The sequence below is a fragment of the Cellvibrio sp. KY-GH-1 genome, from assembly GCF_008806975.1.
Taxonomy (GTDB): Bacteria; Pseudomonadota; Gammaproteobacteria; order Pseudomonadales; family Cellvibrionaceae; genus Cellvibrio.
This window is the reverse complement of the sequence record NZ_CP031728.1, coordinates 3,321,207-4,243,952: the sequence shown is the minus strand read 5'-3', so window position 1 is coordinate 4,243,952 and position 922,746 is coordinate 3,321,207. Positions and strand designations below refer to the sequence as shown.

The window sequence follows — 922,746 nt, the reverse complement described above, 5'->3', positions numbered from 1 at the left end:
ACCCAAGCGATTGGGAATTGCTGAAAAAATTGCGTAGCCAGGGTATTCCAGTGGTGTCCTTATTTATTTCCGGACGCCCGCTCTGGGTGAATCGCGAAATCAATGCGTCTGATGCATTTGTGGCTATTTGGTTACCCGGCACCGAAGGTAACGGCATTGCCGATGTGATTTTCAAAAATGCCGAAGGCAATATGAATTACGACATGAAAGGCCGCTTGAGTTTCTCCTGGCCGAAATTGCCTAACCAATCACCGCTTAACGTGGGCGATGCGAATTACGATCCTCTCTTCGCTTACGGTTATGGTTTAAGTTACGGCGATAAAGACACACTCGCCGACAATCTTTCTGAAGAAGGCCCCAAAGCCGCCGAAGCACAGGATAAGCTCGAACTTTTCAAACAGCGCCCGATCGACCCATGGCATTTGGAAATTATCGGTTTCCAAAATGATTTGGTTCCGGCAACCACCAGCACCATCAAAGCATCGTCCATTACTTTGCAAGCAGTAGATCGCAACGTGCAGGAAGACGCGCGTCGCGTTCAATGGCTCGGCAATGGCAATGGTCAAGTCGCACTTTCAATTAATGAACGTCAGGATTTTATTAATTACGTGAAAGAAGATTCAGCGCTGGTCTTTGATATTAAAGTCAACGCCGCGCCGAGTGATGCCACCTGGCTGCGTTTAGGTTGCGGCTCTTACTGCGCATCCGACATCGACCTAAGTGAAAAGCTCAAAGGCTTTGCAGGGCAAGATTGGCAAACCGTCACCATCCCACTCAGCTGCTACCCAACCTCCGGCGCTAACTTCGGCGTACAACAACCACCGGAAGAATTCTGGACCCAAGTGCTGCAACCTTTCTCACTTATCACCAAAGGTACTTTGGATATCACCTTTGCCAACGTGAGTATTGTGAAAGGTGCGGGCAAGGATGTCGCTTGTCCGTAAGATAATTTTTTCGCACTAAAAAAAGCCCGATCAGTGTTTGCTGATCGGGCTTTTTTTGGGTTGCGGCATTTGGATCGCTATATCTCTAAATTACAAACAAGCACGAACGAAATTATCCGCGTTTGCCTTTTAGCGTAATCAATTTTTGAATATTCCCAAGCGATTCCACCACTAAAAAAGCGCAGCGCAAAAATCCGGCGCGATTAAGCCGTTCAAGATCAACCCCATTTAAATTAGCTAGTTTTTCGCGATGAATAGTGTAGTTGCCGTTCAATCGATAGGTTTCGCGATCATTCAAGGCTATTTCCAGATTCACCGGTTCGATTAAATCCAATTCAGTAAACGCAGCAAACATTGCATCGCTCACTTGCATACCTTCATAAATACGATTCAACAATTGTGAAATTTTTTCCAGATATGGACTCAGACCACCGTGCTCAAGAAATACGGCTTTGCCTTGAGTAGAGCTAATGCGCGGGCTTTCTACATCCACATGTACAACCGGTGCACGTTCGCTGCCGCCATCACGGCTTTGGTCCTGGAAACCAATCAAAAAGGGACCTCGTTCAACCACGGCAGGCACATAATTGGCATTCCAACCACCCGCACTATTTAAAAAAAGATTTTCGTCGCTTTTAAATCCCAACAATATGATCGACTGGAATTTCCCGGTACTTTCATTTTTCTGGAACAGGATGGGGTATTCGCGATGCACATCAGCGTATTCAGTCGGGAAAGTCAGAGTGCTCCCGACATCATCACCGTACGCCGCTGCAAAATCGGTAATGACTTTAAGGTCTTTATGCGCAATATTATTAAGTAGAACGTGTTTGGTCATAGCTTTGAACCGCAATTGTTTTAAAAAGTTTTTTCACCTGGCTTAACATCTTTCGTAACAACCATTAATCGCGCTTACTATAGATGAAAGAATTGAGCGTCAAGCGTCCGGTTTCGGGATTTGGATCAAAATCAAAATCCGGTGCGATATTACCGGAATGCAAAATATTGGAAGGGTAGATCACCATTCGATTAAATTGCGCATCGACTGACGCTATTTGCTCAAAGTAATTGTTTGAGCCATACATATATGACTTGCATTCGAGTTCCAGTGCACCCTCTTTCGCTACGGTCTCCCGGTAGTGATCAATATTAGCGCTGGTTATTTTTTCATAGCCGGTCTTTCTATGGCGGTATAAAGAAGTGCCCCCATGTTGAGCGCCGCAAAGATAATGCACACAGGCCAGATCACCACTGAGGTACGAGTCCACGTGGGGAAGGCACTGCTTAATTTCCAATTGATCCGCGCGAGTAACTACCATGGAATACAAGGCTTTTCCCCCGGCAATGTTGCGCTGTGGCAAGCCAAAAATATTCTCTAACAATTCAGCCAAAAAACGATTAACTCCGTGGATATACGTCTTCGGCGCGGCCATACGCAGCCCCGGATAAAAATTATCGCTTGCATTGAAATTATTATTTTCTTTGCAGAAAGTAACCAGTCGATCAGCATCGCTAATTAGGTTATCAATGACCAGTAGCGGCGTCTTTTCATTGCCGACCATGTAGTATTTATAGGTAAGCGCGGAATGTAATTTTGGCACCCAGCTGTCAGCCATAGCGGTATCACTCGATCATCAAACTTATTGAGTGCAATATTTATTAACGAAGTCATTATGGTAAGGCATCATGGCAATGTTTTTATCCACATCTGCAGCAATAGTTGTCAGAAAGTGATGCAACTCTTTCGCCGACATCAGCTTCACTATTGGATGATAGGAAGTCGGAATAATGCCTTGACCGAGCATGACTTGGGTCCAGGAATCGAGGCGAAATAATTCACCTTCGACCTGAAACGACTTTGCATGCTCTTCAAAGAGTTTCATTCGATGCGCAAGTTCTTCGGGCACTTCCATATCCCTGCAGTAGCGCCAAAAAGCACTGTCATCGCGCTCAGTTGCTTTGTAGTGCAGAATGATGAAATCTCTTATACGAGCAGCCTCACTCTCGGCTTGCATATTGTATTCATCAACGAGTGCCTGGCTGACTCCGCCTTGGGGAAACAATTGCAGAAGGCGTGTTACGGCCGTCATGATCATGTGGATGCTGGTTGACTCCAAGGGCTCTAAAAAGCCGGCAGACAGACCTACCGCGATACAGTTTTTATTCCATCCTTTTTTGCGGCGGCCGGTTCTAAATTTTATGACGTTTGGCTCAGTGAGTACTTTCCCGTCAACGCTCGCGAACAGTAACTGTTTTGCCTCCTCTTCAGACATATGTTCGGCAGAAAAAACCACACCATTTCCAACCCTGTGCTGCAAAGGAATTTTCCATCGCCAACCCGCGTGATGAGCGACAGATCTTGTATAGGGCAACGCAGGTCCGGTTGATTCGGTTTGAATAGCAATCGCGCGGTTGCAGGGTAACCATTTATCCCAATCTTCGTAACCTGTGTGAAGGGCTTGCTCAATTAATAGCGCCCTCATTCCCGTGCAATCGATAAATAAATCGCCCTCGATATTCTGACCTGATTCCAGATCCAAAGATGCGATAAATCCTGAGTCGGAATTCAAATTTACCTTGGCAATTTTTCCCTCTACTCGCTTTACTCCGCGCGCTTCAGAGCGTGCGCGCAAAAAACTCGCGTAGCGACCCGCATCAAGATGAAATGCATAATTCATACGCGCTTCAGAATTAGTTGAAAACCGCTCCAACAGTGCCGCTTTAAATTCCAGGCAATAATCACCGAATTCCTGAGCAATTCCTAACTCACGCCCGCGCAACCAAAAATGAATAAAATCGGTTATTAATGTTTGCTTGCCAGTCACTCCGAATGAGTGAAAGTATTTATCGCCGATTGTTTTCCAATTTTCAAATTGGATGCCAAGTTTAAAGGTAGCATTGGTAGCTCGCATGAACTCCTGCTCATTGATTCCCAATAGCCGATGAAAAGTTCTCATGGGCGGAATGGTCGCTTCGCCCACGCCAATAGTGCCAATATCCTGGGATTCCACCAGTGTAATATCGAGCAATTCACCCATTTGGTTCGACAAGGCCGCAGCAGTAATCCAACCAGCCGTACCACCGCCGGCAATTACGATCTTCATTTTTTTGTCAGGCATCATGTGATTATCAACGATTCAATTTATTAATAAGCAAGGCTCTTAGTTTTCTTGCATCAAGCCGATCCAATTCCCGCAGAAAACCTTTGGCCTCATCAGGAATGTAAGCACCCGCACTTTCTGCGCCATCAAAAATATAGTGGTCAAATAATTGCTTCCAACCTTCTCGCTCATGAGCAGATTTATCGCGTATCGTCAGCATCGCCATGTACAAAGCGTTCATGCCGGAGCTTAAGTAAGCAGGCGAATCATCCCACCAATAATTCACCAGCAAATTGTAGGTATGCAAACTCTCTACGTGGTGCCACCACATGCTGGGAATATATAGCGCGTCGCCCGGCTCTAATTCTGCAACTAGCGCGGTGGGAAGCGCATCCCGGAAGCGCGGAAACTTTTCGAAATCCGGGTTTTTAAAATCAACCAGACTAATTACCTGACCACCCGGCGTGGGATCTAATGGACCCGGGTATAAATTGCTGACCTGATTGGGAGGAAATAAGGTGAATTTGCGTTTACCAGCCACACAGCAAGCGATATTGTCCAATGCATCAAAATGACATGTCGCCGTTGTGGCTCCGCCAATCCAAATGCTAACCCGCTCAGTCATCGCCTCTGGATGTTTGACTCTGGGAATGACTAAATCATTTTCCGCGCGCAATCCCGGTAAGTGGGTATCTATTATGTTTGACGCAATGTAATAAGCGGGCGCCTCAACCTTGCCAGCGCCTGCCAATATAGCATCCAGCGTGTCATCAATACGCCCCTTAAAGCTTTCGTAGTCGAGGGTTGTACAATTATTGTTGTAAAACATTCTTCCATTATTTTGGGGTGGAATTTTGCAAACGATGGTCGAGCCACCGTTGTAAAATTTTTTTACATAGCTCGCAGACTCCTGATCGGAAACTCGCCCCGCATTAACCAAGGGCCAATTGCCTACCACTTGTTTTAGCACCACCGGCTCAGCGGCAGCTATAATTTCCGCCGGTATGGCGTCTGGGCGTACACCGTGTAATATTTCTATTGGCTTAGCGTTAATCAACTGTCACCTCAACTGCGTAACAACTTGCGATTTTTCCAATCAATTAGTTTTCTAACATTTGAGAGGGAAGCAGCAATGAAATATGCGGACTGCAGAAAGCCAGACCTGTTTAATTCTTCCAAGGCCGTACCATCAAGATCAGCCAGTCTTTTTAAACTAACTGTTTCAAATCCGCTCATTTTTAATTTATTCTGATTTTGGAATTCGATATCCAGCACTACAGATTCTAATAACTCGTGCCGGGAAAAAATATCGAACATTTTCTTATTCAGCGCTATGCCGTCATTGATGATTTCCAGTGTCTTGGAAACCTGATTTAAATAAGTACTATTCCCACCGCCATCCAAAAACAGCTTATACCCTGCTTCTGAAACCACTTTGGGGTGATTCATATCAATATGAACCATGGGGTGGTGTCGCTCAGCTCCGTCAACCAATTCACGATGCAATCCAATTGAAAAAGGACCTCGCGCCATCACCGCAGGAACATATTCGGCGCTCCACCCCAGATTCTTTTGTCGCGTCGGATCAATATCGGTTAAAAATAAATTCTCTTCTTTTTCGAAGCCAAAAAGCACCAATGCTTGGTACTCACCTGTCTCCAGGTTTTTGCGTAATAAAATGGGGTATTCTTTTTGTACATCGGCGAATTCAGTAACGTAGGTAAACGTGCTGGCCACATTATCACCCAGCTCTGCAGAGTAGCGGGGATTAACCTGCACATGCTCGTGCGCGATATTATTTAATGTTTCTATTTTTTGCATATTGATCACCATCAATCTCTGCCAAATATTGGCTCCAGTAAAACAAAAAAGAGCCGCCTAAGCGACTCTTTTTTTCAAGCAATAACCTGCAGAAAGTTATTAGAAGGTGTAACGAACACCCACTTGATAACGAGCACCCAAGTCATCCAAGCCCCACAACATGTCTTTGTTGCGCGCATGCTCACGACGATCTTCTCCGGTTACGTTGATACCTTCGAGAGACACATCCAAACTTTCAGTCAGGTGATAAGTCACGTTCATGTCAATTTGTGAGTAAGCTTCAATGTAGCCTGGGTTATTGGAACCCGCGTTAGTTCTGTTGAGGAACTCATCGCGCCAGTTGTAAGCCAGACGTGCTTCGATATCATAGTTATCGTACATCAACACCAAGTTTGCAGTATCGCTGAGACCCAGCAGAGCAAATTGGTTAGCTGAAATATCCATGTTATCGAACTTCACATCACCTCTTACAATGGTGTAGTTAGCCATTACACCAAAGCCGGTTTCGCCAAAGAAGTGCTGCGCTGCAAACTCAGCACCGTAGATTTTCGCTTCTTTGTTGTTCACCGGGCTGCTCATGGTGAATTCCATTAACGGGTCTTCTGAAGTCGGATAGAAATCACAAGCTGCCGCCGTACAGTTTTCACCTAACTCTTGCACCAAGTCTTCAGTGAAGTCAGCCGCACCATTCGGGAATCTCACTGGGTCACGCAGAATTGCCATCATTGCATAGAGGTTGCCGTTATCAACCGTTAGACCCTCACTTTGCAGCGCAAGTCTTGCAGCTTGAGCGCGTGGGCCAGCGGTTTGGTCACGAATCCCATCAAAAGTACGAACTACGTCTTCTTGGCCAATGAAGTTAATTACGCGCTTCTCGAATATGCCAGCAGATGCATAGCTCGCCTCATCGAAGTACCACTCAACTGACAAGTCGAAGTTGCTTGACTCAAGCGGCTTCAACATTGGGTTGTTACCGGTTGCGCGAACTGAAGTACCTTCGTTCAAGCTTGAACCGTTGATCGACCAACCACCTACCGCAGCCCCCAATTGACCAAGACCAGCGCGCGCAATAGTTTTGCTAAAGGAGAAGCGAGTCACCAAATCATCAGTTAACTTAACCGCTACGTCCAGGTTAGGCAGCAACGCATCGTAGCTGTTGGTGAATGAAGTGGTCACTCCAGCGGCGCGATCTACACGAGTGAAGTCGTTATCAGAGTTCCACACGAAGTAATCCATGAGCGGGGTATCAGACGACGACACTTGTTTGGTGTCTTCGTAACGCAAGCCAGTCAATACTTCAACTTCGAAACCACCCAGCTTACCCGGGGTGCTTAATTGTACATAGAAAGCATCAGTGTCTTCCTGAATGTCGTTGTTGCTCTTGCTGTTGCGAACGCCACCCAGTTGAGTATCTTCAACACCGATATAGGCTTTTTGTGGCCCGTTGTAGTGGCTAACAAGGAAATTGGCAAGATCACGAGCATCAGCACGGAAGCCAATTGCAGGTGAGCTACCAGTATTGAAGTCATCGAACTCACCAGCAACATTAAATTCCTCGAACGAGCCAGCGGGGAACTCACCAGGCGCAGATGCACCCCAACCACCTAACACTTGGTTGTTGTTACCGTTGTAGCTGATGGTGTTTGAACCCATCTCGCGACGCTCGATACCAAAGTCAAAACGACCTTCGTCAAACTTCCAGGACGCATCCACTTTCGCTTGAGTTACATCGGACAATTGTTCAGCAGAGAATACGCGCATTACTGAAGAGCTCAGGTCACCTTCTTCCAACGCACCGTTGCCATTACTGACGATGCTGTCATCCAGGGTGTGAGTCCAGCTTGGTAAATCTCTACCCGCAAACTCCCAGGATGCGCCAGTTTTGATGGGTGCGCCAACGCCCACATCCAATTCACCAGCGTAACCTGGACCTTTAGGAATACTTTCAAGCTCTGAATCATGCAGGTCTACATTTACGGTCAACTGATCGTTAACAGCCCAGTCAACATTCAGACCAATAGAATCCAAAGTGTCGTCTTGCGCGCGATACTGCTGCGAGAAACCTACGTCACGAGTACCGTTATAGCTTTCACGAATAATTTTTGGGGTTGCAATCGCAGAGTTATCAAACTCTACAAACGTCAGGTTTCCACCGTTTTGAACCCAGGTAGTTACTTCCCCACGATTCTCGGTTCTGCTGTTCTCAGCGAATGTGTAGTCCAGAGTTGCCGTCAGATCTTCAATTGGTCTGAATTGCAAAGTTAACTGCGCGTTGGTGCGCTCACGTTGCTGATCAGAGAACGCGTAGCGAATGTCGTTTGGACGAGAATAAAGTTGGCCGACTTCTGGCTCGTTTTGGAAAATTGCTGCAGACGCAGGACGATCATAAATCGTTGCTGAATCACCACCGCCCCACTCAGCCACACGCCAGTCGTTAACTGTCGCACCGGTAAAACCAGAATCACGCTCTTGATAACTTGCGCTCAATGAAACGCCAAACATTTCAGAATCATCCGCCCAGCTCACCAAGCCTGATACTTCCGGAGTTATATCGTCACCAGTACGGTTGGTGGTATCCATCACTGCTTTACCACCCACAGTGGCTTTAAAACCAGCAGTGTCCAGTGGACGAGCAGTTTTAATGTTTACAGACGCACCCATGCCGCCTGCAGCGACGTTTGCTTTACCTGTTTTGAAAACTTCTACGCCCGAAACAGATTCGGAGGCCAAGTTTGCGAAGTCAAATGCGCGCGAGTTACCGCCGCGAGTTTGTGAGTCTGCACCTGAACTACCACCGTAGGCACTGCCAGTTGGCATAGTTCTTCCGTTCAGAGTCACCATGTTGTAGTCGGGACCAAAACCACGAACAGTGATGCGCGAGCCTTCACCGTTGTTACGGTCAATAGAAACGCCGGTGATACGCTGCAGAGATTCTGCAAGGTTGGTATCCGGGAATTTACCCATGTCTTCAGCGCTAATCGCGTCTACGACACCCGAAGAATTACGTTTTACATCCATCGCACGCTCTAAAGACGCACGAATACCAGTCACCATTACCTCTTCAACCGAACCATCGTCTTGCGCGAAAGCAAAGCCGCTCAACGCCGATGAAGCAATAACTGTGGCCAGCATGGTTTTATTGAAACTGACTTTTCTACTCATGGAGCTCTCCTTAATTGGATTAATTATGCTCAGGATTTTTTTATGGTTAACGCATAAACCAAATCCGCTCTCACGTTGGGTGAGATGAGAATTTGGTTATCACCTTGTTAGCAAGATGAACAGGTCACACCAGGCCTTGTCGCCTGCCTCCACACTTACCAGTTGCTGTTATTGTGATTCTGAATGAGACATAGCCCGCAACTGGCATTGTTGGATACAAGTATCATATGTTCAGATTGACTACAAGAAATTGAGACGGCAGCCAAAACTATTTAGAGAGACTGTTACTCAACACCACACATTGGCACAAAAATCAGCCAGCAGTAGCAGCAAGGAAACACACTTTTATTAGCGAAACAGGAATTAGCAGGAAAAATGCTTTCCCCAATGGACTATAGAAGACTGGGGGGCATCACTTAGAATTATTTTCCATTAATAAAAACACTTTTATTAATGCTTTTTGCGGGAGCAAAGCTCACCCGATCATTGATCGGGCGATTTAAAGGGCAGGATATTGATAACCTGGACTGCGTCGCGCTTGTCTTCTTCAGTTTGGTTGACCCGGGTTTCCAGTTCGCGCGCTACCGGCTTGAAGTGCATTTCATCCTTGTAACCGCAAGCAACACACTCGCGGTAATCTTTGCCATCCTCGCTGTAGACCACCAGTTTATCCATCTCCGAGCAGCGCGGGCATACGGCACCCGCGACAAACCGGCGTTTGCTGCTATAGACCATCAGGCTGCCACCTCCGCTGAAGTGTTAGCGGGCGCGATACCCGAGTGGCGCAGGAGTGCATCGATTTGCGGCTCGCGTCCACGGAAATTTTTAAACAATTCCATGGGCGCACGACTGCCACCCTGCTGCAGGATTTCCTGAAGAAAACTTGCACCTGTTTGCGCATTAAAAATACCTTCCTCTTCAAAGCGCGAATAAGCATCAGCCGATAAGACCTCTGCCCACTTATAGCTGTAGTAACCCGCTGCATAACCGCCAGCAAAAATATGGCTAAAACTGTTTTCAAAACGATTGAACACCGGCGGCCTGATCACCGCAACCAGATCGCGAACTTCATTTAACACCTGCTGTGCAGATTTTGGCGCGGCCGTGTTGTATTCCGCGTGCAAGCGGAAATCGAATAGCGAAAATTCCAACTGGCGAATCATTTGCAAACCGGATTGGAAATTTTTAGCAGCGAGCATCTTATCCAGCAAGCGTTGCGGTAATGGCTCGCCAGTTTGATAGTGGCCAGAAATCAATGGAATTGCCTCTGACTCCCAACACCAGTTCTCCATAAATTGACTAGGCAGTTCCACCGCGTCCCAGGCTACACCATTAATACCGCTTACGGCCGCCACATCAATTTGCGTAAGCATATGGTGTAAGCCATGACCAAATTCATGAAACAAGGTGGTCACTTCATCGTGGGTTAATAGCGACGGAGTTTCACCCACCGGTGGAGTAAAGTTGCAGGTTAAAAAAGCAACGGGCAATTGTAACCCGGTGGATGTTTTACGTCGCACGCGGCAATCCGCCATCCAGGCACCGCCTTTTTTCTTGTCGCGTGCAAACAGGTCGAGGTAAAAACTCGCAACCTGTTTGCCATTTTTTTCGATATGAAAAAAGCGCACATCCGGATGATAAGTATCAAATTCAGCGATTTGTTGTACTTGAATACCGAACAAACGTTGCACCACCTCAAACATACCAGAAATCACTTTTTCCGCCGGAAAATAGGGGCGTAATTCCTCCTGCGATACCGAATATTTTTCTACGCGCAATTTTTCGCTGTAGTAAGTACTGTCCCAGGATTGTAAATCCACGCAGCCTTGCGCGGCGGCAAATGCACACAATTCAGCATAATCCCGCTCAGCAAAGGGTTTGGATTTTTGCGCGAGTTCATTCAAAAATTGCAATACTTGCGCGGGTGATTCCGCCATTTTGCTGGCCAGCGAGCGCTCGGCATAATTCGCAAAACCCAACAGTTGAGCCAACTCATGACGCAACGCGAGTGTCTCAGCAATCAGCGCACTATTATCAAATTCAGCCGCTGAAGAGCCGTCCGCTTTTTTTCCGGCCGCTGATGCACGTGTTACATAAGCAGTATAAATTTCTTCGCGCAATGCGCGATTATCCGCGTACATAATCACGGCGTAATAGGAGGGAAAATCGAGCGTGACCACATAGCCCGGCAGGTTTTTTTGTGCGGCGGCCTGTGCCGCTTGTGCCAGTGCCGATTCAGGCAAGCCCGCCAGCGCATCCGCATTATCAAATTGTTTATACCAAGCCTGGGTTGCATCCAGGACATTATTGGAAAATTGGGTGGACAACTCTGACAAACGCTTTTGAATTTCACCGAAACGTTTTTTATCGGCGTCATTTAACGCAACACCGCCCAAACGAAAATCGCGTAGCGCATTACTGATAGTTTGTTGTTGCGCCTGGGACAACTGCGCAAATTCGCTACTATCAGCAAGCTGCTGATAAGCCTGATATAAGGCTTCGTTTTGACTAAATTCGGTTGAATAATCAGTCAGTAAGGCGATGCTTTCGGTATAGGCTTTGCGCAATTCATCGCTATTGGCTACCGAATTCAAATGACTGACCGGCGCCCAAGCCTGATCCAACTTATCGCCCTGATCTTCAATAGGTGCAATCAGATTGTTCCAGGTAGGGACGGAAAGCCCCTCCAGCAGGGATTTTAATTGGGCGCGGCCATCATCGATTAACTGGCGCACCGCTGGCTCTACCTGTTCGGCACGAATGGAGGAAAAAGGGGGCAGGGTATGAGCAGCAAGCAGGGGATTGGTCATGCAATAACTCCGTCAGGCGAAAATCAAACGCGGTTTCGCGTATCATACACCCAAGATTGTATGGGTTTTCGAGGAATTATTTATGGGCGCAATAAGAAGTTTCCAAGGTCATACACCGCGTTTAGGCGAGCGGGTTTTTGTGGATGAATCCGCCGTGGTGATCGGCGATGTGGAACTGGGGGATGACGCGTCCGTATGGCCCTGCGTAGTAATTCGCGGCGATATGCATCGCATCCGTATAGGCGCGCGCACCAGCGTGCAAGATGGCTCGGTGCTGCACATCACCCACGCGAGTAGTTACAACCCGGCTGGCCACCCACTGACGGTTGGCGATGATGTAACTGTGGGCCATTCGGTATGTCTGCATGGTTGCACTATTGGCAATCGCGTATTGATTGGTATTGGCTCGACTATTCTGGACGGCGCCATAGTGGAAGATGATGTGGTGATCGGCGCAGGGTCACTGGTGCCACCTGGCAAACGCCTTGAATCGGGCTTCATGTACATGGGTACACCAGTAAAACAAATTCGCCCGCTCAAAGATTCAGAGCGCAGCTTTTTTACTTACTCCGCCAATAATTATGTGAAATTAAAAAATGATTACCTTGGCGAAGCTAAATCTACGCAAGAGAATTCCAGCCTCGATTAATTAGTTAACGTTATTTTTATAAAGGATTTTTATGCCGAACTATTCGCTACCGGTAATCAACGGCGCAGATATTTTTCCCGTTCATAAAATTATTTGTATCGGCCGCAACTACGCTGAACACGCGCGCGAAATGGGTCACGATCCCGATCGCGAGCCACCCTTTTTCTTTTTTAAGCCGCAAAGTGCATTGGCGCAAAATGGCGATGATTTTTACTACCCGGATTTCTCCCATCAGGTTGAGCACGAACTTGAGTTGGTGGTGGCGATTGGCAAATCCGGCACAAAAATTTCGGCTACCGACGCTGCCGATTATGTATTTGGCTTTGCAGTAGGATTGGACATGACTTGCCGCGACTTACAAAAAGAAGCCAAAAAACTGGGTCGCCCCTGGGAACTCGGCAAAGGCTTTGATGGCTCCGCACCCTGCACCGCCATTCAGCGCGGCGGTCTTGATGACCTTGAGCAATTCGGTGATTTGGTGTTAACCCGAAACGGGAGAGAAGTACAACGTGGCAATTGGCGCGATATGGTTTGGTCAATTCCTGAATTAATCGCACAAGTTTCTCGCTATATAAAGCTGGAACCAGGCGATTTGATATTTACGGGCACACCTGCCGGGGTTGGGGCGGTAGAGGTAGGCGATCAACTGGAAGCTAGCTTGCAAGGCTTTTCGCAACACTTAACACTGCGTGTGGTAAGCGACGCGCAGTAGAAAACGCCATACATAGAAAAACAGGTGAAATATTTCCACCTGTTTTTTTCGTCATTTTTAGCGCAACAAACGAGCTAAATCTAGGGCAAATCAAACACCAGGGCTTTCACTGGCTGCTTGGTCGCATTTAATTGCAGCGCACTTATATCAGACAGTTTTGCACCATCCCCGGGCCTAACTGTTTCGCCAGCTATTTTTAATTCACCATCAATCACGTGAACGTAATAGTGACGTTTGGTACTGGTATTTAATTGTGCCGTCTCATTTGGCGCCAACAGCAATTGATAAACACGTGCATCCTGCTTAATCACCAAACTACCCGCTTCACCATCCGGACTTATCGCGAGGGTTAACCCCGGGTTGCTACCAAAATCTTTTTGCTGATAGCCGGGAGCTTCTCCGTACACACTTGGTTGAATCCAGATTTGCAAGAAATGTAATCCTTTCGTTCGCGAAGGATTAAATTCACTGTGGCGAATACCGCTGCCTGCAGACATCAACTGGAATTCACCAGCTGGCAAGGTTGCAACATTACCTTCGCTGTCTTTGTGGGCAATTTCACCATCCAGCACGTAACTGATAATTTCCATATCGCGATGACCGTGAGTATCGAAGCCCGCACCCGGAGTTACGCGATCATCGTTAATGACGCGCAGCGCTGAAAACCCCATGTGACGCTCATCGTAATAACTGCCGAACGAAAATGTGTGCTTGCTATCCAACCACCCGAAGTTAGCTCCACCGCGTTCATTGCTGCGTCTGATACTGATCATGATTCATCTCCGTTACTCGCTGCACGAACCTATTTCCGCGCAGCATTTTTTCATTTAACTATTGAACAATCTTTACCACTACCTACGGCGATTAGTGTTTGGCAATCAAGCTGTCTGCACTTGCACGGCCACCGCCGGAAATTAACAGTGACACCGCACCAGCCAGTAACGCCAAACCAAACTCATAACCGTTGTTGCTCATAAACAAACCGTTGTTGATATGCACCGACAAAATCGCCACCACCATGGTCACTGACAGAACCAACGCTGTTGGGCGAGTGAGCAGACCAAGGATCAGGAACAAACCGCCGAAAAACTCAGCTGAGCCTGCCAGGGCCGCCATTACCACACCAGGGCCAAGGCCTATTGAATCCATCCACTGTCCGGTACCTTGCAAACCGTATCCACCAAACCAGCCGAACAACTTCTGCGCGCCGTGGGCGGCGAAGATGATGCCCAAGGGTAAACGCAGGGCCAGTGGCGAAAAGCTGTTGTCAGTTGCCAATACTTTAGTAATTACGCTCATGATTATCTCCAAAAAATTTGAATGCTATCTACAGGGTTAGGATTTCTGATTTGGCGCTTTGCATTTCGCTGTTCGCCTCACTTGTTGCCAGAATAGGCTTGTCATCGGCGATAAAAAAGCGGAAGATTTTGACCCATTAATTCAAATTTTTTGAACAACTGGAAAACAACCAAGCCATGCACCACGCCATCACCCTGGAAGCCTTGCGCGTACTGGATGCGATCGACCGTAAAGGTAGCTTTGGTGCCGCCGCTGACGCCCTGTTCAAGGTGCCTTCGGCGCTTTCCTACACTGTCCAAAAGCTTGAGACAGATCTCGGCATCAGTTTGTTTGATCGCAGCAAGCAGAAGGCGCAGCTGACTACCGCCGGACGCTTGTTGCTGGAACAGGGCCGTCAACTCTTGCAGGCGGCTAGCGCCATTGAAGAGGCGGTACAGCAGCTGGAGTCGGGCTGGGAAACCCAATTACGCATTGCCATTGACACTGTGCTGCCCCTTGCGCCCTTGCTCCAGCACATCAACGCATTCAATCAATTGGATAAGCGTGTGGCTATTACCATTCGCGAAGAAGTATTGGGCGGCACCTGGGATGCATTGATCGCCGAGCGCTGCGACCTGGCACTCGGTGCCAGCGGGGATTTACCCAAAGGGATTTTTGAGTATCGGTTGATGGGTGAAGTGGAGTTTGTATTTGCGGTTGCGCGTGAACATCCCCTGCGCTTTCACAATGGCCCCGTGGACGCTGCTGCCATAGCGGCATTTCCCACTATAGTGATTGCAGATTCATCGCTCACCACACCGGGGCGCTCATCGGGTTTATTGGAAAGCCGGCAAATAATTCGTGTCCCTAATGTCACCGCAAAAATTCAAGCCCAGATGATGGGCCTGGGAATTGGCTTTTTACCCAAGCATTTAATTCACAATGAAATTGCGCACGGGGATTTAGTTATTTTAGATTGCACAGTGCCGCGTCCGAATATTCCGCTCTACATGGCGTGGCGCAAAGATAATACGGGCAAAGCGCTGCAATGGTTTATCAATATATGCATGGGTGAAGTCTGGCTCCCACGTTCGCACCAGCCACGCTAAAACTGAAAATAAATAAACGGAATGGAAACGTTCCTCACCATAAAAATATCAATAAAACACAGCACCAATCCCATGCTAACGATGTAGGTCACCCACGAAATCCCTTGTTCCAAATTTTTGTCGATGACTTTATGGCGGTCCATATACATATAGACAACCGAGAAGCCGATAACCCCCAAAATTACGGCAGGCAAACTTTGCAACCTGAAGTTCCAGATAGCGAGAAAATCGCCCGCAACACTTAGTGACTGCTCAAAACTTGTCGCCCTGAAAGGTATCCATCCCACAAAAACACATAGAATAGTCGTCGCCCAACCTACAGCGATACCAATCTTCCCAGTAAAAAATAGCTTTATTTTTTCGCTGGCAATATCAACACTTAATTTGTGAATGCTTAATAGCAAACCATGCCACAAACCCCACAACGCAAAACCCCAGCTAGCACCATGCCATAACCCACCCAAAATCATCACGATAAGGAGGTTGCGATGAATTTTCCATGCGACAACTCGACTGCCCCCAAGTGGAATAAAAAGATAGTCCCGCAGCCAAGACGACAGAGAAATATGCCATTTCCGCCAAAATTTACTGATATTGGTGGCCAAATAGGGGCGATCAAAATTAATAGGTAATTGAATACCAAACAGGCGCGCGCAGCCACGTGCCATGTCTGTGTAGCCAGAAAAATCGAAATAGATTTGTAAACCGAAAGCAATCACGCCAGCCCAAACGCTAACACTAGTATCACCTGCAAAATATTGGTTGGCATAAACTGCAACAGAATCTGACAACACCAATTTCTTAAACAAGCCTTTAATAATTTGATAGCCCGACCATTGAATACTTGCCCGCGTTAACCGCCACGGCTGTTCCAGTTGAGGAAAGTAATCATGCGGACGAATAATGGGGCCTGCAATCAAGTGTGGGAAAAACGAGATAAACAAGGAAAAATTAAACAGACTTCGCTCTGCGCGAATGTCTTTTCGGTAGATATCCATTGCATACGCAATACCTTCAAATGTAAAAAAGCTGATCCCCACTGGAAGAACTATATTCAACACCAATGATTGTTCGGATAACCCAAATAGGGTGCCAAACGACTCAATAAAAAAATTGCAATATTTGAAAAAACCTAACAAGGAAAGATTAGCTGCGATAGCAACAATCAGGAATAGGCGCTTACGCCTTCCCTCAGTGCAATCAATTAAACGCCCCAAGTAATAATTGCCCAAGGTAGAACCACCCAAAAGCAATAGGAAATGCACATCCCAAAATGCATAAAAAATATAACTTGCAAGCAACAGAACAATTCGTGCGTTGCGTTGTTGTTGGGATGCAAAAAGTAATAGGGTAATAAAGAAAAACAACCAGTAGCTAAAAGTATCAAATTGCATAGCGCTTAATCTTCCAGCTGATTAACAATGGCAACGGCCAGGTATTCGGAGAACTGGCTTCTGCCCGCAGCATTAATATGCAAGTGGTCAAAAAAGTATTCCGGTTTCTCAAGGCGGGTTGCTACATCACTCGGAATAAGGTCAATGCTCCCTTTGTGATGCAGTGATGCCAAGCTGCCTTTTAAGCGCGAATCACAACCAAACTGATTGTGATAGGGACCTCGCGGGATCATAAATGCACCTAAATGAACTGCACTTTGCGAGTAATGCTCGCTAATTGCACCAAACCAACGAGAGTTGTAGCGAAAACTATGCAAATACTCCTTATTACATTTAGGCAATGCCTGAAAATACCACTCCATCCCCGGCCTTTGCCAATCTGCTAATTGCGGCAAAATTGAAGCACCATGTGTCAATTCAGCTACATTTGGAAGGCGCTCTGATCGGCCAGTGTAATCCGCGGCCCATTTTATATAATCCCTTCTCCAAAGCAGTACCTGTTTAATGCGCGCGCTCGGATTTTTTAGAAATTGCATCATATCTTTTTGCAATGGAGCAATTGGAAACAAAACATTTCGGTAAGCATCGACTGATTTTTTTTGATCATCAAATGAGGCAGGATACGTAGACAAATCACCCAGAGTGAGTATTGCCGCCAAATAAGCAGTATCTATGTCACGATCGTTATAATTCTCTTCAGCGGTATCACTATAGTTTTCCGCCATCAAGTAAACAGAATAAAATTTACTAGCGTCCTTATCGAGGTTCTTTAATACATAAAACCAAACTCTCGGTGTCGTGCCAGGAAGACCAAGAACGACAAAATTGTATTCATTGCTATTGATGACGCCATTAGCCAGCTTTGCTGAAAAGCCTTCGCCAATACGTGAATTACCAATAATAAGAATATTCTTTTTCTGTGGGCTCCATTGTTGCTGAACGGCTGATGCAGCCATCATGACAGTTCCCGCCGTCGATTGAGGCTCCAGCCACTGAGTATAAACATAACGAACGATTAGTTGACTAAATGCTAAAGGAATTGCCATTACAAAAAAAACAACCAAAATAAACTTGGCAAGACTTAGCTCATTGTTACTTTCCATTTTGCGATCACCAATTCCTAATCAACTCTATTTTTCTGAGACAGACAGCCTGTGTAATATTTACGGCAGAACTGCAATGAACGGGAGCTAACCATCAATTTACTTTCGACTTCCCCCATCGATTTATTACCAATGACAGATGGTGCTAAGCAAGAGCAACCTGCGTTAACCAGATAACGACCGCATAACGTACCGCCTTTCCTAAGACAACCAACGCTACAAACAACCTAAAAGATACACGCATAATGCCGGCAACAAACGTTAATGGATCACCGATTACCGGCACCCAGGCAAACAATAACGAAAACACTCCATACCGCTGAAAAAGCTGTTGCGCGCGAACCAGTTGTATTTGCTTTACCGGGAACCAGTGTTTTTCTTGCCACTGCAGACATTTTCCTCCCAAATACCAATTTATACAGGAACCAAGACTATTCCCTGTCGTTGCAACCAGCCACAATAGTAAAAGGGATTTTTCTTGGTAGACAAGCGCCGCTAGCAGCGCCTCTGACGAAAAGGGAAAAATAGTAGCCGCAATAATGGCCGCGAAAAATAGCGATAGGTAAGCCATAACACTACAATACCGCTATTAAAAAGACACCAGCCCTGCAAGCACCAAGGCAGAAGGTGTTACTATTTTTTTTCAGCAATTTGGCGACGCAACGCGGTAATAACTGGCACCACTTCCGGCCGAATTTGTCGCCACAAATAAAAAGCTTCTGCAGCCTGACCAATCAACATCCCCAGTCCATCGGCGACTTGGGTTGCGCCATGATTTTTTGCCCATTGCAGAAAAATTGTTGGCTCTGCGCCATACATCATGTCGTAACAACCGGCTGAGGCAGACAGTAGATTATCCGGCAGGGGTGGCAACTCGCCTTGTAAACTCGCCGAGGTTCCATTGATAACAATATCAAAATTATCGCCCGCTAACTGCTCAAAAGATTTAGCCTGAATATCACCGAGATCCAGGAAGTTTTTTGCCAATTCCTCTGCTTTACTCAGCGTGCGGTTAGCGATAGTGACGCGAGCCGGATTTTCCTCCAGCAATGGCTGCAAAATGCCACGCACAGCACCACCAGCACCAAGAATTAATACACGCTTCCCCTGAATTTCCCAGCCCAGGTTATGCATATCGTGAATCATGCCAATGCCATCGGTGTTATCGCCCAGAATAGTACCGTCACTCAGTAGCGCGAGCGTATTTACTGCGCCGGCACGCTCCGCACGCGGTGTGCGCTTCTGGGCAAAATCAAACGCGTTTAATTTGAAAGGCACGGTGATATTTAAGCCTTTGCCACCCTGCGCAAAAAAATTCTGTGCGGCCTGCTCAAACTCTCCTTCATTTACCAATTGTTTGGTGTAATGCATATCCTGACCCGTTTGCTCGGCAAACTGACGATGAATCACAGGCGATTTACTGTGATTAATGGGATTGCCAAATACGGCGTACAAATCTGTCATGAGAGTTCCACTTGATATCGAAATTTTATTGCCTTAATGCGCACAGGGTTATCGCAGAAAACTATTTCAACCAATCGCGATGCGGTAAAAATTTTTCGTAGAGCTCCGCTTCGGCGGTGCCTGCTGCAGGTTGCCAGTTGTACTCCCACCGCACCAGCGGCGGCAGCGACATTAAAATAGATTCGGTGCGGCCGCCAGTTTGTAAACCAAACAAAGTGCCACGATCATAAACCAAATTGAATTCCACATAGCGGCCACGACGATAGAGCTGGAATTCGCGCTCGCGTTCCGCAAATGCAGCACCTTTACGTGCATTTACAATCGGCACATAGGCTGGAATATAGCTGTCACCCACCGCTTGCATAAGTGCAAAACTGTGCTCGAAATTTTCCGCGTTGTAATCGTCAAAAAACAGTCCTCCAACGCCGCGCGCTTCACCGCGATGCTTCAGGAAAAAATAATCGTCGCACCATTTTTTGAATTTGGGGTAGAGATGCTCACCCAGCGGATCGCAGGCATTTTTGGCGGTTTGGTGCCAATGAATGACATCTTCCTCATTGCCGTAGTAGGGAGTCAGGTCATAGCCTCCACCAAACCACCACACAGGGGCAGCACCTTCTTTCTCAGCGATAAAAAAGCGGACATTGGCGTGGCTAGTGGGAACGTAGGGATTATGCGGATGAATGACCAGTGACACACCCATGGCTTCAAAGGAGCGCCCGGCCAACTCAGGGCGATGAGCAGTCGCCGACGCGGGCATCTGCGTGCCGTGGACATGAGAGAAATTAACGCCGCCTTTTTCAATCACCTTGCCATTGGTTAAAACGCGCGAACGACCACCACCACCTTCGGTGCGAATCCAACTGTCTTCAATAAATTCGGCACCGCCATCTTCGGCTGCCAGCGCCTGGCAAATGCGATCCTGTAGATTCAATAAATAAGCTTTTACGGCGGCTTTATCCGGCCCGGAAACGATTGTCATAGCAATGTCCTTAGACTGGGAAATAGAAAAGGCCGCCATTCTACGCGGCCTTGCGGTAAAGAGGAAAAGTTACCGAGGATTAACCGGGGCGAACTATTTCGCCGGTGAGCAAATCGCGAATCTCGGAGGGACTGGCTCGAGTGCCAACTTGCCCCGATGTAATTGCATCCAGCTGATTGCCAAAATAACGTCGCACCTGATCGATACTGCGCGCTGGATCCAAACCCGCCGGGTTACAAGAGGTAGAAACAATCGGCCCGCCGAACGCCCTCGACAAGCCCGCCGCAACCGGATGATCAGTCACCCGTAGTGCAACACTGGGAAACCTGCCGGTAATCCAGGGCGGCACCAGTCCGTTGTTGGGTACCAACCAGGTATAGGGACCAGGCCAGGAATTTTTCAATCGCTGACGCTGCAGATCATCCAGGTGAGACAACAAAGGTTCAAACATTCGGATATGCGCGGCCAGTAAAATTACTCCTTTTTCGACCGGGCGATCCTTGAGTTCCAGCAATTGCATAACTGCCATTTCGTCATGAGGGTTGCAACCCAAGCCCCAGACGGCCTCAGTAGGGTAGGCCACAACCCCACCCAAGCGCATTTGCCGGGCAGCGAACTGTACACGCGGATTGAGCGACCATTCAAACATGGACAATACCTTTAGTTTTTAAGCAGATAACCACTTTCGCCATTATCCCAGCTTAGCGGTTGAAGCGGCAGCCTCCGATTCGTATGTCATTGAATTAAATCCGTTGATAGCAGGCACCTATCTGCTGTACCAGACCTTTGATTTCCAGTGTTATCAGGCCAGCAGACAGACTGCCTATGTCGGCACCGGTACGCTCTGCCAATAAATCCAGCGATAAAGGATCAAAGCCGAGCGCGTCCAGCAAGGCCTGTTCACTGGCATCCAGCACCGGGGCAACCTCATTGGTTTGCGGTTCATCAAACAGGGATCGCACGATTAAAGCGCGGCCAGCTTCATGACGCTTGTAGCTAATCAAACCGGCCAATTGATCAACTATGTCCTGAGCCGTTTCTACCAGCGTAGCGCCTTGTCGAATCAACTGATGGCAACCCCGCGCCAACGGGCTGTGGATAGAACCGGGAATCGCAAAAACCTCGCGATCGTGCTGCAACGCGTAAGAAGCAGTGATTAGCGAACCACTTTGAACTGCTGCCTCAACTACCAAGACTCCGCCGCAAAGCCCACTGATTATTCGATTGCGCTGGGGAAAGTTAGCCGCTTGTGAACTAACTCCCAACGGAAACTCGCTCACCAGGGCTCCACCACTGTGCAAAATAGCCTGGGCTAACCCGCGATGACGGGCCGGGTAAATTAAATCTATACCGGTTCCCATCACTGCAATGGTTTTTCCACCAGCATTTAACACCCCCTGATGAGCCGCCGCATCTATACCGAGCGCCAAACCACTGGTGATGGCAAAGCCACACTCAGCCAGGTAACGAGCAAAACGCTCAGCATTTTCTGTTCCGCTGGCCGTAGGATTACGACTACCAACTATGGCCACCTGCGGCAAACTCAGACAAGTGGGATCACCGCGCACAAATAATAAGGGGGGAGGCTTGGGGATTTCACGCAGCAAACGCGGGTAAAGTGGATCATCGAACGTTAAGCAATGCAGATCCGGTTGACTGGCGATATAGGCGAGATCCTGCTCCAGCCTTCGGGTTAACAACGAGCCAGACCTGAACGCCAAAAGCGCCTTTAGCGCAGCGGGGCGCAAAAATGATTTTAGCGAAGTCGCCGGCTTATCCAGCAAGGTTTCAATATCTACGCCCTGTTCATATAGCTGCCAGTAAGTACCGGCACCGGTCTCAGGCAAACGCAGAAAGAGTAGGTGTTTGGCGAGGGAATTATTCAGCAGAGTTTGCATTATTATCGTCCTTGAAAAGCAATCGCCCCGAAGCGGGGCGATTATTTGAGATCAATTAAGGATTTTTTACCTTGTCGTTTACTGCCAAGGCACGATCCGCTTCCAACACTAAACCAAAGCTTAGCTTTTCAAAGGTGCGGAAAACGATCAAGAGCCCCGCGCGCTCATCAGGAAGAGCAACCCTCCCGCCCTTGACCCGATCACGCACCACTTCACCGGTTTTATAAATAGCGAGCACGTTGCCAATCTGAAGACCTTCTCGCTCACCCCGGTTTATAATCACCACATTGAACTTACCCACTTGAGTGACACCACCTTCAACGGCAATAATTTGGGCATTGATATCATCATCCGGGGCACTCGGATAAAACATAGATTCAACCGCGCGGTCCTCGCTCGGTAACAACTGATCTCCGGGACGAACTTCTTCATAAGTACGAATTACATCAACACTTGCCACTTCACCGTCAACGTTATCAACAGCAACAGTACCAATGCCTTGCGCGTAAACCCCTAGCAATTCACGAGTAATGGGATCTTTGAACACCTGGCCTTTACGGTAGATTCCGTAATTGGAAATGCTGGAGTCAAAACTGCCACGCGCATACGCCTGATCACCCGCACCCACAATCACATGCTGTTGCTGACCTGCCAGCATGTAAGGTGCAGCTTCAAGTACTCCTGCCTCGACAATACGGCTGCGCGACAAAAACGCATCTATCTTGTCCAGCGGGATCGCCGTGATCGCCTCATCAGTTTTTTGCACCCGAATGCTAGGACTTAATTTGGTGGCACCATTGATACCCGCACCTGCAGCACCGGGAACCATTTTTAGTGTGCGCTCCACAGTAAGACGCGGCTGACCATCAAGGTAAATAAGCTTGATCAGATCACCTGGAAATATCAGGTGTGGGTTTTCGATTTGGGGATTAACATGCCAAATCTCAGGCCAAAGCCATGGGCTGTTCAAAAAGGTGGCCGATATATCCCAAAGGGTATCGCCCTTTTTGACGGTATATTCGTCCGGATGCCCCTGTTTAAGCACTGAGTCATCAGCCCAGGTAAACAGGCTTAAAAGTGAAGCAGCGACGAACGCCAAAAGTATTTTTTTCATAGAAACCGATCCTGTTTTATTCGGTCCTGAGGCAGATAGACGTATAATGAAGTTATTAAAGCCCATGCTGTTTCCATTTGCACCGCATAAATCCTGTGCGATCATCATGTTAGCAGCGGTTATTACCTTTTTACTAGAAGTTTGTCACAAACACTATGGCCTTGTTACCTATCCTTGAATTTCCCGACCCACGCCTGCGCACTGTCGCCAAACCCGTCACACTTGTGGACGATAGCATCCGCAAACTGGTGGACGACATGTTTGAGACCATGTACGACGCCCCGGGTATCGGCTTAGCCGCCTCCCAAGTCAATGTGCATAAGCGCGTAGTAGTTATAGACGTGAGTGAAGATAAATCCCAGCCGCTGGTGTTTATCAACCCTGAAATTGAGGTGCTGGACCCGGAAACCAGCGAATATGACGAGGGCTGCCTGTCAGTTCCCGGCTTTTACGAAACCGTGGTGCGCCCCGGCCATATCCGCGTCAAAGCACTGGATCGCCAAGGCAACGCTTTTGAAATTGAACCCCAGGGCCTACTGGCAGTATGCATCCAGCACGAACTGGATCACCTGAACGGCAAGCTGTTTGTCGATCATATATCTCCGTTCAAGCGCTCGCGTATTCGCGCCAAGCTGGAGAAAAAACACAAGGCAGACGCGCGTTAATACGCACACTGCCCACCAAGGCGCCCAGTGCGCCTTTTTTGTTTTTCGCGATTTCGCTTTTTACCCGTTGATAGGTCATTCATGAGCCAAGGTTTGCGCATTATTTTTGCTGGCACCCCGGAGTTTGCCGCCGAACATCTGAAAACCCTGTTGGGCAGCCGCCATCAGGTTATTGCCGCCTACTCCCAACCGGATCGCCCGGCCGGCCGTGGCAAGAAACTCACCGCCAGCCCGGTGAAAGAAGTCGCTCTGGCGCACCAGATACCCGTTTATCAACCCTTAAACTTTAAATCGCCCGAGGCAGTGGCCGAGCTTGCCAGCCTTAACGCCGATTTAATGGTGGTGGTCGCCTATGGACTGATTTTGCCCAAGGTAATACTCGATACCCCGCGCCTCGGCTGTATCAATGTTCACGCATCGATTTTGCCGCGCTGGCGCGGTGCGGCGCCGATTCAGCGCGCCATTGAAGCGGGTGACAGCGAAACCGGCGTAACCATCATGCAGATGGACGTAGGTCTGGATACCGGGGACATGCTGATTAAAGCATTTTGCCCGATTTTGCGCGATGATACCGGTGGAAGCCTGCATGATAAGCTGATTAGTATTGGCAGCCCGGCGCTGCTGGAGGCCCTTGATCAAATCGAGGCGGGCGCCACCCAACCGCAAAAGCAGGACGACACCTTAAGCAACTACGCCCCCAAGCTCAGCAAAGAAGAAGCGGCACTCAACTGGCAGCTATCGGCTCAGGCGCTTGAGCGCAAAGTGCGCGCATTTAACCCCTTTCCCATTGCACACACCAAACCGGCGGGCACAGGCGATGACCAGCGTATTAGAGTCTGGGCGGCTGCAGCCGTCGATAAAACCACCGGCGTCACGCCCGGCTCCATCACCCACATTGGTACCGATGGACTTTGGGTGGCCTGCGCCCAAGGGCAGTTGGTGATCCAGGAACTGCAACTGCCCGGCAAGAAAGCGATGAGCGTCAATGACGTATTGCGCGGACATCCGGATTTATTTAAAGCCGGCGACCTGCTGGAGCAACCGGCATGCTGACAGTCCGCGCCGCCGCCGCCCAGGTTCTCGCGCAAATCCTGAACGCGAAAGGCTCGCTTTCAAGCCTATTGCCGTCCATTTCGCCGAAGATAGCCGACAATGACCGGGCCCTGCTGCAAGAGCTCTGCTTTGGCACCTGCCGCTACTACCCGCAACTCCAGGCCTACACCGAGTGCCTGCTGGATAAACCGCTGCGCGCCAAAGACAATGATGTTCAGGCTCTGCTGCTGCTCGGGCTTTATCAATTGCTCCACACCCGCATTCCCGACCACGCCGCCATTGGCGAAACCGTGGAGGTCGCACGCCTTATCAACAAACCCTGGGCGACCAAACTGATCAATGGCGTACTGCGCAGTTTCCAGCGCGATAGCACCAAAATTAACGAATTTCTGGCTCAAAATCGCGCCTTTACGAGCAATCATCCCGCCTGGATGGAAGCCATGATCAGCAAGTGCTGGCCGGAGCAATTCGACAGCCTGATTGCCGCCAACAACCAACACCCGCCATTTAGCTTGCGCCTCAACACCAAGAAGATCAGCCGAGCTGCCTATCTCGAGTTGCTGCAGGAGCATGGCATTGAGGCCGAGGCGACTCGCTACAGCCCCTACGGCATTACCCTCAACCATGCCTGCGACCCACGCAAACTGCCCCACTTTGCCGAGGGCTGGCTGAGCGTGCAGGACGAAGCGGCGCAATTGAGCGCCGATTTACTTGAATTATCGCCAAACTTGCGGGTATTGGACGCCTGCTGCGCCCCCGGCGGCAAAACCGGTCACCTGCTGGAACTCGAGTCTAACCTAGCGGTAACGGCGCTGGATGTAGAAGAGCGCCGCCTGCAGCGCGTCAGGGACAACCTCGACCGGCTAGATGTAAGCGCCCGGATAATCTGCGGCGACGGCACACGCCCACAGGATTGGTGGGATGGCGAATTATTTGACCGCATACTGCTCGACGCCCCCTGTTCGGCCACCGGCATTATCCGTCGCCACCCTGACATCAAGGTGCTGCGCACTCCCGAGGAGTTGGACAAGCTGGGCGAGTTACAACAACAGCTATTGAAAAGTCTCTGGCCGCTGCTTAAACCCGGAGGTGTGTTGCTCTATGCCACCTGCTCAATCATGCCCAAAGAAAATACCCGCGTCATCGAAGGGTTCATGGCGCGCAATAGAGACGCCAGCTGCGACCCGCTCGACGTAAGCTGGGGCCTGACTCAGACCTGCGGCCGTCAATTGCTGCCCCAATTGGATGGTCACGACGGTTTTTATTACGCGCGCCTGCGCAAAAGCATTTGATATACAACAAGCTGGTTCGACTAAGATGGCGGCAACATTGAGCCACAACCACTAGAATTAGCGAAGATTAGCAAGCTACCTACAACAGGGATTCTATGAAAATCATTATCCTCGGCGCCGGACAAGTTGGCGGCAGCCTGACCGAACATCTGGCCAGCGAATCCAATGACATTACCGTAGTAGATACCGACGAAGCACGTCTGCGCGAACTCCGCGACCGCCACGACATCAGCGTTGTTACCGGCGAAGGCTCTCACCCGGATGTGCTTGCTCAGGCAGGTGCAGAGGATGCGGATATGTTGGTGGCGGTAACCAGCGACGATGAAATCAATATGATCGCCTGTACCGTCGCTGAAAACCTGTTTCACACCCCCACCAAAATCGCCCGGGTGCGCGCCACCTCCTATCTCACCCATCAAAAACTGTTTGATTCACGCGCCATACCCATTGACGTATTAATTAGCCCGGAGCAGTTGGTATCCGAATACATCTTCCGTTTGTTGGAGCAGCCAGGAACCCTGCAGGTGGTGGATTTTGCCGAGGGCAAAGTGCAACTAGTGGCAGTGAAGGCCTACCATGGTGGCCCGTTGGTTGGCCAGGAGTTGCGTTTTTTGCGCGAACACATGCCCTCAGTAGATACACGAGTTGCAGCGATTTACCGACGCAATCGCGCCATAATGCCGACAGGAACCACGGTGATTGAAGCCGATGACGAGGTATTCTTTATCGCTGCCCGGGCCGATATTCGCGCGGTGATGAGCGAGCTGCGCCGGCTGGAAGTGGCGTACAAACGCATCACCATCGCCGGCGGTGGCAACATCGGTTTGCGACTAGCCAAGATGCTGGAAGGTAAGTACAACGTGCGCGTGATTGAGTACAACAAGCAACGCGCCATTCGCCTGTCGGAACAACTCGAACGTGCGATTGTGATTCAGGGCAGCGCCTCGGACAAAGACCTGCTAATGGAAGAGAGCATTGAAGATACCGATGTATTCCTCGCCCTGACCAATGACGATGAAGCCAATATCATGTCATCCATGCTCGCCAAGCGCTTGGGGGCACGCAAGGTGATGACACTCATCAACAACCCCGCCTACGTAGATGTAGTGCAGGGCGGCGATATTGACATTGCTATATCCCCGCAAACCACCACTATCGGCAGCCTGCTCACCCATGTACGCCGCGGCGACATAGTAAACGTTCACTCACTGCGCCGGGGCGCAGCCGAAGCCATTGAAATCATCGCCCACGGCGACGCCAAATCCTCCAAGGTAGTGGGCAAGGCGCTGGAAGATATAGATCTGCCCGAAGGCGCCAATATCGGTGCCATAGTGCGCCAGGGGCCGGACGGCGATGAAGTGGTCATCGCACACGATGACGTGGTCGTGCAGTCGGGCGACCATGTGATTATTTTCTTACTGCAGAAAAAACATATCCGCGACGTGGAAAAATTATTCCAGGTAGGTTTCAGCTTCTTCTAGCAGTTTAGTTCAGCCACTTTAGGCGCTCGCCTAAAGTGGCGAGCCTCAACTCCCGCCAATCCCCTAGCATCCGCGCACCAGTCATCGACTGGAAAACAACAGCGACAGGGGATTCACAATGAACATAAAAACTATCTTCACCGTTTCCGCACTCAGTCTGGGCTTACTCGCCGGCTGTGGCGGTGGTGGCAACGGCAATAGCAACAAAAGCTCATCCACACCGACAACATCGAGCCAGCCCGCAGCAAGCAGTTTGGCGGCCAGTAGCCTGCAAAGTAGCGCCACCTCTTCAGCCGCTTTTAACGGGCTGGTGATTGAAGCCGAAGACTACTTGCGTTTTTACGACACCACGCCTGGCAATACCACCAACGAATACCGCCAGGATGCAGTGGATATTGAAAAAACCAATGACCAGGGTGGCGGTTACAACATCGGCTATATCGATGCGGGCGACTGGCTGGAGTTCAGTCTGGAAGTAACTACCCCGGGCACATTCTCGATCGAAAGTCGCGTAGCCAGCGCACAGAGCGGCGGCGCCTTGTTACTGGAGATAGATGGCAAAGCAGCAGCGGAACAGATCGCCGTTAGCGCGACCGGCGACTGGCAAACCTGGGCAAGCATTAACACCGCTATTGGCGACCTTGCCGTCGGAAACTATGCACTTTGCATCCAGATGAAAAGCGGCCCATTCAACCTCAACTGGTTGAAACTCACCTCCGCCAACGGCGGTGCAGTCGCCTTGAATAACACCCCCAAAGGGGCAGAAAGCAGTTGTATTCACCCTGTTGAACCACCCAAGGTAGCTGTTCCGGATCGTATCAAGCTCAACCAACTGGGCTTTACTCCCAATGCGGAAAAACTGGCAGTAGTGCCTGCCGTTGATGCCACCCGCTTTACGGTAGTTAAGGCGGGAACTGGTGAGCAAGTTCTGAGCGGCGACCTGAGCGCAGGTGCAATTTGGGAGCCTGCGCTGGAATCGGTAAAGCTGGCGGATTTATCCAGCCTGAGCAGCGCAGGCGACTATGAACTGCGAGTTGCCGGCGTGGCCGAGGCCGCAAAATTCAGTATTGCCACCAATGCCTACGACGCCGTGAATGCCGCCGCACTCAAAGCCTATTACTTCAATCGCGCCAGTACCGAGTTACTGGAAGCCAATGCCGGCATCTATAAACGTGCCGCCGGGCATCCGGATACACACGTACTTATCCACGCCTCGGCGGCCGACGCCAAACGTCCAGAAGGCACAGTCGTTAGCGCCGCCAAAGGCTGGTATGACGCCGGCGACTACAACAAATATATCGTCAACTCCGGCATAACTACCTACACGTTGCTTGCCGCCTTTCAGCGCTTTCCCACTTTTTTCACAGCTCAATCACTGAACATCCCTGAATCCGCTGATGCCGTCCCCGATATTCTCAACGAGGTCATGTGGAATCTGGAATGGATGCTGGCCATGCAGGATCCGAATGATGGTGGTGTCTACCACAAGCTGACCAGCAAGGGCTTTAATGGCTTTGAAATGCCGGAGACCGATAAATCCGAGCGCTATTTAGTACAGAAAACTACTGCGGCAACCCTCGATTTCGCCGCCGTGATGGCCGCTGCCAGCCGCATTTACCGCAACTATGAAAGCCAATACCCCGGCAAGTCCGCGCAGATGCTCGCCGCCGCAAAATCAGCATGGACATGGGCCAACGCCAACCCTGCCATTTACTACAGCCAACCAAGCGACATTCAAACTGGCGCCTATGGCGATAACAATGTCAGCGATGAGTTCTTCTGGGCCGGCTCAGAGCTTTATATCACCACCGCTGACAACAACTATTACACCGGTTTGAATACGACTGAAAATGCGGATGTCCCTGGTTGGGGCGGGGTAAAAAGCCTGGGCTGGATTTCACTGGCACAAAATCTGAACTCGCTCACCAGCGCGGCCGATGAAGCACTGATCAAAAATCGCCTCGATACGCTGGCAACGGGGATTGCTTCCAAAAAAGCCACCTCACCTTACGGTGTTTCGCTGGAAACCGGCGACTTCTTCTGGGGCAGCAACTCGGGCGCGCTCAATCAAGCGATGATGTTACTTGAGGCGTATCAATTGGATACCAGCAAAATCGCCTATCGCAACGCCGCCCAAGCCCTGTTCGACTACGTCCTCGGGCGCAACGCTACCGATTATTCGTTTGTGACCGGGTTTGGGGTTAAGTCGCCTCTTAATATTCATCACCGCCCTTCCGGTGGCGATGGCATAGCCGCGCCAATCCCCGGTTTTATTGTTGGCGGCCCGCACCCGGACCACTACAACGATTGCGGTAGTTATCCCTCTCCACTGCCGGCGAAATCCTTTGTGGATGAGCAGTGCAGCTATTCCACCAACGAGATTGCAATCAACTGGAATGCGCCTCTGGTGTACGTCTCAGCGGCGCTGCAAGTACTAGCACCCTAAGAGAACGGCCGCTACCGGGACAACTACTGTAGCGGTCTTTCAAATTAGCTTCGCGTATGTAAATACCAAACAATCGCTTATGATGCGGTTCCGTTCACGATCAACCCGGCACAACCATACTGGCGAACCCGCACAGGAGCACCTCATGGCAAATGTTAAGACCCAACTCGTTGTACTCGGCAGCGGCCCCGGTGGCTATTCTGCTGCTTTTCGCGCTGCTGACCTCGGTCTGGAAGTTACCTTGGTAGAGCGCTACTCCAGCCTGGGCGGTGTCTGCCTGAATGTGGGCTGCATTCCCTCCAAGGCACTACTGCATGTAGCCGAAGTGATCAGTGAAACCAAACACGCGGACAATCTCGGCCTGAGCATTGGCTCGGTCACCCACGATCTGGACAAAGTTCGCGCCTACAAGGATTCCGTGGTCAACAAACTGGTTTCCGGTGTGGGCGCCATGGCCAAAGGCCGCAAGGTGCAAGTCGTGGAAGGCTATGGCAGTTTCACTGGCCCCAATCAGTTGCAGGTAGAGAAAAACGGTGAAATCACCCTGATTGACTTTGATAACGCCATTATCGCCGCCGGTTCCCGCAGTGTGAAACTGCCTTTTATCCCCGAAGATCCGCGTATTTTCGATTCAACCGGCGCCCTCGAATTGCGTTCCGTTCCCGGCCGTTTATTGGTGATTGGCGGCGGGATTATTGGCCTGGAGATGGCCACCGTTTACGAAGCCCTGGGCAGCGAAGTAACCGTGGTGGAATTTGCCGACCAGTTGGTACCTGCGGCAGATAAGGACCTGATCGCCGTCTACAACAAGTACAACAAAGGCCGCTTTGAAGTGCTGCTCTCCACCAAAGTGGAAGCGGTAACGGCTAAACCCGAGGCAATCGAAGTAGCCTTTAGCGGCGCCCAAGCACCCGCAACCCCGCTACCATTTGATGCCGTATTAGTTGCGGTGGGCCGCAGCCCGAATGGCAAATTGATCGGTGCGGACAAAGCCGGTGTAAATGTGGATGAGCGAGGCTTTATTGCGGTAAACGAATACCTGCAAACCAACGTGCCGCACATATACGCGATCGGCGATATTATCGGCCAGCCCATGCTCGCCCACAAAGCGACTCATGAAGGTCACGCCGCCGCCGAGGGTGTTGCTGGCCATCCACACAAGTTCGAACCCATGGCGATACCATCAATTGCCTACACCAGCCCGGAAATTGCCTGGGTTGGTCTGACCGAAAAAGAAGCCCAGCAAAAAGGCATCAACTTCAAGACTGCGGTATTCCCCTGGAGCGCCAGCGGCCGCGCTATTGCCGCGGACCGCAGCGAAGGTAAAACCAAACTCATCTACGATGCCACTACCGATCGCCTGCTGGGGGCTGGCTTGGTGGGTGTGCATGCCGGAGAACTGTTGGGCGAACTGACGCTCGCGCTAGAGTTTGGGGCCAGCGTGGAAGATATAGCCCTGACCATCCACGCCCACCCAACCCTGCATGAATCGGTTGGTCTCGCGGCGGAATTGGGTGCGGGCACCATTACCGATTTGCCCAACCCCAAGGCGATTAAAAAATAATTGTTTGACACACGTAAAAATAAAAAAGGCCGATCAGTATTAACTGGTCGGCCTTTTTTTCTGAAACCCTGATGTGGCTTAGATCACCATCACCCCATCCGCTTCAATTAGCGAATTGCGTGGCAATTGACTGATGCCCAACGCGGCGCGCGCCGGATAAGGTTGCTGAAAGTATTGGCCCATCACTTCGTTTACGGTGGGGAAATTGGCCAGATCGGTCAAATAAATATTCAGCTTCACCACATCTTTCAAGCTGCCGCCAGCTGCTTCGCACACCGCTTGCAAGTTCTTAAATACTTGGTGCGCTTGCACCGCAAAATCACCTTCCACCAATTGCATGGTTTTTGGGTCCAACGGAATTTGCCCGGACAAATACACAGTGTTGTTGACCTTTACCGCTTGTGAGTAAGTACCTATGGCGGCGGGGGCGTTATCGCTATGAATAATGGCTTTATTGGTCATTGAATTAACCTTCTCGTGAAAAATTATTGGGATTGTCGATTAGTTTTTAGAGCGATTCACGCGAATCACAAAACTCAAATTGCGGATACGACGCATGATATTGGCGAGATGAATACGGTTGTGTACGCCGATGCAAAGATGAATCACACTGTTGTGTGCATCGCGTTCATGAACATTGATATGCTCGATACTTGCGCCCTGCTCGGTAATACGGGTGGCGAGGGTGGCGATAATGCCGCGATCACTTTCCACCTCCACGCGCACATCCACCAGGAATTCCCCACTCACGGTCGCCGCCCAATTTACCTGGCTGATTTTGTCGGGGTAGTTGCGGATTTCCGCAATATTGCGGCAGGTATCCTGATGAATCACCAAGCCCTTGCCGGAACTTACGTGGCCGATAATTGGGTCGCCGGGAATAGGGCGACAACAACGCGCGAAGCTAATCATCATACCTTCGGCGGAGTCGATGGTGATTGCTGAGCTCAAGGTTCCGGGGCGAGTTTTGGCTTCGGCATCTGGCTGTAGCAATTTCACGATTGAGTAGACAACCTTGTTGCCCAAGCCGATTTCCTCGAACAATTTCTCCATTGAATCCACCTGCACACCGTGCAGGATTTTGTGTTGCTGCTCTTCGCTCAAATGGTCGAGATCCATATGAATCTCCGCCAGCGCGCGATTGAGCATGCGTTTGCCGAGTGTAACTGACTGGTGATGACGCTGGTGTTTAAGGTAGTGACGGATCGCCGAACGTGCCTTGGCGGAAACGACAAAATTGAGCCAGTTGGGATTGGGCTGCGCGCCTTGAGCCGTAATAATTGCGACTTTCTGACCACTTAACAGCGGCTGCGACAAAGGCGCCATGCGCTCATTAATCCGGCATGCCACGCAGGTGTTGCCAATATCCGTATGAACCGCATAAGCGAAATCCACCGGCGTCGAACCGGTCGGCAACTCTACAATTTTTCCCTTGGGCGTGAAGACATAAACCTCATCGGGAAAGAGATCGATTTTTACGTTTTCAATGAACTCGAGCGAGTTGCCAGCGTTTTTCTGCATCTCCAGCAACCCTTGCACCCATTGGCGCGCGCGGCTGTGGCTAGCGTTGATCGTGGCGTCGCTATTGGATTTGTACAGGAAATGGGCCGCAATACCACTATTGGCCATTTCATCCATTTCTTTGGTGCGGATCTGCACTTCAATCGGCACCCCGTGCATGCCCACCAACACCGTGTGCAGTGATTGATAGCCGTTGGTTTTGGGAATAGCGATGTAGTCTTTAAATTCGCCCGCAACCGGTTTGTACAGGTTGTGCACCACACCCAGCACGCGGTAGCAGGTGTCTACACTGTCCACAATAATGCGGAAGGCATAGACATCCATAATTTCTTTGAAGAATTTTTTCTTCTGCCGCATCTTCTCGTAGATGCTGAACAGATGCTTTTCCCGTCCAATCACAATCGATGTGATATTTTCCTTGAGCAGCCGCTTTTCAAACGAGGCCTGAATTTGCTCCACCAGCTCTTTGCGATTGCCGCGTGCTGTTTTTAGCGCAGCCTGCAAACGCGTAGCACGCAGTGGGTACATGCAATAAAAACTGCGATCTTCCAGCTCAAGGCGCACATCGTTCATTCCCAACCGGTGTGCAATTGGGGCATAGATTTCCAGCGTTTCCTTGGCGATGCGACGCTTTTTATCCGGCGGCATAGCGCCCAGGGTACGCATATTGTGCAATCGGTCGGCGAGCTTAACCAGAATTACGCGCAGGTCATTGGCCATCGCCAACGCCATTTTTTGGAAGTTCTCGGCCTGTTTCTCGGCGTGGGACTCAAATTCAATCTGAGTGAGCTTGGAAACACCATCCACCAGATCCGCCACTGAATCGCCAAACTGGCCGGCAATGGCTTTTTTACTGATACCGGTATCTTCAATCACATCGTGCAACATGGCTGCCATCAGGCTTTGATGGTCCATATGCATGCTGGCGAGGATGTCGGCCACGGCAAGGGGATGGGTGATATAGGCTTCGCCGCTGCGGCGTTTTTGGCCGTCGTGGGCTTGTTCGGCGTAGAAGTAGGCGCGCTTCACCAAACTGATTTGGGAAGGTTCGAGGTAAGACGATAGTCGATGGCTAAGGGCCTCGATGGTTTGCACGCCTTGCTCCAAATCTCACAGTGCCAGCGGCGCTGGCATCAGGTTTCCAACAGCACAACCGCCAGCTCACGTCTGAGTAAGGTGGCGGTTGTTGGAAATTAAATCTCGTTGTCGTAGGTACGCTCAGGCTTGGGCTGGGGCAGAGTATCTTTCTCCAGCAGGATGCTCGCATCGATAAAGCCTTCTTCGATCTCGCGCAGTGCGATAACGGTTGGCTTGTCGTTTTCAGGAGCAACGAAGGGTTCCTTGCCGCCGATAGCCAATTGACGGGCGCGCTTGCTGCCAACCATCACCAGCTCAAAACGGTTATCAACGTGATCCAGACAATCTTCAACAGTAATACGTGCCATAACTTATGCTCTTCAAAAAATAAGCGCGCGATAAACGCTTGGAATCCGGGGCGTTTAGGGTCTAAAACGCCGAAGGGGTTGCTATTATGCGTTAGTAGCAACAAATCTGCCAACCGCGTTGGCTAAAATCAAGCCAATAAACTTTTTAACAGCTCATTGTAACGCTCTGCCTGGCGCGCCAAGCGGATATGCTGACTGGTAATCAGCGCCTGAAACTGGGCTAACGCGACGGTGAAATCGTCGTTAATGATCAGGTAATCCGCTTCCACATAGTGAGACATCTCACTGATCGCCTCGCTCATACGCGCTTCAATAACCGCTTCGTTGTCCTGACCACGCCCCGTCAATCGCTGGCGCAAGCAGGCCAGTGAAGGCGGCAGGATAAACAGACTGACGGTATCAGGCATCAACTTGCGTACCTGCTGTGCTCCCTGCCAATCGATCTCCAAAATCACATCTATACCCTGCCTGAGTGTGTCTACTACCCACTGCTGCGAGGTGCCGTAGAGATTACTAAACACGCGCGCATGCTCGAGGAATGCACCTTGCTCCAGCATTGATTCAAAGGTTGCATGATCGACAAAATGGTAATTCACCCCATCAACCTCGCCAGGGCGCATGGGGCGCGTGGTGTGAGAGACAGAGACACAAACTTCCGGATTGGATTTCACCAACGCGCTGACCAGACTGGTTTTGCCTGCCCCCGAGGGCGCTGAAACTGTGTAAAGGGTGCCGAGATTAGCCATGAAGTCGCCTTGAAATTCGAAACAGAGGGAACAGGAATCAAAGAATAGCGGAAATTATGGCACAGCTTGCAGGATGGCTCAGCCGAAAGTTTCAGGTAGCCGAAGAAACCCGGATGCACGCCGTAAAAGATATGGCATAGTAAACCACTCAAACACCACTACAGCGAATCGACCATGCTTCGTCAATTGCTCTCCATCACCCAAACTGCTGAACGCCTGCGTGTGCGCCCCGACTATGTGCGCGAACTGGTAGCAAAAAAACGCCTGACCTTTATTCATGGTGAACAGTGCGATGCCGCCGAGGTAGAGCAGCTCGCCAAATTAATGGACAAGCTGCGTAAGAATGGAATTGCAACTCTGGTGGAAATTACTGCACAGGAAGAAAAATTCGATCATTAATCGCGCCCGCTTCAAACGCGGGCGCGATTAACACTATTTGGCGACCCGCTGCTGTTCACGCACCTCATAGTAGGTCTGTTCCGATATTTTCTGGTAAGCCCCTGAATCATTCATAAATGTTTTATAGGACTCATAAACTTTTTTGAATTGCGGATCTTTCGCAGCCTGCTCAGCGTAAACCTGTTGCGAAATCTGGTAAAAATGTTTGAGCACTTCATCTGGCAACTTGCGAATTTGCACCCCCTGATTTTCCACCAACTCTTTCAATGCGCGACTATTGTGTGCGGTATAGCTGTCAAACATATCCTGACTCATCGCGCGCGCTGCATAAGTCACAATCGCTTGCAAATCTTTAGGCAGACTTTCAAACGCAGTCTTATTAATAATTAATTCCATGGATGGGCCCGGTTCATGCCAACCCGGGTAGTAATAATATTTCGCGATCTGTTGAAAACCAAAAGCCAAATCATTTTCAGGCCCGACCCATTCCGCCGCATCGATAACGCCGGTTTGCAATGCGGTGTAAAGTTCACCCCCAGGAATATTGACTGAAGTTCCCCCAGCCAAATTAAATACTTCACCAGCCAAACCGGGAATACGCATTTTCAAACCACGGATATCTTCCACCGAATTAATTTCGCGATTAAACCAGCCGGCCATTTGCACACCGGTGTTACCCGCAGGGAAGGGAATTAAATTAAAGGGGGCATAAAGTTCACGCCACAACTCCAAACCGCCACCGTAATTAATCCAGCCATACAGTTCCTGCGCATTCATTCCAAAAGGCACTGAAGTAAAAAATTGTGCCGCTGGTACTTTGCCACGCCAGAAATAACTGCCCGAATGCCCCATCTCCACACTGCCAGCAGACACCGCATCAAACACGCCCATGGCCGGCACCAATTCGTTGGCACCATACACATGAATTTGCAATCGCCCGCCCGACATTTCGTTAATCACGCGCGCCAGGTTTTCTGCACCCACGCCCAACCCGGGCGTATTTTTCGGCCAGGAAGTTACCATTTTCCAATGATAAGTTTGTGCAGAAACCGCCGATGAGTTTTGCTCACTCGCCGCTACCGATGTTGGTGCATGTTTTGGTTTGGATTTTTCCAACACCAGCGCCGCAAACGTTGCCGCAAACGCAACAATCAATACAACGATAACAAGCGGGTACCAATTAATGGATTTATTGTTCATAGTTCCTTCGCTGTAATAGTTAGCAATGAATATTTACTACGGTTTATGAAAATTGTTGTAGCTAAAATGGCTGCCAATGTAGCTTTTTTGGCTACACCCATACTAATCAATCACAACCCCTGCAACTTCGCATATTGCATCACCAAACGTTTGGTGCCGATTTTTTCGAATTTTACTTGCACTACGGCGTTGGGGCCTTTGCCTTCGAATTGCAGGATGGTGCCTTCGCCGAAGATGGCGTGGGTGACGCGTTGACCGAGCTTGAAGCCGGTGTCATCGCCACTATCACTCAGGCTTTCGCGCGCTGAGGATTTGGTCGCTGCGCGCTGGAAACTGACCGGGCGGGTGACCGCCGTTTTCAGGCGGACTTCTTCAATGCACGCCGGTGGAATTTCCCGGACGAAACGCGATACCGCATTGAAGGTTTCATTGCCGTACAAGCGACGAGTTTCGGCGTAGCTGATAAATAATTTTTGCATGGCGCGGGTGATGCCCACATAGCAGAGACGGCGCTCTTCTTCCAAGCGATCCGGGTCATCGGCAGACATTTTGTGCGGGAATAAGCCCTCTTCCACACCGGCGAGAAATACCAGCGGAAATTCCAGACCTTTGGCTGAGTGCAATGTCATCAGCTGAATTGCCTCTTCAAATTCATCCGCCTGGGTTTCACCAGCATCGAGTGCCGCGGTATCTAAAAATTGTTGCAGTGGCGAAATAGCGTCATCATTTTCTTCCGCATCGAATGCGCGACACGCGGTAATTAATTCCTGCAAGTTTTCACCGCGCGCCTGACCTTTCTCACCTTTTTCGTTTTGATGAAATAGCAACAGGCCGGTATCTTCAATCACCATGCGCGCAATTTCATCGAGCGCAGGCGCTTCGCCATGATCATCAAATGCAAAGGAATCCTGCGCGAGTTTAATAATTAAATTTAGAAAGGTTTGCACTGCGTTGCCGGCACGCGCGGCAAAGACTTTGTGCGCGAGCATTTGCTCGGTAGCAGCCCAGAGCGAGCAGCCCTGATCACGCGCAAATAACCGAATATCGTCGACGGTTTTTCCGCCAATGCCGCGCGTGGGAGTATTGATAACACGCTCAAATGCGGCATCGTCATGGCGATTACTAATGAGGCGCATGTAGGCGATGGCATTTTTAATTTCAAGGCGATCATAAAAACGCAAACCGCCGTAGATGCGATAGGGAATGGCCTCGCGCAATAAAGCTTCTTCCAGCACCCGCGACTGGGCGTTGGAACGATACAGAATCGCCACTGAATCGCGCTTGTTGCCCTGCTTTAACCAGCTTTGAATGCGCTCCACAATAAAGCGCGCTTCATCTTGTTCGTTGTAGGCGGCGTAAAGCGAAATGGCTTCACCCTTATCGCCGTCAGTCCACAGTTCTTTACCCAAGCGGCCGGCATTATGTTTGATCACCGCGTTAGCGGCTTGCAAAATATTTCCGGTAGAACGGTAGTTTTGCTCGAGGCGATAAATCTCGGTGCCGGAAAAATCTTGCGAAAAGCGCTGGATGTTTTCAATTTTTGCACCGCGCCAACCGTAAATGGATTGATCGTCGTCGCCTACTGCCGTTACACAACTGGTCTTACCCGCGAGCACGCGCAGCCAAGCGTATTGAACGCTATTGGTATCCTGAAATTCATCTACCAAAATAAACGGAAAGCGCTGGCGATAATGCTCAAGGATGTGCGGTTTATGCAGCCACAATTCGTGCGCGCGCAACAAAATTTCCGCGAAGTCCACCATACCACCGCGCTGGCAATCGTCTTCGTAAGCGCGATAAATTTGCAACATTGTGCGCACAAACGGATCGCCGGCTTCCTGAATATGCTGCGGGCGACGGCCTTCATCTTTTTGTTCGTTGATATACCACTGTGCCTGTTTGTGCGGCCATTTATTTTCATCCAGATTGAGCGCCTGATACACGCGCTTGATTAAACGCAATTGATCGTCGCTGTCGAGAATCTGGAAATTTTGCGGCAAGTTCGCATCTTGCCAATGGGCCTTTAACAGGCGATGAGCCAGGCCGTGGAAAGTACCTACCCACATGGCGCGACTATTGACGTGCTGGCCGCTGCCAGTAGGTAGCGAGTTGTGAAAAAGTTCATCCAGGCGACTGCGCATTTCGCGCGCGGCCTTGTTGGTGAATGTCACCGCCATAATTGAATAAGGCGAAACCCGTTCCACCTGAATTAACCAGGCAATACGGTGTACCAACACACGCGTTTTGCCGCTGCCGGCGCCAGCGAGGATCAGTTGGTTAGCCGCCGGTGCAGACACTGCCGCGCGCTGGGCGTCATTGAGGTTATCGAGTAGCAGGGAGACATCCATAACATTGGGCCGAGGGGCAGGTGCCCGCAAAAATCATCAAACAGGAATGCGCGCGATTTTACTGGCTAGATATACATATAGCCACTTTTGTTTTTTACCCTACCACTTCCATCCCATACGATTGCCGGTATGCTGCCATTGTTGGCGGAGGAGATTGTTATGAGTGATACACAAAAGGCGTGGCTGGAGCGGTGCATTGAACTGGCCAAGACCCAAGCCGATAGTGGGCAAGGCGGCCCCTTTGCTGCGCTGGTGGTAAAAAACGGAGAGATCATTGCCGAGGGCTGCAACCAGGTGACCAGTACCAACGACCCCAGCGCCCACGCCGAGGTAGTTGCTATTCGCAATGCTTGCCAAAGGCTGGGAAGTTTTCAGTTGGATGACTGCGAGATCTACACCAGTTGCGAACCCTGCCCCATGTGTTTGGGGGCGATATTCTGGGCCAGACCCAAAGCAGTTTACTTTGCCGCAACCCGCATGCAGGCGGCGGCGGCCGGGTTTGACGATGAGTTTATTTACGAGCAGATCACGCTGGAAGGGGGAGCACGGCGGATTCCCTTTTTACACCGCCCTTTGGAGAGCGCCAACCATCCCTTTGAGCACTGGAATCACTGCAGTAATAAGCAGGATTACTAGTTATTCAGGTTATTTGCTGTTAAAGCTTTTGGCACGGGTCAGGAGCACACCGACCAAGGCGGCAAATAATACCATGAGTGGCACAGCACCTGAGAGGGAACCGGTTGCCTGAGCACCAAGCTCAAATCCCGACTTCACCAGCACTTGGGGTGGTAATACCTCAACCACCGAATCCACTCCCACAGAAGGATTCGTCAGCCGCTGCTCATCAGCAGTGCAGTTGGTATCCGGGCCAACGTCAGCGGCCATGAGTTGAGCGCAATCCATCAGCGCCGCTTGGCTCGCGGTAGCAAATAACAGGGCAATAACTCCCACAGCAAACCTGAGGTTTGCGCATAGAACTGAGTGAATCATTTCCTTTACCCCACAAATACGGGTGTTTAGTAACAAGACTTTAGCAGTGAAAAAAAGTGACGCAAGTCTCTTTTTTCTGGCAATTTAGATGCCAAAAACTCATTAAAGATTATTTAGGCGACAAGGTATTGATTCTATTGACTCAAAATCAGACGCGCTGTGCGCTATGTAGCAGATGGATATAAACAGAGTTCTAGAAAGGAAAAAATGATCCAGGAACCTGACCTTTTTTCAGCAGGGCTGCCACATCCATACTCAAGGCAACACCCGCGTGCACCAAAACACCTCCCCAGATGGAACGGGATTTTAGCGCCAGTATGCCGAGGAACAGACCAAATAATATCGCGCCGGTGGCTTCCAACCAGAGCTTGGGAAAATGAATCATCATGTAGGGCACACACATCACCCAAATGGCATTGGCACCCAGTGCAGGCCGCAAGGCATTGAGCATAAAGCCGCGGAAGAAGAATTCCAGAAATACAAACTGGCTCAGGTAAAGTAGCTCCCACAGCAGCAGATCCAACCAACTGCGCCCGGCGCTGCGATAAAAGGGATAGTGGTGGACGAAATCCTCCCCCTGACTGACCAACACCACAAACACCAATATGGGGCTAAGCAGCAACAGATATCCGCGCCAGTGCTCTCCGACCTGATTCCAGCGCCATCCGAAATCGTGCATCCGCTCCTTGAACACCCAACGAATAACCAGCCAAGGTAGCAGGATAAAGGTAAACAGGTGGCAGCCAGTCCACCACAGATAACCCGCTAGCTCTAACCAGCCAGATGCTTCCAGTTGTTGTAAATAGGAGGTACCGCGCCACTCACCCAGCCACTGCAACAGCCCCTGCAGATTGGTCGCAAATTTGGCGTAGTGGAGAATCAGCAAACTTACTGACACAGTGGCCAGAACTGCCACTACACGCCGCAATGCCTGCGGGCGCGGCATCTGCCAAGACGGGGCCGCAGCGTCGATTTGATCGAGCGCAACAAGTATCTGGCGCGGATGCAAATCGGCAAGCTTCATCGCTATTTCTTCTTCGTCTTGGCTTGTGGTTGATGGCTGCGCTCGTACATATCGAGGAATTTAAAAATGATGTCCTTGGCAAAGCGGCTTTCGGAATTGGTTAAAAACACCATGCCGATTTGCAGGTCGCGGTTGAACACCATCTCGGTGCGAAAGCCCTTCACATGGCCACCGTGGTGGATGAAATTTTTGTGGCGTCCGTAGTCAAACACCCGCCAACCCATGCCATAGGCAGTGTTGGCCACCGCTTTGCGCACGCCGTAATAGTTTTGCGCCGGGGTATTTTTAGTAACACGCGATTGAATGGGGTTGAGTACCGCCAGCGGCAAGGCGTCTGGTCGCTTGCCCATTTGACCGAGTAGATATCTGGACATATCGGTGATGCTGGCATTTACGCCCGCTGCCGGTGCCACCCTGTACCAATTGGCGGTGACGGCGGTCGGAATCCAGCGGCTGCCGTTGTTGATGTGGGGCGCCGCGCGATTAGGTGAGGCGTTATAGCTAGCGAGACCGTATGAGGCAGAGCGCATCCCAAGCGGGGTAAAAATATGCTGCGCCGCATACTTCTCAAAACTCATCCCCGATTTCTTTTTGATCATCTCACCCGCCAGACTGAAACTGACATTCTGGTACGCAAAACACTTACCCGGCGGGCAGACAAAATTCACGTAGCGCAAGCGTTTGACTATCTCGGCGTAGCTCATGTTCTCGTCGATAAAATGGCTGTAGGTGTGGCGCGGCAAGCCGGAGGCCTGGGACAAAATATTGCGGAACGTCAGCTGTTTGCCATAGCGCACGTTTTTAAACGTGACGTCAGGAAGCAGCGATGTGACAGTGGTATCCCAGCTGATTTTGCCCTCATTGACCAAGGCACTCGCCGCCGTCGCCGCGAAGGATTTGGATAGGGAGGCGAGGCGGAACACGGTATCCGGTGTAACCTTTTCACGGGTTCCAGCGCGGCGCACGCCATAACCCTGCAAGGATTTCACCTGCCCGCCCGATACCACCACAATGGCCACACCAGGCACAAAAGGTGCCACTTTTTTAGCCACGTAATCTTCAAACTCAGCCACAAACGCCTCCGCATGGCCCGCGGGATAGCGCGGTGCATTGACCGGGGCGGTGGTAATGAGCGGAATATCCTCCACCGATTGTGGCGACTCCTCCGGCGCAACCGGCAACTCAGCCTCGGCCGATGTAACCGGCGCGTTAGCTGCAGACCTGGTTGCTACAGCGGAGGGGGCAGAAGTGGTAAGGGGCGAAGAACTGGCAAGGGGCGAAGAGGCGACAACGAGTCCCTGGGTGGCAGCCTGGGAGCTGACAAACGACTGTGCCGGACCTTGGGTTTGCACCTGAGGCGCGACAACCTGTGCAGGAACTGCGTCAACCCGGGCCGCCGAGGAAGCCGCCAGAGTTTGGGTAAAAGGGGAGGTTTGCAGCGGCTGCGCCGGCGCGAATGACGCCGGGGCACTGCTGGCAGCCGCCTGCTGCTGGAACGGCAGGGCAATAGGTACGGTTACGCGTTTCTCACCATTGGCCATCGCCGGTAGGGAGGGGGAAACAAGCAGAGCGCACATCAGGCCCGTCAGGAATTTTCTTGTCATTCTTCTCATCAATTAAACGGGCATCACCGGGTTAATAGAAATTGGCGTTATCTTTCCTTTAACACGGCGTCGCCGGCGTTAACACGAATCACAGGGTCTTGATGTATTCCACCAACTCCCACCGTTGCGGATCGGTTAAGGCATCCTGTTTTGTGCCATTAATGGCTGGGGCATGCACAGTGCCATATTCATGGCCGCTGTTAAAATCGCCGCGCTGATTGGCGCGGAAATTAAACCCTTCATAGCCCTCGGAACGCAACCCGATTTTTACCGGATCAAACTCGCGCCCGCCGACTTTGAAGTCAGCCGGGCGATACAGGCCGTTTTCAGGATCATCCTTGCGTTTCACTGGCAAGAGCAAATCATAAATGCTGGGCACTGACCCATTGTGCAGATAGGGCGCAGTCGCCCAGATACCATTCAGCGGCCGCGCTTTATAGGCCAGCAGCGAATTGTAGGGTTTGGCCGTAGTGTCAGGCCAATAGTCGCCGGATTTTACACTGGCTTTGATTTGATTATCAAAGAGCGATTTGCCCAGCAAATACAACCAATCGAGCCCGCGGCGCGGCCACCATTTATCCGGGTCAGGCGCGGTGGTTACCTCTCCGGTAGTCACAGCAGTCAAGGTCTGCACCACGGGTGCACGCTCCTGAATCACCAGCGAACCTACACTTTCACTCTGGTAAGTATTTTTAAAATTCCCCGAGTAACCGGTGTAACTCACCCCGTTTTCTGCCATAGCGCGGTCGGTACCCGCCAACTCCAGATGCGACATATTTGCGAGCGCGATGCGATTCCAGTCTGTGCGGTCAATCGCATGGTGACAAGACTCGCAGTATTCGGCGTACAACTGGCGACCACGGTGGGCTTTCTCCCAATCAATTTTCCATTCCGGCAGCGCACCAAACAGGGCATTGGCCTTTTTCTGCTCGGGGTTATTGGTGCCAGTATCCAAGCTGGGCCATACCGGCGAGGTCAGGCTTTTAAGGTGCGACTCCAGGCGCGATAGATTCACCAAATCCACCGAAGAGGTGAATTTGATCTGGTAACTTTTACCCTTTTGCCCAGTGAGCAAGGAGGACAAACTCCAGCCACGCTCCTGCGCGGTCCAATCCAGTATGGCAAACACACCGATCACTTCACCGGTGTTGCGCCCCAAGGGCCCAAGGGCCGCATTATTCGCCAGGCCATTCCACTGCACGTAATCAGAGTGAGTGATGTCCCACAGGAAGGGGTAGCTCACCGGCGCATTCGGCTCATTGAAAATCAGTGATTTGATCTGATTTAGCGCATCCACATTCAGGCCAGGGTAACCCTCTTTGGTGGACATCAGTCGGTCAATTACACGCGCAAACTGCAGGTCGCCGATAATTGTTTCCCCAAGCCCTTCCATCACTTTGTCAACCTGGGCAGGCGTTAGCAGATTTTGTCCGGGGTTGTCAGGGTTGGTCGCGCCCGCTAAAACATCGCGCAGTTGCGCCGGGCTGATGACATATTCCAGCACCCGGTTATAGATGCGGCCGAACGCATCAAGGCGCCCATAGCCATAATCCACACGCGAGTGGTTAATGTTGTTGTAGAGACGAATCTTACGCGCCCAGCGCTTGAGGTCTGCCTGGATTTCCCCGCTATCGGCATAGCCATTATTTAGCTCCAGCACGCGGGTGACGAAGCGATGATTTTTATCGCTGTTTTCCGCCGCCGCCGCCATGCTGCGCTCCAGATCTTTCAGGAAACCCACCATATCGGCCATGGCCGGGCCGCCATCGATCCGCATCGCCGTGCCCTGGTAATTGACCTGCCCGGTGTGGCAGGCGGCACAGGTAAACCCCACGTAATCCTGCCCTTTATACGACTCTTTCACAAAGCCGACGGGCAGTCCATCCGGGTTAAAAAATGTAGGTTTTTGCGGCAGGTAACGGTATTTATCGATAAGTTGCGTGGAGAGGAAGGGTTCACTGGACTCTGCCTGCTCCAACGCGAGAAAAAAGTCGTAGGGGATTAACGCCGAGCCCTGGGTGGTGTTGTAGTACCAGAGGCTGTCATTGGCACTCCAACCCTGATCCAGATAGATAGGGGTTGCATAACCCTCACCAAAGGCGCCATTCTCCACCGCTACTGCACCTCGCTCCGGGTCATCATCCCAACCCTGGTAGATCTTGCCCAAGGCGAGGCTGATGGCCATCAGCACTACCGCCAACACCAGCAACTTCACAATCAACCACAGTAGCGCGCGGGAAAAAAAACGTCTCAGGCTGAGCACACCCATAATTAACTCCTCTTTAAACGGGTTTCCGACAAATACCTTTTTCTGGCAGACAGATGAATCTTCTGATGAACCAAGTGCCTAAAGATACTATGCGCGCCAACGATTGCCAGTTTTTATTGTTAAGCGACTTTTGTTAAACGACACAGGTTTTGCTGAAGTGCGCGACTTGCAACCGCCGCCTCATGGCATTAGTGTAGCCGCGTATTTTTGTCCCCCTGATTAATGATTAATCATCTCCGAGGAAGCCTCCATGAAAAAACTCTCCATCATCCTTGCCACTGCCCTCATTAGCCTGACCAGCGCCTGCACCTGGGTAAAAGTAAGCGAGCAAGGCTCTAACGTGGCTGTAGCCAACGCCGCGAATGTACGCAGCTGCGATAAAGTGCGCACGGTCAACGTAAAAGTAAAAGACAATTTTGTCGGCTCAATGAAGCGCGACCCTAACAAGGTTGCAACTGAACTAACCAACATGGCGCGCAATGAAGCAAGCCAATTCGGCGGTGATACCGTAGTACCCGTAAGCCTGGTACAAAATGGCCGTCAGAGCTTTGATGTCTATAAGTGTAACTAAGCCACGAAGACACAGGGGCCGGGCCTAAGCCCGGCTTGCTGCTTTTCCCTCCTATACCTAACCGCTTTCGTAGCTCGGGTTTTTGTACTTAATTCCGCTTTCCATGCCAAAACTTTGCTAGTGTTAGCGGCAGCGAATGCTGTCTTATGTTTGTCACATAATTGCCATAATCTGGCGCAAAAAGTCTGGTGCTATGAGGTCCAAGGTGTCTAACGCCTATTTCAATCGCGAGCTGAGCCTGCTCGAATTCAACAAGCGCGTACTCCATCAAGCTTATAACCGCAGTTTGCCACTGCTGGAGCGCTTGCGTTTCCTGTGTATTTTCTCTACCAACCTCGACGAATTCTTTGAGGTGCGGGTCGGCGGACTGGTTGAAATCATCGAACGCAATGCCCCGCCCACGTCCGGGCCCGACGGTTTGACGCAGGCGCAAACCTTGAATGAAATTTCGCTGCGCGCGCACGAGCTGGTAGCCGAGCAGTACCGCATACTCAACAGTGAGTTGCTGCCGTCCATGGCTGAACAGGGCATTCGCGTACTGCGCCGCGAAGATTGGACGCCCGAGCAAATCAATTACCTCAAACACATTTTTTTGTCGGATGTACTGCCAGTGCTGAGCCCGATCGGTCTTGATCCGGCGCACCCCTTTCCGCGCATCCTCAACAAAAGTTTGAATTTTATTGTGCGACTCGACGGCAAAGACGCGTTCGGGCGCAACTCCGGCCGCGCGATTGTGCAGGTGCCGCGCTCACTGCCGCACATTATTGAATTGCCCGAAGCCTTAAGTATTAACGGGCGCAATTTTGCGTTTATCTCCTCCATCATCCATTTTTTCATGGCGGAAATTTTTGTCGGCATGACGGTGATGGAAAGCTATCAATTCCGCCTGACACGCAACTCGGATATTTTCCTCGACGAAGAGGAAGCCGATGATTTATTGCGCGCAGTGCAAGGTGAATTGGCCTATCGCCAATACGGCGATGAAGTGCGTCTGGAAATTACCGATACTTGCCCGGCGGAGCTTGAGCACTTTTTGCTGGAGCGCTGCGAAATTAAAGAGCGCGATTTGTACCGCATTAACGGCCCGGTGAATTTGAATCGCTACAGCGATTTATTTGATCTGGTGAAAGACGCGCAGCATTACTTCAAGCCGTTTGTGCAAGCCATGCCCAAATTGCCCAAGCGCACCAACTCCTATTTTGAAGTGCTGCAGAAGCAGGATATTTTGCTCCATCACCCTTTCGACTCATTCCAGGGCGTGGTGGATTTTTTACGTGAAGCGGCGGCTGACCCCAATGTATTGGCGATTAAACAAACCCTGTATCGCACCGGCTCCAATTCGCCGATTGTGGATGCCTTGGTAGCTGCCGCCAAAGCGGGCAAAGAAGTTACCGCCATCGTGGAATTGCGCGCGCGTTTTGATGAAGAGCAAAACGTGGCACTTGCCGAACGCTTGCAGCGCTTTGGTATTCACGTGATCTACGGCGTGGTGGGCTTTAAAACCCACTCCAAAATGATTCTGGTGGCGCGTCGCGAAACCGGAAAATTACGCTACTACGTGCATCTGGGAACCGGCAACTATCACCCGCGCACCAGTAAGATTTACACCGACTACGGTTTGCTCACATCGGATAAAGACATCGGCGAAGATGTGTATCGTATTTTTTTGCAGTTATCGAGCATGGGCAAAGCCTCCAAAATGGAGGCGCTCTTGTACGCCCCATTCACCTTGCACAAAGGTATGGTGAAGCGCATCCGCACCGAAAAGGAAAATGCCGAACACGGCAAACCGGCGCGTATCATCGCTAAAATGAATGCGCTCTATGATGAAGAACTGGTGAATGAACTCTACGCAGCCTCGCAAGCCGGTGTGCAAATTGATTTGATTGTGCGCGGCGTATGCCAGTTGCGTCCCGGTGTACCCGGCCTGTCGGAAAATATCCGCGTGCGCTCTATCATCGGCCGCTTCCTCGAACACCATCGCGTGTTTTATTTTGAAAACAGCGGCAATCCGGAACTCTATTGCTCCAGCGCCGACTGGATGCTGCGCAATATGTTCCACCGGGTTGAGACCTGTTTCCCGATCAAACACAAACGTATCCGCGACCGTATCCTCGAAGACCTGCATTTGTACCTCGCCGACAACACCCACGCCTGGTCGCTACAGGAAGATGGTAGTTATCGGCTGACCCAACCCAAGGAGGGTGAAGAGACCATTGATGCCCAGGCGATTTTGCTGGAGCGTTGGTCGGCTCACATATAAAAGGGGAATCACCATGGATGGTGTTCGCTTTCATTGACAAAAAAACCCTTGAAACCGGTTTCTCATTTTCGCAATCGCGCCATCAATATCAGCCGATAAATTATCGCCACCGGATTCACTATTAAATCTTATTTATATATTCTGCACCCAACCGCTTCCGCCCAGCGCGGATCTCTCCAGCAGGTTAAACAACGACAACAATAGCCATAAATCTAAGTTGTACCTGATTCAAGGCAAGCATCGGCAATAACACGCGACCGCAGGTTTCTGTGCAGTCGTCCTATGTCTACAGCTAATTCCTAGAGCGATAACAAAATGACCAAACGCAACCCGCAGCAGTGGCTGCACAAAACCCTATTGACGGGCGCCTGCGCCGGCCTGATTGGCGCACTCGCCATGCCCAGTTTTGCCGCGCGCCAGGCGGAATATCTCGACCGCGGCGTAGTCGCTTTACCCTCCGGCAGCGGCGTGTTTATCAGCTGGCGGATGCTCGGTGATGATCCGGCTGCCATCGGCTTTAACGTCTATCGCAACGGCACCAAAATCACAGCATCACCCATTACCACCAGCACTAACTACTTCGATGCGACCGGTACCACTAGCGCTGCCTACACCATCAGACCGGTCATTAATGGCGTCGAATATGCGGCTAACGCCGCCAAAGCGACCTGGACTGATCCCTATTGGGCGATCAACCTCAACCGCCCGACCGGCGGCACTACCCCGAGCGGCGAAGCCTATACCTACTCACCCAATGACCTGAGCGTGGGCGATTTGGACGGCGATGGCCAGTACGAAATTGTGGTGAAGTGGGACCCCTCCAACTCCAAAGACAACTCCCAGAGCGGCTATACCGGCAATGTGCTGGTGGATGCCTATGAATTTAACGGCACCCAGTTGTGGCGCATTGATCTGGGCAAAAACATCCGCGCCGGCGCCCACTACACCCAATTTATCGTTTATGACCTGGACGGCGATGGCAAAGCTGAAGTTGCAATGAAAACTGCACCGGGAACGAAAGACTCCGCCGGAACAGTACAGGGCGGCAGCAATGCCAATGCCGATTACCGCAATTCCAGCGGTTACATCCTCTCGGGCGCCGAATACCTCACTATCTTCAATGGCCAAACCGGTGTGGCTATGGCCTCTACCGACTATGTGCCTGCGCGCGGCACCGTCAGCAGCTGGGGTGATAGTTACGGCAACCGTGTAGACCGTTTCCTCGCCGGCGTCGCCTATCTGGATGGCAGCCGCCCCAGTTTGATCATGACGCGCGGCTACTACACCCGCGCTGTGCTGGTTGCCTGGGATTGGCGCAATGGCAGCCTGAGCCGTCGCTGGACCTTTGATAGCAACACCAGTGGTAATGGCGCAGCAGCGGGCCAAGGGGCACACTCACTGACCGTGGGCGATGTGGATCAGGATGGTAAAGACGAAATCGTCTACGGTGCCGCGACCATCAATGACAACGGTACACTGCTGTACTCCACCGGTTTGGGTCACGGCGACGCCTTGCACCTGTCGGACTTCATCCCTAGCCGCCCAGGCCTGGAAGTGTTCATGGTGCACGAGTCGCCCACCAGTTACGGCAATCACGGAGTAGAAGTGCATGACGCGAAGACTGGGCAGATTATCTGGAGCTTCCAGGGTGGTGGCGATATTGGCCGCGGTGTGATTATGGATATAGACCCGCGCACCAGCGGAATGGAGAGCTGGGCGAGTGCAGGTGGTACCAACTCACCTACCGGTGCGCAAATCACCACCAACAAGCCGGCATCTATCAACTTTGCCAGTTGGTGGGATGGCGACCTGCTGCGCGAACAGCTGAATAACACCATGATCGACAAATGGAACTACAGCAGCAGCAACAGCTCGCGCTTGCTTACCGCCTACAACTACGGCGCCGCCTCCAACAACGGTACCAAATCCACTCCCGGCCTGTCGGCGGATATCCTTGGTGACTGGCGTGAAGAAGTAATCTGGCGCCATGAAAACAACAGTCAGTTGCTGGTATTCTCCACCACTGCCGTGACCAACCATAAGTTGCGCACGCTGATGCACGACACCCAGTACCGGGAAGCTATCGCCTGGCAAAACGTTGGCTATAACCAGCCACCGCACACCAGCTTTTTCCTCGGCGATGGTATGGCAACGCCGGCGGCACCGGATTTGAGTTTTGTAGGCACTAACCCTAACGGCGGCGCTCTGAGTACCTCCAGTTCGGTCGCCCCCAGCAGCCGCAGCTCGTCTTCGATTGCACCCAGCTCCTCGTCGGTTCGCTCCAGCACGCCGCTCACCAGTAGTTCTGTTGCACTGACCAGTTCATCGCGCAGCAGCACCCCGAGTTCGGCCGCGGCAACCAGCAGTTCGCGTAGCAGTGTTGCTTCCAGCGCTTCCACCACCGGGGGCAACTGCAGCTATGTCATCTCCAACAACTGGGGTGCAGGCTTTACCGGCGCCATCCGCATTACCAACAAAGGGACCAACACCATCAACGGTTGGACCGTCAGTTGGAAATACGCCAATGGCACCACCCTGAGCGGCACCTGGAATGCCACTGTATCCGGCACCAACCCCTACTCAGCGACCAATCTGAGCTGGAACGGCAGCATCCCCCCAGGCCAGACAGTAGAATTCGGTTTCCAGGGCAATCACACCAGCGCCGAAATACCAGTAGTAACAGGATCTGTGTGTAATTAATTTTTCCCACGACCGAAAACAAAAAAGCCGATGGTGATGCCATCGGCTTTTTCTAAGGATCAGCAAACTTACTCTTCCAAAAATATTCCAATTTTGGCTTTAAACGCTTCCGTATCCAATTTAGTGATTTTCACTTCAGGCACGGGAAATGAGACCTTTCCATCTCTCAAAGAGAGAACACGCATATACAAACCGTTTATCACATAATCGGTGACACTTTGTTCAAACTCGGCAAATGTCTGATTAAATCCAATCGCCAAAGAGTCCTCTTCATTTTTTCCTTCATTTACCGCTTGTAAATACTTAACCAAGGACGCACGTAACTCCGGGGTGGAGTTTATGTAATGCATAATAAAAAAAGAGCGCGCATAGAAGGTATCGACGAAAGTTTGATCGCTCATTTTCTGCGACTGCATTGGCAAATTTTTTGTTTTTAACGTCGCTTCAACGTCGATATTCAACATACCCGAATTTGAATACAGGCCATATGTGCGAAACATAATTGCTTTGGGATTTCCCAAATACACTTTTTCACCATCGAACCTGAAGGTCCCGAGATATTCCGCCTTGCCTTCTTGCACCCACAGTGGGTAAGGCAAGCGATTCAGCGAGAACTTTTGCATAAAGTGCGAATATTCATGCAGCAACACTTGCCGGCCAAAGCTCGGTTTTTTCAAATCATCGGAATAATTATCGACATTCGCTATAGCATGGTAACTATCCGGACGAAATCTAAATACTCCCGCCCACGTTTTAGGTAACCCCATATGTTTAAAGCTCGCACTGGAACCTAACGCCAAAATTGGCAACGGGTCCAAATTTGGCTGAAGCTTGGTTCCCATCATTTCCGTCAGAAAAAAATGATACGCCTCCAAGTCATTCATCAAAATCCGCGCCTTTTTTTCGTTCAGATCTGTAATGATTTCAAAATCTTTCGTGGCTAGATGCAGCCATTTTCCTTTAGCAAGTTTTTCTACATTCGCGGCGAAAGCAGAATAAGAAGTTACGAGTAACAGTAGTCCAAGTAGTGTACGTAGCATGGTGTAAATCCCTGATAATTTATTTTAAAAAAAGTGTAAATCTATTTATCCAAGTGTCAGCGAATAAGCGCCTGTATATCTTCGCCCGCGGGTGAATCGTGTGAATATGGGTTTATGCATTCACCGCGCGCCCAACCAGGCACCCGCACTGGTTGTCAATAATCCGGTAACCAGCCAGGCATTTAAGGGTTCACCCAAAATTAGCGACGCACCCAATCCCGCCAGTGCGGGCACCATGGCCATGCAGGCACCGGTTCTGGCTGGGCCAATGCGGGTCATGGCCGCCATGTAAAACAGCATCGCGATAACGGCCACTACCAAGCCTTGGTAAGCCCCTTGTAAAACAATATCGCTAAGCGCTGCCTGCATGATGGCCTTCGGTAGAAAAAGTATATACACCGGCAGATACATCAAGGCCGCCAGCAGTGCACAACCGATGGCAGTGCCCCAAGCATCCAGCCCCGAGCGCTTGGCGAGCACGGTGTAGAGCGCCCACACAAGGGATGAGGCTATTAGCAACAAATCACCGGGCAGGGTGTTCTCGCTGCGCGAAAAAATATCCACTCCGAGGCACATTATCCCCAGCGCAATCACTGGCAACGCAAAGCGCAAATTGCGCCGCAGCGGTTCCTTGAGGACCAGCAACGCCATTAAGGGTACAAAAAACGGGAGCAAGCCTGAAATCAACACCGCCCCATGAGCTGCCGGGGCATGTTTAAAGGCCAGGTAAACTACGATTGAATAAGTAACGCCGCCAGTCAGCGCGAGGGATAATACGGTTTTATTGAACAGGGGAATGCGTTTCCAAAACCACCAGAGCGGCAAAAACACCAGCGCCGCCACACCAAAACGCAGGGCTGTGATATCAAAGGAATTCAAACCGCTGGTACCACCCATACGCGCTACCAGCACGAAACCAGACCAAATAAGGACCGCGCCAGTGGCAAACAGGTAACCGCTTTTTGTTGAGGGCGAGTGCATCGGCTATCCACGCCAATTAGTGGCTGATGACATCCAGTTGGTAACCGATATCACCCAAATGGCGCTGTTCGGTTTCCAGATCCGCCATGGTCAAGGGATGGGAGTGGATCCATTTTTCCGGCAGCGACAGTTTTATTTTCTTGTTATCGACTTTCAATTTGATGCTCGGCAGGCCGTCTTTAATTCTGCCACGATGAAAAATCGCCGCCGACCGCAACAGTATGGCGAGGCGAATCAAATCGGTATTGTCCATGGGAAAACTTTTGGCGGGGAAGCGTTTGCGATGGGCCAACACCAGCGCTGCCAGTTGGATTTGTTCGGCGCGTGAACAACCGGCAAGATCTACATGCTGGACGATGTACGCTGAGTGTTTGTGATAATCGTTGTGCGCAATATCCAGCCCCGTGGGATACAACCGTGCTGCCCAACCCAACAATTTGCCGGCATCTTCTGCCATTAAATCCCAACTTTTAGCGACTTGTTTTAGCAGTCCCAATGCGGTTTTTTCTACCGCGTTGGCTTTATCCATATTGACATGGAAGCGCGCGGCCAGCGCGTCCACGCTTGCCTGACGAATATCGTGGTTTTCCAGACGGCCCTTCTGGTCAAACAGTAAACCTTCACGCAGCGCCCAGTCAGCCGCCACCATGTTTTCAAGCCGCAGCGCATCAAAGAGCGCGCTCAGCACTATCACCCCACCAAGAAATACCGGTTTTCGATCATCGGATAACCCGGGCAGTGTTAGATCAGTACTGCCGTGCTGCACATACAAGGCGAGGATTTTTTCCAATGACTGCAGGGAGATTGTACCGTCGCTCCAACCATTGGCCTCGCAGACCTTGGCAACCGCCTTGATACTGCCCGAGGCGCCCAGGACCTGGTTCCAGCCGCGCTCGATAAATTCGTCTTGTACCGGCTCCAGCTCCTGCAAACAGGCAATCAACGCCTTGCTAACCAAGCGCTCATTGACTTTGCCGTCCATAAAAAATTTCTTGGTCAGAGACACGCAACCCATGTTCAAACTCTCTTTGAGCAGAGGCTTCATGCCTTCGCCGAGAATCACCTCAGTACTGGCGCCACCAATGTCCATCACAATACGGTGGCCTTTACCGGGTGCAATACAATGGGCCACCCCCAAATAAATCAGGCGGGCCTCTTCATCGCCGGAAATAATCTCTACCGGATGGCCGAGACGCTGTTCGGCATCGCGCAGAAACTGGCGCGAATCGTTAACGCTGCGGAGCGTTTTGGTGCCCACAATACGCACACTACGGGAGGGATATGCGCGCAAACACTCGCCAAAACGCTCCATACAAGCGAGTGCTCGCTCGCGCGCTTCGTCGCTCAGACTGCCATCTTCCTGCAAACCAAACCCCAAGCGCACCGGCTCGCGCAAGCGATCGAGCAAGTTGAGCTGGCCGTTGTCCCAGCGCGCGACAATCATATGAAAACTGTTGGAGCCCAAATCAATTGCGGCTATATGGCTGGCCTGGGTGAGATTTTTTCGGAGGTTAAACATAGGCTGTCTCGGGACGAACATCGGCAGGCGAAGATTATGCGAGACTGGTGACGATTACAAACCGCAACCACTGCCGAACTGGATCTAGCGGGAAAAATGGCGTCGAAAAATAAAAAAGGCAACCAGCGTGTGGTTGCCTTTCCGTAAACCGAAGAACTGTTTAGTTAACGACTTCCGGCTTTTCCGCCTGGGCTTGCTCTACTTGTTGCTGAGCTGCCGCAATGGCCTGTACAAACACAGCGTCAAAATTGATAGGCGCCAACATTAAGGGTGGGAAACTGCCACGGCCCAGGATGCTGTCGATCGCTTCACGCGCATAGGGGAACAGGATCTGAGGGCAGGCGGTATTGATCAGTTGGGTAACTGCCGCGCCTTCAATATTGGCGATGGCAAACAAACCGGCTTGCTTCACTTCCACCAGGAACACGGCGCGATCTTCAATGCGCGCAGTAATGGTTAACAGCAACACCACCTCGAACAGGCCTTCTTCAATCTGATTAGCCTGGATGTTCAGATCTTGTTGGATATTAGGCTTGTAGGCCTTGGTGAAAGCCTCTGGACCCATCGGGGTTTCAAAGGAAATATCTTTCAAATAAATACGTTGGATAGCGAAAATGGGGCCTTGTGCGCCTTCTGCCGCTTGTTGGTTATTTTCTTCAGACATGATGAACTCGACTTGTAGGGATGACTTTTTGGGATTAAACAATAAAACAACCAGCCCAATCAGGGTTGAGCCAGCAGTGGATCCAGTTTGCCCGCTTTATCCAGCGCCCAGAGATCGGTAAAGCCGCCGACATGGGTGTCGCCGATCCAGATCTGCGGAACTGTGCGCTGACCGCTTTTGGTCATCATTTCCTGACGCAATTGCGGTTGGCTATCCACGCGAATTTCCTCCACAGCAACGCCTTTCTGAGCCAACAGCTTTTTAGCGTTAACACAGAACGGACAGACAGCGGTGGTATACATCAGCACGCGGGCCATAAAAAACTCCAAAAATTAAACCAGTGACACTTACTTGCCTTTTACTAACGGCAGACTCTGCGCCTGCCACTCGGCGATACCACCGCCCAGGCGACGCACTTCAAAACCTTCTTTACCTAACAGGCGGCCTACTGCGCCAGCGTGTTGGCCGAGTTTATCTACCAGAATAAGGGTCTTGCCTTTATGGCTTGCCACTTCGGTAGATTCCTTACTGAGCTTGGCGTAAGGGATATTCACAGAACCAACAATATGCCCTGCTTTAAATTCGGCGCCTTCGCGCAGGTCAACAATTACCGCGTTGCCTTCATTGACTAAACGGGTGACCTCATGCGGTGATACCGGACGGCCACTCTTGATACGGTCGCGCCACACATAAAGATAAATCAACACAATCAGGATGGTGACGAGTATCCACTCTTGCGCAACAAAATTAAAAAAATCCACAGTTTTGGCCTTCTTGTAAATCTACAGGGGGGAGGAAATCACCGCCGCCTGTCCCGGTACGATCAAAGTGGGGATTGGTAAAGTCGATTTCAATACAGCCATCGAAACTTTATCCACGCGGGCGGCGCTCGGGCGATAAGGCGGCGAAGTATACACGATTCGGGGCTTGCATCGGTCTGGTGCATGCGCCAAAAACTCCCGCATTTATAAGACCTATAGCCTGTTTAGACATAGAGTTGAGGCGTCCAACCCGTTAGAATGCCTGCTAATTACGGGCTTTCGCCCTGATCACCACCCTGGGGTTGCGCATAGCGGCGACCACAAGTCGCCCCAGCTGCCAGCCACTTCAAGTTCACCCGACACTGGAAGCGATTTATGAGCGCCAAAAAACCTGTAGTTTTGCTGATCCTCGACGGTTACGGCTATTCGGAAAAAACCAAATACAACGCTGTTTACGCCGCCAATACGCCGGTGTATGACAACCTCTGGAAAACCTGCCCCAACACCCTGATTGCTACCTCAGGTATGGACGTAGGTCTGCCCGATGGCCAGATGGGCAACTCTGAAGTGGGGCATACCACTATTGGTGCCGGCCGCGTGGTTTACCAAAGCTTCACCCGCATCAACAAATCCATCAGTGACGGCGACTTCTTCACCAACCCCGAATACGTGAAAGCCATAGACAGCGCCATTGCCAATGACAAAGCGGTACATATCCTGGGTTTACTCTCTGAAGGCGGTGTACACAGCCATCAGGATCATATGTACGCGATGATCAAAATGGCTGTTGAGCGCGGCGCAAAAAATGTCTATCTGCACGCTTTCCTTGACGGTCGTGACACACCGCCGCGCAGTGCAGAAAGCTCACTGCAAAAAGCCGAAGAGCTGTTCAAGCAACTGGGTACCGGTCGGGTAGCATCTATCGTTGGACGCTATTTTGCGCTCGACCGCGACAACCGCTGGGATCGTGTTAAAGCGGCCTACGATGTCATGGTGACAGGTGATGCAGAATTTGACTCGCTGACCGCTGTTGACGGTTTGAAAGCCGCTTACGAGCGCGGCGAAAACGATGAGTTCGTAAAAGCAACGGTAATCTGCGGCGAAGATGAGGAAGTAGCCACCATCAACGACGGTGACTCTGTGATATTTATGAACTTCCGCCCGGATCGCGCGCGCGAAATCACACGTGCATTAATTGACGAACCTTTCGATGGTTTTGATCGCGGCGACACCCATCCAGCCATCGCGCATTTTGTACAAACCACCGAATACGCTTCCAGCATCAAGGCGCCTATCGCTTATCCGCCGGAAGATTTGAGCAATTCGTTTGGCGAATATATTTCCGGTTTGGGCAAAACCCAATTGCGTATCGCTGAAACCGAAAAATATGCGCACGTGACTTTCTTCTTCAACGGCGGTAACGAAGTAGTTTATCCAGGCGAGGATCGCATTTTGGTTCCGTCACCACAGGTCGCCACCTACGACTTGAAACCGGAAATGAGTGCACCGGAAGTCACTGAAAAATTGGTTGCTGCGATTGAGTCAGGCAAATACGACGCGATCATTTGCAACTACGCCAACTGCGACATGGTAGGCCACTCAGGCTTGATGGAAGCCGCGGTCAAAGCAGTAGAAGCCATTGACGTATGCCTGGACAAAGTACTCGCCGCAGTGAAAAAAGTCGGTGGCGATGCATTGATTACCGCTGACCACGGCAACGTGGAAGAAATGTTCGATGAAGAAACCGGTCAGCCTCACACCCAGCACTCAACACTGCCGGTACCCTTTATTTTTGTGAGCGAGCGTAAAGGCACTATGGCCAACGGTGGTTCACTCGCGGATGTAGCACCGACTATTCTGGCATTGATGGGTGTGTCACAACCTAAAGAAATGACCGGTAAAAACCTGATTAGCCTTGGCTAATCAGTACCCGATCGAGCAACGACACTAAACGGCTGGCACTTGCTAGCCGTTTTATTTTTTTCGGCACTGACGACAACTACGAACTGTTAACTACTATGAGTCGACTTTTTGCTTTCACCAAAACCTTCGCGCTCAAAAGCTTGCTCTGCGCCGTATTAATTTGCACTGGCGCGCAGGCCGATGAAAAAGCCGATATGGCCAAACTGCAAAAAGAAATCGAAGCGCTGCAAAAAGAGTTAAAGGAAGTACAGGGCACGCGCACGGATTTGCAAAAAGATCTGGAAAAATCCGAACAACAAATTAATGAACTACAAAAAAAAGCTGATGAAATTAATAAAGAACTTAATCAGCAAAATAAAGAGTTGAACCAGTTAAAAAGTGAGCGCAGCCAGTTGGAGCAGGCGCGCAAAAACCAGCAAACCCAAATCGCGGAGCAAATGCGCGCCGCGCACAAGCTGGGCGAGCAAAGTGAAGTGAAAGTGTTGCTCAATCAGGAATCGCCTGATCAGGTATCGCGCATCATGAAATACCATAGTTACTTTATGGAAGCGCACACCGCTAAAATGAAATCCTACCTTGAAACCATCACCCGCATCGATGCACTCACACCCGAAATAGAAAAAAAAACGCTTGAGTTAGCGGGCATGCAAAGCGCACTGGACAGCCAGCGCGACGCTTTAAAAAATATTCACGGCGAACGCGCACAGGCACTCGCAAAAGTAAATGAAGACCTGAAAAGTAAAAACCAAGCGCTCAAGCAATTAAGCGAGGATCGCCGCAAATTGCAGGCCCTGCTCGATCGGGTTACCCGCCAAGTGGCTACTACCGGCGCAATAAATGCTCCTGGGTATGTGCCACTGCCAAAAGGTGGTGAAAAATTCTCCCAGCGCAAGGGGCGTATGCCTTGGCCCACTCAGGGTAGCATGGTGCATCGCTTTGGGAGTGCGCGTATTGCCGGGCAAATGAATTGGAGCGGCGCTTATATTTCCGCACCCATGGGCAATAGTGTGCAGGCGGTACATCACGGGCGCGTAGTATTTGCCGATTATTTTGGCGGCCACGGATTACTAGTGATTATTGATCACGGCGAAGGCTATATGAGTCTCTACGCGCACAACCAACGCTTACTAAAAAAAGCCGGCGAACCGGTGCAGGCGGGTGAAGCCATCGCAACCGTGGGCAACTCCGGCGGCCAGGCCAGTGCTGGTTTGTATTTTGAAATTCGCCATCAGGGCAAACCTGTCGATCCCAATCTCTGGCTCGCGCGCAGTTAATTGCCCACCGCAGGTGAAAAATCTCGCATTAACCCTGTCATTTTGCGAGTTTTTGGCTTAGTGTTCCACGTAGATTCCAAGGGCTAAGGCTATCGCTGGTGTTGCGCTTCCCGGCCCTGCTGTTCCAGTTTTGCGTCTTTCGGAGACACCATGTTTTTCGCTGCAATCCCCAGAATTTTTCCTGTTCGCTCTCTGGCATTATCGAGCCTGTTGGGCGCGCTTGTGCTGAGCGTGCCCGCCAGTGCTGATGAAAAAAAGCCAGCTGCCGATGCCGGACTCTTGCCGCTGGAGGAATTGCGCACTTTTACGCGCGTTTACGATCATGTGCGCAACGGTTATGTCGATGAAATCGACGATGCACAACTGCTCGAGTATGCGATTAAGGGCATGATCTCCGAGTTGGATCCGCACTCAGCTTATCTTGACAAAGAAGCTTTTGCCGACCTGCAAGCCAGCACCTCAGGTGAATTTGGCGGCGTCGGCCTGGAAGTTAGCCTCGAAGAAGGCTTCGTGAAAGTCGTGACACCAATTGATGACAGTCCCTCGGCCAAAGCCGGCATTATGGCGGGCGATATAGTGGTGCGTATCGATGATAACCCGGTCAAGGGAATGGATTTGTCCAAGGCTCTCAACTTGATGCGCGGCGCAAAAAATACCCCGATTAAAATTACTGTAATGCGCGATGGCGTCGACCAACCGCTCGAATTCAATTTGCTGCGCAACATTATCAAAGTGCAAAGCGTGCGCACCCGCACCCTTGAGCAGGACTATTTCTATATCCGTATTGCCCAATTCCAACTGGATACCGGCAAAGACATAGCGCAAAAGCTGCGCGAACAATTAAAGAAAAACCCTGATACCAAAGGCCTGATTCTGGATCTCCGCAATAATCCTGGTGGCGTACTGCAGGCTTCAGTCGAAGTCGTAGATAGCTTCCTCGATGGCGGTCAGGTGGTTTACACCCAGGGCCGTTTGGATAATTCCAATATCAGTTATAACGCCGAAGCGGGCGATATCACCAATGGTTTACCGCTGGTAGTACTAATCAATGACGGCTCCGCGTCCGCCTCAGAAATCGTTGCCGGTGCCCTGCAGGATCACAAGCGCGCCGTAATTATGGGCACCCGCAGCTTCGGCAAAGGGTCGGTGCAATCGGTGATTCCCATCAGCAATGACCGCGCCATCAAGCTCACCACCGCGCTCTACTACACGCCCAATGGTCGCTCCATTCAAGCCCAGGGCATAGAACCGGATGTTGACGTCGAACGCGTACAGGTCACCAGTATCCAGCAAGGTTTGAACACCACTGAAGCGGATTTGGCACGCCATCTCGGCAATGGCAAGGGCGGCAAGGAGAGTAATCGAAAAGAGCGTGAACAGCGGCGTATTACCAGTGCTGAGCTATTGAAAGAAGATAATCAGTTGCATGAAGCACTCAATCTATTAAAGGGCTTGCATATCTTTATTCAAAGTTCACCGCTCGCTGCCGCGCCTGCGCCGGACATAGCCCCGGACATAGTGGTGCAACCTGAAACCCCAGCAGAAACTACCAGCCAATAACTCCATGCCGGGGCTGATGTGCAGATGTTTATTCTGGCTCAGCCTCGCGCTGTCACTCCCGGTTCAGGCAAAAGCTCCCGCGAAGTTGGCGATTATTATCGATGACCTGGGCTACAACCTGAGCCTGGGCAAGCGAACCGCCAATTTACCCGGCGCCTTCACTATTGCTGTCCTGCCTTTTACTCCTCATGGTCGCGAATTGGCCGAGTTGGCACACAAACGCGGCAAGGAAATTATGCTGCATGCCCCCATGAGCAATCATCACCGCTATCCATTAGGGCGGGGAGGTTTGGTCAGTGGCATGAAACAAGCAGAGTTCCTCGCCGTACTGCGCCAGAATCTGGCTGATATTCCTCATATCAAGGGGGTTAATAACCATATGGGCAGCCAGCTAACCGAGCAAGCCGAGCCCATGCGCTGGTTAATGCGCGAGCTGCAAAGTCGCCAGCTCTATTTTGTGGACAGTCGCACCAGCGCACTCACCCAGGCCTTAAACGAAGCAGAGCGCATCCGTTTGCCCAGTCGAAAACGCGATGTTTTCCTCGATGATGAGCGCAATTCGGAGCATATTGAGCAACAATTATTGCTGGCGTTGAACAAGGCGAAACAGCAAGAATCAGCCATTGCCATAGGGCATCCTTATCCGGAAACCTTGGCAGTGCTACAGCGTATCAAGCCCCTGCTAAAGTCACACATGGTCGAGCTAGTGCCTGTTTCAGCCCTCGTTCCCCAAGTTGCGAGAGCGTCTAAATCAACCTACTGCCTTGCGCCACCTGCGAGCCTTTGGCCAGAAACCTGGGCCCCAATAGATCCGTTTGATGAGCAGTTATTCAATCTACCAGTTAGCTTGCGATAAACCCGTCAAAAAACTGGGATCTGGTTATAAGAAATGTGTTGTTAGAGGACAACTAAATCTAGCAAGCCTAACAAAATGCTGTCTATAATCAGCGAGGGTGATTTTTGATCAGCCTGCAAAAGGAACCGATTGTTCGGGTAACAAATGAGGGGTACATATGGCAACAGTAAATAGATCTGGCGAGCAGGGTTCAGTACCAGCGCGCCATGGGCGCTACCTACAAAAAGATGGCTATTGGTACTACAACACCCGCGAGGGCGTGGACATAGGCCCATTTGATAGCCGCGACGATGCTGAAATCGGCGTCGGCGAATTTATCGAGTTTATTCAAGCATCCGAACCCAAGGTATCCGATGTTCTGAAACAGTATCGTGCGGCCTGAAAACTCTTCAGGCCGGTGCACAAAGGGCGCCTGTCGGCGCCCTTTCTTTTTCAAACAGTTTAAAAGCTGATCGCTTAAAGCCTGACTTCAATTCCTTGGGCACGCATAAATTCTTTGGCTTGCGGCACTGTGTATTCGCGAAAGTGGAAGATACTCGCGGCTAACACTGCATCCGCGCGCCCTAGCGTGACGCCATCCACCAGGTGCTGCAAATTGCCCACGCCGCCAGAGGCAATCACCGGAATAGGTACCGCATCGCTAATAGCACGCGTCACCCCCAGGTCATAACCTTTCTTGGTGCCATCGCCATCCATACTGGTTAGCAGAATTTCTCCGGCACCGTATTCGGCCATTTTTACTGCCCATTCGACCGCATTGATGCCGGTTGGCTTGCGCCCGCCGTGGGTAAAGATTTCCCAGCGCGGCGTCTCGCCCTCGAGGCTGACTTTCTTGGCATCTATCGCCACCACTATGCACTGGGCCCCAAAACGATCAGACGCGGCTTTCACGAAATCGGGATTAAACACCGCGGCCGAGTTGATACTCACCTTGTCGGCACCGGCGTTGAGCATGGTGCGAATGTCATCGACGGTGCGAATACCACCGCCCACAGTGAGCGGAATAAACACCTGACTGGCAATCTTCTCCACCGTGTGTACCGTAGTATCGCGCCCTTCGTGGGTCGCAGTGATATCAAGAAAGGTGATCTCATCGGCGCCTTCGTCGTTGTAGCGCTTAGCGATCTCCACCGGGTCGCCCGCATCGCGAATACCGACAAAGTTAACGCCTTTCACCACGCGACCATTGTCGACATCCAGGCAGGGGATAATGCGTTTTGCGAGTGCCATAAAAAATTCCGATTAATTTGCGTCGCAGTAAGCTTGGGCTTCGGCCATATTCAGGGTGCCCTCGTAAATCGCACGCCCGGTGATCGCGCCGCAAATACCCTTAGAGGCTTCGGCTTTAAGCGCACGTATATCGTCCATATTGGTAATGCCACCGGAGGCGATAACCGGGATGCTGGAGGCCTGGGCCATGGCCACAGTCGCCTGTACATTCACGCCCTGCATCATGCCGTCGCGGGCGATATCGGTGTACACAATGCTGCTCACGCCGTCCTGTTCGAAACGCTTGGCCAGTTCCGACGCCTGAATATTGGACACTTCAGCCCAGCCGTCGGTCGCCACCCAACCGTCTTTCGCATCCAGACCCACAATGATGTGACCGGGGAATTGTTTGCACATATCGGTCACAAATTGCGGCTCTTTCACCGCCTTGGTGCCGATAATCACGTATTCCACACCCGCATTCAGGTAGTACTCAATAGTTTCCGCGCTGCGAATACCGCCGCCGATTTGGATTGGCAACTTGGGGTAGGCCTTGGCGATTGCGGTTACTACACCGCCGTTGACTGGCTTGCCTTCAAAAGCGCCATTCAAGTCCACCAAGTGCAAGCGGCGACAGCCTTGTTGCACCCATTGTGCGGCCATAGCAACGGGATCATCGGAGAATACGGTTGAATCATCCATCAAACCCTGACGCAGGCGCACGCACTGGCCATCTTTTAAATCAATTGCGGGAATAATTAACATTGATCAATCTCGATTAAACAGAATGTAGGTTGGGGTGAGGGACGAACCCCAACATGACCATTTTGAACAGCGTTGGGGTTCGCAAGCTCACCACCAACCTACTTGGGATCAGGCTTTGCCGTCCCAGTGTAAAAAATTCTTCAACAACTGCAGACCAGCGGTGTGGCTCTTTTCCGGGTGGAACTGCACGGCGAACAGATTACCGCGGGTCAGCGCCGCGTGGAATTCCAGACCGTAGTTGCAGGTCGCCGCCACCAGCGCCGGCTGGACGGCGTGGATATAAAAACTGTGCACAAAATAAAAGCGCGCATCCTGGGCGATACCGGCCCAGAGCGGGTGATCAGTGTGATGCACCTGATTCCAGCCCATGTGCGGCACTTTCAGTGGGTTGCCGTCGGCGTCCTGATGCTGATCGCCGAAGAACTTCACTTGGCCGGGCAGAATGCCAATGCACTCCACACCGCTGTTTTCTTCACTGTGATCCATCAGTGCCTGCATACCCACACAAATCCCCAGCACTGGCTTGCCGGTGGCGATTTGCTCGCGCAGCAGCTGATCAAAGCCGAGGCGTTTGATTTCCGCCATGCAATCGCGAATAGCGCCGACACCGGGAAACACCACGCGATCCGCTGCGGCCACTACCGCCGGATCGGCAGTTACCAGCACGCGTTGCTCCGGAGCCACAAATTCCAATGCGCTTTTGACCGAATGCAGATTGCCCATGCCGTAGTCGATCACGGCCACTGTTTGCTTGTTAACCGCTGACGTCATGCTTAGAGGCTACCTTTAGTCGAAGGCATAATGCCTTCCATGCGCGGATCTTTTTCCAGCGCCATACGCAGGGCGCGGCCGAAGGCTTTAAACACGGTTTCGATCTGGTGGTGGGCATTGTGGCCGCGCAAATTGTCCACATGCAGCGTCACGCCGGCGTGGTTGACGAAGCCCTGGAAGAACTCCCAGAACAGCTCCACATCAAATTGACCCACGCGTTTTTGAGTAAAGGGAATATCCATTACCAAGCCCGGACGACCGGAGAAATCGATCACTACCCGCGACAGAGCTTCATCCAATGGCACATAGGCGTGGCCGTAGCGGCGAATACCTTTTTTGTCGCCCACGGCTTTCGCAATGGCCTGACCAATTGTGATGCCTATATCTTCCACCGAGTGGTGGTCATCTATGTGGGTATCGCCGTCACAGGTTACATCCAGATCGATCATGCCGTGGCGGGCGATCTGATCCATCATATGTTCAAGGAAGGGAACACCGGTATTGAATACACCTTTGCCAGCTCCATCCAGATTAAGGCTGACACTGATTTTGGTTTCCAGGGTGTTACGGGTGACCTGCGCAATACGGTCGGACATAGGAAGACTCACAAGCTGATACACAATAGAAAGCGCGAATTATATAGACTTGGCGCGCCGAATTCACGGAAAGCCGCGCTATTAGTGCGATTGTTAAGTCGGCGTACAGATTAGGCTGCGCAAAATTCTGCTTCAGGGGCGATATGATCTATCGCCGTCACCGTTCACTCAATGATGGATCAATTTTATGTTAAAGACTCTAAAACCCCTCGCTCTGGGTGCTTGCCTGCTTGCGACCGGGCAATTAGCACTCGCCCAATCCGGCAATCAGGTTCGCCAAACCGGGTGGAGCTGGTCAGGCCATGCTGACCATATCACCATTGATAAAGAAGCTGCGGCCGAGCAGTGGATTGAAGATACCGCGTTTGCCATAGGTGGCGCGGCTGAGTACTACGCGAGTGATAGCGAAAACACCCTTTCACTGGGCGCCAGCTTTATTTTCTATCGCGACAATGCCGAGTTCTCCCAATATGTAGAGGATTACTGGGGCGATGAGGATTATGAAGAGTCTGATGCAAATGCGTTCATGCTGTTCGCTGAATACGGCCCCAAGTATCGCTTCGGGCAGGACAACATGAGCTTCTTCAGCGTGCGCGGTGGCGTAAGCGGCATACTCGGCTCAGAGCGCAGCATCAGCAGTTGCAGCGATTGCTATTCTGAAGATATTGAAATCGATGGTGGTATTTATGGTGTTCTGGGCATTGGCCAAACCCTGGGGGCGGTGGACGTAAGTTTGCAGTTCCAACAGTATTTCAGTGGTGATCTCGATAACACATTGCGCCTGAAAATTTCAGGGGCTTTCTAAAATATTTCGTCGTTTAAACATGCGCCTGATGGCACAGAAAATGCCATCAGGCCAATTTATAAGGTTGCTCGGTTTTTTATAAAAAGTTGGTATTACGACTCACTTGCGTTTGCTTGACCATGGTTTACTTTTAAAGCGCGATTAATGAATCTCGCGCCCAGAAGGACTGTTAACGTGATTAGTTACAACTATTATCAGAGACTACGCTTGAACGACCCACTCAATCCAATTCGCCAAATAATTGCGCAGGCACAAGTTCAGGATTCCGCCTCAGGAAAATTATTGGAATTTGTTGAATGTCGTAAAAGCCACTTGCACACCGCCATTAAATTACCCGAAGACCAAGCCACTAAAGGTCTCGCTGACTTTATCCTGCGCTACATCAAACACGTGCCGGATTTTATCGATGCAATTCGTACCATGGCGCAAGAAGCGGGGATTTATCACGAAGTAGAACCACTTTTAAAAATTGCCAGCGACTATTTTTTATCACCGCCATCGATTATTGATCCACACAGTCAATTGGAAGCTCTGCTCGATGAAGCTTATCTTGCGCATCGTCTGCTGGAAGAAGTGAATGATCGCTTTATGGCCAAGAGTGGAATTCCACTCGCACCTATGGATATGACGGTGGCGAATGTCATCGCACACGAATTGATTGGCGAACCTTTTGCCAATGAGCTGGATCAGGCAGTGTTATTTTCGGCCGAGTTATTGCTCAACGAACACAAATTTGATGGGAAAAATTTTTCTACTTATATCGACACCCACAAAACCCAGGGTTGGCAGCAGGAATTTGAGCGCTGGCCCTGCTTGACGGATGATTTAGCTATCAGCGTGGAGTTTGAATCCAACCCACCCACCAAACATTAATTTGGTTAGCGTACAAAATAAAAAAAGCGACTGAATAAAACAGTCGCTTTTTTTATTTTACTAATCCACCGGGGGCTTACACAGGGTCAACTTCCGCATTTAACTGCATGTTTTCGTAACGGGTTTTGTCCAGCATATTTTCGCTCTTCGCAACTATTACCGAAACAACGGCATCGCCGGTTACATTCACTGCAGTGCGAACCATATCCAGAAAGCGATCCACACCAATAATTAATGCAATGCCCTCAACGGGTAAATTAACCGACTGCAACACCATCGCCAGAGTGACTAACCCGACGCTGGGCACACCGGCGGTACCAATAGAGGCGAGCGTAGCGGTTAATATCACCATCAAGTATCCCGCAATGCCAATATCAATATTGTAAGCCTGCGCTATAAACACCGTCGCAACACCTTGCATGATGGCAGTACCATCCATGTTGATCGTGGCTCCAAGGGGAATCGAAAAACTACACACTTTATTATCCACGCCGAGGTCATGTTCACATGTGCGCAAATTCACCGGCAGTGTGGCGTTACTTGACGATGTACTGAAGGCAAACACAGCCACTTTCCACATTTTTTTAAAAAAAATCACCGGGCTTAAACCACTCAACAGCTTTAGCAAAGTTCCGTAAACACCAAAAGCGTGTAACAACAACACAAACAACACCGTGAAAAAATACTTGGCTAAATCCAGAATCGCCCCAAAACCAATTGACGCAAATAATTTCACCAACAAACAAAACACACCGTAGGGCGCAAGCTGCATCAGCAACATCATCATTTTCAAAACAACTTCGTTCAAATGCTCAAAAAAATTCCGCATATTGAGCGCAATTTCACCGCCGGTACGCGATATGGCGATACCAAATAAAATTGAGAAAACAATCACCTGCAACATATTGCCTTCGGCCATCGCTTGCACTGGATTGCTCGGGAAAATATCAAGGAAAGTTTCTTTGATCGAGGGAGCTGGTGGTGCCGAGTAAGTGCTGGACAATGCCATATCGACACCGGCGCCCGGCTGGATAAATACTGCTACTCCCATTGCCAAGGCAATAGCCATGGCCGTGGTGACCAAATAGAGCACCAGCGTTTTCGTGGCGAGAGCCCCCATGCGGTTGTGCCCCCCGAGCGACGCCGCACCGCACACTAAAGAAACAAAAACGAGCGGCACTACGAGTAATTTAAGTGACGCCACAAAAATTTGTCCGATGGTGTCAAACAGACCATTGATAACGAACACTTGTAACCACTGGCCCAGAGGACTAGCGGCAGTCTGATGTGCTTGATCAACCCCCATAATCAGGTTGAACACCACGCCTACAATGACCCCTAGCACCATGCCGAGTAAAATTTTATTGGTTAGTGACATAGATACACCCCGGGGCAATAGGTATTTAGCTTTTATTGTTGGTTGAGTCTGGTGTTGGTCAAATCAGAGGCGATGGCGGCGTGGTCATGCCGCCGGAGGAAAGTGTTATTCGTTAACCGCATCTTTCAGGGCTTTGCCCGCTTTGAAAGTTACAGTCTTGCTAGCAGCGATCTGAATAGTTGCTCCAGTCTGCGGATTGCGCCCTTCGCGCGCGGCACGCTCGCTAACATTGAAGGTACCGAATCCCAACAAGGCCACAGACTCACCGCGAGCAAGCGCATTGGTAATCTGTTCGATAAAGGCAGAAACCACCAGGTCAGCCTTGTTAACGCCCAAGTCAGTGTTATTTGCCAGAGCTACGACTATATCGGTCTTGTGCATATTTTCTTCTCCTAAATAGTGAATCGCCGGGGGAGTTTACCTGCATTAATCCGCAAGCGGCAGACTTATCTCGATTTTTTACACGGCAAGACAAACGAGCTGATAAACTGCGGCCCGCCTTGAACACTGCAAGTGTTTTTATCCGCCAACCCAACCGCTTTATGACCAGGAGACCGCGATTGCCCCAGGCATATTCCACCCCCGGCTTATTGTGGCGCCCACTCGCACTCTGGCCGCGCGCGATTCGTCCGCCCTTGGCATTGCAACACTGGTTAACCGACCCAGGCTCCCTAACTGCGCGCCTGATCAAAAAAAGCACTGGCAAGTTTGAGGTGGAGATAGTTCGTCAGTTTATTGGCCGCGCCAGCCGAAATGAATGTGAGGTGTTGGCGATACGGATGAGTGACCTGGTAATGATTCGCGAGGTAATCCTCAAAGGTAACAACCAGCCCTGGGTGTTTGCGCGCAGCCTCCTGCCACTCGCTAGCCTTACCGGTGAACTGCGTCATCTGCGCAAACAGCGTACTCGCCCATTGGGTGCATTTTTGTTTAGCCAGTCGCATTTAGTACGCAGTCCAATTGCGGTTGCGGCCATCCAGCGCAATCATTGCTATGTGCCGTCAACACTGGCGGAGTCAGAGTTACTTTGGGGGCGCCGCTCGATTTTTTCCCTGCATGGCAAGCATCTGCTGGTGAGTGAGGTTTTCCTGCCGGATTTTGTCGCCAGCCTCGCATTGGAACAGGCATAATCACCCGCCAACCAGGTATTCCAATAACAAGTCACAGGCGTTTTGGCAATGACAACCCCTAGCGACAAGCCCGCAAACCCTGCCGTAACCCCAGCGGCAACACCTGCACCGGCAGAACCCGGCCCGGCACCGGCTAAACCGGTCATGCGCAAAAAGCCGACCCCCAAACCAGAAACGGAAGCGCCTGTGGCCAATACCGGCCAACAGACTGCGCCAAAAGTAAAGGCCCCGGCTGTAAAAAAGGCAATGCCAACCACAGCACCCGCAACACCAAAGAAGACAGCTACGGAGCAAGTTCCCAGCGGCAATAGCACACAAGAAGCAGCAAGCCCGGTCGCTGAAACCTCCGCTAAACCTGCGACCAAGTCCGCACCGAAAAAGTCAGCGACAGCAACTAAACCCCAGACTCAAACGCCCACAGCTCCAGCTCCAGCTCCAGCTCCAGCTCCAGCTCCAGCTCCAGCTCCAGCTCCAGCTCCAGCTCCAGCTCCAGCTCCAGCTCCAGCTCCAGCTCCAGCTCCAGCTCCAGCTCCAGCTAACAGGAATCATGCAGCGAAAATCCTTAAAAATGCAGAAAAATTGCTAGAAAAAACGCCATCCAGTAATTTCATCTTGCAAAAGGCACCGCACTACTGGCGCTTGATGCGTATGGATCGCCCGATTGGCACCTTATTATTGCTATGGCCAACGCTCTGGGCACTGTGGCTGGCAGCCAAAGGCGTTCCCAGCATCAAGAATCTTGTGATTTTCGTATTGGGCGTGATTGTGATGCGCGCCGCTGGCTGTGTGATTAACGATTTCGCCGATCGCAAAATCGACGGCAAGGTCGCGCGCACCAAAGAACGACCACTGGCGACAGGTGCTGTCTCGAGCAAAGAAGCGATCGTCCTGTTTATAGCACTTTGCCTGACCGCCTTTGGCCTAGTCCTCATGACCGACGCGCTAACCATCAAACTCTCCGTTGGCGGCTTGGCACTGGCATTTTGTTACCCCTTTATGAAACGTCACACTCACCTACCACAGGTAGTTTTGGGCGCCGCGTTCGCTTGGGGAATTCCCATGGCCTATGCCGCAGAAGCCGGTGAACTCAACCGCCATATGTGGGTGATTTATCTGGCCGTCGTACTCTGGACCGTCGCCTACGACACCTTCTACGCCATGGTAGATAGGGATGACGACATGAAAATTGGAGTGAAATCCACCGCCATTTTGTTTGGCGAACAAGATCGCCTAATCACCGGTGCCTTGCAGCTACTAACCATTTACGCACTGGTATTGGTGGGCAATCGCTTTGAATTGGGCGGCCTCTACTACCTTGGGCTGGTAGTAGCGGGCGGATTGTTCGCCTATCAACAGTGGCTAATCCGCTTTCGCGCCCGCGACGCCTGCTTTAACGCCTTCCTCAATAATAACTGGGTGGGGATGGCGATTTTTGTGGGGTTAGCTGCCGACTTAGCCGTGGGTAAATCTTCATAATTCAGGCATATGTTGGAGCTCAAGCTCACTATATAATCGCCGCCCAACCTCAACCCAGGTTTTTTTGTGGCAAGGAACACCGCACAGGGATTATTGCTGCAAAAGGACTATCGCCTATCAGGAGATAAACTCAATGAAATACCTTAATGTCATCGCGAGTAGCTTGCTAGCTTTGGTTATTGCTGCACCTGTCAGTGCATCAGAACCGGCTCATCCGACCGGCAAGGATGTGAGTAGCATCAGCAAATCGGTAAAGTCCTCCAAATCTTCAAAGTCCGCCAAATCATCAAAATCTTCAAAGTCGTCCAAATCATCGAAGACTTCCTCCAGCACCAGCTTTTCATCTACCTCCAGTGTCAGCTCAACATCCAGTGTCGCTGCTTGCCCGTTGATAAGTGGACTGGATAACACTCCGACAGAACTGGGGCTTAGTGTGGCAGCTGGCAACCGAGTCTACTTGTCCCTCCAGGTGCAAAACGCGGATCTTGGTTGGCAATTTCCGGAAGTCCAGCTGAATAACGCCTATGTAACTTTGGTAAGCACTAATGGCTCAACGTTTATCTATGAAGTTTTGGCACTGGAAAACCTGCCCTCAACCAGCCTGACGTCGATCTACCTTAACTACCAACAACTGAACGCCAACCTGAACGTAACGCGCACCATCGGTATTTACGAGACTATTACTAGTGCAGTAAACGGGGCCAACCCGCTGGCAACCACCCTGACTACGTTGGTCGATACCGCTAGTTGTAACGGTAACTCGTCATCAACCACTAACAGCAGTTCAACAGCGACGCAAAGCTCAGGAGCTACAACCTCAAGCGCGAGTTCATCCAGCCCTACAGTTGTTTGCGAAACTCAGGCAGGTGTTGACAAGGGTACTGCCAGCCTTGGTTTCGGTGTACTACAGGGACAAAACGTCTTTCTGAGCCTGCAGTTGCGCAACGCGAATTACATCTCAACCATCCAGATCAGTCTGCCCGAGGCCGATGTCGTGGAAGTGTTTAATAGCGGCGGCAAGCGAATTTTCCAGGTCAGTGCTCTGCAAAATATCCCGGCAGTCGCCAATTTCCAGCTGAATTACGGATTTCAGCAAACAATTGCCAATCAAAACGTATGGCGTGATGTCGCTATTCACGACACCATTACCGGAGCCATCAACGGTATTTTCCCACTCAGCACATCTTCCAGCCTGCTGGTGGATGCGGCTAGTTGCGTCCAATAATATTCCCGATTAAGGGAATATTATTCCTGCATGATAGTTACTTTAACAATCAAGCAGGCCAGCGATAAAACGCCCTTGTGGCGCATTTTTTAATGTTAACGTTAAAGTATGCGCCACTCGGTCAACCCTCTCGATAATACTCACCGAGCAGCACGTTTTGCGGCTTCATCTACCAATTCGATAAGCGTTAGCACCGATTGCCGATGCAGGTATCGCAGTTTCACGCGGTGCAGCCATCTATGACGCTATTAGCGATCAACGGAAACCTCCGATTGACGCCCTCCTGTGACATTATCGAAGGTCATACTTGGTAACAAAATACATCGCCTAAACACACTAACGAACAATACAGGTTTGGCGGAGCGTTTGCCCCTTAGAACAGCGTTCATAAAGATCTTACGTGCTATATTTCCCCCAAATATCCTGCACACTGTCATAAATGTGTAACACTGAACTTATTTAATAAGCTGCAATATTAGCTTCATAAATACCGAAGCTTCCCGTGGTTTACTCAGGCAGAGCACCTTTATGACTGGTCGCAAAATTCTGATCGTTGATGATGAATCCGCTATTCGCGATATGTTGCGCGTGGCACTGGAGATGGCTGAGTATCAAGTCATGGAGGCGAGCAATGCGCAGGATGCTCACGGCCTGATCATTGATGAAAAGCCTGACTTAATCCTGCTCGACTGGATGATGCCCGGCACCAGCGGTATCGAATTGGCGCGCCGGTTGAAGCGCGATGAGGTGACCTCGGCAACTCCGATCATCATGCTGACCGCCAAAGGTGAAGAGGACAACAAAATTCAGGGCCTGGAAGTGGGCGCTGACGATTACATCACCAAACCCTTTTCCCCGCGTGAGCTGGTCGCGCGCTTGAAGGCAGTATTGCGCCGCGCCGATCCGCAAATCAATTCCGCCCCCATTACCGTTCAGGGCTTGTGTCTGGACCCCGCCAGCCACCGCGTGACCATCAATGATCAGTCGGTCGATATGGGCCCCACCGAATATCGGCTGCTGGAATTTTTCCTCACTCACCAGGAACGGGCTTATACTCGCAGCCAATTACTGGATCATGTGTGGGGCGGCAATGTTTATGTGGAAGAGCGGACGGTAGATGTGCATATTCGCCGCCTGCGCAAAGCTCTGACCATAGACGGCCATGAAGACTTGATCCAGACCGTACGCGGTACCGGTTACCGTTTCTCCACTCGCATTGAAGCCTGATTTCACTCTGCGGTGAGTATCCGGAGGTAGAAACCTCTGCAAGACCATCGGAGACAGGGACGTCGACGATGAGCCCCCATGGATGGGTTCACGGCGTGTCTTGCAGAGGTTTCTACCTCCGGATACGGATTAAGAACTAAGAGGCTCCCCCTTGCTTAAAGGTTTCAGTACCGAACTCCAACGTATTCTGGTCATCCTCGTTGTCTGCAGCGTGATTGGCTTTTTTAGCGACCATTATGCGCTTTGGATGCTATTTGGCTGTGCGATTTATATTCTCTGGATGCTCTGGCAGATGCGCCGTCTCAACCAATGGCTGGTGCGTCAGGAGAGCGAACACCCGCCCGAAGCCAGCGGTATCTGGGGCCAGATCTTCGACAATATCTACCAATTACAACGCGACCAGCGGCTGGAAAAAGAAAACCTGCAAGCGGTGATTAAACGCATTCAGGAAATCAGCTCTGCACTAAAAGATGGCCTGGTAATTCTGGATGCGCGCGGCCATCTGGATTTCTGGAACCCGGCCGCACACCGAATGCTGGCGCTCAGCACCAAAGACCAGGGGCAATCGGTCATCAACTTTATCCGCCACCCCAAATTCGTGACCTACTTTGAAGAAGGCAACTACGAGGAACCACTGGAACTGCCGTCCTCGCGCTTCGCGTCCAAACAGCTGCAATTCCAGATCACCCTGTTTGGCAAGAATGAACGGTTAATTGTAATTCGCGACGTAACACAGCTGCATAACCTGGAAAAAATGCGCCAGGACTTCATTGCCAACGTCTCCCACGAACTGCGTACACCGCTGACGGTTATCAACGGCTATGTAGAAACCCTGGTGGATAACAACACTACACCTACGTGGATTAAGCCGTTGCAGCAAATGTTGCAGCAATCCAAGCGCATGTCGCTATTGATTAATGATTTGCTGGTGTTATCCAAACTGGAAACCACTGAAGCCGGCCACAACCACAAGCCAATCAATATCGAACAGCTACTCGCGATTGTAAAAAGCGAAGCCGAAGTGTTGAGTAAAGAAAAGGAACAGCAGCTCACGCTCATCTGCAACAACACCACCAAGCCCTTGCAGTTACCTGGAAATGAAAAGGAATTACACAGCGCCTTTTCCAACCTGGTTATCAACGCGGTAAAGTACACGCCCAACGAAGGGCGTATTAGTCTTTTGTTATGGCAGGATCAGAAACATTTTTACTTTTCCGTCAGCGATAACGGGCCAGGTATAGAAGCTCAACACATCCCACGCCTTACCGAGCGCTTCTACCGCGTCGATGCCAGCCGCAACAGCAGCACGGGCGGTACTGGTTTGGGATTGGCAATCGTGAAGCATGTACTAATGCGCCACGATGCTGAATTGCAAATCACCAGCGAACCGGGCCGGGGCAGTACCTTTACCTGCATATTTCCTCTACCGCAAAAGTAACCCTTCGTGATATCAGCTCGCTTGGCAGAAAAGTGACAACCTTGTCAATTTTTCTGCTTTCCCACCAAAAGTCGAACTTGACTGGCACTTAAAGCCGGAATTGCTTCGCAAATTCGCACTTAATGACAAAACTATTACCCTATTGACTTAAAGTCGGACCGGATAAAACAACGTTGTCATTTTAGACTCGATCCCCATGCAATGATCCTGACGCCAAGTGCGCAGGGAACTGCATGAGTTAAATAACAAGCGATTACCCTAAGGTTCGCACTGGTTTATGACCAATCTAAATTACCCAGGAGATTGAGAGTGAAAAAGACAATAAAAACTTGCGGTATTGCCGCTGTAGTAATGGGTTCACTGCTGGCTGCAGGCCAGGCATTTGCCCACGGATATGTATCTTCTCCAAAATCACGTTACATCCAATGTGCTGAGAACGGTATTGAAAACCCAACCCATCCAGCCTGTATCGCCGCAAAAGCAGCCGGCAACGCGGGTCTTTACACCCCACAGGAGGTTGCTGTGGGCGGCGTTAAAGACAACCACGAGTTCTTCATTCCTGATGGTCGTCTCTGCTCTGCCAACCGCTCCAACCTGTTTGGTATGGACCTGGCGCGTACGGACTGGCCAGCAACCAACGTAGTACCTGGCCCACGTACCTTTACCTGGACCAACACTGCGGCGCACAAAACCTGGTATTTCCGTTATTACATTACCAAAGAAGGCTATAACCACAGCCAACCGCTGCGCTGGAGCGATCTGGAGTTGATCCACGACTCAGGCAAAGCGGATCAGGAAGCTGTTTCCAACCATGTGGTTAACCTGCCACAACGTACCGGTCGCCACATTGTGTACTCAATCTGGCAACGCGACTGGGAGCGCGATGCAGCGGAAGGTTTCTATCAATGTATTGACGTTAACTTCGGCGGCACGACAACTTCCTCTGTTGCTAGCACCAGCTCATCGGTAAAAAGCTCTGCAGCACCATCATCAGTTGCTTCTTCGGTGGCCAGTTCAGTTGCCTCCAGCGTTTCCAACAATACTTGCGCCAGCTTGCCTGTGTGGAATGCGCAAACCGCGTACACCAACCCGCAACAAGTGCAGTACAACGGAAATCGCTACCAGGCTAACTACTGGACCCAAAACAACAACCCAGCGACCAACTCGGGTCAATACGCTCATTGGTTAGACTTGGGCGCTTGTACCGGCAGCCCGACTTCATCGTCTGTTGCTTCCAGCGCAGTGGTAGTTTCTTCTAGCAAGTCCAGCGTCGCTGTTAGCTCAGTCGCCTCTTCTACTGCTACTGGCAGCTGTACTTCGCCTGCTTACGTAAACGGCAGCAGCTACGCCAATGGCGCTAAAGTACAAAACGCAGGTAGCGAATATCAATGTACCGTTTCAGGCTGGTGTACTGTGGGCGGCCCATACGCTCCAGGTACCGGTTGGGCATGGCAAAATGCCTGGTCATTGGTACGTGCGTGTAACTAATCTACGCGCGCGCAAATTTCCCTCGAACAATCCTGCAAGTTAGTTCGAGGCGAAACGAAAACGGCAATCCAACTGGATTGCCGTTTTGCTTTTCTGATTAAAAAAACGCACAAGGTGATGACAAATATCCTGTTCATAAGCAGACGATTTAGGGCTTAAGATAGTCAGCTCAAAACAGGATGCGCCCAATGAGCAATGACAAACATCTGCCAATGTTAGCAGGGGTAATTACCTGGAGTGCGGTGGTATACATCGAATTCCAACGTCTCGCCGGCACGTCCTACGCGACGCTTGGAATTGTCGGTTATGTTTCCTTCCTGATTTTATTTGCCGCTGTTGTCTACCATCTGGGCGAACGCCGCTATTACGCACGGCACCGGATTTTTTTACACCTGCAATTAACCATTGCGCTCATGTTATTGCTTATTTATCCCAGCGACCTGGCACCCATTCTGCTGGTGGTATGGGCCTCGCAACTGGCTGACTATTTTTCACGGCAGCGCGCGATTTTATTAGTTCTGTTTAGCAATCTGCTGTTTTATTCGATTCTTTTTTTCCACTGGCAGTTCTACAACCATATCGTGGTAGCGCTTACCTATATGGGATTTCAAATATTTGCACTGGGCACCGCATTCGCGCGGGTGAGCGAGAAGCAAGCACGCGAAGAATTGGAGCAGGTTAATCAACAACTATTGGCGACGCGCATTATCCTGGCGCAATCCAGTAAACAGGACGAGCGTTTGCGCATCGCGCGCGATTTGCACGATATTCTCGGCCACCAACTCACTGCGATAAATTTACAACTGGAGATTTTGCAACATAGAGTCGATCAGCAATTGCAATCATCCGTCGCGGAAACCAAACAACTGGCCAAACAATTGTTGGAGAATATTCGCGCGGTAGTGCGCGACCAACGCACCCCACTAACCGTCGACATTCGTCAGGCAGTAAAAACACTCGCCACTCGCCTGCCTGCATTAACCGTGGAAATTCACGGCGACTTACAGTTGGAATCGGCGCAGATGGCAGAGCAATTACTATTATGCATACAAGAAGGTATTAGCAACGCCGTGCGCCATGGCAATACGCAGTATCTTCATTTGAATTTACAACAAGATCAACGTTGCATCCACATAGATATCGACGATCAAGGCAAGGGTTGTTCATTGCCAATAAAACCCGGCAATGGCTTAACCGGGATGCAGGAGCGGCTTGCACAGTTTAATGGCCGCGCAGAATTAATTCCCCAAACGACAGGCTGTCGTTTATCCATCACACTGGAGTTAACGAATGCTTGATATAGGTTTGGTCGACGATCAACAATTGGTACGGCAAGGCATCGCCGGACTACTGGCAATTTCCGGACACGCGCGCGTACTCTGGGAAGCACGTAATGGGGAAGAAGCCTTAACCTTAATCGCCCAACAACCGGTTAATGCGCTGCTGGCCGATATACGCATGCCGGAAATGGATGGAATTGCTCTAGTAAAACGGCTGCGCGCCCAAAAAAATTCCACCCCGGTGTTAATGCTCACCACCTTTGACGATGCAGAATTGTTTAGCCAAAGCCTGATCGCTGGCGCCAATGGTTTTTTATTAAAAGATATTTCGCTGGAAAAGCTGATCAGTAGCTTGCAGGCGATTGTTACCGGCTCTACGTTTTTAGCGGAACCGGAATTGCTGCGCGAGCATCACCAAAAAAAATCTACGCTGGAACTATCAGAGCGGGAGTTGCAAATTTTGCGTTTGCTCGTGGGTGGATTTTCCAACAAAGAAATAGCAAGCGCGATTTTTTTGGCAGAAGGTACAGTACGCAATCATATTTCTAACCTACTTGCCAAACTCGACTGCCGCGATCGAACCCAGGCAGTGCTCAAGGCGATTAACACCGGTCTGGTGTGATCCACTCACACAGAGTCACTATGAACTGGTTTATCGCATTTTGCATCACCTCGCTGGCAACGGCGGGTTATTTATCCTGAAACGCACCGGGTTGAAATTGCAAACGAGCCAGCTGTTGGTAAAGTTCGCTACTTGCAAGCAACTCCTGATGAGTACCGCTCGCAACAATGCTGCCTTGTTGCAGCACCAGAATTTTATCGGCGTTAATCACTGTTGATAGTCGATGCGCAATCATAATCGTAGTGCGATTTTGCATTAGCACTTCCAGGGCCTGTTGTACCTGTTGTTCGCTGTTGGAATCCAGAGCACTGGTCGCTTCATCCAATAATAAAATGGGGCGGTCAGCAAGAATTGCGCGCGCAATGGCGATGCGCTGTTTTTGCCCGCCCGACAATCGCACACCTCGCTCGCCTAAAAAACTATCCAAACCTTCCGGCAATTGCTCGATAAATTCCATCGCAAACGCTGCTTTACATGCTGCAATAACTTCTGCATCCGTTGCAGCAGGGCGTCCATAGCGCACGTTGTCGCGCAGGCTGCTGGCAAAAATCACCGGATCTTGCGGCACCAACGCGATACGTTCACGCAGGGCTTTGATATCTGCATCTTTAACATTAATGCCATCCACCACAATTTCACCCGCTTGGGGATCATAAAACCGCTGCAGCAATTGAAATACCGTGGTTTTACCCGCACCCGACGGCCCCACCAGCGCAATTTTTTCGCCGGGATTAATTTGCAAATTAAAATTTTCAAACACGGCCACATCGGGGCGCGAAGGATAAGAGAAGGTAATGCTGCGCATAGCAACAGCACCGACGGCTGGCACTGGCAACGCTTGTGGATTTTGCACTTGCGGCAAACTGGATGGCGTGGCCAATAATTCAACCAATCGCTCAGTCGCACCCGCTGCGCGCTGCACGTCGCCGATGACTTCTGAGATAGTGCCCATGGCACTCGCGACAATTACCGCGTAAAAAATAAATGCCGATAATTCACCGGCGCTAATTGCACCGCTCAACACATCGTGCCCACCAACCCACAAAATTAGCGCAATAGCACTAAACACTAAGGTAATCACCGCCGCAACTAATAACGCGCGCTGGCGTATGCGTTTAATGCCGGTGGAAAACGTAGCCTCTACCCTGGTATTAAATTCGTGCGCCGATTCAACCTCATGCCCGTAGGCTTGGACGGTGCGAATTTCGTGGATGACTTCATCGGTGTAGGCACCCACATTGGCGACTGAATCCTGGCTCGCACGCGCCAGGGTACGCACGCGGCGGCCAAACGCAATTATTGGCACTAATACAAAAGGAATCGCCAACAACACCAGCAAGGTGAGTTTCAAACTGGTAATTGCTAGCATCACCAAGCCGCCCAATAAAAGGAGCGCATTGCGCAATGCCATAGAAACACTGGAGCCAATGACAGTTTCTAGTTGAGTGGTGTCATTGGTGAGGCGTGAGAGCACATCGCCTGTGCGATTCTGCTCAAAAAATTCGGGCGATAAATGTAATAAATGGGCAAACACTCGGCGGCGTAAATCAGCGGTGATTCGCTCACCCAACCAGGACACCAGATAAAAGCGTGTATAGGTCGCCAGCGACATCACCAGAATCACCGCTAACATACCCAACAGCGCATAGTTGAGCCATTCAGCGCTACCAGCGACAAAACCTTTATCGATGACCTGACGCAACCCCTGACCAATTAACAATACCGACGCTGCAGCAACCACCAAAGCGACCAATGCAGCCAGTATCCGCAGACGATAGGGGCGCAGCAGATCAAACAAGATTTCGCGACGGGAGAGGGGATTTGTCATAGCAGTTCCTGACTACAGCGGAGTTTTCAGGAAGATTGGGCGGGCGATGACCAAAAACAAGCGCCGTCAAGCAAGAGGTGATCTTTGTCAGGTCAGGGTCGCCCAAACAACAGGCAATAAAAAAGGCGAGACTGTAAGTCTCGCCTTTTTAGCTACCGCTAATCTCGTTAGAAATTAGATAGCAGTGATGTTTTCAGCTTGTGGGCCTTTTTGGCCTTGAGTCACAGTGAAGCTCACTTTTTGGCCTTCAGCCAGGGTTTTGAAGCCAGTGCCAGAAATTGCACTGAAGTGTGCAAATACATCTGGACCAGATTCTTGAGCAATAAAGCCGAAACCTTTAGCTTCGTTGAACCACTTAACGGTACCGGTAACAGTCTTGGACATGTTAATCATCCTATTTAAACAGAAGTAATTGATACCCGCGAACGGGCAGTTTGTGCTGGAAATGTGGGAATTACTTATGAAACAGGACGAGGTACTTAATGGAACTTCGAAATGATGTGCATAAATATTAATCGTACTTTCAAGCGAGGCCCAGTGTACACTCGCCACCTCCAAAGTCAATCGATACTTGCCTTACAGGCGCCTCAAACTACAAAATGGTTATAATGGCGTCAGTATTAATCCCATGGAGTCTGTTTATGTTCCTGCGTTACACCCGTTTTCTCACGTTCCTCTGTCTGCTTATTCCATTTCATGCCGCAGCCCAAGCCGGCGCCTTTAATCTGGAAGATTGGCCAAAGACCCAGGCCAGCCTCAAGCCCATGTATGTCAAAGCCATTATGGAGCAAGCGGGCATACATAAAGTCAGCTTTAAATTGCCGGTCGATTTTTATGTGGCCGAGCTGGATAAATTTGCCGTCTTCGCCGCCGAAAAACAGTATCACCCTTATTTAAAAACCGCAGTCGCGCAAAACCTCGCCACTATCGCCACGATTAATTGCGATTGGAATAATGGCGTTGCTCCCTGGGAATTTGCGCAAAAATATCTGGGCGATAACCAATTAGAACTTCTTCAACCACTTTATGCAGATGCTATAACCAAATTAAAAAATAATTGCATCGATTAATGATTAACTCCAAGGTGAAGAATAGTATTTGATTCAAAACCGTATGAGGCATGGATGCCGATTCGAGCCTACATGGATGTATTCACGGCGTGTTTTGAATTAAATACTATTCTGCACTCGCACAAACAATCGCAAATCATCGAAATTTTGGTTGATTCCCTTTTACCCAGAGCGCTCGTTAATTAACTGACCACCGTCTAGTCTATAAGCTGAGTTAGTTAACGAGCCATTTCATGACCCGCGAATCCCACCCCTATTTAATTGTACTGCTCGCCGCCGTAATTGCCATTACGCCCCTTGCTGTCGATATGTACCTGCCGGCCATGCCGGATATTGCCCACAGCCTCAACACCCATATTGGCAATGTGCAGCAATCGCTGAGTATTTTTCTCGCCGCCTATGCGAGCGGCATGTTGTTATTTGGGCCATTGGCAGATCAACTCGGGCGGCGGCCGTTAGCGATTTTTGGTTTAACAGGATTTACCCTAAGTAGTGTCGGTTTGGTATTCGCACACAACATCGAACTCTTCCTAACGCTGCGTACGACCCAGGCTTTTTGCGGTGCGGCTGCCACAGTGGTAGTGCCGGGACTCGTGCGGCATTTGTATCAGGAACACACTGCCAAAGGTATGTCGTACCTGTCCATGATGATGATGCTCGCTCCACTGCTTGCACCGAGTATTGGTAGCGGCATTTTGTGGTTTAGCGAATGGCGCAGTATTTTTATTGTGTTGGCGATTTATGGAGCCCTGATTTTTGCGCTCGTATGGAAATGGCTCCCGGAAATCAGTAAGCCCATTGCAGCGGACACGGAAAAACGTAACCGAAATTTTTTTAGCGGCTATAAAATTATTTTTTCCAACCCGCAAGCACGCCCCATGATCGCCAGCATGATGTTTGGATCGTTTGCATTTTTCTGCTTTATCACCGCGGTATCGTTTCTTTACATCAACTACTTCGGTGTTAGCGAGCAAGTATTTAGTTTGCTGTTTGGGTTGAATGTATTTTGTTTGATGGGCGCTAATTTTATCAACAGCCGGTTAGTCACACGCTACGGCCCCTTGCGTATGCTGCGCACAGGGTTAGCCATTGGGCTAGCGAGCGCGTTACTGTTATGTTTGGTCAATTATTGGCAATTGCCAATAGGTTACACAGTCGCCGCCGTCGCATTTTTGATGGGCTCGCTCACCCTGATGGGCACCAATGCCGATGCAATCCTGCTGATGAAATTTCCCCACAACAGCGGGTCGACCACCGCCGTTACCGGCACACTGCGCTTTGGCAGCGGCGCCTTTGCCGGGCCACTGCTCGCATTTTTCTATACCGGCACCGCCATGCCTTTTTCATTGCTGATGCTCGCGGGAGTAATGGGCGTATTAATTTGCCAAATCTGGTTTTGGTGGGCCAACAAAAGTGTGATTACAACTCATTAATGTTCCAGGCAGATAACCACGGCGGCGTGATAGGCCTTCCAATAAACCGGAATCACATAAGAGCGCATCTGCCGGGGCAAATGAATTTGGTTGGGCGCACCTTCTATCATCACTGGAACTGAAATCATAAATTCATGGCCAAACTGGCTACGCGCATTGCCGGAAATGGTATTGGCCACTTCGCCCACCAAATCAAAAATATGTTCGTTGCTAGTATCCAGCTCACCAATACTGAGCAATAGATGTTTCAGCAAAATGCGCGGCGCGGTGAAATACACACAGCCGCGATAGGGGCCAGAAATTCCGATAATGCCCGTTACGTCATAGGCCGCTGGATTGTCGTTTTCCACCAGATAGGGCGTGCCTACTTTTACTTCCTTGTCGTTGGTGTGATGAAAATAGCGCACAACGCCGTCGATAAATACTTGCAAGGTTTCTTGAGACATTTTAACAATTAATCCTCGGTTAACTCAGTCAGCGCTTCCAGCAATTGTTCATCCGTAAAGGGTTTACACAAAAATCCACGCGCGCCTTTTTTCAAGGCTTCAATGCCCGTGGCCTTATCAGACAGCGCGGAAATCACCAGAATACGCAAGCCTGGGTCCAGTGCCATTAATTGCTGGATGCAGGCAATGCCATCCATTTCCGGCATGGTTAAATCCATAGTCACTACTTGCGGACGAGTTTCCTTATAGAGTGCAACGGCTTGCATTCCATTCGCAGCCGCGGCCACCACCTGGAATTTATCTGAATCGTTACAGCGTTCTATTTTGCGGCGGATAATATTGGAATCATCCACAATCATTAGCGATAACATTAATTACTTCTCCAAAAATCCTTATAAAAATCAGGCCGCGATATCATTGCCGTTCGATGTATCTCCATTCGAAGACTTTGTTGAGGAAAAGTCGCATGTGGAGGAATCAGCGTTGGATTCTACTGCGATAATCGGCAGCGTTATCACAAAGCGACAGTGGCGACTGCGACGACTGGAAACCGTAATTTTTCCTCGATGCTCCAGTACATGGTTCATTACGGCTTCCATACCCACACCGCGGCCTGCGTCTTTAGAAACTTCCGGTGCGGTGCTAAATCCTTCGTGGAAAATTAATCCCAACAAATGCTTGTTAGTCCAGGATTCAATTTCATCCTCTGGCCATTTTCCGGAAGCAAATGCTTTTTCGCGAATCGCGTCGTAGTCCAAGCCTGCACCGTCGTCCATTACCGTCAATTCCATTTCGGTATCGGAAATTTTCGCCAGGCGCAAATCAATCCGACCTTCCATCGGCTTTTCACAGAGTTCGCGATCGCTCGGCGTTTCTATGCCGTGCACTACAGAATTACGCAGTAATTGGATTACAATTTCTTTTAGCTGTTGTTCGTAGCCGGGTTCCAATTCCAACTCACTTAATCCACTCGCCACCAGTTTTACCAACTTGCCGTTGCGCGCCGCGATATTTTGTACGAACTCGTGCAAGTGATCCCAGGTACGGCCCGGGCGGTTGCTAGCAACTGGGGTAGATACCGTTTTTGCTTTATTGCCACTTACAATGGCAAACTGACCCAATTTTTCTGTGAGGTGTTCCACTTGCTGGGTGTAACTGATTAAATTTTCCAGCTGTACGGTAAGGCCCAGATAATCGTTGCCGGTTAAATCCTGCTTATCGCGCAATTCTGCCAAGGTATCTTCCATTTTATGTGCCGCTGTTTCAAAGAATTCCAACTTGAGTGAAGCGGCTTCACCTTTGAAATTATGAATTTCGCGAAAAATATTTACGGCTTTATCACGCACAGCCTGATTGGTTTTTGCCGGTTGGCGCAAAACATTATTAATGCGGTTAAAGCAGTTAAAACTGTTGGCGATAAATTCGCGCAACAAACCCGGATGTGTATGTAGCAAGCTGGTGATCATTTCCAACTGCGACTCGTTGTGTTTGCGACTTTCGTTTAACGCGCGCTCCAGTTTCACCTGCTCAGTAATATCCAGCACGGTAACGAGGACGTGAGAAATTTCTGCAATGTCATCATCGTTTTTCTGATAGGCGCGTGCAAAACTGAATTGCAAATGCTTGGTCAGGAAGCCGCCACTTTGGTTGGCAATATTCACTTCCACATTGTTGAGCGGATTTAAATCGCCAATCAGCTTTTCCTTGATCTTTTGGTCAAACAACAGTTCGATAAAACCACGCGCGGTGTCGGCATCTTTCGCACTGACAATGTTTTCCAGCAGCGACTGGAAGGACTGACCACCAAATTGCTGCTTGCCCAACACGTCTGATAATTTTGCAGAATGTTGTTCACCGATAACCAAATCCTTGTCAATCAGGAACAGACCTTCGTTAACGGTTTCCAGAATTTCAGTCGTTTCCCGGCGCGCTTTTTCGATCACTTTATCGCTGTCGCGCAGCTGCCGCACAAAGTGCAACATAATAAACAGGAAGTTGATAATCGCGAGGCAAATGCCCAGAGTTTGAATGGCGCGCAAGCGGGTCGCTTTAGACGCAGCCACCTGCTCCAAACTCACGGTGAGATCGTTCATGGAGGCGAGCATGGTAAGATTGTGGGTGCGCGCCAATGCGACTGCCACTGCCAGCGCACTCGAATAATCTTCACCGCGAGCCAGGGTGTCCGCAAAAATTTCAATGGATTTTTTATAGGGCAACCACAACTGCAATGTGTTTTGCAGGGAATCTTTTCCCAGACGATTGCGGACGGGCTCCAGAGTGACTATGTCTTTGCCTGCACCGCGTGCTTGGCCGCCATTAATAAATCCACTCAGGGTTTCATCAAATAAGCCCTTACTTAATTGCAATTCATCGAAGGCATTTTTGAATGCAATAGGATCATCTTTGGATGCATCCAACACCAGCAGGGTTTTCGCCATGCGCTGCGATAGCATCCGCTGGCGCCCGGCCAGGTTTACACCCACCGCATCATCGGCAATTTCATAGGAAACGTAGAAGTTGAAAATTAATACCGATGCGTCGAGCAATAAAAACAATGCAACCGAAATAATTATGCCGCGGTATTTACCGAAATCGAAATTGAATAGTCCTGACATGTGTTCGCCCGTGATCATGAGTAGTGATTACCGCTGTGGTCGAGCGGCCGGGCGTTCCATATCTTCCTTAACGTTTGCCCTTAAGAACAGCTCCGTGAATTGTTAATTCACTTGTAGTGACCGGGCTTTAGCGAAACTTGTGCCAATCGCCATAAATTCGCGTTTGACATAGGAATTAAACCTGAAATAACGGCGTTTGATTATTTTTGGTGCGGGTAATTTTTTATCTGTGATAAAAAGGATATGTGAGTTGATGCGCCAAGGCATGCATATTGGTGCAAACTTTTGGCGCAGCGCACGAAATTAGTTCTTTTACCGCAAATTATTCTTCTTGTAACTGCATGGCCCAAAGTTTGGCGTAGTAGCCCTGCAGCGCGAGTAACTCATTGTGAGTCCCCTGTTCTATGACATGGCCATTTTCCATGACCACTATGCAATCCGCATCCACTACCGTGGACAAGCGATGAGCAATTACCAACGTGGTATGGCCACTGGACACTTCGCGCATCGCATCCAGTATCGCTGCTTCAGATTTTGAGTCCAACGCACTGGTCGCCTCATCGAAAATTAGAATACTTGCGCCTTTTAAAAGCACCCGCGCGATAGCGATGCGCTGCTTCTCGCCCCCGGAAACTTTTAAGCCGCGCTCACCCACCAGTGTTTGATCGCCGTTGGGCAGGCTATTAATAAATTGCTCCAGGTGGGCCATTTTAATTGCGCGATCGATTTCTTCATTCGTTGCCGAGGGATTGCCGTAGGCGATGTTCTCGCGAATGCTGGTGTTAAACAGAACCGTATCCTGTGGCACTATCGCGATCGCACGGCGCAACGAATCCAAGGTGACTGAGCGAATATCCTGACCATCGATAGAAATGTTTCCGCCATCAATATCGTAAAAGCGATAGAGCAAGCGCGAGAGGGTACTTTTCCCGGCGCCAGATGAGCCGACAATGGCCAATTTACTGCCAGCGGGAATATGCAGGTCCAGTTGTTGCAAAATCGGGCGCTCTTTGTGATAGCCAAAATCCACCTGCTGCCAACAAATTTCCCCGCGACTTACTTGCAGTGGCTTTGCGTCAGCTGCATCGCTAATCGCTGGAGTGCGCTTTAACAGCGCCAGCATATTTTCCAAATCAGTGAGCGAACGGCGAATTTCGCGATAGACAAAACCGAGGAAGTTGAGCGGAATAAACAGCTGGATCATATAGGCATTAATCATCGCCAAATCACCCAGGGTCATGGTTTTATCCAGCACACTCTGCGCCGCCATCCACATCATGGCCGTCATTGCCAGTGCGATAATCAGCGCTTGGCCCGAGTTGAGTGCGAGTAGCGACATGCGATTTTTTAATTTGGCGGACTCCCACTTTTCCAGAAATTTATCGTAGGTCTCGGCTTCGTAATTTTCGTTGTTGAAGTATTTTACCGTTTCGTAATTGAGTAATGAGTCTATTGCGCGGGTACTGGTGGAGGAGTCTGCCTGATTGGCTTCGCGTACAAACTTATTGCGCCACTCAGTGGTGTAGATGGTGAAGACAACATAAACCGCCACGGCGATCAGAGTGATTACGGCATACCAAATAGAAAAGGCCGCGGCAAAAATGATTGCCACCATGAGAATTTCAAACAGGGTGGGAACGATATTGAACATTAAAAAGCGCATTAAAAAACTGATGCCGTTGGTGCCACGCTCTATATCGCGGCTGATGCCCCCGGTGGCGCGATCCAAATGAAATGCCAATTCAAGCGAATGCAAATGTTTGAACACGCGCAAACCAATTTTGCGCATGGCGTGTTCGGTAACGCGGCTGAATAAGGCATCGCGCACTTCACCAAAAAATACACTCCCAAAACGCAGGGCGCCGTAAAACAAAATAAAAAATGCCGGTAGTGCAAGTTCTGGCGCGAGGCTGCGATCAACGCCATCGATAATATGTTTCAGTGCCCAGGGCATCACTAGCGTTGCGCCTTTGGCAGCAAGCAGTGCCAGCATCGCCAACAGCACCCGCCCTTTAAATTCCCATAAATAGGGCAGCAGGTAGTTCATGCTTTGGCGCAAATTGACCTTCGGGCTTTCTTCACGCACTTCATTGTTAGGGTGAACCGATAGTCCGGACGAGTGCATGCCGCGCATAAGGAGAGCCTTTTGATCAATGGGGAGATGAAAGGATAGCTGCTCGCCAGGGAGCAACCACCGAGATGGGCCCTGAAACGCAATTATCAATACGCGGTGCGTTTATTGGGAGAAAAAATCCCACATGACGTCATTGGCCGAGATCGCTTGCGAGGGAGGTTCATCGCCGCGCGGCTTGCTTCCGCCCGGCCAGGAGTGCCCACCCGTCTCGGTTACGCACAGCTGTACTTTCACCGCACCTGCACAGTGGGAATATTGCTCGCAATAGGCGCCCGGCTTTTCCAGCACTCGCCGTGGCTGGCTGCCGCACTGGTTTTGTTTTACCCATTTGGCGATGGTCGCCGGAACAGAAATGAAGTCGGTGACCTTGGACTCATCCCTGAATTTTTCCCCTGCGCCACCATTAAACAGTACGCGATCATCGTTCGCCGCGTGGATATGCAGAATCGAAACGGGTTTGCGCGGTGCGCAGCTGAGCGTATTGTCAGTGCCAGCCACGGCGGCAATTGCGGCAAAGGTATCGGCCATTTCACAGGCCAGGCGATAGGACATCATGCCGCCGTTGGACATCCCTGTTGCGTATATGCGCTGGCGATCAATCATTAACTCAGCAGATACTTTGCGCAACATGGCCCGCACGAATCCCACATCATCGCTATTTTTGTCGCGCGCATTGGCGCAGCAGGCGCCGGCATTCCAGGTGGCAAATTTGCCCGAGCGGAATTTGCTGTAACCATTGGGAAATACCACAACGAAACCTGCAGCATCGGATTTTGAAATCAAGCCGTAGTATTTATCCTGCGCCATATAATCGCTATCGCCCCCACCGCCATGAAAGGCCACGACCAAGGGTGTTGGCGTTGCCGGGTTATAAGCGCGTGGAACGTGGATTCGATAATGACGATTGACCCCATAATGCAGCAGGCTGCGCTCATAATCTCCGGGTTTGGTTATGGGCACATCTGGCTGTGCATCCGAACGGCGCTCTTTGATGCGTTCGCGGATCGTTTTATCCCCGCTAGTTGCCAATACCGGCAACGTCAGCAACAAACCGGATAGGAAGCAACCGATCACAAGACATAGAGTTCGCGACTTGTGCAGGGTAGATAAATTGGTCATCGCCGATGTCTCCTAAACGCTGTGGGAATTACCGGGGTATTTTTACCGCAGAATATTTCTGCTGCACAGCCCCGCAGTGCTACCATTAGCACTTTCAACTCTGCCCATTTATTCATGAAGATACCCAAGCGCCTGCAACCTCTGGTCGATGATGGTTTGATCGACGAGGTTTACTACCAACTGATGAGCGGCAAAGAGGCCCAGGTTTTTGTCGTTAGCGCCAATAACCAGGTGCGTTGCGCCAAGGTCTATAAAGAAGCGCATAAACGCAGCTTTAAGCAGGCAGCGCAATATCAGGAAGGGCGCACAGTGCGCAATTCACGCCGCGCGCGCGCCATGGCCAAGGGGACCAAATTTGGTCAAAAAGAAGCCGAGGAAGCCTGGTTAAATGCAGAAGTAGAAGCGCTCTATCGCCTCGCGCAAGCGGGGGTTCGGGTACCCGAACCCTACTGGTTTTTGGAGGGTGTGCTGGTGATGGAGCTGGTCGTCGATGAAGAAGGCGACCCGGCGCCGCGTTTGGATGATGTCGCCTTTGATGCAGACACCGCGCGCGATTACCACGGCCGCATGATGCAGGAAATTGTACGCATGCTCTGTGCTGGCCTGGTTCACGGCGATTTATCTGAATTTAATGTCTTGATCGATCACTCGGGCCCGGTCGTCATTGATTTACCCCAAGCCGTGAATGCAGCGGGCAACAACAACGCCAAAATGATGTTGCTGCGCGATGTAAATAATATGACCCAGTATTTCGGCCAGTACGCGCCGGATTTATTAGTCACCCATTTTGGTGAAGAAATTTGGGATTTATTCGAGCACGGCAATTTACACCCCGCAGTAAAACTCACCGGACAATTTGCGCAAAGTAATGTGGATGCCGATATCGCCACCATGATGCGCATTATCGAACACGCCAAACTGGAAGAGGAAGACCGCAAAGAGCGCGAGCGTATGGCGCGCAACGGCGAGTTTTAAGTGCGAATAGCGGGCAACAAAATTAACGCACGCAACCCACCCAGGGGGCTGGTTTCCAGCGCCAATTTACCGCGACAATGTTCCACTATGTCGCGCACTATGCCCAAGCCCAACCCATGCCCCTGAATTTGCTCGTCAAGACGCGCGCCCCGCGTTAATACTTGCTCGCGCAATTCCGGCGCTATACCTGGACCGTCGTCATCAATCGTAATGACGTAATGCGCATGTTCCAACACAATGTTAATAGCAACTTTTTGGTGCGCCCATTTGCAGGCGTTATCTAACAAATTGCCCAATAACTCCAAAATATCTTCGCGATCCCACGGCAAGCGCATGCCAGGTTCAGCGCGCCACTCCAATTGCAAATTGCGCTGATGTATTTGCTGCAAGGTACTGCATAGATCCGGCAACTCTTTTGCGCAATCAAAATAGGCTCCGGGCAGAACCTCGCCTGCGAGTCGAGCGCGACCCAACTCACGGCTGATGCGCTCTTGCATACTTTGTAACTGCTGACGAAATTGATCGCGCAATTCAGGGTGAGCATTTAATTCGTGGCGGTTAGCAAGGCTGAATAAAATCGCCAGAGGTGTTTTTAACGCGTGCCCCAAATTGCCCAACGCATTGCGCGAACGACTGAGTGTGTCTTCGGTGTGATGCAATAAATGATTGATTTGCTCGACCAAAGGTTTTAGCTCATCGAGCGTTGGTTGATCGAGCAAGCTGCGCTGCCCCTGCTGCAACTGCGCGATTTGTACGCGCACCTTCTCCAACGGCAGGAGCGCGCGCTGAACCAGATAACGCTGAACTAATACCAGCAGTATTAGCGCGATCATACCTATGCCGGCACTAATCCATTGCCAGCGATGGAAGCTCTGCAGAATCGGTGTGTAATCCTGTGCGGTAATAATCTGGATATTGTTACCGTAGCGGCGAAAGTCCGCGCGATACACCAATAGCTCTTCCGCTTCCGGGCCATCCACCAAACCAGCGTGCAAACCCCGGGTTTTCGGCAGAGGCAAGTGGTAATCCCACGAAGAGCGCGAGCGCCACTGTTGTTCGGGAAACACAACCACAAAATAGGCCCCGGAATAGGGGCGTTTGTAACTGGCAGACAAACGCTGCTGATCCAACTCCACCCCATTAGCACCGCGTACCAGCGCCGCGAGCAGCGTTTCTGCTTCGTGGTGCAAATGCGTTTGCCAATAGCGCCTCAGCCCCTGATCAAGCAACCAGAAACTAATTTGTGCCAGCACCAGGCCAGTAATAATTAACAAACCAACCAGGCCAATACCCAGTCGCTGTTGAATAGAATTCATCGTGCGTTTAAACAAAAAAATAATCTCGCGCTAGCACGTCCTTTTAACAACAGCATCCCTGGCCACCGGCCTAATTTTTTTGCAAGCGATAACCCTGCCCGCGCTTGGTTTCAATCAAGTCCTTACCCAGCTTGCGCCGCAAATGATTAATATGCACTTCAATCACGTTGGAATCACGCTCAGTTTCACCATTGTAGAGGTGATCGTTTAATTGGGTTTTGGAAATAATTTTTCCTTCATGCAACATTAAATAGCGCAACAAACTAAATTCTGCTGCAGTCAATTCGATGTGTTCACTATCGTTTACTACACACTGCCGCGCTTCATCCAGTTGCAAACCGCCGGCATGAATTTGCGGTTGATTAACTCGTCCGTGTACGCGACGTAGCAATGCTTGAATACGCAATTGCAGCTCTTCTGGATGAAAAGGTTTGGTAAGATAATCATCGGCGCCCGCCTTTAACCCTTCAATACGCTCAGCCCAGTGGTCGCGCGCGGTTAGAATTAATACCGGGCAATGCATTTGCGTTGCGCGCCATTCACGCAGAATTTCCAAACCGGATTTCCCCGGCAAGCCAACATCCAGCAGGATTAAATCGTAAGGTTCAACGGCACCTTGAATTAATGCATCGCGCCCATCAGCCAGCCAATCCACTGCGTAGCCCGCGCGTTTTAAATCGGCTGTCAATTCATCGGCCAGTGCCACATTGTCTTCGACGATTAGGATACGCACTAGTCATCCTCCTCGTCTTTTAAAATTTTGCCGGTGGACGCATCAATTTCCAGTTCGCGCACCAGGCCTTCACCCGTGGCGAGTTCCACCTCGTAGATATAAATATCGTCATCCTCTTCCAATTCCACTTCCAGTAGGCTCGCTTGCGGATGACGTTGTGCAATTAACGATAATACTTGTTCGAGCGGAATAATTCGGCCCTGCTCACGCAGACGCAGGGCTTCGTCTTGCGACAAATCGCGCGCGCTCACACTGCTGGTGAGCAACAACAGTAACAACACAACGCGAGCGACAGAATTCATAACAGTTCCGATGGATTAATCGTCTTGCCGGTTTTTCAGAATTTCACCAGTGGCAGCATCCAGCTCCATATCCCATTCCATACCCTGAGCATCGATCAGTTCTAATTGATAAACGTAACGGCCCCATTCTTTATCCAGCTCGGCCTCGTAAATAATCCCTTTGGGGTGCTGTGCCGACACAATCTTATTCAAGGTTTCAAAAGTGACGATGTTACCAGAGTCACGCAGCTTCTGGGCGTCATCCGCACTCAGGTCACGTGCCTGAGCCGTTAAACTCAGCAGGGTCAAACTGGCGGTGATCAATGTAATCAGTTTCATGTTAAAGCTCCTCATTCACAGTAAAAATTGGGGGGTTATAAATCCGCGTTAGCGATGTCGACCCACCAAGAATAAGGAGACTGGATTAAATGAAACTTAATTCGACCACAATTGCCAAGGTAGATTGACGCCCGGATACACCCTGTAGATACTGCTCACTTGGATCGGCACAGCCGGTTTTACGGAGAAATGTAGTTAATAACTGAATGGAGCGAATTATGTTCAGACGTGTATACCTTGGGATTCAACTCGGCATTTTGCTTTTTTGTACTATCACCAGCGGCGCTTACGCCACCGTCAACCTGAAAGACTACGGGGGCCTGCCAAATATGAGCATGGTCACGATTTCACCTAATGGCCAACTTCTCGCGTATCGCAATACCACAGAAAAGTTAGATGCATTAGTGGTTCTTTCACTGAGCGATAAAAAGGTGCTCTCAACAATTGATCTATCAAACATTGAGCCTGATGGAATATTTTTCATTAACGATGACCAAATTATTTTTCGCGCATCTGAATACACGCGCGTAGCCGGCTTTCGCGGCAAGTTTGATTTGAGCACCGCATTTGTACACAGCATTAAAGACAAGAAAACCCGTCAACTGCTAATTCCCGGCGAGAAAATTCTTGCGGGGCAAACAGGTCTTGGCGGAATTGTTGGAATTACTCCCGATGGTAACTACGCGCTAATGCCAGCGTTTACCCAGGTTGACAACCATTTCCCCACACCTAAATACGCACTTTATAAAGTTAATCTGAAAAAGAAAAATCTGCGCGTAGTCCACGCTGGTGATTATCAGGCCGTTGATTTTTTTGTTAATGCAGAAGGCGATGCCATAGCCCAGGAAGAATTTGATGAGCGAAATAGCGAGCACCGCATCCTGAGTTTGCAAAATAATAAATGGGTGAAAATTTTCAGCGAAGAAACCAAAATTCGCAATCGTGCTTTTGTCGGCCTGACTCCCGATTACAAATCGCTAGTCATGCTGCTTACCGACGAGTCAAATCGCAAAAGCTACTACACCATGAGCCTTGCCGATGGCAGCATTAAGGGCCCATTACTCAGTAGGGACAATGCTGACATTGAAGGTGTAATTACCAATGTTAACCGTGTGGTCTTTGGTGTTCGTTACTCCGGTTTTACCCCCAGTTATCAGTTTTTTGATGAAAAGCTAAATCAACGGATGAAAGACGTGGTTGCGCAGTTTCCGGAACAATCAGTGTGGCTAATCGATTGGAGCCCGGATTGGAAGCACTGGGTAGTGAATGTAGAGGGCTCTGCTTACCCGGACGATTTTTTTCTATTTAGCGACAATGCCGAACCCAAGTTTCTCGCGTCAGGCCGTCCAAATATTTTACCGGAGCAACTTCACCCTATTGGCAAAGCAACTTATGTTGCCCGTGACGGCATGAAAATTCCGAGCTTGCTTACTATTCCGCGCGATAAAGTTTCGGCGATAAAAAATTTACCTACCATCATTTATCCACACGGTGGCCCCGCCAGTTATGACCGAATTGGTTTTAATCCCTTTGCACAGGCATTGGCAGCGCAGGGCTATTTGGTAATGCAACCACAATTTCGCGGCTCCACGGGTTTTGGTTACAACCATTACCAATCCGGCCTGGGAGAATGGGGCAAGAAAATGCAGGACGACATCACTGATGCCGTAAAATTTCTCACCTCCAAAGGTTATGCGGACCCTAAACGCATTTGCATTATGGGAGCCAGCTACGGCGGCTATGCAGCCCTCGCCGGTGGTGCATTTACGCCGGAATTGTATAAATGCGTGGTGTCGATTAACGGTTTGGGAGACTTGAACGACATGTATTCCTGGGACAAGTCGCAAGACGGTGCCAAGAGCGAATCCGCTGCCTATTGGGCGCTGCAATACGGCAAAGGCGATATTGATAAAAATAAGCTGGCGCAAGTATCGCCACTTAATTCCGCCGACAAGTTTGGTGCGCCGGCATTATTGATTCATTCAGAGAATGACAAAATAGTGCCGATTCGCCAATCGCAAGATATGGCTAAGGCACTGAAGAAAAACAACAAATCTGTTGAACTGATTGAATTGGAAGGGGACAACCACCACCTCACAGAGGGCCCAACTCGCCAGCAAGCCCTTGAGGCCAGCATCAAATTTATTAATGCTCATCTGCAATAAATTCTGAACCTTCATGCACTATTGAATTGCATTTGTTATCACCCCTGAGCCGCACAGGCCAGGGGTTATTTTTTTCGCAACCAATTCACAAGCAGATTATTGCCAAGCTCGCCACACAATATTTGCCAACTTCAAACAATATGAAATTTACCACCTGGCGTTTATGTGCCAAAAGTAAGTGCTTTACGAAAATTTTCACAAAAACGCACAAAGTTTCACAACTCTGCAGCGCGTAGATTTTTATACTGGCCCGAATCTTCCATGGAACAGCCTGAATTTCCCAAGCTAGGTGGTATCTGCTTATGAACTCCGGAATCCGTATACCCGCTGCACCCCATTCCGCGTCCTACCATTTGCCGTTGGCGCGCGCGCTGCGCGTTATGCATTTTGTCGCCGATGATTCGCTACCGCTGCAAACTGCAGTGGCGCAATTGGTGCAAGCCGCAAAAACTGATACCCAACTGGATGCACTGTTGGTAGTAGATAGGAATGCAAACCTCCACAACGACAGCCACTGGCACAGCGAAGGTATTTCCTTCAAGCAACTCAGCAGTTGGTCCAGCATTGGCCGCAGTTACGAATTTTATCGGCTCTGCCGCGAGTACCAGCCAGATGCCGTATTTATTCACTCACTCAATACCACCAACTGGTGTCGCACTGCATGCGCGCGCGCCGGCGTTAAACATATTATTGCGGTCAATCAGAATGACGTAACCGCTATTCCCTATGGCATCGCCTTGGAGCAATTTGCTAAGGCCGATGAAGTGCCACTGGGCCTGCGTATTCCAGGCATTATTATGCCCAGTGGTTTTAGTGGCTCTTTTCATTTGCAATTAATTCGTGCACTGGCCTGTTTGCGTGAAAAACGCTTGTACCCGCGCGTATTTCTCACCGGATCCGGTAAGCGTCGCGATCAACTCGCGGCGCAACAACTTGGCACTGCCTTGGGACTGGACAATCAAATTCGCATCGCCGAACACTGCAGCAATTTGCCGTTTTTATTGATGCATCATCAAATTGCGATTATTGGTAACCCCGAGCAGCATCAATTGCATATTGCGCAAGCAATGGCTGCCGGCTGCGCAACTATAGGCATTACCGACAATACCGCTAACGCTGGCTCGTTAATTCAGCAAGAGCGCGACGGATTATTACTGGCCAGCGATTCGCCCGAGAGGCTCGCCGAAAAACTTGAACGCTTGCTGCGCAATTCTGCGCAAGCACAGCAATTAGCACGCAAAGCGCGCTTGCGTGCACTGGAAGATTTTTCTTTATCGCGAATGCAAATGGCTTATCAACAAATTTACCAAAACCTTAGCGCGGCTTTCATACCTCCCCATGTTGCGGCTTAATCGGCAAACATCAGGCGAGCACAAAGCTCGCCTGCGAAGGGCCGAGCCTTAAAGCATCTGACCACCGGAAATTTCAATGCGCTGCGCATTAACCCAGCGGTTGCTGTCAGAAAGTAATGACGCGATCGCCGGGCCTATATCGTCTGGCACACCGACACGCCCCAGCGCCGTCATCGCGGCAATTTGCTGATTAAGTTGCTCATTGTCGCGCACCTTCCCACCGCCAAAATCCGTTTCTATCGCGCCGGGCGCCACAACATTCACTGCAATACCGCGCGCACCCAATTCTTTCGCCTGATAACGAGTAAGCACTTCGATGGCCGCTTTCATCGCCGCGTAAGCAGAGTAGCCCGGGTAGGTGATGCGCGTTAAACCGGTGGATAAATTCACAATGCGCCCGCCGTCATTGATCAGCGGCAACAGCGCCTGGGTAAGGAAAAATGTTCCTTTCAAATGGATATTCATCAACAAATCAAACTGGGCTTCCGTAGTTTCTGCAAAGCTTGCGTGCACACCGATACCGGCATTGTTAACCAGAAAATCGAAGCGCTCGCGCTGCCATTGTTCGCCCAGTAATTGCTGCAGACGCTCCGCGAACCCGGCAAAGCTCGCGGCTTGCCCGACATCCAGTTGCAAGCTGGCGGCCTGTACACCCAAGGCTATCGCCTCTGCCACTACCGAGTCTGCCTCTTGTTGTTGACTGTGGTAGGTAAAAATAACATCCACGCCCTGTTTGGCTAAGGCCAACACGGTGTTTTTGCCTAAACCGCGGCTGCCGCCGGTAACTAATGCAATCTTGTTCATAACTGCCTCGCTGAAGATGTTGGATATCTAGGGATCACGAAAATTTATTCAGTGAGGCCAGTCTATTACCGGGCATAAGTTAGATAAATCAGCAAAAAATGACTAGACTGTTCGTATATTACGATCAATGAGCGCAATACATGAACAGATTGGACGCCATGCAAATCTTTGTGCGTGTTGCGGAGTTGGCGAGTTTTACCCGCGCAGCCGAGAGCCTTGGGCTACCCAAAGCCAGTATTTCTACCCAGGTACAGCAACTTGAAAGCCTCTTGGGGACGCGGTTGTTACACCGAACCACACGCCGGGTACAACTCACGCTCGATGGCCAGATTTTTTACGAGCGCAGTAAAGATTTACTCGCCGACGTGGATGAACTGGAAGGACTGTTCCAACAGGGCGCCACTAACCTGACGGGGCGTTTGCGAATCGATATGCCCAGCGCCATGGCCAAGAACCGCATACTGCCACGTCTACCGGAATTTCTTGCACAGCATCCGCAACTGCAATTGGAAATCAGCAGCACCGACCGCCGTGTTGATTTAATTCGCGAAGGTTTTGATTGTGTAATCCGCGTGGGAAAATTAACTGATTCATCGCTGATTGCACGCCGCTTGGGCACGCTGGAATTATTAAACTATGCAAGTCCCGCCTACCTCGAACGTTTTGGTGTGCCCCAATCGCTGGACGATTTATCCCGTCATCATTTAGTGCACTACACACCCACACTGGGAGCGAAATCCGGGGGATTTGAATTTGTGCAAAACAATGAGCACAAAACAATTGCCATGCAGGGCAATATCACGGTGAATAATTCCGATGCTTATCAAGCAGCCTGCCTCGCCGGATTTGGCATCGCACAAATTCCACGCATTGGTGCGCAAGAATATGTTGCTCAGGGGCGGCTCGTTGAATTACTCACGAACCATCGCGCCGAGCCGATGCCGGTATCACTGCTCTACCCGAATCGACGCAACCTGGTGCGACGTGTACAAGTTTTTATGGATTGGGTGAGCGCACAACTGCGCGGTTATATCGATTGATACAAGAAGGTAGCGCAAAAAAAACTCACGCACAAAACTTCACAATATTTATCCATAGGCTCTTTATACTCCGCCGCAATTCATAAGCCCTTTATCAGGCTCGATGTCAAACTTGTTTTGCAATGGGTAAACACTCATGAATGCCGGACTGTGCTCCACCAATTACTCAAGCCGATCACCCTGGCTCAGTATATTAATTCCGATTTATAACGTTGCGCCCTATTTACACGATTGCCTCCATTCAATTGCATCGCAAGCGTCAGCGACAATTGAAATCATTGCCCTGGATGATTGTTCGACCGACAATTCGCTGGAGATTTTGCGCACCTTTTGCGCTAGCTCACCAGTACCCATTCAAATCCTTCAGCACCCACACAATCGAGGCCTAAGTGCGGCGCGCAATACTCTGCTGGATAACGCGCGTGGTGAATATATTTGGTTTATCGATTCCGATGATATGCTGGCTCTCGAAGCGATTCAGTCACTACAAACATTAATTCACACCTATCCTGCTGATCTGATCCTCTGTGATTACAGTGTTTTGCACAGCGCGGAACGACTCAAACACCGGTTGCGCGATGAAAGCCATATTCACACTTTTCCCAAATCCGACACGACACTGATGACGGACTCCATCAAGTTATTTGAGGGAATTTTTCAAAAGCGCAAACTGCATATCTGGTCAAAAATCTCGCGTCGCTCACTGTGGAGCACCGATTTGCGTTTTCCAGAAGGTAGGGTAATGGAGGATATCGTCGTTACACCACGACTCTGCCTGCGCGTAAAAAATTACGTCCATGCCAGCGAGCCCTGGGTTATCTATCGTCAGCGCCCTGGCAGCATACTGTCCACACCCAGCCAGAAAAAAATTGATGACATGGCAATCGCGTGCAGCGGCATTCTGGATTTATGGCTAAAAGAACATCCGCAATTAACTGAAGACGCACGTTTTCGCTTTGCGCACTTTTGTGTGCGCACCCATATTTTTGTGCGGCGCGAATCGCGCGAACTGGCACCTGCCCAGCGGGGCGATATAAATACCTATCGTCAACACTTTCATACTCATGTCCAGTGGAATAAAGCCAGAGTGTGTTGGGAATATATTCGGCGCGGATGGCTATGGAAATTGCGCCGTTTTCTAATGGATTACTAATCGCTAAATACGTCGTCCGATATATATGCCCGTAATTCGCCAAACGAGCAGATCTACAGCTACACTAATCATTCAGCCGTTAACTTTGAATGATTAGTACTTTATGACGATTTGCCCAAAATGTAATTACCAACGGCAAGCCCATGATGCGCAGCTGCACCCGGATATTTGTCCGCATTGTGGCATTGTGTACAGCAAATTTATTGCACGCCAGCAGGAACAAACGCTGCAGGATAAAAATGAAATCCTTGATGAAGATACAAAAACAAAAGCTGGAATCCGCCAGCAATTAATTGCCGCGTTCTTGCAGGTTCCGGAAAAAGCAAGCAAGGAAACTTTCTATGCACGTTTGGGGTTGCTTATCGCCTTCGGCGTTTGGGGGTTTTATTTCATCAGTGCTGGTGTGGATTGGGAAAAAATCGGCAGCTCCTTTATGCACAATATCAACCTGCCATTTCACGAGTTCGGCCACTTGTTATTTATACCCCTGGGCGAATTTATGATGATCCTCGGTGGCAGTTTATTTCAAGTGTTGTTACCACTCCTGTTGACTTTGGTGTTTGTGTTCAAACAAAAAGATACTTTCGCCGGCAGCATTACTCTTTGGTGGTGCGGACAAAGTTTTATCGATGTTTCACCCTATATCGCCGACGCTCAATATCGCTCGCTGCCTTTAGTCGGTGGCGGCGGTGAAGAGTCCCACGACTGGGGCAATTTGTTAACCATGCTCGATGCACTTGAACACGCACCGGCTGTGGCGAACGCGAGTTTTGCCTTTGGATCTTTCATTATTCTTGTCGCGCTAGCATGGGGAGGATGGATTTTAAAATTACAACGACAACGTCTGGTTCCTTTTTACGATCATATTTGAATGCAACATAACCATTCTTCTCTAATAATCAGAAAAGATAAATTTGATTTCTATTCCGGCTTACAAGTTGATCAACAAGATGGACAGGTGGGGTTCGCTCCTCAGCCTGCGAGGTCATCCACAACCAACTCAAGCCTCATATTCCGCTTCACGTAATACCGCGAGAAACTCTTCGCCGAAGCGCTTTAACTTGCTCTCGCCCACGCCGGTAATGGTGCGCAGCTGTTCCGGGGTAAGTGGGCGGAATTCCAGCATTTCGCGCAATGTCGCATCGTGAAAAATAACGTAGGGCGGAACTCCTTGTTCTTCAGCCAGGCGTTTGCGGCAGGCGCGTAACGCATTCCATAGCGATTGATCCTGCGTATCTATAGCGTGCGATAAATTCGCGCGGCGCGGTGAGCTGACGGCCAGTTTTAGGTCGCGACGCAGATGGATTTTTTCCTCGCCGCGCAAATAGGGTCGACAACTTTCATTCAACACCAGCCCACCAAACCCATCGCTATTGACATCCAGCAGGCCGCGCGCCACCAACTGGCGAATAATGGATTTCCATTCATCCACACTGAATTGCTTGCCAATGCCGTAGGTGGACAAGGTGTGATGATTAAACGAAAGTATTTTTTCATTGTTGCTGCCGCGCAGCACATCAATCACATGACCAGCACCAAAGCGCTGGCCGGTGCGATACACACAAGACAGCGCCATTTGCACAGCTTCGGTTGCTTCCCAGGTTTGCGGTGGCGTTAAACAGCAATCACAGTTGCCACAGTTTTGCGCGAGATTATCGCCAAAGTAGCGCAACAAACTTTGCCGGCGACAAGAGGTAATTTCACACAAGCCGAGCATCGCATTGAGCCGCTGCTGTTCGTTGCGTTTAAATTCTTCGCTGCCTTCGCTTTGCGCCATCATTTGGCGCAACTTGACGACATCTTCCAAGCCGTAAAGTAACAAGGTGGTTGCTGCTTCGCCATCGCGCCCGGCGCGACCGGTTTCCTGGTAATAGGCCTCAATGCTTTTGGGCAAATCCAGATGCGCAACAAAGCGCACATCGGGTTTATCGATACCCATACCAAAGGCGATAGTCGCCACCATAATGATGTTGTCCTCGCGCAAAAACCGCTCTTGATGCTGCTGCCGCGTTTGCGCTGCAAGGCCCGCATGATATGGCAGTGCCGTAAAACCTTCGCTGCACAACCACTCGGCAATTTGCTCAACTTTATTGCGCGATAAGCAATACACAATGCCCGAGTTGCCCGCTTGCTCTTCACGCAAAAACCGCATCAATTGGATTTTAGGATTATTTTTCTGCGCGATGCGGTATTGAATGTTGGGGCGATCAAAGCCGCTAATAAATTGTTGCGCATTGTGCAATTGTAAACGCGCGACAATTTCATCGCGTGTGCGCAAATCCGCAGTGGCCGTTAAGGCGATGCGTGGCACCTGCGGAAATTCGCGGTGCAGTAATTCCAGTTTTAAATAATCGGAGCGAAAGTCATGCCCCCATTGCGACACGCAGTGGGCTTCATCAATGGCGAACAGGGAAATTTTTAACGAGTGCAACAGCTCCAGGGTGCGCGGCTGAATCAAACGCTCGGGTGCGATATAAAGTAAATCGAGTTCACCGCGCTGCAACGCCGCTTCCGTTTGCCACCACTCCTGTGACGACAATGTCGAATTTAAAAAGCCCGCCTTCACGCCTAGTTCGCGCAGCGCACTTACCTGGTCTTGCATAAGTGCAATCAACGGCGAAATCACAATACCTACACCCTCGCGCACCAAGGCCGGAATTTGGTAGCACAGGGACTTACCCCCGCCGGTGGGCATCAGCACCAGCACATCCTCGCCACTAATCAGCGCATCAATCACCGCCGCTTGCGGGCCGCGGAATTCGCGATAGCCAAAGATGGAATTTAAAATTTTGAGCGCTTCACTCATGGTTTACACTCCACCGTTTAAGCACGTAACGGAAGGGTGATGGGCAGAACTGCCGAAGAAGCACGCATTATGGGAAGTTTGCATCGATAACCTGTGTACGGGTTGATGAATACGTTCATCAAAACCGCAATTTTTCAGCAAAATGATGAATATATCCATCATTTTGTTGGATTTCGAATGCGCAAAGCCAGCTGCCCTGACTGGATGCATGAAGCGGGTTAGGGGCTAAACAAAAAAGAAAGGTGCGGCCTGAAAATTCAAAAGCCGCACCTGGGAGGCCTGAAAGAGGGTTGGCTAGTCTTTCAGGGTTTTACGCAAAAAGGCGATTATGTCGTTTACCGGCTCTACGGCATCTTTATCAAAACAACTATTAGCCCAGTTACAGCCGTTATCCAAATACGCGTGGTTTTTACCGGGGTAGACTTTGTATTCCACCGGTTGTTTGCCCGCCGTTAACAAATCCACATAGGCCTGCGCCGCTTCTGGCGGTGTGGTTTTATCCAAGCTGCCTACATGGACAAACTGGGGAGGCAGTTTGTATTCACTGGACACCGGCACCCAATAGATGGGCGATACGGCTTTGTAGTAATCCGCATTGTTTTTGGTGGTGATCTTGTTACCGAACATTCCACGTGCTTCAGCATTGGCGAATTTCCAGAACATATTTTTCGGCGTTTCAAAATCGCCTTGCGCTGTTTTGTACAAATCAAACGCCCCGTAACTCACCACCGCCGCCTGCACTTTTAAACCATCTTCTTGCGCAACCTGCTCAGCGGTTTTTCCCGCGGGTAAATAGCTGGGTTTAAAACCGAGACTGGGGCCGGCAAAACCATCACTTTCCAATTGGCGGCCGCGTGTAAGGATCATGGTGGTAAGGTGCCCGCCCGCGCTGTCACCGGTTATGGCCACACGTGTTGGGTCGCCCCGGTATTCGGCGATATGGTCTTTCACCCACAGCAAACCGCCAAAGACATCTTCAATAATTTGATTTATGGCCACTGTATTGTTTTGATCGGCCAGCAAGCGGTAATTCATATTGGCCACCACCATATCGCCATCGCGCGCGATTTTGTTGGCCAGGTCATGCATGATCGAATTGTTATTCAGCAACCAACCGCCACCGTGGTAAATCACCAACACCGGGTAAGATTTTTTACCGGTTTGCGGAACGTAAATATCGAGCGTAAGCGGGAAATTATCCGGCTTGGCAAATTCAATCGCTTTATGGATTTTTACATCGGCGGCATTGGCAGTGACGCCAAGGATTGCCGTACAAAGAATGAAAAACAGTCGTAGGGAGCTGCGCATGATTACCTCTCACACTTATTTAGTTATTGAGCGGTAAGCATAGACAGGCAGGCGCGCGGGGAGAAGTGATAAGAGTCAACAGTTAAGCATCCTTGCTGTCACCTTTACCAATCTTGATGCTGGCGCTGCTGACGCTGGTCCAAACGCTGGTTGCGTCTGTCCAGTTCGCGATTTTGTTCATCGTAAAAGCGATTCATTTGATCCCGCTCGCGATTGAGGCGGTCGCGCTCACGATTCAAGTCATCGCGCTTTTGGTTAGCGATACGTGAAATTTCCTGATGATCGCTGTGGTGTTGATGCTGGCGATTTTGCCAGCGATCAATTTCGCGATTCTCTTCATCCAGATCGCGCATCATTGCATCAAACTCGCGGTGACGCTGCTCGCGTTCGCGATTGAGTTGTTCGCGGTCGTACTGGATTTCCCGCCGGTCGTCATCCACCCAATGGCGCTCGCGCGCTTGCGCAGGAACCACTTGTAAACAACTTATTACCAATAAACTGCCAAGCACCCATAGCGATTTTTTCATGATTATTCTCCGGTATTTTTCGCGCAGGCTAGGGCGCCGGGGCTGAATAGCAACTGAAAATTACGCTACCGGGAAAAGCGATTTTCAAACTGTGAAAAACTCGACAAAACCGCGATTTTTAACCACAAGGTAAACAATCAAAACGAACAGCGGCATGCCAATCCATGCCGGGCGACATGAATTGGTTGCACCATCACAAACAGGCACTTACTCCGTGCCTGCGGTTGCAGGCTCTTTCGCAAACGCCAAAATATCGCCCGGTTGGCATTCCAGCACTTCACAAATTTTTTCCAGCGTATCAAAGCGAATTGCTTTGGCTTTGCCGGTTTTTAACACCGATAAATTTTGCGGTGTAATGTCCACCAACTCCGCCAGCGTATTCAGCCGCATTTTGCGCTGCGCCAACACCACATCCAAATTCACAATAATTGGCATACAACCTCCTCAGTGTTATCCGGCTGGCCCACTAAATAGTCAGCTCGGATTCTTCGTTAAGGTCACTGCCAATTTCCAGCGCCCAGAGCAGCACATACATCAACCCAAAAAACATCAGCGCAAAAATAAAACTCACATCCAGATTCACGTTCACACTCACGCCCGAACTTTGTTGAATCATCCACACCCAGCTGGCAACCATCACCACCAAATACAAACCGTAAATCACCAAGCCGCTAAACAGCGCTTTGCGCGCATGGTCGATGGCCGCTTTATTAAAAATATCGCCCTCGGAAAAATGCCGGATCAACTCGCGAAAGTGAAAAATTATTTTTATCGCCACAAACATAAACGCCGACAAAGCACCCACCAACAACACCCGCTGCAACAGCGAAGGCTCCACATCCTTCATCTGCATATCGCGCACATTAATTTGCATCTTATTGCCAAACACCATCGCCGCCACCGCCAGCGGCCACACCACCCACAACACATAGCGCAAACCGCTCAGTGCCAGGTACAAATAACGGCTGAACTGTTTAATCCGTGCAATCCGCACATGCTGCTGAATATTCATAACTATCTCCTATCTCACTCCGTGGTTAATAACAGTTGGAGATTACATAATATCCACAAAACACCTATTTGCAACTATTTTTTATCGTTTATCGATAATTAAATACTGTTAATGGCTATTAGATAGCCTTCACTTAAACCCCAATTGCAAGCTCGATTCTCCGTAACCGCTTGAATTACACTCTCGGTGGTAAAATTTGTAGACTGGAATATCTACGTCATTGGCGTACAACTTAGGCCAGTGGAAAGGTGGTAATCATGAAAAAAGAAATGTTCGATGAGCTACTGGAAAGCGTTAAGGAAATGGATGCTATCGCAAAAGGCCAACAGCCATCCTCGCGCAGCTTTGATTTCCCTGACCCTGAAGTAAAAACTATCCGCGATCGCTTGGGAGTATCGCAAGAAAAGTTTGCCTTTTTACTGGGCGTAAGCAAACGCACCGTAGAAAACTGGGAACAAGGCCGCCGCCACCCAACCGGTCCCGCACGCTCTCTACTACGCCTTGTAGAAGCAGACCCGGAACATGCACTGCGCGCACTAAATACCTGAGGAAACAGGTTTAATTTTTGGCGGATTTGTTCCGTCAAACTGAACAAATCCAAGGTTTTTCAAACCAAACCGACCATTTTCGTGAGGTCACGAAAATGATCGGCAGATTCATAACCCACACTGGCCTTTGGCTTACAAAACCCCCGTCTGTAATGGGATGTATTTCACATCCGCCCCGTTTTGGTACAGAATCCGCCTTGGGAAACAGCTATGGAATACAGCGATGAACAATAAATACAGCATCACCGGCACAGAGGGTTAGCCCGTGGCGAATAACTGGCAAGAAGACGAACTGTTGCTAACGCTGCACCTCTACTGCCGCACGCCGTTTGGCAAATTGCACCACACCAATCCCGAGATTATTAAACTCGCCCAAATCATTGGCCGCACGCCATCGGAGGCCTCAGTAATTACGACTAGTTATTATTAACTCCTCGGATTCTATGATGTTTAGCGAAACTACTTATTACAAATCAGTTGAACAAACCCTTATGGGACTGCCGTCGTGGTGTAAATTCCTGCAAAAACTCGGGGAGGTAGCGATAACATCTCGGGGGTTGCGTATATTACTAGTTTGCCCTGAAGAGAATTTTTCAACTTTATTCCTAGCAATGGGTGCATTAAGGTCACTAGAAGTTAATAAGTCACTTTATTTGAAAATGAACCCTTGTGTATTCATTGCCGACTCTCGGAATGAAAATTGCGCCCACGGGAAAAAGTACCTTTTTGACTCGGAAGTGTACGAGTCCAATCAACATTTCTTCAAATTTATAGGCCCAGACCTATTATCCCGTTCGGTAAGTAGTAATGATTTCTACAACATCGTCATTCCGCAGAAAGATGAAGATAGAAACTTTTGGTTGGGCTCGAAAATTAGAACGTTCAAGATCCCTTCATTTTCAGAACGGGATGTGACATGGAAATCCGTAACTATTATTGGAAATAAGCGCAAATTATTAAATGCTGCAAACCAGAAATGGTTCTATGAAGAATGTAGCGACTTTTCAATAAGTGATGTAGTAGCAATTGAAGGACTCGTAGAAAATACAAAGGCGCACGCATCAATACGAGTACAGTCCACGGCAAATAAAAATGAACAATCGGAAAATTTTGAAATATGGAGCGGGAAAATTCCACCTATTGAAAACAAATCTGATCGCTCATTAATTGTCTGCCTAGATCGAACAACTCATGGTCTCAACGAACAGATTGAAACTTTTATAAACAGTTGTCGTATTCTTGGTCAAAGAGGATTGCGACCACTTACTTTAGAGGGGAAGCCAGTTGATCACCCTTTGAGTTCAATTTTAAAGCAAGCACCGCCATCTTTGGGAGTTTGTGCATTTGGATATATGGATTAACAAATGACGAGAAGAAAGTCTTTTGAATTATGGGGAGATTCAACTCCCGCGATAGTTAACATTATTTCTATCGAAAATGATGAATTTAATTCGTTTTTAACATCATGGTATAAGTTTAACAGTTTAAATATCGAAAATAGCATCTACATTGAAATATCAAAATTATTCCGCTCTATAGCGATAGATAATTTGCTTTCAATAAATAATAGATGTGTCAATTCAGATGAATTAGAAAGAAATAAAATTTTTGGTCAATTGGGTAGACTCTCAGAATCATACCCTGAATTCGATTCTATTTTTAAAAAATTAGAACAAAATTTGAAAGGCCTAACCAAAATACCTACAGTTGCATTAAGCGGGCTTGAATACGTACTTCTTGATGGGGCTGGCCTTAAATATAGCATGGGAGACAAATATTTACTTTGTGCTAAAGACTCTGAAACAGTCGTCAGTATCCAAGAAGCACTAAAAAACTGTGGATTAGATGGTATGTGTAGTGTCTTTACCCACAAGGATGTTGATGCTGAAGGAACCGATGATGTTGTGATATTTCTTGGGCCGATTTCATGGCATAAGCATGTGTTGGTTGATCCACCGTCCAAGCGAATAGTTTTTATTCAGCCATCATATTATTCAAATAAAATACCTCCCTCTAACATTTTTGAATTTGACTCATATGTTTACGGTCAAAGCCCTAATTTAGTTTCAATTGGTGAAATAATAAAAATTGCTCATAAAGGAGAGCTGTCTACTGGTGAAATAACAATGGAAGAATGCCAGGATATTCAAAATTTTCTGACTGCTGCTTTAGGTGATCAAATTGTAAAATCATCAGACAATTATATTGGATCAATGCAGCCTATGCATGCAAAGCTGGAAGTAAGGTTCGAAAATGGAAAGTCAACGACCGTAGAGAGTGATGATTATATCTGGATTATAAATTTAGATGGAACATTTGAGGAGAGGAAGGCTAATAATGAATTAAATGTGAGTGCTGGGGAGTACTTAGTTGAAATTATTAATTCTGGGGAATCTGGGGTGTCAGTAAAAGTTTTTGATCCAGATAATTGGCAGGAAATAATGGAAACGTGGAAGAAAAAACTGAAGCAAAATATTACACGAATTTCCTATCTGGAATCTTCTCTAAAGCGGCTTGGTGCTGTTTCTGCTACAGAAACAAATATTAAGAATTGGGTAAAATCTGAGTTTATTAGCCCGCAAAATACGAGGGATTTTATCGCTGTTTTGCTATTTGCTGGAATCGATCTACAAGAAGAGCAAGAAAAATATATCGAGCTAGCAAAAGTGGTTAAGGGTGGTCGAATCTTTGCTGGAAAAACTATTCATTCTGACAGTAGGGGGCGTGCAAAAAAAATCATTGAAAAACATATAAACGAGAGTGGCCCTAATTGGCTTGACTCCTTTACATCTAATATTCTGGTATTGAAAGAATATGAGTTTAAGTTGCAAAAAATATCGAATGTAATGTTTATCTCAAGTGATGTATCAGAGGTGGAAAACGTTTAAATGGCAAGACTAATCCCCTCCCACTATGAAGAAAGTGTCAAAAGCCCAGGCGAAAAAGAGCTATTTTTGCGGCTTAGGAATGATCCGCTAACAAAAGATTGGATTGTTATGCATTCTGTAGATGTTGCTCATCATAAAAGCAGAATTTCGGGTGAGGTAGATTTTTTAATTATTATTCCGAACAAAGGCGTTTTATGCCTTGAAATCAAAGCACACCAATTTATCAAGAGAGAAGGAGGTAATTGGTATTTAGGAAAAGATAGCAATGGAAAAGACAGAAGCCCGTTTAAACAAGTTAGTGAAACTATGCACAGCTTGCGCTGTTATTTGTCTTCGAGACATACCGCATTAAATGACGTCCCATTTTTTTCCGCGGTATGTTTTACTTCCGTAGAATTTACTGAAATATCACCTGAGTGGCGGCCTTGGCAATGCATTTCCTCTCGTTTTTTTAGAACTCGTGGCATTGGCGCAGTCATAATCGATTTGTGTGACAGAGAATTAGAACACTATAAAAATTCTGTATCCTTTTTGAAATACAAAAAAGAATATTTAAATGCCTATCAGATAGAGATATTACTATCGTTATTGCGGCCACCAATTGAGTTAAGCCAGTCCCCCGTTGAAAGATTACTTCAGCACGAAAATGAATTAATTCGATACACAGAGGAGCAATTCAAAGCGCTTGATGCTGCTCATTATAATGAGCGTCTCTTATTTGTTGGCCCAGCAGGAACGGGTAAAACGGTGCTAGCTATTGAGGCTGCTCGACGTTTGGCGATATCAGGGAAAAAGGTTTTATTTCTTTGCTACAGTAAACCATTATCATTACACATTGGAAACTTGATTGGCTATGGATATAGTAATATTAAAGTCATGACAATACATGGCTTAATGGCATCTTTTGCGCGTATTACGAAATATTTGGATACACCAGAATTTTGGAAATCTGTACTCCCTGAGTTGGCACTTGAAGCAATGCTTGGCGACAACAATTTTGGCCCAAGTTATGATGCCTTGATTGTTGACGAGGCCCAGGATATTTCGAGTGAAACACTCTGGCTCGATGTTTTGGAATTAATTCTAAAAAGCGGTCTTGCGGCTGGTATTTGGCAGATGTTTGGTGATTTTAAAGGGCAAGCTCTATTTTCTGATGGAAAATCAGAACAGGAACTTATAGGTAATCTTCGACAAAGAGCGAGCGATATTTCTATTTTTCCATTAACAATAAATTGCCGAAATAGAAAATCTACAGTAGAGCAAAGTTTATTAATTGGACGAATGAATGGACTCTATTCCATGATTCTTCGCTCCAGTGATAACGAAATCACTCCTGAATACAAATTTTATGAATCGGATCAATCCCAACAAAATGCCCTAAAAGAAGCAATTCTAAGTTATTTAAAAAGGGGCTATCCGCCTAGCTCAATGATTGTACTGTCCCCCAAAAGAGATGGCTGTGCAGCTCAATTGGCAAATTGTCCTACCTCATTCTCCTTAAGGCAAATAGATGAATGTGAGGCAAAAGATATTGCGTATACAACCATTCATGGCTTCAAAGGAATGGAAAGACCTATTGTATTTATAACAGATATTGTAGATCTGGAGTCAACTCAGTCTCGCATGCTTTTATATACTGCAACCACCCGGTCAACTGAATCATTTACATTGTTCCTGAGTCAAACTACGGAAATGCAACTAGCAAAATTAGTGATGGAGTCTAAATAAAGTGAGTGAAGAACTGTATAGTAAATTTGGTGGGACCCTAACCGGTTCACAAGCGCGCGATGAGGTCATGTTAGCGTCTTTAAAACAAGAGTTAGTTGGCCCAAATCCGGTAGGCGAACCAATAAGTGTAGGTTCATCGATTACTTTAGATTCCCCTGAAAAACTTCATGCCAATTGGATTCAAGCTGAGAACAAAGAAGAAATATTAAAAGAATTTCCGCTAAGTCGATATGGAGTCGGCGTTTTATTTCCTTTAGATACATTGCTTACTGTAAATGATACAAATGACTTGCCAGCGCAGCAAATAGACGAACCTATTCAGGATGACCCTGATCAAAGCAACCAAACAAAATCTAGCGAAAATCATAAAAACCAAGAATTTGGTGAGCATCAACCTGATGACGACGATTTTGATCTTTCCTTGGCCAATGCACGCATGCCTTCGTCAATGGCTGTCAGTTTTAAACTAGATTTTAATAATTTGTCAAAATTCGAAGTCTGTATATCTGGAGCGGTATATCAACCGTTTGATGTATTTTGTGGCGGGAAAAAATCCCCACCCCCGCGTTGGAAACGAATTCCAGTTCAAATAACAGTTGACTTGTTAGTTAATTGGAAAAGCAGTTTAAAAGTCTGGAATTTACTTTCCTGCGATAGCTCTGGAGTATTGAGCGCGAATGGGCTTGAATTAAGTATAAGGGCGATTGATCGTCATGATGTGCATGGTGAAAAAATTGTCACCATTGCACTAATTAACGAAAGCCAAGCAGGAGACTACACAGATCGCAATAGAAAATCTTTTTTTCAGACTCACTTTTCAGTGGAGGCGACAGACGAAGTTGGCCGTCCAATGATTCTTCCTTACCGGGAAGCTGATTCAATAAATGATGATAATGAAACGCTTTCAAATCGTCTGATATACAGAAATGATCAAACCTTTGCCGTTGGGCATGGGTGTGCTGCAGATTGGAACTTGGCACCTAGCAATGATGCACAGCGATGTTCGAAAGTGTGGAGTGAAGTTTTGCCATCATACCAAGTGCCAAGTATTACGCCAAACATCACATTTGGTGGTGTAGAGCTGGCTGTTTCAATGAGGGATCTAGCAGAACTTGAAATGACATCCAGTTGTCTAGGTTTACAGCAACTGAAAGCCGTAGTAGAACAATATCGATCTTGGATTGTGACCCAAGAAATCAAAGTTTCCTCCTTGGATGTTCCGGATAATTTGAAACAGCAAGGTATTATTAATCTCGATGATTGTAAGCAAGCTTGCGCACGTATGCAGATGGGACTCGATTTTCTCGAATCTAACGAAATGGCTTTAAAAGCATTCAAGATCGCAAATGAAGCAATGTTGTTACAACAACTTCATGCCCCTAAAGCAATTCGCAACATTAAATTTAATGAGGAAGGAATTCCATGTTTTTCTGAAAAATACAAAGATAATGATGCACATGGGAAGTGGCGTGCATTTCAAATTGGCTTTATTTTGATGGCCTTATTATCTGTTGCTGATAAAGACGATCCATTTCATGAGGCTGTTGAATTAATCTGGTTTCCGACTGGTGGTGGTAAAACGGAGGCCTATTTAGGCTTGGCCGCGTTCTCATTAGTTTATGAACGTTTAATGCATGGAACAAATGCGCAGGGAACTCAAGTACTAATGCGATATACATTGAGGTTGCTGACTGCTCAGCAATTGCAACGTGCATCAACACTAATCTGCGCCCTTGAATTTCTGCGAGAGAAGAAGGAGATTCCTGGTGAGCGATTCAGTATCGGCTTGTGGGTAGGAGGAGCCAACACGCCAAACTCGAGAAAGGACGCATTAAAAGCATTCGACAGTCTCCAAAAAGGAGACGATACAAGAAACCCATTTTTGCTAGATCGATGTCCATGGTGTTCAGCACAAATGGGTGTTGTTAGGCATCAATCGACTAAAAGCAAAAGTTCAAAAAGTGCCAAAAATGAAATATTGGGACTTTATAAAGAAAAAGGAACAGTTATTTACCGTTGCGTAGATGGTGAATGCCTTTTTTTTGATGCAGGTTTACCCATTCTTGTAATTGACGAAGATATTTACAATGAGAAACCATCAATAGTTATAGGAACCGTTGATAAGTTTGCCATGTTGACTTGGAATGACAACATTCGACATATTTTTGGCATTGGTGAGAACGGAAAAAGAGAATTAAATCCCCCCTCTCTAATAATTCAAGATGAACTTCACCTAATATCTGGCCCACTTGGAACAATGGTCGGTTTGTATGAGCCGCTGATAGAAGACCTCTGTACAGATAAGCGCAACAATCAAATTATCAAGCCTAAAATCATCGCAGCCACAGCTACCACAAGGCAATATAGGCTACAAATACAACGTTTATATGGCCGGTCAGAAGCATTACTTTTTCCTCCTCCTGCGATAGATGCAGAGGATTCATTTTTTGCAAAATATGAACGTGATGAATTGGGAAATTTTAAACCAGGCCGCAAGTATGTCGGTGTTAATGCTCCCGGCCTGAGTTCTCAACTTACCGCTCAGGTTCGTACATTTTCAGCATTACTATCTTCCGTTAACAAGCTTAGACCACACGATCAAGATCCATGGAGGACTTTACTCGTTTTTTATAACTCAATTAGAGAGTTAGGTGGTGGAATAACTCTTTTGCAAGGAGATATACCTGAACGTATTGGTTCAATTAAACGTAGAAGTGAAGATTGGTTGATGCAACGCTGGATCAAATCGGATGAAGAGTTGACAAGTCGTCTCAAATCAGAAGAAATTCCGGAGGCGATAGCGAAACTACAAGAAAAATTACAAACTATAGAATTTTCGGACATAGAAAACACACTTAATGTATTGATGCCAAAGATCCAAAACATAGAAATTATCAATAATTTTAAGAATTTGGATACGAGAATTTCTAAAAAAATACTCACTCTAGATGTTTGCGCCTTTTTAGAGAATCTCTATGTTCACTGTAAAAAAGAAAACATAAAAAATCTTGGATTAGAGAAAATTCATCGGCAATTAAATGGCGATGGTGTTATCGATGTTTGCCTTGCTTCTAGCATAATTGAAGTGGGTGTAGATATTGATCGTTTAGGAATGATGGCAATAGTGGGTCAGCCAAAAACTACCGCTCAATACATTCAGGTATCTGGCCGCGTGGGGCGTAATGTTAATCGATCACCAGGGCTAGTGGTGACTCTATACTCCACTGCAAAACCTCGCGATAGATCTCATTTTGAACATTTCCGATCTTACCATCAAAGACTCTATGCTCAAGTCGAGCCATCCAGTGTGACTCCTTTTTCTTTGCCGGCAATGGAGAGAGGGCTGAGAGCGGTTGCAGTCGCCTATGCCCGTCAATATTCCTCGATTGGCGCTGAGCCAACTAACGTAGACGCCAGCATTTTTGAGCAGTGCCGCGAGATGATTATTGCCACTCGTGGACAATATTTTCAGGATGACATCCAGCGAAATCATTTTAATAGAATCTTTGAGAGCATGAAAAATCACTGGAAAAAAAATAAAAGCAACTACCAAGATTGGGGGAAAATAGGATCTTATCCACCTAACCCAGTTCTGTATTCATTTGGAGATTCAGTACCAAAATCACACAGAGACCACGCGTGGCCAGCACCTACTAGCATGCGTTCTGTTGATGGTGAAGCGGGCTTAAGAATTGAATGTGATCCTTACGCAAAGGGAGAAGCGCTATGAGCTCAAAAATACGTAAAGGCCAAATGATCAGCACCTTCGGCCCAGGTGCAATCCATGTGGATAGTAGAGGGGTTTCATTGCTAACATCTGGGATTGATGGTTGGTTTGACGGTGATGGCGATATAGAGCCTTATAAGCTTGCTGACGAGCGATTAGCAAAGCGTTTGAATGTGGATCATTTTAGGCAGCCACCTGATGCGCCATCTTATAGAAAAAGCTCCTCTGAACTCGATAAAAGGCTCAAACAATGGCTTCCTGTTTACCGATTTCCACGTTGGCACGTTTGTAAATTTTGCAATCGAATGGAGGAGTTATCTCCTCTAGTAGCTGGCTCTCCCACATGCAAACATTGCAATGGAATCCTATTTCAAGTTCGCTTTGTTGCCTCTTGCAAAAATGGTCATCTGCAAGATTTCCCATGGATTGAATGGGTTCATCGAGGAGATCCATCTCCTGATTGCGCAAAACCAGAACTAACATTGCGAAGCACAAAAAATGCAACCTTAGCTGATACCATAGTAAGTTGTTCTTGCGGAAAGCAAAGAAATCTTGCTGGTATTATGAGCCAAGAAGACGGAAAGACCTTAAGCAACACGGTTATTCCTGTGCAAGGCATCAGTTTTCCTTGTGCCGGTAAAAAACCATGGTTCGGTGATGCGCATACCGATTCAGTTTTATGTGATCAACCCTTGGTTGGAATGTTGAGACAAGCGACGAACTTATATTATTCAAAAGTAATAAGCTCAATTAAGTTGCCCATTAAAGATCAGCATGACATCGAAAGTCTAATTGATTTATTAGTTGAAAAAGTTCCTTCTAAGCTTTTTCCTGCAATTGCAGGATTCTCAGATGATATAAAGCTTGCAACACTAAAGGGGCAGGTGAAATTTGAGTTAGATCTATTTACTAACGATCAAATTCTTTCAGCTTTTAGTGCCGTTGTATCTGGATTAAGCCCATCTATTGACGTCGTTGATTCTGACGATGAAGAAACAGAATACCGCAGACAAGAACGGCGATTATTGCTTGATGGACAAGATAGAAAAGATCTGCAATGTTTCCCATTAGATTTAAGTGAGATTGGCGCTAGTTTCCAAAAGTATTTTTCACATATTTCCAGAGTTGAACGTTTAACTGAAACGAGAGCTTTTGTAGGTTTTGATAGAATTGAATCCGGCACTAAAGAAAAGTCAGATAACCACTATCAGGCTTATCAAAATTCAATTCGCTGTAATTCAACAACATCTAAAGACACTTGGCTGCCAGCAGTTAGAGTTTATGGTGAGGGTATTTATCTTGAACTAAATGAGGGCTTATTGAATTCATGGCAATCTCGCCCAGATGTAAAAAATCGTGTAAAAGATTTACCGAGGCAAGCCATCACCAACTCAATGGCTACTCTTGAGGCAGGTAGAATTACCCCGCGTTTTTTGCTGCTTCATACGCTGGCGCATCTTTTAATTAATAGATTGGTATTTGATTCAGGTTATAGCAGCTCCGCATTAAGAGAGCGTTTATATTGCTCTGATGATCCAGACGGTGCTATGGCTGGGGTGTTAATTTATACATCTTCTGGCGATTCCGAAGGTTCTCTCGGCGGGTTAGTTGCTATGACAGCCAACAATCAATTAATAAACATTTTAAAATCTGCTTTAGCAGAGGCCGAATGGTGTTCTTCAGATCCGATATGTTCAGAGTCTAGAGGGCAAGGACCTGGCTCGCTAAATTTGGCAGCATGCCATAGTTGTGCACTACTTCCAGAAACATCATGCGAACATATGAATAGCCTGCTAGATCGGCGATTACTTGTCTCGCTAGCAAAAGACGGATCAGGATTTTTTGATAGCTTTTTGGTTGATGGTTAACCAATCACGTCAGTAACTATCTCTGCAATTTTTTTTGCAAGATAAGGCGGCACTGCATTTCCAACTTGTACATATTGCTGAGTTCTGTTGCCTTCAAAAAAATAATTGTCGGGAAATGTTTGTATGCGAGCAGCCTCACGAACAGTGAGGCTGCGGCACTGAAGTGGATCATAGTGAATAAAATAATGACCATCTTTTGAGATGTGGCTAGTTATCGTTGTTGCGTAACGCCCTTCCGCTTGTACACGAAAACGATCTGAAAACTTTCCTGACTCCCAGTTTTTATGATTGGGAGCTAAAAATTTCGGAAACTCATGAGATTTAGGATTAGGATTTTCACGGTCTGCATAGGCACGTGCAAAACTTGCGCAAAAATAGTAACGTTCCAAGTCTTCAACAATGTGCCCGCGAGTTTCGTGATTTAAAACATACTTTAATCGCGCGTCATAAAACCAATCCTTCAAGCCGTAAGGCATACTTTTTACAACAAAACGACCTGCAGGTATTGCCCGCCCACCACGATGGTTCGCCTCTATGTTTACCGGTGAATAGTGTGCGATTTTTCCAGCTAGTTCTTTAAACTCACTTTTTCTAAGTTTAGACGGCAATTTCTTTACAATGTCTGCGATGGTTTCGTGCCACGTCTCGTAGCTATCTCCACCTTTTGAAAGACCGCTTCTAAGCGATGGAAGATCACCAATCACTTTTTCAATATTGACCTTATCGCTGGTAATCAGCTGACTTGGAATATTTTTGATATCTTCTCTGACACCTAAAAGAATTACTCTATGGCGAGCTTGCGGAATTCCATAGTCTTCTGCACGAATAATGAAATCGGAAAAATCTTCATACTCGGGGTCTTTGGGATCTGTTGCGGATTTTACAAGGGAATAGATTCTATATTTATTCCCAGTTTTTTTGTTTATCGCTTTACCGGGACACTTCAAATCATCCAGTATTTTAGGAAATATTTTTTCTCCATCTACAGTGGATGAAAGAATCCCTTTCACATTTTCCATTACGAATATTTCCGGGTTAACCCGCGACAAGATATTCAAATATTCTTTATATAAAAAATGGCGGGGATCATTTTTGGCCTCATAACCAACAATACCCATATTCCTTGCGCGCCCCACAAGAGAATAGGCTTGGCATGGTGGGCCACCAATCACAATTGTCTTTCCCTTGTGATTGGCCAAAGCGCGCTCTATTTGCTCATGAATATATTTGTTGTCCTCTCCTAAAGCACGCGGCTCATGAAGTGTTTCCTCTTTAGCCGCATTCGCCTCTTTCGGGAAAGCATCAAAAAGCGCTTTGCGTGAAAGATGCCCACTCACATATTTATAGTATTCGTCAGGCACTTGGCCATCAGGAAATTTTCTGAAGAATGACCGCAACTGCAATGTTTGGTGCGCACTGGCTTCTTTCTCTACGGAGACAGCAATAGAAAAAGGGTGCTTTCCGGTTTTCTTATCTTTATAAGCAGAAAAGCCTTCACCCAGACCACCAGGCCCGGCAAAGAGGTCAATAATTTTGATTTGAGAGGACATATGGGGAAACAGAGAAAAATGAGGCGCCTAGAATAACAGGATTAATCTGCAAATCCAGGCTGCCCTTACTTACTTTAAGACGAAAAACTACGAGAACAGTACTTCACTTCCATCAATCGAGCGAATAATTCCTGCATAATTCACTTTGGCTATGTATTCACCATTAATATAAATTTGGCCGCCGGTCCAGTTGCCGCCACCCAAATCATTTTTAACGATAAACTCACGACAAATTTTTGATGCCTCAGCGTATGATGTAACATCAACTATTTTATTCGGTTCGCATAAATAATATTTTCTATCTGGATCTTGTCCATGATCAGGATTGCCACAACTTTTTAAAGCAACTTGCATGATAAAAACCTCCCTAGCTAATCACTGTATAAATATACAATTTTTGTGGTTGTTCGGCAATGGATATAGTGGATAAAACAACGCGCTCCGCAATGATGTCCGGTATTAAGCACAAGAATACCAGGACTGAAATTATCATTCGGAGCGGATTGCACAAACTGGGATTTCGCTATCAACTTCACCGAAAGGACCTTCCTGGAAAACCTGATCTGGTTTTCCCTAAACATCACGCTCTAATCTTTGTAAATGGCTGTTTCTGGCACGCACACGGCTGCCACATATTCAAGTGGCCATCGACCCGCGTTGAGTTTTGGAGGGAAAAGATTGGCGCAAATAAAATGCGCGATGAGCGAAATATTCAGACTTGTATCGCGATAGGCTGGAAGGTATTAGTGATTTGGGAATGCGCATTAAAAGGCAAAACCCGCCGCAATCTTAACGAAGTAATTCACACCACCGCTAATTGGCTTGTGTATGATTCGCAATCTGCGGAAATTAAGGGTCGAGAGTTATGAGCAAGCAGTTAACAGAGCTCAGTAAATTTTTAAGCTACATACTTCGTCACGAGCCCCAGTCGATAGGCTTACAGCTCGATGCGGAAGGTTGGGCTAGTATTGGGGAATTGATTTCACTCGCTACTAAGGCGGGTAAACAGTTTGATCGTGAGTTGCTCCAGCGAGTGGTAGACACCAGCGATAAAAAACGTTTCACCATTTCCGGTGATGGTTTGAGTATTCGTGCGGCGCAAGGGCATAGTAGTGAGCAGGTGAGTATTGATTATAAAGCGATAACACCGCCCGCTGTGTTGTACCACGGCACCGCCACCCGATTTGTGGAATCGATTCGCGCGCAAGGTTTATTGCCCGGCCAACGGCATTATGTGCATCTGTCGGAATCGGTTGAGACTGCAAGCCAGGTGGGAGAGCGCTACGGCAAGTTGCATCTACTGGTTGTGGATTGTGCGCGCATGAGCGCTGCGGGGCATGAGTTTTATATGGCGGATAATAATGTTTGGTTAACCAAGCAAGTGCCAGCGGAATATATTTCAGATTACACCACGAACTAATTAACAGTAGCTGATGTATTTGCCATGTGTGTTAACGATTGTTTTATCAGCACCAATGTAGCCCGCATGGAGCCTAGCGAAATGCGGGGTTGTTTTTTCGAAAGAATCAAAAAATAAAGTCAAAATCAAAATTCAAATCAAAAGCCCCGTATTTCGCTAGGCTCCATACGGGCTACGCAACGCAAGGAATTGTTATGGTGCTTTATCGACGGAATCGAGTTAAGGGTGGGTGTTATTTTTTTACAGTGACACTGCAGGATAGAAGCTCTCGTTTGTTAGTAGAGAATATCGCAGAATTGCGCGATGCGTTTCGGCAAGCAAAAGCGCGCAAGCCATTTCAAGTGGATGCGATTGTTGTCTTACCTGAACATATTCATGCGCTTATTACCTTACCTGCAGGTGAAGATAATTATTCGTCGCGCTGGCGGCTAATTAAATCCCTATACACGCAAAAACTTTTAAAAAAAGGGGTGCCGCTCGCTGCCAATGGGCGCGGTGAATACAACCTGTGGCAACGCCGGTTTTGGGAACACACTATTCGTGATGATGAAGATATGAATAACCATATCAATTACATCCATTACAATCCGGTTAAACACGGCCTTGTCGAGCGCGCCGCCGATTGGCCGCATTCCGGTTTTCATCGCTATGTCCATGCGGGAATCTTGCCCCTCGATTGGATTCCAAAAACGTAGCCCGCATGGAGTCTAACGGAATGCGGGGTTGTTATTTTTCGGATCAATAAAAATCACCGCCAACAACGACATCAAAAGCCCCGTATCTCGCTAGGCTCCATACGGGCTACGTTGTGGCGATTGATGAGTTTCCGTATTAATGAAACGCGCGCAAAATGCTCAGCGGAATGAGAAAAGCCGATCTGAAAACTAGATCGGCTTTTTATTTAACTCCGCGTTACTAACGCCAATTAATTTAACCGTTGGCGATTGCTGCGAATAATGGCTTTACGTACCTGCTTGGCGCTTTCTTCACGCTCTACAGAAATCGCCTCCGCCTGGCTGCGTTTGCTCGCAACCATTTCATCGCTCATGGCTGTCGCGCCGGGCAAGCCAAACGGCAGGAAATCCTGTTGGCAAAGCGTATCGGTTTTTGGTAGAGCGCCGGTTAACAGATAGGCGGCGGTAATATTGTCAGCGCACGCAGAAAGGCCAGGCGTGGTATGGCCCCAACCGGCAACGGTAACCAAGCGCGAGTTTGGCAACAAGCGCGCAACTGCTTTCGCTCCTGCGTAGGATGTCGCCGGGTCAAACTCGGTGCTGGCTACTAATACCGGGTTTTTGGTTTTCTTATTAAATGGCCCGGTGTAGCGGCTTTTTTTGGAGCCCGGCCAAGTTGCACAAAGACTTGAGTTCCAGGTCCACAAACGACCGAAATAACCATTTTGCCGGTCGGACTCTTCGCCCCAGAGCGACCAGAACTCCGGCAGCTCCGGGTTATCTGAATCGCTGCACATTACGGCAGGAAAGGTGAACAGGCCGTTATCAATCGGTACCGGAATTTCTTCGATTCCCAATTCCTTACGCAAGACTGTGTATTTCTCGCCAATCGCAGCCGGTGGCATTTGCCATTCAACAAATGCGAGGAGTTCTGCAAAGGATGTCCAGCTGGCGCTGCTGTACATGGCAGCGAGCGCTTCTGCGATCAAACGGGAGTAGGTGAGTTCAAAGATTGTGCCATCCGATAGTGGTATTGGCAGTGGCTTGGCTTTTAAACGCTGCGCCAATTGGTCAAAACGCGCCGCTGAATCTCCGGCAAAGAGACATCTGCCTGGCCCGCTAAGATCACACAGACGAAAAAACTCGTTCAAGGTCGCCATGCCGCTTTTATCACTTTCCAAGCGCGTAGTGACCGGGACTATCCAGCCGCTCCAGTTTTTTCCAGTGGACCAGGCTACCGGGTCAAGCACGCCATCCACCACCAAGCGACCTACTTTTTGCGGGAACAAATTCGCGTAAGTAACCCCCAAATAAGAGCCGTAGGAATAGCCCACGTAATTTAGTAATTCATCGCCCACCGCTTGGCGTAATACATCCAGATCGCGCGCCACATTAGCGGTCGTCATCTGGTGCATTATCTCATTGCCATTTTTGGCGCAGAGCGCGCTAAGTGTTTTATCGCTTTCTATCTTTTGTTTTTCTTCAGTTCGCGTAACCGGAAATTCAAACGGGGGAAGAATTTGCAGCGCATTTTCTATGCTTAAACCGCAGGTAATTGGTTGACTCTGGCCCACACCGCGCGGATCAACGCCGATCAAATCGTATTGATCGCGCACCTCCTGGCTAAATAAGTACTCGCCAACGTAACGCACAAAATCCACGCCACTACCACCAGGCCCACCGGGGTTCAAAAAAAGACTGCCAAGAGGTTTTTTGGCGGGATTTCGTGCGGGTAATTTAATCAAAGCCAGTTGAATTGTCGGCGAGTTTTTACGGTTGCTCTGGTAGTTTAACGGCACCGCATAGTGCGCACATAGCAGATTGGGATTTTCATCAGTAAAGCAGGGTTGCCAATTTATTGCTGCGGGTGCCTTTTCATCGAGCTGACGTTCGTTATTTACGTCAGCAGATGCCATTAGTGGCGACAGCAAAACACAGGACAAACTTAACTTGCAAAAATTTTCCAAGATTTTCATAACAGCTCCTTTGGTATTGAATAGCGAAAGTTAGGATGCTTACCCGACCATGGCGCTTTAGCAACCTTTGCCTTGGTACAAGTATGAAAAAAACTAACAGAACCCTAACGACCGAAATGTAACAGACTAATTCAAGGTTTGAATAGTTCAGGTGGCGCGTCAATCGATTAACCATTTCGCATTCACTTCATATTGTCATTTTCCCGCAACTATTCAGACATAATCGTTACCTAGAATCCGCAGCGCGAATAACACGGAGGTGTGCCGCAAATGGCGGGTGTGTGCGGGGATTGAAGCGCACCGCTACTATTGCTAATCCGTTGTGGATTCCTAAAGATGATTCTGAATAAAAAATTGAAAGCGTCTATCGCTAACGCAATTGGTTTTTGCGCGGCTATTGTTGTGAGTGTTAGTACTTCTGCCATTACTTATAACACCTGGCCAAATTCTACGGCAGTGACAACTGCGGATGGCTCCTCGGTATTTGGCGAAAATATGAGTGGGCTGTTTTATCAACCCGCTGCAGGTTCGCAAACAGCGGTGTTGTGGGCAGTGCAAAATTCACCGTCCAAACTTTACAACCTGGTGTGGAATAGCAGCAGCAATACCTTTGTAAAAAGTACCAGCAACGGTTGGAGCAATGGTAAAACTCTGCGCTACCCCAATGGCTCAGGCGCGCCCGATGCGGAAGGTATTACCAAAGCAGAATTATCGGCGACAGATATTTATGTCGCTACCGAGCGCGATGGCAGCGGCTCGAATCGTTTCAGTGTGTTGCGCTACGACACCACCGGCACTGCAACTACCATTAATGCCACTCACGAATGGAATTTAACCTCGGACTTGCCCAGTGTAAGTTCAACCAATTTGGGGTTGGAAGCAATCGCCTGGGTGCCAGACAGCTATTTGCAAGCAAATGGTTTTATCGATGAACATTTTGCTGCAAGCTATAACCCTGCGAATTATCCCTTGCACGGCACTGGTTTGTTTTTTGTGGGCCTGGAAAATAACGGAAAAATTTACGCCTACGCGCTGAATTCCGACTCCACGTTTGTGCGTGTGGCAACTATTGATAGCGGCCATACAAAAATCATGGATTTGTCGTTCGATTGGGATAGCGGTGCACTCTGGGCCTATTGCGATAACAACTGCAGCAACCGCTCGCATTTGTTAGGTATCGACAAGACAATCGGCTCAACAACCTTCGGTAAATTTATTGTGCGCAAAGGTTATTCACGTCCGTCGAGCATGTCGAACATCAACAACGAAGGTATTGCCATGACCCCCGCCGCTGAATGTGTAGCCAATACTAAATCCTTTTTTTGGGTTGATGATTCGGAAACCAGCGGTCACGCCCTGCGCAAAGGCAAGATTCCCTGCGGGCCGTTATTTTAACCCCTGAAAAATTCACTCGATTATTCAAAAAACCACATCGCTCAGGGTACGACGATGTGGTTTTTTATTTCCTGTTTTGGTTTATTGCGCGGGAGACGCTATGATTCACTCCCCAGCTTTATTTAATCTGAACACAACAGGAAACCGTTCGCTATGTATGAGGACGCTATAGCACCGCATATCCACAGTGAAATATTGAAACGTATAAAAGCCGCCGAACAGGAGCACAACGTCAAGGTCTTGTTTGCAGTGGAATCCGGCAGTCGCGCCTGGGGTTTTGCGTCGCCCAATAGCGACTACGATGTGCGCTTTGTTTATGTACACCCGCGCGATTGGTATTTGGCGATTAACCTTGAAGACAAGCGCGATGTCATTGAATACCCGATCGTTGACGAGATTGATATTAATGGTTGGGATTTGCGCAAGGCATTGCAACTCTTGTGGCGATCCAACCCCGGTATCGTGGAGTGGTTGCAATCGCCGATTGTCTATGTGGACGACGGTGCATTTGCACCGGCAGCACGCGCGCTCATATCCGATATTTACTCGCCAGTGAAAGGAATTTATCACTATCTCAATATGGCGCGAAATAATTATCGTACACACATCAACAGTGACTCAGTGGTTATCAAGAAATATTTCTATATTTTGCGCGCACTTTTATCCTGCGTCTGGATTGAAAGTAACAAGCAGCCAGCACCCATAGAATTTCATCAGTTGCGCTCGTTAGTTGAAGACAACGCCATCATCGATGATGAAATTTCTGCACTGCTGGAACGCAAAAAAGTCAGTCAGGAAAAAGAAATTGCCGCACCGATTCCAGTGCTTAACCAATTTATTGAAATGACGCTTGCACATTTCGATCAACTAAAACTAACTGAATCTGAAAACCCCTACGATATTGAACAGCTCAATAAACTGTTTCGGCAGTTGATTGCTCGCTAATTGACACCGTTTAAGCCGCCGAAAATAAATTAATCACCTTTATAACGCCTTGGAGCTGTAACCCATGAGCCTTGCTAATCAGGTACACACCTTTGTCTTTGATATGGACGGAACCCTGCTCAATGATGAACATGAGCTGTCGCCGCTGACGATCCGCACGCTGCAGGAATTGAAAGCGCGCGGCGCCACGTTGATCATCGCCACCGGGCGTCACTACCAGGATATTCGTGCTTACATTGAGCAACTGGGCGGCGGCATAGCAGCCATTACGGCTAACGGTGCCATGATTCACAACAGCGCGGGCGAGCTGGTTAATCGGTCGGTATTGCCACTTAGTGTTAACGCCGCCCTGCTGCCACTCGCTGGACAATTTGATGTGCATTTGAATATGTATACCGATTCCGAATGGCTAGTGACTTCGCCCTGTGAATCCATGCTAAGCGCTCACGATCAATCGCAATTTTTTTATCGCCAGATTGCATTGCAACAACTGCTGGAAACACCCGCGTTAAAAATTTTATTTTATGGCGAGCATGAAAAATTACAGCGCGTGAAAGCAAAAATCCTGCAACTGCCGCCGCTACCCATTCACCTGACGTTTTCCGATGATTATTATCTGGAAGCCATGCCGCAAAATATTTCCAAGGGTTATTCACTCACCCAATTGATGGGCCTGCTCAATTTACCGCTGGCTAATGCGATGGCCTTTGGCGATGGCTTTAACGATGTGGAAATGTTTCGCACCGTGGCCCACCCCGTAATCATGAGCAACGCCAACGAAAAATTAAAGCAGCTATTTCCCTCCGCCCTGCGTGCACAGCCTAATCAGGAGGATGGAGTGGCGAGGTTTATTATGGATAATTTACTTTAGTGTCCGCGACCAGGAGGCGGTGGATTTTTGCTGCGTACTGAGGTACAAGGAATAGTCGGGTTCAAATAAAAGGATAACCATGAACATACTTACCAAAAATCAAGCGCAGGCCCGCGCCAACCAAGTGCGGGCCTTTCGCGCCGAGCAGGCAGACCTGGTGGAAAAAGGGTTATTAAAACTGTCTGATTCTTCTGCAGCCGCAATTCGACAATATCACGATCAATTACTCAAAGAATTGCAACACACGCAGGATGTGGACCTGAGTGATGGGGCTCGCCATTTATCACTCGGCATGCAAATCGTTTCCTTCCTGGGCGCTTGCGCACTGGCGGCCAGTTTATTTTTTCTGTTTTATCAATACTGGGGGTTTTTCGATACGCTGGGTCAAGTAAGCATATTGGTTGCTGCACCAATATTGAGTTTGACACTGGCGCTTTGGATTAACCGCGTTGACAGCTCTGGCTACTACGCCAAGCTGGCGGCGCTGGTGTCATTCGTGAGTTGGGTTTTAAATATTTCTATGCTCGGCAGCATCTTCAATATTACCCCGTCGCCCAATGCATTTGCGGTGTTTGCACTCTATGGGTTTCTGCTTGCCTACTTGTTGCAAGTGCGTTTATTAATTGCTGCCGGTATCATTTGTACTGCTATTTTTGTGGGCGCGAAATTCGGCACCTGGATGGGTAGCTACTGGATTTACGTTGGTGAAAATCCGGAACACTTTTTATTTCCGGCGGTACTATTTTTTATCTTTCCACTAATTCAGGATCAAAGTCGCTTTCACGGCTTTACCAGCATTTACCAAGTATTTTCGACAATTATCTTTTTTACGTCGGTGTTGATTCTGTCTAACTGGGGTTGGCCGAGCTACCTTCCATGGCCGGTGGAAATTATTGAGGGTTGCTACCAAGTGGCCGGATTTGTCACCAGCGCGCTCTTGGTGGTGTATGGCTTGCGCCAACGCAACGCGCAGTTAATGTTGGCCGGCAATGTATTTTTCGCGCTGTTTTTGTATACCAAGTTTTTTGACTGGTGGTGGGACTGGATGCCGAAGTACCTGTTTTTCCTGGTGGTAGGTTTGACCGCAATTTTAGCGCTGGTGATTTTTAATCGCCTGCGTAAAGTACAACAAACCGGGAGCCAGCAATGAACAAGACTATGTATACCCCGCGTAAATTACTGGTCTGCGCCGCAATAGGCTGCATACTACTGGTTAATGCATTTATCTTAATCAAGGTTTATGTTAACCGCAGCGAGGTTGTCGCAAAGGTTACCTTGAGCCAGCGCGAGCTGACGCTGCCAAACAATTATGGTTTTGCAAAAGAAGATTCCAGCCGGCGTTTGAGCATTCGTTGGGCCACACCAGAAATCGGTACGGACACACTCAACTCTGACTATTGGCGCTGGGCCAACCGCAGCCGATTGACGTTGAGCAATGAACACTTTGCGAGTTTTCGCTTTCCTGCCTGTGAAGAAAAGAATAAACGTCCAAAGGTGCCCGCCTGGGTTTTATTAGAATTCAACGGCTCAAGTTTTAGCGACTACCTGGAAAAAGTGGAGCAACACCGGCAGTTTATTTATGGGTTGCAAAGCACAGTTGACGCCGCGTATTCAGAAAAAGAACTTGCCGAAAAACGGGACGATGCCGATAAATTGCTCGCCGAAACAAAGAATGAATCCACCCGGCTTTATGTGATTGATGCCGCGAGCGACCCTCAATTATTAGAAATTGCAAAACAAAAACGCGCGGCAACATCTGCTGGCCAGTTATTGATTGTGCCTGCAGAAATTTATTTGTCTTATAACCATTGCGATAAGAGCAAGAAATTTACCAACGAAATAATCGTGAGCAAACTCGCCGTGGAATCGCTTTATGTTCCGAAAGATTTTGCACCTGCCTTGCCGATGGAAGCGGAAAGTCGGTCGACCCTGAAATTCACCGCCAACATCGCCTATGGCCGCTTCGGCGAGCCCTGGATAATCCGTTTGAATTAATGATAGTGGCCGACCAGCTGCTCCAGTAGCTGCTGGTTGCTGCCAACCAAATCCGTAAAGGTCACTGCGTAGACCTGCTCACCCTGCTCTACCGACGTACGCACCACGCGCGCGGTTAACGTCAGCGGTTGATTCATCCCCAGGGACTTGGCGGACGCCGGTGGGGCAATGCTGATTAAGAGTGTTTCACCGGACTTGATGTTGAGCGGTTGCTTGCTAAAAAACGACAGACCGCCACTGCTGAAATCCCGGGTTCGCGCCAATTGCTTACCCTCTGGCAAGAGCAGGCTCACGAACAAGGCATTTTTGTAACGCGGATGTTTGCGCTTGTCGTTGGGGTGGTCGAATAACTGCTTTTCGGGTTCAAATTTAAAAAATTCGATTTTTTCCTGCAGCGACGTCACCGTGCGACTCAGGGCATCATTAATCGAGCCAATCAAATCCAGGGTTTTGAAATTAGCTTTCATCGAACTAAACAGATCGTTTAGTTTGACATTGAGAAATTGCACCCGGCTAATTTGCTCGACGGTTACCTGCGCAATTTGCTGGCTGATGTGGCTGGAGCTGCGCGCTTCATCGGCCATCTGTTGCATCACGACCACGTTTTGCTGCGCCTTGGTCTGGCTACGTTTAACTATATCCACCACGGTGACCATATCCGACAGGGTTTTCTCCACTTTGGTATTCAGGTCATCCACAATTTTTTGAATCACCTCGGTAGCCTGCGCGGTTTTAGTCGCAAGGCTGCGCACCTCATCGGCGACCACGGCAAAACCGCGCCCCTGCTCGCCCGCACGCGCCGCTTCAATCGCGGCGTTTAAGGCGAGTAAATTGGTTTGATCGGCAATGGTTTTAATACTGGACACTATGCTGTTGATCTCCATGCTGGCCGTGGCCAGTGTCCGTACCGAGGTTTCGGACACACCGACGCTCTCTACCGCGTCATCCATGGTACTGACGATATCCGCCAGGGAGTTCACCCCTTCGGTCGCCTGGCGCTCCACGGCGCGGGATTTTTCGCAGGCATTTTCGGTGGTGGTTTTCACCTCTAACAGTAGCTCGTTAAATTGGCCGATAGCGGCATTCACTGCGCTGGATTCGCTGCTCTGTAATTGGGTGGAGGTAGCAATTTCCGAGGAAGTCAGGCCAATGTGATAAATGGATTCCGATATTTCGCGGTTGATAGTATCTATGGCGCGAACTATGGCGGTGATCTGCCCCTTCATAAACAAAATACCCGCCATGAGGCTGCCATCCGCCGCCGCCGGCACGGCCAGTATTAAATTGCCCGAGGCAATTTGCTGTACCACTTGCTGAGCGGTATCTGGCTCTGCTCCCAACAACCTGAGGATGTGGCTCGAGGCCAATAGCGCAACCGCAGTAGCCACCCCCAGCGACAGGGCAAATACCCATAACAGCCAACTGAACCCCGCGGCGATTTCTGTTTTTGCCTGGGCTTCAATTTGCTCATTAACCACCAGTGTTACCTGTAGCAATTCATCCACGGCGGCGCGTTGCAGTTGGTAGGCCTTTTCGATCGCGGCAAGCGCGAGTTTGCGGGTTTGCTCATCGTCCTGCTGCTGGATTTCTGTCATCGCCTGGTGGGCAACTGTGAAAAATTGCTCGCCGCTGGGGAACAGCTTCTGCTCGATAATCCTGCGCTGCGGTTCATTCAGTACTTGACCTTGCCAATAATCGCGACGGCTTGAAAATTCCTCGTGGAGTTTTTCCATGCGAGCGCTCAAGAGCGCGCGTTCATTCGCCGTTTCACTGAGCACAAACTGCAGGGCAACCAGGTTAGCCTCAACCACATAGGCAGGCGGGGGGAGAATATCGGCCACCAGGTCCTTACCCGTGACCAACTGTTGATAAACCGGCCCGTTAACCGAGAGCCTGGAAAGCTTTGAATAAGCGATGTAGCCGAACAATAGGAAACCAATAATCAACACACCAACAACAAGGCTGAATAGCTGCCGCAAGGATAATTTGCCCATAGATTACGCACCCGACGTTCATCGTTCATCAAGTTTATAAGCAAATATCGGGTTAGCAAATTACGCAGGCATCGCACTGTTTTTGTGTCATTTCGGCGCGTTTTTACTGCATTTATCCGCTTAACTTGTCATTTTATTACTGACGCCTGAGCTTGCGAGCGATTAATTTCTGTGCAAATCGCCATCCTTTTGACAAACGCTTTAAAAGCTCGAGGAGTTAAATGCAAAAAAATACGCCATTGATAATAATTCTCATTGGCATTAGAATTCCCGCCGCTTGTCTCTCCCGGCGCCTTTGCGCCCACGCTACAGGAATTGCCCGATGTATCGATTTGCCCGTCCTGCACCTTTGTTAGTGGCCTGCGCACTGTTACCCAACCTCGCAGTCGCCGCCGAAAATACGGTTGAAGAAGTTTTTGTCAGCGCCAGCCGCACTGAACGCCCACTCAGCACTATTCCCAATACGGTGACGGTAATTAGCCCGGCGGAGCTGGAACAGCAGCTATCCATCCAGGATGACCTGTCTACTGTACTGGGTAATTTGATTCCCGGTTTTTCGCCCAGTCGCCAGAAGATGACCAACGCCGGTGAAACCCTGCGCGGACGCAAGCCGCTTTATATGATCGACGGCGTTCCCCAATCCAACCCGCTGCGCGACGGCGGCCGCGAGGGAAATACCATTGACCCGGTGGTGATTGAACGGGTGGAAGTTCTGCACGGCGCCAATGCGATTCACGGCCTGGGTGCGGCCGGCGGAGTAATAAACCTGATCACACGCAAACCAGCCGACAAACTGGAGCAGGGCATTCGCTTTAGCACGGGATTCCAAACTGAAGACGCGGGCGAGAGCGCCGATTACGCGATGAGCTACAGCCTCTCCAATCGCTTTGATAATGATGTGGACCTGATTGCCAGTATCAGCCTGCGCGACATGGGTGTGGCTTATGACGGCAAGGGCCAAATCATCGGCGCCGACAACACCCAGGGCGATACCATGGATTCCAAATCGGTAAACGGGTTTGTTAAAACCGGTTTTGATTGGGATGACCAGCGCATCGAATTAATGCTGAATCGCTACGACATTGAAAACAAAAACAATTGGATTTCCGTGCCGGGCAAAGTGTCCACCCAAACGCCCAGCAGTGCAGTCAAAGGTGATATTACCGGTGAAGGCGCGCGCAACGAAGTGACCGCAATTAGCGTGAATTACACTAACGATGAATTCTTCGGGCACAAATTGCGTGTACAAGGTTTCAGCCAGGATTTTGCCGCAACCTACGGTGCGGAAGCTGTGCCATTGGCAACCTTTCAAGATCCCAAATACGGCCCCAATTTAATTGACCAATCGCAAAATAATTCGGAAAAAGTCGGCGCAAAAATTACGCTAGTGAAAGATCAGCTCGCCAATTTGCCAGTGAATATTGTTTACGGTGTGGATTTAATTAAGGACAAAACCTGGCAGGAATTAATCCAAACTGGCCGCGCCTGGGTGCCGCCCAGCGAATACGAAAATACCGCGCCTTATTTGCAAGCAGAATTTACCGGCATCGATAAACTTACACTCACCAGTGGTGTGCGCTACGAAAAATCCAAACTCAAGGTGGATGACTTCACCACGCTCGCATCCTATGGCAGTCGCGTTGTGGAAGGTGGTTCGCCGGAATTTTCAGAAACCCTGTACAACTACGGCGGCACCTATCAAGCCACTGAAAGCTGGCGGGTGTTCGCTAACTACGCCGAAGCCTTTTCCATGCCCGATGTGGGCCGCGTGCTGCGCGCCATTAATCGCCCCAATCAAAGCGTGGAAAGTTTTCTGGATTTAAAACCCATCCTCACCGAAAGCAGTGAGCTGGGTGTGGAATTTAAAACAGGCGATATTACCGCGCAGTTGAGTTACTACGAATCCGGCTCGGATTTTGGTGAGCGTTTGGAACGCGACGCCGATGGTATTTACACTGTGCAGCGCGAAAAAACTAACATCGATGGCATTGAATTTACCCTTTCATGGGCAGCGACAGATCTGGATTTATTTGGCCTGCGTTACGCCGAAGCAACCGGGCGTTACGATTCCAATAAAGATGGCCGCGTGGATTCTGATTTGGGTGGCACCAATATTTCACCGGATCGATTAAACCTGAGTTGGGATCGCAGCTGGAGCAACACTATAGACACTCGCCTGCAAGCAAATTATTTGTTTGATCGCGATGTAAAAAATAGCAGCGGGGTTATCACCAACAGTTTCGATGGTTACACCACGTACGATTTGAGCGCAACCATCGCGGCCTTTGATGGCACTGTATCACTGGCGATTCAAAACCTGACCGACGAATATTATTTCACCTACTACTCACAAAGTAGCCCTAACGATATTCGCAACTTTACCGGGGTAGGCCGCAGTGTTAATTTGGGCTATGCGCGTACGTTCTAGGGTTTGTTTTAAAAATATTGCTGATTGATTTTTAATTTGTATTTCTTCGGTTAAACAATCGATTAAAGAAGTTACATAATCGGTTAAAGCAACAGATAACGCATAAAAAAACCGATGGCTCGCGCCATCGGTTTTTTTATTTTTACCTAGTTAAAAAATTAATTACACACTGAACCAGTCACTACCGGTGTTTCTGCGGTGGTGTGGTTGCCCTGGAAACCGAACTCAACGGTTTGGCCAGGTTGGATAACCGCGTTCCAGCTCAGGTTGCTCGCTGAATAACTGCCAGAGAAGTTCGCGTTCCAGGTGCCGGTCAAGGTGGTGCCATTGGCGTATTTCCAGCTCACGTTCCAGCCGTTAATTGCACTGGTACCTTTGTTGGTGATACGAATCGCACCCACAAAACCCGAGCCCCAGTTATTCACAATCACGTAGCTGCAATTACCCTGAGTGGTTGCAACACTGCTGCTGGATTTGCTGGAAGTCGTCGCTGCCGAGCTGGATGACTTGCTTGACGACGTCGCTGCAACTGAACTGGATGACTTGCTTGAAGAAGTCACTGCAACCGAACTGGATGATCTGCTGGTTGAAGTCGCTGCAATTGAGCTGGATGACTTGCTGCTGGAAGTTGCAGGTGTTGAGCTAGGAGTAGATGAACTGGTTGAGCTGCCACCACAAACCGCAGAGGTCAGGGTCGCACCGTTTTTGCCAACACCCGCCACTGTCGCCAACTTGTCTTTCACACACTGGGGTGTCATCGGCGAATAGCTGTAAGGAATTGCGATTGGGAAGGGCGCCGTCGTGGTCCAGTTGGTTGCATCGACAGTGCCGCCACTGCTCCAGGTAATGTTGTAAGTGGCAAAATCTGCTGGCGACTTCACGTTGTTGTTGCGCAGATCCCAGAAACCGCAGTTGCTGCTGTCGTAGCGGCAGGTAATGGGGTTTTTGGCATTTTGGAACCAGTTGCTTTCAATCAGCGAGTAACCGGCCTGACGCACGTTGATACCGGAATCGGTAATGCCGTCGTAGAGGTTGTTGTACATGTGGGTCCAGCCACCGCGTTGCAATGGCAAGCGCGCGTTTACATTTTTGTAAATGTTGTGGTGGAAAGTAATTTCGCGCCCGCCCGCGATATCGCTGCTGCTGGAACCATCGAGACCCACTTTTTTGCTGTCGTGGATATAGTTGTAAGACACAGTCACATTGTGTGACTCTTTCTTGATGTCGATTGCACTTTCGAAAGTCAAATCGCCATCCGGTGAACCTTTACACTCGTTGTTCACTGCAAACAATTCGTTGTGATCTACCCAGACGTTGGAGCCGCTGTCCACGCGAATCATGTCGGCATCGTTGTTGGCACCGGCGAGCGCGCCGATTTTCATATTGCGAATAATCACGTTGCTGGATTTATTCACCACCACACCGAAGTTGGCCGATGAGCCATTGGCACCGAGGATGGTAACGCCCTTGGTGAATTCTTTGATTTCCACATAGCGATAGGCATCGTTCCAGCGCGGATTCGGGCAGTTGCCGGAGGAATCGACCGTGTGGTCTTTGATCATCTGCGCAATCATTGAATCTTCGTTACCGGTATAAGTAATGATGACCGGATAGGCACCGCCAGTTACCTTATCGCCATTCGCATCGAGCTTGGCGTTGGCAATAATGGTGTTAATTTCCTGATAGGTAGCGGCGGTGAAAGATTTTGCACCGGAAGCACTGCCGCCATCGGTGGTAGAGAAACCGCCAGTGGCCGCTGCAAATGCGGTAGAGCCAGTCGCCAGGGCAATAGCTGCCGCAGTCGCCTTGAGAGTAAAACCTGGAGCTGTAGTTTTGAATTGTGTAGACATAATGAATTCCGTCCGGAGTAATTTGTTGTTAGACGGATTGACCGAAACCAGGCTTATTTTTTTCGCGAATCAAAAAAGTTTGGTAGCGCAATCTTATTGTTATCTGCTGTTACCCGGGCACCACAATTGGAAACGGTATAGATACAGGCCACCGACTCGAAAAATCCCGAACTTCGCAGGACTGCTGTCCCTTAAGCCTTTAAAAGGCAGCAATTTCGGCGCATTTTCACACTTATATGATAATAAATCCAGCCATAGATGTGCACCGAATCACAGGCTGATTAAAGGTTATATGGGTTGTTAACGCTAACTCAGATGGCATTAGTGTGCCGAACTGGATAGCAGACGACTGCAGGATAGGTTTCCGCAGTGGCTTGTAATGTCACGTATTCGCAATTTTCAGCCAAACCGGCAGAATCGGTCGACGCATCAACACCCACCTTGCACTGAACAACAATAATCTGCGCTGGAGCTGGCTATGAATGGATCACCCTCAAACCGACGAATTTTGCTGATCGACCTGAACAACGAAGCCCCATACCCAACCATGGCTATCGGCGCTTTGGCCGCCCCCCTAAAACAAGGAGGATATCAGGTAGAGGTATTTTCCCCCCTCGCCCATGGCATGAAACCCCTCGCCCGCGATCAGCAGGAAACGTTTGCTGACTACGCCGTGGCACGCATTTTTTTTAGTGGTAATCGCCTGCTACACTGGGCCAATGAACTCATCTACAACACCTATCATCGCCTGCGTTTCCGCGCAACCAGTAACCTGATAGCGCAATTCAAGGAAGTATTATCCAGCAAACGCTTTGACGGCATTATGGTGTCTTGCTACTTGCAGTATTACCCGATAATGGTTGCACTAGCCGCCGAGGCAAAGCGCCACGATCTCCCCCTTCTGTTGGGAGGCCCTTACTACAACCAACCCAAAGTCGCGCAGGAGTGGCTAAAAATTGATGGAGTTACCGCCATCTTTGGTGGTGAGGCAGACTTCTCTGTATGCGATCTGGCCCAGGCGTTGATCTCAGGTAAGGGGCTCCAGAATATCCCGGGTATATTTCGTCAGGACGTGACGATGATCGGCCAACCAGCACCGCCAGTAATGCTCGGTGATCGTTTACCCATTCCGGATTTTGACCACTTTCACTGGGAGGAATATCCGCATCGAGTTATTCCGGTGATGGCGGGTCGCGGATGCGCCTGGGGCCATTGCCTGTTTTGCAGCGACGTAACCACCGCCAGTACTCGCACCTTTCGCAGTCGCCATCTGGAATCGGTATTGACGGAGCTGCAGACGCAAGCCACCCGCTACCGAGCCAATAACTTTATTTTTTTTGACAGCAAATTAAACTCAGATTTGGAAATTTGGTACGGATTAATAGAACACTTTCAGATAGTTGTACCCGGAGCAGCCTGGGTAGCATCAGTACATGTCGATGCTAAAGGAGAAAATGGACTTGAGCTGGCAACCCTTAAACGCGCCTATTCTGCTGGCTTGAGGCGCATCAGTTTCGGCCTTGAAACGGGCAGCCAACGCTTGAACAAATTGATGCTCAAAGGCACCAGTGTTGCGCGCAACAGCCAATTTGTGAGGGATGCAGCGAGCAGCGGTATCAGCGTGCGCACTACCGTTATCCTCGGGTATCCGCAGGAAACTCCCGAAGATGTGCAGGCGACTGCTGATTTCCTCACAACGCATTTTGACGCAATCGATCGGGTTAAGCTGTCGCGGTTTAAGGCGATTCCGGGAACAGCTTTCGAAACGCGCATGGCGCGTCGACCAGAAAAATATCCAAATGTCATACAACCCGAATGGGATTATCGCTACGCACGCGCACGTTACCAATATCCCGCCGCGCGCGACTCGGCTTATCGTCGAGCAAAGGTGAACTTGTTAAAGGTAGTCCATAAAATCAATCGTAAGCCGTTGATGGACTCCGCCCAGCAGTTCAACGGATTGATGTAGCTCCCCGATACTCTTCTGCCATCAACTCGACAAACCGCTGCCCTCCCAAACCCAGGGGTCGCTCGCGCGACCAAACGAGGTCGATCCACAACTCCTCGCCGTTGGTGAAGTTGGCGATGGGTAGCTCTGCTAGCAGTTGGCCGTTGATGTAAGGCTGGACAAAAGCGCGGGGTAACCAGGCCCAGCCTAGGCCGGCTAGAACCATTTGCAACGCCGCCTCGGGGTGATCGACGCGCCAGTAGTGTTCCGAGGTAATACAAAAGGGTCCGCCGGGGGCATTGCTGTCATCCTGACTGCGGCTACCCACCATCACTTGGCGGATAGGCCGCAGTTGGTGATCGTTTATTTGGCCAGTGGGGGATAGTTCCTGCAGCACCGCATGTTTGCGCGCGATCACCGCCACCAGGGTTTCGCGGCCTACCTCCTGAAAACTCTCGCGCCCGTCCGCTGCTGGCCGCTGGAACACCAGTGCCAATTGCGCGCCGCCCTCATGGAGGAAGCGCAGCGCATCGGTCTGCGGCGCGGTGATTATCTGTACCTCGAGTGAAGGGTGTTCCCGGGCCAATACCTGCAAAGGGCGAACCCAGGGAGTGGATTGCAGCTCCGGTGCGATCACCAGTGTTAGCCGGGTTTCCAGACCCTGACTCAATTCCAGTGCCTGGGTATTGAGCTGCTGCAATTGGGCGATTAGCAGGCGCGCCTGTGGTTCCAGCGCCAGGGCCTGAGCCGTTGGTTTTGGTTCGCGTCCACCCCGATCAAACAATTCCAGATCCAACTCCGCTTCCAGGTTGGCAATTGCCATGCTGACTGCCGAAGGCACTCGCCCCAGCTGGCGCGCCGCCGCAGAAAAGGAACCGCTGTCTAACACCGCCAAGAACACAGCTACTGTCTCTGAGTTAAACACCCCACTCATCGCTCACCTCTAGCATCTTTCAGTTTTACTGATATTAGCCAACTTTTCCTATCAATCAAAACCGCTAAAAATGCCTGCCGATTATTCAAATGACCCGGCAATGAGGTAATTATGAAACCGGTAGAAATGCCCTTGGAGGGATTACACGGCACCAAACGCCGGGTGGTTTATGTCGGCCTGTACGAATTTATTGCGATACTCCTGTCCGCCATACTGCTGGAAATCATGAGCAGCGCGGGGGCCGCAGAGTCGCTCGGATTAGCCATTGCGGCCTCGGCGGTTGCCATTATCTGGAATCTGGTATTCAACGGCCTGTTCGAACGCTGGGAATCGCGCCGCCACCAATCCGGCCGCGGCCTGGGCGTACGCGTTGCTCATGCAATGGGTTTTGAAAGCGGCTTGCTGGTTCTGCTAGTACCGCTGGTGGCTTGGTGGTACAGCATCGGCCTCTGGCAAGCCCTGCTAATGGATCTGCGGCTTCTGGTGTTTTTCCTGGTTTACACCTTTGTATTTACCTGGGCCTTTGACCGGGTGTTTGGCCTGCCGGGGTCGGCCGAGGCTCTGGCAAGTTAATCTGAATCGCCATCTGATCCGGTTTTTTTAGAAGAAACTGAATCTGTTTTCAGTACAGATTCACGCGCATAGTGACCCTGTCTGCAGTTAACTGCGCATGAGGCCACTATGAGCAATTCCCCCCTGCTAATTCCCACCAAAAATTTGTCCTCCGATAAAACTCCCGCCAACCTGGGCGTGCACGACGGTAAGATTTTCACGCGCCGCTTTACCGGTCGCTTTCGCAACCTGCGACTGCTCGGTGCAGGTTTTTTGGCGCTCTTGTTTTTTGGCACCTCCTGGTTGAACTGGAATGGTCACCAGGCAGTATTGTGGGATCTGGAAACCCGCCAGTTTCATGTGTTTGGCACTACCTTTTGGCCACAGGATTTTATGTTGCTGTCCTTGGTGATGATTATCGGCGCGCTCTTGTTATTTGCCGTCACCATGGTGGCGGGGCGCGTCTGGTGCGGTTACACCTGCCCGCAAAGTGTGTGGACCTGGGCGTTTATCTGGGCTGAAAATTTAACCGAAGGTGATCGCAACCAGCGCATCAAATTACAAAATACACCGCTCTCCGGTGCCAAAATTTTTAAGCGCAGCAGCAAACATTTTTTATGGTTATTGATGAGCCTTGCCACCGGCATCGCCTTTGTTGGCTACTTTGTGCCTGTGCGCGAATTGGTGCAAAACCTCGCGCACTTCGAATGGTTGAGCAGCAGCGCCATCTGGGTGGGTATAGTTGCAGCCTTGACGTATGTAAATGCTGGTTGGGTGCGCGAAAAAGTCTGTTTGCATATGTGCCCCTACGCGCGCTTTCAAAGCGTGATGTTTGATCGCAATACCCTGGTGATTGCTTACGATAGCGCACGCGGCGATGCCCGAGGCTCGCGCAAAAAAACGGACAACCCTAAAGCGCTCGGCTTGGGCGACTGCATCGATTGCTATATGTGTGTGCAAGTCTGCCCGACGGGTATTGATATTCGCGATGGTTTGCAAATGGATTGTATTGGTTGCGCCGCCTGTATTGATGCCTGTGACGAGGTGATGGATAAAATGGGCTATGAGCGCGGTTTGGTCAGTTATACTTCGGAAGCAGCCCTTGCCGGTGAGCCGGAAAAAATCTTGCGCCCGCGTTTATGGGGTTACAGTGCGTTGATCGTAATTATGTTCGCCGCACTCGTGGTATCGCTGAATGCGCGTGAGCTGGTGGATATGAGTGTAGTGAAAGATCGCAGCGTGCTTTATCGCTACACCAGTGACGGCGATATTGTGAATGTGTATCGCATGAAAGTAACCAACAAAACCCAACAGCCTGCCGAATACACTTTGCAGCTGCAAAATGCAGACGATTTATCGCTACCGCGCACCCATCACTTTAGGCTCGCTGCCGGTGAAGTTTACGATTTTCCTGTAACAGTAAAAATGAAACCTGTGCACACCAAAGAGGCCGGCATGATTCATTTTGATTTCGAATTAATCAATCATTCAGCGCCTAATCTGGTTACACTGGAAGCGGCTAACTTTATGTATCCGGCACAATAATTTTTATGAACTTTTTCATTGAAACTTTATAACCGCACATGAAACTCTATGAACGGCTAGCTGATGAAATCGCCGAATTAATTCGCAGCGGCGTGCTTGCACCCAATGAAAAAGTACCTTCGGTACGCACCGCAAGCAGAACCTACAATGTGAGCCCCGCAACCGTATTCGAAGCCTATTATTTGTTGGAAAGCCGCGGCCTGATTCAGGCGCGGCCGCGCTCGGGTTATTTTGTTTGCGCCCAGGCAAAAAACGCACTCGCCGAACCAGAGATGAGCCCGCGCAGCACTGAGACAACGCCGGTCGATGTCAGTGAGTTAGTTTTTTCGGTGTTAGGTTCGATTAAAGATCCGGATACGATTCCGCTCGGCTCTGCCTTTCCCAGCCCGGATTTATTTCCGCTCGCACGTATAGCGCGCTCCATGAACAAGAGCCTGCAGCAAATGCCTGCCAAATCCATTCTTACTGACATCACCAGTGGCAATCCGCAATTGCGTCGCCAGATCGCATTGCGCTATCGCGTTAACGGGGTCATGCACGCGCCCGAAGAGCTGGTCATTACCAATGGCGCATTGGAAGCCTTAAATTTGTGCCTGCAAGTCGTCACCCAACCGGGCGATCTGGTGGCAATTGAAACACCTACCTTTTATGCGGCACTGCAAATCCTGGAGCGATTGCAATTAAAAGCCGTAGAAATTCCTGTGCATCCGCGCGATGGCATTCATTTGCAAACGCTGGAAGAAAGTTTGCAACGTTTGCCGATTAAAGCCTGCTGGTTAATGAGCAGCTTTCACAATCCGCTCGGCGCCTCCATGAGCGACGAAAAAAAGCAGCAGCTCTATGATTTATTACATCAGTATCAAGTGCCGTTGATTGAAGACGATGTCTACTCTGAATTGTATTTTGGAATTAATTCGCCCAAGCCCATCAAACATTTTGATCGTGCGGGCTTAGTCATGCACTGCGGTTCTTTTTCCAAAAATCTGGCACCGGGTTATCGTGTAGGCTGGGTGGCGGCTGGGCGCTACGCCGAACAGATTCACCGTTTGAAATTAATGACGACTATTTCTCCGTCTATTCCGGCACAAGCAGCGCTGGCGGATTATTTACAGCAGGGCGGTTACGATCGCCACTTACGCAAGCTGCGCGAAACATTGGAACACCAGCAACAATTAATGCTGAATGCCATCGCCAAATATTTTCCAAAAAATACCCGGGTTACTCGTCCTAATGGCGGCTATTTTTTATGGGTAGAGTTGCCCGAGCAGGTAGACAGCTTGCAATTATTTTCCATGGCACTCGCACAAGGGATCAGCATCGCCCCTGGCCCCATATTTTCTGCCACGCGCCGTTTCCGCAATTGTATTCGTTTGAATTACGGTTATGCATGGACGAAGGAAATTGATGAGGCTATGTCGGTATTGGGAAAATTGATCAACGGCTTTTAACGCGCCGGGAATTATCCAAAGATTGTGCAAGCAATCGCCTTACATCAACAGTTCTCCCGGATGAATGTCAGAATATCCATAGTCGCCACAAATAATCTATGGAGTTTGACGTGATCTACCTGCGTTTGTTCGTTCTTCCGCTGTCCCTGATGTTGTTCGCCTGCGCAAGCAACGAACCCAAACCACCGAAAACCTCGGAAATTTTTTATACCCTCACCAAGCCCGATGGCACAAAACAATTTAGCTACACGCTGACGATGGAACAGCCTGAACGAGGCAGAGGTGATAAACCCCCACGCGGAGGCAATGGAGGAATGCGCGGCGGCATGGGCGGTCACCCCGATGGCCCACCTCCCGGTGGCGGGCACGGCCGCGGCCCAAAACCGGGTGATAGTGAGGACTGGATGGATGGACTAAAGCACCTCACAGAAGAGGGCTTGCTCGCCAAACTGGAAGACACCGGCTTTTGCCGCAATGGTTATCGCCAACTGGAAACACAATCACGCCGTGGCGCGATGAATATTCTCGGCGAATGTTACGACAAAGCCACCGCTGAAGATCGCACTAAATTCCCGAATCCAGCTCCGAAAAAAATTGTTGAAGAAAAGTTGGATTAACGCACTGATGCAGGTTGGGTCTCGCCACGCAGACACGAGTGCCCAACACGTTGGTGATCAAAATATTGTTAGGCATAACTGCCCAACCTACACGCTATTTTTACCCGAGTAATGCTCCATCAAAAAACCATGACAAGTTGTTTATTGGAATATTTGACTGATAGTATCCTGTACTAAATCGCTACTGTCAGGCACGACTTCTCTCCTATTTGTCTGAGCGCTTGATAACATCCAGGATGAACAATATGTCAGCTAAAGAGTTTTTTGAAAGTATTACCGCACATGGCCCTATTTTTATTTCGACACTTACTGACATACTATCGGGTCCAAAAACTTTTATTCGTAAGCTAAATTTTGATGAAAAGAGCACCCTCGGAAAGGTGTTAGCATTCAATCTTTCATGCCTTGCGGTAGCATTTATATTTCAACTGAGTTTCATTGCCACAACAAAAGAGCTTTATCAAGTTTTTGCCACGCTTTTTATCTTCTTCGTGCTAACAAGTTTTTTGGTAGCTTTTGCATATAAAACCGGCTTTTTTGCTGTTGGAGGTAAAGCCTCATTAAAAAATCATATTATTATAAATCTATACATTGCTGGGCCTGCATATTTAGTTAGCGTAATAATAAGCACAACATCCAAAAGCATCCTACTTATAGAAGAACCTGATCTGCTACCAATTTTCAAAGAGTTCGTAGCTAATCATGATCAAACGAACCCGGATATTTATCTCGCTTTGTATGAAAGTAACCCTGGGCTTTTAGCAGTGGCATTAAATATATTAGGGAATATAGCTATTCTTGTTTGGCTTTTATACTCATGGGGTTGCTATCGTTACATTAACAACGTTAGCAAGGCAAAATCGACAATAGCATTCGTTATCGCAATGTGCATATCAATTCCAATATCCTATCTTCTATCAATACTTAGACGGACGTTAGAGCTGCAAATTTTTAGTTAAGGTAAAACTAATTACCACGAAAAACTCAATCAGCCAAAAATATCCATCTGCCCATTTTTGTTTTCGTGCGCGGGAATACTCAGTGGTTTACGGAACAACGAGCATTCGAGCTCGCCATAGCGGCGGCTTTTATCGAGGCCGTAGCGTTTTAATCCTTTCATAAAACGCTGGCGGATCATATCCGCCCACAAACCTTCACCGCGCATACGCGTGGCGAAATTTGCATCGTAGTCTTTGCCGCCGCGCATATCGCGGATGCGATTCATCACGCGTTCCGCACGTTCGGGAAAATGAGTTTGTAACCACTCCTGAAACAGCGGGTTAATTTCCCAGGGCAAGCGCACCACCGTATAACCTGCGGCCGTTGCGCCAGCATTAGCGGCCGCGCTTAATACATTTTCGATATCCTGTTCGGTAATAAACGGAATGATGGGCGCAACGCTCACCATGGTGGGAATACCTGCTTTGCTTAAGCGCTCAATGGTTTGCAAACGCCGCGTGGGCGATGCCGCGCGCGGTTCAAGAATGCGCGAAATATTGTGATCGAGAGTCGTGATGGTAATGGCCGCAGCGGCGAGATTTTTTTTCGCCATATCTTGCAGCAAATCGATATCGCGCTCGATCAAGGCGGATTTGGTAATCATGCCTACCGGGTGATCACACTCATGAAACACTTCCAAACACTGACGCGTAATTTTTAACTCGCGCTCGCACGGCTGGTAGGCATCGGTGTTTACGCCAAACGCAATGGGGCTAGGTTGATAATTGTTCTGGGCTAACTCGCGGCGCAATAACTCCGCCGCATTGGTTTTGGCATAGAGACGGGTTTCAAAATCCAGCCCCGGCGATAAACCAAGATACGCATGGGTTGGTCGCGCAAAACAGTAAATGCAACCATGCTCACAGCCCCGGTAAGGATTGATGGACACACTAAAAGGAATATCCGGCGATTGGTTGTGACTAAGAATTGTTTTAGCCAATTCGGGGGTTACCAAGGTCTTTAACCCCGGATGAATATCCGTGTCATCCACGTAGGGCTGCCAACCATCATCCACCGTTTCAATTAATTGGGTTTCATAGCGGCCGGCAATATTGGTTACGGCGCCGCGCCCTTTATGAGCCTGGGGTTTAGCGGTGATCCAGGGTTCCGGGTCGCCATAATCACAGTCGCGGTCGTGATCATTCGTTGCCATGGAACACCTCTATAGATTACTGTACATAAAAACAGTATTCTGATCCGATAAAAATTCCCGCGCAATATTTTTTTGGCTTGCTGCAACCTTTTTTCAATCGCCCCGTAAATCCCTCCTGACGAATCACACAAACGCCTTCTTCGAAGGTTTCAATCTAACGCCCAATCCAACACCTGATTCATTTGAGGAGGAATCAACCTATGCAATTTAGCCTGAACAAAAATAACCTGAGCCTGGCGCTGGTTATCAGCTGCGCCAGTTTATTAAGCGCCTGCGGCGGCGATAACGACAAAAAAGACAGCGATAAGAGTCCCATTCCCAGCAGTTCAAGCAAAGCTGCTTTGAGCAGCAGCTCCAGCCTGTCCAGCTCGATCGCATCCAGCGCTGCGGTATCAAGCACAGCAGTTACCAGCTCAGCAGTGTCCAGTTCAAGTGCGGCATCCAGCTTGGCAAGGTTTACTCCACCAGTGGCTTGGGTGGATACCGCCATCAATAGTGCAGATGGTAATTATCTGGTAGCCAAAGGTGAAATTCTGTTGGCCTTGCCCGAAGACGCCAGCAACACCAGCTTCAAACCACAATGGATTGGTCGCGATGGATTCGCGCTCTATACCTTCGCCAAAGACACCAACGGTGTATCCAATTGCGCGGGTAATTGCCTGGCGAACTGGCCACCACTATTGGCGGGAGCAAAAGACGCTGCCAGCTTGCCCTACAGCATTATCGAGCGCAGCCTCGGCAACGGCGTGACTGCTCGTCAATGGGCTTATCAGGGTTTGCCGCTGTACTTCTTCAAAACCGATACCGCGGCTGGTCAGACCACCGGTAAGGCCATCGCAAACTGGCAGCTGGCGCGCCCAATTCCGGTAGGCACCCAACAACATGCCACCAAGGGCGAGTATTTGATCGGGAAAGGTTTTCTCGTTAACAGCCAAGGGACGGCTGATCAAAGCAAAGCGGGCTTCACGCTCTATACCTTTGCGAAAGACACCGCCAATCAAAGCAATTGTGGCGCTACCTGTATTGCCAACTGGCCTCCACTTTACGCCGCTGCCGAAGCGCAAACCGCTGGTGACTTTTCGGTAGTGACGCGCAGCGATAACACCAAGCAGTGGGCGTTTAAAGGTCAGCCGTTGTATTTCTACGCAGGTGATAGTGCGGCCGGTGAAATCAAAGGGGAAATACCTAACTGGACACTGGCAACAGCGACGACAAGTTCAGCCGCAAGCTCGAGCGCCGCTTCCTCCAGCAGCTATACCAGTTCGTCGTCCGGTTACAGCTATTAATTAAACGTTTTAAAAGCCTCATCCCCACCACTGGCAACGGTGGTGGATCTTTCCGGCATAGATTTGGTAATGGACATTAAATTTATGCCCCAGAGCAATCACGGATGATGCTCTTTTTCTTTAACGATCTGACCAACAATTACAAGTTATACGCGTAATCCAAAAATACTTTACGCGTTGATGCAGAATTATTTTCCGGGTCGAAATGCGCGAGGCGCAGAGATAGATTGTGTTTGCGTGCCGGGCGGAAGGAAATATCCAAATCCCACTCCGCGCCAATTGCGTCCCCATCCACATCTTTATCAAATAGGTGATAGTGGGTTTCGATGCGAACGGGTGAGGCGCGCCAGAGTAATCCTACCGACGTATTGCGCACGCCACTGTTAGGCGTGTTGCCCACCACACCGGCCCAGCCTTCAAATTTGTGATTGGAGCCCAGCGGCGTAATAAACGCAGCGCCATTTTTTTCGCCCAGAATTTCATAGTGGGCGATAAGCTCCACACTGCCCAGCCCTACACCGGTTTCGACTAAATAGTAGGGCAATTGATCGCGCTCTATATCAAATCTGTCTTGCTGTGCCGCCTCTAATTGCAGGCGATATTTCACCTGACCAACTTTGTAATTGAAGCTGTAGCTTGCGCCATAGGTTGCGTTGCTCGCAGCGGGCATATCCAAATTTTCCATGCGGTGTGCATAGGCGGTGATGCGGGTGTAGTCCCACTCATTCCATTCCAAATGGCTCAGGTGAGTATGCTGTTCGTGATCGCCATAATTTACCGCTGGGCGCGGCGGGGTGGTGCCATTGGGCAAGGGGCCGCGGCCGGGATAATTTTTATCCGCATCGTCACCAAAAATACGATTGGCATTGCCGATATAGCTGTAGGTAAAACGTGAATTACTCGCGAATTTATATTGGCTAAATATCGCATCAAAGGTTTGTTCGTTTTGCCAAAAACCATTGCCGCCCACAAAGCGTTGGTTATCGATATTAATTCGCTGACGCCCCAGACGCATTAAAAAATTATCACCATTCACCGCGATAAAGGCCTGATTAAATTCCGTGCCAGGCGGATCTTGCAACAGCGGTTGGCCGTTGAGACGCACACCGTCGCTGTGATCGTCTTTAAACGTGCTGCCAACTGAATCGACTTCTACAAATGTGGTAAGCCATTCACTCCACTGCGAATTTAAATTGCCTCGCAGTAGCAACGACGCGGATTGACCGCTGTTAGCAGCATCGACATTCGCGTAGCGCGCGCGACTGCCCCAATCCCATTGATGTTGTATTTCCGCGTGCGCGTCTACCACCAATAAACTGCTGATGAATACCGGTAAAAAAAATTGTTTCATTCCGAATGCCAACCTTGGTGAATAACTAGATAAGAAAAATGTGATAAGAAGAATTATTGCCAATCTTCGGCATTGCCATCGTGCAAAAAAGTGACGCCTTTGATTTTATCCATCTCTTCATAAAGTGGATCTGGCATAGGGTTTTGGCGCGCGTCCATATAGGTCATGGCGGGGAGGTGATAAATATCCACGTGTTCCATAAGATTGTTGAACATATAGATTTTTTCTAACGCCGGTAGCTCCTGATAAGTAAATGTCAGGATGCGATTGTCGTTAATCTTCAGTAGCTTGAGTGCAGGCATGTGTTGCAAATCAAACGTTTCCAGACGGTTGCCAAATAAATACAATTCGGCCAACGCCGGCAGTTGTGTGAGCGTTATCCGGGTAATCTGATTTTTGGCGAGATTGATATGATTTAGCTCAGGCAAATTGCCCAGGTTCACATCAGTCAGGTTGTTATTATAAAGTGATAGTTTTTGCAGTTTGGTTAATTGCTCAATACCGACAAGCGAGGCAATTTTTTTGGAGTGGCATTCCACACTGGTAACTTGCTCCAACGCTTGCCACTGTTTTTTACTAATAATTTCCTGCACACAGGCAGTTAAATTTTGATCGGCAAAGATTAACTCCAATGCCTTTACCTGGTTTGCACTAGCACAAATTAATAGTATTAATACCCAGCGAATGATGTTCATAACGAGCCACTTTTTTCCTTGCTAAAAAAAATGCGCAGCCTGTTTGCATAAATGCAAATTCAGGCGGCGCATTATAAAAGCTAAATTGCTGGAGGCTGTTAATTAATTCCTAAATTCATTGTTCCTTTGCGGTCTTTCCTGCTCAGCGCCATGACCCGGCCTCCTGCCAATCATTAACTTTCCCACTTTTCCTGTTTCACCCAGCGTCATCCTGACTCATCCTGATTTTCCCAACGCTCCTTTGATCCGGCTTCCTGTCTGTATTCATTCCCATCCCTCGACCATCCCTAAGTTTCCCTGATCTTTCCACTCCCGCTCCTATGCCACCCCTGGCAGTTCCCTGATTCTTTCCCTAACTTGTTAATTGCCTAACCGGTTAATACCGAACCAGTAATTCCCTAAATAGTTTTCTCCGTTTTTGCCAGCAACACACAAACACCTTTGGCAATAATGGTTTCACTCGGCTCATCCAGCGGCGAACCACCAACATCCTCTTCCGTGAGAATCAGGTGTGACGAGTCTTTAATTAAACGCGACTGCGCCACAGTAATTGGCAGTTCCTCACCGTCGGTGGCAGCAAACACGCCCAGTGGTCGAATTTGGCCATCGCGTTTGGAGATCGCCCATAGCTGCAGGTTTTTCTCTGCAGCAATTTCAACCGCGCCCCATTTCAACCAAAGCTTTTCGCCGCCATTGGCAGTCAACACGGTTAACTGGGCCGCACCGGCTTCATCGGTCAATACCGCAACGTAGTCAGCATTGGGTTGCTGCACGCTAACATTGCCCTGTGTCAGCCACACAAAAGTTGCAAATAAAATGCAGGTGGCTGCACTGACGCTTTGCCAGAACCAGCGCGACCAAAAGCCGCGCGTATCAGGCTGGGTGCGGTTTATACGCGCGGAAATTTTGTCCCAGGTAGCCTCTTCCGGGCGCAACACTTGTTCCTTGTCACTCAAACGCATCAACTCTTCTTCCCAATAACTCACTTGTGCCTGTAATTCCGCATCGCGTTGCGCACGTTCAGTAAAACGTCGGCGTTCACTGCCACGCATGACACCGGTGACATAATCAAAGGCGAGTTGCGGTTCGCTTAGGCCTGCGCCTGTTGTTTGGTTTCCCGGCCCGGTCATTTGGTTTCTAGGCATAGTCTCAACCTCTCGGCGCCACGGTGGAGCCAGGATTTAACTGTGTTGGCATTGGTCGACAATTTCTCCGCAATCTCCTCGCGCGAATAGCCCTGCAAGTAGGCCAACTCGATACTGCGTTTGATGTTGTCGCCCAGAGTGGTCAGGCACTGGTGCAGGTGAAAACGCAGTTGGCTGGCGCCCAGTGCCTGCTCAGGTTCATCACCACCGGGAAAATCTTCCTCATCTTCCAAGGCGCGAGTGTGTTTGCCGGTGCGAGATTCCTTGTCGAGCCGATCCAGCGCGCGGTAGCGGGTGATACTGGCCATCCAGGTCAGCGGCCTGGCCAGATGGGGCCGGTAGCTGGCGGCGTTATTCCAGATTTGCAGAAAGGCTTCCTGCAACACCTCATTACTCAAGTCGGAGGATTTCAAAATCCGCCAGGCGACCGCATTCAGGTAGGGGCCAACCTGATCAAAAAGCTGTTTCAGCGCAGCCTGGTCGCGCAGGGCGCAGCGGGCAATCAGGTTTATTAACTGATCATCCTGGTTATCGTCAGCGAGCGTCATTGGACACAGGTTTCCTTCAATTTGCGTGTTGTTAATCCTATCTACGGACGTGTTTGGGAAAAGTTGCAGCGATTTTTACTCTTCTAAGTGCCTTGCTCGTGACGCGGTTAAACCTCTGAGACACGCCGTGAACCCATCCATGGGGGCTTGTCGTCGACATCCCTGTCTCCGACAGTCTCAGAGGTTTAACCGCGCCCCGAACCAGAGAGACCGCAGAATCCCCTCACCAGAATTCCCACCTCTAAACTGCTCCGCACCATTTTACGCAAGCTGCGCAAACTGGTGCGACGCCTGTTTCGCACCTCGGCAACATAAGCACTGTGGTATTCGGTTGTTGCCACTCAACCACAAGTGTCTGCTACAGACTTTTTTCTACAGACATCAAGCGTTTCTAATAAAGATAAAAGGTACTCGCTATGTTCAATCTCAACCGTTTTACCGGTGCGCTGCTGATGCTCGCCACCGCAATCTGCTTTACCACCAGTGCCCAAGCCAAGCCTTACAAGGCCGCGGAAATCTACTCCAAGCAAACCTACAAATACGGCCGCTATGAAATGCGCATGCGCGTCGCCAAGGGCAGCGGCGTGCTTTCCACATTCTTCACCTACAAAAATGGTTCCGAGCAAGCCGGGGTGTTCTGGGAAGAAATCGATATCGAGATCTTCGGTAAGAACAACGCCACCCAATGGCAGAGCAATGTGATTATCGGCACCAATCGCCCCACCACCAAAACCGAAGGCGTGCACACCATGCCCTATTCGCTGGGCGATGGTTACAACACCTATGTGTTGGAATGGACCCCCAGCTACATTGCCTGGTTCGTGAACGGCACCCAGGTACGCCGCATCAACGGTGGCCAGTTCGTCACCAGCCTGACTAGCCCGCAGGACATTCGCTTTAATCTCTGGGCGGCCAATATTGCCGAATGGGTGGGGGCCTGGAATCCCAATATCCTGCCTGTTTACCAGTTCGTAAATTACATCGACTACAAGCCTTGGAACTCTGGCACTAATAGCTTCGGCACCGGTTGGAGAGATGACTTCAACAGCTTTGATACCAATCGCTGGAACAAAGCCAACTGGACCTTCGGTGAAAACCTCGCCGATTTTGAGCCCAATAACGTGGTGGTGAAAAACGGCATACTGGTACTGGCACTGACTCGCGAAGGCCAAACGGGTTATACCGGCACTCCACCGGCAGATACCGGAACCAGTGGCGGTTCTTCATCAAGTTCTGCGCCGGCGGCGAGCAGTATCCATATTGAAGCAGAGAGCTACAACGAAGTAGGCGGTAGCTTGACTGTATCGGGTGGCGTGGTGGGTTACATAGATGCGGGTGACTGGTTCAAATACCGCAATGTGAACATCCCGCAAGCCGGCACTTACAAAGTGGAATACCGGGTTGCCTCGGCGCTGACCACTGCACAGTTCACCCTGGATCGCGACGGCGTTGGCTTGGGCACCATTAGCGTACCCAACACCGGCGGCTGGGGGACTTACCAAACTATCTCGCACAATATCTACTTAAATGCGGGCACACAAAATCTGGCGATTTATGCCAACAGCGGCGGATTTAATATTGATTGGATCAAACTGACTAAAATTAATTAGCAATTTCTAAACAACAGTGTTTTACAGCCTTTGGGGTTGGGGAAAATGATTAGGGCCCCGGCCCCGTTTTTATTTATAAATCAATCGAGTTTTGTATCATCCGAGTCAACGAGGTAACAAGCATGCGCCGTATTTCGATTTTCCTTCTTGCCCTGTGTGCAAGTCTTGCCGCCGGCGTCACCACCGCCAAGTCTTACAAAGGTGCAGAGATCTTTTCAAATCAAAGCTATCTCTATGGTCGCTACGAAATGCGCATGCGAGTCGCCAACGCGAGCGGGGTTTTATCCACCTTCTTCACCTACAAAAATGGATCAGAGATAGGCAATACGTTTTGGGAAGAAATTGATATCGAAGTCTTCGGTAAAAATAATGCAACCCAATGGCAGAGCAATGTGATTCTCGGCAGCTCGCGTCCCACCCTCCACACGGAGCAAGTCCACACGGCGCCGCAATCGCTCGCCGATGCCTACCACACCTATGTCTTGGAATGGACCCCCGATTACGTGGCCTGGTTTGTGGATGGCGTTGAAGTGCGCCGTATTATCGGAACCAGCACCGTCACCAGCCTCACCAATGCACAAAGTTTGCGTTTCAATATCTGGTCATCCGAATCGGCCGAATGGGTTGGAGCCTGGAATGATTCTGTATTACCCGTGTATCAATTCGTGAATTACATCGACTACAAAACTTACAACGCAACCACAAAAAGTTTTGAAGCGGGCTGGCGCGATGACTTTGATACCTTTGACACCAGCCGTTGGAGCAAAGCCAACTGGAGTTTTGATGGCAACCGTGTGGATTTTGCACCGGAAAATGCGCTGGTAAAAAATGGCATACTGGTACTCGCACTCACTAAAGAAAATGCCATGGGCTATGCCGGCACACCACCAGCCGATGAACCTGCCAGCAGTTCCAGCGCCAGTTCGGTGGCAAGCTCCAGTTCCGTAGCAAGTTCAAGCGCAGCTAGCAGTTCAATGGCCAGCAGCGCCCCTGCTTCATCAAAAGCCGCGAGTTCTACCGCAACAACGGGGAGCAATTCTGGCGGTGGAGGCGGTGGGGGATCAATTCCGCTGTGGGGACTATTGGCATTGAGTGGATTGTTGCTTGCTGGTCGCGGGAGAAAGTAATTGAATCCCCCCTAACCCCCCTTTTTCAAAGGGGGGAACTTGATTATGCTAATTTTGGGCTATTTACGTTGAGATTAATACCAATCCAGACATAAGTTCGAAGTGCGAACGTAAAACGATTTCTACTAGATTCGAAATGCGCATCAAATTCACCCCTTTGAAAAAGAGGACTAGGGGTGATTAAACATGCAATAATCCCACATCACAATCGTTAAAAGGATTTAACAATGCTCCCCTATAACAGAACTATTAAACCCTTCTCACGTACACTCCGCAGCAGTATGACTGATGCTGAACAAATTCTCTGGTCGCGATTGCGACGTAAACAAATACTAGGTGTTCAGTTTTATCGTCAAAAACCAATTGGCGCTTATATTGCTGATTTCTATTCAGCTGCGGCCATGCTGGTAATTGAATTAGATGGATCACAACATTTATTACCTGAGCACCAAGCGCAAGATAAAGAAAGAGATAGGATGATGGAAGCTATGGGATTGCTAGTGATTAGGTTTGATAATAGGCAGGTTATCTTTGAACTTGAGCGCGTTATAGAAAAAATTTTTTCGGTAGTTACTGAAAGGCTTAATCGCCCCTAACCCCCCTATTGCAAAGGGGGGAACTTGATCGTGCTAATTTTGGGCTATTTACGTTGAGATTAATATCAATCCAGACATAAGTTCGAAGTGCGAACGTAAAACGATTTCTACTAAATTCGAAATGCGCACCGAATTCCCCCTTTGCAAAAGGGGGGTTAGGGGGGATTCAAATTCTGTTTCCTGAAATCCGCCGCCGACATTCCCGTATAACGTTTAAAAAACCGGTGAAATGACGACTTACTGTTAAAACCGGATTCCAGCAAAATATCCAGAATCGTCATATCGGCAAAATTTTTATCCACCAGCATTTGCTTGGCTTTATTCACGCGATACTCATTCACAAACTCAAAGAAATTAGTATTGAAGTGTTTGTTGATGATGCTGGAAACCTCGCGGTAATGAATGCCCACATGCTTGGCAAACTCTTCGATATTTAGGTTTTGCGTTAAGTACAACTGCTGGTCTTCCATAGTGCGACGAATGCGCTCTATGGCATCAGGCGAAATTTCTGCAACAGCCGCCGTTTCTTTTTCCGCCGGCTTTTCCTTGGTGCCCAATAATTCATGGGCATACAACAAGCTGTACACAAAGAGCGCATTGACCAATAAAAAGGTAATGTAGTTATCGGCAATACCAAACATATCCGCTAATTGGATACCCACCGATTGCCCCAACACATGCACCACCAGCGACCAACTCCAATTTAATGCAAAGCCCAGCGTCAATAGCAACAACCAGAGTGGCGCCTGCAAACTAAAAGTGGAATAAAATTCTTTTAATTGTTGTTTGTACTGCAAGGCTACCCAGACGGCCGCGAGCGCATAAACCACGGGCAGGGTTTTCAGGTAATGCCAGAAAAAATTGGTGATGCGCACGCGGGCTTCAGAATCACTAGTGATTAAAAATCGCAAGCGATCTGAATCCAGATCAGCAGCCGCAATCAATACCATCATCGCAAACAGCGTTATCCCATGCAAAGCATAAGGCCACCGCCATTGGAATTGCGCACGCGTAATCGCCACCACGTAAAAATAGAGGCACACGCTTTTCCCCACTACAGCCGTAGCCAGCAAACTCGAGAGCAATATCTTCGCGGGGGCTGCATCGCTCTGAATGTAATCATTCCACAAGAGTAAGTTGCACAGCGCCGTTACACCCACGCCTACAAAAAAGCCGCTCAGCAACCAGGAAGCGCTGGTTTTTTGTTTGGAAAGCAACCACTGAAAAATAACCAGTAGCACGCAAACCGCCAGGGTAAGCACCAGAATCAGGTCGTGGATATTAAATATCGGGGTTTTCATTATGTTTTTTTATAACCAATTTCTTCATTACACCTAACATTATAAGGGCATAAACGTCACTTTTCTGCCATTGAAATAGCGTTGCTAAGTTTCCCTTAAGTTTTGCCCCCTAGGATAACCGCAGTACTTATAGGAATTCCCAAATTATGAGAGTGGAACAGGCACCATTCCTGAAATATCACTACCAGTATCCGGTTTATAGTCTGGCCGTCCTAACGGCGGTCATTATTATTTTTAATCTTGATAAGGTTGTTGCAGACTATTTATATCAGCTGCAAGGCAATACATGGTTGTGGAAAAACGCATGGTTAACAGAAAACCTACTGCATAAGGGCGGGCGCAACCTCTCCATTTCGCTTGCACTTTTCGTTTTGGGAGCACTAATCGCCAGCTGGTGTTATTTACCCTGGGCAGGTCTGCGTAAACCACTTGGGTACCTCCTGCTGGCACTACTGGGCAGCAGTTTGTTGGTGAGTGCCCTTAAGGCATCCCTCGCTATTTCCTGCCCCTGGGAGTTTGACATTTATGGCGGGCATTTACCCTACATCAATGTTGTCCAGCAATTAATTCAACGCAACGGAGATGGCTGCTTTCCCGCAGGTCATGCCAGTGCTGGATACAGCTGGATTGCACTGTATTTTTTCGGCCTCTCTTTTCAATCGCCACTACGCTGGCTGGGCTTGGCAATAGCGCTCTTGGCAGGCCTTGTATTTGGAATCGCCCAACAAATTCGCGGCGCCCATTTTTTATCTCACGATTTATGGACACTCGCCATCTGTTGGTTCTGCTCACTCTCCCTTTATCTCATTTTTTTTGAACTGCCGCGCATTCCGCAGAATGCGCCTATGACCGTGGGAGAATTACAATGAATCTGGAGTTTTCACTCAAAAAGCTTGCGTTATTTTCATCCGCAGCGACAAATGCCCATATCCCGGAAAAAATTGGCAGTGTTGGACTTTCATTGTCCATTTCATTTTTATTGGTTGCCTTCTATAACCTGGCTTTTTTTAACGCCGCCATCGCCATCATCGATTTATCCAGCATCAGAGGCGTATTTTTCCTGCTAAATATCGGCCTCGTACTCTGGCTATTAAACTTTATTTTTATTTCGCTGATAACACTGCCTTACCTTGGCAAACCGCTATTAGCATTTTTATTAATTGTTGCCGGAAGCACCGCATATTTTATGGATGCCTACGGGGTAGTGATTCACCGTTTGATGATCCAGAATGCGATGGAAACAGATTTTTCTGAAACGAAAAATCTAATCAATGCAAAACTGATTCTCTATATCGCGGTACTAGGCGTAATCCCGACGCTCACGATTTTCAGGCTAAACATAGATTTTCTCGGCTTTAAACAAGAACTTGTAAGAAAATTAAAATTCACTGGGGCAGCATTAATCACCAGCGTGCTACTGATTTTATGTATGTCAGCAGATTACGCATCATTTTTTCGCAATCACAAAAATATTCGCCAAATGGCTAATCCGCTCAATGTGGTTTACGCCACCGCATCCTTTTTTTCCAACCGTGGAAACGCCACTGTTGTTGCACCTATTGAGCATGATGCTGCCATCAACGCACTCGGAAAATCGCTCAGCAAACCGACATTATTGGTACTGGTTGTTGGAGAAACCGCACGTGCTGATCATTTCTCAACAAACGGCTATTCGCGTCAAACCAATCCTTTGCTAGCACGCCAATCAATTATTAATTTTTCCAATGTTACGTCCTGTGGTACTGAAACCGCTGTATCAGTGCCGTGTATGTTTTCCGCATTAGGCAGAGCAGGTTATTCGGATAGCAAGGCAAAAGCACAGGAAGGTTTATTGGACGTGATTAAACATGCAGGCATCGATGTGCTATGGCGCGATAACAACTCCAGTTGTAAAGGCACGTGTAATCGCGTTGACTATGAAGATGTCCAACATTTAGCGCTGCCGGATCATTGCACCGACGTTGAATGTTTCGATGAAATACTGCTGCACGACCTCGACAAAAAACTGGCTGCAATGAGTTCACGCGATAAAGTCATTGTCCTGCATCAAAAAGGCAGTCACGGCCCTGACTACGCGGATCGCTACCCAAAAGGTTTTGCCACTTTCACACCGGTTTGCAACACCAACCAATTACATAATTGCAGCAAAGAAGAAGTGATCAATGCTTATGACAACACCATTCACTATACCGACTATTTTTTAAATAGCGCCATCGAATGGTTGAAACAACAATCACCTCAATACAACACGGCTTTTATTTATCTTTCGGATCACGGCGAATCACTCGGTGAAAACGGCCTCTATTTGCATGGCATGCCTTATCGGTTTGCGCCCAAGGAACAAAAGCACGTGCCTTTTTTATTTTGGTTTTCTGAAGGTTTCACGCGGGCCAACGCAATAGATAGCCAATGTCTGCAACGCTCAACCACCAAAGCCTACTCCCATGACAATCTGTTCCACACAACGCTCGGCCTGCTCAATATCAGCACCAACGTCTACCGGGACAATTTGGATATGGTGAAGCCTTGCAGGGCTCTCTAAATTATCTTATTAGCAACCCACTCAATAGAAATACACTTGCTGAGCATTGCGACCCGAGCCATAACCGGTAACGGTTATAGACCTTTGTGCTTCATCCACCACAAATGGTTTGTTGGTATAGCGGCTACGCATTTTTAATTTCTGCTCTGACGGGCTATGCCTTTTTTCTATTGCACTTAATAAACCCACGCGAAACGCTTCCAAATCTTTGACGCGAGCGAAATAACTTTGCGCCCAGCCCGAGTTTCAGCATGTTTGTCCAATTGAAGATCACTTGAGTTTCCAAAAACCCATTCGCCGATAAGGCTGAGGAAATTCCAGACTTTCTTTGAATTCAATTTTGACAGTCTCTTTTGCCCACTGAATACGCTCCAAACCTACCGAAACTGGGGCAACCTGCTTTCAGTTCAACATGAGCAATATATTGTTCATATTTAGCCGCAACTCGAAATTTTGAGCAATATACCGCTCAAAATACGAAAAACGATCGCCTTTACAAACTAACAACTTGTTCATTTCTCATTAGAAATATACACTTATCAATATATATGAAAATCCATATATCAAAGAAAGCCAAGTGATAATGCCATTTACACCCGACACCCTTTGCAAAGCCCTTGCTGACCCAACCCGTGCACGCATAGCGCTATTAGTCGCGCGCGAAAAAGAGCTGTGCGTGTGTGAGCTGACCTGCGCGCTCGATGAAATCCAGCCGAAAATTTCCCGCCACCTGGCGCTCTTGCGCGAATCCGGTTTGCTGGCCGATCGCCGCAAAGGGCAGTGGGTTTATTACCGTTTGCACCCGGAGTTACCGGCATGGGTTAACAAAACCCTGAAGACAATGCTTGATGCCAACACAGAGTGGTTGGAAGAAAATCATGCACGTTTGTGCGCGATGGAAGACAGGCCCAAGCGTTGTTGTTAAACAATCATTAAAGCACCCCCCCCCTGGGTAATTGAGGCAATAAATTAGGGCGCAATAAATTGCGCCCCTACGGGAAAGGGCGTAGTAGGGGTGTGATTTATCACACCCACTGTCACGTTTCTTGTAACTAAATTTTTTGAAATGAATGAGCTTCTATGAAAAAAATTAAAATTGGTATTAATGGCTTTGGTCGTATTGGTCGCCTGGCACTGCGCGCCAGCTGGCATTGGCCGGAATTCGAATTTGTACAAATCAATGACCCAATGGGCGATGCCGCTACTTTTGCTCACTTGTTGAAATTCGATTCGGTGCAAGGTCAATGGAGTCCCGAAACCAGTGGTGATGAAAATTCAATCTATATTGACGGCCAACGCATTGCCTTTACGCGCAATAAAACGATTGGCGAAACCGACTGGAGCGGTTGCGATCTGGTAATAGAAGCCAGCGGCAAAATGCGCGAAGTCAGTTTGCTGCAAGCATACCTGGATCAAGGTGTAAAACGCGTTGTTGTCAGCGCACCGGTTAAAGAACCGAGCGTATTAAATGTCGTAGTGGGTGTTAATCAGCATTTATTTGATTCTAGGGTGCATCGCATAGTCACGGCAGCCTCCTGCACCACTAACTGCCTCGCGCCCGTTGTCAAAGTGATTCATGAAAATCTGGGCATTAAACACGGTGCAATTACCACAATTCACGATTTAACCAATACCCAATCAATTCTGGATCAACCGCACAAAGATTTACGTCGGGCGCGCGCCTCCCATTCCAATTTAATTCCCACCAGCACCGGTTCTGCTACTGCAATTGCAGAAATTTTTCCTGAGCTGCGCGGCAAGTTGAATGGCCACGCCGTGCGCGTGCCGCTCGCTACCGGTTCACTTACCGATTGCGTATTTGAAGTTGAACGCAATACCACAGCAGATGAAGTCAATGCACTGCTAAAAGCAGCGAGTGAAACTTATCTCAAAGATATTCTCGGTTACGAAACTCGTCCGTTAGTATCCAGTGATTTTTGTGGCAATCCACTCTCATCAATTGTCGATGCGCTCTCTACCATGGTGGTCAATAACAGCTTGGTAAAAATTTATGCCTGGTATGACAACGAGTGGGGTTACGCAAATCGTACCGCGGAATTGGCGAAAATTGTGGGTTCCGCAGATTAACCTAGCCCGCATGGAGTGTAACGGAATGCGGGGGTTTTTATGTTTGCAAAAAATTCCCCGCATTGCGCCAGGCTCCATACGGGCTATGTAAAAAATATTCGAATAGATTTGAAATGTATGAATAATTCTCCCGCTATTCGCCAATACGCAATCGTCACCGGCAATTATTGGGCGTTCACGCTTACCGATGGCGCCTTGCGCATGTTGGTGGTGTTGCACTTTCATCAATTGGGTTATAGCCCGTTGGCGATTGCGGGGTTGTTTTTATTTTATGAATTGTTTGGCGTTATCACGAATTTATTGGGTGGCTATTTAGGTGCGCGCATTGGTTTGAATCGCACTATGAATATAGGTTTGGGTTTGCAAGTGGTTGCGCTGGCGATGCTGACGTTACCCAGCCAGTGGTTAACCGTTCCACTAGTGATGGCGTCCCAGGCGCTTTCGGGAATTGCCAAAGACCTGAACAAAATGAGCGCGAAAAGTTCGATCAAACAATTGGTCGCCGCCGATAATCAAAGCCGTTTGTTTACCTGGGTCGCGCTACTGACCGGCTCCAAAAATGCCTTGAAAGGTGTAGGATTTTTTCTCGGCGGCACCTTACTCGCCGCGTTTGGATTTACCCAGGCCATTGTCCTTATGGCGACCCTGCTCGCGCTAGTCTGGGTGCTTGGTTTGCTGGTTTTAACGCAGGATTTAGGTAAAGCCAAAAACAAACCTAAATTTGGCGATGTGTTTTCCAAAAGCCGCGCGTTGAATTTTTTATCCGCTGCGCGGCTGTTTTTATTCGGTGCACGCGATATCTGGTTTGTCGTGGCGCTGCCCGTTTTTTTAACCAGCCATCTCGGTTGGGATTTTTGGCAAACGGGCGGATTCCTCGCGAGCTGGATTATCGGGTATGGACTGGTGCAATCCGTTGCCCCTCACATTCTGCGCACCAAAACGCGTGCAACACCCGGTGGCAGCGCGGCTGTGGTGTGGGCCAGTTTACTCGCACTGGTAACGACCCTATTAGCAGCAGCACTGAGTATCAGCGGGTCGGCCAGTTATGTATTAATTATCGGCTTGTTGGTGTTCGGCGTAGTATTTGCTATTAATTCTTCGCTACATTCCTATTTAATTGTGAGCTACGCCAACAACGACGGTGTATCGCTGGATGTAGGTTTTTATTACATGGCCAATGCGCTAGGTCGGTTGGTGGGAACACTGCTCTCCGGCTATCTTTACCAGCAGGGCGGATTAACGCTATGCCTTTGGGGCAGCCTGGTGTTTTTATTATTAGTCGTTGGATTGTCGATTGGATTGCCAAAGGAATCTATCAGCGAGGAAACCAGATAATGCTGATCTCACTGTTTATTAATTTTGTTGTTGTCGCTATTTCTGTGCTGATTCATTTCGAAACCATTAATATTCTGACAAACACACTCTTTAGTGCCAAGCGTTCGCCGCGGATCAGCATTCTGTTTAGCCTCTTCGCCTGCTTTTTTGCGCATATTCTGGAAGTTCTGATTTTTGCGTTGGCGTATTTTATTTACCTGCAGATGGGAGATTTCGGGCAGCTATCCGGTGCGCAATTCGCCAGTTTTATTGACTGTATTTATTTTTCACTGGTGTGCTACACCTCGCTTGGTTTTGGCGATATTGCTCCTTCCGGTTGGTTGCGCTTTTTAGCTGGCGTGGAGGCATTGACTGGGCTCTTGTTGATCGCCTGGACCGCCTCGTTTATGTATTTGGAAATGCAGAAGCATTGGCGAGTGAAGTAATCTACGAGGAGTTTTGCGATGAGCGAGTGTGATAGCCGGTGCAATACGTCAGGGCAATCGGTAGCTGAACGGTTAAATCGTGCGTGCTTTTGCAAAACACTGGATCGCGCGCAATTGCTCAGCCGTTTGCACGCCCAACAGTTGCCGGACGCGGTTTTGCAACATCAACAACAATTGTTCTCTCATACCTCGGTTTTTATTTCGCCCGCCCAACAACAGCAATTGCAGCAGTTGGTGCAAACCATCGCGCGCGTAACTCAATTGCCCGCCTACCAACAACAGGCATTGAGCAGAGTATCCACTCTCGCCGCGCCGCTGGTTACCACACCGGGTGTTTTTATGGGCATTGATTTTCACTTAAGCGATGCCGGCCCCAAGGTCATTGAAATCAATACCAATGCCGGCGGCGGATTTTTAAATGCCGCGTTGCGCAGTGCGCAAATAGCCTGCTGCAATGCCGAGGGCAGTGTCGATCAACCCTTGCAGTCACAACTTGAGGCGGAATTTGTGGCCATGTTTCGCGCTGAGTGGCAGCTATCGCGCGGCGCTTTACCCTTGCGTAGTATCGCTATTGTCGATGAATCACCCACTGAACAATTTCTCTATCCGGAATTTTTGTTAGCCCAAGCGATATTTCAACAGGCCGGCATCAAGACGTTTATTCTCGACCCCGGCCAACTTCGCTGGCACAACCAGCAGCTCCTGTGCGGCGATGACGTCATTGATTTGGTATACAACCGGCTAACAGATTTTTCGCTCACTCAACCAACCAATAACCTGCTGCGTATCGCCTACGAACAAAACGCCGTTGTTCTCACCCCCAATCCTGTACACCACGCCATTTATGCAGACAAACGTAATCTCACTTTGCTGGGCGATGCGCAGCAATTATCGCTTTTAGGGGCGGCGCCGGCGGATATCGAAATCCTTAGTGCAGGAATTCCGCACACTCAATTAGTTAATCACGAAAACGCCGATCATTTGTGGCACACGCGCAAGCAATTATTTTTCAAACCCGCCACCGGTTACGGCAGCAAGGCGGCCTATCGCGGCGACAAGCTCACGAAAAGCGTCTGGCAGGAAATTTTGCAAGGCGATTATATTGCCCAACAGCAGGTACCGCCGAGCGAGCGCGGCATTTTGGTAGATGATGAACAGAAGCAATTGAAAATGGATATTCGCGCTTATGTTTATGCTGGAAAAATTCAATTGCTCGCAGCGCGCTTATACCAAGGGCAGACAACGAATTTCCGCACGCAGGGTGGAGGCTTTGCACCGGTGTTTGTGGCGGAGTGAACTTTGGCGAACAATTGCCAACTAATTAGCAACCGGCGTATTCTGATCCAGATACCACTCGCTGTTTAACTCATACTGACGGAGCTTTTCGTTGCGCTCGCTCATCGCCCTGCTAACACTGGTATTTGTGTGCAACCACACCGGGTTGTACCAGTGGCTGCTGGACGACTGTTGCCTCGGGATGGACGACTGCGCACCCAGTATGCAATGCGCCAGCCCCAATTGCCCCGGGTGCGTAAAAACACCCTTGGCGATGACTATACCCACCAACGAATTGCCGTTGATAGTTGCGGTCTTACTGGGGTTATGCGTTTGTTATCGCGCCGGCTTTCCACGTCTCATCTGGCGCCCGCCGCAATAAATAGTCCACTCCCGCCGACATCAATTCCATTTTCTAAAGAGGATGCACTATGAAAGCATTGGCTAAATATGCGCTTATGGCGCTGCTTTGCCTGGGTTCTGTTGCGGTACTGGCAGACGTGGTTCCCTGTTGTTTGGAATTACTCTGCTGTACTGAAAAGGCACCTTGTTGCGACTAGTGGCTTTTAGGTAAGCTGTACCCGAACCGCACCCAGCGGTTTGGGGTTTTATAAAAGGTATTGCTTTGGCATTTATACGGCGTTATCACAATCTGGCCTTTTTGGCATTCGCACTCTGGTTGCTTGGCAACTGGCTCGGTGCCCATGGCCATTTTTGCTTTGATGGCCAGGAGCCGCCAGTGTCAGTCCATATGCATATGCTGGGCGATCACCCCGAGCACCATGATGATGAGCCGCATCAGGATGCCGATGTTGATTTACTCCAATCGGCCATCGCCAAACTGACCAAATTGGATCAGGGTTTGATCCTGCTGGCAGTCGTTGCCCTGCTGTTTGTCGTACTGCCGCGCCAGATTCTGATTAGCCGCTCCATATCCCTCATCCCCACCTATACTCCTTACACCCGCCCGCCGCTGCGTGCGCCACCACTCACTGCCTGATCTTCTTTTGTCTGAACTGTTTTTCCGCGAGCTGCCCCTGCAGCTTTACTGATTAACGTTGCGCCTAAAAAACGCAATCACGGCAGGATCTGCTATGAAATTGTCTTTATCTGCACTGGTTCTGGTAACCAGTGCCTGCTTCGCCTGTACGTCTGCCAATGCGCGCGACCCACAGCCAAATCACTCCCAACCCGCCATTAATCTGCAACAGGCGCTCAGCCTGAGCCTGCAGCAGAATCCACAACTCGCCGGTTATAAATTTCGCCGTGTGGCGCTGGCCGGCGAGCAAACTACCGCGGCGCTCCGGCCAGAAACTCGCCTGCAGTTGGACGCGGAGAACCTGACCGGTACCGGTAACTATTCCGGTGTCGATGCCGCAGAACTGACGCTGTCTTTTGCCTCCATCCTTGAACTGGGCGGCCAGCGCGATAGTCGTCTGGCGGTCACCACTGCGCGCCAACAGCAACTGGCCAGTGAAGAACGCATGGCGGTATTAGATCTGGTCGCGGCGGTAAATTATCGCTTCGTCGCGCTGCTGGCCGCGCAGGAGCAAGTAAGCCTGGAAGAGGAGGCACAACATCTCGCCCGGCAACTGGTGGATAGCCTGGTCAAACGCGTACAAGCCGGCAGCACCCCGCAGGCGGAGTTGATGCGCGCCCGTGCCGCGCTTGCCCGCACCGGGATAGCACTGGAACAAGCGCGCCAACAGGCACAGCAGGAAGCCCTGCAATTGAGTAGCTATTGGGCCGATTCAAGCCCGGATTTCACCCGTGCCAGCGGCGATTTGTTTGCACTTGGCAATGCCGAGAGCACAGACCCTGAATCCCTTGCCAGCTGGCAAGCCCGCCTTAACCAAAACCCGGATTTGGCGCTCTTGAGCGACGCTACCCGTCTGCGCGCCGCGGAAGTACGCAAGGCTGAAGCCGAGGGGAAACTAACCCTGGGTTGGAATGCCGGGGTACGCCAGTTACAGGAGACCAGTGATACCGCACTGGTAGTTGGCCTGAGTATGCCACTGGCCAGTGGCAGACGGGCGAGCGGGGCGATACAAACGGCGCGCGCTGAGCAAAATGCCGCCGAATTAGCCGAAGATAGCGCCAAAATTCAGCTTGAAAGCCGCTTGAAGCAGACCTTCACGGCCCACCAACAAGCCTGGAGCGAGGTGAAAAGCCTGCGCGAGCAGATATTGCCACTTATGCAAGAGGCCAGCCGCGCCACCGCCAGCGCCTTTGAGCAGGGGCGCTACAGCTCGCTCGAACTGGCCATGGCCCAGCGCGAACTGCTGGATACCCGCGCCGAGCTCATCCGCGCCGCGCTGCGCGCCCACGAAACCCGTATTGAACTGGAGCGCTTGACCGCATCCGCGCCCGCCATTGCCACCCCAGCGACCGAATCCGAGCCAACACCATGAACCTATCAAACAATCTCACGTTAGCCTCATACATCACTGGCTTTGTACAAACCTTACTGCTTGCCAGTCTCGTTAGCTTTGCCAACCCCTTATTAGCCTCTGGCGACCACGGCCACGGTCACGGCGAGGAGGAGCATGCTGAGCCGGAATTTGAAAAAGGCCCCCACAAGGGCCGCCTATTGGAAAAGGATGATTTTGCGGTCGAACTGGCAATCTTCGAACTGGGTGTCCCGCCCGAATACCGCGCCTGGGCAACCTTGGCGGGCAAAACCATCAAACCCGGCGATTGGCAATTGGAGGTCAAACTCACCCGCCTCGGCGGCAAGGAAGATAAGTTCCGCTTTACTCCCCAAGCGGACTTTTTGCGCGGGCAGGGCATAGTGGAAGAACCGCATTCCTTTGATGTAAGTGTGACCGCAACCTACGCCGGCAAAAGTTACCACTGGGATTACGATTCCTACGAAGGGCGCGTTGAGCTGCCCGCCCCACTCGCGCAGGCCGCCGGTTTGGTCACGACTGTCGCCAGCGAAGGTGTGTTGCAGGAACGCATCAAACTCTACGGCAACATAGTCGCCGACCCACTGCGCCTGAGCCATATCCAGGCACGCTACCCGGGGCTGATCCGCAGTGTTAAACCCAGCATCGGCATGCGCGTTAACGCGGGCGAGGTGCTGGCGACGGTCGAGTCCAATGAAAGCCTGCGCGAATATCCGCTGCTGTCGCCGATTGATGGCACAGTCGTGGAGCGCCATGCGAATGCGGGGGAATTTACGGCCGATCGCGTCCTGTTCAGCATCCTCGATGAGCGTGTGCTGGAATTGCACTTGCAGGCCTTTCCCGCCGACGCCGCCCAGATCAAAAACGGCCAGTCAGTGGTGATTCGCGCCGATGGCCAGAAAGCTACCACCAAAATTGAATACATCACCCCGCGCCATGGCGAAACACCGACATTGGAAGTCCACGCACCGGTGGATAACAGCGCCGGCAACTGGGTGCCCAACCAAGCGGTGGAAGGCTGGGTCAGCATCGCCGAAACCCGGGTGCCGCTGCGCATTGAAAACCGGGCGCTGCAAAGTTTCCGCGATTGGCAGGTGGTGTTTATCAAAGTCGGTGAGACCTATGAGATTCGCCCGTTGGAACTCGGCCGCAGCGATGGCATTTACAGCGAAGTCATCAGCGGCTTAAACGCCGGCGATGAATACGTGGTGGAGAATTCTTACGTCCTCAAAGCCGACCTGGAGAAATCCGGGGCGAGCCACGATCACTAGGAGCCGCCAAGATGATTGATGCAATCCTGCACACCGCCATAGCGCGACGCTGGCTGGTGCTAGCCGCTGTAGCCGCGCTGATTATTCTCGGGCTGTGGAATTACCAACGCCTACCCATTGATGCAGTGCCCGATATCACCAACGTCCAGGTGCAAATCAATACCGAAGCACCCGGTTATTCACCGCTGGAAACCGAACAGCGCATTACCTATCCGGTGGAGACTGCGCTTGCCGGTCTGCCCAAGCTCGCCTACACCCGCTCAATTTCCCGCTACGGCTTATCGCAAGTGACGGTGGTTTTTGAAGAGGGCACCGATATTTATTTTGCACGCAATTTAATTAACGAACGCATCGCGCAAATTAAATCCGCCTTACCGGAAAATATTTCGCCAACCATGGGGCCAATCGCCACCGGCCTCGGTGAAATTTTTATGTACACACTCGAGGCTAACAACCCTGACGCATTCAACGCAATGCAGTTGCGCGAATTGCAGGATTGGGTGATTCGCCCTCAGCTGATGCAAGTCAAAGGCGTGATCGAAATTAACGCGATTGGCGGTTATACGCGGCAATATCACATCACCCCTGACCCGGTGAAATTATTGCAATGGAAACTTAGCTTCGAGGATGTCGCCAGTGCACTCAAGGCCAATAACAATAATCTCGGTGCCGGTTATATCGAGCGCAATGGCCAGCAATTATTAGTGCGCACGCCAGGGCAATTGCTTGGTATTAGCGATATCGAAAATGTCATTGTCAGTAATGCTAGCGGCGTAAAGGTGCGCATTAGCGATCTGGCGCAGGTAGCGATTGGTAAAGAATTGCGCACCGGTGCAGCAACCCAAAACGGGCGTGAAACTGTGTTGGGTACCGCCATGATGTTGATGGGCGAAAATTCGCGCACAGTAGCGCGTGCACTGGCGAAAAAATTGGAGGAAATTAATCGCTCACTGCCGGAAGGTGTGACTGCTACTGCCGTTTACGATCGCACCCAGCTGGTGGATAAAACCATCGATACTGTGCAAAAAAACCTGCTTGAAGGCGCACTGCTGGTAATCGCGGTATTATTTTTATTGCTCGGCAATTTGCGCGCGGCATTAATTACGGCGGCAGTCATTCCCATCGCTATGCTCATGACCATTACCGGCATGGTGGAAGCCGGAGTCTCCGCCAACCTGATGAGTTTGGGCGCGCTGGATTTTGGTTTAATTGTCGATGGTGCAGTGATCATCGTAGAAAACTGCATTCGCCGCTTAGGTGAAGCGCAGCGTTCATCAAACCTCGAATTGAAAGAGCGCTTGCAACTCGCCTATGACGCGACCAACGAAGTGATTCGCCCGAGTTTATTTGGTGTGGGCATTATCACTCTGGTGTACTTGCCAATATTTACGCTCACCGGTGTGGAAGGAAAAATGTTCCACCCTATGGCCATTACCGTGGTGATTGCGCTTACGGCGGCGTTGATTTTATCGCTCACCTTTGTGCCCGCAGCCATCGCTTTATTAATGAATGGCACTTTTTTTGGGACAGGGAAAGTGGCCGAACATGAAAATCGCGCGATGCGCTGGTTAAAAGAGCGCTATCAACCGCTGTTAGGTGCGGCTTTCAAATACCACGCTATCATTCTTACCGCTGCCATCGGATTAGTAATCGGCTGTGCATGGTTATCAACGCGTTTAGGTTCGGAATTTATTCCACAATTGGATGAAGGCGATATCGCACTGCACGCACTGCGCATTCCCGGCACCGGGCTAGAGCAAGCAGTTGCCATGCAAACCATGCTGGAAGCGCGCATCAAGGAATTTCCCGAAGTGGATAAAGTCTTTGCCAAAATCGGCACTGCCGATGTCGCCACCGACCCAATGCCACCCTCGGTGGCGGATAATTTTGTGATTCTAAAACCGCGCGAGCAATGGCCGAACCCCAATCGCAGTAAACAGGATTTGGTGGATGCGATTGAAACCGCGGTGCGCGAATTACCCGGCAACAATTACGAATTCACCCAGCCAATTCAAATGCGCTTTAACGAATTAATTTCCGGTGTGCGTTCGGATCTGGGTATTAAGGTGATTGGCGATGATCTCGAGCAGTTGCAAACATCGGCAGCAGAAATTTTAGCAGTGCTGGAAAAAATTCCCGGCGCCGCCGACGCACGCATGGAGCAGGTCACCGGCCTTCCGGTACTCACCATCACTCCCAAACGCCGGCAATTGGCCGCCTATGGTTTAACGGTGAACGAAGTACAGGATTTTATTGCCGCCGCCATTGCCGGTGAAAATGCCGGGCTGATGTATCAAGGTGATCGTCGCTTTGACATTATCGTGCGCCTGCCCGAGCATTTACGTACCGATTTATTGGCACTGGAACGCTTGCCGGTACCTATCGCGGGCGAACCTGACTTTGTGCCACTGAATGAAATTGCGAAAATCGAATTAACACCAGCGCCCAACCAAGTCAGTCGCGAAAACGGCAAACGGCAAGTGATAGTTACCGCCAATGTACGCGGGCGCGATTTGGGTTCGTTTGTGCCCGATGTGCAAACGCAAATTAATGCACAGGTAAAATTACCCAGCGGTTATTGGCTGGATTACGGCGGCACTTTTGAACAACTCGAATCGGCCAGCAAACGTTTAGCGATTGTGGTTCCATTAACACTGTTAATGGTGATCGCGTTACTGGTGATGGCTTTCGGTTCATTAAAAGATGCTCTGATAATTTTCACCGGCGTACCCCTCGCACTCACCGGCGGCGTGCTCGCGCTCTGGCTGCGCGATATGCCCATGTCCATGAGTGCGGGCGTCGGCTTTATTGCGCTCTCTGGAATTGCCGTATTAAACGGCTTGGTGATGCTCGCGTTTATTCGCCAGCTCTATCACGAAACCGGCAACTTAATGCACGCGATTTTTGAAGGCGCACTCACCCGCTTGCGCCCGGTGTTAATGACCGCACTAGTTGCAAGCTTGGGGTTTGTGCCTATGGCATTTAATGTGGGAATTGGTGCGGAAGTGCAGCGGCCTTTAGCAACGGTAGTCATCGGCGGGATTATTTCATCGACGCTGCTGACGTTGGTGGTTTTACCGATTCTTTATGCGTTGGTACATCGCAAGAAAATTTAAGTTTGGACCGGGGTGAAGCCAGACTATGTCTGACCTCACCTCGCCATTGATAATAAAATGAGCAGAAAAGAATGGTTTACTGGTTTACAGTAGTTTCCAAATGGTTTCAGCATGTTCATATTTTATTCTTTGCTGTGCTTATAGCCGATTTCTTTTTGGTAGCTGTTTATTCGAACGGCCCAAGTAATATCCTTCCAAACGAAGGGAACTATTCCGGCAAGTCTGACGCACAAGCATTTCTTTTGGTTTTATTTGGACCACTGATAAACCTCTACGGCTTCTATAATTGTTGCAAGTCATTTTGGGAATATGAATCGGATACTTATCTTGTATGGGAGAGTTCAAAGCCAAAGGCACTATCCAGAAAAATCTGGAGCAATTTATCCGGGCCGGTACTGGCAGCGATTTATTGTCCTCCTGTGCTATGGTTTTATACCAATGGAATATCCTTCCTGTGGGGAAAAGAGCGATATTTTTTTAATACTCCCGGATTTTTTCTTTCACTTGCTGTAGGTCTGGTATGTGGGTTCCTATTTCAAGTAAAGAATAAAGAATTTAAGAAATACCAAAAGCAAATTGAAGGGCAATAGACATGGGCGCCAACTGCTGTAATCACGACCACAATCATGAGCCGTCGCATTCACCCGATCCCAAATACCGTCGTATTTTGTGGATCGCATTAATTATTAACGCGCTGATGTTTTTGATTGAAATTATTTTTAGCCAACGCGCCAATTCGGTGTCGCTGCTCGCGGACTCTATCGATTTTCTGGGCGATGCAGCTAATTACGGAATTAGCATTTGGGTGTTGGCCATGAGTGTGCAGACGCGTGCGAAGGCATCGCTGTTAAAAGCTGCGTCCATGGGATTGTTTGGTGTAGGCGTGTTAGCCCATGCCATTTGGAATGCGATTACCGGCGTGGTGCCAGATGCGCAGGCTATGACGTTGATAGGTTTGCTGGCGCTCGCGGCCAATGTAAGCGTGGCGTTTTTGTTGTACGCCTATCGCAATGGCGATAGCAATATGCGCAGTGTATGGCTGTGCACTCGCAACGATGCGCTGGGCAATATCGCGGTAGTGTTCGCTGCAATCGGTGTGTTTGGCACAGGGACTAATTGGCCGGATTTGATAGTTGCAGCAATCATGGCAACGCTCGCATTAACCGCGTCTTATCAAGTAGTAAAACATGCGCGTGCAGAACTACATACTCATTAAGCGATTAATGGGAAGCACTTTCTTTCAACCATTCGCGCGGCGAAACACCGCAAATCGATTTAAACGCGCGCGATAAGGCCGATTCGCTGCTGTAGCCAGCATCCTCTACGATGAGCTTCAGGGGGCGGCCCTGAGCCAACCACTTTTTTACCAACCCAATGCGCCAACGCTGCATATAAGCCGCGGGCGTCTCACCTAATAGATCGCGAAATAAATTGGAAAAAACACTGCGCGACATACCCGCCACCTGCGCCAGATCTTCCACCGACCATTCGCGTTCGGGCGTATCGTGAATGGCCACAATGGCACGACGAACCTGAGGGTGCGCGAAGCCCGCGAGCAAACCAACCTGCGCTTTCCCCTCTTCCATCAATACCCGCAACACCTGAATCAACAGTATTTCAAACAACCGGTCCAGCATCGCCTGACGCCCACAGTAGTGCGCGGAAGATTCGGCAAACAACAATTCCAGTACGGGCAAACTATGTTCCAGGCGCGCTAATGGCAGGCAGAGGTATGCCGGCAGTGCGCTTACGATGGGATTGGCCGCGCCGCCTTCAAAAGTCACATGGGCGCAGACAAATTCGGCACCTTGCTCAGCGTCTGTTACGAAGTAATGCGGAGTAGGGCGGGGATAAAACAACAAGCTCGGCTCATTGATCTGCTCGGCTTTACGGTTGCCGTGCCAGACCTCGACTTGCCCGGCGCGGATGAGGTGAAGTTGCCCATAGGGCAAATCCCCGTCCAGCCGGTTAACACCACACAGGGGGCCGGATTGGAAAGTACGGGCACTCATGGAAAAGTGCGCTAACAGTGCTGCCAGTCGGTCTGCCATAGAAATCCATACGATATGTTAAATTTGCAAGACGAATTGTAGCATTTCGTATCGATAAATCCATAACAATGCTCCTCGTTGACACAACAAACCAACTTCACTAAACAGGAGCTTTACCATGAAACCACAAAACATTCTTTACACTGCACAAGTAACTTCTACCGGTGGCCGCGAAGGCCGTTCGGAATCCAATGACCGCGCACTCTCGGTTGTGCTTTCCACACCCAAGGGGCTGGGCGGTGCCGGTGGCGCCGGGACTAACCCCGAGCAGTTATTTGCGGCCGGATATTCCGCGTGTTTTATCGGTGCGCTGAAATTTGTTGCGGGCAAAAACCGCATCGCCCTGGCAGATGACACCCGCATCACCGCGAGTGTTGGTATAGGCCCCATCCCCACCGGTTTCGCGTTGGAAGTGACACTCGATATTGCACTGCCTGGTTTGACCCAGGAACAGGCCGAAGCCTTAGTGACCCAAGCGCATCAGGTATGTCCTTACTCTAATGCGACGCGCGGCAATATCGATGTAAACCTGGTGGTAAATTCCATCGCACTTGCCCACTAACGGAGTCTGCCAGGCAGTCGGTGAGAGTTTGTTGAATTTTATCGTCATTCAATAAATACAAACGCGATTGCCACCGTTAAGATAATGCCCCAACACGATAGTGGTGCCTATGCACCACTATCCGCCTTTCATTGCTTGGCATTGCGGCGAGCGAAGGAGATTTAATGACCATTACCGCCAGCATTTCCCTATTTATCGCCATGTTAATTGTCGCCGTCAGTCCGGGTCCCGGCATATTTGCCGTAGTTGCACGTTCTATTTCGTCGGGATTATCCCAAGGCTTAGTGACCGTGGTTGGTATTGTGTTTGGTGATTACGTATTTATTGTGCTCTCGCTCTACGGTTTGTCTGCACTGGCGCAATCCATGGGCGATTTATTTTTAGTGATTAAATATGCCGGCGCCGCTTATTTATGTTGGCTCGGCTGGCAGATGTTAAAAGCCAAACCTATCGATGCAAAATTACCCGAAGTAAACGCAGTATCAACGCTGCGTAATTTTATGACCGGGTTATTAACAACGCTGAGTAATCCGAAAGCGATTTTGTTTTATGTGAGTTTTTTTCCCGCCTTTATTGATATGCAGTCCGTCTCGATTCTCGATGCCGGAATTATTATGGCAATTGCGAGTATCGCGGTCGGCGGTGTTATGGCGGCCTATGCGTATGCCGCAAGTAGAGCGAGAAAATTATTTACCAACACCAAAGCAAACCGCGCGTTAAATATTACTGCCGGTGGAATAATGCTGGGTAGCGGTACGCTACTGGCTATAAAAAATTAATCGGTGATTGCAGCGATATTTCGCGCGCTTTCCCTATAATCAATTCGCAATATTTATTCCGCATACTCATGGCTCATTTCAAAGGAGCTATGGGTATGAACAAATATTTACTCGGTTTAAGTGTTTTTTCTCTCTGCGCGAATGTTTTTGGCGTCACCATTAATAATAATGAAACACGTACCAATTTAAGTGGTGCGGCCAACTCGGAAACCCGTTTCGAATTGGCAGTTCCCGCGAATGCCTCCAATCTTTCTATTGCGACTTCCGGCGGCACTGGCGATCTGGATCTTTATGTGCGCCAGGGCACAGCACCTACCACCAGTAGTTACACTTGCCGCCCTTATGCCAGTGGCAATACGGAAAATTGCACGTTTGCTGCACCGGCCGCAGGAACCTGGCACATTCTGTTGCAGGGTTATTCCAGTTACAGTGGTGCTACGTTAAAAGTAAGTTACACAGTAAACGGTACATCAACCGGCGGCGCTACCTGGTCGGGGTTTGATGCTTACTATGCAAGCGCAATTGGTTTAACCGGAACCAATTTAAAAAATGCATTGGCAAATATTTCTGCACGCAATCACACGCGCATGAGCTATTCACAAGTGTGGGATGCCTTGAAATACACCGATGAAGATCCAAACAATTCCAACAACGTAATTTTAATTTACACCGGTCGCTCACAAGCCAAGACGTTTAACTCCAGCGGCAATAGCGACCCGGATGCCTGGAACCGCGAACACACCTGGCCGAAAAGCCACGGCTTCCCCGATGAAAGTGATTGGGCTTACACCGACATTCATCACTTGCGCCCGGAAGATGCTTCCGTAAATTCAACACGCGGCAATAAAGATTTTGATAACGGCGGCTCCAGCATTGGCGAAGCACCGGGCAATTACACTGACTCCGACAGCTTTGAACCGCGCAATGCCGTAAAAGGCGATCTTGCACGCATGATGTTCTACATGGATGTGCGCTATAACAGCAACGACAGCACCGGAACAGAAAATCTGGTGTTGGTAAACAGCACTGGCACCAGCGGCGCTAACCTCGGAAAAATCTGCACCTTACTTGCCTGGCACAACCAGGACCCGGTCAGTCAGGAAGAGATCAATCGTCACGCGCGTATAGTGACTCGCCAGGGCAATCGCAATCCGTTTGTGGATTACCCGGCCTGGGCTAACCAACTCTGGGGCAGTGCATGTAATTAATTCCTGCTTTCAGGTTCTGTTGCAGGCTAACCTACACCAATAAATATCTTCTTACTCTCTTAAGGGCGGCCGCTGCAGGCTGCCCTTTTTTTATTTATAATTTATGCAATTCAACCCGGTTCAACAGCACCTATTCAATTACCGCCATGTCCGACATTTTCCAAACCACCGCCCAACAAGAATACCAACGCGCCGCCGCACAATTAAAAGGCAGCAAAGATGCCAATAGCGCGCTGAAAAAATCCTACGAGCGCTACGACAATTTAATCGCCAAGTCGTTTGATGAATCATCCACTAAACCCGACTGCAAAGCAGGCTGTGCTTTTTGTTGCTACTACAAAGTTGAAGCGCGCGCCCATGAGATCTTGCTAATCAAGGAATACATCGGCAAACATTTCAGTGCTGAAAAAATTGCCGCATTAAAAGCAGCGTTGGAAGCCAACATTACCGTTATTCGCAACCTCACGCCAGAGCAACACCTCACCACCAATTTAAAATGCGCGCTGCTGGATAATAATCAATGCGGTGTGTATCCCGTGCGTCCCTTCCGCTGCCGCAATTTTCATTCAACCGACGCCCAAGCGTGCGAAACTTCCTTCAATGATCCCACCAATATGGAAACGTCTACGGGCATGATTGAACAAGTAGCCATTCTCGCCGACGCCCACACCCAGGGCTTTGAAGCCGCAACGGAACAATTCGGGAAGGATAATCGCATCTACGATTTCAACACCGCACTACTTGAAGCCTTAACCGATGAGCAAACGTTGAAGCGCTATCAACGCGGCAAAAAAACCTTTCAGCGGGCGATAGAAATTAGCTAGTTGCGTTTTAGTCAGCAGGTGGTGGTATGTCGCCGGCGCATTGTAGCTTTTAGCGAGTTGCATACTGGATATTTGTGGCAGGAAAATAACATGGCGGCTGATGGCCGCCATGCTTAGTTATTCAACAATATTCCGTTTTAAAAATTGACGGGAATCACTCTGATTTTTTTATTGTTTAAGATATAGCGGCCAAGACAGTTTAGCCGGTGATTTGCAATCCATCGGATAGTTTCCAATCAAGAGCTGACCAAAATTGAGTTGCGGCTGATAAGTAAAACCCTTGGCATTAGCGTCAGTCGCAAGTTTGATCATCGCTGCTTCGTTAACATTGGTTTGCAATGGCCCCCAAGTAACGCTGCACCCGTTAAATCCAAAATCCATTACTTTGTAAGTGGTTTTAGGTGGAGTGTAATTAATAGTGCCGCGGTAGTTTCCGCATAACCAGCCAGTCTTATTCCCCGGCTTTCCGCCACCATAATCATTAGCGACTGTGGATTGTGAGAGCCCAAGATCAAAATAATCCGGGTCCGCACCTATGCCACCGTTACCGCAATAACCTGCGCAGAAGCAGGCTAATGGGCCGCCACTACCTCTCACTTTTGCTGGCACCACACAAGTCCAACCGGTGTTTGGATTTGTTAAAAACATTTCCGTCACGGTCGTTTGGGAAAGCCCACTAAATACATCCCCCTGGTCACCCCCTACCGCGTTATTCCCACACGCGCTAGCCGTACACGAACACGCCATAGAATCATCAGCGGAAGCTTGCCCAATAAAACCAATTGATGTTATCCCTATTAATACCGCAAAAAAACGTTTGGCGACATGCAATGTAAGATTCATAAAAACTCCTTATTTCTGATTGAAAAATTTACGGACTAAGCATTGCTGCCATTCCTGGAAAGAGCAAATTACAGAATATTACAGTGTGTATCGCGCCGCCGATTCTTAAAAAGACGTCGCCCATAACGACGTTTGTTTTTTGTCGCCGGTTATTTTATTGTGTCGTTTACGTCTTCAAATATTCCTAAATCCGTTTAATCACACGCGCAATTCCCTTAATCGCTTGCGGCGTGAAGGAAAGGCCCGACGGCTTAATTTAGCGAGCAATGGGATGAAGGCATCGTGTCGACGCGAGCCAGTAATATGCTGTAATTTATGCTGGCGCTGATTATGGCTATGGTCTTTGATTGACTTTTTATTCCATCGCGCAATGCGAAATCAACCCGACGAATAGCAAGTTGCCACGGTAGGTTTACACGGCCCCTGTAGGTAGTGGTGAGCTTTCGAACCGCAACATTATTTAGGAAGGCTTGGCCCAAAGCGGTCAGTCTGCCAAATGAGCGCGACAACTAATTGAGGTAACTTGTGCTGTATAACTCCATTATTAATTCAGAGTGAGAGTTAACCTTTTGATTTAGCACGAGCTAAATCGATTGAGGTTCATCTACTTTGTTGGAGTTATACGGCGCAACGCCAAATTAGTTGAGATAATGATCTTCGGGTTATATAGTCGGTGCAATTTAATAAACTGTTAGAAAGTCGGAGAGAGAAAATAATGGCGTATTGCTCCTGCTGTGGAAAAGAACTGGAATCAATAAATTCTACATGCCAGCACTGCGAATCAAATTTTGAAAAGTACGAAATGCAACTGGAAAATACTACCAAGCCGAATGTAGGGAAAAAAAACAAGAAATGCCCACATTGCAATCAGTTTTTCTCAGTGTTTCAGGTTCGCCTAGTCTTCTATCCAGAAAAAGGAGCTTGGTATAGGCTTAGAAAGCCTACCTATACGTGCCCCTATTGCTACAAATATATTAAATCCAAACATGAAAAGTTAGCGGTTTCACTCATTGCCTTTAATGTCGTACTTGGTTTTACATTAACTAATTTTTTTGGTCTATACAGTTTAGTTATATTGGTGCCAACATTTGTAGCCTTGGTTATAGTCGCAAGTAGACAAAAAAATGATGTTTTTGAGTTTGAGGCAAGGAATATTTAAAAGCATTCTAACAAGGTCATCAAGTGGATGGTTTTTAAATAGCACATTCATGCCATTCCGCTTCGCTACATTTTGTGGCATAAATGTGCTACTTAAAAACCACCGCTTATAACAACGTTAAGTGTCACTATGGATAAAAATTTGGAAAATGAAAATCTAGACCTAGTAGGAGAAGAACATCCGTCGGAATTTAGATTGTCTCGATCGAAAATAATGTACGTTGAAGACAAATCTGAAGGGTTGGACGGTGCTGCTCGTATTGGTCGTGTGTATTTTTCTAAGTCGGGGAAAACACTATATTATCGAGGTAAAAAATTTCAAAGCCTAAAAGGTAGCGGTTTCAAAGCGAACTACTTCGAAGTTGAATCCGGAGATCATTATTGGATTTCTGGTCCAAGAAAAGATCAGAATAATCGATTGTATGGTGGTAATAGAGGCGTAGAAATAGATGTTGACGTACATGAAGAATATATTCAATACATCAATACTTAACAAGGCGCTCCAGCACCGCGCACTTCGTGCGCTCGACAGGTTGTAAGCCACCAAGAATCTGAGCTATGTGGGAAAAAATCGAAATAGAAAATTGGAAAAACGTACCATTCACTAGTGGGAGATCAGCCACCGAAAAAGACGTTGAAGAAGGTAGAGCTGTATTTCACATTACAAGTGGTAGCGAACCATATGAAATGGAACTGCCACTATTTGCAATACAAATAGATAGCGAAAAAAATACAAGGATACCTTGCATAGTAATTCAAATGGAAAACTGTAGCGAGGGTACAGCAGTCGGAGTCAGGTACTTAGATGGTGGTAACGGTGTAGGCATGGCAAATGAATTCGAGTTCTATAATAGTGTGCCAGAAGAACTTAGCTTATAACAAGTTGCTCAAACATCGTTCCGGCCCTTCGGGCCGTCACTGGACGCCCAACTCGGCGCTTGGTTTTGCATTGGCTTCGCCAATTTTACGCAAAACCAATCACCTAGCTGTGCGCCGTTTAGCAAAGCGTTAGAACTTCAGAATATGGAAAGACCACCAATATATTTAAAATCAAAATTCGTCTCACATCCTAGCGAGTTATTCACGTTTCTTCGCAATTCAATTATTTGGGACGAACGTATGAGAGCGAGAAAAACAGCTAGCTTTGGCGTTTCCTATGATTACTCGCAAATATCTTATGAACAAGTAAAAATGCTGCCTGAATTAGAAACTGTTTGTGGGCTTATTGAACTAGAGCTTGGTTTTCGTCCCAATAATTGTCTTCTAAATTATTATCTTGATGGCAACTCTTCAATGGGTTTTCATTCTGACTCTAGTCAGGAATTGGCAAAAGGCACTGGTGTAGCAATTGTTTCTCTCGGGGCTGTGCGTGAAATAGCATATCGTTCAAAGCTGGAACCGGTTGTAGAGTTTTTCTACCCATTAGAGAATGGTTCATTGCTTTATATGTCACAAGAAATGCAAGAGTTTTGGCTTCATGCAATACCTAAAGTTGGTACTAGTGGTGAGCGTATCAGTTTAACTTTCCGTCAAATTATCAAATAGTTCTAACACAGCAACACGCCGCTGCGCGGCTGAATAGTTTGTAGTACGAAATGGACAAAACGACTTTGGCGCTAGCCTACGAAATCTACCATTGTATTTTTGGCGTACTTTTTTATTTATAACCCAAGTGAGTGAAACAAATGTTGTGGATAATATTGTTGGTTTTTGGTTTACCGCTATTTTTAGTTATAAAGAAAATTCATAGTGACAAAAGGCAACGCGAAGGTAGGTTGTCTCAAATACAGAAACGACTGGAAGAAAAATCGAAGGAATCTTAACCATAGCAACCTAGCGTGATTAGTTGCAGCCATTTTTATTATTAATTTTCCGCTGGCGATTAAAAGTAAGTTAAGTATTAATTTTTTAGCATGTAAATGGATTTCTACATATATCCCCTGAAAACAAACACAACCTCAGAAAACTTCTTTAAAGATATGGTTAAGGAGTAAGACATGTTAAAGAAATTTATTTTGTAGTATTGCATCACTCAGTTGGACCAGACACTTTGACCTAGTGGTTTAGATATTTCTACGAGAAAGTAGTACGCAAGATATAAAATCATATGCTTCGGCTTAGCTTGCTATGATGGAGAATCAATGAAATTTTCAATTTCGATACTTTTTATGGTGCTTGCCGTAATTTTTAACATTGGATGCTCTAGCTCTTCTAAAATAAAACAACCTTCGAGCTTCGGAAAATTGTTGGGCTATGAAGGGTGTAAAATTTTTGGCCCATTGAACAGCGAAAATGCTTATGCCATCGCCAAGAATCAAGAAATTAAATTACCTAATCAAGAACTAGACGCTATGCTTAATGAAAAATCAGGCGCTGAAGTATATTTCTTCCACTGTATCCAAATTGACTCCGCGAATATTCCAAGCGGAATCCTATTTTTCGGCCTGGTGAAGAACTGATCCCTACCGCCAACTTCGGACAGTTAACTAACATACATTTTTTGCCTCAAAGCGCTCGGGGCTAACAAAGCCAATAGCGCTGTGACGGCGGTAGCGATTGTAATCCACTTCGATATATTCAAAAATAGACTCGCGCGTGTGCTTTCCATCTAGCAATGGCTCGCCGTGAACCAGCTCAACCTTAAGTGAATGAAAGAAGCTTTCCGCACACGCATTGTCCCAGCAATCACCCTTGCGACTCATACTCTGTATTAGCGAATATTTTTCCAGTAAATCCCTAAACGCATGCGATACATATTGGCTGCCACGGTCACTGTGAACAATAACGCTTTTTGGGAATTTTCGTCGCCACAACGCCATCATCAATGAATCACAAACCAATTGCGCATCAATATGTTTGCTCATCGACCAACCAACAACTTTTCGAGAATATAAATCAATCATCACGGCCAGATACAACCAACCTTCTGTAGTTTGAATATAAGTAATATCGGTCACCCATTTTTCATTAGGTTGTTGCGCAGAAAAATCTCTAGCCAACAGGTTGGGCGCAACAGGTAGTGTATGATTGCTGTCCGTAGTCACCTTGAACAGCTTGGCCGCTTTTGCAATTAACCCCTGCCGTTTCAGGCTTTTCCGAATGGTTTTTATGTCGAGCGGATTATCTTGCTCCGCCAAATCATAAAAAATCCGATCCGCGCCATACCGGCCTTTTCCAGCCTCAAATGCTGCCTTTACCAACGCATCAATCGCTTCTCTTTGCTGCATGCGCCAACTAACCATTTCACGATTATCAAGCCAGCTGTAATACCCACTTCGCGAAACCAACAGAACGCGCGCCATCATCGCGATTGAATATAGCGCGCTATTTGTCAGCATAAATTCGTAGCGTTTTATTTTTGATGCTTCGCGAAGTAGGTAGCCGCCTTTTTTAGGATTTCAAGCTCCTCTGCTTGCTCGGCGAGCTGACGCTTGAGGCGTGCATTTTCAGCGGCGAGGAGCGATTCTCTTTCAACATCAGTACGGCTATTGTTGAGTGCGCTACGCCAACTGTAAATTTGACTGGCATATATGCCCAGTTTTTCGGCGGCTTCCGCTACGCTCAATCGTTCGGCCAGTTTAATGGCCTCACTTTTGAACTCGGCTGTATACTTCTTATTCTCTTTTGGGGTTGGTTTCTTGCTCATGGATCACCTCTGGAGTAAGTTTACTCAGTTTCTAAGGTGTCCGATATTCGCGGAGGGGATCAAACAATATCTTAACTAAAAAGGCAGTTGAAATAATTGAAAATTAATTTTAATTCGGAAAGTTTTATACTAAAGATATCGTCAATTACACGTTACTCTGCTCAATTGATTTAATCGCGCAGATTGGGTACCAAAGCCCAACCACTCACCGACTGCGGACTTTAATTGGAATCGCTAAGCGAGTAAGCTGAATATTCAGAACCCCATATATACGAATTTACTACTCACCCCGACTCAAGTTTTTATGGATAGCTGTGTTGCGGTAATTGATTGGCGATGGGTTTCCTTTATATACGCCCTGGGCTGCGGGATAAACTGACAAGCAAAATCGTTGAATACAACATGACTCAAGAAATATACGAAACACCTACATCAAACCTAAAAATTCAATCCGAAAAAACTCCAACCGATGCAAGTATATTGTTGAAGATATTTACTGTTGTATTTGCTTTGCCAAACATGGCAGCTGGTTATTTCCAACAGTATGTGGAGTCAAATGGAAATCAGCCACAAGCCATCGGAGGAGCATGTGGCGCTCTTTTTTTTGCTGGCTTTATCGTATTATTATTTCAAGTGAGTTCTCGTTTCAGAAATCAAAGGTCAAGGTATAAAATATTTATGTGGTGTCACATAACCTTACTCATTCTAATGGTGTTTAGCGCTGTTTCTGCGTTTCTAAATATTGCACGCTAAGCATAATATGTACTCCGACAGACGCATTTCGCGCGCTGAACAGTTTCGTCTGTCGTGGCTCTAGCGAAATCACTACAAAAAAGTTTTTAGCAAATGCACACATTTCAAACCTCTCATTAACTTTTCGTTTGACCTTCTCACTATGAGCGCACATAAAAAATCAACGCTAAAAATAAGGTACTTCATAGAGCTTTTCATTTTAACTGGCATCGCCTTCTATATGGTCGTCTTTTGGAGTGATTGTGCGGGCGGGAAATTTTATTCGTTTACTAAATACGGCCAAAGTGGTTTTATCACCTACTCCGAAGACCCAAAAATGTTTATTTTAGGTGTAACAATCAAGTCTCTAGTCTATTTATTTATTTTGTACTGGTGGTGTAAGAATTTACTAAACAGAGGTAGAAAGCTATTTGGTGATTGAGTCTAAATAGTGTAACAACAACCACCCTGCGTATAATGAACAGTTTATAAAATAGAAATATATCGCACCTTCTATCATACTATAGCTCGAACAAACGAACTGACTAAACTAAATTCTCTGAATGGTTTGTATTGTGAGCCTAGAAATTCAAAGCTCTTTGAAAGAGAAAAAAATTGAATAAATTATGCAGTCAATTAATGTCCAATATGGCATAAAAAATATTTTTCCATAATGATCGTCACACAGCCTACGAAATGGCTAGTTTCCTCTCTTGGCTTACATAGGATTACCTCATGACTACCACCAACCAACTGCAAGGCATAGACGTTTCCCATTACCAGGGTACGGTGGATTGGAAAAAAGTTAAGGCCGCGGGAATTGCGTTTGCGTATGCGAAGGCTACCGATGGTAATACTTACACTGACCCGCAGTTCCACACGAATTGGCAAGCTATGCAAGCCGCCGGGGTTTTGCGCGGTGCTTACCATTTTTATGAAACCAATGATGACCCTGTTACCCAAGCGAATAATTTTGTTGCTGCGGTGGGTTCGCTAGATGCGAATGATTTAGCACCCGTTGTGGATATAGAAATTTTTAAAGGTAATTACGGCAGCAACAGCGTCGCCGCAAATTTGCAAATCTGGTTGGATACGGTGGAAAAAGCACTGGGCCGCACGCCCATGATTTACACCGGCCCTTCATTCTGGAATCAAACTATTAATTCAGATTTTTCCAAATACCCACTGTGGGTTGCAGAATATGGTGTGACTACACCAAAAATTCCATTCGGTTGGACTGCATGGAACTTTTGGCAGTATTCACAAAGTGGAAACGTGGATGGCGTTACTGGGAGTGTGGATTTGGATGTTTGGAATAAGCAGTTATAAAATATCTAGAATATTTATCGCTCATATTCTTGGATTCCTATCATCTGACTACTTGAGCGTTTCCGAATTTGATTTACAGCAACTGTATTAGCAAGGTTCAATTTTCGCGACTGCTTTTGGCCCAATTTCACGGTTTATGATAGAACCACACAATAAACAAGCCAGTTCAATTTTCTCGAGCCAAATCTCGCTAAAATCTTGATCCATTTCATCGAATGTACCGAAACTATAACTACTTATTCCATTGGAATTCTTCACTTTAATCTCGACTAACTTTTCCCGTCCAATAAAACCATTTTTTGTTACTACTACGTGATCTATGTCGGCAAGTCGAACTGATATGCTGTTAGTTAAATTTTTTTTAAATTCTTTTTTATTATCCGATATGGCAATGCTCGCGATTTGTACAGCAACACCAATCAGCGGATGAGCGTTGTCCCCAAATTTTTCTGCGATTTTATATCCAGCATCTTTTCCCACTTTCGATAGTATAACGGACCTATAATTTTCATCAGACGCATAGAAGAATAAGTGGTCAACTCCTAACTCAAGCCTTCCTGTCAATCCATCATCTTCACATGTTGGCATATAGACCTCCGACGAAGCTATATAGATATCGGATTCCGAGTTAATACGCTCAACTTTCAATTCATTTTTTAATTTCTCTTTATTCGCCTGCGAGCTTAGTATTGCTAAGGCCAAATCTTGGTTTTTTTTAGTATTTGATCTTAATAGCCACTGTATTTCCTTACCAACAGCTATTAATGATTCAGTGCGGGTTAAGTTTTTTGCAACCGAATGGTCTTCAGCGATTTTCATAATATCGCCATCAAATATATCGTGATCGAATGATTTCAGTAACGATTTTCTTATAAACATGTTCCCCAACATGCTCTCCAGGAAGCTTTTCGATCCTGTGTAAACTATCGCAGCGGAAAGACCTATAGCCATGAAAAATCCTACACGGTAGTACCACGGTTCCCAATCTGATGGAAAATCAGATGCCCACGCGCCTAAGGAAACACAAAATGGAATCACATAAGCCAATATTAAAAAAAATACACCCGCACTCAATAAATGACTTACTAGCTTTTTCATTTTAGTTCCCTTGGATGTACATTAGGTGCCTTCTTTAAACGTGAGACCGTCTGCACCATCGGTCACAGGGTATGCCTTTTTCACGCCGTTATCAGTGATGCTCACAGTAATGGTTGGATCGCCATAATCCACCGGGCCACCGGTTACATTAACCGCTTGTCCATATTTTGGCGCAACCGTACATTCATATTTACAGTTATTGATAGCTTTTCCAGCGCTGAAGCATTTATCAAACTCCTTTTCGGCTTCATGTAGGTGATGACTATTCTCGGCAGGCGAACCAGGAACTATATTCTTATCATTACGGCCACCTAATCCACCCCAACGTCGATTAACTACATGCAGTTGCGAGGCATTATTCCCGCCTTTTTTGTTGACTAACCATGTAGCCCAGTTGGCCGGCGTTTCCGTACCGGTGCCGGTAGTCAGTAGATTATCGCCGGCCGAATACTCCACAGAATTGTAAGTGCATTCTTCAAAACTTTTCGTTTTTGAGTTTCCTGTAACGGTAACTGATCTGGTCAATCCAGAACTATACTGCGGTACCAGTTGTACCGTTGGCGTAGTTGAACCTAATTTACTTACTATTCGTTGATGAACATTCGAATTTTGAATCATTTGCCGCTGAGCAATTTGCTCCTCAGTAGACTGACGTCTATCGGCAAACCCCGCGTTGGATTGGGCAACGGGTTTACTACTATTAGTATCATTATTCGTCGCTATATTTTTTCTGATGTAAGTCATAAATTAGCTCGCTTAATTAGATCCGTATTTACACGTTCGCTAAGTGATTAATTACAATTTCATCTACGCCGGCTTTTTTGGTAACACCCACTACACATTCTCGAGGAGCCGCATCCAACGTACGCGTTACCGGCTTACCTGGACCGTCACCCGCAGGAGTTTTTTCATATTGGGTCGTCGTTATTGTCGGTTTAATTTCTTTATATTCCATTACTGCGGTAGCAGCAGTGAAATCATGTGTACTTGTGTTCACCGCTGCAACAACCTCGGCGCTGTCGGAAATGAACGTTGTTTTTGGTTTTGCTTTACTCGTTGCCCATGCTTCTTGATTCGCCAGGGGGACCAAGTGCTTAGATAACTCGACAGTAGGCACTTTGTTCACGGTTCTAACGGACATCAATTGCTTCGGGCCGCTTTTGGAAAGCGCTTTTAGCGAAAAGGGCGCACTCTGGACTGCTAACGTTTGCTGCTCAACAGCCTTTGCCCCCATCACATCCGCTTCATTTTCCAAGCCTGCATCGTCGTTTACCGGTACACCGGCTTTCATTTGCATAGTGGCTTGTACGCGGCCCTGTTTTTGTTGCACAACATGCCAGGCTTCGTGGGGTAGATGTTGCTCTTGTCCCGGAGCGACGTGAATGTCCGTTCCCTGTGCATAGGCGTGGGCATTTAATTGTGCCGGCTTGTCTGAGTTGTAATGGACTTTTACATCGTCCATGGAATAGCCGGATAGATTTTCGATACCGGATTTCAAATTGTCCGGCATACCGGTGTTATTCGGTTTTTGTTCGCGCTGCGCTGGTGCAGGCGATTCAAACTTTCCCTGCAATGGTTCCTCTTCCTCTGCGCGTTGCGCCACAAATTTTCCCTGTAGCGGCTCTTCTTCCAGGGCGGCCAGTTGTGCAGTTGCAAATTTTCCTTGCATAGGTACTTCTTCTTCCATCCCGGCTAATTGCGCCGTGGCGAATTTTCCTTGCAGAGGCTCTTCCTCTTCTGCGGCAAGCTGCGCCGTTTCAAATTTGCCTTGCAACGGCTCTTCCTCTTCTGCCGCAAGCTGTGCAGTCTGCATTAATTGCTGTTGTTTCAACTGCACGCTGGTGGAAGCACGCTGATCGCTAAACAATTGTGCGCTGGGTTTTGCCGCCGCTTCCTGGGCAGATTTTTGCTCGCTGGCAGCCTGACGAGTGGTGAAGGCCATGGTGTTCTCCCGGGATTTCCCTGGTGATCTGGTTAATGTTAGAAACTCGTGCAACAGGCACGTTTCTATATAAACTTGCTCATTCAAAATATATCGGCTTTGCTAACGCCCATAAAATCTCTTCTTTTTCTTTTCGTCTTCTTTTTTCTTTTCCTTTTTTTCTTTCGACGAGTTTTTCTTTTTTATCCCGCTGTGCTTTTTTGACGGTTTGGTAGTATCGGGTAACGCGTGTTTGCGCTTTTTCTTCTTATTCGGTTTCCATTCCTCGTCATCTTCTACCGGTTCGCCAATCTCTATTCCTACCGTTTTTGAATCGCCGTCTATTTCGTGGGTACAATCCAGGCGTTTGAGGTAATAGCCTGCGGGGGTGTTCGTGTCATTTGAGTGATAAGTTGCTTGTACGCTAACATCCACTCTTTCCCCGCTCCGACTTTGTACCTCCATCTGCCGGTCATTTTCCCAGTTGTTGTAATGTTTTCTGTTTAACTCACTGGGTCCCCAGGCAAGATTTTCGGTATCAGCCCCGCTACCACCGAGTCGACCATTTACCAAGTGCATGGCAAAAGGATCATTGGGATGTGTTTTTATATAGGTGGAGGCTATCTCATCTCTCATCGGCATAGTCGAAGTTGCACTATCCGCAGGTTCATTCTGTTTCCCGTAATCATAACCATCACAGATATATGCCAATTTCGATGTACCTGCACGCCCGCTGCTTGGTACGTAGGCTACTGTTCCTGGAATCACCGTCAGTTGAGCGGGAACCTGCGCGGTGCGTAACAACTCTTGTTGTTTTAATTGCACACCGGTTGAAGCGCGCTGATCGTTAAATAAAGGAGGCCCGGGTTTGGCCGCCACGTCCTGCCCGGACTCTTTTGCGCTGGCAGCCTGGCGAATGCTGAAGGCCATGGTGTTCTCCCGGGGTTTTCCTGGTGATGTGATTAATTGTAAAAAACGTTCAGGTTAATAATCTGTTGTTTGTTCAACGCACTGTTTAATGACGGAATGCCCAGACGGTGCAAATAAATAATGCGCCGGATATGGCCGGCCAGTAAATCAGTTTAGGCAATAAATTGTCATGGAACTGGATAAATGCAAATTTGACTTTCAGCGACAACAACACCGCGTTCAATGTGATCAACAATATCAGTACATAAGTGATTAGATAAAAATACTCCAGATACACCACTGAATTGGCCGCTAACTCGTTGCGCAATTGTACGTGCGAAATTAATGCCACGAAGAAGAGTGCCGAGCAGGAGGCGACCACACCCGCCGCATTAAAGCCGAGGAAATCTTTTTTCTCCTCATCGGTCGACATGGTAATAACGATGGCATAGAGCATAAGCACAACCACAAACAGCGGAAACAGGTGCGCCAGAAATGGATTGATAAAGTTGCGCATGATTTCCACATTGAAATACAGCTCTGGCACCACGCCTCCGGGCGCGCTGCTCGCAATCCCCAGGCGCGTGTTGTATTGGTTTTCACGCACTTCAAAATAGGAGCGGAACAGCGACCAACCAGCCAGCACAAAATCTTTTTCAATGCCGGGCAAGGAACGCGTATTTAAGCTGTTGTAGGCTTTCAGGTCAGGTACCAGGACGATATTGTCGCCGATTTTTTCATGCCAAAGCCTGATCCACACCGATTGGCGATCCAATGGAAAGCGATCCGGATTGAAATTTTCACGCAGCGTGGTTTCAAAGTACCAGCCTTTTAGGGTTTCGCCATTGACCGTTTTTTCGTAGGCCAAATTGATATTGGTTTCAATGGCTTCAGGAAAGACTGTGCCAACTTCATAGTCGGATTCCTGGCCTTCCTGATAGCGATGCCAAACATAGCCGGTAACATTCACGTTACTCGCGCTAAGGAATTCAATCGATTGAATAAATAATCCCACCGGCACATAGACAGGCGCGTCGTTGTGCGCGATCAGTGCGCGTTGGGCGTTATCGCGTTCAAATTTTTGGATTATCGCTTGATTCGCAAGGATGATGGAGTTGCCCGGTGCAACTGTGCCGTATTCCAATATCCAAATTGAAATCACCCCGGAAAATAAAATAATTGTATAAATAGCCGTATCAACCCACAGCTGTACTTTGCTGGTGCGCTTGCGTCGCAAACGCACACAACTAAATATCAACATTGCCAACACCACCACCAACACCACCCAATCAATACGATCATTGGTCGTTAATTTATGCAGTTGTTCGACACTCGCCATCGCCTGCGCGTTGTCTTTTGTAGTCGCCAAATCGGCAATGGTGGATTTGGAAATAACACTGTGCAGTTGCCATTGGGTCGCAGCAATAGGGTAGTTATGTTGCCAGGCAGGCTCGTCCGTTAATACATTCACTGTGCTTTGCGTTTTGGTATGCACAGGCGCGGGCTGGGAAAATTGCAGAATGATTTCAGCTATTCCTTTGAAGCTGTGGTATAGCTCTTTGCCTTGCGCCGATTCCAGGCTCAGATAGTTGTTATCTTTGATATCGTATTTTTCTATTTGATCGTGTAGCCACTCCAACTCGGTGTCTACAAATACCAAACCGATTTTTTGCTGCTGCGCGTTATAGATTGGCGCTGTGTAGCGAATAACATACTGACCCAGCGCCGCTTCATAAAAAGGTTCAAGCCATTGGCGTTCACGCTGCTGCGCGTGGGTATACCAGGCTTCTGGATTAGCCCGCACATCCGCTGCATCCTGATTTGCTAGATAGTCATAGAAGCTATCTAGCCGTTCAATGGCGGCTGCCTGGTTTTTTTGGCGAATGAAAGGTGCGTAAAGGCGAAACGCGGTGCCTGACGTTTCCGCGTCAAAGGCTAGGCCCAGGGCGGTAAAATCCGTGTGTCGCAAATAGTGTTCGCGCAGCGCTTTTTCGATATCGCAAGGGCTGCAACTGGCCGCGCTAATTTGTTCAGCCAACTGATCCGCTATGGACGAAATGCGCTGAATTTTTTGTGCGAGATCATTCGCCAGCGCGAGCGTTTGTTGTTCCGCCCATTGGCGTGATGCCGTTTGCTGTTGCTGATCATCCCTCACCAAAAAAGCAGCTTGCGCGAGCGCAAATAGCAAGAGTGCACCAGTCACCAGGAGCAACCCGAAATACGCAATGCGTGATTTATTATTTAACACTCGCGGCCACTCCGGATTGTTCGTGGTTGTACACTTGTGCCAACCAGACATTATTCATCATCTGTTGATCGCCGGGATTTCCGGGTAGCTGGCGTTCCAGGCGCGCCAGGCTTTGGCGCAGGGTTTCGCCCGTCACCGAACCTTGTATCGCGGCTACTGCATCCAGCAACAATTGAGTTTCCATATAGCCCTCGCGATACACCTCATTAGTGTACGCTTCGCCTGTCGCGTTCGTTGAGCCTGCAGTCATTGCGCTTTGTTCAGGCAATACCTGTGATGAGGTGAGTTGATAGCGTCCCACAACCAATTTCTTTTGCAGCGCACTGGGGCTAATAAATGACAGGCAATAGAAGCGTGTTACCGGCGATAGACGTTGGGCAAAGCGAATAAACTCCGCAGAGGGTTCCAGTGAGCCGGCCAGAATTACGGCGCGGGGTTTAACTTCAGCAGCGATAAATTCCTCTACCGCAGCACCGGTTTTTAAACTGTTGCGTTCATAGCGCATTTGGAAAATGTCCTGCTGGCAGTCGCCGCAAATTTTTTCCAATGCCTTTTGCAAAGCGGCGAGACCGGCATTGCCGAAGGAATCATTTTGCAAAAATAATCCTATGGATTTGATCGGAATACCGCGCGCGACTATGTCAGCCACTACAGCTTCCATCTCCTGGTCATAACTGGGGCGATAATTAAATACGAAGGGTGCGGGCGGGTTGAGGCGCAATAGATTTGCCCCGGTGTAAGCGCCGTAAAACACCACTTGTTTTTCATTGGCAATCTGCCAGCTTTTTTCGGCGGTGGGCGTTCCTACGTTGCCAACAATAGCAACCACCTTGTGGTCTTCAATTAATGTTTGCGTATTGCGCGCAGCAATCTGTGGATCGTAGTTATCATCTAGCACAATCAATTCAAATTGAATTCCTTGCCGGCGCCATTCCGCAGCGCAATTGGCTTCGTCAATACGCGCCCTGACACCTTGCGACATAGACAAACCCAAATACTGATTGGGCCCGCTAAGTGCGGTGCTCATTCCCAACTTCACGATTTTCGTCGCAGCAGGAAAATTATCCGCACAGGTTAGTTCACTTGCCAAAGCGCTTCCGGCCTGCAGGAAAACACTACACGCAAACGCCAGGGCTAAACGATAATTACCGGCGCTATTCCTTATCGAGTCCATGTCAGGTCCTCTCATTATCGTAAATCTCTTCATCCACTTCTTCACCGACAACCTCTGTATTTTCGCTGGTCGGTGCAGTCGCCAATTTTTGGTATTGCAGCAAATTGCGATTGGGTTTTTGCTGTTGCAATGCTTTCACCGCGTCCACACCTGCTGTAATTGCTAAACCCAACAACAGCAAACACAAAAGGCTGGAGAGATTCAACAAGGTAAAGCTCGAGTCCATCAGCAGTAGATAACCCCAAAGTACGATCGGCGGTAGAATAATTCCAACGACCGTGAGTGGGTGTTGCAACCAGCGCAACAGCATGGGTAAATCTTTACAGCGGTGCGGAAACAAATAGAAGAACGTGATTAAATAAATAAACGCCAATAGCAGCCACAAATTCAACACATAAATTAATTGCCAACGATAGGCACAGAGGGTTTCGTTCCAGAATGATTCGGTGTAACCCGGCGAAAAATGCTTGCCGATATAATCGTTAAATTCGCGGTAGTCTTTTCCATCGCTACTATTTTTATACTGCACCATGGGCCAGAAAGTACCAGCACCAAAACTTTCATGCACATAGGCCAGACGCTTTTTACGCTCATCCACACTTTGGCCCTTGTGCTCGGTGGTGGTGTCCATTAATGAGTAATCGCTAAACATCAGCGGCGCAATAATATTGCGATCTATGCCGGTGGTAACCGCATAGATTTCATCGAGTGAGGTGTAGTAGGGATCTTCCATAATTAACACCAGCATGGTGCGCACGCGGTCCTGAACTTCCACAATAGAAAGATTCTTTTCTGCCCATTCCTCAACGTTAGTCAGGGTGTCCAGATGCTCGCGATTGAAGGTACCTTCTTCGCTTAGAAATGTCGATTTGGTGAGCATGATGTTGACGTAGGTAATGTCCTTCACCGGGTGAAAGCTATTGCGCTCGTCATCCAGCTGGCGCAACTTGTCCTTCAGGCTATTAAAGAAATCGTCAAATTTTTGTTTGGCCGCCGCCGTGTTTGGGTAATTTTTAAAATAGAAGGTTACGCCATCGCCATTGCGTGGCTGGCTGGCGAGGCCCAGGCTGAGCAGCGGGCGCAAACGCGATTCCGCATCGGTGAGCGGTGTGCCCAGTAAATTGATAATGTCCGCTTGCAGGTTGCTGAAAAATATTTGCAGGGCGGCCTCATTTTCCAACTCCGGGGCGGCAGAAAATTCTTTTTCCAGAATCCAATCCACTTTGCTGCCATAGCGACGCGCTTCGCGAATAAACGCCTTTGCCGAACTGCTGTTGTCTTTCAGCAAATCCACACCCAGGCTGTTTATTTGTTGCAGCTTTCCACTATTGCCAATGGTCAAGCCAAAATACGCGGTGCGCGAGAAGGTACTGAAATCAAATTCCAGCGGCGTTTCAGTGGTTTCCCAATAGGGGAAAATGCCATAGGCCATGGTTTGTATTTCATCCGGCACACAACCGCAATCTTTACTCGCCCCCGACCAATTAATCGGTTGGTGTTTATAGGCAGGCATAGGTTCTGAATAGAGTTTATCAATGGTGGCCTTTAAGTTTTTATCGTAGTAATCATTTAACTTGCGATAGAAATTTTCAGTACAGTATTTATCGGTGAGATCGCCGGATTGGATAACACTTTGTAAATACTGTTTGATTTCCGCGATGTTAGGTTTAGCGAGCGACTTATCAATCGCATTGGATTTGTCCTGCTTGCAAATATCCGCCGCTTTGAGGATTTTATTTTTAGCCGCCATATGCAGCAGCTGACCCTCGGGGTATTCCCTATCTTTCAGGTCTTGCAATAACTCAATCACCGGTGCCGCTACTGGCCCTTGTGCAAGTGGCAATTGACTTGCGTTAATGTCCGCCGCAATCCAATAGTCCTGGCGCGCCAGGAGTTGTACTTGCAGCACTAACCGTTCCGCGTTAACCACCTCAGGCGCCGGCGCACTGGAAACCGCCTGGCTGTTCGCTGAAGCCGCGTCCTGGAGAGCGGGGGTATTTACTTGCGCGCTTGCATTTTTGTTAACGCTTGCAACCGCGGCATTAATCGCTTTGGTGAGTGCCGACAAATCAGCAAAACTTTTTTGCGGTAAAGCTTGCAGCGCCGCAAAAAGTGCATCGCTAATTCCCTGTTGGTTTAGCGTATTCAATACCTGATCGCTAAGCTCATAGCGGGTTTTGGTTTGGAATTGGGCCAGCAGTGCGTCACCCAATTGTTTGGTTTCAGCTTCAGATAATCCGGCTAATAATTTGGCTATCTCCGCCTGTGCATCCGCCCTACTCGGGAATTCTTTGCCTTTTAGCGTTTCAATCGCCTTGGCGGTAATTTTCGCGGATGCCGATGCTTCTGCCATCGCCGCAAAATCATCCTCGCGCAACACATATAATGTGTAGGGTTGGATGGGTTCCGGTGCGGCAGCGGGTTGCACTTCCGGTGCTTTTTGTTCACCTTCCAGGTAGCAGCGCACCAACGCTTGCAATTGTTCATCACTGCCGTGGGCGAGAGTTTCCTGCACATCCAGATTACAAGCGCTGTGGTGACTCGCACTCCACTGCGCAAAGGGTTTGCTAATTAAGGTCGCAGCATCGTCATTAAATGTCGCCGAGAATTTGGCAACTTCATCGGCGCGCGCAGGAAATGCGGACACTACATCGGTGTTAATATCCAACGCGAAACTTTTACAAAAGCGCTGCATCCATGACCAGGTAATTGGCCCGAGAATACCATCGTTTAGCGGTTTGCCTTTTAAGCCAGCATCGTGCTTCCAATCCGCGTCTTGATGGTAGAGCTGGTACATATCCGCTTGTACTTTGGCGATCACCGGCTTGGGATATTTTTTATAATCCATTTCATAGCCGAGGCATTTATCTTTATTAACTCGCGCCCCTTCGGGCAAACTTCCCGAAGCGTCTGATGGGGTCTGCGCACCAACGCCTGCTGCCAACAAAAACGTGGCGACAACCAGTAATTTCGCTACCGGCCCCCAACCAGGTTTGAGTGAAAAAATACGTTTGGATGAAGAAACTTTCATCATGGTCAATTAGAGCGTACGCCCCTCCTTGAGAAGTTCTTTGTTAATGCCTTGTACCAAATCGGCATGCTGGATTTTGTTGCGCTGCTGGCGTGTCGCGCGTATAGCGGCGTAACGCGCGACATTGGTCAGCGACCCGCCGGATAATTCATACTTCTCTGCCAACTGTTGCAGGTTGACGTCGTCAGCCAGGAAATTACTGTTGGGGAATAAATTTTTCAGCAAGCGCAAACGCTCCACATCATCGGGCAGCGGAAAATAAATAATCGATTGAAAGCGCCGTGCAAAGGCTTCATCGATATTGGCTTTGATGTTACTGGCCAGAATCACCACCCCGGGGAAATCCTCTATGCGTTGCAGCAAATACGAGATTTCCTGGTTGGCATGGCGGTCATTGGAGTTGCTGGTTTGGGTACGTTTGCCAAACAGTGAATCGGCTTCGTCGAAAAATAAAATCCAGTTTTTGTTTTGCGCCTGATCAAATACGCCGGCGAGATTTTTTTCTGTCTCGCCGATATATTTGGAAACCACCATCGATAGATCAATGCGATACACATCCACACCGACACTCGCGCCCAACAAGGTGGCAGTGAGTGTTTTACCGGTACCGGGTGGCCCGAAAAATAAACTGCGATAACCAGGCTTTACCGCACGCGTTAATTCCCAGCGGTTGATCAACTCCTTGCCCTGCTTGAGCCAGGTGTGCAGGTGATCAATTTCTTCCATCACATCTTGCGATAACACCAAATCATTCCAACTCAAAGGGCTGGTAATTAATTTCGCCGGAAATTCCATGCTGTAATCGGGTTTGTGTACCTGACCATGAGTGCAGCGATGCAAAGTTTCTGCACTCACAGAAATAGTCGCATTTAAAAAAGGTTCGCCCGCTGCCTGGTGCTCGAGCTTAAGCAAACCTTGTTTTAAAAAGTAATGATGCTCATCAAACAATTGCAGCGCCGCAAAGCGCCGCTCCAGATCTTGCCCTGCCAGTAAAAATACCGCTGTCTCCGCACTGGGCAAAAAACCGCTGTGGGCTTTGCCGCGCCAACCGCCAAATTCGGTATAGGCGCGGCCAGTGATTTGGCTTTGGGTGAAAAAAATATCCAATGCTTGCGGGCGCACATGGGGAATCAAACACAAAATAAATACCAGACGTTCATCAAACCCCATCTCATAGCGGCGCACCAGTTGCGCGTACTCGGAATTATCTTGCGCTAGATCCGGCGCTGCTATGCTGCGAATATCGGCGGTGGCCGCCTGAATTTCGGGCGAACCAAAATAATGGGTAAAACGCAAATTGAGCACATCGGCAAACCAATTGAGTTCGCGTTCGAGTGTTGCTGCGTTTTGTTGACTAACCGTATTAACCATTGTGTCTATTCGCTGTGTTTGTTCACTGTCGTTAAATAGTTTTGGATCTAGCCCGATAAATCAGGATTGTTCGCGCCATGACACGCGCAGTGGTCGGTCCATCCAGGCGTGTTTGATCATGGAGATATTCCAGGGCAAGCGATCCAGCAACATATCAAAGGTGCGCTCTTGCACTTTTAATCGCCAATAGTCTTCATCCAGAATCAACCAGCCCTGCCGCTGCATAAAGGTTTCGCGCAAACCTGCGACTGACGTTGAACCCAAGGCTTTCCAATGCTGGATCATGCTTTGCAGCATCTGCTCGATAACCTGTTTTTCCTGCTCAGTCACTTCAATGCCGGCGCTAATGGGCATGCTGGTGCTAATGCCGCACAATATTTTGTTCAGGGTTAATTCGTATTCCGGTGTTTCGCTTTGGCCAGTCACCATGTACTGCAATAAATGCGCAGCGCGATCGGCCGCCCCCGGGTGAATAAATTTTCCATCTTCCAATAAATTAAACATGGAAAATAAACGCGGCAAAAAGGGCGACGCCAGCACCATACCCACATTGTTCAGGTGCACTCCGGCTTCAAAATTCAACACAGGTTCTTCCGACGTATTACCGTCGTTAAGTGACATGCTTGGGCGCGCGGCAGCTACCGGTTTTAACAATGCGAGGCGACGCTCTGCTAATTGCAACAACCGTTGGCTATCACTCACACCCAGAGTTTGCGCTAATTGCTCGCAGCAAGCTTGCAGCAATTGCGCGGCGTCCATCGGGTTGGTTGAACCGAACAAACGCCCAAATACAAACTCCCAGCGCGCCTGCTTCAACAACAGCGGATCGGCACCCGGCAGCAGTAACGCAAGTGCTTCACTGGCGAGTTTTACAATTGGGTCCAAGGCTGCAAAAGGCCCAGCCTGTAAACGTTGCACAATTTGATGCAACAAATGGCCGGGCACTTGCTGGATCAATCGCTGCGCGCAGGCAGGTTCGCGCAAAATGCGTAGCCATTCCTGTGCTTGTGCCTGGCTAAAGTGCTGCAGGAGTAAATTGACATGCTGCTGCAATTGCTGCATCTGCTGCGTGGTTAGTGTTGTAGGTTCGCGCAGCAATTGCTCCAGCGTGAGTTCCGGTGTACGCAACATGTCTCCATTTCCTGATGGCTCTGTATCGGTACCCGTTGCATCCGGGAACGATTGCGCTGCATCGTGAAAATCATTGTCCCCAGGTGCAACGGCTTCCAACGACTGTTTGTCGATGGATACAGAGGTGAACGTTGGTTCGATTTTTTTAGTCGCTTGTGCAGAACTATGTTCATGCAGGATTGCATCATCGTGATGCTTGGCGGACTCGGTTTCCCGGGCGTGATGATCTGCCGCTGTGCCGCGCGCAAACGCCTCCATATCCAGCGGCAAGTCCGCCAGAAGCGCATGAATCACTTGCTGGTAGAAATAATTGGGGTCAGTCGCATCACTGCCGCTGCGACCTATGGCTTCACGCAATTCAGTGTGATGCGATGAATCGCCACCCTTTGCTGTTAACGATTGTTCAACCAGACGCTGCCAGTAATAAAGGCTCATGCGCAAACCAAACGGATCTATTCGCCCCGCACGCAGCTCCTGCACCAATTGCGCGAGTCGCTGACGAGTCTGCTGTTCAGCATCGAGACCCGCTTGTGCGGCGGGTAGTGGGCTACGCGCTGGCGCCGCATGTTGATCAACAGAATTAATCGCGTTGGCTGTTTGGTGCAGCGGTGATTGATGCTGCGCTTCGTGCATCGGTGCGCGACCAGGCGTCGTCTGCGCATCAATATCGGTTGCACTCGTCGCCATACTATCGCTGGTGGTTGTACCGGGGTTTTCAGCAGCGATTACATCCAGATCAATCAATTCGTCATCGACCAAACCAAGCAGCACCTGACGGAAAAATGTTGCCCGGTTAATCTGCGCGCTGGCCTGCTCATCAAGCGCTAATAAAAAATACTGACGAAATTCCGGTGAGAAATTCGGGCTGAGTTTTACAAAACTATCAATCAAGCGCGCCATCAAGGCTTCATGCGCCGGTAATTGCGCACGCAATTGGTGATTGTGTTTTAACTGCAAGCACCATTCAAATAATTCTTGCGCAGAGTGTTGGAGTAGCACATCAACCGCAACTGCATTGGCGGGTGCTGCGCTAATAGTTGATGCCGCATTAAAAGTTTGAGCAGCATCAGAAGTTGGAGCTGCATTATGCGTAGAAGAAACATTAAGCGTTGAAGAAACATTAGGCGTTGGCGACGCAGCCGCTCTAGCCGCAGAAACGTTTTCTGAGCCGAACGAAGATGTGGCAGAGGATGTGGCTGGAAATTTTGTCGCTGCGGCGAATGAAACGGCCGGAGTAGTTGCTACGCCCGACTCCAACAGATTGCTCCATAAAAAGCCCAACGCGGCCACCGGTAGTTGATAGGTTTGTGCGTAGTGACGAGTGAATTGCTGCACTAATTCAGCCGGTGCAATACGTGCTGAGTCGTCTGATTGTGAGGCGTTTGGAGCTAGTCCATTTGATTCGGCACCTGTTAGCGCTGCAGTAAAAATTGTGTCCGCCGATGCAGAAGAAGAGCCAAACACTAGCGCGGAAATAATGGCGTAGGCTTCGCGCAGCCAGGCTTCTGTTGTGGCTGCTTGCGCCTTGCCACCGGGTGCAATCCCGCCGACTGCTCCAACACCATCCGGTTGATGTCCCAATTCTTGCACAGAACCCATTGGGTTACTGTTATCGCTAATGGAATCTATTTGTAAACTAATGGCCTCCTGGCGCAATTGCGCGGAGGCGTTGACTATTTTTTCCAGCAGCGCTTGGTAAGCGGGGGCAATTAACACCAGTAACCGTTGAATGCTCGTTACCGTTAATCTGGGCAACAGCTGTTGGCGAATACTGGCAATGGCCCAGTAGCGGCGCAGCGCTGTGATAATTTCAGGTCCGCTCACCGCAATAATCTGCGGCCAGAGGTTTTCCAGCTCTCGTGCAGAAGCCTGCGCAAATGCCCCATGGATTTTTTTCAGCAACAACTTAGTTGTTGACGCATCGTTATTTAACGGATTGGTATTTTCGGAGCCAGGCGCTTTTACCTCGGGCATCTGGAATTCGGCAAGCAATAAATTGTCAGCTATTGAATCCGCCGGTGGATTATTTAATTCAAGGCTCTCTAATGCGGGCTTGTCTAATGCGAGCTTGTCTAATACGGGAGCGCTGGATGCAAGACGATCTGACGCCGCATGTTGTGTGGCAGAAGCCTGGGCCACAAATTCGGTTGCATCCGAATCGATGAAATTACTGTTAGACGCGTGCGCATCGCTCTGTAATATTTGTTGCCATTGCCGATGTAATTCGCGCGCGGGTATCTCGCGTTGGGCTGCGACATGAAAAACCAATTCGCTGAAAAATTTTGCTAGCGACGGCACTGCAATGGGTTCAGCACTATCATCCACTGATCCAGTGAAAATCAAGCTGGCCATAATTTCATAAAGGTGCCGCTGCCATTCGCGCACTGGCGCTCCCGGACGCTGCCCGTGCATTTCATCAACAGGGTTTGTCGATTCCAGCTGCTCAATAACCGCCAGATAATTGTGCGCGCGCTGGGCAATACTTTGCAGCAGGGGGGCCAGATCCGGCGCCAGCAACCGCAACAGTGCGTGGAGTAATGGCACGGGTAATTTTAATACCAATTGCTGCCGCAGTTCGGCATTCACCAAATAGTGTTTTAATCCGCTAATTAATATTTGGGCGTGCTGCGCTTGCCAGTGGTTCCAGTGATTTTCCAGTTGCACCGCATCACCGCGAATTAGTGCCTGTGCCAATTGCTGTTGTACCGTTAGTGATTGCGCTGACGCCGTTTGTTCTTGCCGGGATTGCACTGGCGATGATTGCGCATCTGAGGGTGAATCCGGCATGGTGCTGGAACCCAATGGCGGAGCCAATGTAACCCGAGCAGCGGGTTGCTCGTTGTAGTTGGTTGCTAAAGACGTGGCGGTATTATTCGAGTCCGGGTTTTCCTGCAAGAGAACATTTAATTGCGTTTGCAATTGCAACCAGCTCGCTGGCGCATTGGAGCTGGCAAACGCTGTTTTCGCCCAGCTGGCGTTTTGCACGGTTTGGATAAACGCGTGAGCTTGCAGCGGCGCTAACTCACGCCACTCGTGCATCACCGATTGCAACCATCGTGCAGGTGCAAGCTCAGGCTGGGCCAAAGCAAGTTGCAAAATACATTGCCAGAGGGTCTGCACTTGTTCAGCGGATGTGTGTGCCGCAGAAGTCTGCCAAATATCCAGCAATGCCAACGCGATATCCAGCTGCTGCGGTGCCAACTGACGCAACAACTCGGTTCTATGACGCTCGGAAAATTGTTTAATCAAGCGCGCAATTAATTCACCGCGATTGGGCAATGCGCGCAATCCTGTGGCTATGTGTTGCTCTGCCAGCAGCGACTCCAGTAATTGCTGATGCAGCCCGGAAAATTTTGCCGGCGCTATATCCGAATGAATACGCAATTGCTGCGCCGTGAGTTGCCCCGTACGCAAATAGTCCAGCAGGAGCGTTAACGCAGCGCCGCTTTCAGTCACCCGGTTAACAACCAGGTTCTCGCGTTGCTCAGTGTGCAAGGGCAGGCTTTGTGCCTTAATCAATTGCGTTAACTTCTGGACTAATTGTTCGCGAATAATTTGGCGGTAATCACTCGCGGGTAAATGACCGAAATCAAATACCAATTGTTCAAAGCGAATTATTTGCTCGCCCGGGGCATAAAACGAAAAAAGCTCATCCAATGCCGGCAATAATTCATCGCTTAACCAACGCGCTATAGTCGCCCGTTCACGCTGCTCCAATTGCCTGCTGCCAAACACCAGGTCCACCGCAATGTCATCAATGCAGTGATGGGTTTGACGAAAGGCTGCGCTGGGCAGTTGGCGGGCCTGCATGACTTAAATCCAGTAGGCCGACGATGGCTGGTGTTGCTCCAACCATTGGCGTACCCGTGTGGCCGCCTGATCCAAATCTGCGCTGCAACCAGGTTGATCGCTGCGCATGTGCTCCTGCTCATAGGTGTGTAGCGCATCCAGCCAGGGCTTATAGAGTTTTTCGAACGCCTGCATCTCTTCCAGACTCAGCCAGTAGACCTGGGGGAATAAATGCGCGGGTAAAAAGTTGGCAATGGTTTTTTCCGCGAACTGGCGAAATGCGGGATTGGCAAATCGCGCAGTCCACTTGGGAAAAATAAAACTCAAACGGCAGTGATAGAACGCATCGCCCGGGCGCACATAATCTTCCACTCGTTCATCTTTGGGTGCGGTGCGCGGGCGCAATAACAAATGTTCCAGTAAGTAAAAACCTTCGCTATTGGTATTAACATCGGTGATTATTTTTTTGAATTTGTGCACATAGTCGCGCGCCTGCTTGCGCTCGGGAAACTCCTTAAGCAAGGTCCATAATTGTTTCGGGCGCGAAAAAAAATACACGCGCGTGGCCCGCTCGCTGGAATCCAGGCAATAAGCGTTGATGTTGGTACCTTCGCGAATCATCGCCGGGCTCAGGCTCAGGGCTTTGTTGGCGGGCGTATAACTCCAGCGGCGAATTTTTTGCTGTTCTTTGTCGGTTAGTTGCGGCACACCACTCACACCGCTGGCCGGCGGTTCGCCGCGTTTACACAACAACTCATCGCCCAGTAGCTGGATATTATGCTGCGCAAAACTTTCGCCCAGTGCCACCAGGCTATCCAATTGCTGGATACCCAATAAGATATTAATTTTTTTATGCAGGCTGCTGATGTTGGACGATTGCCAATGAACTTGACCAGTATCAAAGGCGCCACCGCGATTTTGGCTAATGTCTGCTAAATGCAGGAGCATGCGAATTTTATTATCGATGGCCCAGTAGTGCGGTTGTTCCTGGTGGTAGTAATTGAAATGCAACAGGGCTTCCTGGGAAAATTCTTCGCCATAGAGCGCCAAGAGCGTATCCAACGCGCGACTTTTGCGCTCAAACGCCGGGTCATAGCGCCCCTGAATATTTTCAATCGTGGTCAGGCTGGTATCGGCGTCCTTGTACAGCGCGGTAAAATTGGGAATTGCATGATTATCCAGGTACTGCGCAAAATAACTGTGGTTAGGTACTTCACCCAGGCTAAATAATTGTTGCCAATGTTGTAGTAGCGCCAGCATATTCGCGAGCAATTGCTCAAACGGATACAAGTAGGCCTTAAGTTGTTTTGCTGCCTGTTTGCGCGCGGGCGTTTCACTCGCCGGCATACCGGCGGAATTGATACCGTAAATGTTGGGAAAGTGATGCTGGATAGAATAATAATCCGCCGCATGCTTTTGCCGCCCTTGCGGCAACACTACAAATTGTGCCGTATCGGTTTTGTTGTTGCGAAATGCGCGGTATTCAAATTCCAGTTTTTGCAAAGCGCGCCGCGTTTCATCCATGAGTTGTACCAGGTTTTCATCGCGCCCTTTAATCACGTCCCTGGCATCGGTTGTTTTACCGGGATTGAAATCGATCTTCAGCCAGCTTTGCTGATCCAATTGCTGCGGGAATTTCAGGAAGAAGGATTGCTCCATGAGCGCATCGCCATCGAGCGTGAGGCCATCCGCATTGACCAACTCAAGGTGATACACTTTTTTAACGCCATCAATTGCAGAAATAATTCCGGTGAGCTCGTCCAGCGCTTTACCGGGATGACTTTCATTTAAGCCTTCACTATCGATGTAACCGTGGTGGGTCAGGGGGCCAGTAAAAATGCTGTCCAGACTGTCCTGTAGCGCCAGGGCTTCGTAGCGCTTCACGCGCACATTGGACGAAATTTTACGCGCGACCTGAAAAAATACATCGGCGTAAATGTCCGCACTCGCGCGCGTACCTTTGGTTTCGATGACGCCTTTTAAAAAACAAGCGCTGCTACGCTCGATGCGAATGCGATAAATATCTTCACCCAGGTTGCGATTCTGCTGAAATACACGCAACACTTTTGTACGGATTGCCGCGCGGTAGTCATCGGTATATTCCGGGCCGATCAAAGGCTGCAAAAGCTTGAGGGAAATGTCGTAGAGACAGGCACCGTAGTTGCCAGGCTCATCGACGGTAGTGACACGCAGCGCGTCAATTTCCGGCACTTCATCCAAAATGCGTTTGCAATAATCCTCTGCGGTTACTGGCCGGGTGGGAAAAATCTCCTGGGGTTTATAAAGCGCATACTGATGCAAATCTATCTGGCCGCGCTCATTGGCAAGGTAATCGGCGATAGGTGATTTCGCCTGAAACGCTAATTCGGTCAAGCCATAACACAATTGTTCCAGCGCGGTGACGCCTGGGTCATGCAGGTTGTAGTCAGTCCAAATATCACCGGCAAGCTGCTGCGCATGCTCAATGCCCTGGCTGCGTAAGCTGGCAAAATCCAGCTCATCTGCGCCCGGCACCAAACGTTTGATGCTCTGTTTCTTGAGCAGATCCGGCAGGCTCATGACACAGTTTCCCGCCGTGCGTTGGTATCTTCTGTATTAGTTTGCGCCGCAGAATCGGTGGGCACAAATAATTGACTGTGCAATTGCTGATGCAAACTTTCGATCAAACCGCTGACGCGATTGTAAGGCAATTCGCCCAAGGCTTTTATGCACACACTGAAATCGGTTTTGGTCAGCGTAAATAACTGCGCGCGATGTTTATCGGCATCCGGTTGGTAAAATTGCTGCGCCTGCTGGTTGAGCGAACCTATTACTTCAAATACTTTTTTAAACGGCTGCTCCATCAGTGCTTCCAACACCAGGCCGCTCTGCTCCAAGGTTAAATAAATTTGCAAATCAGCTGTGGGTAAGGTTTGCATGGCAATTACTCCGGTGCGCGATTGCTATTCATCATTAATGGATCAAACCACTGACGGGAAAGGTGGTAGTGAATCCAGATATCCTTGCCGTAGGAACATTGGCTGCGCAGCTGCAACTTGTAATGAAATTGCCCGAGTTCCGGCGCCGCCAGCCAGCGCAATTCCAGGCGATTGCATTTATTGCCAAAAAACGCGTGCTGGGTTTCGATGCTGCCTTTGCCATTAAACGCATTCATGGCGCGCGCATGGATCAATGCGTATTTGCCATCTGAATCCTGACCGCCTACCCCGGCGACCACTTCAAACACTTCGCAGCCGGTTAGCGGGCTGGTGATATCGTGCCATTCGCCATCGGCCGGAACCGGAAATTCACCCGCTTTACCTACGCGGCCGCTCGCTGCCACTGTGCCTTCAACATCCAGTGTGTACTGTGGATTTTCTTTGTTAATGCCCACCGCCACACGCAGCGAATTAGTATTTTCCAGCGCGCTGTGACTGTACAAACTAATCACGTGCGGTGCTGCCGGTGTGCCTATGTGTAGCTGGTTGTCGCCATTGCCCAGTTCCATAAACCACTGCGGGCTTTCAACCGCAATATTTTTATAAAAACTCAGCAGTCGCCCCGAGCCCATGAGCTGCGAAATTTTTAAGCCGTCGCGGCTGGTTTTATCAAAACCTTCCTCGAGGATATTCACCATGGAATCGATTAAATTGGAAAAGTCCTGTTCCGAGGGCATTTTGCCGCGTCTGAATTTATTTTTAAGCGCGTTTCTATCGAGCTTTTCCATAATGCAATCCGTCAGTTACTCAGGGTTGTTGGCAACAATCTGTTTGGCTATTCAGAAATAATAAAGGTACTGCCCACTTCCAGTTCATCCACACCGGTGCGCTCCGCTTTAATCTGGTTGTGCAAATCCGTGGTCAACAAATAGTGTTGGCTGATTGGCACAGCGGTGCTCCAGTAATAGGTGGGTTTAAAAGTGTGGTTAATTTCACCCGGCTGCGCATTGGCCGCCGTGTCGTTCAGCAAAAATAAACCGTCGCTGCGCGGGGCAATGCGCAGGAGTGAAAAATCGGTTACGTGGTCTATGTAATCCAGATTCTGGATAAAAGATTTAATTTCCTGCTCGCTCAGGCTCCAGCCAAAGTGCACATAATTACCTTCCGCTGACCAGGGCGATAAATAATCGCACAGCGCCTGATTTAATAAATTCTGGTGACGCCCAGCGTGCAGGCCTTTGCGAAAGTGCACCGCGCAGCGCACCTGAATTTGTTCGTAGAGAGGGTTTTCCACCGCAATTTTTACTGCCTCAGGCGCGAGCGCTTGCACGAATTCGCGCATCGCTAAAATGCTGTGGCCGTCGAAATAGGGCTGATAGTTGTGTGCATCATTGGGGTCCGGGTGGGGCACCACAATAATTAAAATATGGCCAGGACAAATCGGCTCGTCCGCATCGGCGCGCAGGTTGGCAAAACATTTCACTTTGTAAACTTGCGGGAATGCTTCCAGAATCAGCATTTCATAATCGAGCGGGGCAAGTGCGCGATTTTTATGGCGCAAGCGTTCGCTCATGCGCCGGCGCAAATGCGCTTCACTTTCTGCCGGCACACCGCCAAAGGAATTGCTGATTTGAATTACGCCGTTAATTCCAGCGATAGTTTGCCGCGGGCGCTTAATGGAATCGGCGGCCAACTGCATGGGCTGCGCGGCCGGTGGATGATCGCCCGCCACCCAGCTGGCTTTTACGGCTTGCGCGTAGACAGAAAAAATTTCACTAAAATGCGCAAGGCAATAATCGGCAGTAATTTTCAGCCAAAACAGATCGCCCGGCATAATGGTGTTGCCGCGCGTCATTTTTTCCGGCATCAATAGCGACACTATGCCCGAGGTCATAAAGCCCTGGGTGGAATCACTGAGGATGTTGCGCACATCCATAGGGCGCCACTGGTTTTCACTCAGGTAATGCCAGCTGATCAAATCACTCGCCGAACGCAACACACTTTTGTTGTCCTGATTCAGGCTTGCCAGTTTCGCATCATCAATGGGTAGCGAATTATTTTTTAAATGAAATAGTAAACTCAATTGTTGGATATCACTCGCGTCTATACCGATAAACAGCGAGCCGGCTTGCGCGTATTGCGGTAAAAAATACAGCCGCGCATGACGCAGGGGCGAGATCATTTCCCAGCCGAGCGGATGCAAATGAAAGTATTGTTCTTTGCTCAGCGCGTTTTCGGCACGGCTGGTGTCGGCCAGGGTAATCACCGAATGCGCTGAATAATTCAGGCGAATGCTGTTAATTTCGGGCGTGTAGGGCAAATTGGGTACAGGTCGCGCAAAACGCGGATGTTTTACGCGCGTGTTGTGGGTCAGCACTTCCGCCAACAAGTTGGTGTACTCGCGCTGGCCAAATGCGCCAATGGGGCCTTGTAAGGTGAATTTAAATAAACCGTTGCGCAGCAGTGGCGAGTAGACGAAGCTGCGTTGCTTTTCGGTTATTACATCCTGACTCGCAAAAGGAATAGCACTGTTCGCCGAGAGATTGTGTTCTGCTTTTAAATAAGCACTGCCATTTTTCACTTGCAACGAAAACAATGGAAAGGTCTGGGGCGCTGATTGCCAGCGACCATCGGCCAACACACTGGCATTTACCACGAATTGATTATTGTCGCGCGCGATTAAATAGCCTTCGTACCAACGCGAAAATCCGTTAACGACGCCGGGCAAACCACTCCATTCAATATCCAGATTCCAGTCGAGCAATTGTTTGCTGCGCGTCTCTTCGTGGCCTACCACAAAATAGGAACCAATTTCCGGCATGGGACCAAACGGCTGAAAGGGCGAGAGCGGTGAAAGTTGGCCAATATTATTGTGCAACAACAGATCGCTACAGCCGCTCACATCCACACGAATACGCACTTCGCGCAGCACCAGCTGACGTACTATGTCGTAAGGATATTGCAAATAGTTTTCGCGCAGTGTGCAGCGCAAAACCGGTAAAATGGTGGTGAGCTGGTCGCCATGAATGCTCGCGTTATAGGGTGCAACCGCCGGTGCATTTTCTGGCAGGGCAAACTCCAGGCGCACGCTGTTGGCTTTCACCTGTGCATCTGTTGCCTGATAGGCAGGTTTGTATTCTGGAATTTCCAGCCAACCATCCGCCGTGGTTAAACTGATTTGAAACATTTTGCTGAAGTAGGCAAAAAATTTCGCTTTGTCATCGGCAATGGAATCTTTGATGTTGGGCAAGTGACGCAGAATATTCGCGAGCTTGCTCCAGGGCTGGGCGCGCAAGCTTTCAAACACCAGATCAATGGTAATATTCCGCTGGCCTTCGCGCAGCAATAGTACCTGGCTCGCCACCGCAAACCCAAGGCGCGCCGCTTGCGCAAAATCCCCGGTGCGGCCATCACCGCTGATGTCGATACGCGGTTCGCCTAAAAATGGTTGGGCGATAAATTTATCGCGCTGCTTTTTGTCTGCGCGTGGTTCAGCGCTGATCTGATTCAACCAGCCACCATCCGCCAGCTTGACCAGATTGCGTTTGGTAACACCTGCCGTTTTGCCTGACTCCAGGGCATTATTCTCAGCAGTTGCCTGCAGCGATTCACGCTCGCTCAAAATCGTTTTGGAGCGCAAATCCAAATTAACGCGCGGAAAAAATAAACTGTACAGGGATTTGACTTCGGCATCGGTGACTAATGTGTCTTCATCACTGGTGTAAACAATATCGCGACTGGCGCTGTCGATGCCGGCAAAAAATTCAGTGCCTTTGGGTAGCGGAATATAGCGTTCGCGTACGCCCGGCCCCATCACCAAATATACTGAATCCGATTGGGCCGGGCGCGCCCGGGCTTGCAACACCTGGTTAAAATAAAAATCAATAAAGTTGAGCGTAAACTGATTAACCCGGTGTTGCAGCTGTTGATACAAACGCGCAAACACCACGCGCAATGCCAGCGCCGGGTCGTGGTTCTGGCTGTGCATGGAAGGCGATAGATGCGTGCGCGCGCCAGCCTGCGCCATATTCACTGCTTTCAGCAGTGAGGCGTAAATGGAGCGCAATGCCATTTCATCCAACCCCTGTTTCGGCTCAGCCCATTGGCCGGCTTCATCCACCATCAACTGCACAAAGGGTTCAGATAAATTACGCGATTGTTTAATGCGTTCGGGCATAGCACCGTAGATGCGCACAAACTCGCGCGCTAAGCCGCGAATCACACTTTCCAGCAAACCGTGCATGGCCTCGCCTGCGGGGCTTTGGGCATGGCGCAATAAATTCCACCAGCGATCAATTAAACAGGCCAGGCCGGAAACGGAAGCAGGGTTCTTTGCTTCAGTTACTATCCATTCAAGCTCACCCAATTCCTGATGGAGGCGCGCTTTAAATTGTTGTTCCAGCGCATGGGTATTTACCGCCAGTATTTGCGCCATGACAATAATTTCATCGCGCGCAAATAACACCGGGTCAATTTCATCGGTGGGAAAATCCACGCCGGGCATTTGCACCAGACGCGCATAGTCCTGCATTTGGGTCAGCAGTTCTTCCAGGCTCATTTCGTCCACGTTGAAATAGCCCCGGCGCAACGCCGGCAAATCGCGGCGCTGCTGACTCATGCCATCGCGGACATGCAGCTGCAGGGCAGGCTTGTTGGCGGGTTGTAACTCTGCCATCAGTGGCCTCTATGTGCCGGAGTAAATTTCATAGTGCGACTACTAGTGTTCCTTGCGTTTTCCTTGATTGAATGTCTTGTTTAAACAAGCGGACCGGGCAAATATTGCTAGATTGAAACGTTGCTGGCTTCGTAGATATAAAATGGATACACCAAGTTGTAGCGGTTGTTGGTGGAGCGCACTCGATAAGCGATGTTCAGTTGTACTTTTCCTTCCAGATAATCGTCATCGTTAATGTCGATATTTTCCACCGTCACACGCGGCTCAAAAAACAAAATCGCTTTTTCTACCAGGTCGCGCATAACGGCAAAACTGCTTTCATCGAGATTGTCGAATACATGGGCTTTCAAACCACATCCGTAGGCCGGCTGCATTACCCGCTCGCCGGGGGAGGTGGATAATAAAATCCACAAGCTTTCATAAATATCCTGCTCGGCCGATACCGTGACCAAACCATTGCTGGTAAACGCCGGCGGAAAACTCCAGCCAGTTCCGAGAAACGATTTTGAGTGCATAAGTTGTCCTCAATCATTCACTTGGTGCGAAGCGAAGAACAATGCTTAATCCAAAACTCGCCGTAAATACCCTTCGGGGCCTGCCCGCAATAAATTGCGGTCGTTCCGTGTGCGCAAAATATATTTTGCTATTTGCACACTACACCCCTGTAGGCTCGAATCGGCATCCATGCCTCATACGGTTTTGTATTAACCATTGTTCTTCGCTTTAGAGATTTTCATCAACCACCAATAATTACTGTCGGCATTCCCAATACAATATTGCCGCCATGCGCGGTGCTATCACCCATGCGCGCAGCGGGTCGACCGGCGATCAACACTGTCGCAGAGCCTTTTACAATTGAATCCGGCGGCCCAACGCACACACACATATCGCCCACCACTGCCGCCGGCAAACTGCCAATCAATACATTGGGCACACAGGGGCCGCTAATTGGCCCGCCCACATGGGGTACCGGCCCGGTGAACATAGGGCAGGCGTGCATGTCGGTAATTCGCGCTGCTGGTGGCATAATTTTTTTCCGCAAAAAATAATTTAGTTAATCATCACCAAGGCACCCTTGATGGTGGTTTGCCCTGCTGCTGACACTTCCGCCGTCGCACTGCCTTTCGCGGTAAAACCAATATTGGCGGTGGCGGTAATATTTAAACCGGTTTGCTTGATATCCATTTGCGACGTAGCCTCTATATTGCCCGTCGCATTAAGCACAATTTTCCCCTGCGCCTTGAGCGTAATATCTTTGGGACTATCGAGCGTGATGCCGGCGGTATCCAGGGTGACTTTGTTGCTATTTTGATCCTGCAATAAAATCGATTTACCGTCATCGCTAATTACAATTTGGTTGTTCGCCGGCGTGATGATGGTGATGATTTTTTTCTCTTCATTGAATTCCACTTTCATATTGGTGCGCGTCACCAACGCCTTGGTGTTGTTCGCCGCTTCCGGTTCATAGGCGGGTTTGTTTTTGCTGGAATACAAACTGCCGAGTATTACCGGGTGCGAGGGATCGCCATTAAAAAATCCCAACACCACTTCGTCGCCAATTTCAGGGAGAAAAAATGCACCAAACGTATTGGATGAATAAAAATTCGCTAACCGCGCCCAAAAGCCATCGGTGGCTGCACTCATCTCCGGAATAGAAACCTGAATGCGGTATTGGCTTTCCGGGTCTGCATCCAACTTCATCACTGTGCCGACATGCAAACCGTTGATGCCCGCATTCAAGCCAGCGGCGAGCGGTGCTTCCAATTCATTGGCCTCGGTAAACCAATTGGGCGACATACCAAATTCAGTGCGGGTAATCCAATTGCCATCTGCAACGCGGTGATGCACGCCGCTGACAAATGCGCTGCCATTAAAGCGATCGCCAACACCCGCTAATTCAATAATTACACCGGGCTTTGCCAGCGCACTGCCTTGGAAACTGACGTAACCGCGAATGCGCGCCAAACCGGATTTTAATTGTTGGGCCTTGGCCCAGGAGGTGAGCAAACTGCTGTCTTGCGGGATAGTACTTTGCAGACGGAAATCACTCACCGCTAATACGCTGGCAAGTGTGGCCGAGGTGATATTGCCCTGTTCATTCAGCGCTTCCGGTGCAGCGGTTTGCTGCAGCAATGCCTGACTCGCCAGATCCCAACCATTGCTGGTGACATTGCTGTACTGATGGCGCGCATCCAATTCGGCATTAAATTCGATTAAATCCATACCATAGGTAACGGTCAGTACGGCAGCGCTGGTGACGGCGGGTGGAGCAACCGTTACGGTGCCCGCATCGAGCGTAACCAGCATGCCATTCGCTTCGGCACGCGCGAGCATAAAATCCCAATCGCTGCTGTAAAATTGCACCAGCTCTTTATGTTGAAACGTGGTCGCGGTAACAGTGGCCGTAAGGCCGGCATTGCCAATCAGGGTGGTGATAATATCGCTGTCTTTTTTATCGATATAATTGGCGTTTTTGCGCCCCACTGTCATAGCCAGCGCTTTGTCTTTGCATTCCACTACCAAACGCGCATCATTTTTGCCGGAAATTTTTACCGAGTGCTTAATAATAATGCCGGAAAAAATATCGGTCACTGTCTGGTCATAACCCAACTGGATTTTTATGGTGGCGCCCGGCACAAAAGTGGCGCTGTCACTGTTGGGAAATTTTGCCTCTGGCATATCGCCATCGTTTAACACCAGCGTCGCGGTGTTAATGCGATTCACCCAGGCGCTAATATCGATCGAAATAATTTCAATGCTGGTGGAAAGCGCCGTGCCATTCACCAAAATCGTGAAGCTGACTACACCGCTGGCATCTGTTAAGGGAGAGACGGCCATCATTACACCAGCGGAGGAAAACGCAGCAGCTGACCAGGAACCAGCGCGCGAAAATTGCGGAGATGATTAAATTCGGCAACGGCCAGGTAATAGCTGCTGTCTTTATAAATGCGATGACACAGCAGTGGTAGGGTATCGCCCGCTTTGACTTCCACGAGGTGCGTGAGATCCGGCGATTCCATACTCGCCGAACGAAATACTTCTTCGTTAGTGGTGAAGGCCGAAAATTTTAACGTGATACGTGCGCGTAACGGCTCACCGCTGGGCTTAAACAAGGTGTATTTAACATCGAGCGATTCGAGGCGCGCTTTGAACAACATTGGCCCCCAGCACACTTCCACAACCGGCGGCTCATGTTCGGTGCCGTCGTACTTGTACGCCACTTTGCGCAAGAGCGCGACCTGCTGCAATACGCTGGTGCTGGTGCCGGGCACTACGCCAGTACCGTCCAACACCATTTCTTTAAATTCCACGCGATCGGGTTTGGTGCGCGCGTATTTCTTTTCGCCGCCCGCGCCACCTTGCGCTTTGTTGTCGGCGTACTCGATGTAGGAGAAATGCGTGTATTCCTCCGGATTGATCAGCGCTTCAAACGGCGTATCGCCATTCACCGTTGCTACGCCATTGCTCACGTCGCACGGTGAAATTTTTAATTTGGTTTTGGTACCGGATGACACTGGCATGGTTAACGCTGTCCTTTATCGTTCAGCATTTCCTGAATTAAACGGCGACACTCCTCAAGCACTTCATACTTGATGGTGTCGGCAGAAACCTGGGCGCGGGAGTTATCTTCCTGATGCACATCATCCGCAACACTGGATTTAATCAGTAACTGTTTAATTTCTATGGCCATAATCACTCATTCCACTAATCGGGAATTGCGCTCTGCGCTATTTAATGCGCTTGGAATAGTTGTAACTGAATGAAATTTTTTCGATGGCAACTTCATTTTTGGTGGAGTTAAAACTTTCCACTTCCCACTTCACCGGAAATGCATTAACAAATACCCAACCGCGCAGTGGTGCGGCGTTTTCATCCAGCAAATAAACGCGAATGGTTTGCGGCACTATGGCGACATTTAGTCCGCCTTCAAACACCGACTGACACCAGGTCACCAACGGCGAGGTTGATGCCGCTATACCGCGTTTTAATTCAAGGTTGGGATTTTTCACCCCGCGCGGCAGTTTATGTACAAAGCGATTCTCTCCACCTTCGGTGACTTCCTCGACTGACATTTCACTGCTAATACCCGATACATCTTGAAAAGACGCATCGGGACTGTTCGCGCTATTGCCAAAAACTACTTTGAAATAAAACGCAGAAGGCGGATAAAAACCGCCTTCTGTATTTGCTGCTGACTTTGCAGGCATGTTAATTAATCACTCACGCTTAACCGTTGGCGATGGTCAAACCTTCGTGAACAATTTCAATGCTCTCGATGGCCACTTCGTTGCCTTCTGCTTTCAAATCAGTAGAAGAAATTTTGGTGGGCCAGGCATTTTTGAGGGTCCACACCATGGTTGGCGCACTGGATTCATCCAGCAGGCTGATGGTGACGGGTACGCGCTTAATGGTGTTGAGTTTGATCTGGTTGAGCCAATCCCAAAATTTGTTATCGCCTTTGAACACGCCTTTTTTCATGGTGACGTTTCCGAATTTCACCATGCCCGGCATTTTTACAACCGAGAATACTTTGCTGTCGCCGGCGCGATATTTAATTTCTTCGGATTGGATATCCAAACCGCTTACTTCCTGGAAAGACATTACATTGGAGTCCCACTTAACTTCAAAGTGGAACTTGGGGAGTGGCCATATGTTGGCTGATTGTGTTGAGCCGTCTTCTGCCATGATTATCTCTGCCTTAATTAATCAATGGTTAACATTTCTTGTGCGATTTTTAGTGTTTAAAAGCCGCACGTTAATTTCGCAGCAAGGTGCCTGGACCCTGCGTCTGTTTGTCATTTATCGATCAAGAGACCATCAAGCCTCGATCAAGACTTCTGCATTTGTTGCTGGAAGGTGATCTCGATAAATTCCGCTGGACGGCTCAGCGCCACCAACACAGTTACACGCAAAATGCCTTCAAGAATATCTTCAGCCGTCATGGTTTCACCCAGACCTACGTGCACGCTGAATGCATCTTCCGGGCTCGAACCTGCCAAACCACCGCGCTTCCATACACTGTTGAGGAAGTTGCTGATCATGCTCTTGATAGTGACCCAGGTGTTCGCCACGTTAGGTTCAAACACATAGGCTTTAGTGGCCAGACGCACCGACTCTTCCAACATAATCATGGTGCGACGTACGTTGATGTAACGCCAATCCAGGCTGTTGCCATCGAGGGTACGCGCGCCCCACACCAGGGTGCCTTCACCGATAAAGGTGCGAATCGCATTCACCGATTTGCCCGCCGTATTCACGTTCAAATCTTCTTGCTCTTCGTGGTTAATATTTACCGTAGGTGAATTCACCGCACTCAGGCTGACGTTCGCCGGCGCTTTCCATACACCGCGGGTGTTATCCACCATGGTGTAGATACCAGCCATTGCGGCGCTGGGTGGCAATAAATTCAATTTTTGCTGAATACCCGCGAGCACACTGTTATACAGCGGGCAAACCGCACTCAGGGTTTTATGCAGCTCATTCTTTTTGGTGTCATCCAGAGTACTCAGGCTGGTCAGCTTTTTAATTTCGTCCAGGATGCTCTGTTGTTTTTTCGCGGGTACGGTCTCCAGCACTTCCAGCGTTAACAAGCTCACCAGTGCAGTCAAACCATCAGCAGTTAAATTGCCGAACGACAAGGCCGAGACGGGCATAATCGAGGTATTTAACCAGGGATAATAAACCGCGCTAAAGGCCGGGAAGTTGGTGGCCATTTGATTGCGGAAAGTATCAATACACTCGTTATCGCGATTGTCCTGGAAGCCGCCAAATACATCGAGGATGGCGAAGCGGTTTTTCATTTCGTAACCGCAATGGCTCACCATCGCCTGTTGCAATGCAAAACAGTCAGCGCCATTCACAATGCCATACGCAGGATCTTTGGGATCAGTCACTGTGCTTTTTGTTCCCAATGACACAGCTTCCGGAATTACCACCATGGTGGGTTCCTGTTCTTTTTTCAGCGGCTCAATGCCGCGCGTCAACGCATCTACAGTAATTTCTTTTTCACTGTAGGTACCAACAGATACCACATAGCAAGCACCGCCGCCGTTTTGGAAAAACAGCATCATGCTGCGGTACAACAAATAGTAGGAACCATCGAGCGTGAGGAAATATTTATCGCTCTTGCCGTAGGCGAAGTCTTCTTCTTTCGCGCTAAATACGTCCTGGTTCAAGCTCACGCCGTCGATACTGGTAGCCGCATCATATTTCGCTTTATCGATGTCATATTTTTCTTTGGCCGCGGCATACGCCTGCTTTTCAGCAACAGTTGCATCGCTAGCTGGAGCAGTGGGCGCCGTCGGTGCGGTTGGGGCAGTTGCGGTAGTGCCGGCAGGCAACTCTTTTTGTTTGCGTTTTATGTCAAATTTCGCGGGCGGTGGGCCACCGAAATAGCTGATGAATTCCGCCATGGACGAAATACGCCAAGGCTTTTCATGCAAGCTCTTGCCTTTGTTGTCGGCAAATTCGGTGTAACCGATAAACGCCGGAACAGCTGTTGCAACTTCAACAACAGAATTGGGGAAAGCGTCTTTTTCGACAATGTAGACGCCGGGTGTTTTATACGCGCCAGCCATATGGGTTCCTTTCAGTGCTATTGATTGACATAAATTTCTGCAACAAGAATTTGCTGCCCCTTGAGGTTCCTGCTCTTGCTGATCAAATTAATTCCTGCGTTGGGTAAACGCTTGATCAAAATCTTGCCTGAATTATTTTTATCCTTTAATTGGAAACGTTGTTTGGGTTCGCTATTCATCGCAATAGGAACTTGCGATATAAATGCTTTACCATTTTTAGCGACAGGTTCATCGCTTTCATCAAACACGATTGCCTGCGGCGAACCTACATCATGGATGTCCAACTCCAGTTTCGCCAGCTCGCCAAAAAAATAATATTTCCAATAAAGTTCGCGCGTTCCAAAGCGCAAGTAACGCAGCGCCGCAGCGCCGGTTTTGGCAGCTTCAATTGCGCTGTCGTTTAAATCTATATCGACCACTAAAACCGGAGTGCGTGTCCCCGGCTTTACCCGCGCCGAATATTCGCTTTGCAATTGTGGCGGTGCTTCGCGCTGCAATTCAAGGCTGCTGTTATCCGCTGTAATATGCCGGGTGCTCGCGTAGAGCGGCGTATATAAGCCTTCGGTTTCTGCGGTGTAAAAACTAAAATAGTTATCCTGGGCATAGGCGTTAAAACGCAGTACCGATTCATCCTCGTCCGGCGCTATCGCTTTTTCCAAATCCGCAATAATAGAAAAGCCAACCTCGTTATGGCGCACCAATAATTGATAGCGACGCAACAAGCGCTCAGTTGCCGCACTGGGTACAAACTGCAATTGCGAGCAGCGCCCATCAGCAAAAAATGCATGGGCGACTTCCAATGTGAATACAGGTTTAAACTGCGCCACAACAATGTCCTTTGCGAAATTAGGATCGAATCATTAACCGCTAATTTGGCTTATTCCATTTTATTGTTGCAGGCAATCGGAGGCGGGACGCCAACGATTAGCCTACAGGGGTGTAGTGCGCATAAAGCAAAACATGTTTTGCGCGCACGAAACGACCGCAATTTATTGCGGGTAGGCCCGAAGGGTATTCACGGCGTGTCCGCAACAATAAAATGGAAAAGGCCAAATTCTTCAATTAACCGCGCACATCGCTTTGCGGACGAGTCGCATAAGGCAACTGTGCAATTACATTGTCTGGGTTGATGCTTACCATGCGCACGCGATAGTAAACGGAGGGAAGGTATTTCCCGCCCAATAAACCCCAGAGATTACTTAAATCCTGAATATTCAGGTTCTCGATATCCAATACGAGTTTATCGATGCGGGAATCCAGATCCGGTGTCGATTGTTTATCGAACACCGGTTGCATCTGAAAAAATGCGATGGCTTTGGAAATAAACTTCAGCGCTTCCGGATAATTACTGCCACTGAAATTTGCCGCGAGCATCACATACAAATTTAAATACAGCGAACGACTGCCAACCAGGGCGCGGCCATCAAAACCGGTGGCGCGCACGGCATTGGCTTGCGGCACAGGATCTTTCTCAATGTTGGTGAGGAATAACACCAATTTATTGTTGGTGTTGGCCGCGACGTTACCATCGCTTTCCACCAGGCTGGACACCACCACAATATCTTCTGTGAGATTGTTAGTGCGTTTGAGGTACGCATTCAGCTGAACTGCCAAATGGTTAATCGCCGCCTGAATCACCTGTGCACCTGACCTGTGTTATGTCGTTTTGGTCTAACAATTGCGAATTGCTTGGATGGTAGCACAAAAATTTTTGCGGTCTTGTTCTTTTTTTAATACAAACAGCGTCACAAAAATATTTGCGTTGATTCAGACGACAAACTGGATTACAGCCTATTACAGCACCGACATGATTGAATGTTTTTTGCGCTTAATGCGTCGTTAATTCAACGGTGATATGGACCAGCTCTTCGTGAATGGCGAGCTGCTGTTTAAGAAACCCTGCATCAATACCGATCGTGTCCGACGGAATTCTCACCGCCAATGCACAAGCGTATTGCCCCGCACCAACGCGCCAGACATGCAAATCTTTTAATTCTGCCGCAACCGGCAACTGCGCAATCACTGCACGAATTTCATCCACTACCGGCGCATCCATTTCGGCATCGAGCAAGGCCCGGCCGGTATCGCGCAATAAACCAAACGCCCAGACCGCCACCAGAACGGAACCCACAATTCCCATCACCGGGTCGAGCCAATCGGCACCAAAAAATTTACCGCCCAACAATGCAAAAATCGCCAGCAGTGAAGTCAGCGCGTCAGCCAACACATGGGTATAGGCTGCGCGCAAATTTAAATCTTCGTGATGGTGCTCATGTTCGTGATCGTGATCGTGATCGTGATCGTGATCGTGATCGTGATCGTGATCGTGATCGTGGCCATGATGTGCGTGTTCATGGTGATGCTGTGCATGACCGTGATGATGGTGATGCCCGTCTTTTAACCACCAGGCACAAACCAAATTCACCACCAATCCGATTGCCGCCAACATAATTGCCTGGTCGTACACTATCGCCATGGGTACCAGCAAGCGCGCCACCGAGTGGTACATCATAGTGACCGCGACCAGTACCAATAAAATCGCGCTGGTATAACCGCCCAGCACTTCCATTTTCCAGGTGCCGAAACTAAAACGGCCGTCCTGCGCGTAACGCCGCGCTAATACATAAGCACCCAACGCCAAACCCAATGCCACCACATGGGAACTCATATGCCAGCCATCGGCCAGCAGTGCCATGGAGTGGTAATACCAACCCCCGACAATTTCCAACACCATCATCACCGCCGTAAGCACAACCGCACGCAGGGTATTTTTTTCCGCGAGCGGATTGGTTTGGGTGTGGATGGGGTGATGGCAGGTTTTGGTGGTGATAGACATAGTTACCTGGAGTTTAGTTACCATGAGGTCAGCTTGAGTGTGTATTGGGATCATAAACAAACTCACTGCCTATGTCTTTTCCACTGATACTATCACCATTAGTTTTTCTTCCTATTCCACACTCGCCACAATAAATTCCAGGATTTGTTTGGCGGTAGTGATATTGTGCAGGTCGGAGTAGAGCGAGCCGTCTTTACCTGAGTGATGACCATGGCCGACTAAGGTAAATAGATGTTGTCCTGGTTGTTGTGAGTCCATAATGGATTCGTAAATTAGCGATGGTTGGCCGGATGAACCTGAGCCGCTGTAAATCGCATCATCGGGAAAACGGGTTTTGCTGTAGAACTCGTTAAAATCATAGGTGCGATTAACTTCTACCATTAATTTGTAGCGACCCATTTGCGGCGCTGACATGGCGACCTGGTAATCCATCTTGGGCGTTGCTGCAGTGATGCCGTCCAGATCTGAACTTTTGCCCTCGGGAGTATAAAGCCCATCGTTCGCTTTAATTCCGCGTTTGTGGCTCCAATAGGGCAACGCTTCTGGCCGACGCACAATGTCAACCTTCGGATCTTTCGAGCGATAACTGGAGTCAGACGTTTTCCCGGTTATATAAAGTGTGTCTATATATTTTCCTTCCAGTGTCTCCATCCAAACAACAATTTGCGGCACGCTGGTGTAGGTAATATTTAAAAATAGCGATTGTGGCGCAGATTGGTATTCTTGGCCCGCTTTAAAAAACACCTTGAGTTTAGGTGTATGGCGTTTGCTAGTTGCAATGTTTGGCGAACCCGTTTCTGGTGTTGTGTTATCCGCGGTTAGGTCTACCACTTCATACTCATGTTTTTCGGGTTGCTGGGATTTTTTAAGGTCGTAACCAAAGTGAACTACCGATGAGATGGGGGCTATGTTAAACATAAGTCCGATTATCATGGGCACAAGCCCGAGTACAGCAATCGCCATCGCCCATTTGCCAACACGTTTTTGGATGTGATTCTTGTAGGTCTTGGCGTTATTTTTAAAATGAAAAATAATACAAGCTAGAAATAAAATGGCGCCCCATATATGCAGTGAGCCGACAAAATAATTATAGGGCGTGAGATAAAGCAACACACCAGTAATCAGCAGGACGACAAAGGCAACTGACAATACAATGCTGGAAATAATTCGGATATTCATAATCTGCTCGCGGAATTAGTGCCATAACTCTGTTGCTACCAGGGCTAGCAAATATGGCGCAGAGTTATGGCAATCGGAAAATTAAGCATTTACAGTGTGCGGATGGAGTTGCTTGCGCAGTTCCAGTATTTCTCGGTTCAGGGTTTGTTGAATTTCTTCACGCAAGTCGTCATTCAATTTTATTTCATGCGCGGGATTGAGCTGTGGCTGGGCTTGATAAGCCGAGAAATTCATAAATTTGAAATTTTTCTTTTTCGCCCAGTCGGCAAACGCTTGCTTGAATTGCGCCAGTTCTTCCGGGGTTAACAGGGCTTCCAGCTCTGCCTCTTTTTGCGCCAGGAACTCCGGAATTTTATCGGTTTGGTTAGTGAAGTAGAGTTTCGGGATTTCGCGATAGGAGCTGAGGATCTCATTCATTTTCGCGGCGCGCTCAGGGTCAAGGTTCAGCTGCTCAACAAAACGATTTTGGCCGCTTTTCCAATCCGCCTTGTCATTCCCATCTGAATGCTGACTCCAGTTGCCGTGCATAGACGTGTAATCCGCATTTGATGCTACGGCTACACAAGCAACACTACCTACGATCAAGCTGGCGATAATTAACTTTTTCATTGCATTTTCCTCTGTGGTTGTGGGGTCTACAGTTGCTAATTTGCGCCACAATTGGGGAAGGAAAATGTTTGAAATGTGAAAGAAATGTGTCTTTGAGCGGGCGGGATTCAGCCCCTAAGGGGCTTCGTATTTATAACCACAACCATAGACGGAGCGGATCAGCTCCACCTGTTCATTGGCTTCATTGAGCTTTTTGCGCAGTTTTTTGATGTGGCCATCGACGGTTCTATCGCCCACCACGCGGTAGTCCTGATAGATGTTGTCGAGAATATATTGGCGCGAGAAAATCCTCCCCGGCTGGGAATAAAGCAGGGAAAATAACTGGAATTCCACACTCGTCAATTCCACCGGCTGATCAAAAATGCGGACACTCATACGCTGCTCATCGAGCGTCACCGAGGGTTTTGCGCCCGCTGGTACCGGCGCACTGACACACATGCGACGCAACACAGCCTTGACCCGCGCGACTACTTCGCGAGCACTATAAGGTTTGCAAATATAATCGTCCGCACCTAATTCCAAGCCCAGTAAGCGGTCTATTTCTTCGGTTTTGGCGGTCATCATAATGATGGGGACCGCCGAGCGTTGACGTTGGTTTTTACAAACCTGCAATCCATCCATGCCCGGTAGCATGAGATCCAATAAAATCAGATCCGGGTTGTTACTCTGCAACCACAGATCAGCCTCATCGCCGCGATTAAACACGATCGTTTGAAAATCGTTGGCCTTGAGGTAATCCACCATCAATGTGGCTAGATCCGGCTCATCTTCAATTACGCAAATGAATGCTGACATCGACAAATATCCCTGATGAATAAATCGTTATTTAACGAGCGGCAAATTGATACGAATTTGCAAACCGCCCAGTGCAGATTCATTGGCTGAAATAGTGCCCTGATGGGCTTCAACAATATTTTTGCAAATCGCCAACCCTAAACCCGCGCCTCCCGTTTGGCGACTGCGCGAATTTTCCACGCGGTAAAGCCGTTCAAAAACTTTTTCATATTGATCCGGCGCAATACCCGGTGGACTGTCATCGATAGTTATTTCGACATGAGTGGCCCTGGTGGTCAGGGCCACGGAAACTGCACCCGGGCTATGGGTATAGCGGAACGAATTTTCCAACAGGTTGCTAAATAGCTGTTGCAGGCGATCCCTGTCTGCACTGATCCATATCGAGTGTTGGTGATCAAGCTGATCCTGCAAGCGCAAGCCTGCTTGCTGTGCTTTTGCCTGAAAATGTTCGATACAGGTTTTTAGTAGCGGCACCAGATTGATCGTTTGTTTGTGATAGCTAAGTGCTCCCACATCCGACAATGAAAGCTCAAACAAATCGTCGATCAGTTTGCTCAACCCCAGCGCTTTATCATAAAGCAGCGCCAGATTTTCCGCGTTCGCCGGCCTGATGCCATCTTGCATGGCTTCTATTTGTACCTTCAGCACAGACAAGGGCGTACGCATTTCGTGGGAAATATCGGCCACCCAGAGCGCGCGCGATTGCTGGTTGGCCGCGAGCGCCTCACTGAGTTGATTAAAACTGTTGCACACCTGACCAATTTCGTCGCGACTTGTCACCGGAATTTTCTGGGAGTAATCACCCGAGGCGAGCGCATGGGCTTTTTGTGCAAGTGTCATTAATGGGCGGCTGATACGGCGTGCAAATAATGTAGCGACCAGCGTGGCGATCACCAGTACCAATAGGCTGATAACACTGAACACTTTAAATTGGTGCTCAATAAAATTTTGGTCTTGAGTATTAGTAACGACTTTGGGTTTTTCAAAACTGATAAAGCCAATAATCTTATTCAAATCAGTAACCGGAACCCAGGTTAATTCTTGCTCCGGCTTCACCACGCCAAGAATTACCTGCCTGTTAACATCTGCAAGGCTAATACTGCTAACAAATTCACGGTAAACCGTGTGAGCAGACCTATCCGCATCGGCAACTTCGGGCAAACCGGAAAATAGTGCATCACTTTCTGCAAATATAATGTCTTTCAGTTTGAGCCAACGATCCGCATCTGCTTTCAACGCGTCGAACGAACCTTCTTCGCGATAAATGCTCGCCAGGGCACTGCGTAAAATCTCCAACCGCTGCACTGACTGTTGTGAGGTGTAATCCAGAAATCCTTGCTTGAGGCTGTTATGCAGCAATAAATAAAGCGCAAGTACACACAAGGTAATTGTGCCCACAAATGCCAGCCACAGTTTTTTGCCGACGGTCAGATGCATGAAATATCCATATTGATATGAATTGGGAACTGGGGAGGGGATAGGTTGGAGCCGCATCCTAGCGCAATTTTTTGCGCGCAGCCAGCCGATGTTCAAATAGGGTTATCGAAGGAGCCGTCGATTTTTATCTATGAAGAATAGAGACATTAATGCGAAGTAAGTTCCTGATTGGTTCCCGCAATAAATTCCGCAAATTTATCTGCTGGCATTGGGCGAGCAAAATAATAGCCCTGGTATTTAAGGCAACCTTCTTGCTCCAACCAGTCGCGTTGGGCCTTGGTTTCTACACCCTCCGCAATAACTGACAACTCCATACTTTGGGCGAGGCGAATGATCATGCGAGCAATGGCGGCGTCGTTGGGGTCGGTGAGGATATCGTTAACGAAGGACTTATCGATTTTTAATTCGTTAATCGGCAGCCGCTTTAAATAGGAGAGCGATGAATAGCCAGTGCCAAAATCGTCCAGAGAAAATTTAATCCCATGCGGTTTTAATGCATCCATTTTAGTGATGATATCTTGCGGGTTATCAACCAACATGGATTCGGTCAGCTCCAGTTTCAACTGCCGTGGATCGGCTCCGGTTCTGTGAATGATCTCCAGCAATTGTTCAACAAAATTATATTGCTGGATTTGTCGCGCACTTACATTGATCGCGAGCGACAAATGTTCCGTCGCTGAATCCGTCGACCAGCTCACCAGACGCTTACAAGCTTCCTCTACGATCCAGTTCCCCAGTGGAATAATTAATCCGGAGTCTTCTGCGATCGGAATAAACTCCAATGGTGACACCATCCCCCGTTGTGGGTGCAACCATCGAATTAATGCCTCTGCGCCTTTGATCTGGCCCAAGTCATTTAACTGCGGCTGCAAATACAGCTGGAACTCTTCACGTTGTAACGCCTCACGAATGTCATGTTGCAGTGCAAAACGCTGCGCGGTAATGGTTTGCATTTCCGGATCAAAAAAGCGCAAGGTATTTCTGCCTGCCGCTTTGGCGTGATACATGGCTTGGTCAGCCTGTTTTAGCAGCTCATCAATTCCCAGCTGATTATCACCAAACAGACAAATGCCAATGCTGGGCGTGTTGAAATATTCACGCTGCTCAAGACGATAAACCCCATTTAAATGCGCGAGAATTTTTTCGGCCACACGCTGCGCATAGGTGGCTGCGTCATCGCGGTTTTCACCCAGGCCCTCCAGCACCACCACAAATTCATCGCCACCAAGGCGCGCCACTGTATCCTGCTCGCGCACCGATTGACGCAAACGTTCAGCAACGGCGATCAAGAGCAAATCACCGATATGGTGACCGCGATTGTCATTCAGCGTTTTAAAATCGTCGAGGTCGATAAATAGCAAAGCGCCGTGACTTTTTTGGCGCAAACTGGTGGCAAAAGCATGTTCGAGACGATCGCGCAGCAAGCGGCGATTGGGTAATTGCGTGAGCGGGTCAAAAAACGCGAGATGATGAATGCGCTCTTCGTTTTGTTTTAATTCGCTAATGTCCGTCAGCGTCGACACAAAATGGGTAATTTCATTGTACTTATTGCGCACGGCAGTAATGGTGAGCCATTCCGGAAAGATTTCACCGCTTTTGCGTCGATTCCAGATTTCTCCACGCCAACTGCCCTCGCTTAAAATCGTGCGCCACATCTGCTGATAGAAATGTTGGTCATGACGCCCGGAACGCAATAGCTTCGGATTTTTACCCAGCACCTCTTCAGCGGTGTATTGAGTGATTTCGGTAAAGGCTTTGTTGACCCTTACTATGTTGCCGTCAGGGTCGGTAATCATCATGCCTTCGCTGGCCTCGAACGCCGTAGCAGCAACGCGCAATTCTGCTTCAGCACGGCGACGCTCGGTAATGTCACGTGCGAGTACGACGTAACGCTGTGTTAATTCTGCGGCTTTGCGCGAGACAGATAACTCCATCACTATTTGACGACCATCGACAACCACCGAATAGTATTTGCCGGTCGAAAGGCCTTTTTCGTCCGCTTCTCGCATGGCGGCTTCCACGACGGTAATGGCATGCGGAGGTAAAAAATGGCGAAAATCCTGGCCGAGAAAACGGGCCGGCGGCACTGTGAGTAAATCGGACTGATTAGTGTGGTAACCATGAATGATGCCAGCACCGTCCAAATCAAATAGCAAGTCGGGAATGGCATCCAGGGTCGCTTGTAGTTCAGCGCGCGCGTTTAATAGTTCGCGCGTTTGATCTGCCACCGCCGATTGCAAACTGATGCGGCGACGTTGCAAATTGACCAATAAAAAACTCAACCAGGCAAACATTACGCTGAGCAATCCGGCGATAAATATTTCACTCGCAATCTGCCAGGGATTTGTCCAGCCGTCGATGGGTTGGACGCTCAACGTCCATCGGCCATTAGGAACCGGTATTTCTTTTTCAACCGGATCTGACAGGTGCTCGCTCGCATTGACCGCGATCATGTCATGTGCGCCAGTATCAGGGTGATTGCTCCAGAGTTCATAGGCCATCACGCCTTTATCAAGCTGATGAAAATTGGCCTGATCCAACAATTTATTAATCCGGATGATGACGCTGCTAAAACCCCAAAAATGGCGGCCGGCCTGATCTTCTAAAAATATCGGCAACCGCGCAACCGCGCCCAATCCACCTTGTACCAATTGCACCGGGCCCGCGAGAGTCAGTTGCCCGGTTTCTACAGCGCGGCGCGCATCCGGCCCCTGCACAGGATCATTGAGTGGGTTAAAGCCAACAGATTTCTCATTGCCGGCCAGAGGATAGACATAGGTAATAACGCCGCCGGGGGACAAGGCGATATGAGACACAGCACCAAAATATGGAAGCAGTTCGCGCGCCGCCTCGTCAAACCGGCGCGGTGCTCCTTGGCTTAAACGCACCAGTGCGGCCATGGAATAGTTGATGGTAAGCGCTTGGTCCAGGCTATTGCGGATCAGCAGCGCATGGTTGGTGGCTACATGTAAAACCGCCGCACGTTTGGCCTCGCGCCGGCTCTGCTCCAGATTCCAAATCACCAAAGCACCGACGAGCAGGCTCAACCCCAGTACAAGGGCCGCCAACACCCGGGGGCGTCGGAACAATAAGGGCAGAGATTCGGGCATAGCAACAAGGAGTCCGGCGACAGAATTTAGATAGGTTAGTGATCACTATAGCAAACTGCCAGCCGAGATCAGGGTTTGAGCAGTAAATTACAAAACCCGCGGCAACGGCAGGTCAGCTATCGCGTCGTAGCATTGGCGAATCTGTTGACACGAACGCCAAGGCAATTCTCAAATTGGCTGTTAATTTATTGATTTACATGGGTTATTTTTCTGGGATTGATATGGTGTGATTTTTGCCTAACCACTGGCAGTAGTAACCCTGCTGTAGTGACAACCAATTAAAAAGGAAACAGTAAATAATGGTTAAGCAACTCGTAGCAAGTTTGTGCATTTTGGCACTCGCTTGTTCCGCACTAATACCCTGTATTTCAGCGAAGCAACCCGTGGTGATTGGTCAATAAAAGTTACTCCCTCAGTCAGCGTGCCTGAACCTTCATCGATTCTTCTAGTGCTCTTTGGCTTGAGCACCTTGTGTTTACGCCCTTTCCAACGTTAATAGCACTGCCAATAAAAACGGGATAATTACGTTGAGTAATTATCCCGTTTTAGTTCCAGCATAGTCACAGGAGTTTCACGTGTTTGTTGTAACTACTATTTATTGCTTCCTTTTAAAATTACAAAACCAACGACACTCATCATCGCCAATACCAGCGCGATGATCTGCGCTTGGCTCAGAAATATTCCAAAGAATTCATACTGATAGTTGATACGAATAAACTCCACCAAAAACCGCGCCAAGCTACTTAAGAGTAAATAACAACAAAACAATTGCCCGGTGACGCTGAACTTTTTGCGCAGTGCCCACAGTAGCGCAAAGGTGATGAACGCAACCACCGCTTCATATAGCGGCGTTGGATAAACGCCGGGCACCGGAATACCAACTTGCAATACGTTGTTTGGATATGTTTGCGCCCAGAACCAATCCGGCAACCAATTTGGTTTTATTTCCATTGCTGCTGGTTTACCCCAATCACCATCGCCTGAAAATTGGCAACCCAAACGGCCAATGCCGTAACCTAGCGCTAGGGCCGGTGCCACTGCATCCAGCATGGGCACCACCGCAATAGCTTTGCGTTTTACAAAAATAATTCCCGCGATACAGCCCAGAATCAAACCACCGTAAATTGAAAAGCCGCCGGTTGAAAAAATCACACCAATCGGGTCGGTCAATAATTGCCGAGGCTGTTCGATGGCATCAAATAATTTTGCACCGGCAATACCACTCAACGTAACCACAAAAGCCAGATCAGTTACCAGCGACTTCGGTTGGTGATTATGTAATTGCAGACGTTTGTTTGTGAATGCCAACCGCTCAACTTCAACACGAGTAAAACGAATCGCCACAAAAATCGCAATTGCTACTAACGCCCCGAAGGTGGCAATGGGTAAATGAATGCTAGTCCCGGTGAGTTCATTAACAACATCGGTAAGGTAGGGGTATGCCATAATTCAATCCATTTTTAGAATTCGATTTTTCATCGGATCACAGGCGCACATGATACCTGCGCACCAAGCCCGGCGTCGCTTAAATTTTCAGAAGAACGAAAAACTACTGACCGTGTAATGCGCTGAAATATCTGCTATTGGACATAAGCCCGGATACCAGCTTCACTTGCACAGGTTGTCGTTCCACTCAATATACCTAACCAAAGGAATAACCTATGCCTACAAAAATAATGCGTTTGTTTTTTTCTTTAGCACTCGCAACAGGTTTTATTTACAACACTCAAGCCGCTGAAACGAGTGCAAACGCCTCAAATTTTCTAATGTGGCAATTACCCAATACCGTTAATTTTCCCGTGTATGTGTACAAAAGTGGCGCTCAGACGGATTATATATATGGCCAAACACAACAAGCGTTTCTAGGCAGTTACCCAAGTGGGTCTGATGGAACCTACACGCTTTTTTATCAATCCGCCAATAGCGGACCAAGCGCCAGTTTCAGCAGCGCTTCGAGCTCCAGTCTCGCAAATAATTGGGTGAGTTGTGTGTTGGCGTTAAAAAAAGGGGCTGTCGATAGCAGCGCTACCACTTGCCCCGGAGTTGTTATCAATAATCCGGTGACGGGTTCCAACGTTTACACGGTAGCATTTGGCGCTTCGCCCTGGCCGGGAAACGCAGTGCCGGTATCCCCCATCAACCAAGATTATGGAAATCGTAAAATAACCTTCAAAAATAATAGTGCTTACGCCAACATTCAGATAGGAATGGTGTGTACACAAAGCGTAAACCCCAATAATCCAAATTGCCAAAACACGCAAAACTTGCTGCAAATTTCTAATGGAAACAGCGCAGATTTTTTCGTAGATAGCAAAACACAAGAAGGACAGAATTTTCCCGCGGGATTAAATTCCTACGCGTTTACCGTAACCGCTTATCAAACCACATCCTCTGCGGCATGGGTTAATACCGGCGGCTATCAAGCCGGTGGAACGCCGTACGCCACAAAAATCGAATTAACCAGTGCACCTGTCAGCACCCAACAAGGGGCTCAATATCCGCAAGGGGCAACCAATTTTGATGTCTCGGCTGTTGACGGCTACAACATTAGTGTAAAAGCTTACCCCGCAAAACCGACTTACTGTACTTATACGGTGCCGCCGGAAAATTCCAATATTTTAGGGGCGGGTTTATACAGTAATGGCAGTTCACTGGGTGAGTTAACTATTTCCGAAAACCTTTGTTTGCAAAGTTCGCAACTTCCCCCAACCGCGAGCAACAGTCAGCAAAGCTCATCGACAGGCGCTTGGAATTTGGCAGTGAAAAATTCCAACAACTTCCAGGGTTGTATGAGCCCTTGTACCTATGCCAAGGTCTATGGCAATTCAGCGCAGGACATGTTTTGTTGTGCTGGCAGCTTCAACACACCCGCCACCTGCGACCAGCCCTCAGGCCAACTTGGCGCTAACAATTCAACGTATGTGACTAATTTGAATCCGCCTGTGTCGTCGCGTGTCTATCGTTTTGCGTACGATGACGCAATTGGTGATTTTGCTTGTCCGGCAGAAACCGATTTTATTATTGAATTCCGCTGATACATTTACTTATTGATAGCCAACTCACCGAGCTGGCTATCGATAAATGGCTACCAGTAAAGTGATACCAAGCCAAATCCGCTAACCAATAGCAGCGCACTGCCAATCACCCTATAAAACACGACCGGGTCGGCTTTAATTAAACGCGCGTGGAATTTCAAACCAAAATAGTGCCCCAACGCCGTCGCTGGCAACAACCACAAATGCGCTTGCAGTTGCAAATCCACACCAGCAATTAAAAATGCCACCATTTTGATACTGACCAAAATAAACCAGAGCACAAACAAAGTATCGCGCAATTTTTCACGTGCAACGTGAACCATGTACACGGTCATAATTAGCGGAGCACCAATTAGGGAAGTACCGCTAATATAAGCACCGAGCGATAAAAAAATTCCATCACTGACTGGATGCGAACTTTTAAAGGGCTTATTTAAAATATAAGTGACGGAATAAATCGAAATGATGACAAAAATAATTGCGCTCATGATGTGAGCCGGAATCGTAAGCAAACCTGCCACTCCGATTAACTTCGGAACAATCATGATCTTCATGGATTTTTTAATGTAAGCCCAATCCACTGTCGATGGTTTGACATCGCTTGAATCGCGCTTGCGATTGTTTTGCCACACAGTGAGCGTAGAAAAAACTAACAAATGCACCGCGACAATCGGCAAATACACCAGCGGGCCATTGTCCACCAGCAGCAACAGCGGCAGCGACATCATCGCACCCCCAAAGCCCAGCCCGGTGCGCACAAAACCGCTCCACACAAAAATCAAACACACCAACACCAGTTGGGTGAGGGTTAAATCACTCATCATCACTTGCCCACTAACTCATTGAGACGAGCATCATAGAGGACAATCTTGCTGAAATAAAAAAGGGGCAGAAAACTCCGCCCCTTTTTTCTACAGCGGGTAAATCGCGAAAGGATTAGTTACACACTAAGCCGCCGCCGTATTGACCCTGGCTGCTACAGGTGGTGCTGCCGATACAGTTTTTGTTGTTCTCCCAACCCCAACCGCTGGTTTGGTTGACGCAAGTTGGGTAGAGCGTACCCCACCAGTTGCACTGGCAATTGGAGCCGGTGCTTGGGGTGCTGCTGCGGCTTGAGCTGCTAACTACTACGGGAGTGCTGCTGCGGCTGGAGCTGCTTACCACTACTGGCGTGCTGCTGCGGCTAGAGCTGCTTACCACTACCGGAGTGCTGCTACGGCTGCTGCTGGTTGCCGGGGTGCTGCTAGTGGTTCCGCCAGCTGGCGCGACGGCGCGACCGGTCGCTGGATCAATACGGCCAGGGCACAGACGCTTGTTGCGCAGGGTAGAAGCGATCTGGGCGATAGCGCTGTTGGTGTTGGTGTAGCTGCCGTCATGCATCAGGATTACTTGGCCGTTTTGCAGTTGGTTTACCGCGTTAACGATGGCAGTTGCAGAAGCACCGTTCCAATCCTGTGAATCCACATCCCAGGTGATCACGCGCAGACCCAAAGCTTGAGCTGCTTGTTGGATAGTTGAGTTAACAGTGCCATAAGGTGGACGGAACAGGGCTGGCTTGGGTGCGCCAGCAGTTTGAATCGCCTGATTAGCGCGGTTCAATTCGTCATACACCTGTTGGTAACTCATGCTGCCCATTTGTGGATGGGTATAGCTGTGGTTGTGCACTTCGCCCACACTCAACTGTGCCGCCATGTAGTTGGCATTGGCCACTACGTTGTTGCCCTGATTGAACCAGGTGACTGGCGTCAGGTTATTTTGCTTCAACAGATTGACCAGGTTTGGCGTATTGGAGGTTGGGCCGTCGTCAAAGGTGATACCCACATAACCCGCACAATTGTTGGTGTTGCCACCGGTACTGGCCGCGCTGCTGCTGGTAGTGCCACCGCCAGTACTGCCGCCGGAGCAGTTACCGCTGAAGCAGTCGTAGGTAAAGCCAAAGCCGATCACACCATTGCAGTGCATCAACTCGGAGTTACCGCCACCACCACAGGAACCATTGGCGTAGAGACCAGTGTTGTAGTCCATGTCTTCCGCTTGACGGGTTTCGCCGTTGACGCGGATATAGTCCACGACCACGTCCAGGTTGCCGCTATCGTTATCATACTGAACCTGGATATCGCCCGACGCATTGCCGGTGTAGCTCAGATCCTGGAAGGTCGTGGTCAGGTTCCAGCTGGCCACAGTGGTGCCGCCGATAAGCAAATTGATGTGCTCGCCACCCACTACACCGCGAGCGCGCACTACTACACCGCTGCCGCCGGTAGTGGCGGTTGAGCTGCGTGAGCTGCTGGTCGCCGCTGGAGTAGAGCTGGCTGGAGTGCTGGTACCGCCGCCGCTGGTGCCTTCGCTGACGGTGATGTCAGAGCTGCCGCGGCTTTGATAGCCTTCAGTCGCCATGATTTGGTAGTTGTGAGTACCCAGATTCATGCCCTTGCTGGCCCAAAAAGCCGCGTGGTTAGCAAAGGTAATAGTCCCGGTGATGTTGCCGAAACCTTTCTTCGGGTTACGCACACTGAAGTATTGATAGAAAGTCTGGTTGCCATCGATAGAGGGCTGATTAACGCGTTGGCAGCGGCGCACGTTATAGGTAGCGCCATCGCTTTGGAAGCTGCCCATGTCGGTACCACCGGAGCAGGACGCCGGGTTGTATGAGCCGTAGCTTTCAATCACGTAATATTCGATCAGCGGGCTGCGGGTCCAACCATAAAAAGCCAGATAGGAGTTTTGTGAATTATCCACACCGAAGTTACCTGAGTAGCTGACTACCCGTGAACTATTGCCCGGATTCCAGCCTTTTCCGCCTACCCAGTTGTTGGTGCCGTTAGTCCATTGGGAAGTGTAGCGACCGCCGGAACCCAGGGTCATGGACGCATCGCCGGAATCCTTCCAAAAGCTGTAGTAAAAACCGTTGTTGGTGCCAGTTGAGTTGCTGCTAAGTGTCTGTGCACTGGCGGTGGTCACGCCGAATGCAGCCGTGCAAACCAGCGCGGTCAGAGCGCGTTTGCCGATTGTTGGGAATTTCATTATTAGATCTCCAGGAATTAACCTCTCAACCAATACCGCCTGTAGAGGAGGAGGGTACTTGAGGACTTACCCTGTTCCTTGCGAACAGGCGTTCGATCGAGTACCGACAGCGCTGCTGTTATTGTTAAAAAACGGCACGGTGGCTTCGATGGGCGCCTGTATACTTTTTGAATAACCTTATTGTCAAATAAACCATATTTATGTGGTCACTTTTACCATATGCTTATGGTTGCGTTAACAATATGGGTATAAAAAAATGGCGTTTTTAGCACTCATGGTGTGAGCTACTACCGGAAATGGCGTGCAAAGTTTCACCTTTGAGGAGTGGGCGTTTACAGTTTTTAACGATATTTTTTATCCATAAAGCAGCGCTTTTACAGGAAATGCCGGATTCACTATTGGAGGGCTATTGTTGGCAACTCAGCGGCAATATCTGCGGAATTTACACTCATCCTCGCCTTTTTACTCAATAACTCCAGGTTATTACGCGCATCACTCGCCAACCAACGTACCGATTCATCGCTGCTTTGCAGCAGTTTTTCCAAGGGAGGAAGATGGCGTTCATTTCCGGTTACACGCAAGGCAAGTAGCGCATCCAGCAGCACGCTGGTGTCGGTATCAGCCAGTAACGGGACGATTAAATCCGCGCTCGCCGCATAGCGGGTTTTGGCCAGCTCACCAAGCGCCTTGCGACGTTCGGCCGGATTGGAGTCAGATAGACTGGGTTTCCACTGTGCAACAAAGGTATCGAGCAATTGGTTATTGCCACGCTGGGAGAGGGCCTGGGCAATCACCCGCTTGAGATTGGCATCCGTTTGGGTGTCATAAAGCCAGACAAGCTGGGCATCACCCAAAGCTTCCGGGTTCTCAGCTAGGTCAGCCACCACTTTGCAGGCTATCGCGAGGTCTTGTGCGCTGGTGTGTTCAGCGGTGAAATCACGCAGTTTTTCAGCTAAATTGCGGCTATCACCGACGAATTTGGTGCTTAAATCCTTAATTTGACGATCAACCGGTGAGCTTGCCGCGCCCGGCCCAGCCATTCGAATGGCATTGGCACGCGCCTGTTCCTGCTGTGCGAGTTTCGCTTCCAGCTCGATGATGTTGGTCGCTAAGGCTCGATTTTGCTGATAAGAAACTATGAGTAAGCCGCCCAAGGCAAAAATGATGATTGCGCTGACAAATGCGGTTAACAGCAGATACTTTTTGGCGATACTCATGATAAATGCCTAGCTCGTTATTATTGTAAAAAGGGGCAGTCAAGCTGCCCCTTATGCTTGTGACGCTTAGTACGCCTTACAGATTGCCATATCCTATGGCGCCATTACAGTGAAGCCATTCACTCATCCCGTTACCGCCACCGCAAGCGCCGTTTTGGTATACGCCAGTGTTATAGCTTTGAGCTTCCGATTGGCGAACACTGCCGTTCACACTAATGTAATCCACTTGCACATCGCGGCTGCCGGAGTCATTGAAATACTCGACCAGGGAACCACCAGACAGGCTGGTAGTAGCCGTGTAGTTATTCATGCTGGTAGACAAGGTCCAGGTTTGCACCACGGTGTTGTTAACCTTCAGGCGAATCTGTTCTTGACCCGTAGTTCCACGCGCGCGCACCACAATCGTTTTGCTGCCACCGGTAGAAGGCGTTGAACTTGAACTACCACCACCGCTAGAGCCACCAGTGCCCAGAGTAATATCAGACGAACCCGTACTTTGGTAACCCTCGGTTGCCATTACCTGATAGTTGTGGCTACCCAGATTCAAGCCTTTGCTGGCCCAAAAGTTCACGTGGTTAGCAAAGGTGATGGTACCGGAAATGTTGCCGAAACCCTTTTTGGGATTACGCACGCTGAAGTATTGATAGAAGGTTTGGTTGCCGTCAATCGAAGGTTGATTCACACGCTGGCAGCGACGGACGTTGTAAGTCGCTCCATCGCTGGTGAAACTGCCTAAATCTGTACCACCAGAACAGTTCGCCGGATTGTACGAACCATAGCTCTCAATAACGTAGTACTCGACCAGGGGACTGCGGGTCCAGCCATAGAAAGCGAGGTAGGAGTTCTGGCTGTTGCTCACACCAAAATTACCGGAATAATTCACTACGCGTGAGCTGCTGCCGGGGTTCCAGCCTTTACCGCCCACCCAGTTATTGGTGCTGGTATTCCAGGACGAGGTGTAGCGGCCGCCAGCACCCAAGGTCATAGAGGCGCTGCCTGAATCTTTCCAGAAACTGTAGTAGTAGCCATTGTTGGTTCCGGTCGAGTTGCTGGTAAGGGTTTGAGCGCCAGCCGAGGAAGCACAAACAGCCAGAGCGAGTGAAAGAGGGCAGAGCAGGTACTTTTTGTTGATGAATGATTTCATTATTAGACTCCAGGAAATTGCTCCCAACCAATACCGCCTATAGAGGGGGAGGTGTTGAGATAAATCCTGCTCCTTGCGAGCAGGCGTTCATCGCGAGCCAACAGCGTTGCTGTTATTGTTAAAACGGCATGACATTCGCGATAGGCGCCTGTTTAATCGTTATATTATCTTATTGTCAAATAAACCATATATTAGGTGACACCCACCAGAAAGACTTATAGTCAATTTCACAATATATCGTTATCAAGATCACATTTTTTACCGCGATAATGACTAAGGCGAGCCATTTCAGCAGCTTTAACCGGGCGCAAAACAATGAAAAATGCGCCGAGTTTTCATAAATAAACGCTAGTTTTTACCCATTTTTTCTGTTGCGCTTACTGCACACCCAAAAACGGTAATTCCGCACCAATATCACTCGTGGCGATCCGAGTGCGCGCCTTTTCGCTCAGGTTTTGTAAGTTTGCGATCACATCCTGTGCCAGCCAGCTAACGGCAGGGTCAGGGTGATTGGCCAAGGCTTCCACAAGATGAATATGACGTTGGTTGCCTGTCGCTCGCAGCGCCAGCAATGCATCCAGTTTTACCCCGGTATCCTTATCTTCCAACAACGGAGCAATCAGATCGGCCGCCCCGGCGTAACGGGTTTTGGCCAGATCGACCAGCGTCCGCTGGCGCTGCGCCGGGTCATCACTGCGCAGCCCTGGCTGGGCATCATTGATTTGCTTATCCAGCAAGCTGTTGTCACCGCGTAGAGACAATGTTTGAGCCGCAACGCGTTTCAGTTCTGGATCAGTCTGGCCGTAATAGACGGCCTCCAATTCCTGGTTGGGCAAACTTTCACGGTTGTCCGCCATATCAAAAATGCCTTTGCTGGCGATGGCGATATTTGCCTTGCTCGCATCGGCCGCCAGCAAGTCCTGCACTTTCTGCGAAAAGGGGCGCGGGTCTCGGTCGGAATTGGTGCTTAAATCCCGCACTTTTTGCTCGGCAGTCTGCTCAGACGTGGCGGCCTGTATCGCCGCTTCGTCAAGGCTGATAGGACCATTATTTGGCGTCGTTGGTGCCTGCTCAAGGCTTTCAAGCACACCCGGCAGCTGCTGCTCAAAGCGAGCAAAAGCGCGCGCGCGATTTAAGGCTTCATCTTTTTGCGCCAGTGACGACTCCAGCGCCAGAATCCGGTTTTCCAGCGTTGTAACTTGTTGGCGCAGCTGCGCCTGCTGGTGCCCATTATCATCCAACAGTGCGACGGCCGTGTAAGTAATCAAAGCCCCGGCCAACGCCGGAATAGAAAAATTTCGGATAGTGTTCATCTTGGTAGTTCTCGTTATTGTTATTGAGATATCGATGAAGACGGATAATAAAAAAGCAGACACACAAGTGTCTGCTCCTGGTAACAACTGACAGACCCAGAATTACAGGTTGCCGTAGCCAATTGCACCGTTGCAATGCAGCCACTCACTCATGCCATTACCACCGCCACAAGCACCGTTTTGGTATACACCGGTATTGTAGCTTTGCGCTTCCGACTGACGAACGGTACCGTTCACACTAATGTAATCCACTTGCACATCGCGGCCGGTTGCATCGTTTGCGTACTCCACGGTAGCACCACCTGCAAGGCTGGTAGACGCCGTGTAATTGGTCATAGTGGTAGTCAAGGTCCAGGATTGCACAGCAGTACCGTTCACTTTCAGGGTCACCACCTCACCACCGGCTACACCTTTCGCGCGCACCACAACTGATTTACTACCTGAACCTGCAGAGCTCGAGCTGCCGCCGCCAGAGCCGGTCCCGGCCGCCACAGTAATGTCGGAACTACCGGTACTTTGGTAGCCCTCGGTCGCCATCACTTGATAATCGTGAGTTCCCAGATTCAAACCCTTGCTCGCCCAAAAGCTGGCGTGATTGGCAAAAGTAATAGTGCCGGAGATATTGCCAAAACCTTTCTTGGGATTACGCACACTGAAGTATTGATAGAAGGTCTGGGTGCCATCGATAGAAGGCTGCTGGGTGCGCAGACAACGACGCACATTGTATGTAGCGCCATCGCTGGTGAAACTACCGTAGTCAGTACCGCCCGAGCAAGACGCCGGATTGTAGGAGCCGTAGCTTTCAATAATGTAATACTCGATCAGCGGGTTGCGGGTCCAGCCATAGAAGGCAAGGTAAGAGTTTTGACTGTTGCTGGCGCCATAGTTACCGGAATAGTTCAGTACCCGTGAACTGGAACCCGGGTTCCAGCCTTTGCCACCCACCCAATTGTTGGTGTTGCTGGTCCATTGTGAGGTGTAACGTCCAGCGGCGCCCAAGGTCATGGATGCACTGCCGGAATCTTTCCAAAAGCTGTAGTAAAAGCCGTTATTAGTACCAGTGGAATTACTGGTGAGAGTTTGCGCGCTTGCTCCCGATACACCCACTGCCAATGCACAAACCAATGAAGCTACAACGTTATTTTTATTAAAGGTGACTCTCATTATTAGACTCCAGGGTATAGCCACTCAACCAATACCGCCTAGACCCGACTGCATTTGCCTAGAGAGGAGGTGGACTGTTGAAGGTTGATTCCGCCCATTGCGGGCAGGTTTATACCGAAGGCCAAAAAGGGGTTGCTGTTATAGTTAAATCATTTCGGCGCCATCGATAGATACTTGTATACCGCTAGACTTATATATTGTCAAAGAAACCATAAGCTTATTGTCATTTAAACTATTTAATTGAAAATCTATAACGTTTTACTTGCTGGAAGTGGGGATTTGGGTAACAGCGGAAGGGTGACAGCCACCCCGAAAAATGTGCGTTGGGCCACACTGGGTAGTTACCAATGTCAAACCGCTAGGATCGCCCTAAAACCCGGTTAATACCTACTTCAACATATCCGGATCATTCAGCAGCGGATCGTGCATTTCCGGAATCAACTTGCCTTCTTGTCCTGGGCATTCACTTTTGGAGGGATAACCTTTTTGCCAGGTTAGGTTTTTGGCTTCTAACCAACCTTTGATAACACTTTGCTCGGTGGGTTGTTTTTGTATTCGCCATTGATCAGTTTGTGGTGAATGTAGGTGTCGCTGAGCTTGGCGAAGCCAGCGATAGGATCTTTAAGTAAATTGGATTTGTACACCTTGCGCCAGACAAGAATATACAAGGTGATATTGGTAACCAGCACGCCCGCGCATTTTGAACTGAGCAGCGCTTGATTGATGCTTAATTTGCGATGCAGTTGATCGCTCATCACACTCGAATATTTATGGATGTTGCTGGAATCTATTACAGAGGGTAGAGGTTCCGCTATAGACGGCGCAATTGCTGGAGGGAAAGTTAGTAAAATCGGCGAGGGCGAAATTGCTCGCCAGTGAAAGACCAAACAATGCAATAGTTTTTTAATGGATGGAAAACTTTGGTAATGGATTATGAGTCACAAAAAATAGAATAAATCGCTGTGCTGATTTGCTGGGATTTGAAATTTATTAGGGGGCTCTCGCCCCCTGATTTCAAACAGGTTTGCGTACTGCGCGTACCTTGCCGCTGGAGCCGCCGCCGCAGAAAAAGCGGTTGGCACCATCGGATTCCAGACCGGATATGAACGTGCCCTGCGGCATCGTCAGGGTTTGTAGAACTTCTCCGTTTGCAGGATCAACTTGTCGTAAATCGGATTGGTCATCCTGCCATGTGGCGTGCCACAGTTCACCATCCACCCAGGTTACGCCCGTTACGAAGCGGTTTGATTCTATTGTGGAAAGTATTTCACCTGTCTCCGGATTAACCTTATGGATTTTTCGGGCTCTATGTTGGCCAACCCAAAGTGCACCTTCGGCCCACGCCATACCGGCAGCACCACCTGGCGGCGTTGGAATCGCGGATAAGACCGCGCCAGTATTCGGGTCGATTTTGTGAATCTTATCGTCAACGATTTGATAAAGAAATTTTCCATCGAATGCCGTACCTGCATGCGCTGGAATATCAAGTGATCTATCTATTGATCCACTTTCCGGATTCAGCATGTTGAGTTTGTTGCCCGACGCGAACCAAACTTTTTCTCCGTCAAAACTCACGCCGTGTACAGCGTCTATTCCTGGAAAGGGGCCATATTCGCACACTATTTCTGCCGTCGATTTTTTCATCGCAAAAAGTCTCCTCAATCAATGTGTTCAACCAGTTTAGCTGCCGGGTAATGGGCCGGGGAGTAACAATATTGTCGTGACACCGGGAGGTGGAGCTGCCACCCAACGACGCGATTGCCCTTTACCAAAAGATTCTACTTTTCCGGACGTGGCGAGAGCTTCAAGCGCGCGTTGAACCGTGCGTTGGCTGAGACCTAAAACAAGCGCAAGTGCAGAGCTTGACCAGGCTTCACCATCAGCAAGAATGGCAATGATTGCAGAATATTTTTCTGCAATGGGTTGTTCAAGCACTACAACACTTGCGTTGATCTGAGGCACAAGCACAAATCCCTGCGCTGTGGCTTTTACATCAGCGAGTGAGGCAATTTCTGCGCGAAGACGGCCGATCTCTACTCTAAGACGCACTCGCAAGGTTTCATCGACTAGCTTGTGATGAAACGCGATTTTAATGAGTTGATCACGCGCAACATCCTGCGGCCATGCCTTACCGAGAGCCTGTAATAAATTGAAAAGTATTGGGCGGCTCGCAAGCGAGATCAGGTTTTTTTGATGGCGAAAGGCAAAGCGGCAAGCATCAACAATAATGTGATTTGATTTGTAAAGGGCTTCAACATCATCCAACTTCAATAAAGTATTTGTACTTGCCGAGATTAATCGCGCGGCAGGCGTTTGAAGAAGTTGCGCGGCCTTGTGAATTTCTGCGAAGAGACTTGGAATCAGCGCAAGTTGTGCAGACGCTTGGGCGTGGGCGAGTGCTCTGCGTGCAGCGCCAATATCCAATTGACGTATCGCAATGCTGGCCACTACCAGTTGGTGTGCAGATTTAAATGCCGGAGATGCGTGTTCGGTGTCTATTTTATTGACCAAGGCTTCTGCCTCATCCAATTTTCCAAAAAGCAGTAGTAAGCGCGCCTGTAAGTGTTGAGCGTAAGCAGCGTTAATAAAGTCGCCGTGTGCGCGCAGTAGTTGTTGCGCCGATTCCAACTGGCTTGCTGAACCATCCAAATCGCGTAGTGCCAACGCAATATCCATTTCCGCCACCAAGCAGCGTGCTTTTGATAGGGGTTGCTTGCTACCAAATTTCCGCGCGGCTTTCCGCAACAAAAATTTTGCCCGCTCTAAATCGCCAAGCTGTGCCATAGCAATTCCACGGAGCGCCAACGCGGGTGCATCCTCGCGTAGCGCGACTCTATTCAATGCGCCAAAAAAATCGCCGCGCGCGAGTGCCAAGGCAGCGCTGGTAATTAGGGAGTCCATCCTGATCCCGTCATATTTGTTACTCCCGCACGATTAAGGTCGATGACTACTATAGCGTGGAACTTACCTTAAAGGATTCTCAAAATGCGAAAACTTATTGCAGGATTCAAAGTATCACTCGATGGAAAAATTGAAAGTTAACTCAAAGAGGAAATGCCATGACAAGTTCTTATACAGGCGGCTGCGCGTGTGGTGCGATTCGTTATGAAATCAATGCAGAGCCGTTTATTGGCGTTGAATGCCATTGTACTGATTGTAGAAAGGAAAGTGGAAACGGCCATGCGTCGCATTGGGTTTTTCCACGCGCGGCAGCTCGTATCGAAGGTATTGCGGGCGAGTGGAGCATGACTGCCGATAGCGGAAATGTAAAAACGCGCGCGTTTTGCCCTAGCTGTGGAATACCGGTATATATGACTTTCGCAGCAAACCCTGCTGCGATTAGTGTGCGCGCAGGCACCTTGGATGATCCGAGCCGCTACAAACCAAATGTGAGAACTTATACGTCGCGCGCGCTCGCTTGGGATCGAGTTGATCCCAACTTGCCAAATTTCGAAGAAATGCCGCCACGTTGATAAACGCTAGTTCAAAAAAAAATGCACTTTGGCGAAGAATTAACTTGGCGAATCAGCGCTCAAAGCAGTCGTCCTTTAGCTGGCATGTTGTTTTAGTTCCCCAGTTGGACTACAGCGAATTTCACAAAGAAAAAGTCCAGTACGCGTTGTTATCAGCATAACTGGACTTTTAATTTAAAACTATTTATCGAACCAAAAGCATGTCGGTGTTAAATAATTAGTGATACTTTTAGAAAGCTAAGATATTGATTTATATAGCTGACTACTTTTGTGCATTAAAATAAATAGTGATACTAATTTTATTGATCGTTAATAAACAAAAATAATCATTAAAATAATTGGCGATACTATTTAATCTAATGCAGAAATCCCATTATTTACTAACCGAACTGCGGTACCTCCCTCAAACTTACCTTTTCCAACCGTAGAGCCCCAAAATAACGGCTTTTAACTAGGTTGGCCGGAACAGACTGCGGGACTATGCCCCAAAGCACAAGGCCATCATTTTTTCATTGTAGGCACAATGCCTAGATTCTAGGCTTAAGATGAGTATATCAAAAAAAGGACCCCCACCTATTAAATGCAAACGTTAATAGCCAAAGGTTAAAAACGGCCCCGCCTTGAAAGAAGCTTAATTGAAATAACTTGAAGCGTATGGATACACATCTATTACGCGATAGCAGACTGATCAACGCTACCTTATCCCCCAGCCCATCCGGAGATTGAATCCCTGATAAAAAGGTGTCTTTAGGGTATCAAGAATCACTTGAGGTTATGTTGATTAATTGCCCCACCTCTACATTTTTTGAGTGAGGTTCGTAATTGACAGGTTAATCGCAAAAACCTAACATAAAGTCGTTGCCCAAGAGGCCTTATTGCTTCCCCCCTTTCCCCTGAGGACTTGAAAGCCCAGCGTAAATCTGGGCTTTTCCGATTCAGCTACGCCTCCAGCTTTCCTGGTCTAACATGGAAGGCGCGCCGCCTCCGCAGATCATGCGTTACAGAAAACTCCATATGTGTCGATCTCGGGATAGGCGAAGCGGACAGGTTAGATTCTCACGAAATACAACCGCGATCACTTTATCTCAGAATAATCACCTTCAAAAATGCACTCGGATATGTCGGGAAGGTCGCCAGTTTGGATGCTTCCAAGAAAGCGGCTAGGTGTTGCATTGAGATTTAAACTTGCATAACACTCTGCGATCGGTAAATGTTTTGTGTCAGGGATCGGCATCCATCCAACAATAACGACGTTGTCAGGAAGATTTTCCCATTCACCATCCACTGCGTTAGCCTCGGTTATTCCGCTATTTCCACGTCCCGGCCAGCATCCTAGATACAACGCGATAACAGGAATCATATCTTCCGGCATTTTGTCGTTGCATTTGATCCACATGATAATTACCGTCAATTTACAGATAGCGGTGCCGCATAAAACCCGGATTCTGCTCAGGTCGAGGTGTCAGCTATGTTAATTCACGGACACTTGATCTTCGATAGGCATTGAAAGGCAGTTTTCGGGTATCCCACATCTCAGTTTAGAGGTAAAGAGCGCCGGCCTGCCAATATCAATTGTTGGTTTAGATTTGATTAATTAGTATACTGATCATGTTGGTGCGGACCGGAACCCGAAAGGGGGCATCAATGTCGGGTTGTAAAACCCCTTAGCCAGTGAGCAGGATATTCGGAGGAATCCGATAAAGAGTAGGCCGGACTTTTTTCTCTGACTATCGAACTCGGGCGTCTTTGCCCACAACGAAAGATGGTCGTCCGCTTGGTTTGGAGCATAGTCCCACAGGCGGCTCCGACCAACCTATTAAAAAGGTCGACATTTGTTGGCCTTTTATGTTGGCTAACTTATGGCTCCTTCATGTGTGCACTTGTCTTGAACCACACCCTCCTTGCCAGACTACTTAAACTGCAACACCTTCTCGTTTTTTACTCAATAAAAAGGCCCTGATTGGGCCTTTATAAAAGTATCCAGACACCACTAGCTGAAGAGCTTAGAGCCGCCTTGCGCAGCTACCTGTTGGCACAGGCTGGGGAGCGCTCAATCTCATCTGGTCAGTCGCCCCGCGCCACAATTATCTTCTAAGTATTATTCAGAAGCAATTTAATTGGTTAGCATCATCTGAGACATTGGTGCGAAGTACCAGCTTCTAGGGAACACAAAAACCGACATATCCACCGCTTGGTTTACGCTATTGAAGGCAAATTTGCGTAATGCAGTGTCATTGACTCCTGGCTTTAATGTATTCTTCGACAATTTTTACACTCACAGGATTCGGTGAGTTATTCTGATCCTTAATTGTTATATCAGCATCAAAAGTAACGCCTGAAATGGAGTTAATTTTGTAATTCGAAAACCATTTGTCAGTCTTTTTCACAACCAGAATCACTTTTTCCTGCATGTGGTTCAATCCCATAAATTGAGATGTTTAATTGGAATCCGTTATCGGATATTTTTTTTAAGACTACACTTGGCAACATATTATATTGCCATCCTTCAGTTCCACTGTTGTAACCAATATCAATAACTTTTTTGTTGCACTCTTCAATAATTTTTTTACTATCATTTGATAAACTCTCTAAGTCATCAAAAAATATATTGATAATTTTATGAGGTTCTGCATCCGAATCCGAAATAGAGTACTCAAAATTCAAATGATGATGATTTTCTACCTTTTCATTGAACAAAACTTCGATTTTTTCAGCTAGTTCATTTATTAGAAAGGAAAAATCTTTTAAAGAACTCAATTCGAAATCTACATTTATGAAGTGTGGCCTCATGTATTAACCTCAGAAAGACGATCCCTGGTGCCATCCGTAACCATATCCAGTTTGGGGTAATTAGAAATCGTTTTCCAGTCAAATTACGAATTTTTAATAAAATTAACCCTGCTGTACTATCTCCATCGAATACATAATCGGTTGAAATTGAGCAGTTCAGTACAGAAAGCTCTTTAATTAAATCTCTACAAATAAAGGAGCCCGTAGGGCTTGTATCAGATCTGGCCTCGTATATTACGATCAACCACATTTCGAGTGAATCACTCACGAAATCAACAAGAAATTTGTTCAGGCAACCGTTATCTCTGACATATTGAATTAAAAATTCATTCTCATAATTTACCTCATGAAATATTTCGTAATTTATGATCGAATCTTTTGAGAAAAATTTTTTCTTTGTTTGCCAATAAGCAACATTTCCTTGTTGAATTGCTTTAATGGGAGAGCGTAGTTTAGGATCTTTCGATTTAGGAAAAAATACATCTCCCTCTGGTAATCCAACTTGAGATGAAAATTTTTCTACATCAAAGTTGCTACCGAAAACCTGCAAATAGCAACAAACTAAGTTAGGCATGTTATTTCCACCTTTCAGCTGCAATCTGCTTGGCGCACTCATTTGCACCATATTGCTAAATACTAAATATGTGTCTATATCGATAAATATGTATGTTTTTGCGAATTATTATTTTTCAATAAAATCATCAATCATTTTCTCTTCAAGATACTTTCCCAACATGGATTTTCCATAATTCTCATGTTTTAACCATTCAATTTCTAATGCTTGCTTTGCGGCAAAAGAATCATCTGAATTTAACATAACCACATAAATCAAAAAGTCAACCACAACCTTCAGCTGAGGAAAGCCAAGACTGCTATACCAATCGTTCACCACCGTATGCGGATTCAAAAACCAATTAAAAAACCTTTGAGAAAAGTCATTAGTAGATACAGGGTTGGCAATATATAAATTAATGAATGCAGATAAGTAATATTTGAATGAGTAACTATCCAGATAATGAAATCCGCATTGAAAACTCTTCATATACTCACTTGTAACTGTATCCCAATGTTCTTTTTTATCCAGCACATCCAAACTGATTATCTGGTCCCTGATTTTTTCCTTTTCTTTTTCATTCCAATGCACTGGTATTAATTGCTCAACTGTCCGTCCGGAACCATCAGTACCAGCATCAGGAAATCGACTATTGTTATCGCAATAGTCGCTGTCAGCCAAAGTGTAGTGCTTACCTAGATAAGCAACGGATTGAAAATTTGTGTAGAGATCAGAAAGTACCTTTTCTCTTTGTTGATTTATTAAATTTTTTAATTCACTCATAAACCCGCCCTAGCTGCACAGACGCCAGCCGAAACTCGATTTTCGTTTGCTTCAGCAATATGAGCTGGATCAGGTGGCGCCCAACAAGCATTCTCCTCATCTCTTGCTTCAGCTAAATCACTGTATGCCCCAGCTCTTAAAATCAGCTGCGAGCGCGTATAACCTGCCGCTCTCGGACCCGTACAGCCACCTAGGCTTTCGACTACTCCTTTTAATTCTTGTACACGCCCTCTAATGACAGGCTCTGATGCTGGACTACAAATCCAACACTGAACTACGCCATCTATTACTCGACCTGTAATTCCGCTGGCACATTCACAATTTCTTTGATAAGAATCTTGCGCATTAGCAACTCCAGATAAAGCAAGAGCTGAAATAATAGCAGTCTTAATCATTGTTGCTACCTCAATTCCAATTTCAGGAATTAGAGCCGCAGCTCGAATGTAGCGCGCAAACATAAATGCTGTCGCCGCCAGAGCAACAACAACTAATATAGTTACAGCAACCTCACTTAAATTACATTTAACAACACCGAAAAATGTTGCAGATTCTGTTTTAGTAGTACCAGGCAAAGATGTTAAAACTAGTGCTGGAGCGGTCGCTGTTACTAAATTTACTCCTGATGGATCGTTTTCTGGCAATTTTGTTTCATCTCCGTTTCCACCACCAGAAATCATGTAAGCTCCTGCCCCAGTAGATGGATCGATTAATGTATAGCCTTCTCCAATCCAACCATTGAAATTAATTCTTGATTCATGTGCGGTAGCAATCTTTCCCGCATTTACGGCATTACGAATATCGTTCTCTGCTTCAATTCCAAGATTGATCTGTCCTAACGCCAGATTAAGATTAGAATGATTAATTATCCAGATTTTCTGACCTTGTTGTGAGGCTAAAGCCAACGCTTTTACAGCACTTATTCCTTCGGCTTTTCCCGCTGAACTACTAAACATTTCCTCTGGAACCTGATGCTCCATAGCACTCATCCTGGCACCGATTGCCTCACTAAATTCTATTGCATCCTGTTTATTATTATTTTTTGCAACACGATGTTGTTTCATATGGTCTATATCCATAGTTAAACCAACAAATGCTACATTTCTGGGCAGGCCAAACCAATATTGTGTTTGCAAGCTAGTACTAAAAGTGCCGTAACTTGGCAAACGATAGCTGATTACATCGGAGCTTTGTGCAACAATCTTGTCCTGCAGATCATTTAGTGCGAAGTAATTGAATAGTGTGGCCGATAAAAGATCACCAACTAAATCATGTCTAGTAAGCGACCCCAGTTGTACTTGATTGGGATTTTCAAGTTTTTCTTTTGTCGAATTTAGCCGCTGCTTTAAGCGCATTGCTTGCTCGATACTCACTCCTTGAAGATCAAGACCAATAGCACGATAAGAACCTGCTACTGGATGGTTAACACTCGTCTCCCAACCTTCTTTTGGACTCCATAAGCCCATTTCTTCATAAAGTTCACCACCCATTTTTCCAGCGCTGCCAGATTTAATAGTTGTACCATTGATAGTGAATTCGGCGGTGAGATTAATTAAATAACCTGGTAACGTTTTGGGAATTTTTGCTGGATCAATCGAACCATTTGCTTCCAAAGCAGGTAAACGACTAGCGATAATATCTTCGTCTGCATTTGTTGCGGGCTTGAAACTTAATGCAAATGTTTTTCCAGCTAGTTTTGCGGTCGGCTCCTCAATAGAAATAAATTCATCACCAGGATAACCGTAGCTTTCCGTCGCTAGCGTGTATTTAAATTTGTGGCGCAGATTATTCGGGACTTCATTAAAAGTCTGACTAGTTATAATGCGATTATATGGCAACCCAGCGGCTAATGGTCGAGCGGGTAAGAATTTGACCTCTTGTAAGCCAAGTACTTCCCCTACAGATTTCGTCGCGCTCTGATTCTGAATGTAATTACTTATTTGATTTTCAAAGTTAACGACTTGTGCCTCTATATCAGCTTTCGGTAGATTTTGAATCCATCCTTGCTCTTTGTTTGCAATCGATTTAGTACGAATTGCATTAGCTAATGATTCTCCATCAAACTGCACATCATTTTTTAGATTTACCACATCAACAAATTCATACTGTTTGAAGCTCGCATCCATGGGGATCCAGCTATCGCCTGCCTTTTCGACTACACCGCGACTGGGGAAATAATCCACATAAGCTTCAACCCAAACGTGCTCCAGTTTGAAGGTAGTGATCTTTCCACCTTCAACACGGCCAATCGTTGGAACACCACCCATACCGAGGATGGCTTGGGCCGCTTCCGGGGTTTTCGCATCGCCAACCCAGTTCATAACTTTGGTTGCGGGAATTTCTACCGTACCGTAAGCGTAACGCGCAGGAATGTTGGCAGCACGCAACAAGGCAATTAATAAACTCGCGGTATCAATGGCGTTACCTTGTTTGGTTTCCAGTGTGTGCTGAGCGCCCTGGATAGAACCATAGCTGGGAATAAAGCGGATGTTGTTGTGAACCCAGGTATAAATTTCAATAGTGTTGTTGTTAAGCTCGGCTGCGAGCGCTTTGATTTCTGGCGTTAACTGGATTTCAATATTTTCAGTTAATGCGGCTTGCAGTTCTGCGTTAGCGGCATTGGCCATGGCCTGTGCGACCAGGGCTGGATCGGTATCACCCGCTTGTGCGAGTTGTGCGTATTTAGCGTAAGGGTTTAAACCCAGCGTTGCTTGTAAATCCTGTGGGTTATCCACGGGTTCACGTACCGTTTCATCTGGCGCTTTCCATGGCAGGCTTTCCGGTGTTGCAGGAGTATGCGTGGGTTTAAATTGTTCCTGTTCGAGTGTTTCGTTTAATTGCTCAAGCGCTTGTTCTTGTGCACTGGCCGATTGGGCACTCACTAATGCAGCAAGTTGCTGCTTGGTTTGTGCATAACGGGTTTTGATGTGTTCCAGCGCTTGTGCATGACGTTCTTTAATTAATTTTTTAACATCGTCGCTGAGCGCGTTGCCAGCTGCTGCGGCTTCTTGCTCAAATTGAGTTGCTTCGGTTTCAAATTCGGTAATCGCTTCCTGGTAGGCGGCATCAATGCTACTACTCAACGTTTGCAATTCAGTTAGCTCTTCACTGGTGATTGGCCCATCGCCAAATACACTGGCGAAGGCACTTTGGAACCAGTTTTGATCGGCTTCGCGCTGCTCAATCGCTTGCGGTAATTCCAGTACAATTTTATCGCGCAGTTTTGCCAGACGATTGCTGAGTTTTTTCTCGGGTGTGGTTTCTATGGCAGCTTCCAACGCGGCTTCGCGCTGGTCTTCTTTGTTGATTTCGTTGGCAACTGCCGCCGCTGCCGGGTTGGCGTAAAACACAAAGGTAAAAAAGAATAATGTTAACGCAGCGATTGCTCGTGTAAATAAACCGCCACGAAAGCTGTCCATGGTGATGCTGTTGGTTCCCGAGTTTATGGGATGTCCTTGTTTCATAATGTTTTACCTTTGGTCTTACTCAATACACATTTAAATTGAAAAAGGGGGATAACCGGCTCTGTCACAGAACCGGTTTGTCTTAACAATCAGGGTTGTAAATTCAGGAATTTTTCTGCACGAGTTTCCCAATCCGGACTGGTCCCTGTTTGCAGTTGCAACTGGAGCAACTCTCCACCGGTTTGCGGTAATTTCACATAGAGTAATTGCGTGCGCGTAGCACCGGCTTCCAATGCAAGCGGAGCAGTCCAATCATTGCTGTTAGTGACTTTCGTAAAGTTAGCTGCACTGATAACACTGACATTAGCCGGCATTACCAGTTTCACCTGACCGGTCGCTGTTTGCGCACCGGTGTTTTCATAAGAAACAAGAATCGGCAGGGTTTTGCCCGCCCTTGCCATGATTGGAGCAGGGTTCACTTGTTCCAACGCAGCGAGCAACAAGCTGGCAAATGGATTTTCATTGCTACCCCCCAGGATGGTCGCTTGCGCTAGCAGATCAAAGCCAGCAAATACCGATTTACCTTGTTGGTATTGATAGATTGATAAGGCATTTTTACTTGCAGCCCCCATCGCACCTAACAAATCGCCACCAAAGAAACGATTGTGAATAGACATGTAACCGTTGGTGGTTGAGTACCAGGTTTTTACAATTACCTGCCCATCGACGCGGCCCGCTGGTTGATTCACCTGGGCAAATGGAGCCAGTATGCTGCCTTCAATGCCTACTGAGGTCATAGACAGCGAAGTCGCTTGCGGGAAGTTGAACAGCACTTTATCGCGAATTGCGGTGAGCGATTGCATACCCATGCTCTTGATCGCAACACTCTGGCCTGACACGTTGAATACCACAGTAGCATTCGCAGGAATACAACTCACCGCAAAAGTATGCGCTACGCCAAGATCTACACCGTTCACATTGAAGACTTGCGAACTGCTGGTGCAATCGCCTTTTAATTCCAAGCCACCCCATTGCATTTTCACCGTGCCATTTGCAGGCAGCGCGGAGAGATTTGCGGAAAGTTCTTGCAGGTATTCACGCTCGCCGTTGAAATTAACTGGCATCGGTGCATTACCTTTAATCACCGCACCCGTTGCCATGCCAAAACGTACAGCATCACCCACACCCGACACACTGCCACCAGCAATTAAGTTGCCGTAGTAAATTCGACCTGATGGGAAAGTCACATTACCACCCACCGTCACTACGTCATGCAGTTTGTTCGGATCGAGCTTATCGCCCACACTGAAATTTTGCAGACTCAGATTGCCACCCACTGCCAGACGACCTTCAACTGTCGATGATAATGAAGTGAAGTTATCCCACACAAAATTACCGTAACGACCTGCTGCACCTAATGCGCCGAGGACCGTTTGTGCATCTGCGCCCGGCAAGTCATTTTTGTATTCGCCAATAATGGTTGCGCCATTCGCAGTGAAGTTAAGCACTTGTGATGATTTATTAAATGCACGCTGCCATCCCAGACCTAATGCACTGTCTTTGACTACAACACCTTTTGCATAGGACTCATTTGCCCGCGCTTTAATACCCAAGACGTGCTCAATTGTTTGATGACGGCGATCCGTTGCACCCGCGACAATTAATCCATCACCTGCTGCAACCTTGGCATTCAATGAAGTTTGCGTAGCTTGATCCAGGGTAATTTTTTCACTGAGCAAAGCATACACACCATAACCACCTTGATTTATTTCTATGGCAAATGCTGCCGCGCTATCAACAATGGTGTAGAACCAACCGGCATTGGTGAGCAAACTTTCCAGATAAGTACGCTCAGTGGAAGAAGCATCAATCAATACCAATAAGCGAGCTTTCTCACCCAGGCGCAAGTCGCCACTTAATTTAATCGGCGATTCTTTTACACTGAATAGTGCTGTAGCCAATACCGCAGACTGACCATTTACCGTTGCTTCCAGTACGCACGCATAATCACCTTTTTCAAACGACGTGGTACCAAACACTTGCTGATAGGATTCAGAACCGGATGCAATGAGTGAAAGCTGGCTAAGGTTTTCGTCCTTCACTAACTCAACGTCGACGGCTACAACAGATTTTTTTAACGCAATTGCATCCAGCGTTTTGTTACCGCGATTGGTTATTGCGAAATCACACTGCTGCATCGCACCACGATCCACTTCGGGATGTTGAACAGTGACAGTTCCCAATAAGGCTTGAAGGGGATCTTCCACTACAGCGAAAGCTGCATTGGCAGAAGCAAGCAAGGTTGTTCCTGCTGCGTTATAGATTTGCCAGGATGCTTGATAATTACCTGCATCAACATTGAGTAATGCGAAAGCAGACTGCAATGCAAATTGACCATTGATTGCCAATTGCGGAACAGCAACATCGCGTTCAAAAACTACCTGTGCCTGAGCATTTACAACACGCAGTTTACCGAGTGAGGCAGACTGAATGGCATTCTGTGCAAGGTTAAGCGCTGTGGTATCCAGCTTCACCGTTTCCATTAAGCGGTATTGTTGTTTATCGGTAGAAAGTGTTGCACCAACCAAACTGGTGCCATCAGTAGGTGTAGCGGTAATCGTGATTACAGCGGAGTCTTCCGCTACAACTCGATCACGGGAATCAATCAGTTGCGCATGGATTTTATAAGCACCCGCTGAAGTAGTGCCGGTATTCCATTGGGTAGTAATTAATTGGCTTTCTTGCATCGCCAACGCATTTACGGTTAATGGAGACAATTCACTAATCAGCCCATGGTTATCCGCCGCATGAATAGCAAGCTTCACTTTACCGCCGTTGAACGCTGGTCCCAGATTTTTAACCAGATTGGAAATCTGCACCGCCTCATTGGCAGCGTATACCGATTTATCCGTTTGCAGATCCAGAGTTTGTTCTGTTGCAGCCGTTACCGATGGGATCTCAATAGCTTTGGTAATGGTTTCATCGGTAAATGAATTGGCAAACGCAAATTGCGCTGCACTGCCCACCGGACGAACCTCTTTTAATCCAAGATCTTTCACCGCCAAATCAAAGACCAAATCACGCCCATTACCCGTTACACCTTTTAAATCCCAGACGTATTGAGTACCACCAGTTGCTGATGCATTAGTTACATCAGGCGCAATTGATGGATTGGACAAAAGCACATTGGCTGGTTGATCCAGAGTGAGTTTCACGTCCAGGCCACCGATACGATCGAGCGCTTTAGGCATGTAAACCATAACCAAGCTGGTTGTGCCTAAATCCGTTGTAAACAGGCCAGTATTGCTGTGCCATGATCCATTTGCTTTTTGCGTGTTAAGCAAATAGGTAATAGCACTTCTAACCATTGGATCTTGAGAAGAGGGAGATGTGTACTCAAGAGCGATACCTACTAATGCGGTCATCAAAGGATCACGATTAGCATCTGTAGCGACACCAGTTTTTCCCCAACCTCCATTAGGTGCTTGACGCGATTTTAATAGATCAGCAATCGCGATTATTTTTGTATCCAACTGATCTCGCAATGCACCTTCCGATAAATACTTCTTAGCTTCGGCAAATCCTATCAATGCTGTTGCTTGTAAATTATTATCAGTAGTCGCGATATTGAAATTGTTCAATAGATACTGTGCTATCGACGGCATTGCTGTTTGGTAATTCTGGAGAATACTTCTGTTTAATGGCAACTGTTCCAGAGCAAACAACTTATTCCCAGGCCCACTACCGATGTAAATCTTATCTGCGTGATTTATCACACCGAAAGGCGTATTACCCCAAAGAATGCGTTCCGCTGTACCATCAGGTCTAACCTTATGAACACCAGCAACAGAACCTCCCATCGCATTTGCAGTAACAAACAAAGCGTCATCAGTATCTACAGCGATGTGAATTGGATATCCCTTTAATCCCTCCGCAAAAACAGAAAGTTCTGACGTTTTGGTATCAAATTTTAGAATATTTGCGGATGCATAGTTAGCAACCAACAAGACCTCATCTTTAGACCAAGCTAAACCATAGGGTCTGTTAAACAAACTGCCACTTGCAACTATTTCGATTATCCCTGTTGTAGTATCAACTCGCTTAAGAGTGTTTTCATCATGGCAAACAACATAGATATGTAGAGCCAATGCATCTAGCAATGCACCGCCCGTTCTCGATGAGCAAACTCCAAAGTTTTTAACCACTACACCTGTTGGTGTTGTTTTCAATAACCGGCCTTGTTCCGTAGTCATCCAGAAACCACCATCAGGATCAACATCAAGCCCGTTTATTCGACCACTCACTCCAGATACAGACGTGAAAACTATTTGAGTGGCTGACGCAGCCAAATCCACTCGCTCAAGACGCCCACCTGATTTAGCCAAAAATAGTGCATGGCCGGTGGATTTAAAAACATGATCTCCAGCTGCACCAGTAACAAACGGAATTGATGATCCCCATGCATAATCCGATGGGAAGTTTGATATTTCTTTTTCTGAATCAAGCGCTCTAGCAGCAATTAACGCCGCAATCGATGTTGCTGTTAAATTATTATTCAACCAACCCGTATTATGGTCTTGAGCCCAATAAACTGTACCCGTACCGGTTGAGCGAGTATTCCATAGTTGCTCAAGTGCCTTAATCTGTGTGCGATATACTTGTTGCTGTTCAGGCCACGCGGACAATGCCCAAGCGCCAAACAGTGTTGAAGTTTTCGTGTATTCAGGATGGTCAGTTTCAAGACTTCCGTTGGACTTTTGACCTGTGGTTAGAGTATTGAGCAAATATTTTGCTGCAATTGGATCAACCGTCGCTTTGTTTAGAGCAGACCCCAAACTCGCCAAACTCTGGGCTTGAATATGGCAGCCCAGACAACGATTTGTCTTATCCCAACTGATTGCGCCTGGACCAGTAAACCCAGCACCTTTTTCAACAGCGTTTTTCACCAATACAAATAACGGGTCAACGCTCGAACCCAATTTGGTGTCAACACCTGTTAATCGAATTTTTCCTTTGATTGCCGAATCGCCTTCAGGAAGAACAGATCTATCGATAGAAAATTCTGCTTTTGCTACATCACCAACATAAATAGATCCAGAAATTTTTCCCGCTGTTGCATCAATACGCGTAATAGCGACATTCATTTCGCCAAGCTGCGTCACGGCCGGAGTCCAACTGCCAAAGCTCAAGCTTGCAACTTCATTTTGCTCAAGCGCATTTGCATTCGTGATTGCGCTATGCAAAAGGCTGCCATTTTCTTTTTGTGTGATTTTTAATTCATATTGGCCAGCATCGAGACGCTGATTGCCATTATTGCGTAACAACGCGTCCAACTTGATGGGTGTAGATGCACCGGCCTGGGTGAGAGGAGGATTTATATCAAGTGCACCACCAAATACTGCAACACCCTCAACTGTAGTTTCGTCAAATGAAACCGCCAGCACCTTGCCGCGCGGCAAATCTCTGGTCATGGTTCCAGCTTCAATAATTTCGGCGCGCACTGTGTAATCACCAGCGGCGGTTTGTTTGACTTGCCACGGAACTTCCAACGTAATTCGTTCGCCAGGTCCGAAATCAATATGGGGCGTTAGCGTGGTAGTGCCTGGAAAATACGGCATTAGAGAGTCAACCTCTTCACCGCTTTGATTAACCAGCTTCACCAATACGAGTGCACTTTCAGATACAGAACCCGTATTTTCTACTTCAACACTCAATGTCACGGTTGAATCCGGTTGTACAGATGACGGGGCAGATACTGAGATAACGCTGAGATTGGAATTGATATCAAGTGCCGACAAATTCAGATCAACAACATAGGCACCTTTCACAGCACCCAACGTAATTGCTTGTTTTGACGGTAAGTAATTGTCCGCCGAAATATCCAGAGTCATGCTTGCATTTGACAAGTTTGTAAACTGATAACGACCATCAGCATCAGTGATTGCAGAAAAGGCTCCCGCATTAATACTTAGAGAAGCTCCAGGGATGGGTGCTTTTGAAATTTCATCGCGCACGATGCCTGACAGCGACCAGGCACTTTCTTCCGGAGTGGTAGGAACTAATTTGAATGTACCGGCAACGGCACCAAATGAAGAGGCTGTTACAACGACTTGTTGGGTAACATAACCCGTTGCGGCAATCTCGAGAGTGAATGACAAGCTATCAATACCCGTCAGGCTTGCACTACCAGCAGCACCCGTTGTTACGGTGACGCCTTCACCCAGCACTGTAATAGTTGCACCAGAAATTGGAACACCGCTGACGCTATTAATCGTTGTTGCTAACAACTCTACCTTTGTTGGCAGTTCAGTGGCAGTTGCTTTATAAATTGCCAGGCTTCCCAGATTACCTGCTGCACCCGCCGGAAAATTAATGTTGTAACTTGCACTGATGTAATCCGCAGCACTAACCTGAATAACATGGGCACCACGATTTAAGGGCTGAGAAGTAAACTCACCGGAATTATTTGTTGTGATGCTGGAACCATTAATCACAAGTTGTGCATTGGCAACTGGCAAACCCGTTGAACCATCCACAACCTTTCCAAACAACGCGGCAGGATCACTGACTAACGGAGTATCAACACTTACCAAGCCCTGATTGATTTGCACATTTGTGCCAGACGTTAATGAAAAGCTGCCTGATATTTTGTGGTAGCCAGTCGCATCGATAACAAAGTTGTAATTTCCGTTAGGCAATCCGGCAATTTCAAATACACCACTGGAGCTTGAGGTAACCGTTACTTGCTTGGCTCCTTTCAACTCAATACTTGCGCCGGAGATTGCAACCAAAGACCCACTGTTGAAAACCTTACCAGCAACAATACTACCTGATGATGTTTGGCCAAGAACAAGCTGACCTACATCCGTCACCACTGCATTTTTAACAACGGCCACTGCACTGGTTGAGGAGAAACCGGTTTTGCTAATCGATAATGTTTGGCTTCCTTCCGGCACATTAACCAAATTAAATTGGCCTTGGGTATCGGTAGTCACTTGCAAATTGGTATTGGCAACAGAAACCGTTGCACCTATTACAGGCTGAGTAGATCCAACAACTAATACTTGCCCTTTTATTGATCCTTTGCCTGATGTTGTATTGCCGATTGAATTAACACGTTTAATCGCCTGCAATACCAACGCAGTGGTGTAGACATCACTATGCCAATTATTAGCACTAGCGCGATTCGAAATTGCCTCAACACTTGCCGATAATTCCGCTGATGTATTAGCTCCTGTTGCAAGGGCGGATAAGGCTAATGCCGATTCAAATGTTTGACCCCAGGTATTATCGTTTTTCTTCTTATTAATGAGATAAGCGCGTGCCCCCGCTAATGCGGCAGACACACCAGAGAATTTGGTTTGGTTAGCGAGCGCAAGAATTACTTCAGAAGTCAATGCTATGCTGGAAGTGCCATCCAATTTCCATCCACCATCGGACTGGCGTTTAGAGAGTAAATAACCAACCGTTTTTGCAATCTGAGCCGATGTAGTATGGCTAGTAGCGAGCGCTTGTAGCGCATACGCAGTGCTCAACGGATCGCTTTCGTAGTTTTTATAGCTACCAAAACCACCATCATTATTTTGTCGAATCGACAACTCAGATATTAATGCGCCGTCAACGCTTCCCACTAACGATTGTGCGCTAATGACACGGACTAATATCTCGGTATTTGTAAGGTCGGAAGAAGCGAGAAAATTTTGTGCTAAAGCAACTTGAGTTGGCTTGCTGATTTGATCAAACGATAACGCCTTTAACGTTTCATGTGTACTTTGTATGGGGATAGATAGACTGGATTCAGTTAGGATTGAACCATCTTCGCCTTGCTGGGAAACCAGCCAATCATGGTAGGCCGATGCATGGGCTTGAACAGTAAAAAGAAATGCACAAGCGAAAACGACAAGCCCAGTGAGCTTGCGCAAGCCGAATAACGATCCCATGTTGTATCCCTTTCGAATAATCTGGAGTCTAAATTTTGGACGTAGAAAAAGTGGCGGCAAAATATCAAAGACAGAACACACTTTAAACAGCTTTAAGCGACAATGCGCTCATTTATGTGAACTAATTATCCATATGCCTGATATTTGGGTTCTTCACTACCTGAAGATACGCTGCTGGTAGTGCCATATTTGCTATGGATAAAGAGGCCAAGAGACTTTAGCGAGCACATCCAGTTGGAAATGAAAGTGCCCAGTTAAGGCTTATTTCCATAAAAAGTCTCGAATTCCCTCATATTGGTCAGAAAATCGCATCTTTCTGATTTGCATAGCGTCCCGTAGGGTTCAACGACAAAAACGGCAATCTCTGTATAAACGTAACCGTCACCGTTGTATCCCTTATCCATCTTCTGGTTTACGCGATTGAAGGCAAATTTGCGTAATGCAGTGTCATTGACTCTTGGCTATTTAGGCACTTAACTGTAGCCATATGATGCGCCAATAGACATCAATACGGAATTTTATCGATAACCCAAGGATTTGTATGAAGCTTGTCGCCATAACCCTTCAGAATTTTCGCTGCTATAAAGATCCGATTACCACCCGATTTGACAATCTAACGACCTTCATCGGGAAAAATGATATTGGTAAATCCACTATCCTCGAAGCCCTTGAAATCTTTTTTAACAACGCTACCGTAAAGATTGAACCCCAGGATGTCCATATCCGTGGCGCTGATACCAATATCTCCATTACCTGCGAGTTTACCGATCTTCCACCGTCCCTGAGTGTGGATGCTGGAGCAGAAACCAGCTTGTCTGGAGAGTATCTCCTCACTACAGACCACACCCTAAAAATCAAAAAGGTCTTTGATTGCAGCAAAAAAACGCCAACTGTGGAAGTGTTCATTTTGGCTAATCACCCCACAGCGCCGGAAGTGGGTAATTTGCTTGAATTAAAGGAAAAGGAGCTACAGCAACTTGTAAAGGCTCGAGGGCTTAATGTCGCCCTAAAGGGAAACCCCGGAATGCGAGCAGCGATTTGGCAATCCACCACTAATTTGCAGCTGGCAAACGTAGAAATTCCAGTCTCAAAACCAAAAGAAGATTGCAAGCGCATTTGGGAACAATTGGAAACTCACTTGCCCATGTTCGCCTTATTCCAGAGCGACCGTAATAGTCGTGATTCGGATGGAGAGGTTCAGGATCCCCTGAAAGCTGCTATCGCTGCTGCAATTGCGGAAGTGCAACCTGAGATTACTCGCATCCAACAACGTGTCCAAGAAAAAGCCGAAGAGATCGTACAGCGCACTCACGAAGCATTAAAGACAATCGACCCCAATCTCGCCAACGATCTCACACCTCAGTTCACTCCACCCACAGCCGCAAAGTGGAATGGGTTATTTTCGATTAGCATGGAAACTGATCAGGGCATTCCGCTAAATAAGCGTGGCAGCGGCATCCGCCGCATGATCCTAGTGAGCTTTTTCAAAGCCGAAGCGGAACGTAGGCTTGCAACCAGCGCTAAACGCAGCATTATCTACGCTATCGAGGAACCGGAGACCGCACAGCATCCCAATAACCAGCGCATCCTTATCAATTCCTTCAAAACCTTGGTTTCTGAGCCTGGATGCCAAGTGATCCTCACTACTCATAGCCCTGGTTTTGCCGCCGACCTTCCCTTGGATGGGATCCGGTTTGTCACCCGGGATGCGGCAGATAATCCAGTGGTTGATGCAGGAGTAGACGTGTTTGGCGCTGTGGCGGATACCCTGGGGTTAACCCCAGATAGCCGGGTCAAAGTATTGATTTGCGTCGAGGGTCCAACGGATGTCCCCGCATTTCGATATCTCAGTCGTGCCTTGCATCAAGAAGATCCTACCATTCCCAATCTAGATACAGATGAACGGATTGCGTTCGTCGTATTGGGTGGCGGGACATTGAAACACTGGGTGTCCGAACACTACCTCAAGGGATTGGGGTGCCCGGAAGTCCATATTTATGACAGTGACGTAAATACTTATGGCGCAGCCATTGATGCCATTAACCAACGGGCAGATGGTAAAGGTTCGTGGGGGGCGTTAACGACTAAACATGAGATCGAAAACTACCTCCATCCTTCAGCAATCCAGGCGGCGTTTGGCGTGACCATTCCAATTGAAGACCAACCAGGTGCTGATGGTAAATCCGTTCCAAAGTTGTTTGGAGAAGCCTTCTCTCAAGCACGGGGTCATGGTGCCCCATTAGGGGAGAATAGGGCAAAAGCTAAACTTGCTGAGCAAGCTTTTCCAAAAATGACAGCAGCATTAATTCGCGAGCGCGACCCTAACGGCGAAGTCGAGGGGTGGTTTCGTCGCATTGGTGGAATGCTGAACGTATAAGTAGGCCAGAGAACTTCCACTAAGCGTTCTTCCGAGCGATTCGAATCACAGCTAATGAATGTAAAGAATACTTAGCTCTAGAGGCTCTGATTTGTCAGGGCTTTTCATATTTTGCAAGTTGTTAAATTGATGCTATTAAATTGAAATTTGACCTATCATTCAGGCTCAAAGCATTGAGAGAGGACACTATGGTTAAGATCAACGGTTTGGATTCGCTTCAGCGCCAACTCAAGGAAGCTAGTAGGGCGCTAGAGGCACTTGACGGCGAGCTAGGAACGGTTCGATTTGATCCTCACGACCCAAGCAGCATTGAAGCTGCAATACAGCAAATATCACATATTATTGATGAGAAGGTTGGCGGTTACTCATCAAATCCGATCATAGGCCCTCTTGCAGAGGAGATGAAGGAAAATTATCGCGAAAACATCATTCAAAAGGCTGCTGAAGCCAGATTAAAAGGTAACGATTGATGCCGTTGGATATATTTTCTGAATTAAACCATGCCGTCCTGGATCTGCAAGCTTCACAATTGCAGACCTATGAGCGCCCACTAAGAAAAATAGCTCAATTATTGAACCACGAAGAGTTATCTAGCTTTAATCAAGAACTCACCTCTAATGTAGATCTTGAGGCTTTTTTGATAGCGAGTGAAGCTACAGGTGGCAGTATGGTAGGCAGTTCCAAACTTGAATGGCCAGATAATTCAAGTCAATGCCTAGGATTAACTATCTTATTGTTGCAAAAGCTGGCCGAAGATCCTGGTTACGCAACGTCATTTGCACATGAGTATTTTTATTCCGGGAATAAAATAATTTCTGGTATCCATTCTTTAACTGGTCAGCTAATAATTCCATTCGTAAGAGATTATAAGAACTACGTCCAATCTAAAGGAGATATTAGACTTGTGAGACCAACAACCTCTAAAAAAATATTTATCGTCCATGGCCATGATGAAGGTGCCCGAGAGTCGGTTGCAAGATTTTTAGAAAGAATTGGATTTGAGCCGATTATTTTGCACGAACAAGCAAACCGAGGGCGCACTGTCATCGAAAAGGTCGAGGCACACGGAGATGTTGGCTTCGCAGTTGTATTATTAACCCCTGATGATGAAGGCTGCGCAAAAGGTGGGAGCACCGAACCGCGCGCCCGACAAAATGTTTTGCTTGAACTCGGTTACTTTATAGGGCGACTTGGTCGTGATCATGTCTGCGCACTAAAACGCGGCGAACTTGAAATACCGAGCGATTTTGCTGGTGTTGTGTGGGAGCCGATGGATAGTAGCGGAGGCTGGAGGCAAGCGTTGGCTCGCGAACTGAAAGCTGCCGGCCACCACATTGATTGGAATTTAGTAATGCAGTAGCTATTGCCAGCCAAAAATGGAGCGCGTAACAAAAATTATCTTCTGTCAGGCTGAAATCTCAGATTTGTTCTTTTGACTCAATGCGTAGACCAGCCTAAACAATTCTGCCTGGTACCTTGCATCGTCAAGAGCGTCGTGATTTCCCTTCTGACTTGGATTCACTACCTTATCAATGGCGCTTGACTTAGTGTCATACCAGGTGCATCCCGTTGCACCCATGAAAAGAGCCTTAATATCCAGTGCTGTAAAGCCAAACGGATTGTCGCCAAAGTATTTCAGGAAATAGTGGTTCACGAATCCCCAATCAAACGAAGCATTCAATCCCACAAATACCGGCGTACTATCTTGGGATACGTTCTCGGCGACCCAGGTAGCAAATTGTGACATTGCCTCACTTGGTGTAAGACCGTCTTTCTCAGCTTTTGCCAATGTCAGCCCTGTAACCGCCAGAGCTTCAGCGACCGATTTCTCGCTAATCGGCTTTAACATTACCGAGAAGGATATCTCTGGTTGATACGCCAAACACGCACCCACCGTTAGCATGCTGTGTTCACCGACAATGGGCCCGGCAGTTTCGATATCGACCGAGATAAAAACTTCACGTTTTTTCATTAGCTTACTCCGGTTATCGCGGTTGAATCATCCTGCCATCACAGGTGATGGCTCCAGTTCCGCAAGAGCTTGGTGGAAGTGCTCAATCGTCAGCGGCGAATCAGGAAACGCCAAAGACACAGCGGCCGGGTACAAGCGCGTCCGAATATCAGAGTATGTCCAAGCCGGTTTAGTTTCTGTTGCTGCCGTCGACTGAATCAGTCTATTGATTTCAGTCGCCGAGAATCCCATATCACCCAAATCCTTTGTGAAAAGCTCCTTCCGTTCTTCGTCCGTTGGTCGTACAAACTCCTCAACAATCGACGCGCGGCGAATGATTGCGGCGTCCAGAGCAGCTAGACGGTTTGTACAAAGGATCGCAAAAATACGGCCGCCATGCTTGCGTATATTGTCGATAGATTGAATCAACGTGTTCACGCCTACTTTATCTTCGTGATGACTATGGTCCTGACTGCGCGACGCTCCCAGAGAGTCACCCTCATCAATGATCAAGAAACCACGACCCTTGCCTGGACCGATGGATCTGGTAATGTCTTCGAAGGCTTGGGTAATCAGAGTCCCCATTTCACCGACCTTACCTGTTCCACGGACTTTATTACTCAGTTTGAACAGAATAGCATCTTCGATTTTTGCATCACGCGCCAAGCGGTTCGCGATTGCCTCGGCAGTTGCGGTTTTGCCAGTTCCAACATCGCCATAGAAAATGGCTAGGGGATACTGGTCATTCAATAGTCCAATGACCGAAAGTTGCTTTTTGTGATGCGTTTGACTCCAACGCTCCAATTCATTCGCCTGCAGAATGAGCTGAAGCCGCTTTTTCACGCGTAGGTAGCGTGCCTCGAAGCCTAATAATTTCTGTGCTTGAAGATCCAGCTGGGCCGTTGGAAGGTTAGTTTTTAATTCAAATACCGAAGGGTTACTCACGAAAAATCCTCTCTGTTAGTCCCAAAGCCGTTGCTACTGTAATCACGGCCAGCCGCAGAAGTAAGTCCCTTATGGCTCGTATCAGCTGATGATGGCACCCAAGAAACCTTTAATGGGAGCTTCGCGCGCGCCTCTGTCGATGACGAATCGGAATACCGCAAATGTATGCGAATCCGTCCGCCGTTGTCTTTCGGTGTCAAGGGCCATAAGACGCCGCCGGGTCGAGCGGTCCCTGTCGCGCCTTCGGTCTGAAACTCATATTTGATTGCCCGTAACTCGGTGGAACCATTCATGAGCGTCACATCGGCGAATTTGAGATGGTTTTTCTTAGCCAGCACTTCAATGTCATGGGCATATTCCGCCGCATCGACTTCGGTCATTGCTTTGGTTGTGTTGGCAATCATAATTAAGTCAGCCTTGACACTGCGCATGACATTTTCAACATCTGCAACTGTATAGGTACTAGTACTTGAATATGTGCTCATAATCATTAACCTTTGGTCTTAAAGCGACTACCGAAAATTTCTTTCCAGATTTCTTCATTGTTTTCAACGGATGCGTAGGTCGCTGTTTCCCAAGCTACTTCCGCAGCTTTCGCGATCAGCTCCTGTTCTTCCGCAGTAATACGGGATGCCACATTGTTCTCCGGACTTGCCGGGTCAATAATTACAACCGGATCACTGAAGCTAACTACCGGCTTGCCAGCATTTTCCGGAAAATCGATGCGTTCACTCAATTTCGTACGGGCGATATAAACCAAAAATTCTCTGAGACGCTTCTCAATGCTCTCTGCGGGACCATCCGTATCAACAAGATGAGCAAAAATAAGTTCGATATGAAAGGATTTCAGGCCAGCGATGTCGTGAAAGTGCCTCCAGCGCTTTGCTAAGCGCACCAATGTACGGAAGTGCTTGTCTTTATCTTTTCGCGTGCGGATGAACTGAATGTGACACGGCGCGCAGGTAAGGTTCTTAACTCCGGTCTGAATGTCATACTGCCAACCGTGATCTGGATCCGTGCTGTGCTGCAGGACCGGGACGACGTCTACTTCAAGGCCGCTTTTGACAAAAGTTACCTTAGCTGCGCGACGCTGAATTTCGAAATCCTCAACTTTTTTGGTTGGGTAGATCTCTATCAACAAATCGTAAATCTTATTGCACAGTTCCTCGTAGGACTTACTGTTTTCCTCTACACCGGTAATGTAGAAAACAACATCAACATCCGTCGGATAGTCATCGATCTTGCGCAAAATAGTGTATTTAGCAAACGAACCAGCCTTCACTACCTTTGTGACTTTTAGCTTTGATTTGTCAGTAATACGCTTTTTTAGCTCACTTACGAGGTTGTCAACCTGCGCGTGGTATTCCTTGCGCTTCTCACCTGGAAGACGCAACACGTTATGGTCGAAATATTCAAGCTCTGCATTTGATAGAGGCATTGTTTCTCCATGTTTCAATACATCAAAAATGAACGATTTAATAATTAATCTTGCAACGACATACCATTCGCTATGTAGTCGACGGTTACGGCGGCGGCAGCTTTCGCAGCCAAAAGGTGAAACCTGTTGTCTTTCTTCGAATCACCGAAATCGCTGATACCACGAACCATTAGCACGGGTTTACCGAAGTTAGCGCATGCAGCAAAAAGGCCCGCACCTTCCATTTCAGCGATCTCAATTTTGCCGTGAAGCTCACGCATACCAAGAAACTTCTCCGGATCGCGGAGGAGTTTTTCGCCACTAGCAACAGTGGCAGTCTTCGGCATCACTCCCTGAACAACTGAGCCGGCTTCAACATGGTCGGGGAATTCAATGCTCAACGTCTTGTAGCTGTCCGTGAGGCGAGATTCGAGGGTCGCTCGGTTAGAGAGATAGGAACTGACGTCCTGGCGAACCCGCATTTTCAATCTGGTTATTTCTGGTCGAGCTTCGATCTTGCCTCCCTCAACAAGAGCGGCACCTTCATAGGCGACGACTCGCTCCGCAAGGACGACCTCTCCCAGCGCGCATTTGTCTCGAAGACCAGCCGCTATGCCCATCATCATTACGTTAGCTGGATTCAGCTCTCCCAAGAGCATAGAGGTCACAGAAGCCGCGTCTACATTGCCAGCCCCCGCAAAGCATGCCACTACACAGCTGACCGTCTTACCTCCATGTTTAGAGACAGGCGCTCTCCATACATGCAAACCGTTCTTTGTTGTGAAGTGCTCGGCATCTTCCGCGATTCCGAATGCTTGCTTAGCAGCTGCCAACTCTACATCTAAAGCAGTGAGTACAAGTACATCCGGGGGCAAAGCCTCAATCCTGGCCTTTTCTTCCTCATAAAAGATTTTGACAATGCGTTCGCTGATATCAGACAAGGAAATCACAGGTTCTTGCAGGGACAGGGCAGGCAGAACCTTAACAACTTTATTACCGCTATTCGGCATATAGGTCAGGGGATTGGTTTGAAAATTCTTCAGCACGCCAAGTGCACCGGCACCATCTTCACTATTTGCGCCCAATTGCAAATCGAGTGGAAGTACGGGCAACAATTTCTTCGCCATCTTGCGAGCCCGATCCAAAACACCCTTCCCACCGCCCAACGCCACCATTGCGGTTGCATGCTCAATCTGCTCGTCGCCAACATTGCCACCTGTTAACACTTCCTCTTCGATATGGATGAATTCGGCGACGCCACGCGCAGTCATCCCCGTTAGAAGCTTACGCTGCTCGGCGTTGGCCTTAGATTGGAGACGCTCTTGGGAAGTGACAATTTTTAAGCGCACCTTTGAACTATTGCCAGAGATCAGCTTGTCAACAGCCTTAGCCACAGTCCAGTCGAATAGCAACGGCTTGTTATCTGCGTTGACTGGTTCTGCGGCTACATAAATAACAAAACCGCCACCAGCGTTAAGCACTTCTTCAACAAATGAGTAAACAAACTCATGTGCACGATCAATGAGAGAGTTTTCTGTGGTGTTTGAAATGCTGCCAGCAAGGAGAATGTGACTGGATGCCAGCATTAGGAAGTTTGCCATTCGTAATCTCGCTTAATTCTTTTTAATTAGGCGCTGTTCCTACGCACAACGAGATTCGCTCTCTTAGAGTGATTAATAGGGATCTTTGCCTAAGCCCAACAATAAGTTGATCAATAGATAGGCGCTATTTTCCACATTTCAAGAGCTGTGTTACATAAAAATCATCGTGGATTCGGGATGTTAAAGCAGATGTTCCGGAACAACATAATTTTCATGGGCAATAAGTCTTAGGGGATAGCCCTCATGGAAAGACCATAATTTGGTAGGCAGGCCTATCAAGCCAGAACGTGAGATATACCGTGCTGTAATCAGCCAAGTACAAATTTCACCTGAGGAATATCTTTCCGTAGGTACTGCTTTATTAGCAGGCCATATTGGGGTCCATTAGCTTGGAATGCCTACCTTCCATCTTCATGCATAGCGCTCCATCCACCGGGCATAAAATCAATTAATTGGCTGATATTCTCAGATAGTTATTATCAACTAGGTATTTAATTATGAAAAATAATGATGAGGCATTTAAATAAACCAAGAGGCACGAAATATCGCGTAATCTATGTTTTCAGCAGATATTGCTACCCTTTGAGGGCGGCGCGTAATAAAACTTATATTTTTGGGTATGAAGGATGGTATATGGGGATCAAAGGCGTTGAACTTAGAAAGTATATTCCAATAATAAAATGGCAGAAGAATGAACGACTCGCTTTAAGTTTTTTAGAGGAAGATATTAAACAGTGTGTTTTACCATGTTTAGAAATAAGAAATCATGACCAACACACCAAATTGTTGGAATGCTTTGAAGAAGTTTGGGATGCACCTGCCATCATCGATTACGCAAATCCTCAAGGCGTACTTACTGTTGAGCGTATACGAGAGCTCCGAGAGTTTCTTAAATATGCTAGAGATAACGAACATCCAATAGTACCAGCACTTAACCCAATGGATGCATTAGTTTATTCAAATACAAATTTAATAAAAGCCATTTCAAAACACGAAGAAATTGCTTTGAGACTTAGAGTAAGTGATTTTAAAATAACTGATGCGAACATTGCGAACTGTAAAAAAGCAGATGAATTATTTGCTGGAAAAAATAAACGTCTAATTGTTGATTTTGGAAATTCGCCTCAAGAAAAAGACGCTGTTAATTTGAATGATTTGGATTTAAATCTAAAAAAATTAAGATCTGAAGGATTCAAAAATATCCACATCATATCAGGTGCTTTTCCAAGTGATCTATCGAGCGTGAAAAATGGTCCGAAAAATTTTATTCGGTATGATTTAGAATTTTGGAAAAACATACAATCTCGTCACTCTAGGGGGCCTTTGGGATATGGAGACTACGGCATATTATCCCCAGGTTGGACAGAAGAGACTTTACAGAGAAGAGGATCGAGAGTCGCAATTCGGTATACCTGTGAAGGATCTTGGTTTATCTTGCGGGGTGCAAATGCGAAGAAATCAGAATCGATAGCACTCAGCGAATTGTTGTTAAATGTTTATGAGGATGTTTTTAAAGGCGCAGACTATTCATGGGGCGATAAGATAATCGCAGATCGAGCTAATCAGGAACTGAAGGACAAGGATAAAAAATCAGGAGGATATCATTTCGCAGAGGCTTGGAATCATCACATTACATTTGTGATAAAAGAATTGATAAAAAAGACTCCATAGACTTTTCAGTAAATCTATAATTTAGTTGAGTATGAGAGCTATCTTGAGGCTCTCATACTCAAGAGTTTAGGTTAATAAAAGAAACTCTTTGAAGTAAACATTCTTGAACGAAAATTTTTAGCGTTTTTAATGGTAGCGCATTAGCTAAATGCTCATGTAGCAGATAAAGACTTTTACTCTTCCAGCCTTTAGAGCTGCCAATTTTCTCCAAAATTGAAAGGCATTCGTCCTTTTTCAATAGCGTTACCAAATAGAACGGTTCGTGGTATTTGTTTGCTTTTGCCGAGCGAACTATTTTAAATGGCTCATTTTCGTTTTCAAGCACTGCAATAACTCCCCACCATGATGGAAGAATGGGCAGCGCTTTTTTCAGGTGGCGTTCAGCTGCTACAAGAGTAATCTTGTCGAATACTCGGCTGTAGCCATTACCTTGCTGCATCAGCCTAGCAAGATTATCGCCTGCACTCTTTATCTCGTAACAATGCATATCAGATACATCAACCAAATCGGCACGATACTGCCCTCCATTTAATTCAACCTCCTCTAAAAAATAAGGAACACCCGGAGGTGACAAATGGTTGGATAAAGCTCTTTTTATTTCCGCTTCTCGCATTTCGTTTCTACCCAATCAAAATCCTTGTGTAACAAGATAGCATATTTTTCTGGAACTTAATATGCAAATATGCAATATTAATAACATGAAAAAGCCTAAACCACCAAACGTTATAGTCGAGGAGCTGCGCCACTTTTTTGCACAAAAAGGGGTTGAAAGCAGCACAAAAATTGCGGAAATGAGCAAAATTGGTCAAAGTCAGGTGTATCGAAACCTGTTTGAGAAACCAAAGCGTGTGACGAAGACGTTAAAATCATTATGCAAATATGCAAATATTTCAATTGATTTCGAGTTGGAATCACCAGACCCATCATCATCGGCAATTTTGATGAAAGCATTGTCAGAAGTTTGGGATGGCTCTGAATCTCAAGCACGGCGAATATCCCGATTTCTTTTTGCTCTAAAGCGGGCAGATATGTGAAAATATATAAGCAACTTAATGGAGGAGGCAAAGATGAAAGAAAAAATGACTCCTTTATCAGCTAAACAACCATATGAATCCCTAAAAAAAGCAGGTTACTCCAAGGTATTAATTGGAAAGTTTTTACCTGACTGGTGGGACGACGCCCTCTTAAAAACCAGTGCGGGATTATTTCAATTCGCAAATATTCTGCAAAATAAATTAGGGTTGTTAGTTCACTTTGAAACAAACGGAGAATTAGTTGTCAGTGCTAATAATCCACAGTCACGATTTAAACATCGACAAGACACCGATTCTTCCGAGCTTACAATATCAGCAAACTTCGGGCGAGCACTGGGCTCAATTGCAATACATTGCATCAATCATCAATATATTCCTTTGCCAGAAAACGCATCGCAATTAAGAGAAAAAATCATTGCAACAAGTGGAAAGCCCTATGTGGACTTTCCAGGATTGGTTAATTTTTGTTGGAAATCGGGTATACCGGTTCTACAACTAGATTTCGTGCCTTTGAAAGCGAAACGAATGGCAGGAATGGTCACTCGCATAAAAGATAGGCCGGTAATCATATTAGGCTACAAAAATGATCAACATGCTAAACAGCTATTTATTTTATCCCACGAGTTGGGGCATCTACAGAAAAAACATGTCAAAGAAAACGAAACATTGATTGATGAAGATCTTGATTCTATTGCCGAGAAAATTAGTGGAGATAAAAAAGCTCGTCAGGATATTGAAGAAAGAGAAGCAGACGAATTTGCGCTAGAAGTTCTTAGAGGAGCTAATAAAATCCCATATGGCTTATTGGGCCGACCGGATTCACCTGCAACATTAGCTGTCAATGCAATAAAACTTAGCAAATCCATCAACGTTGATCCTGGACACATTATTCTGTCATATGCTTATGAAACACATGAGTGGGTCATTGCCACTCAAGCGATTGCTTTTATACCTAAAACTAATGATGCATTGAATATTGTCAAATCTGAATTTTTATCAAATGTTGACTTAACACAATTGAGTGAAGAGAACCAATCATATCTTCTATCAATGCAAAATATAGTAATTTCAAGGTGATGGATTGCTTTATTTATTAGACAGCGACGTAGCCAAAAAGCTCGTTCAATATAATTTGATAGCAGAGTTAATACATGGATTAGGCTGTAAGGAATCCGATTTAGCTATCCTTCCTCAACTTAAGTATCAGTTGGGGTTACATCTTGTCGACAAGTCGAAGGCATTAAGAAAACTGGGCACATCACAAGCAGTATCAGCAGCAGTTCGATTGGTGACTAATGCTACTGAGGTAGTAATTACATCTAATGCTGCTAATCCTATATTAAGTTTAAATCATCCTAACTTAGACAGCGGAGAAAAGACCTTATTAGCTGCTCTCGCGACGCAAGTAGATGATAAATTGATTAGCGGAGATAAGAGAGCATTGGTAGCCATATCAAAAATTGGGGATCTGCCAATAGAAAATCTCTGGGCAAGAATACTCTCGTTAGAAGAAGCTATATTCATAATTGCAATATCTAATACATTTAAAAATATTTCAGATAAAATCTGTAGCCAACCAAGTGTGGATACAGCAATTAGTATTGTTTTTGGGAAATCAACAAAGAATGATTTCGAAAGTGTTAAGGAAGGATTAATAAGTTTTATGCAGAGCTTACGTGTTGATACTCAGGGATGCTATTTTTTTCCAAAAGTTTAGTAGATATTTTCTGGATAGATAATCCTGCAAGGCTCAAGAGTTCTTCACAAGCAGAATCTATATTAAAACTCCGATGCAATACGATTCGCCCAACTCTGAAATGCAGAGTCGGGTGTTTCATCATTAAGTTCCCTCGGGTGATGAATGCATGTATGCATTAGCGTCATGCGTTGCAAGCTGTCCCTAAGCGAGCCTGTAAAAAATTCTGTGTAACTGCCAGCTCAACGATAATCCATCAATCGCTCATCAAACACAATCATAAAATGATTGAGCGCTGCTCTCCAATTGCGAATGGGCATAGTCCATTTTTTGGAGGCATCCTGGATTGCCAAGAAAATCACTTTCTTGGCTGATTCATCCGTTGGAAATAATTTGCGCTTTTTGATTGCCTGACGGATTACGCTATTCAGCGATTCAATCGCGTTGGTGGTGTAAATTGCGCGACGAATGTCTTCAGGGTAAGCAAACAAGGTGCGTATATTTTCCCAATGGGTATGCCAGCAGCGACTAATTTGCGGGTACTTTTCATCCCAGCGCGCACCGAGCTGCGCGAGCGCCAGCAGTGCCTCTTCTTCAGTGATGGATTGGTAAATTCGCTTCAGGTCTGCCGTAACGGCTTTGTAGTCCCTCCACGGCACGTATTTCACTGAGTTGCGTACCATGTGTACGATGCACAGTTGAATCTGCGTTTCGGGAAAGGCCGCGTTAATCGCCTCCGGAAACCCTTTTAGCCCGTCAACGCATGCGATCAAAATGTCTCGAACACCGCGATTCTGTAGCTCCGTCAGCACGCCCAGCCAAAATTTTGAGCCTTCATTTTCCGAGAGCCACATGCCTAATAATTCTTTCTGGCCCTCCATGGTAACGCCCAATGCAAGGTAAATGGATTTGTTGATAACCTGCTTATCCTGGCGAATCTTTACCACGATGCAGTCGAGATAAACAATAGGATAAACCGAATCCAGCGGGCGCGATTGCCATTCGACGACCTGCTCAATAACAGCATCTGTCACTTTGGAAATAAGAGTAGCAGAGACGTCTGCACCATACATGTCCTTGAAAGTGGCTACGATTTCGCGGGTGGTCATGCCCTTGGCGTAGAGGCTTAGTATTTTGTCATCCATCGACGTAAAGCGGGTTTGGTGTTTCTTCACCAACTGCGGCTCAAAGCTGCCTTCGCGATCACGCGGCGTTTTGAGCTCCATCTCACCGTCTTCCGTTTTCAGGGTTTTGGTGGTGTAGCCGTTGCGGCTATTGGCAGCACCTGATTTTTGGTGTTTCTCGTAGCCAAGATGGGCATCAAGTTCACCGTTGAGAGCTGCCTCAACGGTGATTTTGGTGAGCATTTGACTGAAGTCGCTCAGGTCTTTCTCAGTCTTCATGTGCTTTGCTGCTTCGCGCGCAAAGGCTTCAAGGTCTTTTTTGTTCATACTGTTTATCCTGCCTATATGAGGTTAATGATAAACAGTTACACAGATTTATTTACAGTCTCCCCTATCCCAGTGGCCTGACTTTTTTACCAAATCATCTAGTATTGTTTGGATTGTAGTTACCACAGAGCTTTCATCCTGCAGCCGAAACGCCAAGGTTGTTAGCCGATGGTTGTCGCTGAGGTCAATCTCGATCAAGTGGATGCAGTCACCACCTGCGATCTCTAACTGCGCATAGAGAAATGCTCGTTTAATAGGATGTTTAATATACATAAACTTTCTGACGTGCTTGACATCTATCAGGCCTGTTTCTTCGTGAACCTCTGAAACACTCAAGTGCTCAACGTTTTTTATTAAGCTTAATGCCTTTCTGATCCCCTCCGCGAATATCGGACACCTTAGAAACTGAGTAAACTTACTCCAGAGGTGATCCATGAGCAAGAAACCAACCCCAAAAGAGAATAAGAAGTATACAGCCGAGTTCAAAAGTGAGGCCATTAAACTGGCCGAACGATTGAGCGTAGCGGAAGCCGCCGAAAAACTGGGCATATATGCCAGTCAAATTTACAGTTGGCGTAGCGCACTCAACAATAGCCGTACTGATGTTGAAAGAGAATCGCTCCTCGCCGCTGAAAATGCACGCCTCAAGCGTCAGCTCGCCGAGCAAGCAGAGGAGCTTGAAATCCTAAAAAAGGCGGCTACCTACTTCGCGAAGCATCAAAAATAAAACGCTACGAATTTATGCTGACAAATAGCGCGCTATATTCAATCGCGATGATGGCGCGCGTTCTGTTGGTTTCGCGAAGTGGGTATTACAGCTGGCTTGATAATCGTGAAATGGTTAGTTGGCGCATGCAGCAAAGAGAAGCGATTGATGCGTTGGTAAAGGCAGCATTTGAGGCTGGAAAAGGCCGGTATGGCGCGGATCGGATTTTTTATGATTTGGCGGAGCAAGATAATCCGCTCGACATAAAAACCATTCGGAAAAGCCTGAAACGGCAGGGGTTAATTGCAAAAGCGGCCAAGCTGTTCAAGGTGACTACGGACAGCAATCATACACTACCTGTTGCGCCCAACCTGTTGGCTAGAGATTTTTCTGCGCAACAACCTAATGAAAAATGGGTGACCGATATTACTTATATTCAAACTACAGAAGGTTGGTTGTATCTGGCCGTGATGATTGATTTATATTCTCGAAAAGTTGTTGGTTGGTCGATGAGCAAACATATTGATGCGCAATTGGTTTGTGATTCATTGATGATGGCGTTGTGGCGACGAAAATTCCCAAAAAGCGTTATTGTTCACAGTGACCGTGGCAGCCAATATGTATCGCATGCGTTTAGGGATTTACTGGAAAAATATTCGCTAATACAGAGTATGAGTCGCAAGGGTGATTGCTGGGACAATGCGTGTGCGGAAAGCTTCTTTCATTCACTTAAGGTTGAGCTGGTTCACGGCGAGCCATTGCTAGATGGAAAGCACACGCGCGAATCTATTTTTGAATATATCGAAGTGGATTACAATCGCTACCGCCGTCACAGCGCTATTGGCTTTGTTAGCCCCGAGCGCTTTGAGGCAAAAAATGTATGTTAGTTAACTGTCCGAAGTTGGCGGTAGGGATCATTCTTATATAATTAAAGAATCCAATATTCGATGTTGCCGCGTCATCTTGTGTCTTGAAATCTGCTGATTTATGACGACCTTGTCCTGTTCCTCCTAATATACTCAATGTTTTATTCTTTATTTCCTTTTCTTTTTTGGCCTGCTCATCGTTTTTCCCTAATTCGACCACTTGGATATTGAAGACACGCTGTGTATTCAATATCTCATTGAAATATAAAGCGCCTTTAGGAACATCCAGTATTTTCGCTCTAGTTAAATTCGATGGACTTTCGCTATCTCTAATTTCAGGGTCAAACGCCTCTCTCGTCCTCGTGTTACCGGACCTTTTGTTATCTTTTGATTTGGTCTCTTTTTCATATTTAACATCTAATGGATGATGGAAACTGACCGTGTGAAATCGATCAGTCATAGGCAATTTGGCGACACTTGAAATCTCATCTACCAAGATATTTTTACCGTAAGTTCGTGTATGCGCCCGAATGAAGACGCCATCCATTTCGAATGGCTCGAACTGGAAAAGCCACATCCTTGCGCTCGGTTGCTCTACAGATTTTTCCAGAAGATTTTTATAAATTGACAAGTAACTATTCATAACCCCAGGATTTAAAGTAAGCCACGCGAGATAACTTTGGTGCGCCTTGATATCAAGAAGATTGTGCGGATATTCCTCGTGTAAACGAACATGTGCATGGGAATTATCTATATCCACATCAATTAAGCGATTTAAATTCGATTCATAAAAGGCGGCCCTTGTAATTAAGGTTGTCTTAAAAAACAAAACTCTTGCCAACTCGATACAAGGTATCCAAACGTAGTACCGATTATATGAAAACCTGAAAAGCAGTTGGCTTCCATATTCTTTAGGTAAATAATTTCTGGTCGTAAAACTTTCGTAGTCTGCGAGGGTTTGAATAGACCATTCAGCAAAGGGGGGAAGATCAATTGATACGAGACTGGAGCCCGGTCTGGTAATTCTCTCTTTTGAGTAAATACGACCAACTGCCAGTGCTGGTAATGCTTCTATAGCAAGAGCAATTTTAGACTTATTCTCATCAGGCAGTAAAAACTCACAAGCTATGTTCCAATTGCCCTTAGGATAGCGAAAGCAGTTTCCAATATTTATCAATTTTGCTTGGTCAGGTACTTTGCGGAATGATGTATGTAACGCCAAGAGATAATTTCCTTTTTAATTTATTAATATATTTAATGATTGATGGTGTTTGGTATTCTTTTCTTATACCAGCCTTACGTAGAATTACCCAAGTCTCTAGTGATTGATGGTTAGCGAATAACTCTTCGATAGCCTGGTCGATTCGTCTTTTACGATAACTTTCTGGTGATTCAGCCAGCCGACTAATAAATTTGATTGAGCATGGAAGCTTATCTTGGTTTTTCTCAAGTAGCGACCGTCGCCCAGATTGCTGAATCAGCCACGACATACTGCATCTCCCACTCTTGTTATTCAAGCTACCTACCTCTTTTAGGTGCTTCAAGTGGTTCACCATTTCGTTATCACGCCTTTTCCAGTCAATAAGCTGCCGCTTCTCATACCTATATACAGAATCAGGTTTATTTCGTTGCAGCCAGTAGCGATCGTTTCTGTAAAGCCAAGCATATAACGCACAAAAGCCGCCACAAGTCCTCAACCATTTTATCCCTTGCAATGGATTCGCTGCGATAGCCAATTTCCATTCTTTACGTTTCATCGCGAGAGCTGGATGATTGCTTTTAAATTTACTTGTTTCTTGCTTCTGGAGTTTCGGAACAAGATGGCAAGCACACACTACAGCATCTTGTGGCGAGATTTCCCCCATCGCTTGCCAAACTGCTAGATGGTAAAGGTAATGAAAACTCTTCCTATGCTTACGAAATAAATTCTTTACCCAATAGAAATTATCAGTCGCCAAGCCCAAAATATTCAGTAAGCAGGACGACCAGTAATTTTCCATGTAAATTGAAATTTCATCATGGTCGACTCGCTTGCCAACTGTAAAATTTTTCGATTCCGCTAGCTGCCGATAGTACATTGACCATTGTTCATGCGAGATTGAATAGCTTTCATCCAGGTTTATCAACTCATTAATATGCTGGCTTAACTGCATCAGTTTCTGTTTTTGCTTCGCAGTCAAATCTAGCGGAATCTTTCTGACTAGGCTGGCATTGATTGCAGGAAAAAATTCATACTTACCCTGTGGTCGAAACAAGGCATCCGTTTCATACAAATACTCTTTGTGAATTGGACATACCATTACACCGGATAACTGGTGTAGCCGGTGCCAATAAGGTTCACCGAACAACTCCAACTCATCACGATAACAATGTTTACAGAGTCTTAAAAATTTCGGGACTTTGATGTTTGATGCAGAAACCCCTGTTCTGGTGTGAACATCCCAAGCCTTGCCCATTAGTACTGACTGGACAACCTTTTCGTTTCGGTCTGCTTGCAGGAAATATTTGTACGCAGGATAGAGACTATGCTTCGTTAACCATTGGTCTGCTGCTATGTGTGTCAGGTGATATGTTTTCTGTTCCAGATCCAATAAATGTCCCGGAAAATCGACGACGGCGGCCACGTTTCGGGAGCCAAACAAATCGTTAACGATCTGCCTGTCCGATACAATACCTTGGTGTAGTTTATATCTGGCTATAACGCTGTAAAGCAATTCGTCTGGGTAGGGTACCGGGAAATACCCCAGCACTTAGCTTACCTTTAGGCAATCGCTGACAGCAGCAATTATGCCTGCTGTTTTTAGTGCTTCATGCATTGTCGAATTTCTCCGTTGGCTATAAATATAACGGATATCGTTTTCTTGTAATTGATCCCATAGGGAAACTTGCGGTTTTTTTGAGGGATTTTTTACTTTAGGTGGCGTTGGGGTCGAATGCAAAAGATTCAGCATTCTGTGAACAACTTGCATAGTGTCCAGATTTGGATCTTCTTTTAGAGCTGCCTCTATAAGCGGGACAGCGATATCCCTATTAATTCCAAGTAATTCAGCAGCAGCCATAATGGTATTGATTTTGTCGTTATCCAGCGGCAACATTGATTGCTCAATATCATTGGCAAAATATTTTTGCTGTTGCAGTGCCTGAAGAAGCTTGGCCTCCACCTCAGGCATTACCAAATCACCATACTTAACTATTTCTTCGGGATTTCCACTGCGAAGTGCTTGGAGCATTTTATGAACCGGTTGCAGATCGTCCTCATAAACTTTTTTAATTAGCTCAACAGTCAATGTTTCCTTGCCGAGGATCATTGCGCGCCACTGCGATAAAACGTAAAGCTTCACCAAGATGTCGATCACTCCCTGACTCAATTCATAAAGAGTGTCCGTTATTTGTTGCGTTAAATTTCCCTTACTGCGCAACCATTGGTACTTCCAAATATAACTCACTAATCTATTCCATTCGTCATCTTGTGGAATGCGATCCCATAAGACATTACCTAATCCTGTAGTGCGTTTCGCGATTTTAAAATCTGTTGCAAAAAGATTTCGCGCCTTAGGTGTACCTACAAATACTACAGGCACTCCTATAGAGTTAGTTAAGGTTACGAAGAAATCCAACATTGCCTCCTCGCCTCCGGATCGCTTCTTACTTAGATGCTGGATCTCATCTATAACCAACACACCTATTGCGTGAAGGTTCGCGATTTGGGCCATTTCAGCGATCAAACTATCTACACTTACTCTGGGTTTACAGTAAGTATTAAAGTATTGGGTGCCTATACGACTATCTACAGCACGAAAAAAGTTATAGCAAAGTTCGGTCAATGATCCATTACGTGGACATTCGAGTTTCAACCAAGGAATCTGAATTACATGGAGGTCAGGATGAAAAATTGCTTTGGGATACGTCTCAAGACATTTTTGCACTGCTTTAGTTTTGCCACAGCCAGACAAACCTATGATGGAAAAACCGACTGCAGTAGATTCAACTTCTCTTCTTACTGTTAAGTTAATATCTTTGTTAACAATCCGGTCATAGCCATTGTTTAAATGTTTCTTGAAAGCTGCTGTAGCAGGGTTCCGGCCAATATACCCTTGACGAATCAGCACGCTAAGTTTCTGCTCTAACACACCATGCTGTACTCTCGGCTGGAAAAACTGGTGGGTTAATCTTTGCAGCGCATGAATTCTCTGATGCCAATCCAGGTTAAGTTCCCTCTCATCAAATGATGGTGGTACTACCATGCCCTTAAGAACTGATTGCAAATCCTTCAATAGCGGTAATGCGCTGATGAAAGGGTTATCGGTGTATTCGGGTAATCCGTGATCTTTGTATTTAGCGATTTCTATTTCATTTACATCAGTTTCCATCATCGTCACCGTAAATGATATCCAGCATATTAGGGACGCTATAATCTTGTAGTTTTTCGCCTGACAGATAAACCACATTATCTTTTTTAACTGGAAGCTTTTCTCGTTTCGATTGTGGCGGCATCACGCCGTTTCGGGCACGATTAACATCAATTTCATTTTTCTTGTTTTCCCGGATGTTGGCTGTTCGTTGAGACTTTGGCAGGTGAGACATGTCTTTGTTTTTTGACCGAGCTTCCTCAACGATCTCTTCGATTTTTTTATCGCGCGTTAATTCACCCTTCAACTTCGTGAGTTTCGACCTCGCCCCTGTTTTGGCTTGCTCTTCCTGAATTCTCCATACGTCCCAAAATGTTAAGCCTCGAAAAGCTCGACTTCGTTCGGTTAGTTCAAAGGGAATGAACTTGTCGTACTTGCCATCCGGACGAAAGTAAATAGTGTCCGTGCAATGTGGATCGTAAGCGACTAAGACCTTCATTGATTTTCCTTTAATCCTTTCAAACCATCCTTCCTTAACCGCGATAGCGGCGCTGTAATAGCAACCAAACAGATTCAAGCCTAATTCGGAGACAGATACTTCTTTATGGGGCATTAAGTTGACAGCAGCCAGTTCTTCGTTGACTCCCCTAAGTTTGCCCGTACGATTTTGTATTCCCCAGTTCCATAACGCTAACGGGATAAGCGGCAGATTTGTTGGTATATCGCGATCAGGATCGTAATATTCCATTGCATGTGTGGTGTTATAAATAATGACGCAATTAATAATGATGCGAGTGATATCTCTTAGTGTAAGTTCGGCGTCCAGTCGATAATCCGAACCACCACGTTTTTTAACGATGTTGTTAGTGACGTAACCTTCAACGTAAGGTTTAAAGTCAGCCTGCAGTGTTCTAAATTGTTGTTCTACAATGCCTTTCCAATCTGCTCTGAACGATGGAGTGTTTTGGACGTTAATAAATAATGCCTCGGAAAGCACTTCTACAGCTTTTCCTATTAGCTCACCTTTATCCCCAAGAATAGCTTCAGGCTTACCAATGACTGGCCATTCGTCTTGATTGATAGTAATACCGTAACTTGCGCAATATCGCACCTTGTCAAACATGGTGTTTGCTAATGCAAACATTGCACTTACCCATGATGGCCCTTCCAATCCTACGTGCACACCAGTAATCATTCGGCTGAATACATCGATCACAATATAAATTACCGGACGACCAACAATAACGCTGCGAGTCTCTTCATCAATTAAATAAAGGTCACCAATCGTTGCATCGATCTGGTATAGGCTGCCAGGACCCATTGCACTTGCCGTCGATGACCCCAAGACAGGACGGTAGTCTTTCTGATAAATAATCTCGCCGAGTCGTTTTTTAATTTTTTCAGTTTCTGTCACTTCTTTTTGGAGAAAGTAATAGAATTGTTCATAGGTTGGAGCCTCGGCGAGCTGCTCTTCGTTGTTTTTCTTAGTGCTATCAAATCCAAGCAGAAACAATGCTCTGCGGTACACGAACTGAACAGTATTTCCATCTTTTGTTAAGTAATAGACCTTAATAACGGTACGAAATATTCTTTCTATTTCTATTGTGATGTTGGTACCAATGCCTAGTGCTACTTTGCGAGGACGTCCGCGTTTTTTATCGGTGATAGCTTTAGGTTTGTTCGGACTTCCTTTATTGGTTGTATCTGGATACAACGCATTGGGATTCTTGCCACGTTGCCAATATTCTCTGAGTTTTCTGTATACCAATGCTTTAGTGGTCTCATGCTTTGCAACCATCGCTTGGATCATCTTGCCGCGCGAACCACGTTCATAAATAGCAGGCTCGTCAGTAACATACGGCTCCACCATTTCCCACGCTTTTTTCTGAATATTTTTCGCCCATTGAGATTGCTTGGTTGGGTTCAAGATAAATAATTCAAAAGGGTCGTCGATCCAGCGCATCTCTTCATTAGCAAGGTGTTCAACTAGAACCGCACGCTCTACTTGTTGAGGCAACGCATTTTCAGCGTCTATATCTATCCAATAGATTGTCTTTGGTTCGCTCCATAAAATGCGATAGCGGTGACCCGATAATTCATAGACATCATTCACCAACAGCATATTCATAATCCTGTTCGAGCCAAAAATGTGAAGGAGTAAGATCTTTTGCTCTCAGGTTCACAATCGTCAAAGCTTCAAGATCAAAGTAGAAAGCTCGCTGGGCAAGGAACTGTCTTAGTAAAGACAGGTGGGTACCTGGCTCGATGTTATATTCGTCATCTAATCGGGTGGTTATAGCGGTAACTTTTTGTGAAGGGGACTGATTAATAGCTGCGAGCAATATTTTAAAATATTCTTGTTGTTGCTCAGGGGTACTCAAATCAAAGTGATTCATGTAGGGATGAAACCACTTTACGTTCTTTTGAAGTAATGCCGGAATTTCCAGCTCTGTTACCAAGTTAAACTGTACGCCCTTGGAGACCCAGTAGCGGCGTTCCAATTCCATTTTTTCAAGTACACGCGGATCATCAAGTTCTTCGGCATATTTCGCAGATATTGCCCTGCGAATAGTTTTACCCTGGATATTCAGATCAACAAGAAAGTCTGTGGTAAGGACTTCGTCTGTACCTTGATAGCTCAGGTGAGCTATCCCCATCTCACGTGCAATAGCTTGTGATTCCTCAAGAGGCACCGGAAATTGTTCGCGGATATCGACCACCTGTGAATCCCAGTCCAGCATTAACAATACATGGTATTCAAGGTCGGACAGCAACTGGTGAACGCGACCCACCGTAACGCTAGGCGAGCGATTATACCTTCCCCTGGAGTTCACATCCCTGACGGTCAAATAGGGTTTATAGGCTCTTCCAGCGCCTGAACCAGCGCCTTTAGCTAAACGCGAAGCTATCTGCTTTTCTGCTTTAGCTTTGATTTCCTTAGTTTTTTCGGGATTCTTGGACATTAAAAAACCCAGTAGCAACCTATTTTGATCAAATATAGGTCACTACTGGGTTAGTATCACCAATTATTTTAAAGTATCGCCATTTATTTTAAAGTATCACTAATTATTTTAAAAAGACAAAGCACTGTCGGCTTTTGTAGAAAATTATTCTACTGTAACGCTCTTCGCCAAATTGCGTGGTTGATCGACATCTGTGCCTTTAATAATCGCCACGTAATAGCTCAACAACTGTAGCGGTAACGTGTAGAGAATCGGCGCAAGCCAGCTGTGGATGTGAGGTACATTGATCACATGCATGGTGGCATCGGATTCGAAGCTGGCGTCTTCGTCGGCGAACACATAAAGAATACCGCCGCGTGCGCGCACTTCTTCGACGTTGGATTTTAATTTTTCTAACAGATCATTATTAGGCGCAACCACAATAATTGGCATGTGCGCGTCGATCAATGCCAGTGGGCCGTGTTTCAATTCACCGGCGGCATAGGCTTCCGCGTGTATGTAGGAAATTTCTTTTAATTTGAGCGCGCCTTCCATTGCGATGGGGTATTGATCGCCGCGACCTAAAAACAGTGAGTGATGTTTATCCGCAAATTCTTCGGCGAGTGCTTCAATTTTTGGAGCCAAGGCCAAAGACTCTTCCAATTTCGCCGGAAGATTTTTCAGCGCAGCGACCATTTCTTTTTGTTGCGCTGCAGTCAGGCCGTTGTATTTGCCAACTGCCAATACCAACATCGCCAAACCGACTAATTGCGTAGTGAAGGCTTTGGTGGAGGCCACGCCAATTTCAGCACCGGCGCGGGTCATAAATGCGAGATCCGATTCGCGCACCAAGGAAGATCCCGCAACGTTGCAAATAGTGAGGCTGCCGAGGTAACCCATTTCTTTCGCCAAGCGCAAAGCCGCGAGCGTATCGGCGGTTTCGCCCGATTGACTGATAGAAACCAATAAACTGTTGGGCTGTACAAAAGATTTGCGGTAGCGGAATTCGCTGGCGATTTCTACATTGCAGGAAATACCGGCGAGGGATTCGATCCAGTAGCGCGCGACCATGCCTGAGTGGTAGCTGGTGCCGCAGGCGACGATTTGAATGTGTTTCACTTTTTTAAATAATTCGGCGGCGCCATTGCCAAAGGTTTCATCCATTACCGATTCGCTGCTCAAACGACCTTCGAGCGTATTCAATACCGCATTGGGCTGCTCATAAATTTCTTTGAGCATAAAGTGACGGAATTGGCCTTTGTCACCGGCGTCGTAGCTGGCGTTGGATTCGTGTACTTGACGCTCCACGGCGACACCGTCTTTATCAACAATCTTAATGCTGTGACGGGTAATTTCTGCCACATCGCCTTCTTCCAAAAAGATAAAGCGACGAGTTACCGGCAACAAGGCTAGCTGATCAGAGGCGATAAAGTTTTCGCCAATACCCAAGCCAATTACCAGCGGTGAGCCTGAGCGCGCAACCACCAAACGGCTGGGATCGTTTTTGTCCATCAACACAGTGCCATAGGCGCCGTGTAATTGTTTTACCGATTTTTGTACGGCAGCCAACAAACTATCGGTAGCGTTTAATTCTTTTTGTACCAGATGCGCGATCACTTCGGTGTCGGTATCTGAAGTGAATACATAGCCTTCTTCTTGCAGTTGGTTACGCAAGCGCGCGTGGTTTTCGATAATACCGTTGTGCACTACGGCGATGTGATCTTTGGAAATATGTGGATGTGCATTGCGCTCACTTGGCTCACCGTGAGTTGCCCAGCGCGTGTGCGCTATACCGGTGCCACCAGGAATAGGTTCCGCGTTTACCGCATCGGATAATTCTTTTACTTTTCCCAACCGACGCACACGCTGAAGTGCACCATTGCTAACGACTGCCACACCGGCTGAGTCATATCCGCGATATTCCAGGCGGCGCAATCCTTCCACCAGAATATCCACTACATCGCGTTGCGCTACGGCGCCAACAATTCCACACATGATTTACTCCTTGAGCTGTTTAGTAGTTGTAAATAATTTTTTACGAATTTGAATCTGGTCTTGGGCTTTTAATGAGTTGCGCAAATCACTTGCACACCCTGTTGTTCTAATGTTTGTTTGTCTTTCGGATCAATACCGGCGTCTGTGACTAGCACTTTGATGGCACTCCAAGGCAATTCCAGGTTGTGGATTTTGCGGCCAATCTTATCGGACTCGGCCATGACGATGACTTCGCGCGCGACTTCCGCCATCACCCGACTCAAGCTATAGAGTTCATTAAATGTAGTTGTGCCGCGCTCCAGATCCAAACCATCAGCGCCGATAAAAAACTGATCGAAATTGTAGGAGCTCAGGATTTGCTCGGCGAGCTGACCCTGAAAGCCTTCGGACTTTGGGTCCCAGGTGCCGCCGGTCATCAGAATCGTGGGTTCGTTTTCCAGTTCGCGCAATGCGTTGGCGATGCTGAGGGAGTTGGTCATTACCACCAGACCCTGCTTGCCAGACAATTCGGGTAGGAGCGCGGCGGTAGTGGAGCTGCCGCTGTCGAGGATAATGCGGTTGTGGTCACGGATAAGTGCGGCGGCGGCTTTGGCGATGGTTTGCTTACGAACTGAAACTTTTTCGACCGGATCGGTCATCAATTCCTGCGGCACTGGCACTGCTCCACCGTAGCGGCGCAGCAGTAAACCATTGGACTCAAGCGCGGCCAAGTCCTTGCGAATGGTGACTTCCGAGGTGGAAAACTGCTCCGCCAGGGCTTCTACACTCACTTCACCACTGGTATTAAGCAGTTCAATGATCGCGCGGCGGCGCTGCTGGGTGTTGCGTTTGGTCATGATAACTTGCCAATAAGTTTCGATTTGAAAGATATTGTAGCGGTTCGAAAGTTATTGGCAAGTTTTAATTGACTAATTAACCGTCAGTTTGGCTTCCCCTGCGAGCACACTGGCCTTGGCGTGGCAGCTGCCGGTGCCTTTGTTCCAGTCTATCTGCGCGCCCACCAAGAGCGAGCGATGACCGGAGACGGGTTTATTCTTCGGTGTTGCGAGCTTCACATCACCCACCGTGGCACTTAGCTGCGCCGATGCCAGCTGGTCTTCCGCAAGTGTAATATTGATTTGGCCAGCGTTGAGGTCGGCGTTCAGGCAACCGCTAGTATCGGAAATCGAAAGCTCGCCTGCACTCAAATGCGCAGCCAAGACTTTATCGCGCGGTACACCGATTTTCACTTTGAGCATCACCTGGTTAAATTCGGTAATGCTGGCAGGCATCAGCATGAATTCAGCGGTACTTCCCGTTTTTTTCTGCCAAGCGAGATCCGCTAGCAATTTCAAACAGGCTCGATCGTCTTGCTCATGACAAACCGCGGTCACCTCCGCGATCACGTCTGTTCCAGAGATACCGACAATCTCCAGCTGACCCGCCGGCACTTCAATCCGAACACGCTCGGCGGCGGCGACATCCTGCTGCAGGCTTATGTGCCGTTCGCCCTCGGTGGCCAACGCTGGAAGACTCAGCAAAATCGCCAGCATTCCCAGACCCTTACCCAAAATGTGATTGCCAGTGGTGTTCATAGGTTTCATCCCCGTTTGATCAATGTACTCACCCACTGACTCTCTAGACGTGGGGAATAGGGGATTTGGATTCGGTCGGGTAGAAATTAATGCTCGAAGAACAACCGGGCGAGCGGCATGCTTACCTGCCCAAAATTCCAGAATTCTTCCACATTGGCGTTGATCATGATGGAGACCACCATTTTTTGTTCAGGAATGACCATCAACCAACTTTGTGATCCGCGCGAAACACCACCGTGGTTGGCATTTTTGATGATGCCTTTGCCATCGTCATATTCAGCCCAGCGCCAGCCGAGTGCGTATTTTTGTGGGTTGACCGAGCCATCCGTTAATTTCTGCGGTTGCCAAAAGACTTGGCGGGTTTGAGCGGCGATAAATTTTTCATCCAACCAGGCTGACCCCAATTTCACCATATCCGAGGGGGTGGATATGAATCCGCCCCCGGCGAGTCTATGGCTTAGGTCCACCGTTTGCCCCAGACGGAACGCCGGATATTTTCCGCCGTCGTTCCAATAAAATGTCGCCAGCGAATCAGGTTGGGAAAATTCGTATTCAACACCTGTTGAATTCATTTCCAGGGGTTTAAAGATTCTGCGCCGCATCGCCTTGAGAAACGGTTCACCCGCGACCGCTTCAAGCACCAGGCTTTGTAATACCGTATTAAAACTGGTGTAGTGAAATTGACTGCCCGGTTCAAATAGCAGCGCGGTATCGTCAAACACCTCGAGTGACTCGCGGACCGAGGTGTAGCGTTTATCGAGTTTAAAGAGAAAGTACATGCCCCAAAGATCACCATAGTTATCCAAATAATCGGGTAGACCGCTTGAATGAGAGGCTAGCTGGCGCGGGGTAATAGTGTTCCACTGTGCATTGGGTAAATTTGGTACGTAAAAGGATATGGGTTTATCCAAGTCTATTTTTCTCTCCTGAAATAATTTGGCCAGCAAGGTTGCGGTCACTGGTTTGGAACTGCTGCCAATGCGGAATTGCGTTCTGGCAGTCGCGGGTTTTTGGTGCTCTATATTTTGCCAACCGACCGCACCCGCCCAAACGATTTTTCCATCCACCGCCACGGCAGCAGAGATTGCCGGAGCATGAATTTTTTCGCGGTGTTGAGCCAGTAATTGCAACGCGGCTGAGGATTGCGGATGCGTGGAAAACGCGGTGGTTTGGGGATAAGTATCCGGTGCCGCTATATCGGTTGGGAACCACATAGGCACTTTGCCTTCGTAGGCGAGGAATTGGTAAATCGGCCAGGCCAGCCATATAAATGCCAGGGTAAAGGCAAGCAAGGCAATTTTTTGGTAAGAGACATTGCGCATTATTTTTCACCCTCGTTTGTTTTAAAAAACACACTCTGGTAGAAGATGTGAAAAATGGCTTATCAAACTCAAACAAATCTAATCAATTTTAAAAATGCGCAATAGTATTCATTTATTTTCAGGCTGAAGCGTGTTTTGCTCTTGCGTTCGGTATGCCGTCGGCGTGACTCCTGCTATCTCTTTAAATGCCCGATTAAAAGAAGCGATGGAGCCATACCCCACATCCAACGCAATCGTGAGTACGGGTAATGATGTTTCCACCAAGCGCTTGCGCGCCGCGTCGACTCGGTAGTGATTGAGGAACGCATTGAAATTGGTGTAACCCAGGGATTGGTTAATCTGTTTACGCAAATGATGATCCGCGCATTTCAATTGCTCAGCCAGTTTGCTGATAGTGAGACCTGATTGTAAGTAACCGCCATCCTCAATAAAGCGGCGTAGTTTTTTGGCGAGTTCATTTTCTTGCGCAGTCAAACGTGAGTAGCGCCGAGTCTCTGGTGGCGTATCTGGTAGAAATGCTGGATTTGCTGATAGGGCGCGGCTAAATAGCAACGCGGCGGTAATACTGGTTCCGATTAAACATATGGAAGAATTCATCAACATAAAAATTTGGTGACGATTCAAGCGCGTATTACTGAGTTCGACCAGATCCAGCATCAGAAAAAATAAACCCACTAGCAACACAAACCAAAAACGAACGACACGCCGCTGCTCTACCAAATCATTGCGCCAGGTCATAATCACTCTCGCCAGAAGATGCACGATAAACACCAACGCAATAACATGGCTTGTCATTTGTAGATAACCACCACCGCCACGAATCAAGAAAACATAACTATAAAAACCCGCTAATAGCACCACAGCTGCTTTTCCAAGAATTGGCCAGCACTGTAATTTGAATTCGTCATCGAATAATTGTTGGCCGTGTAGCCATAAAAATACCGGCATGGTGTGGGTAAACATCAACAGAATATTGCGGATGAACCCCTGTGGGCGCGGCGAGTAAGGCGCGGTCAATAGTAAATAAGCAGCAACACCCAGTGCCAGGATCAACGGAATAATTTGCGCGCGAAAAGTAGATTGCGAGCGATAGGGGCTATAAAACAGATACGCGACCAATAGCAGCAATTGCCCGATACAGGCGTAGCGGATAAAAAAATCAATATGGGAGATAACGCTGGTTTCTATCACATCAGCCCTGACTGGAAAATCAAAATACCGGGGTGGGATTATGAGGGGAGATGGAGGGCATTGGTATGCCCTCCGCAAACAACTAATTTGCTGTATTTACAAACTTGGACAACAGGCGCAGATAGGCGACCTGATAGTCGTTGTGGTTTTCAGTGATCTGCCAGGAGTTGAGTGGCCAGCTGGTGTTGAAATCCAGGTAGGCTTTCATCGCCGGTTGGCCTTTGGGTGGATTGGGCGCTGCACTGCCGCAACCGGAGTTAGGGTTGGCCGAAGTACAGTTGCTGTCCCAGTCGTAGGTTGGGTTGGGGCCACCCACCAGGAACCCGGGCGCCGGACCAAAAGTGGATGTACCGACTCTGTCCCACTGCGAACTGCCGTTGGTAAACCAGGTGTGGTAGAACTCGTTGACCGAGCTGTGCACACCCAGACTGTACATGTTGGACAGGTACACCATGCCCTGCGGGTTAGTGCCGTGCAGATAATTCAAATAAGCGAGGGCCGCGTTGTTTACCTGAGTGGCGTCTGCGCTGCCGGCTTTGTAGCTGATGAGATTGGTGAAACTGGTACCCTTGCGCGACATGGAGCGGTTGCTGCCCCAGGTGAAGTTGCCATCTCCACCTAAATAGACACGATAAGCGTCAGTGTTATTGGTCACCGCAGGTAAGTTCGCGGCGCCATTCATGGCACCGGCGTACTGGGTTTTAATTTTGTTGGCGAGGGTCGCATCGGCGTTGCTCAGATTGGCGTAGTAAAGCCATGACATGAGTTCATTTTCATTCCAGATATCCACCCAATTGGCTTTATCGCCATAGTTGCCGGTGACCTGAGTTTGATAGGCAGCGCCACCGGTAGCTGCAAACAAGTAGATAGCCGCTCGGGTTTTCTTGGTGGCGCGGCCATTGTTATCCACTTCCTGATCACCTGCACCCAAGCCGGCGTAGATCCCGGAATTGTTATTCACAATGACCGACGGGTTAGCATCGGCCCAGGTCCAGGCGGTTTCAGCGCGGGTTTTTAAATCGGCGGCGTAAGCGGGGTAGTCGCTAATTCCCAGATCACCCAACACTTTTGCGCCCAGCGCAAATGCCGCTGAGCTGCTCAGGGTTGCTGAGGTACTTGCCGGTCCGTAGAAGCTGCGACCGGTGGCAGCGGAGGGTGGGCTGGCGTGACTCAATCCTTGGATCGACAGAACAGAACCATCGCTTTGCTGCATTTTCTTCAGCCAATCCATGCCCCATTTGATCTCGTCGATAATGTCCGGCACGCCATTGGCCGACTCCGGCAGGCCAAAGTCATCACCCCAAGCAGCGGGGTTTTCCAGATAGGCGTGGAGGAGATTGATTAGATAATCAGCGTGCCAGTTGGTGTACTTGTTGAAGTCACCGGCATCGAACCAGCCGCCTGATAGGTCTTTTTCAGTACCCGCGACACCGGTGGTTTTATTGTTCACATCATAAAGGCGCGTTTCGGCGTCCTGACCGGGCTTTAAATGGCTGGCGCTGTCGGTCCAACCAGCATCGGCAAAAGGCTGATTTTTGGCGAAGCCGGCGCGCTGGTAAAAGAAAGTACGGAAGGCGTGGCGCAATACCGGTTTGTAGATATTGCTGCCGATCGTGAAGCTGGGTGAACGCAGGTTTTGTGCGCTATCGACTACGGCGTAGGTTCCGGGCGTAGTGACCGAGGAAAAATCAAACCACCAGACTTTATCACCCGAGGTTGTATGGGTCGCACCCGAGTTCCAGCTTTGTGCTGTACCAGTCAGAACCACTGTTCCGGAAGTAACGTCCACCAGGCTTAGGCTCGCACTGGGAGTAAAACTTTGCGCCGCGTCGTAACCGGTTTGAGGGTCACGCAAAACGGCAATTTTTTTTGCATTCGGTAGATAACCAAACTGATCTACCGTAATAAATTTAGAGATGTTCAATCCACCTGCCGACGAGGCAACAACCGAGGAACTGGTTGCCGGAGCCACGGACGAAGAAGCAGGCGTTGCGGAGGAAGTCATTGCCGTTGACGAAGTTGCCGGCGCTTTGCTCGAACTGGCCAACGGTGTGGAACTCGGTTTTACATTCCCTGAACCACCACCGCCACCGCCGCCGCCGCAGGCAGTGATTAATCCGGTCAGGGTCAGGCCGATAAATAGTTTGGATAACGGGAATTTGGTCTGGCTCATAAATCGCTCTTATTAATTATCTGATTTAATTGCCGAATAATAACGGTTCCAATCGTCATCTACACCAATTTACCAGGGCCTTTTTATAACTTTACTCATTTTCCCTTTTGATGGCCCTCAAAAAGCAAACGGGGCACTTGGCCCCGTCAATTAGCTTTTCTTGGTGGGCCGTTCCCAACCTTGGATATTGCGCTGTTTCGCGCGCGCGATGGCTAGTTCAGTGGCTTCAACATCCTTAGTGATAATTGAACCGGCACCCACTGTTGCACCAGCGCCGATTTTTACCGGTGCCACTAACGCCGAGTTGGAGCCGATAAAGGCGTTATCGCCAATTTCGGTTTTGAATTTATTTACCCCGTCGTAATTGCAGGTGATGGTGCCGGCACCAACATTCACTTTACTCCCGACTTTGGCATCGCCGATATAGCTGAGGTGATTCACTTTACTGCCTTTGGCGATCACGGCTTTTTTCGTTTCGACAAAGTTGCCGATTTTGACTTTATCGGCCAAATCGGTACCCGGACGCAAGCGCGCGTAAGGGCCTATATCGCAGTCTGCCGCCATGACTGATTCTTCAATATGGCTAAAGGCTTTGATGTGAGTGTTGTTGCCAATCTTGCTATTGATAATCACGCAGTTGGGTTCAATCACTACGCCATCACCCAACACCACTTCACCTTCAAACACACAATTCACGTCGATAACGACATCGCGGCCAACGGTTAGGTTACCGCGAATATCCAGGCGCGCGGGATCCAACAGGGTAACGCCGGCGACCATCAATTCATTGGCTTTTTGTTTTTGGTAGAAGCGCTCCAGCGCCGCCTGTTGTTGGCGATTGTTGATGCCTTCCACTTCTTCAACCGCAGCAGGTTGTTCAACATGAATGGCTATGCCATCGGCTTTAGCCATGGCGATAATATCGGTGAGGTAATATTCGCCCTGGGCATTATTGTTTTGCAATTGCGGTAACCATTTTTGTAAGTGGCTGGCTCTCACCGCCATGATTCCGGTGTTAATTTCGCGAATTTTTTTCTGCTCGTCGCTCGCGTCCTTGTGTTCAACAATGGCGATTACTGCGTTGTTTTGATCCCGCACTATGCGACCATAGCCGGCCGGATCATTCATATTGACGGTGAGTAGACCCATTTGTTGGTCGTTAACACCGGCAATCAATTTCTGCAGGGTTTCAGCGCGGGTGAGCGGGACGTCGCCGTAGAGAATTAACACAGTCGCATCATTGCGCAGCTGTGGTAACGCCTGCTGTACCGCATGACCGGTACCCAGCTGTTGCGCTTGCAATACAAATTGCACATCGGGCGCGGCCATTTGTTGCTGCACTTTTTCCGCACCATGGCCGACGATAATCAAAATCTGGTCACCACCTACCTGACGTGCGGTATCCACCACATGCTGCACCAGCGCTTTGCCGCCTACCGGGTGTAACACCTTGGGCAAGTCCGAGCGCATGCGTGTGCCTTTACCGGCGGCGAGAACAAGAATGTCGAGCATAAAAAATTCCCTGAATTTATTAATCGTTGAATTCAAAACTGTAGTCGCGCTCTACTTTGGCGATACGGGTTTTATAAGCGCTGTACCACCGCTCTCGCCCCAATTGTTGCGCTAATTGATGATCGAACTGGTTTTTCCATTGGCGGATAGAGTCCAAATCTGACCAATAAGAAACACTAACTCCCAGCTCATTGCGTGCGGCTTCTACCCCTAAGAACCCAGGTTGGCGTTTAGCGAGATCCAATATTTTCGCCGCCATTTCAGCGTAGCCAAAGTCTCCTTCGCGCCTAAGGGTGGTAAAGATAACCGCGTAATAAGGAGGGACAGGGGTGTTCGCTATCATGATTCCTTCTCTATAAACGGTCGCAAAAAAAAGGCGACTCGAAAGTCGCCTTTTTTATCACATCAACACTGCGTTGTTCCGCTTATTTGCCAGCTTTTCTTTTGATAGCTTGCAAAGTACGCAATTGGGCAGCAGCTTCTGCCAATTGGGCGGCGGCGCGCTGGAAGTCGATCTCGCTCGATTGATCTGCCAGTTGTTGTTGCGCTAATTGCTGTGCTTCCAAAGCTGCAGCTTCATCCATATCGTCGGCGCGCAAAGCGGTATCCGCCAGCACGGTGACATGGTAGGGCTGAACTTCAAGATAGCCACCGGAAACGAAGAAAATTTCCTCAGCACCACCTTGTTTAATCAGACGCACAGGACCTGGCTTGATACCGGTCAAGAGCGGGGCGTGACCGTAGGCAATACCTACTTCACCCAGGCTACCGGTAGTGATTACCATCTCTACCAGGCCGGAGAATATTTCACGCTCAGCACTGACGATATCGCATTGAAGAGTCATGGCCATGTTTCAGTCTCTGTTATCTCGCGTTAATCCAGAGTCAAGCAGCGGCCCCCGCGGGGGCCAGCCCAATTACTTGAGCTTGCTGGCTTTTTCGATAGCTTCGTCGATTGAACCTACCATGTAGAATGCTTGTTCTGGCAGATGATCGTAATCACCAGCTAACAAGCCTTTGAAACCACGAATGGTTTCTTTCAATGGAACGTATTTGCCTGGAGAACCGGTGAATACTTCCGCTACGTGGAAGGGCTGAGACAGGAAACGCTCGATCTTACGGGCACGGTTTACGGTTTGCTTATCTTCTTCAGACAATTCATCCATACCGAGGATCGCGATGATGTCTTTCAATTCTTTGTAACGTTGCAGAACTGACTGAACACCGCGCGCTACTGAGTAGTGATCGTTACCGATGATCATTGGATCCAACTGACGTGAAGTGGAATCCAGTGGATCAATCGCCGGGTAAATACCCTTGGCGGCGATGTCACGGCTCAATACTACGGTTGAGTCCAAGTGGGCAAAGGTGGTAGCAGGAGACGGGTCAGTCAAGTCGTCCGCTGGTACGTAAACCGCTTGTACCGAGGTAATAGAACCGATCTTGGTAGAAGTAATACGCTCTTGCAGAACGCCCATCTCTTCCGCCAGAGTTGGCTGATAACCTACCGCTGAAGGCATACGACCCAAGAGTGCAGATACTTCGGTACCGGCCAGGGTGTAACGGTAAATGTTGTCAACGAACAACAGAACGTCTTTACCTTCGTCACGGAATTTTTCAGCCATGGTCAAGCCAGTCAACGCAACGCGCAGACGGTTCCCCGGCGGCTCATTCATCTGGCCGTAAACCATCGCTACTTTGTCTACTACGTTAGATTCTTTCATCTCGTGGTAGAAGTCGTTACCTTCACGAGTACGCTCACCTACACCGGCGAATACAGACAGACCGCTGTGCTCTTTTGCGATGTTGTTGATGAGTTCCATCATGTTTACGGTTTTACCTACACCAGCACCACCGAACAGGCCTACTTTACCGCCTTTGGCGAATGGGCAAACCAGGTCGATTACCTTGATACCCGTTTCGAGCAATTCTTCAGAAGCAGCCAACTCTTCATACTTTGGTGCTGCGCGGTGAATTTGCATACGCTCTTTTTCACCGATTGGGCCAGCTTCATCAATCGGATTACCCAAAACGTCCATAATACGGCCGAGGGTTTCAGTACCAACAGGCACTTTGATTGGCTCATTGGTGTTGGTTACAACCAAACCGCGACGCAGGCCTTCGGAGGAGCCCAGAGCAATAGTGCGAACTACGCCGTCGCCTAATTGCTGCTGAACTTCGAGAGTCAGGTTGCCGTCGGTAATAACCAGCGCGTCATACACTTTAGGCACTGAATCGCGTGGGAATTCCACATCGATTACGGCGCCGATAATCTGAACGATACGTCCGCTACTCATTTCCGGTTCCTCTTTGTTCCAGAAATTTCAGAACCCTTTATCAACAATCAAGGGGCTGAAGGATTAAATATAAAAAATCGTTAGCCTGCTTATTCAGGGTACAAGGCAGCTTATTGAACCGCTGCCGCACCACCTACAATTTCAGACAGTTCCTGGGTAATTGCCGCTTGACGCGCTTTGTTGTAAATCAGCTTCAAGCTATCAATCAATTCACCGGCGTTGTCAGTTGCATTTTTCATCGCAATCATACGTGCTGCCTGCTCACAGGCCGCGTTTTCAACTACCGCTTGATAGACTTGTGATTCGATAAAGCGAGTCAGCAACCCTTTCAACAGGAACTCCGCATCCGGCTCGTAGATATAATCCCAGTGATGTTTCAACTTGGTATTTTCTTCGGCCACCAGCGGCAGCAATTGGCGAACTTTAGGTGACTGGGTCATGGTGTTGACGAAGTCGTTGCTTACCAGGAACAGTTTGTCGATAGTGCCGGCTTCAAACGAATCCAACATTACCTTCACACTGCCAATCAGGTCAGCCACTTGCGGGGCTTCGCCGATATCGCGAGTAGAAGCAACTACATTACCGCCAAAGCTTTTGAAAAATTGACCAGCTTTGGCACCTACCAGACACAAATCAATCGCGATGTTTTTGTCATTCCAGCTTTTCATATCGCGCAGTGCAGTTTTGAACATGTTCACGTTCAAGCCACCACACAGGCCGCGATCACTCGATACCAGAATGTAACCAACGCGTTTGACGTCACGCTCTTTCATAAAACGGTGTTTGTACTCGGGGCTGGAGTTGGCCAGATGCCCGATTACCTCGCGAATGCGACTGGCGTAAGGCTTGCCCAGTTGCATGCGATCTTGCGCACGACGCATTTTACTCGCGGCGACCATTTCCATCGCGCTGGTAATTTTCTGCGTGCTTTTGACGCTCGATATCTGCGTCCGAATTTCTTTTGTGCTTGCCATTCTCTCGAACCCCGGTTAAGGCTTTTCAGCCTAAAAGGTTAGAGATCGCTGCGCAGTGGCAGCGATCGCCGGATTACCAGGTGCGGCTCGCTTTCAGCTTGGTCACCAGCTCTTTGAACTTGCCTTCCAATTCGCCGTTCCAGTCACCGGTCGCATCGATGTGCGCCATGGTGTCAGCGTATTCAGATTTGGCAAAAGAGAGCAGGGCAGCTTCGAAGTCCAATACTTTGGCAACTTCGATATCTTTCAGGTGACCTTCGTTCGCAGCGAACAGTACCAATGCCATTTGCGCAACGCTCAATGGAGCAAATTGTTTTTGCTTCATCAGCTCGGTAACACGTTGACCGTGTTCCAATTGCGATTTGGTTGCTTCGTCCAGATCGGATGCGAACTGGGAGAAAGCCGCCAACTCACGGTATTGCGCCAATGCGGTACGGATACCACCGGAGAGTTTCTTGATAACTTTGGTCTGCGCAGCACCACCTACACGCGATACCGAAATACCGGCGTTCATTGACGGGCGAATACCGGCGTTGAACATGGACGATTCAAGGAAGATCTGTCCGTCGGTAATAGAGATCACGTTGGTTGGAACGAACGCAGAAACGTCACCCGCCTGGGTTTCAATAATTGGCAGTGCGGTCAGGGAACCGGTTTTGCCAGTTACTTCACCCTTGGTGAATTTTTCTACGTAGTCTTCGCTGACGCGAGACGCGCGCTCGAGCAGGCGAGAGTGCAGATAGAATACGTCCCCTGGATATGCTTCGCGGCCTGGTGGACGACGCAGCAACAGGGAGATTTGACGGTATGCCCACGCTTGCTTGGTCAGGTCGTCATAAATGATCAGGGCATCTTGACCGCGATCGCGGAAGTATTCACCCATGGTACAACCGGTGAATGCTGCCAGGAATTGCATAGATGCAGGATCAGACGCAGTCGCTGCGATCACAATGGTGTGATCCATAGCACCGTTTTCTTCCAGTTTGCGCACAACGCTAGCAACAGAAGATGCTTTCTGGCCAATCGCTACATAAATACACTTAATGCCAGAACCTTTTTGGTTGATAATGGCATCCACAGCGATAGCGGTTTTACCGATTTGACGGTCACCGATGATCAGCTCGCGCTGGCCACGGCCGATAGGAACCATCGCATCGATTGCTTTCAAACCGATTTGTACTGGTTGGTCTACCGACTTACGCCAAATTACGCCCGGCGCAATTTTTTCTACGGCGTCGGTCATTTTGGTGTTCAGTGGACCTTTACCGTCGATTGGGTTACCCAGGGCGTCAACAACGCGACCGAGCAATTCCGGACCAACAGGCACTTCAAGAATGCGGCCAGTACACTTACATTTTTGGCCTTCGGCCACACCGCGGTAATCACCCAGGATTACAGCACCAACGGAGTCGCGCTCCAGGTTCAGTGCCATACCGTAGATACCGCCTTCAAATTCAATCATCTCACCGTACATAACATCGGCGAGACCGTGAATACGAATAATACCGTCGGTTACGGAAACTACAGTACCTTCGTTTTGTGCTTCTGTGGAAAACTCAAGGCCAGCGATGCGCTGCTTGATGATTTCACTGATTTCAGAAGGATTCAGTTGCTGCATGCTCTGTTCCTCAACCCTAAAATTAGGATTTCATTGCTTCGGCGAGCTTCGCCAAGCGACCACGGACTGAACCGTCGATAACCATATCGCCAGTGGAGATAACAACACCACCTAACAGGTTCTTATCTACCGAACCTTGCACACTGACTTTACGATCCAGTTTGGCGCTCAGGGCCTGAGCCAATTTGTTAATCAAGTCAACCGGCAACTCAAAGGCCGCGGTTACCTCGACATCAATAGTTTTTTCTTGCTGTGCTTTCAGCTTGGCAAACAGCTCTTTCACATAGGGAAGAAGTGCCAAACGTTTGTTGCTTGCAAGGGTGTGAATGAAATTCTGTTGACTCTCATCCAGTTGTTCACCACAAACCTGCACAAACACGGAAGCTTTCTGCTGTGCCGACAAACCAGATGTGCTTAACGCTTTTTTCACCTGATCTTGTTCGGCAACGGCGGCTGAAACTTCCAGAGCTTCAAACCATGACTGCAATTTGTTAGCAGCCAGGGCGAACTCGAATGCTGCTTTGGCATAGGGTCTAGCCAGGGTAGTGAGTTCAGCCATATCTACCTCTCTTACAGCTGCGCAGCGAGTTTGTTAACCAACTCGTTGTGAGCGTTTTGATCGATAGAAGATTCCAGAATCTTTTCTGCGCCCGCCAATGCCAGGGTAACTACTTTCGCACGTAATTCTTCACGCGCGCGGGCAGTTGCCTGATCAATTTCTGCTTGGGCAGAGGCTTTCACACGATCCGCCTCAACACGTGCTTTCTCTTTTGCTTCTTCAACAATTTCGATAGCGCGTTTGTTAGCTTGATCGATGATTGCAGCAGCTTCTTTCTTGGCAGAAGTCAGTTGCTCAACCACTTTTTGCTTAGCCAGTTCGAGATCTTTTTCAGCTTTATCGGCAGCCTGAAGACCATCAGCTATACGCTTGGTACGCTCAGCCATTGCCGCAACAATGGGTGGCCATACAAAGCGATGTGTCAGATAAATGAAGATGACAAACGCCACCATCTGACCGATAAGAGTTGCATTAAGATTCACGATTAAATGCCTTTTGTTAAAGGGATGTAAATCGCAACAAGACCGCTAAAAAAATTAAGCGCCAGTTGCGAACAGGATGTACATACCGATACCAACACCGATCATTGGTACCGCGTCAACCAGACCCATAACAACGAAGAATTGAGTACGCAGCATCGGGATCAGTTCTGGTTGACGAGCGCCGCCTTCCAGGAACTTGCCACCAAGAATACCTACACCAATCGCAGCGCCTACAGCGCCCAGACCAATTACCAGTGCACCTGCCAGATAAATCAAAGCTTGAGCTTCAGTCACAGTGTTTTCTCCTACTAAGTTGATAAATGAAAAAAATAAAACAAATTACAAAGAACAAATTACAAAACGGGTTGGATAAGCGCTTAGTGCTGCTCATCCGTCTGATAAGCCATGCTCATGTACACAATGGTCAGCGACATGAAGATCAGTGCTTGCAAGAAAATAATCAGGATGTGGAACAACGCCCAGATCACCTGGATCACACCAGCAACACCGGCAAACACAATGCCTGCACCGTAGAGGATGGCCACCAGGATAAAGATAATTTCGCCGGCGTAGAGGTTCCCGAAGAGACGCAGGCCGAGAGATACCGGCTTGGCAATCAAACCGGGCAATTCAAGAATCAGGTTTACCGGAATAAACAAGGTTTGCACAATTGGGTTGCTGCTGCTGAATGGGTGCAGAGTCAATTCTTTGAGGAAGCCCAACAGGCCTTTTTGGGTAATGCTGAACCAAAGGATCAAAATAAATACACAGAACGCCATACCCAGGGTGATGTTTGGATCGGTAGAAGGTACGACTTTGAAGAATACCGCGTGAGGGTCAGCGCCGAGGGAAACGCCAACCAGTTTGGCGATTTCCGGTAACAGGTCGATGGCAATCAAGTCCATCGCGTTCATGAAGAATACCCACACAAAAACAGTCAGGGCCATAGGCGCGATCATAGAGTTTTTGTAGGGGAACATGCTTCTCACGTTGCCTTCGACAAACTCTACTGCTGCTTCAACGGCATTTTGCATACCCGTTGGAACATCACTGGTCACTTTCTTAGCGACGCTGCGGAAAATCAGGAAAAACACCGTTGCCAGAACTACTGACCAGCCCAAGGTATCCACATGGAAAGCCCAGAAACCCATTTGCGCTGCTTCCGCTGAATCATGCGCAAACCCCCAAGTACCGTCGGGAAATTGGCCGTAAGTAAGGTTAGTAAGGTGGTGTTTAATATACTCGGAGGATGTTATTGCTTCATGCTCGGCGGCTGACATCGTTAAGTTCCAAAATTAAAGTTGAAAAAGCTTCCGGCCGGGTTGCGGTTATCTCTAAACCCTGTAAATGGGCAGATAACTAGTGGCGACGCACCAGCGGGTAAATCCAGGCAAGTACCTGAATCATCACATAAGCCAGGATCATGGTTGCGGCGTAAGCGGCTTCTTTGAGAAACCCAATCAGCTTAAAGGCCAACAAAAACATCAAGGCTGTGATTACAAATTTTCCAAGCTCGCCAGTGTAAAAAGCCGCGAGCATTTTTTGGGGCGGTGCGCCCAATTGGGGACGAAACACCACCAGCGCCAGCCATAAGTTGGCTGTCACACCAATAATTCCACCGATGAATATTGAAACTGCGATCGGATAGCTGATCGCCAGACCAGTAGCGGCGGCAACCAGGGTCAATACCAACTGGGCGGCTACTGTTCGGAGAGCTAAACCACGCCCCTTGAGATAACGAGACATGTGCTTGAGACCCCCAATTTTTTGCGGCGGCATTCTGTCACAAAAGGCAGCTTATTACCATTGGTAACATTCTTATGCTCAGTACGCTCAAATGTGGCGCATTATAGAGATTAAGCCCCCTAGCGGCAACCATCGGGCTAACACCAAACGCAAAAACTGACTAGTAAATTTGCTGTAAATTTAGGCGTTTTTTAACGCCTTACTGCCGCTTGTGGTTTGGTCTTGTGAATACAACTAGATGTAGAGAAAAGGCATCTAGCGAACAGATGCCTTGGTAGGAAGAAACATGAAAAATTATTTAATATGACCGAGGATGCCATCAAGTTCGTCGAGGGAATTGTAGCTAATCACCAGTTTTCCCTTCCCTTTAGCACCATGCTGGATTTCCACGCCGGCGCCAAGTGTTTCAGAAAGTTGGTCCTGCAAACGGCGAATATCAGCTGAAACCTGAACTTCCGGTTTTACTTTTTCTTGATTCTGGCTTTCCTGGTAATGACGAACCAAGGCTTCAGTTTGGCGAACCGATAATCCTTTGGCCACGATTTGGCGCGCGATTTCCTTTTGTTGCTGCGGTTCCAAGGTTAACAGCGCACGCGCATGACCCATTTCCAAGTCGCCGTGTTCCAACAGGGTTTTAACTTCATCGCTCAGCGCAATCAGACGCAGCAAGTTGGTGATAGTAGTGCGGGACTTGCCCACCGCTTGCGCCACTTCAGCGTGAGTTAACTCAAACTCGTCTTGTAAGCGCTTTAGGGCAACGGCTTCTTCAATCGGATTTAAATTTTCGCGCTGGATATTTTCAATCAGCGCCATGGCGATGGCCGCTTCGTCGGGAACATCGCGAATAACCGCAGGGATTTTATCCAGACCAGCTAATTGGGTCGCGCGCCAGCGGCGTTCACCGGCGATAATTTCATAGCGACCTTCACCAATGCCACGCACCACAATCGGCTGCATTACTCCCTGGACTTTAATCGACTCGGCCAATTCTTCCAGTGCTTCAGGGTGCATATCGCGGCGCGGTTGATATTTGCCACGTTGGATTAACTCCACCGGCAAATGCGCCAACTTGCCATCTTTGTATTCAATTTTTTGATCGGCCTCGCTCGGGTTTACTGACATTTCCGGTGCTGGCGCAGTCACTCCCAAACCAGCACTCAAAAGTGCATCCAAGCCTTTACCCAAACCTTTGCGTTTACTCGACATTCTTGTTGGCCTTATTTCAATTCAAAAAACGACTACTTAGTTGGCTGCTGCAGTTTCAGCAGTGGATTTATTGCTCGGTTCATTGCGACGTAAAATTTCTCCGGCCAATGCCAGGTAGGCGATGGCGCCTTTGGATTGTCGATCAAACGCCAATACCGGCATCCCGAAACTTGGGGCCTCAGCAAGACGTACATTGCGCGGAATACAGGTGCGATACAAACGGTCGCCGAAGTGTTGTTGCAACTGGGCCGACACATCGTTCGTCAAACTGTTGCGCGGATCATACATGGTGCGTAGCAAACCTTCGATTTTTAAATTCGGGTTCAGTACTTTTTGAATTTGGTTAATAGTATTTACCAGCGCCGACAAACCTTCCAACGCGTAATACTCACATTGCATGGCGATAATCACTCCATCGCAGGCGGTTAACGCATTCAAGGTAAGCATGTTCAGTGAAGGAGGGCAGTCAATTAAAATATAATCGTAGCTGTCGCGTACTAAATTCAGCGCATTTTGCAAACGGCGTTCTTTGTTATCCAGAGCGAGCATTTCCACTTCAGCGGCAGTGAGGTCACCGTTTGCCGGCAGCACGTGATACTTACCGCTTTCCGATACCTGGATACAGTCTTTGATGGCGGCGCGCTCGGTTAGGACTTCGTAAATACTCTCTTCCACTTCGTTTTTATTAACACCACTGCCCATGGTGGCGTTGCCTTGCGGATCCAGATCAACCAGCAGCACACGCTTTTTGGTAGCGACCAAGGATGCCGCCAGATTTACGCAGGTTGTTGTTTTGCCCACACCGCCTTTTTGATTTGCAATCGCATAGATCTTGGTCAAGTGACAATCCTATAACCACCGCGTGGTTGAAAAATTTTATTGTTTGGCCCGCAGTATTAACAAATGGCGTTCACCATCAGTTTCTGCAACAGCTAATTTAATGGTTTCGAGTAATTCAATTTTATCGTTAATCGGTGCCAATTCATCTTCTGGATAAAGGCCTTTCATGGCCAGGAAAATTCCATCTGGTTTGATCAGGTTGGCGCAACCTTCTGTCATATCTTGCAAACTGGCAAAAGCGCGGCTGATAATTCCGTCGAATTTTTCTTGCGGCGCAAATTCTTCCACCCGGCGGTTTTCTACAGTCACATTAGTTAGCCCTAGCAAGGTTTTAACGTGAAATAAAAATCGGGTTTTTTTACCGTTGCTATCTAACAAGGTAAATTGTTTTTCAGGAAACATAATCGCCAGTGGTATTCCTGGCAAACCACCACCGGTTCCTACATCAATTATCCGCGTTAGCGGAAAATTTTTTTCACCACTCTGTTTTGCTGTAGAGTCTTTATGTGCGTTAAACCAAGGGACCACACTTAAACTGTCCAGTAGGTGGCGCGCGACCATTTGCTGAATGTCGCGCACGGCGGAAAGATTGTAGGCTTTATTCCACTTTTCAAATTCACGAATATAGGCCAATAATTTTTCCGTTTGCTCGCCGGTGAGCGACACGAACATCTCAGCCGCGCCACTTATCAACTGTTGCTGCAAACGATCTTGTAGATCTACATCAATCACTCTTGTTACTCACAGTATCCGTGCAACGGAAAAAAGTATGCGCGTAGCGGAAAAAATTTTTAGCTTATCGATAAAAGCAGATTAGCTGGCTCGTTGTTCCGGTGCATCATCTTTTAGTCGGTGAAGTACACCGCGCTTTTTCAAATACACCAACACCAGTGATATCGCTGCTGGTGTAATTCCGGAAATACGCGACGCTCGTGCTAATGTTTGCGGGCGCGCCGCGATCAATTTTTGTTTAACTTCATTCGACAAGCCTTCTACCTGCGAATAATCGAAGTCATCCGGAATAATGGTATTTTCGTAAGCACGCAACCGATTCACGTCTTCTTGCTGACGTTCAATATAACCGGAATATTTTGCTTCGATCTCGACTTGCTCTGCCGCCGCTTCATTGGCGATAGCTTCACCTTTCAAATGGGCAATATCAGCGTAGGTTAATTCCGGGCGTTTTAACAAATCCATCAGACTATATTCACGCGCAAGTTTGGTCTGGATTTTCTGCTCGATAACATCTGCCTCAGCAGAACCCGCTTGAATCCAGGTGGAGCGTAGACGCTGTTGTTCTAATTCGATTTGCTCCCGCTTGTCGCAAAATATTTTCCATTGCTCATCGCTAATCAAACCCAATTCACGGCCTTTTTCCGTCAAACGTAAATCGGCGTTGTCTTCGCGCAACAGCAAGCGATACTCTGCGCGACTGGTAAACATACGGTAGGGTTCTTTAGTGCCGAGCGTAATCAAATCATCGACCAATACGCCCAAATAGGCTTGGTCACGGGTCGGACACCAAGCTGCTTTATCTTGTGCGCGCAGAGCGGCGTTAATTCCCGCGAGCATACCTTGCGCGCCGGCTTCCTCGTAACCGGTAGTGCCATTGATTTGACCGGCAAAAAATAATCCACCGATTACTTTAGTTTCCAAACTGTGTTGCAAATCCTGCGGATTGAAAAAATCGTATTCGATCGCGTAACCGGGACGCAGGATATGCGCGTTTTCAAATCCTTTCATGGAACGCACAATTTCCAACTGCACATCAAATGGCAAACTGGTGGAAATGCCATTCGGGTAAAGTTCGTGGGTAGTCAGACCTTCGGGCTCGATAAAAATCTGGTGCGAGTCTTTATCCGCGAAGCGGTGAATTTTATCTTCGATGGATGGACAGTAGCGCGGGCCAATACCTTCGATCACACCTGAGTACATTGGCGACCGATCGAGGTTGCGACGAATTACATCATGAGTTTTCTCATTGGTATGGGTGATGTAACAGCAAATCTGGCGCGGTTGCATCGCGCGGTTGCCGCGTACCGACATCACCGGGCGCGGGTCATCGCCCCATTGTTTTTCCAGTACATTAAAGTTAACCGTACGAGCATCGATCCGGGGTGGAGTTCCGGTTTTCAAACGATCAACACGCAGCGGCAATTCGCGCAGGCGTTTTGAAAGTGCAATGGATGGCGGATCACCCGCGCGACCGCCGGAGTAATTTTGTAAACCTATATGAATTAAGCCACCCAGAAAGGTACCCGCAGTGAGCACCACCTGGTTCGCCATAAATTTCAGGCCCATCTGCGTAATTACACCGCGCACCTGATCGTTTTCCACAATCAGATCATCGGCCGCCTGTTGGAAGATCCACAGATTTTGCTGATTTTCCAGGGTTTCGCGAATTGCCGCTTTGTAGAGGATGCGGTCGGCCTGGGCGCGGGTGGCGCGCACTGCCGGGCCTTTGCGGGCATTTAATACCCGAAATTGGATTCCACCTTTGTCGGTGGCCAGGGCCATAGCGCCGCCCAGAGCATCAATTTCTTTCACCAGATGGCTTTTACCAATACCGCCGATGGCCGGGTTACAGGACATTTGCCCCAAGGTTTCTATGTTGTGGGAGAGCAGGAGTGTTTTACATCCCATACGCGCCGCGGCCAAACAGGCCTCGGTTCCAGCGTGGCCACCACCAATCACAATCACATCAAAACGATCCGGGAAAATCATCGCTTACACCTTGCAGCTTGGCTGCGTACATAGCCGAAAAATGACCTGTGGGTCAAAAGGGGCGACATTATAGAGCGACTCGCGCATTTGCACAAAACTTGTACAGGGATTAATCAATAGATTTTTTTTCCGCGCAATCGAATTAGGTAATTAGTTACTGAGACACGCCGTGAATCCATCCATAGGGGCTTGTCGTCGACAAGCCCTGTCTACAAGGGTCTCAACAACTAATCCCCCTATGCTACTCAGACTCAAATAACAAACTTATTCAAAAAAAGTGCTCGCGTTACAACAAAGGAGAATTTTTTAAATAGATGAATAAATATTTTGTTATTTAGGGTTTTTAATGATGTTGTTATATATAGTGAGCAAAATTTCTGTGGATAAGTATAAAAAAGTAATCTAAATCATAAAGTTAAGTCAATAATAACCAGCGGGATAAAGGCTCGGTAAGCTGGGTTTATGCTGATTGAAAGCTGGTTGTAAAAGGCTAAGTTATACAGAAAAACTGGAAATTCGAATTTATCCCCAAAACCCTGCCCAGTTTTTGTCGCTTGCACCCACAGGTTTGTACACACCCAATAGTCATCAATAATAAAAATTATCGTTAAAACAGGTATTTACAAGGTAAACCTAAACATTTCTGTGGATAACCTGTGTAACTGTGTGGAAAAAGTTGAAGATAAGCCGGTATTAAGATTTCCCTTAGGGTAAGGTTTGTGGGGTTTCACCGGTTAAATAGGATTTAAGCAGAGAAGATGGTACGAAGGTTTGTTTTACACGGCGGAGTCGCCTCCGCCGTGTAGAAGCGGTCTATTTACCGATACAGAAGCTACTGAAAATTCTTCCTAAAAGATCATCCGGGGTGAATTCCCCGGTAATTTCCCCCAGGGCTTTTTGCGACTGACGTAAATCTTCTGCGAGGAGTTCACCGGCGGCATAACCCTGGAGCTGGGCCTGACCGGAATAGAGGAAGCCCTGAGCCCGCTCCAGCGCATCTAAATGACGGCGGCGGGCAGTAAAACCGCTTTCGCCAGTTTCGCTAAAGCCCATAATGGATTTGAGGTGCTGCTTTAGTGCATCCACACCGGCGCCAGTGGCAGCGCTGATGCTGATGTAGGGATTGGGCACCTGCTCAAACAGGCCGGCCGCTTCTCCAGTCAGGTCAATTTTGTTGCGGATCAGGGTGACCTTGGCAGGATTGTCCAGCTGGGCAATAAAATCCGGCCAAATGGCTATTGGATCAGTTTGCGGAGTTTGGCGGCTATCCACTAATAACAGCACGCGATCAGCTTGCTGGATTTCCTGCCAGGCACGTTGAATACCTATTTGTTCTACTTCGTCCGGGCTCTCGCGTAAACCAGCGGTATCGATAATATGCAGAGGCATACCATCAATATGGATATGTTCGCGCAAAACATCGCGGGTTGTGCCTTCAATACTGGTGACAATGGCGGATTCGCGACCACTGAGCGCATTTAACAGGCTGGATTTGCCCGCGTTGGGCCGGCCCGCGATTACTACGCGCATGCCATCGCGTACCAGAGCGCCCTGTCGTGCTTCCTTAAACACCTGTTCCAGTTTGCCCACAATGTTTTGCAGATCGCGTGCGACCTTGCCGTCGCTGAGAAAATCAATTTCTTCCTCCGGGAAATCAATAGAGGCTTCGACATAGATGCGCAGGTGAATCAGTGCTTCTACCAGGTCGTGAATGCGTTTGGAGAAAGCGCCCTGTAAGGAGTGGAGCGCATTGCGTGCGGCCTGTTCACTGGTGGCATCAATCAAATCGGCGATAGCTTCAGCTTGGGCCAGGTCCAGTTTGTCGTTGAGGAAGGCGCGCTCGGAGAATTCACCAGGTCGTGCCAGACGCACACCCAAACGGGTGATTTCACGCAGGAGTAAATCCAGAATAATAGGACCGCCATGGCCCTGAAGTTCAAGGACATCTTCACCGGTAAAGGAATTGGGGCTGGGGAAAAATAGCGCTATGCCTTGATCGAGAACCTCGCCTGAAGCTGCCGAGAAGTTGCAATAGTGGGCATGGCGCGGTTGCAGATTAATAGAAAGAAGACTTTCAGCAACCAATTTGGCCTTCGGGCCGGAGACGCGGACTATACCGACACCTCCGCGGCCAGTGGCGGTGGCTATGGCTGCGATGGTATCGGTATTGATCATGGCAATTACTTGGTAGCAGGTTCAGCGTCGATTCGGCGAGTAATTACATACTGCTGGGCGATCGACAAAATGTTGTTGGTTACCCAGTACAACACCATACCGGCCGGGAACCAGAGGAACATGATAGTAAATACGATCGGCAGCATTTGCATTATGCGCGCTTGCATTGGATCTGTTGGTTGCGGGTTTAGCTTTTGCATAAACCACATAGTGATTCCGTAGATAATCGGCAACACGAAATAGGGATCTTTTACCGAGAGGTCCATGATCCAGCCAAAGAAAGGTGCATGGCGCAGTTCGACTGATTCCATCAATACATAATAGAAGGAGAGGAATACCGGCATTTGAATCAGCAGAGGCAAGCAGCCGCCGAAGGGGTTTACCTGCTCGGTTTTGTAGAGCTTCATCATTTCCTGCGAGAACTTCTGGCGATCATCGCCATAGCGTTCTTTCATTTCTGCCATTTTCGGCGCAAGTTTGCGCATTTTCGCCATGGATTTATAGCTGGCGGCAGAAAGTTTGAAGAATAACGCTTTGATTAAAATAATCAGACTGATAATCGCCAGACCCCAGTTGCCAACAAACTCATGGATAAATTTCATAAACGCGAACAAGGGTTTGGACAACCACCACAACCAGCCGTAATCCACGGTAAGATCCAGGTGCGGGGAGATTTCTTCCAGACGTTTGGTATCTTTCGGGCCAGCGTAGAAATCAGCACTGATACTGGCTTGGGTACCCGGAGCAACTTCATTAATTTTGCTGGTAAAGCCCAGCAAATATAGGTCATTAGTACCTAACTTACGCAAACTAAAACTGTTGTCACTATTGGCATCGGGAATCCAGGCGCTGATGAAGTAGTGTTGCACCATGGCAACCCATCCACCCTGGCGACTGGTTTTGTACTCGCCTTCAGCAATTTTGGCGAACGTGAATTTTTTATAGTTTTCTTCAGTAGTCGTAATCGCGGCACCGAGGAAGGGGTTCATTTCCAGCGCGCTCACTTTCACAAAGTTTTGGCTGTCGCGTTTGATTTGGCCATAGAGTTGAGCCGACCAGATATTGCTGCTTTTGTTATCGATCAGGTATTCCACCTTGATCAGATACTCACCGCGAGTAAAGGTGAAACGTTTGGTGATCTTTACTTCACCTTGTTGCAGCGCCAAATCCACTTGCAGCTGCTCTTTACCATCGGTCAGTGAATAGCTTTGTTGTTCGCTGGTAAACAATGGGCGGCCGGCAGCTGTGTCGGTGCCATTGATACCAATCAAGCCACTTTGCGCGATATAGGTATGGTTATCGCGGTTGTCCAACAACACATAGGGCTGATCGGGCGTATTTAGCTGGGCATAATGACGGGGCAGAGCCACTTCGACAATATCACCACCCAATGGATTGATGGTTACATTCAAGCTGTCAGTTTTGATGCTGATGAGATGCTGTTGCGCCTGTTTGGCTTTGTCAGCTTCCGAAAGCTCTTGTCCAGCTGCAGCGGGAATTTCACTGGATGCAGGGGGAATACTTGCATCTTCAGCTACAGAACTACTGGTTTGGCTAGCCACTGCAGCGGCTGGCGCTGGAAGTTTTTCCTGGTATTCATGCCAACGAATAACCAGAAGTAACAGGGTTGCGAGAATGCCCGCAATTAACAGGTTTTTTTGCCAATCCATCTTAATGACTGCCATCTGTAGGGTGTGAGTGAAAGTGTGAACAACAGGTTTTTTTCAATTCCGGGACTGGATCCAACCCGCCTTGGTGCCAGGGATGGCATTTTATAAGGCGACGTAGGGTTAGATAAGACCCGCTAAAAAATCCATAGCGCTTAAGTGCCTCTTCCGAATAATGGGAACAGGTTGGGTAAAAACGACATTGGTTGCCAATCCAGGGGCTCAATAAATAACGGTAAATATGGATTAGCTTTACAGCGGCCAAAACCAATAACTGGTGCAGTTTGCTGATCAAGGTTTTTACCAGTGACATAACCGGATTATTCCCCCTGTGGTTGGGGTTGCGATCTTAACCTATGCTGGCGAGCTTTTTTAAAAATTCGCTGCCATTGTTGGTCAAGTTGCTGGCTAAATTCGGCATTGGTCAGATTTTCCAGCCCTTTGCGTGACAGGACTATGACATCCAGTCCGGCAAAAGCGTGTTGGCGAGTGCGAAAACTTTCCCGAATCAAACGTTTGAAGCGATTGCGTTCCACCGCGAGGCGCAAATGTTTCTTGGCAATAACCAAACCTAATCGACCAATATTGAGTTGGTTACTGCGAGATAGAATTAGAAAATGCTGATGAGATGCGCGAAACGGTGCATCGTCGAAGATTTTTTGAAAATCAGTCGCTTCGAGTAAGCGCAGGGATTTTGAAAATGTAAGGGGTAATGCTGTGCGGGAATCAGAAAGTTGATTCAAACTAGCAGGCTGCTGAGATTCTATTGTGGCTGACATAAGTGCAAAAAAGTAGCCCGGTTAAACCCTCATTGACTACTTTTATTCACCTGATCAAATAACGAAGGTCAACAAACTGCTAGTGAACCAGGAAGCGTAGACCAATTAAACCTGGGTCAACGCTTTACGGCCTTTGGCACGACGACGAGCCAAAACCAAACGACCACCTTTGGTAGCCATGCGTGCACGGAAACCGTGGTTGCGAACGCGCTTAAGATTGCTGGGTTGGAATGTTCTTTTCATGATAAACCTGTTAAAAATCCTGAGTTAATTCACACGGTGTGCGAAAAGAGGGCGAATTCTAATGAAGGGCTTGCACTAAAGCAAATTATTTTGTGCAAATTATCTACAAAAACGCTAAAAACTCATTAATCACAGTTTTTGTCAGTTTTCCCCCAGTTAATCCAAAAAATATTCACAGGTTTATCCACAGTTTGGGCGTTTAAATCACTCTTAGAACTGGCGTACATGTTCGTAGAGGTGGTTCGTAACACATTGAATTTTAATGGCTAAGTTTTAATCCATTAAATTAATTTTTCTTGTTTACTGTGGATAACTTTGCGACGCGAGAGTAGACTTGCTCCCCCCTTGTTAACAATGAGACGCGGGTGCGTTGCGGGAGTTTTAGTTTTGTTGCAATCAATTTGGAAATTATGTGCCGCGAGTTTACAGGATGAATTGCCTTCCCAGCAGTTCAATACCTGGATCCGGCCGTTACAAATTGATGAGTCTGCCGCGCCGCTGGAATTAAGGTTGTTAGCGCCAAACCGCTTTATTTGCGATTGGGTAAATGACAAGTTCCTTAATCGTATCCGCGAACTTGCAGTTCAATATCATCAGGATAAGAACTTAAATGTTGCAGTGGGGGTTGTCTCGCGGCCAGTCACGGGTTTTCAGGCTCGGGCAATTCCTGAAGTTATTAGTACACCTGTGCCCGTTTCACAGCCTGCTATTCCAATTTACACACCTAAATTGGAGCTAAGTGCTTCGATATCGGGTGATTTCGCAAACAACTCCGTCGATTATGAAGATAAGTCGCTGAATAACTCTGAGGAGTTGTTACTGGAGGCTACTAACAGACCAACACCCGAACTGGATGTAGAGGGTGGGCTTAAACACAGTAATTATCTTAATTTGTCATCGACGTTCGCTACCTTTGTTGAGGGTAAGTCCAACCAACTCGGTTTGGCGGCAGCACGTCAGGTCGCAGAGAATCCCGGCGGAGCTTATAACCCGCTTTTTATATACGGTGGAGTGGGGCTGGGTAAGACCCATTTGATGCAGGCGGTTGGTAATGCCATGGTTGCTCGCAACCCGAATGCTAAAGTGGTGTACCTACATTCCGAGCGTTTTGTGGCTGATATGGTCAAAGCGCTGCAACTCAATGCTATTAACGATTTTAAGCGCTATTACCGTTCGATGGATGCCTTGTTAATTGACGATATTCAGTTCTTTGCAGGCAAAGAGCGTTCTCAGGAAGAGTTCTTTCATACCTTCAACTCACTGCTCGAGGGTGGGCGTCAGATAATCCTTACCTGTGACAGGTTTCCCAAAGAAATTAATGGATTGGAAGAGCGGTTGAAATCTCGTTTCGGCTGGGGGCTGACGGTAGCAGTGGAACCCCCAGAGTTGGAAACACGTGTTGCGATTCTTATGAAGAAGGCCGAGCAGGTAAACGTAGACTTACCTCACGATGCTGCGTTCTTTATTGCTCAACGAATTCGAGCAAATGTTCGCGACCTGGAAGGTGCGTTGAAGCGTGTCATTGCAAGCTCCAATTTTACGGGTCGTCCAATCGACGTCGAACTTGTGCGTGAAGCCTTGAAGGACTTATTGGCATTGCAGGATAAACAAGTTGGTATCGACAATATCCAGCGTGTTGTCTGTGAATACTACAAAATTAAAATGAACGACATGATTTCCAAACGTCGTAGTCGTTCAGTTGCAAGGCCGCGGCAAGTGGCAATGGCCCTCGCCAAGGAACTAACTAATCACAGCTTGCCGGAAATTGGTGAAGCCTTTGGCGGTCGCGACCATACGACGGTATTGCACGCCTGTCGCAAGATAAAAGAATTGCAGGAAGAAACCGCGGATATCCGCGAAGATATGAAAAATTTGCTGCGTTCGCTAACAACTTGATTTATAAACGCGGTTTGAGTTTTGTGCGGTGAAAGTAACCAGAAAGACTGACCTGAAATAAGTAATTCGTTACCCTGAGAAAGCCAACCAATAAGTCCCGGAAGATTACCTAAGAGACCATCACATGAAATTTGCCGTATCCCGCGAAGCCTTGATCAAGCCCTTACAATTGGTAGCTGGTGTGGTTGAACGTCGCCAGACCTTGCCGGTGCTTTCCAATGTGTTGATTCAATTACAGGGTGATCAGTTATCCTTGACTGGTACTGATCTGGAGGTAGAGATCGTTGGTCGCTTGACTCTGGAGCAGCCAGGGCAATCCGGGGAAATTACAGTCCCCGCACGTAAGTTGGTAGATATCTGCAGATCCCTGCCAGATAGCAGCACAATCGAGTTCACTTTGGAAGAAAACCGCATTCTGGTTAAGTCTGGTCGCAGTCGTTTTACCTTATCGACTTTACCGGCGTCTGATTTTCCCAATGTGGAGGATACTCCGGGCAATTTGCGTTTTAGCTGTGCCCAGCAGGAAGTAAAACGGCTTATCGAGCGCACCGCCTTTGCTATGGCCCAGCAGGATGTCCGTTATTATTTGAATGGCATGTTGTGGGAAGTGCGGCAGGATCAATTGCGCGTGGTGGCAACTGATGGGCACCGCATGGCGATGTGCACCCGCGCTGTAGCGGTAAATTCCGGCGATGTTATCCAGGCAATTTTGCCGCGCAAAGGTGTGTTGGAGTTGTCGCGCTTGCTGGACGATTCGACCGCGCAGGTAGAAATAGTATTGAGTTCCAATCATATCCGCGTTACCTCAGTTGATTACACCTTTACTTCCAAGTTGGTGGATGGCAAGTTCCCCGAATACGAACGCGTATTGCCGCGTGGTGGTAATAAGATTGTTATTGGTTCACGTTTGGAGTTAAAGCAGGCGTTCGCACGTACAGCGATTTTGTCTAACGAAAAGTATCGCGGGGTTCGTTTGCTCCTATCTGACGGTACGCTCACCATAGTGGCAAATAACCCTGAACAGGAAGAGGCCGAGGAGCAGGTAACCGTAGATTATGCTGGCGAGTCTCTTGAAGTAGGTTTTAATGTAAGTTACTTACAGGACGTGGCCAACGTGATAAGTAACGAGAATATTAAGATTACCTTGTCTGATGCTAATTCCAGTGCTCTGTTGGAAGAACCTGAAAATAGTGATTCCCTTTATGTAGTTATGCCAATGCGGCTCTAATTGGCCGCGTTTGCGTCACCCTGGTCTTATGACCTTAAATCGATTATTTATTCAAAACTTGCGCAACCTCGAGGGGGTGGATATCACTCCTTCAGCGCAGGTAAACCTTATCTTTGGCGAAAATGGTTCCGGAAAAACCAGCGTTTTGGAAGCGGTAAACTTGTTGGCCTTGGGAAGATCTTTCCGCAGTCATAAGCATAAACCTCTTATCAGACATCACCAAAATTCTTTCACGGTATTTGGCAAAGTACGTGTTGAAGATGGTTCCGATGTTCCTATCGGAATTAATCGAACGTCGGAAGGCCTGGCTAATTTCAAAGTTAACGGTTCTATGGTTCCATCGGCGGCAGATTTAGCCGCTTATCTTCCGGTTCAGGTAATTAATTCTGAAACTTTTTTGCTGTTGGAAGGAAGTCCTCAGGTTAGAAGGCAGTTTATCGATTGGTTAGTGTTTCACGTGGAACATGGATTTTTCCCTGCATGGAAGGCAATTCAGCGTTGCCTCAAACACCGCAACAGCCTCTTGCGCCATGATAGAATAGACCCCTTTGAGCTTGCTCCTTGGGATAAGGAATTGGTGCTACTCACAGAGCAGATTCACGAATTTCGTTTGGAATCATTTCGCCAGTTTCATGAAGTATTTGATGAACTCTGTAAGGAGTTTACTAAACTGGATGGAGTTAAACTGAGTTACTACCGTGGTTGGGATAAGGATAAGAACTACGCTGAGGTGTTGTCAGCCTCTCTAGAGCGGGATCAACGTATCGGTTATACACAGTCCGGCAGTCACAGGGCAGATTTACGCATCACCATCAACGGTCAATATGCTGCGGAGACACTGTCTCGCGGTCAGCAGAAGCTCTTAGTCTGCGCGCTGAAAATTGCCCAGGGCTGCGTATTCAGCCGTATCACAGGGCGAAAGTCTGTTTATTTAGTGGATGACTTACCAGCAGAATTGGATGAAAAGCATCGCGCACTATTAGTTAAATGGTTGGCGACTATGGGAACCCAGGTTTTTATTACCGGTGTTGACCGTGATGTGCTTCTTGCCAGTTGGCTTGATAAACCAGAGATAACACCTAAATTGTTTCACGTGGAACATGGTAGGGTAGTTGAAGCACCTTATTAGGAAGTGCATTTGCTTCCGATTGAACAAAGAATTCTAGCTTCAGCTCTTTAGCTGATGGCTGTAAACAATAAAGCGGAGAATTGCTATGTCAGAAGAGAATACTTACGACTCGTCCAGTATTAAGGTCCTTAAGGGGCTGGATGCGGTGCGTAAGCGCCCAGGGATGTACATTGGCGACACCGACGACGGCTCAGGCCTACACCATATGGTGTTTGAGGTGGTAGATAACTCTATCGACGAAGCCCTTGCTGGTTACTGCACTGAAGTACGGGTAACTATCCATCCGGATGAAACTATCTCCGTATCTGACAATGGCCGCGGTATTCCTACCGATATGCACGAAGAAGGTGTATCCGCCGCTGAAGTTATCATGACTGTACTCCACGCCGGTGGGAAGTTTGATGACAATACCTATAAGGTTTCCGGTGGTCTGCACGGTGTAGGTGTATCGGTAGTAAATGCCCTCTCCGAATACCTGAAGCTAACGATTCGCCGCGCGGGCAAGATCCATGAACAGATCTATCGTCATGGTGTACCTGATGAGCCACTCAAAGTCGTCGGTGATTCAACGACCACCGGGACTGAGGTTCACTTCAAACCTTCTGCAGAAACCTTTACTAATATCGAATTTCATTTTGAATTATTGGCTAAACGCTTGCGCGAACTCTCCTTCCTGAACTCAGGAGTACGTATCGTCTTGAAGGATGAACGTACTGGTAAGGAGGAGGTATACCAATACGAAGGTGGTTTACGGGCGTTCGTTGAGCATTTGAACACCAATAAGAACCCTATCAATAAGATGGTTCACTTTGTTTCGCTTAAGCGCGATGACGGAATTGGTGTTGAAGTTGCCCTCCAGTGGAATGACTCCTTCCAGGAAAACCTGTTTTGCTACACCAACAATATTCCCCAGCGCGATGGTGGTACTCACCTAGCGGGTTTCCGTGCAGCACTAACTCGTGGCCTGAATACCTATATTGAGAAAGAAGGCATCGCAAAGAACGCCAAAGTCGCGACTACTGGAGATGACGCACGTGAAGGTTTGACTGCAATCATTTCGGTAAAAGTGCCTGATCCAAAATTCTCCAGTCAGACGAAAGACAAACTCGTATCATCTGAAGTGAAAACTGCTGTAGAGCAGGAGATGAATGAGCACTTTGGTAACTATCTGCTGGAAAATCCACAAGAAGCGAAGTCTATCGTGGGTAAGATGATTGACGCTGCCCGTGCCCGTGAAGCAGCGCGTAAAGCACGTGAGATGACTCGTCGCAAAGGTGCACTGGATATTGCAGGCTTACCTGGAAAGCTGGCGGATTGTCAGGAGAAAGACCCGGCATTATCGGAACTCTATCTGGTAGAGGGTGACTCTGCGGGTGGCTCAGCTAAACAAGGCCGCGCACGCAAGACACAAGCGATCCTCCCGCTCAAAGGTAAGATCCTCAACGTAGAGAAAGCCCGTTTCGACAAGATGCTTTCGTCGGCAGAAGTGGGAACTCTGATTACAGCCTTGGGTTGTGGTATTGGTAAGGAAGATTACAATCCGGAAAAACTGCGTTACCACAGCATCATCATTATGACCGACGCCGACGTTGATGGTTCGCACATCCGCACTCTGTTGTTGACCTTTTTCTTCCGCCAAATGCGTGAGCTGATTGAACGCGGCCATATCTATATAGCCCAGCCACCGCTGTACAAAATTGCCAAGGGTAAGCAGGAACAGTATCTGAAAGATGAATCAGCCATGACGGAGTTCCTTACCCAAGCAGCGTTGGAAGATGCAAGTCTCTACGTAAATCCAGGCGCGCCCGCCATTTCTGGCGAAGCCTTGGAAAAATTGGTGCAGGAATACCGCAAGGTAATGGCGACTATCGAGCGTTTGTCACGCTTGTATCCTGCCGAAGTATTGGAACAAATGATTTACTTGCCGGCTATCCGCGCTGACCATTTGGCAGATCAGGGTCACATGCAGCAATGGTGTGATCAGATGCTCGCGCGTTTTAGCCTGGATGCTCGCGCTGGTAGCCAGAAGTATATTATTGAAGTTCGTGAAGATGCTGAGCGACACTTGTTCTTGCCGAAAGTGGAAATTATCGCCCACGGTATCAGCACGCCTTATCCGTTTAACCACGATTTCTTTGCCTCAGGTGAATACGCTTCCATCGTATCCTTGGGTGAAAAGCTGGAAAGCCTCATTGAAGAGGGTGCTTATATCCAGCGTGGTGAGCGCAAGCAGCCTGTGGCGAGCTTCACCGAGGGCCTTGAATGGTTGATGAAAGAGTCACGCAAAGGCTACAACATCCAGCGCTATAAAGGTTTGGGTGAGATGAACCCCGAGCAGCTTTGGGACACCACCATGAACCCGGAAACTCGCCGTATGCTGCGCGTGACTATCCAGGACGCTATTGCTGCTGATCAAATTTTCACCTGCTTGATGGGCGACGCTGTGGAACCTCGTCGCGATTTTATTGAGACGAACGCGCTTGCGGTGGCAAACCTTGATGTTTAAAAAAATAATATAAAAATATTTATAATAAAAAAACGGGCAAAAATATTGCCCGTTTTTTTTACACCTGCCATTAAGATCCTATCAAAACAGCCCTGACGAATTGTTTTTGTTTAACACTTTGATTAAAGTCTAATTGCTATTTTTTTATTAGAAATTGAAATTAAAAATGGCATCGATTTCACAAATACTGGCTTTTTGCTGGACTATACTCAAGCCGTAATGTGTTTTGTCGTGATCAACTTGTGAGAGATGGACTTAGCGATGAGTGATAAAAAAGTAACCAAAGTGCTGTTGACCCAAATCGAAGATGCGTTAGAAGAGCGTCAGAAATCGGATCGCCGTGAGCGTCATCAGGGAATTCCGCAGGACGTTCCCCATGAGCGCCGCAAGAATGATCGCCGTTCATCCAAAGCGCATAAGTAATCCATGTGCAATTAACGAAAAAGGGGCAATCAAGCCCCTTTTTTTTTGCGTAATAATATGAGTCTAACGCAACCAAGTACCCATTTTAAGCAAACTATTCCGCACTGAAACTCCACTCAAGAATCCATCAGGAAACAAATAGCAATCAGCCAGGCGTTACAAACATGAACTTATTAAGTCCCCATTTCTTTATACGTGAAGAGAGAGTAGTAGGCTTGATACCGAGCAAACAGGCTGCTCCATCCACACCATAGATTTTGCCATTGCATTTACGTAATGCTTCCAGAGTTGTGCGAATCTGCAATTGTTTAACATGCGTTTCGGTGAAGTATTTTTCGTCAATAATAGGAACATCTACCGTTGAGTTAACCCTTGTTGGAAATTCAACCAGATTAAGTTTATCGCCCTGACTTAAAATCACTTGCCGTTCGATACGATTTTCCAGTTCACGGATATTGCCCGGCCAATCGTATTCCTGCAAACGTTGTATCTGTGCGAGCGAAATTTTCAATTCGGGTTTATGGAAGCGTTGGCAAGTTGCTTGCAAAAAATGCGTGACCAACAAAGGGATATCTTGCAGCCGCTCGCGCAACGGAGCGGAGCGAATTGGAAATACATTTAATCGAAAATATAAATCCTCGCGAAATAAACCCTGCGCGACCCGTTGTTTTAAATCGCGATTGCTAGCAGTAATCACCCGTACATCAACTTTGCGCGTAATGGATTCACCCACGCGTTCAAATTCGCCGTCTTGCAATACACGCAATAATTTTCCTTGCAATGTTAATGGCAATTCACCGATTTCATCTAAAAATAAAGTACCTCCATCAGCGACTTCAAAACGGCCCATGCGCGTACTTACCGCGCCAGAAAATGCGCCCCGTACATGGCCAAAAAATTCACTCTCAAATAATTCTGGAGGAATTGCTGCGCAATTAACGCGAATCAACGGACGTTGGTTGCGATCGCTGGCGCGATGAATAGCTCGTGCAATCAATTCCTTCCCGGTTCCCGATTCACCGGTAATAAATACAGTCGCAACTGTAGGTGCGACTAACTGTATTTGATAATTCATTTGTTGCACTGCGGGGCTGCATCCGATGATATGGTGCGAGTTAAACCCTTCGCTGATCTCTTGTTGTAAATAGGCATTCTCCAATTCGAGTTTGTGTTTAAGTTGCTTTACCTCTTCCAGCGCCGCGCGCAATTCTTCCATGGTGTTATGCAATTTGGCTTCTGCACTTTTTCGTTCGGAAACATCGCGAAAAATAACTACTGCACCCACCAGAGTGTTGTGTTCATATACAGGTGTACTGGTGTATTCCACCGGTACCGCATGACCATCGCGGCACCAGAACACTTCATCGTCTACCCGTCGCACGGTCCCATCGCGAAAGGCCGCAAAGATCGGGCAATCCTGCACACAATAATCCGAGCCATCTGTGTGGCTGTGGTGAATCGCTACGTGGATATTTTTTCCGAGTAACTCATCAGCCTTCCAACCCAAAATACGCTCTGCCGCTGGATTTACGAAAGTCGCGCGCCCTTCAGTGTCAACACCGTAGATGCCTTCGCCAGCTGCGTTTAGTAGCAACTGATTTTGTTGTGCAAATGCCTGAAAGATATGAGTAATGGCGGGAATCGCCAGATGTTCATGGTTTGCCTGGCAAAGGTGTGGGTAGGTTTCGGTCACAGAACTGGCCTCATTCAATTGCAATAAAAGGAATTACCCAATGCCAACGAAAAATCGTGCCAAACCATCACGATATTTCGGTGGTCACGAAAAATCGTTGTAGTAGGTTCTGCGATTAAAAATAAAAAATCTCGATGAATCAGTCACTTAAACTGATAAGGGGATATTGGCATGACTATCGCAATAATGGCTGTGATGCGCGTGAGTAGACAAGGCCGACCATTCAATTGAGCAACGGATTAAATCTGCCTTAATCAAGACCATTCCCAAAAGCCGGTGCACAGCAAACAGGCAATCACCCAGAGGTAATTTTGATGGAAAAAGTAGCGATGAAAAAACAAGACGTTGTAGAAGCAATTGTGCTGGCCAAACAAAAACTGAATTTGAGCTGGGAAGGCATTGCTGCCAGCATTGGTATGTCGCCAGTGTGGACGACGTCGGTATGTTTGGGTATGAACAGCGCTCCAGCTGATAAAGCAGAAGCACTGTGTAAATTATTTGATTTGCCCGAAGCGGCGAAACTGGCGTTAATGCAATGTCCCAGTAAAAGTTGGGAACACAGCATCCCGCAAGATCCGTTAATTTACCGCCTTTATGAAATGATCGGTGTATACGGGCCGACGATCAAAGAAATCATCCACGAGAAATTTGGCGATGGCATTATGAGTGCCATCGATTTTTCGATGGAGATTGGCAAAGAAGAAAATCCCAAAGGCGATCGGGTAATTATCAATTTAAATGGCAAGTTTTTACCTTACAAAGCTTGGTGATGCAAACAACCCGTCACACCTTAGGTGTGGTTAGGGTCTCGGATAAAAACCGCCAATCTTGTTAGTATTTTTACAACTAGCGAGATTGGGTACTGCAGCTATGAGTAGAAATTTATTTCCGCAACAATTATTAGTTGTTTTTATTGTATCGACCTTAGCCGCTTGTGGTGGTGGATCCGGTGGTGGCAATTCGAATCCATCACCGGGCACCAGTTCACCCGCCTCCAGCTCAACAGCAACAAGTTCGTCGGCCAGTTCGTTAAGTTCACTAGCCAATTCATCTAGCGGAACACTGGCTGCCCCGCAAAACCTGACGGCAATTGCAAGCAATGCTTCAGTGACTATGACTTGGAATCCGGTGTCCGGAGCAACTGGTTATCGTATCTACTACGCGTCCGAAGCCAATATTTTAATTAACAATATTGCCAGCTTTGATGATGGTACCCGCGTGGATAACGTAACTTCACCGACTGTGATTAATAATTTGCGCAATGGCGAAACCTATTATTTTGTGGTTACTGCGATCCAAGCGGATCGCGAAAGTACTGCAAGTGGCGAAGTCAGTGCCACTCCAGGGTCGATTGACCTTGCCAAACAGCCAACCGCGCAAGAAGTATTAGTGGTTGAATTAATAAATCGTGCGCGTGCTAACCCTGGCGCTGAAGCCGCGCGTTTAGGTATTGGTTTAAATGATGGCATTACCGGAACACAAATTACCGATACACCTAAACAGCCGCTCACTCATAATCTATTGTTAATCGAATCGGCGCGTTTGCATTCGCAATGGATGCTGGATGCGGATGTGTTTTCGCACACCGGTGTCAATAATTCCACACCGCACGAGCGTATGCAGGCGGTGGGTTATCAATTTACCGGCAGTTGGATGAGCGGTGAAAATATTGCCTGGGGTGGTACTACTGGCAACAGTATTAATTTAACGAGTTATGCCGTTTCGCAACATGAGGGATTATTTAAATCGCCGGGTCATCGCGTGAATATTCTTAACGAGAATTATCGCGAATTGGGCGTTGGGCAACAACAAGGCTATTTCATGAGTGATGACCGCAATTATTTATCCTCCATGCTCACCCAGAATTTTGCAAAATCGGGCTCCAGCTATTTTTTAACGGGTGTGATTTATGAGGATAAAAATAACAATGAATTTTACGATGTGGGTGAAGGCCTGAATGGAATTACCATCACCACCAATAGCAAATCCTACCCCGTTTACAACACTGGTGCCTATTCAATCCCGCTCCCCAATGGCAATTACGAATTAAGTATTACCGGCAATGCCTTGGGCGCACCGGTTTTTTATTCGGTACAGGTATCGGGAAAAAATCGTAAATTGGATGTGATTAAAACGGGCAATAATTTGAACGTGAATGCGCCCTAGAAGCTCCATGAAATTTTAAAAACTCAACATCCCTGTTGAGGGTGAAGCACTCTTATCCAAGCCAGGCAGCGTATTCGCGCTCCAACTGCTTGGGTTCCGTTTTAAAGGTTTGATACCAGTGTTGGGACAGGGCATCGGGAAATACATCTTCGATTTTTTGTTCCAAACTATCCAAAATAATTTCAGCGACCTCCGCTGGTTGCGGTTTGGGTAGGTCATAACCTTCTGACAAACGTGTTGCCACTGGCCCTGGATAAACTCCCTGCACGAAAATTTCCTCGCGCTGAAGCTCGGCGCGCAAACCCTGGGTAAAAGAGTGAAGCGCAGCTTTTGCTGCAGAGTAGGGGCCAAGCAATGGCATATTGGCGATACCGGCAATAGAACTTATATTCACTATGGCCGCCTCGGGCGAGTGACGCAGAGATGGTAAAAGCGCATGGGTTAGGCTGAGCGGTCCAAAGTAGTGGGTTGCCATTTCCAACTGGGCAACCTTATCGCTCGTGTCCTGAATAAATCCACTCGCCAGAGCGATACCGGCATTGTTAACCAATAAATCCAGTTCGCTGATTTGCGTCTGAACTCTGCGGATGTCGGAGGATGAAGTTACGTCCAGGGTGATGGGAATTAATTCTGTTGAAGGTTGCGCTAAAGCTTCGACGGTTATCGCTATAGCCTGTGTATCTCGCCCGCTGACGTAGACTCGCTTTGCACCGCGTGCGATCAGGGCTTCTACCAACGCCAGGCCAATACCCCGGTTAGCTCCGGTGACTAATGCCACCTTGTTTTGCCATTCAATCGTCATTTTTCATTACTCCATTTGATTAAAAGTAGACCGGTCGTCTAGTTTAAAACTCTAAAAAAAGAGCCATGCGGCTCCGGTTTCATCTGGCTAAGAGCCCTATCAGGGCTTTAGCACCTGACCAAAATAAAGATCCAGTAATTCCCGTAGTGGCTGGGTTGTTTGCGCCAGTTTGGCGCGAACCAGGCAACCTTCCCAGGCAGCGAATAACTGGCGGGCCAATAGTGTTTCATCGGCACTACTTGCCAACTCTCCATTGGCTTTGGCTTCGGTTAGACAATCTGCAATCAACATTTCAACGCGTAGATAATGCCGGCCAATGGCCGCGCGCATAGTATCCGACTGCAGCGCCAGTTCCTGACCCAGATTGCCCAGCAAACAATTACACCGGCCAAAGTGTTCACCAAAGTAAGCCAATGCCTCATCGAAATACTGGCGCAAGCGCACCAGAGGTGCGCCTTGGCTGGTTTGCAAACTGGTCGCTAAACCCTTACAGAGCACATCGCCGTAATGGTCGATGACGGCCAGTCCCAGATCTTCCTTACTTTTGAAGTAATGGTAGAAAGAGCCTTTGGGCACACCAACCTGGGTCAGGATCTCCGCAATCCCGGTGTTGTTAAAACCTTTCATGGCAAACAACGCCACGGCTGTATCGATCAGTTTATCTTTGGTGGTTTCAGGCATAGTAGACCAGTCGTCTAGTAAATACAATTGCTTCTATGATACGGGTTTTAGCGGTTTACGCCAGTCATTAGTATGGTGCATCGCTCAGGCCGCCGGCATAGGCAAACGACCATCCACCAGAAAGAGATCAACAGGAAAATGGATGATCTCTTTGTGCCCCACTTGTTTGAACGCAACTTCAGACGCGCCCAGCTCGCATAACCATTGGGTCATGTCGGCCGGCTTTTTTTGGGAGAGTGCAGCAGGAACAAACAAGCCGACGCAATGGCCCCGCTGCGGATCACGCGCCGATTGGTATTCGAAGACTTCGACGTTTGCCGCACGCATATTGCTTCCGAGTTGTTGAGTCGCAGAATAATCTTTGCGATCGGTGAGTTGCTGTGCGAAGCGATCAAACGGCGCAACTTGTAATTTCACACCTCGCTGACTTGCGTAATTCACACTGAATAGTGTGTGTGCGGAGGTAATTGTGTTTTTAATGGGTGATGCAGCCATCGAATACCAAAACACAAAACGGTAGAAGGCTGATTCAGCGAGCGTGGTGTGGGCGTTGCCGCCAGCGTAAAAAATACCCGGTTCATGAATGCGCCCGAAGCGCGAGCCCCAGCGCAATGGCGGGTAACGAAAAGGGGTTTTGAGCAGGTAGTGATAGCCGTCGCTATTGGCGGGGTAAGGCGGTTTTACCGAATCCAGTAACTCCTCCAATAGTGCTTGTTCTTCCAGGGTATCCACATAACCCAGGGTGGCGATTTGCTCCTGACTTTCTACCAACCGCCAGGCAGTGCCAGAAATTGTTTGTAACTGCGTTGCTCCTTCGCAAGCTTCCCAGATCATTCAGCGTTACTCTTGCCCATTAAATTTCGTGCCCATTGAATTTTGTGCCCGTTAAATCTTGCCGCGCAGGGCATCAACAAAGTTCAGCACTTGCATCAGGCCCTGAATAGATTCCATTTGCTTGGCCGGAACACCACCGGTTACCTGATTGGGGTTGTGCATAAAGTGTTTGATCCAATCTTTATCGCCGCCAGTTAGTGCGAAGAGTGCGCGGGCGATACGGATCAGCAGTAGTGCCAATTCTCCCTGCTTGGATTTGGGGTCCAGCGCAGGGTTCTGTTTGAGCCGGCTAATGGCGGTGCGGTGAATGCCCAGTACGGCGGCAAGCTCGGCTTGTTTTAACCCGAGCTGATCGGCGGCATTCAATACCGCCTTGGCGAGTACAGCGGCCGGGTTGGGATTGGTTTGTACAAGGGCTGACATAATACCTCCCTAAAAATGTTCACTATGCACTTATCATAAGTGATATGTGCATAGTGAACAAGTTTTGTTCAAAGCAAATCTGATGGTGAAAGGGTGATATTCAACAATTGCATAGCCGGATGAAATCATCGAGCATAGGCCGCCGTTTTGGCACATAGATCAAATTAAAGGAAAGGGATAACACAGGTGCAAGCTATCACTCACACCCATTACGACTGTATGGGGTTTCATACCCAACTGCCCAGAGGAAAGGCCTCGGGCAGCATGACTATCAACTCGGCGAGCATTGAATTTACTATTCAGGAGCAGCGCTTGCGCGTGCCCCTGGAGGGTTTGCAAATCAGCCTTGGTGGTGCCAGCAATCGCCTGGTCTATTTTGAACACCCACTGCTAAACAGCTGGAGTTTCTACACCAGCGATCGCAGCGTGCTGAAAGATCCGCATCTGCATCGTTTGCCCAGTGTTTCCACATTATTAACCAGTGCGCGCAACCAGCACTGGTTAGGTTGGGGCCTGCTGGCCACAGTGGTAATGCTGATTGTGGCGGTGCCTCTGCTGATTGTGTTGCGCATGGATTTTTTTACCGGCCTGATCGCCAAAAAAATTCCGGTGGAGTGGGAGCAAACGCTGAGTGACTCCGCCATGGCGCAGTATCAATTTGGCAAGAAAATGCTCGATGACAAAGATGTGGAGCGCTTGCTTAAACCGTTGGTTGACCCGCTGTTAAATGCGCTCGATCACAGTCGTTACCATTATCACTTTAGTATTGTGAATGAAGGCAGCCTCAATGCGTTTGCATTGCCGGGTGGGCAAGTGGTTATTCACTCGGAATTAATTTTGCGTGCCGATTCGGCGGAAGAATTGCTTGGGGTACTGGCTCATGAAATTCAACACGTGGAGCAGCAACACGGCCTGCGTAATATGATTGGCGCCAGCGGAATTTACCTGATTGCCAGCGCCGTATTTGGCGACGCTTCTGGTCTGCTCGCCGTACTCAGTAGCGCTGCACCGTTATTGCTTAATCAAAGTTACTCACGCGGTTTTGAAACCGATGCGGATGTAAAAGGTTTTGGCCTTTTACAACAAGCAAAAGTGAATCCTTCCGGGCTGGCGAGCTTTTTTGAGAAGATGATTGAAGAAGAGAAAAAACAAATGGATAAAGTGCTGGATAAGGAAAATCAGGAACTGGCAAAACAAGCACTTAAATTTCTATCGACGCATCCCGCCAGCGAAGAACGTATTAAAAAATTAGCAGCCCTTGCGCAAGAAAATCCTCAGTCGATTGAATATCTGAATTTACAAGCGGCTTTTGTGGAACTGCAAACCGCAACCAAAACTTTCGTAACAAATACCCAGGGAGAATCACACGATGAAAACTGAGCTTAAAGGCTCACAAGCCTTTTCCTATATTGAGGTGGAGCTGCAACCCGGCGAAACTATTATCAGCGAATCGGATGCCATGTCGAGCATGGATGCCGAGCTGGATTTAACCGCAAAATTAAACGGCGGATTTTTTAAAGGGCTGTTGCGCAAATATCTAGGCGGTGAATCCCTGTTTATCAATCATTTTACCAATAACACCCAACAACCGCGGCGCATGACACTGGTGCAAAGTACACCAGGTGAAATTCGCCAGCGCACTATGGATAACGATGAAATCTATTTGCAGCCCGGCGCATTTGTGGCCTGCACGGAAGATGTGAAATTAACATTGGAATGGGCCGGCTTTGTTTCGTTTATTGCGCGCGAAGGTTTGTTTCGTTTAAAAGCCAGTGGTAATGGTGAATTATTTTATGGCGCCTATGGCGCTTTGCTCGAGCGCGAAATCGACGGTGAATATATTGTGGATACCAGCCACCTGGTGGCTTATGAGCCGGGTATAAAATTAAAGTTGCAATTGGCTGGCGGAATTTTTTCCAGCTTCTTTGGCGGTGAAGGTTTGGTTACACGCGTAGAGGGCAAAGGAAAAATAATTATTCAATCGCGCAGCATTACCGGCCTGACTGGCTGGTTGAATCCCAAGTTCTGGTAAGGAGCCCGGCATGAAAATCGAATTTGTAAATCAACCCGGCAATACCGCTGCCAAAATTACTCTGGCAGCAGGCGAAACTTGCACGGCCGAAGCCGGCTCCATGATTGCCATGAGCGGCCATATGAATATCACTACCAGCACCCATAAAAAAAATTCCGGCGGCATTTTAAAAGCGGCCAAACGCATGCTGTCGGGCGAATCTTTTTTTCTCAATCATTTTGATCCTCAGGGAAAAGCCGGTGAAATCTGGCTGGGTAGTAACCTCGCCGGCGATATGCTCTGTGTAGAATTGGATAACGAAAACTTGATTGTGCAGAGCGGCTCATTTCTGGCGTGCGAAGAGAGCATCAATATGGATATGGGTTGGCAAGGTTTTAAATCACTCTTCTCCGGCGAAAGCGTTTTTTGGCTCAACCTCAAAGGGCGCGGCAAAGTAGTGCTATCCAGTTTCGGCGCAATTTATCCGATTGAAGTGGATGGCGAATACATTGTGGATTCAGGCCACATAGTTGCCTTCAATGAAACCCTTGATTTTTCCATTACCAAAGCGGGAAAAAGTTGGTTGCAATCCATTCTCGGTGGTGAAGGTCTGGTATGTAAATTTAAAGGCAAGGGCACTGTCTGGTGCCAGTCGCACAACGCCAATAATTTTGGTGGTTCATTAACGCCCAACTTGCGTGTGCGCAAAGCCTAAGGAGCCGCATTATGGAAAATCAATTCAAAGTACAACTTAACGGACAATTAGTCACCGGCGTAGACCTTGCAACGGCAACGGCTAACTTTGCACAGCTTTTTAAAATCAGTGCAGAGAAAGCGCAGCAGATGCTGGCCAGTTTTCCGGTAACCGTAAAAAATAATGTGGATGAAATCACCGCGCAAAAATTTAAAGCAGCGATTGAAAAAGCAGGATTCTTGTGTGATGTAAAACCCGTTGCTGAACTTGCATTGGCACCCACTGATAATAATGATGCTGAGCCAGACAACGAACGCGCATCAACATTGGAAACCAGAACGGAAGCCGCACCAAAAAAGGCAGTGGACGCAAAATCCCCCGCCGTTAAACTCGAACAACCAGAAAGTTTCCGTGGCTGGGAATATAAAATTGAAGGCCGTCCCGACTATGGCTTTTTAACAGTGCAAATTCCCGCTAATGAAACCTTGAAAGTAGAAGCCTCGGCCATGGCAACCATGGATACACATTTGGAAATGAAAACCAAATTTAAAGGTGGCTTGGGCCGTTTCCTGACGGGTGAAAATATTTTCGTCAACGAATTTAAAGCGGCGAAAGGTGCAGGTGAAATTGGTATTGCCCCTGGCACTCCTGGCGATTTGATCCATCAATACATGGATGGCCAAACTTTGTTTTTGCAGAACTCAGCATTTGTCGCGGCGACTATGGGCGTGGAGTTAGAAACCAAATGGCAGGGCATGTTGAAAGGATTTTTCTCGGGCGAAAGTTTCTTTTTAATTCGCGCGAGCGGCAAAGGCGATTTATGGTTTAACTCTTACGGCGCGATTATTGAAATCGATGTAGAAGATGATTACGTTGTGGACACCGGCAACATAGTCGCCTTCACCGATGGTATGGATTACGAGATCACCAAAGTCGGCGGCTACAAATCCCTGTTCTTCTCCGGCGAAGGTTTTGTGTGTCGTTTCCGCGGTAAAGGCAAAGTCTGGATCCAAACTCGCAATTCCCAGGCGTTTGTGTCCTGGGCGGACTATTTCCGGCCCGTGCAATCCAAAGGTTAATCACGTCGGTACAAAAAGCTTATTAAATTCGTTGTTTAATAAACCCATGAATTTTTTAGTTCATGGGTTTATTTTTATCCTACTGGCAACGCCGTTTTATCCACCGGCGACTTCAACACAAACGATGAATGCACACCGCTCACACCTTCAATGCGGGTGAGTTTTTGCAGCAGGAATTGCTGATAGGCATCCATGTCTTTGACGATCACTTTCAGTAAATAGTCGGCGGATTGGCCCGTGATCAAATGGCATTCCAGCACTTCCGGGTAATCGTTCACCAGCTTCTCAAAAGTATCGAAGCGGTCAGGGGTGTGTTTGTCCATGCTAATTTGGATAAACGCCATCAACGTTAGCCCCAGCTTGCGCGCATTGAGCAGCGCGACATAACCATCGATCAGACCGGATTCCTCCAGCGCGCGCACGCGACGCAGACAGGGCGAGGGCGAAAGGCTGATACTGTCGGCCAGTTCCTGATTAGAAATGCGGCCATCCCTCTGTAAGGCCTCCAGGATCAGGCGATCGTATTTATCGAGTTCCATCATTGCGCGTTTAACCTCCGAAGACCCTTCCGAATTGCCACTGAACGGATAACTGGTAGGGGCACTGTTAGCCGTAATATCCGACAAAAGTAAAATTAACTGCCTTTAAATTTACGTTTTAAGCAATAAAATTGCGTTCATGTAGATATTAACACAATCTTCGCAATCATCTGCCAAGCTGGCCGCACTATACTAATTCCATGCTGATAAAAGCCCCGGCGCTATCCGCGCGGGTTTGGGGTTTCCCCGATGCGACCGCATCACCGGAAACCGGCACCTGTTATCCCCGGGTTCCCGACCAGATTCGTTTCATCAGCCAAGACCGCAAGACCACTGCTACAGCAATACAAAAGAACTATACAGCTCGGAGTCTCTGGAACACTTGCACAGCAAGGTTCCATGAGCTCCAACATGAATGATGTAAACAGCGTTAACGGCAATTACCCCAGGAGTTGATCATGCTTGCCAATCCATCCACTAAGTATCAGCGTTTTGTCGGCGTTTCCTTACCCGACCGTCAATGGCCAAACAATCACATTGAAAAGCCGCCTATTTGGATGAGCACAGACCTGCGCGATGGCAATCAGGCGCTGATCGACCCTATGTCAGTTGCAACCAAATTGCGCATGTTTAAAGAATTGGTCGCAATTGGATTTAAAGAAATCGAAATCGGTTTTCCCTCGGCGAGTGAAATTGATTACAACTTCACGCGTCAGTTAATCGAGGAAAATTTAATTCCTGATGACGTTACCATCGAAGTATTGGTGCAAGCGCGTTATGACTTGATTGAAAAAACCGTGCAGAGCTTGCGCGGTGCCAAGCGCGCAATTTTGCACATGTACAACCCGCTCGCGCCAGCGTTCCGCAAAATTGTGTACAACACTGACGAAGCGGGTGTGAAGAAGATTGCGATCCAAGGCACCCAGTGGTGTAAAGAATTAACCGCTACCGCACCGGAAGTGGATTGGACTTTCCAATACTCGCCGGAAGTATTTTCTTCCACTGAAATCGAGTTGGTGAAAGACGTGTGCGATGCCGTGGTAGAGATTTGGAATCCATCGCCACAGAAAAAATTAATTTTGAATTTACCCGCCACGGTAGAAATGAATACACCGAATACCTACGCGGATCAAATTGAGTGGATTCATCGCAATATCAATCGCCGCGATTCCATTATTATCAGCGTGCATCCGCACAATGACCGCGGCACCGCAGTTGCAGCGGCTGAGTTGGCGGTGATGGCCGGAGCCGATCGCGTCGAAGGCTGTTTGTTCGGCAACGGCGAGCGCACCGGCAACGTCTGCTTGGTCACTTTGGCGATGAATTTATACTCCCAAGGTGTAAGCCCTGGTTTGGATTTCTCTGATATTGATCGCGTGCGCAAGTTGCACGAAGAGTGCACCCAATTGCCGGTACACCCACGTCACCCCTATGCCGGCGAATTGGTGTTTACCGCTTTCTCGGGTTCACATCAGGACGCGATCAAAAAAGGTTTCGCGGTTCAGAAAAAAGATACCCTGTGGGAAGTACCCTACTTGCCGATTGACCCGGCGGATTTAAATCGCAGCTACGATGCCGTAGTGCGCGTGAATGCACAGTCAGGCAAAGGCGGCGTCAGCTTCCTGTTGCAACAAGAGGCGGGTTTGCAATTGCCGCGTCGCTTGCAAATTGAATTCAGCGGTGTAGTGCAAAAAGTTAGCGATGCCACTGGCAAAGAAGTGAAAGCCAGTGAAATCGTGAAGATTTTCAACGACGAATATTTTGCCGTGAATACGCCTATTGCCTATCAATCCAGCAAATTTACTGAGCAGGATGATACCCATCAGGTAGACATAGTGATACACGCGCAGCACCAGGATAAAACCGTGCAAATCAGCGGCAGCGGCAATGGCCCCATAGACGCCGCCGCTCACGCCATCAGCCAGTTTATCGACGGTGAAGTGAGTGTCATTGACTACCACGAACACTCAGTAGGTGAAGGTTCTGATGTGGCGGCAGTGACTTATGTGGAAATCAAAGTGAAAAACGGCAAACCCGTTTATGGTGTGGGTCAGGATCGCAACATTATTACTTCAGCAGTGAAGGCCCTGATTAATGGTGTGAATCGCAGTGGGGCGATTAACTAAATAAAAAACTCTGTTCCAAAAAAAAGCGCAGCCGGCGAAAACCGGCTGCGCTTTTTTTATTTTCGAAAAAATTATTAAATCAAACGACGACGAACAACCAGACCTGCTAACACAATTGATAACAGAACGAGCGGTGCGGGTTCGGGAACTGAAGTGGTTTCTGACGTAATTTTTAAAGAGTCTAACCAAAAATAAGCGCTGTCCGTCATAATCCAGCTACTTGCATCCAGGTCAACACTCCAACGGGCAAACGCGCCGTTAGACCAACCGCCTTCGTCAGAAACGAAATTCATGCCGTTTAAACTGAGATCCGATATCCAGTCCAGCCCGTTAAATGTGAAACCGACTCCGAGAGTTTCCATGACAGAACCAGAGTCTCCAAATGCATTTAAAACTTTATCTAATATAATTTGATCGTTTCGACTTGGATCATTGATAATTCTTACAAAGTCCAGATAACCGTAAACAACAGGAGTAGCAAAATTGCTTTGTAACAAACCTGACCAGAGTGAACCGTAATACCAGACATCGGTAGGGTTGTCCGCGTATTTTCCGTCTGCTTTAGACGTATCAATCACATAAGAACCCGTGATTGAATCACCGTTTTGGTAGCCGAGACCGTCACCGGTCGTGTTATAGATGTGGGCGGTGTATTCGATATTAACAATTGCAGCTGATGCGGCTGTTGGAAGGCACAAAAGGCCTAACAAGAAAAATCCTACACGTGAAATCATGGTATTTATCCTATCCATTGGTATTTCCGAATATCTCGGAATTTAGGTTATTTAAAAGAGCTTTAGTCGTTGTGATATCCAGTTTACTGGACGAAGGCATTTTAGCGACAAGCCATTCTGAAAAAAAGCTATTAGTCGAAGCTTAAATCTTGGCTGGAGGGAGGAGTTAACAGCGCAAAGCGTCAGATTTACACTCGTCGCTAAAATGGTTCTCTAGGTCGCAGTTGAACCAGTCCGCAAAAAAACAGCTTGATTTTAACAATGTGGAGAATGGCTACAACAGTGTCAAATGTAACGCAGAAAAATAATTACGGATGAAATTCCATTCCAGCATGAATCCAACGGTTAGCGTTCTGCATCCAATCCAGTGAGAACAACAAATTCCCGCCCCCCCAACTTGGGAGTTTGGTTGTTGCTCGCTGTAATTGACCCGTTATTGGCAGCACTCGTGGTAGATGGGTAATTTCCTCCGGCAGGTGCTGCTGCCGGAGGTTCTTTGATTTAACGGAGTGAATTAGATTTACACCGGCAACCGCTATTTACAGCGCCGAAAAACTCTTAGTGCGCAGCTGCAAGCACGCGCGAGTTACCGCATAAGCCAGGCTTACCAATACCAACATGCCGGCACAGGCACCGAGTGCGTAGCCGAATAAATTGCCCGCAACTTCAGTGCCGTGTACCAAACCGTGGCTCGCCATTAGGGTAGCGGCAACCATAGGTGCGATTTGTCCCAATTGCATTCTGAAGGCAATTAACAATGCGACGGCGAGGCCGGAAAATAATACTGCCCATTCAATCGCGGCAATAAAATTTACCGGTAGCTGTCCACCGAAAAATAGCGCCAGCGCAAAAATTCCTACACTCGCCAAACCACTTTTGATTGCCATGCGGCGCGCGAGCAGTGCAAACCAAACGCCGAGCAACAACATGGCCGCCAGATGATCCAGGCCGGTAAAGGGATGAATAAATCCAGCCGCAAAACCGCTGCTGTGATCGCCTGTGTGGGCGAATGTCGGGGTGGCGATCAGCGCTAATAAGGCCGGGAGCCAGGATTTTTTCACGCAAGAATTCATCAATTTTTTCATAACAGCTCCACGCAAGTTAGTTGGCAGTTTTCGGGCTCAACATGCCCTGGGTAGTAATAAAAGCAACTATGTCGGCGACGCCGGTGCCATCTTTTAAATTGCTGAAAATAAATGGCTTGTCGTTGCGCATTTTTTTCGCGTCGCGATCCATCACACCTAAATCCGCGCCCACCAGCGGAGCCAAATCAATTTTGTTGATGACCAACAAATCCGATTTTGTAATACCCGGGCCGCCTTTGCGCGGAATTTTATCGCCGGCAGAAACGTCGATCACATAGAGGGTCAAATCCGATAATTCCGGGCTGAAGGTGGCGGCAAGATTATCGCCACCGCTTTCGATAATAATTACATCCAGATTTTCAAAGCGCTCATTCAATTCTGCCACGGCGGATAAATTCATCGAGGCGTCTTCGCGAATCGCGGTGTGCGGGCAGCCGCCGGTTTCTACGCCGATAATGCGGTCGTGGTCCAGGGCGTTATGACGCATTAAAAATTCGGCATCTTCGCGGGTGTAAATATCATTGGTGATCACGGCGATATTAAAAATATCTTTTAATTCGCCACACAGAGTTTTTACCAGCGCGGTTTTACCAGAGCCGACGGGTCCGCCAATGCCGAGGCGCAGCGCCGGTTTTTGTGGTTGAGCGTTATTCATAGCGTTTCCTTAGATGCGTAACAGTAGTAATTAAATATCGATACGTTAGAAATTAAAGAACAAAAAAGTTAAGAGCGAAACAGCCGTGAGTACTGATATTCATGCAAGCTGGACGCCATCACTTGCCCGGGCAAACTCGCACCTATATCCTCAAGGGGCAGTGCCTGAGCTGCGGCGATTGCGGCCGGTATTTCCGGCAATATCTGCAGCAATAATTTTTGCGCGGCGGTTTGCCCGAGCGGCAAAATTTTGGTGGCAGCTGCCACTTGGTTCTCTAACCAGCTATAGGCAAAACTGTGCATCAAATCCGCGCGCGGAATTTTCCAGTGCTGGCCGGCCAGGGCAAACATAATTGCAAATGCCGGTTTGGCCTTGAGTGATTGAATCGCACCGGCAGGCGCGCCCAAATCCAACAGCAAACGCTGCAATGCAACGCCGAGCTGTTCATCTTCCAATAATAATTCGCTGGTTTCGCGGCAGGCGCGCAGGAAAAAATTCCATTCATTTACCGCTGCAAAATCCTCGGCTTCCCAGGCGCTATAGGCGGCCATTAATACCGGTAAATCCAATTTGCCAAAGCCGTGGTGTAACACGCCGCGCAGCCAGGCGGCGACATCCTCAGCGGTTTTTAATTGGCCGCTGTCGATGGCATATTCCAATCCCTGCGAATAGGCGTAAGCACCCACCGGCAGCGCCGGGCTGGATAAGTGAAACATATGCAACAGCGCCAGCGATGAATAGGCCGGTGTTGCCGCAGGCTGCAGCTTGGCCAAGGGATCAGTGATCATGGTTGTGCTTGTGATTGTTAAGCGGGCGCAGAATTAAATTCTCGCGATGGCTATGTGAGTGCCCGTGACTGTGTGAGTGCCCGTGTGAATGATCATGTGAATGTCCATGTGCGTGTGAATGCCCGCTGTGCCCCGCCGCATAAGCGCCCGCCTCGGGTTGGAAGGGCGCCTGTTCGTTTTCAACACCCAGGCCCAAACCTTTCACCATTTCATCCAACACATGGTCGTGTTGGTAGCGCAAAAAAGTATCGGTAATTTGCAGCGGCACATGGCGATTACCCAAATGATAAGCCGCGCGGGTTAAATCCAGCGCGCTCTTGGCGTAGACGGTGCTGACGCTCTCCTGCGCCGACACAATCCGAATCAATTCGCCCGAGGTGCATTTTAAAAAATCGCCCTCTTTGAGCACGCGACCGCGCTCGATAAACCAGCCGATATCCCGACCACATTGGGTCACACCTTTATGGCGGCTTTTTTGGCGATCATCAAACCCCAATTCGATTGCCATTGAGGTTTGCAGTGATTCACCCTGAACAATTTCGTGAGCTTCTAACATAAAAATTCTTCGCAAGTAGTCGCGTTAAAATGCGACGGTTTTAAAAAAGCTAAGGCAATTAAAATAAATAGTAACGCTGTGCCAGCGGTAAAACTTCCGCCGGTTCGCAGGTCAGTACCACGCCATCGGCTTTTACTTCATAGGTCTCAGGATCAACTTCCATAACCGGTTGATAGTTGTTGAGCACCATGTCGGCTTTTTTCACGCTGCGACAATTTTTTACCGCCGAGAGCGGTCGCTCCAGACCAAAGGTTTTGGCGATGCCCGCATCAATTCCCGCTTGGGAGACAAAGGTCAGCGAGGTTTGCACGCAGGCTTTGCCATAGGCGCCGTACATCAGCCGATAGTGCACAGGTTGCGGCGTAGGGATGGAGGCATTGGGGTCGCCCATGGGTGCGGCGGCAATGGCGCCACCTTTAATAATCAGCGCCGGTTTGGTGGCGAAAAATGCCGGCTTCCAAAGCACCAGGTCGGCCAGCTTGCCCACTTCAATTGAGCCGACTTCGTGGCTGATGCCGTGGGCGATGGCGGGGTTGATGGTGTATTTGGCGATGTAGCGTTTCGCGCGGAAGTTATCGTGACCGGTGGGTACGCCATCGATCATATCCTCCGGCAGGCTGCCGCGCTGCACGCGCATTTTGTGCGCGGTTTGCCAGGTGCGGGTGATGACTTCGCCCACGCGGCCCATGGCTTGGGAGTCGGAGGAAATCATCGAGAAGGCGCCCAGGTCATGCAGAATATCCTCGGCGGCGATGGTCTCTTTGCGGATGCGCGAATCGGCAAAGGCGACGTCTTCGGGAATGCTCGGGTCCAAATGGTGGCAGACCATCAGCATGTCCAAATGCTCATCCACGGTGTTGATGGTGTAGGGGCGCGTAGGGTTGGTGGAGGAGGGCAGCACATTATCCAGACCGCAGGCCTTGATGATATCGGGCGCGTGGCCGCCACCGGCGCCTTCGGTGTGATAGGTGTGGATGGTGCGGCCTTTAAAGGCGGCGATAGTGTCTTCCACAAAACCGGATTCGTTGAGCGTGTCGGTGTGAATGGCGATTTGAATATCGTACTTTTCGGCCACGCTTAAACAGCAGTCGATAGACGCGGGCGAGGTGCCCCAGTCTTCGTGCAGCTTGAGTCCCATCACACCCGCTTTGACTTGTTCTTCCAATGCTTGCGGCAGGCTCGCATTGCCCTTGCCGAGAAAACCAAAATTCATCGGGAAGGATTCTGCCGCTTGCAGCATCTTGCCGATATGCCATGGCCCGGGCGTGCAGGTGGTGGCGTTGGTGCCGGTAGCCGGCCCGGTGCCGCCGCCAATCATGGTGGTCACGCCGCTCATTAAGGCCTCTTCAACCTGCTGCGGGCAGATGAAGTGAATGTGCGCATCGATTCCGCCGGCGGTAACTATATTGCCTTCGCCGGCAATAATTTCGGTGCCTGGTCCAATCTCAATGGTGATACCGGGTTGGATATCCGGGTTGCCCGCCTTGCCGATGGCGCTGATGCGGCCATTTTTAATGGCGATATCGGCTTTGACTATGCCCCAGTGATCGAGAATCAGCGCATTGGTGATTACGGTATCGGGCGTATCGGCGCAGCTGGATTGGCTCTGGCCCATACCGTCGCGGATTACCTTGCCGCCGCCAAATTTTACTTCCTCGCCGTAAATGGTGTGGTCTTGCTCCACCTCAATCCAAAGCTCGGTGTCCGCCAAACGCACCCGGTCGCCTACCGTAGGGCCGAACATATCGGCGTAGGCGCGTTTGCTCATGGTTTGGGTGGATGTTTTTTTAGTCGTCATTTACAAACTCCCCATTACATCGCCACGGAAGCCAAATACGCGGCGGCGGCCACTCAGTGCGACCAGTTCCACCGCGCGGGTTTGCCCCGGCTCAAAGCGCACCGCGGTACCGGCGGCGATATTCAGGCGGAAGCCCTTGGTGGCTTCGCGGTCAAATACCAGTGCGCCATTGGTTTCATAAAAGTGATAGTGGCTGCCCACCTGAATGGGGCGGTCACCGGTATTGGCCACAGATACACTGATGACCTCGCGGCCGACATTGAGCGGGATATTACCTTCAGCGATTTGATATTCACCGGGGATCATGGTCGTCTTCCTGGGCTATTAAACAATCGGGTTATGGACGGTAACTAACTTGGTGCCGTCGGGAAAGGTGGCCTCCACTTGCACCTCATGCACCATCTCGGCGATGCCTTCCATCACATCGTCCACCGTTAACAGGGTGCGGCCATAGGCCATCAATTCGGCAACGGTTTTGCCATCGCGCGCACCTTCAATAATTTCAAAACTGATCAACGCGATGGCTTCCGGATAATTCAATTTCAAGCCCCGTGCCCGCCGCCGCTCGGCTAATTGTGCAGCGCTAAATAGTAGTAACTTGTCTTTTTCGCGGGGGGTTAACTCCATGGCGTGCCTCTAATAGATAAAAAAATGTTAGAAATAAAAAATAATTAAAATTAAAAATTAAAAATTTAAGTGGACCAAATTCGCGGTGATACCGCCGGCTTGTCGATCATTAACGGCCGCAAGGTTTGCCACAAGAATTCAAAACCCTGGCGGCAATGACTGGCAGAATCGCCCAGATAGCGCGCAATAAACAAATCGTCTTTCTGCGTTAAGCCCCAGCGGTGACTGCTTTGGGAGTCATCGGCATCAATGCCGGTTTGCTCCAGCATCTGCGTCAATTCTTCTCGCTGTTCGCGCCCCGTCTGTAGCGTCATAACAAAAGTGCCCATGCTGTTGTGGTTGTTTAATCCCCAGCTGCTGGCTTGTAAAGCACCGCCGCCGCGCACCTGATTGCGCTCAATCAACAGTGGAATACCGTCGCGAGTGATGCGAATCATCTGGGTGCATTCACCCGAATCAAACCCGAGTTGGCTGGCCGGGCGACCAAAACAGACTATGTCCCAAAACACCAGCTTGGCGTCGGCGTGCAGTTGGATGTCCGCCTGCAAGAGCGCGTTAGCGCCGTTGAACACCAGCGTCTCCTGCGGCAGCCATTCCAGGCAGGCATCGGCAGCGATAGTTAAGGCAATGCGCTGCTGTTGTTTTTCGAGGCCATTTTTTACTCCATAGACTTTGCCCGCCGAGGGCGTAGTCACCAGCGCATGGCTGCTGCTTTCGGCGAGCACATCAATGCGCAACTCATCGCCCAACACCAAGCCACCCGGCGGATGCAATAAATACACATGGCAGCAATCTGCCTCGGGATAAAAAGGTTTGAGCACCCGCAAGGGCCCGCAATGGACGTTCTCAATCAGCCGGGTAAGACCGCGCCTTGGCGCAAAGCCGAGCTTCAAGCTGGCGTGCCAGCGGCGGGTGATGGTGGGTAGGGCTTTGAATTGCGCTGTCATCGTTGTTGTTTATTAGTGGTCATAGGGGTACGTCAGACAAGATTTATACCAGATAAGCAGTGTGCCGGAATCTGGTTTTAACAGCGATACGTTAATTGACGTGATTGCTTGCAGTGCGCATCCACCTACTCGCCGGTGTTTTACTGCACCAGTTTGGGACGTCATCTGTAATAAGCATTAATTTCGTGCCAGTGAACTCTGTGTTAGTTTGTGACTCTGATCCCGGCGGCGTAATAGCCGGCCGTTAAGAAAAGCGTTTGGGAAGTGAATCCAACAGGAACAAAGGCGCGTCCAAGGTATTAGCCGCCGAGAACTTACAGTTACGCGATTAGGAAATCGTCATGGACAGTTTGCAAGAAATCCTCTTTACCCTGTGCCAGAATAAGCTGCGCACCGGGCTTACCGCCTTTGGTGTCTTCTGGGGCATTCTTATGTTGATCCTGCTGCTGGGCGCCGGGCGCGGGATGGAAAAAGCTTTTGCCGATGGTTGGAGCAACGACGTCGCCGATTCCATTTGGATCTTCCCCAGTACCACATCTGTACCTTACATGGGCTTACCGGTTGGCCGGCAGATCGAACTCACCGAAGCCGATATGGCCGCCGTACGCCAACAAATTCCCGGTGTGCAATTTCTCTCCAGCGAAAATCCGCTCGGCTCCTTTATCAATTCCGACGTGTCTATCACCTATGGTCTCAAGTCGGGCAGCTTTGGTGTGCTGGGTGTGGCCGACCAGTATTTCAATATCAAAGAAAAAGTGCGCTTTGATGACGGTCGGCGACTGAACCTGCTCGATCAGGATGACAATCGCAAAGTGGTGGTGATAGGTACGCGCGTGAGCGAGCGATTGTTTACCACCCACGCAGAGGCGATGGGCAAAGAAATTCAAATCAACGGCATTTCGTTCAAAGTCATTGGATTATTTTTTGATAAGGGAAACCAGGGCCGTATGTCCGAACGTGTGTATTTGCCAGTTACGGCCTTTAAAAAAGCCTTTGGCGGTGGCCAGCGAGTGGACTTGATTACCGTGCGCCCCAAGCCGGGTTACGACGGAATAAAACTGGAAGAAGAAATTCTCGCGCTCTTGAAGCAGCGCCACAAAATTGCGCCCGACGATGTGCGCGCTATTTCCGTGGCCAACAAAGCGCGCGATGCAGCGGAACTCAATGCCATGTTCTCCGGTTTGAATATGTTTATCTGGTTGGTAGGCATTGGCACTTTGCTGGCGGGAATTGTGGGTGTGAGCAATATCATGATTATCACGGTAAAAGAGCGCACGCGTGAAATTGGAATTCGTAAAGCCCTCGGCGCGAATCCAGCATCGATTGTTGGCAGTTTGTTATTTGAATCGGTAATGGTTACCGGAATTGCCGGTTATAGCGGGTTGGTTTTGGGGGTGGGAATTCTGGAAGCAGTTTCCGCATTGCTGCTCAAGTTGAATGTCGATTTACCATTTTTTCGTCAACCGGAAATCGATATTGGCATTGCCATCAGTGCACTCTTGTTGTTGATTGCTGCCGGAGTCGTTGCGGGATTAATGCCGGCGTTGCGCGCGGCGCGCATCACGCCTATTGAAGCCATGAAAGCGGAATAAGGGAGGGTTTATGTTTGAATTGGATAAGTGGCAAGAAATCCTTACCAGCTTGCGCCGGCAAAAATTACGCACCGGCTTAACCGCGTTCGGTGTGTTCTGGGGCATTTTTATGCTGGTGTTGCTGTTGGGTTTTGGCACCGGCTTTGGTACGCGCATCGAAGGCATTTTTGGCGATGCAAAAAGCATCGTAATTTTTTGGCCGTCCAATACCACACAGATGGAATACCAGGGGTTGGGCAAAGGCCGCGCGATAAAATTTACCCCTGAAGATATAGAGGCAATTCGCCAATCCATTCCCGGTATTCAAACCGTGGATGGAAAAAATAACCTCGGCAATTGGGGTGCGGCCTCGTACGTAGTGTATGGCAAGGAGAGTGGTTCGTTTACGGTGCGGGGTACCCATCAAGGTTGGGCGCCGTTTGAATTTATCAAATTGATAGAAGGCCGCTACGTCAATTCACTCGATGAAAAAGAAAAACGTAAAGTCGCCGTGATAGGTACACGCGTGAAAGAAGTGCTGTTTAAAAACGGCGAAAATCCCATCGGCAAATCCATTGATATTCGCGGAGTGAAATTCAAAATCGTGGGCATTTCCCGCTCGGTAGAACCGGGTAGTGACGCCGAACAAAATAACGCGCGCATTTACATTCCCAATGAAACCCTGCGTCAGGCATTCAATCAAATGGATGCTTACCAAATCATTATTTTTTCGCCCAAGCCAGGTGTAAACCCCTATGACCTTGAGCGCGACGTCAAAAAATTATTGTACGAGCGCAAAAAAATTCACCCCGATGATAGCGGTGTAATCGGCGGTTTTAATATGGAGCAAAACTACCAGCAGAATCGCGATCTGGTAACGGGTATTTTGGGCTTTAGTTGGATGGTGGCGATTGGCACCATCATCGCTGGCGTCATTGGTGTGGGCAATATTATGTTGGTGGTCGTAAAAGAGCGCACGCGTGAAATCGGTGTGCGCAAGGCCATGGGTGCCACGCCTACGAATATCAGTTTGATGATTATTCATGAGTCATTAGTGATTACTGTAATCGCCGGTTATGCCGGCTTGGTGGCGGGCGTATTGTTATTGGAAGGCATTCGCGCGTTACTGGTGAAACTCGGGCAGGGGGATGGCTTATTTGCATCACCTTACATCGATATCAATATTGCGTTTATGGCGCTGAGCGTATTGGTCATCACCGGTGTGCTTGCGGCGCTGCTGCCGGCGATGAAGGCGGCTGCGGTCAACCCCATTACCGCACTTCAAGATGAATAGCGAGACGAATAGCCGTACGAATAGCGTTATTCAGAGGGTACGGAAAAATTTTTAGCGAAAGTGAATCCAAAACAATCGGATACACATCCAAAGAAGTAACAGGAGCAAAATGCACCGGCTAGCGGGCGCTGACACTTGTCATGATTGTGTTAAGCGACGGTAAAAAGGCCAGACATTTGTGCAAAAGCCTCTAAGCTAGTGAGCCACCGTTGCAGGCTCATTAGCGCAATAGATAACAGGAAGCTACCATGATCAAACTACATAACATCCACAAGTACTATCACTCAGGTGAACAACCGCTGCATGTACTTAAAGGTATTGACCTGCACATTCGCGAAGGCGAACTGGTATCGATCATGGGGTCATCGGGTTCGGGTAAATCGACCCTGCTGAATATTCTCGGCATTCTGGATACCCACGATAAAGGCGATTATTTTCTCGCCGGGCGCGAGGTAAAAAATCTCAAAGAAAAAACCGCCGCGAAAATGCGCAACGAATTACTCGGCTTTGTTTTTCAATCGTTCAATTTATTGCCGTTTAAAAACGCTACCGAAAATGTGGCTTTGCCGTTGTATTACCAAGGTGTGAGTCGTAAAGAGCGTAACTATCGCGCAGACCAATATCTGGAAATGGTGGGGCTTTCGCATCGCGCCAAACACATGCCGAATGAAATGTCGGGTGGACAAAAGCAGCGCGTCGCTATTGCCCGTGCGTTGGTAACCCAACCTAAGGTGATTCTCGCTGACGAACCTACCGGTGCGCTGGATAGCCAAACTACCCAGGAAGTGATGGCGCTGATGAAAGAGATTCATCAACGTGGAAACACCATTGTGATAGTCACCCACGAACAGGACATCGCTGATCAGACTCAACGCCAGATTATTTTGAAAGACGGATTAATTGTTTCCGGCAAACATCCGCACTCCCATCTGACCGACGAAATAGCCGATCAGGATGAAGAAGAAATTCTTGGATAATTATTATGCTCGATAGTTTGCAAGAAATTCTTTACACCCTGCGGCAAAACAAATTGCGCACCGGGCTCACCGCCTTCGGCGTCTTCTGGGGCATTTTTATGTTGATGCTGCTCTTGGGTGCCGGGCGCGGAATGCAAAACGGTGTCTATGAAGACTTCGGATCAGACGTGCTGGATTTCATTGTGGTGTACACGGAATCAACCTCGGTTGCCTACAAAGGAATGGGCTTGGGTCGACATATTCAACTATCAAACGATGATTTGGTCGCCATTAAACAACAAATTCCCAACGTCCGTTTTATCGCTCCACAGCGGGCCCAAAATGGGGTGTCCATTTCCCACGGACAGAAAAGTGCGAGCTTTGCAGTGTTTGGTGTGCCCGATGAATATTTTGATATCAAAGAAAGCATTCCATTTAACCTGGGCCGCAAACCCAATATTTTTGATGATCGTGAATTACGCAAAGTGACGGTTATCGGCTCCGTTGTCGCAGAGCGATTGTTTGGCAAAGATGTTGATCCAATTGCCAAGGATGTGCGCGTGAATGGCGTGGTGATGAAAATTGTCGGCGTCTTTTACGATAAAAGTAATCGCGGACGTGATTCAGAGAGAATCTACATTCCCGAAACCACCCATCAAAAAATATTTGGCAACACGAATGGATTAGATTCGATTTGGTTGCGTCCAACATTGGGAACAGATGGATTTGCCGTAGAAAAACAAGTGATTGAATTATTGCAGCGACGTCATTCGGTATCCCCTGAAGACAAACGCGCTATTCGTTCATTCAACATGGCTGAACCTGCCAAAATGGTTAATGGTTTATTTTTTGGTATTAACGCCATTATCTGGTTTGTTGGCTTGGGTACCTTAACGGCCGGGGTGGTGGGTGTGAGCAATATCATGATTATTACGGTAAAAGAACGCACACGCGAAATTGGTATTCGCAAAGCCTTGGGTGCAACGCCGTTCAGCATAGTGAGCACGCTTTTATTCGAGTCAATTTTGGTAACCGCTATAGCAGGTTATGCCGGCTTGGTAGTAGGCGTGGGACTGTGGGAATTGATTTCGTTTGCATTGAACTCCGTGGGGGCACAGTTGCCGTTTTTTAAAAATCCGGAAATTAATTTCCAGGCTGCAATCACCTCGGTGGTACTGCTGGTAATTATCGGTGCAGTGGCGGGATTGGTGCCGGCGCTGCGCGCGGCGAAAATTATGCCGATCGAAGCCATGCGTGCAGAGTAACAGGAGCCACTGATGCTAATCGATACTGAAAAGTGGCAAGAGATTTTTAAAACCCTCGGCCAACATAAACTGCGCACTTCACTGACAGCCTTTGGTGTCTTCTGGGGCATATTTATGCTCACGCTATTACTCGGTGCTGGCAAGGGTTTGGAAAACGGTGTCAATGAAGGTTTTCCACGCGTGCCTAATATTGTGTGGGTGTGGGTGCAGGGCAACACGCAATTGCCCTATCAGGGTATGCCTATAGGTCGTCAGATATCTTTTAAACCGGAAGATGTTGCAGCGATTGAAAAAAATGTTCCCAGTGTTGGATTTGTGCGCGGGCAAAATTCCGTGGGTATTTGGAGCGGCACGCCACCGTATGCGGTACACAAGGATAGAAACGGCACCTTCTTTGTGGAGGGAATCCATGCGCGAATGGAGAACATCAATTCACTGGCGATGATCGAAGGTCGTAGTATTAATGAGTTTGACGATCGCGAAAAGCGTAAAACGGTGATCATTGGTACACGCGTGCGTACACAACTATTTAAAGACGGTGATAATCCGATTGGTGCAGACATCACTATCAACGGCATCAGCTTTAAAGTTGTAGGCGTCTTTAAATCGCTTGCCAATGGCAACCAGCAGCAGGAAGAGGAAAAAATATACATTCCCAATGACACCCTGCGCTATGCGTTTAATCAGGTGGGTTGGATTGGCAGCTTTGTTATTCAACCCAAACCGGGTTTACACGCGCGAGTCGCGGAGGAAGATGTAAAAAAATATCTCGCCGAACTCAAGAAAGTTGATCCAAAAGATACCGGTGTATTTGGCAGTTTTAATTTGCAAAACGAATTCGACAAGATTGAAGGCCTGTTTACCGGCATTGCCGTGTTTAGTTGGGTAGTGGCCATTGGCACCATCATGGCCGGCGCAATCGGCGTAGGCAATATTATGTTAATCGTCGTGAAAGAACGCACCCGCGAAATTGGCCTGCGTAAGGCCTTGGGTGCTACGCCCTCATCCATTACCGGAATGATTGTGCAGGAATCTGTTTTTATCACGACTGTAGCGGGTTATTTGGGATTGGTGATTGGCGTATTGATTCTTGAAGGCGTAGCCAAATTGCTTGAAGCCAGCGGTGGCAAGGCGGGCTTCTTCGGTAAACCGGAAGTGGATTTTGCTACCGCGTTTAGCGCACTGGTTGTGCTGGTCATTTCCGGATTGCTCGCATCCATGTTGCCCGCTGCCAAAGCAGCAAGCGTGAACCCGATAGTGGCATTGCAAGATGAGTAGGTATTTTTAGTACCAAGGTGAAGGAAAGTATTGAATTCAAAACACGCCGTGAATACATCCGTGTAGGCTCAAATCGGCATCCATGCCTCATATGGTTTTGAATCCAACACTTTCCTTCCCCTGAAAGATCGGTAGAAACATTCTTTAAAAATTTTCCAAGTAATAGCAAAGAAGGACACCATGAAAAAATTTATTGGCTATGCAGTCTTAGTATTGATCGCCGTTGTGTTTATTGGCACAGCTGTGTTCTTGTACAACAAATCCCAGGAGAAACCGGTCACCTATACCTCGGATGCCGCGTTTAAAACGACCATCGTCAAAAAGACCGTGGCGGTTGGCAAAGTTATTCCGCGTCGCGAAGTGGAAATTAAATCGCAAGTGTCCGGCGTGGTGGAAAAACTCTATGTAACGGCAGGCCAGAACGTGAACAAGGGCGATATCATCGCCAAGATCACCCTTGCGCCGAATATGGTGATGCTCAACCAGGCGGAATCGCAATTGGAAACGGCAAAGCTCAATTTGCAAAACGCCACCGTAGAATTCGAGCGTCAGAAAAAACTCTTTGCCGAAAAATTAATTTCTGCGTCTGAGTACAACAAATTTCTGTTGAATTACGATTTACAAAAAGAAGCAGTGACTTCAGCGGAAAACAATTTGTTGTTGATGAAATCGGGTGCTACCAAAAAATCCGATAAAGTTTCCAACATGATTCCCGCAACGGTTACCGGCATGGTGTTGGACCTACCGTTTAAAGAAGGTGCGTTTATCGTGGAGACCAGTTCTTTCGGAGCCGGTACCACAATCGCGACCTTGGCCGATATGAACGACATGATTTTTGAAGGCATGGTAGATGAATCGGAAGTCGGTAAAATCCGTGAAGGCATGGAGCTGGTATTGGATGTCGGTGCGCTGGAAGGTGAACCATTTACCGCTACCCTGGAATACATCTCACCCAAAGGTGTGACTGACCAAGGCACCATTAAATTCCAGATTCGTGCAGCGGTTAAACTGAGCGATAAATTATTCCTGCGCTCTAACTACAGCGCTAATGCCGATATCGTGTTGGATAAAAAGGAAAACGTAGTCGCCATCAACGAGGGCAACTTAATTGTGGAAGAAAAAGCCCAATTTGTAGAAATCGAAACCGGCCCGCAAAAATTTGAAAAACGCGCCGTAAAAACCGGCATTTCCGATGGCATCAACATTGAAATTGTGGAAGGTTTGAAAGAGGGCGATAAAGTTAAGCATCGGTAAGAAATTTAGGGGTATGGAGTATTTTGAGGCGAACCCTTAGGTTCGCCTTTTTATTATTGAACGACCATATTTTGCGAGTATTCTGCGATGACATTACCAAAAAAATCAGTAACTTCCAGTGTAATAGTAAGTAGTTCTCCTCCGACTAAATCACTACTGCTCAAATCAACTGGGGAAGTAGTTATTACTTGACCGGGTAATGACAGCGTACTGTTTTCAATTTCCTCCGTGCTGAAAATTAGCTGTTGTTCGTGAATTAACTTGAATACGTTTTTGTAAGTAATAATCGGCACATTCCCCGTGTTTTTCCAACTAAAATTATAGCTAAATTCATATTCATTTGGCGCGCCTTTGATTGCGGGTTTGAATGAGTGGTTAACAGCGATTATTTCTGCGCCCATTTTTGGGTTGTCTATAGGCTGGGCAAAGCTACTGCAATCAGGAATGCGTTCGCTCTCAAAGACCCCGCCAAAATTAGCAAAGCTATGTGTCACTTTTGAAAAGCAAGCGTGTGTTGAATCATAGGGTAGTAATAGCGACAAGTTTTCGATGAAGGGCGAGTTCTTATCAGTGCGTACGCAATTCCACCGAAGCAATTTAAATGGTTGATTTGCGAAATCGAAATTGGTTTGGGCATCTGAGTTGGCGTTGCTCAAACAGTTGTTTTGGTCAAACTCGATGACCAGCTCTTTTTCACTCGATGTTGGTGGTGCTGAACTAGCGGCTCTTGAAGAAGAACTACCAGGCTTTCTTTGTTGACTGTCGCTGCCACAGGCACTTAGACAAACAGCGACGAAAATAGTGAGGGCTTTGGATATACGCATCGGTAACGCTCCTTGCTCGGTGTGAATTCGAAAAGACTTGCGTCAAATAAATCAACGCAAGCCTCATTCTCCTAATCAGCGCCTGAATTTATCCTGAATGTATTGCAAGCTAGCCACTACATCGCTGCACTCAGAGTGCAAAGTTATCCACTAAAGCTTTTTAGTCGCCGCTACTTCCAACTCCATAAAATAAATCGTAGTTGTTCCTTCGTAGCCGGAATCGGTTCCCATCAGCACCCATAGGTTTCCTGTGGCATCGGTTACGGTGGAGTAACTGCCTTTTTGCGTTATCAGCGTTTTTTTGTGGTAAGTAGAATCGATATTGCTAGACCCACATTCCACATGATTGGCGAAATCGCCCGCGATAATCGCGTCGCTGCCGCCACTGGCTTGATTGCCTTTATCCCAGTTCAGCAATAAAAATCCTGTGCCGTCGTTTACTGCCTTGGGTTCATTTTTTGTCGCGCCTAGTTTAATCCACACACTGTTACCGGGAGAGCCGCCGATCCCCATGCAGTTATTCTGCGCATTGGTCCCAAATGTCACTTTGAAGCGGAGATCATAGCGGGTGTTGGGTTCAAGGCCATCAACACGTTTGTAGGTAAACATAAATAAATCGTCGCTGTGATTATTACCGCTTAGTTTGAATCCTTTGCGATTGCTGCTTAGTGATGTGGGCAATTTTTCAACGCCTGATGACAATTCATAAAACGTTTCTTCGCCTGCCGGGTAATCGGCAAAGCCGGGCATCCATCCAGTCGCGCCATCATCAAAATCGATATAGAGCATCTTGGTATTCGGATCTGGCTTGGGCAAATCGTCATCGCCGCCACAGGCACTGAGCAAACCGACAATGGGTAGAATTAACAGGGCATTTTTGATCAGCGAAAAATTCTGCATGTTACAACTCCAGAATAAAATGTAAGAAAGACGATGTTGGGGTTAGACAGGGCTCATTGTTATTGGCGCAGAAAAGTTAATCTGTGGGGGATATGTAGCCGGGCGTTAAAAAATGTAACCCATAAAATTTGGGGCGAAAAAAAGGCCGCACTTGGCGGCCCAGGGAAAATCTATTTTTGCGGCGGATACCAGGGCGCACCAATAACCTTGGGCCCGTGGACATAGAACACAGCATCATTGTGCAGCAGGCCGCGATCATTCCATCCCCACAGTGGGTATTCTTGCTCCAGATTATTTTCGCCGACCAAATTGTTTACCAAATCGAGAGAAACTTTGCCGTTGCTTAAGCCGTTAATTTCGAATTGATACAAACTTTCATTAACCCAGCGACTGGATGTGTACTCAGGAAACTTAACTTCTTCATAGAGACTCACGGGAAAAGTGATACGCAACTGATCACTCGATGCTTGCAAGAATGACAGGGCGCGGTGATCGTAAAGTGCGCTGCTCCAGCTATACGCAGAACCTAAAAGGTGTTTACTAACCTCAACGGGTCGCGCCGGGTCGCGAATATCGTAGAGTGATGCTTTCAAGTACGTAGCGAATCCATCGCTATTGGTTTCATTGCCCAGCGCGAACACGTAGTTATCACCCACGGGATGTAAATACGTTGAAAAACCGGGAATTTCCAATTGACCGGCGATTTTTGGATCTGTGGGATTCGCTAAGTCCAATACATAGAAAGGGTCTTTGCGCTCAAAGGTAACGACATAGGCTTTGTCGCCATTGAAGCGCACGCCGAAAATGTCTTCGCGCGGTTTGCCAATCGCTTCCGGGCGATTTTTATTGGGGAGTTGCGCAACTACCGCCAGCTCGCTGCGACCGGACACTTTTTGCAGCACACTCAATTGATGTTCTGGCTCACCGGTTTCACCATAATTGGTGGTGATAATCCGCAATAGATTATTGTGTTCATCCATACGGAACGAGGGCGAATTCCAACCGAGTACGCCTTCCACGGAACCGGTAGCCGCATAATCAACGCCGCTGCTGTTCAAGGCGAATTGATGTAAAACGGTGTAGCTCTGCCAGTTGTCCCATTTGCTGTAATCGGAACCACCGAGGTAGAGATTGTTGGTCGAACTGTAAATGCCTTCAACATTGCCATTCACGCAGACGGATTCAAGCAGCTGTTGGGAAGCAAGATTGATCGCGGTGATATTGATCAGCGTTAAACTGCCGTCGGATTTTTCTGTGCTGGCGGGCACCATACATCCATTGGCGCCAGTCAGTGTTTGCGGGCTACCGCCGTTGATGGAATATTCAGGGAGTAATTTTTCCACTTGGGTCTGGGCAATTAATTGTTCGTTGGCAATTTTTGCTTCTTTGGTTTCGGCCGCGTAATCCAGGGTTGGAATTCCAGGAACAAAGCTGCTGATGACATAAAGGGTATTGCCAATTTTGCGAGTGCCCAACAGGTCGCCATCAATGGACAGTGACCAGGTTTTAGCGGGTGTTGCTGGTGAGCGCACATCATAGAGAGTGATCTCTACGCCGTTGTCCATTTGGTAAGGCCAGATCATCGCAGAGCGCGCTTTGTCCGCTTCATCAACGGCGAGTGGTTTGCCGTCACTGGATACATCGTTGACGACTTTGTCGGTGAAGGCGATGAAATCCCAGGAGCGGCGAACTGTGGCCAATCCGGTAGTGCCCTGACCGCCATCGACCAGATACAACTCACCCACATCGCCCCATTGTTCGGTATCCAACGCGATATCGGTGACGTGACTCGCGCTTGCAGTGGTTGGGTTGGTCGCAAAAATCCTGAGGCTTGCCTTGGCACCTGTCTCGGTAAATTCAACGGGAGTGGCGAGGTACACATAGCGGCCGTCATATTTCACCACGTCAGCTTCATCGACACCGGCGACCTGCACGTTAGTGGTCGAAAAATTGCCGCCGGTTTTGTTGGTATCTGCCGTGGTATTGATGACTGCCGCTTCGCGAATCATCATGCCGTAGCTTTGGTTCTCGCGCAGTGATACGCGCAAACCGTTTTTAATCAGCTCGGATAATTCGTTGGCTGAAGCCTGACGCAATGGGCCCGGCTCGATCTTCGCCTGGCTGAGTTTGGAGTAGTCGGTATTGGGTTCCTGGCTCACGGGCGCTTTACTGGAGCCACCGCTACCGCCGCAGGCAACTAGCGGTAAGCTTAGCAACAGGGTTTTAAACATGGGTTTCATACTGCAACTCCTTCGAAATTATTGATTTTTTTGGACCGAAACAATCCTGTGTGTGCGTGTTAAACACATGCTGGTATCCTAAGCGGGTGTTGATGGCAGAATCTGTAATGGATCTGAACGAATTTGTAATAATTTGTAATAGCGGTACGGCGAATCAGGTATTTGCTACAAATCATTACAACGCCATGGACGGGATCCATTTATAAATAGCAACATGACCTTTTTGCTCTGTTTGATTGAAACCCCACTATGACGTTTACTCGCCACTTACTTGCCTTGTGCGCATCTGCATTGTTTGCAGCGACGAGCTATGCCTGCGAATCGGGCGAGGCGGATTGCGTTGAGGTGGGCAAGTGGGATATCAGCCTGGGTATAGGTGCCGGGGTACGCACTAATCCTGTGGAAGATGGCGATGATATTCCGCTGGTGTTGATTCCGCAGGTGAATTACAACGGCGAGCGCTTCTTTATCCAGAATCTGGATCTGGGTATGATTTTGTGGGAAACCGACAGTCAGCAATTTAATCTGGTGATGACGCCCAGTTACGATCAGGTATTTTTTGATCGCTGGAATCCTTCCAATTTTTTTACCGATTCCAACGCGTTGGTTTCTACGGGCGTGGATAAAAACGGCGATGGTGGCGGTACATTTGGCCCTGAAAATCCGGCTATTGAAGGCGGTACCGAGTTAGTAAGCCCCGGCTTTAAAGAGGTAAGCACGCGCGACCTGCGCAACCGTCGCACGGCGGGTCTCGCCGGCATTGAATACCAGGTGTCTCTGGATTCAGTCGATGTCCAATTCCAATACCTGAGCGAATTTACCGGCTTGCATCATGGCGACGAAGCGCGCCTGTCCATCGCCAAACATTGGATGAGCGGCAAACACCATTGGGTGGGTTCACTGGGTGCAGTTTGGCAAAGCAGTAATACCGTCAATTACTACTATGGTGTGACGCCGCCGGAAGCGGATCAGCGTGGTACCTATGTGGCGGATGCCGCGGTAAGTGGCATTGCGCGTTTTGATTGGAATTACAAATTAACCGAGCGCTGGGACTTGCGTTTGTTGGCGAGCTATCGCCAGTTACCCGACGAAATCTCAGCGAGTCCTTTAATAAACGATAATAAAGTGATCACGGTGTTCGTTGGGGGGGTGTACCATTTCTGATGGATACCTGCTGAGCGCACGCGCTGTTTCCCTCCTAAAACTGTTATTACTGGCGCTGTTGTTGCCGGGCGTTTATGCGCGTGCCGAAACATCAGCCGCGCAAAGTTCATCGTCGTTGCCGCTGATTCAATTTTCTATCAAGCCGCGGTTGTGTGTACTCAATGCGGGCGAAGAAGTTTGCCACGATGAATTACAAGTTAAATGGGAATCGCCCGTGGTGCGTTCCCTGTGTTTATTTCAAACGGATAAAAGCGAACCTTTGCGCTGTTGGGAACATGAAACGCGCGGCGAGTACCAGTTTGAATTGACCGCCAGTGTAAGTACCGATTTCCAATTGCGTGAACAACAGAGCGATAAACCCCTGAGCGACCAGCGCTTTCAGGTTGTCTACAATGACAAGAAATATCGCAAGGCGCGGCGCAATCCCTGGAGTTTTTTTTAATCGACTTCAGGATTTATCCGCGCGGGAGAGAAGCCACTGGACACGCCGTGAATAGGTCCATGTAGGCTCGTCGTCGACATCCCTGGCTCCGACGGTCCATCAACTTCTCTCCCACACGGATAAATCCACACGAGTATTTAACTGAACATTTACCAACAGGAAATTTCCATGTCGCAAAACAATTTAATTTTACTGGTCGAGGATGACCGCCGTTTGGCGCAGCTGGTTAAAGATTTTCTGGAAAGTAATGACTTTCAGGTCGCCGTTGAAGATAACGGTAATCGCGTATTGCGTCAGGCGCAGAATTTGAACCCGGCACTCATAATTCTGGATTTGATGTTACCGGGCAAAGATGGTCTTACACTGTGCAAGGAACTGCGCCCGAATTTTAAAGGCCCTATTTTAATGCTCACCGCGCGCGATTCCGATTTGGATCAAGTGCTGGGTTTGGAATACGGGGCGGATGATTATGTCATTAAGCCGGCTGAACCGCGCGTGCTGCTTGCGCGAATTCGCGCCTTGATGCGCCGCTACTATCAAAATGATCCGCGCGAACAGGAAAGCATCAGTTTTGGCGAGTTAAATATTCAGCCGGGCGCGCGCAAAGTATCGCTTACTGGGCAGGAAGTCGTATTATCCAGCCATGAATTTGATTTGCTGCTGGCATTGGCAGCACAGGCCGGACAAATTCTCAGCCGCGAATTTTTGTTCAACCATATTTACAATCGCGAGTACGACGGTTTGGACAGAACCATCGATGTGCGCATTTCGCAACTGCGTAAAAAACTCAACGATAACCCGGAAAACCCCACGCGCATCAAAACCATTTGGGGCAAGGGCTATTTGTTTATCGCGGATGCCTGGCAGTAAGCCAATTTATGAATCGCGCGTTTATCACGCTCTATTTTTTTATCGTCGCCTCGGTGATATTAATCGGTTGGGGCCTCAACCAATTTTGGGAAACGCTGGCACCAGAGCAGGAAGCGAGTGCGGAAATTCACGCGCTATTTACTATCATTGAAAAAGATTTACTTCAGCAACAACCGCCAACAGATGCAGGCTATGCGCAACAAGCGCAACAACTGGCGCGCGATTTACAACTCAGCCTGGAGATTTTACCGCTCGATGATGTGGCCCAGTCGTCGGCTATGCGAGAGCTGCATGCGGGAAAAATTCTTTCAACCCTTAGCGACCAGCAACTTATCTGGTACAAGCGCCTCGCGACTACCGATCAGGTAGTGATGCTCAGTGTGCCGCAAGCGGATGATCGTGAATCGCCGCTCTATGATTTATTGTTAATTGTTTTCTATCTTGCGATTGCGCTGGTGATTTATTTGTGGGTTTGGCCGCTTTCGCGCGATAGCAAAAAGCTCGAGCTACAGACACGCAACCTGGGTAAAGACGGCGTGCCGCAAACGCTGGATATTTCCCCCACCTCTACGCTTTACCCCTTGGCGCGCGCGTTTAACCATATGGCGCAGCGGTTGCGCGAATTAATTGCCTCGCATCGCGAAATGACCAACGCTGTTTCGCATGAGTTGCGCACACCGCTGGCGCGCATGAAATTCGCGTTGGCGATGATCGATGAAGAAAAGCTCCATGAAAAAGATCGTCGGCAACTGCGCAGTTTGGAATTGGATATTGCCGAAATGGAATCGCTGATCAGCTCGTTGTTGATGTACGCCGGCTTCGAACAAAAAACCCAAAGCCTGGTGCAATCGCCGGGTTATATGCGTGACCTGCTGGAAGAAATTCAGTTGCGGTTTGTTCGTCACAATGAACGCGATTTGCAATTGTGTGTGAATGATCAACAGGCCGATGCTTTGGTCTACTGTGAATGGAAACTGATTGAAACCGTGCTACAAAATCTTATCAACAATGCCAAGCGCTACGCACACACTCGCATCGCCGTAGAAATCCAGCAAACAGAATCCGAATACATCATTGCCGTAGAAGATGATGGCCCCGGCATTCCTGCAGATAAGCGCGAACGGGTATTTGACTCCTTTGTGCGCCTCTACCATGAAGACGAATCTGCCAGCGAAAAATCCAACGGCTCCGCTACCGGTGGTTTTGGCTTGGGGCTCGCCATCGTTAAACGCATTATGCAATGGCACAAGGGCAGGGCAGAGTTCGTTGAACCCCAACAACTCGGCGGCGCGCGCGCGCAGGTGCGCTGGCCGAAATCCAAAACCTGATTATCTAGTTTCCAAAAATCCTACCTTATTTCAATATTTGTACGTAACTACATTTTTGGAGCGGGTGATGGTTGCCACTATTCTATCCAGCAAAGAATTTAATAAGGCTTTACGTAAGGCAAAAAAAGCTGCACTGCATGGGCCGGTATTTATTACTGATCGCGGTAAAGTTTCTTATGTACTTCTGACCGTGGATGAATATCGCAACATCATTGGTAAACAAACCAATATGGCTGATCTATTGGCAATGCGCGAGCCTGGTGATATTGAATTTCAAATACCCAAGTTAAATCTCACTGCAAGATCTATGTAATTCCAAAGTTCAACTTTGGAATTACATAGAATCTCGTGTTACAGCTAGTTGTGAATAATTCAGGGGGTGGCAATGGAAAATAAAAAAGTAACCCTGGTGTTATTGCCCGGCCTTAATGGCACGGCTGGTTTATTTGATCCGTTACTTTCAATCGCTACCGACGATTATGTGGTGGTAATAGATTACCCCGTCGATGAAATTAAAACCTACGCAGAATTGACGGAAGACGTGCTGGAAAAAATTCGCTGCATTGATGGCGATTTTGTTTTAGTAGGCGAATCGTTTTCCGGGCCAATCGCAATATTTTTATCCGCACAAAATATTCCCGGTCATATAGGCACAGTATTGGTTGCGACCTTTGTGTCTGGCCCTTATTGGAAATTCGCCAGCTATTTGCCTTGGACAGTGATCTATCGGCTCGCGCGGCCTTTGTATGCGCTGCGAATTAAATTATCCAATGGTACTAATGCCAGTTTGCTCAAGGCGGCGAGTGTGGAAATGCAAAAGGTGAAGCCGGAAGTGTTGGCAGCCAGAACCCGGGCGGCACTGGCGGTGGATGCAAGCGTGGCACTGGTGCAAATAAAAATTCCGCTGGTGTATTTTCGCGCGCGTTATGACGTTGTTGTACCGGCATGGAACCTGAAAAAAATTATGGCTATCAAACCGAACACCAAAGTGGTCAGCTTTGACTGCCAGCATTTTCTGTTGCAATCTGTACCCCAGGCTGCGTTGCAGGCGATAGATGATTTTGTGCGGGTTATTCGCTCCTGATCAACGCCTGGCGATTTGCTCCTGTTATAACCCTGCGCGGGTTGCCAAGGGATTTGCCTGGAGCTGTTATTCCACAATCGTTTAACAAATGTACGACATAAGGGCTGGCGCTTATTAAAACCTTGGGGTTAAAATGCGAGCGCCTTCACAAGAAAGGTCACGGCTTTGCTGCAAAGCCCGTGTTCAGGCCAAGCAACTGCATCCTGATTTGCGCCAATAAGATTAACGTTATCGCAAATGCAGAATTGAACCTGATTATTCCAAGAGGCCCAAGCCTCACTTCCAACGGCAAATTGCTATACGGTCAACAGCGCCCCATCCGGGTCTGCTGGTTTCAGTGTTTTTAAAAATTTGGGCCTTGAGCTCAGGCTGACCGCGTTGCCGGCAGACCTAATATAAAGTTTAGATTGGCAGTGTTTTCACTTATCGCGTCGATACCAGAGGCCATCGCTGGCATGTCTGGCGGTGTTGTTTTGTCTGCGGTTGTAGCGCAGGCCAAAAATAACGATAAGAGAGAGCACTATGAAGACCCAATTGCTGACGATTCTGAGTCTGGCCTTGGTGTTGTCCGCCTGTGGCGGTGATTCCAAAAAAGGCGGCTCACCAACCAGTTCTACGCCCACGGGCAATACCCAGTCGAGTGCACCGGTGGAGGCCAGTTCAACGCCGGCCCAATCGAGTGTTGCGCAAACCCAGTCCAGTGCTGCGACCAACCCCAATCCAACGCCGATAGTGGGCGTATTGGTAGATGCTTTGGTGGCGGGGATTGGCTATCGCACTGAAACCCAAAGTGGCGTAACCAATGCGCGCGGCGAATTTAATTATTTGCCCGGCGAGACAGTGACTTTCTTTATTGGCGATCTGGTATTTCCGCCCGTACCTGCCAAGGGTACGGTGACGCCGCTGGATATGGCGCAGACCCTGAACCCGGCGTCACCCGTCGTGTTGAACATCGCCCGTTTACTGCAATCCCTGGATACCGATGGTAATCCGGCCAACGGGATCACTATTAGCCCTACGGCAGCCCAGGCAGCGGCGCCAGTGGATTTCAACCTGAGCCTGACTCAGTTTGCGGCCTCGCCGGCGGTGACTAATCTGATCGCCAATTCCGGTTCGGTAACCACCTCGGTAGTGTCAGTGCAGCAGGCGTTGACCCATTTGCGCGATACCCTGGTGGTAATCGGTGTGCCGATTGAAGAGAACAGCAGTTCCGCCGGACAGAGTTCAGCGCCGGTGGTGGTGCCAAGCAGCTCATCTGGCCAGAGCAGTACGCCTGCTGTGTCGAGCAGTACTTCCAGCCTTGCGCCCTCATCGATTGCTTCGTCTGTTGCGGCATCAGTGACACCGTCTTCGGTAGCGGCTTCGGTTGCTGCCTCAAGTACACCAGTAGTTGTAGCATCTTCGACACCTGCTTCGTCTGTTGCAGCATCAGTGACACCTTCGTCCATCGCTGCCTCGAGTACATCGGAAGTGGTTGCGTCTTCCGTACCGGCCTCTTCGGTCGCTGCATCAGTGACTCCGTCTTCAGTCGCGGCGTCCAGCGAGCCAGTAGTAGCGCCGTCTTCCACGGCGGCGTCCTCTGAAGCGGTTTCGTCCGCAGCGGTGGTGGCATCTACAAGTGCCCAATCGAGCATCGCCCCAAGCGCCTTTGACGCCGCTAACGGTTGGGCGTCAGTGGGTACTAACAATCTTGGTCACGCAGGAACCACCGGTGGTGTGACGGCGGATGCTGCTCATACTTATACAGTGACTAACCGCAACGAATTGCTCGCGGCGCTCTATACCAATTTGGTAATCAACAACGACGGCAGCTTTACCGGTACTGTGGATACCACGCCCAAAATTATCTATATCGATGGCACCGTAAATCTGAATATGAACAAGGCGCTGATGGAGCAGACCGAAGCGGATTACATCTGCCCGATTGATGGCACCAGTATCAAGGTGGCTTACAACTTCGAAGACTACAAAAACTTCTACGATCCCAATGGCGCCTGGGGCACCAAGGCGGTATCGGGCGATCTGGAAACTGCACGCGTCTGCGCTTCTAACAAGCAAAAAGCCGTGGTCCAGATTAAAGTGGGTTCCAACACCACCATTATTGGCAAGAACAACAACGCCAAGATTGTGCGCGGCCATGTGCGCCTGAGCCCTCCCTACGACAACATCATCATTCGCAACGTCCACTTCGAAGATGCCTTCGATATGTTTCCGCAGTGGGACCCTACCGACAGCGGCGGCCGCTGGAACTCGCTCTACGACAATATCAGCGTCGATGGCGCGACCCATGTGTGGATCGACCACTGTAGCTTCAGCGATGGTGCCAACCACGACAAGTTGTATCCGCCGGTATTTGCCGCGCCTTACAACCTGCCGGAAATGAAAGTCCAGCATCACGATGGCGCGGTGGATGTGAGCAAAAACGCCAACTACGTGACCCTGTCCTACAACTATGTGCACGATCACGACAAGACCCACCTGGTGGGCAGTTCGGACACCATCGCCGCGGACAACGGGCCCAAGTTCCTTAAGCTGACCATGCATCACAACTACTTCAAAGATGTGACCCAGCGCTTGCCGCGCGTGCGCATGGGCATGGTGCATCTGTACAACAACCTTTATGACGGCCAGCTCAAGCCAACTGACGTGGATCGCCACTACGGTTTCAGTGTAGGTATGGCGACCGGTCAATTTGGCAAGCTTTACGCCGAGAGCAACGTGTTTGAGATAGCCGCCTCTACCGATGGCGTGCAGGCAACGGTGGAAAACCTTTACAGTGTCAGCTTCAAAGCCACCAGCAGTGTGATCAACGCCTGTAAGGCGGCCAGCTATACCGATGCCGACTGTTCCACGCTCTTCTACGAAACCGGCAGCCTGTTGAACGGTGCACCGGTAGATATCATGGCCGCCGCCGTGGCCAATGCCGCTGCGCAAACCACACCGCTGGTACTTAATTCAGCCCAGACCTATTGGATGCCGTCTAGCTACTACAGCTATACCCTGGATGGCACCAACGGTCTGCGCGACGCAATTATCGCGGGGGCCGGTGCCGGCCTCTGTGCGGATTGCGCCAACCTGACCAAACCTGCGCCTTCTTCAAGTAGCAGCGCGTCATCGGTTGCCGGTGGTTCAGCGTCTTCTGCCCCCTTAGGTGGTGGCTCCTCGGGTTCCAGCAATAGTTCATCGTCGGCTTCTTCTTCAGAGGCTCCTATCGTTATGAACTGTGGCGCGGATGTGTATTTCTGCGATGACTTTGCTGCCTCAAGCGCCAGTAACTGGAACCTGTTGCCGGTCGCAGGCCCCACCGGGGTATTTGATCTGTTTACCCAGAACAGCAACCAGATGTTGCGCTATACCGCCGCCAGTGCAGGTGGCGTATTGGCACTGGTAAAACCAGCGGCTTTTACCGGTGTGACCAGTGGTGATTATTACGTAGAGGCAAGAATCCGCCCGCGCAACAATTCGACAACGGGTAACAAACAGCTCTACCTCATCGCGCGCGCTCAGGATGCCAATAACTGGTATGGCGCCGGCTTTAACGTGCAGGGTTCTACCACCAGCACCCGTGTGGCGATTGGCAAGATGGTGGCGGGCACCTTTACCGACAACATTTTCGCGCGCTACAACACCCCGATCGAGCAGGGCACTACTGGCGGCACCGATGGCGTCTGGTACACAGTGCGGATGGAAATGAAGGGCAGCTCCATTGTGGTCTACCTCAATGGCCAGCCAGTGATCAGCGGCACAGATACCAGCTTCGCCAACGCCGGTATGATCGGCCTTTACACCACCAACAAGTCCTTTGAAATCGACGATGTGAAAGTGGGCAATCCCGATGTGAAACCAGTGCAGTTCACGGTTTCGCCGCTAGCGACCACTTACTCTGCAGAGGCGGGCGACCTGCCTTACGCAGTCACCGTCACCGCCAAAGACAGCCTGGGCGCTACCGACACTTTTACTGCGGTATCCAGTGATACCTCGGTGGTGGATGTGAGCATCAGCGGCAATCAGGTCAGCCTCAATCCGGTGGGTGCGGGCACTGCCAGTATCACCCTCACCAGCGGTTCCGACTCGAGCAAGACCCACACAATTTTGGCCACCATTGCGCCCCAGTTCGTCCAGCCGAGCCAGACGTATGACCTGAGCGGGCGCGTTGATCCGGCGGTGGCGGAAGCCAATGCCTATGTGGATACGCGCCTGTCGATCACCTTTGACGCGCCGCCGGTATTGGGCAGCACTGGTCGCATCCGTATCTTCAAGGTCAGCGATGACTCGATCGTGGATACCATCACCCTGACCGGCAATACCGATAGCCTGGGCTACAGCGGTCAGGGCATCTACCGTATTGTTAAGACCAATCCACTCTCAATCAGCGGAAATACCCTCACAATCGCGCTGGATAACGCCAAGTTAGCCTATAACACGGCTTACTATGTGGCCATTGCTGATGGCGTAGTGACCGGTGCCAGCCTGAATGGCACAGCCTTTGTGGGCCTGGGCAAGGCAGCGGGTTGGAGCTTCACCACCAAAACCGCGGCGCCCGCGACCGGCGATGTGACTGTGGATGACACTGGCAGCGCCGATTTCCGCACGGTTCAGGGCGCAATTAACCATGTGGTGCAAACGGTGGCGAAAGACACCCCCGCGACCATCAGCGTGAAAAATGGCGACTATCGCGAGCTGTTGTTCCTGCGCGGTAAGAACAACCTCATGCTGCAGGGTGAAAGTCGTAACGGCGTAGTTATCCACTACACCAACAGCGAAGGCGTCAATTCGGGGACTGGCGCCAGCCAGGCGGCGGGTTCGCCGGCGGGTGGTCGCAGCGTGTTCCTAGTGGAAACTTCGGACTTGCTCAAGCTGGACAGTTTGACCCTCAAAAACGATACCTTGATTGGCTCGGGTGGCCAGGCAGAAGTGATCTACTTCAATAACGATGCCGGTCGTCTGATTGCTACTAACGCGACCTTTATTTCGGAGCAGGACACCATCCAGGTGAAAGGCTACAGCTGGTTCTACCGCAGCCTGATCGCCGGTAACGTGGACTTTATATGGGGCAATAACCGCGCAGCGCTGTTTGAAGAGAGTGAGATTCGCACCCTCGGCGACTCTCGCGGCAATGGCAGCGGCGGCTATATCCTGCAGGCGCGCACCCTATCGGCGGCGGATAAGGGCTTTGTGTTCCTCAACTCCAGCCTTACCCGTGGCGCCGGCCCGCTCGGTCACACAGTGGCGGATGGCGTTACCTGGTTGGCGCGCAGCGGCGGCAGCGTGAGCTTCTTCGACAACATAGTGTTTGTGAACACCAAAATGGATGTGCATATCAATCCCGCCGGTTGGAACATCAACCCTATGCCTAACCCGGCGACGGCCACAGCCACCAGCGGCTGGCGCGAGTACGGCAGCATGGATATGGGCGGCACCACTTTGGATGTCAGCCAGCGCGTCAGTGCCAGCTACCAGTTGTCCTTTGGCGAGATCATCAACAGCTACTGCAATCGCGCGCAGGTGTTTGCCGCTTACAACTCCAGCGCCGGCTGGAACCCGCTGCCGGCGGATTCCACCGACTGTTTGAACTATGGCGTGAGCAGCTCATCAAGCAGCTCGTCCAGCGCAGTGAGTTCCAGTGAAGCAGCGAGCAGTGCCATAGTGGTTTCAAGCAGCAGTGCGCCTGAGTCGAGCAGTGCCAGCAGTTCCAGCGCCGCCGCCAGCAGCGAGAGCAGTTCGAGCGCTGTGGCTAGCTCTGAAGCCAGCAGTGAAGCCAGCTCGGCCATATCCAGCAGTGAAGCCAGCTCTTCCGCCAGTTCTGTATATGTACCTGTGACTACCAGCTGGCTGCCAACCTATACGGAATTGCAATCCGCTGTAGCGGCCGCGCCAGCGACCAATAACAATGCCAACTTCAATCTGACCGCCTCGCCGGTCACCATTGGGGGGATCAAGTTCTACTCCTCCACGGCGGGAAGTCTGCGCTTGCATCTGAACAGTGCCGGCACCGAATACGCCGTTAACTACAACGGCACCTCGGCAAAAGATGACACAGTTGTGGCGCCAGTCACTTTCGTTGAAGGCGGCACTCAGGTAAACCCATCTGCGCTCAATACGGCGGGAGGTGTGACCCGCTTTATCTCTGTGCCATTCACTCCGGCGGCAACCCCGGTGACTTTAACGGTTACTTATTCCAACGGCAGCGCAACGGCTGCCGGCGCTTGTCAAAATGGCCAGGTGGCAATAGTTGATCAAACCGGAAAAACCTGGAAAGTAGGGACTTCTTGCAGCAATCCAGCGAAAACGACCCTGACAGCGACCATTACTGATCCGACCGTATCAGAGTTATTTATCCTGATGAGCCGCAATGGTGACAGCGGCGGCGGCATCCGTATTTGGCAAGTTGATATCACCCGTTAACTCCATGGTGTTCCCTTGGCCCGGCAAGCGCAGGCTCGCCGGGCTTTTTTTTGCATGGAATTTGTTAACTGGCCGATTGGGGTTCAACTGGGTAGACTGCGAAGCAATTTAAGTGGCGCAATGCAAAAAAGTGGGGGGAGTTGATGAGCATGAATGAAGCGGAAACCCGCTATCACCTGATTGACCCGGTATTGCGTAAAAAAGGTTATGTGAGTAAAGACCGCATCACCCTCGAAACCATTTTAACGCCTGCTTCGGTTGAACCTAGCGGCGCTAAAGGCCGCCGCCGCAAAGGCCCTGGCCGCACCGATTATTTGCTGTGCGTGAAGGTGGGCGATATGCCCAAGCCGCTCCCGGTTGCTGTACTCGAAGCCAAGAAAGAAAGTGAAGATCCACTCAAAGGTATGCAACAGGCCAAAGGCTATGCCGATTGCCAACGCTTTGATGTGAAGTACGTGTTTTCCACCAATGGTCACCGCTATGGCGAGTTTGATTGCATTACCAGTTTGCAGGGCGGCCCCTTTGCGTTTGCAGACTTTCCTCCTCATACCGACTTAACGGCGCGCTACGCCAAAGACGCTGGCATCAATCTGAGCCAACCTGCTGCCGCCATGTTGTTTCAGGCAGACAGTCCGGCTTGGTCACTATCGCGCTACTACCAAGATGCTGCCATCCGCGCCGCCTTTGAAAAAATCCTGCTCGATCAGCAAGCCGGTAATGCACCGCGGGTACTGCTCACGCTTGCAACTGGCGCTGGCAAAACCATTATTGCCACCAATCTGCTGTGGCGAATGAGTCAGGCAGGGCAGTTACCTAAACCGGCATTATTTTTATGTGATCGCGATGAATTACGTGAACAAGCCTACAGCAAACTTAAAGCGGCCTTTGGCGATAACGCCCGCATAGTGCGCACTGAGAAAGGTAGTAATGCCGCCGCCAATGCTCGCATTCATATTGCCACCTATCAAACCTTGGGGCTGGATGACGATGAGGGTTTCGCCAGCTTTCTGTCTGAACATTATGGTGAAGACGCTTTTAGCGTGATTATTATTGACGAATGCCACCGTTCCGCCTGGGGGCGCTGGTCAGAAGTGCTCAAACGCAACCCCAATGCTATTCACATCGGCTTAACCGCCACACCGCGCAAGCTGGAAGAATCCAAACACGCGAGCAAGGAAGATCAGGAAATCACAGCTAACAACCGCCAATATTTCGGTGAGCCGGTATACGAATACACTTTGATTCAAGCGCAAGAAGACGGCTACCTCGCCGCCTGTGAAATTGTTAAACGCAAAGCCAGCATTGATAGCGCCACCTTCACCAAAGAGGACATCCTCAAGGCGGGTGTGAAGGATATTAAAACCGGCTTACCACTGACCGAAGACGACCTCACGAAAAACGAATACACCGGTAAAGATTTCGATAACGAGCTGTTTATCGAACTGCGCACGCCCAAGATGTGCGCCGACCTGTTTAAACTACTGTGCGAAAACGGCGGGCCTGAACAGAAAGTCATTATCTTCTGCACCCGCGAAATCCATGCCGACCGCGTGGCCCAGCAGATGAATAACCTGTATGTGCATTGGTGCAAAGCACAAGGCCAAACACCCAAAGACCACTACGCCTTTAAATGCATGGGTGGCACCAATAACGGCTCCGACATGATCGAACCCATGCGCGGTTCCGGCGAGCGCGCCTTTATTGCCTGCACAGTGGATTTATTGGAAGCGGGTGTAGATATCGAACGCCTGAATGCCGTGGTGTTTTTCCGCTACCTGCAATCGCCCATCAAGTTTTACCAAATGGTTGGGCGCGGTACGCGCATTCACGAAGAAACCCAAAAATACAAATTCTGGCTCTACGACTACACCGATGTAACCCAGTTATTCGGCACCGACTTTATTACCAAACCGCCGCGCCCAGGCTCCGGCAGCAAAGGCGGTGACAACGAGGGTGGCGACGGTGAAGGTGGTGGCGATAACGGCCCAGCGGTAGCTGAAATGCAAGGCCAGTATGTTGTCGTAAATCCGCAAGGCCGTTTTATTCTTGTGCAACGCGAAGGCCGCGATACACCCATTCCGGTGGATGAATACCGCCGCGAAGTGATTCAGCGGGTAGTGAGCGAAGCCCATAACCTCGACGATTTCCGCGCGCTATGGATTGAAACCCAAAAGCGCCGTCAATTAATTGATCATTTGCTGGGCGACAACTTCAGCCCGGAAGTAATCCGCGAAATAGACAAGATGAATGATTTTGATCTCTACGATTTTTTTGGCCACCACGGCTACCACGCCCGCGCCCTTAAACGCCCCGAGCGCGGCGAACTTTTTATCAGCCACAACGCCGATTGGTTTAATGGCATGGATGGTAAAGCAGCGGTTGTGCTAAAAGGCTTCGGCCACCAGTTTGCCCAAGGCGGCACCGATGCGCTGGAAAGCCCCAGCCTGTGGGAAGTACCGGAGATTAAATTGGCCGGCGGTTTACATGCTTTACGTGCTGTGGGTGTGCCAGTGCAGGTGATGTATGAGGCTAAGGCGAGGTTGTTTTCTTGAAAGCTCGAAAATTAGATATTTTTCAAACCGATTGGAAAATCTACAAGTTTGGTGAGTGTGCCGCACTAATCAACGGGCGTGCGTATAAGCAACATGAGCTTCTGCCTAATGGGAAATATCAAGTCATTCGAATCCAAAACTTGAATGGCGGGTCAAACTGGTATTACTCAGACATGACTCTCGATGAAGAGAAATACTGTGTTGACGGCGATCTTCTTTTTGCTTGGTCGGCGACATTTGGGCCATATATTTGGCGAGGCGAGCAGGCGATATTTCACTATCACATCTGGAACGTGAAACCGAAACCTGAATTGCTTGATAAACAATTCGCATATTATCTGCTTCTTTGGATTACTGAAGATATTCGGGCTGGTGCACACGGAATAGCCATGCTGCATTTTACAAAAGAGGCAATGGAAGCTCATGAGGTATCTATTCCTACCTTGCAGTTACAACGCCAAATCGCAGCCCGCCTGAAAGCCCAACTGGCCGAAGTGGAAACCGCGCGGCAGGCGGTGCAGTTGCAGTTGAGCGATGCGCGTTTGTTGCGTGCTCGTCTCATCACAGAAACTTTTGACAATGTTAACGTCGCTCCAACGTTACTGGGTGACGTAATTCTCGGTATTCAAGCAGGAAAAAGTTTTCAGACGTCAGAAATTTTGGCCCAACCCAATGAACTTGGTGTGCTCAAAGTGAGCGCGGTTAGTTGGTCAAACTTCCAACCTGAACAAGCCAAATCACTCAATGATTACTACGAGCCAGAAGATCATCATCGTGTAAGCAAAGGGGACTTTATTATTTCTCGTGCGAACACCAAAGAGCTGGTTGGTGCTGTTGTTTTAGTCGATAGAGATTACCCGCTCCGACTTCTTTCTGATAAAACCCTCCGGCTTGCCATTGATGAAAGCAAAGCTTATAAGGAGTATTTGTTATACGCGCTTCGTGCCCCGCTGGCACGCAAACACATTGAACACTTCGCTACTGGCACCAGTGATTCAATGCGCAATATTTCTCAAGGGGTTATTACTTCCATTCCACTTATTTTGCCCAGTAAAGCTGAACAAAAAATTCTTGTTAAGAAGCTGAAAGAAAAACTTGCCGAAATTGATGCCTTAGAACAATCCACCAAAGCGGCATTGGCAGATATCGAAAAACTGCCCGCCCGCATTCTCGCCCAAGCCTTTAACTCACAAGGAGAGTGACCATGAGCCAAAGTACCCATCCCCAGCACGCGACCTTTGAAAGCATCAAAGCACTGGATGAAAACGGCAATGAATTCTGGCCTGCGCGCCAACTGGCCAAGGTGTTGGAATACTCGGAATACCGGCACTTTTTACCGGTATTGGAGCGTGCGCGCGAAGCTTGCCGCAACAGCGCCCAAGCGGTGGAAGACCATTTCGAGGATATCCTCGAAATGGTCGAAATCGGCTCAGGTGCGCGCCGCGAGCTGCCCAATGTGCGCCTATCGCGCTATGCCTGTTATTTGGTCGTGCAAAACGGCGACCCAAGTAAACCCGTTATCGCCAATGGCCAAACCTATTTTGCGCTGCAAACCCGTCGGCAAGAGTTGGCAGACAGCAAAAAATTTACCCAGCTGAGTGAAGATGAAAAACGCCTCGCCATTCGCAATGAACTAGCTGAGCACAACAAGCAGTTGGCCGCCGCTGCGAAAGATTCAGGCGTGGAAACGCCGCTGGATTACGCCATTTTTCAGGACCACGGCTACAAGGGGCTGTATGGCGGTTTAGCCAATAAAGATATTCACGCCCGTAAGGGGCTAAAAAAGAGCCAGAAAATTCTCGACCACATGGGCAGTACCGAATTGGCTGCCAATTTATTCCGCGCTACCCAAACCGAAGAAAAACTGCGTCGCGATGAAGTAAAGAACAAAAGCCAAGCCAATAAAACTCATTTTGATGTAGGGCGTAAAGTGCGCCAAACCATTGAAGAGCTGGGCGGCACCATGCCTGAAGATCTGCCAACCCCCGAAACCAGCATTAAACAAGTGGAATCGGCGCAGAAGAAATTGACCAAAAACCAGAAAAATTTGACTGAGAAAGAGTAGTAACCCGCATGGCTCGCCAACAAAAGACCACCAAAACCCCAAAAGCAATCGCCTCTACGCAATCACTTTCCAGCTTTGTGAAAAGCATCTGCGATGTAATGCGCCGCTCCAATTGCGCGAGCGCCCTGCAATATGTGCCAGAACTCACCTGGATTCTGTTTTTGCGCATTCTCGATGCGCAAGAAGCCAAAGCCCGTGAAGAGGCCGAGGTATTGGGTACAAATTTTACCCCTGTGCTAAACAGCCCCTACCGCTGGCAAGACTGGGCAGCCCCCTTCTCAGAGAAGCCGGAACATCCCAAAACAGTGGAAGGCAAACCGTTCGGTTGGAAGCGCCAGGAACTGTTTGCCGCAGGTGATGGCAAGTTGTTCGACTTTATCAATAAAGAATTACTGCCCTACCTGCACAGTTTGGATGTAGACCCGCAAACGGGTTTGCCCAACCCGGCCGCCAGCCGCAAGCAGCGTATTATGGGGCGCACCATGACGGCGGTGGAGCGCGTGCGCGTGGATAGCGAAGCCAACCTGCGCGATATTCTGGACAAAGTACATGAGATCAATATTGATCACGTGGACGATCAGCATTTCTTTACCTTGTCACAGGTGTATGAAGACTTGCTGTTAAAAATGGGCGAGAAAAACTCAGACGGAGGCCAGTTTTTTACCCCGCGTGAAGTCATCCGCGCCATGGTGCATACGGTGAAACCGCAGCTGGGGCAAACCGTGTATGACCCCTGCTGCGGCACCGGCGGCTTTTTAGCGATTGCATACGAACACATCGCCCGCCAACTGGGCCAGAGCCCCACCAGTACCGACTTGGATACCCTAAAGCACGACACTTTTTTTGGTCGCGAAAAAGAGAATTTGGTATTTCCCATCGCTTTGGCGAATCTGGTGTTACACGGCATCGACCAGCCCAACCTGTGGCATGGCAACTCATTGACGCGCCGCGCCACTTACGCGGGCTTGTTTGAACAGGCACCTAAACAGTTCGACGTAATCCTTACCAACCCGCCGTTTGGCGGCAAAGAGGGTAAAGACGCGCAGAAAAACTTTGCCTATGAATCCAGCGCGACCCAGGTGTTGTTTGTGCAGGATATTCTGGCCGAGTTAGCACCTAATGGCACCTGCGCTATTGTTCTGGATGAGGGCTTACTGTTTCGCACCAATGAAAGTGCTTTTGTTGAAACAAAGCGCAAGCTGGTAGATGAGTGTGACTTGTGGGCGATTTTGAGTTTGCCCGGCGGCGTATTTTCAACTGCCGGTGCGGGCGTAAAAACAAACTTGCTGTTTTTTACCAAAGGCAAAAAAACCAAGAAGATTTGGTACTACGACTTATCCCATGTGAAGGTTGGTAAAAAAACGCCATTAACGCTGGCGCATTTCGGTTTTGCCCCTGATGGCAGTGTGCTGCCCGATGCGCAGTTGCCCAATATCCTTACCGCTGACTGGCAAGCCGATGAAGCCAATGCGGGCAAATCCTTCCCCAGTTATGCGCGTATGTTGCGGTACCATGGTTCAGTAAAGGGTAACAGCCGTTATTCATGGACAGTGGACTTTGCCGACCGTCGCGCCAATGCTCGCGAAGCGATGCAACCCTTGCTTGATGAAGCGGCCAGCATTAAAGCCACGGTGGTTGACCTGAAAGAACAGCTCAAGCATCTGAAAAAAGACAAGGCCAATAAAGCCAAACTTGATGCGGTTAGTGACCAGATTGTCGAAAAGGAAAAAGCGGCTAAAGAGTTGGAAAATAAAGCGGCTGACATAGATGCTGCGGTGTTTGACCTCAAAGCTGTCAACCCTCATGCGGTGGTGGAAATGGATACCCGTACACCTCAGCAGATTATCGACAACATTGCTGAGCAGGGGAATATTGTGGCTAAAGCTCTGGCTCGGTTGAATAAATTAATGGCAGCTTCAGCGAGAGCAAAGTGATAACGCTTAACCTTTATGGGCGATTAACTGGCATTGCCCAACCAAAATGGGTACATCACTTACGTTGACCTACTTCCCTACCAACGCGTCGAACAATGCCTAACCAAATCTTGACAGCCTTTGGTTGCGCAGCCATTCGCCGCCTGCGCTAACCGTAAATTTAGGCAAATAAACTGCTGATTAACTTGTAATCACCCCTTAAATCGCCAATAAACCCTGATGAGCTGAAAAACATGCGATAGGAGTACCTATGATCCGGGGACTGAAAGCCTTTTTTAAACTGGAAGCGGCCAGTGGCATTTTGTTGATAATGGCAGCGATCTTGGCGCTAATTGCGGCCAATAGCGGGTTAAAATTCTATTACGATCAGTTGCTGTCGGTGGATGTGGTGGTCGCGGTTGGCAGCTTTTCCATCGCCAAGCCGCTGCTGCTGTGGATCAACGATGGCCTGATGGCACTGTTCTTTTTGCTGGTCGGTCTGGAGCTAAAACGCGAAGTACTGGTGGGCGAGTTAAACCAGATCTCCAAAATCGCTTTGCCCGGAATTGCCGCTGTGGGCGGTATGCTGGTGCCGGCGTTGATCTACGCCTTTATCAATCGCCATGATCCTTACGCTCTGCATGGCTGGGCCATTCCCACCGCCACCGATATCGCCTTCGCCCTGGGGGTACTGGGGTTACTGGGTTCGCGGGTGCCGGCAAGTTTAAAGATCTTCCTTGTATCTTTAGCGATCTTCGACGATATAGGTGCGATCATCATTATTGCGCTCTTCTACACAGATAACCTGTCGCTCACCGCCATCATCAGCGCTGGCCTGGGGATACTGGTGCTGATCTTTATGAATCGCCAAGGGGTCGTGAGCAAGGCGGCCTATCTGATTGTGGGGTTAGTAGTCTGGGTGAGCCTGCTTAAATCCGGTGTGCATGCGACTCTGGCCGGCGTAGCTATAGCCCTGTGCATTCCCTATCAAGGCGTAGATGCTGACGGCAAACCGGCCATGCCCATGCACGAGCTGGAAAAAGACCTGCACAGCCCGGTCGCCTATGGGGTCTTGCCCATCTTCGCCTTTGCCAACGCCGGTCTGCCGCTCGCGGGGATGAGTTTTAACGATGTCCTCTCGCCGGTATCACTCGGCATATTGCTGGGCTTATTCCTCGGCAAACAACTGGGGGTGATGCTGTTCACCTGGCTGGCGGTAGTCACCAAAGTGGGCAAGTTGCCGGCCGATGTAACCTGGTCCCAGCTCTACGGCGTCGCCGTGATCTGCGGTATAGGCTTTACCATGAGCCTGTTTATCGGCTCGCTCGCGTTTGAACAGACCATCGAGGGCCAAGCCATGGGCGACCGTTTGGGTATCCTGGTCGGCTCATTATTTTCCGCACTACTGGGGTATGTGTGGTTGAGGTATGTGGCAAAGCCGAAATCGCAATAAGTTTCTAGCTGGAATTTCCTGGCTCTAATCACCAAACGATTGTGTGGAAATTGAGCAAATGATACGCTTTACAGTACTTTAAATAGTGTTATTAATAGAGCGATACCATCATGAGTGTACTGCCTGCGAACGATCTAAAAACTAAAGGTATATCCGCTGTAGAGGCGCGTTTGGCGGTGGATGAAGAAGTCATCATTTCCGTGCGCGGGCAGGATCGCTATGTGATTATGGACTTGGAAAAATACAACAAACTGCGCGAATACGAGTTGGCGATGGCCGTGCAGGAAGCCAAAGCGGATGTAGAGGCAGGGCGCTTTGTCACCGAGTCTGTTGCCGACCATATGCGCAGAGTTAGCGGCGATGTATAGGTTGATCTACCCCGAAACCTATCTCAAAAAAGCCACCAAATTCATCAAGAAGCACCCCGAGCTTCGCGGCCAATACCAAAAAACGCTGGAGCTACTCGAATTAAACCCCTACCACCCCTCCTTACGACTACACAGTCTGCAAGGCCGCTTAAGCGGGCTTTCATCGGTATCCATCAACATGGGTTACCGGATTGTGTTGGAACTGATCATCACCGATAAAGACATTATTTTGGTGGATGTGGGGAGTCATGATCAGGTGTATTGATCACACAGTATTTGAAGAGGTGTTTGGGCTGTCAAACACAAAATAATCATTTTTCTATAGGGATAGCACTCAATGAGAATTGTAAAACATTGGATTTTGCTGTTGGTATTCTCTGCAATGCCCGCAGCGGCGTTTGATTTTACCCCGTCCTCGGCCAATTATGATTTCACCCAAACAGTAGAAATTCTGATTGTCGATCAAAAGAATTCCAAATTTTTCGCGATGCTTGATCCCTTTGAAATGCTGGTAACTACAACACCCAGTCGATTTTATGTGGCGCTGATGGGCGTCTTGCAGCGCGGACATACACAGGTAGATGGTGTTGCTCAGCTACAAGGAGCGGTTGCAGATTATGAGTATGTTCTAATTTTTAGATCACTCAATAGTGCCCACGTGATGTTAATCGGCCAAAACTGGGTGGTGGATGGCAACAAAAAAATTTGGTTAACCGCAGCGGAAATCTCTGCGATCTATGATCTGTTGAACGCAATTTCGGGCAACGACCAAAAGACGGATTTGAATATTCTGGAGAACTTGTTCAAGGAAATTGATACGCAGCAGGACGCAAGCATCAATCCAAAACTTACCCCGGAAGAAGAATTGAAATCTATTATCGATTCCCAAAAATCAATTCAGGAAAGGTTGCCACAAAGCCACGATGATATGAAAACCTTACCCTATTACAACAAGGCGGAGGAAAATCGAAAATTTCTGGAGGAGCTCAATGCAAAGCAAGCAGCAGCGCAGAAGTTGGGTGCGCAACAAGCGCAAGCGAATCGCTCCCAAGCAACTCTTCCAACAGACCCTGATCCAGTCGCCAATCCAAAAACTACCGCACCTGTGCGCACAGCCAATCTGCCGGCAAGCATTACGCCCGAGGCGCAAGCATCGAGCCAAGGTAAAAATCCACTGTTGCTGGGTATGTGCATTGCCATTGGTTTGGGGCTGGCGGCATGGGTCGGATTCAGGCGTCTACTGCGTTAAGTTTAGGTGCTGCATCCAAATATTTTTTTCAAAAAAATCTTCACCAATACAAAATACATTCACAAGAGTAGATTTTCACAGGTACATTTAAAGAGGAGCTTGGTATGAAACAGTTGAAAACAGGATTAATAATTGCCGCAGTTTTATGTGCAGCACAATCGTTCGCCGCCGAACCAGCGAAATTTGTGCTGAGCAGCACCGATATCGCCGCGGGCAAGCACATGAAAAAAGCGCAGGAATTTAATGGCTTTGGCTGCACTGGCGATGACCTCTCGCCGCAGCTTTCCTGGAGTGGTGCGCCTGCGGGGACTGTGGCCTACGCGATTACCGCCTATGATCCGGATGCACCTACCGGCAGCGGCTGGTGGCACTGGCAATTAATTAATATTCCCGCCGATGTAACCAGCCTTGCGGCCGGTGCCGGCAAAGCGGATAAAGCGCCCAAGGGCAGTCAGCATATTGAAAATGATTACGGTGTTGCCGGTTTCGGCGGCGCTTGCCCACCTCAAGGTCACGGTGTGCATCACTATAAGTTTACGGTGCACGCATTATCGAAAAAATTGGAATTGCCGGCCACTGCCTCGGGCGCGCTGACCGGTTATATGATCAATGCCAACTCGCTGGGTTCAGCATCGATTGAGGCACTGTACAAACGCGATTGAGTTAAAGTGGAATTCATTGCACGCTCATTAATTTTAGAAAGCTACATTCAGCGTCGGCAATATTGCCGACGCTGAATGTGTTTTTAGTGACCACCAAACACATCCGGCCCAAAGGCTTCATAGTGAATTTTATTTACGCACACACCGGCCGAAATTAACCAATGCTTTTGCGCTTGAATAAATGGCATTGGCCCGCAGATATAAAAATCTGCATCCAGCGGCAGATCCTTTAACTGAGATAAATCCATCCGACCGGAAAATGAATCGTAATTAAAGCTGGAGTGTTCCAGCCATAGATTTAATTGCGCATCGCTCAGGTTTTGAACCTCGCGATTGATTTCGTCCAAATGCGGAATATTTTCCAATTGACTGGTGGCATGGGCAAATACAATTTTGCGCGGTGAGTCGTGTACCGCCAGATCGCGCAGAATCGAAATCATCGGCGTTATACCTATGCCCGCACTTAATAGCACTATGGGTGTTGGTTGATCCTCCACGACAAATTCGCCGGCGGGTGGCCCAACCAAAATACTATTGCCCACGGCAAGCTGATCATAAATGAGATTGGATACATTTCCTTTTGGGCCGAATTTAGGTTGCTCACGTTTTACGGTAATGCGCCAAACGCCTTCCAGTGGTGAGTTGGACAAACTGTATTGGCGATTTTGTGTTAAGCCCAATTCCGCTACCGGCAAGCAGACGCTGACATATTGGCCGGGTAAAAAGGTCATGGATTGATGGGAATTTTTTGGGCGCAAATAGAGAGATACCACATCGAGTGCGCAATGAATTTTTTCTACCACTTCCATGTCATTCCATTCCTGCCCCGGGTTCCAATGAATACTTTGGTAGTGTCTGGCTTCACGCGCAATTAAATCGCAGGCCATCAACCAATAGGCTTCATCCCAGGCGGCCATCACACTGGGAGTTACGGCATCGCCCAGCACTTCTTTAATGGAGCTGAGTAAATGCCGCCCGACAATAGTGTATTGCGCCGGTGTAATACCCAGGCTCACATGTTTATGAGCGATGCGATTTAAAATTGGATCGATAATTTCTTGCTTATCAATATTCGCTGCATAACCGTAAACCGCATTGGCTAAGGCTTGCGCCTGTTCGCCCGAGGCTTGATTGCCCATGTTAAAAAGATTTTTTAATGCGGGGTGATGTTCAAACATACGCGCATAAAAATGTCGGGTAATTTTTTCGCCATTGGCTTTCACCACCGGCAAAGTCGCTTGAATGATGGGAAATGAATCTTTGGATAACATGGGTGAGTCTCCTTTAACAACAAATGAATCCGATTAAACTAACCGGGGTGAAATTAAAATCGGGTAAAAGTTTTTGATAAAAATCAGAAACGCGGTTGACCATAAAATGCCGCTGACTAACGAGAGCAAAAAAATCAGTTCGGGAAACAGCAGGGCGCCGAATGCGCGTGTTACTGCCGCGAGCAGCAGGCAAACAAACGCGAAGACTAGGGAGTGAGTGGCAACAATGCTGCGATTGGTATGGCCGAGCGAAACCCTCGCCATCATCGAGAGCATCATTAACCCCAGAGCACCTATGGTGATCAGGTGCAGGGCATTACCGAGTGAGATAGCTGGATTTTGCAAACTGGCACCAATCAGCGCCAAACCCAACGCGGTAAAAAAATAGGCGAGCAGCAGCGACCAAAGCATCGGCTGCGCGAATAGTCTGCGATCCAACCAGTGATACAAACGATAGAAATGCAACACCGCCAGCGCATAAAAAAATCCATAGCCGGGAATCGCCAGGGAATAAAAAATGCCGAGGCTGTAACTCGCCAAACCACACAGCGAAATAATCAGAATCAAGCGATTCACTACTGGCATGGGTGGTGCGGGAAAGTTGCTCAGCGCACGCGCGGCAAAAAACGGAATCACGCGGCCGCCGACAATGCCGATAATCACCACAAATACCAACAGGCTGGTGTGAGTTAATTGCAGCGCTTGAGAATCCTGCGCGGATAAATCCAACCAGAGGATGGCGTTATCCAACATCATCAACACCAGTAACAGCGGCAGCAGCAGATAGTTGTGATAATTTTTTGCCTGGGTAATCACGCGTGCGAGCAGCGCGATGGACAGGATCCACCAACAGGATTCCAGCACCGCACTGGCTGCTACCCAGAGTGCGGAATTAAGCTCGCTCGCCAGTAAGCTCAGGGCGAGCAATGCGCGCGCCGCCAACCAGAGCGAGACGGACACTAGCAACTGGCAGCTGGAAATCGGGTTGAGGCCGGTCCAGTGTTTGGCGGCGGTGAGAAGAAACCCGTTCAGCACCGTGGCGCCAAAGCCGAACAACATTTCGTGGGCGTGCCAGACTACCGGATTCAACGCAGCCCGCCATTGCAGCTCGCCGCTCAGAGTCAGCAGCCATAGGATCATCGCGAGCAAGGCGTAGCTGGCGCTGGCCAGAAAAAATGACCGGAAGGCTTGGGATAGCAGCGCGCTGCCGGTAAGCAAAACCTGTAGACGTTGCCAGTACGCGCGCATCCGGGAGAGCGGGACTGATTTCATCTCAGCCTACCTCGCGGTGCAGGGCATGCTGGGCGACACAACGCAGCAGGTAGGTGATCTTGATCAGCACGCCGGCGGCGAGCATCAACAGGTGGCCAGCGAGCTACACGCCGAGTGGAAAATTGGCGGCAAATGGATAGCAAAGCGCGATGCTGAGCAGAAATACACTGGTAGATGCCAACAGGCCCAGGCTGGAGTAGCGCAGCAGCATCTGTCCCTGTTCGCGCTCAAACAAGTCGTAAAAAGTCATGGTGAAACTCCCGGTGTGGATGTACTGGGAGTGTTATTGCAGTGCTTATGCCATTGATAAATTATCGATTAAAAACAATAAGTTAAATTATTTTCGAGATTCTAATATGTGTCATTATGACCTGATGTTTTGTTGTCAGAATGACACGCAAAGGTCAAATCGACAGCTATGTATACATCTGACTGCAACTGCTGAATAATGAACCCCATTGCGACCTTGCCAAGGGGTGTTTATGGCCGAATTTAATACGACTTTACTGGTGGAAGTGGCGCTGGATCTGGCCAGCAGTTTAAGCAACCACGATCGCTTTGACCGCCTGTTGACCAGTATTCGCAAAGCGATTCGCTGCGATGCTGTAGCCCTGCTGGCGTTTAACGACAAGGTGCTGGAACCGCTGGCGATTCAGGGTTTGGCGGCCGAGACCCTTGGGCGCCGCTTTCGCATTCAGGAACATCCGCGCCTGGAAAAAATCTGCAGCTCGCGCCACCCGCTGCGTTTTTCTGCCGATGCGCCCGAGCCCGACCCCTACGACGGACTATTGCTCGCCCACACCGGCAACCTGCCGGTGCATGCCTGTATGGGTTTGCCACTTTATTCCGATGAGCAATTGATCGGCGTAGTCACGCTCGACAGTCTCACGCCCGACGTGTTTAACCAGATTCCCGCACGCACGCTGGATGTCATCAGCGCAATGTCGGCAGCCAGTTTGAAAACCGCGTTTCACATCAGCCAATTGGAATTGGCTGCGCGTCACAATCAGGACGTATTGCAAGAGTTAACCTCGGAAGCATTGTCGCGCGAGGGCGGCGAAATGATCGGCCGCAGCGCCGCTATGGAGCAACTGCGTGCGGAAGTGAATTTGGTCGCCAACTCCGATTACACCGTATTAATTCAAGGTGAGACGGGCGTAGGCAAAGAATTGGTTGCGCGCAATTTGCATCGTTTATCCAATCGCAATCATCAGCCATTGGTGCATGTGAATTGCGCATCACTGCCAGAGACACTCGCCGAAGCAGAATTATTCGGTCACACCAAAGGCGCCTTCACCGGCGCGGAAAAATATCGCGCCGGAAAATTTCAACTGGCCAATGGCGGCACTTTATTTTTGGATGAAGTCGGAGAATTGCCGCTGAGCATTCAAAGCAAATTATTGCGCGCCTTGCAGAGCGGCGAAATCCAACCGGTGGGGCAGGATCAGGTTGAGCGGGTGAATGTGCGCGTAATAGCGGCGACCAATCGCAATTTAAAACAGGAAGTGGAGCAGGGCCATTTTCGCAGCGATTTATTTCATCGCCTGAGCGTCTATCCTATAACCGTCCCGCCACTGAGTGAGCGCGAAGAGGATGTGCTGTTATTAGCAGGATATTTTTTGGAGAGCACCGCGCGCAAATTGCGCCTGCGCCAACTAAAACTCGCGCCGCAAAGTGAACAGGCGCTGATGAATTATTCCTGGCCCGGCAATGCGCGCGAGCTTGAGCATTTGATTAGCCGCGCCGCATTAAAAGCGCGCGCGGAAGACCCGGCAGCCAGCGACAAGATTATCGAACTCCAACCTCGCCATCTCGCATTGGAAATCACCACACCCCAGGTGATCAAAAAAGCCAAAGCCGCTTTGGCTCCCTATTCGTTAAAACTCGCCAGCGAAAACTTCCAGCGCGAAAAAATTATCGAAGCGCTTAATGCCGCGCAAGGTAACTGGACGAAAGCCGCCGAGCTGTTAACGTTGGATAGATCCAACCTGGCGCGCATCGCCAAGCGGCTTAATATAAAAGTGGAAAAAATATTAATGCATGAAGCTGGAACGTGAGTTTTTCCAGTTGTATTCGCTCGGCCAAAAATAAAGTCAATCTCTAAACCTAACTTAGGATGAAATATGAAAAACTGCCCCCTTTGTCAGCATCGACCGATTTCGTTTGGCGCTTGGTGTAATGGACTCAATTCATTGGCATGCCGGTGTGTACATTGTGGAATGCAACTTAAAGCTGATGCGGTTAGCTGGCTCATCATAATCACAATTGGTGTTGCTATGATAGCCGTGGCGGCGGTTGGAATTTTTAGTTTCGGTTTGAGCGTTAAGCATGATCAACTTAAGTTGCTACTCTTGGTTTGTATACCCGTTATTTTGGGTTGCTTCGTTGGATATCGTGCGGGCGGTTATCGTTCGTTGGTAACAGTCTTACCTAAGCAACAATTTCTTGAGTACTTTGTCAAAGCATTGAAAACTCAATTTCCCGCTGTTCAAGTCACCCAGCTCGATGAATTGAATATCAAAATTACAAACTTGAACGGAATGGAAACTAATTCCTTTTTGGGAAATGCTTATCAAGCCTACACGTCCGGTAGCCGTTCGCTCGATACTGTGATTGGAGAGAAGTTGGCCAGCTTGGCAGAAATGGTCAGTCAACCTCAAGCGAATGAAAGCCAAGTGCTATTGGCGGTTGTTCGTTCGGCAGGGTTTATTGCGGCAACTAAAGAGCAACTGGGTGCGGTGGGAATTTCATCAGACGCTTTGCCTTTCATTTGTGAGCCGCTCAATGAAGAGCTTTTTATTTGCTATGTACTGGATTCTGCGGCAGGTATGCGCTTTCTGAATGAAGATGAGCGGCAGACGTTGAATTTGCCTGTAGAAAGCTTGCGTCACTTGAGCAGTGAGTCGCTCAAAGTATACTTTGAGCAGCGTCAAGCGCGACTTGAGCAGTTGGATACACGCGGCAATGGTGATGTATTCCGGTTTCGGGTTGATGGGAATTATGATGCCTCAGTGGTATTGCTGCCCAATCAAATTAACGCGATTGCTGAACAGATTGCGGGTGTGCCTGTGATTTTTATTGCAGCAAGAGACATGGTGCTGATTGCACGAGAAGGAGACCTTAGCGGCCTTCACTCGGCCAGCCATCTTGCACAGCAGGCGTTCGATGAGTTGGCCTATGCGATTAGCCCGCGGGGCTTGGTTTTGCGCGATAACACGCTGGTTCGTGCAGATATTTCGCTTTAATCGTTTAAAATTAATAAAACGATTACATTAAATTTAGGTAAAAAATGTAATCGTTTTTTCGCTAAAAAATAGAAAAATTATCTCGCTAAATGCTGTTTCAGGTAGATATCTCGCTTGACGCCGGAGGGTTGGGCGAGCACTATTCTCCCGCTGATTGCGGCGATTAAAACAATAAGGTCGCAGTCGGGATGCGTGATTTAGCAGTTCATCCCCCGGTTATTCCCTAAGTCAGTGATTTCTAATAAGTGCTGCATTTTTTCCAATCCAATCTGTTGTGGAATGGCGTTCAGCAGCCAGCGCGCCTTGCGGCGTATCGGTGTTTTCGGTCTTTATCCCTGCGCTTTGCAGGCGTTTTGTGTTGCAAAAAAATCCGAATAACAACGATAGAGCTACGACAAGGTAATCCACATGAATTCCAAACATTTTTCTCGCCGTGCCGGCCAGTGCGCGGCATTTATGGCTGTTAGTTTATTGGCAACCGTCCTTCATGCGCAGACGCTCGGCGCCAACCTGGCAATCACTGGCCCCAGCGCCGCTGCTGATGGCTCGGGCTTTGATAACACCAAACTCGTGCGCGATGGCAGTACAGCCACCGTGTCGGTGGCGAGTGGTACCAGCAATCAACGAGTGTCAGTGAAGTGGGGCAGTGCGGTAAGTTTTAATACCGTGATCCTGCGCGAAAGCGGCAGCAAAATTACCAACTGGCAGTTGGTAGATAACGACAGCGGTACCGTCTTTGCCAGCGGCACCGGCATTGGTGCACAAAAAGTGGTGAATGTTGGCCCGCGTTCGTCCAAGAAAATTAACCTGATTGTGAATGCCACCAGCGCGCCGGGCATTGCCGAATTTGAAGTGTATAACGCAACGGGTACTGTGACTTCTTCCAGCAAATCGTCATCCAGTGTGGCGCTAACCAGCTCCTCAAAATCGTCTGCAATCCTGAGCAGCTCTGCGAGCAGTAAATCATCAACAACACCTAGCAGTACTCCGGCTACCAGCAGTAAATCGTCAGTGGCTAGCAGCGCGGTAGTTGTTAGCAGTTCAGTGGCAAGTTCCAGTGTTGTATCGAGCAAGTCCAGCAGTGCATCTTCCATTGCGGATAACGGGGCTATCAGTGCCGCCTGTATCCAGTTGGCCACCAATCCTTCGGTGAACTGGCGCGATACCGCGTTAAAAACTGATCAGGAAATTGTCAGCTGTTTGTCCAAAACTCTGGGTAAACCCGTCGGTTATGGTGAAAAAGCGCTGGGCGGTTTTGACCCTAACGGCAACAGCAAACTCACCATCATCACCAAAAATTCCAGCGTCTCGGTTGAGCAGCAACTCCTGAATGCGATTACCGGCGAAGCGCACAACTGGATTGTGTTCGACAAAGTTCAATTCGCCCAGCCATCTGAAATTGGAATGTATCGTTTGGGTTGTAGCAACCCGACGGTGCAATCCATCCTCGGCGCGACTGAAGCCGAGTGCGTGAATTACACCCAATGGTGTGCGAAAAACGGCGTGAGCAGTGCTAACTGTATTACCCAGTTCTTTAATGTCGCGATGAACAAATCCACCAACCCGATTCGCAACCCGGTGATCGGCTCCAACAAAACCATCGATGGTCGCGGCAGCGAGGCTTACTTCCTGTTCAGCGGTTTTGCGATTGGTAAAGACCAAACCGGTACGCCAACGCAAACAGCGAATAGTGTGATCATGACCCACCTTAAATTTCAGGGTGCGGGCCATACCGAAGATCACTACTGCGACCCGGATATGATCCGATCCACCGGCGCATCCCACGATATCTGGATTCACAAAAATACCTTCGACACCACCGGCGATTCGGCCTTTGATGTGAAAGTGGGCGCGCACAATGTGACTATGTCGTTCAACCGTTTGATTAACGTGAAACGCGCGGTGCTGCACGGCTCCAGCGATAGCCACACCATTGATACCCAAATCACTACTACCATGCACAACAACGCGTTTATCACTACCGACGATAGCTACACGCTGCTCGGCAATACCCTGCGCCGCGTGCCGCTGTTGCGCCACGGCAAAACCCATATGTTCAACAATGTGTTTGTAAACTATCGCAACCAGATTCTGAGTTTGCGTGTAGGCGCGAGTGCATTGATGGAAGACAGTGTGTTTATGGTGAACGCAGCCCATCAGGAAAAGAGCACAGTGGAAGCCTCATTGGCGGAAATCAGCGCGAATTTGTTTAAGGACATTAGCGACGGTTACTTCCGTAATGATCGCAACCTGCTGTGGTTCAGTGATGCCGCGTGTAATTTAACCCCATCGACCCAAACCGCGTTGACTGCAACCAACGGTACTGTGGCGAATCTTGCCAGCAACTACAGCGCGGCATCACAAAGCACCATCAACAGCTGGCGTTTTGCGGCGGGTCAGGATCTGGTGAAATATGTGAATGCTACTGCCGGTAAATATGGGCAGATTCCCTATAACTCGCCCTTGGCGGCAGACAAGTATTACGTGCTTGGGCTGGCTCAACCTGCTTGTCAGGCGCGATAAAAGGTCTTTTCAAGACTCTAGTAAAAGCCCCGCGTTCACTCCCGGGGCTTTTTTATTCCTCGTTTGCCGTTTCTGCGCAAAACACCCGCGATAAAAATCTAGTTAACCCTGTCACAAAAATTAGCACCTTTATAATTGTTTGCTAATCTGAAGGCTATTCAGCGGGCGAAACCAATAGTTTGGTTATAACCAATAGATAGGCTGGCGCGTATATCTATATCGTTAAGGCTCGCTACCGTATTTTTTCAACTTACGTAAGGTATGACTATGGTGTTTTCCAGACTCAAGCAGCTGGTTAAATTGCCTCTTGCTGTCGGCGTAATGCTGGCAGCCCAGGGGGGTATCGCAGGCACATTGACTGGCGTGAGTGTTACACCGGCAGACAACAGTGCTAACCAGCCATCGAACTACACATTTAGCTATACGCTTGCGCAAGACGTGGGTGCAGACGAAGCACTGTTTTACGTCACTTTTCCAGGTGACTTTGTCGTAGATGGGTCTGGCACAGCCTGCGACAAGTTAGTGTCCCTGACGCTTACACCGAGCCCCGGTGCAGCCATTTGTCGTGCTGCCTACGGTTCAGGTAACACCATAGGCTTTGCGGTTAATACCATGATTGGCGGAGGGGTGGATGTTCCAGCGAACACAGTGGTAGAAGTGGTAATCAGCGGAATTACCAATCCCTCTGCGGGCGGAAATTACAACTTTGACTCCGGCAGTAGCACGGCGCTGATGACCACCATGCCGATTGACTCGATGATGCCTGGCTTAGTTACGCCCAAAGATACTGCTCCCCAGCAGACAGTGACCATTGCCGGCGGCGGCAGTGTTGTTAATGGACTTTGTGGCGCGTCCCATGGCGACCTTTTCACCAGCGCTCCCAGTGGAAGCCTCTGTGCAACTGGAACCGCTTCCGCGGTAACCGCTATGTCGTCCAGTTACGATTGGACCTGTACCGGGAGTGGTGGCGGAACCGATGCGACCTGTTCGGCGAACAAGGGTTATGACCTCATTTTAAGTATTTCACCCCCGAGCAGCGGTTCTATTGGATGTACCAGCAACCCCGTAATTCACGGCGGCAATACCACTTGTACGCCAACGGCCGGCCCTGGCTATACCTTCAATGCCTGGAGCAATGATTGTGTGGGTGCGAGCTGCGTCTTGAACAACGTTACCAGCAGTCTTAATCCTCAGGCGAACTTCACGCTTAACCAGTATGCGATTACCACCGCCGTAAACCCGGCTCCTGCGGGTACGGCGACTTGCACGACTAACCCGGTAGATCACGGAAGCAATACCAGCTGTAGCTATACCACCAATGCGGGGTACACCTTTGCTAACTGGAGTGGCGACTGCACGGGGGCGACTTGTAATTTGACGGGAGTTACCGGCGCAAAATCAGTAACGGCGAACTTCAACCTGACTCCTGCGACATACAACATCACCGTAAATACATCCGGATCAGGAACTGCATCCTGCTCACCGAATCCGGTTAACAGCGGCAGCAACGCAACCTGTACTGCCAGTGCAAGTACCGGAAATAGTTTTACGGGTTGGACCGGTGACTGTACTGGCGGAAGTTGTACGCTGACAGCGGTTGCAGCGAATAAAACGGTGACGGCCAATTTTGCCGTTAATACCTACACCATCTCGGGTTCGGCGGCTCCCGCGGCCGGTGGCAGTGTGAGTTGTAGTGGGAGCGTTAGTCACGGCAGTTCCGGCAGCTGTACCGCCACGGCCAATGCGGGTTACAAGTTTACTGGTTGGACTGGCTGCCCCAGCGCAATTGAAAACAGTTGTAGTTTCACGAATGTCACTGCTAACCAGAGCGTTACGGCGAATTTCACCGTGGGAAGCTATACCGTGATTCCTTTTGCTGAGCCTGAAAATGCAGGCGTAGTTGAATGTACCAGCCCGGTAAATTACGGCAGTACGGGAACCTGTACCGCTACGGCGAACGCAGGCTACCGTGTAAAAGAGTGGTTCTGGCCTGATTGTACCGGCGCTAGCTGTAGCTTCACTATTAATGCTGAAACGCAAATAGTCTCTATAGCGGGCAGAGCCTACTTTGAATTGATTCCTACCTTCAGCGTTAGCACCAGTGTATCGCCAGCCGATAGCGGCAGAATCAGTTGTAACAGTGCGATATTGGGGGAAGCTGGCGCAATATGTACAGCGGTAGCGAATACGGGCTACCGGTTTAAGGGCTGGGGCGGCGGTTGCGAGGGTTCTGAGCTTGCCTGCACGGTATTAAACAATGGCGGTCCTGTATCTGTGAGTGCGACTTTTGAACAAGGTCAATCTTTTACTATCAGCGCAAGTAGCCAACAGATCGACGGATCGACTCGTGCACTGAAACCCGCTGGAAATGCAGTTTTTGAGGACTACATAAGCTGTTCACAAGACAATCCTATTTTTCAGGGCACTACTGTGACCTGTAGTGCTCACATGCTTAAAAGTGGTTTTAAAGCCTGGGGTGGCGGCTGCTCCCGGGTCGAAGGTGACAAGTGCGTCATTGAGAATATGACCAGCGACAAACATTTGGTGGTGTATGCGGGTTATTTATTGAAAAACGATGTTGTAATTACTCCGGCAGGCGCAGGAAGTGTGTGGTGTTCAAAGTCCAGCAGCGATCTGTTTTTTATCAGCATAAGTACTCTTCAAGAAAGCTGTAAAGCAGAAGCCAATCAAGGTTATAAATTTGTCTCATATTCGGCGCCAATATGCGCAGATGGCTTTTGCTCTGGCGCTGAAAAAATAAATGTCAACTTTGAGAAGGTTGCTAATACGCCTGCGGTTATCTGTACCAATTGCAATCAAAGTACTACTGAAACCTTTAGTGCTAGCACTAAAACTGCAACACAAACGACGACTCCCGATGCTCAAGGTAATAGCACCCAGACCAATGTTGCCACTACGACCAACCTTCAGTCCGGTGGAATCACAACCAGCGTCAATGTGAACACTCAATCTTCAGCGGGTACGGTCCAGCTTGGCGGGTCTGTATCGACTAACGATCCTAACGCCCAAGTGGTTGTGAATGTTGGTAGCACTAGCCTGCAAACATCGAATTTGACTACAGGGACAACATCTACGGCTGTGGTAACTACCGCAGGAACCACAATAAATACCGTATCGATCGGGGCTGAAGTGGGCACTATTCAGGCAGCGTCTGGGTTGTTAGTTGGTATCGGCCAAAACACCCTGGGAACCAGTCTGACAGTCACCAGTAGCCTTACCGGAACCAACCTGGGGACTACCTCTATTTCCGGGAATGCGATCAGCACCACCTCGGGTAACGGATCAAGTCTCGTTCGTAGTACAAGCCAGGATAATTCCACCCCAACTACCACTAGCTATGGCGCTAGCAGTATAACTACCATGACCACGATTGGACGCAGTGTTATTACTACAGTACAAACGACTGGCGCTTCTGTGGTGGCGCCTACCGTTTCAATCGCATCAACCCAGACCGCATCGTTGATTTCCGGTGCTATTTCTGGCGGATTGACCAGCGTTGGAAGCGGTGGATTCTCGCCCTCTGGTGGCAGTGGTGGTTTAGGCGGTGGCTTCGGAGGCGGTAACCTTAGTGTGCAAGTCAGGGCAGCGGGAACCTTTAACCCCGGCAACAAACCGGGTTTGCGTAAAACTGCAGCGGAGGATGACAACGCCCAAGCAGCAATAGATATCACCGGAGGAAGCTTGCAATCCGTGCAGTTGTATTCGGATAGCATTGGCCTGGTCGAGTTCTTCAAACCGGGAAGTGCTGCAGGCTCACCACAAATGACGGCGTTTGAAAGTACCGACGAATCTTTCAGCATCACTCTTAGCTACCCAGCTGCGAACTAATAAGGAACAGGCCATGAAAAAATATATCCTTAATTCCCTGCTCTTATTGTTGGTCGCCAGCCTGGTTGCCTGCGGCGGCGGTAGCAAAAAGCACAACAACAATTCGTCATCCAGCGTGATGAGTTCCAGTAGCTCCTCTGTAAAAAGTAGTGTGATGGAGTTAAATAAAGAATATACCTTTACGGACAGCACCAAAATTACCAATACCGGCAAAACCGAGTTGGTAGTAGTCAAAAAATACTACTGGGAGACTCAAAAAACAGTGGTGATTTTAAAAGAGGGCAGTGCAACTATCGATTGAGGCTAAAAAAATCCCCGGCAAGCCCGGGGATTTTTCTTTTATGCGATCTAGGGCTTACAACTGGCTCATGCCGCCATCAATGATTAATTCAGCCCCCACCACAAATGCTGCGTTCGGCGATGCAAGATAAACCACGGCGCTTGCAACTTCCTCGGGCTTACCAAAGCGCTTTACTGGTACTTGCGCTTGAATCTGGCTCGCTAACTCATTCAGTTGCTCGGCCGGAACACCCAGTTTGCCATAGAGTGGTGTTGATACAGGGCCAGGGCTGACCACGTTCACCCGAATCCCGCGCCCTACCAATTCTGCCGACAAGGTTTTGGCAAACGAGATCAATGCGGCTTTACTGGCGGCGTAGACGCTGGAATTGGGCATGCCGATATGAGCATTGATCGAACCGTTCAGGATGATCGCAGCGCCTTCATTCAAGAGTGGCAAGAGTGCCTGAATCGTAAAGTAAGCGCCTTTCACATTGACGTTAAAGGTCTGATCCCACAAGTCTTCGTCTACCACTTCTAGCGGTGCAAATTTAGCGACACCGGCGTTAATAAACACGGCATCCAAACGCACGCCTTGTTCGCTCAATTGGGCAGCTAACGCTTTGGCGGCGTTCACATCGCCTGCTTCACTTTGCAGGGCGATAGCGTCGGCGCCGAGTTGTTGTTGGGCTTGCGCCAGTGTTGCCTGATCGCGGCCGGTGATTACCAGGCGCGCACCTTGCTGTGCAAAAGCCACCGCCGTTGCCAGGCCGATACCACTGTTGCCGCCGGTTACCAGTACAGTTTTTTGGGTGAATTGAGTCATGATCTTGCTCCAAATAAGGTTGTTAAATCGGTTTAGGTTGTTTGCTTTAGGCGCTAGATGTTTCGCAGCCCATGGACACACTTTATGGTTTATGTTTTTATGCATCAATTGGCTAAAAATTGATAATTAATTCATAAATTGTGAATAATTGGGGTCAGCTATGTTGGATCGCTTGCGCGCTTTGGAAGTCTTTGTGGAAGTGGTTAAGCGGGATGGCTTCGCCCGCGCCGCCGAGGCACTGGACACCTCGCCCGCCAACGTCACGCGCTATATCAGCGATTTGGAAGCGCATTTGGGCGCGCGCCTGTTAAACCGCACTTCGCGCAAAATGTCGCTCACCGAAAGTGGTGAGGCCTTGTTCGAACGCGCCAAGAGCATTCTGGATGAAATGGCGGATGCAGAATCCATCGTCAGCTCCGCCACCTTGCAACCGCGTGGTTTGCTGCGCATCAATGCGCCTATCAGCTTTGGGATTTTGCATCTCGCGCCGCTATGGCCGCAATTCATGCTTAAGTATCCCGATGTAGAGTTGGATATCTCGCTGGTGGATAGGGTCGTGGATATTGTGGAGGAAGGCTACGATCTGGCGATTCGTATTTCGCGCTCAGGCTCATCATCCAATGCGGCGCGTAAGCTGGCGACCTCGCACAATTTTTTGTGTGCATCGCCCGAGTATTTACAAAAATACGGAGCGCCAACAACGCCGGCGGATTTGGCGCAGCACCAATGCATTGGCTACACCTACGCGCCCAATGGCGATCAGTGGGTGCTGACGGATGCGAACACACAAGAGCACTCGGTAAAAATATCCTTTGTGATGCATGCGAATAATGGTGATACGATTCGCGCTGCCGCATTGCAAGGGGTTGGAATTGCACGCTGCCCGACATTTCTCAGTGGCGAGGATTTACGCACCGGAAAGTTAGTGCGTGTTCTCCCCGATTTTCACTTGCCGGATATTGATGTGCTAGCGCTTTATCCAAGTCGACGGCATTTGAGTGCAAAGGTACGAGTGATGATCGATTTTCTTGCCAATGCGTTTAAAGGAACGCCACCCTGGGATAGAGAATTGGATAAACAATAGATTTAATAAGAGAAAAAATAACGGTGAGACCGAAACTATTCAGCGCGACCATTAAATAATGTTTCAATTAGAGTCGTATTAATTGAAAGATTATTTTTATGAAGCTGTGTTTTCCGTTAAGACCCGAACACCATCGTTGCGCGCCGGCGGCATTTTGGCAATCTCGCCTTCAATCCAATTTTTGACATCTTCGGTTAATTGCTTGCGATCTTTTCCTTCGGTCTGGAAGGGTTCGCTAATCACTACCCGAATCGTACCCGGGTACTTAATAAAATGTTTATGCGGCCAGCATTCACCGGCGTTGTGCGCAACAGCAATAATGGGTACACCGGCGCTAATGGCAATATCGGCGCCGCTGCGCGCGTAATTACCTACTTGACCAACGGGTGTGCGTGTACCTTCGGGAAAAATCAAAAAATTATTGCCTTGTTGCAAACGCTCAATGCCTTTCTTTTTTATTTCTTTCAGCGCCTGTACCGGGCTACTGCGATCAATGGCAATAGGGCGCAAGCTGGCAAGACCCCAGCCAAAAAATGGGATACGGAATAATTCTTTTTTAAGTATGGTGCTAACCGGGCCAAAATAATATTGCAGGAACATGGTTTCCCAAGTGCTCTGGTGTTTTGCCATCACTACACAGGGAAAGTGATCGGCGTGTTTGTTGCCGATAATTTCAAAGCGCACACCGCAGCAGATTCTGATCCAGAACATTACAAAGCGGTTCCAGCAAGTCACTATGCGCCAGCGCCAGCTATAAGGGAAAATGGGCCAGATAATTACCGCGATTAATCCAGCCAGTGCGCTGGTGCCGTTGTAGCCGATTGCAAAAATAAAACTGCGAAGTTTTAGCACTTTCGATTCCGCTATTGCTGTGACTCGTTGGCGATAATAAAACTAGCTGCCGCCGCTAAATTTTCAAAAACTTGCACTTGTTCCGATTCAATAATAGGTGCATCGGTTTGCAAACCAGGAACTGCAAGCTGCGCCTGAGTACGCACGCCATTGCCGGTGAGCACTAAAACAGGTTTGCAAGCTTTTTGGACCGCCGCTTGCAAATCGCGCAAGCTGTCGCCAATAAAATAACTGCTTTCCACCGAAGTATTAAATTCGGCTTCAATTGCATCCAGCATGCCCGGTTTAGGTTTGCGGCATTTACAATTTTCATCCGGGTGGTGCGGGCAATAAAAAATCGCGCCTATCTCGCCACCTTTTTCTTCCACCAGTTTAGTGATTTTGGCGTGAATGGCTTCCAAGTCTTCCAACTCGAATTTACCACGTGCAAGCCCTGCCTGGTTGGTTGCAATTACCACCGTGAACCCGGCGTTACTCAAACGTGCAATCGCATCGATGCTATCTTCAATGGGAATACATTCATCGGCAGATTTTACGTAGTCGTCGCGATCCTGATTTATAACGCCATCGCGGTCGAGAATAATTAGTTTCATGGTATTCCGTTTTATTCCCCCTTTGGAAAGGGGGTAGGGATTCAAATCCCCCCGGCTGCGCCGACCCCCTTTTGCAAAGGGGATGTTAACTCCCTCCCTTTTTAAAGGGAGGGTTGGGGAGGGATTTTTTTCAGTTAGTTTTTCGCTGGAACCAAATAAGAAATATCCGCGACTTCCAAAAACAAGCCACGCAGTTTGGATAGCAACGCCAAACGGTTTTGTTGCAGCGCCTGATCGTCGCACATCACCATCACGCTATCGAAAAACGCATCGACAGTCGGTTGCAAGTCCGCCAGTGCAGCCAGCGCTTGAGTATATGCGCGCGATGCAAACAGGGGCGCAACCACCGCTTCTTTTGCACTGATTGCTGCCGCCAGATTTTTTTCCGCCTCTTCTTGCAGTAATGCTGAATTCACATCAGTGCTTACCGCCGTATTTTGTTTAGCGAGAATATTGGATACACGCTTGTTAGCGGCAGCCAAAGCCTGCGCTTGCGGCAACTTGCTGAACTCGTTTACGGCGAGTACACGCTGATTGATATCCAGCGGTTGCGACAATTGTTTTGCGGTTACCGATTGGAAAACTTCTGCCGGAATCTGCGCATCTTCAAACATGGCGCGGAAGCGATCGAGCATATAGCTGAGTACTTGCTCAACCAGTTCATCACCAACAGTTAAGTTTTTGTGTTGTGCTTTAGCGAATGTTAACAACTCACGCAAATCCAACGTGAGATTTTTCTCTACCAGCAAACGCAATACGGCGATGCTCGCACGGCGCAAGGCGAATGGATCTTTGGAGCCAGACGGTTGTTGGCCAATGCCAAAAATACCGCTGATGGTATCCAAGCGATCGGCAAGCGCGATAATGGTGCCAGTCACAGTTTGCGGCAATTGGTCACCGGCAAAGCGCGGCATATATTGCTCGTTCATGGCGGCGGCCACTTCGGCATTTTCGCCGTCGTTTTGCGCATAGTAGAAACCGGCAATACCCTGCATATCGTCGAACTCGCCCACCATATTGGTGACCAAATCCGATTTACACAGCTGCGCGGCGCGCTCTGCGGAGGCGACATCGGCGTTTAATTTGCCCGCAATTAATTTGGCGAGGCCAGCAACGCGTTCGGTTTTATCGTAAATAGTGCCGAGCTGCGCTTGGAATACGATAGTTTTTAAACGCTCGCGCAGTGAAGCGAGCGTGGTTTTTTTATCGGTTTCAAAAAAGAAAGCCGCATCCGATAGACGCGGGCGAATCACGCGCTCGTTGCCGTCGATAATTTGTGTGGCATCTTTGCTTTCAATATTGGCGACGGTGATGAAGTTGTTTTTCAACTTGCCGTTGGCATCCACCACGTGGAAATATTTTTGGTGTTCTTTCATGGAGGCAATTAATGCTTCCGCCGGCACCGCAAGGAAACGCTCTTCAAATTTTCCAGTCAGTGCGACCGGCCACTCCACCAATGCAGTTACTTCATCGAGCAGGTCGGCATCAATCACTGCCACACCGCCGACTTTTTTCGCTTCGGCTTCCACTTGGGCTTTGATAGTGGCGCTGCGCTCGGCGAAATCGGCTACCACATAACCGGTGTTTTTCAACACAGCGGCATAGTCGCTGGCTTTAGCCAGTTCGATAGTGTTGTTGTAGTGGAAGCGGTGACCGCGACTGGTGCGGCCCGCTTGCAAACCGAGAATATTGGCGTTGACCACATCGCTGCCGAGCAGCATGACCAACCAGTGCACCGGGCGCACAAACTCTTCGCGTTTTGCACCCCATTTCATGCGCTTGGCAATCGGCAATTTCGCCAGTGCATCGCTCACCACTTTTTCCAACAGGCCAGCAGTTTTTTGACCTTGTTGCGAAATGCGTGCAACCAGTTTTTCCGCCTTGCCATCGCTCTCGGCTTTTAATTCGCTCGGTGCGATACCATTTTTTTCAGCAAAGGCGAGTGCAGCTTTGGTCGGCTGACCTTCTTTATCAAATGCAATCGCCGCCGGTGGACCCCAAACAACCAATTCTTTGGAGGGAGTTTCACTCGCAAGATTTTCCACCAACACTGCCAAGCGGCGTGGAGCAGCATAGGCTTTAACGGAATCAAAGGATAATTCCAATGCGGTGAGATCCGCTTGAATGTTTTCTACGAACGCATTCATCAAATTTTTTAAATTTTTCGGGGGCAGTTCTTCGGTGCCCAACTCAACCAGAAAATCAGCAGACATTATTTTTCCTCCGCAATTGCGGCGAGCATTTCAGCGCGCAGGACTTCAGGAGCAAGGGGGAAGCCGAGGGCTTTGCGGCTATCGTAATAAGCTTGGGCAACGGCGCGCGACAGGGTGCGCACACGCAAAATAAAACGTTGGCGCTCGGTTACGGAAATCGCGTGGCGCGCATCCAGCAGGTTGAACGCGTGCGAGGCTTTCATCACCATTTCGTAGGCGGGCAGCGGCAGATTTTTTTCCATCAAACGCTGACTTTCTTTTTCGTAGAAATCGAAATTGTTGAACAAGAAAGCGGTGTCGGCTTCTTCAAAGTTGTAGGTAGATTGCTCCACTTCGTTTTGATGGAACACATCGCCGTAGGTGACCTTGTCGCCGTTCGGGTTGATGGTCCAGACCAGATCAAAAATTGAATCCACACCCTGTAGGTACATGGCGATACGCTCGATACCGTAGGTGATCTCACCGGTGACCGGGAAACATTCCAGACCGCCGACTTGTTGGAAGTAAGTGAACTGGGTAACTTCCATACCGTTCAACCAGACTTCCCAACCCAAACCCCAGGCGCCGAGGGTCGGCGATTCCCAGTTGTCTTCCACAAAGCGGATGTCGTGCACATTGGTGTCGATTCCCATTTCGCGCAGCGAGCCCAGGTACAAATCCTGAATATTCTCGGGCGAGGGTTTCATCGCCACCTGGAATTGGTAGTAGTGCTGCAAGCGGTTGGGGTTTTCGCCGTAGCGGCCGTCTTTCGGGCGGCGGCAGGGCTGGACGTAGGCGGTGTTCCAGGTCTCCGGACCTATAGCGCGCAGGAAGGTGGCGGGGTGGAAAGTACCGGCGCCGACTTCGAGGTCGAGGGGTTGCAGAATCACGCAGCCTTGGCGCGCCCAGTAGTCTTGCAGGGCGAGGATAAGGCCCTGAAAGGTGCTTACGTCATAACGTTTTTCAGACATGGCAGACCTGATTGGTAAAAGTGGGTCGAAATTAGGGTAGATGATGTAAAAAATGCGGGGGATTATAGCGGGAGATGGCGCCGGATTGGCAGTGACTTATACCGATAAGCAGGATAAACCAGCAAATAGCCCTTTGGGGCGAATAAACACCGCCCGAGGGGAGGTGTTTCATTAGATGGAAAAGATTATTTCGTGGCGCGACGGGCAATTCCCAAACCCAGTAAACCAAGGCTTAGTAAGATAAAAGTAGAGGGTTCTGGAACGGAAGTATCTTTTACCAACATGGCCCCATAAGCAATCTCCCGCGGGAATGCATCATTTACAGTTAGCCATGCGTTGCTAATATTCACGCCTGCACCTGAATGTGGCGTTAAGAAGATAAAGGAACCGAGCTTACCACTAGCGGTATAAAAGTGAGCGATAGCCGCTTTGTTAAGGAACTCTATGCTTGCGCCTTCCTCCCCGGTTGGATTGATGTAGCTAAGGCCGTCAAAGGTATATCCAAATACATCGGCAATATCCTGGAAGCGAGGCAGTAAAACCCCATCCCAATCTTGCAGGCTATATTCATCCGGGTTTGAAGTTGAAACCGGGATTCCCTGACTGCCGAACAGGCTGAACCACAAGTGTGTGACCTCAGCTTCCGAGGCTAAACGCCAGCCTTTGTAGGTGGTACCGAGATTCTTCACTAGATTGGTAAACAACATATCCGACGTATAGTCTTTGGTGACTGTAATGCCAAAATCCATCCACACCAACCCGGTAGATGTTTCCAGCACAGCCTTGTTGTCGCCTGCAGTAAAGGCATCTGCCTGAACGATGGGTAGTGCTTGCGTGGTAGCGGAGAGTAAAAGTGTGGCTAAGCCCAAGGTGCGGGCGAGTTTTTTAAGCATGGTAAGCTCCATTTATCGGAAATCTAACAGTTTTACATTCAGTTCCTACATACCACTGAGTGGTGTGTAGTTAGTTGGGTTAACGGCGGAAGCTGAGTCGGCGAACGGTGAGAATAAAAATCGCCAGTACGGCGAGCAGGCCGCTAGCGGGTTCGGGAACTGCGACAGAGTCTTTTACGAGTAGCGTGCCTTGCGCTGAAGATATATCGCTCTTCCAGTATCCTTCACCGTATGCAATTATGGCGTGTGGACCTAAGGTGCTGTTGATCGGTACCAATAGATTGAAGAAGCCGTTTTGTCCCGAATCACTAAAAACCGCAGCTGAGGCGCGGTAGTCGTAAATAGTGCGATTAACAAGAATACCGCCTTCGTACCAAGTAACCTCCGCCGTACCTTCCTCGCTGATACCAAATACATCGAGGATGCTGTTTAAATAATCGTCATACACCGAAACTGGGACGCCGAATTCATTGTTTTCTCTGAGAGTGAACATCCCAAAATCTGGACTCCAGCGGTGCCATCCCGCTAAGTGTCCAAACAAGCTGGTCCAAAGATGATCCACTTCTGCAATCGTAGGCAGGCGCCAACCGGCGTAGTCGGTGTCTAGTGAGCTGACTACATCGCTGAAAGTTCGATGTGAATTTACCCCAAAATCCATCCACACCAACCCGGTGGAGGTCTCAAGTACAGCTTTATTGTCACCTGTGCTGAACGCATCTGCTTCAACGATTGGCAGGGCTTGAGAGGTAGCGGAGAGTAAAAGTGTGGCTAAGCCCAGGGTGCGGGCGAGTTTTTTAAGCATGGTAAGCTCCATTTATCGGAAATTTGTTGTTAAGTGTTTGAGCAGCTACACCCTACCCAAGGGCGATGTGTAACTGCCTTACTTACACCTTAAACACGGAATTTAAACCGGCGCACCGCCAGCATAAAAATCGCTAATACCGCGAGAAGGCCGCTGGCGGGTTCTGGGACGTTGGTAGATTTTTTTACTAGTAATGTGCTTTGTTGGAGGGATATATCTTGTAGAAACGGGATACGCATTTCATAGGAAAACGCAGCGTGTCTTGGGATGATATTATTATCGGTAGGTACAAAGAGATTGACGAAGCCATTTACTCCAGAGTCACTAAATACTGCAAAAGAGGATTTATAGGTATAGTCTGCGGAGTAAATTAAAACGTCATCTCTGTAGTACGTATAGTGTCCGTTAAGTCCAACTAAATTTCCAAAAACGCCCATAAGACTGTTGAAGTAGTCGTCATACATCGTAATGTTCTTATCAAATGTACTTAACGATGCGAAAGTTGGCTGCAGGCGTGACCATTCATCTAGTCCACCAAACAAGTTGGTCCAAAGATGATCCACTTCTGCAATCGTAGGCAGGCGCCAACCGGCGTAGTCGGTGTCTAGTGAGCTGACTACATCGCTGAAAGTTCGATGTGAATTTACCCCAAAATCCATCCACACCAATCCGGTCGATGTTTCCAGCGCGGCCTTGTTATCGCCTGCAGAAAAGGCATCTGCCTGAACGATGGGTAGTGCTTGCGTGGTAGCGGAGAGTAAAAGTGTGGCTAAGCCCAAGGTGCGGGCGAGTTTTTTAAGCATGGTAAGCTCCATTTATCGGAAGTTATGATGGTTCTGGATTTGCGGTGTAGCAGTGGCGCGAAATATACCATTTACCACATCAAAAATTGACCTATTTGCTTATAACATTTGCGCGTTGGTAAGGATCTGTAAAACCCGGGAACCAGAAATAGCGACAGTTGACCAATCCCCCGCCGATTGGCCTCCACAACCGTGTTTTTGTAATTCTATAACTACAACATCCCAAGGAATTCCTATGGATAATCAACAACAATTAAGCCCCCTGACTATTTTCCTCCATTGGATTATTGCCCTGACCATGATCGGGCTAACGGGCGTTGGCCTGTATATGTCCACCTACGAGTACTACCCGCTTTATGACTGGCACAAAAGTTTCGGCGTGGTAATTCTGGCTTTTGTGCTGGTGCGCATCTGGTGGCGGGTGAAGAATGGCTGGCCGGTGCCGGTGCGCGCCTACCCGGCACTGGAGCATCGCCTGGCGCAGTTGACTCACTGGGTGTTGATAGTAAGCACGCTGCTGATGCCGATTTCGGGAATGATGTATTCCGGTTTGGGTGGCTATGGGGTGAAGGTGTTCGGCTGGGTGTTGATCCCGGGCAATAAGAATCCTGAAACGGGCCAAACTGAACCTTTCCATGCCGGGTTGAGTGGGTTAGGGGAAGCGGTTCATCACTGGCTGGGATATATCCTGATTGCTGCCATAGTCCTGCACATCGCCGGAGCGCTGAAACATCATGTGTTTGATAAAGATCAGACCTTGCGTCGAATGTTTGGCCGTTAAACGGGAAATTTACGCGTCAAAGCTCCGCCGAGTAAACCCGTCGTAAACAGGGAGTAAATCGGGCGTAAAAGCCGGTGTGGACGGGTTTTAATCAGCCGCTGACAAGCCTATGTTGTAATCACAGAGTGAGCGAAGAGACGGCGACGAATTCGCGGTGATTGGTTCAGGTGAGCAATCTCTTCTCCCCCTTGATGTGATTAATTTTTACGGGGCTTGTTATGAAGAATTTGAATGTGTTTGCGTTGGCTGCTAACGACCACCTGGTACAACCAGAAGAATTTGAAGATATTCAGGGCAGCACTTCTGCCTTGGCCATACTCACGGATTTCCGCAGCCATAAACCCCACATGGTGGATAGCCATCTTGAAGCGTCAGAAGCAATCGAAGTGATGCACGCTGAAGATGTGGAAATCAAACTGGTGGTAGATGACAAAAAAGAATTTGTCGGTGTTATTAGCCTGGACGATCTGGCCGAGCACAATATGCTGCTCAAGCAAATGGCCCTGCACATCAAACGCGATGAATTATTGGTGCGCGATTTAATGCACAGCCGCAGCCAAATTAGCGCAGTGGATTACGAACAATTTAAGCGCGCAACCGTTGCCGATGTGGTATCCACCTTGAAGAAAAACCATCAGGAATATTTGTTGGTAGTAGATCAGGATGCCCACCATATTCGCGGAATAGTGTCATCGCGCGATATTTCCCGCCGGTTGCATACACCGGTGAAAATTGAAAAAGAATTAACCTTTGCCGATATCTTTTCGGCAGTCAAAGTTCACTAGTTCACGCTCCAATGGTTTACAACCAGCTTGAAAGCAGGCTTACTCCTGAGCCTGCTTTCTTTTTTTGGCGGTTGTGCTTGCTCGATGGCGGTTGCGCTTTTAGGTCAACGTGCAACTAATCGCTATTTCCCTCAGATATTAATTCTTCAGCGCCATTTATAACCAACCTGTTTGAGTTGAATTCTAATCGCCGCAACAGGCGTTCAGTTGGCAGGCAATTTCCGGTAAGCTGCGCGCACTTTCTGCTTTGAGTCGCCCGTTCATGAAAAACCACTTGGCCCCTTTGCTGGTAAAAGCCATGGCGCATCTGCCACTCGGCCTGTTGCGCAGTATCGGCAATGCCATTGGCAGTGTCGTTTGGTGGATGAATGGGCGCTCGGCCAAGGTGACCCGCACTAACATTGCCCTGTGTTTCCCCGAGTTGAATCCCGCTGAACAAATCGCCTTGAGCAAACAAAGCCTGCAAGATACCGCGAAGACGGCCATGGAAGCGGGCGCCGTTTGGCGCAATTCCTGGGCCTGGCTGGACAGTAAGATAATTGCGAAAGAGGGCGATGAACTGCTCCGCGCCAAACTCGCGGACGGTAAAGGCGTATTGGTATTGGCCCCGCACCACGGCAATTGGGAAGTGGTCGCACCCTACCTGGCCAGCGTGGCGAACCTCACGGCGATGTACCAGCCATTGGAAAATCCCAAAATGGACGAGCTGGTGTTGGCGGGGCGCAGCAAGTTGAATATCACCATGGCGCCTACTAATCGCAAAGGCGTAATGATGCTGTTAAAAGCCCTGCAGGGCGGCACTATTGTGGGCATCCTGCCCGACCAGGTGCCGGCGAAAGATGCAGGCGGTGAAGTGGCGCCCTTTATGGGCCAGCCGGCGCTGACCATGACTCTGGTACAGGGGTTGATCCAGCGTACCGGCTGCGCGGTCTGCTCCTGCTATGCCGAACGGGTTCCCGGTGGGTTCAAAATGGTAGTGATGGAGGCAGATGCCGCCATTTATAGCGAAGATCAACACACCTCGGTATCAGGATTGAATGCCAGTGTGGAAGCCTGTGTACGCCGTGCCCCGGCGCAGTACCAGTGGGAATACAAACGCTTCCGCCGCTTGCCAGCGGAGTATCCCCGGGTTTATCAGGCCAAATAAAACCGGACTTATCGCGGCTGGCGGGTGTGTTTAGCCATTACCAGCGGCTACAATTAGTCCACTTAACTTTTTATAACCATTTCACCCCTGTGATAGCCCCGGTTGTTGTGATGAAAAATACCTCTGCAAATCGCGTTCTGTATAAATTGAGCTTGATGGCGCTAGCCGTGACCGCGCTCAGTGCCTGTACCAACCAACCTAAAGTTAACCAGCAAACTCAAACCGAGTTGGCCGGTGCCCAACAGTGCATTGCCCAGCATCAAGCCCATGCCGAGCAAGTCACCCAGCAGCAGGGGCAAATTTTGACCCAGTTGCAGCAGATGCAAACCCAGCTGGCGGCCCAGCAAAAAGCCCTGGATTCTCGCCCGCAGGTAGTTGAGCGCCCGGCACCAAAAGTAGATTGCCCGGCACCCGTGGCGGAAGCCGCCAAAAAAGGTGGCCCGCGCGAACAATTGCAAACCGATAAGCAAATCGTTGGTTTGCGTGAGCAGGCACTTATCGGCGGTTTGAATGTGGTGATGAATGCCCGTATCAGCACCAACGTGGCCAACTCGGTGATCGATGCGCGCAATATCCAGATGTTTGAGCGCAACGGCGAAGAGTGGGTGCGCTTTACCATCTACAACCCGGACACCAAAGAACCCCACGTGCTGGAGCGCAAACGCCTGCGTTTCCAAACAGTGCAAAGTGCTAACCCTACGCCAGATCGCCGCCCGGTGGTGGAAATCCGCTTTACCATCGGCAAGCTGAGTCAAAAGGGTGAATTTATTCTGGCCGATCGCAGCAGCTCTGAGTACCCCATACTGATCGGCCGCAACCTGCTGCGCGATGTGATGTTGGTAGATGTAAGCGGCAACAATCTCGCTCCACTCCAACGCAATGACGCTGCCGCAAAAAACGATACCACCGCGAAAAACTGAGTGCGCATCACTGAGTTGATATCCAATAAGTTTGCTTAAACAGGCTGGCCCCAGTGCCAGCCGCCCCAGGACGAATTCCCATGAAGAAACCTTCCCGCGCTCCCTTTTACACTGTCATTGGCATATTGGCCCTGTTTGGTTTGATCACTGCCTGGATGCGTCATGTGCAGATGGAGATTCCTTTTACCCCCGGTGTGCAAAAGCCGGTCTGGCTGATTGAAGCGCGCATCGACTTTGATGCGACCGGCGAGCCGGTCACCGCGCGTTTGGGCCTGCCCGACAATCCGCCTGGTTTCCGCAGCTTTAGTGAGCAAGCCGCGGCGCCCGGTTACGGCTATTCAGTAGTGACTGAAAATGCGGTGCGTCGTGGCGAATGGTCCAAGCGCGATGCCCAGGGCCCGCAAACCATTTATTACAAAACCCAGTTTATTGACGTACAGGATGAAGCAGCGCTAGCGACCCAGCTGGAACAACCGCAAGTGGCGCATGTGGATTGGGATGGCCCTTCACAGGAAACGGCGGCCCAGCAGGTATTGGACACCGCCTTGGCCAGATCCAGCAATCCGCAAAGCCTGACGCGCGAACTGATCAAACAGTTCAGCAATGACAACCTGGACCAAAACGCGGCGCTGTTGTTATCCGCGCAGACTGATCGTTCAGCATTGATTGAAAAACTGGTCAACCAGGCGGGAATCCCCGCGCGCCCCGCGCTGGGTCTGTATCTGGAAGATGCCCGTCGCCACCAGAGCCTTTCCCGGTTAGTGCAGGTTTACGATGGTAAAAACTGGGTATTGTTTAATCCCTCTACCGGTGAACAGGGTGTGCCGGAAAATCTGCTGCTTTGGCATACCGGCGGCGAGTCAATTCTGGATGTGGCGGGCGGCAATCGTTCACGCGTGAGCTTCTCGATGATCCACCAAACAGTGCCGGCGCTGGACCTGATCAAGGCCCAGTTCAAAGAGAGCGCCTTCAGCGTGTTGAGCATCCAGCATCTGCCGATTGAAGAGCAGAGCATGTTTAAACTGCTGCTGCTGTTGCCAATGGGCGCGCTGGTGGTGGTGTTTATGCGCATCATTATTGGCCTGAAAACCTCGGGCACCTTTATGCCCATTTTGATCGCCATGGCCTTTTTGCAAACTTCGCTGGTCCTGGGGGTGGTGAGTTTCGTGACGGTAGTGGCGATGGGCCTGGTGCTACGCACCTACTTATCGCGGCTGAACCTGTTGTTGATATCGCGGATCGCGACGCTCGTAGTCTTGGTGATTTTTATCATCTCCGCGCTTAGCCTGATCGGCTACCAGATGGGCTTTAATACCGGCATGACCATCACTTTCTTCCCCATGATCATCATCGCCTGGACCATCGAGCGTATGTCTATCCTGTGGGAAGAAGAAGGCCCCAAAGAGGTGATGGTGCAAGGCGGTGGCAGCTTGCTGGTAGCGGTGCTGGCCTATGCCTTGATGCAGTTGCCGTTGGTGGGGCACCTGACATTTAACTTCCCCGAATTGAATTTGGTAGCACTGGCCTTGATTATGTTGATGGGTCAATACACTGGCTACAAACTGTCGGAACTGCGCCGCTTCCGCGCCATGGTGGACAATGTTGAAAAAAAAGGGGCTGAGTCATGAGTGAGGCATCAACCTCGTCTGCACCTGCCAGCCCGGCAAGCAAACCCGCGGCACCATCGGGCATCAAGCGCTGGTGGAATTCCTGGGTTAGTCCCTGGCGTCTCAAAAGCTTGGGCATATTGGGAATGAACTGTCGCAACCACGACTTTATCGCCGCCTACAACCCGCGCAGCCTGTTTCCGTTGGTGGATAACAAGCTCAAAACCAAGTTGCTGGCAGAAGAATACGAGGTAGCTACGCCCAAGTTATTCTTTGTGGTGAATGTTCAGCACGAAATCGCCCACATCGAAGACAAGTTAATGGCACTGGAAGCCTTTGCCATCAAGCCCGCTAAAGGGTCAGGTGGAAAGGGGATTTTGGTGATTATCGGCCGCAAGGGCGACAAATTCATTAAGTCTTCGGGGGTTGAAATTACCATCGAGGATATCAAGCGCCATATGACCAACGCCCTGGCGGGCCTCTATTCGCTGGGTGGCAAGCCGGATGTGGTAATTGTGGAAGACCTTATCCAGTTCGACGACTACTTCAAGGATTATTCCTACGAAGGTGTTCCGGATATCCGCATCATCATTTTCAAAGGCTATCCGGTGATGGCGATGTTGCGCCTCGCCACCCACAAGTCCGATGGTAAAGCCAACCTGCACCAGGGCGCTGTGGGGGTGGGGTTGGATATCGCTACGGGCCGCGCACTCAATGCGGTGCAGCACTCCAAACCTGTGACGCATCACCCGGATACCAAGCGCGAGCTGAAGGAAATCCAGATTGCCGATTGGCGCAGTTGGCTACTGCTCGCTTCCAAGTGCTACGAAATGACCGGCCTGGGTTATATAGGTACCGATTTGGTACTGGATAAAACCCGCGGTGCGCAACTCTTGGAGCTGAATGCTCGCCCGGGTCTGGCGATTCAAGTTGCCAATGGCCGTGGCTTGCTGCCGCGCCTGCGCCACATTGAATCCCTGAAAGAACGTATGCACCGCACCGCTGAGCAGCGGGTGGACTATGTAATGAAAACCTTTAACGCGGATGGTTTGTAACCATTAAAGCTTTTTAATCATTCAATCTAATCGGAGTAAAACTATGTCGACCTCAGCTATTGTTGGACCAGGTTTGTTGATGGGCGTGTTTGCCCTTACCATCGTTATTGGCTTTGTTCTGTCCATCGTTGAAAACCGTTTGGCAGCTAGCCGCGCGCACTAAGTTGTCGCTAGCGACAACAGTGAAATGCGATGCGAAAAACCGGGCTTAAAGCCCGGTTTTTTTTGCCATTCACTCCCAAATAGCTACTCAGCGATCTATTTGCGCCAGATCAAACTGCGCAAAAAATAGCTTGATTGAAATCAAAAACTGCCGGCCGGCAATCGCGCAATCTATCCACGTGGCACTGACAACCAGTGCAGTAATCGGGATGGAGAAGTCATCATGTTAGTATCAGGCATCATCGGCGCTGGATCATTGGTCGCAGTATTGGTTCTATTGTTCGTTGGCGGCATGGCTTTGGCAGTGGTCGATAAAAAAGTCGATGTGCATCGCCAACACTAGTTTTTTCGCAGTCTCTTGTTACAAGAATTCACCGTTCACTCATCCACGGTGCGCCGGTTTCCAGGACGATAAAGCCGGCGCGCCGTATCTTCAACGATGGAGCCAGTTACCTGCTGCGCCTATAATGCGCGAACTTCACCAGGTAAGCTTGCTCAATGTCCTATTTGCCCCGGGCTCTAGAGGCCCATGAAAATTCCGCCAGTGTTGATTCCTTTGCCAAGGGCACTTGCGCCACGCCGGTTCAGGGCCGTTTGCGCATTGCGCTGCTCGGGTATCGCAGTCACCCGCATGTTGGCGGGCAGGGGATTTATTTGCATTACCTGAGCAAGGCGCTGGTGGAATTGGGTCATGAGGTAGATGTCATTTCCGGCCCGCCTTATCCAGAATTGGATGCGCGCGTTACGCTTATCAAAATTCCCAGTCTGGATTTATACGCGCACCCCAACCCCACCCGCGCGTTGCGGCTACAACATTTATTATCCTTCACGGATTTTTATGAATGGTGGAGTAAATTAAGTGGTGCATTTGGTGAGCCTTATTGTTTTGGTCGCCGGTTAGTAAAACATTTCAAAAACCATTCATCCCGGTACGATATTGTCCACGACAATCAAAGCTTGGGCTATGGCCTTCTTACTTTGCAAAAGCGCGGCGTGAAAGTTGTCGCGACTGTGCATCACCCCATCACGCGCGATCGCGATCTCGCGTTGGCTGCTGCAACGGATAAAGGCCAGCGCTGGTTAATTAATCGCTGGTACAGCTTTTTATCCATGCAGAAAAAAGTAGTGCAAAAGTTGCAGCACGTGATTACGGTCTCGGCACAATCGCAGCGCGATATCGAGCAGGCCTTTGCGCGGCCAGCCGAAAAAATTCACGTAATTCCCAATGGTGTGGACACCAACATCTTTAAACCCCTGGCAGAAATTTCACGGTGCGAATTTGCGTTAATTACTACTGCCTCTTCCGATCAACCGTTAAAAGGCCTCAGCATTTTATTGCGCGCCCTGGCGCAGCTGCGCGGTGAATTTCCGCAGTTGCAACTCACGGTGATTGGCAAATTAAAAGAAGATGGCGATACCCAAAAGGAACTAGCCGCGTTGCAATTACTGGATGTGGTGCAATTCAAATTCGGCATTAGCAATCAGGAGTTGGTTGAAGAATACGCGCGCGCCGCGATTGCCATAGTACCTTCGCTCTACGAAGGTTTCGGCTTACCCGCCGCCGAAGCCATGGCCTGTGGTGTGCCCTTGGTTTGCAGTGACGGTGGCGCCTTGCCGGAAGTCGTGGGCGAGGGCGCGCGCTTGGTAACGGCGGGCAGTGTTGAATCCTTAACGGATGCGTTAGGTGACTTAATCCGGAATCCGGTATTGCGTTCGCAATTGGGCGAACGCGGCCGCGAACACATCTTGCAACAATTAAGTTGGGATTGTGTCGGCAAAAAAATGCAGGCGTATTATTTCGAACTGCTCAACCAACAGGGCAGTCGCGAATCATGTTGACGATTAATTTCACCGACTTTCCGCTTGCGGCGGGCGATCGAGTGTTGGATCTGGGCTGCGGCGAAGGTCGCCATGTCATCAATGTGTATTTGCACGCGGATGTAACCGCGATAGGTGTAGATTTAAGCCACCGCGATTTACTGACCAGTCGCGAACGATTTTTGCCGTTCCAGCAAGAATCGACCAATAAACAACTTTATTTGCAGCAGGCCGACGCAACTCGCTTGCCGTTTTCAGATAACAGTTTTGATAAAATTATTTGCAGTGAAGTGCTGGAACATATCCCGGACTATCAAGGCGTGTTGACCGAGATAGCGCGTATTTTAAAACCCGGTGGTGTGCTTGCGATTACGGTACCGCGCGCCTGGCCGGAAAAAATTTGCTGGTGGCTGAGCGAGGAATATCATCTGGTGGAAGGTGGGCATATCCGCATTTTTAATGGAAAAGAGTTGCGCAGGGAAATAGAGCAGCACCCATTTTCATTTTATAAGCGCCATTGGGCGCACGCCCTTCATTCGCCATTTTGGTGGATGAAATGCCTCTGGTGGAAAACCCGGGACTCCAATCCATTGATCAAACTTTATCATCGTCTATTGGTATGGGATTTAATGGAAAAGCCGTGGCTCACGCAAACTCTGGAAAAATTATTGAATCCAATAATGGGAAAAAGTGTGGTGATGTATTTCAGGAAAGAAAACTTATAATGAAAAATCTATTGTTCTCCAAAGGCTTTTTCCCCGAGTCGCTACTGCGTCCAACGGTTAACTATATTTTGCAAACCCAATTACCCAATGGCTGTATACCCTGGTTTACCGGTGGCAAAGCGGACCCTTGGGATCATATTGAAGCGGCAATGGGCTTAACCATTGGCGGTGAATATGCGGCAGCCCAGCGTGCCTACGAATGGTTGGTACAAGAACAATTAAGCGATGGCAGTTGGTGGGCGAACTATCTGGATGATCAACCGGTTGATAAAAACCATCGCGAAACCAATTTTATTGCCTATATTGCTACCGGCATTTGGCATTATTTTTTAGTGACAGACGATGAAAGTTTTTTGCATCGCTTTTTCCCCGCTGTAAAAAAAGCCATCAATTTTGTGTTGCACTACCAATCACCTACCGGTGAAATCTATTGGGCAGTCGCTGAAGATGGCAGCGCAAAAAAAGATGCCTTGGTAACGGCATCCAGCTCGATCTATAAAAGCCTGGAATGTGCGATTTTATGCGCGGAGCAATTAGGCTTGAGCGCAAGCCACTGGCGCAGTGCGCACCAACAACTGGGCCATACCTTGCGCAATCACCCGGAATATTTTGATCGCACCTGGGAACCCAAAACCCGTTTTTCCATGGATTGGTTTTATCCCATTCTCACTGGCGTAGTGGAAGGTAAAGCCGCACAGCAGCGCATCGAAACCAAATGGCACACCTTTGTAGAAACCAACGTGGGTTGCCGCTGCGTCAGCGATGAGCCCTGGGTAACAGTGGCGGAATCCTGTGAACTGACGCTTGCGCTGCTCGCGGCGGGCGAACACGCCAAAGCGGTAAATTTATTTAGCTGGCTGCACCAATTTATGGATGTGGATGGCGGCTACTGGACCGGATTTAATTTTCGCGACCAGGTAATTTGGCCGCGCGAAAAAACCACCTGGACGACCGGCGCAATTCTATTAGCGGCCGACGCCCTTACCGAACACACAGGTGCGGCGCGTTTATTTATTTCATCGTCGCTGCCGTACAACAATACCGACGCACAACTTCACAGCGAACACTAATAGCATGCGCATCCCAAGAATTTTTACCGAGCAAACTTTAGTAACCGGCGAACTGATGCAACTGGAAGAATCGGCATCACATCACTTAAGCAAAGTGTTACGTATGCAGGCCGGGCGCGAATTAATTTTGTTTAATGGTACGGGCGGTGAATTTGCCGCGACCATTCAGGAAGTGAGCAAGAAGCATGTCGCTGTTACCGTCGCTGAGCACACAGCAGACAATCGCGAATCGCCCCTGCAACTGGAATTGGCCATCGGTATCTCCCGCGGTGAACGTTTCGAATGGGTATTACAAAAAGCCACCGAACTCGGCGTCACCAAAATTACGCCGTTAGTCACCGAGCGCACCGAAGTAAAAGTAGGCGGTGAGCGCCAGGAAAAACTAATTGATCGCTGGCAACACATCATTATCAGCGCCTGCGAACAATGCCAACGCAATTTACTACCGGAACTATCCGCACCTGTTCAGATTTCAGATTGGTTAAACACGGTGGATTCCGACTTGCGTTTTGTTCTTCATCACCGCGACAGCAAAACCCTCCCCGCTGAACAAACACCGCAAAGCGTCAGCTTATTAATCGGCCCCGAAGGTGGATTAAGCGAAAGTGAAATCGCCCACGCGCAAGCGAAAAACTTCAACGCGCTCACGTTAGGCCCACGAGTATTAAGAACAGAAACTGCACCGGTCGCGGCGATTAGTCTGGTGCAGTATTTGTGGGGGGATTTTTAGCAGGTTATGAATGAGATATTCAGAAACCTGGGCGCGTAATCTGCCCTTAATTAGAAAACAAGAGTCCAGACTATGAATTCAAAAAGACAATCGGCATCAGCGCGACATATTTTGGTAAAAACGAAAGAGGAAGCGGAGAAGATCAAACAGCTTATTGCTAAGGGTGCCGACTTTGGTGCTATGGCAAAAAAATATTCGAGCTGTAGCTCAGCTAAAAAAGGCGGCAATCTGGGAGAGTTTAGCCTGGGCCAAATGGTAAAAGCATTTGATAACGTGGTCTTTAAGTTGCCTACCAATGTAGTTCATGGCCCCATCAAAACGCAATTTGGCTTTCATTTGATTGAAACAATCTACCGCAGCTAAACGTGCGTTTTATTTGGGTGAATGCTAAATACATTTCCAATGAAGATATTTCTACTCACCCATGAGCGCGAACTCCTGCGCGCATCCAATACGGGCGCATTGGCAGCGAGTCTTGCACCGGAAATAGTAGAGCGAATTATTTGGGCGAGAAACTCACCTGATCCGGCTTTGCTGGATGCAATCCATAGTGAAAATACGGTCTTGCTTTATCCCGCCGACGACGCTGCTGAACCGATAGAATCCTTTGAAAATATCATTTTGTTAGACGCCACTTGGCAAGAGGCACGCAAAATGTTTAACAAAAGCCCCTATTTAAAAAACTTACCTAAAGCCCAGTTTAAAACCCGGACGATTTCCCGGTATAAACTAAGGCGCAATCAGCCGGACGGAGGTTTGTGTACCGCTGAGTGTGTAATAGAAATACTCAAATCAAAAAATCACACGAACGCTGCGCAGCGGTTAGAGGCAGAATTCGCAATTTTCAATTCAAAAATAACTCACACCTAAACGTAGGTTGGGGTGAGGAACGAACCCCAACATGACCATCCATCCGATTATATAAATGCTAAATCAGGCAATTTGATTCCTCTTCAAAAACCCAAGCGCTCTTTCAGCAAACCCAATGGCAGGCTCAAAAATAACAGCGTGATCACCGCCGGGGATTAGCCACAATTCGGAATTGGGAATGGCGCGATACATAGCCTGCGGAATATCAACAGGGAAGAAACGGTCATTATCGCCATGGACAATCAACGTACGGGCGCGAATGCGCGCCAAATCCTGCTCGGTAAAATTCATATCCTCGTTGTTGTCGGCCAGGCGTTGAATTGGGCAATGAGTTGTTGAATCTGCTCATCGCCGCGTGTTGCACAGGCGCGATACATTTCTTGCACCGCACGCGGCATAGTCGCCAAGGAAGCGTTGCGCATAATGGCGCGGGCTTGCGCGGGGAAATGCGTTGTTGCGCTGATTAACACCATCGCCTCAATCCGCTCGGGCTGGCTGGTCGCCATATGCAGCAGCGTCATACCACCACTGCTCATTCCCATTGCAGAAAAAGAATGTATTTCCAAGTGATGCAACAATTGAAAAACATCCTGCGCGGCAGCTTTGTGCGTAAACAAATTATCGGGATTAGTGGAATAACCATGCCCGCGTAAATCCACCAGAATTAACCGATAGTGTTGCGCCAACGCATCAACAAACGGATACCAATTCTGCGTACAACCCCCAAACCCATGCAAAAGTATCAGCGGCTTACCATCCCCGAATTCTTCGTAGTGGATATCGATATTACCTAGGTTGACTCGCTTTCCTTGCACGGAGTTTTTGTTGGGGGCGTAAGTAGTCATAATTATGCCTGAAGTAATATAATAAACATTCGAAACGATAAGAGATATTAGCGCAAGTAAGGAATAGGGTAATAGAATCTTCTGGTAATCATTGCAGATAACTGATTATCTAAAAGTGAATTCCAGCCTGCGTTTTGTCCTGCATCACCGCAACAGTAAATTCCTTCCCACTGAACAAACACCACAAAGTGTCAGCTTGTTAATTGGCCCCGGAGGGGGTCTAAGTGAAAACGAAATTGCCCAAGCCCAAGCAATAAATTTCAATGCGTTAACGCTTGAGCCAAGAGTATTAAGAACAGAAACTGCACCGGTTGTGGCGATTAGTCTGGCGCAGTATTTGTGTGGAGTATTTTTAAGTTCATTTGTTTGAAGCGCTGTCATTCAATACTATTGAGCAATTCTTTAAACCATGGTTCATTGCGAATGTTGTCTAGATCTCTATCCTGCATAAGAAAATTTTTGTCAGGAAGAGTATTAGATTGTTTGCAATGCAATAATTTTTCTCTGCAGTTATCATTTTCATCAAGAATTGAGTATAAGCATGCTTGATTATAAACTTTATCGGGATCTAATTTTTCTGCTGTGCCAAGAACAGTCTTTGCTTGATCTAAGTATTCATGGTTTTTTGTTAGTTGAAAGATGCCTAGTAGTGCACTGCCCCAATTATTAAAGGCTGAATGTTTATCTGGTTTAATGGATATGGACTTTTGGTATTTATCAAAGCTTTGCAAGAAGAAATTTTCATCCAATTTTATTCTTGCAAGAGCTAGCAAAGCATTTCCCCAATTATTGAATGCTTCGTGTAAGTCAGGCTTTATCGTAGTGGCGTGCTAAAATTGTTCAAAACTTTTCTTTAACAAACTTTCATCTTTGTTTGCTTTTCCAGATTTTACAAGTTGACCAGCATACATCGTATGAGCCCAAGCAAGGGCGTCTTGATGATCAGGATTTTTGCGATCACTTAGAGAAATTACTGCATCCCAATCACCTTTCATCATCAGTTCGGGAATTTTTCGATTTACATTATATCTCTGTTGAGATTTTGCAAGCTCTTTTTTTAGATGTGTTAATAGGTCTACAGAACCTAGTTTTTCAAATGGAAACTCTGTGACAGGTTCAAGGTCTTTTAGCAAATGCCCATAGGGATCACTAAATAGAGCTGGTGGAAAGCAATTCAGTTCTTTGGCTAATTCGATCAAGAATTCATCTGCATCACATCCCCCCAGATAGTATGAAACTTTACTATTTAAATTTATGAAATTAGCAATCGATGTATCTGGAATATCTGCATAACCTGCCCACCACAATCTTTCTTTTCGTTTGTATTCTTCTGCGATGACTGGAAATACAGCGTCAGACGAACCGCTGTAGCCAATCACTAGCAAGGGGCTATCTTGAAAGGTGGCACGTATTAAAGGACGGATATTTTCGGCGTGTGCTTTAGTTTCTTCATCCGAATTAAGAAGGCTTTTTCCTGTACCTTGACCGTGTAAATGAATAATAGCTTGTTGAGCAATATAGTCTGTGTCTACAGTTGCTGCTGCGGCAAAATCATAAGTTGCTGGGTACAGTCCTAATAGGCTACATGCTCTTGCCAGAATAGAATCAAAGTTAAAGGTAATCACTCGGCTTACAAAACCTGCGTGAATTAAACTTGCGATGGCAATATGTGCCCAATTAATTTTAGGATTATCAAGATATTTTGATAACAGTTCTCGGCGCTCATTGGTGCCCAAGCAACTCATACACGCGCCGTAGTCATTCCTTTGATGTTGATCAAGTTTATCTTCAATTTCAGCGCCAAATTTTTCTTGGATTTCTTTAACCAATTCTGCGGCGAGAGGTATGTCAGAAGATTTGGAACAGCCAGCGCCAGTCAGTAGGTTAAACGGCCTTCCTGAATCTCTCTTGGTCAGCATTTGTCTTGCTAATAGTTTTATTTGGTCTTTGGTAAATTTAGCCATAGTAAATTTTAAAATCCTTTAAGTGTGGAAAGGGTTAGTTATTGCCAGTTGTTTTATCGTTTGCAAGTTTTGCATATCCCCCGATGCCAGCAAATTACATTGGCTTTCATGCGCAGCGGCAATAATCAACGAATCATAAAACCCATAACCATATTGCGCTGCAATTTCCAGCGCTGTGTTGTGGATTTCTTGTGTAAGTGGAATGACTTCGGTAAGTGTTTGGATGGCGTGGCTGAGGTCGGATATTTCTTGCCATTCGAGCTTGGCTTTTTTGCGGGCGACCTGACTGAATTCATTCAGCACTTGGGTGCTGATAACGCAACCTGATTGGAGAAGTTCGAGTGCGGTTTGTTGTTTGGGGCCTTCGTCCAAGAGGACGTACACCAGAATATTGGTGTCGAGAAAAATCCTATCTCTCATTCAATTCATCCCGATTAAATGTAAAATTTTTGGGCAAACGACCTTTGAAGCGGTTGAGGGTTTCCAGTGCTTTGCTTTTGCGATCGTCTTTGATGACTTCAAAGCCGGTGGGGGATGCCACAATTTCAACTTCATCACCGGCTTTAAGTTCGAGCGATTTGGCGACATTCGCAGGGATGCGAATGGCGAGGCTATTGCCCCATTTGGCGATTTGCATGATGGTATTACCTTGGATATACATATCTCATAATGTATATCATTGGGCAAAATTTGTGCAAGTGGCGAGAGGCAGAAATGTTGGGGTTCGCAAGCTCAGCCTACGCGGCCCGCACCAACCTACGGTTTAATCATCCCTTGTAAGCACTTCCAACAACTCAATCTCAAACACCAAATTCGAATTGGGTTTAATCAACGCGCCGATCTGGCGTTCGCCATAGGCTAAATGGGCGGGGACTTGGAGTTTGCGTTTGCCGCCGACTTGCATGCCCATCAGGCCTTGGTCCCATCCTTTAATTACACGGCCGGTGCCGATGACGCATTGGAAGGGTTTGCCTTTGCGGTGGGAGGAATCGAATTCGGTGCCGTCTTCGAGCCAGCCGGTGTAGTGGGTAGTGATAAGGGCGCCTTTGACGACGGTTTTTCCGTCGCCAAGTTGCAGGTCCTCAATGATAAGTTCGTTCATAACAGAGGGGGGAGTTCGCGCAGCGATGGTTTATTCCAGGTGCAGGTAGTCGAGGAAGGTTCGCTCCATAGCTTCGACGTCGGGGATCACCGCTTCTTCACCCGCCCAGCTGACATGCATTAGTTCGAAGGGCTTTTTATCGGCGTCTTCACGCTCGGTGATTTCTTCTTCAGTCACGCGCGCCAAACGCGGCAAGCCCTGGGTGAGAATGGCGATAAAGGGCAGAGCGTCATGCAGCCCCGTGGTGTTGATCACGGCAAAACGGGAACGGGATACAACACCCGGTTTTTCCTCGCCGTTCATCACTTCAAAGGAGAGCAATGGGATGGTTTGCTCGCGCCAGCTGCAATTGCCCAGGTACCAGGCCGGGGCGTCTTGCACGGGAATTACCTGGGACACAGGAACGATTTCGGCCACAGTTACGTTGGGTGCTAGCAGCATGCGCCCTTGCAGCGGGATTAGCAGGCTCGCCACTTCTTCGATTTTCTTTTCTATGCGTTGGGGCGCTCTCATGGTGTTTCCTGTTCTGTGACTGCAATTATTGTAGCGACGGATTAGGGCGCTGCATTTTTAATGACCCGGATGGGCGCTCTCACACCGCGTGTCAGGCGATGTTTGGCGACCAGCTTAGCCAAGGCTTTGGCCAGATATTCCGGCGTACCTGATAACCCGACACAACCGGTGGCCATCGCTGAAACAGGCATGGAATCGCTGGTGCAATCGTCCGGTCGTTGTACCCAGACTTGCCCGCCAACCTGTTTCATTATGCGACAACTGGCGGCGCCATCATCGCCCATTCCGGTAAAGATAATCAAACCGCTGCGCTCGCGATAAACCTGCGCGGCGTTGGCGGCAACCTGGTCGATGGACGGAGCGTAATCGCCTTTCCAGGCTTGGCCGTAGTTGACCATCAAGGTACCGTTGCCGAGCAGCTCGACCGGGTCTTTGGCCGTAATCAGCGTCAGGCTATTGGCCTCCAGCACCAGTCCCTGGCTGGCAACCAGCGCCGGGTAATTGCCGGCGTTGGTCATCATGCGGTTCAGGGTAACTGACTGGTTGGCGTCAATATGTTGTACGTACAAAAAGGCGATGCCCAGATCGCCGGGCAACGCCGCTAAAAATCGTTTTACTGCTGCGGGTCCGCCGGTGGAGGCTGCCAAAACCCACAGCTCCTGCGCCGGTTCGGCCTGCTGCAGGTTAATGTCACTGCGCAGACGCTGTAGGCGCAGGCTGGTGCGTCTGAGCCAGGCGCTGTGGGCTTCTGATCCGGCAGTAAATTCACTGCTATCGCTCAAAATCACCGGGATGCGACTGCGGCTGAACAGGGTTTCCAGCAGCAGCTGTTCATCGGCATAGTCTTCCGCCACATCCACCAGCCAGGCATCCAGGTCGGTGTCATCGACCAACTGCTTGGCCTGCCCCAAGAGCAGTTGATGCGCCAGCTTATGGCCGGATTTGGCAATCAACTGCGCCAATATCTGCTGCTTGGCTGCGCTATCGACCAGTATTCCCAGGCGAAGCATGATTGCGCCTTATTTTTTCAGCAGCTCGTGGATATTGGTGAGCAGCAGGTCCTCCTGATAGGGTTTACCCATGTACTTGTTCACGCCCAGACTGAAGGCGCGCTCGCGGTGTTTTTCACCGGTACGCGAGGTGATCATAATGATCGGCAAATCTTTCAGGCGCGAACTGGTGCGTACGTTTTTGGCAACTTCGAAGCCATCCATGCGCGGCATTTCAATATCCAGCAGCATCACATCCGGGATATGGTCTTGCAGTAATTGCAGTGCCTCTACCCCGTCTTTGGCGGTGATCACACGGAAACCTTCGCGCTCCAGGAAGCGGCCGGTTACCTTGCGTACGGTTACCGAGTCGTCCACCACCATAATGGTTTTTTCGCTCTGGTCTTCCTCGGCAACCGGCAATGCCTTGAGTGGCTCCAATTGGATAGCGTGCTGGCCCAGGGCTAGCTGTTCGCGGATCATGGCATGCAGATCCAGAATCACCACCACGTTACCGTCACCCATTACGGTGGCGCCGGAAACTCCGCGCACAGCACTGAACTGAGCGCCGAGCGTCTTCACTACAATTTCACGTGAGCCCAGCAGGCGATCTACCTGTAATGCCACTGTGTGCTCGGTACTGCGCACCAGCACAACTGGCAATGGTAGCAATTGGCCGTCCAGTTTGGGTTGGGCGGCAGAATCCAGGAGGTTACCCAGGTAGCGCACCAGATATTGCTCGCCGGCGTAGTCGAAGCGAGCGCTTTCATCTTGATAATAGTGTTCCAGCTCGAAGGGGCTGACGCGCACAATACCTTCAATGGTATTGAGCGGAATCGCATAGAGATCGTCGCCGATCTGTACCATCAACGCGCGGTTCACCGATACGGTAAACGGCAGGCGGATGGTGAATTCGGTACCGGTGCCCCAGTTGGAGTCGATAAACATGGCGCCACCGAGTTGTTTGATCTCGGAGTGCACCACGTCCATGCCCACACCGCGGCCAGAAATCTGGGTGACTTTCTCGGCCGTGCTGAAGCCAGCGTGCAAAATAAACTGGATCACATCCTGATCAGCCAACTGCGCATCGGCGGCCATCAAACCGCGTTCAATGGCTTTTTCGCGCACGCGTTTCAGGTTGATACCACGGCCATCGTCAACCAGACGGAGGATCACATCGCCGCCTTCGCGACCCAGAGTTAACAGGATACGGCCATTGGGGTTTTTACCAGCAGCAATACGCTCGTCCGGCATTTCGATGCCGTGGTCCACCGCATTCCGCAACATGTGCTCGAGCGGCGCGACCATGCGTTCCAAAACGGTACGGTCCAGTTCACCTTCCACGTTATCCAGTTCGAAATCTACCTCTTTGCCCAGTTCGGTCGCGGCCTGGCGCACGATACGGCGCAAGCGCGGCACCAGTCGGGAGAAGGGCACCATGCGCGAACGCATCAGGCCTTCCTGCAAATCGGTGTTGATGCGCGACTGTTGTAGAAGCAGGGTTTCGGTGTCGCGGGTCTTGTCCGCGAGGGTGTATTTCAAGTCCATCAAGTCGGACGCAGATTCGATGAGCGAGCGTGACAGCTGCTGCAATTGCGAGTAGCGGTCCATCTCCAGCGGGTCGAATTCTTCGTGTTGCGCCATTTGCTCCTGACGGAACAGAACCTGTGCTTCGGTTTCAATATCCAGACGGCGCAGCTGTTCCTGCAAGCGCTGGATGGTGGAATCCATTTCTTCGATGGCACCGCCCAGATCGCTGACTTGTTGCTCCATACGGCCGCGGCTAATGGAGGTTTCTCCGGCGAGGTTTACCAGCTCTTCGAGCAATTCGGCGGACACCTTCACCACTTCTTGTGGGCCGGTGCGACGCGCCGCCAAGTGTTGTACCTGAGGTACGGGGCCACCCTGGCCTCCACGCACACTGCCAAACTCACTGCCCGGAATGGCAGGTGTATTGGTTGGCGCTGGTTTGGCCTTGGGCGCAAAGGTCAGCACATTGGGTTTTTCTACCGGTGCGCCATCGGTCGAGAAAGGCACCGCCGCTTCGCGGGTGTTATCCACCACTACGCGTGGTTTATTAAAGCTTGGCGCCGGTGCCGCAAGGTCATTCGGTTCTTCATCGATGAGGCTATTGTTGGTAACCTCGGTGGCGACATATTCAATATCGGCAACGACTTCATCTACGCTGACGTAGTTATCCAACACTGGAGGTTCTGATACAACCGATGTTTTGATCGGTGCTACGTCAGGGATAAAGTTGCCGCTCAGACGGGCACGTGAGCGTTCAACGCCGGAATGCAGACGATCCTGGTAGCTGTGCAGGCGGCTAAAGAAGGATTGATCCAACTCGGCGTCCGCATCCATGTCGATCAGGATGGTTTCAAAGTCGTGTGACAGGTCGCCCAAATCCATCAAGCCGGCCAGACGCGCGCCGCCCTTGAAGGTGTGCAGTGAGCGCTTGAGTTGTTCCACGCAATCGGTATTGTTCCAGTCGTCCTGCCACTCGTTGAGTGCACCGTCGATTTCTTCCAGTAACTCGCCGGCTTCCTCGAGGAAAATCTCAACAATTTCCGGATCGAAGTCCTCATCGACTTCTTCTTGCTCGTCGTCGAGCAGCACAACATCATCTTGTTCGGCTTCGGCTTCGGCTTCGGCTTCGGCTTCGGCTTCGGCTTCGGCTTCGGCTTCGGCTTCGGCTTCGGCTTCGGCTTCGGCTTCGGCTTCGGCTTCGGCTTCGGCTTCGGCTTCGGCTTCGGCTTCGGCTTCGGCTTCGGCTTCGATCGTTAATTCCGGGATTTGATCATTGAGTTCATAGGCATCTTCGTCGATCAATTCGACAACGTCGCCCAACTGTACCGGTTCTTCTAAATCTAACGCTTCGTCAGGCGCGAGAGACTCCGCCAGATCAATGGCCTCTCCGAGATCCAGAGTTTCAAAATCAGACGGCGCTTCAATGGCAAGGTTTACGAAAGAGTCCGAAACTGCTACTTCGCTCAGTTGTACAGGCTCATTCAATGCCAGCGCTTCAACTGGAATGGCCTCGACCGGTTCAAATGCCTCGCCCGGATCCAGAGTTTGCGCATCTGACGATGTTTCAAAGCTAAACGTTGACGGAGTTTCCAGCTCGATGACTTCATGCAGCTCGACCACGTCGTCCATTAACGCTGGTTCTTCGATTAACTCCAGTGTGTCGCCGAGATCGATGGGATCACCGAGTGTTAAGGGCTCTTGCGCAACGTTGGTGAGTGAGTATTCAGTAGCGGGTTCTTCAAGCAGCTCGATATCTGCCAACTCGATTGATTCATCCTGGATGTTGCTTGCCAGCTCAACTTCTTCGATCAATTCGAGAGTTTCATCGTCTGGAATTGTTGCGTCTGCGACAAAGGATGTCAGTTCCAGCTCTTCATCTTCGGTAGCAAGCTCCAGCTCTTCCGCGTCCGGCGCATAAGCATCATCCAGCGCAAGGATGGGCAGGGCATCTACATCAAAGTCGCTGTTGGCAGCAATTTCTGGCTGAATTTCGTCGGCCAGTTGGTCAACCAGCGGAATGTCTTCGTCGAGTACAGGCACCTGATCGCTGGCAAGGCTGGTGATAGTGACGACTTCATTGCTGAGTAGGTCATCCAAAGCGTCGTTAACCGCCTCGGGAATACCGTTCAAGTTTTGGCCTGCGGCAATGGCATCGACCATATCCAGCAGGGCGGTGTGAGCTTGATTCAGGGTATCGCAAATACGTGGTGAGCAGCGCAATTGGCCCGCGATCACAGCTTCATAGACATTGTGAATCTTGGAGCCCAATTCTGCCATGGCAGGCAAATAGGCGTGGGCGGCTGCTTGAGTGAGTTTGTCCAATTCGTCCATTACTGGAACCAAGTGGGCAGTATCAGCCGGGTTGTCTTGCCATTGCGAGATGATTTTGTCTGCATCCAGCAGCAGGTTCATTTCCTCGGCCATAAAAATGGCGAGCAATTCGGGATCGACCGGACGTTTGCCCAGTTCGTCCATTTCCTGCAGGCTGACCAGCGGCGCTACATGAATATCACGCAACTCATGTACACGGGCGATAAATTGTTGCAATCGTGGGATTTCAACGGTTTCACCGGTTTCTATTTGCTTTAGTGCAACTTGGGTGTAACTCACTGCATCCCGCAGTAATTGGAGGATATCGTCATTGATATTGACTTGGTAAGAGCGCAATTCTTTGACAAAGCGCTCCAGCGGCGTGGCCAACTCCGCGACGGGAGTCACTTCCGCCATATGGGCACTGCCTTTGAGCGTGTGCAAGGCGCGCTGCATATCTTCACTGGGCGGTTCGTAGATGGGCGCTTCCGCTTCCATCCGATGAATAAACTGCTGCACCACATGGAGGTGATACACAGCTTCGGCGCCGAAGATGTCCCAGAGTTGAGCATCGGGATCATCTATGTCGATATCTTCATCGACTGATTCGCTGTAGGTCGGGTTGCTGAGTTGATGCTCGGAGTAGGCCTGAGTCAGTGTGGCCTCATCACTACCAGTCGCTTCCTCAATCAGCTCGATAACCCTTTCATCGGCTGCGGATTCCGCCGCGACCTCTTCAATATGGAGCTCTTCATCAGAAGTGGCCAGTTCGAGTACGGGTAATTCCGGCTCAAGCTGGTCTTCAACAATTGCATCTTCCAGACCAAGCGCTTCAGCATCTTCGGCGATATAGGGCTCTTCGTCCGGCGCTTCTGCTTGTTCAATCAGTTGCGCGGCGCTTGCCTGGCCAGCGGGGGCCAGTTCCAACTCATTCAGCAGGGCATCAGGAATAACACCTTGTGACAGGGAATGCGCTTGTTGGCGATAGGTTTCCGCCAGTTCGGCGTGGGGATTAACGATATTGTCGCGGAAGGCAGCAATCATATCTGGCAAAAGGAGGCGCACTTTTTCAATGATGTGCACGTGTACTGCTTGCGCCACTATGCTGTGGTCAATCACGCGGTTGAGCATGTTCTCAATGGACCAAGCCAGCTCGCCGATCTCATTGGCGCCGACCATGCGTCCGCTGCCTTTTAGCGTGTGAAAGGCACGGCGGAATTCGATGAGCGCGTTGTTGTCCTCAAAATTTTGTGCCCATTGAGGGAAGTACTCGCCAATGGTCTCAGTAACTTCGCCTGCCTCTTCAATGAAGATCTCGATGATTTCATCGTCTATATCTTCGTTGTTCTCGCGCTGAATTACCGGGGCATTATTGGTGGCAACCAGATTGGATTCTATAGCGGCAGCTACTTCTAATTCAGGCTCTTCTTCCGCTTCAGCAACCAGCATTGTTTCATCAGCGTCATCTGCGACTTCTTCCAGCACTGCAACTGGCAAGGTCTCGCTGGTTAAGGCAGGGGTTTCTTCAGCAGATTCATCGCTTGGCGCATCGGCCTCCGCCTCAACAATCAATGATTCTTCGTCGGTGTAGTCCGGTTGCAAAGCAAGCGCGTCTGCCGGAGCTGCTTGGGCGTAGATTGCTTCCAGCTGGCTGGATTCATCCACACCGGGCTCTGCTGCAGGTGCCGTTTCTACATAGGCACTTGCACCATAGGCGGCGGTTAATACCGCTTCTTCTGCTAACTCGCTGCTTGTTTCAGGGGTATCCGGTTTACTGATTTTGGCAACGGCATAGCCCAAGCTCGCAACACTCTCCTCGGCCACGCTCAGCAGCAAGTCATTTTCTTCTTTGCGGCCGCCACTGCTCAGGCGTTCTAAATAGTATTCAACACTGGTAATCGCATCGGCGAGCGTATCCAGGGTAGCCCACTGTGGATTGGCTTCCTGCTCCAGCAATTGCTCTTCAATAAAGCGGGCACAGGCGCCGAGAATTCGGGCCGGGCGCGGCAGTGGCATGATTTCCAAACCACCGCGAATCTCGCGCAGTGTGGCAGGCACGCTTTGTAAGTGCTGGCGATTCCATTGGGACGCGATGTATTCGATGATTGCGTCTTTGGCATGTTCGAGACCGTTGCGTGCTTCACGCAATACGGATTCCTTGGCGCGAGTCAGGGTGATATCGGCTTCGTCAACGTTGTGCGCATCTTGCCCGCCGGGTTCGATCAAGCTGTCGAGCGAGTTTTCGACCGAAATAATCTGGCTGGCAACCGACAGTAATTGCTCATCATTCAGGGTGCTGTGAGACTCAACTACCAACTCCAGCGCCGCGCCTTGTTCCAGAATGCGCTTGCGTAAATCTCCCAACCCCAACACAGCCATGGTATCGGCTACACGTTTTACAATGGGCAGGGCATCGCTCAGGCTGGCATGAGTATCGCCGCCGGCGAGGCACACATCCAGGCTATTTTTGATCAGGTTCAGCTCTTCTTTTAATGCACCAACCACTGAGCGCATGGCGTCAGCATCAGGCACGGAAAGCATATCCTGGGTGTCATCACCCGTTTCCTTGCCTTCGAGTAACGCCTCTTCCAGGCTGTAGGTTTCGTAGATGCGCTGCAGCTGGGAATTCGGTGGAAAACCAGGGGCGTGTTTGCCTGCGCGCGCAACGTAGTAGAGCAGATTTTTAATCAGTTCATCGTTGGTAAAGCTGTTAAGTGCTTTAACCCCGTGCACAGCGAGCACTTTGATTTCTTTATCCAATTGACGCAGCAGGTTTTTAACCGCAACGCTCATTTCTATTGCATCAATTTCAACAGCTTCTACCAGTGCGAGGCAGATATCCCAGAGCGCAAATCGCGCGGTGCCGTGGGTAAGTTTTTGCAGGCGAGAGAAAGCCTTATGCAGGTAAGCTAAATTTTCTTCCGGGTTAACCCCCCGAATAAAACCCGAGGCGGCGTATTGGTACATCTGGCGCAGCTTGAGCACCATCGCCTGGAATTGCACATTGTCCTGAGTGACCGGAAGGCGTGTACCATTGACCTTTTTAGCCGGGGTCAGGTTGGGTACAAAGAGTTTGGTGTCAGTCAACAAGCTTTCGCCGCGCACCGCACGTAAATCGTTCAACAGTGGCAGTACTATTAGCGGGTTGTCTTTGCGAGTCGCTTTGACCTGGTCGAGATAAAGTGGGAATTGCAAGATCGCGCGCATTAATACTTCCTGCGCCTCACTCGCATTGGCGACATTGCCCGCAATCATTGCCTGAGTCAGTTGTTCCATTTCGCTGGCGAGCATGGCAGCGCCATAAAACTCTACCATCTGCAAACTGCCGTGCACCTGATGAATGTGTGTCAGGCAAAAACGGATACGCGCGGCATCCTTGGGATTTTCCACGTAACTTTCGAGCGATTGGCGCGCTTCTTTAAGCGTTTCGCTGATCTCGTGGATCAACCAATCCAACGCGGCAAAATTGCGATTGTCTGCCATGCAGAGCTGTCCTCTCGTTAGTCTCGCTCAATGCGACCTATGCTATTTATTTGTGGTGCTAGCATTCTTCTTTTTAGCTATCGCTATTCTTTGGCTGGCGATGTGTCAGCGCTGGCGAATATAGGCCTGCACCTGATCTTCGTTGGTGCGCTGCATATCCGGGTGTTCCCAATCCATCACTTCGCCCAAGCCAACGATCAACAAGCCGCCTGGCTTGAGTCTTTCGACCAGGGCATTTAATACGTCCCGGCGCAACCAGCGGCGGAAATACACCAACAGGTTTTGGCAGAAAATCACGTCGACCTGTACCTGCGGCAATTGGCGCGCGTTGATAATATTGCTTTGGGTAAAGCAAACGCGATCGCGCAACTTACTGACGACCTCAAAGCTGCCATCGGCACAGACTTGCAGATAGCGTTTTACTTCATCCAGTTTTACCTGTTCCACCCGGCGCTTGCTGTAGCGTGCCTTGCGGCCTGCCGCTAGTGCAGAGGGGCTAATATCCAGGGCGGTAATTCCGTAATAGGGGTTAATTGCCGCCAGTTCAAAACAATCATTCACTACCATGGCTAGAGAGTAGGCTTCCTCTCCGGTGGCGCAGCCTAAGCTCCAGACATCAAAACTATCGTGTAAGGACTGATTGTTGATTTTCTGTTGCAGGTAATTACGCACATACTCAATGGATTCACGATGGCGAAAAAAGCTGGTTTCCTTGACCGCGATGCGATCCACCAAGCGCGCCCATTCCAACTTGGAATCGATACTTTCCTCGGCGACGAACAAGTAATAACTATCGTAATCGCTGTAACCCATATCGCGCAGACGTGCATAAATCTGCGATTCGAGCCAAGCCTTTTGCTGAAATACCAACTGAATGCCCGTGCGCTCCTCCAGCAGTTTTCCCCATTGGAGGAACTGGTCTTCGGAGAGCGTTGGTAGAGTGCGTAATGACCAGGCCATAGTGACTAATTTGCTTGTGAAGCGACGCGAGCTTGTTGCCAGAACATATAAAACTACCACCAGCCATGCTGGTGGCAGTTGTTATCAAGCTTTGGATGTGTGGGCAAACACATCGTCTTCTGGCAATAATTCGTCATCCAAATCGATGACCTCAGTGGTGCTATCAAAGTCCATCGCTGGTGTGGCCATGGCTTTGCGCGCTGCACTGGCACGTGCATCGGACAGGTCTTCCTCAGGTAGTTTGAAACCGGCTACGGATTCACGCAGGTCGAGGGCCATCTCGGCGAGGTTACCGATCGACTGCGCGGTAGCCGAGGTACCGGCAGAGGTTTGGGTGGTGATTTCCTGAATAACATTCATCGTGTTGGAGATGTGACCCGCAGACGACGCTTGTTGGCGTGCGGCGTTGGAAATGTTCTGGATCAATTCCGCGAGGCTTGACGATACGTTTTCAATTTCTTCCAGTGCCACACCCGCATCCTGTGCGAGGCGCGCACCGCGCACCACTTCAGATGTGGTTTGCTCCATCGAAATTACCGCTTCGTTGGTATCGTTCTGAATGGTTTTTACCAGCGCTTCGATCTGCTTGGTTGCTGCTGCAGAACGTTCCGCAAGGCGTTGAACTTCGTCCGCTACCACCGCGAAGCCGCGGCCCGCGTCACCGGCCATCGATGCCTGAATCGCTGCGTTAAGTGCGAGGATGTTGGTTTGGTCCGCAATGTCGTTAATCAAACTTACGATGTCACCGATCTCTTGTGACGATTCACCGAGACGTTTAATACGCTTGGACGTATCTTGGATCTGTTCACGGATGGTATCCATCCCGTTAATGGTGTTTTGTACCACTTTTGCACCGTTTCCGGCGATCGATACCGCTCTCTCCGCTACCGCTGCCGATTCGGCAGCGTTGGCAGATACCTGGTCAATGGTGACCGCCATTTCGTTTACCGCGGCAGATGCACCGGCGATTTCTTGCGCCTGATGTTCAGATGCTTCTGCGAGGTGCAGCGCAGTCTGCTGGGTTTCTTGTGCCGCCGCCGATACGTTTACCGCCGTTTCGTTGATTCGCGCTACCAGAATACGCAGCTGGTCGATGGTGAAGTTGATAGAGTCCGCGATCGCGCCGGTGAAGTCTTCGGTTACGGTTGCAGTGGTGGTCAAGTCACCGTCCGCGAGGTCGGCCAGTTCGTCAAGCAAACGCAAAATTGCCGTTTGGTTACGCTCGTTGGTTTCAGCGGTTTCATCAGCGCGTTTACGGGCGCCGCGGTATTGGTTAAAACCCAAGAAAAACAATGCGCCCAATCCGAGAGCAGCAAGCACAATAACGGTAATGTTGTTTATATACGGATGGCTATCGGTTTGCACAGCAACCTTGTCCGAGATGGCGGTCAATGCTTCCAGCAATTGCGGTGTATCGTTCAGCAGAGCATCAGACGCTTGACGGGCGCGGGTCAGGGTAGTGGAACCTTCGACCATTTCCTGAATCGATTTATTGACACCGTCAAACAATTGGGTGATTTGCTCCAAACTAGCGCGTGCCTGACTGTCCGATACGCGGGTAATCCGCAGAGCGGGGTCGCCATCTTTCATGGCCGTCAGTACGCGGGCGTAGAAGTTGGCGTCGCGGTTAAATACGTCTGCTGCATTGTTGGCATCGGCATCGCCGCGCAGCATTTTATCTACGTTACGACCGATACGTTCGGCACGCCAGGAGAGTAGCTGGGCCTGAATGGCTTGATCAGTGGGTGCATTGGACTCCATCAGGATATCCACAATATTGTTGTGCTCGGTCTGCAGGGTAGGCAGGTTGTCGTTCAGGGTTTTACCTACGCTGTTGAGCGACACGATCAAGTCTTTGTTGGTAACAATAGTCTGGGCATTGTTTTTGGCTCTCGCCCAGATAGATTTATACTGATTGAATTCGCTAGCGAGGTTTTCCCGGGTACGCTCATCACTGGTGTCCAGCATACTCCAGGTGCTATCCATGGTCGTTACCACGCCATTTAGCTCGTCGAATGCTTTTTCGTCGCCGGATGTCGCATCGCGCGCCAAAGAAGTCAATCGATAGGCTTGCGCGCGCAAGTCAGATGCTTGTTGCAGATAGCGTTGATCGTTGGTTTTGCTCTGGTTGATCAAAAAGATCAGCGCCATTGCACCAAAGAATGAGGCTACCAGAACTACCAGAGCTACAACCGTTATAGGTTTTGCCCTGAGCGCGGCAATCTTTGAATCAGTTTTCATCTAAGCACTCCTAACCAGCGTTCGGTTTTATTTTTTCTATCCACTGCACAATTTGTATCTGGTGAAATTGCCAAAACAAAAAGTGTTGATTGGGTCTCTCTTGTTTGTTGGAACTAAATCCATTCGGACTAACTTTTCATCTTGCTAAAATTGCTAACTCTATCCGGGCTGGCCTAGGATTTTGCCGCGTTGGTAAAGCGCGGATCTTCTGCTAGAAGTGCCGGCCGAAATAGCGACCACTGTTCCCTACCCTGGGGGTAACTACCCGTAACAAACGGCAAAATACTCTCTGCAACGGCGCCAGCCTGTTCGTTATATTCATCCATAGGAAAATGCTGCATACCGAATACTTGATCGACTATCAGGCCGGAATACAGGGTTTCGGTTTCCAAAATTAATACCCGGCGATGTTTACGGCTGCCGGTTAGACGATCGCCAAAAAACATCGCCAAATCAAATAGCGGCAGCAGGCGACCGCGCACGTTCGCTACCCCTTTTACCCAGGGTTGTACGCCGGGCAGATGGGTGTGGTTTGGAACTTCAAGCATTTCGGATACCTCACCAATAGGCGCAACAAAGTAGTTACCCATCAATGAAAAGCCGATGCCGCTCCAATGGGGCCGAATGTCTGCCTGGGCAGGCAAACCCTTTGCGGCCGCACGACTGCGTTGCGCCAATGTAAGCAAGGCCTGAAAAGCGGCCTGTGGTTCTGACATAGCAATTCCGTAACTGTCTGCATCAAGCCCTGTGGTCTGCCAAATGGTCGGCGTTGATGTCTGTTGTTATTGTCGCGCTATCACTCCCTGAGTGCTGATGCGATTACCCTCAATATGGCAGGTCAGCTGAATCGATTAACGCAATACTTCCGCCATGGCTGCCATCAAAACTTCCTGCGTGATGGGTTTGGATAAATAAGCTTTGGCGCCCTGACGCATTCCCCAGACCCGGTCAGTCTGCTGGTCTTTTGTGGTTACGATAATAACTGGGATATGCGCGGTTTCTGGTGCCTTGGTCAACTGGCGGGTTGCCTGAAAACCGTTTAGTCCGGGCATAACCACATCCATCAACACCACATCGGGCAGCTCTTTCTGCGCCAGTGCAATACCCGCTTCACCATTATCGGCAGTCATGACTACATGGCCGTTTTTTTCCAACATGCTGGTGAGCTTGTAAGTTTCAGTGGGTGAGTCATCAATAATCAATACTCTGGCCATAATTGCTCCAAAAAACGAATAAGGGCTCCACAGGGGCGCGGTGAATATTTAGACAGTCCTTTGGGAATTGATCCAGATAGTTAACCGTAAAGCCAAATCTCTTAACGCCGTTCGAGGACGGAGTCTAAACCCAATCAGGATGCCTTTAGATGCTTGACGTGCGCTTCGATAGCACCGAGCAACTCGCTTTTGCTGAAGGGTTTGGTGAGGTATTGGTCAGAGCCGACAATGCGCCCTTTGGCTTTGTCGAACAATCCATCTTTACTGGATAACATGATGACCGGGGTGGTTTTGAACTCGCTATTATTTTTGATCAGGGCGCAAGTCTGATAACCGTCGAGACGCGGCATCATAATGTCCACAAAAATAATGTCGGGGCGGGTGTCGGCGATTTTTGCCAGAGCATCGAAGCCATCGGTGGCGGTAATCACCATACAACCCGCTTTTTTGAGCAGTGTTTCAGCCGTGCGACGGATGGTTTTACTGTCGTCTATAACCATCACTTTCAGGCTTTCGTAAGTTACTTCCATACTCTGACCTTGCCTTTGTTATTGCCGTAGTTGCCAGAAATACGCGTTGATCGGTTGATATTGTTAAATTAAAGCCAGGGACGCGCGCTTAAATCCTTCACAAGAGATAGCGTCAAAATAACGCCATCTTTGAAAGGCCAACTTTTAACACAGTTTTTAACGTTATGCCATAACCGTTTGAATATATGAGCAATCTATTCAGTTTTTATAGCTTTTTGTGAGTAATTGTTACAGCTCAATAACCTTGCTTTAATTGCCCCAAGGACTTAACTTTAGCCCGCGATTGCCACTCCGGCAATTTTTTATGTGGCTTAATAATACATAAATTGTATTACTTATTAGAGTGACTTCTATGGCTATTTCCCTCGGCGTGGTAATGGATCCTATCGCGGACATTAAATTCTACAAAGACACTACCCTGGCACTGCTATTGGCGGCGCAGGAGCGAGGGTGGGATCTGCACTACATGGAGCAGGGGGATTTGTACCTACTGCAGGGTGAGGCGCGCGCTAATACCCGCAATTTGTTTGTCGCCGATAATGGAGATAGCTGGTTTGAACTGGGTTTGCATGAGGATAAAAAGCTGGGTGATTTGGATGTAATCCTTATGCGCAAAGACCCTCCGTTTGACAACGAATATATTTATAGCACTTATATTTTAGAGGCTGCGCAACAGCAGGGCGCGTTAGTAGTAAACGATCCTCGTAGCTTGCGCGACTGCAATGAGAAAATCTTTGCCACCCAGTTTCCCCAATGCTGCCCGCCAGTATTGGTTAGTCGGGATATGTTGCGTTTGCGCGAGTTCCACCAGCAGCATGGCGATGTGATCTTCAAACCGCTCGATGGGATGGGGGGGAGTCGTATTTTTCGCTGCCGCCATGACGACCCTAATGTGGGGGTGATCCTGGAAACCTTGACCGAGTTTGGTGGGCAATTGATTATGGCGCAGCGCTATATTCCGGCGATTAGTGAAGGCGATAAGCGTATTCTGGTAGTAGATGGTGAGCCGGTACCCTATTGCCTGGCTCGTGTCCCCGCCAAGGGTGAAACGCGCGGCAATCTGGCCGCTGGCGGTACTGGAGTGGCTCAGCCGCTAACGGATAAAGATTTTTGGATCGTCCAACAGGTCGCCCCCGTGCTCAAGGCCAAAGGGCTGATGTTTGTCGGCCTGGATGTGATCGGTGAATACCTGACTGAAATCAACGTCACCAGCCCTACCTGCGCGCGTGAAATAGATAAGGCCTACAACACCGGAATTGGGTCACGGCTAATTGATGCCATTGAGCGTAAATTGGCGTCCCGTTAATCAGTGTAGAGTTGTTGCAGATGAATCAGGCACTTGCCCTGGAACAAGAAGTACTCAATGCGCCTCCAGTGGACTCGGGTGACCGCCTGAGTTTTACTTTTTTTATGGCCATAGTGCTCCATGGTTTGGTGTTGTTGGGTATTGGCTTTAAATTGCCTGAACATAAAAATACCTCGCAAACCATTGAGATTACTTTGGCGACGCATCAATCCCTGCATGCTCCCAAAGATGCCGATTTTCTTGCCCAACACAATCAGGAAGCGAGCGGTACGGTAGATGATGCCCGACAGTTGACGACTGAGCGACAGGCACAATTTGCTGATTCCCAAGTGCGCGATGTCACCCCATTGCAGCAGCAGGCCGCCTCCACCCGAAAAATAAAAGACCAACAATTGTTGAGTACTACCGAAAAATCCAAGCACAAAACCCAGCTTAAGTTGAACCCGGACGAGCGCGACGAGCGTGAGCCATTAGAAGGAACTAGCGAAGATCAAGCATTGGTATCTACCGAAATCGCCAGCCTGCAGGCCAAGCTGGATAAACAGCGTCAGGAATATGCCAAACGGCCGCGTGTGCGAACTTTGACTTCGGTTTCTACCAAAGCTTCTTTTGACGCAAAATATCTGCACGACTGGAGTGCCAAGATCGAGCAGGTGGGCAACAGGAATTACCCCAGGGAAGCATTATCGCGCCATATTACCGGCAATTTGCGCCTGTCGGTGATGATTAATCCCGACGGCACTATCTATGAAATCAAAGTGTTGCAGTCTTCGGGACAGCGTATTCTGGATGATGCTGCTCGCCAGATAGTACGTCTCTCAGCACCCTTTGCCAGTTTTCCCGCGGAAATTCGTAAAAATGCGGATCGACTGCAGATTATCCGCACTTGGCGATTTGAAATTACGGGAAAGAATTCCACGATCACTACCTCGGCCAATTAATCCCGGGCGAATAAATTTAGTCGTCCGGCTTGTTTTAACCGGCTTTAGCCTCATACTGAAATTATGACGCAAAAAAATACCCCTACCAATTACGATGAACTTACGCCGGGCAGTCTGCGCGACCATTTTCTTATTGCCATGCCTGGCTTAAACGATTCATCGTTTGCCCACACAGTGACCTATATCTGTGAACACAGTGACAAGGGAGCTATGGGCGTAGTGATCAATACCGCCACACCCATGCTGCTAAAAGAAATTTTTGCGCAGATGGATCTGAGTGACCAGTCTGATCAAGGCGAGCAAATTGTGATGAGTGGAGGGCCGGTACAACCCGAGCGCGGCTTTGTGCTTCATTCCAATGAAACCAAATGGCAATCTACGCTGGAGGTTTCCCCTGAAATCAGCCTAACCGCATCGCGCGATATCATCGCTGCGCTCGCCGAAGGTCGTGGTCCCAAACAGTGCTTGATTACCTTGGGTTATGCTGGTTGGGGTGAGGGGCAATTGGAAGCCGAAATTGCTGCGAATTCCTGGCTTACGGTGGCGGCAGATAAAGACATTATTTTCAACACGCCGTTTGAGCAGCGCTGGACGGCGGCTGCCCAGTCATTGGGTATTGATGTCAATTTAATCCCCCTTACTGCAGGCCACGCCTGATCTTTCCAAAGTTTATTCCATGATTAAAACACTGCTTGCCTTTGATTACGGCACCAAAAATATTGGTGTTGCATCAGGTCAAATGATCACCCGCTCAGCTAATTTTCTTACGCCTTTAAAAGCCAAAGACGGTATTCCTGATTGGAGCCAGATAGAAAAATTATTAGCTGAATGGAAACCGGACTTGGTATTGGTGGGATTGCCACTCAATATGGATGATAGCGAAAGTGAATTGAGTGCACGAGCTCGCAAATTCGCCAACCGTATTCACGGGCGCTTTGGTGTCAAAGTGGAACTGGTGGATGAACGTCTCACCAGTTTTGAAGCTAAGGGCGAAGTAATAAGTCGGGGTGGATCGCGTGATTATAAAAATAATCCGGTGGATTCAATTGCGGCGCGTTTAATACTAGAGAGTTGGTTGGAGCGAAATTAATTAATTCGATCTAGCAAAAAAATGCCGGGCATTATCCGGCATTTTTCTATCCACACGTGGAAAAATCGTTAAAACATTTTGCCGCGATTCGTGTGTTCATCACTCTGGATCGACAAACTGTCTGCAGCATGCGACAAATAGTTTGCATCGGTTTCGGAACCGAGCTTAATCATCAGACGCAAATCGTTAGGTGAGTCAGCGTGCAACAATGCATCTTCATAAGTAATTTCGCCATTGTCGTAAAGTGCATAAAGCGCCTGGTCGAATGTTTGCATGCCCAATTCGGTTGAGCGCTTCATCAACTCTTTCAAATCTGATACTTCACCTTTGCGAATCAAATCCTGTGCGAGTGGCGTATTGATCATAATTTCGAGACAGGCGCGGCGGCCGTTTCCATCGGGAGTTGGAATCAACTGCTGCGCAACAATCGCTTTTAAGTTGAGCGACAAATCCATCCACAATTGGCGATGGCGATCAGCCGGGAAGAAGTGAATGATTCGGTCCAAGGCTTGGTTGGCGTTGTTGGCGTGGAGTGTACACAAACACAAGTGACCAGTTTCCGCAAACGCGATCGCATGGTCCATGGTTTCACGCGAGCGTACCTCGCCAATCAAAATTACATCTGGTGCCTGCCGCAGGGTGTTTTTCAGCGCAATTTCAAACGATTCAGTGTCAATTCCTACTTCGCGCTGAGTGATAATGCAACCCTGATGCTGGTGAATAAACTCAATCGGGTCTTCGATAGAAATAATATGGCCTTTGGAGTTCTGGTTGCGATGACCAATCATGGAGGCTAGCGAGGTTGATTTACCGGTACCGGTAGCGCCCACAAAAATAATCAAGCCGCGTTTGGTCATCGCCAGCTCTTTGATCACTTCCGGCAGGTTTAATTCGTCGATTGTTGGGATCTTGGTTTCGATGCGACGCAATACCATCCCCGCCAGGTTGCGCTGGTAAAATGCGCTGGCACGGAAGCGGCCAATCCCACGTGCACTCACGGCAAAGTTAAGTTCCTTGTTTTCCAGAAATTCGGTGCGCTGTTTTTCATTCATGACACTGAGCACCAGCTCGCGCGCTTTTTCCGGGGCGAGCGGCGTGGCCGTCACAGGCACAATTTTGCCATGAACTTTGATCGACGGAGGAACACCGGCGGTAATAAATAAATCTGACGCGCCCTTCTCAACCATTAGTGTTAATAACCGATCAAAATCCATAACCAACCACCTGAAAAATTATTGAAATAGCTGTGACTGAAATGAAACACAACAATCCGAAATTTTCTAATTAGAAATTTTCGGGGAACTTGGCCTTCGACTTGGCCGCTTCGCGACTGACAATGCGACGTGATACCAAATCGGCCAGACACTGATCCATGGTCTGCATACCCAGAGATGCACCGGTTTGAATTGCCGAATACATTTGCGCCACTTTATCTTCGCGGATCAAATTGCGAATTGCTGATGTACCGCGCATGATTTCGTGCGCAGCAACACGACCGCCGCCATTTTTTTTCATCAAGGTCTGCGAGATAACCGCTTGCAGCGATTCGGACAGCATTGAGCGCACCATGGATTTTTCGTTCGCAGGGAACACGTCCACAATACGGTCGATGGTTTTTGCGGCGGAGGTGGTGTGCAAGGTGCCGAACACCAAGTGACCGGTTTCTGCGGCGGTGAGCGCAAGGCGGATGGTTTCCAGATCGCGCATTTCACCTACCAGAATAATATCCGGGTCTTCGCGGAGGGCGGAGCGGAGTGCTTCGTTAAAACCGTGGGTATCGCGGTGAACTTCGCGTTGGTTGACGAGGCATTTTTTGGATTCGTGTACGAATTCGATCGGGTCTTCGATGGTTAATACGTGTTCGTATTTGTTGTCGTTGATGTAATCAATCATAGCGGCGAGGGTAGTGGACTTACCCGAACCCGTGGGACCGGTTACCAACACCAAACCGCGTGGTACCGCGCAGATATCGCGGAACACATTGCCCATCCCCAACTCTTCCATAGTGAGTACTTTGGAGGGAATGGTACGAAACACGGCGCCGGCGCCGCGGTTCTGGTTAAAGGCGTTAACACGGAAGCGTGCCACGCCCGGAACTTCAAACGAAAAGTCGGTTTCCAGGAATTCTTCGTAGTCCTTGCGCTGCTTGTCATTCATAATGTCGTAAATCAAGCCGTGTACCTGCTTGTGCTCCATGGGCGGCAGGTTGATGCGGCGCACATCGCCATCCACACGGATCATGGGCGGCAAACCCGCCGACAAGTGCAAGTCCGATGCGCCTTGTTTGGCGCTAAAAGCCAGGAGTTCGGTGATATCCATCAGGGTAACCTTTTGTTATGCATCGGCCGGGCCGATTTATGTAATGAGTCAATACAACTGGATATGCACAAGATAGACGACAAGCTCGCGAAAGTCACCGCACGAATTCATCAAGCCGCTGCCGCCGCTGGCCGAGATCCCCAAAGTGTGCAGTTAATCGCGGTTAGCAAAACCCAGCCACCAGAGGCGATTGCCCGGGCCTACGCCTGGGGGCAGCGCCTTTTTGGCGAAAATTACCTGCAAGAGGCGTTGGACAAACTAATAGCTTTGCAGCAGTTGGAGGAGCTTGAATGGCACTTTATTGGCCCCATTCAATCCAACAAAACCAGGCCGATTGCGGAACACTTTCAGTGGGTGCATTCGGTGGATCGATTGAAAATTGCCCAGCGCCTAAATGAACAACGCCCGTCACATTTGCCGCCGCTCAATATCTGTGTGCAGGTAAATATTGACGATGAAACCACCAAGTCCGGTGTGAGTCTGGCAGAATTGCCGACCTTGATCGCAGCGATAGCACCGCTGACTCATTTGACGCTGCGCGGGCTGATGGCCATTCCCGCCGCGACTGACGACCCAGGACAACAGCGCAGCGCTTTCGCCAAACTGCGCGGCGCCTTAGAGGTGTTAAACCTGCAAGGTTACAGGCTGGACACCTTATCAATGGGCATGTCTGGTGATATGGAATCTGCCATTGCCGAAGGAGCCACCTTTGTGCGAGTGGGTACGGATGTTTTTGGGGCGCGCAGCTGAATTAATGTTTTGAAATTCTGAATTTGAAATGATTGTTTAATCGTTAAGGATTTATCGTGAGTAAATCAAAAATTGCCTTTATCGGCGCCGGCAATATGGCCAAAGCAATTATTGGGGGCATGCTGGCGGAAGGGTTTAATGCGCAGCAAATTATTGCCGCTGGCCCGCGCATTAAAACGCTGGAAAACGTGCAGCGGGAATTTCACATCGACGTCAGCACTGACAACGCAGCGGCAGCGGTGCAAGCCGATGTCATTGTGCTGGCGGTAAAGCCGCAAATGCTGAAAGAAGTGAGTCTGGCGTTGCGTGAATCGCTTGCGCACAAACCACTGATCATTTCGGTCGCCGCCGGTATTACAACCGCAAGTCTGGCGAACTGGCTGGGAGTTGACCAATCTATTGTACGCTGCATGCCGAATACCCCTTCGCAATTGCGTCTTGGTGCCAGCGGCGCATTTGCGAATGCGGCGGTAAGTGATGCACAAAAATCGGCGGCTAATGCCATCCTCTCTGCTGTTGGGATTGTGCAATGGCTGGATGATGAAAGCTTATTAAATCCGGTGACCGCCGTTTCTGGCTCTGGCCCAGCCTATTTCTTTTTATTTATGGAAGCAATGATAGAAGCGGGTGAAAAGCTCGGCCTAAGCCGTGAATGCGCTACTGAATTGACTTTGCAAACTGCATTGGGTGCTGCCCAGTTGGCGAAAGAAAGCGAGTGTGATGTGGCAGAATTGCGTCGCCGGGTGATGTCACCCAAAGGCACGACCGAGCAAGCGATTAACAGTTTTGAACAAGACCAATTGCGAGCAACGGTACTAAAGGCCATGACGGCTTGCTCGAATCGCGCGGTCGAATTATCGGAATTGTTGGGCAACTAACTTTAAATGTTTTATCACCGGAGAAACTCATGATTGCCAATATTTTGCATTTGATTGTATCCAGCTTGATGCTGTTGTTTCTGGTGATTGTGGTCTTGCGTTTTTTACTGCAATTGGTGCGGGCCGATTTTTATAATCCGGTGTCCCAGGGAATCGTGAAAGTGACCATGCCTCTATTAAAACCCCTGCGCAAAATTATTCCCGGGTTCCTGGGAATCGATATGGCATCGGTGGTGTTGATACTGTTGGTACAATTTCTCGCCAGTGCGATTTTGAGTGTGGTCGTCGGTCAAACGGGTTTAATCGCCAATCCATTTTTATTAATCGCCTGGGGGTTTGTTGGTGCGCTGACGATTATGTCCAGCATTTTTTTCTGGTGCATGATTATCAGCATTATCGGCAGCTTTGTTGCCCCGTTTAGCCATCACCCTTTGTTGACCTTGGCAAATCAAATTATCAATCCGCTTGCAGCGCCCATTCGTAAAGTGTTGCCGCCGCTGGGGGGCGTGATCGATGTATCGCCGATTATTATTTTATTGGGATTAAAAATAGTTGATATGTTGATTATTCGCTTCGCCATGTTCCTCGGCGTCAATCCCCTGGTTACGCTGGGCAATTGGTGATAGACAAGCCCGGATTCGCGCACTGAATGTTGGTGCGCGGATTTACCAAGCACGCTGCAAAGCGTGGCATCTGTTTCCTCAAGTAGCATTTTCCCGCCTTTTACGCCCCTGAAGTAACCACTCACTGCTCAAGATCTGGTCAATGGCAGGCTTTTCCGCTTTAATGCCAAAAACATAAAAATAGAATTTATCCACTACTGGTTATTTCGGTCAGCTATTACACAACGTAGATAATGAGTATACCGCTATGGACGTAAGAGCCTTGCATCGCCAAATGAACCATTACAATCGCTGGAAACGCCAGTTAGACGAGCGTTTGCAGCGTTTTGAGCATTGGCTGAATAACCATGGTGTGTTTGCGGCGCCTATGGGGAAAACCCTGCAGCGGGCGCGGCAGCTATTGCGCGGTGAAAGTTTTACTATTGCTTGCGTGGGCGAGTTTTCGCGCGGCAAAACCGAATTGATCAATGCCTTGCTCTATACCGGTGGTGGCCGCCGTTTGCTGCCGTCACAACCCGGGCGCACAACTATGTGCCCGACCGAGATTTTCTGGGATGCACACCAACCTGCCAATTGTGTGCGTCTTTTGCCCATTGAAACCCGCCGTACCAATACCAGCCTGCAAAGTTTCAAACGCATCCCGCAAAACTGGGTGACTATCCATTTTAATGCCGAGGATCACGAGCAGACGCGCGCGGCTATCAATCAGGTATCGGCGAGCAAGAAAGTCAGTGTGGCTGACGCTATTAAATTGGGTTTTGCCCAGGATGAATTGGGCGAGCGCGATGAGATGGGTCTGGTAACCATTCCTGCATGGCGCCACGCCTTGATTAGTTTGGATCATCCTTTGCTGCGTCAGGGGCTGCGCATTGTAGATACCCCTGGGCTGAACGCACTGGGCAACGAACCCGAACTCACGTTGAAAACATTGCCCGATGCCCAGGCGATTTTGTTTTTGCTGTCGGCCGATGCGGGCGTGACCGCGAGCGACATGGATATCTGGCGCGACCATATCCAGACGCTGCGCGAGGAAAACTGTACCGCGGTAATTGCCCTGCTGAATAAAGTCGACAGTCTCTGGGATGATTTAACGCCGCCCCAAGAAATAGACGCCAACATCAACCAATTGCGCCAGCTCACGGCGCGCCAGCTGGATTTATCGCCTAGCCACGTAGTGGCGCTGTCCGCCAAGCAGGGGTTGTTGGGTAAAGTAGGACGCAATCAGGCGCAATTGCTGCGCAGCAACTTCCCGCAACTGGAGCGGATGCTGGCGGAAATCGTCATGCGCAACCAGCAGCAGATTATCGGTCATCGCCTGGTGGGCGATAGCTACGAGATGATTATCAATGCGCGCAATGGTTTGCTGCGCCGCTTTGCCGAGGCCGAGCAGGAGTTTAACGAGTTGCGCGCAGCGGCACCGGAAAATGCTGCTACCAAGCTGCAAGAACTGCGCGACACCATTCGCCGCGTCCATCACGACTACCACAAGCAGGCGCTGTCGCTGCGCACCAGCCAACGGTTATTGGAATCGCAAAAAGTACCGCTGTTAGCGCCAGTTAGCTTGGCTCAGTTGGAGCAGCAAGTCGCCGAGGCCCATAAAAACCTCGCACAAAGCTGGACGACTGTGGGCCTGACGCGCGCCATCGGCAAATTTTTTGATGATGTAGATAGCAGCATTAGCCATCTGGAGCGCGAAATTGAGCGTTGCAATCGGGTTATGGCGTCAATTTACGAACGCCCTGAGCAGCCGCGCGGTGATGACCATCTAATGATGCGTCACTTGCTGAAAATTCAAAAACAGCGCCGCCAGTTACGCCAGCTGCATAAGCGGGCTGACGATTTCCGCAAGTCCCTAAGTACAGTCTTCTCCCACAAAGGCGCGTTGATCAGTCGCTTCATCAATACCTTGGTGCAGGAAGTTCGCAATGTGTATGTCGAGTTAAATCAGCATATCAACCACTGGATGCAAGAAGCCTTGGCGCCGTTGTTTCACCAAAACCAATATCAGAAGCAATTGCTGGAGCATCACATGTTGCGTTTGACCCAATTGCAAAGCCAGCGCAACTCAGTGGCGGAACAATTGGAATCTTTGCAAACCAATCTCTACCAACTACAGACGGCGTTAGGAAATATCGAACCTCTCTATCGAGAAATTCTTAGCGCGCCTTTGGAACCTGAATTGTTAGTGGATGCGGATGTGAGTGCGGAAAAAACTACCGCGCAAGTGGTTTCAATTCACCAAGGGAGACAGCTAACGCGCGGCAACTAGCCGCGCGTTAAACATTTTATTCGACGGTGGTATTTTTCAATAGCGCCAGTGATGCAGGCTAAATATTTTTTGTGCTCAACCATTTGCTAACGTCTTTACCAAGGGTGACAACACAGCGTTCCAGGACTGCGCAAGAGCTTTTAAACCCTGCACCGAATCCGCCACTAGAGTTCCTCTCCCCTTCGTAGGTATCAACAAGTTTACCGTCTTTATAGAGCTCGGCCATGATGGAAACTGATTTGCTGTGGCCGATGAATGCGTTGCCGGCACTGACAGCATTAACGATGATCAGTTTCAGATTAACACCCGGTGCGGCGGTGTCCAGGCTGTCCTTTTTTAACACCGACCAGCCACTTTCCTGAACAGCAGTCGCAGTTGATTCTGCAAATTTGCTGCCCAAATTGGTACACTCATTTCTGATTTTTGCTGGGACAAATTTGTCGTTGTAAAAGCCAACTGCCTGGTTCAGCGTAAGTTCTTTAGCGCCAGCACTGCCAGATATTAGCAAGGCTAATGCAATAAAAAATTTTTTCTTCATAATTATCTCCGTTATTTAGAGTCGCACCGTTTTTATCCAAGAGGGCTGATTTTGCTGGCTCAAAAAAATTTAACACTGCCGTGCTCAGTGCATTTGAAGTTACTTTAACTCCACCACATCACCAACCAGTGCAACACCGGAAACCAACATGCCCGAACCACATTTAAATGTAGTAGCGCTGCTAGTGAGGTTGTTGCGGTAATTTGAGCGAATATTTACCACGGCATTCGCACCCAGGCTTTGGGCTTTTTCCCGCAGGGCCTTCATTGTTGATAAGAATGCCCACTCGCAAGCTTCCTTATCGCTTTTGTTGGCGCCATTGGTTTTTTTGTTGGTACGTGATTCCACAAACTTTTTGACGATAGCGCCGTGGGCTTGGTCGCCAAAGTAGAATTTAATATCGGTACCCAGGATTTCCTTTGCTTGTGCAGATGCCAAGGCATCGGCGATAGAGTAATCCTGAATATCATCGCGTGCGCTGGCATTAAGGGCACATAAGCTGAGAGTAAGAATACCGAGGTTGGAGGCAAGATGCTTCATAGGTAACTCCGTGTTTTGTGATGAATGGGTTGAGACGATCACTGCATTTTAGCTAAGTGAAGCGGCAAGCATACTATGATATTCATGGCCAATGAGCGAGCCGTGGTAGATTACTGGGTTATTGGATTGTCGTAATAGTTCACATTCCAAGTGTTGTCTGTAACAATGTGGGCCTGACCTTGGGGGTTAGTAAGACCGTTAACAAAAGCAACTCGGATTCGCGGAAAATAATAATGTCAGCGCTAGGTTTCAATATCCTTGGCTGGAAGGCTTGGTCTGCTCGGGCGGCGGATTCACAGCCCGATGTCACCATCATTCCGGCTATGCTCAGACGTCGTCTCAGTCTGGTGGGCCGCGCTGCGCTTAGTGTCATAATTCCGCTGGTAGACACCCATGGTTCCATGCCTTTGGTGTATGTATCTCGCCACGGCGACCTTAATCGTACCCTGGGATTATTACGGGATCTTGCTCACGCGGAGCCAATGTCGCCGACGGCGTTCAGTTTGTCAGTACATAATGCGATTGCCGGGCTTTTCTCCATACATCAGGGGTTGACTGCCAATATCACGGCTATCAGTGGCGGGCGCCAGGACCTCATACCCGCGTTATTGGAAGTTTTGGGTTTGTGCCACGCTAACGGCGGCCCGGTGCTTTGCGTATTTTGCGATGAGCCGCCGCCCGACCTCTATAAACTCCATGTCAACCAACCTGAGCACGCTTATGCTTTAGCAATAGTGGTTTCTGCGGGCAGCGAGTGGTCGTTGACCAGTTCGGGCCAGGTTGCTGAGAATACAGAGGCAGCAGATGCCAATCCCCAGTCGTTGACTCTACTGACCCTACTTGAAGACTCGACCTTATCTACCCTGACTCTTCCCGCGAATGGCAGCGTCTGGTCAATTCAGCGCAGTGCCAGCTGATGTTCAATTCGATTAACTACTACTGGCGATTATGTGCGACGGGCTTCAGTTTTGCCCTGTTTGGCATCGGCGGTGTGCTTATTCCGCTATTGGCGTCCCCATGGATTAAATTGACCTCGCGTTCACCAATCGTGCGGCAGCGGCGCGCGCGCTTGTTGATTCATCGCACTTTTCGTCTCTATATCCATACGCTGCGATTTCTCGGTGTGCTCAGCTGGCAGATTAGTGGCGAAACACTATTGCAGCGCCCGGGCCTGTTGGTGCTGGCGAACCACCCCTGCCTTATCGATGTGGTTTTTCTCATCGCGTTTATTCCGAATCCGGACTGCATAGTAAAAGGGCGTTTACTGACTAATCCTGCCATGCGGGGATATCTACGCTTAACCGGGTTTTTAACCAATGATTCAGGCGCTGAGTTGGTAGAGGCGGCAGGTAAATCTCTTGCCGCAGGAAGTGCACTGATTATTTTTCCGGAAGGGACCAGATCCCAACCGGGCGCTGGCCTAAAATTCCAGCGCGGTGCAGCCAATGTAGCGTTGCGCACCGGCACGGCGGTCACGCCGGTCACGATTTTATGCGAGCCCCTAACACTGACCAAAAAGCACCGGTGGTATCATATCCCGCCACGCAAGTTACATATGACTTTACGGGTGGGGCAGGATATAGCCGTTTCTACCTATGATCGACAAACGCCTGCATTAGCTGCGCGTCAATTGACGCAAGACTTGCAGGATTACTTTACTGAGGAAATACGAGCAAATGACAAACCCATTTGTAACTGATTTGGCATTGGAGCTGAAACAACTGATTATTGAGACGCTGGACTTGGAAGATATCAGTGCGGATGACATAGACGATTCTGCCCCACTGTTCGTTACCGGTTTAGGGCTGGATTCCATTGACGCACTTGAGCTGGGCGTCGCGTTGCAGAAACGCTATGGGGTCAAGCTGGATGCCGAGGCGGAAGAAACCCGCAAGCATTTCGCTAGTATTCAAAACCTCTGCGCGCTGGTCGCGGATCGCCGTACCAAGTAAGGAGTGTGCCATGGCAGACAAGAATGCGATTTTTGAGCATGTAGTAACAACCCTGGCCGATCTGTTTGACCTTGATCCCAAAGAGATCCACCTTGAATCCCATTTGGGGGACGATTTGGATATCGACAGTATTGATGCAATTGATCTGGTCGTGGAACTAAAGAAATTCGTCGGGAAAAAAATCAGCCCGGAAGATTTCAAGGCAGTGCGCACCGTTGAAGATATTGTCAATGCTGTAAGCGAGCTGATGGACAAGGCTGAGTGATGAAGCCCTCGGGGCGCTGGCCGGGGATAATCGTTGGCGGGGTGCTAATTCTGTACCCGCTGTTAGTTTACGTCGGCCTCGATTTTTTAGGGCCACGTTGGTTGGCAGTGATTTTATTAGTGGTTGTCGGTGCTCGTTTACTGCTGGTCAAAGTACTTGGTGTTGGCGTTGCGCAATCTCATAACCTTTGGCTATTACTTGCGGCCGTTATTGCAACTCTGGTGACCCTGGCGAGTGGTTCGTCGATTGGCCTGAAGTTTTATCCGGTATTGGTCAGTCTGGTATTACTCATGGTGTTTGGATTGAGTCTGTGGCGTCCGCCGACGGTTATAGAGCGCTTCGCTCGCCTGCAACACGCGGATTTACCTTCTTACGCTATAGCCTATACGCGCAAGGTTACCTGGGTCTGGTGTGGTTTCTTTGTCGCGAACGGGGCGATAGCCTTCGCTACTGTCTATGCCAGTGACGAATTATGGGCGTTGTATAACGGCTTGCTGTCTTATCTTGCCATTGGAATCCTGTTGGTTGGCGAATACCCGCTGCGCAAATGGGTTGAGTACAAGCATAAAGCAAACACCAGGCTCGAGCCTTAAGTAACAATGCTCACGGTAGACCCGTGAGTGCAATAAATTGAGATAAACGCAGTTACATGCCGATAATTAATCTACCTGAGTTGATTGCCAATCCCGGCAATGCTTTTCCCGCTCACCAACCACTGGCGTTTGACGCCAACAGTGAATTGAGTTGGGGCCAGTTTAGTTTGCGCATTTCGGCATGGGAAACAGTTTTCACACCGCTAAAAAGTCAGATAGTCGCATTATACCTGCGCGATAGTGTTGAGTTTGCTGCGGCGTTAGTTGCCCTCTGGCGTCAGGGGAAGCAGGCCTTGATCCCAGCGAACAACCTCCCGGATACTCTTTCCCGGGCGGCCAAGTTGACCAGTGACTTTGCCGGCGACTTTGATCTTCCGCATCGCCTTCAACCCGACTCCGAAGTGGAGCCGCGGGAATTGGCTCGCTTGGCGCCAGTCACTTTGCCGCAAGCTGCATTGACACTCTACACCTCCGGCTCATCAGGGGCGCCAGTTGCGATCAACAAAAGCTTTGCGCAGTTAAACACGGAGTTGCGTGCCCTGGATACGCTGTGGGGCGCGCAGCTTGCCGGCGCGCGTATTGCTACCAGTGTTTCACATCACCACATTTATGGACTCTTGTTCAGGTTGCTCTGGCCGCTCTGTGCAGGCCGCTGTTTTAGTCGCTATGAATGCGATTACTGGGAAGAATTGGCACAGTTAGCGGGTACAGGGAAACCGTTGGCGATTATTAGTAGCCCGGCGCATTTGGGGCGTATTCCACCGCTGGATTGGCCACTCAATGCGCAGTTAACGGCTGTTTTTTCCTCGGGAGCTCCATTGCGGCGCGAAGCCTCCCTGGAGGTTTTACGCCGGTTGCACTGCCCGGTGAGCGAGATTTATGGCAGCACCGAAACCGGTGGTATCGCGTGGCGTGAACAGGATAAAGACGATATCTGGCGATGCCTGCCGGGGGTTGAGGTTCGTTTGGCGGAAGCTGACGGCTTGCTGCAGGTACGCAGCCCTCACCTTGCCGATGCAGAATGGTTTACCAGCGCCGATGCAGCGCGTTTAGTGGGGGAGGGGCAGTTTGAGTTATGTGGTCGCGCCGATCGTATAGTCAAAGTAGGTGGCAAACGGATTTCGCTGACAGCCATTGAACAGATCCTGGAGCGACATCCTCTGGTAGCGCAAGTGCGTCTGTTACTGCTGCCCGATCGCGGTGAGCGTTTGGGCGCGGTGCTGGTGCTTAATAACGCGGGTAACAAGCAGTTGGTGGATCAGGGTAAGTTCGCACTTAACCAGATATTCAAACAGGCGTTAGATGGCCTGTGTGACAGGGTGGCAATACCTAGGTATTGGCGCTACATGGCTCAATTGCCTTGTAATCGCCAAGGCAAAACCACGCTGGACGATCTGCAGGCGTTGTTTACCGACGCCGAATTACCGCGTTTGCCAGAGCTGCTTGAACGTACGGCGGAGACAAATACCCTATCGCTCAAGTTGTTCGTGCCCGCTAATTTGTATTATTTCGATGGTCATTTCCCCGGTCGGCCAGTATTACCCGGTGTAGTTCAAACCCATTGGGCGGTTCACTATGCGCGTCAGCACTGGGGGGATTTGGGTGAATTTGGCGCGCTGGAAGTCTTGAAGTTTCAGCAGGTAATTTGCGCAAACCAGTCACTGGCGTTGTCGCTGGAATATCAATCGGAGAAGAACAAGCTTTACTTCGCTTACACCAGTGGTCCTGATTCAGCACCAGTTGCCCATGCCAGTGGCCGCGTAGCGTTTACCCGGAGGGTTAACTGATGTCGGGTTCGAGCTTGTTTAACCCCTGTGCTCTGGTGCCCGTGTTCAACCATGAGCAGGTACTTGGGCTGACTCTGGCGAGTATCCGCAGGCTAGGACTGCCGGTAGTCATGGTTGATGATGGCAGTAATGAGGCGTGCAAAAAAGTAATGCGCCAGCTCGCACGCGAGATGGATCAGGTGCATCTGATAGAGCGGCCCCACAATGGCGGTAAGGGTGCTGCGCTGAAAACCGGCATGCAGGCGGCGGCTCAACTGGGGTTTAGCCATGCGTTGCAAATTGATGCAGATGGCCAGCACAACACCGATGACATACCAGGGTTTCTGCGTCTGGCCGAAGCTCGCCCCGGGTGTCTGATAGCGGGTATGCCGGAATATGATGACTCGGTACCCAAAGGGCGCCTGTATGGTCGTTATCTGACGCATGTTTGGGTTTGGATTAATACGCTTTCGCTCGTCATCAAGGATTCCATGTGTGGTTTTCGTGTCTATCCTTTGCAGCGCTCATGCCGTTTGCTGGCCGAAGAACCTATGGGCGATCGCATGGACTTTGATTCCGAATTTATGGTCCGTTGGCGCTGGCGCCATTGGCCTATCCATCAGCTTTCAACGCGAGTTATCTATCCGGAAAATGGGGTTTCCCATTTTTTGGCCTGGCGCGATAACAAATTAATTTCCTGGATGCATACACGGTTATTTTTCGGCATGTTGTGGCGTTTGCCACGCCTGTTACTGCAAAAGTTCAAAGCGGAGGTTGAGTGAGCGGCGAACACCAAACCCACTGGGCCAATATCAGCGAGGCTGGCGCAACCACTGGAATGCGCTTTTTGCTGGGGTGTTACAAACTTGGCGGAGCCCCCCTGTTCAAACTGTTCCTGTTTCCAGTAATGGTCTATTTCTTTTTGTTTCGCCGGGACGCGCGCCAGCATTCCCAGGCATATCTGCAGCGTGCGATACCAGGGTTCACTCCTCAAACAGGAAATGCCTGGCGCTTGGGATTCGCCCATTTTTGGTCTTTTGGTTTGGCATTGATTGATAAGTTGGGTGTGTGGATGGGGCGCATCAAATTGGCGGATGTTGTTATCCACAATGACGAGCTGATTGAAGACCTAATGGCCCGCAAACAGGGAGCGCTTTTTTTGATTTCCCACCTGGGCAACTTTGAAATCTGTCGCTGCCTTTCAGCGCGTCACGCGACTATGCGGCTGACTGTGTTGATGCATACCAAGCACGCACAAAAATTCAATCGCCTGCTGGAAGAACAGGTGGGGCAGAGCAATATCGATATTATCCAGGTAACCGAGATTACTCCCGCAACCGCAATGATGTTGAGCGAGCGCGCGGAGCGCGGCGAGTTTATTGCAATTGCGGGTGATCGGGTGGCAGTCACGCATCCAGAGAATTGCTTGTCGGTAGATTTTCTGGGTGATCAGGCCCCCTTGCCGGTTGGGCCGTTCATGTTGGCCGCGATTCTACGTACGCCATTAATCGCGCTTTTTTGCCTGCGCGAGCAGGGCCGTTACCAGATATATTTTCAGCAACTGAGTGCCGCTGTGCAGGTATCCCGTTCGCATCGCCGTGAGCAGCTGACACAGCTCGCGCAAACTTATGCAGAGCGACTGGAATACTTTTGCCGGCGCGAGCCGTTGCAGTGGTTTAATTTTTTTGATTTTTGGCATTTGCCATCCGTCACCCCGTCTGTGTCGCAACCTACTAATCCGACCTTGAAAAAAGCGTCGGAGAGCAATAAAGGATCAACATGAGTCACCCAGTCAGCACCCCTCTGGTCTTCGATAGTCAACGCTTGAGCATCGAGGACATACTTGCCACCGCGCACCAGCGTCGCCCCCCCGTTTTGGGCAATTCGCCAGAGTTTATCCAGCGCATTGAACAAGGGGCCAGATTCCTTGACCGTTTACTGCAGGAAGACGGCGTGATTTATGGCGTAACTACCGGTTATGGCGACTCCTGCACCACGCATATCCCGCGCGAGCTGGTGGAGCAGTTACCCCAGCACTTGTATACCTTTCACGGTTGTGGATTGGGTGCGGAGCTTTCGCCGGTAGCCGGGCGGGCTGTCCTGGCGGTGCGCCTGACATCGCTGACGCGCGGGTATTCAGGGGTAAGTTATGGCCTGCTGCAGCAACTGGTGACGCTCTTGCAGCGGGACATAGTGCCAATTATCCCCGAAGAAGGTTCGGTGGGGGCCAGTGGTGATCTAACCCCGCTTTCTTATGTCGCGGCAGTGCTTTGTGGTGAACGTGAAGTCTATTTACGGGGCGTGCGCCGCAACACCGCTGAGGTGTTTAGCGAGCTGGATATCAAACCGCTCAAGTTGCGCCCGAAGGAAGGTTTGGCCTTGATGAATGGCACGGCGGTTATGACGGCGTTGGCCTGTCTGGCATTTGAGCGGACTGACTACCTGACCAAACTGGCAACCCGGATCACGGCGTTGATGACTGTGGCTGCCCAGGGCAACGCCCATCACTTCGATGAGTTGCTGTTTGCGGTAAAACCCCATCCCGGCCAGCAGCAAGTGGCAGCCTGGTTACGTGAGGATTTGCATGCGGGCGAACCGCCGCGCAATCCCAACCGTCTGCAAGACCGCTATTCCCTGCGTTGTGCACCCCACGTGATTGGTGTGGCGGTGGATAGCCTGCCCTGGTGGCGCCAGTTCATAGAAAATGAACTCAATAGTGCCAACGATAATCCGATTATTGATGGGGAAGGCGAGCACGTACTGCACGGTGGACATTTTTACGGCGGGCACATCGCCTTTGTCATGGACACTATGAAAAATGCCGTCGCTAACATCGCTGATTTGTTGGATCGCCAACTGGCGCAATTGGTTGATCCCAAATTCAACCATGGTTTACCCGCGAATCTGTCCGGTGCGCCGCTGGAGCGCCGTGCGATAAATCACGGGTTTAAAGCCGTGCAAATCGGCGTGTCTGCCTGGACCGCTGAGGCGTTGAAACTCACTATGCCCGCTAGCGTATTTTCGCGCTCAACGGAATGTCACAATCAGGACAAGGTCAGTATGGGAACTATCGCGGCGCGCGATTGCTTGCGCGTGTTGCAATTGACTGAGCAGGTTGCAGCGGCAGTCTTGCTGGCGGCTTGCCAGGGGCTTGAGTTGCGTCAGCAAGCAGGCAATAGCGAACATGGAATTGAGGGTGGACTAAAAACCACCTTTGAAGAAATTCGCACCGTACACGGCTTTTTAGCCGAAGATCGTGCGCTGGAAGGGGAATTGCGCCAGTTGATCGCCCGTATTCAGGCGCAGGGGCTGAGCCTTTATCGTGAGGGGAATGACGATGGCACGCAAGGATAAGGTTATCCCCGAAGCTTGGCGTGCCAGTGTGGAATTGGAAATTCCGTTTCACGATGTGGATATGATGGAAGTGGCTTGGCATGGCCACTATGCGCGCTATTTAGAAATTGCGCGTTGCAAACTATTTGACCAGCTGGATTACAACTATCGCCAGATGCGCGATTCCGGTTATTCCTGGCCTGTTATCGATATGCATATCCGCTACGTCCAGCCGCTGAAGTTCCAGCAGCGGGTCATTGTCTCTGCCTGGGTTGAAGATTGGGAAAATCGCCTGCGGATCCAATACCTGATTAGTGACGCTGCCACTGGTTCACGGCTTACCAAAGGCAGTACTGATCAGGTGGCCGTAAGTCTGGCAACCGGCGAAATGTCGCTCGCATCGCCGCCTATTTTGTTGGAAAAACTTGGGGTAATCGGATGTTAAGACTTATTTTGGCCAGTTGCTTGCTGGCCGTTACAACCATTGCCCAGGCCGATGCCGATCTGCTTGCCGAGTTGACCCGTCGTAGCGTGGCCATCCAGACCTTAGAGGGCAGTTTTGTCCAGACCAAGTCGATTGCAGTACTACCCGTCCCTATCACTTCCACGGGCAAATTCTCTTTCGATCGCAAGGTGGGAGTGCTTTGGGAAACGCTAGAACCGGTGCGCAACAGTTTGCAGATCAGTGCCGGAACTATCAAATTTGAGGATGCCCAGGGCAAGTCATTGCTGGAAGGGCAGGGGCCGGCAGCTGGCGCAGAAGTTATTGCCCGCATCTTTTCCGGTGTCATTGCCGGCGATCTGGCTGCGCTCAACGAGTACTTCGTGGCTACCAGTGCTGGTTCCAGCACCAAATGGCAAATTATTCTGGTTCCTCGTTCACCGAATCTAGCGGCCTACATCAAAAAAATTGAGCTGCAGGGGCATGAAATTACCGAACAGTTGGATATTGCCGAAGCCAATGGCGACGCTACTCGTATCCAGCTGACAACGGGTAAAGTGACGCGTACCGCTCCGTGAAATCGTTAGCTCTACTTTCGACGCCCGCTGCTCACCGCCGAAACCTGTTCTTTGCCGCGGTTTGGCTGCTGGCGTTCGTCTTCTGCGCAGTGTTTAGTGCGCGGCAGTTGCTTTATACCAAACCTTTCCACAGCAATTTATTGGAGTTGTTGCCGCGCGATGAGCGCAATCCGGTACTCCACGATTTGAGTTTGTTGCTCGCCAGCCGGTTTCAGGATCGTTTGTTGGTATTGATAGCCGCGCGTGACAAGGATCTGGGGCTGAGTCAGGCACAGGACCTGAAAGCGCGGTTGCTCCACAGTAACCAGCTGCAGGAGGACCAAACCAGCGATGGGTTGCAACAACAACTTCAGGCACTCTATCGGCCGTATAGCCAACAATTACTCAGCGCTGAAACCCGACTATGGCTGGAGCGACACAGCCCGGAGCAACTGGCCGAGCAGGCTTATGGCGATTTATTTAATCCCATAGCAGTGCCCCGGCCTTATGGGTTTGCCGAAGACCCATTTAACTTGGGGGGGCGGTGGCTTACCAGTTTGGCTCCTGCGGTAAAGTTGCAGGAGTATCAGGGGTTTCCCATAGTGGAAGCCCGCGGTGAACAGTGGTTGTTGGTGAGTGCCCGATTGCGCCAAAGCCCCTTTGATCCTGAGGTACAAGAGTATGTTACCGGTGTTCTTGCAGCATTTAGGTCGAGCTGGCCTGATGCTCAATTACTCACTTCCGGGATGATTTTTCATGCGGCGGCAGGTACTGAGCAGGCTACCCTGGAGATAAACACGGTTGGATTAGGTTCGATGCTCGGGATAGTGGCGATGGTGCTTTGGGTTTTCCGTAGCCCGGTGCCGCTCGGTGCGGTTCTGCTGACCATGACTAGTGCCTACTTCCTCGCGTTAACCGTAAGCCTGTTGGTATTCGGACGTATCCACATCATCACCTTGGCATTCGGCAGTACCTTACTGGGGGTGGCTGGTGATTACGTGCTTCATTTCCTAATGGGAAGTCAGCGCGAGGGTGGCGGTTTGATCGCGCGTCACGAGCTGCGCTTTGCGATGGCCATAGGCGCACTTACTGGAATCGGGGCTTATCTGCTGCAATTTACGACTCCCTTTCCCGGACTCCAGCAAATGGCGATTTTTTGTGCTTCGGGTATTTTTGGGGCCTGGATGACTGTATTGGCGCTCGGGCCGTTTTACCGACCCCGACCGGCCGGCGGAGCGGCGTTGTCATCGCTCCCCGCCCCCTTGCGCGCTGCGACCAGTTTTTTCAGAGTGGGCCTAGGGCTTTATCAACCCCTTTGGTGTCACCCAAAGAGCGTAACCTTGTGTTTAGCGGCGCTGATGGTGGTGGCGACGGCAGTCGTGGTACGCGGTGGCGCGAACGACGCAGTACTGAATCTGAATACCTCGCCAAAGGCGCTCCTGGTTTCGGAGCAGCAGGTACAGGAGATTCTGCTGCAGCCGTCCGTAAGTCGCTTTTTCTTTGTGGAGGCAGCATCGGCAGAAGAATTGTTGATTCGTGCACAGGCGCTGTCTGAGCGCTTGGCTCAGGCAGATCAGTCTGGTTGGCGCTGGCAAGGGTTGACCCAGTATCTGCCGGCAACGGCCCAGCAACTGGCGGATCGTCAACTGGTTTTCGCAAAGCTATACGGAGAACGAGGGGCATTGGCGCAACTCTGTGCCAAGTTAACTACCCAATGCCAGGCGCCGCGATTAGCGGACACCGTGCTCACGCCTGCCGAGTTCACGGCGAGCAGTCTGGGGCAATTAGCGCCACCGATGATACCAAAAGACGACACTTGGTACTCAGTAGTAACCCTGGTCTCTCCCGCGTCGGATCAAACTCTGGCTGAACTAACGGCGTCCCTGCCGGGGGTGAAGCTAATCAATCAGACGGATGATTTATCACAACTGCTGGGGCGCTATCGCTGGAGTGTTTGCAGCGTTCTTGCAGTAACCCTGGTGCTGCTCGCCGCCGGTTTGCTGGTGCGTTATCGCCGGCGCGCCTGGCGGTTACTTTTGCCGCTGCTGGTTGCGATGGTTTTTGCCTTGGGCAGCGCTGCCATTGATGGTATTACCCTGTTTCACGTGATGGCGCTGTTACTGGTAATAGGCATTGGTCTGGACACAGCCGTTTTTTATACCGAAGGCGGCTTTAACCCCGAGTCTTGGCTGGCATCCAGTTTGGCGTGTGGCACCTCAATTCTGGCGTTTGGTTTGTTATCATTGAGCGCTGTGCCGGTGTTGCATCAATTTGGTTTGATTATTCTGGTTGGGATCCTGACTTGCTGGCTCCTGACCCCGCTGTTTTTTGCCCCGACTAGGGTCGCGGCGCACCCCCTGATAAATGAGGAAGATAAATGACAACAAAAAAGATGCATGCCATTGACGCACTTCACGAAGCACAAAAACTGGCTTTTTCGCCGCTGTTTTTTCAGGCCGTATTAACCATCCGCAATTTGGGAATCCTCGATTACATCTTCGATAAAGATGGTCAGGCCACTATTGAGGATATAGTTCGCGACCTGGGATTATCCGACTATGGTGTGCGTTTGTTGGTGGAGGCCGCTGAGTCAGCAGGTGCCTTGTCGGTCAATGAGGCGGGGTTGTTAGAGGTGACCAAAACCGGTTTTTTTATTTTGAAAGATCGGATGACCCAGGTAAATTTTAATTTTGTTCAAGACGTTTGCTACGAAGGCGCAAGGGTCCTCGAAGACTGCGTTAAAAATGGCAAACCGGAGGGGTTAAAGGTGTTTGGCAACTGGCCAACGGTTTATGAAGGTTTGTCGCAATTGCCTGACCGGGTGAAGAAATCCTGGTTTGAATTTGATCATTTTTACTCCGACAACGCCTTCCCATCGGCCCTAAAAATCGTATTCGACCCCAAACCTGCGTACATCTTCGATATCGGTGGTAATACCGGCAAATGGTCGATGCTGTGCTGCGAATATGATCCGGACGTGCGCGTAAAAATCCTCGATCTGCCCGGGCAGCTGGCGGTGTCGCGTGAAAATGCGCGTCAGCGCAATTTGTTGGAGCGCATCGATTTCCACCAGATTAATCTGCTCGACACCAGCCAGAAAGTTCCCCAAGGGGCGGATGTCATTTGGATGAGCCAATTCCTGGATTGCTTTGCAGTAGAAGAAATCGTTGCCATCTTGAAAAATGTTTGCCAGGCCGCCAATCAAAATACGCGTATTTACATTCTTGAGCCGTTTTTTGACAACCAGAAATACGCTGCCGCCAAGCATAGTTTGATTGGCACGTCGCTGTATTTCACCACTATCGCCAACGGTAATAGCAAGATGTATAGCGTCGAGGTCATGAAAAACCTGGTAAGTCAGGCCGGGTTGGTGGTGAGTCAGGAATATCCGTTGCTAGACGGCAGCTATCACACCTTGCTCGAGTGCAGAAAGACTTGATGAGTCGCGCAATGGGCAAGAAATTGCTGCTGGTGGTGGCAGCGTTGATGGCGCTGGTCGGATGTGGCCAGATGCGTGTCAGCACCTTGGAGACTTTACCCTTACCGGCCGACCAGGGTGGAAATTGCTGTTGGCAGGTTTTGCAGCAACTGGATATCGACTATCAGGCGCGCCACTACCAGCTTACTGCAGCGCTGGCGCAGTCGGGGGATGCCACCAGTTTGGTGTTACTCGATCCGCTCGGACGACGCGTTTTATCGGTCAGTAAAAAGGGCGCACAGCTAGAGATCTACAAGGCGCCGGAGTTGCCGCAAGACTTGCCGGCTCGGTTTTTACTGGCGAGCAGTTTGCTGGCCTGGTGGCCGGACCGTGATTGGCAGCAGGCGTTGCAAACTCAAACCGATTGGCAGCTGAAGTCGATTGCTGACGGGCGCCAGCTAGGGTATCGCGGTAAACCACTAGTGGAGATCACATATTCGGGAGTACCTCCTCGCATAGTTGAGCAGGGTCTGGGTGATGCGCTGCTTGGAGTTAGTAATAGGGCTCGGGTTAGGCATCTGCGTTTGCCATTGACCATAGCGGTAACCAACGTGCGGTGGACCAAGACATGACCAGCCAGTGCTATATCCATGAAGTCGCTGCTATCTGTGCACTGGGTCAGGACTTGCAATCAATCAACGACCAACTATTCAGTGTCCAAACTTCACCCTTGGTTGTCACGGACAGCTACAGCCCCGGCCGGGCGCTCCCGCTGGGTGTTGTAGAACGCATTCCCGAGCAGGCGGATACCCGTAATAATGCGTTACTGCTGTCGGCAGCGGTAAAATTAATTCCAGCGGTAGATGCCCTCAAAGCGCAATATGGCGCTCATCGTATAGGGGTCGTGCTCGGCAGCAGTACTTCAGGTATTGCAGAAGGTGAAGCCGCCATTGCCTCTCTTGTGCAAACGGGCAGCTTTCCTCCGGCGTATCACTACACCCAACAGGAAATTGCAGCGCCGTCAGAGTTTCTTGCGCGTACCTTGGGTGCGGCGGGGCCGGCCTGGACTATCTCTACGGCCTGTACATCAGGTGCCAAAGCCCTCGCCAGTGGTGCGCGTTTGTTGGCGCTGGATGTATGTGACGCGGTGATTGTGGGCGGTGCGGATAGCCTTTGCCATCTCACTGTGGAGGGTTTTTTGTCCCTGGCGGCGGTGAGCGACCAGCTTTGCAATCCGTTTAGTCAAAACCGGCGTGGCATCAACATCGGAGAAGGTGCCGCGGTAATGATTCTTACCAAGACGCCTAGCCAGATTAGATTGGTAGGTATTGGTGAAACGTCAGATGCACATCATATTTCGGCACCCGAGCCAGAGGGGCGCGGTGCTGAAGCAGCCATGCGCGCGGCACTCGCAATGGCGGCACTAGAGCCAGAGGCGGTTGGTTACATCAATTTGCATGGCACAGCAACGGAACAAAACGATCGTATGGAAAGCCTTGCGGTCGGCCGCGTCTTCGGTCCTCAGGTCGCATGTGGTTCTACCAAAGGGCTGACCGGTCATACGTTAGGAGCCGCCGGTGCACTTGAGGCCGTTTTCTGTCTGTTGGCGCTAAAGCGGGCAGACGGCACCTTGCCCCGTCAGCTCTGGGATGGTGTAAACGACCCTGAACTGGCCCCGTTGGAAAACCTGGGTGCACCTAAAGTTAATCAGCCGTTGCGCTATGCAATGAGCAATTCTTTTGCGTTTGGCGGCAATAACATTTCACTGATACTGGAGTTATGTGATGGCCAACCAAGCCGCTGAATATCCACTTTTTTCGTTTGATTCTGTTGTGCCCCATCAGGGCGCAATGGTGCTTTTGGATCACATTGATACCTGGGACGACGAGGCCCTGCAGGCGAGCGTGACGATTCGCCCTGATGCTCCCTTTGTGGATGAGCAGGGTCTACCCGCTTGGGTTGGGATTGAGTTAATGGCACAGACCATTGGCGCTTTGGGTGGATGCCGTGCCCGCCGCGCCGGGTTTCCAGTCAAAATTGGTTTTCTAGTGGGCAGTCGCCGCTACACGGCAAGTCATGGCTATTTCCCGCTGGGTAGCAAGTTACAGGTTAGTGTCAGGGAATTGATACGCGGTGAGAATGGGCTCAGCGTCTTCGAATGTGAGCTTAAGGGCATGGGCAGCTATTCCCATGTTTCTGCCAGTGCCAATATCAACGTATTTCAGCCTGAAGATCCGGAACAGTTTCTTGCGTCTGGCGCTACCGAACAATAAAGAGTTTCAAACTATGTCGATGAATAATGAATCCCTGAGTGTGTTAGTGACTGGGTCCAGCCGTGGTATCGGCAAGGCGATAGCATTGGCTCTCGCACAGCAGGGTTATGATCTGGTATTGCACTGTCGCGCTCAGCGCGAACAGGCAGAATCAGTGGCCAGTGAAATTGTTGCGCTCGGCGGCAACGCGCGCATTGTGCAATTTGATGTTGCTGACCGCGCACAGGTAAAAGCGGTGTTAGAAGCGGATATGGAGGCACACGGCGCCTATTACGGTGTGGTTTGTAACGCCGGTATTGCGCGCGATAACGCCTTTCCAGCTATGTCCGGAGAGGAGTGGGATGCTGTGATTCATACCAATCTGGACAGTTTCTACAATGTTTTAAATCCCGTCATTATGCCGATGGTTCGCCGTCGGGCAGCGGGGCGCATTGTGACGCTGGCGTCGGTATCCGGGTTGATTGGCAACCGTGGGCAAACCAACTACAGCGCGGCCAAAGCCGGTATTATCGCCGCCAGTAAATCTCTGGCGATTGAATTGGCCAAGCGTGATATCACGGTGAACTGTGTAGCTCCCGGCCTGATTGAAACCGAGATGGTCGATGAGGCGCTGGTTGAAGAAGCCCTCAAAATGATCCCAGCCCGCCGGGTTGGCAAACCTGAAGAAGTGGCTGCATTGGTTAAATTTTTAATGAGTAGTGAGGCGGCCTACATCACCCGTCAGGTGATTTCGGTCAATGGAGGCCTGTGTTAATGAAGCGCGTTGTAATAACTGGTATGGCCGGAATTTCCCCGATTGGCTCGACCTGGGAGCAAATTAAAGCCAACTTGCGCGACGGTAAAACGGGCATTTGTACCATGCATGAGTGGGATAAGTATGCCGATCTCAATACCCGATTGGGGGCTCCGGTCACGGATTTTGAGAAACCTGAACATTTCAATCGCAAGCTGACTCGCAGTATGGGGCGTGTCGCGCTGATGGCGACTGCTGCCACCGAGCTCGCCCTTGCCGACGCTGGCTTGTTAGGCGATCCCTGTATTCAGGATGGTCGTATGGGCGTCAGTTATGGTTCTTCTGCCGGTAGCCCCGATGCTATCGCTGATTTTGGCCATATGTTGTTGAACGGTGATTCAAGTGGGCTGAACGCCAATTCCTATCTAAAGATGATGGGTCACACCACAGCAGTGAACATTGGTGTTTTCTTTCAGCTGAAAGGCCGGGTTATCACTACCTCCAGCGCTTGCACCTCAGGGAGCCAAGGGTTGGGCTACGCCTACGAAGCCATCAAGTTTGGGAAGCAAAAGTTGATGGTTGCGGGCGGGGCGGAAGAGCTCTGTGCGTCTGAAGCAGCAGTATTCGATACCTTGTTTGCAACAAGTACCCGCAACGACACCCCTTCATCTTCACCGCGCCCCTTTGACACCGATCGCGATGGATTGGTCATTGGCGAGGGCGCTGGCACTCTGATTCTCGAGGAGCTGGAGCATGCGCAGGCGCGCGGCGCGCGAATCTATGCAGAAATTATCGGGTTCGGTACTAACTCGGACGGCGCTCATGTCACCCAGCCGCAGTCAGAAACTATGCGCTTGGCAATGGAGATGGCCTTGGCGGATGCGAACATTAGCCCCGACGAGGTTGGTTATATCAGCGCCCACGGTACTGCGACGGACCGCGGCGATATTGCTGAAAGTCAGGCGACCTACAAACTGTTTGGTAGCAATACCCCAATTAGCGCATTTAAAAGCTTCACCGGCCACACGCTGGGAGCATGTGGCGCGCTGGAGGCTTGGGTCAGTATCGCGATGATGCACGATGGCTGGTTTCACGGCACGGCGAATCTACACCAGCCGGATCCGGATTGCGCGCCGCTAGATTACCTTACGGGCAGCGGGCGTGAGTTTGAGACCGATATAGTGATGAGCAATAACTTTGCCTTTGGTGGGATTAATACGTCATTGATTTTTAAGCGCTGGCAGGACTGATTTTTAGCGAATTCAGAGCGTTAAAATAACGGGCCGCATTGGCCCGTTTTTTTATCTGCCGCCCCTTCCACAGTGAATCACAAGCTAATCTTGCAGGCTAATGCCGGTCTCTTTAGACTGGCGCCACTTTGAATCACACCGGCTTCACGCCAGTATTAAGAGATTGCCATGCCCAACCAATTACCCGCTGACTCGGTGGGTCTTGTTACGCCACAGACGCATCATTTCACTCAGCCGTTGCTGCTCGCCTGCGGCAAAACGCTGGATGAATACGATCTGGTCTACGAAACCTACGGCCAGCTCAACGCAACCAAGTCCAACGCAGTGTTAATTTGCCATGCGCTGTCAGGCCATCACCATGCGGCGGGCTATCACAGCATGGACGACAAGCGCCCAGGCTGGTGGGATGCCTATATCGGCCCGGGCAAACCCATCGATACCAACAAATTTTTTGTGGTGGCACTAAATAATCTCGGCGGCTGTCATGGCTCTACGGGGCCTCGTTCCATCAATCTGGCGACCGGCAAACCCTGGGGCGCCGATTTTCCCATGGTGCGCGTGCGCGATTGGGTGGCAAGCCAGGCGCGCTTGGCGGATGTACTGGGCATTGATGTTTGGGCGGCGATTATCGGGGGCAGTCTTGGCGGAATGCAGGTGATGCGCTGGGCGCTGGATTATCCGCAGCGTGTGCGCCATGCCGTCGTCATCGCTTCTGCGATGAAACTATCTGCACAAAATATTGCGTTTAATGAGGCCGCGCGCAAGGCGATTGTCAGTGACCCGAATTTTTTTGATGGTGATTATCAGGCGCATAACGCTATCCCCAAGAATGGTTTGGCGGTGGCGCGCATGATTGGCCACATCACTTACCTGTCGGATTTTGCGATGGGCGAAAAATTTGGGCGCGATTTGCGCAGTGGCAGTTTTGAATTGGGTACCGATGAGCCGGTGGAATTCCAGATTGAAAGCTACCTGCGCTACCAGGGCGACAGCTTTGCCAACAGCTTCGATGCCAACTCCTACATTCGCATCACCAAAGCGCTGGATTATTTTGATCTCGCACGTGAGTTCAATGACGATCCAGTTATTGCCTTCCAACAAACACGGGCAAAATTTCTGGTGATTTCTTTTAGTACCGACTGGCGTTTTGCCCCCGAGCGTTCGCGCGAAATTGTGAATGCATTGGTTGGTGCTAACCGTGCAGTGACTTATGCAGAAATTGAATCCAAACACGGTCACGATGCCTTCTTACTACCCGACGAGCGCTATCAACAAGTCTTCGGTCGATACCTTGCGGGAGTGACAGTCTGATGCGTATTGATTTAAATGAAATCCAACATTGGATTACGCAAAGCAGCCGCATACTCGATTTGGGGTGTGGCGATGGCACATTGCTAAAATTTTTGATCGACACCAAACAAGTGCAAGGGTACGGGCTGGAGATCGATGCTGCGCAGATCAATCTATGCATCGACAAAGGATTGAACGTAATCGAACAAAACCTCGATCGTGGTCTGGGTAATTTTGCCGATAAAAGTTTTGATACAGTGATAATGACCCAAGCGCTGCAAACCCTGCACTTTCCTCATCTGGTATTGGATGAAATGCTGCGGGTCGGCAAAGAATGTATTGTGACTTTCCCGAACTTTGGCCACTGGAAAGCGCGCTTTTATCTCGCAACGCGCGGGCGTATGCCGGTGTCGGATTTGCTGCCTTACGAGTGGTACAATACCCCTAACATTCACTTCTGTACGTTTAAGGATTTTGAAGTGCTCTGCCGTGAGCGCAACATCAAAGTTATCAACCGCCAGGTAGTGAATGAACAATCTGGCCAGACCTTAAAAGACCTAATGCCCAATCTGTTTGGTGAAACAGCGATTTACCACCTCAGTAAATAACAGCAAGCCGTTATTAATTTCCGGAGCATGATTATGAAATGGTTAATTCAAAGTATTTTTTTAAGCCTTATAGCAGTAATGGCCCAGGCGCAAGTTGATCAACCTAAAGAAATCAAAACCAGCGAAACATTTGGTGAATACACCGTACATTACAATGTGTTTCACAGTACCGATATCCCGGCCAAGGTTGCTGAAACTTACAAGCTGGTACGCGGCAAAGATCGCGCGCTGGTGAATGTCAGCCTCACTAAAACTGAAAATGGTCAAACCAGTTTGGGTTTGCCTGCTACCGTCACCGGCAACACTAAAAATTTAATGCAACAGCAACAATCGCTGAGTTTTATTGAAATTAAAGAAGGCGATGCCACTTACTACCTGGCGCCGTTTGTGTTTAACAACGAAGAAGTGTTGCACTTCAATGTCGATGTGGCGCAGGGTGATACCAAGCCGTTAAGTGTTACGTTTAACCGCACGCTTTATACCGAGTAAATTACCGCCGGATTACGTGCTTGAAGAAAGGCGCCAGCGGGCGCCTTTTGTATCTGTAAACAATGCGTTTTTTGTCGATAAGGCAAAAGTATCCGCATTACCAAATTCTATCAGGTAATGAGTTAATGAAAAAAATCGTATTGGCTAGCGGCAATAAAGGAAAACTGCGTGAGTTTCAGGATTTGCTTGGCGGCTGCGGCTTCGAGGTGGTACCGCAATCAGAATTTTTTAGCGAAAACGCGGAAGAAACCGGTTTGACCTTTGTTGAAAATGCCATCCTTAAAGCACGCTATGCCTGCGCGAAAACCGGCTTGCCGGCGCTGGCAGATGACTCGGGTATTGAAGTGGATGCGCTTAATGGGCGCCCGGGAATTTATTCCGCGCGCTATGCGGGTGACGGTGCAAATGATGAAAAAAATAATCAGAAATTATTGCTGGAATTAAACGATATTCCCGTTAAGCAGCGCACCGCACGCTACCACGCGGTACTGGCATTTATGCGGCATGCCGAAGATCCAACCCCGATTTTGTGCCACGGAGTCTGGGAAGGTGTAATTCTTTCCGAGCCACGCGGCCTAGGTGGTTTTGGCTACGATCCTTTATTTTTTGTGCCCACGCACAATTGTGCGTCGGCGGAATTAAGTAAAGATGAGAAAAACCGTATCAGTCATCGCGGCAAAGCCATGCAGGAGTTGCTGCAAAAATTATCGGCTCTGGTGAGCAAATAAAATGGTTTTGCAATTGCCGCCACAAGGGCTTCAATTACCACCGCTTGCGCTGCAATTACCACCGCTTGCGCTCTATATCCATGTGCCGTGGTGTATTCGCAAGTGCCCCTATTGCGACTTTAATTCCCATCAGGCCAATAATGATATTCCTGAAGCCGAGTACGTAAATGCGCTGCGGTTTGACTTGCAGCAGGATCAAGTACTGGCGCAGGGGCGCAAGCTCACCAGTATTTTTTTTGGTGGCGGCACACCGAGCATGTTATCGGCGCAGGCAATCGGGCAGATACTTAACGACGCGGAAAAAATTATTGGTTTTGAAACAGATATTGAAATAACACTGGAAGCGAATCCTGGCACCTTTGAGCAGGAGAAATTTTCCGGCTTTCGCGTAGCGGGTGTCAACCGTCTATCTATTGGTATTCAAAGTTTTAACGATCAGCAATTAACGTTGTTGGGCCGTGTGCATGGTCGCGACGAAGCCCTGCGTGCTGTAGGTGTAGCGCGCAATGCCGGATTCGATAACCTGAATCTGGATTTGATGCACGGTTTGCCGGAGCAATCGGTGGATGCAGCTAAAGCAGATTTACAACAGGCGATTGACCTGGGGCCGGAACATCTCTCCTGGTATCAACTCACGATTGAACAGAACACCGCATTTTATTCAGCACCACCGGTGCTGCCGGAAGAAGAAATTCTGGCCGATATTCAGGATGCCGGTATAGAGCTACTCGCTGACGCCGGTTACGAACAATACGAAATTTCTGCTTACGCACGTGCGCAAAAGCGCGCGCGCCATAATATAAATTATTGGGAGTTTGGCGATTATCTTGGAGTCGGTGCCGGTGCACACGGGAAGATTACATTTCCGGCGGATAATAAAATTATGCGTTTGTGGAAAACCCGGTTACCAAAGCACTATCTGGAGGCGGCGCAGAGCCAAAAAATTTCCACCAATTTACAAGGGCACCAAAATGTTTTTGGCGGAGGCAGCGATTTGTTGACCACTGACGCGTTGCCGCTGGAGTTTATGATGAATGCTCTGCGCTTAAATGATGGTGTTGCAAAAGAGTATTTTGCGCAGCGTACCGGCCAGGATTGGTCGCTGCTGGCGGATAGTTGGCGGGCGTTGGAAGGGCAGGGTTTGGTCGAAAATGTTGATGGTAATATACGACCAACGCTATTAGGTCGTCGCTTTTTAAATCGCGTATTGCAAGCCTTTATTCACGAAGCTGGTTAATCAAAGGAGACTGTTATGTTACTGACGACTACCCCGAGTGTAGAAGGAAAACACATCACCATGTACTGCGGTGTGGTAGCAGGTGAAGCAATTTTGGGTGCAAACCTATTCAAGGATTTATTCGCCGGTATTCGCGATCTGGTAGGTGGGCGTTCCGGAACCTATGAGCGCGAATTGCAAAGAGCGCGTGAGATTGCGCTGCAGGAATTGCAAGATCGCGCGCGTGAGCTGGGTGCCAATGCGGTGGTGGGCATAGATTTGGATTACGAAGTAATAGGTCAGAATGGCAGTATGTTGATGGTGTCGGCAAGTGGTACTGCCGTGGTGATTGGTTAGTGATTTATGACAAACCTGCGAAGAAGTTATCGCAGGTTTGTTTAACGCACACCAAATAAAAACTCAGGGAACAGTGACGAGCGCATTGTCCTTGATATGTAATTCAACCCAGACCAATTCAGTGTGGGCGGAGAGATCTTTTCCATAGGCTTTTACACAGCGGTAATATCTTCCTTCTTGTTCGATAACAGCTCCCAAGGGGCTGGCTTCATTGTTCAGTATGCAGAGTTTGCCCTCTTTCACCTGCTGGGCAATTTCTTCTTTGCTCAAGGCATGGTCATGACCTTCGTGCGCGAGAGCACTGGTGCCTATTGCCAGGCCGAGACTGGCGATGATGATGGTTGATTTCATGGAGTTTCTCTCACAGGGTTATATTTTTATTCAGCGGTGCGAGAGTAACAGAGTTAAATCTGTCTGGGTAATCTTAGGTAAAGCCGTTTGCCAGTTGATCTGCTTACGGTGTTTTATCTGATTTTTATTTCAGGAGCTGATCAATGTCCGATACTAGTCGTCGCGACTTTCTCACCACCACTGCCATTGCCGGCGCTGCGTTGGTAGCGGGAGACGCGCTTGCCAAACCTGCAACAGGAACCACAGCAATGCCAACATTGTTACATCACGTTTTTTTCTGGCTGAAGAATCCGGATTCAGCGGCTGATCGCGAGAAATTAATAGCGGGAGTTAAATCCCTGGCTGCCATTGAAACAGTACGCAGTATTCATGTGGGGGTACCAGCATCGACGGAGAAACGTGAGGTAATCGATAATTCCTATCACGTCTCTGAACTCCTGGGATTTGATGATGTTGCCGGGCAGGATGCCTACCAGGTGCATCCACTGCATAAAAAATTTGTGGAAGAGCATCAGCATCTGTGGAGCAAGGTCGTGGTTTACGACGCGCTGGAAGTGAAGTGACTTGCTGTTAATGGCCAATAAAAAACCCGCTGCACGAGCGGGTTTTTTATTGGGATCTATTACAGCTCAATGTCGTAATCGATAATGACCGGCATATGGCTGGAGAACTGCTGGGTTTTATAGATAGTGGCGTATTCTACTTTAGGTCCCAGACTATTGGACACTACCTGGAAATCGGTGCGCCAGCCGTCGCCATCTCCTTTCAGGCCGTTGGGCCACCAGCTGTATTCATCGCCATCTTTGTTCACTTTGCGGAATGCATCTACATAACCGATCTGGTTAAATAGTTGGCTGAGCCACTGGCGCTCGTGCGGCAAAAAGCCCGAGTTGTGTTGGTTTGTAGCACTATTGCTGACATCTTTGGGGGTATGAGCCATCTGCCAGTTGCCACAGAAAATGTATTCGCGACGCTTGCGGGTGATCTTATCCAGATGGGCCTGGAAATCGTCAAAGAATTTTATTTTGACTTCCTGGGATTCCAATTCGGAGCTAGCACTGGGAGCCAGTAATGAGCCTACGCTCAATTGCTCGAAATCTACCTGAAGGTAGCGGCCTTCCATATCGACGCCGGAAGCAAAGCCGAGCCCATAAATCAAGGCTTTAGGTTGTAAACGGGTATAGATGGCGACACCATTATAGTGCTTGGTGCCTGAGTCGAAAAAATAGGCGTTGTAGCCCTTGAGTTCAAACTCGGGTTTTTCAAGCTCACGCTCTAGTGCGCGAAGATCCTGTAAACAGATAAAATCTGCATCCTGATTCGCGAGCCAGGTGAATAGGCCGCGCTGCGCCGCCTGAAAAATACCATCGACGCTAAGACTGATAACTCTCATGTTAGCCCCTTGATTACGGACTGTGTATCATACCCGAGCTTTGTGTGATTGTGTTACCGTCACCGCTGGGTTTTTTGTGGTAGGCGTTACTTTTTTTCACATCCTTAACATTTGGATGGCTGCTGTGGCCCAAATGCGGGTCCGGCTCATAGGCCAAACCTCGTTGTAGTTATTCTGTCACCTAAAACTTAGTTCATAGTCGGATACTTTGCATGGAAAAATACCAATTTGACTTCATTCAGCTGGCGCTTAAACATCAGGCGTTATGCTTTGGTGAATTCGTTCTCAAATCCGGGCGTACCAGTCCATATTTCTTCAACGCGGGTCGCTTTCAGACCGGCAGCGCTCTGGCGGATCTGGGTCGTTTTTATGCGGCCGCAATCACTGCATCCGGCGTAGACTTCGATATAGTGTTCGGCCCAGCCTACAAAGGAATTCCGTTGGCGGCGACGACTGCGGTGGCGTTGGCAGATCATTACCAGCGCGACTTGCCCTATTGCTACAACCGCAAGGAGGCTAAAGATCACGGTGAAGGCGGTACCTTGGTAGGAGCGCCGTTACAGGGGAAAGTTCTGATCGTAGACGATGTGATTACCGCCGGTACGGCAGTACGTGAAGTTATGGCTATTATCGACCAGGCGGGCGCCAAGCCAGCGGCGGTGTTAATTGGTCTGAATCGAATGGAAAAAGGCCAGGGGCAGGTATCCGCGATTCAGGAGGTCGAGCAGACATTTGGCATTCCTGTAATCAGCATTATCAATTTGAATCACATTGTTGCGTATCTGGAGGGTCAGGCAGGCCAAGAGGCGATGGTAGAAAAAATCAAACAATACCGTACGACCTACGGGGTAGAGTTGTAACTTTAGATGAGGCACCTAAATCCAATGCGTAACCTGTTGGGTATTGTAATTACTTGCTGCTCGCTGTTACTGGGCAGCATTTCAATGGCTGCTACAGAGGCTAACAGCAAGGTTATTTATCGCTATAAAAACAAGGATGGAGTGACTGTTCTGGATAGTAAAATTCCCCCGGAATATGTCAGTGATGGCTATGAGATAGTCTCGCGTTCCGGGAAAGTATTGAAAGTTATTCCTCCTGCCCCTAAAGGGCCGGAGGCAGAGCGGCTGCGCAAGGAAAAATTAAAGCGCGAAGAGCAAGCCCGAGAGGATTTGCAATTGCGTCGCGCCTACAGCAATGTGGCAGACATAGATGCGGCCAAGTCTCGTAATCTGGAGAGTTTACGTGGCAACATCAGTATTTTGCAGGCTAATTTGGTGTCGGCGCGCAAACGCTTGCAAGAGTATCAAGCTCAGGCAGCAGCAGTAGAGCGCGGTGGTCGTCAACTATCTGATGAGCTACTGAAAAATATTAATAATTTGGTGCAGGAAGAAAAAGATATCCAGGCGCAAATCAAACAGCGCGAACAGGAACACAAGGATGTCGCGGAAAAATTCGATCGCGATAAAAACCGCTTTATAGAAATTAGTAAAAAATCACCCTAGTTGAAGGTGATTCAAATAGAAAAACCGATACCGGTTTGTTGTTTTTATTCGAATACCGGCAAGGTATTGGGAACAAGAAAACTTTGAGCCAGTAATTGCCACTGTTCTTGCCAATGAGTGGTCGGTAGGCGGCGAAATTCCGAGCGGACAAATTCTGCGATTCGTCCATCAACCAATGCAATTAACAAGTTGGCGGCGGCGGCGACAGGTAACTGAGGGTGAAGTCCTTCGCGTAATTCAGCTTCGCGCAAAATTTGTTTTAACTGGGTTTCGATGCGATCAAATAATTGCCCGATACGCAAGCGTAGTCTCTCGGTCTCCCCCGTTAAGGCATCACCGGTCAGTAAGCGCGTAAGACCTGGATTGCGCTCGGCAAAACCAAGCAGCAGTGCAAGGATCTTTTCACAGCGTTTGAGCGCAGACTTTTCTTCCGCCAGGATTAGTGTAATGCGCGAAAAAATAGTTTCTTCAATGAACTCAATCAAACCCTCGAACATTTTGGACTTGCTGGGGAAGTGGCGATAGAGTGCTGCTTCTGACACTCCGACTTCTTTAGCCAAGGCAGACGTTGTAATTCGTTCGCCGGGGCTTGCCTCAAGCATGCGCGCCAGACACTCCAGAATTTGCTGCTTGCGCGATGTTTTTTGGGTTTTCATGCCGCCTCCATTCGCGCCGCAGCAACATAGAGTTGCTGCGGCAACTTAATTAGTTATTACGTGGCTTATTGGTAATTAATGTGCCCACACCAGCATCGGTAAAAATTTCCAACAGTACCGCGTGATCTACGCGACCATCAATAATGTGAGCGCTGGTCACACCACCTTTAACTGCGTCCAACGCGCAGGCAATTTTGGGCAACATGCCGCCATAGATGGTGCCGTCTGCAATCAAACCATCCACTTGCTCGGTGCTCAAACCGGTCAGTACATTACCTTGCTTGTCTTGCAAGCCGGAAACATTGGTCAGTAACATTAATTTTTCTGCACGCAGGAATTCAGCAATTTTTCCGGCAACCAAATCGGCATTGATATTGTAGGATGCGCCATCTTCACCCACGCCAATCGGCGCGATAACCGGGATAAAATCACTATTGATCAACATGTCGATAACTGAGGTATTTACATTTTCTACTTCACCGACATGACCTATATCGAGAATTTCTGGTGCGAGCATCTCTGGTGTTTTGTGGGTGACAGTTAATTTTTTCGCGCGAATCAATTGTCCATCTTTACCGGTTAAACCAATTGCCTGACCGCCGTTACGGTTAATCAGGCTGACGATTTGTTTATTGACGGTGCCGCCCAATACCATTTCTACCACATCCATGGTTGCACTATCGGTTACGCGCATACCATTGATGAATTCGGATTTAATATTGAGCTTTTCCAGCAGACTGCCAATTTGCGGGCCGCCGCCATGTACCACTACGGGGTTCATACCAACCAGTTTCATCAGTACGATGTCGCGTGCAAAACTATTTTGCAGTTCTTCCCCTTCCATCGCATTGCCACCAAATTTAACCACGACGGTTTTTCCGGTGAAACGTTGGATGTAAGGCAATGCTTCAGTGAGTACATTGGCAATATTCATTGCCGATTCGCGATTAAGTGACATAACTAATTAGTCCTGTGAACAATAAAAAATAATTAATAATCAAAGTGAAACTAAAACGGAATTGCGAGGGCTTTATCCACTTTTAGTAATTCGCGTTTAAAGATTTGCTGGATCTTTTCCAATGCTTCGGGCGATTCAGCTTCAAAACGCAGAGTCAGTGCGGGCGATGTGTTAGAGGCGCGCACCAGTCCCCAGCCCTTGGTGTAATCTACGCGCAAGCCATCAATAGCGGTGATTGTGCCATTGGCAAAATCACCTGACTCGGTAATTTTGCTAATGAGCTCAAACTTCTCCTGCTCGGATACAGCAACTTTCAATTCTGGTGTTGAATAAAGTTGCGGGAAGGCGGCAAAAATATCGTCAATATTTTGGTCGCGCAACGTGATAATTTCCAGCAAACGCGCCATGGCATAAATGCCGTCATCAAAGCCGTACCAACGGTCTTTGATAAAAATATGACCTGAATATTCGCCACCAATCAATGCCTGGGTTTCCTCCATTTTGGCTTTCATGGGCGAGTGTCCCGTTTTCCACATAATTGGTCGACCGCCGTAACTACTGATTACTTGATTTAACTGGCGCGAGCATTTTACATCGAATAACACATCAGCACCCGGGTGGCGGGCGAGTACGTCCTTGGCAAATAACATCAACAATCGATCAGGCCAGATAATATCGCCTTTGGGTGTTACCACCACCAGTCGATCACCGTCACCGTCGAACGCAACACCTATATCGGCGTTGGTTTCCCGTACTTTTTCAATGAGTGCAGTGAGATTTTTTTCATGGGTTGGGTCTGGTTCATGATTGGGAAATTCCCCGTCCAGATCACAAAACAACGGAATTACATCGCAACCCAATTCTTCAAATAATTGCGGTGCAACCACACCGGGAACCGCGTTCCCTGCATCTACCACCAGAGTCACATTGCTGGCCAACGCAACATCGGAAAATATACGGTCGATATAGTCGGGAATAATGGCGCGCGGAATTTCTTCACCCAGCCCCTGGTGAAAGCGCTGACCAATAATGCGAGCACGTAATTCAGTAACAGCATCATCGGCGAGCGCGCGATTGTTGATGACGACTTTAAAACCATTGTATTCCTTGGGGTTGTGGCTGGCCGTTACCATGATGCCGCTATTAGTATCTTCAAAATTAAAAGTAGAAAAATACATAAGCGGAGTAGGTACTACGCCGATATTAATAACGTTACAACCAGTGCGTAGGACACCTTTGATTAACGCATCGGTAAGTGATTCACTGTGAGTGCGCCCATCGCGGGCGACCACAATGTTACGTTCGCCCTGATCGATTGCTTCGCTGCCGACCGCCTGACCAATTAATTGCGCCAGCTCGGGTGTAATTTGACTGCCAACTAAGCCGCGAATATCGTAGGAGCGAAAAATCTCTGCGGGGATATTGGTTTCGTTGATCTTATTGCGTGGATTGGCCGCTGACTTTTTACCCGAGGCTTGATCTAAACCAAGAATGTTTTCATCTTCGCCAATCATCGCTATATCGAGAATATCCTGTTTCTGGAAGAGTGGATCTGCGGGGGTATTTTCGTCTGCAATGGCTTGCTTATTTGCCTTGGCAAGTTCGGGAAGTAGTGGGGATGTTTCAAGCTCGCCTATTTCTCTGCGAACAAGCACTTTGCTCAATAACCATATTATTGCAAGGCTTGCGGCGGCTATTAGACTAACAATAAGTATCCAGAGTGTTGGCGATTCTTGTGCGGCGTCGACCAGTGCTTCAGACGGAGTAAATTTTATTTGCAGATGGCTGCCTGCAACACTGGCTTGCATGTTGGTTCCCGCAGCACCGGCGCCAAGCTTTTTTAATACTTGTGGTTGGCTTCCGTTAAATTGTTGCAGTAACACGTACTCACCCAGAGTTGCATCTGCGGTAGAAAATATTTTGAATACCTCCTCCGGATTGAGTGTAATCATAAGTGTACCTAGTGGGTCACTTTGCGGGTCGGTCGGTATGGGGCGAATCCAGTATAAAAATTGACGATCACCTATAGTGGCAAGCTCGGGTAATATGGTCTTTCGCTGTTCGGCGCGCTGAATTAAATCAAGCTCGGCAAAGCGCAAGGGAAATTCGCTTTCACGCTCCAAAGCGGCGGTGCCAATCGGCGTCAGGCGTAGGTGTAAGGCAAGGAGGATTTTTGCTTGCCAAGCCTGCTCAGTTTGTCGGCGCAATTCCGGTTCGGCGGCTGGGTCGAGTGCATTGACAAATGCGGCATCACTTGCTAGTTGATTAATGAATTTATCTTGCGCAGAAAAATATTTTTCCAAGGCGAGTCTGCGTTCATTAACTTTCTCTTGCGTTAATCCGGCAAGATTCTCTTCCGCCTGTTTAATTACCAAATTCTGATAGAGCACATAGGCGATTACCCCATTGATAAGCAGGCCTATGCCCAGCAAGATCAACAAGATTTTTTGTTGCATAGCTGCTTTGCGTTTGGCTGCTTCCAGCGCGCGCTGTGCTGTGCGTGAAAGGTGTGTGCCTGCTTCAGGTTTTGCAAGGAGCGGATCTTTGGGGTTCACTCGTCTACCTTCCCATTGTTCTCTGTTGCGTGCTTATCGTTGTGGTGCCAGTTTTTGTGCAAAACAGGCAATGAGTTCGCGCGCAAGTTGTTGTTTGCTGCGCTGGCTAATGTCGGTGCTGGAATGCTTATCGATAAGTGTGACGGCGTTATCGTCGCTGTTAAAACCTATGTTGCTTGCGGCAATATTATTGGCGACTACCAAATCAAGATTTTTGCGTTCCAGTTTAGTCCGGGCATAGTCGATCAGTTTTTCAGACTCGGCCGCGAAACCCACGGTTAAGGGTTTCGGTGTGAGCGCAGCGACACTCGCAACTATGTCGGGATTTTTTATCAAGTGTAGGGTGATGTCATCGTCATCACCCTTTTTCATTTTTTGGGTGGCCACTTCTATCGGACGGTAATCAGCTACCGCGGCGGCGGCGATAAACAGATCGCAATCCAGTGCCTCGGCCATGCTGGCGTTGTACATCTCTTCAGCCGTGATCACATCAATACAGCGCGCGCGCGCGGGCTTTGCCAATTGCGTCGGGCCGCTGATTAATACGGTTTGTGCGCCTGCTTCAATTGCTGCCTGGACTAACGCATAACCCATCTTGCCTGAGCTGTGGTTGCTGATGTAGCGAACCGGGTCTATGGCTTCGCGGGTAGGGCCGGCGGTAATGACGACTTTTTTGCCGGCAAGACTGCCAGTGGCGAATAGACGTGCAGCCATATCAACAATTTGTAAGGGTTCCAGCATACGCCCCGGGCCAATATCACCGCAGGCCTGGCCTCCATCAGCGGGGCCGAAAATATGGATTTTGCGATCGATAAGGATATCGAGATTGGCTTGCGTTGCCGCATTGCGCCACATGCCCTGGTTCATCGCGGGTGCCAAGGCGATAGGGGCGGCGGTGGCCAGACAGATGCTGGTTAGCAAATCATTACCCAGCCCCTGGCTCAAGCGCGCCATAAAATCAGCCGTTGCGGGGGCGATCAGTAGCAGGTCGGCCCAACGCGCCAATTGGATATGACCCATGCCCGCTTCTGCTTCCGGATCTAATAGTTGAGTGTGTACTGGATGGCCTGATAGTGCCTGCATAGTTAGCGGAGTAATAAATTCCTGCGCGGCAGGGGTCATCACCACCTGCACGCTGGCACCTGCGTCTTGCAGGCGGCGCACCAGGTCGGCACTTTTATAGGCGGCGATGCCACCGGTGACGCCGAGCAGAATCTGTTTATTGGCCAATGAACTCATGGATAAGGCAGCCCCGGGGAAAAAGTGGACAGCTAGAGAACAACCTTAGCTGAAAGTACGTAATTGGCCACTAACGGCCACGGCCTTGCCGGGCTTGGAGCCCAAGCAGCGCGATGCTTGACGAACGGCCGCTAAGATACCATTCTTGGCGGCATTTTCGCATCTGCTGCCCCAACCCGGTATAACAGGCGAACAGGGATTGATTAATGTGTTCTTTTATTCAAAAAGGAGTTTTCGTGATGTCTATTGCTGATTGGCCTGAGGCCGAACGTCCGCGTGAAAAATTACTGGCACTTGGCCCGCGCGCGCTATCCGACGCTGAATTACTGGCGATCTTCTTGCGAATCGGTGTCGCCGGCAAATCGGCGGTAGATCTGGCGCGCGATCTCTTGCAACACTATGGGGGGTTGCGCCCTCTACTCGAGGCAACCCAGGTCGATTTTTGCAAAGGACTGGGGTTGGGCAATGCAAAATATGCTCAGCTGCAGGCGGTGTTGGAGATGGCTCGCCGTCATCTGTCGGCAACAATGAAAGCGGGTGATTTGCTCTCCAGCCCAGAGCTGGTGCGACAATACCTGAGCGCCCAGTTGCGCCATCAACCGAGAGAAGTCTTTGCGGTCTTGTTCCTCGACAATCAGAATCGACTGATTACTTACGAAGAGTTATTTTTCGGCACTATCGATGGTGCAGCTGTCTATCCGCGCGAGGTGGTACGGCGGGCTATGACTCACAACGCCGCTGCCTTGATTCTCGCTCACAATCATCCAAGTGGTATTGCGGAACCGAGTCAGGCGGATCAACGGATTACGCAAAGGCTGCAAGCGGCGTTGGAGCTGATTGACGTGCGGATACTGGATCACATGGTGGTAGGCGACCTGGAAGTGGTGTCCTTTGCCGAGCGCGGCCTGATTTAAACGAATCGAGGCTCAAAAAATAACCTTTTCGTTGCTATTGGGGCCGGCTTTTGGTATAAAGCGCGGCTCTTTGCGGCAGTGTCGAATTATCCCGCCGCGTTTAGGAAAGAATAGGCTGATCACAAGGCGCATTTGCTGGTTGTTAGTCTGTTTAAACGGTTCTAACACCGCGCCTCCAGCAGAGCGCACTGATTTTTGAATGAGGCAATCAAATGTCCAGAGTATGTCAAGTTACCGGCAAACGCCCTGTTACCGGTCACAATGTATCCCACGCAAAAAACCACACCAAGCGTCGTTTTTTGCCAAACCTGCAATCTCACCGTTTTTGGGTAGAAGCTGAGAAGCGTTTCGTAACTCTGCGTCTGACTCCAAAAGGTATGCGTATCATCGACAAGCGCGGCATCGAAGCTGTGTTGGCTGATGTTCGTGCCAACGGCCACAAAGTGTAATTAGGAGCTATTGTCATGCGCGAAAAAATTCGTCTGAACTCTTCTGCTGGTACTGGTCACTTCTACACCACTGACAAGAACAAGCGCACCATGCCAGAAAAGATGGAAATCAAAAAGTACGATCCAGTTGTGCGCAAGCACGTGGTCTACAAAGAAGGCAAAATCAAGTAATTCGCCGAATAGCTTTATTTGAATATTGCTTTTGAAAAGCCCGGTCTTAGCACCGGGTTTTTTATTGCCTGAAATTAGCTAAATCGGTTCCATAAAAAATAATTGCGGCGAAGCTTGCGCCAAAAAGCAGAATTCAGCGACCTGAACTACACTCAAGCGACATAATAAAAAATATCGGCGGCGGCGGTACCGAGCGACGCGCATGTTCAAAATCGGCTACTACAGGTTTCCCCTATGACAGAAATTCGTGGGCTTGAGGCATGGATGGATGCGCTCGCTGAACAGGAACTGCCTACGCTCGATGCAGTAGTGCGGGAAATTTGCGAGCTGAGTGAAAATGAAAAATGCCGCGCGGAAGATCTGACCAAAATTATCCTGCGCGATGCAGATCTCACCTCCAAGGTTTTGCGTATTGCCAATTCTGTGCACTACAACCCCTCGTTTGCTCCCATAAAAACGGTTTCGCGCGCGATTGTGCATTTGGGCTTTGATAATTTGCGTAACATCACTCTGGCTACCACGTTGATTGATAACTTCCTCAAGGGTAAGCCTAAAACTTTATTAATCCAAAGTCTGGCGCGGTCGTTTCATGCAGCAGTACAAGCCAAAGCGATGGTGCCGTTTCTTGATGGTGATAAAAAAGAACAAGTATTTATTGCAGCGTTGCTGCGTAATATCAGCGAGCTCGCATTAATTTCTACCGGGCGAAAGGTAGTGGAAGATTTCATTGTGGCGCGTGACCAGACTCCACAGGCAGAGCATAGCCTTGCATTAGACTATCTAGGGGTTGATACCAGTTTGCTCTCGCGTCACTTAATCAAGGATTGGGCGCTGGGTGATTTACTCAGTGAGTCGTGTGAAAACCACGTGCACTCCAGCCCGGCAGCACGCGCGGTTAATTTGGGCAATCAAATCAGCACTTATATTCAGCGCGGAATGAAAAGCGCTGAAATGCAAAAGTTATGTCAACAAACCGCAGGCTTGTGCAAAATTCCATTTGAAGACGCCAAAAAACAAGTGTTGCGTATGGCTGATGAGGCCTCAGTGATCGCCAAAATTTACGGTGTGGATGTATTAATTAGCGCATTACCAGACCCCCACCTCCTTGAGGAAAAAGACACACCTGCAGTTAAAACCGATTATTTATTTCAGCAGCAACTCAACCAGATTCACAAAGCCATGCTGGAAGGTAGTGACCTGCCTAAAGTAACCCAGCTATCGCTTGCGGCGCTGCATGAGGGTGCAGATATTGCGCGTCTTGCTATTTTGATTGTCGACCATAAAAACAAAGTGTTGGATGTCCGTTATGTCGCGGGTAAGGGGACACACTTGTGGCGGCAGCAAATAAAAATCAGTTTGGAAAGACTTCACAAGGGGGAGTTGTTACATGAATTGCTGCGCACCCAGCAGCCGTTTCACTATAGTGTCGAAGCCGGTCAGGCTGACGTGGGCGCATTGCAAGCCATGGCTGCCAAAGGCGATATTTTTATTGCGCCCTTGCAGTTGAATAAACGCTTGATGGCAATTGCCTATGCGGATAATGAAAGTGGAAAGTTGTCGGCGCGTCAGTTTGAAGAGTTTCAGTTAATTGCCAACCAACTAAATTTGATGATGCGTCTTAGTGCCGCACATTAGTAGCGTGCAGAATATTTAAATCTATACGATTAAATGAGGCGCAAAAAAATACCGGGCAAAGAACCCGGGATTTTTTTGCCTGGCGGAGACTATTTAAGCTCAACAGTTTTAAGTTGGCGACGCATCAACGTCAAACTGATCAAGCCCAATAACAGCAACAGCGCTGCGCTAGGTTCAGTGACTGCGACCAGTTTTCTAAAGGCGTGGTTATCGCTCTCAAACGCAAACCCGTGGCTGGTTAATCGCACGCGATCAAAACTCTCGCTAACGAAATCAAAATTGATATAGCGGTTAGAGCTGTAACTCAATTGATTACCATCAGCAAATTGACCCACGATCGCACTACCGGAAAAACTGGCAACCAAGGTGTTGTTCAGGTAAAAGCTGACGAAGTTATAGCTGTCAATTGATCCCCAAAAAAGCCCAAAATAGTTGGCGACTGTGCCCAGAGTAAAGTCGGCGCTCAGGGTGCTGGCAGATGGATGGGGTACGCTCAGGTATTGAGTGTTGGTGCCAAAGGGTTGGGCATAGAGGCCGCTTTGGCTGCCAGTCGCCAGGATAAAATCGCCACTGCAAGCGACGTAGCCGCAACCGCTGTTGAAGTCGATAGTTGTGGTATCGGCAACGGAGGTGGTTGTTTGACCGGCTGCAGACAAAGATACAATAGGTACCGCCGAGGCGCTGCCAGCTATGAATAGCAACGGTAAAAGCAGCGACCGCATCAGGTTTTTCATTAAAAACTCCAGAGGCAAACAGTTGATAAGGTAACCAGTAGGATATCTATTCCTGTGGCGTTGACCCGTTACCGCTGGGATGGCGCCTGAACTGGCATCATGGCCGTCGCAAATTGCAGGCCAAGTTGCTTAAAAGTGCGAATCAAATCTTATTATGATTGTGATTTGAGTCACATTTTTATTGTAGGTGACATTTTGCTATTTTCAACGCCAGATTGGTGCTTGATTGATTAGTTTTTTCCCGCTTTGATTCTGTAACGGATGAGATATGCCTGAATTACCTGAAGTTGAAACTACCCTGCGTGGCATTAGCCCCCATATTCTCGGTCACAAAGTGACGGAGATTGTCATCCGCCAGCCGCGTCTGCGCTGGCCGATTCCAACCGAGCTTGCTGCCTTATTGCCGGGTAAAAAGCTACTGGGTGTGCGGCGGCGTGGAAAATATCTGTTGCTCGATTTTGGGTTGGGGCACGCACTAATTCACTTGGGGATGTCAGGTAGCTTGCGTATCGTCAACGTGGATGAACCTCCATCGTTTCACGACCATTTTGATCTAGTGTTTGGCAAGCAGGCGCTGCGTTATTGCGACCCGCGCCGTTTTGGCTGTTTGTTATGGATTGAAGGTGAGCCTGAAAAGCATAAGTTATTAGCCGATTTGGGGCCGGAACCCCTGGCTGATAATTTCACTGCGGATTATCTGTTTGAGCGGACGCGCAAACGCAGCCAGGCGATCAAACAATTCATTATGGACAGTAAGATCGTTGTGGGTGTGGGGAACATCTACGCTAATGAGTCGCTGTTTATGTCGGCAATCAAGCCGATTCGCAAGGCGGGCTCACTGACACGGAAAAACTGTGAAGACCTGGTGCGCGATATCCAATTTGTCTTGCGGCGTTCGATTGATCAGGGCGGAACAACCCTGCGCGACTTTGTGGGTGGAGATGGCAAACCAGGCTATTTCAAACAGCAGTTACTGGTTTATGGTCGCGGCGGCGAGCCCTGTACGCGGTGCAAAAAGCTGCTTAAAGAGGTGCGCATGAATGATCGCACCACAGTTTACTGTGTGGATTGCCAGAAATAAGATGCACCATTTAAGGAGCTATTTGCCAAATTTACGCTGCAGTGCTGCTTCGACCGGACCCGCAACGAATTTGTTGACATCGCCGCCCAAAAACGCAATTTCGCGCACAATCGACGAAGAAATGTAGGAAAGGTGCTCCGCCGGAGTCAGGAAGATACTTTCCATATTGGGGGCCAGAGCCCGGTTCATATTCGCCAATTGGAATTCATACTCAAAGTCTGAAACGGCGCGCAGGCCGCGCAGTACGGCCTGCGCGTTCTGCTGACGTACAAACTCCACCAGTAAAATATCAAAGCCGCATACGGTCACATTAGGCAGGTGTGCCAGTGTTTCCTCCGCCAGTGCCACGCGCTCTTCCAAGGTAAACAGTGGATTTTTGCGGTTGCTGGCCGCAACTGCCACTATCACCTTGTCGAACAGCCGACAGGCGCGCTCTACCAAATCTATATGGCCATTGGTAATCGGGTCAAAAGTGCCTGGGTAGACCACTGTACGCATGGTTGTTCTCCGTTATTGAGTCCCGGTCGGTGGGTCGCGCATGGTACAAAATTCGTAATGAGCTGACCAGCAAACTCTAAAGCACAATTTGGTCTATTACTGGATCACAAACTTGGAAACCCCTGAACTAGACTCAATTGAGGCGTCATTTTCATTTTCATTTTCGCTTGAGTATGGTTCAGGGTCGGTAATTGTATTTTGGAGGTAGCAGATGGCCACGAATATCAAGGCAACGCGTTTAGGGGACATTCTGGTCGAAAAAGGCTTGATCAGTACTAGTCAATTGAAAGTTGCGATTGCCGAACAAAAACGTTTGCGGGCAGATATAGACCAGAATGACAAGGCCGCCATGGAAGTCACTTCCATTGGCGAGATTTTAATCAGGTTAGGTTACATCAATCATCAACAATTGAAACGCGGCCTTGGGTGGCAAATGTCTTTGCGCCGCATGACATTTGCGATGGCTTTGTTTGCGCCGCTGATGAGTTTGGGAACCGGGGCCGCAGCTCAGGTGACAAGTTCGTCCAGCAGCAGTAAAAGCAGTACAACTACCAGTCTACCGCTTACTATCCAGGCTGAAAGTTACACCAGTATGTTTGGCGTGCAAACTGAAGCAACCAAGGATGTTGGCGGAGGTTTGAACGTTGGGTATTTCCATGAAGGCGATTGGATGTCCTATTCGGATACTCAATTTGTCGCGCCGTTAACGGGGAATTATAAAGTCACTTATCGTGTTGCCAGTAACGGTGGCGGTGGTAGTTTTGCGCTTCATGAAGCTGATAAAAGTGCCCAGTACGATGTCGTAAACGTCCCCAACACAGGTGGTACCCAAAAATGGATTGATGTTGAGCGGACTGTTAGCTTGAAAGCGGGCGTGCATAGTTTGGGGATTACCACGTTAACTCGTGGTTCGGGTTACAATATCAACTGGTTTAAAGTGGAACTGCGTGGCTTGCCTTTGCCAGCCACTATCCAGGCTGAAGACTATACAGAGATGAGTGGAATACAAACCCAGCCTACAACGGATATAGGGGGCGGGTTGAATGTGGGTTATTTCCATGAAAATGATTGGCTATCCTACAGCGACAAAGTCATAGATATTCCCACTACAGGAACCTACAAAGTTACCTACCGGGTTGCCAGTTTGGCAGGGGGGGGTAGTTTTGCGTTTCATGAGGCGGATGGTAGTGCGCAATATGCAACTGTGTCTGTACCTAAAACCGGAGACTCCCAAAAGTGGGTAGATGTGGAGAAAACCGTGACCTTAACTGCTGGCTCACACAGGTTTGGAATTACCGCTTTGGCGCGTGGCAGTTACGGCTTTAATATCAACTGGTTTAAAATCGAATCAACGACCGCAACCTCCTCGTCTGCACAATCAAGCTCAGCCGGGGCGGTGACCAGCTCAACCAGTTCTGCACCCAGTGTAGTAACAACCAGTTCCAGTTCTTCTAGTTCTTCTGCAGCTGCTGTGAGTTCTTCCAGTGCAGCTTCCACCTCTACAACCACGACCAGTGATGTTACGACAGGAGAGGCATATTTCAAATGGACGCCACCTACCGCTCGGGCCAATGGTGAAGTATTGAATGCGGAAGATTTGGGCGGGTATGAGATTCGCTATAAACTCGCAGGCGACACCAAATACACCTATGTTTCAACTGGCATTGGCCCTTGGGACAACAGCTTTACGTTGAACGGCTTGGCAAATGGAAGTTACGTGTTTGAAATAGCTGCGTTTGATAAAAACGGGTTTTACAGCAAGTTTGTAAATATTCAGGCGTTGTAATTCTTAGCTTATTCACGATAAAACAAGCAGTAACGCAAGGTGCTGGTTGTTTTATCGCGATGCAGGGTCCAACTTTCCGGGGGGCAGTAGGAGTCCGTTAGCCCGGATTCTACATAGATCGCACATCCCCCCGCCAGCCAATTACCTTGTTCCAGTAGGTCGATGCTTTTTTGCCAAAGCTTTAACTGAAACGGCGGATCAATAAATACAACATCGAAGGCTTTCGGGTTGTCGGTGTTTGCTAAATAGGTGACCGCATCAGTATTAACTACCTTGGCGCCGGTTGCATTCAACAATGTCAGGTTTTTTACCAGCGCCTGCGCTGCCGCGGGGTGTTTCTCGATGAGCACGCTTTCACCTGCCCCGCGCGACAAAGCTTCCAACCCCAATGCGCCAGAACCGGCAAATAGATCCAGACAGTGCGCACCCTGAATATCCGGTGCCAGCCAGTTAAACAGGGTTTCGCGGATACGATCGCCGGTGGGGCGCAAGCCATCCACATCAGGAAAACTTAATTTTCGCCCGCGCCAGCTGCCGCCAATAATGCGCAACTGATTGTTGCCTCTGGTGGAGTTTGCGGTGGAGTTTGCAGCTTTGTTGCCGGGTCTGGACAAGGTCTTCTCTCGCACAAGTAAACATAAGTGGTAGGATAGCGCCTTTACTGCCCTGGCTGGAATGATTCGGCCAACCGGATTTCTCCCTCGACACTCCCCAGATCACGATTATGTTTTTCAATCTGTTTAAAAAATCTGATAAGTCAGAAGCCGATAAGGTTAACGAAGCCAGCCCTGAAACAGCGGTTGAAGTCCAGCCGGATGTTTCTGAAATCCTCGATGAAACTCTTGTCGAAAACAAGAAAGAGCCTTTTGAGGCCAGTGCTGAAGTGGTTGCTGAGGCGCCAGTGCCCGCTGAACCTGCGCCAACTAAACTGGGCTTCTTTGCCCGTATCAAGCAGGGTTTGAGTCGCACTTCCAGTCATTTTGCCGAAGGCTTGGGCAATCTGTTTCTTGGTCGCAAGTCCATTGATGAGGATCTATTCGAAGAACTGGAAACCCAGTTGTTGCTGGCTGACGTGGGTATGGAAGCTACCAGCGAAATTATCGATAACCTCACCGCGCGGGTGGCGCGCAAACAGTTGAATGACGCCGATGCACTCTACAAGGCGTTACGTGACCAACTGGCTGACCTTTTAAAGCCCGTCGAGCAACCACTGGTAGTTGATTCCGCCAAAGCGCCCTTTGTAATTCTGGTGGTGGGTGTCAACGGCGTAGGCAAAACCACCACCATCGGCAAGTTGGCCAAACGTCTGCAAAATGAAGGTAAAAAAGTCATGTTGGCGGCGGGGGATACATTCCGCGCGGCGGCGGTCGAACAACTACAAGTCTGGGGTGAGCGCAACAATGTACCGGTAATCGCCCAGCACACCGGCGCCGATTCCGCCTCGGTAATTTATGACGCGCTTAATGCAGCCAAGGCGCGCGGTATTGATGTGGTGATTGCCGATACAGCTGGTCGTCTGCACAACAAGAACCACTTGATGGAGGAGTTGGCCAAGGTTAAGCGAGTGATGGCCAAATTGGACGCGTCTGCTCCACACGAAGTACTGTTGGTACTGGATGCGGGCACCGGTCAAAACGCGGTTAATCAGGCTGAACAATTCCGCGACGCGGCAGGCGTCACCGGTTTGGTGCTGACCAAACTGGATGGGACCGCCAAAGGCGGCGTGATTTTCGCGCTGAGCAAAAAATTTAGCCTGCCAGTGCGCTTTATCGGGGTAGGCGAGTCTATCGAAGACCTGCAACCCTTTGCCGCTGAGCCCTTTATCAAAGCCCTGTTTAATCAGGCCGACGCAAATTAATACACAGGATTGGTTGTGATTCGATTCGAAACGGTAAGCAAGCGCTACGATACTGGGTACGAAGCCTTGGCGCGCGTGGATTTTGAGGTTGAGGCCGGCGAAATGCTGTTCCTGACCGGCCACTCGGGCGCAGGTAAGAGCACTCTGATGAAGATGATCCTGCTAATGGAGCAGCCCTCCCATGGCAATGTATTTGTCGATGGTCATCACTTGGCGCGCATGTCCAAAAGCCAACTACCTTATTTTCGCCGCAATATCGGGGTAGTTTTCCAGAATCATCAACTGCTGTTTGATCGTACGGTTTACGATAACGTTGCCTTGCCCCTGCAAGTGGCTGGCTATCCGCATCAGGAAATTGGCAAACGTGTGCGCGCGGCCCTGGACAAGGTAGATCTGCTCGATAAAGAGCGCAGCAACCCGATTATGTTGTCCGGTGGCGAGCAGCAGCGTGTAGGCATAGCACGGGCGGTCGTAAATAAGCCGACGTTATTATTGGCGGATGAGCCGACCGGTAATCTGGATCCGGAGTTATCCAACGAAATCATGACCTTATTTCGCCAGTTTAACGAAGTGGGTACCACAGTAATGATCGCTACCCACGACGTTGAGCTGCTTAAGCGAATGAATAAACGCGTACTTGGGCTGGTGCAAGGCAAGCTGGTACATGACGGGGTGCTCTGGTGAAACCGCAAAGACCTAAACCCGAGCGTCGCCCGAATCGCATGGGCGCCACTGCAAATCGCAGCGAGCGCACTGTGCGTGAACCGGTGCGCGCAGAACCGCGCGCGGCCGCGCGCTCGCAAGGCGCTGTACAAAGTAAAACTTCCTGGCGCGACAAGCTGGATGCCTGGAGTGCCCATCACAGTAATTCCGCCATTGAAAGTTTGCTGCGCCTGCTCGAAACGCCGCTGCAAAGCCTGATGACCTGGCTGGTGATAGCTATCGCTGTTGCCTTGCCGGCAGCGCTGTTTGTGGTTTTTAGCAATGTGCAGCAAATCGGTCAGACCTGGCAGGATTCCAGCCAGATTTCCGTGTTCCTCAAAAAAGACACTAACTCCAATCAAGCTCAGGATTTGCGCGGTCGGTGGGCGCAGCGGCCGGATGTTGCCCTAGCCACATATGTTTCGCCAGAGCAGGCATTGGATGAGTTTAAGCGTGGTTCGGGGTTAGGTGAGTTAGCGAATCATTTGGATGAGAACCCTTTGCCGGCGGTTATCCTGATCAAACCCAGAATTGGTGGCAATGCGCCCGATGTGCTCAACTCGCTACAACAGGCACTAATTGCCGACCCCTTGGTGGCTGACGTGCGTTTGGATATGCTCTGGGTCAAACGCTTGCATCAGTTCATCACCATTGCCGAGCGCCTTGTGGTCGCACTGGCAGGCCTGCTAGCCTTGGGGGTATTGTTAGTCATTGGCAATACCATCCGTATGGCAATTGAAAACCGTCGCGACGAAATCCTGGTGGTCAAACTGGTAGGTGCAACAGATGCGTATGTCCGCCGCCCCTTCCTCTATACCGGTTTATGGTATGGCGTCGGAGGAGGAATTCTGGCGGTAATACTGCTGGCGATAGGTTTTTGGTGGTTATCGGTGCCGGTCACACAACTGGCTGATTTGTATCAAAGCAGTTTTCGTTTGCAGGGTTTAAATTTCATTGAGAGCCTCCAGCTAGTCCTGATCGCCGGCCTAACCGGGCTATTGGGGGCGTGGATAGCGGTGGCACGGCATCTCTACTTGATCCAGCCCCGATAAAAAGGAAATCTTCGGCTCAGGGTGTGAATAGGTGCAAAATCCGTGTTAAGTGAACTTTTTCGGTGCTAGCGGAACCAATAAGCAGCTGTTACACTCGGGCCATATTGTTACTGGAGGTAATCATGAGCACAAGCACAAGTCTGCAACCTATTGGCACCCTTGCCCCCGGTGCAAACCTGAATGCCTATGTGCAAGCGGTTAGTAGTTTCTCAATTCTCTCGGTTGATGAGGAGCAGGAACTGGCGCGCGATCTGCACCACAATGGCAACCTTGATGCCGCACGTAAACTCGTGATGGCACACCTGCGTTTTGTGGTCCACATTGCCCGCTCCTACAACGGTTACGGTTTGCCACTCGGCGATCTGGTCCAAGAAGGCAATGTCGGTCTGATGAAAGCGGTAAAACGCTTTGATCCGGACAAAGGCGTGCGTTTGGTATCCTTCGCAGTACACTGGATAAAAGCTGAAATTCACGAATTTATCTTGAAAAACTGGCGCATTGTTAAAATCGCCACCACCAAGGCCCAGCGCAAATTGTTCTTCAATCTGCGTAGCGCCAAGAAGCGCTTGGCTTGGTTGAGCAATGATGAAGCTCACGCGGTAGCGCAAGATCTGGGTGTTGATGTTAAGCAAGTGCGTGAAATGGAAGGTCGTTTGGCATCTTATGATGCTGGTTTTGATGCCGGTGACGATGACGAAGATGACAGCTATGTCGCACCTGCCCATTACCTGGAAGACAACCGTTACGATCCGGCAGCGCGCTTGGAAGAGTCTAATTGGGAAGAGTCAAACGTTAATGGTTTAGAAAAAGCCTTGGAAAAACTCGATGATCGCAGCCGTGTTATCCTGCAGCGTCGCTGGTTAAACGATGACAAAGCGACTTTGCATGATCTGGCAGCTGAATATGGTGTTTCTGCAGAGCGTATTCGCCAGTTGGAAAAAAATGCCATGAACAAAGTAAAAACCATGATGCTGGAAGCTTGATTAGTTTCTAGCGTTGAAAAAAAAGCCGCGCTAAGCGCGGCTTTTTTATTGGCCGGGCGTTTTCTAATTACCAAAATGAGGAGGAATTTGTGGCGCGCACTTTTATTTTGATCGCCGCTGTTAGCGGATTTTTGTCCGTAGTTGTTGGCGCTTTCGCCGCTCACGGCCTGAAAAAAGTGCTGACACCGGAGATGATCGAGGTAGTAAAAACGGGGGTGCAGTACCAGATGTACCATGCATTGGCGTTGTTAATGGTTGCCCTGCTACTTATCCATAAACCTTCAACCCCGGGGTTAAAAGCTGGTGGCTGGGCCTTTATACTGGGTAGCCTGATGTTTAGTGGCAGTCTTTATGCTTTGGCGCTGGGTGCTCCGCATTGGTTGGGGCCAATTACACCGCTAGGCGGGCTGTGTTTTCTTATGGGTTGGGTTTTACTGGCCGTGGCAGCTTGGCGTTTGAAATCTAAATCCTGATATTTTCTTCCTAAATTATTTGAATGTCTTTATGTCTGAGTTTCCCGAGTTAACTCCTGATCTTGAAGGTGGAGAGGAAGGCTTTTTGATCAAGCCTGAATTTAAACCCAAATCCATTCGCAGCTTCGTGATTCGCGCTGGACGAATTACTGCTGGGCAAAAAAGTGCCTTTGATAAATACTGGCCGTCCATGGGTGTAAGCCTGTTTGCCGGTGCTATTAATCCTTTTGCAGTGTTTGGCCGCGAGGCTCCCTTGGTGCTGGAAATCGGCTTTGGTATGGGCGACTCATTGCTGCAAATGGCAGCGAATGAGCCGGAAAAGAACTTTATTGGTATCGAAGTGCATCCACCTGGTGTTGGTCGTTTAATTAGTACCGCCAGTCAGCAAGGGTTAAGCAACTTGCGGGTATATATGGCGGATGCAATGGATGTTCTGGAAGATTGTATACCCGATGGCAGTATTGATCGGCTGCAATTGTACTTCCCGGATCCATGGCATAAGAAAAAGCACCACAAGCGCCGGATTGTTCAGCCTGCTTTTATCCAGAAGCTGCGCCCAAAACTAAAAACGGGTGGCGTTCTGCATATGGCAACTGACTGGCAACCCTATGCTGAACATATGCTGGAAGTAATGAATAGCGCGACAGGTTTTGCGACAGAATTCACGGAAACCGGATTCGCTCCTAGGCCAGATTATCGTCCGATCACTAAGTTTGAAAAACGCGGTGAACGCCTCGGTCATGGGGTTTGGGATTTGTTGTTCAAAAAAACGGCGTAAATTGGCATATAGCGCTTTAATTTGCTAAGGTAAGCATCTGAAAATAATCATGAAATGGAATTCAGCAGGTGTAAGTTTAGAGACCGGCAACGGTTATATTTTTTTCGCAATCTCGGGTTCTTGATTAGCAAAGATAACCAGATTGTCTTTTTTGGAACCTCGCTATTTTCAACGGAGAACGAAATGGCCATGAAAAACACACACATTTTAGCTTTGTCCGCCGCTATTGCTGCTATTTCTGCTGGTGCGAGCGCCGATAACCATAAATTCGAAGTTCGTGCCGATGTTGGCCGTACCTTCTTTGAAGATCCGCTGGAAGATGCCAACACTTTTGGTTTGGGTTTTGGGTATGTGTTGGATGAAAACTGGACTTTGGAAGCGGTTGCCAGCCAATACAGCACAGAAACCCAGGATGACAATGTTGATGTAGACGGCACCCAATACCGTTTGGATGCTTTGTATAACATCAATACTGAAAGTTTGTGGCGCCCTTATGTAGCGTTTGGTGTGGGCGATCAAAAGCGTGAAGTAGACTCTGAAGATTGGTCGGAGCGCGACACCCTGGTAAACCTGGGTGCTGGCGTTAAGCGCAATCTGGGTGGTAATTGGGAGTTCCGTACCGACGTGCGTGCTTTCAACAGCCTGGATAATGAATACACTGATTTGGCGCTGAATGCAGGTATTAGCTACCTGTTTGGTGGTTCTCCTGCGCCAGTTAAAGTGGCACCAGCTCCAGAGCCTGAGAAAGACTCTGACGGTGACGGTGTATTGGATTCTAAAGACCAATGCCCGGACACCCCGAAAACTCATAAGGTTGATGCTGTCGGCTGCTCATTGAAACTGACGGAAACTGTAGCTATCGAGCTGAATATCACTTTCGATACGGCCAAATCCATCATCAAGCCAGAGTTTGAAGGCGAAGTATCCAAATTGGCGACTTTCATGAACCAATACGCTGACACAGTTGTGAGCGTTGAAGGTCATACTGACAGCCAGGGTTCTGATGCTTACAACCAAAAGCTGTCACAAAGCCGTGCTGATGCAGTTAAAGCGGCGTTGATTACCAAGTACGGTATCGGTGCTGACCGTGTGAAAGCGATTGGTTACGGCGAAGCCAAGCCAGTAGCAGATAACGCAACTGCAGCTGGTCGCGAGCAAAACCGTCGAGTAATGGGTCAGGTATCTACCGCAGTGACCAAGACCGAAACCAAATAATTTTTTGGGTTTCGCCAGTCTGAAAAGCCCGGCCTAGGTGCCGGGTTTTTTATTGGCCGTATATTCGCGAATCATCCCGGCGTAGCCCGCGCGAAAGTCGTTATAACGCAGTTGATAGCCGCTGCCGAGCATTAGCTGGTTACTCAATTGCTTGTTGCCGCGTTCGTTATTGACGTCATCCGAGAGGAATTTTTCGACCCCTAGCTGGGCGGCGATCCAGCTTACAACCTCTATCATGGGAACTGGCGTTGAATCAGTGGCGATATAAACGGGCGCCGGGGGTGTTTGCAGATTGAGCAGCTGAGCGAGGAATCCGGCGCAGTCATCGGCGTGGATTCGATTGGTGTAATGGGGGCTTGCAGAGGCGCGTCCCTGATTGACCTGCTCGATCAGGCGATTGCGGCCGGGGCCATAAATACCGCTGAAGCGGACGATGGTGCTAGTGAAGTTGCTGTTGCGGATAATTTGCTCGGCTTCCAGCAGGCGCTGGCCGGAAAAGCCGGTCGGCTCGGTGGTGGAGCTTTCATCAACCCAGCTGCCATCATCTTGGGCATATACTGCGGTGCTGGAGACGAAAATAAGCAGGCGTGGCTTCAGTTGCAGCTCATTGAGGGCGCTAACCAAATGGTCGCAGGTGCGGACATAGGCTTGCTCATAGCCGGCGTCACTGCGCTCGGCTGGCGTCATGGTGATAACTATGCTGTCGAAATTTTCCGCCAGTACCTGTTTTATTGCCTTGGCATCACCCACATTGCAACTTATATAGCGTAAATAGGGTAGATCTGGTTGGTATTGGCGGCGAATTCCGGTGATTTGGTAGCGTGATTGATCAAGTTGGCTGGCTAGCCTTTGACCTATATCGCCACAACCAATTATGAGTAACTTCTCAGGTGATTGTGATTTTTGTGGAGCAGACAGCTTATTAGTCATTTGATAAAAGTCTTTTATCTGATAGTTTTAGGCTATTCTAAAAGGCCCAGCCGGAAATTAAAAAGATCCAAGTCTACGGGAGCCACACCATGACCCTCACCGAACTCCGCTACATAGTCACCCTTGCCCAGGAACAGCATTTTGGTCGTGCGGCGGACCGCTGCTATGTCAGTCAGCCAACTTTGAGTATTGCCGTTAAAAAGCTGGAAGATGAATTAGGGGTGGCACTGTTTGAGCGTACAAAGTCGCGCGTGCAACCAACGCCCTTGGGTGAGCAGATTGTGGCACAGGCCAATCTGGTGCTGGAGCAAACGGCAGCGATTAAAGATCTCGCCGATGCCGGCAAAGACCAGCTCAGCAGCCCTTTATCTGTGGGGGCGATCTTCACCATTGGCCCTTATTTGCTGCCGAAGTTTATCCCTCATTTGCAGCAAAAAGCGAGCAAAATGCCGCTCTACGTGGAGGAGGGTTATACCCACAATCTGCGCAAAAAACTGCGCAATGGCGAGCTGGATGTGATCATTATTGCCCTGCCGTTTGAAGAGCCGGATGTGGTCACCCAGGTGCTTTATGAAGAACCTTTTGTGGTGCTGATGCCGAAAGATCACCCTTTAGCGACGAACGATGCTGTTAATCCCAATGATCTGAACAGCGAACAATTACTGCTGTTGGGTGAGGGGCATTGCTTCCGCGATCAGGTATTAACAACTTGCCCGAACCTGCAGCATCACGGTGAGCAATCCGCCAACAATGTGCGTACTGCGGCGGAGGGCAGCTCGCTGGAGACCTTGCGCCATATGGTGGCTTCCGGTCTGGGGTTGACCATTCTGCCGGTATCAGCGGCAGATAGCTCACTTTACAGTGCAGATGTGTTGGTAACCCGCCCGTTTACCGAACCATCACCCAGTCGCACTGTTGCCTTGGCTTGGCGCGCGAGCTTCCCGCGTCACAAAGCGATAGATGCCTTGCGTGAAGCGATTAAATCCACTCGACACTAACTCTTGTAACCAGCAACGCCATGAATGCAGGTATTGCCAGTCGCAAAACTCTGGAACAAGTTCCCGTTACCGAAATCAAGGGAGTTGGTGCCAGTCTAGCCGCAAAATTGGCGAAGATTGGCCTTTTTAGCCTGCAAGATCTGCTATTACATTTGCCTCTGCGCTATCTGGATCGTACCCGTGTCACACCCATAGGTGCGCTCCAGCCTAATATGAATGCAGTTATCGAAGCGGAAGTGCGCACTTGTGACATCGTATTTGGCAAGCGCCGTAGCCTGGTGTGCAAGGTACAGGATGGCACCGGTACCATCACCCTGCGCTTCTACCACTTCAACAATGCACAAAAGCAACGTTTGATCGGCGGAATTCACCTGCGCATTTTCGGGGAAACCCGACGCGGAGCATCCGGGTTGGAAATGTATCATCCGGAATATGAATATCTGGATGACGCGGCGCCGCTGCCACTGGATCAATCGCTAACGCCGATTTACCCGGCCACCGAAGGCTTAACCCAACCGCGCTTACGCAGGCTGGCGCGCCAAGCGCTGACCTGGCTGGACAAGTATTCGCTTAGTGAGCTACTGCCCGAGCCGGTGCGCCGTCAGCTCAATCAGATCTCGCTGGCCGATGCATTACGCTTTCTCCATCAGCCACCGGCCAATGCCAACGTACAGCTATTGCTGGACGGCGAGCATCCCTACCAACAGCGGCTCGCTTTTGAAGAATTGCTGGCTCATCACTTGAGCCTGCTGCTGTTGCGCCGCGAAACCCAGGCCGATGGCGCAGAGAGTTTACGCATGAGTCCGATGCTGAAAAAGTATTTTCTAGAGCAATTGGGTTTTGGTTTGACCCGCGCCCAGGAGCGGGTAATGGGTGAAATAGTGGCGGATATCGCCAAACCGGTTCCAATGTTGCGGCTCGTTCAGGGCGATGTTGGCTCCGGCAAGACGGTAGTGGCGGCACTGGCTGCACTGGCCGCCGTATCCAGCGGCAAACAGGCGGCGATAATGGCGCCGACCGAAATTCTGGCGGAACAACATCGCGTCAACTTTGGCAGGTGGCTTGAGCCTTTGGGGATCAAATTGGGCTGGCTAACCGGCAAGCTCAAAGTCGCTGAACGGCGCACCCAGATGGCGGCAATTGCCAGCGGCGAAGCGCAAATCGTGGTTGGTACACATGCCCTGTTTCAGGAGGCAGTTGCGTTTGCCGATCTGGGCCTGATTGTGATCGATGAACAGCATAGATTTGGCGTACATCAGCGGCTATCTCTATCCGAAAAGGGGACAGTGGGGCGGGAAAACCAACAATCGGCGTATTTGCGCCCGCATCAATTGATCATGACCGCTACCCCCATCCCCAGAACTTTGGCCATGAGTGCCTATGCCGATTTGGACTGCTCGGTAATCGATGAGCTGCCACCCGGGCGTACGCCGGTCACTACGGTAGTGATTAGTGACCAGCGCCGCGATGAGGTGATTGAGCGGGTGCGATTGGCCTGTGAGCAGGGGCGCCAGGCTTACTGGGTTTGCACCCTGATCGAAGAGTCAGAAGCGCTGGAAGCTCAGGCTGCTGAGGCGACGGCAAGTAACCTGGTAGAATCGCTACCCCATTTGCGGGTAGGTCTAATCCATGGGCGCCTTAAGCCGGCGGAAAAAGAACAGGTAATGGCAGCCTTTAAGGCCAACGAGCTGGACTTGCTAGTGGCGACTACGGTTATTGAAGTGGGCGTGGACGTGCCTAATGCCAGCCTGATGATTATTGAAAACCCCGAGCGCCTTGGCTTGGCGCAGTTACATCAGTTGCGTGGCAGGGTTGGGCGCGGGTCAACGGCCAGCCACTGTGTGCTCTTGTACGGGGCGCCCCTGTCGCAAAACAGTCGCGAGCGCTTGCGAGTCATGCGTGAAAGTAGTGATGGGTTTTATATCGCCGAACAGGATTTGCTGCTGCGTGGGCCCGGCGAAGTGCTAGGCACTCGCCAGACTGGCGAGATGCAATTTCGGATTGCCGACCTCCAGCGCGATAGCCATCTGTTGCCGGAAGTGAAGGAGGCGGCATTGTTATTAATGAGCGAATACCCCGCACTGTGTAGCAAGCTGGTTGCGCGTTGGTTGGGGCAGAATCATCGTTATCTACAGGTTTAATGGCTTCTTAATAACCAACTGGCATCTATTTCATTGACCGTATGAGAACTGATCCATTTTTTGGCATGGATAATTGCTTTGTCGTCGTAAATGGCGAGTGTGCTGGCAAATCTCGACTATGCTTGGAAAGAATGGTTGGTGGATCAAGCGGAACTCGGGTTTTTGTGTTGCACAGCTATATGAGAATTGCTCCTATTGCATTACACTCGCTCGCAACATCTGCTGAATAATCTCCTAACCCTATGAATATTAACCAGTTATATCCAATGAGAGGAGTAGGCTGTGTCAGTTCCTACCAGTGTTCAATCCCTGCTCAACAAGCAAAATGTGCATTATCAGGTGGCTGAAGTGCCTGTATCCGAGCATGAGCGAGCGCTTTGGCATGACCAGCACCTGCGGACCATGAGTGCGGCCAAATCAGTCATATTGCAAGACACTAAAGGTCGTGTGCAGGTGATCTACGCTGCCGACCGATTGTTGGATCTAAAAGCGATTAATCGCCAGTTGGGGCGTGAGTTGCATGCAGCCAGCCCGGCGGATATTCAGAAGTTCTGTAACTCCCACAACCTGCAATCCATTCCGGCACTGCCCAAATTGGCGGGTTTGTTAACCTTGATTGATCGCAGTTTGGTTGAGCGCAATGAGCTGTTGGCGGATTCGGGCGACGAAAAACAATTGTTGAAATTCAGTCGCGATGAATTCAAGCAGATGATGGATGACGCTACTATTTGCGATATTGCGGTACCGCTGGAACCGCTGGAGCTGGAAGATACGAGTGCCAGTGATACCGACCAGATTTTAGGCGCAGTGCGCAACTTTACCCAGCTGCGTGTAAAGCAGCGTTTGGAAGAAACCCTGGAGTTACCGCCGCTGTCCGACACTGCCCAGCGCATCATCAAGCTGCGCGTAAACCCCAACGCGGATATTAGCGACCTTGCGCAAATTGTTGAGACAGACCCAAGTCTTGCTGCTCAAGTGGTCAGCTGGGCTGCCTCGCCTTACTATTCGGCGCCGGGCAAGATCAAATCTATCCATGACGCCATTGTGCGTGTTTTGGGTTTCGATATGGTGCTCAACCTGGCACTGGGTTTGTCGTTGGGCAAAGCAATGACCATCCCTAAAGATGGCCCTCATGGGGCCCAGCCTTACTGGCAACAAGCCGTATATATGGCCGCCACTATCGAAGGCTTGGTTACCGCGATTCCTCGCGATCACCGACCCAGTTTTGGTATGGCCTATCTGTGCGGCCTATTACACAACTTTGGCTACCTGATTTTAGGTGAGGTGTTTCCTCCGTATTTTCAGAATTATTGCGAATTGGCCGATGCTAACCCACACGTGAATCATCAGGCGATTGAACGGCACTTATTGGGTGTAACCCGCGAGCAATTGGCGGCGACGCTCATGTCGCTGTGGTCTATGCCGGAGGAAGTGGTGGTCGGGCTGCGCCACCAAAACAACCCCGATTACCAAGGCGAGTTTGCGAGCTACGCCAAGCTGATTTTTGTCGCTCAGCGTTTGTTGCAGCAACACAACATTGGCCGTGGCCCCAAGCTGGCTATTCCCGCCCAAGTGTTTGAAGACCTGCATTTGGATCCGGAAAAAGCCTATACCACGGTGGCGAATATTATAGAGTCGAGCGATGACCTTAAGCACATCGCCCACGAGCTGTCGCCCCATCATTAATCGCAGCTGCGGTCACCAAAACCCCTTTTCCAAGGGGTTTTGTATTTATGGCGCGGCTATTTTCCATACTGATTAGAGTTTGTGAGTGAGTTTGCATATGAGTGAGTTGTTCGATGCCACTGAGGCAGCAGCCATTTTGGTGGCACGTCGGGTTGAAGGAATCCAGGGTGAACGTTTACCTACGTCCTGCCGCCCGAAGGATTTGGAGCAGGCGTTGGCCGTTCAGGCGGCGGTGACTGAATACTGGTGTGAACAAATGGACGACACTATTGGCGGTTGGAAATGCCTGTTACCGCCGGAGGGCAAGCTGGTGGTTGGCCCTATCTACACCCGCACCATAGATTCGGTGCCTCCGGTCAGTCTCTGGCCCAAACCAGGCCAAGCCAATATCGCCCGCATTGAACCGGAACTGGCGTTTTTCTTTGGCAAGGATCTGCCCGCGCGCGCCGAGCCCTATACCCCTGCTGAGGTGGATGCGGCGATTGCTCGCACCCACATGGCGTTGGAGTTGATCAATGGTCGTTACCTAGACCCAACCCAGTGTGAGTTTGCGGAAATGTTGGCCGATGGTCTGGTCAATCAAGGCCTGTTTATTGGCCCGCAAATAGATTCCTCCAGCGCGGCGGCCGCGAGTAGTTTTACCATCACATTCAAATGCGCTAATGGCGAGTTGATTGAGCGCCAGGGTCAACACCCGAATACCCACCCGCGCGCACCGCTTTACTGGTTGGCGGAGTTTCTGCGCAGTCGTGGTCAAGGCATAGTGGCTGGGCAGGCGGTGATTACCGGATCCTACGCGGGGGTTATTGAGGTCCCCATGAATACTGATATCCAGATTGATTACGCTGGATTGGGTAGCATGCAAGTGAGTTTTAGTGCGCGAACTGAGGTTGTGTGAGGAGTTTTTATGAGCGAGGAAACCCCGTTTTATTCCTGTGAGATTCCAGTGCGCTGGGGCGATATGGATGCCTACGGCCATGTGAATAACACCCTCTACTTCCGTTATTTTGAAGAGGCCCGGTTCCAGTGGATGTTGGAAAAAGGCCTTCCGCTCAAAAGCGATACTCACCCGGTGGTGGTGACCATTGGCTGTACCTTCATGCGCCCCATATTTCACCCCGAAACCCTGCGCATCGATGTATTTCTGTCTGAACCAGGGCGCTCCAGCTTTATGGTCAAGTACAAGGTGTACACCCTGTCCCAACCCGATACACCCGCCGCGGAAGGTTATTCCAAGGTGGTTTGGGTCAGCTCAGTGGATGGTAAATCTGTACCTCTTCCAGACGTGGTGCGCGCTTGGTTTCCGGCGGAGTAATGCCCGACTGGTTAGTTGCCGGAGGTTGGGGATTTACTGCCGCGAGTGCCTTATTGATCGGCTCACTGCTTGGCTGGTTTATCCGCTTCTCCGCCAAAGTCATCGCACATGTGATGGCCTTTGGTAGCGGCATTTTGGTTGCGGCCCTGAGTTTTGAGCTGGTCGAGGAAGCCCAATCCGAGGCAAGTATTCTCTGGGTCTCCGGTGGCTTTATGCTGGGTGCGCTGCTGTTCTCTGTGATTAATCATGGGTTGAACAGCTCAGGTGTCAAGCATCGCAAACGCTCCCAGGCTCAAGGACCGGCAGCGCAAAATACCGGTTTAGCGATTGCGGCGGGCACCTTGCTCGATGGTATCCCCGAATCCTTGGCGATAGGCGTGTTGGTGGCTAGTGGTGGCAAGTTGAGCGTCGCCACCGTGGCGGCGATTTTCATCTCCAACATTCCCGAGGCCTTGTCCAGCACTGCCGGTATGCGTGTGGCCGGGCGCAGCGGTTGGTTTATGGTGCGGCTGTGGGGTGGTATGGCGCTTTTATCCGGTGTATTTGCGATTGTGGGAGCGGTATTTTTTGGTAATGCTCCGGCCCCGCTGAAAGCGCTCATTACTTGCATAGCAGCCGGCGGGATTTTCGCTATGGTGGTGGAGACAATGATCCCCGAGGCTTTTGCCGAAACCCACGAACTTTCGGGTCTTATGGCCGCGCTGGGATTTGTTACCGCCCTCGCGCTACAAGCGCTGGAAGCCTAAGGTAGCTGGGATCCAGGAGTCAAAGCAGCTCAGTGCTTGTCCGGCGCTGTCATCAAACGGTAATCTCGCTGGTTGAAAAAGGTGACCGGTAAATTCTCCCTATTCATTTGAATACTGCTGTGCCCACAATCAAGGAAACCCCATGCGTTTAACTCGTCGTCACTTTCTCAAAAATGCTAGCGCCGCCGCCATTGCTTTGGGCGGATTTCGCAGCCTGCAATTACGGGCGCAGGTCTATGCGCAGGATCCACTCTACGGCATCGACAAGGTGGGTCAGTTATTGTTAGATCCAGCGGGAATTCTCAACTTGCCGCGTGACTTTAGCTACAAAGTCATCGCTCGCACTGGCGACTTGATGAGCGATGGATTGCGCATGCCCAGCGCCCCTGACGGCATGGCGGCCTTTCCATTGCCGGGCGATGCCAGTAAATGCATTTTGATTCGCAATCACGAGCTTGCATCGGTGGGTGAGGAAGCCAGCGCTTTTGTCGGCCAGGCGAAACTGGCCAAGCAGACCAAAGGCATCGCCTACGATTTTTACAAAGGGTTGCCGGTGAATGGTGGCACTACCAGCCTTATTTTCAGCCACCGCAGTCAGCAAATAGAGCGCAGTCATCTAAGTCTGGTCGGTACGGCGCGTAATTGCAGTGGCGGTGCAACGCCCTGGGGAAGTTGGCTGACCTGTGAGGAAAGCCTCGTAGGTAAACAGCATGGCTATGGTCGCGAACACGGCTACATATTTGAGGTTCCTTCCAGTGCGAAGGGGTTGATTGGCGCTACCCCACTCAGGGATATGGGCCGTTTTATGCACGAAGCGGCGGCAGTCGATAGCTCTACCGGGATTGTCTATCTCTCGGAAGATGACGCCAAAGGGTTGTTCTACCGCTTTATCCCCAATACCCCCGGCGAACTGTTGGCGGGTGGTCGTTTGCAGGCGCTCGCCATTCGCGGCTGGCCCGGCGCAAATACTCGCAATTGGCCAGAAGATGCCGGTAAACCTGGTGTACAAACAGTGAGCCTGCGCCAGCGCTTTAGCTGTGAGTGGATTGACTTGGAGGAGGTGACGTCGCCGCAAGGGGATTTAAATCTGCGCGGTCACGCGCAAGGGGCGGCGATTTTTGCGCGCGGAGAAGGCTTGGCATTCGCCTTGCGCCCGGATAAAACCCGCGAGATTCTGCTTGCGGCCACCGGTGGCGGCCCGCTGCAGATTGGCCAAGTCTGGCGCTATCAACCTGGCCCTTACGAAGGCACCGCGCGGGAAACCGAGCAGCCTGGAGTTTTGGAATTGCTTTATGAGACCCACAACCGCGCGATTTTGGAATCCTGCGACAACCTTGCCGTTGCACCTTGGGGAGATTTGATTATTTGTGAAGACAGTTATTCGGATTTACCTGATACCGTTAATTATCTGCGCGGCCTGACACCCGATGGCAAAATCTACACCCTGGCGATGAACGCCCATCCTGATAAGGGAGAATTTTGTGGTGCCTGTTTCTCGCCCGATGGCACAACCCTGTTTGTAAATATCCAGCGGCCGGGAATGACACTGGCAATCACTGGCCCTTGGGCTCGCCTGCGCAACCAGGTACAAGGTGTTGCCGTTGTGTAGCGGGTGAGACGGTTGGCGAGCGGTTAAGCGCTCGCTGTCTGCAGCTCTTGCCAGGCGACTTTATCGCTGTGGTGGAGCAGACGCATCACGCCGTGATGATCCTCTACCAGTGCAGTGCAGTTTTCGATCCAGTCGCCACAGTTGGCGTAGCGCAGCTCTCCCTCTTCACGCAGCGCCGGATAGTGGATATGACCGCAGACTACGCCGTCGTAGCCGCGTCGTTTGGCTTCCGCCAGCGCTTCCCGCTCGTAAGTTTCAATGGCGGCCTTGGCGCCCTTGATATTGCTTTTGATCAGACCCGCCAGCGAAAAATAGGGGCGGCCGACCAGTTTACGCAGGCGATCTGACCAGCGATTGATAAACAGCAGCAGTTCGTAACCATGGTCGCCAATGACTCGCGTCAGCCAACTGTGGTTGATATAGACATCCATCGCATCACCGTGCATCACTAACAGGCGTTTACCATCAGCGGTGACATATTCATGTTCGTGAGCAATTTCAATCGGGCCAAATAGCTGTCCGCTAAAGTGCCGAATGGGGTCGTCATGGTTGCCCGGGACGTAGACCACGCGCACTCCCTGCGCTGCCAGTTCATAGAACTTCAGCACCACCTGATAGTGCTTTTTCGGCCAGCAGAAACGGCGTTTGAGCGACCACAAATCGACAATGTCACCGACGAGATAAAGAGTGTTGCAATGGATTTTATTCAGGAAGTCGAGCAGGTAATCCGCTTTGCAATCGCGGAAGCCCAAGTGAATATCGGAGATCCAAACTGTGCGGGCATTAATCAGGTAGCTCGCAGGGCGCGGTTGCGGCTCTAGCGCCTGCGCAGCCTCGAGCAGGGGAGCGGCCAGTGGGTGAACGGAGGAATTCATAGTGCGTTTCCGTGGCTGTTTCATCCAATTTTGGGGTGAAACTGTGACGAAAACGCAACATTTTGATGAATCTTGAATGACAGCCCTAGTGGGTATTGCCGCTCGCTTGATGATTGAGGTGCTGGTCTTTGCTGGAATCCTGGGTCAGCCAATCCAGCACGGCCTGCCGGCTTTCCAGCATTTCCTGATAGGTTTGTAATACCACCGGATTGGGGTTGGGTTGCTGATTGAGTAGTGCAATGCGCGACAGCAGAAAGCTGATGTCTGCTTGAACTTTTTCAGCCACTTCGGTGCTGTTAAACGCCTCGGTACCTATATTAAGTATTGTCATGGGGTGACCTATCCTTGCTGATTTCGCCGCCAATCGGGTTGATGGTGTCAGTGCGGCATGTTGGGCAGTATCACCGAATTCCAAATGTGATAATAGTCGCATTTTGCACTGAATCTTGTGCGCTTTAGCTTACACACTTTTTAGCCTGGCTGTTTTTTGAACAATGTCAGGCAAAACATACCAGTTGCTGACAGGACTATGGCCGGCCCGGCTGGGCTGTCCCACCAGTAAGAAGCGCTAAGCCCGGCGATCACCGCCAGGGCACCTAAAAGGCTGGCAATGATCGCCATCTGCTCGGGCGTGCGCGTGAGCCGGCGGCTGGCGGCAGCGGGGATAATCAAGAGCGCGGTGATCAACAGCACACCGACGACTTTCATGGCAATGGCAATCACGAGTGCCATCAGCAACATCAGCGCAGTGCGTACGCGCACCACCGGTACACCTTCAACCTGTGCCAGCTCTTCATGGACGGTAATCGCGAGCAGCGGTCGCCAGAGCCAGATGAGTGCGCCCAGCACACCGAGGCTGATTGCCCAAATGCCAATCACATCGCTGCTGCTGACAGCCAAAATATCGCCAAACAAATAGGCCAGTAGATCGATGCGGTTCTCGCTAAATACGCTCACACACACCAACCCCAGGGCGAGCGTGGAGTGGGACAAAATACCCAGCAGGGTATCGGTGGCGAGGAAGCGGTTGTGTTGCAGTCCCACCAAAATGAGCGCCAACAGCAGGCACCCCAACGCAATTGCCAAATTGAGGTTGATATCCAGTAGCAAGCCAAAGGTTACTCCTAAGAGCGCAGAATGGGCCAGGGTATCGCCAAAGTAGGCCATGCGACGCCAGACGGCGAAGGCACCTAGCGGGCCGGCGACCAGCGCAACCGCGATGCCAGCAAGCAGAGCAAGAAGCAGGAAATCAATCATGGTGATGATGCTCGCAACTGGCGCCCTGGCTGTGATCTGCATTGCACCCGGGGCCATGGCGATGGAGTTTGCTCTTGCCGCTGTGGATCACATTGCCGTGGGCGTCGTGTTGGTGATCGTGATGGTGAGTGTAAATTGCCACTTGCGGGGCGTTGGTGTTGCCGGTGATCTCGCCAAACAGGGCGAGGTAGGCGGGGTCGTTGGTGACCTGTTCCGGATGGCCATGACAGCAGACGTGTTGGTTGAGGCAGATCACGGTATCGGTAGTCGCCATCACCAGATGCAGGTCGTGGGACACGAGTAATACCCCGCACTGGCGGCGGTTGCGAATTTCATTGATTAACGCATAGAGCGCCGACTGGCCGGTCACATCCACACCCTGTACCGGTTCGTCCAGAACCAGTAATTGGGGGTCGCGCAGCAATGCGCGAGCGAGCAGGACGCGCTGGGTTTCACCGCCAGACAGGGATTGCATGGGCTGGTTAATCTGCCCAGTTATGCCGGTGAGTTGCAGTATTTCATCCAGTGCTGCACGCGGTTTGCCGCCCAAGGCCAGAAATCGGGCTACGGTGAGTGGCAAGCTGGCATCGATGTGAAGTTTTTGCGGCATATAACCGATGCGCAAGCCCGGCGCTTTCTCAATACTGCCCTCGTCTATTTTGATCAGCCCCAGAACTGCGCGCACCAGGGTTGTTTTACCGGCGCCGTTGGGGCCAATCAGGGTCACAATTTTTCCCGCGTCCAGGGTCAGGTCTGCCTTTTGCAATATCTCGCGTCCGTTGCGTGTAACGCCCAACCCACGGGCGCGTATCAGCGCCTCGCTCATACATTGGCTCCCGCGCAATTGGCGCACAGGCCAGAGACCTCAAGCGCTTGGGTTTCCACGCGAAAGCCTGCTTCGCCCGCAACGGCGAGTATCTGCTGGCCTAGGGTTGGCTCATCCAGTTCAATCGCGATGTTGCAGGCACGACAAATCAGGAAATAGCTTTGATGCCGGGTACCGGGCGACGGGCAGCCAATAAAGGCGTTAAGCACATTGATGCGATGGATCAGCCCCTGTTCCAGCAAAAAGTCCAGCGCGCGATACACGGTGGGCGGGGCCACCCGGCGGGTGCTGGCCTTTGCAAGCATTTCCATTAACGTATAGGCACCCAGCGGTTTGTGGTTTTGCCAGATCAACTCCAAAACCTGCAAGCGCAAATCAGTCAAGCGTACACCACGGCTGAGGCATAAATCGCGTGCGGCTTCCAGCGCATCCTGAATGCAATGGTTGTGATCGTGATGGCTACACGCGATGGGGGTGTGTTCCATAAGGCATCCGGTCAATCGCAAAGGTTAGTAAACAGCAGATATGTTACGCTATAACCTATTTCCAGGCATGCTTTTCCGCGCTGCCGTTATTGTTGTCAGTGGACATAATTATGATTCGTGCAGGTGTTATTGGTTTGATCATTGTGCTCGGGCAGGTTCTGGCGCCTATGGTGCATGCAAAGCCGCAGCTGCTGGCCAGCATCAAACCTCTGGCGTTGATTGCGCAAGAGGTGGCAGGTGATCGGGCGGTCGTGGATACCTTGCTGCCTATTGCCGCATCACCTCACGATTATCCCTTAAAAATGTCCGATCATCGCCGCTTGCGCGACGCGGATTTGATTATCTGGGTTGGCCCGGAGCTGGAAAGTTTTCTAGCGCGCGCGCTGGCGAATATTCCAGCGGACAAACAGCTGCCCAGCTATACCCTGCCCAACCTTCACTGGCCTGAAAGTCCAGTCAGTGATGGCCATAACCACGCGCACCATCAACATGTTGGCGGCGATCCCCATCTCTGGTTGGATCCGCGTAATGCCGGTGTCATTGCGCAGGTGTTAGTGCAAAAGCTAACGCAGCTTGATCCTTCGTCGGCACAGAGTTATCAGGCCAATGCCGCGCGTTTTATCGCATCTATCGAGCAGTTAGACCAGCAACTCAGTCTTCAGTTGGCGCCGGTCAAAACACGTGGTTTCGCGGTTTATCATGAAGGTTACAGTCATTTTGTAGGCCGTTATGAGTTGCATCAGGTGGGTTATGTCACCTACACGCCTGAGCGCCGTCCGGGCGCAAAACACTTGAAAGAGCTGCAGGATGTACTGAAAAAGGAAGGGAAATGCCTGTTTGTGGAACCCTATTATCAAACGGATTCCATGAAAGCTATAGTGCAGTCGCTGGGATTAAGGCTGGGAATGCTGGATCCTATTGGCGGGCAACAGGTATCCAGCTACAAAGAACTACTCGAAAATCTGGGCAACAGTTTTTTAACCTGCCTTACGGATGTTGCCCATTAAGCTGGTAAACGGCTGGCGCATCTTCACATTGCGCGCCTCCAACATATCCAGTTGCCGTTTATTCAGCTCTATCACAAAGGCATCGTAATACTGACGTATGTCCCTATCACTCGATGCTCCCGATTCTTTTAAAAGCGACAACATGCCTTCTTGGGTGGCCATGCGATGGCGAACCCCGGTTTTGTGATAGACACAGCTCGCCAGTTGTTGCATACGGAAAATCGCCGTTTGGGAAAAGATCAAGGTGTCCATGACAGCCTCCAGTTTGTGAAAAACAGGGTCAACACCAACAACCCAGGATTAAAGCAACAAGGCGCTCACTCTCCAGGTCAGGAGTTGCATCACTAAAAACTGTGAGAAATCCTGCCTTCAAATCGAGTCTAGGTTAGAAAATAATCAGTGCGAGGGACTTCCGCGCCACCTGAACAGCAAATTACAAATTTGTGAAACGCACAAAAAAAGAGCCCCGCCGCGATATAACAGAATGCTATATGGTCGTCAGCAGGGCTAATACACGAGGAGAAAATAAGGGAGATAGTCCAATCAAAACAGCAGCTTAAAGAAGCTCACCGCGCCAGAGACTAACTGGCGCAGCTATCACTTAACGCTCAAAAGTTTGGGCCAGTTTGGCTTCCAGTTGTTCGTCGAGCTTGGCGCTGGCCTTCTCGGTCAGAACATCAGTCTTTTGATCCAGTTCTTCAGCAATACGCGCTTCCGCGTCTTCCTGAGTTTCTACCCAAGCAGTCTTAACACCGAGATCGGCAGCAGCCAGGGCCAGAGCGTGATCGTTAGCTTCATCGGCATATACGCCAGTTGCAGCCAGTAAAGTAACTAGTAAGAGTGCAGTCTTTTTCATCGTGGGGTTCCTCCATTCGATGGTTTACAAATCCAGTTGCCTTGTGAGCAACCTTTCTGTTTGTTGCTAAAGGGTTTAGGTTCACCAGTAACTTCACATTGAGTTTGTTTTGTTACTGTATGTTACTCATGGTAACACATATTTTTATTCTGCCTAGCACTTGGTTAAACTTTTTAGTTATACAAAGCAAATTTTTGTGAATAAATACCGAAACTTAGCGATAAAACCTCAATGCTTCTCAAGGTTTGGCGTGTGGTAACACATTTCTATGTTGGTAACACTTTTTATGCGCCAGCTAGAATGAGTGTTACTTGCAGCGTGACTGGGGGGCGGGGTAAATCTCGGGGCGGGGGCCATTGGTGGTATCCTTTCGTCCATTCAAAATCTTGCAAAGACATCTATTCCTATGACCCAGTCGCATCCTTTGATCCAACAGCAAAATGCAGCACCCTTAGTGCTGGTTGATGGTTCTTCCTATCTGTATCGCGCTTACCATGCTCTGCCGCCGCTAACCAATTCCAAAGGCCAGCCCACGGGGGCGGTCAAAGGGGTGGTGAATATGATGCGTCGCCTGCGCAAGGATTACCCCGCCAGCCAGATAGCCGTAGTCTTTGATGCAAAGGGTAAGACCTTTCGCGATGAAATGTATGCGGAATACAAGGCCAATCGCCCGCCAATGCCGGATGATTTACGTCCGCAGGTACAACCCATCCACGACATAGTACAAGCCATGGGGCTGCCGTTATTTGTGATTGAAGGCGTGGAAGCCGACGATGTGATTGGTACGCTCGCCCGTCAGGCAACCGAGCAGCAAATGCCGGTGATTATTTCCACTGGTGACAAGGATATGGCGCAGCTGGTGAATGAGCATGTGACCTTGGTAAATACGATGACGGACACAGTGCTGGATATTCCTGGTGTAAATGCAAAATACGGGTTTGGCCCGGAATTGATGATTGATTATCTCGCTCTTATGGGTGACAAAGTCGATAACATTCCCGGCGTTCCTGGTGTGGGAGAAAAAACAGCACAAGGATTGATTCAAGGCGCCGGTGGGCTAGACGCAATCTATGCAGATCTGGAAAAAATTCGCACGCTTTCATTTCGCGGCGCGAAAACTATGCCGGAAAAATTAATCGAACATCGCGAAATGGCGTATTTATCATATCGGTTAGCGACCATTAAAACCGATGTGGAATTACCCTTTGGTCCCGCTGAAATTATTTGCCAGCCGGCGGACAATTTACGTTTGCAAGAATTATTTGAAGATCTTGAATTTAAAAGCTGGGTCACTGAGTTAAGTAAAACAGCAGGTAATGTTTCGAGTGTTGCTGCTGAGGGAGTAACTACATCAACCGAGTCAATAGCAGTTGAAGAAAATATAGCACCGCCAGTTATCGCCGTGGAAAAACATTACGACATAATTACTGAAGAAAATATATTTTCCGATTGGTTGGCGCGTTTACAACAAGCCAGCGTGTTCTCGTTCGATACGGAAACCACGGCGTTGGAGATTATGGATGCAAAAATTGTCGGTTTGAGTTTCGCGATTGAAGCGGGTGTTGCTGCTTATATTCCCTGTGGGCACGACTACATGGGGGCACCGGATCAGTTGCCGCTGGAGTGGGTGCTTGAACAATTAAAACCGATTTTGGAAGATGATAAAAAAATAAAAATTGGTCAAAACTTAAAATATGATCGCAGCGTTTTGTTGAATTGCGGCATTGAATTGCGCGGCATAGAATTCGATACCATGCTCGAGTCTTATGTGTGGAATTCCATTGGTAGTCGTCACAATATGGATGACCTTGCACAAAATTATCTCGGCTACAAAACCGTTACCTTTGAAGAAATTGCCGGCAAGGGCGTCAAACAGCTCAGTTTTAATCAATTAAAAATAGAGGATGCAGGTCACTATGCAGCTGAAGATGCCGACATCACTTTGCGACTGCACCAATATTTCTGGCCGCAGCTGGAAAAAGTAGCCAGTCTGAAATCAGTATTTCAGACTATTGAAATGCCATTGTTGCCAGTGCTGTCGCACATTGAGCGCAACGGTGCCCTGGTAGATGCAAAATTATTGGGCCAACACAGTGTAGAGCTGGGCGTGCGTTTAACCCAGTTAGAGCGCAAGGCTTATGAGATTGCAGGGCAGGAATTCAATTTGAGTTCGCCCAAACAGTTGGGCGTGATTTTATTTGAGCAACAAAAATTACCCATTATTAAAAAAACGCCGACTGGCACTCCATCGACTGCGGAAGAGGTTTTGCAAGAGCTGGCTTTGGATTATCCGTTGCCTAAAGTACTGATGGAATATCGCGGTCTGGCGAAATTAAAATCGACTTACACCGATAAATTGCCGCTCGAAATCAACAAGCGTACAGGTCGCATCCATACCAGCTACCATCAGGCGGTAGCGGCGACCGGGCGCTTGTCTTCGCAAGATCCCAACTTGCAAAATATTCCGATTAAAACTGAAGAAGGGCGCCGTATTCGCCAGGCATTTATTGCTCCCGCCGGTTATAAATTGGTTGCTGCTGATTATTCGCAAATCGAGTTACGCATTATGGCGCATTTGTCCGATGACGCGGGTTTGTTAAGTGCATTTGAAAAAGGCCTGGATGTGCACCGTGCAACAGCGGCAGAAGTTTTTGGTGTGGGACTTGACGCTGTGACACATGAAATGCGCCGCAGTGCTAAGGCGATTAACTTCGGATTGATTTACGGCATGTCGGCTTTTGGTCTTGCGAAACAATTGCACGTGGGGCGCAATGAAGCGCAGCAATATATCGATCGTTATTTTGAGCGCTATCCGGGCGTACAGCGTTACATGAATAATATCCGTGCACTTGCCCATGAGCAGGGCTATGTGGAAACTATTTTTGGTCGTCGTTTGTATTTGCCGGATATTAACGCCAAGAATAAAAACCTGCAGATGGCGGCCGAGCGCACGGCCATTAACGCCCCTATGCAAGGTACCGCCGCCGATATTATTAAATCGGCGATGATTAAAGTGCAGGCCTGGTTAGATGAAACCAAACTCGATGCAAAAATTATTATGCAGGTACACGACGAATTAGTCCTCGAGGTCGCTGAGGGACAATTGGATGAGGTGCGCTCCGGGTTAATCGAGCGTATGTCGGCTGCCGCCAATCTCAAGGTTCCGTTATTGGTGGAAGCTGGCGTAGGGAATAATTGGGACCAAGCTCATTAAAACCGTTGCTATGCTTACTAGGATGTAGGGCTCTCACATAGATTACTCAGGAGAGGGAGTTGTTGTTGATGCGAAAAATAATAACCTTGTTGTTAATACCATTATTGTGGTTGGCAGCAACGTCGGCGTGGGCCGAATTTGTTGTCAGTCATCGCTCGCCTTATGCGCCCGGTGATACTCATCACGAATACAGCACGGCGCTCTTGCAGCTCGCATTAGAAAAAACCCGGGCGGATTACGGTGATTATCGACTTAACCCCATACCTCCGCGCAATTACGCCCGCGCACTCAAGGCGCTGGTGGATGACAGCTATCCCAATTTGGTCATTGAAACCAGCTATGAGCAATCGTTAGCGCGTAATGGCAATTTAACGTTTATTAATTTTCCAGTGGATTTGGGCGTGCTTGGTTATCGTGTCTGTTTCATCAATCCCAAGCTCAAGGCCGCCGGCCTTGATGTTAAAACCTTGAAGGATCTATTGCCCTACACTTTTGCGCATGGTGTGGGTTGGGCGGATACCATTATTTTTCGCCATAATGGACTCAAGGTGCGTGAGATTGATAATTACGATGCTGTTTTTTTAATGGTAATTGGTGGGCGCGTCGATTTTTTTTGCCGGGGTGTGAATGAGGTCCTGGGAGAAGCTGAGCAATTCAGTCATTTGGATAATTTAATGCTCGATGATCAATTTATGCTGGTATACCCCTTACCACGATTCTTTTACTTCAATGCCAAAAGCACGCTTGCGCAGGCGCGAATTGAAGCGGGATTGAAGCGCGCCTTTAGTGACGGATCCTTGCAATCCCTGTGGAAGAGCTATTACCAAGCCAGTCTGGATTATGCAAAGTTGAAAGGTCGCAGGATTGTTCACCTGCAAAATCCGCTCGTGCGTGACTTGGAGGTCCCTCCGGCGATGGATTTCATGGAGTTGTTGGACGAAAAGGCGCCCCAGATACAGCCCTCGCCATCATCAAAAGCTAAATAATGCACGAGTCGGTGTGGAGAAACCCAATTAAATCGTTGATTTTTAAGGGAATTAATAATTAACAAAAAATTGTGCAACTTTTTTTGTAAAAAGATTGAACTTAATTGGAAGCGCCCGGGTCCTAGTAATGTGTGTTTTACGATCATGAGCTAACTCCTCCCCTAATGGCGCTTAAGCCAGCTGAGCGAAGTTTTTAAATGCTAAGCAAACCCCGGATTTCCGGGGTTTTTTTTGCCCGGAATTTCTGCTGTCACTCTGAATTGTGCAAAAACTGTTGCAATTACAGAGCTTTACGTTTTTGTCGAAACTTTTCCAAGTGAACCTTGGTCAGAGTTTACAGTTGATTGATGCGGGTGATCGCGCAACGAGTGCGCAGCCCATCAATCCCGCTTGTGTGGTTTGTCTTGTCCTTGGTCGTCTGACCTAAGCCCATCTGGCATCACCCCAAGGGTGCCAGTTTTTTCCGGTGATTTACCCAAATCATCGGATTTTTTTATTGCGCTTCCTGTTCAGGTTCTGGCGAGATTGACTCTGGTGCCAGCCAGGTTTGCAATTTGGCTTTCAGGTCGTCCAGGCCAGCATATTTAAGGGCCGAGAAGCACTGGATGCTGGTAGATTTGTCCAACCCCAGTTGTTTCAATTCCTTTTTTACGGCAAACAAGCTATTCATGGATTGGCTGCGGCTGAGTTTATCGGCCTTGGTTAACAGGATATGCACGGGCATATGACCCCGCTTGGCCCAGTCGAGCATAGTCGTATCAAATTCCTGTAGTGGATGGCGGATATCCATCAATAGCACTAATCCTTTCAAGCATTGGCGCTTTTGCAGGTATTCGGACAGGTCGCGTTGCCATTTCTCTTTTTGTTCGCGCGATACCTTGGCGTAGCCGTAGCCGGGCAAGTCGACCAGTCGCTGGGTATCACTCAAGTTAAAGAAGTTGATCAGTTGGGTGCGCCCCGGGGTTTTACTGGTGCGCGCCAATTTTTGGTTGGTTAAGGCATTGATGGCACTGGATTTACCCGCATTGGAGCGTCCGGCAAAAGCGACTTCATAGCCGACTTCAGGGGGGCACTCGCGGATACTAGGGGCGCTGGTGGAAAAATAAGCCTTGGTAAATACGATCTCGGTCAAGATAATAACCCTTCAAAATAGTGTGTTATTACCGCGTTGGTAATATAATGCCGCCGCTTTTACCGGCTGCGGTGCGCGCCAACTGGCGGAATTACGGCGGAATAGGGGGGAATTGTAGCTTGTCAGCTTCTGATTAAGCGAATTTAAAACCTCATTACCGTGCATAGCTGCTATATAAAGACGCACGCATAACAATCAGATTCATCGATCAAATCGGGTTAGCCAATGAAACATATCGTACGAAATGCACTTTTATCGCTGGGTTTGGTTGCTGTAGCCCAGGGCGCAATGGCTGCTGGAGATGCTGCTGCAGGCGCTACCAAGGCAGCGGTTTGTGGCGCTTGTCACGGCGCTGACGGCAACAGCATGGTTGGAACCTTCCCTAAATTGGCTGGCTTGGGCGAGAGATACCTGTTGAAGCAAATGTCAGATATCCAGGCGTGGGACTTGGAAGCTGACGCGGCCAAGAAAGAAGTGACTGGCCGTAAAGTGGCAGAAATGACCGGCTTGCTCGCCAAAATGACCAAGCAGGATCTGGCAGACTTGGCCGCGCACTTTGCCGCCCAGACTACCCAGTTGTCCGGTTCCAAGAAAATTGAAGTGCAGGTTAACTCAGGTATTAAGGTAGATGGTCTGGAGTTGGGTGAGCGCACCTATCGTGCCGGCAATCCAACGACCGGTGTGCCTGCCTGTACTGGCTGTCACGCACCGGATGGCAAGGGCAATATCCCCGCCGGCTTCCCGCGCCTGAGTGGTCAGCATCCCGAGTACATTGAAAAACAACTGCGCGCGTTCCGCGCTGGCGACCGCAAGAATGACGGCGATCAGTCAATCATGCGCTCCGTTGCGGACAAGATGAGCGATGCTGAAATTATTGCACTGGCTAACTACATTGCTGGTTTGAACTAGGCAATAACTGTGTGCAGGGCGATAAAAAGGGCGACTTCGGTCGCCTTTTTTGTGTCTGCTCTTTACAGATGAGGGCCGGCGCTGGAAAATCCGGGCCAACTGGGGAACTTGCCGGGCACCTGTGTGACTAATCAGGCAGAATTCCCCTGATACTTACACCATTAACATTACACAATAAAAGATTGAGGAGCGTTTATGCGTATTTTGGTTGCCCTGCTGGGCCTGGTTTTTTCCCTGAGCGCCTGCGCCCAGGAAAAGTCGAGCGAATATCTGGAAGGCCAGCACTATGTGGTGTTGGAGACTCCGGTGCGCACCGCTGACCCCAGCAAGATTGAAGTAGCCGAAGTGTTCGCCTACTCCTGCCCGCATTGCTTCCACTTTGAGCCGTTATTGCAAGCTTGGGAAAAGAAAATGCCGGCGGATGTGTACCTGGTGCAAACTCATGCGATGTGGAACCCAGGTATGGAGCCTTTGATTCGTGGCTACTACACCTCATTAACGTTGAAAGTAAAAGAGCAAACCCATATGGCAGTGTTTAACGCTATGCATATGGAACACAAAAACTTTTCTACAGCTGAAGAATGGGCTGATTTCTTTGCTACCTACGGTGTGGACAAGGCTAAGGCTATCAGCACCTACAATTCCTTTGGTGTAACCAGTCAGATTAAACAAGCGGAAGCGCGCGCGCGTGGATACAAGGTTACCGGCACCCCCGAGCTAGTGGTGAATGGCAAGTATCGCGTCAGCTCTCGCTTGACCGGCGGCCATGAAGAAATGCTGAAAGTGGTGGATTTCCTGATCGCCAAAGAGCGTGCAGCGAAGAAATAATTTCCCCCGCTGTACCGTTATTTACAAAGCCCGCCGCTGTCCAGCGGCGGGCTTTGTTTTTTCCAGTGTTTTTATAGCCGCCAGCCATAGAAGTCCGGTTCCCTGTCTATACTCACTCTTACCTTTACAGTGAGCTAGCGGGCGTGCAAACAGCGTATGACGGTCAATTCAGGCGATAAAAATAACTGGCGGGAGAAATATCTTGGTGCTCTGGATGAGCAGGAGCAGTTAGAGAAAAAGTCCGCCCGACAACAGGAGATATTGCGCAGTGCATTAGTACGCGTCAGCCTTGCGGCTGATGGCCAGGACGAAGCACTGGATACCATTTTGTTGCGCCTGCGCGAAAACTTGCGTGGGGAGTTTAACGCTCTCACGATTGGCCAAACCCTGGAACAAGTAGAAAAAGCGGCGTTGGCATTTGAATCTCACCGGGATCAGTCGGGGCTGGATGTTCGCACCGCGCTGACGGAATTAGTCAAATCCCTGCAGTCGCTCAAGTTGCCCAAGGGCACCGCCAAAGAGTTGGATAGTTATTTAAGCCAACTGCCTGAGCGCAGCAAAAAAATACGTCTATACCCGGCTTTGTTACAGGAGTTGGCGCGCATCCAGCAGCAGGCGCTGGCAGAAATTGAGCAACCGAAGACAGGCTTCTTGGGCAAGCTGCTCGGCACCAAAACCGCAGACCAGGGCAAACCTGCGGGGCAAGTTGTTGAGGAGGAAGACTTCATCGTCAGCTTGCCGTTACCGGGCGAAACTGCCGCTCCCGCCATCGAAACCACTGCGCGTGCTGTCCCTGAATCTGCAGCTCCTGCTGTTGAAACTCCGGCACGGCAGGACGATAAGAATGCTGCGCTGGCAGCGCAAATCGCCGGCGTTCTTAAAGATTTTCTGTGCAGCCTGGAGAATGAGGCGGCCATTAAAACCCGGGTTAGCCGGATTAGTGCCAAACTAGCGGAAGGTATGGCGCCCGAGCTGCTGGTACCGACCCTGGAAACTATTCGCGATTTGGTAATGGAAGCCTATCTCGCCGACAACCAAGCGTTTGCCAGTTACCTCAAAAACGTCAATCTGGAACTTGCAGAGATCTACGCGGTGCTGGGTGGCGCGGTGAAGCATTCGCAAAATGAGCGCGAGGTATCGCGCAAATTGCAGGACGACATGATGCGCGAAATGGGCGAGCTGGAATCCTCCGCCGCTACCGCCACTGACCTCAATCAGTTAAAAGACCGGGTGAAATCGCAACTGGGTAATATTCGCCAGGCGCTGGATACTTACCAACACGGTGACCACGCCCAACAGCAGTTGGCGCAGCAACTGGAAACCCTGGGCGCCAAAATCAAAACCATGGAAGTGGAAGCGGAAAAAAATCGCACCACTCTGGAAAAGCACCGGAAAAAAGCTTTACAGGATCCGCTCACCGAATTACCCAATCGCGAAGCATATAACGAGCGCGCCACCGCAGAAGTGCAGCGCTGGCAGCGCTATGGCCGGCCTTTAAGTGTGGCTATTTTTGATATAGACCACTTCAAGCGCATTAACGATACTTTTGGCCATCAGGCAGGTGATCGGGTGATCAAAGTAATCGGTCGTTCTATTGCCAAGCGTTTGCGCGAAGTCGATTTCTTTTGTCGTTATGGCGGTGAAGAATTTGTTGCGTTAATGCCGGAAACCGATAGCAAAACCGCGTTGTCGGTACTGGAAAAAGTGCGTGAGTCGATCGCCAACGCGTCCTTTAATTACAAAGACCAACCGATCACCATCACGGTTTCTGTCGGGCTCACCGAATTTAAATCCGGTGATGATCTGGAAGCGGCATTTGAACGGGCAGATCAGGCCCTCTATAGCGCGAAATCGTCTGGCAGAAATCGTTGCCAACTGAAGTAACAAGAATTGTTGTCACAGGACGTTTCCGATGAAATTATTGTTACAGTGCCGGCGGGTTTTCGTGCCGGTCGTATTAATGTTGCTCTCCATTTCCGTGGGCGCGGCAGAGTTTTCTTTGGTGGTGAAAGATACCAAAGGCAATTTACAGTCCGATGCTGTGGTGGCGCTGGTGCCTGTGCAAAAAAATCAATATACAGATACACCGACAGTCGTCATTGATCAAATCGACAAACAATTTGTGCCGGGCGTAATGGCGGTGCGGGTAAACACTCTGGTGCGTTTTCCTAATAGCGATGATATTCGCCATCATGTCTATTCGTTTTCTCCCGCCAAAAAATTTGAGCTGCGTTTGTACCACGGAATGACCGCTGAGCCAGTGTTATTTGATAAGCCGGGCACCGTAGTGTTGGGCTGCAATATCCACGACTCCATGGTGGGTTACATCTTTGTGGTGGACACACCCTATTTCGCCGTGGCCGACGCGCAAGGTATGGCGCGCATCAGCCAGGTGCCAGCGGGAAAATATCAGTTGGAGATTTATCATCCGCGCATGAATAGCAATTACCCGGTGAGCAGTGTGCAATTGACGGAAAATGAAACCAAACAGGATTTACGTGTGCTCGACAATTTATCGGAAGCCAAAACCAGCAAATTGGATGACGAATTCTCCGATCTGTTTTAATCAAACAGCCTTAACCGGGTTGCGTTACCTGACCGTTGTTACAAGGCATTTATGACAAGTAATACCTAGAATGGCCCCTGGAATGGACAATACAATGCCACGATTTAGTTACCTGCTCAAACTGTTGGTATTTTTGATTGGCCTGGTGGTCATTCTGGAGGCCATTTCCTATATCGCAACACGCGTGGCAATCAATAAAGCCGTCACCCAAAATGCGCGGACTGAATTATTGGCGGGCGGCGAACTATTTAGTCGCTTGATGCAAAAAAATGTAGAACAACTCGCGCTCTCGGTAAAAGTACTGACCGAAGATTTCGGATTTAAAGATGCGGTTGCCACCAATGATGAAAACACCATAGTGTCAGCGTTAGTGAATCACTCTGCGCGGGTGAAGGCAGATATGGGCGTATTAATTACCAGTGATGGAAAATTAATTGCTAGCGACCAAGCGTTTGGTGTGCAAATTGTTGATGAGTTTTCTGTACTTAAAGAACAAGTTACGCAACGCGGTCAAGCCTACGATATCATCATCGCCAATGGCCGGGCGTACCAGTTTGTCATGTTTTCGGTAAAAGCTCCGGTGGTTATTGGCTTCGCAGGTATGGGTTTTGAAATAAAAAAGGAATTCAGTGATGACTTGCAGAGGCTTACGGGGTTGGAAGTGTCGTTTGTGGATTCCAAAGAAAAAGAATTTCGGTACTTAAGTGGTACCCTCACTCACGAACAACAGGTTCAATTAATAAAAAATTTGGATAACCAACAAAAAACCGACGACGTATTTATTTACGATGAACTCATGACCCTCGCGGTTCCTGCCGCGCGCCAAAATACCCATCTATTTGCATTACTGCAGGTCCCTCTCAGCAAAGTGCTCGCGCCTTATACCAAATTAAATGTACAGCTGTTTATTCTTGCGCTGGCTTTCGCCGGTTTGGCTGCTGTTGCTGCGCTATTTTTAGCGCGCAGTGTCACCAAGCCCGTTAGCATTTTAGCTGATATTGCACGGCGTATTGCTGCGGGTTTTTACACTACGCCGATTGCAGTGAAATCCAATGATGAACTCGGTGATTTAGCGCATGCATTTATCAGTATGCAAAAAGCCATCGGTGAGCGCGAGCAACAAGTGCTCTATCAATCAGAACATGATCCGCTCACTGGGTTGCCCAATCGCCTGCGCATTTTGCCGGAACTGGAAGATGCGATTGCGCGCGCCGGTGTGCTGAATGAAAGAATTTTCCTGCTGGTTATCGATATAAAAAATTTCGGTCAAATTAATGACGAAATGAGTCAGGAGATTGGTGATACGGTATTGCGCGAAGTGGGGCAAAAAATTCAGCGAATATTAACGCATGGCGATGTGTTACGTTTCGGTAGTGATGAATTCGTCGCAATCCTTATGTCACCTGATCAAGTGGTGGTTAATGAATTTATTGAGTTGATTCACAGCGCCTTTAAAACACCGTTAATGGTTAGTGGTATTCAGTTGAGTATCGAAGTCAACATAGGTGCGGCACATTATCCGGCGGATGCAGAAAATGCCGAGTCTTTGTTGCGTCGCGCCACCCTGGCGCTCAATGAAGGTCGGGCCAGCGAGCAGCGGAGCTGTTGGTATCAACAGGGGTGGGATGAAAAATATTTGCGCCGCTTGCATTTGTTTCGTGAATTCGAGCCTTCATTGGCGGCGGGCTATATCAGTTTGTATTACCAGCCTAAAATAAATCTGGAGCAACCGGATTTGCTAGGCGCTGAAGCATTGGTGCGCTGGCGTCACCCGGAACTGGGTTTCGTACCACCCGATGAATTTATCGGTGTGATTGAAAGTTCCGGGCAAATCACCTTGCTCACGCGCTGGGTACTGAAAACAGCAATTGCTCAACTGCGTCAATTGCTTGATGAAGGCATTAAACTCACTTGTTCAGTGAATTTATCGGCGCTGGATTTATTAGTCGATGACTTACCGGCCTATGTCGCCGAGTTGCTACAAGCTAATCGTGTCCCCGCAAAAAATCTATACCTGGAGATCACCGAGAGCGCCATTATGGGCGAAGCCGATAAATGTCTGCACAATTTGCAACGCTTGCGCGACCTTGGCATCACTTTATCGATTGATGACTTTGGCACTGGTTATTCCTCGCTATCGCAGCTGAAAAAGCTACCGGTATCCGAGTTGAAAATTGATAAATCATTTATTTTAAATCTCACCACCAGTGCCGACGATCAATTGATTGTTCGCTCCACGATTGATTTAGGGCATACGCTCGGGTTGAGTGTTACTGCCGAGGGTGTAGAGTCGGAAGAAATTAAGTCACTGTTAAAAAGTTATGGCTGTGACACAGCCCAGGGATATCTCTATAGCAAGCCGTTACCCGCGCGGGATTTTATTCAATGGGTGCACCAGTATCTGGCGGAGCTGGTGGAGTAAATACTCGAGGTGGATTAAGTGAAGTGCGTTAGTGGAGTAATCAACATGAACATCGGCGGGTTAATTGCTTTACTGTGCTTCACCACCAGCGTTTCCGCGGCGACGTTAGAGAGCGATAAAAAAATATCGCGCAGCCGCTTGCTGGTAACGGGTGGAGCTTCAACGATTGAAGGCCCAGCGGGTGGTGGCATAGTGCCTATGGCGGTCATCTCTGGTTATGGTGCGCAGGAGGAGCAGGGCGGTACTGCGTTTGCGAGTTATGTGGATACTGGCGATTATCAGCTTGAAGTATTTGGCGCAAGCTGGAGCTGGCGCAATCGTCTGGAATTGTCGGTCGCACAACAAAAACTCACTCATGATTCACTTACCGCTGCATTGAGCTTGCCAACCGACTCGATTAGCCAGCGAATTTATTCGGCCAAACTGCGTGTGGTGGGCGATTTAATTTATACGCCGATTCCGCAAATTAGTGTGGCCGTGCAGCACAAAGAAAATCTGGATTTTTTGGTGCCCGGTGCAGTCGGTGCAAAAAGCGATTCGGGGACTGATATTAATGTAACAGCGACCAAGGTTTTTCTTGGTGGATTGTTTAACCGCAATCTATTACTCAATGCCAATTTGCGTTACACCAATGCCAATCAAACCGGGTTAGTAGGCTTTGGTGGCGATAAAAATGATGATAAAGAAGTTCTACCGGAAATTTCTGCCGGCCTGTTGTTGAATAAACATTGGTTACTGGGAACTGAATATCGCCAAAAACCCAACAACCTTTCATTTATAAAAGAGGACGATTGGCAAACAGCATTTGTCGGCTGGTTTCCCTCGCGCAATATTGCTGTGGTTGCCGCTTGGGTGGATCTCGGTGAGGTTGCCACGTTTAAAGACCAGACAGGTTGGTACCTATCCGTTCAAGGGAGTTTTTAGCCATGCGCACACACGGGTTAATGATTGCCAGTCTAATAGCGGCACTGTTCCTTGCCGCTTGCGTTAATGGTACAAAAAAATCCCTCTATGACGAGCTTGGCCAATACGAAGGCATAGACAATATTGTACGTGAATTAATTTTTGTTATCGCTAAAGACGAACGCGTGAAGCCGCGTTACAAGGGCGTAAATATGCAGCACTTTAAAAAAGGCTTGAGCGATTACATTTGTGAGCTTTCTGGTGGCCCCTCCGATTACAACAATGAAAATATGCAGCAGGTTCATGCGGGCCACAACTACACCAACACCGAATTTAACGCGATAGTGGATGACCTGATTCTGGCGATGGAAAAACGCGGTGTTCCGGTAGCGACTCAAAACCGGTTGCTGGCGCTGTTGGCGCCCGCCTATAAAGATGTGGTTTACCAATAATAATCTGGTGTAACAGCAACTTTTGCTTTAACACTATTTAACATATATCCACAAATTTGAGTGTGCTCGTGCGCTGAGTCAGGTTTATTCTCTGCGATGCCTGACTTGTATGCCAGTTGCTATGATTGGTAGATACACATAACAAAAACAGCTCGAGACAATTTAAATGAAAATACCTGCCTTGAAAAAATCGGCCCTTGCCTTGTTGATGGCGAGCATCGTTTCCGCCCCCCTCATTTGGGCGGATACGTTAGCTCTGAATAATCAGGATTATTTTGAAATGCAGGGACTAAATGTCACCGTGTTTAGCGATATCTATCCTGATGGCCATCAAACCGGGGTAACGGTAATCCAACATGGCAGTCGGGTGGCCGCCAATGGCGATTTGCGCCTGGAAATTTCCCCGGGCCAGTGGTCGCCCATGCCGGTGGGTGGCAAGCAAACCGTTGATAAAAAAACACAGACAATTAGCCAGACACTTTCCTACCCGGACCCAAGTAAAGATCGCAAAGGTTTTAACCCGATTATTTATCCGGATTTAAAATTTACCTATCAGGTCAATGTGACCGCGCTGAAAGACAACCAATTTAAAATCAGTGTGGATTTGGAAAAGCCCTTGCCGCAAGAGTGGGTGGGAAAAATTGGCTTTAACTTTGAAATTTTCCCGGGGGAGTTTTTTGGTAAATCCTGGCTGCTGGATGAACAGAGCGGTATTTTTCCGCAGCAACCCAACGGCCCATTGGTGAATCCTCACGGCGAGTTTTTAACGGCGGCGCTGGCGACGGGGAAAAAATTAATTGTCGCGCCCGATGCGGACAAACAGCGCATGACCATTGAAAGTAAAACCGGCGAATTGGAATTGTGGGATGGCCGCGCCAATCACAATAACGGTTGGTACATAATGCGCGGTGTTATTCCGGCAGAAAAAACCAAAGGCGCATTGGAATGGGTGGTAACGCCACATGTGATTAAAAACTGGACCTATGATCCGGTGATTCAGGTATCACAATTGGGTTATGGTACGGCACAATCCAAACAGGTCGTCATCGAGCAAGACAAACGCGATACCAAAGCGTCCGAAATAAAAATTTATCGACTGTCGGAAAATGGAAAAACAGAAGTTAAAAAGGCCAAAGTAAAACCTTGGGGCAATTTCCTGCGCTACCAATACATGACCTACGATTTCTCCGATATCAAAACGCCAGGCATGTATCAAATCAGCTACCGCGATAAAACCTCGCAAGCGTTTAAAATCGGCGACGATGTGCTATCGCGCCACGCCTGGCAACCGACGCTGGAATATTTTTTACCCGTGCAGATGTGCCATATGCGCGTGAATGAAAAGTATCGTGTGTGGCATGGGTTGGATCACCAGGATGATGCGCGCATGATGCCGCTCAATTTTAATCATATCGACGGTTATATTTCTGACGGCAGTACGCGCACTAAATTCAAGCCGGGTGAAAGGGTTCCTGGTTTAAATGCGGGTGGCTGGCACGATGCGGGCGATTATGACCTGCGCGTAGAATCGCAAATGGGCACTGTGTGGCTGCTCGCCACTATGGTGGAAGAATTTGGATTGAATCACGATGCAACTTTAATTGATCAGGATAAAAAACTGGTTGAAATTCATGTTGCTGATGGCAAAAACGATGCGTTGCAACAAATCGAACACGGCTTGCTGAGTGTGCTGGGTGGCTACAAGGCCATGGGCCGTTTGTATCGCGGCATTATTGAACCGACGGTTCGCCAATATGTGTTACTGGGTGATGCCATGGTGCAAACCGATAATTTGCCCTATGACCCATCACTTAAAGAAGGCGACGTAAAAAATGGCAAATCCGGCACGCCGGATGATCGCTGGGTATTTACCGAAGACAATCCCGAGCGTGAGCTAGATGTAGCGGCGGGTTTAGCGGCAGCGGCGCGCGTATTGAAAACCTACAATCCGCAAATGGCAAAAGACGCCCTGGATGCGGCGCAAAATTTGTATCGCATCGCCGCTCCTAATACCAAAAGACAGGATGTGCGCGTATTTGCTTTGGCTGAATTAATTCTGGCGACCAATAGCGATGTTTATCGCAAGGAATTAATTGGCTTGCAGCAAAATATAGTGGCAGAAATTGAAAAAACCGGTTGGGCAATTGGCCGGGTAATGCCATCTATTAACGATGAAAAATTTACCGGCGCGATTAATAGTGCGGTTGAAAATTATCAAAAAACCGTGCATGAACGCGCTAAAACCGAATCGCCCTACGGTGTACCATACAAACCTAATATTTGGGGCGCGGGCTGGAGCATTCAGGATTTCGGTGTTAAACAATATTTTTTCCACAAATCCTGGCCGCAATTCACCGGTACTGATTCCTACGTGAATGCGCTGAATTTTGTATTGGGCGTGCACCCAGGCGATAACACCCAAAGTTTTGCCTCAGGTGTGGGCGCAAATTCAGCCACAGTCGCTTATGGAGTAAACCGCGCCGACTGGTCTTACATTCCCGGCGGCGTAATTTCCGGCACAGCATTAATTCGCCCGGATCTACCCGAATTAAAAATCTGGCCCTTCTTCTGGCAACAAACCGAATATGTAATGGGTGGCGGAGAAGCCAATTACATGTTCCTGGCGTTGGCGGTAGATCAGTTAAACAACAAAAAATAGTTTTTTCTATTGCGTGAATGGTTAATGAAATATTGCTGTCTTTATTAATGATAAATTTCTACGGATTAATCTTTTGTTCTTGGTTAATCAGTAGTGCTAGATCTCGTACTGGTGCTGAGTCGATTTCGTCATTAACAGCAAATCTGTTAAATCTTAAAAATCAATTTTCCGTAAATTCGAATTATCTGGCATCAAAAAAGGGGACTTTCTCTCTTTTTGGCGTCAGATATTTTTTTGTGGGTTGCGATTTTAAAAAGATTGTCCATAGTTACACTGCCCGGTTGCATGACAATGTTTTTTTTTGTAAACCGGCGCCTCGTTCTTTTCGTTTTATAAGCTTATGTCGTTGAAAACCCTACAAATTTAAATTTTGTTTCATTTCTACACGGTGTTGACAACGTTGTCCATTTGGGCTTAAGTTTCCGGTCGACAACGTTGTCGACTATTGGTTCCAGCGTTGCAGAGGCTTATCAACATTAAAATAGCTAGAGGGATAGTCATGACGAACAAATTAAGAGATTCAATCCGCTCGGTGAACCGCAAGCTGATGCTGTGCGGTTCAGCAGCAACCCTGGCCGTATTTGCGTCCGGCGTGCAAGCGCAGGAGCCGGTGGAAGAAGTACTGGTTCAGGGTGTACGTGCAGCGCAGGAGACTGCGATTAACACTAAAAGGAGTGCTGACTCCGTAGTGGATAGTATTGCGGCAGAAGATATTGGTAAGTTGCCAGACGTTACTGTATCTGACTCTTTACAGCGTATCCCTGGCATTCAGGTTGAGCGAACGGCGGGTGAAGGTGGTCCGGTACAAATTCGTGGTTTGAGTAACGTTGCCACAATGCTTAATGGCGAAACATTCCTGAGTGCAACCACAATTGATAGTGCGGGCGCGGATTTTGGTGATTTGCCTTCTCAATTGATGTCGGGTGCTGATGTATATAAATCAACCCGCGCAGACCTCACCGCTCTGGGTATCTCGGGTACTATCGATTTGAAAACCCGTCGTCCTTTTGATTTGGATGAAGGTTGGACTTTTGCCGGTGGTGCAGAGCTTGACCAAGGTTCCATTAGCAAGGAAACCGACCCAACTGTTAACGGTTTGATTGGTTGGAATAACGAAGATATCGGCTTCCTGGTGAGCGCGGTAACTACCGAGAAAAATCTGGCGACAGACTACAACGGTTATTTTGATACTTCAGAAAACGGTGGTATCGGGGCTGCAAATAGCAACTTCTCTTGGAGTACTCCATCTCAAGACGCGGACGTCCATTATGTAATGCCGCAAGGTTTTGCTGCGTTCCATAAAGAAGAAGAGCGCAACCGCGATGGCGTTAACGCTTCTTTCCAGGCAAATATTACTGATGGAGTAGAAGTTGTTGCAGATTATTTCTACAGCAAGCAAGACCGCTTCAACCGTCGCATGGGCTTCTCCCACAACAACCGTTGGCAGACATTTACCAATTACGCATTCGCTAACGAGCGCTTGAGAGAATTTGAAGACATCTACACTGGCGGCACTCCCTGGACAACCGTTAACAGTTTTAGTGCAAGACCTTATCGTGTGCAGTCATTCACCCAGGTCAACCGTAATACGGAAGAATCAGAAAACCTGAGTCTTGCTCTGAACTTCGACAACGGCGGTCCATTGACTGGTAGCGTACGTGTAACTCGTGCTGATGCAACTGCCAGCATGCGCCATGGTTATATCGAAGGCGATATGATGAGCATTGACCAGAATACTCTGGTTACCGGCCCAGGTGGTTTGGTTCCTGCCAAATACTGTAATGGTTCCAATGCAATCCCGGGTACAGCAACTGGCGATAAGGGCGGATGCTTTATTCAGTACTCTCCCGGCGGCATGTGGGGTACTGACTGGCGTATCAATTACGATGCGTCGGGTGAGCATCCTGTGTTCAGCGGCTTTGACCAGGTTGTAAATGGTGGTCAGGGCATGAAGAGTGTTGCTGACTACATGGCAGATATTGACTCTTATCATGTAGGTGCGATTTCGTCAGAGAACAATACTGACGATGACGGCACTATGAACACTTTCAGCACCAAGTGGAGCTATGCGTTTGATGACACTCCTTTTATCACAAACGTAGATTTTGGTTTGCGTCAAAGCGAGCGCGAAGTAGATCACTCAGCGTTTTCATATTTTGCCAATTTTGCAGACACTGGCTGTTCAGCCCAGTGGAAAGCCGTTGACCAGTTTGCTGGTACGTCAGAGTGTGACCCCACTAAAGCGCAGGGTGAGATGGTTAATGGTGCATTTGTGAATTACACCCTGTTGCCACCGACCCGTTTGGATCAACACAACGATGTAATTTGGATGGATGATTTTGGTCCAGTCAAAGGTCTCCCTGGTGTTTGGGTTGCTGATCCACGTGCGTTTGATGACACCCTCAAGTACCAGGAAAAAGTATTCGGTGCGCAGACTAAATTTAATCAGCCAGGTCAAAGTTATGGCGTTGGTCTTGATGAGTTCAGTTACTTCCTTCAAGGTGATTTTGCAGCAGGAGATTGGAAAGGTACATTAGGAGTTAAGTTTATTGAAACCGATTTGACGGTTTTACAAAACTTGACTGGCGAAGGTGTGCCTCACTCTGGCGTTAACTACGATGCTGGTGATGTGGTAACTAAGCGCAGCTATACCGATGTGTTGCCATCTTTGAACATGTCCTATGACATTTCAGATGATCTGAAAGTGCGTTTTGGTTACGGTGAAACCATGATGCCGTTGAATCTCTTACAATGGGGCGGTGCGAAATCTGTTGCGCGTGTTTTTAACGATGATTGTGATTGTATGCGTGTAACTAGTGGTGGTTCGTTGGCGGGTAACCCGGAGCTGGATCCAACACGTGCTGAAAATATTGACCTTTCTGTGGAGTGGTATTTAGGTGGCGCCTCTGCATTAAGTGCAACTATATTTGATATTGAAATTGACAGCTTTATTAAAACTGATTCTATTTATATCAAAGAGTTGGATGCTGACGGTCTCTATCATGGTCCAGCAGAGGGCTGGCGTTTTAGTGCGCCAGTTCAAGGTACTGGCGGTAAAGTGAAAGGCGTTGAGCTGGCTGCTAAAGTTGCATTCGCAGATATTACTGAAGGCTTCTTATCAAATTTCGGCTTTGACGTAAACTACACGCTATCCGATAGTTCGCAAGACAAGAAGGGCGTTAATGGAAAAGAGTTACCTTTCATTAACAACTCTGAAGATACCTACAACATTGTTGGTTGGTTCGAAAACGAGTTCTTGTCAGCGCGTCTTGCTTACAACTTCCGTTCACCACGACTGGTTGCCGAAGGCAATGCTGCAATTGCTGAGCAAGCCTTGTATCAGGATGATTACGGTCAACTCGACCTGAACGTTACCTATGACATCACCGATAATGTTTCTGTATACCTCAACGGTTCCAACATCACTGAGGAATTCCAGCAAACTTATCTGGAGTACAAAGAGCAAAAAGCCTTCCAAAACATTTACGAAGCGCGTTGGGCTTTGGGTACTCGTGTGAACTTCTAATCACTTGACTCATAAGTGGTTGGAAACTCAAGCCTGAGTTAAGGCAAGATAACGCCACGGCGAGTAATCGTCGTGGCGTTATTGTTTTTTGTTCGCATCTTCAAATGTGGAGTCATTGTGAATAGTAATTATCAAGTTAAATCCATAGTGATCGCCGGTGGTGGTACCGCAGGCTGGATGGCGGCTGCCAAACTTAGCCAGCATTTTTCCAAAACTGATATTCGTATAACGGTCATTGAATCCAGTGTGATAGGTACTGTGGGCGTAGGTGAAGCAACTATCCCCACCTTGCGCCGTTTTTATCAGTCACTGGGAATGGATGACATGGAAGTGATGCGCAAGACTAATGCCACGGTAAAACTGGGGATTGAATTTAAGGATTGGTATAAACCGCACACGTCGTTTATCCATCCGTTTGGCCTGTTCGGTCATGAAGCAAATGGCATTCGCTTCCATCATTACTGGCTCAAGTTACAACAGGCAGGTGACGCGGCGGAATTGGAGAAATATTCGCTGGGTATTGCCATGGCGCGCGCGAATAAATTTACTTTTCCAGCAGAGCGACCTTCGTCGCCGTTATCTGTTTTTGATTGGGCATTGCATTTTGATGCCGCGCTATTTGCTAAATTGATGCGCGAACACGCGCTTACAAAAGGCGTTACCCACATAGATGCAAAAATCACCTCGGTTAATTTGCATCCGGATACCGGCTTTATTGACAGTTTGACGTTGGACGACGAGCGCTATATTGCGGCCGAACTATTTATTGATTGCACAGGTTTTAATGGGCTGCTAATTGCGGATAGTTTAAAAACACCTTATATCGATTGGAGCCAATGGCTGCTGTGTGACCGCGCTATGGCGGTGCAATCGGAATTGGTGGGTGAGCCGGCGGTACGCACCGTTTCAATAGCCCATGGCAGTGGTTGGCAATGGAAAATTCCGTTGCAGCATCGCCAGGGTAATGGCCATGTGTATGCCAGTAATTTTATTGATGATGAGCAGGCGGAAGCGACACTGTTACAGCATATTGATGGCAAGGTGTTGCATGCGCCGCGTAAATTCCAGTTTACTGCCGGGCGTCGCGCCCAGGCCTGGAATAAAAATTGTATTGCGCTCGGCCTTGCTGCTGGATTCCTTGAGCCGCTGGAAAGTACCAGCATTGCCTTGATTGAAACCGGGATTGAAAAAATTTGCGGGTCATTCCCTTATGCATTTTTTAATCAGGAAAAAATTGATCACTTTAATCAAGTGACCGCTATTGAGTGGGAGCGTATTCGCGATTTTATTATTCTGCATTACAAGCTTAATCAACGCGATGATTCAGAATTCTGGCGTTATTGCCGAGCTATGGCAGTGCCCGATCCGTTACAGCAAAAAATTACCGCCTATAGTGAACAAGGGGATTTGTTACATTACCCCTGGGAGATTTTTCATCCAGATTCCTGGCTGGCAATTTACAGCGGATTTAATCTCTATCCAAAAATTTACAACCAAAATGTTGACCGATTAAATGCCGATTACCTCAAGCAAAGCTTGGCCGCTATGCGCAGTTCGATAGCGAATGCCGTTGCCGATTTGCCGAGTCATCAGGAATTTATTGATCAGCATTGCAAGATGTCCATGGCATAAGGCAAACAATTTATGAAGCGAACGGAAAATCCGCTGGGATCAATTTGTATTGTTGGTGGTGGTACGGCGGGTTGGATGGCAGCCAGTTTGCTCAGCAATATTTTGCATGGCAGCAACACGAAAATAACCTTAATCGAATCAGCCGATATAGCTACTATCGGCGTTGGTGAGGCGACTGTGCCATCGTTCATGGCTTTTTTGAAAGATGCTCGCCTGGATACCAAAGAGTTTATGCAAGCAACGGCAGGCTCAATCAAATTAGGTATCCGTTTTGAAAACTGGTATCAACAGAATCACCATTTTCTCCATCCCTTTGGCAAGATTGGCCGCGCTATTGACGGGCATGAGTTTTATCAAATTTGGCTAAAAACCTTGGCCGATGGCAATACAACACGCTGGGTAGATCATTCACCTTCCGGAATTATGTCGGAAGAAAACCGCTTCATTACGGAAATGCAATTGGCAAAAACTCCGCTGGCCAGTTACGGTTATGCCGTGCATTTGGATGCAGCTTATGCCGCGCGTCATATGCGAGAAATTACCCTGGCACGCGGTGTGCAGCGTATTGAAAGTACCGTAGAGAGTGTGCAAACCGATGAGCGGAAATTTATTCAATCGGTGCAACTCGCGAATGGTCAAACGATTGAAAGTGATTTTTTTATCGACTGTACCGGCTTTAAAGGGCTGCTAATATCAGAAACCTTGAAAGTTGGTTATGACGATTGGTCCAATTACTTGCCCTGTAATCGCGCCGTTGCCGTGCAAACGGAAAATGCGGGTGATCCGCTTGCGTATACCATTGCTTCTGCACGTGCCGCGGGTTGGAGCTGGAAAATTCCATTGCAGCATCGCACTGGTAATGGATATGTGTTTGCCAGCGATTATTGTTCTGACGATGAAGCTATTAATACTTTAATGAGTGTTATTAAAGGTGATCTGATTAATGAGCCGCGCATAATTCCTTTTGTAAGTGGTATGCGCGAAAAAATTTGGTACAAAAACTGTTTGGCGTTGGGGCTGGCGTCGGGATTTATTGAGCCACTGGAATCTACTGCGATTCATTTGGTTTATCGGACCTTGGTGCATTTCATTCGTAACTTTCCCGATAAACATTTTGCATCATTTTTGGAGCAACAATTTAATTGCGATATTGCCCGCGACTATATGGAAATTCGCGATTTTGTCATTTTGCATTACTGCACCACCCAGCGTGGCGACACCGCATTTTGGCGCTGGTGCCAGACAATGGAAATTCCTGAAAGTTTGCGTGAAAAAATTAATCAGTTTCGCCATCGCGGGCAATTGCAACATCACCCGGAAAATCTGTTTGGGGCAGACAGCTGGTATTCCATTTTAGAGGGAATGAATATTCGCCCTGAAACATATCATCCGCTGGTTGATGCATTGGACAGCCAAAAGTTAGGGCAATCACTCAAGCAAGGCGCTAACGCAATTCGCGCTACGGTGATGAAGCTGCCGTCGCATGGCGAATTTCTTCGCCAGCATTGCCCGGCGAAACAGAGTTAGTGTTCAAAATCCGGCGCAACACAATGCCGGCGAATAAATTCTGCATGGCTAGTTGCGCTTCTTCCTGCCTGGTCGAGAGTTTGCTTTATTTTCGCTAGCTGGGCGGCGATAGTCTCATCGCTAAAATGATCGATGCGGTTATCGGTTCGCGCAGGAACAATTCCAAATCCGTGATAAATACTCAACCAACTGGATCTCTCAAAGGCTTCAGGTTCGTGCTGTAAAATGTGGCCACTGCTCTTAAACAGTTCAATTTTATGGGCAAGGCTTTCCGGAATTTCCATTGCTTGGCAATAGCGCCAGAATTCGGTATCAGTGCGTTGCGTGAGTTTGTAATGCAGCACAATAAAATCGCGAATACGCTCCATTTCGTGCTGGTGGCGCCGGTTCACTTCGGCAATCATGGCTGGGTCAAATGACATATCCGGAAAGAATGTTAGCAAGTGAGTGATGCCAGTCTGGATTAATGAAATGCTGGTGCTTTCCAATGGTTCAATAAAGCCGGACGCCAGGCCCAGAGCATAACAATTTTTATTCCAGACTTTTTTGCGGCGACCGGCTTTAAAGGCAAAGGGTTTGGGTGTGGTAATCGGATGTCCGCTGATGCGTTGTAAGAGAGTCTCTTCAGCTTGGGCCTTGTCAAGGAAACGGCTGCAAAACACATAGCCGTTACCCGTGCGATGTTGCAGTGGAATTTTCCACATCCAACCGGCATCCAATGCAGTCACGCGAGTGTAAGGTGTGGGCTCATTGGTGTTTAGCGATTGCACGGCAACAGCGCCATCACACAACAGCCATTGTTGCCAGTCTTCGTAACCCGTATTCAGTGTCTCTTCAATTAATAAACCTTTGAAGCCAGTGCAATCAATAAATAAATCGCCCGCAATCAGTTCTCCATTATCCAGCAGCACCGACTCAATAAAACCATCAGCGTTGCGTAGGTTTACTTTTTCAATTTTTTGGTCGATGTGGGTAACGCCACGGGAAATAGACAGTTCACGCATCACCTTCGCATAGAGTGAGGCATCAAAATGATACGCATACGAGAAATCCGCCAAAGGATTGTTGGGGTTTTCTTGCGGCTGGGCGAAATTATTGTGTTTGGCGAGTTGCGTTCCAATCGAGTAATCATGCAAATCTGCAGTGGGATTATTTTTTTTCAAGCGATAGAAATAATGCTGGAATTCAACACCATTGAAATTAATACCGTAATCAGCAAAAGGGTGGAAAAATTGACTGCCCTGTTTATGCCAATTTTCAAATTGAATACCCAATTTAAAGCTGGCGCGGGTTGCACGAATGAATTCCAATTCATCAAGGCCGACAGAATTATTGAACTGAACAATGCTGGGAATGGTTGCTTCGCCGACACCCACAGTGCCTATGGTAGTGGATTCGATCAGGGTAATGTCCAGAGACCTGCCTTGGGCAAAACGCGAGAGGCTGGCTGCTGCCATCCATCCGGCAGTACCGCCGCCGACAATGACTATTTTTCGAATGGGCGTATGTTGAGCTGATGGGTGCGACATTACGTGGGTTCCTGCGAAAAGTTGTTACCGTTTTTATCGGGAGTCGCGCTAGAGTTGTTGGCCATCTGCGTGGCCTGATGAGTTTGCATCATAGCCGAATGTCTGACTGGATGGGCAAAAATAATGATTGGTATAAGTCGGGCCCCGCTGTGCGATAGCGAAATTTAATAAAGCTAAAGTGTGATTGTTGTTTGGTCTGTGACTGTGGGAAAATGTAAAAAAATTATAGCGAATAAAACAGCGGGCATTTCATAAACCTGTGGTCACTGGCCACATTTAAAATGCTACAGAAATCGTATGAAAAAAATAGTGATTGTCGGTGGAGGTACCGCGGGCTGGATGAGTGCGCTGATTATGGCGCGCCAGTGGAATACCCAGGGGTTCCAAATTGAATTACTGGAATCGCCCGAGGTGGGGATTATCGGCGTGGGTGAGGGGTCTACACCTGCGCTGAAAGTATTTTTTGATTTGCTGGGCATTGCCGAGGCCGAGTGGATGCCTGAGTGCAACGCCACCTACAAATGCGGCATCAGTTTTGAAAACTGGTCGACGCGCGCAGGTTATGAGCGCTATTTCCATCCGTTTTCTGCCGCACTGGATCGCCAGACCTTGCCTATGTTTATGCATAATGTGCAGACGCGCTTGCGCGGTGCTGATCTTTATGCCCATCCCGATCGTTTTTTTATTGCATCGCGCATCGCGCGCGAATGTCTCGCGCCGGTCGCGCCGGAAAATTTCCCCTTTGATGTTCACTATGGCTATCACTTTGATGCTGTTTTGCTCGGCCAATTCCTGCGCAAAAAAGCCATTGCGCGCGGCGTTGTCCATCGCGTCTGCCATGTTGTGCAGGTACAGCAAGATGATGCAGGCAATATTGTTGCGGTCGTATCGGATACTGGCGACGTTCATGCCGCCGATTTTTTCGTCGATTGCACCGGGTTTGCCAGTTTGCTGTTGCAAAAAACCTTGCAGACACCCTTTGTGAGTTACCGTAATAATTTATTGAATGATGCGGCGGTCGCCATGCCCTCGGATATCGGCGAAAAAATTCCCTCGGAAACTGTTTCCACTGCATTAAACAATGGCTGGGCCTGGAAGATTCCATTAACCAATCGCTACGGCAATGGCTATGTATATAGCTCGCAATTTTGTTCCGCCGATGAAGCCGAACACGAATTGCGTGCACGCTTGGGATTACTGGACGCTGATATTCCGGTGCGTCATTTAAAAATGAACATTGGTCGCGTGCGGGAGCACTGGGTAAAAAATTGTTTGGCGGTCGGTTTGTCGCAAGGGTTTATTGAGCCGCTGGAGGCAACTGCATTATTTTTAGTGCAGCAAACCATAGCAATTTTTGCGGAGGATTTTACCCGCGGTGAATTTACCGATCGCTACCGCACCGAATTTAATCAACGCATCAATGGCCATTTTGATGGTGTGCGCGACTACATAGTTACCCATTACAAAACCAGTTCACGCACCGACACTGAATACTGGCGCGCTAACACTGCCGATCAGCAGGATGTATCGCAAACCATGTTGGAACTCTATAGCAGCTGGTTTGCGGGAAAAGATTTGGCGGCAGAAGTACAGCGACTGAATATTTCCAGCTATTACCCGGCACCCTCCTGGTATTGCATTTTGGCGGGCATGGGCATTTTGCCCAAGGCAGAGCAAGTGCGTAAACCAACCGCCGAAGAAGCACGTTTTGATTTGCCTGCAATGGATAATTTTTTACGCCGCTGCACGCTGAATTTTTCGGATCATCGCTGGTATTTGGAAAAATTAGCAAGCAATTTTCCCGTCTACACAGAGTAAGGTAATAAGTTGTGACCTCTTTGAAATCTTATGTTGAAAATCATATTTATCCCGCATTTCCTTTTAAATTTTTTAAAAAGGTTGTTGTCGGTAGTTATTTTTTCATTGCATTGCTGCTTGGCGTGGGTTGTTCTGTCGCGGATGCTTTTCTAAACAGTAGATTCCTGGAGTTTGGTTTTTTGATGGTTGCCTTAACTATTTTTGGATTTGGTGTTTTAGCTATCTGCTCTGTACAATTTTCTACAAAGGTACTGCGCGAAAATGTAAGTGTTGAGGATGCTAAATATGGAATTTACTTTTTAATTTACACCGGCTTGGGTGGGATAGCGCTGATTTATTCTGATTACATCTTGGCATTATTTTGGGCGCCGTAGGTCACGCCTTGTTGTGCGAATTAACGTGATTGATAAAGACGTAGCTATTCAAGTGCGCAGAAAAAAGCCCCGCCGTAGCGGGGCGAACAAAGGAGAGGAGATCATCAGTTGGGGGAATTCCTTCCCCCGGTCATACTTAGAACTTGGCGCGTACACCCAGGGTGTAACGAGCTTCATACACGTTTTGGTTAACCACTACGTCTTCCCATTGCATGTAAGTTTCTTCGTACTCTTCGGTGATGTTGGTGCCTTGCAAGTACACAGTCAGGTTGTCATTGATGTCGTAGCTGACGGATGCATCCACGTAAGTGGTTGGTGCTTGCCACCAGGCCGCCGGGCTACCGTCATTCCAGGCGCGACCAATGAAGCGCTCACTGCGATAGTTGTAGGCAACACGCGCTTGCCATTGCTCATACTCGTACCACACTACAGCGTTAATCTGGTTTTCAGAGTTGTCGGCCATTGGCATGGTTTTGCCGTAGAAGTCTTTCTCGCCACCAGTACCGTCAGTGAAGGTGTAGTTGATGGTAGTACCCAAACCGCTCCATGCACCCGGCAGGAAGTCGAAGGCTTGTTGGTAGCCCAGCTCCAAACCTTTCACCACTCCACCGTCGGTGTTGTCACGCGTCGTCAGGTCGATCGTTTCGCCGGGCCTGCGGTTAACGCCATCGGAATCCGCGACAGTTGGAATTTGCACGGTCGTGGTGGCAATAGAAGTTTCTACATCCACACGGAATGCACCCAGGCTGACCATGCCGCTATCGCTGAAGTACCACTCGTAGCTCAGGTCATAATTATCCGCACGCCAAGGCTCCATATTCGGGTTGCCGTTTTGTGAGGCGCTCACCACCTGGAACACACCCAGTTCAGGGTTGTTATTGGTGGTGTAGGTGCGCCCCAGACCCAGATCGTTAGCGTCCAGTTGAGTCATGGTTTTTGAGTAAGCCAGACGCAGCTTGGTGTCATCGGTGGTATCAAAAGCAATATTGAAACGCGGCAGGAAGTCATTGAAAGTGCGCTCAACCACATCGCTGCTGGCGATCGTCGGTGCAACGCCATCCAGCGCCGGGTACACGGTGCCGTTGACGGTCACTTTGGTGGTATCAACCGATGGAATGAACTGGGTGATATCCAGACTGGTTTCAATGTACTGCATGCCGAAGTTAGCCTGATAGGGCAGGCCGGCTTCCCCTTCAAACGAACCCTGGAAGTAGAAAGTTTGGGTTTGGTCTTCAACGGTATAGCTCTGTGCGCCGTCTTTTTGCTTCACGTTGCCCGGATACAGGGCTTCGTGGAAGGCAAATGCATTTTTCATCGCTTTAGGATTGATGAAGTAATAGCTATTGCCGTCACTTGCCGGGCCAAAGTCGCTTACCTGATGGATGTAACCCGAGTCTTGCAGCTCCGAAAAGGTGAAGGTTTTGGCAATGGTGTCGCCGCCAGAAACGCCGGGAATTCCTGAGTCTTTCCATTTGGAATAGACGGTGACATTGTTGCCGCTCGCGTCTTTTACCGTGAATGGTGCGATCAGGTCATATTGGTTGCGCTCGATTTCACGATCGCCAAAACGGTAGCCGAAATCTACTTTTACCCCATCATCAAACTGATATGTACCGTCGAAACGGAACACGTCCAAGGTAGATTCTTCATCGCGGTTTTGATGGGAGAACGCAGATACCAGGCCGTAGCTGTCGATGTCCTGGCCAAAGCCTTGTGGGTATTGGATGCTCGGATGTTCACCTGAGAAATCGGCGACTACGGGTACACGTTCACCGTTAGGGCCGTAACCACCCGGGTTAACGGGTGCTTTTACGCCGCCATAGCTGGTTTGCAAGCCAGATTGCATACCGCTGGTGATCAGCGCATCGGCAAAGCTGCTGGTGTGGTCGTTGGTGGCATTGCCATGGGCGTAGCGCACTTTCCCGCTGAAGTTATCCGTGAAATCGATATTGGCTTGCAGGTTGAAGTTCAGGGACTCGCGGTCGTCCATTTGGGTTTCGCTTTTGGCGATAACGCGCAGAGCTTCCAAATTGGTTACGGATGAGGTGTAGAAGTCTTTGCCATTGCCGCCCACAGCCTTGCCGCGGTTAACCAGGGTATTCAAATCCGGATTTACCCAGTCATATTGGGCCCAGGAGTTGTCCGCAATCAGGCCATTTACATAATCGCCCTGGTCCATCTTGGTGTAGAACACATCGGCAACCAGCTCAACGCTGTCGTTTACCTGGAATTGTGCGGTGCCGGAAATGCCGGTGCGCTCGCGCTCGGCGGTACGGTTGGTCACACCGTAATCGATGGTGCCAAATACCTGGTCATTGGTGTCGCCGTCGCCTGTCAGGTCGGAAGCAGTACCTTGGCCCGGCCAGTCGCCATTCTCGTTGTAACCGCGGAACCACCAGTCGCTGTACATGCCGTAGCGGAAGTTCGCGAGGGTGGCCTTGGAGTTGGAAACGCTGAGCAGGGCGCCGAAGTTATCGCCGTTGTTAAAGCCAGCGAAACCGGAAATTTTGTGGCCGATATCGTCATCAGTGTATTTGCCCTGTGAGCCTTCAGCGGCACCGGCAAATGTCCAGCCATCATCAAGGTCAAAAGGGCGGCGGGTTTTCAGGTCGATAGTACCGGCAACACCGGCGGCCAGGGTTGAAGCCTGGGCGGATTTCACTACGTCCACACGCGACAGCAATTCTGCCGGGATATCGGTGAAGTCTGGTTGCGCGGTGGTAATTGAACCCGCACTCAGGAATTGTTCACCATTCAGAAGGGTACTGACTTGCGGCATACCGCGTACGTTAACGGTTGATCCTTCCCCCGCATTGCGACGGATCTGGATACCGGGAACACGTTGCAGCGAGTCGGCAATGGTAGTGTCGGGCAGTTTGCCAATGTCTTCCGCGCTAATGGCGTCAACTACTGAGCCCGAGTCGCGTTTAACGCTGACGGAGTTGGTTAAGGATGCCTTGATGCCGGTAACCACAACTTCTTCAACCTGATCCCCCTGGGCAAAGGCGGTGGTGGCAACACTGGCGGCGATGATGGTGGACAGTAACTTTCGGTTAAAACTTGCAGAAGTTTTCATGCGTGCGTCCTCTAGTTTGTGCTTGTTATTAAAAACAACCCCACTTTCCGAAGACCGAAAAGGCGAGCTGTCTATTGGGATGATTTGGGTATCTGCGTACCCATGGCATCCATTAAAACGGCGCAATCCTAGATGTAAACGTTTACATTTTCAAACGATTTGTCGTGAAGTTATGGAAGGAGTCAGGCTTTTACGGATGAAGTTGTTTATGGTTAATTTTTTAACAGCTGCGATTTAAATATTTATGTATATGAAAATAAAGGACTTTAATTTTTTAATTTATTTGTATTGGTAAATGAATGGTTGTTTTGTGCGCCAGTAAAAATATCCGTAAATTTGCAAACGTTTACAAATATCAACTTTTGGTGACAAATTTTTCGACAGTTTTTACCGCCTGGTTGGCCATGGTCAGATCGGCCAATCCAGCCTGAATAAGCGAGTCACTTGGCGGGTTCCATGCGCAAGTTATCTTGATCTCTCGCCACTTAATAGATATGTTATATTATAACGTTTTATTGAGGTGTTTTATGATCCCGCTACCAGTGACACTCTTATCCGGTTTTCTCGGCGCCGGCAAAACTACCTTGCTCAATCACTTGCTGAATAACCGCGCCGGCCTGCGGGTCGCGGTGATTGTGAATGACATGAGCGAAGTCAACATTGATGCGGCGCTGGTGAGCAACCAGGTCGAGCTGCGGCGCGCCGAAGAAAAACTGGTGGAGCTGAGCAATGGCTGTATCTGCTGCACCCTTCGCGAAGACCTGCTAGTGGAGGTGCGCCGTTTGGCTCAGGAAGGACGGTTTGATTATCTGGTGATTGAATCGAGCGGCATTTCCGAGCCGCTGCCAGTGGCAGAAACTTTTACTTTTGCCGATGAAAATGGCCAAAGCCTGTCACAAATCGCTCGCTTGGATACGCTGGTGACAGTCGTTGACGGTGTGAATTTTCTGGAGGACTACTACGCCGCCGAATCGCTGCAGCAAATCGGTGCGAGCCTGGGTGAAGATGATGAACGCTATCTGGCGGAATTGTTGATCGAGCAAATTGAGTTTTGTGACCTGTTGTTAATTAGCAAAACCGATTTAATCAGCGCGGAAAAATTACACGAGCTGACGTGCGTGTTGCAGCGTTTAAACCCGACGGCAGAAATTATTGCTATCAGTAATGGGCAGATACCAATAAATAAAATTCTCAATACCCGCAAATTCAGTTTTGAAAAAGCGCAGCAGGCAGCGGGTTGGTTGCAGGAGTTGCGCGGCGAACATCAACCGGAAACCCTGGAATACGGGATAGAAAATTTTGTGTATCGCGCTCGTCGACCATTTCATCCGCAAAAAATTTACGAATTTTTTAACGCGAGTATGGCACAGGTGAATGCAGAAAATTCGTTAGCGAAACAAAGTCGTTTGTTGCGCTCCAAAGGTTTTTTTTGGCTGGCCTCACGTCCGCAGGTCGCCGGTTTTTGGCAACAGGCCGGCGGTGTTGCACAGCATGGTGCAGCCGGCATTTTTTGGAGTGGAATTCCTGCCGATGAATGGCCGCAAGACCTGGATCAGCGTGAAAATATTTTAAAAAACTGGCAAGAACCCTTTGGCGATAGGCGCCAGGAATTGGTATTTATTGGTCAACATTTGGATCGAAAATCCATGAATGACGCATTGGATAACTGCTTGCTCAGTGATGCGGAATTCGCGCGCGGTGAACAATACTGGGCGAACTTGCCTGATCCATTTCCAGTGTGGATTGACGGTTAATTCTCGGCTTTGTCGGTGTGAAAAAATCACAAAAAGTCGCCAAATTCATTCAGAAATCGTTCATGGCGCGAGGCTCATTCTGATATCAACACAAAGGAAAACCTCCGCTGTGTAACGCGATATCTAACGGCGCAATGCCTAACCAAGAATGACGAACCACGAGGAATGCATCATGAAAAAATTAATCAGTGTAAGCAGTTTGATGTTGAGTGTTTTGTTCTCCGCCAATGTGCTGGCTGCAGCAGATATGTTTATCAAAATCAGCGATGTTAAGGGGGAGTCGCGCGTAATAAGCTGCCCGAGCAGTATGTGTAGCCTGAGCGATGTTGCTGCCGGTACTTACCAGGTACAAGTGTGTGATGAAAAAGGTGGCGCTGTGAGCTCCAGCGTGAGTTTGTCGCATTCAGTGGTGAGTCCGCGCGATGCGGCGAGTGGTTTGGCGACGGGTAAGCGCATGCATAAACCAATGACGTTCACTAAACGTCTGGATAAAAGCTCACCGCAATTATTTAGTTTGGTAGTGGTGGATTCTGGCTCCCGTGTGACTATCCAGCCTCAGGCCGGTGTGAGCGAAGCTACAGCGCCTGTGTCGAGTGCAGTGTCCGGCGGCAAGGTGAATGTGCAGGATATCAGCATCACGCGTTAATACCGGGTTTGGCTGGCGCAAGCGGCTGTGTAGAATGCTGGCCTTACGCTTAACAAGGCCTTCCCCATGAGTGACCCGATTATTTCTTCTAGCTCCAGCGCAACGCCCGGCAACCCTGCCGGGCGTTCGTTAATTCCCACTAATATCATCACCGGCTTTTTAGGTGTAGGCAAAACCACTGCGATTCGCCATTTGCTGTCGATTAAACCCGCGGATGAAGTCTGGTCGGTGCTAGTGAATGAATTCGGTGAAATCGGTATTGATGGTGCGTTGCTCAAAGAAGTAAATGCTCACGTGCGCGAAGTGCCGGGCGGATGCATCTGTTGTGTGGCGGGTCTGCCGATGAAAATGGCCTTGAATATGCTCATCGCCAAAACCAAACCCGATCGCATTTTGATTGAACCAACCGGCTTGGGCCATCCGGAAGAAATAATTAATACCCTCACTGGTGAGTACTACGACACGGTGTTGGATTTGCGCGCGACGATTACGCTGGTGGATGCGCGCAAACTCAGCGATGAGCGCTACTACACCAACGCCAACTTCAAGGATCAGATTGCGGTAGCGGATGTACTGGTTGCTAACAAAATCGATTTGTCGTCCGCAGAGGACCAGTGCAAATTTGACGAGTTGGTCGCGCAATTCCAGCCGCCCAAGGCTGCGGCGTTTGCGGTTAATCAGGGCGGGTTGCAACGGGAGTGGCTGGATTACCCTCGTCGTTCACATCAGCTTACTCACCCTCAGCATCATGAGTCCCAGCGTGACAATCGTCTGCGGCCTTCGCGCGAGTTGTATAACAACGCCATCCAATTGCCAGAGGGAGAAGATTTTTTGCGGCGTGAAAATGCCGGACAAGGTTTTTACTCCTGCGGCTGGATGTTCAAACCGCAGATTCGCTTTGGTTTCAACCAGATTTTTGGTTGGCTCAGTGGCTTGCCGGCAGTGCGTGCGAAGGCAGTGTTAAACACGGATCAGGGCGTTTTTATGTTTAACGCGGAAAATGGTGTTCTCAGTGTCAATCAGCTGCCTATCGACGCTGAACTGGATCTTGCGGATAGTCGTATTGAGATAATCGACGATCAACCTATCGATGGGGCCAGTTTTGAACTGCTGTTGCTCGCCGCGCGAGTGTGAAACTTTCGGGCGATAAAACCAAAGCAAACATTATTTGCACAATCTGGGTGCAACTCCTGCGCAAAGGCTCCAGTCTGATACAGGAAATCTCACCAACTTAACGGTATTAGTCTAAGGTTAAAGGTAGAGTTCGCACCGGAAACTCACAACAACAAATACCATTTCAGGGGTCAAATAATATGATGTTACTCCTTTCTTTACTGGCGATTTGGGCCCTTGTGGCCGTGCTGGTGTATCGGCAAGTGGCCCTGGCTGCTGCCTCTGCCATAGTGTTAATCGCCTGGTTGGTGCTGGGTGCGGTGACCCCCATCCTTTATTCGCCCTGGCTGTTGACGCCGCTGGCGCTGGTTTTGGTGGTGTTAAATATTCCCGGAATTCGCCGTTCGGCACTGACCAAGCCGGTCTTTAACGCGCTGAAAAAATCCATGCCGCCGATCAGTGCGACCGAGCGCGATGCACTGGAAGCCGGTACCACCTGGTGGGAAAAACAACTCTTCAGCGGCAAGCCTGATTGGAATGAGTTTGCGCAAATCAGCCTGCCTCAGCTCACTGCCGAGGAGCAGTCGTTCCTGGATAATGAAGTGAGCGAGCTGTGTTCGCTATTGGACGAGTGGAAAATCCAGAACGATCTTAAGGACCTACCGCCTGAAGCCTGGCAGTACCTGAAAGATAAAAAGTTCTTTGGTTTGATCATTCCCAAGGAATACGGCGGGCTGGATTTTGGCCCCCACGCCCAAAGTCGGATCATGAGCAAAATTGCCAGCCGTTCCGGCACCGCGGCGGTGACCGCAATGGTTCCCAACTCGCTCGGCCCAGGGGAGTTGTTGGTCAAATACGGTACTGAGGATCAGCGCCAACGCTGGTTGCCCGGTCTGGCTAACGGTACCGAGATCCCCTGTTTTGGTTTGACTGGCCCTGAAGCCGGTTCTGATGCTGGCTCAATTCCCGATACCGGTATTGTGTGCAAAGGGATGCATGAGGGCCAGGAAGTGATTGGGCTGAAGCTCACCTTTAGCAAACGCTGGATTACCCTTGCACCAGTGGCCACGGTTGTTGGTTTGGCATTCAAGCTCTACGACCCTGAGGGTTTGCTCGGCGATCCCTCTAAAAAGGAATATGGGATTACCTGTGCGTTAATTCCCGCGAAGCATCCCGGTGTGGAAATCGGTCAACGTCATAACCCGGGTCAGCCCTTTATGAATGGCCCCATTTTTGGCACCGACGTGTTTATCCCTCTGGATTGGATCATCGGTGGCGCCGCCATGGCCGGTAAAGGCTGGCGCATGCTGATTGAATGTCTGGGGGCAGGCCGTGGCGTGTCCTTGCCATCGCTGTCTACCGCCAGTGGCGAAATGAATTACCGCATGGTGGGTGCTTACGCGCGTATTCGTCGCCAGTTCAATACCGAAGTGGGTAAATTTGAAGGCGTACAGGAGGCGACCGCTGACATTGCGGCGAGTGGTTACGCGCTGGAAGCTATGCGCCAATTTGTCACCAAAGGCTTGGAAACCGGTGCGCCGTCGGTAATGACCGCCATGGCGAAATACCACGCCACTGAAATGATGCGCAAATCGGTTGAGCACTCCATGGATGTTGTGGGTGGTCGTGCGATTCAAAAAGGCCCGCGCAATTTCCTCGTTGCTTCCTATCACGCTGTGCCGGTGGCAATTACCGTGGAAGGGGCAAATATTTTGACGCGTTCGTTGATGATTTTTGGTCAGGGCGCGATGCGTTGCCATCCATTCCTGTTTGAAGAAATGCAGGCGATGGAATTGGCTGATACCGATGAAGCTTTGAAAAAATTCGACAAGCTATTTACCAGTCACTTGGGTCATATCGCTAATAACCTGTTGCGCGCAAAACTGCTCGGTTTCCTCGGTGGTCGTTTCAGCAGTGTGCCGGCGAATGCGGATGACTTCAGCAAGCGCTGGTATCAACGCATTAATTTGCTGAGTGCCTCCTTAGCCTCAATGTCAGATATCGCGCTGGGAATTTTAGGCGGCAATTTGAAACGCCGTGAATTGTTGTCGGCACGTTTGGGTGATGTGCACAGCCAATTATTTATTGCCTGTTCAATTTTGAAGTTCCATTCGGCGCACCCGCGTACCCGTGCCGAAGATGCCCACGCCGAATATGCGCTCACCCGATCGCTCTATATTGCGCAGGAGGCTTTGCGCGATTTTGCCGATAACTTCCCGCAAAAGTGGATCGCGAAAACCATTCGCTTTGTCACTATGCCTTGCGGAAAGATTGTCAATAAACCCAACGACAATTTAATTCGTGAATTGGGCGAATTGATTATGGAAGAAAATCCGGTGCGACAAATGCTCGCCCAGTATCTCTACATCAGTCACGACCCGGAAGATGCCGCCGGTCGCGTGGAAAGCACTTACCAGCTGTTGTTGGCACTGGGCCCTGTGTGGCACGCGTTCCTGAAAGCCAAAAACACCGGCAAAATTTCTGGCGCGACCACCGAAGAACTGGCCAAAGATGCAGCAGCGAAAAATATTATCCAGCCACACGACGTGGCGCGCGTAGTGGAATACGATGCGCGTCGCTTCGACTGCCTGTTAACCGATGCGTTTGATAAGTTGTAATCGGTAGAAACAGCATTGCGCTTTTATAATAAAACGTTGTTCGGATAATAAATAAAAAACCCGCCGCGGCGGGTTTTTTATTGGCTGTTGAATGGTGTTAATTTTTTTGAATAGCTCATCAGGGTTTTTATCAACGTTTCGTAAAATCCAAAAATAGTTAAACGACAAAATCGCTTTCTGCTAGCAGGCAACAGTTTCGTCCCTGTTCCTTGGCTTTATAAAGTGCGCAATCAGCGCGTTTGAACGCGCTGGCAAAGTCTTCGTTCGGCAATTTGTCGCTGATGCCAAAGCTGGCCGTTACCGCTAGCGGGTTAAGGGGCTCAAACACCGTATCGTATATTTTCAAACGAATTTTTTCTGCAAGGGCGATTGCAAATTCTTTGCGAGTGCTAGGTAAGATGACGACGAATTCTTCCCCGCCCCAGCGCCCCAAAAAATCCTGTGGGCGAATAGCCTTGCTAACAATATTGGAGACTTCCTGGAGCACCCTGTCTCCCGCATCGTGACCGCGCCGGTCGTTGATTCGCTTGAAAAAATCTATGTCGAGAATAATCAACGCAAACTCTGGCGCATCCTGGTGTTGTTCGCGTTCGATATTGCAAATCATCAAGGTAGATACAATTTGGTCAATACCAAAGCGATTGTAGGCTTGAGTAAGTGGATCAACCGTCGAAAGGCGACGGAATCTATCTTTTTCTTGCAATAATTCAGCATTGGATTGGCTGAGTTCATTGATAACCTGCACATCATGTTTAGTTTGACGCTGGAGTTGAATAAGGCGGGAAATGGCAAGGATAAAAATACCGAGCATCCAAGTACCAAGAATTAACAGGTACCATCTGTCAGCGGAAATCCAGCCGCCGACAAATTCCAATTTTTCCAATTGTATATCTTGATTTCCCGGTGCCAGGCTTTCGACGTAATCAATGCCCAGCGATGCAACATTGTCCATTTGAGGGGCGGAGAGTTTACGTGGAATGTCATATTGCCCCAGCCACCAATCAGCGACCACAAATTCACTCAAGCTGATAGAAACCTCCTGTGTTAGATCGGCAGTATGCAACAGCATGGAGTGAAATTTTGTGCTGTTGTGATCCTCGATATTGGAATAAGCCGGGTCATAATTGCGGATAAAAATGCGAACTTTATTGGCAGATCCGCTGTGTTTTAACTTGAGATTCAGATGAGTAAATCCGCTTAAATCCAGACCCCGGTCTTTTATTTCAGGGGAAAATAGTGCGTTAAAGCCACAGGCAAAAAATTTGCTGGTATCGTCCACTGGGGTACTGCAGCGCCAAACGCCTCGATCTTGATTTAGCCAATAGGCATTGGGCTTGTCCTGAGTCTGGCTGGATGAATAGAAGTAGTAGACAAAATTGTTATTTGGCCAAATGGTCAGGCGCTTCTCAGGGAAGTATTGTTGGGCGATAACTGCCAGCATGGTGAACAAAATCGCCAGCAGTAGCACAGAGTTATATTGCTTATCATTCATTGATAGTTATGGCGTTTAGTGAGCGAACTGCTCTAAGTATTACTTAATAAATCAGATTTTCCAGAAAAAGCATGACTGGAGTTTTTCTCATTGCAGTAATGACTAAATGCGCCGAAGGTTAATGCAATATCCCTGCTTTGTGTGTTGGGATGAGCGCACACTCGGGTGATTGCTCAAATATTCGTTAAGCGCCTGTTAGCTAATCGCCGCTGGCTCGAGGGAGTTTTCAGCCATGACGCAACAGTTTCGCCCCGATGCCTTAGCGCGATAGAGCGCTGTATCCACGCGTTTGAAGCAGCTGGCGAAGTCCTCATCCTCTTGACGCTCACCGACGCCAAAGCTTGCGCTCACCTGCAAAGGATTATCCGGCTCAAATAGACTGTCGTAGATTGTTATACGAATTTTTTCGGCGACTGCCAGTGCAAACTCCTGACGGGTATTTGGGAGTAGTACCACGAATTCCTCGCCGCCCCAGCGTCCCAGGAAGTCATTGGAACCAATAGACTGCTGAATAATGGCCGATACCTGTTGCAGGATGCGGTCGCCGGCATCATGTCCGCGGTTGTCGTTAACTCGCTTGAAGTGATCTATGTCGATAATCATTAAGGCAAAGTCCGGGCGCTCTTCGGTGATACGCGGATTCTTTTTTACCGCCAGCAAAGTAGTGACAATCTGATCAATACCAAACCGGTTATAGGTCTGGGTGAGCGGATCGACCGTCGACAAGCGACGGAACCTGTCGCTTTCCTTTTTAAGTTGTTCGTTGTTTTGGTTTAGCTCATTGATAATTCGGGTGTCGTACTTGGTTTGGCGATGGAGTTGAACCAAGCGTGTAAATGCAAAACAAAATAGACCTATCAACCAGCTGGCGAGAATGCCCAGATACCAGTTCTCTCGGGAGACCCAGCCACCGGTAAATTCGATTTTTTCGATAGTGACATCATGGTTGCCGGCCTCGAGTGTGTCCGCGAAGTCGATGCCGATGGTTACTGCGTTGTGGAAGTCCGCTTGGGAATCGGCGCGTACTATTTTGTAATCCCTAAGCCACCAGTCAGACACTACGAACTCGCTCATCTTGAACGTCAGTTCTTTGTTCAGGTCGGCAACCTGAAGGTTGATGGCATTGAATTTGGTGCTGTTCTCGTCTTTAACATTGGAGTATTTGGGGTCGAAGTTACGGATGTGCACGCGGATATCCTTGGAGCTGCCCTGGTATTTCAGGACTACCGACATATGGGAGTAACTCGAGAGGTCTACGCCCTTATCGCGTTCATTTTCCTTAAACAGCTGAATGTTAAAGCTGCATGCCGTGAAAAAATCGTCGCCCGCGTCAGGGTATACGCAGCGCCATTGGCGTTTGCTCTCTTCCAACCAGCTTATCGCGGGTGTGCCATCGGGTAGATTTGTGGAGTACAAATAGACAATCGTACTTTGGTTGGGCACTAACACGAGTGATTTTTGTGGAAAGTAACGTTGGGCTACCAGCGCAATAACAGTAATTAAAATGGCCAGGAGGATTAACGAGTTGAGGTTTTTGGCGTTCATTCGTACAGAGTCGGCTAATTTCTACTATCGATGGGGTCAAGTATTGCCGGAAATATATGAACCGCCTGAATTTTTTCAGTCAGGGTGCAAGTCAAAATGACGCATCTGGCTCATACAGCGTAACGGCAACAGGTAATTGGCGTTAGCAGAGTTACCAGGCTCTATTTTTGGCGCCAAAAACAACATTTTAATCTATAAATAAGATTTTTCATACTGAGTAGTACAAAACGTACCCAAATAGCGCTAATCACCAACCAAAGCAGCCCTATCGAATAATCCCGACGGAAAAACTTGCGGTAAAAACGGCTCATACCTTTATGTTTGTGCCACTCCACAAAGAGTGGGCGGCTTTTGCTGCAGGTGCCTTGGTCGTGGCTGAAAGGGGCGTCGGGTACGAACAGAATTTCCCAGCCAGCGCGGCGGAAACGCATGCACCAGTCCAGATCTTCGCAGTGCAGGAAATAGCCTTCATCCCATAAACCGACTTGGGCTAGCGCCTCGGGTTTTACCAGCATGCAGGCGCCAGAAATAGCTTCGACGGCAATTGGTGCGGCGGGCAGGGGTTGTTGATGCAGGTTGAAATCCACCAATAGCTCCGGCCAGCGTTTGGCCAGGCGCTGCAAGCCAAAACTGCGTACCAGGGTGCGGCCGGGGGTTGGCGTCAGGCGGCGCCCTCCAGCTTGTTCTGTGCCGTCGGGATTTAATAACAACCCACCGGCCATTCCTGCTTGCGGGTTTTGCAGTAGGGTGTGGTAAAGCCGCGTCAGGCTCTCTGGTGCGCAAATACAATCAGGATTGAGAAAAAACAAAAACGGCTGGTTCGCGGCCCGCGCCCCTATATTGCAGGCTTTTGCGAAACCCAGATTGGCGCCGTTGCGGATAATCTTGACCCGTGTGTCCTGGGCGAATCTGGCTTCTACCAATGCCAGGCTTTGATCCTGCGAGTCGTTATCCACCAAAATCACTTCGTTGGTTTGATCGATAACCGCGCTAATGGATTCCACTAGCACCGGGCCGGCATTGTAGTTGACGATGATGGTCGTGATGGGTGATGTGGTCACAAGAGTTCCCGCCTGAAAATCAGGCCGCGAGCATAGCGGATGCGTGCGCAAGCTGCATCAATCAGGCGCATTCCATGGGCAAGTTCATCAATTTACAGTAGTATGCCAAGCCATTTGTGCGCCCTTGTGCGCCAGAGCGATTTTCCAGCGGAGATGATTCCCGGCGTGAGTAAACTTATCGGTGAAATACTCGTCGAGCGCGGTTTGGTGCAGCCTGACGATGTTAAAAAAGCCCTGCAATTGCAGCAGTCGACTGGCGGTCGCATAGGCGCTGGCCTGGTGCGTATGGGTGCGGTCGCCGAAGAGCAATTGCTGGATGCTTTATCCACCCAGTTGGAGTTGCCGGTAGTTCTGGTGGGACGCGATCTGCCTGATGCCAGTGGCCTGTTCAGTCAGATCAAACAGGGCCGTATCGATATCAACTGGTGCATCGATAATCGCATCATCTATTGGCAAAACGATGAACAGATGTTGAGTTATACCGGACGCGATCCATTATCCGCTTTCGCTAGCGATGTGCTGCAATATCACTACCCCGAGTTGATTCTGAAGCCGGCGCTGATCCTCAGTCATAGTCTGGATATCCTGATTGATTACCTGCGCAAGGAGCTCAACGCTGAGCGTTTCTTCTCTGAAGGCAGCGAAACCAAAGGCCTGCGCGAACTGGCGGAGGAAGCACCGGTCGTTGAGTTGGTGAACAATATTTTCTCCAAAGCCGTGACCTTTAATGCCTCGGATATTCATCTTGACCCTCAGGAAGAAGTCTTCCGGGTACGCTTGCGTGTCGACGGCATTTTACAAACCCATCTGGAACAGCCCATTGATCGCTACCCGGCAGTGGCCTCGCGGGTGAAGTTGATCTCCGAAATTGATATTGCCGAGCGCCGTTTGCCGCAGGATGGCCGCATCACTACGCGCGTGAATGGCCGCGAGATGGACGTGCGGGTATCGACCCTGCCGGGCGTACACGGCGAATCCATAGTCATGCGTCTATTACCCAAAGATCGCAAAGAGCTCTCGCTCGCGACTCTGGGGTTGGAACAGGATCATATGGATCTGGTTGGCTCGCTGATGCAAGAGGCCAATGGCATTGTGCTGGTTACCGGCCCAACGGGTTCGGGTAAATCCACCACCTTGTATGCTGCCCTGCAGGAAGCAACTGACGGCACGCGCAAAATTCTCACGGTGGAAGATCCTGTCGAATACCAGTTGCCCGGCATTACCCAGGTACAGGCTCATGCTGAAATTGGTTACACCTTTGCCAAAGCCCTGCGCGCTTTCTTGCGGCAAGACCCGGATGTAATCATGGTGGGCGAGATCCGCGATTTGGAAACGGCACAGATTGCGATCCAATCGGCGCTGACGGGTCATTTGGTGTTATCAACCTTGCATACCAATGATTCGCTGTCCGCCTTTACCCGTTTAATTGATATGGGGGTGGAGCCATTTTTGGTGGCGGCGCCGATCAAAGCGGTACAGGCCCAACGGCTGGTGCGCAAAATCTGTAAGCACTGCGCAAAACCGGCGCAGGTACCGGAGTCGATCAATGCTGAATTTGCCGGTTTGAAGCGCGACTTTACGCCCAATTGGGTGGAAGCGGTAGGCTGTGCTGCTTGCAATAACACCGGTTATTCCGGGCGTATGGGCGTGTACGAGATAGTACCTATTTCCCCTGAACTGCACGACATGATTATCGCTAACACGCCGGTCACCGAAATGCGCAAGCTGGCGCGCCGCCAGGGCCACAGGTCTATGTATCAGGATGGTTTGATCAAAGCCGCACGCGGCCAGACCACGGTGGAAGAAGTTATGCGTGCTACCAATATTGATGCGGACTAAACCATGATGAAACACAGGGGAGCTGCCGATGCAATTCAGCTATAAGGCGCTCGACCAGAATCAGGCAGTCATCAGCGGTGTGATCGAAGCCACTGATGAGCGCGAAGCTGCGCGCCTGATCCGAGAGAAAAGCCTGCAGCCGTTAAGTGTTACTCCCCATGAGGAAGCCTCCGGTAATATCCGTAAAAAACTCGGACGCGAGGAAATTACCGTTTCGCTGTTCGAGCTGACCACCATGCTTGAATCGGGCGTCTCTATCGCCGAAGCCTTACAGTCATTGCAGGAGGCGGATTCCCATCCGCAACTGCGCAAATTTTATCGTTCAGCCTCGGAGCAACTGCAGCGCGGCGCCAGCTTCGGACAAGCATTGCGCGCCGCGGAATTGCAGTTGCCTGCCTATTTCATCCAGCTGGTGGAAGCCGGGGAAGCATCGGGGCAATTGGGCCAGACGATGAAACGCGGCGTGGAGCAGATGGAATATGACCTGTCCGTGGTTAATGAATTGCGCAACGCGCTGATTTACCCGGCCGTGTTGGTGCTAACCGGCATCAGCGCGGTGGCACTTATCTTTATTTTTGTAGTCCCAAAGTTCGCCAATTTAATGGATGGCAAACAGGAATTACCCATGCTCGCCACGGCAGTGCTCTCTACCGGTTTGTGGCTCAATGAAAATTTTTATTGGGTGGCCGCTGTCGTAGTGGTGTTGGGTGCAATGCTGGGGATGCAGTTTGCCAAGCCCGAAGTGCGCCAGGCATTGTTGGATAAGCTATCGACCCTGCCGGTGTTTGGCCGCTGGTTGGCGGAATCCGATATCGCCCGCTGGTCCTCGGTAATGAGCGCCATGCTCGCCAGCCACATCGAACTGACGCGCGCACTGGATCTGGCGCGTGCCAGCGTGAAAAACTCGCGTCGCAGTAAAGGTTTATTGTCGGCACTCAATGCGGTGCAATCCGGCGGCAGCCTTTCCAAGGCGCTGCAGGATAACCAGATTCTCAATGCCACTGCCTACAACCTGATCCGCGCCGGCGAAAAAACCGGTCGCTTGGCGGAGATGCTGCAAGCAGTGGCCAAGATTTATGAAAACTCCGGTAAAAACCGGATGAAGCGGCTGTTGTTATTAATCGAGCCCTTGGCGATAGTGTTAATTGGGATTGCCGTGGGGGTGATTATTCTGGGCTTGATCCAGGCAATCACCAGCGTTAATGACGTGGCGATTTAAGCAAGCTCCTCCCTAACCCTCCCCTTCGAAAGGGGAGGGGGCAAGCTCCTCACCCTTGCCAAGGGGGAGGCTGGGAGGGGGTAATTTTTTAGGAGAATCTATGCGCAATACTAAAACTCACCAACGTGGCTTCACCATGATCGAACTACTGGTGGTGTTGGTGATCCTCGGCCTATTGGCCGGTTTGGTTGGCCCGAGAATGTTTGGCAAGGTCGATAGTGCCAAAGTTAAAACGGCTGAAACCCAGCTCAAGCTGCTCAAGTCGTCACTGCAAACCTATCGTCTGGATATGGGCGAATATCCCAGCACCCAGGAAGGCTTGGCGGCACTTGCGCGTTCGCCCGACAACTCGCGCGCCCAACAAAATTGGAAGGGCCCGTATCTGGACGAAGAAATTCCCGCGGACCCATGGGGTAATGCCTACCAGTATCGTCGCGAAAAAAATGGTATGCAGGATTTCACCCTTTATTCACAAGGTGCTGATGGCAAGCAAGGCGGCGAAGAGCTGGACGCCGACATAGGCTTGGCCAAGTAATTCCTTTTCCGGAAAAACAATATCCCATGAACCCGCGCGCCGGTTTTACCCTGATCGAATTATTAGTGGTGCTGATGATTCTCGGGCTGACCAGTGCGCTGGTTCTACCGCGCTTACCGGCTATATACGAACAATTTCAAGACAAGTCCGATCATGAGCGCTTGATACAACTGCTTGGATCGCTACCCCTCAAAGCCTACACCCGCCAGCAACCCATCACCCTTAAGCCGGAAGACGCGCTACAAACTCTGGTGAATGAGGGGTTGGAGTTGGATGGCGAACTAAAACTTCACCTCAACCAGCCTATCTTCTACCAGCCCAATGGTGTTTGCCTGGGTGGGGAGATCGACGCTGAGCTTAACGGCATTAACCGCCGCTTACAGCTAGACCCTCCTTATTGTGAGCCGCGCACAAATGACTAGCGAACGCGGCTTCACCTTAATCGAGGCAATAGTCGCCCTGGTAATTTTCTCCATGGCCGTCATGGGTATTTACAGTTGGATTAACACCAACCTGATTTCGCTCAATCGTGTGGCGGTTGTTGCTGAATCCGAATTTGTTGTCAACTCCGCCATGGAGCGCTTGAAACTGGTCGATCTGCGCAACGAGTCCGAGGGCGCGTTTGATGTGGCGGGTTACTTGGTGCAATGGCGCGCGGAGTTGGTGGAGCCCTGGAAACAGGGCTTGTCTCCGCGTGGAACACTGAGTCTTTATGATTTAGGGCTTTATCAAGTCACTCTCGAACTGAATAAAAATGGGCAGACGGTAACCACATACAACTATCGCCAAACTGCTTGGTACCAGGCGCGGGAACCAAAGAAAAATGAAGACGCATTCGCTCCCTAGCATGGATTATTACCGTCAGCGCGCCTTTACACTAATTGAGATGTTGGTGGTGATGATCATTGTCGCTATGGTAGTGACTCTGGTGATGCAAGGGTTTGGTTATTCATTGGGGCTGTATCAGCGAGTGGTTAAAACACAATCCAACGCGTACCAGCAGGCATTTGCCTATCGTTGGTTTACGACAACACTTCAGTCACAAGTTGCGATGCGACCTAAAGATCGTGGTCTGGAAGGTAATCAGTTTCAGTTTTCTACCTATACCTACGCGCCCTTGGTGGGTAGTGCGGGTTTAAAAACGCGTATAGCCTGGGAGTTGGAAACTAAGGGTGAGCAATTCGTGCTTGGTTATCGCGAAGGAGAGCGGCAATTTGTCGTAAATACATGGGTGGGCGCGAAAGGCCAGTTTCAGTATATGGATGTGGAAAATAACTGGCGCGATCTTTGGGTGCCGCAAAAAGAAGAGCCAACGGCGTTGCCCAAGGCGATCAGATTGCAGGTATATCAGGGTGATGAGCTATTAAATTACGTCGTTATCACAGAGACGCGAACCCGCGCGATCATCACGGCTGAGGAGAAAGTGTATGGCCGTGAATAGCAGAAAATTGGTTACGGCTCCTTCGCAACAGCAGGGCTTTATTCTTGCGGCAGTGCTTTGGGCGATAGCGATTATTTTTATTGTTGCAGGAATTTTTCATCATTACGTACAAGAAAAAATAAAAATCGCAGCACAGGCAAAATTGAATCTGCAGCAGCAATTGGATTTGCGTTCTACGGAACAAACTTTGTTTTACGTATTATCAAGTTCGCGACTAACCAGGGCGGGATTAACACTGACTCGGCAAGATGTCACTGATTACATAAATGCTGAAGAGGGGACCATTAATATGGATCCTATCGGTGATGAAATGCGGTTGGACGGCACGACCTATTTGGGGCTCGGAAATAGCGCATTTTATGTTCAGGATCTTATGGGGGCAGTTGCTCTAAACGGGCCTGACACTTTCGATTTGCAGCGCCTGATGCGCAATCAAGAGCCCAACGCGCAAGTTAGCCAGCAACTAATCGCTGCATTGCAAGATTACATTGATGCGAATGAAACATTGAGTTTGTCTGGTGCGGAAAAATATGAATACCAGCGCGTTGGTTTAAGTTCACCTACAAACGATTATCTGCGGTCAGAAATTGAATTGCGCAGAGTATTTGGCTGGTCTGAGTGGCTGGATACACATCCACAATTTGATTGGCAGGGTTGGCTTAGTGTTCGGCGCTACACAACAATAAATCCGAACAGTATGCCGAGGTCTCTACTGCGAGCCTATTTCGGGATTTCTGAGGAAGGTGCGGAGCAATTGGAAAGTCAGCGCCAGCAAAACCCGTTCATTGATTTGGATGATTTTTTTCTGCGCTCGGGGATTTCGGCAGGATTGTCTGAGGAAAATACCCGGTTTTTCTATGGTAATGAGTTTCAAATTTCCCTCTGGGATTCTGGGGGGGGACAAGCAGAGTTGATTAGCCTACAATTGACGCCCGCTGGTCCCTACGGACCATGGCAAATTAACTACAAATACCGAGCACCTATAGTCAGGCGTGATCATGAACCTTCGGCCCTTCAGCAAACCCGCCTCTTTGGTCACACCCTGGGTGATAACCGCTGATAGCGCAGAGTTATTGGATCAATGTGCTCCATCCATGTCCGTGCAATTGGATTCCGCGCGGTTAATCATTCCGCGCCAATACCTTTTCTATACAAACATCCCATTGGCTAATCTGCCCAAGTCGTTACGTGCGAACTTAATTCATCAACGGGTGCAACAAGCCAGCCCTTTTGCAAACGTCGGCAGTTGGGTAGTTCAAAGCGATGATTCAGCACAGGTTTGGTTTTGGGATGCCGAACGCATTGCCAACCGTCGGGGTGAAAATCCCCAATTGCCGCAAACATTGTTGCCTGAGCCGCTCTTGCGTCAGCCTCAAACAGATGGGTTTTATTTACAGACCTGTCTATTTGGGTGGGATATGCAGTATTGGTTGTCAGGTGAGTTGCGACACACCCGCTGGACACCTAGTAAACCGGACGCTCGCGTCCAGACAGATTTTGTTCGTCAATGCGGCAAAACCATTCAGGGTGTGGATTGGGTCGAGTTAGCGCCCGATTTGCTCAGTCGACCTTGGAGCGAAAAACCTTTTTGGACCCGTGAAACGCTGACGCAAGAAAAAATAGCGAGCAAATTAATTGCAGCTGTGTTGATTGCCTGGGCTTGTCTGGAATTGGGTCTGGGTTTTGGTACTGAAATCAAATCCTCTTGGCTGGCTGCACAAGTCGCCGAAAAAAATGAAGCCATGATGGATTTGGTAAGTCAACGCGATGGGGCCTTGCGTCAGCAGGAATTTAATCAGGCTGTGAGTGAACTGGTTTCCACACCTTCACCATTATTTTTATCCGCGCAGGTCAATCAATGCCTCGCTAAATTCGACTTTGCTTTACTCGATTGGCAATACCAGCGCGGTCAGTTGATTGTCGTGTTACAAAAGGAAGGGCTTGATACCCGTGCGCTTATTGAGTCTTGCACCAGCAATCCCGCCTTTACTGATGTACGTGTAGAGCCGGGTATTACACCGGACCAAACCCGAGTCTTATTTAGCTTGCCTGGTGCAGTGTCAGAGGAACAAAACGATGCTGGCTAACCTGCATAAATTATTGATGCCCCACTGGTTGCAATTGCAACAGCAAACCGGTTCAAATCCGCGTTTGCGCTGGATGCTCTGGGGAATTCTTTATATCTTCCTTATTTACTTTGCTCTCAGTCTGGGTGATTGGCGAGCAGAGCAGCAACAATCCATTAACCAATTGCAGCGCACAGCAATCAAGCTGGAACAATTGGAATCCCAAACCGAATGGCCTGAGCGTTGGGAAGCGGAAAAGGCAGTCGGTGCCCAGTTGCAAGCGCGTTTGTGGAAAGCCAAATCTGCCGGTCTTGCAGAGGCTGATTTACAAAACTTCTTGCGCACTTTAATGAGTGTTCATGAAGGAGAGAGTTTGCGCTTGCGTTTAGCACCGACGGAAATGGTCACTATTGGCAGTGAAACCTTAATTAAGGTGAGTGCTGAAGTGTCTGCAATGCTGGGGGTGGCGCAAATTGATAATCTGATGCGCGCGATGGCTGAGCACCCGCGGGTACTTGTTGTAGAGCGTTTTAGCTACAGTCCGCAGCGTTCGGGTGTTTTCAGTATGTTGGTAACTGCTTATTTCAGTAGCGCGGAAGAGGTTGTTAGCCAAGGTGTGGCACCATGAGTCTCTCGCAGCGTTTTTCCCGGTTACCCGCTCACGAGCAGATTGTCTATACCTTATCGGTAAAACTGGCTGTATTGACTTTCGTCTTGGGTATTATTTGGGTCCTTCTCGGGTTTAGTGATCAGCCAGAACCAAGAGAAAACCCCTGGCATGCATCCGTTTTACCCAAGGCAGACGATGCGATGGGGTTGTTTATTGCCGTTACGGAAAAGCCACGCTGGTTTTCCGAGACCGGCATTCAGCAGCAAGCGCCAGTCGAGGATCCCGCCAAAGCTCTGGAAGGGAAACCGGAAAGCCTGCGTCTTACAGGTTTGGTTACCAGGGGGAATAAGCGCTATGCGCTGTTTGTTTCAGTCATTTCTTCGGCATCAATTGCTGGTAAACCCCCCGTAAGTCAATTGGCTGTTGGAGATACATTGGTGGGTGATTGGAAAGTGACTGCGATCTCTTCAAGTCAGGTGGAAATTCGTCAGGGAGACGAAACCCGCACGCTGAAAATGTATCAACCCAAAGAGTAGTGTTTTTATGTAGCACAAAAGTGCTACTCTGCTCCGAGAGGAGATTGCTATGTCGACTACCAGTATACGTATTCCTGACGATATAAAAGAACGGGTTGCATTGGCGGCCAAGCAGTCGGGAACCAGTGTGCATAATTTTATGGTGCAGGCGATTATTGAAAAAGCTGAGCAGCAAGAGTGCCTCGCAGCGTTTAATCAATTGGCTGAGCAGCGCCTGGATAAGTTGTTAGCTACTGGCAATGCGTTGGATTGGAGTCAGGTGCGCGAGCAATTGCAGACGCGTACTCAACAGTTACAGGACTCCCTTACCAGAGAATAGCAATGGCAACGATCAAACTTGCCGAAGGAGTCTGGGAGGACTTTGAGCGCATCCTTGCTCATCTCGATAAGTTTCAGGTTCAAAACCCCTTGGAGCGAATTCAGGCCATCATCAAGGCAATCGATGTTCTGGAAACTAATCCTCTTGTTGGTCGTCCTATTGATTCTATAAAACGCGAGTTAGTAATTGGGAAAGACTCTCAAGGTTATGTGGCGCTCTATCACTACTCGCCAATTGTGGATGCGGTATTTATTTTAGCGGTGCGCAGCCAGCGTCAAGCAGGTTATGCGCGCTAAGCATCAAAACCTTGCACCCAATCACCGCTTTAATCAAACTACCCGCCCAATTGCCAAAGTCTATGTTTTCCGGGAAATCATAATGTTCAGTGTGAAGGCCAGTTCTGTTGTAACCACCAGCTTGAAAACCGCCGTATCTTTGGGGGTGCTTATGACACTCACCAGTTGTAGCAGTTTCTGGCATAAACCTACGGCTGCGGAGCAAGGGCAAGAGCTGGTTCAGTTGGACCCTTTGCGTGAACCTAAAGAATTTGTAAGTGCCACCAGCCAGCCGCAGGCACAACAACAGATACCTCAAACCAAAATCAAACCAGGTCCTTCGATTACGATTGGCAGTACTGTTGCGGATGCTCAGGCCCAAGAGCTCTCACTGAGCTTAAAAGGCGATCCGATTTCAGGTAATTACCACAACATGCCGCTGCCTGTGTTCATTAATGAAGTGTTTGGTGAGCAGTTGGGTTTGTCCTTTACGTTAGATCCACAAATAGAGAAGCAAGAAGACCTGGTAACGTTACGATTGGTTGAAGCGGTTCCACCGTCTGAGTTATTTCGTATCGCCACGCGTACCTTGAATACCTATGGTGTTGCTGTATCCCAGCAGGGTGATGTGCTGAATTTCGCCATCGATAAAAATATTACCGCGGGCGAGACACCTTTGTTGGTAAGTGGGCGTGCTTTACCGGAGGTGCCGAGTTCGCACCGGCCGATGTTTGTCTTTGTGCCTTTGAAGGCGGTAACTAACAGTAGGGTGACTAGTTGGGTTAGGGATGCGCTCACTGGGAAAGATATTCAGGTCACTGAAGACCTAACCCGCAATGCGGTGCTGCTGAAAGGTAAGCCTGATTTGGTCAAACAAGCCCTCGCGATAATAGAGGTGCTTGATCAGCCGATAATGCGCGGAAAATTTTCTGCCAGTATTGAGCCTGCTTTTGTGAAGGTGGACGCACTGAGTAAAAACCTCAAGGAAGTGCTTAATGCTGAGGGTTATGATGCCCAAATTAAATCGCAAATCGGCTCAATTATTCTTATTCCACTGGAAGGGGCCAATCAGCTGGTAGTATTTGCCAGTAGTCAGCAAATAATCAACCATGTTCGTGAGTGGGTAGAGGTGTTGGATCGTCGCCAACAAATGAGTATCGACCAGGGGATCTTCACTTATGAGGTCCGCAATACAGAAGCGGCGCACATTGTTGAGCTCCTAAATAGTTTTGAGACTGGTGCATCACCAGGCATGCGGACTGGCGGGCAATCTTTTGTGGGCCAAGGTTCTGCCATCTCTGATGTTACTACTGCTTCGACTAACGCAATTCAAGGTTCTCAAAACCAATCTGCGACAGCAAAAATAAACGGTGGAAACTTCGTTGTGGATACCAACCGCAATACCATTATTTTTAAGGGCAGTGGCCAGGCTTGGTTGGATATGCTCCCGGTCATTCAAACGCTGGATAAAGCTGCGCCGTCTGTATTAATAGAAGTGTTACTCGCCGAAGTAACCCTAAACGATAAAGAGCAGACTGGCTTTGAATTTGTGGCTAACGGTTCGCAAAAAGTTGGCGGGCGCGTTTATAACTCAGTCGTAGGCACTTTGGGTGGATTGGGTGTCGGAACCTCGGGTTTGAGTGCAACTCTGGATAGCGCCGGCGAAACCCGCGCCATGTTAAACCTATTCTATGAGAACAAACGTGCCGAAATTCGTTCACGGCCACGACTTATGGTCAAGAGTGGGCAGCAGGCCACTATAGATGTAGGCACAGAAGTACCTACACTGGGTACCAGTAGTGGAGTGACGACAGGGGGGCTGGTTGTTCCTCCAAGTATTTCGAATCGGAAAACTGGGGTGCGTCTTACTGTATCACCAGTTGTTCACGCTTCTGGTCATGTGGATATCGAAATCGACCAGGAGTTGAGTGAAGCTCAGCCTAATGAGAGCAGCGGCATTGATTCTCCAAGCATTTTTAATCGTAAAATCCAGACTACGGTTACACTGCAGGACGGTGGCTCTATCTTAATTGGTGGTTTAATTTCCAGCTCTAAGTCCTTGGGAAATGTAGGGGTTCCATGGTTTGGAAAATTGCCTATAATTGGGCGTCTTCTGCGTGCGGACAGTAATTCGTCGGCGCGTACCGAGCTGATGGTCATGATCATTCCCTATGTCATCGACAGTCCTGCAGAAGGGCAAGCCGTCACTAAAAGCATCCAGCAAACCTTCCAGCAACCTGAGTTGTTAGAGGTTTCTGGTTCAACCGCTGTTCAGGTTGACTAAATCACACTCAAAAACGCCGTGATTTAAATCCAAAACCGGGCAAATGGGTTGGCTTTTAATAACTTAGGCTTGATCTATGGGTTTGAAGCGGTATATTCTTGGGCGGTCTTTAAATCGTGGGATTGCTCTTGCAGACCCAAGGAACCAAGACCAATCAAAATCAACGTTGATTATAAATTCATGAAATAGGAGTTAAACCATATGGTTTCCAAGAAAATTTTAGGGTTGGCTGTAGCTGCTGCCTTCTCTTCACAAGCATTCGCTGCAATCGATATGACAGCTGGCACTAACGGTGCAGGTACTGGTGCTGTTACTGTTGCAAAAGAGTCTGTTACTACTGCTCAAGTTACCAGTGGTTTGGTTCAAGTAACTCACGCTACTGCTTTCGACACCACTTTTGACCTTGGTTTTGGTACTTCTGCTGGTTCACACGCCTTCATCCGTATCGACCTGACTGGTGGTGCTAAATTCAAAACTGGTGTTTCAGGCGCTTCTTTGACCCTGACTGGTAAAGTGGCCGGCGTTGCTAACGATTACGTAGTTCAAGTTGGTCAAGGCGGTGCTGCTGGTGACACTTACGTAATTTTCGACGTAACTGCTGTTACTGCAATGACTCAAGGTCAAGACGTAGTATTGGATCTGGCTGACATTCAACTGAGCCCAACCTCTGGCGCCGGTATGACTGTTGCTCACTACAGCACTTCACCTGCTGCAGTATCTGCAACTGCTTCTAACACCACTGGTGCTCTGGCAACTGATAGCTACAACTTTGCTTCTGTTACTCCAGCGCTGAAAGTAAACATCTCTGGCTCTGACAAGACTGCAGACGTAAATGCTACTCCAGTATTTACTCAGTTCACTGGTGCTACCCCAACTGCTACTCTGGGTAATGTACAGTTCGTTCTGACTGCCGGTGCAATCACTCCAGCTGGTACTGCTGTTACCTTGTTGAGCCAACTGATCGACACCAGTGCTGGTAAGTCAAAACTGGCTTTGACTGGCGACTTGAGCTTCATCGGTAAAACTGATGCTGCTACTACTGCTACCAAGCTGACCTTCGGCGGTGTTGCTGCTGACGTTGCTGGCACTGCTAGCAGCATCGTATCTACCGGCATGTTGACTGATCTGAGTGGTCAATTGGTTGAAGACACCACTACTGACCCGCTGGTTGGTAACAACGTTGTTATCACTGCTAACGGTAGCGATGCAATCAACGCTGGTTCTTACACTCTGACCTTCACTCCAACTAACATTGCTTCCGCCGCTTATGGCGCTGCATCTGCTAGTGGTTCAATCGGCAGCATTCTGCGTAACGGTGCAACTGCTCAAGTTCCGTACCTGACTACCAACGCTGGCCTGAACCAAAAATTGGTATTGGTAAACCGTGGTTCTAACGACACCACTTATAGCATCACCTTTACTCCAGAAGCTGGTGTAACTGCTGCTGCTGGTACTAAGGCAACTGGTACTTTGGCAAAAGGTAAAACTCTGGTGTTGAAGGCAGCGGACGTTGTTACTTTGACTGGCGGTACTCGCACTGCTGCTACCATCGTTGCTCTGGCTCCAGCTAGCGTAATCGATGCTGCTACCCAAACCGTTGTAACTGATACCACTTCAGTTTCTTACGGCTCAAACGACACTGTAAATCTGACTGTTAAGTAATTAACGTCTGATTTAACATTGTTTAAAAATAAGGGCGCCTTCGGGCGCCCTTATTTTTTGTACAGTTTGTATATAAAGTAATTTGATCTATTAGGTTTAACAAATTTAACCGGAAATTTATGCTTGGGTGTTACAGAACATTTTTAGCGTTGCTGGTTGTGATTCAACATCTAGGTGGCGCGTCGGTATTGGGTGCATATGCCGTATTTGGTTTTTACTGTATCAGCGGCTATTTAATGACGCGCGTGGTGCATGAAGGTTATGGCTATACAGCAACAGGCATTGGTCGCTATTTATTAAATCGTTTCTTGCGAATTTATCCTCTGTATTGGTTATCTGCACTTGCTTCTATCGGTATTGTTTTGGTCTTTGGTGCTTCAGTAACTAAAGCTTTTCATCCTGATATTTTTATACCGCAAACTACAGCAGACGCACTGCGCAACCTGTTTATATTTTTTCCCCAGCTTGAATCACCGCGGTTAACCCCCCCTGCATGGGCTCTTACGGTAGAGTTATGTTTCTATTTGTTGATAGGTGCAGGAGTTTCAAAAAACAAACTGATCACTCTGGTATGGTTTGTGTTTAGTCTTGGCTATCACTTGTTTGCTGCGCTAAATAATTACACCTGGGATGATATCTATTTCACTGTTTGGGCTGCGTCGTTACCTTTTTCAACGGGTGCATTTATCTATCATTTTCGCGGCGAGCTGATACGAATTTTAGGCTGGCTGCCGAGTAATATGTATGCTGGTTTGATGTTGTTTTCCTTGCTTCCAATAAATTGGTGGTTGTCGTCACTGGGAGATTATGTGAGAGATATCGGGTTTTATATTAATTACGTGCTTTGTGCATTCACTATCGCTTATTTGGTAAATGTACAGTCGCTTAATGTTGGTCTGCTTAAGATAGACAAAATAATTGGTGATTTGAGTTACCCCATTTATCTTTTCCATTATCAAATTGGCTTTTTGGTTATGGTTGGCCTGGGTTATATGGGATTTTCCGGTTCACGTGGTGACATGCTTTTAGCGATAATATCAATACCCTTTATTTTACTTGTTGCTGTATTAATAGCGCGATGGATTGAGGCCCCGATAATGCAATTAAGGGCAAGGATTAAAAAGCAACAACTAGTACAAGTTACAGTTCGCAATACGCAAACTAATGAATAGCCAGGTCAATCAATCTATCGATTACCTAATGGTACTGCGTGCGCTTAGTGCTATTGCGGTAGTTTTTTGTCATATGCCGTTCACAGCAAGCAGCTTCCTGGGTATTCCAGAAAATGAATGGTTAAATGGTTTCTTTAACCCCTTCGGATATATTCCGGTGCTGCTTTTTTTCACGCTAAGTGGTTATCTTGTCACGTTGGGTTTTGTCAGTGGCAGACACAATGCCTACTCAGTAAAGGGAATTGTGCGCTATTACCACAGTCGTATATTCCGTATTATCCCACTTTATTATTTTTCGATTCTGATATGCGTGCTGGTTTTTTGGTCTGCCGCTGAAGACAATCTTTTGCGAGTGATTAATCTCCTTTGGTTCGTGGAAAACTATAAGCCAGTGAATGGGATTGTTTTTAATCATGTCTATTGGACAATGCCGATAGAGATGCTTTATTTTTTTCTGGCTCCTTTTGTCTACCTGGCGGCTCGATGGTTAACTGAACGAACGGGCGATATTGTTTGTTTGCTGCTAATTTTTTTTATTGGTCTTGTTATATCACATTTGGTTTTTGCAGGATTTGAAAAATCGGGTGAGGGAGTTTTAGCTACGCGAAAAGATTGGAATTTGTTAGCAAGATTTAATTTTATTTACAACCTTCCTGCATTTCTATTGGGAGGTGTCTGTGCATTCATTGCTTGCAATCCCAAGAATCAAACGTGCTTTCTGCGCTATCGAACGTTGATTAAGTTTTCGAGTTTGCTGGCATTTTTGGTGGTTACTATCTATTGCAGTACAATTGGATTGCAGCAGATGGGTAATGGACTAATTAATTATTTTATTGTATTTGGGCTTATTCCCGCGTTGGCGCTTATAGTTTTTGCTGTGGCTGTGCTGGGGTTAACACAACCTACAAAAGCTGGCGCTTATGTGGCATGCATGCGAGGTATGGAGCATTTGGGTTTGTTGTCATACGGAATTTATTTATTTCATATGCCTGTTTATGAAGTGATCAATAAAACCTTGAAGGTATTAAATGTTGGTATTTCCGGTGAATGGATAACAATTTTAGTGTTGATTTTCACAGTAATTTTTTCGCAAGTGACTTATCTCTTGATTGAACAACCATTTTTGCGCAGACGCCATATCACATGATGGTGAAGATAGAACCAAAAAACAATTTCGGTTACTTTCCTATGACAACTCCTAAACTCCTTGTTGCTAGTGTGTATGCGCCTTCCGAGTGGAATGGCCAATGGTATGAATTGCAACGGCAATTTCTGAAAGAGACAACGCAGCATACCTCTTTTGAGTTCGCGGTGCTGCTAAATGGCATAGATAGGAATGAGTTGCCAGCGGATGCAAACATTATTGGAAAAAATCCGGGTAATACCGGCCATTCTGCGGCGATGCGTCAGGTGGTAGATTTTTTTCGTGCGAATGATGATTTTACGCATTTTTTATTTTTGGACAGTGACTGTTTTCCAATTCATAATCGTTGGTTTGAAACTTTGACTGAGCAAATGAGCCATTTTGGTAAACATTTTGCTGCGCCTGTTCGCACGGAAAACCTGGATCGTTTTCCTCATCCCTGTGCTTTTTTATGTGATTCCAAAGGTCTGGATGATCGGAGAGTAAATTTTGATATTGGATATGAAGATACCAATATTTTGGGCGAGCTAGTGAAAGATGTCGGCAATGCCATGCTACCCCTAATGCCTGATATTCTGCCGATGTTGCGTACCAATCTGGTAAATCTACATCCGGTTGCTGCAGGGGTGTACCATCATTTGTTTTATCACCATGGTGCAGGCAGCAGAAATTTCGAATTCCGAGTAGTGAATAAATATGGCTACTATAATCATTGGTGGAAAAAAGAAGGTGACGAGGTTTTAGCTGATCAGCTACGCGAAGCATTGTTTAAAGACCCCCAGGGTTTTTTAGCATTGCTTACGAATCCGATAAAAATACCCTCGGCTTAGTAGGTATGTCATTGGTTGCGACAAATATTAAACAGCTGAAATCCACTGGAGTTATTTTTTACCGCGACTTCCAGGAATATACCGGAGGCCATCAAAAGGTCGCTGACTATTTCCAGCATCTAAAAACCTCTGTGGATTTCTCACCGTATATCGGTTTTTCGCCGCAATCAAAATGGGATTTAACAAACCCCTGGTTTCCCGAGTATCAACAACAATCTGTTGATTATTTACCGGCTAATTACAAGTATGCTTTTCTCGCAGGCCTGGATTGGCAGACGTACCTCAATGCGAATCCACCGGCAAACCAGCCGATTATTAATTTGATTCAGCATGTACGCCATGCAGATCCTGTGCAGCCAATGCACGCCTTCTTAAAGCAGAAAGCGGTACGTATCTGTGTATCGAAAGAGGTAGAGGCAGCAGTTCTCTCGACGGGTTTGGTGAATGGCCCGGTATTTACTATTGATAATGGTATTGATATTCCGCCAATCGCTGCTCAGGTTCGACAGCATCAGGTGTTTATCTTTGGCCCTAAAAATCCCGAGCTGGCAAAACTGTTGAGCCAGCAGTTAACGACGCAGGGTATAGACAATCATTGTGTTGTCGACTGGGTGCCGCGCGACCTTGTACTGAAATCCCTCGCATCCAGTCGGATTGCATTACTTTTGCCAAATACTACGGAAGGTTTTTACCTGCCGGCGTTGGAGTCAATGTGCTATGCAGAGCTGACTATAGTGCCGGATTGTGTAGGTAATCGCAGTTTCTGCCACAACCGCCAAAATTGTTTGTTTCCCGCGTACAATACGCCCGCGCTGTCGGCGGCGGTGACAGAGGCGTTAAGTTTGTTGCGGCAACCCGAACAGCTAAACATTTTTAAACGGAATTGTGCGCAAACCCTGGCGTATCATTCGCTGGCGCGTGAGCGTGCACAATTTCTCGATCTGATACGGCAACTGGATAGTATCTGGGCATCTATCTGATCTCGACGAACGGACCAGGCTTTTGACTGCAAACACAATCTTACTCACTGGCCTGCCACGCGCAGGAACTACCCTGAGTTGCCATATCCTCAATAATTGCCCTGCAACGCTAGCGCTGCATGAACCTATGAAGCCGGGTGATTTTGAGCCTGCTGCTGGTACCGATGCAGCCGTATTGCGTATCCAACAATTTGCCGAGGCAACCCGTCAGCAAGTGTTACGAGAAGGGAAAGCCCTTAGTCAGCAAAAAGATGGCGCTGTACCCGAAAATCCGGTTGCCGCCAATGCGGTTGCTGGCGGTTTGCGCCCGATGGATGTCAGCCTTGGTTTGATCGATGTAAGCGCACGCGTATTGCCCGCGGATTTCACCCTGATTATCAAGCACAACGCATTGTTTACGGCGCTGTTACCCGAGCTTGCAGCGAGCTTCCCGATGTATGCGATTGTACGTAACCCGTTGGCGGTACTGGCAAGCTGGAATCTGGTGGATTTGCCGATCAACAAAGGTCATATCCCCGCCGCAGAACAGTTTGATCGCGCGTTAAAAAACACTTTGGCGGCAACGCATGATGTACTGGATCGTCAGCTACATATTCTCGAATGGTTTTGCGTGCGGTATGTACAGCATCTAAACGGGCGCTGGCTGCGCTATGAGGATTTTGTCATTGACCCGCTGACATTGGTGAGCCCGCTTGGTTTGCCTGCGCCGGCAACATCTATCCCAACGCGCGCGAGCAAAAACGCGGGTTATGACTTGGTGTTAATGGAGCAGCTCTACACGCGCGTGAGCGGGTTTGGTGAGGCAATTTGGTCGATCTATCCGCGCGCCCAGGTTGACGAGCTAATGGAAACTATTCGGGCTAGCCAATGAAATCCCTGGATTTTATGATTGTCGGCGTACAAAAAGGCGGCACCACAGCGCTGAGTTACTTTTTGGCCCAGCACTCACAATTAGCGATTGCCGAGGGCAAGGAAGTACATTTATTTGATGCGGCTGATTACTCGCCACAGTGGAGCCCGGAAGAAATCAATGAGCGTTATTCCGCGCACTTTGTTAATGCATCCGCGCAGCAATTATGGGGTGAGGCTACCCCCATTTACTGTTACTGGCCGGAAATTGCAGCGGAGCTACAGCGCTACAATCCGACTTTGAAATTAATCGTAATATTGCGTGATCCTGTAGAGCGCGCCATTTCCCAGTATGCGATGGAAAAGGCGCGTGGCGATGAATCCCTACCCCTGTGGTTAGCGATCTTGCTCGAGCCTTATCGTCTATGGCGTGACCCGAGCCGTAACGCGGGAGGCGCTCGCCGCTGCCATTCCTATTGCAGTCGCGGTCACTACAGCGCTCAGCTTCAAAATTTACGCCGTTATTTTCCAGACGAACAAATTCTGGTGCTGGAAAACAGCGAGCTGAATCTCCAGCATCAGGAAACACTGAAAACGATCTGCCGCTTTCTTGGTGTAACAACGGATCAGCTGCCGGAGCCGGCGAGTATCTTCAGTGGCGATTACGATCGTCGTCTCCATCGGTGGTTGCGTTTCTTGTTGGGTTGTTACTTTCGTTTTACCAATCGTCGCTTGAAAACCCAGTTAATCGCCATGGGCTATAGCCCCCAGTGGCCATGGCTGAGATAATCCCGCCGCTGTATTGTTTAATGGGCCAGGTTTTTAAAAGGTTTGATTTATGTCGCACGGCAAAGCCAGTTATCAGTCTTCCAACCGAAAAGGCATTGTACTCGCCGGCGGTTCGGGCACGCGTCTGTACCCCATTACCAAGGCGATCAGCAAACAAATCGTGCCGATTTACGATAAACCGATGATTTATTATCCGCTCACCACCTTGATGTTGGCGGGTATTCGCGAAATTTTAATTATCTCTACCCCGCGCGATTTGCCAACTTACCGCGAATTATTGGGTGATGGGCGCGACTGGGGATTGGAAATTTCTTACGCCGAGCAGCCATCACCGGATGGTTTAGCACAGGCGTTTATTATCGGTGAAGAATTTATCGGGACCAGCAATTGTGCGCTGGTGCTGGGCGACAATATTTATTATGCGCACGACTTTTCGCAAGTGCTGCAACACGCCAACAATCGCGTAACTGGCGCGACTATTTTTGGTTACCACGTAGACGATGCGCGCGCGTATGGCGTAGTGGAATTTGCCGATGATGGTACCGTATTGTCGATTGAAGAAAAGCCGCTTAAACCAAAATCCAAATACGCCGTCACTGGATTGTATTTTTACGATAACCGCGTGATCGAGATCGCCAAGTCAATAACGCCTTCAGCGCGTGGTGAGCTGGAAATTACCGATGTTAATAAAAAGTATCTTGAACTTGGCGAATTAACTGTCGAGTTATTAGGGCGTGGTGCTGCCTGGCTGGATACGGGGACGCACGACAACCTGCTGGCGGCCAGTCAATTTATCCAAACCATTGAAAAGCGTCAGGGTTTAAAAGTCGCCTGCCCCGAAGAGATTGCGTTTCGCATGGGATATATCGACAAAGATCAATTAATAAATCTCGCCAAACCGCTGCTGAAAAGTGGTTACGGCGAATATTTGATGAATATTCTTGAAGACCGGGTTTTTTAATGGAAGTTATTGCTACTGCTATCCCTGATTTGCTGTTGTTCAAACCGAAAGTGTTTGGCGATGAGCGTGGATTTTTTTTAGAAACCTTTCGTGAAAGCTGGTTTAGCGAGCGCGATATTCCCGTGAAATTTGTGCAGGACAATCACAGCTCCTCCAGTCGCGGCGTGTTGCGCGGGCTGCATTATCAAATTCACAACCCCCAAGGTAAATTGGTGCGAGTAACTGCCGGTGAAGTTTATGATGTCGCGGTGGATTTACGCAAAAGCTCACCCACCTTTGGTAAATCCGTGGGGGTTTATCTGTCGGCTGAGAACAAACATATTTTTTGGGTGCCGCCCGGTTTTGCGCACGGCTTTCTGGTGTTAAGTGAACGCGCTGAATTTAATTACAAATGTACTGAGTATTACGCGCCTGAACACGAGCGTTCACTTTTGTGGAATGATCCGGCGTTAAAGATTGAATGGCCGATGGGTGATATCAATCAGCCCACCTTGTCCGCAAAAGACCAAAATGCATTGCCACTGACACAGGCGGAGATCTTCGAATGAACGAAGAGGAAAAAAGTGCGTTGCCGATAAAAGTGCTAATTACTGGCGCTAGTGGTCAATTGGGTTATGCCCTGCAGCAAACCCGCCCGTCAAAGATCAATGGTGTTGCGCTGGACGTGGTCGCGGTGACGCGTGCGCAATTGGATTTATCTGCCCCTGATACAATTGCCACTGTGTTGGAACAGTATCAGCCGGACATTATCATCAATGCTGCTGCGTACACTGCCGTTGACAAAGCGGAAAGCGATGCAGACCTGGCGGAGACAATTAATCACAGCGCTGTTGCCGAACTTGCCAGTTGGTGTGCGCAGCAACAAAAAATGCTGCTGCAAGTATCTACCGACTTTGTATTTGATGGCAAAAAATCCAGCGCCTACCTGCCAACCGATGAATGCAATCCGCTCGGTGTATATGGCAAAAGCAAACGCGCTGGAGAAATTGCGGCGCTGAGGCTAAATCCTCGCACGTATATTGTGCGCACCGGTTGGGTTTATTGCGAGCATGGCGCCAATTTTGTAAAAACCATGTTGCGTCTGGGCGCTGAGCGGGAATCATTGAATGTCGTCAGTGATCAACTTGGTACACCGACCTACGCGATTAATTTAGCGAAGATGCTGTGGGCCTTGGTCGCTGTCCAGCCAGAACAAAAAGTATTTCATTTTTCCGATGCGGGGACCGCCAGCTGGTACGACTTTGCCTGCGCTATTTTCAATTTGGCCGAGCAGAAAAAACTCTTGGTGCGTCAACCACAGCTTAAGCCGATTCGCACGCGCGACTATCCCACACCGGCGCAGCGCCCCGGGTTTTCAGTATTGGATAAATTTCAAACCTGGGAAACGTTATCCATTAGCCCGATACATTGGCAGCAGGCTCTCGGGCAGATGCTGGATAAATTAGTGCAATAGCGCGCGCAACACGCAAGACAGCGAAGGTTCCCACGAACCGCGCTGAATACAGGTAACATCATTGAGTAAGCGTTTCATGAGAAATATGTTAATCACTGGCGGCGCCGGTTTTATTGGTAGCAATTTTTGTCACTACTGGGCCGAAAAATATCCGCAAGACAAAGTGGTCGTGTTGGATTTACTTACCTATGCAGGTCACCGTGAAAATATTCAGTCGTTGGAAAATTCCACCAGTTTTGCTTTTATACAAGGTGATATTGGCGACCAGGCGCTGGTGGAAAAGCTATTTACTGAGCATCAGATCAATTGCGTAATTCATTTTGCTGCCGAGTCGCATGTGGATAGATCCATTCTCGGGCCGGATGCATTCTTGCAAACCAATATTATGGGCACTCATACGCTTCTAAAAGTGGCAAAAAAATTCTGGCTGGATGCGGGTGTTGCAAATCATCACTTCCATCATGTCTCAACCGACGAAGTCTATGGTTCACTCACTGAAGATGCGCCGGCGTTTACCGAGTCAACCCCTTTTGCGCCCAACTCACCTTACTCGGCGTCCAAGGCAGCGTCTGATCACCTGGTGCGCGCGTATCACCACACCTATGGTTTGAACGTGACTACCAGTAATTGTTCGAATAATTACGGCCCTTATCAGGACAGTGAAAAATTAATTCCACTGATCATTCAGAATATTTTACAAGGCAAAGCGCTGCCTATTTATGGCGACGGAAAAAATATTCGCGATTGGCTCTATGTGGAGGACCACTGCCGCGCGATTGACTTGATTTTGCATAAAGGAAAGATTGGCGAGGTTTATAATGTCGGTGGCGAAAACGAATGGCGCAATATTGATATAGTTAATTTAATTTGCGCAAAAGTTGACGCAGCAGTTGTTGCTAGTCCGGAGTTGTTGGTGCGCTATCCGCATACGCCTTGTGCAACGAGTGGCGATGCCAAATCGTTGATCACCTACGTTAAAGATCGTCCCGGTCATGACCGTCGCTATGCAATTGACCCAGGTAAATGCCACGCGGAATTAGGCTATCATCCGGTAGAAAGTTTTGAGAGTGGCATTGTAAAAACCATTCACTGGTTGTTGCACAACCAGCGCGAGACGGTGAACCAATAAATGTTTTCGCTCGCTTGGAAACAGCGCACGCTTATCTGGCAACTATTGCGCCGCGACATTCACTCGCGTTATCGCGGTTCGGCACTGGGACTGCTCTGGTCGCTGGTGACGCCACTAATCATGTTGGGAATTTACACCTTTGTATTTCAGTTCGTATTTAAAGCGCGCTGGAATGATACCTCGGGTGAAACCACATTGAGTTTCGCAATTGTGTTGTTTCTGGGGTTGAGTTTGCACGGGCTGCTAATGGAAACCCTGACCAAATCACCGCAACTCATCACGGCGAATCCCAATTTTGTAAAAAAAATTGTGTTTCCATTGGAGATATTGCCCTACATAAATTTGCTCGGAGCACTCTTCACCTTTTGTATTAGCTTCGGGCTGTTGTTGATATTCATGCTGGTTGAATTGCAACGAATTCCCCTCACAGCCCTGTTGCTGCCAATTTTTTTGTTGCCATATTTGCTGTTGCTACTGGGGTTCGGTTGGTTGTTGGCGGGCCTGGGTGTTTACCTGCGTGATATACAGCAAATTACCGGAACCCTTGCCACCTTGATGTTATTTCTAAGCCCGGTTTTTTATTCAGCATCGAGCTTGTCGGAAAGCCTGCAACAATTAATTTTACTCAACCCGCTTTCCTATATTGTTGAGTCTGCGAGGCAGCTGGTGATTTACGGAAAAATTCCGAGCCTTACTGGTTTAGGAATCTATTGTGTAATTGCTGTGAGTGTGGCTGCGTGTGGATATTGGTTTTTCCGCAAGGTTCGCCCCGGCTTTGCCGACGTCATTTAGGTGAACGCGATGATTAAAGTCAGCAATATTTCCAAAACGTATTTAATCTGGAAAACCCCTTTAAGTCGCTTGTTGGTGCCTTTGGCAATTAGAATATTGCGACAATTCTTTCCTGCGTATTGTGAGCAGCTGTTGCGACGCAATTGTCAGCAAATTCAAGCCTTAAATGATGTGAGCTTCACGGTTCGGGAGGGTGAGAGCCTTGGGATTATTGGCTTGAACGGCAGTGGCAAAAGTACCTTGTTGCAAATTATTGCCGGCACTTTGCAAGCAACTCAGGGTAGTGTTGAAGTTAAAGGGCGAATCGCGGCGCTGTTGGAGTTGGGTAGCGGTTTTGATCCAGAATTTACCGGACGGGAAAACGTCTACATCAATGCGGCGATTTTGGGGTTGAGTCGCATCGAAATAGATGCTCGCTATGACGATATAGTGGCGTTCGCGGACATTGGTGATTTTATTGAGCGGCCAGTAAAAACTTATAGCTCGGGCATGATGGTGCGCTTGGCATTTGCGGTGCAAGTACATGTTGACCCCGACGTATTAATTGTCGACGAAGCCCTTTCGGTAGGTGATGCACGCTTTCAAGCCAAAGCGCTGGCGAAAATAGAAGAAATTTTACGCAAGGGGACCACCTTGCTATTTGTTGGTCATGATCTTGGTGCGGTTAGGTCTTTTTGCAATCAAGCGATGCTGTTGGAAAAAGGCAAAATTATTAAAACCGGTATCCCCGATGATGTGGTGGTTGAATACCTATATCAGGTACAAAAAGACAAAGTCACCAGCTTAAATAGCAGCATGAAAGTGAATAGGAAGTCCGGCGGCTTTGGAGTATCCGGATTTGATTTGGTAGATGCTGCGATTCGCGATCACGGTAACCATGCCGCGCTAACCTATGGATCGCCGATAACACTTGATGTCGATCTGCATATGATCGAGTCAATTGAATCGCCATATTTAATCGTTGATATTATCGATAACCGCGGCATGCACATTACTGGTAAACGAATTCCCATTGCGGATTTTCATGGCTTCAAACGCATTTCTGTCAGCTTTGCTTGTTGCTTTCGCCAGGGTGTATATCGCATTGCGCTACGAATGGTCAGCGCTCCAAGCGTTGAGCAGACGGTATTGATGTGTCGCTACGATGATATGTTGCTGATTGAAATGGTAGACGATACGCGCGACCTCTTTACCGGTTTAGTGCCGACCCCAATGGATGTCAGCTGGTCTGATGTCCCTGCATGATGAGCGAGGCCACTGTATGTCCCCCAGTGCTGATCAGTATCAAGTAAAAGTAGAGTGGTTGGCGCCGCGCCCATTGATGGCGGGGCGCAAGTACCTATTAAATTACCGTGAGTTGCAGGTGGCAGTAACCATTACCGCCATTAAATATAAATTGCATCCGCACACCCAGGAACACCTCTCCGCTAAACATTTGCAGAGCGGTGAAACAGGTGTGGTGAACATCAGCAGTGCGCAAGCGCTGGATGTTGATTTGACCTTACAAAACAGTGCGCAAATAGTGGATGCTGAAAATCAAATGCTGGTTGCCAATGCCTGGATTGAATTTCCACTCAGGCGTGCGACCAATATTCGCTGGCAGCAATTGAGCATTGATAAAACTGCGCGCGCTCAACAGAAACACCAACAACCGGTTTGTCTTTGGTTTACCGGTTTATCGGGCTCTGGCAAATCCACCATTGCTAATTTGTTGGAGAAGCGCTTATTTGAAGCGGGCCGGCACACCTACTTGCTCGATGGCGATAATATTCGCCATGGTTTAAATCGCGATCTGGGGTTTACCGAAGTGGATCGAGTGGAAAATATTCGTCGCGTGGCGGAAGTGGCAAAATTGATGGTGGACGCCGGGCTAATTGTCATCGCTTCTTTTATCTCGCCATTTCAGGCCGACCGGCAGATGGCGCGACAACTGTTTCCCACCGGAGAATTTGTTGAGGTGTTTATCGATGCACCGCTCGCCGAATGCGAAAAGCGCGATGTTAAGGGTCTCTACGCAAAAGCACGTCGTGGTGAGTTAAAAAATTTCACCGGCATTGATAGTGCTTATGAGCGTCCCACGCAACCAGAGTTGCGTTTGGATACCTGCCTAATGAGTGCCGAAACTTGTGTGGAAGAAATTATTCGCAGCGTGCTGAACATAAACCCGGTAGTTTGATTGGCGAAGAGATTGATTGTGGAAAACTCGAAAAAATTAATAGTAGTACTGGGGATGCACCGCAGCGGTACCAGTGCAGTGATGAACGCATTGGCAAGCCTGGGGGCCGCCCTGGGCGATGATTTGTTGCCTGCCGGTAAAGATAATCCAAAAGGTTTTTTTGAAGATAAAGCAATCAATGATTTAAACATTGAGATGTTGTCCGTGATTGGACAGCATTGGTTTAGTTTGTCATTGGTAACGGATAGTGATGTAGAGCAGTTAATCTCCGCCGGATATTTGGTCAAAGCGAAACAATTATTGCAAGAAAAAATGCAAGATGTGGATGTGTTCGGCTTTAAGGACCCGCGTGTTTCCAAATTATTTAAATTCTGGAAGCGCGTATTCTGCGATATGGATATTAATGTGCATTATGTTTGGTGCTTGCGCCATCCCCTGAGCGTTGCCCAATCCTTATTGAAGCGAAACAAAACCCCAATCCGTAAAGGGTACCTGGTTTGGTTGAGTTACAACCTGGCGCTTGCGCAAGAGTTACAACAGTTGCCGGTCATTGCACTGGATTACGACCAGTTGATGGAAACCCCAGAGGCTGTGCTGCAGCAGCTTGCGCAGCACGTTAACCTAACAGCAGATGCGAAAAAAATTGCGGATTTCGCCAATAGCTTTCTCGATTCTGAATTGCGTCATAGTATTTTTACCCGCGCAGATTTGCTGTCAGACAAAGCATGCACAGCTGACGTAATAACTGCATACGACCTTTGCTGCTTATTGCCGGGTGCCGAATCACAATCAGCGCTGGTGCAATTGAATCAACTCTATGAGCAACGCCGTGAAACGCTAACACAAGAGTTTTTGCTACTGGATGAAATTGAAAATTCAACCATCGACTATGTTTATGCCCATGAAAATATTGAACAGCTGAAACAATGGGTAGAAGAGCGTACCCAGTGGGCAATATCGCTAGAGCAGCAATTAGATGAGCGCACACAATGGGCATTGGACCTCGATAAATTACTCGGGGATGCCCGTTACAAGGAGCAGCAACTATGTGCAGATATAGAGATAGCACGACAAAATATCGAACAGTTAAGTAGCGAGTTGCAAGTTACTACTGCATTGGTACAAGACACCAGGGAAAAGCTGGATGTACGTGATCGTGAATACGAAATCGAGCGCGAAGCCAATCGCAGCTTACAACAACAATTAGCCGAATCTCGACAAAACTTCGAGCAAGTCACTAACTCCCGTTCCTGGAAGATTACTTTGCCGCTGCGAGTGATGGGGCGCATTGTGCGGGGAGAAAAGGACATTCTGCTTGCATCGCTCAAGCCGCGCTTGCAGCGTGTTGCGCGCAACATTAATAAGCGTTTGCCATTAAGCCCGCGCGTGAAAAATATATTGGCGGGTTGCGTTTATCGCGTTGCAGGCCCGCTATTTGAGGGTGTCGTGCACTATGAAATGTGGCGTAGACAAGGTAAACCCGGTGAGCCATTAGCGACTAGCCGGGGGCTCATTGCGCGCGAGGATATTCAATCCACATTGGTGTCACTGGTAATGCCTTCATCAACGCAGCCTTTAGTGTCGGTAATCATTCCAAGCTATGGCAATTTACCTATGACGCTCACCTGTCTGGCCTCTATTGCCCGTCATGCGCCGCAAGCGCCAATTGAAGTTATAGTAGTGGAAGACTGTTCGCCCGATCATGAAATACATTTCCTCCAGCAAGTACAAGGCCTGCGGTATGAAGTGCATCCCCACAATTTGGGCTTTTTGCGTTCGTGCAATCGCGCCGTGTCTTTTGCCAAAGGCGAGTACGTATATTTATTAAATAACGATACCGAAGTGACCGAAGGCTGGTTGGATTCAATGCTGGCGATTTTTGCTACGCGCGCCGATTGCGGCATGGTGGGGTCAAAGTTGGTGTATCCCGATGGTCGCTTGCAAGAGGCGGGCGGCATTTTGTGGAAGGATGGTTCTGCGTGGAATTTCGGACGATTGCAAAACCCGCAACAGCCGGAATATAACTATGTCAAGGAGGCGGATTACTGTTCTGGCGCCTCGCTATTATTTGAAAAGAATTTCTTTGCTGAGTTGGGAACGTTCGATGAGCTCTATTTGCCAGCATACTATGAAGATACCGATCTCGCATTTAAGGTAAGGGCGGCGGGTAAAAAAGTGTACTACCAACCAGCGTCGGTAATTATTCACTATGAGGGTGTATCAAACGGCACTGATACAGCGTCAGGAATAAAAGCGTATCAAGTCGTAAACCAAAAAAAGTTTTTTGAAAAATGGAAGTCCACATTGGTTGAACATTTTAATAATGCGGAGTCTGTGTTTTCTGCCAGAGACCGAAGCTGGTCCAAGCCAAGCGTGGTGGTTATTGATCACTATGTTCCCCAGCCAGATCGTGATGCGGGTTCGCGATCGACCATGGCGATAATTGCCGGCCTGCAAAAAATGGGTTTTAACATTAAATTTTGGCCCGATAATCTTTGGTACGATCCCGATTACACTCCGCGTTTGCAACAAATGGGTATAGAAGTTATCTATGGTTCGGAGTATGTCGGGAAATTTAAAGAGTGGTTGGCCGCGACTGGCGGTGCAGTGACAGCGGTGCTGATAAACCGTCCGCACGTGGCGATTAACTATATTGATGATTTGCAGGCCTTTCCACGTGTTCGTCGCATTTTTTACGGACACGATTTACATTTTGAAAGACTCCAACGAGAATTTGAATTAAATCCTGGCGCAGCCTTAAAAAGGGAAATTGATCATTACTTCAAACTTGAATGTTCAGTTTGGCAGAAAATGGATGTTGTGCTTTATCCGTCGCAAGAAGAAGCCGAGACGGTTAAAAAAATTGATCCAACAATAAATGCGTCGGCCGTTTGTCCCTATGTATATGATCAACTGGACAATTACGCGAATCGTTCTGCGGTGGATGGCAATAAAATTATTTTTGTCGCGGGGTTTGGTCATCCTCCGAACACGGATGCAGCGCTATGGTTTGTGAATGAAATTTTCCCCAAGATAAAGCTGCAGTGCCCAAGGGTGTCACTGTATCTAATAGGCTCACGTCCGACTGAGCAAGTAAAGAGCCTGAATGGGCCGTCTGTTCACGTAACAGGGTACGTCACTGATGCAGAATTGGCTGCACATTACGCGGAAGCGCGCGTTGCTGTAGTACCGCTGCGCTTTGGTGCAGGTGTAAAAAATAAAGTAGTGGAAGCTATGGCTTATGGTGTGCCATTGGTCACTACCGAAGTGGGTGCGCAAGGTTTACCGGATGTTGAGTCACTCATCCCGGTAACCAGTGACGCCGAACAATTTGCGCGTGCCGTAGTGGAATTGCTGCGAGAAGATAACGCGTGGACGAAGACTTCCACAAACGGAAATAGTTACGTCCAGCAACACTTCTCTGAACAAACAATGCAGGAATCCTTAAAGCGCGCATTTCAAGTTTGAATGCAGCATTTTTATTAGCTCAACATCATTATAGGAATTCTATGCGTAATGAAATACAGCGAGAGCTGGTAAAGCTTGTGCAAATGGTCGAGGCGATTCAACGCGATGATAATTTAATTGATTCGATTCAGCGTGCAGCCGAAACAATAGTCAATACCTTGCAAAATGGCGGCAAGCTCTTGCTGGCTGGAAACGGCGGTTCGGCTGCGGATGCACAACATTTGGCGGCAGAATTTGTTTGTCGTTTTCACTACGACCGGCCGGGTCTTCCGGCGATTGCGTTAACCACGGATACTTCAGTTATTACTTCGATTAGCAATGATTATGGCTATGAGCATTTGTTTTCCCGGCAAGTCCAAGCCTTAGGGCGGGAGGGCGATGTCTTTATTGGCATTTCTACCTCAGGTAACTCCGCGAATATCATTGCCGCGTTTGAAGAAGCGCAAAAACTGAATTTAACGACCATAGGGTTCACAGGTAATACGGGTGGGAAAATGGCAGATATGTGCAATATGGTCTTGCGTATGCCATCAAGCGAAACACCGAAAATTCAGGAAGGCCATATTGCGGTTGGCCATATTATTTGCGGTCTGGTTGAAGCGGCGATGTTTCCGAGAAAATGATGGTGTATGACGCAATTATTCTTTCCGGCGGATTTGGTTTAGGCTTGCGTGAAGCAGCCTCTGCAATACCTGAATTTATTCGCGCGCGCTAAATAACAAACGGAATTTTACCAATGCTGGTCAGCGAACTGCTAAACCCCAAGAAAAACAACTTCGATTTGTTTCGCTTAGTCGCGGCCTTGATGGTCATATACGGTCATGCCTGGGCGTTTGTACCCGGCGCGCCGAATACGGATGTAGTGGCGCGCTTGCTGGGATTTGAATATTCCGGCTCGCTGGCGGTAAAGTTCTTTTTCCTATTGAGCGGCTTTTTGGTGACAGCCAGCTTATTGACTAAACCCAAGGTCGAGGAGTTTCTAATAAAGCGGGCAGCACGCATTTTTCCTGGGCTAATTGTTTGCTTGATCCTTACCGTTTTGGTGGTGGGGCCGCTATTTACGCAATTAAGTATTGTTGAATATTTATCTCATCCGCAAAGCTGGAAATATTTAATTAACAATACATTTCTCTATCAAATCGAATGGCACTTGCCTGGCGTTTTTTCCGACAGTAAACACGGAGTAAACGGGTCTATTTGGACCTTGCCGCTCGAGGTTACCTGCTATTTGTTTTTGGCAGCATTTTTTGGTGTTGGCATTTGGCGCACGCAGCGGTTGGCCAATGTGGTCTTGCTGGTCATTATTGCGCTGTCATTTTTTGTCCCGGAATATTTACCGGGTTACTGGAGCAACAATAAAGAATCGCACCTGTTGCCGGGTTGTTTCGCGTTGGGTGCGCTCTTTGCGACCAATCAACAAATGATTTCAATCAATAAGACGGGTTTATTGTCGTTAACAATTCTGGCCGCCTTACTTTGGGGAACCAGCGTTAAGGTTTTCGTATTTTACCTCTGTTTTTTTTATGCCTGCCTTTATATCGGTTCCTTACCCTTTGTAGTTGAAAAGTTAAAAATACCGGTAGATCCATCTTACGGTGTATACATTTATGGTTTCGTGGTGCAACAAGTGTTGGCCCATTGGTTGCCTGGCAAGGGAATTATTTTTAACCAGCTGGTTGCGGCAATCATTGCTTTGGGGTTGGGGGTTGCCTCCTGGTTGTGGGTGGAAAAACCGGCGATGCATTGGGTGAGAAAAATACTGTCTGATAAAGATCAACTTACAAGCTTGGGAGCTGTAATGACGGAAAAAACTACCAGGATTTTCACTCGAGTCAGTGGCAAGCATCTGCTGATTATTTTCGGTTTGGTGTTGCTCGCCTGGGCGATGCATTTTTTATCTCTGTATTTTATCTTCCCGGGTCATTACAGCCCCCTGGCATTTCATCATTCCGATTTTTATATTCCCGCCTCGTTTGCCTATGGACCGGGCGATGGCTACAGCTTTGCTAATTTATTGCATTGGCCGCGCCCACTGTTTATGTGGTTTTACAAATTCACCGGCTATTTTGGTCATCCGGGGAGCGTCGCCTGGGTTGTGGGCATAGTGTTTTTAAATGCGGCATTGAGTGCGCTGTTGGCTAAACACTGGTTAAAGCTGACTGTCGATAGAAACTTTGTCCTTTGTTTTGCGCTCTACTGTTTTCTGCTGTTTACCCAACCGTATTTCTATACGTTCTATTCGCAGGATATAGGCTCGCAGCTTTCGTATTTGCTGTTGCTGTCGGGCAGCTTGGTATTTTTCTTGTTGTCAGAACGCTACTTGGTGTTGGCCAGTGTTTTACTATTCATCGCCAGTGCGTGCGCCTTCCTTGTAAAAGAAACCTATATTCTGGCCTTTGGGTTTATTTATTTCTGCTGGTTTATTTACTACATCAAACAGCAGCCATTGCGGGCGCTGGCACCGGGTGTGGCCGTGTTCATCGCGGGTGTGGTTTCGGCATTGGTTAATTTCAAAACCAAATCCGTGTTTGTTAACCTGGAAGCAGAAGCAGGTTCAAGCTACCAAATTAGTATTGATCCTTTCAGTGTATTGAAAGAGCTAGCTCGCTATTCCAGTGAAGGTATTACTCCCGCGCTGATACTGGCATTTGCGTTAATTATTTTTCAAATACACAAAACCTATAAAGACAAATTGCTGACCTTGGGTGCGGGCCTGTGCATTGCGTTCGCATTGTTGGCATGGATACCTAACGCACTATTGCCCAATCATCACTTTGAAGGTTATTCGTTTAACGGCCTTTATATAGCTTTCCTGTTGCTGTTCTTTGTGTTGAAAATGGTTCAGGACAAAATCAGCTTCAAGCCGATGTTAATTGTGCTTTTAGTATTGGTGGCGTTCAGTCCGCTTACCAGCATAAAAAAATATCACGGCACGCGTAACACCTGGGTGTTGGCCATGGAGCAGGTTCAGAAGAACATGCTCGCCGGATTCAATCAGGCCACAAGCCAGTTGAAGGATACCGAACAGCCAATAACTGTGCTGGTTACAGGTATTACCAGCCCATTTCATCCGTTTGGTTTTGCACCGTCTATTCGTTCATTTCCAAATGGTGGCAAGGCGAATTATGTGTTCGTAGTGCCTAAAGAGTTTCCCACCAACGTTGGCACCAAGGTTGATCTGGTTCAGTTTATTGCAGAGGCCGACAAAGACAAATGGGCTTATGACCAGGAATGGCAATTTGATGAGCAAGGCAAGTTGGTGGCGATAAAAACGAAAAACTAATCGGGGTGGGCGCGTAGATGTCATGCCCAAATTATTTTTTTATTGTGGTGTGACTGCCCATGTACCTTGGTGAGTTGTTACAATCCCGTAATAATAATCTCGATTTATTTCGAGTGATCGCTGCTGTACTGGTTATCTATGGCCATGCGCCGCTATTCGTACCGAATCAAGCAACGCAGGATTTCGTGTACGATATGCTGCGTTTTGATTATTCGGGCTCACTGGCAGTAAAATTCTTTTTCATGCTAAGTGGATTATTGGTTACCCAAAGCCTGTTGTTGCGCCCCGCTATTAAACCCTTCCTCGTAAAACGCGCCGCGCGAATATTCCCCGGTTTAATTGTCTGTTTGTTGGTTAGCGTTTTTGTTGTAGGCATGGTGCTTACCAGCCTGAAAACATCTGCCTATTTGCAACACCCGCAAACCTGGAACTATCTGTTACGTAATTCGCTATTATTTTCCCTGCAATGGAACTTGCCCGGTGTATTTGAAAACGCCAATACTTCCGTCGTTAATGGTTCGCTGTGGACCTTACCGATAGAAGTCCTCTGCTACATTTCGTTGGCTGCTTATTCGGTAACGGCTATGCGCTATAGCAAACGTCTTGCGTCGCTTTTGTTGTTGGTTCCCATCGGCGTATTTCTCATTGAAAATCCGCTTGTGCTTAATTATTTTGCTGCATTTAACGATGCGCTTATGCTCGGTGGTTGCTTTTGCATAGGGACTTTTTTTGCGCTTTATCAGCAACAGATAGCAATTAACGCGAAAGGCGTTGCTCTGGGGGCAATCGCGCTGGCATTACTCTGGTCTTCGCCGTTACAGATGCTCTGCTTTTATTGTGTGTTCTTCTACGTTTGCCTTTATCTCGGCAGTACAGGAACCGTTAATCGCTATTTAAAAATTCCGGGTGATCCATCCTACGGAATTTATATTTACGGCTTCGTCATTCAGCATCTGGTCGCCCAGTTGTTACCCAATCAGAGTCTTATCGTGAATCAATGGGGCGCGGTATTAATTGCTCTGCCCGTAGGGTACTTATCCTGGTATTGCGTGGAGCGCCCGGCCTTGTCATGGGCAAAAAATCGATTTGCTAATCAGAGCTAAGCAGCGTGCAAGGGCTTTGTGCTTTCAAGAGAAAAGTGGCCCTGAATGGATTAGAACTGGAAGGTAACATATTGATTTAAAAGAAAAATAACACTGTTCTAAGTGCCAAAATATACAAATGGCATACACAAAACCGCGTTTTTCGTTTTAATCTATAAAAATAGGGGTTTTTAAAAACCCCGGTTTTCGCCATACCCTGCCAAAAACCTGAAATATGCTGTTATTCACACCCCCCAAAATGTGGGCTATCCTGCCCTAAGTAGAACGCTTGAGATCACTTTGGCTTTGCTAGGCACACCATGGAACCCCCTCACCGGATGACTGTGATTTTTTCCGCTGTTTATGTTCCACCCCCGTGCAAATCCTTGCATCAGCCCTAATGAAATTTGAATAAATCTGCATAATTTTTTGCAAGCGTTTTCCTATGGCCCAGCCCTAGCACTGTGCGGCTTTGACCGCTGCAAGAGTGCGCATTAAAACCCACACATAAAGAGCGCGGGCGGGGCGGGGGTCTGACCGCGCGCGAGGAACTGCAATCGGTTAGCGCATGCAGAGGGATGGATTGCAATGAGAAAAAATATTTGGGATGGCGGATTGGGTTTTGAGTGAGCCAGGGGAACTAGTGCAGCTACATTGAATTCCCGTTTAGTTTTTTTGATAAAGGGCTGGTGGTGTTGCTAACCGCTTAGTACCAAAAGCGTGCTGCCGGTCAACAACTCGGTAACTAATTAGGACTAATTGTGCCGTATAACTCCGTAATTAATTAGGAATGATAGGTAACCTGTTGTTTAGCATGGATTAAATCGAATGATAGCTAGTCCATTTTTTGGAGTTATACAGCGCAATAACAAATTGGTTGGAATAGCTTTCCGCGGGTTATATAGTTGGTGCAATTTAATAAACTGTTAGGCAGGGAAATTGAAAATCAATAAAGAATTTTTAAGAGTGTTTTTAGTTTTAGGTTCCATATTCTCATGTGGCATGCTTGCACTTAGTATTTTGCAGATTGTTAGTGAAATTTATGCATCCGGCGAAATCTCCTTTCGTTTCAAAATTATTGTTCCCGTATGTTTGCTTGTTTTCACTTTAGCTGCGCATTATTCGGAAACCACTTTTTTTAAAGTATTCGCTAAATTAATCGCTTGCACTGCTTTTTTGTTACTGTTTGGTGTTGCAGGGTATGGAATTCGGAGTGTGACTTACGTTTTATTTAATGAAACTACTAGTTTGGGTCTTTGGCAAGGTGTGGTGCTTTTAGTACCTAGTGCAATCGGCATGTATGGTGTTTTGAAGTTATTAAAGTCAACTTGGTTGAATTAATGCCTAACAAAGCAATCAAACGGATGATTTTTAAGTTGCATTTTTTTCCATTCCGCTTCGCTCCATTTTATAGCAAAAATGCAACTTAAAAACCACCGTTTATCGCAACTACATGAACTCCCCTAAGTGTCAAGCTAAGGCTGCTTTTGACGTTCAGATATAGACTGCATGTCTACATTCGGTTTACTTGTGGCAAATAAAATTGCCTGAACCAAGATGAGTATTCGCTGGGAGCTGCCTCATTCGTTAGACGATCTTGATGATCACCGCGATAAACAGGCTTTGGCTCCCCCGGTCTGACCTGATTGTCATCTGCTACCGTCGCAGGACTCGGTGGGTTGCTATTCACTCTTCGGTGATGAATAGCACTTAACTCGTTTTAACCTTTACTGATTACTGCTTTTGCTGTCGCTTTTTCATTTCTAATCACTCTCGATAGTTTTTGATTTTCTTTGCGGTTGTTTTAATTGGCCGCTATGACTTTGTAATCTTCCTGCTTAACCATCAGCGTCCAAATAAGTCGTGCGTTTCTTGCTGCCATTGCGACTACCGCACGCAGATAGCCTCGCCGTGCAATTAATTCGCGCGCCCAGCAACTGATTTTATCTTGCTTGTCTTTCAGGTTGGCAAGCACCGAACGTGCGCCGTGCACCAAACACATTCGCAGGTAGCGATCTCCTTGTTTGGTAATGCGGCCTAACCGTACATTTCCACCGGTTGTGTGTTGCCTGGGAACCAATCCGAACCATGCTGCAAACTGGCGGGAATCTTTAAACAACGATGGATCTGGTACGCTTGCAACAACGGCGGATGCAACTTGCTCGCCTACGCCCGGGATGGTGAGCAACCGTTTTGCAACCGGATGATGATGCGCTTGCTTGTGAAGTTCGCGGTCATAAAACAGGACTTGTTCGTTGGCGATTTTGATGCGATCCCACAGATTACTAATCATTTGCCGTGCGAGCATGGGTAAACCGTTGTTGGCATCTTCCAAAATAAGTGGAATTTCCCGTTGTGCGGGATAGCGCCCCTTGGGCATGACGATGCCGAACTCGCTCAACAATCCGCGCAATTGATTAATCAGTGCCGTTCGCTCGGAAACCAAGCCCTGGCGAACCCGATGTACACAAAGTTGTGCTTGTTGTTCGGCGGTTTTGATCGGGACAAACCAAATGTTCGCACGACCAACGGCTTCACAAATGGCTTCGGCGTCGTTGTTGTCATTCTTGCCGCCTTTGCGAAAGGGGGCGATAAATTTGCTGGCGATAATGCCAACCTTGTGACCCAGTTTGGTAAATTCCCGCGCCCAATAGTGTGCGCCACTACAGGCTTCCATACCAATCAAGCAGGTCGGGCACTGTGCAATAAACGGCAGCAGTTTGGCTCGACTGAGCGTTTTGCGTAATACGACCTTGCCGTGCTGATCCATGCCGACCAGGCTAAAAGAAGTTTTCGCCAAATCAATACCGAGTGTTGTAAGATTCATGGAAATCGCTCCTCTGGAGGTTGTGACATCACCGATAATTTACGCCGGCACAGGGCTGCGTGTTAAGAGGGGGAGTTCATATCATTCATTAATGAGTACGAGAATTTGAATATTTACACTAAGTTTAAAAATGTATTGGTTTTGTCTATATTTTCTGCCTTTCTTACGGCATGTTGTGGCCCTTGCTTTGCACCTTGTAATCCATTTCATAAAGACAAGCCTGCAGAGACAAAACCAAATTCACTTGAAGAAAAGCAAAAATGAAGCATATTTTAAGTCTGGTTTTGCTGTCCCTCTGCTTTGCCACTCATGCAGAAGATTTAGATTTATCAACTAAGCAAGAAATAGAGCATTTGTTTAATTATTTGAAAGACTCAGGTTGTGAATTTAATCGGAATGGTACTTGGTACGGCTCATCAGAGGCAGTAAATCATCTAAGAAAGAAATATGACTATCTGGTAGGGAAGGGAATGCTTACATCTTCTGAAGCATTTATTCAGAAGGCAGCCTCCGAAAGTAGTATGTCCGGCAAGCCCTATCAGGTTAAATGTGCAGAGAAAGAAGTAGTCCTAAGTTCGCTATGGTTTACAGCTGAGCTTAAGAAATATCGGAATAGCCATAGTCGCTAACAAACGTTTTTTGTCAAAATGGCTATAAATAAATTTTAACAATTCGCTCCAACTGATGGTTTGTGCGAGGCATTTATTTGGCATTCACTTCGCTCATTTTATGCCAAAAAAACACCCCACACAAACCACAGTTGAGCTAGGCGTTAGGAATGGAAATGAGCAATATCGAAGTTTTTGCAAAACAAACGAAAAAGAGAATTATCTACTCAGCCATCCTCATCGGTTTGCTCATATCGGCGATGCTATTGCGTTATTTTTATGAAAGCTCCTATATTTTCACTATTCGAGTAGACATCATCGCAAGTGTGCTACAAGTTGCCGCATTACCTTTTGCATTCTTATTAGTAAAGAACCTAAAGTGTCCCTCTTGCAAAGAAAATGCTGGGAATGGATGGAATATAAAGAATGCAAAAACTGCGGGGAGAAGCTTAAATAGAAAGGCTCCTAACAAGCGGTTGCAACGCCGCTACAGCGCTTCGCGCTTACAAACTGCGGTTGAACCGAACGTTAGAAAGGGAAAATATGAGCGACTATTGTCCTTACTGTAAAGCCAGGATTTCTTGGCGCGGGCCAAGAATCGAGACGTCAAACGTTCGAAGTGGAATATTAAATCAAAGGGAATCAAAATATTTTTGTAACACCTGCAGCTCAGAACTGGAGCTGGTAAAGTTTAAGCTAGAAACAATTTTTGAAATAATGGTTATGTTTGGAGTTTGTTTCATTTCTCTTTCCGGATTTTTTGGGTTTAATGCTAAAAGTAATCTAGGCTATTCTATTTTTACACTAATATTTATATTGGCTGTTGTATGGCTCTACTTAATTCATAAACATCAGCACTATAAGCTCAGAGAATAGTTATACTGGTTTCTATTTATCAGTATCATTTTAATAAAATAAAGTTAGCTAACATGCATATAAAATTGGAAATATTTCTAACAAGTCGCTCCGGCATAGTGCGCTTCGCGCACTCGACAGTTTGTAAGTCACCTTTTTGTGGTTTTGCTCCGCAAAAGTATTCCACAAAAAACCAACTTACAAACTGCGGCTGAGCTTAACGTTAGGGCAATCAAAAATGCCAAGGTTATCTATATACTGGAAAATATTTCTTTTCGTTCAGCTGTTTGCGGTTGTTTCTTGGGCTATTTGTGGGTTTATTAAATCAGAGCTTGGCATATTTTTTTGGAGCACTCAATTTATAGTTTTTTCGCCTGGATATTTTTTCTTAGCTGAACACATTGAAAATGTTTTTTGGAATAAAGGTCTTTCGCTTACGGCTATCGGAGCATTGGTAACTGCTGGAAACATAATCCTAAATGCAATCATTTGGTTTCTTATTGGGCGAATTTTCAACTTAGCATTAAAGCTAAAACATAAAGTTATTCTGAAGTAAATTTGATTTTTTTGGTTTTCAAAGACCACCATAGTTTTGTGTTCGGTGTTTTTCTCTATAATTAAAGTGTGCCCTCCCTGCTTACTAACAAGTTGTAGCTCGCACGCTTCGTATACTGGACAGTTTTTAGACTGCGGTTTTATGGTTTTGCTGCGCAAAAGTAATCCATAGAACGACAACTTACAAACTGCGGCTGCGCCTAACATTAAATCTACCACCATGATTCGAAATATTTCTACATTCTTCATCATTTTTCTGATGATCTTCGCTATGCAGCAGTGGGTAGTTACGTCAGATAAAGTAGCCGTTCTGAATGAAATCTCGAGAATTAAAACAGAGCAAGCCTGCACTGCAATTGGAGGCAATATGAATTCCGTTTGTTTGAGCGGAAACCAAATGTGCATTGTTGAATACAGCGATGCAGGTCAACCCTGTATTAGTGGAGCGCAGTGTAATGGGGAATGTCGAACGCCAATGGAAAAATCAAATAGTGTCTTCGCGCTAGGACGCTGTTCGTCTTCGAATAATCCCTGTGGCTGCTGGGCAAATGTAGAATTTGGAATTGTACAGAGAGGTATATGTGCAGACTAAAAATTTAGCAAGTCGCTCAACGTACTTTGTGCGCTCGACAGTTTTTAAGTTGTTTTTTTGGGTTTTGCGACGTAAAAGGTTTCCACAAAAAATAAACTTACAAACTGCGGCTGAGCACGGTGTTAACTTCTAGGTGCGCGCTGGTCATATAAGGTATTGTAAAAACGTAGTGCTGCTTGCCGACCAAGACGATGAAAAATTTATCGCTTTTGCGGGGTCTGGTGAATTAACCATTTTAACTTTTGCATCTGCACGCAGGGGAGCTTTCTATGTCGCGGTTGCGTGATGTGTGGGGAGGGAAGTGGCGCACCTGACTGGATTCGAACCAGCGACCAACGGCTTCGGAAACCGCTACTCTATCCAACTGAGCTACAGGTGCATATTTAAAATTGCGCGCTACTCCTTTCGCGTTGCTCAAGTCCTGCCAAACAATTCTTGTTTGGCGTTCGCCTGCGCACAAAGCTGCGCTTTGTAAACGCTTGGCTCACCCAACTGAGCTACAGGTGCATAACGCGAAAGCTTGCGCGGGTTGCGCAAGGCCCGCGATTTTACTGATCTTGCCGGTGATCGTCCACCGGCGATTTTGAAATTAATTTCCTGCTAATTCCTTGATGTTCAGTTCCCGCGTGATTTGGGTCGAACCCAGGCTTTGGCTCATGGTGCCGAAGGGGAAATCGTTGATCATGTTTTCCAGGCGCGGCAGGCAGCGCTTGAGGTTGGTGTAATGGCGGAAGTTGCTGAACCAGCTGGCGTTAGGGACGCGCGGTTGGTCCGGGTCTATTTCCCAGGGGTGCAGGTAAAAAATTTGTGGCTTGGATTCGTTGTTGCTGGCGCGTTTAAACAGCCAGCGCGACAGTGCGTAAGGGTATTGACGGAAATAGCCACCACCAGCAGCAGGCACCGATTGGCCTAATACTTTTGCCGTCGTGAGTGGAAACTCCAGCAGCGGGGTGCCGCTATTGGTAATGATGCGATAGGGCTCTTCCGGGCTGCCGGGGATGCCGTAATTGTCGTGGCGGGTGGGGAAGATGCTGGAGTCCCAAGTGAAACCGAGTTCGGCCAGAATATCCAGCGCCCATAAGGATTTGCGGGTAATGGAATAGGAGGCGGCGCGATAACCGGTTACTGGTGTTTGCGCCAGCTCTTCCAGAATTTGCTTGGACTTGGCGGTTTCGGCGCGAAATATCTGCGGTGTTTGTTTGTAAATTAACTGGTGGCTGTAGCCGTGCGATGCAATTTCATGCCCCTGGGCGTGAATTTTTTTGACCAGCTGCGGATAGCGCTCTGCCACCCAGCCCAATATAAAAAATGTAATTTTGATATTGGCATCATCGAACAGCTGCAAGAGTTTTTCGGTATTGGCTTCTACCCGTGACGGCCATTGCGGCCAGTCTTCCGGCTTGATCACATTGGCAAAGGCGGCCACGTGATAATAGTCTTCAACATCCACGGTCATGGCATGGGTGATGGGGGCTTGGGTCATTGCACTACTCGCTGGCTCAAATGGGCGGTTTAAAACAAAACGGCATCTTGCGATGCCGTCATGAGCAAATCGTCTGGTGCTGCTGGCTTAAACTTTATAATAATCGCGATACCATTTCACAAAGCTTTCAACACCCACTTCAATAGGCGTGCTCGGTTTGTAATCCACGTCTTCAATAAGTGCGTCCACGTTGGCGTAGGTGTCAGGCACATCACCGGCTTGCAGAGGCAGCAGGTTTTTGATGGCTTTTTTGCCCAGGCAGTTTTCCAGTACTTCGATATAGCGCAACAATTCAACGGGGTTATTGGAGCCGATGTTGTAGATGCGGAAAGGCGCTTTTGAGGTCGCTGGATCTGGCTTGTCGCCGCTCCAATCAGGATTGCGCGGTGCAACATGATCCAGCGTGCGGATTACGCCTTCAACGATATCGTCGATGTACGTGAAATCGCGGCGGTGGTTGCCGTAGTTGAATACGTCGATAGGCTCACCGGCGAGAATTTTCCTGGTGAAAATAAACAGCGCCATGTCAGGACGACCCCATGGGCCATACACGGTAAAAAAGCGCAGGCCAGTAGTGGGGATGTTGAACAAATGGCTGTAGGTGTGCGCCATCAACTCATTGGCTTTTTTGCTCGCCGCATAAAGGCTTACCGGGTGATCCACATTGTTGTGAACCGAGAAAGGCATATTGGTGTTAGCGCCGTACACGGAGCTGCTTGAGGCGTACACCAGGTTCTCGGTGCCGAAGTGGCGGCAGCCTTCGAGGATATTTAAAAAGCCGGTGATATTTGCATCAATGTAAGCCTGCGGATTCTCCAATGAATAGCGCACGCCGGCTTGCGCAGCAAGGTTAACAACGCGATCCGGCTTGTGAATTTTAAAGGCGTTATCGATGGCGGCCTTGTCTTCCAGATTACAGCGAATATCAGTAAAGCCGCTATTTGCCGTGAGGTGGGCAAGGCGATCTTTTTTAATTTGCACATCGTAATAATCGTTGAGGTTATCGATGCCGACTACCTCATCACCGCGCGCCAGCAAGCGTTTTGCCAGCGTAGAACCAATAAAACCAGCCGTTCCGGTAACTAACACTTTCATGAATAAATCCTTGGGAAATTAAAGTCGAGCGTCTACTGCGTCTTTGGGCAAAATATGTTTAACATCGAAGAGCACGTGGTTGGCTTTGCCTAGTGCGCGAATCGCATTCACGCCCATCTCGCGGAAAGCGTCGTGGCCGACGCAGAGGATGATCGCGTCGTAGCTGCCCGCCTGAGGTTCTTGAATTAATTCCAACCCGTATTCGTGCTGCGCTTCCGTATTGTCTGCCCAGGGGTCGTACACTGCTACGTTGGCGTTGTAGTTGCGCAGCTCATTAATAATGTCGATCACGCGCGTGTTACGCAGGTCCGGGCAATTTTCTTTAAATGTAAGGCCCATGATCAATATGTTCGAATCGACCACGTGGCATTTGCGCTGGGTCATCATTTTTACGACTGACTCGGCAACAAAAGTGCCCATGCCATCGTTGATGCGGCGCCCGGCCAGAATAACTTCGGGGTTGTATCCAACCTGTTGCGCTTTGTGCGTTAAGTAATAAGGGTCAACGCTGATGCAATGGCCGCCTACCAGGCCCGGACGGAAGGGTAAAAAATTCCATTTGGTGCCAGCGGCTTCAAGCACTTCGAGCGTATCTATATCGAGGCGTTTAAAAATCAGCGCTAATTCATTAATCAGTGCGATGTTGATGTCGCGCTGGGTGTTTTCGATAACTTTAGCGGCTTCGGCAACTTTAATGCTGCTGGCTTTGTGGGTGCCAACGACAACGATGCGGCGATAAAGTTGATCGACGTATTCAGCAACGTCCGGGGTTGAGCCGGAGGTAATTTTGGTGATGTTGTGCACGCGATGGTGCTTATCGCCCGGGTTAATGCGCTCAGGACTATAACCGGCAAAAAAGTCGACATTAAATTTCAAGCCGGAAATTTTTTCGATGATAGGAACACAAATTTCTTCGGTACAGCCCGGGTATACGGTGGACTCAAACACGACAATCGCATTTTTGCCGATAACACGCCCAAGCAATGCCGAGGCTTTTTCCAGCGGGGTTAGATCCGGTTGTTTGCTGTCGTTAATGGGGGTTGGAACCGTAACGATATAAACATCGCAACCTTTGATTGCCGTTTCGTCAGTAGTGTAGTTGAGATGATTGGCTTGGCGCAGCTCGTCGGCATTGAGCTCCAGGGTGCTATCGATACCCTGATGCAATGCATCAACGCGAGCCTGATTGATATCAAACCCGAGGGTTGCGATTTTTTTTCCGAACTCCACAGCGAGCGGCAGGCCGACGTAACCTAAACCAATAACACAAAGTTTGGGATTGCTTGCAAACATGAGGGGTTTCCTTAGCGAAACGGGATCCAAAGGTGCGCTAAATTACCATATTTTTTGTGTCATTTTGCGATTGTCGGAATCAAAGCCTCGACATTTTCTTCGGAAATGCCGGGAATTGTCGTTAAGCTGACAGAATTACGTCATGAGTGGTCGAGCTTTTGTCACAAAAGTCGCTATACTATGCGGCCGTCATTATTGCTCACTTGAAGGAATCGGGTTTGTCTTACATTCGACTCAATAAGCACTATATCCACTTGCCCTACTTGTTCCTTGGGATGGCTGAGGCCTGTTTGCTAGGTGTTGCAGCCTGGATGTCGCAGTTTTTTATTGCCGAGCAACCTGTTGTTACTTCCAATTGGCCGCAAATTATCATTTTTTCTGTGTTGCTGTCCTGCTGCACCCTGTCAATGGGCGTCTACCTTGCATTGGTACGCGAGGGCTTTAGCAGTATGGTGTTACGTACCCTGGTCAGTTTTTTTCTGCTGGGCAGTTTGAGTCTATTCATTATAGGGGTGATCTTCGGTGAAGAACTGATTCCCCAATCCCTGATATTTTGGGGCGTGTTAATCGCTACTGGCTTGGTTGTTATAACGCGCTTTATCTTTCTCAAGGTGGTGGACACCGATCAACTGAAGCGACGTGTAGTCATTTATGGGGCTGGTGTCAGAGCCAAAAAATTGCTGGAAGATCTTGCGCCTGAAATGTCCGTGCTGGGCGTTACCGTTGTCGGTTGCATACCCAGTGAGAATGAATCTATCGAAGTTGATCCCAAGCTGGTAATTGCAGAGCCACGCGATTGGCTGGCCTATGCCCGCCAAGCTCAAATTTCGGAAATTGTAATTTCACCGGACGAGCGTCGTCGCAGCTCAGGCAATGCATTTCCATTGGGGCAGTTTCTGGATTGTAAATTAGCGGGCATTGTCTCCAGTGATTCGCTTAGTTTTTGCGAGCGGGAGCTGGGCAAGATAGACATCAGCCTGCTGCAGCCGAGCTGGATGTTATTCTCTGATGGGTTCAAGTATTCCAAGCGCCGATTAATTGCCAAGCGATTGTTTGATTTGGTGTTGGCTTCTTTATTCTTCCTTGTGCTCTGGCCGTTTATGTTGTTAACGGCCATTGCTGTCCGGCTTGATAGCCCGGGTCCGGTGTTGTATCACCAGGTTCGGGTCGGTTTAAACGGTAAGTCTTTCCGCATCTATAAATTCCGCAGTATGCGTCAGGATGCAGAAAAGAACGGTGCTGTTTGGGCCAAAAAGAATGATTCACGAGTGACTCGTGTCGGTTCTTTTATTCGCAATACTCGCCTGGATGAATTGCCCCAGTTATATAACGTACTGGCCGGCCATATGAGTTTTGTGGGGCCTCGTCCTGAGCGCCCTGAATTTGTTACAGAGCTTGCAAACCAGATTCCATTCTATGAAACTCGTCACAAAGTGAAGCCGGGTCTTATGGGGTGGGCACAATTAAAGTACCCCTACGGTGCTTCAGTGGATGATGCCCGGAACAAGCTCCAATACGATCTTTATTACACCAAGAACCATAGTTTTCTGATGGATATGCTCATCATGATTCAAACGGTCGAAATTATCCTGCTGGGCAAAGGCGTTCACTGATCTTCGTAGTCTCGGTAATTCAGTCCCTTACATATATCAAGGAGTAGCGAGTGAAAAAAGTTATTAGTAGTGTTTTCGTTATTCTGGCTGCTGCTTTTTTATTGGTTGCTTGTAGCAGTACAAAACCTGTTGGTGCACCCGAGGCAACTACCGGCGCAGGGACCTTACCTGAATATCGGATAGGTGTGGGTGACTCATTACAAATTAGTGTTTGGCGGAATCCTGAATTGTCTATTGGCGTTCCTGTCCGGCCCGATGGAAAAATTTCCATGCCATTGATTGGCGATATTATGGCTGCAGATGCAACCGCTACCGAGTTGTCAGCAGTGATTGTAAAAAGCCTTTCCAGTTATGTTAGAAACCCGCAAGTCACCGTAATTGTTACCAATCCCAGCAGCTCTGATTTCCAGCGCAGAGTGCGTATTACCGGTGCTGTCCAATCACCGCAATCAATTCCATTTCGTGAAGGTATGACGGTGCTGGACCTGGTGTTAATCGCAGGTGGCCCCAACGATTTTGCGTCAGCGAACAAAGCCAAATTGTATCGCAATGTAAACGGCCAGGTTCAGGTATATAAAATCAAGTTGGATGATCTTATTAACGACGGCGACCTGGAAACGAATTACACCCTGCAGCCTTCAGATATCGTCAGTGTCCCTGAGCGCGCCTTCTGATAGATTTTGCAAACAATCGACATAATGTCAGAGAGATTTCATGGATAAAGCTTATCTAAAAGATATGTTGGTGGCGCTGAGGGCGGAGTTAATCCGTTTTCGCTATTGGTGCGTTGTGCTGTTTATTGGGGTGGCGTTTGCGTTTCTTGGCGTTGGTTTGCTCTGGCCAAAAACATATACCACCAGTGCCGTATTATTTGCTGACGTTACCAATATTATCGAACCTCTGCTGAAAGGACGTGCAGAGGTTACCAAAATAGATCGCAGCGAACAGGCAGGGGAGGTGATCTATACCCGCAATAATATGTTAGCTGCTGCCACTGCGGCCGGGTTAGTGTCCAAACAGTCTGATGAAGCGCAACAGGATAAAGTTATTCGCCAGTTGCGCGGTGCTATCGCGATTCGCAAAGAACGCAATAACAACCATTTCACCGTTAGCTATAGCGCCAATAATCCCGACCGCTCTTTTGAAGTATTGAATTCAATTGTTAATGTCTTTATTGAGGATACCGCACGCAAAAAACGTGAGGAAAGTGTTGGCGCATACAATTTTATTGATGCACAGGTGCAGACTTATAAAAAGCAATTGGAGTCGGCTGAAGAAAAGCTAAAAGACTTTAATGCGCAAAATACTGATGGCAGCGAAGAGTCTGTTAGTAATCGCGTTGCAAGTTTACGTCAGGAAATAGAGCTGCTGAAAATTACCATCGAAGAAACCCAAGCGCGGATGAATACCATCCAGCAGCAATTGGGCAGTGAAGGTCAATATTTACAAGCTAAGGGGCAAGTGGATGAGTTGCGCCAACGTCGTGCAACCCTCAATGCTCAACTGGAACAATTGCTGTTGAGTTATCAGGAAAGTTATCCGGATATTATTTCGTTGCGTGCGCAGATTGCTGATCTCGATACGTCGATAGAAAAAATGCAATCTTCGGGAGCAGTGTTCGGAAATTCTGACAAGGTACAAAATCCTTTGTATGAAGAATTGCGCAAGCAATTAGCAGACTCCGATGTTAACTTGCGCACTCAAAAGCGCAGAATGCAGTCGCTGATTAGTCTGCAAGAGCAGGAATTTGCTCGCCAACAGCGAATTGCCTCCAATCAGGCGCAGTTGTCGGAGTTGACGCGCGATTACAACGTCACTAAAAAAGTGTACGAAGAAATGTTGCAGCGAAAAGAGGCAGCAAGGCTGTCGATGACGCTTGATATCGAGGGGCAGGGTGTTAGCTATCGTATCCAGGAGCCAGCATCGTTCCCGCTGAAACCGTCAGGGATCACTTTTATTCATTTTGCTATTTTGGGGCCAGTCGTCGGTTTAATTATTTCTCTGGGATTATTGGTCGTCTATGTATTGTTTGATCCACATTTCCGTTCTGCACGCACTTTGCAGCGTCAGCTACCTCCAGATATCGAGCTTATCAGCGTAATACCTCACTACAAATCGCCATTGGGTGAGCGCCTGTTTAAAAAAGACATGTTGTTGATTCTTATCATTCTCACTGCATCTATGGCCGCATACATTGGTATCGCGGTGTTTTGGCAGATTGTAAAAAGCTAATTCATTGCGAGGCCAGCGGGTAATTAACATGGATAATGCGAAGCAAACGAAATTGAATGACTTGATTGCCGATGTCGATGAATTGGTGGAAACCAGTGGGCAATTGGTTAAAACCGCCGTGATGGAGCATCGCAAGCGTGAGCAGATTAAAAACATGGCGCTGCCCATGCTGTGGTCCCAAGACGAGCTTTACGAAAAGAAAATTGTATTCACGGGTATGCGTCAGCGGGATGTGCTCAACGCTTATCGTGAAGTAAGAATACGTTTATTAAAAAGAAGTAAATCGGACAATATCGTTGTGTTGGTATCATCTGTTGCCGGCTTGGCGGAGTCCACGGATTTTAGTTTCAATCTGGCCGCTACATTTGCGTTGGATCAACATAAAACCGCCTTGTTTGTTGATTGCAATCCCTACAGTAAAGCTGCAGAGAAATATGTAGTAATGGATGTAGATGATGGATTGACGCAGTATCTAAATGATTACACTGTCCCCCTGAAGAAAATTATTTATCCCAGTGGTATTGAACGTTTGCGCGTAATTCCATCGGGTGGCTCAAGTGAGTCAGCAGCAGAGTTTTTCAATTCAAAACGCATGGAAGTATTTGTTGCGGAAATTAAATCCCGCTACCCCGACCGTTTTATCGTACTTGATGCTCCTTCGGTACAGTATTCAACGGAAGCGCGGATCCTGGCTCGTTATTGCGATCATGCGCTGTTGGTTGTTCCTTTTGGCAAGGCGGTTACCGATGAAGTGTTAGCGGCGGTTGACGCGGTAGGAAAAGAGAAATTTGCAGGTTTGGTTTTCAATAATTGATAAGGATCACCATGTTATATGAAACAATTTCTGCGAGTTAAGCCTGGTGCGTTACTGCTCTCCGTGATGTCAGGTATGGCCAGTGCCCAGCAGTTTGGCGGTCATATTTCTGCATCCTCCGGTGAATCCGATAACGCCTATAAATCAGAAACCAGGTTGCTAACTGAGCGACAAGATACCTATGAAGTTGCTCTTGCAGGTGATTATACCAACCAATTTTTAAGCGGTACTGCAGAATATACCGGGTTGGATCGGCGATTTGCCGAGCATTCTCAGGAAGATGTGCGTACCCTTGATGGTGCTGCGTCGTTAATGCTAGGGGCTCCCACTGACCCTGTTGATCTTCAATTAAAGCATTCGCGCCATACCTTATTATCGGCCCCGGACGAGATAAATGTTACAACCAATCAAGACGAGCGCGAGATAGTCAGCGTAATTCCAAGAGTTAAAAAACGCATCTCCGCTGCAGACATGGTGTTAGCCTCCGCAGATTTTACACAGATCGATTTCACTAAAAATGAATTGAATAACTCCAAGCGAACAACAGCGGCCTTATCGTGGATTAGGCGGGCATCAAAAGTAAGTAATATCAACTTACAGGCACAACAGTCAGATATTAAATTTGATAACTTCGATTCAGCGGATTATCGCTATACCAATGCCGTAGTCGTTTATTCAACGCAACTGCGCAATTTATCGTATTCGTTAGCGGTCGGTTACAACCGTAGTGAACGAGATTCGGGCGATAATTACGGTAGTCCAACCTATGCATTTAGCACGAGCTATAAAACACCGCTCCATTCATTTAAGTTGATGTCCAGCAAGGCAATCACTGATTCATCGATGGGAAATGGAAATGTTCGAGGTGTTAACCAAAACCCTGACAACGACGGTGCATTTAAAGTTGATCAAATTGAGCGAGTGAACACAGAGGTTTCCTGGGGAACGCAAGCTCTCTGCATTAAATGTACGCTGAGTTTGTCGCTTCATCAGAATAAAGATGATTACTTGTTGTTACCGGATGAAGGGCGGCAGGAAGGTGGTTCAGCTTCGTTTACTTATTCATTTACTGAAGATATTAAGGCTTCCTATAAGGCCAGTGATTTGAGGCAACGCTTCGTTGGATCCTTGATCGGCAGGGATTATGACTACAAAACCCAGCGCCTTGAGTTAGCCATTGGTATTGTTGAAAGTTTTAGTTTTCGCGTTTTTATGGAACTTGAAGACCGGGATTCAGATGATAACGACAGAACCTACAATGAAGAGTTTGTAGGAGCTGCTTTATCATACGCGTTTTAATGCGGGTAAGCTGGAGCTGTTAGCCAGAATAATAAATTGCGATTTGCGATGTCGCGACAATTAAAAATTAATGTCTATTGAGGATTTGGGGGCGCCCATGAAAAAGTTTTTGATGATGCCGTTGTTATTAGCAGCAATGCTAACAGTCGGGTGCAGTGACAAAAAAGCCGAGGTTGCAAATGAGGTGGCTCGTCACACCACATCAGCAAAAACTTATAAACAACAGGGTCAGTTAAAAGCGGCAATGCTTGAAGCGCGTAATATTATCCAGCTTCAACCGGAAGATTCCGCGGGATATATATTACTGGCTGATATTTATAATGACTTGGGCGCAAGCTCGGTTGTTTATAAATTGCTTGAGCCAAAAGTCGAAAAAATTCCTGCTGTTGCAACGGAGCTTGCGCAAGCTTATTTGAACGGGAAAAAATATCGGTCAGCTTTAAATGTGATTGCGGAGCATCCTGCGAGTGATAAGGAAGGGCAGTTGCGCCAAGCGAAAATTGCCAGTTTGTCCAGTATTTATCTGGGTGAAAATGATGCGAGCGAACAATACCTGGGAACATTAAAGCAACTAAACGCCCCTGCAGAGGACGTAGCATTGGTTAACGCGACGGCGGCCTTGGCGCAAGGCAAAGCCGAAACAGCGTTGGAATTATTAAATGCTGCCTTACAAACTGCACCGGAAAATGTAGAAATCTTGCAAATGCTGGGCAGTGTCAATTTATTCAATAGAAAATTGGACGTTGCCGAGACTCACCTTACCAAGGCACTGGGCCTATTGCCTAAAACAGATATACAGACAAATCAACGCCTAAGCGTACTCACGTTACTGACCGAAACCCTGATTCAATTGGGTCGTACCAGTGAAGCTTACACCTATCAGAAGGTAATCGCTGAGGCAAATCCAGATAGCAATGCTGCGCAACAGCGCTTTAATGAAGCTATGGAGCTTTTCCAGCAAGGCAAGCTCGATGAAGCGGAAAATATTTTGCGCGAATTACGCGAACAATTTCCCAATGATAAAAACACGGCGACCTTGCTTGGACTCGTAGAGTTTCGTAAAGGGGCAGATGACAAAGCTTCATCATTGTTTGATGAGTTTATCGATCCCGAAACGGCGACCCCCACCATTATTCAAGCTGCTGCGCTAGTAAAATATCGCAACAATCAAATGGATGATGCAATTAAGTTGCTCAAAGCAGCAACGGATAACCAACCTAATAACGCCGCTATTCTTGCTACCTATGGTCTGGCACTGCTGGACCAGGATGAGAAGAGTGCGGATGGGGCCAAGGCGCTTGAGAAAAGCCTTGCACTGGATCCAAAGCAGCAGCGTATCCGCATTGCGCTCGCGAAAAGATACATGGCCTTAAAGCAAAATGAACAGGCAATAGCGCAATTGCAGAAGGCCTATCAGGAACAGCCACTGGACCTTATTATCCAACAGACATATCTAAAATTACTGTTCGATAACGGTGCCGCTGAGCGAGTAAAAGAAGAGGTGGAATTATTCAAACAAAAATTCCCCGAAAATGCTCGCGGCCATTTTATTGAAGGTTGGTATAACGTCGAAGAGAAAAATTACACAGCCGCGCAACAATCATTTGAATTGGCCGCTGCGGTTAAAAATAACCCGGAGCGACAACTGGCTTATTCAGGCTTGGCGCAGGTGTATGAATTACAAAATCAACCGCAAAAAGCAGTTGCCAGCTGGCAAATGGCGATAGAAGCTGATCACAGTATGACAGCTGCTTATGGTCGTTGGTTGGCTCTGATGCAAAAACTGAATCGCCAGGAAGAGGCTTTGGAGTTTTTGCGCACTTTGGAAAGTGGCAGTACCAATTGGCAGCCATCCGTTTTGCTATCTCAACTTGAGTTGCAGAATAATAAAATTGATAAGTCAATTGAGTACATAGAACATGCACTGAGCCGCAGTAATGAGGCAACCAATGTAAAGCAGATCGCGGCACGCCTCTACCAGGCTCAAGGTGTCCTGTTGCGCAAGGATAAAAAATTAGCAGATGCGCGTGCAGCCTTTCTCCGCGCCGTAAAACTGTTCCCGGAAAATGCGAGTTTCCTGAATAATCTCATCGAGGTTGAGCTTGCAGATAATAATTTTGCGGAGGCGCAAAAATTATTGGATCAGTTTGTAAAAACCGACGAAAACGAGGCCGAACGTCTTTATTTGCAGGCGAGCATTCGTATGGCTGAGAAGAAGGTGGACGAAGGCTTAACCTTGTACAGAACCGCTTGGGGATTGAAACCTTTAGAGCCAGTTGCGGAAGCTATCTATGGCATCTATCAGATGCAACAAAAAGCGGATTTGATGGCTTCTTTTGGCAAAGAGTGGGCAGAAAAAATTCCCGGCAGTTATCGCGCAGCTTTAATCAATGCGATCAATGCCCAGCAAGCCAATAACCAAAGTGAAGCGCTGACATGGTATGAAAAGACCATTGAATTAGCTCCAAAAATGCCTGCGGCATTAAACAATCTTGCGTGGATGTATCACGAGAAAAAAGACCCGCGTGCCGAGGAGATGGCGAAGCGCGCCTATGAACTTGCACCAAACAATCCCGCAATCCTGGATACCTATGGCTGGATTTTGGTTGAGAAAGGAAATGTTGCCGAGGGTCTGGAATATCTGCAGCGGGCCGCCAATGCGGCACCCGACAATAAAGAAATTCTTGATCACGTAAAGGAAGCTCAAAAGCGCAAGTAACTGCAGCTAACTATCTAATTATGTCGCCCGGGACAATGAGCCTGTTTAGAACCTTGGCCTGGGTGCAATCCTGGGTGGATATTTGGGGATCGCACCCTCGGGTTACGCTGATTGACTTGGGTGGGCGACGCAATCCGTTGGAAATGGTCTATCTGCTTGATCATCGAATTAAAGGAATAATTCCGGTAACCAGCCTTGTCGTGGTTGGTAATGGCTTTGCCGATTTCAACTTGCCGAGGGCTGAATACAACAATCTGGACTCGCTCTTGTTGCTTGCGGGTGGTAGGGAGCAATTGTTTAAGGAGCTAATAAGGCTGCCATGGAACCAGTGGGCACTAACTGATCTCAGCCCTGGTGTAATAGACGAATCGTTCTCCGCGCTTTCAGAAAAATTCGGTGCGAAAGTCATAGCGCCCAAGGTTGAAGTTTCTTACCGTATTAAATCGGATGAGATTTCCAGATACAAAGCGCAACTAAGCTCCTCGGTACGGGCAAAATATTTCAATCGAAAATCGAAACTGAGTGAATATGGTTGTATCGAGCTCCTAGAGCTTTCTTCTACGCAGGATTTCTTTCAGCTACTGAATGAGTTTCATCGGCTTCGTTGGGGGCGCCCTTGTTATTCGCCCCAATCCATGGAATTCCTTTCACTATTTATAGAACGTATTCGTGGTGAGGGTGGACGGCCAATAATGCAGCTACTTCAGGTGGCTGGCGAGACCGTATCGGTATTGTTTGATGTCGTTTGGAATGGCGTGCGATACAATTTTCAATCAGGTTATTTTGAAAATAAGTTCCCGCAAATTGCGTTGGGTTCTTTGCACTTTGGTATTGCAATTGAACAAGCGTTAGCTAACGGGCTGGCCTATGACCTACTTGCAGGAACCGGGAAAAATTCCAATTACAAACAAAAAATTGCCACTGATGAAATCAATATGATTTCCACTGTTCTGGCGCGAGGATGGCTAAAGCGGCTCTATTGGGCATATGGGAAAAAATAGTTCCTCCAGTTAACCAGATCTGGCCCATTACAAAAATGCACCTGTGGGCCTGAATAAAAACTCTATTGAATCACAATCACTTAATATGGCTTCTACATCTCGACTCATGTTGCGTGGTGCAACATTAAGAGTCATAAAGACTCTGGCTGGCATCATCATTGGATTCCTGATGATGCCGTTTTTATTAAATGAACTCGGCACCCATCTGTATGGACTATGGATCACAATAGGTAGTGTGGTTGCATCCTATTATTTATTGGATTTGGGTTTCTCTCAGGCCGTTACCCGCTATGTTGCTCGTTACATCCACCAGAAAGACTATGTAGGTGCGAATAGAATAATAACTACATCGCTCCTAATTTATTCCGGATTAGGCCTGCTTGTCGTTATCTTAAGTTTTTTTATAGCCCGCTTTGGCGTTGATCATTTTGTTCAAAATAAAGATGACATTCAGTTAGTTCAAATCTTACTAATCATTAGTGGCATATCTCTAGCGTTTGAATTTCCGGCTAAAGCGTTTCCGGGGGTCATTAGTGCCTACATGCGTTTCGACACCATTGCTATCGTTGGTTTAATTAAGACTATTGCGGATGCGCTATTTATATACGCTGCGATTAAAGCAGGGTATGGTTTGGTTGCAATGTCCTTGATTGTATTTTGTACCAGCATTCTGAGCACGGTGTTTTACGTTTATTACTGTACCCGCATTTTTGCGGACTTAAGTATCTCGATAAATCATTTCGAAAAAGGGACGGCGAAAGAGCTTTTTCACTTTAGCAAGTGGGTTTTTGTCAACGATCTCAATGCGCTGTTAAAAGGCAAAATGGATATATGGTTCATTGCCTATTTCACAACATTGTCTACGGTAACTATCTATTACGTTGCGGTAAGGCTTGTGGAATATGCGGTCCAGTTCTTGATTCAGGCTACCGGAATGTCTAGTCCTTTGTACGCCAAGTACCACGCGTTAGAGGACCATGCAAAGCTCGCCTTTGCTGTTGAGTTGTTTCTAAAGATAAACATTATTCTCGGTTCAGTTATCTCAGCCGGATTCTATATCTTAGGAGACAACTTTATTCGCCTGTGGATGGGGTCGTCGTTCGAAGTGAATACCGCGTATATTTGTCTCGTCATCATCGGTTGCGGCCGAATGATAAGCTTTATGACATATCCCTTTGGAAGCCTGCTCCTGACGGTAAAGCGACACGACATAACAGCAAAAGTTGCGATCGCGGAAACTATTCTCGCAGCGGTTCTAAGTATTGTATTAATTCCTCGTTTCCAATTAATGGGAGCGGCAATTGCAATCGCGATCCCATTGGTCCTGGGCCGCGTATTTGTAATAAGTGTATACGCTGCCCGGTTTGTAGAAATTGCCTGGCCAAAGCTTATCGCCCGCATAATTATATTTATATCAATAGCAGTAGCCGTATCCATTTATCTTCGTAACCTTGTGACTGCGACGGATAGCTATATGGGCTTCGCGATTATGGCCGTCGGTACAGGGGGGGTGCTGGTGTTGATTGCAGTTCTTTCACTGTTCAATCTGAGTGATATGAAGTTTATTGTTAGTAAGTTGAAATCCGGGGTTAAGCGTTAACCTACGTTATGCGAGTTTCTATGAAAAAAGTCTCTATTGTAATGCCTGCATATAATTGCGAGCGGTTTATCGGAAAAACCATCGAGTCAATATTGCAACAAACCTACTCAAACTTTGAGTTACTGATTATTGATGACGGCTCAACCGATGGCACCAAGGCAGTAATAGATTCCTATAACGACGATCGCATCCGTTATTTCTTTCAGAAGAATCATGGCGGCCCTTCGAAAGCAAGAAATAAGGGCATAGATAGCGCATTGGGTGACTTTATTTTTATTTTTGATTCTGATGACCTAATGCGACCAGAGAAATTGGAAAAGTCCGTTGCTGCGTTAGAGAGCAACCCTGAGGCAAATATTCTTTGTACAAGATTTTCACTAATTGATGAGTCGAATGAAATTTTAAGAGACGATTATTTAAGGGAGTATACGACTCTAAGTGCGTTGATTGGCACGGAAGAGGTTGATGGTAGGGCATATTACTTGAGTAGCCGCGAGCTTCTTCCGACAATCATAAAGACTAACTTTATTGGGACTTCGAGCGTTGCCTTACGAAAAACTGCGTTAACAGCTGGTGACCGATTTGACGAGAATCTGAAAAACGCCGATGACAGATTGATGTGGATTCAATTGTCGTCACAACATAACGGAATATTTTTGAATTCAATTTTACATGACTACAGGGTGGTTAAGTCTGGTATCACTGGGCAGGGAATGTTAAAAAAAGGGCCTAATAAAATAGCCGCGCTGGAAAAGGCGAAGGCTTTCTGTAAAGAAAAAGACCTTATAAGTCTTTTAGACAAGGAGATATCAAATAATTACCTTTCAATGTCCAGAGAGTCAAAAAATAAAAAAGATACCAAAATGCAACGAATTTATGCGAAGCAGAGCATTAAATATAATCCAAATTACAAGGCTTTGAAGCTATTAGTTTCTTCCTATGCCAAAGGAATTATATGAATTACCTTCCTGTTCCTCATCAGCAAGCGCGGATCATCTATGTGTAGGGCAAGTGTTATTGTGCCAGTTTACAATGCAGAAAGTTACATTGAGGAAACGCTCAATTCTATTTTGCATCAGGATTTTTCTGACTTTGAGATAATTGTTGTTGATGATGGTTCAACAGATACAACGGGCGATAAGGTAAAAGGTATTGGCGATCCGCGGATTAAGTATTTCAAACAAGAAAATAGCGGTGGGCCTGCTGGGCCGCGAAATGTAGGCATTCGGGAATCTAAAGGCGAATATATTTTTATATTCGATGCGGATGACATCATGGTGCCTGAAAAGTTGCGTCTTTCCATAAGTGCTATGGATTCTCACCCAGAAGCGGATTTGCTATTTACAAACTTTTCGACTATTGATGAGGAAGGGAACCAATTAAAAGCAGATTTTCTTAAAGATTACGACACCTTGTGGAAATTGTTGAAGGGCGATTTTAACGATTCAGTGGTTATTGCGCCTGAATTAATTTGTCCCGCCCTCGTGCGGGTAAATTTTATTGGAACATCCAGTGTTGCTTTAAGAAGAAGCGCGCTTCTTCCAGTTGATCAATTTAATGAGTCGCTAAAAAATTCAGACGATAGATTATTTTGGATACTATTTTCATTGACTCACAAGTTCATTTTTTTAAACAAAATTTTGCATAAGTACAGAATTTTGAAGAATAGTATAAGTAATCAGGGCTTTATTCGTAGGGGGCCAAGTAAAATTCACGCGCTTACTATAGTTCGTGATAAGTTAGTTGACCCAGAGCTCGTTAGGCTCGTTAATAAGCAGATTGCGAATGACTATGTGTCTATGGCCTATGCGTATAAACAAAAAGGGAATAGGAAGGAACAACGGGAAAATGCGTTGAAAAGCATGGCTGCAAAAATGAATATAAAAGCACTCAAGTTGCTGATTTCTTCGATGTATTAAATTCAGTTACTGGAAACAAAAGCATTCTACATATGGCCAGCTCAAATACCCGTTACGGAATTCTTGACCCATTGCGCTTTTTTGCAGCGATCGCCGTAATTTTCTATCACTATTCTATTCACTTTTATGGGAGTGAAAGTGCTTTATACCAGGTAAGTAAATATGGGTATCTAGGAGTAGATTTTTTCTTCGTGTTAAGTGGCTTCGTTATTATGGCTTCTGCGCAGAATAGATCTGCCTTTGAATTTGCGGTCGCGCGCGCTCTAAGAATATACCCAGCATTTATTATTTGTCTCTTGCTAACAATCGCGGCATTGACGTTAGTTGGGGGGCAAGCAATCCCCCTGAAGGATGCCATTTTTAATGCTTTGATCGTCAATGATTATCTTGGTATAAAAAATATCGATGGTGTGTACTGGACCTTGCAGGCAGAACTGAAGTTTTACGGTTGCATTTTTATATTGATTTTTTTGGGTGTTTTGAAAAAGTGGCAGTACTGGCTATCTATATGGATGACTATGGCAGTGATGCATTTTTTTATAAAACAACCATTCTTTATGGGGTGGTTCATTAACCCAGGGTACTCATTTTATTTTATGGGTGGGGTATGTGCGTATTTGCTTACCAAAGAGCCAAAAAATATTCTTGCTAACGCCATATTTTTTGTAAGCCTGATTTTCGGTTTTTTTTGTGCAAAAAGCCAATCCCAACACTTCCTGATTTCGGTCACGGAACAAGAGCGAATAGTTGCTGGGGTTGCGGTAGTTGCCATTTTCTCTTTCTTTTATTTGCTTTCCCGTGGTTACTTTTCGCTATCGAGCAATAAATTTCTATTGGCGTTAGGTGCTCTAAGCTATCCAGTATATCTGCTGCACAATATGGCAGGAAAAACTTTCATTGATGCTCTAAGCGCTAAGGAATCCCTGCCGTTTTGGATAATGGTCGGAATAACCTTGGTAATACTGACTTCATATCTTGTAGTAAGAGTTGAAGAAAAAGTCAGATTTAGTTTAAGAGGTTTAATAAAAGTAAAATAGACTAGAGGCTTGTGTGATTTCTAAATTTCAAGCGGATTGCCTTCAAATGAGGAATTAAAAACGGTGCTTTCGCACCGTTTTTAATTATTTATTCTGGCGTTGGTGTAAGTGGTTCAGGGCTCGGATAAGCATTAGACACCTCGCCTAAAGAATTGATTACATAGAGATATGCAACGCCGCTCGAAAGCTTAAAAGCGTTTATCTTGCGAAGATTTACCTTGATAGATGTGGGCGTCCAGTCTTCAGGTTTAACATATTGAATGTGCTTAACGGTACACTCAGCATAGACTTTAGAATCACACATCTCTACTCGAGCGGGTGTCGTTGCGATGTATAGATCATCGAACCAGGCTTTTGCGGTAGTGTAGAAACCTTGGGCAATGTGTCCCAGACGAAAGTCTGTGAACTCACCATTCACGTGCCGAATCTGATAAGCCTTGTTATCAATACCCAGCTTTCCATCTAGCCAAACTTGCACAACACCGTTCTTTTCAGTGTAGGGTGTGTTGAGTTTGGTAAATATCTCCCAGCGCTGCAGTTTTCCGTTAGTGTTTCCCCAAGTCCAGCCTAGGGTGTTGATATTGTTTGGGTTCGGATTACTAGCACTAATTGCGCCAGTGCTAACATTGTTATAAACCCCCCACCTATCCTGTCCCCCCGGAATAACTGGCATTAGCTGTGGCATTTGAGAGTTGTTACCATAGAGATAAAATTGTTTATGGTTCGCTGTAGAAGCAACAAAGTTACCCGTCATTAGTCGTCTGTACGTAATGTAAAGTTGATTGTATGGCCCTTTTCCCGCCCAACCAAATGCGCGAATCGTTTCAGGGTCTATTGTCCAATCGACCTTCATCGTATTTCCGGTGTCATCTTCCGTTGGGGTTTTGGTTACAACTATACCTTGTCCGTTGTAATCGTAAATGGCTGACCAAGTGTGCCCAACAATGGGTTTTAAACCGTTAACTTTACTACCGACGGGGTGGCTTTCAAAATCATCCCAGCTAACAATTTCCCCATCAAAGCTGCCAAATCCGCTACCCGTAATCGTTAACGGACCGCCATCAGTTTGGCTGGTTGTCGTAATTACCGGAGCTGCTGCTAAAAGGCTTGCCGGGGTGAGAGCAATTACAAGGGTAATGAGTTTTTTAATAAAGATATGTGGCGTTTGCATATGTTGTGATCTCCTGCAATTACTCATTAAGCGTAGTACCGAAACCGGATTATGTCTTACACTAATGTAGTCTATGCGACTACGCATATAGCGAGTTAGTTTATAAGAATGTGATTTTTTTCCCTTTCATGATTCATTCTGAAGCTTATTAACTTGATGCTTGAGTTCTAGCGTCAGGGAATCAATTAATTGGTTGTGCGACTGCTTAAATTGCTTGATCTCCGTTGCCAAACTCTGTCGTTGGGAAACAGCAGTTTGGATAGATATGGCAATGTCATGAGCATAATTGGATGTATAGATAAAACCCTTATTAAAAATGTCCCGGTTAACTTTACTGTCGGATAGGATGGCGGGAACTCCCAACGCGGCGGCCTCATAAGCCCCACAGACAAGGCAGTGATCCCGGGTTGTTAAATCGATGGCAACCAAGGCATTTGAAAAATAGTGGACGTACTCCTCTTCGCTAACAAAACCAAGTAACCGAACATTGTTGGGCAGCGAGTTTATAGTGTCCTGGGTTAACTTATTTTTATAGTTTCCTGTTACATAAATAGCGATATCGGGTGTTAGCTCTGCGGCTTTGATAACCTCAAAGTAGGGCTCATCCGCCGCCCAGGTGCAGATGAAAAGCGCAAAATTTTCACCGGCGGGCAAAGGGGGCTGCGTCGGGTGATTGGCGATGGGTGGAATGGGATCCGGAAAAACAAAAGGCGTTCCTCCCCAATTAGTTACCTGTTCGGCAAGATACTTATTGCTAACTATCACCAGGTTGGCATTGCGCGCTATAAATCTGGCGATTAAATTCAGAAACTTATGCTTTCCTTCGAGTGGGTAAATCCCGGCGTTATGCGCATCGACAATTACTATGCGCCGCAAGCAGAGTTTAAGGCACACGGCCACGAAAGATAAAACGATCGAAGGGTTTTGCGTGTAAATAACGCTGATTTTTTTTGAGAAAATGGCAGACAACGTCTTCGCTAATAAAATTATATATTTAATCGAACGAGGCCTTTTCGAGGTGAATTCGTAGAGATCTACGCCTAGTGATGCGCTCATGCTTCTGTTTCGTGGTTGAACTTCCCATGTAAACCAACCTGAATTATTTTGTTTGTGTACACTCATCGCTCTTCGTAACTCTTCTGGGTTTCAATGTGGATTAATTTGTTAACAGCGAGAGCAATGCCAAGTGCAACCCACCAATACACTTCATACAAATCCATGCCAAACAGACCAAGTAATAATCGAATAAAAAGATATCCAATAACTGCTTTGCTCAAGTTAATCAGGAAATGATTGTTTATCGATTCCTCACCAAATTTCCCTAAATTCCTAATGTTCATTGCATTTAATTTTATGAGTTTAAATACAAAGTAAAAGAAAACAAAAAAGCCAATTGGACCAATATTTGTTAGCACTTCAAGGTATAGATTGTGAGTGTTTTGGCTCCTTCCGAACATTTCATATCTGACCTTGGAAAACGCTTGAACTCCAACACCCATTGGATGTTCAATATAAAGCTCAATTGCATCGGCAATGATTTCTTTACGTTTTTCACTAGAGCCACCTTCTTTTTCCTGGCCAGTGAAAATAGACCCGAAACGTTCCTTATACTCGGCTGGTACAAAATTGAAGGTCGCGGCGAGAATCGCTATTCCCAAAAGAAAAATCTTGAACTTTCCTGTTTTCAATTTCATTAAAAAATAACATGTGCCCAATGCTACAGCGACGTAGCCGGTACGGGATCCGGTTGTCACTATGATAACTAGACTAAATAATATAAGTGTTAACAGCCCAACCCTTAACAAGTTACTTTTCACGCTCATCAAAATGTAAACAGCAAAAGGGAGGCAACCAACCGCGAATCCGCTGAAGGAGTTTGGATGTCCGTACATTGCTGTTGATCCGTGCAAGCGTTGAATTCCCTGATTTTCCCACATAAGGCTACCAGTCAGCCAACCGAAAAAACCTTCCTGTCCTATTTTTAACCAGGCCAATAGCATGAATGCGACGATAACTCGCAAATCTTCAATTTTCTCAGTGGCCGCATAAATAAAAAATGAAATTAATGCGAATTTAATAACTCTGTCATTATAAACTCTAATGGATTCGGGCCTGTCCATGGAAAATATTGTGTAGATTCCCAGAATCAAAATTAGCAAGAACGTAGTTTTGGTTACTGAGTTAAATTGCTTTTGCTTGGTTGAATCACCGAAATATTTAACCAGGCACCAAATTCCAACAAAGGCGCCATAGGTAAATTGAAACCGAATGGCTTGTAATTCGGGAATGCGAAAATGTAGCTCTAGATAAAAAGCAAAGATATAAAATCCAACGCAATAGGCAAGCGGTTGCCCTTTGAAAAATGACTTAATTTCATATGCCGCCGTATTGATATTTGGAGCTTCGAGTTTGCGATCCAGGTTATTCATCATACTACCCAAATTGGCAACAAATTAATTAGGCCACAGTGTTGATTACGTAGTGGCCGCTCATGTTCAGGGTCTGGCGAGTTGCTCCTGGTAAAAATGATTGTGCGCCGCAATACATTTTTCCCAACTATATTCAGACTCAACCTTTTGGCGTGCAGCGGCTGCAAGCTGTCTTGCTAGCAGTGGATTTTCGATCAAGTGTGCCATCGCTTGGGCAAGTGCTTCTTCATTGTTTGGTGGAACCAGCAATCCGGTTACCTCATCCTCCACAAGTTCCGGATTACCGCCGACACTAGTGGCAATCGCTGTTACACCTCTAAACATATATTCTAATAGCGCATTGCTCAGTCCTTCGGAATCGGAGCAGATAACGCCCAGATCCAGGGTTCCGAGATAGCCGGTAACGTCGGCGACCCGACCTGCAAAGTGTAGTTGGCGAAATACCCCCAACTCTTTCGCCATGGCCTCAAGTTCTGGTCGCATGTGTCCATCGCCGATGATGTGGAAGCGGATTGATGGGTAACTTTTGTGAACAATAGCGGCTGCCCGGATAAACAGATCAGTCCGCTTAACATGCCGGGTCATATTGCCTACTATGCCAATATTCTGGATCGGTCCGGTATGCTCTACATAAGGTAGTGCAGCGACGTCGATTCCATTTCTGAGCAGTGCCATTTTCTCGCGTGGTAACGAAAAACTATTGCTAAAGTGACTTTTCACTATCTCTGCGTTGCAAATAAAGCCGGTCATCTTCCCATAAACCCATTTCAGCAAGACGGCTTGCTTTTTGGAGTGCCAAAAGCCGAGATCGCGAAAGCACGCAATACGGACTTTGGTATTTGCTAAAAATGCGGCGGTCCCACCAAATAAAGTGGAATCCTGGAAAAATGTTTGAACCACATCGATTTTTTCGTCGCGAAGATAACGAACTAATTTAACGAGCGAGATTATTCCAGATAAGGAAAATAATTTTTTAACATCCCAGTTCAGATGTATACAGTTGGCTGGGGTTAAGTCAGGCGCGGATTCGCGAATGGTTAATAAATAGGGAGTAAACTTTTCACGATCTAGCTGGTTAATTAGGCCGATCAGTTGCAATTCAGTACCGCCACGAATGAGCTTATCGATACAAAAAATAATTTTCACCGGTTGCATATCGATGTGCTCACACGCTATTGGGAATAAGGGATTGGTAAATAGGTAGGTAAGCAAGGCACATCGCCCTGCTTGAATAATTCAATACCATGGACTCATGACAACTTATCGCAAGCCTTTGCGCGAGCAATGTGTCGTTTTGCAATCTGATAATAGCGGATGCCAGTGCTTCGGGTGATTCTAACGGAATTATTAATCCCGTGTTTTCGTGCTTGATCAGCTTGCCGATGTCTCCTACATCTGTGGACACTATAGGAGTTTTCGCCGCTGCCGCTTCAAGCAGGCTCATTGGCATGCCTTCGTCGATAGATGGAAGCGCGAATAAATCTGCAATACTGAGCAATTTATCAATGTCGCATCGGAAGCCTAACAGCTTTACTTGATCTTCTACTTGCTCACGCGCGATTAATTCAGATAGCTCCTGGTGCAAAGGTCCCTCGCCAACGATAAGGATTTTTACGTTGGCACCCTGTAACTTAAGTAATTTAGCGGCCTTAATCAGAACCCATTGCGCTTTCTGGCGATTTAATCGAGCGCTATTGAGTATGCAATAGTCATTGGGCGAAACGCCCAGTGTTTGGCGCAATGCGAATTTTTCTTCCGTACATAATTTTATTTCAGGTGTGTCAACACCGTTGCGAATGAGTTCAATATTTTCGGCAGGCAGTTTGCTGTCCAAAAGTATTTGTTTTATGGGTTCAGAGACCGCAATAATTTTAGGAAACCAACGATAGAAAAATTTTTCCAGAGTAATCATCACTCGCATCTTAAGCGGTCCTTTGGACGGTTCAAACCAAAGATGACAAGTGGCTATGACGGGAATGTTCGTTATCTTCTTAAGCAGATAGCCAAAAACCGAGGGTTTATATCCATGTGAATGAATGAGTGAAATTTTTTCTGCTGTTAGTTGTTTAGATGCTTTGTATAAGTCAACGATAAGACGGCTATTGGCAATAGGAATTTTTATTGCTTCTATATTTAGTTTTATGGCCGCGTCATAAAGTGCGCTGGTAGCATTTGGGCTCGAGACAATACAGCCTACTACAGGCGTGTATTCCCCCTGTACTAATAGTTGTTGCGACAAATTCAAGATGACACGCTCGGCACCATAAACCCCTTCGCTCTCGATAAAATGCAGTATCCGCTTATTACTTGGGGTCATCTTTTCTTCTCACATAAACGTCGTAGGGCAATCCCCCTGTTCCTGCTTTTCCTCCAGGGGCGTTGACGGTTGTAATTTTGATAAATTCTCGCTGTACCCTCGCTAATAATTCATCTGCTTCCGGGGTGCGGTAATTTTGCATAGATAAGACGTATTTGATATCGCTAAATTCTACCTTGCCCTGTAAGGATTCAAGCGGGGATGTGTTTAGTCCATAGTAGTTAAAGCCGCTTGTGGATTTAACATTCAGCATGCTAATTAGTTCAAGGCGCGCACGTTCTTCCCACAGACGTATGTGACGGTGTGTATAACTCTCATTTTCATGCAGTGACTTTTGGATTAAATACTCATAGGCACCCTTCCGATTTTGCAAGCTGGTTGTATTCCAGGGCAGGAATAGGGTGTCGTAACCAATAATGTAAATGACATCTTCACTATTAACATTATCTTTTACCCATTTGCTCATCTCACCATAGTGTGCGTTATCAAATTCATGAGACTGGCTGTAGAGTTGGGAGAAAAATATAATACCTGCAGTTAAAAGTGCAATGGCTTGTAAGCTCTTTATACGGACGCGGGTTATGAGATATATGCCTGCAACGAGAAAAATGGGCAGTGCCGGCAGCATCCAGTAGGCTCGCAATTGGCGAATACTGAGGAACGTGGCAAGCAAGATTGCCGACATAAAAAGTATACTTTTTATTTTCGGCGGCAAAGTGTTTCTATACATTATAAAGCTGAACGTGGCGCCGCCAATAACAATTGGTGCGAGAATATAGCCAGTTCCTCGTAGCACGGTGATGACTTGATCACCCCACTGAATCCAGGGTGATTCATCATCCTTAATATTTAAAGCACGCAGCTTAATATAAAGTAATGGATCAAATAGTGGCGAGCCCGCTGCAATAAAAAACGCCACCAGCGCTAGCATCCCAAATGGGATGGCCTTTTTTATTGAGTTTAAAAAACCCAGTTGACGAATTAAATCCGCTAAGAAAAAGACAACAAATAGACTTGCATGCAGTTTAAAACCGGTGGCGATACCTAACACAACCGCCGACGAATAAAAATAATGTTTGCGATCTCCAAAGTTGGATTGGTAATAGAGTAGGGTGCCTAATGAAACCAAAAACGTCGTCATGGTGTCCGGGCGTGCAACGAGATAGCACCAAAGTGTGTTGTAACTGAGCAAAAATAAACTGGTGGAAGCCGCAGCCCACCAATTCGCGTGTGGCTCTTCTCGAAAAATAGTGCGAGCGAAAAAGAACAATACGATAGCGGTTCCGAAGTCAGCTACCAGCATAAGTGCTCGGTAGTTATATATGTATTGATCAGGCGCGCTAACGAAATCACGGTATGCATCAGCGACAAGATTAATATTAATTAGATCCAGATTTCCCGATGCAGCAAGCTTTACTGTGTAAGTGAGAATTGAAGACAGTCCAACCACCCAGCTTTCAATGTAGGTTCTCTGTGGGGGCGGCTCGCCAAACCACACCAGAAATCCGGCTTCATAAAGGGTGTTATCGTCAATTGTGACGTACGGTGAGCCCACAAAAAAAACATGTAGCTTTAATGTGATTGAGATTGCGGCGATTATCGCAAGCGCCACAAAGGGCAAATATTTATTTTGGCTAGTCACTGAATAACCCTAAAAAAAAACAGAATGATATTTAGTTGAAATAATGCTGTTGCTGCTCTGTAGAATGACGGTTCAATAGCCACTTGAAATAGTTAAAATCAGCATTGGTAGCCAGTCGTCCAATAAGATATTGGTTCTTGGAGGTAATCGGATAATTGCGGGCTAATAGGCCATAGCTATACCCGCATTGCTCAGCACACTGAATCACGTCGTCATTGATATCGCAGAGGCGGCCGTTGGGATAGCAAATCCCCTTGGCGCTATAACCCAATTCGCGATTAATGATTTGAGCAGAATTGGCTAGTTCTTCTGTGATTGTTTGGTGATTTAACCCGCTTAATATTGGGTGAGTAACCGTGTGACTGCCTACATCGAGTCCATCCGCTACCATTTCTTTTAATTGACTCCAGGTAACAGGCAAAAAAGGAACGGCAGGTTGGAGGGGAACTTCGCACTCTGTTATCTGTGCCAATTTATTGATAAACGACTCGCGTAATTCGCTGGTAAGGGTGAGGCAATAGTCTCCTAAAAGATTCCAGCTCGAGGAAAATTTATCTGCTTCAAAAGACAACACACCCAAGGGGGCGATAGTGAATTGCTTTATGGCACTATTGATCATTACGTACTTTAATCTATCTGGCCAAAGCCAAACATCTCCATTCACAAAGCCTGTGGTAACGTAGAGACTGGCTGGAAGATTGTATTTTTTCAGGATTGGCCAGGCATAGTCGTAAAAATCCCGGTGGCCATCATCGAATGTCACCGCCACAGTGTAGGGCTGTAGGCTGTCAGTTCGTAATTCGCGAACTAATGTTTCGATCGATACGACTCTAAAATGATTCGCTAGATAGCTAATTTGCTTTTCAAATTCGGCGGGAGGGAGACCGGTTGTGTATGCGGCTTCAGTAATGCGGTGATACATAATAACCTGAGGGCGCATACGATTGCGCCATCGCAATAGTTTCAGACCACCGCAAGACTCTACCAGTCGTAATAAAAATTGCTTATATCGCCGCATAGTTAGTGTTTGCCAAGGATTAGTTTGGCGAGTGATTTCCAGCCATAGAGTTTAAGTGGGTCCAGCCACAGTCCGTGGATAATCTTTCGCAGCGGCATTAAAAAGAGTTTTTCATTGCGAGCATATACGACGGCTTCACGCATATACATGTCGGCCCATGCTTTTTTTACAGATTTAGGGTCGAGATGCTCTTTGTGTTGAGTGATAAATTTATTCAAAATTCGGTTAGCGAATTCGTAGCGGCCACGGTAGTTGTTTGACATCTGGCCGGACCAGACCCGGTAGATATAGGTTCTTTCCGGTGTGTATGCAAACTCCCAGTTGAGGGAGTAGCGGAGCCATAAATCCCAATCAATGCCCATTCGAAACTCTTCGTCAAAAATGCCGTCTTTTTCGATGCACTGACGACGAATTATTGCTGTTCCAAAAGGAACAAAATTTTCAATGAGCATTTGATTGGTGACTTTACCGGTATGTCGGGTTTCTAAGGCAGGCTTGATGTAACGAATATTGTTTTCATCGATGTTGCTGACCTCACTGTATACAACTCCTACACTTGGGTTGGAAAAAAGTGGCATTTGTACTTCTAATTTATTACTTTCCCATAAATCGTCCGCGTCGCAAAACGCGATAAACTCACCGTGAGTATTATTAATTCCGCAATTTTTGGCTTTCGGTTGTCCCTGATTAGGTGTCCTGATGTAGATGACCCGTTGATCGGCGGAGTACTTCCCCATTGTTTCCTGGGTGTTGTCGGTAGAGCCATCATCAATCACTACTACTTCAATATTGGACCATGTTTGATTCAATATTGAATCAACTGCTTGATCAATATATTGCCCCATGTTGTAGGTTGCGATTACAACACTAACCAGGGGGTGGGTATGTATTACACCTTGCATATAGAAAACCTGTATTTGCCCGATTTTTCCTGCGGAATTTTATCGGTATCGCGAATATCAAAAGAAACTTTTTCCCCAAATACAATACGAAACTCTTCTAATAAACTTTTGTCTGTATTGTCTGTGTATTCAGGGCCCTTTACACGGTTAATAATTATTTCGTCGATTTTTTCTTGAACTAATTGCATTTGCTCAATACCGGGAATTTTGGTGAGGGTTCGCTCAACAAGAGATACCCCGGCAACTTGGCCGCCATCTATTTTTTTCAGGAAGTCAGCAATTCTACCTTCAAGGCGTTCCAGAATAGGCGTCGTTCTACCGCAAGTACACCGACGCTCACTAAGTACTCCCATATCTTCTACGCGATAGCGGATTAATGGCATGCCATAGTTATTGAGGTCGGTAATAACCAGTTTTCCTGGCGAGCCGTAGGGAACGGGATTGTTATTTTCATCCAGACACTCGAGGATAATGTGAGCTGCGTTAATATGCATTCCTTGGTGTTGTTCGCATTCAACACCAATAAGCCCCACTTCTTCACAGCCGTAACGATTACTGACTTTGCATTGGAATGCTTCTTCGATTACTGCGCGTTCGTGATCCAGTAGCATCATTGAGGTGGCAACTATGCCTTGAGGGCGCAAGTCCTGGATGCAATTGCTTAGTAAGTGTTTTGCGAAAATATAAATGGAATGTGAATGGCCGAAAATCATTTCTGGTTTGAAACAACGCCAATTAGCAACAAACTCATTCATCGACTTGGGATCGAGGTTCATTGTGTCTAAATAGATCATTCGCTCCAAAAGGAACCAGCGGATTTTTTGTTTTAGCGTTTTTGGAACGGGCGGGTTTCCCCAGACAGCGGCGACTCTCATCCCTGGGGTCCACCCGCTAAATGAGTCAGCATAAATTTGTGCTCCATTGCGCAACTTTTGGCAGTGGGTATCAAAAAACAAATTTAAGGAAACTCCGGTAGAACCGCCAGTCTTCGCTGTTGCCATGTTCGCTTTATTAAAAGCGGAGCTAATAAATTGTTCGGTATTTTCGCGTATTTGAAGCTTGGTGGTAATGGGGAATCGGGATAGATCGGAAAGACGAATGTTTTGATTGATATTCAATCCGATATCAGCGATGATTTTTTTATACCAAGGGCTTGTCGTAGCTGCATGTTTTATAAGTGCATTCAGCTTTTTTGTTTGCAGTTCAGTCAATGCTTGCGTATCTAAATAGCCTTGCTTTTTTAGGTTTTTATATTCAGTCAGACGTACGTATCCCTCCTTGAAATCCCAGGCCGTGTAGGCGAGTTTGCCGAGCAGTTTGTCAAAGTGATTCAATGGTTTTTCCTTACTGATGTCTTGGTGATTTGCGCCAGGCTTAACCAACTCGTGGTTTCCAAAGGATAATTTTTTCTCTTTTTACAAATTTAATAAATGCCATTGCTGACGCAATATTTATCAAACAAAAGTAGTGAGCCAAGCCGAACCACTTATTTTTACTGCCGTCGTTTAGCGCTACAAACGCTGCGGATGAATAGAAAGTAACTTGGGTGATAAATGTCACTGCATAAAAAATACTGTCGCCCGTAATTAACCCGTTGCTGACAAATGCAATAAACAAAGGAATAAATGCGAGGTAGCGTAAAAGTTTGTGTGATGCTAATTGCAGCGTAAACCATTTGTAAATGAATGGGTTGAACAGGTGTTTCATGTCCCACATGGCCCAATATGCTCTTAAGGAAACTCTGACACGCATACGGAATTCAGATTGAGCTGAACTAAGTGACTCTTCATTGAGTAAGGCATTTTCACAATAGGCGACTCGCTTTCCCTGGGTTACGACCTTCAAGGGCAAAACAAAATCAGGTAATTGGTCTTGATTCATTGGTTGATAGAGCTCCTTGCGGATTGCATCAATGCCACCATCTACTCCAACGACTGATCCTGTCGCAGATTCAAGGGACCGCAAGTGGTTTTCATATTTCATATAGGCGCTGCAACCATCGCCAATTAAACTACCATCTTCATTAACATAAACCATTTTCCCTGTGACATAGCCGATTTCCGGATTGTTAAACATTGCAACCAGGTGCTTGATTGCGTCCGGATGGTACTGGCTGTTAGCGTCGGAAAAAATAATGATATCGCCTGTTGCCTGTGGAATCGCGAGGTTTAACCCCGATGTTTTCCCTTGGCGAGGGGATTGCCTGATTAAACTTACTCGCGAATCTTGTTCCGCGATTGTCGTGACTATCGTATCGGTCGCATCTTCTGATTCATCGGAAACAACAATCACTTGCAGCTGATGCGCAGGATAGTTTGATGTTAGTTTGTTCAGGATGGTTGCTTGTATGCATTTTTCTTCATTAAACGCGGGAATAATTACGGTAATTTTTGGAAGGGGTGCCTCTGGAGCGCTCGAAGGCTCCGGGTGACGTGGGAGCCACTTAAGGAGTAGTGGATAGCCTATATAAATATAGATAATCAGCAGGCCGCTTAACCAAAAAAAAATTTCCAAGGTAACTCCTTAATTGCTGTTGGTAAGTATCTTACCAAGATTCATTATGTTGTCTGTCTCTAGTGCGCAGCTAGAGGATGTGCAGATGCTTTGTAGCGTGTACATTGAAAAAGTATTGTGTCCGCCGATGATGGCTGGAATTTGTAACAGCTTCGCAATCGAATAATTGTTAGTGGTCATTCCTGCCACATCGAACCATTGCGTTTGCGCAACGATTATACCGTTATGTTTGTTGCGAAAAATTTGAATTCTAAATGAAAACGCGTCAGTTTTATTGATCTGTTCATTGATAATTGACCAGCTAATGTTGTCATAAAGGCGCGCAATATACGGGACGAGTTTTGCGTTGCTATCCTTTCTTTGATAATGGCTAATTTGTACAAATACACGATTACCGTCTATCGCATTTTCAGATTTCGTCGGGTTGCCAGCCTCGACAGAAATAGGCATTTTTTTGGAAAGTATCGGTGCGTATTTGTGAGGAATTTTATCCGGGATCGTTGACGGTGAAGGGGCGATGTGGAGAAAATGCGAAAGGGCTGGGCCTATACACAGTACAAGCAGTGGTGCGATTGCTGCCTGTGTCGATGGCGCGCTATGTTTTTGTCTGGAGACTGGGGGGGCGCGTTTGACTACCGGCGCGAAATAAATTGCCGGGAACACTATAAGTGCGAATAGTCCCCAACCGAAATATTCATGGTCACTCATCAACGAACTTTGCATCTGGGACTCATAGCCTACGATGACTAGAATAAAAATCCTAATCCAGTTTGAAAGCAGGCCTATTATTGTTGCAATGCAGAGAGCAACAAGCGTTTTTTTAACTGAGTACCCATTCAAATAGCTGATTATATAGGCTATCGCGAGGGAGATAGTAAGATATCTGAGGCCGGAGCAGCCGTCGGCGATAATTATTTCCCCATAAGGAATGAATATGCTGTTGTTATCAATTACGGCAGCAATATTAATTTGCTGTACCATTTTGCCGACCATAAACCCGCTGAGATTTACCAGCGGGTTTACTAATTGGTCCCATATTGGAATGGCGAAGATAGGTAACAATAGTAATACAATTTGTTGCCGTAAAATGTGAGTTCCGAAAACACAGACAAAAGTGAAGACGATAAGGGACAGTAATGATAGTTGCTCAATAATTTGCAAATTTATAAGGTTGGAGAGGTACCAAATTATTGAAGATGCCCCAAGCGAACCCAAAAAAAAGATTTGAAGCCCTTTCGATTTGGGTTGTGCTATTAATGGGGAAATAGAAAAAAGAAAGAAAAAAAACAATCCAACAATGATTAATCCGTGAGACAAGCTCTCGTCCCATTTTATCCAACGAACAAAAAGGGATTGGACCGTTTCGTGATGAAGCAGTGAGATCAAGACAACCAGAAAAACTGGAAGCAGTTTTAAGTAGATGGTGTGCAGTTTTGGTTGGTGATTGTTGTAATCTTCCATGCTGGCAATCCAGGCAATTTTTTGGAATGTTACCTGATGCGCGTGATTTTTTACAGTTATGGTTTTTGGTGCCAAATAAAAAGCCGACCAGTGGTCGGCTTTTTTATGCAAAGCTGCGGGATGTTATTGTGCGGCGTTGCGACGACGTGCAGCACCTAACCCTAACAATCCCAGGCCCATTAAAAGCAGGGTGCTTGGTTCTGGAACTGTACCTACGGTTACATCATCAATGCCCCAGCCATCGTGGTTGTTGCTGTTAATGAACTCGAGAACGCCGCCTAACACGTTAACATCGCTTTTGATGGTGACATAACCAACATTGCCGTTAGTGTTAAATGCAGGGATAACAACTTGAGTTGACGTGCCGTTGGTAAACTTCAGTGTCAGGGTTGCGCCTTGGTCGGTTGCATCGGCGATGTAGAAACCAAATGCATTAAAGCTTCCGGTCAGCGGTGCGCCAAACGTCCAAGTAACAAGTTCGGCATCATTGCTGTCGAGCCAGTAATCTTTGGTCCCGCTTGCAAGTGATTGACGGCCGAACTCGCCGGTTCTGCGGCTTTCAATCATGAGTTGGTCGTTATGAGGATTACCGGTAGTTTGACCAGCGGTAATTAATTCAAAGGTACCAACGGCAGTGTTGAAGACGCTGCTGCGGTTTTCCCACTTGTTTTGGTCGCCTGCTCCGATGCTCTCATACGCACCGCCGAGACCATTGAAGGTTTCGGTTGCTTTTGCGCCTACTAAAGAGGACAAGAAATCCGCTTCAGCATTAGGATCGGTGCTGAAATTGATGCTAAGAAGTGCGGCTTGTGAACTCATTGAGGCGAGGGCGATAGCGCCACCAGCCAAAAGGGTTTTAAATGATTTCATGACAATATCCTTCCGTGTGGATGTGAGTGATGTGTTAACGCCTTTTGAAGTTAGCACAAATAATGCCATTTATTTAAATGTCTTTAGTAACAATGAGTTGCGAACGCCATTTTGGCTGTGCGACAAGTGGGTGTAAAAAAATGCGACACTCTTTGCTCGGGCTGCCAACTATAATTCTCAGCGTGGATATATTTGGATAAAGTCGCTGTAAAAACCATTTGTATCGTAAACCGCGATATCAATCTTATCGTCTGCAGCTATGTCGGTTAGCGTGTAATTGGTTGTTGTGCTTCCAGGTATTTTTATATAGCTAATTGATATGCTTGTTTTTTTGCGTATTTCATAACCACCGATGTCATCGAGCTCGAGATAGCTACCGTTGGCCCTCTGGGTCGGATGTCTCCATTTTAATTGAACAGTCTTGGGTGATCCTGACGTGCTGCTAGAGGCGCGGGATGAGCTTGAGGTGCTGCTCGATGAGCTGCTGCTATTTTTAGAAGAGCTTGACTTAACGCTGCTCTTACTTGAATTGTCCTTGCTGGAGATGCTGCTTGCGGAGCTAGGGGTGCTACTGAGTGAGGATGACTGGCTGCTGGCGGACGTTATGGGCGAGCCGGTCGTCGCTTGGGTGCGAATGGTGAGGACGGGTGATTTTTCAGAGGCATTGCCATTGAAATCAATAGCTTGAATTGTATAGCTGTAGTAAGTGGATGGCGCCAGGGTTGTGTCCGTATACGTGTAAGTTGGGAACTCCAGTGTGGCAATTGGTTTATCGTTCCGCTCAATTTTGTACTGATAAACCCCGGTATCGTCGGCGGCATGTCCCCATATCAGCGTGGCGCTGGTTTCTGTGGTGGATTGCAAAAAGAGCTTTGTGTTGCCAGGAGGTGTGATGTCTTCTCCAAATTCTGTTGGTGCTCCGTCTTCGCTGCTATTGGTACTGCTGCGCGAAGCTCGCTGATAAACCGAAGATGTGGCAAGGGCGGATGAGGTTTTGGCGGCGCTGGATGTTTGTGTTGATGTGCTCGCCGCACTGCTATCAATCATTTTTGATGATGCGCTGCTAGTCAATATTTGCTGTGAGCTGCTGCCTTCGGGTTTATTTGTTGTTGGTGGGTCTGTATCGCCAGCAGCGCCACCGCAGCCTGCGAGAAATAACGAGAGCAGTATGGGCAGTAAATAACTCGAGGTGCGGTTTCTTACATTGAACATCTTTCTTGGTATCCGGAAGGCTCTAGTGGAATTGGCGTTAGTTCATTCGATTGAAAATTATTTTTAGCACGCGGCACTTTAAGCGCTCGTTGCAGGGAGCCTATTTTTTAAAAAACGCGACAAATTCTTCAGTGACTGTGATGAGTGTGTCGTTGAGAGGCACGCGGTTTTATTTTCTTTAGTTATATAAGGCAATTTTCAAGGGCCTGTTTATGTGCTTTAAATCGCAGAATCATTTTTTTCGTGATCATTGCCGTTTTCGAGATAGTTTTGGTTTACATCATATTTTTTAATAAGATCATAAAACGTTGGCCGGGTGACTCCCAATAGCTTGGCGGCGGCCGAGATATTGTTGTCGGTCATGCTTAGTGCGCGCAATATGGCACCTCGCTCTGCCTCCTGGCGGACATGCCGTAAATTGAGCGATAGCTCACCAGCTTCAGCCAAGCCCAAATCCTCTCGGGTGACATATTTACCGTCAGCCATAATTACAGCGCGTTTTATTTTGTTTTCCATTTCGCGGATATTGCCTGGCCACGCATAGTTTTCGATGGCGGCGATAGCATCAGGCGTAAATCCCGTTACGTTTTGACCGTGCTCCTTGGCGAACTGCAACTTAAAGTGGCGCGCCAATAAGACCTTATCGCCAAGGCGATTGCGAAGGGGTGGAATGTTAACCGTCATTTCGCAAATGCGGTAAAACAAATCTTCGCGGAAACTGCCATCGCGTACCATGGCTTCCAGATCTTTATTGGTAGCGCATATCACCCGCACATCCACGGGAATTTCACTTCTGCCGCCGACGCGTTCAATAACTCTTTCCTGTAAAAAGCGCAAAAGTTTCGCTTGCAAATTGTGAGGCATATCACCAATTTCATCGAGAAACAGGGTGCCTTCATGGGCGGTTTCTACCTTGCCAAGGGTGGTTTTATTGGCCCCGGTAAAAGCTCCCTTTTCATAGCCAAACAGCTCGCTCTCAATCAGATTTTCAGGTACGGCCGCGCAATTGATGGCGACAAAGCGCTTGTTTCTCCTGGGGCTAAGTTGGTGAATGGCGCGCGCCATAACTTCCTTGCCGGTGCCGCTTTCCCCCAGCAAAGTACAGGTTACTGTTGTTGGGGAAATTTTTTCCAGCTGGCGACAAATTTTGAGCATTTGTGGATCGTTGGTGATCATACCTTCGAGCGGTGCTTGCTGCGAGATATTTAGGCGACGGTTGTAATCTTCCAAGTCAAAGATGTGGAAGGCTCGCTGCACGATCAAATCCAGCGTGTTGGGATCTACCGGCTTTTGGTAAAAATCATAGGCGCCCATGGCGACAGCGCGCAGTGCGTTGTCGCGATCTGTTTTACCTGTCATCACAATAATTTTGCTATTGGGTGCGATACGCAAAATGTCCTGTATGCATTTAAATCCTTCATCGACACCATCTTCATCGGGAGGTAGGCCAAGATCCTGAATAATGACTGGCGCTTCGTGCAGGCGTAGAGCGGCTATCGCGTCTTGACGATTATCGGCAACGACAGTTTCGTATTGATCAAAATGCCAGCGCAATTGGCTTTGCAGGCCGGTGTCATCTTCAACAATCAGGAGAATAGGTTTGGTGGTGGTTGATTTGCTCATGCGATCCCGCTAATCCTTGTTCAGTGGCAGGGTAATTGTAATGGTTGTACCTTCGCCAACTTCGCTGGCGACATTCAGGGTTCCACTCAATTCGCTAATGTATTCGCGCGATAGATACACGCCAATTCCCATACCTTTACCGGATTTGGTTGTTTCAAAGGGTTTGAATAATCGATTGTGGATAAAGTCCCAGTCCATCCCCGAGCCTGTGTCCTCAATCATAATTGTGGCTCTATGTTGTTGTATCTCAAGTGTAACATGAACCCGGCCAGTGTCCGGGGTCGCTTCCTGAGCATTTTTGATGAAGTTGGTAATAGTCATCACCAGTCTTACCTGGTCGGCGTTGATTGTGCGTAGACTGGATTCAATCTCTGCGGTTAGCTTGGGGCTGCTGCGTTGTTGGCATTCTTGTACCGCTTGATTGACAACTTCGCTAATCGAGAGGCGTTTGACTAAATCGGAGTCATCGCGGCGCAACTTTTTCAGCAAGTTGTTCATGCGGTCAACTGAATTACTGATGGTTTTAATCGCGTCTTCTATAAATGCCGGGTTGCCTTTGTGTTTTTCGGCGTTGCGGACGACTAGTGCCTGCTGGGCAATCAGGTTGTTGAGATCATGAATAATAAAAGCAACCAGTTTGTTGTAGGTATCAAACTGGCGCCCTTCCACCAATTGTTCGGCTTGTTGATGGCGCTTAAGGTAGCTGGCAACCTGGCGCCCCATGGTTTTAAGCAAGTCCAGATCTTCCCAGGTCAGGGTTTCATCGCCACCAGGTTTGGTGAGGGCCATAAAACCGACCAGCTCCTCGCCGACGATCAATGGAAAGAGAATCCATAGGTCGGGGATATTATGGGTCCAGCCGGGCAGCAGCTCGTTGTGCTGACCGAGCGCCTGGTTGTCACCGCTATCGGGAATAAATACCCACTCGGATTCGATAAACGCGCGGCAAAATGGGCTGTCTACTGGTTCCTCTTGCAGGTCGACAAAGCCGGGCAGGTTGGCCCGGTAGACTGGCTCATAAAACCCCTGCTTGCGCAACCAGATCGCGCCACTGGGCGCTTTAGTGGTAGAGGCAACAGCAAAAAATGCGCGCTGGTTGACTTCACTGGCGTCGGCGGGTTGAGCCAGATAATTGATCAGGCGCAACCACTCATTGCGGTAGTCGTATTTGTAGCGAAATAAATGTTTGTTGATAAGCACAGATAGCCGCATACGGATACGACTTGAAACGAACACTGTAGCGATAAGTAATACTGCGGCTACCAACAACAAGCTGTAGAAAACAGTTCCCCAGTTGCCGCCGTAAAGACGCACATAGTATCCACCTAATGAGAGTACGGTGATTAGAACCCCGACTCCAACCAGGGATGTGGTGTAAAACGCGATAGGCCGAGAGAGATTGAAATTGGCAGGACGTTCGGTTTGCTGCAATAACAGCAGGCCCCCCAATGCCATAAATAGGCAGGTTGCGATAGATACAGCAGCGCGCGATTGCCAGAGCATCGGGTCGAGCCCCTTAAAGATCAGCGCATGGGTAAATAGATAGATGTCATAGAGGAAAATTGCCGCCAAATTCATGCAAAGCAACTTTATCTGGCGATCGTTTTCCGCCGCAAAGCGGTAGAGTTGCTCGACGCTGACCAGCGCGATTACCGCCAGCCCCAGTGCAAACCACACCGACAGTCCCGCCTGATTCACATTAGGGATAAACAGCATGGCAATGGCCAGCGCGGTGATTGGCCAACCACCGCTAAATAACAACTGCATGCTAGTGGGTAATTGTCTTCGCTGGCTGCTGCGTTTCAAATTGAGGCTTATGCAGAATACCCAGGCGTTGTAGTGCAGATATTCAAAGATAATGAGCATGTACAGCGGGATTGAGTAATTCGAGAAGGACAGCGCAACGCTGCCTAAGTGCAACGTGTGTATGGCGGCGGCGCCAGCAAAAATCCAGGTTTTTCGCTGGCGAGTCAGCTGGAATAAATAGGTAGCCGTTAATAGCGCGGCGACGACCGCAGCACTGAAATAGGCAACCAGGGTGACGCTGTTATATTCCATAACGAATTTAGTCCCAATTGGGTATAAGGCTGAGTTGATAAGCATAACAGTAGATAGCAATGTATCAAATCGCGACAAAGCGCCGTAAAGCCGCGAATACGCACTTCGCCTGTAGGGTTATTTGCCGCTATAATGCGCGCCGATTTGATGTGCCTCAGGCTTTTTACCCTGCGCACCTATAAACTGGGTTGGACGGATACAGGTTCCCGTCGCCCGACAATACCATCGAGGAAATCACCGTGAGCCCCATGAAGAAGCTGTTTGGAATTCTGTTTGTTGCAGGTTTGGTTGCTGGCACCGCTGTTGCGGAAGATGATGTGAAGGCGCGCACTGCACCGGTAGGTAGCACCTGTATGTCCGGTGATGAATGTGCGGCAGCGCCAGCGCCGGCGGCTGCCGCTGGCCCTAAATCCGGTAAGGACGTGTTCGGCAGTTTCTGCACTACCTGTCATAGCGCTGGCCTGATGGGTGCGCCAAAGTACGGTACAGCCGCAGATTGGGCACCACGGGTAGCCAAGGGCAAAGAGACCCTCTATACCCATGCGTTAGGCGGATTTAACTCTATGCCACCAAAAGGTATGTGTGCAGCCTGTACTGATGATGAAATCAAAGGCGCAGTGGACTACATGATTGAGGGTAGCAAATAGTTGCTTGCTGTCAGCCAATAAAAAAGCGACCTCAGGGTCGCTTTTTTATTGGGCGAAAAATGTGTAAGGTCGGTCAATCAAACAAATTCAGCAGACTGGAAAGGGTTTCTTCACCTTTGGCCAGATTTTTGGCCTCGCTCTGTTCACCAAAACCTTCCCATTCCACATCTTCCGTAGGTAATTCATCCAGAAAACGGCTGGGAGTGGTTTCACTCATTTCACCAAATTGTTTGCGCTTGCCCGCCAGGGTCATATTAAGTGTGCGCTTGGCGCGGGTAATCCCCACGTAGGTCAGTCGGCGCTCTTCTTCAATATTGTTATCTTCAATACTGTTGCGATGGGGCAATAAATCTTCTTCCATGCCCACCATAAACACATGTGGAAACTCCAGGCCTTTGGATGCATGCAGAGTCATCAGTTGCACCTGATCGCTGGTATCTTCCTCCTCTTGCCGCTCCAATAGATCGCGCAGCACCAGTTTGGCGATGGCATCCTCCATGCGGGTATCATTTTCCTCATCATCACCATCGGTTTTATCCAGGGTTTTTTGCAGCGACTCCACCAGGTAAAACACATTTTCCATACGTTTTTCTGCTGCTTTGGGGGTATTCGAATTTTGATGTAGCCAGCCTTCATAGTCGATGTCATTGAGCATCTCGCGTATGGCATTGACCGGGTTATCACCGGTGCAATTGCGTCCCACTTGCTTGACCCAGTGCGCAAAACGCTGGATGCGTTCCAGGTTTTTCTCCGGAATGCGACTTTGTAAGCCTATCTCATCCAGTGCGGCAAATAGACTGATCTGGCGTTCGCTGGCATAGGTACCCAGTGCCTCCAGTGTGCTGGTGCCTATTTGTCGGCGCGGGGTATTGATTATGCGTAAAAAGGCGTTGTCATCGTCCGGGTTTACGATCAAACGCAAATAGGCCATCACGTCCTTGATTTCGGTCTTGGCAAAAAATGAGGAGCCGCCGCTCATCTTGTAGGGAATCTGGTGATGCTGGAGTTTCATTTCCAGTAGGCGCGCCTGGTGGTTGCCGCGGTAGAGCACCGCAAAATCGCGGAATTTGTACTGTTTTTGTAAGCGTTGGGTAATGATTTCGGTGGCGATGCGCTCGGCTTCGGCCTCTTCATTTTTGCAGCGAATAACGCGAATGGGATCGCCCAGGCCCATGTCACTCCACAGGGCTTTATCGAATTCGTGGGGGTTGTTGGCAATCAAATGGTTGGCTACACGCAGTATACGGCTGGTGGAGCGATAGTTTTGCTCCAACTTGATTACTCGCAAGTTGGGGTAGTCCTGTTTTAGCAGGCCCATGTTTTCCGGGCGGGCGCCGCGCCAGGCGTAAATGGATTGGTCATCGTCGCCCACCACAGTAAGCGCGCCACGATTGCCTACAATTAATTGCACCAGCAGATACTGGCTGGAGTTGGTGTCCTGATATTCATCGACCAATAAGTAGCGGATTTTGCGCTGCCAGCGTGCAAGTACGTCACTATTGGTTTGAAACAGCTCCACCGGAATCAGGATTAGATCGTCAAAGTCCACCGCGTTATAGGCGCGCAAAGCCTGATTGTAGCGCAGATATATCATGGCGATCGTCTGCTCACCCTGGCTTTGCGCCATACTCAGGGCGCGCTCGGGTACAACCAGGTCGTTTTTCCAGTTGGAGATTTGGTGTTGCACCAGATCCAGATGGTCGCTATCTAGGTCGCCATCTTTCAACATAAGTTCTTTCAGCAGGGAGCGTGCATCTTCTGAATCGAAGATGGAAAAACCGGGTTTGAAGCCCAGGGCCTTGTGCTCCTTGCGGATGATATTCAGGCCCAGGTTGTGAAAAGTGGAAACTGTCAGGCCTTTGGAGGCGCTGCCTTTTACCAGTTTGCTGGCGCGTTCTTTCATTTCGCGCGCGGCCTTGTTGGTAAAGGTGAGGGCGGCGATATGGCGTGCGGGAATGCCGCACTGTTCAATCAAATAGGCGATCTTGCGTGTAATTACGCTGGTCTTGCCGCTACCGGCACCCGCCAGTACCAGGCAGGGGCCATCGATATAAAGCACGGCTTCTTTCTGGCGGGGGTTGAGTTGGGTCACTGCAATGGCCTGGAGGGTAAACGTCGGGCGAGCATTCTAGCAAGCCGGAATCGCCTTGCAATCGCGATTTCAGCAGCTATAACCACAGGATAACTGTAGCGGGTTTGTAGTGGTTATTTGTTATATCCGGATGCGTTTAGTTTGCCCCGGACGGCTGCTACCATGGGAGCAGATCCGGGGTTTATATTCGCGCCAATCGGGCGATGGAAAGAGACGGTGAGCGATGGACAAAAAGATCAAAATTTTATTTATCGACCGTGAGCAAGGTGAATACTTGCTCATCGCCGAGATTTTGTCCCATATCCGTCATGTTGAATATGAATTGGTGTGGTGCAACCAGTTAGAGTCCGCGCTCAATAAAATTCTCTCGCAAGAGTTTGATGTCGCCTTACTGGATTACTACTGGGGCAACGCCAATGCGCGCGACTTGCTAAACGCCGCGCGTGTACAAGCCTGTCAAACCCCGATAGTGGTGATGACCGATGAAATGGAAACCGAAGTGGATCGCGAGGCAATTCGTGCTGGCGCCGCTGATTATTTAATTAAAGGTCAAATTGATCACTTGTTGCTGGAGCGCGCGTTGCGCTATGCCATTGAGCGCAAGCAAACCGAGCAGCACCTTTCACGACTCGCGCACTATGACCCATTGACGGATGTGCCCAATCGCATTTTATTTCGCGATCGCCTCGAGCACGCAATTAATTTGGCGGAGCGTGATAAAAACAGTTTCACCTTAATGTTTATTGACCTCAACGGTTTTAAACAAGTTAATGATAATTTTGGTCACGACGCTGGCGATGCCATTATTCGTATTTGCGCTGAACGATTGAATGCCTGCTTGCGACGCAGCGACTCGGTTGCGCGGATGGGCGGCGATGAATTTACGTTACTGTTGCAAAACATCGCCAACAATACCGACGTGGCGCACATCGCGGAAAAAGTTATTCGCGCAATCGAAATGCCCGCCGATATTAACGGCCACGAAGTGGTGGTTGGTTGCAGTATTGGCATCGCCATTTATCCGCAAGCCGGGCGCGATGCGGACACCTTATTGAAGCACGCCGATATGGCGATGTATAAAGCCAAGCAAGAATCCAATAGCAACTACCGCTTCTTCACTGAAATGATGAATCAGGATGTGCGCCGTCAATTGCGATTGGAGTCAGACTTGCGCGCTGCGCTGAAAAAACAACAATTTGCATTGCATTATATTCCACGCGTTGATGTTTCTACCGGTAAAGTGGTTGCCTTGGAGGCATTGTTGCGCTGGGAAAAACCTGGCGTCGGGCTGTTAAATGCGAGCGATTTTATCGCTACTGCTGAAGAAACTGGCATTTTAACGGCCATTGGGTACTGGGCAATTCGTCAGGCTTGTAACGACGTGAAAAATTTACAGAAATTTTGGGGTGGCTCCCTAATGGTCGCGATTAATTTATCGGTGCGCCAATTCAAAGATGAAAATCTGGTGCATGAGGTCGCGCGTATTTTTGCTGACAGTGATATTCAGCCGGGTGATATTGAATTTGAAATCACTGAAACTGTGTTTGCCGATAATATTGAACTGGTATCCTTGTGCATGCGGCCATTGGCATTTTTTGGCATTAACTTTTTACTCGACAGGTTTGGTGCGGGAAATTCATCGCTGTTGCATTTGCAGCGATTGCCAATTAGTACGGTAAAAATTGATTTAAATTTTTTGCAGGAATTAAATCGCAGCCACACCGATAAGCGTCTGGTATCGGCGATGATCTCGCTGGCGCACAACTTGGGTAAATTGGTAGTAGCGGAAGGTGTGGAAACCAAAGAGCAAAAAGATTGGTTGAAGGAAATGGGCTGCGATTTAATGCAGGGCTATTATTTTTCCGCGCCCAAATCCTACGCTGAAATTATGAATTGGCTGCAGGAGTCAGCAGCTCGGCAACAACTCAATTAACGGGCGGTTAATTGCCCGGCTGGCGATCGAGAGTGCGATAACTCAGCGCTTCGGTAATATCAACGGTGTTCAGATGATTGCGATCATTCATATCGGCCAGGGTGCGCGCCAGTTTTAACACGCGGTGATAGGCGCGCGTCGATAATCCGAGTTTGTTGATCGCTTGCTCAAGTAAGTTTTTATCGCTGCTGGTCAAATCGCAATGTTGTTCCAACTCGGGTACCGAGAGTTGGTTGTTCGCTTTACCCTGACGTTGCAATTGTCGTGCGCGTGCCAGTTCCACCCGATCGCGCACAGTAGCGCTATTGTCCCCCAGAGTTTTGCTTTGCAATTCTCCTTGCCGTAAAGCGCGAACGGGTACATGCATGTCGATTCTGTCTAACAGTGGCCCTGAAATCTTGTTGCGGTAGCGCTTTACCTGATCCGGAGTGCAGCGGCAGCGATTGGCGTCGCTGCCGTGGTAGCCGCAGGGGCAAGGGTTCATCGCCGCGATCAGCTGAAAGCGGGCGGGAAAACAAGCCTGATTGCGCGCGCGCGAAATTCGCACTTCGCCGCTTTCCAGCGGCTCGCGTAATACTTCCAGTACCGTGCGTGAGAACTCGGGCAGTTCGTCGAGAAATAATACACCGGCATGGGCCAGCGAGATTTCACCAGGTTTGGGGTTGGTGCCACCGCCTACCAGCGCAATAGCAGAGGCCGTATGGTGCGGGGCGCGAAAAGGTCTTTGACGCCACTGATAGTCTTTGGATTGCGAGGCCACGGAGTAGATGGCGGCTACGTCCAGCATCTCCCGTTCGCTCAAGTTGGGCAGTAAACCAGGTAGCCGGCTGGCCAGCATGGTTTTCCCGGTACCCGGCGGGCCGTAAAACAACAGGTTGTGACCACCGCAAGCGGCTATTTCCAGCGCGCGTTTGGCGTGTGACTGACCTTTGACATCGAGAATGTCGAGGATTTCGCGATTGCTCGGGAACTGGTCCTGCGCTGCCTCCGCCTGTTTCAGCGGTTCTCGCTGGTGCAGATGAGCGCACACTTGCAAAAGGTTGGCTGCACCAAATACGCGCGTAATACTGCTAAACGCCGCTTCGCCACCACTCGCTGTGCTAATAATCAAGTCACGCCCCGCGTCGCCACAGGCGAGCGCGGCCGGTAATGCTGCACTAATTGGGCGCAACTCGCCAGAAAGCGCCAGTTCTCCCAGAAACTCGTGGCGCTCAAGTTGCTCTGCAGGAATTTGTCCTGAGGCGGCGAGAATTCCCAGTGCAATGGCCAGGTCATAACGCCCCCCTTCTTTGGGCAGGTCAGCCGGTGCCAGGTTGACAGTAATGCGCTGCGCGGGAAACTCCAGGTGGCTGTTGATAATGGCACTGCGCACCCGATCCTTGCTTTCTTTTACGGCCGTTTCGGGCAGGCCGACAATGGAGAGGCCAGGCAAGCCATTTGAAATATGGACTTCGACAGTAACCAGTGGGGCATTGATTCCCAGCTTGGCGCGGGAATAGATAATAGCGAGAGACATAGACGTTCCTTGTGATTGTTTTTGAAGCAGTTTTTTAACCTGAGCGACTATAAGACAAGCCATCGGCCGGGCCAAGAGCAATAGCCTTCCGCGCCCCGATATTGTCGCTTACTTCTCCAATTGCGCTAATTGACGCTCCAGTTCTTCCAGTTTTGCGCGTGTGCGGACCAGTACGGCGGCCTGCGCATCAAACTCTTCCCGGGTAACCAAATCGGCGCGTGCGAGTACCGCTTGTAGCGCAATGTGTAATTCCCGCGCAGGAATCAAAGTGCCCTTATCCGCCAGTTGCTGCTGGATTTCCCCAAACAGCTTTTCAGTCAAGTTGCGAATCATGGTGACATTTTTCGGGTGTACCCCGCCTCTGGGTGTATGCAGGGTCAGTTTACTGTTTTCTCAACCGGGTCGCATCTGGCAGTTTTGAGTACAAATGTTGTTTTTGATGACCGTGTTCATTAATGGTGCTCATGCTTTGCTCTGCTGGTCAAATTTGGTGCAACACTTGTATTCGATCTTGGATATTTTCGCTTTAGGTGCCAATAAATAGTTATATCTAATTGATTTTATTTGGTTTTATGAAATTGGCCTACTCTGTGCAAAATTTTACGCGAGTACTTGATGTCGGTTTGGGTGGCAGCTGTAGCGGTTTTTTGCAGCTCTCAATTCTGGACAGGACAGTATTTCCGGTGTTTCCCGCACCTTTTGGTGCGGGAATTTTTTCAGGAGTGCGACTAATGAAATTGGTAACTGCAATCATCAAGCCGTTCAAGCTGGATGTGGTGCGTGAAGCCCTCTCCGACATTGGCGTTCACGGTATGACCGTGACGGAAGTAAAGGGCTTTGGCCGTCAGAAAGGCCACTCCGAACTCTACCGTGGGGCAGAGTACGTGGTGGATTTTTTGCCAAAAACCAAAGTGGAAATAGCCGTTTCTGATGCCGAGACCGATACCGTGGTTGAAGCGATCACCAAAGCGGCCAATAGCAGCAAGATCGGCGATGGCAAGATTTTCGTTTCCGATCTGGAACAAGTGGTGCGGATTCGCACTGGAGAGACAGGTAACGAAGCTCTTTAAACGATAACAACCGACCAGCTGTGCATGGCGTGCTGGCATCAGACAAATCACCTCAGGAGAATATTTTCGTGAAAAAACTATTTCGTATGGGCGTCAAGCTCGCCCCGCTAGCCTTGTTGGCTGCGCTGATACTCCCCGGCTCTGGCGCCTGGGCGCAAGACGACGCGGCGGCGGCAGCAGATACCGCCACCGCAGTAACTGAAACCGTTGCGGCAGAAGCGCCAGCAGCCGAAGCTGCTGCGCCAGTTGAGGCTGTCGCTGAAGAAGCGCCTGCGGCTCCCGCTGCGCCATCCTTCGATAAGGGTGACATCGCCTGGATGTTGACCGCGACCCTACTGGTTATCTTCATGGTGTTGCCTGGCCTTGCGCTGTTTTATGGCGGTATGGTGCGCGCCAAAAACATTCTGTCATTGTCCATGCAAGTGTTTGTGACCTTCTGTTTGATCGCTGTGCTCTGGTCGATCTACGGATACTCACTGGCTTTCACCTCGGGCAGTGCCTTTTTTGGTGGGTTCGATCGCCTGTTCCTGAAAGATATGCTTGACGCGGCGGGTAACCTCCTGCCTGCAGCGACTTTCAGCAAAGGTGTTTACGTGCCTGAATATTTGTACGCTGCATTCCAAATGACCTTTGCTGCATTGACCCCTTGCTTAATCGTGGGTGCTTTCGCCGAGCGTATGAAGTTCTCTGCGGTATTGGTGTTTGCCGTGTTGTGGTTCACCTTCGCTTACTTGCCAATTGCACATATGGTGTGGTTCTGGGCGGGTCCAGATGCTTACACCACCGCTGAAGCAGCTGCTGCTGCGACTGCGGGTGCGGGCTATATATTCCAAATGGGTGCGCTTGATTTCGCCGGTGGCACCGTAGTTCATATCAACGCCGGTATTGCTGGTCTGGTAGGGTGTTTGTTGATTGGTAAGCGTAAAGGTTTTGGCAACGCGTCCCTTGCTCCACATAATGTTCCTTTCACCATGATCGGTGCTGCGATTCTGTGGGTGGGTTGGTTCGGCTTCAACGTGGGTTCAAACCTGGAAGCTAACGCCTTTGCGGCGCAAGTATTTATCAACACCTTCCTGGCGACTGCGGCTGCAGTACTAGCCTGGACCTTCGGTGAGTGGCTGGTGCGTGGCAAGCCAACAATGTTAGGTGCGGCTTCTGGAGCAATTGCTGGCCTGGTAGCCATCACTCCTGCTTGCGGTTGGGTAGGGCCAATGGGTTCCTTGGTAATCGGGGTTGCCGGTGGTCTGATCTGTATGCTGGCGGTGTTGAAGCTGAAAGCCTGGTTGGGTTATGACGACTCTCTGGACGTATTTGGTGTTCACTGCGTGGGCGGCATCATCGGTGCGATCCTGACTGGCGTGTTTAACAGTCCAGATTTGGGTGGTACTGGTGTGTACGATTACGTTGCTGGAACCTGGGGCTTTGCCGGAATTGGTGCGCAAACCTGGATTCAAACCAAGAGTGTGTTAATTACCCTCGTCTGGTCCGGTGTAGTTTCCTTTATCGCTTTCAAACTGGTTGATATCGTAATCGGCCTGCGTGTGAGTGAAGAAGTTGAAACCGAAGGTCTGGATACTGCTGAGCACGGTGAGCGCGGCTATCACATGTAATTCCCTCCGGCGCTTTGCATGACCGCAAAGCGCCTTTTATTTACGCTTCAAAATACTTTTGCTGTGTTACCAAGGGGAATTGTGAATGGAAGAAAATGTTTACCAGCTTCAGTACGCCCTGGATACCTTCTACTTTCTGGTGTGCGGTGCTCTGGTGATGTGGATGGCGGCGGGTTTTGCCATGCTCGAATCCGGTTTGGTGCGGACCAAAAATACCACTGAAATCCTGACCAAGAACGTTGTGCTCTATGCGACTGCCAGTACCATGTACCTGATTTGCGGCTACGCAATTATGTACGGCCAAAGCTTTTTCCTTAGCGGTATTGGCAGTGTCGATGTTCCAGAGACCCTGAAAAATTTTGCGGCGCGCGAAGACGGGTTTGGTGGCAGTGCCATCTATTCATCGTCCTCCGACTTTTTCTTCCAGGTGGTGTTTGCAGCTACCTGTATGTCGATTGTGTCGGGTGCGGTCGCTGAGCGTATGAAGCTCTGGGCGTTTCTGCTGTTCTCTCTGGTGATGATTGGCTTTATCTACCCCATGGAAGGCTCATGGGTCTGGGGAGCTTCCGGTGTATTTGGTTTGAATCTGGATGATCAATTCGGCTTCAAAGATTTCGCCGGCTCTGGTGTCGTGCATTTGGCGGGGGCATCGGCGGCATTGGCCGGCGTAATCCTGCTGGGGGCGCGCAAAGGCAAGTATGGTCCCAATGGCGAAATCCATGCAATCACTGGTGCGAACCTGCCGTTGGCAACCCTGGGGGCGCTAATTCTCTGGTTCGGCTGGTTTGGCTTTAATGGCGGGTCAGTGTTGAAATTAGGCGATATCGCCAGTGCCAATACAGTTGCCTTGGTATTTCTCAATACTAATGCGGCCGCTGCCGGTGGTTTGCTCGGTGCTTTAGTAGTAGCGCGCTTCCTGTTTGGTAAAGCCGATCTCACCATGATTCTCAATGGCGCATTGGCTGGGCTGGTGGCGATTACTGCGAGCCCGGATACACCCGGGGCGGTAGGCGCAGTGGTTATTGGCGCAGTGGCCGGCGTGCTGGTGGTGTTCGCAATTTTGGGGCTGGACAAGCTGCGCATTGATGACCCTGTAGGTGCAATTTCGGTGCACGGCGCTGCCGGTTTCTACGGTTTGATGGTGGTTCCTTTTACCGCGGAGGGCACCAGTTTTCTGGGGCAACTGGTTGGTGCCCTGGTGATTTTCGGATGGGTGTTTGTGATCAGCTTTATCGTTTGGTTTGTGATCAAACTGGTAATGGGGATTCGCGTGTCCGAAGAGGAAGAATTTGAAGGACTGGATTTGGCTGAATGCGGTATGGAAGCCTATCCTGAATTTACCAACAAGTAATTGTTAGACGAAAACTGGCCAGCGTTTGCTGCTTGCAAGCCTTGGTCTCCCTAAACCAATTTATTACAAAGTTGTTGTTGATGGGCGAAACTTGGGTGTATCTTTAACGCCAAGTTGCTGGATTCAAGTTGTGCCTTTGGCTAGCGAGATTCTCCAGCGTCGCCTCCTTAAGACTCCAGCAAAGGATTTAATAATGAAACTGATTACTGCCGTTGTAAAACCGTTCAAACTCGATGATGTGCGCACTGCATTGTCAGACGTAGGTGTTCAAGGTATGACCGTGACTGAAGTAAAAGGCTTTGGTCGTCAAAAAGGTCACACTGAACTTTATCGCGGTGCTGAATACGTTGTTGATTTTCTGCCGAAAGTAAAAATTGAATTGGCTGTTGACGATTCAATGGTTGAGCAAGCCGTAGAAGCGATTACCAAAGCGGCGCAAACCGGTAAAATCGGCGATGGTAAAATCTTCATCGCACCACTGGATGAAATTATCCGTATTCGCACCGGCGAAACCGGCTCTGACGCGGTGTAATTTGTCACGCATTTGAGTTGTGTTACCGCTATGAAAAAACGCCACCCGGAGTGGCGTTTTTTTATGGTAAAAACTTTTTCAAGCTGGTGCGTATTTGCTTGATTACGCGCTGCTGCTGGATCACTAAGTAAGCAGGGAAAGCAATTATCATCAGCATAATAGCGCTGGTTTGCTGCGAAATACCGAGTGCAGGGCGAATGACCAGCACAAATAAAAAACAGAGCGATGTCATCAATAGCGCGGCGATAAAGTTGCTGCGCCAATTGCGCATTTTATTGTCAGAAGAAAATGCATCCTGATGGGCACGGGTCAACAGATGCTGCTGCTCGTCCACCGGTAGGTGGGCAAGCTCGGGGAAATGACGAATCAGTTTTTTAAAGTTCATAGCGACTGCGCGATGTTGTTTTTTTGGGGGGCTCCCCGAGTGTTACTCAATGTGTTACGGAGAACATGTGTCGGTGTTGTTACTTTTATAGCCACTCAAATCGGACGCTAGACTTGGTCATACTTAATAACTAAAATCCGCCGCATTGGCGACCGGTAAGGCAAAAAAAGCCTAAAAAAGCATCATGAATCATCATGACGTTTAAAAGAGTCTGCGCTATAAATTAGCCGGAGCATCCGGTTAGAGGCACATAGCTTGCTGGAGCCAAGAATAAAAGAATTTCATTGTACAAGTTTTCAGGTGACATTATGACTGATGAAGACCCCATTAACGACGAAGAATTAGAAGATACTGGCGTAGAAGGGGAAGAGGAGGACGCAGAGGATGATCTGGAAGCATCGGGCGATAGCGACGATGCGAGCTATTCCGGCGGTTCATCATCATCCAGTAAGGCGGCAGAATCTGAAGCGCTGGAAGATTTCAGTATTGCATCGCGTCAAAAAGTGCGCGATGAAATTGAAGATCAGGTAGCGGCGTTCCTGGCGCGCGGTGGCAAAATTAATGAGGTTGCGCCCAACGTGACCGCTGATCCACCGAAAAAGCCAACACCGGATTACGGTGGCCGTCCAATCTAGTCACTAGGGTGTGTTTTCACATCGCACAAGCCTCGCTGTTTGGCGGGGCTTTTTTATGGGCAAGTTAATTGCATACAAAAATTGGCCGAGACTGCCAAACAAGCAGTAATTTTGGTTTTATTTTCAAGTAATTCCATTATATTAGCGCTGAAAAATATGGGCGGGCTTCTGGGCGCGCTTGCAGGTTTATTTTCAGCTATCGGGCAAGTCCAGACTCAGAGTTCGCCAGTGCAGTGCCGCTATATCCCAGGCACAGCTGCTATTGAGTGTGCACATCTGTTCCCTTTCAATAATTCACCCAAGATTAAAGGAACCAACGAATGTTAGTTAGTTTTGTTGTGCTCTATTTGCTCATTTCAATCGGGATCGGGGTGTATGCCGCGACCAAGGTACATAACGCTAAAGACTATGTGACTGCAGGCAGGCAGCTCCCAATGGGTGTTGTTATCGCCATGGTGTTTGCAACCTGGTTCGGAGCGGAAACTGTACTGGGCATTCCCGGCACATTTGTTGAGGAAAACCTCGGCGGCCTGATTTCAGATCCCTTTGGTGCCTCATTTTGTTTAATGTTTTTCGCGCTGATTTTTGCGCGTCCGCTCTATCGCAAAAACTTGTTGACGCTCGGTGACTTTTACCGTGAAAAATACAGCAAGCCGGTGGAGATAGCGGTGTCTATCGCGATTGCGTTGTCCTACCTGGGGTGGGTATCCGCGCAAATTACGGCTTTGGGTTTGGTCTTTAATGTATTGACCGACGGTACCATCAGTATGGAAGTTGGGATTTTAATTGGCGCCGGTGTAGTGATGGCTTACACCCTCGTGGGTGGTATGTGGTCCGTTGCCATGACGACGGTGGTGCAAATGACGGTGATAGTTATTGGCTTGCTGTGGATTTGCTTCCTGGTGTCAGATCAAACCGGCGGCGTTGCGCCGGTAGTTAAGCATGCCTATGACGCGGGCAAATTCGAATTCTGGCCGTCGCTTGAGTGGACAGCAGTGATTACATTTATTGCGGGTTTCCTGACCATGGGGTTTGGCTCAATTCCGCAGCAGGACGTATTCCAGCGTGTGAATTCTTCCAAAAATGAAACCATTGCGGTTTGGGGAACATTTCTGGGTGGTTGTGCCTATTTCGTGTTCGCTGCAATTCCGCTTTATCTCGCCTATTCGGCGTTTATGATCGACCCGGAGTTGGCGGCGAGAGTTAGCGAACAAGATTCACAACTGGTGTTGCCGACGTTCGTGCTGGAACACATGCCCGTGTACGCCCAGATTATTTTCTTTGGCGCACTCTTGTCAGTGATTATGAGTACAGCGAGCGGCACCTTGTTGGCTCCATCCGTAACCTTGTCGGAAAACGTGATTAAAGAGTTGCTGCCCAATGGCAAAACGATGACCGACAAACAATTCCTGTTGATGATGCGCATTGTGGTCGCGTCTTTCTCGGTATTGGTTGCGCTCTATGCGCTCTATTCACTCCAGGAAGAAACGTCGATTCACACCATGGTGGCCAATGCTTACAAGGTAACGCTGGTGGTGGCACTGGTGCCCTTGTTTGCGGGGCTCTATTGGAAAAAGGCGAGCAACTTTGGTGCAAGCTGCTCCATTATTGCCGGCTTGTTGGTATGGATTCCACTGGAATTCATTGCGCCCGAAGCCGCGTTGCCACCGCACTTTGCCGGATTTATTGTGGCTGCTGTGGTGATGGTTGTAGCCAGCCTCATTAAACCTGCACCACAAACTGTTTAAGTAATTTCTGGCCCAAGGATTGGGCTAATCCTCCTTAAGCTGATGCTTTGATTGGCGAAAAGTACAGCGCAGTTCAATCTCTCCGTGTGCAAATAAACCTTGGTGTCCCTTTTTGGGGAGTGCAGATGCTATGATTCGCATCCTGATTAACTCCCATGTGCCAGACCCCATGTCGACTCCTGCCCGCCTGCGTATAGCAACCCGTAAAAGTCTCCTTGCCCTTTGGCAAGCGGAATATGTCAAAGCCGAATTGGAAAAACACCATCCGGGTATATTGGTGGAGCTGGTGCCGCTCACCAGTCGCGGCGACAAAATTCTCGATGTCCCCCTGGCCAAGGTTGGTGGGAAAGGCCTATTTGTGAAAGAACTCGAGCAAGCCTTGTTGGAAGGCGACGCCGATATAGCCGTGCATTCCATGAAAGATGTGCCGATGGAATTTCCGGCCGGTCTGGGGTTGTCGGTTATTTGCCCCCGTGAAGATGCGCGCGATGCATTTGTTTCCAATCGCTATAACTCGTTGGATGAAGTTCCCGCCGGTGCGGTGATAGGAACCTCGAGCTTGCGCCGTCAATGCCAACTGCTCGCCAGCCGCCCGGACTTACAGGTGAAATTCCTGCGTGGCAATGTGCAAACGCGCCTGCAAAAACTCGATGACGGTGAATACGATGCGATTATCCTCGCCGCCGCCGGATTAATTCGCCTGGAATTAAAAGAGCGCATTCGCGCTTATATTGCCCCCGAACAAAGTCTACCCGCGGGTGGCCAGGGTGCGGTGGGTATTGAATGCCGCGTGGATGATGCGGCGACCATCGCCTTAATTAAGCCGCTGCATCACAGCACCACCGCCGAGCAGGTTCTGGCCGAGCGCGCTATGAACCGCCGTTTGCAGGGTGGCTGTCAGGTACCTATTGCCTGCTATGCTATTCATCGCGACAACCAATTGTGGTTGCGCGGCCTGGTAGGTGCGCCTGATGGCAGCGAGATGCTGTTTGATGAAATTACCGGCTCGGTTGCCGACGCCGAAAAAATCGGTATTGAATTGGCGGATCGCTTGCTCGCAGCAGGCGCCGACAAAATTCTCGCCGAGGTTTACGCAAGCGCGGAATAAATGATGGCGGCAGCAAGCGATTATTGTGTGGTCATCACCCGCCCGCAAGCCCAGGCCAAACAATGGGCCGGGTTGTTGGCGGCAGAAGGCTTTCATACATCAGCGTTGAATGTGTTGGCGATAGTGCCGGTAAGCAGCGAAGAAAAAATTCGCGCGATCAAAAATAAAATTCTGGATTTTGATCTCTACCAGAAAGCCATTTTTGTCAGCCAGAATGCGGTCGATTTTGGTATGCAATGGCTGGAGGATTACTGGCCGCAGTTGCCGATGGGAATTGATTTTTTTGCTGTAGGTGCAACCACCGCAAAAAAACTGTCTGAGTACGGAGTATCAGTTAGCGACCTCGCCGTGAGTGGCAATGGTGGTATGACTAGCGAGGATTTACTGTGCGCGCCAGGGTTACAGCAAGTGGATGGCGAAAAAATTATTATTTTTCGCGGTTGCGGCGGGCGCGGCCATATGGCGGACGTCTTGCGTCAGCGCGGTGCCTGGGTGGAATACTGCGAGTTGTATGAGCGCGAGCTGCCCGCTGACGCCGCGATTGAGTTGGCAGAGTTAGTGCAGCAAATAAACCTCGCAGAGCGCCAGTATTTACTCAGTGTCCACAGCGGAGAAAGCCTGGAGAATTTATTGCAGGTGTTACAAAAGCTTGCACCTGAGGTTAACGCAATGTTGTTAAATTTGCCGTTGCTGGTGCCCAGTCAACGTATAGCAACCCAAGCAGAAGCTGCAGGTTTCGCGCGCGTTATTTGCGCTGATAATGCTACCGATGCCGCTATGACCCAAGCGTTAAAAAGTTATCTAGCTTCTCATTAATGTTTTGCAAGCCGAAAACTAAGTTTAACGCTTGCCCTTAATAGGATTTTCAGTGTGACAGAGCAACAATCAACCCCGGTATCCAATCCTGCCAACGCCGCGCCGCAATATGTTGCCGCGGTGCAGCTTCCTCCAGCAAAAACCTACGGCGCCGCCTTTTTTCTGGTGTGGCTGTTTATTGTATTGTTGGTAGCGGGGTTGTGTTTTGGTGGGATTTTTATGTTGCGCCAATTGGATAGCCAACAGCAAACCATTAGCAGTTTGCGTGAACAGCTGGAGCAAACCAGCCTTACGCTGGAAACCAAACAACAAGTGTTGGAAGACGATGTTGAAAAAGATTTGGTTGAACAGCAACAGGAAGTTCAAACGAGTTTGAATGATTTGGCTGAGCAGCTGGATAACAATAATGCGCGTTTGTTATCGCTGTCCAGTGTGAATCGCGATGAATGGAAATTGCAGGAAGCCCAGTATCTATTGCGGCTCGCCGATCAACGTATATTGCTGGAAAAAGATAGCCAGAATGCGTTGGCCCTAGCGATTTCTGCTGACGATGTGTTGCGCGATATAGATCAGGCGGATTTGGTAGGCGTACGCAAACTCCTGGCGGAAGAAGTTGCGGTATTAAAACTCGCCGGCGTCATTGATCGCGAGGGAATTTATTTGCGGCTTTCCGCGCTCTCCACGCAGGTCGATGCTATTCCATTTATTGAGCCGCTCGGCCAGGAACAAAGCCTGTTGCAAGAGGAAGAAATTCCCGCCGATGAAACCCTGAAGCAAAAAATTACGCGCAACTTTTATGCATTGCTGCATAAGCTGGGTTCCTATGTCCGCGTGCGTGACCACGGTAAAACGATCAATGCCGTACTTCCGCCGGATGAACAAAAATTTCTGCAACAAAATTTGCGCTTGATGTTGGAGCAAGCGCAAGTGGCGTTGTTGCGTAATGAAAAAGGTATCTATCAGGAAAGCTTGGTGAAGGCACAAAACTGGATTAACCAGTATTACAACCTCAACGAAAAAGCCAAAGCCGTGTTAGAAGAGTTGCAGTCGCTGCAGCAAGAAAATATAGCGCCGGATTTAACCAACTTCAGTAACAGCTCTGCGGCACTGGCCGAATTTATGGAGAAGCGTGAAAAAATGGCGGCTGCCCGTCGCGGGGTGCGCCCATGAGACGTCGTTTGCTAAAAGCTATTTTCTTTTTTCTGGTAGTCGCGCTGGTTATATTTCTGCTGGTGCGCGGCGATGGTTATATGTTGATTGCCTACGGCACCAAAACCATAGAGATGACGCTTTGGGTGGCAGCCATCGTGATTGCTATGCTCCTCGGCGGGGTCTGGTTGTTGCGTCAGTTGATGCTCGGTGGCGTGGAAATGGCGCGCCGATTCCGTGAAATATTTTTATTTGGCTCGGTGGAGCGTGCCCAAAAACGCGCCGCTAATGGCATGGTGGATTACCTCACCGGCGACTGGTTTGAGGCGCGCAAAAAATTAATGCGTACGCTCGATAAAGTTGAATACCCCTTGGCTAATTATATTGCCGCCGCGCGCAGCAGTTTTGAAATGGGCGATGAACAGGAAGCGGAAAAAATTCTGGAAAAAGCGCTAACCCTGTCCAACAGTGAATTGCCGGTTGCACTGACACGTGCGCGCTTGCATGTGCAGGCGGAGCGCTACGAGGACGCAATTAATATCCTCAAACCGATCGACATTAAAATGCCGCGCCAGCCAGCGGTATTGGATTTGATGCACCACATTTATATCGCACAGAAAAATTGGCGTGCATTGGAAGATCTATTTCCGGTTATGCGTAAAGCCAAGGTGTTATCCAACGTGGAGTTTGACGAGCTGGAAGTGATGCTTGCCTGCGAAAAAATCCACGTGCAATCCGCGCAAACCAAAGCTTTATTAATTGCCGAGCGCTTGCCAACGTTGCAAAAGTTATGGAAATCCTTGTCGCGCAGTCTGCAAAGAAATTCACGAGTTATTATGGCCTATGCACTTGCCCTGTCGGAAAACTACCAGGATCAGGAAGCGGAAGTTATGGTGCGCAAAGCACTGGGTAATGAATGGTTTGATCCACTCGTTTCGCTCTATGGTCGCTTGCAGGTTAAAGAAATTCACGCGCAAATTCGCACGGTGGAATCCTGGCTGAAAAACAAGCCGCAAGATGCAACGCTGCTCCTCACTATGGGGCGCTTGATGGAGCGCAATCAGCAGTGGGAGCTCGCACGCGAATATTTTCAGCGCAGTCTGAACCAAAAGCAGCAGCTCGAAACCGTGGCGGAGCTGGCACGCTTAATGACCAAGCTGGGTGATCATAAAAAGAGTGCCGAGTACTATCAGCAAAGTTTATTGCTGGTTGGTCATCAGCCCTGATTCTTCACAATGCAGCGGACGCATTTTCTCTCGCGGTTCATAGCGCCATTCGTGCGGCTTTCCAAAAAAGTGTGGTGTTGGTTTTTTGCATTAAACCTGCACCGCAAATTACTCCTGCTCGGTTTCCTCTTCTGCGCCGTATTTGTTGGATGCCTGCAATGGCGTCCGTTACCTGCCAGCCTGAATCAACAACAGTATGCGTCCATTTTATTGGCGCGCGATGGCAGTTTGCTCGGTGCCTCAATCGCCCCAGATCAACAGTGGCGCTTTGCACCGGTAGAGCAGCTGCCAGAAAAGTATTTACAATCGCTGCTGCTATTTGAAGATCAACACTTTTATCGTCACCCGGGAATTAATCCTCTGGCTATTGCGCGTGCGTTGAAAGGCAATATGGCGGCGGGTAAAGTTACCAGCGGCGGTAGCACTATCAGTATGCAGTTGGCGCGTTTGCTGCGGCAGCAGGAGTTACAGGCGAGCAAATTAAAATCGTCGCGCAATTTGCACAGTAAACTCGCAGAAGCGTTTTTAGCGCTACAACTGGAGTGGCATCTCAGTAAAAGTGACATTTTAATTCACTACGCGAGCCAGGCACCCTTCGGCGGTAATATTGTCGGGTTGCGCGCAGCGGCATGGCGTTACTTTGGTCGCTCGCCGGAATATTTATCCTGGGCGGAATCGGCCTTGCTCGCAGTATTGCCAAACAGCCCGGCATTAATTCACCCGGGGCGTCAACGCGATTTGCTGCAACAAAAACGTGATCGCCTGTTGCAGCGTTTGCATCAGCAGCAGTTATTATCGGATCTGGATTTGCAGCTCGCGTTGTTGGAGCCTTTGCCAGAGCGGCCACAAGTATTGCCGCAAATTGCCCCCCATTTATTGGCGACGCTAAAAAAACGCGCGCCAGAAAAAAACCTGTTTCATTCGACGCTGGATATGCCGCTGCAACAATTAGTAAACCAAATTGCACAGCGACACGGTGCGCGGCTTGCTAATGAGGGCGTCAATAATATTGCGCTGGTGTTAATTGATCACCAGAGTATGGAAACACTCGCCTATCTCGGTAATAAACCTTTTAATAAAAGTCATCGATTTGCGCCCGATGTAGATATAGTGCAGCGTCCGCGTTCTACCGGCAGCATTTTAAAGCCGCTACTTTATGGCTTGATGTTGCAGGAAGGGGAGCTGGCACCCACCAGTTTAATTCCCGATATTCCCACCCAAATTAATGGCTACAGTCCACGCAATTATGATCGCAATTTTCGCGGTGCGGTGCCGGCGCAATTTGCGTTGGCGCATTCATTAAATATTCCCGCTGTACGCATGCTGCGCGATTACGGTATAGGCCGCTTCCAGGAAAAATTGCAGGCCATGGGTATGAGTAGTTTATTTCGCCCGGCGGATGATTATGGTTTAACCCTGATTCTCGGCGGCGCCGAGGCAAGCTTGTGGGAGTTAACGTCAATTTATGCACGCCTTGCGGCAGCCGCCCGCGACGGTGATAAACCGCAACCTTTAGTGCAATGGTTGTTGCCTCAACCGGATGGAGAACAGAGAACTGAAAATAGTAAGCCGGTCATTAGACAGGGGGCAGCCTGGCTTACTCTGCACGCACTTATCGAAGTGGCGCGCCCAGGCAATGACAATTACTGGCGCGATTTCGCCGGTAGTCAAACCATCGCCTGGAAAACCGGCACAAGTTATGGCCTGCGCGACGCCTGGGCTATTGGCAGTAATGGTCGCTACACATTAGGCGTGTGGGTGGGTAATGCCGGCGGTGAACCGGCGACTTTTATTAGCGGACAAAGTAGCGCTGCGCCGATTTTGTTTGATGTTTTTGATGCATTGCCCAGCGTTAACTGGTTTGAAAAACCCTCGCACGCTTTAAAGACAATTTCGGTCTGTAAGGATGATGGCTATCTTGCTGGCGGACAATGTGACGCAACGGATATTGAAATTCCATCTATCAGTCACTACGAAAAAATTACTCCGCATCACCGGCGTATTTACCTGGATGCGCGACAACAATTTCGTGTTCACAATCAATGCGAAAGCGTAAGCAATATGAGTATTCGTGATTGGTTTGTGTTGCCGCCGGCGCAAGAATTTTATTGGCGGCATTATCATGGCAATTACCAGCCCTTGCCGCCCTGGCGCAAAGACTGTATCGCCGAATCCGCGCAACAGGATGATGATATTCCGCTCGAATTAATTTATCCGCAGCCCCGCAGTCGAATTTATATTCCGGTGGATTTGGAAGGCAAACGCAGCCGCGTAATCCTCAAAGCGGTGCATCGTGATCCCGCTGCGACCCTGTATTGGCATTTGGATGATGAATTTCTCGGTGAAACCAAAATATTCCACGAACGCGAAGCCTCACTCGAGCCAGGGTTGCATAAATTATTAGTGATGGATAAGCAAGGTTACAAAGTAGAGCGGCGTTTTAGGGTGATAGGTAAGTAATAGTTAAAAAAGGGAAATTCGTAATGCAAAAATCAGTAAATCCAATAGTTGCAATATTAATCATAAGTTTTTTCGCAAGTTTGTTGTACATGTATGTCTGGTCTGGACAGCAGCTACTAAAACTGAATACATTTGGCTTGGCGAAGGCGGTTGATGATGAAAAATTCGTTGTCCAGTACGGAAGCCAGCTGTTGTGGGTAAATAAGGATTTCACGATAAATCATGAGTTTTCATTGCGTAAGTTTGATCAAAAATTATTTACCGGAGATATTGATTTTTTTTCTAATGGTGATTTGCTGCTAGCTTTGGATCAGCCGACGAAAACACTAGCGCAGGAATTAGAGGTGCTAAATCGCGTTACTAATCGAGAGGCTGATGGAAGTGGTGCGCTTTACCGGTGCAAGCCTGAAACATTTCAATGCGACATGTTTGGAAGAGAGCTGCCAGCGATTAACCGAACCTTTCGCTTGTATATCGATAAGCAAGATCAAGTCTTTATCGCTGATACGACCCGCCACCAACTTTGGTTGCTCGATAAAGATGGAAAAATTATCGCAAATAAGACCGGTTTTCGGTTTCCGAATCAAATTGTGCCACAAGGGGAAAACTTGGTTGTGGCAGATACTAATCATCACGCATTAAAAATTATAAAAAGTGCGGCAAATGAATTTGCCAGCGAAATAGAATCTATTGTCATAGGCTTGGATTCTCCATTCGATTGGCTGAATAAAAAGCGAAAAAAATACTCATGGCCGGTAAATGTACTTTGGGTAAATAATACTTACTGGGTATTAGTTGCAGATAACAACCTATCGTATAGCCGATTGGCACTTTACAATATCGCCGGAAAATTTGAGCGCGAGTTGAAACTACCTGTTGATGCTGATCCTATATCTATGGTTGTTTTTGACAACAAAATTCTAATTGTCGATATGGCCCTGTATCGAATCCATCAATATTCTCAGAAAGGAATTTTTTTGGGGTCAGTTGCCATTGATGATGCAGCGGGCCTAATTGCCAAGGATCTGCAGGAGTCAACGAAGTGGAGAAACTTGCAGAATAATACCCTTATCGTTTTCGCACTGTTTGTTGTATTTGGATTTATTGCTGCGTTTGTAGACCTTTGGAGATCAAAACGAACTGTTACCGATATCTCGGTCCAGCGTCAACAGCAAGACGCATTAAAAGCGATAGGCTCAAAGGGAATATGGTTGGAAGTTGGTCGGTATCCCCGCTTAGCGGCAAAATTGATATTACCTTTATTGTTTTTGGTGGTGCTACTCTCTGTAGTTTTTATCGTTTCAAACTTGGAAGTACGAATTAAATTAATTCTTCCTCATTTTTTGATGCTTTTGGTTGTGTGGGTTTTCTCTGTTCCAATAGTTCAAATGGCTCGCTGGCGTTTGGGGATCTTTCAGGACCGGGTGGAATTAATAGACCACCGTCAAGAGCGCCATATACAAGCCTATAGTGATTTGCTATGGAATGACGCTGGTTTTAAAGTTGGTCAAATTGTTGTGCCTTTTCGCAAGCATGTGAAAAAAAGCCTTTTCCCTCAGCCGCAGACAACAGAGTTGCTTGTGCCTTTTTTCTCGTCGCAAAACAAAATTGGTAAATGGACTATGTTAAAGCATCAGTGGCATAGCCCGGAAAAATCGCTTAAAGCGCTAACCTTTTTAATTGTTACAAGCTCGGTGTTTATCTTGTTTAACTCATTGGTTTTAGGCGAGTAGCTATCAAGGCGCCTCGGTCGAAGTTCTCTATTCGCTTGCATTCTGGGTCGCTTTTTGGGTGGGCAATTAGCGGCCTTGGTGCCGCACTGGTACGCAAAGGATGGTGACGGACGATACTGATTACTGGGTAGTAAACTTTTCTCATCGCGCTTGCGTATTAATTTACTCAAGTGGAGGTAGAGCGATGAGTAATATACTGGTTATTGGTGGTACCAAGGGAATAGGTGCCGCGCTTGTGCGGCGATTGGTAAATCAGCATCAAGTATTTGTCTGGGCGCGCACGGCGACAGATATAGAGGGTGTCCAGGTAACTGTGAATAATCCTGTGGACTCGGTGCCGGATACCTCTGCCTTGCCCGAGGTGGTCGATGCAGTGGTCTACTGCCCCGGAAGTATTAATCTCAAACCCTTCGCGCGCTTGAGCGTAGAAGATTTTCTGCAGGATTTCTCAATTAATGTGGTAGGGGCAGTGCGCAGTTTGCAATTGCTGACGCCCCGACTGAAAAAATCGCCCCAGGCCAGTGTGGTGTTGTTTAGCAGTGTGGCTGCTACTTGCGGCATGCCGTATCACGCGAGTATTGCGGCGAGCAAGGCGGCGGTTGAGGGGCTTGTTCGCAGTTTGGCGGCGGAGTGGGCGCCGCACATTCGTATCAATGCAATAGCCCCTTCGTTAACGGCGACACCGCTTACGGAAAAACTGACGAACTCTCCGGAAAAGATTGAATCCGCCGCAAAACGCCATCCACTGCAACGTATTGGTGACGCGGATGAAATGGCCGCGCTGGCGGAATTTCTTATTTCTCCTTCGGCGGCCTTCATCACTGGTCAGATAGTCGCGGCGAATGGCGGGCTTGGGCAGTTAAGAATATGACTGCCCATGTTTGTGCGGTTTTCCTTAGATGCGTTTGAAGGGGACTTGCAGGCTGAGATAGGTGGCGCTGCGCCACACCCATTCCACCGGTCCATAGTAAAAACGTTTTACCCACCAATGCGCGAAAACAATTAATAACCCATAGAAAACAATACCAATTAACAGGCTATTGGTTTGCCCCAGGGTTAAATAGCCACCGTAACCGGCGGGGTAAAACAACGGAATTCCCACTACCGCTTGAACTAAATAAATGCTCAGGCTTACGCGACCACAAGGGGCCAATACATTTAACAATTTCCCCGTAGGGCGCCAGAGATAAAGCTGAATAAAAAGCAAAATCAATGTGGTCATAATGGCGGTGCTTAAATAAGACCCGGCAATTTGTTCCAAATACATTTTTGCCATACCTTTTTCTTGCAAAATATCCGCGGGTAATTGTTTGAGATAATTTTCTCCCCAGTAGAAGAGCGCCGTCGCCGCTACGGCAATCACCAAGGCGATTATCCGTGCTTTGGCAAAACGCTCAACTTGAGTGAAAAAGCCGATTCGTCCCAAGATCAAACCGGTGATAAATAAGCCCACCAATTGAATGCCGCGCCCGGACTCCACAAAAAAGAGCCACTTGGCTGTTAAACCATCCCAGCTGTTAATCGCGAAAAGTTCGCTGAAAGTGGCGTTGGCCAGTGCGCCGTAAACCTCGGGGAATACCGCCCAATGTGACGGCGCATCATTGGCACCGGGCCAGTTATTTAGCGCGGCATAAAACTGGTAGTAGAACGGCAATTGCAATAGGCAGAGTAGTGCTGCGACAAACAACCAGCGATTGCTGAGTTTCTGCACAAAGAGCAGGCTCAATCCGATAATACCCAATACCGATAAAATATCACCCAGGTAGAGCAGAGTGTGTATATAACCGATCATTAACAAAACGACTAATCGCCATGCAAAACGGTAACTAAAATCCACACCCTTTTTGGCTTGGTTATCCATAATGATAAAAAAACTCAAGCCAAACATCAGTGCAAAAATTGCATAGGCTTTGCCCGCAAATAAAAAGAAAATCGTGTTGTGTAAAAAGGTCGGGTCCTGGTTAATCCAGTACAACTCGAAATATTCCATAAAATGCACCAGGCAAATGCCCATGAGTGCAAAGCCGCGAATCGCGTCCACCAGTTCGATGCGCTGGGGTTTTGGCGGCAGGGAGGATGACTGCAAGGATGACATAAGATGCTCGTTAATTTGTTATTAATGATAAGTGCGCTGGCTAATGAAAAAGTCTAGCCGGCAGAGCAATTTTGTCTCCTTAAGATTTGTAAAATCGTTCGCTTGCGGGAATTGGTACTTCTCACTTTTGCTGCACTACAGGTGTGACGGGTGTCATTCCTCGCACTGCGTAAAGTGAAGCCTGCCTTACCAATTATTAACACTAAACGAGTTAGCAAAAAGCCTATAATGCGCGGTGCATTTTTTTACCGGAGTCGCCGTGGTTACCCCTCCTGAATTAATTTCCCTGAACGACAAGCGCGCTTTCTGGCGCGGTGTAATTTTGTTATCCCTCCCGGTTGCTGCCCAGATGCTGATGCAATCGCTGCTGGGCATGGCGGATGTGATCATGGTAGGCGGCTTGGGCGCGAGCGCTATTGCGGCCGTAGGGCTCGCGGCCAAGATTCACTTTTTATTGTTGGTATTGATGAGTGGCTTGGCCACCGGCTGCAGCATTCTGGTGGCGCAATACACAGGCGCAAAAGATTTTCCCAGTTGCCAGCGTTCATTGGCGGTCACTTTATTAGTGGGCACGCTAGTGATGTTGCCCTTCGTTTTCGCGTTTGGGTTTGGTGCAAATACCTGGGTGCAGTGGATTAACCCGGACCCGGTTGTGGTTAACCTTGCGGCGCAATATTTAATTATCACCGCACCGGCGCTGTTATTTACCCAGTGGATTGTGATCTACGAAGCGTCGCTGCGCGCACTTGGCAGCACCACTATGCCTCTGGTTGCCGGTGTGTGTGCAGCACTCGTTAATATTGCCGGTAATTACGCCTTGATCGGTGGAAACTGGGGTATGCCTGCGCTGGGTGTTGCCGGTGCGGCATGGGCCACACTGGGTTCACGTGCGCTGCAACTCATTATTGTCGTGGGTTGGATCTACGCAAAAAAACACGGTTTCGCATTGAATATTGCGCAGTTAAAAATGGGGTTGGATAAAACCCAAATTCAACGCTACCTCGCGTTCTCTCTGCCTCTGGTGGCCAACTATGCAATCTGGGCGGTGGGAAATTCTACCTATCATTTAGTTACCGGCTATGCGGGCACCGATGCGTTGGCGGTAATGGGTGTGATTGTTCCTATCGAAAGCGCCTTCTTTGCATTATTCGTTGGGCTGGCGAATGCCTCAGCGGTATTAATCGGACGCGAGCTGGGCGCGGGTAATAATGAAGTTGCCTGGTACCTGCATAAATTTTTTGATCGTATCACCTTTGCGCTGCTGATTTTATTTTGCTCCTCGCTCTGGTTTGCGCGCCCGCTCATGTTGAAAATCTTTGATCAACTGGACGCCGCCTCTACCGAATTATTGCTCAACACCCTCGGTGTATTTTGTTTGCTGGTCTCGGTCAAAGTCATCAACATGATGCGCATCATCGGCGTCCTCCGCGCCGGCGGCGACAACCGCTTCACCCTCATCACCGACACCATCGTCATGTGGTGCTTTGGAGTTCCCATTTATATCGCCGCCGTATTCCTCACCAAACTTTCATTTATCTATTTATACGCGCTCATGTTTTTGGAAGATGCGCTGAAATTTATTCCCGTCATTCGCAGGATTGCGAGCAGGAAGTGGATGAATAATTTAACGCGACATTGATGGTGATGGATTGAAGTTGCAACAATGTATTTATGTAGGTGGATTACGCTGCGCTAGTCGTACCTAGGTACTAACGTATTGTTGGTAAATTGACTTGCTAAATTCATCATCGAGAAACTGAGCGATGTGGGCTACCCACTGACTACCTTCTTCGCAAAAACTAAGCACATAAGCACCAGACCAAATATCCCAGCCCAAACTTAATTTTATTCCATCTTTTTCTATTTCAATTACGATCTCATCAAGACCTATAGCCGGCGTTGACTGTGGTGAAAATCCGAACTGTTGTTGTAACAGCCGTCCGATAACAGGAATCAAACCTGAGGATGCATAAAACACGTCATAGGTTTTCTGTCCGTTTGCTGCGGTATGAATATTTCCAGTTAAATTTCTGATCCTATTCATGCCAATGCCTTCCATATTATAGCGGTATGGTTTTAGTTGTTTTTTGAGCGCAAACCGTCAAAACGTGAAATTAGTTTTTGCTGCCAATTGCAGTTTCGAGGTTTGTAAGGATCAGGCGTAATAGAAAGCGAGAAACAGCGAAATGGCAGCTACTGCGAGCACACTCCATAAAATCTTGGCGTCATCTCCCATTCGTTTTCCTGTCTTAGGAACACGTACCCATTTGGTGTTTTGCTTAAAATAGATGTAGATAGACAAAGCTACTGCCGGAAGTAGTAATGAAATATAAATAATTATCAGTGAGGACTTAGCAATATGTAATATCTCGAAAGATTGTAAAACCTGAAAAAACAGTGCTGTTAATATGCTGGAGTTAATAAACACATCCCAAGTAGTTTTTCTTGCCTGTTCACGAGCCAATTTGTATTTTTTTCCGCAATTGCAAGTGTGATTTTTCAATGAAAATAGTGGCTTTTCTGGCAGGGTCTTTTTGCAATGGCTGCAGTATTGCGGAGCAGGATCTTGATTGCTGGCTGGTGGTAAATTGTCAGGTGAGGTTGCATCGGTTTGGCGTACATCGCCCGACGTAAGCTCAGTATTGGCTGGTGTCGATTTTTTTCTCGCTTCAGGGTTGTGGAATTGGTTTTCTGTTGATAGGTGAATCAGGATGATAGGAATAGATAGCAAAAAACCGAAGAAGTAGGGCCTGATTGCGTCCATGGGTATGTTGCAGTTGTAGCAGTCAGCAGCTAATACCCCAATGAATACGAAGCCCACAAAGGGTATGAATAGGATGGCAAGGTTGAACCATTTTCTGACTGTTGCTGAGAGGTCTTTCAGGGTGACTAAATTTGTGAAAATGATGAATGCTATAAACAGGTAAGCAATACGATATTTTTCATCTTCCATGGTGTTGTCTCTGGTAGGGTGTTTTTAATATTCTAAATGCTGCGCGCCCAATTGTAAGTCTGTAAGTCGCGCAACTAACGGGATTGACTCATGGTCGATCGCGCAATTTTAAGTTCTACTTTCGGCACATTCCCGCCCTTAAAACCTGTTGCAGTCCGCAAGCTCAGCCTACGCGGCCCGCGGCGACCTACGGGTTTGAATGTACAAGGTGTGAATAATTAATTCAAATCACGACGCAAATCAATTACACGAAATAACCGTAAATCACCCCTCCTTAATCCCAACCCATTTCTGATTCGCTGTAGCCATTATTACCAAATAGCGCTGTTCAAAATCCTCTGGATCAAATGAAGCGTTGCGTTTTATTTTTAGTTCCAGTTCGGTGTGCAGGTCTAGGAGTTGGTTGCGGGTGTTGATTTCGTGGATCCAGAGTTTTTCCGGGGAGCGAAGGATCATGTAGCTGGTGACCATGGGTAAGAGAATGGCGAACAGGGTAGCAATGTTTTTGCTGGTGAAGCCGAGCAGGGTAAAGTCAAAGGTAGTGGCAATGGCAATCAATACAGAAATAAACGATGAGGCAGCCCAAAGGCTACGGTGTAAAAATTTATGGCTGGCCGCCTGCTTGCTGTGGCTATTGGCTGCGGCTTTGATCGTGCTCAGTAAAAGACTGTCGGTAGCCATTGTTGTTTTCCTTCGCTGTTTAGCGGAATGGTCAGTGGTGCCTTGCCTGGGGTGAGCGTGGTGCGCAACTGCGATGACCAATGTCACGGGTATGCCGATTATTGATGCGGTAGAGTATGATCCAGTTTTTCAACCCTGTGAATAAAAGGAAGATGTTTATGGAAATTCGTATCGATGATTTAACCAGCGCGGAAATTGCGGAATTATTGGAAGAGCATTTGCGGGATATGTATGCCGCGTCGCCGCCCGAGAGTGTGCATGCGTTGGATTTGAGCAAGCTGCGTAAACCGGAGATTACCTTTTGGAGTGCTTGGGTGGGTAGTGATTTGGTGGGGTGTGGGGCGTTAAAGGAATTGGAACCCGGGCATGCAGAAATAAAATCCATGCGCTCGGCCAATCGCTTTCGCGGCACCGGCGTGGGTAAGAAAATGCTTGAGCATATTTTGCAGGTCGCACGCAAACGTAATTACACGCGCTTGAGTTTGGAAACCGGTACGCAGGATTTTTTCTTGCCCGCGCGCAAATTGTATGAGCGTTACGGTTTTGAATATTGCGGTCCCTTTGCCGATTATGCGGAAGATCCTTATAGCGCGTTTATGACGCGGGTGATGAACTAACCATTTATCCTGCACAAAATAGAAAGCCTTAGGCAAAACGCCTAAGGCTTTTTTATTGGGCAAGTGAAAATTATTTGCCGCCTGATCCGGTAACTCAGTTTGGAAACCCGATTGGAAAACTGAGTTCGGCAGGGTAGTGCGCGATGTTAATTGACTATGCCGTAAGGCGCCGGTTGGGTAGCGCAGGTGGTGCGGCTAATACAGTTGCGATTATTTTCCCAGCCCCAACCATTTTGCGTGGTTACGCACAGCGGGTAGCGAGTGCCCCACCAATTACAGGCGGAACCCGTGGTTGGTGTGCTGGACGCCGCGCGCGAGCTGGCGGGCGTAGAACTCGCCGGTACGGAGCTGGCAGGTCTTGAGCTGGCCGGTGTTGAACTGACGGCGCGCGACGAAGCAACACTGGAAGTGACGGTGGTGGTGAGACCGAAAAAGCGAATCGCTTCTGCCGCGTTAACGGGCAGGTTGTGACCTACACCGCTCAGGCTAATGGCTTCCACTTGGGCTTGCCCGCCGGTGCTGCCATAGCGGGTGCGGGTTTGGCCGGATTGCGGGGTGTCGGTGCTGAGCGGGGTTTGGCTGATGCCGTGGACATTGGTCCACTGCTTGATGGACTCATTAAAGTTCGCGTAGCGCAGGGTAGTGTCGGCGGTGCCGTGCCAGAGTTGCACGCGGGGGCGTGCGCCTGTGTAACCCGGGTAAGCATTGCGCACTGCATCGCCCCACTGTTGCGGTGTACGGCTGATGGTGCCGTTGGCGCAGTTGCTGTTCCAGGTGCTGCCGTCAGTAGTGGCAAAGCAGCCAAAGGGTACGCCGGCAAAGGCGGCACCGGCTTTAAATACATCCGGATACAGGCCGAGTAATACCTGGGTCATCATCGCACCTGAGGAAACGCCAGTCACAAATATACGGGTGGAGTCCACGTTATAGCTGCGCTGCACGTAACTCACCATAGACATAATGCCCACCGGGTCACTACCACCACCGCGACGCAGTGCCTGGGGCGATGACACATCAAAACATTGACCGCTGCGGGTGGCGCTCGGGTAGATGACGATATAGCCGTAGCGATCCGCGAGGGACGCGAATTGCGTGCCGGAATAGAGCGCGGGGCCGGTACCGGTGCAGTAATGGTTGGCGACCAGAATCGGCGCGTTGTTCGGTAGATTGTCCGGCACATAGAGGTGCATGCGCAGGTTGCTGGGGTTGGTGCCAAAGCCGGTGATTTCGCGCAGGCTGGCAGCGGAAGTATCCAGGCTGGCGAGCAGCATTGTGCTGGCCAGCAACGTCAGGCGTGCTGATTTATTCATTATTTTGCTCATGGGAAAAACCTTCTGTCGGGAGCCAATGGAGGATCTATCGCGCGCCCTGTGGCTCAGGCATGGGCGCAGCGTACGGCAGGTTTTTGCGGGGAGTATTATGGGCGACTAGTACACTAGTGATGCAGTTATTATGAATATTTGGAAGGATGACTGGTAAATAGTGTGATGAAGGAGCTGTCAGTTTGCTGACTTAAACGGCGAATAACCTTATTAATGAAATGACGGTTTTCTGATAAAAAACGCACTGGGCGTTCGCCCGCTTACGGGGATTCAGGCGCGCGATTCCAGTTGCGACAAAATGCGTCCACCTCGCCAGCCGGCATGGGCCGCGCCCAGAAATAGCCTTGTGCCTCGTTACAGCCCAGGCTGCGAAGCAGTGCCGCCGTGCCGGCATCCTCTACCCCTTCGGCGATGGTTTTTAAACCCAGGCTCGATGCCATTTGAATGATCGCGCGAACGATTGCCGCATCACCGGTTTGGTCATCCATTTTGCGCACAAACGATTGATCAATTTTCAGCGTGCCCACTTCAAATTTTTTCAAATAGCCCAGGTTGGAATAACCCGTCCCAAAATCATCAATGGAAAAATGTACGCCTTCACTGCGCAGTATGGCCAGCGTATGTACCAAGCGGTCGCTGTCTTCAATTAACAGTGATTCGGTAAATTCCAACTCCAGGTATTGCGGAGGTAGTTGGGCACTGGCCAGTGCATTGAGCACGATGCTATCGATATTGCCGCGTTTGAATTGAATGGAGGAAATATTAACCGCGATACTGAAATCCAGAATGCCCGCATCCAGCCAGACTTTTGCCTGACGGCAAGCTTCGTTAATCACCCATTCGCCGAGCTGAATAATTAATCCGGACGATTCAGCGAGAGGAATAAAAGTCGCCGGGGAAATAAAACCCTGCTCCGGGTGGTTCCAACGCAGCAGTGCTTCCAATCCGCAAATAGTATTTTGCTGTAAGTCGATTTTTGGTTGGTAGTGAAGGCTGAATTGGTTGTCTTGCAATGCACGGCGCATGCCCGAAATCAAACTGATATGGTCGAGCATGTTGCGGCTGATGGCGGCATTAAAAAAGCGGAAACTGTTGCGCCCGGAATCCTTGGAGTGGTACATGGCGATGTCAGCTTTTTTAATCAAGGTGTCCAGGTCATCACCATCCTGCGGTGCGAGTGCGATACCAATTGAACAAGTGCAAAAAATTTCGATATTCCGGTACAGATAATTTTCAGACACTAATTGCAGTATTTCCAAGCTGGCAGTGGATGCATCCTCTTCGGTTTGGATGTTAGGTAAAAACAAAATAAATTCGTCACCACCATAGCGACATACTTGATCGACGGATTTGGTGTAGCTCAGCAAGCGCAGCGCAACTTCTTTTAAAATTTGGTCGCCCGCCTGGTGGCCGAGTGAATCGTTAATGGGTTTTAAATTATCCAGGTCGATAAAAATAATACCCAGTTGTTGATGCTTGACTTGGGCGTCCTGGAACAGGGTTTCAAAATTTCGGTGCGCCATGATGCGATTGGGCAGGCCGGTTAGGGTATCGTGCAGGGCCATATGCTCGATATGGCTTTTCGCCGCTTTCATTCGCTCGTTATCGCGCGCCAGTTCATCCAGCGCCGCGCGGTGATCATCGGCAAATTGCCAGGCGGCCATGCCCACCACAATTAACACAATCACCACAATTAACCCGGTGATTAAATTAATGGGCTCAATATGGTGGTGATAAATACCGCGATCATTCACATAGGCAATCGTGAAGAGTACGCTCACCATGATCGTTAGCAGTGCGAGGAGGATGCGTTTATTGCCCAGTGAGGCCGAAAACACCAGTACCCCGCAGTAGCCAAGCAAGGCGGTATCGCGGATGCCGCTGCCTTGCCAGGCGAGCCAGCTGAGCATAAGGGTGAGTGAGGCGAGAAAGATTCCTGATCCAAGCAGAGGCCGCTTTTTATAAATGGCCCAGTCCACAACAAACAAGAATGCGCCGGTCGCCATCATAAAGATGGCATCGCTATAGCGGCCGCCGATGGTACTGAGAATACACACCAACAAGAGCGCAACCTGGGTGGTGCGCAGTATTTGGATCAGACGTTTTGTCGATTGCTTGTGGAAATCCCGGGGGGCTGGTCCTTGCAAGGGAGAGTGAGGCGTTGGATCAGACACACTGGCACCTTGAGTTATCAACTGGGGTTATTAGGATTCTTGCTCCGCAGAATCCCTTAGTTATAGTCGATTTTCACGCAAAGGTTGGCCGGGCAGGGCAAATTAACCAGTTAATTTATCTCTAAACATAAAAAAGACTGCCCCCAAAAGGCATAAGCCAGCCCAGAGGTAATCCAGTTTAAGTGGTTCCTTCATATAAAAAACCGCGAAGGGGACAAACACGCTCAGGGTAATCACTTCCTGGAGTATTTTTAATTGCCCCACGCTCATCACCGTATAGCCGATACGATTTGCAGGAACTTGTAATAGGTATTCAAACAGCGCAATCCCCCAACTGATAAGCGCGGCGATAATCCAGGGCTTTTGGTTCAGCTCTTTCAAATGCGCATACCACGCAAAGGTCATAAAAATATTGCTACAAAAGAGCAGGCCGATGGCGAGAAGTGAAGCCTGCATTATTGATTCCCCGGCGCTTGTTGCAGGTCACGTTTTTTTCCTGCGAAATAAGAACTCAGAATACTCAACAACCAACTGGCCAATAAAATCCATTTGCCGTCCTGCCAGTAGGACGAGGTGAAAATGGATTCGTGCAGTTGGTGGTAAATACCAATAGCATCAAACGCAAAATTACCGCGCTTTGCTTCGGCATCCAAGTGCGCGCTAATTTGCAGCGCGGTGTTGATCAGGTTTTTAAATAGCAACGCAATAATCAGCGCGGAAGGCACCGCAAAAATGCAGCCGCGCAGCCACTCGCGTAACATAATTAATCCCGCACCGGGAAAAATACAGGCAGACGCAATGGCGGCACGCTTCGCATAACTCATAGGGGTTGGTGAGGCAGACGGCATAGCAACTCCGTTATTCAGCAACTAATTGTTCAAGGCGATAAAAACCTGCGCCATTTTCACTGAGCTGATCGACCAGCCAGGGCAGGGCTTCTTCCATTGCACTCCAGAGTGTCCAGGGCGGATTAATCACGATCATTCCGCTGGACGTCATACCAAATTCCGGGTTATCCGGTTGCAGGCCCAACTCTAGCAATTGAATATTTTTAATGCCGGATTTTTGTAACGCCAATTCCATTTCATCAATGCGTTGACGCAATACCACGGGATACCAAATCGCAAAGGTGCCAGTTGCAAAACGCTTGTGCGCTTGAATCACTTGCTTTACCAAATGTTGGTAATCATTTTTTACTTCATAGGAGGGATCGAGCAGCACCAGCGCGCGGCGATCGGGCGGTGGCAAGAGTGCCTGCAATCCCGCGAAGCCATCTTCATTGTGCACCTTGATGCGTTTATCGCTGCGCATGCAATCGCGCAGAAATTGGAAATCGCTAGGGTGCAGCTCATGCAAAAACAGACGGTCTTGTTCGCGCATCAAATGTTGTGCAAGTAATGGTGAGCCAGGGTAAACCTGTAATTGGCCATGCTCGTTCAATTCGCGCAGGGTCGCCATATAAGTTTCAACTGCAGCGGGCAAATCCGGCAGTTGCCACAGGCGGCCTATACCGTTATCAAATTCGCGGGTTTTCTGCGCCTGGGGGCCGTTCAATTTGTAAACGCCCGCGCCGGCATGGGTATCGATAATGCGCAGCGGTTTGTCTTTCTGCTTCATATACTCGAGGCAGTGCACAAGCACCATGTGTTTGAGTACATCGGCAAAATTGCCGGCGTGGAAGCCGTGGCGATAACTGAGCATAGGCGGGTCTCTGGTTGAGCGAATGAAATAGGTGCGCGTAACGGCGCGATTATAACGGGTGCCTGCGCAATTGCCTAAAGCAGTGGTGCTGTTCACAAACTGGACAGCCACATTGGAACAATTAATGCCGCAAGAATGTCACACTTTCAGCCTTTTAGCCGCCGGTGTTAGCGGGTAAAGTAGGCACCGCTCTAGCCCAAAGATGATGATGGAATTGCATACTTCAGCTGTACTGCGCATTTGTTCCCTGATAGTCCTGTTGCCGGCCCTGCTGGTGGCCGGGCAGGTATTGGCTGCTGAACCGGACATAGAAATTACCGGCGGTACCAAAAGCCTGCGGGAAAATATTCGCCAGCACCTGAGCCTTGCCGATGAAAGTTGTAAGGCACCACTCTGGCGAATCAACTCGCTGTTGGCCGATGCTGAAACGGAAATATCCGCCGCCGCCCAAGCTTTGGGTTACTACCAGCTCGAATACGAAACCAAACTGCTCAACAATAAAAATTGTTGGGGCCTGCAGATTGCTCTTACGCCCGGTGAACCCGTGCTGGTAAAAGAATTGCGCATTGAGATTCTGGGTGAGGGCCGCGACGACAGTGTTTTCCACAGCCTGTACGACAAGCCCGGCATTAAAGTCGGCAATAAATTAAATCATGGCCGCTACGAAACCCTGAAATCCAGATTCGGCACCCTGGCGGCTAGCCACGGTTATTTTGATGGCGAATTCAAACTGTCGCGCATCATGGTGAGTGTTGCGGAAAAAACCGCCGTCATCGAATTGGTCTATGACACGGGTGCGCGCTACAAAATCAGCCAGATTAATTTGCAGCACGAAATCCTCGATGAAAATTTTCTCCAGCGCTATTACAACATCCAACCCGGTGATTATTACGATACTGATCAACTGCTGGAACTAAAGAGCGACTACAGCGCCAGTAATTATTTTTCGGTGGCCAATGTGGCACCGGACCTGGAAATGCTCAAAGACAATCAAGTCCCGATAAATATTCAACTGGAAGCGCGCAAACGCCACGCCTATTCCATAGGTGCGGGGGTAGAGGCCGATGAACCGCGCGTTAAGCTCGGCTTTGAGGATCGCTATCTCAATCGCCGTGGCCATTCTTTGTCCACCGATTTTTCTGCATCAGATATTAAAAAAGAAGCCGTCGCCAATTATAAAATTCCGTTTCGCCGTCCGGCGCATGAATTTTTAAATATCTACACCGGCTATTTAAAAGAGGAAGTGGAGACCTTTGTTAGTACCAAGAATACCTATGGTGCTAATTACACTTACTTCCAGGATAATAAATGGCTGCAAACCTACGCGCTTGAATACACCCATGAAGAGTCGCAAGTGGGTGATGAATTGCCCAATACGATTGATTTATTAATTCCCTCAGTGTCGTTTTCGCGCACCAAATCCGATGGTAATGCCTATCCATTGCGCGGTTGGAATTTTCTGGGAAAGCTATCTGGCTCACCGGAAAGCCTGGGGTCAGATCGCAGCTTTGTGCAATTTTATTCGCGCGCAAAGTATGTATGGGGTTTGCCCGTTGGGCGCTTGCTGATGCGTACCGAATTGGGGGTGACCGATATTGAGGATGTTGCACTATTGCCGGCATCCGTGCGCTACTTTGCCGGTGGCGATGCCAGTGTGCGCGGTTACGATTACAAATCCATTGGCCCGGTTAAGGAAAGCGAGCGCACTGGTAAAGAGGAGGTCATTGGCGGAAATAACCTGTTAGTGGCCAGTATGGAATACGATTATCGCTTTGAAGACTCCAATTGGGTTGTCGCGGCGTTTTACGATATGGGCAATGCAATTGACGATGGCGATTTTGAATTTAAACGCGGCGTTGGCGTGGGTGTGCGGTGGGTATCGCCCATAGGCCCCATTCGGATTGATGTTGCAAAAGCCTTGGACCCGATTAAACAGGATGACGAAACCGATGGCTGGCGTTTGCATATTAGTATGGGGCCAGATTTGTGATGCACTGGCCGCGTTGGATTAAAAAAGCCCGCAACATTTTTTTCAGTTTGCTCGCTGTAGCGCTGATTGTGTTGGCCTGCCTGAGCGCATTAGTGGAAACGGAAACTGGCAGCCGTTGGTTAGTTGCCCGTATTGCCGCGCTGGTAGATGCGAACGTACAGGGCGTGAGTGGCAACTTGCGCAGTGGGCTGGATATAGACGCGCTGGAATATCGCAACGAGGAGCAAATTTATCGCGCAGAAAAATTATCCTTTCGCTGGCGCCCGGTTGATTTGCTGTATGGTGCGCTGGTAGTTCAATCGCTGCGTGCGCACGCGGTCAGCATCACACTTCCTGCTGCTCAGGAAACTGCTCAATCAGCCAGCCCATTCAGTCAATGGCCGCATTTGCGTTTGCCAGTGCGCATTCATTTACAAAAAGCGCGTATTAACAATATCGACTTAGTGCAGGGCGATACTCGCCAACATTGGCGTAGGTTAAGTGGCTCGCTCAGTTGGGGCACATTTCACTTCCGTTATAACAATCTGGCGTTGGTGAATGATCAGTACACTGTGCATCTCACCGGCGCGACCGAATTAGATTTCCCCTATAAAACCCAAGCCAGTTTGCAATGGCAGTGGCAAGCCGCCGCTGAAAATACTGCAGCGCCACAACATCCTCCGGCGCAAATTATTCCTGCGCCGCCAGAATTAATTTATATGGGCGTGAGTGATATCAGCGGCGATTTAAAAAGATGGCAAGTGTCAACCCAAATGGGGGCGCCGGTGGTGTTAACAGCGAATATTGTTGGCAGCCTGGTGAATGCGAATAATGAATTGCAACTGGCGCCATTTCTGCAAGCGCAAGCGCAGTGGCACCAGCAAACACTGCCAGCAGAATGGTGGGTTCCGGATCAGCCGGCACCAATCACTAATGGCAAATTAATCGCTGAGGGCAATTGGAAAAAATACACCGCCGAATTGCAGGGTGATATTTATTTGCCGCAGGCGCCGATTCTCGGGGTGAGCGCGGCGGCGGAAGGCGACCTTGAACAAATTCGCATTGATTTTTTACGGTTGCGTGAGCGCTATATTTCCAGTGTTGGCGTAGATGGCGCTGCGCCGCTTGCAAGTTCCAGTGCAATGAGTTCAGCGGCGCTACCAGAAACCATTGCGGCCCCGGGAGTCGCTACCCCTGGTCCACAGATTATTGATACCGATGCAGGCTTAACCCTGCAAGGCAGTGTGCGTTGGTTGCCGCACCTGGACTGGAAGTTGGGGGTAACGGCAGAGCATTTAAATATCGCGAGCTTATTTGATAATTGGCCGAGTAATATCAACGCTAGTTTTACCACCAGTGGTGCGCAGGGCGCAGACGGTTGGGTAGCGCAATTACAAAACTTGGCGATCGATGGCGATTTGCGCGGTGTGAATATCCAGGGCGGCGGCAGTGTTGATTACGCCGGAGAAAAACTGCGCAGCGATGATTTACATTTGGTATTGGGTGCAAACCAAATTCGTGTAAAAGGGGACTTGGGTAAGCAATTTAATCTGGATTGGAACATCAACGCTCCTATGTTGGCGCAAATCGATAATAGCCTGCGCGGCAGCGTTATTAGCCGCGGCAGTTTGCGCGGTACCGTCCAGCAGCCGCAAATGAATATAGAGGCGGCGGTACAGCAATTTTCCTGGGGCCGCTACGCGGTGGAAAAATTGCAATTCTCATTGGCACCAGTGGCAGAGGTTACTGCAACCCTTGGTCCTGTGCCGGCCGATAATAATATCGCCCCCGCGATTAATACGTCCGTAAATTTGGCCGAGGCGTTGCGCGACTACAATTATGCGTTGTCGTTTTCTGCCAATCAGTTACGCGTTGCGGAAAATCGCTTTTCGTCAATCACGCTGAATGGCACAGGCGCGCTTAATAAACATCAGTTACAAGCGGTGATCAAACACAAAACCTACGGCCGTGCAGATGTAAAAATTGCTGGCGATTATGATGGGAGCGCATGGACGGGGCGTTTTGAGCAGCTTGCACTAAAACTGAAAAAGGTTCCGCGCTGGTGGCTTACATCCAGTAGTGAGATGCGTGTATCTGCAGATTCACTCAATCTGGGCCGCCAGTGTTTGACAACGCGCACTAACCTTACCGGGCAAGTAGAAAAAATTGCTGCGGTGGAGCGAGAGCAAGTCATCGGCGAATGGATTGCTAACCAAAATTATGTAAAAACCAATTACGACTGGTTGGTCAAGCCACAAGTATTGCCTATGAACCCGGTAGAAAAATATTCGCTACCGCAACTGTGCGTTGAAGGTGAATGGGCAGCTGCTACGGGCGCGCAGTTGCATGCAAATCTGGATTCGGTGCCGCTGCGTCAATTTCTGTCGTTGTTTAAAACGGAAGTGTATTTTGCCGGCGTTATGGATGGCGCGGTGCATATCCGCAGTGATGACCTAAGCGTGGCGAACACCAAAGCCAGTGCCACAATTGCAACGCGCAATGCCGAGCTGCGCTACCAGTATGTTGGCGGTGCTACCGATGTGTATGCCTGGCGCAATTTCTTTGTGCGTGCGAATTTGGCGGATGCAAAATTATCCGCTAATGCCGGTATGGACTGGACGGGCTATGGTCGTATAGATGCCAATAGTGAACTGGATTTGCGGCAACAAAAATTTACCAAGGGAAAATTAACGGCATTTTTTTCCAACCTCGCTCCGCTGGAGACGCTGCTACCTTTCGCCAACGATGTGCAAGGTGATTTGCGGACGGATTTATCCCTCAGTGGTAGTTTCGCGCAGCCGCAATTAATTGGCGACATAAGTCTGCGCAATGGCTCCGCAAAACTGCCCCGCTTGGGAGTGGATTTATCCAATATAGAAATACAACTGAATTCCACGCGGACAGGTGCCGTTAATTTAGTCAGTCAGATGCAGTCGGGTGAAGGCCGTTTATCGATTGTGAGCGACTTGCGCGGTTTGGGTACACCTGATTGGTCGCTGCAAGGGTTTGTGAATGGCAATAACGTGCAAGTGGTTGCCTTGCCCCAATTAAAAGCCACCCTAAGCCCCACGATAAAAATTGCTGCCACGCCCGGAACTCTGGAATTAACCGGTACAGCAACGATTCCCTGGGCGCGCACCAATATAAAAAGTTTGGCGGAATCGGCTACTGCTGTTTCTGCAGATGCCGTAATTGTCGATGAGCAATTCCTGCAAGACAGCGCAGACGAAAAATTAAAAGTGCTTACCAATCTGGAGCTGTTATTGGGCGATGATGTTCGCTTTAAAGGCTTTGGTCTGAATAGCAAGCTCACCGGAAAAATTAAATTATTTAAAGAAGCGCAGCGTCAATTTTTCACCAGCGGTTACGTCAGTGTGGTTGATGGTACTTACAAAGCCTACGGACAAACGCTCACCGTTGAGCGCGGGCGATTAAATTTTCAGGGGCCGTATGAAAATCCGGGGCTGGATATTCGTGCGTCGCGCATTATTCGCGATGACGAAAATACTAAAGTAGGTTTGGATGTTAGCGGCACGCTCCAGCGACCAAAGGCGTCAGTTTTCTCGTCTACCAAACTCACCGAAAGTCAGGCAATGATGATGTTGCTCACCGGCAAGCCGCTCGATGAAGCCTCCAAGGCAGATGCATCCTTGTTAATTAGCGCAATGAGTGGATTGGGAATGGATTCGGATGGATCAATTACCTCGGAAATTACGCGCATTTTCCGCGTGGATGAGCTGGAGATCAAATCGGACCAGGGATTCAACCAAAGTGAACTCTGGGTGGGCAAATACCTGACCCCCAAATTGCTGGTGCGTTATGTGGTAGGTATTTTTGATCAGGCCTTTGGTTTTGGTGTGGAATATCAACTCACCAATCGTTTGCGGCTGGAGGCGGTATCCGGCGAGACCCAAAGTGTGGATGTGGTCTATAAAGTAGAGAAATAATGCCGATTTTTTATTAGAGCCCTTAGTCGGCGTGTTCCTGAGGTTAAATAGGGTTAATACCCACTACAGAGGTACGCAATTTATTTATGCTTGCCGCGCGCCATCTAGCCTAAGCTAATGGTGGTCAAACCTAAAATTATTCCAACCCATAACTATTCCAACACGCGAAGGGCAAGAGGGCATAATGAAAACGTTTCACAATTATCTGATTGGCTTGGGGTTGATGCTGTTATCCGCGATCAGCTGTGCGGACAACGCCTGGGAAAACACCAGTGGCTGGTGGAACCAAACCGATATTCCCGCGTTTGATAAAAGCAAAATTACACAGCAGCTGCCCCTGATAAAAGTACAGGGCAACAAATTTGTGAATGACGCCGGTAAGGTGATGGTATTTCGCGGTTTAAATATATCTGACCCGGATAAAATTGCGCGCGATAAACGCTTTACCAAAAAACATTTTGAAGTCATTAAATCCTGGGGCGCAAACGTCATTCGTGTGCCTGTGCATCCTTCGGCCTGGCGCAAGCACGGTAAAAAAGCCTATTTGGCGATGCTCGATCAAGTCGTAGTGTGGGCTAATGAGTTAAATATCTACGTGATTCTGGATTGGCATTCCATCGGCAATTTGCATTCGCAAATGTTTCAGAATAATTCTTACTACACCGACAAGCCGGAAACCTTCGACTTCTGGCGCACCGTGTCCGAGCGCTACGCCGGTGTTAATGCGGTAGCCTTTTACGAAATTTTTAATGAGCCAACTGTATTCAATGGCCGCTTGGGTATTGTGAGTTGGGCGGACTGGAAAGCCATTAATGAAGAGGCTATTACCATTATTCAGGCGCACAACCCGAAAGCGATTTCATTGGTGGCAGGTTTTAACTGGGCGTACGATTTAACCCCAATCGCTACAGCACCGATTGAGCGCGACAATGTTGCCTATGTGAGTCACGCTTACCCGATGAAAGTAGGCGCACCCTATGAGAAAAACTGGGAGAGGGATTTTGGTTTTGTCGCCGATAAATACCCGGTCTTCGCCACCGAAATTGGCTATCAATTAGCGACCGATAAAGGCGCCCATGTGCCTGTTATCGATGATGGTAGCTACGGCAAACGCATTACCGATTATTTCGGTAACAAGGGCATTAGCTGGGTGGGTTGGGTGTTTGATCCGGATTGGTCGCCGCAAATGTTCACCGACTACAAAACCTACGAACCGACCATGCAGGGCAAACATTTCCGCGAAGTGATGCTGAAGGAAAATAACTAAGCTAATGATGTAAAAAAATCCCGCTGAGTGCGGGATTTTTTTTAGCTGCGTTGATCTTTTTGAAACAAACGCTGTTTCTCCCGCGCCCAGTCACGTTCTTTTTCGGTTTCGCGTTTATCGTGCAACTGTTTGCCTTTGGCGATCGCAATTTCGCATTTCACGATATGCGCTTTCCAATAAAGCGCAATCGGCACTACCGTGTAGCCTTTTTGCTCTACAGCTTCCTGCAGGCGATTGATCTCGCGGCGATTGAGTAGCAGTTTACGGGTGCGGAAAGGGTCGGTCACAAAATGAGTGGACGCACTCAGCAGTGGCTGGATCTGGCTGGCGAGTAACCAGGCTTCGTTATTTTTAAAAATCACATAGCAGTCGGTGATATTGCCTTTGCCCGCGCGCAGGCTTTTGACTTCCCAGCCGGTAAGGGCGAGGCCCGCTTCAAAACGTTCGTGCAATTCGTAATCGAACTTGGCTTTTTTGTTCAGGGCGATGGTGCTGCTGTCATTTTTTTGCTTTTTTGAGGCCATGGCGGTGAAGCTTCTCGGGTCAAATCAAAAATCGGGCGGGCATTATATCGGCAATCGCTGCGCGCTGTCTTGGCTAAACCCTGTATTGGGGTTGTCCCTGGAAGGCTTATGTGCGCGCGGCATTACCGGTACAATTCTGCCCAGGTTTTGGCGTGAGATTGGCGCGCTCTGTGCCTGTGAATAATAACGAGTAAACACCTGAGGATGTCTCCCCCATGCGACTCAAACAACATGTAATTTGGGGCCAGCGCGGCAGTTTTATTTTGGCGGCCACCGGCTCGGCGGTCGGGTTGGGCAATATCTGGAAGTTTCCCTATATCACCGGTGAGAATGGCGGCGGCGCCTTTGTGCTGATGTATCTCGCCTGCATTTTGCTGATTGGTATCCCCATCATGATGGGTGAAATTTTGATGGGACGACGTGCGCGCGCCAACCCGATTTTAGCAACGGCCGAACTGTGCGAAACGGCGGGTGCAAGCAAGGGGTGGACGGTAATCGGGTGGATGGGCGCATTGGCCGGGTTGGTGATCTTGTCGTTTTACACGGTTATTGCCGGATGGACGCTGGAGTATGTGGAAAATGCGTTAACCGGCAAATTTGCGGGGCTGGATGGGGAAAGCTCGCAACGACTCTTTGACGGGTTGCTTGCGGACAAAGGCAAGCTGCTGCAGTGGCACACGGCGTTCACCCTGATGACCGTTGCGATATTAGCCTTGGGTGTAACTCGCGGGCTTGAGTCCGCCGTGCGAGTCATGATGCCTGCGTTATTTGTACTGTTATTGGTGCTGTTGGGTTACGCCGCGGTTGAGGGGGAGTTTGTGACTTCCCTGCGGTTTATGTTTAGTTTTAATCCAGAGGATCTTTCCTGGGAGGCGGCGTTAATCGCGATGGGGCATTCGTTTTTTACCCTCAGCCTGGGGATGGGGGCAATTATGGCTTATGGTGCCTACATGCCCAGCAATCAATCGGTTGGGCAAACGGTATTGATGGTTGCGCTGCTCGACACCCTGGTGGCCCTGGTTGCCGGTGTGGCGATCTTTGCATTTGTATTTGCCACTCCCGGGATTTCCCCCGGTGCAGGGCCGGGCTTAATGTTTGTGACCCTCCCTGTCGCATTTGGCAATATGAGTGCGGGAATTGTGATCGGCGTAATCTTCTTTGTGATGGTGATTCTGGCGGCTTGGACGTCGACGATATCCTTGCTGGAGCCAGGTGTTGCATACCTGAACGAGCGCTTCGGATTAAGCCGCATACTGGCAAGCCTGTTGCTCGGTGCGGTTGCCTGGACATTGGGAATCGGGTCGGTACTGTCGTTTAATGATTGGTCTGACAAGCAATTTTTATGGGGCAAAAGCTATTTTGATTCGATGGATTTCCTCGCCACCAATATAATGCTTCCCTTAGGTGGAGTATTAATTGCGCTGTTTGTGGGGTGGAAACTGCGCGATGAGCACTTGCTGCACGAATTAAAGTTTGAGTCGGCGGCCTTACTGCGCTGGTGGCGCCCAATCCTGAAATACTTATCGCCAGTCGCGGTGCTCATCGTGTTGATAAATGGTGTGTTCCCAATACTGCGCGGCGTGTTTGTCGAATAAGCCTGGACGATTTTTAAGTGAGCAAGCGTGGCAAGTAAAATAGAGCGGTCTGCACTGGTAAATTATTCTGCCCAGCAGATGTTTGACTTGATCAATGACATCGAAGCCTATCCGCACTTTATGGAAGGCTGTGTGGGTGCCCGGGTGCTGGCGCGCGGTGATGATTGGGTGGAGGCGCGTCTGGAATTGAGTAAGGCGGGTGTCACCCAGAGTTTCGCCACACGCAACCAGTTGCAGCCACCCCACAAAATGACTATGAACCTGGTGGATGGCCCGTTTAATTACCTGCGCGGCATCTGGCAGTTTACGCCCTTGGGTGACAGCGCCTGCAAAGTGGTTTTTTTGCTGGAATTTGAAATGAAAAACCGCCTGTTGGGGATGACGGCGGGCAAGTTATTGGAGTCCGTGGGCGGTAAGCAAGTGGATACCCTCTGCGCCCGCGCGAAACAGATTTACGGTTAATCCGGCTTTTTTAGTGCTAATTCGGGGTGAGCAAACGCGATGGCTGATTTTGATTTAATTACCGTGGAAGTCGCTTATGCGCTGCCGCACAAACAAAAAATTATTGCGCTCTTGGTGGAGCCGGGCACTACCGCACTGGACGCGGTCAAGCGCTCCAAAATTACCGATCACTTCCCCGATCTGGATATTGCCTCGGCCAAGATGGGTATCTTCGGTCAATCGTTGGGCACAAAGGGCCTGGAAGCCGCTGACAAACATGTGCTGCACGCCGGTGATCGGGTAGAGATTTATCGCCCGCTGGCCTCTGACCCGAAAGAGGCGCGCCGCAAGCGGGCCGATAAAGCCGCGGACGCCACTAACGATAACCCGCAGACTTAATAGCCCTTTCACTTTGGCCGCTGTGGCGGCCTGCTTCACAAAAAATTTGCACTACACTGGGGTAATGCTTCGCCGATTTTCTTGGCGAAGCCACCAATAACAACACCTATCCCAGAGTGATTCATGCAGTCGACAACGAAACGCCTCTACCAATGGTTGCCTTGGGTATCTGCCCTTGTACTGGCGTTAGTTTTTTTACTGTTTATGCGCTTGGATTTGTTCGCACATGAGCAAGTCTGGGAGGAGCGCCTGGAGTGGCGAACGCAGGCTCAGAAAGATTACATGGAGTCCACCAGCCGGGATCTTACCCAGCAGGCCATGCTACTTGCCCAGCTGATCGTGCGTGATACGGCCATCGTCAGTGAAATTCGTCGTGCCCACCAGGTCTTTGCAACTACCGATAATCAGGCCGCACCAGAGCTGCTGACCGAGGCGCGCGCAAGGCTGCAATTGCAGCTAACTGACCAGTGGGACAGCATGAAAGACTTGGGTGTGCGGCAACTGAGCCTCTATTTTGCGCCCGGCGCTGTTACCTTTTTGCGTATGCACAAACCTGATCGTTACGGCGATAGCCTGAGCGGCCTGCGACTTCTGGTTACCAATGCATTTGCTTCCGGGTTGCCGGCATGGGGCGAGGATGTTTCGCGTCATGGCAGTGGTCACCGGGCGGTATTGCCGATTATGGCAAACGAAGATCAAAGTGGAGGCGTAATCGCGGTATTGGAAGTTGGTATGTCGTCAATTCCACAGGCCAGAGAGGGGGACGCTGTTCCCATGCAGGTCGCGATGTTTTTGCGCAAAACCGCAGTGGAGCAGATGCTGTGGGAGCAAGTGCGCCAGGTGTTAAACCAGAAAAACGCGACCGTGGTAGATGACTGGCGTCTGGAGGAAACGAGTCATCCGCAGTTGGGGGTCTGGTGGACTCGTGGGTTGGTGCCTATCAACAAGCGAGGGCACGTGCTGCAGGAAGAAGGTAAGACCTATTTGCTCTCATGGTGGCCGATGCAACAAGTCGGGTTTCCTCCTGAGCAGTCTGGTTTGGCGATGTTGGTGTGGAGTGACATAACACCTGTTTATTTGTCCTACAGTTCGATTCGCCAACGCGTCATGGCCAAATGGCTCACGGCGATGGTGTTGGCGCTGTTAATGTTAGTGTTGTTTATCCGCTTTAATCGCTATCACCTGAAACAGCTGGTGAGCCAGCACAGTGAGCAATTGCGGGAGGAGCACGCCCACAGCGAACAGGCGCGTCAGCGTTTGGCATTAGCACTACGCAGCAGTGATTCTGGTTTTTGGGAATGGGATATTGCCCATGACAAGGCGCGTTTTTCCCCTGAGTGGCGCCAACTGTGTGGCATCGGCCCGGAATCGCCCAGCTCGCTTGACTTGGATGAGTGGATGAGCCGCGTGCACCCCGCCGATAAGCGGGTGAGCTACAGCGATATTATTCGCCATATCAAAGGCGAAACCCCCATGTACGAGAATGAATACCGGCTCAAGGTACATGACGGTAGTTACAAATGGATACTTACCCGCGGCAAGGTTGTGGAGTGGCAACCGGATGGCAAAGCGGCCCTCATGCTCGGCGTTTACACTGACATTACCGATCGCAAGAACACTGAGCTAGTAAGTATTCGTCAGCAAGCGGCTATGCATTCGCTTAATGAAATTGCCTCGCTTCCGGCAGTGGATTCCGCAGAACAATTGCGCCTGGCGCTCAGTTTGGGGGCGCGCTATTTGGGCCTGGGCGGCGGGTTAATCAGCGAGATCAACGGCGAAGACTATCGCGTCCATGTGCAATTTTCCGCAACCGGTAATAAGGATGCCGCCATCTCCAATACCTTGGGAAAAAACTACTGTAGCCTTACTGTGGCGCTGCGCGATGTATTTGCCGAAGACGATATCCCTTCCAGTGAGCACAAGCGACACTCAGCCTATTTGTTAACCCAAATGGAATCCTACATTGGTGTGCCCTTGTGGATCGGTGATCGCCTGTACGGCACCCTGTGTTTTTTCTCACGCAAAACACGCCATCATCAATTTGATTCACTCGATAAGGATTTTGTGCGTTTACTCGCGCGTTGGATCAGCTCGGTAGTGGAGCGTTGGCAGCAGGAGCGCGAGAAAAAAATTATTCTCAACCGCTTTCAAAAACTGAGCGAACGTTTACCCGGGTTTCTCTATCAATTTCAGTTGCGCCCCGATGGCAGTTCCTTTTTCCCCTATGCCAGCCCGGGCATGAAAAATATCTACAACACCAATCCGGATGAAGTTACCAGTTCAGCGCAAAAAGTATTCGCGGTCATTCACCCGGATGATGTGGGTTGGGTGAGTGAAAGCGTGTCCTATTCGGCTACGCATTTAACGCCCTGGGTGGCAACTGTGCGCGTGAACCATCCGCTGCGCGGTTTGATCTGGACCCACGTGGAATCTATTCCCGAAAAACTCGAAGACGGCAGCGTGCTCTGGCATGGCTACGTCTCCGATATCACCCCGCTCAAACAAGCGGAAATGCAAATACAGGAAACCAATTCGTTGCGCAAAGCGATTCTGGATGCGGCGAGCATTTCGATTATTTCCACCGATGTAAATGGCTTGATTAAAACCTTTAACCACGGTGCTGAGCTGATGCTGGGTTACAGCGCGCAGGAAGTGATTAATAAACAAACGCCAGCAATTATTCATTTGCCCGAGGAGGTGGAAGCACATGCCCATCGCCTGACTTGCGAGCTGGGCTATGAAGTTAAACCCGGCTTTGATGGCTTTGTGGCGAAAGCGCGTGAAGGCAGTGATGACGAGAAAGAATGGACCTATGTGCGCAAGGACGGTTCACAATTTCCGGTGATTCTTACAGTATCAGCGCTGCGCGATGCTGAAGGGGACATTAGTGGTTACTTGGGCCTCGCGCGCGATATCAGTGAAATCAAACGCATCGACCAGATGAAAGCCGAATTTATTTCCACGGTTAGCCATGAATTGCGTACACCGCTTACGGCCATCAGTGGGGCGCTGGGTATTGTGGCGAGCGGCATGGCCGGCAGCCTTAGCGAACAATCCGCGCGCATGATTCAGATTGCGCACAATAACTCGCAGCGGTTAATCCATTTGGTCAATGATTTACTGGATATGGAAAAACTGGTTGCGGGCAAAATGCATTTTGATTTGCAGCCACAAATGCTGTTGCCTTTGCTGCAACAAAGTATCGAGTCCAACGCCGCTTTTGCAGCGCAGTATGGAGTCATTTATCAGTTGGACAACGACCTTGACGATGCAAAGGTTACCGTGGACAGCCAGCGGCTGTTACAGGTGCTGGCGAATTATTTATCCAATGCCGCCAAGTTCTCCCCGATAAATGATCAGGTACGTATCAGTGTCGAGCGAAGTTTTGGCAGTGTACGCGTTATTGTTATTGATAAGGGGCCGGGTATTCCTGAAAATTTCCGCGCCCGCCTGTTTCAAAAGTTTTCCCAAGCTGACTCATCGGACTCGCGCCAAAAGGGAGGAACTGGCTTGGGTTTGGCAATTTGCAAAGAAATAATAGAACGCATGGGTGGCAAGGTTGGGGTGGAGTCAGTTCCCGGTGAAGGCGCCAGTTTTTATTTTGATTTACCCTGCGAAGATTCAACTCAAAAAGTACCTGCTACCCGTATCGAACCCGGTAAAACCAAACCGCATTTATTAATTGTGGAAGATGATTTGGAAACCGCTGAAGTCCTGGCAACTGCACTTGGTGCGCGTGGGATGGATGTGGACCGCGCCAATAATGGCCAGGCGGCGTTAGAGCATTTGCAATTGCGCGATTACGATTTAATTACGTTAGACCTCAACCTGCCCGATATGCATGGTATGGACATAGTGGAGCAGTTGCGCCAGCAGGAACAGCATCAACAAAACAAAAAAATTCCCATCATTATTATTACTGGCTCCGTGGATGAAGGTAAGCAGCGATTGGTTGGCCTGGGTAATCGCACCGGTATTTACTGGCTGCAAAAACCTTTGGTCAATGGTGAGCTGGATGCCGTGGTACAACAGGCGTTGCAGCAATTGAGCAGCGATGTACAAGGAGCGCGTCCATGAAAGCCGCATTGCCCGCCAATGAAGAATTACGCTTGCAGGCGCTTTATCGCCTGGACGTGCTGGATACCCCGCGCGAAAAAAAATTTGACGCTATTACGCACCTCGCGAAAAACATATGCGATGTGCCAATTGCGGTGATTTCACTCGTGGACCGCGATCGCCAATGGTTTAAAAGTTGTATTGGATTGGATGCGAGTGAAACGCCACGCGACGTCGCGTTTTGTGCGCATGCGATATTTACGCCGAGCGAAATGTTGTTGGTTGAGGATGCCCTGCTTGATCGGCGTTTTTCCGATAACCCGCTCGTTACCGGTGAGCCATTTATTCGATTTTATGCTGGCGCCCCTTTGGTTACCCCAGGCGGTGAAGCTCTGGGAACCCTGTGTGTTATTGATCACCAGCCACGTCAATTGACTCATGAACAACAGTGTAGTTTGCGTTTGCTTGCGGATCAGGTTGTGCAATTGTTTGAGGCGCATGAGAGCAGTATTGCACTACAGCGGGAACGCCAGCATGTAGAGGACATTATTCGTGGCGCTAATCTGGGGACTTGGCGTTGGAATGTGCAAACAGGAGAGACTATTTTTAACGAGCGCTGGGCAGGTATTCTTGGCTATAGTTTGGATGAGTTGGCGCCAGTATCGCTCAATACTTGGTTCACTCTTTGCCATCCTGAAGACTTAAAGGTGTCTGGTGAGCTACTTGAGCGGCACTTTCGTGGCGAGTTGGATTATTACGAATGTAATTGTCGGATGAGACATAAGAGCGGTGAATGGGTATACGTCTACGCTCGAGGCCGGGTTATTAGTTTTTTGCCTGACGGTGAACCCTTGTGGATGTCGGGTACCCACACGGATATCACTGAATTACACCAGTCGCGTATTCGATTGATACAAAGCGAAGAGCGCTTGCAAAGCATGATTAACAACTTTCCCGGAGCGGTGTATCGCTGCCGTAATGATGAACGCTGGACTATGTTGTATTTAAGTGATGCTGTGACTCGCCTTACCGGACATGCGGCAAAAGAATTTTTCGGTGAGCGGCCATTGAGCTTTACTGATATCACGCACCCCGATGATGTGACCAGAATATTTGATCAGGTGCAACAGGCTTTACGTTTCCAAAAGTCATTTAACTTGGTGTATCGCATGCAACACAGCGATGGTCAATGGATTTATGTGCAGGAGGTGGGTGCTGGTGTTTTTGATCGTCAAAAAGGGCTGAAATATATAGATGGCTTTTTGTGGGATATTACAGAAACTAAAGCCGCCTATGACGAAATTGCCTTGAGTGAGCAGAAACTATCTACACTTTATACGCAAGCTCCCATCGCAATAACCCTCAATCACTGTTTAGGCGGAAATTTCATTGAGTGCAATCCAGAGTTTTGCCGGCTGCTAGGCTATTCACGTAGCGATGTTATGCGTATGGATAATCACTCGATAACACCGCCGGAATATGCGCAAGAGGATTTAGAACAGCTCGAAAGTCTGCATATTAGCGGGCGTTATGGGCCTTACGAAAAACATTTGATTCACAATGATGGGCGTTTAATTCCAGTGCTTCTCAATGGTGTATTAATTGAAAGCCCAAATGGAGAGCGGCAGATTTGGTCATTTATTCAGGACATTACGGAGCGTAAGCGCATTGAACAAATGAAAAATGAATTTGTCTCTGCGGTTAGCCACGAATTGCGCACACCGCTTACGTCTATTTCCGGGTCGCTGGGTATGGTAGTTGGTGGCATGCTTGGCAGTTTGCCAGCCAATATTCACAACATGCTGACGATTGCCCACAAAAATTCTTTGCGTTTGACATTGCTGATTAACGATCTGCTCGATATGGAAAAATTGCTCGCCGGCAAAATGCAATTTGATTTAAGTACACAGTTGTTGCTGCCGATTTTGCAGCAGTCGGTTGAAGGGAATATGGCCTATGCTGAAACTTTTGGCATTCGTCTGACGTTGTTGGCGGACGCTGCTACGGAAAACTTGGAGGTCGATATCGATGCTCAGCGCCTGCAGCAAGTCATGGCTAATTTTATTTCCAATGCGGTGAAATTTTCTCCCCCTAATGGACAGGTGGAAGTGGTGGTTACGCGGTCTGGAAATCGGGTAAAAATTGCCGTGGTCGATCACGGACCCGGTGTTAGCGAAGAATTTCGCGCCCGCATTTTTCAGAAATTTTCCCAAGCGGATTCTTCCGACTCGCGCCAACGCGGCGGTACCGGCTTGGGTCTGGCAATTAGTAAAGCATTTGTGGAGCGTATGCAGGGCACTATCGGGTTTGATTCTGAATTAGGCAAGGGCGCCACTTTCTACGCAACGTTTCCGCTGCACAGTACCAGTGTTTAATTTTTCATTAACAGGAATACACAATGACTCGCGAACTAAATCGTATTTTGTATGTGGAAGATGATCCCGATATCCAAGCCATTGCATTGATGGTACTGGAAACAATCAATGGTTTTACGGTGGAGCCTTGCAGTGGCGGTAATGAGGCATTGCAGAAAGCAGTCCCCTTCAAGCCGGATTTAATTTTACTGGATGTAATGATGCCGGGGATGGATGGGCCGGAGACTTTAAAAGGCCTGCGCAATTTTTCTGAGCTGGAGCAAACGCCAGTGGTATTTATGACCGCTAAGGTTCAGCCACAAGAAGTGCAGGGGTATTTGAATTTAGGGGCGGCGGGAGTAATCGCCAAACCCTTTGACCCTATGACCTTGGCACAGGAGCTGCGCGATATCTGGGACAGGCATTAGCGATGAGACAGCGCTGTAGCGGGTGACTATCAGCCCGTACCAGACCAGAGCAAATCAAGGTTTTTAAAACCCCAGTCATCGGGTGATTCGCGCCCGATGATTTTTTCCTTGCCTTGCAGTACAGCAAGATCTAGGACTTCCTGAATGATTGGCATTTTGGTTTTGGCAGAGAAAAATATTTTTACTTTGGGCATCAGCAGCGAAGCGTCATTTTGTTCGATCACTACCGCCAAGCGCCCGCTTTCCAACCGAACCAGCGAGCCTGTGGGATAAATACCCACGGTTTTCACAAATGCCTGGAATACTGCTTCATCAAAATGCCCCTTGCTCCACTCCGCCATCTTGCGAATTGAGTCAGCGGGAGACCACCCTTTTTTGTATGGACGGTTGGAGGTAATTGCATCATAGACATCGCACACCGCGCCCATCTTGGCAAACAGGCTGATGGTGTCGCCTTTTAATCCAAATGGATAACCGGTGCCATCGACTTTTTCATGGTGGTGTAGGCAAACATCCAGCGCCATTGCCGGCACCTGGTAATTTTCAATTAAAATCTTGGCACCCAGTTCCGGGTGGGATTTCACTATCGCAAATTCCTCATCCGTTAACTTGCCCGGCTTATTCAGTACTTTCAATGGGATGCCCACCTTGCCGATATCGTGGAGCAATCCGGCCATGCCGGCATTGCGTACGGTTTCTTCATCGAGGTTTAGTTGGCGTGCCAAGGCGATCATCAGTGCACAAACGGCTACTGAGTGCAGGTAGGTATATTCATCGGCAGATTTTAATCGGGCCAGACTGATCAGGGCGTGAGGTTGGCGCAGCACAGATTTGGATATTTCATCAACCAGCTCGTGCGCCTTTTCTACTTGAATCGCTTTGCCCATGCGGACATCACTGAACATTTCAATCACGGCTTCTTTGGCACGATTGCACAAGCGCGCCGCTGTTTTTATCTCTTCATCCAGTGACGCGCGTTCCAGATTGCCCGGCTTTTCGGCTTCCAATAGCAAAGCTTCTGCTTCCGAGGCGACTTCCGCTTCTGTTTTACCGGCGGTTTCATCACAGGCATCAAGCCCTTGGCTGACATCTATCCAGAGCTCTTTAATACCGCTGGCGAGAATAGCGCGCAGGTCTTTTTCATCTTCCAAAAGAAAGCGAGTTTTCCAAAAGGGATGTTCCATCCACGAGCCACAGAATTCGCATATGAACATGCCGAGCTTTATGTCTTTGACTGCGATTCGTTTTAGCATGAGATCCGTGCGGTAGGTCCGTAAAAGATTGGTAGCGTTTGGCTGAGTATAGTCAGGCTTTAATTGAGAACTGGCTCGCGATGACAGAATTTTTTTCCCGATAAAGAAAGGTTCTTATGCTGAATTGCAGTCATGGGTGGCTTGATGTAAGCCAACCAGTGGCTAAATCGTTATTTCGCACCTATTATTCAGGCTAATGATTCGAACGACGTCGGGCGAGAATTAACAGGCGGGTATTTGTGTTGGCCAATAAGAAATCTTTCCCTTAAACAGGCTGCTTTCTCATGGACAAAAATGCTGACATAGCAGCTAAACTCCAGGCATTACGCGACGACTATGCCCAGCGCTTGCCCACTGAATTGGCGCAGCTGCGTATTCTGGTTAATGACCTTATCGATCCCGAGTTGCGCACTCCTGCGCTCACCCAGCTTAACCACCGCTTGCATAAACTGGCGGGTTCTGCCGGTAGTTTTGGTTTTACCGATTTGGGTAAACAGGCAAAAAAACTGGAGCTGCAAGCCCAGGAGTGGTTGGCGAACGATCACCTGGATATGGGGATCTTGCGCGTGTTTTCAGTCGCTGTTTCTGCCCTGGGTGGTGATTTGCAAGCTGAGCGCAATAACAAAGCTGTGCCTTTGATTAGTCACACCTCAGTGCAAAAAACTAACACCCTGATTTATGTGCTGGAAGATGACCTGGATATTGCCGAAGAGGTCTGCATGACCTTGCGCCACTTTGGTCATCAGGTCGAGCACTTTGCAACTATCGCCGCGGCCGAGACAGAAGTAGTGCGTCGTGCGCCGGATTTTATGATTTGCGACATAATGTTTATCGAAGAGGGGCGCGAGGCACCGGAAGCGGTGATGATCTTGCAGCAGCATTTACCTGCTCCTATCCCGGTTATTTTTGTTTCGACTCGCACGGATTTTGACGCCTATCACGCCGCGGTTAAGGCCGGAGCAGTGGGGTATTTTGTTAAACCCTTAGATATTATTCGCCTGGTCGATTGTTTTGAGCATTATCTGGATCGCAATCGCAGTGCGCCTCATCGGGTGTTAATCATCGATGATGATCTGGCGCTCGCCGAGCACTACAAACTGGTGCTCAATGCGGCGGGGATTCACGTGCAAATCAGTAATAACCCCCAGGTTATTTTCGAGTTACTGCAGGATTTCCACCCGGACCTGATACTGCTGGATATTAATATGCCTGGTTGTAACGGCATAGAACTGGCGCAGGTAATTCGCCTGAATCAGGATTGGTTGCGGGTTCCTATTACCTACCTTTCATCCGAGCAAGATGTCGAAAAGCGCGCGCTGGCGCTGGCTAGGGCGGGCGACGACTTCCTCAGCAAGCCTCTGAATGATCGCGAGCTGGTTTCTGCCGTTACCACCCGTGCGGCACGCAGCCGGCAGCTCAGCGAGGCGTTGGATCGCGATAGTTTGACGGGTTTGCTTAAACATTCGCGTATCAAAGAGCAGGTAGATATTGAACTCAGTCGCACGGTGCGCGGTGGTGGGGACTTGAGTGTGGTGATGCTGGATTTGGATCACTTCAAACAAATTAATGATACCTATGGCCATCCGGCGGGCGACAAGGTAATTAAAGCCATCGCGCATTTGCTGCGCCAGCGATTGCGCAAAACGGATGCTGTAGGGCGCTATGGGGGTGAAGAGTTTGTCGCGGTATTGCCTCGCTGCGGAAGGGATGAGGCGGTAATGCTGATGGAAGATGTGCGTAGGCGATTTCGTGAGATCAGCTTCAGCGCAGGAGAGCGCACGTTTAATGTCACCCTGAGCGCTGGTATTGCTGCGTATCGCCCGGACATGGAGCGGGCAGATCAACTCCTGCAGGAAGCGGATGCCGCGCTCTATCGTGCCAAATCAGAAGGGCGAAATAAGCTATGCACCAATAGCTAGGTTTTACATTTTATTACCCGTGCCTCGCTCCATGGGCATCATTAGAGTCGCCGGGTAACGGTAGCCGAACCCGTTGTTTCTACCCCTAATAAAAACGCCCGGCTAAGCGGGCGTTTTTATTGGTATTAATATTTCTTTTCCGGCTCTGGTGCTGTGGGTGGCGGAGCGCTACTCTCTTCGGTAGGAACCGGCACATCACGGTTCATATCATCCAGGTATTTTTCGGACTTCTCCCCGCTCAGTGGTGCCTTGCCAGGCAGGTAATCACCTTCGGTTTTCACAAGCTTGTCATTTTCAAAGTAAACGGTGTAGAGATATTGGGTAATCTCGCCCTGAGAGCCGCGGCGTACGCTGTAGGGGTAGTCCCAGCGGTCATCATTAAAGGTATCTGGTACCAGGCTGTTGCCGAGCACAAAGCGCACCTGACGTTTTGACATACCCAGTTTTAACTGGGAAGCCATCTCTTCAGTAATGATATGCCCCTGTTGGATACCTACTTTATAAACACCGGGAAAGCGGAAGCTGGAGCAAGCGCTTAGACTGGTTGTGACAATCAGGGCCAGAAAAATGCGGCTGGCTAATTTCATACGAGGGCTTCCACTAACAAAAATGAACGCGGATAATACCCGAACCACAGGAATACTGAGAAGGGTTTGGGGGAAATAATGGCTGACGGTAACCACGAGCTGCGCAAGGCTGGCCTTAAAGTCACTTTGCCGCGAGTTAAGATTTTGCAAATGTTGGAGTCCTCTGAACAGCATCACATGAGCGCGGAAGATGTATACAAAGCGCTGATGGAGCAGGGTGATGACGTTGGTCTGGCAACTGTGTACCGGGTGTTAACCCAGTTTGAAACAGCTGGTTTGGTGGTTCGTCACAACTTCGACGGCGGTCATTCAGTGTTTGAAGTAGCGCGTGGCGAGCATCACGATCACATGGTCGATATAGATGCTGGCACTATCATTGAGTTCCATAATGATGAGATTGAAGCACTGCAAAAACGTATTGCCGCTGAATACGGCTACGAATTAACGGATCACAGTCTAGTGCTTTACGTGCGCAAAAAGCGCTAAGTTATATGAAGATTGCGAGAAAGAAGTGTTTTGAGGTGAAAAACGTTAGAACTTGGCCGCAAAAACGAGTATTGTTAACTGGTTCGACTTTTATACCGATTTTTTTGAAAAGTTTGCTGTTTTTGAAAGAAACGTTAGTGTTTTGATGTAGGAAACGTTGATTTGTATTACTGCTTGAGGGCGCGTTTATCGCGCCCTATTTGTTGATAGTCCAGGCAAAAAATAGTGCACAAATTAAAGCGCCAACATTTCCCGGGCATGAGCCAGTGATTGTTCGGTTACCTTTAGCCCGCCCAGCATACGTGCGACTTCTTCCACTTTGGATGCGCCATCCAGCTCAACCAGTGTTGACTCAGCCGATTTCTTATTGGCAGTTTTAACCACCTGCAAGTGTTGATGCCCCTTGCTCGCCACTTGCGCCAGATGGGTCACGCAAATTACCTGACCGCGCTCGCCTAACTGTCTTAACAACTGACCAACCACATCGCCAGTGGCACCGCCTATTCCCACATCGACTTCGTCAAAGACCAGCGTGGGAATGGCCGAGGTTTGTGCTGTAACTACCTGGATGGCAAGGCTGATGCGTGACAACTCGCCGCCCGAAGCGATTTTCCCCAGAGGGCGAGGGGCTTGGCCGGGGTTGGTGCTGATGAGAAACTCCACTTCTTCCAGACCGTTGGCGCCGGGCTTGTCACCCAGTGGGATAAGGCTGACGCTGAACTTGGCGTTTTCCATGGCCAGTAACTTGAGCTGTTCGTTCACTTGCTTTGCCAGGCCGTTGCCCGCCTTGGTGCGCTTGGCGGAAAGTTGGTCGGCGAGTTGGCGATAGGTTTTCTCCGTCTGGGTGACTTGCTGCGCGAGTTGGTCGAGTTTGGCATCCCCGCCTTGCAACTGCTCCAGCTCACCACTGAGTTTATTGACCAAGTCCGGTAATTCCTCCGCCTGAATACGGTGTTTGCGCGCGAGGTCGTAAATGGCCGACAGGCGTTCTTCTACATGTTGCAAGCGCTGCGGGTCGAGGGTAAAGCTATCGATGTGCTGTTCGATTTCATGTTGGGCCTCTTCTACCTGGATCTGCGCGCTAGTGAGCAGCTCTTCAGCGGTTTTCAACGCGGCCGATTTCTCCGGCAGGCCGCGCAAGATATGCAGCGCACGGTGCAGATTGACCCCCAAACCTTGCTCTTCATCACCACAAAAGGCTGCCAGTTGTTGGCTGCCACGCAATATTTCCTCCGCATTGGCCAAGCTGCGTTGCTCGGCTTCCAATTTGGCCTGCTCGCCCTGTTGTAAACCAAGCTGCTCTAATTCTTCTACCTGATAGCTCAACAACTGGAAACGGGCATTGACCTCGGCCGCGTTATCGCGCAGGTGGAGAAAATGTTCCAACCGGCTCTGCCACTCGCGCCATGCCTGGCGCACCTGTTTAGCCAATTCAGTTTGACCGGCAAATTCATCTACCAGGCGGCGATGAGTATCTTTGACCAGCAGGGATTGGTGCTCATGTTGGCTGTGAATATCTATCAACATTTCGCCCAGGGTTCGCAGCTGTTGAAGGGTGACTGATTGGCCGTTGACATAAGCTTTGGATTTGCCGTCGCTGGCTACCACTCTGCGCAGCAGGCATTCGTGCGGGTGATCTGCCTGCTGCAGGTCGTTACCGAGCAACCATTCGGCAGCGGCCGGTATCTTACGTGTGTCAAAGGTGGCACAGATGTCGGCGCGGCTGGCACCGGTACGCACCCGCTCGCCATCAGCGCGGTCCCCGAGCGTCTGTCCGAGGGCATCTAGCAAAATGGATTTCCCCGCACCTGTCTCTCCGGTTATCACAGTCATACCGGGTTTTAAATCCAGGTCGAGATGATCAACCAGGGTGAAATTTTGGATATTCAGGTGAGTGAGCATAGGTCGTCCGTCGGATCGCTAAAAGGGAGGCACCAATTAAAAAGCCAGACGCGATTGGCTAATCGCTATCTGGCTGTTTATACAGTATTTGGCATTAAAGAGGCAAGCTTGCCCAACGATCCTTAAAAGCGGAAGCCCTCCAATTTACGGCTCAGTTCATCCGAGGCATCGCGGATTTGCTGGGAAGCGAGCAATGTACCGCGTGCAGCATCCTTGGTGCCGAGGGATGATTGTTCCACATGACTGACGTATTCCAGAATCAGGCTACTGGCCTGCACGTGTTCGATCAGCGAGCTGCCTATGTGGGCCACCATCTTGGCCACCTCATCAGTTTCCATGCGTACACTCTCTACAATTTCGCCCCCCTGGCGAGTTTGGGCAATGCCGTCCTTCAGTTGGGTGACCATATCATCCATATTTTGCTTGGCGACGCGGCTGGAGTTTTGGACGGCAGTGATGGTATCGCTAATTTCTGTCGTTGCCTGGGTGGTGCGCTGTGCGAGCTGGCGGACTTCATCGGCCACCACCGCAAAACCGCGCCCCTGTTCCCCGGCGCGCGCCGCTTCAATCGCGGCGTTTAGTGCGAGCAAGTTGGTTTGGTTAGCGACTTCGCTGATCACGGAAATCACCGCCGAAATACTGCTAATACGTTGGGCGAGATCGTCGATACTGCTTTGGGTTTGGATAACGCTGTTGTCTATCTCCACAAAACTTTTTACGGCGCTGGAGATCAGCTTCTGGCCCTGGTTGGCGGTCTTGGAGGCGTGGTCCGTTTGATTGGTCGCAACCTTGGCCTGCTCCATGGCGTCTTTAGTTTGCATATTGAATTCTTCTGCCGAGGAGGCAATTTTTATGGTGTTGGCACTTTGGTCTTCGGCCATGGCGGTACTGGTTTCCGCCTTATGGACTATGTCATCACTGATTTCATGGAGGCGTGACACCATTGCTGAAATACTGCCGAGCATATCGCGCAGTGCGTGGCGCATGCGCACCACTGAGCCGTAAATACTGTCCTCGGGAGCGGCGTGAGCGTTGCGTTCGGTCAGGTCACCGCTGGCAACGGCTCGTACGAGCGTTAACACCTCTTTCAGCTCAGCGCCCAGGCCAGTATCCAGCTTGCGAGCAAACATGACCACGGGTACCACGATCACCAACATCACCAGAATACAAACACCTAACTGCCATTTGGCGGTCTCCCAAAAGCGGGCGTTGACCTCGTTAAAGCCAATGCCCGTACCTACTACCCATTTCCAGCGAGGCGACAGCTTGGCGATGGACAGCTTTTCTTCAATCGAGCCATCGGCTTGTTTTTGCGTCCAGTTGTATTTGGCAGTTTGCCCCTGAGCCTTGCCTACGGCTTTTAATAGTATCTCGCCTACGCTGCGGCCGTTTCCGTCCTTAAATTCATGAAAGCTGGTCCCGTGTAGCTGCGGGTCGAGTGGCGCGGCGACGAAATTCATCTGTTCGTCGGCGACATAAACGTATTCGGACTTGTGATAGGTGTTGTTGCGCAGAATTTGGGTGGCGATTTTCTTGGCGGTTTCATCATTCATTTCACCGCGGGCTGCCATCTGCTCCATTTGGATTACTGTGGCGTAGGTGCTGTTGAGCAGCTGCTCTACCCGCGCGGCGTTATCCTGGTTGGATGAGTAGCGAACCGTAAACAATCCTATCAGCATCATTCCCAGAAGGCCGAGCAGGATTTGGGCGGAGACAATCCAGATCTTAACGCGCAATGACATGGTAATTAACCCTCTGGGTGGCGAACTTATGAACAGGTGTTTCTCGACGATAGGTTGAATGGACAACGTTGTCAAATGGTATTTACGCCAATAAGCCAAGTATTTTTATGGCTTGGGTTGCCGTTGTTTTCCGCTGAAGCGAATCCCTTTTTTGGCGCATTATTCAACACTGTGTGTGCGAACTTGGCGCAGTTTTTTGCGCTGCTCCGATGGTTCCTGACGATAAAGGCAAACTTGAGTATAGGTCTAATTTTTCGCCTATCCGGTGATCATTTGCGTTAGTTAGTGATCAGGCTTTTCCATAAAAACTTTAGCGCCAGCGCTTGAATCCCTCTGTCTTAGCCCCATATAGCCCACACTGTCTGAATAGGCACCCTGATTTGGTTTTAGCAAGTTATACCGGCGGCTGCGCCGCCCAACCAGTGATTGGAGAACACAGTGTCAACCCAAGATTACACCGACATTCAAAATGCAACCGAACCCCAGCCAGCGGCCGAGGAGCAGGTGCAAGCAGAAGCAGCTGACGCAGGTATTGAAACCCTGCAGGCTCAATTGGCAACCCTGGCAACTGCCTATGAGGCAGCCAAAGAGCAGAGCCTGCGCGCCCAGGCTGAGGCGCAGAATGCCCGTCGCCGTGCCGAGCAAGATGTAGAGAAAGCCCACAAGTTTGGCCTGGAGAAAATGGTCAACGACCTGCTGCCAGTTGTCGATAACCTGGAGCGAGCGCTCTCATCAATCGATGCCAGCAATGAGGTTTTTGCAGCAATCGCGGAAGGCATTCAGCTCACCCACAAAACTTTTGTTGATGCACTGGCGCGTCATCAGGTCCTGGTAGTGAATCCGCAGGGCGAACCTTTCGATCCGAATTTGCATCAGGCGGTTTCTGCGGTGCCCAATCCGGATGTCGAACCAAACACGGTGATCAATTGTTTCCAGAAGGGTTACACCCTGCATGGCCGTCTGGTTCGTCCGGCGATGGTAGTGGTGTCCAAGGCTCCTTAGCAGCTAAAACCCACAGCGTTGGTAAGGATTTTTTTACGGCGCCACTTGAATTCAAATCCGGTGCGCCAATATAGAAAACAACTGCAAACGAAAGCGCAAACACCCAGTGTTTGCGCGACTAGAGCAAGTCATTAACATTCAGTGCTCGCCTGTTCGGGCACTCAGCAACAAACAGATTTTCAGGAGCAGCACCATGGGTAAAATTATCGGCATCGACTTGGGTACCACTAACTCTTGCGTTTCCATTCTGGAAGGCGGCACGCCCAAAGTTATTGAAAACGCTGAGGGTGATCGTACAACGCCTTCAATTATCGCGTTCACTAACGATGACGAGATTCTTGTTGGTCAATCTGCCAAACGTCAGGCAGTTACCAATCCGCACAACACCTTGCATGCGGTTAAGCGCTTGATTGGCCGTAAATTCAAAGATGATGTAGTGCAAAAAGATATTTCCATGGTGCCCTACAAAATCGTTGCGGCTGACAATGGCGATGCTTGGGTAGAAGTGAAGGGCGATAAAAAAGCGCCGCCACAAATTTCTGCTGAAGTGCTGAAGAAAATGAAGAAAACCGCTGAAGATTATCTCGGCGAAAAAGTCACTGAAGCAGTAATCACTGTTCCAGCGTACTTTAATGACTCACAACGTCAAGCGACTAAAGATGCAGGCCGCATCGCCGGTCTGGATGTAAAGCGCATCATCAACGAGCCGACTGCTGCTGCATTGGCTTACGGTTTGGATAAAGGTGTAGGTGATCGCACTATCGCGGTCTACGACCTGGGTGGTGGTACTTTCGATATTTCTATTATCGAAATTGCTGACGTTGATGGCGAGCATCAATTCGAAGTGCTTTCTACCAACGGCGATACTTTCCTCGGTGGTGAAGATTTCGATATGCGCTTGATTGAATTCCTGGCGGATACCTTCAAGAAAGATACCGGTATTGATTTGCACAATGATCCACTGGCGTTACAACGTTTGAAAGAAGCGGCCGAAAAAGCCAAGATCGAATTGTCATCCAGCCAGCAAACCGAAGTGAATCTGCCGTACATTACCGCGGATGCAACAGGTCCAAAACACCTGGTGGTAAAACTGACCCGCGCGAAATTGGAATCATTGGTTGAAGACTTGGTGACCAAATCCATGGAGCCAGTAAAACAAGCGATTAAAGATTCCGGCAAATCTATCAGTGACATCGATGATGTAATTCTGGTGGGTGGTCAAACCCGTATGCCGTTGGTGCAAAAGGCAGTGGCGGATTTCTTTGGCAAAGAAGCGCGCAAAGACGTTAACCCTGATGAAGCGGTAGCGATTGGTGCAGCAATTCAAGGTTCGGTATTGTCTGGTGATACTACCAATGTATTGTTGTTGGACGTAACTCCGCTGACTCTTGGTATTGAAACCATGGGCGGTGTAGCGACTCCATTGATTGAGAAAAACACCACGATTCCAACCAAGAAATCGCAAATTTTCTCAACTGCCGATGACAACCAAACTGCAGTAACTATTCACGTGGTGCAAGGTGAGCGCAAGCAAGCGTCGCAAAACAAATCACTTGGTCGTTTTGACCTGAGTGACATTCCGCCTGCACAGCGCGGAATGCCGCAAATCGAAGTAACTTTTGATATCGACGCTAACGGTATTTTGAATGTAAGTGCAAAAGACAAGGCGACGGGTAAGGAACAATCTATCGTGATCAAAGCCTCTTCCGGTTTGAGCGATGAAGAAATCCAGAAAATGGTAAAAGATGCTGAAGCTAACGCCGAGGCAGATCGCAAGTTCGCCGAAGTAGTGGGCGCGCGCAATACTCTGGAAGGTTTGATCCATGCGACTGAAAAAACTTTGAAAGAAGCGGGTGATAAAGCCACTGCGGAAGAAAAATCAGCCATCGAAGCGGCGCTGACTGAAGCGCGCGATGTAGCCAAGAGTGAAGATTTAGCGAAGATCGAAGCGGCAACTACCAAATTGACCGAAGCATCAGGTTCACTCGCGCAAAAACTTTACGCTGAGCAACAAGCAGCGGGTCAAGCGGGTGCTGCGGGTGCACAGCAAGCCGGCGGCAGCAAGCCAGCGGACGACGGTGTGGTAGATGCCGAGTTTGAAGAAGTGAAAGAAGACAAATAATTCGTAGGATGGGTGGGGCGCAAGCGATACCCTTCAATGAATTTGGAAGTAAAACAACAAATGCGGGCTTGCCCGCATTTGTCATGTAAGAATCAGGCAAATGTAGCCCCTATGGAGCCTAACGGAATACGGGATACTTTTTGAATGTTCAATCCCGTATTACGCCAGGCTCCGTACGGGCTACGATGAAAATTTTTGAAATGTACTGCGCATTTCTTTTAGCGGTGTAACCATGTCCAAACGCGATTACTACGAAATCCTCGGTGTCAAAAAAGATGTTGATGCCGCTGAATTGAAAAAAGCCTACCGTCGTGTAGCCATGAAATTCCATCCGGATCGCAACCCGGATGATCCTAACGCCGAAGAAAAATTCAAAGAAGCTAACGAGGCTTACGAAGTTCTGTCCGACGAAAACAAGCGCGCGGCCTATGATCGCTATGGTCACGCGGGCGTAGATGGCCAATCTGGTATGGGCGGCGCTGGTGGTTTTGGCGGTGGTAACTTCAGTGATATTTTTGGCGATGTATTCGGTGATATTTTTGGTGGCGGGCGCGGTGGTCGCGGTGGTCCGGCGCGCGGTTCCGATTTACGCTACAACCTCGAATTAAGTTTGGAAGATGCCGTAAAAGGTACCAGTGTTCAAATTAAAGTGCCTACACTGGTTTCCTGTAAAACCTGTGATGGTTCCGGTGCAAAAGCGGGCAGTAAACCGGTCACCTGTACTACCTGTGGTGGTCACGGCCAGGTGCGTATGCAGCAGGGCTTTTTCTCGGTTCAACAAACTTGCCCCAGCTGTCGTGGACGCGGCACTATTATTTCTGACCCCTGCAAATCCTGTAGTGGCCAGGGTCGCGTAGAAGAAACCAAAACCCTGCAAGTGAAAGTGCCAGCGGGTGTGGATACCGGCGATCGCATTCGCTTGTCCGGCGAAGGTGAAGCGGGTGCAGACGGTGGTCCGAGCGGCGATTTGTATGTTCAAGTGCATGTGCGCGAGCATCACATTTTCAAACGTGACGGCGCTGACTTGTATTGCGAAGTTCCGATTGATTTTGTCGATGCTGCACTCGGCGGTGAGCTTGAAGTTCCCACGCTCGATGGCCGCGTAAAATTAAAAGTCCCGGCCGAAACCCAAACTGGAAAATTATTCAAACTGCGCGGTAAAGGCGTAACGCCAGTGCGCGGTGGTGGTGTCGGCGATTTACTTTGCCGCGTGGTAGTAGAAACCCCGGTAAATCTCACCAGCAAACAAAAAGATTTGCTCAAAGAATTCCAGACCACCATGAAAGGCGGAAAATACTCCCCCAAACAGTCCAGCTGGTTTGACGGTGTGAAGAAGTTTTTTAATGAGTAATTGAGCTTAAAAAAGCCGACCCGATAAGGTCGGCTTTTTTTATTAAGGTAAAAAGTTTAAATACAAGAATACGATGAAGCTAAGCAAAACCAATCAAAAACTCGATAACAATATATGCAAGTCGTTAACCGTTGCTTGCGAATCCTTTTTAGGTGATATCGTTGGATTTTCCTGGTTGACCCATCGCGTGAATTACACCAACTTTCCCGGAAGTTTAGTAGTCACTTGTGTTTTTAATACCGATGAAGATATTGAGACTATGTTGGCGCTTAAGCAAGATGAAATCTTGCGTGCAACCATACAAAAACAACTACTTAAGGTGGGCATAGTCGTAAAAAATATTAAGCAATGTGTACGTTTTGATAGTGAGCAAGCCTGTGAGCTTCAGCACGGTGGGCAATGGTCAGATCGTTTGGCGTTAAATAACCCAAAGTACAAGCCATGGGAAAGCGCGGTCATTAAGCATTGATAAAAATCTGCTGAAAAGCACCAGGCAACCATGAAGGGCGGAACGTATTCATTCCAAACAATCGGGCTGGTTCACTGGGGTGAAGCAAATATCTAACGAGTCACTTAAAAGGCCGATCAAAAGATCGGTCTTTTTCATTTGTGTGCAGAATTTTATAAATATCACAAGACTGTTTCTTCCCTGTTTCAGATGCGACAATCTTTTAAGGATTAATAACTGAGGTGCTGGCCATGAAGAGTTGGTTGTTTTTAGGAGTTGCAATTTTTTCTGAAGTGATCGCGACCTCCGCGTTGAAAGCGAGTGAAGGTTTTTCTAAAACTACGCCTTCTATAGTGGTGTTGGTTGGCTATGGATTAGCGTTTTATTTTTTATCGCTTACCTTAAAAACAATTCCGGTCGGAGTTGCCTACGCTGTTTGGTCGGGTGTGGGAATTGTAGGGGTTAGCATTATTGGTTTTCTGGTGTTCAAACAGAAACTGGATTTTCCGGCGCTATTGGGAATGGGATTTATCCTGACTGGTGTTTTGATTATGAATGTGTTTTCAAAATCGGTTGCGCATTAGGTGAGTTCCAAATGTGCGGGATATATTTTCAGTGTGTTGGGTGTCGCTGCGCTTAGTCTTCGCGGCCCGGCACAGCCTAGGGTATGTAGATGTTAAATATTTTTTCAGAAAAAATAACGGCAGGATTTTTGGTTGCAACTGTTGCCGCTTTGGTTTTATTGCAATGGCTACCGCTGGTCAATGGAATTGGTTTGTTAGGTGTTGCCGGATTGGCGGGTTTTGTTCGCAAGGATAGTGCGAATCGAAAATTAAAAGCGATACTGTTTTTGTTGATGGTGCCTTTGGTGTTTTGGGTGGCGACTTTTCGCTCGGAAGGATTTAATTATCCGCTATTGTTAAGCTTGCCTGGTGCTGAAGGTCAGCTGACACGCTACGAACTGTTTGTTAATTTTGCTAAAGCATTGGTGGGTTTTACATTGTTGTATTTGTTATGGCAAAAATTGCGCGAAGGAGAATTTGTCGCGCGGTCGCGTTATTCATTTTTAGTGGCATTGCTAGCGCCAGTATTGATTATTGCGGTGGCAATTCCGGTGTTGGGTTTGTATTTGCAACCCAAAACTATTGAGCAGATGGTGTTGTTTGGTTTGGGTAATTTGTTGATTGTTTGTGTGGCAGAGGAGGCTTTTTTTCGCTTTCTGTTGCAGCAGCCACTGCGCAATGCAATTGCTGGTATGACCGCTAACCGCGGGGTGCAGGAATTAATACCCCTGCTATTGGTAACTGCGATATTTGTGGCGATTCATTCCGGTATCGGTGGTGCGGCAATCTGGGTTTACGCGTTGGCCGGGTTTTTATATGGCTTGAGTTATACACTGAGTAAAAATATCTGCTACCCGATTATGATTCATTTCTTTGTTAATCAAATCCATTTTTCCTTTTTAACCTATCCGTTGCCTGCGGTTGGTTAGGTGTTCTTTTATCAAGCTCCAATATCATTAATAAATGTGACTTTTTATTGGTGTTGTTCGGTGCGAAATTTATCAATTTATTGCGAGCTATATTTGCGCTTAGGATAGTGTTGTTATTTTAGGTGCCGCGAGGAAACAGAATATTTCCGTATATTACATGTGTCGATAGCTGTATGAATCGACTGGTTTTTTCTAATAATTTATAAACGGAAACTTTTCTATGAACGCAAAAAAACTGTGTTTGCTGGCGCTGTCCAGTTTAATGTTTAGTCTGCCTTTTGCTTCCCAGGCTGCGATTATTGACGGCACCTTTAAGGCAAAGGTGACGAGCGGTGATCCTCAGCCAGGTTTGTGGGGTGATATTTTGGGTGAAACGGTTACTGGCACATTTTCCTATGACTCTGATTTGAAGTTCGCACTGTCATCCGGTTCGAATGAGGTCAGATACATCCGTAATGATGCCAATGCATTCGTCAATATGACGATCAATATTGCGGGAAACACCTTCGATATATCTCATGATTACACGGATAGGCTGGGCATTGAGCGCGCATCTGATTTCGTTATAGTTAAAGATGCCTTTCCTTCGGTCGCAGAAGATTCAGATTATTTCATGGTATTGGACGCCCTGATGCTGGGTGATTTCGGTGCTGAGTATCTTGAATCAACACTGTACTTTTACTTGTGGGAAGCCGGTTTGGATACCGTAAAAACCCTGGATGTTGAGCAAGCGTTTCATTGGGTTAGCGGTGGCAATGACGCATCGGGAGGTTTTGGGTCTTTTTATTACAATTACAATATTGATGGCGTTTCCAGATTTTCATTTGTAACTATGGATTTGGAAGAAGTAACCGCTTCCCTACGCACATCGTCTGTGCCTGAGCCATCACCTTGGGTGCTCTTGGGCACTGCATTTTTAGGCGTTGTATTGCGACGTAAATTGCAGGTTTTACGTTAAGTGTAAAACCTTTTGCTTACCGCTTGGGAATACCAAGCGGTAGTTATTATGATATTTGTAACTTTTGGTTTCAGGTTTTGCGCTTTAGTCTATGTACTAACAGGGTCCACCAAATAAGGAGCAATTCATGCAGCAAATATTAGCGCACACCCCGGCCTGGGTGTTTGGTTTATTGCTGGGGTTGATAGTGCTCGGGTTGCAGCAGGCGCGTAATCGGCAGGTTAAACTTTGGTTGGCTTATTTGTTGCCCTCGGGTATGGTGATTTTATCACTGATAGGTGTTACGTCTAATTTCGGTGTGCAGTTGGTAACTATTTCGCTGTGGATGGCAGGGCTATGTGCAGTGGCGTTGCTGGGTAATCATTTGTTGCCGGTAAAAAATCTTCGTTACTTCGCTGAGTCAAATCGATTTTATATTCCTGGTAGTTGGATTCCGCTGTTGGTAATTCTGGCGATATTCTTTACCAAGTATGTGGTTGCAGTACTTTATGCGCTGGGTAATCCCATTACTGTGCACACCGCATTTATGCCTGTGCTTTGTGTTGTGTATGGCGGGTTTAGCGGTTACTTCGTGGCGCGTGCGCTCTGTTTGGTGCGGGCATCGCGTACGGGTAATGAGTTGTTGCCAGCCAATTAATGTCTAATTAAACATGACGGCGCACAATAAATAAATGCCAACAAAAAAGGACACAATGCGGTGTCCTTTTTTGTTGCTGGTGGGAAAATCCTAATTGGCTTGTAAATGCTGTGCGTGGTAACGCAAGTGATCATCAATAAAACTGGCAATAAAATAATAGCTATGGTCATAGCCCGCATGCATGCGCATGGTGAGAGGGTGATGATAATCGGCGCAGGCTTTTTGCAGTGCATCCGGCTTTAATTGTGACGACAAAAACTGGTCAGCGTTACCTTGATCAATAAACAAAGGCTGTTTGGATTTTCCACTGGCAATCAGGTGGCAGGCATCATACGCATTCCAACTATCCTCATCATCGCCTAGATACCCACTAAATGCCTTTTTCCCCCACGGACAATTGACTGGATTGCTAATAGGTGCAAAGGCAGAGATGGATTGATAGCGACCAGGTGAGCTTAGCGCAATTACCAAAGCGCCGTGACCGCCCATGGAATGACCGCTAATAGATTCTTTACCATTGAGTGGAAAGTTCTCGTGCACTAACGCGGGTAATTCGGTCGTGATGTAATCAAACATGCGGTAATTATTTTGCCAGGGCTCTTGAGTCGCGTTCAAATAAAATCCGGCGCCGGTGCCAAAGTCGTAACTATCTTCCTCGCCCGGCAAATTCAAACCGCGTGGGCTGGTGTCCGGGCAAATAATCGCTATCCCTAATTCGGCTGCCATTTTTAGCGCGCCGGCTTTCTGCATGAAATTTTCATCGGTACAGGTAAGGCCAGATAGCCACCAGAGCAGTGGAACTTTTTTGCTGTCTGCTTGGGGCGGCAAATAAATGGCGAAAATCATCTCGCAGTTTAAGGTCGGCGAGAAATGTTTAAAGCGTTTGTGCCAGCCACCAAAACTTTTATTGGCGGCAATTTCAGTGAGTTGAATCGACATGCTTGCTCTCTTATATCCCTGTGTTATCACCCTGTTGCGTGCGCAAGCAGGGTGTTGGTGTATGAATGTAATAGTTGATTAACACGCGGGTGAATAATGTATTAATACTGCAATGATTGGTAGCACGGTGATTAATCATACTGTGATTAAGGGCGCTGTAATTAATGGCGTTGTGATTAATAGTGCCGTGATTAACAGTGCCGTAATTAATAGTGCAGTACCGTGCGAATGCTTTTACCTTCGTGCAATAAATCAAATGCCTCGTTGATTTTCTCGAAGGGCATATCGTGGGTAATAAATTCATCAATCTTAATTTCGCCGTTCATGTAGCGCTCTACATAATCGGGCAATTGGCTGCGGCCTTTTACACCGCCAAACGCCGAGCCTTTCCATACGCGGCCGGTGACCAGCTGGAATGGGCGAGTCGATATTTCCTGGCCGGCACCGGCTACGCCGATAATAATCGATTCGCCCCAGCCTTTATGGCAGCACTCCAGCGCCGAACGCATGACGTTTACATTGCCGATACATTCAAACGAGTAGTCCACCCCGCCATCGGTCATATCGACAATCACTTGCTGGATGGGTGCAGAATGATCTTTCGGGTTTACAAAATCTGTTGCGCCGAACTGGCGGGCCAACTCAAATTTGTCCGGGTTAATATCAATGGCAATGATGCGTCCAGCTTTAACCATCTGTGCACCTTGAATCACAGCAAGGCCGATTGCACCCAGGCCAAACACCGCAACAGTAGAGCCCGGCGTAACTTTCGCGGTGTTTACTACGGCACCAATTCCGGTGGTCACACCGCAGCCGAGCAAACAAATTTTATCGAGCGGCGCACTGGGCGATACTTTGGCGAGCGATACCTCTGGCAGCACGGTGTATTCGGAAAAGGTCGAGGTACCCATGTAATGGAAGAGTGGTTTGCCGTCCAATGAAAAGCGGCTGGTGCCGTCGGGCATAACTCCCTTGCCCTGAGTGGCACGCACGGAGCCGCACAAGTTGGTTTTGCCGGAAAGGCAGAATTTGCACTTACCACATTCAGCGGTGTAAAGCGGAATCACATGGTCGCCCACTTTTAGACTGGTAACGCCTTCGCCAACTTCCTCAACAATGCCCGCGCCTTCGTGGCCCAGTACCGCCGGGAACAGGCCTTCCGGATCGGCGCCGGACAAGGTGTAAGCATCAGTGTGACAAACACTGGTGGCGACAATGCGCACCAGAACTTCGCCGGCCTTGGGGCCTTGTACATCAATTTCGGCGAGTTCCAGCGGTTTGCCTGCGGCGAGGGCGATAGCAGCACGTGATTTCATATCAGTTTCCTTGGTTAATGGGAGGTTTATTCATCGCAATCAATAAACCCGAAAATAGTGCGCTCAGTGTAGACTGCGAATTGAATTGCAATAAGCCGTTTAAAAATCACTTAATTGTTGCTATGGAGCAATAATGCAGCATTGGGAAAGGGTAGAAGGTTTTGTTCAGGTGGTGCGCCACGGCAGTTTTGTCGCGGCCGCGCGCTACCTGCAGGTGTCCAGCTCGCACGTGAGTCGATTGGTTAGCCACTTGGAGCAGCAGCTGGGAACGCAATTGCTTTACCGCAGCACGCGCCAGATTCGGCTGACCGAGGCGGGTAACGTTTACTACGAAGCTTGCCGGCAGTTGTTTGATGGTGTGCGCGACGCAGAATTATTGTTGCAACAGCATCAGGGCTTGCCCTCGGGAGTGCTTAAGATCACGGCGCCCGCCACCTTTGGCGATAAATATATCGCCCCGCTGGTGAATGACTTTCAACTTCGCTATCCACAATTGAAGATCAATATGTACTTCAGCAATCGCCAGGTAGAGATGATTGAAGAGGGCTTCGACTTGGGTATCCGTATGGGTGTGCTGCGCGAATCCACCTTGGTTGCACGCCGCCTGTGTGATAGGCGTGAATATATAGTCGGCTCACCTGATTACCTCGCCCGTATCGCCCCGCCCCAGACTCTCACGGATCTCGAACGCCATAACTGCTTAATTGGAACGCGCGGTTATTGGCTAATGCAGCAAAATGGTCAGCGCAAAGACATCAATGTTCATGGTAATTGGCAGGCGAATTCTGGCCCGGCACTACTCGATGCGGCGCTCAAAGGCCTGGGGTTGGCGCAACTGCCGGATTATTACGTAGATGAACATCTCGCTAGTGGTAAGTTGGTGGCGGTACTCAATGAATTTCAATCAGCGGAAATGGGCGTGTGGGTGGTTTACCCGCAACAGCGGCACCTCGCGCCCAAGGTGCGTCTGTTAGTTGATTTCCTGGTAGAACAATTCAAAACGGGAATCGCGGGATTAGAGTTTTGATGCGAGCCCCAAATGCGAGCGCTAAGGCTCGCATTGCGGGCAATACGAGTTTATTCGATGTTTTGTACTTGCTTATTGTTCTCTTTTGAGTGTGCTTAAACATCAATAGATCATGTGTATTTTCTGGTTTCTATTAGCCTTCCTTTCACCGCTTTTACCGCCATTTTGATTTTCTTCTTCTATTCCAGCAGTGCACTTTAAGCTTAGAGATAAGCCCAGACCCGTTTTGGTTGCTGAGCTCACCGGTTCCTAGCTGAACCTCTTTTTGTTCAAATTTTTATATTGTTCATGATTCATGAACATGATATTTTTGCTGAACAAATGGCCGCCAGAGTGTTCTTACGTGCCCAACTCCTCAGAATCTCACATAGTGACGCAAGCCCTGTTCGCCCTAAAGGGGGAGACTGGGTTGGATTTTGCGCTAAGTAAACAGTTGCCCACTGACAGTGAGACTGACTATTTAATAAAGACGCCCTCACAAACCCTGGCAGTTGAGGTTAAGCGAAATATTAGGCCTGCACACCTGGGTGCGATTATTCAACACATCAAAAAGCTACAGCCTCTTGGGGTGCTGGTTGCTGATTACCTGAACCCCAACATTGCCAAAGCACTGAAAGATAATGATGTGCAATACATGGATGCCTGCGGTAATAGTTACCTAAATTTACCTCCAATCTACGTGAACATCTCTGGCCAAAAGCCAGCAATGGAAACCAAACAAACAAAAAGTAGAGCTTTCGATACCAGCGGGCTCAAGCTTGTCTATGGTTTTCTGTGTGACGAGACATTAATAAACGCAAGCTATCGCGAAATATCTGGAAAAACCGGAGTCGCTTTAGGGGCTATAGGGAAACTATTAACTGATTTGAAAGAGGCGGGTTACCTAATAAACCGAAATGACCTCAAGTGGCATAGCCTAATAAATCGCCGCAAGTTATTAGATCGCTGGGTAGAAGCCTATCCTGAAAAATTAAAACCAAAACTATTTGTTGGTGAATTTATCAGCGATAACGCCAATTGGTGGAAAAACGTAGAAATTGAAAAATACGACGCTTATTGGAGTGGAGAAGTTGCTGCGGCTAAATATACCGACTACCTGCAACCACAGGTTATTACAGTCTATGTGCCTGAAAAATCAGTGGGCAAACTTTTTGCAACGGCGCGATTACGTAAAGCGAATAACTCTATAGAAAACACGAGTGGCTTGATCAAAGTTTTCAGACCTTTTTGGCCAGAAAATAATAACCACAACAATGAGTATCCAAATTACCTAAGAAAAGACACCGTTCATCCCATACTCATTTACGCCGATTTAATCGCTTCGGCAGATAGCCGCAACTTAGAAGTCGCAAGGATGTTATATGAAAGCACCATTGCTGAATATATCGGCGAAGATTGATCCCGCATTGGCGAGTCTCTGCGAGATCGTTGCAGAGTGTGCCGTGCAATTACAAATACCTTACTTAATAGTAGGTGCGACTGCGCGCGATATGGTTTTGCACTATGGCTTCGGCGCTAAAATACAACGAGCCACCGCCGATATTGATTTTGCGTTGCAGGTTCCCACATGGGATGCCTTTACCGCCTTAAGAATGGAGTTAATAGCAAATAATTTTTCCGAAACAAGAAAAGTACATTGCTTAATCGCGCCAAACAATTTGCCCATCGACATAATTCCGTTTGGTGATCTAGCCGATCAAGACGCTAAGGTTCAATGGCCGCCATCTGGCGACATAATTATGAACGTGCTCGGCTTTCAAGAGGCATTAAATAACGCAAATACAGTTCGTCTTAGAGATGCTCCCATACTTGATGTGCCTGTTGCTTCGCCCGAGGGAATGACAATACTCAAGTTGATTGCATGGACTGATCGTGAGATAGAGCAGCGGAATAAGGATGCGAAAGATCTTGCATACTTGCTTACGACCTACGAAAACATTCCAGTCATTTCAGATCAGTTATATGGCGAAATAACGCTTATGGAGCTCTACGGTTGGGATCTAACCCTAGCCAGCGCCCATCAGCTAGGCATCAATGTAAAACAAATTACCTTGCAACAAACCTATGTTGTTATTGCAAACTTACTGAACAATCAGAGCCCAAGATTAAAACTGGAGCGCTTAATAAATGAAATGAGTGAAAATACCACTCTCCAATACGCCCGCCATAATGCGCTTATAAGTGCTTTTGCTGCCGGTTTCTTGAATTGAACCTTGAGTGTTAATGCTTATGCTCTGCATAGGCGTTAGGGAATTTTTTGAATTATGAACAAACAACAGCTCGCCGCCAAAATCTGGGAATCCGCCAACCAGATGCGCTCCAAAATTGAAGCGAATGAATATAAAGACTACATACTCGGTTTTATTTTTTACAAATACCTCAGCGATCAACTCGTGCAGTTTGTGCGCGACCAAGGTATGACGGCTGATGATATTAAAGCCTTAAATGAAAGCGATACTGAAACCGTTGAGTTTATCCAAGGTGGCCTTGGTTACTTTATTGCCTACGGCAATTTATTTTCGACCTGGGTTGACCCTAAATTCGACTTTGATGAATCTAATGTGCGGGATGCACTTTCTGCATTTAGTCGGCTTATTCATACCAAGCACAAAAAATTATTTGAAGGTATTTTCACCACGCTTGAAACTGGCTTAAGTAAACTTGGTGAAAGTTCCGGTAAACGCACCAAAGCCATTAGCGACTTGCTGCACCTGATTAAAAGCATCCCCATGAATGGCAACCTGGGTTACGACGTGCTGGGTTATATTTATGAATATCTCATTGAAAAATTTGCCGCCAATGCCGGTAAAAAAGCCGGTGAGTTTTACACCCCGCACGAAGTCTCGGTGCTCATGTCGCTCATCATCGCCCATGAACTCAAAAATAAAGACAAGATTCGCATCTACGACCCAACCAGTGGCTCAGGCTCTTTGCTGATCAACATTGGTAATGCCGTAGCGCAATACGCTAAAACCAAAGACAGCATTGAGTATTACGCGCAAGAATTAAAAGCCAACACCTACAACCTAACGCGCATGAATTTAATCATGCGCGGCCTTAACCCCGACAATATCAAAACCCGCAATGGCGATACGCTGGAAGAAGACTGGCCCTATTTTGATGAAAACGATCCGCTCGGCACCTACCAAGCCCTGTATGTAGACGCGGTTGTCTCTAACCCGCCTTACTCGCAACAGTGGGACCCAAGCCATAAAGAGAGCGACCCACGCTATTCACGCTTTGGTTTAGCACCCAAAACCAAAGCGGATTTCGCGTTTTTATTGCACGATCTTTACCACCTGAAACCCGATGGTGTTATGACCATTGTATTGCCCCACGGTGTGCTGTTTCGCGGCGGTGAAGAAGGTGAAATTCGCAAGCATTTAATTGAAAGCGACCATATAGATGCGATTATCGGTTTGCCCGCCAATATCTTTTTTGGCACTGGCATTCCCACCGTTATTTTGGTATTAAAACAAAAAAGAAAAAATAGCGATGTATTAGTTGTGGATGCCTCCAAGCACTTTATAAAAGAAGGCAAAAACAACAAGCTGCAAGCCTCCGACATCAAGCGCATTGTGGATGTGGTAATCAATCGCGAAAGCCGTCCAAAATTTTCGCAAGTGGTGAGCAAGCAAACCATTCGCGACAATGGCTATAACTTAAATATTCCGCGCTATGTAGATTCATCCCCCGCTGCTGAAAGTTGGGACTTGCACGCCACCATGCTTGGCGGCATACCCAATAGCGAAATTGCCGAGCTGCAAGATTATTGGCAAGCCTTGCCGAAACTGCACAGCACACTGTTTACCGCTAAATCATCGGCTTACAGTGAGCTGGCCAGCGCACTTGCCACCGAAAAAAGTGCAGTGAATGCCGCTATTACCCAGCACCCGCAGTGGTGAGTTTTATTAAGGCTTACGACCAAGCCTTTAAGGGGTTTGATGAACACCTGAACACGCAATTAATTCACGGTTGGCAAACCCTAAACCGCAACCAACAAGAAGCCGAGTTAAGTGTTGAGCTATTTAAGCGCTTGGAACCTATTGCACTGATTGATAAATACCAAGCCTACCAACTGCTCAACAACCAATGGCAAATCATCAGTGCCGATTTGGAAATGATGCAAACGGAAGGCTTTGCGGCGACTAAACAAGTTGACCCCAATATGGTGATCAAAAAGAAAGACGGCAAAGACACAGAAGTGCAAGACGGCTGGAAAGGCCACATACTGCCGTTTGAATTGGTACAAAAAACACTATTGGCTGATGACTTGCTCGCCTTAGAAAAACAGGAAAACCGCTTAGCAGAAATTGCCAGTAATCTGGAAGAAATTCTGGAATCACTCAGCGAAGAAGAAAAAGAAGGTGAGGCCGTAAAAGAAAGCAAAGACGGCTTTGCCAATGCCGAAGTAAACAAAGCCGCCAAGGCCTTTTTGAAAGAACAAAAAGACAGCAAGATTAAATATGCACAAGAAAGCTATGAAGCCAAACTGATTCGCGCTAGCAAATTAATAGAAGAAGAGAAAGACCTGAAAAAAGCCGTAAAAGAAGCGGCCACGGCGCTGCACCTGAAAACCAAAACCACCATAGAAGGTTTGGCAGACGAGCAGGTGAAAAACCTTTTACACCTAAAATGGATTGTTCCACTGTGCAATGAGTTAGCGGCTATACCAACGAGCGTCATCACCCAGCTCACCACCCAAGTACAAAAGCTTGCGGATAAATACGCGTTGACTTATTCGCAAGTGGCGAATGACATTAAAACCACCGAGCAAGAATTGGCAGACATGTTAGGTGAACTCACCGGTAATGAGTTTGATATGCAGGGTTTGGCCGAACTCACCAGCTTGTTGAAGGGCGAATAAGATGAGTATGGTTAAAAATGTGCCGCAGATTCGCTTTGCGGAGTTTACTAGGGAGTGGAATGACGTAAAGATTGGAAGCGTTTTAGCTGAAATAAAGCGGCCCGTCGAACTTATGGATAACGAAAACTATCAGTTGGTAACAGTTAAGCGCCGCAACGAAGGCGTTGTTCCCAGAGCTATTCTTAAAGGGAAAAATATATTAGTTAAAAATTATTTTTCAGTTAAGGCCGGTGATTACCTGATTTCAAAGCGGCAGGTTGTTCATGGTGCTAATGGAATTGTGCCAAACAGTCTTGATGGTGCAGTCGTATCCAATGAATATCTTGTTGTCACCGATAGTTATGACTTAACAGCTAGGTTCTGGACTGTTGCCTCAATAAGACCTGAAATGCACAAGTTGTTTTTTATTAGCTCCTATGGGGTTGATATTGAAAAGTTGGTATTCGACGTTGTTGATTGGAAAAACAGAACAATTGTTATTCCACAGGTAACCGAGCAGAAAAATATAACTGACTACTTCCAAAAGCTCGACAACCTAATCAACCAACACCAACAAAAGCATGACAAGCTCAGCAACATCAAAAAAGCCATGCTGGAAAAAATGTTCCCCAAACAAGGCGAAACTATTCCAGAAATTCGATTTAAGGGGTTTGGTGGGGAGTGGGTAGAGAAAGAGTTCTCCGATATAGCTACCAGAGTATCAACACAACATCAAAGTACATATCTACCTTGTGTTGAATACGAAGATATAGTTGCAGGTAAAGGACGATTTAATAAGGATATACTTCAGAAGAAAATCGTTAAAGCTGGCTTAAAGTTTGAAGTTGATGATGTCTTATTTGGTAAATTACGACCATATCTAAAAAACTGGTTTTTAGCTGACTTTGAAGGAATTGCAGTTGGCGATTTTTGGGTTTTACGCGCCGATAATGTAACAAGTACGTTTCTATTTTATTTAATTCAAACCAATAAATTTGAATTCATTTCAAACCTATCGGCTGGCTCGAAAATGCCTCGTTCTGATTGGGGGCTTGTCTCTTCTTCGTGCTTTTATGTTCCAAATGATATTTCAGAGGGCAAGAATATCGGTAACTATTTCCAAAAACTCGACACCCTTATCAACCAACACCACCAACAAATCACCAAGCTCAATAACATCAAGCAAGCTTGCTTGAGCAAAATGTTTGTGTAGCAGGGAGCCATAATGACCACGTTTAAAACCGAAGCGGAATTTGAGCAGGCATTTATTAAAGTGTTAACCCTCAATGGTTGGGGTAAGTTTCCGGTACTAAAAAATAAAACAGAAGCTGAATTACTGGAAAATTGGGCAGATATTTTACTGGAAAATAACAAGCAGCAAGATCGCCTAAACGGTGTGCCACTCACCAGTGGTGAAATGCAGCAAATTATTGAACAAATTAAAGAGCTTAAAACCCCGCTCAAGCTGAACGGTTTTATTAACGGTAAAACCATCGCCATTAAGCGCGATAACCCGATGGATAAATTACACCTGGGTAAAGAAATCAGCCTGAAAATTTTTGATCGCCAAGAAGCCGCCGCTGGCCAAAGCCGTTATCAAATTGCGCAACAGCCGCAATTTGCACGCGGTAGCCCACTGCGCAACGACCGGCGCGGGGATGTGCTGTTATTGATTAACGGCATGCCTGTAATTCATGTGGAATTGAAGCGCAGCGGTATTCCCGTAAGCCAAGCTGTAAACCAAATTGAAAAATACAGCGCCGAGGGCATTTTTAGCGGGCTATTTTCGCTAGTCCAAATTTTTGTGGCCATGCAGCCAGAAGAAACCAAATACTTTGCCAACCCCGGCATGGATGGCAAGTTTAATCGCGATTATCAGTTCAACTGGGCCGACGTTAATAACGAGCCCATCAACCACTGGAAAGATGTCACCACCATGCTGCTCAACGCGCTTATGGCGCATGAGCTTATAGGCTTTTACACAGTCGCCGACGATACCGATGGCGTGCTTAAAGTCATGCGCAGTTACCAGTATTACGCCGCTAACGCCATCTCCGACAAAGTGGCCAAAACCCATTGGCAACAACTGAGCAATAATGCGAATAATGCAGACCGCTTGGGTGGTTATGTTTGGCACACCACTGGCTCCGGCAAAACCATGACCAGTTTTAAATCGGCGCAATTAATTGCTCAATCCAAAGATGCCGATAAAGTGATTTTTTTAATGGATCGCATCGAGCTGGGCACGCAATCGCTGGCGGAATACCGCAACTTTGCCAACGATGGTGAAGACGTACAAGCGACCGAAAACACCGATGTCTTAGTCACCAAGCTAAAAAGCAATAAACCTGCCGATGTCCTCATCGTTACCTCCATCCAAAAAATGAGTAATATTTTTGAAGCGGTAAATGATGAAGGCGCTGCGACTAATGCCGCGGACATTGAAAAAATTCGTGCCAAACGGCTGGTATTTATTGTTGATGAAGCCCATCGCTCGACCATGAGCGGCGGCAAAGATAATAAAGACGGCATGTTGGTGACGGTAAAGAAAACCTTCCCGGCGGCATTGTTCTTTGGTTTTACTGGCACACCCATCCACGACGAAAACCACGTTAACAACAATACAACCGCTGATGTATTTGGTGCCGAACTGCACCGCTACAGCATTGCCGACGGCATACGCGATAAAAACGTTTTAGGATTCGATCCTTATAAAGTCTGTACGTTTAAAGACAAGGATGTACGCCAAGCCGTTGCTCTCGCCGAAGCTAAGGCGGACTCAGTTGAAGATGCTATGGTCGACCCCGCTAAAAAGAAAAAATTTTTGTACTTTATGAATGAAGTAAAAATGTACGGTGAAAAGGATGCAACCGGTAAATACATCAAAGGAATAGAAGATTACGTACCGAAAGAGCAATATTTAACGGATACGCATCAAGAAAAAGTGGTGGAGGATATTCTGCAAAGTTGGGATGTACTCAGCCAAGCCAATAAATTTCATGCGATTCTCGCCACCAACAGTATTGCGGAAGCAATCGATTATTATCGCCGTTTAAAACTAGCTAAGCCCGAACTTAAAATTTCCGCGCTGTTTGACCCGAACATCGACAACGATGGCGGCGGCGACCGTGGTCCTACGTTTAAAAGCGATGGCTTAGAAGAAATTATGGCCGACTACAACGCGCGCTACGGGCAAGATTTTGATTTCGCCAAACACGCGCAATTCAAAAAAGATGTAGCCGCCCGCCTCGCCCATAAAAAACCTTACGAGCGCATACACACGGAACCCGCCAAACAGTTGGATTTGCTAATCGTAGTAGACCAAATGCTGACGGGGTTTGACTCTAAATGGCTGAATACCTTGTATTTAGACAAGGTGATTAAATACCAAAACATTATTCAAGCGTTTTCGCGCACTAATCGTTTATTTGGCCCCGACAAACCCCACGGCACCATTCGTTACTATCGCTATCCGCACACTATGGAGCAGCATATTAAGGATGCGGTAAAACTTTATTCCGGTGATCGGCCTATCGGCTTATTTGTAGACCGCCTTGAAAGCAACCTGAAAGCCATGAACGATCTAGTGGTGGAAATCACCGAGCTATTTGTGAGTGCGGGCGTGAAAAATTTGGAAAAGCTACCAGACGACATAGATACCTGCGCAAAATTCGCCAAACTATTTAAAACCTTTAATCAACATCTGGAAGCCGCCAAAGTACAAGGTTTGCATTGGGATAACCTGACTCACGCATACGGCGAAAATAAAGAACACAAAATAACGCTGGAGGTAGACGAGCAAACTTATTTGGCGCTTGCTCTACGCTATAAAGAATTAGCGGGTAAGGGGGGCGGTGGTGGCACAAGTGGCGGCGATGTGCCTTTTGATATTAGCGGTTATCTCACCGAAATTGATACGGGAAAAATCGACGCCGATTACATGAACAGCCGCTTTGACAAATACCTTAAAGAGCTGAATCAACATCAAGATCAAACCACTATTGAAGTGACTCTCAACGAATTGCATAAATCGTTTTCATCGCTCACACAAGCAGAACAAAAATACGCGCGTTTGTTTTTGCATGACTTACAGCGAGGCGATGCCAAATTAATTGCAGGCCACTGTTTCAGAGACTATATCAACGACTACAAAAATAACGCGGAAACTACGCAGTTAAATACACTCGTCAATATTTTGGGGCTGGATAGAAATTTATTAATGGATTTACTGAGCGACAACGTCAAAGAAAATAATCTTAATAACTTTGGTCGGTTTGATGCACTAAAAGCAACGGTGGATAAGGAAAAAGCCAAAGCTTATTTTGAAAAGTTAGATGGTGTGAGCTTACCGCTATTTAAGTTAAATATGCGAATTGATAAGTTTTTAAAGCAGTTTATTTTTAAGCAGGCTGACGATCTCTTGACTGAAGACTCAGTTGACGTAAATGTCTAGTACAGTCAAATGAGCCAAGCCAAGGATCGGCAGCTTAATAATCACCATTTATTCAATATTTTGGACTTGCTCGCGCATCTGCTCGATCAACACTTTCAACTCTACCGCCGCTTGGGTGGTTTCGCTGACTACCGATTTTGATGAAAGGGTATTGGCTTCGCGATTTAGTTCCTGCATTAAAAAATCCAACCGACGGCCGAGGGAGTCGGTTTGCTTGAGGCTGCGTTTGACTTCGATCACGTGAGTGTCCAGACGATCCAGCTCTTCATCCACATCGGCCTTTTGCGCAAGCAGTACGACCTCCTGCTCTAAACGCTCTGGGTCCAAATCGATTTGCAAGGCAGCGAGTTTGGTTTGCAATTTGTCGCGTTGCGCGGCGAGAATTTCCGGCATACGTGCACGCACGTTAGCGACCTGAACTGAGACGTTATCAAGGCGGGTAAGAATCAGCTGCTCTAATTCCGCACCTTCGCGCGAGCGGTGTTCGATGAGCCCATCTAATGCGGATTCAAATAATTCCAGCGCCGCGGCGTGCAGGGCTTCGCGGTCCAGCTCCTGCTTTTGGATTACGCCTGGCCAGCGCAGTATATCCAGCGCATTCACCGGTGCTGCTGCGGCGCCAAGCAGATTGTTAATTTGTTGAGCGGATTTGGTTAGCTGGGAAACCTTAACGAGGTTGATGCCCAATTCCGATTCGCCTTCCTGTTCCCATTGCACACTCAGGCTGGCTTCTACTTTCCCGCGTTGCAGGGCTTTGCGCATGGCGTCGCGCAGATGGGGTTCTATTTCGCGGAAATCTTCCGGAAGGCGGAAGCTGGGCTCAAGGTAGCGGTGGTTGACGCTGCGGATTTCCCATACAAGGGTTCCCCAGGGGAGTTTTGCTTCACGGCGGGCGAATCCCGTCATACTGCGTGGCATAGTGGCTCCTGGAACTAAGTCGTTCTTGGCAAAGGTAAATTCAAGCGGGGCGGTTACGTCAGGCGACTATAACTGGTAGAGTTCCCCGGTACATTAACATTCGTTTACAGATTTGGGATGGTACCACAGCTTTTTTATCATCCCTTTGAATTTCTGATTTTTCCCGCAGTAAGGATTTGATTATGCATCGCCCCAGCAGCCGTAACCCCGATCAATTACGCCCCGTCCGCATTACCCGTCACTACACCAAACACGCCGAAGGCTCAGTGTTGGTGGAGTTTGGTGATACCAAAGTGATCTGTACCGCCAGCGTGGTCAACAATGTGCCACCGTTTTTGCGCGGACAGGGGCAGGGCTGGCTCACCGCTGAATACGGCATGTTGCCGCGTTCTACCGGCACCCGTATGGATCGCGAAGCGGCGCGCGGCAAACAGCAGGGGCGCACCGTAGAGATCCAGCGTCTTATTGGCCGCTCACTGCGCGCCGCAGTGGACCTTGGCGCTTTGGGTGAGAACACTATACATATCGACTGTGACGTTATTCAGGCAGATGGCGGCACCCGCACTGCGTCAATCACCGGTGCCTGGGTGGCATTGGCTGATGCGATCAACTTTTTGAAAGCCCAAGGCAAGGTTACCGGCGAACCCCTCAAGCGCGCCATTGCTTCTATCTCTGTAGGAATTTATCAGGGCGTTCCGGTGCTAGACCTGGATTATCCTGAAGATTCAGCTGCGGATACGGATATGAATGTCGTGATGGGGGATGATGGCGGTATTATTGAAATCCAGGGCACCGCCGAAGCCGAGCCTTTTACTGAAGCCGAATTTGCGGCCATGTTAAGCCTGGCTAAAAAAGGCATCGCGCAATTGCATGAGTTGCAGAAGCAGGCGCTGAGTCAGTAATAAAGTATTCTTGGTATCACTTTAGCAGCAACAAAAAAGGCGCAGAAATTGCGCCTTTTTTGTTGTGCGAGAACTGCAATTACTCCACCGGAATCAAACCCAAATTGCGCACGATTTGCGCGGTAGGTTCGGTTTGGTTCATAGTGTAGAAGTGCAAACCGGGTGCGTCGTTTTCCAACAGGGTTTCGCAGAGCTCGCTGATAAGCTCTACGCCGAAAGCTTTCAGGCTAGCTTCATCGTCACCGTAATTTTCCAGCGCTTTGCGCAACCAACGCGGAATTTCTGCGCCGCAAGCGTCAGAGAAACGGATTAAATTTTTGTAGTTGATGATGGGCATGATGCCGGGAAAAATCGGCTGCGTAATGCCGGCTTTATGGCATTGGTCGATAAAGAAAAAATAGGCATCGGGATTAAAGAAGTACTGCGTGATCGCGCTGTTGGCGCCCGCATCGAATTTGCCTTTCAAATAGCGCACATCATCGCTGTAGCTTTTGGCTTGCGGATGAATTTCCGGATAGGCCGCTACTTCGAGGTGAAAGTGTTCACCAAAATGTTTGCGAATAAAAGCCACCAGCTCATTGGCGTAAACCAATTGCATTCCACCGCCCACACCCGAAGGCATATCGCCGCGCAGTGCGACTATGCGATCTACACCGGCGTCTTTGTATTCCTGAATTAATTGCTTAATGCTGTCGTCATCATCACCGCCAAATGACAAGTGTGGTGCAGTGCTAATGCCGTCAGCTTTGAATTTGGTGACCAGCCCCTTGGTGTTATCGCGCGTGGAGCCACCGGCACCGTAAGTGACTGAGAAAAAATCCGGATTAAAAAAATTTAATTCGTCGCGCACTTTAATCAGTTTTTCTTTTCCTTCCGCCGTTTTGGCGGGGAAAAATTCAAAGCTCAGGCGTAGTTGTGAGTCGCTCATTTTTATTTCTCAAAAAAAGAGCAAATCCCCCCGCCTGCGGCGACCCCCTTTTTCAAAGTGGGTATTAACTCCCTCCCTTTGAAAAAAGGGGGGGGTGGGGAGGGATTTGATCGCAGTTATTTCATTAATACTTATAAGAATCCGGCTTAAACGGACCTTCCACTTCCACACCGATGTATTCGGCTTGGTGAGTGGTAAGTTTGGTAATCACGCCACCGAAACCTTCCACCATGTCTTTTGCCACTTCTTCGTCGAGTTTCTTCGGCAGCACGCGCACGTAAATGTGCTCGGCTTTTTGCTCGGCGGGCAGCTTGGCAAATTGGCGCTCGTACAAATAAATTTGCGCGAGTACCTGATTGGCAAAGGAGCCATCCATAATGCGCGATGGGTGACCAGTCGCGTTGCCCAGGTTTACCAAGCGGCCTTCGGACAAAATAATCAAATGATTGTTAGTGGCTTTATCGCGATACACCTTGTGTACTTGCGGTTTAACTTCTTCCCACTCCCAATTTTTGCGCATGAACGCGGTATCGATTTCGCTATCGAAGTGACCGATGTTACACACCACGGCGCCGTTCTTTAAGGCGCGCAGCATGGCCGAATCACATACGTTCACATTACCCGTGGTAGTCACTACTAAATCGGTAGTGCCGAGTACTATGTGATTGATGTCTTCAAATTTGCCAGTGTTGATGCCGTCGTTATAAGGCGACACCACTTCAAAACCATCCATGCAGGCTTGCATTGCACAGATTGGATCAATCTCGGTGACTTTAACGATCATGCCTTCCTGACGCAGGGATGCAGCAGAACCTTTACCCACATCGCCGTAGCCAATGACCAGGGCTTTTTTACCGGCGAGCAAATGGTCGGTGCCGCGTTTGATGGCGTCATTCAAGCTGTGACGGCAACCGTATTTGTTGTCGTTTTTGCTTTTGGTCACCGCATCGTTCACGTTAATCGCGGGAACTTTTAAAGTGCCTTTTTTCAGCATCTCAACCAAACGGTGTACACCGGTGGTGGTCTCTTCGGAGATGCCGTGAATGCTGTCGAGCATCTGCGGGTATTTTTCGTGCACGATTTGGGTTACATCGCCGCCGTCATCGAGAATCATGTTGGCGTTCCAGACTTTGCCATCTTTGTTGATGGTCTGCTCGATGCACCACCAGAACTCTTCTTCGGTTTCGCCTTTCCAGGCAAATACCGGAATACCTGCTGCTGCGATTGCCGCTGCCGCGTGATCCTGGGTGGAAAAAATGTTGCACGATGACCAGCGCACTTCCGCGCCCAGATCCACCAGAGTTTCAATTAACACGGCGGTTTGAATGGTCATGTGGATACAGCCAATAATGCGCGCATCGGCCAGGGGTTTTGAATCTTTGTATTTGCGGCGCAGCGCCATCAGTGCCGGCATTTCACCTTCGGCGATTTCAATTTCCTTGCGGCCCCAGTACGCATCTTTAGCAAACTCTTCGGGGGTTTTGGCGGCAACTTTATAGTCGGTGAAGCTCATAATTAATTCCTGTGTGGCTTTCCACGGGTGTGAATTTAAAAACAATTTCTTACAGGTATTTTTTCAGCGTCTCGACTTTATCGGTACGCTCCCACGTAAAGGCAGTGAAGGTTTTTGATTTCTTCTCGCCATTTTCTGTGTAGTGGTAAGTGTGTTCAAACGGTTCACGACCAAAGTGGCCGTAAGAGGCAGTTAATTGATACATCGGGTGCAGCAAGTCGAGTTGCTTTTGAATCGCGTAAGGGCGCAAATCAAATTCTTTGCGCACTACGTTAGCCAACTCTTTGTCGGTTAATTTTCCGGTGCCAAAACTATTCACAGAAATAGAGGTGGGTTCGGCTACACCAATAGCGTAACTTACTTGAATTTCACAGCGATCAGCGAGGCCGGCCGCCACAATGTTTTTCGCTACATAACGGCCCATGTAAGCCGCAGAGCGGTCAACTTTTGATGGGTCTTTACCAGAGAAAGCACCACCACCATGACGTGCCATACCGCCGTAGGTATCTACGATAATTTTGCGGCCGGTTAAGCCACAGTCACCTACTGGGCCACCAATCACAAAGTTGCCGGTCGGGTTAATGTGATACAAGGTACCTTCATGCAGCCATTCCTTTGGCAATACTGGCTTGATAATGTTTTCCAGTACTGCTTCGCGCAGATCTGCCAGGCTGATGCTTGGGCTGTGTTGAGTTGATAAAACCACAGCATCAATTTTTGGCGTTGCACCTTCCCAGTTGATGGTCACTTGTGATTTTGCATCGGGGCGCAACCAAGGTAAGGTGCCGTTGCGGCGCAACTCCGATTGGCGCTTACACAACAAATGCGCGTAGTACACCGGTGCTGGCATCAGGTTGGGGGTTTCATTGGTGGCATAGCCAAACATTAAGCCTTGGTCGCCTGCGCCTTGATCTTCAGGTTTTGCGCGATCAACACCCTGGTTAATATCCACCGACTGTTTACCAATCGCATTTAATACTGCACAGGTGGCGCCATCAAAACCTACATCAGAGCTGTTGTAGCCAATACCGGTAATTACATCGCGCACTATGTCTTCAAGGTCGACGTAACAGGAGGTGGTCAGTTCGCCGGCGATAACTGCCATACCGGTTTTTACCAGGGTTTCTACCGCAACGCGGGCGTGTGGATCGCGCGCTAAAATCGCATCGAGTACGGCATCGGAAATCTGATCTGCCATTTTATCGGGATGGCCTTCGGATACTGACTCGGAGGTAAAGACTGAATATTCAGACATGGTTTTTTCCTTCACATAATTTTGAAAATAAAAAATCTGGTAGCCCGTATGGAGTGAAACGCAATACGGGGTTGTTATTCACGGTCATCATAGTTCCCGTATTTCGTTACACTCCATACGGGCTACGTAATTCAATGTTAAAAACCTGTTGGTTTAAAAATTCGTCGGTTTAAAAAATTGACGCAACTGAATTTGAAAACCGTTGCGCAGTGCAAAATAAACGCTTTGACCTTCTTCCAGCCCGGCAGCCTTGGCCCAGCGCGAAAAATCCTGAGGATCAAATCCCTGCCATAAATCACCACAGGCGTCGCGCGCCCAATCCTGTTCATGGCGGCACAGATCACAAATCAGCAAAGCACCAGCAGGTGCCAGGGCTCTGCTTAAATCCTGAAAAATATCGGCGGGCGAGGGCGTGTGGTGCAGCACCATGTTTACCAGAATGCAATCGGCCAATACTTTGTGGCCCGGTAAACTTTGGGTATCGCCGTGAATAAATTCGATATTGCGCAAATGATTGTCCTGCGCAAATTTTTTGGCTTTTTCCAACATGTTGGCGGCGTTATCCAATGCAACAACCTGATTAAATTGTTGCGCCAGCACTGCTAGAAATTCGCCTTCACCCGGGCCTACTTCCAGCGCCAGTTTTTTATCGCGTAACGCGGTGTTATTGAGCAGTTGCGTCATCTGCTCAGCGTAGACCGGATAACTCGCAATCAGATCTTGCTGCGCGCGAAACTTATCGGCGTTCTCGCTAAAAAATTGTTGTGCTGCCTGGCTGCGCTCTTGCTGCAATTCGATAATTGGCGCACGCAGGTGTTCGGCGATGGGAAGAAGATCCAAACTCGCAAACAATTGTTGCTGCAGTGAGGCAAAGGGATGATCCGGCGACAAATAAGCGCGGCGATAAAAAATCGAATTGGCTTCGCGGCGTGAACTCAGCAGGCCGGCATTGGCAAGCACCTTCAAGTGGTGGCTCATGCCCGATTGTTTGATCGAGAATATCCGGCACAGCTCCAGTACACCGTAAGAATCCTGGCTGAGCACGCGCAAGATCTCCAGCCGTAAGGGGTCACCCGCCGCCTTGAGCAGATTCGCGAGGGGGCTGAGTGGCGTTTCCAGTTCGACCGCATCGGTCAATAGTGGAAGCTCATCAGGATTGGAGGGCAGGGATTGGTTCATTCTTTCGTCGATTCGCTGGAATTGGTGAGCAGTCTAGCAGTCGAAAAAACCTATATCAAAATATTTTGATATAGGTTTTAGGCTGTTTTGGACTGAAAGATCAGTTTCTGCTCAGTTTTTACGATTAATTCTGTTGATAAGAGACCATTTTTCTTTACGGGCGGCGCCCGCTGGGTGAAAATGCCTGCCCATTTTGTCTGTGGCTTTCAGGTTCTGGTGACAGCCACACCCAGCGACGGCGGCTGGAACCCAACGACATAAAAGCCCATCAGAGGCCTGTAAATAAGTGGCGTTTGCCCAATAGTGCTTTGCAACCCCAGGGTGCCCTGACCGCGCAGACGGCAGTGACGCGCCCAACTACAACAGCAATCAACTTTATTTAAGGAGCCTTGAGTTTCATGCCAACTCGTCAACACCTTGCCAATGCGATTCGTGTCCTCTCTATGGACGCGGTTCAGAAAGCCAACTCAGGCCACCCGGGCGCCCCAATGGGCATGGCGGATATCGCCGAAGTTCTGTGGAACGATTTCTTACAACACAACCCGCAAAACCCGCAGTGGGCTGACCGCGACCGTTTCGTACTGTCGAATGGCCACGGCTCCATGCTGATTTACTCCTTGCTGCACTTGAGCGGCTACGCAGTTTCTATCGAAGACCTGCAACAATTCCGTCAATTGCACTCCAACACTCCTGGACACCCTGAACTGGGTTACACCCCGGGTGTGGAAACCACTACTGGTCCATTGGGTCAGGGAATTGCCAACGCCGTAGGTATGGCATTGGCAGAAAAAGTATTGGCTGCACAATTCAACCGCGATGGCCATCAAGTTGTTAATCACTTCACCTACTGTTTCCTGGGTGACGGTTGCATGATGGAAGGCGTTTCTCACGAAGCCTGTTCATTGGCCGGTACTCTGGGCTTAGGCAAACTGATCGCTTTCTACGACGACAACGGTATTTCGATTGACGGCCACGTTGAAGGCTGGTTTACCGATGACACCGCCAAGCGCTTTGAAGCTTACGGCTGGCAAGTTATCCGCGCCGTAGATGGTCACGACGCACAAGAAATTAAAACGGCGATCGAAACGGCGCGCGCAGAAACCCAGAAACCAACCTTGATCATTACCAAAACTATCATCGGTTTCGGTTCACCGAACAAGCAGGGTTCACACGATTGCCACGGCTCGCCACTGGGCTTGGAAGAAGTGGCATTAGTACGTAAAACCCTGAATTGGGATTACGAACCCTTTGTAGTTCCTGCTGATGTTTACGCCGGTTGGGATGCAAAAGAAAAAGGTGCTGCCAAAGAAAAAGCCTGGAGCGAGAAATTTGCGGCCTATAAAGCAGCGCATCCGGAATTGGCCGCTGAATTTGATCGCCGTGTCATTAAAGGCGAGTTGCCTGCTGATTTCGCTGCAAAAGCCGAAGCCTTTATCACTGAGACCCAAGCCAAAGGCGAAAAAATTGCGAGCCGTAAAGCATCGCAAAATACTATTGCTGCCTTTGTTGAGTGGTTGCCGGAAATTCTCGGCGGTTCTGCTGACCTTGCCGGTTCTAACCTGACGCTGGTGAAAAAATCCAAAGGCGTAGAAGCGGGCGATGCCAGCGGTAACTACGTGTATTACGGTGTGCGCGAATTTGGTATGAGCGCCATTATGAATGGTGTGTCTGCGCACGGTGGTTTTATTCCTTACGGCGCAACCTTCCTGATGTTCCAACAATACGCGGCTAACGCCGTGCGTATGTCGGCGCTGATGAAATTGCGCAACGTATTTGTTTACACCCACGACTCAATCGGACAAGGCGAAGACGGCCCGACTCACCAGCCAATCGAAGTGCTCGGCACTTTGCGTTTGACTCCAAACCTGGAAACCTGGCGTCCGGCGGACAGCACTGAGTCAGTGGTGGCTTGGAAATCTGCTGTTGAACGTAAAGATGGTCCAGCTGCTTTGGTATTCAGCCGTCAAAATCTGGATTTCTTCGCACGTACCGAGACGCAGGTTGCCAACATCGCCAAAGGCGGTTACGTGTTGGTTGATTCTGTGGGTGAGCCAGAAGCCATTCTGATCGCCACCGGTTCAGAAGTCGGCGTAACTGTGAAAGCGGCGGAAGCATTGAAAGCAAAAGGTAAAAATGTACGCGTTGTGTCTATGCCTTCGACTTCTGTGTTTGATCAACAAGATGTTGCCTACAAAGAATCCGTATTGCCAATCAGCGTAGGCGCACGCGTTGCGGTTGAAACTGCACACGCTGACTACTGGTACAAATACGTCGGCTTCGACGGCCGCATCGTTGGCATGACCACCTTCGGTGAATCAGCGCCCGGCAACAAACTGCTCGAACACTTCGGCTTCACTGTCGACAACATTGTCGCCACTGTAGAAGAATTGTTGGAAGATTAAGCAACAAAAAAACACCCGGCGCGAGTCGGGTGTTTTGTTTTACCCTCATATGATTGATCAAAACGGATTGAATGAACTTATGGCGGATAAACTGCTTCCCGCAGATTACAGTGACTGGTTAAAGCAGCTTAAAGCTGATATCGCCAGTGCTCAGTATCGGGCAGGACTTGCGGTTAATGTTGAGTTGGTTCGGCTTTATGGGCGTATCGGCCGAGATATTTTGCAGCGTCAGCAAACCCGGGGCTGGGGTGCAAAGGTCATTGATCATTTGGCTGGTGATTTAAAAGAAGCGTTTCCGGACATGAAAGGCTGGTCTACCAGTAATCTCAAGTACATGCGCTATTTCGCTGAGCATTGCCCAAGTGGTCAATTTGGTCAGCAGCCCGCTGACCAATTGCCTTGGTTCCATATTGTTACCTTATTAACCAAAGTTTCTGATGCTTCTGATCGTGAGTGGTACGCTGTTCGAGCAGTTGAATATGGTTGGTCGCGCACTACGCTCGAATTGAATATTAAAAACCAGCTGAAGTCGCGCCAGGGAAACGCAGTCAGTAATTTTGCAGTACGCTTGCCTGCCGCAGTATCGGCGTTGGCTCAAGAAACACTGAAAGATCCTTATCTATTCGATTTTCTCGGGCTGGGTGAAGATGCTCACGAACGCGATATTGAAAATGCATTGATTCAGCATATCACTCGTTTTCTCTTGGAATTGGGCGCGGGTTTTGCGTTTGTCGGACGTCAATTTCGTTTGGAAGTGGCGGGTGACGAATTTTTTATTGATTTGTTGTTCTATCACATTCGATTGAAGTGTTATGTGGTTGTGGAATTAAAGGCAGGCGCTTTTAAACCAGAGCACGCAGGAAAATTAAATTTTTACCTTGCTGCAGTGGATGCACAAATTAAAGCAGAGGATGATAAACCAACTATTGGTTTGCTCCTGTGCAGACAACAAAATCGGCTAGTGGCGGAATATGCCTTGTCCGGTATCGAAAAACCTATTGGTGTTGCTGAATATCAGTTGCTGCGTCACCTGCCGGAAAATTTGCAGGGCAAATTACCCAGCATTGCAGACATAGAAGCTGAATTGGCGCAGGACCTATTAACCGAAAAATCTCAAAACACCATTAACTAATTGCTCTATTTATATTTTGTTTTTTGATCAGGAGAATTCTATGACTGTAAATTTAATGAAAGACCAGGATCTCGCCGGCAAGCGTGTATTGATTCGTCAGGATCTGAACGTTCCCTTGGAAGATGGACGTATCACTAGCGCAGTGCGTATTGATGCTTCTATCCCAACGATCAAGGAAGCCTTGAGCAAGGGTGCTAAAGTGATGGTGATGTCGCATCTGGGGCGTCCGGATGAAGGCGTTTACGACGAAGCATCTTCTCTGGCGCCTGTTGCAAAATACCTGAGCGAAAAATTGGGCCGCGCTGTCCCGCTGGTAAAAGACTGGGTTGATGGCTTTGCTGACCAAGGCGATTTGGTTCTGCTGGAAAACGTGCGCTTCAATGTGGGCGAGGGCAAGAATTCTGATGAGCTTTCTAAAAAAATGGCGGCGCTGTGCGATGTGTTTGTAATGGATGCATTTGGTACTGCGCACCGCGCGCAAGCATCAACACACGGCGTTGCGAAGTTTGCACCTATCGCCTGCGCTGGCCCATTGCTGGCTGCAGAATTGGAAGCCCTGGCAAAAGTGCTCGACAATCCTGCGCGCCCATTGGTAGCAATCGTTGGTGGTTCGAAAGTGTCTACCAAGCTGAGCGTGTTGGATGCCCTGTCAAAAATTGCTGACATCCTTGTAGTAGGTGGTGGCATTTCCAATACTTTCGTTGCGGCCGCCGGCAATCAAGTAGGTAATTCACTGCACGAAAAAGATTTGATCCCCGAAGCTCAGCGTCTGTGCAAAACCACCGAAGTGGTTTACGCGACTGACGTGCGTGTGACTAAAGAAGGCTTCAAACAATGGAATCACAACTCTGTTGCCGTTGCGAAAAAAGCGAACGAAATTCAAGCTGACGAAGAAATCATCGACTACGGCCCTGAAACTGCAGCGCGCGTTGCCGACATTATCAAAAACGCTAAAACCGTATTGTGGAACGGCCCCTGCGGCGTATTTGAATTTGATGCTTTCGCACAGGGTACTGAAACTATTTCCCGCGCAATTGCTGAAAGCGCTGCATTTTCCGTAGCGGGCGGTGGTGACACTCTGGCGGCAATCGACAAGTGGAACCTGGCGGATAAAATTTCTTACGTGTCTACCGGTGGCGGTGCATTCCTTGAGTTCGTGGAAGGCAAAGTATTGCCAGCAGTAGCGATTCTGGAAGAGCGCGCCAAGGGTTGATTTGCTAACCTCTGGTGTTGATAAAAGGCGATCTTCGGATCGCCTTTTTTATGTGCTGGAATTTTATTTCCGCAAATTAAACTGTGAATTTTTTACAGGTAAATTCATACAACCTGCGTCCCTTTTTTTGTGTATACCCCAACACAGTTCATGTGTGGGAGAGTGCTGAGTTTGAAAATTCGGTCTGTGACGGAATTGTGCTTTTATTTTTGCGGAGTAGACTGCCGCCGCAATAATTCATCAAAACATAAGAATAATTTTCGGCGTGGCGATTCCTGAACCGTTGTGGTTTCCCTCTGGGTTATTCGGTTCTCTCGTGCAATACCTCATAAGTTTTCAGCGGTGCGTGTTCCTAAATGCAACACAGCTAATCTTCTTGAGGAAATTATTATGCGTATCTCCCTGTTATTGTCCGGTGTGGTGCTGGCTGCTTGTGCGACCAGCGCCTTTGCTGCCAATCGTCCTACCGGTTTTACTACCATTTGCAACGAAGGCAAAACCTGTTCTGTTCCTGCATCGACGCTGGTGGCATATGGTCGCGCCGATAAATTTACTTATAAAACCCTGAGCGGCAGTTTTGTGTGCGGCGAAGTGACCTTTGGAGCGGGCACCAAAGTAGCGGGCGGCACTAATGAATGTTCGGTTGGTCGTGCAACTTCAGCTGTCAGCAGTTCTGCGCCGGCGCAGTCATCGTCCAGTGCAGTAACATCCAGTAAAGTAAATTCGAGCGCACCCAGTTCAATCGCCAGCTCTAAAAGTTCAGTGGCGAGCAGTGCAGCTTCAAGTGCACCTTCGGTCGGCAGTTATTATCCCGGTTGTGAAAAACCTGAACCCACCGAAACTGTGCAATTGCCGGCGACGCGCGTAGTGGCGGCGGGGGAAATATTTGATGGTTTGAATAAGCGCTACAACTTGTCGGGCGGTAGCCAAAGTGAGGGACAGCCGCCATTGTTTGAAGTGCAAGAGGGCGGAGTAGTGCGCAACGTGATTATCGGTTCGCTCGCGGCGGATGGGATTCACTGTAAAGGCAATTGCACCATTGAGCGTGTGTGGTGGGAAGATATCGGTGAAGATGCGGCGACGGCGATGGGCCCAGCCGGTACCATCATGAACATCACTTGCGGTGCGGCATTTAATGGCTCGGATAAAACCTTCCAGTTTAATGGTCGCGGTGAATTGCACATTAGTAAATTCTACGTGCAGAGCGCAGGTAAATTGGCGCGTACCTGTGGTGACTGCACCAACAACGGCGGCCCGCGCAAAATTGTGATCAACGATGTGATCACGCGCGATGTCAGTACTATTGTCGGCATCAACACCAACTTTGGTGATACGGCAATTATCCGCAACCTAACCCTGAATAACAGCGGTACATCCAAAACCAAAATTTGCCAGGTGTATAAAGGCGTAGTGAAAGGTTCTGGCAGCAGCTCTGCGCTGGGGGTGGAATTTGATACTGCCAACTGCGACGTGCGCCCGGCGGATGTGACTCTGCTCGGTAACAGTCAAATGAATACCTCTGCTTGCGCAGGTTCTTGCCCGATTAATTAGTATTCCCTAAGCGTCGTCCGTGGCGCCCTTGCTTCTGCCCGGCTCTGTGAGCCGGGCAGCTTTTTTAAGACGGTGTTTGATGAATGCCGGCGTTGATGATGAGCCTTCCAACTAGCGCTTTGCTGGTAACTGAGGGTAGTTGAGCGTTTTTTCGCATTGTCCCTTTTGGGGCAAATAGGGCGAGCGCAAACAAAACACTTTGCGTTGATCCAGGCGGAGCTGCGCAACATCAGTGGCGTGATGCTTGTTAAACAAGCGCAGAAACTCGCCGTTCTCCTGTAATTTTTTCAGGCCCAGCGCGACCCGCTCCGCTAGCGCGGGGATTCGTTTGCTCACGTGCAAATAAACGGGGTAATCGTAGTAAATCAGTAAGTTGGGTTCGAGGGTCAGGAAGGGGTAGAGCACTTTTTTCTCGCGCCAGGTAAACATCACTTCATCAGCTCCGAGCGGCAAGCAGTGGTAGCGCTGGGCCGCGAGCATTTCAAATAGGGATTCAAAGGTGGGGCCTTGTTTGGGCAGTACGCCGTTGTACTTGTACACCTCCATATCGGCCCAGTTCAGTCCTTGGCCCAATTGCAACTGTTGCAAAGATTCAATGGGGCCGCTGGGGAAATTAACCGGGTTAATCAGACATACGCGAAACCCGGCCAGCCCGCGCAATATATCTACCGGGATAGTAATCACATCGCCTTTGGCGATTGCAGTGCCGGGTGAGGCCCAGAGCAGGTTGAGAATTTTACCTTCACTGATGAGCAGTGACTGGCGCTTGGCACTGGGCTCTTCGCCAAAGGGAAGAATTGTGTAGTCGCCGAATTCGGCGCGGGTACTTTCCAGAATGGCGCGAATCAGTTCGAATTTGTAAGCATGGCGGGCATCCTGGGTGCCGCGATCATAGTAACGCACCTCCATAGTGGTGCCGGTCGCATTGACGGCGATTGCGTGTTCCGATAGCAAATAGAGCGGCGCCAATATGAACAACACCCTGGCGATCGACATTTTCATAAAGAGTTTTACCAGTTCATTCCCAGAGCCAGATACCAGCGGCGCCCCGCTACAGCGAAGGTTAGAGTGTCGTTGTTAAGGTCCAGCCAGTTAACCACATAATGGACCTTGGGGTCTAACCGGTGAGGGTTAATTGGTAACGGCCTCGTTGGCTGGACGTTTGGCGAGCGAATCTGCGCGCCATGGCGCTTACCGCCCTTGGCACCTGAACCTCAAAACTATAGCAGCCCACCGCGGGTCGTTAGTGCCAATTCCCTCTTTGTGCCAAATTAAAGTGAGACGTCGCCCACCTTAGGGTGAAAACCCAAGCTGGGACGACAGGGTTGAGGCCTTGGGCAACACTGGTGTAACTGGGGTCTCCTCCAAGTCTTTGCGCGATTACAGCTCCGTTGTGTCTTTAAGGATTAATAACAATAAGAAGTGGCTGTGGGCGGGACGCAAAAAACCCAGGTGCGAATAACCAATAACAACACCATCATGCAGGTCATTATCATGAACCGATTCAAGCGAGCCTTGCTTTTGCTGGGCGTCCTGGGCTTTGCTCAGGCCAGCCATGCCGCCATTCTCAATTATGGTGCGGGTAATATCAGCGATACCATCAATACCGCCGGCTGGAAATGTACTGTCGACTACGGCAACTGGATTCACAACGCCGGTGTGGTAAAGCCCGGCGTTAGCAGCTGTAACCCTATAGGCGCACCTACCCCGATCTACCCACAAAAAGTGTCGCCAGCTACTACCAAGCCAACCATGACCCATCGCTGGTGGGGTTCGATTTCCTTCATGGGCGAAATGAAAGTTGGCGCATCGACTGACTCTGGCTATATCACCCCGGACCCAATCACCGCCCGCATTACCGATCGCGGTGTACGTCTTTTGGGTATTCCCGGTGGCCTGCGAACCGGCACTAATGACACCATCTATGCCATTCCTGATCCATTCAGTGAAGTGTTTGATGGCATCGCCATTGGCAACTCCGCCTATTCCAACCTCGACGCCTTTCTCAAAGACTACAGCGATGGCTCAGTCACCGTGCAATGGAAAAGCGGTTCTACCCCGGTAATGGAAGCGACCTTCGTGCATGGCTCGCCCTATGTTTATTTCACCGCCCTGCAGGGAAACCTTGTCGTACGCACCAAGGCAGCAGATAGCGGTGAAAAAGGAATTTTCTATCAAAGTGGGAATAGTTTGGGTGTTTGGACCGAAGTGGCAGGCAATCGCAATGCCTTCCTGATTACCGGCCACGATGCCACTACCTTCAGCGGCGTAAACACCGCCAGCATCGGTGTAAGTAACGGCACCAAACGTATGACCGTGGCCTGGTTGCCGCAACTGACCGGTACGCCGGATGCATCCATGATCAATACCTTTATCCAGTACGCAACCCAACGCGTGGATAAGGTCAATATCAATTACGCCGTAGACCGCAATACCAACAAAGTCACCATCAGCCACCAGTACCAATTCAATGGTGCCAATGTGACTACACTGGCGGGCCTGTTGCCGTTGCACTGGAAAAACTCTACCCAGGCCGTGACCAGCTATAAGGTTCGCTCGGCGCGCGGGGTGACCAAGTTTGCGGCGACCAACAGCTTTAGCTACACCATCCCCTACGTGGGCGTGCTGCCTTACTTCCCGGAAAATATTGGCGATTACAACGCGACCCAATTGCGCGCGCTGGTGACTGAGTTTGTAAACCAGGGTACCGCCAAGTGGAACACCGCTACTGATACCTACTGGGCCGGTAAAAACTACGGCAAGGTAGCGGAACTGGCCGCGATTGCTCGTTCTATTGGTATGACCACCGAAGCTAACCAAATGATTGCGTGGCTTAAAGCCGAATTGCAGGATTGGTTCCGCGCCAACACCACCGGCAACCTGGATACCACCAAGTACTTCGCCTACGACAGCAACTGGAACACCCTGCTGGGCTTTGATGAGTCCTTCGGTGCACAGCAACAATTGAACGACCACCATTTCCACTACGGTTACTTTGTGCGTGCTGCCGCTGAAATCTGTCGTGTTGATGCGGCCTGGTGTGGATCTACCCAATACGGTCCCATGGTGGAATTGTTAATTCGCGATTACGCCGCTGGGCGCGATGACAGCCAGTTCCCCTATCTGCGTAACTTTGACCCGGCCTATGGTTTCTCCTGGGCTTCCGGTCACGCCAACTTCGCACTGGGCAACAACAACGAATCCACGTCGGAAGCCGCTAACGCCTATGGTGCGATTGTGCTCTACGGCATGATCACCGGTAACAATGCCCTGACCGAACGTGGCATGTATTTGCATGCGTCATCGGCCGCAACCTACTGGGAATACTGGAACAACATCGACCGTTACAAAGGTCTGGGTGGCGATTACGATAACTTCTCCGCCAGCTATACCAAGCCAACCACCTCCATTATTTGGGGCAACGGCCACGTGTTCTCTACCTGGTTCTCCGGTGCATATGCGCACATCCTGGGTATTCAGGGTTTGCCACTCAGCCCGTTGGTACTGCACATTGGTCAGCACGCCGGCTACCTGAACAACTATGTCGCATTGGGTTTGAGTGAATCCTCTAATGGAAAACCTTCCGGTCTGCCTAACGGCCAGTGGCGCGATGTCTGGTGGAATATTTGGTCAATGACAAACGGTCAGGCGGCGGTGGATGACATGCTCGCCTACGGCTTGAACAACCTGATTCCGGAAGAGGGTGAAACAAAAGCACATACCTATCATTGGGTCTATACCCTCAAGCAATTGGGTAGCCTGGCGACGGGTACTGGTGCATTAACCGCTAACCACCCGGCCGCAGTCGCCTTTAACAAGGGCGGCATCCTCACCTACATCGCCTACAACTTCGGTTGCTCAGCGATCAATGTGGCCTATTCGGATGGCACCAGCTTCTCGGTTCCAGCCAAGGGTTATGCCCTGAAGCGCACCGGTCAATCGGTGGTTTCGAGTGGTGCAGGTTGTTCCGGTACCAGCAGTTCGGTTGCCAGCTCTACCCCAAGTTCTGTGGCTAGCTCTTCCAAATCGTCCGTGGCGACTTCCTCAGTCGCTAGCTCTGCCGTTGCAACGCCCTACGGGCATACGGTTTTAACCAGCACCAGTGTGCGCTTCCATGCCAATGCAGCGGCTTGGGCAGACATTCACTACACCATCAATGGTGGCGCCCAGCAGAATATCCGCATGACCCACAATGCGGATAACTCCAACACCTATACCCTGACCGGTATTCCGGCGGGTGCGACTGTGCGCTACTTCTTCACCATCGCCCAGGGTGCTGGTGCGATTGATACCGCCTGGGTGCAGTTTGGTTGCTGCACTGGCGGTACCTCCAGCACTCCTGCAAGCAGTGTGGCGGCCAGTAGTTCAACGCCGGCGTTTACCCAGTTGGTACAGGCCGAAGCCTTTACTGCCATGAGTGGTGTGCAGACCGAAGCCACTACCGACACCAATGGCGGCCAGAACGTGGCTTACATCGATGCCGGTGACTGGATGGCCTACGGCAACATCACCGTCCCGGCAACGGGCAGCTATCGCATTGAATACCGCGTTGCCAGTCCATCGGGGTCACTGCTTTCTGCTGACCTGAATGCCGGTGCGATTCAGCTGGGTAATCTCGCTATTCCAGCCACTGGCGGCTGGCAAAACTGGACTACCGTTAGCCATACCGTGACCCTGAATGCGGGCACTTACAGCTTCGGTGTCTTCGCCCAACAGGCTGGATGGAACTTCAACTGGTTCCGTATTACCCGTTTATAAGTTCGTCTTCCCACGTTGAGTGGGATGCCCTTTCGCCCCCTAAAGAACCCGTTCTTTAGGGGGCTTTTTTTTAGTACCACTTTTGCGAGTGGGAAGAATCTACACAGTGTTTTTTAGCGCTGTTTTTGTTGATAAGCCATTGAAAATATTAAATTTAATAGCTTCCCAGTAAGGTGGAAAAAAAGTGATATGCGTCAGGTTTGAATAAATTTTCAAGGTGGGACGACTCATTAGATGCCAGTTGGGATTATCGCCCCGCTAGAAAAGCGGTCATGGCCCGATACGAGGGGGACCCGAGAGAATCTGCTCCATAGAGCGGGCCAGGATAATTCCATACCAATAAATAAAGTGGAGAATTCCATGAGTAAGACACTAACCAACAAGCAAACCCAAGGCTTCAAGAGAAAGCTCATCACCACCGCCGTTGCTTCAGCAATGCTCGGCATGACCGGCATGGCCATGGCACAGCAAGATAACAACGTAGAAGAAGTTGTTGTTACCGGTATTAAAGGCTCGTTACAGCGTGCGATGGACGTTAAGCGCGATGCCAAGGGTGTTGTCGATGCGATTTCGGCGGAGGATATCGGCAAGTTTCCCGATACCAACCTGGCAGAATCACTGCAGCGTATTTCCGGTGTATCCATTAGCCGCAACAACAACGAAGGTTCACAAATTACCGTGCGCGGCTTCGGCCCCGACTTCAACCTGGTGACTTTGAACAACCGTCAAATGCCGACCAATGGCTATAGCCGTTCGTTTGACTTCTCCGATCTGGCGGCAGAAACCGTGAGTGGTGTAGAGGTCTACAAAACATTCAGTGCTACCCGCACCTCGGGTGGCATTGGCTCGCTGGTGAACATCAAAACTGCTCGCCCGCTGGATAACCCAGGTCTTAAGGCATCTGTGGGTGCCAAGGCAGTAATGGACTCTACTAACGAAGTGGGTGATGACATTACTCCGGAAGTGTCTGGCATTTTCAGCAATACCTTTGCCGATGACACCTTTGGCGTAGCGATTTCCGGTTCTTATCAGGAGCGCGACAACCGCGCGGTTAACGCCGATATCGCCAACTGGCGTAACAATATCGATTTTGAATCAGCGGCTGGCTCTAACCTGCGCGTAGTGCAAGACAACCGCGAAGACAAAACCGGCAACGTTTACTACCCACGTAACTTCGGTTACGGCATTGAAGATTTCCACCGCGAAAGAACCAACGGCCAATTGGTATTGCAATACCAGCCAATAGATACCCTGAAAGCGACCCTGGATTACACCTACGCCAAGGTTGACATGACTGCACTCAACACCGGTGTTGGTATTTGGTACAACGATTCAGGTTCTGACGCGCGCGAAGTCGTGATCGACAAGAACGGTACTATCACCAAGCTGACTGCCGCGGGCGATGACTTTGCGTCCAATATCCGTTTGAACACCTCTGAAACCGAGAACAACTCCGTTGGCTTCAACATCGCGTGGGAAGCGTCCGACAACCTGAAGCTCGGTTTCGATGCGCACAACTCCACCAATGAAAATGGCGGCGTGGGTCGTGGCCACAATGCCTTCCTGATTTTGGCGGCGGCGTCTATCGACCAAAAAACTTACGATGCTACCAAGGGACAGGATATTCCCTACATGCACGTGACCTTTAAAGAAAATGACCCGGGTATCGTTGATGGGTTCCCAACAGCAGCGTCTTACGATTCGCTGTTCGGTGAAGCCAACCTGAACATTAACAAATCGGAAGTAACCCAGTTCCAATTCACCGGCAGCTTCGACACCAACGCCGATACCGGAATTACCTCTATTGATTTCGGCGCAGGCCAATCCGAGATCGAAAACCGTTGGAGAGGCTACAGCACGGGTCAGATCCCGGCGGGCTGGTACGGCGGCAATGCTAACCTCTTCCCGGATGAAGTGTTCAAGCAAGAAAATCTGAATGGTCTGACACCATCCTTCTCTGGCGGTGGCTCCAACGTGCCTTTCTATCACTCCTGGGATTTTGAAACCAACGTGCAAGTGTTGGAAAACGGCAAGTGGAAAGAGCCAGTGGATTGGGTATGGGGTTCAGGTCCTTCAGCCTGTAAACCATGCGTAATGCAACCCAATGTAAACGGCGATCCTGTTAACGATCACCGCGTAACCGAAGAAACCACCAGCGCCTACATGGAAGTCAACAATGTTGGCGACTTGGTTGGTATGGAGCTGAAAACCACTACCGGCCTGCGCTACGAATCAACGTCTATTGAGTCCAACAGCTTCCAGAAAGACCCCACTGAACTGGTGTGGGTAAGCTCTACCGAGTGGAGCCGTAACCTGGCGAAAGACAGTAGCTACACCGCCGAGAAAGGTGATTACGATGTGTGGTTGCCAAGCCTGGATACCAGCTTGCAAATTACCGATGACGTAGTCGGCCGTCTGAGCTACAGCAAATCCATTACCCGTCCAACCCTGGGTAGCATGATTGGCACCTTCGATGTGACCTCGCGTCCGAAGCCGGGCGAGCGTACCGGTACCGCAGGTAACCCGGATCTGAAGCCCTTTATGGCAGACAATTTCGACCTGTCGGCCGAGTGGTACTACGCGGATTCCAGCTATGTGTCGGCGGGCTTCTTCATGAAGCAAGTGGATGACTTTATCGTTAACCAAATTATCGAACGCACCGTGGGCAATCTGCGTGATCCGTCAGCGGGTCCACGTGTTGAAGCGGCGAAAGCGGCGCTGCAAGCAGCGGGCAAGCCGGTTAATGACACCACCATTATCGAGCAAATCAACATCAACACCGGTAGACCAGCAGGCAGTCCGATTATTCAGGACAACACCGACCCATTGGCCAAGTTCAAAGTATCCCAGCCAATCAACCAGGAACAAGCCAAGCTTTACGGCTGGGAACTGGCGGTTCAGCACATGTTCGGCGAATCCGGTTTCGGTGTGCAGGCTAACGCGACCCTGGTGGACGGTGATCTGGATGTGGATAACGCGTCTACCGACTTCCAGTTCGTATTGCCTGGCATGAGTGACTCAGCCAACCTGGTGGGTTTCTATGACAAAAATGGTCTGCAGGCGCGTATCGCTTACAACTGGCGCGATACCTACTTGAACGGCGTGGGCGAAGGTAATGCGCCTTACTACACCGAAGACTACGGCCAAATCGATATCTCCGTGAGTTATGACTTGCCGTTTGTGGAAGGTATGACTGTGTTTGTGGAAGGTATTAACGTGAGTGAAGAATCGCAACGTGTGTATGCGCGTTATGAGAACCAGTTTAAATCGGCTTACCAATACGGTGCGCGCTATAACCTGGGTGTTCGCTACAGTTTCTAATTCGTTTACGGGTTAGTTGAGTTAAGGAAAAGCCGCTGTGTGTTAGCGGCTTTTTCTTTTCTGTCGATCAAAACGGTTGACTCAATTTTTTGCAGTTGTCAGGAGTCTGTTGTGGCCAAGAATGTGTTGCTCGATAACGTCACTCATAAAGATTTAAAAATAAATCCAGCGCGGGGCCGGCACCTTGGTGATGCGATAGGCTACGCCGCGATAGTGCCTTGGGAATTTCGGCAGGTCGCTGCGAACTACCCGATTTTTTATCGCAAAACCACCAACAACCAATTCGAAGCCGTAGCGCTGTTTGGGTTTGCTCCCGACGAAAATTTATTTATTGATGCAGCGGGTTGGTGTGGGAATTATTTGCCTCTCTCCATGGAGCGTATTCCATTTTCCATTGGCTATACTCAGGATTCCGCGACCGGCCACCGGCAACCGGTGATTCACGTGGATATGGATCATCCGCGCGTGAGCGCAACAGAAGGCCTGCCGGTGTTTCTGCCGCAAGGTGGAAATTCCGATTATTTGGAAAGTATTAACAGTATTCTTGCGGAATTGATTAATGGTGTAACTATTTGCCAGCGCTACACCGACATTTTGCAGGCGGAAGATCTACTGGAGCCCTTCGTGTTGAAAATTATGTTGGACAACGGAGCGGAAGTAGAGTTAGGAGGCTTCTATACCATCAATGAAATGGTGTTGCGCGATCTGGGGGCAGAACAATTGGCGCGTTTGCACAGTCAAAATTTTCTGGAATTGATTTATATGTCAATTGCCTCTATGGCCAACATTAAGAAGTTGGTGAGTAAAAAAAATAAATTGCTGCAATTCTAAGTAGCGCCGGGTGAGTGAGGCAGTATCATGTTGCAAAACCTGCAAGCCATAAATGTCGTTGAGGGTGTCAGTGCCGATGCAATTCCGGATTGGGTATTAACCTCGGTCGTACCTCTGGTGCTCAAAGGTCTGGTAAAACAATGGCCCATTGTGCAGGCGGCACAAGATTCTGCGCAGGCTGGTTTTGATTATCTCTGCCAGTTTTATAATGGTGAACTGGTGAATACAGCCATTGGCGATGAAAATAATAACGGTGCGATTTTCTACAATCAGGATTTCACCGGCTTTGCCTACGAACGCGCGCGTTCATCGCTCACCAATGTTTACGAAAATATTAATCGCCTGCACGCCAATGGTTCGCAGCGCGCCTATTATGTGGACTCGGCGCCTGTTAATGCCTGCGTGCCCGGCTTTCGCGCGCACAATGATTTAAATCTGGGGCAATTCAATCCGCGTGTCAGTGTGTGGATGGGTAATAGAACCATCGTCTCTGCCCATCACGATATTCCTGACAATATTGCCTGCGTAGTAATTGGTAAGCGCCGCTTTGTCGTCTTCCCTCCGGATCAATTACAAAATTTATACATTGGACCGCTGGATTTTAATCCCGCCGGCCCGGCAATCAGTCTGGTGGATTTACACAATCCCGACTTTGAAAAATTTCCTCGCTATAGAGAAGCGCTGGCGCACGCGCAAATTGCCGAATTGGAACCGGGCGATGCGATTTATATTCCCAGTATGTGGTGGCACCATGTTGAAGGATTAATGCCGTTTAATGTAATGGTGAATTACTGGTGGACGGCGTTCCCCAATTACCTGGGCTCACCGCAGGATGCCTTTACCCATGCGCTGATGAATATTCGTTCGCTCCCGGCCGATGAACGTCAGCATTGGAAAAATCTATTCGACTACTACATTTTTGATGCGAACCCTGAAGACACGGCACATATTCCTCAGGATAAGCTCGGTGTGCTCGGTGATATCGATGAGACCGCCGCGCGCCGTTTGCGTTCGCAGTTATTGAATCGGTTAAACCGATAATGGCTCTTCCCACCAATTTTTTTATAGATAGTTCGCCATGAAAAAAAATAATCGCATTGTAATCGTCGGCGGTGGTTCCGCCGGTTGGATGGCTGCTGCGGCCTTATCCAACGCGTTTGGCGCAACCCAGCAAATTACCCTGATTGAATCCGAGGCGATTGGCACTGTGGGGGTGGGTGAGGCAACCATTCCGGCGGTAAAATCCTTTAACAAATTGTTGGGCATTGATGAAGCGGAGTTTTTAAAAACTACTCAGGGCACGTTTAAACTGGGTATTCAATTTGAAAACTGGGGTGCGCAGGGCGATGTGTATATGCACCCCTTTGGCCTGGTGGGTAAGGATTCCTGGATGGCCAACTTCCAGCATTTCTGGTTGAAAGCAAAACGCATGGGTGTGGCAAAAAGTTATTTCGATTATTCGTTGAATATTCGCACCGCCAAAGCCAACAAATGCATGATCGACCCCAATAGCGGGCTGGATTATGCCTATCATTTTGATGCCGGTTTATACGCGGCTTATTTACGTAAATACAGCGAAGCGCGCGGTGTAAAACGTATCGAAGGTTTCATTGAATCAGTGCAAACCCGCGATGATGGCTTTATTGAATCGGTAAAACTGCAAGCGGGCGATATCATTGCCGGTGAACTATTTATTGATTGCTCGGGTTTTCGCGCGCTGCTGATTGAACACACACTGCACACCGGGTTTGAAGACTGGTCACACTGGTTGCCGTGCGATCGTGCGCTTGCCGTACAAACTGAATCGGTAGGTGAACCTATTCCCTATACCCGCTCTATTGCTCACTCCGCGGGTTGGCAATGGCGCATTCCCTTGCAGCATCGTGTGGGTAATGGGCTGGTTTATTGCAGTCGTTATAGTAGCGATGAGGATGCTAAAAAACTCCTGCTGGAAAATGTGGAGGGTGAGGTAAGAACTGAGCCTCGGCTGATTAAATTTCGCACCGGGCGCGCGCTTAAGCAGTGGAATAAAAATTGTATTGCAATTGGTTTGTCGAGTGGATTTTTGGAGCCGCTGGAATCCACCAGTTTGCATTTAATCCAAACCGGTATTGTGCGCTTGATTCGCATGTTCCCCGGCGATGCAATTAATCAAACGGAAATTGATGAATACAATCGCCAGTCGCGCTATGAATACGAACGTATCCGCGATTTTATTATTCTGCATTACCATGTGACTCAACGTAGCGATAGTGCTTTCTGGAATTACTGCCGCCGCATGTCTATTCCGGAAACCCTTGCGCGCAAAATTGAAGTTTATAAAAACACCACCAGCGTATTTAAAGAGCAGGACGAACTATTTCATGAAGGTTCCTGGCAGCAGGTGATGTTAGGGCAGGGTATAACCCCCACTGCATATCACCCGGTGGTGGATAAACTCAGCGATGAAGAGTTGGTGAAACTCATGAATTCCATCGAAAACGAACACAATCAATATCTGGCGCGCTTCCCCAGTCACCAGCAATTTATTAATCATTACTGCAAAGCGATAGCGCCTGGTTAAAATTATTTTTTTGCCAATACTTGGCCAGTGACAATAAAAAAAGCCGGATAAAAGTTATCCGGCTTTTTTGTGTTCGCAAATACCGGGCGGAGTTAATTGCACGTGTATTTCAAGCGTGGATAAGAATATGGGTCCAGTGGTTGTACCGTGTAGGGACAATTCTGGCCACAGAATTGGCTGGGTGTCATATTCGGATTTAATGAACCATTAGGACCAGTTTGTACTATTAATGTGGCACCGGTATTACAACTGCTCGGTGTGCTGGTAGTGACATATTTTAAAATAACTGCACTGTCACAAGCGCCGCTGGACACATAACCCGATGCAACCCAGGTGATGCTGCACGTAGATGGATTGTACTGGTGATGTTTTTGTTCGCGTGTCGCAATTGAAGTGCCGTTCAGTTGGCACGATGATGTAACAATCGCGCCAGAGGGAATGTTTTGCACGCTGGTGTTAACCCAGCTGCAACCCGAAGGTTGGGTTGATTGCGCAAAGCTGCTCGCGGCCAAGCTGCCCGCGAGCGAGATACTGATACCCAGGATTAATTTTACTAATTTCATATAAATTCCCATTCATTGTTTAGGTTGATTATGCGCGCGTAATATTCAGCATCCGGTTGAATATTCGCGGCGATGCAAATTACATCGCCAGTGTTATCAGCCTCCTGGCTGATGATCGAACCCACCAGAAATTTCTCGCGGGTTCAAACTTGACTGCTTGTCGCGTCACTCTAACTACAGCTAAAACAAGCAGTAAGGCTCGGCCTTGACGTGGGCGAGAGTTGTAACCCTAAATGCAAAAAATATCGTCCCACCTTTTGTGTTGGTTAAAACTGGGCAAAATCGGTGAACGATGTACGGGGAAATAAGGGGGTGGGTTGGTTGCAGCGGCCATCGGGTGATCAGGGATAGCGGATAGCAATAATCCGAGAGGTGCGCCCCGCGTGGGCCTGGGGCATAATGCCAGCCACTACACAGCCATAGTGGTTACGGGTCAAACAGAAAATGAATAATCCAATTAAAAAAATAATGATTGTCGGCGGTGGTTCTGCCGGTTGGTTAACGGCAGGAGTAATTGCGGCCGAGCATTTGGTCGATCCAGATAACGGCCTGGAACTCGTGTTGGTTGAATCACCCGACGTGCCTACTATCGGTGTGGGCGAAGGCACCTGGCCTTCCATGCGTTCTACCCTGAAAAAAATTGGTGTGTCGGAGACAGAATTTTTTCGCGAATGCGATGCAAGCTTTAAGCAAGGCTCCAAGTTTGTCGATTGGTTGAAGCCGGCTGGCGGCGCCTACTACCATCCTTTTAGTCTGCCCGATGGCGGCAACGACTTTAATCTGGCGGAGCAATGGCTAGCGCATCGCGATCAAGTGAATTTTTCCGATGCTGTCTGCCCCATTCGCTTTATTTCAGATCGTAATCTCGCACCTAAATTAATTACTTCCCCGGAGTATGGTGGTGCCAGTAACTATGGCTATCATCTGGATGCGGGTAAATTTTCCAACTTCCTGAAAAAGCACTGCACTGAAAAACTGGGCGTAACTTATATTCAGGATCACGTCATAAAAATTAATTCTGCTGAAAACGGTGATATTGCCTCCATTTCCACCAAGATGAATGGTGACCTGGTTGCGGATTTATTTATCGACTGCACCGGTTTTGCCTCGTTGTTGTTAGGCGAGCACTACCAAATCCCGCTTAACGAAGAGCGCCGGGTGTTGTTTAACGATAGTGCCCTGGCGGTGCAAATTCCTTATGGCGAAACGGAATCGCCCATTCAATCCTGCACGGTTTCTACCGCGCAGGATTGCGGCTGGATTTGGGATATTGGCCTGCCGACGCGGCGTGGGATCGGCCATGTTTTTTCCAGTGCGCACACCAGTGATGAGCAGGTGCTGAAAAATCTGCAGGACTATCTTGAACCCGCTATCGGCAAGGCGGCCGCTGAAAAAATTATGCCGCGCAAGCTGACCTTTAACCCCGGTTATCGCAAGGTGTTATGGCACAAGAACTGTGTGGGTGTGGGTATAGCGGCGGGCTTCATTGAACCGCTTGAAGCAACGGCGTTGGTGTTGATTGAATTGTCGGCGCAAATGATCGCCGAACAACTACCGGCAACACGCGCGGTGATGGATACTGTGGCTAAACGCTTTAACCAGCAGTTCTTTGATCACTGGCAGCGCATCATTGAATTCCTGAAATTGCACTATGTATTGAGTGAGCGACGCGATACCGACTACTGGCGCGATCACTTGGCAGACTCAACCCAGCCGGATGGACTGCGCGAATTACTCGACCTCTGGCGTTATCACGTTCCCTGGAAACACGATATTCGCGGCGATGAAATGTTTCCCTGGGCGAGCTACCAATACGTGCTTTACGGCATGGGGTTTGACACACAGATTTCATCGGTGGCCAAGCGAGCAGCGGCAGCAAACAGTGAAAAAGCGGGTGAACTGTTTAACGCCAATATGAAAAAAACCCAGTCATTTATAAACAACTTGCCGACGAACCGAGCGCTCTTGAACAAGGTGCGTGAGTTCGGGTTTCAGAAAATCTAGTTTTTCCCCGCCTTCACCTGAAGTGAATGTCTGCTCAAAGCCGGTTATAACCCAATAACCGGCTTTTTTATTTAAACGAAAAAAAAGGCAGGTTCGACTAGCTCAAACGCCAAAATTTATCAGAACGCCGTATGAAAAAATCCCCCTCACAAAAGTGAACAGCCCCATGTTCCACCGCTGATTAAAGTGGGACGACACCCTTTTGATTCCGATGCCACTATGCATTGGTCAGCCGGATAGCGCGCCCGTGGTTGAGCCGCTGTTCGGTGTGCCAGTGATCCGTTTTCTCACTGGGACTGAACCCCTGGGTGATGTCAGGTCCCCATGGGTGTTAGCAAGAGTGGTTTAGGTACACATATGCCAACCCGAATTACGCTTGTTAGCTCTCCTTGCTTTGCCCCCCACATTCTTTCCTCGAAGGAGAATGCGGGGGGCATTTTTGCTATTTGGAGTGGTAGCTGACCTGATACGTGAACAACCAACAAATTATTAGCAACCTGACTATCCAACAATAATATTTCTACGGCGAGGTAATTTATGCCCCTTCTTTACAAATCCGCAGCATTGGCATTTTGCAGTCTGGCGGTGGTGGCGGCTTTGACGGGCTGCGGTAAAAAATCGACAGAAGCGACTCCAACTGAAGTCAGTGCCCCGGTTGCGGATGCGCCTGCATCGCTGTGGCCCAAGCTGGACTTTGCGGTCAAGAAAGATCCCGCCGTAGAAGCAAAAATTACTGAACTGCTGGGCAAGATGACCACCGAGCAAAAAGTAGGGCAACTGATTCAGCCCGAACTGCGCCATGTAACCCCGGCGGATGTTATTGAGTACAACCTGGGCTCAATTCTGAATGGCGGCGGGTCTTACCCGGGTGAAAATAAACACGCAAAAGTGGAGGATTGGTTAGCCCTGGCCGATGGTTTTTATAACGCCTCCATGAACGCGGAAAATGGCCGCGTGGCGATTCCAATTATCTGGGGTACCGATGCCGTTCACGGCCATAACAACATTATCGGCGCAACCCTTTTCCCCCATAACATTGGCTTGGGGGCAACACGTAATCCCGAATTAATCCAACAAATTGGTGCGGCGACCGGTGCGGAAATTGCCGTGACGGGTATTGACTGGAGTTTTGCTCCAACGCTCGCAGTAGTGCGCGATGATCGTTGGGGCCGCACCTATGAATCCTATTCTGAAGATCCTGCAGTGGTGAAATCCTACGGCGGCAAAATGGTGGAAGGTTTGCAGGGCGTTGCGGGTAAGGATTTCCTCAGTGAGCAGCATGTCATTGCGACGGCCAAACATTTCCTGGCTGATGGCGGAACCCAGGGCGGGCAGGATCGCGGCGATGCGCAAATCAGCGAAGCCGAGTTGGTAAAAATCCATAACGCGGGTTATGAAACGGCACTGGCCGCCGGCGCGCAAACTGTCATGGCTTCCTTCAGCAGTTGGCAGGGCGTGAAGATGCACGGCAACCAATATCTGCTTACTGAACAATTAAAAAACCAAATGGGTTTTGATGGTCTGGTGGTGGGTGATTGGAATGGCCATGCATTTGTGTCGGGTTGTACACCGGTGAGCTGCCCGCAAGCAATTAATGCCGGCCTGGATATTTTCATGGCGCCGGAAGGTAACTGGAAAGAGTTGTATCACAACACTGTGGCGCAAGTGAAAAGCGGCGAAATATCGCAAGCGCGTCTGGATGATGCCGTTGCGCGTATTCTGCGTGTGAAAATTCGCGCGGGTCTCTTTGAGAAAGGTGCACCCTCTACCCGCGAACTCGCCGGAAAACGCGAAGTGATTGGCTCGGCTCCGCATCGCGCTGTTGCGCGCCAGGCTGTGCGTGAATCCATCGTATTGTTAAAAAATAATGCGCAGACTCTGCCGGTAAAAGCCAACAGCAAAATATTGGTGGCGGGCGATGGCGCGGACAATATCGGCAAACAATCCGGTGGCTGGAGTATCACCTGGCAGGGCACTGGAAATACCAATGCGGACTTCCCCGGCGGCACCTCTATTTATCAAGGCATTGCCGATGCGGCGAACGCCGCGGGTGGTGCGGCTGAGTTAAGTGTTGATGGCAATTACAAAACCAAACCCGATGTTGCGTTCGTGGTATTTGGTGAAGACCCTTACGCTGAAATGCAAGGCGATGTTGGGACGTTGATCTACAAAAGCGAAACCAATTTGGCACTGCTGAAAAAATTGAAGGCCGATGGCATTAAAGTGGTTTCGCTATTTATTACTGGCCGCCCGCTCTGGGCTAATAATTTTATCAATGCGTCTGATGCTTTTGCGGTTGTCTGGTTACCCGGTTCCGAAGGTGTTGGGGTTGCCGATGTGTTGCTCACCAAAGCAGACGGTTCCTTGAATTACGATGTGAAAGGTAAATTACCTTTCTCCTGGCCTGCGTCACCTGTGCAGTCGCCGCTTAACCAAGGTGATGCTGATTACAAACCACAATTTGCGTTTGATTTTGGTTTGACTTACGCCGATAAAACCGAAACACCCGCGCTGGATGAAACCGCTGCACAACTGGTCGCTGCACAGGCACCGGATGTGGTGCCTGTGTTTAATCAACGCGTGATGAATCCCTGGACCTTGGTGTTACTGGACCATGTAAATAATATGGCGCCAGTGACCACGAGCAGCGGCGAGTTGGGTGCCGTGAAAGTTACCTCGCAGGATAAACAAGTGCAGGAAGATACACGCCGTGTGCAATTTAACGGCAGTGCTAAAGCGACAGTGACTTTCGGTTCAACAACGCGCTCGGATCTGAGTGTTTATGCAGAAAACAAGGGCGCGTTGGTATTCGATATGAAAGTGAATGCAAAACCCACCGCTGCAGTGAGTGTGGGTATGTACTGCGGCAGTGATTGTGCGGGGGAAATTCCAGTGACCGAGCAATTAAATGCTGCCCCTCTGGGTGAGTGGACCAGTGTCAGTATTGCGCTGGAATGCTTTGCGAAAAAACGCGTGAAACTGGATATGGTACTTGCGCCTTTCATGCTCAGTACCGATGGCAGTCTGGATGTGTCGCTCTACAACGTTCGTATTGAGAAAAATGCCACTGCACCTGCGTGTACGGAATAATTTCTGAAAAAAATCTCGGCGCAGTGAAAGGCTCCGCCGAGATTTTTTTAGCGCGACGTTTGAAAAATTTTCAACGAATGATCTAAATAATAACTACAGCTCTTTTTTACCAGCAATTCCAAAATCCCAGGGTTTTACAATAACAATAGAGGTAAGTATGAAAAATCACGAATATGGCTTCAAACCCGGTTTATCTCATTCTCTGCTCGGTATCGCGCTGCTTGGCCTGGTGGGCTGTGGCGGCTCCGGCGGTGGTAACAGCAATAATTCCAGTGTACCGGCATCCAGCTCACTGGCGTCGAGTGCGGCGGTGAGTTCCAGCAGTGCTGCGAGTTCGGCCGCGCCCACCTGGGAGTTGGTGTGGAGTGACGAATTTAACGGCACCACAATCGATATGGGCAAATGGGGTTTCGAAAAAAATTGTTGGGGCGGCGGTAATAATGAACAGCAGTGTTACACCGATCGCCCAGCCAACTCATTTGTGGCTGATGGTGTGTTAAATATTGTCGCCCAACGCGAGGACTTTACCGGTTCGGATTCGCCCGAAGGTGAAAGCCCCACCACAAAAACCTTACCCTACACCTCGGCGCGGTTACGCACCAAAAATATTAAAGAGTGGACTTTTGGTCGCTTTGAAATTCGTGCGAAATTACCTGCTGGCCAAGGCACCTGGCCCGCGATTTGGATGTTGCCGACTAATTCACCTTACGGCAGCTGGGCCTCCAGTGGCGAAATCGACATTATGGAAGCGGTGAATTTAAAAGTCGTTACTAATGGCAGTGCGCCGGAAGCTCATGTGCACGGGACTTTACATTTTGGCCGCAACTGGCCGGGCAATGTTAACTCGGGTGCAGATTATTTATTACCGAATAATGCCAACCCGGCAGATGATTTCCACACTTACGCGGTTGAGTGGGAAGAGGGTGAAATTCGTTGGTATGTAGATGATGTTCATTTTGCAACTCAACGCGAAACCGGTTGGTATGGCCAGTACATGCAAGATGGTGTGTTAAAAGATGCTCCCGTTGGTGCGCCTTTTGATCGCTTCTCCAAATTTCATCTGCTGCTCAATTTAGCGGTGGGAGGCAATTGGGCCGGTAACGTCAATAATAAAGGTGTAGACGAATCAGTTTTCCCACAAAAAATGTTGGTGGATTTTGTGCGCGTCTATCAATGCAGCGCCAATCCATCTACCGGTAAAGGCTGCGCGACTATTGGTGCGAATGCTGAATTGGTTGCCGGTCATCAACGCCCGGTAATTGGCGCTGTGAAATTGCCAGGGCCGCCGTTATTCACCATGTTCGATAACGATTTGGCTGGGGGGCTGAGTTTTGATTCCTACAACCCTGACGGCGTCATTAGCCATTCGGAAATTGCTGAAAGCGGACGCGGCGATGTGTGGAACATTGTTAAAAGCGGCGCAAACGGCAACGCCTATTTTAAGGTCGCTGGCGATCCAACCGATATGCGTGGTTGGTCAGGTGATAGCGAATTAATTTTTGATTACAAAGTAAATAGCAAAGCAGACGGTGCAAAACTTTTGGTTAAGCTCGATAGTGGCTGGCCTGCAGTGAGCGACGTGAGCGTACCAGTTACCGATTTGGGTGTGTGGAAAGAATATCGCATCACTCTCGATGATTTATTGGATAACGGTAATTCATTGGCAGCGGGTAAAGCGACCTTGGCCTCTATCGTAAATACCTTTGTGGTTGATCCGTCTGCAGCGATGAATGTTTCGTTCGACAATGTGCGCATTGAAGGTAAAGCCAGTAGCGGTGTTGATGAATTTGCCAAGTTGCCGTTGTTTACTTTGTATGACACGAGTATTGCATCCGGGTTACAAGTGCAAAGCTATAATCCTTCTGGTCAAATCAGCTCATCTGAAGTTGACGACGGTGCTCATGGGAAAGTATTTAAGGTGGTAAAAACCGGGCCCGATGGCAATGTGTTTTTCAACGTGATCAGTGGTCCGGCCAATTTAAATCACTGGTCCGCCAAAGGTGAATTGGTATTTGATTTCAAAGTAAATAGCAAAGCAGCTGACACTAAGTTATTGATAAAAATGGACAGCGGCTGGCCTAACGTGAGCGATGTTACTGTGCCTTTACCGGCGGATGGAGTCTGGACCGAATACCGTATCGGTGTTGCCGATTTAATTGATAACGGCAATTCAGTTTCCTGCTGTCCAGGCATTGCCAAACTCAACTCGATTACCAATCTATTTGTAATGGAGCCGTCCGGTGCCATTGATGTGGTGTTTGATAACGTGCGTTTGGTAGAAAAACAGTAATTTCAACGAAATAACTATTAACGGCTGCAATTGCAAAATTGCAGCCGTTTTTTTTGGGAGCATCAATTGTGACTCTACGAGCACTGTGTTTGTTAGTTGCGTTAGTGGGATGTGCGAGTCAGTCTTCACATACTGGGTCAACATTATCAAGTGATCGCTATATTGAAATTTCTCGCACTCAGTATTTGGACTCACTGTACGGTTTTTGGTTGGGGCAATGCATAGCTAACTGGACTGGTTTGGTGACGGAAATGGATAAAGTTGGCAATCTCGGCGAAATCAAAACAGGTCCGTTTTATACGCGCGCTGATTGGGGTAAACCGGATCAACCCAGTATCTGGGGGCAAGGTATTCCGAGTAATCTCTCGGCGAACATCGACTTTGTGACAGTGGGTCCGGACGGCATTTGGGGGGCGGATGACGATACGGATATTGAATATATTTATCAAACCGCACTAGCGCAAAGTGAATCGGTGCTGCTTAGCCCAGAGCAAATACGCAATGCCTGGTTAACACACATTTATTCTGCCCAGGAGCCCACACCCTTTGGTAAAGATCCGGAAGGAAACTCTGAAAATTTCCTCTGGGTTTCCAATCAACGTGCGATGGATCTAATGCAGCAGGGTATATTGCCTCCAGCAACGGGAAGCCTGCCGCTTAATCCTCATTTCGATATGATTGACGCGCAATTAACCACAGAGATTTTTGGTTTTTTTGCGCCAACGCGCGCCGATGTTGCGCTGCAACTCGCTGATTTGCCCATACGCACAGTGGCAGACAAAGAAGCCGCTGACATTGCACGTTTCTATGTTGTTATCTATTCGCTTGCCGCGCGCGTTGATCCCGCGTTAACGCCCGCGCAAAAGGTACATTGGCTCGCACAGGAGGCGCGGCGCTATTTACCGGAGGGGCAATACCCTGCAGCTATGTACGATTTTGTTAAACAACAGTATGAATCGGGCGTGCCTTGGGAGCAGGCGCGCGATGCAATTTATCAGCGCTACCAGGTAGAGCAATTGGATGGTTATACGCTCACCTCCCGCAAGCTCTATTGCAATGGATGTTTTGCAGCCGGAATTAATTTTGCGTCCAGTTTAATCAGTCTTTTTTACGGTGAAGGTGATTTAAAAGCGACGATAAAAATCGGCGCACTGGCAGGCTGGGATTCTGATAACCCAACGGCGACCTGGGGCGGGCTGCTCGGTTTTATCGTCGGTAAAGATAAAATTGAACAGGCTTTTGGTAAAACATTCTCCAACCGTTTTAATATTCATCGCACCCGGAAAAATTTTCCCAATAATGGCATAGATACTTTTGATGCTATGGCTGCGACTGGGCTGACAATCGTCGATAAAGTCGTTGTTCAAAAAATGAATGGAATCATTGATAAAGAGCGCAATGTTTGGCGGATACCACTCTCTGAATAACCTGGATGAAAACCGGGCGACAAATTTTAATGGCATAAATGTTATTCTGTGCGCCCCCTGACGGGTATTGGAATAATCAGGGGAAAAGCTTTCATTGATGAAATCTAATTATGGAATAAACGTGAAATTATTATCGTCGGCGTTTTTCAGCGTTGTCTTTGGCGGGGCGCTTCTTTTGGGTGGTTGCGGTGGCGTGCTTAACGGAGGGCAATACGTCATTCCCGAACGCCAAACGGATTGCGAGATTAGGATGAAATTTACGCGCTAAGTTTGGCGCGAACAAATGAAAAAATAAGCCGGCATAGTTGCCGGCTTTCTTTTTTACCTACGCTATCTTCACCTCTTTATTCATGTTCTGTTTTCGATACTCAGTGGGTGACATGCCCACCAAGCGATTAAAGAAGCGGTGAAACGCTGATTTGCTGTTAAAGCCCGCATGTAGTAACACATCCATTACGGTCATGTCGGCGTGTTGGTTGTCGCTTAGCAAACGCTTGGCTTCCTCTACGCGATAGGAATTCATAAATTCAAAAAAGTTGGTGCCGTAGTGTTTGTTGATGACGGCGGACACCTCTTTTACCGGCAAATTGATGCGTTTGGAAAACTCATCGATATTGAGGTTTTGTTTCAGGAATAGCTTCTGGATTTCCATGCCCTGCTGTACTTTCTGGATGGCGGTATCCGTCAGTTTTTCGTCGACTTTATCTTTGGCGGCTTCTGGTTTGGTAGTGAGCAGCTTGTGCGTGTGCACGACACTGTTAACGAAGAGTGCGTTGATTAGAATAAAAATGATGTAATTTTCGGCAATGCCAAAGAGGTCGGAAATTTGCGGTGCAGCTAATGCGACAGTGTTGGCTATCACGTGAACGAGAATTGAAAAGCTCCAGGTAAATAAAAACCCGAGGGTGAGAATATTTAACCAACTGGGCTCAGTGGGTGAAAAGTTTGAATATTGGTTGTGCAAGCCAATCCGATAAAGGCGCACACGATTCACGGCGGCGAGTGCATAAAAGAACGGCATTATTTTAATAAAATGCCAAACACCATTCGCAATTTGCCGCTCGGTTTCGGTCATGCCCAGTGTGCGAAACCGTAAATCAGTGCTGTCAATCTGGAAGAGTGCGAGCCAGGCGACGGCAACGGCCGCTGGAATTAAATGTACCAGATGTCGTCGCGCCAGCTTGAAGGCATCCTCTGTGAGCGCTATGACATAAATCAATAAGAGTGGCCCCTTGAGCATTTGCGCGATTACTAAAAAGTAAGGCAATAAATACTCGTCAAAGGCGGTGAATAAACTGACGTCGTCATTCCACAACACCAGAATGCACGCGGAGGTAATCGCAATGGAAATTAAAAATGTACTGAGCAGGCGATTGGCCAGCTGGTTTTTTACCGGGAGTATCGCCTGAAAAATGACCAGCAAGAAGCACTCTGCTACGGTCATAAACAGCACTACATCGTGAATGTTGAATATATGTTTTTGCATTAGCTCAAACCCTGGTGTTGTCGTTGTTATGGTTTTTAGGTCTGGTTGTTATTTTATTGGGGTGTCTTTGGTTGATGGGGGTGATTATAGTGGAAGCTCCCGCAGGTGTCGCACCGATTTACCCTGCGTTACCCAGTTACTTTGAGGGGATGATGTATCGGTGGCGAAAGTGAACCGATTACATCGATATAGTGAAAATGACACTTTGATTGTGAGCCTTTTATGTCGCCAGTGAGCTTTTCCCGGGAGCAGGGCGATGCCTTGCAAGCGCTGTTACCTGAGCTGGAGTTTTCCGGTGAATTTGCGGGGATCAGCAGTGATGATCCGTTGTTAGCGGCCTACCTCGGTTGTTATCAACTGGATTTCAGTGCTCGCTTCCCCGGTGTTCACCATGAAATCGGAATAGTTAATGCAGCGGGATTTCGTATTGCTACCCAGTGTTGGATTCCACCGGAAGCGCGTGGCACCTTGCTGGTGGTGCATGGCTATTACGATCACGTGGGAATATACGACAAGGTTATCGCCTTTGGCTTGCAACAGGGGCTGGCGGTTTTGGCGTTTGATTTACCCGGTCACGGTTTGAGTAGCGGCGCGCGCGCGGCGATTGATTCGTTTGATCAGTACGGAGATGCGCTTGAGGCGGTACTCCTGCGCGCCAAGGGACAATTGCCGTTGCCCTGGTATGGCTTGGGGCAAAGCACTGGTGGCGCGGTGTTGCTCAATCATTTGTGGCGCTACGAGATTCAGCGCGTCGAGCCCTGGCTAAGCAAGAGGGCGCTTTGTGCACCGCTGATTCTGCCGCGCGGGTGGACGCGTGGACGCTGGCTCTATATGCTCATTCACCGATTTGTACGGCAACTGCCGCGCGGCCCCTCACGCAGTTCACACGACGAGGAGTTTATTCGTTTTCTGGACGAGCAAGATTGCTTGCAATCGCGTTTTCTGTCGGTGCGCTGGGTGGGCGCCATGAAAAACTGGCATGCGCAATTCTTGCGTTTCCAGCCACTGGATACGCCGGCGTTGATCCTGCAGGGGACTGACGATCAAACCGTTGCCTGGCGCTACAATCTTGGCGAAATTCAGCGCCGCCTGCCGCAAGCGCGCGTGCAATTTATCGAGGGCGCTGGCCATCAATTAGTGAATGAGCGCGAGGATTTTCGTGATCAAGTCTTTGTAACCTTGCGCGATTATTTTTGTACACTGCCTTGAACCCTTTTCATTATCAGCGACGACTAAGGAATTACCGTGGAACTCATCCAGTTAGCTATCAGTTTTATTTTGCATGTAGACCAGCATCTCACCGAGTTGTTTAATCAATATGGATTGTGGATTTACGGCATTTTGTTTTTGATTATTTTCTGTGAGACAGGCTTGGTGGTCACGCCATTTTTACCGGGTGATTCGCTGCTGTTTGCTACCGGTGCCTTGGTGGTGGGCACTACGCTGGATATTAATTTAATGGCCCTGGTGGTAGTCAGTGCAGCGATTCTGGGGAACACCGTGAACTACACCATCGGCCACTTCTTTGGTGAGCAACTATTTAGAAACCCCAACTCCAAAATTTTCCGGCGCGATTATCTTGACCGCGCTCACGCGTTTTATGAAAAGCACGGTGGCAAAACCATTGTAATGACTCGCTTTGTGCCTATCTTCCGCACCTTTGCGCCTTTTGCGGCCGGTATGAGCAGTATGGGTTACAAACGTTTTATGTTGTACAACATGATCGGTGCGGTGGCGTGGGTAGGGATTTTTCTGTACGCCGGTTACGTATTTGGCAACTTGCCTGTGGTGAGAAAAAACTTCACTCTGTTGATTTTGGGAATTCTTGTGTTGTCGATTCTGCCCATTGTTTATGAGGCGTGGAAATCGCGGAAAGCGAGTAAAGCGAATTCAGTCGCCTAAGTTAAGTGGTCAGAAATAAAAACGCCGCACTGTCTCCAGTGCGGCGTTTTTTTATGCGGCGATTTATTTGCGGTGGATTAGAAGAGCACGCGGCAACGAATAGTCCCTTCAATATTTTTCAACTGCTCCAGCGCGACTTCGCTGTAGGGTGAGTTGATATCTACTACCACGTAGCCAACCTTGTCGTTGGTTTGCAGGTACTGGGAGGAAATATTGATTTGGTTGTCGGAGAAAATTTTGTTGATCTTCGACAGTACGCCGGGAACGTTGGCGTGCACGTGCAGCAAGCGGTGTGCGTCCGGATGACCGGGCAGCGCCACTTCCGGGAAGTTAACCGAGCTGGTGGTGGTGCCGTTATCGGAGTACTTAACCAGTTTTTCCGCAACTTCCACACCGATATTTTCTTGCGCTTCCATAGTGGAGCCGCCGATGTGCGGGGTGAGAATTACATTGTCCAAACCACGCAGTGGGCTCAGGAACTCGTCACCGTTTGCTTTTGGCTCTTCCGGGAATACGTCGATCGCCGCGCCGGCGATGTGACCGGATTTAATGGCGTCCGCCAAGGCATCAATATCTACCACAGTGCCGCGAGAGGCATTAATCAAAATGCCGCCTTTTTTCATCAGGCCGATTTCGCGCGCGCCGATCATCATTTGGGTGGAGGCATTTTCCGGTACGTGCAGACTGATGATGTCGGCGGTAGCCAGCAGTTCATCCAGCTCGCGCACTTGCGCGGCATTACCCAGTGGCAGCTTGGTAACCACGTCGTAAAAACGCACTTTCATGCCCAGGGATTCCGCCAGCACACTGGTTTGGCTGCCGATAGAGCCGTAGCCGATCAGGCCCAGGGTCTTGCCGCGAATTTCGTAGGAGCCAGTTGCAGACTTGTCCCAGCCGCCGCGATGGCAGACAAAGTTTTTCTGCGGAATATTGCGCAGCAACAGAATCGCTTCAGCGATTACCAATTCCGCCACCGAGCGAGTGTTGGAGTAGGGCGCGTTAAATACCGCAACGCCGTGCTCTTGTGCGGCTTTCAGATCTACCTGATTGGTGCCGATACAGAAGCAGCCGGCGGCGATCAGCTTGGGCGCGTTTTCAAACACGCGGCGGGTCAGCTGGGTGCGCGAGCGCAGGCCAACAAAGTGGGCATCCTGAATGCGGGCGATAAGCTCATCTTCACCGAGTGCGGTTTTCAGGTAGTCGATATTGGTGTAACCCTGGGCATGGAGGGTATCCACCGCCGATTGGTGTACGCCTTCCAGCAATAAAAACTTGATTTTGCTTTTGTCTAACGAGGTCTTGCTCATGGAACAAACTCCTAAAGTGCGAGGCACCTAAAATTTAAAATCGAAAGCGGGACAGCGGCGTCTCCGGGAGCAACGGCATCAAACGGGAGACGGAGGGGCCGGAACCTGAGCCGGCGGAGGCTGAAAAAGGCGCGCATCATACCACAGCCGCCCGAGGGAAAAGCAGCTGCCGCCGCGAGCAGATGACGGATATTTAACGCTAGGGGCGAGTTGAGTTGCGTTGAAACTAGTGGTTTTACACAGCTTATAGTCAATATTTATATTACTCTTGGCGCCTGAACTTCTTATAATGGCGGCACCGATTATCTGCGGTAGATAATCACGTCCTTCGAGGTTCAAGGTTTGTCATCGTCTTCAGTGGTATCGAACGAAGCACCTTCTGCAACATTTTTTATCGCACTCCTCGCCATGGGGTTGGGTAGTTTCGCGATAGGTGTTGGCGAGTTTGTCTCCATGGGCTTGTTGCCCGAAATTTCCTCTTCGCTGTCCATCAGTATTCCGCAAGCGGGGCGTACCATCAGCGCCTATGCGCTGGGGGTGGTGATAGGCGCGCCGCTGTTGGCGATCTTCAGTACCGGCCGTTCGCGCACGCGCATGCTGGTGGTGTTAATAGCCCTTTATTCGCTCGGCAATATTGCCAGTGCGCTCGCGCCAAACTATGAAGCTATGTTGGCATTGCGTCTGTTGAGTGGTTTGCCGCACGGGACTTTTTTCGGGATTGCCTCACTGGTGGCGGCCTCGCTGGCACCCTCGCATATGCGCACCCGCGCGGTGGCCTATGTGATGTTGGGGCTCTCGATTGCGACGCTCGCCGGTGTACCTATAGCGACAGCCCTCGGGCAGTGGCTGGGTTGGCGCGCGGCGTTTGTTTTGGTGGGAGGAATAGCACTGGTGTCAGCAGTGTGCATAGCAAAGTTTGTCCCCTATGAGCCGCCGCAAGTGGGTGGGCGCGTCGTCGATGAATTGTCGATGTTCACCAATCGTCAGGTGTGGATCACCCTGGGGATAGGTGCAATTGGTTCGGGCGGGTTGTTCGCCATCTATTCCTACGTCAAACCCACGCTGATGAGCCTGGCAGGATTGACCGAAATGGGCGTGCCTTTTGTGCTGGCGCTATTCGGTGCGGGCATGGTGACGGGCAATATTTTCGGTTCGCGCATGGCTGACCGCGATCTGCTCGGCACCATCAAGCGCTGTCTGATCTGGTCGATGATTGTCTGCGCGGTTTTCGCGCTGGTTGCCCCGAATCTCTGGCTCGCCTGCGTCACGGTATTCTGTGTGGGCACCGTGGTGGTGATTGGTCCGGCCGTGCAAATTCGCCTGATGGATGTGGCCGGCAAGGCGCAGACCATGGCAGCCGCCATGAACCATTCAGCCTTTAACTTTGCCAATGCCGCCGGTGCCTTTTTAGGTGGGTTGGTGATTGACGCCGGTTTGGGGTACGCCGCCACTGGCTGGGTCGGCGTGCTGTTGTCTATGGCGGGAATGGGTATGTTTTACTGGATGATTATTGATGCGCGACGCAACCCGGAGCTAATTGGCAGTGCGGGTGCCGATCCCCGTACCGGTGAAGCGACCTCTTAAGGCTGACTGGTTTTTTTAGGGCTGGCAGGGCAATAGTTGCGTAAGACAAATACTGTAGCTATTTCCCGTTAGTCGATACTGCCAGCGCACATCCAGATCCAACAACCTCATCCCGTACACTCGCCCTTGGTCAGGCTGCTGATACTGCGGGCGCGGATCTTGTTGCAACACCTGGGTGATTAATCCGGCCAGATCTGTTCCGGTCTGTCTCCAATAGCTGACACAAAACACCATCAACGCGGCGGGAATATCCACATCGATTGGCGCCGGTGGTTCTGGCGCGAAGCTGTTTTCCGCGGCGACCACGCAATCCACATAGGGCACGTAGGGTTTGATATCCAACACCGGTGTGCCGTCCAGTAAATCCACCCCGCTGATTTGCACAAAGATTTTCCCCTCGCGTTCAATGACGCTGCGCAGCCGCACTACCGACAAACCAATTGGCGCTGGTCGAGTCGGCGAGCGGGTGGCAAATACGCCCAGGGTTTTATTGCCCCCCAGCCGGGGCGGTTTTACCCTGGCTTTCCACTCCTCGCGCTTGTTGGCATGAAACACAAATTGAACCCACAGGTGAGACGTACCCTCTAAGCCTGCAAAGGCCTGGATATCATCAAAGGGTGGGAGAATTTCGATTTCCGCCTCTGCTAGTGGAGCTAAGCCCGGCTGACGGGGTATGCCGAATTTTTCCTTGAAACAGGAATGCACTATGCCGATGGCGGGAAAGCTAAAGTCCATAACAGGTTGCCGGTCACTCAAATAAACGGCAAGGCTAGGCAAAATAGCAGCCCTGCTCAACATTTATTTGCCGGATACTTTTGCCAGTTCAGGTTTTTGGCTGGTAGTATGCGTCAAATGAAAACGGTTACATTGATAATAACGACCACTGATAACAAACCTGCAAAACGCCACGTTCTGCGCTATTCCCCGTAAGGAGCTCTCATGTCCCGATTAACTTCTCTTTTTAATCCCCTTGTAGCGCTTTTGCTCCTGGCTGGTCTGGCCGGCTGTGACAACCAATCTGCGCCTTCTTCCTCATCGTTAGTGCTGACAGAGGGGGCGTTGCAGGAGCAGGATTCTACTTCTGCCAACCGCCCGTTTAAATTGATCGATAAAGATGCCATCCCGGCGTCAGTGGCGCTTTACAACAATCTGGCGGCACTGCGCGGCAAACATTTTCTGTTTGGTCATCAAGACAGCCTGGCCTATGGTGTTAATTGGGAGGGTGACCTGGATCGCTCCGACGTGCGCGACGTCACCGGTTCAAACCCGGCGGTTTACGGCTGGGAAATTGGCGGTTTGGAATTGGGCCATGAAAAAAATCTGGACGGCGTTAATTTCAAACAAATGCAGGAATGGATTAAGGCCGGTTTTAACCGGGGTGGTGTAATTACCATCAGCTGGCATATGTACAGCCCGGTGTCCGGCGGTAATTCCTGGGATAAAACACCGACGGTCCACGAATTGGTTCCGGGCGGAGCCAAGCATGAAGAATTGAAAAAATACCTGGATGCATTTGTCGAGTTTAATGAAGCTTTAGTGGTGACAAATGCGCAGGGCAAGGAGCAGCAAATCCCGATTATTTTCCGGCCTTGGCATGAGCACAACGGCGACTGGTTTTGGTGGGGTAAAGGCCATGCGAGCGAGCAGGATTACATCGCGCTATATCAATTTACCGTGAAATATTTGCGCGATGAAAAAGATCAGCACAACCTGATTTTTGCATTCTCACCCGACCGCAGTCGTATCGACATGGCTAAATTCGAAAGTGATTATTTTTACGGGTACCCGGGGGATGAGTACGTGGATGTCATTGGATTGGACAACTACTGGGATCTCGGTCATGAGGCCAACACTGCCAGTGCCGACGAGCAAAAAGCCAATTTCACCGCAGCCTTGCGCGGTATTTCCAAAATCGCGCAATTACGCCGCAAAATCGCCGCACTGACGGAAACGGGTAACAACGGGGTGAAGCTGCCCAACCTCTGGACTGACCGAATCCTTGGGCCGGTGTTGGCTGACCCGGATGCGCAATTAATTACCTATGTATTGGTGTGGCGCAATGCCAATAGCGCGCGTGAAAAAGCCGAACAGTTTTATGCACCTTATGCAGGGCACGCCTCCGCAGATAATTTCAAAGCGTTTCTCGATAATCCTTTTGTAATGTTTGAAAGCGAATTGCCCAACCTTTACCAGTAAGCGTTTCTGCGTTTTGCCCAAAAGCCACCCTGAAACGGTGGCTTTTTTACTGAAAAATGGTGGGTGATTAATAAAAAATAATGATTGAAATTTTTTATTAATAAAATAATGTCCTTCGCTGTCAATTTATCACTGTCGGTTAAATTGACATGTTTTTGTGATGCGCTTAGCACTAAATGGCGCGAATAATTGATCTTAAAGAAGAAAATAAAATAGGCACATTTCCTGCTGTACTGAATAAGCAAAATAAGACGACACTACAAGCAAGGGGATTTTTATGAACTTTTATTCCAAGCTGTTAGCAGCATCCAGTCTGAGTCTGTGCTCGCTGACCGCAAGCGCAGGATTGCTGGATTACAATCTGGTATTGAGCGGAAACCTCACGGGTGCAGTTCACGTTGAAGGGGCAACCTTCGTGGGCGGTAACCTGGTTTCTACGCAAATGTCTGAGTTCAACCACAAGGATTTCACACCTGCCGACCCGGCAAGTTTTGATGGTCTCGAAGTGGCGGGTAACGTCAGCGGCCAGATGAAAATTATGCACGGCGAAACTGCATCCTACGGTACCAAGAGTGTAGGCGCGCAGATCGATTGTGTAGGTAGCGTAAATTGCACAACCGGCGGTGTTGACCTGTCTGCGAAAAAGACAGCGCTGACATCCGAAATGACTGGCTTGGCGAGCAGCTATCAGAGCCTCAGTGCGAATGCCGCCGCCAATGTGAGTGGCAATCAGGTAAAACTGATTTATACCGGCACCGAAGATTTGGCAGTTTTCAATCTGAATGCTACAGATATCTTCTTCCAAAACTCGGGCATTGAATTGCTGTTGGGTTCTGCAACCAAGGCGATTATCAACGTGTCTGGTAATGTGAGTGTATCCAACACCAACCTTACTGGTGCCTGGAACTACTCCAACACCCTGTGGAACTTCTATAACGCCACCAGCGTAAACTTCAACTACATGGCAGTGCGCGGTTCAGTATTAGCTGCCAACGCCAACGTTTTTGATGCAGCGGGTTTTGATGGTTCTCTTTATGCCAAGTCTTACACCAACAGCAGTTTGCGCGAAGTGCACGGCTATTTCTGGACTCCACCAGAGCCAGAAACTGAAGTCGAAGTGCCTGAGCCATCGTTGTTGGTATTGTTGTTAAGCGGTTTGGGCCTGATTGGGTTTAGCCGTCTGCGTCGCCGCAAGTAAGATCTGTGGGGATTTAGTGAAAAAAACCGGGCGAAATGCCCGGTTTTTTTATGGCGAGATAGCTGTTGGCAATTAGATGGTGAAATGGGCGATTTGGGTTTCCAGTCCTTTTGCGGTGCCATCCAGTTGCTGTGCAATTTGCGCGGATTTTTGCGCATCGCGATTCAAATTGCTAATGAGTCCCACCACTTTCACAATGTTTTTGTTGATCTCTTCAGCCGTATAACTCTGCTCTTCGGCCGCGGTGGCGATTTGCATATTCATGCCCAGAATTGCCGAAATGGATTGGGTGATCTGGTTAATTGATTGGCCCGCTTGCCCGGCCATCTCAAGGGTAACACCGGTTTTTTCCTGGCTCACCTTCATGGCGTTCATGGCCTTGGCCGCGCCTTGTTGGACTGCTTCGATAATCTGCTGAATTTCAGCGGTGGAGTCCTGCGTGCGTTTGGCCAGCGAGCGAACCTCATCGGCCACTACCGCAAACCCGCGCCCTTGGTCGCCCGCGCGCGCCGCTTCAATCGCCGCATTGAGCGCGAGCAGGTTGGTTTGCTCGGCCACACTTTTGATGACATCTAATACGCTACCGATGCGGGAGGTGTCTGTTTCTAATTGCGCCATGGCACTACCCACGTGGTCGACCTCGTTGCTCAACTGGTTGATGGCGTTTAGGGTATTGTCCATAACCTTTAAGCCTTGTCGGGCATTGTTATCCGCCGATTGCGCCGCATCCGCTGCGCCGCTGGCATTGCCGGCAACTTCCTGAACGGTTGCGCTCATTTCGGTAATAGCCGCTGATACCTGATCAGTGGCATGGTGAGTGTCATCGGCATAGGTAGCGAGTGACGATGAACTTTGCGTGATGGCATTGGATGCTTGGCTCAGGCTACTCATGGAGTTTTGTACGGCAGTAATTACCTCTACGATGCTTTGCTGCACTTGCTGGATACTGTTGCTCAAACGCCCCAGTTCGCCCGACGCCGAAAAATGCAAAGGCTGACGGAAGTTGCCTTCGGCCAGCAGGCTCAGGTGTGAATTGATTTGCGCGAGCGGCACTATCAGGCTTTTGCGCAAAATAAACAGGACCAGGAATACCACGGAAATAGCGCCGAGGATAATCAAGGCGTTGGACCAGAGTGACACACTGCTGCTGACGGCGAGGTTGTGTTCGGTATCTTTGGCTACCCGGTCACTAATCAATTTTGCGGATTCCTCTAGCAGTGCGCTCGGCTCCCGGTCTATACCGGTAACCGCCTTATCGCCCGCTGCCGGGTCAAAATCAGCGTTTTTAAAGGCTTCCAAACCGGCCTTGTAGCGGCCAAATACCTGGTCGTGGGCTTTCAGGAATGCATCGACTTTCTGGTGTGCTTCGCCTGCCAGTGTTTTGTTCAGCGTCATACCCAGCTGTTGGATTTCTTTATGCAGGGTTTCAAACTGGTTCCAGTATTGAGTGAGTTTGGCTGGGTCTTTCCCCCGCAGCAGCACGTTTTTCCATTCCTGTACTTGGACTTTAAATTTAAAGTTCATGGTGTTGATGCTGCGTTCCTGGGCAACCGCACCTGCAATCAATTGGTTGTAATCGGTGATGGTTCGGCTCAGCAGCGAGATGGCGATACCACTGATAATCACAAATAAGATTACGCCGGCGCTAACGGCAAAAATCAGGCGACCCTGGATGCTGGAAAAGGAAAACATAAGAAATGCCCCGAAAGAACCGAAGGAAGGTTATTCGAGTATAGGAAAGAATGCGCCAACTGCATTAGCTGGCGCTTTTTTGCGAAACGCTAGCGCGCTATTAATCGCGCTTAACGAGGATACAGGGTTTTTACGCCCTCGTTGGTGCCGAGCAATAACACATCCGCGCCCTGTGCGGCGAAGAGCCCATTGGTTACTACCCCGGTAATCTGATTGATGCAATTTTCCAATCCAACGGGGTCAACAATTTGCAGGTTGTGCACATCAAGAATGACGTTGCCGTTATCGGTCATTACCCCATCACGATAGACCGGTGTGCCCCCCAGTTTTACCAGCTCGCGTGCAACATAGGAGCGCGCCATGGGAATGACTTCTACGGGCAGCGGGAATTTGCCCAGCACGTCCACCCATTTGCTGCCATCGGCGATACATACAAACTCTTTGGAAACGGCGCGCACAATTTTTTCGCGGGTCAAGGCGGCGCCGCCCCCTTTGATCAAATGGAGTTGGGCGTTGCTCTCATCGGCACCATCGACATAGACCACCAACTCGCTCACCGAATTACAGTCGAGCACTTCAATACCCAGCTTTTTCAAGCGCTCGGCCGAGGCATCGGAGCTGGCAACGGCGCCGGCAAACAGGGATTTGATCTCGCCCAGATAATCGATAAAAAAGTTGGCCGTCGAGCCGGTGCCCACCCCGATAATCGAGTCGCTAAACAACTTGGGTTTGATGTATTCAATCGCGGCGCGCGCAACGGCTTGTTTGAGTTGATCTTGTGTCATGGTTGTCTCGAAAAAAAGTGAACCCGGGAGCAGTTCTTCATTAGGCTAAAAAACTTGCCGCATTATACGGATATCGCCGTGCCAGCGGCGGGCAAATTGTTTACACTGCGGCGACTTTTTTCACTTGGTAAAAGCACGAGCGGTTATGCCTGAATCCTACATAAAACGTATCCTCAACGCCCGAATCTATGATTTGGCGGTCGAAACCCCGCTTGATGAAGCGCGCTTACTGTCGGTCCGCACCGGCAATAAAGTGTTGCTCAAGCGCGAAGATTTGCAGCCGGTGTTTTCATTCAAATTGCGCGGCGCCTACAACAAGCTGCAAATGCTTTCCGACGAAGAGCGCAATCGCGGGGTCATTGCTGCATCGGCTGGCAACCATGCGCAGGGTTTGGCGCTCGGCGCGCAGCACTTGGGTATTAAAGCCACTATCGTAATGCCGCGGACTACGCCTGCCATTAAGGTGGATGCGGTGAAAGCGCGCGGCGCAAAAGTAGTGTTGCATGGTGATAGCTATGATGAGGCTTCAGCGCACGCTAAAAAGTTGGTTGAAGAAAAAGGCCTGACCTACGTGCACCCCTTTGATGACCCGGATGTGATCGCGGGCCAGGGTACTATCGCGATGGAGATTCTGCGTCAGTATCCCGGCAAAATTGACGCGATCTTTATCGCGGTTGGCGGCGGCGGTTTGGCGGCAGGTATTTCCGCTTATGTGAAATATGTGCGCCCGGAGATCAAGATTATCGCCGTGGAATCGGAAGAGTCTGCGTGTCTCAAAGCTGCCATGGAAAAGAAAAAGCGCGTGGTGTTACCACAGGTTGGCATCTTTGCTGACGGCATCGCCGTGGCTCAAATTGGGGAAGAGACCTTCCGTGTTTTGCGCAAGACAGTGGATGAATGCATCACTGTGACTAACGATGAAATCTGCGCGGGTATTAAGGATATTTTTGAAGATACCCGTTCCATCGCTGAGCCGGCCGGCGCAACCGGTATTGCCGGGCTGAAAAAATACGTCGCGGAACATAACATCAGTGGACAAACGCTGATCGCAATTGACTGTGGAGCCAATATTAATTTCGACCGCCTGCGTTATATCAGCGAACGCACGGAAATCGGCGAACAGCGCGAGGCAATTCTCGCAGTCACTATTCCAGAGCGTCCGGGTGCGTACAAGGAATTCTGCAAGGCACTGGGCAAACGCAATATCACCGAATTTAACTATCGCTACGCCGATGCCAAAGACGCGCGCATTTTTGTTGGCGTGCAGGTGGCGGCGGGGGGTAAGGACCGTGCTGATTTGGTGAACGAGTTAAAAGCCCAGGGCTATGACCTGGTGGACATGACCGAAAACGAATTGGCGAAGTTGCATATTCGTCATTTGGTCGGTGGCCACGCGCCGCAGATTACCGATGAAGTGCTCTATCGCTTTGAATTCCCGGAACGTCCAGGTGCCTTGATGACCTTCCTAACCAAAGTGGCGGGGCGCTGGAATATTTCGCTGTTCCACTACCGCAACCACGGCTCGGCCGCTGCGCGGGTATTGGTTGGCATGCAGGTGCCCAAGAAAGATTACGCAGAGCTGAAAACATTTTTGAGCGAGCTCAATTACCCCTTCTGGGACGAGACCCAGAATGAAGCGTTTAAGTTTTTCTTGAGTTAATCGGCAAGTAGCTGATCCACAGAGGGCGCTTTGGCGCCCTTTTTTCTTTCCAGCGCGTTCTTTACTACAACGTCTATCCTTAATCTACCTCTATTCCAAGGGTTAATTTATGTTCAGGCACTGGCGGTCTGCAGATTTTGGTGTAATCTGGACAACGTTGTCAGAACAATTCTAACGCCAATAATGACTATTGGATGACTTATCAACCCCAATTCCATGTGGCAGGAGTCCAATGAATGAAGCCAACCTTAGTGAAATTACCCATTCAAACGTTTAGGGCGACCAGTACGTGCCTTGCGCTGCTCGCGCTTGCGCTCGGACTTGCGCAGGGTGCCAGTGCCACCAATTTGAGCCAGCAACAACTGAACGACATCGCGCGCGACACCAAGCTGGGCTTTGGTGTGATCAGCAACTTCGCTACCAAACCGCAAGCTCGCGTCACTATTACCAATGGCGCTTCCGCAATACCGGCCGGAGCCGGCGATTGGAAAATTTATTTTCACTCGGTGCGCAAACTGGATTCCACTCAGGTGGACGGTTTGAGTTTGCGTCATGTTCAGGGTGATTTACATGAGTTGGCGCCGACGTCAGCCTTTAAGGGTTTGGCGGCCAATGCAAAGCTGGAAGTTCCTTACACGGCGGGCGCACATTTGGTTAGCTACACCGATTTTATGCCGCGTGCGTTTATCGCCCAGGCGGGTTTGCAAGCAGAAGTTTTTGCGAATACCGATACTGAAAAATTGAGTGAATTTGTCGAGCCATTTAGTAAACCTGAGCAACAATTACGTGCGAGCAATGATGAGTATCCAATCGCGACAGCGGCGACGCGTTATCAGGATAATCTCGCAGTAAATGCCGCTGCGATAAAAGCCGATACCAGCGCGAAAATTATTCCAACGCCTGCGGAAATTAAATATCGCAAAGACACAACGCTGTTGGATAGTAACTGGCAAATTCATTTTGCCGGGCGCCTAACCGGAGAAGCAAAATATTTCGCGGATCAATTAAAAACCTATGGCTTAACGGTAAAAACTGTCGCGGATCATTTGCCGGTATCAGGCAAGGTAATTGAAGTAACAGTGGATAAATCGATCGGCAATGCCGAAGGTTATTCACTCACAATCGGCGCCGATAAAATTACTATTGTGGGGGGCGACAACGCCGGTGCTTTCTACGGCATTCAAAGCGTACTGAGTTTATTGCCCGCGCAAACCGCGAGCAGTTACACAATCCCACAGCTTACTGCGGTGGATTCACCACGGTTTCAATGGCGTGGTATGCACTACGATATGGGGCGCAATTTCCACGGCAAAGAATATACGCTGCGGTTGATCGAGCAAATGGCACGCTACAAACTCAATAAGTTGCATTTGCATTTAACCGAAGACGAAGGTTGGCGGATCGAAATTCCCGGCTTGCCAGAGTTGACAGACATAGGTGCCTATCGCTGTTTTGATCTGAGTGAACAACGCTGTTTGCTTACGCAGCTGGGGACTGGCCCACACAAAACAGGTTCGGGAAATGGCTATTACACCACCGCAGATTTTATTGAAATTTTAAAATATGCCAGCGTGCGTCATATTGAAGTAATTCCGGAAATTGATATGCCCGGTCATGCGCGTGCCGCCGTGAAATCTATGGAAGCGCGCTACAAAAAATTATTGAAGGCCGGTAAAAAAGCCGAAGCGGAGCAATATTTGTTATCTGATCCGCAAGATAAATCCCAATACATTACCGTGCAAAGTTACACCGATAATTCCATCAATGTGTGTTTGCCATCGACTTACGCGTTTGCCGATAAAGTGATTTACGAATTGCAGCAAATGTATCGCAAAGCGGGCACAAAGCTCGCGACCTTCCATATGGGCGGTGATGAAGTAGGGGCAGGCTCCTGGACGGCATCACCGGCGTGTGATGCACTCTTTGCCAAAGGTGAGCAGGGCGTTGCCGGCGTTGCTGATCTCAAACCCTATTTTGTTAGCAAAATCTCGGCGATCACATCGCTGCGCGGGTTGGATCTGGCCGGTTGGGAAGATGGTTTGATGTACGACCCCAATAACACCTTTAACCGCAGTCAGTTTGCTAACAAGCATGTGTTGGCCAATGCCTGGGATAACATTTGGGAATGGGGTGTAGCCGACCGCGCCTATCGCTTGGCGAACGCGGGTTACGAGCCGATTTTGTCGCCCGCGACCCATTTGTATTTTGATCATCCTTATGAGACTAACGCTGAAGAGCGCGGCTACTACTGGGCGGCGCGCTACACCGATACTGCCAAGGTATTTGGTTTTATGCCGGATAACCTCTACGCCAATGCCGATAAAACCCGCATGGGCGCACCCATTAAGAACCTGGAAGCATTGGTAGGGCGGGCCTTGCCTGCCTTGGAAAAACCGGAAAATCTACGTGGGCTGCAAGGCCAGGTGTGGAGCGAAACAATTCGTACCGGAAAGCAAATGGAAGAGATGATCTATCCTCGCTTGATTCCGTTGGCTGAGCGTGCCTGGCACAAAGCTTCCTGGGAGGGCGATAAGCCGAACATCGAGGCGCGCAATGCGGAGTGGGCCGCATTTTCCGTCCAGTTGGCCGTTAAAGAGCTCCCCAAACTGGCAGCCTTGGGTGGGAGCTTCTATCTGCCTCCCCCTGGAGCCGTCGTCGATGATGGTGTATTGAAAGCAAATAGCGCATTACCTGGTCTCAAGCTGGAATACAGTCTAGATAATGGCGCGAGCTGGACTGGTTATAACGGCAATGACAGTGTGCGCAATTCAAGCGCATTGGTGCGCAGTCGCCTGGGTGAATCCACCAGTCGCCCAATCAGTACCAGCAAGTAGTGGACGCGGCGCAAGGATGCGCTAACCACTGGTTTTCATTGATGAACTTCGGGCTTCTTCATGTAAAACACTAAGAAAAACGGGAAAATTGCTGATTTTTGAGACTTTTTGAGCAAATTGTCGCGCATTTCAACCTGTCGCGGGTTTCATTCCTGAAACACCCTGCCTATTATTAGTGCACGCCACAGCCAGATTACTTTTTGTACCTGTGCTGTTTTGTGGTGGAAGATCCAATCGTGTTTTTCCAATAACAACGCGCAAGGTGTGGCTGCAATTTGCAGTCAAAAGTAAGGTACAGCCATGAAAGTCGATGTTCTCTCAGTCGTAATCTTTTTGTTTTGCTTGGGAGTCTGCATCACAGTCGTGGATGTTAATGCGCTGGTTTCTTTTGCTGAGGCCGCCGTTGACTCCATGTCTGATAAATGAGTCCTGTCTGACAGGTTAAGCAGTAAACGGAATTTGGTAACCAGCTCCCGCTTTGGCGGGAGTTGTCGTTTATAGGGGCTGGATTTGCAGGACTTCTTTTTCGGTCGCGATAGCCGCGAGGGGAATATCCCAGTTATCGGCACTGAGTGATTCCACTTCCTGACAACTGTGGGCCAGACCGATCAATACCGGTTTGCTGGCTGGCTTTTGTTGTTTGAACGCGAAGGTCGTATCGTAAAACCCACCACCCATGCCCAGGCGCGCACCTCGGCGATCAAAACCCACCAGCGGCATCAGCACCACATCCAGTATATGCGCCGGCATTTTATGCGCGTGACGATGATCCGGCTCCGGAATGCCAAAATGGTTCGGAATCAGGGTGGTATTGGGGGTAAATTCCACAAACCATAATTCGCGTACTTTACTGGGGTGCAATACGGGCAAATAACAGCGTTTGCCCATTTGCCACAGTCGTTGGGCGATAGGCCCCGGGTCAATTTCCCCATCATTAGCGATGTATAGCGCCACATGACGGCCACGCATAAAGGCTGAAAACTGCAGCAGGTGGCGCAAAAGCAGAGCTGATGCCTGGGCTTGTTGTGGCGGACTCAGCGCGCGGCGACGTTGGCGCAATTCCTGACGCAACAGGGCTTTATTTTGGTTGTTCTCGGGGATAGGGTTTGAAGCGTCGGCCATAACTAGCCTTGAATACACGAATTACAGGGGAACAACAGAAAGGAAATAAGATACCCCGAAATGCCGCTACCAAGCTGGCCTTGAACCCATAGGTTCAAGGAGGTAGCACCTGTGGTTTTTAAGGCTTTCCGTCAGGCGGACATGCACACCAAACACAACGAGACACCACCAGTTTTGTGGAAATCGGCTCAAGGACTTGTCGGTTTGCAAACATTCCAGGGCGTGGCGCCAGTATAACCCAAGGTTGGTGGGCTTTCGCAAATGAAATTATGATTGGGTTATATAACCGGTTAGCAAATATTCGTCTTAAACATGACTGGCGAAAAACGAAATTCTTTGCTTATGGTGTGCAACTGATCGATTTGATTCCTTCGTGTGCACGGGTGCAGTAACCCGCTAGTTTCAATAGCAAAAAGCCCGCAATTGCGGGCTTTATCGAAAAATGGGGTTGTGCTTGACTAGCCCAGATTCGCCAAGCTGCGATCCAGCTTTTCATTCAAACGCAATAAATCTACCTGGCTGGCAGAGCTGTCGCCCCCGTTGCCGGCCTGGCGAGCCTGCAGCAGTTCGTGGCTCAGGTTGAGTGCAGCCATCACCGCGATACGCTCCAGGCCGATAATGGCGCCGGTGCCGCGAATGGCTTTCATTCGCTCATCCAACAATTGGGCAGATTCAACCAGCGCTTGACGCTCTTCGCGTGGGCAGGCCACCTGGTATTCTTTATCCAGGATTTTTACAAAAACAGTTTCGTTGCTCATTGGTGCTGGTGCTCCCGATGGCTGGGCCGATTATTCGGCATCCAGATTGCGTAAATGGGTGATCATGGCCTCTACACGGCTGCGGGCGAGCTCATTCTTTTCAATCAGGCGCACTCGCTCGCGCTGCCATTCACTTTCGCGGGCCTTTAAGTCAGCATTTTCTTGTTGCAAGCGATTGCACAACAGGATCAGCTTATCCAGCTTGGTTTCCAGGGCGAGTAAAAGATCGTCAGACATGATTTATTAATAACCAATAAAAAGCGCGGGTTGCCCACTATATTGCGCCCTCGGCAGGTGGTCAATCACACAGCTTAAGTTAATGTAAATTCGAGAAGTCGATTGTTATTAAATGATTCACAAACAGGTTTTACTTGGGGCTTATCAACCATTGAATTTGCTATATAAAAACTTTGCAGGGTCGCTAGCGGCAATCGTGGTAGCATTTGCCCATTGCGATAGAGAGGCCCCTCATGACCACAACTGCTGATGATTACCTACAATCCCCCCTGAATTTCGATGACCTTGCCAACCTGCTAGCTCCCTTGGGAACGCTGAATAGCCCTTCTGAATTGCACGGATTGCTATGCGGGAAGTTGGCCGGTGGTGCCCAGTTGCCGGAAATTAATTGGCTGCTGGAGGCAGTGGAGTTTCTCGATTTTATTGCTGCACCGGACGAGCAGGTGCGCCGTGCACTTAGCCGCTTGTATCACAGCACTAACAGTCAGTTGCAGGGTGAGCTCAATCTGAAATTAATGCTACCCGATGATGACAATTTGCTGAGCGAGCGCGTGCGCGCATTAAGCGAATGGTGCCACGGATTCCTAACCGGTTTCGGCAGTGTGGATCACCAAGGCAAGCGTGAGATTTCCGAAGAAGCGGAAGAAATGTTGCATGACCTCGCGGATATAGTGCAAATCCAGGCCGATGATGAAGACGATGAGCCCAGCGCAGAAGCGGATTATATGGAAGTGACTGAATATGTGCGCGTCGTGGTGAGTTCGCTCTATTTTGAATTTGCTGCTGAACAAGATACTGCAGTCGATCCATCGACCACGGCGCCGGTATCCCATCAACTGCATTAATCGTTTGCTAATTACATTAAAAACACCTTCGCCGTAGGGAAAATTATGAGAATTGCCAAATCCGAATTTGCTCGCCGCCGCAAACAATTAATGGCTCAAATGGAGCCCAACTCCATCGCCATAGTACCCGCTGCACCTGAGCGCCCGCGTAGTCGCGATACGGAATACCACTATCGTCAGGACAGTGATTTTTTATACCTCTCCGGTTTTGAAGAACCGCAAGCGGTGTTGGTGCTCATTCCCGGGCGCGAGCATGGTGAGTTTGTGTTGTTTGTGCGCGAACGCAATCGCGAGCGTGAAATTTGGGATGGATATCGCGCAGGCCCTGAAGGTGCCTGCAGCGACTTTGAAGCGGACGACGCATTTCCCATCGACGATATCGATGAAATTTTACCCGGCTTATTGGAAGGTAAGCAGCGTGTGTATTACTCCATGGGTAAAGACAGCGAATTCGATAAGCATGTTATGAACTGGGTGAATACCATTCGCGCAAAAGTTCGCTCGGGTGCGACACCTCCCGGTGAATTTTTGGATTTAAGCCATTTTTTAAATGACATGCGTTTATTTAAAAGTGCGGCTGAATTGCGAGTAATGAAAGAAGCGGGTGAAATTTCGGCGCGCGCTCATGTGCGTGCAATGAAAGCCGCCAAGCAAGGCGTGATGGAATATCAGCTGGAAGCGGAAATTATCCACGAGTTCCAAATGAGCGGTGCGCGCTTTCCCGCGTACAACTCCATTGTGGGCGGCGGAAAAAATGGCTGCATTCTTCACTACATTGAAAATTCGGCACCGCTTAAAAATGGTGACCTGGTATTAATCGATGCCGGTTGTGAACTGGACTATTACGCTGCCGATATCACCCGTACCTTTCCGGTTAGCGGAAAATTTTCTCCCGAACAAAAAGCATTGTACGAAATTTGTTTACAAGCACAGCTGGAGGCCATCGCCGTCGCCAAACCGGGTAATCACTGGAATGATCCGCACGAAGCCACTGTGCGTGTCATTACTGAAGGTCTGGTAACAATTGGTTTGCTCGAAGGCGATGTAAACGAATTAATTAAAAGTGAAGCCTACAAAGAATTTTACATGCACCGCGCCGGTCACTGGCTGGGAATGGATGTACATGATGTGGGCGACTATAAGGTCGGCGGTGAATGGCGCGTGCTGGAACCCGGCATGGTGATGACGGTCGAACCAGGAATTTATGTGGCACCGGACAACGAACGCGTCGCCAAAAAATGGCGCGGTATCGGTATTCGCATCGAAGATGATGTGGTCATCACTAAAGATGGTAATGAGGTTCTTACTACGGGCGTCCCCAAAACAGTTATCGAAATTGAAGCCTTGATGGCTGGTTAATTCATGTCTGAGATTCTTGCGTTTGATATCGCCATCATCGGTGGCGGTATGGTTGGCACCAGTCTGGCGAATATGTTGGCGGTGAGTCAGCCGCAGTTGCGTATTGCTTTGATTGAAGCGCAGCCGTTTGCGCGCGCCGATGAAATTCATTATCAAGCCAGTTTTGATGCGCGCTCTACCGCGCTCTCTTACGGCACAGCAAAAATTCTGCGCGAGTTGGGTCTGTGGGAAACGTTGCAACAGCACATTACGCCAATTGCTCAGGTTCATGTTTCTGATCGCGGGCATTTTCTCGGTGGATTGATTGATGCAGCGGCGAACAATCTTGATGCCGTTGGTTATGTTGTGGAAAACGCGTGGCTGGGCAAGGTATTGCTTGGCCACCTGCAAGCGCAGGAAACTATTCAATGTTTTGCACCGGCGAAAGTGGTGCAATTAATTCCGCAGGAAAACTCGGCACGTTTGCAGGTGCAAGCGGATGGGCAGGAGTTTTTTATTGATGCTGCACTCGCCGTAGTGGCTGATGGCGGAGATTCCGCCGTACGGCGTAACCTGGGTATTGCAACGCAAGTGCGCGAGTATGGTCAAACGGCGATTATCACCAATGTGGAATTTTCCGAACCTCACGCTGGCGTGGCCTATGAGCGATTTACCGATCAGGGGCCGATTGCATTATTGCCGTTAGGTGAATCCATTTACGCGCAACAATCCGCGCTAGTCTGGACCTTGCCGACGGATCAGGCAGAAAAAATCCTGCAGGCTAGCGAAGAGGATTTTTTGTCGCAGCTGCAGGCGCGGTTTGGTTTTCGCGTAGGAAAATTAACTCGTGTTGCCAGGCGTTATGCCTACCCATTGCAATTGTTGTTGGCGGAAGAGCAAATTCGTTCGCATGTGGTGTTGTTGGGCAACGCTGCGCATTTTTTGCATCCAGTAGCCGGACAGGGGTTTAATCTCGCCTTGCGCGATTGCGCGTGTTTGGTAGAAACGCTGCGCGGTGCAATCGCAAATAAATTATCACCTGGCGATTTGTCAGTGCTGCAAACCTATCTCGATCGCCAGGCGTTTGATCAACAATTAACGATCGAATTTAGCGATAAGCTGGTGCGTCTTTTTTCCAATGACCATTTACCCTTGATTGCATTGCGTCATTTGGGCTTGTTTAGTCTTGAATATTTTCCTTTGCTGAAAGATCAGTTTATCGCGCAAACCATGGGTACAGCGGGGCGACAGTTTCAGTGGAAACAGAATCTCTTACTGCCAAGCCAATCTGCGAGCGAAACTGTAGAGGGTTCAACTGCAAATACAACTCCGGGTACCACTTTTGACGTAATTATTGTGGGGGCTGGTTTGGTTGGCGCCTCTCTCGCGTGTGCTATTGCACAAACTGGCAGTGCACGGCAGCTGCGTATTGCTGTCATTGAAGCTGGCAGTGAAGCGCAGCATTTTTCAGGTGATAATTTTGATCCGCGCGTTGTGGCATTAACACACGCCTCAGAAAAGCTATTGCGTAAAATCGGATGTTGGGATGCGATTGTGCGCGCACGCGTTTGTGCATATCGCGAAATGAAGGTGTGGGATGGTGAAGGCACTGCTGCCATTGAATTTGATTGTGCCGAGGTACAGCAAAATCATCTCGGCCATATTGTGGAAAATTCATTGATCGTTAACCAACTGCGCGCACGTATGGCTCAGTTACCCAATATCACCTTAATTCAACCTGCGACTGTGACAGACTTAATCCCGTTGGAGCAGCAACATTCAGCGGTGCAGATTCGTTTGGATAATGGCAGTGAGTTGCGTGCGGAACTAATTGTTGCGGCTGACGGTGCCAAATCTCGCGTGCGTGAATTAGCGGGCTTTTCTACGCGCGAATGGGATTACGGTCAGCAAGCGATTATCACTACGGTGCGCACGGAACAGCCGCATGAATTTACTGCCTGGCAACGCTTTATGCACACAGGGCCACTGGCATTTTTGCCGTTGCAAAATAATGGTGATGCACATCAGTGTTCGATTGTCTGGTCAGCAGATGACGAGCTGGCACAACAGTTGATGGAGTTGGATGATGGAGCCTTTTGCGCGCGCCTAACTCTCGCGTTTGAATCGCGGTTAGGCAATGTTCGCACCTGCGATAAACGTTACGTAATTCCGTTGCGCCAGCGCCACGCGACTAGCTACATCAAGCGGGGCATTGCGTTGGTGGGCGATGCCGCGCACAACATCCATCCGCTGGCCGGGCAGGGTGTCAATCTCGGCCTTCTGGATGTAATTGCGCTAGCGGAGGAGCTTGAGCGTGCACTCGTGCGAGCCTTGCCGTTAAGCGATGAATCTATTCTGCGCCGCTACCAGCGCAAACGCCTGGCGGGCAACCTGGGCATGATGGCGGCGATGGAAACCTTTAAGCGCTTGTTCGGTAGTCAATCATTGGCGGTAAATTGGTTACGCAATACTGGCATGCGACAGCTAAACTCCATAACAGCAGTTAAAAAAATTATTGTTAATGCCGCCCTTGGCGTTCAATAAGGGGCTGTGCGTTGTGGGTGAGTGAGCGTTTGCAGGTGGTTTAGATGGCATCATTAGATGTTTGGCTTGAGATAGCGCCCTTTGACTGGGCATCCATAGGAACTTCCTTGCTTTGTGGCAGTATCATCGGTGTGGAGCGACAGCTGCGTGGCAAACCGGTCGGTATCCGTACCTCCTCCCTGATTACCTTGGGCACCTATATTTTTATCGCCGCCTCCCTGTTTGCTTCATCGCATTTTTCCGGCCCGGAAAAAGTCGTGACTGATCCCTCGCGTATTATTGGTCAGGTTATTACCGGGATTGGATTTTTAGGCGCTGGCGTTATGTTGGCGCGCGATGGTTTTGTGCTGGGAGTTACCTCCGCAGCGACTATTTGGGCGCTGGCCTCTATCGGTGTAGTCATCGCCATAGGCTACAACCTGGTGGCGATAAAATTATCGCTGGTGGTAATTGCCGTACTGGTCGGTGTGGACTTGTTAGAAGATTATTCCCAAGCGTTTACACGCGGTGTCCATAAAAAATATCAGGACTGGCGCGGCAAAAATAAAAGTAGTTCGGATTAATTCACCCTTGTAGCTCTGCGCAAATGGTGTAGAAAAGTAACACTTAATATTGAAGGTTTTATGTCAAAAGTAATGGTGGTTGCGCGCGTCTTAAATGGGTTTTTGTTGGTGATATTAGTTGCCGCTGTTGCGGGTTTTATTTCCTTTGCCAATGCGTACGGATTTTTTCTGGCTGCCGTAACAGCAGCAATTGCCTGGTTTTGCTATCAGCATAATCGCTGGGGTTACTTTGCCGCTGCCGCATGGGCGCTTGCTTGTTACCAATTAGCTAAGCAAGGTTATGAATTTCAAAGTATTAAGCGCCACGTGATGATGTTGGGATTTGCAGTCATTCCGCTTGCCCTTTTTTTGCACGAAACATTAGGAAAAGCTGCCGCGAAATCTGCACAAAATGATGGCAATTCTGTGAATGATGATCCAAAAATGCCCGATTAATTGTGTCCCTGTTACACAGCATTACAAAAAGTGTCGATATTCGCCAAATTCATGGATAAGCGCTTGACTCGGCGCGGCCAAGTGCTTTAATTTTGATCCGCTACAGATTGAGATCCGCCCCAAGACTAGGCTTTTGTAAGACAACCGCTTGCTCAAGACACTTGGACGTACCACGACCTGAGCAATAGCTTTATTTCAAGCTATTTCACTCTGGCTTTTAGTAAAGTCGGTTTTTTTGTTCGGTCAGCTGCGCTGACGTTTTAGATGCAAGATGAGGAAACTATGTCAGATCTAGTCTCTGGTGTTGTTAAGTGGTTCAATGATGACAAGGGTTATGGTTTTATTGAGCGTGAAGGCGGTGCCGATGTATTCGTACACTTCCGCGCAATTAACGGCACTGGCCGTAAAACCTTGAAAGAAGGCCAAAAGGTCACTTTCGAAGTAACCCAGGGTCAAAAAGGCCCGCAAGCGGAAAACGTAACTCCACTCTAATCTGTGCGAGTTTCAACTAAGGGGTGATTGAGTAATCAATCGCCCCTTAGTGTTTTGGGCTTTCATATTTTCTGCACTATTTATTTCGCTGGTTTAATCAGGCGATCACTTTTTATTATCCGCAACGGCTTCTGCTTCATGTTCGATTTGCAATCCATTCTCTGGCTGACTCTGATCATTCTGACTATTTACTACTGGCGGGGTGCGCTGCGCGTAAAAGAGCGCGCATTTGTTGCGGCGCAGCGGCGCTGTGCGGAAATGGATGTGCAATTGCTCGATGAAACTGTGTATTTGCGGCGCATCTGGTTCAAGCGCAATGATCGTGGTGTGCTGTCGCTGTGGCGCGCCTTTTATTTTGAATTTACAGTCAGCGGATCTGATCGTTACTTCGGTCGCGTTATCATGCTTGGCCCAAGCATTACTCATGTCGAGCTTGACCCGCATCGCCTGCACTGAAGAGTTTCTATTATGACGATTGAATACCGCACCGATGCAGCGCTCGACGTTGATCAGGTAATAGCATTATATAAATCGTCTACGCTGGGGGCGCGTCGCCCTGTCGATAAACCCGACGTGTTTCAGGGCATGATTGCTAATGCCAATATTGTTATCACTGCGTGGGATAAGGAAAAGCTGGTAGGTATTGCGCGCGCATTAAGCGATTTAGTGTATGTCACTTATCTTGCCGATTTGGTAGTGCATGAAAATTATCAACAACAAGGCATTGGCAAACAATTAATTGATTTAACCCAGGCGCAAGCCGCACCGGATTGTATGCTGGTATTGCTCTCCGCCCCGCAAGCGAACGACTATTACCCCAAATTGGGTTTCACGCACAACCCGCGTGCCTGGATGTTGAAAAGCAATTATTGATGCGCGAACACTGATTCATATTGTGTTGAAATAAAGCATTGAGAATTAACTATGAGCGAAAAATACCTGGCCGAAAAACCCGGCGGTTGGAAAACCAAAACCGCTAACACCGTTTATGAAAATCCCTGGATAAAAGTGTCCCACGAAGAAGTCATTACACCCAAAGGTACAGATGGTATCTATGGCGTGGTGCATTTTAAAAATACCGCGATTGGTGTTGTGCCCATTGATAATGATGGCAATACTTGGCTGGTAAAACAAAGTCGCTATACGCTCAATCAATACACTTGGGAAATTCCGGAAGGCGGTTGCCCGCACGGTGAAATTCCATTAAATGCGGCCAAGCGGGAATTGGAAGAAGAAGTTGGATTGCAAGCAAATAGCTGGCAAGAATTAATGACCGTGCATTTATCCAATTCAGTTACGGATGAGGTCTGTATTATTTTCATTGCCCGTGACTTATATGCAGGACAGCAGCAATTGGAAGCAACGGAAGATATTGAATATAGTAAAGTTCCGCTTGAAGAAGCCATTGCGATGGTGAAACGCGGAGAGATTACGGATGGCCCTTCTGTTGCTGCGTTGCTCCGAATAGCAGTAGATCTTTAGCGAGCCATTGTTTTATGCAGGGCAAGTTTCTATTTCTTTCCTGGCTGAATTACTGCTAACTATCTCCAATTTTTTTCTATACTGTCGCAAATCGGCAGAGGATTCAAATTTTTGGGAGAGTAAAGCAGACAGATTTCCGAGAATTCCCTGCTCAACTTTATTCTCCCATTCAATATCAAATTTTATTTCATTGTCCAGCCAACGGCTGAGCCACTCAGGATCTGGAAGGCGGCTGGTGATTGTATCCCTTGGATATAGCTCTTTGTTGACGTGCAAATTGGTAGGGTGTAACGCCGGATTCAAGCGCGCATTCGTCATCAATACACCAATTTTTGCAAAATGTAATTTCGCCGTGTCTCCATATTTTTGGATTGCGCGTTGCATATATTGAAAATAGGCACGTGCGTGGCGCGCTTCATCCGTTGCCAGTGTTGTATAGATATGTTTTATCACCGGTTCATCATGGTATTCGTGGGCACATCGATACCATTGGTTCAAGCGCGTCTCACCGCAGAAATGCAGTGCAAGGGATTCCAATGGTGAGGCGCGATCAAATTCAAAATTGACTTCGTTAAGTTCCTCTGTGGTGGGTACAAAGTCAGGAGCGAAGCGGCGCAGGTATTCCAATAATACAAGACTGTGTTTTTGTTCCTCAAAAAACCATATTGAAATAAACGCAGCGAAATCCGGATCGTTCGGGTTGTCCCGTAAAAACATTTCGACAGCAGGTACGGCAGCCCACTCCAATAATGCATTCATCTTGATTCCGTGCAATTGACGATCACTCAGCCTGTCTGCATTGAATTTATCCCAGGGAATATCTTTGGAAAGATTCCAGCGGGCATTTTCCATATCAATGAATATTTTTGAGAAAAGCATAGGTCCCTCTTTTAGTCAGCGTTGTGGATTAACAGATCGTTGTCGGCCAGTTCAGCGGTCAATAGCTCCACACAAGAGCCGCAACCTGTTGTGGTGCAGTTGGTAAATGTTTGGAAGAATTCATTGAGCGGCAGACGTTCCTGCGATTGGTTTGCGATGATTTCATCGAAAGATTTGTTGGAGCATAAACAGTACATAACGTTCTCCCTGTCTTTATGCACTTATCATAAAGGTTTCTTTATCATAAATAGTGTTGCATAATTTGTCTACGTAACGTTTGTTTATTAATTAAAGGAAGTAAGGCGATATGAGCGATCTGTTGGAGTTGGGAAGGTGGAGTTTGTCGCAGCAGCCATTCAGTTGTTTGATGGAAACAAAATTTGAAAAAGCGGAAAAGGGAGATGTTGTTTTATCATTGGATGTCAGGGATGAATTTAAACAAAATTACGGCGCAGTCCATGGTGGTGTAATCAGTTATATGATTGATGTCGGCTTGGCTTATGCAGCTGCCTCGGAAATTCGCGACTGTGTGACATCCGAACTAAAAATAAATTATTTGCGCCCTGCCGTAGGTGAAAAAATTGTTGCCAGAGCAAAATCTATTCATGTAGGGTCGCGGCAGGTTGTTTGTGAGTGCCAGGTTTTTTCCCGCCATGCGGAAGAAGAAATTCTGGTTGCAATCGGAATTGGTACTGTGAACCGCGTCACTGATAATAGGCAAAACTGAAAGGGTGCGCATAACCGGCATTACTATTTATCCGGTTATGGGCGGCTTTTTAATCCTTGATAACGGGCAAGAAGTGGAAGCCAACAGCGATTCGGTTCCATGCATTAATAGCAACTATAATTGCTGTCAGATTGACAATTTCTTCTTCTGAAAATTGTTCGCGTACTGCCAGATAATCCTCATCGTGCACCTCCTTGTTGGCAAGCAACGTCAGTTTTTCTGACCAAGCCAACGCCGCGCGCTCGCGTGCAGAAAAAACAGGAACCTCTTTCCACGCTGGCAATACATCCAAACGGCTTTGTTTTTCGCCATCTTTACGTGCGGCGTTGACATGCATGTGCAGGCAGAATGCGCAACCGTTGATTTGCGATACACGCAGTTTTACCAAATGCACCAGAGATACGTCGATTTTCTGTGCGGCGGCTTCACCCAGATCAATTAGTGAATTAGCCAGCGCGGGTTGTAGTTGGTAGGTGGTTTGGTAGGCAATACGTTCTTTCATAATAGACTCCTTGGTTAGGGTGTGGGAGTCATTGTGTCGGACGGATTTTAATCTGGATTGTATATTTGCGACATCTTACCGGGATGAGTGGTTCGTTAATTGGGTTTCTTGTGAGGAATTTTCTGCGCACGCTTTTTGTCGCGATATTGCCCTGGTGTTTGCTGGTTAATCCTTTGGAATTGGCGATTGAAATGGGCCTGGTCGTAAAAGCCGGCTTCATGGGCGACGTCTACCAATGGGCGCTCAGGATTGGCGCTAATTAACTGGCGTGCTTTTTTAATTTGTTGCAACTGTTTGACGTACACCATCGTCAACCCAACTTCTTGCTGGAAGCGTCGCTCGAGTTGACGGCGGCTCAAATTTACCTGCGCGCTCATGGTCTCAATGGAATTATCTGCACTTGGTAAGTGCGGCAACAATTGTTGTATTGGACCTGCTTGTGCCATGCATTGTGCCGCCTGCTGCAGTAGCCAATCGTCAATCAAACCAATGCGTGCGGCGATGTTGTTTGCGCTATTTAATTGATCGCGCAAATCCAGTAGCTGTTGATTGTTGATATCGGTATCCAGATCCTGAGTGTCGTACACATTGCCCATTAACCCGGGCATGTCCAAACCAAATAATTGAAAGGCGCCGCCGGGATGAAAACGTATACCCATTAAATCGACACTGCTGGTGAATTTCATGGTGCTCAGTGTTTGGAATGCGTTGAAACTTACTTCAGGCAATTGATTGGTAATAAAACGAAAATTGATATTGGTGCCGCCATCAGGATAAAGCTTTTCTACAAAGCCCTGTTCAGGAATGCGTGGTTGCCGTGCGATCCAATAACGTTGTACCCAGGTTTGCAAATAAGGGTGCGGCAAAAAACTGCGAAACCCCAAATGCGCGAGGTTGTCGATTGGCGGGCTGTACAAATGTGTTGGACCGATCAAATTGCGCATTTCAATTCTCGTGTGTGCCAACTAATCTTGCTGCGTGGGCTTCCATAAGCTACGCAGCCAATTCCACCAGCCGTTATTGCCCAGCATATATTTATCAAGCTGATCCTGATTATAAAAATAATGCTCGGCATCGCTAAATAATAATTCGCGTTTTAACATGCGTCGGTTAGGGTTAATGGTTTTAATCACCCGCGCCGGGTTGCCGGCGGCGACACAATTAGCGGGAATATTTTTGGTAACTATTGCCCCGGCACCAATGACGGAGTTTTCGCCGATGGTGACGCCTTTGGTGACAATCACTCGCTCGCCCAGCCACACATTGTTTTCAATAATCACCGGCCTTGTGCAGCGAAAGGGGCGAATGCGATTGTAGATTCCGTGCCAGTCACTATCACTAATAATGACATTAGCGGCGAGCATACAGTTATCGCCAATTCGAATTGATTGCGCAGCAGAAATGCGCACGCCGGGCGCAACTAAACAGTAATCACCCAGCACAATTTCGGCATCGCTTTGTTTGCTGGGCCAGCTGGTAAAGCGCACGCAATTATCGCTTGCGCAAATAATCTGCGCATATTTTCCCAAGTGAATGTTGCGACCAAAAATTACCAGGCTGCGTGGGTGCGCAATCTCAGGAATGCTGCCCAGGCTATCAAATTGCGGGGCGATAAAGCGGGTGATATACCATTGGTTAATGGTTTTGTAGATTTTTTTGACCAGATAAGGCGTATTACTGCGGCGCATGGCAGTCCTGCGTCTGTTAGAATTCGGTTTACGATTATGAGTGAGAAACATGATGCTGCCAATTGCCATAGAGACAGTCAAAGGCTTTCTGGATGATGAGGAAGGTCGCGCCCTGTATGAATATGCCTTGCAGAGCGCGAACCTTGGCCCCTGCCTGGAGATAGGCAGTTACTGCGGCAAATCCACTGTGTACCTGGGTGCGGCCTGTAAAAAGGCGGGATCAGTGTTGTATGCGGTAGATCACCATCGTGGTTCAGAAGAGCACCAATTGGGCGAGGAATACCACGATCCCGAACTCTATGATGCAGCCTTTGGCAAACTGGATAGCTTTCGCGAATTTCGCCACACCCTGGCGCGCGCGCAACTCGAGGAAACTGTGGTTCCTATTGTCGCACCTTCGGTATTGGCGTCGCGTTTTTGGGCTACACCTTTGTCATTGGTATTTATTGATGGCGGCCACAGTATGGAGGCAGCACTCAATGATTATCGTTGCTGGGCTCCCCAGGTAATGCGCGGTGGTTGGCTGGCAATCCATGATGTATTTCCCAATCCTGCCGATGGTGGCCGCCCGCCTTATGAAATCTGGAAGCTTGCGCAGGAATCCGGAATGTTTGAAGCACTGCCGTTAATCAAAACGCTCGGTTTGCTTAAACGTATTTAATTTTTCTATTTTATTTGAGTGAATTTATGTCTGCTTCTTCATTTTCATCACTGCCGCTGAGCGAAGCCATGCTCGCCAATCTGGATTCGCTTGACTACAAGGAGATGACGCAGATTCAAGCAGAAAGCTTGCCGCAAATTTTGCGCGGTGAGGATATTATTGCCCAGGCAAAAACTGGCAGCGGAAAAACGGCGGCGTTCGGTATTGCGCTATTGGAAAAATTAAATGTGCGTTTTTTTGGTGTGCAGGCATTGGTGCTGTGCCCCACGCGTGAATTGGCCGATCAAGTGGCGAAAGAATTGCGTCGCCTGGCGCGCCTCACGCACAATGTAAAAATTCTCACGCTCTGCGGCGGTGTGTCGATTGGTCCGCAAATTGGGTCACTGGAGCGCGGTGCGCATATTGTGGTGGGTACGCCCGGCCGTATTGTGGATCACATTCGCAAAGGCACGTTGCAATTGGGTACCATTAATCAATTGGTATTGGATGAAGCTGATCGTATGCTCGATATGGGTTTTGCGGATGACATAGATACAGTGCTGGCTGCCTGTAATGAAAATCGCCAGACCTTATTGTTTTCCGCCACCTATCCCGACAACATTAAAAAAATCAGCGCGCGCTGCCAAAAAAATCCGCAAATGATTGAGGTGGAAACCATTCACGATCAACAGCAGATCGAACAACATTTTTATGAGTTGCGCGAAAGCGATGAAACTCACCCGGCGGTATTAACGTTATTAGCCCACTTTCATCCCGTAAGCTCTATTGCGTTTTGCAACACCAAACAGGGTTGTGATGATTTATTGAATTATCTGCGCGATGAAGGTGTTAGTGCGTTAGCGCTGCACGGCGATATGGAGCAAAAAGAACGTGACCAGGTTCTGGTGCGTTTTTCCAATAAAAGTTGTTCCGTATTAATTGCCACGGATGTAGCTGCGCGCGGTATTGATATCAAAGGTTTGGATGCGGTAATTAATGTGGACTTGGCGCGCGACAGCGAAGTGCACGTACATCGCATTGGTCGCACCGGGCGCGCAGGTGAATCCGGTCTGGCGTTGAATCTGGTGGTGCAAAAAGAAGTGCATAAAATTAATCGACTGGAAGATTATATGGGGCAATCCATTAATCTTGAAGCCTTGCCGCACGGTGATAAAAAATCATTACCTTCGCCTAACATGGTTACGCTCAATATTGATGGTGGTAAAAAAGATAAGTTGCGCCCCGGGGATATTATCGGCGCGCTCACCAAAGACGCTGGCCTGCCATTTGAGAAAATCGGCAAAATTGATATGTTTGATTTTGCGGCCTACGTAGCGGTAGATAGCAGTATTGCTCGTGCTGCCTTGAAACAATTGTCAGATGGAAAATTGAAGGGGCGGAAATTTAGGGCGAGAAAACTTTAAGTAATAGATGCCGGTTAAATACTGTTAAATTTCACAACCTGATAATTGTTTTCCTTACTCTATTCGAAGTGTTGAGAGGCTGGTGTCTCTGGTCCCTTTACGACTGTCGGAGACAGGGGCGTCGACGACAAGCCCCCATGGATGGGTTCACGGCGTGTCGTAAAGGGACCATAGAAATCAGACTCGGTCTATCAATTAAACAATAATTAAAAATAGGACTAGTCATGGCCATAGCTGCAGTCGTTATTGCAATTTTAATTCTGGTGGTATTAATCACTGGGGTAAAACTCAATCCCTTCCTGGCGTTTTTGGTTTCCTCCATTTGCGCGGCGGTCATGTTGGGAATTCCGCTGGATAAAATTCCCGGCACTATCGAAGCGGGCATTGGTGCAATGCTCGGCTCGCTGGCAATTATTTTGTGCTTGGGCGCCATGTTTGGAAAGCTGGTGGCAGAATCGGGTGCGGCGCAGCAAATCAGCAGCAGCTTAATGCGCTGGTGTGGGAAAAATTACATTACCTGGGCACTCATGCTTACCGGTTTTATTGTCGGTATTCCATTGTTTTACAACGTGGGCTTTGTATTGCTGGTGCCGCTGGTGTTTTCAGTGATGCACCAAACCAAATTACCGGCGGTTTATTTGGGTATTGCACTGTTAGCGCCGCTGTCGGTAACCCACGGTTTTCTACCGCCACATCCATCGCCAGTTGCGTTGATTCCACAATTCGGCGCGGATATGGGGACTACCTTGTTCTATGGCTTTTTGGTCGCCATACCGACGATGATACTCGCCGGTCCCATTTTTTCCTCGACGCTGAAAAGCATTCACAGTGTGCCACTCGCTACCTTCAAACCGACCGATTTGCCTGCAGAAAAATTGCCCGGCATCGCAAACAGTTTTATCACGGCATTGTTGCCAGTGTTATTAATCGCGTTAAGCAGCATTGCGGTTTACGCCATGCCAGCGCCCATAGCGCAAGCACCTATCACTAAATTTATTAGCAATTCCATGCTGGTATTAATGGTGGCTTTGGCAATTGCTACTTATACCCTGGGAGTAAAGCAGGGCATGAGTATTAGCAAAGTCATGGCGATTTATGGCGATGCAATTAAAGATATCGCCGTAATTTTATTAATCGTTGCCGGTGCCGGCGCACTGAAACAAGTAATGGTGGTGAGTGGCGTTAGCGATCAGCTCGCGCACTCATTGGAAAATATTGATATCAATCCACTCATCCTCGCCTGGTTAATAGCAACTGTCATTCGCATCGCGCTGGGTTCTGCTACTGTTGCAGGTTTAACAGCGGCAGGTATTGTTGCGCCCATCATTCCACTGACCGGCGCTGATCCCAACTTAATGGTGCTCGCCATCGGTGCAGGCAGTCTGATGTGTTCACACGTTAACGACTCCGGCTTCTGGATGTACAAGGAATATTTCAATTTAAGTTTGAAAGACACCTTTAAATCCTGGTCGCTAATGGAAACAATTATTGGTGTCGCTGGGCTGATCGGTGTTTTGGTGCTGGATATGTTTATCTAAATCAGTGCGTTCAGCCTGATGCCCATACATCTTAAGCTGCACCCAATTCACGCCTGTGGGCATAGTTGTTAATCTCTACATTATTTGTAGGAAATTGACTACAACTACTGGGTGTGAGAACGGTTACATAAATCTTCATGTTGGCACTTAAGTGCATGGATGCGTGTTGTTACGGGGAGTACTATTCCCTGCCTTTTCGCGAAAGGAAACAACATATACAACAGGAGAATATTATGCTTAGGGCTAACTTGGGATTTCGTTGTAAAAAATATGCATCGCACGTCTCTTTGCTTTTAAAGGGTATGATTTATTTATTGCCTGCAACCGCAGTTTTTACCGTAATGCCGGTAAAAGCTGCATACGTGTGTCAACAATATGAGTCATGTGCAATGATCGATAGAGTGTATTACTGGGAAAGAGTTTGTAAACCGTCTCAAAGTTGCACTTGGGTTCCTGATGCTCCTTCCTCACCGCCTCCATCTACGCCTCCGCCATCGTCAATACCTCCATCATCTCCTCCGCCTTCGGTAGTGAAAACGCCGGAAGAAATTGAGAGGGAACAGCATGTGAAATTTTGCAAGGAGTATCCAGGGCAAATAAATACTGCTGTAAAACAATGCCAAGATACTGCGAGAGGATATTTTAGTTATTTTGTAGGTACTAAATGCCCTCTAACTACATCGCAAACTTGGAGTGTTAGTTCTGGATTTAAAGATATTTTTGGCTTTCAGTATTCACAAACTGTGATCCCCTCCGCGAATATCGGACACCTTAGAAACTGAGTAAACTTACTCCAGAGGTGATCCATGAGCAAGAAACCAACCCCAAAAGAGAATAAGAAGTATACAGCCGAGTTCAAAAGTGAGGCCATTAAACTGGCCGAACGATTGAGCGTAGCGGAAGCCGCCGAAAAACTGGGCATATATGCCAGTCAAATTTACAGTTGGCGTAGCGCACTCAACAATAGCCGTACTGATGTTGAAAGAGAATCGCTCCTCGCCGCTGAAAATGCACGCCTCAAGCGTCAGCTCGCCGAGCAAGCAGAGGAGCTTGAAATCCTAAAAAAGGCGGCTACCTACTTCGCGAAGCATCAAAAATAAAACGCTACGAATTTATGCTGACAAATAGCGCGCTATATTCAATCGCGATGATGGCGCGCGTTCTGTTGGTTTCGCGAAGTGGGTATTACAGCTGGCTTGATAATCGTGAAATGGTTAGTTGGCGCATGCAGCAAAGAGAAGCGATTGATGCGTTGGTAAAGGCAGCATTTGAGGCTGGAAAAGGCCGGTATGGCGCGGATCGGATTTTTTATGATTTGGCGGAGCAAGATAATCCGCTCGACATAAAAACCATTCGGAAAAGCCTGAAACGGCAGGGGTTAATTGCAAAAGCGGCCAAGCTGTTCAAGGTGACTACGGACAGCAATCATACACTACCTGTTGCGCCCAACCTGTTGGCTAGAGATTTTTCTGCGCAACAACCTAATGAAAAATGGGTGACCGATATTACTTATATTCAAACTACAGAAGGTTGGTTGTATCTGGCCGTGATGATTGATTTATATTCTCGAAAAGTTGTTGGTTGGTCGATGAGCAAACATATTGATGCGCAATTGGTTTGTGATTCATTGATGATGGCGTTGTGGCGACGAAAATTCCCAAAAAGCGTTATTGTTCACAGTGACCGTGGCAGCCAATATGTATCGCATGCGTTTAGGGATTTACTGGAAAAATATTCGCTAATACAGAGTATGAGTCGCAAGGGTGATTGCTGGGACAATGCGTGTGCGGAAAGCTTCTTTCATTCACTTAAGGTTGAGCTGGTTCACGGCGAGCCATTGCTAGATGGAAAGCACACGCGCGAGTCTATTTTTGAATATATCGAAGTGGATTACAATCGCTACCGCCGTCACAGCGCTATTGGCTTTGTTAGCCCCGAGCGCTTTGAGGCAAAAAATGTATGTTAGTTAACTGTCCGAAGTTGGCGGTAGGGATCACTGTGGAGCCTGGTCCCACATGTAGAGCTAATGCTGAACTCGCTATGGATGACACTATTCGCGCATGTGCTGCTAGTGGAGATAAGTATGTGTCAGCATTGGTAAAACAGTGCTCCGATGTGCATTAAATCATATTAACGGGCAGGTAAATCTTGCCCGTTTTTCAATGAAAATGGAGGTTGTGATGGTTAATTCAGATGATAAAAATCCGGGGATGAAATTATTTTCTTTGTTGTTCATTGGAGCTTGTTTGATAATTGCTTTTGTCATTTGGCTCTTCTATAAACCGTTATTGCCATTAGGTGGTTCTTCAGATTTAACAGAACTTATTGAACCAGCAAAAAGAATAACAGCAACTGAAACCGTAATATTGGAAAATGAAGAAATTGGTAAAGAGACAAATCATGAGGCTGCTAAGGCGCAAACTTGGAGTCCCATGGGGGACGAGGCGTCGAAGGCAAAAATTATGTCCTGGTTTTCTGCTAGAGGCAATTACAGTTTTTATGGGCCAGATGAAAAAAGGGATATTCAAAACTATGATCTTGAAACACTGAAAAAGCTCAGCGACTCCGGTGATATTCGTGCGATGCATGAGTTAGCTAATAGAGCTGAGACCATAGAGGGAGCAAACTCTATTTTATATCGTGCGGCCATTTTTGGTTCTACGGCTGCTATTTCGCAAATTGGTTCGTCTATTGAGTCGTGGCAAAATATTGATCAGTTACCTGATGATCAGAGAAATGCTTTTATTGTAGAGGCGCTTGCTCATTATGAGGCTGCAACACTTCGTGGTGATTGGTGGGGCAGTATTAATGATGGAGGTTCACTAAAAAGAAGGTATTCATATCAGCCTGATGAACATGATATGGCTCGCATTAGGAATAGAGCCAAGGAAATTTACGATGAGCTTCAGAGGCAACGAACCGACTTGGGTTTGGGTGATTTTGACAATACAGTACCAGATGAAGTAATGAAGTTTTACGAGGAAATGTTAAGACCTTTATAAAATTTATTCTATCATGGAGGGGAGAGTCCTTCCCTTCTTTCCGTCTCCATCACTAGTGCCAAAAACACCTGAAAAAATTGAACAGGAGCAGCATGTGAAATGCAGCTCTTTTTAAAAGTGGTATGACATTGTGAATGGTTTGCATTTTAAAAAAATTACAAAAGTAGTTGCTGGCGCCATTTTTTTGGTGGCTGCATGCTTATATTGCTATACAAGCTTATTTAAAAGTGTGGGCGATATGCAGGCCGATCAAAGGGAATCACTGAATTTACAACAAAGTGACGTTGTACTGTCGGATGCAGTGAAAAATATAAAGCAGACCAGTAACAACAAAAAAGAAATTTTGAACCCAATGGGAAATCCTGCTGATGCAGCTGAAATTAAAGATTGGTTTGCTCAGCGCGGTAATTTTAGCTTTATGGGAGATGAGCAATTAAGTGACTATGCAACATATGAAGATAATGTATTAATAAAGCTCGGTGAAAATGGAGATTTAAGGGCGTTGCATGTTCTGGCAGATAGAGCAAAAAATATTAATGACTTCGAAAGCGTGTTGCATAAGGCGGCTGTTTTGGGGTCTACAGAGGCGCTGATCCGAATGGGAGCCATCAATGAGGCTGAGAATTTGGACAGTATGAACGTCGATGACAGGAAAGCAAAAATAATTGAGGCGTTATCTTATTATGATGCAGCGCAATTAAGAGGGGATTGGTGGGGTAGCATTGTTCGCGGTGAGAACCTGTTAAAGCGCTATTCACATGAGATAAATCAACAAGATAAAGACGCAGTTCAAGAAAATGCGAAAAAAATCTATGATGAGATTCAGAAAGCAAGAAATGCGCAAGAGCTTGGTGAATTTGATAACAGTGTTCCTGATTCAGTAATTAAGTTCTACGAGGAAATGCTTCGGCCTTTATAGGAAAAGGAATTTATTATGCATTTTCTGGAAATGATGTTTTGGTTAACTATTTCGTTAGCTGTCGTTACAATAATTTTGATGTTGTTTTGGAATATGACATTGTCTGAGCTTTTCGGCTTTAAACGAATTGGTTTTTGGCAGTCATTCAGGTTGTTTATTATTGGATTGATATTAACCGGTGGGTTGAATATTAGTGCGATATATACATCAGCCAGTTAAGTGACCTCTCCGCCTGTTAAGGGACGGAGAGGATGATTAATGCAACACATTCCCACCCAGTAGTTTGCGTACTTCATCGGCGGCAAAATGATAGTGCTGATTACAGAATTGGCAGTCGATATCGATATGACCTTTCTCGATTAGCAATTCTTCGACTTCCTCAATACCGATAGTCAACAACGCACTGGCGCAGCGCTCTTTGGAACAGCTGCACGCGAAGTGCAATTTTTTAGGGTCAAAGATACGCACGGGTTGCTCGTTGAATAAACGGTAGAGCACAGTGGGGTGATCCAGCTCCAACAATTCTTCGCGAGTGATAGTTTCCGCGAGGGTAATGATCGTTTCCCATTTATCGCGGTTATCATCCGGGTTGGTATTTAATTGCTGTGGCAGTGCTTGAATTAAAAAACCAGTGGCGGAATTGTCATCGGCCGCGAACCATAAGCGCGTGGCCAGTTGTTCCGATTGCTGGAAATAATGTTCAAGGCAACCGGCAAGGCTCTCGGCATCCATAGGGACTATGCCCTGATGGCGTTCCAACTTGCCTTCAAAATTTTCGCTGCGCTGTGGTTCGACGCTGATCACGAGCACGCCGTTGCCGAGCAATTGTTGCATATTGCCGTGCGCGGCAATTTCCTCTGTTAGTTCAATATCTTCGTTAATACGTACTATACCGCGCAAACTGTTGTGATGATTGCACTCTGCCATGATCGTGGAGATGGGGCCATCACCGCGCGCCTGCAGAATTATCCGCCCGTCAAATTTTAGCGTGCTGGACAGCAAGCCCACAGCCGCAAGGAATTCACCCAGTAAGCGGCGAATGGCCGGTACATGGGGGTTATGGCTTAGCACTTCGCTATAGCTATTACTGAGCGTGACAATTTCACCGCGAACATCGCAGTCATCAAATAAAAAACGGTGGAGCAAATCATTACTGGGCATAAAAAACCTTTAAAAATAAACTACTCACTACAATATTCTTGAATTTCTTGCTTGAGGTCAGCAACCATTTGCTGGCGTTCTTTTTCCGTTACGGTGACGGCTCTGCCTTGTTCGTCGGTAAAAACTATATGTCCGCTGATTTTTTTCAGGCGTATTTTGGCCTTTTCGCAGACAGGGCGGTTCAGCTCTGTTAGTTGTTCCTTGCGCTCTTGTTGTGCTTTTTGCTCTTGTTGTGTTTTTTCCTGCTTCTCTTTTTCTTCCTGCTCGCGCATGGAAGTTAATTTTTGTAACTCGCTGCTACTGGTATCGATATTTTGTGACTTTACATTTTCAGTGATGTTTTCAGCATCAGCTGCTGGCTTGCGATCAGTGAAATGCACTTTGCCATTTTTATCGACCCACCGATAAACCTCCGCGCTGCAATTCATTGCAACGGCAAACAAACTTAAGATCAACACTTTACTTGCATCCATGACTTCCTCCTTAAAAATTAATCCTCTTCCCCCAGTATATTAATGCGCTGGAAACGGTGAATCTGCCGGCGTTCTTTTTTGTTGGGGCGGTGGTCGCTAATAATAAACGCGCCCAATCCAGCTTTGCGTTCTGCCGCGCGTTTTTCGCGCAGCTCTTTGCTGGGTTCAGTTTCTTCGTACAACAATGCCGCTTCCGGTGCGCCGCGGCGCTGGTCAGAGAGCGCTTTGATGATGACGGTTTTTTCATCCCAGTTTTGGCGAATGGTTAATTCCAGGCCGACGATGGCTTCTTTGCTCGGCTTTACACGCTGACCATCGCAATGCACTTTTCCGCCATCGATGGCCTCTTTGGCGAGGTTGCGGGTTTTAAAAAAACGCGCGGCCCACAACCATTTGTCGATGCGAACCTTGTCGTCATCGTCTTCATCCTGCGGTTGTTTGTTTTGTTGCTTAGCCATGGGCGGTTACTTCATTGGTCAAGGGCGGCATAATTTCATCGAAATGGTAAATTGCCGGGTGTTGTTCCATGCGGCGCTGGATCTGGCTGTCGGGTTGGTGAATGCCCAATACATAGCGAATACCGTATTGCTGCGCCGAATCCAGAATACGCGCGGTGTCATCAATAAATAAGGTGCGCGCCGGGTCAAAATGTTCGGCTTCTTGTAACTGCTGCCAGAATTTTTGTGATTCCTTGGGCTCGCTAAATTGATGCGAGGATACAATCACATCCAACCATTGATCGATTTGTGTGACTTCCAGTTTTAATGACAGACTTTGTGGGTGCGCGTTGGTCACCAACAATACTTTTTTGCCCTGCTGGCGCAGGCGCGTTAAAAATTCACCCACATAAGGGCGAATCTGGATTTTGTGTTTAACCTCTTCTTTCAGGCTGCGAATATCCACATTCAGCGCGTTGGACCAAAACTCCAGGCAGTACCATTGCAAGGTGCCCTCGTATTGGCGAATTTCACCGCTGAGTTTTTGCTGTGCGGTGGCTAAATCGACATTGTGAATCTGCGCATAGCGTTGGGGCAGGTGATCCAGCCAGAAATAGTTGTCGAAATGGAGATCCAGCAAAGTGCCGTCCATATCCAACATGACTGTATCTATTGAGTCCCAATTAATCATAAAATCATCTCTACCACGATTTATCAGCCTAAAGACAACCTATGCCTGTTAAGCCCAGTATTTTAAAGCGCGCGACAGTGGCGCGCAGCCGGCTGTTTCGCGCCGACGAAATCCACCTGCGTTTCAGCAACGGCGAAGAGCGCACCTACGAAAAACTCTGCTCCGGCGGGCCGGGTGCGGTGCTTATTGTACCCTTGCTCGATGCCGATACGGTGCTTTTGGTGCGTGAATATGCGGTCGGATTGGAGGATTACCACCTGGCCCTGCCCAAAGGTGCCATTGACCAGGGGGAAACCCTGCTGGATGCCGCCAATCGTGAGCTAAAAGAAGAGGTGGGCTACGGTGCGCGCCAGCTAAAATTTCTCAAGCGCATCAATCTGTCCCCATCCTATATGGAGCACGGGATCAACATAGTGATCGCCTGGGACTTATACCCTGAGCGGTTGCAGGGCGATGAGCCAGAGCCGATCGAGGTCGTCCCCTACCCATTGGCTGACTTGATGCAGCTGATCGCCCGCGCCGATGTCTGTGAAGGCCGCAGCATTGCCGCACTTTTTATGGCACGCGAGTGGCTCGCGGGTAACCTGTTAGAGGCCGCTGCTAGCTAAGGATTTGTTATGACCCACCCGATTAGCCCTGACATGATTGCCCAATTGGTTGTGCTCGCTCGCCGCGCGGGGGATGCGATTATGGCGATCTACGACAAGCGCGACTCTTACAACATTCAACACAAGACGGACGAATCCCCGCTCACGGCGGCAGATTTGGCGGCCAATAACCTGATTGCCGCCGAGTTGCCGCAGATATTGGCACTGCCAATTATTTCGGAAGAGGCGGAAGTTCCCGACTTTGCCGATCGTGGACTCTGGGAAAATTTCTGGTTGGTTGATCCGCTCGATGGCACCAAGGAATTTATTGCCGGTAATGGTGAGTTCACGGTGAATATCGCCTTGGTGCAACACAATCGCCCAATTTTAGGCGTGGTGCATGTGCCGGCGACGGATATCACCTATTTGGGTGTGTTGGACGCGCGAGAGAGCGCCAGTCTGGGCGCCTGGAAATATCAGCAGGGGCGTAATCCGGAGCCTATTCATGTGCGCAGTATGGGGGAGCGTTATACCGGCCATGAGTCATTTACCGTTTTATTGAGTCATCGCCATGGCACTCAAGCGACGGTGGATTTAATGGACAGCGTAAAGTCGCGTTGGACCGGTCCAATTGAGACAACCAACGCAGGTAGCTCGTTAAAGTTTTGTGTGATTGCTGAAGGCAAAGCCGATTTTTATCCGCGCCTCGCGCCCACCTCAGAATGGGACACGGCGGCGGCACAAGCCGTATTGGAGGCTGCAGGTGGGCGAGTGGTTTGTGCGGAGCCGGGCGAGTCGCGCAATTTGGTGTCGCTGCGTTATAACGCGGGTGAGGACATCCTCAATCCGCACTTTTATGCGTTGGGTGATAAAAGTTTTTGTTGGGAGTGGCTGCTCGGCTTAGAAGAGTTGGTTAGCTAAGCGGAACTGACGCACATTTTTATCCCGCCTTCATAACATTTTTGCGTAACAAGCTGGCGGCAAAGCTGCTGGTTTTATAACCAAAGTTATAAGCTTTCGAGAATAAAATATTCTAATTTGACTGAACCTTGAGCGGAATTATCTGGTCTAGGCTTTCAATTACAGCAGTGTGTTGGTATGTCGCTGTTGCAGATGAAAGCCAGCGTTGAACAACAAGCAGTATATGAAATGCTGCTATTTCCAGTCACAGGGTCTTAGGGAGTGTTTTAATGAGAAAGCAAAACAAAAATTTGAAAGCCGATTTCAATACCAGTCGTTCCGATTTGATGCGCGATAAATTAATCCGCGAAATTTCCGATTACGAACGTCAACTTGCCGAGTTAAAACTCAACGGCAATCAGGTGAATTTCACCATGATCCAAACCTACAAAGAATTAATCAGTGCGCGCCAGGCGATGCTGCGTCGCCTGCCGGTACACTATTAATTGTTTTTTCACTAGGCAGAGCGGTTGCGGCAGTGATTTGACAGCGTAAAACGCGGATCAAAATATTCCTGCTGCACCCGTGTTGCCGCTGCTAATGTCCAGTGATTTACCGGTTGCACATTGCCTGTGTTCACAGTGCGATGCGATTTGTTGTTGGATTTTTTTTCCAGCGCCTGGGTTGCTGCTTTATCCAGCCAGTCATTGGCATCATTAAAGGGCATGGGGCGATGAATAAAATAGCCTTGTACTTGATCGCAGCCCAATTCGCGCAGGCTGCCAATTTGCTCAAATTCTTCCGCACCCTCTGCGACGACCGATAAGCCCAACGCGTGTGCGATCGAGACGACCCCTTTGGTAATGTCCCAATCCACTTTGTTGCCCGGTAACTCCGCAACAAAAGAGCGATCAATTTTAATAATATCCAGCGGTAGGCGTTTGATATACGTCAGTGATGCGTAGCCAGTGCCAAAATCGTCTACTGCCATACGCACACCCAAATCGCGGCAGCGCAACATAATGCGTTTGGCGCGCTCCAGGTCTTCGAGCATCGCCGTTTCGGTAATCTCAATAATCAATGCATCGCCGAAATCGCTAAACTCTGCGCAAATATTTTGCAGTTCATTTAAAAAGGTGGGATGCAAAAAGTGGCGCGGTGAAATATTAATGTGAATGTCTGGAGTAATCGCGTACTTATGCCATAAACACCATTGCCGTGCGGCTTCGCGTAATACCCAATTACCTACCCGAAATTCCAGATCGCCGCGCGCGGACTCAAAGGCTTGAATCAATGGGCCGGCACTGACAATTTCGCCGTCCGGTTTGCACCAGCGCAACAGGGCTTCAAAACCCACCAGATGCAAATCGTCGAGTTGGCAAATGGGCTGATACCACAATTGTAATTCATTGCGCTCCAGCGCACCCTCCACATCGACAATTGAAATTTGCGTGTCCTGCGACAATTCGGCCTTGATGGATGCGCGTTGATAGCGATCGCCGCCTTCACTTTTAGCGACGTACATGGCGGCATCCGCTTTGCGCAATAAATTAATTTCATCGACGCCGTCGTGCGGTGCAATCACCACCCCAATGCTGCCACTTAACCTGCCGCGCTTGCGTCCACTACCGTAGGGGATACGCAGCGCCTGTAAAAAACGTCTGGCGAGAATATCGATATGAGCTTCATCGCACTCGGCAATAATTAAAAATTCGTCGCCGCCTAACCGACCGATTTGATCGCCCTTGCGAACCACATCAGATAAGCGTTGTGCGAGATCACGCAATAATATATCTCCGGTTTCGTGGCCCCAGTGATCATTGGCGGATTTCAATCCGTCCACGTCAATAAAAAAACAGGCAAATGGGCGATTGTACCGGTGCAGCATTTCCAAACTGTTATCCAGGCAATCCAGAATGCCACGGCGATTTAATAATTTGGTCAGAGGATCAACGGTCACCAGTGAGCGCAGTTGCGCTTCCAATTTTTCGCGGTGACAAGCGACGGCAATCTGGCTCGCAATACGCTCCGCTAGCGTCAATAACTGCGGCGAAATGTTGGCAATGGAATTGGTGTGTTTAAACCAGGAGGACGCAAGTACTCCCAAGACCTTATCGGATGAAACCAGCGGAATTACCAGATTCGATTGCAAACCGGCGCTGACCAACTGTGGCATAGCGTCGGGCGCGGCAGGGTAATTGCGGGTAAAAATGCTGGTCTTGCTCGCCAGTACCCGGCTGGAAATACCGTGGGTTGCCGAAAAGCGAAAACCTTTAAAGGCATCTAATAAATGTTGATGCTCGCCTTCAAATAATTTGTATTCAAAGGTCTGGCTGTCTTCATCCAATAATATTAATGCGGTTCCGTCGGCGCCCAATAAATTGCGCACCGCTGCCGCGGCCTTTTTAAAAAATAATTGAAAATCCGGTTCCAGAGTCAATGCATCCATAGCAGCGAGTAACGAAGGTACCGCCGTGTGCAATAACAATTGATTCATGACGCTTGGCTCGAAGGTGTAACAAACTACGTAAGGCTATTCGCTAAAACATTAACCAGCCGCAAAGAAATGTGGGGAGCTTTGCGCCTGGCTGGAGCTGTTTAGCAATATGCTTGCCAGCAAAAGGATATTTACGAGTTCTTTACAAAATGACTAAAAGTTGTTGCTTCTTATGACAAAAAAAATAAAAAATTCGAGAAGCTGTTCAAAAAAATAATTCAATATCACCAGAATGAAGCAAGAAAAGCGCGTATTGCATAGTAGTGGTGCAAACAGAAAATATCGTTGCACCAGACTCGGCTAGTAGTGAGAGGGATTAAATAGTGAGCGGTAGACTCAATTCGGCGTATCCGATCTTTGCCGTCTCGGCTGTCACCAACGGTGCGTTTGTCGGTATCTGGTTTGGAAATCGGGCGCATAGCCAGGAATAGTTAATGAAATCTTGAGTGGCGAGATCCCCAATGTCATTATATATGCTGGTATATAACGGGCATGAAATGACTTTTCAATACTCTGAGTAGGAATTAATGGCGGTGCGAGCAATTATTGAAGTGATGAAAAAAAGTCTGCTTGTCGGTGCGGTGGTCATGGCGAGTTTTGTGCAGGCTGGTGAGGTGAACCTATACGCGGCGGCGAGTTTGACCGATGCGCTCACCGAGTTGGCTAAACGCTACCAGCAACTGCATCCCGATACGCACATCAAAACATCCTTTGCTGGTTCATCCACCTTGGCGAAGCAAATCGAAAATGGCGCGCCGGCAGAGTTGTTTATTTCCGCCGACGACGAGTGGATGGATTATTTGCAAACGCGAAACCTGCTGGACGCGGCCTCCCGAGTGAAGTTATTAACCAATGAATTGGTACTGATTGCTCCTGTAAACCATACACCAGCAATTACGCTGGACAAAAATACGAATCTGGCGAGTCGCTTTACCGGGAAATTATGCACCGGGGAGCCTGCGCATGTGCCCGTTGGGAAATATGCAAAACAGGCCTTACAGTATTTTGGTTGGTGGGATTCCATTAGGCCGCGCTTGGTTGGTACAGAAGATGTGCGTACTGCGCTGGCGTTCGTAGAGCGCGGTGAATGTAGTTTGGGAATTGTGTATAAAACCGACGCCCAATTGAGCAAAAAAATAACGCGAGTAGCGAGCTTCCCACCAGAAAGCCATTTGCCGATTGTGTACCCGGGCGGGTTAACTAAAAATGCTGCTCCTGACGCTCAGGAATTTTGGAAATTTTTGCAGTCCAAGCCCGCGCTGGACGTGTTTGCGCGTTACGGTTTTGGCGTTATTCATTAATCAATAGCAAGTTATAATTTTCTTTATGCTCACAGACGCGGAATGGCAAGTACTGGTTTTATCGGCACAGGTTGGTTTGTGCGCAACCTTTCTGTGTTTATTGCCTGGCGTTTTTTTTGGCTGGTTATTGGCGCGTAAGGAATTTATGGCCAAACCGGTCTTGGAAGCTGCGCTATTTATGCCAATGGTATTACCGCCTACCGTGCCGGGTTATTTGCTGCTAGTGGTGTTTGGTTCCCAAGGGGTGGTGGGGCAGTGGCTCAAAACCCATTTCAATATTGAGTTTGCCTTTAATTGGAAGGGCGCAGTGCTGGCGTCAGCCGTGATTGCATTTCCGCTCATGGTGCAAGCGGCGAAATTATCGGTGCAAATGATTGATCGTCGGTTGGAATTAGCAGCGAGCACTCTGGGGGCAAGCCCTATAAAGGTCTGGTACACAGTCACCTTGCCGCTAATGTTGCCCGGTATATTAATTGGATCAATTATGGTGTTTAGTCGCTCGCTCGGAGAGTTTGGTGCGACTATTACCTTTGTTGGCAATATTGCCGGTGAAACCCGCACGCTGCCTTTGGCTATCTACTCCGCAACGCATCAAATGGACGGCGATGCTATGGCGCTGCGGTTGATTTTGATTTGTCTTGCCCTCGCTTTTTTTTCCTTGTTATTGAGCAATATTCTTACGCATCGCGCTGAGCGCTGGCTGGGAGTTCGTCGTGCTTGAAATGGATTTGCAGTTTCGGCGCGATGAATTTTCGCTGCAGGTAAAACAACAATTCTCTGCACCTATCAACGGTATTCTGGGTGCGTCTGGCAGCGGTAAAAGTACACTGCTGTCGTTAATTGCTGGTTTAGTAAAGCCGCAACAGGGCAGGATTATTTTGAACGGGAAAACACTGTTTGATGCAAGCGTGCGCACCTGTGTTCCCCCCATAAGCGGCACCTTGGTTTGATGTTTCAAGATGGGCAGTTACTGCCCCATTTATCGGTGCGCAATAATTTAGTATATGGCTATAACAATATTGCGCGGGAACAGCGCCGCTTTGGCGTGGATGTAATTGTAGATTTATTGGAAATTGGGCATTTACTGGAGCGCAGGCCGGCACAGTTATCGGGTGGTGAAAAGCAACGCGTGGCATTGGGGCGTGCGGTTTTGTATTCGCCGGAATTATTGCTTCTGGATGAGCCGCTGTCGGCACTGGATGAGCGCTTGAAGCAGCAAATATTGCCCTTCTTTTTACGTATTTACGATGAATGTAAAATCCCGATGATTTATGTTACTCACGCCCTGAGTGAGTTGGAATTTTTAACTTCACACCGCTTTGTGGTGCGCGACGGCACCTTGCATGCCGATGGTTAATTAGCGGGCAGATGGGGCAGGTTTATCGCGCAGCAGTGGTTTAAATTCAGGAAAGTATTGGGCGCTAAGTGCGTGAATATCAGCCTGCAACTGGCGGTAGCGTTTTAATACCTCTACGCCGTAATCCGTAAGCCGAGTACCTCCGCCTTGCGCGCCGCCGGTGGCGGTTTCAACCAAGGGCTGTTGAAAGCAGCGGTTCATGGTATCGACCAACATCCAGGTGCGCCTATAACTCATCCCCATTTGTTTTCCCGCCGCAGAAATAGAGCCGGTTGCCGATATCGCGTCCAACAAATCTATTTTACCGGGGCCAAGGGCAATGTCGTTATCCAGCATTAGGCGCGCCTGAATTTTTAAGCGCGCGCCGCAATGTTTATTTTTCTCGTTCATCGCTCGAGCGTCTTACGATGAGAGGCTCAGTTGGCCAACAAAATTGCAGGGTCGGTTGCGTGCGTCCAACTGTGCTTCGATAATTTTTGTCCAAGCGGTGTTGCATGCGCCGGTAGAGCCGGGCAAACAAAAAATCAGCGTGCGATTGGCGAGGCCCGCCGTCGCGCGCGATTGAATGGTAGAGGTTCCGATTTCTTCGTAAGACACTTGACGAAATAGCTCGCCAAAACCTACTACGGTTTTATCAAAGAGCGGCGTCATTGCTTCTACTGTGGAATCGCGCCCGGCAAAGCCGGTGCCGCCGGTAATCAGTACCACTTGTGCGTGTGTATCCACAATCCAGTTGGAAACTACGGCGCGAATTTGGTAAATATCATCGGTTACCAATTTGCGATCATGTAGTTTGTGGCCGGCCGCGGTTAATAAATCTTGCAGCTTTTGGCCGGAGGTGTCGGTTTCAAAACTGCGCGTGTCGGATACGGTGAGGACACAAATATTGAGTGGTTCGAATTCTTTTTGGGCGCTCATAATTTCTCTCTTGATATTCTCCGTGCGGCGGAGATTATCCCCCGGTCATATTCATAAACCGCACGATTTGCGGTTCGTTATCTAAATCAAAATAATGTTTTTCTGGTTTGTGATGCATGGCATTAACAATTGCGTCGCGCAGCGCGGCTTCCGAATAATGTTCGGAGCGTAGTTGCTGGCGTAAATCCACGCTGTGTTCATTGCCCAGACATAGTAACAGGCGACCTGTTGCTGTGACGCGCACGCGGTTACAGCTGCCGCAGAAGTTGTGCGAATGGGGCGAGATAAATCCGATCCGTGAGCTATACCCTTCTACTTGCCAGTAGCGCGATGGACCTGCATCGGCTTGCGAATTATCCTGGGGCTGTAATTCGTGCGTGAGGCTTAATTGGCTGCGCAATTCGTCGCTGCTGACATATTCTGCCGCGCGCCCATGCTCACTGATTTTGCCGAGCGGCATCTCTTCGATAAAACTAATGTCCAGATCTTCATCCAGTGCGAATTTCACCAGTTCCGGAACTTCGTCGGCGTTGTAATGTTTGAGGGCAACGCAGTTGAGTTTGATCTTGAGTCCGGCTTGCTGTGCGGCTTTGATGCCGGCTAACACCTGATTCAGGTCACCAAAGCGCGTTAGCTGGCGAAATCTATCCGGATTGATGCTGTCCAGGCTGATATTGATGCGTTTAACTCCGGCGTCGCGAATGGCCTGCGCATACTGGGGCAGGTGAGTGCCGTTGGTGGTCATGCACAGCTCTTTCAGGCCGGGCAGTTGGCCCAGGTTTTGGAGTAGCTCTATGATGCCGCGTCTAACCAGGGGTTCGCCGCCGGTGATGCGCAGCTTGGTTACCCCAAGATCGACAAATGCCCTCCCTAGGCTGGCGAACTCTTCAATACTGAGCACCTCGGTGCGGGGCAAAAAAGTCATTTCCTCGGCCATACAGTAAACGCAGCGCAGGTCGCAGCGGTCAGTCACTGACAGGCGAACGTAATTGACGGTGCGGCCAAAGCTATCGATCAGTTGCATATATAAGTAGACGGTTCTGTGAAGGTGGCACTCTAACCCTGCAATTGGGTTGGCTCAAGGTATTTTCCCCTGGCGGTAAAAGAGCCTTGCAAGCCTGCGGCCAGAAATCCCTGGTCGTTGGCGGATGATTGCAAAAAGCGTGTTCCAAAGTGGTGAATCCTAAAATTTTACACCTTTACCGAGCGGCATCAGTGAGCTTTTTTGCAGGTTTCTCCGGGTTTCGGGTGTGATGGCTGGGAATAAAACACTACAAAAAACCAATAATGTATTTATATGGTGCGCGGTGCACCATTACTTTGTTTTTTAATGGTGCATTTCAGCAAAAATTGAAAATTCAATTTTGCTATCAATTGGTGCGGTCTTGCACCAACAAAAACCACAATGTGATTTGATGGGGCTGACGTGCAATTCGATTGGTGGGTGTTTTGGGGTGAGGAGTTATTTCTAACTTATTGATTTTAAATTGGTAAAAATTATTTTTTAGCAAAAATTACGTTATGGCATTTGCCTTGCAGTTACCCCTGTGTAATCAAAATGCAGGTGTTGCCATGATCAATTTCCTTAAAGCTAATGTAGAAATCCTTCCTTCAGCGATGTTGAAAGCGCGTGTGGGTGGTGATGGTTCGGCTAAAAGAGGCGATGACTTCAGCAAAAGCAATCGCACGGGAAAAGTGTGGTTGGTCGGTGCTGGCCCGGGTGATGCTGAGTTGCTCACGGTAAAAGCCATGCGCGCGATTAACTCTGCCGATGTGATTTTTTACGATTATCTGGTGAGTGCCGAGATTCGCGCGCTCTTCCCCAAAAATATTCCCTCTTTCTACGTGGGCAAGGCGAAAAACAAACACAGCATCGCCCAGGAAGATTTAAACCAATTGCTGGTTAACCAGGCGAAGTTGGGTTTAAACGTTTGCCGTATAAAAGGCGGCGATCCGTTTGTGTTTGGTCGCGGCGGCGAGGAATTGTTGGAATTGCGCAGCGCGGGTATTGAAGCGGATGTGATTCCCGGTATTACCTCTGCATCTGGCTGCAGCACCTACGCTGATATTCCCTTGACCCATCGCGGTTTGTCTCAGGGCTGTACGTTTGTTACCGGTCACGCGGAAAAAAGTCTTGATCTGAATTGGGATGCGCTCGCGCAATTAAAACACACGCTGGTGTTTTACATGGGCCTGACCCGCGCCGATGAAATTTCTTCCAAATTATTGGCAGGCGGTTTGGCGGCCGACACTCCTGTAGCCATTATCGAAAATGGTTGCCGCGCCGATCAGCGCAATATTATTTCTTCGCTCAGTGAATTTCCGGCGGATGTCATCCGCGAGCAAGTGCAATCACCGGCACTGATTATTGTGGGTGAAGTGGTGCGCATGCGTGAAAAATTACAAGCAACAGTACAGGCGCATGCTGCCGAAACCAAATATCTGTTGGCTTAATAAACCTTATTAGTTAATACAAAAAATCTTACGACCGTGAGGCAGTATATGAAGAAGCGCATTATTGTTGTTGGCAACGGAATGGTTGGCCATAAATTTATCGATAACCTGGTGAGCCACGCTGACGCGGATCAATACCAGGTAATTACCTTCTCGGAAGAGCCGCGCCTCGCGTATGACCGCGTCCAGCTTTCCAAATATTTCTCTGGCTCTACCGCCGACGATCTGATGCTGACCAGCACGGATTACTACGATGAAAAATCGGTGCAATATATCCTGAGCGATAAAGTCGTCGATCTGGATTTGGATAACAAAGAAATTGTAACCGCATCTGGCCGTCGCGAAGGCTACGACAAGTTAGTTCTGGCTACCGGTTCATTTCCGTTTGTTCCACCGATTCCTGGCAACAACGGTGAACACTGTTTGGTGTACCGCACCATTGAGGATTTGGAGCGCATTACTGCTTCGGCACAGCAAAGTAAAATTGGTGTGGTCGTTGGCGGTGGCTTGTTAGGTTTGGAAGCGGCAGCGGCATTAAAAGCAGCTGGCCTTGAAACTCACGTCGTGGAGTTTGCTCCACGGTTAATGGCGGTGCAGCTCGATGAAGGCGGCGGTAAATTATTGCGTCGCAAAATTGAAGCCATCGGTGTAAAAGTACACACCCAAAAAGCAACTAACGAAATTGTTGCCGGTACTGAAGCGCGCTATCGCATGAACTTTGCTGATGGCAGCCATTTGGAAACCGACATGATTTTGTTCTCTGCCGGTATTCGCCCGCAGGATGAACTCGCACGTAAATTTGGTATTGGTGTGGGCGAGCGCGGCGGTATTGTGGTGGATAATAATTGTCAAACCACGATTAAAGACGTTTACGCGATTGGTGAGTGTGCGCTGTGGAATAATCGTATTTACGGTTTGGTGGCGCCCGGTTATCAAATGGCAAAAGTGGCTGTGTCACACATCACCGGTGGTAGCGATCAATTTATGGGTGCTGATATGAGCACTAAGTTGAAATTACTCGGTGTTGACGTAGCATCTGTTGGTGATGCGCACGGCAACACTCCCGGTTCACTCAGCTACACCTACAGCAACGACGTAGAAGAAGTTTACAAGCGCATTATTGTTTCTGCTGACAATAAAAAATTGTTGGGAGCGGTATTAGTCGGCGATGTAGATGCCTACGGCACCTTGCAATCCATGTGTGTTAACGGTATGGATTTACCGGAAGATCCTAATTGTTTAATCCTGCCGAATGTTGAAGGCGGCGGTGCGGCAATCGGTGTGGATGCATTGCCGGAATCTGCCTGTGTGTGCTCCTGTTACGACGTCAGTAAAGGTGCAATTTGCTGCGCAGTGCAAGATGGTGCGCGCACCATGGGCGATATTAAAGCAGTTACCAAAGCATCGACTGGATGTGGCGGTTGCTCGGCCTTGGCAAAACAAGTTATGGATTCAGAGCTGCTGAAGCTCGGTGTAGAAGTTAGCAACCATATTTGCGAACACTTCCCTCACTCGCGTCAGGAATTGGCTGACATAGTTCGTATCAAGCAAATCAAAACCTTTGATGACTTGTTGGATTCCCATGGTCACGGTTTGGGTTGCGATATTTGTAAGCCAGCAGTGGCTTCTATCCTCGCCGGTTTCTGGAACGAATATGTTCTGGATAAAAAGCATATCGGTCTGCAAGACACCAACGATATTTTCCTCGGCAATATGCAAAAAGACGGCACCTACTCAATTGTGCCGCGTATCGCCGGTGGTGAAATTACTCCCGAGAAATTAATTGTGCTGGGTGAAGTAGCAAAAGAGTACAAGCTCTACACCAAAATCACCGGCGGCCAGCGTATCGATTTGTTCGGTGCACAGCTGCATCAATTGCCTGCCATCTGGAAAAAATTGGTGGATGCCGGTTTTGAAACGGGGCACGCTTACGGTAAATCATTGCGCACGGTGAAATCCTGTGTGGGCTCAACCTGGTGCCGTTACGGTGTATTGGATTCCGTGGGCATGGCGGTGATTTTGGAAAATCGCTACAAAGGTGTTCGCTCACCGCACAAAATGAAATTTGCCGTTTCCGGTTGTACGCGTGAATGTGCGGAAGCGCAGTCCAAAGACTTTGGTGTGATTGCGACTGAGACTGGTTGGAGTTTGTATGTGTGTGGTAACGGCGGAATGCGTCCACGTCACGCCGATTTGTTTGCGACCGGTCTGGATGATGTCACCCTGATTAAATATATCGACCGCGTAATGATGTTCTACATTCGCACTGCTGATCGTTTGCAACGTACCTCTGTGTGGATGGAAAACATGGAAGGCGGTTTGGATTACCTGAAGAAAGTGGTGATCGATGACAAGCTCGGCCTGTGTGCAGAGTTGGAAGAGCAAATGAATTACAACATCAGCCAATACCAGTGCGAGTGGAAAACCACGGTTGAAAATGAAGAGTTACAAAAACGCTTCAAGCACTTTATTAACAGCGAAGCCAAGGATGACAACCTGGCTTACGTGGTTGAGCGCGAACAAATTCGCCCTGCGACTGCACTGGAGCGCCAAAACAGCAATATCCAGTTTGTGGAATTGGTGGATTAACAATCCCTCCCAACCTCCCTTTTTCAAAGGGAGGGGTTTTCCCCCTTTGAAAAAGGGGGCTAGGGGGATTCGCTTTTAGTCCCACCTAACCTCCTTTTAATGGGAGGAGTGATGCAGAACTACGAATTACATTTTTTGTGAGAAAAATTATGAGCGAAAAACCCTGGATCAGCGTGTGCGAATTAAGTGATTTATTACCTGACACCGGCGTGTGTGCACTGGTGAATAAACAGCAAGTAGCGATTTTCCGTTCACGTCGTTTGAACGAAGTTTTTGCGGTGTCCAACTACGATCCTATTGGTGAGGCCAATGTCCTGTCGCGTGGAATTATTGGCTCAATAGGTGATGAAGTGGTTGTGGCATCGCCGCTTTATAAAGAGCACTACAACCTGCGTACGGGTGAGTGCCTGGAAAAACCGGAATACAAAATTGCAGTATTCCCGGTGCGTTTGGATGACGGCCTGGTGCAGGTTCAAGCGTAATTATTGTTTTAACAGATTGTTGTAATAGTTTTTGGTTTGTACGTGAGCTTTCCTTCTTCTTCGACTGCTTCATGAGTCGGCTTAATGGGCAACCCTTCGGGTTGCCCTTTTTTCTTTGTGCCGCATAGGATTTACTTTCAACGCGCAGCTTTTGATTAGTCTCGCAGCTGTTAATCAACCTCGCACAAAAAGGCTGATCGGATTTTGATGCTTTTGTTGATACATGCGTTGATCGGCAATTTGTGTCAGCTCGTGTGCATCCTTGCCGTCCTGTGGATAAAACGCAGTGCCTATGCTGCAACCAATTTGCACCCGCTGGTCACCCACAAAAAATAAACTGCCAAGTGTTTGCTGGATTTTATCGCTCACAATAGCGGCGTGCGCGGTATCGTCAATTTGATGCAATAAAATCACGAACTCGTCGCCACCAATACGCGCGACCGTATCCGACGAGCGCACGCAGCTCAGTAACCGTTGCGCCACTTGTTTTAATAATTCATCGCCTATTGCATGGCCGTGGCGATCATTGACTGGCTTGAACTTATCCAGATCCAGTAGCATTACCGCAAGCACTCGCTCATGGCGTTTGCAATAACTGAGCGCTTGTTGCAAACGGTCATCAAACAGTGCGCGATTGGGTAAACCTGTGAGGTTGTCGTGCTGCGCCATAATTCGATGCAGCTCTTCACTTTTGCGCAAGGCTTCTAGCGATAACTTGCGTTCAATGGCAATTTCGGCGAGGTAGGCAGATTCATCAATCAATTTGATTTCTTCGGCATCGGGTGCGCCTATTCGGTTTTTATAAATCACAAATACGCCCAGCACTTGCTGGTTGTGATTGGTAATTGGTTCGGCCCAACAGGAAGCGAGGTTGGCTTGCGCAGCAAGTTCCCGGAATCCGGACCAATTGGGGTGTGTTTGAATATCAGTGGTAATGGCGCGCTGCCCTGTAACTGCCGCTTCTCCAAATGCGGCGAGCGTTCCATCAAAGGCGAGCCCGTCAATCGCATCGCAATAAAAACCCGGCAGGCTAGGCGCTGCAGCAAGATGAAAGCACTGGTGTTCATGATCAACTAATAAAATGCTGCAGCGCAGTTCCGGATTCAGGTTTTCAACGCCTTGAACCAGACTGGTCATGATTTCATTGAGTGGATCGTCGGCGGCGATTTGCGCGAGGACCAGGTTGTGATTGCGCTGTTGCACATCCACGCTGCGCATGAGTCGCACCATGTTGTGTAATTTGCGATTAACTCTATAGGTATGCAGCGCAGCCGCCGCGAACAGCAGCAGGCCGCTAAGAACACCTACACCGATGTATACCCAACCGTAATCGGCGGCAGCCATGGCGTGCGTAGGCAAGCTGGTGATGCCTGCCACAAGTAAGGTGGACAACTTACGCACCTTATTCACCTATATCCTCATTCCAGAGTTCGGGGTTGTGCGCAATAAAATCGCGCATTAGTTGTTGGCATTCTTCGTTGTTGTGAATCTCCAGAGTCACTCCGCGGCTGCGTACATAGGCTTCCGGCCCCTGGAAAGTGGTGTTTTCACCGACGACCACCTTGGGGATTCCGTATAGCAGGACGGTGCCGCTGCACATATCACATGGCGATAGGGTGGAGTAGAGTGTCGCCCGTTGGTAATCGCGCGCGCTGAGCCGACCGGCATTTTCCAGACAATCCATTTCCGCATGCAAAACACACGAACCTTTCTGGATGCGCTGGTTGTGGCCGCGCCCGACGATACGGCCATCGATCACTAATACCGATCCAATAGGAATGCCGCCTTCTTCCAACCCTTTCCTGGCTTCCTCAATTGCGGCTTGCATAAATGGGTCCATAGTCATGAGTAAAGCTCCTTGATAGATATTGCTGAGTGTAGTGGCTGTTAATTCGTCAGAAGAGGATTTTTCAGGAAAACTTTGTGTGACAAGGTTGGTATGGCATCCCATTTTGCGAATTGGCGCCGCAGAAAACCTGTACCTGCTTGGCATTATCGATTTACAAGGCTAAATAAAGCGCAAAAAATTGTAAAAGGAACTTGTTTGATGAAGTTTTGCTTGGGGCGCGACCTTTGTCACAGTTCTAAAAATTCATTTTTTATGCAAAAAAGTTGTGATATCGGTTCAGGTTTTGAGCAGGGATCTCGCCGACAATAGCGCCCACAATAACGACGAATAATTTGGGTAATGGCAAGAGCTAAGCTTCACTGGAAAACTGCCGGGGCAAACCAGGCAGCCACCCGCGAACGGCGCTAACCGTTTTTGGGAATGGCCAGGGATAAGTTTTTCGCTTGCCCGTCACTGTGCAAGACAATAACGATGAATAAGGCTTCTACGGTGGTGATTTGGCGTCCGCCAATCGGTTCGTGTTACTAATTTCCTGGTGAGGCGATGTTTTTCTGAGAGGAACCATCGCCTACGTAATTCCCCCTGCGCAGTTATTGTCAGTAGCGGCCGACAATTCTTCCAATCCTATTTATCCCTAGTCCTCATCTCCTCGTGAGCACGGCTCGATGTTCACACCAACTGGCTGTTTGCCTAGGCATTCAATAATTCTGGGTTTGCATTGCGGATACGCGCGAGGTCGCGCACCGGCGGCAAACCAAACATGCGGTGATATTCGCGATTAAATTGCGATGGGCTTTCGTAGCCGACGCGATGACTGGCGGTTGCCGCATCCAGATTCTCACTGAATAACAGGCGTCGCGCTTCTTGCAGGCGCAATTGTTTTTGGAATTGCAGAGGCGTCATATTGGTGATTGTTTTGAAGTGTGCATGCAGTGCTGAATTACTCATGCAAGCCAGTTGCGCCAGATCTTCAATTCGCCAGTTTTTATGGTAATCGCGCTTCAACGCGTTAATCACCCGCGCAATTTGCTGGGCATGGCTGTCGGTTTGCGCAGTTTGTTGCAAGGTGATGGCTTGTTCGTCTTGCAGTAGTCGATAAAGAATTTCCCGCTCCACCAACGGCGCAAGGATTGGCAAATCTTTCGGAGTATCAAGCAAGCGCAGCAGGCGCAATACCGCATCGAGCAACTGGTAATTGGCCTGGCTGACAAACAGCCCGCGCTTGAGTGTTTTTTCCGGGCGCAACAGCTGGCGATTTTCGACCAGCATCTCGCTGATTTTGTGCGGCTTTAATCCCAAGCGGATACACAGGTAGGGTTGCTCCGCGCTAGCTTCGATTACCTGGCCGCGCACCGGCAAATCTACCGATGCAACCAGATAATGGGAGGGATTATAGATATAGGTTTCGTCGCCCAGGCGCGCTTGCTTTTGCCCTTGCGCGATGATGCATACCGACGGCTCATAAATACTGTGGGTTATTGCCGTGGGTTGATCGCTGCGAAACAATTGCACGCATTCAAGGGCAGTGGGCGTCATGCCTTCATTCAGCGCCACGCATCGTGCACGCATTGCCAATTCAGCTAACAGGTTATTCATTTCACTGTTCATCGGGCGTCTCTTTTAAATAGCGAAAAATAGCCGTTGTCGGTTGGTACAGAGTGTAATAACTTGCCCGTTGCGGTTAAATCGATTGGCCTTGAGTCTGGAGTTTTAGGCAATGACTGGCGAGGAATCTGCTACCGACGCAAATAATTGGCTCTCTATAGTGGCTCCATCAGGTCGGAATTCGCCGGCCCTTTCCAAGCGGACCCCGACCAAAAGTTTGTATTAATCATTACCAGCTTAGATGAGTGTCTGGTCCGTAGCCGTCAGCGCTGGTAGCTACAAACTGCAACATTTTATTGCAAGGCTACTGACATAATCTGCCGGTGTTTGACCTTACCTTGGAGTAAGGTTTCATACTGCAGTCGGTGCTACCAAACCGGCTGCGCATCACTAGAATCCCCACAAGGGAAGGAGTCAATATGTACCATCACCAACACCTCGCCGCTCAGGTCAAACAATTCCTCAATGGTGCCCTCTCGGCTCCTCAAAGCCAGTTGGATAATCTGCTGGCCCCGCAGATTCACTGTTGGGGTTTTCCAGAGTTTGATCCCACCAATCGGGCGGAATATCAGGGATTTTTCAATTATCTGGTGGATGTATTTGCACAGCGCCAATGGTCGATTGAACAATTGCTCGCCAGTGATTCTCAGGTACTGGTGCGATTTCACATTAGCGGTTATCACCACGAAGAGTTTATGGGATTACCGGCGACCGGCGCTTACCTGGAATTTAGTTCACACATCTTGTTTCGGGTACGTGATGGTTTAATTGACGAATCCTGGATGTATAAAAAATCCCTGCGTATGACCACCAAAAAAGGCAATGTGTTTGAGCTAATCCCCGATGCCAGGTTGCAGACAGGTCAGCTCCCAGCGGTACTGTCGCGCTGCAGTTAAACCGGATCTCGCGTTAATCGGTATAGCTCAATACGGCCTGAGGAGCTGGTTCTTTAGCGGGGGGATCGAGTAAAATCACGCTCCTGATCTGGATTTCCCCGACACTGCATACACAGTGAACTGCCCCCGGGCTGCTATGAGATTTTCCCCATGAGACAACTTCTGCTTTTTTGTGCGCTGGCCATGACCAGTCTTGGCGCCCGCGCTGATATGTTCGCCATCTTCCGTGAGCCCGATGGCAGCACCAAATGGCAGTATGTGGCCAACACCTCGGCGGGGGTTTTAATTATTACCTTGGTAATTGTGCTGCTGTTTTTGTTTCGCGCCCATCGCCGCGCCATGCGTTGGAACCGCGCGCTCACTGATATCAAAGTCAATCTGGAACAGCGGGTTGCCCAACGTACTGCAGTGTTGCAGCAAACTACTGAGCAATTACAAGAGCGCGAGGCTTATATCGCGAGCATTGTTAACTCTATGCCGGTGATGTTGATTGGCTTGAATCAGCAGTTGCACATTACCCAGTGGAACAAAAAAGCTGAAGAAATTACCGGACGCCCGCTGCAGGATGTGATTGGTAAAAATTTGTGGGAGGCTTATTCCGCGATCACGCTTACCAAAGAGCAGGTGCAGGCGGTATTGGCGAGTGGAGAAACCACTAGCCTTAAACACACCCAGCGCGGTCAATACACCTTTGATATCACGCTGTATCCACTCGACAATCAAAACACCGGCATAGTGATTTTGATTTCGGATGTCACCAAGTTAGTCAGCGCCGAAAATAAATTGGCAGAACGTGATAAAGTATCGGCCATGGGGGAATTGGCTTCTGCGATGGCTTACGACATTAGCTTGCCGATTAATACCATTTTTGCGCGCGTTTCCAGTGCGCGTCAGGAAATTGAAGCTGCTGAGTTGGGCGAGGTAAAACAATTTCTATTACAGGAAGTGGAAACCGTACGTCAAAGTGCGCAACAAGCTACTGCGATTGCGCACAATTTATTGGATCTGGCGCGTGCGCATCGCGACAGCAAACAGCTCGCAGAAATTCCGCCGATTATGGATCGTGCCATCGAACTGGCGAGCGATTTGTTTACTGATGTAAATGGCATCACCTTTAAATACATTAATATCCGCCGCAACTATGCTGACGCATTGCCGCAAATTCCCTGCTTTGCTACTGAGTTGGAACAAGTATTTGTGCGTTTGATGCGCAATGCCTTTTATGCGCTTAATGCTAAATTGTGGGATGAACACAACAAGCCTTGGATAAATATAGAGATAGGAACGTTTTATGATTCACTCTGGATTAAACTGGAACACAACGGCAAGAGCTTAACCGAAGAAGAACAACTGGATATTTTCCAGCCCTTCTTTGCGCTGAGTGAACACAACTCCAGCTTCCCGGTGGAGCAGCGCTTGTCTTACTCGCATTTTATTATTACCGATCATCATCGCGGCCAAATGGCAGTCACTTCTGATGATGAACATGGAACCTGCTTTAATATTCAATTAGCGTTGCGTTAATAGTTTTACATTGTCAATAAAGCGGCCAGTGAAAACTTGCCGCTTTTTTTTTGCTAAAAATCTTAGTTCCCCCCTATATGGGGGATGTGCTGGACTGGCTTGGTTCATTCTAATTGGTGTCGGTAATACCATGTGACACCTTATTGTTGTTAGCTCAGGGCAATTGCAGGGGGATTGTCACATTCATCTAACGTTTGAATTGCTGATTACATAAGGAGAGCAGAAAAATGGTTATGCCCACGAATAATGGTGATGAGTCAATTGATTTCACACCTGATTGTAGTACTCCGGAAGAGGCATTGTTTTTAGGAAATTTCCATAAGACCCTGCCACACAACCAGTATGGTGAAGTTGATTCTGTGGCTTACCGAAAATTTAAAGGGATCTGCAATGCGGTTGAACAGGGAATGCCGGTCAACTTTGAAGATGTACCGAAGGGTAGTCCGATCCTCGTTTATCCGCATGATATGGTGAGGGCCTTGAGAGGGACAGCGAAATTCACCAGTCCGTTAGCGGGCGCTTCCACCGAATCATTGGGGCCATTACCTAAATCCATGGAGATGATTCCCGCCCCCTCGGTTAAATCTCACACCACGGCGGCGGAAATGGTCGAGCTTTATTGGATGGCCTATTTGCGCGATAAAGATATTTATGAGTTTTGTTCTAGTGATCCGGAAATTCAACAAGCCGTTGAGGATATTTCAAAAGCCTATACCAAAGCACAGAACGCAAAAAATAAAACCTGGGGTGACATTGAAGTTGGTCTGGATATTCCTGAAACAATAGATGTGAATTCATTGTTTCGCTGTGGGCTAAAAGACGAAGAGTTTGGCCCTCTGGTAAGTCAGTTTTTTTTGCATGACATTGCCTATGGCACTCAAACGATTGTGCCCGATCAGTTTCCCTATGCAGCAGGTCGAGATTTTCTGGTTGACTATAAAGCCTGGCTTCATGCGCAAAATACCGGAAAAGATTCTTATGGGCGTGATTACGCAAATTGTAATTACTTTGCTGATGACCCCGCTTATTATGAGAAGTCCAAGCGCAAAATCGCGACTATGCGAGATTTGGCGCGCTTTGTTAATCGTGATGCCTTGCATCAGGCTTACTTTAATGCCGCATTATTTTTGGATTCTCATGGAGCAAAAATCGATAGCGGTAATCCGTACAGTGGTACTTTGTACACTCGAGAAGGCGGCTTTGCGACTCTCGGTGGCCCAGATTTACTGACCCTGGTTTCCGAGGTTGCCAGTCGCGCACTTAAAGTGGTCTGGCGGCAAAAATGGTTGGTTCATCGCCGCTGTCGGCCGGAAGTTTACGGTGGGTTGTTACATGTTAAGCACATAGGAGCAGATGATGATCCCGCATTAAAACGCAATTATGATTTAAATGATGCAGACGCGGAGGTTGTTTTATCTTCAGCTATCGCTGGGATGTTAAAGACCAAGTACGGAAAACAGCAGTTGTTACTGCCAATGGCCTTTTCTGCCGGGTCCCCTGCACACCCAGCTTATGGTGCTGGGCACGCAACTGTGGCTGGTGCATGTGTAACTGTGCTCAAAGCATGGTTCGATGAAGATCAAAAATTTGAATCGCTGTTTACCAGCGCGGCCAAGTGTATAAAAGGTCCCAAGGAGCCGCCGTCACCTCTTCCAGTCGCAGGCATTTTGTATCCGAGTTTGAGCGGGCCAACCGCTACGCCACCCACGTGTTTGAATGATAAAGAAGTTAAGAAAATAAGTTCGATGACTGTTGGGGGGGAGCTTAATAAGGTTGCAGCGAATGTTGCTATGGGGCGGAGTATGGGAGGAGTACATTGGCGGACGGACAATACGCGCAGCCTAAGATTAGGGGAGCAGATTGCTATAGAGATCCTCAAAAAACGTACCCTGGAATATGCGGAGTACCCCGTGTCTTTTACCTTCACCAGCTTTGATAAAAAATCCATTCGGATTGCGAATGGAGAAGCGATTTATTTATAGCTCATTGCTCTGAGAGCCGGGTAGAGTGTGCTCGGCTCTCAGGCAGAGGTTAATCCGTAGCAGGAGGGTGACTTGGCGCAATGCTAGTTAATTTTACGCCAATGTTCCTCAATTAAAATTCCATCTTCTAAGCCCTTGTGAATCCAAACGCCCTCTTTAATTTCGCAATTAAATTCATAAGTTTTTCCCATCAAGCGCGCTTCAGACGTTGCGTCTACGGTTTCTTTGTAATCTTTGCCCTGAAGGCTGTAGGTGCCTGAAGCGGCAACGGTAAATTTTCCGGATTTATCCCAAGTGATAAAGGTGAAGTGTCGGTCAGATAATACTTTGCGGGAAAGGGTTGTTTTATCTTTAATTTCGCCAACCACCTCACCTGTGCTGTTTTTGTAAACCGCATATTCAAGTTCCCAGGCTCCCGTTAATTCACCGGCCTGTGCCCACGAGCTAATCACCAATAACAGGCTGGTTACTGCTGCATAAATAGTTTTCATTGTCGATTTTCTCTCTGTTGTGTTTGTTATGTTGGTTGTGCGGGTTTTTGTCAGTGTGACTGAAAGGTTCCACGTTGTGCTGTGGTTAGGTTGCCGCATTGAAATTATGCCTGAGCGAATAAACACAGCCAGCCCGCTAAACAAAAATTAATAGTTGTTAACGCGGTCTATCGGAGTAGGTAGCTGGTGCGAATTAAGAATTGGTGGGCGAGAAATCACAGTTGCGCGAGAGCTTGATTCAATCGGCGCTCCAAATCAGCTTTTAATTGAAGATAATGGCCAAGTTGTAAACCGGTTTGCTGGGCGAGAACGTCGCGACAGAGGGATAGATCCAGGTCGGTAATGTAACAGGGGTAACGCTCATTGCGCTGGCGACGACGCATAATATAGCTGGCGACAGCTTTAAATAAATCGGCGCCATACGCCAATGTAGAAAATTCCTGCTCATCGCAAAAAATTGTGAAGCGTAGTTCCTGATCATCCATTTCGGCGATGGCTTTGATATTGATAAAATGCAATTGACTGACTTCACGCTGTAGGCCGCGCGCCTCCACAAATCCGTGCTGTTGTTTAAAGTTTCCCATTAGTTCATACAGATAAATCGTTTCCTGCTCAACATGTTTATTGTTGAGGTCACCATCCATATGCAAGCGCTGTAGCGCGGCGCGAATAAAATGCACCAGTGGGCGAAGTAGCGTTTGCTGGTTATGGAATTCGGTGCGAGCACTAAACAACGAGCCCTTTTCATCGATCAGTGTGATAATGGCTTGGCTGTTTTGTTGTTGATAAAACACATAAATGCCATTGGGTTTTAGCGTATTGCAGATAAGGCGCAAGGGTTTGTCGCGCAGGCAATAACTGTCTATGACAATAGGGCTAAATTCCAACTGTGGCTGGCTGAGTTTTTCCAACAGTTTTTCATAGGTTTTAAAACGAGAAATTTGCGGTTGCTGCTGGAAAAATTGCAACAACAAGTATTCATCACCGACTTCCAGAACATAACGGCTGGTGCGCGGCCGCGTTCCGGAGTAGAAGCAACTGATAATGTCGCGCCAAAGCTCGGTCAAGCGCTGGGCAATATTGCTTCCTTGGCCAATGCTAAAACAGCGCACGGTTAATTCGGGCAATGACGCATGTTTTCCGGGAGGTATTAAACGAAAATAATGTTGCAAACAATTTACCAGAGCATCACTGGCGTAATGACGGCATAACAGCTCGCCCCAGGAGTTGATCTGAATTACATCTGCGTTCAGCATCAGGTTTTCGCGCAAGCCGCTGTAGCCCAAAGCATCTTTTTGACTGGTTAGCATTTGCATGCCTTTTTTATGCAGTTCAGATTGAGGCTCCACGCCAACATTAATAATAAACAGTAAGCGTTCCACGCTCGCTGGCCGTGTAAACTGCTGGTGATCGGTAGCAAGCGGTAATGGCAACCATTGTTGCAAGGTTTGCAGCAATTGTTGTTTTTGTAAACTGCTGAGCACAAATCCGCTACCCACTATATCTATTTTAGTGTGACTGGCCATAATTTCATTGGCATGGCACCAGAGCAACAACTCCATCAGGTTGCGTGAGCGTTTAATGGGTTCCACATTTATATTGCGCAAGCTCAGGTCGTTAAAACTGCCACGCAATAATTGCCAGCTTTCACCAGCTTCGCTTTGCTCGCGAATGCAACACAAATGGTCTTCGCTTAAGTCACGCGAGATGCCCGGGTTAATCCATTCTATTTTTCCCGCTTTGCGTTCAAAGGCAGCATGCAGTTTGCGCCCGAGTATCAATAGCTCTTCATTGCTGATGGCAATGTCTTGCCCTTGATGCTTGTTTAATTCGTTGAGTAGGCGATAGCTTTGGTTTAATTCGTTAACCAATAGCGCTCGTTCGCTAATAACATGGGGCGCTTTCCAATAGGCGCGGTTGTCGAGCATATGCAATTGATGGGTGGACCATTGCCAGGTTTTTACCAGCTCTTCCAATAATTTTCGTTGCCAGGATTTATTCGGGTTTCGACTGGTGCGCGATAGGGCCTTATTGACTTTAAAATAAAAGCATCGGCGGACTAATTCCAGGCGCTGCAATTGATGGTGCAGGTTCAAATAATTTTCCAGCCGCTGATACACCATGACATAAGGGTCGAGGAGATCGGCATCCGGCGTGGCGGCGTAGATGGCGCGCTTGAAACTGAGGGCCAGTGGTTCGCTGGTCGTTGATAGTTTCTGCTGGTGATGTGCTGCTGGGTCTTCGGTAATTTGCATATCAGCGGACAGTGAGTCAGCATCTTCTGCACTCACTGCCATGTTCGCCATATTGCTCGCATAGGCTTCGAGCAATAAAAGTTTTAGTACGGATTTATACGGTGACTCTATGCCCTTGTAGAGTTGCCATACACCGGCACCCACAAATTCATTCGCGGGAATTTCCGGTAACCCGCCAAAATCAATGACTTCTTCCGGCTTAATAAAACGTTTGCTTAATAATTTTTCACGATAGATTGCGTAGTCTGCCTCTTGCGAAGCAGGAATAAACCACCAGAGCGGGACCTTACCGGCAAGCCACAATGCGGTGCGATAAAACTCGTCTAATAACAAATAATGTTGCGCAGAGCCACTACCTTCGGTGCTTAACTGCTGGCCGCGCAAGTTGGAGAATTCACCGTTCTGCATTAAAAAACAGTGTACTTCAAGGTGGATTTGCTGTTCGGCCCATTGACTAATGAGCGAACATTTTCGATCCAGCTCCTGTAGTTGTTGCGGCTCATCACCCAAGCTATGGCACACCCAAATATCCAGATCGCTCGCATCACTTTGTGCAACAGTGCCGACACTTCCCATTAAAAACAGTGCATCTATTTGCGCTTGTTTTTCGGTCAGGTCGCGATTGTATTGAAAGCTGCGCGCAATAATTTTTGCCAGGCGCAATTCATCGTTGTTGGGTGAGTATTGGTAAATGCCAGCTGGCGTAGAGTGCGAACAATAGCCGGGCAGCATCGGATGGTTTACGTGAAACAGCAGCGGTAATAATTGCAAAAACTGTTGTTGACGATCAGACAATGCAGCGCAGGTGCGTTCATGACGAACGCGATTCAAATCCATAAAGCGCTGTTTTAGTTGGCTGAGTTGCTTGCGGTCCACACCCTCATCGATGTTGTGAATGTCGATGGGGCGCGATGGAATAAGCTTGGATTGCATGAATCGGATTGGCCTTGATTAACGCTGCGGGTTGCTACTGGGCATTTTTTTCTTGCGCAGAATATCGGCGAGTGTACTGTAGAGCAATTCCGGATTTACCGGTTTAGACAGATACCCATTCATGCCGATGGCCAGGCAGCGCTCGCGGTCGCCGCGCATCGCTTGGGCGGTGACGGCGACAATGGGAATGTGTTGCAGCTGGATGTTGTTGCGCAATTGGCCTGCGCGAATACGGCGCGTGGCCTCCAGCCCATCCATTTCCGGCATTTCCAAATCCATCAAAATTGCATCGAAGGCTTCGTCGGTGTTTTCCAATATTTGTAATGCTTCTATGCCATTGCCGGCGATGGTGGTGTGGATATGCTTCTTTTTCAATATGCCGCGAATCACCTGCTGATTAACAATATTATCTTCCACAATCAGCATACGGGTATTGTCCAATACATCGAGTGTGTCATTGGCAGCAATTACTTCCGGGCTGATTTGTTGTAGCAGGCTTTCACGCCCTATGGCCTGGCTGATGGCATCAAATAAACGCGACTCACTGACGGGTTTACTTAAGAATTCATCCACCAAAATAGCGTTGGGGTCGGCGCTGGAAATTTCATCGCGATGATAGGCGGAAATCAAAAACACCCGGGGCTTTTGTTTCAAGCTGTTATCCGACTTAATTAAACCGGTGAGCTGCAAGCCATTCATGTTGGGCATGCGGTAATCGAGTAAAATAAAATGATAAGGCTGCCCCAGATTGTCGGCCTGGCGAATGCGCTCAATGGCACTAAAGGGATTGTCAATTTCATCCACTTGCAAATGGATGCTGCGCGCAGTACTCGCGATAATGGTACGTGCGATGGTGTTGTCATCCACAATCAACACGCGAATATTGTTTAAATCGCGCGGGTGATTTACCAAGGCTTTTTCACCCAGGTGACTGTGCTCGAACGCGGCACTAAAGGTTACCTTGCAGCCTTTATTTAATTGGGAATCAATTTGAAACTCGCCTTGCATTAAGTGCACAAGGTGACTGCAAATGCCGAGGCCGTAGGAATTTCTTTCGGTGTCGGCATGGTATTTGTTAAACACCAGTCGTTCTTTGATGTGTGCCAATTTTTCATTGGTCATCCCCAGACCGCTGTCTTCTACGACAAATTGCAACACAACTTGTTTTTGTGTTTGCGGCAAGCGGCGCACGCGGACAACGACTTGGCTAGTGTTGGAATATTGAAACGCATTGCTAATCAAATGGCTGAGGATCTGGCTCAAACGCGAGGCATCGCCGCGCAAAAAGCGTGGCACATCGGCTTTGATGTCATACACAATATTGACCGTGCGATGTAACGCGCTGATTTCAAACAGGCGCGAAATTTTTTCAAATAACTGATCAAGATCGAAATGGGCGTATTCCAGAATAACTCGCCCCGCTTCAATTTTGGAGAAGTCGAGCAGTTGATTGATGATTTGCAAGAGCGAATCCGCGGCGGAATTAATGCTCATCAAATAGCTTTTTTGCTGCTCATCCAAAGTGGTGTCTTGCAATAGGTAGCCGATACCGATAATCGCATTCATGGGGGTGCGAATTTCATGGCTAACGCGCGCGAGAAACTCGCTTTTCGTTTTGCTCGCCAGATCGGCTTGCGCCTTGGCATTGAGCAGCTCTTCGCGCGAGTTCATAAAATCAGTCACATCGGTATTAACGCCCACGCAGCGAGTGGGGCGGCCCTGATGATCTGGCTCAAAGAATTTGGCTTTGGAATGTACCCAGATCACATGGCCATCGCGATGCAACAAGCGGAATTGTAATTGCAGTGAGTCGCGTTTGTTGTCGATGGTGGTTTGATATTCGTGCAGCATATTGTCCAGGTCTTCGGGGTGGACAAAGTAATCGCGTAACGTATTTAAATTGCCGGGCAGATCTTCGTAGTCGTAACCCAGCATTCGCAAATAACTGCGGCTGAAATAGATTTTGTTGGTTAATAAATTCCAATCCCAAATGCCGTCGTTACTGGCTTCCATCGCATATTGATGGCGGGTGTCGCGGTCATTCATTAAACGCAGGTGTTCGTGTTGCTGCATGAAGCGGAATAACCAGTTCAGCAAACTGCCCAGCGCCTTGGTGTCCTGTGGGTGCCAGGTGTTGGGGCTGTCGCGGTGCAAACTCATTAAGCCGCGCAATTGGGCTTGCTCGGTGAGCGGGATAATCAGGCTGTTGAAGATTCCCAACTGACGCAAGGGCTCGGACGCGGAGGCGAGGTCGGGATCAGTGGCAGACAACGCTAGCGCCTCTCCGTTTTGCAGCTTACGTAATTCGCTGGAGTCAGCTTTCACGGCAAACCTTAGCCAATCCGGGGCTTGCAGCCGACAGCGGCTGGCATCCGGCAGGTCGCTAGCGCTCCATTGGCTGAGTAAATTGAGTTGTGCATCCTGTGCATCCCAACTCCATAGGCCTATCTCGCGCAAGCCCAGCAGGCTACCCACTTTGCGCAGAACCTGCTGAATGCTGTGCGGGTGTTGCTGTTTAACCAAGTACCGGAGGGTTTCCTGTACCCAGGTTTCATCAAAGGTAGCGCCTTCAGCTTTGCGCAGTGGACCAGGCGCGTCCTGATCGCTCTCGGTAGAGCTGAGGGGAAGTTGGGCGCTGGCGCGCAGCTGGTTAATGGCGTGTTTGGCGTGCAGGCTTTGTTTCAGGGACGACAGCTCCTCCTCCAGCAGCTGTATTTTTGCTGCCAGTGCTTCTTCTGAATCTCCTGAATGCAAGGATTTTCTGCCCATCTCCCTTATTGTGCGCCTCGTGATTGTGTTGGCGAAAAAATAGACTGCCGAATCTTCAGCCTAGTTCATTCCGATGCAAATACCAGCGGATGGATGAAATAATAATGAAAAATGCGCCAAATGGGGACGAACTGTAATGGCGCGTAATCTTTTCGGGTGCTATGAAAGTCAAAGCAATAAAAATGCCGCTCTCCCATGACAGGAGGCGGCATTTTTTACTTGAACATTTAGTGGAGCGGTTAAACGGTGGTGCGGTTACCGAGGCTGGATTTCGCGCGCTCAACGGCCGCTTTTACTTGTGCAGGTGCGGTACCGCCAATGTGATTGCGCGCAGCGACCGAGCCCTCCAGCGTCAGAACTTCAAATACATTGGCTTCAATCACGCTAGAGAACTGTTGCAGTTCTTCCAGACTCATCTCGGACAGATCTTTGTTAGTCTGCACGCCGTAAGCCACTGACTTGCCCACAATCTCGTGGGCGTCGCGGAAGGGAACGCCTTTACGCACCAGGTAATCGGCCAAATCGGTTGCGGTTGAGAAGCCGCGTTTGGCTGCTTCGTACATTTCGGCTTTGCGCGGCAGAATCGCAGGAACCATATCCGCGAAGGCGCGCAGGCAGTCTTTGACGGTATCGATTGCATCAAATACCGGTTCTTTGTCTTCCTGGTTGTCTTTGTTGTAGGCCAGTGGCTGGGATTTCATCAGGGTCAGCAGCGCGATCAAATGGCCATTAACGCGGCCGGTTTTACCGCGCACCAGCTCGGGCACGTCGGGGTTCTTCTTCTGCGGCATGATTGATGAGCCGGTGCAGAAACGGTCGGGCAGGTCGATAAATTTGAACTGCGATGAAGTCCAGAGCACCAGCTCTTCGCTCATGCGCGACATGTGCGTCAGCAGGATGCTGGCGAAAGCGCAGAATTCGATGGCGAAATCGCGGTCGCTCACGGAATCCAGCGAGTTTTCCGTCGGCGCTTCAAAACCGAGCAGTTGCGCGGTGTAGGCGCGATCGATCGGGTATGTCGTGCCGGCCAGCGCAGCGGCGCCCAGTGGCAAATAGTTCATACGCTTGCGGCAGTCCAGCAGGCGGCCGTAGTCGCGTTGCAGCATTTCAAACCAGGCCAGAATGTGATGACCGAAGGTCACTGGCTGGGCGGTTTGCAAATGGGTGAAACCGGGCATGATGGTATCGGTATTGGCGTCGGCCAATTGCAGCATGCCCTGTTGCAAGCGGGTCAGCTCTTTAGCGATAGCGTCGATTTCGTCGCGCATATAGAGACGAATGTCGGTCGCCACTTGATCGTTGCGCGAGCGGCCGGTATGAAGTTTCTTACCGGTGATGCCAATACGTTGGGTCAGCAGCGCTTCGATGTTCATGTGCACATCTTCCAGGCTTACCGACCAGGTAAATTTGCCGGCCACGATTTCTGCGCGTATCTCTTCCAGACCAGCAATAATTTGGTCGCGCTCGGCTTCAGACAGCACGCCGACTTTCGCCAGCATAGTGGCGTGGGCGATAGAGCCGTTGATATCGTGGTGATAGAGGCGGTAATCAAAACCGATAGACGCGGTAAAGCGCTCGACAAATGCATCAGTCGCTTCGCTGAAGCGGCCGCCCCAGGGTTTGATTGGCTGGTCGTTCTGGCTCATGAGGAAGGGTCCACAATCTTTGAATAATGAAGAAGTTCGTTGGTGGAGCTAGGCTAAGATTCGCATTTTTGCGTAGCGAAAACTGCCCTGGTGCCACAAAGCCGGGCATTATAGCCCAAGCTACTGCCAATAAGTTGGGCCAGTGATCGGCCACTCGAGGAAAAACCACAGAGGATTTATGTCTGCACCCAGGGTCAAAAATACCCGTGCCGAAGTGCGCGAGCCGCTTACGCCGTTTCTGCCTGATTTATGCAATAGCCAGGCGGTATTCCTGCTGGTGTTGGTTGCAGAGCTGTTAGCGCTTTTGTTAACCATTAGTGCACCCTCGGGGCTGAGAAATTTCAATTGGGATAAATTGGCTTTGGTTTCGGTGCAAGTGCAATGGATTGTCTTGTGCAGTGCGATTGCACTCTGCCGAATGCGCTTCTGGCTCGCTCGTCAAACCCAGATTAAGGCGGGGAGTGTAAGTTACGCATTAGTACTACTAATTACTTTGGTCTTGTCGCTGGTGGGGCAATGGATAATTTATGGTGTTAGTGATTTGGTGTTGGTGGTAGAGCGCCCGGTGGGCTTGGATTATTGGCTCTTGGTGGACAATCTGGCGCTGGCGGCAATCCTCTCGGGTATTTTGTTACGTTATCTCTACCTGCAGCAGCAATTACGTAATCAACAGCAAGCGGAAATGCAGGCCCGTATTCAAGCGTTGCAGTCACGTATTCGCCCGCATTTTTTATTTAACAGTATGAATTCAATAGCCAGTCTGATCAGCACTGAACCGGAAACCGCCGAGCGGGTGGTGGAAGATTTATCGGAACTGTTTCGCGCAAGCCTGGCAGAACCTTCGCTCATTCCACTTGAGCGCGAGCTGACCTTATGCAAGCACTATCTGGAGATTGAGCAACTGCGCTTGGGGCGCCGCTTGCAGGTGGATTGGCAAATCGGCAGCTACACTAGTGAAGTGAAAATTCCGAGTTTGATGTTGCAGCCACTGGTGGAGAACGCGATCTTCCACGGGGTGGAGCCCATGCCCAAGGGCGGGAAAATTACCATCAAGGTTTCGCAAAACGATAAGCAACTGAGTATCGTCATTAGCAACCCTTATGTCCTGGTAAAACGAAATTCGCAAAACCACGAACATTCCCAGCGCCATAATCGCATGGCATTGGATAATATTCGCCGCCGGTTAACGGCGCATTTCGGAGGTGCCGCACGCTTATCCAGCAGTGCGGAAAACGGTGTATTTACGACCTATATTTTTTGCCCGATAACAGTGTGAGAGCTGTGCCGGCAAATACATTTTTAGTCATCCGCAGAGAAAATAATTATGGATGTATTGATTGTCGATGATGAAGCTCTGGCGCGGCAGCGACTGGTGCGCATGGTGGAGAAGATTGAAGGCTTCTCTGTTGTTGCAGAAGCCGATGGCGCGGAAGAGGCGATGGCTGCGATCACCGGCCATGATCCCGATATTGTGCTGCTGGATATTCAAATGCCCGGGCGCGATGGCTTGTCGCTCGCACGCGATATTGCCGCCTTGGAAGACCCCCCGGCGATAATTTTTTGTACTGCGTACGATCAGTATGCGCTGGATGCCTTTGGCACTAACGCGGTGGGCTATTTACTTAAACCGGTAAAGGCTGAACAGCTTTTGCAAGTATTGGAAAAGGCTACCAAGCTGAACAAAATCCAGCGCGTGGCCGCCCAAAAAAATCCTGTCCCCAAAAAGGAAAACCAGCGTACACAAATCAGTGCCAAAACCCGCCGCGGGGTGGAGTTAATTCCGGTAGACGATGTGCGCTATTTCCTCGCTGATCACAAATACGTGACGGTTTATCATCGCAACGGTGAACATTTGCTCGATGAAACCTTGAAGGAGTTGGAGGAAGAATTTGCCGGACGCTTTGTGCGCGTGCATCGCAATTCGCTGGTGTCTATCAGGCACATAGAGGCGCTTGAACGCTCAGCGCAAGGGCAGTATCAAGTGCGTCTGTCCGATATTGAAACGCGCCCGGTGATCAGCCGACGTCATGTCAGTGATTTAAAAGATTTGCTCAAAATGATTTGATCGATGCTTGTTATTTGTTGCTTGCGAATGATTGTTTTTGTTCGTGGCTGATAAAAATAGTATGTTTTTATGGTTGAACATTGGTAATCATCGCTACCAAAAATGCGAATGTAAACTTTATCTGAGTTAAGCGCCATTATTTTGTAAATAGTGACTGCTGCACTTCTTTGAGGCGCATTACCCTCGACAATGCGACGCTTTTTCCCATCCCGGGCAAGCGTTCAATTTATTTATCGTCGAGGGAACAATGAAAATCACTACTAAAAAACGATTGCGGCAATCGGCATTTTTGCTGGTTGCTGGTTTAGCGCTTCAGGCCTCCAGCAGCTTTGCGGCGCGCTGCGAATATATCGTGCAAAGCGATTGGAATACCGGTTTTGTGGCCGCCATTCGCATCACCAATGACACCAGTTCACCTATTAACAATTGGTCGGTCAATTGGGCCTATTCTGACGGCACCACCCGCACCGGCGGATGGAATGCCAACGTCAGTGGCAGTAACCCCTATACCGCAACTGGAGTGGGTTGGAATAACCAGATTAATCCGGGTCAAAGTGTGGAGTTTGGCGTGCAGGGGAATAAAGGCGTTGCCAACTCGCCGGCGGCACGTCCGGTTGTGAATGGTAGTCTTTGTTCATCACCAACGAGCAATCCATCTACCAGCGCATCAACGACTAGTATTCCGTCGACTAGCAGATCTGCGATCAGCTTACCGACGACTAGCCGTCCAAGCACGAGTATGCCGACGACCAGTAGTCCATCCACCAGCAATCCATTTATCAGTGCACCTTCGACCAGCAGCTACTCCAGTGTGTCGACTAGCAGGAGTGTTAGCAGCTTTTCCGCAGGATCGACTGGCAGTGCAGGTAATTCGAATTCCAGTTTTTCCAGCGCGAGTTCGCGCCCCTCATCGGTGTCTTCGGTAGGATCAAGCAGTTCCAAAGGGGTTAATCATCCCCCGGTAGCGCGTTTGACGTTAACCGCAAATGGATTGACTGTGCGTGCTAACGCGTTGGCATCCACTGACGAGGATGCGGATAAGCTGCGCTACACCATCGCTTTTGGTAGTGGCAGTGCTTTTCTATACGGTGATGTCTGGTACACCTACAAATCACCGGGAACTTACCCGGTTACTGTTTCAGTGGATGACGGCACATCAATTAGTGAAACACAGGAGTTCATTACACTAACGGGTGCCGGTAGTAATAAGCCGCCGATTGCTGTACTCAATGTCGTGCGCGATAACCAACGTATAATCGCTTATGCCAACACCTCATACGATGCTGAAAAAACTGGTGGATTGACCTATCTGTGGGATTTTGGTGAAGGGCAGTTTAGTGGCTCTCTCCAACAATCGTTTTATGATTGTGGCCTAATTCGCCCCGCCACCCCTGTCACCTTGACCGTATCCGACGGGGAACTTGCCGACACCGTGCAAGGCTCTGCTGCCCTGCCATGTGGTGCCTTCCAGGATACCGGTGGCTCGGCACACTTTACCTACACAGTGGACGGTTTAAATGTGAAGGTGGATGCGCGTACGTCCTATCAGGCGCGCGCGCTGGACTGGGATTTTGGTGATACCGCTCAGACCAGCAGCAGCCAAACCAGCAGCCGTGGCAGTGGTCGCTTATTGGAATCCCATACCTATGCGGCAGCAGGCACTTACAACATCAAGCTCACGGCTTACGGTGACTTTGGCAATGGCGTGAAAACCATTCCCGTGACGGTCGGTAATGTGTTGGTGAGCTCATCAGCGTTTAGCAGTAGTGTTCGCAGTTCTTCCAGCGCCAGCAGCGTGCCGAATCACTATGATGCGCCGCGCGCAGCGTCTGCCCCGGTCATTGATGGCAGCGCTGATACGGTGTGGGAGCGCGCTGCCTGGGCGCCGATTGATGTGTTCTGGCTGGGTACCCAATCCAATCCATCGGCGCAGGATTACAGCGGCCGCTATAAAGCCCTGTGGGATGAAGACTACTTATACCTGCTGTTCGATGTCACTGACGATCGCATTTACGACGGCGTGCGCGATGCGTTGGATCGCTACTGGGAAGATGACACGGTCGAACTGTTTATCGACGAAAATAAAAACGGCGGCCAACACGGTTACAACACCAGTGCCTGGGCCTATCACATCAGCACCTATGGCGATGTGGTCGATTACACCACCTCGGGACCAAAACTGCTGAATGATCACGTCACCAGCCGCCTGGTGAGTAACGGCAGCAAGCATCTCTGGGAGTTGCGCGTGCGCATCTACGGTGAGGATTACGCCGATTGGAAAACCAATACCCCGCTTAAACTATTCAGCGGTAAGTTGATGGGTTTCTCGGCCTGTTACATCGATAATGATGGCAGCCCGCAGCGCGAAAGTATGATGGGTTCGGTGAATACGCCGGGCCATAAAAACAACCTGGGCTATCAGGATGCGAGTGTGTTTGGTTCGTTGCGATTGGTTGAATAATTAGTTCGCGCAGAAAAACCTACTGCAAAAAATAAAACCCCGCCGTAAAAAGCGGGGTTTTATGTTTAGTGGAACGCCTCTTTTTTCACAGGCGTAATTTTTTCATTGGGTTAGCGACATGTCACTGCTGGCATTTCTACGCTGCCACCATTGGTATTGCCCTGGAAGCCGAATTCCACCGTTTGCCCTGCGACAATGGTGGTGTTCCAACTAACACCAGTAGCGCTGTAGGGATTGCTGCCGCTCAGGGTGGCATTCCAGGTACTGGTGATGCGATTGCTCCCACTATATTGCCAACTGGCAGTCCAGCCGGATTTGGCGCTGGTGCCGGCGTTGGTGACGCGGATCGCACCGGTAAAACCTGAACCCCAGGAGTTGGAAACTACATAAGTACAGCTCAATCCCCCGTTATTGCTCGCACTGCTCGTGCTGCTGGACGAAGGAGCATTACTGCTGCGGCTACTGGACGTTGCGGGCGTGCTGCTGGAGCTACGGCTGCTGGTCGAGGGGGTGCTGGAAGTTGTTCCTCCTTCAATTCCCCAAGGGGCAGGCAGGGCCGCGCAACTGGTGCGCCCCACACAGCTTTGTTGATTTTCCCAACCCCAACCGGACGGTGTATTCACGCAAATTGGGTATCGAGTACCGTACCAATTGCAGGTGCCGCCGGTGTTGCTCAGCGAAGATGAGCTGCTGGCGCGAATGCTGGATGAACTGGTTGCCGGAATTGACGACGGCACGGATGAACTGCTCGGCGTCACGCTGGAACGCGAACTGCTGGAGGCGCTGGTGGTAGTGCCACCGAAATGGGTCGCCAGACGTGAAGTCGCTTTAATCCCGTTAGTGCTGTTGATCAGGTAATTGCCCCAGGTGCTGAGTGAACCGGCATTCCAGCTATTGGCGATATCCAGTGGTACGCAGCAGCTGCCATTACCGCTCCAACTCCAGCCCATATAGCCGATTCCTAAATCCTGCGCATATTGCATAATCGAGGCTTCATCGACGTTGTTGCCGTTATTTTCTGTACCGAATTCACCCACAATCAAGGGGTAGCCTTTGGCGCGGAAGGTCGAAAAATACTCCTGTACGCGCGCGGCCGTGTTGTACACCTCGTACATATGTACCGAAAACACCAGGTTTTTGAGTGGGTCAGCGGCGAAGATACTGGCGGCGTTGTCGCGCATCACGTACTGCCAATCCTGGCCCCAGGCCGGCGCGTCTACCATGATTTGGTGAGTAATACCGGCGTTGCGAATGGTCTTGATGGCGGCGATGGTTTCATTGGTGTAGGTGGAGGCGGAGGTATTGTTGCCGTAGGGCTCATTGGCAATATTTACGATTACGTAATCTTCCTGACCGGTGATTGCGGCTTTGATATCGGCGCTCGCCCAGTAGCTAGCGGCATTAGAGATATTGGTCGCTGCGGCTGATTCGCCGAAACCGGTGGAATCGTGTACTTCCAGTACGCACACCAGTTTATTGGTTTTGCACTGATTGATGATGTCGGTCACGGTGGCGCCGCTGGTACGGGTCCATTGAGTGCCATTGGCCAGGACTACGCGCACCGAGTTGGCGCCAGTAGCGGCTATGTCTTTCAGGGCTTGAGTGGTGCGGTCCGGATACCAAACGTGGGCGTGGTTTATACCGCGATAGATAAAGTTATTGCCCTTTGGGTCCAAAATCTGGGTTCCGCTCACACTCCATCCGGCAAAAGCAGGGGAAACCATGGCGGCGGTGAGTGCAGCCAGGGCGGTTTTCTTCAGTAATGAGTTCTTGCGTGGGATCAGGTTTTTCATGGGTTTTCCTTTTTGCAGCCGTGACGAATGACGCCGGCGGATGCGTTGGTGGTTATTGTTATCAGTTAATTTTTCCACCAATACCGGGCTCAACGCAGTGACGAAAAGCATGCCCCTGGCGGTGAGATTTATGGGATTGGTGCTGTAAACATCGGTGTTATCAAAACGGTGATTACCGAACATCACCCGTTTGCCGCACGTGCTTCCAGTAGAGGGGAAACAGGAGCAAAATTATTTTGGTTATGGCAAGCGACCACTGGTTTTTGTAATCGGTTACATGATATTTCTTAGTGGCAGGCAAATGCAAGCTATCAAAGCGGCTAAAAAAAGTGGATTGGTACACATATCAAATTATTTTTGAAAAATTGCCTGCATATTTTTTAGCTAATGAAATTGCGGAAGTTATTTGAAAAATCGGCTTGCTATCGTTTACATTTTTTAGGCTTTATCAGTGCTCGACTGCAGGTTGGGTTTGAACGTCGCCAGGTGGGGTGATGTCGGGCAGCGCTATAGGGCCTGTGCACTGCTCAGGTTCAAGAATATAGGGTGATTTCAGGCAGATAATCCGTCGCTTATGCAAATCCAGCGGCGCCAGTTGCTTGGCAAAGTAGCGCCAGAACATGCGGTCATACTCCCCGCTCGCTTTCAAAATCTGCAAACCGGCAAGTGTCCGCTGTGCCAGTTTCGGGTGGTTTTTGCTGATGTATAAGTAGGTGGGAAAGTTGTAATAGAGCAGCAGTGCTGGCTCTATTGTCATGTTCGGGTGCAATGGTTGTTGTTCGGCATATTTAACGCCTATTTCATTGGCGCCCAGGGGAAGGCAGTCAATGCGATGAGTGGCAAGAAGTGGAAATAGCTGCGTTAGGCCTGCAGACTCAAACAGCGGGACTTGGTTAGATCGGTAGATCAGTGTATCGGTCCAGTCCTGGCCTTGGCCGATTTTGATTTGACGCAGGTCGTCCAGTGTCTGAATTTGCGCAAAACGAGGTAGATCGCTCTGGTTAATCAAGCAAATGCGCAAACCCAGTAGGCCGCGCAAAATATTGATCGGGATGGGAATTACCTCCGCCTGAGCAATGGGTGTCCCGGGGGACGCCCATTGGATATTCATTAAGTTGCCCTCACTCATCAAAATTGACTGGCGTTTGGCCGTGGGGGCGCCGCCGTAGGGGCGGAGCACAAAGGCGCCAAATTCTGAACGAGTCACTTCCATCGCCCGTTCTATCAATTCAAATTGAAATTGATTTTGGCTGTCATAGCCTTCGGACCGGTGATAGCTAACCACCATGGGTTCGGTGTCTGCACCCTGACTTGCACCGGGAATTACTGTGCTGATGATTAAGCAAATGACCAGGCGATTAAACATAATAAAACCCAGCGGTGTTGATTCTTCAGTCTAGTTAATAGTGCTGAAAATGTTGTTTTTTGTGGCGTTTAAATATGCACCTCCAACGGAACGCCAAGTTGTGGTGGTAACGCGCTATGGTTTCAATAATCGTCAGTTATCAGCAGTTATCCGCTAGTGAAAAAACAACCTAGGGAGCGGCATTTTTACGCTGGTTTATGGCTTTGTGGCGGTGCTAGATTTTTGAGTCTCCCTATTTGGAATGCGGCGTCCGCCGAAGGAGATTTCCATGTCATTTGTGCAACAACAACTGTTGGCTCCTCGCCCCGACTCAATTGCCAGCGTGAATTTGCCGCGCCGGCTGGATCACTTTCCATCGCCGGCCGACTGGCGCAATGAAACCCTTTATTTTTTGCTAGTTGATCGCTTTAGCGATGGCAAAGAGGCGCAGCGCCCACTGCTTGATCGCGCTAATTTGGCAGCCGCGCGCCCTGCCAATTGGCGCTGGGATCTATGGTCGGAATCCGGTGGTGACCGTTGGCAGGGCGGCACTTTGCACGGGGTTGCCTCCAAGCTGGATTATCTAAAAGAGTTGGGGGTGACCTGCCTGTGGTTGAGTCCAGTGTTTAAGCAGCGTGGGCACATGAATTCCTTTCACGGTTATGGAATTCAGGATTTTCTGGACGTAGATCCGCACTTTGGTGATCGCAAGGCGCTGGTTGATCTCGTAGCCTTAGCGCACGTTAAAGGCATGCGTATTATTTTGGATATTATTTTTAATCACTCGGGCGAAAACTGGACTTACCCGGCAGATTTACCAGGCGGTAAATACACGCCGCATTACACAAGTCATCGTCACGGCTTTGGGGCTTGGCGCAATCAGCAGGGCGATGATACTGCTGTAATCACTAGCATTGATGAAGGTGTCTGGCCGAGCGAATTGCAAACGCCTGACGCCTACACTCGCGCTGGTGCTGGCAGCTTGGGCGCGGGCGATATTGATGACCCTTACGCCGAACACAAGCGAGCCGACTTTATTACGCTCAAAGATTTTGCACTGGATAATCCTGATGTGATGAATGATCTTGCCCGCTGTTACAAATACTGGATCGCGCTCACCGACTGCGATGGTTTTCGCATAGATACGCTCAAGCACGTTTCCTATGAACAGGCGCGCAATTTTTGTGGCAGCATCAAAGAATTCGCTGCCAATATTGGCAAGCACGATTTTTTATTGGCAGGCGAAATCGCGGGCGGCGATTTCGGGCAAGATCGTTATTTGGATGTGTTGCAGCGCAATTTAAATGCGGCGCTGGATATTGGCGAAATGCGTGTGACCCTGAATCAGGTGGCGAAGGGATTGCAACATCCGGCTGACTATTTTGCCGGTTTTGACCCGGGTAACGCGGTAATGGGATCACATCGTGCTTTGGGCGCAAAACATGTCTCTATTCTCGATGATCACGATCACGTGTTTGGCAAAAAGTTGCGTTTCTCCGCAGAATCCGCAACGCCACAGCAAGTTGCCGCGGGTGTTGGCCTGCAATTATTTACCCTGGGAATTCCCTGCATTTATTACGGTACTGAGCAAAGCCTGGGTGGGCCAGAAATGCACGAGCGTGTCTGGCTTGAAAATTTTGGTTCCAGTGATCGCTATTTGCGCGAGACGTTATTTGGTCCCGAGCATCCGCGTAAAGGCGGTTTGGCCGGTTTGGATGCGCAGAATCCACTCGATGAAAATTTACCGGGCTTTGGTCCCTGCGGTACTCAGGGGCATCACTGTTTTGATGCGCAAAGTCCGGCGTATGTGCGCATCAGAGCTATGGCAAAAACGCGCGCGGCGTTTCCTGCGTTGCGCTTGGGGCGCCAATATTTGCGGCCGGTGTCATTTTTAAATAATGCGTTTAGTGTGTACAGCAACGGTGAAATTATCGCGTGGTCACGGATTCTGGATGACGAAGAGTGTTTGGTGGTGTTAAATCCCCATGGCACTGCCGCGCGCGGTGCCGATATTTTGGTGGACGTCGCGTTAAATCCGATAGCCAGTAGAATGCTGTTAGTGATGAGCACAGAAGAGTCTGCGAATCCAGGGCTGGAAAAAAATCGCGTTGGTGATCATGTGTCGGTGCATATACATCACAGTGGAATTCATTTTATTTCGGTGCGCGATCTCGGTCCTTCCGAGCTGTTAGTGTTTTCCAATAAACCCTAGTAAAAGAAGCCTTGGATAAAAACACAAACTCAAAAGTGTGATTAAAAAATTGCTAAATAAAAAGCCAATCATCGCAACGATGATTGGCTTTTTATTTTTTCCGCGAGTTATTTATGCGGATTTATTTTTTTCGGAACAACAGCGTTACACGATTGGATTCACCAATCGCTTGATATTTGGCCTTATCAGCTTCAGCAGCATTCAGGCTGGGGGGCAAGCGCCACACGACTTCACCGGCAACCGGGTTGTCTTTTGGGTTTTTGTTGATATCGCTCTCGCCAATTAATTCAAACCCGGCTTGCTCCATAAATGAGATGATGGTGGAGCGTTTTAAATATCCGGTTTCGCCAGTGGCCCAAGCATCGGGTTTATCTTCGGCAATCGCATGTTGCACTACGCCAACCACGCCGTGGGGCTTTAACAGCCGACGAGTTTCAGCCAAAGCTTGCGTCAGGTAACCGCCATTCTTTTCAAAGCGCGCAAGGTTGTGTAACGCGCGAATAAATAACACCGAATCTACTTTGCCGGTGAGGTCAGCCGGCAAACTGGCGAAGGTATAAGCCTGTGCTGAAGCCTTATCGGTTGTGCCCCAGGTTTTGGCATTATCAGTCCACTCGGCAGGCCAGCGCTTGCGTCCTTCGATGAATTCGGTATTTGCCCAGCTGCCAAATTTTGGCCACAAATCCAGGCTGTAGTCCACACCGATCAATTGTCCATCGTTACCCAAATAAGGGACCAGTATTTTTGAATACCAGCCATCGCCGGGCAAAACTTCTACGACTGTATCGCCCGGTTTAACGCCAAAAAATGACAGGGTTTCTACCGGGTGGCGCGCAGGGTACCGCGCTTGTTGTTCGGCCGGGAGACCTTGGGTAATTGTATGAAGCCGCAGGGTGTCTTTTTTGCTTGCGGTGGTTACTGGTGTGTTTTGCGTGGAGCAGGCGCTTATGACAAGGGCGCCTACCAAAAGCGTGAGCTTTTTCATATATGACTCCATAGTTATTGGTTGCTGCAGGAGAGTTTGACAGGAATGCTTTGCCTTGAGGGCGCTGCACAGGATTATTTTTTGTAAAGAAAATCCTGATAAAAATGGCGACCAAAGCACTAGAATATCAGCATGGTGTGTGACTGCAGTTGCAGTAACTACCAATCCAATTTTCCGAAAGGTGCTTGACTAGCTGTCAGTCGATCTTAGTGAAGGCGCACGAGTGTTACTATTTTATTGTCATGTGCGTGTCTAAATTCCGCTTGAAACTCTGTTCCGACAACCAATTTCTTGCTTAGCGTTTCATTGATGCACATGTGAATAATTTTACCCTCCTGGTCGATGCTTTTTATGCTGACTGCAGAAAAATCAAAATACCAACCAACCTCTGCAAATGCAGCTTTAAAAAAACTCTCCTTAGCAGAAAATGCAATCGTGAACAACACTCGAATATCTAGTTCGCTACCACTGAAAATAACCTCATGTTCATTTCCGAACAAAATCTGATTCTTTATCGCCGTGTAGGTCTTTGCGTCAACTTCATATTGGATGTCAATTCCTAGCCCGCGAAAATTTTCCTTTAGTGCTGTAACAGCGATGGCTTGATTGCCACTGTGGCTAATTGACCCAACGACGTGTGCGGGCCAAATAGGGCATCGCTGTGGGCCTATGTGCACGTCCGCAATTGTGCCATCAAGGGCTAGTAGCGAGTGCTTTGCGCAATACCGACCTGCGAAAAATTCTGCCTTACGTTTCAAAAACGCCCTGTCCAGTTCGGCAGGAAAATAGACGTTGTGTTCCTTAAAAAGACTGTCGTGGTATGCAGAGAGTGAAAAGCAACAGTGGTTGAGGGATATTGTGCCAGAGAAAGTTGGCGGGGAGATGTTGGGCGTGAAGAATGCGCCGGACTTTGACTCGGGCGATTCATTTTTGATTCTATGATCTGATAGTTGCATGTTGGGCTCTTCGTCTTGTCCTTGGCGTACACTGTAATAGTTAGAATAATTGCTAAGTTGCCATTTGGATAGTGAAATAAAACCTGAGTTTAAATGCCAAAATGCAGTATGCACTGTGGGGACATACTGGTAGTTGTTACTTAAGAAAGATATAAACTCATCGGAAATAAAGATATATTTCCGTGTTTTTCGATATTTTTTTGAAGAAATATTGTCGTTTTTAAACGTGAATAGTCACTTGCAAAAAAACATTTTTTTGGTTAAAGGGAGTGGCAAATTTTTGTCGCATAAAAGGTTTTATTGGAATGTATGTGTCGCTTAGATTAATTTCGTGTCGCTAAAAGCTATAAAATTCTCTTTGTGGACTGTTGAGGCAAAAAATTTAATTGACGTTGACAAAAAAAAATTCTTGTCTACCATTCGCCGCTCCCTCAGTGTTGTCGCGCCCTGTCACGTAAATTCTCGAAATAAATTTTTTAATTTTTTTCAAAAAATTAACTTGTAATAAACATCGAGTAGTTTTGTGTCGCGTGGTCAGTTATAGGCCTATGTAGTAATTTCATGGGTTTAATGCTGATTCGATTGCAACCTATGAATATCGCTAAATGGATTTGCGGGGAATTAAACTGCGAACGCATTGCAAATGATGCTGTGCATTTATTTTTAAAGGAGACTAATCTTGATTGCTAATATTGCCAATTTTGTGGTGCGTTACAGGGCTCTTGTCTTACTCACCAGCCTCATCGGAATAATACTTTCCACCCTGGGATTCAAAAACCTGTATTTCGACAGTAGTACTGATATTTGGTTTCTTGATGATGATCCCGTCCTGCTGGAATATAACGAATTAAAGAAAAAGTTTGGCAGCGACGATTATTTGGTTGTCGGTGTGCAAGCTGCTGCTGGGGAAAAGGATGTTCTGAATCCTGAAACCGTGCAGGCCATTCAAAAGATCACTAATTACCTTGAAGAACACGCCGCAGTTAACAAGGTTCGCTCTCTCGTAAAATATGAATACATGTTTTATGAAGATGAGATGCTAAATGTCGAGACTGCAATTCCCGCCTCCAAAAATTTCAATTTCTCTGAGACGGAATGGAACGATATTAGAACCATACTTAATGGGGAAAATATTGCCCATGATCTACTGTTCACCAAAGACTTAAAAAATACGCTTATTTCTGCACGTGTAATTGAGCAAAGCAAATACACCGGTAAAGGTAATGCGAAAACAGATCTGGCTGCAGATTTTCGCACCTTTGTTGAGCGTGAAGGTTTGCAGCAAAGCGATAAATATAAAATTTATATCTCTGGCTCAGCGGCGATTAGTGAAAGCTTTTTCTACTTTTCTACTGTGGATCAATCTATTAGCTATCCAATAATGCTGACATTCATCATTATTTTTCTGTTTCTGACATTTAGAACACTTGCTGGGACTGTGTTGCCAATTTTGGTTCTTGTGGTCTCTTGTGTGGTAGCCATTGGCTTGATCGGCTACTTCGGTTGGTCCATGAACATGCTGAATATTACGCTACCCACTATGCTGACAGTAGTTGTTGTTGCAGAAACAATTCACGTGTTGATCGGTTTTTATCGTTTCCGTAATCAAGGCCTTTCACCAAAAGAAGCCGCGGTGGAAACAATTAAATATTGTTTTGAACCCTGTTTTTATACCAGCATTACTACGTTGTTGGGCTACCTCTCATTAGCAACCGGCTCGATAGCATTGGTTGTGACTTTTGGGGTGGAAATGGCGATCGGCGTCGCTGTTGCATTTTTCTTCAGTCTGTTCACATTGCCTGCTTTGCTGAGCTATACCAGCGCAAAAGGAAAAAAAGCAGAAAAGCTTGTCTCCAACGGAGTTATTGCTCGTGCAGTTAATAATCTGCCGGATAAAATTTACCCGATTCGCAAAGCCATTATTGCGGTAACGGTATTATCGCTTTTCCCAATGATTTACTTATGTTCTCAAGTAAAAGTCGATACTAATTTTGTACGTTTCTTTAAAGATGATGCACCAGTAAAGCAAGGTCTGGAATATTTTGATGAGACTTTCAAAGGCTCTTTAAGTTTGGAATTTCGCCTTGACTCCAAGTTGGAGAATGGTGTGAAAGATCCGGCCTTTTTATCGCGCGCACTGGAGTTCCAAAATTATCTGGTGACCTTGGAAGGAAATGGGAAGGTTAATTCGCCAGTTAACTATCTTATGAAAATCAACCAGGTCATGAACAATAATGACACTGGTTTCTTTAAGGTTCCGGATACACGGGATATGGTAGGACAATTCCTGCTTTTGTATTCAAACTCTGGTCCTGATGAAGATCTATCTGACCTGATTACGTTTAACGGTCAGGAAATGCGCATGTCAGTTTTCTTTGCTGTGGCCCCATCTGTTATCACCAAGGCTCGAATTGAAGCTATCGAAAAGCACATCGCTGAGCATTTTTCCGATCTGAATATTTCAGTTACTGGCAGAGCGGTTCTGTTCAACAATGTCGACAATTACACCTTAACTGGTTTGGCAAGTTCATTTATGTTCTCGCTAATCTCAATTCTTGTTTGTCTGTTTGTTGTGTTGCGTTCCTTTAAGTATGGCTGGGTTGCGTTAATCCCTAACGTTCTTCCTATTATCATTACTGGTGCGGTAATGGCGATGTTAGATATCTACCTGGATTTCGCGTCCATGATGGTTGCCGCTACAACTTTAGGTATTGCAGTAGATGATACGATTCATGTGATGGATCGATTCAAAAGGGCCAAAAAAGCAAATCTCGACAACAGAGCAGCGATTGCGCTTGCTACGCGTGAAAGTGGAATCGCATTGGTATCAACCACTATCATTTTGGTGGTTGGCTTTGCGATGCTGATTATGAGTAGCTTTGTGCCCAACATCTACATGGGGATTTTGGGATGCCTCACCATCGGGTTAGCAGTATTATGCGATTTGATCATATTGCCTGCAGTGCTCATGTGTATCGGTGAGAAACAAAAAGCAGTGGAGCCTATGCCTGAAGCAACTTCGGTATAAGGTTCTACTGAAGAAAAAGTTAGCCAGGAATTATTGTGTTGTGAAGTAAGGGGCAAATGGATAAGCGCCTTACTTCGATATCTACCTTGCTGCCTTGGGGGCAGGTAGGTTCGGAAGATCCCTTTGAATTTTATTTTGATTTGGCCATTGGCTAGGGGATCGCTTTTTCCAAATTTCAGTTTTTTCGTTTTATCTAAAAAATTGCAAGGAGTGATTAAATGAACGTAGCCATTATAGGGGTATCGTGTAAATTTCCTGGCGCCAATAATTATTCTGAGTTCTGGGAAAATCTCATCGGAAAAAAATCCAGTATTAGTGAAATTCCATCTTCTCGCTGGGATTGGCAAGAATACTGGGGAGACCCGAAACAACAAGCCCAAAAAAGCAATAGTAAGTGGGGCGGCTTCGTTGCTGATGTCAATGCGTTTGACGCAAATTTTTTTGGAATATTACCCAAAGTAGTAGAGACCATGGACCCTCAACAGCGACTCATGATGGAGTTGGTGTGGAGCTGTCTTGAAGACGCTGGTATCGCACCTTCGTCCCTGCGTGGGAAAAAAGTTGGCGTCATGTTGGGCGTATTCAATCATGACTACAAAGAAACGCAGGACTCTACCAATATAGCCATTGAGGCGCATTACTCAACGGGAACCGCTGCGTCCATTATCGCCAACCGCGTATCGCACTATTTTGATTTGAAAGGCCCCAGTTTCCCAATAGATACGGCGTGCTCCAGTTCGCTAAATGCTATCCATAGCGCAATTCAAGCGTTGAAATTTGGCGATTGTGAAATGGCGTTAGCGGGTGGGGTAAATCTTCTGCTAACACCAACTCGCCATATATCTTTTTCCAAAATGGGAATGCTGTCCCCTACGGGGCAATGCATGACGTTTGACGCGAGTGCAAATGGTTATGTACGAGGAGAAGGTGCGGGCGTTGTCCTTCTGAAACCCCTGGAAAAAGCGATCGCAGATGGGGATGCAATTTACGGTGTGGTTAAAGGTACCGCAGTAAATCATTGTGGTGAAACTTACACGTTGACCTATCCCAGCTCAGTGGCACAAGCGAACGTCATTCAAGAAGCACATGAGCGCGCTGATGTACCCGTTAATACCGTGAACTATGTTGAGGCTCATGGTACTGGAACCCCGAAAGGTGACCCCATTGAATTTGACGGATTAATGCGTGCGTTTGAGGCATTGGCCGCTCGACAAGGTGTTAGTTTGAAACCAGGTTATTGTGCGTTGGGGTCTGTTAAAACCAACATCGGTCACTTGGAAGCCGCGGCAGGAATTGCTGGTGTGATTAAGGTTTTGCTTTCTTTCCGCAATAAACAATTACCCGCCCTGCAAAACTTTTCGGATGTCAATCCAAAAATTTCCATTGAAAATACTCCATTCTCTATCCTCAGTGAACATAAACAGTGGTTACCTGAGTTGGCTTCAGGTGATGACCAAAGCATGCGCAGCCCATTGCGCGCGGGTGTATCTTCGTTTGGTTTTGGCGGTACAAATTCTCACATAGTGTTAGAAGAATTTGTGCGTGGGGATAATCCAAAGGCGATAAGCAAGCCTGCTTATCTGCTTGTGTTATCTGCAAAATCGCCCGCAGCATTGCAAAGACTGAAGTCCAATTTGTTACTTTGGTTAGATAAAAATCAGAATACCGGTTTGCCAGATTTGAGTGCAGGATTACTAGTTGGGCGTGATCATCATGCGGTCAGATTTGCGTGTGTTGTGAAAGATTTGAAGGGAGCAATGACGGCGTTACGAGACAGTGCGAATGGCAACGCACAATACTCAATTGTAAACAGGGACAATCTTGAGTTGCTCGCAGAAGTAACGCAATCAGCAAAAAAAATAATTGAAAAGTCAGCAAAAAGTGACAGCAAAAAGAGTTACCTGGAGAGCCTGAGTCGGCTTGCTGAGCTGTACGTGAAAGGCGCCGATCCAATTTGGCGCGAACTATTTTCTAGCGGGCAAATTTTGCGCCTCAACTTACCTACCTATCCCTTTGAGAAAGAGACATTCTGGATTGCGAAGGACCAGAAAGGAAATACTCACAATAATTCTCATCCATTGTTGCATGCCGTATTGTCTGGTGGAAATAAGAAAAGCTTTTACAGTTTGTTTGACGGTCAGGAATTCTTCCTGAAAGATCACCAAGTGAAAAACCAGCGGGTGTTGCCGGCCGTTGCGTATTTGGAAGTAATGTATCAATCCATGATGCGAGCCGCGCATGCGCAATTGAGTGACGCGGATTCCACGGTTGAGCTTCGTGACGTAATTTGGTTGCGACCATTCACCATGTCGGATGGCGTCAAGGAGCTACGTGCTACTCTCAATGTGGAAAATATTGAAAAAGCCGGCTCATCGCTAAGGTTTGAATTTATTAGTGGTGTTGAAGACCTGTCACTGGTAAAGAATTGCCAGGCGAAGGCATTTGTTGTTGAGCGCAATGAGCCTGTTCCTCTGCCAAACTTCAATTATCCCGGGAGCAATTGGAGCACCTACTCTTCGTCTGATTGCTACGAGCGTTTTTCTGCTTTGGGTTTTGGTTATGGCAAATCTCATCAGAGTATTGAACTTCTGGCCCAGAATGCAGATCAAGTATTGGTTAAGCTGGTTCTGCCTACTGAGTTACAGGATTCAGTAGGTGAATATACGCTGCACCCATCTATTGCGGATGGGGCTTTGCAAGCTGCTGTTGCATTGGTATCGGGATTGGCTACTGGTACGAATGGCGCCGTACAATCCCTATCTCCCTACCTCCCTTTTTCGTTGGACAGTCTCAGAGTTTACCGGCCAACCCAGCTAGCACAGTGGGCTTGGGTACGTCCCGTTGGAGGGAATAACCCATCGCAAGCGAAAAAAATCGACATCGATATTTTTAGCGAAATTCCAGATGCAGATGGAAGGTCGCAGCTAATTGCGCAATTCAAAGGCCTTGGGCTGCGTCAGTTTGAAAAGGATGCATTACCCTCAAATGAGCTGGCCAACCACCCCTTTAAGGACAAGATAATGAATATTCAAGACCACTTCTACATACCAAACTGGTTCAAGCAACCTTCAAATTCCACGCTAGAAATCCTGGACTCCTTGTTAATTATTGGTGATCCGAAAGATGTAAGTTTGTGCGTGTCGAGATTGAAACGAAACTCTACATTTAGTAGTACAACTATTATTTCAGCGGAGTTCTCTAGCTCCTATGCGAAAAAAAGCTCCAGTGAATATGCGCTCAGAGCGGGATCTGATGTTGATTTTCTTGCGCTGGTAAATGATATATCTGCTGAGCAGTCAGTCCCTCGAAATGTATTAATTCTCTCTAAAGAACTTTCAAAGGAAGCTGGGATAGAAATAGGTGAAGATCTCTCCAGGGGCGCGGAAAGTTCGTTTTGTTTAGTGAAGGCGTATTTGAAAGTTGCAAAAAGCGCAAGGTTTATAAACGTTGTTCAAGGCTCGGGGGTAGATTTTATTCCCGTCTATCAGGCGCTAGGTGCATTCTATAAAACAGTGAAAGTAGAACGCCCAGCGTATAGCGGTCGTGTTGTTATTTGCGATATTGAAAATGGCAGCGATGCGAGTTTAGCAGGTTTGATCGCCAGCGAGTTCACTGATAACTCGGTTTATACCGATATACGTTATCTGGACGGGGCTCGCTTCGTACGTGACTTTGTCGCGACCGATGAGATAAAAACGTTCTTCAATCTAACTTCAGAGCAAGCTGCTTTTAAAACGGGCGGCGTATATTTAATTACTGGTGGATTAGGTGCGCTGGGTTTGTTAGTTGCAGGGTACCTGCTTAAACACTATGACGCGCGTATCTATCTAACAGGTCGGTCCTCTCTTACTGCGGAGAAGAAAAAGCTTTTAGATGCGATTGACACTCGCGGCAATCGCATTGTCTATATGCCTTGCGACATTACTAATGCAAATTCTGTTAGCACTATGGTTAGCTCGATTAATGACCAGGGATTCAAATTAAATGGTGTCATTCATTCAGCTGGAGTGATCGAAGACAGCTTTATCCTCAAAAAGGAATTTGCATCGTTTTCCAGAGTGATCGCGCCGAAGGTGATGGGTACGATTAATTTAGATGAGGCAACAAAAGGGCAGCCGTTGGATGTATTTGTATTGTTCTCGTCGGTAACGGGTGTGCTAGGTAACCTTGGTCAGTGTGATTATGCATTCGCGAATTCATATGAAGATTATTTTAGTCATTATCGCAATGATTTAGTGCATCTGGGCGAACGAAATGGGAAGACAATGTCCATAAATTGGCCCTATTGGAAAGAGGGCGGTATGGTCTTAACTGACAAGGAAGAGGCTATTTTAAGGAAAAATTTCGGTATCGTTCCATTGGAAAATGCTAATGGCCTACAAGCTTTGGAATACGCAGTTGCGGCCCCCGTTTCCCAGCTCGCTGTATTAGAGGGTGACAAGGAGAAAGTTCGTCAGGTACTTGGGGTGAGAGCTAACGTCAACGAAGCAGATTTTACCGAAGCTGAACGTGAAATTGTGTTAAGAAAAAGCGGGAGCAATTCCAGCAAAGCGACCGATGTTTCGATTTTAAAAGAACACGCGGTCAAATATCTGATTAGTCAGTTCGCAAAAGAAGTTTCGCTTTCTGAGGATAAGTTTGAACTGTATGCGCCGTTTCAGCAATACGGATTTGATTCGGTGGTTATGGTTGATTTAGTCATATTGCTGGAAGAGGAATTTGAAAATCTTCCAGCCACTTTATTCTTCGAATACAAAAACATTAATGATTTGGCCGACTTCTTTGTCGCTAATTACCCTGAAAAATTTGTTGCCTCTAAGGATGGCTTGGGGGCCGATGAGGTCGCTTTGGAGCGCCCTTCTGAAAGCAAGAACGATATCAGCCAGGTTAAGAATGTAGTGGTTTCTTACCTTATCGAGCTGTTTGCAAAAGAGGTTGAACTGCCTGCAGAGCGCTTTGAGCTGTATGCGCCTTTCCAGCAGTATGGCTTTGACTCAGTAGTCATGGTGAATTTGGTAATAGCTCTTGAAGAGAAATTTGAAAATCTTCCCGCAACCTTGTTCTTTGAATATAAAAATATCAACGACTTGGCTGATTTTTTTGCGAGCCACTATGCCGCACATTTTGAAAGCATGGTGCCACCTGCCGCACCATCAGTTACCGCCTCAAGCAATCAGAATGCTGCGGATAATTCAGCGCCTGTCGAGCTTCCAATTGCGGCTATGCCCACCGCAGAGCAGACGCGTTCATCAATTCATGGTAATGCGCAGACGCCAGCAAAAGAAGACATTGTTATCATTGGCGTTTCAGGACGTTATCCAGAAGCTGAAACACTTACTGAGTTTTGGAATAACCTGAAAGATGGTGTCGACTGCATCAGAGAAATACCTGAGGACAGAAACTGGGGGGTAGAAAACCTGTTTCAGCCGGGCCCAGCGGTATTGGGGAAAAGCTATTCTAAATGGGGCGGTTTTTTAAAGAGTATTGACCATTTTGATCCATTGTTTTTTGGTATTTCTCCGGCGGAAGCCGAGGTCATGGATCCTCATGAGCGTCTATTCCTCGAAACAGTTGCCTTGGCCATGGAAGATGCAGGCTATTGCCCTGACAAATTAGCCCAGCCTGTGGGTGTACATGAGAGCCCGGTCGGTGTCTATGTTGGAACTATGTGGGGAGATTATCAATTATTTGGTGTTGAAGGTGATAAGCCAAAAAATATGATTGCTCCTCGTTCGTGGTATTGGGCTGTCGCGAACAGAATTTCATATCAATTTAATTTCTCTGGACCCAGTATTACGCTTGATACAGCGTGCTCTTCATCGCTCACTGCAATCCATTTAGCGTGTGAAGCGTTAAAGCAAGGCGACATCAGTGTCGGTATCGCCGGGGGGGTCAACCTGTCCTTACACCCGCAGAAATACAACACTCTATCTGACCTGCATTTTTTGTCATCAGACGGTCGTTGTCGCAGCTTTGGTGTAGGTGGCGATGGTTATGTTCCTGCGGAGGCCGTAGGGGCAATTATTTTAAAGCGCAAGTCAGATGCTTTGCGTGATGGTGACCATATTTATGCGGTCATTAAGAGTTCGTCGATAAATCACGGTGGAAAAACCTCTGGTTTTACGGTACCGAACCCTAACCGTCAAGGGGCGTTAATCAAGGATGCTATCGCCCGTTCTGGAATTAATCCTCGCCACATTAGTTACGTTGAAGCACATGGCACCGGCACTAGCCTTGGTGACCCGATTGAAATATCGGGGCTTACTAAAGCATATGAACAAGCTGATACCCAATATTGTGCCGTTGGGTCTGTGAAATCCAATATCGGACATGCAGAAGCTGCGGCTGGTGTTGCTGGCGTGACTAAAATTCTATTGCAGCTAAAACACAAAACGTTAGCTCCGTCGTTGCATTCGAACACGCTCAACCCCTATGCAAAAATTGATCAAAGCCCGTTCTATGTCTTACAGAAATTAGAAGAATGGCAGCGCCCAACGCAAACCGATCCCGCCACTGGAAAAAAGATCGAGTTACCACGTGTTGCGGGATTAAGCTCATTCGGTGCTGGCGGAGCCAATGCACACTTTATTTTTGAGGAATATCCGGCTGAATCCGACCCACGCAATTATTCCCCTCGCACTTCTGATCCGGTATTGGTTGTGCTTTCCGCGAAGCGGGAGGAATCGCTGGAAAAGATGGTTGTGCAATTGCGCGATTTTATTGTGAGTGAGCCTCAAACTCACTTAGCTGATATCGCATATACCTTGCAGATTGGTCGTGTCCATATGGATTTTGGCATCGCTGTGATTGCCGCGTCGCTTGCGGAGCTGCAAACGAAATTAAACGACTATCTTGCTGTGAAAGGGCGGAGTGATACTTCGTACGGGATTTACTCTGGTAAGCGCCCGCGCAATAGAAATGCAAAAAATGATTTCTCTGATCAACAAGTTGATGAATGGTTGTTGCGTAAAGATCTCAATAGTCTTGCTGATGCCTGGCTAAAGGGTCAAGAGAATATTACCTGGGAGAAGCTCTATAACTCCGGTTCGGCATTTCGGATTTCAGTCCCTGGTTATGTGTACTCACGGCAACGCTACTGGGTAACCGCTCCAAATAATGCTACGCAATTTGACGCACTTAGCTCACTGATTGATAAAAATGTTTCCACGTTCGAAGAGCAGCTGTTTGTAAAAACATTCAATCAAAACGCGTTTTATCTAAAAGACCATAAATTGGGTAAAAAATGTGTGTTGCCTGGGGTCGCGTATCTGGAACTTGCTCGTCAGGCAGCACAACTGGCGGCTAATGGTGAACCCGTTTTAGGTTTGACAGATATAAAGTGGCTGAAGCCAATTGTTGTTAACGGCGCGCAAGAGTCTATTCAGATAAGCTTACGGCCCAGTGCAGGCAATGTTGAATTTGAAATTTTTAAGAGCGCAAGTGGCGGTGGTCGTATCCTATTCTGTAGTGGCTCAGCGGTGGTGTCTCGCTATTCGTCAGCTTCATCGGTACAGGGAATGAGACTTCCATTACCAGTTGTTGATCCTCATACGATAAAAGCAAGATCAACACATCTAAATGAGCACCAAATTAACAGTGGATTTGAAAGCTTTGGATTCGGTTTCGGTCCAAGTTTTCAAGTTATGAAAGGGTTGTTCGTCAATCAATCAGAGGCGATGGCGGATCTTGCGTTGTCTACTGAACTAGTAAACTCTACTGATGACTATGTACTACACCCGGCGTTATTGGATGGTGCTCTGCGTACGGCAGTTGGTATAGGTGGTTTTGGTGCTGCTAATGCTGGCATGCCACTTCCTATTTCCCTTGGTCGTATCGTCATTCACAAACCGCTAACTGAAAATTGTATTAGCTATGCTGTTTATTCCACGAGCCAGCCTACTCAAGCAGGCCAACGATCTTATGATATTTACATTCTCAATACTCGTGGGGAAATGTTGGTAACCTTGTTAGGATTTACAACACAATATGTTTCCCACTTTGCTGATACGAAAAAATCTACTGACCAATTGATATCTGTAGGCGAGCCGCAGCGGCCGCAAGTTACTGCTGCGAAGGCACCGGCTAGCTACGTGGCGCCTGCAGCACTCTACTCGGTACCTTCTCCTGCTACAAAAACAGTTTATTCCCCGGTAAATGTGGCTAAAAAATATTTAGCTGAGCTGGTTTCACAGGTAACCAAAATACCTCCGGGGCAAATCGATACTGCAACGGCGTTGGAAAACTACGGTATTGATTCAGTAATGATCATGGCGATGAATGAGAAATTGGAGGCAATTTTTGGGCTAAGTGTGCCAAAAACGTTGTTTTTCGAGTACCAAGACATTGATAGTTTGGCGGAATATTTTTCTGAAAATCATGCAGAAGATATTCATAAAATCCAATTCGATGAAACTGCTGTTCCCGTTGAAAGTCCGGTTCCAGTTGCACCAAGTCAGATTGCGTTGGACGGCATTGCACGGGACTATTTGAGTGTATTGCTCGCTCGATTCACAAAACTTGATCAAGCCCAAATTGATTGCGATGCTGCCATTGAAGACTACGGCATCGATTCAGTGATGATCATGGGAATGAATGAAGATTTGGAAAAATCCTTTGGTCAGGAGATTCCCAAGACACTTTTCTTTGAGTATCAAACCATTAATGAGCTGGTGGATTTTCTGGTGGAGAATCACGCCACTGAGCTACGAGCTTTGAGTCCTGCAGTTGAGACTAAAGCGAGCGACACGGTGCCAACACGGGCTGCTTCCGGTGCGATTACGATGAGTGACACTCTGGCAGAAGTATCGGCTGGCAATATCAAATCTCGCTTCGGCAATTCTTCTACAGAAATTACATTCGCCAGTGGCGAGGCTGCACATCACGAGCATCGATTAGCTGAACCGCGAGTGGACTATTTAAGCTCCGCTACGCAATCGGCAAATCAGTTTTCACAATCCAATGCTGTCCCACTATCTGCCGCTGATCAATTGAAACGAACTATTAGCGCGTTGAGTGATGTGGAAGTAGAGAACTTACTGCGTGAGCTGTTGGCTGCAGACGAATTGGAAACGGAGTTTTGAAATGAGCCTCAACGAAAAAAACAAACGCGAATTGTTAGCCAAGCTTTTGCAAAAAAAGATTAGTGCAAAGGCAAACAATCAAGCCGATAGAAAAATCCCCGACGATGTTATTGCCATTGTGGGTTTGGGTGGTCGTTATCCTATGGCGGATAACATAGAAACTTTTTGGGACAATTTGGTCACTGGGCGAGACTGTGTTACTGATATTCCCGACAGCCGCTGGCGGCCCGAGGAATTCAAGCGTGGTACCGATGTTGACTCGGCAAGAACCCGAGGTGGCTTTATCGCAGATGTCGATAAGTTTGATCCGCAATTTTTTGGTATTGCTCCGCGAGAAGCTATCTCAATGGATCCTCAGGAGCGCTTGTTCCTGCAAACCGCGTGGCACACGATAGAAGACGCGGGTTATACACCAAGGACCTTGGCTAACAGTAGTGGAAAGGTAGGTGTTTTTGTAGGCGTGATGAATTCCAACTACTCAATTCTGGGCGCGTCCCTGTGGAATGAGACACACAAAACTGATCAAAACTACATGTGCAATGCGATGTTTTGGTCATTAGCAAATCGTGTGTCATATACATTGAATTTTAACGGGCCTAGTCTTGCCGTAGATACTGCTTGCTCATCTTCCCTTACAGCGATTCATCTTGCCTGTGAGAGCATTCGCCGCAATGAGTGTGAAGTTGCTCTGGCGGGTGGTGTGAATTTAATTCTCCATCCCGCGCAGATGGAAGTGCTCGCCAAGCGTGGCATGCTGTCTCCCACGGGAAAGTGCCATAGCTTTGGTCAAGGAGCAGATGGTTTTGCCGATGGAGAGGGAGTAGGTGCTGTGTTGTTGAAGCCTCTGAATCATGCCTTGAGAGATGGAGACAACATCTACGGAGTTATTCGGGGCAGCTCGTTAAATTCAGGCGGAAAAACCAGCGGCTATACGGTACCTAATCCGGTGGCACAGGCAAACTTGATTGCCACCGTTGTTAAAAAATCCCGAATCGATCCACGTTCAATCAGCTATATCGAAGCTCATGGTACTGGTACCGCGCTGGGCGATCCGATTGAGATCCGAGGCTTGGCCAAGGCGTTTGGTTCGGAAACTACAGACAAGCAGTTTTGTGCGTTAGGCTCGGTGAAAGCGAATATTGGACATCTCGAGGCGGCGGCGGGTATATCAGGAATTACTAAAATTCTTTTACAAATGAAGCACGAAACATTGGTGCCAACGATTAATTCAAATAAGGAAAGCGAATACATTGATTTAAAAAGCACTCCGTTCTTTCTGCAAAGGGAAATCAGCTCATGGGCGGTGGGCAAGAAAAAGTTAGCTGGGATAAGTTCATTCGGTGCAGGCGGTTCTAATACTCATATGATCCTTCAATCATTTGATGTTCCTGAGCAAGCTCATGCCGATATGCCTTGCCTAATCCCGTTATCCGTCGCGCATAAACAACAATTGGCCACCTATGTGCAGTCTTTAGTTGTGTGGATTGAAAGGAATAAAACGACCAAACACTTTAGCCTTGTCAATGTCTCCCACACGCTGCTTGAAGGTCGTCAGGATATGGCGGTACGTCTTGCAATAGTTGCCAATAATATTGAAGAACTGTTGGAAAAATTACGCGATTTCATGCGAGGGGAGCGCAATATTGAAAACCTTTTTGAAGGAGCAACAGACGCGCCAGATTCTAAGCAGGAGTTCGCTTTCACTTCCCTTAAAATTGAGGAGCTAATTAGCTTTGCTAAAAAATGGGTGATTGGCGAAGTCAAGAAGCCTAGCTCTCTGTTAAAAGATTTCCATCCTAGGCGCGTATCTTTACCGGGTTATCCTTTCTTGAAAGAGAGTTACTGGGTTCCTCGTTCGCCGGCTGAGGTAATTGCAAACGAAACAACGCATGTGGCGAAGGAAAGCGCTGGGGTAGCTCCGTTACAGACAGCGCTGGCTCCAGCATCCCAACTGGTAGGCGATATGTATTTAACTCAAACTTGGGTTGAAAAATCAATTCCAACTGGTGATACCGGGAATTCCCAATCCAACCTATTGGTCTTCAGCAATGAAACTGGTGATTACCCGTTGATTGCACGTCATTTTAATCATGCCAATTTTGTTGCCCTTGGGGATATGTATAGTTACGACTCAGACAATAGTTATACGGTTCGTCAAGATCACATGGAAGACATGGAATTGCTTTTAAGGGCTGCTTCCAAAACGAAACCATTAGATGCCATTATCTATGCGTGGAAAAATGCTGCTATAGAAGCCAACGAAAAAAGCGGTACCGCAGAGTCTTTATATGCTGGAATTCAACCTCTCCTAAATTTGGTAAAGCGAATTTCCAACGACAGTAAAACGTCCCTGCCCAAAATAATTGTCTGGTCCGTAGATAATGGATGTCTGTCGGATTTATCAAGTTTGGCCTATTCCGGATTTGTTAAGTCCGTCAAAGCTGAGCTGAAGAATCTCAATGTTAAGCATGTAATCTTCGAAACCAGTCAAGAGCATTCCCTGGAGTATCAGGTAACTGCTTTGGCGGCCGAACTTATGGAAGTTGCGTCAAGTTCCGTTGTTGTTAAGTATCGAGCGAGACGACGTGCTGTTGAGAAGATTCAGTCCATAGAACTTACTTCAACAGTTGGGTCGAATGAGTGGATTAAACATAAAGGAACTTACTTGATCACCGGTGGCTTGGGCGGATTGGGAAAGGTATTTGCCAAGCGGATAGCCTCAGTAGGTGGGGTGAAATTGGCGCTAACGGGACGGTCAGCGCTGACCGAGTCGAATAAGGAGTTTCTAGAAACTTTACGGGAAAACAACAATGAGGTTGTATATTACTCCTGTGATATTACGTCGGAAGCAGACGTTCATGTCCTCTTTGAAAAAATATCAAATCGCTTTGTCAAACTTAATGGCATTATCCACAGCGCTGGTGTAATTAGAGATTGCCTGATTAATCGAAAAAGCTGGCCAGATTTCAAGTCGGTTATCGATACAAAAATTAAAGGTGTTTTTAACCTGGATCAGGAAAGTGCGGCGATGCCGTTGGACTTTTTTGTTACATTTTCCTCAGTGAGTTCAGTACTAGGAAACATGGGGCAAACAGATTATGCCTATGGCAACGCTTATCTGGATGAGCTCTGCCGTTGGCGAAACAATCTAAAAGATAAAAAATTGCGATCAGGGAAAAGTATTTCTATCAATTGGCCAATCTGGGAAGAGGGCGGAATGACGATAGAAAAAAGTATTTTAAATGCGATGAAAGAATCCGTGGGAATTGTTCCCTTGTCGGACCGACAAGGACTCTCAATTTTTAACGATATTATGGGGTCTTCATTCGCTCAAGTAATGCCATTACATGGTGTGCTGGCGCGCTTAGAGCATACTTTGCAGCGATACAATGCTCATGATCAATCCGTCCAAATTGATAACGCAATCGTCAATACGGATGTTGCTCAGAAAGCTCCTAATGTGATTCCTGGTCCCGCAAGTCAATTGACGCAGCAGCTCGATGAAAAACTGCGTGAGATGATCAGTAAGGCGATCCAATTGCCGAAAGATCGCATAGACCCGAATAAGGTGTTTGGGGATATGGGCTTTGATTCAATTGTGTTGCGTGAATTTGCAGCCAATTTCAAAACGCTGCTGGATGTTGAAATTTCGCCTGCCGTATTTTTCTCCTCCAATACATTGAACAAGATGAAGCAATATTTAATGACTGAGCATCTTTCCAGTCTGCAAAAAGCTTTTGCCTCCACTATTGGTAATCTTGGCGATCAAGAGAAAGCGTTTGCCAAACCGGTGGATCAATTGGTGAAAAATCAATTTTCGGATCAAACATCGGTGCCGCATACCTACGGCGAACCTGTTGCCATTATTGGTATGGACGGCATGTTTCCAGGTGCGGAAAATTTGGATGTGTTCTGGCAAAATTTAAGTGAAGGTGTAGATCCCATCAGTGAAATACCGCCGTTGCGTTGGCGTTGGCAGGATCACTATGGCAGCACCTTCGGTGCAGCAAATAAATCCAATTCAAAGTGGGGTGGTTTTATGCCCCATATCGAATATTTTGATCATCAATTCTTTGACCTGTCTGTCGGCGAAGCGGTTTATATGGATCCGCAACAACGACTGTTTCTCCAAACAGTTTGGAAAACAATCGAGTCTGCCGGCTACAACGCAACGGAATTGAAAGGCAATAATGTGGGTGTCTTTGTTGGTGTTGAATTTAGCGATTATAAGGATTACCTCGATCGCAATGGGGTGCGTTATAACGCTGAAATGGCGATTGGTAATTCGCTCAACATGATCCCCAACCGGATTTCCTATTATTTTGATTTTGATGGCCCGAGTGAAGCAGTAGATACAGCCTGTTCAGGTAGCCTGGTAGCAATTAACAGAGCGATTAGATCGATTCAGTCGGGTGAGTCGCGTATGGCGATAGCGGGAGGGGTTAGCGTTATTCTTTCGCCCAAGACAATGATCGGAACCAGCCAACTCAATATCTATTCTCCCGACGGCCGCTGTAAGACGTTTGATAAGGATGCCAATGGTTATGTAAAAGGTGAGGGTGTTGCGGCGGTATTATTAAAGCCATTAAAAGCCGCCATTGAAGATGGCGATAATATATTAGCCGTTATAAAAGGCGCTGCAGTAAACCATGGTGGTCGTAGTAATTCGATCACTGCTCCTAATCCTGCTGCACAGGCGCGATTACTGTTTAAGGCTTATTCTGAAGCCGGTATTGGCGCCGAACGTGTCTCCTATATTGAATTGCATGGTACGGGCACTAACCTTGGCGATCCGGTGGAGGTAGAAGGTATCAAGTCAGCATTTTCAATGTTGGCAGCAGAGTCAGGTGCTCCGGTTTCCAAATATAACTATTGCGGTATTGGGTCGGTGAAATCCAACATTGGTCATCTGGAACCCGCCGCTGGTATTGCCGGTGTTATCAAAGTAATTCTTTCAATGAGGGCGCGTGAGCTGCCGTCTAACCTTCATTTCACCGATTTAAATCCCCTGATTAAACTGGAGAATTCACCGTTTTATATCGTCGATAAAAAACGTGATTGGGTAAGAACTCTGGATGGCGATGGACGCGAGTTGCCACTGGTTGCCGGTGTAAGTTCGTTTGGATTTGGCGGTACCAATGCCCACCTGGTATTGGAAGAGTATGTGGCCCCTCGCCAACACTCCGTTGAGCAGAGCTCATATCTCTTCGTGCTGTCTGCAAAATCCGCTGCGCAACTGGATGAGTCGGTACACAATTTAATTGCCTATGTGGATTCTTCCGCGCGCGCCACTACCTCATTGCGCGATTTCATTTATACCTTGCAAGTTGGTCGCGTGCCGATGGAAGAGCGCCTGGCTTTTACGGTAAGTAATTGGCGAGACTTGCGCGAAAAATTAGGTGGATATTTGGCCGGCACGCTGGATCACATTGATTGTCGAGGCAGCAAGGCCAGTAATCATATTCCTGTTCAAGATTTACTGGACGACAGTTTGCAAGGGTACATCTTGCAAAGTGGTAACAACAGGCAATTAGCAAAATGGTGGCTACTGGGAGTTAACTTCAATTGGCAGTTGCTATATACCAATGTAGCTGCACAAAAGATCCAGCTACCGACCTATCCTTTCGCTAAAACGCGTTGCTGGATTGATGCAAAGGTCAGCGAAACATTAGTAGTCGAGCCGGTAAGTGTGCCTGTAGCCGTTGCAATGCCCGAGCGAGTTCTAGTAACAGAATCCGTTGTAACCAAACCGGCAGTATCCGCTATTCCTGCGCTGGTAAGAGAGAAAGTGGCTCAGCTTGTTGATGTCAAAGTAGCTGACCTTACAGACAACGCCCATCTGGCAGCAGATGTTGGATTGGACTCGATAAAAATGATGAGCTTGATTAATGAGCTTATCTCATCGAGGCCGGAAGCCGAGCTGGAATATTTTAATAACCTTGGAATGAATAGCATCGTTGGGCAAGCGCAAACCATCTCAGGTTTGATCGACATTTTTACCAAAGCGGAAGCGAGCGTGTCGTCCGTTGCGGTTGCTGCCGAGGCGTTACCACCGGTAGCCGTGCAACACGAAATTGCGCCACACAACGGTGTTCCCTTGCTTGATTCGCAATACCTATTTTTGCCAACGTATTTTATTACCAACTCGAGCTCTTTGTGTTCATATGTGGAGCTAAAAGGCCCGCTCAACCTGGATGTTGCCAACGCTGTCTGGAAGAAGCTAATTGAACGTCATCCAGTCTTGCAGCTTGGTTTCCAATGGCCCGGGAAAAAATCAGCAACTTTTTCCGATGTTAAGGTCGATTTTGTTCGTGATTACACCGCGCCCCACATTCAATGTACGGATATTCGTGCTGTACCTGATAAGGATGCGGTAATTCTGCAAGCGTTTAATGCGCAACTAAATCGCCAGTGGAACATGGAGCAGTGGCCCTTGCATGAGTTTTCGCTCTACCAAAAAGGCGATGAAGAATATGTTCTGTTTTGGAGTAACGAACACATTATCTCCGATGGTCTAAGTAACCAGCAGGCGCTGCGAGAGTTTTTGCAGCTTTACACCGCAGAATTAACTGGCGCGGTAATTCCAGTGGCTGAATATGGTTCAACGGAAAAATACGTCGACCTAATCAATCGAATTAATAGCTACACCGAAAGCGAAACACCTACAGAGACTCCTACTGCGTTAGCGGGTAGTTATACCTTTAATCCCGAGGGTAATCTTCGCGATCGTAGTAGCGTAAAATTTGAATGCGCCAAGCGTGTACTGGATTCGACGTTAACCGAGAAATTATTTGCGTTAACGAAACGCTCGCGATATTCAATGAATACGCTGTTGGTAAATGCATTTATCCGGGTTGTTGCACAATACGATAAGAGCAGCCAGGACATAACCTTGCAAATCCCCACTGGGGGACGGAATTATCCGGATTTATCGTTAACGAATACCATGGGGTGTTTTGCACAGAACCTATCAATTAGCTTCTCACGTAACAATATTGAAGATCGCCTGCATGGACTTGAGTCTGTGCAAAACACCATTAATGACTCGATTTTATATGGTGTTGACATAAAGCAAGCTCGGGATTTGACCGCACTTGTTAAGCAATTGCCATTAACCGAGCAGAACCTGTTGCCGAAGCATGCAGTTGACTTAATGCTGGCGGCCGTTAAATCGAATTTGTATTTTCCTTACACCGGACAGACGGGTATTGAATGCTGTTACGGCGACCTTCGCGTAGTGCAATACACCGCGGGGACCTCTAATTCTCCGGGCAGTATTGATTTACTTCAGGAAATTTTCGATGGGCAGCTACATATCTTTGTAAACTATGATACGAGTTTTTTCTCGTCTGCCTTAATCAATAGTTTAGTTGACGACTACATCGCAAGTCTGGAGTCATTTATCGCACAAGATTTTGTGGCTGATTCCGAGGCGGCTTTGGCTCGCGTGGATGGGTTTCCGGAAACGGCCATTGTGCTTGAACATGCGAATAAGGTACTTAATGCTTCTCTTACGCTAAGCGACGCCGAGAAAGATCTTGAGGCAGATCTCGGTTTTGATTCCATCGATAAAATCAAACTGGTTACACAGCTGTATACCTGGAATAAAACTATCAATCGCTCTGCATTAATCAAGTGTCGTAGTTTAAGCGAAATGATTGCGGCCATCCAACGCAGCGCGTCAATCATTAGTGCACAAGCAACGCCCGCTACTGTGTTGAGCAAGTCGGTGGCAGTCGCAGAAACGAGAGTGAGCTGTGACGAATCATTTCTCACCCCGATTGAACGCATCGTGCATCAGGCTCAAGTAACACCGGATGCGGTAGCCGTTACTAATCAGCAGGGGCAATCCATCTCGTATCGAGAGTTGGACACTCAATCCAATAAGATCGCTCGCGTGCTAAAAGAACAGGGGATTAGCACCGGCGATTTTGTAGGCGTTATTTCCAACCGCGGACCTTTAATGCTGGTGGGGATACTGGCGATTTTAAAATCCGGTGCAGCCTATGTGCCTATCGACCCAACCTATCCTGCAGGAAGAATGAGCTACATTTTAAAGCACGCGCGGATTAAAACGTTGGTGACAGATCCTGCGCTGCTTGACGTACTCGATGATTTGTTTCCAGCGGATAGAGCAAATAGAACCGAAGGCACGGTACTTGAATCGATTGTATTGTTGGGCGATGCGAATCAGGTGCAATGCGAAAGTTTTGGAAAAATTGTCAAAAATGTTGTACCTGCATCCACTTGGATCACTCAACCCGGCGAGCGACTAGAACAATCCATAGATCCACGGGATAACATGGTAGTCCTATTTACCTCTGGCTCTACCGGTAATCCAAAAGGCGTAGTGTTGAATCATGAAGGTTACAACAATCGTCTTGAATGGCATCAGAAACTATTCCAATTGCGTCCGGGCGAAAAAGTTGCCCAGAAGACATCTTGCTGTTTTGATGTTTCTTTGTGGGAATTGTTTTGGCCGCTGATGTTCGGCGGCATCGTAAGCGCGGTGGAGAAAGACACTGTATCGAACCCTTGGGAATTTGCGGATTGGCTTGAAGCGGAGTCAATTAATATTGCTCATTTTGTCCCGTCGATGTTTGGTGCTTTTATTTCCAATATTGATACGGATAAACACCAATTTAAATCCTTGCGTTGGCTGGCATTCTCTGGTGAAGCTCTGGCTACCAATACCGTTCAGCAATGGATAGATGCCTATCAATTAAATGTAGGGTTGTGCAATTTATATGGTCCTACCGAAGCGTCTATCGATGTTACTTATCACGTTATTAGTGAGCGTCCCGGGGATGCAGTTCCTATCCCGATTGGAAAGGCGATTGACAACGTTTCTCTGGTAATTATCGATCAAGATGGTAATCAAGTTAAGCCGGGTGAAATGGGCGAGTTATGCATTGGTGGTATCCAGGTTGCCAAAGAATATCTGTATGAACCGCAATTGACCGCTAAGGCATTTATTGCCAACAAGTTTGCCTCAGTTCCCGGAGCTACTCTGTACAGAACGGGAGACCTTGCAACGGAAAACGAAGATGGTTCGTTTAACTATCATGGCCGTATTGATAGTCAGGTAAAAATTCGCGGTTTCCGGGTTGAGCTGGGTGAGATAGAAAATATCGCGTCCAGCCACAAAAACATTAATGAAGCGGCGGTGTTGCTTGTTAATCAGGGCGGTACTGATAAGTTGATCATGTGGTACGCGGGAGCGCAAACCGCCGAAGCAGAGATTAAGTCGTTTATCAACGAGCGCTGTCCGGATTACATGGTGCCCCATTTTATCTTCTGGTCAGACAGTGCGTTGCCGAAAAATAGCAACGGAAAACTCGATCGGAAAGTGCTTCTGAACCAATTGACGGCTAATTCAGAAAAGAAATCTGAATCGACAGCAGTGCCTGTGATTGAGAAAGTGCTTCCGGTTGGGCCTGCACAAAATTGGATTTTCTCTTATTTCGATGCGCCTTTTAAATGGTTCGGCATCAGTCAGCTTCATTATCGTAAGGTCCTGCATATCGACAGTTTCCAAGCGGCTGTGAACGTATTAGTGGAAAAACATGCGGAATTGCGAACCGTGTTCGGTCAGGAAAACGGAGCCTGGGTTCAGAAAATTCATTCACATTGTCCGGGGCTTGAAGTGATTCACCATCAAACCACATTAAGTGGCGACGAATTGGCTGAATCCATTCAGGAGCTCGCCTATGCAATGGCGGAAAGTCTGCGAGTTGATCAATGGCCGTTGTGTAAATTTGCGGTAGTTAGCTTGGCAGATGGGTCGAGCAAGATATTGTGGGTTGCCCATCACTTAGTGTCCGACCTGGTCTCTGGGCAGTTGCTGAGCCGGCAGCTATGGTCTGTGTACGCGAGCCTGATTAATAAATCCGCCTATGATCAGTCTATATTTGCCTCGTCGGCTTCCTATCCCGGTTATGTAGAGGAGCTTCAATCGGCATTCGCAGCAGATTCATCTGAGTACACAAACCTCCTGAGCTACTGGAAGAAGCAGCTAGGTGGAATCAAGAAATGTGTGGAAATTCCCTATGATTATCGTGGTGGAGAAAACATAGAGAGTTCTGATGCGCGATTGGTTGTGCCTTTAGAAAAAAATGCCGTGGATTTCCTGCAGCGAAATGCATGCGAACACTATGAGTGTAATTTCTATTCGTTGTTGTGCGCACCCGTTTACAAATTGATGGCGAACATACTCAAACGTCCGCAGATAGCTATCAGCCACAAGCTAAATGCTCGAAATGTTGGCGGCCCAACCAAAAACTACTTTAGTTGTGTTGGAAATTTCGCTGTTAATGCCCCGCTCACTATCAGCATTAAAAAGCAGGATCGGCTTGGTGTTGCGATCAATGCAATTAAGAACGGTCTGGCTGATATGCCGATGAGTGGTGCCAGTTATGACTGGGTGTCCGCTGCGCTTCCCAAAGATATGTATCCTGATCATAAGCTGACAAACATTCGAATAAATTATTTGGGTGATGTGACCGCTGTGGAAAGTGAAGACTTCTACGCAAATGAAAAGGAATTAAATCAACGGTTATCGTTTGCTGATCAAAAGCGAACCAGTTTGGTGGAGTTCTTCTTCTATACCAAAAATAAAGTAACTTATCTTGAAATATCCTACTCCAACAATTTCTATACATCACAAACAATAGAGGAAGTTGGCGTGCAATATCAGTCTATTTTGAGAGACTTGGTCGCCGAAGTTAAAGCGACTACAACCACCTCCGTAGACTAACAAATGAATGAAATTGGCTTTCACAATTAACAAATTAAGGTCTCTATCGTGGAAATGAAAAAGTTATTCAAAGGCGGAATGCTGGGTTTTATGTGTTTTTTTGCGGTGCAGCAAGCCGCTACTGCGGAACAAATGTCTGGCAATGATATCGTTGCTACGTCCGAGGATCGGTATATAGGTAAAACGCAAAAGTCTGACTCAACGATGATTATGATTAACTCAGATGGAAAAGAACGAGTTAGACGAATGAGTATGATTAGGAAAAATTTCGGGGAAAATCTGAAGGATCAGAAAGCAATATATTTCTTTAATTATCCTGAAGATATTAAAGATACGAGTTACTTGAGTTTTGACTGGATTGAGGAGGGGAAAGATGATGATTCTTGGCTGTACTTGCCGGCGCTTAAAAAAGTAAAGCGACTAGCGGCGGCAGACCAATCGGATCCATTTCTGGGAAGCGATTTTACCTATGCTGATATAAAGACTTCGCGCAATAACTATTGGGATTATTCAATCATTAAAACAAGTGAAGTGATTGATGGACATGATTGCTGGGTCCTTGAGGGACTGCCAAAAAATGGAGATGACGATAAGGTCATTAAGGAAACAGGGTATAACAAAATCCACCTCTGGGTTAGAAAGGATAACTTTATTAAGGTAAAAGGTACTTTCTGGGTCGTGAAAGGGAAAAGGGTAAAATATTTCGAAGCGAAGGAAGTTGAGAAGATTAATGACATTTGGACGGCCAAGGTAAATAAAATTACCACCACTAAAGGGGGGGCTACTGAACACTCGACCGTAATAAAAATTGAGAATGTGCGCTACGAGGAAGATGTTGATGATGCCAATTTCACGCCATTAAAAATGTCGCGAGGCATTGCTAAATGATCTTTCGAAGTAAAAATTTTTCTGTCGGCGCCCTGCTTTTTGTAATTGCGCCTCTTGTTAGCGCGGATGACACCGCACTTTCCTACAGTGGATTTTTAGTAGAAGAGGTAGGTAATAGCTATCAGCACGAGGAGTTTAAGTGGTCAAAAATAAGCTCCACAGCAAATTTAAATGTAGATGCATATTTTTCATCGTCCTGGAGTGCGAAGTTAAATTTCCAAGGAACCTATGATGCGGCGTACAAATTAGAAGGGCGCGGCGAGTTCTCGCAAGACACTCTGGATATCTATGAGAAAGACTTTCGTATTAATGAGGCTTATACCGATATAGATATCAACTCCTGGTTGAACGTTCGCTTTGGACGTCAGTTTTTTGGGTGGGGCGAAAGTAATAGCGAGCAAATAAGTGATATCGGCAATCCCCGCGATCTGCGCGAACTGGGCTTACAGAATGTTAAGGATATTCGACTCCCTGTCGGGGCGACTAAGTTAACTGTGTACAACGCGTCATGGGAATACAACCTTATTGCAGTTCACGAGGCTCGAGTGGATGAACTGGGTGCGGAAGGTTCAGAGTTTGATCCGTTTTTGGCCTTTCGCGAACGCGTTATGATTTTGTCGGCCGATGAGCCTGACTCAGATCTTGATAACACGGGAGTGCTGAGCAGGTTGTATATGTCAAATGATTGGGGAGACATCAGCTTTTTTGCCGCCCGCCAATTTGAAGGCTTTCCGCTATTGGTCTTTAAAGGGGTGAATGCAAGTACCCAACAGTTGGTGTTCCAGCCAGAGTATAACCAGCTTAATTCCTACGGTTTTTTTGGCAACTTAATCGAAGGCTCGTGGCAGTTGAAATATGATTTTGCGCGTACGTTAAACATGCCTCACGATGTAAAAGTTGTTGAGTATGTGGTGCCGCAGTTACAAACAGAGCCAATAGACTCTGTCATATCCTTTCAAGAAAAAAACTTGGATAAAGGTATGCTCGGTATTGAATACAGTGGCTTTTCCGATACTCAGGTTTCATTAGAGTACATTGCAAGCTACATAGAAGATCACACTGAAATGTTAAGGGAGGGCAAGTATGAAAGAAAAATATCAACCTACATATCTCGCACATTTTCAAATGGAAATATTTCCGCCTCGCTTTGGATGAATCATCTAATTAGCGATAACGCCAATATTTTCAGGGTTGATGTCTCCTATAGCTACGATGATGACGTAAAGTTCTTTATCGCGCTAAGTGGGATCGAGGGGGCAAAGAAGGGGGCCTATTATTACGATTACGACGAGGTAGATAGATTCTCCGTTGGCGTGAAAGTGTCATTTTAGGGAAATGATGATTATGGCTACGAATATTATGAGGGATACAGAAAAAACGTTTTCTAGCCCGTTGTTTGCGTTGTATTTCATCTCGTTATTGTCAGGTTTTTCAATGGGAATTTTTAATCCATTGATATCCATATTGATGAAGCAGCACGGCGTTAGTGAAGTGATGATTGGCGCGAATGCAAGTGTTTATTACTTGTCTATTGCACTATTTTCACCATTTGCAGGCGCTTTGATTCGTCGTTTCGGTATTCATTGGGTAATTTTTGCGGGGATTTTTATCACCGCCATTGCTACTGCCATGTTCCCTCGAACGGATAGTGTTGCAACCTGGTTTATTTTGCGGATCTTAATGGGCGTTGGTATTTGCTTGTACATGGTTGCAGGACAAACTGGCTTGAACCTATATGCAAACTCAAAGAAGCGAGGAGTAATTGTTGCTATGCACGGCGCCGCGTTTGGCGTTGGGTTTATTGTCAGCCCGCTGATTGGATCATTCCTATATGCACATTATCCGCAGTACGCCTTTGTATTTGGTAGCTGCGTTATTTCTTTTGGTGTTTTTGTTGTGTTTGCGCTCAATAAAACCATACCGGTTGAAAAATACATTAATTTTTTTACTGTATTTAAAAAGGTGCAGATAGCTTTATTTGGGGTGTTTATATACGGCGCACTTGAAGGCATTGTGGTTACCTTGTTGCCCGTATATTTAATCAATCAATCCCTGCCAGTAGAAATATCTTCTTTGCCCTTGCCGTTATTTATGATCGCATCTGGGGTGGGAATGATTCCTGTTTCCTATTTTGGGGATAGGTATGGGCATTGGAAAATATTGCTGATATCGGCGCTAGTTGGAATTGCCACATTATTCCTCATGCTCACAATTGATTACGATCACGTGATTGCAGTGGGTGCAGTTTTATTGGGATTAAGCGTAGGAACGTTTTTTCCGATAACGCTTGCGATGATTGGGAATCAATTGTCGAAACCAGAAATGCCGACAGGTAGCGCTCTGTTCACTGCGTCGTTCAGTTACGGCTGCGCTGCCGGACCTTTTATTGCCTCCCTGTTTATGTCTGTATTGGGTGACAAACATATCTTCAGTCTAATCATCATTCTGCTGTTGTGTCAGGCAATCAACATGATGGTCACATCTTCAAACCGTTTTCAGCTCCCGGTAAATAAATAGGTTAAAAACATGAACGCGCCTAAAGGAAATATCATAACACGCAGAAATTTTTTAAAGTTGACCCTTGCTGGAGTAGGTACATCAGCTGTGGGTTTGTATCTATTTTGTGAAGAGGGCGGTGCTGTTAATTACTCTGATCCCGCCTATTTGTACTGGAATAAATTTACACAGGGTAGTTTAAATCTCGAAAACTATCTGATTCTGTGTGGGTCATTGGCTCCCAGTGCACACAATACCCAGCCGTGGAAGTTTTCGATCAAGGAAAAGGAAATTAGTGTGTTTGCGGATTCCAATCGAAGTCTTGGCAGTGCCGATGCGGAGCATAGATTGATACAGATGTCGGTTGGTTGCGCGTTGGAAAATATTAGGGTGGCGGCCAATCAATTGGGATATCGTGCGGATATTTCGTTAACCCCCAATGCTGAATATGAAAAAACCGGGATGTGCGCCAAAGTAAGTTTGGTGTCGGAAGATCAGCCTCAGGGAAACCCCCTCTTCGATTCAATCTTCAAGCGACAAACGACCCGTTCACCTTATCTTGCAGAGCCTACACCTGAGATTATCAAGTCATCGATGATGGGACTTAATGATTTTTCAAATATATCTCTGCGCTGGTTTGACGATTCAGCGGATCTCGCTGCAATGGCTGAAATTAACGACGCCGCGTGTGTGGCCTTTACGAAAGATGATTCAGCCTATCTCGATAGTTTGAAATGGTGGCGTTACTCGCGGGAAGAAATTCTTAAAAAGCGGGATGGCATTTCGATTTTCACATCGGCCGCTCCTTCTGCAATCAAACAATATTTTCAATACGGCGTGTCACCGGAAGATATGGCGGGAGATTTTGGTAGGCAGGGTGAAATAGATTTGATGAAAAATCTTTTCGCAGCTACTCCGTTGTGGGGTGTAATCACAGCGAGCGACGTTAGCAATGCTTCAAGGTTGCAATCCGGGCAGTTGTTTGAGCGCATCTTTCTGGATGCGACGCGACAAAATTATCGAATGCAGGCAATTAACTACGTTTCCGAGCAACAAGAATACGCGAATAAATTTAAAGAACAGTTTCGGATTCCCAAGACAGATGAGCTGTTGATGGTTTTTAGGATGGGCAAGGCGGAATTGTGTGAAAAATCAGTAAGATTACCCTTAAGCGATATCATCGTTTAATTTTTTTAGTTGAAGGATTATTAATGTTATGAGCAGCAAGATTACGTTTTTGTTTTCTGGTCAAGGATCGCAATACTATCAAATGGGCCGTGAGCTCTATATGAAATTGCCAGTTTTTAAAGCAAACGTTGATTTGCTTGATCGGGTGTTTAAGTCCAGGACAGGCTATTCGCTTATAGAAGTATTGTATGACACAAATATGTCTCCGGCCGATAGGTTTGATGAGCTACGTTATTCGCATCCCGCGCTGTTTGTAATTCAGTACGCTCTTGCTCAATCGTTGATGGAGGATGGTGTCCGTCCGTCGCGTTTAATAGGGTTGAGCCTGGGTGAGTGCGTGTCCATGGCAGTTGGAGGTGTCGTTTCGCCAGAGGATATGTTAGATACTTTAATCAAACAGGCAAATTTAATTGAGCGCGAGTGTTCTGATGGAGGGATGATAGCTGTATTAAAAGGAGTTGATTACTTTTATTCACATCCTGACGTGTTTTCTGGTTGTGAGTTGGCGGCAGTAAATATGCCGCAGTTGATTTGTATATCTGCAAAGCAGGCGGCGCTCGATATTGCTGAGAAAAAGCTGAAGGATGGTAATGTTGTATATGAACGGCTTCCTTTACGTCAGCCATTTCATAGCGCACATCTTGAGCCTCTGCGCGAAAGATTTATTAGTATATTTTCTGGCTTAAAATTTAAGGAGAGTACAACTGAGATAGTGTCGGCCATGTCGGCTACAAATAATGATAATTATAATGCGTTGCACATGTGGCGTGTTAAGCGAAATCCCATATTGTTTTATCAAACGATGCAAGGCTTGATTCCGGACCGCGATATGACTTATGTGGACGTTGGCCCCTCTGGGTCGCTCGCAAATTTTGTTAAGTACAGCCTGCCACGAGAAGCATACCACAGCATCTTTTCAATTATGTCCCCCATGGGGCGAAGTGTTAGTAATTACGAAACATGTATAAATAGTTTAAATCCATCAATGACGTTTAAAGGAGTTGCTAAATGTTAACTTATGTTTTTCCAGGACAAGGATCGCAATTTAAAGGTATGGGAAAAGAGTTGTTTGACGATTTTAAAACGCTCAGTGATGTCGCTGATAGTGTTTTAGGTTATTCGTTAAGAGAATTGTGCGTAGATGATCCTCAGAATCAACTCAATAAGACACAATTTACCCAGCCTGCTATTTATGTTGTTTCAGCGCTGAGTTATCTCAAGTGTTATGAAGACTCTAGTCGTAAAGCAGACTATTTGGCCGGACACAGCTTGGGGGAATACAACGCGCTTTTTGCGGCAGGTGCATTTGACTTTGAGACTGGTTTGAAACTAGTTAAAAAAAGAGGCGAGCTCATGGGAAGGGCAAATAGTGGTGGCATGGCAGCTGTATTGGGGATATCCGTTCAGGAAATTAATAACATTCTGCGCGACAGTAATTTTATTAATATTGATGTCGCCAATTTTAATTCAGGTACTCAAACGGTGTTGTCGGGAGACTTGGCAGAAATTAACGCGGCAGCTAAAGTGTTTGAACGCAACAAGGCTCGTTATATTGTGTTACCAGTTAGTGCTGCGTTTCACTCACGGTATATGAACGATGCCAAGAAAGAGTTTGAGGCTTTTTTGGATAATTTCACCTTTTGTCCAATGGGTGCGCCTGTAATTTCTAATGTGACTGCACGCCCACATACCAGCGATAGCCTTAAATTTTACCTTGGCGATCAAATTACAAACTCTGTCCGGTGGTTGGATACTGTTTACTATTTGTTGGATCAAGGTGCGTTTGAATTCAAAGAAGTCGGCCCTGGCAACGTACTAACGAAGTTGATTGATTCGATTAAATTGACACACTTGAGTTTGGATTCTGAATTAAATCGACAAGTTGCCTAGCTAAATGAAATTTCTGGCGACTATTTTTATGCGGAAATGGGATCTTTAATTGAGCTGCAACTTGCCTTATGTATACTGCCTCGGTTTTCTCGTGCTAACCATTGCCGTATTCTCAAAAGGTCTAATAAGGAGGGTGTATGATTTGTCCTAAAGTATTAAAAGTTATTCCGATGATAGTTTTAATGGGGCTTGCTTCATGTGCAACTCGTCCGGATAAAATCGCAGCAACAACTTTGCCGCAAGATAAGTATCAATCGCACGAGTGTTCCCTGCTTGATTCTGAGTTGAAAAAAGCGCAATCTGAACTTGCCGTTGCTACAGAAAAGCAGAATTCTGCTGCCAATACCGATGCTTGGTTGTTGATATTGTCAATAGTGCCGCTGAGTAAGGTTACCGGTGATTATGAAAAAGAAGTTGCAAATTGGAAAGGCGAAGTAAACGCCATTGAAACGGAAAAGCAGAAGAAGAAATGTGCATAATGCATGTGGAATCTACTGGGTTTTCTCTGTAGATAAAATAAAAAAACCCGCTGCGGCGGGTTTTTTTATGCGTCAAAAAAGTTATTAGTAAACAAGCGTTTGAATCGCGTGGGCGGGAATAGTAACGTTTGTTTCAAGTGTGCCGATGTAATAACGGTAGGAAACTGCGGCATCACTATTGTTCATGACTACAGTAGCGAGTTTGTTATCTTGATTGATAAATGATGTGGTTTGTAACACACTGCGGCTGGCAACTGCGCTGACTCGCTGGGCAGAAGGCTTAATAAATTTGGAGAAATGCCCCAGATAATAGTAACTGGGGGTATAAATTAATTCCCCTTTAGCGTCGGCGTGGATGGGTGAAAAGCAGAAGTTGCCAACGTGGTTGGGGCCGCCTTTGTCATCCAGCAAAATATTCCAGTCAGTCCAAGCTACCGCTCCCGCATTAAAATCGTTAATTAAAGAATCGCCATAGCGTTCTCCGTTGGGCCAGTATTGGTAACGTTCCGGATTAAATTTTTCTACCGTAGCTTCGGTGAGCATTAAATTTACATTCGGGTAAGCCTTGCCTACGTCGGCGACGTTTTTGTACATGGGCTGGCCACCGGTCCAGGTTTCATACCAGTGGAAACCAATACCCCACACGTATTTTGCGGCTTCCGGGTCGCTCATGATGGTGTGGGCGCGATGGCTAATTAAATCGCGGTTGTGGTCCCAGACAATAATTTTTTTATCGCCCAGACCTTCATTTTTTAAGGTTGGACCCAAGTGATTCTTTAAGAAATCTCGTTCGTCTTCCGCTGTGTAAATCATTGACTCCCAGGTTTGTTTGGCCATGGGTTCGTTTTGCACGGTAAGGCCCCAAATAGGAACGCCTTCTTTTTCGTAGGCTTTAATAAATTTGGTGTAGTAAAGCGCCCAAGCGGCATTGTATTCGGGCAATAATTTTCCGCCGCGCAACATGTTGTTGGTGTCTTTCATAAATGCAGGGGCAGACCAGGGACTTACATAAGTCGTGATTTCGCCGCCCGCCGCTTTGAGTACTTTCTTAATCAGCGGTAAACGGTATTTGCGATCGTGATCAATGCTGAAGCTTGTTAATTCTTTATCGCCTTCCTTGATATAGGTGTAGCTACCGCTGCTGAAATCTGAACTGTGAATAGTGGTGCGCAACAGGGTGTAGCCAATACCTTTGTCACTGTTGTAATAGGCTTGCAGAAATTCATTCTGCTTTTTGCGATTTAATTTAGCAAACACTTCGGCGCTGGCATCGGTCACTGCGCCACCAATACCAATAAACTTTTGATAGCGAATGTCTGGGTTTACAATAACAGCAATATCCGTTTCCGGATATTGCTGCGCGGGTTTCAGGCTTAGTGTATCGCTCAGGCTAAGGCGCAGGTTGGAATCCTTGGCGGTGGTGTAAACGCTGACTTGTTTGTCGGCGGCGAGTGAGTAGAAGCTAGAACTGGCTATCGCGGTAGCGAGCAGCCAGTGTTTTAAATGTCTTTGCATTTTAATATCTCTTGTTTATTGGTGCTTTTGTTTATTGGTGCTTTGTTTATCGGTGCCTATTTTCAGATACTTTCGTTTCGCACTTTGATAGCGTTTGCCATTGGGTTTAGTGTTGCGAAACACTAAACCCAAGGTCCAACTCACATTGGGCGAAAATCGAATGGAACAACTTATTGCTTTTTAATTTCAAACCAATTGATATTCCACTCCTTGCCAACGGAGCGGAAACGCAATGTATGGTTGCCAGCGCTTAGTGCGAATGTGTTGCTGCTTTTGGTAACCCAGGTTTGCCAGCCGCCGGTAGCATCGACACTGCGGGTGTCCACTACCACATCATCAATCAACACTTCAAAACCTGTGCTGCCTGTTTGCGTGGCGAGGCGGTAATCAATGCTGTAGTTGCCCGCCGTTTCGGTTTTGATTTTGAACTCAATAAAGTCGCCCGCGTCAAAATGTCCGACGTTTTGGCCGCCACCAGTATCGGAAGAGTTCTCCAATTGGATGCCGCTCATACCCGTGTACTTTTCCGCTTCAATTTTTGCCGGTACCGGTACAAATAACAGTTTAGTATTGGCTGGATTACTCGCATAACCTTCGGCAATTTTATTTTTGGCAGTGACCGAGTAGTAGTAGGTTTCTTCTTCACTAATACCGGAATCAGCAAAAATGCTGGCTGTGAGGTTTTCACCGAGTAATGTGCCTTTTACTCCGGCCACGGTGGAGCGATAGACGTTGTAAGTAATATCAATACCTGCAACGGCATTCCAGCTGAGTGCAACATCGGTTCCGGATTGCGTCAGGGTAAGGCCTGCCGGTTTGGCCGGGTAATCAAACACATCGTTATGCTCGTTGGTAACTAACCATTTGGCCAGACCTGAATGAACGTCGTAACCGACATCGCCGTAACTCTTAAATAATTTTTCGATATCGGCGAGCGGTGCCGTGGTGAAATCCACTTTACCTGCGTTATCAACCACATCTTTACCGGCGACAGGTGCATCTTCAATTAAATAGATTTCGGCCCAGGTGTTCACGCTGCCGTTATCTTTAAATGTACCGCTGAAGGTGTAGCTTTGGCCCGCTTGCAGAGTAATTTGCTGATATACAGCACCGTTGATTTCTCCGGTGACACCCGCTGGCCGGCTGATACGCAGAGCCGCGCCTGCACCACCGGTGGGTTGCTTGCTCGTATCGCTGTTGTTGTAATCGACATTCAGTGAGCCGCTGATGGTTAGTTCAGTCCAGCCGCTGCCACTTCCGAATCCACCATTGACCAATACTTCTTCGTTAGTCGTGTTATTTTTCAGGCTGATGCTGTCGTACGTCACATCGGGATTTGCACCGCTGTTAGCACCGGTTTTAATCACCAGATAATAATTTTTACTGCCGGTGCCATTGGCGGTAATCACGCCCGCTTTTTTCGCGCAGGCATTGGCGAAGGTGGAATTCCAATTGGCGCAATCCCAGGTACTGGCTTTGGTGATTAAACCTACACCTGTGTCGAGGTTGGTGTTGATTTCGTTGGTCACCATACCCCAGGTGCCTTTGCCTTGCCCGCCGGCAACGCTCACTAGCTTGTACGCCCAACTGGTGGATGCCCAGTTGTAACCCGCAAAAATATCGTAAGTGGCGCGGCCAATTTTTCCACCCAATTCCAAACCGGCCGATTGCCAGGGTTGAAATTCCCCCATCAACATCGGTGTTTTGAGTGCGGAGATTTTTTTATCCCAATCGCAGACGCCGCCGGTACCGGTTTGTCCGCACTTCAACCAATCGCGATGCACGTCGTAGTGGCTGTCGCCCGGTCTGTCTCCGAACAAACCAGGGTAGGGGTGCAATTCAAAGGCGACGTTGGTCATGCCTTTGGCAACTGGATCACCATAGACCTCGATATTGCCGTAGTGACTGGGTAGCATCACGATGTGTTTGCTATCGATCTTGCGAATGACGTCGTAGAGTTCCGTTACGCGCGCTGCCATATCTTCCGCGGTTGAACCCCAGGGCTCGTTGAGTGGGTCGTAGGCGGCAACAACAGGCTCGTCTTTGTAGCGGGTGGCGATTTGTTCCCACAACCATTTGGTGCGTTCCTGGTATTCCGGGGTGGTCCAATATTTATTTTGACCAGAGCAGCCGGTGTGATCGTTGGGGGTTTGGCCGCCGAGTGCGCCGTGCAAATCCAGGATCACATAAATACCGCGTTTTTTCGCTTCGGCAATAGACCAATCAAGGTAATGCCATGCATCGGCGCGCAGGGTCTTGGGATTCTTCTCGTCTTCTATCACATTCCACAAAATGGGCAGGCGCACGATGTTAAATCCGAAGGCCTGCAACTGATCCCAATCGCGCTCCTTAATCCAGTTGTCGCGGAAGAGTTTGATCAGGCGCTCTTTTTCGTCGTAACCAAAACGTTCGGTGAGTTTGGCCTCCAGGGTGCATTGGTCGTTTACACCATTGCCGCCCTGACCCATCATCCAGAATTCCTGCACCAGCCAGTTGCCCAGGTTGGTGCCTTTTAAATGTACTTGATTGCCCGAGGCCTTTACCCATTTGCTGCCATCGGTTTTCAGCATGGTGAGCCCTTCCGGTGGTACTGAGCTACTGGCTGCGCTGGAGGATGCCGGAGCGCTGGATGACGCCAGCGAGCTGGTCACACTGCTGGAGGATTTGCTTCCCCCACCATTGCCTCCGCCGCAGGCGACCAGGCCGAGCAGACTTAGGGTTAACACACTGAGTTTGAGCGGGTGATTGATCGGATTGTTCGTGCCCATGGGGCGCTTGCTGTTGGGGTGCTTGCCGTTGGGATGTGCGTTATTTGGGTTCATAGCGGTTCTCTTATATTTATTAATAATGCTCACAGAGCGAGCGGGTTTATCGGTATTGCCGCTGAATGGTTACCCAAAAGGCGCACTGCTGCGCCCGACTAAATTTACTCGAACCGGTTCACCTTGGAGGTCACTTAAAATGGGAACCGGTTTTGCTCGAACCTGATTCCGGGCGAAAGAAAAGTCCTCGCCATTGGCGGCCTTTGGTGCTTGAAGGCAGGACGATTCCCTAACGGGACAGGTGGTGATTGCACGCGGATTGGAGCACAACGGATAAACAAAAAGGTTCGGATGATTTATTCGAACGCCGAAATTACCGTTACGGGGTTCATTTACTCAACAAGTGTTGAACCCTTGAACAAAATACAAACGGGAACGGTCGCGTGAGCGTGACTAGCGCATCTGCTGTCGGTGCTAGATAGCCGCACTTTTATTGGTTTCAGCCTGGGCGAATAACTGCTCGGCGCGAGTGGCAGCTGCACAGAGATCGGCGATTAGCTGTGCCGCTTGCTCGTGTTCAATAGTTTGACTGCAACGTTTCTCGGCGCGTGATGCTCGCTCGGAAAGCTGCATAAAACCAAAAGTCGCCGATACTCCCTTGAGTGAATGGCATGCTTTAGCGAGTGCCGCGAAATCGTGCTTTTCAAGGAGTGCGTTGAGTTCTGCAGGAATCTTGTCGAGGCTCTGAATAAACTTGAGTGCCATTCGAAAATAGATGTCTTTGTTGCCCCCCATGCGGCCAATCGCGCCTTTGATATCCATTTCCACGGTATTCTCAAGTTCCGGTTCTTGTGCGTCTTTCTGCGTTTGATCTACCGTTGTAACAGGGATGGGTGAATGGGGTGGGGCGCCAGTTTGTTCCAGCTGGTTGTTTTGCTCCAACTGGTCGTTTTGCTCCGCGTGGGACGCTGCAATCTGGCTGTTTGATGTTGGCGTGCTGGCATATTGATTCAGCACACTGACCAGCTGGGCGATATCGAAGGGCTTGCCCACGTGGTCATTCATTCCCGCATTAAGGCACGCCTCGCGGTCCGAGCTCATGGCATTGGCCGTCATGGCGATAATTGGCAGCCTTGGGAAATTTAATCGCTGGCGAATTGCGTGGGTTGCTGAAATGCCGTCCATTACCGGCATTTGTAAATCCATCAATACAATCTGAAAGGGGACTGATTCCTCGGTGTACTGACAAAGGATGTCCAGCGCTTCCTGCCCGTGATTGGCCGTTACAATCTCCGCACCTTCCAGTTCGAGAAGTTCTTTGGCAATTTGCTGATTCGTCAGGTTGTCTTCGACGAGCAGTATCTGAATGCCCTGCAGGTGTTGGGCGCTGTCCGCCAGGCAACTTGGTTCTTCAGTGGCCTGAAAGCGTTCAATTTCCGTCTCGTCCAGTTCCGGTAGCTCCAGGGTAAAATAAAAAAGGCTGCCTGTGCCTACTTCGCTTTCTACTTGTAGCTGCCCGCCCATGAGCGATACCAGATATTGGCTAATCGCCAGCCCCAGGCCAGTACCACCAAAGCGCCGGGTGGTGGAGGCTTCCGCCTGGGTAAATCCGGTAAAAATTTTCACAATATTTTCTGGCGCAATACCAATACCGGTATCGCGTACGCTAAATTTCAGCCGATGTTGGTTGCGCTCGTTGGTGATGGGTTCTATCGCGATACTTACACCGCCTTCCTGGGTAAATTTTATCGCGTTGCTGCCCAGGTTAATCAATATTTGTTGCAAGCGCAGTGCATCGCCCAAATAAACCCGTGGCAGCTCAGGGGCGATAGTGAGATCCAATTGAATATCTTTGTTGGACGCCAGCGGCGTGAGGATAACTTTTAAATCCTGCTGAAGTTGGTCGAGGCTAAAGGGAATAGGGTCCAGTTCAATTTTGCCAGCCTCTGCTTTGGATAAATCCAAAATATCATTCAATAGACTCAACAGTGTGCGTGCCGCCGCTTCGGATTTTTGCATGTAATCCGTTTGCCGTGCATTGAGCGCGGTTTTTTTCAGCAGCGCCAACATGCCTAAAATTGCGTTCATCGGTGTGCGCAATTCGTGACTCATGTTGGCGAGGAATTGGCTTTTGGCAACACTGGCTTCCTGGGCTTTGGCGACAGCTTGCTCGAGGGCGATTTCACGTTGTTTTAATTCGGCTGCAAAATTTTCGGTGCGCTCCAGTAAATCCTGGGTGCGTCTATTCGTTTCCCGAAAAACGTTGGCGGCGTTCGCTAAACGACCTATCTCATCGGTACGTTCGGTGCCAGGAATAGTCGTTACATTTTCTTCATTGGCGAGTTTGCTAAAGGTGTTGGTGATAGAAATCAACGGCTCGCTGATTTTCTTGCCAATAAAAAATGCGATCAAGATGGCGAGTAAGGATCCACTAATCGATGCGCTAATAGCGATGCGTTCATTGGCTGCACTTTGTTTTTCCGCTGTCTCATAAACCTCGTGCTCGGCTAAGATAAATTGTTTTTTCAACTCGTCGGATACAGTGGCGATTTCTGCGGTTTCTCCGGCAATAACTATGTTGAGCAAAAACAAATAGTTTCTATCGGCCTGAACAGTGGTGTGAAAATTTTGATCAGCTGCATTAACGTTTTCCAGAATAAGGTCCAGTGTCTGCCGTTGTGCTGGCGTTTCCAAAGTAGATCTTAATCCGTTTAGGTCACTTTTCAGCTCTTTGAAGGTGTCTTGTATGGTTTTTTTGTCCGCGTACTCGTGCGTATTAAAGTATTGGGCGCTGTAGGTTTGGATGGTCGCTAAAAGATGCTGGGCATGCCAGAGCGTACGCAGCTCCTTGCTAAAGTTATCGCTAAGGGAGTTGTACAGTTCATGCAGAAATTTGTCAGTGGTGTTGAATGAAATCACTAATTTATTCGTGATCATTTTTTCCCTGTCAATGCGCTGACTGTACAAGCTTTCAATTTTCTCGCGTAAATTTTTCACTAGCGATTCAAGCTGCTTGAGCAACTGTTCGTTGGCGGAGGATAACCCCTGCTGGCTGGTAATCAGTTTGGTAATCTGCTCCAAAATGTTAGCGTGCAAGGCGAGCAGGTTGCTAATATCTCCCTCGCGATCCGTATGAGCGAAAGCCAGGATTTGGCGTTGCAGTTCCGCAATATCGGCATCGACTTGCAGCATGCCATTGGCGTCGCGACTCACTTGCTGGTGCTGCTTAAACAGCGAGTGAAAATCGCGCAGGTGATAAATATTGAGCGTGGTAATTGCAATGCTCATTACAATCAGCAACAGAAAGCCCAGCATAATGCGCTGCCGAATGCTGAGTCCTTTGGTAATTGCTGAGGTCGATGGCATGGTGATATCAGGCTAATAAAAATTCGTACCAGCGATCCAGCGAGTACTCGTAGTTTTCCATTACCGTATTCCAGATGGCGACGTGGCTAAAGCGATTAATGTAAGAGCCTCCTGTGCGAATATCTCCAGCGGGAACAGACACGCGTCCGTCGGTGCCTTTTAAAGGTTGGTTAGTTGCTTTGCCGTCGTACCAATAATCCCATTCCGTTGTGCTCAGTAGTGGGCGTGAGCGTTCTGGGTTGGAAATGTAGTAGCCCTGACGCGCGATAAATGCGCCGGCCCATCCACTTAACCACCAATTCATATAGTCGTAAGCTGCCTCTTTTTTGCTGCCTTGACACTCGCTCGACAGACACATTACGCCGTGCCACGCGCGATAGCCTTCTTTGGGCGCGGCATAAGTCACCGGAGTGCCACTGCCATTGGCCATGGATATGCCGGGGGAAAACATACTGCCCAGCAGCATCCTGCCCGAGGTCATAAAGTCGGCGGATTGGGGAACCGTGTTCCAAAAGCCGGCGAAATGTTTTTGCTTTTTCAGTTCCATCAAAATATTGAACAGTTTGTCGATTTCTTCGATGGTCATATTGCCCATATCGCCAAATGACATTAAGCCGCGTGCCTGGGCGGCAAGGGCCAAGTCAAACAGGCCGATGGTGGGTGCATTAACTATTCCCACCTTGCCTTTGTATTTTGGGTCCAACAACCAGCCCCAACTTTCTGTTTCATAGGGGATGCCCTTGGGAATCACTTTGGTGTTGTAACCAAAGGAGTCCACGTTGTGGACATAGGGCAAAAAGCTAATCTGGCCGGTAAAATTTGCCCCCAGGCTGCCATCGTTTTGTACGTTCAATATTTTGTAAGGTGCATCGCCCAATCCGATCGGCGCACTGGGAGTAATGCGGCCTTTTCTGGAGATATCGTTAATTTCTTTCCAATAGGTAAGTCGTTCGGTTTCAATAGGTTGAATGACTTTCGCATGCCAGAGGGTGCGAATACTATCGGTCCATTGCTCGTAAAGATCGAACTGGTCCGGGTGAGTGGTGGCCTTTTGCACCAGTTCACTTTCGCCCTTGGCTTCAAACTCCAGCGTAATCCCTAAATCCGCCATGGCTTTTTGGCGAATTTCTTCCTGCAGGGTTACGTGGGTACCCATCACCTTGAGTGTGACTGGCGTTTTGGTGAATACGTAAGGCGCCTTCACCAGTGCTAAACCACCACCGGTGAGTGCCGCGGAAGTTTTGAGAAATTTGCGGCGGGAATAGGTATCAGCAACCATGTCATTTACCTGCGCGACGGCCATGTGTTTTTGAGTCTAGTTGCTGGCAGGTTGAATGCAACTTAACCGTTTGTGCGAGGGCCGCCGCCGGGTGGTGGCGGCGCATTTTTGGTTGCCGCAGGTGATTGCTGTTAGGCGCTACGAATCTTGGCCCATAGGGTTTCCAGCAAGCCAGGGATTACCTGAGGGGAAAATAAATATCCGTTTGTAGATCACATTCATCAACTTCGTGAACAAAATTGAGGTAGTGAAAAAAGCAGGGAAAGTCCCGCACTTCTTCGCCGCTGTTTGGTAGCCATTCGCGATAAAACGCGTAGATGCTGGTGCCCAGTGTGCTGTGGCTGCCCTGGTGGCGAATCACGGCGCATTTGCCGCCGGGAATAACACCGGCTTTTACGCCGTAATCGTTGGCGGGAACATCGGTATCGATACTGCCGCAAACATCCCAACGAAATTTTTCCGGTTCGGTATTGCTCGGGTCGCTGTAGGGAATGCCAAAGGTTTTACTGGTCTTAACGGGTGAAAGCCCGGTAGCTTTGCGCCACGCAATAAATTTTCCCGCTGTCTCCAAGACCTTTTCTGGTGGGCCCAAGTGTTCGATCAGTGCCACTGTGGTGGTTTCAAAATTGACAATAGTGACGTTCATCGGAATTTCTCCGCTCGGTTGGGGTTGGAATTGAAAGCGCAAATGCCATTCGGGCCATTTAGGTTCTGCCCTGAAGTCTGTTGGCGATTGATCAAAGGTGCGTTTGAATGCGCGCGCAAAAGCTTCGGGGCTGTCGAAACCTGCTTCATAAGCAATATCGATTATCTTTTTCTGCGGTTCGAACGCCAGACGAAATGATGCGCGCCTGAGTCGCGCCAGCTGAAGAAATTTGGTTGCGCTCATCCCCGTGTAGGCAGAAAACACGCGGTGAAAATGGAATTTGGAAAATGCAGCTACCTCACTCATTTGCTCAAGGGTTAATTCCTTATCGAGGTTCTGATAAACGAATTCGCACACGCGAGCGATGCGTTGGTCGTAGCTGTAGATGGATTTTCTGTTTTCGTTCATAGCGATCGTTCAGACATTCTTGGGTGGCGCTTTAGGTGAGGATCATAGTGCGCTCGTTAGGCGCTTCTGTCCTGATCGAAATTGCGAACTTGATACGATTCTTTAGCAACGGGCGGCGCAGTTTAGTACAAATGCTTACACGCGAATAATGGGCAAAAAAAAGCCGGTGCAAGCACCGGCAAGAGAGCTCATTACAAAAGGGGTTGGCTTCAATCAACCCTATGTAACGAAAGGCCATGGAGAAAAACATTAACGAAAAAACACTTCAAGCCAGGGGTAAAAACAACCGGCGCATTGCTACGCCGGTCAAAGCAACCTGACACTAATCGAGAGGATTACTGTTTAGTGAGCTGCCACCAGTTGATATTCCAACCGCCCTTTCTCACGAAGATCGCCAGGTCCTGCTGACCCGCTTGCAAGTTCACGGTGATGGAAACCGTCTGCCAGTTTTGCCAGCCGCCGGTGTTGGGCACAGTTACCACACCCAGGTCAGATCCGTTTCTGCTCAGCACCAAAGTACCGCCGCTGTAGGGCGATGCAACGCGCACCTCAAAGGTGTAGTTGCCGGCAGTTGGAATGTTGATGGGATAGCTCATCCAATCGTTATCGTCAGTGCTGCCCGCGTTAAAACCGCCGCCGGCATCGGTGGTGGTTTCCATACGAATGCCGCTGTGATCTTTAAACATTTCTGCTTCGACGCGTTGACCAGTTTGCGCTTTCCAGTTCATCCAATAGGCGATGCTTTCATTGCGCACTAAGGGTTGGGTGCTGAATTGTTTAAACCAACTTTCGATTTGCGCGGCGCTCGCCGTGCTTACGTTGATGCCGCTCATGCCACCGCCATTGCTGGCGTTGGTGATCATGCCCCAAGCCCAGCCGCTGGTATCGCCGTTGGAGCCACCGGAAGAAGTGGTTTTCCAGGCCCAGTTGGTGGCGGCCCAGCCGTAGCTGTTGTAAATGTCGTAGGCTTTGCGCGTCATTTGGCCGCCGTAAGAGCCGAGCAGGGTCCATGGCTGGAATTCACCCACTAAGAAGGGTGTTGAAATTCCGGTGATCTTGTTGCGCCAGTCGCAGCTTTCCCCTGAACCGTTCTGATTGCAGTGCAGCCAATTGGCGTACATGTTGGCTTGGCCAGCGCCGTAAGCGGCTGTGTCATTCCAGCCCCACAAGCCAGGGTAGAAGTGCATCCAGGTAGAGACGTTGGTTAGGCCGCGACTGTTGGGGTTGCCATAGGCATCAATACCCGAGTTGTGGCCTGGCAACAGAATGATGGTGTCCGGATCTTTCGCGCGCACTACGTTAAACAGTTCGTAAGAACGGTTGGCAAGCGTGGTCGCATCAGTGCCCCATGGCTCGTTGAGCAAGTCATAAGCAACGACTGCAGAGCGGCCGCGATATTTCTGCGCGATCATGTCCCACAGCCACTTGGTTCTATCCCAGTAGTTGGCGTTGGTCCAGAGTTGCGCCGCACCTATACAACCGTCGTGCTGTTCAGAGGCTGCTGCTTGGCCGCCCACGGCACCGTGCAGATCGATGATGGTGTACATGCCGCGTTTTTCGGCTTCATCAATCGCCCAATCCAGATACTGCCATGCGTCTGAGCGCAGGTTGTAAGGGTTGTATTCGTCTTCGATCAAGCTGTAAAGGAAGGGAATGCGGATTACGTTCATGCCCATCGCCTTCATCATGTCGAAGTCGCGGGTGGTGATGTAATTGCTGCGGAATACCTTCATCAAGCGCTCTTTTTCGGTATTGCCGAAGCGCTGGGCGAGCGTCGATTCGAGGGTGCACTGGTCGTTAATACCGCCGTTGTTGGTGGACATAATGCCGCCCATCATCCAGAACTCCTGGATCAACCAGTTGCCCAGATTGGTACCGCGCAGGTCTACACGTTGGTTGGTTGCCGCATTTACCCACAGGTGACCACTTTGTTTTACGCGCGGCAGCGGCGTCCAGCTTTGGGTCTGTACCGGGACGATTTTGAACCAGTTGAGGTTAAAACCGCCGGCTGGAACGGCCACTCCAAAGCGATGCGTGCCGGCACTCAGGGTCACGCGTTGCTTGATGGTCGTCCAGGTCTGCCAGCCACCGGTGCTGGCGACATTAATGGTGCCGTAATTAGCTGAACCACCGGCTTCTTCCAGGCGGATGGTGCCGCCACCGCCCAGGCTCGCTACCCGGTATTCCACATCATAAGCACCACTGGTGGGGATATTGACCGGGTTGTTGGCATAGGAGAGCCAGTCGTTGGTATCGATCCAACCTACGTTTTGGCCGCCACCGGTATCGCTGGTGGTTTCCAACTGCACGCCATTCATATGGCTATAGGCTTCCGCCTGAATGGTGGCCGGTAATGTTGCTTGGGCGAAGGCGGTTTGACCGAGGAGTGCACTGCTTAGGCCCAGTGCGAGCGCAGACCATTTGCCAGGCAAACGGCCGATCAGGGTTGTGTTCATAGTTGATACCCATAAAGTTATTGTTATTGCATGAGTACGAAAGCCCGCTGCCGATTGCTCTTCTGCGCTGCTCGCGCCTAAGTACATCTATCCCTGGACCTGCACCACTCCGTTATTGTTCTGGTCTGGTTTTCGTTGGGTGCAAATCTAGGTGGGAGCCGGGGCGCCTGTCGTTCGAGAGCAAAAGTGATACTCAAAAAAATCACGATGCGAACGGGTTCGAGCAGGGGAAAAAACCTCGAACCTCATTTCCGCTAGCCCCTGTCAGTTATCTTCTATAGTATCCCGGTGACAAAACCAAAGCGCGATCAACCCAAACACACGCCACATTCGCGCGCTATAAGAAACACAGGGGAGCTTCAATGAACTTTGTCGTATTTAACTTTCACGACGTAATCCTGCTAATGACAGCGACACTATGCTGTCTATTCGCGTTACTACTCATAGTGACTAACCCGCCGCACAACACCAGCAACTATTTCCTTGCGGCTTTTCTGGTCGCGCACGCCTTCATTCCGTTGCACGAACTCATTCTCTGGGGCGCCGAATTTAAGTTGCACGTACGGGAAAATGTTCCGGGTATCTACTTTATTGGTGGTTTTGCCTACTTTCTGGATGCGGTACTGCTTTATTTTTATGTGAAATCGCTGGTGTTTCGCGATTTCCATCTGCGCCCCAAAGATTACCTGCACCTGATTCCACTGGGGTTATTTGCCCTCTTTATGGTGGTGGGGTTTTACCGCTACCCGGCGCAGGTGCGGCTGGAGTGGATCAATACCGAGGCCTTTGTTTACAGCGGCGGCTACATCACCGCTGAGCTACTGTGCAAAACCCTGCGCATCATTTACTGCGCTGCCGCCTTGCTGTTGATCTTCAAATACAAGGATATTCTCAAAACCACCCACTCCAACGTGGAAAAGGTGGATATCCTCTGGCTTAAGATTCTGGTGGTTGGGTTTATGGTGATCACCCTTATGCACGAAGTACTCGCCTTCGCCAAGGTGATCGGTTACCTCACCGGGTACGACTTCCAACACCCCAATCCGAAAGGGAATGCCATTGAATACATCGGCCTGAGTGGCAACTACACGCTCTTCTTCCTGGTGTGTACCCTGGTGTTTACCAGCATGCGCTACTTCAGCAATTTTGAAGCGGTGAAACAAAAGGAGGTCAAAGAGCCGCCGAAAAAATCTACCCAGGAAAAACTGCTCAATCCAGAATATGCGGCCAAAATCGATGGCATTATGCGCAGCCAGAAAACCTACCTCAATCCAGAGCTAACGCTGGATATGCTGGCGGATACCCTCGGCATAGCTGCGAAAGATTTATCCATGATCATCAACCGCCACTTCAATTTGAATTTTTACGAGTTCGTGAATGGTTATCGCATCGAAGAAGCGCAAAAGCGGTTGCTGGATCCCGCCAACAAAGAAAAAACCATTACCGATATTTATCTGGAAGTAGGCTTTAACAGCAAATCGGTATTCAACACCTTCTTTAAAAAATTGGTCGGCAAAACGCCGTCGGAATATCGTCAAAATCCGGAACCGGTAGTGGCCGAAGGGTAATGCCAGGTGGATACCGCAGGTAAAGGTTTATTAGTGGCAAATATTTGTTAGAAACACCACCCGTGTGCAGGCCTTCAGGAGTCTTATGGAACAGGTTGTGATTTATGCGCTGGGCACCGGCGGAGATATAGACCCCATGGTCGCGCTGGGAATTGAGTTAATGCGGCGCGGGTATCGCGTCAGTTTTTTAACCAATGATTACTTTCAAGCGCGAGTGTCCGCGGCGGGCCTTGAATTTATTTCGGTGGGCACGCTTGAGCAATATCACCTGGGTAACAGCGTGACGGCCTGGGAATCCAGAAATCACGTGGATAACTTTGAGCACTATCATGCTCCTGCGTTTGAACCGGCATTTAACTTTGTGAAAAGCCTGGTCGGAAAGAACGTACTGGTTCTTGCGCTGGGTGAAGAAAACGGTGCAGCGGCAGCGGCAGAAAAGTTTCGCCTTCCTTATGTAAAAATGTTGTTATCGCCCAATATTGTTTTTTCTGCCTACAGCCCACCGGCACCGATGAAGTGGGCTATTCCCAAACGTATCCCGCGCTTTATCGTGCGCTTTTTGTTACGCCGCAATCGCAAAACCCGCTTTAAGGTATTTTGCCGGATGGAACATACCCAAGCCTATTTGGCTACCCGCCAACGCCTGGGTTGCTCGCTGACCTTTCAAACGCAATCCAATGCGGTTTTACAGCTCGGTTTTTTTCCGGAATGGTTTGGTATGCCTGCTAAGGATTGGCCAACCAATTTAAAACTGGTGGGCTTCCCGCTACAAAATCGCGCGAGTAATCAGAGCCGCAATGAGTTGGATCGCTTCATTGAACAGCAGGGCGCACCGCTGATTTTTACGTCTGGCACCGGTGTGAAAGATGTGGTGGAATTATTTACCGAAGGACGAAAAATTTGCGAGCAACTGCAAGTGCCCGGTGTATTTGTCGGTGGCGCCAGCGGTGCAGAAATTTTGCAAGGTTCTTCACTCTGCCTGCATCTGGATTACATCGATTTTGAACACGCCCTCTCAAAAGCCCTGGCAATTGTTCATCACGGTGGCATGGGCACCACCGCACAAGCCATTAAAGCCGGAATCCCGCAGTTGATTCGCCCGATCAAATACGATCAACCGGATAATGCGGATCGCATCTATAAATTAGGCTTGGGCACTTATGTAATGCCGGAGCAATTTAAGGCAGAGGTGGTTGCGCCAATGATCGGCAATATGCTGCAGAAAGCTAAAAGCTCTAAAGCCCTGCGCTTCTACGCGGAAGATGTTAACAACAGCCGCGCGATTGTAGATGCCTGTGATGTGATTGAGCGGGAGTTAAAAATAAAACCTGTAAGTTTGGTGGGTGAGGCCGCAGTGCACTCCTGAGTAAGCGAGTGCATACGGAACTAATCAATTACGGGGCTGATTAACCCGTCGTTACTTCAGGATCAAGGTAATAGGCAGCTTTTTTGCCCTTGTATGTGTATAGCCCAAGTAGATGAAATATCCAAGACCCCTTGCGCTCGCGAGCAACTTCCAGCGGTTTTCCAAATAAATCTTCCGCAATAAAATCAATGCTTGCTCTGTCATAAGGTGGTGCAAAGGGGCTTGGGCCCAGAGAGCCGTTGACCGGATAAGATGTATATAACGCGCTATTGATTTCGCTGCACTTGGTGCTGTTAGCTACAACAAATGTAATGGTGTCGCCAGGTAAAAACTCCTCCGGCATTTGATTGGTTGGTAGAGGCTCTTTTGTTGTTAAATTAGTTACCTGAAAATCGGTATCGGTGACTACATTTTTCTTGGGTTTTTTATTGAAAAGTAATGCAAAACTATAATCGGCCATTTCTTTTTCCTTCTTTATTGGGTGTTGATTACTGACAGTTACTATTCTTGAATAGCGATCAACTAGTGAAAAATGTCGCTGGTGCGACGCAAGTCCAGCAGGTCGGGCTCAGCTTCAATGAGCTTGGTCGGAAAACCCAGTTCAATTGCTTTTTTCAATGCAGCAACTGCTGCGTCGCGGTTCCCCAATAGCTCATAAGCTAAACCTGCACGAAAATGAACATAGGCATTTTTTGGCGAAAGTGCAATTACACGCTCTAACATTAATTCTGCCTTTTGGCGCTCATTCAGGCGAGCAAGATAGAGTGCCATACGTGAAGTCATTGTTACATCGTTTGGGCTTCTCGACAGAATGGGTGCTAATAGGTCGTGTGCTTTACGGTAGGCTTTTTGCGCTTCGGCTTCCCGTCCCGGAATCCATAACAAGACATCTGCTAAATTAGCCCAAGCTAAATAGTTACCTGGATTGCCTTTGTGGGGAGATACTGCCGCCTCAAATGCGGAAGCAGCTCCTAAATAATCTCCTCGGATAAATAAGGCGTTGCCCAAATTTCCGTATAGTGCAGCACTGGAGCGTATTTGTAGGCCTTGCTGCAATACCTCCATGGCTTCGTCTGCACGATTTTGACGCTCCAGTGAAATAAAAAGGCCAGCATAGGAGGTAACCGCATCAGGATGCAATTGGATGCTTAGCCGGAAAATTTCTTCTGCTTGTGCGTAGTTGTTTGAATCGATATAAACATTGCCTAATTCGTCCAACAAAAATCGTTCTTTTGGGAATTGTTTTAGCCCTTGTTGGGCAAACTCGATTGCTTCGTCATAACGCTGCGCGGATCGTAATACTGACACCTTGCCACGCCATGCAAAAATGTTTTTCGGCTCAAGGGTTAGTGCTTGTGCAAAGGCTGTGAAGGCTTTTTCATGCTCGGACTTGATGGTAAATAAGCGCCCTAATGCAACATGAACCAACGCAAGCTGAGGGTTTAGTTTTAGCGCTTGCTGGGCACTTGCATCTGCCTTTTGCATCCAAATCGGGTCTTCACTATCGCCACTGTAACGATAGCTATACACCAGCGATAAACCCGCAACCGCTGCAGCGTTGTTGGGTGCGTGAGAAAGAATAGTGTTAAAACTTTTTTCAGCTGCCTCTAGACTGCCCGGACGATCAAACAGTTTGAGTGCTTCCAGGCCCTTATTAAATTCACGTGCTTGCGAATAGGGTTCGGAGGGCGTGCTGGTTTCGGTGGTTTCATCCGCTGCGGTTTGTTCACTTGGCAATTGCTTAAGTGGTAGTTGCCAAATCGCAACAGCGGCAATAATCAAAACACTAAATAACCCAACACCGGCGCTAATTTTATTTTCGCGTAGATAATTTTTAATGGCTTGCCCGCGCGAATGCGGTTGCATTTTATTGGCGGCAACAAAACGTGTTTCAAAGGTTGGGTGGTCCTGCGTGCGTACGGGTTTGTTGACGGCTGTCAGGGGTATGGCGAGTGCCTGGGTGTCGTCGGTAAGGGACTCTTCTCGCCAACCCAGATCTTTCAACTTTTCAAATTGCGCCGCTACCCAGTGGGTATTGTCCGGGCGTTTATCCGGGTCTTTGGATAACAGCTGGCCGAGCAGGTCAATAAATTCTGCTGGCAAATCCGGGTTGTGTTGCTGGGGTGCGGTGGGTGGATGGGAGATGATCCGCTGCATGGTTTGCAGTTTGTTGCTGGTGTCACCAAAGGGATGAGCGCCGCAAAGCAATTGGTACGCGAGAATTCCGAGCGAAAATAAATCGCTTTTAAAACTGATAGGATCGCCTACCGCCTGCTCGGGCGACATGGAGCAATAGCTGCCAGCCACGTGATCCGTTAGGGTTCCTTTAAAGTCTTGCGATTTGGCGATACCCAGATCGGTAATTTTTGCCTGGCCGCGTTTGTTGATCAGAATATTTTCCGCTTTTAAATCCCGGTGAATAATGCCGGTATCGTGCGCAATGGCCAGACCCTCGCTGATTTGCGTCAGCCACTGCAAGCGCTGCTTGATGGGGACAATGTGTTCGCGCAAATAAGTTTGCAGGTTTTGGCCATCTACCAATTCCATGATCAAGGCCATTTGATCAGCGGTTTCAATCAGATCGTAAATTTGAACAATGTTGGGGTGATTCAATTTGGCAAGCAGCAGGGCTTCGCGCTTGAAGCGTTCAATATAGTGGGCTTCGAATAATTCAGTGCGCAGGCATTTAACGGCGACATCGCGCTCCAAGCGGGTATCGCGCGCGCGGTACACCAAACCCATACCGCCGCGGCCGATAATTTCCAGCAACTGGTAGTGCCCCAAGCGGGGCAGTGGGGCAGTGTTGTTATCGGGCGTAGCCTGGGTCATTAATCTCTCATTACCCGATTATTGGGAGCAACAGGATGAGGCGAGGGTGAGCTTGTCGCCTTTGTAAATTTTAAATTTCTCGCAACCAAAACGAATCTTGCCGCCGCGCCGTTCCAGCAGGCATTGTTGCCCCAGGGCATCGGGCAGCGAATCAGCCAGTTGTTTGCGCGCGCGGAAAATCTGGATATTCATGTGGGTGCTATCCAGCCCCAATTCTGCCGCAAGTTGGTCGGCATAAACCCAGCCCTGGCTTTTGCTGTCCAGCCCGCGCGTAGCATCTTCGGCGCGATGGCGGGCGAGTTGCAATAACAGGTAGTGATGGGTGCGCACAGCGAGGTCGAGCGTTTGCTGGTGATGCAATTCGAGCTGGGTAGTTTCTTCATCCAGGCTCATATTAAAAATAAATTCGTAATCGTTAATGTGACGCGAGGCCTTGGCTTCGGTGGGGCCAACAATTTGCGCGCGCACAAATTGCCAATGGCTGTTGCAAAATTGCACCAGGTCGCCATCGTTTAATTCAAATGGCTCTTCGTGTTGTTGATGCAATGGCTCGCGGCGCCAGTGTTGCGAATCTTCATTGAAAAAAAGTGCCAGCTCCGGAGTATTGGCGTCGGGCAGTAAATGATAGCGGCTTAAATAAATGGGCGCGGTCTGGAGCGGATTTTTGTCCAGCGGCCAGAGCATATCGGCCGGGGCGGCAATATCGATTACTTTAAAGCCCGGGTCGCTCTGTTCGGCAAAATGAATTTCATCGCCAGCAACCAGATCGCGGCTGTCGCCCTGGCCGAGGCTAACGCCATTAATCCAGGTGCCGTTGAGGCCGAGGTTTTTTATGCGCCAGTGACGGCCATTCCATTCAATCGCCGCATGCAATTTGGACACATAGGGTTTATCGATGTGGGTATCGACACTGGTCGCCAGCCGACCAAAAGTGTGGTGGGGCGCCAGCGGAAAATAGGTCTCTGCAGTGACATCCAGCAAATAGGCCATAACAATTTCCGTGCAACTATTTATTTATGTGCAATTGCTTTGTGGGCAATCTCTTTGCAGACAAGTGCGGTCGCAGCGTAGTGGGCGCTAGTTCCTGGCTCCGGTGATGATCCTTTAATACAGACGCTGGGGGCCTGCTTGTTATTGCTTTCAGGGTAGTTGTAATTCTGTGTAATAGGCAATTATCGAGCCGGGCTATAGATTGCCACAATATGGCAGTGTTTTCCTATCGCCCTGGATACACGATGAGCCTGAAATGCACGAATGGTAGCACGGGGTTGTGACTATGATTGGTCTGTTTAGAGCATCTTCCACCCATCGGCCGGTTGCGCGCGCTATTCATAAATTTAATCAGTCTTCCACGGCCAAGTGGGTTCCGCTGAATAAAAGCTTTATTACGCTGACCAAAATTATTTTGCGCGCAGCCAGTGAGCGCTTAAATCTTGCGCAGATTGCGGTAACTTTGCGCTGCGTTACCCACCAGGGGTATCGCCATTTGTTGCTGGTTAATGACGAGCACGATTTACAGGTGGCTGCAGTGGGGCAGGTGGAGGAGTTTATTATTTCCTCGCAGGACACTATTGCAGCACCCTTTGCCAATTTTAAGGCGGAAACCACGTTTAGTTTGCCGCTCGACTTTAAGCTTTCGCAGGGAAATGGGCAGCGCTTGGGATATTTGGTCGCGCAGTGCCGCCCTCAAGGCGTCATCAAGCGTGACCCACTGTTGAACGATCTGGCGTTGGTGGCGGAAGAGATTGTACGCACCATTGGTCGCTACCAAACGCGTTATCGCGCAATCCATGTTTATGGCGACCAAAGTTTTTGGATCGGCAACAGCAAAGCATTGCGCCAGCTGGATCAAAGGATGGATCTCTTGGCCAAAGGGAATTTGCCGGTGCTGGTGCGCGCTGATAAAGGAACCGGTAAAGTGATCGCGGCGCGCAGTCTGCACTGCTTGGGGCGGCCGGAGCTGGCTCCGTTTATTGAATCGGATTGCAGTGAGTGGGAGGTCGGTAATGCGGCCAGTATCCTGCAATCGCTGCACAGTTTTGCCAACGGCGGGACTTTGTTTTTGCGCAATCTGGATGCACTCTCGTCAAGCGATTTTCACAGTTTGCACGAATTCTGGCGCAGTGCGTCCAAGGCCGAATTTGATGGCAGCTACAGCCTGAAGTTGATCCTCAGCTTGAGTCGGGTACATTGTGCACTGGGTGCTGCCCAGCAGCATTGGTTGGCGCAACACGCCCAGGAATTGTATCTGCCCAGCCTGAGCGAGCGGCGGGAAGACATTCGCGATCTCACCCAGTTTTTTATTCAAGAGTTTGCTTTGGGTGAAGCCTTCGATTTAACCGAGGAGGCTTGGTGCCTGCTGGAAAGCGCCCCTTGGCCGGGTCAGGTCGAGGAGCTGAAAGAGTTAATCAAAAAACTGGTGCTGGTGGCCGATGGCACTTTGGTGTCTGCCGCTGAGCTGCGCCCGCTGCTGGGGCAGCACTGATCGTTAATTCCGCATTTTTATCCCTCTTTCCCCTGACGTTCTATTAGTCTCCCTGCTTTGTTGTTCACCTGCGGGGGCGGGGTTATACTGCCCCGTCTTTTACCCGCCCCTGAAGCCTGACCTTCCGGGTGTATTCGGATCTGTGCTTATGAAACTCCCCGTGTTGTTGCTGTTAGCTTGCCTCGGTTTAGGCCTTGTTGCTTGTGGCCAGAAAGGCCCACTCTATTTGCCCTCGGAAAATCCGGAGCAGGGCAGCGGCGAGCCAGAAACAGAGGCACCGGCCAAAACCGAAAAACCGGCGGATGCCCCCTGATTTTTTATCCCTATTTTGTTGGGCCTATTTTTCACTGATTGTTGATTGAGATTGGTTTATGCAGCATTTCACTCCTCGCAATGGCGAACTCTACGTTGAAGATACTCCCCTGAGCGCTGTTGCCGAACGTTTCGGCACGCCCTGTTATGTGTACAGCCGCGCGGCGTTTACCCAGCAGTATCTTTCCTATGCGCAGGCATTGGGTTCGCATCCCGGCATGATTTGCTACGCGATTAAAGCCAACTCCAATCTTGCGGTATTAAATATGCTCGCCAAACTCGGTGCGGGCTTCGATATTGTTTCCGGCGGTGAGCTGGAGCGTGTGCTGCGCGCCGGTGGCAATCCATCGCGTATTGTATTTTCTGGTGTGGGCAAAACCGCTGAGGAAATGGCGCGCGCGTTAGATGTAGGCATTTTTTGTTTCAATGTGGAATCTGAAGCGGAGCTGGAATTGCTGGCGCAAGTTGCCGCGCAAAAAGGCAAAGTGGCTCATATTTCGTTGCGCGTAAACCCGGATGTGGATGCCAATACCCATCCCTATATTTCTACCGGTTTGAAAGAAAACAAATTCGGTATTGCCATTGAGCGTGCACCGGCGGTTTACGCGCGCGCCGCTGAATTGCCGAGCTTGGCCATTAAAGGTTTGGATTGCCATATCGGCTCACAATTGACCCAGTTGACTCCTTTCCTCGACGCGTTGGATCGCTTATTAATTTTGGTCGATGAGCTGGCAGGTAAAGGTATTCACATTTCCCATCTGGATCTGGGTGGCGGTTTGGGCGTGACCTATCGCAATGAAACTCCGCCGCCGGTGGCGGATTACATGGCGGCCATCAAAGCTAAATTGGGCGATCGCAAATTATCGCTGATGTTTGAGCCGGGTCGGTCTATTTCCGCCAACTCGGGTGTGTTGCTCACTAAAGTCATGTTCCTGAAGCCGACCGAGCATAAAAATTTCGCGGTGATTGATGCCGCCATGAACGACAATATTCGCCCGTCGCTCTATCAAGCCTGGCAAGACATTCGTGCCGTTAAGCCGCGCGATGGCGAAGCCAAAAAATGGGATCTGGTTGGCCCCATCTGCGAAACTGGCGATTTCCTGGGCAAAGACCGCGATTTAAATATTGAGCCGGGTGATTTACTGGCGGTAATGTCCGCTGGCGCCTATGGTTTCAGCATGAGTTCCAACTACAACACCCGCGGCCGTGCAGCGGAAGTTGTCGTTGATGGCGATCAGATGCATTTGGCGCGTGCGCGCGAAACCTTTGAAGACATGATTCGCGGCGAACAGTTGCTACCAGAGTAAGAGCGGCCGGAATAAACAACCGATTTGTGGGACATATGATGCGTTTACGTTTTAGCAAAATGCACGGCTTGGGTAATGATTTTGTCGTTATCGATGGCGTGAGCCAAAGTGTGCGTTTGACACCGGAAAAAATCCGTTACATCGCCGACCGCAATTTCGGTGTGGGGTGCGATCAGATTTTGCTGGTCGAAACCCCGGAGACGCCTGATGTGGATTTTCGCTATCGCATTTTTAATTGCGATGGCAGCGAAGTGGAAAACTGTGGCAATGGCGCGCGCTGTTTTGCAGTGTTTGTGCGCGAGCGTAAACTCACCGGCAAAAGCGTGATTAAAGTAGAAACTGCCGGCGGCTTGATTGAATTGCGTGTGCAGCAGGACGAACAAGTTAGTGTGGATATGGGGGCACCGCGCCTTGAGCCGGCGCAAGTTCCGTTTGTGGCCGATGCGCGTGCAATTACTTATCCCATCGAAGTGGCTGGAAAAGCTTATGACATTTCAGCTGTATCCATGGGCAATCCCCACGGTGTGTTGGTGGTCGACAATGTAAAAACTGCACCAGTTGCCGAACTGGGGCCGTTGATTGAAAGTCACGCGCGTTTTCCGGCGCGCGTGAATGCGGGCTTTATGCAAATTCTGTCGCGCAATGAAATTAATCTACGCGTGTTCGAGCGCGGTGTGGGTGAAACGCTTGCGTGCGGAACCGGCGCTTGCGGTGCAGTCGTGTCCGGCCGTTTGCGTGGATTGTTGGATGAAAAAGTAAAAGTAAATTTACCGGGCGGCAGTTTGCAAATTTATTGGCCGGGTGAAGGTCAGTCGGTAATTATGACGGGGCCAGCTGTTACCGTATTTCATGGACAAATAAAAATTTGATCGCTCTTCAATAAGCAGACTGTTATGAACGAACATATCGCCACTCTTGCTGATCCGCTCGAGCCCGAACAAATCGAAGCCTATTTGCGCGAACATCCGGATTTTTTTGCGCAACATGCAGATTTACTCGCTGAATTAACTCTGCCCCATGAGTCTGGTTCGGCGGTGTCCCTGGTGGAGCGGCAGGTGGCCATTCTGCGTGAGCGCAATATCGATATGCGCAATCGCCTGAGCAAATTGCTCGACAATGCGCGTGAGAACGACAAACTTTTTGATAAAAGCAAGCGCCTGGTGCTGAGCCTGCTCGAGGGTCAGGATATGGGCGATATTATCGATGCGCTGCATTACAGCTTCGATAAAGACTTTAATATTCATTTCACCAGCGTGATATTAATCGGCAACCCGGACAAGGTTCCCAGCAGTCAGGCGCGCGTGGTTTCCATCGCCGATGCGCGTGAGTACATTGGCCCCTTGCTAAAAAATAGTCGCGCGGTGTGCGGCACCTTGGGCGAAAAGGAGCTGATGTTTTTATTCGGCGAACACGCTGCCAACATTGGTTCCGTTGCCACTGTGCCCCTTGTGCATGGCAGCGCCTTCGGCCTGCTCACAATTGGCAACCGGGATCCGCAATATTACCGCTCCAGTATGGGCACTTTGTTTTTGAGTTACATTGCGGAAGTGTTAAACCGTTTGCTGCCGAAATATTTGCCACGCTAGTTTTTAGCTTTCCGGAGAGTCCATGAGCGATTTTTCTCCACCTGAACATCTGCCTTTCCAAGCTGCGCTGGATGATTTTTTTATCTACATGCGCAGCGAAAAACAACTCTCCCTGCACACTCAAACCAACTACGCACGCGATCTGGGAAAGTTCCAAAAGTACTGTTTGGAAAAGCATTTATCTGCGTTAGATAAATTGACGGCAAACCATATTCGGCTGGCTGTGGCGCACTTGCATCGCGATGGTTTGGGCGGTAAAAGTTTGCAGCGCTGGCTGTCATCGCTGCGCAGTTTTTTCCAGTTTTGTATCAAACGCCAGTGGATGAGTAGCAATGTTGCGGATGGTATCGCTGCCCCCAAATCCCCTAAAAAATTACCTAAGACCCTTGATGTGGATCAGGCTATTCAATTTGTTGAAATTGAAGGCGATGATTTTATATTGCAGCGTGATCGCGCCCTGGTGGAATTAATTTATTCGTCGGGATTGCGGTTGGCGGAAGTGGTAGCCCTCAATGTGAGTGATATTGACTGGAGCGATGCCATGCTGCGTGTGGTCGCCGGTAAAGGCGATAAGTCGCGCGTACTGCCGATTGGTTCTGCAGCCATGAGCGCCTTAAAAAACTGGCTTCCCGCACGCAAACTTTTTACATCTGCGGCAGAGCCTGCGTTATTCATCACCCAGCGCGGTACGCGAATCGGCCATCGCGCTGTGCAAATCCGGTTGCAGCAGTTAAGCGTGCAGCAGGGGATGGATACACCAGTACATCCGCATATGCTGCGTCACTCTTTCGCTAGCCATATGCTGGAATCCAGCGGTGATTTGCGGTTGGTGCAGGAACTGCTCGGTCACGCCAATATTTCCACGACCCAGGTATATACCCATCTGGATTTTCAGCATCTCGCCAAAGTTTATGACAAGGCGCATCCGCGTGCAGGGCGGAAAAAGGATGATGAGTAATCGGTGCAAAAAAATGGCGACCCGGTGGTCGCCATTTTTTATTGATGTAGATTAAACATTGAATCTATTTAAATTTAGTGCCATCGTCATTGGTGGATAAAATCATCAGCTGACCATCCTGCAGCGGAATACGCTGGCCTGGGTCGTGATCCATACGTACTTGTGATTCTTTGCCTTTCAAGCGATACACCACGTTGTAGCCGGTAATATCTTCGCGGGTTTCATAAACGGTTTTGCAGCGTTTTTCGACGGTGGTGTAGGTGTCTTTATCCTGCATATTTTTTTGCACGCGATCACCTGCATAGCCACCGGCGACAGCGCCCGCGACTGTGGCAACTTTTTTACCATTACCGCCGCCGACCTGATGACCAAGCACGCCGCCGATGACTGCACCCACCGCTTTACCTGCTAGCCGGTTTTCGTCTTTCACTGGTTTTTTGTGCACCACTGTTTCATCGCGGCATTCCTGTTGTGGAATTTTGGTTTGCTTGGTGATTGGGGTGCTGCTGAGTACTTCGGCGTAATCCGGCTCTTTCAACAATTGATAGCTGCCGATGGCGCCACCTGCAGTCGCAATGCCCATTCCCAATACTGTGCCGATTATCATGGATTTGTTCATGGTGTTCTCCTCCGGCCTGTTGCCGTGTTGTCTTGCATGAGGCCAGTTTAAGCAGGTTTTTTATGAACAATAACTTAACGGCGGCGCGCAGTATTCCGGCCTGAGACGTAGTTTTCCTGGCCGGTGTGAGCTGGTTTGGCTTTTTTGCAGATGGCTCGCGAAAAAATGTACCGCCGCAATAATTTGCTTTTAATTATTATTTATATTATAAATTAAGTTCTGACGTTGTGAGATCAGAGGGGCTTGCCGGCTGCTTGTTGTTCCGGTGGTTATCGGCACGCGCAAACCTAAAACACCTAAATAACAATAATGGGTGATCAACTATGAAACTTGGAAAACTCCTGGCCGCCTTTATTGGTGCGGCATTACTTTGTTCCACTCAAGCCAGCATTGCCGCACCGGTTAAGGGGGCGGATGTCAGCTGGACCTCCGAAATTGAAGCTAACGGTTACAGCTATTACAACCGTAGCGGTGTTAAGAAAGACATATTGGCGATAATGAAAGAGCAGGGCATGACGGCTGTGCGCTTGCGCGTGTGGGTTAATCCTGCTGACGGTTGGTATAGCGGCACTCAAGATGTCGTTGCCAAAGCCAAGCGCGTAAAAGCGGCGGGCATGAAGCTGATGGTGGATTTTCACTACAGCGATTCTTGGGCCGACCCTGGCCAGCAAACCAAGCCGACCGCCTGGAGTGGTTATACATTTCAGCAGTTGATGGATGCGGTGTGGAACTCGACTCGTTTTACCCTGCAAGCCATCAAAGATGCAGGCGTAACGGTCGATTGGGTACAGGTGGGTAACGAAACCAACAACGGTATGTTATGGAATGATGGTAAGGCATCGACCAGCATGCAAAATTATGCCTGGTTGACCAACACCGGCTACAACGCGGTTAAAAGCATTTACGCCAGCGCCAAAGTTGTTGTGCATTTGGCAAATTGTCACGATAACGCCAACTTTCGCTGGATTTTTGATGGTTTGAAAAACAACGGCGCCAAGTTCGATATTATCGGCGCGTCCTCTTATCCGACGAATGCGAGCGGCTACACTTGGCAAAATGCCAACATCGCCTGTTTAAATAACCTCAATGATATGGTGAGCCGATACGGTGTGCCGGTAATGATTTCTGAAATCGGCGTGCCCTGGGATCATGCGCAAGCAAAAACAATTGTTGCCGACATGATCACCAAACTCGGTCAGGTTAGTGGCGGCAAAGGCGCGGCAATTTTTTACTGGGAGCCGGAAGCGCGCCCGGGTTGGAAAGGTTACACGCTCGGCGCAATGGATAATAACGGCAAGGCCACTGCCGTGTGGGATGCGTTTAAATAAACTCGATCAACTAAACAGTTTGATTTGAAAAATAAAAGCCGCACAGTGTTTTTGTGCGGCTTTTTTGTGAGTTAGTAAATAGGTTTGGTTGCGGCAATTAGTCGGAAGGCAGTTGGGCAATCTCGCGCAACGCTTGGATATAAGTTTCCACTGTTTGCGCACCTTGCAATAAATGCTGGCGGTTGATCACCACGCTGGGTACCGCACTAATACCGGCATTAATCCATTCTTGTTGCAGGTTGCGTACGGCTTGCGCAAATTCATCGCCGGCGAGTATTTCCATTGCGCGATTTTTATTAAGGCCAACGTGGTCGACGATAGCCAGCAAGACATCAGGCTGGTTGATATCGCGCCCTTCACCTTGATAGGCTTGCATCAGGGCGCGCTTTAATTCCCATTGCGTAGCGGCGGAATATTCTTGCTCGGCCCAATACAGCAAACGGTGGCAATTAAAGCTATTCCATAAGAATTCGCGCTCGGCAAAGGTGAAACTTAATTCGCGCCCGCGAGTAGCGATGGTGTCGTGTACGCTGCGAATTTGCGCATCACCCATGCCATATTTTTGCTGCAGATAATCTTTTAATTTCACGCCTTCAGCCGGTAATTGCGGATTTAGTTCAAACGGCTGGCAGTAAACCTCCACCAGGATTTCATCGCCCAGTTGCCGAATGGCAGCGTCCAATGCTGCCAGCCCCAGTGCGCACCAGGGGCAATTAATATCCGAAATAAAATCAATGCGCAGCATGATTAGCTCCAGCTAGTGCCGCCGTGATGGATTCGCTCAGTGGTGTGGTAGCGCGACCAATCAATTGGCTGAGTTGATGTGAGTCGTCAAACAATGCGCCCTGTGCGGCACTGCCATCGGAGGAGGCCAACAATTCTGCTAACCAATCCGGTAAGCCGGCGCTTTGCAACACTGCCTTGTATTCCGCAACGGGCAAATTGTTGAAAGGAATTTGCTCACCGCTTTGCTTGGATAACTCCGCAGCAAACTCTGCCAGTGTATAAGCTTGATCGCCGGCTAGTTCGTAAATTTTTCCTGCCTGGTTTTCGCGTACCAAAACTTCTGCCGCAGCGGCGGCGTAATCTATGCGTGCTGCTGACGAAATTTTACCGTTGCCTGTACTGCCAATCAGTGCCTTGAGTTGTAGTGCGGTGGGAATTGCCGCGGTGTAATTTTCGCTGTACCAGCCATTGCGTAAGAGCACAAATGGAACCCCCGAGGCTTTGATTTCTTGCTCGGTTTCTTTGTGCTCAAACGCGAGATCCATAATCGAGACGTCTGCATTTAGAATACTGGTGTAGGCGAGCAATTTAACCTTGGCATTTTTCGCGGCGTTAATCACATTGCGGTGTTGCGCCAAGCGCTGGCCGACCTCGCTGCTGCTGATAAGTAGCAATTTATCGACACCCTTGAGTGCCGCTTCCAGTGCGCTTGGTTGTGTGTAATCTGCTTGGCGAACTTGCACGCCGCGTGCGCGCAGTTCCTCCGCTTTGGACGGGTCGCGCACCAGGGCGATAACCTGATCCGCAGGAATCTTTTGCAGTAATTGGTCGATAACCAAACGGCCCAGTTGGCCGGTAGCGCCGGTAATAGCAATCATGATGAACCTCATAACGTGAATGTGGATGCTTGCCTGTGCACCAGGTTGGAGGCAGAATAGCAATCAAGCTAACTTTTAGTAAGTACGCACAAAAAGGTAAGTATGAAAAAAATGAATCCAGAGGTTGAATCAGGCGTGAAGGCACCGGGTGGGACCTACAGCTCAATCAGTGATGCTTTGGCGGCGGGCGATGTGTTTGCCGACAAGTGCCCGTCGCGTTTGATCCTCAATCACATCACCAGCCGCTGGGGAGTATTGGTGCTGGTTGCTCTGTTGGCGGGTACTCATCGCTTTAGTGAGTTGCGCCGCAAGATTAAAGGCGTCAGTGAGCGGATGCTGGCACAGACGCTACAGGTGCTGGAGGCAGATGGTTTTGTTGAGCGTCGCTCGCTGCCGGTAGTGCCGCCGCACGTGGAGTACAGCCTGACGCCTCTGGGTGTGGAGGTGGCCGAACAGGTGCGCAGCCTGGTGGATTGGATACAGCAGAATCTGGGGCGGATTAACCTGCCAATGGAGGCGGACGAGGGTGCCTAGCTCCGCTGATTATTGCACTGGATTGGTTCGTTTATTTGATCCGTTTCAGCGGGTCAGTCTGCCAAGCTGCTAGTATTCCCTTCAATCGATAACCCTTACACGAGTTGCCTTTATGCTGAATTTCACCGGCGTGCCCGTCGAACTGCAGCCCGCTGCCCAGCGTTTTTGGGAGCAATTTTCCACTGCTATCCAGAGTCAGAATTTGTCTGACCCGCAAACGCTGTTACCCGAGTCTATCCTCGCCGAGGAGTTTTTTCGTCAACTGACGCGCGCCTTTGTGGCGAGTGAATTTATCGCCAAGACCTCGGCCCGGACACCGGCGTTGTTATTGGAGTTAATTGAATCCGGCGCGCTCTTCCGTGCACAGAACGATGAAGATCTGGCGGCGTTTGCGGTAAACATCAATGCTGGAATTAACGAAGCGGATGTCGATGCGCGACTGCGCCGCGCGCGCAACAAGGCGATGATCCGGGTGATCTGGCGCGATCTGAATCGCCTCGCCAGCATGAGCGAAGTGACTGCTGAGTTATCGCGCTTTGCGGACACATCGATTCAACTCGCGGCGGAATATCACTATCGTGCGCTGGAAAAAATTTACGGAACGCCGATCGGTCGCGAGTCTGGTAAGACCCAGCCATTTATGGTGTTGGGCATGGGGAAATTGGGTGCCGGTGAGTTGAATATTTCCTCCGATATCGACCTGATTTTTACCTTTCCCGAGGGCGGTGAAACCAATCACGCCAGCCGTGCCATTAGCAATCAGGAGTTTTTCGTCAAACTCGGCCAGCGCTTGATCAAGAGTTTGGATACCATCACTGCTGAGGGCTTTGTGTTCCGTGTGGATATGCGTTTGCGTCCCCACGGCGAAAGTGGCTCGCTTGCCATGAGCTTTGTGGGGATGGAGGATTACTACCAAACCCAGGGGCGCGAGTGGGAGCGCTATGCCATGATCAAGGCCCGCACGGTGGCCATGGCGGGTGGCGAGCAGCAGGAACAGGCGCGCAAGACCCTGCGCAAAATGCTGCAGCCGTTTACTTATCGTCAATATATCGATTTCAGCGCGATTGAATCTTTGCGCGAGATGAAGGGGTTGATTGCGCGGCAGGTGCAGCGCAAGGGTATGAATCTGGATGTGAAACTCGGCGAGGGCGGGATTCGTGAAGTTGAATTCGTGGTGCAGGTTTTCCAGTTAATTCGCGGGGGGCGCGATGCGCTTTTGCGTAAACGCAAAGTGCCGGTGTTGTTGCCCATTCTCGAGCAAGAAAATTACCTGCCGCCTGGTGCTGGCAGTGCCTTGCTGGAGGCCTATATTTTCCTGCGCAATACCGAGCATGCCATTCAGGGGTTTCAGGATAAGCAGACCCAGGCTTTGCCGATTGATCCGCTCGGCCAGCAGCGATTGGCCTGGGCGATGGGGTTTGAAAGTTGGGATGGGTTTTTCACCGTGTTGAGCAATTATCGCCAACGGGTAAATGCCGAGTTTAAAGCGGTAATTGCCGCGCCGGATGAAGAGGAGTCCATCGATCAAAAAGCCCTCACCTTTTGCCTCAGCTTATGGGAAGGCAGTTTGCACGGTGAGGATGCCATACATGCACTCGAGGCGCGCGATGTGGAGGCGGCGCCCGGGTTGGTAAAAAACCTGGCTGATTTGCGCGCTAGCCGTGCGGTTCTCTCTATGCAGGCGAGTGGTCGCACCCGGCTGGATGTATTTATTCCGCGCTTGTTGCATGGTTTATTTACCCAGGCGGGCGCTGGTAAGTTACCACTAACTATTGCGGAAACCTTTGGCCGCATTGTCCCGTTCATTGAAGCGGTAGCGCGGCGCACAGCATACCTGGTGCTTCTGGTGGAAAACCCCACCGCCTTGCAACAATTAATTCGCCTGTGCGCCGCCAGCCCCTGGATCGCCGACCAGCTCACCCAGTTTCCGGCATTGCTCGACGAATTGCTGACCCCTGAAAGTCTCTACGCTCCGCCGGATAAGGCGCTGTTGCGCGATGAATTGCGCCGCGATGTGCTGCGGCTGACGTGGGATGATCTGGAAGGGCATATGGAAGCCTTGCGCTATTTCCGGCTCGCCCACGGTTTGCGCGTGGCGGCAAGTGAGGTCACCGGCGCTTTGCCGTTAATGAAGGTAAGCGACTACCTCACGTTTATCGCCGAGGTAGTACTGGAGCATGTATTGCAGCTCTCCTGGGAGTATATGGTGGAACGCCACGGGCGCCCGCGTCGTGCGGATGGTTCGGTAGATACGGTCGCCGATTTTGTGATTGTTGGCTACGGCAAGCTGGGTGGAATCGAGCTGAGCCATGGTTCGGATCTGGATTTGGTGTTTATCCACAACAGCGATGCGAGCTTTTCTACTGATGGCGAACGCAGTATTGATAACCTCACGTTTTACACCCGTTTGGGTCAGCGGATTATCCATGTGCTCAATACCTATACGCCCACCGGAAAGCTCTACGAAGTAGATATGCGTCTGCGACCCTCGGGTAATTCAGGCATGTTGGTGTCTTCGCTGGCAGCCTTTGAAAAGTATCAAGCGAATGAGGCCTGGACTTGGGAGCATCAGGCGCTGGTGCGCGCCCGGGTAGTGGCGGGTAGTGCCGCGCTAGGTGCGCAGTTCGAGGCGGTGCGACAGCGAATTCTGAGCCGCGCGCGGGATCTGGAACAATTGCGTAAGGATGTGGCTGATATGCGCCGCAAAATGCGCGAACAGCTGGGCAGTGAAGCCAAGGCAAAAAGCAAAAACACCGCGCTATTTAATTTGAAACAGGATGCCGGTGGTATCGTGGATATTGAATTTATGGTTCAATACGCGGCTTTAGCTTGGGCGTCTAAATCGCCCGATATTATCCGGTACACGGACAACATTCGCATACTCGGATCACTGGAAGAGGCTGGCTTACTGGATGCCGACTCCGTGGCCCACCTGATCGCCGCTTACAAAGCATACCGATCCACCGGTCACCGCCTTGCGCTACAGCGACAGGAGGCAGTGCTGGAAGGTGACAATCACTTTACTGAAGAACGTGCGCAGGTCACGGCGATTTGGGATCGCGTGATCGGTCACCCCTGATTACACAGACTTTTTTGATAAAGAATTTGGAGTTAGCTATGTCTTTTGCCGATCGCGACGGCGTTATATGGCTCGATGGTGAACTCATTCCATGGCGCGATGCCAAGGTTCACGTTTTAACTCATACTCTGCATTACGGTATGGGCGTTTTTGAAGGCGTTCGTGCATACAAAAGCGATTCGTTGGGCACCAGCATTTTCCGTTTGCAAGAACACACTGATCGTTTATTCCGCTCTGCCCACATCATGCGTATGAAAATGCCCTACGCTAAAGATGTGGTGAACGAAGCGCACAAAATGGTGGTGCGTGAAAATGGTTTGGCAGAAGCCTACCTGCGCCCAATGGCGTTCTACGGTTCCGAAGGTATGGGCCTGCGTGCCGATAACCTGAAAGTGCATGTGATGGTTGCCGCCTGGCACTGGCCGTCTTATATGTCACCGGAAGCGCGCGATCTGGGTATCCGTATCCGCACTTCCAGTTACACTCGCCACCATGTGAATATTTCCATGTGTAAAGCGAAAGCCAATGGTCACTACATTAACTCGCTGCTGGCGCTGCAAGAAGCCCTGGATAGCGGTTGCGAAGAAGCACTGTTGCTGGATAACGAAGGCTATGTGGCAGAAGGTAGCGGTGAAAACTTCTTCCTGGTGCGCGATGGCATCATCTACACCCCAGAGCTGACTTCTTGTCTGGACGGCATTACGCGTAACACCATTTTCCACTTAGCTGCAGACTGCGGTTATACCATCAAAGAAAAGCGTATTACCCGCGATGAAGTGTATGTTGCTGACGAAGCATTCTTTACTGGTACCGCTGCTGAAGTGTTGCCGATTCGCGAACTCGATGGTCGTCAAATTGGCGAAGGTCGTCGCGGTCCAATCACTACGCGTTTGCAAGATTTGTATTTCAAATCAGTGCGCGGCGAATTGCCCGAGCACACCAACTGGTTGGCGCCGGTTGCAAAATAATCGCCACTTTAACGGAGCCAAATGGCTCCGTTATTATTTTTGCCTTTCGTAACTTTTGATTGCCGCTATGATCGACATTCAATTCCCGCCCGAGCTGAAACAAATCCAAAAAATTTTGGTGATCGGCCCTGCGTGGATTGGCGATATGATGATGGCACATAGCCTGTTTCAATTGTTGAAGCAGCGCAACCCCACTGTGCAAATCGATGTATTAGCGTCGAGTTGGACAAGGCAATTGTTAATTCGTATGCCCGAAGTGCATCAAGCGATTGATATGCCAATTGGCCATGGCAGTCTGGCGTTTGCCGACCGGCGCGCGCTAGGAAAAGAATTAGCGTCGCATCACTATGATCAGGCGATTTTATTGCCTAACTCTTTTAAGTCCGCGTTTATTCCTTTCTTTGCCAATATTCCGGTGCGCACTGGCTGGCGCGGCGAGATGCGCTATGGTTTGGTTAATGATATGCGTGTGCTGGATAAGCCTCGTTTTCCATTGATGGTGCAGCGTTATACGGCGTTGGCGTTGCCAAAAAACAGTGAGCCGTTAACGCAATTTTCGTATCCGCATTTAGTTGTAGATAAAAGTCTGCGACCACAATTGTTAACAAAATTTGCATTGCAGTTGAATCGACCGCTATTAATAATTTGCCCAGGCGCAGAATATGGCCCCGCAAAACGTTGGCCTGAGCACTATTTTGCGGAAGTCGTCGATGAAAAAATTCGCGCTGGTTGGCAGGTGTGGTTGATGGGTTCAGCAAAAGATCGTGAAGTCACTGAAGCAATTCGTCAATTGTTATTGGAAGAAGAGCGCGAGTATTGTTTTAATCTCGCCGGTAGTACCAACCTCGGCGAAGCCATTGATCTCATGGATTGCGCGGATGCTGTGTTGAGCAATGACTCCGGGTTAATGCATATCGCCGCAGCATTGCAAAAACCGCTAGCGGTTATTTATGGCTCTACGTCGCCGGAGCATACACCGCCGCTGGCTGAGCGCGTGACAATTATTAGCAAGCCGATTGATTGCGCACCTTGCTTTGAACGTGAATGCCCCAAGGTGCATCACAAGTGCTTGCGTGATTTAATGCCGCCGCAGGTACTGAATGCGCTGGATGCATTAATTCCCCTGCCGCTTACGCCCATCGCTGAATAACGCGCATGAAGCTTGCCTTTGTTATCTTTCGTTATTTTCCATTCGGTGGCTTGCAGCGCGATATGCTGGCGTTGGCCCATTATTTTCAGCAACAAGGTCATTCTATAACGGTATTTTGCAAGCACTGGCAGGGCGAAAAAAAGGCCGGCATCGATGTGGTCGAGATTCAAGCGCGCGGATTTTTGGATGTTGCGGGCGTAAAGTGTTTTGTCGATCAATTCCAATTGCAATTCCCTCGTGCCGAGTTTGATGCGCTTATTGGCTTTAATAAAATGCCAGGCTTGGATATCTATTTTGCCGGCGATACCTGTTTTGCTGACAAAGCCTATTGTGAGCGCAATTGGCTGTATCGCCTGGCGCCGCGTGCGCGCTTGTACTTGCAGTATGAGGCGGATGTTTTTGGTGAGAAAAGTGCAACAAAAATTCTTTCTCTTGTTGAACAGGAACGAAAAAAATTTGCGCGCTTTTATACCACTCCTCCAGAGCGCTTTTGTCCGTTGCCGCCGGGCATAGAATACGAGCACATAGCCTGTGCTGACTCTCAGGCCGCTTATAGCAAGCTGCGGCGCGACTTGAATTTGCGCGAGACTACGCGAATTGTTTTATGTTTGGGGTCCGGCTTCCATACCAAGGGCGTGGATATCAGTATTGCGGCCTTTGCCGAGCTACAACAATACTGTGTAGATAGCGTGTTGCTTGTTGTTGGCAATGACAAGCCCGGCAAATATTCTAAGCAGGCTGGTGCACTGGGTATTGCACACAAGGTTTTTTTCCTGGGTGCGCGCAGCCCGGTTGGTGAATTGTTGCATGGTGTGGATATATTGCTACACCCAGCGCGCAAAGAGCTGGCGGGCAATGTGTTGCTGGAAGCAATACTTTGTGGTTGCCCGGTCATTGCGAGCGATCTTTGCGGTTACGCGCACTACATCGTTGAGCATCAGATGGGTGAAGTGATCGCATTGGGCGCAGCACCTGCCGACATTGCGGCACAACTGCAAAAACTATTGGCGGTTGATAACGCGCGTTGGCAAGCACAGGCAGCGACGCTAAATCGGCATGGTGAATTTTATTCGCGCGCACCGGCGGCGTTGGCTGCGGTTGAAACTGTTGTGCAGCAAAAAACGTCACTCTTTAAAAGTCTTGAATGGCGCAATACCGCGAATGATACGACGGTTATTTTGCGCGATGAGCTGGTGGAATCCTGGAAAGACGAGCCCGTATTCGATCTGATGTTGCACTTGACCGGCAAAGTCGCGCGAGAAATGCCAGACCGCCAAACACTGCGATTTGAACACAATGGGCAGGTTTACTACCGCAAATGGCATCGCGGTGTAGGTTGGGCGGAAATAGTCAAAAATTTACTCCGCTTGCGTTTGCCGGTATTGGGTGCGCGCAATGAGTGGGCTGCCCTGAATAAAATGCGTGCGCTGTCTATTCCGGGTTTAATTCCAGTGGCATTTGGTGAGCGGGGCAAAAACCCGGCAACGCGACAATCGTTTGTAGTTACGCGCGAATTAAATAATGTCATTCAATTGGATCATTTGTTTGAACAGCGCGAGCTGCCGCCGACAATTAAGCGCGTTTTGATTAACAAGGTGGCAATGATAGCGCGCGAGCTACATGCCGCTGGCATTAATCATCGCGATTTTTATTTATGCCATTTTATGTTGCGCGAGTCGTCGTTAGCGACAGGCGTGCCAGATGTAACTCTGGTGGATTTGCATCGTGCGCAACTGCGTGCACAAGTGCCTGAACGGTGGCGCGTTAAAGATATTGGCGGATTATTGTTTTCCAGTTTGAATCTCGGTTTTAGTCGGCGCGATTACTTGCGTTTTTTACGGGTTTACTTTGCCTCAGACCTGCGCAGTATTTTGCGCGAGCATTTATCGCTGCTGCAAAAAATACGGCTGCGTGCACGCACTACCTACAAACGCGATTTTGGCCATTGGCCGAGCATTTAAATACAGAGATCAGTGTGATTTTATGTTATTGAATTCCGCACAACGTGAACAAAAAATGTTGGCCTGGGCCTATGGTGGTTTGTGGGTTTTTGTGAGCGCTTTTTTGTGGGCGCCTTCGCGCGATGGATTAGAAGGAATCTATGCGCTTGCGTTTTTTATTCCTCTGTTAATGGTACTGCCTTGGCGTCGGCCAGAGCTTGCAGTCTACGGTGGTTGGTTTACCGCTGCAGCCTTAGCCTATGCAAGTTGGGCTCTCGTATCCGGTCTATGGGGTGGTGATTTAGGGTATCTGGTTGTGCAGTGGTTGGTGTTGGTAGTCTGGCTGGCTGGCACTGCGTGGGTGCTGCAAAAAAAATCCATCGACTGGGATCAAATTTTGCGCTGGTTAGTAGTTATTGGTGCGCTATCTGCCTTGTTGAATATTGCCGTGTTTTATTGGAACCATCCACTGGCGGCGCGCATGGAAGGTGTCACTGTCGCGCGTGCACCTACGCTGGTTGGGCAAGTGTATGGGGTTGTGGTATTGCTGGGGATTTTATTGTCCTGGCGTACCGACTGCTTTAAATGCGCATTAGGTCTGTCGCTCGCCTGTATTCCTGCGTTAGCTGCGCTAGGCTTATCCCAAAGTCGCGGGCCATTGCTGTCACTCGTATTGGCGCTGCTGATTGGATTGTGTTGGTTGCGTCCAGGTTGGAAAATCCTGCTGGTGCAACTCAGTGCTTCCCTGGTGGGGCTGTTGTCGCTCTTTGTGATTTTTCCGCTGGATCAATTGTTGTTGGAGCGTGGAGCTTCATTTCGCGATCAAATCTGGCTGGACGTGATCCGCCAAATGATTGCGGACCCCGGTCTGTTTTTGTGGGGCATTGGCATGAGTGAGGTCACCGATATTCAAACCAGCATTGGTGAATATCATCATGCTCACAACGCCTGGTTGGATATCGTTTATCGCACGGGAATGATCGGCCTGAGTTTGGCTGTGGTTCATCTAGTGCTGTTACTCTGGGCCGCTCGTCGTCACCTGCCCTTAGCGCCACTTACGCTCTGGTTGCTTTATGGTTGCGGTTGTCTGTTAGTCGATTCGCGTACCCTGTTTTGGGAAATTGATGTGAAATGGCTGCTTTATTGGGTTCCTGCCGGGCTTCTTGCTGCGGCTTTAATGCCTCGCAAAAGTGTACCCGTGCGTGCGCCACTGAATGGATAAACTATGAGTTCTGTAGCAAAAAAAAATAGCGCTGTAGGGGATGCTTCCGCCTGGACGGTTTACAAGCGCTTATTGGGATATGTAAAACCTTATGTAGGCTTTTTTGTACTGAGCATGCTCGGGTTTGGCTTATTGGCAGCGTCCAGCGTGATGTTTGTAAAAATTCTGGAGAATCTGGTCAACGTTATTGCGGCAAATGATCCGACGGATCGCTATTGGGTTCCTCTGCAAGTTATAGGTGCGACTTTGTTGCGTAGCCTGGGGGCGTTTGTCGGCATCTATTTAATGTCGCGTATCGCGTTCAACGTTGTACATCGTCTGCGCGTCGATGTTTTTAATCATATGACGCAATTACCTAATGCGACCTTTGATGAAAAAAATTCTGGCAATTTAATTTCGATTATTACTTATAACATCAACGGTGTTACTGCCGCGGCAACTGATGCGATAAAGATTTCATTGCGCGAAGGTTTGACGGTTATAGCGCTCTTTGGATACCTGCTTTATACCGATTGGCGACTCACACTGGTTTTTATTTTAATTGCGCCGCTAATCGGTGTAATTGTGACTACTGTGGGTAAACGATTGCGTCGGTTGAGCAACCGGGTGCAAAACACAGTGGGCGATTTAACGCAGGTCACTGGCGAAATGATCAATGGTTTTAAAGTGATGCGCAGTTTTGGCGGTGAAGAGTATGAGAAGCAACGCTTTGAATCTGTGAGCAAAAAAAACTTGCAACAGAATATGAAAATTGTCGTGACGTCTGCAGCTAATACACCTCTGATTCAACTGATTATTGCCTGTGCGATTGGCCTGCTGATTTTTGTTGCCTTAACTTTTATGGAGTTGAAAGATCCTGCCAGTTTTATCGCCTACATGACGTCGGTTGCCGGAATCCTTCCTGCCATGCGCAAACTGGGTGAAGTGGCTCCTACTATTTTGAAAGGCGTGGCTGCGGCAGACAGTGTTTTTACCATGTTGGATTCAGCTACTGAAACCGATACGGGGACTTATCAAGTGCCGCGTGTAAAGGGTGATGTGAGGTTTGCCGATGCAACCTTTATTTATCCCAATCAATCTAGCCCGGCATTAAATAAGATAAATTTGCAAGTAAAGTCCGGCGAAGTCATTGCGTTGGTTGGCAAGTCGGGCAGTGGAAAATCTACACTGGTGAGTTTGTTGAATCGTTTTCACGATGCCAGCGCCGGTGAAATTTGTATCGATAATGTTCCCGTTCAAGCCTATCAATTGCGCAATTTACGCGAACAAATTGCCTTGGTTAATCAACAGGTAACTTTGTTTAATGATACGGTTGCTGGCAATATCGCATACGGCAGCCTGCAAATAAAATCGATGGATGAAATTCGCAAAGCCGCCGATGCTGCCTATGCGACAGAATTTATCGAGCAATTGCCCGAGGGTTTTAATACACTAATCGGGGAATCGGGTGCGCGCCTATCTGGCGGTCAGCGGCAGCGCTTGGCGATTGCACGGGCAATCCTGAAAGATGCGCCAATATTAATTCTGGATGAGGCAACTTCTGCGCTGGATAACGAGTCTGAGCGCTATATCCAGGCGGCCATGGAGCAAGTAATGAAAGGTCGCACTACCTTCGTTGTCGCCCATCGACTATCTACGATTGAGAACGCTGATCGGATATTGGTGATGGAGCAGGGGGAAATAGTGGAACAGGGAACTCATATGCAGCTTTTGTCTGCAAAAGGGGTTTATGCTCGGCTACATGCTAAGCAGTTCCACAATGATGCTGATGATTTACCTGAAGTGCCGGCGCACTAGCCGGCGTGGAGCAAGGACCCGCGCAGGGTGCCCGTCTAACGGATGTTAAACAGAGTAGAGACTATGCATCTAACTATGCCTAACTTTGAAAGTGCCCATATCCTGGTGGTGGGGGATGTCATGCTGGATCGCTATTGGCACGGCATGAGTTCACGTATCTCGCCCGAGGCGCCGGTTCCGGTAGTTAAGGTCAGCCAGACGGAAGATCGCCCCGGCGGCGCCGGTAACGTGGCGCTGAACATGGCGGCCTTGGGTTCAAGTGTGTCGCTAATCGGCATTGTCGGTAACGATGAGGCGGGCCAGATTTTGCAACATCGTCTGCGGGCAGCCAAAATCGATATAGATTTTCTGGTTTCTACCACCAAACCCACGATCACAAAGCTGCGTGTGATTAGCCGTCATCAGCAATTGCTACGCATGGATTTTGAAGACAAGTTCGATCTCTCGGACAGTGCCGATTTTATCGGTAAGGTTAGAGCTGCAATTCGTAATTGTGATGTACTGGTGTTGTCCGATTATGCCAAGGGCAGTCTGCAGGATTGCCAAACCCTCATTCGCATTGCGCGTGACGCAGGCGTCCCGGTATTGGTTGACCCCAAGGGGCATGATTTTGTTCGCTATCGTGGCGCAAACATATTGACGCCGAATTTCCATGAATTTGAAACCGTGGTTGGCAAATGTACCAGTGAGCAGGACCTGGTACAGAAAGGCAAAGCCCTTATGCAGGATCTGGGTTTGCAAGCCTTGCTGATTACCCGCGGGGAGCAGGGTATGACGCTGTTACGCCCCAGCCAGCCGGAGCTGCATCTACCAGCGCGCGGGCGTGAAGTATTTGATGTGACTGGTGCCGGTGATACGGTGATTGCAACCCTCGCGGCTGCCATAGCCGCAGGGCATTCGATGCCGGAAGCGACAGCACTGGCAAACCTGGCGGCGGGTATCGTGGTTGGCAAACTGGGTACCGCCGCGGTAAGTGCCCCTGAATTGCGCCGCGCCATTATCGCGGAACAAGGTGCGCAACGCGGAGTGGTTTCAGAAGAGCAATTGCTCATGGCGATTGAAGATGCGCGTGCCAGCGGCGAGCGGTTGGTATTTACCAACGGCTGTTTCGATATTATCCACGCGGGTCATGTGGGTTATTTGGAAGAGGCGCGTAAACAGGGTGATCGTCTGATAGTCGCCGTTAATTCTGATGCTTCAATTCGTCGCCTTAAAGGCAGCGGCCGGCCAATTAATCCTTTGGATCGACGTATGGCAGTATTGGCGGGTTTGGAGGCGGTGGATTGGGTTGTATCGTTTGATGAGGATACCCCGGAGCGATTGCTTCGGCGGGTAAAACCAGATGTGCTGGTAAAAGGCGGCGACTACAGTGAAGACCAGGTAGTGGGGGGTAATATCGTAAAGCCCTATGGCGGTAAGGTAAAAGTGCTTAGCTTTTACGACAACTGTTCAACCACCTCGATTGTGAACAAAATTCGCAAACAGTAAACACCGCATAATGACCTAAAAAATGCCGCCCAATGGGTGGCATTTTTTTTGGAACAAAGAAATGATCAGGCGGCGAGCTCAAGGATCTCGCGCGACGCCTCGGGCGTAATCACGCCGTGTTCGCCCAGTGCGAGCAATTCGTGCTTCACCAACATATCAACCAGCTTGGGAATAGAGTCCCGTCCAACACCGTAACCACTCAGGGTAGTTGGGGTTCCCATCTGCTCGAAGAAGCCGCGTGTTGCCGCGATGGCTGCATCGATAAGTTCATCGTCATTGGTCTGGTTCAGCCCCCACACACGACGACCATACTGAAGCAACTTGCCGCGCTTTTTGTCGCGTTGGTGCTGCATCACAGCGGGCAGGACTACTGCCAGGGTTTGGGCATGATCCAGACCATGCATAGCGGTAATTTCGTGTCCGATCATATGCGTCGCCCAGTCTTGCGGCACTCCGACGCCAATAAGCCCATTAAGGGCCATGGTTGCTGCCCACATAACATTGGCACGCACGGCGTAATTGTTGGGTTCTTTAAGTGAGCGCGGTCCTTCTTCGATCAATGTCATCAGCAGGCCTTCAGCAAAACGATCCTGAACTTTGGCGTCCACCGGATAAGTGAGGTATTGCTCCATAATGTGGACGAATGCGTCTACAGCTCCATTGGCGATTTGGCGAGGTGGCAGGCTGTAGGTGGTGGTCGGGTCGAGGATCGCAAACTGTGGGTACACTAATGGGCTGCCAAACGCTAGCTTCTCTTGGGTCGCCGCTTTGGTGATGACTGAATTGCCGTTGCTCTCGGTTCCGGTAGCTGGAAGCGTCAGTACACAACCGATAGGGAGTGCAGAAAAAAATGGCTGGCTCTTCGCCATGATATCCCAAGGCTCACCGTCAAAATTTATCGCTGCGGCGATTAACTTGGTGCCATCGATCACACTTCCTCCACCAACGGGTAAAAGGAAGTCGATATTTTCTTTTTTAACGAATTCCACCGCTTTCATCAGCGTTTCATAGTGGGGGTTGGGTTCAATTCCCCCAAATTCAAACCAGGTTTTTCCTTCCAGTGCTTTGACTACTTGGTCATAAACACCGTTTTTCTTAATTGAGCCGCCGCCGTAGGTTACGAGTATGCGCGCATCCTTGGGGACAAGGTTTGCCAGCTCTTTAATTTGCCCCTCGCCAAAAACGATTTTGGTGGGATTGGAGAAAGTGAAATTTTGCATGAGGTAGCTCTCCGAGTGTTGTGTACTAGTGGGCGTGAATCTGGCGGCCTCGAATCATTAATTCAAGGGCGCTTGCGTAAATTTACGCAGACTTAATCCAAATACGGTTATCAATGATTAGATGGGGGATGGCCTGCAGGCTTCGCCCTAGGCACGGGCCCGCAACGCAGAGCCCGGATTGAATCACAAATTGTGCGCCGTGATTGGCGCATTGGATCATGGTGCCGCTGTTGTCCAGAAACTGGTGTTCTACCCATTCCAGCGGAATTCCCAAATGGGGGCAGGCGTTGTTGAAGACGAAGATCAGTCCGCGTTTTTTGACAACAAAAACATTCAGCTTGCCCAGTGTAAAACCGCGGCTCGAACCTTCATCCAAATCCTCGAGATCACAAAGGGCGAGCAGGCTGCCATCGGTTGCTGTCATTGCGGTGCAATCAATCGCACTTTGCGCGTGAGCAGCTTGCTATCGCGCATCACGCTCACGTTTACCTTGTCGCCTGGTTTGTAATGCTCCAGGGCACTTAAGAGCTGATCATCGTTGGCGACCGGGTAGTCCTCAATGGCGACTATGACATCGCCCAGACTGATTTGCCCCCAGTTATTGCGTTTCGCACCTTGCAAGCCAGCCTCCGCGGCTGGAGAGTTGGGTTCTACACGTAAAATAGGTACACCTTGAATGCCAACCTGTTGCGCCCATTGATCAGGCGCTACCGCAATTCCAAGCACTGGGCGCACTATGCGTCCATGAGTAATTAACTCTGGAACAACTTCTTTCACCGTATTGACGGGAATCGCAAAGCCAATTCCGGCGCTGGCGCCGCTGGGGCTGTAGATCATTGTGTTGACCCCTATGAGGCGCCCTTCAGAATTAAGCAACGGGCCGCCCGAATTGCCGGGGTTAATTGCCGCATCCGTCTGAATGACATTGGTGATTTTGCGCTGATTGGGGGATTCAATTTCGCGCCCCAACGCGCTCACCACTCCGGTGGTAAGGGTGGCGTCCAAGCCAAATGGATTACCGATCGCCAATACTTTACGCCCGACACGCAAATTACCTGAATCCCCCAAAGGCAAGGCTTTAAGTTTGGCTTTTTGCCCGTCGATTTTCAGTACGGCAATATCGCGTTCGGGCGCTAATCCCACCACCTCTGCAGGCCAATTGGACTGATCTTGCAAAGTAATAGTGATTTTGCGAGCACCTTCGACCACGTGGTAGTTGGTCACAATGTAACCTTTTTCGTCCCATACAAAACCGGTACCTGAGCCGCGTGGTACGGTCACGAGATCAAAAGAGTAGGGATCGCGAGCGAGTTGTTGGTTAGTGACGAACACTACGCTGGGGCGTGAGGATTCAAACACCTCCATGCTGTTTTGTTCGTCATCGGTAGAAAACGCCTGAACGGTTGCCGCACTCAAGGTGCTGGCGCCGGTCAGGAAGCTGAGTAAAAACCAGCGCCAGAGCTTCATAGTGTCAGTCTCCAGCGATTAAGCAGCGTTGCGCAGCGCTTGAATACGCGCTTCCAAGGGAGGATGGCTCGCAAACAGATTGCTCATGCCACCACTAATACCAAAGGCGCGCATGCTGCTCGGTAATGGGCTTTCCACTCCGGCACTTGTCTCGGCTTGCAGGCGTTGCAGGGCGCGGATCATTGCGCCGCGATCGGCCAGAGTCGCGCCAGCCTCATCGGCGCGATATTCGCGGTAGCGCGAGAAAGCCGCCACAATCATAGAGGCCAGAATGCCCAGAACAATCTCGGCGATAAAGGTAGTGACCATAAAGGCGATGCCGCGACCATCTTCATTTTTCAGCAGGACCCGGTCAACCAGATCGCCAATGATGCGGGCGAAGAACATGACAAAGGTATTTACCACACCTTGGATCAGACTCAAGGTGATCATATCGCCGTTGGCTACGTGCCCAATCTCGTGCGCTAGTACCGCCTTTACTTCATCGCGCTCAAAGCGTTGTAAGAGCCCGAGGCTTACGGCGACCAGGGCATCATTGCGATTCCAGCCCGTAGCAAATGCGTTAGATTCTTGAGCCGCAAACACGCCAATTTCCGGCGTTTTAATTCCGGCTTTCTCAGATAACTCAACCACGGTGTCGACCAGCCATTTTTCGTCGGCGTTGCGCGGCTGTTCTATCAGCTGCACACCCATGGTTTTCTTGGCCATCCACTTGGATAAAAACAGGGAAATAAAGGAGCCGACAAATCCGAACACGGCGCAGAAAATCAGCAGGTTTTGCAGGTCAAGTCCGCCTGCAGTGCGATAACTGCCAACCCCGAGTAAGCTTAAAACTACACCAGCCACCAGCATTACCGCGAGGTTAGTGAGTAAAAACAAGCCTATGCGTAACACGATATTATCTCCCATGAGTTAGGTAAGGTTTACCGTCTGAATGACGGTCACGTGGGAATATATGTGTACAGGTACTCGGGATTTCAATTGCGGGCGATGTTAAGAAAGGAAAAACTGCAGTCGCGTTTATAAAAATGGCCGCCTCAAGGGCGGCCCAAGCAACCGTGTTAGCCGAGAGACCTTCGGAGAGGAAAGCCCCAAGGGGGTGAGCAAACTCTTTAACCGACTTGCAGGGCGATTAAGGATACTACTCAACTGATTTGCAGTGAAACTGCATGCCAGTGAGTTAATAATAATATTTCTCATTTAAAAGTCAAATAATTTTTGAGAATTATTCTTATTTATGCTGTTTTGGGCGTCTTCAGTTGCAAAAGCTGGGTGTTCAGCTGATTAATTTTGGCGGCCATTTCTTCAATTAGACCAAGGCAAATCTGCGGCTGGTGTTCGATCAGGGTAATAAACTCTTCCTTGCGTACCGCCAGAACCGTGCAATCACTGGTAGCGATTACCGAGGCCATACGCGGTTGGCGGGTGAACACGGCCAGGGCTCCGAAAATTTCATTGGCGTGGATTTCTCCGACCGTAACACCATCGCAGACCGCGTCGGCGGCACCTTCAAGTAATGTGTAAACCTTATGTGCTGAGTCGCCTTGCTGGATGATGGTTTCTCCTGTGCGGTAATGCATAAATCCGGCTGCTGGCTGGAATTCGGCGCGCAGTTCCTGGGTGAACGCCAATTCGTACAGACTGAGGTTGCACAAAAGGTAATAGGCCCAATTACGCTGGCTTTTCAGGTCCGCATTGACGGCAGCCATCAGCGCATCGCGCTCGTAGGCGATCACAGTAATAGGTGCTTTGCAGGAAAATTGACCTTGCGGCAAATTGAGGGATCTCGGCAGGCCGAGCAAGTCCCCCTCTTCGAAATGCATTACCCGCTTGCCATTTAACACGTAATCCACTTGGCCTTCACTGACGCGCAACAGGCGAGTCGGGGGGATGTCGGCAAAGATGTCATCGCTGGCGGGAACCAGGAAGGTTTCTTCCGGGGATATTGCTGCACACAAAAGCTCGCTCAAGCCGCGCACTTTGGCGACCAGCTCAGACATAAGTTCGGACTGCTTAATGGGGAAATGCATAGGGCCTCTCGTCACTAAAATGGCGTCGATAACACGTTTTTTAGTGTAGCCTGTGCCGCCGGAAAATTTGCATTTCCCGTTTCGGCCTGTGAACCTGATGCCATTTTGGGGTGAATCAGGCAGTTGCCTGATTGTATCCACCCGTGTCTGGCAGTTCAGCTTCAAGTACCAGCTGGGCTTTCAGATCTGGAGCAAGATCATTCCAATGCACATCCAGCAGCGCCCCTTGCAAGGCGTAGAGCATGACTTTGGATACGTTGATGTCGCGGGCTTTGATTCGTCGATAAGCTTCGACAGCGCCCATTCGTTTGAGGTCGGCGTGGGTGTTAATCCCTATTGCACGCAGGATGTTTACCGATGCCATTCCAAGGTTCTTTAATTGCAATAACTCACTATGACAGGCGGTCATACTATGCAATCTCCATTTATTATTATCGGATGTTGTGTTTAAAATTTCCGTTTACAGTGCGGGCTTATCTTACATACTTGCATGTCTTGTGCAATACCTTTCTATCGAAACCGCTAAAAGTTAGGATCAATAGTTTCCGCTTTTTTTATATTTTGGCGCATTTCGGTACAGCTTTTTTTATTTATGGAATCTATTTGCTGGAGAATTTAGGTGATTGATCAGACAAAACGTCAATTGTTAGGGCTGGATGAAAACCTGTTAGTCAACGATCCGGAATTAAATTGCCGTCTTCACCCGGAAACTCTAGCAGCAGTTTTGGATTTGCGCGCGCGCGCGGCCAATTTTGGTTTAGATTTGCGAATTGCCAGCAGTTTTCGCAGCTTTGAGCGGCAGTTGCTGATCTGGAACAATAAGGCGTTGGGTCTTCGCCCGGTGTTGGATTCCAGCGGGGCCCCATTGGATATTCACTGCTTGACCGAGCGCGATAAAGTCTTCGCGATTTTGCGCTGGTCTGCTTTGCCGGGAGCATCGCGCCATCATTGGGGAACCGATTTGGATGTCTATGGCGCGGTGAATGTTAATCCGGATTATCAGGTTCAGCTCACTCTGGCGGAAACGCAGGAGGGTGGCCCTTTTGCGGATTTTCATCGCTGGTTAGATACTGAATTGCAGCAGCGGGGCACGCCATTTTATCGCCCTTACGCGCAGGATTGTGGCGGCATTGCCCCTGAGCCCTGGCATTTAAGTTACGCGCCTTTGGCAAAAAATTATGCACAGATATTTACCTGTGACATTTTGCGTGAGCAGCTCGAGCTGGCGCCGCTGCAACTAAAAGAAACTGTGTTGGCGCATCTGGACGAAATTTTCCAGCGCTTTATTTGTGTTAATTAATGATTCCGAGACTAACTACGTTGAGTGACTACTCCCCTTCAGGTTCGCCTGCTTCCGTATCGAAATCCGGCATTCGCGCCTGGATGTTATTCGATTGGGCCGCGCAGCCTTTTTTTACTGTGACTATCACGTTTATTTTCGGGCCTTATTTTGTGTCCCGGCTAGCGACTGATGCGGTTGCAGGGCAGGCTGCATGGGGTTATACGATCACTGTGGGAGGTATTTTAATTGCGTTGTTATCACCGATTTTAGGTGCAATTGCGGATGCAACTGGACGACGAAAACCCTGGATCGCGTTTTTTGCAGTTTTCAAAATAAGCGCCCTGTTATTGCTGTGGCAGGCAGCGCCAGGCTCACCGTTATGGCTGCCGATGCTGTGTATTATTCTGGCGATGGTTGCGGCGGAATTCTCAATTGTGTTTAACGATTCCATGATGCCGCGTTTAATTCCTGCACAGGATATTGGTCGCGTTTCCAATCTCGCATGGGGGTTGGGGTATGCGGGCGGTTTGATTGTTTTATTCAGTGTGCTGTTGTTGCTGGCTGGTAATCCGCAGACCGGAAAAACCCTCGCGGGAATAGCACCACTGTTTGGTTTGGATGCGAGTCAGGGGGAAGATGCGCGCATTACCGGCCCATTCGCCGCGATTTGGTATGCCATATTTATCTTGCCCATGTTTTTGCTGACGCCCGACGCCAGCAAGGGGGCGCCGATTCTGCAAGCAATCAGTAGTAGCGTGCGCGAATTACAAAATACCTTACGCGAACTAAAAGAGCGTCAAAGTTTGTTGCGCTTTTTAATTGCGCGCATGATTTATCAAGACGGAGTGAATGGATTGCTCGCATTAGGTGGAACATTCGCTGCGGGCATGTTTGCCTGGCAAACTATTGAAATGGGGGTGTATGGCATTTTGTTGTTGGTCGTTGCGATTGGTGGTTGCGCTTATGCGGGCAAATTGGATGCGCGTTGGGGGTCCAAAAAAGTAGTGCAATTAAGTTTGGTGTGTTTGATTGTGGCGACTGTTGGAATTATTTCTACTGGCCCGGGTTATACGCTGTTTGGTTTGATTCAGCTATCAACGCAGGATGGTAGTGGGCTGTTCGCTACGGCGGCTGAAAAGGCTTATATCGTGTTTGGTTTGTTGATCGGTGTGGCCTTCGGTCCTGTGCAGGCATCGTCGCGTTCTTACATGGCGCGCAGCGTAGATGTTGAAGAAGCGGGGAAATATTTCGGTATCTATGCACTCGCCGGACGCGCCACCTCATTTCTTGCACCTATGACGGTTGCCACGGTAACCACACTGACAGATTCGGCGCGCCTCGGTATGGTTGCCTTAATTGTTTTTTTGCTGGTTGGTTTTGTGTTGCTGCGGAAAGTTTCTTATCCGGCGCGCAGCTAGTTTTCTAAATGTTTAGTGGTAGAAAATTTTTTGGAAGTAACTTTTTCTCGGTAGCAATTTTGAGGTAGGCATGTTAGTAATTTTTGATTGCGATGGTGTGTTGGTTGACAGTGAAATTATCTCTGCGCAGGTGACCAGTGATTGCCTAAAAGAAATAGGCATTGAGATAAGTGCGGAGTATTTTTTGGAAACCTATCGCGGTAAATCGGTTGCCGATTGTATTCGCATGATTACCGAAGAATTATCGCAACAAGATTCTTGGAAATCCTTGACTGATGAACAAAAAGCACAGCAAGGGGCGAGTTTCTGGCGGCAGGTGCAATTGCAAACACTGGTGGTATGTGAGCAACAACTGGAGCCGATAAAGGGGATTATGCCGGTGCTGGATTATTTGCGTGATCAGCAAATTCCATTTTGTGTAGCCTCTAATGGCAAGCATGAAAAAATGCGTATGACGCTCGCCAAAACCGGCATCATGCCTTATGTACAGGGGCGTGTGTTTAGCTTTGAAGATGTCACTCGCGGTAAACCGGCCCCGGATTTATTTTTGCACGCGGCAAAAACATTGAATGTAACGCCGACGCAGTCCATAGTAGTAGAAGATTCGCTCACGGGAATTCAAGCAGCGTTGGCCGCTGGTATGCGCCCACTGGGGTATTGCCCACCGAATGCCAACGGCAGCGATAATATTTTGCTCGCTGAAATGCGCCGCTTGGGTGCTGAAGTGTTTTTTTCGATGGACGAGTTGATTCCGTTAATTTTGAAGCAATAGCCTGATCAAATATGCAGACCGCCCAACAAAATTTTGCCCATCTTGATGTGTGGCAGGAAATCCGCAATGAGGCTCAGCAGGCCAGTGCTACCGAGCCAGTGCTGGCGAGTTTTTATCACGCCAGTATTTTGAATCATCAATCTTTTGCGTCCGCAATTTCGTTTCACCTCGCGAACAAGCTGGACAGTCAGGCGCTGCCAGCGATGATGTTGCGCGAAGTGTTTGAAGAAGCAATGAGAGCGGACGCCGGTATTGAGGTTGCGATGCGCGCGGATATTCGCGCCCATCGCGAGCGTGACCCGGCCTGTAAATTCTTTTTCATGCCGTTCCTGTTTTTTAAGGGCTATCACGCGTTGCAATCCTGGCGCATTGCGCACTGGTTGTGGCTACAGGGGCGCAATGCGTTGGCGCTTTATTTTCAGAATCAAATATCTCAGGCTTTCGACGTGGACATCCACCCTAGGGCGCGTATTGGCAAGGGAATTATGATTGACCACGCTACCGGTGTAGTGATTGGTGAAACGGCGGTGATAGATGACGACGTATCCATGCTGCACAGCGTGACCTTGGGTGGGAGCGGCTGCCTGAAAACGGATCGTCACCCCAAAATTCGCCGTGGGGTTTTGATTGGTGTAGGCGCTAAAATCCTGGGCAATATTGAAGTGGGCGAGGGGGCGAAAATTGGTGCTGGCAGCGTGGTACTGGAGCCGGTGGCGCCGCACACAACAGTAGCCGGCGTGCCCGCCAAACTGGTTGGCAGGCCCAAAGGGGAATCACCGGCACTGGACATGGATCATCACCTTATTGAAGGTGATGACTGTTAAATCCAGCAATCAGGCGGTGCGCTTGCTTGGGAGGCTGCTGGTTTCATCGTCGCAGCCATCCAGTAACCACTTCAACACCGACTCGCGACTCTTGAGCATGGATTGATAGTGCTCAATCAGCATGGTGTTAGGGCGTGGGTGCGACTGCATGGCGCTGATTCGATCGGAAAGAAAAGCAATGTCTTGCTCGACCTTCACGCGCGCATTGCCATGCTGACTGAGGGCACCGTCAACCACCAGGCGATTGTCTTGCAGCTTCTTTTCAATGAACGGCAACATAAACACACTCCTTCGGGAATAGGCCATTCAAGTATGGAAGTGGCTTGAAGAAAACCCAAAGATTGAATGGTTACATCCTGAGCACTGCTTATTGCGTTTGATCGGCTTATAGCACCGAAAACCTGACTTTTTGCCAAGCGGTGCTATTATCAGATCTACATCACAGTTTTCATTACTGTTTTCGTCAGGGATCTGGCCCGATTTGGTTAACGTCATGAGCAATTCTGATTTCGATATTATCTTCCGCGGCGATATTGTTTTTGGCCATCAACTGTCTGAGGTGAAGGTAAAGCTGCAACAACTCTTTAAGGTCGATGCTGCCAAGATCGACGCCCTCTTTACCGGTCGTCCGGTTCCGCTCAAACGCAATTTGGATGAAGCTACGGCGAACAAGTACCGCGATGTGCTGTTGAAGGCGGGCGCGATGGTTGAGGTCTGCTCGAGCCATAAAAGCCCGGCCAATTCGCCCAGTAAACCTGCTGTGCCTGTTCGTAGCCAACCCATGGCGCCCATCGCACGAGTGGCTCCGGCCTATGCGGCCTGGACTTTGGCCCCGGTAGGGGCGGATTTGCTGCCTGCCAGTGAGCGCCCTGCGAAGCCTGCAGCGGTTGCTGTGGATACCAGTGGCCTGAGCTTGCGCCCGGCGGAGGGAAATCTGGTGGATACTGCGGAAGTGCGTCATGAGCGGGAGGCAGTTGTTATTGCCCCTGATCTGGGATTGGCAGCAATCGGCGAGGATCTGATTGGTGCCGATGAAAAGCTTGAATTGCCACTGGTAGAGATTGAACTGGAAGACTGGGGAATCGCAGATGCGGGCAGCGATTTGTTAAGTGCAGCGGAGCGGCCGGTGGTCGTGCCTGTCGCCGTGGCCAATAGCGATTTTGGGTTGGCGCCGGCGGGAAGTGATCTCGGCCAGCTCAGAGTAAGCGTCAAACCGGTTATCCCTGATATCAGCAAACTACGCCTTGCGGAGTAATCCGCAAGGCGTTTCATGCGCCCCTCCGTCGTATTAATTAATGGGGACGAACTTCCAGCGTGCACTCCACCAGCCCGGTTGAATTGTACCTGTCTGTAACCGGCCGTATTCCACGTGGATATATTGGGTTGGCTGTGCGCGGTTTTTCAAGCGATATTCCTCATTCCCCGCGCCTTCCAATTCCCAGTGGCTGTTGTTGTCCGTTTTACTGGCGCTAGCCGCAACCAGATTGCCATTGGCAATGGTCAGAACCTGTTCCGGTTTCCAGCGATTTACCAATCTAACAACCGCCGAGCCGCTGACGGGCTCCAATACCCAATGCGAACTCAAAGCATCCGCAGACAGGTTGGAGGCGACCGGGGCGCCGTTTTCGATATTAATGAACTGGCTGGTTTGCCAGACGTTTTGCAGGCGGAAAGTCCCGAGGTTGGTTGCTGCTTTTTCCAGCTTGATCCAGTTCAGGTTGAAATTGCCGCTTTTGATCGCCAGGGCGACATATTGCTCACCAGCTTGCAGATCGACTTCATGGCTAATCGTGGTCCACTTTTGCCAGTCACCCGTAACCGGTACCTGAATTTGGCCGTACACCGGAACTCCCCCCTGCTTTTCAAATTGGATCAGACCCTGGGTATTCAAACTGGCGACGCGGTAGGAAACCTGGTAGCGCCCGGCGGATGGAATATTGACTTTGTAGGCGAGCCATTCCCCGCTGGCAATCCAGCCGACGTTATGGCCGCCGCCAGTGTCGGTGGTTGCCTGAATATCAACATTATCCTGGCGATAGCGGCCGCCGGTGTTGCCTGCTGTGGTGTCGTAGTAGCCTGTGTAATCCTCCGCTTGCAGGGTGATGCTGGAGGCCGGTGTATCGGGGAAGGGGACCTTGTGGATCCGGTTAGCCGACATCTCTGCCGCGCGCTCGCGCCACTTACGCGCCATATCACTGTTTTGCGCATCGCCGAGCACATTACCTTGCTCATCTTTTATGAGGGGGGATGAGTAGTAGGCCAAATCGTTACCGCATTGGATCGTGCCGCGTCCCTCGCCAAGGGTATGCCCGAAGTGGTAGCCACTGCCGTCAGGGCAGTGGACACCCCCGACGTTGTGGCCAACCTCGTGGCGATAAGCAAAGGGCCAGGGGGCACCTATTACGTGAGTGTCGCCGCCCACGCCGGCCCAGCCACCTGCGCTACCGGGTGCGTCAGTAGGCATTTGTACCATGCCCACCAGATCCGGCGCGGTGCGCTCGATATCAGCCGCGAACCAGGTTTTAACATCGCTCAATACGGAGGTCACTACGCCGGGGTTATTCGGCGATGTCCCTGTACCTACCAAGCGCAAATACACGTTATCAACCTTACTGTTTTTCAATGCCGTGTTAACTTGTTGAATGTAGGACTGAGCTGTGGCCTCCAGATTGTTGCGGACATATTGGGAATTGGCCGCAGAAGTAGAAAAACCAATAAATACATCGACCACGTAACGCCCTGAGCCATCCTGCTCGCCCACCACCAGCGGAGCGACAGTAGTGCCGGCTTTTGCCGATTTGAGGTTACGGCTGGTTTTGGTATGGAGAATCTCATCCAGTGTTGCAGGCGGCGTTGATTTGCGCCATAGCCGCGTTGCATCGCCCTCCGGGTTGAAATCGAAGTGACCTTCGGTGGTTTCAGCGAAGGCTACTAATTCGCCCTTTTCAGGAGACAGAGTGACGATTAAATTGCGGTAATTAGTATCGGTGGCTGAGTAGGGGTCCAGTAATCGCGCTGTAACGATTTCTACCGAACCGCGCGTTTCGCGCTGTGTTACCTCAAAGCGCAAGCGTGTACCCGTTTCCAGCAGTATCTCGCCGTAATTTTGGGTTTTGAACTTGGTGTATTCAGCGCTAGCCGCGGGGGATTGAATGTGGGCGGTTTGTGCCTGGAGATTGGCGCCGAGCATTATCATGCCCAATGCGGACAAACGAAAAATGGATTTCAACATAGTGGTATTCCTTCAAATGATTTTATTTTTGGGAAAAGCGAGGGCCTACTCCGTGCAGAGTATTGGGCCCTCGCGATGGGAATTAACGTTTGGTCATGACGAAACGCTGCGCGTTGCCGCCGGTACACCACCACTGGTGTATTTTGGGGCCGATGCCCATGTCTACGTCCAGGCATTTGTTGGAGTGGGCGGCAACCAATTCGACTTCCAGCGGGTTCCAGGTGATGACCTTCATGGTCCAGACCTGGGCATTGGTGGCGTTGCAGTCCCATTGCTGGACAAGGGTGCCGTCTGTCGTGCCGGCTGCGGCTACATCCACACACTTGCCGCTGTTGAGTGCGCGAAGTTCCATCTTGTAACCCGTGAGGTCGGATAAAGTGAAGGTCTGGGCATCGGTGCCGTTACAGGTGTATACCTGCATTTTTGCCCCGTTGGCGGTACTGGCGCCGGTGACGTCCAGGCATTTGCCGCTGGCTTTATTTTTCAGTTCATAGGTACCGAAGCTGCCGATAAGCTTGGGGTGTTTCATTAAGCTATCGAATAGCGGACCGGTACCGCCCGCGTCAATACGCCAGTTAGCTTCACCCGGCTTATCGATATCAAACCAGTTGAAGGCACGCAACATAGGGTAGGCGCCGCTGGTCAACGCGCTGGCAAAATCCTTCAGCCATTGTTCTTTGTGGGCGCCCGGAGTAACCGCCATTTCACCAACCACAATCGGGCGACCAGTTGCGGCCAACTGGCTGTACCACTTATTCAGTTGCGTCGTGAATTTTCCACCTTCGCCTTCGCCGCCGTAAATATCAACTCCCACCCAGTCCATGTAGCCGGGCACATAGAGGTCCGCAAAAATGGCGCCTGTACCCCAGGGGCCTGCGTCTGTCCAGCACACGGAATCCGGCCATACCGAGGTGCCGAATTTCACGTTGGTGGCACCTACCGCGCGGAAACGATCTACTACGTATTTGTATGCGCTGCGAAAGCGCGCCCAGGTTTCGCCGTGTTTACAGGGCCCCCAGTCGTACCAGGGCGCATTGGCTTCGTGGAACAGGTCAATTAACACCGGCACCTTTTCGCCTTTCAGCCCATGGGCGATATTGTCGATGATGTCGTTGTGTTTGCCGTCCAGAATTTCCTTGATGATGTTGCGATCAACCCGCTGGTTACTTGCATCCCAACGCCACCAGCATTTGCTGTTGTCGTGGCGCGCCAGCTCGCCATGGAATTCCAGGTTGATGTAGGGCACACGGCCCTGGGCTTTGATCTTGCTGATTTCGTCTTTCCAGAGGTGGTACCAGTTTTTGCTGCCATCCGGGCGAAAGACTTCGGGGAAAATCTTGCCGAAGTAGGGCGCGGCATTGCCGTACCACTGTTTGTTATCCGCCCATTCCCAATCAGCGGTGATCTTGTCGCCGCAGGGATTGGCTTCGGTCCAGTCGCGATCAACAAAGGCGCCCATTAATACGCGGTCTCCCGCAGGGGTTCCGTTCGCCTGGGCGGGCGTGTGGGCGATGCTTAGCAGGCTAAGTGCAATCATGCTGGCCTTTAGCCAGCGGGACAGGGGGTTGTTCATAGGGGGCACCGTATTATCAATTATGTGGTGGTTATTTCAGAAGTGGCCGGCAGGGTAGCCCAGCAGCGTCACCAGCATTGGCCTTTGGCGTAAGGCGCGCACCCCATTTGCGGCATTGGCCCAAAGTGGCAGTGTGTGTGCCGCGTTCGAGTAAAAGTGGTACCCGGCAAACCCGAACGCCTTGAGATTTACTGCCTGGGTTTTGTGATCCCTGTCGGGTTTTGGCTGGCTGCTGGGGCACTTTGGCCCTAGACTCGCCTCTAATAAGCGAATGCTGCACAGAGGATGTTGTTCATGAAGATGCTATTTAAAAGTCTGGCGGTGATCCTGGGATTGATCCTGATGGCGATGCTGGCATTGGTCTTTCTGGTAGACGCCAACCGGTTCAAGCCGCGCATCGAAGCCCTCGCGAAAGACCAGGGGGTTGCTCTGCACATCGGGGGGGATCTGGGCTGGGCCCTCTGGCCGAGTTTGGGGGTGGATGTAAACCAGGTAAGCCTTGCCGCGCTGGATAATCCCACGGCGCCAATTGCCGAGCTACAACAGGCGAGTTTGCTACTCAAACTAATGCCGCTATTAAGTGGGGATTTTCAGGTTGACCATATTGTGTTGGATGGCTTGCAGCTCAAGCTAATACGTGATCAAACCGGCAAGGGCAACTGGGAAGCCTTTACCAGCGGGAACCACATCGCAAATTCAGCAGTTAAAACGCCGGCGGCTGAACCTTCCGCTGAGTCCGAATTAAAGCTTGATATACAGCAGCTTTCGCTGGCCAATACGAGGGTGGATTATCAGGACGCCCAACGCGGGCAATCACTGAGTCTGCGCGACCTTAATCTGACCTTGGCAGGAGTAAATACCCGCAATGAACCCTTTGCGTTGGAAGCAGGTTTTTCACTGGATGAAACGCAATCAAGTGGCGAGAAGCTGGCGCTTATCGGGCAACTCAAAGCGCAATTGAGCGTCGACAAGGCACTGAATAATCTCGCGCTCAGTGATGGGCGATTACAGCTGAACCTGAGTACCAGCGACAAAGCCAGTGTTGCGCTCACTTACGCCGCCACCATCAAAGAATTGCAACAAGGACCTACTTATCAGGGGCAGCTCACGCTTAAGGAGACCAACGTGCGCCAGCTGCTGGCAGCGTTGGGCGTCCACCTGGAAACTGCCGGCGGGGCGGCGTTGACCAAGCTGGCCCTGTCCACCAATTTCACGGGTGATAGCGATAAGCTAAAACTGGATAACCTGGAATTATTGGTCGATGACACAGCGTTGAAAGGCACGGCATCGGTCACGCATTTTGCTACGCCGTCAATCAAGGCTTCGCTGATCGGTGAGGAGCTGAATTTGGATGATTACTTGTCTCCGCGCCGTGAAACTAAGGAAGTAACAGCAGCGCCGGCAACAGATACGCCCTTTCCATTGGAATCACTGCGTACACTCAATCTCAATGTAAAACTGGCATTGCAGAAATTGATTGTGAATCAATTGGACTTGCAGAATTTGGAAATTAAATTGCTCGCCAAAAACGGCATGCTGGAAAGCAATGTTAATGCGCTCGCATACTCCGGCAAGATTAGCGCTAAAAGCCAATTGGATGCGCGCGGACAACTCGCGCAATTGCAATTCGATGCTGGTGTGGAAGGGCTGGAGTTAGCACCGCTGCTGAAAGATATGAAAGTGGATTCAAAGTTCGGTTTACAGGGCGCGATACAAGCGCGCGCACTGGGTGGTAGCCAGGGTAATTCTACTTCCGCGCTAATTAAAGCGTTGCGCGCGAATGCTAATTTTTCTGGCGCCCAGGTGCGTGCATCGCCGATTAATCTTGAACAGCAATTTTGTAAAATGGTGAATCTGGTTAATCAGGTGGATGACCCGGTGCAGGCATGGAATGAGTACACCGAAATGAATGAGTTGTCGGGTAGTGTTAAATGGCGCGATCAAATTATTACTATCGATACCTTCAAAGCCGGCGTAGAAAAATTGCAATTGAGTTCAACGGGTAAAATTAATCTGGCCAATGATCAGTACGATGTTTTGTTACCGTTCAAATTATTAAAAGATAAAACCGATACAGTGACCGCCGAACAGGTCGCGGTAGCCACCAGTGTAAATGGTTGCAGTGTCGGCAGTTATTACTGGGTGGAGCGCGGGCTGGAATTATTGCGTTGCAAAGGTAGTTTGGCGGACATTAATCCGCTCAGCGATTGCCGTCCGGATAAAGCATTGCTGGTGGAGTTAACCAAGGATTACGCTGTATATAAACTCAAGGAAAAACACGGTGCGAAACTTGACGCGAAAAAACTAGAGTTAAAAGAAAAGGTGGAAGCAAAGAAAAATCAATTGCTTGAAAAGTTACAGAAAAAACTCAATAAAGGTGCAGTGTCATCTGTGAGCGCCACGTCAGCGGCGGTGTCTTCTGCTGTTAGCGAGCCAGCGGCATTAAGTGAATCTTCGGTAGCACCCTAATGGGCAGGGTGAAAATTTATCGCTAGAATTCGCGCCCATCTTAAACTCAGATATTTTCTTCGTTATGAGTACCCCATCATTTTCCGCGCGCGTGTTGAAATGGTTCGATAAACACGGGCGTAAGCATTTACCCTGGCAGCAGGACATCAACGCCTATCGTGTCTGGTTGTCAGAAATTATGTTGCAGCAAACTCAGGTTGCAACGGTCATTCCTTATTTCGAGCGATTTACCGCGCGCTTTCCTACCGTGAAAGCCTTGGCCGCTGCACCGATTGATGAAGTGCTGCATTTGTGGACGGGTTTGGGTTATTACGCACGGGCGCGCAACCTGCACAAATGTGCGCAAATAGTAGTGAAAAACCACGGCGGGGAGTTTCCTGTAACAGTTGAAGAATTGGCGGAGTTGCCAGGGATTGGCCGGTCGACTGCAGGGGCCATTGCGAGTATCGCCTATCATCAGCGCGCTGCGATTCTGGATGGCAACGTCAAGCGAGTTCTCGCTCGCTATCACGCGGTGGAAGGCTGGCCAGGGCAAACTGATGTAGTGAATCGCCTTTGGGAACTTGCTGAGCAATACACACCCAAAAGCCGCGCCAACCACTACACCCAGGCAATGATGGATATGGGCGCAACGCTGTGTACGCGCAGCAAACCGAAATGCGAAATTTGCCCATTACGTGAAGGTTGCATTGCCTATGCACAAGGTAATCCGCAGGAATATCCGGGCAAGAAGCCCAAAAAAGCGCTGCCGGAAAAATCGGTACAATTACTGATGCTGCGCAATTCCGCCGGTGACTTGCTTCTGCAGCAGCGTCCTGCGCAAGGAATTTGGGGCGGTCTCTGGAGCTTTCCCGAGCTGGCGATGGATGTGGCTGCCGACGACTATGTCAGTGATCATTTTGGCGAGGTTGTCGAGCATGAAGTCTGGGATAGCTATCGTCACACCTTTAGCCACTACCACCTTGATATCACGCCGGTACTGATCCAGTTGGCGAAATCCCCGCAAACTATCGGTGAAGCCGCTACACACTGGTACAATCCACATCAACCCGATGCCTTGGGGCTAGCGGCGCCGGTTAAGAAATTGCTGGAAAAGCTGGCGCAATTGGATCCCCGTGCGTCTATCAAGCCAATCGCCAAACTCAGGCGAAAATCCTGAAAGGCAAATTATTGTTTTTTAATTAAGCGAGTTACTCGATGGCCAGAATGGTGTTTTGCAGCAAATACAAACAGGAACTCGAAGGGCTGGATGTACCGCCTTACCCGGGCGCTAAAGGTGTCGATATTTTCAATAATGTTTCCAAAAAGGCCTGGCAGGAGTGGATGGCCCACCAAACCATGCTGATCAACGAAAAGCGCCTCAGCGTTATGGATATGGGTACCAAGGTATATCTCACCGAACAGATGACCAAATTCCTCGCAGGTGATACTTACGATCAGGCCGAAGGCTATGTGCCGCCATCGACTTCGGACAACAAGTAATCAACTTGCACATATTTCAGTTACCCTTTGATAAAACGGGAATTTTTTTTAAAAAACGCTATTGACTCGCCCCGCCTGAGCGGGTTTAATACGCGCCTCTCGCAGCCCAGCTGCGACGACACGCCCAGATAGCTCAGTCGGTAGAGCAGTGGATTGAAAATCCTCGTGTCCCTGGTTCGATTCCGGGTCTGGGCACCATATACAAAACCCGAAGTTCGCAAGAGCTTCGGGTTTTTTATTTTTTCGCCTCTCTTGGATTTTGAATATCTAATCCAGGTGTTTTGTGCTTTCGCTGTGCAGGATTGCCTATCGCGAACGTCAGTGATTTTGGTTCTAAGTGCCAATTCTTTTCATGACAATCTAATCCAATTGCCGCTTTTTGCTGAATTACACTTTTTATAACCTTGGGTGGTTATGAGAGCGTGAATTTATGCGTAGCTATATTCGTCATCCCACATCAATTCCGATTCAGGTCTGTGCCGGGGGTGATGACGGGGCGCGTGTGCGTGTGCGTAACTTGAGCGCCGGCGGTTTGTGTTTTTTGACTGACAAGCCTGTGAAGGTCGGGACCGTTGTGGAGTTTGAGATTCCCGTGATTAAGCCGGATTATCATGGCAGCGGAGTTATTGTCTGGCGGCGTGAGCACGGTGTTAAGGAATATGAAGTTGGGGTGCGATTTACGAGTGATGACGAATACTTCCGTACACGGATGGTGGAGCAGGTCTGTCAGATCGAAGACTATCGTCAGCGCTTGGCGCTCAAGGGGCGGCAATTGACGAGTGAGGAAGCGGCGATGGAGTGGATTCAGCGCTACTCTGGTGATTTCGATAAGCAGGCATCAGCCTGAGAAAAAAATCTCCGCCGAAGCGGGGATTTTTTATTACTGCGCGTTATTTTTTACGCGGCGGGCAATTAATTCACTTTCAATATTTTTCATGGTTTTATCATCGAGCGGGTACCAGAGCGTAAAAATGGTACCGAGAATTCCGATGATCACAGGAATACCGGTCATCAATAAAACCATCGCTGGCAGCGAGGCGGTGACGGCACTTTGGATAGTTGCGTCATAGCCGTAGAGTGCCAGTACGATCAGCACCATGGCGCCGGCGAAGCCGTGGCCGGTTTTGTTAATGAAGGTTCCCGCAGAATAGATCAGGCCTGTGGCACGGCGATGGTTTTTCCATTCGGAATAATCCACGGTATCACCTAGCATACTGAAGAAGAGCACCGGCATCATACCCGCAAAAAACTCACCGATAGTGGCTAGAGCCAGCATGGCGTTGACGTTTTCGCGTGGGACAAAGTAAATCGCCCCATTGAAAATTGCACCCAACACAAAGGCGGCGATCATCAGTGTGCGCTTGTTAAAGCGGCTAGAGAGCCAGCCAGTCGCTACTGCCGCTGCCAAGGATGCTAGCAGGGTGAGCAGGAAATACAGGCTGATTAAATCTGAGCGCTCCAGATAATATTTGAAATAGTAACTCGCTGCGCTGGGGCGAACTACGGTGAAGAGACCAAACATAATACCCACACCCAGCAGAATCAGCCAAGGCTTGTTAGTTAGCAGGTCGGCCAAATCTTTTTGCGTTGGGCTCAGAGAGTCGATTGGGCGAGTAATAATTTTTTTGCGCAAATGAACTGTGTAAGCAAAAGAAGCCAGCATCAATAGCAGTGCGCCAACTTTCACAGTGGCCGACCACTCTTTCATGGCCAGCGCGATAATAAATAAGCTTATGCCGAACACAGGAATCAAAATTACTGGCAGGTTGCAGAAGAGGTCCTTCATTTCTTCCCAGAAGGTGCCTTGAATCTGGGTGGGCGGTTCAATACGCTCTTTAGTGGTTTTGTAGGTGATGAAGAGGAACACAATCAGCAATACCGAAAAGATCAACATGGTGCGCTGATAGCCTACCGCTTCGCTACCTTTACCCAAAACTTCGACTAGTTCGGGCAGGCTGGTCATTACCAATAAGCCCCCGGTAAAGGCGCCGATAAAGCGGAAGCTCGATAAGCTCGCGCGTTCGGTGACGCTATCGGTCATTACCCCCATGAGAGCGCCATAGGGCACGTTGTTGGCGGTGTAGGCGAGCGTCAGGCAGAAATAAATAACGAATGCGTAGATGACTTTACCGGTATAGCTCAAATCGGGCGTGGTAAAAATCAGCGATAGGAATAGCGCGAGAAAGGGCGTGGACCAGAGAATCCAGGGGCGGAATTTACCCTGTTTGGTTTTGGTGCGGTCGGCGATCGACCCCATCATGATGTCGGTAATACCGTCCGACAGGCGCACAATCAAAATCAAAATGGTCGCATGGGCTGCGGCTATACCAAAGGTGTCGGTGTAAAACACCGGGATAAAAAATCCGCTTCGCCAGACAAAGTTTGCGGCGGCATCCCCAAGGGAGTAGCCGATTTTCTCGCCAATCGAAAGCTTGTGGGGTGTACCGGTGACGGCCCCCGCAGTGGAATCTTGCATGGTCTCAAAACCTCGTGTTTGTAGTTTTTATGCAGCGATTGTTATTAATTGGTTGCTGGTTTTGTTCTATTGCCTGTCCGTGCACTAGGGTTTTTTAACTGCTTGGTAAATCCGGGGGCAAAAGCCCCCGGATTTGATCTCTCTCACCGGATCAAGCGGTCGATGCTACCTTGTTTGGTGCTATCTATTTGTTTTTTAGGTGTAACTTTTTACTGCTGGCGCTGAGCGCCGGAATTATTTGTTGCTTTTGTAGGTTTCAGCCGCTTTCAGGATTTCAGCGCGCGCTTCCTCTACATCACCCCAGCCGGCAACTTTTACCCACTTGCCTTTTTCCAGATCTTTGTAGTGCTCGAAAAAGTGTTCGATTTGCTTCACAGTCACTTCGGGTAGGTCGCTCAGGGTTTTTACGTTGCTGTAAATGGTGGTCAGCTTGTCGTGCGGCACCGCAACGATTTTCGCATCTTCACCGGCTTCGTCAGTCATCTTCAGCACACCCAGTGGGCGGCAGCGAATCACAGAGCCTGCTTGAACCGGTTGAGGGAAAACAACCAGTACGTCTGCAGCATCGCCATCGCCACACAGGGTTTGAGGGATGTAACCGTAGTTGCAGGGGTAGTACATGGCGGTGCTCACCAAGCGATCCACAAACAGGCTGTTGCTGTCTTTGTCGATCTCATACTTGATACCGCTGTTCATCGGGATTTCAATCACAACGTAAAAATCATCTGGCAGGCTTTTGCCGGCTGGAACAAGTTCAAAACTCATGGTGTATTCCTGAGGTGTATTGGTTGAAAGTTATGGCGTTAATCAATAAAAAACGATTGAGCGCAAGAGCGTAGAAAGTAGGTCGCGGATTCTACCACAAGACAAACACGAGGATAGCGCAGCCCACCAAGGCCGCGGCAGTCAGTGCCAGCCACGCATTGCGGCGGCCGCTGTGATAGATGGGCTCTATGCGATTGCCAGGGGACGTGGGTCTGGTTTTCCAGCGCTTGGGTTCGTTGCTGAGTTGTTTGCGTTCTACTGGTTTGGCCAGTTCATCAATCGGTTTGCGAATGCGGGTTTTACTGTCTTCCAGATCGGGCGCGACTATGCGGAAGCTGTAGACGTCAAGGCGCAGGCGATCACCATTGTTCGCAGTGGCATTGTCGACACGCAGTTCGTTCAGGTAGGTACCGTTGGCGGAGCCCAGATCTTTAATGCGTAAATGATTGCCCTCGATGGTAATTTCTACGTGGCGGCGCGACAGGTGAGTGCCGGGAATTACGATATCGCACTGGTTGCCGCGGCCGATGACAGTGCTGCGCTCGGCGGGGACAATAAAGTGTTTGCCGGCTAGCCAGCTTGAGTCGGACACCAGACGCCAGGGGGCGGTATAGGTTTCTTTACCTTTATCTGGCAGGCTGCGGGGATCCAGTACAATCATTTCTGCCTGGCCAAGTTTGATAATATCGCCGGGGAGAATTTCCTTTTGGGTAATGCGCTGACCGTTAATGAAACAACCGGAACTGCTGTTGTTGTCTTTTAGTAGGTAGCGATTGTCTTCTTGAATAATTTTGGCGTGGTGCGGGTCTATGCCGTCTTCGTTAAGTATCAAATGATTGTCGGATGCGTTGCCTATTGCAAAAAGCTTTTCAACCACCCACAAAGGCGGGCGGCGATTGTCCTTAAAGTGAAGTTTGAGCATGGCAGATTCCGTATTTTGGCGTCTAATTCAACTTTTATGTGGCTATCTACCTTGAACTGGTCGCCTTTGGGCGTAAATCCTGTGGTTTGGAATGACCTTATGCCGAATTCTATGTACTCAATCCCTAAAGGGCAATCTTATGACTGATATTAGTTTTACTGCGCCACCGTCGGCGACCAATAAAGTGGTAATTCACTACTGTAATATGTGCCGCTGGATGCTGCGCTCCGCCTGGCTTGCGCAGGAATTGTTAAGTACTTTTGATGGTGAGCTGGACGAGGTGGCTTTGCATCCGGGTACGGGCGGAATTTTCCATGTGTGGCTTAATGACCAGCTGATCTGGGACCGGGTTGCCGATGGAGGCTTTCCAGAAGCCAAGGAGCTTAAGCAGCGGGTGCGCGATTTGCTCTGTCCGGACCGGTCGTTGGGGCATAGTGACGGCCATAAAAAAGGTGACTGATCTTTGTAACAAATCGTTGCGAATGCGCTCAGTTAATGGGCTTTTTACTGTTTTCAGGGGCGCTGGCTGGCATAATGGTGCGCACTTTGGCCGGCTTTAGGCGGTCTTGTTTCATAGTTGGTTTTGTCAGGTTGGTTATTTGGCGCCTGATTGAATCCGCTCCCAACTGGATTTTTGGAATGTCCTCACCCTCTTCGCTGCTTCGCTCTATCTCCCAAATCTATCGCACACTGGTTATTCGTCTTCCTTATCATGTACTAACCGCAATGGTTGTACTGACTCTGGTGGCTGCTTTTGGAATGACCAATTTCAAGCTGGATGCTTCGGCCGATTCGTTGACGTTGGAGCATGACACTTCAATTGATTATTTTCGTGAAATTTCCAAGCGTTATCAAAGTGGCGATTTTTTGGTGCTCACTTACAGCCCTAAAGCCGAAATGTTTTCGGATGAGTCGATTAACACGCTCAAGCAATTGCGTGATGACCTGGCCAAGGTCGAGGGGGTAGCCAGTGTTTACTCCATGATAGATGTGCCCCTGCTGTACAGCCCCATGCGTCCGCTTGCGGAGCAAAAAGAATCGACGCGCACCTTGCTTACGCCGGATGTCGATCGTGCTATGGCAAAAGACGAATTTTTAAATAGCCCAATTTATCGCGATACCTTGCTCAGCAAAGATGGAACTACCACGGCGTTGCTGCTGAATTTAAAAGTTAATAATCAATACATTGAAATGGCGCGGACGCGCGATGCATTGCGGTTGAAGCGCGATACGCAAGGGCTGTCTGTACAGGAGCAACATGAGCTGGAGCAGGTGTCGGCAGAGTTTCTTGCCTATCGTACGGCCAGCGCTGCCCAAGATGCCGCGCGAGTAGAAATTGTGCGTGGCATTGCGGCCAAATATAGAGACCGCGCGCAAATTTTCCTGGGCGGTGTGAGCATGATTACCACTGATATGATCGCTTACATTAAAAGTGATCTGGTGGTGTTTGGTGGTGCTCTTATCGCCTTTATGATTTTTATGTTGGCGTTTTTATTTCGCCAATGGCGTTTCGTGGTTTTGCCCTTAACTACTTGCTTGATGTCAGTGGTTATGATGCTCGGCTGGTTGAGCTGGATTGATTGGCGCATGACAGTAATCTCATCCAACTTTGTTGCTTTGCTGCTAATTATGGTATTTGCATTTGCCATTTATGTTGTCGTGCGTTATCGCGAAATTCACGCGGCAGACCCGGATGCCGAGCAGGAAGATTTGGTGATGCAAACCGTGCGCGACATGGTGGTGCCCTGTTTGTATTCGGCGTTAACGACCATTGTTGCGTTTATGTCATTGGTAATGAGCGGTATTCGCCCGGTGATCGATTTTGGCTGGATGATGACCATAGGTTTGTGTGTTGGTTTTATTCTGGTATTTGTGATTTTACCCGCAGGGTTGATGATTCTGCCCAAAGGTCAGCCAAAAGATCGTGGCGACAATTCTGCGGCGCTCACGGTGAAGTTTTCCAAGCTCGCTGAATTCCACGGCGGTAAAATTTTGCTGGTAAGTCTTCTGGCGGCGCTCATTAGTGCCTGGGGCATTAGTAAGCTGCAGGTGGAAAACCGCTTTGTTGATTACTTTAAAGAGGATAGTGAAATTCATCAGGGGTTGAGTGTTATTGATCGCCAATTGGGCGGTACAGTTACGCTGGATATTGTTCTGGATGCCGAAAAAAATACTCTGGAAGTGGTTGAATCAGAATCACCCGCTGCAGCGCCAGAAGCCACTGGTGATGAAGTGCTGGATGCGGAGGATCCGTTTGCCGAGGCTCCTGCCCCTGAAGCAGCCGCAACTGATGAAGAAGACCCTTTTGCGGAAATGGATGAAGACGCGTTTGCAGATGATTCAACGGCTGCGCCCAGTGCTCAGAGCTATTGGTTTAGTGTCGCGGGCCTGGATCAAATAAAACAGTTGCATGAATTTCTTGAAGCTCAGCCTGAAATAGGTAAGGTGCAGTCGCTCGCTACTGTCTATCAATTGGCGCACGATATTAATAAGGGAAAGTTGAACGATTTTGAGCTAAATGTGTTGCGCAACATGCTCTCTGACGACATTAAAAACTTCCTGATCAAACCCTATTTGATTGATGAGCTGCAACAGACTCGCGTTACCATGCGTATTATCGAAACTACGCCCAATTTAAAGCGTGCTGAATTAGTAGCGCGTATTCGTCAATACGCGGAAACGGATGGCGGTTTTAAACAGGATCAAGTGCATTTCACCGGCATGTTGGTGTTGTATAACAATATGCTGGCGAGTTTATTCCATTCACAAATCGCTACTATCGGCGTGGTCTTTTTTGCCATTATGTTAATGATGGTGGCACTCTTTCGTTCGATCAAGATTGCCATCATCGCGATTTTGCCGAACATGCTCGCGGCTAGCACAGTGTTAGGTGCGATGGGCTTGGTAGGTATTCCGCTGGATATGATGACTACAACTATTGCGGCAATAGTAGTGGGCGTTGGTGTGGACCAGGCAATCCAATACTTTTATCGCTTCCGCGTTGAATTTGAACACACCGGTAGTTACGTCGAAGCTATGCATCGCTCGCACGCGTCGATCGGCCGTGCTATGTATTACACCTCCGTTACCATTGTGGTGGGTTTCTCTATCCTGATGCTTTCGCAATTTATTCCGTCGATTTATTTTGGCGTGTTAACGGCATTCGCGATGTTTATGGCGATTGTAGGTTCGTTGACGTTATTGCCAAAGTTAATTCTAATGATGAAGCCTTTGGGGCCGGAAAAGGCTCTATAGTTAATTTGAAGTAATCGGGGTGAGTAAATTAATTTGCAGCCGAAAATTGATAATGGCTCTTCCTGATATAAGTAGACAGTTTTTGTTTAAGCCAGCTCTAGCAAAGCTGGCTTTTTGTTTTTTGCGTTACAGGAAACATTTGCCTTGAGGGTACTTGCGCAGGTGATTCATGCGTGTGCGACATTTCGCTATCTATTCGCTCGTCACGAGAAATCTCTGCCTCGCAAATCAGATTCAGGTTTGTGCTATTTGGTGTGCGCACAGTAACGGGAAATAAAAAAGGGCGCTTGCGCGCCCTCATGTTTTGCTTTTGGCTTCATTAATTAACATTGATGAAGTCGGAATATGTTATGTCTCCAGTCGGAGTTGGAAAGGTAACTAGTACTTGAACAAATCCGGTTGGTTTATTTCCTGAATCATCGGAAAAAAAGCGAACCTCGACGTAAGTCGGGTCTTGGGAATTGGCGAGTGGCCCTTCTGTTGTTAGTTTTGCCGTTGCATTCTTCAGCGATGACGTGTCCAGTTTCAGCGTAGTTTTTCCTGGTGCACCATTGCCATTTTGGTCCGCCACCCAGAAGAAAGCGGTTGCAGTATAGGTGCCAGCGACGGAGCTGCTAGCGCTCGACGAAGATGAAGTGCTGTTGGGGCGCGCGTCCAAAGAGACTGTATTTGCAAGATATGGGAAACCACTTGTTCCCATCAGCATGCCATCGCTCACCATAATTAAAATTGATTCTTGACGAATAGTGACCTTTTCTTTTGTACATTTGGCGTCACCATCGCGACACAGGATGCCGTTATAGATTCCATTTTCGTATGAGTAATTTACATCCAGATTCGCATCAACAAACGGCTCATCGTTATCATGAGTGCCGCTTTCGTCTCGATCTAGGTAGGCCTCTACCAGATCATCACAGGGTAGCTGAGGAGAGTTAGATAATTTTTGAGATGACGCCAACGGGGCATTTTTATCACATTCGATATTGCCGCTGGGGTAGTCTTCGTGAGTTTTGAAAACGTCAGCACCAAAATCGTACAGGCCATTACCGTTGGCATCGATAAAGCTTTCATTGCCAATTGCGTGGGCCAATACCGTCACTCTTCCTGCCCTTTCTTTAGTGCAGTTCGCGTAATCAGCTACAAAAGTTAAGCCGCCAGCATTTACGCAAAGCAACCGATCAACAGAGTTGTTAGAACTGTTGCGAATCGGTCTTGGATTTTGGCTGCGCCATACCACCGAGCACTTGCCTTTCAGTGTTGTACAGGCATCATCAATCGCCCCGCCTTCGGTCGTAAAAGAGATGGCGGTGCCATCACTAACCGGGTTGTTAAAGGCATCGGCCAATTGCACAGTAAATGTCGATTGGATGTCATTGTGATTCCACGCCATGGGGTAGTGATCGTTCGCGCCTAGGGTAAAACTATCTTGATCTGGAATGCCCGTAGACACAATTAGCTTTTTAGATTGTGTCGCAATATTGCCTGATCTTGTTTTTGCTGTTACCACAACGGAAGTTGCAACGTTTCCTGCTTGTACGGTGGTTGAGACCATACCGTTTTTATCGCTCAAGGCTTCAGAGTTAACCAATGCCAGACCGCCCAAGCTGGCGCCGCCGCCTTGGGCGCTCAGGCTAAAATCTACCAAAACGTTTTTAATTGGTGCCCCGGTGATTCCGGTTACTGTAAAGCTTATGACTGCAGTTTCCTGCCCCCCAGTACCCTTAAGGCTAATTTGATCTACCACCGGATCAATCGGGGTTATCGCCAGGATCGTGTCGGGGGAGATGTTCAGTGTCGTGCGCGCAACTTCTTGCTTGTTGTCGATAACTGCAGTCGCAGTAACCTGATCGGCACCTGAGCAACCGTTTGCAGTGTACTTAATGGTTGCTTCACCAAAAGAGGACGTGACAACGTTGGTCGTGGTTGTTCCTACGGTAAGTTTGGCCTCACCGGAGGCAATGCAAGGGGAGTTAAACGTAATTTGCACCGGGGTAGCTGCCAAGGTGTTCGTGGAGCTAACGATATTGACTGTTAAGTTGGTCGATCCTCCGGGAGACAGCGCTGCATCACCGATGCTTACCCCTATCTGCCCTTTAGTAAAGCTGCTATCAAAACCATATCCGATGGCCTTGGGGGAGGTGGTATCCACAGCGCCGGAACTTAGGCTGCTGGAACTGCCCTTGGGGTCCAGCGGGGAGCTTGCGCCGCCACCGCAGGCGGATAGCACAAGGCTTATAAATACTGCACTGACGATCTTCGTTGTTTTTAGGGTATGCATGGCGTCTTCCTGGGTTACCGACCGTTGATGATGTTAGCCCCGGCGGCTGGTATTGAATTCAATGATATAAATGGCATAAAGAAACGTTGCTAAGCTCTTGAGCTTATTGACACTTGTGACCAAGGCTAACGTTAGCTCATATCCCTTCAATGATAAAGTCCTGTGCGTTCAAAAAACGCGCGCTGCTGCGCAAAACTCCTGATATTTGTGTAATTCTTGGCATTTTAACTGGCGCAAGGCTCCTTCTTTTGGCGCATTTTGATCTTACGCTACTTTTATTTCTGTCTACTGGTCGCGCAAGCCTTATAATTCGTGCACTTTTTTCTTATTGAGTGTTTTTTCATGAGTCTTCCTGTTCTTGTTCTCAAGCCCCAAGCGGATCGGCGTTTAAAGCTGGGCCATTTATGGATTTACAGCAATGAAGTGGAGGTGGAAAAGTCGCCACTCAAATCTTTTGAGATGGGGCAGCAGGCGCTGGTTACGGCTCATAACGGCAAGCCGCTAGGCATTGCCCTTATAAATCCCACAGGCTTGATTTGCGGGCGCCTCGTTAGTCGCGATGAAAAGTACCCGCTTAATAAATCGCTTCTGGTGCATCGTATCAAACAGGCGTTGTCATTGCGTGAACTTGCGTTCGATGAGCCCTTCTATCGCCTGATTTACGGTGATGCGGATTTACTGCCGGGGTTGGTGGTGGATCGCTTTGGTGATTATTTGGTGGTGCAAATTGCTGGTGCGGGAATGGAAGCGGTAAAAGAGGACATTGTTGCTGCTTTGGTACAGGTTTTGGAACCTTCTGGCGTTTTACTCAGCAATGAGCACAGCGCGCGGGAGCTGGAAAACCTCCCCGAGTATACACACGTCGCCTACGGTGAGGTTCCGGAAAAAGTTGAGTTGATCGAAAACAACACCCGTTTTCTGGCGCCGGTTCAAGGCGGCCAAAAGACCGGTTGGTTTTATGATCACCGTGTTAACCGCGCCCAGTTGCAGCAGTATGTGCAGGGTAAACGCGTGCTGGATGTGTTTTCATATATTGGCGGCTGGGGAATTCAAGCAGCAGTTGCTGGTGCAAGTGAGGTGTATTGTGTTGATGCCTCTGAAGCGGCGACCGACGCGGTATTGGAAAATGCCCAGTTAAATGGTGTTGAAGATCGCGTTGCTGCGATTCAGGGTAAGGCGATTGACGTGCTGAAAGAGCTCATTGCCAATGATGAGCGTTTTGATGTGGTGGTTTTAGATCCGCCGGCCTTTATCAAGAAACGCAAGGATCAAAAGGCTGGCGAAGCGGCTTATCGCCATATTAACGAGCTGGGGATGCGTTTGTTGGGGCGAGATGGATTGCTGGTTTCAGCGTCCTGTTCGATGCATCTTGGCAAGGATACTTTGTTGGAAATTGTACGTGCTGCAGGTCGCCATTTGGATCGTCACGTGCAAATTATTGGTCAGGGGGGGCAGGGGCCGGATCATCCAGTTCATCCGGCTATTCCTGAGACTGATTACCTCAAGGCGGTATTTGCGCGGGTGTATCTTGCGTAATACCAAGGGCATCCCGAGTTTGTGAGATTAGTCGCGCAGACTCAGGATTGGCCAGTTGCGTTCACGAGCGATGTTGGTTAATCGCTCATCCGGGTCGACCGCAACCGGGTTGTCCACTTGCTCCAGCAGCGGTAAGTCATTGATGGAGTCACTATAAAAGTAGGATCCCGTTAAGGAATGCTGGTTCGACTTGAGCCACTCTTGCAAATAAGTAATCTTACCTGCCTGAAAGCAGGGTGTGCCCACAAAGTTGCCGGTAAAGCGGCCATCAATTTGTTCCGGGTCAGTGGCTAATATGTCTGCTACGCCCAGGCGTTTGGCGATGGGGCGAGTTACAAAACCATTGGTGGCGGTAATAATCAATAAATGGTCACCCTGCTCACGATGTTTTCGCAGTAGGGCTTCTGCTTTGGCCTGCATCAATGGCTCGATATGTTTGGCCATGAATTCGTTGTGCAAGGCCTGAAGCTCTTCCTGTGAGTGGCGAGCCAACGGTGCCAGGGAAAACTGAAGGTAGGCGCGAATATCCAGGGTGCCTGCTTTGTAATCTGCATAGAACTTGTCGTTGGCAAGGCGATAAGCTTCGGCATCAACTAATTGTTTTTCCACCAGGAAGACTCCCCAGCTGTGGTCACTGTCGCCTGCTATCAGGGTGTTGTCCAAATCAAAAATCGCCAGGGCCACGATAAGTCCTCTCGGTAAAAGTCGCAAACGCCGGGTGAGCAGCGGATTGCTGCAGCGGCAGGGTCGCTAGGATAGCTGGCGCGACAAACAGGCTCAATGTTTTATCCATGATTCAGGGTTGCGGCTTTGAATAGGACTGATATAGTGCGGAAAACGCTGTTTTGAGGAATATGCCCGCATTTATCGATGCCTCTGTCATTTCCTGCAGCCAAACTCTTTATTTATGGACAATTCCTTGTGATAGATTCAGACGGATTCCGCCCTAATGTGGGCATCATATTAACCAATGACCAGGGACAGCTGTTGTGGGCGCGCCGGGTTGGCGGACAGGACGCGTGGCAATTTCCTCAAGGTGGCATCAACGCCAACGAAACTCCCGAGCAGGCATTATTTAGAGAGTTACATGAGGAAATTGGCTTGCGTCAACAAGATGTTCAGATCCTCGCTTGCACGCGCGGCTGGCTGCGCTACCGATTGCCGCATCGTTTGGTCAGGCATAACTCCCTGCCATTGTGTGTGGGACAGAAACAAAAGTGGTTCCTGCTCCGTTTGTTGAGTGATGACAATAAAGTCAGCCTGGATAATGGTGGTCGAGCTGAGTTTGATGATTGGCGCTGGGTAAGTTACTGGTATCCATTAGGGAAAGTTGTTTCATTCAAGCGTGATGTTTATCGCCGCGCGTTGAAGGAATTATCACTATTCCATGCGCAGCTTGAGGGGCGAGCCCCCAGTGCTCGCTAAAAAAATCAAAATAGCGGCCAGATAGCCGGTAATTAATTCGAGCCTTAAGTCTCATGTTGAACTCATTGCGTTCCATAGTTCAGGAAGTAAACGCTGCGCGCGACATGAAGAGCGCGCTGGCGATTATTGTGGCGCGCGTGAAGCAGGCGATGAAAACGCATGTTTGCTCGGTCTACCTGCGCGACCCGAAAGGCGACTATGTACTTATGGCGACTGACGGCCTTAACGCTGATGCGGTGGGCAAGGTTCGCTTGGGGGCAGGTGAGGGGCTGGTTGGGCGAGTTGTGGTACGTGAGGAGCCTATCAACCTTGAGCATGCAGAGGCTCATCCAAGCTATCAATATTTCCCGGAGACGGGGGAAGAGCGCTACAGCTCATTTCTTGGTGTTCCAATTATTCACCATCGAAAAGTGCTGGGGGTTCTGGTAGTTCAGCAAGTGGAGCAGCGCCGCTTTGATGAAGGTGAAGAAGCATTTTTGGTAACCATGTCTGCTCAGTTGGCGGGAGTAATTGCCCATGCCGAGGCTACCGGCGGTGTAATTCCTGTTGGTGACAAGGCAAGTCAGTCCAAGTTTGTTGGGGTTTCGGGGGCGTCGGGTATTGCCATAGGGGAAGCGGTGGTAATCGCCCCATCGGCGGATTTGCGCTCAGTACCCTATCAGGTTTGTAAAAATGTTGATGCAGAAATAGATTTTTTTCAGCGTAGCCTTATTGCTGTGCGCGAGGATATAAAAACGCTAGGGATTAAGCTCAAAGAGCGAATTAATCGTGAAGAGCAGGCGCTTTTTGATGCCTATTTAGCCATGCTGGATGATGCGTCACTTGGCGGCGAAGTGGTGGCAAGGATTCGTAAAGGCGCTGTGGCTGCTTATGCCTGGAGCGAGGTCATTCTGGAACATGAAAGTATATTCAATAGTATGAATGACCCTTACTTACGTGAGCGCGCTACCGATTTGCGTGATTTGGGGCGAAGGGTGTTGGAGTATCTGCAAGAGTCCAACCAGAAGGCTCGCGTCTATCCGGACAAAACTATTTTAATTGGCGAGGAGTTGACAGCTTCCATGCTGGGCGAGATTCCCAAAGAAAAGCTCGCCGGATTGGTTTCTGTGCAAGGCTCATCCAACTCGCATGTGGCTATTTTGGCCAGGGCGATGGATATTCCCACGGTAATGGGCGCTGTGGATCTGCCTTTTACCCAGATCGATGGTCGTCCAATTATTGTTGATGGTTACAAAGGCGCTGTTTATTGCGACCCCAATCCGCAATTGCGCAAACATTACAAGGCTATATATTTAGAAGAGCAGGCGCTGGTAAAAGGGCTGGAGGCCTTGAAAAACTTGCCCTGTGAAACACCGGATAAATATCGCCTGCCGCTACATGTGAATACCGGCCTAATGGCGGACGTGGTTCGCTCGTTGGAGCGCGGTGCGGAAGGTGTCGGCCTTTACCGGACGGAAGTGCCGTTCTTGTTGCGCGATCGCTTCCCTAGCGAGGAGGAGCAGCGTTCGATCTACCGGGAGCAGTTGGAGGCATTTGCCCCTCATGCTGTCACTATGCGCACCCTCGATATTGGTGGCGATAAAGCGCTGCCGTATTTCCCAATAGAGGAGGACAACCCTTTCCTTGGTTGGCGCGGCATTCGAGTTACCTTGGATCACCCGGAAATTTTCCTCGCGCAGATTCGCGCAATGATCAAAGCCAGTGAAGGCTTGGATAATTTGCGTATTCTTCTGCCGATGATTACCAATATGCAGGAAGTAGAAGCCTCACGGGCGTTAATCGCCAGGGTGTACAAGGAATTGCTGGAGGAGGGTTATCGCGTGCGTAAGCCCCAAGTCGGGGTGATGATCGAGGTTCCCGCGGTGGTTTACCTTGCTCCTGAGTTGTCGCGCCGGGTAGATTTTTTATCAGTGGGCAGCAATGACCTTACCCAGTATTTACTGGCGGTGGATCGCAATAATGCGCAGGTGGCGGATTTGTACCAGGCGTTCCATCCGGCGGTCCTGCGTGCGTTGCAATACATTGTCTATGCCGCACACGATGCGGGTATTAGCGTCAGTATCTGTGGTGAGCTTGCGGGCGACCCTGGTGCGGCAATTTTATTGATGGCTATGGGATTTGATGTGTTGTCCATGAACGCTACCAACCTGCCCAAGGTTAAATCAGTGATTCGCGGAATCACTTTTGCGCGTGCCAAGCAGTTGTTGGCAGAGGTGATGCGTATGTCAAATGGCGATCAGATTCGTGAGCACATTGAGCGCGAGCTGCGTGACACTGGCCTAACCCGATTGATTCGTCCGGTAACTTCCGATAGTAATTAAATGACTCCCTTTACATTTACTTTCTCGGTGCGGTCATAAAACTGCGCCATAATGTCGCTTCAAGCGTTAGTTAGATTTTCAGGTGTTTATGCTGCAGTACCCAGATATCAATCCTGTTGCCTTTACGTTGCTCAAAGACCCCATACATCTCGGCAATGTCACGCTTGGCCCGTTGAGCGTGCACTGGTATGGCGTTATGTATCTGCTGGCCTTTCTGAGCGCCTGGCTAATTGCGGTTTATCGGACTCGGATGCCGAACTCACCCGTGACCAAGGTGCAGGTTGAAAATTTAATTACCTATGGCGCTTTCGGGGTCATCCTCGGAGGGCGTTGTGGCTATGTGCTTTTCTATAACTTTGACAAGTGGCTACAAGACCCTCTATGGCTGTTGCGTGTATGGGAGGGCGGTATGTCATTTCACGGCGGCTTAATCGGCGTCATAGTGGCGATGGTTATCTATTCCCGTCGAATTAATCGCCCGTTTACCAGTGTGATGGATTTTGTCGCACCTATAGTGCCGTTGGGCTTGGGCTTTGGTCGCATGGGTAATTTTATTGGTCAGGAGCTCTGGGGGCGTGTAAGCGACGTTTCTTGGGCGATGGTGTTCCCGAAAGCTATGGACCCCGTTGGCGTTGCGCGCCACCCAAGCCAGCTTTATCAGGCATTTCTTGAGGGGCTGGTTCTTTTCATCATTGTTTTCTGGTTTTCAGCCAAACCAAGACCCCGTTGTGCGACTTCAGGTGTGTTTTTAATTGGTTATTCGCTGTTCCGTTTCGGCGTAGAGTTTGTGCGCGAACCGGATCAGGGAATAGGGTTTGATTTATTGGGTTGGATGACGCGTGGGCAGCTGCTCTGTGTGCCTATGTTTGTATTAGGTGTTGGCTTGATTATTTATGCCTACGGGTTTGCGGCTAAATCCGGGCAATCGCAAAAAGTGTAAGAAAATTTAGAGAGCGAATTTGAGCGAATGAAACAATATCTTGAATTGATGCGGGATGTGGTTGAAAACGGGATTCAGCGCGGTGATCGCACTGGTACGGGGACTCGCTCGGTGTTCGGGCGTCAGCTGCGTTTCAATCTCAACGATGGATTTCCTCTGGTCACCACTAAAACGGTCCACCTAAAAAGCATTATCGTCGAATTACTTTGGTTTCTGCAGGGGCGCACGGATGTGAATTGGTTGCAGGAGCGTGGATGTAGTATCTGGAATGAATGGGCCACCGAAAGCGGCGATCTTGGACCTGTATATGGTAAGCAGTGGCGCAGTTGGGCTTGCCCGGACGGCTCTACTATCGATCAGATTTCCCAGGTTATTGAGCAGATTAAAAAGAATCCTTATTCTCGCCGACTCATCGTCAGCGCCTGGAATCCGGCCGATTTACCCGATGAGTCAATGAGTCCTCAAGACAATGTAAAGCAAGGGCGAATGGCGCTTGCGGCTTGTCATACACTGTTTCAATTTTATGTGGCGGAAGGAAAGTTGTCTTGCCAGCTTTATCAGCGCAGCGCGGACTTTTTTCTTGGGGTCCCTTTTAATATCGCCAGCTATGCCCTGTTGACGCATATGATTGCGCAGCAGTGTGATCTCGGTGTGGGGGATTTCGTTCACACCTTTGGTGATTGCCATTTGTATAACAATCACATTACAGACGACATAGTTTACGAACAATTAACACGCAAACCGAAAAACTTGCCTACACTTAGAATTCTTCGAAAACCAGGGTCGATTTTCGACTATGAACTGCAAGATTTTGAGTTCGAAGGTTACCAACCCCATCCGCGTATAGTTGCGCCTATTGCCATTTAGTGGTGTTCGTTGGTTGTTGGCATAGATAAGTTGTAAATAAGAAGGCGAAGACTCTGCATGAAATTGGCCATCATAGTCGCGGCTGCCAGAAATGGTGTTATTGGCCGCAATAATCAATTGCCGTGGCATCTTCCGCAGGACCTTAAATATTTCAAGGCTGTTACTTTTGGTAAGCCCATCATTATGGGGCGCAAGACTTATGAGTCTATTGGTCGCCCTCTCCCTGGAAGGACGAATATAGTTATAACTCGTGATCCGGATTGGTCTGCGGCCGAAGGAGTGATTGTTGTGGATTCGATTGCGAAAGCGGTGCTTGAGGCTGGCAAGGCGTCCTCTGAAGTAGCAGGCGCAAAAGCTGAGGCGGTGATTATTGGTGGCGCCGAGATTTATCGTGCAACCCTCGATTCCGTTGATACCGTGTATTTAACTCGCATCAATATTGACTGTGAAGGGGATGCATTCTTTCCTGAAATGTCCGATGTGCAATGGAAACTTGAGTCGGTAACGGCGGGCGATGCTTCTGCAGAGTTGCCACATGAGTTTCTTGTATTTCAAAAGCAGCCAACAGCGAGTAGGGAGTCTGCGTAATTGCTGCCGGTGCAGCAATAAAGGTTGGCGCACAGATTAAAAAGAATTTTTGTGTTACCGGTGCACTTATTGAAAGCAATGTCGTGTTACCGGGTTGATACCAAAATACACACGTAAAAAGCTTAAGGATAAATCATTGGAAGTAGGTGATAGCGCTTATTACAATGCCGGCGTTCTTAGCTGCCCCGTTTTTGGGGCTACGTGGATAACGCGTCTGTGACAGCTGGTTGTCACAAACTCACTTGATTGAAACCCAGTTGGGGGGATTATGAAAAAGCAGCGATTGAAAGCAGTGGCTATTACCACCATGCTTTCTGCCGGCGCGCTAATGGGAAGCGTTGCCATGGCAGATCAAAGTCTGGATGCAGTGCTCCAGGCGGGCCAAGCCAAAACAACTTTGGCGCAAGAGTCTCAAAAGCGTATCGACAGACTGGCTCAGGAAACTGACGATCTGACGCAAGAGTTTAAAAGCCAGAACAAACTGATCGACGATCTGCGTGTTTTCAACGCCCAAATGGAAAAGCAAGTTGCCAAGCAACTGACCGTGGTTACTGAGCTGGATCAATCTATTGAAAAAGTGACTGTAATTGAGCGTCAAATTCAGCCATTAATTTTCCGTATGCTGGACAGCCTCGAGCAATTCGTAGCTCTGGATAAGCCTTTCTCTCTAGACGAGCGTAAAGATCGTATCGCTATGCTGCGTACCAATCAGGATCGCGCTGATATCTCCGTATCTGAAAAATTCCGCCAAGTGCTCGAAGCTTACAAAATTGAATCTGCTTACGGCAGCACTATCGAAGCGTACAAAACTACTTTGTCGATAGACGGGCAGGATCGTGAAGTTAACATTCTGCGTGTTGGACGTATTTCTCTGATGTATCAAACTACAGATGCTCAATCCAGCGGCTACTGGGATTCCGCTCAAAAAGCGTGGTTGCCTTTGGATGCGTCTTATAACAGTGAAATTCTTAAAGGCTTGAAAATTGCCCGTGATCAGGCAACCAAAGATATTATGACTATGCCTATTCAGGCTCCGGAGGCAGCACAATGAAAATGAAGTTTGTTAAAAGCTGCTTGATGCTCGCTGCTGCTGGTGTAATGAGTGCTAGTTTTGCGGTCGCGCAAGATAAGGCGCAGTCTCTTGACCAGTTGTTGGATATGGTAAAAAAATCCCAAATCAGTGAGTCTGCTGAGCATAAGCAACGTGAAGCTGAGTTTGCACGCGATAAAGCGGGTCAAGCAAATTTATTGGCTCAAGCTAAAGCAACCCGTCAAGCCGAAGAGGCTCGCTCACAAGCGTTAGAGAAAAAGTACGCTGAACAGCAATTACTGGTTACCCAAAAGAAAAATCAATTGACTGAGCGTTTGGGCTCAATGCGCGAGCTTTTTGGTCACTTGACCTCGACTGCTGGTGACTTGCGCGCGACGTTGGAAACCTCTCTGGTGAGCGCACAGTTGCCGAATCGTGGTGACTTCTTGGATACATTGATCGAAAAAATGAACGGCAGTACCCAGTTGCCAGACATCGAAGAAATTGAGCGTCTGTGGTACGAAGTTCAACGTGAAATGGTTGAGACTGGTCGTGTGGTTAAGTTCACGGGTAATGTTGTCAAGCCAAATGGCGAGTCTGCATCGCAAGAAATCGTTCGTGTCGGTGCTTACAATTTGGTTTCAAATGGCGCTTACTTGAGCTATGCAGATGGCAAAATTGAAGAGTTAGCTCGTCAACCTGATTCAGCTATGCTCCAGTCTGCTAGTGCATTGCAAAGTGCAACATCAGGTGTGGTTGACTTAGGTATCGATCCAACAGGTCCTGTTGGTGGTCAATTATTGTCTGCGCTGATTCAAAAGCCGACATTTAAAGAATATTTGGATCAAGGTGGTTCAGTAGGCTGGGTAATTGTTTACGTAGGCATTTTCGGTATTTTGTTGGGCTTGTGGCGCATTCTTGTGCTCTTCGCAATGAGTGCAAAAGTTAAATCGCAGCTCAAAAATTCAGCGAACCCTAATACTAACAATCCGCTGGGTCGCGTATTGAAAGTTGCGCAGGAAAATAAAAATGTTGACGCTGAAACTTTAGAGTTAAAACTCGAAGAAGCCGTTTTGAAAGAGCGTCCAGCAATCGAAAGTGGTTTGGCGATTCTTAAAATTATCGCTGCAGTTGCTCCTCTGCTGGGTCTGTTAGGTACAGTAACCGGTATGATTACTACCTTCCAGGCGATTACCATCTTCGGTGCTGGTGATCCTAAAAACATGGCAGGCGGTATCTCTGCAGCATTGATTACTACTGTTCAGGGCTTGTTAGTGGCTATCCCAATGGTTCTGATGCATACGTTGGTAAATGGTCGTGCGAAGTCAGTAACTCATGTATTGGATGAGCAAACGACGGGTATTATTGCTGAAAACGCTGAGCGCAAGTAGGAGATAAACCATGCAGGCTTTAGTGGATGCTCTTAGCCCTCTAAAAGCTTTCTTGGATCAGGGTGGCTTTGTGATGTATCTCATCGCCGCCCTAACTTTTGTAATGTGGGTACTCATATTTGAGAGAGTGCTATTTTTCAAAGGTGGTCTGAGAGGTGAGATTCAGGGGCAATTAAATATTTGGGAATCCAGGAAAGAACGCAAATCTTGGAACGCCCACCAAATTCGTATGGCGATGATTTCGCGTATGGATGGAAAGATTAGTGAAAACCTGGATTTTATTGCAGCAATGGTTGCCATTTGCCCTTTAATGGGATTGCTGGGTACGGTTACAGGTATGATCGACGTGTTTGGTGTTCTCGCAAATACGGGTGGTGGTGATGCCAAGTCTATGGCTGGCGGGGTTTCTAAGGCAACGATTCCCACAATGGCGGGAATGGTTGCTGCGATCTCTGGTGTGTTTGCAAACACCTATTTAACCCGTGTCGCAGATAGCGAAAAGGCATTGTTTGCAGACCATTTAACTATGGATCACTGATTGTAGTGATCCGTAGTTTGGTCGAGAAATTTAACCTGTATGAAAGAGATGTCTCATGAGCAGGAATAATCCAAAGCGTGAAGAAGAGGCTCAAGCAATTGACCTGACGCCCATGTTGGACGTCGTGTTTATTATGTTGATCTTCTTCATCGTTACTGCAACATTCATCAAAGAAACCGGCAAAGACGTAACGCGACCCGATGCTATTACGGCAGATGATAAGCCCAATGCGAGCATTCTTATTGCGGTGGGTGCTGACAACGAAATCTGGATTGATAAGAAAAAAATCGATCCGCGAAATCTTCGTCAAGCAATCGAGCGTATGCGTGCAGACAACCCAAAAGGGGCAATCTCTATTCAGTCGGATAAAGATGCTGACTTAAAATTTGTGGTTGAAGTGGCTAATGCTGCGCGCAAGGCTGGCGTAACTGACGTAAACGTTTCTACTGAGAAGAAATAGCAGCTATGAATCCTACTAAAGTAACCATAGCGGGAGTCCTCGGGGTAATAACCACGTTGGGGCTCCTGTACTTGATGAATAGTCTGGTAAACACTGAGTTTGCTCCTCCAGATGAAACAAAATCTGTGAAGATTCCAGATATTCGCATGAGCAACACAAAAATTGAAACTCGTATGGACGACGCGAAGCCGGAAAAGCCTCAAGAACCAGAGACTCCTCCTGATTTGCCTGAACCTGAGTTCGATGCTCCTGATGTATCTGGTGACGCATTAAATATGAGCGCACCCATTGCGAAGGCTGATATTGATGTAGGTGGTAATTCTTTGGCGTTTAGCGAAGGCGAGTATTTGCCAATCGTTAAAGTGCCGCCGGAATACCCAAGCACTGCGCTGTCTCGTGGCATTGAAGGTTTCTGCACAGTTGTTTACACCGTAACTGAAACCGGAACCACGCGCGATCCGCAGCCAATACCTGACCAATGTATTACCAAAGATGGCAAGCCAACAACTGTATTTAACCGGGCATCTGTGAAAGCAGCGCTGAAGTTCAAATACAAGCCGAAAGTAGTGGATGGCAAGCCGGTTGAAGTGCCAGGTGTTAAAAACAAATTCACCTACGAGATGCAAAAATAAGGGGAAATGAAATGAAACATGTATTTCCTGCCGTTTCAGTTGCTCTTAATCGCACTCTGTTGGCTGGTTTGATTGCTGTATCACCGGTACTTGCAAATAATCTGTTATCTGCTGTTGGTTCAGGTGTGCAGGTATCTGTCGCGCAAGCTCAGATAACTGCGAAGAACAAGCACGCAGGGGAAGCACAGCGTAAGTTTCCAAACGTTACTGAGTCATTCGGTAAGAAAATTACCGAAGCTTCAAACTTTCTTCAGCCGCAAGATGAGTCAGTTAAGCCTGATCCGCGTAAAGCGATGCAAATGTTGAAGGATATGGAAGCAAACTCTGGCAAGGCGAACGCATACGAAAAGGTATTGTTGAATCAATACATGGGTTATGCCTATCTCGGTGTTGAGGATTATGCTAAAGCGATTGATAGCTTTAACAAAATGCTCGCATTGACTCCCAATATGCCACTGGCTACAGAAGCATCGACTATCCGTATTGTCGGTCAGTTGTATTCTCAGCTCGATAATCCCAAAAAAGCATTGGAAACTTTGCTGAAGTGGACCGAGTATGCGGACAAGCTTAAGCCAGAAGACTCGTACATGTTTTCCACTCTGTATTATCAGTTGGAAGATAATAAAAATGCTCTGTTGAATATCAACGAAGCAGTAAAAAATCAGGAAGCTGCCGGTAAGGTTCCAGCGGAATCCTGGTATGTTTTACAGCGTGGTTTGTATTTTGACAAAGAGGATTACAAGAGTGGCTTGGTGGTTTTGGAGAAGCTGATTAAGCATTATCCAAAGGCGCCTTATTGGAAGCAGTTGTCACAGGTTTACCGCATGTTGGATCGCTCAAACGATGCATTAAATGCGCTAGAAACTTGTTACCTGATGGGTGGCTTAACCACTGAGAAAGATATAGTGAACTTGGCTTATTCTTTCCTGGAGGCAGAGGTTCCCTATAAGGCCGCTAAAGTACTCAAGAAAGGTATTTATACTGATAAGCTCGTAGAGCCAACCGCTAAAAACCTGAAAACCTTGGCCGATTCTTTGCGTCTTGCACAAAACTCAAAAGAGTCGTTGGTTGAGTATGAGCGTGCTGCCGAGAAATCAACCGACGGTGAGCTGATTATTGGTTTGGCGCAAGCTTATCTGGCAAACGATAAATACAAAGAAGCATCCAAGTGGGGGCGTGACGCCCTGCGTAAAGGTGGAATCAAGCGTGTTGATTACGCCAACCTGACTGTCGCGCAAGCTGAGTTTGAGTTGAAGAATTTTGATGAAGCTATCAAGTTCTTTAAAGAAGCAGGTAAAGATGCTCGCTCATCCAAGATTGCTGCACAGTGGATTACCTTCTGTGAAAAAGAAAAGCAAAAGCAGGAAATAGCAGCGAAAGAGTAACCAAGTTGCAATTATCTGAAGATAAAATAAAAAAGCCAGCATTATGCTGGCTTTTTTATTTTTCAAAACACAGAACCCAACAAATAAAAAACGCTGCCATTGCCTAATGGCAGCGTAAGAAGAGCTTTAGTCCAGTTTGCTCAAATCGCGCACAGCACCCTTGTCTGCGCTGGTTGCCAACATCGCATAGGCTTTCAATGATGCAGAAACCTTACGCGGACGAACTTCGCTCGGTTTCCAGGCCAATGGGCCTTTGGCATTTTCGGCGGCACGGCGGGCATCCAGTTCAGCATCGGTCAGTACGACATTAATACTGCGGTTGGGGATGTCGATGCGAATGATATCGCCGTTCTGTACCAAACCAATCGCACCACCAGCCGCTGCTTCGGGCGATACGTGGCCGATGGATAAGCCCGAGGTTCCGCCAGAGAAACGACCGTCAGTCAGCAACGCGCAGGCTTTACCCAAGCCTTTGGATTTCAAGTAACTGGTGGGGTAGAGCATTTCCTGCATTCCCGGCCCACCTTTCGGGCCTTCATAGCGAATCACCACAACATCGCCTTCTTTGACTTTGCCGTCGAGGATATCGGCAACCGCTTTATCCTGGCTTTCTACAACGTAAGCTTTACCTTCAAAAACCCAGCAGCTTTCGTCAACACCGGAGGTTTTTACAACACAGCCATCGAGTGCTATGTTGCCTTTGAGAACGGCCAAGCCACCTTCTTTGCTGTAGGCATTTTTAACGGAGCGAATACAACCTTCGGCGCGGTCACCGTCAAGTGTCGGCCACCGAGTTGCTTGGCTAAAAGCAACTTGCGTTGGAATGCCGGCGGGGCCTGCTTTGTAGAATGTCGCTACAGCTTCAGACGACGTACTGATGATGTCCCACTTATCCAGGGCTTCCTGGAAAGTTTTGCTGTGTACCGTCGGCAATTGGTTGTGCAGCAATCCACCGCGATTAAGCTCCGCGAGAATGCCCATTACGCCACCAGCGCGGTGCACGTCTTCCATATGATATTTCTGGGTATTGGGGGCAACTTTGCACAACTGCGGTACTTTGCGGCTCATGCGGTCTACATCGAACATGGTGAAGGGCACTTCGCCCTCCTGCGCAGCAGCTAGCAAATGCAGGATGGTATTGGTTGAACCGCCCATGGCGATATCGAGTGCCATGGCGTTTTCATAGGCTTCAAAAGTCGCGATGGAGCGTGGCAATACGCTGTAATCATCTTCTTCGTAGAAACGCTTGGTGATTTCCACGATGCGGCGACCGGCTTCAAGGAACAACTGCTCACGGTCAGCGTGGGTTGCCAGCAAGGAACCGTTGCCAGGCAGGGATAAGCCCAGTGCCTCGGTCAAACAGTTCATTGAGTTGGCGGTAAACATGCCTGAGCAAGAGCCGCAGGTTGGGCAGGCAGAGCGCTCATATTCATTGACCTTCTCGTCGCTGGCGTTGTCGTCTACTGCAATTACCATCGCATCAACAAGATCGAGCTTGTGCTCGGCGAGTCTGGTTTTACCGGCTTCCATCGGCCCACCAGATACAAAGATCACTGGAATGTTAAGGCGCATTGCGGCCATCAGCATACCGGGGGTGATTTTGTCGCAGTTGGAAATACACACGATGGCATCGGCGCAGTGGGCATTAACCATGTACTCGACCGAGTCGGCAATAATGTCGCGCGATGGCAAACTGTAGAGCATGCCGTCGTGACCCATGGCGATACCGTCATCCACGGCAATGGTATTGAATTCTTTGGCGACACCGCCGGCCTTTTCAATTTCGCGCGCAACCAATTGGCCCAAATCTTTCAGGTGAACGTGACCGGGAACAAATTGGGTAAAAGAGTTGGCAACGGCGATAATGGGCTTTTGGAAATCGTCATCTTTCATGCCCGTTGCACGCCACAAGGCGCGGGCACCGGCCATATTGCGACCCGATGTTGTGGTTTTGGAGCGATAAACAGGCATAAGGGACCTCGAGCTAAAGCGGCGGATGCTAATTTTTGCTTTGAAACAGGTGTATCTTAACAAAAAAAGATTGCCCAGGGGCTGCTGATTAGTTGTTTGCGGGACTTCAAAAGATATCACTGCTGTATGGGTTGCATATAAAATGCCGCATTGGCCTTAGCTAGTTGCTGGTGGATCCTGAGGGGGAAACATTGATATACATTATCGCGAGCCTATTAATTGTATTTGGGATCGCTCTCTTGCATTTGCTGCTCGTTAAGTTGCCAGAAAGGTTTTTTGATTCATGTGCTGAAAACAGTGGTCGTTATCCAATTATTGACGGCTTAAGAGGATATTTAGCTATATCCGTTTTCATTCACCATTTTGTCGTTACATGGTATTGGAAGGTTGGTGGCGGATGGGGGCGTCCGCCCGAAACATTTTTCCATAACTTAGGGAAAGTTGGTGTAATCCTATTTTTTGTTACGACCGGATTCCTGTTTTCAACTCAGCTCATTCGAAAAAGGTATCGAGTAAATATTCACGATTTAATCGTGTCTCGTTTTTTTCGTATTGTTCCGCTGTATTTTTTGTGGTGTGCGCGCTAATTGTTATTGTTTTTATTGAAAGTAACTGGGAGCTCCACGTTGCCCCTAAGATTTTGCTGTCCGAAATAAATAAATGGATATTATTTAATGGAGAGCTAATAAATGCATTCCCTGAAACGCGAAGAATTATCGCAGGCGTAGATTGGACCCTCAAATATGAGTGGATTTTTTACAGTGCTTTACCCCTTCTGGCTTTTGGGGGGCGTTGTATTGGGAAGTTAATGGCGTTAGCAGTAGCTGTTGTTGTTGGAGTTGTAACGGCTCAGGATTTAATGATTGGAGTGATAAAGTTAAAGTTTACGTTTTGCTTTTTTATGGGCTGGATGGCTGCAATTTTGATTGATCAAAAATGGATATCAGGCTTGGTATTGATGTATAGATCAGGCGCAAGTCTGCTGGCGCTTATATGCTTGGTGTGCGGGTGTCTTGTTGAAACGTATTCCTTTGCGCAGATGCTTATTTCCGGAGTGGCGTTTATTTTATTGGCGTCTGGAGCGAACCTATTTGGTTTGCTTGAGTTGAAGGCAAGCAAAATTTTAGGTGATTTGAGTTTTGGGGTTTATCTTTTGCACGGAATGCTTTTGTATGTGGCGTTCACTGTTTTTGATGCTGTTGATTTTTCTCTTATTGGGTATCCATTCTATTGGGTTATTTTTGTTTTTATGTTGATTGGGGTTGTTGGGCTATCCGTTGCGGCTCACTTGTTAATTGAGCGTCCCTTTATGCTGATCGGTAAGCGGATGAGATCGATTAAAAATTCTCTTGGTTCATAATATTTCTGCTTTATCGAGGGGTATCGTCAAGTCTGTAAGCGGTGAGTTTCAATAAATCCGCGATTGTTGTCATTAACATTGGTGTTAGTTTTTGTGTTGCTGTTCTTGGGATCAAATTCCATGTGACACACCATAGGTTAAGTAGTGTGCAGTACTAGTAATCCAATTGCATAATGGTGACGGGCGTAGTGCGATAATTTTCTTGAGTGAGTACCTTCCAGCCCAACTTCGCATAGAAACCGGCTTGATCCGGTGTAAACAGATAAAGTCGTTCGAGCTGTTGTTGGCCGGCAAAATCCATTAGCGCTTGAACCAGCTTTTTTCCGAGTCCAACCCCGCGTTGATCTTCCCGAATGTACACACTGGCAAGCCAGGGAGTTAACTCCGGATGGCTATCCATATCGGCTTCCACCAACGCAGCTGTTCCCAATACTACATCGCCATCAACGGCAATCAACATTGAAGGAATTGGCTTGTCAGCGATATACCGTTGCATGCGTTCAATGCGATATTCCAGAGTCTTGCCTGGATTCAAATAACCCCACTCATCAAAATGCCAGCGCGCGATGGTGGGGATATGTTGTGGGGCAAGACGCAGATCAATAATTTCCATAGCTATTTTTTCGAAATGAAAAACTACACGAGTGATTTAATAAATATTTTGGAGTTGCGCTGATAGTTGTAGAGCAGCTGTCTCTGTACGGGTAAATCATCCAGCTTGCCCTGCACAAAACCCTGCTCGATAAACCAATGCGCCGTCTGCGTCGTCAGTAAAAATAATTGTTTGATTTTTTGCTTGAGCGCCTGTTTTTCAATTTGCTGCAATAATTGCGCGGCGCGCCCGCCGTTGCGATATTCAGGGTGGGTTGCAACACAGGATAGTTCTGCCATTTTCCCGTAGGGATAAAGGGCAGCGCAGGCGATAATAGCGCCATCTTTTTCCATTACGTGAAATTTATTAATTTCAGTTTCCAATAATTCACGCGAGCGCCGCACGAGAATGCCTTGTTCCTCCAGTGGGCGAATCAAGTCGAGAATGCCGCCGACATCATCAATGGTGGCCGGGCGCAATTGCTCGTAGTGGCCCGAGTAAATCATGGTGCCCAATCCGTCGCGCGTAAATAATTCGGTGAGCAGGGCACCGTCAGTGCTGTAGCTCACCAATTGTGCACGTGGTACGCCTTGCAGGCAGCTTAAATAACTGGCGCTAATGGCCTGTTGTAAATCGAAACTGATTTCTTCGCCATTGTCATTCAAATAGTTTTTGCATTCGAGCAACGATAATTGACGAATTAAAGTGCCCTCTTCATCGGTAATGCCATTGCCTTCAACAAAGGCGAGAAATTTATCCGCTTTTATCGCGGTAGCAACATGAGTCGCCACATCGCTAAATGACAAATTGAAAATTTCACCTGTTGGTGAATAAGCGAGAGGTGAGAGCAACACTACCGCACCGGAATCCAGCGCAGCATTTAACGATTTTGTGTGCACTTTGCGCACTTTGCCGGTGTGTTGCAGGTCTATACCGTCGATTACACCGTGCGGCATGGCGACGACGAAGTTGCCGCTAATGACTTGCATGTCCGCATCGTGCATCGGGGAGTTGGGCAAACTTGTGGACAGCGCCGCTTCCACAATAGTGCGCGCTTCACCAATGGCTTGAATAACCAGATGTAAACTTTCCGAATCTGTAATGCGCAAATTTTTATGGAAGTTGCTGTAGGTATCTGCTTCCTGAAGGCGCGCATCAATTTGTGGACGTGCGCCGTGCACGAGAACCAGGCGCACATCCAAACTGCACAGCAATGCAATGTCGTGCACGATATTGTGGAAGTTAGTGTGTGTGATGGCTTCGCCCGGCAGCATCAACACAAAGGTTTTGTCGCTGTGTCTGTTGATATAAGGCGTCGAGTGGCGGAACCATTTAACGTAGTCTTGGGTGTTGGCTGGCACTTTGATGTTCTCAAAATTAATGTATAACTGAAAAACGCTGTTTAGGTATTGTAAAAAGTTACAAACAATATTTTTCAATCAATCGTCGCACAATGTTGATCGCTGGTTCGATCTGGTCGAGTGGAATAAATTCATCGGGTTGATGGGCCTGATTAATGGAACCCGGGCCGAGGATTAGCGTCTGCATTCCCAGCTGTTGCATAAACGGCGCTTCAGTGGCGAATGCGACCGTATCGGCGCGATTGCCAGTCAACTCTTCGCAAACTTTTACCAGCTCGGCATTTTCGGCTTCGCCGAATGGGTCAACGCCATCAAATAGCGATGAAAAAACAATATCGGTTCCACTGATTTCTGCAATAGGTTGCAAGCGCTGGTGGATAGTTGCGCGCAAGTCGTCGTTATCCATCCCAGGCAATAACCGTAAATCAAAATGCAATTCGCACTCGCCGCAAATTCGGTTGGCGCCGTCACCGCCGTGAATACAACCTAAATTCAATGTGGGGGTTTGCACGGCGAAACCGGGGTCGCGGTATTTTAATTGCAATTCGCTGCGCAGTTGCAGCAGTGAACTCATCACCTGATTCATAGCTTCGAGCGCATTGTTACCCAGCGCCGGGTTAGATGAATGGCCGCTCTTGCCGCGCACACGAATGGCTTCCATCATGATGCCTTTATGGGCGCGGATGGGAACCAGCCCGGTGGGTTCACCGATAACGGCGTAGCGTGGTTTGAATCCCGCAATACCTTCCTGCGCGAGCGCGCGAGCACCGCTCATGCTGCTCTCTTCATCGGCGGTGGCTAACACGATCAATGGATGCTTGAAGGGTTTATCCAGATAGGGTTTTACCGCCGCCATAATCACGGGGAAAAACCCCTTCATATCGGTAGCGCCCAGACCGTACAACTTGCCATCGCGCTCGTTGAGTTGGAATGGATCGGATTGCCAGCGGTTCGCGTCGTAGGGAACGGTATCGCTGTGGCCCGCCAATACCAAACCACCATCACCGGTACCGAGGCTAGCAATCAGATTGGCTTTGCCGGATTCGCCCAGTGGCAGCACACGCGTATTAAAGCCCAAGTCGCCGAACACGTTGGCGAGATAGTCGATAACCTTTTGGTTAGACATGTCCCATTCGGGCAGGCCGCAGCTAACCGAGGGTATGGCCACCAATTGCTGGAGATGGTTGATATAACCTTTGGAATCAAAACTCATGGATAACACCTTGCTATGGATGAGGTGTTATCGATCATTGACTGCAAAAATGCAAGCGAAGGCTATCGACAGATATTAAAAAACCGGGCTTGGGTTAGTCCGGTTTTAAGTTGAGTGTTATTGATCAGCCAAACAGGCCTTTGAAAAAGTAGAAAAACAAAATCGACAAACCGGCACCGGCGGGCAGGGTAATTAACCAAGACGCAAAAATACCGCCAATAACCCCGATATTTAGCGCACCTATACCGCGTGCCAAGCCCACGCCCAATACTGCACCTACCAGGGTGTGGGTGGTGGAAATTGGTAAGCCTAGACCTGAAGCAATTACTACCGTTGCAGCGGCAGACATCTCGGCGGCAAATCCGCGGCTGGGGGTTAGCTCGGTAATTTTTTTGCCGATGGTGATCATCACTTTGTAGCCGTAGGTGGCAAGGCCCGCTACTATGCCCAGCGCGCCTAGTAATAAAACCCACGAGGGTACTTGTGCCTTGGCTTCGATGGCGCCCACATCCAGTACGCTGATTACGGCGGCCATTGGACCTACTGCGTTGGCGACATCATTGGAGCCGTGAGCAAAGGCCATGGAGCAGGCGGTAAATATCATTAACACCCCGAATACTTTTTCCACACTGGCAAAGCGGTTGGCTTTGTCGGCCGCCGGATCCGGGGTAATGCGGCTGAGCATATATACTCCAATTCCGGCTACCAGTATCCCAATCAAGGTGGCAACAAACATGGCTTCGATAAAACTGAATTGCACATCATGAGCCTGAAGTACATATTTAAGTCCCTTCAAAATTGTCACCATTGAAAGGAAAAATCCCACGGCAAACATGTAGAAAGGAATGTAGTGCTTGGCATTAGTAAAGGGATCGTCGGTGCTAAGGATGAGTCGCTGCACTGAGCGGAAAATCCAGAATGAGATGACGCCGGCGATCACGGGTGTAATGACCCAACTGCCAACAATTCCCCAGACCTGGCTCCATTGCACCGCATCGGCGGAGATCCCCACGGCGGCGAAACCGATAATTGCACCCACAATCGAGTGAGTGGTGGACACCGGCCAGCCAAGGATACTCGCGATCATTAACCAGGTGCCGGCTGCCAGCAGTGAAGAGAGCATGCCGTAGATAAACAAATCCGGGTGACTGGTCATTACGTCCAGTTCGACGATTCCGCTGCGGATGGTTTCGGTCACCTCGCCGCCGGCCAGATAGGCGCCGGCAAACTCGAAAACCATCGCCACCAAAATTGCTTGCTTCATGGTGAGTGCGCGAGCGCCCACTGAGGTGCCCATGGCATTGGAGACATCGTTGGCGCCAATGCCCCAGGCCATAAATAAACCGAAGACACAGGCGAGGATCAACAGTGTCTGACTGTGTTCTGCTAAAAGGGTCATGGGTATATTCCTGGAAACTAGCGGGCCAGTAGCAGTTGCAAACGACCGCCGACATCGTGGGCGCGGTTGGAAATGTCACCGACCCAATCAATGGTGTTGTAGAGGAACATTACATCCACCGGTGGTAATTGCGCTTCCAGCGCGAAGAGCGAGGTACGCACGCCGATTTCAAGCTTGTCGGCCTTTTCTTCCAGTTCATCCAACTCTTTAATCATGTTTTCTACTACGGCCAATTCGCGGCCGCTAAAACCCGTTTCCAAGAGTTCGTCGAGTTCGTTAATGGCCACCAGCGCCTGCTCGGCAGCGGCGACACTCGCGCGTACAAACTCATTCATCTGCGGGCGCATAATGGTGGGGATGCTCATACGCCGCCCCATGATGATGCCCACAATGTCCTTCGCGCGGTTGGCGATGCGATCTTGCATGGTGAGTAGTTCCAGCAGGTCAGTGCGCGGCACCGGCAGGAATAGGCTTTTGGGCAGATGCAGGCGCAGTTGCTTTTTTATTTCATCGGCTTCGTTTTCATACTTCACCACCATTTCCTGCAGCGCGCGCGCGCGCTCCCAGTCATCGCTGGTAATCGCTTCAAAGAAATGCACCAGCTCGGCCGCGCCCTTTACCGCCAGTGCCATATGCTCCTGGATCGGCTTAATCGGTGAGCGGCCAAACAAATTCGACAGGTTGGCAAACGGCATGAAAATCCCTCCGGATAAAAAGTGTGCGCAGTATAGAAAGATCACCCGATCAGGTCACCTTGGTTTGTGACATTTTTGTGACAGTGATGCATTCTTCTGCGGGTAGTGGCTGGCCCATAGATAATAGATAGCGGCCGCTAAAATGCGAGCAAGTGATGGCACAGGCAGACGCTCTTCTTCGCAACCGCTACAATCCTCTGCAGATATAACACTAACAGGGTTAAAGAATAATGGCGCAGGTGCTGGATAGGGTTCTCGATTTACGCGGATTAATTAGCGATCTGGTGGCGGATGGTCGCATGAAGCAAATGGATGCCAATGTGCTGCTGGGTGCATCGCGCACGCGCGAGCAAGCCATCATGCATCCGCTCGCCTATATCGCCACCCAGAATTTGGATGATGTCCAGCGCCCCGGTAAAACCCTGGATGGTGAAACCCTTACCGAGTGGCTCGCCACCAAGGCGCGTCTGCCGCTGTTCCATATAGATCCGATGAAAATCGACGTGGCCAAATGTACCGAGGTAATCAGCTACGCCTTCGCCAAACGCCATGGAATTTTATGTGTACAAGTCAACCAGGATCATGTGCTGGTGGCTTGTACCCAACCATTTATGGCGGGATGGGAGCCACAAGTGGAGCACGTGGCGCGCCGTACGGTTAAGCGTGTTGTTGCCAACCCGGCCGATATCGAACGCTTTATGGTGGAGTTCTACACACTGGCGCGCTCGGTGTCCGGTGCCAGTGGGGCGACTTCCTCGTCGGCGATTACCAACTTCGAGCAGCTGGTCGAACTGGGTAAGGCGAGTGATCCTGACGCTAATGATCAGCATATCGTCAAGATTGTGGACTGGTTGCTGCAGTACGCTTATGACCAGCGTGCGAGCGATATCCACATAGAACCGCGCCGTGATGTGGGGCGCATTCGCTTTCGTATCGATGGCGTACTCCATTACGTGTATGAATTGCCGGCCAATGTTGCTACCGCCGTCACCAGCCGCTTCAAAGTGTTGGCGCGAATGGACATCGCCGAGAAGCGCAAGCCGCAAGATGGGCGTATCAAAACCCGGCGCAGCGACGGCAGTGAAATCGAATTGCGTATGTCTACCTTACCCACCGCGTTCGGCGAAAAACTGGTGATGCGGATATTCGATCCGGAAGTATTGCAGCGCAGCTTCAGCGATTTGGGTTTGGTCGGCGATGACTACGCGCGCTGGAATACCATGCTTAATCGTCCCAACGGGATTTTGCTGGTAACCGGCCCCACCGGTTCCGGTAAAACCACCACGCTTTACTCGTCACTACGACAAGTCGCCACCGATGAAGTCAATGTCAGCACCATAGAAGATCCGATCGAGATGGTGGAAGAGCGCTTTAACCAAACCCAGGTGCATCACAAAATCGGGCTGGACTTTGCTGCCGGTATCCGCAGCCTGATGCGGCAAGATCCGGACATTATTATGGTGGGCGAAATTCGCGATCTGGAAACGGCGCAGATGGCCGTTCAGGCCGCGTTGACCGGGCACTTGGTGTTGTCGACGGTTCACACCAATGACGCTCCTTCCACCGTTGCACGTTTATTGGATTTGGGAATTCCCTCGTATTTAATCAATGCAACCTTGCTCGGGGTTATGGCGCAGCGGCTGGTACGCACTTTGTGCCCGCATTGCAAAGAAGAGGGGCAAATTAGCCAGGCAGATTGGCAGGAGTTGGTCGCGCCCTGGAAGGTGCAGGTGCCGGCTAAAGTCTATCGCCCGGTGGGATGTTTGGAGTGTCGTAATACAGGTTATATGGGCCGGCAGGGTTTATATGAAATTCTGGTGATGTCGGAATCGCTAAAAGAGCGAGTCACGCCCGATTGTAATTTGCAGGATATGCGCCGTCAGGCAATGAAAGAAGGCATGCGAACCTTACGTTTATCCGGGGCGCAAAAAATTGCGGCGGGATTAACGACGATGGAAGAGGTATTGCGCGTTGCGCCGCCGCCGGAAAAAGCGGGTTAAGATTTTTTAAACGCCCGGATGATAAAAATGTGCCTTCAAAGTGAATTCAATTGACTAAGCTTTAATCATTTCCGCAACGATGAGTGATGGCAATGAAAGGAATAGTGTTCACCGAATTTATGAGTATGGTGGAGCAGAGCTGGGGCATGGATATGGTCGACGACCTTATTGACGCCACTAACCCACCATCAGGAGGAGCCTACACCAGTGTTGGAACCTACGACCTTAGCGAGCTATTAGCCTATGTGTTGGAACTGTCCCGGCGTTTCGATCTGCCGGTGCCGGTGCTAGTGAAAGCATTTGGGAATTTTCTCGCTAAGTCGTTTGTAAAAAAGTTTCCGGTATTTTTTGCCGAGGCAACAACCACGTTTGACGTGCTGCGCGAAGTTGATAGACACATTCATGTCGAGGTAAAAAACTTTACCCCGACGCTGAGTTGCCCGTTTTCTATTACCACGATATTGATGAAAGTCGGCTGCAACTTACCTACGAATCCTCTCGCAATTTGCCGGACTTGGCTGAGGGATTGATCGAAGGTTGCGCCAACCACTTCAATGAGCAACTGCAGATCGACCGCGTTGCAGTTTCTACGCCCTTAAACCAAGTTATATTTACCATTACCCGCTTGGGGTGACAATCGTGCCGGGCGATGAACTTGATCGGTTGAATAATCGGCTTGAGCGCGAGCGGACTGCCCGATGTGCCGCTGAAGAACTTCTGGAAAGCAAAAGTCGCGAGTTGTTTGCGCTCAATAATGAATTGCGCAAGTTGGTAGATGAGCGCGAAGCGCAGGTTCTTGAGCGAACTCGCGAGTTGGAAATTGCGCGGGACCAGGCCTTGGCAAATTCAAGGGCTAAGAGTCAATTTCTGGCGAACATGAGCCACGAAATGCGCACCCCTCTGAACGGAGTGCTGGGGATGCTGCGTGCGGCGAGCCAGGTCTCCGATGTAGATCGTCAACAACACTTACTGAATACCGCCCTCCATTCCGGTCAACTTCTGCTTGCTTTGATCAATGATTTGCTCGACGTCGCGCGTTTTGAATCCGGTGAAGTACAACTTGCCCCGGTTGCCACTGACCTCGCCCTGGCGCTCGTCGGCGTGATGCCATCATTTGCGCTGGAGGCCGAGCGGCGCGGCTTGGAGTTCGTGTGTGATATCGCTCCGGATTTCCCTGCGTTGGTCGAGTCGGATGACCTCCGGGTCAAGCAATTGGTATGTAACCTGGTTGGCAACGCCGTAAAGTTTACGCACCAGGGCTTTGTTGCGGTAAGCCTTGCGTACCGCGAGGATTCTCTCGTCGAAATTCTGGTTCGCGATACCGGTATAGGTATTGCGGCGGAGTATTTGGATTCCATTTTCACCCCTTTCGTGCAGGCGGATTTATCAATTACCCGTAATTATGGTGGCTCTGGATTGGGGTTGTCGATTTGCAAAAAAATTGTCGATGCCATGGGTGGAAGCATCTCGTTAACGAGCGAGGTGGGACGAGGCTCCAGTTTTTGCGTGCGATTTCCCGCGGAATTATTGGCGCCGACTGAATTGCGAAACTGCCTGAGCAATCGCCCGGACATTCGTGTGGCATTGGTTGTACAAGGAGCGCAGTTGTCGGAGCATTTGCGTGCGAGCCTCCCGTTACTTGGCTTAGTGGAAAGTCAGGTCGTCAGCGATTGGCATCATCTGAATTGGGATGTCTTGCAGCAAGTCGCGGCACCCTGGCTAATTCTGGATGGTCGTCTGGCGTCCCGTATCAATTCAGCCGAGTTGATGGAATGCAAGCGCCGCTGCCGTGATTTAAAACTGATCGCACTTGAAATGTCCGGTGCAAACGCCAGCTTTTCGTTTCGTGTTGATGGCTATTTATTTCAGCCTTTGATTTTACACTCGTTAGTCGGCTGTATTTCCGGTCGAGGTATTGACGAGGCATCTCGCGCTACTGAACGGCCCTTGTTCAATGGGCAACATTTGCTGGTGGTTGATGACAACAATACAAATTATCAGGTCATAGCCAGTTTGCTTGAGGAAAGTGGTTTGCGACTTTCCTGGGCGGAAAACGGCGAGCTGGCACTGGCAGTTTTTGATTCCGACCCACCCGACTTTGTGTTGATGGATGTACAAATGCCAATCATGGATGGCCTTACCGCAACTCGTCGGATTCGCGCATTGCAAGACGCGCGCGGGCGCGTTCCGGTGGTGGCGATGACTGCGCACGCCTTTGAGGAGGATCGCGAAAAAAGTGTAGCAGCCGGCATGCAAGACCATCTTACCAAGCCCGTGGAACCCGACCAGTTATTTGATGTTTTGCGCCGTTACTTGTCTGTCGTTACTTCCAGCTCGGCGGAAGCTATTACCATGGGGCTGTCAGAATCCGTCGCGGTGTCTGCGCCGGTCGCCGATTCCGGGCAATTTGCCACCGAGGTACCTGAAGGGCATGCGTACCCAGGGCTGGATATAGCTGGCGCTCTGGCGCGCTCTGGCGGCAACTGGCCGTTGCTGCGCAAACTAATTCGGGGGGCCATCACCTCTCAGGAAGGTTCCGAGGATGAGATGGCCACCCTGTTGGCTGAAGGGAATTTGGAAAGTCTTCGGCAGCGAGCGCATAAAATAAAAGGGACGGGCGCCACCCTGGGCGCAACACGTTTGGCGGCGGCAGCGGCGGCTATCGAGCAGTCGATCAAAGAGCACCTGGAACCTTCATTGGCAATGTTCCAGGAATATTATTTTGCGTTGCGAGAACTGCGAGCGTCAGTGGAATTATTTTCACGGAGTGAAGCGCGCGAAGAACCCGCACAAAGTACATCACTTGAATTTACTGCAATACGCCAAATAGGTGACTTGCTGGATGTTATTGAAAAAAATTTGACGGTTAACTTGGGACTGGTAAAGCAGTCGCTCGCCCAACTTACCCAATTGGTAACGAGCACTTTTCTAGAGCCGATAGTCCAGCAACTTAACTCGGCATTTGATCAATTTCGTCGCGCGGATATGCGGATTCTTATCGAACAATGTCGCGCACAGTGTGTGAATCTACTATCGGAAGAGGAGTCTCGGAATGACCAGTAATGACCCGATGATACGTGTGATGATTGTTGATGACTCCCCCGAGCTTATTCATATGTTGCTTGAGGATTTGCAGGGAGAATTTGCCGTAACGGCGGCGTTAAACGCTGAAGAGGCGTTGCAGCTACTGGCGGATTCGGAGCGGCCAGACATCATATTGCTGGATATTAATATGCCAGGAATGAATGGTTATGAAGCGTGCGAAGTGATTAAGAGTGACCCAGCGCTGGTCGATATAGACGTGATATTTCTGTCATCAAACAATTCTACCGAGGAGATTGCACGCGGCCTTGCCGTGGGAGGTTCAGACTATTTGGTGAAGCCCTATAGTTCTTCTGTATTGAAAACCAAGCTGGCCCACGCACAGCGTCTGCGCGAACAGCGATTGCAATTGCGGGCCGAAGCGAAAAATGCCAACGATTTGGTAATGACGGTGCTGAGCGAAACTGGCGCACTTGGCGTGGTTGTGAATTTCTTGCGCAGCAGCCTTGCAAACGAAACCTCCGCCCAATTGATGTCTGGCTTGCTAGAAGCCTTGAGCAATTATGGTTTAAATGCAGTCGCTTACTTTAAGGCGGGCGATATCCTCGAATGTAACGCCACGCATGAAATCAGTTCGATGCTTGAGTTGGAGTTGATTGAACGTATGCATGGCAGCGATCAATCACTAACCAACATCGGCAATAAATTTCTTCTGGTGCAGCGTCACTGTGTGTTACTGATAAAAAATATGCCTGCCGACGAGGTGAAACGCGGAGCGCTTCAAGATAATTTGCAAATTATTTTGGAGGGGGGTAAATGCAAAATTAAATTATTTTTTAATTCAACAACGACAGGCCGGCAGACAGCAGCAACTTATTAATGAGGTTATGGAGAGCCTGTCTGAAACCTTAACGGATTTGCGGACTCGTCAAATTGAACATCGTGAAGATGTGATTGTCTTGATTGGGGAATTGGGTATTGACGTAGAGAAAGCATTTTTTTCCATGGGGCTAACCGAAGCCCAGGAAAAAGAAATTTTAGATATATTAACTCGTCAGCTGTCCCGTCTTGTAACGCAATTGGAGGCGGGAATGCAGTTAGATGACGACTTCACGGCGCTCGGCGCCAGGGTTGCAAACGCAGTAAATAAAGTACTTCTTTAGTTATTACTACTGACCTACCTTAGTTATTACTACGGACCTACCTGCGCAGGGGTAAGACCTTCCGAGCTTGGTTTCGTGGCTTATGCTAACGCGTGATTTACGAGTGAGAAAAAATGGCGGCTTTGTGAGCCGCCATTTTTTTAAATACCCGTACCATTTCTGCTACGAGTAACCCAGTTTTAGTGGATAAATCGCAAGCGGGCTTGCTGGGCCCTGAAGCTACGCAGTATCCGCGGATCCGTGGTGCAAGACGTCGCAGCAGTGCCTACTAGCGCCTGATTGCGGCGAGCCAAGTCATTAAATTGTCTTGTTAGCAGCGAATTGACGGGATCGGTAACATTGATACCTGTCATGAAACCTGACAGACCGCGAGTTGCCCAATCAATGTGTACAAATCCGGTGCGTGTTTCACCGCTGTGGCAGGCGTCGCAGGTATTTAACGCGAATTTATGCCGAACTTCGCTTTTGATTCGCGTATCGAGAGTGGTTCCATTGGTGTTAGTAACAGACGATTTGTAACACGTGGGGAAGCTTGCTGGCACGACATCGGGAGTGATCGGCCAGGTAGTGCTAAAGCCGTAGTCGGTACTTGCACCAAGGAAGCGCTGTGTTCCAATCGTCTCCGGTACTGTGTAATTTTCGCACAGAATGCCATTTGCGTTTTGCTGCAAGTAATCCTTTGTGGTGGCTGCACCAGGGGCAGTCGTCGCCTGGAACTGAACTGGATTTGGCGTTTGTTTGATAGTCGTAGGGGAAAGCTTTCCGCCGCTGATGACAAACTCGCGTAGCTGCCATGGAGAGCCAAAGGCGATGTCATTGGTGCGCAGTTGGTTCAGCTTGTTGGCGTTGGGTGCAGTTACGGTATCTGTAATGGCTTTTAACGCATCGCGATAATTTGCGCTGTTTCTTCCGAATTGCACCCCAATACTGTCGAGATTCAACCACTTGTTCGCCAAGTCTTTCAGCCCTGAACAGCTTGAAGTTGCATCGCGATACTCAAAAATTGCAGTCATCGGAGCGGCTGAACACTGGCTTCCATTGCGTTGGACTAAACCAAATACGAAGCGAATCTCGCCTGGTTTGTTCGCGGTAGAAGCGCCATAAGCAGGGATGGTTGCTAGATCAATACGGTTGACGATTGCCAACAGCCGGAAAGGAAGTTGATCCAGATTAAGCGTCTGGGCATTCACTCCATCCCACCCCGGGAAAAAGCCTTTGATACCAGTACGGGCCAAGATAGTTGTGTCGTTAGCAAAGCTATCAACCATCCAGTTACGCAACCATTCGTTAATAAACTGTTGATCGGTAATGCCAGATGTCAGCTCATTATTGAGATTTGAAAGCAACGTTTTAAATGACCAGGCTGCATTGGGATTTGAGTTGCCAGTACCATCCGTGTTGCACATATCAAATGTCAATCCAGCATTGGCAACCACGGCTTTATCATTAATAACCAAGGCATTTTCGGCGAGTACCAGAGCGGGCGGGGTTGGTGCCGGCAGTGGTTCCGGGGCTGCGGTAGTGGCCATTCCCCTGATCAGAACAGTAGAGGCTGAGCTGGAGGTAGCTGCAAACGTCTTGGTAGTAACAACCGAGCGTCCGGCAAATTCGCGAACTATGGGGTTGGTCACGGTGCGAAGTTTGTTATTGAAGGCCGTTTGGGTGTCGGTAATGTCGGTGAAGTTCATGGTAATGAACGCACTAAAAATGCCGTCTCCGGACTTTTCATCGGCGCCTTCGGCTCGATCGTTAAATGCAGTAATTACACCTTCCATATCAAACGAAAAGCGTCCGTTCAATGCTTCCATCGCGGCGTCGAGTTTGAATGTAGCTTGGGCGATCGCGTTGCCTTGGCTCACTGGAGCCTGGAGTTTGAATACCTCCATTTTTTCCAGCACAGCTTTGGTTTGGCCGAGCGTCGGTGCAGCACATAAAAAACGTACTTCGTAATCCGCGCAGCTTCCTGACCGCTGATCGACGTTGTAACACTGCAGGCCTTTTGTCGGTTCGAATGTACGCATGGTTTGTGGCAGTGTCATGCCAGGCGTAAACACATTAGTTGTACCTCTGATGCGCGCTTCAATAGCACTGGGGGTGGTACACACCGAGTTGGGAGTTTCCGTCAGGAATGCTGGGAGTACTTCAGCATCGCCTTGTCCTGATGGTTCATCTCTATCCAGCCAGGCTGTCCAGGCATTGCTAACACCTGTTTGTGCGTGAATAGGTGAAAGAGGTGCTGCGGATAACACGCATAAGAGCGATAAGCCCATTATTTTTTTATTCATCAATAAAATCCTTGAAAGGTGATCATTAAATGTTAATGGTCTCAGTAATTATCCTTTTATATCTCTTCCAAAGGAGACCGCCTGATACTCTAGGCGAAGGCTGTTAAAGATCTGCCTTTTTTCCAGCCGTATTGAAAATAATGTCACCTAAAAAAGAATGGTGTCGCTTAGTTGATTTATTGATGTGAATGTTTTTTTATTTCGGTTTTGTTTTTTTGAACTATAAAACTAACCCCGAATTTTTCGCGCGAATTTGTGGCGTGAAAACCATTTTTGAAGTGATTTGTTGATAAAAAAGCCCGAAGCATAGCGATATGTTTCGGGCTTGCACGAGAAATCAGCAGTGTGGAAATAACAGGAGAGCCTTAACTAGAACACTAATTTTGTCCCAACGAAGGCCAACATAATGGCGAGAGCAGGACGCAAGTAATGGTCGGCAACGCGATTGGCTAAATGGCTGCCTGCATATATGCCCGGCAGGGATCCTATCAATAAATTGACGAGTAAGTGCCAGTCGACATTTCCAAGTCCGGCGTGCCCCATGCCGGCAACCAACGTAAGTGGAACCGCGTGAGCGATTTCAGTACCCACTAAGCGCACAGTGGGCAGCAAGGGGTAGAGCATAAATAATGCGACTGTGCCCAACGCGCCGGCACCAATGGACGTAATGGTTACGACCGCGCCCAAAATTACACCGGTAAAGACGGTGGCAATCATTTGCTGGCGGCGATTCATTCGCGTAATCCACGAATTATTTTTCTGGCTGTAATCAAAAATTTTTCGTTTGAATAAAATCGCTATTGCCGTCAATAGCAGGGCATAACCCAGAGTGACTTTGATCACTTTGTTGAGCGTCTCGGTATCAACACTGATGGAAAGCAACACCCAGAGGGTGATGGCCGCTGCTGGCAAGCTGCCCAGCGCCAACTCACCGGTAATTTTCCAATCGATATTTTTCTTTTTGTGATGGACGTGAATACCACCGGCTTTGGTGATAGCGGCATAGAGCAAGTCGGTACCCACGGCATTGGCCGGGCTGACGCCGAAATACAGAAGTATCGGGGTCATCAATGAGCCGCCGCCCACGCCGGTCATACCCACAATAAAGCCCACCACCAAACCGGCGACTATGTATGCAACCTGGAAATCCATAAGTTAACTCGTGCAAACTGTTAAAAAACGAACAGCTATTGTTGATCTAGTTAATCACTGTTGATAAATCAGCAGGTCGCGCAGGCTATCAGTGATACCGGGGAATAACTAATGATTATTAGTTTGGTGCTTATAACCAGGAGTTTTGTGTGTTGCACAGCCTTATTGGTTGTTCGGCGGTGGTGTATGGGTGAGCGGCTGTTTGGGCATATTTAGTGGATCTAAAAAATACTGGGTATAGCCGTTGGGTAGATCTCTGATCATTGGATTGTCCAAATAAAAAACTTTGCGATTACGCATGTTGGCAAAGTCGATACTGAGTTGATTTTCCTTCCGCCAAAGTTCCAACAGTGAGCCATCGTTGTACGCAATTAACAGGCCTTCCTCGATGCGTTTTTTGAGCAGTGGATTGTTGGCGTTGAGATAAAAAAAACGGGGCATACGATAGACCAGGACAAAACTCTCGTCGTAGGTTAATTTCCCTATCTCCTTGTATTGCTCAACCTCTTCCATCAGCTCGTTGGCACCGCGACACAATAAATCGAAGCGTCCGCCCGCAACCATTTTAAAAAGGCTCACATAGGAGCTTACCTCAATCACGTTAAAACCGTTGTGTCGCAAAATCGCAATATCAGCCCAACCAACACCTTGTCCTATGGTGTATTTTTTGAGTTCCTCCAATGTTTGCGCCTGTTTTATTGGTTCCTTCACAGCAGGATTAACAAAGCAAACTCGATAACCAATGATGCCCAGATCGATCGGAAAGTTAATAAAGGTTAGGCCATGTGATTGTTCGAGCTTTTTGTCGTAACTAATCTCCAAAACCAAATTGGGATGGGTGTTCTGGATGAGCGAATGAAGTAGTCGCGCATAATTGGTTGCAGGTAGCCCCCGCAATTCATAGTCACCGTAAGTAGGGCGGGTCTTCTCCAGTGCAAGACGCAGGAGTTCAATATCGTAGACGTAGCGATTATTGCCGAAATCCAATGGGGACCTGTGCCAGACAATTTGTTCTGCCTGCGACTGCGCTGCAAGCACTGCAATCATCAAAAAAAATAGGCGGATGATGGATGACATAACGTCTTAATTACTGGGTGATGTCTTTAAGACTAGCAACGAATGGCGTATTAGTCCTCAAAAAATAGTGAATATTCGAGATGTCAGCTAGGCTCTTAGTAACGCGTAGCGAGCAACAGGATAGGTGACTCTGAATGATGGTTCTCCGGGTGCGTGGATGCTTACTAGCGCTATGCGTTTTGGTTCTGAACACGTCACATGCAATAGCCGCGCGCAATTTGGATGCACGTGATTTATTTGACTTGTCGTTAAGTGAGTTAATGGATGTTCCTGTCGATACCGCCAGCAACCTCAATCGGTCGTGGCGCGCTCAACCCGGTATCATTACGCTGTTTGAGCTAGCTGACATGCGCGCAATGGGCGCACGCACGCTGCGCGATGTGCTCATTCATATTCCCGGCGTAAGTTTGGGAATGGATACTCAAAATGCGGTTAATCTAGTGGTGCGCGGTAACTGGGCGTTTGAGGGAAAAATCCAATACATTGTCAATGATATGCCGGTAAATGACTTGATTTACGGTACCTTTCCACTTCCGCCAAATTTCCCCGTAGAGCAGTTGGAGCGGATAGAAGTGTTGCGTGGCCCTGGGAGTGTTAAGTACGGCAACAGCGCGCAGTTGGCTGTTATTCGAATTTACACGCGCACGCAAAGCGGAATTGAAACCAGCGTGACTCACCAACCCTCGGCCAATATTGTTAGTCTAAATGCGGCTGAGCGAATGGGTGATGGAAAGTTCGCGTTGTCCGCCAGTCTGCATGATGGAAATTGGGGTGAAGGTACTTGGATTGATGCCGCAGGAACTTCCGCTGATATTTCTTCGAGCGATACACAGGGTGGTAATTTTGCCGGAAGCATTGAATGGGGTCGGACGCGCGCAAATATTTTCCATCTTCAGTACAGCATGGACAATATTCAGCAGTACGGTATTTTTGCTCCCAGTGCCCGGATTAAATTTCGCGAGAGCAATTTTTTTATTGAGCACAAATTTGTGCTTAACGAACAGTGGCAGCTTACGCCTCGGCTGAGTCTTCGCGATGAAGCCAATTGGCGCTCTTCATCCCAGGCACCGGATTTGGTTTACGATTATGACGTGCGTGCCCGCGCTTGGAATATCGATCTCGAAACGCTCTATGAATATGCGAATGATGCCAGCCTGAGTGTGGGTGTTTCCCAACGCGGAGAAACCGCTCGTGCGATTAGTGTCGATATGCCGCCAGAACAATATTTTCCGCCCGACGGCGAGCTAACTTCTCGCGACCACGCACTCTATGTAAATTGGGACAAGCGGTTTGGTGATTATGAACTGTCGCTCGGCGCGCGCGCTTCCAGTCACGATTATTCAGGCGATGCCTTTACGCCACGTATTGGACTCACTCGCGCTGAAAAAAATTGGCATATGAAGATGCTCTACGGTACCGCGTTTCGCGAGCCTGATCTGCAGACCAGCAATCCAATTTTTCATCCTGGAACTGAAACGTTAAACGCTGAAAAAACCCGCGTAAGCGAAATAGAGTATGGTCATGCCTTGGGCGACAAAAACTATCTAACGCTCTCGGTGTTTGATCAAAACATTAAAGACGCCATAATCTATTCCTATGAACCTGGCTATACCAATAACCCCGAAATACGCACTCAAGGCGCTGAATTGCAGTATTGGTACACGGGGGACGTTATTAGTATGCGAGCAAATGTCAGTTACGCCAGAGCCAACGACGATGACTTGCC

768 protein-coding genes, 2 tRNA genes, 1 other RNA gene and 3 pseudogenes (2 of these 774 running past the window's edge) are annotated in these 922,746 nt (G+C 48.9%); 430 read left to right on the top strand and 344 right to left on the bottom strand.

Features of this window, described 5'->3' with window-relative positions:
- Positions 1-944 carry the end of an exo 1,3/1,4-beta-D-glucan glucohydrolase gene (locus tag D0C16_RS17955; protein ID WP_151033630.1) on the top strand. It extends 1,651 nt beyond the left edge of the window, so the window shows 944 of its 2,595 coding nt (coding positions 1,652-2,595); its start codon lies beyond the left edge, outside the window; it ends in the stop codon at positions 942-944.
- A 112-nt stretch (positions 945-1,056) separates the two neighbouring features.
- On the opposite strand, the gene D0C16_RS17950 is transcribed toward D0C16_RS17955, so the two are convergent.
- From D0C16_RS17950 to prlC, 8 genes are all read right to left on the bottom strand, one after another.
- Positions 1,057-1,782 carry a SapC family protein gene (locus D0C16_RS17950; RefSeq protein WP_151033629.1) on the bottom strand — a complete coding sequence of 242 codons (726 nt, stop codon included), beginning with the start codon at positions 1,780-1,782 and terminating at the stop codon, positions 1,057-1,059.
- A gap of 64 nt (positions 1,783-1,846) precedes the next feature.
- Complete coding sequence (locus D0C16_RS17945; protein ID WP_151033628.1) at positions 1,847-2,560, bottom strand: DUF6445 family protein; 714 nt, start codon at positions 2,558-2,560, stop codon at positions 1,847-1,849.
- Positions 2,561-2,584: 24 nt separating this feature from the next.
- Positions 2,585-4,063 carry a tryptophan halogenase family protein gene (locus D0C16_RS17940; RefSeq protein WP_151034993.1) on the bottom strand — a complete coding sequence of 493 codons (1,479 nt, stop codon included), beginning with the start codon at positions 4,061-4,063 and terminating at the stop codon, positions 2,585-2,587.
- A gap of 10 nt (positions 4,064-4,073) precedes the next feature.
- Entirely contained in the window at positions 4,074-5,102 is a 1,029-nt protein-coding gene (locus tag D0C16_RS17935; protein WP_151033627.1) for a cupin-like domain-containing protein, read from the bottom strand.
- Positions 5,103-5,110: 8 nt separating this feature from the next.
- Positions 5,111-5,866, bottom strand: a complete 756-nt coding sequence (locus D0C16_RS17930) for a SapC family protein (protein WP_191968537.1) — start codon at positions 5,864-5,866, stop codon at positions 5,111-5,113.
- Positions 5,867-5,965: 99 nt separating this feature from the next.
- A complete protein-coding gene (locus D0C16_RS17925) occupies positions 5,966-9,028 on the bottom strand; it encodes a TonB-dependent receptor (RefSeq protein ID WP_151033625.1) in 3,063 nt (1,020 codons plus the stop codon).
- Between the two features lie 483 nt (positions 9,029-9,511).
- Entirely contained in the window at positions 9,512-9,763 is a 252-nt protein-coding gene (locus D0C16_RS17920) for a YheV family putative zinc ribbon protein (protein WP_151033624.1), read from the bottom strand.
- The gene (prlC, locus tag D0C16_RS17915; protein WP_151033623.1) at positions 9,763-11,838 is read right to left on the bottom strand and encodes an oligopeptidase A; all 2,076 of its coding nucleotides are present in this window, start codon (positions 11,836-11,838) and stop codon (positions 9,763-9,765) included. The genes D0C16_RS17920 and prlC overlap by 1 nt, the downstream gene beginning before the upstream one ends.
- 82 nt (positions 11,839-11,920) lie before the next feature.
- Between prlC and D0C16_RS17910 the strand changes: the two genes are divergently transcribed.
- On the top strand, positions 11,921-12,487 hold the full coding sequence (locus tag D0C16_RS17910; RefSeq protein WP_151033622.1) for a gamma carbonic anhydrase family protein: 567 nt from the start codon (positions 11,921-11,923) through the stop codon (positions 12,485-12,487).
- Between the two features lie 31 nt (positions 12,488-12,518).
- A complete protein-coding gene (locus D0C16_RS17905) occupies positions 12,519-13,199 on the top strand; it encodes a fumarylacetoacetate hydrolase family protein (RefSeq protein ID WP_151033621.1) in 681 nt (226 codons plus the stop codon).
- Positions 13,200-13,279: 80 nt separating this feature from the next.
- On the opposite strand, the gene D0C16_RS17900 is transcribed toward D0C16_RS17905, so the two are convergent.
- Both D0C16_RS17900 and D0C16_RS17895 read right to left on the bottom strand, forming a co-directional pair.
- Entirely contained in the window at positions 13,280-13,972 is a 693-nt protein-coding gene (locus D0C16_RS17900) for a pirin family protein (RefSeq protein ID WP_151033620.1), read from the bottom strand.
- Positions 13,973-14,063: 91 nt separating this feature from the next.
- Positions 14,064-14,498 (bottom strand): DoxX family protein, encoded by a 435-nt coding sequence (locus tag D0C16_RS17895; RefSeq protein WP_225318745.1) that lies wholly within the window; start codon positions 14,496-14,498, stop codon positions 14,064-14,066.
- A gap of 176 nt (positions 14,499-14,674) precedes the next feature.
- Here D0C16_RS17895 and D0C16_RS17890 point away from each other — a divergent pair, with 176 nt between their 5' ends.
- Entirely contained in the window at positions 14,675-15,586 is a 912-nt protein-coding gene (locus D0C16_RS17890; RefSeq protein WP_151033619.1) for a LysR family transcriptional regulator, read from the top strand.
- Here D0C16_RS17890 and D0C16_RS17885 read toward each other — a convergent pair.
- The 8 genes from D0C16_RS17885 to D0C16_RS17850 all read right to left on the bottom strand — a co-directional run bounded on the left by D0C16_RS17885 (position 15,583) and on the right by D0C16_RS17850 (position 23,541).
- The gene (locus D0C16_RS17885; protein WP_151033618.1) at positions 15,583-16,980 is read right to left on the bottom strand and encodes an MBOAT family protein; all 1,398 of its coding nucleotides are present in this window, start codon (positions 16,978-16,980) and stop codon (positions 15,583-15,585) included. The genes D0C16_RS17890 and D0C16_RS17885 overlap by 4 nt on opposite strands.
- Positions 16,981-16,985: 5 nt before the next feature.
- Positions 16,986-18,083 (bottom strand): hypothetical protein, encoded by a 1,098-nt coding sequence (locus D0C16_RS17880; protein ID WP_151033617.1) that lies wholly within the window; start codon positions 18,081-18,083, stop codon positions 16,986-16,988.
- A gap of 145 nt (positions 18,084-18,228) precedes the next feature.
- Positions 18,229-18,654: a YqaA family protein gene (locus D0C16_RS17875; protein ID WP_151033616.1), complete on the bottom strand. Its 426-nt coding sequence runs from the start codon at positions 18,652-18,654 to the stop codon at positions 18,229-18,231.
- Between the two features lie 62 nt (positions 18,655-18,716).
- Positions 18,717-19,547: a shikimate dehydrogenase gene (aroE, locus tag D0C16_RS17870; protein WP_151033615.1), complete on the bottom strand. Its 831-nt coding sequence runs from the start codon at positions 19,545-19,547 to the stop codon at positions 18,717-18,719.
- A 61-nt stretch (positions 19,548-19,608) separates the two neighbouring features.
- A complete protein-coding gene (gene hemF, locus D0C16_RS17865; RefSeq protein ID WP_151033614.1) occupies positions 19,609-20,529 on the bottom strand; it encodes an oxygen-dependent coproporphyrinogen oxidase in 921 nt (306 codons plus the stop codon).
- Positions 20,530-20,608: 79 nt separating this feature from the next.
- Complete coding sequence (locus D0C16_RS17860) at positions 20,609-21,178, bottom strand: L-threonylcarbamoyladenylate synthase (protein ID WP_151033613.1); 570 nt, start codon at positions 21,176-21,178, stop codon at positions 20,609-20,611.
- Positions 21,179-21,272: 94 nt separating this feature from the next.
- Positions 21,273-22,427 (bottom strand): DNA-processing protein DprA, encoded by a 1,155-nt coding sequence (gene dprA / locus D0C16_RS17855; protein ID WP_151033612.1) that lies wholly within the window; start codon positions 22,425-22,427, stop codon positions 21,273-21,275.
- 55 nt (positions 22,428-22,482) lie between these two features.
- Complete coding sequence (locus tag D0C16_RS17850) at positions 22,483-23,541, bottom strand: LysM peptidoglycan-binding domain-containing protein (protein WP_151033611.1); 1,059 nt, start codon at positions 23,539-23,541, stop codon at positions 22,483-22,485.
- 155 nt (positions 23,542-23,696) lie between these two features.
- Here D0C16_RS17850 and def point away from each other — a divergent pair, with 155 nt between their 5' ends.
- From def to lpdA, 6 genes are all read left to right on the top strand, one after another.
- Positions 23,697-24,206 (top strand): peptide deformylase, encoded by a 510-nt coding sequence (gene def / locus D0C16_RS17845; RefSeq protein ID WP_151033610.1) that lies wholly within the window; start codon positions 23,697-23,699, stop codon positions 24,204-24,206.
- Positions 24,207-24,287: 81 nt separating this feature from the next.
- Positions 24,288-25,259, top strand: coding sequence for a methionyl-tRNA formyltransferase (gene fmt, locus D0C16_RS17840; protein WP_151033609.1), 972 nt, complete (start codon positions 24,288-24,290; stop codon positions 25,257-25,259).
- Positions 25,253-26,551, top strand: coding sequence for a 16S rRNA (cytosine(967)-C(5))-methyltransferase RsmB (gene rsmB / locus D0C16_RS17835; protein WP_225318744.1), 1,299 nt, complete (start codon positions 25,253-25,255; stop codon positions 26,549-26,551). The genes fmt and rsmB overlap by 7 nt, the downstream gene beginning before the upstream one ends.
- 95 nt (positions 26,552-26,646) lie before the next feature.
- Positions 26,647-28,032 carry a Trk system potassium transporter TrkA gene (trkA, locus tag D0C16_RS17830; RefSeq protein ID WP_151033608.1) on the top strand — a complete coding sequence of 462 codons (1,386 nt, stop codon included), beginning with the start codon at positions 26,647-26,649 and terminating at the stop codon, positions 28,030-28,032.
- A 118-nt stretch (positions 28,033-28,150) separates the two neighbouring features.
- On the top strand, positions 28,151-30,478 hold the full coding sequence (locus D0C16_RS17825) for a glycoside hydrolase family 9 protein (RefSeq protein ID WP_225318743.1): 2,328 nt from the start codon (positions 28,151-28,153) through the stop codon (positions 30,476-30,478).
- Between the two features lie 145 nt (positions 30,479-30,623).
- Positions 30,624-32,042 carry a dihydrolipoyl dehydrogenase gene (gene lpdA / locus D0C16_RS17820; RefSeq protein WP_151033607.1) on the top strand — a complete coding sequence of 473 codons (1,419 nt, stop codon included), beginning with the start codon at positions 30,624-30,626 and terminating at the stop codon, positions 32,040-32,042.
- 78 nt (positions 32,043-32,120) lie between these two features.
- On the opposite strand, the gene D0C16_RS17815 is transcribed toward lpdA, so the two are convergent.
- From D0C16_RS17815 to gmk, 4 genes are all read right to left on the bottom strand, one after another.
- Positions 32,121-32,504: a RidA family protein gene (locus D0C16_RS17815; protein WP_151033606.1), complete on the bottom strand. Its 384-nt coding sequence runs from the start codon at positions 32,502-32,504 to the stop codon at positions 32,121-32,123.
- A gap of 39 nt (positions 32,505-32,543) precedes the next feature.
- A complete protein-coding gene (gene spoT, locus D0C16_RS17810; protein WP_151033605.1) occupies positions 32,544-34,658 on the bottom strand; it encodes a bifunctional GTP diphosphokinase/guanosine-3',5'-bis pyrophosphate 3'-pyrophosphohydrolase in 2,115 nt (704 codons plus the stop codon).
- Positions 34,659-34,756: 98 nt separating this feature from the next.
- Positions 34,757-35,008: a DNA-directed RNA polymerase subunit omega gene (gene rpoZ / locus D0C16_RS17805; RefSeq protein ID WP_151033604.1), complete on the bottom strand. Its 252-nt coding sequence runs from the start codon at positions 35,006-35,008 to the stop codon at positions 34,757-34,759.
- Positions 35,009-35,136: 128 nt separating this feature from the next.
- A complete protein-coding gene (gmk, locus tag D0C16_RS17800; protein WP_151033603.1) occupies positions 35,137-35,754 on the bottom strand; it encodes a guanylate kinase in 618 nt (205 codons plus the stop codon).
- A gap of 174 nt (positions 35,755-35,928) precedes the next feature.
- Between gmk and D0C16_RS17795 the strand changes: the two genes are divergently transcribed.
- Entirely contained in the window at positions 35,929-36,153 is a 225-nt protein-coding gene (locus D0C16_RS17795) for a hypothetical protein (protein WP_151033602.1), read from the top strand.
- Positions 36,154-36,186: 33 nt separating this feature from the next.
- Here the strand turns inward: D0C16_RS17795 and D0C16_RS17790 are convergent, their stop codons facing one another.
- Entirely contained in the window at positions 36,187-37,353 is a 1,167-nt protein-coding gene (locus tag D0C16_RS17790; RefSeq protein WP_151033601.1) for a TRAP transporter substrate-binding protein, read from the bottom strand.
- 110 nt (positions 37,354-37,463) lie between these two features.
- Positions 37,464-39,701, bottom strand: a complete 2,238-nt coding sequence (gene uvrD, locus D0C16_RS17785; RefSeq protein WP_151033600.1) for a DNA helicase II — start codon at positions 39,699-39,701, stop codon at positions 37,464-37,466.
- Between the two features lie 159 nt (positions 39,702-39,860).
- Here uvrD and D0C16_RS17780 point away from each other — a divergent pair, with 159 nt between their 5' ends.
- Positions 39,861-40,337, top strand: coding sequence for a nucleoside deaminase (locus tag D0C16_RS17780; RefSeq protein ID WP_151033599.1), 477 nt, complete (start codon positions 39,861-39,863; stop codon positions 40,335-40,337).
- A gap of 9 nt (positions 40,338-40,346) precedes the next feature.
- On the opposite strand, the gene D0C16_RS17775 is transcribed toward D0C16_RS17780, so the two are convergent.
- From D0C16_RS17775 to D0C16_RS17760, 4 genes are all read right to left on the bottom strand, one after another.
- Positions 40,347-40,691: a hypothetical protein gene (locus D0C16_RS17775; protein ID WP_151033598.1), complete on the bottom strand. Its 345-nt coding sequence runs from the start codon at positions 40,689-40,691 to the stop codon at positions 40,347-40,349.
- A 193-nt stretch (positions 40,692-40,884) separates the two neighbouring features.
- Positions 40,885-41,715 (bottom strand): CPBP family intramembrane glutamic endopeptidase, encoded by an 831-nt coding sequence (locus tag D0C16_RS17770; RefSeq protein WP_151033597.1) that lies wholly within the window; start codon positions 41,713-41,715, stop codon positions 40,885-40,887.
- Between the two features lie 2 nt (positions 41,716-41,717).
- The gene (locus tag D0C16_RS17765) at positions 41,718-43,319 is read right to left on the bottom strand and encodes a serine hydrolase (RefSeq protein WP_225318742.1); all 1,602 of its coding nucleotides are present in this window, start codon (positions 43,317-43,319) and stop codon (positions 41,718-41,720) included.
- An 88-nt stretch (positions 43,320-43,407) separates the two neighbouring features.
- On the bottom strand, positions 43,408-45,588 hold the full coding sequence (locus tag D0C16_RS17760; RefSeq protein ID WP_151033596.1) for a di-heme-cytochrome C peroxidase: 2,181 nt from the start codon (positions 45,586-45,588) through the stop codon (positions 43,408-43,410).
- Positions 45,589-45,838: 250 nt separating this feature from the next.
- Here D0C16_RS17760 and D0C16_RS17755 point away from each other — a divergent pair, with 250 nt between their 5' ends.
- The 3 genes from D0C16_RS17755 to D0C16_RS17745 all read left to right on the top strand — a co-directional run bounded on the left by D0C16_RS17755 (position 45,839) and on the right by D0C16_RS17745 (position 51,122).
- Positions 45,839-46,159, top strand: a complete 321-nt coding sequence (locus D0C16_RS17755) for a DUF4156 domain-containing protein (protein ID WP_151033595.1) — start codon at positions 45,839-45,841, stop codon at positions 46,157-46,159.
- Between the two features lie 205 nt (positions 46,160-46,364).
- Positions 46,365-48,422, top strand: coding sequence for a polyphosphate kinase 1 (gene ppk1 / locus D0C16_RS17750; protein ID WP_151033594.1), 2,058 nt, complete (start codon positions 46,365-46,367; stop codon positions 48,420-48,422).
- A gap of 315 nt (positions 48,423-48,737) precedes the next feature.
- A complete protein-coding gene (locus D0C16_RS17745) occupies positions 48,738-51,122 on the top strand; it encodes a cellulose binding domain-containing protein (RefSeq protein WP_151033593.1) in 2,385 nt (794 codons plus the stop codon).
- Between the two features lie 68 nt (positions 51,123-51,190).
- Here the strand turns inward: D0C16_RS17745 and D0C16_RS17740 are convergent, their stop codons facing one another.
- From D0C16_RS17740 to D0C16_RS17715, 6 genes are all read right to left on the bottom strand, one after another.
- Positions 51,191-52,162 carry a hypothetical protein gene (locus tag D0C16_RS17740; protein WP_151033592.1) on the bottom strand — a complete coding sequence of 324 codons (972 nt, stop codon included), beginning with the start codon at positions 52,160-52,162 and terminating at the stop codon, positions 51,191-51,193.
- Positions 52,163-52,282: 120 nt separating this feature from the next.
- Positions 52,283-53,143 (bottom strand): DMT family transporter, encoded by an 861-nt coding sequence (locus D0C16_RS17735; RefSeq protein WP_151033591.1) that lies wholly within the window; start codon positions 53,141-53,143, stop codon positions 52,283-52,285.
- 16 nt (positions 53,144-53,159) lie between these two features.
- Positions 53,160-54,662 carry a Ppx/GppA phosphatase family protein gene (locus D0C16_RS17730; RefSeq protein WP_151033590.1) on the bottom strand — a complete coding sequence of 501 codons (1,503 nt, stop codon included), beginning with the start codon at positions 54,660-54,662 and terminating at the stop codon, positions 53,160-53,162.
- A 160-nt stretch (positions 54,663-54,822) separates the two neighbouring features.
- Positions 54,823-55,326 (bottom strand): protein-export chaperone SecB, encoded by a 504-nt coding sequence (gene secB, locus D0C16_RS17725; RefSeq protein WP_151033589.1) that lies wholly within the window; start codon positions 55,324-55,326, stop codon positions 54,823-54,825.
- A gap of 59 nt (positions 55,327-55,385) precedes the next feature.
- On the bottom strand, positions 55,386-55,643 hold the full coding sequence (gene grxC, locus D0C16_RS17720; protein WP_151033588.1) for a glutaredoxin 3: 258 nt from the start codon (positions 55,641-55,643) through the stop codon (positions 55,386-55,388).
- 30 nt (positions 55,644-55,673) lie between these two features.
- Positions 55,674-56,087: a rhodanese-like domain-containing protein gene (locus tag D0C16_RS17715; RefSeq protein WP_151033587.1), complete on the bottom strand. Its 414-nt coding sequence runs from the start codon at positions 56,085-56,087 to the stop codon at positions 55,674-55,676.
- 375 nt (positions 56,088-56,462) lie between these two features.
- Here D0C16_RS17715 and gpmI point away from each other — a divergent pair, with 375 nt between their 5' ends.
- The 5 genes from gpmI to D0C16_RS17690 all read left to right on the top strand — a co-directional run bounded on the left by gpmI (position 56,463) and on the right by D0C16_RS17690 (position 62,082).
- Positions 56,463-58,010: a 2,3-bisphosphoglycerate-independent phosphoglycerate mutase gene (gene gpmI, locus D0C16_RS17710; protein WP_151033586.1), complete on the top strand. Its 1,548-nt coding sequence runs from the start codon at positions 56,463-56,465 to the stop codon at positions 58,008-58,010.
- Positions 58,011-58,105: 95 nt separating this feature from the next.
- Complete coding sequence (locus tag D0C16_RS17705; protein WP_151033585.1) at positions 58,106-59,284, top strand: murein hydrolase activator EnvC; 1,179 nt, start codon at positions 58,106-58,108, stop codon at positions 59,282-59,284.
- A gap of 150 nt (positions 59,285-59,434) precedes the next feature.
- Positions 59,435-60,844, top strand: a complete 1,410-nt coding sequence (locus D0C16_RS17700) for a S41 family peptidase (protein ID WP_151033584.1) — start codon at positions 59,435-59,437, stop codon at positions 60,842-60,844.
- A 16-nt stretch (positions 60,845-60,860) separates the two neighbouring features.
- Positions 60,861-61,700 (top strand): divergent polysaccharide deacetylase family protein, encoded by an 840-nt coding sequence (locus D0C16_RS17695; protein ID WP_151033583.1) that lies wholly within the window; start codon positions 60,861-60,863, stop codon positions 61,698-61,700.
- A 157-nt stretch (positions 61,701-61,857) separates the two neighbouring features.
- Entirely contained in the window at positions 61,858-62,082 is a 225-nt protein-coding gene (locus D0C16_RS17690; RefSeq protein WP_151033582.1) for a DUF6316 family protein, read from the top strand.
- A 74-nt stretch (positions 62,083-62,156) separates the two neighbouring features.
- On the opposite strand, the gene hisF is transcribed toward D0C16_RS17690, so the two are convergent.
- The 4 genes from hisF to hisB all read right to left on the bottom strand — a co-directional run bounded on the left by hisF (position 62,157) and on the right by hisB (position 65,041).
- Positions 62,157-62,930, bottom strand: coding sequence for an imidazole glycerol phosphate synthase subunit HisF (gene hisF, locus D0C16_RS17685; protein ID WP_151033581.1), 774 nt, complete (start codon positions 62,928-62,930; stop codon positions 62,157-62,159).
- A gap of 12 nt (positions 62,931-62,942) precedes the next feature.
- Positions 62,943-63,674: a 1-(5-phosphoribosyl)-5-[(5-phosphoribosylamino)methylideneamino]imidazole-4-carboxamide isomerase gene (gene hisA, locus D0C16_RS17680; protein WP_151033580.1), complete on the bottom strand. Its 732-nt coding sequence runs from the start codon at positions 63,672-63,674 to the stop codon at positions 62,943-62,945.
- A gap of 108 nt (positions 63,675-63,782) precedes the next feature.
- Complete coding sequence (gene hisH, locus D0C16_RS17675; RefSeq protein WP_151033579.1) at positions 63,783-64,445, bottom strand: imidazole glycerol phosphate synthase subunit HisH; 663 nt, start codon at positions 64,443-64,445, stop codon at positions 63,783-63,785.
- 2 nt (positions 64,446-64,447) lie between these two features.
- The gene (gene hisB, locus D0C16_RS17670) at positions 64,448-65,041 is read right to left on the bottom strand and encodes an imidazoleglycerol-phosphate dehydratase HisB (RefSeq protein ID WP_151033578.1); all 594 of its coding nucleotides are present in this window, start codon (positions 65,039-65,041) and stop codon (positions 64,448-64,450) included.
- A 187-nt stretch (positions 65,042-65,228) separates the two neighbouring features.
- Here hisB and D0C16_RS17665 point away from each other — a divergent pair, with 187 nt between their 5' ends.
- A complete protein-coding gene (locus tag D0C16_RS17665; RefSeq protein ID WP_151033577.1) occupies positions 65,229-65,846 on the top strand; it encodes a hypothetical protein in 618 nt (205 codons plus the stop codon).
- 144 nt (positions 65,847-65,990) lie between these two features.
- A complete protein-coding gene (locus D0C16_RS17660; protein ID WP_225318740.1) occupies positions 65,991-66,719 on the top strand; it encodes a hypothetical protein in 729 nt (242 codons plus the stop codon).
- Positions 66,720-66,795: 76 nt separating this feature from the next.
- Here D0C16_RS17660 and D0C16_RS17655 read toward each other — a convergent pair whose 3' ends face one another.
- Together D0C16_RS17655 and D0C16_RS17650 are read right to left on the bottom strand one after the other, a co-directional pair.
- Positions 66,796-68,097: a dicarboxylate/amino acid:cation symporter gene (locus D0C16_RS17655; protein ID WP_151033575.1), complete on the bottom strand. Its 1,302-nt coding sequence runs from the start codon at positions 68,095-68,097 to the stop codon at positions 66,796-66,798.
- 105 nt (positions 68,098-68,202) lie between these two features.
- Positions 68,203-68,478, bottom strand: coding sequence for an HU family DNA-binding protein (locus D0C16_RS17650; RefSeq protein ID WP_151033574.1), 276 nt, complete (start codon positions 68,476-68,478; stop codon positions 68,203-68,205).
- A gap of 179 nt (positions 68,479-68,657) precedes the next feature.
- Between D0C16_RS17650 and D0C16_RS17645 the strand changes: the two genes are divergently transcribed.
- The 8 genes from D0C16_RS17645 to D0C16_RS17605 all read left to right on the top strand — a co-directional run bounded on the left by D0C16_RS17645 (position 68,658) and on the right by D0C16_RS17605 (position 77,983).
- A complete protein-coding gene (locus D0C16_RS17645) occupies positions 68,658-69,227 on the top strand; it encodes a chorismate lyase (RefSeq protein ID WP_225318739.1) in 570 nt (189 codons plus the stop codon).
- A 642-nt stretch (positions 69,228-69,869) separates the two neighbouring features.
- Complete coding sequence (ubiA, locus tag D0C16_RS17635) at positions 69,870-70,703, top strand: 4-hydroxybenzoate octaprenyltransferase (protein ID WP_225319053.1); 834 nt, start codon at positions 69,870-69,872, stop codon at positions 70,701-70,703.
- Positions 70,704-70,836: 133 nt separating this feature from the next.
- Positions 70,837-71,928: a hypothetical protein gene (locus D0C16_RS17630; protein WP_151033572.1), complete on the top strand. Its 1,092-nt coding sequence runs from the start codon at positions 70,837-70,839 to the stop codon at positions 71,926-71,928.
- A 528-nt stretch (positions 71,929-72,456) separates the two neighbouring features.
- Positions 72,457-73,155, top strand: coding sequence for a phosphate regulon transcriptional regulator PhoB (gene phoB, locus D0C16_RS17625; protein ID WP_151033571.1), 699 nt, complete (start codon positions 72,457-72,459; stop codon positions 73,153-73,155).
- Between the two features lie 151 nt (positions 73,156-73,306).
- On the top strand, positions 73,307-74,593 hold the full coding sequence (gene phoR, locus D0C16_RS17620; RefSeq protein WP_151033570.1) for a phosphate regulon sensor histidine kinase PhoR: 1,287 nt from the start codon (positions 73,307-73,309) through the stop codon (positions 74,591-74,593).
- Positions 74,594-74,902: 309 nt separating this feature from the next.
- The gene (locus D0C16_RS17615) at positions 74,903-76,081 is read left to right on the top strand and encodes a lytic polysaccharide monooxygenase (RefSeq protein ID WP_225318738.1); all 1,179 of its coding nucleotides are present in this window, start codon (positions 74,903-74,905) and stop codon (positions 76,079-76,081) included.
- 188 nt (positions 76,082-76,269) lie between these two features.
- Complete coding sequence (locus D0C16_RS17610; protein ID WP_191968535.1) at positions 76,270-77,379, top strand: sensor histidine kinase; 1,110 nt, start codon at positions 76,270-76,272, stop codon at positions 77,377-77,379.
- On the top strand, positions 77,372-77,983 hold the full coding sequence (locus tag D0C16_RS17605) for a response regulator transcription factor (RefSeq protein WP_151033568.1): 612 nt from the start codon (positions 77,372-77,374) through the stop codon (positions 77,981-77,983). Before D0C16_RS17610 ends, D0C16_RS17605 begins: the two co-directional genes overlap by 8 nt.
- A 67-nt stretch (positions 77,984-78,050) precedes the next feature.
- Here D0C16_RS17605 and D0C16_RS17600 read toward each other — a convergent pair whose 3' ends face one another.
- Both D0C16_RS17600 and D0C16_RS17595 read right to left on the bottom strand, forming a co-directional pair.
- Entirely contained in the window at positions 78,051-79,811 is a 1,761-nt protein-coding gene (locus tag D0C16_RS17600) for an ABC transporter transmembrane domain-containing protein (protein WP_151033567.1), read from the bottom strand.
- Positions 79,812-79,985: 174 nt separating this feature from the next.
- Positions 79,986-80,195 (bottom strand): cold-shock protein, encoded by a 210-nt coding sequence (locus D0C16_RS17595; RefSeq protein ID WP_039918082.1) that lies wholly within the window; start codon positions 80,193-80,195, stop codon positions 79,986-79,988.
- 257 nt (positions 80,196-80,452) lie between these two features.
- Between D0C16_RS17595 and D0C16_RS17590 the strand changes: the two genes are divergently transcribed.
- Both D0C16_RS17590 and D0C16_RS17585 read left to right on the top strand, forming a co-directional pair.
- Positions 80,453-80,881: a hypothetical protein gene (locus D0C16_RS17590; protein ID WP_151033566.1), complete on the top strand. Its 429-nt coding sequence runs from the start codon at positions 80,453-80,455 to the stop codon at positions 80,879-80,881.
- A 233-nt stretch (positions 80,882-81,114) separates the two neighbouring features.
- Positions 81,115-82,314, top strand: coding sequence for a multidrug effflux MFS transporter (locus tag D0C16_RS17585; protein ID WP_151033565.1), 1,200 nt, complete (start codon positions 81,115-81,117; stop codon positions 82,312-82,314).
- Here D0C16_RS17585 and D0C16_RS17580 read toward each other — a convergent pair.
- The 5 genes from D0C16_RS17580 to D0C16_RS17560 all read right to left on the bottom strand — a co-directional run bounded on the left by D0C16_RS17580 (position 82,311) and on the right by D0C16_RS17560 (position 88,628).
- Positions 82,311-82,760 carry a chemotaxis protein CheX gene (locus tag D0C16_RS17580; protein WP_151033564.1) on the bottom strand — a complete coding sequence of 150 codons (450 nt, stop codon included), beginning with the start codon at positions 82,758-82,760 and terminating at the stop codon, positions 82,311-82,313. The two genes, D0C16_RS17585 and D0C16_RS17580, sit on opposite strands and share 4 nt — an antisense overlap.
- Positions 82,761-82,768: 8 nt before the next feature.
- The gene (locus D0C16_RS17575) at positions 82,769-83,131 is read right to left on the bottom strand and encodes a response regulator (protein ID WP_151033563.1); all 363 of its coding nucleotides are present in this window, start codon (positions 83,129-83,131) and stop codon (positions 82,769-82,771) included.
- 30 nt (positions 83,132-83,161) lie between these two features.
- On the bottom strand, positions 83,162-85,375 hold the full coding sequence (locus D0C16_RS17570) for an ATP-binding protein (protein WP_191968534.1): 2,214 nt from the start codon (positions 85,373-85,375) through the stop codon (positions 83,162-83,164).
- A 322-nt stretch (positions 85,376-85,697) separates the two neighbouring features.
- On the bottom strand, positions 85,698-87,509 hold the full coding sequence (locus D0C16_RS17565) for an ABC transporter ATP-binding protein/permease (RefSeq protein WP_151033561.1): 1,812 nt from the start codon (positions 87,507-87,509) through the stop codon (positions 85,698-85,700).
- A 102-nt stretch (positions 87,510-87,611) separates the two neighbouring features.
- The gene (locus tag D0C16_RS17560) at positions 87,612-88,628 is read right to left on the bottom strand and encodes a PHB depolymerase family esterase (RefSeq protein WP_151033560.1); all 1,017 of its coding nucleotides are present in this window, start codon (positions 88,626-88,628) and stop codon (positions 87,612-87,614) included.
- 114 nt (positions 88,629-88,742) lie between these two features.
- On the opposite strand from D0C16_RS17560, the gene D0C16_RS17555 reads away from it, so the two are divergent.
- Positions 88,743-89,603: a PA4780 family RIO1-like protein kinase gene (locus tag D0C16_RS17555; RefSeq protein WP_151033559.1), complete on the top strand. Its 861-nt coding sequence runs from the start codon at positions 88,743-88,745 to the stop codon at positions 89,601-89,603.
- On the opposite strand, the gene D0C16_RS17550 is transcribed toward D0C16_RS17555, so the two are convergent.
- From D0C16_RS17550 to D0C16_RS17535, 4 genes are all read right to left on the bottom strand, one after another.
- Positions 89,600-90,919, bottom strand: coding sequence for an ATP-binding protein (locus D0C16_RS17550; RefSeq protein ID WP_151033558.1), 1,320 nt, complete (start codon positions 90,917-90,919; stop codon positions 89,600-89,602). The two genes, D0C16_RS17555 and D0C16_RS17550, sit on opposite strands and share 4 nt — an antisense overlap.
- Before the next feature lie 70 nt (positions 90,920-90,989).
- Positions 90,990-91,652: a response regulator transcription factor gene (locus D0C16_RS17545; protein WP_151033557.1), complete on the bottom strand. Its 663-nt coding sequence runs from the start codon at positions 91,650-91,652 to the stop codon at positions 90,990-90,992.
- A complete protein-coding gene (locus tag D0C16_RS17540) occupies positions 91,652-91,954 on the bottom strand; it encodes a PepSY domain-containing protein (protein WP_151033556.1) in 303 nt (100 codons plus the stop codon). Before D0C16_RS17540 ends, D0C16_RS17545 begins: the two co-directional genes overlap by 1 nt.
- Before the next feature lie 15 nt (positions 91,955-91,969).
- Positions 91,970-92,272 carry a PepSY domain-containing protein gene (locus D0C16_RS17535; protein ID WP_151033555.1) on the bottom strand — a complete coding sequence of 101 codons (303 nt, stop codon included), beginning with the start codon at positions 92,270-92,272 and terminating at the stop codon, positions 91,970-91,972.
- Positions 92,273-92,490: 218 nt separating this feature from the next.
- Between D0C16_RS17535 and D0C16_RS17530 the strand changes: the two genes are divergently transcribed.
- Together D0C16_RS17530 and D0C16_RS17525 are read left to right on the top strand one after the other, a co-directional pair.
- Entirely contained in the window at positions 92,491-94,437 is a 1,947-nt protein-coding gene (locus D0C16_RS17530) for a S9 family peptidase (RefSeq protein WP_191968533.1), read from the top strand.
- A 302-nt stretch (positions 94,438-94,739) separates the two neighbouring features.
- Entirely contained in the window at positions 94,740-95,789 is a 1,050-nt protein-coding gene (locus tag D0C16_RS17525; protein WP_151033553.1) for a glycosyltransferase family 4 protein, read from the top strand.
- Positions 95,790-95,837: 48 nt separating this feature from the next.
- Here the strand turns inward: D0C16_RS17525 and D0C16_RS17520 are convergent, their stop codons facing one another.
- A complete protein-coding gene (locus D0C16_RS17520; RefSeq protein ID WP_151033552.1) occupies positions 95,838-96,593 on the bottom strand; it encodes an SDR family NAD(P)-dependent oxidoreductase in 756 nt (251 codons plus the stop codon).
- A 140-nt stretch (positions 96,594-96,733) separates the two neighbouring features.
- Here D0C16_RS17520 and D0C16_RS17515 point away from each other — a divergent pair, with 140 nt between their 5' ends.
- From D0C16_RS17515 to D0C16_RS17505, 3 genes are all read left to right on the top strand, one after another.
- Complete coding sequence (locus tag D0C16_RS17515) at positions 96,734-97,633, top strand: LysR family transcriptional regulator (RefSeq protein WP_151033551.1); 900 nt, start codon at positions 96,734-96,736, stop codon at positions 97,631-97,633.
- A gap of 136 nt (positions 97,634-97,769) precedes the next feature.
- Positions 97,770-98,786: a glycosyltransferase family 2 protein gene (locus D0C16_RS17510; RefSeq protein ID WP_151033550.1), complete on the top strand. Its 1,017-nt coding sequence runs from the start codon at positions 97,770-97,772 to the stop codon at positions 98,784-98,786.
- Between the two features lie 103 nt (positions 98,787-98,889).
- Complete coding sequence (locus tag D0C16_RS17505) at positions 98,890-99,657, top strand: hypothetical protein (protein ID WP_151033549.1); 768 nt, start codon at positions 98,890-98,892, stop codon at positions 99,655-99,657.
- A gap of 129 nt (positions 99,658-99,786) precedes the next feature.
- Here D0C16_RS17505 and recQ read toward each other — a convergent pair whose 3' ends face one another.
- The 5 genes from recQ to D0C16_RS17480 form a co-directional block, all read right to left on the bottom strand.
- A complete protein-coding gene (recQ, locus tag D0C16_RS17500; RefSeq protein WP_151033548.1) occupies positions 99,787-101,592 on the bottom strand; it encodes a DNA helicase RecQ in 1,806 nt (601 codons plus the stop codon).
- A 294-nt stretch (positions 101,593-101,886) separates the two neighbouring features.
- A complete protein-coding gene (locus tag D0C16_RS17495) occupies positions 101,887-102,900 on the bottom strand; it encodes an alpha/beta hydrolase (RefSeq protein ID WP_151033547.1) in 1,014 nt (337 codons plus the stop codon).
- A 104-nt stretch (positions 102,901-103,004) separates the two neighbouring features.
- The gene (locus D0C16_RS17490; RefSeq protein ID WP_151033546.1) at positions 103,005-103,427 is read right to left on the bottom strand and encodes a hypothetical protein; all 423 of its coding nucleotides are present in this window, start codon (positions 103,425-103,427) and stop codon (positions 103,005-103,007) included.
- 207 nt (positions 103,428-103,634) lie between these two features.
- Positions 103,635-103,862, bottom strand: coding sequence for a helix-turn-helix transcriptional regulator (locus tag D0C16_RS17485; RefSeq protein WP_151033545.1), 228 nt, complete (start codon positions 103,860-103,862; stop codon positions 103,635-103,637).
- Between the two features lie 31 nt (positions 103,863-103,893).
- Complete coding sequence (locus D0C16_RS17480) at positions 103,894-104,439, bottom strand: DUF2975 domain-containing protein (protein WP_151033544.1); 546 nt, start codon at positions 104,437-104,439, stop codon at positions 103,894-103,896.
- A gap of 257 nt (positions 104,440-104,696) precedes the next feature.
- Between D0C16_RS17480 and nadS the strand changes: the two genes are divergently transcribed.
- The 7 genes from nadS (at position 104,697) to drmB (ending at position 115,198) form a co-directional block, all read left to right on the top strand.
- On the top strand, positions 104,697-104,987 hold the full coding sequence (gene nadS, locus D0C16_RS17475) for a NadS family protein (RefSeq protein WP_151033543.1): 291 nt from the start codon (positions 104,697-104,699) through the stop codon (positions 104,985-104,987).
- Between the two features lie 265 nt (positions 104,988-105,252).
- The gene (locus tag D0C16_RS24080; RefSeq protein WP_191968532.1) at positions 105,253-105,417 is read left to right on the top strand and encodes a hypothetical protein; all 165 of its coding nucleotides are present in this window, start codon (positions 105,253-105,255) and stop codon (positions 105,415-105,417) included.
- A 13-nt stretch (positions 105,418-105,430) separates the two neighbouring features.
- Positions 105,431-106,348, top strand: coding sequence for a hypothetical protein (locus tag D0C16_RS17470; protein ID WP_151033542.1), 918 nt, complete (start codon positions 105,431-105,433; stop codon positions 106,346-106,348).
- 3 nt (positions 106,349-106,351) lie between these two features.
- Positions 106,352-107,875: a hypothetical protein gene (locus D0C16_RS17465; RefSeq protein ID WP_151033541.1), complete on the top strand. Its 1,524-nt coding sequence runs from the start codon at positions 106,352-106,354 to the stop codon at positions 107,873-107,875.
- Positions 107,876-109,603 (top strand): nuclease-related domain-containing DEAD/DEAH box helicase, encoded by a 1,728-nt coding sequence (locus D0C16_RS17460; protein ID WP_151033540.1) that lies wholly within the window; start codon positions 107,876-107,878, stop codon positions 109,601-109,603.
- Position 109,604: 1 nt separating this feature from the next.
- Positions 109,605-113,333 (top strand): helicase-related protein, encoded by a 3,729-nt coding sequence (locus D0C16_RS17455; RefSeq protein ID WP_225318737.1) that lies wholly within the window; start codon positions 109,605-109,607, stop codon positions 113,331-113,333.
- Positions 113,330-115,198 carry a DUF1998 domain-containing protein gene (drmB, locus tag D0C16_RS17450; protein WP_151033539.1) on the top strand — a complete coding sequence of 623 codons (1,869 nt, stop codon included), beginning with the start codon at positions 113,330-113,332 and terminating at the stop codon, positions 115,196-115,198. Before D0C16_RS17455 ends, drmB begins: the two co-directional genes overlap by 4 nt.
- On the opposite strand, the gene dcm is transcribed toward drmB, so the two are convergent.
- Entirely contained in the window at positions 115,195-116,748 is a 1,554-nt protein-coding gene (dcm, locus tag D0C16_RS17445; RefSeq protein WP_151033538.1) for a DNA cytosine methyltransferase, read from the bottom strand. The two genes, drmB and dcm, sit on opposite strands and share 4 nt — an antisense overlap.
- 87 nt (positions 116,749-116,835) lie before the next feature.
- Entirely contained in the window at positions 116,836-117,102 is a 267-nt protein-coding gene (locus D0C16_RS17440) for a hypothetical protein (protein ID WP_151033537.1), read from the bottom strand.
- A 59-nt stretch (positions 117,103-117,161) separates the two neighbouring features.
- Here D0C16_RS17440 and D0C16_RS17435 point away from each other — a divergent pair, with 59 nt between their 5' ends.
- The 3 genes from D0C16_RS17435 to D0C16_RS17425 all read left to right on the top strand — a co-directional run bounded on the left by D0C16_RS17435 (position 117,162) and on the right by D0C16_RS17425 (position 118,863).
- Positions 117,162-117,617, top strand: coding sequence for a very short patch repair endonuclease (locus D0C16_RS17435; protein WP_151033536.1), 456 nt, complete (start codon positions 117,162-117,164; stop codon positions 117,615-117,617).
- Positions 117,614-118,168 (top strand): RNA 2'-phosphotransferase, encoded by a 555-nt coding sequence (locus tag D0C16_RS17430; protein WP_151033535.1) that lies wholly within the window; start codon positions 117,614-117,616, stop codon positions 118,166-118,168. The genes D0C16_RS17435 and D0C16_RS17430 overlap by 4 nt, the downstream gene beginning before the upstream one ends.
- Positions 118,169-118,440: 272 nt before the next feature.
- Positions 118,441-118,863, top strand: coding sequence for a transposase (locus D0C16_RS17425; RefSeq protein ID WP_255481936.1), 423 nt, complete (start codon positions 118,441-118,443; stop codon positions 118,861-118,863).
- Between the two features lie 230 nt (positions 118,864-119,093).
- Here D0C16_RS17425 and D0C16_RS17420 read toward each other — a convergent pair whose 3' ends face one another.
- A complete protein-coding gene (locus D0C16_RS17420) occupies positions 119,094-120,818 on the bottom strand; it encodes an alpha/beta hydrolase (RefSeq protein WP_151033533.1) in 1,725 nt (574 codons plus the stop codon).
- 336 nt (positions 120,819-121,154) lie between these two features.
- Here D0C16_RS17420 and D0C16_RS17415 point away from each other — a divergent pair, with 336 nt between their 5' ends.
- From D0C16_RS17415 to D0C16_RS17395, 5 genes are all read left to right on the top strand, one after another.
- The gene (locus tag D0C16_RS17415) at positions 121,155-122,213 is read left to right on the top strand and encodes a hypothetical protein (protein ID WP_225318736.1); all 1,059 of its coding nucleotides are present in this window, start codon (positions 121,155-121,157) and stop codon (positions 122,211-122,213) included.
- Between the two features lie 153 nt (positions 122,214-122,366).
- Positions 122,367-123,158, top strand: coding sequence for a nucleotidyltransferase domain-containing protein (locus D0C16_RS17410; RefSeq protein ID WP_151033532.1), 792 nt, complete (start codon positions 122,367-122,369; stop codon positions 123,156-123,158).
- Positions 123,159-123,222: 64 nt separating this feature from the next.
- Positions 123,223-124,029, top strand: coding sequence for a Cof-type HAD-IIB family hydrolase (locus D0C16_RS17405; protein WP_151033531.1), 807 nt, complete (start codon positions 123,223-123,225; stop codon positions 124,027-124,029).
- Between the two features lie 79 nt (positions 124,030-124,108).
- The gene (locus tag D0C16_RS17400; protein WP_151033530.1) at positions 124,109-125,179 is read left to right on the top strand and encodes a DUF2157 domain-containing protein; all 1,071 of its coding nucleotides are present in this window, start codon (positions 124,109-124,111) and stop codon (positions 125,177-125,179) included.
- Positions 125,176-126,024, top strand: a complete 849-nt coding sequence (locus D0C16_RS17395) for a DUF4824 family protein (RefSeq protein ID WP_151033529.1) — start codon at positions 125,176-125,178, stop codon at positions 126,022-126,024. Before D0C16_RS17400 ends, D0C16_RS17395 begins: the two co-directional genes overlap by 4 nt.
- Here the strand turns inward: D0C16_RS17395 and D0C16_RS17390 are convergent.
- Positions 126,021-128,018: a methyl-accepting chemotaxis protein gene (locus D0C16_RS17390; protein WP_151033528.1), complete on the bottom strand. Its 1,998-nt coding sequence runs from the start codon at positions 128,016-128,018 to the stop codon at positions 126,021-126,023. The genes D0C16_RS17395 and D0C16_RS17390 overlap by 4 nt on opposite strands.
- 322 nt (positions 128,019-128,340) lie before the next feature.
- Between D0C16_RS17390 and D0C16_RS17385 the strand changes: the two genes are divergently transcribed.
- Positions 128,341-130,446, top strand: coding sequence for a TonB-dependent receptor (locus D0C16_RS17385; protein ID WP_151033527.1), 2,106 nt, complete (start codon positions 128,341-128,343; stop codon positions 130,444-130,446).
- A gap of 158 nt (positions 130,447-130,604) precedes the next feature.
- On the opposite strand, the gene D0C16_RS17380 is transcribed toward D0C16_RS17385, so the two are convergent.
- Positions 130,605-132,296 carry a cellulose binding domain-containing protein gene (locus D0C16_RS17380; RefSeq protein ID WP_151033526.1) on the bottom strand — a complete coding sequence of 564 codons (1,692 nt, stop codon included), beginning with the start codon at positions 132,294-132,296 and terminating at the stop codon, positions 130,605-130,607.
- 478 nt (positions 132,297-132,774) lie between these two features.
- Between D0C16_RS17380 and D0C16_RS17375 the strand changes: the two genes are divergently transcribed.
- Positions 132,775-134,265, top strand: a complete 1,491-nt coding sequence (locus tag D0C16_RS17375) for a radical SAM protein (protein WP_151033525.1) — start codon at positions 132,775-132,777, stop codon at positions 134,263-134,265.
- Here the strand turns inward: D0C16_RS17375 and D0C16_RS17370 are convergent.
- A complete protein-coding gene (locus D0C16_RS17370) occupies positions 134,249-135,178 on the bottom strand; it encodes a LysR family transcriptional regulator (RefSeq protein WP_151033524.1) in 930 nt (309 codons plus the stop codon). The genes D0C16_RS17375 and D0C16_RS17370 overlap by 17 nt on opposite strands.
- A gap of 111 nt (positions 135,179-135,289) precedes the next feature.
- On the opposite strand from D0C16_RS17370, the gene D0C16_RS17365 reads away from it, so the two are divergent.
- From D0C16_RS17365 to D0C16_RS17345, 5 genes are all read left to right on the top strand, one after another.
- Entirely contained in the window at positions 135,290-135,751 is a 462-nt protein-coding gene (locus D0C16_RS17365; protein WP_225318735.1) for a PACE efflux transporter, read from the top strand.
- A 108-nt stretch (positions 135,752-135,859) separates the two neighbouring features.
- Positions 135,860-137,275 (top strand): cytochrome c oxidase accessory protein CcoG, encoded by a 1,416-nt coding sequence (gene ccoG, locus D0C16_RS17360; protein WP_151033523.1) that lies wholly within the window; start codon positions 135,860-135,862, stop codon positions 137,273-137,275.
- Positions 137,276-137,313: 38 nt separating this feature from the next.
- The gene (gene mapR, locus D0C16_RS17355) at positions 137,314-138,723 is read left to right on the top strand and encodes a GntR family transcriptional regulator MpaR (protein WP_151033522.1); all 1,410 of its coding nucleotides are present in this window, start codon (positions 137,314-137,316) and stop codon (positions 138,721-138,723) included.
- 110 nt (positions 138,724-138,833) lie between these two features.
- Entirely contained in the window at positions 138,834-139,340 is a 507-nt protein-coding gene (locus D0C16_RS17350; RefSeq protein WP_151033521.1) for a hypothetical protein, read from the top strand.
- 245 nt (positions 139,341-139,585) lie between these two features.
- Positions 139,586-140,299: a hypothetical protein gene (locus D0C16_RS17345; RefSeq protein ID WP_151033520.1), complete on the top strand. Its 714-nt coding sequence runs from the start codon at positions 139,586-139,588 to the stop codon at positions 140,297-140,299.
- A gap of 29 nt (positions 140,300-140,328) precedes the next feature.
- Here D0C16_RS17345 and D0C16_RS17340 read toward each other — a convergent pair whose 3' ends face one another.
- Positions 140,329-141,492 carry a PA0069 family radical SAM protein gene (locus D0C16_RS17340; RefSeq protein WP_151033519.1) on the bottom strand — a complete coding sequence of 388 codons (1,164 nt, stop codon included), beginning with the start codon at positions 141,490-141,492 and terminating at the stop codon, positions 140,329-140,331.
- A 200-nt stretch (positions 141,493-141,692) separates the two neighbouring features.
- Here D0C16_RS17340 and D0C16_RS17335 point away from each other — a divergent pair, with 200 nt between their 5' ends.
- Positions 141,693-142,778 carry a hypothetical protein gene (locus D0C16_RS17335; RefSeq protein ID WP_151033518.1) on the top strand — a complete coding sequence of 362 codons (1,086 nt, stop codon included), beginning with the start codon at positions 141,693-141,695 and terminating at the stop codon, positions 142,776-142,778.
- A gap of 139 nt (positions 142,779-142,917) precedes the next feature.
- On the opposite strand, the gene D0C16_RS17330 is transcribed toward D0C16_RS17335, so the two are convergent.
- From D0C16_RS17330 to D0C16_RS17315, 4 genes are all read right to left on the bottom strand, one after another.
- Positions 142,918-144,129: an alginate export family protein gene (locus D0C16_RS17330; RefSeq protein WP_151033517.1), complete on the bottom strand. Its 1,212-nt coding sequence runs from the start codon at positions 144,127-144,129 to the stop codon at positions 142,918-142,920.
- A 53-nt stretch (positions 144,130-144,182) separates the two neighbouring features.
- On the bottom strand, positions 144,183-144,824 hold the full coding sequence (locus D0C16_RS17325) for a leucine-rich repeat domain-containing protein (protein WP_151033516.1): 642 nt from the start codon (positions 144,822-144,824) through the stop codon (positions 144,183-144,185).
- 398 nt (positions 144,825-145,222) lie between these two features.
- Positions 145,223-145,969: an anti-sigma factor domain-containing protein gene (locus D0C16_RS17320; RefSeq protein WP_151033515.1), complete on the bottom strand. Its 747-nt coding sequence runs from the start codon at positions 145,967-145,969 to the stop codon at positions 145,223-145,225.
- Positions 145,951-146,517: an RNA polymerase sigma factor gene (locus D0C16_RS17315; RefSeq protein WP_151033514.1), complete on the bottom strand. Its 567-nt coding sequence runs from the start codon at positions 146,515-146,517 to the stop codon at positions 145,951-145,953. Before D0C16_RS17315 ends, D0C16_RS17320 begins: the two co-directional genes overlap by 19 nt.
- Positions 146,518-146,933: 416 nt before the next feature.
- Here D0C16_RS17315 and D0C16_RS17310 point away from each other — a divergent pair, with 416 nt between their 5' ends.
- The 3 genes from D0C16_RS17310 to D0C16_RS17300 all read left to right on the top strand — a co-directional run bounded on the left by D0C16_RS17310 (position 146,934) and on the right by D0C16_RS17300 (position 149,850).
- Complete coding sequence (locus D0C16_RS17310; protein ID WP_151033513.1) at positions 146,934-148,127, top strand: carbohydrate-binding protein; 1,194 nt, start codon at positions 146,934-146,936, stop codon at positions 148,125-148,127.
- 122 nt (positions 148,128-148,249) lie between these two features.
- The gene (locus D0C16_RS17305) at positions 148,250-149,254 is read left to right on the top strand and encodes a family 16 glycosylhydrolase (RefSeq protein WP_151033512.1); all 1,005 of its coding nucleotides are present in this window, start codon (positions 148,250-148,252) and stop codon (positions 149,252-149,254) included.
- Between the two features lie 281 nt (positions 149,255-149,535).
- Positions 149,536-149,850, top strand: a complete 315-nt coding sequence (locus D0C16_RS17300; RefSeq protein WP_255481935.1) for an endonuclease domain-containing protein — start codon at positions 149,536-149,538, stop codon at positions 149,848-149,850.
- A 155-nt stretch (positions 149,851-150,005) separates the two neighbouring features.
- Here D0C16_RS17300 and D0C16_RS17295 read toward each other — a convergent pair whose 3' ends face one another.
- On the bottom strand, positions 150,006-151,151 hold the full coding sequence (locus tag D0C16_RS17295; protein WP_151033510.1) for an AraC family transcriptional regulator: 1,146 nt from the start codon (positions 151,149-151,151) through the stop codon (positions 150,006-150,008).
- A 146-nt stretch (positions 151,152-151,297) separates the two neighbouring features.
- Here D0C16_RS17295 and D0C16_RS17290 point away from each other — a divergent pair, with 146 nt between their 5' ends.
- The 7 genes from D0C16_RS17290 to D0C16_RS17260 all read left to right on the top strand — a co-directional run bounded on the left by D0C16_RS17290 (position 151,298) and on the right by D0C16_RS17260 (position 158,837).
- Positions 151,298-152,020, top strand: a complete 723-nt coding sequence (locus D0C16_RS17290; protein WP_151033509.1) for a phosphatase PAP2 family protein — start codon at positions 151,298-151,300, stop codon at positions 152,018-152,020.
- On the top strand, positions 152,017-153,693 hold the full coding sequence (locus D0C16_RS17285; protein ID WP_151033508.1) for a phosphoethanolamine transferase: 1,677 nt from the start codon (positions 152,017-152,019) through the stop codon (positions 153,691-153,693). The genes D0C16_RS17290 and D0C16_RS17285 overlap by 4 nt, the downstream gene beginning before the upstream one ends.
- 583 nt (positions 153,694-154,276) lie before the next feature.
- Positions 154,277-154,618 carry a metalloregulator ArsR/SmtB family transcription factor gene (locus tag D0C16_RS17280; RefSeq protein WP_151034983.1) on the top strand — a complete coding sequence of 114 codons (342 nt, stop codon included), beginning with the start codon at positions 154,277-154,279 and terminating at the stop codon, positions 154,616-154,618.
- Between the two features lie 155 nt (positions 154,619-154,773).
- A complete protein-coding gene (locus tag D0C16_RS17275) occupies positions 154,774-155,781 on the top strand; it encodes an ArsJ-associated glyceraldehyde-3-phosphate dehydrogenase (protein WP_151033507.1) in 1,008 nt (335 codons plus the stop codon).
- Between the two features lie 117 nt (positions 155,782-155,898).
- Entirely contained in the window at positions 155,899-157,116 is a 1,218-nt protein-coding gene (gene arsJ, locus D0C16_RS17270; RefSeq protein WP_151033506.1) for an organoarsenical effux MFS transporter ArsJ, read from the top strand.
- Positions 157,116-157,541, top strand: a complete 426-nt coding sequence (locus tag D0C16_RS17265) for a potassium channel family protein (protein WP_191968531.1) — start codon at positions 157,116-157,118, stop codon at positions 157,539-157,541. Before arsJ ends, D0C16_RS17265 begins: the two co-directional genes overlap by 1 nt.
- Before the next feature lie 18 nt (positions 157,542-157,559).
- The gene (locus tag D0C16_RS17260) at positions 157,560-158,837 is read left to right on the top strand and encodes a hypothetical protein (protein WP_151033504.1); all 1,278 of its coding nucleotides are present in this window, start codon (positions 157,560-157,562) and stop codon (positions 158,835-158,837) included.
- 21 nt (positions 158,838-158,858) lie between these two features.
- Here the strand turns inward: D0C16_RS17260 and D0C16_RS17255 are convergent, their stop codons facing one another.
- Positions 158,859-159,104, bottom strand: coding sequence for a hypothetical protein (locus D0C16_RS17255; protein ID WP_151033503.1), 246 nt, complete (start codon positions 159,102-159,104; stop codon positions 158,859-158,861).
- A gap of 337 nt (positions 159,105-159,441) precedes the next feature.
- Here D0C16_RS17255 and D0C16_RS17250 point away from each other — a divergent pair, with 337 nt between their 5' ends.
- The 6 genes from D0C16_RS17250 to D0C16_RS17225 all read left to right on the top strand — a co-directional run bounded on the left by D0C16_RS17250 (position 159,442) and on the right by D0C16_RS17225 (position 166,827).
- Positions 159,442-159,816, top strand: coding sequence for a hypothetical protein (locus D0C16_RS17250; protein ID WP_151033502.1), 375 nt, complete (start codon positions 159,442-159,444; stop codon positions 159,814-159,816).
- A gap of 94 nt (positions 159,817-159,910) precedes the next feature.
- Positions 159,911-161,227 carry a TolC family protein gene (locus D0C16_RS17245; protein ID WP_151033501.1) on the top strand — a complete coding sequence of 439 codons (1,317 nt, stop codon included), beginning with the start codon at positions 159,911-159,913 and terminating at the stop codon, positions 161,225-161,227.
- Complete coding sequence (locus tag D0C16_RS17240) at positions 161,224-162,495, top strand: efflux RND transporter periplasmic adaptor subunit (RefSeq protein ID WP_151033500.1); 1,272 nt, start codon at positions 161,224-161,226, stop codon at positions 162,493-162,495. The genes D0C16_RS17245 and D0C16_RS17240 overlap by 4 nt, the downstream gene beginning before the upstream one ends.
- A gap of 11 nt (positions 162,496-162,506) precedes the next feature.
- A complete protein-coding gene (locus D0C16_RS17235) occupies positions 162,507-165,611 on the top strand; it encodes an efflux RND transporter permease subunit (RefSeq protein ID WP_151033499.1) in 3,105 nt (1,034 codons plus the stop codon).
- Positions 165,612-165,682: 71 nt separating this feature from the next.
- Complete coding sequence (locus D0C16_RS17230) at positions 165,683-166,201, top strand: hypothetical protein (protein ID WP_151033498.1); 519 nt, start codon at positions 165,683-165,685, stop codon at positions 166,199-166,201.
- A gap of 2 nt (positions 166,202-166,203) precedes the next feature.
- Positions 166,204-166,827, top strand: coding sequence for a cation transporter (locus D0C16_RS17225; RefSeq protein ID WP_151033497.1), 624 nt, complete (start codon positions 166,204-166,206; stop codon positions 166,825-166,827).
- A 4-nt stretch (positions 166,828-166,831) separates the two neighbouring features.
- Here the strand turns inward: D0C16_RS17225 and D0C16_RS17220 are convergent, their stop codons facing one another.
- Positions 166,832-167,662, bottom strand: coding sequence for an AraC family transcriptional regulator (locus D0C16_RS17220; RefSeq protein WP_151033496.1), 831 nt, complete (start codon positions 167,660-167,662; stop codon positions 166,832-166,834).
- A 118-nt stretch (positions 167,663-167,780) separates the two neighbouring features.
- On the opposite strand from D0C16_RS17220, the gene D0C16_RS17215 reads away from it, so the two are divergent.
- The 4 genes from D0C16_RS17215 to D0C16_RS17200 all read left to right on the top strand — a co-directional run bounded on the left by D0C16_RS17215 (position 167,781) and on the right by D0C16_RS17200 (position 171,035).
- A complete protein-coding gene (locus D0C16_RS17215) occupies positions 167,781-168,224 on the top strand; it encodes an organic hydroperoxide resistance protein (RefSeq protein ID WP_151033495.1) in 444 nt (147 codons plus the stop codon).
- Between the two features lie 164 nt (positions 168,225-168,388).
- A complete protein-coding gene (locus D0C16_RS17210) occupies positions 168,389-169,003 on the top strand; it encodes a LysE family translocator (protein ID WP_151033494.1) in 615 nt (204 codons plus the stop codon).
- A 95-nt stretch (positions 169,004-169,098) separates the two neighbouring features.
- On the top strand, positions 169,099-170,211 hold the full coding sequence (locus D0C16_RS17205) for an endonuclease (RefSeq protein WP_225318734.1): 1,113 nt from the start codon (positions 169,099-169,101) through the stop codon (positions 170,209-170,211).
- A gap of 146 nt (positions 170,212-170,357) precedes the next feature.
- Positions 170,358-171,035, top strand: a complete 678-nt coding sequence (locus D0C16_RS17200) for a YkgJ family cysteine cluster protein (RefSeq protein WP_151033492.1) — start codon at positions 170,358-170,360, stop codon at positions 171,033-171,035.
- Between the two features lie 168 nt (positions 171,036-171,203).
- Here the strand turns inward: D0C16_RS17200 and D0C16_RS17195 are convergent, their stop codons facing one another.
- Positions 171,204-171,878, bottom strand: a complete 675-nt coding sequence (locus D0C16_RS17195) for a hypothetical protein (protein ID WP_151033491.1) — start codon at positions 171,876-171,878, stop codon at positions 171,204-171,206.
- Between the two features lie 715 nt (positions 171,879-172,593).
- Here D0C16_RS17195 and D0C16_RS17190 point away from each other — a divergent pair.
- The 5 genes from D0C16_RS17190 to D0C16_RS17170 all read left to right on the top strand — a co-directional run bounded on the left by D0C16_RS17190 (position 172,594) and on the right by D0C16_RS17170 (position 175,495).
- Positions 172,594-173,037 (top strand): hypothetical protein, encoded by a 444-nt coding sequence (locus D0C16_RS17190; RefSeq protein WP_151033490.1) that lies wholly within the window; start codon positions 172,594-172,596, stop codon positions 173,035-173,037.
- 129 nt (positions 173,038-173,166) lie between these two features.
- Complete coding sequence (locus D0C16_RS17185) at positions 173,167-173,529, top strand: hypothetical protein (RefSeq protein WP_225318733.1); 363 nt, start codon at positions 173,167-173,169, stop codon at positions 173,527-173,529.
- A 65-nt stretch (positions 173,530-173,594) separates the two neighbouring features.
- The gene (locus tag D0C16_RS17180; protein ID WP_151033489.1) at positions 173,595-173,915 is read left to right on the top strand and encodes a hypothetical protein; all 321 of its coding nucleotides are present in this window, start codon (positions 173,595-173,597) and stop codon (positions 173,913-173,915) included.
- Positions 173,916-174,155: 240 nt separating this feature from the next.
- Positions 174,156-174,581, top strand: coding sequence for an alpha-ketoglutarate-dependent dioxygenase AlkB (locus D0C16_RS17175; protein ID WP_225318732.1), 426 nt, complete (start codon positions 174,156-174,158; stop codon positions 174,579-174,581).
- A 596-nt stretch (positions 174,582-175,177) separates the two neighbouring features.
- On the top strand, positions 175,178-175,495 hold the full coding sequence (locus D0C16_RS17170; protein ID WP_151033487.1) for a hypothetical protein: 318 nt from the start codon (positions 175,178-175,180) through the stop codon (positions 175,493-175,495).
- Positions 175,496-175,522: 27 nt separating this feature from the next.
- Here the strand turns inward: D0C16_RS17170 and D0C16_RS17165 are convergent.
- A protein-coding gene (locus tag D0C16_RS17165; RefSeq protein ID WP_225318661.1) for an IS3 family transposase occupies positions 175,523-176,682 on the bottom strand; the annotation gives its coding sequence in 2 pieces (ribosomal slippage) (positions 175,523-176,427 and positions 176,427-176,682; 1,161 coding nt in all).
- Between the two features lie 402 nt (positions 176,683-177,084).
- Between D0C16_RS17165 and D0C16_RS17160 the strand changes: the two genes are divergently transcribed.
- Positions 177,085-177,435: a hypothetical protein gene (locus D0C16_RS17160; RefSeq protein WP_151033486.1), complete on the top strand. Its 351-nt coding sequence runs from the start codon at positions 177,085-177,087 to the stop codon at positions 177,433-177,435.
- A gap of 714 nt (positions 177,436-178,149) precedes the next feature.
- Complete coding sequence (locus D0C16_RS17155; RefSeq protein ID WP_151033485.1) at positions 178,150-178,743, top strand: glycoside hydrolase family 25 protein; 594 nt, start codon at positions 178,150-178,152, stop codon at positions 178,741-178,743.
- 87 nt (positions 178,744-178,830) lie between these two features.
- Here D0C16_RS17155 and D0C16_RS17150 read toward each other — a convergent pair whose 3' ends face one another.
- From D0C16_RS17150 to D0C16_RS17015, 29 genes are all read right to left on the bottom strand, one after another.
- Positions 178,831-179,841: a hypothetical protein gene (locus D0C16_RS17150; RefSeq protein ID WP_151033484.1), complete on the bottom strand. Its 1,011-nt coding sequence runs from the start codon at positions 179,839-179,841 to the stop codon at positions 178,831-178,833.
- 21 nt (positions 179,842-179,862) lie between these two features.
- Positions 179,863-180,585, bottom strand: coding sequence for a hypothetical protein (locus D0C16_RS17145; protein ID WP_151033483.1), 723 nt, complete (start codon positions 180,583-180,585; stop codon positions 179,863-179,865).
- A 28-nt stretch (positions 180,586-180,613) separates the two neighbouring features.
- A complete protein-coding gene (locus D0C16_RS17140; RefSeq protein WP_151033482.1) occupies positions 180,614-181,783 on the bottom strand; it encodes a DUF4157 domain-containing protein in 1,170 nt (389 codons plus the stop codon).
- Between the two features lie 102 nt (positions 181,784-181,885).
- On the bottom strand, positions 181,886-182,692 hold the full coding sequence (locus tag D0C16_RS17135) for a DNA/RNA non-specific endonuclease (RefSeq protein WP_151033481.1): 807 nt from the start codon (positions 182,690-182,692) through the stop codon (positions 181,886-181,888).
- 85 nt (positions 182,693-182,777) lie between these two features.
- Positions 182,778-184,919, bottom strand: a complete 2,142-nt coding sequence (locus tag D0C16_RS17130; protein WP_151033480.1) for a hypothetical protein — start codon at positions 184,917-184,919, stop codon at positions 182,778-182,780.
- Entirely contained in the window at positions 184,909-186,093 is a 1,185-nt protein-coding gene (locus D0C16_RS17125; RefSeq protein ID WP_191968530.1) for an ABC transporter substrate-binding protein, read from the bottom strand. The genes D0C16_RS17130 and D0C16_RS17125 overlap by 11 nt, the downstream gene beginning before the upstream one ends.
- A 1-nt stretch (position 186,094) precedes the next feature.
- On the bottom strand, positions 186,095-189,127 hold the full coding sequence (locus D0C16_RS17120) for a hypothetical protein (protein ID WP_151033478.1): 3,033 nt from the start codon (positions 189,125-189,127) through the stop codon (positions 186,095-186,097).
- 6 nt (positions 189,128-189,133) lie between these two features.
- Positions 189,134-190,495: an ATP-binding protein gene (locus D0C16_RS17115; protein ID WP_151033477.1), complete on the bottom strand. Its 1,362-nt coding sequence runs from the start codon at positions 190,493-190,495 to the stop codon at positions 189,134-189,136.
- A gap of 60 nt (positions 190,496-190,555) precedes the next feature.
- Entirely contained in the window at positions 190,556-195,436 is a 4,881-nt protein-coding gene (locus D0C16_RS17110; protein ID WP_151033476.1) for a contractile injection system tape measure protein, read from the bottom strand.
- Between the two features lie 3 nt (positions 195,437-195,439).
- Entirely contained in the window at positions 195,440-197,974 is a 2,535-nt protein-coding gene (locus tag D0C16_RS17105; protein ID WP_151033475.1) for a hypothetical protein, read from the bottom strand.
- Positions 197,971-198,333 carry a hypothetical protein gene (locus tag D0C16_RS17100; RefSeq protein WP_151033474.1) on the bottom strand — a complete coding sequence of 121 codons (363 nt, stop codon included), beginning with the start codon at positions 198,331-198,333 and terminating at the stop codon, positions 197,971-197,973. Before D0C16_RS17100 ends, D0C16_RS17105 begins: the two co-directional genes overlap by 4 nt.
- Before the next feature lie 5 nt (positions 198,334-198,338).
- On the bottom strand, positions 198,339-199,121 hold the full coding sequence (locus D0C16_RS17095) for a hypothetical protein (RefSeq protein ID WP_151033473.1): 783 nt from the start codon (positions 199,119-199,121) through the stop codon (positions 198,339-198,341).
- A gap of 47 nt (positions 199,122-199,168) precedes the next feature.
- Positions 199,169-203,008 carry a baseplate J/gp47 family protein gene (locus D0C16_RS17090; RefSeq protein ID WP_151033472.1) on the bottom strand — a complete coding sequence of 1,280 codons (3,840 nt, stop codon included), beginning with the start codon at positions 203,006-203,008 and terminating at the stop codon, positions 199,169-199,171.
- A 107-nt stretch (positions 203,009-203,115) separates the two neighbouring features.
- Positions 203,116-203,523, bottom strand: a complete 408-nt coding sequence (locus D0C16_RS17085; protein ID WP_151033471.1) for a GPW/gp25 family protein — start codon at positions 203,521-203,523, stop codon at positions 203,116-203,118.
- A gap of 221 nt (positions 203,524-203,744) precedes the next feature.
- Positions 203,745-204,035 (bottom strand): PAAR domain-containing protein, encoded by a 291-nt coding sequence (locus D0C16_RS17080; RefSeq protein WP_151033470.1) that lies wholly within the window; start codon positions 204,033-204,035, stop codon positions 203,745-203,747.
- Positions 204,036-204,058: 23 nt separating this feature from the next.
- On the bottom strand, positions 204,059-205,849 hold the full coding sequence (gene vgrG, locus D0C16_RS17075) for a type VI secretion system tip protein VgrG (RefSeq protein ID WP_225318731.1): 1,791 nt from the start codon (positions 205,847-205,849) through the stop codon (positions 204,059-204,061).
- The gene (locus tag D0C16_RS17070; RefSeq protein ID WP_151033469.1) at positions 205,849-206,529 is read right to left on the bottom strand and encodes a peptidoglycan-binding protein; all 681 of its coding nucleotides are present in this window, start codon (positions 206,527-206,529) and stop codon (positions 205,849-205,851) included. The genes vgrG and D0C16_RS17070 overlap by 1 nt, the downstream gene beginning before the upstream one ends.
- A 2-nt stretch (positions 206,530-206,531) precedes the next feature.
- A complete protein-coding gene (locus D0C16_RS24075; RefSeq protein WP_191968529.1) occupies positions 206,532-206,699 on the bottom strand; it encodes a DUF5908 family protein in 168 nt (55 codons plus the stop codon).
- A gap of 37 nt (positions 206,700-206,736) precedes the next feature.
- Complete coding sequence (locus D0C16_RS17065) at positions 206,737-207,216, bottom strand: phage tail protein (RefSeq protein WP_151033468.1); 480 nt, start codon at positions 207,214-207,216, stop codon at positions 206,737-206,739.
- Positions 207,217-207,235: 19 nt separating this feature from the next.
- Positions 207,236-207,694: a phage tail protein gene (locus tag D0C16_RS17060; RefSeq protein ID WP_151033467.1), complete on the bottom strand. Its 459-nt coding sequence runs from the start codon at positions 207,692-207,694 to the stop codon at positions 207,236-207,238.
- A gap of 143 nt (positions 207,695-207,837) precedes the next feature.
- A complete protein-coding gene (locus D0C16_RS17055) occupies positions 207,838-209,586 on the bottom strand; it encodes a phage tail sheath C-terminal domain-containing protein (protein WP_151033466.1) in 1,749 nt (582 codons plus the stop codon).
- A 17-nt stretch (positions 209,587-209,603) separates the two neighbouring features.
- Complete coding sequence (locus tag D0C16_RS17050; protein ID WP_151033465.1) at positions 209,604-210,413, bottom strand: hypothetical protein; 810 nt, start codon at positions 210,411-210,413, stop codon at positions 209,604-209,606.
- Between the two features lie 235 nt (positions 210,414-210,648).
- On the bottom strand, positions 210,649-211,224 hold the full coding sequence (locus tag D0C16_RS17045) for a DUF4255 domain-containing protein (RefSeq protein WP_151033464.1): 576 nt from the start codon (positions 211,222-211,224) through the stop codon (positions 210,649-210,651).
- A 190-nt stretch (positions 211,225-211,414) separates the two neighbouring features.
- Positions 211,415-212,446: a CDF family Co(II)/Ni(II) efflux transporter DmeF gene (dmeF, locus tag D0C16_RS17040; protein ID WP_304487095.1), complete on the bottom strand. Its 1,032-nt coding sequence runs from the start codon at positions 212,444-212,446 to the stop codon at positions 211,415-211,417.
- Positions 212,447-212,533: 87 nt separating this feature from the next.
- Entirely contained in the window at positions 212,534-213,601 is a 1,068-nt protein-coding gene (locus D0C16_RS17035) for a DUF4405 domain-containing protein (protein WP_151033463.1), read from the bottom strand.
- Positions 213,602-213,682: 81 nt separating this feature from the next.
- Positions 213,683-214,210 carry a hypothetical protein gene (locus D0C16_RS17030; protein ID WP_151033462.1) on the bottom strand — a complete coding sequence of 176 codons (528 nt, stop codon included), beginning with the start codon at positions 214,208-214,210 and terminating at the stop codon, positions 213,683-213,685.
- Between the two features lie 114 nt (positions 214,211-214,324).
- Complete coding sequence (locus tag D0C16_RS17025) at positions 214,325-215,005, bottom strand: response regulator (RefSeq protein ID WP_151033461.1); 681 nt, start codon at positions 215,003-215,005, stop codon at positions 214,325-214,327.
- Positions 215,006-215,032: 27 nt separating this feature from the next.
- Positions 215,033-216,442, bottom strand: coding sequence for an ATP-binding protein (locus tag D0C16_RS17020; RefSeq protein ID WP_191968528.1), 1,410 nt, complete (start codon positions 216,440-216,442; stop codon positions 215,033-215,035).
- A 146-nt stretch (positions 216,443-216,588) separates the two neighbouring features.
- The gene (locus D0C16_RS17015; RefSeq protein ID WP_151033459.1) at positions 216,589-219,552 is read right to left on the bottom strand and encodes an EAL domain-containing protein; all 2,964 of its coding nucleotides are present in this window, start codon (positions 219,550-219,552) and stop codon (positions 216,589-216,591) included.
- 325 nt (positions 219,553-219,877) lie between these two features.
- Between D0C16_RS17015 and D0C16_RS24800 the strand changes: the two genes are divergently transcribed.
- Positions 219,878-220,048: a PEP-CTERM sorting domain-containing protein gene (locus D0C16_RS24800; RefSeq protein ID WP_151033458.1), complete on the top strand. Its 171-nt coding sequence runs from the start codon at positions 219,878-219,880 to the stop codon at positions 220,046-220,048.
- Between the two features lie 95 nt (positions 220,049-220,143).
- On the opposite strand, the gene D0C16_RS17005 is transcribed toward D0C16_RS24800, so the two are convergent.
- Positions 220,144-220,998 carry a prolipoprotein diacylglyceryl transferase gene (locus D0C16_RS17005; protein WP_151033457.1) on the bottom strand — a complete coding sequence of 285 codons (855 nt, stop codon included), beginning with the start codon at positions 220,996-220,998 and terminating at the stop codon, positions 220,144-220,146.
- A 215-nt stretch (positions 220,999-221,213) separates the two neighbouring features.
- Here D0C16_RS17005 and D0C16_RS17000 point away from each other — a divergent pair, with 215 nt between their 5' ends.
- On the top strand, positions 221,214-222,587 hold the full coding sequence (locus tag D0C16_RS17000; RefSeq protein ID WP_151033456.1) for a thaumatin family protein: 1,374 nt from the start codon (positions 221,214-221,216) through the stop codon (positions 222,585-222,587).
- A 50-nt stretch (positions 222,588-222,637) separates the two neighbouring features.
- Here D0C16_RS17000 and D0C16_RS16995 read toward each other — a convergent pair whose 3' ends face one another.
- From D0C16_RS16995 to D0C16_RS16955, 9 genes are all read right to left on the bottom strand, one after another.
- Positions 222,638-223,411 (bottom strand): TSUP family transporter, encoded by a 774-nt coding sequence (locus tag D0C16_RS16995; RefSeq protein ID WP_370458189.1) that lies wholly within the window; start codon positions 223,409-223,411, stop codon positions 222,638-222,640.
- 112 nt (positions 223,412-223,523) lie between these two features.
- Positions 223,524-225,611, bottom strand: coding sequence for a glycoside hydrolase family 11 protein (locus tag D0C16_RS16990; protein ID WP_151033455.1), 2,088 nt, complete (start codon positions 225,609-225,611; stop codon positions 223,524-223,526).
- Positions 225,612-226,006: 395 nt separating this feature from the next.
- Positions 226,007-226,828 (bottom strand): HEAT repeat domain-containing protein, encoded by an 822-nt coding sequence (locus tag D0C16_RS16985; RefSeq protein WP_151033454.1) that lies wholly within the window; start codon positions 226,826-226,828, stop codon positions 226,007-226,009.
- A 76-nt stretch (positions 226,829-226,904) separates the two neighbouring features.
- Positions 226,905-227,972, bottom strand: coding sequence for a glycoside hydrolase family 11 protein (locus D0C16_RS16980; protein WP_151033453.1), 1,068 nt, complete (start codon positions 227,970-227,972; stop codon positions 226,905-226,907).
- Positions 227,973-228,349: 377 nt separating this feature from the next.
- Positions 228,350-229,285 (bottom strand): HEAT repeat domain-containing protein, encoded by a 936-nt coding sequence (locus D0C16_RS16975; protein ID WP_151033452.1) that lies wholly within the window; start codon positions 229,283-229,285, stop codon positions 228,350-228,352.
- Positions 229,286-229,387: 102 nt separating this feature from the next.
- The gene (locus D0C16_RS16970; protein WP_151033451.1) at positions 229,388-230,449 is read right to left on the bottom strand and encodes a glycoside hydrolase family 11 protein; all 1,062 of its coding nucleotides are present in this window, start codon (positions 230,447-230,449) and stop codon (positions 229,388-229,390) included.
- A gap of 509 nt (positions 230,450-230,958) precedes the next feature.
- Positions 230,959-231,204: a hypothetical protein gene (locus D0C16_RS24500; RefSeq protein ID WP_225318730.1), complete on the bottom strand. Its 246-nt coding sequence runs from the start codon at positions 231,202-231,204 to the stop codon at positions 230,959-230,961.
- A gap of 259 nt (positions 231,205-231,463) precedes the next feature.
- Positions 231,464-232,093, bottom strand: coding sequence for a glutaminyl-peptide cyclotransferase (locus tag D0C16_RS16960; protein ID WP_151033450.1), 630 nt, complete (start codon positions 232,091-232,093; stop codon positions 231,464-231,466).
- Between the two features lie 36 nt (positions 232,094-232,129).
- Entirely contained in the window at positions 232,130-233,350 is a 1,221-nt protein-coding gene (locus tag D0C16_RS16955; RefSeq protein ID WP_151033449.1) for a helix-turn-helix domain-containing protein, read from the bottom strand.
- 158 nt (positions 233,351-233,508) lie between these two features.
- On the opposite strand from D0C16_RS16955, the gene D0C16_RS16950 reads away from it, so the two are divergent.
- A complete protein-coding gene (locus tag D0C16_RS16950) occupies positions 233,509-233,922 on the top strand; it encodes a GFA family protein (protein ID WP_151033448.1) in 414 nt (137 codons plus the stop codon).
- Between the two features lie 1,075 nt (positions 233,923-234,997).
- On the opposite strand, the gene D0C16_RS16945 is transcribed toward D0C16_RS16950, so the two are convergent.
- The 6 genes from D0C16_RS16945 to D0C16_RS16920 form a co-directional block, all read right to left on the bottom strand.
- Complete coding sequence (locus D0C16_RS16945; RefSeq protein ID WP_151033447.1) at positions 234,998-235,318, bottom strand: DUF551 domain-containing protein; 321 nt, start codon at positions 235,316-235,318, stop codon at positions 234,998-235,000.
- A 977-nt stretch (positions 235,319-236,295) separates the two neighbouring features.
- Positions 236,296-236,679 carry a hypothetical protein gene (locus D0C16_RS16940; RefSeq protein WP_151033446.1) on the bottom strand — a complete coding sequence of 128 codons (384 nt, stop codon included), beginning with the start codon at positions 236,677-236,679 and terminating at the stop codon, positions 236,296-236,298.
- Positions 236,642-237,286 (bottom strand): hypothetical protein, encoded by a 645-nt coding sequence (locus tag D0C16_RS16935; RefSeq protein ID WP_151033445.1) that lies wholly within the window; start codon positions 237,284-237,286, stop codon positions 236,642-236,644. Before D0C16_RS16935 ends, D0C16_RS16940 begins: the two co-directional genes overlap by 38 nt.
- 108 nt (positions 237,287-237,394) lie before the next feature.
- Positions 237,395-238,048 carry a DUF6714 family protein gene (locus tag D0C16_RS16930; RefSeq protein ID WP_151033444.1) on the bottom strand — a complete coding sequence of 218 codons (654 nt, stop codon included), beginning with the start codon at positions 238,046-238,048 and terminating at the stop codon, positions 237,395-237,397.
- Complete coding sequence (locus D0C16_RS16925; protein ID WP_151033443.1) at positions 238,045-241,509, bottom strand: transglutaminase domain-containing protein; 3,465 nt, start codon at positions 241,507-241,509, stop codon at positions 238,045-238,047. Before D0C16_RS16925 ends, D0C16_RS16930 begins: the two co-directional genes overlap by 4 nt.
- An 89-nt stretch (positions 241,510-241,598) precedes the next feature.
- A complete protein-coding gene (locus D0C16_RS16920; RefSeq protein ID WP_151033442.1) occupies positions 241,599-249,389 on the bottom strand; it encodes a choice-of-anchor A family protein in 7,791 nt (2,596 codons plus the stop codon).
- A 541-nt stretch (positions 249,390-249,930) separates the two neighbouring features.
- Between D0C16_RS16920 and D0C16_RS16915 the strand changes: the two genes are divergently transcribed.
- From D0C16_RS16915 to D0C16_RS16905, 3 genes are all read left to right on the top strand, one after another.
- Positions 249,931-251,766, top strand: coding sequence for an ATP-binding protein (locus tag D0C16_RS16915; protein WP_151033441.1), 1,836 nt, complete (start codon positions 249,931-249,933; stop codon positions 251,764-251,766).
- Positions 251,767-251,954: 188 nt separating this feature from the next.
- Positions 251,955-252,236 (top strand): hypothetical protein, encoded by a 282-nt coding sequence (locus D0C16_RS16910; protein ID WP_151033440.1) that lies wholly within the window; start codon positions 251,955-251,957, stop codon positions 252,234-252,236.
- Positions 252,236-253,126, top strand: coding sequence for a TIR domain-containing protein (locus tag D0C16_RS16905; RefSeq protein ID WP_151034978.1), 891 nt, complete (start codon positions 252,236-252,238; stop codon positions 253,124-253,126). The genes D0C16_RS16910 and D0C16_RS16905 overlap by 1 nt, the downstream gene beginning before the upstream one ends.
- Positions 253,127-253,171: 45 nt before the next feature.
- On the opposite strand, the gene D0C16_RS16900 is transcribed toward D0C16_RS16905, so the two are convergent.
- From D0C16_RS16900 to D0C16_RS16880, 5 genes are read right to left on the bottom strand one after another with little or no spacing between them, the layout of a single operon-like run.
- Entirely contained in the window at positions 253,172-253,738 is a 567-nt protein-coding gene (locus D0C16_RS16900; protein WP_151033439.1) for a 3'-5' exonuclease, read from the bottom strand.
- 27 nt (positions 253,739-253,765) lie between these two features.
- Positions 253,766-254,662 carry an ATP-binding protein gene (locus D0C16_RS16895; protein WP_151033438.1) on the bottom strand — a complete coding sequence of 299 codons (897 nt, stop codon included), beginning with the start codon at positions 254,660-254,662 and terminating at the stop codon, positions 253,766-253,768.
- Entirely contained in the window at positions 254,659-255,147 is a 489-nt protein-coding gene (locus D0C16_RS16890) for a hypothetical protein (protein ID WP_151033437.1), read from the bottom strand. Before D0C16_RS16890 ends, D0C16_RS16895 begins: the two co-directional genes overlap by 4 nt.
- Positions 255,148-255,152: 5 nt before the next feature.
- A complete protein-coding gene (locus D0C16_RS16885) occupies positions 255,153-256,100 on the bottom strand; it encodes a CBASS oligonucleotide cyclase (RefSeq protein ID WP_151033436.1) in 948 nt (315 codons plus the stop codon).
- A 44-nt stretch (positions 256,101-256,144) separates the two neighbouring features.
- Complete coding sequence (locus D0C16_RS16880; RefSeq protein ID WP_151033435.1) at positions 256,145-257,680, bottom strand: 5'-methylthioadenosine/S-adenosylhomocysteine nucleosidase; 1,536 nt, start codon at positions 257,678-257,680, stop codon at positions 256,145-256,147.
- A 633-nt stretch (positions 257,681-258,313) separates the two neighbouring features.
- Between D0C16_RS16880 and D0C16_RS16875 the strand changes: the two genes are divergently transcribed.
- On the top strand, positions 258,314-259,351 hold the full coding sequence (locus D0C16_RS16875; protein WP_191968527.1) for a hypothetical protein: 1,038 nt from the start codon (positions 258,314-258,316) through the stop codon (positions 259,349-259,351).
- Positions 259,352-259,409: 58 nt separating this feature from the next.
- Here the strand turns inward: D0C16_RS16875 and D0C16_RS16870 are convergent, their stop codons facing one another.
- Entirely contained in the window at positions 259,410-259,979 is a 570-nt protein-coding gene (locus tag D0C16_RS16870; protein ID WP_151033433.1) for a sce7726 family protein, read from the bottom strand.
- 46 nt (positions 259,980-260,025) lie between these two features.
- On the opposite strand from D0C16_RS16870, the gene D0C16_RS16865 reads away from it, so the two are divergent.
- Genes D0C16_RS16865 through D0C16_RS16855 form a run of 3 tightly spaced genes read left to right on the top strand, consistent with a single transcriptional unit; the run spans position 260,026 to position 262,102 of the window.
- Positions 260,026-260,385 (top strand): helix-turn-helix domain-containing protein, encoded by a 360-nt coding sequence (locus tag D0C16_RS16865; protein WP_151033432.1) that lies wholly within the window; start codon positions 260,026-260,028, stop codon positions 260,383-260,385.
- A 33-nt stretch (positions 260,386-260,418) separates the two neighbouring features.
- The gene (locus D0C16_RS16860) at positions 260,419-261,462 is read left to right on the top strand and encodes an ImmA/IrrE family metallo-endopeptidase (RefSeq protein WP_191968526.1); all 1,044 of its coding nucleotides are present in this window, start codon (positions 260,419-260,421) and stop codon (positions 261,460-261,462) included.
- Positions 261,463-261,466: 4 nt separating this feature from the next.
- Positions 261,467-262,102, top strand: a complete 636-nt coding sequence (locus tag D0C16_RS16855) for a hypothetical protein (protein WP_151033430.1) — start codon at positions 261,467-261,469, stop codon at positions 262,100-262,102.
- A gap of 221 nt (positions 262,103-262,323) precedes the next feature.
- Here D0C16_RS16855 and D0C16_RS16850 read toward each other — a convergent pair whose 3' ends face one another.
- Entirely contained in the window at positions 262,324-263,532 is a 1,209-nt protein-coding gene (locus D0C16_RS16850; protein ID WP_151031701.1) for an IS256 family transposase, read from the bottom strand.
- Positions 263,533-263,580: 48 nt separating this feature from the next.
- Positions 263,581-263,805, bottom strand: a complete 225-nt coding sequence (locus D0C16_RS24795; protein WP_370458225.1) for a Tn7-like element transposition protein TnsE — start codon at positions 263,803-263,805, stop codon at positions 263,581-263,583.
- 160 nt (positions 263,806-263,965) lie between these two features.
- On the opposite strand from D0C16_RS24795, the gene D0C16_RS16845 reads away from it, so the two are divergent.
- Positions 263,966-265,125, top strand: a protein-coding gene (locus tag D0C16_RS16845) for an IS3 family transposase (protein WP_225318661.1) whose coding sequence is annotated in 2 segments (ribosomal slippage) — positions 263,966-264,221 and positions 264,221-265,125 — 1,161 coding nt in all. Because the reading frame shifts where the segments join, the coding sequence is not laid out codon by codon here.
- Here D0C16_RS16845 and D0C16_RS16840 read toward each other — a convergent pair.
- The 31 genes from D0C16_RS16840 to rpmH all read right to left on the bottom strand — a co-directional run bounded on the left by D0C16_RS16840 (position 265,088) and on the right by rpmH (position 299,472).
- Positions 265,088-266,326 carry a hypothetical protein gene (locus D0C16_RS16840; protein ID WP_151033429.1) on the bottom strand — a complete coding sequence of 413 codons (1,239 nt, stop codon included), beginning with the start codon at positions 266,324-266,326 and terminating at the stop codon, positions 265,088-265,090. The two genes, D0C16_RS16845 and D0C16_RS16840, sit on opposite strands and share 38 nt — an antisense overlap.
- The gene (locus tag D0C16_RS16835) at positions 266,292-267,854 is read right to left on the bottom strand and encodes a TnsD family Tn7-like transposition protein (protein ID WP_151033428.1); all 1,563 of its coding nucleotides are present in this window, start codon (positions 267,852-267,854) and stop codon (positions 266,292-266,294) included. Before D0C16_RS16835 ends, D0C16_RS16840 begins: the two co-directional genes overlap by 35 nt.
- Positions 267,855-269,474 carry an ATP-binding protein gene (locus tag D0C16_RS16830; protein WP_225318729.1) on the bottom strand — a complete coding sequence of 540 codons (1,620 nt, stop codon included), beginning with the start codon at positions 269,472-269,474 and terminating at the stop codon, positions 267,855-267,857.
- Positions 269,464-271,581: a Mu transposase C-terminal domain-containing protein gene (locus D0C16_RS16825; RefSeq protein WP_151033426.1), complete on the bottom strand. Its 2,118-nt coding sequence runs from the start codon at positions 271,579-271,581 to the stop codon at positions 269,464-269,466. The genes D0C16_RS16830 and D0C16_RS16825 overlap by 11 nt, the downstream gene beginning before the upstream one ends.
- Positions 271,559-272,416 (bottom strand): TnsA endonuclease C-terminal domain-containing protein, encoded by an 858-nt coding sequence (locus tag D0C16_RS16820; protein ID WP_151033425.1) that lies wholly within the window; start codon positions 272,414-272,416, stop codon positions 271,559-271,561. Before D0C16_RS16820 ends, D0C16_RS16825 begins: the two co-directional genes overlap by 23 nt.
- A gap of 144 nt (positions 272,417-272,560) precedes the next feature.
- Positions 272,561-274,390 carry a glutamine--fructose-6-phosphate transaminase (isomerizing) gene (glmS, locus tag D0C16_RS16815; RefSeq protein ID WP_151033424.1) on the bottom strand — a complete coding sequence of 610 codons (1,830 nt, stop codon included), beginning with the start codon at positions 274,388-274,390 and terminating at the stop codon, positions 272,561-272,563.
- 68 nt (positions 274,391-274,458) lie between these two features.
- Positions 274,459-275,226 (bottom strand): DeoR/GlpR family DNA-binding transcription regulator, encoded by a 768-nt coding sequence (locus tag D0C16_RS16810; RefSeq protein WP_151033423.1) that lies wholly within the window; start codon positions 275,224-275,226, stop codon positions 274,459-274,461.
- A gap of 72 nt (positions 275,227-275,298) precedes the next feature.
- Positions 275,299-275,964: a DUF4097 family beta strand repeat-containing protein gene (locus D0C16_RS16805; RefSeq protein WP_151033422.1), complete on the bottom strand. Its 666-nt coding sequence runs from the start codon at positions 275,962-275,964 to the stop codon at positions 275,299-275,301.
- An 86-nt stretch (positions 275,965-276,050) separates the two neighbouring features.
- Positions 276,051-277,286 (bottom strand): serine hydrolase, encoded by a 1,236-nt coding sequence (locus D0C16_RS16800; protein ID WP_151033421.1) that lies wholly within the window; start codon positions 277,284-277,286, stop codon positions 276,051-276,053.
- Positions 277,287-277,394: 108 nt separating this feature from the next.
- Positions 277,395-278,477, bottom strand: a complete 1,083-nt coding sequence (locus tag D0C16_RS16795) for an AraC family transcriptional regulator (protein ID WP_151033420.1) — start codon at positions 278,475-278,477, stop codon at positions 277,395-277,397.
- An 82-nt stretch (positions 278,478-278,559) separates the two neighbouring features.
- Positions 278,560-280,650, bottom strand: coding sequence for a glycoside hydrolase family 9 protein (locus D0C16_RS16790; protein ID WP_151033419.1), 2,091 nt, complete (start codon positions 280,648-280,650; stop codon positions 278,560-278,562).
- Positions 280,651-280,800: 150 nt separating this feature from the next.
- On the bottom strand, positions 280,801-282,162 hold the full coding sequence (glmU, locus tag D0C16_RS16785; protein WP_151033418.1) for a bifunctional UDP-N-acetylglucosamine diphosphorylase/glucosamine-1-phosphate N-acetyltransferase GlmU: 1,362 nt from the start codon (positions 282,160-282,162) through the stop codon (positions 280,801-280,803).
- A 19-nt stretch (positions 282,163-282,181) separates the two neighbouring features.
- Positions 282,182-282,505 carry an antibiotic biosynthesis monooxygenase gene (locus D0C16_RS16780; protein WP_151033417.1) on the bottom strand — a complete coding sequence of 108 codons (324 nt, stop codon included), beginning with the start codon at positions 282,503-282,505 and terminating at the stop codon, positions 282,182-282,184.
- A gap of 82 nt (positions 282,506-282,587) precedes the next feature.
- The gene (locus D0C16_RS16775) at positions 282,588-283,013 is read right to left on the bottom strand and encodes a F0F1 ATP synthase subunit epsilon (protein ID WP_151033416.1); all 426 of its coding nucleotides are present in this window, start codon (positions 283,011-283,013) and stop codon (positions 282,588-282,590) included.
- A 66-nt stretch (positions 283,014-283,079) separates the two neighbouring features.
- A complete protein-coding gene (atpD, locus tag D0C16_RS16770; RefSeq protein ID WP_151033415.1) occupies positions 283,080-284,459 on the bottom strand; it encodes a F0F1 ATP synthase subunit beta in 1,380 nt (459 codons plus the stop codon).
- Positions 284,460-284,569: 110 nt separating this feature from the next.
- Entirely contained in the window at positions 284,570-285,433 is an 864-nt protein-coding gene (gene atpG, locus D0C16_RS16765; RefSeq protein WP_151033414.1) for a F0F1 ATP synthase subunit gamma, read from the bottom strand.
- 73 nt (positions 285,434-285,506) lie between these two features.
- Positions 285,507-287,051 carry a F0F1 ATP synthase subunit alpha gene (atpA, locus tag D0C16_RS16760; protein ID WP_151033413.1) on the bottom strand — a complete coding sequence of 515 codons (1,545 nt, stop codon included), beginning with the start codon at positions 287,049-287,051 and terminating at the stop codon, positions 285,507-285,509.
- A gap of 22 nt (positions 287,052-287,073) precedes the next feature.
- On the bottom strand, positions 287,074-287,610 hold the full coding sequence (locus tag D0C16_RS16755; RefSeq protein ID WP_151033412.1) for a F0F1 ATP synthase subunit delta: 537 nt from the start codon (positions 287,608-287,610) through the stop codon (positions 287,074-287,076).
- Between the two features lie 11 nt (positions 287,611-287,621).
- A complete protein-coding gene (locus tag D0C16_RS16750) occupies positions 287,622-288,092 on the bottom strand; it encodes a F0F1 ATP synthase subunit B (protein WP_151033411.1) in 471 nt (156 codons plus the stop codon).
- A 54-nt stretch (positions 288,093-288,146) separates the two neighbouring features.
- The gene (atpE, locus tag D0C16_RS16745; RefSeq protein ID WP_039916140.1) at positions 288,147-288,386 is read right to left on the bottom strand and encodes a F0F1 ATP synthase subunit C; all 240 of its coding nucleotides are present in this window, start codon (positions 288,384-288,386) and stop codon (positions 288,147-288,149) included.
- Between the two features lie 83 nt (positions 288,387-288,469).
- Positions 288,470-289,372, bottom strand: a complete 903-nt coding sequence (gene atpB, locus D0C16_RS16740) for a F0F1 ATP synthase subunit A (protein ID WP_151033410.1) — start codon at positions 289,370-289,372, stop codon at positions 288,470-288,472.
- A 79-nt stretch (positions 289,373-289,451) separates the two neighbouring features.
- A complete protein-coding gene (locus D0C16_RS16735; RefSeq protein ID WP_151033409.1) occupies positions 289,452-289,871 on the bottom strand; it encodes an ATP synthase subunit I in 420 nt (139 codons plus the stop codon).
- Positions 289,872-290,132: 261 nt separating this feature from the next.
- Positions 290,133-291,044, bottom strand: a complete 912-nt coding sequence (locus D0C16_RS16730) for a ParB/RepB/Spo0J family partition protein (RefSeq protein WP_151033408.1) — start codon at positions 291,042-291,044, stop codon at positions 290,133-290,135.
- Positions 291,045-291,080: 36 nt separating this feature from the next.
- Positions 291,081-291,884: a ParA family protein gene (locus D0C16_RS16725; protein ID WP_151033407.1), complete on the bottom strand. Its 804-nt coding sequence runs from the start codon at positions 291,882-291,884 to the stop codon at positions 291,081-291,083.
- 36 nt (positions 291,885-291,920) lie between these two features.
- Positions 291,921-292,556, bottom strand: coding sequence for a 16S rRNA (guanine(527)-N(7))-methyltransferase RsmG (gene rsmG / locus D0C16_RS16720; protein ID WP_151034977.1), 636 nt, complete (start codon positions 292,554-292,556; stop codon positions 291,921-291,923).
- 141 nt (positions 292,557-292,697) lie between these two features.
- Complete coding sequence (gene mnmG / locus D0C16_RS16715; RefSeq protein ID WP_151033406.1) at positions 292,698-294,608, bottom strand: tRNA uridine-5-carboxymethylaminomethyl(34) synthesis enzyme MnmG; 1,911 nt, start codon at positions 294,606-294,608, stop codon at positions 292,698-292,700.
- A gap of 813 nt (positions 294,609-295,421) precedes the next feature.
- Positions 295,422-296,783, bottom strand: a complete 1,362-nt coding sequence (gene mnmE / locus D0C16_RS16710) for a tRNA uridine-5-carboxymethylaminomethyl(34) synthesis GTPase MnmE (RefSeq protein WP_191968523.1) — start codon at positions 296,781-296,783, stop codon at positions 295,422-295,424.
- A 5-nt stretch (positions 296,784-296,788) separates the two neighbouring features.
- Positions 296,789-298,453, bottom strand: a complete 1,665-nt coding sequence (gene yidC / locus D0C16_RS16705; RefSeq protein WP_151033405.1) for a membrane protein insertase YidC — start codon at positions 298,451-298,453, stop codon at positions 296,789-296,791.
- Position 298,454: 1 nt separating this feature from the next.
- A complete protein-coding gene (gene yidD / locus D0C16_RS16700; RefSeq protein ID WP_151033404.1) occupies positions 298,455-298,763 on the bottom strand; it encodes a membrane protein insertion efficiency factor YidD in 309 nt (102 codons plus the stop codon).
- Between the two features lie 7 nt (positions 298,764-298,770).
- Entirely contained in the window at positions 298,771-299,193 is a 423-nt protein-coding gene (gene rnpA, locus D0C16_RS16695; protein ID WP_225318728.1) for a ribonuclease P protein component, read from the bottom strand.
- Positions 299,194-299,334: 141 nt separating this feature from the next.
- Positions 299,335-299,472, bottom strand: coding sequence for a 50S ribosomal protein L34 (gene rpmH / locus D0C16_RS16690; RefSeq protein WP_151033402.1), 138 nt, complete (start codon positions 299,470-299,472; stop codon positions 299,335-299,337).
- A 354-nt stretch (positions 299,473-299,826) separates the two neighbouring features.
- On the opposite strand from rpmH, the gene dnaA reads away from it, so the two are divergent.
- From dnaA to D0C16_RS24065, 5 genes are all read left to right on the top strand, one after another.
- Complete coding sequence (dnaA, locus tag D0C16_RS16685) at positions 299,827-301,368, top strand: chromosomal replication initiator protein DnaA (RefSeq protein ID WP_225318727.1); 1,542 nt, start codon at positions 299,827-299,829, stop codon at positions 301,366-301,368.
- Between the two features lie 124 nt (positions 301,369-301,492).
- Positions 301,493-302,596, top strand: coding sequence for a DNA polymerase III subunit beta (dnaN, locus tag D0C16_RS16680; protein ID WP_151033400.1), 1,104 nt, complete (start codon positions 301,493-301,495; stop codon positions 302,594-302,596).
- A 28-nt stretch (positions 302,597-302,624) separates the two neighbouring features.
- Positions 302,625-303,725 (top strand): DNA replication/repair protein RecF, encoded by a 1,101-nt coding sequence (gene recF / locus D0C16_RS16675; RefSeq protein ID WP_151033399.1) that lies wholly within the window; start codon positions 302,625-302,627, stop codon positions 303,723-303,725.
- Positions 303,726-303,810: 85 nt separating this feature from the next.
- Complete coding sequence (gene gyrB / locus D0C16_RS16670; protein WP_151033398.1) at positions 303,811-306,231, top strand: DNA topoisomerase (ATP-hydrolyzing) subunit B; 2,421 nt, start codon at positions 303,811-303,813, stop codon at positions 306,229-306,231.
- A gap of 261 nt (positions 306,232-306,492) precedes the next feature.
- On the top strand, positions 306,493-306,654 hold the full coding sequence (locus D0C16_RS24065) for a hypothetical protein (RefSeq protein WP_191968522.1): 162 nt from the start codon (positions 306,493-306,495) through the stop codon (positions 306,652-306,654).
- 145 nt (positions 306,655-306,799) lie between these two features.
- Here D0C16_RS24065 and D0C16_RS16665 read toward each other — a convergent pair whose 3' ends face one another.
- Complete coding sequence (locus tag D0C16_RS16665) at positions 306,800-308,347, bottom strand: sigma-54-dependent Fis family transcriptional regulator (RefSeq protein ID WP_151033397.1); 1,548 nt, start codon at positions 308,345-308,347, stop codon at positions 306,800-306,802.
- 329 nt (positions 308,348-308,676) lie between these two features.
- Between D0C16_RS16665 and cynS the strand changes: the two genes are divergently transcribed.
- Complete coding sequence (gene cynS, locus D0C16_RS16660; protein WP_151034975.1) at positions 308,677-309,117, top strand: cyanase; 441 nt, start codon at positions 308,677-308,679, stop codon at positions 309,115-309,117.
- A 100-nt stretch (positions 309,118-309,217) separates the two neighbouring features.
- Positions 309,218-310,513 carry a CAP domain-containing protein gene (locus D0C16_RS16655; protein ID WP_151033396.1) on the top strand — a complete coding sequence of 432 codons (1,296 nt, stop codon included), beginning with the start codon at positions 309,218-309,220 and terminating at the stop codon, positions 310,511-310,513.
- 52 nt (positions 310,514-310,565) lie between these two features.
- Here D0C16_RS16655 and D0C16_RS16650 read toward each other — a convergent pair whose 3' ends face one another.
- From D0C16_RS16650 to D0C16_RS16635, 4 genes are all read right to left on the bottom strand, one after another.
- Positions 310,566-311,315 (bottom strand): SDR family NAD(P)-dependent oxidoreductase, encoded by a 750-nt coding sequence (locus D0C16_RS16650; protein ID WP_151033395.1) that lies wholly within the window; start codon positions 311,313-311,315, stop codon positions 310,566-310,568.
- Between the two features lie 99 nt (positions 311,316-311,414).
- On the bottom strand, positions 311,415-311,996 hold the full coding sequence (locus tag D0C16_RS16645) for a TetR/AcrR family transcriptional regulator (protein ID WP_151033394.1): 582 nt from the start codon (positions 311,994-311,996) through the stop codon (positions 311,415-311,417).
- 84 nt (positions 311,997-312,080) lie between these two features.
- On the bottom strand, positions 312,081-312,830 hold the full coding sequence (locus D0C16_RS16640; RefSeq protein WP_151033393.1) for an RES family NAD+ phosphorylase: 750 nt from the start codon (positions 312,828-312,830) through the stop codon (positions 312,081-312,083).
- Positions 312,831-312,881: 51 nt separating this feature from the next.
- Positions 312,882-313,253, bottom strand: coding sequence for an XRE family transcriptional regulator (locus D0C16_RS16635; protein WP_151033392.1), 372 nt, complete (start codon positions 313,251-313,253; stop codon positions 312,882-312,884).
- A 186-nt stretch (positions 313,254-313,439) separates the two neighbouring features.
- Between D0C16_RS16635 and D0C16_RS16630 the strand changes: the two genes are divergently transcribed.
- Genes D0C16_RS16630 through D0C16_RS16615 form a run of 4 tightly spaced genes read left to right on the top strand, consistent with a single transcriptional unit; the run spans position 313,440 to position 317,037 of the window.
- A complete protein-coding gene (locus D0C16_RS16630; protein WP_151033391.1) occupies positions 313,440-314,633 on the top strand; it encodes a M48 family metallopeptidase in 1,194 nt (397 codons plus the stop codon).
- Complete coding sequence (locus D0C16_RS16625) at positions 314,623-315,285, top strand: TIGR00266 family protein (protein ID WP_151033390.1); 663 nt, start codon at positions 314,623-314,625, stop codon at positions 315,283-315,285. The genes D0C16_RS16630 and D0C16_RS16625 overlap by 11 nt, the downstream gene beginning before the upstream one ends.
- Positions 315,286-315,295: 10 nt before the next feature.
- Positions 315,296-315,979, top strand: coding sequence for a TIGR00266 family protein (locus D0C16_RS16620; protein WP_151033389.1), 684 nt, complete (start codon positions 315,296-315,298; stop codon positions 315,977-315,979).
- Positions 315,980-315,990: 11 nt separating this feature from the next.
- Positions 315,991-317,037: a TIGR00266 family protein gene (locus D0C16_RS16615; protein WP_151033388.1), complete on the top strand. Its 1,047-nt coding sequence runs from the start codon at positions 315,991-315,993 to the stop codon at positions 317,035-317,037.
- Between the two features lie 74 nt (positions 317,038-317,111).
- Here D0C16_RS16615 and D0C16_RS16610 read toward each other — a convergent pair whose 3' ends face one another.
- Positions 317,112-317,576: an Lrp/AsnC family transcriptional regulator gene (locus D0C16_RS16610; RefSeq protein WP_151034974.1), complete on the bottom strand. Its 465-nt coding sequence runs from the start codon at positions 317,574-317,576 to the stop codon at positions 317,112-317,114.
- Positions 317,577-318,034: 458 nt separating this feature from the next.
- Between D0C16_RS16610 and leuA the strand changes: the two genes are divergently transcribed.
- On the top strand, positions 318,035-319,702 hold the full coding sequence (leuA, locus tag D0C16_RS16605; protein WP_151033387.1) for a 2-isopropylmalate synthase: 1,668 nt from the start codon (positions 318,035-318,037) through the stop codon (positions 319,700-319,702).
- Between the two features lie 74 nt (positions 319,703-319,776).
- Here the strand turns inward: leuA and D0C16_RS16600 are convergent, their stop codons facing one another.
- The 9 genes from D0C16_RS16600 to D0C16_RS16560 all read right to left on the bottom strand — a co-directional run bounded on the left by D0C16_RS16600 (position 319,777) and on the right by D0C16_RS16560 (position 326,892).
- The gene (locus D0C16_RS16600) at positions 319,777-320,436 is read right to left on the bottom strand and encodes a PEP-CTERM sorting domain-containing protein (RefSeq protein ID WP_191968521.1); all 660 of its coding nucleotides are present in this window, start codon (positions 320,434-320,436) and stop codon (positions 319,777-319,779) included.
- Between the two features lie 539 nt (positions 320,437-320,975).
- The gene (locus D0C16_RS16595; protein ID WP_151033385.1) at positions 320,976-321,521 is read right to left on the bottom strand and encodes a HupE/UreJ family protein; all 546 of its coding nucleotides are present in this window, start codon (positions 321,519-321,521) and stop codon (positions 320,976-320,978) included.
- Between the two features lie 16 nt (positions 321,522-321,537).
- Entirely contained in the window at positions 321,538-322,176 is a 639-nt protein-coding gene (gene ureG, locus D0C16_RS16590; RefSeq protein WP_151033384.1) for an urease accessory protein UreG, read from the bottom strand.
- A 68-nt stretch (positions 322,177-322,244) separates the two neighbouring features.
- Positions 322,245-322,892, bottom strand: coding sequence for an urease accessory protein UreF (locus tag D0C16_RS16585; protein ID WP_370458224.1), 648 nt, complete (start codon positions 322,890-322,892; stop codon positions 322,245-322,247).
- 61 nt (positions 322,893-322,953) lie between these two features.
- Positions 322,954-323,520, bottom strand: coding sequence for an urease accessory protein UreE (gene ureE, locus D0C16_RS16580; protein ID WP_151033382.1), 567 nt, complete (start codon positions 323,518-323,520; stop codon positions 322,954-322,956).
- Between the two features lie 58 nt (positions 323,521-323,578).
- A complete protein-coding gene (gene ureC, locus D0C16_RS16575) occupies positions 323,579-325,288 on the bottom strand; it encodes an urease subunit alpha (protein WP_151034973.1) in 1,710 nt (569 codons plus the stop codon).
- A gap of 30 nt (positions 325,289-325,318) precedes the next feature.
- On the bottom strand, positions 325,319-325,624 hold the full coding sequence (locus tag D0C16_RS16570; RefSeq protein ID WP_151033381.1) for an urease subunit beta: 306 nt from the start codon (positions 325,622-325,624) through the stop codon (positions 325,319-325,321).
- Between the two features lie 18 nt (positions 325,625-325,642).
- Positions 325,643-325,945 (bottom strand): urease subunit gamma, encoded by a 303-nt coding sequence (gene ureA / locus D0C16_RS16565; protein ID WP_151033380.1) that lies wholly within the window; start codon positions 325,943-325,945, stop codon positions 325,643-325,645.
- A 65-nt stretch (positions 325,946-326,010) separates the two neighbouring features.
- Positions 326,011-326,892 (bottom strand): urease accessory protein UreD, encoded by an 882-nt coding sequence (locus D0C16_RS16560; RefSeq protein ID WP_151033379.1) that lies wholly within the window; start codon positions 326,890-326,892, stop codon positions 326,011-326,013.
- Between the two features lie 341 nt (positions 326,893-327,233).
- Here D0C16_RS16560 and D0C16_RS16555 point away from each other — a divergent pair, with 341 nt between their 5' ends.
- From D0C16_RS16555 to D0C16_RS16530, 6 genes are all read left to right on the top strand, one after another.
- Positions 327,234-328,484, top strand: a complete 1,251-nt coding sequence (locus tag D0C16_RS16555; protein ID WP_151033378.1) for an ABC transporter permease — start codon at positions 327,234-327,236, stop codon at positions 328,482-328,484.
- Positions 328,485-328,494: 10 nt separating this feature from the next.
- Entirely contained in the window at positions 328,495-329,757 is a 1,263-nt protein-coding gene (locus D0C16_RS16550; protein ID WP_151033377.1) for an ABC transporter permease, read from the top strand.
- Between the two features lie 248 nt (positions 329,758-330,005).
- Entirely contained in the window at positions 330,006-330,734 is a 729-nt protein-coding gene (locus tag D0C16_RS16545; RefSeq protein WP_151033376.1) for an ABC transporter ATP-binding protein, read from the top strand.
- 5 nt (positions 330,735-330,739) lie between these two features.
- A complete protein-coding gene (locus tag D0C16_RS16540) occupies positions 330,740-331,978 on the top strand; it encodes an ABC transporter permease (RefSeq protein ID WP_151033375.1) in 1,239 nt (412 codons plus the stop codon).
- A 12-nt stretch (positions 331,979-331,990) separates the two neighbouring features.
- Positions 331,991-333,256: an ABC transporter permease gene (locus tag D0C16_RS16535; protein ID WP_151033374.1), complete on the top strand. Its 1,266-nt coding sequence runs from the start codon at positions 331,991-331,993 to the stop codon at positions 333,254-333,256.
- A gap of 180 nt (positions 333,257-333,436) precedes the next feature.
- Positions 333,437-334,510 (top strand): efflux RND transporter periplasmic adaptor subunit, encoded by a 1,074-nt coding sequence (locus tag D0C16_RS16530; protein ID WP_151033373.1) that lies wholly within the window; start codon positions 333,437-333,439, stop codon positions 334,508-334,510.
- Between the two features lie 53 nt (positions 334,511-334,563).
- On the opposite strand, the gene D0C16_RS16525 is transcribed toward D0C16_RS16530, so the two are convergent.
- The 3 genes from D0C16_RS16525 to D0C16_RS16515 all read right to left on the bottom strand — a co-directional run bounded on the left by D0C16_RS16525 (position 334,564) and on the right by D0C16_RS16515 (position 338,474).
- A complete protein-coding gene (locus tag D0C16_RS16525; RefSeq protein ID WP_151033372.1) occupies positions 334,564-335,334 on the bottom strand; it encodes a hypothetical protein in 771 nt (256 codons plus the stop codon).
- Positions 335,335-335,484: 150 nt separating this feature from the next.
- Positions 335,485-336,234, bottom strand: a complete 750-nt coding sequence (locus tag D0C16_RS16520; protein ID WP_151033371.1) for a hypothetical protein — start codon at positions 336,232-336,234, stop codon at positions 335,485-335,487.
- 170 nt (positions 336,235-336,404) lie between these two features.
- The gene (locus D0C16_RS16515) at positions 336,405-338,474 is read right to left on the bottom strand and encodes a beta-propeller domain-containing protein (RefSeq protein WP_151033370.1); all 2,070 of its coding nucleotides are present in this window, start codon (positions 338,472-338,474) and stop codon (positions 336,405-336,407) included.
- A gap of 249 nt (positions 338,475-338,723) precedes the next feature.
- On the opposite strand from D0C16_RS16515, the gene D0C16_RS16510 reads away from it, so the two are divergent.
- The 16 genes from D0C16_RS16510 (at position 338,724) to D0C16_RS16435 (ending at position 360,029) form a co-directional block, all read left to right on the top strand.
- Positions 338,724-339,638: a MipA/OmpV family protein gene (locus D0C16_RS16510; protein WP_151033369.1), complete on the top strand. Its 915-nt coding sequence runs from the start codon at positions 338,724-338,726 to the stop codon at positions 339,636-339,638.
- The gene (locus D0C16_RS16505) at positions 339,616-340,080 is read left to right on the top strand and encodes a DUF3019 domain-containing protein (RefSeq protein WP_225318726.1); all 465 of its coding nucleotides are present in this window, start codon (positions 339,616-339,618) and stop codon (positions 340,078-340,080) included. The genes D0C16_RS16510 and D0C16_RS16505 overlap by 23 nt, the downstream gene beginning before the upstream one ends.
- A gap of 168 nt (positions 340,081-340,248) precedes the next feature.
- Positions 340,249-340,950 (top strand): winged helix-turn-helix domain-containing protein, encoded by a 702-nt coding sequence (locus D0C16_RS16500; RefSeq protein ID WP_151033368.1) that lies wholly within the window; start codon positions 340,249-340,251, stop codon positions 340,948-340,950.
- A gap of 8 nt (positions 340,951-340,958) precedes the next feature.
- On the top strand, positions 340,959-342,278 hold the full coding sequence (locus D0C16_RS16495) for an ATP-binding protein (protein WP_151033367.1): 1,320 nt from the start codon (positions 340,959-340,961) through the stop codon (positions 342,276-342,278).
- 67 nt (positions 342,279-342,345) lie between these two features.
- Positions 342,346-342,591 (top strand): type II toxin-antitoxin system Phd/YefM family antitoxin, encoded by a 246-nt coding sequence (locus D0C16_RS16490; protein WP_151033366.1) that lies wholly within the window; start codon positions 342,346-342,348, stop codon positions 342,589-342,591.
- Positions 342,592-342,663: 72 nt separating this feature from the next.
- The gene (locus D0C16_RS16485; RefSeq protein WP_151033365.1) at positions 342,664-343,362 is read left to right on the top strand and encodes an alpha/beta fold hydrolase; all 699 of its coding nucleotides are present in this window, start codon (positions 342,664-342,666) and stop codon (positions 343,360-343,362) included.
- Between the two features lie 522 nt (positions 343,363-343,884).
- Entirely contained in the window at positions 343,885-349,767 is a 5,883-nt protein-coding gene (locus D0C16_RS16480; protein WP_191968520.1) for a pectinesterase family protein, read from the top strand.
- 149 nt (positions 349,768-349,916) lie between these two features.
- Positions 349,917-352,319 carry a DEAD/DEAH box helicase family protein gene (locus D0C16_RS16475; RefSeq protein WP_225318725.1) on the top strand — a complete coding sequence of 801 codons (2,403 nt, stop codon included), beginning with the start codon at positions 349,917-349,919 and terminating at the stop codon, positions 352,317-352,319.
- Positions 352,316-353,521, top strand: a complete 1,206-nt coding sequence (locus D0C16_RS16470) for a restriction endonuclease subunit S (protein WP_151033363.1) — start codon at positions 352,316-352,318, stop codon at positions 353,519-353,521. The genes D0C16_RS16475 and D0C16_RS16470 overlap by 4 nt, the downstream gene beginning before the upstream one ends.
- A 2-nt stretch (positions 353,522-353,523) precedes the next feature.
- On the top strand, positions 353,524-354,384 hold the full coding sequence (gene dinD, locus D0C16_RS16465; RefSeq protein ID WP_191968519.1) for a DNA damage-inducible protein D: 861 nt from the start codon (positions 353,524-353,526) through the stop codon (positions 354,382-354,384).
- Positions 354,385-354,392: 8 nt separating this feature from the next.
- The gene (locus tag D0C16_RS16460; protein WP_151033361.1) at positions 354,393-356,318 is read left to right on the top strand and encodes an N-6 DNA methylase; all 1,926 of its coding nucleotides are present in this window, start codon (positions 354,393-354,395) and stop codon (positions 356,316-356,318) included.
- Between the two features lie 250 nt (positions 356,319-356,568).
- Complete coding sequence (nhaA, locus tag D0C16_RS16455; RefSeq protein WP_151033360.1) at positions 356,569-357,750, top strand: Na+/H+ antiporter NhaA; 1,182 nt, start codon at positions 356,569-356,571, stop codon at positions 357,748-357,750.
- Between the two features lie 110 nt (positions 357,751-357,860).
- The gene (locus D0C16_RS16450) at positions 357,861-358,118 is read left to right on the top strand and encodes a type II toxin-antitoxin system Phd/YefM family antitoxin (RefSeq protein ID WP_151033359.1); all 258 of its coding nucleotides are present in this window, start codon (positions 357,861-357,863) and stop codon (positions 358,116-358,118) included.
- A complete protein-coding gene (locus D0C16_RS16445) occupies positions 358,111-358,383 on the top strand; it encodes a plasmid stabilization protein (RefSeq protein WP_151033358.1) in 273 nt (90 codons plus the stop codon). The genes D0C16_RS16450 and D0C16_RS16445 overlap by 8 nt, the downstream gene beginning before the upstream one ends.
- 72 nt (positions 358,384-358,455) lie before the next feature.
- On the top strand, positions 358,456-359,367 hold the full coding sequence (locus D0C16_RS16440; RefSeq protein WP_151033357.1) for a hypothetical protein: 912 nt from the start codon (positions 358,456-358,458) through the stop codon (positions 359,365-359,367).
- 104 nt (positions 359,368-359,471) lie between these two features.
- Entirely contained in the window at positions 359,472-360,029 is a 558-nt protein-coding gene (locus D0C16_RS16435) for a YbhB/YbcL family Raf kinase inhibitor-like protein (protein ID WP_151033356.1), read from the top strand.
- 83 nt (positions 360,030-360,112) lie between these two features.
- Here the strand turns inward: D0C16_RS16435 and D0C16_RS16430 are convergent, their stop codons facing one another.
- Together D0C16_RS16430 and D0C16_RS16425 are read right to left on the bottom strand one after the other, a co-directional pair.
- The gene (locus tag D0C16_RS16430; protein WP_151033355.1) at positions 360,113-361,300 is read right to left on the bottom strand and encodes a globin domain-containing protein; all 1,188 of its coding nucleotides are present in this window, start codon (positions 361,298-361,300) and stop codon (positions 360,113-360,115) included.
- Between the two features lie 33 nt (positions 361,301-361,333).
- A complete protein-coding gene (locus D0C16_RS16425; protein ID WP_151033354.1) occupies positions 361,334-362,572 on the bottom strand; it encodes an NnrS family protein in 1,239 nt (412 codons plus the stop codon).
- A 25-nt stretch (positions 362,573-362,597) separates the two neighbouring features.
- On the opposite strand from D0C16_RS16425, the gene D0C16_RS16420 reads away from it, so the two are divergent.
- From D0C16_RS16420 to D0C16_RS16410, 3 genes are all read left to right on the top strand, one after another.
- Positions 362,598-362,879, top strand: coding sequence for a hypothetical protein (locus tag D0C16_RS16420; RefSeq protein WP_151033353.1), 282 nt, complete (start codon positions 362,598-362,600; stop codon positions 362,877-362,879).
- 175 nt (positions 362,880-363,054) lie between these two features.
- Positions 363,055-364,629: a nitric oxide reductase transcriptional regulator NorR gene (gene norR, locus D0C16_RS16415; protein WP_151033352.1), complete on the top strand. Its 1,575-nt coding sequence runs from the start codon at positions 363,055-363,057 to the stop codon at positions 364,627-364,629.
- A gap of 162 nt (positions 364,630-364,791) precedes the next feature.
- Positions 364,792-365,817 (top strand): DUF1444 family protein, encoded by a 1,026-nt coding sequence (locus tag D0C16_RS16410; protein ID WP_191968518.1) that lies wholly within the window; start codon positions 364,792-364,794, stop codon positions 365,815-365,817.
- A 228-nt stretch (positions 365,818-366,045) separates the two neighbouring features.
- Here D0C16_RS16410 and D0C16_RS16405 read toward each other — a convergent pair whose 3' ends face one another.
- Complete coding sequence (locus D0C16_RS16405) at positions 366,046-366,240, bottom strand: hypothetical protein (protein WP_151033350.1); 195 nt, start codon at positions 366,238-366,240, stop codon at positions 366,046-366,048.
- Between D0C16_RS16405 and D0C16_RS16400 the strand changes: the two genes are divergently transcribed.
- The 3 genes from D0C16_RS16400 to D0C16_RS16390 all read left to right on the top strand — a co-directional run bounded on the left by D0C16_RS16400 (position 366,226) and on the right by D0C16_RS16390 (position 372,490).
- Entirely contained in the window at positions 366,226-368,340 is a 2,115-nt protein-coding gene (locus D0C16_RS16400; protein ID WP_151033349.1) for a pectate lyase, read from the top strand. The genes D0C16_RS16405 and D0C16_RS16400 overlap by 15 nt on opposite strands.
- 267 nt (positions 368,341-368,607) lie before the next feature.
- Positions 368,608-372,189 (top strand): S-layer family protein, encoded by a 3,582-nt coding sequence (locus D0C16_RS16395; protein WP_151033348.1) that lies wholly within the window; start codon positions 368,608-368,610, stop codon positions 372,187-372,189.
- Between the two features lie 13 nt (positions 372,190-372,202).
- Positions 372,203-372,490, top strand: coding sequence for a hypothetical protein (locus tag D0C16_RS16390; protein ID WP_151033347.1), 288 nt, complete (start codon positions 372,203-372,205; stop codon positions 372,488-372,490).
- A gap of 54 nt (positions 372,491-372,544) precedes the next feature.
- Here the strand turns inward: D0C16_RS16390 and D0C16_RS16385 are convergent, their stop codons facing one another.
- Positions 372,545-373,294 (bottom strand): SDR family oxidoreductase, encoded by a 750-nt coding sequence (locus D0C16_RS16385; RefSeq protein WP_151033346.1) that lies wholly within the window; start codon positions 373,292-373,294, stop codon positions 372,545-372,547.
- A 160-nt stretch (positions 373,295-373,454) separates the two neighbouring features.
- On the opposite strand from D0C16_RS16385, the gene D0C16_RS16380 reads away from it, so the two are divergent.
- Complete coding sequence (locus D0C16_RS16380; protein WP_225318724.1) at positions 373,455-374,378, top strand: LysR family transcriptional regulator; 924 nt, start codon at positions 373,455-373,457, stop codon at positions 374,376-374,378.
- Positions 374,379-374,474: 96 nt separating this feature from the next.
- On the opposite strand, the gene D0C16_RS16375 is transcribed toward D0C16_RS16380, so the two are convergent.
- The 7 genes from D0C16_RS16375 to D0C16_RS16345 form a co-directional block, all read right to left on the bottom strand.
- Complete coding sequence (locus D0C16_RS16375; protein WP_151033345.1) at positions 374,475-375,230, bottom strand: 1-acyl-sn-glycerol-3-phosphate acyltransferase; 756 nt, start codon at positions 375,228-375,230, stop codon at positions 374,475-374,477.
- Between the two features lie 11 nt (positions 375,231-375,241).
- Positions 375,242-375,823 (bottom strand): D-glycero-beta-D-manno-heptose 1,7-bisphosphate 7-phosphatase, encoded by a 582-nt coding sequence (gene gmhB / locus D0C16_RS16370; RefSeq protein WP_151033344.1) that lies wholly within the window; start codon positions 375,821-375,823, stop codon positions 375,242-375,244.
- Positions 375,824-375,957: 134 nt separating this feature from the next.
- On the bottom strand, positions 375,958-378,036 hold the full coding sequence (glyS, locus tag D0C16_RS16365; RefSeq protein ID WP_151033343.1) for a glycine--tRNA ligase subunit beta: 2,079 nt from the start codon (positions 378,034-378,036) through the stop codon (positions 375,958-375,960).
- Positions 378,036-378,986, bottom strand: a complete 951-nt coding sequence (gene glyQ, locus D0C16_RS16360) for a glycine--tRNA ligase subunit alpha (RefSeq protein ID WP_151033342.1) — start codon at positions 378,984-378,986, stop codon at positions 378,036-378,038. Before glyQ ends, glyS begins: the two co-directional genes overlap by 1 nt.
- A 185-nt stretch (positions 378,987-379,171) precedes the next feature.
- Positions 379,172-379,879 carry a PEP-CTERM sorting domain-containing protein gene (locus D0C16_RS16355; protein ID WP_191968517.1) on the bottom strand — a complete coding sequence of 236 codons (708 nt, stop codon included), beginning with the start codon at positions 379,877-379,879 and terminating at the stop codon, positions 379,172-379,174.
- Between the two features lie 79 nt (positions 379,880-379,958).
- On the bottom strand, positions 379,959-380,681 hold the full coding sequence (locus D0C16_RS16350) for a DUF1566 domain-containing protein (RefSeq protein WP_151033340.1): 723 nt from the start codon (positions 380,679-380,681) through the stop codon (positions 379,959-379,961).
- Between the two features lie 89 nt (positions 380,682-380,770).
- The gene (locus D0C16_RS16345) at positions 380,771-381,484 is read right to left on the bottom strand and encodes a DUF1566 domain-containing protein (protein ID WP_151033339.1); all 714 of its coding nucleotides are present in this window, start codon (positions 381,482-381,484) and stop codon (positions 380,771-380,773) included.
- Between the two features lie 235 nt (positions 381,485-381,719).
- On the opposite strand from D0C16_RS16345, the gene D0C16_RS16340 reads away from it, so the two are divergent.
- The 12 genes from D0C16_RS16340 to D0C16_RS16285 all read left to right on the top strand — a co-directional run bounded on the left by D0C16_RS16340 (position 381,720) and on the right by D0C16_RS16285 (position 393,154).
- The gene (locus D0C16_RS16340) at positions 381,720-382,265 is read left to right on the top strand and encodes a cytochrome b (RefSeq protein WP_151033338.1); all 546 of its coding nucleotides are present in this window, start codon (positions 381,720-381,722) and stop codon (positions 382,263-382,265) included.
- A 218-nt stretch (positions 382,266-382,483) separates the two neighbouring features.
- Complete coding sequence (locus D0C16_RS16335; protein ID WP_151033337.1) at positions 382,484-383,050, top strand: CBS domain-containing protein; 567 nt, start codon at positions 382,484-382,486, stop codon at positions 383,048-383,050.
- A gap of 262 nt (positions 383,051-383,312) precedes the next feature.
- On the top strand, positions 383,313-384,197 hold the full coding sequence (locus tag D0C16_RS16330) for a lysophospholipid acyltransferase family protein (RefSeq protein WP_151033336.1): 885 nt from the start codon (positions 383,313-383,315) through the stop codon (positions 384,195-384,197).
- A gap of 110 nt (positions 384,198-384,307) precedes the next feature.
- Positions 384,308-385,117: a RimK/LysX family protein gene (locus D0C16_RS16325; RefSeq protein WP_151033335.1), complete on the top strand. Its 810-nt coding sequence runs from the start codon at positions 384,308-384,310 to the stop codon at positions 385,115-385,117.
- 80 nt (positions 385,118-385,197) lie between these two features.
- Positions 385,198-386,745 (top strand): inactive transglutaminase family protein, encoded by a 1,548-nt coding sequence (locus D0C16_RS16320; RefSeq protein ID WP_151033334.1) that lies wholly within the window; start codon positions 385,198-385,200, stop codon positions 386,743-386,745.
- Positions 386,742-387,779 carry an alpha-L-glutamate ligase-like protein gene (locus tag D0C16_RS16315; RefSeq protein ID WP_151033333.1) on the top strand — a complete coding sequence of 346 codons (1,038 nt, stop codon included), beginning with the start codon at positions 386,742-386,744 and terminating at the stop codon, positions 387,777-387,779. The genes D0C16_RS16320 and D0C16_RS16315 overlap by 4 nt, the downstream gene beginning before the upstream one ends.
- Positions 387,780-388,439: 660 nt before the next feature.
- On the top strand, positions 388,440-389,780 hold the full coding sequence (locus tag D0C16_RS16310) for a glycosyltransferase family 4 protein (RefSeq protein ID WP_151033332.1): 1,341 nt from the start codon (positions 388,440-388,442) through the stop codon (positions 389,778-389,780).
- Complete coding sequence (locus D0C16_RS16305; RefSeq protein ID WP_151033331.1) at positions 389,774-390,484, top strand: class I SAM-dependent methyltransferase; 711 nt, start codon at positions 389,774-389,776, stop codon at positions 390,482-390,484. The genes D0C16_RS16310 and D0C16_RS16305 overlap by 7 nt, the downstream gene beginning before the upstream one ends.
- Positions 390,484-391,554, top strand: a complete 1,071-nt coding sequence (locus D0C16_RS16300) for a prenyltransferase (RefSeq protein ID WP_151033330.1) — start codon at positions 390,484-390,486, stop codon at positions 391,552-391,554. Before D0C16_RS16305 ends, D0C16_RS16300 begins: the two co-directional genes overlap by 1 nt.
- Positions 391,555-391,558: 4 nt before the next feature.
- Positions 391,559-392,284 (top strand): 16S rRNA (uracil(1498)-N(3))-methyltransferase, encoded by a 726-nt coding sequence (locus D0C16_RS16295; RefSeq protein WP_151033329.1) that lies wholly within the window; start codon positions 391,559-391,561, stop codon positions 392,282-392,284.
- Positions 392,285-392,356: 72 nt separating this feature from the next.
- Positions 392,357-392,647, top strand: coding sequence for a peptidylprolyl isomerase (locus tag D0C16_RS16290; protein WP_151033328.1), 291 nt, complete (start codon positions 392,357-392,359; stop codon positions 392,645-392,647).
- Positions 392,648-392,686: 39 nt separating this feature from the next.
- On the top strand, positions 392,687-393,154 hold the full coding sequence (locus D0C16_RS16285; protein ID WP_151033327.1) for a tRNA-uridine aminocarboxypropyltransferase: 468 nt from the start codon (positions 392,687-392,689) through the stop codon (positions 393,152-393,154).
- A 63-nt stretch (positions 393,155-393,217) separates the two neighbouring features.
- Here D0C16_RS16285 and D0C16_RS24495 read toward each other — a convergent pair whose 3' ends face one another.
- Positions 393,218-393,445, bottom strand: coding sequence for an alpha/beta fold hydrolase (locus D0C16_RS24495; protein ID WP_225318722.1), 228 nt, complete (start codon positions 393,443-393,445; stop codon positions 393,218-393,220).
- A complete protein-coding gene (locus D0C16_RS16280; RefSeq protein ID WP_225318721.1) occupies positions 393,442-393,999 on the bottom strand; it encodes an alpha/beta fold hydrolase in 558 nt (185 codons plus the stop codon). Before D0C16_RS16280 ends, D0C16_RS24495 begins: the two co-directional genes overlap by 4 nt.
- A gap of 115 nt (positions 394,000-394,114) precedes the next feature.
- Here D0C16_RS16280 and D0C16_RS16275 point away from each other — a divergent pair, with 115 nt between their 5' ends.
- On the top strand, positions 394,115-394,369 hold the full coding sequence (locus tag D0C16_RS16275; RefSeq protein ID WP_225319051.1) for an RsmE family RNA methyltransferase: 255 nt from the start codon (positions 394,115-394,117) through the stop codon (positions 394,367-394,369).
- Positions 394,370-394,376: 7 nt separating this feature from the next.
- Here D0C16_RS16275 and D0C16_RS16270 read toward each other — a convergent pair whose 3' ends face one another.
- The 13 genes from D0C16_RS16270 to pilG all read right to left on the bottom strand — a co-directional run bounded on the left by D0C16_RS16270 (position 394,377) and on the right by pilG (position 410,835).
- Positions 394,377-394,772 (bottom strand): hypothetical protein, encoded by a 396-nt coding sequence (locus D0C16_RS16270; RefSeq protein ID WP_191968516.1) that lies wholly within the window; start codon positions 394,770-394,772, stop codon positions 394,377-394,379.
- Positions 394,773-394,829: 57 nt separating this feature from the next.
- Positions 394,830-395,963 carry an SIR2 family protein gene (locus D0C16_RS16265; RefSeq protein ID WP_151033324.1) on the bottom strand — a complete coding sequence of 378 codons (1,134 nt, stop codon included), beginning with the start codon at positions 395,961-395,963 and terminating at the stop codon, positions 394,830-394,832.
- A gap of 18 nt (positions 395,964-395,981) precedes the next feature.
- Positions 395,982-396,383, bottom strand: coding sequence for a PIN domain-containing protein (locus D0C16_RS16260; protein ID WP_151033323.1), 402 nt, complete (start codon positions 396,381-396,383; stop codon positions 395,982-395,984).
- Complete coding sequence (locus D0C16_RS16255) at positions 396,373-396,600, bottom strand: AbrB/MazE/SpoVT family DNA-binding domain-containing protein (protein WP_151033322.1); 228 nt, start codon at positions 396,598-396,600, stop codon at positions 396,373-396,375. The genes D0C16_RS16260 and D0C16_RS16255 overlap by 11 nt, the downstream gene beginning before the upstream one ends.
- 126 nt (positions 396,601-396,726) lie before the next feature.
- Positions 396,727-397,065: an FKBP-type peptidyl-prolyl cis-trans isomerase gene (locus D0C16_RS16250; RefSeq protein WP_151033321.1), complete on the bottom strand. Its 339-nt coding sequence runs from the start codon at positions 397,063-397,065 to the stop codon at positions 396,727-396,729.
- A 30-nt stretch (positions 397,066-397,095) separates the two neighbouring features.
- Positions 397,096-397,578, bottom strand: coding sequence for a chemotaxis protein CheW (locus tag D0C16_RS16245; protein ID WP_151033320.1), 483 nt, complete (start codon positions 397,576-397,578; stop codon positions 397,096-397,098).
- Between the two features lie 41 nt (positions 397,579-397,619).
- The gene (locus tag D0C16_RS16240; protein WP_151033319.1) at positions 397,620-398,588 is read right to left on the bottom strand and encodes a chemotaxis protein CheB; all 969 of its coding nucleotides are present in this window, start codon (positions 398,586-398,588) and stop codon (positions 397,620-397,622) included.
- A 9-nt stretch (positions 398,589-398,597) separates the two neighbouring features.
- Positions 398,598-405,890 (bottom strand): Hpt domain-containing protein, encoded by a 7,293-nt coding sequence (locus tag D0C16_RS16235; RefSeq protein ID WP_151033318.1) that lies wholly within the window; start codon positions 405,888-405,890, stop codon positions 398,598-398,600.
- 105 nt (positions 405,891-405,995) lie between these two features.
- The gene (locus D0C16_RS16230; RefSeq protein ID WP_151033317.1) at positions 405,996-406,850 is read right to left on the bottom strand and encodes a protein-glutamate O-methyltransferase CheR; all 855 of its coding nucleotides are present in this window, start codon (positions 406,848-406,850) and stop codon (positions 405,996-405,998) included.
- A gap of 84 nt (positions 406,851-406,934) precedes the next feature.
- On the bottom strand, positions 406,935-409,091 hold the full coding sequence (locus tag D0C16_RS16225; RefSeq protein WP_151033316.1) for a methyl-accepting chemotaxis protein: 2,157 nt from the start codon (positions 409,089-409,091) through the stop codon (positions 406,935-406,937).
- A gap of 173 nt (positions 409,092-409,264) precedes the next feature.
- Positions 409,265-409,807, bottom strand: coding sequence for a chemotaxis protein CheW (locus tag D0C16_RS16220; RefSeq protein ID WP_151033315.1), 543 nt, complete (start codon positions 409,805-409,807; stop codon positions 409,265-409,267).
- A gap of 135 nt (positions 409,808-409,942) precedes the next feature.
- A complete protein-coding gene (gene pilH / locus D0C16_RS16215) occupies positions 409,943-410,305 on the bottom strand; it encodes a twitching motility response regulator PilH (RefSeq protein ID WP_151033314.1) in 363 nt (120 codons plus the stop codon).
- Between the two features lie 134 nt (positions 410,306-410,439).
- Positions 410,440-410,835 carry a twitching motility response regulator PilG gene (gene pilG / locus D0C16_RS16210; protein ID WP_007639219.1) on the bottom strand — a complete coding sequence of 132 codons (396 nt, stop codon included), beginning with the start codon at positions 410,833-410,835 and terminating at the stop codon, positions 410,440-410,442.
- Between the two features lie 352 nt (positions 410,836-411,187).
- On the opposite strand from pilG, the gene gshB reads away from it, so the two are divergent.
- The 4 genes from gshB to ruvX all read left to right on the top strand — a co-directional run bounded on the left by gshB (position 411,188) and on the right by ruvX (position 414,172).
- Positions 411,188-412,141, top strand: coding sequence for a glutathione synthase (gshB, locus tag D0C16_RS16205; protein ID WP_151033313.1), 954 nt, complete (start codon positions 411,188-411,190; stop codon positions 412,139-412,141).
- A gap of 20 nt (positions 412,142-412,161) precedes the next feature.
- Positions 412,162-413,082, top strand: coding sequence for an energy transducer TonB (locus D0C16_RS16200; protein ID WP_151033312.1), 921 nt, complete (start codon positions 412,162-412,164; stop codon positions 413,080-413,082).
- A 63-nt stretch (positions 413,083-413,145) separates the two neighbouring features.
- Positions 413,146-413,739: a YqgE/AlgH family protein gene (locus tag D0C16_RS16195; RefSeq protein WP_151033311.1), complete on the top strand. Its 594-nt coding sequence runs from the start codon at positions 413,146-413,148 to the stop codon at positions 413,737-413,739.
- A gap of 19 nt (positions 413,740-413,758) precedes the next feature.
- Positions 413,759-414,172, top strand: coding sequence for a Holliday junction resolvase RuvX (gene ruvX / locus D0C16_RS16190; RefSeq protein WP_151033310.1), 414 nt, complete (start codon positions 413,759-413,761; stop codon positions 414,170-414,172).
- Between the two features lie 68 nt (positions 414,173-414,240).
- Here the strand turns inward: ruvX and D0C16_RS16185 are convergent, their stop codons facing one another.
- Both D0C16_RS16185 and D0C16_RS16180 read right to left on the bottom strand, forming a co-directional pair.
- Positions 414,241-415,386 (bottom strand): PilT/PilU family type 4a pilus ATPase, encoded by a 1,146-nt coding sequence (locus D0C16_RS16185; protein WP_151033309.1) that lies wholly within the window; start codon positions 415,384-415,386, stop codon positions 414,241-414,243.
- A gap of 70 nt (positions 415,387-415,456) precedes the next feature.
- Positions 415,457-416,491, bottom strand: coding sequence for a type IV pilus twitching motility protein PilT (locus tag D0C16_RS16180; protein WP_151033308.1), 1,035 nt, complete (start codon positions 416,489-416,491; stop codon positions 415,457-415,459).
- Between the two features lie 63 nt (positions 416,492-416,554).
- On the opposite strand from D0C16_RS16180, the gene D0C16_RS16175 reads away from it, so the two are divergent.
- The 4 genes from D0C16_RS16175 (at position 416,555) to D0C16_RS16160 (ending at position 421,011) form a co-directional block, all read left to right on the top strand.
- Positions 416,555-417,241, top strand: a complete 687-nt coding sequence (locus tag D0C16_RS16175; protein WP_151033307.1) for a YggS family pyridoxal phosphate-dependent enzyme — start codon at positions 416,555-416,557, stop codon at positions 417,239-417,241.
- Between the two features lie 56 nt (positions 417,242-417,297).
- Positions 417,298-418,119, top strand: coding sequence for a pyrroline-5-carboxylate reductase (gene proC, locus D0C16_RS16170; protein ID WP_151033306.1), 822 nt, complete (start codon positions 417,298-417,300; stop codon positions 418,117-418,119).
- Between the two features lie 29 nt (positions 418,120-418,148).
- Complete coding sequence (locus D0C16_RS16165; RefSeq protein ID WP_151033305.1) at positions 418,149-418,742, top strand: YggT family protein; 594 nt, start codon at positions 418,149-418,151, stop codon at positions 418,740-418,742.
- Between the two features lie 247 nt (positions 418,743-418,989).
- Complete coding sequence (locus tag D0C16_RS16160) at positions 418,990-421,011, top strand: dynamin family protein (RefSeq protein ID WP_191968515.1); 2,022 nt, start codon at positions 418,990-418,992, stop codon at positions 421,009-421,011.
- A gap of 58 nt (positions 421,012-421,069) precedes the next feature.
- Here D0C16_RS16160 and D0C16_RS16155 read toward each other — a convergent pair whose 3' ends face one another.
- The gene (locus D0C16_RS16155; protein WP_151033304.1) at positions 421,070-421,549 is read right to left on the bottom strand and encodes a hypothetical protein; all 480 of its coding nucleotides are present in this window, start codon (positions 421,547-421,549) and stop codon (positions 421,070-421,072) included.
- A gap of 99 nt (positions 421,550-421,648) precedes the next feature.
- On the bottom strand, positions 421,649-422,089 hold the full coding sequence (locus tag D0C16_RS16150) for a heavy metal-binding domain-containing protein (RefSeq protein WP_151033303.1): 441 nt from the start codon (positions 422,087-422,089) through the stop codon (positions 421,649-421,651).
- 233 nt (positions 422,090-422,322) lie between these two features.
- Here D0C16_RS16150 and D0C16_RS16145 point away from each other — a divergent pair, with 233 nt between their 5' ends.
- The 24 genes from D0C16_RS16145 (at position 422,323) to D0C16_RS16030 (ending at position 443,359) form a co-directional block, all read left to right on the top strand.
- Positions 422,323-423,006 (top strand): beta-ketoacyl synthase chain length factor, encoded by a 684-nt coding sequence (locus tag D0C16_RS16145; protein WP_151033302.1) that lies wholly within the window; start codon positions 422,323-422,325, stop codon positions 423,004-423,006.
- Entirely contained in the window at positions 423,006-423,788 is a 783-nt protein-coding gene (locus D0C16_RS16140; RefSeq protein WP_151033301.1) for a 1-acyl-sn-glycerol-3-phosphate acyltransferase, read from the top strand. Before D0C16_RS16145 ends, D0C16_RS16140 begins: the two co-directional genes overlap by 1 nt.
- On the top strand, positions 423,766-424,041 hold the full coding sequence (locus tag D0C16_RS16135) for a phosphopantetheine-binding protein (protein WP_151033300.1): 276 nt from the start codon (positions 423,766-423,768) through the stop codon (positions 424,039-424,041). Before D0C16_RS16140 ends, D0C16_RS16135 begins: the two co-directional genes overlap by 23 nt.
- 10 nt (positions 424,042-424,051) lie before the next feature.
- Positions 424,052-424,306, top strand: a complete 255-nt coding sequence (locus D0C16_RS16130; RefSeq protein ID WP_151033299.1) for an acyl carrier protein — start codon at positions 424,052-424,054, stop codon at positions 424,304-424,306.
- Positions 424,303-424,899 carry a hypothetical protein gene (locus D0C16_RS16125; RefSeq protein ID WP_225318720.1) on the top strand — a complete coding sequence of 199 codons (597 nt, stop codon included), beginning with the start codon at positions 424,303-424,305 and terminating at the stop codon, positions 424,897-424,899. Before D0C16_RS16130 ends, D0C16_RS16125 begins: the two co-directional genes overlap by 4 nt.
- 56 nt (positions 424,900-424,955) lie before the next feature.
- Positions 424,956-426,686 carry an AMP-binding protein gene (locus D0C16_RS16120; protein WP_151033298.1) on the top strand — a complete coding sequence of 577 codons (1,731 nt, stop codon included), beginning with the start codon at positions 424,956-424,958 and terminating at the stop codon, positions 426,684-426,686.
- A complete protein-coding gene (locus D0C16_RS16115; protein ID WP_151033297.1) occupies positions 426,686-427,447 on the top strand; it encodes a glycosyltransferase family 2 protein in 762 nt (253 codons plus the stop codon). Before D0C16_RS16120 ends, D0C16_RS16115 begins: the two co-directional genes overlap by 1 nt.
- A complete protein-coding gene (locus D0C16_RS16110) occupies positions 427,444-428,448 on the top strand; it encodes a hypothetical protein (protein ID WP_151033296.1) in 1,005 nt (334 codons plus the stop codon). Before D0C16_RS16115 ends, D0C16_RS16110 begins: the two co-directional genes overlap by 4 nt.
- A complete protein-coding gene (gene hutH / locus D0C16_RS16105) occupies positions 428,445-430,019 on the top strand; it encodes a histidine ammonia-lyase (RefSeq protein WP_151033295.1) in 1,575 nt (524 codons plus the stop codon). Before D0C16_RS16110 ends, hutH begins: the two co-directional genes overlap by 4 nt.
- A complete protein-coding gene (locus D0C16_RS16100) occupies positions 430,003-430,443 on the top strand; it encodes a thioesterase family protein (protein WP_151033294.1) in 441 nt (146 codons plus the stop codon). The genes hutH and D0C16_RS16100 overlap by 17 nt, the downstream gene beginning before the upstream one ends.
- Entirely contained in the window at positions 430,437-431,018 is a 582-nt protein-coding gene (locus tag D0C16_RS16095; protein ID WP_151033293.1) for an outer membrane lipoprotein carrier protein LolA, read from the top strand. The genes D0C16_RS16100 and D0C16_RS16095 overlap by 7 nt, the downstream gene beginning before the upstream one ends.
- Positions 431,015-433,378 (top strand): MMPL family transporter, encoded by a 2,364-nt coding sequence (locus tag D0C16_RS16090; protein WP_151033292.1) that lies wholly within the window; start codon positions 431,015-431,017, stop codon positions 433,376-433,378. The genes D0C16_RS16095 and D0C16_RS16090 overlap by 4 nt, the downstream gene beginning before the upstream one ends.
- Positions 433,375-434,436 carry a class I SAM-dependent methyltransferase gene (locus D0C16_RS16085; protein WP_151033291.1) on the top strand — a complete coding sequence of 354 codons (1,062 nt, stop codon included), beginning with the start codon at positions 433,375-433,377 and terminating at the stop codon, positions 434,434-434,436. The genes D0C16_RS16090 and D0C16_RS16085 overlap by 4 nt, the downstream gene beginning before the upstream one ends.
- Before the next feature lie 11 nt (positions 434,437-434,447).
- Positions 434,448-435,047, top strand: a complete 600-nt coding sequence (locus tag D0C16_RS16080) for a DUF3261 domain-containing protein (protein WP_191968514.1) — start codon at positions 434,448-434,450, stop codon at positions 435,045-435,047.
- Complete coding sequence (locus D0C16_RS16075) at positions 435,044-436,219, top strand: beta-ketoacyl-ACP synthase (protein ID WP_151033289.1); 1,176 nt, start codon at positions 435,044-435,046, stop codon at positions 436,217-436,219. Before D0C16_RS16080 ends, D0C16_RS16075 begins: the two co-directional genes overlap by 4 nt.
- Positions 436,200-436,688, top strand: a complete 489-nt coding sequence (locus D0C16_RS16070; RefSeq protein ID WP_151033288.1) for a hotdog family protein — start codon at positions 436,200-436,202, stop codon at positions 436,686-436,688. Before D0C16_RS16075 ends, D0C16_RS16070 begins: the two co-directional genes overlap by 20 nt.
- A 19-nt stretch (positions 436,689-436,707) precedes the next feature.
- Positions 436,708-437,442, top strand: coding sequence for a 3-ketoacyl-ACP reductase FabG2 (locus tag D0C16_RS16065; RefSeq protein ID WP_151034967.1), 735 nt, complete (start codon positions 436,708-436,710; stop codon positions 437,440-437,442).
- A complete protein-coding gene (locus D0C16_RS16060) occupies positions 437,442-438,671 on the top strand; it encodes a beta-ketoacyl-ACP synthase (RefSeq protein ID WP_151033287.1) in 1,230 nt (409 codons plus the stop codon). The genes D0C16_RS16065 and D0C16_RS16060 overlap by 1 nt, the downstream gene beginning before the upstream one ends.
- 168 nt (positions 438,672-438,839) lie before the next feature.
- Positions 438,840-439,982, top strand: a complete 1,143-nt coding sequence (locus D0C16_RS16055) for a homoserine O-acetyltransferase (RefSeq protein ID WP_151033286.1) — start codon at positions 438,840-438,842, stop codon at positions 439,980-439,982.
- Positions 439,982-440,569 (top strand): methionine biosynthesis protein MetW, encoded by a 588-nt coding sequence (metW, locus tag D0C16_RS16050; protein ID WP_151033285.1) that lies wholly within the window; start codon positions 439,982-439,984, stop codon positions 440,567-440,569. The genes D0C16_RS16055 and metW overlap by 1 nt, the downstream gene beginning before the upstream one ends.
- A 33-nt stretch (positions 440,570-440,602) precedes the next feature.
- Entirely contained in the window at positions 440,603-441,058 is a 456-nt protein-coding gene (locus D0C16_RS16045; RefSeq protein WP_151033284.1) for a DUF4426 domain-containing protein, read from the top strand.
- A 125-nt stretch (positions 441,059-441,183) separates the two neighbouring features.
- Positions 441,184-441,786 carry an XTP/dITP diphosphatase gene (locus tag D0C16_RS16040; protein ID WP_151033283.1) on the top strand — a complete coding sequence of 201 codons (603 nt, stop codon included), beginning with the start codon at positions 441,184-441,186 and terminating at the stop codon, positions 441,784-441,786.
- A 1-nt stretch (position 441,787) separates the two neighbouring features.
- Positions 441,788-443,023, top strand: coding sequence for a radical SAM family heme chaperone HemW (gene hemW, locus D0C16_RS16035; RefSeq protein WP_151033282.1), 1,236 nt, complete (start codon positions 441,788-441,790; stop codon positions 443,021-443,023).
- 15 nt (positions 443,024-443,038) lie between these two features.
- On the top strand, positions 443,039-443,359 hold the full coding sequence (locus tag D0C16_RS16030) for a heavy metal-binding domain-containing protein (protein WP_151033281.1): 321 nt from the start codon (positions 443,039-443,041) through the stop codon (positions 443,357-443,359).
- 63 nt (positions 443,360-443,422) lie between these two features.
- On the opposite strand, the gene D0C16_RS16025 is transcribed toward D0C16_RS16030, so the two are convergent.
- A complete protein-coding gene (locus D0C16_RS16025; protein WP_151033280.1) occupies positions 443,423-443,710 on the bottom strand; it encodes a DUF1496 domain-containing protein in 288 nt (95 codons plus the stop codon).
- Positions 443,711-443,853: 143 nt separating this feature from the next.
- Between D0C16_RS16025 and D0C16_RS16020 the strand changes: the two genes are divergently transcribed.
- Positions 443,854-444,273 carry a Dabb family protein gene (locus tag D0C16_RS16020; RefSeq protein WP_151033279.1) on the top strand — a complete coding sequence of 140 codons (420 nt, stop codon included), beginning with the start codon at positions 443,854-443,856 and terminating at the stop codon, positions 444,271-444,273.
- Between the two features lie 59 nt (positions 444,274-444,332).
- Here D0C16_RS16020 and D0C16_RS16015 read toward each other — a convergent pair whose 3' ends face one another.
- Positions 444,333-445,103, bottom strand: coding sequence for an exodeoxyribonuclease III (locus D0C16_RS16015; RefSeq protein WP_151033278.1), 771 nt, complete (start codon positions 445,101-445,103; stop codon positions 444,333-444,335).
- Between the two features lie 212 nt (positions 445,104-445,315).
- Here D0C16_RS16015 and pyrE point away from each other — a divergent pair, with 212 nt between their 5' ends.
- Positions 445,316-445,963, top strand: a complete 648-nt coding sequence (pyrE, locus tag D0C16_RS16010; protein WP_151033277.1) for an orotate phosphoribosyltransferase — start codon at positions 445,316-445,318, stop codon at positions 445,961-445,963.
- 24 nt (positions 445,964-445,987) lie between these two features.
- The gene (locus tag D0C16_RS16005) at positions 445,988-446,605 is read left to right on the top strand and encodes a hypothetical protein (RefSeq protein WP_225318718.1); all 618 of its coding nucleotides are present in this window, start codon (positions 445,988-445,990) and stop codon (positions 446,603-446,605) included.
- 44 nt (positions 446,606-446,649) lie between these two features.
- Here D0C16_RS16005 and slmA read toward each other — a convergent pair whose 3' ends face one another.
- The 4 genes from slmA to coaBC are packed head-to-tail and all read right to left on the bottom strand — an operon-like array spanning position 446,650 to position 452,013.
- The gene (slmA, locus tag D0C16_RS16000; RefSeq protein ID WP_151033275.1) at positions 446,650-447,261 is read right to left on the bottom strand and encodes a nucleoid occlusion factor SlmA; all 612 of its coding nucleotides are present in this window, start codon (positions 447,259-447,261) and stop codon (positions 446,650-446,652) included.
- 49 nt (positions 447,262-447,310) lie between these two features.
- On the bottom strand, positions 447,311-448,219 hold the full coding sequence (gene argB / locus D0C16_RS15995) for an acetylglutamate kinase (RefSeq protein WP_151033274.1): 909 nt from the start codon (positions 448,217-448,219) through the stop codon (positions 447,311-447,313).
- Between the two features lie 50 nt (positions 448,220-448,269).
- A complete protein-coding gene (locus D0C16_RS15990) occupies positions 448,270-450,774 on the bottom strand; it encodes a phosphomannomutase/phosphoglucomutase (protein WP_225318717.1) in 2,505 nt (834 codons plus the stop codon).
- A 33-nt stretch (positions 450,775-450,807) separates the two neighbouring features.
- Positions 450,808-452,013, bottom strand: a complete 1,206-nt coding sequence (gene coaBC, locus D0C16_RS15985; RefSeq protein ID WP_151033273.1) for a bifunctional phosphopantothenoylcysteine decarboxylase/phosphopantothenate--cysteine ligase CoaBC — start codon at positions 452,011-452,013, stop codon at positions 450,808-450,810.
- Between the two features lie 239 nt (positions 452,014-452,252).
- Here coaBC and radC point away from each other — a divergent pair, with 239 nt between their 5' ends.
- The 4 genes from radC to D0C16_RS15965 all read left to right on the top strand — a co-directional run bounded on the left by radC (position 452,253) and on the right by D0C16_RS15965 (position 455,182).
- Positions 452,253-452,927, top strand: a complete 675-nt coding sequence (gene radC / locus D0C16_RS15980) for a DNA repair protein RadC (RefSeq protein WP_151033272.1) — start codon at positions 452,253-452,255, stop codon at positions 452,925-452,927.
- 212 nt (positions 452,928-453,139) lie between these two features.
- Positions 453,140-453,376: a 50S ribosomal protein L28 gene (gene rpmB / locus D0C16_RS15975; protein WP_039915942.1), complete on the top strand. Its 237-nt coding sequence runs from the start codon at positions 453,140-453,142 to the stop codon at positions 453,374-453,376.
- A 15-nt stretch (positions 453,377-453,391) separates the two neighbouring features.
- The gene (gene rpmG, locus D0C16_RS15970) at positions 453,392-453,547 is read left to right on the top strand and encodes a 50S ribosomal protein L33 (RefSeq protein ID WP_012489089.1); all 156 of its coding nucleotides are present in this window, start codon (positions 453,392-453,394) and stop codon (positions 453,545-453,547) included.
- Between the two features lie 234 nt (positions 453,548-453,781).
- Positions 453,782-455,182, top strand: a complete 1,401-nt coding sequence (locus D0C16_RS15965; protein WP_151033271.1) for an HDOD domain-containing protein — start codon at positions 453,782-453,784, stop codon at positions 455,180-455,182.
- A gap of 89 nt (positions 455,183-455,271) precedes the next feature.
- Here D0C16_RS15965 and D0C16_RS15960 read toward each other — a convergent pair whose 3' ends face one another.
- On the bottom strand, positions 455,272-455,916 hold the full coding sequence (locus tag D0C16_RS15960; protein ID WP_151033270.1) for a hypothetical protein: 645 nt from the start codon (positions 455,914-455,916) through the stop codon (positions 455,272-455,274).
- Between the two features lie 268 nt (positions 455,917-456,184).
- On the opposite strand from D0C16_RS15960, the gene mutM reads away from it, so the two are divergent.
- Positions 456,185-456,997, top strand: a complete 813-nt coding sequence (mutM, locus tag D0C16_RS15955) for a bifunctional DNA-formamidopyrimidine glycosylase/DNA-(apurinic or apyrimidinic site) lyase (RefSeq protein ID WP_151033269.1) — start codon at positions 456,185-456,187, stop codon at positions 456,995-456,997.
- 18 nt (positions 456,998-457,015) lie between these two features.
- Here mutM and coaD read toward each other — a convergent pair whose 3' ends face one another.
- On the bottom strand, positions 457,016-457,495 hold the full coding sequence (gene coaD / locus D0C16_RS15950; protein ID WP_151033268.1) for a pantetheine-phosphate adenylyltransferase: 480 nt from the start codon (positions 457,493-457,495) through the stop codon (positions 457,016-457,018).
- Between the two features lie 211 nt (positions 457,496-457,706).
- Between coaD and D0C16_RS15945 the strand changes: the two genes are divergently transcribed.
- Complete coding sequence (locus D0C16_RS15945; RefSeq protein WP_151033267.1) at positions 457,707-459,281, top strand: carbohydrate-binding protein; 1,575 nt, start codon at positions 457,707-457,709, stop codon at positions 459,279-459,281.
- Positions 459,282-459,289: 8 nt separating this feature from the next.
- Here the strand turns inward: D0C16_RS15945 and rsmD are convergent, their stop codons facing one another.
- Positions 459,290-459,895, bottom strand: a complete 606-nt coding sequence (rsmD, locus tag D0C16_RS15940; protein WP_151033266.1) for a 16S rRNA (guanine(966)-N(2))-methyltransferase RsmD — start codon at positions 459,893-459,895, stop codon at positions 459,290-459,292.
- 110 nt (positions 459,896-460,005) lie between these two features.
- Here rsmD and ftsY point away from each other — a divergent pair, with 110 nt between their 5' ends.
- From ftsY to D0C16_RS15905, 7 genes are all read left to right on the top strand, one after another.
- Entirely contained in the window at positions 460,006-461,139 is a 1,134-nt protein-coding gene (ftsY, locus tag D0C16_RS15935) for a signal recognition particle-docking protein FtsY (protein WP_151033265.1), read from the top strand.
- A gap of 15 nt (positions 461,140-461,154) precedes the next feature.
- Entirely contained in the window at positions 461,155-461,823 is a 669-nt protein-coding gene (gene ftsE, locus D0C16_RS15930) for a cell division ATP-binding protein FtsE (protein WP_151033264.1), read from the top strand.
- The gene (gene ftsX, locus D0C16_RS15925) at positions 461,820-462,893 is read left to right on the top strand and encodes a permease-like cell division protein FtsX (RefSeq protein WP_225318716.1); all 1,074 of its coding nucleotides are present in this window, start codon (positions 461,820-461,822) and stop codon (positions 462,891-462,893) included. The genes ftsE and ftsX overlap by 4 nt, the downstream gene beginning before the upstream one ends.
- A 122-nt stretch (positions 462,894-463,015) precedes the next feature.
- Complete coding sequence (gene rpoH / locus D0C16_RS15920) at positions 463,016-463,876, top strand: RNA polymerase sigma factor RpoH (protein WP_151033263.1); 861 nt, start codon at positions 463,016-463,018, stop codon at positions 463,874-463,876.
- A gap of 89 nt (positions 463,877-463,965) precedes the next feature.
- Positions 463,966-464,349 (top strand): DUF423 domain-containing protein, encoded by a 384-nt coding sequence (locus D0C16_RS15915; RefSeq protein ID WP_151033262.1) that lies wholly within the window; start codon positions 463,966-463,968, stop codon positions 464,347-464,349.
- 31 nt (positions 464,350-464,380) lie between these two features.
- The gene (gene trmB, locus D0C16_RS15910; RefSeq protein ID WP_225318715.1) at positions 464,381-465,127 is read left to right on the top strand and encodes a tRNA (guanosine(46)-N7)-methyltransferase TrmB; all 747 of its coding nucleotides are present in this window, start codon (positions 464,381-464,383) and stop codon (positions 465,125-465,127) included.
- Between the two features lie 189 nt (positions 465,128-465,316).
- Complete coding sequence (locus D0C16_RS15905; protein WP_151033261.1) at positions 465,317-466,342, top strand: OmpA family protein; 1,026 nt, start codon at positions 465,317-465,319, stop codon at positions 466,340-466,342.
- A gap of 33 nt (positions 466,343-466,375) precedes the next feature.
- Here the strand turns inward: D0C16_RS15905 and D0C16_RS15900 are convergent, their stop codons facing one another.
- Positions 466,376-467,272, bottom strand: coding sequence for an SDR family oxidoreductase (locus tag D0C16_RS15900; protein WP_151033260.1), 897 nt, complete (start codon positions 467,270-467,272; stop codon positions 466,376-466,378).
- A gap of 89 nt (positions 467,273-467,361) precedes the next feature.
- Between D0C16_RS15900 and D0C16_RS15895 the strand changes: the two genes are divergently transcribed.
- The 7 genes from D0C16_RS15895 (at position 467,362) to D0C16_RS15865 (ending at position 475,767) form a co-directional block, all read left to right on the top strand.
- Entirely contained in the window at positions 467,362-468,270 is a 909-nt protein-coding gene (locus tag D0C16_RS15895; protein ID WP_151033259.1) for a hydrogen peroxide-inducible genes activator, read from the top strand.
- A gap of 20 nt (positions 468,271-468,290) precedes the next feature.
- On the top strand, positions 468,291-470,411 hold the full coding sequence (gene recG / locus D0C16_RS15890; protein ID WP_151033258.1) for an ATP-dependent DNA helicase RecG: 2,121 nt from the start codon (positions 468,291-468,293) through the stop codon (positions 470,409-470,411).
- Positions 470,412-470,693: 282 nt separating this feature from the next.
- Positions 470,694-472,097: an HDOD domain-containing protein gene (locus D0C16_RS15885; RefSeq protein WP_151033257.1), complete on the top strand. Its 1,404-nt coding sequence runs from the start codon at positions 470,694-470,696 to the stop codon at positions 472,095-472,097.
- Between the two features lie 97 nt (positions 472,098-472,194).
- Positions 472,195-472,995 (top strand): hydratase, encoded by an 801-nt coding sequence (locus tag D0C16_RS15880; protein WP_151033256.1) that lies wholly within the window; start codon positions 472,195-472,197, stop codon positions 472,993-472,995.
- 9 nt (positions 472,996-473,004) lie between these two features.
- Positions 473,005-473,412: a thioesterase family protein gene (locus tag D0C16_RS15875; protein WP_151033255.1), complete on the top strand. Its 408-nt coding sequence runs from the start codon at positions 473,005-473,007 to the stop codon at positions 473,410-473,412.
- Positions 473,412-474,158, top strand: coding sequence for a ZIP family metal transporter (locus D0C16_RS15870; protein ID WP_151033254.1), 747 nt, complete (start codon positions 473,412-473,414; stop codon positions 474,156-474,158). Before D0C16_RS15875 ends, D0C16_RS15870 begins: the two co-directional genes overlap by 1 nt.
- 142 nt (positions 474,159-474,300) lie before the next feature.
- Positions 474,301-475,767 carry an alkaline phosphatase PhoX gene (locus D0C16_RS15865; protein WP_151033253.1) on the top strand — a complete coding sequence of 489 codons (1,467 nt, stop codon included), beginning with the start codon at positions 474,301-474,303 and terminating at the stop codon, positions 475,765-475,767.
- Between the two features lie 23 nt (positions 475,768-475,790).
- On the opposite strand, the gene D0C16_RS15860 is transcribed toward D0C16_RS15865, so the two are convergent.
- From D0C16_RS15860 to D0C16_RS15840, 5 genes are all read right to left on the bottom strand, one after another.
- Entirely contained in the window at positions 475,791-476,642 is an 852-nt protein-coding gene (locus D0C16_RS15860; RefSeq protein WP_151033252.1) for a UDP-2,3-diacylglucosamine diphosphatase, read from the bottom strand.
- Between the two features lie 85 nt (positions 476,643-476,727).
- Positions 476,728-476,973 carry a hypothetical protein gene (locus D0C16_RS15855; RefSeq protein ID WP_151033251.1) on the bottom strand — a complete coding sequence of 82 codons (246 nt, stop codon included), beginning with the start codon at positions 476,971-476,973 and terminating at the stop codon, positions 476,728-476,730.
- A gap of 140 nt (positions 476,974-477,113) precedes the next feature.
- Positions 477,114-477,899: a zinc ABC transporter permease subunit ZnuB gene (gene znuB, locus D0C16_RS15850; protein ID WP_151033250.1), complete on the bottom strand. Its 786-nt coding sequence runs from the start codon at positions 477,897-477,899 to the stop codon at positions 477,114-477,116.
- Positions 477,892-478,725 (bottom strand): zinc ABC transporter ATP-binding protein ZnuC, encoded by an 834-nt coding sequence (znuC, locus tag D0C16_RS15845; protein ID WP_151033249.1) that lies wholly within the window; start codon positions 478,723-478,725, stop codon positions 477,892-477,894. Before znuC ends, znuB begins: the two co-directional genes overlap by 8 nt.
- Entirely contained in the window at positions 478,722-479,210 is a 489-nt protein-coding gene (locus D0C16_RS15840) for a Fur family transcriptional regulator (protein ID WP_151033248.1), read from the bottom strand. Before D0C16_RS15840 ends, znuC begins: the two co-directional genes overlap by 4 nt.
- Before the next feature lie 110 nt (positions 479,211-479,320).
- On the opposite strand from D0C16_RS15840, the gene D0C16_RS15835 reads away from it, so the two are divergent.
- Complete coding sequence (locus D0C16_RS15835; protein WP_151033247.1) at positions 479,321-480,217, top strand: zinc ABC transporter substrate-binding protein; 897 nt, start codon at positions 479,321-479,323, stop codon at positions 480,215-480,217.
- On the opposite strand, the gene D0C16_RS15830 is transcribed toward D0C16_RS15835, so the two are convergent.
- The gene (locus D0C16_RS15830; RefSeq protein WP_151033246.1) at positions 480,188-480,469 is read right to left on the bottom strand and encodes a hypothetical protein; all 282 of its coding nucleotides are present in this window, start codon (positions 480,467-480,469) and stop codon (positions 480,188-480,190) included. The genes D0C16_RS15835 and D0C16_RS15830 overlap by 30 nt on opposite strands.
- 349 nt (positions 480,470-480,818) lie before the next feature.
- Positions 480,819-481,073: a hypothetical protein gene (locus tag D0C16_RS15825; RefSeq protein WP_151033245.1), complete on the bottom strand. Its 255-nt coding sequence runs from the start codon at positions 481,071-481,073 to the stop codon at positions 480,819-480,821.
- Between the two features lie 406 nt (positions 481,074-481,479).
- On the opposite strand from D0C16_RS15825, the gene polA reads away from it, so the two are divergent.
- Both polA and D0C16_RS15815 read left to right on the top strand, forming a co-directional pair.
- Complete coding sequence (polA, locus tag D0C16_RS15820) at positions 481,480-484,287, top strand: DNA polymerase I (RefSeq protein ID WP_151033244.1); 2,808 nt, start codon at positions 481,480-481,482, stop codon at positions 484,285-484,287.
- 68 nt (positions 484,288-484,355) lie between these two features.
- Entirely contained in the window at positions 484,356-485,273 is a 918-nt protein-coding gene (locus D0C16_RS15815) for a hypothetical protein (protein ID WP_151033243.1), read from the top strand.
- A 493-nt stretch (positions 485,274-485,766) separates the two neighbouring features.
- Here the strand turns inward: D0C16_RS15815 and yihA are convergent, their stop codons facing one another.
- Complete coding sequence (gene yihA, locus D0C16_RS15810) at positions 485,767-486,405, bottom strand: ribosome biogenesis GTP-binding protein YihA/YsxC (protein WP_151033242.1); 639 nt, start codon at positions 486,403-486,405, stop codon at positions 485,767-485,769.
- Positions 486,406-486,630: 225 nt separating this feature from the next.
- Here yihA and D0C16_RS15805 point away from each other — a divergent pair, with 225 nt between their 5' ends.
- The 11 genes from D0C16_RS15805 to D0C16_RS15755 all read left to right on the top strand — a co-directional run bounded on the left by D0C16_RS15805 (position 486,631) and on the right by D0C16_RS15755 (position 503,829).
- Positions 486,631-487,314 carry a c-type cytochrome gene (locus tag D0C16_RS15805; protein WP_151033241.1) on the top strand — a complete coding sequence of 228 codons (684 nt, stop codon included), beginning with the start codon at positions 486,631-486,633 and terminating at the stop codon, positions 487,312-487,314.
- 195 nt (positions 487,315-487,509) lie between these two features.
- The gene (locus tag D0C16_RS15800; protein WP_151033240.1) at positions 487,510-488,142 is read left to right on the top strand and encodes a thiol:disulfide interchange protein DsbA/DsbL; all 633 of its coding nucleotides are present in this window, start codon (positions 487,510-487,512) and stop codon (positions 488,140-488,142) included.
- A 156-nt stretch (positions 488,143-488,298) separates the two neighbouring features.
- Positions 488,299-490,026 carry a diguanylate cyclase gene (locus D0C16_RS15795; protein ID WP_151033239.1) on the top strand — a complete coding sequence of 576 codons (1,728 nt, stop codon included), beginning with the start codon at positions 488,299-488,301 and terminating at the stop codon, positions 490,024-490,026.
- A 28-nt stretch (positions 490,027-490,054) separates the two neighbouring features.
- Positions 490,055-490,708, top strand: coding sequence for a methylamine utilization protein (locus tag D0C16_RS15790; protein WP_225318713.1), 654 nt, complete (start codon positions 490,055-490,057; stop codon positions 490,706-490,708).
- 94 nt (positions 490,709-490,802) lie between these two features.
- Positions 490,803-493,130: an EAL domain-containing protein gene (locus D0C16_RS15785; RefSeq protein ID WP_191968513.1), complete on the top strand. Its 2,328-nt coding sequence runs from the start codon at positions 490,803-490,805 to the stop codon at positions 493,128-493,130.
- Between the two features lie 18 nt (positions 493,131-493,148).
- Entirely contained in the window at positions 493,149-494,054 is a 906-nt protein-coding gene (locus D0C16_RS15780; RefSeq protein ID WP_225318712.1) for a DUF3034 family protein, read from the top strand.
- A 2-nt stretch (positions 494,055-494,056) separates the two neighbouring features.
- Positions 494,057-494,485: a group 1 truncated hemoglobin gene (locus tag D0C16_RS15775; RefSeq protein WP_225318711.1), complete on the top strand. Its 429-nt coding sequence runs from the start codon at positions 494,057-494,059 to the stop codon at positions 494,483-494,485.
- A gap of 166 nt (positions 494,486-494,651) precedes the next feature.
- Positions 494,652-497,144 (top strand): glycoside hydrolase family 9 protein, encoded by a 2,493-nt coding sequence (locus tag D0C16_RS15770; RefSeq protein WP_151033237.1) that lies wholly within the window; start codon positions 494,652-494,654, stop codon positions 497,142-497,144.
- Between the two features lie 499 nt (positions 497,145-497,643).
- Positions 497,644-500,670: a TonB-dependent receptor gene (locus D0C16_RS15765; protein ID WP_191968512.1), complete on the top strand. Its 3,027-nt coding sequence runs from the start codon at positions 497,644-497,646 to the stop codon at positions 500,668-500,670.
- A gap of 117 nt (positions 500,671-500,787) precedes the next feature.
- A complete protein-coding gene (locus D0C16_RS15760) occupies positions 500,788-502,302 on the top strand; it encodes a tryptophan halogenase family protein (protein WP_225318710.1) in 1,515 nt (504 codons plus the stop codon).
- A gap of 12 nt (positions 502,303-502,314) precedes the next feature.
- Positions 502,315-503,829 carry a tryptophan halogenase family protein gene (locus tag D0C16_RS15755; protein WP_151033236.1) on the top strand — a complete coding sequence of 505 codons (1,515 nt, stop codon included), beginning with the start codon at positions 502,315-502,317 and terminating at the stop codon, positions 503,827-503,829.
- Here D0C16_RS15755 and D0C16_RS15750 read toward each other — a convergent pair.
- Entirely contained in the window at positions 503,826-505,358 is a 1,533-nt protein-coding gene (locus D0C16_RS15750) for a tryptophan halogenase family protein (protein ID WP_151033235.1), read from the bottom strand. The two genes, D0C16_RS15755 and D0C16_RS15750, sit on opposite strands and share 4 nt — an antisense overlap.
- Before the next feature lie 297 nt (positions 505,359-505,655).
- On the opposite strand from D0C16_RS15750, the gene D0C16_RS15745 reads away from it, so the two are divergent.
- Positions 505,656-507,176: a tryptophan halogenase family protein gene (locus tag D0C16_RS15745; protein WP_151033234.1), complete on the top strand. Its 1,521-nt coding sequence runs from the start codon at positions 505,656-505,658 to the stop codon at positions 507,174-507,176.
- An 11-nt stretch (positions 507,177-507,187) separates the two neighbouring features.
- Positions 507,188-507,550 carry a hypothetical protein gene (locus D0C16_RS15740; protein ID WP_151033233.1) on the top strand — a complete coding sequence of 121 codons (363 nt, stop codon included), beginning with the start codon at positions 507,188-507,190 and terminating at the stop codon, positions 507,548-507,550.
- A 136-nt stretch (positions 507,551-507,686) separates the two neighbouring features.
- On the opposite strand, the gene D0C16_RS15735 is transcribed toward D0C16_RS15740, so the two are convergent.
- Positions 507,687-510,626, bottom strand: a complete 2,940-nt coding sequence (locus tag D0C16_RS15735; RefSeq protein WP_151033232.1) for a TonB-dependent receptor — start codon at positions 510,624-510,626, stop codon at positions 507,687-507,689.
- A 527-nt stretch (positions 510,627-511,153) separates the two neighbouring features.
- Between D0C16_RS15735 and zigA the strand changes: the two genes are divergently transcribed.
- The 4 genes from zigA to D0C16_RS15715 all read left to right on the top strand — a co-directional run bounded on the left by zigA (position 511,154) and on the right by D0C16_RS15715 (position 516,757).
- The gene (zigA, locus tag D0C16_RS15730) at positions 511,154-512,380 is read left to right on the top strand and encodes a zinc metallochaperone GTPase ZigA (protein ID WP_151033231.1); all 1,227 of its coding nucleotides are present in this window, start codon (positions 511,154-511,156) and stop codon (positions 512,378-512,380) included.
- A 172-nt stretch (positions 512,381-512,552) separates the two neighbouring features.
- On the top strand, positions 512,553-513,026 hold the full coding sequence (locus D0C16_RS15725; RefSeq protein WP_225318709.1) for a type VI secretion system tube protein Hcp: 474 nt from the start codon (positions 512,553-512,555) through the stop codon (positions 513,024-513,026).
- A 66-nt stretch (positions 513,027-513,092) separates the two neighbouring features.
- Complete coding sequence (locus D0C16_RS15720; protein ID WP_151033230.1) at positions 513,093-514,160, top strand: GTP-binding protein; 1,068 nt, start codon at positions 513,093-513,095, stop codon at positions 514,158-514,160.
- Between the two features lie 179 nt (positions 514,161-514,339).
- Positions 514,340-516,757 (top strand): acyl-CoA dehydrogenase, encoded by a 2,418-nt coding sequence (locus D0C16_RS15715; RefSeq protein ID WP_225318708.1) that lies wholly within the window; start codon positions 514,340-514,342, stop codon positions 516,755-516,757.
- A 157-nt stretch (positions 516,758-516,914) separates the two neighbouring features.
- Here D0C16_RS15715 and D0C16_RS15710 read toward each other — a convergent pair whose 3' ends face one another.
- From D0C16_RS15710 to D0C16_RS15700, 3 genes are all read right to left on the bottom strand, one after another.
- Positions 516,915-518,249 carry a GGDEF domain-containing protein gene (locus tag D0C16_RS15710; protein ID WP_151033229.1) on the bottom strand — a complete coding sequence of 445 codons (1,335 nt, stop codon included), beginning with the start codon at positions 518,247-518,249 and terminating at the stop codon, positions 516,915-516,917.
- 195 nt (positions 518,250-518,444) lie between these two features.
- On the bottom strand, positions 518,445-519,794 hold the full coding sequence (locus D0C16_RS15705) for a GGDEF domain-containing protein (RefSeq protein WP_151033228.1): 1,350 nt from the start codon (positions 519,792-519,794) through the stop codon (positions 518,445-518,447).
- Between the two features lie 161 nt (positions 519,795-519,955).
- A complete protein-coding gene (locus D0C16_RS15700; protein WP_151033227.1) occupies positions 519,956-520,855 on the bottom strand; it encodes a glycosyltransferase family 2 protein in 900 nt (299 codons plus the stop codon).
- Positions 520,856-521,020: 165 nt separating this feature from the next.
- Between D0C16_RS15700 and D0C16_RS15695 the strand changes: the two genes are divergently transcribed.
- The 32 genes from D0C16_RS15695 (at position 521,021) to D0C16_RS15540 (ending at position 555,090) form a co-directional block, all read left to right on the top strand.
- Positions 521,021-522,694, top strand: a complete 1,674-nt coding sequence (locus D0C16_RS15695; RefSeq protein ID WP_225318707.1) for a GspE/PulE family protein — start codon at positions 521,021-521,023, stop codon at positions 522,692-522,694.
- Positions 522,695-522,722: 28 nt separating this feature from the next.
- On the top strand, positions 522,723-523,913 hold the full coding sequence (locus tag D0C16_RS15690) for a type II secretion system F family protein (protein ID WP_151033226.1): 1,191 nt from the start codon (positions 522,723-522,725) through the stop codon (positions 523,911-523,913).
- A 100-nt stretch (positions 523,914-524,013) separates the two neighbouring features.
- Positions 524,014-524,448 (top strand): type II secretion system major pseudopilin GspG, encoded by a 435-nt coding sequence (gspG, locus tag D0C16_RS15685; protein WP_151033225.1) that lies wholly within the window; start codon positions 524,014-524,016, stop codon positions 524,446-524,448.
- 26 nt (positions 524,449-524,474) lie between these two features.
- The gene (locus D0C16_RS15680; protein WP_151033224.1) at positions 524,475-524,870 is read left to right on the top strand and encodes a Tfp pilus assembly protein FimT/FimU; all 396 of its coding nucleotides are present in this window, start codon (positions 524,475-524,477) and stop codon (positions 524,868-524,870) included.
- Positions 524,863-525,294, top strand: a complete 432-nt coding sequence (locus tag D0C16_RS15675) for a type II secretion system protein J (RefSeq protein ID WP_151033223.1) — start codon at positions 524,863-524,865, stop codon at positions 525,292-525,294. The genes D0C16_RS15680 and D0C16_RS15675 overlap by 8 nt, the downstream gene beginning before the upstream one ends.
- Entirely contained in the window at positions 525,272-525,889 is a 618-nt protein-coding gene (locus tag D0C16_RS15670) for a prepilin-type N-terminal cleavage/methylation domain-containing protein (protein WP_151033222.1), read from the top strand. The genes D0C16_RS15675 and D0C16_RS15670 overlap by 23 nt, the downstream gene beginning before the upstream one ends.
- Positions 525,876-526,949 (top strand): general secretion pathway protein GspK, encoded by a 1,074-nt coding sequence (locus tag D0C16_RS15665; protein WP_151033221.1) that lies wholly within the window; start codon positions 525,876-525,878, stop codon positions 526,947-526,949. Before D0C16_RS15670 ends, D0C16_RS15665 begins: the two co-directional genes overlap by 14 nt.
- Positions 526,888-527,976 carry a hypothetical protein gene (locus D0C16_RS15660; protein WP_151033220.1) on the top strand — a complete coding sequence of 363 codons (1,089 nt, stop codon included), beginning with the start codon at positions 526,888-526,890 and terminating at the stop codon, positions 527,974-527,976. Before D0C16_RS15665 ends, D0C16_RS15660 begins: the two co-directional genes overlap by 62 nt.
- Entirely contained in the window at positions 527,966-528,583 is a 618-nt protein-coding gene (locus D0C16_RS15655; RefSeq protein WP_151033219.1) for a hypothetical protein, read from the top strand. Before D0C16_RS15660 ends, D0C16_RS15655 begins: the two co-directional genes overlap by 11 nt.
- Positions 528,580-529,101: a hypothetical protein gene (locus D0C16_RS15650; RefSeq protein ID WP_151033218.1), complete on the top strand. Its 522-nt coding sequence runs from the start codon at positions 528,580-528,582 to the stop codon at positions 529,099-529,101. The genes D0C16_RS15655 and D0C16_RS15650 overlap by 4 nt, the downstream gene beginning before the upstream one ends.
- 49 nt (positions 529,102-529,150) lie before the next feature.
- The gene (locus D0C16_RS15645) at positions 529,151-529,420 is read left to right on the top strand and encodes a DUF6290 family protein (protein WP_151033217.1); all 270 of its coding nucleotides are present in this window, start codon (positions 529,151-529,153) and stop codon (positions 529,418-529,420) included.
- A gap of 2 nt (positions 529,421-529,422) precedes the next feature.
- The gene (locus D0C16_RS15640; RefSeq protein ID WP_151033216.1) at positions 529,423-529,716 is read left to right on the top strand and encodes a type II toxin-antitoxin system RelE/ParE family toxin; all 294 of its coding nucleotides are present in this window, start codon (positions 529,423-529,425) and stop codon (positions 529,714-529,716) included.
- An 82-nt stretch (positions 529,717-529,798) separates the two neighbouring features.
- On the top strand, positions 529,799-531,979 hold the full coding sequence (locus D0C16_RS15635) for a type II secretion system protein GspD (RefSeq protein WP_191968511.1): 2,181 nt from the start codon (positions 529,799-529,801) through the stop codon (positions 531,977-531,979).
- Between the two features lie 201 nt (positions 531,980-532,180).
- Positions 532,181-533,641, top strand: coding sequence for a hypothetical protein (locus D0C16_RS15630; protein ID WP_151033214.1), 1,461 nt, complete (start codon positions 532,181-532,183; stop codon positions 533,639-533,641).
- Between the two features lie 119 nt (positions 533,642-533,760).
- Positions 533,761-534,813 (top strand): acyltransferase, encoded by a 1,053-nt coding sequence (locus D0C16_RS15625; RefSeq protein WP_151033213.1) that lies wholly within the window; start codon positions 533,761-533,763, stop codon positions 534,811-534,813.
- Positions 534,806-535,960 (top strand): acyltransferase, encoded by a 1,155-nt coding sequence (locus tag D0C16_RS15620; protein ID WP_151033212.1) that lies wholly within the window; start codon positions 534,806-534,808, stop codon positions 535,958-535,960. The genes D0C16_RS15625 and D0C16_RS15620 overlap by 8 nt, the downstream gene beginning before the upstream one ends.
- Positions 535,957-536,787 carry a hypothetical protein gene (locus tag D0C16_RS15615; protein WP_151033211.1) on the top strand — a complete coding sequence of 277 codons (831 nt, stop codon included), beginning with the start codon at positions 535,957-535,959 and terminating at the stop codon, positions 536,785-536,787. The genes D0C16_RS15620 and D0C16_RS15615 overlap by 4 nt, the downstream gene beginning before the upstream one ends.
- A 5-nt stretch (positions 536,788-536,792) precedes the next feature.
- Positions 536,793-537,767, top strand: a complete 975-nt coding sequence (locus D0C16_RS15610) for a glycosyltransferase (protein ID WP_151033210.1) — start codon at positions 536,793-536,795, stop codon at positions 537,765-537,767.
- 22 nt (positions 537,768-537,789) lie between these two features.
- A complete protein-coding gene (locus D0C16_RS15605; RefSeq protein ID WP_151033209.1) occupies positions 537,790-538,638 on the top strand; it encodes a sulfotransferase in 849 nt (282 codons plus the stop codon).
- The gene (locus D0C16_RS15600; RefSeq protein WP_151033208.1) at positions 538,635-539,405 is read left to right on the top strand and encodes a sulfotransferase domain-containing protein; all 771 of its coding nucleotides are present in this window, start codon (positions 538,635-538,637) and stop codon (positions 539,403-539,405) included. Before D0C16_RS15605 ends, D0C16_RS15600 begins: the two co-directional genes overlap by 4 nt.
- Before the next feature lie 49 nt (positions 539,406-539,454).
- Positions 539,455-540,366 (top strand): glucose-1-phosphate thymidylyltransferase RfbA, encoded by a 912-nt coding sequence (gene rfbA, locus D0C16_RS15595; RefSeq protein WP_151033207.1) that lies wholly within the window; start codon positions 539,455-539,457, stop codon positions 540,364-540,366.
- Positions 540,366-540,914, top strand: coding sequence for a dTDP-4-dehydrorhamnose 3,5-epimerase (gene rfbC / locus D0C16_RS15590; RefSeq protein WP_151033206.1), 549 nt, complete (start codon positions 540,366-540,368; stop codon positions 540,912-540,914). Before rfbA ends, rfbC begins: the two co-directional genes overlap by 1 nt.
- On the top strand, positions 540,911-541,819 hold the full coding sequence (rfbD, locus tag D0C16_RS15585) for a dTDP-4-dehydrorhamnose reductase (protein ID WP_225318706.1): 909 nt from the start codon (positions 540,911-540,913) through the stop codon (positions 541,817-541,819). The genes rfbC and rfbD overlap by 4 nt, the downstream gene beginning before the upstream one ends.
- A gap of 76 nt (positions 541,820-541,895) precedes the next feature.
- Positions 541,896-542,948 carry a dTDP-glucose 4,6-dehydratase gene (gene rfbB, locus D0C16_RS15580; protein WP_151033205.1) on the top strand — a complete coding sequence of 351 codons (1,053 nt, stop codon included), beginning with the start codon at positions 541,896-541,898 and terminating at the stop codon, positions 542,946-542,948.
- On the top strand, positions 542,949-543,740 hold the full coding sequence (locus D0C16_RS15575) for an ABC transporter permease (protein WP_151033204.1): 792 nt from the start codon (positions 542,949-542,951) through the stop codon (positions 543,738-543,740). It abuts the gene before it with no gap.
- Positions 543,741-543,749: 9 nt separating this feature from the next.
- The gene (locus D0C16_RS15570; protein WP_151033203.1) at positions 543,750-544,985 is read left to right on the top strand and encodes an ABC transporter ATP-binding protein; all 1,236 of its coding nucleotides are present in this window, start codon (positions 543,750-543,752) and stop codon (positions 544,983-544,985) included.
- Positions 544,986-545,280: 295 nt separating this feature from the next.
- Positions 545,281-545,916: an adenylyl-sulfate kinase gene (cysC, locus tag D0C16_RS24490; protein WP_304487119.1), complete on the top strand. Its 636-nt coding sequence runs from the start codon at positions 545,281-545,283 to the stop codon at positions 545,914-545,916.
- An 18-nt stretch (positions 545,917-545,934) separates the two neighbouring features.
- A complete protein-coding gene (locus D0C16_RS24485) occupies positions 545,935-549,384 on the top strand; it encodes a glycosyltransferase (RefSeq protein WP_225318705.1) in 3,450 nt (1,149 codons plus the stop codon).
- Between the two features lie 41 nt (positions 549,385-549,425).
- Positions 549,426-550,007: a D-sedoheptulose 7-phosphate isomerase gene (gene gmhA, locus D0C16_RS15555; RefSeq protein WP_151033201.1), complete on the top strand. Its 582-nt coding sequence runs from the start codon at positions 549,426-549,428 to the stop codon at positions 550,005-550,007.
- Between the two features lie 113 nt (positions 550,008-550,120).
- Positions 550,121-552,667 (top strand): acyltransferase, encoded by a 2,547-nt coding sequence (locus D0C16_RS15550; RefSeq protein ID WP_151033200.1) that lies wholly within the window; start codon positions 550,121-550,123, stop codon positions 552,665-552,667.
- A 59-nt stretch (positions 552,668-552,726) separates the two neighbouring features.
- Positions 552,727-553,770: an acyltransferase gene (locus tag D0C16_RS15545; protein WP_151033199.1), complete on the top strand. Its 1,044-nt coding sequence runs from the start codon at positions 552,727-552,729 to the stop codon at positions 553,768-553,770.
- A 918-nt stretch (positions 553,771-554,688) separates the two neighbouring features.
- Positions 554,689-555,090: a hypothetical protein gene (locus D0C16_RS15540; protein WP_151033198.1), complete on the top strand. Its 402-nt coding sequence runs from the start codon at positions 554,689-554,691 to the stop codon at positions 555,088-555,090.
- A 463-nt stretch (positions 555,091-555,553) separates the two neighbouring features.
- Here D0C16_RS15540 and D0C16_RS15535 read toward each other — a convergent pair whose 3' ends face one another.
- Positions 555,554-556,576 carry an IS110 family transposase gene (locus D0C16_RS15535; RefSeq protein ID WP_151033197.1) on the bottom strand — a complete coding sequence of 341 codons (1,023 nt, stop codon included), beginning with the start codon at positions 556,574-556,576 and terminating at the stop codon, positions 555,554-555,556.
- A 260-nt stretch (positions 556,577-556,836) separates the two neighbouring features.
- Between D0C16_RS15535 and D0C16_RS15530 the strand changes: the two genes are divergently transcribed.
- Positions 556,837-557,205 carry a DUF5329 domain-containing protein gene (locus D0C16_RS15530; protein WP_151033196.1) on the top strand — a complete coding sequence of 123 codons (369 nt, stop codon included), beginning with the start codon at positions 556,837-556,839 and terminating at the stop codon, positions 557,203-557,205.
- Positions 557,206-557,360: 155 nt separating this feature from the next.
- Complete coding sequence (locus D0C16_RS15525; RefSeq protein WP_151033195.1) at positions 557,361-557,753, top strand: hypothetical protein; 393 nt, start codon at positions 557,361-557,363, stop codon at positions 557,751-557,753.
- Positions 557,754-558,393: 640 nt separating this feature from the next.
- Here the strand turns inward: D0C16_RS15525 and D0C16_RS15520 are convergent.
- The 5 genes from D0C16_RS15520 to tviB all read right to left on the bottom strand — a co-directional run bounded on the left by D0C16_RS15520 (position 558,394) and on the right by tviB (position 563,057).
- The gene (locus D0C16_RS15520; RefSeq protein WP_151033194.1) at positions 558,394-558,846 is read right to left on the bottom strand and encodes a hypothetical protein; all 453 of its coding nucleotides are present in this window, start codon (positions 558,844-558,846) and stop codon (positions 558,394-558,396) included.
- Positions 558,847-559,488: 642 nt separating this feature from the next.
- Positions 559,489-559,565, bottom strand: a tRNA-Arg gene (locus D0C16_RS15515).
- A gap of 210 nt (positions 559,566-559,775) precedes the next feature.
- Positions 559,776-560,669, bottom strand: coding sequence for an XrtA system polysaccharide deacetylase (locus D0C16_RS15510; protein ID WP_151033193.1), 894 nt, complete (start codon positions 560,667-560,669; stop codon positions 559,776-559,778).
- An 87-nt stretch (positions 560,670-560,756) separates the two neighbouring features.
- The gene (locus D0C16_RS15505; RefSeq protein ID WP_151033192.1) at positions 560,757-561,764 is read right to left on the bottom strand and encodes an NAD-dependent epimerase; all 1,008 of its coding nucleotides are present in this window, start codon (positions 561,762-561,764) and stop codon (positions 560,757-560,759) included.
- 18 nt (positions 561,765-561,782) lie between these two features.
- Positions 561,783-563,057, bottom strand: coding sequence for a Vi polysaccharide biosynthesis UDP-N-acetylglucosamine C-6 dehydrogenase TviB (gene tviB, locus D0C16_RS15500; protein WP_151033191.1), 1,275 nt, complete (start codon positions 563,055-563,057; stop codon positions 561,783-561,785).
- 218 nt (positions 563,058-563,275) lie between these two features.
- Here tviB and D0C16_RS15495 point away from each other — a divergent pair, with 218 nt between their 5' ends.
- The 11 genes from D0C16_RS15495 to D0C16_RS15445 all read left to right on the top strand — a co-directional run bounded on the left by D0C16_RS15495 (position 563,276) and on the right by D0C16_RS15445 (position 577,291).
- The gene (locus D0C16_RS15495) at positions 563,276-564,670 is read left to right on the top strand and encodes a TIGR03013 family XrtA/PEP-CTERM system glycosyltransferase (RefSeq protein ID WP_191968510.1); all 1,395 of its coding nucleotides are present in this window, start codon (positions 563,276-563,278) and stop codon (positions 564,668-564,670) included.
- 101 nt (positions 564,671-564,771) lie between these two features.
- Positions 564,772-565,344 carry an XrtA/PEP-CTERM system exopolysaccharide export protein gene (locus D0C16_RS15490; RefSeq protein ID WP_151034952.1) on the top strand — a complete coding sequence of 191 codons (573 nt, stop codon included), beginning with the start codon at positions 564,772-564,774 and terminating at the stop codon, positions 565,342-565,344.
- A gap of 40 nt (positions 565,345-565,384) precedes the next feature.
- Complete coding sequence (locus D0C16_RS15485; RefSeq protein WP_151033190.1) at positions 565,385-566,902, top strand: XrtA system polysaccharide chain length determinant; 1,518 nt, start codon at positions 565,385-565,387, stop codon at positions 566,900-566,902.
- Positions 566,903-566,930: 28 nt separating this feature from the next.
- Positions 566,931-567,716, top strand: coding sequence for a polysaccharide biosynthesis protein (locus D0C16_RS15480; RefSeq protein ID WP_151033189.1), 786 nt, complete (start codon positions 566,931-566,933; stop codon positions 567,714-567,716).
- Positions 567,717-567,734: 18 nt separating this feature from the next.
- A complete protein-coding gene (locus D0C16_RS15475; RefSeq protein ID WP_151033188.1) occupies positions 567,735-569,015 on the top strand; it encodes a hypothetical protein in 1,281 nt (426 codons plus the stop codon).
- 97 nt (positions 569,016-569,112) lie between these two features.
- Positions 569,113-571,734, top strand: a complete 2,622-nt coding sequence (locus D0C16_RS15470; RefSeq protein ID WP_151033187.1) for a tetratricopeptide repeat protein — start codon at positions 569,113-569,115, stop codon at positions 571,732-571,734.
- 35 nt (positions 571,735-571,769) lie between these two features.
- Complete coding sequence (locus D0C16_RS15465; RefSeq protein WP_191968509.1) at positions 571,770-572,735, top strand: GNAT family N-acetyltransferase; 966 nt, start codon at positions 571,770-571,772, stop codon at positions 572,733-572,735.
- 43 nt (positions 572,736-572,778) lie between these two features.
- Positions 572,779-574,335 (top strand): oligosaccharide flippase family protein, encoded by a 1,557-nt coding sequence (locus tag D0C16_RS15460; RefSeq protein ID WP_151033185.1) that lies wholly within the window; start codon positions 572,779-572,781, stop codon positions 574,333-574,335.
- 20 nt (positions 574,336-574,355) lie between these two features.
- Positions 574,356-575,294: a glycosyltransferase family A protein gene (locus D0C16_RS15455; RefSeq protein ID WP_191968508.1), complete on the top strand. Its 939-nt coding sequence runs from the start codon at positions 574,356-574,358 to the stop codon at positions 575,292-575,294.
- A 60-nt stretch (positions 575,295-575,354) separates the two neighbouring features.
- Positions 575,355-576,254, top strand: a complete 900-nt coding sequence (locus D0C16_RS15450; RefSeq protein WP_191968507.1) for a glycosyltransferase family 2 protein — start codon at positions 575,355-575,357, stop codon at positions 576,252-576,254.
- Between the two features lie 32 nt (positions 576,255-576,286).
- Positions 576,287-577,291 (top strand): acyltransferase, encoded by a 1,005-nt coding sequence (locus D0C16_RS15445; protein WP_151033182.1) that lies wholly within the window; start codon positions 576,287-576,289, stop codon positions 577,289-577,291.
- Positions 577,292-577,379: 88 nt separating this feature from the next.
- Here the strand turns inward: D0C16_RS15445 and D0C16_RS15440 are convergent, their stop codons facing one another.
- From D0C16_RS15440 to prsK, 15 genes are all read right to left on the bottom strand, one after another.
- Positions 577,380-578,462: a hypothetical protein gene (locus D0C16_RS15440; protein ID WP_151033181.1), complete on the bottom strand. Its 1,083-nt coding sequence runs from the start codon at positions 578,460-578,462 to the stop codon at positions 577,380-577,382.
- Positions 578,463-578,588: 126 nt separating this feature from the next.
- Positions 578,589-579,584 carry a glycosyltransferase gene (locus D0C16_RS15435; RefSeq protein WP_151033180.1) on the bottom strand — a complete coding sequence of 332 codons (996 nt, stop codon included), beginning with the start codon at positions 579,582-579,584 and terminating at the stop codon, positions 578,589-578,591.
- Positions 579,581-580,894, bottom strand: coding sequence for an O-antigen ligase (locus tag D0C16_RS15430; protein WP_151033179.1), 1,314 nt, complete (start codon positions 580,892-580,894; stop codon positions 579,581-579,583). The genes D0C16_RS15435 and D0C16_RS15430 overlap by 4 nt, the downstream gene beginning before the upstream one ends.
- Positions 580,895-580,957: 63 nt before the next feature.
- Entirely contained in the window at positions 580,958-582,037 is a 1,080-nt protein-coding gene (locus D0C16_RS15425; RefSeq protein ID WP_191968506.1) for a glycosyltransferase, read from the bottom strand.
- Between the two features lie 19 nt (positions 582,038-582,056).
- Positions 582,057-583,208 carry a glycosyltransferase family 4 protein gene (locus D0C16_RS15420; protein WP_151033177.1) on the bottom strand — a complete coding sequence of 384 codons (1,152 nt, stop codon included), beginning with the start codon at positions 583,206-583,208 and terminating at the stop codon, positions 582,057-582,059.
- Positions 583,195-584,850 (bottom strand): hypothetical protein, encoded by a 1,656-nt coding sequence (locus D0C16_RS15415; protein WP_151033176.1) that lies wholly within the window; start codon positions 584,848-584,850, stop codon positions 583,195-583,197. Before D0C16_RS15415 ends, D0C16_RS15420 begins: the two co-directional genes overlap by 14 nt.
- A gap of 31 nt (positions 584,851-584,881) precedes the next feature.
- Complete coding sequence (locus D0C16_RS15410; RefSeq protein ID WP_191968505.1) at positions 584,882-585,790, bottom strand: polysaccharide deacetylase family protein; 909 nt, start codon at positions 585,788-585,790, stop codon at positions 584,882-584,884.
- Positions 585,791-585,870: 80 nt separating this feature from the next.
- Entirely contained in the window at positions 585,871-586,770 is a 900-nt protein-coding gene (locus D0C16_RS15405) for a glycosyltransferase (RefSeq protein ID WP_151033174.1), read from the bottom strand.
- The gene (locus D0C16_RS15400) at positions 586,758-588,104 is read right to left on the bottom strand and encodes a phenylacetate--CoA ligase family protein (protein WP_151033173.1); all 1,347 of its coding nucleotides are present in this window, start codon (positions 588,102-588,104) and stop codon (positions 586,758-586,760) included. Before D0C16_RS15400 ends, D0C16_RS15405 begins: the two co-directional genes overlap by 13 nt.
- A gap of 40 nt (positions 588,105-588,144) precedes the next feature.
- Positions 588,145-589,284, bottom strand: a complete 1,140-nt coding sequence (locus tag D0C16_RS15395) for a glycosyltransferase family 2 protein (RefSeq protein WP_151033172.1) — start codon at positions 589,282-589,284, stop codon at positions 588,145-588,147.
- A 9-nt stretch (positions 589,285-589,293) separates the two neighbouring features.
- Positions 589,294-590,745: an exosortase gene (gene xrt, locus D0C16_RS15390; RefSeq protein WP_151033171.1), complete on the bottom strand. Its 1,452-nt coding sequence runs from the start codon at positions 590,743-590,745 to the stop codon at positions 589,294-589,296.
- A gap of 123 nt (positions 590,746-590,868) precedes the next feature.
- Positions 590,869-591,615 carry a PEP-CTERM sorting domain-containing protein gene (locus tag D0C16_RS15385; RefSeq protein ID WP_151033170.1) on the bottom strand — a complete coding sequence of 249 codons (747 nt, stop codon included), beginning with the start codon at positions 591,613-591,615 and terminating at the stop codon, positions 590,869-590,871.
- Between the two features lie 177 nt (positions 591,616-591,792).
- Positions 591,793-592,827, bottom strand: a complete 1,035-nt coding sequence (locus tag D0C16_RS15380; protein ID WP_151033169.1) for a fibronectin type III domain-containing protein — start codon at positions 592,825-592,827, stop codon at positions 591,793-591,795.
- Between the two features lie 219 nt (positions 592,828-593,046).
- On the bottom strand, positions 593,047-594,450 hold the full coding sequence (gene prsR, locus D0C16_RS15375) for a PEP-CTERM-box response regulator transcription factor (protein ID WP_151033168.1): 1,404 nt from the start codon (positions 594,448-594,450) through the stop codon (positions 593,047-593,049).
- 9 nt (positions 594,451-594,459) lie between these two features.
- On the bottom strand, positions 594,460-596,508 hold the full coding sequence (prsK, locus tag D0C16_RS15370; protein ID WP_151033167.1) for an XrtA/PEP-CTERM system histidine kinase PrsK: 2,049 nt from the start codon (positions 596,506-596,508) through the stop codon (positions 594,460-594,462).
- Between the two features lie 248 nt (positions 596,509-596,756).
- Here prsK and D0C16_RS15365 point away from each other — a divergent pair, with 248 nt between their 5' ends.
- Positions 596,757-597,155, top strand: coding sequence for a cytochrome c5 family protein (locus D0C16_RS15365; RefSeq protein WP_191968504.1), 399 nt, complete (start codon positions 596,757-596,759; stop codon positions 597,153-597,155).
- 73 nt (positions 597,156-597,228) lie between these two features.
- Here the strand turns inward: D0C16_RS15365 and rep are convergent, their stop codons facing one another.
- Entirely contained in the window at positions 597,229-599,247 is a 2,019-nt protein-coding gene (gene rep / locus D0C16_RS15360; protein ID WP_151033165.1) for a DNA helicase Rep, read from the bottom strand.
- Between the two features lie 223 nt (positions 599,248-599,470).
- Between rep and D0C16_RS15355 the strand changes: the two genes are divergently transcribed.
- Positions 599,471-601,180 carry an EAL domain-containing protein gene (locus tag D0C16_RS15355; protein WP_151033164.1) on the top strand — a complete coding sequence of 570 codons (1,710 nt, stop codon included), beginning with the start codon at positions 599,471-599,473 and terminating at the stop codon, positions 601,178-601,180.
- A 7-nt stretch (positions 601,181-601,187) separates the two neighbouring features.
- Here the strand turns inward: D0C16_RS15355 and D0C16_RS15350 are convergent, their stop codons facing one another.
- Together D0C16_RS15350 and D0C16_RS15345 are read right to left on the bottom strand one after the other, a co-directional pair.
- Positions 601,188-602,696 (bottom strand): YifB family Mg chelatase-like AAA ATPase, encoded by a 1,509-nt coding sequence (locus D0C16_RS15350; protein ID WP_151033163.1) that lies wholly within the window; start codon positions 602,694-602,696, stop codon positions 601,188-601,190.
- A 108-nt stretch (positions 602,697-602,804) separates the two neighbouring features.
- A complete protein-coding gene (locus D0C16_RS15345) occupies positions 602,805-603,029 on the bottom strand; it encodes an accessory factor UbiK family protein (RefSeq protein ID WP_151033162.1) in 225 nt (74 codons plus the stop codon).
- A gap of 398 nt (positions 603,030-603,427) precedes the next feature.
- Here D0C16_RS15345 and D0C16_RS15340 point away from each other — a divergent pair, with 398 nt between their 5' ends.
- The 4 genes from D0C16_RS15340 to D0C16_RS15325 all read left to right on the top strand — a co-directional run bounded on the left by D0C16_RS15340 (position 603,428) and on the right by D0C16_RS15325 (position 607,259).
- Complete coding sequence (locus tag D0C16_RS15340) at positions 603,428-603,766, top strand: P-II family nitrogen regulator (protein ID WP_151034951.1); 339 nt, start codon at positions 603,428-603,430, stop codon at positions 603,764-603,766.
- A 68-nt stretch (positions 603,767-603,834) separates the two neighbouring features.
- Positions 603,835-605,376 carry an ammonium transporter gene (locus D0C16_RS15335; RefSeq protein ID WP_225318704.1) on the top strand — a complete coding sequence of 514 codons (1,542 nt, stop codon included), beginning with the start codon at positions 603,835-603,837 and terminating at the stop codon, positions 605,374-605,376.
- Between the two features lie 85 nt (positions 605,377-605,461).
- The gene (locus D0C16_RS15330) at positions 605,462-606,727 is read left to right on the top strand and encodes an ammonium transporter (RefSeq protein ID WP_151033161.1); all 1,266 of its coding nucleotides are present in this window, start codon (positions 605,462-605,464) and stop codon (positions 606,725-606,727) included.
- A gap of 193 nt (positions 606,728-606,920) precedes the next feature.
- Positions 606,921-607,259: a P-II family nitrogen regulator gene (locus D0C16_RS15325; protein ID WP_007639554.1), complete on the top strand. Its 339-nt coding sequence runs from the start codon at positions 606,921-606,923 to the stop codon at positions 607,257-607,259.
- A 61-nt stretch (positions 607,260-607,320) separates the two neighbouring features.
- Here D0C16_RS15325 and D0C16_RS15320 read toward each other — a convergent pair whose 3' ends face one another.
- A complete protein-coding gene (locus tag D0C16_RS15320) occupies positions 607,321-607,644 on the bottom strand; it encodes a hypothetical protein (RefSeq protein ID WP_151033160.1) in 324 nt (107 codons plus the stop codon).
- A gap of 308 nt (positions 607,645-607,952) precedes the next feature.
- On the opposite strand from D0C16_RS15320, the gene D0C16_RS15315 reads away from it, so the two are divergent.
- From D0C16_RS15315 to D0C16_RS15275, 9 genes are all read left to right on the top strand, one after another.
- Positions 607,953-608,279, top strand: coding sequence for a hypothetical protein (locus D0C16_RS15315; RefSeq protein WP_191968503.1), 327 nt, complete (start codon positions 607,953-607,955; stop codon positions 608,277-608,279).
- Positions 608,280-608,599: 320 nt separating this feature from the next.
- Complete coding sequence (locus D0C16_RS15310; protein ID WP_151033159.1) at positions 608,600-610,027, top strand: sodium:solute symporter family protein; 1,428 nt, start codon at positions 608,600-608,602, stop codon at positions 610,025-610,027.
- A 130-nt stretch (positions 610,028-610,157) separates the two neighbouring features.
- Positions 610,158-611,135, top strand: a complete 978-nt coding sequence (hemC, locus tag D0C16_RS15305) for a hydroxymethylbilane synthase (RefSeq protein WP_225318703.1) — start codon at positions 610,158-610,160, stop codon at positions 611,133-611,135.
- The gene (locus D0C16_RS15300) at positions 611,136-611,951 is read left to right on the top strand and encodes a uroporphyrinogen-III synthase (protein ID WP_225318702.1); all 816 of its coding nucleotides are present in this window, start codon (positions 611,136-611,138) and stop codon (positions 611,949-611,951) included.
- 54 nt (positions 611,952-612,005) lie between these two features.
- A complete protein-coding gene (locus D0C16_RS15295) occupies positions 612,006-613,121 on the top strand; it encodes a uroporphyrinogen-III C-methyltransferase (protein ID WP_151033158.1) in 1,116 nt (371 codons plus the stop codon).
- Complete coding sequence (locus D0C16_RS15290) at positions 613,118-614,326, top strand: heme biosynthesis HemY N-terminal domain-containing protein (protein WP_151033157.1); 1,209 nt, start codon at positions 613,118-613,120, stop codon at positions 614,324-614,326. The genes D0C16_RS15295 and D0C16_RS15290 overlap by 4 nt, the downstream gene beginning before the upstream one ends.
- Before the next feature lie 51 nt (positions 614,327-614,377).
- A complete protein-coding gene (gene pbpC / locus D0C16_RS15285; protein ID WP_225318701.1) occupies positions 614,378-616,786 on the top strand; it encodes a penicillin-binding protein 1C in 2,409 nt (802 codons plus the stop codon).
- A gap of 23 nt (positions 616,787-616,809) precedes the next feature.
- Positions 616,810-618,519: a hypothetical protein gene (locus D0C16_RS15280; RefSeq protein ID WP_151033155.1), complete on the top strand. Its 1,710-nt coding sequence runs from the start codon at positions 616,810-616,812 to the stop codon at positions 618,517-618,519.
- A gap of 184 nt (positions 618,520-618,703) precedes the next feature.
- Entirely contained in the window at positions 618,704-619,390 is a 687-nt protein-coding gene (locus D0C16_RS15275) for an SDR family NAD(P)-dependent oxidoreductase (RefSeq protein WP_151033154.1), read from the top strand.
- 24 nt (positions 619,391-619,414) lie between these two features.
- Here the strand turns inward: D0C16_RS15275 and D0C16_RS15270 are convergent, their stop codons facing one another.
- Positions 619,415-620,614 carry a DUF418 domain-containing protein gene (locus tag D0C16_RS15270; protein ID WP_151033153.1) on the bottom strand — a complete coding sequence of 400 codons (1,200 nt, stop codon included), beginning with the start codon at positions 620,612-620,614 and terminating at the stop codon, positions 619,415-619,417.
- 259 nt (positions 620,615-620,873) lie between these two features.
- Here D0C16_RS15270 and D0C16_RS15265 point away from each other — a divergent pair, with 259 nt between their 5' ends.
- A complete protein-coding gene (locus D0C16_RS15265; protein ID WP_151033152.1) occupies positions 620,874-622,253 on the top strand; it encodes an MATE family efflux transporter in 1,380 nt (459 codons plus the stop codon).
- Between the two features lie 63 nt (positions 622,254-622,316).
- Here the strand turns inward: D0C16_RS15265 and D0C16_RS15260 are convergent, their stop codons facing one another.
- The 3 genes from D0C16_RS15260 to D0C16_RS15250 all read right to left on the bottom strand — a co-directional run bounded on the left by D0C16_RS15260 (position 622,317) and on the right by D0C16_RS15250 (position 624,248).
- Positions 622,317-622,658 carry a hypothetical protein gene (locus D0C16_RS15260; RefSeq protein ID WP_151033151.1) on the bottom strand — a complete coding sequence of 114 codons (342 nt, stop codon included), beginning with the start codon at positions 622,656-622,658 and terminating at the stop codon, positions 622,317-622,319.
- A 111-nt stretch (positions 622,659-622,769) separates the two neighbouring features.
- On the bottom strand, positions 622,770-623,567 hold the full coding sequence (locus tag D0C16_RS15255) for a hypothetical protein (RefSeq protein WP_151033150.1): 798 nt from the start codon (positions 623,565-623,567) through the stop codon (positions 622,770-622,772).
- A 264-nt stretch (positions 623,568-623,831) separates the two neighbouring features.
- Positions 623,832-624,248, bottom strand: coding sequence for a hypothetical protein (locus D0C16_RS15250; protein ID WP_151033149.1), 417 nt, complete (start codon positions 624,246-624,248; stop codon positions 623,832-623,834).
- A gap of 158 nt (positions 624,249-624,406) precedes the next feature.
- Here D0C16_RS15250 and D0C16_RS15245 point away from each other — a divergent pair, with 158 nt between their 5' ends.
- Positions 624,407-624,865 carry a GNAT family N-acetyltransferase gene (locus D0C16_RS15245; RefSeq protein WP_151033148.1) on the top strand — a complete coding sequence of 153 codons (459 nt, stop codon included), beginning with the start codon at positions 624,407-624,409 and terminating at the stop codon, positions 624,863-624,865.
- A 146-nt stretch (positions 624,866-625,011) separates the two neighbouring features.
- Here the strand turns inward: D0C16_RS15245 and D0C16_RS15240 are convergent, their stop codons facing one another.
- The 5 genes from D0C16_RS15240 to D0C16_RS15220 form a co-directional block, all read right to left on the bottom strand.
- Positions 625,012-626,187, bottom strand: a complete 1,176-nt coding sequence (locus D0C16_RS15240; protein ID WP_151033147.1) for a PHB depolymerase family esterase — start codon at positions 626,185-626,187, stop codon at positions 625,012-625,014.
- A gap of 260 nt (positions 626,188-626,447) precedes the next feature.
- Positions 626,448-628,361 (bottom strand): bifunctional diguanylate cyclase/phosphodiesterase, encoded by a 1,914-nt coding sequence (locus D0C16_RS15235; protein ID WP_151033146.1) that lies wholly within the window; start codon positions 628,359-628,361, stop codon positions 626,448-626,450.
- 102 nt (positions 628,362-628,463) lie between these two features.
- A complete protein-coding gene (locus D0C16_RS15230) occupies positions 628,464-628,817 on the bottom strand; it encodes a DMT family protein (protein ID WP_151033145.1) in 354 nt (117 codons plus the stop codon).
- Complete coding sequence (locus tag D0C16_RS15225) at positions 628,817-629,209, bottom strand: hypothetical protein (RefSeq protein WP_151033144.1); 393 nt, start codon at positions 629,207-629,209, stop codon at positions 628,817-628,819. Before D0C16_RS15225 ends, D0C16_RS15230 begins: the two co-directional genes overlap by 1 nt.
- 10 nt (positions 629,210-629,219) lie before the next feature.
- Entirely contained in the window at positions 629,220-630,158 is a 939-nt protein-coding gene (locus D0C16_RS15220; protein ID WP_225318700.1) for a 23S rRNA (adenine(2030)-N(6))-methyltransferase RlmJ, read from the bottom strand.
- Positions 630,159-630,276: 118 nt separating this feature from the next.
- Between D0C16_RS15220 and D0C16_RS15215 the strand changes: the two genes are divergently transcribed.
- The 3 genes from D0C16_RS15215 (at position 630,277) to D0C16_RS15205 (ending at position 637,245) form a co-directional block, all read left to right on the top strand.
- The gene (locus D0C16_RS15215) at positions 630,277-632,052 is read left to right on the top strand and encodes an autotransporter assembly complex family protein (RefSeq protein ID WP_225318699.1); all 1,776 of its coding nucleotides are present in this window, start codon (positions 630,277-630,279) and stop codon (positions 632,050-632,052) included.
- The gene (locus D0C16_RS15210; protein ID WP_225319047.1) at positions 632,052-635,978 is read left to right on the top strand and encodes a translocation/assembly module TamB domain-containing protein; all 3,927 of its coding nucleotides are present in this window, start codon (positions 632,052-632,054) and stop codon (positions 635,976-635,978) included. Before D0C16_RS15215 ends, D0C16_RS15210 begins: the two co-directional genes overlap by 1 nt.
- A 184-nt stretch (positions 635,979-636,162) precedes the next feature.
- Positions 636,163-637,245 (top strand): glycoside hydrolase family 5 protein, encoded by a 1,083-nt coding sequence (locus tag D0C16_RS15205; RefSeq protein ID WP_151033142.1) that lies wholly within the window; start codon positions 636,163-636,165, stop codon positions 637,243-637,245.
- 41 nt (positions 637,246-637,286) lie between these two features.
- Here D0C16_RS15205 and smpB read toward each other — a convergent pair whose 3' ends face one another.
- Complete coding sequence (smpB, locus tag D0C16_RS15200) at positions 637,287-637,769, bottom strand: SsrA-binding protein SmpB (RefSeq protein ID WP_151033141.1); 483 nt, start codon at positions 637,767-637,769, stop codon at positions 637,287-637,289.
- 215 nt (positions 637,770-637,984) lie between these two features.
- On the opposite strand from smpB, the gene D0C16_RS15195 reads away from it, so the two are divergent.
- The 6 genes from D0C16_RS15195 to D0C16_RS15170 all read left to right on the top strand — a co-directional run bounded on the left by D0C16_RS15195 (position 637,985) and on the right by D0C16_RS15170 (position 647,042).
- Positions 637,985-639,364, top strand: a complete 1,380-nt coding sequence (locus D0C16_RS15195; RefSeq protein WP_151033140.1) for a sodium-dependent transporter — start codon at positions 637,985-637,987, stop codon at positions 639,362-639,364.
- 27 nt (positions 639,365-639,391) lie between these two features.
- On the top strand, positions 639,392-639,826 hold the full coding sequence (locus D0C16_RS15190; protein ID WP_151033139.1) for a type II toxin-antitoxin system RatA family toxin: 435 nt from the start codon (positions 639,392-639,394) through the stop codon (positions 639,824-639,826).
- A 39-nt stretch (positions 639,827-639,865) separates the two neighbouring features.
- A complete protein-coding gene (locus tag D0C16_RS15185; protein WP_151033138.1) occupies positions 639,866-640,204 on the top strand; it encodes an RnfH family protein in 339 nt (112 codons plus the stop codon).
- 123 nt (positions 640,205-640,327) lie between these two features.
- Positions 640,328-644,281 carry a PAS domain S-box protein gene (locus D0C16_RS15180; RefSeq protein ID WP_151033137.1) on the top strand — a complete coding sequence of 1,318 codons (3,954 nt, stop codon included), beginning with the start codon at positions 640,328-640,330 and terminating at the stop codon, positions 644,279-644,281.
- Positions 644,278-646,635, top strand: coding sequence for a PAS domain S-box protein (locus tag D0C16_RS15175; protein ID WP_151033136.1), 2,358 nt, complete (start codon positions 644,278-644,280; stop codon positions 646,633-646,635). The genes D0C16_RS15180 and D0C16_RS15175 overlap by 4 nt, the downstream gene beginning before the upstream one ends.
- A 23-nt stretch (positions 646,636-646,658) precedes the next feature.
- Complete coding sequence (locus D0C16_RS15170) at positions 646,659-647,042, top strand: response regulator (protein ID WP_151033135.1); 384 nt, start codon at positions 646,659-646,661, stop codon at positions 647,040-647,042.
- 29 nt (positions 647,043-647,071) lie between these two features.
- On the opposite strand, the gene D0C16_RS15165 is transcribed toward D0C16_RS15170, so the two are convergent.
- Positions 647,072-648,256, bottom strand: coding sequence for an HD-GYP domain-containing protein (locus D0C16_RS15165; protein ID WP_304487118.1), 1,185 nt, complete (start codon positions 648,254-648,256; stop codon positions 647,072-647,074).
- A gap of 323 nt (positions 648,257-648,579) precedes the next feature.
- On the opposite strand from D0C16_RS15165, the gene D0C16_RS15160 reads away from it, so the two are divergent.
- Positions 648,580-650,214: a diguanylate cyclase gene (locus D0C16_RS15160; protein ID WP_151033133.1), complete on the top strand. Its 1,635-nt coding sequence runs from the start codon at positions 648,580-648,582 to the stop codon at positions 650,212-650,214.
- A 125-nt stretch (positions 650,215-650,339) separates the two neighbouring features.
- Here the strand turns inward: D0C16_RS15160 and D0C16_RS15155 are convergent, their stop codons facing one another.
- Complete coding sequence (locus tag D0C16_RS15155; RefSeq protein WP_151033132.1) at positions 650,340-650,801, bottom strand: outer membrane protein assembly factor BamE; 462 nt, start codon at positions 650,799-650,801, stop codon at positions 650,340-650,342.
- 78 nt (positions 650,802-650,879) lie between these two features.
- On the opposite strand from D0C16_RS15155, the gene fur reads away from it, so the two are divergent.
- Positions 650,880-651,287, top strand: coding sequence for a ferric iron uptake transcriptional regulator (gene fur / locus D0C16_RS15150; RefSeq protein WP_151033131.1), 408 nt, complete (start codon positions 650,880-650,882; stop codon positions 651,285-651,287).
- Between the two features lie 234 nt (positions 651,288-651,521).
- Here the strand turns inward: fur and recN are convergent, their stop codons facing one another.
- Entirely contained in the window at positions 651,522-653,189 is a 1,668-nt protein-coding gene (gene recN / locus D0C16_RS15145) for a DNA repair protein RecN (protein WP_151033130.1), read from the bottom strand.
- Between the two features lie 122 nt (positions 653,190-653,311).
- On the bottom strand, positions 653,312-654,931 hold the full coding sequence (locus D0C16_RS15140; protein WP_151033129.1) for a methyl-accepting chemotaxis protein: 1,620 nt from the start codon (positions 654,929-654,931) through the stop codon (positions 653,312-653,314).
- Between the two features lie 438 nt (positions 654,932-655,369).
- On the opposite strand from D0C16_RS15140, the gene grpE reads away from it, so the two are divergent.
- The 8 genes from grpE to D0C16_RS15100 all read left to right on the top strand — a co-directional run bounded on the left by grpE (position 655,370) and on the right by D0C16_RS15100 (position 662,941).
- Positions 655,370-655,933, top strand: coding sequence for a nucleotide exchange factor GrpE (gene grpE, locus D0C16_RS15135; RefSeq protein WP_151033128.1), 564 nt, complete (start codon positions 655,370-655,372; stop codon positions 655,931-655,933).
- A 193-nt stretch (positions 655,934-656,126) separates the two neighbouring features.
- Positions 656,127-658,055, top strand: coding sequence for a molecular chaperone DnaK (dnaK, locus tag D0C16_RS15130; protein WP_151033127.1), 1,929 nt, complete (start codon positions 656,127-656,129; stop codon positions 658,053-658,055).
- 232 nt (positions 658,056-658,287) lie between these two features.
- Entirely contained in the window at positions 658,288-659,406 is a 1,119-nt protein-coding gene (gene dnaJ / locus D0C16_RS15125; protein WP_151033126.1) for a molecular chaperone DnaJ, read from the top strand.
- 73 nt (positions 659,407-659,479) lie between these two features.
- A complete protein-coding gene (locus tag D0C16_RS15120; protein WP_151033125.1) occupies positions 659,480-659,875 on the top strand; it encodes a Fis family transcriptional regulator in 396 nt (131 codons plus the stop codon).
- 230 nt (positions 659,876-660,105) lie between these two features.
- Positions 660,106-660,438: a multidrug efflux SMR transporter gene (locus D0C16_RS15115; RefSeq protein WP_151033124.1), complete on the top strand. Its 333-nt coding sequence runs from the start codon at positions 660,106-660,108 to the stop codon at positions 660,436-660,438.
- Positions 660,439-660,527: 89 nt separating this feature from the next.
- The gene (locus D0C16_RS15110) at positions 660,528-661,346 is read left to right on the top strand and encodes a CPBP family intramembrane glutamic endopeptidase (protein ID WP_225318698.1); all 819 of its coding nucleotides are present in this window, start codon (positions 660,528-660,530) and stop codon (positions 661,344-661,346) included.
- Between the two features lie 220 nt (positions 661,347-661,566).
- Positions 661,567-662,304, top strand: coding sequence for a PEP-CTERM sorting domain-containing protein (locus D0C16_RS15105; protein ID WP_151033123.1), 738 nt, complete (start codon positions 661,567-661,569; stop codon positions 662,302-662,304).
- Positions 662,305-662,431: 127 nt separating this feature from the next.
- Positions 662,432-662,941, top strand: a complete 510-nt coding sequence (locus D0C16_RS15100) for a DUF6622 family protein (RefSeq protein WP_151033122.1) — start codon at positions 662,432-662,434, stop codon at positions 662,939-662,941.
- A gap of 90 nt (positions 662,942-663,031) precedes the next feature.
- Here D0C16_RS15100 and fghA read toward each other — a convergent pair whose 3' ends face one another.
- Together fghA and D0C16_RS15090 are read right to left on the bottom strand one after the other, a co-directional pair.
- Positions 663,032-663,880, bottom strand: a complete 849-nt coding sequence (fghA, locus tag D0C16_RS15095; RefSeq protein ID WP_151033121.1) for an S-formylglutathione hydrolase — start codon at positions 663,878-663,880, stop codon at positions 663,032-663,034.
- A 206-nt stretch (positions 663,881-664,086) separates the two neighbouring features.
- Positions 664,087-665,196, bottom strand: a complete 1,110-nt coding sequence (locus D0C16_RS15090; protein WP_151033120.1) for an S-(hydroxymethyl)glutathione dehydrogenase/class III alcohol dehydrogenase — start codon at positions 665,194-665,196, stop codon at positions 664,087-664,089.
- A 133-nt stretch (positions 665,197-665,329) separates the two neighbouring features.
- Here D0C16_RS15090 and D0C16_RS15085 point away from each other — a divergent pair, with 133 nt between their 5' ends.
- The 7 genes from D0C16_RS15085 to D0C16_RS15060 all read left to right on the top strand — a co-directional run bounded on the left by D0C16_RS15085 (position 665,330) and on the right by D0C16_RS15060 (position 675,522).
- The gene (locus D0C16_RS15085) at positions 665,330-666,223 is read left to right on the top strand and encodes a LysR family transcriptional regulator (protein WP_151033119.1); all 894 of its coding nucleotides are present in this window, start codon (positions 665,330-665,332) and stop codon (positions 666,221-666,223) included.
- Positions 666,224-666,632: 409 nt separating this feature from the next.
- Positions 666,633-667,622, top strand: coding sequence for a type IV toxin-antitoxin system AbiEi family antitoxin (locus D0C16_RS15080; protein ID WP_191968502.1), 990 nt, complete (start codon positions 666,633-666,635; stop codon positions 667,620-667,622).
- Entirely contained in the window at positions 667,585-668,433 is an 849-nt protein-coding gene (locus tag D0C16_RS15075; RefSeq protein WP_151033117.1) for a nucleotidyl transferase AbiEii/AbiGii toxin family protein, read from the top strand. Before D0C16_RS15080 ends, D0C16_RS15075 begins: the two co-directional genes overlap by 38 nt.
- A gap of 54 nt (positions 668,434-668,487) precedes the next feature.
- Positions 668,488-670,128: a type I restriction-modification system subunit M gene (locus D0C16_RS24480; protein ID WP_225318697.1), complete on the top strand. Its 1,641-nt coding sequence runs from the start codon at positions 668,488-668,490 to the stop codon at positions 670,126-670,128.
- Positions 670,125-671,090, top strand: a complete 966-nt coding sequence (locus D0C16_RS24475; protein ID WP_225318696.1) for a hypothetical protein — start codon at positions 670,125-670,127, stop codon at positions 671,088-671,090. Before D0C16_RS24480 ends, D0C16_RS24475 begins: the two co-directional genes overlap by 4 nt.
- 1 nt (position 671,091) lies before the next feature.
- The gene (locus D0C16_RS15065; RefSeq protein ID WP_151033116.1) at positions 671,092-672,282 is read left to right on the top strand and encodes a restriction endonuclease subunit S; all 1,191 of its coding nucleotides are present in this window, start codon (positions 671,092-671,094) and stop codon (positions 672,280-672,282) included.
- A gap of 12 nt (positions 672,283-672,294) precedes the next feature.
- Positions 672,295-675,522: an HsdR family type I site-specific deoxyribonuclease gene (locus tag D0C16_RS15060; RefSeq protein ID WP_151033115.1), complete on the top strand. Its 3,228-nt coding sequence runs from the start codon at positions 672,295-672,297 to the stop codon at positions 675,520-675,522.
- A gap of 48 nt (positions 675,523-675,570) precedes the next feature.
- Here the strand turns inward: D0C16_RS15060 and D0C16_RS15055 are convergent, their stop codons facing one another.
- A complete protein-coding gene (locus tag D0C16_RS15055; protein WP_151033114.1) occupies positions 675,571-676,440 on the bottom strand; it encodes a YicC/YloC family endoribonuclease in 870 nt (289 codons plus the stop codon).
- A 182-nt stretch (positions 676,441-676,622) separates the two neighbouring features.
- On the opposite strand from D0C16_RS15055, the gene rph reads away from it, so the two are divergent.
- Complete coding sequence (rph, locus tag D0C16_RS15050) at positions 676,623-677,342, top strand: ribonuclease PH (protein ID WP_151033113.1); 720 nt, start codon at positions 676,623-676,625, stop codon at positions 677,340-677,342.
- 79 nt (positions 677,343-677,421) lie between these two features.
- On the opposite strand, the gene metF is transcribed toward rph, so the two are convergent.
- The 4 genes from metF to D0C16_RS15030 form a co-directional block, all read right to left on the bottom strand.
- Positions 677,422-678,270 carry a methylenetetrahydrofolate reductase [NAD(P)H] gene (gene metF / locus D0C16_RS15045; RefSeq protein ID WP_151033112.1) on the bottom strand — a complete coding sequence of 283 codons (849 nt, stop codon included), beginning with the start codon at positions 678,268-678,270 and terminating at the stop codon, positions 677,422-677,424.
- Between the two features lie 124 nt (positions 678,271-678,394).
- Positions 678,395-679,783 carry an adenosylhomocysteinase gene (gene ahcY, locus D0C16_RS15040; RefSeq protein WP_151033111.1) on the bottom strand — a complete coding sequence of 463 codons (1,389 nt, stop codon included), beginning with the start codon at positions 679,781-679,783 and terminating at the stop codon, positions 678,395-678,397.
- A gap of 49 nt (positions 679,784-679,832) precedes the next feature.
- Positions 679,833-681,038, bottom strand: a complete 1,206-nt coding sequence (gene metK, locus D0C16_RS15035; protein WP_151033110.1) for a methionine adenosyltransferase — start codon at positions 681,036-681,038, stop codon at positions 679,833-679,835.
- A gap of 153 nt (positions 681,039-681,191) precedes the next feature.
- A complete protein-coding gene (locus D0C16_RS15030) occupies positions 681,192-682,217 on the bottom strand; it encodes a metalloregulator ArsR/SmtB family transcription factor (RefSeq protein ID WP_151033109.1) in 1,026 nt (341 codons plus the stop codon).
- A gap of 398 nt (positions 682,218-682,615) precedes the next feature.
- Between D0C16_RS15030 and tkt the strand changes: the two genes are divergently transcribed.
- The 4 genes from tkt (at position 682,616) to D0C16_RS15010 (ending at position 688,515) form a co-directional block, all read left to right on the top strand.
- Positions 682,616-684,619, top strand: a complete 2,004-nt coding sequence (gene tkt / locus D0C16_RS15025) for a transketolase (protein ID WP_151033108.1) — start codon at positions 682,616-682,618, stop codon at positions 684,617-684,619.
- Between the two features lie 79 nt (positions 684,620-684,698).
- The gene (locus D0C16_RS15020; RefSeq protein ID WP_151033107.1) at positions 684,699-685,751 is read left to right on the top strand and encodes a YhcG family protein; all 1,053 of its coding nucleotides are present in this window, start codon (positions 684,699-684,701) and stop codon (positions 685,749-685,751) included.
- 40 nt (positions 685,752-685,791) lie between these two features.
- A complete protein-coding gene (locus D0C16_RS15015; RefSeq protein ID WP_151033106.1) occupies positions 685,792-686,964 on the top strand; it encodes a phosphoglycerate kinase in 1,173 nt (390 codons plus the stop codon).
- Positions 686,965-687,354: 390 nt separating this feature from the next.
- Positions 687,355-688,515, top strand: coding sequence for a pectate lyase (locus D0C16_RS15010; RefSeq protein ID WP_151033105.1), 1,161 nt, complete (start codon positions 687,355-687,357; stop codon positions 688,513-688,515).
- Between the two features lie 111 nt (positions 688,516-688,626).
- Here D0C16_RS15010 and D0C16_RS15005 read toward each other — a convergent pair whose 3' ends face one another.
- Positions 688,627-689,517 (bottom strand): amino acid ABC transporter substrate-binding protein, encoded by an 891-nt coding sequence (locus tag D0C16_RS15005; protein WP_151033104.1) that lies wholly within the window; start codon positions 689,515-689,517, stop codon positions 688,627-688,629.
- A gap of 492 nt (positions 689,518-690,009) precedes the next feature.
- Between D0C16_RS15005 and D0C16_RS15000 the strand changes: the two genes are divergently transcribed.
- The 5 genes from D0C16_RS15000 (at position 690,010) to D0C16_RS14980 (ending at position 699,988) form a co-directional block, all read left to right on the top strand.
- Positions 690,010-693,273 (top strand): glycosyl hydrolase, encoded by a 3,264-nt coding sequence (locus tag D0C16_RS15000; protein WP_151033103.1) that lies wholly within the window; start codon positions 690,010-690,012, stop codon positions 693,271-693,273.
- Between the two features lie 360 nt (positions 693,274-693,633).
- A complete protein-coding gene (locus D0C16_RS14995) occupies positions 693,634-696,594 on the top strand; it encodes a TonB-dependent receptor (RefSeq protein ID WP_191968501.1) in 2,961 nt (986 codons plus the stop codon).
- A gap of 111 nt (positions 696,595-696,705) precedes the next feature.
- Positions 696,706-697,425: a SapC family protein gene (locus tag D0C16_RS14990; RefSeq protein ID WP_191968500.1), complete on the top strand. Its 720-nt coding sequence runs from the start codon at positions 696,706-696,708 to the stop codon at positions 697,423-697,425.
- 27 nt (positions 697,426-697,452) lie between these two features.
- Positions 697,453-698,466: a cupin-like domain-containing protein gene (locus D0C16_RS14985; RefSeq protein ID WP_151033100.1), complete on the top strand. Its 1,014-nt coding sequence runs from the start codon at positions 697,453-697,455 to the stop codon at positions 698,464-698,466.
- Positions 698,467-698,503: 37 nt separating this feature from the next.
- Positions 698,504-699,988 carry a tryptophan halogenase family protein gene (locus D0C16_RS14980; protein WP_151033099.1) on the top strand — a complete coding sequence of 495 codons (1,485 nt, stop codon included), beginning with the start codon at positions 698,504-698,506 and terminating at the stop codon, positions 699,986-699,988.
- 92 nt (positions 699,989-700,080) lie between these two features.
- Here the strand turns inward: D0C16_RS14980 and D0C16_RS14975 are convergent, their stop codons facing one another.
- Complete coding sequence (locus tag D0C16_RS14975; RefSeq protein ID WP_151033098.1) at positions 700,081-700,551, bottom strand: hypothetical protein; 471 nt, start codon at positions 700,549-700,551, stop codon at positions 700,081-700,083.
- Between the two features lie 444 nt (positions 700,552-700,995).
- Here D0C16_RS14975 and D0C16_RS14970 point away from each other — a divergent pair, with 444 nt between their 5' ends.
- The 4 genes from D0C16_RS14970 to D0C16_RS14955 all read left to right on the top strand — a co-directional run bounded on the left by D0C16_RS14970 (position 700,996) and on the right by D0C16_RS14955 (position 709,362).
- Positions 700,996-702,555, top strand: coding sequence for a tryptophan halogenase family protein (locus D0C16_RS14970; RefSeq protein ID WP_151033097.1), 1,560 nt, complete (start codon positions 700,996-700,998; stop codon positions 702,553-702,555).
- Between the two features lie 537 nt (positions 702,556-703,092).
- Positions 703,093-705,645, top strand: coding sequence for an exo 1,3/1,4-beta-D-glucan glucohydrolase (locus tag D0C16_RS14965; protein WP_151033096.1), 2,553 nt, complete (start codon positions 703,093-703,095; stop codon positions 705,643-705,645).
- Between the two features lie 157 nt (positions 705,646-705,802).
- The gene (locus D0C16_RS14960) at positions 705,803-707,935 is read left to right on the top strand and encodes a glycoside hydrolase family 16 protein (RefSeq protein ID WP_151033095.1); all 2,133 of its coding nucleotides are present in this window, start codon (positions 705,803-705,805) and stop codon (positions 707,933-707,935) included.
- Positions 707,936-708,003: 68 nt separating this feature from the next.
- Complete coding sequence (locus D0C16_RS14955; RefSeq protein ID WP_225318695.1) at positions 708,004-709,362, top strand: ADP-ribosylglycohydrolase family protein; 1,359 nt, start codon at positions 708,004-708,006, stop codon at positions 709,360-709,362.
- 325 nt (positions 709,363-709,687) lie between these two features.
- Here D0C16_RS14955 and D0C16_RS14950 read toward each other — a convergent pair whose 3' ends face one another.
- Positions 709,688-710,848 (bottom strand): AraC family transcriptional regulator, encoded by a 1,161-nt coding sequence (locus tag D0C16_RS14950; RefSeq protein ID WP_151033094.1) that lies wholly within the window; start codon positions 710,846-710,848, stop codon positions 709,688-709,690.
- A gap of 222 nt (positions 710,849-711,070) precedes the next feature.
- Between D0C16_RS14950 and D0C16_RS14945 the strand changes: the two genes are divergently transcribed.
- Together D0C16_RS14945 and D0C16_RS14940 are read left to right on the top strand one after the other, a co-directional pair.
- Positions 711,071-712,057 (top strand): alpha/beta hydrolase, encoded by a 987-nt coding sequence (locus tag D0C16_RS14945; RefSeq protein WP_151033093.1) that lies wholly within the window; start codon positions 711,071-711,073, stop codon positions 712,055-712,057.
- Positions 712,058-712,093: 36 nt separating this feature from the next.
- Positions 712,094-712,750, top strand: coding sequence for a DedA family protein (locus tag D0C16_RS14940; RefSeq protein ID WP_151033092.1), 657 nt, complete (start codon positions 712,094-712,096; stop codon positions 712,748-712,750).
- 77 nt (positions 712,751-712,827) lie between these two features.
- On the opposite strand, the gene serA is transcribed toward D0C16_RS14940, so the two are convergent.
- Positions 712,828-714,057, bottom strand: coding sequence for a phosphoglycerate dehydrogenase (gene serA / locus D0C16_RS14935; RefSeq protein ID WP_151033091.1), 1,230 nt, complete (start codon positions 714,055-714,057; stop codon positions 712,828-712,830).
- Between the two features lie 342 nt (positions 714,058-714,399).
- On the opposite strand from serA, the gene D0C16_RS14930 reads away from it, so the two are divergent.
- Entirely contained in the window at positions 714,400-715,641 is a 1,242-nt protein-coding gene (locus D0C16_RS14930; protein ID WP_191968499.1) for an MFS transporter, read from the top strand.
- Positions 715,642-715,656: 15 nt separating this feature from the next.
- On the opposite strand, the gene tsaA is transcribed toward D0C16_RS14930, so the two are convergent.
- Positions 715,657-716,376: a tRNA (N6-threonylcarbamoyladenosine(37)-N6)-methyltransferase TrmO gene (gene tsaA, locus D0C16_RS14925; protein WP_151033089.1), complete on the bottom strand. Its 720-nt coding sequence runs from the start codon at positions 716,374-716,376 to the stop codon at positions 715,657-715,659.
- A 204-nt stretch (positions 716,377-716,580) separates the two neighbouring features.
- On the opposite strand from tsaA, the gene D0C16_RS14920 reads away from it, so the two are divergent.
- Both D0C16_RS14920 and D0C16_RS14915 read left to right on the top strand, forming a co-directional pair.
- Positions 716,581-717,837 (top strand): glycoside hydrolase family 26 protein, encoded by a 1,257-nt coding sequence (locus D0C16_RS14920; RefSeq protein WP_151033088.1) that lies wholly within the window; start codon positions 716,581-716,583, stop codon positions 717,835-717,837.
- Positions 717,838-718,114: 277 nt separating this feature from the next.
- Positions 718,115-719,035, top strand: a complete 921-nt coding sequence (locus D0C16_RS14915) for a choice-of-anchor A family protein (protein WP_151034942.1) — start codon at positions 718,115-718,117, stop codon at positions 719,033-719,035.
- 72 nt (positions 719,036-719,107) lie between these two features.
- Here D0C16_RS14915 and D0C16_RS14910 read toward each other — a convergent pair whose 3' ends face one another.
- Both D0C16_RS14910 and rpiA read right to left on the bottom strand, forming a co-directional pair.
- Entirely contained in the window at positions 719,108-720,727 is a 1,620-nt protein-coding gene (locus tag D0C16_RS14910) for a methyl-accepting chemotaxis protein (protein WP_151033087.1), read from the bottom strand.
- 110 nt (positions 720,728-720,837) lie between these two features.
- Complete coding sequence (gene rpiA, locus D0C16_RS14905; protein ID WP_151033086.1) at positions 720,838-721,512, bottom strand: ribose-5-phosphate isomerase RpiA; 675 nt, start codon at positions 721,510-721,512, stop codon at positions 720,838-720,840.
- A 145-nt stretch (positions 721,513-721,657) separates the two neighbouring features.
- Between rpiA and ilvA the strand changes: the two genes are divergently transcribed.
- The 3 genes from ilvA to D0C16_RS24645 all read left to right on the top strand — a co-directional run bounded on the left by ilvA (position 721,658) and on the right by D0C16_RS24645 (position 726,432).
- Positions 721,658-723,172, top strand: a complete 1,515-nt coding sequence (gene ilvA / locus D0C16_RS14900; RefSeq protein ID WP_151033085.1) for a threonine ammonia-lyase, biosynthetic — start codon at positions 721,658-721,660, stop codon at positions 723,170-723,172.
- A gap of 236 nt (positions 723,173-723,408) precedes the next feature.
- Complete coding sequence (locus tag D0C16_RS14895) at positions 723,409-726,006, top strand: family 20 glycosylhydrolase (protein WP_151033084.1); 2,598 nt, start codon at positions 723,409-723,411, stop codon at positions 726,004-726,006.
- A gap of 300 nt (positions 726,007-726,306) precedes the next feature.
- Positions 726,307-726,432 carry a hypothetical protein gene (locus D0C16_RS24645; RefSeq protein WP_255481926.1) on the top strand — a complete coding sequence of 42 codons (126 nt, stop codon included), beginning with the start codon at positions 726,307-726,309 and terminating at the stop codon, positions 726,430-726,432.
- Positions 726,433-726,501: 69 nt separating this feature from the next.
- Here D0C16_RS24645 and D0C16_RS14890 read toward each other — a convergent pair whose 3' ends face one another.
- From D0C16_RS14890 to D0C16_RS14875, 4 genes are all read right to left on the bottom strand, one after another.
- Complete coding sequence (locus D0C16_RS14890; protein WP_151033083.1) at positions 726,502-727,128, bottom strand: 5-formyltetrahydrofolate cyclo-ligase; 627 nt, start codon at positions 727,126-727,128, stop codon at positions 726,502-726,504.
- 48 nt (positions 727,129-727,176) lie between these two features.
- A non-coding RNA gene (gene ssrS / locus D0C16_RS14885) (6S RNA) lies at positions 727,177-727,353 on the bottom strand.
- 233 nt (positions 727,354-727,586) lie between these two features.
- Positions 727,587-727,886, bottom strand: coding sequence for a cell division protein ZapA (locus tag D0C16_RS14880; RefSeq protein ID WP_151033082.1), 300 nt, complete (start codon positions 727,884-727,886; stop codon positions 727,587-727,589).
- Positions 727,887-727,916: 30 nt separating this feature from the next.
- Positions 727,917-728,123 carry a TIGR02449 family protein gene (locus D0C16_RS14875; RefSeq protein ID WP_039912319.1) on the bottom strand — a complete coding sequence of 69 codons (207 nt, stop codon included), beginning with the start codon at positions 728,121-728,123 and terminating at the stop codon, positions 727,917-727,919.
- A 233-nt stretch (positions 728,124-728,356) separates the two neighbouring features.
- On the opposite strand from D0C16_RS14875, the gene D0C16_RS14870 reads away from it, so the two are divergent.
- The 9 genes from D0C16_RS14870 (at position 728,357) to D0C16_RS14830 (ending at position 735,822) form a co-directional block, all read left to right on the top strand.
- Entirely contained in the window at positions 728,357-728,968 is a 612-nt protein-coding gene (locus D0C16_RS14870; RefSeq protein ID WP_151033081.1) for a UPF0149 family protein, read from the top strand.
- A gap of 45 nt (positions 728,969-729,013) precedes the next feature.
- A complete protein-coding gene (pepP, locus tag D0C16_RS14865) occupies positions 729,014-730,327 on the top strand; it encodes a Xaa-Pro aminopeptidase (protein WP_151033080.1) in 1,314 nt (437 codons plus the stop codon).
- Between the two features lie 3 nt (positions 730,328-730,330).
- The gene (gene ubiH, locus D0C16_RS14860; protein ID WP_151033079.1) at positions 730,331-732,850 is read left to right on the top strand and encodes a 2-octaprenyl-6-methoxyphenyl hydroxylase; all 2,520 of its coding nucleotides are present in this window, start codon (positions 730,331-730,333) and stop codon (positions 732,848-732,850) included.
- Between the two features lie 44 nt (positions 732,851-732,894).
- Positions 732,895-733,413, top strand: a complete 519-nt coding sequence (locus tag D0C16_RS14855) for an MgtC/SapB family protein (protein ID WP_151033078.1) — start codon at positions 732,895-732,897, stop codon at positions 733,411-733,413.
- Between the two features lie 60 nt (positions 733,414-733,473).
- Positions 733,474-733,848, top strand: a complete 375-nt coding sequence (locus tag D0C16_RS14850; protein WP_151033077.1) for a hypothetical protein — start codon at positions 733,474-733,476, stop codon at positions 733,846-733,848.
- A 282-nt stretch (positions 733,849-734,130) separates the two neighbouring features.
- Positions 734,131-734,340 (top strand): cold-shock protein, encoded by a 210-nt coding sequence (locus D0C16_RS14845; protein ID WP_191968498.1) that lies wholly within the window; start codon positions 734,131-734,133, stop codon positions 734,338-734,340.
- 138 nt (positions 734,341-734,478) lie between these two features.
- Positions 734,479-734,796 carry a DUF3301 domain-containing protein gene (locus D0C16_RS14840; RefSeq protein ID WP_151033075.1) on the top strand — a complete coding sequence of 106 codons (318 nt, stop codon included), beginning with the start codon at positions 734,479-734,481 and terminating at the stop codon, positions 734,794-734,796.
- 12 nt (positions 734,797-734,808) lie between these two features.
- Positions 734,809-735,213 (top strand): GNAT family N-acetyltransferase, encoded by a 405-nt coding sequence (locus tag D0C16_RS14835; protein WP_151033074.1) that lies wholly within the window; start codon positions 734,809-734,811, stop codon positions 735,211-735,213.
- A gap of 51 nt (positions 735,214-735,264) precedes the next feature.
- The gene (locus D0C16_RS14830) at positions 735,265-735,822 is read left to right on the top strand and encodes an NUDIX hydrolase (RefSeq protein WP_151033073.1); all 558 of its coding nucleotides are present in this window, start codon (positions 735,265-735,267) and stop codon (positions 735,820-735,822) included.
- A gap of 12 nt (positions 735,823-735,834) precedes the next feature.
- On the opposite strand, the gene D0C16_RS14825 is transcribed toward D0C16_RS14830, so the two are convergent.
- Together D0C16_RS14825 and D0C16_RS14820 are read right to left on the bottom strand one after the other, a co-directional pair.
- The gene (locus tag D0C16_RS14825; protein WP_151033072.1) at positions 735,835-736,701 is read right to left on the bottom strand and encodes a ferritin-like domain-containing protein; all 867 of its coding nucleotides are present in this window, start codon (positions 736,699-736,701) and stop codon (positions 735,835-735,837) included.
- Positions 736,702-736,712: 11 nt separating this feature from the next.
- On the bottom strand, positions 736,713-736,898 hold the full coding sequence (locus D0C16_RS14820) for a hypothetical protein (protein WP_151033071.1): 186 nt from the start codon (positions 736,896-736,898) through the stop codon (positions 736,713-736,715).
- 170 nt (positions 736,899-737,068) lie between these two features.
- Here D0C16_RS14820 and D0C16_RS14815 point away from each other — a divergent pair, with 170 nt between their 5' ends.
- Positions 737,069-737,428, top strand: coding sequence for a PaaI family thioesterase (locus D0C16_RS14815; RefSeq protein WP_225318694.1), 360 nt, complete (start codon positions 737,069-737,071; stop codon positions 737,426-737,428).
- Between the two features lie 49 nt (positions 737,429-737,477).
- Here the strand turns inward: D0C16_RS14815 and D0C16_RS14810 are convergent, their stop codons facing one another.
- The 3 genes from D0C16_RS14810 to D0C16_RS14800 form a co-directional block, all read right to left on the bottom strand.
- A complete protein-coding gene (locus tag D0C16_RS14810; protein ID WP_151033069.1) occupies positions 737,478-737,930 on the bottom strand; it encodes a carboxymuconolactone decarboxylase family protein in 453 nt (150 codons plus the stop codon).
- Between the two features lie 95 nt (positions 737,931-738,025).
- A complete protein-coding gene (locus tag D0C16_RS14805; protein WP_151033068.1) occupies positions 738,026-738,874 on the bottom strand; it encodes a helix-turn-helix domain-containing protein in 849 nt (282 codons plus the stop codon).
- A gap of 21 nt (positions 738,875-738,895) precedes the next feature.
- Positions 738,896-739,618 carry a DapH/DapD/GlmU-related protein gene (locus tag D0C16_RS14800; protein ID WP_151033067.1) on the bottom strand — a complete coding sequence of 241 codons (723 nt, stop codon included), beginning with the start codon at positions 739,616-739,618 and terminating at the stop codon, positions 738,896-738,898.
- A gap of 52 nt (positions 739,619-739,670) precedes the next feature.
- Between D0C16_RS14800 and D0C16_RS14795 the strand changes: the two genes are divergently transcribed.
- The 6 genes from D0C16_RS14795 (at position 739,671) to D0C16_RS14770 (ending at position 747,141) form a co-directional block, all read left to right on the top strand.
- Positions 739,671-740,279, top strand: coding sequence for a class I SAM-dependent methyltransferase (locus D0C16_RS14795; RefSeq protein ID WP_151034941.1), 609 nt, complete (start codon positions 739,671-739,673; stop codon positions 740,277-740,279).
- 26 nt (positions 740,280-740,305) lie between these two features.
- Positions 740,306-741,682 (top strand): ATP-dependent RNA helicase DbpA, encoded by a 1,377-nt coding sequence (gene dbpA / locus D0C16_RS14790; protein WP_151033066.1) that lies wholly within the window; start codon positions 740,306-740,308, stop codon positions 741,680-741,682.
- Between the two features lie 224 nt (positions 741,683-741,906).
- The gene (locus tag D0C16_RS14785) at positions 741,907-743,220 is read left to right on the top strand and encodes a gluconate:H+ symporter (RefSeq protein ID WP_151033065.1); all 1,314 of its coding nucleotides are present in this window, start codon (positions 741,907-741,909) and stop codon (positions 743,218-743,220) included.
- Positions 743,221-744,026: 806 nt separating this feature from the next.
- Positions 744,027-745,186 (top strand): IS3 family transposase gene (locus tag D0C16_RS14780; RefSeq protein WP_225318661.1). Its coding sequence is split into 2 segments (ribosomal slippage): positions 744,027-744,282 and positions 744,282-745,186, totalling 1,161 coding nucleotides; the frame shifts between segments, so codons are not numbered across the junction.
- 214 nt (positions 745,187-745,400) lie between these two features.
- The gene (locus D0C16_RS14775) at positions 745,401-746,222 is read left to right on the top strand and encodes a hypothetical protein (protein WP_151033064.1); all 822 of its coding nucleotides are present in this window, start codon (positions 745,401-745,403) and stop codon (positions 746,220-746,222) included.
- 130 nt (positions 746,223-746,352) lie between these two features.
- Complete coding sequence (locus tag D0C16_RS14770) at positions 746,353-747,141, top strand: hypothetical protein (RefSeq protein ID WP_151033063.1); 789 nt, start codon at positions 746,353-746,355, stop codon at positions 747,139-747,141.
- A 255-nt stretch (positions 747,142-747,396) separates the two neighbouring features.
- Here D0C16_RS14770 and hslO read toward each other — a convergent pair whose 3' ends face one another.
- Genes hslO through yrfG form a run of 4 tightly spaced genes read right to left on the bottom strand, consistent with a single transcriptional unit; the run spans position 747,397 to position 749,903 of the window.
- On the bottom strand, positions 747,397-748,302 hold the full coding sequence (hslO, locus tag D0C16_RS14760; protein WP_151033061.1) for an Hsp33 family molecular chaperone HslO: 906 nt from the start codon (positions 748,300-748,302) through the stop codon (positions 747,397-747,399).
- 20 nt (positions 748,303-748,322) lie between these two features.
- Entirely contained in the window at positions 748,323-748,775 is a 453-nt protein-coding gene (locus D0C16_RS14755) for a DUF4124 domain-containing protein (protein WP_151033060.1), read from the bottom strand.
- Positions 748,776-748,792: 17 nt separating this feature from the next.
- Complete coding sequence (gene hslR, locus D0C16_RS14750) at positions 748,793-749,233, bottom strand: ribosome-associated heat shock protein Hsp15 (RefSeq protein WP_151033059.1); 441 nt, start codon at positions 749,231-749,233, stop codon at positions 748,793-748,795.
- On the bottom strand, positions 749,226-749,903 hold the full coding sequence (gene yrfG, locus D0C16_RS14745) for a GMP/IMP nucleotidase (protein WP_151033058.1): 678 nt from the start codon (positions 749,901-749,903) through the stop codon (positions 749,226-749,228). The genes hslR and yrfG overlap by 8 nt, the downstream gene beginning before the upstream one ends.
- Before the next feature lie 41 nt (positions 749,904-749,944).
- On the opposite strand from yrfG, the gene nudE reads away from it, so the two are divergent.
- The 3 genes from nudE to D0C16_RS14730 all read left to right on the top strand — a co-directional run bounded on the left by nudE (position 749,945) and on the right by D0C16_RS14730 (position 751,896).
- A complete protein-coding gene (gene nudE / locus D0C16_RS14740) occupies positions 749,945-750,511 on the top strand; it encodes an ADP compounds hydrolase NudE (RefSeq protein WP_151033057.1) in 567 nt (188 codons plus the stop codon).
- A gap of 9 nt (positions 750,512-750,520) precedes the next feature.
- Complete coding sequence (gene cysQ, locus D0C16_RS14735) at positions 750,521-751,411, top strand: 3'(2'),5'-bisphosphate nucleotidase CysQ (RefSeq protein WP_151033056.1); 891 nt, start codon at positions 750,521-750,523, stop codon at positions 751,409-751,411.
- Positions 751,412-751,680: 269 nt separating this feature from the next.
- Positions 751,681-751,896 (top strand): hypothetical protein, encoded by a 216-nt coding sequence (locus tag D0C16_RS14730; protein WP_151033055.1) that lies wholly within the window; start codon positions 751,681-751,683, stop codon positions 751,894-751,896.
- Positions 751,897-751,907: 11 nt separating this feature from the next.
- Here D0C16_RS14730 and D0C16_RS14725 read toward each other — a convergent pair whose 3' ends face one another.
- Positions 751,908-753,887 (bottom strand): EAL domain-containing protein, encoded by a 1,980-nt coding sequence (locus tag D0C16_RS14725; RefSeq protein WP_151033054.1) that lies wholly within the window; start codon positions 753,885-753,887, stop codon positions 751,908-751,910.
- Between the two features lie 533 nt (positions 753,888-754,420).
- On the opposite strand from D0C16_RS14725, the gene modA reads away from it, so the two are divergent.
- The 4 genes from modA to D0C16_RS24635 are packed head-to-tail and all read left to right on the top strand — an operon-like array spanning position 754,421 to position 756,545.
- Positions 754,421-755,188, top strand: coding sequence for a molybdate ABC transporter substrate-binding protein (modA, locus tag D0C16_RS14720; RefSeq protein WP_225318693.1), 768 nt, complete (start codon positions 754,421-754,423; stop codon positions 755,186-755,188).
- Positions 755,189-755,213: 25 nt separating this feature from the next.
- A complete protein-coding gene (gene modB / locus D0C16_RS14715; protein WP_151033052.1) occupies positions 755,214-755,909 on the top strand; it encodes a molybdate ABC transporter permease subunit in 696 nt (231 codons plus the stop codon).
- A gap of 1 nt (position 755,910) precedes the next feature.
- Complete coding sequence (locus D0C16_RS24640; protein ID WP_370458223.1) at positions 755,911-756,138, top strand: ATP-binding cassette domain-containing protein; 228 nt, start codon at positions 755,911-755,913, stop codon at positions 756,136-756,138.
- Positions 756,138-756,545 (top strand): ATP-binding cassette domain-containing protein, encoded by a 408-nt coding sequence (locus D0C16_RS24635; RefSeq protein WP_255482107.1) that lies wholly within the window; start codon positions 756,138-756,140, stop codon positions 756,543-756,545. Before D0C16_RS24640 ends, D0C16_RS24635 begins: the two co-directional genes overlap by 1 nt.
- Here the strand turns inward: D0C16_RS24635 and D0C16_RS14705 are convergent, their stop codons facing one another.
- Genes D0C16_RS14705 through moaA form a run of 3 tightly spaced genes read right to left on the bottom strand, consistent with a single transcriptional unit; the run spans position 756,546 to position 758,487 of the window.
- Positions 756,546-756,935, bottom strand: coding sequence for a winged helix-turn-helix domain-containing protein (locus D0C16_RS14705; RefSeq protein WP_151033051.1), 390 nt, complete (start codon positions 756,933-756,935; stop codon positions 756,546-756,548). It abuts the gene before it with no gap.
- Between the two features lie 12 nt (positions 756,936-756,947).
- Positions 756,948-757,463, bottom strand: a complete 516-nt coding sequence (gene moaB / locus D0C16_RS14700) for a molybdenum cofactor biosynthesis protein B (RefSeq protein ID WP_151033050.1) — start codon at positions 757,461-757,463, stop codon at positions 756,948-756,950.
- Between the two features lie 34 nt (positions 757,464-757,497).
- Positions 757,498-758,487 (bottom strand): GTP 3',8-cyclase MoaA, encoded by a 990-nt coding sequence (moaA, locus tag D0C16_RS14695; protein WP_151033049.1) that lies wholly within the window; start codon positions 758,485-758,487, stop codon positions 757,498-757,500.
- Between the two features lie 548 nt (positions 758,488-759,035).
- On the opposite strand from moaA, the gene cobA reads away from it, so the two are divergent.
- The 3 genes from cobA to nirD all read left to right on the top strand — a co-directional run bounded on the left by cobA (position 759,036) and on the right by nirD (position 762,988).
- The gene (gene cobA, locus D0C16_RS14690; protein ID WP_151033048.1) at positions 759,036-759,917 is read left to right on the top strand and encodes a uroporphyrinogen-III C-methyltransferase; all 882 of its coding nucleotides are present in this window, start codon (positions 759,036-759,038) and stop codon (positions 759,915-759,917) included.
- A gap of 48 nt (positions 759,918-759,965) precedes the next feature.
- Positions 759,966-762,506 carry a nitrite reductase large subunit NirB gene (nirB, locus tag D0C16_RS14685; protein WP_151033047.1) on the top strand — a complete coding sequence of 847 codons (2,541 nt, stop codon included), beginning with the start codon at positions 759,966-759,968 and terminating at the stop codon, positions 762,504-762,506.
- A 149-nt stretch (positions 762,507-762,655) separates the two neighbouring features.
- Positions 762,656-762,988: a nitrite reductase small subunit NirD gene (gene nirD / locus D0C16_RS14680; protein WP_151033046.1), complete on the top strand. Its 333-nt coding sequence runs from the start codon at positions 762,656-762,658 to the stop codon at positions 762,986-762,988.
- 174 nt (positions 762,989-763,162) lie between these two features.
- On the opposite strand, the gene D0C16_RS14675 is transcribed toward nirD, so the two are convergent.
- The 3 genes from D0C16_RS14675 to D0C16_RS14665 form a co-directional block, all read right to left on the bottom strand.
- Positions 763,163-764,389: a sensor domain-containing diguanylate cyclase gene (locus D0C16_RS14675; RefSeq protein ID WP_151033045.1), complete on the bottom strand. Its 1,227-nt coding sequence runs from the start codon at positions 764,387-764,389 to the stop codon at positions 763,163-763,165.
- Position 764,390: 1 nt separating this feature from the next.
- Positions 764,391-764,834 carry a nucleoside deaminase gene (locus D0C16_RS14670; RefSeq protein ID WP_225318692.1) on the bottom strand — a complete coding sequence of 148 codons (444 nt, stop codon included), beginning with the start codon at positions 764,832-764,834 and terminating at the stop codon, positions 764,391-764,393.
- 693 nt (positions 764,835-765,527) lie between these two features.
- Entirely contained in the window at positions 765,528-766,433 is a 906-nt protein-coding gene (locus D0C16_RS14665) for an AraC family transcriptional regulator (RefSeq protein WP_225318691.1), read from the bottom strand.
- Between the two features lie 428 nt (positions 766,434-766,861).
- On the opposite strand from D0C16_RS14665, the gene D0C16_RS14660 reads away from it, so the two are divergent.
- From D0C16_RS14660 to D0C16_RS14650, 3 genes are all read left to right on the top strand, one after another.
- A complete protein-coding gene (locus D0C16_RS14660; RefSeq protein ID WP_151033043.1) occupies positions 766,862-767,338 on the top strand; it encodes an ester cyclase in 477 nt (158 codons plus the stop codon).
- A gap of 150 nt (positions 767,339-767,488) precedes the next feature.
- Positions 767,489-768,862, top strand: a complete 1,374-nt coding sequence (locus tag D0C16_RS14655; protein ID WP_151033042.1) for a PAS domain-containing sensor histidine kinase — start codon at positions 767,489-767,491, stop codon at positions 768,860-768,862.
- A gap of 227 nt (positions 768,863-769,089) precedes the next feature.
- Positions 769,090-770,844 carry a vanadium-dependent haloperoxidase gene (locus D0C16_RS14650; RefSeq protein ID WP_151033041.1) on the top strand — a complete coding sequence of 585 codons (1,755 nt, stop codon included), beginning with the start codon at positions 769,090-769,092 and terminating at the stop codon, positions 770,842-770,844.
- A gap of 83 nt (positions 770,845-770,927) precedes the next feature.
- On the opposite strand, the gene D0C16_RS14645 is transcribed toward D0C16_RS14650, so the two are convergent.
- The 4 genes from D0C16_RS14645 to argH all read right to left on the bottom strand — a co-directional run bounded on the left by D0C16_RS14645 (position 770,928) and on the right by argH (position 778,938).
- Positions 770,928-771,335, bottom strand: a complete 408-nt coding sequence (locus D0C16_RS14645; protein ID WP_151033040.1) for a hypothetical protein — start codon at positions 771,333-771,335, stop codon at positions 770,928-770,930.
- Positions 771,336-771,550: 215 nt separating this feature from the next.
- The gene (locus tag D0C16_RS14640) at positions 771,551-774,523 is read right to left on the bottom strand and encodes a class I adenylate cyclase (RefSeq protein ID WP_151033039.1); all 2,973 of its coding nucleotides are present in this window, start codon (positions 774,521-774,523) and stop codon (positions 771,551-771,553) included.
- An 18-nt stretch (positions 774,524-774,541) separates the two neighbouring features.
- A complete protein-coding gene (locus D0C16_RS14635; RefSeq protein WP_151033038.1) occupies positions 774,542-777,292 on the bottom strand; it encodes a response regulator in 2,751 nt (916 codons plus the stop codon).
- Between the two features lie 239 nt (positions 777,293-777,531).
- Positions 777,532-778,938 (bottom strand): argininosuccinate lyase, encoded by a 1,407-nt coding sequence (gene argH, locus D0C16_RS14630; RefSeq protein ID WP_151033037.1) that lies wholly within the window; start codon positions 778,936-778,938, stop codon positions 777,532-777,534.
- A 178-nt stretch (positions 778,939-779,116) separates the two neighbouring features.
- Between argH and D0C16_RS14625 the strand changes: the two genes are divergently transcribed.
- The 3 genes from D0C16_RS14625 (at position 779,117) to D0C16_RS14615 (ending at position 783,464) form a co-directional block, all read left to right on the top strand.
- Positions 779,117-780,214, top strand: coding sequence for a sensor histidine kinase (locus D0C16_RS14625; protein WP_151033036.1), 1,098 nt, complete (start codon positions 779,117-779,119; stop codon positions 780,212-780,214).
- Between the two features lie 48 nt (positions 780,215-780,262).
- Complete coding sequence (locus D0C16_RS14620) at positions 780,263-781,003, top strand: LytTR family DNA-binding domain-containing protein (protein WP_151033035.1); 741 nt, start codon at positions 780,263-780,265, stop codon at positions 781,001-781,003.
- 247 nt (positions 781,004-781,250) lie between these two features.
- Positions 781,251-783,464, top strand: a complete 2,214-nt coding sequence (locus D0C16_RS14615; RefSeq protein WP_151033034.1) for a sugar-binding protein — start codon at positions 781,251-781,253, stop codon at positions 783,462-783,464.
- Positions 783,465-783,574: 110 nt separating this feature from the next.
- On the opposite strand, the gene D0C16_RS14610 is transcribed toward D0C16_RS14615, so the two are convergent.
- A complete protein-coding gene (locus D0C16_RS14610; RefSeq protein ID WP_225318690.1) occupies positions 783,575-785,440 on the bottom strand; it encodes a cellulase family glycosylhydrolase in 1,866 nt (621 codons plus the stop codon).
- Positions 785,441-785,705: 265 nt separating this feature from the next.
- Positions 785,706-786,623: a hypothetical protein gene (locus D0C16_RS14605; RefSeq protein WP_151033033.1), complete on the bottom strand. Its 918-nt coding sequence runs from the start codon at positions 786,621-786,623 to the stop codon at positions 785,706-785,708.
- A gap of 268 nt (positions 786,624-786,891) precedes the next feature.
- On the opposite strand from D0C16_RS14605, the gene D0C16_RS14600 reads away from it, so the two are divergent.
- Positions 786,892-788,814, top strand: coding sequence for an alpha-amylase family glycosyl hydrolase (locus D0C16_RS14600; protein WP_151033032.1), 1,923 nt, complete (start codon positions 786,892-786,894; stop codon positions 788,812-788,814).
- Between the two features lie 121 nt (positions 788,815-788,935).
- Here D0C16_RS14600 and D0C16_RS14595 read toward each other — a convergent pair whose 3' ends face one another.
- Together D0C16_RS14595 and D0C16_RS14590 are read right to left on the bottom strand one after the other, a co-directional pair.
- Positions 788,936-789,799, bottom strand: coding sequence for a class I SAM-dependent methyltransferase (locus D0C16_RS14595; protein WP_151033031.1), 864 nt, complete (start codon positions 789,797-789,799; stop codon positions 788,936-788,938).
- 206 nt (positions 789,800-790,005) lie between these two features.
- On the bottom strand, positions 790,006-790,755 hold the full coding sequence (locus D0C16_RS14590) for a 4'-phosphopantetheinyl transferase (protein ID WP_151033030.1): 750 nt from the start codon (positions 790,753-790,755) through the stop codon (positions 790,006-790,008).
- 679 nt (positions 790,756-791,434) lie between these two features.
- Between D0C16_RS14590 and D0C16_RS14585 the strand changes: the two genes are divergently transcribed.
- From D0C16_RS14585 to D0C16_RS14540, 11 genes and pseudogenes are all read left to right on the top strand, one after another.
- Positions 791,435-793,783: an RND family transporter gene (locus D0C16_RS14585; RefSeq protein ID WP_151033029.1), complete on the top strand. Its 2,349-nt coding sequence runs from the start codon at positions 791,435-791,437 to the stop codon at positions 793,781-793,783.
- A 218-nt stretch (positions 793,784-794,001) separates the two neighbouring features.
- Entirely contained in the window at positions 794,002-802,863 is an 8,862-nt protein-coding gene (locus D0C16_RS14580; protein ID WP_151033028.1) for an SDR family NAD(P)-dependent oxidoreductase, read from the top strand.
- Position 802,864: 1 nt separating this feature from the next.
- Complete coding sequence (locus tag D0C16_RS14575) at positions 802,865-813,619, top strand: non-ribosomal peptide synthetase (RefSeq protein WP_151033027.1); 10,755 nt, start codon at positions 802,865-802,867, stop codon at positions 813,617-813,619.
- 54 nt (positions 813,620-813,673) lie between these two features.
- On the top strand, positions 813,674-814,507 hold the full coding sequence (locus D0C16_RS14570) for an outer membrane lipoprotein-sorting protein (protein ID WP_225319045.1): 834 nt from the start codon (positions 813,674-813,676) through the stop codon (positions 814,505-814,507).
- Positions 814,504-815,838, top strand: coding sequence for a DUF1302 domain-containing protein (locus tag D0C16_RS14565; protein WP_151033025.1), 1,335 nt, complete (start codon positions 814,504-814,506; stop codon positions 815,836-815,838). The genes D0C16_RS14570 and D0C16_RS14565 overlap by 4 nt, the downstream gene beginning before the upstream one ends.
- A gap of 13 nt (positions 815,839-815,851) precedes the next feature.
- On the top strand, positions 815,852-817,024 hold the full coding sequence (locus D0C16_RS14560; RefSeq protein ID WP_191968497.1) for an MFS transporter: 1,173 nt from the start codon (positions 815,852-815,854) through the stop codon (positions 817,022-817,024).
- Between the two features lie 9 nt (positions 817,025-817,033).
- Positions 817,034-817,093: pseudogene (locus D0C16_RS24790) on the top strand (hypothetical protein); the annotation flags it as partial.
- Positions 817,094-817,300: 207 nt separating this feature from the next.
- A complete protein-coding gene (locus tag D0C16_RS14555; RefSeq protein ID WP_225319068.1) occupies positions 817,301-818,191 on the top strand; it encodes a hypothetical protein in 891 nt (296 codons plus the stop codon).
- A 28-nt stretch (positions 818,192-818,219) separates the two neighbouring features.
- Entirely contained in the window at positions 818,220-819,206 is a 987-nt protein-coding gene (locus tag D0C16_RS14550; protein WP_151033022.1) for an acyltransferase domain-containing protein, read from the top strand.
- A complete protein-coding gene (fabD, locus tag D0C16_RS14545) occupies positions 819,200-820,081 on the top strand; it encodes an ACP S-malonyltransferase (protein ID WP_151033021.1) in 882 nt (293 codons plus the stop codon). The genes D0C16_RS14550 and fabD overlap by 7 nt, the downstream gene beginning before the upstream one ends.
- 137 nt (positions 820,082-820,218) lie before the next feature.
- A complete protein-coding gene (locus tag D0C16_RS14540; protein ID WP_151033020.1) occupies positions 820,219-820,560 on the top strand; it encodes a hypothetical protein in 342 nt (113 codons plus the stop codon).
- 84 nt (positions 820,561-820,644) lie between these two features.
- Here the strand turns inward: D0C16_RS14540 and D0C16_RS14535 are convergent, their stop codons facing one another.
- The 6 genes from D0C16_RS14535 to D0C16_RS14510 all read right to left on the bottom strand — a co-directional run bounded on the left by D0C16_RS14535 (position 820,645) and on the right by D0C16_RS14510 (position 832,992).
- A complete protein-coding gene (locus D0C16_RS14535) occupies positions 820,645-822,075 on the bottom strand; it encodes a glycoside hydrolase family 30 beta sandwich domain-containing protein (RefSeq protein ID WP_151033019.1) in 1,431 nt (476 codons plus the stop codon).
- Positions 822,076-822,245: 170 nt separating this feature from the next.
- Positions 822,246-824,897 (bottom strand): carbohydrate-binding protein, encoded by a 2,652-nt coding sequence (locus tag D0C16_RS14530; RefSeq protein ID WP_225318689.1) that lies wholly within the window; start codon positions 824,895-824,897, stop codon positions 822,246-822,248.
- A gap of 414 nt (positions 824,898-825,311) precedes the next feature.
- Positions 825,312-828,203: an ATP-binding protein gene (locus D0C16_RS14525; protein WP_151033018.1), complete on the bottom strand. Its 2,892-nt coding sequence runs from the start codon at positions 828,201-828,203 to the stop codon at positions 825,312-825,314.
- 7 nt (positions 828,204-828,210) lie between these two features.
- On the bottom strand, positions 828,211-829,482 hold the full coding sequence (locus tag D0C16_RS14520; RefSeq protein ID WP_225318688.1) for a PotD/PotF family extracellular solute-binding protein: 1,272 nt from the start codon (positions 829,480-829,482) through the stop codon (positions 828,211-828,213).
- A 178-nt stretch (positions 829,483-829,660) separates the two neighbouring features.
- Positions 829,661-830,536, bottom strand: coding sequence for a GyrI-like domain-containing protein (locus tag D0C16_RS14515; RefSeq protein ID WP_151033016.1), 876 nt, complete (start codon positions 830,534-830,536; stop codon positions 829,661-829,663).
- 335 nt (positions 830,537-830,871) lie between these two features.
- Positions 830,872-832,992: a carbohydrate-binding protein gene (locus D0C16_RS14510; RefSeq protein WP_151033015.1), complete on the bottom strand. Its 2,121-nt coding sequence runs from the start codon at positions 832,990-832,992 to the stop codon at positions 830,872-830,874.
- Between the two features lie 362 nt (positions 832,993-833,354).
- Between D0C16_RS14510 and D0C16_RS14505 the strand changes: the two genes are divergently transcribed.
- Positions 833,355-834,560 carry an AraC family transcriptional regulator gene (locus tag D0C16_RS14505; protein ID WP_151033014.1) on the top strand — a complete coding sequence of 402 codons (1,206 nt, stop codon included), beginning with the start codon at positions 833,355-833,357 and terminating at the stop codon, positions 834,558-834,560.
- Positions 834,561-834,645: 85 nt separating this feature from the next.
- Positions 834,646-835,926 carry a glycosyltransferase gene (locus D0C16_RS14500; protein WP_151033013.1) on the top strand — a complete coding sequence of 427 codons (1,281 nt, stop codon included), beginning with the start codon at positions 834,646-834,648 and terminating at the stop codon, positions 835,924-835,926.
- Positions 835,927-835,966: 40 nt separating this feature from the next.
- Here the strand turns inward: D0C16_RS14500 and D0C16_RS14495 are convergent, their stop codons facing one another.
- The 3 genes from D0C16_RS14495 to D0C16_RS14485 form a co-directional block, all read right to left on the bottom strand.
- Positions 835,967-836,386, bottom strand: coding sequence for a hypothetical protein (locus D0C16_RS14495; RefSeq protein ID WP_151033012.1), 420 nt, complete (start codon positions 836,384-836,386; stop codon positions 835,967-835,969).
- 62 nt (positions 836,387-836,448) lie between these two features.
- Positions 836,449-838,755 (bottom strand): serine/threonine-protein kinase, encoded by a 2,307-nt coding sequence (locus tag D0C16_RS14490; RefSeq protein WP_151033011.1) that lies wholly within the window; start codon positions 838,753-838,755, stop codon positions 836,449-836,451.
- An 18-nt stretch (positions 838,756-838,773) separates the two neighbouring features.
- Positions 838,774-839,745 carry an FHA domain-containing protein gene (locus tag D0C16_RS14485; protein WP_151033010.1) on the bottom strand — a complete coding sequence of 324 codons (972 nt, stop codon included), beginning with the start codon at positions 839,743-839,745 and terminating at the stop codon, positions 838,774-838,776.
- A gap of 286 nt (positions 839,746-840,031) precedes the next feature.
- On the opposite strand from D0C16_RS14485, the gene D0C16_RS14480 reads away from it, so the two are divergent.
- The 6 genes from D0C16_RS14480 to xerC all read left to right on the top strand — a co-directional run bounded on the left by D0C16_RS14480 (position 840,032) and on the right by xerC (position 845,403).
- On the top strand, positions 840,032-841,240 hold the full coding sequence (locus tag D0C16_RS14480; protein ID WP_151033009.1) for a sigma 54-interacting transcriptional regulator: 1,209 nt from the start codon (positions 840,032-840,034) through the stop codon (positions 841,238-841,240).
- Positions 841,241-841,388: 148 nt separating this feature from the next.
- Positions 841,389-841,553 carry a lipoprotein gene (locus D0C16_RS14475; RefSeq protein ID WP_151033008.1) on the top strand — a complete coding sequence of 55 codons (165 nt, stop codon included), beginning with the start codon at positions 841,389-841,391 and terminating at the stop codon, positions 841,551-841,553.
- Between the two features lie 58 nt (positions 841,554-841,611).
- Positions 841,612-842,859 carry a diaminopimelate decarboxylase gene (gene lysA / locus D0C16_RS14470; RefSeq protein ID WP_151033007.1) on the top strand — a complete coding sequence of 416 codons (1,248 nt, stop codon included), beginning with the start codon at positions 841,612-841,614 and terminating at the stop codon, positions 842,857-842,859.
- Positions 842,860-842,897: 38 nt separating this feature from the next.
- Positions 842,898-843,728 (top strand): diaminopimelate epimerase, encoded by an 831-nt coding sequence (gene dapF / locus D0C16_RS14465; protein ID WP_151034937.1) that lies wholly within the window; start codon positions 842,898-842,900, stop codon positions 843,726-843,728.
- 24 nt (positions 843,729-843,752) lie between these two features.
- Complete coding sequence (locus D0C16_RS14460; RefSeq protein ID WP_151033006.1) at positions 843,753-844,445, top strand: DUF484 family protein; 693 nt, start codon at positions 843,753-843,755, stop codon at positions 844,443-844,445.
- Positions 844,446-844,467: 22 nt separating this feature from the next.
- On the top strand, positions 844,468-845,403 hold the full coding sequence (gene xerC / locus D0C16_RS14455) for a tyrosine recombinase XerC (protein ID WP_151033005.1): 936 nt from the start codon (positions 844,468-844,470) through the stop codon (positions 845,401-845,403).
- 64 nt (positions 845,404-845,467) lie between these two features.
- Here xerC and D0C16_RS14450 read toward each other — a convergent pair whose 3' ends face one another.
- Positions 845,468-846,010, bottom strand: coding sequence for a glycine zipper 2TM domain-containing protein (locus tag D0C16_RS14450; RefSeq protein WP_370458222.1), 543 nt, complete (start codon positions 846,008-846,010; stop codon positions 845,468-845,470).
- 335 nt (positions 846,011-846,345) lie between these two features.
- Between D0C16_RS14450 and D0C16_RS14445 the strand changes: the two genes are divergently transcribed.
- Positions 846,346-847,350: a glycosyl hydrolase 53 family protein gene (locus D0C16_RS14445; protein WP_151033003.1), complete on the top strand. Its 1,005-nt coding sequence runs from the start codon at positions 846,346-846,348 to the stop codon at positions 847,348-847,350.
- A 97-nt stretch (positions 847,351-847,447) separates the two neighbouring features.
- On the opposite strand, the gene D0C16_RS14440 is transcribed toward D0C16_RS14445, so the two are convergent.
- Together D0C16_RS14440 and D0C16_RS14435 are read right to left on the bottom strand one after the other, a co-directional pair.
- Positions 847,448-848,095: a DsbA family oxidoreductase gene (locus D0C16_RS14440; protein ID WP_151033002.1), complete on the bottom strand. Its 648-nt coding sequence runs from the start codon at positions 848,093-848,095 to the stop codon at positions 847,448-847,450.
- Positions 848,082-848,954, bottom strand: coding sequence for an SDR family oxidoreductase (locus D0C16_RS14435; RefSeq protein WP_151033001.1), 873 nt, complete (start codon positions 848,952-848,954; stop codon positions 848,082-848,084). The genes D0C16_RS14440 and D0C16_RS14435 overlap by 14 nt, the downstream gene beginning before the upstream one ends.
- A gap of 102 nt (positions 848,955-849,056) precedes the next feature.
- Between D0C16_RS14435 and D0C16_RS14430 the strand changes: the two genes are divergently transcribed.
- The 8 genes from D0C16_RS14430 (at position 849,057) to hldE (ending at position 861,132) form a co-directional block, all read left to right on the top strand.
- Complete coding sequence (locus tag D0C16_RS14430) at positions 849,057-849,488, top strand: helix-turn-helix domain-containing protein (RefSeq protein WP_225318687.1); 432 nt, start codon at positions 849,057-849,059, stop codon at positions 849,486-849,488.
- Positions 849,489-849,600: 112 nt separating this feature from the next.
- Positions 849,601-852,567, top strand: a complete 2,967-nt coding sequence (glnE, locus tag D0C16_RS14425; RefSeq protein ID WP_151033000.1) for a bifunctional [glutamate--ammonia ligase]-adenylyl-L-tyrosine phosphorylase/[glutamate--ammonia-ligase] adenylyltransferase — start codon at positions 849,601-849,603, stop codon at positions 852,565-852,567.
- Between the two features lie 38 nt (positions 852,568-852,605).
- Positions 852,606-853,535 (top strand): branched-chain amino acid transaminase, encoded by a 930-nt coding sequence (locus D0C16_RS14420; RefSeq protein ID WP_151032999.1) that lies wholly within the window; start codon positions 852,606-852,608, stop codon positions 853,533-853,535.
- 67 nt (positions 853,536-853,602) lie between these two features.
- Complete coding sequence (gene waaF, locus D0C16_RS14415) at positions 853,603-854,685, top strand: lipopolysaccharide heptosyltransferase II (protein ID WP_151032998.1); 1,083 nt, start codon at positions 853,603-853,605, stop codon at positions 854,683-854,685.
- 5 nt (positions 854,686-854,690) lie between these two features.
- On the top strand, positions 854,691-856,646 hold the full coding sequence (gene rfaP, locus D0C16_RS14410) for a lipopolysaccharide core heptose(I) kinase RfaP (protein ID WP_151032997.1): 1,956 nt from the start codon (positions 854,691-854,693) through the stop codon (positions 856,644-856,646).
- A 22-nt stretch (positions 856,647-856,668) separates the two neighbouring features.
- Entirely contained in the window at positions 856,669-857,847 is a 1,179-nt protein-coding gene (locus D0C16_RS14405; protein WP_151032996.1) for an O-antigen ligase family protein, read from the top strand.
- 3 nt (positions 857,848-857,850) lie between these two features.
- Complete coding sequence (msbA, locus tag D0C16_RS14400; protein WP_151032995.1) at positions 857,851-859,644, top strand: lipid A export permease/ATP-binding protein MsbA; 1,794 nt, start codon at positions 857,851-857,853, stop codon at positions 859,642-859,644.
- Between the two features lie 63 nt (positions 859,645-859,707).
- Complete coding sequence (gene hldE / locus D0C16_RS14395) at positions 859,708-861,132, top strand: bifunctional D-glycero-beta-D-manno-heptose-7-phosphate kinase/D-glycero-beta-D-manno-heptose 1-phosphate adenylyltransferase HldE (protein WP_151032994.1); 1,425 nt, start codon at positions 859,708-859,710, stop codon at positions 861,130-861,132.
- A gap of 65 nt (positions 861,133-861,197) precedes the next feature.
- Here hldE and D0C16_RS14390 read toward each other — a convergent pair whose 3' ends face one another.
- The 6 genes from D0C16_RS14390 to D0C16_RS14365 all read right to left on the bottom strand — a co-directional run bounded on the left by D0C16_RS14390 (position 861,198) and on the right by D0C16_RS14365 (position 866,258).
- Positions 861,198-862,352, bottom strand: a complete 1,155-nt coding sequence (locus D0C16_RS14390; RefSeq protein WP_151032993.1) for an iron-containing alcohol dehydrogenase — start codon at positions 862,350-862,352, stop codon at positions 861,198-861,200.
- A gap of 82 nt (positions 862,353-862,434) precedes the next feature.
- A complete protein-coding gene (locus tag D0C16_RS14385; protein ID WP_151032992.1) occupies positions 862,435-862,776 on the bottom strand; it encodes a Rieske 2Fe-2S domain-containing protein in 342 nt (113 codons plus the stop codon).
- Positions 862,773-863,819 carry a S1C family serine protease gene (locus tag D0C16_RS14380; RefSeq protein WP_151032991.1) on the bottom strand — a complete coding sequence of 349 codons (1,047 nt, stop codon included), beginning with the start codon at positions 863,817-863,819 and terminating at the stop codon, positions 862,773-862,775. The genes D0C16_RS14385 and D0C16_RS14380 overlap by 4 nt, the downstream gene beginning before the upstream one ends.
- Positions 863,820-863,837: 18 nt before the next feature.
- Positions 863,838-864,713 carry a protease HtpX gene (gene htpX, locus D0C16_RS14375; protein ID WP_151032990.1) on the bottom strand — a complete coding sequence of 292 codons (876 nt, stop codon included), beginning with the start codon at positions 864,711-864,713 and terminating at the stop codon, positions 863,838-863,840.
- A 341-nt stretch (positions 864,714-865,054) separates the two neighbouring features.
- Positions 865,055-865,849: a Crp/Fnr family transcriptional regulator gene (locus tag D0C16_RS14370; RefSeq protein ID WP_151032989.1), complete on the bottom strand. Its 795-nt coding sequence runs from the start codon at positions 865,847-865,849 to the stop codon at positions 865,055-865,057.
- A gap of 115 nt (positions 865,850-865,964) precedes the next feature.
- The gene (locus tag D0C16_RS14365) at positions 865,965-866,258 is read right to left on the bottom strand and encodes a TfoX/Sxy family protein (protein ID WP_151032988.1); all 294 of its coding nucleotides are present in this window, start codon (positions 866,256-866,258) and stop codon (positions 865,965-865,967) included.
- A 210-nt stretch (positions 866,259-866,468) separates the two neighbouring features.
- Between D0C16_RS14365 and D0C16_RS14360 the strand changes: the two genes are divergently transcribed.
- The 4 genes from D0C16_RS14360 to cysE all read left to right on the top strand — a co-directional run bounded on the left by D0C16_RS14360 (position 866,469) and on the right by cysE (position 870,145).
- Entirely contained in the window at positions 866,469-867,149 is a 681-nt protein-coding gene (locus tag D0C16_RS14360; RefSeq protein ID WP_151032987.1) for a M15 family metallopeptidase, read from the top strand.
- Positions 867,149-868,549: an MFS transporter gene (locus D0C16_RS14355; protein ID WP_151032986.1), complete on the top strand. Its 1,401-nt coding sequence runs from the start codon at positions 867,149-867,151 to the stop codon at positions 868,547-868,549. Before D0C16_RS14360 ends, D0C16_RS14355 begins: the two co-directional genes overlap by 1 nt.
- 70 nt (positions 868,550-868,619) lie before the next feature.
- The gene (locus D0C16_RS14350) at positions 868,620-869,321 is read left to right on the top strand and encodes an HAD family phosphatase (protein WP_151032985.1); all 702 of its coding nucleotides are present in this window, start codon (positions 868,620-868,622) and stop codon (positions 869,319-869,321) included.
- Between the two features lie 11 nt (positions 869,322-869,332).
- Positions 869,333-870,145, top strand: coding sequence for a serine O-acetyltransferase (gene cysE, locus D0C16_RS14345; RefSeq protein ID WP_151032984.1), 813 nt, complete (start codon positions 869,333-869,335; stop codon positions 870,143-870,145).
- Between the two features lie 9 nt (positions 870,146-870,154).
- On the opposite strand, the gene D0C16_RS14340 is transcribed toward cysE, so the two are convergent.
- Positions 870,155-870,424, bottom strand: a complete 270-nt coding sequence (locus D0C16_RS14340; protein ID WP_151032983.1) for a hypothetical protein — start codon at positions 870,422-870,424, stop codon at positions 870,155-870,157.
- A 214-nt stretch (positions 870,425-870,638) separates the two neighbouring features.
- On the opposite strand from D0C16_RS14340, the gene D0C16_RS14335 reads away from it, so the two are divergent.
- Positions 870,639-871,400, top strand: a complete 762-nt coding sequence (locus tag D0C16_RS14335) for a hypothetical protein (RefSeq protein ID WP_151032982.1) — start codon at positions 870,639-870,641, stop codon at positions 871,398-871,400.
- Between the two features lie 33 nt (positions 871,401-871,433).
- Here D0C16_RS14335 and D0C16_RS24465 read toward each other — a convergent pair whose 3' ends face one another.
- Together D0C16_RS24465 and D0C16_RS14325 are read right to left on the bottom strand one after the other, a co-directional pair.
- Complete coding sequence (locus D0C16_RS24465; protein ID WP_151032981.1) at positions 871,434-873,377, bottom strand: carbohydrate-binding protein; 1,944 nt, start codon at positions 873,375-873,377, stop codon at positions 871,434-871,436.
- Positions 873,378-873,459: 82 nt separating this feature from the next.
- Positions 873,460-874,950: an RICIN domain-containing protein gene (locus D0C16_RS14325; RefSeq protein ID WP_225319044.1), complete on the bottom strand. Its 1,491-nt coding sequence runs from the start codon at positions 874,948-874,950 to the stop codon at positions 873,460-873,462.
- Positions 874,951-875,244: 294 nt separating this feature from the next.
- On the opposite strand from D0C16_RS14325, the gene D0C16_RS14320 reads away from it, so the two are divergent.
- From D0C16_RS14320 to D0C16_RS14300, 5 genes are all read left to right on the top strand, one after another.
- A complete protein-coding gene (locus D0C16_RS14320) occupies positions 875,245-877,419 on the top strand; it encodes an AsmA family protein (RefSeq protein WP_151032979.1) in 2,175 nt (724 codons plus the stop codon).
- 64 nt (positions 877,420-877,483) lie between these two features.
- Positions 877,484-878,578, top strand: coding sequence for an A/G-specific adenine glycosylase (gene mutY / locus D0C16_RS14315; protein WP_151032978.1), 1,095 nt, complete (start codon positions 877,484-877,486; stop codon positions 878,576-878,578).
- Positions 878,579-878,616: 38 nt separating this feature from the next.
- On the top strand, positions 878,617-878,901 hold the full coding sequence (locus D0C16_RS14310) for an oxidative damage protection protein (protein WP_151032977.1): 285 nt from the start codon (positions 878,617-878,619) through the stop codon (positions 878,899-878,901).
- 122 nt (positions 878,902-879,023) lie between these two features.
- Positions 879,024-879,099 (top strand) — tRNA-Phe (locus D0C16_RS14305).
- A gap of 232 nt (positions 879,100-879,331) precedes the next feature.
- Positions 879,332-879,748 carry a PilZ domain-containing protein gene (locus tag D0C16_RS14300; protein ID WP_151032976.1) on the top strand — a complete coding sequence of 139 codons (417 nt, stop codon included), beginning with the start codon at positions 879,332-879,334 and terminating at the stop codon, positions 879,746-879,748.
- Between the two features lie 33 nt (positions 879,749-879,781).
- Here the strand turns inward: D0C16_RS14300 and D0C16_RS14295 are convergent, their stop codons facing one another.
- From D0C16_RS14295 to D0C16_RS14285, 3 genes are all read right to left on the bottom strand, one after another.
- Complete coding sequence (locus D0C16_RS14295) at positions 879,782-881,377, bottom strand: MFS transporter (protein ID WP_151032975.1); 1,596 nt, start codon at positions 881,375-881,377, stop codon at positions 879,782-879,784.
- Positions 881,378-881,611: 234 nt separating this feature from the next.
- The gene (gene ppa / locus D0C16_RS14290; RefSeq protein ID WP_151032974.1) at positions 881,612-882,142 is read right to left on the bottom strand and encodes an inorganic diphosphatase; all 531 of its coding nucleotides are present in this window, start codon (positions 882,140-882,142) and stop codon (positions 881,612-881,614) included.
- Between the two features lie 91 nt (positions 882,143-882,233).
- Entirely contained in the window at positions 882,234-883,064 is an 831-nt protein-coding gene (locus D0C16_RS14285) for an FHA domain-containing protein (protein ID WP_151032973.1), read from the bottom strand.
- Between the two features lie 139 nt (positions 883,065-883,203).
- Between D0C16_RS14285 and D0C16_RS14280 the strand changes: the two genes are divergently transcribed.
- Together D0C16_RS14280 and D0C16_RS14275 are read left to right on the top strand one after the other, a co-directional pair.
- Positions 883,204-883,524: a SelT/SelW/SelH family protein gene (locus D0C16_RS14280; protein ID WP_151032972.1), complete on the top strand. Its 321-nt coding sequence runs from the start codon at positions 883,204-883,206 to the stop codon at positions 883,522-883,524.
- A gap of 179 nt (positions 883,525-883,703) precedes the next feature.
- Positions 883,704-886,319, top strand: coding sequence for an RND family transporter (locus D0C16_RS14275; RefSeq protein WP_151032971.1), 2,616 nt, complete (start codon positions 883,704-883,706; stop codon positions 886,317-886,319).
- Between the two features lie 319 nt (positions 886,320-886,638).
- Here D0C16_RS14275 and D0C16_RS14270 read toward each other — a convergent pair whose 3' ends face one another.
- A complete protein-coding gene (locus D0C16_RS14270) occupies positions 886,639-888,597 on the bottom strand; it encodes a hypothetical protein (protein WP_151032970.1) in 1,959 nt (652 codons plus the stop codon).
- A 342-nt stretch (positions 888,598-888,939) separates the two neighbouring features.
- Between D0C16_RS14270 and D0C16_RS14265 the strand changes: the two genes are divergently transcribed.
- Positions 888,940-890,133, top strand: a complete 1,194-nt coding sequence (locus tag D0C16_RS14265; RefSeq protein ID WP_151032969.1) for a class I SAM-dependent rRNA methyltransferase — start codon at positions 888,940-888,942, stop codon at positions 890,131-890,133.
- 27 nt (positions 890,134-890,160) lie between these two features.
- Here D0C16_RS14265 and D0C16_RS14260 read toward each other — a convergent pair whose 3' ends face one another.
- A complete protein-coding gene (locus tag D0C16_RS14260; protein ID WP_151032968.1) occupies positions 890,161-890,817 on the bottom strand; it encodes an HAD family phosphatase in 657 nt (218 codons plus the stop codon).
- Between the two features lie 237 nt (positions 890,818-891,054).
- On the opposite strand from D0C16_RS14260, the gene D0C16_RS14255 reads away from it, so the two are divergent.
- The 11 genes from D0C16_RS14255 to D0C16_RS14205 all read left to right on the top strand — a co-directional run bounded on the left by D0C16_RS14255 (position 891,055) and on the right by D0C16_RS14205 (position 901,710).
- On the top strand, positions 891,055-891,558 hold the full coding sequence (locus D0C16_RS14255; protein WP_151032967.1) for an RNA pyrophosphohydrolase: 504 nt from the start codon (positions 891,055-891,057) through the stop codon (positions 891,556-891,558).
- A gap of 53 nt (positions 891,559-891,611) precedes the next feature.
- Positions 891,612-893,879, top strand: coding sequence for a phosphoenolpyruvate--protein phosphotransferase (ptsP, locus tag D0C16_RS14250; RefSeq protein ID WP_151032966.1), 2,268 nt, complete (start codon positions 891,612-891,614; stop codon positions 893,877-893,879).
- A gap of 88 nt (positions 893,880-893,967) precedes the next feature.
- On the top strand, positions 893,968-894,819 hold the full coding sequence (lgt, locus tag D0C16_RS14245) for a prolipoprotein diacylglyceryl transferase (protein WP_151032965.1): 852 nt from the start codon (positions 893,968-893,970) through the stop codon (positions 894,817-894,819).
- A gap of 27 nt (positions 894,820-894,846) precedes the next feature.
- A complete protein-coding gene (locus D0C16_RS14240) occupies positions 894,847-895,686 on the top strand; it encodes a thymidylate synthase (protein WP_151032964.1) in 840 nt (279 codons plus the stop codon).
- Positions 895,687-895,743: 57 nt separating this feature from the next.
- Positions 895,744-896,274 carry a dihydrofolate reductase gene (locus D0C16_RS14235; RefSeq protein WP_151032963.1) on the top strand — a complete coding sequence of 177 codons (531 nt, stop codon included), beginning with the start codon at positions 895,744-895,746 and terminating at the stop codon, positions 896,272-896,274.
- Positions 896,275-896,542: 268 nt separating this feature from the next.
- Entirely contained in the window at positions 896,543-897,325 is a 783-nt protein-coding gene (locus tag D0C16_RS14230; protein WP_151032962.1) for a DUF3450 domain-containing protein, read from the top strand.
- On the top strand, positions 897,322-898,695 hold the full coding sequence (locus D0C16_RS14225; protein WP_151032961.1) for a MotA/TolQ/ExbB proton channel family protein: 1,374 nt from the start codon (positions 897,322-897,324) through the stop codon (positions 898,693-898,695). Before D0C16_RS14230 ends, D0C16_RS14225 begins: the two co-directional genes overlap by 4 nt.
- A 10-nt stretch (positions 898,696-898,705) precedes the next feature.
- On the top strand, positions 898,706-899,233 hold the full coding sequence (locus D0C16_RS14220) for a MotA/TolQ/ExbB proton channel family protein (RefSeq protein WP_151032960.1): 528 nt from the start codon (positions 898,706-898,708) through the stop codon (positions 899,231-899,233).
- Between the two features lie 55 nt (positions 899,234-899,288).
- Complete coding sequence (locus D0C16_RS14215) at positions 899,289-899,693, top strand: biopolymer transporter ExbD (RefSeq protein ID WP_151032959.1); 405 nt, start codon at positions 899,289-899,291, stop codon at positions 899,691-899,693.
- 5 nt (positions 899,694-899,698) lie between these two features.
- Positions 899,699-900,325 carry an energy transducer TonB gene (locus D0C16_RS14210; protein ID WP_151032958.1) on the top strand — a complete coding sequence of 209 codons (627 nt, stop codon included), beginning with the start codon at positions 899,699-899,701 and terminating at the stop codon, positions 900,323-900,325.
- An 11-nt stretch (positions 900,326-900,336) separates the two neighbouring features.
- Positions 900,337-901,710 carry a hypothetical protein gene (locus D0C16_RS14205; protein ID WP_151032957.1) on the top strand — a complete coding sequence of 458 codons (1,374 nt, stop codon included), beginning with the start codon at positions 900,337-900,339 and terminating at the stop codon, positions 901,708-901,710.
- A gap of 126 nt (positions 901,711-901,836) precedes the next feature.
- On the opposite strand, the gene ilvD is transcribed toward D0C16_RS14205, so the two are convergent.
- On the bottom strand, positions 901,837-903,681 hold the full coding sequence (gene ilvD / locus D0C16_RS14200) for a dihydroxy-acid dehydratase (RefSeq protein WP_151032956.1): 1,845 nt from the start codon (positions 903,679-903,681) through the stop codon (positions 901,837-901,839).
- A gap of 170 nt (positions 903,682-903,851) precedes the next feature.
- On the opposite strand from ilvD, the pseudogene D0C16_RS14190 reads away from it, so the two are divergent.
- Positions 903,852-905,041 (top strand): annotated as a pseudogene (locus tag D0C16_RS14190) (acyltransferase family protein).
- A 154-nt stretch (positions 905,042-905,195) separates the two neighbouring features.
- Here D0C16_RS14190 and D0C16_RS14185 read toward each other — a convergent pair.
- From D0C16_RS14185 to D0C16_RS14165, 5 genes are all read right to left on the bottom strand, one after another.
- A complete protein-coding gene (locus D0C16_RS14185) occupies positions 905,196-905,654 on the bottom strand; it encodes a GNAT family N-acetyltransferase (RefSeq protein WP_151032953.1) in 459 nt (152 codons plus the stop codon).
- 23 nt (positions 905,655-905,677) lie between these two features.
- Positions 905,678-906,994, bottom strand: a complete 1,317-nt coding sequence (argA, locus tag D0C16_RS14180; RefSeq protein WP_151032952.1) for an amino-acid N-acetyltransferase — start codon at positions 906,992-906,994, stop codon at positions 905,678-905,680.
- 58 nt (positions 906,995-907,052) lie between these two features.
- Positions 907,053-908,207 (bottom strand): acetylornithine deacetylase, encoded by a 1,155-nt coding sequence (gene argE / locus D0C16_RS14175; RefSeq protein ID WP_151032951.1) that lies wholly within the window; start codon positions 908,205-908,207, stop codon positions 907,053-907,055.
- 124 nt (positions 908,208-908,331) lie between these two features.
- Entirely contained in the window at positions 908,332-909,606 is a 1,275-nt protein-coding gene (locus D0C16_RS14170; RefSeq protein WP_151032950.1) for an inorganic phosphate transporter, read from the bottom strand.
- Between the two features lie 17 nt (positions 909,607-909,623).
- Entirely contained in the window at positions 909,624-910,301 is a 678-nt protein-coding gene (locus D0C16_RS14165; protein ID WP_151032949.1) for a TIGR00153 family protein, read from the bottom strand.
- A gap of 230 nt (positions 910,302-910,531) precedes the next feature.
- Between D0C16_RS14165 and D0C16_RS14160 the strand changes: the two genes are divergently transcribed.
- From D0C16_RS14160 to D0C16_RS14135, 5 genes and pseudogenes are all read left to right on the top strand, one after another.
- Positions 910,532-912,301 (top strand): GspE/PulE family protein, encoded by a 1,770-nt coding sequence (locus tag D0C16_RS14160; protein WP_191968494.1) that lies wholly within the window; start codon positions 910,532-910,534, stop codon positions 912,299-912,301.
- Positions 912,302-912,387: 86 nt separating this feature from the next.
- Positions 912,388-912,935, top strand: a pseudogene (locus D0C16_RS14155) (heme NO-binding domain-containing protein).
- A gap of 5 nt (positions 912,936-912,940) precedes the next feature.
- Complete coding sequence (locus D0C16_RS14145) at positions 912,941-915,364, top strand: ATP-binding protein (protein WP_151032945.1); 2,424 nt, start codon at positions 912,941-912,943, stop codon at positions 915,362-915,364.
- Positions 915,354-916,223 carry a response regulator gene (locus D0C16_RS14140; RefSeq protein ID WP_151032944.1) on the top strand — a complete coding sequence of 290 codons (870 nt, stop codon included), beginning with the start codon at positions 915,354-915,356 and terminating at the stop codon, positions 916,221-916,223. Before D0C16_RS14145 ends, D0C16_RS14140 begins: the two co-directional genes overlap by 11 nt.
- Positions 916,224-916,230: 7 nt before the next feature.
- The gene (locus D0C16_RS14135) at positions 916,231-916,506 is read left to right on the top strand and encodes a hypothetical protein (RefSeq protein ID WP_151032943.1); all 276 of its coding nucleotides are present in this window, start codon (positions 916,231-916,233) and stop codon (positions 916,504-916,506) included.
- Positions 916,507-916,685: 179 nt separating this feature from the next.
- Here D0C16_RS14135 and D0C16_RS14130 read toward each other — a convergent pair whose 3' ends face one another.
- The 3 genes from D0C16_RS14130 to D0C16_RS14120 all read right to left on the bottom strand — a co-directional run bounded on the left by D0C16_RS14130 (position 916,686) and on the right by D0C16_RS14120 (position 921,020).
- Positions 916,686-918,791 carry a hypothetical protein gene (locus D0C16_RS14130; protein ID WP_151032942.1) on the bottom strand — a complete coding sequence of 702 codons (2,106 nt, stop codon included), beginning with the start codon at positions 918,789-918,791 and terminating at the stop codon, positions 916,686-916,688.
- Between the two features lie 369 nt (positions 918,792-919,160).
- Entirely contained in the window at positions 919,161-919,943 is a 783-nt protein-coding gene (locus D0C16_RS14125; RefSeq protein WP_151032941.1) for a sulfite exporter TauE/SafE family protein, read from the bottom strand.
- Between the two features lie 162 nt (positions 919,944-920,105).
- A complete protein-coding gene (locus D0C16_RS14120; protein WP_151032940.1) occupies positions 920,106-921,020 on the bottom strand; it encodes a hypothetical protein in 915 nt (304 codons plus the stop codon).
- Between the two features lie 134 nt (positions 921,021-921,154).
- On the opposite strand from D0C16_RS14120, the gene D0C16_RS14115 reads away from it, so the two are divergent.
- Positions 921,155-922,746: the 5' portion of a TonB-dependent siderophore receptor gene (locus tag D0C16_RS14115; protein ID WP_151032939.1), read on the top strand. It continues 367 nt past the right edge of the window; the window shows 1,592 of its 1,959 coding nt (coding positions 1-1,592); its start codon is at positions 921,155-921,157; its stop codon lies beyond the right edge, outside the window.

Coding starts and splice junctions, on each gene's coding strand:
- dnaK (WP_151033127.1), top strand. CDS start 656,127: ATGGGTAAAATTATCGGCATCGACTTGGGTACCACTAACTCTTGCGTT.
- D0C16_RS14920 (WP_151033088.1), top strand. CDS start 716,581: ATGTCCCGATTAACTTCTCTTTTTAATCCCCTTGTAGCGCTTTTGCTC.
- znuB (WP_151033250.1), bottom strand. CDS start 477,899: ATGATTGATTTCCTGCTTCTTGCTCTGCTTGCTGGCATCGCGGTTGCG.
- D0C16_RS14615 (WP_151033034.1), top strand. CDS start 781,251: ATGAAAATCACTACTAAAAAACGATTGCGGCAATCGGCATTTTTGCTG.
- D0C16_RS17595 (WP_039918082.1), bottom strand. CDS start 80,195: ATGTCCAAGACTGTTACCGGTACCGTTAAGTGGTTCAACGAAGCTAAA.
- D0C16_RS16830 (WP_225318729.1), bottom strand. CDS start 269,474: ATGGAAACTGATGTAAATGAAATAGAAATCGCTAAATACAAAGATCAC.
- D0C16_RS15485 (WP_151033190.1), top strand. CDS start 565,385: ATGGATAAAGCTTATCTAAAAGATATGTTGGTGGCGCTGAGGGCGGAG.
- dnaA (WP_225318727.1), top strand. CDS start 299,827: ATGAGACGCGGGTGCGTTGCGGGAGTTTTAGTTTTGTTGCAATCAATT.
- D0C16_RS15550 (WP_151033200.1), top strand. CDS start 550,121: ATGCTGGTCAGCGAACTGCTAAACCCCAAGAAAAACAACTTCGATTTG.
- D0C16_RS17140 (WP_151033482.1), bottom strand. CDS start 181,783: ATGGCCTTCACCACTCGTCAGGCTGCCAGCGAGCAAAAATCTGCCCAG.
- argB (WP_151033274.1), bottom strand. CDS start 448,219: ATGTCACTTAATCGCGAATCGGCAATGAATATTGCCAATGTACTCACT.
- D0C16_RS15345 (WP_151033162.1), bottom strand. CDS start 603,029: ATGATTCGCAACTTGACTGAAAAGCTGTTTGGGGAAATCCAGCAGCAA.
- D0C16_RS15645 (WP_151033217.1), top strand. CDS start 529,151: ATGTCGACTACCAGTATACGTATTCCTGACGATATAAAAGAACGGGTT.
- rfbC (WP_151033206.1), top strand. CDS start 540,366: ATGGAAGTTATTGCTACTGCTATCCCTGATTTGCTGTTGTTCAAACCG.
- D0C16_RS14775 (WP_151033064.1), top strand. CDS start 745,401: ATGGTTAATTCAGATGATAAAAATCCGGGGATGAAATTATTTTCTTTG.
- D0C16_RS16195 (WP_151033311.1), top strand. CDS start 413,146: ATGACGCAAAAAAATACCCCTACCAATTACGATGAACTTACGCCGGGC.
- trkA (WP_151033608.1), top strand. CDS start 26,647: ATGAAAATCATTATCCTCGGCGCCGGACAAGTTGGCGGCAGCCTGACC.
- uvrD (WP_151033600.1), bottom strand. CDS start 39,701: ATGGATGTCTCCCTGCTACTCGATAACCTCAATGACGCCCAGCGCGCG.
- D0C16_RS16950 (WP_151033448.1), top strand. CDS start 233,509: ATGACAAGTTCTTATACAGGCGGCTGCGCGTGTGGTGCGATTCGTTAT.
- D0C16_RS17180 (WP_151033489.1), top strand. CDS start 173,595: ATGTGGGAAAAAATCGAAATAGAAAATTGGAAAAACGTACCATTCACT.
- D0C16_RS14705 (WP_151033051.1), bottom strand. CDS start 756,935: ATGAACGAGAAAAATAAACATTGCGGCGCGCGCTTAAAAATTCAGGCG.
- rpmH (WP_151033402.1), bottom strand. CDS start 299,472: ATGAAAAGAACATTCCAACCCAGCAATCTTAAGCGCGTTCGCAACCAC.
- D0C16_RS16030 (WP_151033281.1), top strand. CDS start 443,039: ATGTTACTGACGACTACCCCGAGTGTAGAAGGAAAACACATCACCATG.
- D0C16_RS15755 (WP_151033236.1), top strand. CDS start 502,315: ATGAAGCGAACGGAAAATCCGCTGGGATCAATTTGTATTGTTGGTGGT.
- D0C16_RS16380 (WP_225318724.1), top strand. CDS start 373,455: ATGTTGGATCGCTTGCGCGCTTTGGAAGTCTTTGTGGAAGTGGTTAAG.
- D0C16_RS17345 (WP_151033520.1), top strand. CDS start 139,586: ATGTCAGCTAAAGAGTTTTTTGAAAGTATTACCGCACATGGCCCTATT.
- dbpA (WP_151033066.1), top strand. CDS start 740,306: ATGTCTGCTTCTTCATTTTCATCACTGCCGCTGAGCGAAGCCATGCTC.
- D0C16_RS16225 (WP_151033316.1), bottom strand. CDS start 409,091: ATGAAAACTGATTCAAAGATTGCCGCGCTCAGGGCAAAACCTATAACG.
- D0C16_RS17160 (WP_151033486.1), top strand. CDS start 177,085: ATGACTCAAGAAATATACGAAACACCTACATCAAACCTAAAAATTCAA.
- dnaJ (WP_151033126.1), top strand. CDS start 658,288: ATGTCCAAACGCGATTACTACGAAATCCTCGGTGTCAAAAAAGATGTT.
- D0C16_RS16645 (WP_151033394.1), bottom strand. CDS start 311,996: ATGCCTGAAACCACCAAAGATAAACTGATCGATACAGCCGTGGCGTTG.
- D0C16_RS16735 (WP_151033409.1), bottom strand. CDS start 289,871: ATGCCGCCGCAAAAAATTGGGGGTCTCAAGCACATGTCTCGTTATCTC.
- D0C16_RS16450 (WP_151033359.1), top strand. CDS start 357,861: ATGAGTGTACTGCCTGCGAACGATCTAAAAACTAAAGGTATATCCGCT.
- D0C16_RS16390 (WP_151033347.1), top strand. CDS start 372,203: ATGAAAAAATATATCCTTAATTCCCTGCTCTTATTGTTGGTCGCCAGC.
- D0C16_RS15480 (WP_151033189.1), top strand. CDS start 566,931: ATGGATAATGCGAAGCAAACGAAATTGAATGACTTGATTGCCGATGTC.
- D0C16_RS17220 (WP_151033496.1), bottom strand. CDS start 167,662: ATGGCAGACCGACTGGCAGCACTGTTAGCGCACTTTTCCATGAGTGCC.
- D0C16_RS17370 (WP_151033524.1), bottom strand. CDS start 135,178: ATGAGTGGGGTGTTTAACTCAGAGACAGTAGCTGTGTTCTTGGCGGTG.
- D0C16_RS16335 (WP_151033337.1), top strand. CDS start 382,484: ATGAAGAATTTGAATGTGTTTGCGTTGGCTGCTAACGACCACCTGGTA.
- D0C16_RS14295 (WP_151032975.1), bottom strand. CDS start 881,377: ATGCAAGATTCCACTGCGGGGGCCGTCACCGGTACACCCCACAAGCTT.
- D0C16_RS15385 (WP_151033170.1), bottom strand. CDS start 591,615: ATGAAATCATTTAAAACCCTTTTGGCTGGTGGCGCTATCGCCCTCGCC.
- D0C16_RS15240 (WP_151033147.1), bottom strand. CDS start 626,187: ATGAGCAAAATAATGAATAAATCAGCACGCCTGACGTTGCTGGCCAGC.
- D0C16_RS16155 (WP_151033304.1), bottom strand. CDS start 421,549: ATGAAGAAAAAATTTTTTATTGCATTAGCCTTGCTAATATCTGGCAGT.
- nudE (WP_151033057.1), top strand. CDS start 749,945: ATGCCTGTTAAGCCCAGTATTTTAAAGCGCGCGACAGTGGCGCGCAGC.
- D0C16_RS16905 (WP_151034978.1), top strand. CDS start 252,236: ATGCCGTTGGATATATTTTCTGAATTAAACCATGCCGTCCTGGATCTG.
- rsmB (WP_225318744.1), top strand. CDS start 25,253: ATGCTGACAGTCCGCGCCGCCGCCGCCCAGGTTCTCGCGCAAATCCTG.
- D0C16_RS14535 (WP_151033019.1), bottom strand. CDS start 822,075: ATGCAAAGACATTTAAAACACTGGCTGCTCGCTACCGCGATAGCCAGT.
- D0C16_RS16115 (WP_151033297.1), top strand. CDS start 426,686: ATGTCGGGTTCGAGCTTGTTTAACCCCTGTGCTCTGGTGCCCGTGTTC.
- D0C16_RS15060 (WP_151033115.1), top strand. CDS start 672,295: ATGACCACGTTTAAAACCGAAGCGGAATTTGAGCAGGCATTTATTAAA.
- D0C16_RS14500 (WP_151033013.1), top strand. CDS start 834,646: ATGGAACAGGTTGTGATTTATGCGCTGGGCACCGGCGGAGATATAGAC.
- D0C16_RS15535 (WP_151033197.1), bottom strand. CDS start 556,576: ATGAATCTTACAACACTCGGTATTGATTTGGCGAAAACTTCTTTTAGC.
- D0C16_RS15520 (WP_151033194.1), bottom strand. CDS start 558,846: ATGATGAAGAATGTAGAAATATTTCGAATCATGGTGGTAGATTTAATG.
- D0C16_RS14475 (WP_151033008.1), top strand. CDS start 841,389: ATGAAACTCCCCGTGTTGTTGCTGTTAGCTTGCCTCGGTTTAGGCCTT.
- D0C16_RS15160 (WP_151033133.1), top strand. CDS start 648,580: ATGGACAAAAATGCTGACATAGCAGCTAAACTCCAGGCATTACGCGAC.
- D0C16_RS17380 (WP_151033526.1), bottom strand. CDS start 132,296: ATGTCTACACAATTCAAAACTACAGCTCCAGGTTTTACTCTCAAGGCG.
- rfbB (WP_151033205.1), top strand. CDS start 541,896: ATGAGAAATATGTTAATCACTGGCGGCGCCGGTTTTATTGGTAGCAAT.
- lgt (WP_151032965.1), top strand. CDS start 893,968: ATGCTGCAGTACCCAGATATCAATCCTGTTGCCTTTACGTTGCTCAAA.
- D0C16_RS14845 (WP_191968498.1), top strand. CDS start 734,131: ATGTCAGATCTAGTCTCTGGTGTTGTTAAGTGGTTCAATGATGACAAG.
- D0C16_RS14365 (WP_151032988.1), bottom strand. CDS start 866,258: ATGACCGCCTGTCATAGTGAGTTATTGCAATTAAAGAACCTTGGAATG.
- D0C16_RS16890 (WP_151033437.1), bottom strand. CDS start 255,147: ATGAGCACATATTCAAGTACTAGTACCTATACAGTTGCAGATGTTGAA.
- metW (WP_151033285.1), top strand. CDS start 439,982: ATGCGTATTGATTTAAATGAAATCCAACATTGGATTACGCAAAGCAGC.
- D0C16_RS16485 (WP_151033365.1), top strand. CDS start 342,664: ATGGAAAATAAAAAAGTAACCCTGGTGTTATTGCCCGGCCTTAATGGC.
- D0C16_RS24640 (WP_370458223.1), top strand. CDS start 755,911: ATGGATTTGCAGTTTCGGCGCGATGAATTTTCGCTGCAGGTAAAACAA.
- D0C16_RS14120 (WP_151032940.1), bottom strand. CDS start 921,020: ATGTCATCCATCATCCGCCTATTTTTTTTGATGATTGCAGTGCTTGCA.
- hemW (WP_151033282.1), top strand. CDS start 441,788: ATGGTTTTGCAATTGCCGCCACAAGGGCTTCAATTACCACCGCTTGCG.
- D0C16_RS16040 (WP_151033283.1), top strand. CDS start 441,184: ATGAAAAAAATCGTATTGGCTAGCGGCAATAAAGGAAAACTGCGTGAG.
- waaF (WP_151032998.1), top strand. CDS start 853,603: ATGATCGACATTCAATTCCCGCCCGAGCTGAAACAAATCCAAAAAATT.
- D0C16_RS17190 (WP_151033490.1), top strand. CDS start 172,594: ATGGCGTATTGCTCCTGCTGTGGAAAAGAACTGGAATCAATAAATTCT.
- D0C16_RS17930 (WP_191968537.1), bottom strand. CDS start 5,866: ATGCAAAAAATAGAAACATTAAATAATATCGCGCACGAGCATGTGCAG.
- D0C16_RS17060 (WP_151033467.1), bottom strand. CDS start 207,694: ATGGCAGAAGACGGCTCAACACAATCAGCCAACATATGGCCACTCCCC.
- D0C16_RS14820 (WP_151033071.1), bottom strand. CDS start 736,898: ATGTACTGTTTATGCTCCAACAAATCTTTCGATGAAATCATCGCAAAC.
- fmt (WP_151033609.1), top strand. CDS start 24,288: ATGAGCCAAGGTTTGCGCATTATTTTTGCTGGCACCCCGGAGTTTGCC.
- nirD (WP_151033046.1), top strand. CDS start 762,656: ATGAGCGAAAAACCCTGGATCAGCGTGTGCGAATTAAGTGATTTATTA.
- D0C16_RS16570 (WP_151033381.1), bottom strand. CDS start 325,624: ATGATCCCCGGTGAATATCAAATCGCTGAAGGTAATATCCCGCTCAAT.
- D0C16_RS24495 (WP_225318722.1), bottom strand. CDS start 393,445: ATGAATTTTACCGAGCAGGATTTGGCGCGCATTCGCGCCCGTACGTTG.
- D0C16_RS17065 (WP_151033468.1), bottom strand. CDS start 207,216: ATGCCTGCAAAGTCAGCAGCAAATACAGAAGGCGGTTTTTATCCGCCT.
- D0C16_RS14300 (WP_151032976.1), top strand. CDS start 879,332: ATGCGTAGCTATATTCGTCATCCCACATCAATTCCGATTCAGGTCTGT.
- D0C16_RS14610 (WP_225318690.1), bottom strand. CDS start 785,440: ATGTTCGGTAATCACCGTTTTGATAACACCGATGTTTACAGCACCAAT.
- D0C16_RS14170 (WP_151032950.1), bottom strand. CDS start 909,606: ATGACCCTTTTAGCAGAACACAGTCAGACACTGTTGATCCTCGCCTGT.
- ubiH (WP_151033079.1), top strand. CDS start 730,331: ATGTCTGAGATTCTTGCGTTTGATATCGCCATCATCGGTGGCGGTATG.
- ppa (WP_151032974.1), bottom strand. CDS start 882,142: ATGAGTTTTGAACTTGTTCCAGCCGGCAAAAGCCTGCCAGATGATTTT.
- dmeF (WP_304487095.1), bottom strand. CDS start 212,446: ATGGTAACTAAACTCCAGGTAACTATGTCTATCACCACCAAAACCTGC.
- D0C16_RS17860 (WP_151033613.1), bottom strand. CDS start 21,178: ATGTTTGAATGGTCGCTCAATCCGCGTGTACAGTTCGCTGCCCGGCAA.
- ureA (WP_151033380.1), bottom strand. CDS start 325,945: ATGGAGTTAACCCCCCGCGAAAAAGACAAGTTACTACTATTTAGCGCT.
- D0C16_RS17520 (WP_151033552.1), bottom strand. CDS start 96,593: ATGAACAAGATTGCATTAGTTACCGGCGGCAGCCGCGGTTTAGGCAAA.
- D0C16_RS16325 (WP_151033335.1), top strand. CDS start 384,308: ATGAAAAATACCTCTGCAAATCGCGTTCTGTATAAATTGAGCTTGATG.
- D0C16_RS15690 (WP_151033226.1), top strand. CDS start 522,723: ATGCAATTCAGCTATAAGGCGCTCGACCAGAATCAGGCAGTCATCAGC.
- D0C16_RS16915 (WP_151033441.1), top strand. CDS start 249,931: ATGAAGCTTGTCGCCATAACCCTTCAGAATTTTCGCTGCTATAAAGAT.
- dprA (WP_151033612.1), bottom strand. CDS start 22,427: ATGCAAACTCTGCTGAATAATTCCCTCGCCAAACACCTACTCTTTCTG.
- D0C16_RS15745 (WP_151033234.1), top strand. CDS start 505,656: ATGAAAAAAATAGTGATTGTCGGTGGAGGTACCGCGGGCTGGATGAGT.
- D0C16_RS17695 (WP_151033583.1), top strand. CDS start 60,861: ATGTGCAGATGTTTATTCTGGCTCAGCCTCGCGCTGTCACTCCCGGTT.
- D0C16_RS15195 (WP_151033140.1), top strand. CDS start 637,985: ATGCGACTCAAACAACATGTAATTTGGGGCCAGCGCGGCAGTTTTATT.
- D0C16_RS16980 (WP_151033453.1), bottom strand. CDS start 227,972: ATGAAATCATTCATCAACAAAAAGTACCTGCTCTGCCCTCTTTCACTC.
- D0C16_RS14160 (WP_191968494.1), top strand. CDS start 910,532: ATGGCGCAGGTGCTGGATAGGGTTCTCGATTTACGCGGATTAATTAGC.
- ilvA (WP_151033085.1), top strand. CDS start 721,658: ATGCCTGAATCCTACATAAAACGTATCCTCAACGCCCGAATCTATGAT.
- D0C16_RS15090 (WP_151033120.1), bottom strand. CDS start 665,196: ATGAAATCACGTGCTGCTATCGCCCTCGCCGCAGGCAAACCGCTGGAA.
- D0C16_RS17610 (WP_191968535.1), top strand. CDS start 76,270: ATGAGCAATGACAAACATCTGCCAATGTTAGCAGGGGTAATTACCTGG.
- D0C16_RS15825 (WP_151033245.1), bottom strand. CDS start 481,073: ATGAAAAAGACTGCACTCTTACTAGTTACTTTACTGGCTGCAACTGGC.
- D0C16_RS15680 (WP_151033224.1), top strand. CDS start 524,475: ATGAACCCGCGCGCCGGTTTTACCCTGATCGAATTATTAGTGGTGCTG.
- D0C16_RS14960 (WP_151033095.1), top strand. CDS start 705,803: ATGAAAAATCACGAATATGGCTTCAAACCCGGTTTATCTCATTCTCTG.
- smpB (WP_151033141.1), bottom strand. CDS start 637,769: ATGGCCTCAAAAAAGCAAAAAAATGACAGCAGCACCATCGCCCTGAAC.
- D0C16_RS17570 (WP_191968534.1), bottom strand. CDS start 85,375: ATGTCAGGACTATTCAATTTCGATTTCGGTAAATACCGCGGCATAATT.
- D0C16_RS15625 (WP_151033213.1), top strand. CDS start 533,761: ATGCTTGGGTGTTACAGAACATTTTTAGCGTTGCTGGTTGTGATTCAA.
- D0C16_RS16850 (WP_151031701.1), bottom strand. CDS start 263,532: ATGAACAAAAAAGACCTTGAAGCCTTTGCGCGCGAAGCAGCAAAGCAC.
- nirB (WP_151033047.1), top strand. CDS start 759,966: ATGAAGAAGCGCATTATTGTTGTTGGCAACGGAATGGTTGGCCATAAA.
- D0C16_RS16080 (WP_191968514.1), top strand. CDS start 434,448: ATGGGCAAGAAATTGCTGCTGGTGGTGGCAGCGTTGATGGCGCTGGTC.
- atpA (WP_151033413.1), bottom strand. CDS start 287,051: ATGCAGCAACTGAATCCTTCTGAAATCAGTGAAATCATCAAGCAGCGC.
- D0C16_RS17770 (WP_151033597.1), bottom strand. CDS start 41,715: ATGAAGCTTGCCGATTTGCATCCGCGCCAGATACTTGTTGCGCTCGAT.
- D0C16_RS14670 (WP_225318692.1), bottom strand. CDS start 764,834: ATGACTATGGACCCATTTATGCAAGCCGCAATTGAGGAAGCCAGGAAA.
- D0C16_RS17790 (WP_151033601.1), bottom strand. CDS start 37,353: ATGAACAATAAATCCATTAATTGGTACCCGCTTGTTATCGTTGTATTG.
- D0C16_RS15960 (WP_151033270.1), bottom strand. CDS start 455,916: ATGAAAAACCTGATGCGGTCGCTGCTTTTACCGTTGCTATTCATAGCT.
- xrt (WP_151033171.1), bottom strand. CDS start 590,745: ATGGAAGATTACAACAATCACCAACCAAAACTGCACACCATCTACTTA.
- atpD (WP_151033415.1), bottom strand. CDS start 284,459: ATGAGTAGCGGACGTATCGTTCAGATTATCGGCGCCGTAATCGATGTG.
- D0C16_RS15905 (WP_151033261.1), top strand. CDS start 465,317: ATGAAAAACACACACATTTTAGCTTTGTCCGCCGCTATTGCTGCTATT.
- cynS (WP_151034975.1), top strand. CDS start 308,677: ATGAAAAAACAAGACGTTGTAGAAGCAATTGTGCTGGCCAAACAAAAA.
- D0C16_RS14825 (WP_151033072.1), bottom strand. CDS start 736,701: ATGCTTTTCTCAAAAATATTCATTGATATGGAAAATGCCCGCTGGAAT.
- D0C16_RS17335 (WP_151033518.1), top strand. CDS start 141,693: ATGCAATTTAGCCTGAACAAAAATAACCTGAGCCTGGCGCTGGTTATC.
- D0C16_RS14895 (WP_151033084.1), top strand. CDS start 723,409: ATGAAGCCAACCTTAGTGAAATTACCCATTCAAACGTTTAGGGCGACC.
- D0C16_RS15175 (WP_151033136.1), top strand. CDS start 644,278: ATGAAAGCCGCATTGCCCGCCAATGAAGAATTACGCTTGCAGGCGCTT.
- argH (WP_151033037.1), bottom strand. CDS start 778,938: ATGAGCCAGAACGACCAGCCAATCAAACCCTGGGGCGGCCGCTTCAGC.
- D0C16_RS17005 (WP_151033457.1), bottom strand. CDS start 220,998: ATGGCATACCCCTACCTTACCGATGTTGTTAATGAACTCACCGGGACT.
- D0C16_RS16400 (WP_151033349.1), top strand. CDS start 366,226: ATGAATTCCAAACATTTTTCTCGCCGTGCCGGCCAGTGCGCGGCATTT.
- D0C16_RS16020 (WP_151033279.1), top strand. CDS start 443,854: ATGTCCGATACTAGTCGTCGCGACTTTCTCACCACCACTGCCATTGCC.
- D0C16_RS16780 (WP_151033417.1), bottom strand. CDS start 282,505: ATGATAGCGAACACCCCTGTCCCTCCTTATTACGCGGTTATCTTTACC.
- rpmG (WP_012489089.1), top strand. CDS start 453,392: ATGCGCGAAAAAATTCGTCTGAACTCTTCTGCTGGTACTGGTCACTTC.
- D0C16_RS16920 (WP_151033442.1), bottom strand. CDS start 249,389: ATGGGATCGTTATTCGGCTTGCGCAAGCTCACTGGGCTTGTCGTTTTC.
- pilG (WP_007639219.1), bottom strand. CDS start 410,835: ATGGAAGTAACTTACGAAAGCCTGAAAGTGATGGTTATAGACGACAGT.
- D0C16_RS14655 (WP_151033042.1), top strand. CDS start 767,489: ATGAGACAACTTCTGCTTTTTTGTGCGCTGGCCATGACCAGTCTTGGC.
- D0C16_RS16885 (WP_151033436.1), bottom strand. CDS start 256,100: ATGCCTCTATCAAATGCAGAGCTTGAATATTTCGACCATAACGTGTTG.
- radC (WP_151033272.1), top strand. CDS start 452,253: ATGTCTATTGCTGATTGGCCTGAGGCCGAACGTCCGCGTGAAAAATTA.
- D0C16_RS14325 (WP_225319044.1), bottom strand. CDS start 874,950: ATGAACAACCCCCTGTCCCGCTGGCTAAAGGCCAGCATGATTGCACTT.
- D0C16_RS14620 (WP_151033035.1), top strand. CDS start 780,263: ATGGATGTATTGATTGTCGATGATGAAGCTCTGGCGCGGCAGCGACTG.
- D0C16_RS17590 (WP_151033566.1), top strand. CDS start 80,453: ATGTTCCTGCGTTACACCCGTTTTCTCACGTTCCTCTGTCTGCTTATT.
- D0C16_RS16995 (WP_370458189.1), bottom strand. CDS start 223,411: ATGATGAGTGATTTAACCCTCACCCAACTGGTGTTGGTGTGTTTGATT.
- gyrB (WP_151033398.1), top strand. CDS start 303,811: ATGTCAGAAGAGAATACTTACGACTCGTCCAGTATTAAGGTCCTTAAG.
- D0C16_RS16945 (WP_151033447.1), bottom strand. CDS start 235,318: ATGTGGATCAAATGCAACGACAAAATGCCGGAAGATATGATTCCTGTT.
- D0C16_RS16435 (WP_151033356.1), top strand. CDS start 359,472: ATGAAACAGTTGAAAACAGGATTAATAATTGCCGCAGTTTTATGTGCA.
- yidC (WP_151033405.1), bottom strand. CDS start 298,453: ATGGATTGGCAAAAAAACCTGTTAATTGCGGGCATTCTCGCAACCCTG.
- D0C16_RS16730 (WP_151033408.1), bottom strand. CDS start 291,044: ATGTCGAGTAAACGCAAAGGTTTGGGTAAAGGCTTGGATGCACTTTTG.
- moaB (WP_151033050.1), bottom strand. CDS start 757,463: ATGAGCGCCCAAAAAGAATTCGAACCACTCAATATTTGTGTCCTCACC.
- D0C16_RS14600 (WP_151033032.1), top strand. CDS start 786,892: ATGTCATTTGTGCAACAACAACTGTTGGCTCCTCGCCCCGACTCAATT.
- D0C16_RS17730 (WP_151033590.1), bottom strand. CDS start 54,662: ATGTTTAACCTCCGAAAAAATCTCACCCAGGCCAGCCATATAGCCGCA.
- D0C16_RS14140 (WP_151032944.1), top strand. CDS start 915,354: ATGACCAGTAATGACCCGATGATACGTGTGATGATTGTTGATGACTCC.
- D0C16_RS17775 (WP_151033598.1), bottom strand. CDS start 40,691: ATGATTCACTCAGTTCTATGCGCAAACCTCAGGTTTGCTGTGGGAGTT.
- fabD (WP_151033021.1), top strand. CDS start 819,200: ATGTTAACTTATGTTTTTCCAGGACAAGGATCGCAATTTAAAGGTATG.
- D0C16_RS17340 (WP_151033519.1), bottom strand. CDS start 141,492: ATGGCAACGAATGATCACGACCGCGACTGTGATTATGGCGACCCGGAA.
- D0C16_RS16510 (WP_151033369.1), top strand. CDS start 338,724: ATGACGTTTACTCGCCACTTACTTGCCTTGTGCGCATCTGCATTGTTT.
- D0C16_RS16265 (WP_151033324.1), bottom strand. CDS start 395,963: ATGGCTAAATTTACCAAAGACCAAATAAAACTATTAGCAAGACAAATG.
- tsaA (WP_151033089.1), bottom strand. CDS start 716,376: ATGGACTTTAGCTTTCCCGCCATCGGCATAGTGCATTCCTGTTTCAAG.
- D0C16_RS15430 (WP_151033179.1), bottom strand. CDS start 580,894: ATGATGAATAACCTGGATCGCAAACTCGAAGCTCCAAATATCAATACG.
- D0C16_RS17485 (WP_151033545.1), bottom strand. CDS start 103,862: ATGCCAATTATTGTGAATTTGGATGTGGTGTTGGCGCAGCGCAAAATG.
- hisH (WP_151033579.1), bottom strand. CDS start 64,445: ATGACGTCAGCGGTTAACAAGCAAACAGTGGCCGTGATCGACTACGGC.
- rsmG (WP_151034977.1), bottom strand. CDS start 292,556: ATGTTCGTGTCGCTCACCGGCGAGCAAACGGAAAAATTATTGGCCTAT.
- D0C16_RS15865 (WP_151033253.1), top strand. CDS start 474,301: ATGCGTTTAACTCGTCGTCACTTTCTCAAAAATGCTAGCGCCGCCGCC.
- D0C16_RS16935 (WP_151033445.1), bottom strand. CDS start 237,286: ATGCCTAACTTAGTTTGTTGCTATTTGCAGGTTTTCGGTAGCAACTTT.
- D0C16_RS17815 (WP_151033606.1), bottom strand. CDS start 32,504: ATGACCAATAAAGCCATTATTCATAGCGATAACGCCCCCGCCGCCATA.
- D0C16_RS16345 (WP_151033339.1), bottom strand. CDS start 381,484: ATGCTTAAAAAACTCGCCCGCACCTTGGGCTTAGCCACACTTTTACTC.
- D0C16_RS16615 (WP_151033388.1), top strand. CDS start 315,991: ATGGAAAATCAATTCAAAGTACAACTTAACGGACAATTAGTCACCGGC.
- trmB (WP_225318715.1), top strand. CDS start 464,381: ATGTCTGAGTTTCCCGAGTTAACTCCTGATCTTGAAGGTGGAGAGGAA.
- D0C16_RS17480 (WP_151033544.1), bottom strand. CDS start 104,439: ATGAATATTCAGCAGCATGTGCGGATTGCACGGATTAAACAGTTCAGC.
- D0C16_RS14280 (WP_151032972.1), top strand. CDS start 883,204: ATGACTGATATTAGTTTTACTGCGCCACCGTCGGCGACCAATAAAGTG.
- D0C16_RS14580 (WP_151033028.1), top strand. CDS start 794,002: ATGAACGTAGCCATTATAGGGGTATCGTGTAAATTTCCTGGCGCCAAT.
- cysE (WP_151032984.1), top strand. CDS start 869,333: ATGCAGACCGCCCAACAAAATTTTGCCCATCTTGATGTGTGGCAGGAA.
- D0C16_RS14125 (WP_151032941.1), bottom strand. CDS start 919,943: ATGGATTTCCAGGTTGCATACATAGTCGCCGGTTTGGTGGTGGGCTTT.
- D0C16_RS16775 (WP_151033416.1), bottom strand. CDS start 283,013: ATGGCCATGACTCTTCAATGCGATATCGTCAGTGCTGAGCGTGAAATA.
- D0C16_RS17950 (WP_151033629.1), bottom strand. CDS start 1,782: ATGACCAAACACGTTCTACTTAATAATATTGCGCATAAAGACCTTAAA.
- D0C16_RS16990 (WP_151033455.1), bottom strand. CDS start 225,611: ATGAAATTCCCAACAATCGGCAAACGCGCTCTGACCGCGCTGGTTTGC.
- D0C16_RS16755 (WP_151033412.1), bottom strand. CDS start 287,610: ATGGCTGAACTCACTACCCTGGCTAGACCCTATGCCAAAGCAGCATTC.
- D0C16_RS17760 (WP_151033596.1), bottom strand. CDS start 45,588: ATGGGTGTGCTCAGCCTGAGACGTTTTTTTTCCCGCGCGCTACTGTGG.
- D0C16_RS17390 (WP_151033528.1), bottom strand. CDS start 128,018: ATGGGCAAATTATCCTTGCGGCAGCTATTCAGCCTTGTTGTTGGTGTG.
- gmhB (WP_151033344.1), bottom strand. CDS start 375,823: ATGAAACTAATTATTCTCGACCGCGATGGCGTTATAAATCAGGATCGC.
- D0C16_RS17395 (WP_151033529.1), top strand. CDS start 125,176: ATGAACAAGACTATGTATACCCCGCGTAAATTACTGGTCTGCGCCGCA.
- D0C16_RS16130 (WP_151033299.1), top strand. CDS start 424,052: ATGGCAGACAAGAATGCGATTTTTGAGCATGTAGTAACAACCCTGGCC.
- D0C16_RS24065 (WP_191968522.1), top strand. CDS start 306,493: ATGAGTGATAAAAAAGTAACCAAAGTGCTGTTGACCCAAATCGAAGAT.
- D0C16_RS16240 (WP_151033319.1), bottom strand. CDS start 398,588: ATGCTTCGCCTGGGAATACTGGTCGATAGCGCAGCCAAGCAGCAGATA.
- D0C16_RS17905 (WP_151033621.1), top strand. CDS start 12,519: ATGCCGAACTATTCGCTACCGGTAATCAACGGCGCAGATATTTTTCCC.
- coaD (WP_151033268.1), bottom strand. CDS start 457,495: ATGCGTACAGTGGTCTACCCAGGCACTTTTGACCCGATTACCAATGGC.
- D0C16_RS14815 (WP_225318694.1), top strand. CDS start 737,069: ATGGAAACAAAATTTGAAAAAGCGGAAAAGGGAGATGTTGTTTTATCA.
- D0C16_RS16650 (WP_151033395.1), bottom strand. CDS start 311,315: ATGACGATTGAATGGCAAAACAAGGTGGCATTAGTCACCGGAGCTAAC.
- D0C16_RS15115 (WP_151033124.1), top strand. CDS start 660,106: ATGAAGAGTTGGTTGTTTTTAGGAGTTGCAATTTTTTCTGAAGTGATC.
- D0C16_RS16910 (WP_151033440.1), top strand. CDS start 251,955: ATGGTTAAGATCAACGGTTTGGATTCGCTTCAGCGCCAACTCAAGGAA.
- D0C16_RS15525 (WP_151033195.1), top strand. CDS start 557,361: ATGAGCAATATCGAAGTTTTTGCAAAACAAACGAAAAAGAGAATTATC.
- D0C16_RS17225 (WP_151033497.1), top strand. CDS start 166,204: ATGGGCGCCAACTGCTGTAATCACGACCACAATCATGAGCCGTCGCAT.
- D0C16_RS16595 (WP_151033385.1), bottom strand. CDS start 321,521: ATGAAAAAATTGATGAATTCTTGCGTGAAAAAATCCTGGCTCCCGGCC.
- D0C16_RS15180 (WP_151033137.1), top strand. CDS start 640,328: ATGCAGTCGACAACGAAACGCCTCTACCAATGGTTGCCTTGGGTATCT.
- D0C16_RS14165 (WP_151032949.1), bottom strand. CDS start 910,301: ATGCCGTTTGCCAACCTGTCGAATTTGTTTGGCCGCTCACCGATTAAG.
- glyQ (WP_151033342.1), bottom strand. CDS start 378,986: ATGTCTGAAAAACGTTATGACGTAAGCACCTTTCAGGGCCTTATCCTC.
- D0C16_RS14970 (WP_151033097.1), top strand. CDS start 700,996: ATGAATAATCCAATTAAAAAAATAATGATTGTCGGCGGTGGTTCTGCC.
- D0C16_RS15165 (WP_304487118.1), bottom strand. CDS start 648,256: ATGTTCATATGCGAATTCTGTGGCTCGTGGATGGAACATCCCTTTTGG.
- D0C16_RS16330 (WP_151033336.1), top strand. CDS start 383,313: ATGAAAAACCACTTGGCCCCTTTGCTGGTAAAAGCCATGGCGCATCTG.
- D0C16_RS14550 (WP_151033022.1), top strand. CDS start 818,220: ATGAGCAGCAAGATTACGTTTTTGTTTTCTGGTCAAGGATCGCAATAC.
- D0C16_RS15710 (WP_151033229.1), bottom strand. CDS start 518,249: ATGAATGATAAGCAATATAACTCTGTGCTACTGCTGGCGATTTTGTTC.
- D0C16_RS14640 (WP_151033039.1), bottom strand. CDS start 774,523: ATGCAATCCAAGCTTATTCCATCGCGCCCCATCGACATTCACAACATC.
- D0C16_RS15015 (WP_151033106.1), top strand. CDS start 685,792: ATGACTGTAAATTTAATGAAAGACCAGGATCTCGCCGGCAAGCGTGTA.
- D0C16_RS16440 (WP_151033357.1), top strand. CDS start 358,456: ATGAGAATTGTAAAACATTGGATTTTGCTGTTGGTATTCTCTGCAATG.
- D0C16_RS16600 (WP_191968521.1), bottom strand. CDS start 320,436: ATGATTTCACGTGTAGGATTTTTCTTGTTAGGCCTTTTGTGCCTTCCA.
- D0C16_RS16550 (WP_151033377.1), top strand. CDS start 328,495: ATGTTTGAATTGGATAAGTGGCAAGAAATCCTTACCAGCTTGCGCCGG.
- D0C16_RS14370 (WP_151032989.1), bottom strand. CDS start 865,849: ATGCATTTCCCCATTAAGCAGTCCGAACTTATGTCTGAGCTGGTCGCC.
- D0C16_RS16070 (WP_151033288.1), top strand. CDS start 436,200: ATGGCCAACCAAGCCGCTGAATATCCACTTTTTTCGTTTGATTCTGTT.
- D0C16_RS15185 (WP_151033138.1), top strand. CDS start 639,866: ATGGCTGATTTTGATTTAATTACCGTGGAAGTCGCTTATGCGCTGCCG.
- D0C16_RS17375 (WP_151033525.1), top strand. CDS start 132,775: ATGAATGGATCACCCTCAAACCGACGAATTTTGCTGATCGACCTGAAC.
- D0C16_RS14405 (WP_151032996.1), top strand. CDS start 856,669: ATGTTATTGAATTCCGCACAACGTGAACAAAAAATGTTGGCCTGGGCC.
- D0C16_RS24500 (WP_225318730.1), bottom strand. CDS start 231,204: ATGAGCGATCAACTGCATCGCAAATTAAGCATCAATCAAGCGCTGCTC.
- D0C16_RS14575 (WP_151033027.1), top strand. CDS start 802,865: ATGAGCCTCAACGAAAAAAACAAACGCGAATTGTTAGCCAAGCTTTTG.
- D0C16_RS15260 (WP_151033151.1), bottom strand. CDS start 622,658: ATGAATAGGATCAGAAATTTAACTGGAAATATTCATACCGCAGCAAAC.
- D0C16_RS17410 (WP_151033532.1), top strand. CDS start 122,367: ATGTATGAGGACGCTATAGCACCGCATATCCACAGTGAAATATTGAAA.
- D0C16_RS16015 (WP_151033278.1), bottom strand. CDS start 445,103: ATGAGAGTTATCAGTCTTAGCGTCGATGGTATTTTTCAGGCGGCGCAG.
- D0C16_RS16025 (WP_151033280.1), bottom strand. CDS start 443,710: ATGAAATCAACCATCATCATCGCCAGTCTCGGCCTGGCAATAGGCACC.
- D0C16_RS17490 (WP_151033546.1), bottom strand. CDS start 103,427: ATGAAAAAATCGCTATGGGTGCTTGGCAGTTTATTGGTAATAAGTTGT.
- D0C16_RS17740 (WP_151033592.1), bottom strand. CDS start 52,162: ATGCTACGTACACTACTTGGACTACTGTTACTCGTAACTTCTTATTCT.
- D0C16_RS14915 (WP_151034942.1), top strand. CDS start 718,115: ATGAACTTTTATTCCAAGCTGTTAGCAGCATCCAGTCTGAGTCTGTGC.
- D0C16_RS14855 (WP_151033078.1), top strand. CDS start 732,895: ATGGCATCATTAGATGTTTGGCTTGAGATAGCGCCCTTTGACTGGGCA.
- D0C16_RS16230 (WP_151033317.1), bottom strand. CDS start 406,850: ATGGCCTGGTCATTACGCACTCTACCAACGCTCTCCGAAGACCAGTTC.
- D0C16_RS15005 (WP_151033104.1), bottom strand. CDS start 689,517: ATGAAAATGTCGATCGCCAGGGTGTTGTTCATATTGGCGCCGCTCTAT.
- D0C16_RS14130 (WP_151032942.1), bottom strand. CDS start 918,791: ATGAATAAAAAAATAATGGGCTTATCGCTCTTATGCGTGTTATCCGCA.
- D0C16_RS17940 (WP_151034993.1), bottom strand. CDS start 4,063: ATGCCTGACAAAAAAATGAAGATCGTAATTGCCGGCGGTGGTACGGCT.
- D0C16_RS17295 (WP_151033510.1), bottom strand. CDS start 151,151: ATGAAAACCCCGATATTTAATATCCACGACCTGATTCTGGTGCTTACC.
- D0C16_RS15880 (WP_151033256.1), top strand. CDS start 472,195: ATGAGTGAGTTGTTCGATGCCACTGAGGCAGCAGCCATTTTGGTGGCA.
- D0C16_RS14460 (WP_151033006.1), top strand. CDS start 843,753: ATGAACGAACATATCGCCACTCTTGCTGATCCGCTCGAGCCCGAACAA.
- D0C16_RS15020 (WP_151033107.1), top strand. CDS start 684,699: ATGGCGGATAAACTGCTTCCCGCAGATTACAGTGACTGGTTAAAGCAG.
- D0C16_RS15355 (WP_151033164.1), top strand. CDS start 599,471: ATGGACAAAAAGATCAAAATTTTATTTATCGACCGTGAGCAAGGTGAA.
- D0C16_RS14240 (WP_151032964.1), top strand. CDS start 894,847: ATGAAACAATATCTTGAATTGATGCGGGATGTGGTTGAAAACGGGATT.
- D0C16_RS16540 (WP_151033375.1), top strand. CDS start 330,740: ATGCTCGATAGTTTGCAAGAAATTCTTTACACCCTGCGGCAAAACAAA.
- D0C16_RS15875 (WP_151033255.1), top strand. CDS start 473,005: ATGAGCGAGGAAACCCCGTTTTATTCCTGTGAGATTCCAGTGCGCTGG.
- D0C16_RS15325 (WP_007639554.1), top strand. CDS start 606,921: ATGAAACTGATTACTGCCGTTGTAAAACCGTTCAAACTCGATGATGTG.
- D0C16_RS16075 (WP_151033289.1), top strand. CDS start 435,044: ATGACCAGCCAGTGCTATATCCATGAAGTCGCTGCTATCTGTGCACTG.
- D0C16_RS16250 (WP_151033321.1), bottom strand. CDS start 397,065: ATGAACGAACTTATCATTGAGGACCTGCAACTTGGCGACGGAAAAACC.
- D0C16_RS15405 (WP_151033174.1), bottom strand. CDS start 586,770: ATGCAAGGTGTAATACATACCCACCCCCTGGTTAGTGTTGTAATCGCA.
- D0C16_RS16295 (WP_151033329.1), top strand. CDS start 391,559: ATGCGCATCCCAAGAATTTTTACCGAGCAAACTTTAGTAACCGGCGAA.
- D0C16_RS15065 (WP_151033116.1), top strand. CDS start 671,092: ATGAGTATGGTTAAAAATGTGCCGCAGATTCGCTTTGCGGAGTTTACT.
- D0C16_RS14590 (WP_151033030.1), bottom strand. CDS start 790,755: ATGCAACTATCAGATCATAGAATCAAAAATGAATCGCCCGAGTCAAAG.
- D0C16_RS14380 (WP_151032991.1), bottom strand. CDS start 863,819: ATGAAGCTCTGGCGCTGGTTTTTACTCAGCTTCCTGACCGGCGCCAGC.
- D0C16_RS16610 (WP_151034974.1), bottom strand. CDS start 317,576: ATGGAACTCGATAAATACGATCGCCTGATCCTGGAGGCCTTACAGAGG.
- D0C16_RS14485 (WP_151033010.1), bottom strand. CDS start 839,745: ATGGCCTATTTGCTGGATGTCACTGCAGAGACCTATTTTCCGCTGGCG.
- yidD (WP_151033404.1), bottom strand. CDS start 298,763: ATGTCACTGGTAAAAACCTTGATCAGCAAACTGCACCAGTTATTGGTT.
- D0C16_RS16975 (WP_151033452.1), bottom strand. CDS start 229,285: ATGAACACTATCCGAAATTTTTCTATTCCGGCGTTGGCCGGGGCTTTG.
- D0C16_RS15790 (WP_225318713.1), top strand. CDS start 490,055: ATGAAATTATTGTTACAGTGCCGGCGGGTTTTCGTGCCGGTCGTATTA.
- fur (WP_151033131.1), top strand. CDS start 650,880: ATGGCTGACGGTAACCACGAGCTGCGCAAGGCTGGCCTTAAAGTCACT.
- D0C16_RS17505 (WP_151033549.1), top strand. CDS start 98,890: ATGACGATTTGCCCAAAATGTAATTACCAACGGCAAGCCCATGATGCG.
- def (WP_151033610.1), top strand. CDS start 23,697: ATGGCCTTGTTACCTATCCTTGAATTTCCCGACCCACGCCTGCGCACT.
- D0C16_RS15330 (WP_151033161.1), top strand. CDS start 605,462: ATGGAAGAAAATGTTTACCAGCTTCAGTACGCCCTGGATACCTTCTAC.
- D0C16_RS16900 (WP_151033439.1), bottom strand. CDS start 253,738: ATGAAAAAACGTGAAGTTTTTATCTCGGTCGATATCGAAACTGCCGGG.
- D0C16_RS17765 (WP_225318742.1), bottom strand. CDS start 43,319: ATGACAAGAAAATTCCTGACGGGCCTGATGTGCGCTCTGCTTGTTTCC.
- D0C16_RS14225 (WP_151032961.1), top strand. CDS start 897,322: ATGAAAATGAAGTTTGTTAAAAGCTGCTTGATGCTCGCTGCTGCTGGT.
- atpG (WP_151033414.1), bottom strand. CDS start 285,433: ATGGCAAGCACAAAAGAAATTCGGACGCAGATATCGAGCGTCAAAAGC.
- D0C16_RS17460 (WP_151033540.1), top strand. CDS start 107,876: ATGGCAAGACTAATCCCCTCCCACTATGAAGAAAGTGTCAAAAGCCCA.
- D0C16_RS16300 (WP_151033330.1), top strand. CDS start 390,484: ATGAAAAATCTATTGTTCTCCAAAGGCTTTTTCCCCGAGTCGCTACTG.
- cysC (WP_304487119.1), top strand. CDS start 545,281: ATGCTGGTTGCCAATGCCTGGATTGAATTTCCACTCAGGCGTGCGACC.
- hisA (WP_151033580.1), bottom strand. CDS start 63,674: ATGTTAATTATTCCCGCAATTGATTTAAAAGATGGCCAGTGCGTGCGC.
- D0C16_RS17175 (WP_225318732.1), top strand. CDS start 174,156: ATGAGAGCGAGAAAAACAGCTAGCTTTGGCGTTTCCTATGATTACTCG.
- D0C16_RS16100 (WP_151033294.1), top strand. CDS start 430,003: ATGGCACGCAAGGATAAGGTTATCCCCGAAGCTTGGCGTGCCAGTGTG.
- coaBC (WP_151033273.1), bottom strand. CDS start 452,013: ATGAGTTCATTGGCCAATAAACAGATTCTGCTCGGCGTCACCGGTGGC.
- D0C16_RS17885 (WP_151033618.1), bottom strand. CDS start 16,980: ATGCAATTTGATACTTTTAGCTACTGGTTGTTTTTCTTTATTACCCTA.
- D0C16_RS15615 (WP_151033211.1), top strand. CDS start 535,957: ATGATGGTGAAGATAGAACCAAAAAACAATTTCGGTTACTTTCCTATG.
- D0C16_RS14645 (WP_151033040.1), bottom strand. CDS start 771,335: ATGAAAACTATTTATGCAGCAGTAACCAGCCTGTTATTGGTGATTAGC.
- D0C16_RS17910 (WP_151033622.1), top strand. CDS start 11,921: ATGGGCGCAATAAGAAGTTTCCAAGGTCATACACCGCGTTTAGGCGAG.
- D0C16_RS17305 (WP_151033512.1), top strand. CDS start 148,250: ATGCGCCGTATTTCGATTTTCCTTCTTGCCCTGTGTGCAAGTCTTGCC.
- D0C16_RS15750 (WP_151033235.1), bottom strand. CDS start 505,358: ATGTCGCACCCATCAGCTCAACATACGCCCATTCGAAAAATAGTCATT.
- D0C16_RS14890 (WP_151033083.1), bottom strand. CDS start 727,128: ATGGCCGACGCTTCAAACCCTATCCCCGAGAACAACCAAAATAAAGCC.
- recG (WP_151033258.1), top strand. CDS start 468,291: ATGAATGCAGGTATTGCCAGTCGCAAAACTCTGGAACAAGTTCCCGTT.
- hutH (WP_151033295.1), top strand. CDS start 428,445: ATGAGTCACCCAGTCAGCACCCCTCTGGTCTTCGATAGTCAACGCTTG.
- D0C16_RS16480 (WP_191968520.1), top strand. CDS start 343,885: ATGAAGACCCAATTGCTGACGATTCTGAGTCTGGCCTTGGTGTTGTCC.
- D0C16_RS15410 (WP_191968505.1), bottom strand. CDS start 585,790: ATGCGCCCTCAGGTTATTATGTATCACCGCATTACTGAAGCCGCATAC.
- D0C16_RS16045 (WP_151033284.1), top strand. CDS start 440,603: ATGAAATGGTTAATTCAAAGTATTTTTTTAAGCCTTATAGCAGTAATG.
- D0C16_RS15720 (WP_151033230.1), top strand. CDS start 513,093: ATGAGTGACCCGATTATTTCTTCTAGCTCCAGCGCAACGCCCGGCAAC.
- D0C16_RS15895 (WP_151033259.1), top strand. CDS start 467,362: ATGACCCTCACCGAACTCCGCTACATAGTCACCCTTGCCCAGGAACAG.
- D0C16_RS17145 (WP_151033483.1), bottom strand. CDS start 180,585: ATGACTTACATCAGAAAAAATATAGCGACGAATAATGATACTAATAGT.
- D0C16_RS15610 (WP_151033210.1), top strand. CDS start 536,793: ATGTCATTGGTTGCGACAAATATTAAACAGCTGAAATCCACTGGAGTT.
- phoB (WP_151033571.1), top strand. CDS start 72,457: ATGACTGGTCGCAAAATTCTGATCGTTGATGATGAATCCGCTATTCGC.
- D0C16_RS15545 (WP_151033199.1), top strand. CDS start 552,727: ATGTACCTTGGTGAGTTGTTACAATCCCGTAATAATAATCTCGATTTA.
- D0C16_RS15855 (WP_151033251.1), bottom strand. CDS start 476,973: ATGACAATACTTAATATAGGTACCGAGGCGTTTAACAGCACCGAAGTG.
- D0C16_RS15250 (WP_151033149.1), bottom strand. CDS start 624,248: ATGGCTACCGACAGTCTTTTACTGAGCACGATCAAAGCCGCAGCCAAT.
- D0C16_RS14185 (WP_151032953.1), bottom strand. CDS start 905,654: ATGGAAATTATTGATCTGCGTCTTGCCCCACAACATATCCCCACCATC.
- D0C16_RS16120 (WP_151033298.1), top strand. CDS start 424,956: ATGCCGATAATTAATCTACCTGAGTTGATTGCCAATCCCGGCAATGCT.
- cobA (WP_151033048.1), top strand. CDS start 759,036: ATGATCAATTTCCTTAAAGCTAATGTAGAAATCCTTCCTTCAGCGATG.
- D0C16_RS15420 (WP_151033177.1), bottom strand. CDS start 583,208: ATGACCCCAAGTAATAAGCGGATACTGCATTTTATCGAGAGCGAAGGG.
- fghA (WP_151033121.1), bottom strand. CDS start 663,880: ATGTCGATTCAACTCACTGAAATTGCCGCCAATAAAAGTTTTGGTGGC.
- ureG (WP_151033384.1), bottom strand. CDS start 322,176: ATGAATAACGCTCAACCACAAAAACCGGCGCTGCGCCTCGGCATTGGC.
- D0C16_RS17265 (WP_191968531.1), top strand. CDS start 157,116: ATGCTGATCTCACTGTTTATTAATTTTGTTGTTGTCGCTATTTCTGTG.
- prlC (WP_151033623.1), bottom strand. CDS start 11,838: ATGACCAATCCCCTGCTTGCTGCTCATACCCTGCCCCCTTTTTCCTCC.
- dapF (WP_151034937.1), top strand. CDS start 842,898: ATGCGTTTACGTTTTAGCAAAATGCACGGCTTGGGTAATGATTTTGTC.
- D0C16_RS17650 (WP_151033574.1), bottom strand. CDS start 68,478: ATGCACAAGACCGATATAGTCGTAGCTCTGGCAAATAACACTGACTTG.
- D0C16_RS15945 (WP_151033267.1), top strand. CDS start 457,707: ATGGCCACGAATATCAAGGCAACGCGTTTAGGGGACATTCTGGTCGAA.
- D0C16_RS14985 (WP_151033100.1), top strand. CDS start 697,453: ATGTTGCAAAACCTGCAAGCCATAAATGTCGTTGAGGGTGTCAGTGCC.
- D0C16_RS14995 (WP_191968501.1), top strand. CDS start 693,634: ATGAGTAAGACACTAACCAACAAGCAAACCCAAGGCTTCAAGAGAAAG.
- D0C16_RS17575 (WP_151033563.1), bottom strand. CDS start 83,131: ATGTTATCGCTAATGATTGTGGATGATTCCAATATTATCCGCCGCAAA.
- D0C16_RS14830 (WP_151033073.1), top strand. CDS start 735,265: ATGAGCGAAAAATACCTGGCCGAAAAACCCGGCGGTTGGAAAACCAAA.
- D0C16_RS14310 (WP_151032977.1), top strand. CDS start 878,617: ATGGCCAGAATGGTGTTTTGCAGCAAATACAAACAGGAACTCGAAGGG.
- D0C16_RS16475 (WP_225318725.1), top strand. CDS start 349,917: ATGAATGAAGCGGAAACCCGCTATCACCTGATTGACCCGGTATTGCGT.
- grxC (WP_151033588.1), bottom strand. CDS start 55,643: ATGGCCCGCGTGCTGATGTATACCACCGCTGTCTGTCCGTTCTGTGTT.
- D0C16_RS17300 (WP_255481935.1), top strand. CDS start 149,536: ATGACTGATGCTGAACAAATTCTCTGGTCGCGATTGCGACGTAAACAA.
- D0C16_RS17405 (WP_151033531.1), top strand. CDS start 123,223: ATGAGCCTTGCTAATCAGGTACACACCTTTGTCTTTGATATGGACGGA.
- rpoH (WP_151033263.1), top strand. CDS start 463,016: ATGAGCACAAGCACAAGTCTGCAACCTATTGGCACCCTTGCCCCCGGT.
- D0C16_RS14570 (WP_225319045.1), top strand. CDS start 813,674: ATGAAAAAGTTATTCAAAGGCGGAATGCTGGGTTTTATGTGTTTTTTT.
- recQ (WP_151033548.1), bottom strand. CDS start 101,592: ATGAGTGAAGCGCTCAAAATTTTAAATTCCATCTTTGGCTATCGCGAA.
- dnaN (WP_151033400.1), top strand. CDS start 301,493: ATGAAATTTGCCGTATCCCGCGAAGCCTTGATCAAGCCCTTACAATTG.
- D0C16_RS15270 (WP_151033153.1), bottom strand. CDS start 620,614: ATGTCATCCTTGCAGTCATCCTCCCTGCCGCCAAAACCCCAGCGCATC.
- D0C16_RS17565 (WP_151033561.1), bottom strand. CDS start 87,509: ATGCGCGGCATGCACTCGTCCGGACTATCGGTTCACCCTAACAATGAA.
- D0C16_RS16530 (WP_151033373.1), top strand. CDS start 333,437: ATGAAAAAATTTATTGGCTATGCAGTCTTAGTATTGATCGCCGTTGTG.
- D0C16_RS14340 (WP_151032983.1), bottom strand. CDS start 870,424: ATGTTGCCGTTCATTGAAAAGAAGCTGCAAGACAATCGCCTGGTGGTT.
- dinD (WP_191968519.1), top strand. CDS start 353,524: ATGAGCCAAAGTACCCATCCCCAGCACGCGACCTTTGAAAGCATCAAA.
- hisB (WP_151033578.1), bottom strand. CDS start 65,041: ATGTCCGACCGTATTGCGCAGGTCACCCGTAACACCCTGGAAACCAAA.
- D0C16_RS17150 (WP_151033484.1), bottom strand. CDS start 179,841: ATGAAAAAGCTAGTAAGTCATTTATTGAGTGCGGGTGTATTTTTTTTA.
- D0C16_RS17155 (WP_151033485.1), top strand. CDS start 178,150: ATGACTACCACCAACCAACTGCAAGGCATAGACGTTTCCCATTACCAG.
- rfbA (WP_151033207.1), top strand. CDS start 539,455: ATGTCGCACGGCAAAGCCAGTTATCAGTCTTCCAACCGAAAAGGCATT.
- rpiA (WP_151033086.1), bottom strand. CDS start 721,512: ATGACACAAGATCAACTCAAACAAGCCGTTGCGCGCGCCGCGATTGAA.
- D0C16_RS15655 (WP_151033219.1), top strand. CDS start 527,966: ATGCTGGCTAACCTGCATAAATTATTGATGCCCCACTGGTTGCAATTG.
- D0C16_RS15000 (WP_151033103.1), top strand. CDS start 690,010: ATGAACCGATTCAAGCGAGCCTTGCTTTTGCTGGGCGTCCTGGGCTTT.
- D0C16_RS16005 (WP_225318718.1), top strand. CDS start 445,988: ATGCGTAACCTGTTGGGTATTGTAATTACTTGCTGCTCGCTGTTACTG.
- D0C16_RS15085 (WP_151033119.1), top strand. CDS start 665,330: ATGCAGCATTGGGAAAGGGTAGAAGGTTTTGTTCAGGTGGTGCGCCAC.
- D0C16_RS16220 (WP_151033315.1), bottom strand. CDS start 409,807: ATGTCAGAACCACAGGCCGCTTTTCAGGCCTTGCTTACATTGGCGCAA.
- D0C16_RS14420 (WP_151032999.1), top strand. CDS start 852,606: ATGTCTTTTGCCGATCGCGACGGCGTTATATGGCTCGATGGTGAACTC.
- D0C16_RS15230 (WP_151033145.1), bottom strand. CDS start 628,817: ATGCAGGCTTCACTTCTCGCCATCGGCCTGCTCTTTTGTAGCAATATT.
- D0C16_RS17745 (WP_151033593.1), top strand. CDS start 48,738: ATGACCAAACGCAACCCGCAGCAGTGGCTGCACAAAACCCTATTGACG.
- hisF (WP_151033581.1), bottom strand. CDS start 62,930: ATGGCACTCGCAAAACGCATTATCCCCTGCCTGGATGTCGACAATGGT.
- D0C16_RS15860 (WP_151033252.1), bottom strand. CDS start 476,642: ATGAATTCCTCCGTTCACCCACTGGCCGCTCCCCTGCTCGAGGCTGCG.
- norR (WP_151033352.1), top strand. CDS start 363,055: ATGGCCGAATTTAATACGACTTTACTGGTGGAAGTGGCGCTGGATCTG.
- ruvX (WP_151033310.1), top strand. CDS start 413,759: ATGATTAAAACACTGCTTGCCTTTGATTACGGCACCAAAAATATTGGT.
- D0C16_RS14430 (WP_225318687.1), top strand. CDS start 849,057: ATGAAAAAAATGAATCCAGAGGTTGAATCAGGCGTGAAGGCACCGGGT.
- tkt (WP_151033108.1), top strand. CDS start 682,616: ATGCCAACTCGTCAACACCTTGCCAATGCGATTCGTGTCCTCTCTATG.
- recF (WP_151033399.1), top strand. CDS start 302,625: ATGACCTTAAATCGATTATTTATTCAAAACTTGCGCAACCTCGAGGGG.
- D0C16_RS15225 (WP_151033144.1), bottom strand. CDS start 629,209: ATGCCGTCTGCCTCACCAACCCCTATGAGTTATGCGAAGCGTGCCGCC.
- D0C16_RS14505 (WP_151033014.1), top strand. CDS start 833,355: ATGAACTTTGTCGTATTTAACTTTCACGACGTAATCCTGCTAATGACA.
- D0C16_RS15350 (WP_151033163.1), bottom strand. CDS start 602,696: ATGTCTCTCGCTATTATCTATTCCCGCGCCAAGCTGGGAATCAATGCC.
- D0C16_RS14975 (WP_151033098.1), bottom strand. CDS start 700,551: ATGAAATTAGTAAAATTAATCCTGGGTATCAGTATCTCGCTCGCGGGC.
- D0C16_RS17630 (WP_151033572.1), top strand. CDS start 70,837: ATGAAATACCTTAATGTCATCGCGAGTAGCTTGCTAGCTTTGGTTATT.
- rfbD (WP_225318706.1), top strand. CDS start 540,911: ATGAACGAAGAGGAAAAAAGTGCGTTGCCGATAAAAGTGCTAATTACT.
- D0C16_RS15075 (WP_151033117.1), top strand. CDS start 667,585: ATGAAAGCACCATTGCTGAATATATCGGCGAAGATTGATCCCGCATTG.
- znuC (WP_151033249.1), bottom strand. CDS start 478,725: ATGAGCGAGGCGCTGATACGCGCCCGTGGGTTGGGCGTTACACGCAAC.
- D0C16_RS16260 (WP_151033323.1), bottom strand. CDS start 396,383: ATGAGAGATAGGATTTTTCTCGACACCAATATTCTGGTGTACGTCCTC.
- D0C16_RS17055 (WP_151033466.1), bottom strand. CDS start 209,586: ATGGCTGGCGCGTATAAAACACCCGGCGTCTACATTGTCGAAAAAGAC.
- D0C16_RS14135 (WP_151032943.1), top strand. CDS start 916,231: ATGGAGAGCCTGTCTGAAACCTTAACGGATTTGCGGACTCGTCAAATT.
- D0C16_RS16560 (WP_151033379.1), bottom strand. CDS start 326,892: ATGACAGCGCAATTCAAAGCCCTACCCACCATCACCCGCCGCTGGCAC.
- D0C16_RS16620 (WP_151033389.1), top strand. CDS start 315,296: ATGAAAATCGAATTTGTAAATCAACCCGGCAATACCGCTGCCAAAATT.
- D0C16_RS16985 (WP_151033454.1), bottom strand. CDS start 226,828: ATGAGTATCGCCAAAAAGTATCTGCTGTTAACCGCATTTGTCAGCGCA.
- D0C16_RS14625 (WP_151033036.1), top strand. CDS start 779,117: ATGTCTGCACCCAGGGTCAAAAATACCCGTGCCGAAGTGCGCGAGCCG.
- D0C16_RS17095 (WP_151033473.1), bottom strand. CDS start 199,121: ATGGAAAAGCTCGATAGAAACGCGCTTAAAAATAAATTCAGACGCGGC.
- D0C16_RS14270 (WP_151032970.1), bottom strand. CDS start 888,597: ATGCATACCCTAAAAACAACGAAGATCGTCAGTGCAGTATTTATAAGC.
- D0C16_RS15660 (WP_151033220.1), top strand. CDS start 526,888: ATGAACCTTCGGCCCTTCAGCAAACCCGCCTCTTTGGTCACACCCTGG.
- glyS (WP_151033343.1), bottom strand. CDS start 378,036: ATGTCTGCTGATTTTCTGGTTGAGTTGGGCACCGAAGAACTGCCCCCG.
- D0C16_RS14850 (WP_151033077.1), top strand. CDS start 733,474: ATGTCAAAAGTAATGGTGGTTGCGCGCGTCTTAAATGGGTTTTTGTTG.
- D0C16_RS14520 (WP_225318688.1), bottom strand. CDS start 829,482: ATGGTTGCTGATACCTATTCCCGCCGCAAATTTCTCAAAACTTCCGCG.
- D0C16_RS14605 (WP_151033033.1), bottom strand. CDS start 786,623: ATGTTTAATCGCCTGGTCATTTGCTTAATCATCAGCACAGTAATTCCC.
- D0C16_RS14220 (WP_151032960.1), top strand. CDS start 898,706: ATGCAGGCTTTAGTGGATGCTCTTAGCCCTCTAAAAGCTTTCTTGGAT.
- D0C16_RS16385 (WP_151033346.1), bottom strand. CDS start 373,294: ATGACTCAATTCACCCAAAAAACTGTACTGGTAACCGGCGGCAACAGT.
- D0C16_RS14230 (WP_151032962.1), top strand. CDS start 896,543: ATGAAAAAGCAGCGATTGAAAGCAGTGGCTATTACCACCATGCTTTCT.
- D0C16_RS15380 (WP_151033169.1), bottom strand. CDS start 592,827: ATGTTCAATGTAAGAAACCGCACCTCGAGTTATTTACTGCCCATACTG.
- D0C16_RS15830 (WP_151033246.1), bottom strand. CDS start 480,469: ATGGACACCTTGATCTTTTCCCAAACGGCGATTTTCCGTATGCAACAA.
- D0C16_RS15705 (WP_151033228.1), bottom strand. CDS start 519,794: ATGAACGCCAAAAACCTCAACTCGTTAATCCTCCTGGCCATTTTAATT.
- D0C16_RS15765 (WP_191968512.1), top strand. CDS start 497,644: ATGACGAACAAATTAAGAGATTCAATCCGCTCGGTGAACCGCAAGCTG.
- D0C16_RS16875 (WP_191968527.1), top strand. CDS start 258,314: ATGGGGATCAAAGGCGTTGAACTTAGAAAGTATATTCCAATAATAAAA.
- D0C16_RS15475 (WP_151033188.1), top strand. CDS start 567,735: ATGAAACAATTTCTGCGAGTTAAGCCTGGTGCGTTACTGCTCTCCGTG.
- D0C16_RS14450 (WP_370458222.1), bottom strand. CDS start 846,010: ATGATAATCGGCACAGTATTGGGAATGGGCATTGCGACTGCAGGTGGC.
- metK (WP_151033110.1), bottom strand. CDS start 681,038: ATGTCTGAATATTCAGTCTTTACCTCCGAGTCAGTATCCGAAGGCCAT.
- D0C16_RS17920 (WP_151033624.1), bottom strand. CDS start 9,763: ATGGTCTATAGCAGCAAACGCCGGTTTGTCGCGGGTGCCGTATGCCCG.
- D0C16_RS17385 (WP_151033527.1), top strand. CDS start 128,341: ATGTATCGATTTGCCCGTCCTGCACCTTTGTTAGTGGCCTGCGCACTG.
- recN (WP_151033130.1), bottom strand. CDS start 653,189: ATGCTCACTCACCTGAATATCCAAAATTTCACCCTGGTTGATCATCTC.
- ptsP (WP_151032966.1), top strand. CDS start 891,612: ATGTTGAACTCATTGCGTTCCATAGTTCAGGAAGTAAACGCTGCGCGC.
- D0C16_RS17025 (WP_151033461.1), bottom strand. CDS start 215,005: ATGTCAGCATTCATTTGCGTAATTGAAGATGAGCCGGATCTAGCCACA.
- D0C16_RS16825 (WP_151033426.1), bottom strand. CDS start 271,581: ATGAATATGCTGTTGGTGAATGATGTCTATGAATTATCGGGTCACCGC.
- D0C16_RS15735 (WP_151033232.1), bottom strand. CDS start 510,626: ATGAAAACTTCTGCAAGTTTTAACCGAAAGTTACTGTCCACCATCATC.
- glmU (WP_151033418.1), bottom strand. CDS start 282,162: ATGCTCGACATTCTTGTTCTCGCCGCCGGTAAAGGCACACGCATGCGC.
- D0C16_RS15575 (WP_151033204.1), top strand. CDS start 542,949: ATGTTTTCGCTCGCTTGGAAACAGCGCACGCTTATCTGGCAACTATTG.
- D0C16_RS14635 (WP_151033038.1), bottom strand. CDS start 777,292: ATGGGCAGAAAATCCTTGCATTCAGGAGATTCAGAAGAAGCACTGGCA.
- D0C16_RS17020 (WP_191968528.1), bottom strand. CDS start 216,442: ATGCATCTGACCGTCGGCAAAAAACTGTGGCTGGCATTTGTGGGCACA.
- D0C16_RS15170 (WP_151033135.1), top strand. CDS start 646,659: ATGACTCGCGAACTAAATCGTATTTTGTATGTGGAAGATGATCCCGAT.
- D0C16_RS15445 (WP_151033182.1), top strand. CDS start 576,287: ATGGCCAGCTCAAATACCCGTTACGGAATTCTTGACCCATTGCGCTTT.
- argE (WP_151032951.1), bottom strand. CDS start 908,207: ATGAGTTTTGATTCCAAAGGTTATATCAACCATCTCCAGCAATTGGTG.
- D0C16_RS15210 (WP_225319047.1), top strand. CDS start 632,052: ATGCACTGGCCGCGTTGGATTAAAAAAGCCCGCAACATTTTTTTCAGT.
- D0C16_RS14490 (WP_151033011.1), bottom strand. CDS start 838,755: ATGACCCAGGCTACGCCCGATAACAACACTGCCCCACTGCCCCGCTTG.
- D0C16_RS16515 (WP_151033370.1), bottom strand. CDS start 338,474: ATGAAACCCATGTTTAAAACCCTGTTGCTAAGCTTACCGCTAGTTGCC.
- D0C16_RS16340 (WP_151033338.1), top strand. CDS start 381,720: ATGGATAATCAACAACAATTAAGCCCCCTGACTATTTTCCTCCATTGG.
- D0C16_RS17605 (WP_151033568.1), top strand. CDS start 77,372: ATGCTTGATATAGGTTTGGTCGACGATCAACAATTGGTACGGCAAGGC.
- gshB (WP_151033313.1), top strand. CDS start 411,188: ATGGCTATTTCCCTCGGCGTGGTAATGGATCCTATCGCGGACATTAAA.
- D0C16_RS17035 (WP_151033463.1), bottom strand. CDS start 213,601: ATGAATATCCGAATTATTTCCAGCATTGTATTGTCAGTTGCCTTTGTC.
- ilvD (WP_151032956.1), bottom strand. CDS start 903,681: ATGCCTGTTTATCGCTCCAAAACCACAACATCGGGTCGCAATATGGCC.
- pepP (WP_151033080.1), top strand. CDS start 729,014: ATGAGAATTGCCAAATCCGAATTTGCTCGCCGCCGCAAACAATTAATG.
- aroE (WP_151033615.1), bottom strand. CDS start 19,547: ATGACAGATTTGTACGCCGTATTTGGCAATCCCATTAATCACAGTAAA.
- D0C16_RS16310 (WP_151033332.1), top strand. CDS start 388,440: ATGTCCTATTTGCCCCGGGCTCTAGAGGCCCATGAAAATTCCGCCAGT.
- D0C16_RS15770 (WP_151033237.1), top strand. CDS start 494,652: ATGAAAATACCTGCCTTGAAAAAATCGGCCCTTGCCTTGTTGATGGCG.
- D0C16_RS17100 (WP_151033474.1), bottom strand. CDS start 198,333: ATGCAAACCTTACCCACAGCTGATTTGCAAATTTATTTAACCTTGGAG.
- D0C16_RS15275 (WP_151033154.1), top strand. CDS start 618,704: ATGAGTAATATACTGGTTATTGGTGGTACCAAGGGAATAGGTGCCGCG.
- D0C16_RS17200 (WP_151033492.1), top strand. CDS start 170,358: ATGTCCGACATTTTCCAAACCACCGCCCAACAAGAATACCAACGCGCC.
- nadS (WP_151033543.1), top strand. CDS start 104,697: ATGAAAAAAGAAATGTTCGATGAGCTACTGGAAAGCGTTAAGGAAATG.
- D0C16_RS17325 (WP_151033516.1), bottom strand. CDS start 144,824: ATGAACATCATTCGCTGGGTATTAATACTATTAATTTGTGCTAGTGCA.
- D0C16_RS16635 (WP_151033392.1), bottom strand. CDS start 313,253: ATGTCAGCCCTTGTACAAACCAATCCCAACCCGGCCGCTGTACTCGCC.
- gmhA (WP_151033201.1), top strand. CDS start 549,426: ATGCGTAATGAAATACAGCGAGAGCTGGTAAAGCTTGTGCAAATGGTC.
- D0C16_RS17030 (WP_151033462.1), bottom strand. CDS start 214,210: ATGAAAAAGTTAATTATCGCCAGCTTGATCGTAGGTAGTGTTGCTTGT.
- D0C16_RS16235 (WP_151033318.1), bottom strand. CDS start 405,890: ATGGCAGACAATCGCAATTTTGCCGCGTTGGATTGGTTGATCCACGAG.
- D0C16_RS17690 (WP_151033582.1), top strand. CDS start 61,858: ATGGCAACAGTAAATAGATCTGGCGAGCAGGGTTCAGTACCAGCGCGC.
- D0C16_RS17415 (WP_225318736.1), top strand. CDS start 121,155: ATGATTCTGAATAAAAAATTGAAAGCGTCTATCGCTAACGCAATTGGT.
- mnmG (WP_151033406.1), bottom strand. CDS start 294,608: ATGATTTTCCCGGATCGTTTTGATGTGATTGTGATTGGTGGTGGCCAC.
- D0C16_RS16460 (WP_151033361.1), top strand. CDS start 354,393: ATGGCTCGCCAACAAAAGACCACCAAAACCCCAAAAGCAATCGCCTCT.
- D0C16_RS14810 (WP_151033069.1), bottom strand. CDS start 737,930: ATGAAAGAACGTATTGCCTACCAAACCACCTACCAACTACAACCCGCG.
- D0C16_RS17195 (WP_151033491.1), bottom strand. CDS start 171,878: ATGAATCTTACATTGCATGTCGCCAAACGTTTTTTTGCGGTATTAATA.
- D0C16_RS14540 (WP_151033020.1), top strand. CDS start 820,219: ATGATTTGTCCTAAAGTATTAAAAGTTATTCCGATGATAGTTTTAATG.
- D0C16_RS17825 (WP_225318743.1), top strand. CDS start 28,151: ATGAACATAAAAACTATCTTCACCGTTTCCGCACTCAGTCTGGGCTTA.
- D0C16_RS15785 (WP_191968513.1), top strand. CDS start 490,803: ATGCCACGATTTAGTTACCTGCTCAAACTGTTGGTATTTTTGATTGGC.
- D0C16_RS16860 (WP_191968526.1), top strand. CDS start 260,419: ATGAAAGAAAAAATGACTCCTTTATCAGCTAAACAACCATATGAATCC.
- cysQ (WP_151033056.1), top strand. CDS start 750,521: ATGACCCACCCGATTAGCCCTGACATGATTGCCCAATTGGTTGTGCTC.
- D0C16_RS14725 (WP_151033054.1), bottom strand. CDS start 753,887: ATGAATCAATTGTTATTGCACACGGCGGTACCTTCGTTACTCGCTGCT.
- D0C16_RS17435 (WP_151033536.1), top strand. CDS start 117,162: ATGGATATAGTGGATAAAACAACGCGCTCCGCAATGATGTCCGGTATT.
- D0C16_RS16350 (WP_151033340.1), bottom strand. CDS start 380,681: ATGCTTAAAAAACTCGCCCGCACCCTGGGCTTAGCCACACTTTTACTC.
- D0C16_RS17000 (WP_151033456.1), top strand. CDS start 221,214: ATGCCTACAAAAATAATGCGTTTGTTTTTTTCTTTAGCACTCGCAACA.
- D0C16_RS17365 (WP_225318735.1), top strand. CDS start 135,290: ATGAAACCGGTAGAAATGCCCTTGGAGGGATTACACGGCACCAAACGC.
- D0C16_RS14650 (WP_151033041.1), top strand. CDS start 769,090: ATGGTTATGCCCACGAATAATGGTGATGAGTCAATTGATTTCACACCT.
- D0C16_RS16800 (WP_151033421.1), bottom strand. CDS start 277,286: ATGCGCAATGTCTCTTACCAAAAAATTGCCTTGCTTGCCTTTACCCTG.
- D0C16_RS16810 (WP_151033423.1), bottom strand. CDS start 275,226: ATGACCAAACGCAACACCCAGCAGCGCCGCCGCGCGATCATTGAACTG.
- D0C16_RS16150 (WP_151033303.1), bottom strand. CDS start 422,089: ATGAAGCATCTTGCCTCCAACCTCGGTATTCTTACTCTCAGCTTATGT.
- xerC (WP_151033005.1), top strand. CDS start 844,468: ATGAGCGATTTTTCTCCACCTGAACATCTGCCTTTCCAAGCTGCGCTG.
- D0C16_RS24635 (WP_255482107.1), top strand. CDS start 756,138: ATGTTTCAAGATGGGCAGTTACTGCCCCATTTATCGGTGCGCAATAAT.
- slmA (WP_151033275.1), bottom strand. CDS start 447,261: ATGAAAACCCAAAAAACATCGCGCAAGCAGCAAATTCTGGAGTGTCTG.
- D0C16_RS17260 (WP_151033504.1), top strand. CDS start 157,560: ATGAGCGAGTGTGATAGCCGGTGCAATACGTCAGGGCAATCGGTAGCT.
- D0C16_RS15155 (WP_151033132.1), bottom strand. CDS start 650,801: ATGAAATTAGCCAGCCGCATTTTTCTGGCCCTGATTGTCACAACCAGT.
- gspG (WP_151033225.1), top strand. CDS start 524,014: ATGCGCAATACTAAAACTCACCAACGTGGCTTCACCATGATCGAACTA.
- D0C16_RS16960 (WP_151033450.1), bottom strand. CDS start 232,093: ATGAAAAAATCGACGGCAGAAATAGTGTGCGAATATGGCCCCTTTCCA.
- D0C16_RS17315 (WP_151033514.1), bottom strand. CDS start 146,517: ATGACGCTCGCTGACGATAACCAGGATGATCAGTTAATAAACCTGATT.
- D0C16_RS15900 (WP_151033260.1), bottom strand. CDS start 467,272: ATGACTAATAAGCTGTCTGCTCCACAAAAATCACAATCACCTGAGAAG.
- D0C16_RS15300 (WP_225318702.1), top strand. CDS start 611,136: ATGATGGCGGCAGCAAGCGATTATTGTGTGGTCATCACCCGCCCGCAA.
- D0C16_RS16625 (WP_151033390.1), top strand. CDS start 314,623: ATGAAAACTGAGCTTAAAGGCTCACAAGCCTTTTCCTATATTGAGGTG.
- msbA (WP_151032995.1), top strand. CDS start 857,851: ATGAGTTCTGTAGCAAAAAAAAATAGCGCTGTAGGGGATGCTTCCGCC.
- D0C16_RS15245 (WP_151033148.1), top strand. CDS start 624,407: ATGGAAATTCGTATCGATGATTTAACCAGCGCGGAAATTGCGGAATTA.
- hemC (WP_225318703.1), top strand. CDS start 610,158: ATGATTCGCATCCTGATTAACTCCCATGTGCCAGACCCCATGTCGACT.
- dcm (WP_151033538.1), bottom strand. CDS start 116,748: ATGTCCTCTCAAATCAAAATTATTGACCTCTTTGCCGGGCCTGGTGGT.
- ubiA (WP_225319053.1), top strand. CDS start 69,870: ATGCGTATGGATCGCCCGATTGGCACCTTATTATTGCTATGGCCAACG.
- D0C16_RS17525 (WP_151033553.1), top strand. CDS start 94,740: ATGAACTCCGGAATCCGTATACCCGCTGCACCCCATTCCGCGTCCTAC.
- D0C16_RS17895 (WP_225318745.1), bottom strand. CDS start 14,498: ATGAGCGTAATTACTAAAGTATTGGCAACTGACAACAGCTTTTCGCCA.
- glnE (WP_151033000.1), top strand. CDS start 849,601: ATGCTGAATTTCACCGGCGTGCCCGTCGAACTGCAGCCCGCTGCCCAG.
- D0C16_RS16535 (WP_151033374.1), top strand. CDS start 331,991: ATGCTAATCGATACTGAAAAGTGGCAAGAGATTTTTAAAACCCTCGGC.
- D0C16_RS14800 (WP_151033067.1), bottom strand. CDS start 739,618: ATGCGCCGCAGTAATACGCCTTATCTGGTCAAAAAAATCTACAAAACC.
- D0C16_RS14980 (WP_151033099.1), top strand. CDS start 698,504: ATGAAAAAAAATAATCGCATTGTAATCGTCGGCGGTGGTTCCGCCGGT.
- D0C16_RS15205 (WP_151033142.1), top strand. CDS start 636,163: ATGAAAACGTTTCACAATTATCTGATTGGCTTGGGGTTGATGCTGTTA.
- D0C16_RS16285 (WP_151033327.1), top strand. CDS start 392,687: ATGAAGATATTTCTACTCACCCATGAGCGCGAACTCCTGCGCGCATCC.
- D0C16_RS24795 (WP_370458225.1), bottom strand. CDS start 263,805: ATGTATATTAAACATCCTATTAAACGAGCATTTCTCTATGCGCAGTTA.
- D0C16_RS15435 (WP_151033180.1), bottom strand. CDS start 579,584: ATGAGTGTACACAAACAAAATAATTCAGGTTGGTTTACATGGGAAGTT.
- D0C16_RS17135 (WP_151033481.1), bottom strand. CDS start 182,692: ATGGCCTTCAGCATTCGCCAGGCTGCCAGCGCAAAAGAGTCCGGGCAG.
- D0C16_RS16315 (WP_151033333.1), top strand. CDS start 386,742: ATGAGTGAGGCATCAACCTCGTCTGCACCTGCCAGCCCGGCAAGCAAA.
- D0C16_RS17080 (WP_151033470.1), bottom strand. CDS start 204,035: ATGCCACCAGCAGCGCGAATTACCGACATGCACGCCTGCCCTATGTTC.
- pilH (WP_151033314.1), bottom strand. CDS start 410,305: ATGGCCAGAGTATTGATTATTGATGACTCACCCACTGAAACTTACAAG.
- rpmB (WP_039915942.1), top strand. CDS start 453,140: ATGTCCAGAGTATGTCAAGTTACCGGCAAACGCCCTGTTACCGGTCAC.
- D0C16_RS15640 (WP_151033216.1), top strand. CDS start 529,423: ATGGCAACGATCAAACTTGCCGAAGGAGTCTGGGAGGACTTTGAGCGC.
- rpoZ (WP_151033604.1), bottom strand. CDS start 35,008: ATGGCACGTATTACTGTTGAAGATTGTCTGGATCACGTTGATAACCGT.
- D0C16_RS14210 (WP_151032958.1), top strand. CDS start 899,699: ATGAATCCTACTAAAGTAACCATAGCGGGAGTCCTCGGGGTAATAACC.
- D0C16_RS14355 (WP_151032986.1), top strand. CDS start 867,149: ATGATTCCGAGACTAACTACGTTGAGTGACTACTCCCCTTCAGGTTCG.
- D0C16_RS17275 (WP_151033507.1), top strand. CDS start 154,774: ATGAAAAAAATTAAAATTGGTATTAATGGCTTTGGTCGTATTGGTCGC.
- D0C16_RS16805 (WP_151033422.1), bottom strand. CDS start 275,964: ATGAACACCACTGGCAATCACATTTTGGGTAAGGGTCTGGGAATGCTG.
- drmB (WP_151033539.1), top strand. CDS start 113,330: ATGAGCTCAAAAATACGTAAAGGCCAAATGATCAGCACCTTCGGCCCA.
- D0C16_RS16490 (WP_151033366.1), top strand. CDS start 342,346: ATGGTTGCCACTATTCTATCCAGCAAAGAATTTAATAAGGCTTTACGT.
- D0C16_RS15120 (WP_151033125.1), top strand. CDS start 659,480: ATGAAGCTAAGCAAAACCAATCAAAAACTCGATAACAATATATGCAAG.
- D0C16_RS14665 (WP_225318691.1), bottom strand. CDS start 766,433: ATGAATAACCTGTTAGCTGAATTGGCAATGCGTGCACGATGCGTGGCG.
- D0C16_RS16280 (WP_225318721.1), bottom strand. CDS start 393,999: ATGACTACTTACGCCCCCAACAAAAACTCCGTGCAAGGAAAGCGAGTC.
- D0C16_RS16085 (WP_151033291.1), top strand. CDS start 433,375: ATGACAACAAAAAAGATGCATGCCATTGACGCACTTCACGAAGCACAA.
- hslO (WP_151033061.1), bottom strand. CDS start 748,302: ATGCCCAGTAATGATTTGCTCCACCGTTTTTTATTTGATGACTGCGAT.
- D0C16_RS24465 (WP_151032981.1), bottom strand. CDS start 873,377: ATGTTGAAATCCATTTTTCGTTTGTCCGCATTGGGCATGATAATGCTC.
- D0C16_RS17185 (WP_225318733.1), top strand. CDS start 173,167: ATGGATAAAAATTTGGAAAATGAAAATCTAGACCTAGTAGGAGAAGAA.
- D0C16_RS16355 (WP_191968517.1), bottom strand. CDS start 379,879: ATGCTTAAAAAACTCGCCCGCACCTTGGGCTTAGCCACACTTTTACTC.
- D0C16_RS15315 (WP_191968503.1), top strand. CDS start 607,953: ATGACTGATGAAGACCCCATTAACGACGAAGAATTAGAAGATACTGGC.
- D0C16_RS15775 (WP_225318711.1), top strand. CDS start 494,057: ATGCGCACACACGGGTTAATGATTGCCAGTCTAATAGCGGCACTGTTC.
- D0C16_RS17240 (WP_151033500.1), top strand. CDS start 161,224: ATGAACCTATCAAACAATCTCACGTTAGCCTCATACATCACTGGCTTT.
- D0C16_RS16140 (WP_151033301.1), top strand. CDS start 423,006: ATGTTCAATTCGATTAACTACTACTGGCGATTATGTGCGACGGGCTTC.
- D0C16_RS17900 (WP_151033620.1), bottom strand. CDS start 13,972: ATGATCAGTATCAGACGCAGCAATGAACGCGGTGGAGCTAACTTCGGG.
- D0C16_RS17600 (WP_151033567.1), bottom strand. CDS start 79,811: ATGACAAATCCCCTCTCCCGTCGCGAAATCTTGTTTGATCTGCTGCGC.
- D0C16_RS14495 (WP_151033012.1), bottom strand. CDS start 836,386: ATGGCCGATTATAGTTTTGCATTACTTTTCAATAAAAAACCCAAGAAA.
- D0C16_RS24645 (WP_255481926.1), top strand. CDS start 726,307: ATGAAAGTCGATGTTCTCTCAGTCGTAATCTTTTTGTTTTGCTTGGGA.
- D0C16_RS14215 (WP_151032959.1), top strand. CDS start 899,289: ATGAGCAGGAATAATCCAAAGCGTGAAGAAGAGGCTCAAGCAATTGAC.
- D0C16_RS15255 (WP_151033150.1), bottom strand. CDS start 623,567: ATGGAAGATGAAAAATATCGTATTGCTTACCTGTTTATAGCATTCATC.
- D0C16_RS16395 (WP_151033348.1), top strand. CDS start 368,608: ATGGTGTTTTCCAGACTCAAGCAGCTGGTTAAATTGCCTCTTGCTGTC.
- D0C16_RS16320 (WP_151033334.1), top strand. CDS start 385,198: ATGAAGAAACCTTCCCGCGCTCCCTTTTACACTGTCATTGGCATATTG.
- D0C16_RS14660 (WP_151033043.1), top strand. CDS start 766,862: ATGTACCATCACCAACACCTCGCCGCTCAGGTCAAACAATTCCTCAAT.
- D0C16_RS17925 (WP_151033625.1), bottom strand. CDS start 9,028: ATGAGTAGAAAAGTCAGTTTCAATAAAACCATGCTGGCCACAGTTATT.
- D0C16_RS17890 (WP_151033619.1), top strand. CDS start 14,675: ATGCACCACGCCATCACCCTGGAAGCCTTGCGCGTACTGGATGCGATC.
- D0C16_RS17015 (WP_151033459.1), bottom strand. CDS start 219,552: ATGCCCGAATCTCTGCCCTTATTGTTCCGACGCCCCCGGGTGTTGGCG.
- mutM (WP_151033269.1), top strand. CDS start 456,185: ATGCCTGAATTACCTGAAGTTGAAACTACCCTGCGTGGCATTAGCCCC.
- D0C16_RS17780 (WP_151033599.1), top strand. CDS start 39,861: ATGAGTGATACACAAAAGGCGTGGCTGGAGCGGTGCATTGAACTGGCC.
- gmk (WP_151033603.1), bottom strand. CDS start 35,754: ATGGCTAATCTCGGCACCCTTTACACAGTTTCAGCGCCCTCGGGGGCA.
- D0C16_RS17465 (WP_151033541.1), top strand. CDS start 106,352: ATGACGAGAAGAAAGTCTTTTGAATTATGGGGAGATTCAACTCCCGCG.
- D0C16_RS15340 (WP_151034951.1), top strand. CDS start 603,428: ATGAAATTGGTAACTGCAATCATCAAGCCGTTCAAGCTGGATGTGGTG.
- D0C16_RS17945 (WP_151033628.1), bottom strand. CDS start 2,560: ATGGCTGACAGCTGGGTGCCAAAATTACATTCCGCGCTTACCTATAAA.
- D0C16_RS14880 (WP_151033082.1), bottom strand. CDS start 727,886: ATGAGCAACGAAACTGTTTTTGTAAAAATCCTGGATAAAGAATACCAG.
- D0C16_RS17310 (WP_151033513.1), top strand. CDS start 146,934: ATGTTCAATCTCAACCGTTTTACCGGTGCGCTGCTGATGCTCGCCACC.
- rph (WP_151033113.1), top strand. CDS start 676,623: ATGCATCGCCCCAGCAGCCGTAACCCCGATCAATTACGCCCCGTCCGC.
- D0C16_RS17875 (WP_151033616.1), bottom strand. CDS start 18,654: ATGGCTTACCTATCGCTATTTTTCGCGGCCATTATTGCGGCTACTATT.
- hldE (WP_151032994.1), top strand. CDS start 859,708: ATGCATCTAACTATGCCTAACTTTGAAAGTGCCCATATCCTGGTGGTG.
- D0C16_RS17560 (WP_151033560.1), bottom strand. CDS start 88,628: ATGACCAATTTATCTACCCTGCACAAGTCGCGAACTCTATGTCTTGTG.
- D0C16_RS15570 (WP_151033203.1), top strand. CDS start 543,750: ATGATTAAAGTCAGCAATATTTCCAAAACGTATTTAATCTGGAAAACC.
- D0C16_RS16970 (WP_151033451.1), bottom strand. CDS start 230,449: ATGAGAGTCACCTTTAATAAAAATAACGTTGTAGCTTCATTGGTTTGT.
- D0C16_RS16255 (WP_151033322.1), bottom strand. CDS start 396,600: ATGCAAATCGCCAAATGGGGCAATAGCCTCGCCATTCGCATCCCTGCG.
- D0C16_RS17105 (WP_151033475.1), bottom strand. CDS start 197,974: ATGAGCCTGCCGGATCTGCTCAAGAAACAGAGCATCAAACGTTTGGTG.
- D0C16_RS15280 (WP_151033155.1), top strand. CDS start 616,810: ATGCAAAAATCAGTAAATCCAATAGTTGCAATATTAATCATAAGTTTT.
- D0C16_RS15455 (WP_191968508.1), top strand. CDS start 574,356: ATGAAAAAAGTCTCTATTGTAATGCCTGCATATAATTGCGAGCGGTTT.
- D0C16_RS16545 (WP_151033376.1), top strand. CDS start 330,006: ATGATCAAACTACATAACATCCACAAGTACTATCACTCAGGTGAACAA.
- rfaP (WP_151032997.1), top strand. CDS start 854,691: ATGAAGCTTGCCTTTGTTATCTTTCGTTATTTTCCATTCGGTGGCTTG.
- D0C16_RS17555 (WP_151033559.1), top strand. CDS start 88,743: ATGAAGATACCCAAGCGCCTGCAACCTCTGGTCGATGATGGTTTGATC.
- D0C16_RS15725 (WP_225318709.1), top strand. CDS start 512,553: ATGAAAAAATTAATCAGTGTAAGCAGTTTGATGTTGAGTGTTTTGTTC.
- D0C16_RS16425 (WP_151033354.1), bottom strand. CDS start 362,572: ATGAAATCAGTCCCGCTCTCCCGGATGCGCGCGTACTGGCAACGTCTA.
- D0C16_RS15635 (WP_191968511.1), top strand. CDS start 529,799: ATGTTCAGTGTGAAGGCCAGTTCTGTTGTAACCACCAGCTTGAAAACC.
- D0C16_RS14785 (WP_151033065.1), top strand. CDS start 741,907: ATGGCCATAGCTGCAGTCGTTATTGCAATTTTAATTCTGGTGGTATTA.
- D0C16_RS15010 (WP_151033105.1), top strand. CDS start 687,355: ATGCGTATCTCCCTGTTATTGTCCGGTGTGGTGCTGGCTGCTTGTGCG.
- D0C16_RS17735 (WP_151033591.1), bottom strand. CDS start 53,143: ATGCACTCGCCCTCAACAAAAAGCGGTTACCTGTTTGCCACTGGCGCG.
- vgrG (WP_225318731.1), bottom strand. CDS start 205,849: ATGATGGCCGTCTCTCCCTTAACAGATGCCAGCGGTGTAGTCAGCTTC.
- D0C16_RS16180 (WP_151033308.1), bottom strand. CDS start 416,491: ATGGATATCACCGAACTCCTGGCTTTTAGCGCCAAACAAGGCGCATCG.
- D0C16_RS16175 (WP_151033307.1), top strand. CDS start 416,555: ATGCACAAGATAGACGACAAGCTCGCGAAAGTCACCGCACGAATTCAT.
- D0C16_RS17290 (WP_151033509.1), top strand. CDS start 151,298: ATGAGAGTGGAACAGGCACCATTCCTGAAATATCACTACCAGTATCCG.
- D0C16_RS15795 (WP_151033239.1), top strand. CDS start 488,299: ATGACGGTCAATTCAGGCGATAAAAATAACTGGCGGGAGAAATATCTT.
- D0C16_RS14525 (WP_151033018.1), bottom strand. CDS start 828,203: ATGCCATCGACCTCAGCAATTACCAAAGGACTCAGCATTCGGCAGCGC.
- D0C16_RS16525 (WP_151033372.1), bottom strand. CDS start 335,334: ATGCGTATATCCAAAGCCCTCACTATTTTCGTCGCTGTTTGTCTAAGT.
- D0C16_RS16200 (WP_151033312.1), top strand. CDS start 412,162: ATGAATCAGGCACTTGCCCTGGAACAAGAAGTACTCAATGCGCCTCCA.
- D0C16_RS16405 (WP_151033350.1), bottom strand. CDS start 366,240: ATGTTTGGAATTCATGTGGATTACCTTGTCGTAGCTCTATCGTTGTTA.
- D0C16_RS16640 (WP_151033393.1), bottom strand. CDS start 312,830: ATGATCTGGGAAGCTTGCGAAGGAGCAACGCAGTTACAAACAATTTCT.
- D0C16_RS17280 (WP_151034983.1), top strand. CDS start 154,277: ATGCCATTTACACCCGACACCCTTTGCAAAGCCCTTGCTGACCCAACC.
- D0C16_RS16555 (WP_151033378.1), top strand. CDS start 327,234: ATGGACAGTTTGCAAGAAATCCTCTTTACCCTGTGCCAGAATAAGCTG.
- atpB (WP_151033410.1), bottom strand. CDS start 289,372: ATGTCAGCCGCCGAGCATGAAGCAATAACATCCTCCGAGTATATTAAA.
- D0C16_RS16420 (WP_151033353.1), top strand. CDS start 362,598: ATGCTGGGCGACACAACGCAGCAGGTAGGTGATCTTGATCAGCACGCC.
- D0C16_RS17125 (WP_191968530.1), bottom strand. CDS start 186,093: ATGGACTCGATAAGGAATAGCGCCGGTAATTATCGTTTAGCCCTGGCG.
- D0C16_RS17705 (WP_151033585.1), top strand. CDS start 58,106: ATGAGTCGACTTTTTGCTTTCACCAAAACCTTCGCGCTCAAAAGCTTG.
- D0C16_RS17205 (WP_225318734.1), top strand. CDS start 169,099: ATGAACAAATATTTACTCGGTTTAAGTGTTTTTTCTCTCTGCGCGAAT.
- D0C16_RS17285 (WP_151033508.1), top strand. CDS start 152,017: ATGAATCTGGAGTTTTCACTCAAAAAGCTTGCGTTATTTTCATCCGCA.
- D0C16_RS15600 (WP_151033208.1), top strand. CDS start 538,635: ATGAAATCCCTGGATTTTATGATTGTCGGCGTACAAAAAGGCGGCACC.
- lysA (WP_151033007.1), top strand. CDS start 841,612: ATGCAGCATTTCACTCCTCGCAATGGCGAACTCTACGTTGAAGATACT.
- D0C16_RS15805 (WP_151033241.1), top strand. CDS start 486,631: ATGAAACATATCGTACGAAATGCACTTTTATCGCTGGGTTTGGTTGCT.
- D0C16_RS15870 (WP_151033254.1), top strand. CDS start 473,412: ATGCCCGACTGGTTAGTTGCCGGAGGTTGGGGATTTACTGCCGCGAGT.
- D0C16_RS14910 (WP_151033087.1), bottom strand. CDS start 720,727: ATGTTTTCCTTTTCCAGCATCCAGGGTCGCCTGATTTTTGCCGTTAGC.
- D0C16_RS17550 (WP_151033558.1), bottom strand. CDS start 90,919: ATGAATTCTATTCAACAGCGACTGGGTATTGGCCTGGTTGGTTTGTTA.
- D0C16_RS14205 (WP_151032957.1), top strand. CDS start 900,337: ATGAAACATGTATTTCCTGCCGTTTCAGTTGCTCTTAATCGCACTCTG.
- D0C16_RS14965 (WP_151033096.1), top strand. CDS start 703,093: ATGCCCCTTCTTTACAAATCCGCAGCATTGGCATTTTGCAGTCTGGCG.
- D0C16_RS14320 (WP_151032979.1), top strand. CDS start 875,245: ATGAAGATGCTATTTAAAAGTCTGGCGGTGATCCTGGGATTGATCCTG.
- D0C16_RS24480 (WP_225318697.1), top strand. CDS start 668,488: ATGAACAAACAACAGCTCGCCGCCAAAATCTGGGAATCCGCCAACCAG.
- moaA (WP_151033049.1), bottom strand. CDS start 758,487: ATGCAACTGATCGATAGCTTTGGCCGCACCGTCAATTACGTTCGCCTG.
- D0C16_RS14945 (WP_151033093.1), top strand. CDS start 711,071: ATGTCGCCAGTGAGCTTTTCCCGGGAGCAGGGCGATGCCTTGCAAGCG.
- D0C16_RS15675 (WP_151033223.1), top strand. CDS start 524,863: ATGACTAGCGAACGCGGCTTCACCTTAATCGAGGCAATAGTCGCCCTG.
- lpdA (WP_151033607.1), top strand. CDS start 30,624: ATGGCAAATGTTAAGACCCAACTCGTTGTACTCGGCAGCGGCCCCGGT.
- D0C16_RS14595 (WP_151033031.1), bottom strand. CDS start 789,799: ATGAAAAAGCTCACGCTTTTGGTAGGCGCCCTTGTCATAAGCGCCTGC.
- ahcY (WP_151033111.1), bottom strand. CDS start 679,783: ATGAGCTTCACCGACTATAAAGTTGCCGCCAAAACCCCCGAAGAGTTT.
- D0C16_RS16865 (WP_151033432.1), top strand. CDS start 260,026: ATGCAAATATGCAATATTAATAACATGAAAAAGCCTAAACCACCAAAC.
- D0C16_RS14515 (WP_151033016.1), bottom strand. CDS start 830,536: ATGAACGAAAACAGAAAATCCATCTACAGCTACGACCAACGCATCGCT.
- D0C16_RS15470 (WP_151033187.1), top strand. CDS start 569,113: ATGAAAAAGTTTTTGATGATGCCGTTGTTATTAGCAGCAATGCTAACA.
- prsK (WP_151033167.1), bottom strand. CDS start 596,508: ATGGAATATAACAGCGTCACCCTGGTTGCCTATTTCAGTGCTGCGGTC.
- D0C16_RS17090 (WP_151033472.1), bottom strand. CDS start 203,008: ATGGCAGAGTTACAACCCGCCAACAAGCCTGCCCTGCAGCTGCATGTC.
- D0C16_RS17085 (WP_151033471.1), bottom strand. CDS start 203,523: ATGCACTCAAAATCGTTTCTCGGAACTGGCTGGAGTTTTCCGCCGGCG.
- D0C16_RS17110 (WP_151033476.1), bottom strand. CDS start 195,436: ATGCAGGCCCGCCAACTGCCCAGCGCAGCCTTTCGTCAAACCCATCAC.
- D0C16_RS15105 (WP_151033123.1), top strand. CDS start 661,567: ATGAACGCAAAAAAACTGTGTTTGCTGGCGCTGTCCAGTTTAATGTTT.
- D0C16_RS16445 (WP_151033358.1), top strand. CDS start 358,111: ATGTATAGGTTGATCTACCCCGAAACCTATCTCAAAAAAGCCACCAAA.
- D0C16_RS16305 (WP_151033331.1), top strand. CDS start 389,774: ATGTTGACGATTAATTTCACCGACTTTCCGCTTGCGGCGGGCGATCGA.
- D0C16_RS14950 (WP_151033094.1), bottom strand. CDS start 710,848: ATGCAAAAACATATATTCAACATTCACGATGTAGTGCTGTTTATGACC.
- pyrE (WP_151033277.1), top strand. CDS start 445,316: ATGGAAAAATACCAATTTGACTTCATTCAGCTGGCGCTTAAACATCAG.
- D0C16_RS16185 (WP_151033309.1), bottom strand. CDS start 415,386: ATGGATTTTGATCGGTTATTAACACTAATGGTTGAGAAGGGCGCGTCA.
- D0C16_RS14350 (WP_151032985.1), top strand. CDS start 868,620: ATGTTAGTAATTTTTGATTGCGATGGTGTGTTGGTTGACAGTGAAATT.
- D0C16_RS17795 (WP_151033602.1), top strand. CDS start 35,929: ATGCTTCGTCAATTGCTCTCCATCACCCAAACTGCTGAACGCCTGCGT.
- D0C16_RS15290 (WP_151033157.1), top strand. CDS start 613,118: ATGAGACGTCGTTTGCTAAAAGCTATTTTCTTTTTTCTGGTAGTCGCG.
- D0C16_RS16410 (WP_191968518.1), top strand. CDS start 364,792: ATGCAACTTAAAGCTGATGCGGTTAGCTGGCTCATCATAATCACAATT.
- D0C16_RS15620 (WP_151033212.1), top strand. CDS start 534,806: ATGAATAGCCAGGTCAATCAATCTATCGATTACCTAATGGTACTGCGT.
- D0C16_RS24075 (WP_191968529.1), bottom strand. CDS start 206,699: ATGGCCATAGAAATTAAACAGTTACTGATTAAATCCAGTGTTGCGGAT.
- D0C16_RS15110 (WP_225318698.1), top strand. CDS start 660,528: ATGTTAAATATTTTTTCAGAAAAAATAACGGCAGGATTTTTGGTTGCA.
- D0C16_RS15650 (WP_151033218.1), top strand. CDS start 528,580: ATGAGTCTCTCGCAGCGTTTTTCCCGGTTACCCGCTCACGAGCAGATT.
- D0C16_RS16135 (WP_151033300.1), top strand. CDS start 423,766: ATGACAAACCCATTTGTAACTGATTTGGCATTGGAGCTGAAACAACTG.
- D0C16_RS15800 (WP_151033240.1), top strand. CDS start 487,510: ATGCGTATTTTGGTTGCCCTGCTGGGCCTGGTTTTTTCCCTGAGCGCC.
- D0C16_RS15030 (WP_151033109.1), bottom strand. CDS start 682,217: ATGAACCAATCCCTGCCCTCCAATCCTGATGAGCTTCCACTATTGACC.
- D0C16_RS16520 (WP_151033371.1), bottom strand. CDS start 336,234: ATGCAGAATTTTTCGCTGATCAAAAATGCCCTGTTAATTCTACCCATT.
- D0C16_RS16165 (WP_151033305.1), top strand. CDS start 418,149: ATGATTGCCAATATTTTGCATTTGATTGTATCCAGCTTGATGCTGTTG.
- D0C16_RS15510 (WP_151033193.1), bottom strand. CDS start 560,669: ATGACCCAAGCCCCCATCACCCATGCCATGACCGTGGATGTTGAAGAC.
- D0C16_RS17235 (WP_151033499.1), top strand. CDS start 162,507: ATGATTGATGCAATCCTGCACACCGCCATAGCGCGACGCTGGCTGGTG.
- D0C16_RS16290 (WP_151033328.1), top strand. CDS start 392,357: ATGAATTCAAAAAGACAATCGGCATCAGCGCGACATATTTTGGTAAAA.
- D0C16_RS15320 (WP_151033160.1), bottom strand. CDS start 607,644: ATGAACTTTAAAAAACTGATTCGTCATTTCCCCGAGCTTGCCCACCTA.
- glmS (WP_151033424.1), bottom strand. CDS start 274,390: ATGTGTGGAATTGTTGGCGCCGTAGCGCAACGCGATGTAGTGGATATT.
- D0C16_RS14440 (WP_151033002.1), bottom strand. CDS start 848,095: ATGCTGCGCATTGATTTTATTTCGGATATTAATTGCCCCTGGTGCGCA.
- D0C16_RS16500 (WP_151033368.1), top strand. CDS start 340,249: ATGTCGCAAAACAATTTAATTTTACTGGTCGAGGATGACCGCCGTTTG.
- hemF (WP_151033614.1), bottom strand. CDS start 20,529: ATGACAATCGTTTCCGGGCCGGATAAAGCCGCCGTAAAAGCTTATTTA.
- tviB (WP_151033191.1), bottom strand. CDS start 563,057: ATGTTTGCAAGCAATCCCAAACTTTGTGTTATTGGTTTAGGTTACGTC.
- D0C16_RS16055 (WP_151033286.1), top strand. CDS start 438,840: ATGCCCAACCAATTACCCGCTGACTCGGTGGGTCTTGTTACGCCACAG.
- D0C16_RS15715 (WP_225318708.1), top strand. CDS start 514,340: ATGATGTTACTCCTTTCTTTACTGGCGATTTGGGCCCTTGTGGCCGTG.
- ccoG (WP_151033523.1), top strand. CDS start 135,860: ATGAGCAATTCCCCCCTGCTAATTCCCACCAAAAATTTGTCCTCCGAT.
- D0C16_RS14805 (WP_151033068.1), bottom strand. CDS start 738,874: ATGCGCAATTTGATCGGTCCAACACATTTGTACAGCCCGCCAATCGAC.
- D0C16_RS16955 (WP_151033449.1), bottom strand. CDS start 233,350: ATGGACTCCCTAATTACCAGCGCTGCCTTGGCACTCGCGCGCGGCGAT.
- prsR (WP_151033168.1), bottom strand. CDS start 594,450: ATGAGCAAATCAACCACCACCAAACCTATTCTCCTGATTGTTGAAGAT.
- D0C16_RS14560 (WP_191968497.1), top strand. CDS start 815,852: ATGGCTACGAATATTATGAGGGATACAGAAAAAACGTTTTCTAGCCCG.
- D0C16_RS17170 (WP_151033487.1), top strand. CDS start 175,178: ATGAAATTTTCAATTTCGATACTTTTTATGGTGCTTGCCGTAATTTTT.
- D0C16_RS17535 (WP_151033555.1), bottom strand. CDS start 92,272: ATGAAACTGATTACATTGATCACCGCCAGTTTGACCCTGCTGAGTTTA.
- D0C16_RS17755 (WP_151033595.1), top strand. CDS start 45,839: ATGAAAAAACTCTCCATCATCCTTGCCACTGCCCTCATTAGCCTGACC.
- D0C16_RS17120 (WP_151033478.1), bottom strand. CDS start 189,127: ATGATGAAAGTTTCTTCATCCAAACGTATTTTTTCACTCAAACCTGGT.
- D0C16_RS17585 (WP_151033565.1), top strand. CDS start 81,115: ATGACCCGCGAATCCCACCCCTATTTAATTGTACTGCTCGCCGCCGTA.
- D0C16_RS14275 (WP_151032971.1), top strand. CDS start 883,704: ATGTCCTCACCCTCTTCGCTGCTTCGCTCTATCTCCCAAATCTATCGC.
- D0C16_RS17430 (WP_151033535.1), top strand. CDS start 117,614: ATGAGCAAGCAGTTAACAGAGCTCAGTAAATTTTTAAGCTACATACTT.
- D0C16_RS17530 (WP_191968533.1), top strand. CDS start 92,491: ATGTTCAGACGTGTATACCTTGGGATTCAACTCGGCATTTTGCTTTTT.
- D0C16_RS15840 (WP_151033248.1), bottom strand. CDS start 479,210: ATGGAACACACCCCCATCGCGTGTAGCCATCACGATCACAACCATTGC.
- D0C16_RS17230 (WP_151033498.1), top strand. CDS start 165,683: ATGGTTTACTGGTTTACAGTAGTTTCCAAATGGTTTCAGCATGTTCAT.
- D0C16_RS16145 (WP_151033302.1), top strand. CDS start 422,323: ATGTCAGCGCTAGGTTTCAATATCCTTGGCTGGAAGGCTTGGTCTGCT.
- D0C16_RS17495 (WP_151033547.1), bottom strand. CDS start 102,900: ATGCGCAGCTCCCTACGACTGTTTTTCATTCTTTGTACGGCAATCCTT.
- D0C16_RS17510 (WP_151033550.1), top strand. CDS start 97,770: ATGAATGCCGGACTGTGCTCCACCAATTACTCAAGCCGATCACCCTGG.
- D0C16_RS16925 (WP_151033443.1), bottom strand. CDS start 241,509: ATGAAACAAGGACATCCCATAAACTCGGGAACCAACAGCATCACCATG.
- D0C16_RS17420 (WP_151033533.1), bottom strand. CDS start 120,818: ATGAAAATCTTGGAAAATTTTTGCAAGTTAAGTTTGTCCTGTGTTTTG.
- D0C16_RS17215 (WP_151033495.1), top strand. CDS start 167,781: ATGAAACCACAAAACATTCTTTACACTGCACAAGTAACTTCTACCGGT.
- D0C16_RS17580 (WP_151033564.1), bottom strand. CDS start 82,760: ATGTCTCAAGAAACCTTGCAAGTATTTATCGACGGCGTTGTGCGCTAT.
- D0C16_RS16655 (WP_151033396.1), top strand. CDS start 309,218: ATGAGTAGAAATTTATTTCCGCAACAATTATTAGTTGTTTTTATTGTA.
- leuA (WP_151033387.1), top strand. CDS start 318,035: ATGCTTGCCAATCCATCCACTAAGTATCAGCGTTTTGTCGGCGTTTCC.
- D0C16_RS16880 (WP_151033435.1), bottom strand. CDS start 257,680: ATGGCAAACTTCCTAATGCTGGCATCCAGTCACATTCTCCTTGCTGGC.
- D0C16_RS14870 (WP_151033081.1), top strand. CDS start 728,357: ATGACCACAACTGCTGATGATTACCTACAATCCCCCCTGAATTTCGAT.
- D0C16_RS16060 (WP_151033287.1), top strand. CDS start 437,442: ATGAAGCGCGTTGTAATAACTGGTATGGCCGGAATTTCCCCGATTGGC.
- D0C16_RS16160 (WP_191968515.1), top strand. CDS start 418,990: ATGGACGTAAGAGCCTTGCATCGCCAAATGAACCATTACAATCGCTGG.
- D0C16_RS15055 (WP_151033114.1), bottom strand. CDS start 676,440: ATGCCACGCAGTATGACGGGATTCGCCCGCCGTGAAGCAAAACTCCCC.
- D0C16_RS15630 (WP_151033214.1), top strand. CDS start 532,181: ATGGTTTCCAAGAAAATTTTAGGGTTGGCTGTAGCTGCTGCCTTCTCT.
- secB (WP_151033589.1), bottom strand. CDS start 55,326: ATGTCTGAAGAAAATAACCAACAAGCGGCAGAAGGCGCACAAGGCCCC.
- polA (WP_151033244.1), top strand. CDS start 481,480: ATGACCCAGTCGCATCCTTTGATCCAACAGCAAAATGCAGCACCCTTA.
- D0C16_RS15965 (WP_151033271.1), top strand. CDS start 453,782: ATGACAGAAATTCGTGGGCTTGAGGCATGGATGGATGCGCTCGCTGAA.
- D0C16_RS17400 (WP_151033530.1), top strand. CDS start 124,109: ATGAACATACTTACCAAAAATCAAGCGCAGGCCCGCGCCAACCAAGTG.
- D0C16_RS15140 (WP_151033129.1), bottom strand. CDS start 654,931: ATGTCATTGCGCGTTAAGATCTGGATTGTCTCCGCCCAAATCCTGCTC.
- serA (WP_151033091.1), bottom strand. CDS start 714,057: ATGAGCAAGACCTCGTTAGACAAAAGCAAAATCAAGTTTTTATTGCTG.
- D0C16_RS14530 (WP_225318689.1), bottom strand. CDS start 824,897: ATGAACCCAAATAACGCACATCCCAACGGCAAGCACCCCAACAGCAAG.
- D0C16_RS15530 (WP_151033196.1), top strand. CDS start 556,837: ATGAAGCATATTTTAAGTCTGGTTTTGCTGTCCCTCTGCTTTGCCACT.
- D0C16_RS15835 (WP_151033247.1), top strand. CDS start 479,321: ATGATTCGTGCAGGTGTTATTGGTTTGATCATTGTGCTCGGGCAGGTT.
- D0C16_RS14285 (WP_151032973.1), bottom strand. CDS start 883,064: ATGCTCAAACTTCACTTTAAGGACAATCGCCGCCCGCCTTTGTGGGTG.
- ureE (WP_151033382.1), bottom strand. CDS start 323,520: ATGTTAGAAGCTCACGAAATTGTTCAGGGTGAATCACTGCAAACCTCA.
- D0C16_RS17115 (WP_151033477.1), bottom strand. CDS start 190,495: ATGGTTAATACGGTTAGTCAACAAAACGCAGCAACACTCGAACGCGAA.
- D0C16_RS17660 (WP_225318740.1), top strand. CDS start 65,991: ATGAATCTCGCGCCCAGAAGGACTGTTAACGTGATTAGTTACAACTAT.
- D0C16_RS17540 (WP_151033556.1), bottom strand. CDS start 91,954: ATGAATTCTGTCGCTCGCGTTGTGTTGTTACTGTTGTTGCTCACCAGC.
- D0C16_RS17665 (WP_151033577.1), top strand. CDS start 65,229: ATGTTAAAGACTCTAAAACCCCTCGCTCTGGGTGCTTGCCTGCTTGCG.
- D0C16_RS14565 (WP_151033025.1), top strand. CDS start 814,504: ATGATCTTTCGAAGTAAAAATTTTTCTGTCGGCGCCCTGCTTTTTGTA.
- D0C16_RS14235 (WP_151032963.1), top strand. CDS start 895,744: ATGAAATTGGCCATCATAGTCGCGGCTGCCAGAAATGGTGTTATTGGC.
- D0C16_RS16930 (WP_151033444.1), bottom strand. CDS start 238,048: ATGAGTGAATTAAAAAATTTAATAAATCAACAAAGAGAAAAGGTACTT.
- D0C16_RS16495 (WP_151033367.1), top strand. CDS start 340,959: ATGAATCGCGCGTTTATCACGCTCTATTTTTTTATCGTCGCCTCGGTG.
- modB (WP_151033052.1), top strand. CDS start 755,214: ATGCTCACAGACGCGGAATGGCAAGTACTGGTTTTATCGGCACAGGTT.
- D0C16_RS16585 (WP_370458224.1), bottom strand. CDS start 322,892: ATGTTTCACTTATCCAGCCCGGCGCTGCCGGTGGGTGCTTACGCCTAT.
- yrfG (WP_151033058.1), bottom strand. CDS start 749,903: ATGATTAATTGGGACTCAATAGATACAGTCATGTTGGATATGGACGGC.
- zigA (WP_151033231.1), top strand. CDS start 511,154: ATGATCCCGCTACCAGTGACACTCTTATCCGGTTTTCTCGGCGCCGGC.
- mapR (WP_151033522.1), top strand. CDS start 137,314: ATGAAACTCTATGAACGGCTAGCTGATGAAATCGCCGAATTAATTCGC.
- D0C16_RS17330 (WP_151033517.1), bottom strand. CDS start 144,129: ATGAAACAATTTTTTTTACCGGTATTCATCAGCAGTTTATTGGTGGTA.
- D0C16_RS14435 (WP_151033001.1), bottom strand. CDS start 848,954: ATGATTGCTATTACCGGCGCTACCGGCCAACTGGGCCGTTTGGTTATC.
- D0C16_RS16065 (WP_151034967.1), top strand. CDS start 436,708: ATGAATAATGAATCCCTGAGTGTGTTAGTGACTGGGTCCAGCCGTGGT.
- D0C16_RS14730 (WP_151033055.1), top strand. CDS start 751,681: ATGAGAAAGCAAAACAAAAATTTGAAAGCCGATTTCAATACCAGTCGT.
- hslR (WP_151033059.1), bottom strand. CDS start 749,233: ATGGCTAAGCAACAAAACAAACAACCGCAGGATGAAGACGATGACGAC.
- D0C16_RS15665 (WP_151033221.1), top strand. CDS start 525,876: ATGGCCGTGAATAGCAGAAAATTGGTTACGGCTCCTTCGCAACAGCAG.
- D0C16_RS15815 (WP_151033243.1), top strand. CDS start 484,356: ATGCGAAAAATAATAACCTTGTTGTTAATACCATTATTGTGGTTGGCA.
- D0C16_RS15440 (WP_151033181.1), bottom strand. CDS start 578,462: ATGCAAACGCCACATATCTTTATTAAAAAACTCATTACCCTTGTAATT.
- D0C16_RS16820 (WP_151033425.1), bottom strand. CDS start 272,416: ATGTCCAAGAATCCCGAAAAAACTAAGGAAATCAAAGCTAAAGCAGAA.
- D0C16_RS14510 (WP_151033015.1), bottom strand. CDS start 832,992: ATGAACACAACCCTGATCGGCCGTTTGCCTGGCAAATGGTCTGCGCTC.
- D0C16_RS14795 (WP_151034941.1), top strand. CDS start 739,671: ATGCTGCCAATTGCCATAGAGACAGTCAAAGGCTTTCTGGATGATGAG.
- D0C16_RS17440 (WP_151033537.1), bottom strand. CDS start 117,102: ATGCAAGTTGCTTTAAAAAGTTGTGGCAATCCTGATCATGGACAAGAT.
- D0C16_RS17515 (WP_151033551.1), top strand. CDS start 96,734: ATGAACAGATTGGACGCCATGCAAATCTTTGTGCGTGTTGCGGAGTTG.
- D0C16_RS17655 (WP_151033575.1), bottom strand. CDS start 68,097: ATGTCACTAACCAATAAAATTTTACTCGGCATGGTGCTAGGGGTCATT.
- D0C16_RS15670 (WP_151033222.1), top strand. CDS start 525,272: ATGAAGACGCATTCGCTCCCTAGCATGGATTATTACCGTCAGCGCGCC.
- D0C16_RS17320 (WP_151033515.1), bottom strand. CDS start 145,969: ATGCCTAGAAACCAAATGACCGGGCCGGGAAACCAAACAACAGGCGCA.
- D0C16_RS17880 (WP_151033617.1), bottom strand. CDS start 18,083: ATGGAAAGTAACAATGAGCTAAGTCTTGCCAAGTTTATTTTGGTTGTT.
- D0C16_RS15310 (WP_151033159.1), top strand. CDS start 608,600: ATGTTAGTTAGTTTTGTTGTGCTCTATTTGCTCATTTCAATCGGGATC.
- D0C16_RS15505 (WP_151033192.1), bottom strand. CDS start 561,764: ATGAAAGTGTTAGTTACCGGAACGGCTGGTTTTATTGGTTCTACGCTG.
- D0C16_RS14335 (WP_151032982.1), top strand. CDS start 870,639: ATGAGCAATTCTGATTTCGATATTATCTTCCGCGGCGATATTGTTTTT.
- D0C16_RS14390 (WP_151032993.1), bottom strand. CDS start 862,352: ATGCAAAATTTCACTTTCTCCAATCCCACCAAAATCGTTTTTGGCGAG.
- D0C16_RS15465 (WP_191968509.1), top strand. CDS start 571,770: ATGAGCCTGTTTAGAACCTTGGCCTGGGTGCAATCCTGGGTGGATATT.
- ureC (WP_151034973.1), bottom strand. CDS start 325,288: ATGAGCAAACGCGCCTACGCCGATATGTTCGGCCCTACGGTAGGCGAC.
- ftsY (WP_151033265.1), top strand. CDS start 460,006: ATGTTTTTCAATCTGTTTAAAAAATCTGATAAGTCAGAAGCCGATAAG.
- D0C16_RS14875 (WP_039912319.1), bottom strand. CDS start 728,123: ATGTCTGACGATCTTTTACTCGCCCTGGAAACCAAGCTGGATAAGCTG.
- nhaA (WP_151033360.1), top strand. CDS start 356,569: ATGATCCGGGGACTGAAAGCCTTTTTTAAACTGGAAGCGGCCAGTGGC.
- D0C16_RS17470 (WP_151033542.1), top strand. CDS start 105,431: ATGATGTTTAGCGAAACTACTTATTACAAATCAGTTGAACAAACCCTT.
- mnmE (WP_191968523.1), bottom strand. CDS start 296,783: ATGATCAATACCGATACCATCGCAGCCATAGCCACCGCCACTGGCCGC.
- mutY (WP_151032978.1), top strand. CDS start 877,484: ATGAGTACCCCATCATTTTCCGCGCGCGTGTTGAAATGGTTCGATAAA.
- D0C16_RS15100 (WP_151033122.1), top strand. CDS start 662,432: ATGCAGCAAATATTAGCGCACACCCCGGCCTGGGTGTTTGGTTTATTG.
- D0C16_RS17700 (WP_151033584.1), top strand. CDS start 59,435: ATGTTTTTCGCTGCAATCCCCAGAATTTTTCCTGTTCGCTCTCTGGCA.
- D0C16_RS16790 (WP_151033419.1), bottom strand. CDS start 280,650: ATGAGCCAGACCAAATTCCCGTTATCCAAACTATTTATCGGCCTGACC.
- D0C16_RS14385 (WP_151032992.1), bottom strand. CDS start 862,776: ATGACAGCAACCGATGGCAGCCTGCTCGCCCTTTGTGATCTCGAGGAT.
- D0C16_RS17245 (WP_151033501.1), top strand. CDS start 159,911: ATGAAATTGTCTTTATCTGCACTGGTTCTGGTAACCAGTGCCTGCTTC.
- D0C16_RS17070 (WP_151033469.1), bottom strand. CDS start 206,529: ATGCCAGTGTCATCCGGTACCAAAACCAAATTAAAAATTTCACCGTGC.
- D0C16_RS17850 (WP_151033611.1), bottom strand. CDS start 23,541: ATGAAAAAAATACTTTTGGCGTTCGTCGCTGCTTCACTTTTAAGCCTG.
- D0C16_RS16430 (WP_151033355.1), bottom strand. CDS start 361,300: ATGTTATCCAAAGATTCATTTCCCATCATTCAAGCGACTTTGCCGGTG.
- arsJ (WP_151033506.1), top strand. CDS start 155,899: ATGAATAATTCTCCCGCTATTCGCCAATACGCAATCGTCACCGGCAAT.
- D0C16_RS14480 (WP_151033009.1), top strand. CDS start 840,032: ATGATTGGTCTGTTTAGAGCATCTTCCACCCATCGGCCGGTTGCGCGC.
- D0C16_RS16095 (WP_151033293.1), top strand. CDS start 430,437: ATGTTAAGACTTATTTTGGCCAGTTGCTTGCTGGCCGTTACAACCATT.
- D0C16_RS16245 (WP_151033320.1), bottom strand. CDS start 397,578: ATGAGAGCGCCCCAACGCATAGAAAAGAAAATCGAAGAAGTGGCGAGC.
- D0C16_RS14265 (WP_151032969.1), top strand. CDS start 888,940: ATGAGTCTTCCTGTTCTTGTTCTCAAGCCCCAAGCGGATCGGCGTTTA.
- D0C16_RS14840 (WP_151033075.1), top strand. CDS start 734,479: ATGTTCGATTTGCAATCCATTCTCTGGCTGACTCTGATCATTCTGACT.
- D0C16_RS14755 (WP_151033060.1), bottom strand. CDS start 748,775: ATGGATGCAAGTAAAGTGTTGATCTTAAGTTTGTTTGCCGTTGCAATG.
- D0C16_RS15365 (WP_191968504.1), top strand. CDS start 596,757: ATGAAGAAGCTGTTTGGAATTCTGTTTGTTGCAGGTTTGGTTGCTGGC.
- metF (WP_151033112.1), bottom strand. CDS start 678,270: ATGAGCGACTCACAACTACGCCTGAGCTTTGAATTTTTCCCCGCCAAA.
- D0C16_RS14445 (WP_151033003.1), top strand. CDS start 846,346: ATGAAACTTGGAAAACTCCTGGCCGCCTTTATTGGTGCGGCATTACTT.
- gpmI (WP_151033586.1), top strand. CDS start 56,463: ATGAGCGCCAAAAAACCTGTAGTTTTGCTGATCCTCGACGGTTACGGC.
- D0C16_RS14835 (WP_151033074.1), top strand. CDS start 734,809: ATGACGATTGAATACCGCACCGATGCAGCGCTCGACGTTGATCAGGTA.
- D0C16_RS17210 (WP_151033494.1), top strand. CDS start 168,389: ATGACCATTACCGCCAGCATTTCCCTATTTATCGCCATGTTAATTGTC.